Source organism: Roseibium sp. SCP15 (assembly GCF_040329435.1).
Taxonomy (GTDB): Bacteria; Pseudomonadota; Alphaproteobacteria; order Rhizobiales; family Stappiaceae; genus Roseibium.
The window spans coordinates 227,103-1,143,987 of sequence record NZ_JBDZYI010000002.1; the positions used below are offsets into that span (position 1 = coordinate 227,103).

Below are 916,885 nucleotides of genomic sequence, written 5' to 3' on the forward strand. Positions count from 1 at the left end.
GGCCAATACATCTGACGCTGCCCCGTGAAAGACCAGCAGAATGCAGCGTTGGACGCTCGACCCAAGTAGCCCTGATTGGCAGACCTCCCCTGAAGTGGAGAACGTATGTGCGGCGCTTTTGAACGGAGAGCTTGCTGCAATACCCACCGAAACCGTTTACGGTCTGGCTGCGGATGCGACCAACGGCATTGCCTGTGCAAGGATCTTCGAGGCCAAGGGACGGCCGCAGTTCAACCCGCTGATTTCTCATGTCGCTTCACTTGCGGCAGCTGAAGAGCATGCCATCTTCTCCGATGAAGCACGTGCCCTTGCCGCCGCATTCTGGCCTGGCCCGCTCACTCTGGTGCTGCCCAAGAAAAAATCCTCTCCGATTTCCGACCTTGCAACGGCAGGTCTGGATACCGTCGCGTTGCGGGTTCCCGATGGCGCGGTCATGAGGTTCTTGTCCGAAAAAACTGGGCGGCCGCTGGCGGCCCCAAGCGCCAACACATCCGGAAAAATCAGCCCGACACGCGCAGAGGACGTGATTGCCGATCTGGAGCCCTCACTCAGTTACGTCATTGACGCAGGCCCCTGCGCGGTCGGAATAGAATCCACGATCATAGGCCTGGGCGACGAGACGCCACGGCTTCTGCGACCGGGCGGTGTTTCGCGAGAAGACATAGAACAGGTTCTTGGCAAAATCCTGCAGGGAGCAGCTGAAAGCATGCAGCAGGACGCGCCGACCGCACCTGGAATGCTGTCTTCTCATTACGCTCCAAATGCCAGCATGATCCTGAATGTCAGCGAAGCCAGTCCGGAGGATGCGTTGCTTTCCTTCGGACCTGAACGGATCCCGGGCGCGGACAAGGCCCATGCCGAGTTCAATCTGAGTCCAGAAGGCAACCTAGCGGAAGCTGCCTCCAATCTTTTCGTGGCGATGCGCGCGCTTGATGCGACAGGAGCCAGCTCCATCAGGGTTCAGTTTATCCCCAGCCTCGGACTTGGTGAGGCCATCAACGACCGATTGCAACGCGCGGCGGCACCTCGAAACTGAAGTTGACGCCAGATCCGGGACTATTGGCGCGCCGCGCTCAAATGCGGCTTGTGAACCCATGTTTTTTCGGAAGCAACAAAAGCCTTAAAAATCAGCATCTCGCAGCTGAGACTTATCTCGCCAATTGAACTATGTCCGCCTGAAGTTAATCGCCAAGAACTTCTCGTTTCCAATATAGCAGATAAACAAGAATACAGTTTATCTTCTCAATCAGATTAAGCAATTTATACAATAATTGACTGACACGGACCTTCTATTGGAAACTTATCAACATCGATTAGCTGATGGATTACGGTAAAAAGCTCGCATTCCCCGACGGGAATCACGTAATCTACGAATCAGAATTGAGATGCAGCGGACCTCCCCTCGGGCATTGCGGTGCTCGCACCTTTAAATAGGCCGGCAAAATAGCCGGCCTCCTTTTTGCCCGAGCCTAAGCGCACTCAAGTCGGCCTTTTCAACTACGACCTATCATCAATTGACAGAAGCATCGGCGACCGCTCAGATGACGGACGACTTATAACTATTACCTTCCGGAACCGTTTCTTTGTCCACGCTCATTCTTCATCATACCGCTTATCTCGATCATCTTACGCCGGTCGGTCACCCTGAACGGCCTGACAGGATTCGCGCAATCGACAGGATCCTGGAACACGAGAAGTTTCAGTCGGTAGAGCGCGACCTTGCTCCGATCGGAACCGTGGAAGACATCGCTCGCGCGCACCCAATGAGCTATGTGGATCAGCTGCACCGCCTTGCCCCCAAGGAAGGGACATCCAGGGTCGACGCCGATACCACGATGTCGCCCGGAACCTGGGAAGCGGCCTTGCGCGGCGTCGGAGGAGCCTGCCGTGCGGTCGACGAAGTCCTGACCAAGAAAGTCGCCAATGCCTTTTCCGCCTCTCGTCCTCCGGGTCATCACGCGGAGAAGGACCGGGCGATGGGCTTCTGTTTTTTCAACAATGCAGCAGTCGCTGCCCGATACGCCCAGGAGAAACACGGTGTCGGCAGGGTGGCCATCGTCGACTTCGATGTGCATCACGGCAACGGTACGCAGGACATCTTCTGGGATGACCCAAGTGTCATGTATTGCTCGACACACCAGATGCCGCTTTACCCGGGATCCGGGGCTGCGTCCGAAACAGGTGAAGCCAACACGATCGTGAATGTCCCCCTTGCTCCCGGTGAAGACGGACTTGGTTTCAAGGAGGCTTTCGAAGTCGCCCTGCTCCCCCGGCTCGATGACTTCGCTCCAGAGCTCGTGATCATCTCGGCCGGTTTCGATGCACATGCCCGAGACCCGCTTGGCGGATTGAACCTCGTCGAGGGAGATTTTGCCTGGGCGACGCGGGTCCTGATGGATGTCGCTGACAAGCACTGCAACGGGCACGTGATCTCGGTTCTGGAAGGCGGTTATGACCTGGAAGGTCTTGCCCGCTCTGTCGCAGCCCATGTTATGACCCTCATGACGGGCTGACCTGGCGCCCGATTTTTTCAAATCGCGGGGGATCATCGTCCCAATCTTCGATTGAAGTCTTGACGTTGACGGTCAACCCCGCGACTTTCCTGTTCTGATACCGCGTCAAACAGGAACCGTCACAATGACCGAAGCTGCGAACGACATTTCAGGCCTATCGTTCGAGGAAGCCCTCAAGCAGTTGGAGACAATTGTCCGGGAACTGGAACAGGGCAACGTCCCGCTTGAGCGCAGCATTGAGATGTATGAACGCGGCGATGCTCTGCGCAAGCATTGCGACACGCTGTTGAAATCAGCCGAAGCGAAGGTTGAAAAGATCCAGCTTGGTCAAAACGGTGAGGCAAGCGGCACGACGGAGCTGGATCCACAATAGGACAGACGGAGCGGTTCGTGAAAACTTTTCGTTACCCATAGCGTTGAAATCTCTGATTTCAGGCAGCGGTGGGTAATCCAGTCCCTTCACGAAAAGCTTTAACTCAGCCAACGCCGAGCGGAACCTGCCAAACACCTCTGATCACAGAGGGTGAAACAATATAGTTTGGATCGCGAATTCGATCGGTCGCATCGTTCACGTTTCCAAAGAATTGCAAACAATAACGCTGCTCGACCGGAGTGATGAACTTGCGGATGCTCGAGACACCCGCTCGGACCGTAGGAACCTGGTGGTTCAACTGTGCATCTGAGGGCCAGCACGCCCTCGAGGGGTGTCGCCTCAGTTGCCGTTATCTAAAAGTGATAGATTCGCTCGACTTTACTTCAGCTTTCATATTGCCAACCCAGTCTTCCATTGCTAGTAATATTTACAATCTCAAGAGATTGCTATGTAATCTTTAGTAGATGCAGCGTGTTATGCCATCACTTAGCAAATCAAATGAAGTAAACCTACTTAAGCGAGCACTGATTTGCTCTTCTCAACCAGAGGGATGGCAGTCGGTTCTCGAAACAGTCGACACGAGCCTGAACTGCAAATCCTTTCTTGCGGAATTCGACAAGAGTGGCGTGCCCACAAGTCATTTCGGCGGCCATCAGGGCGCCTGCATTCTAAGCAGGATTTTTCAGGATATTGAAACAACAGGCGGCAGGAATGCGCTGGAGTTTGTTCTAAGCGAAGGCAAGCTCTTCTACCCCTATTGCAAAACCGCATTGGATAGCAGAACGACCGCAAGCTCAGACATTGAAGATGACACTTCCTCCTGTCACGCTGCGTCCGATGCATCCTCCTCAGGGTTTGAAAAACAGCACACGCAACTGGCCGCGGCTCCCGGATTGATTTCGCCACTTTGGAGATCCGACGACACCACCGTTCTGTTCGCATGTCTCTTTACCGACTTCACGCCTCAATCCATCGACGTTGCGGTCGCGACACGAACATTCAAAACTATAATCCAGGCACTCACGCCAGCCTTGAACACGCATTTCGAACTTGAACGGGAACGATCTGACAATCAGGTTCACAAGATTCTCGTCTCTGGTCTTGGCCAACCTGCCGTCCTCATCACTGCGGACCGGCAGATCCTCGGCCAGACACCAAACGGTGTTGACCACCTGGTAGGAACGGGTGCAGCCGAAAGGCGAGATCAGAAACTTGTCTTCAAACACAAGCAGGTCGAAGCCGCCTTGCAGGAATTGCATGCCGAGTTTCGTTCCATAACTGATGCCTCGACCGACTGCGTGGATGCGACAGGTCCATTTGAATGGGCAGACAGCATTCAATCGGTGTGCATTTCAGTGCGCGACGGCGCTTTGAAACGGATTTCGATTGAACCCGTTTCAGCTCTTTCCGCAGGAAGTGCTGAAGAGGAAGAAGAGACCTGGTATCTGATCCGGTTGTCGGATACGGCAGATCTTCCGGAAGAAATTGAAGGTGTTTTGCAGGATCACTACGACTTGTCGCAATCGGAGGCCCGATTGGCGCGTCAATTGACCCTGACAGGTTCGATGGACGTGACTGCCAGCTCTCTCTGCATAACCCGTAATACCGCAAAGACCCACTTGCGACGTATCTACGAGAAAACAGGTGTTCACACTCAACTTCAACTTGCGGGCCTGGTGCACAAGCTGGCAGGGCTTTTCTAAGCCCTCGATCTGATCCGAGAAACCCGCGGGGGAATAACCTCGAAGGCAAATGGACAAACGCCTGAAGGTTCAACTGCGACTTCATGAAAAAATGGGGCCGTATAAATACGACCCCAAGTTGATCACTGTGCACGTGGCCCCATCGACCACGATAAATGCATTAGGATAGAAGCGAGCGAGATGCATCACCCAAAAGGGTGACTGCCGGTAAAAACACCACCCAGAGGAAAGATTTTTCACCCGGCAACTCGAAATAAGGCAGGATCGCCTTTTTTCAGCAATTACTCCGCAAATCGCTTCGCGTTACTAATTGGCGCATTCCAACAAGTGTATTTGCGCCCTATATCGGGTTGGTGTATGCCTGCCCGCCGTGACTCAACATGTGGAGCAATCGAAAGCGTGTCTTCCAAGCCCCATACGCCCCTTTTAGATCAGGTTTCGTCGCCTGCCGATCTGCGCCAGCTGGATGAAGCAAATCTGCAGCAGCTAGCGGACGAATTGCGCACCGAAACGATCGACGCCGTATCGATTACCGGTGGACACCTGGGTGCCGGGCTCGGGGTCGTTGAACTAACTGTTGCGCTCCACTACGTTTTCAACACACCGGATGACAGGATCATCTGGGATGTGGGACACCAGTGCTATCCGCACAAGATCCTCACCGAACGCCGCGACCGTATTCGCACCCTGCGGCAGGGCGATGGCCTGTCGGGCTTCACCAAGCGCGCCGAAAGCAAATACGACCCCTTTGGCGCTGCTCATTCCTCTACATCCATTTCCGCTGGTCTCGGCATGGCTGCCGGGCGTGATCTCAAGGGCGGGGACAACAACGTCATCGCTGTGATCGGCGACGGCGCAATGTCCGCCGGCATGGCCTATGAGGCGATGAACAATGCAGGGCATCTTGGCTCGCGCCTGATTGTCATCCTGAATGACAATGACATGTCCATTGCACCGCCCGTTGGAGCAATGTCGGCCTACCTTGCCAAACTGGTTTCCGGCCCCACCTACCAGACCTTGCGCGACGCGGCCAAGAACATCGCCAAGAACCTGCCGAAACCGGTCTTTGAAAAAGCCGCACGTGCGGAAGAGTTCGCCCGGGGTTTCTGGACCGGCGGCACCATGTTCGAAGAGCTCGGCTTCTACTATGTCGGCCCGGTCGACGGCCATAACATGGAACATCTTCTTCCGGTTCTGAAGAATGTCAGAGACACGCATCACGGCCCTGTCCTGATTCATGCCGTCACCCAGAAGGGCAAGGGTTACGGTCCGGCTGAAGGAGCCAAGGACAAGTATCACGGCGTCTCCAAGTTTGACGTCGTGACAGGCAAGCAGGCTAAGCCGAAGGCCAACGCCCCGAGCTACACAAACGTGTTTGCCACTTCCCTGATGAAGGAAGCGGAGGCGGACGAGAAAGTGGTTGCGATCACGGCGGCGATGCCGGACGGAACCGGACTCAATCTCTTTGGTGAAGCCTTTCCCGAGCGCACTTATGACGTTGGCATTGCCGAGCAGCACGCGGTCACCTTTGCAGCCGGACTTGCAACGGAAGGCTTCAAGCCTTTCACCGCGATCTATTCCACGTTCCTGCAAAGAGCCTACGATCAGGTCATCCATGATGTGGCCATTCAGGGCCTGCCGGTTCGCTTCCCGATCGACCGGGCCGGACTGGTCGGTGCCGACGGCCCGACACATGCCGGTGCATTCGACACAGCATTCTTGTCCTGCCTGCCGGGCTTTGTCGTGATGGCTGCAGCAGACGAAGTTGAACTTCGCCACATGGTGGCAACTGCAGTCGCGTATGACGAGGGACCGATTTCCTTCCGCTATCCGCGCGGTGAAGGCGTCGGGCTGGACATGCCCGAACGCGGCAGCGTCCTTGAAATCGGCAAAGGCGTTATTCGTCGCGAGGGAACGAAAGTTGCCCTGCTTAGCTTCGGCGGCCGCATGAGCGAGTGCCTGAAGGCCGCAGACGAGCTTGATGCAGCAGGCCTTTCCACCACCGTTGCGGACGCCCGTTTCGCCAAGCCGCTCGACATCGACCTGATCCGCCGCCTTGCGCGCGAGCATGAAGTGCTTGTGACCATCGAGGAAGGCTCCGCGGGTGGTTTCGGCAGCCACGTGCTGACAAGACTCGCAGAAGAAGGTCTTCTGGACAATGGTCTGAAGATCCGCACACTTGCCCTGCCTGACACCTATATCGATCAGGACAAGCCCGATGTGATGTATGCGAATGCCGGCCTCAATTGCGATGGCATCATGCGCACTGTCTTCTCCGCATTGGGGACAGAAGCCATGAGCGCGCCACAACGTGCATAAGGCGACATAGCGTGTCGGTTTCGTGATTGACACGCGCCTCCAATACTGGAAAGGCTGATAGCCTGGATGAAATGCGTCGGTCCCAACCGGCGCTTTTGTTTTTTGCCAAGATTTCAGGAGGCAGCCGTGGCTCAGACGCTACTCTCCGTGTCCGCTTTGTTGTTGTCGGTCGCCCTGCTCATTTTCGGGCATGGCCTACAGACTACCCTGCTGCCTTTGGCTGCGGACAGGTTCTATTTCTCCGATTTCGAAATCGGTGCGATGTCGTCTGCCTACTTCGTCGGCATGGTGCTCGGCTGTCTTGGCGCGCCGCTGGTGATCATGCGCGCAGGTCACATCAGGGCCTTCGCTGCGCTTGTCTCGCTGATGTCTGCGGCGGCGATCATGCACCCCATCATCATCGATCCGACAGCGTGGATCATCATCCGCATCATTTCCGGCTTCAGCCTGGCCGGGTTCTACATGATCGTCGAAAGCTGGCTCAACGAAAGCGCCACGAACGAAAACCGCGGCACGGTAATGTCCTTCTACATCGTGATCCTGTTCGGCGCCCTGATGCTGGGCCAGATTTCGATGGCGGCCACTAACATCGCTTCCTTTGTTCCGTTTGCAATTGCCTCCGTCAGCGTGAGTCTGGCGGTCATGCCGGTTTCGCTGACCACTTCGACGCAACCGGCACCGATCACGCTCGTCCGCTTCCGCCCTGCGCAACTGTTCAAGAACTCACCGGCCGCCTTTGTCGGCATTTTGCTGATCGGCGTTTCCCAAGGCGCGCTGTTGACGCTGTCTCCCCTCTACGGTTCACAAATCGGGCTTTCGACCAATCAGTCCGCGTTTTATGCGGCCGCAATCATCGGCGGCGGAATGCTCGCTCAGTGGCCGGTTGGACGTTTGTCGGACCGCATGGACCGACGTCTCGTGATCATGGGACTGGGCTGTGCCACGGCTGCGGCATCCCTTGCGATCGTCTTCTTTTCACCCACCGAATTCAGAGTTGCCGTCTTGAGCGCGGTTCTGGTCGGCATGTGCACCCAGCCACTTTACGCCGTTGCAGTTGCCCACGCCTTCGACCACGCGTCCCCGGAGGACTTTGTCGAGACGTCATCCGGCATGCTGCTGTCGTTCGGCCTCGGGTCGATCGCCGGCCCGCTGATCGCCTCCGGCATCATGGGACAGATCGGACCATCCGGGCTCTACGTCATGGTGGTCGCGGTCAACGTGATTCTGGCCGTGTTTATCCTGACCCGTATCTTCGCCCGTGAGGCCCTCACTGCGGATGAAAAGACGGACTTCGAATACGCTGCAACCGCCCAGGTTGGTACGGTTATCTCTCCAGAGCCGCTAGACGCCGAAGCAGAAGAATACGTCATTCCTCCGGAAGAGTTTCCGGCCTACGAGGACGATATCTACAACTTCGATACGCCGTCGGAGGACGAAGAGAACACCGAGAATACATCAGACGGGTCTGCGAAAACTCCGGAACCGGAGACCGGTAAGGACGATTCGGCACCCGCTCCGGCGGCGGAAAACAAGCCAGACGGCAGTACGTCTCCCTCTTCCGGCACCTGAAAACAGGGGGATCCAGCGGACCGGCAACCTGCGCGGTTTCGCCGCTCGACATGACGCAAAAACAGGCCTATAGCCGTGTCATGGCTTTGCGCAAAACACATTTGCAGATCTTGCGGCAGGAGCGCCATCCATTGGTGGCGTTCGCGGCGCTGGCGTTTTCGCTGCGTCTCTGCATTGTCGTTTTCGTAACAGCCCTTTCCCCTGAAGCCGCTGGAGCGGCGGGGCTGACGAACCTGTGTCAGCCTTCCGGTCAGGAGCATAGCTACTCCGGTTCACATGACTTGCTGGCTTGCCAGTGTGGTCCCGTTTGCGCCCATGGCTGCGCGCTCGGTCCATGTCTGGCAGGTATCTCCTCGGTAACGTCCATGTACGGACCGGCTTCAAGCGCTCCGTCGGAAGAAGCGGACCAGCCATTCTGCGTGGCTGACAAGGGTGGCATCGCCCCTATTCGAGGTCCTCCGTCCTTGCTGATCTGAATTCCAATCCAATACTTCAGATACCCAGGACCCCGAAAATGAAAATCTGGAAAGCGATCGCCGCTGCGACGGCTGTTACGCTCATCTCATTCTCCGCATTTGCACATGACTACAAGGTCGGCGACCTGACCCTTACTCATCCGTGGACCCGTGCAACCCCACCGAAAGCCAAAGCTGGTGGCGGATTTGTTGAAATCGTCAACACAGGTTTGGAAAGTGATCGTCTGATCAACGCAAGCTCTGATGTTGCCGGCAAGACCGAAATTCACGAGATGGCTGTCACCGATGGCGTCATGAAAATGCGCAAGCTGGAAGACGGCATTGAAATTCCGGCCGGCGAAACCGTTGCCTTGAAGCCAGGCGGTCTGCACATCATGTTCATGGGACTGAACCAGTCCTTTGAAGAAGGTTCCAAAGTTCCGGTCGTTTTGACTTTTGAAAAAGCCGGTGACGTGACCATCGAACTGTCAGTTGCAAAAATGGGTGCAAAATCCATGGACGGCGACAAGATGGATCATGGCAACATGGACCACAGCAAAATGGACCATAGCAAAAACTAACTTACGCAGGAGAGGTTAAACCATGTCCGGTTTGAAACTCTTCCGGTACGTAGCCTGGGCGGCTGTCGCCGCCCTCGCCGTCGTTTCCGGAATGCTGGTCTACCAGCAAACCGCAGGCAACAAGAACTCCGGCGCCCTGATCGAACCGCTGGCGGCCATCGGCGGTCCATTCGAGCTGGTCAACGGAAATGGCGAAACGGTCACCGACAAGACGTTTGCCGGCAAGCCGACGCTCCTATTCTTCGGCTTCACTTTTTGCCCGGATGTCTGCCCGACGACGCTTTCCGAACTGCAGGGTTGGATGGAGCTGCTCGGCGACGATGCCGGAAAACTGAACTACGCTTTTGTTTCCGTCGATCCGGAACGCGATACCCCGGAAGTCATGCGTGACTATGTGGGCGCGTTTGATGACCGCATCACACCACTGACAGGCTCTCGCGAGCAGGTCGATGCCATGGTCAAGGCATACAGGGTCTACGCCAAGAAAGTGCCTCTTGACGACGGCGACTATACGATGGACCATTCCGCAGCTGTTTACCTGATGAATGCGGACAACAAGTTCGTCGGCACCATCGCGTACGGTGAAGACGAAGAAAACGCCATGAAGAAGCTACGCCGTTTGATCGAGAACGCCCCCGCTTCTTCCTAGTTGGGCATTTCGGAGCGACCCGAAAATCATGCGGATGCCGCTTTACATTGGACTCTCTGCCGGCGCGACAGGCCTCGTCGCGCTGTCGGTCCTGCTCTGGCTTTATGCAGGTGAGCGGGTTTATGCAGATCGCCTGATTTCGGCGATTGCCAGCTGCTTCGGATAATATTCCTGGTTCCATTCTTTTCTTTGTGGCCGGTTGCGCTTAAAACCCCGGCGCATGTCCAAACAACGTCTTGATCAGCATCTCGTCGACAAAGGTCTGTTCCCGAGCCGGGCCCGGGCCCGTGATGCCATTTTGCGCGGAACGGTTTCGATCGACGGGACGGTTTGTACCAAGCCGGCGCAAAAGGTCGGTGACGATGTCCTCATGTCAGTTGAAGATCCTGCCTCCCGCTACGTTTCGCGTGCAGCGTTGAAGCTGATCGAGGGGCTAGAGAAATTTGGTGTCGATCCGGCAAACAGGATTTGCCTGGACATCGGCGCATCAACGGGCGGTTTCACACAGGTGTTGCTGGAACATGGTGCGAGCAGGGTCCATGCAATCGATGTCGGGCATGATCAGCTGCACGAGAGCTTACGAGCTCACCCGAGCGTTTTGGCGCAGGACGGCTTGAATGCGCGTGACCTTACTCTTCAGCATCTTGGAAATGAGCAGCCAGAGCTTCTTGTTTCCGACGTGAGTTTCATTTCACTCAAGCTCGCCCTTCCTCCGGCGCTGGAGCTTGCCCGATCAGGGGCGGAAGGGATCTTCTTGGTCAAACCGCAGTTTGAAGCCGGGAAGGACAAAATCGGCAAAGGTGGCCTGGTCGCACCTGCGGTCGCGGAAGCGACGGCCAGGGAACTCCAGTCCTGGCTTTCGAGCATAAAGGGCTGGTCGGCCGGTGACCTTGTTCCCTCACCGGTCAAGGGCGGCGACGGCAATGCCGAATGGCTGCTCTACGGAAAAAAGCAAGATGATCGCGTCTGATCTCCAGACGCATGATACCCGGAGACCTACAGTTCATTTCACTCGCTTCTTGAACAAGAAATCTTTCTGAAGGCGACGTCAAAAATCCAACGAGTGCACCACTACTTTAGAGCGAATTTTTCCGGCTCCATTTGCCATTTGAGAACCTTTCAAACCGATACTCGTCGCCGTGAAATTCAGAGGGCGACATGCAGATTCCGGCGTTACCTTGCGTTGAAAGCGCAATCCTTCACGAACAATTCGAACCCATTGATGGGTCTTTGATTTTCGAAACCATCAAGAAGCTTGCCGCGGAGCTGAAGTTTGCCCCGGAAGTGCAGCTGATGCCAACGTCGACGCAAAAGGACATTCACGTTCATGCGGGCGGGCACAGGATCCTGGTGAGCCAGAATGACGTTCCCCTGGAGGCGGACGGTTTTCAATCCGCTCTCTCAACGCCCTACACCAAGATCGTATTGCCGGAAGCGCAGGACATTGTGCAACGTCACAAGGCCAACACTTTCGTCACGATCGGCAAAGGCGTCCTTGGAGGGGTTCCGGACGAATACTTTGAGAAACTCGGCATGCAGCCGGAAGCGTTCACAACGCAGGATGAGGCACAGCGCGCAATCGAGTTCTGCAATCAGCTGACAAGGCTGATCATCCAGCATCATACTGCCAGTGCCATTCACTGGTGCCTGAGCGACAATCTTGTGCCGCAGTCGTTCTTCGAAGCCGTCTCCTCCAGCGGCGATCTGACCCTTTTGAACATCAGACCCTTTCTGACCTCCAGTGCAGGTCAAATGGGAGATGGTCTGCCACTCGGCATGATGGCCACCGGCTCTCAATGGCTCATTGGAAAGATGGTTGAAGTCGAAGAAGCACCCGTGCCGTTTCCGTGGATGCTGGAAATGGTTCTGGGTTTCATCAAGGTTTGTCAGGTTCGAGGTTCCATTATTCCCGACAATGAATCCTTCAGTGTCGAAGGAGAAGATTGGACGGTCGGCGTTTATCACGAAAGGCTCGAAGGGCACGACACGCTGGAGAAAGTCAGACTGGTGGTCGTGAACGCCCCCAAGTTCGGTATCCATGGCAATGTTGGCGCCAACAGAACCATAAACTACGACAGCGTTGAGGATCTCAGAAGGCATGCCGAAGACGAGCAACGGGAGCTGATCGCCTCGGAAGCCAAGCGCCCTGCTCAGAAGGGTTACAAAATCAGCGACCTCCGCGAGTTCGCTAAGCGCTCGGCAGCCGACAACGCGGCAAGTCAAGCCGGGAAGGCAAATTCAAAGGGACTTTTCGCCAGAGCAAAGGGGCTGATCCGCAAAGACCACTGACGATTCCGATCAGTCAGGACTTCATCGAGACTAAACACCTCCACGCGCACTCCTCAGCATTCTGATCCTTGTATTGAAACCAGAAACTGCAAAAAGCCGATTGAAACATCGAAGGCGGCCGTGAGACTTCACGGCCGCCTTGCGCCATCAGTTTCCTGATGCAGCTGCCCACCCGGAAACATGCTCCGAAACAGGCGTGAGCCTCACACCGAAAACCTCCTCGACCGGTCTCGTCTCGATTGCAAGTGATCCTTCTTCCATCTTGGCAAGCGCGCCATAAAGATCCGACAGAGCAAAGGCAGTTTCCGGACTCCCAAGGACTTCGCCAATCCGTTGACCGAACTCTTCCGGAGCACATGGATCGAAAGTGACAGACCTTCCGACCCACGCTTCAAGCAATCCGGCAAGCTCCGGGCCCGTCATCGCACCCGGTGTCCCGATTTCGAAGTTCTGCCCGGCCAGGTCCGGTCTTGTGAGAGCCGCCACCGCGATTCGGGCCTGATCCTCGTGAGATGTCCAGGTCATCTTTTGCGTTGCCGGCAACGGCGGATAGTCAAGCACACCCTCGCCACGAAGTCTGGGAAGGAAAACGTCCACCAGCAGGTTCTCAAGGTAGATTGTCGGCTGAAGGACAATTGCCGGAATTCCACTTGAAAGGACCGCTTTCATTCCCGCTGTTGAACCGTCGATGATGACAGAAGACGGATAGCGGTTTCCGGATGACCCGCTGGTCGTAAAAACCAGCAACGGCAAGGATACCCGATGGGCGGCGGCAAAGAAGGCTTTCATCCAGTTACCTGGATCTTCCGGAGATTGCGGCATGGGCAAATGCAGAAAGGCCGCATCGACGCCATTCAATGCTTTGACCAGCGCTTCTTCGTCATCGAGTGTTGCGCAATGGGCTTCCGCTTCTGGATGAAGATTGCGGATCCTGGCCTCGTCTCGCGCGACTGCCCGAACCGTCATTCCACCTTCCAGGGCATGACGTACAACTGGTGCTCCCTGGGCACCGGTGGCTCCGAATACGGCAACGATCTGGCTCATTATGGTTCTCCATAGTATGCTGGTTATCTTTCGGAACCACCAGATAGGATCAATTTCTCGATGGGAAAAGAAGGCACTAATTCATGCGATAGGCACATTGAGGTAACCCCCTCCGACATTCAGGACCTGAATGATGACGTCGACAGCTGGGGGGCAAATGGTCTGAATGGTCCATGCACAGTGCGCGACCTCGTGAACCGGATTGGCGACAAATGGAGTGTCCTGGTGATCTTGCGCCTTGGGCGCCAGCCTGAACGTTTCCGGCAACTCCTGCGATCGGTCGAAGGCATTTCCCAACGTATGCTGACGGTCACATTACGAAGTCTGGAACGAGACGGACTGGTGAACCGGCAGGTCCTCGGTACAAGCCCCCCAGCCGTTGAATACAGCCTCACTTCGCTTGGTTTTTCCTTTCTCTCGCATGTCGCAGGGCTTGCCCATTGGGCAATCGACCACGAAGCCGAGATCATCGAGTGCCGGAAGACATACGACGAAACGAACTCGTAGAGCGGCAATCGGGCGCAGAAAGTCTGCTCCAACCAGCAGGAATGGTTTACCGAAGGACTTGCCCCACTTGACCGATAACGCTATCGCTCAGCCATGAACGAACAAGAACTGATAATTTCAGAACTCGGTCATCGCGGTGACGGTATCGCGCAGACCGAGAGCGGGCCGGTTTATGTTGCCGGAACCCTTCCCGGTGAGAAGGTCCTGGCGAAGGTCCAGAACGGCCGTGCGATCAATCCCAGGATCGTGCAGACTTCGCCGGATCGCATCGCCCCGGTCTGTACACACAGCGAGACTTCGGGCAGCTGCTCCATGCAGCACTTCGCCGAGAAACCATACCTGGAATGGAAACGGGAACTTGTCGAACGTGCGCTGAAAGGTGGCGGCATAAATGCGGCTGTTTCGGATACGCTGGCTGCGACCGCAGGGGGACGGCGGCGCGCGGTGCTGACCGCGGGTCGCGCCGGCCGCAATGTCATACTCGGCTATCACGGCAAGGGCAGCCACAAGCTGGTGGACGCCGCAGGTTGTCAGGCGCTTTCCCCGGTGATCGAACAGGCCCTGCCCGGTCTCAAGTCTCTTGCAGCTGAAATCCTGCCGAAAAAGGGGGAAATGCGGGTCACGGTTCTGGCCACGACGGCCGGCCTGGACGTTGCCATCGACAAGGCAGACAAGAATTACGACAGGAAGATCCCTGCCCTGTCCCAGAAGACGGTCGAACTTGATCTCGCACGACTGGCAGTAAACGGCGAAGTGCTTCTGGAGGTTCGCCCTCCGGTGCTGGATATGGATGGCATCGGCGTTGTCCCGGCGTCCGGCGGCTTCACCCAGGCCACACTGGCAGGAGAAGAAGCGCTCTCGCGGCTTGTTCTGGACGGTGTCGGCCAGGCAAAGACTGTCGCGGACCTCTTCTCCGGCATCGGTACATTCGCGCTTCGTCTTGCGCGCACGGCAAATGTGCACGCGGTTGAAGGGGATGCCGCCGCTGTCGCTGCTTTCGACAAGGCACTCAGGAAACCCCAAGGACTGAAGAAAGTCACCTTCGAGCGTCGTGATCTGTTTCGCAGGCCCCTTGTGCTGGAAGAACTGGAGCCCTTTGACGCGGTCGTTTTCGATCCGCCCCGCGCGGGCGCTCAGGCGCAGGCAGAGCTCCTGGCAGGATCCAAGGTAAAGACAATCGTCGCGGTTTCCTGCAACCCGGCAACACTGGCGCGAGATCTCCGGATCCTGATCGACGGTGGATACGCGCTCCAAAACGTCACACCGGTGGACCAATTCCAGTACTCGCCCCATATTGAAGTGGTGGCAGTCTTGAAAAGGGAGTGAGCCATGCAAGCGGTGGATGAAAAGACAGGATCCTCAGGTGATTCCGGAGGGCTGCCGCCGCTGCTCAAACTTGCCCGCAGAACCCGCTACGCGCTGCACCAGGGCAGCCGCGTTGCACTTTACACGCTTCATTCAGAGGCGATGCGCCGCATGAACAGGCAGCTCCAGAAAGAGCTGCCCGAAACTCCAAAGATTGTTCCGGACGGACCGGTTCCCGGTCAGCGGCGCATGCTGGCAGATATTGCCAAGCTTTTTGCCGATGACCTGAAGGCCGTGGAACAGGGCCTTTACCCCATGCCGTCCGACGGAACGATGGGGCCACGGGAACTGCTTGCCACAAGCCGCGCTTTCTTCAAGGACGTACCGGAAGTCGCCCGCCGGCGGGCGACCGGTGCGCATCAGGAAGTGAACGAGGACTTTCAAGATTTCGCAGAGGCTTTGCCGCGCTACTACCGTCAGAATTTCCATTTCCAGACCGATGGCTGGCTGTCGGAAGACAGCGCGCGTCTTTATGATTTTCAGGTTGATGTCCTGTTTTCGGGCGCCACGGCGGCCATGCGCCGGCGCGTGCTCGTGCCTTTTGCAGATATCCTGAAACGCAAGGATCAGCGTCGGGTCGATTACCTGGACCTGGCCTGTGGAACCGGTGGATTGCTGCGCCCCGCCCTCAAGGCTTTTCCGCGCCTTCGCGGGATCGGACTCGACTTGTCCGAGCCGTATCTCGGCGTCGCGCGTGAGCGGATCAGGACACGTCGCGCTTCTTACGTCACGGCCCTGGCGGAAGAGCTGCCGTTTGCCTCGAACTCCATGGATGTCGTTTCCTGCGTTTTTCTTTTCCATGAGTTGCCGCCCAAGATCCGCAAGCAGGTGATTGGAGAGGTTGCGCGCGTGCTGAAACCCGGCGGGTCGTTCCTGTTTGTCGACAGCCTGCAAACGGGAGACGTGCCGGATTACGACGGTCTGCTGTCACTGTTTCCGCAGCTTTTTCACGAACCCTATTTTACGTCTTACCTTGCCGAGGATCTGGCAGGTCTTTGTGCGGACCAGGGATTGGAACAACGCTGGATGACCCCTGCCTTTGTTTCCAGGGCTGCGGAATACGTGAAGGTGGGGTGAACTTTCAACATCCGCTTTCAGTGTCGCTGAAAATACACGTATCATTCTCTTGTGACTGAAAGATTTTGCGCGTATATCCAGTTTTATGAGACTGGATCAATGGCTATTGCAGACAGGTGAAAGCCGCAGCGCCTTTGCGCGCCGCGCCAATCTTTCGCCTGCCTCGGTAACAGCCCTTTGCAATGACCCCAATGTGTGGGTTTCGCGGGACATGGCCCGCAAGATTGCCATCGCAACCGATGGCACAGTCACCCCCAATGACTTTCTCGGATTGTCTACAACCAAGGAGCATCCTGTGTCCCAGGCCCGTGTCGCAGAAGCAATCCGCGCGTTTGAGCGTGGAGAAATGGTGGTCGTGACCGATGATGATGACCGCGAAAACGAAGGCGACCTGATTGTCGCCGCATCCAAGATCAGATCGGCGCAGATGGCGTTCATGGTGCGTCATACATCCGGAATTATCTGCGCTCCCATGACGGTGGCTCATGCAAGACGCCTGCGACTGGACCCGATGGTCGCAGAGAACGATGCGCCGCTCGCCACCGCCTTCACCATTTCGGTCGACTATCGCCAGGGCCTGACGACAGGTATTTCCGCCGAAGAGCGCTGCTCAACGGTCCGAGCCCTCGCCAATCCGAACGTCGGCGCAGACGACTTTGTCCGCCCCGGTCACATTTTTCCGTTGGTAGCGAAGGAAGGCGGCGTCATGATCCGCTCAGGCCACACGGAAGCAGCGGTTGACTTGTGCCGTCTGGCAGGCCTTGAGGAAGTCGGGGTAATCAGTGAGCTGGTAAACGATGACGGCACCGTCAAGCGCGGTTCTCAGGTTGCAGAGTTTGCCGCCGAACATGACCTGAAGATGGTTTCAGTGTCCGACCTGATCGCCTGGCGGCAGCGCACGGAGCGGATGGTCGAGCGCGTGAATGAACAACCGGTCGAGACCGTTGCGGGCCCCGCCTACGCAATGACCTATTCCACTCCGTATGATCCGATGCATCACGTTGCCATCGTCTACGGTGACATTCTGGACGGCCGCAACGTTCCGGTGCGCCTGCAACTTGAATCCGTCCTGGACGACGTCTTCGGTGATGCGCAGCCGCTGGACCAGATCATGCAGCACTTTGCCGAACGTGGCCGAGGTGTAATCGTCTATCTGCGGGAGGGATCTGTCGGCGTGGCGCGGCAATCCAAACGTGTGCGCACTGATTTTGAAGCCGCTGATACCGAGGACCACAGCTCCGCACAAGCTAGACAGGAACAATGGCGGGAGGTTGGACTTGGGGCTCAGATCCTGAAGGATCTGGGTGTCAGCTCAATTCACCTGCTGGCTTCGCGCGAACGTCACTACGTGGGGCTGGAAGGTTTCGACATCAAGATTGACGAGACTGAGATCCTTGACAGCTGAGGATCTCCGAAAGGTGATCCTTCATGGCGGCCAAAACAGAGGCTGAAACCCCGGAAGAAACTGCAAAACCGGTTCCCACGCCGTTTACTGTCGGCTTCAACCGCGGTCAGAGCGAGGGCATTGTCTATGGCTGTGCCCTGCTCGGCGTTTTATTTGCCGTCATCGGCCTTGTCGGTGACCTTCCCCTTCTTGCACTCGCAGGCGCCGCCCCCCTCGCTATGGCCTATTGGCATTACCCGATGATCGAGAAGGGCAAACCCCAGCTGGGGGCCAATGAGGAAGGGCTTTATGTCGAACGGATCGGCTTCATCGACTGGGCGGCAATCCGGATGACGGACGTCAAACGCACGTCCGATCGCAACATGGAACTTGTGCGCCTGGATGTGCTTCTGACCCGGCCCCTGGAAAATGCAGTCACCAAGGCACAATCATTTCCGCTCTGGAAGAAATTCATGATGCGTAATTGGAAACGAACCCCGCGCGAACATGGCCGTGAACTGATTGCCATCAACCTGCACACTCTGGCCGCCGACCCTGACGAGATACTCAGCCGGATACGGGCCTTCAAATTTGTCTAACCGCCCCTCCCGGGTGTTTCCTCTTGCAAACCAGACAGTTGAACCTGAACGGCCACGATCTGCGCACTTGATTAATTCAATTTAACCCTGCCGGTTAAGGGGACATCCATAAAACATCCCCAGACTGCCCATCAATGGTGCGCCGCACACAAGGCGCGCAGCGATCACAGGACGGGCGGATCAATCATGGAAGACAAGACAAAGAATGTGGGCCTGGTCCTGCAAGGCGGTGGTGCGCTGGGGGCTTATGAAGCAGGAGCGATCAAGCGCATCTTTGAACTGGGGTTTCGTCCGGAGATCCTGACGGGCACCTCGATCGGCGCCCTCAATGCAGCGGTTCTGGCCGCACCAACCTACGGTGAAGCGCACGAAACCCTGCAGGACATGTGGTCCTACCTTGGGCACGAACACCCCTTCCCGCTCTTTCAGCAATACAACACCGCCTATACCAGCCTGGGTCACCCCCGCTTCTTCAAACTGCATGGTTCGATGTTCGGCATGAGCCGCCGGCCCAGCATCTACGATATCTCACCGGCGCTTGAAACCATGAAGCGGTTCATCGATTTCGACAGATTGAATGCGCCCGAAAGCCCGACCGTGGTCGTCACGGCAACAAATGTGATGTCGGGAGAAATCGAACGCTTTTCAAACCGCACGCACACCCTGCGGCCCGAACACATCATGGCCAGTGGCGCATTGCCGCCCAGTTTTCCGCCGATCGAAATCGACGGAGAACATTATTGGGATGGCGGCCTTTACGACAACACGCCCATCCAGTCCCTCATCAGGATCCTCGACGAACACGAGATCGCCCATCTGCCGATCTTCGTGATCGAGCTGTTCGGAGCCCTAGGGGACGTCCCGAAGGACCTGCATCAGTCAATCGACCGAATGACTGAACTGGTCTACGAAGACAAATTCTGGAAGACATTCGAAGGCCATGACGAGGCCTATGCGTTTGCGGAGATGCTATGGGAACTGGAACAGGACCTGCCTGCGGATTCGTCCGTGCGGCAGAAAGCTGCCTTCGCCAAGCTGATGCGCTTGCGCGCAATCTCCCACATCTTCACCATTCCGGCAGAGCGCGCCGCGCTACGCAATGTGATCGACTTCAGCCCTTCAACAATTCAAAAGAGATTTGAAAGCGGTTACAAGGCCGCCGACTACGCTCTTGAGAAAAACGCTTTCCGAATCAATTACATCGTCCACAACCGGACACAGAGCGAAAGAGTGGATGCACCGGATCTCGGTCAGTCTCACTCGCGCCGGGGCACTGCGGCCTGACAGATCTGTCGGCACTTCATAGACATCCTCACCATTTCGACAGGAGCGCCTTCATGCTGACCGCAATAGAAGACAAGTACGACTCCGGCAACTACGCCGCCAAAAGCTTCAGGACCTCGGATGGGCTGAACCTCACTTACAGGATCTATGGCGAGAAAGTTCCCGGGAAACCGGCAATCCTCGCCTTGCCGGGACTGACGCGCAACATTCGCGATCTCGATCCCGCAGCCAATCTTCTGGCCGACAAATACCGTATCTACACACTCAACCTGCGCGGCCGTGACACGTCCGACAACGATCCCGACTACAGCAATTACAACACCTCGGTTTACATCCGGGATATCCACGAGTTCTGGAACCACCTCGAGGAAGAACCCGTTATTCTTCTCGGCTCCTCACTCGGCGCGCTACTGGCAATGCTGATAGTCGAGGATCATCCGGACATGCTTGCCGGCACCATTTTGAACGATCTGGGTGCCACCATAGAAGTTGCCGGCATGGCACGGATTTTCGGATATGCCGGAAAGCTTCCGGACGAGTCCGATCTGGCAAAGGTCGTAACAACCCTGAAAGATCATGTAGGTGCTCAGTTCGAGAACATGAGTGATGCTGACTGGGAGCGTATGGCGGTTTCCATGTACGGGCTCCAGAACGGCAAGTGGCACCACCGGTATGACGACAATCTCGGCAAGGCCCTTGCCGAAAACAAGGAAGCACCGAGAGACCTGTGGGTGGCTCACCAAAAGGCTGCAGACATGGATATTCCGGTTCTGTCCATTCGTGGCGTCCTTTCCGATGTGACTGCAAAGGCAACCATCAACAAGATGCAGGAAATGGCTCCCCGCATGCAGGCAGCGGAAATCGATGGCAGGGGGCATTGCCCAATCCTTGACGAGCCCGCCTCACAACAAGCTATCATTGGTTTCATGGAAACCCTCTGACACAACCTGGCTACGGGGCAACGGGTAATGGACAAACGCTATCTGGTTCTGGTCAACATGACCGGAGCCATCGGCATGATCATGATCGATCAGACTGTAATCGGGATCGCGCTGCCACCGTTGCAGCGCAGTTTCGGCTTCGGTCCGATGGAGCTGCAATGGGTCGTCAACGGCTATACTCTCGCCCTGGCAGCTTCTCTCATATGCGCCGGCTGGGCCGGCGACAGATTTGGTCACTATCGTTCCTTCACGGTCGGTGTCGGTCTTTTTACCGTTTCCTCCCTTCTTTGCGCGATTGCCCCCATTGGAGAGGTCTTCATTGCCGCGCGCATAGGTCAGGGGATTGGAGCCGCGTTCATGCAACCGGCTGCAACATCAATCGTGTTCGGAATATTCCCTCAGGAGATGCGCGGCCGGGCCATGTCGATCTATGTCGGTAGCGGCCTGCTGTTCCTTGCCGGTGGACCACTCCTGGGTGGTTTTCTGGTTCAACACTTCTCCTGGCATACAGTGTTCCTGATCAACGTGCCGATCGGGCTCATCACCTTCGTGACCGCTTACATGTTCAGTCAGCATGCGCCGAAGGGAAATGACCTGTCCTTTGATTTTGGCGGCGCGATCTTGCTCGTTGCCGGAATCCTGATCCTGACGATTGCGATCCAGAGCTTTGGCGACCGCACCTTGCCGGTCTACGCTTCGTTTGGCCTGACTGTACTTGGACTGGCAGCACTCACCATTTTGCCTTTCAGGAAGCCCTCTTCGGGTTCCTCCATCATCGATTTCTCGATCTTTCGCAGCCGGGTCTACTTCGGCTGCGGCGTGGTCCTCTTCTGCATCCAGTTCGCGATGCTCGGGCAGGTCGTGTACGGCGCGATCTTTATTCAGAATGTTCTGTCATTCACGCCGTTTCAGACCGGCCTTTCCATGATGCCGGTCGTGCTGACAATCATCGTTCTGGCACAGATTTCCGGTTATCTCTTTGACAAGATCCCCTTCCGGCTTCTGGCTCTGGCGGGCACGCTTGCAATCTCGGGTGGCTTCTTCGCGCAGGCCGTCGTGCTGCAGCTCAATAATATCGTCTGGCTGATCCCGGGCATGATGCTGATCGGGTTCGGACTGGGACTGCTTGCAAGCACGGTGACCACGGAAGGCCTCTCGCATGTGTCCCAGACACAGCGTGCCACCGCTTCAGCTATCCTGCAGACGTTGCGCCAGGCCGGAGGCGTCTTCGGCATCGCGTGCATCGGCTCGGTCATCAATCTGATCGAAAAAGTGCGGATCAACGAGGTTGCCGAAAAGCTTGAACCAGTCGCGCACAAACGACACGAATTGCAGGTCCTGCTCTTCAAGTCCGAGCAGGCCCAGGCAAACGCGACAGCTGAGCTTCACACTCATTGGCCTGAAGCTCTTTCAGAACTTAAGGAGATCACCACGGAAGCGGTTGCCGCAGGTTATTATCTGGGAGCCGTGGTCGTACTCGTTGCAACGCTGATCTCTGTCTGGGCCTTTGCCTCGAAAGCGGACAGCGAAGCAGCTGGTGAAAGTGTTTGAATTTTCAACAGAACCTCAAAAAGAGACCCCGGACCTGAGCCCGGGGTTTTCCTGAGACAACGGTTTAATGCTACTTCAAGTACTCCTTGAAGAAAGCAATGGTCCGGTCTTCGGCAAGCCTGGCTGCCTCCTGATCAAAACGCGGTGTCGTATCATTGTGGAAGCCGTGATTAACGCCTGGATACATGTGCGCCACGTAGGTCTTGCCCTTGTCCTTGAGCGCCTTTTCGTAAGCAGGCCAGCCCTGATTGATACGTTCATCGAGTTCGGCATATTGCAGCATCAGCGGAGCCTGAATCTTTTCCACATCACCGACATTTGGCTGACGCCCGTAGAAGGGCACGCCTGCGGCAAGTTCAGGATAGGCAACGGCAATCGCATTCACGACACCGCCACCGTAACAGAAGCCGACAGCGCCCACCTTGCCGGTACTGTCTTCGTGTGTCAGCAGGAATTCGAACCCGGCAAAGAAGTCATTGAGTAGCTTTTCACGGTCGACTGTCCGTTGCAGCTCCCTGCCCTTGTCATCGTTTCCAGGATAGCCACCGACGGAAGTCAGTCCATCAGGTGCAAGAGCCAAAAAGCCTGCTTTTCCAAGCCGCCGCGCAACGTCTTCAATATATGGATTCAAGCCGCGATTTTCGTGAATGACAAGCACCGCCGGCAGTTTGCCGGTGGCCCCTGCCGGTTTCACGAGATAGGCGTTGACGTCACCATGACCGTTCGGCGAAGGATAGGTAATCCTCTGTGTTTCAATTTCAGCATCGTCCGGAGCAACCTGCTGCGCCAGCGCATAGTTGGGTGAGAGCTGATCCAACAGCATGGCCGCGGTCACACCGGCGACCGCGAATTTCGCAGCCCCGCTCAGGAACTCACGCTTGGTGATCTTGCCATGTGCGTAAAAGTCATACAGGTCGAGCAGTTCCTGCGGAAAGTCCTTTGCCGTCATCCGGCGCATCGGTGTCATGTCATTCATGTCATCGCTCCCTGAAAAGCACGAAACTCCATGCTGATCCGAAAACTAGGGGCAAAAGTGACAAGGTCCACCAAAGAAAGACGACAAAGTTGTAACCGTTTGTAACGACACCTCGGCCCATTGGGGGCAAGTCACGTCAGCGACCTCATCCACTGGTGCCGGTTGCAAACAAATTCTCAAGCCAGCGACTGGTGGTGCGCATGCGGGCAAGACCTGTCTGGTCGGCATGCTGCAATAGCCAGACTTCGCGCAGCAGATCAGGTTCGGGTTGCGAAAGACGGCGAAGCCGACTGTCTCGTTCCGCCAAAATCGTCGGCAGAACCGACTGCCCAATTCCTGCGGCAACGGCTTCTGTTATCCCCTCCAGATCATTAGGGCGGATGTTTGAAACGACCTGCCCACCAGTCAAAACGTTGTCCGCCATCCAGCGCGCCTGCGGCAGAAACTCCGTGCTTTCATGGTATCTGATCCAAGGCAAGCTGTGAGCCGGATTGTGGGCTGAAGAATAGACTGCATGATTGAGAACGGCGATCCGTTTTGCCTTGACGTTATGACCGCCTTCCCGAGGTCGACCGAGGCGAATGGCCATGTCGGTCTCCCGTTTTGTCAGACTGACGTTGCGAACCTCCGATTCCAGATGCAGCTCGATGCCGGGATGGAGTTCCGTGAATTGTTTCAAACGCGGGATCAGGATCCGGTTGATCACGAACGGGACCGAGGAAATCCTTACGGTTCCCTCCTCACCCTGCCGGGAACCGTTCAGCTCTTCTGCCAGGTCGGAAATCGAAGCCTCGGCTCTTTCTGCATGTTCTGCCGCCTTCACCCCTGCCGATGTCAACTCAACGGTACCATCGGCTGTCTTTTCAAGCAGACAAACACCAACTTCACCTTGGAGGGCAGCCAGGCGTCTGGAGACAGTTGTCGCATCCACGGACAACTTCTTGGCAGCCCCGCTCAATGAGCCAGTCCGATGGAGCGCCAGCAGGTATTTGAGACTTTCCCAATTCATACCTGCATTATTGCAGATCAAGCCTGCAAATTCGAAACTTTTGCGGCGATTTCGCAGCTTCTACAAAAACTCCTGCAAACATGGAGTAACTTGAATGCTGCAGGAATTGGTCAACTGGACCGGATTGTCACTGCCTTACCTGATGGTGACGACTGGCATGGTGTTCACCGCAGGCGCGGTTCGCGGGTTTGCCGGGTTTGGCCTGTCGGCGGTGCTCATGGCGAGTATCGTGATTTTCATTCCACCGGTTGAACTGATCCCGATCTGCTTTCTGCTCGAGGCGGCGGCGAGCATTGCCATGTTCAGGGGAGGATTGAAAGATGCCGACCACAAGACAGCGTTCACGCTTGCGGTTTGCAGCGCGATCGGCGTACCCATCGGACTTGCCGCGACAACAAGCATCCCGACAGATCTTTCAAAACTTGTCGCGCTGCTCCTGGTCCTCACGCTGACGCTTCTTCAGCTTCTGAGGATCAATGTGAAGCTGTTTTCATCACCGCTCGCCCTGCCTGCAACCGGTTTTGCAGCCGGTATCGTTACCGGGCTTGCATCAATCGGTGGAATGGTCATTGCGCTCTATATTCTCGCATCAGCACAGAACGCACGGAAAATGCGCGGCTCACTGGTTCTGTTCCTGTTTTGCGGAATGGTGACCTCTCTGGCCACTTTGCTCATGTTCGATGTACTTGACGAGACCGCGATTCAACGTGGCCTGGTCTTTGCGCCTGTCGTCCTGGCAGGAGTATTTGTCGGTAGCCGAATGTTCAGCCGCAGCCTTGAACAGACCTATAAGCGCGCCTGCCTAGGCCTGCTGACGGTTCTCGCCTGCGCAGGCCTGATCAGGACCGTCGCCTTTTGAGCCCCCCAATCAGCTTTGTCAGCTACCGGCGACGAGGGCGCGCATTCGGCTTAACCGACCTGGCCGCGATGGCGCAGGAAGTGATCTGCAAGAACACAGGCCATCATCGCTTCGCCGACCGGCACTGCACGAATGCCCACGCACGGATCATGGCGGCCTTTGGTCATGACATTCACCTCGTCCCCCTGACGGGTGATCGACTTGCGCTCCGTTAGGATCGAGGACGTTGGTTTGACCGCAAAGCGCACCACCAGCGGATCGCCATTGGAAATCCCCCCCAGAATGCCACCGGCATTGTTGGTCAGGAACATCGGCTGTCCAACGTCATCGATACGGATTTCGTCGGCGTTTTCCTCACCTGTCAGGCTTGCAGCATCAAAACCGTTGCCGACTTCGACGCCTTTGACAGCGTTGATCGACATCATGGCGGCGGTCAGATCCGTATCGAGCTTGCCGTAAATCGGCGCACCCCACCCGGCTGGTATGCCTTCTGCGACGACCTCGACAACAGCACCGACTGAAGACCCTGCCTTGCGGATACCATCCAGGTAATCGGCCCAGAACTCTGCTGCCTTGGCATCTGGAGAGAAAAAGGCATTGTTGTTGACTTCCGCCCAGTCCCAGTTGCCCCGGTCGACCTTGTGCGGACCGACCTGAACCAGCGCGCCCCGGATGGTCACACCTTGCAGAACCTTTCGTGCCACGGCACCGGCAGCCACGCGCATGGCCGTCTCACGGGCAGAAGAACGGCCACCACCACGATAATCGCGGATGCCGTACTTGGCGTCATAGGTGAAATCGGCATGACCAGGGCGGAACCGGTCCTTGATTTCCGAATAGTCTTTCGACCGCTGATCGGTGTTTTCAACCATCAGGGAAATGGGTGTTCCGGTTGTCTTTTGAACGCCATCCTCGTCAACCATGACCCCGGACAGGATCTTCACCTCATCAGGTTCGCGCCGCTGGGTCGTAAACCTGGACTGGCCCGGCTTGCGCTTTTCCATATAGCCCTGGATATCGGTTTCCGTCAGCGGGATCAGCGGCGGGCAGCCATCGACCACGCACCCGATCGCAGGTCCATGGCTTTCCCCCCAAGTGGTAACCCGGAACAAATGACCAAAACTGTTGTGCGACATGGGTGGATTCCGAACCTTGCGAGACAAATCTTAGAGCCGAGCGATACGCCATACGGCCGGGAACCTCAAGCCCCATGCCGGTGCATCCGTTATTCTCGATTTTTTTGCTTCTCTTGACATTACGCAAGGAAAGTAACGCGTACAAAAGGCAATCACCAATGCGTGATAGCGGAGCAAATTCAAGGTAAACCTCGAGAAAATCACTTGAACAGCGAAAGAATTCGCTCGTTGATTTGCCAATCTTTAAGGCTCTGGCGCTATTCCATGTCTGGGTGGGTAGGTCAATGCGAGGCACAAGAGTGCGTATCCGGGGTTGGTTAACAGGTCTTATCGTTTTTTTGCTGGCGCCCAGCCTGGTTTTTGCTTCGCTGTGGTTCAACAACCGGTTTGAGAACGTCAATGCGATCGACCGCAGCCTGACCGGTCTGCACCTGATTCAGTCGCTGGGTCCCCTGATGCAGGAAAAGGCACTGACAGGCCAGATCGAGAAATCGCCGGAAATGCTCAGGCAGCGGCTTGCCGAGTTCGGGCGCACCGCCAAGGAAGAAAGTCTGGTTGCTCACCTGAACCGTTTTCTGGAAGAACCGAACGTTCCCGGAGCGCTTCGAGAGGCAAGATCTCTCGCGTCATCGATTTCGCGCCTCGCCAATCTCAGCGCATCTTCTTCATACGAAACGTTACGTCTTCCCCAGCTGATCAACGACACGTTGCTGACAGTCGTGATTGAATCCGCGGTCATGGCGAAAAACGCCCAAAGTCTCTCAGAGCGCAATCAGGTCAACACCTGGGACAAGATGCTGATCCCGGTGCAGGGAGGGCAGTTCAAGGTTGCTGCCGATGGTGCCTCTCGGGAAACCTCCACCTATTTCGAAGGGCTGAGCGGTGACAGCGCGGAAAGCCTCCGCCAGCAGGCACAGCTCTACCGTGAAGCCAATGTGGCCTACCAGGCCCAGGGCGCAAAACTGCTTTCTTCCGCGATCAACGCAAAGACCGGTGAGGACGTCATTGCCGCTCCGGTCATCTCCATCCAACCGGAATTCGTTCGAGCGACCTTCATGCTGTGGCAGGCCGCGCTTGATTACCTCAATGACGACCTGCAGCAACAGCGCGAGCAAACTCTCTTTACCGTTGCACTGGCGGGCCTGGCAGGCGGACTGGTTATCATCGCCGCTTTTGCGATTGCCGTCGCCCTGACACGGGCGCTGGCGGACCGCACGCAACGGGAGTTTGAAGACCTCGGCTTCCATGACCCACTCACCGGCCTGCCAAACCGCCGAGCGCTTTTGAAAGCCATACGGGCTCTGCCCAAATCCGCCCCTTCCGGCCAGACCGGCCTGGCCATTTTCGACATGCGCCATTTCAAGAAGATCAATGACCGGTTCGGCGACCAGAACGGCGACCAGATCCTTCGGGAGGTTGCCGGACAGCTGGCACAACGTGCCGAGCCGGAAGATGTTCTGGCCAGAACCGGTGGAACGGAGTTCATGCTTCTGCGGTCAAACCTTGCAGACGCCGCGGATTTCGAGCAGTTTTCCTGCGATCTGATTCAGCACCTGGCCCGCGAACGGACCATCGACGGCCAGCGGACGGTTCTGGAATCAAACGCCGGCCTGTTCGTCGGTCAGCCCGGAGACGAAATCACCGACCATATTCTGGTCGACGCCGCCCTCGCCCTTCGCGCTGCCAAGCAAAGAGGGCCACGCAAATATGCGCGGTTCACTGCCGAGATGCGCGCCGCGTTCGAGAAGAACGGTCAGATCGCCAAGGAACTTCTGAAGGCGCTGAACGAGGGTGACATCATGCCCTGGTTTCAGCCTCAGGTGGACATTCACACCAATGAAGTGGTGGGCGCTGAGGCACTGGTGCGCTGGATTGACCACGACAAGGTCCGCTTTCCCGGTTCTTTCCTGCCGGCAGCTGCGGAAGCAGGCTACATGGAGCGGATCGAGGATACCGTTCGCAAGAATACCTTGCAGCTTGCCTCTTACCTTGGCGGCAAGACCCGGAGAAACATTCATTTCGGCCTGAACGTTTCCGCTAACCTGCTGAGCAACGTGAATGCGGTGGAAGCCCTTCACAACCAGGTCCGGGAATTCGGGCTCGACCCTTCGATCATCAGCCTGGAAATCCTTGAGGCTGTCATGATCGACGAGGTAACCGCCGATCCCATCAAGACGAACATCGCCCGTCTGTCCGAACTCGGCTTTTTCATCGAACTCGATGATTTCGGCACCGGGCACTCGAGCATTTCCAGCCTGCGGGACCTGAAGGTCGACCGGGTGAAAATCGACCGTAGTTTTGTTTCAGGTGTTGATACGAAACCGGACTTGCAGAAATTCACCAGCGCTTTGATCAACCTTGCAAAGAGCCTGGATATCAGTGTTCTGGCAGAAGGGGTGGAAACCGAGGGCGAACGCATGTGGCTCAGGCAGAACGGCTGCGACGTCATCCAGGGTTTTCTGATCTCGAAAGCAGTTCCCGAGCAAACGCTCGCTGCCATGATCCTCAAGCAGAACTTCCTGGCATCTCTCCAGGCATCGGAGGCGCAGGCGCTCTCGCGGAAGGCATAAGGCGAGATTCCAAAGCCGATTTTCTTTTCTTGAACTCCGCAGCGGCAAGCGACAGCCCGCCGTTGGCGCCGTCAACGAAATGGACATGCTGGCTCTTGCCGATATCCTGAACAAAGCAGGTCATCAATGCCTCGTTGGATACGTGCAATCCGTAGACGACCTCCCCGTCCCCGTATGCCTTCGTCAGATATGTCTCGATGGCTTCCAACTGGGCCGGCGTCAGGTCGAGGACCAGTTGCAGACTGTCTCCAATCTTCCGGTGATCGGTGTTCAGGCCCAATTCCTTGAAATACCTCTTCGGATCAAATGGCCCGACAGGACGACCGGTGGCATAGCCGTAGACAAAGGCCAGGCACTCGACCAGACCCTTCGCCCATCCACGAATGCGATTGTTGGCTGACGTCAAGCGAATTTCCAGGCCAAGTCCGCGCGGGGGAAATTTGAAACAGAGCCTTTCCCCTTCGGCGAGCCTCGTCCTGTTGTCATCCGTCAGAGGATTGAATCCAAGTTCGGCCGCAACCCCTTCCATGAACTTCAGAAGGCTTTTCCGGCCGGTTGGCTTGATGATCAGCGAGACGATATGTCCGTTCTGCGAGGGAAGCGGCTCCCAACGGCAGGAAAGCCCATCCAAAGGAGGCAGGGCAACGTCTTCGGATTTGATGCTGTAGGGAAGAATCATGGCGGGATCTTTCAAGATCCGGTCCGCCAGGGCCAGGCCGTCCCCGAGGATCATGGCCAGATGGTTACCAGGACTGAGTTGGTACTTTCTCAGCCTGATGTCACCGCCTTTCTCCCGCAGATCCGCAACCGGAATTGCAGCCGCCCGCAGTTCCAGTTCCATGACCTGGCGCGCCAGATCGACAACACCTGCAAGCGCCTCGCAGGCGATCTTGAGGTCGGCTGCCGCGACAACAAGCATGGCCCCGTCGCCACCGAACACGAACGGCACCCGTTCGCGGCCAACGCTGTTCAGAACCGCTGCGATGACAGCAGCCCCAATCATGTTGACGTCCTTGTAACGCCCGTCGGCAACCGCGTCGCCTGAACGAACGATGTCAGCCGCCAGGACGAACCAGTCGTCCGGCACCGGCCGGTAGTCGTCCAGAGCCCCAGCGGCGCTGAAGTCAGAAAAACTTGGCAACTCGCTATAAAAATCTTCAGCAGACACGGAACCTACCCCTGGTCACGACCCATGCAAGCCGGGCTTGCTCTGGTTGCCTACGCCAGACCACGGCCAAGCGATCACTGCCCCTACATATGGGTACATTCAACTCTTTGTGACGCTGCCTGAGCAATGAATGAGAAACGCAAGGCCAGTGAAAGAGCCCCGGAAGATCTGTCAGACTTCTTCAAAGCGGCTGTTCCGCCACACGAACACCTTGTCCTGCGGAACGTCCAGTCTCGGAACGGTGACTGTATCCAACCCTTCCAACAAACCACGCAGGACCCGGTAGACACCGCCGTGCGATACCACCACGGAGGGTCTGTCCACGGTCTTCAGCCAGACGCCGATACGCTCAGCCAGCATTCTGTAGCTTTCGCCCTTGGGAGGAACAAAACCCCATTTGTCTGACTTGCGATGCAAGAGCTTGTCCTGCTCGTCATCCGCCAGGTCCTCCAGCGTGAACCCTTCCCAATCGCCAAAGGTGATTTCCTTCAGCTGGTCTTCCAGGCGATAGGTGGCAACCTCCAGTCCCATGGCTTGTCTCAACCGTTCCATGGTCGCTCGCGTACGGCCCAAGGGTGAGGAGACAAAATCAAGCGTCGCCGGGTCGATGTTCTCGCGCTCGAAAAAGGCTCCCAGTCTTTCTCCGTTTCCGGTCGCCTGCAGTTCACCTATCCGGTTGAGGGGAATATCGCGCTGCCCCTGCATGCGGCCTTCCGCATTCCAGTCGGTCTGTCCGTGACGAATGAAGATCAAGAGTTCCGGGTCGTGCAGCTTCGGCAAAAGGCCGGGTTCCGTGGCAGATTGAATAGTTGTCATGAGAACATCCGAAAAGAAGAACGCTCCGGTCTTATGAGGCCAGAGCGTGAATAAAAAATGGCCGGTCAATAACCGGCCATCCTGGGTCCGTTGACCCTAAACGGTTAGTCTTTCACAACCGATATGTCAGGCGCATCCACCGCCTTCATGCCGACGATGTTGTAGCCACAATCGACATGCTGGATTTCGCCGGTCACTCCGCGACCAAGATCGGAGAGAAGGAACAGGGCGCTGTCGCCCACTTCTTCAATCGTGACCGTGCGGCGCAGGGGCGAGTTGTACTCGTTCCACTTCAGGATGTAGCGGAAGTCGCCAATGCCGGAAGCAGCCAGCGTCTTGATGGGACCTGCGGAAATCGCATTGACGCGAATATTCTGCGGACCAAGATCCATCGCCAGATACTTTACGCTGGTTTCCAGCGCTGCCTTCGCAACACCCATGACGTTGTAATGCGGCATGACCTTTTCAGCGCCGTAGTAGGTCAGCGTCAGGATGGACCCGCCGTCGGACATCAGCTTTTCCGCGCGCTGCGTAACCGCCGTCAGAGAATAGCAGGAGATGTCCATCGTCCGGTTGAAGTTGTCGGAAGACGTGTCAACAAAACGGCCGGTCAGTTCCGTCTTGTCGGAAAATGCAACCGCATGAACGACAAAGTCGATCTTCCCCCATCTGTCTTCAAGGTTCTTGAAGACCGCGTCGATCGTGTCGCCGTCAGTTACATCGCAGTGTCCGGCAACAAAGGCCCCCAACTGTTCGGCAAGCGGTTCGACACGCTTTTTCAATGCGTCACCCTGATAAGTGAGCGCCAATTCGGCTCCTGCGTCGGCCAGCGCTTTGGCAATACCCCAGGCAATCGACTTGTTGTTTGCCACGCCCATGATCAGGCCGCGTTTGCCGTTCATCAGTCCGCGCGTTTCCGCCATCATCATCTCCGAAAAGAATTCCATTACACCCCGAAGGGGCTGGCATCCTATGGCACAAGGGGTTTGTTCCTTCAAGTGACCCGGAGTTGGAATGAAGCGTCGACGGCGGCGGCAACAGCCACTATGTTGACGCCCGAATTTCACTTTCAAACCTCACGAGGTCCTCGCTCATGGAGCGCTCTTCCCATGCCGACCGCTTCGCTGAACTGATCGGCGCAGCGAACGTATTGACCACCCCTGACGATCAGGCTCCGTACCTGACCGAATGGCGCGACCTTTATCAGGGCGTCACTCCGATGGTGCTGCGACCGGGCTCCACTGAAGACGTCAGCAAGGTAATGACATACGCCTATGAGCAAGGGCTGAAAATCGTACCGCAAGGGGGCAACACCGGACTGGTGGGTGGACAAATCCCGCAGGAAACCGGGGATGAAATCGTCCTTTCACTCTCGCGGCTCAACAAGGTCAGGTCTGTCGACCCTGTGGGTTTCACGATTACGGTGGAGTCCGGAGTGGTTCTGGAAACGCTCCAGAACGAAGCTGAAAATGCCGACCGCCTGTTCCCCTTATCGCTCGGTGCACAGGGCTCGTGCCAGATCGGCGGCAACATTTCCACCAATGCCGGCGGGACCGCCGTCCTTGCCTATGGCAACACCCGCGACCTCGTTCTGGGCCTCGAAGTTGTCTTGCCGACCGGCGAGATCTGGAACGGATTGAGGACCCTTCGCAAGGACAATACCGGTTATGATTTGAAACAATTATTTATCGGCGCAGAGGGTACCCTGGGGATTATTACGGCCGCCTCGCTCAAACTTTTTCCAAAACCGAAAAAACTGGAAGCCGCTTTCGTCGGCCTGCCGAATCCGCAAGCCGCGCTCAAGCTGTTCACGCTGGCAAAAGCGCAGGCCGGCCCGGTGCTGACCGGCTTTGAAATCATGCCCCGTGTCGGCGTCGAGTTCTGCCTCAAGCATCTGGACGGCGCCCGCGACCCGCTTGAAGGCGAACATGCATGGTATGTCCTGATGGAACTCTCCAGCGGTTCGGAAGCCTTCCCGGTGAGAGATCTTCTGGAAAGCATCCTGGGTGAAGCCTTCGAGGAAGGCCTGGTGGAAGACGCTGCTTTTGCCCAGAACCTCTCACAAGTGCAGGACTTCTGGCATATTCGTCACGGCATGTCGGAAGTGCAGAAACCGGAAGGCGGGTCCATCAAGCACGACGTGTCTGTTCCGGTTGCTTCCATTCCGGACTTTCTGGACAAGGCAATGGCTGCCGTCAGCGAATTTGTGCCGGGTTGCCGGCCCGTCCCTTTCGGTCACATCGGCGACGGCAACATCCATTTCAATGTCAGCCAGCCGATCGGGGCAGACAAGGAAGAGTATCTTTCCAAGTGGGATGAAATGAACGCGATCGTGCACGGTATCGTTCACGACTTCGGTGGCAGCATCTCAGCTGAGCACGGAATTGGCCGTTTGAAGCGCGATCTCCTGAAAGATGTAAAATCAGATATCGAGATGGAGCTGATGCAACGGATCAAAACAGCGTTCGATCCGAAGGACCTCCTGAACCCAGGGCGTGTTCTCTGAGACACCATCGCGATGCTTGCGTAATCAGACAGCTGCCGAATCTGGCAGCTGTTTTTTTAGGTGGCGCCCGCCCTTTCCAGATGCATCACTCAGGTTTCTCAATAGCCTCCCGCTTTGCCACCTCACCAATTCGCTCTTTGAAATCACTTGGAACGGGTGACAGTCAGACCCGAAACCCTAGTGAATAATGACAGGGTGATTTGCAATCTGCTGAATTCCGCATCGATGAATTTGACGATTTTCAAAGCAAATTCCCGGAAACCGGTGGAAAACGCCCCAGAGAGTTAATTTTCTCTTAATAAAACTGCCGCTTCAGCAGACATAATCAGAACATCGAAAGAAGAAATGAGCATGTGTGGGGGCACACAAAAGATTTCTTCGCTACCAGGTAGCATGAATCTACATGCGATCTTCGCGTGCAACTCCCTCTCATCTGCAATTTTCAAACGTCGTGCGGTCTATGACCTCATAAAAAGAAGCTATTTGAAAGGATGGTAAGTAAAAGGTTAATGGCATCTACCAGGCAAGGATAAGCCATTCGGTCTGGAGGTACTGAAACAGCCACCGGACAAACAAAGCAAAGAGCAGCGACGGCGGAAAGCTGCTCCTCGACAGTGCACGTGAGGGAGAATTCCATCCCTCTGATGGAGGCCACAATGCAGGTTCAGAACCTAGCCCGTTTGGATCATTGGGAGCGCGTTAAGGAAGAACTTCGGAGTGATCTTGGTGAAGATGCTTTCTCCAACTGGTTCGGAAGAGTGAAACATGAGGAAACAACAGGCGACGCGGTACGGCTGTCGGTTCCAACCCGTTTCCTGAAGAACTGGATTGAAAGCAACTATGGAAAGAAGCTCGTAGGACTGTGGAAGCGCGAGCAGAACGAAATTACCCGGATCGAATTCACGGTCCGCAGCGCGCTGAGACCGCGTGACATCCAACCGACCCAACCTCCCAAGGCCATCGCCGCGCGACGGATCAGCGGCAGAGTCACCGGCGAAAACAATGCTTCAAATCTGCAGGAGGAAATGGGACTGCAGTCAGGTATTTCCGCATTCCCCTGCCTAGCCGACACGGGCGATGAAGCAGCTGCGGCCTTCCTGAACGGTGCTCCGCTCAATCCAAGGCTGACCTTTGGCACCTTTGCCGAAGGCCCTTCGAACAGTCACGCTTGTGCAACGGTCCGCCAGATGGCAGTCGGTCACGAAGCTGCACCCGACCTCCTCTACATTCACGCTTCCACGGGCACCGGCAAGACTCATCTGCTTCAGGCGGCGGCCGCAGAGGCACGCAAGACCGGCAGGCATGTCGCCTATCTGTCCGCCGAGTTCTTCATGTACCATCTGGTACCAGCACTGCGCACGCCGGCATATCCGGTTCTGCGCCAGGCCATGAAGTCAATCGACCTGTTGCTGATTGACGATCTGCAGTTTCTGCACGGCAAGCAGGACCAGGAAGAGTTCAGCAGAACACTTGATGTGCTGATGGAGGCCCCTTCCCAGATCATCATGGTTGCTGACCGGGCACCGGAAATACTCGACACGCTGCCGTCACGCCTGCGGGACCGCATTCAGTCCGGCGTCATTTCCGGCATCCATCCTGCCGACTATGCGTTGAGATACGATATCCTGACAAAGTGTGTCGCCTCGGCGCGCCAGGTTCACCTCACTGCTGCGATACCGCGTAGTGTCCTTGATTACATCGCGCGCCATGTCGTCTCCTCGGTGCGCGATCTGGAAGGCGCCCTCAATCGCCTATACGCCCACAACCAGTTGACCAAGCAACCAGTCACGCTGGATCTTGCCGAGAAGACATTGCATGACCTGGTCCGGATCGGTGAACCCCGCACGATCAAGGTGGAGGAGATTCAACAGGTGGTCTGCAAGCATTTCTGCGTGACCAAGGCTGACCTTCTGTCTTCCTGCCGGGCCCGTACATTGGTCCGACCGCGTCAGATCGCAATGTACATTGCCAAGGTGATCACCGGGCGTTCCCTGCCGGAAATCGGGCGGCGCTTCGGCAATCGCGACCACACGACCGTGTTGCACGCCGTTCGCAAGATCGAAAACCTGCTGACGAAGGACAATGCGCTTGCACAAGAAGTGGAGTTGTTGAAGCGGCTGGTTCACGCCTGATCAACGACTGACAGCACTCGAAATGAATGTGGCGGCCCAAATGCTGCCACCTGCCGGATCAAACCACCGGAACCATCTCACCTCCCTCAACTTGAAGCCGCAAACGCGGCTTTTCTTTTGACTGCGTTGACAAGGCCCGCACGGGAACCTATTCCTGACGGCGGTTTGAGGGAACCGGCCGCCCGCAGGCGAAAGCTCAGGTGAATCCCCTCCGGCACTCTTCTGTTGCCGTCTGGCATACCTTCGCAAGCATGCGCAGGCGAATGGCAATGCGGGCCCCATTCATGATTGCCTGCCTTTCTTGAAAAGGTGCCTCCATGACACTCGCAAATATCGCTGAACTCAAAACACAGGCAAAACGGCTACGAACCGCTCTGGCGGAAAACGGTCAATCCCTGTCTCATGCCCAGGCCCTGGAGCTGGTCTCGAAACAACACGGTTTCAGAGACTGGAACACAGCCTGTGCCTCTGCGCGCAACAGCTCTCCAAGATCCTTTAAAGTGGGGGATCGGGTTACTGGTACCTACATGCAGCAGGCGTTCGCAGGAGAAATCAGAGGCCTCTCCAAGGTTGGTCAGAACGACCACATACGTGTCGATGTACAGTTCGATCAGCCGGTGGATGTCGTGACATTCGACAGTTTCTCGTCCTACCGGAGCCGGGTGAACTGCATCATAGACGAAGACGGCATTGCCGTGAAGAAAACCTCCAATGGCGAACCCTATCTGAAGATAAAGATTGCGACTGCCGATCCCAAACATCGGTAGTCGAGCATCTTCGGATGAGGTGGACCTGGTTTTCGCGACAACCGGAAAGTGTTCAAACTCCTGTAAATCGGTGTAAGCCATGGCATACTCGATCTCATGGAGTGTTGGTGCGACAAGCCGGGACATTCACTTGTCGGCTCATCGGACCAACCAGAACATCCCGGAGCCCCTGAGGGTGTTCCGGTGCTGGAGAACCGAGCATGACGGGGAATGAGTTCATTGCGGTGAGACGGGCGAAGTATCAGCACCTTCGCGCACTCCTTGTTTTCCTGCTCATGTTGTCGGCCTCCGCGGCGAACGCTTCGGTCATGCCCGGAGGCAACAGCGGCTGGCTCGTTGTGGCCAGTCGCCCCGATGCCGGAGCGGCGATCCAGGTCGCGCGTGGATTTGCCGGGCGCTTTCCGCAAACGACAGTTTTCCAGTCGAACAACGGCTGGTTTGCGGTCGCGCTTGGATGGATGACGCAGCCTGCGGGTAATACATACAAAAACCGGCTGGTCGGAACAGGCACGATTCCCGGCGACAGCTATTTTCACAACGGTCAACGCTTTCAGTTTGTGGTCTGGTCTGCAACAGGCGTCACAGGTGGTGCGTCTCCAACCCTCTTTGCTGCAACGCGTCTTTCCACCGGATCTCCTCCGGCCTCACCGTCACCTGCCTTGTCCGGACAGGCTTACGTCACCGGGCTCGATCCACGGGGTGACAATTTCCTTTCCTTGAGAACCGGCCCGAGCACCCGATACCAGGAAATTGCGCGCCTTCGAGAAAACACCCTTTTGACGGTCCTCGGAAGAAGTGGATCGTGGCTCAATGTGGCTCTGCAGAACGGTCGATCCGGGTGGGCCTACAGCAAATACATCGCGGCAGCCCCCAATTACCCCTCAGCCTCGCGCCCACAGACACCTGCCACCGCCGCCCCCGTCCCCTCTGTCTCGGTTCGCGCGATTTCACCACCCCGGCAAGGTGTGGTTGGTGATTTGAGCAGCAGCGGCGACACGTACCTTTCCCTGCGTTCCGGTGCCGGAACGGGCTCTCCTGAGATTGCGCGCCTTCTTGAGGGAACCCGTGTCCGGATGCTCGCCCAACAAGGGGCATGGTTCGAAGTTGAGCTTCGCAACGGCATGCGCGGGTGGGCCTACGGGCGTTACATCGATGCGGCGCAACGGCAATCTGCAACAGCAGAAGTGCCGACGATCGGACCTGACACGAACCCTTCTCCAGAGGCTGGCAACGACAAGACGGCCTCTGCTCCTGCGGCAAACCCCAAACTGCCCGACCTTTCCACGCTGCCGGAAGGAAAGCGCGTTGCACTGATCCTTGGCAACTCAGCCTATGAGCACGCTCCGCCGCTTCCCAATCCGAAGAACGATGCAACCGGCCTGACCGACTCTCTTGAGCGTCTCGGTTTCACCGTGATACTCGGCCTCGACCAAACCAAACCAGCGATGGAAAGCACCATTCGATCCTTCGTGAGAACGATCCGGGATGCCGATGTCGCTCTCTTCTTTTATGCCGGACATGCAATGCAGATGGGTGGGAAGAATTTTCTGATCCCGATCGACGCAAAACTTGAAGACTCAACCGCTGTCGATTTCGAAACAATCGAACTCGGGACAATCCTCGACTATATGAATGCCCCCGGCCGGCTTTCCATTGCGCTTCTGGATGCCTGCCGGGACAATCCGCTGTCTCGTCGGTTTTCCCGCACACTCGCCACAAGTCGCAGTTCGTTTGTAAAGCGAGGGCTGGCGGCGCCCGAAGCCGGTGGCGGCAACATTCTGATCGGCTTTGCTACGGCCCCGGGCGATGTGGCACTTGACGGCGATGGCCGGAACAGCCCTTTCACGACCGCACTCTTGAAACACATCGAAACTCCGGGGCTGGAGATCGAACTGATGATGAAGCGCATAAAGGCCGATGTCTATGCATCCACCAACGGTTCCCAATCACCCTGGCACAATTCCGCTCTTCGGCGGGAATTCTACTTCCTGAACTAGCCTTGGCCGCCGGACTGCGGCCTCAGCGCAATTGCGCCATCACCAGGTGACCCGGCACAGGTTCACCTTCTTCCAGCCTGACCGTGATCGGATCCATGGCCAGAACTTCAAAGCCGGCTTCATCCAGCGATGATCTGATGTAGCTTTCCGCCTGTGCAAATCGGCTCTTGGGACCGACCATGTAGTTTCTGCCCTGCAGGGCGTCCGCTGGAAGCGTTTCGGTTGAAAAAGCCAGATATCCCTTGGGCGCGAGCCGGTCCACCGCCCCTTGAAGGAATGGCTCCACCGCTCCGAGATAGGGAAAGACGTCCGTCGCAGCAATCAGATCCCATGCGGGACGTGAGCCGTCTTCTTCCTCGAACTCCTGAAGGAACTCGACAGCTTCTCCTACATAGAGGTCGTCATAGGCTTCCCGGTCATAAGCAAGTTCAACAACACGCTCGGAAAGATCAATGCCCGTCCGATGCGTGGTGCAATCGGCAAGCGCCATGCCGGTAAGACCTGTACCGCAACCGAGATCAAGCAATCGCTCAAACGGGCCGACCTCCAGGCGCTGGATCATTTCGCGCAGCAGCAGCGGAACGCAATATCCGAGTTCATCAACAAGGATCTCATCGAAGACGTCTGCATGCTGATCGAACAGCGTCGCCACGTAGGCGTCTGGCATCTTGTCCGGAGCCTTCTCCACCCCAATTGCAGCAAGGCGAATGCTGGCACCGCCTGAGTCTTCCGGGTCGAGCTCCAGAACCTCGCGAAAAGCCTTTTCGGCGCCAGCCAGGTCGCCGGACTTTTGCAAAGCCAGGCCTCTATTATAAGCCTCGGCAAGTGCTTCGTTCTCGGGTTCGTCGTCAAATTCAGCGGGAGATGTATCGTCTTTGCTCATGGCCGCCTCCCTACACCTGCAGAAACTCAATTGCACGGCAAAACTGAAGTTGCCTCAGAACAAATCCAGCTGACTGTCATCAGGGTCGCGTCTTTTGCCTTGTCCTGCGCTTTGCGATGACGGCGCTGCAAGAACCAACTCTTCCGGTCCCGCCGTGCGCTGAATGTCTTCGTCGTCATTGACCACCTTGTTCACGCGGGTCGTGACAGGGGTCGCCACCAGGAAGTCGTCTTCGACCGGCCGCAGCATCTTTTTGGCCTCACGCGTGTCGACATTGGCCGTGTCGAGCCAGGTTTCAAACGACTCCGGCTTCAGGATCACGGGCATCCGGTGATGGATTTCCGACATCATCCGGTTGGACTGAATCGTGAGTATCGCGCCAGTGTCCATATCACCGCCGTCGGGATCCGACCAGGTATCCCAAAGACCGGCAAAAGCCATGATGTCGCCATCTGCCGGTCTGATCCAGTAAGGTTGCTTGCCTTCAGGCGTCCGGCGCCATTCATAAAATCCGGAGGCCGGGATCAGGCAGCGATGATGCCTCATGGCCGCACGAAAGGAAGGTTTTTCAGCCGCCGTTTCGGCCCTTGCATTGACCAGCAGCGAGAAGCTGGCCGGGTCTTTGACCCAGGAGGGAATCAAACCCCAGCGAACCAGATGAAAACGGCGCTTGCCATATTCATAACGCACCGTCGCGATCGGTTGCGTTGGCGCGATATTGAAGCGTGGCGGGAAATTCGGCTGATCCACGTAGCTGAAAAAATCCCGAACGGCGTCCGGCGGTGTTGTAAGGGCCAGGCGACCACACATGTTGCTAACTCCGTTCGGAACCTTTCAGCCCTCGATCCATCAATCCACAAGTGCTGCAAAGTTAGGCAATTGGAAACAAAAAAGAAGTAGCTTAGTCCTTAAGGCAATAACAGGGGGCAGATATGGAATGTGTGGGTCCAGTTTTGGGCGCCGGAGATCTGGCAGCTGAAAGGCTGGAGCAGGCCAATATCAATCCCCATACCGGACTTGCGACCGACTATCTCAATCATTTCAATGAAGTGATGATGCTTCTCGAGATGCTTCCGGACATGCCCGATTGCGCAGAAGATGTTCTGGAATGGGAGCCTCTGGACTATGAGGGGCATTTCGAGAATTCGACCTTCAAGGACAAACAGCTGGCGATCCAGGCCTATTTTGCTGCACCGTCACACCTGCGTGAGCATTTGGAAACCCAGGTCGCCGAGATCAACGCGCTGGTCGGTGAGATCCAGGATCAATTGCGCCAGGCTTCCGACCCTGCGGTGATCGCCACGGAAGTCGCCGACAAGGCAACAAACGATATCAAGCCTCTGATCGCGGTTGCCGGAGCTGTGATTCACGGTCATGTTGAGCCCGAAGCAACCCAGCATGAAGGTGATGGCGCACAGGCGGAAATCGACGCTCTGTTCGCCTGAGGTCCTCATCTTCAGGTCGAGAACGGCATGTCACGGTTTTATCCAGCAAACCCACGCGTCGGCGTCAGCGTTTTGTGCCACAGAGACGGCCGCGCATTGATGGTCAAGCGCGGCAAGCCGCCATTCAAGGACCATTGGAGCCTGCCCGGAGGTGTGGTTGAACTGGGCGAAACCCTGGTTGAAGCAGCCGAACGCGAGCTCTTGGAAGAGACCGGCGTTATCGCTTCACTCTCTGCTCCGGTCGAGACGTTCGATTCCATTCAGCGCGACGAAGACGGCAAAGTCGTCACGCATTTCGTTCTGACGATCTTTGCCGGCGAATATATTTCCGGCGAAGCGACTGCCGGTGACGATGCAGCTGCAATCGATTGGGTACACCCGGATGAAGCCGATAACCGTCCAACGACACCCGGAACCCCGGAACGCATAAGACGGCACCTGCCCTGACGATCCGGCAGCAAACGGTTCACACAGGTTTGCTGCACTGTGATTCCCAATTTCTCCCTTTGTCGAACACCATACGGTCAGGTCTGACTGGTCCGGAGATTTGACATGTGGACGGCAGTTTCGGTTTTCACAGCATCGTTCACCAAACTGGCGAGCGCTTGTCTCCTTGCGGTCATTTTCTATTCTCCGGTCCTGGCAAATCCTGACCAGTGGCGGCGAGCCGGTTTCTCGACGGATTTCTCCAAGGCGACTGTCAGTCTGGACACGATTTTCTCCGGCGGTCCTCCAAAGGACGGCATCCCCTCCATAGACGACCCGAGGTTCGAAAGAGCACGTGACATTTCCTGGCTGGGTGACCGGGAGCCGGTGATCCGACTTGAGCTGGACGAAAACGTCAAGGCCTACCCGCTTCAGATCCTGATCTGGCATGAGATCGTCAATGATCGGATCGGTTCAGTTCCGGTTTCGGTGACCTATTGTCCCTTGTGCAATTCCTCCATTGTCTTCGACAGGCGTCTCGATAACGAGGTTCTCGACTTCGGTACAACAGGTCTTCTGCGAAATTCAGATCTCGTGATGTATGACCGGCAAAGCGAAACCTGGTGGCAGCAATTTACCGGCAAGGGCATTGTCGGAAAATACTCAGGCCGGGATCTGAAGATGATCCCTTCCAGGGTGATTGCGTTCGGTGAGTTCAGGAAAGAACATCCCGATGCCGAGGTTCTGGCCCGGCCGGTGCCGCCCCGGCGCAATTACGGGCATAACCCTTATGTCGGGTATGACAGCCGGTCTGCTCCCTACCCGCTGTACCAGGGAGAGCTTCCGGACAACATCAATCCAATGGCGCGCGTGGTTGTGGTGCGCGACGACGATCAGACCTTTGCTGCAACCCTCGAGCATGTTCGAAACCAAAGCACAGTTGAGCTGTCCAACAGGATTCAGCTGCGCTGGACGGGAGAGCAGGCATCCGTTCTTGACAGAAGCGAGACTGAAAACGGACGTGCCATCGGTTCTGTAGAAGCAGTCAGGACCGGAGGGTCGCAAGAGATACCGCTTGTTCACGACGTGACTTTTGCGTTCGTCGTTCATGCCTTTCACCCTGAATTGCCAATTCTTGGGATCATGACACCATAGCGCTTGCGATCATTGGACCTTATGCGCATGATCCGCGCATGAGGACACTGCGCCTACAATTTGCCGTATACCGGGTTGTATTCGCTGCTGCGACCGGATTGCTGCTACCCGGCCAAATCGCGGCGGCGCAGGAGACCGGCGTTGATGCGCCTCCTTACGAACAGCAGCTTATGCGGCTGTCGGAAATTTTCGGTGCCCTGCATTTCCTGCGCCCGTTATGCAAAGAAAATGACACGCCGAGCTGGCGAGACCAGATGGAAGATTTTCTGGACGCTGAAACCATCGATGAAAACCGCCGACGGCGCTTCATTGAACGATTCAACCAAGGTTATCGTGGATTTTCAGTCGCTTACAGGGACTGTACAGATGCTGCCCGTATCGCAATGGGACAGTATCTGACCGAAGGCGAGACCATTATCAGCGACGTTACCAGCCGTTACGGTCGCTGAATTCAGCAAAAATCGTCGAATTGTTACGAGTTGGTTAACCTTTTGAATCAAATTTGTGGGTGGCCGTTAAGTTTGCGTTCACGGTTACTTATCAGCGCGGTTAGCCGTGCTAGGATCAGATCATGAGATTCGGGGCAGGAACACGTTGGGGTTGTCTCCAGGCGTTCGGGAAGGACCGGTAAGGGAACGAATGATTAACGACGATTATGCTGAAGCGGCAATGGAAGCCGAATTTGCCGAAGACGAAGACATCAGGCGTGCCGCGCTCGGGTTCATCTCTGACGCGTGGGCAGAAGCAATCGCCAACGGTGTAGACGCGGATGCAGTCGCCCATGCGGCGATGTTCACCGCACTCGCCGACCTTGTAGCTGCATATGGCGAGGACGCTGTCGCCAAACTGGCGGAAGGATTGCCGGACCGCATCCTGCAGGGTGACTACACCGTCAACCGCGTATTGCAGTAAGCGCAGCGACATTCGAAAATGAGGCCGGCCAGTCCGGCCTTTTTGATTCTGTGTGTGGAATTGGTGAGCCACTGCCGACGCTTGCCTGTCCCGTTTGCCGATCGCATTAGGCCAATTCGCTCTGTCAGATTCTGTCCACCGCCAGTTTCAGGTAGATCAGGGCTCCGAAGGCGACCAGAATGAAGCCTGCAATATGGTTCGCCCGATCGAGCCATCTGTCATCGATGCGTGCCCTGAAATGTGACACGGTTGCCGAGACCATGATCCACCAGGAGGTCGCCCCGGCAGCAACACCGGCGACCATCATCAATGCACCGGCATGTTCCCCGTGAGGCGGCCGAAACTCACCTAGCCCCCCGAAAATGGCAGCGAACGCCAATATCGTCCCGGGATTGGTGATTGCCAGGAAAAAAGCCGCGGTCACATCGCCTATGTATCTGTACTCTTCGCCATCGCCGTTCTTTTCCAGATGCGGATGCGTGTTCCAGATCTTGATCCCGAACAAGATCAGCAGTGCACCACCGACGATCTCGATCATACTGAACTGATCCTCGATGAACGTTGTCACGGCGGAGACACTGAAGATCGCCGCAGTGGCGTAAATCGTGTCGGCGAGAACCGCCCCCAATCCAACCAGAACGCCATGCCGAAAACCGCCACGAACCGCGTGTTGAATAGCCATGACGTTGACGGGACCGACAGGAGCTGTGGTGAGAATGCCGATAAAATATCCGATCAGCGCATATTCCAGGAATGTCACAGCCGGTCCTTTTCTGTCGAACCTCGGAATCGGTTTCAGAACGATTGCGCCTTCGATAGCGGTCGAGAAGCATCGTGACAAGAATGGGAATATCCTGTCAGCGCGGTTCCAACTATCGCACGAATTGTTTAAGGAAGGTCCCCAAGGGGCATACAGGTGGAAAACCAGAAGGAACTCGCCATGGGACGGACATTTGCGGCGGCACTCCTGATCGCCTCATTCTCCTGCTCGGCCGGCATTGCCAAGACAGTCCAGACCGAAATCATTCCGGTCACACCAACCGAGGAAACGGAGGCTGCTCCGATCCCGGCGGATGAACTCTCTGTTCCGGCAAGCGAACAGAACCGGCAAGAGCCTTCTCCTTCAGCAACTCAGGCAGGTTCAGACGAGGACAGCGCCCCGCCACAGGTTCTTTACAACACATCGGTCCTGCCAAAGCCGGTTTCACGGATGCACTCCCAGCTACGGGAGGCTGCCCTGCTCGGCGACATGGAGCGGCTTCGCATGGTGCTGGAAAGCAATGAACTGCCACCAACCCTTTCGTTTGGCGAGATTGGAGATCCGATCGACTTTCTGAAATCCAGTTCCGGCGACGGTGAAGGCTTCGAGATCCTGGCTATTCTGGCCGACACCCTTGACGCGGGTTTCGTTCATGTGGATGCCGGAACTCCGCAGGAAATGTATGTCTGGCCCTACTTTGCCCGCTATCCGCTCGACAGCCTTGCCCCCGACCAGAAAGTCGAGATGTTCCGCATTGTCACGGCAGGTGACTTTGCCGAGATGCAGGAATTCGGTGCGTGGACCTTTTACCGGGTCGGCATCGGGCCAGACGGAACGCTGCATTACTTTGTTGCCGGAGATTAAGGCCAGCAACTTCAGCTCTCATGCTGAAAGAAGGTTGAAGGCCTGAAGAGCGTTCGCCAATCGGCTCTTCGCTCTCCAGGCTCCGGTACCGCCGTGTTAGCGAACCCACCTGCGCGACAGCTCGTCACGATCATCGTAAGACGCTTCGAAGATCGGAGCAGCAAGCGTCGCGCGGACATGCAACACGCCTTCCCCGTTGTTGCGGAAACCGTGCTTGCTTCCGGCCGGGATCAGCACGCTTTGATTGGCGCTGGCATTGTAGGTCTCGTCTCCGCACCAGATTTCCGCTGTGCCTGCCACCACCTCCAGAATCTCTTCCACGGCATGAAGATGCAATGGTGCGCCCATGCCGGGATCGCAGAATTGATCGAATATGCAAAGCTGATAAGCACCGTTGACCGACGAGATACGCATTTGGGTTCGCACGCCCGGGCGCCATTCTTCAAGTGGCTGAGAGTTGTGATCAAACATCGTCATTGGCACTTTCCTTGTTCTGCAATGTGACCGACCAGTTTTCAATGATTGTGCTGCCACTGCCGGCAAACAGTTTCGAAACCGGACAGAAGCGTTTCAGGTTTGTCTTGGTCTCCTGAAGAGCTGCTTCAGTGCCCAGCGCCGAAAGGGTTATGTTCAGTTCAACCTCCGGAAACGGCGTGTCGATTTCTTCCTCAAGCATCACGCCTCTACGATCGAAACTTGCGTTCAATGCAAGGTCCAGAGACTGGACGGTGAGGCCGGCGGCCGTCGCGCAGCGATGCAGGATGACATTGGTACAGGCCAGAAGCGCGGCGCAGACGGTTTCCGTAGGAGACGCGCCCTGATTTGTTCCGCCACGCTCCACCGGCTCGTCCATGATCGCAACAAGATCCCTAACCGAGACTTCGGTGCGTGCATGTGTGGGACAGTTCGCCCCCAAGCGAACCGGGACGACTGTCTTTTGTCGAATTGCCATTCTTTCTTCCTTGTATCAAACCAGTCCCGCACGGCATCGCCGGATGGCTGCCAAGGCCGACAACGCGGCCATTGCCGAGGTACGGGGATTGTCAGGTAAAGGCGGGCTCTGGAGCGTGGCGGTGAACGCGCCGGCGTCTCCGACCACCCGTAATTCATGACTGTTCTCGGTGACGCGGGGATCGGCGATCAAGGTGACCTCGGTTCGATCAAGACCCAGACCTGCAAGCGCTGCCGCCGCCGCGACATTTGCGTTTTTTGGATAGAGCCGCGCAGCTTCCCGTGCCGAACCCGAGAACAGTTCAACCGCTTCCGCACATGCGCCCAGGTCCGTAACCTCTTCGGCTGCACTCCCCCGCCATGCAGAAGGTGGTTTGCGGCTTGTCAGCTGAACTTCCCGCAAGTCGGCTCCTCGAAGAGCCCTGAGAGCGTCGAGTCCGGCGATGGCGCCGGACAATATTTCCAATTGAACACCGCCTGCCTTTGAAGCCTCTTCCAGCTCCCTGAGGATATCTGCATGAGCCAAAGCACCTGCGGACAGAATTCCGAGCGGAATTCCCTTACGCAGAATATCGGCGCCAAACATCTGCAGACCGTCATGGCCTGCGCATTCGATAGCGAAATCGAACGTCAGGCGAGCCAAATCCTCCAGTTCGCTGGCAACGATCACCCCCTGTCCGAGCTGCGAGGCATAATTTTCAACGCGGTCCGGCTGCACCAGGACGGCTGCGATTGAAATGTCAGGGAACCTGTCGACGGCAGATAGAAGAAACTGCCCGATCGCACCGCAGCCAATCATCAGGACCGAAACGGGTCGAGGTGAAACCTGCTCTCCCAGCAAGAATGGCTGCACCTGATCGACATATTCCTCGGGGCGGGCTAGCGGAAGAAAATGTCCGCCCGCACGCAGGAAGCGGCAGACCGCACCCGGGAGCTGGTCCGCCAGATGCTGCGACATGTGCTTTGGAACGACAAGATCGTCTTCAGCTCCAACGACCATAACCGGCTGCCTGATCTCCGCAACCTCGCCCGAGCTGTCAAACGCCATCAATGCATCCATGCGCTCAAGCAATGCCTGCCGATTGCTGGACTCGACCGTCTTGCGCTCCCAAGCCTCCGCTGCCGCCGGATCAGCGGCAATCAGCTCGGGTTTCAAAACCGAGAGAACTTGCGACTGCGCATATGCAGAAAGTCCCATCTCATCCAGAATCTGCCGGCGCAGACGAAAACTTCTGAGAAAGCCTGCGTCCGGCGAGGCCCAGGTTGAGCTAAGTACCAGACGGGTGACCCTTTCCGGGCACGACAGCGCCATTTGTTGCGCAACCGCCCCACCCATTGACTGGCCAATCACCCGGCAGCTGGCGATGTTCAGATGGTCGAAAAGGCTGAAAGCAAGCTCTGCCAATATTTCAACGGAGACCGATTGCTTGAGCGGAGACGAGTTTCCGCTACCTGGGTGATCAAACGAAATCACCCGGAAGTCTTGCTTCAGAATTTCGGTAACAGCTGACCAGAAACTGAATTGCCCACCAAGCCCCGGGATCAGCAGAAGCGGTTCTCCGGCTTCGGTGTCGGAATAAGCTATCTGGCCGCCGTGGAAATCAAACTTCAGCATTGGTCTGCCCCTGATCTTCAAAAGACAGGCTAGCGCAGTTTTTTCGGTAGAAATATAATGAAATCAAGATAAATATTACGAACTAATTTTCACGAATAGACTTGCAAATGACCGACTATCACCTGTTCAAAACAGTTGCCGAAACGGGAAGTTTCGCGGCCGCAGCGGAGCTGTTGGGCAAGACACCTTCTGGGCTGAGCCGCCGCCTGACGCGCCTGGAAGACAGGCTCGGACACCGCCTGCTTGAACGTACAACACGGCGACTGATCTTGACCGCCAAGGGGGAAGCTTTCCTCGATCACTGCAACAGGCTTGTTGAGGCAATGGCACGCGCGGAAGCCGAGGTCGTTTCTGCGGAAACTGAACTGGCCGGATCTTTGAAAATACGGACCATTTCAGCCTATGCGGCACGAGGTTTTCTTCCTGTCCTGAGCGCTTTTCAATCCCGCTTTCCAAGAATAACACCCTGGCTTCTGCCTGAGGGGCCAGCCTCACAGAGAGAAGACGCCGACCTTGTCGTGTCGTCAACGTCCGTCACATCAGGACCCGACGCCTGCATTCTGGAAATGAACCCATGGGTCATCTGCGCTGCACCTCCCTACCTTGAAAAGCATGGGGTTCCCGAGACACCACAAGACCTGTTGCAGCATCGGTGCCTGGTTCTCGACCTCGCCGGAAAGCCCCAACAGCAATGGATGTTTCAGGACAACGACCAGGCTCTCAGTCTTGAAGTACCGCCGGCAATGATTGCCTTTGGTGAAGCAATTCATGCAGCGGCACGCGAAGGCCTCGGCGTTGCAAGGCTGGCTTCCTTTCTCGTGCGAAAAGATCTGGAGAAGGGAAAACTGGTTCCCTTGCTGACAGAGTATCTCGCCTCCAGTAACCGTGCCATTTGCGTTTCTCCAACTGAGAGTTCGGCGCATTTCGCCAAGGTTCGTGCCTTTATGGCGTTTGCCGCCGAACTTGACCAAACAACAGGCGAAAGCCCAGCGCGGCAGATGTAATGCTCCGGGCAAGAGGAACCATCACCTCCCCCTGGCTCTGCCAAAAGCTGCGGTCCAGTTGGATCTACCTCTTTGCGCTCAGATTGTCCGTTGGTAGCGTTGCAGAACGTCGACTCACTCCCTTAAGGCCGGGTCTCAATGAATATCGATTTTGAAAAGATAGATGCCGCCCGTCAGGCGCGGGGCTTTTTGCCCATTTCTCAAATGATGACCATGCTGGAAGGCAATCTGGTCCTGGACCCCTTCTCAACGCTGATTTCCTCGGGTGTGAGTTTCGGAAAGGACAATGTTCTTTATCCAGGTGTTACCCTCCAGGCATCGGCGGGAACGACGATTTCTCTGGGTGATGCCAATATTCTTTACTCCGGCACACTTGTCTCATCGACCCATGGCGACGTTGCCATCGGAGATCGTAACCAGTTTGGCGAAGGCGGTTTCACAGCCAAGGCAAACAGGCCTGGCGCCGAAATCCGGATTGGCAGTCATGGCCGTTTCCTCAACAACCCGAGTGTTTTCGGCGAAACAGTTTTGGGAGATGGAACCCAGATCCTCGGCAACATTACAGTCGATACCTGCACTCTTGGCGACGGCGGCTCTCATGCGGAACCGGATCCTGACTTGCGAGGCGGCCTTTTGAAAGGTCAGGGAACCGCCAGAAATCTGATTGTGCCGATGGGACATGTCATCGCCGCGCAGGGGTCTTTTTTCGAAGATGACATGCTTCCGCAAAGCCATTTCCATCCCCAAAAATAGCCAACCTGGGACTGGATATCGGCTTAGACGAAGATTACAGACGTCATCGCTCCAACCTTTGGGATCCCGGTAAGCACTGGCATCAAAGACCCTGTTTTCAGTTCGAAACTCTACGGAGATGGATCGTCTTAACAATCCATTTACCATAATGCTGTTGCCTTTATTTCGGGTTATCCGTTTAATTTCGTCGAATATTTGTCTTGCCAGAACTCCAACTTCTGCTTCACGCAAGGTTATCCGTGGCAGGATAAGTCATGTCGCTCTCGTGCTCCGATGAAAGGATGCGAATATGGCGCTGGATTTAAGCCGTCGCAGTTTGATTGCCGGAATTCCATTGCTTTTGGCAGCATGTCAAAGTCAGAAAACTTCAACACTTCAAGCAGGCCTCAATCCCCTCTCAGACGGCACGCCGGATTACGCCCTGGCCTATGCGCCAACGGTAGATGGAGGGTTTTCTCTGCCGGGGATCGCTTACCAGAGCTTCGACCCGCAGTATCTTCGCCAGACCGTCTATTATCCAACCAGCTACCCCGAAGGCACGATCGTCGTCGATCCGAACAACAAGTTTCTCTATCTGATACAGCCCGGCGGCTACGCTATCCGCTATGGCATTGGGGTCGGGAGGGCCGGTTTTGCGTGGAATGGTGAAGCGGTCATCCGCTACAAGAGGGAATGGCCAAAATGGTTTCCGCCGGACGAAATGATCGAGCGGGATCCCAGCCTTGAGAGATATAGAGACGGCCAGGAAGGCGGTCCAGACAACCCCATCGGCGCCAGAGGCCTCTATTTGTGGCAAGGCAACAAGGACACGCTTTACCGCATTCACAGCACCAACCAGCCAAGCAGCATCGGAACCAACGCCTCCAGCGGCTGCATCCGCATGTGGCATCAGGACATCATTGACCTTTACGAACGGGTGAATGTCGGCGCCAATGTAGTTGTACTGGCGTGAATCAGCGAGACGGGTGGCTTTCTTAGCAACACACCGGCTCAAGGCTTTGTCCAAGCCTCTGCATGTATACGCGTCAACAGTTCTCGATCCGGCTGGAGAGCACCTTAACTTCAATCCCGGCAGACATAGCGGCTGAAGCAAATGGCAGTGCCATCAGGCCAACCAATCATGGACAACGCTTCTCGGACCTTCCCGCAAAAGATCAATAGTTTTGCCGTGATTGTTCAAGGCATGACCAACGATCTGAAGAAAATGGACATGTAATTACCGACCCTTGTTCAAACGCTCCTTCAGCGTTGCCTGTAATAGGAATCAACCATCAAAATGTTGCGGCTAGATAAAGCTTATTCAGCTGTTCTGTTCGATATGGATGGAACGCTTTTGGACTCCCGGCTCGTGGTGGAGCGTGTGATGACAGATTGGGCAAATGCGAATGAAATCGACCCAAACGCATTACTTGCCGTTTCAACAGGACGCAGAACAATTGATGTCGTGCGCGAATTCGCAAAAGCAGGCACAGACTGCGAAGCCGAAGCCGCCAGAATTGAGGCCGCGGAAACGACAGATGTTCGCGGCATAGTCGCGATCCCAGGGGCTGTCGAGCTATTGAACCAATTGTCGCCAGGGCGTTGGGCGATTGTGACTTCTGCCGGGCGCGAGCTCGCGATCCGTCGGCTGAGCGCAGCGGGGCTTCCGATTCCCGAAGTGCTCGTGACCGCAGAAGATATCGATCACGGTAAACCTGATCCTGCAGGCTACATGCTGGCTGCAGAAAAACTCGGCACGAAGGCGGAACAATGCCTGGTGTTCGAGGACGCACCCGCGGGGATTCAGGCAGGTCTGAATGCGGGAAGCGACGTGATAGCGATTGGCTTTGCCAGTCCGGATCACCCGAAACCCGATTGCCCGTTGGTTTCAGATTTCCGATCGATTGAATTTAACCTGAACTGAGGGTCACGACCGGCTTGTGCTTCTTCGACCAAAGGTCGAAAGCGACGATCCCGGTCCGGCCAACGCATGCCCTAGCTTGATTGCACTGTGTTCCGCAATTCGGCGTAGTCCGCGTATCCGCGATACAAGTGTCTGAATTGCAAGTCGGAACCAGTGCGCTCTGCAAGCGATTGAAGTTCCTGCTCCAGATCTGCACGCGGTGTCACGTGAAAGGACTTCAACCAGGAGAACAGCAGCTTGCGGAACCAGCCAGGCAGCTTTCCCTGCTGACCGAAGTCGACCACGTGTATGCGCCCGTCTTCGGCGAGCCTCGTCGCACCGGCGCTCAGCGCCTCACGCCAGATCGGGATCATGGACAATGTGTAGGAGTAAAACACGCGATCAAAGAGTGGTACATCCAGGGCTTCCGTGGCCGCCGGGTTTGCCGCGTCCCCCTCTATCAACTTGATCTGAACGCTCAATCCGGCCCTGGCAATATTCTTTTCCGCGGTTTCCAGCATCTGCCGGGAAATATCCAGACCGTAAAACCGGGCGTCCGGATACCATTTGGCGGCGGCGATTAGGTTTCGGCCCGTGCCGCAACCCAGTTCAAGCACAGCCCCACCACGCGGAGGTTTGAGCTCCGCAATCAAATGATCCCTGCCGAGCAAATAGTATTTGCGCGTCAGGTCATAAACGTGCCGTTGATGACGATAAACAGCATCCATCAATCGGGCAGTTTCAACAGCCTCACTCATGCGCTCGTCCTGACATCCTCAGCCGTTGAAGACATAGAGGTGGAAACCGCCATAGATGGATGAGCGATCCTGACGACCGAGCTCCAGGCTTTCCTCATCCTCATAGGTCCAGCGATTAAGGATTTGGTTAGCGACCCTACCCGGCAGAAGCGTCGGCTCGGCAGCCGTCCGGAAAATGACCCGCGCGCCCGGCCGGGCTGTCCGAGTGACCTCGCTCCACAACGCGTTCAGCTGATGATCAGTCATCCAGTCCTGCGCATCGAGCAGCACATAGGCATCAAGCGTGTCATCAGCCACGCCTTGCAGGTGCTCCGTGAAATTCCGGTTGAGCACTCTGACGCGGCCCGCCCGTGCACGGATCTTCTCGAAATGGGCACGTTTCAGATAAGGTGGCAAAGGTCCGGATTCGCCTGAGGTCTCAGCGCCAGTCGGGGCATATCCACGTCCGAATGCCTGCCAGGCGAAATAGTTGTCCTGCATCGAAAAATCACAGGCAAGCTTCTCCAGCCGTTGGCGTAGAACAGTTGACATGTCGCCTTCGGCATTGGCCGAAACAAGAGCGTCATATTGCGCGGGCGGAATGCCGAGCCCGTATAGCGACATCTTTTTCGATGTCGCCCACCGAACGAGACGCTTGTCGAACAAAGGTGCCAGAGCAGTCTCGAAAAACGACCGTTGCTCTTCCAGTGACCGAGTTTTCACCATGTGTTTGGGGTCGATGCCGTAGAGACGCGCCACCAGATGACCAACGCCAATGCAGTAGCCAAGAAGCCCGTGGTGATAGAGATCGCGAGAAAACAACGTGATCCTTTTCCGGCCCCAGTTAGCAAGATCCCGCCCTTCCCAATAGGAGATCGTTTCCGCATCCAGATTGCTTTTGAGGAAACGATTGTAGGCGGCAACATTGGCCTTCTCGTCCGCTTCACCAAAGAACCGGTAGAAGGTTTCGTAGTTGGGAAAGTGCTGCGCTGCCGCCAGCTTGAGCCTGCCAAGGGCGACATGAGCCCGGTTCAGGTCGACGGCGGTTATCTCCGCCGGATTGGCGGTCAGGTAGGACATCACGTTGCAGCCACCGGAAGCGATGGTGATCATGCGCGATTCCGGTGTCAGACGCAGCGCCCGCATATCCACATCCGGATCTTCCCAGATCTGCGGATAGACCAGCCCCTTGAACGCAAAGGTGAACAAGCGTTCCAGAATGCCTTCCCTGGAAGCCGCTTCGGAACGGTGGACCGCATTCCTGAGCCGTTTCTTCGATGCTGTTAGCGTGCTCTGCGCCATCGCTGTCTCCCGAGTCACCTGCGCAATAAACTGCCTTCCGATACGTCAGAGACACGACAGTTTGGTGACGCTTGTGGAGATATTGCAGCCAGGCGAAAAACAAAAACCCCCGCCGAAGCGGGGGTGTTTCCATTTTTCACTTGTCGTTCAACCGGAAATTATCGAGTGATCACAACAAAGTCGGTCCCAAGGCCGGTGTTGCGCTTGAAACTGCGATCGGTGATCATCAGCGACGTTCCCGGCGTCAACATCCGTGAGAGCTCACGGGCTACCTTCTGCGGAATCTCCACGCGGTCCAGCAAGTCCTTGGAAGTGCTGCCACGCCCTCCCTCTGCGGAAACAGCCATCCACTCGACGGAACTGTCACCCTGTTTGAAGTCCATTGCCGTAAAGACATGGGTGCCGATTTCCTGATCGATGTTCCTGACCGTTACCGGTGCAGAATAGACATCACGGAATTTCCGGCGCACGCGTAATATTGCATTTTGCGGCTTTTCGTACCCGGCATCAGCATGGATATGGGCGAGGAGACCATCGGTGATACGTCCGGTCACGGGCAAGTCCGCGCCTTCCTGGTAGAGACGGATAGCGGCACGGGTCTTGCGGCCAACGACACCGTCTACAGGACCGGCATTATAGCCCATCTGATTGAGGAGACGCTGCATCACCCTGAGTCGGCTCGGTGGCTTCTGCGGGGTAATGATCATCCGCAGCGGCCGGTCGAAGTGAGGATTTTCAGGCTGAGCGACCGGCAACGCAGTGGGCTGAATAGCACCGCGCAAAGCTGCATCCGCACCAACGGCATCATTGGAAAGGCTGGCAAGCTCCGTCATCGGAACATAGGGCTGCGGCAGCGATTCATGCAGAACCGGCACGGGTTCTGCGGCTTCACGCGTCACAACGACATGCATTCCCCGTTCGGTCATGCTGTAAAGAGACTTTGCAAAAGGTCGCGGCAGCCGAATGCATCCATGTGAGGCCGGATAACCCGGAAGCTTACCCACGTGAAGGGCAATACCGGACCATGTGAGCCGCTGCATGAACGGCATCGGAGCATTGTCGTAGATGTTGGAGAAATGCTTGCGGCGCTTCTCCAGAATTGAAAACACTCCCGTCGGAGTGCTGTGACCACGCATGCCGGATGAAATCGGCGATGTCTCGATCAGATCCAGTCCGCGATAGACCTTGATCTTCTGTTCGTCGAGCGACACCAGCATATGCAAAGGCGCTTCTTCGCGCACCTCTTCAACCGCTTCCGGCGACGCATCTGATCCCGCTGCAACGGACACCGATGTCAAGGAAAACAGGGCAAGGCCTGCCAGTCCGGCAAGAAGTCCCGTTCGCTTATATTGATACTCAAATTCTTTTAAAGCCATCCCTGAGCTCCCCAACGCAAAACAATTAAAGCTCGTATTAAAATCTAATCGAGACCTATGTAGATCGAGTTAGGAAACACGGTTACTTATTGGTTTCCCTTACTCTTTGAACCCAAACCCTCGCATCCGGATCCCCATCAGGCTGTTACCCATGTCACACAATTGCGGGTGCAGCGGCAGGAGGTGTCAGCTCCCGCAACCGCTTGTGCAAACTTGAGAATTCAGCCGGAAACGCGCTGCCGCTACTTGAGTGGCAGCGTTGGATGGTCTTTGATGGAGATGCGTTTAGCGCTTCAGTCCGTCCTGAAAGACCACCGCTTCGCCACGTGACGGTGTGGAAAGTTCACCTTCCCACATGACGCGCTGTCCCCGGACAATCGTACCGACGGGCCAACCGGTGACCGACTTGCCGTCATACGGTGTCCAGCCGCATTTAGATGCGATCCAGTCGTTGCTGATTGTCTCGGTGTGCTTGAGATCGACGACCGTGAAGTCAGCGTCATAGCCGACAGCAATTCGTCCCTTGCGTGCTGTCTGGAACAGTCGCGCAGGACCGGCGCTGGTCATGTCAACGAAGCGAGCAAGACTCAGGCGGCCGGCATTGACGTGATCCAGCATGATCGGAACCAGCGTCTGCACGCCAGTCATTCCGGATGGTGATGCCGGATAAGGTTTCTGTTTTTCTTCCAGCAGATGTGGCGCGTGATCGGAACCGAAAATATCCAGGATACCCTGCTGCAGACCCCACCACAGACGCTCGGAATGCCGCGGCGCACGTACGGGCGGGTTCATCTGCACCAGTGTGCCGAGCCGATGATAAGCTTCATCTGTCAGGGTCAGGTGGTGCGGGGTCACCTCGATCGACGCAACGTCCTTGTGGTCGATCAGGTAATCCACTTCTTCCGCAGTGGACAGATGAAGGATATGGATCTTGGCACCGGTCTCGCGGGCAATGCCGACAAGACGCTGGGTGCATTGAAGAGCTGCAACTTCGTCACGCCAGATCGGGTGCGAACTCGGATCTCCCTCCACTCTTTCGCTCTGACGTTCGCGCAGGCGGAATTCGTCTTCGGAGTGGAAAGCCGCACGGCGGCGCGTGGCCGAGAGAATGTCGCGAACACCCTGATCATCCTCGACCAGAAGGTCACCGGTTGAAGACCCCATGAAGACCTTGATCCCGGCCGCCGCTGGCAAGCGCTCCAGCTCGGGAATGTCCTTCACGTTGTCGCGCGTACCGCCGACCCAGAAGGCAAAGTCACAGTGCATGCGGTGGTGACCGCGTTTCACCTTGTCGGCAAGCGCAGCTTCGGAAGTTGTCAGCGGATTTGTGTTCGGCATTTCGAAGACAGCCGTCACGCCGCCCATGACCGCTGCGCGCGATCCCGATTCCAGGTCTTCCTTGTGATCGAGACCCGGTTCGCGGAAATGCACCTGTGTGTCCATGACACCTGGCAACACGTGCAGTCCGGCGCAGTTTATCACCTGGCCTGCCTGGGAGGCATCAAAGGACCCGATACCGGCGATCCTTCCATCCTTGATTGCCACATCCCGAAGTCCCTCACCATCCTGATTGACTACGGTTCCACCCTTCAGGATCAGGTCATAGGTCGCGCTCATGAGGCTCCTCCGGCTATGGTTTTGTCAGTGGCAGGACTATTTCCTCGGGCTTATACGCGCGCGCCGGGAAAAGAGCCAGATGCTCCCGTACGATTTCCCGGACTTGCCCATGTGTGGCAAAGCGCCTATTTGGCCTAGACGACAGTTTACATCTCAACGGGAGTGCTCCGTGCCGTCCTTTTCCTTTGCCCAGCTCACCGACCGGTCGATCATTCGCGTTTCCGGGGAAGAGGCCCAGCATTTCCTCCAGAACCTGGTGACCGCGGATATCGACGAAATAGACCGAAGCGGCGCCGGCGCCTCTGCCCTTTTGACACCTCAAGGCAAGATCCTGTTCGATTTTCTGATCTACAAGACAGACGATTCTTACCTCGTGGATGCCCCATCATCCACAGCCGCAGATCTTCTCAAGCGTCTGACGTTCTACCGGCTACGGGCAAAGGTGGATCTTGAAATGATGCCGGAAGGCACCGCTGTCTTTGCGGTCTGGAATGGAACCGCTCATCCCGAAAGCGCAATAGTCACCGTCACCGACCCGCGGCTGCCCGCGCTCGGGCAGCGGCTTGTCGGTCCAGGAACGGCACTTTCTGACGAGCTCGGAACAGATCCGTCAGACGTACAGGTCTACGATACTCACCGGATTAAGCAGGGCGTGGCTGAAGGGCTGAAGGACTACGACTATTCCGACATCTTTCCGCACGACGCAGACCTCGATCAACTGGGAGGCGTCTCCTTCAGTAAAGGTTGCTATGTCGGCCAGGAAGTTGTTTCGCGCGTTCATCACAGGGGAACCGCCCGCAAACGCTTCGTGCAGGTCGAGAGTTCCGGCACCTTGCCGGAAAAGGGAGCAGTCGTTTCTGCCAACGGCAAATCACTCGGCACGCTCGGTTCCTCCACAGCTGCAAACGGCGGCAGCATCGGCCTGGCGCTGCTTCGGCTTGACAAGGTGCGTCAAGCCGAGGACAACGGCAGCCCACTTCAATGCGGTGACGCTGAGATAACGGTCAAACTTCCCGAATGGGCCGAGTTTGCCTTGCCGGAGCCGGACACCGCGGACTGAAACCGCATTCATTGTCTGGGACCAATGCCCTCAGCCCGTACCGACCAACCGCCCCGCGCCTGGCAGCGCATGCTTTCCGGCCGACGTCTCAATCTGCTGGACCCCTCGCCTCTCGATGTCGAAATATCCGACATCGCCCACGGGCTTGCACGCGTCGCGCGCTGGAACGGGCAGACCCACGGCGATCATGCCTTTTCAGTCGCAGAGCATTCGATGATCGTGGAAGACATCGCGCTGAGGCTGAAGCCGGACCTGCCACCTCACTGGCGTCTGGCGGTGCTTTTGCACGACGCACCGGAATACGTCATCGGCGACATGATTTCCCCGTTCAAGGCGGTTATCGGCGAGGCCTACAAGGCGGTGGAATCACGATTGCAAGGGGCGATCCACCTGCGGTTCGGTTTGCCTGCCGAAATTCCCAAGACAGTCAAGAAACTGGCGAAACGGGCCGACATTATCTGCGCGTATTTCGAAGCAGTGGAACTTGCCGGATTCGATGATGAAGAAGCGGGCAAGATATTCGGGCGGCCACGCGGGTTTCCGGTAGATGGTGGCGGCAAACTTCGGTACGGGCTCAAGCCTCAACCGGTCGCAAAAGCCGAGGAACTGTTCATGAAACGATTTGAAGAAATCGAAGCTCTGCGCGAAGCTGGGAACAAACCAAAAAGCCATCACGCAAACGGGTGACCTGGACCGCGAATACCCCTAGGTTACTGGCAGAAACAAATAACTGGTTCTGTCATGCTGCACGTGTGTTCACTTTCGAAATTGCCTGAAACGGTAGCGGAAACCGGAGCAAAGTCCCTGGTGACCCTGATCAATGCCGAGATGGCTGTCCCAACGCCTCAGGGTATCGATCCGGATCGCCACCTTTTCCTGGCTTTCAACGATATTGTCGATCCGATTGAGGGCCTTGTTCCGGCAAGCGAACAACAGGTGAAAGAATTCATCGCCTTTGTCGAAACCTGGGACAGGAAGGCACCACTTGTCATTCACTGTTGGGCAGGCATAAGCCGCTCGACTGCCGGAGCTTATGTTGCCGCGTGTGCATTGAACCCGGAAGCCGACGAATACCGGATGGCTGCACTGTTGCGGGAGAGGTCTCCATCGGCAACACCCAATCAGCGTATCGTTGCAATCGCAGACAAGTTGCTTGGCCGGGACGGGCGCATGATCGAGGCCATTCGAGGTATCGGACGCGGAGCCAACGCCTTTGAAGGCACGCCATTTGTCATGCCGATCGACTGAGATTTGAACGGGAGAACTCATGCCGCACAGGCACGCAAGTATCGAGATTGGACTGAACGCCGTAATTGTTTCCGTGACCGACGGTGTTCCGCAGATCGTTCACGTTGACGATGCCCGCGATGCCGCTCTCGACAGCTTGCCCTTCGGCCCGTTCGATCCGATCCATCACAAAACATTTGAGATAGGCCTCCGCGCCTGGGTGGAAAACCAGACTGCGCTGCGTCTTGGTTATGTTGAACAGCTCTACACGTTCGGTGACCGTGGCCGCCACAGGGTGACAGGGGATGAAGGACCGCACGTTGTCTCAGTCGGTTACCTTGCGCTCACCCGGCAGACCCCGGACTCCGAAAACACCCTTGCGCGGCACAACTCAGCCTGGCGGTCATGGTATGACTATTTCCCCTGGGAAGACTGGCGCAACGGTCGCCCGGCATTGCTCGATAACGAAATCCTGCCGGCGCTCGAAGTCTGGGCTGAGGAAACACCTTCCCCCGATGAAACACCGAAACCGCTGAGCCGACAGGAACGAATCCGCCTTGCTTTCGGAACCGAAGCCACAAGCTGGGACGAGGAACGCGCGCTCGAGCGCTTTGAGCTTCTATATGAGGCAGGCCTGATCCTGGAGGCGAAGCGAGACGGCCGGCCCGCGGCGCTCGCACGGGACACCCTTCCTTTTCTCGGAGCATCGATGCGCTTCGATCATCGCCGTGTTCTGGCAACAGCAATCTCGCGCCTGCGCGGCAAGCTGAAATACCGCCCCGTTATATTCGAGTTGATGCCGGAGACTTTCACGCTCACGGAACTGCAGACTTCGGTGGAAGCCATATCCGGCCGTCACCTTCACAAGCAGAATTTCCGTCGTCTGGTGGAAAACGCAGACCTTGTCGAACCTACGGGGGCAACCTCCACTGCGACTGGCGGACGACCAGCTGCGCTGTTTCGCTTCCGGCACCAGTTGATGAGTGAGCGGCCGGCCCCGGGCCTGCGTGTCGGCGGACGCTGATTCTGCTCAGCCTGTGTCCAAACTACCACGTCAACTGCCCCTCAGTACTTCGCACTATTAACCATACTCGCGTCGCAGACAGAGAAAAATTCGCGAAAACCGGCGAATTCTGATCTCATTAACGCTCTTTCAAGGTTAAGCAGACATCTTCAACTGAAGTGCCGCTGTTTACACAGCGTTAGCACAGGTCGTCCGGTGTGATGGGACGATGTGTAACGAGTTGGAGTTGGCTGCGTATGTTTGGCCTTAAGTCCCGCACAGAAAAGCGGTTATCTTCTGAAGTGACGCTATATCAAAGCCCGACGCGCGCACGTCTGCGCCGGTTCGCCTATCTGCTTGCCGCAAGCCCGCTGGTCTATTTCGGGCTGGGCGGAACTGTTGGCGAACAGGATATTTTCGCGTTGATCAACGCGCGCCACAACCAGACACCGCGCTGGATGATGGCGCTCGAGCCCGCAAACTTCACGTCCAAGATCACTCCTCAGCTTGCCCTCGGAACAACGCCGGTTCCCACCCATGCGAGTGCCCCCATTCTGACCCTGACCTCGCCTGACAAGGGGTTCGAGGCCAAACCGGTGACCGGGCTTGAAGATGTTGCCAACAGCGTACGACCAACCGAACTTCCTGAAAAAATTGTCACCAACACTTCGGGCAAGGGTGACCGCAAGATCACCATGGCTCCCGACCGTCAAATGGTCGATATGGCAGCGGGCAACATTTATGCAATGTCCAGCCTGATCTCCAACGAGAAGAAACATGAAGACCTTCCGCGCGTCGCCTTCGTGAAACCTGCACCGCTCAATTCCAGGGAAACCACCCTTCTGGCCAAGGCTGACAAGGACGGACTTCTTGAGGATGGCCCGCTCGATCTGCAGAAGGTGATGATGGCGCGCAATGCCGCTGCCGCCAGCTTTTCGCTCGTTTCCGCTTATGCGCCTGACAGCGTCAAGGAAACCAAAGAACCGTTCGACGCTCTGTTCGGTGCGGCGAAATACGAGCAAGAACTGCCCCCGCCGGAAGATCCGGAGAACCCGCACTGGTGGGCTCAAAAGCCGTTGCCCTTGTCCGTCGGCCAGAAAAAGGAACAACGTTGCCTTGCGGAGGCCATCTATTTCGAAGCGAGAGGGGAAACCGAAGAGGGTCAGGTTGCCGTTGCTCAGGTTGTTCTGAACCGGGTGAAGAATCCGGCTTACCCGAGCTCGATCTGCGGTGTGGTCTATCAGAACCGGCACAAGCGCAACCGCTGCCAGTTCTCGTTTGCCTGTGACGGTATCAAGGACCGGATTTCAAGCAAGGGCGCGTGGAAAACCGCGCAAAAGCTGGCCAGGGAAGTTCTGGACGGCAAGCGCTATCTGAAAATGGTCGATGCCTCCACGCACTACCACGCGACTTACGTGAACCCGAGGTGGGCGAAGTCCATGGCCAAGCGTGGTCAGGTCGGCCTGCACATCTTCTACAAGACCTATGCAGGTGGCTGGAACTGATCCGGCCACCAAACCTGAATCAGTCGCTGGACCTGAAGACGTTGGTGACAACATAAGTTGCCAACAGGACAAGGTGAAAACCGAACAGTGCCACGAACTGCAGCGTGCTGATCTGCGAAAACTCCAAGAGTTCACTCAGAACATGGATCGAAGAGATGATGACGATCGTCGAAACGATCCTGTGCTTCATCCGCCTGTAAGCCCGTTCGCTTTCCTTGATATACCCTTCCCCATGCGCTGAAGCCTTCAGCCGATAGGTGTTATAGGTATTGTTCGCGACCATCACCACGAGGTTCGCGATGAACACCATGTCCAGGAGATTGAGAATCAGCAGGATCGTCTTCTTGCGATCCAGAAACTCGTAGGTCGAGACGGCGTCGTAGATGTCAACGAAGAAGGTGATCAGAAACAGCACCATGCCGATGGACAGGCCCACCAACATCGGGATCTGAGCCAGACGCGTCAGCCGATTGGCCAGATCGAATTCGTTTGTTGTTGTTTCTTCAGCAGTTTGCCGTTCGTCCATTTGGTCTTCCTGAACCTTCCATTCCAGACCTTTTGACAAACGCTAGGGCAAAAACCAACCAGACGGAACCACTTAAGGTGTTTGCTGCTCGACTTTGTTTCGTTCGTCCAAAACTGCTTTAGATGGTTTTCCGCCTGTGATCCAGTACCTTTGCCAGACCTTGCTTTCGGATGGAGATACCGCTGCCCACTCCGATCAAAAACAAAACGGAGCAGTCCATACCTTCTTGCGTTGGCCGTTCAGCGCTCCCAGAGATTGCCTTTGAGCTGTCTGTCCTGGGCCGGGCTTACACCGTGTGCTGACCGGTAGCGTTTGGAGAAATGAGAAGCACTGGAAAAACCGCAGGCGACGCCGATGTCGATGATGCGCATCGACGTCCGGCAGACCAGCTGGCGTGCAATATCGATGCGGATCTTGTTGTAATACTCAAGCGGTGAGCAGTTCAGATACTTCTGGAAGTCGCGCTGCAGCTGGCGCGGGCTGGCGCCTAGCTTGTCGGCGATTTCCTGCAGAGACAGCGTTTCGCTGACATTTTCGGTCATAAGCTCAATGCAGCTGCGCAGTTTCTTCGGCACCATTTGCAGATCGTCACGCATGAGCGTGTGCTGTCGCTCGGCTCCGGATCGCATGTCATGATGCAGCGCGATCTCTGCAACATCGCTCGCCACGGCCCCGCCATGGACCTCTGCAATGAAGCCGATCATGAGATCGAGCGCAGCCGTTCCGCCCGCACACGTCAGATAGCGTCCATCGGCCTGAATGAGATTGTCGACGAGTTCGGCGTTGGGAAAGAGTTCCTTGAAGAGGTCTGCATATTCCCAATGGATCGTGCAACTGCGGTTGTCGAGCAGTCCAAGATCCGCGAGCACATATGCGCCAGTGCAGATGCCCGCAATGCGACTGAAGCGCTGTGCGAACTGGCGGATCAATGCCTTTTGTCCCGATGTCAGCGAGACACGTTCGACGTCGTCAGAACTGCAAACCGCGACAAGGTCAGCATGTTCGATCTCATCAAGCGCACAGTCGGCCCGCATGCGGCTGCCGTTGCTGGCAACAGCATCCTGACCATCGACCGTGCAGCAGCGGTAGTTGAAGGCCTGCCGCTTCAGAACCTTGTTGGCGATACGCAGCGGTTCTATTGCAGAGGCAAAGGAAAGCAGGGAAAAATTCTTCAGGAGAAGAAAGCAGACATCGACTGTTGAGGTGTTGGACGGTTCCGCAATCCGCTGCCAGCCCGAGTGAGACGAAATGATCTCATGAGATTGCTCGGAGGGAGAGACACCACTGCGTGCTTTTGTCGTCACCGAAAGCCGGCCTCCATCGTTTCCCTGGCAGATGATCCTGTCGGCCATCTTGTGCGCACACTGCCTCACTCAGGTGCATAAGTCGAGTATCACAGTCTGGCGCCCGGATCAGGCAATCTCGATATCGAGACCGAGGTCCAGTACCGGTGCGGAATGGGTTATCCATCCCGACGAGATCAGGTCCACACCGGACTCCGCCACCGCCTTGACGGTATCAAGCTCAATGCCACCGGAAGCTTCCAGCAGAACCTTGCCTCCGGCGATTTCGACGGCCCGAGCCAGTTGGTCCGGCTGCATGTTGTCGAGCATGACGACGTCCGGTCCGGCCGTGAGGGCTTCCTTCAACTGGTCCAGAGTGTCGACTTCCACTTCGATCTTCACCAGGTGGCCAGCAAAAGCCTTGGCCGCTTCAATGGCCGGAACAACCCCACCGGCAACAGCAATGTGATTGTCCTTGATGAGGATCGCGTCATCTAAACCAAAACGATGGTTGGCACCACCGCCGCATTTGACCGCATATTTTTCGAACGCACGCAGACCAGGCGTTGTCTTGCGAGTGCAGACAATGTCAGCCTTGGTATGAGCGATCAGGTCGGCGAAACCTGAAGTCGCTGTGGCGATGCCGGACAGATGACCCAGGAAGTTCAAGGCCACGCGTTCAGCCGAGAGCAACGCCCGCGCTAGCCCCTCAATACGTGCGACAACGTCCTTGGGGGACAGCCGATCGCCGTCTTGCATGACAGGCTCAAAACGCAACGAACCATCCGTCAGCCGGAAAGCGCTTTCAGCAAATCCGATTCCCGACAACACTCCCGGCTTGCGGGCGGCAATGACGGCGCTGGCTCGCGCCTCCGCGGGAAGGGTTGCCTGACTGGTGACGTCCCCTGCCCGGCCCCAGTCCTCGAGAAGAGCTGCCCTGACGGCTTCATCGATCATCAATTGCGGCAGGTCGGGACGGTAGTTGCTGGTCATCGGCATATCCGCTTATGCGGTCTCCAGAACTTCGGCAGTAATCGCTTCCACTTCTTTCAAGGTGGTGTAGGAGCGTTTGGCCATATCCGGATTTGCCTCCGGGAAATCGCTTCGAAAGTGACCGCCGCGGCTCTCCTGCCGCTTCAACGCGGACGCGGTAATGATCTTGCCGGCAACCATCATGTTCCTGATGGACTGACGCACGCAGATGCGCTCGGATTTCGCGATATCGGCTAAGGCGATCTTCAGAGTTTCGGCGTCGCGCACGACACCGACATTCCTGGCCAGCGTGTTGCGCAGGACCGTGATCGCATCGCGTTCTTCAACGTTCCGTTGGCTCGGAAGTCCCGGCTCATCGTCCATTGCGTTCCAATAGGCACTTCGCGGGGTCGGCATCAGGCCCTGGATGTCCTCGGCAATGCGCGCTGCAAAGACAACAGCTTCCAGAAGGGAGTTGGACGCAAGGCGATTGGCACCATGAGCCCCGGTGGATGCGACCTCACCTGCCGCCCACAGGCCGTCCAGGGAGGTTCTACCGTTTGCATCCGTCAACACGCCACCCATGTGGTAGTGCTCAGCCGGAGCGACCGGGAGCAGTTCCCTGGTCGGGTCGATGCCCGCCGCACCGGCTGCCGCGAAGACAGTCGGGAACTCCTCCTTGAACTTGTCGCCGATTGCCTCGCGGCAATCCAGATAGGCACCCCGACCGGCGGCAATTTCCTGATGAATGGCGCGTGCCACGATATCTCGCGGCGCAAGTTCACGGTCCGGATGAAGCCCATCCATGAATCGCTCTCCGGCCTTGTTGACCAGAATGGCCCCTTCACCACGCAAAGCTTCGGTTGCCAGCGGTGTCGGATCCTTGCCGACATCGAGTGCTGTGGGGTGGAACTGAACGAATTCGGCATCGGCAATCACCGCACCGGCCCTGGCCGCCATGGCCAGTCCATGGCCATTTGCTTCATGCGGATTGGTGGTCATGCCATATAGATGACCAATACCGCCGGAGGCCAGGACAACTGCCTTTGCAGGAAACGCCATGCGCTCGATGCCGCCGCGCCGCCGTGCCAGAACACCGGTCACATAGCGTCCTTCGCCGAGAAAACTTTCGCCGATATAACCTTCCAGGACACGAATTGACGGTGTGTTGCGCACGGCCGCAATGAGGGCGTCCATAATCGCCTTGCCGGCCATGTCGCCACGGACGCGAACAACGCGGCTTTGCGAATGGGCCGCCTCGCGGGAGAATTTCAATCGTCCTTCCAGATCCTGATCAAAAGGAACGCCGTAGGACAGAAGGTCGTGTATCCGGTCGCTTCCCTCGCGCGTCATCTGGTCGACGATTTTTTCCTCGCAGATACCACAACCGGCAGCAAGCGTGTCATCGCGATGCTTTTCAACCGAATCCTGCTCGGAGATGGCCGCAGCGATACCGCCCTGCGCCCAGGCGGACGAAGCCCCTTCACCGATCGGTGCATTGGTGATGATTGTGACCGGTCTCGGACTGAGTTTCAGAGCACAGAAGAGACCTGCGAGGCCTCCGCCCAGAATGACGACATCATCTACATCCTTGCCAATGTAGGCAGGCGCGAAATCCTCAACCGATACGGCCATGGGAATCTTCCTGGAACAGTTTGGGCCAAGCCCGAAAAAGTTTCCGGGCCAAGAGGTCCTTCGGCCCGGAAAATACGCTGTGCGCGGTTTAGACCAAAGATGGTCAGATTTTCAAGTTGATCATCCGCTCGACGGAGACACGAGCGCGGTCGGCAACCACAGGATCAACAATAACTTCGTCTTTCATTTCGACAAGCGTGTCGAGAATCTTGTCCAGCGTGATCCGTTTCATGTGCGGGCAAAGATTGCACGGACGAATGTAGTTCACGCCCGGCGTCTCGCTGGCGACGTTGTCGGCCATCGAGCATTCGGTGATCATCATCACCTTTTCCGGCTGCTTCGTTTTGACCCAGTTGATCATGTGGGCAGTGGACCCGGCAAAATCAGCCTCGGCCACAACGTCGGGCGGGCATTCCGGGTGCGCAATGATCTTCACTTCCGGTTCGATCTTGCGATAGTCGCGCAGCTCCTGAGCGGTGAAACGCTCGTGCACTTCACAGGCACCATCCCAGACCAGAACTTCGACATCGGTCTTGTTGCCGACATTCGCCGCCAGATACTTGTCCGGAATGAGGAAGACCTTGTCGACACCGAAGCTCTCCACCACCTGCAAGGCGTTGGAGGAGGTGCAGCAGATATCGCACTCTGCCTTCACGTCTGCCGAGGTGTTCACATAGGTGATGATCGGAATGCCGGGGTTGCGTTCGCGAAGGCCACGCACATCGGCTCCGGTAATTGACTCGGCAAGCGAGCACCCTGCCCTCATGTCGGGAATGAGGACCGTTTTCTCAGGACTGAGAATTTTCGAGGTCTCCGCCATGAAGTGGACGCCACACTGCACGATCACTTCGGCGTCCGTGCGGGTCGCCTCGATGGCAAGCTGAAGACTGTCACCTACAATGTCCGCGACACCGTGGTAGATGTCCGGTGTCATATAATTGTGCGCCAAAACAACCGCGTTGCGCTCTTTTTTCAGCTTGTTGATCGCGAAGATCGTCGGCGCGAGCGCAGGCCACTCGATGGCCGGGATGATGTGTTTCACCTTCTCGTACATCGGTGCAGTCGCCTCGGCGACCTCAGGCGTGTAGCTCAAATCCGGCCGCTCAACCCTGCCGTAGCGCTCCAAAGCCGACAGGCCGTTCGAAATCGGATCACCAACCGGTGCGGATGTCTGGGCAATGGTCATTGCGACCTCCCTTTGATGTGCAGACCGAACCTGTAATTTCAGACTGCGACCTCATTATACTCAACTTGAGCATATTAATCGCAAAAGAAAACGGGCACGTCGGCCCAGGCACTTTTGCTCGTTCGGAGTTTATATAAGGGGAATGTGGCTAAAAATCCATCACTTTCCGCACCAATTGGCCGGATAGATATTTTATCTTTCGTTTTCAATCACTTGAAGGAAAATTTTTTAACGCCCTACTAGCCAGCTAACAAATTCCGCAACCCAAGCAAGTCAGTGGTGCTCATTCATTTCATTTCTTGATCCATTGATCAAAATTACGCGTTTTGCCGTTTCAAACGCACCCGCTATCTTATCGTAGAAATACGATTTGAGGCTTCCAATGACCATCGCAACCTCCTCTGTACGCTCAGGCCCCAACATTCCGTTGGTGATCGCGTGCGGCTGTCTGATTGCCCTGATTTCTTTCGGCCCCCGTTCGGCAATGGGGCTGTTTTTTCAACCGATGACCGAAGCTCGCGACTGGAGCCGTGAAATTTTCGCGCTGGCAATTGCCATTCAGAATCTGGTGTGGGGCATTGGCCAACCCGTCGCTGGAATGATGGCCGATCGCTATGGCACCTGGAAAACAATGACCATCGGCGCGGTGCTCTACGCCACCGGCCTCCTTCTGATGATTGATGCGGATAGCGCTGTGGCGTTGCACGTTTCTGCCGGAGTCCTCATAGGCCTCGGCATCGCGTTTTCCTCCTTCTCACTGGTGCTGGCAGCATTCGGGCGCACCGTTTCACCCGCGCAAAGGTCAATAGCATTCGGCATCGGAACGGCGTCGGGCTCGCTTGGGCAGTTCCTTTTCGCACCGCTTGGCGGTGCACTCATCGCCAATATCGGTTGGCAGGACACACTGCTCGTCTTCATGGGGCTGGTCGCATTCATCCCGCTGTTTGCAATTGCGCTGCGAGGCAAATCCGATCACTCAGGGGCAGCGGTTCCAGCAAGCAATCAGAAGCTTACCGAAGCCGTCGCGGAAGCTTTCGGCACCCGTGGTTTCATCTTGCTGACGATCGGCTTTTTCGTCTGCGGATTTCACGTGGCGTTTATCACTGTGCACCTGCCACCCTATATCGCCGACCTCGGTCTGGACCCGGCCTGGGGCGCAACAGCGATTGCACTTATCGGGCTGTGCAACATCGTTGGGTCCCTGGCGTCAGGCTATATCGGAGGCCGCTATTCCAAGCCGATCTTCCTGTCACTGATTTACCTCGGCAGGTCGATAACTATTTTTGCCTTCATCATGCTGCCGGTTACGCCTGTGTCCGTACTGGTCTTTTCCGGCGTGATGGGATTGTTGTGGCTTTCGACAATTCCGCCGACATCCGGCCTCGTCGCGGTAATGTTCGGCCCGCGCTACATGGCAACCTTGTTCGGCTTCGTGTTCCTGTCCCACCAGATCGGCTCTTTCCTGGGTGTCTGGCTGGGTGGCAAGATCTATGACGAAACCGGCTCTTATGACGCCATCTGGTGGTGTGGCATCGTTTTGGGGATTCTGGCAGCTCTCATTCACCTGCCCATTCAGGAAAAGCCGGTGCCAAGATTGGCAGCGGAACCAGCCCAATAGCAATTACCGCCGATCTCCCCTGAACCTGTTGAGACTATCAATTGTCTCGGCAGGTTCCATATGGACATATTGAAAGGTTGATGTGTGAGCGCCCTACCAGCGCCGACGGATCTCGTTTTCAATCAAAAGGGGATTAGTATCATGTACCGGATTGCCCTGAATTTCGCCGCAATGACAATGGCTTGCGTGTCTTTCGCTCACGCGGAAACAATGCCTTTGTCCGATGACTTGATCGATCTTACGAGCAGCGAAGGACAGTCTCTTCTCCTTGGAGCCGAGGCGTATGACGACTATTTTCCCTTGAGCATCCATTTCACAACGCAGGACAATCCCGCCTATTGCGGTCCGGCCACCATCGCCATGGTGCTCAACGCTCTGAATGTACCGCGCCCGGCTTCGAAAATGACGCTTGGTCTCGGGATGTTCGATCAGAAGAACATTTTCACCGACGCGGCTGCAGCCGTTAAACCGGCCGAGTCGATCATTAACCCGCCCTATGGCATGACGCTGGACGAGCTTGGTGGTGTTCTTGCAGCACATGACCTTGATGTGGAAGTCGTTCACGCAGGCGACACGGATCTCGACACGTTCCGGAAGACCGCAATCGAGCTGCTGCAGAAAGAAGACTCTTTCATACTCGTGAACTACCTGCGCAAAGCCATGGGTCAGGAATCGGGCGGTCACATTTCACCGCTCGCAGCTTATGACGAGGACACAGACCGTTTCCTCATCCTCGACGTCGCGCGTTACAAGTATCCGCCAGTCTGGGTCGATGCGGCAACGCTGTTTGACGCAATGAACACCACTGATTCAGACAACAATGACAGGACAAGAGGCTATGTCACGGTAGGCCGCTCCTAGCAGCCCTATCCCTTCGCCACAAAGGTTGCAGCGCAGCTTCTCGATACAGTGATCGCAGAGAGGTACCTGCATGTTTTCTTCAAACATGCAGGCCTTTTGTCTACTTATCCGGCAACCTTCGAGAAGTCGGCGACCACGTGGGTCGCATCGCGAATCTCGCCGAGCAGTTGAAGGCGGTTCATGCGCAGAACCTTGTCGTCCGCATTGACCAGAATGTCTTCAAAGAAACGATCAACCGGCGCGCGCAGTTTCGAGAGCGCTTCCATGGCTCCCTCGAAGTTCTCGGCTTTAACTGCTTCCGCAGCCTCGGCGCGGGCCGTATCGATGGCAGCAGCCAGGTCGATTTCCGCCTGCTCCTGCAGGTGATCTGCATGCGGTTTGCCTGTAATCGGCGTGCCGTCCTTCTTTTCTTCCGCCTTCAGGATGTTGACCGCTCGCTTGTAGCCTGCAAGCAGGTTCGCACCATCGTCGGACGACACAAGCTTGCCAAGTGCCTCAACGCGTTTGACGACCATCAGCAGATCGTCCTGACCTTCAAGAGCAAAGACGGCATCGATCAGGTCGTGACGTGCGCCTTCATCCTTGAGGTAGACCTTGAGACGATCACCGAAGAAGGACAGAAGGTCAGCAACAAGCGCATCCGGGTCCGTGACATTCACATTGTGCAGATCCAAAGCAGATCGGATCGCCTGCCCCAACTTGATCCGCAGTCCGTTTTCGAGGACGAGACGAATGACGCCGAGCGCAGCACGACGAAGCGCGAACGGGTCCTTCGAACCGGTTGGCTTTTCATCAATCGCCCAGAACCCGGCAAGCAAATCGAGCTTGTCCGCCAGTGCGACGCTGACCGCAACCGGGTCCGTCGGCACGTTGTCGGAAGGTCCCTGCGGCTTGTAGTGTTCTTCAACGGCTGTCGCGACAGAAGCATCTTCTCCCTGGGCAGCTGCATAGTAGCGCCCCATCAGACCCTGAAGTTCCGGGAACTCAAAGACCATTTGCGAGACAAGGTCGGCCTTGGCGAGCTCGGCCGCCCGCTTCGCCTTCGCCTCATCAGAACCGACCATTGGGGCCAATTCAGCGGAAAGAGAAGCGAGGCGCTTCACACGCTCGCCAACGCTGCCGAGCTTTTCGTGGAACTTGACCTCATCCAGCTTCGGCAGATTGTCGGACAGTCTGGTCTTCAGATCCGTCTCCCAGAAGAAGCGGGCATCGGAAAGCCGTGCACGAATGACCTTCTCGTTGCCGGCAACAATCAGCTTGCCACCATCTTCGGCAAGGATGTTGGAAACGAGGACGAGCTTGTTCGCAAGGCGACCGGACTTCGGATCCTTCAGCACGAAACATTTCTGATTCACGCGAATGGTGAGCTGAATACACTCATCCGGAATTTCCAGGAAATCCTCGTCGAAGGCCCCGGTGAGAACCACCGGCCATTCGACAAGACCTGCAACTTCTTCCAGAAGTCCCGGGTCCTCGACCAGTTCGAGACCAAGGGCCAGCGCCTGATCCTTGGCATCGTTCAGGATGATTTCCTTGCGGCGGTCGGCATCCAGGACGACCTTGTGTTTTTCAAGGCCGGTCGCGTAATCGTCAAATCTGCGCACTTCGAATGCTTCATCTGCCAGGAAACGGTGGCCACGCGTCGCCTGACCCGAATGAATGCCATCAAACTCGAATGGTACAACTTCGGGTTCTTCCGTTTCCGGACCGAAAGTGGCGACAATGGAATGAAGCGGCCGGACCCAACGCGTTGAGGTTGATCCCCAGCGCATGGATTTTGGCCAAGGGAAGTTGCGCAAGATGCCCGGCATGAACTCTGCGATGATATCAATTGCCGAACGACCGGGCTTTTCGATCACCGCGACATAAAAGTCACCTTTTTTCGGATCGCTCTGGATTGTCGCATCGTCGATGGAAGCAAGACCGGCACCGCGCAAAAAACCTTCAACGGCCTTATCGGGCGCACCAACACGCGGCCCCTTTCGTTCTTCTCTGGTTGCAGCGGAGCCGACCGGAACACCTGCCACATGAAGAGCCAGACGCCGCGGCGTGGCAAATGCCTTCGCGCCCTCGTACGGCAAACCGGCATCGACCAGTGCGTTTGATACGAGAGACTTCAAGTCTTCGGCCGCCTTGCGCTGCATACGGGCCGGAATTTCTTCGCTGAAAAGCTCAAGCAGAAGATCGGGCATGGGATTAAGGGCCTTCGGTCTTGGTGGGGTGCCACCGGAAATGGATTGAGCGTCCGTTACCAAGTCGCTGGCCACTTGTCACCCCCTTTCCGGTTCAACCCGGCACCGCAACGTCATCCTCTCTTTCGCAGGTGGCTTCACTGGAATGCTTCACTTTTCTTCAAGAAATACATGCGAGACTTTGGCGAAATCAGACAGCCTGATGTATTGGGACAAATTACGTGACTAAACAGGAAGTTGCAGAAAAGCGGTTGCTATCTCGATCTATGATTGCACTCCTGATAATAGTCTTTGTCAGCTTTGTATTATTGCAGTTTTTACCTAGTATTTTTTCGTTTGAGCAGACGAGCGAAGATTATCGCACGTTCAAATTCGTAACGAGTTCCCTGCTTACGGTCGCTGCTCTTTGCCTTCTCTACGGATTTTGGACAACAAGACGTCTGCGCAAGGAATTGACCGCCAGATCTTCTGCGCACTCGGAAGCACTCGCTCTGGCCCAGCACGATCCTCTGACGGGTTTGCCAAATCGTCGCCGCCTTCTGGACGCCTTCCCTGATCTCACCCGCGAGGTGAAGTCAGACAATTTCAGGGCGGTGATGATGCTGGATCTGGATGGCTTCAAACCGATCAACGATGTTTACGGCCACGAATTCGGTGACAACCTGCTTCGGAGCTTTGCCAACCGGCTGGCCGAAATCGTCGGCAATGATGGTATCGTCGCTCGTCTCGGAGGTGACGAATTTGCAGTCATTTCCCCGATCTTCGATGAAAAGTCCGATGCGGCAGGCTTCGCCCGGCGGCTCCTGACGCGCATCAGCGACCGGTTCGAATTCGGCGAGCGTCAGATTTCCATTGGCAGTGGCATCGGCATTGCACTTTATCCGCATGACGGCTACGCGATCACAGAACTGCTGCGCCGCGCCGATATCGCACTCTATCGGGCCAAGTCCTCCGGCCGTTCGACCTATCGTTTTTTCGAAGTCGACATGGATGCCTCGATCCTGCACAGGACCCTTCTGGAGCAACGCCTTCGCCGCGCGATCGAAGACCGCCAGGTCAACGCTCACTATCAACCGATCCTCGATATGGACACAGGCCGGATTGCGGGCTTCGAAGCACTGGCACGCTGGACGGACAACGATTTCGGGATGGTACCTCCAACCCAGTTCATTCCGATTGCTGAAGACTGCGGCATCATATCGGAACTGACGCGTCATCTCCTGAACGACGCGTGCCGCGTTGCCAGGGACTGGCCTGAAGAACTCTATCTTTCGTTCAACCTGTCGCCCGTGCAGCTGCAGGATCCGGCTCTTCCGCACCAGATCAGTTCCATACTCGAACAAAGCGGCTTTGAGCCGAAGCGACTGGTTCTGGAGATTACCGAGACCTCGCTGGTGAAGAACCCGGAATCGGCCAAACGCATTTTGAACGAACTGACGGAACTCGGGATTGCCATCGCTCTCGATGACTTCGGCGCCGGTCACTCCAGCATGAGTTATCTGCGGGACTTTCCGATCAAGAAGGTCAAGATCGACAAATCCTTCACCGAGCGCATGCTGGTCGACAAACAGTGCGGAGCGATTGTCGAAGCCATTCTTGTTCTGTCAAAAGGGTTGGATATCGACGCCGTCGCAGAAGGCGTTGAAGAGAGCGAGATCCACGAAGCACTCAGCTCCAACGGCTGTCACTACGGTCAGGGTTTCCTGTATGCGGAAGCCGTCGATGCCGAAGACGCTACGGATCTGTTGAAGTTGCAGGACAAAGGCCGCCTGCCCTTTACCGACAAGACCGACGCGGCCTGACCCATATTTCTACAGCAGGCGCCCGCGCTCATCCTCCCAGGAACAAGAGGATGATGACGGCATTTGCCAGATCGACAAAGAAAGCGGAAACCAGCGGCAGGATCAAAAATGCCTGCGTCGATGCACCGTAGCGTTTGGTGACAGCCGTCATGTTCGCGATAGCGGTCGGGGTCGCTCCCAGCGCAAACCCGGCAAACCCTGATCCGAGCACTGCAGCGTTGTAATTGCGCCCCATGAGCGGGAACAGGATCAGAATGATGTAGAGAGCCGCGACCACGATCTGTGTTGCCAGAATGAGCATCATCGGACCGGCCAGTCCGGCAATGGTCCAGAGTTGCAGGCTCATCAGGGACATGGTCAGGAAAATGCCGAGCGCCAGATCGGAGATGACCGCCAGGGAACGGGACCTGGCCGGCCAGGTGATGTTCGGAAAAATCAGCGGCACTGTGTTGGACAGGACGATGCCGCAAAACAGGCAGGTCACAAAGACCGGCAGGTCGAGTCCAATGCCCACTTTCAGAACTTCCTGCAGAATGCTGCCCAAACCGATCGCAATGTTGAGCACCAGGATCGACCGCATCAGCCCGGTATGCGTGACATTGGTGTCAGCTTCGTGATCGCTCTCGATACCGATCATGGGATCTTCATGAGGACGGTTCGGGTCCGGTTTCGCGCCCCTTCGTTCAATCAGGTAATTGCCGACCGGCCCACCCAGGAGGCTGGCGGCAATGAGACCGAGCGTGGCCGTTGCCGCACCAATCTCCACGGCACCTACCACCCCGTAGTCACCTGCCAGTCTGGGACCCCAGGCAATCGCGGTGCCGTGCCCTCCAACCAGGGAAACAGTACCGCCGAGCAAACCGAAACCTGTCGGAAATCCCATTGCGACAGCTAGGCCGGTTCCGACGATATTTTGCAGAAGCATATAGCCCACCGTAAGGCCGAGCAGTATCAGGAGCGGTCTACCTCCCTTCGCCAGATCGGAGAACTTTGCGTTCAAGCCGATAGCGGTGAAGAAGCAGAAAAGAAGATAGTCGCGGGAAGCAAGTGAGAAGCTTATTTCCGTACCGCGGACGAGGTAGACTACCAGCGCCAGGAAGGCCACCAGCAGGCCGCCTGAGACGGGTTCCGGTATGTTGTAGTGGCGAAGGAATTCGATTTTCTTGTTTAACCGGACACCCAGAAAATAGACCAGGATTGCCAGGTTAAAACTCACAAATTCACTCAGGGAGAGTGTCTCTCCTGTCATTGCCCACCCGCTCCTTCATGCCGCCTTTAAATGAGAGCACCCGGCAGGCATTCAATCAAATGCGCGCAAAAAGGCAAGCGGCTCTACCAGCCGCCGCCACCGCCGCCACCGCCGCCACCGCCGGATGATCCACTGGATGAACCGGAACTGGAGGTTTCGGGGGCCGGCAACGACGATTGGAAGGAGCCTGCCATCGCGCTTGCCGTTGCCCCCACGCTCTCAGAGATCCGCCTGGCGTCAAACGATCTGCCGGAATACCAGCCGGGGTGATAACTGCTTGCCGCAGCAGCCCCTGCTGAAGTCGCCAACCAGCCTTCAAACGCTTTGGACCATGGTTTTTCCACGCCCAGAGCAACTGCATAGGGAAGCAGTTTTTCAAAGTGTGTGGTGCTCATGTCCGGTGCGTCGGCCATGTTGAGGCGCTCTTTCTCGGCGACAGAGAGATAAAGATGCAGCCCCTCGATTTCATCCAGCATTTTGCGCCCAAGAGCCGTCGGGGCTCCGATCACGCAGATGAACAGGATGTTCATTGCAATCAACAAGACGACGACAAGCGGAAACGCCTGCATGCCGTCAAGACCACCGGTCGCAAGATCGGCCAGGCTGGCAGCTCCGAACGCCAACAGTCCCAATGCGACAAAAATCAGCACCATCCGGAACGCGAAACTGACAAATCTGCCAACTAGCAGGCCAAATCCAACGGAGAACATGGTCACGAAGACCGAAAAGAACATGAACATGATGGTGAATTCTTCCTGCGCCGAAGTCTTCGGCACCAGAAAAATCATCGCGGCTATGGTGACCAGAGAAAGCACAATTGCCGGAATCAGATAGGTCCAGTTACTCTTGAAATAAACATTGCTGCTTTCACCAATGATCGCACTACTGAACCTGTCACCAAGTTTCTGGATCGATTTGCCGTTGTTTTCGTTCAGGATCAGGGGGCTGTCGCGTTCGCTCAGCCATTTTTCCAAGGCAGCTTCTCCCTTGGGCAGTCCATTGCCCGGAACAGCACCGTTTCTGCCATCGGGTTCCAGGACAAGAGTAACCTCGCCATCGTCATCTTCGAGCCGGAGGCGTTTCTTCACCGCAAGATTGAGGCAGGCAGCGGACAGAGCGGTCCAGCCTCCGTCCCCAAATCCCCGATTGACTATGTATCTGGCGAGTGCGGGTGAGATATCTTCGGGAGCCTTGAACCTTGGAAATATGACCCCTTTTGCCGGGTCGCGGCCCACCTTGATCCAGGAAAACAGGTAATAGAAGAATACCAGCAAGACACCTGCGCCACCGATCAGCTCATACCGATAGTCGGTCAGGAAATACTGGAACTGTTCGGCCTGCGACGGCGGCTGAATGGAACCGACAGGCATGTTGACGACGACCGTCAGGCCTTCATGTGGTGCCAATGTCTGACTGGTGGTGAAAATCACCTCCGTTCCATCGGCTTCCGGCGCTGCATCATAGTTCTGGGCGGTTGATCCGAATGGGCCGGTAAAGGCCGTCCACTCGGTGGCCTTGACGCCGGCAGGCAGAACAACCCGCGCAATGGCTTCGTCAATCGGGAAGGCCCATTCCACTCCGGTCGCGTTCCAGTAGATCTCGTCGTAGTCTTCGAAGAACCGGACTTGCCGGGTGGTTTCATACACGAAGGTGTAAGTGTAGTTGCCCGGTCGCAGGAACACACTCTCTTCACCCACGTAAATTCTTACGCCATTTGCACTTTTCCTGGTGAAATGCGGTGCTGGCTGTCCGTCCTGCAAGACGCTGAGCAGTTTGAAACCTACCTGGTAGGTTCGTCCATTCGGCCCTTTGGCCGACAGAGGAATATCCCTGAATATCCCTCTCCTGATTTCTCTGGCCTCCGCGCGAACCGTGATGGTTTCGGTTACCGTCAGTGTGCCGTTTTTTGCCGCTTCGATGTTGGATACGAATTTCAGGATCCGCTCATCGGCCTGAGCAGACCAACTGAGCACGAGAATGAGCAAAGCGGTCACACCGCAGGCCAGAAACTTGAGAATTTTCATCGAGCCGGTCTCCGTCAAAACTGAACCGTCGGCACAGCCCGATCCGCCTCATCCTCGATTTCGAAATACTCGGCCTTCTCGAATTTGAACTGATTGGCAATCAGGTTGGATGGGAAACTCTCAACAGCCACATTCAACCCACGGACCGCACCATTGTAGTAGCGGCGGGCCATTTGAATGGCGTCTTCAATATCGTCCAGAGACTGATGGAGATCGGAGAAGTTCTGGCTTGCTTTGAGATCAGGATAAGCCTCCGCAACAGCAAAAAGCCGACCGAGCGCCTGTGACAGCTGCCCCTCCGCCTTTGCCCTTCCGGCCACATCGTCTTTCGGAAGAGAGCCGACCTGAGTGCGAAGCTGCGTGACCGCATCCAGCGTTTCCTGTTCGTGGGAGGCATAGCCCTTCACAGTCTCGACCAGATTGGGGATCAGGTTTGCCCGCCTCTTCAGCTGAACGTCAATGCCGCTCCAGCCTTCCTCGACCATTTGCCGCTTCTTGACCAGCACGTTGTAAAGAAGGATCGCAAAAACAGACAGAGCGATCAGAAGCGTCAGAACAAACCAGGCAATCATAAAAAAACCTCCGCAAATGCGCTGCGGAGGCTATCTCTTCAGTTCCTGATTGTCATCCGGTCACAGGAACTGAATTGTTTCAGTTCTGTATCAAGCGACAAACCGTGATCAAGGACACACTATTCGGCGACGGCGGGCGGGCCGAAGCGTCGGGCTACCCGGCTGCCTGATTGTGGTAACCGACGCCACCTGCTTCGGTCTCCAGGAAAGCCGCACCGCAAGCCTTGGCCAGTTCACGTACACGCAGGATGTAACTCTGACGCTCGGTAACGGAAATCACGCCGCGCGCGTCAAGCAGGTTGAATGCGTGGCTGGCCTTGATGCACTGGTCGTATGCAGGCAGGACGACCTGATGCACGCTCGCGCCCGCTTCGTCGCGCGCTTTCGCGCCGGCTTCGAGAAGCGCACGGCATTCGCTTTCCGCATCCTTGAAATGGCGGAACAGGATCTCGGTATCGGCATGCTCGAAATTGTGCCGGGAATATTCCTGCTCGGCCTGAAGAAAGACGTCGCCATAGGTAACCTTGTCGTCACCTTCCATGCCGTTGTAGTTCAGGTCATAGACGTTATCGACACCCTGAATGTACATTGCCAGGCGCTCAAGACCATATGTCAGTTCGCCGGAAACCGGTGAACATTCAAATCCGGCAACCTGCTGGAAGTATGTGAACTGGGACACTTCCATGCCGTCGCACCAGCATTCCCAGCCAAGTCCCCAGGCACCGAGGGTCGGGCTTTCCCAATCGTCCTCAACGAAACGGATGTCGTGCACCTTCGGGTCCAGACCGATTGCATAAAGCGAGTTCAGGTAAAGTTCCTGAAGGTTTGCCGGAGACGGCTTCAGGATCACCTGAAACTGATAATAGTGCTGCAGCCGGTTCGGGTTTTCGCCATAGCGACCATCGGTCGGGCGGCGGGACGGCTGAACATAGGCGGCCTTCCACGGGCGCGGCCCGAGGGACCGCAAGGTTGTGGCCGGGTGAAAAGTACCTGCGCCGACTTCCATGTCGTAAGGCTGGAGCACCACACAGCCCTGATCAGCCCAGTAGCGCTGCAGTGTCAGGATCAGGCCCTGGAAAGAGTTTTCCGGACGCATATGCGCCGGCAGAGTTTCAGTCGACATGGATAGTTTCCGCAATGAGCTTTATGCAGCGGGCATGGCCCGCCTGTCCGGTGGCGAGAGGTGCCACGGAGCTGCGGCAAGGTCAAGGGCAGAAGGTTTATACGAGCGGCAGCGCAAGTGGCCAAGATGACTGTTGACGATGCCCCGTCATCTTTATTACGGTCCTCCCCGGTTCCAGATACCTGCCGCTCGCAGACCTTGGGTCATGGTGAAAGTCTGGTCTTACCAATCTGCCGGTTTCCGCGCACATTCCTTCTCCGGTGGCAACGCGAGCCCCTCCAATCTCAAAATCTGAAATATCGGAGAAAAGCATGTCGCAAGACACGGCTCGCCCAAACGCGTTCACACATGGGCCTCCCGGCCTGACCCTCTTGAAAACAGCCCTTCCGATTATCCTCGTCATGAGCATGAACGGTTTTCTCACCGTCGCCGATGCGATCTTTCTAGGGATCTATGTCGGACCTGACGCTTTGAGCGCAGTAACACTGATGTTCCCGGCCTATATGTTGCTGGCAGCAATGGCGACACTTATTGGCAACGGCATGGCAAGCCTTCTGGCAAGAGCGCTCGGCGGCAATCGCGTAGAAGATGCCCGCGCTGCCTTCACCGGGGCGCATGGATTGGCGCTGTGCTTGAGCGCCGCGCTCATCACGCTGTTCATGCTTTTCGGGCACAGCGTAACCACTGCCGCAGCCAGCGGGTCGCTCCTGATAGCTGGAATGAGCCACACCTATCTGGCGATCACCATCTTTTCGTCGCCGCTTCTGTTTGTGCTCTCCGTCAATGCCGACGCGTTGCGCAGCGAAGGGCGCATCGGCCTGATGGCCGCGACCAGCGTGTTGGTATCTCTGGCAAACATTGCGTTCAACTTTGTACTCGTCGCAGTCTTTGACTTCGGAGTCGCCGGCTCTGCCTATGGCACGGTTCTGGCCCAGACGTGTGCCATGTCCTCTGTCCTGGTGTTCAGAAGTTTCGGCCAGACAGTGTTGAGACCCAAAGCCTTGCTGGCACATCCGTTTACAGCAAAGTGGCCTTCCATATTGGCGCTCGGTGCACCACAAAGCCTGAGTTTCATCGGGATTGCTCTGGGATCTACTGCAACATTTGCCGTACTGCAGATTTATGGAGCCTCAAATTATGCGAACACCGTTGCCGCGTTTGGTGTCATCACCCGGATCATGACCTTCTTTTTTCTGCCGCTTCTGGGCCTAAGCCAGGCGCTCCAGGCGATGATCGGTAACAATTTCGGCGCACAACTCTGGGACCGATCAAATGTCACGCTCAAGCTCGGTATGCTTGCAGCGCTGATCTATTGCCTTGGCGCCCAGTTGGTCCTGTCGTTTCTGGCGCATCCGATCGGATTGATCTTCGTGGAGGATATCAAGGTGGCAGACGAAATGGCCCGGATACTGCCGATCATGGTCGCCATGTATTTTGCTGCAGGACCTTTGCTTGTGATCGCGTCCTACTTTCAGGCCATTGGCGACGCGAAACGGGCAGCTCTTCTGAGCCTCGTCAGGCCGTATTTGTTCTTCCTGCCCATTGTCTGGCTTTTGCCGGCACTGATCGGAGAACAAGGGATCTGGCTGGCCGGGCCGGTTTCTGAAACTCTTCAGGTGGCGCTGGTTGTCCTCATCCTGACCATGTCAGCTCGCAGGAGTTCTCTGCGTTGGGGACTGTTCCGGACAGCTTCCGTATAAACAAGCCCATCATTGGCGGCTGGATGATTGTCCGGTCGCCATTCTTCTTCTGTATTGCGAGGTTGAGATCTCTTGTCAGCTCGCTTCCGGCCGATACTTTCCGGACACCGGATCAAGCACAAGCTTGGCACCACGGCCGTTCGGGTCGGCCTTCGCCGCAGCCTTGGAGATCTGGTTTTCGACTTCGGCCATCTTGCGCTTCACGCGCTGCATGATCCAGTAGCCGCCGACGGCAAGCGCCGCAACACCAATCAATTCAGTCATTTGAACTCCCCTTGTGTCCCCTCACTTCCCAAATCTTTGCGCCTTTTTAAAGGCCGTAACGCATCCAGAGTGCGCGGGTTTCAACCGCCGAAATCAGCTCGTCACCAAGGCCTTCCGTCAGGCGCTGGTCCGAAAGCGCAACGCCAAGCCCGCCTTTGCGACCGAACAGGCCACGCGGTGCCGAAATCAACTTCGGCTCCGCCTTGTCGCCGTATCGTTCCTTGATGACACCGCGCAGATCTCCAATGGCGTCGACCAGCCCCAGCTGTACGGCTGTCCTGCCCGTCCAGAACTTGCCGGTGAACAGGTCGGGGTCGTCTGTCAGGACGTCACCACGCCGGGTCTTGACCATATCGATGAAGGTCTCATGGATCTCCAGCTGAAGGCTCTTCAGATATTCGATATCCTCGGGAACTTCCGGCTGGAACGGATCAAGGGTCACCTTTTTCTCGCCAGCCGTATAGACCCGGCGGTCGATCCCGACCTTCTTGATCATCTCAGTGAAACCGAAACCTGCAGCCACCACACCGATCGAGCCGACAATGGAAGACGGATCGACGAAGATCTCGTCACCGGCCAGCGAAATCATGTAGCCGCCGCTGGCCGCTACATCCTCGACAAAGACCAGAACATCCTTTTCGTTTTCCTTCGCCAGATCGCGAATGCGCTTGAAAATCAGACGCGACTGAACGGGCGAGCCACCGGGCGAATTGACGATCAGGGCGACCGCCGGGGCCTTTTTGATCGAAAACGCTTTTTCCAGAGGTGTTGCAGCGGAAGCAAGCGACAGCCCCTGGCGCATGGGACCGCCCATGCCGATTGCACCTTGCAGGCGCACGACGGGTATTACCGTCTTGTCATCACGGAAGCGTTTCGGAAGGATATGGCGCAAAGAAGAAAGCACGCTGAATTGGCCCTGACAAATTTCACAAACTCCATCCGATATATGTATCAGATGGCGTCTTGCAAAGACCGTCCTATCGGCAAATCTACGCAAATGCGGAGCTTTCGCTCCAACAATGAGATTTTATCGGCCAAATGCGCTGATGCGCTTTTTCGGTTTGGGCTTCGACTTCTGCTTTTCCAGCTCTTCATCGAACTGTTTCAGCAGCATTTCCGGTGTCGGCTCTGTTTCCGGTTCAAAAGGCCAATCCAGTTTCACACCGGCCTGTTTTCCTTTTCGCCAGACCATCACCGACTTGATCGGCAAGTCGAGACCCGGAATGGATATGTGGATGTGTTCTGGCAGACGATCCAGTTTGTCGCCTTCCAGGCGGCACCCTGACTTGCTCGCGTCAACGATGCGGCACTTCATGGTAATCGGATTGGTCTGTCCCGAGACGACTGCGCTGATCCAGACCGGACGCCTTATTTCGCGGCGCTTTTCGGTTGGCTTGACCTTGCCGGACTTGAAGGACACTCGCGCTTCATTGTCGCCATAGGCAGTCACCCAACCACGCACCAGCATATCGATGCCAGGAAAACGGAGCCCGACTTCCTTGTCTGTCAGATCGGTCTTGGCGGAGACGATACGGCAGCCTCTGTCGGTAAGGTCATGCACGACTGCATCGAAACACGACATATCAGCAAGGTCGACAACAAGTGCCGACACGCCACCATCTGCGTTTTTCGCCACGGCCAAACCGCTCAAAGTCCGTCCTCCAAAGATACACTCCACCCTACAACCTGAAGGCTGAAAACCGGGTTAACACAAGGAGTGTTTCAGTGTCCGGACAGTTTGGCGTGGATGCTCAGGAAATCGCGCCAGGACAATCGCTTTTCAAGAGGGCTCCGCAGCAGATAGGCCGGGTGATACGTGGCAATGGCCGCGATTTCCCTTCCCTGCCCCGGGTAGCTCATCCAGCGGCCGCGCATCTTCCTGATACCGTCCTGAACACCCAGCAAGGTTTTAGCGGACGCGGCCCCCAGAAACACGAGGACATCCGGGTTTACCAGCTCGATTTGCCGCGTGATGAAGGGTTTGCAGATTTCTGTTTCCTGAGGCGTCGGTGTCCTGTTGCCCGGTGGTCGCCACGGCACAACATTGGCGATATACGCCGAAGAACGGTCAAGCCCGATTGCCTCCAGCATGCGGTCAAGAAGCTGGCCGGACCGACCGACAAACGGTTTACCCTGCAAGTCCTCGTCCCTGCCCGGAGCTTCGCCGACGAACATCAGCTTTGCAGACGGATTGCCATCGGAAAAGACAAGTTTCTTTGCCGTCAGTTTCAGATTGCAGCCGTCAAAGGCTTCCAGACAGGCTCTCAGATCGTCAAGTGTCGCCGCCGACGCAGCAAGGTCCCTGGCCGCGGAGACAATCTCCTTGTCGGGAATGACCGCAGCCTGGCCGGTGGACGCCGGCTGTGCCATGGCAGGAGCCGGTGTCCGCGCCTGTGCGGGATTGGCGGCGAATGGCTGTTGCGCCTGCGGCTGTCCCGTGTTCGGCTGCCCGTGGCTTGTCTGGACCGGTGCCTGAACGGATTGCGCCTGTTGCCGTTGCCTAAGTTGCTCATTTGTCCGCTCAAACCAGTCGACCGGGTCGTCACCCAAAAAGCAGTCAACGCCGGAATCCATATAGAAATCCAGCAGAGCTTCGATCTGACGCAGGTCTTGAGGGGTTTGATGCAAAGGTTCGGCCTCCGGTGGCGGAGTTTAACCAGATGTCGGTGAAGCACAAGAACAAGACCGGAAAGCCGCGCAGTTCAGCGAGGTTTTCCAGTGTGTTTGCACATTTCAAATGCAGGAATCAAATCAAGATTACGCTTACGTAAACGTAATCAATTTCACTTGACGCTCAGGCCTTGCTTTGATCTATCTGACCACAATAAGACGAATTACTGCCCGGATTTCGCAATCAACGATGAAAAATGTCGTGTTTTGCACTGCCAAATAGGGCAAAGAAGGCGATACGGGTATAGCCCCATTGGGCAGAGGGAGATGACTATGAGCGAACAAGACGCGCTTGGTGAACGCGAGAGCATGGATGTGGATGTCGTGATCGTCGGCGCAGGCCCCGCAGGGCTGGCTGCCGCAATCCGGCTGAAGCAGATCGCAAATGAAAAAGGCGAAGAGCTGAGCGTTGTGGTTCTGGAAAAAGGGTCGGAAGTCGGCGCGCACATCCTTTCGGGTGCGGTGATCGACCCGATCGCACTGGACAGGTTGCTGCCGGAATGGCGCGAGGAAGATACCCCGATCAAGACGGCCGTCACCGACGACCATTTCCTCGTCCTTGGACCTGCTGGCTCCATGCGCCTTCCCAACATGTTCATGCCCAAACTCATGAACAACCATGGCAACTACATTGTGTCGCTCGGCAATGTCTGCCGTTGGCTGGCGGAAAAGGCGGAAGCGCTCGGCGTCGAGATTTACCCGGGATTTGCAGCAGCAGAACTTCTTTATGACGACGAGGGCAAAGTTGTCGGTGTCGCGACCGGGGACATGGGCATCGGCCGCGACGGCAAGCCCAACGCCATGTTTACCCGCGGCATGGAGCTGCGCGGAAAATACACGCTCATCGGAGAAGGCGCGCGCGGCTCGCTGGCCAAGCAGTTGATCGACAAGTATCAGCTCGACAAGGACAGCGACGTGCCGAAGTTCGGTATCGGTATCAAGGAACTTTGGCAGATCGATCCGGCGAAACACAAGCTGGGTCTCGTGCAGCACTCCTTCGGCTGGCCGCTCGACGGCAAGACCGGTGGTGGCTCCTTCCTCTATCACCTGGAAGACAATCAGGTTGCAGTCGGCTTCGTGGTCCACCTCAACTACGAGAACCCCTGGCTGTCGCCCTTCGACGAATTCCAACGGTTCAAAACCCACCCTGCGATCCGTGACACCTTTGAAGGTGGCAAACGGATCTCCTATGGCGCACGTGCGATCACGGAAGGCGGGTATCAGTCCGTTCCAAAGATGTCCTTCCCGGGCGGTCTGCTGATGGGCTGTTCCGCCGGTCTGGTGAACGTGCCGCGCATCAAGGGCTCTCACAATGCCATGCTGTCCGGCATGATGGCAGCGGAAGAAGTCATGGAAGCGATCGGACGCGGCGAAGCCCACACCGAATTGACCAATTACGATACGGCCTGGCGTGACAGCCCGATTGGCGACGACCTCAAGAAAGTCCGCAACGCCAAGCCGCTCTGGTCCAAATTCGGCACCTGGCTGGGCATCAGCCTGGGTGGCCTGGACATGTGGACCAATGAGCTCTTCGGCTTCTCCTTCTTCGGTACGATGAAGCACGGCAAACGGGATTCTGAAACCCTGAAACCTGCGAAAGACTGCAAGAAGATCGAGTATCCGAAGCCCGATGGTGTGATCTCTTTCGACAAGCTGTCGTCTGTCTTCCTGTCCAACACCAACCATGAAGAGGATCAACCGATCCACCTCAAGGTCAAGGATGAAGCGCTTCAGAAGACATCCGAGCACGACATCTTTGCAGGTCCGTCCAACCGCTACTGCCCTGCCGGGGTTTACGAGTGGGTCGAGGAAGGCGAAGACGCGCCGCGTTTCCAGATCAATTCGCAGAACTGCGTCCACTGCAAGACCTGCGACATCAAGGACCCGAACGGCAACATCACCTGGACAGTGCCGGAAGGCGCTGGCGGACCGAACTATCCGAACATGTGATCGACCGTGAGTGTGACGGACAAGCTAAAGGCAATTGGAGCGGCTACGGCCGCTCTTTTCATGTCATCAACACTCACATTCGCAGAAGTATGCGACAAGATCCGTCCCGACTGGTCTTCAGAAAACGGTCCAGTATCCCAGTTCGATGACGTGATACTTCTCGCAACTTCCGGTGCTGGCGTGACGTTTCTGACGTTTGTCGTCGTTTCCCTTTTGTCGCGAAGCAGGGCTATGTGCCTCTTGGCCGCTTTCGCTTCAGCCACTTTGGCCCTTTTGCTGGCATTCGACTGGCTGAATACGGCGCCCGGAAGTGTTCAGCAAATGGCCATTGAGGAAGGGTGCAGTGTTCCCCCTTACCTTGCAATCTCGGTTTTTCTGGCAATTTTTACAAGTTGTGTGTTGGTCGGCTGCCGATGCTCTTTGCCCCGGCTCAGGAACTTGTAGCGCCCTCCCCACTTTGCCTTCAGGACGCTCCGGCGCGCAAGCTCAGACAGTTTACTCAAACCTGTCACCTTCTTAACCTTTGAGGCTGTTTTTTCACGAGAAAATCAAACTGCGGCCAAATCGCAGCCCAACAACAACCATAGCAGCACATCAGATATCACCTCCTTCCTGTGGCAAGGCCCACGCAACCCAAGGAGGTTCCCATGACAAGATCCCTTTTCATGACATGCGCGATAGCAACAGCGATGACGATGGGTGTTCCCGCACTGCCAACCGGACTGGCCGGTCCATTGTCAGCGTCGGAAGCAAGAGCGGATAATGGCGAAGCCCGACGCGCCGCACGCAGAACGGCCCGGCGCACTGCAAGGCGTGTCTCGCGACGGCACGAGCGTTATTACAACAGCCTGCCCAGCGGCTGCTTGCAGGTAATCCGCGGTGGCGTCTCATATTTCCAGTGCGGGACGGTCTATTATCAGCCGGTGGTTCATCAAGGTGCAAACGTCTTCGTAATCGTGACGCCGCAAGGCTGATCTTTGAAAAAACTAGCAGCACCGAAAAGGAAGCCTTCCCGGTGCTGCTGTCTTGTGGCCGATGGGTCGTATCAGGCAGGCGATCGTGGGGGGCCAGCCTGTTGCGGTTGTCAGTTGCACAAAGAACGGATGGCAGACGCGCCGCACATCCGCTCACCGTTGCGCAACAGCCCGCGCCACAAGTTCTTCGCCGCTTTTTGAAAACGGCAAAATGTATGGGGTCGGTGGTCCTGATGGAGCCGACGTGCACTTTATTCCCAGAATTTGATCTGGATTATTGGAGGCGATGGTTTGTCTAAAATCATTAACCATATCCTCGCTGGCGGCTGACATATACTCACCTAACGGTAGCGTCAATCAGTTTATGTTCAGGATAAATCTTTATTATGGCCCCAAAAAATGACCTTATGTCAGCCCGGGAAAATGACTTCATCAGTACTCTGTTTGCCAGAACATTTTGCTGATCGGGCAATTTCAACGAGCAAGTAAAGTCAACTGCGCTCTTCATTCGCGCCATTCGAACCCGCGTTGAAAATTTATTGAAATATTTCAATGCGTTGATTTGATACAGTATTGATCTCCACTTCATAAAATTTTTTTATACACCAATAGAAAAATAATATTAAATCCGCAATTCTTTGAAAGATAAGAACTTCTCGAATTGGCTGTCTCGTTGATTCAACTTTTACTTGCTTCTCTTCAAGTGATAATTTGCCAAAATTTTTATAAGCAATTGTTTTTGTTGTATTTTTTACTTATCCACATACGCCCTAATTACGACACAGTTGTGATTGCGCGCCTCGAAGGGTTAATCTAGGTTTACTTTTGTCGGGGGCGACCTGGAAGGTTTACGGCAAATATTTGCCGTTCCTTGCAAATAAATGCACTTCCTTTGCAAGTCCTCGTCAGGAATAGCAGATCGAGCCGTAGATATGCGGCTGGATGCCTTGTGGGCAAGGAGATCGTGAAATCATAACCGGACTGCGGCGGTTACGGAATGGTTTGACGGCTCTAAAAACAACGTTGGAGAGGTTTGTGCCGCTCTGATACCCATCGGCCACAGGGTTGGCACCGGGAAGGCCACTTCCCGGTGCATTTTTTTCAATCCGGCCAATGCCAGACGCCAAATCTCAGGCAGCGCTCTTGCGATTGTTCGGTCGACGCCGACGCTGTTGCCTGGAATTGGCCCTGTTGTCGTTGTCCCCGGAGGCTGCCCCTTTACGAAACGGCTTCTTGCCTGCCGGCTTGCCGTTGCGATTGTTACCGCCGCGTTTGCTGCGTCCTGTCGCTGCCGACATTGGCGGAACGTCACCGCTGGCAATCGTGATATCGATGCCGATGAGTTTTTCGATCTGCCGGAACAGACCGATTTCTTCAGGGGCGCATAGCGCAACGGCTTCGCCTTCGGCACCCGCCCTCGCGGTCCGCCCGATCCGGTGGACATACGCTTCCGCAACTTCCGGCAGCTCAAAATTGTAAACATGGCTGACGCCCGGAATATCAATCCCGCGCGCGGCAACATCCGTTGCCACAAGCACGTTGATTTTTCCTTCACGCAGATCGCGGATCGCGCGATCGCGCTGACCCTGGCTCTTGTTTCCGTGAATGGACCCTGCGGCAACACCGCTTTGAGACAACTTGCGCATCAGGCGCTCTGCACCGTGCTTGGTGCGGCAGAAAACCAGCGACATTCCGTCCGGTTTGGACTGAAGCTGCTCCAGCAGGAAGTCGCCTTTTGCCTTTTGGTCCATGAAATGAACGTACTGGGTGATCTTGTCCGCTGTCCGACCGGCCGGAGCGACTTCCACTCGCACGGGTTCATTGAGGTAGGACTGTGCCAATTCGTTGATCTGTTTCGGCATGGTTGCCGAAAACAACAAAGTCTGGCGATCTTGTTTCACAAGACCAGAAATCCGGCGCAATGCGTGGATGAAGCCGAGGTCCAGCATCTGGTCAGCCTCATCCAGAACCAGATAGGTTGCCGTTCCGAGGTCAACAGCTCGGCGGTCAACCAGGTCCAACAGCCGTCCGGGCGTCGCCACCAAAATGTCGGTGCCCTTGGAAAGGCGTTTGATCTGGCCGTTGATAGAAACTCCGCCAACAACTGACGTCACCCGAAGTGGCGTCTTTTTCAGGAAGGAAATCAGGCTCTTTGCGATCTGATTTACCAGTTCGCGTGTCGGAGCCAGGATCAGTGCCCGCGTGCCTTTCGGCTGCGCCCGTTTGTCCTCATCCAGAAGTCTGTCAATCAGCGGGAGGCCGAAGGCGGCGGTTTTGCCTGTTCCGGTCTGGGCCAGTCCCATCAAGTCCCGGCCTTCCAGGACAAGCGGAATAGCTTTCAACTGGATCGGGGTCGGGGCGTCGTAGCCGTTCTCGGCAACAGCATGCAAAAGGTTGTCGGAAAGTCCCAGGCTTTGAAAGTCGGTCAAATTAAATTCCTTGGTTCAAGCGTAGCAAAACGCTTGGAAGACCGCACTGGAGTTCCAATGCAGTTTGATTTTGGATTGCGGCAGCCGTTTCGCTTAATCGTCAGGCTCTTTGCCGCCAGACCCTCGCGTGACATGGGAACTGGTTGAACCTCTCATTAGGTTCGGAAACATTGCAATCGCAGAGCGGCCACTCTGAAAGTCGCTATACTCGAACTTCCGGGGCGCTCAATCTGCTCACGCGGCAGCAGTTGCAGAGCGCTATATCGTCGGCGCGGCCCGGAATGTCAAGCAAAGGCTCTAGAATTCACCCTCAGGCGACTTCACTTTCCCAGGCTCCTCACGGCACCAGGCGGATCAGGCTGCCATCATCGCTATCCGTCAAGACATAGATGAAGCCGTCCGGCCCCTGTCGAACGTCGCGAATGCGTTCCCCAAGATCGCCAAGAAGTTGCTCCTCTGCGACGATCTTCTCGTCCTGAAGCTCAAGCTTGGCAAGGTGCTGGCCACGCAGTGCCCCAACAAGAAGGTCGCCTTGCCAGTCGGGGTAATTGGGACTGGTGACAAACGCCATACCCGACGGGGCAATCGAAGGATCCCAATAGTGAATGGGTTGCTCCATTCCGGGTTTGGATGTCCCTTCGCCAATCTTGCCGCCCGAATAGTGACGTCCGTAGGAAATCACCGGCCAGCCATAGTTCTTGCCGGCCTCCGGAATGTTGATTTCATCACCGCCCCGCGCACCGTGTTCAACAATCCAGAGAATGCCTGTTTCCGGATGAATAGCGGCACTTTGCGGATTGCGGTGACCGATGGACCAGATCTCGGGCTTGTAGGCGCTCTCATTGACAAAGGGATTGTCAGCGACCGGCGCGCCATCTGCCGTCAGTCGCAATACTGATCCGGTATGTTCACCGGTGTCCTGTGCTCTGGGGCCGTCCCCACGATCCCCCAGCGTCATGAAAAGCGATCCGTCAGGTGAAAACGCCAATCTGGAACCGAAATGGCGCCCACCATATCCCTTGTTGTTTGCAGCAAAGATGGTCTTGCCATCCTCAAGACGATACCCACCTTCATCGGCAACCAGCTTGGCTCGGAACAACGACGTTCCCGCCCCTTCCGGCGAGCCTTGGGAAAAGGTCATGAATATCGTTGCGTCGCTCGCAAAATCCGGGCTGAGTGCGATATCGAGCAAGCCGCCCTGCCCTTGCGCAAAAACTTCCGGCACGCCGGGAACAAGACTCTGGTCGCCTTCCTCGGAAACGAACTTGAGAAGTCCGTCGCGCTCGGTGATCAGGTAGCCACCTTGAGGCAGAAACGCGACACTCCAGGGATAGGAAAGACCGTCGGTGACGGTTTCAAGCTGAACAGAGGATTGGGCAATGGCTTGCCCGGTGCCGGCCAATCCAACGAGCGCAATTGCAGCTATCGTCGAAACAGCGAATTTCCTGGTCATCATCAACGGCTCCATCCAAAAGGTCGCCTTCAGGCATTTCCCTTTACGTAGGATAGCAAACCGCTGCTGACAGCAGCCTTCACGTTAATTTTTGTCAATCCGCGACTTTGGCCGCGTCTGCGCCTTGAGCGGCGAGACGTTCAGCGATTGTGCGTTTTTCGTAGGCAACGTTCCAGGCAATCAGCGTACGCCAGACTTCTTCAACCTGTTCACCTTCCAGGCCGAGCGCTTCTGCGCGATCCTTGATGGAGGCCACCATGGTTTCGATCCGTTCGCCATCAAACGCTTCGTCCGGGTGCTGCTTCAGCTGAGCCATGCGCCGGACATAGCCCTGCCGGCGAACAAAGATTTCCAGCAGTTCTTCATCCAGTGCATCGATTGCGGTCCGGATGTCTTGTTTACAGACACATTCTGCAGGCGATTTCACTTTTGCCATCCAGTTGCTGAACAGGGGAACGAGCGCGAACCGGTCTAGCGGTCCGCGCTGTCAAAATGAAGGCGCAAATTGAAGCAGCTAGTCTTCTGCCTGGGTCTGGGCCTGGACGCTGGCCAGTGCCGACATATTGACCACCCCTCGGGAGGTGACGGATGGCGTCAGGATGTGTGCAGGTTTGGCCGTGCCCAGCAAAATCGGCCCGACATGCAAGGCCCGCGTGGCGACCTTCAGGAGGTTATGGGCAATGTTGGCCGAATCCAGGTTCGGGAACAGCAACAGGTTCGCCTCCCCTTTGAGTTTGCTGTTCGGCATCACTCCGTCCCGCAACACGGTGCTCAATGCGGAATCACCATGCATTTCGCCATCGGCTTCCAAGTCCGGATAACGCTCCCAGATGATGTCCAGAGCTTCACGCATCTTGCGCGACGATGCCGTGTCCCTTGAGCCGAAATTCGACATGGATAACAAGGCGATCTTCGGCTCGATACCGAACCGCCGGATTTCGTTGGCCGCCAGAATGGCCATTTCGGAGATTTCCTCCGCCGTCGGATCTTCCGTGACAAAGGTGTCTGACAGAAACAGTGCCCCCTGACTGTTGATCAGGAGCGACAGCGCGGAAAGGTCATGAGCGGTGTCGCAGACACCGATGACTTGCTTGATGTCGCGGTGGTGCCGAATGAAGCGGCCTTCCAGACCGCAGATGACCGCATCCGCATCTCCCCGCCGAACGGCAAGCGCAGAAATCACGGTGCTGTTGGTTCGAACCACGGTACGGGCTGCGTTAGGAGGCATGCCCTTGCGGCCAACACATTCAAAATACTCCTCCACATAGTCGCGGTAGCGCGGATCGTCCTGCGGGTTCACATATTCAAAGTCGACATCCGGACGGATTTTCAAACCGAAACGTTCGCAGCGGGCCTTCAGAACATCCGGACGGCCTACCAAGATCGGCTTGGCGATATTGTCTTCAAGCAGCACCTGAGCCGCACGCAGCACGCGCTCGTCCTCGCCTTCCGCATAAATGATGCGTTTGGGGTCCTTGGACGCGTTCTGAATGATCGGCTTCATGATCAGTCCGGAACGGAACACGAAGCGGTTCAACCGATCATAATAGGCATCGAAGTCAGTGATCGGGCGGGTTGCGACACCGGACTCCATCGCCGCTCTGGCAACAGCGGGTGCAATGCGCAGGATCAGGCGCTGGTCGAATGGAGACGGGATCAGGTAGTTCGGTCCGAAGGTTTCGGTCTTTCCACCATAGGCGCGCGCAGCGACGTCAGATGGTTCTTCCTGGGCAAGACCTGCAATCGCCTCAACCGCTGCCCGCTTCATCTCCTCGTTGATCGTCGTCGCGCCAACATCCAGAGCACCACGGAAGATGAACGGGAAACACAGAACGTTGTTCACCTGGTTCGGATAGTCCGACCGGCCGGTGCACATGACCACGTCGTCGCGTACTGCCTTGGCGTCTTGCGGCATGATTTCCGGATTCGGATTGGCAAGGGCGAGGATCAACGGTCCCTTGCCCATTTTCTTCACCATGGCCGGTTTCAGAACACCGGCAGCGGACAATCCCAGAAAGACATCCGCATCATCGATGACTTCGTCCAGGGTGCGCTTGTCGGTCTTCTGGGCAAAGACCGCTTTCCACTCATCCATGAGCGCTTCACGGCCCTCATAGACAACGCCTTCAATATCCGTGACCCAGATGTTTTCGTGCTTCGCACCGAGGGAAACCAGCATGTTGAGACAGGCCAGCGCTGCTGCCCCTGCACCGGAGGCAACGATCTTGGCTTCTTCAATCTTCTTGCCGGCGAGCTGCAATCCATTGCGGACGGCGGCGCCGACGATGATCGCGGTGCCATGCTGATCGTCGTGGAAGACAGGGATGTTCATCCTTTCCCTGAGCTTGTCTTCGATCATGAAGCATTCGGGCGCCTTGATGTCTTCCAGATTGATGCCGCCAAAGGTCGGCTCCAGCACGGAAACGGCATCGACGAACTTGTCGACATTGGTCTCGTCCACTTCGATGTCGAAAACATCGATACCGGCGAACTTCTTGAAGAGAACGGCTTTCCCTTCCATGACGGGCTTGGAGGCAAGCGGACCGATGTTGCCCAGCCCGAGAACGGCAGTGCCGTTGGAAATCACTGCGACCAGATTGCCCCGCGAGGTATAGTTGGCTGCCTTGGCAGGCTCTTCGGCAATTTCAAGACAGGGAGCTGCAACACCGGGAGAATAGGCAAGCGCCAGGTCGCGCTGGTTGCCGAGAGGCTTGGTTGCCTGGATCTCAAGTTTACCGGGCTTTGGATGCTCGTGATAAAACAGGGCGGCTTCGGTCAGATCGCTTTCAGTCTTGTTGCTGTCGCTCATTTTTATCCCTGTCTTCCTGCCTATTCCGCTAGGTCACTTGTTGTTGCTGCAAGAGCTCCGGCTGACACCATAGTTGAACTCCTGCAATTTCGTGAATTGTCTCTGTGGTTTATCCGGCGCGCTGCAAAATGAGAACCCGTAATAGTGCGAACAGCACGATGCTGTTCAGGATATGCCACAGGAAATGCGTTCCGATTTCGATGTGCCCGCACAGCGGTTCATCCAAGGTGCGGAAGGTTACCGACACCGCAAAAACCACACCGGCCAGCAGCACCTGCGCCCCAAGCTTCTGGTTTTTGCGGGAATAGAGTGCCCCGACGACGAATATCGCCAGCAGGGCCGGCACGTAACCTGAAGATGATGCTGCAATCGGCTCGACCGCGTCGGCGATGAACGGCGTCGCAGCAAAAAAGGCGATCACGATGCCAAGCGCCCCCCACCATGGCAGCTGCAAAAAACGCTTGAGAGCGAAAAAGAGGTAGATGTGAATGAAGAGTGCAATCGGGATGACATCGGCGAGCAATGCCCAGCGGGTTGCGAACGTGTGAAACAGAAAGGATCCCACACCGGTCGCAAAGACGATCGCGATCAGAAGAAGTGCGGGAAAATCGTCCGGCGTTTTCCTGCGCCAGATTGCGAAGGCGGCAAGCGCAGCCAGCAAAAAAGCAGCATTGGTGATCGCGTTTAACGGCTCGGACCAGAATTCGGGTCCAAGCCGCTCGCAATAGTTATTCAACTGATCTGTCAGCGCCATTCGCCCTCACCTCTTTCTCAGCACTCAGACCAACCGAAGACCTTTTGTCCTTTGCTTACAACTTGGACGTGACAGTTTCTGTAATCAACCTTCCAAGCCTTGAAATACCTTCTTCTATTTTTTCATAGTCCGCACAGGAGAAGCTGAGACGCATCGTGTTGGCGCCGCTGCCGTCCGGATGGAACGCCTTGCCGGGCACGAAGGCGACCTTCACCGTTCCCACAGAGTGTTCCAGCAGTTCTCCTGCATCAACGTGCTCCGGCAAGGTTACCCAAATGAACATTCCGCCATCCGGCCTTGTCCAATGAGTACCCTCCGGCATGTGTTTTTCCAGCGCTGACAACATTGCGTCACGACGACCCTTGTAGACCCCGTTCGTGTGCGCCGTATGAGATTCGAACCCGGTTTCGGCGACGCGCGCCATCGCTTCCTGGTTCAGGACCGGTGTGTTCAGGTCACTTGCCTGCTTGATAAGCACCAGGCGTGAGATGACTTCCGATGCCGCGCAGATCCACCCCAAACGCAATCCGGGCGACAGGGATTTGGAAAAACTGCCGCAGTAGAGCGTGCGGCTGTTGTCAATGCCGCCTGACAGCTCGCAATCAAGAGCCAGGATCGGGGAGATCGGATCGCCATCGTACCGCAGGCTCTCATAGGGAGCGTCTTCGATCACAGCACAGCCGAGATCAACGGCCAGCGACAGGACCCGGCGGCGTTCTTGCGCATCAAGCGTCAATCCTGTCGGATTGGCAAAGTCCGGTGAAAGGTAGGCGAATTTGATCGAACCACCGGCTTCTCGTGCCTTGGCCCGGTAGTCTTCAGCCGTCCGGTTGGTTCCGGGGTCCAGCCGGTCATATTGAAGTTCGTAGGCATTGAAAGCCTGAACCGCGCCGAGATAGGTCGGCCACTGGACCAGCGCCGTGTCGTTCTCCGACAAAAACAGCTTGCCCAGATAATCGAGCCCCTGTTGGGACCCTGAAGTAATCAGGATGTTTTCCAATCGGCACTCAACGCCCATCTTGCGCATATGGTCGACGATCCATTGCCGCAATCTCACGCTGCCCTCACTGACACCGTATTGCAGCGCTCTTGCCGCATCCGGACCACCCAGAATGTCTGAATAGGCTTTCTGAAACGCTTCTGCCGGAAAAAGCGCAGGGTCGGGGATTCCGCCAGCAAAGGAAATCACGTCTGGCTGGTCGAGCAGTTTCAGGAGTTCACGGATTTCCGACGCACGCATGCGCGAGGCGCGTTTGGCGTAGAGACTTTCCCAGGTGGACATGATTGGCTCGTCTGCAATTGGATAGATAATTATTAAGTCAATAATACTGACCTATCTATATTGCAAGTGTCCTAATCTTGTTATTTTTTGTAATTTTATTTCAATGACTGACGGTCAGGTGCCTCGTTCATGCCACTGGAATGAGCGAGCTCTATCGCCTATGTGTTGGGCACAAAGGAGCAATTCATGTCGCGCATCGATGATACCCGCCCGTTCATTCCTCTCAATATCGCGGTCCTGACCGTTTCTGATACGAGGACGCTGGAAGAAGACCGCTCCGGCAACACGCTGGAGGACAGGATCGAAAAGGCCGGCCACATGGTTGCCGACCGCAAGATTGTCACCGACGACGTGCCCGCCATCCAGGAGATTGTCAGGAGCTGGATTGCGGACAAGGGCGTGGATGTGATCATTTCAACCGGCGGAACCGGTTTCACCGGGCGTGACGTGACTCCCGAGGCAATGGAACCGCTCTTTGAAAAACGGATGGACGGCTTTTCGGAAGTCTTTCACCGGATCTCCTACGACAAGATCGGCACATCGACCATTCAGTCCCGGGCGACCGGCGGTGTTGCTGGGGCAACCTATATCTTTGTGCTGCCGGGATCTCCGGGAGCCTGCAAGGATGCATGGGACGGCATATTGAAGTGGCAACTGGACTACCGGCACATGCCCTGCAACTTCGTTGAGATCATGCCTCGGCTGGATGAACACCTGAAACGTGGCAAATTGCAGGAAGCCTGACTTGGCCGCCTTCCACATCAGACCGGCCGTTTCGGAAGATGAAGCAGACGTTTCCGCACTGCTTCTGAGAAGCTATTCAGCATTGTTGGCAGAGGCGTACGATGAGGGAACACTTCAAAAGGCCTTGCCGCTAATCGCAAGCGCCAGGCCGGAATTGCTCGCCTCCGGCACGTATTATGTTGCGGAAACCGATGGCGGCAAGATAGTCGGCGTCGGGGGCTGGACCAGGACTTCACCGACCGGCAGGAACGAAAGCGTCAACAACGGCAACATCCGGCATTTCGGAACCGATCCGGACCATATTGGCAGAGGTGTCGGGCGGGCCTTGATGGACCGATGCCTGGAAGAGGCAACCCGCGCGGGCCTGTCGGAACTCAATTGCTATTCGACCCTCAACGGTGAAAGATTTTACAAAGCCTGCGGGTTCGAAAGCGTCGAGCCTTTCGATATTGAACTGCCCGGAAATTGCCTGTTCGCATCGGTCCGGATGACCCGACCTCTTTGAGAAATGGCAAGATCACCCAATATTGCTCTGAAAGGAGGACGGAATGGGACTGCTCGTCGATGGTGTCTGGGTTTCCGATGCAGAAGGCAGTGATATTTCCAATGATCGCTTCGAGCGCTCCAAAGCGCAGATCCGCAATTGGGTGACCAGCGACGGGTCGGCAGGACCGACCGGCGTGGGTGGCTTTTCAGCTGAAAGCGGCCGCTACCATCTCTATGTAGCCTGGAACTGCCCCTGGGCTCACCGAACGCTTCTGATGCGCGCCCTCAAAGGTTTGCAACCGCACATCCCGATTTCCGTATTGGCTCCCAGGCGCACCGAGGACGGTTGGGTGTTCGCCCCCGAAGATGGCTATGTCGATACGCTTGGCAATTCAAACGCCCTCCACGAGATCTATTCTGCAGGCACGGATAATTATTCGGGCCGTGTCACTGTTCCGGTTCTCTGGGATACTCAGACCGGCAGACTGGTCAGCAACGAGTCCGCTGAAATCATCCGTATGTTCAACGATGCCTTCGTCGGCATCGCCGGCATTGGAACCGATTTCTTTCCAGAACGGCATCGTGAAGAGATCGAGGACTGGAACAGCTACATCTATCCGAAGCTGAACAACGGGGTGTACAGGGCCGGGTTCTCACGCTCCCAGGAAGCGTATGACGAGGCGGTTGCCGACGTCTTCGAAGCGCTTGAACGCATCGAAAGGGCCCTGGAAAACCGAAAATGGCTGTTGGGCGATGAAATCACCGAGGCCGATGTCAGATTGTTTCCAACGCTGGCGCGTTTTGATGTTGCTTACTGGAGTGCCTTCAAATGTAACAGGCGCCGGCTGACCGACTACCCGAACCTCTGGAATTACACTCGCCGCTTTCATGCGCTGCCGGGTGTTGCGGACACCGTAAAGCTGGAGATCTATCGACAGGGCTACCACTCGAAAAGCGAAGCCCGCAATCCGCACGGTATTGTACCCTTGGGACCGATTGTCGATTTCAACAGGGGCCTGGAGAACCAAGCCATGGCATAGCAGGTCTGGATGCGGTCAGCCTTCAACGCCCCACTGGGCAAGCTCGATGGTGATCCCTTCCGGGCCGGTAATGAAGTAAAGCAACCTGTCGTGAAAACCCTTGAGCTCGCTGCGCACTTCGACACCGTTGCTCTTTAATCTTTCCACCATCGCCTCGGCGTCGTTCACCTTGAAGCAGATGTGATTGTAACCGGTCTTGTCGAGACGGGTACACAACGGGTCGACAACCACTTCGGGATTGCGATAGTGCAGCAGTTGAATTTCAAAGCGCGGTGACAGGCCCGGAACAACAAGAGTAATGTGATCGGCCTCGAGGTTTTCCACGCCCATGTATCCGGCAAAGACCTCTCCTTTGATGACCGTGGTCTTCTGCTTTTCCTCTTCAAATCCCAAAAGCGAAAAAAAGTACCGGGCCGCGTCGAGATCCCGGACCGCGATTGTACAATGGTCAAAACTCTGGATCATCCGAACCTCGCTCGCTGAGTAACGACATGACGAAAACTACACTCCAGATTGTGCGGAGAGCATGCTTGCGTCAAGATTGAATCCGGTGACGATGGATACTAGGAGGTCACCCGTGCAGTTTCACGGCCACTCGCGCTGGAATTCGCAAGGTGCCAACACAGAAGCGGGCGAGCGTCCGACGGAAACGGGTCACCATCCCCTCTTCCTCCGGATCACCTGAAGACACTGCGGCTGCCCTTAAGAAAACCAGTCGGCTGCGACCGATACGCTTGGCAATGTCCAGATCTTCCAGCTCCGGCAAGAGCCGATGGCCGCCGAGCTTTTTGTAGAACTGACGCGAGATGAGCAGTCCCTGATTGCCATAGGGCATGCCGAGCAACTGGGAACGCACTGCCGCAACCGTTTCGGTGATGCGCGCACTCAAACCGAATGCCTCGAAGCGAAGACGGAAGCTGGCGACGGTTTGTGGGCCATTGGGCGCTCTCCCGGCCCGCTCGATAAACGCCTGAGCTTCATGGTGCCAGCCGCTTTCCAGCAACGTTTCCGGTCTCAGAAACAAAAGCCAGTCGCCACGTCTGGCGATCGAGGCGCCATGGTTCAGCCGTTCGCTTCGGGATGTTCCCGGGCAGCTGGCCCATACGCATCCCGCAGCATCGGCGACTTTCTCCGTGTTGTCGGAAGACCCGGCATCAACGATGATTACCTCGCGGACCACACCTTCGGCAGCTGCCGGAACGAGAGCCGACAGCGCGTGTACGAGTTCTGCCTCTGAATTTTCTGTCGCAATAACCACACTGATCATGATGCTGAGTTTTACATGAAAAATATTGCAGTGCGAGAGAGGGGGCTTGTCTGATCGCAGTTTTTGACTAATGTTCTCATTATGTTCTCACCCTTACACGAAACACGTTCATGAGCGCCGTGCTGCAAACTGCTACTCCCCCCTGCCACGACGAAAGCCAGGTCGCACCTAACGCCCGGCTCCAGGAAGACCGCCGCCGCGGTCGCGGCGCTGCATTGAACAGGTCAGGGCGATTCGAGCCGCTATCCCGTGAGAGCTTTGACGATGGCTGGGACAGCCTTGAAGACCTGCCGCCGTTGAAGACACAGGTTCAGGAAGAGCAAGCCAGGACGATTATCACACGCAATGAATCGCCGGACCTGTCATTCGACCGGTCGATCAACCCGTATCGGGGATGCGAACATGGCTGCGTCTACTGTTTTGCCAGACCAAGTCACGCCTTCATGGGCCTGTCTCCAGGACTGGACTTCGAGACCCGCCTTTTCGCCAAACCCAATGCCGCCCAGTTGCTGGAAAGAGAACTCTCCAAACCCGGCTACACGCCACGCGTCATAGCAATCGGTACCAATACGGATCCGTATCAACCGCTCGAGCGCGGCTACAAACTGATGCGGGATATTCTGGAAGCTCTGGAGAATTGCGGCCATCCGGTTGCTATCGTGACCAAGTCCGCTCTTGTCACAAGGGATATCGACATTCTTGCGCGCATGGCGGAGCGCAATCTCGTCAAGGTCGCCCTCTCCGTGACAACACTGGACAAAAAGCTGTGCCGCGCAATGGAACCGAGGGCCTCTGCACCGCACAAGCGGCTTGGCGCCATCAAGGCATTGTCGGAAGCCGGTATTCCAACTTCGGTCATGATGGCCCCCATAATTCCGGCACTAACCGACAGCGAGATTGAAGCTCTTCTTGAGGCGGCAGCCGAACATGGAGCTCAGGAAGCCGCCTTCATCCTCCTGAGGCTTCCTCTCGAGGTGTCGGAACTTTTTCGCGACTGGCTGTTGCGGGAAAGGCCGGATCGTTACCGGCATGTGATGAGCCTGATCCGGTCAATGCGCGGTGGCAAGGACTATGACGCCAAATGGGGTGAGCGCATGCGCGGTCGCGGCCCCTATGCGGACCAGATCGCAAAACGATTCTCGCTGGCCGCCAAGAGGTTTGGGCTGAACCTGCGCCGCAAAAAACTCAACACCGAAGACTTCGTCCAACCGCAAAAAGGCGGTGTGCAACTAAGCCTCTTTTGAAGAACCCGCTTGCGAGTGAACCACGCTGGCGGCAGGCTGCACCTCATGTCAGACAGTTTCTCTCTTTTCGACCTGCGCTTCCCCGACAGTCCGGATCTCGATCTGGAGCGCAGGCACGCGGCATCGTTTAACGGGTTGCTCTGTGGTGTCGATGAAGCAGGCCGAGGTCCCTGGGCCGGTCCGGTGGTGACCGCCGCGGTCATTCTTGACTATGACAACGTTCCCGAAGGGCTTGATGACTCCAAGAAGCTAACTGAAGCAAAGCGGGAAGAGCTTTTCGGGCAGATTGTCACGAGCGCACATGTCTGCGCGGCCAGCGCCTCTCCTCAGACCATCGACCGGCTAAACATTCGGACAGCCACGCTTTCGGCCATGGTCCGTGCCGTTAACGGCCTCGCCCTGGCACCTGAATACGTTCTTGTGGATGGCCGTGATGTTCCCAGAGGTCTGAAGCAGACCGGACAGGCGCTGGTAAAGGGAGACGGCCGGTGCTTGTGCATAGCTGCGGCGTCCATCGTCGCCAAGGTCACCCGGGACCGGATGATGGTTCAGCTCGAGGAACACCAGCCCGGTTATGGCTTTGCTCAACACAAGGGATATGGCGTCCCCCAACATCAGGAAGCTTTGCAAAAGCTCGGTCCGACACCACATCATAGGATGTCCTTCAAACCAGTGCGGCTTGCGGCGGGGGAATAATGCACTCCACAACGGGATTGCCGGATCGTGTCCTTGAGAATTCAAAAGGCAGAAATACATCACGCTGCAGATCTACTTGAGCTCCAGATACTGGCCTATCAGAGCGAAGCTGAAATCTACCAGAACTGGACAATTGATCCGCTTATCGAATCGCTCGACGAAATGCGCGCCGCCTTCGACACCCATCTGATCCTCATGGCAAGGATGGGAGGTCAGCTTGCCGGCTCTGTCCGTGCGCGCCTGCAGGATGGTGCCTGTGACATCGGGCGTGTGTTCGTTTCGCCCGAATTTCAGGGGCAAGGTATCGGACGAATGTTGATGTCGTCGATCGAACGCGAGTTCGAACATGCCAGACATTTTTCGCTGTTCACCGGGAGCGACAGCGAGCGAAACATCTCGTTCTACGAGAAACTCGGCTATTCCATCACGGGAAGACGACTGGCAAAGCAACAGATTGAGCTGGTGATCATGCAGAAGCAAAATGGACATTGAGACCGGTGCAAATCTCCCGTCAGCGTCGACTGTATGAGCAGACTGTCTCACTCCTGGCCGACGAACGCTCGGGCATGTATCAACTGACCAGACAGCACACACCTGACGAGGCAATAAAAAAGCGGCCCCTGAAGGCCGCTTTTCAAATCTTGGATAAATCAGAACCGGTTTAGTTCAGGCGTTCCTTCACCTGAGCGATGCTCTGGGAAAGAATATCGTCGGCAACCTTGTCCTTGACCTTGGCGCTCAGAATGTGTTCGGCCGCGGAGACAGCAATGTCTGCTGCCTTGGAACGAACTTCCGCAATCGCCTGCGTCTCTGCCTGAGCGATCTTTTCTTCCGCAGCCTTGGAGCGGCGGGCGATCATCTCTTCCAGAGCCTGGTTGGTTTCAGCGGTCAGGCGCTCAGCTTCCGCAGTCGCTTCAGCGACGATTGCTTCTGCTTCGCCTTCTGCCTCATGACGCTTGCGCTGATACTCAGACAAAAGAGACTGGGCTTCTTCACGCATCTTGCGCGCTTCTTCCAGTTCCTTGCGGATGTCATCAGCACGGTTATCAAGCGCAGAACCGACCTTGGCCGGAACCTTGATGTAGGCGATCAGAGCGAGGAAGAGGATAAGACCAACCAGGGCCCAAAAAGTAGCGTCCATGTTGGTCTCCTCAGTTCATCGCCGACTTCAGCGCCTTGGTCAGATCGGTCTTGGTCGGAGCCTTACCAATCAGCTGCTCAACGAGAGCAGTCGTGGTGTCTCCGGCAATTTCACCGATCTGGGACAGAGCTTCCGTCTTGATCCCGGCAATATGCGCTTCTGCCGCCTTCAGCTTCTCACCAAGCTCGACTTCCGCGTTCTCGCGGCGAGATTCGTGGTCAGCCTTAAGCTTGGCCCGCGTGTCATGGGCAATGCCATGCGCCTTATTCCGCGCTTCGGCCAGAGCCTGCTCGTAAGCCGCAACAGCCGCGTCGGTTTCGTCCTTCAGCCGGTTGGCTTCAGAAAGATCACCGGCAATACGGTCCTTGCGGTCTTCCAGGATACCGGCAATCCGAGGCACCGCCACGTTCTTCATCATCCAGTAGAAAAAGCCAAAGGTAATGGCCAGCCACAGGATCTGAGAAGCATAGGTGGTTGCGTCGAAGGGCGGGAACCCAGCGCCGTGCTCGTCCGCCGGAATATGAACTTCCGTGTTCGTTTGTTCGGCGTTGCCTGCCATGTCCTATCTCCAAAATCCGATCGGGCGGCAGAGCGCCGCCCCCGGAGTCGCGTCAAAAATCTCTAAAGTTTAGAGAATTAGACGGCGAAGAGCAGGAGAAGAGCGATGAGCAGGGAGAAGATGCCCAGAGCTTCGGTAACGGCGAAGCCGAAAACCAGACGACCGAACTGACCGTCAGCGGCAGTCGGGTTGCGCAGAGCGCCGTTCAGGTAGTTACCGAAGATGGTGCCGAGTGCGATAGCTGCACCGCCCATGCCGAGGCATGCGATACCAGCGCCGATGTATTTTGCTGCTTCTGCTTCCATGACACGTGCTCCTAAGTAGTGTTTATGCAGATTTCAGATAAGTCCAAGCGGCGGTTTGAGCCGCCGCAAGAGCGGGATTGCTTAGTGTGACGGGTGAAGGGCGTCGTTCAGATACATGCAGGTCAGGACCGTGAAGACGTAGGCCTGCAGGAAGGCGACAAGGAACTCCAGCGCGGTCAGCGCGACCGTCATACCGAGCGGAAGGATTGCACCGGCGGCACCAGCGACGCCTGCGGCGCCCATGCTGACGATAAAGCCGGCGAAAACTTTGAGGGTGATGTGACCGGCCAGCATGTTCGCAAACAGACGAACAGAGAGACTGATCGGACGGGACAGGAAGGAAACAACCTCGATCGGTGCAACGATCAGCAGGAGAACCGGCGGAACGCCTGCAGGTGCAAAGAGGTGGAAAAACTTCAGCCCGTGGCGCATCAGGCCGTAGATGGTCACAGTCAGGATGACCAGCATGGCAAGAGCGAAGGTGACGATGATGTGGCTGGTTACCGTGAAGAAGTACGGGAACATGCCGAGAAGGTTTGCCATCAGGACAAACATGAAGAGCGAGAATACGAGCGGGAAGAAGCGCATTCCTTCGGTTCCCGCCGAACTTCGTAGCATCCCCGCCACAAACTCATACGCCATTTCCGAAAGCGACTGCATGCGGGTCGGCACGAGGCCACGACCGCTGGTGGAGAAGATCAGAAATGCGGACGCCGCTGCAACGGTCAAGACCATGAAGAGCGAAGAGTTGGTGAAGGAGAAATCCATTCCTCCGACTTCGATCGGAAAGAGTGTCTGGATTTTGAACTGAGAGATCGGATCGTTCGCCACCGGTCAGCCTTTTTCGCTCATAAATCTTGTCAGGGCGCGGTTATCGCGCAGAAAACTCACTTAGATCCGTCGTCCTGCGTATCGTCGCGCTTTATTCGCGCTTCCGGGTGGGCTACCTCGCCCGCGGCCCTCAGCACGTTCAAAACACCCGCAGCAAACCCAATCAGCAGGAACACGATCAACCCGAAGGGTGACGTTCCCAGCCAATGGTCGCAGAGCCAGCCCAGACCGCCTCCAACCACAATCCCTGCAATGAACTCAGAAGACAGTTTCATTGCCTGGGCGTAGCCGGGTGCATCGCTTTTCTGGGATTTGCGCTCAGCGTCTTCCGCCGCACGCTGCCCCTCTAGCATCCGGTTTAGCCGATCCCGCCGTTCCGACAGATCCGCTTCAGAGGTCGCCTTGGTTGGACCGTTTGTTTCGTCGTTATGCGAAGAGCCACTCATGTTGATCCCCGCACCTAGAAACTGTTTCGACCCGGCCCTTGGACACCCCCTTAAGCCGCGCGCACCATAGTCGGGGGCCCCAGCCCTGTCAAGAACACTAATAAATAAGTTAAATACTTGAAGTTAAAGAGAAAATACCGCACGAAGGCAATTTGTCTGACCATAGTCTTACCCGAAAACCTTTCTCAAGCGGTCTTCGAGGGGCACTTAGCCGGTTTCACGGAATCGTTCAGCGGTTTCCAGATCCACGGAAACGAGCTGGGAAACGCCACGCTCGGCCATGGTGACACCGAACAATCGGTTCATGCGCGCCATGGTAATTGGATTGTGGGTAATCACGACAAACCTCGTTTCAGTACTCGCCGCCATTTCGTCCAGAAGATCGCAATAACGCTCGACATTGGCATCATCCAGGGGAGCGTCTACCTCATCAAGAACACAGATCGGCGCCGGGTTCGTCAAAAAGACCGCGAAGATCAGGGACATTGCCGTCAACGCCTGCTCACCGCCCGAAAGCAGCGTCATTGTCTGCGGCTTCTTGCCGGGAGGACGTGCGATGATTTCAAGCCCTGCATCCAGCGGGTCATCAGAATCGACCAGCTGCAGCTCGGCCGTACCGCCGCCGAACAAATGAGTGAACAACCGCTGGAAATGACCGTTGACCACCTCAAACGATGCCAGAAGCCGTTCGCGGGCTTCCCGGTTCAGATTTGAAATGCCGGTGCGCAAACGACGAATCGCCTCGATCAGGTCATCGCGTTCCGAAGTCAGAGTGGTTTTCTGCTCATCAATCTCACGCAATTCTTCTTCGGCCCGCAGGTTGACACCGCCTAGACGTTCCCGCTCGGCCTTCAAACGCTCCAGCTTGCGCTCCATCGCTTCAGGGTCGGGCAGCGGCGCTCCTTCCTTCAGGCCGGCGATTTCCGGCAAGGCCGCGACAGAGACTTCAAGGTCCTCATCGATGCGGCGCTCCAGGTTTCCTTTGCGTTCGCGTGCCGCTTCCAGCCGCTCTTCGGCACGGATCTTCTGCTCGCGCGCGCCTGACATGGCTTCCAGCGCCACTTTGGCAGCACGGTCAACATCAGCCTGATCCAACTCCGCTTGCTGTAACCGGTCGTCCCTGGCCTTCTTCTCTTCCTCGGCCTTGGCGATGGCAGAGAAAAGGTCACGTCGCTTGATTTCGATGTCTTCGGGAGCTTCGATAAGTTCCGCGCGTTCTTCTTCGGCTTCTTCCCGCCTTTCGGTCAGGACCGAGATCTGCTGGGCGGCGTTGGATGCACGGGTCTTCCAGCTGTCATATTCGCGGGCAATCGACTCCAGACGCCGATCCCTCAACTGCTGCTCCCGGGCAAAGCCTTCGGAAACTGCCCTCGCCTCTGCGAGCGCATTGCGCGCCGAGTCAACCTGCCCCTGAAGCTCCTCAATCTGGCCTTGGTAGCTGGTGCTGTCGGGCGCCTCTTCTAGGCGTTCCTCGGTTTCGACCACCTGCTCGCGCGCCATCTCCGCTTCTTCGCCAAGGCGATCCGCCCGGTCCTGAGCCGCAGCTTTCTTGGCTGCCAGCTGGGATATGGCACGTTCCGCTGCCTGGAGCGCTTCACGGGCCGCAGCAACACTGCGCTGCCCGTCACGTACTTTGCCGCGCGCATTTTGCTCAAGCTCCACGGCCTGCCGGACGCGCGCCGCAGCAGCTTCCAGGGCCTGTTGCCGATTTTCAACCTCGCGGCGAGCTGTCTCGATTTCCTCCGCCAGTTCGGCCAGACGGTTTTTCTGGGCAAGACGTTGAGCTGCGGGCGTCGGCGCGTTGGCAGCCACCACGAAACCATCCCAACGCCAAAGATCGCCCTGCTTCGACACCAGTCTCTGGCCGGGCTTCAACTGTTTGCGCAGCTCCGGTCCCTGCGCCTGTTCCACAATTCCAATCTGCCGCAGCCGGCGCGACAGCTCTTCCGGCGCAATCACGACATCTGCAAGCGAGCGGGACTCGTCGGGCAAATCAGGATCTTCGCGTCCTTCAAGAACCCCGCCCCATTTCACTGCAGCTGCATCATCCAGCGATGCGTCCAGATCCTCTCCGAGCGCCGCGCCAAGCGCGGTCTCATATCCCTGTTCAACCTTGATCTGTTCGACAACCGGAGTGTGATCCTGATCGGAGTGGACATTCAATACCTGCTCAAGCGTTCGCGCCTCTGTTTCGAAGCCCTGCAGAAGCTGCTGGGCTTCGCTCAGCGGCAGACGAGCTGATTGCTCCTGTTCCCGCGCGTCTCTTGTCGCCGTTTCCGCCTCCTCAACAGCACTTTCGGCTTCCAGAAACGCTTCCTCGGCAATTTCCAGGGCCTCCCGGTTTTCGGCAACGCCGTCGCTTTCGGCCATTTGAGCATTGAGATCGGCAAGTGCCTGCTGAGCTTCCTGAGCCTGCGCAACAAGCCGGTCAGCACGTTGACGGCTTTCCATAACCGCGCGCTCCAGCTGACGTCGCTCGGCACTCGCCCGTGCCTCCGCTGCCGTAAGCTCCGACAGTTTCACCTCCAGGGACCGAACAACCTCCTCGGCTTCGGCAACCTTTTCACGGGCTGTCTCGGTGCGTTCCTGCACCATTTCATTTTCTTCCAGAAGCTCGGCGCGTTCCTCCGACAGGCGCTCGAGGACCTCATCGTTTTCCGACACCATGCTCTGCTCGCGCCGGATATCCTCGGCAAGCTGTACAAGCCGCCGCTCCAGATCCTGCAGCCTTTCCTTTACCCGTCGTTCTTCCGCATCGAGTTCATTGCGGGCGATTACGAGTCGCTGCAGCGCGGCACCTGCCTTGGCCGCGTCGTCCCGCAGCTCCGGAAGCTTGTGCGCCGCTATTGCCTGAATGCGAGCGCTTTCTGCCTGCAGGGCCGTCGCTTCGTTCACCTGTTTCTGCGCTTCGGTAAAATGTTCTTCTGCCGAGACAAGTGCATCACGTGATTCGGTCCAGCGAATAAAAAGGATGGACGCCTCCGCACCGCGGATTTCCGACGACAGGTTCCGATACCGTGACGCCTGCCGGGACTGACGCTTCAGGCTGTCGAGCTGGCCGTCGATCTGGACCAGAACATCTTCGAGGCGTTCAAGGTTCTGCTCTGCGGCACGCAAGCGGATCTCGGCTTCGTGCCGGCGCGAATGAAGACCTGAAATGCCTGCAGCTTCTTCCAGGATCTGACGCCGCGACGTCGGCTTGGCCGCAATCAGTTCGCCGATCTGACCCTGACGCACCATGGCAGGAGAGCGGGCACCGGTAGACGCATCGGCAAAGAGCAGCTGCACGTCACGGGCACGCACGTCCTTTGCGTTGATCTTGTAGTTGGAGCCCTGCTCGCGCTCGATCCGCCGGCTGACCTCCAGGAGGTCGGCATCGTTGAATGCCGTGGGGGCCGATCTGTCAATGTTTTCAAGGAAAAGCGAAACTTCTGCGGTGTTCCGGGCCGGACGGTTGAGACTTCCGGAGAAGATCACATCGTCCATGCCGGAGGCACGCATGTTCTTGTAGGAATTCTCGCCCATCACCCAACGCAGGGCTTCGACGAGATTGGACTTTCCGCAGCCGTTCGGACCGACCACTCCGGTCAGGCCGTTGCCGATGATGAATTCCATCGGCTCGACAAAGGATTTGAACCCGGCAATGCGAAGCTTGGAAAATCTCATCGGCGCCCGAGCCTCCGGGAGGTGGGCGCCGAGAAAGCGTGTTCAAGATCAGAGCGAACCTTATCGCCCGGCAGCAAAAGTGCCGGTTTAGAGATTCTTCTCGATGATCTTGCCCATTTCGTCAATCGACAGCGCTCCGGAGACCATTTCGCCGTTGATGAAGAATGTTGGCGTGGAGTTCACACCGAACTCATTAGCGCCGCGATCTTTCACAGCATTAACTGCGTCAAGCAAACCCTGGTTTGTCAAGCATTCCTCAAAGGACTCTTGTGTAAATCCGATCTGTTTGGAAAAGTCGAGCAGCGATTGATAGGGATTGTCGGTAAATGCCCAGTTCCGCTGCTGTTCGAACATGATGTCCACAATCTCGAAATATTTGTCCGCAGGGGCACAGCGGGCAAGCATGAATGCAGCCGCAGCGACCGGATCCAGCGGGAACTCGCGGAAAATGAAGCGCACCTTGCCGGTGTCGACATAGTCTTTCTTCAGGTCAGGCCAGGTGCTCTTGTGGAAATTTGCACAATGGCCGCAGGTCATCGACGCATATTCGACGATTGTTACCGGCGCATTCTCGTCTCCAAGGATTTTGTCACCCAGCGGACCGGGTTTCAGCAGCTCTTCCTGATCTACGGATTGCGCGAAGGCCGGAACGGTGGCGGCAACACTGAATGCAGCCGTGGCCAGGGCGGTGGTTTTAAGAAACTGTCTACGGGTCTGGGTCACGAAGATCGTCCTATCACAAGTTTTAGACGCAGCACCCTACGGTGCGAATTCTGTAGCTTCATGTGCCCCTTCAGGCACGGCGCGTCAACAAGGCTTATCAAATGTGGCAGGAGCGAGGAGCTTACAAAGCTCTGTTTCACAAAGTTGTTATCGGCTGAACACGCTACCGTTAGGTCAATACTCGCCCCGATCAGGCGGCCTCATCCGTGTTCTTTGCGATCACCTGTGCGCCGAGCTTTTTCAAGGCTTCGCGCAATCTCTCGTTTTCAAAGCCCTGAAGGCTGTCGTCGAGCTTCTTTTCCTCAGATTGGGTCAGCTCGCGCAGTGTCTTGCGCGGTGCGACGCGCTTCACCTGCACAGGCTTTTGCAGGATCTTTATGCGTCCAATTGCCGCCCAGCCATAGAAGGTGTTTATGCGTTCGATAACCTGCCCGCTGTCATGAGACAGCATCAGGGCCGTTGCGCCATCCGTGTGGACGACGAGCGTGGCCGGTTGCGGCACCGTTTCGGGGTCTCGCAGTTCCGGTTGCCGAGGCCAGACAAGTCTGTCCGGCTGAACACGCGTGCCATAGCGCTCACCGACGATATCGGCCCAGGAGGCAACGATATCGACCGAGGCAAAACCGCGCTTTCGGCAGACCGGCGTCATCGCCTTGCTGACAAGATCAGCAAGCGGCTTCGCCTCTCTGGACCTGCGCATAGAATTTGCCTTTACCGCGCTAATGACCTACCTCCTCTTCCGGCCAAGCAAAAATAGCATAGATTTGCCAGCATTACGGATAGAGATGTTGTCTCCCAATAGAATGCGACAAAATAACGACCAATACTTCCCCGATACGCTTGTGCCGGGCTTACTTCACGAAGTTGTCCCCAGGCTTTCCAGTTTTACACACTTGGACTCATCCACGTGAACTCGGCTGATCACATGAATTCTGCTTCCTTAGCCACGACACTTTTGCACTGGTACGACCGTCATGCACGGAAACTGCCGTGGAGAGTAAGTCCCCAGGACCGGAAACTGGGAGAAATTCCAGATCCTTACAAGATCTGGCTATCGGAAGTCATGTTGCAGCAGACCACAGTGGCTGCGGTGAAGGACTATTTCCAGAAATTTACCAGGACATGGCCAACAGTCGAAGATCTTGCCAGTGCGGAAGAAGAAGACGTCATGAAGGCCTGGGCGGGGCTCGGCTACTATTCCCGCGCCCGCAACTTGAAAAAATGCGCCGATACAGTCGCAAATGAGTACGAGGGCCGGTTTCCCGACGACGAAAAAGCTCTTTTGGAGCTGCCCGGTGTAGGTCCGTATACTGCTGCAGCCATCGCGACCATAGCATTTGACCGGCATGCGGCGGTTGTCGACGGCAACGTGGAACGTGTGCTTACAAGATTGCAACAGATCGAAACGCCTCTTCCCGACGCGAAGGCGGAAATCAAGGCGGTCATGTCTGATTTGACACCATTCGACCGGCCCGGTGATTTTGCCCAGGCCGTTATGGATATCGGCGCGACCATCTGCACGCCAAAGCGGCCTGCCTGCTCGTTGTGTCCATGGATGGATGCCTGCAAGGTGCAAAACTCAGCCATTGCCGAAACGTTGCCCAGAAAAGCACCGAAGAAGCAGAAGCCAACACGCTACGGCGCGGCTTTTGTGGCCAAGGACGAGATCAGTGGCGCCGTTTTGCTGCGTCGCCGTCCGCCAAAGGGCTTGCTGGGAGGAATGACCGAGGTGCCGGGGTCCGAATGGTCGGAAACTTTCGATCCGTCCCAGGCGCTGGACCATGCTCCCTTTTCCGCGAGCTGGCGCAAACAATCGGTCGAAGTGAAACATACGTTTACGCATTTTCATCTGAAGCTGACCATATACATCTCAGATCTTCCAGCCTCGACAGTCCCAACGTTGGAAAATAGCTGGTGGTCAGCTCCGGACACACTTCAGGATGAGGCCCTGCCGACTGTCATGCGCAAGGCCCTTGCCGCAGCACTGGACTGACGGGGCCAATTCATCGGCGTGCATGGGCGCGTGAACCGGAACTGTCAGGCCTTGCCTTCCAGGCTCACCGATACGTTCAGTTTGTTTCCGTCGAGATCGCGAACATAGGCTCCGTAATAGTCCGGGTGATAACTCCGCGGTCCGGGTGCTCCTTCATCCGATCCGCCACAGCGAAGTGCAGCGGCGTGGAACGCTCTCACTGTTTCAGCGTCGGGCGCATAAAACATGACCTGTGTTCCGTTGCCGAAGGTGGCTCGTTTTTCGTTAAACGGAATAACGACAAAGAAGGTGGTTCGCCCGTCAGTGCCCGCGTATCCTCTCTCATGCTCGTCGGAGAAAACGCATTTCATGCCGATGACAGCAAGAACTTCATCGTAGAACTTTCCGGCCGCCGAAATGTCATTTGTGCCGACGCAAACTCCTGAAAGCATGATGCAAAATCACCCTGTCTGTTTTCTGACAATGCCTTTTTCGGTTAGTTTGCTGTTCGTTGCCAATCATTTTCTTCAGCCGGGTGCATTTTCTTCCCATCCGTCGTTCTTCTTGCGCTCAAGCCCAAGAGAGTGTTTCAAGATCTCCATAAAACGCAGTCTGAAAACTTGGCAGCGGAAATTGTCAGAACTTGCCAACAGTTGCCGCAAGGATTGCGTCGCAGACTGATCAATCTTTTAATCATGCAGTCCCCTTTGAACTGAAGGATCTGCCGATGAAACCTGAATTTCAGGTCAAGGGTCTCAGTGAGATTGCCATCCATACAAACAACATGGCCGCGATGATTGCGTTCTACCGCGATTGCTTGGGGCTGGAGCCATTTGCGACCCGAGCGAGTGGCACTATCGAGTTCTTCCGCATTGGCGACGGTTTTGGCGGATTAACGACTGTTCTCGCTCTCTTTGATGCCGGCGCGAAAAAACAGGTGACTTCAGGGCGAAGCGACCCGGCTTCCTCCCTCCACCACATTGCGCTTTCCGTCTCGCGTGAAGAACAGGATATGGCCGAAAGATGGTTCGCCGAAAAAGGTATCGAAACACGAATAGAGAATTTCACCTGGGTCGGATGGCGGGGCCTGTTCGTAAAAGACCCGGATGGTAATACAGTTGAACTGGTTGCCAAGGTTGCCGAACCCTCGAACCCTGGTGACTAACGCACGCAGCTTCTCGCGTGAGCCAATTCAAAACTCCAAAATTCCGTGAGTAGCTTTTCGACAGGTGATCTGACGTCGTGATGCAATCGTCTTGCGCCATCCAGCACTGCAATCGGCGGCACAAATCCTCCCGGATTTTTTCCTCATCCAACTCCGCGACAAATACGTAAAGCGTTCGACACAGGCATCAGTCAAGCATCTGAACTGGCTCGGGAAAATCGTTTTCCCGAAGCGCTTTCCCTATGTCTGTGAGAATGTGGGAGTGACACATGAAACTGATCCAGAACCTTCTCTTCGCCCTTCTTCTCATCGTTCCTCTTTCCGCAGCAAAGGCAGGGGACAAGGACATTGTTGATACAGCCGTTGGCGCGGGATCCTTCAATACTCTGGTTGCGGCGGTCCAGGCGGCCGGGCTTGTCGAAACCTTGAAGGGTGAAGGCCCGTTCACCGTATTCGCACCGACCGATGAAGCATTTGCCAAGTTGCCAGCCGGCACGGTCGAAAACCTACTGAAACCGGAAAACAAGGATCAGCTCGTTGCAGTGCTGACCTATCACGTCGTACCGGGCAAAGTTATGTCGTCCGACATCGCCGGCAAGAAGGCCGAAGTCGCCTCCGTTCAGGGAAGTGAGATTTCCGTCGATGCGACAGATGGCGTGAAGGTGGACGATGCCAACGTTGTGACTGCTGATGTGGAAGCTTCCAATGGCGTGATCCACGTGATCGATGCGGTGATCCTTCCGAATTAAGGAACTCACCGTGCGGGCATCGCATCCATGCCATGTCCTTGCGAAGCGTGGCCTTTTTGATAAGGGCCACGCTTCATTTTTCTCAGCAATTGATTGCAGGATACTCGCCCCTTTTCAGACTCGATCAGGAGAGGTGTCATGGTCCATCAGAGTCGGGTCAATATTTTCGCCTAAAACGCGAATAGGCGCTGGACTTCAAGACTAGAATAATTCTAAACTGCGCGCCTAATTAATTTTAAGGAGGCATCGCCATGAAAGGGAATGCGAAGGTTATTGAACGCCTGAATGAGGCTCTCTTTCTAGAGCTCGGCGCAATCAACCAATACTGGCTACATTATCGCCTCTTGAGCGACTGGGGTTTTACCCGTCTGGCCAAGAAAGAGCGTGAAGAATCCATTGAGGAAATGCATCACGCCGACAAGCTGACCGACCGGATCATCTTTCTGGAAGGTCACCCGAACATGCAGAAGGTGGCTCCGCTACGTATCGGCCAGAACGTCAAGGAAGTACTGGAATCCGATCTTGCCGGTGAGTATGACGCCCGTACTTCTTACATGAAGTCGCGTGAAATCTGCCGCGAGGAAGGCGACTACGTCTCCATGGCCCTGTTCGAAGAACTTCTCAAGGATGAGGAAGGCCATATCGACTTCCTGGAAACCCAGCTGGAGCTTCTGGAGAAGATCGGCGAAGAACGCTACGGCCTGCTGAACGCAGCCCCTGCCGACGAAGCCGAATAAGATTTCCGAGTTTTCCGAGATCAAAAAGAAAAGCGCGGTTCGAAACCGCGCTTTTTTCATGGGCCAAACTTCTTTGTCATTCCAACCGCAGAGCAGCGAAGAGCCGGGATGACAATCACTTCAGGGCAGCCCTCTCGCTCGACGCCCTGACAACGACTTTACTGGAAGGCTGTCTCCGCGAAGCTTCTGAGTTTGCGTGAATGCAGACGATCAGCCGTCATGTCGCGCATCTTTTCCATGGCACGGATACCGATCTGCAAGTGCTGAGCGACCTGGCGCTTATAGAAGTCGGTGGCCATGCCCGGCAGCTTCAACTCGCCATGAAGCGGTTTGTCAGAGATGCAAAGCAGCGTGCCGTAAGGAACCCGGAAGCGGAAGCCGTTGGCGGCAATCGTTGCCGATTCCATATCGAGCGCAATTGCGCGCGACTGTGAGAAACGCTTGACGAGCTCCGGTTGATCCCAAAGCTCCCAGTTCCGATTATCAAGGGAGACAACGGTTCCGGTGCGCATCACCCGTTTCAGGTCATAGCCGTCAAGACCCGTCGTTTCGGCAACGGCATCCTCAAGCGCAACCTGAACTTCGGCAAGCGGCGGGATCGGCACCCAGATCGGTAGGTCCTGATTGAGAACATTGTCTTCGCGAACATAGCCATGTGCCAGGACATAGTCGCCCAAAGTCTGGCTGTTCCGCAGGCCGGCGCAGTGTCCGAGCATCAACCACACATGAGGGCGAAGCACAGCCACATGGTCGGTGATCGTCTTTGCGTTGGAGGGACCGACCCCAATATTGATCATGGTGATGCCGCTGCCGTCAGCCCGCTTGAGGTGATAGGCAGGCATCTGAGGCAGCTTTGCCGGCTCTGCTCCGCAAGACGGCGCACTTTGTCCGGCTTCCGTAATCAGGTTACCAGGTGCAACGAATGCTTCATATCCGCTGTTCGGATCTGAGAGCAGCTCGTGAGACATGCGGCAGAACTCATCGATATAGAACTGGTAGTTCGTGAAAAGAACGTAGTTCTGGTAGTGCTCCGCTGCCGTGGCGGTGTAGTGCTGCAAGCGGTGAAGGGAATAGTCGATCCGCGGGGCCGTGAAGGAGGCAAGCGGCATGACGCCATCTACAGGCTCGTAGGTACCGTTGGCGATGGAATCGTCCATTACCGTAAGGTCCGGCAGGTCAAACATGTCGGCGAGAGGCCGATCCAAATTTGCGGCGGCGGCGCCCCCTTCCACGTGCGTGCCGTCATAGAAAGCGAAGTGAAGCGGTATCGGCATGTCGCTGTCACCGACCAGGATCGGCACATCGTGGTTGCTCATCAGCAGCGACAACTGAGATTCCAGGTAATTCTTGAACAGATCCGGTCGCGTAATCGTCGAGGCATGGGTTCCGGGCCGGGAAACGAAACCATAGGACAGTCGGCTGTCCAGGCGAACATGACTGTCGGTCACGATCCGGACTTGCGGATAGTAGGCGCGAACTCTCCCCTCTATTTCCTTGCCCTCAAGAAGGTCCTGGAAATGCGCGCGCAGGAACGACGTGTTCGCTTCGAATATTTCAATCAGACGGGCAACAGCTTTTTCCGCATCGGTAAAAACTTCCAGCGGATGGGAAGGAGCAAGCCGGACCCGCCGTCCTGCCTGCTGCAAATTGTTGCTGCTTAGTTTGGACATAAAAGTCTCCTTATTGTTGTTATGTCCCCACAGTCCCGCCAACGCTCGCCCGGGTCAATAGACGTAACTACAGTTTTTGAATTTTTTTTCACAAAGAGAAAAATTCTGCACTCCATTGCACTCGTCTCGCTTCAACCGATTCAATTGCCCTTTTCCCGGTGCAGTGAAACCGATAAAGTCACCCCGAATTTTCACAGGGGTATTTGGCGGATCTATGAACACCACATGCCTCAGCAATTTGGAAACAATCAACTTCACTGCCTTTGCGGTGCCTCCACTTCAAAGCAGGTTGATCTAGGAGCTTGCCATGCAACGAACTTTCCTGACCCTTGCGGTCGCCGTCACCGCCATGATCGGCGCCGGGTTTTCCGCTCTTGCGCAGGATCTTCCCGACCTGAAGGGACGTGACATCGTCATCGCATCGGAGAACACCTATCCGCCACTGCAGTTCGTCGACCCGAAGTCCGGCGCAGCGACAGGTTGGGAGTATGAAGCAATTGCCGAAATCGCCAAACGCCTGAACATGAACGTGACTTACGAGAATGTCAGCTGGGATGCGATGATCCCTGCCGTTTCGGCGGGCGAATATGACCTTGCCATGAACGGCATTACCATTCGTGCGGACCGGGCGGAGAAAGTCGATTTCTCCGAACCTTACATGCGTTCTGAAATGTTCATGCTGGTCCGTGCCGACGAAGACCGCTTCACGGATGCCAAGGGATTTGCCGCCAACACGGATTTCCTTGCCGGCGCGCAACCGGGCACAACGCCGTTCTATGTCACTGTCTATGAAGTTCTGGACGGTGACGAAGCCAACCCGCGCATCAAGCTCTTCGAGACTTTCGGCGCGGCTGTCCAGGCTCTGAAGACTGGCGACGTTGACCTTGTCCTGACCGACAGCACCGGTGGCCAGGGCTATGTCGCGACCAATCCGGACACGTTCAAACTGATCGGCGAGCCGATGGGAACGGAAGACTTCGGTTTCATTTTCCCGAAAGGGTCCGATCTCGTTGCGCCAATCAATGCTGCGATTGCCAGCATGCGCGCTGACGGCACCTTGGACGCTTTGAACAAGAAGTGGTTCTTCGACTACAAAGCCGGCCAATAAAGAACCGGCTGCGCCGAAGTGCGGCTAGACATTGATGATCATGGCCGGTATCCGCCCATTGTTCCGGATACCGGCCATTTGATTTTTGACTGGCTGTAACTCCCCAAGTTCTCATCGCTCCCGTTTTTCAGTCCAAGACAGATCCATGTTCCGCAAAAAATCTTCCACCGCCACTCCACAAAACGACTTTCCTTACTGGTTGGTGGCGGCCTGCGGAATTGCCATTTTTCTCCTGTTTCAGATCGCGACCGACGAAATCTATACTCAGGTCATGGCAACCGTTTCCCGCGGAATTGGCCTGACAATATTCGTCACGCTGGTCGGATTTTTCCTGGCATCCGTGCTGGGTCTTATTCTCGCCCTGGCCTCGCTCTCCGGTTCGATCGTGCTGCGCCAGGTTGCCCGTTTCTATGTCGAGATCGTGCGTGGATTGCCGATCATCGTGTTGTTGCTCTACATCGCCTTTGTCGCAACGCCGCTTCTGGTTGCCGGTGTCAACGCAGTTCTTGAGCCTCTTGGGCTGGAGACCATGCGCACCAGAGACTTCCCGCTGTTGTGGCGTGCCATCGTCGCGCTGATGATCGGTTATTCCGCATTCATCGCGGAAGTTTTCCGTGCAGGCATCCAGGCCGTCGACAAGGGACAGATCGAAGCCGCGGAAGCGCTCGGCATGAACCGCTGGCTCCGCTTCCGGCTGATCATTTTTCCGCAGGCCCTCAAGACCATCCTGCCGCCTTTGGGAAACGACTTCGTCGCCATGATCAAGGACAGCTCGCTGGTTTCCGTCCTGGGCGTTGCCGATATCACCCAGCTCGGCAAAGTCTATGCGGCAGGCTCGTTCCGCTATTTCGAGACCTACAACGTGGTCGCCCTGATCTATCTGATGATGACCATTACCCTGTCCCTTGCCCTGCGCAGGTTTGAGCGTTCCAGGGATGTTGGAGGGCGGTAGCAAGGAAGTGCCGGGCGAGTTCTTCCGCCATCCGCTCATGTTTTCTCGGAGTGTCTGAGGAATCAATGTTTCAGCACGCGACAATGCTTCATTGCCAGTCGTTGATCCGCTTACCGAAACGAATTGAAGAGGCCAGTCTGGTTCGCCATAGTGTGGAGCGTTGTTCTATAAAGAGGGCCATGAGTTTATGAACGGGCCGAAGCTGAAAACAGTCGCCTCAACAGATAATCTGGCAACAGACTTGCTGCCTCTTCCGCCTCGCTACCCTTATAGAGGGCCAAGCATCAACATTCCGGCGATCATCAACAGAACCCCTCAAGACATTCATGAACTCGAGCGGTTCTTGCACAACAGCCTCATCATTGCCGGCGCAACACTTAAACGTAAGCGTTCGTTTTTGGGACGTCTCTACAATCGGATTGCGGCCGAAGACCCGGACTACATTCAGATGTCCGGTGCGCGGTTGAAGGAAGTGCTGCCTGTCGCCGGTTATCCGGTCCCTGACGAAATTCGACCCGGCACTGAATATGCCTTGCGCCGCGATATCGTTGAAGCCGCCCATTCCTCGTTGCAAGGTGAACTCAAAAGATCTCCACCCGCTGATAGCTGACAGCGACCCGAGAACTGAAGTGCATGGAAGGTGACGGTTGATGCGCCCTTTTGAAGAAATCGAATCCCTGGCGACCGAAAAGAAAGGTGGTGCGGCTCAACTGGCGGCGCTGCTGGGTGGACACAATCTGCCCAAGTCGGAAGCCGAACTGGAACAGATCGGCGATGACCGCTGGCTTGCCATGTTCACCAAATGCGTCTTTCAGGCCGGGTTCAGCTGGAAAGTGATTGATCAGAAATGGCCGGGATTTGAAGAGGCGTTTGAAGGATTTGACGTGGCCCGCCTTGCCTTCCTGCCCGACGAAGCCTTTGAAGCCCTTTTGAAGGACACCCGCATCGTACGCAATGGCGCCAAGATCAAGACTGTGCAGCATAATGCCATATTTCTGAAGGAGTTGGCGGCCGAACACGGCAGTGCATCGAAGTTCTTTGCGCACTATCCAGTGGACGATCAGATCGGCCTGATGGAGTTCTTGAAAAAGCGCGGCAGCCGGCTTGGAGGCAACACCGGCCAGCTCGCCCTGCGCTTCATGGGAAAGGAAAGTTTCATTCTGTCAGGCGACGTGGTTAACGCGCTTATCCGAGAAAACGTCGTCGAGAATGATCGCTTGTCGAAAAAAAATCTGAAGGCGATACAGGTTGCCTTTAACGATTGGAAAGCAACTTCCGGTCGTACACTCAATGAAATCAGCAGAATTCTGGCCTTTTCGGTTGGCACAGGTCGTTAACCTCTCATTTAACTTTTACGATTGTAAACAAAGCATTGATTTAAAGAGAATTTTTGTTTTGTGAGCTTAACGCCTGATTTACCAAAACCGGTAACCATGACACTCGAAATTGCGTGAGGTATTGCGTCGCAATGAGTGTACTGCGTACCGGGGTGTCCTTTGCGGCACCCCTTCAAAAAAAGAAATCGGAAGCACCTGCTTCCTGGCTGAATACGATCCTGAAGGGCGACTGCGTGGCCGCCCTTGAGAAACTGCCGTCCCGGTCGGTCGACCTGGTCTTTGCAGATCCGCCCTACAATCTCCAGCTGGGCGGCGACCTGCACCGGCCGGATCAGTCGAAGGTGGATGCCTGTGACGATCACTGGGATCAGTTCGAGAGCTTTGAGGCCTATGATGCCTTCACCCGTGCCTGGCTTCTGGCCGCGCGCCGGGTGCTGAAGCCCGACGGGTCACTTTATGTGATCGGCTCTTATCACAATATCTTCCGGGTTGGCGCGATCCTGCAGGATCTCGGCTTCTGGATCATGAACGATATTGTCTGGCTCAAGTCCAATCCAATGCCGAACTTCCGCGGCAAACGGTTCACCAATGCCCATGAGACCATGATCTGGGCGGTGAAATCCAAGGATGCCAAGCCGACCTTCAACTACGATGCCCTGAAGACCTTCAACGAAGATCTGCAGATGCGCTCCGACTGGCACCTGCCGCTTTGCACGGGTACCGAGCGCCTCAAGGACAAGAACGGTCAGAAGGTACATCCGACCCAGAAACCGGAGTCCCTGCTTTATCGAGTGCTCACGGCGTCGTCCAAACCCGGTGACGTGGTGCTGGATCCTTTCTTCGGAACCGGCACGACCGGGGCCGTCGCCAAGAAACTCGGGCGGCATTTCGTCGGTGTCGAGCGCGAGCAGGACTACATTGACGCTGCAACTGCACGCATCGATGCGATCACGCCCGGCGATGCCGAAGCCCTGGAGATGCAAAAGGGCAAACGTGCCCAGAAACGCATCCCCTTCGGCACGCTGCTGGAAAGTGGCCTCCTGGAGCCCGGCACGGAGCTGACCTGCTCCAAAGGCAAGCACCAGGCTGTAGTCCGTGCGGATGGATCGCTCAAATCCGGCGACCATACCGGTTCGATCCACAAGGTGGGAGCACTTGTCCAGGGACAAGAAGCCTGCAACGGCTGGACGTTCTGGCACACGATGGACGGTGCCAAGAAGTCTCCTATCGATGAGCTTCGCAAGGAAATCAGGTCCCGCCTGCAGGCATAAGCAGGCTTTAAGCAAGAAGCGACCTTCGCGGCCCCGCGACTGACTTCAACCCCGCTTCCGATCAGGAGGCGGGGTTTCTTTGTTGAACTGCCAGGCAGTCTCGTGCGTTTAACCGAAACTCTTGTTTGCCCCGGCAAGAGATGACAGAAAGTCCCGCCGCAGTTCCTTGTCGGTCGCAAATTCGCCCAACATGCGGCGCGTCATCATTGAAACACCGGGTTTCTTCACGCCTCGCGTCGTCATGCACATATGCGCGGCTTCCATGACCACCGCGACCCCTCTTGGCCGAAGCACTTTGTCAATGGTTTCTGCGACCTGCGCGGTCAGCGTTTCCTGTATCTGAAGCCGCTTGGCAAACACTTCCACCAGACGGGCAAGCTTGCTGATGCCAACAACGCGGCCTGCCGGCATATAGGCGATGTGAACCTTGCCGATGATCGGAACCATGTGATGCTCGCAATGCGATTCAAAGCGCAGGTTCCGCAACACAATCATGTCGTCGTAATCATTGGTTTCTTCAAAAGTGCGTCGCAGCAGCTCAACCGGATCTGTCCGGTAGCCTTCGAAGAACTCTTCATACGCCCTGACCACGCGCGCGGGCGTATCAAGCAGCCCTTCCCTGTCCGGGTCATCTCCGGCCCATTCAATCAACAGACGAACCGCGGCCTCCGCCTCTGCGCGTTGCGGTCCCGTTCCTGGAACGGAGCGCTTCTCTTCCTTTGCCTCCAAAGTTTCCGCCACCGACATTCATTTCTCCGACTTTGGTATCTAACTAGCGTGCTTTTGTTATGTTATTTCATTACAAATTTGAAGCGCAACAGCGTGAAAATCATCAGGACAAGGTCACATTACGGTGCACCAAGCAGGTGGAAGGTGTTTCGAACTGTGGTCCCAGCGAAATTCCATCTCTTGAAATTTCCAGTCAATCCATTCATTTTGAATTCGCTTGATGCTATTGTTGAATTTAATTCTCAACTTTAAAGCTGCGGCAGAATCGGACGATCGAGGAGGAGAATTCAGATCGCCCCGACACAGGATCATGTCGAGACCGTTCTCAAAACGGTGCAATCCGGATCGGCCCCTGCGCTGTCGCGGATTGCCGCGTCCTGGCACCGGTCGCTTTATACGCATGGTCTGGACCCGGCCGATCGCGGTGTCCGCGAAAAAGTCAGCGAATCGAAATTTCAGCAGTGCCGTGAAGCATCCGAATTCCTGTTGAGGATTGCCGCTCCCAAACTCGACCAGCTCTTCGGTCTTGTCGGCCAATCCGGCTGTACCGTTCTTTTGACCGATGCCAAGGGCATTCTGCTCGATCAGCGCTGTTCGGTAGGGGATGCGTCTGCCTTCGAGGAATGGGGACTTTGGCAAGGGGCGGACTGGAGCGAAGAAGCCGAAGGCACAAATGGTGTCGGCACCTGTATCACCGAACAGCGGCAGGTCATCATTCATCGGAATGAGCATTTCCTGGCACGAAATGCGGGCATGAGCTGCATGGATGCACCGATATTCGGGCCGGATGGCGACCTTGCCGGAGCACTGGACATCTCATCGGCCCGTTCGGACCAGACCGAAGCCTTCAACCGACTGATTGCGGCAACCGCAGCACAAACGGCGCGGCAGATCGAGGCGGAGGCGTTCCGCGCTTCCTTTCCCAAGGCCCGTATCATCTGTGCGGACCATGACACCAGCGAGACCGCAATGCTGCTTGCCGTCAATTCCGATGACATCGTGGTCGGTGCGACCCGCGGCGCACGCAAGGCCTTTGGCCTCCGCACCTCAGGGCCCATTGCTCCCCTCCCCGCGTCGGACCTTTTGGGCCGCGAGGATGGTCCGTCCGGTTTCGAGAAGGCTGAACGCGCAGCCGTTGTTCGAGCCCTTACGAGAGCAGCTGGCAACGTCTCAGAGGCAGCGCGAGCACTGGGTATCGGGCGCGCCACCCTCTATCGCCGCATGAAGAGACTGGGCATCGGCGAAAATTCCGACTGACCTGTCTCAGTTCTGAGACAGTTTGAAGGACAACCGGTCGCGGGACGGCTGACAATTCTCGTCGATGTTGGGCAGATTTCCTTCGATCTCTGGTGGAGGACCAGGGACATGTGGAGGAAACAACATGAACGAGATGCCCATCTTCGCGAAAGATACGGATTCGCCCTTCAAGTCGCGCTACGACAACTACATTGGCGGAAAGTATGTAGCGCCGGTCAATGGCCGCTACTTCACCAACATCACCCCGATCACAGGAGCTCCTGTTTGCGATGTCGCCCGCTCGGACGTCGCAGACGTTGAACTGGCTCTGGACGCCGCGCATGCTGCTAAGGATGGCTGGGGCAAGACCCCGGCTGCAGAACGGGCCAACACCCTTTTGAAAATCGCGGACGTGATCGAGGCCAATCTGGACCTGCTGGCAAAGGCAGAAACCTGGGACAACGGCAAACCGATCCGCGAGACGACAGCCGCCGACATTCCGCTTTCCGTAGACCATTTCCGCTATTTCGCTGGCGTCCTGCGCGGTCAGGAGGGTTCCATGTCGGAAATCGATGCCGACACGATCGCCTATCACTTCCATGAACCGCTTGGCGTGGTCGGTCAGATCATTCCCTGGAACTTTTCGATCCTGATGGCCGCATGGAAACTTGCCCCGGCGCTGGCCGCAGGCAACTGCGTCATCCTGAAACCGGCGGAACAAACACCCGCCGCCATCATGGTTCTGGCGGAACTGATCGGCGACCTCCTGCCTCCTGGCGTATTGAACATCGTCAACGGCTATGGCGCTGAGGTCGGAGCTCCGCTTGCCAAGTCCTCACGCATTGCCAAGATCGCCTTCACCGGCTCGACCCAGACCGGCCGGATGATCATGCAATACGCAACCGAGAACCTGATCCCGGTCACGCTTGAGCTTGGCGGCAAGTCGCCCAACATCTTCTTCTCGGATGTGATGCGCGAAGACGACGCCTTTCTCGACAAGGCCATCGAGGGCTTCGTTCTGTTTGCCTTCAACCAGGGAGAAGTCTGCACCTGCCCGAGCCGTGCGCTCATTCAGGAAGACATCTACGAAGCCTTTATCGAACGCGCTATCGCACGGGTAAAAGCCATCAAGCAAGGCGACCCGCGTGCACTGGAAACCATGGTTGGCGCCCAGGCCAGCCGTGAGCAGCAGGACAAGATCCTGTCCTATCTGACGATCGGTGCAGAAGAAGGTGCCGAAGTCCTGTGCGGTGGTGCCGAAGCGAAGTTCGACGGCGATCTGTCAGGCGGTTTCTACATTCAGCCGACCATCCTGAAGGGCCATAACAAGATGCGCGTCTTCCAGGAGGAGATTTTCGGCCCCGTGGTGTCTGTCACCACCTTCAAGGACGAAGCAGAAGCACTGGCGATCGCAAACGACACCATGTACGGCCTCGGTGCCGGCGTGTGGTCGCGCGATGCCAACACCTGCTACCGGTTCGGCCGGGCGATCGAAGCCGGGCGCGTCTGGGTAAACAACTATCACGCCTACCCGGCACACGCTGCCTTCGGCGGATACAAGCAGTCGGGCATCGGCCGTGAGACCCACAAGATGATGCTCGACCACTACCAGCAAACCAAGAACATGCTGGTCAGCTACAATCCGAACAAGCTGGGTTTCTTCTAACACCACCTGTTGCACAGGCTGGAAACAGAAGGGGCGGCCCTAAGCGGGCCGCCCCTTTTGCTTTGATATCTCTCGAGCTCGTTCTCCTGGACGCAGCAATGCGAAGATCCGGGATACGAGAGGTAACGCGTTTCGAGCTCACGCTGCGCTTGGCCGGAATGATGACGGCAGGCCAGTGAGCCGCATGGAAGACGCGTATTAAAGGACCTTTGCCTGCATCCTTCAGCCCGAAAGCTTCTCAAGAAGGTCGGCCACTGCTTCCGGCTCCGTCACCATGGCATCGTGTCCGGTCGCGATCTGGGAGATTGGCCAGCCAAACTCCTGAGCCCGCTGTTTTGCAATGGCAGCTGGCCGGTAGGGAGGATCCGTGCATTCGATGTAGCTTGCCGGCAGGCCATTTCCGATCGGGTTCTTCAGCGTCAGGCTGGTTGTGAAGGTCTTGAATGGATGCGGTGTCAGACGAGATTCCAGAAATGCAACATCAACCGGGCGCGTGACGCCGAAGCTTTCCGGAGGGGCTGGCGGGAGGCTAAGTCCACCGCTGGTTTTTTCCGCAAGCGCTTTCCGGTCATTGGCCATGTCTTCCGGCAAAAGATCGAACCAGGTTTCGCCGGAGTTCAGCATGATCGCATCGAGATAGATCAGCTTGCCGATCCGTTCCGGTGCAACATCGGCGACACCGGTGATCGGAATACCGCCGAAACTGTGTCCGACAAGAACAACGTCGTTGAAATCTTCAAATTGCAGATGCTGAACAATGTCTGTCACGAATGTTTCTATCGTGATGTCATGAGACAGAAGATGTGAGCGTTCCCCAAGTCCGGTCTGCGTCGGAGCCGTGACCCTGTGTCCCCTGGCATTCAGGATCCCGGCAACGCGCGACCAGCACCAACCGCCATGCCAAACTCCGTGAATCAAAACAAATGTCTTTGAATTCATCGAATTTCCTTCGCAATAAATTCTGAATCCTATTCAGCAGCTTCAACTTCCGGTTCATATCCCTGCAAGCGTTTCAATTTGTACCCTACCTGAACGATCGCTTCCAATGCAGGAATTAATTCTTGGCCCAGCTCGGTCAGTTCGTATTCGACAGAAGGCGGAGATGTCGGGCGCACGTGGCGCAGCAGAACGCCTCTTTCCTCAAGTTCTGACAGCCGTGCCGACAACACCTTGGATGAAACCGGCGGAATATCAGCCTTCAGTTCGTTGAAACGCCTCGGTCCCGCACGCAGGCTCCAGATGACGTTTGGCGCCCACGCCCCGGCGATCACCTGCATGCATTCGGTCAGCATGCAGGGTTCAGGGGGCTTCGGACTTCGGTTCTTGCGCATCTTCAGGGCCATTTTCGTGCGTAACTCCGTTGAAATCAGGTTTCTCCGAGGTAACTCGATAATGTAAGTTACCAATGGAAACTTACTTGTCAACAGTGACCTGAACCAACATTTTCCAACCATCGACATCAACGATGGAGCCAAACGATGAAGCTGTTTTACAAACCCGGTGCCTGTTCCATGGCGGCGCATATTCTTCTGAATGAAGCAGGTGCTTCCTATCAGTTGGAAAAGGTCGACACGGATGCCGGAACCACCGAAACAGGCGCGGCCTATGAGAGCACAAACCCGCGTGGTTATGTGCCGGCATTGCAGTTCGAAGACGGCCAGGTTCTGACTGAAAATGTTGCGGTCCTGCATTGGATCAGCGAGCAGTTTCCTGAGCTTTCCCCAAGCGCATTGGACAACCCCTTGCAACGCTTCCGGCAACTGGAACTGTTGAGCTTTTTGTCTTCAGAACTCCACAAGGCCTTCAGTCCGTACTTTTCCGGCAAGCAGTATTCAGACACCGAGCAGGCGGCAAATCTGGCAAAACTGAACGCGAGGATTTCCCAGTTCGACAAACTGCTTGATGCGGACAACCAGTTTCTTCTTGGAAACACTTTTTCCGTTGTCGACGCCTATGCGTTCGTCATTCTGAACTGGAGCAATTTCATAGGTGTCTCCCTTGCCGACTGGCCACGGGTTGAAAGCTATGTCGCCGGAATTGGAAAACGCCCGGCCACCCAAAGGGCCATGGCAGAAGAAGGACTGGCCGCATGAGCGCAGCTTTCCCGGACCTTCAACGCGTCATACGCGACTATTTTGACGCGCTATACCACTGTGACACGGAACTCTTGCAGAGAGTGTTTCACCCGAAGGCGGTCTATGCGACAGCAGATGAAACGCCCCTGCTTCATCGGACCATGGACGAATATGTGCCTGTGGTCGCCGCCCGGCAGTCGCCAGCCTCGCGCGGTGAAGCAAGGCGTGACTTGATCGACGAGATTCAGTTTGCCGGCGAAAACACGGCCTTCGCCAGGGTCCGTTGCAGCATCGGCAGCAATGATTTTGTCGACTTCCTGACATTCGTTCGCGACGAAGGAAGTTGGCGCATCATGTCGAAGATTTTCCAGATCAAACCACGTTCAGACGGAGCAGAGTGATCATGCCCTATGTCAACATTCAGGTAACCCGCGAGGGCGTTACCGCCCACCAGAAAGCGGAACTGATCAAGGGTGCCACAGACCTGCTGGTGGACGTTCTTGGCAAGAACCCTTCAACCACCTTCGTCGTCATCGAGGAGGTTGAAATGGAGAGCTGGGGCATCGGTGGTTTGCCCGTGGAGGAATACCGGGCGAAACAATTGGCGGAGGCGGAACAGTAGCGCGAAGGTGGAGCCGGTTTGACGACCGGCTCCATCACTTCAAATGAGATTTACTCAAACCCGACCAGTGCCTTGCGGCGCTTGCCGACCGAAACCGACAACCGGTCATCCGCCATCAGGTCACCGGTAGCGATCCGGCGGCGAGGGTCTTCCACGATCTGGTTGTTGAGACGCACCCCACCCCCTTCAACGAGGCGGCGCGCTTCTCCGTTGGAAGAGGCAAAGCCAACAGCAACAACCAGTTCAAGAAGACCAAGTCCGTTGGCCAGTGTGGAAAGCGGAAGCTTGTGGGTCGGCTCCAGGATTTCCCCTTCGCCTGCGAAAAGGGCATCGCCCTGCTGCAATGCGGAGAGTGCCTCTTCGGGACCATGAACGATTGTGGTGACCTGCGTTGCCAGAATTTTCTTGGCTTCGTTCAGCTCAGCCCCCCGCAACTCGGACAAGCGTTCCACTTCCCGGGTCGGGAGTTCGGTGAACAGGCGCAGGAATTTGCCGACATCGGCATCCGCCGTGTTGCGCCAGAACTGCCAGAAGCCGAAAGGCGACAGGTGTTCGGGATGCAGCCAGACGGCACCGGCAGCTGTCTTGCCCATCTTGGACCCGCTTGCGGTGGTCAGGAGCGGTACGGTGAGGCCATGCAGTTTGCGGCCGTCACGGCGGCCAAGTTCAACACCGTTGACAATGTTGCCCCATTGATCGGACCCGCCGACCTGGAGCGCGCAATCGTGTCGCTTGGCAAGTTCCAGGAAATCAACAGCCTGCAGCATCATGTAGCAGAACTCGAGCACGGTCAGCGGCATCTGTGCTTCCAGGCGTGACTTTACGCTGTCGAAGGTCATCATGCGGTTGACGGTGAACTGGGAGCCATAATCGCGGAGAAATTCCAGGAAGCGGAATTCATTGAGCCACTCCGCATTGTCAACCAGAAGCGCACCATCCGGGCCGTCCATGTCGACCAGGCGTTCCACCGACCGGCGGATCGTCGCAATGTTTGCTGCGATCTGCCGCTCTTCGAGCATCGGCCGCGCATCGTTACGGAAGCTCGGGTCGCCAATCTGGCTTGTGCCACCGCCGAGAACGACGATCGGACGGTGTCCGAGCTTCTGCAGCCAGCGCATGGTCATCAACGGCATCAGATGGCCGACATGAAGGCTGGCCGCGGTGGCGTCAAACCCGGCGTAGGCTGTGATGGGTCCTTCCGAAAGTGTTTGGTCCAGCGCTTCGATATCCGTGCATTGATGCACGAGCCCACGCTCCAGAAGCACGGCGAGTGCTTCCGATTTGAGTTTCGATGCCGGCTTCCCGGCTTCAATCATGTGTCTGGTCATTTTCGGCTTCCTGGTTTCCCCGCCAGGAGCCTTTCTTGGAAACCAAAAAGCCGCCTGACGCGGCGGCTTTTTTAGGTTTCTATGAGATGAGCAAGATCCTACGCAGCCGCCGGTATGTCGGTGACGTAATAAAAATACACGAAGGATGCGGTCATCTTGGTCATGCCATTTTAAATGCTCGAAGCTCTGCCGAGAGTCAAGCCCAAGTTTCAAAATGGACCGCCTTGGCCTTGGCTCACGCCTGAAAAAGACACTCATCCGCAGAGGCGCCTGAGGCAAAAGTCTTAAATCTTTCAACACCCTACCAAAAGGACGCTACTTTCCAGGCAAGAGTTTTCCAAGCAGCCTGAAGAGCGTTGCGGCGTCATCTTCGCTCAAATGACAGGCGAACTCCGACTGAATGGCACTCTTGTAAACCGGCCACATGTCTTCAAGCAGCGCGGATCCCTTCGCCGTCAAAGCGACCACAATTCCGCGTCCATCTTCCGGCGACTTCCGTTTTTCCACCAACTCTGCCGAAGCAAGCCGGTCGATCAGCCGCGAGACGTTGTATTGCGCCAGCAACATGCGTCGTTCGAGCTCTACCGGCCGCAACTGCCTCCCTTCTGCTCGCTTCAATTCCAGAAGGATGTCGTACCAGGCAAGAGGTGGAAATCCCGCAGCCTTCAGCTTCGCTTCAACCTGCTCCAGAACCGTAGCGCTGGAACGCAGCAACCGGGCCCAGGCATCTATCGTTATCGGGCTCGCGTCTTCGTTCGTTTCGTCAGTCATTTTTGGACTATGCAATTTCAATGCAGGTGCATCAATCTTGAATTTTCATGCACGTGTATTTATTTTAATGCAACTGCATGAAAAGGAGTTCTCAATGACCACCTCCCTAACGCTGATCAGCCATTCGCTCTGCCCCTATGTCCAACGTGCCGCAATCGTGCTGACGGAAAAGGAAATTCCGTTTGAGCGTGTTTATATCGACCTTGCAAACAAACCCGATTGGTTCCGCGCCGCGTCGCCTCTCGGCAAAGTCCCGTTGCTCAAAATTGGTACCGATCGGTATCTATTTGAGTCAGCGCCAATTGTGGAATTCATCGATGAAACGGAACCCTACCAGCTTCATCCGGCAGATCCCGCGGAGCGCGCTCGGCATAGAGCCTATGTGGAGTTTGCTTCCCAATGCCTCAACGGTATCGGCGCTCTCTACAACGCCCGGACCGAAACGGATTTCAAGAACACGCTGAACGCGCTTCGACAGAAATTCGAACACCTGGATGAACAGGTTTCCCGGAGTGGACCATTCTTCTCCGGTGACCGGTTTTGTCTTGTCGATGCGGCTTTCGGGCCCGTTTTCCGATATTTCGATGTTTTCGAGAGCTTCACCCGGCTTGAAACTTTCCGCGATCTAGAACACGTCTCAAGCTGGAGACGCCAACTTGCTGATCGTCCCTCGGTCCAATTTGCGGTATCTGAAAATTACGGTGATTTGCTTCTGGGCTTTCTGGAAAATCGCGGAAGCTGGATCTCCAGCCTATTGCGGAACCGGGAACAGCAGAAGTCTTGGGTGGCCACTCGACTGGTGTCTGAATGAGGATCGACGGCATCCAGACCTCATCCCTAAAGCTGCGCGCCAGAGTTTCCCTGGCCGTTATCTGAACTCGGTAGCGGGCATCGAGGCCGTTGGGCAGAAAAAGAAAACCCCGGCATTTGCCGGGGTTCTCGATACGCTGAAAAGGTCAGGTGATTTCAAGGTGCAATCAAGCGGACCGGCCCTTGCTCCACGACGATTTCACAGCTGACTGAATTGGCGATGAAGCAAACATCATGTGCTTTTTCATGCATATCGGTCAGCCAGCTTGGATCGGGCTGCTCGCTGGCGATCAACGTGACCTCAGGCCTCAGGACCACCTTGGTGATCGCCATCTTGCCACGGGACACGCGGCTCATCTCACCTTCGGCATGATCTTTGTAACTCGCCACATTGAAATTCGCTCGGCGTGCCAGGTCCAGAAACCAAAGCATGTGGCAGGATGAAATCGCCGCGACAAAAGCTTCTTCCGGGTCGATCGCCGCCTCGATGGAGTGCGGCAGGGGCACTACTGTGGGAGACGCACTCGCCGGCACTTCCAGACCACCGTCGAAGCGCCAGATATGGCCGCGGGAATACTTGTTTGCCGCGTAGTCGCCATCACAGGCCCATTCCACCTGTGCTTTGTAATAGTGCCCTGCCATGGATCAGAGTGTCTCCACGTATGCCTTGTAAGCAGCTTCATCCAGAAGCTCGCTCAACTGCTCTGCATTTGCAACTTTCATCTTGATGAACCAGGCAGCTCCTTCCGGATCTTCGTTTACCTTACCGGGCTCATCGGCCAGAACTTCGTTTGCTTCAACGACTTCGCCATCAATGGGGGCGTAGATTTCGCTGGCAGCCTTAACGGATTCCACAACCGCCGCTTCATCGCCCTGGGCGAATTCTGCCCCGGCATCCGGCAAGTCGACATAAACGACATCGCCAAGCTGTTCCTGCGCGTAATTGGTGATGCCCACAGTTGCGACGTCGCCTTCGACAGCAATCCACTCATGGTCTTTGGAATAGTAGGTCGTCATTTTCTCGTCCAGTCTCTGAAAGGTTAGGATTTCGGTTTGCGATAGTAGCGGTTCGGAACAAACGGCATTTCGACGATTTTTGCCGGAAGACGCCGGTTTCGAACGATCAGTTCCATGGTTGTACCCGGCACGGCACGATCTGCCGGAACGTACCCCATGGCGATTGGAGCTCCCACAGTCGGCGCGAAGCCGCCGGAAGTTACGGTTCCGATGACGGGACCATCCGGCACGGCTATCTCGGCACCTTCTCTGGCCGGGGCTCTGCCTTCAAGACGAAGCCCGATACGCACTCTTCCGGGGCCGCTTCGAAGTTCTTCCTGAATGCGGTCGGCACCCGGAAAACCACCTTCCTCGCGGCGGCGCTTTTGCATGCAGAATGCAATGCCGCCCTCCACCGGTGATGTCATTTCGTCGATATCGTGTCCGTAGAGGCAAAGGCCGGCTTCAAGACGGAGGCTGTCCCTCGCCCCGAGACCGATCGGCTCCACCCGGTCATCGGCCAGCAATGCCCGTGCGATCGGCTCTGCTGCACCTGCAGGGACGGACATCTCGACGCCGTCTTCACCGGTATAGCCGGCCCGGGCGATATGACAGTCAATGCCATCAAACTCCATGAAAGCAGCGGACATGAACGCGAGCTCCGCTGCACCCGGCGCATGCGCGGCAACGGCTGCAACAGCTTCCGGTCCCTGAACGGCAATGAGCGCGCGGTCTTCGACCGGCTCCAGTCTGACATTACCGGGCAAGTTGCCTTTCAGATGGGCAAAGTCGACTTCCTTGCGCGCCGCATTGACCACCAACATCAACTTGCCGTCGTCATCAGCCGAAGCGGGGCGTGTGACCATCAGGTCATCAATGACTCCACCTTCTTCGTTCAAAAGAACGGTATAGCGCTGACGGCCCGACCCGAGCTCAAGAAAACTGGAAGGGGTCAACCGTTCAAGCGCAGCTGCCGTGGTTGCATGGTCAGGACCAACCAGAATGGCCTGCCCCATGTGGGAAACGTCGAACAACCCTGCCTTGCTGCGGGTCTGCAGATGTTCGGCCATGATGCCGGTCCCGTATTGCAGTGGCATCGAATAGCCTGCAAAGGAGACCATGCGTGCACCGAGCTCCACATGAAGGTCATGCAGCGGTGTCTGCTTCAGCTCGATATCTGCAACGATGTCCGCCATGAACGGTCCTCGCGAGTCGGGTTGCGCAGTCCCAGGCCGTCCCGTTCGGATCCGGTCTGTCTGCACCCCCTCTGTCCGAGAACCTGAGAGATTTCCCGACAAGTCCTGCTGGACCCGAGCGGTTACTCCTTCGGTGAGCAGTCCGCGAGGCAAGCTGCGGAGCACTGCTTTCCAGAGCGTGTTTCCCAAGCGGTCCTTTTGCCTGAGAGTTTCCGGGGCGGTTGCTCCTTCGGCTCCGGGTTCAAGGACCCGATCTCTCCCGCATGGGCTGGGACACAATTGTGCCAATCAGGGGACGACCCTGATTTCCGGCGGGATTGTGCGAGCGGGTATTTGCCTTGTCAATACGCGAACATACGCGAAGGTCAGTTTCAAATGCGGGACCTGAAAAAGCTGTCAGCCGAACGCCGCGTCACGCAGTGAACTGCCCACCGCGGCATTTGCTCCGTTCATTTCGTCATTCATCAAAGCCTTGGCAGGGAGAGTGAGCGAAAAAGCTCCCGCCTGCTGCGAATCGCCTTCTTGCCGCGTTAGCGACGACGGCCTTCGTCGAAACCGAACACCACCTTCACACTCTCGTTCGGCGGGACCGAAAACTTGTTCTCGACCAGGGTCCATTTTTCTGTTGGTGAGTCGGAGCCAACCGTGACCGGAATTTTGAGAATCTCGGAAGAAAGCGGCTTGGCTTCACTTCCTCCCGGAATGACGGCAACGCGCAGCGGCAGAACAATTTCGCCGCCTTTCCAGGCAGGACCAGGCGTCACGTCACCGGAGAAGCCCAGCTTCATCTGACGGCCTCCGCCCGCGGCCTGGGTACAGGTGTTCGCCCAATCTTCGACGGTGGCCTGATAAAGAAGCCCTTCCTGCTGGTCTTCCTTGCCACGAACGAATTTCCTGATCAGGTAGGTGTTGGACTGCAGTTCCATTGGTGGGCAAGGCACAGGCGGAGCAAATGTCGCTGCCGACACCTCAATCGGCTCCTGGCCACCGGAAATGATTTTGCCGGCTACGCCTTCAGCACCGCCGCCACATCCGGCAAGGGCTGCTGCGCACAAGCCGACGCTCAGCATGGTCTTCAGATTCGTTCCGGTTACCGATTGAAACACACCGATCATCATTTACCCATTCAAAAGCAATGCAAGTTGGCGGGGCTTAATAGCAGTTACTCTTTTGCTTGGCGAGATCTGTTTGCTCCTCAAGCAAATATGCCTCCTTTGAAACAACACATTATGGCCGAAATCGTGCGCTGTTGATGGCAGCTGACTTGACAGAGCGGACATGCCGCCCCTTATTGCGGCCAGACAGGTTCGTCGAAAGTGCACCATGACAGAGACCAAGCAAGAAAAACCGTCACTCTCTCTGCGCCTTTGTGCGCCGCGCGGCTTTTGCGCCGGGGTTGACCGCGCCATCCAGATTGTTGAGCTGGCTTTGCAGAAATACGGCCGCCCCGTGTATGTGCGCCATGAAATCGTTCACAACAAATTCGTCGTGGACGGTTTGAAGTCCAAGGGTGCGGTTTTTGTCGAAGAGCTGGAAGAAATCCCGGCGCAGGATGCGGACCGGCCGGTGATCTTTTCGGCGCATGGTGTGCCGAAATCCGTGCCGGCAGACGCAAAAACGCGCAACATGTTCTATCTGGATGCGACCTGCCCGCTTGTTTCCAAGGTCCACAAGGAAGCGGAAATCCATTTCCGGCGCGATCGTGAAGTCCTTCTGATCGGCCACGCGGGCCACCCGGAAGTCATTGGCACTATGGGCCAGCTGCCCGAGGGCACCGTGACGCTGATCGAAAACGAAGACGATGCGCGCAGCTTCTCGCCCAGATCGGACCGGCCGTTGGCCTACATCACCCAGACGACCCTTTCGGTCGATGACACGGCTGGCATTGTTGCCGTTCTCCAGGAGCGGTTCCCCGAAATCGTGGCGCCGCACAAGGAAGACATCTGCTACGCCACGACAAATCGTCAGGAAGCAGTGAAACATGTCGCCCCGAGCGTTGATGCCATGATTGTGGTTGGAGCGCCGAATTCATCGAACTCTCAGCGCCTGCGCGAGGTTGCCGAACGTGCCGGCTGCAAGGTTTCGGTGTTGATACAGCGTGCAAGCGACATTGACTGGCAAGATTTCGAAGACGTCCGCTCCTTGGGCCTGACCGCCGGTGCTTCTGCTCCAGAAACTCTGGTAGAGGAAATCATCAGCGCATTTTCCGAGCGGTTCGAGGTGACCGTGGAGACGGTGCGAACCGCGGAAGAAACGATTTCCTTCAATCTGCCACGAGAATTGCGGGACACGACCCCGCCAGCCCAAGCAGCCACCGGATAACATTATGGCCGTATACACCGAAGTAACCGATGAGGAACTGCAGGACTTCATCGGAACCTATGATGTCGGGCGCCTGCTCTCATTCAAGGGCATTGCGGAAGGCGTCGAAAACAGCAACTTTCTGGTTCACACCGACCAGGCCTCGTTCATCCTGACCCTTTATGAGAAACGGGTAAATCCGGACGACCTGCCTTACTTTCTCAACCTGCTGCAACATCTTGCGGGCAAGGGCTTGTCGTGCCCGACGCCTGTCGCGTCAAAGGAAGGCAAACTGCTCGGCACTCTCGCCGGTCGACCTGCGGCCCTGGTGACGTTTCTTGAAGGCATGTGGGTCAAACGTCCCCGCGTGAACCATTGCGCCGAACTTGGGAAGGCAATGGCCGAATTGCACCTGGACGGCCAGGACTATGAGGGTTTCCGCACGAATGCCCTGAACGTAAAGGGCTGGCGTCCGCTTTTCGAACAATGTGATGGCCGCAGCGACAGCGTGCACCAGGGACTTGGCGATGAAATACTCCAGGAGCTCGCTCACCTTGAAACCGCCTGGCCGGCGGACCTGCCAGGTGGCGTCATTCATGCTGATCTGTTCCCGGACAATGTGTTTTTCCTCGGGGACGAACTGTCCGGTCTGATCGACTTCTACTTCGCCTGTAACGATGCCTTTGCCTATGACATCGCGATCTGCCTCAACGCCTGGTGTTTTGAGCAGGACCTTTCGTTCAACGTGACGAAGGCCAGAGCGCTGTTGAAGGGCTATGCAGCCGTCCGTCCGCTAAACGATAGCGAGTATGAGGCTTTGCCGACGCTTTGCAGGGGCGCCGCGCTGCGCTTCCTCCTCACACGGCTTTATGACTGGTTGAGTGTACCGGAAGGCGCGCTGGTTACACCGAAAGACCCGATGGAGTATGTGAAGAAGCTGCGCTTCCATCAAAGCGTTGAAACCGCAGAAGCATACGGGTTGGAACGATGAGCGTCGAAAACCGCGTCACAATCTACACAGACGGTGCTTGCTCGGGAAACCCCGGTCCCGGTGGCTGGGGCGCCATCCTGCGCTTTGGGGAGCACGAGAGAGAGCTCAACGGCGGCGAATCGGAAACCACGAACAACCGCATGGAGCTGACCGCTGCAATTGAAGCGCTCAATGCGCTCAAGCGTCCCTGCGCGGTCGACCTTTATACCGACAGCACCTATGTGCGCAGCGGCATCAGCGAATGGATGCATGGCTGGAAGCGCAAGAACTGGCGCACGGCGGCCAACAAGCCAGTGAAAAACGCCGACCTTTGGCAAGCCCTGGACGCAGCCAGAGATCGTCATGACGTTACCTGGCACTGGGTAAAGGGCCATGCCGGACACCCTGACAACGAACGCGCCGATGAGCTGGCGCGCGGCGGCATGGCCCCTTATAAGGTTAGCGAGTAACCAACGGATCCTGTCTGACCTGCAGAGGATTTCGAGTGAGACCATTGAAGTGGCCAAGCCCTGGCGCGAGACGCACCATTGTTCCGGATGCTCCCGGAACGGTGCTGATTCTGGCAAACCCCACTTCCGGTGGCTACAACCCGGATCTCCTTCAAAAGGTCCGGGTTCATCTTGAAGACCTCGGTTGCCACACCGAAATCAGGCTTACCAGCCGCGCAGGCGAAATCGGAGAGGTTTGCGCCGACCCTACGCTGCCGGCGCGTACTATCGTGATTGCCGGTGGAGATGGTTCGGTCAACGAGGCCCTCACGGGCTTTCAGCATCACCCGGAGCCGCCACAACTGGCCGTTATTCCCTTCGGCACGGCCAACGTTCTTGCACTTGAACTGGGATTGCCACGCAACGCCCGCGCGATTGCCGAAATGATCAGGAGCGAGAAAAGAAAACCGCTGCATTTCGGTTTGGCCAATGGGCGCCCATTCGTCCTAATGGCGTCCACCGGTTTTGACGCGGAAGTGGTGCACGCCGTGCCACTGGCGCTAAAGCGCCGTCTTGGAAAACTGGCGTACGTCCTCACCGCCCTGCGCATCGGTCTAAAGCGAAAGGGAACCGCACTGGCAATTACCCTCGATGGCATTCGCATTGCCGGAAAGTTTGCCGTTGCCAGCAATGCCCGGCACTACGGTGGTCCGTTTGTCATCTGCCCTGGAGGAGCAACAGACCCGGGTCTGCACATGCTCGTTCTGGAAAAAGACGACCCCTGGTCGTCTTTTCGTTATGGGGTCGCGTTGATGATGGGCCGGATTCACAAGGCTCGCGGGGCCATTGTCAAACCGTTCAGCACCGCAACCATATCGGCTGCTGAAAACGTTGCCGCACAGGTCGATGGCGATCCATTCGGCGCAACACCGCTCGAGATCAGTCAAGCGGAGAAAACGGTTCCCATCCTCGTCCCCTGAAGATCCTCGCTCTGCTCTTCTGCAAACTCGCCGGTCCGGCGCGTTAAGCCGGTTCCGGCTGCGCGACCGGCATCTTTCGGAGCATCTTTGTTGCCTCGGACGCGGACATGGCTTCGCCGAAATAAAACCCCTGCGCATACTCGCAACCGAGCTGATAGAGTTCCAGCGCGTCAGCTTCACTCTCTGCCCCTTCCGCCACGACGGACATGCCAAGGTCGTGTCCCATGGCAACGATTGTCCTGAGCAGAACCGGTCTGACAGCCGATCCATTCGGTTTGACGAAGGACTGATCGATCTTGATCGTATCGAACGGGAAGCGCTGCAGGTAAGACAGAGACGAATGTCCGGTTCCGAAGTCGTCAAGCGACAGCCCGGCACCAAGACCACGCAGCCGCTCCAGCACTTTCGCCGAATACTCCGGATTGGACATCACGAGGGATTCGGTCAGTTCGAGCTTCAGCGTGCCCGGCTCCAGTGACGTTCTGGACAATACCGCCTTCACGTCGTTGATCAGATCCTGCTTCAGAAGCTGACGTGACGACAGGTTGACCGAAGTGAACAGGGGCTGCTGCATCGGGAACTCGCGCTGCCAGAACGCCAGCTGCTGCGCTCCCTTGTCGAGCGTATACATGCCAAGCTCGTTGATGAGACCGGATTGCTCAGCAACCGGAATGAACTCCGATGGCGAAATCTTGCCGCGCTTCGGATGGTTCCAGCGGGCCAGCACCTCGAAACCTGCCACAGACTGATCTTCCAGGCGGATGATCGGCTGGAAGAAAACCCCGAGGGTTTCCTTCTTGATGGCCTCACGCAGGTCAGCTTCCAGGTCGACCACATTCTTGCCGAGCGGGCGCAGAATGGGCCGGAAAACCTCCTGACGGTCGCCGCCAAGCCGTTTGGCATGATTGAGGGCGATCTCTGCGTTGGTGAGCATGTCTTCAACGCCCTGCTTGCCACCTTCGAAGAAAGCGATACCGACAGAGCATGTCAGGAAGATTTCCCTGTCACCGAAGGTGATGGGCGCCCGGACTGCCTTTCTGAGAGCATCAGCCAAAGCCACGATACGATCCGGTTCCTGTTCGGACAGGAGCACCAGTCCGTATTGGTCACCGGAGAGGCGGCCAAGCGTGTCCTGCTGTCCGATCAGGCGCCCGAGACGGCGGGCTACAGTCAGCAGGATGCTGTCGCCGGCCGACAGACCAATACTGTCATTGACCTGTTTGAAACGATCGAGATTGAGTACCAGCACCGTCGGCTTGGTGGTTTCCTCGGCCTTGGAACGCACGACACTGGTGCGTAGCCGGTCGACAAAAAGTTCACGGTTCGGAAGGCCGGTCAGGTTGTCATGAACCGCATCGTGCAGCAGCCGCTCCTCAGCGGTGCGCTCTTCCGTGACATCGAGAAGAGTGCCGACGCAGCGGATCACTTCACCGTCGGATCCGATGATCGGCCGCGCTCGAAGCCGGAACCAGCGGAAATGTCCATCTTCCGATCGCAGACGGAAAGTCTGCATGACCTTGCCGCGGCGCTGGTCGATTACTGCATCAAGCGTCGCACGGAAGCGATCCCTGTCCTGAGGATGCAGAACCTCTAGCCAGTCGCGCGCCGGACCTTCCAGCGTGCCGTGTTTCAGGTTTAGAAGGTCTTCGACTTCGTTGCCGGTGTAAATGCGGTCACGATCGATGTCCCAGTCCCAGATGATGTCACCGGCACCCGTAAGCGCGAGTGCCTTGCGCTCGACATCGGAGATCAGACCCTGCGCTATGGCCCCGCCCGCAAATGCGTGCTGCATGACCGTGAAGCCGATCAGAAGGACGATGAGGACGAGCCCGCCGCCTAGCGCCGGCTGAACGATGTCGTTCGACAGATACCCTGTCACGGTCATGGCCGCTCCGACCAGCCAGGCGATCAGCAGGCACCAGGTGGGGATCAGCAAAATGGCGCGGTCATAGTGCTGGAATGCAAGAACGGCGATGGTGACGAAACCAAGGATTCCGATAACGCCGAGTGCAAGACGTGCAATACCCGCCGCGATCGACGGATCCCAAACGGCCACACCCAGGAGGCCCAGGATCAGGATCAGCGTGGTAAGCGCGAGGTGGGAATAGTGAATGTTCCAGCGATTGAGGTTGAGGTAGGCGTAAAGAAAGATAAGCAAGCTCGCAGCCAGCATGACTTCCGCACAGGCACGCGCCAGCTGACTGCCGCCGCCCTCAACGTTGAACACCATGCCCCAAAAGCCGAAGTCTATGCACAGATAGACCAGAACGGACCACGCGAGCGCCGCGGTTGCCGGAAACATGACCGTTCCCTTGACCACGAAGAGGATTGTCAGGAACAGCGCCAGCAAACCTGAAATGCCCAGAATGATACCCCGGTAAAGCGTATAGGCGTTGACTGTTTCCTTGTAGACATCCGGTTCCCAGAGCCTGATCTCCGGCAGGTTCGGCGTTGTCAGTTCCGCAACGAAGGTGACAATCGACCCCGGATCGAGCGTCACGAGGAACACATCTGCTTCGAGGCTTTTCTGCCGCTGCGGTGCAATTCCCTGACTGGGTGTGATGGTGGTGATGCGAGACGATCCGAGATCCGGCCAGAACATGTCGGACCCAACCAGCTTGTAGTTTGGCACCACGATCAAGCGGTCAATCTGCTCGTCGCTGGTGTTGGCGAGCGCAAAAACCGCCCAGTTGGTATTGGTGCCATCGCGGGACGGTACTTCGATCCTGCGCACGATGCCATCCGCACCCGGTGCGGTCGAGACCTGCAGGCGCGTTCCAGCTTCCCTGTGAAGGTCGATCGAGTTGGTGATATCAAGTGCTTCAATATCAATCGGTACGGGAATTGGCTCCAGCGCCTGCGCCAATGGGGCGGCAAGCATCGAGACAATTACGCAAAGAGCAATTACAAAGCTTCTCAACACGTTGCTGATTGAATCCGGTAACGAAGTCGACATGAGGCGAAGAACTACCGGGTTGTGGCTCATGTCACAAGAATTCTTTCAAGATACCTTCGACACTGGGCGACATTTTTCCAGCACGCGACGCATGGTCTTCCGCCAAACAGGCAAAGAGCAGGTGATCCTGCCAGGTGCCGTTAATTAACAGATAGTTGCGCGCGTAGCCTTCCCGACGGAACCCTGCGTTCTCCAAAAGACGGATAGACGGCGTGTTGGTTGGAATGCACGCCGCTTCAATTCGATGAAGGTTCAACACGTCGAAACAAAACGGCAAGATCATGGCGACAGCCGAAGACATGTGTCCTTTTCCAGCGTGCTGTTCGCCCATCCAATAGCCGAGGGTCGTCGTCTGGCTGACGCCCCGGCGGATATTGCTGAGCGTGAGGCCACCAAGTATTTCGTTGGTTCTTGAACGAAACAACAGAAAGGAAAGACTGCGTCCTTCCTTACGGTCCTTGGCATAGCGCCTCAGACGGCGCCGGAACCCGGACTTGGTCAGGTCATCAGAGGGCCAGAGCGGCTCCCAGGGTTTCAGAAAACGCCTGCTGTCCGCACGAAGTTCTGCCCAGGGTTTGAAATCGGTCATGATCGGCGGGCGCAGGTAATACCCGCCCGCCTCGATCAGCAGTTCGGCGTCAGGTGATGATCCCGGCCGTAGCAGTGCCATGCCCCGCCCTCCGCAAACTCACAATGATGCAGCCCGTAACACCGGGCTCTGCTGCAACCTTCCTGCCAGTTCACTCGCCGTCATGATGCCGTCGACCGGTCCGATTGCGGTCAGGGTCGGCGTGGTTCCGACAAAGGTTTCGTGGGCCACCCTGCGCAGATCGGCTGCAGTAACTGCTTCGATCTTACCGGAAATCTCGTCCGGTGTGAGCACCCTTCCGTGAACCAGAATCTGACGTGCGATCTGCCCTGCCCGTGCGGCGGGACTTTCAAGCGCCATCATGAGGCCTGCACGAATTTGCGCACGCGAGCGCGCCACTTCCTCATCGGTAATCGTTTGCGTGGCGGAGACGAGCTCATCGGCGATCATCGGCATCAGGGCGCTGAGGTCTTCGTGGCTTGTTGCTGCATGAAGACCAAACAGCCCCGTATCGGAGAAAGCCCAATGGAAACTGTAGATGGCGTAGCACAGTCCGTGACGTTCGCGTATTTCCTGGAACAGCCGGGATGACATTCCACCGCCCAGCACGGAGGCCAGGATCTGAATGGCGTAGTAATCTTTCGACTTGTAAGGCCTGCCTTCAAAGCCCATCAGCACCTGGGCTTCCATCAGATCCTTGCTGCGAAGGGTTTCGCCGCCGCCGTAACGGGCTTCTGTTTCCGAGGAGGCCGCGTCGCCGCTCAGGCCACCCAGCTTCTCACGTGCCAGCGCAACCAGCTCATCGTGATCCACGGCACCGGCTGCGGCCAGAACCATGTCCGGCGCGCGATAGCGGTCAGCGAGATAGGAATTGAGGGCGTCCCGGTTGAACCCCTGAACCGTCTCCGGTGTGCCCAGGATCGGTCGCCCGATCGCCTGATCCGGCCACGCGGTTCCCTGGAACAGGTCGAATGCCTGGTCTTCCGGCGAATCGTTTGCAGCTCCGATCTCCTGAAGGATCACGTGCTGTTCGCGCGCGAGCTCCTGCGCATCGAAAGTTGAGTTCTGTAGAATGTCGGCCAGAATATCGACCGCCAGCGGCATGTCTTCCGCCAGAATGCGGGCGTAATAGTTGGTGTGCTCGATGCTCGTGGAAGCGTTTAGCTCACCACCAACCGCTTCGATCTCTTCAGCAATGCCACGCGCCGTTCGCGTGTGCGTGCCCTTGAAGGCCATATGCTCGAGAAGATGGGTGATCCCATTCTGATGGACAGCTTCAACTCTGGATCCCGTGCGGACCCAAATACCGAGTGCTGCCGTCTTCAGGTAGGGCATCTGGTCAGTAACGACAGTCAACCCATTTTCTAGAACCGTTGTTTCTACTTTCATATAGTTACACCCCGGCACTGACGGCCCGGGCGTGATCTTCGATATATCGTTCCACCACGTCCTGCTCCGCCGCCAAAACCTGCTGGCGCTCCTCCGCAGTCATCATTTCTTTTAGATTATCCGGCAGATCCGGGCGGACGCCAGAGGCTTTTTCGACAGCATCCGGGAATTTGGCAGGATGCGCCGTTCCCAGAACCACCATGGGGGCAACGCCATCATCATGGTCTTTTGCCACGTGCACACCAATTGCAGTATGCGGGTCCAGAAGATAGCCAGCGACTTTCCAGACCTCGTCAATCGTCGCTGCCGTTTCCTCCTCGCTGCAACGGCCGGCTCCAAAATGCGCCCGCATCTCGCTCAGCGGACCTTCCTCAATAGTAAAGCTGCCCGATTGGGAAAGCTGGTTCATCATGCGACGGACCGCTTCGCCGTCCCGGCCGCAGACCTCTGCCAGCAGCCGTTCGAAATTCGAAGAAATCTGGATATCCATCGACGGAGAGATCGTCGGCGTGACACCACGTTTTTCATACCGGCCGGTTTCCAGTGTCCGGGCCAGAATGTCGTTCACGTTGGTCGCAACGATCAGCTTTTCGACCGGCAGGCCCATTTTCATGGCCGCATATCCGGCAAAAATGTCACCGAAGTTGCCGGTGGGAACCGTAAAGGAAATCTTCCGGTGCGGCGCTCCCAACGCAACACCGGAAGTGAAGTAGTAGACGATTTGCGCAAGAATGCGCGCCCAGTTGATCGAATTGACGCCCGACAAGGCAACGCGGTCGCGGAACGAGAAATGGTTGAACATGCCTTTGACGATGGCCTGACAATCGTCAAAGTTACCGGTCAGTGCCAGTGCATGAACGTTGCTGTCCGCCGGTGTCGTCATCTGGCGGCGTTGGACATTGGAGACCCGCCCGTCAGGGAACAGAATGAAAATGTCCGTACGCTCACGCCCGCGGAACGCCTCGATGGCAGCTCCGCCGGTATCGCCCGAGGTCGCTCCAACGATGGTCGCCCTCAAGCCGCGTTTGGTGAGGATGTAATCCATCATCCGGCCAAGCAGCTGCATGGCCACATCCTTGAAGGCAAGGGTTGGCCCGTGGAACAGCTCCAGGATGAAAGTGTTGGCGCCCGTCTGCACCAGAGGCGTGACCGCCGGGTGCCGGAAGCCTGAATAGGCTTCATCGATCATTGCCTTAAGATCGTTTTCTGGAATTGCGTCGCCGATGAACGGGCGAATGATTTCGAAGGCTACGTCCTGATAGGACTTTCCGGCAAATGAAGCGATCGTATCGGCATCAAATTGAGGCCAGCTTTCGGGAAGATAGAGACCGCCGTCGCGCGCGAGTCCTTGTAACAGGACATCGGAAAAATCCAAGACTGGTGCTTCACCACGCGTACTGCTGTATTTCACCGCGTCACTTCCCTTTGTATTTGCCTTGTTGCAGGTCGTCTCGGTCCCTGCCCGGGCATCTGGACTACCAGCCTACTTTAATCCCGGAAGATTTGAAACAAACCATGCCATTGAAGCGACTTACGCGCCATAACATTTCAGCGCAAGTCGCTTTTGGTTAAATTGATGACCGTGGGTGGACAAGAACGGCGTGTTTTAGAAATCCGGTGACTGCTGTCACGCATGCCCTGCGTCTGAGAAAAGCATGGCCGGATCAATGCCCAGTGACCCGAGTGCCCGATGCCATTTTGACTCAAAATCCGGATCGAACAGAATTTGCGGATCGGCCGGTGCGGTCAACCAGCCATTGGACTGGATCTCGTTTTCCAGCTGTCCGGGAGCCCAACCGGCATATCCCAATGCAAGCATTGCCTGCGACGGTCCAGCCCCTTGAGCCAGCGCCCGAAGAATCTCGAGTGTCGCGGTCAGGCAGATGCCATTGTCGATTGTCAGCGTCGACTGGTTCAGCATGAAGTCATCGCTGTGCAGCACAAAGCCCCGTTCAACTTCCACGGGTCCGCCCTTGTGCACATTCATGTCACGCACCTGTTCCGGCAGACGGATGCTGCTGTCATCGTTCACGATGTCCAGCTGAATAAGAAGTTCTTCCAGGGAAAGGTGGCGGGCGACCTGATTGACAATCAACCCCATGGCACCCTGATCGGAGTGAGAGCACAGGTATATAACCGAATGCTCGAACCGGCTGTCTGCCATGCTCGGCATTGCAATCAGAAACTGGCCTTCTAGAGATTCTGTTGCTTCGGTTCCGGCCATGCGTACCTCGTTACCTGTTGACGCTCTCTGCCTAAGAATAGAAGCATAGCCCCTTTGGCAGGTTTTGTTAATGTCTGTTTCCCGGGTAAGTGGGTGATCGGTCTCACATCCCCGTCACGAGGATATGACCCGGATTGCTTCTTCTGACCCATGACGCTTGAGCGAAACTCGTGTAGCACAAGAACCATGAAACGGATCGTCTACACCTTCATCGTCTTCTTTTTTGCCGCCCTGACCTCTCTTCGAGCCGAAACAACGGATTGGATCGAAGTTCACGGCGGTGCCGTCAGGCTGATATCTGCAGGGCCCATCGAAGACGGCCACTACCTGGCCGGTCTGGAATTCATGCTGGAACCGGGTTGGCACACCTATTGGCGTTACCCCGGAGAGGCAGGCATTCCTCCGCAAATCACACTGACGGACACGGAAAATTTAAGGGAAGTCGAAATCCTCTACCCCGTGCCTGAACGCTACAGCGATGGGTTTTCTGAATCGATCGTCTATCACGATGGCATCGTGCTGCCGATCAGGATAATGCCTGACGACAGCGAGCAGAAGGTGCGTGTCGATATTGACCTGTTCTTCGGCATCTGCAAGGACATCTGCGTTCCGGGCGACGCAACACTCACGCTCAACCTCAATCCGGCGTCTGAGAAAGACACGCTTGCCGCAAAACTGATCGAGCGCGACCTGGCAAACGTTCCTCAAGCCTCTACCGCTGACGGTCTCAAAATAAAGTCGGTAAGTCTGACGAACGAAGACCGGCTGGTGATTGAAACGCACGTGGACGCGGGATCAGCACCCGAGTTGTTCGTCGCCGGTCCTGAAGGTTCCTATATCGGTCTCGCAAAGCTTGCATCGCAGTCCGGTGATCAGGCCACGTGGCACCTTTCCACCAAAGGCCTGAAATCCAGCAAGGGTGACGATCATCTGAGGATTGTGCTCGCCGTGGACGGTCTGGCGATCGAACATCTGGAACCCATTCAACCTTCGTGGGTGAACTAGTTCCATCTTGCTCCCTTAAATATCATTTTTTGCAGTATCCTCACTCGACGTACCGGAGCCTGCGCCCTATCTGAGCAGCGGGCTGTGATGAATGTGCGGCCATGAAACAAGGGGAAATACGATATGACAATCAAGGTAGGCGACCGCCTTCCCGAGGCCAGTTTCAAGGTCATGACAGCAGACGGGCCAGGAGAAATCTCAACCAGTGACCTGACCAGTGGAAAGACCGTGGTCCTGTTCGGAGTTCCCGGAGCCTTCACGCCGACATGTCACATGAACCACCTTCCGGGGTTCGTAGAACATGCGGAAACACTCAAGGGCAAGGGCGTCGATGAGATAGCCGTCCTTTCGGTGAACGACGTGTTTGTCATGGACGCATGGGAAAAGGCTTCCAACACAGCCGGTCAGATCCAGTTTCTCTCGGACACCGCGGCTGAATTCGTTGAGGCAGCAGGCCTCGGCCTCGGTCCGGCGCCAATCTTCGGCCACCTGCGTTCCCAGCGTTTCGCCCTGATCGCAAAGGACGGTGAAGTCACCTTCCTGGCCATTGAGGAAACACCGGGTGAGGCTACCAAGACCGGTGCCGCGGCAATCCTGGAAGCCTTGGGCTAAGCAGCCTGTTTATCTCGACTTCCGCGGCCACAGAACGGTGGCCGCGTAGGTCAGGAACACACCGACCAGAGTGGCCGCCAGGCCGAACCAGGTAAGCGCATAGCCAAGATGGTCGTTCTTGAAGCGGACAATCGTTTCACCTGCCTGCGGCAGTCCGCCCGCAGGCGTCAGGGATGCATCCAGGTCGATGCTGTACGGTGCCAGATCCGGGCCACCTACTCCCAGAACGTCTCCCATCGCTTCTGTATCGCGAGCAAACCAGATCCGGTCTTCCTTATCGGGCGCGGGGGTCGTCCAGTTCGGTTTTTCGCTGAGCCGTAACAGTCCTGAAATCTCAGTCCGGCCGGCAGGCAGCGCAAGTGCCGTCTTTTCCTGTTCTACAGAAAGCCCGTGGGGAAGAAATCCGCGGTTCACCAATACGGTCCAGCCGTCTTCCGTACGGAACGGCGAATACGCCATGACGCCCGGTCCCTTCAGCGGACCAGCCGGGTTCGAAAGTGACGTGTAGTAAAAGACCGATCCGTCCTGATACTCACCTTTCACACTGACATGCTTGTAGTCGTCCTGCTCTGCAATATCGCTCCAGGCGGAAGGCCGAGGCGCGTTCACAGCAGGTTTCGAGACACCCGCCTCCACCTGACGGATGAGGGTCTCCTTCCAGGCCAACCTGTTCAGTTGCCAGAAGCCCAGGTTCAACAGGATGAACAGTGCGACTGCTGCTGCAATCGCGGGAATGATAAGTTTACGCACTGGCCCCATGGCCCGGTTTCTCTTTCTTGGCTATTGGGACTTATCCTGATCAAGTCGGCCTTCTTCCGCCTTGTGCCGAAACTGTAGGGCGATCATCAGCCCCTTGAGCGGACGCAAGGACCCGCCGGCGAGCAGGACGGTCAGCGGCAACCACAGAATCAGATGAAGCCAGATTGGCGGCTGATAGGCCAATTCCACAAACAGAACCAGCGCGACCACGATGAAGCCGACAAGCATGATGACGAAGACCGCCGGACCGTCTCCGCTGTCTGCGAAGGAATAATCCAGACCGCAGGCTGAACATAATTTCTTGATGCCAAGAAAACCGTCGAACAGCTTTCCCTGGCCGCATCTCGGACATTTTCCGGAAAGACCGGCTGTGACGGGATTGACCGGGGGAAAGTGCGCCTTGTCTTCCATGTCCTGCCTCGTTTCCGTGTCTGAAACGAAAACGCCCGATCCGTCGGCCGGACCGGGCGCATTCAAATTGCAGTCTAACCCGCCTTAGTGAGCGGCCGGTGTACCTGCGCCCCAGATGTAGATGGCAACGAACAGGAACAGCCAGACAACGTCAACGAAGTGCCAGTACCAGGCAGCCGCCTCAAAACCGAAATGCTGTTTCACGGTGAAGTGGCCGGCAAGTGCGCGCAGCAGGCAGACGAACAGGAAGATGGTACCAACGATCACGTGGAACCCGTGGAAACCGGTCGCCATGAAGAAGGTCGCGCCGTAGATGTTGCCGTCAAAAGTGAACGCGGCATGCATGTACTCGTAAACCTGACAGATGGTGAAGATGACACCGAGCAGAACCGTCAGCGTCAGGCCCCATTTCAGTCCTTCACGATCATCATGCAGCAAGGCGTGGTGCGCCCATGTAACCGTGGTGCCGGAGCAAAGCAGGATCAGCGTGTTCAGCAGCGGCAGGTGCCACGGATCGAAAGTCGCGATGCCATCGGGCGGCCAATGACCACCGGTCGCTTCAACACGGCTGAACTGGATGGCTTCACCGGCAAACAGGGCAACATCGAAATATGCCCAGAACCAGGCTACGAAGAACATCACTTCAGAGGCGATGAACAACAGCATGCCGTAGCGCAGATGCAAGGACACGACACGGGTATGATGCCCCTCATGCGCTTCCTTGATGGTGTCGCTCCACCAGCCATACATCACGTAAAGCACGATCAGCAGACCAACGGCGAACAGTCCCCAGCTGGCAGAGGCAAGTTCCATTCCGAAGAGTGCAAAAGACTCACCGGCAGCGGACCGCATCCACGCGATGGCGCCGATTGCGAGGATGAATGCGCCGATCGACGCAATAAACGGCCACGGACTTGGTTCCACAAGGTGGTAGTCGTGGTTTTTGGTATGTGCCTCAGCCATCGGCAAGCTCCCCAAACACAGTCATCTCAAGCGCATCAAGCGCCATAACTTACAGTTTCGTTTCAGTGACAGGCGCTTCAGCCCGCACATCAACAGGACGTTCCGGTTGTTCTACCGGGAAGAAGGTGTAGGACAAAGTGATTTCCTTCACGTGTTTCAGCTCAGGATCCTTGTCCATTTCCGGATCGACGAAAAAGACGACCGGCATTTCGACAGTTTCGCCGGACTTCAGCGCCTGCTCGGTAAAGCAGAAGCAATCCAGCTTGTTGAAGTAGGCACCCGCGGTTGGCGGAGAAACGTTGAAAGTCGACGTTCCATAAGTCGTCTCTTCACCATTGTTGGTCGCCAGATATTCAAGCTGCGCGGTTTCTCCCATCTTGAGAGTGACCGAACGCTGTGCGGGTTTAAACTTCCAGGGCAACTCGCGATTGACATTGCCATCAAAGCGCACAGTGATCATGCGATTGATGACCACGTCGCTTTCACTTTCGGCAACCTGCGTCGTGCCACCGAAACCGGTTACGCGACAGAACAGGTCATAAAGCGGAACGGCTGCATATGCCGCGCCGACCATTAAAGCGAACAGCCCGGCACAGGCCACCGCGACTTTGCGGTTGCTGTTGGCAAGGTTCTGACTGTTCTGCCCGTTGCTCACACGAAATCCCTTATAGTGCTCTGTCAATCACGCCAGGCCCAAGCTTGACGATCGTGACCACATAGAAAAGGGCAACCAATGCTGCGAGTACAATGGCGATTGCAATTGAACGCGACCGACGTTTCTTCGCCTGCTCCGGTGTCAGCTTGACGCCCTGCTCTTCCTTTACCATTGCCTTATGCCCCTACAATCAGGCTTTCACCCAGCAGCAGGGCAAACAGCAGGAAGAGATAGAAGATCGAGAACTTGAAGAGACGTACGCAGGCCTGGCGTGCCACGTCCCCTTCTCGCTTGCGCCAGACGTCAAACGCCAATGCAACAAAGGCGAGGCCGAGCACTGCAGAGGCAACGCCATAAACGGGCGTCGCAAACCCGAGGAAATACGGAGCTACACCGATCGGAGCCAGCAGCAGCGAGTAGACCAGAATGTGGTGCCGGGTGCTGGTTTCACCAGCGACAACCGGGAGCATCGGAACACCAGCTGCGCGATAGTCGCCGCTTTTGAACAGAGCCAGTGCCCAGAAGTGCGGCGGCGTCCACATGAAGATGATCAGGAAGAGCACGAAGCTCTCCAGGCTCACACCACCGGTAACGGATGCCCAGCCGACCATTGGCGGAAACGCGCCCGCAGCACCGCCGATAACGATGTTCTGTGGCGTCGAACGTTTCAGCCACATCGTATAAACGATCACGTAGAAGAAGATCGTGAAGGCCAGGAACGCGCCGGCAAACCAGTTGACGAGCAGCCCCAGGGTGACCACCGAGCCAATCGACAGAGTAATGCCGAAAGCAAACGCTTCGTCACGTGTGATCTTGCCTGCGGGGATCGGACGCTTCTTGGTGCGCGACATGATCTCGTCGATGTCGGCGTCGTACCACATGTTCAGGGCCCCGGAGGCACCTGCGCCAATTGCAATACACAGGATCGCAACTGCACCCAGAACCGGATGAACGGAACCTGGAGCAAGCATCAGTCCGACAAATGCCGTGAAAATCACCAGAGACATCACACGGGGTTTCAGGAGCGCCACATAGTCGCTCACTGATCCCATTCCACCGTCCCAGACGGCAGTGTTCTGGCCAATCGTATCCTGGCGCTCTACGAGCGACATGGGCGCGTCCTTTGAATTCTTTCTCACTGCCTTTGCCCCGACTTCTGTGTCGTGCGGTCTGAACATTTTACGTTCGGCAGCAATTTTTTAAAGTTTGCACCGCGCCAGGGTCCGGCGCGGTGCCGATTTCCGATCGGAGGGAAATCCTCCGGCCGCGCGTTACTTGATGCGCGGCAAGGTCTCGAACTGGTGGAACGGAGGCGGAGAAGACAGGGTCCACTCCAGCGTTGTTGCACCTTCACCCCACGGGTTGTTGCCGACGGCACGCTTCTTGGAGAAAGCCTCGAAGATACCGAACAGGAACACCAGAACCGCGAATGCAGAGATGTAAGAGCCGATCGAGGACACAAAGTTCCAGCCTGCCAGCGCGTCCGGATAATCGGCATAGCGACGCGGCATGCCGTTCAGACCAAGGAAGTGCTGCGGGAAGAAGACCAGGTTCACGCCAATGAAGGTGATCCAGAAATGGGCCTTGCCGATCGTCTCGTTGTACATGTAGCCGAACATTTTCGGGAACCAGTAGTACCAGGCCGCAAAGATTGCGAACACGGCGCCAAGAGACAGAACGTAGTGGAAGTGAGCTACGACGTAGTAGGTGTCGTGGAAGGCACGGTCGAGACCGGCGTTCGCCAGCTGCACACCCGTCACACCACCGACGGTGAACAGGAAGATGAAGCCGATTGCCCATACCATGGGTGTCTTGAACTCGATGGACCCGCCCCACATGGTGGCGATCCAGGAGAAGATTTTCACGCCGGTGGGAACCGCGATGACCATGGTGGCCGCCACGAAATACGCCTGCGTTTCGGAGGACATGCCGACAGTGTACATGTGGTGTGCCCACACGATGAAGCCGACGACGCCGATGGCGACCATGGCATAGGCCATGCCGAGGTAACCGAAGATCGGCTTGCGGGCAAAGGTGGAAATGATGTGACTGATGATGCCGAAGCCCGGCAAGATCAGGATGTACACTTCCGGGTGACCGAAGAACCAGAACAGATGCTGGAACAGAACCGGATCACCACCACCGGAGGGGGTGAAGAACGTGGTGCCAAAGTTGCGGTCCGTCAGCAGCATGGTGATTGCACCAGCCAGAACCGGCAGGGACAACAGCAGCAGGAATGCGGTGATCAGTACCGACCAGGCAAACAGCGGCATCTTGTGCAGGGTCATGCCCGGCGCCCGCATGTTGAAAATGGTCGTGATGAAGTTGATCGCACCCAGGATCGAGGAAGCACCTGCGATGTGCAGGGAAAGAATCGCGAGATCCACTGCCGGGCCCGGCTGGTAGGTTGTCGAAAGCGGCGGGTAGATGGTCCAGCCACCGCCAACGCCGTTACCACCCGGAGGGCCCTCGACGAAGAGAGACAGCAGAAGAAGCAGGAAGGCCGGCGGAAGCAGCCAGAAGGAAATGTTGTTCATCCGCGGGAACGCCATGTCCGGCGCACCGATCATGATCGGCACGAAGTAGTTGGCATAACCACCGATCACCGCCGGCATAACCATGAAGAAGATCATGATCAGGCCATGGGCCGTGGTGAACACGTTGAACATGTGTGGATTGTTGAAGTACTGCATTCCCGGTTCTTGCAGTTCCATCCGGATACCGACGCTGAGCGCGCCGCCGACGATCCCTGCAAAGATCGCGAAAAACAGATACATCAGTCCGATGTCTTTGTGGTTGGTCGAATAGACCCACCGCCGCCATCCCGTAGGATGGTCATGTGCCGCATGTGCTTCGGTCGCAGCCATTTGGGGCTCCCTCTTTAATCTTTCTCAGCGGCGCTGCGTGTCATCGCGCGCATCGCCAAACGTAAAAGCTTGTCGCCACGTTATTTCGCGGCGACTGCAATCTCTTCCAGCGTTCCTGTCTCTGCGACCTTGTTGGCGGCAGCAATGGAAGCCATCAGCTGTAGATTGGCGCTGTCCAGATCTTCCTGAGCAGCTGCTGCCCAAGTCTTGTACTGATCAGCGGAAACAACCCGAACTGCAATCGGCATGAACGCGTGGTTGACGCCGCACAGCTCGGAACACTGGCCGTAGTAGACACCTTCGTTACGGGCGTGGAACCAGGTCTCGTTCAAACGGCCCGGGATCGCATCGATCTTCACGCCCATGGACGGCATTGCAAAAGCGTGGATCACATCTTCAGCCGTAACCTGCAGACGAACGGTCGTGTCGACCGGGATCACCAGCTCGTTGTCGACAGCCAGAAGACGCGGAACTTCGTTGAGCGTCAGGCCCCGCTTCTGAGCAAACTCTTCCCGGTCTGCCTTGTCTTTCGCGGCATCCAGCGCATCACCAACCATGTAGGAATCGAAGTAGAGGTCGCCCATGCCTTCGTCGGTGTATTCGTAACCCCAGTACCACTGATAGCCGATCGCCTTGACCGTCATCTGGTACTCGGGAATGTCCAGCTGCTTGTAGAGCAGGCGGAAAGACGGGATCGCGATCACGACCAGGATGAGGATTGGAACGATGGTCCAAACCACTTCGATCACGGTGTTGTGCGATGTGCGGGACGGTACAGGGTTCGACTTGGCGCTGAACCGGGTCATGCACACGATCAGCAACGCCAGAACGAACAGCGTAATGACAGTGATGATTGTCAGCGTGAAGGTATTAAACCAGGTGATGTCGTCCATCACGTCGGTGATCGAGTTCTGAAAACCGAGCTGCCACTCGCTCATACCGGATTCAGCTGCCAGAGCCGCAGTGGACGCTCCAGCAAATGTTGCCGCCAAACCGGCCGTAGTCATGAGACGCTTGAAGATAGCCTTCACGTCCGCGCTCCCTTCCCTCAACCGCTAGCAAGCGGCACATGCAAAAATACCGGACCCAAAATCCGGCTCAATCCGGTGCGGCAGTAACGGGCTTAACTCAGCTTCGCAAGCCCATTGTGCCGACCCAATGTCTCGAACAGGTTCGTCAGATTGCCGGACTATAACCATAAACCCCGGTTCAGGGCGATGGTTACAATCGGCTGGAGCGGCGATGTGCCGCATCCTCTTGCTGACGCCTTAATGCCGCACAAAAACCATAAGACACGCCAAGCTGCAACGGTATTTCCAACTTTTCACAGGCCTTGAGCGGCATATTGAGCTTGATAGAAGTCAAAGACAGGCGGATTTTCGACAAAAAACCGGGCTAATCGACGGCGTTCCCGTCTCGGCAGACTGGAATCACGCGCCGTCATGCGGCAATGTCTGGCCGGGACAACACCATGATTCGCGCTGACGGCCTCATTTTTATACCCGGAAAGGCCACAGCGGAATCCGACAACGATTGACCGGAGGTTTTCTTGTCAACCCAATTGCCGAAAGCCCGAACCGCCCGCCGGATGGGACGCTTCAATTTTTCCATTGCCAGAATCGCCGCTGTTGCCGGCATAGCCTTTGGCGCTCTAGCCCAGGGCAATCTTCCGGCTCTGGCTCAAGGTGAAGTTCGCTCAACTCACGGCGACTGGCAGATGCGCTGCGACACACCTCCGGGAGCATCAGGAGAGCAATGCGCCCTGATCCAGAACGTTACGGCCTCGGACCGGGAAAATGTCGGACTGTCGGTCATCATTCTCAAGACAGCTGACAAACAGGCCCGCATACTCAGGGTTCTGGCGCCTCTTGGGGTTCTTCTTCCTTCAGGCCTAGGTCTTCGTGTCGACAATGCCGATATCGGCCGCGCGGGCTTTGTCCGCTGCCTGCCGAACGGGTGCATCGCCGAAGTGATCCTGGAAGAAGACCTCCTGAGCAAACTGAAGGCGGGAGCTCAGGCCACCTTCATCATTTTCCAGACGCCTGAAGAGGGAATCGGCATTCCGATTTCACTCAACGGTTTTTCTGCGGGCTTTGATGCGCTGCCTTAAGAAGATTCAAAAGACAAAGTAAAAAGGCGCCGGAAACGGCGCCTTTGTTTGTTGCCGGCCTTATTCGACCGCTGCATCCTTCTTATGACTTTCAGGCTCTTTCTTGCGCTGACCGACATTCCTGACGCGTTCTGTGGTGGATACACCACCCCCGGCTTCAATCTGTATGGCCAAGCGCTCCTCGTCGCGATAACGCACATCCTCTTCGATCTGATCGATCCGGTCGAGCGGTGTTCCAAGAGCCTCCAGGGCAGCACGCCCGAACACGACGCTGGACTCGAATGTTTCGCGAATCTGGAAGTCGACCCCTCTCTTGGTCAGATCGAGAACATGGGCGCGGTCAGTTGCCCGACAGAAGATCAAAGTATCCGGGAACCCTTCACGTATCAGGTCGATCGCCTTGCCCATAACCTTGTCGTTCTCGATGCACATAGCAACGAGTGCGGCCTTTCCGGCGCCGGCTGCGGCCAGAACGTCGGCGCGGGTCGCATCACCATAATAGACTTTGTACCCCTGCTTGCGCGCGTAAGCGATCCTGTCCGGCCTGTTGTCTATGGCCGTGATTTCATGCCCTTCGGAGGTCAGGATCTGGGCCACAACCATCCCAAACCGGCCAAATCCGATTACCAGCACCGTCGGGTTGGCTTCCTCGAAAGTTTCGATCGAGGGATTTTCAACGCCTCGTTCTTTCATTCTGGTAGCGATCCTGTCCAGTCCGAGACACGCAAGCGGCGTCAACAGCATTGTCAGGATGACAATCGCGTTGAGGAGGTTGGCCGTCTGGTAGTCGAGCAGGCTGTTGCTGACGGCAGCAGTGAACAGGACGAAGGCAAATTCCCCGCCTTGCGGGAGCGTCACGGCGATGCGCAATGCGTCGGAGTTGGAAGATCCGGTGCCGCGCGACAGCCCCCACAGAAAGACGCCTTTAACCCCCATGACCGTTGCAACACCAAAGGCCACGACCATCCAGTTCCCCATCACCAGGGACACGTCAAGCGACATGCCGACTGCAACGAAAAACAGCCCCATCAGCAGTGAGCGGAACGGCTCGATATCGGCTTCCAGTGTATGACGAAAGCTGGATTCCGCGAGCAGCACACCAGCCAGAAACGCGCCGAGGGCCATGGAGAGGCCAACCGAATGCATGATCCCTGCGCTGCCGAGTGCAACCAGCAGAGCCGCGGTCAGCATGACCTCTCTTGCACGGCTTGCCGCCAGAAACAGGAATATCGGTGAGATCAGGTACCGGCCGGTGAGAATAACGGCCGCGACCGCAGCTGAAACCAGCAGGATTTCGTTTGCGATATCGCCGAACGTGGATGGCCCTTCTCCTGGGGCAAGAATGGCGACCATAGCCAGGAGCGGCACGATCGCGATGTCCTGAAGAAGCAGGATGCCAAATGCCCTCTGGCCATAAGCGGAAGACATTTGTCCACGTTCCTGCAGGATCTGCAGCGCGAAGGCGGTGGATGACAGAGCGAGACCGAACCCAGCCACCAGCGCGGTGGAGTTCGCAAGTCCGGCGAAGCGGGCGATCACATAGAGACTGAGCCCCGTGAAGATAACCTGAGCGGTGCCGAGACCGAAGATGTCCCGTTTCATTCGCCAGAGTTTTTGTGGATCGAGCTCAAGTCCGATCACAAACAGGAGGAGGACAACTCCGAGTTCGGCGACATGAAGAACGTCTTCACCCGACCCGAGAAGCTGCAGACCATGCGGACCGATGGCTGCGCCTGCTGCAAGGTATCCGACCACCGAGCCGAGACCCAGCCGTTTTGCGATCGGGACAGCCACGACGGTAGCTGCGAGAAACACAATTGATTCAGCAAAAAACGGAGGTGCGCCCTCTGCGGCCATTCTCTCTCCTCAGTTGCAAAGCCCTTTAACCGGTTCGACATCCGGCAAGCTCATCATGAACTGATTCTATTTTACCAAACCTTACGCAACTGGCGTGCGACAATTCCGGCGCGGCTGCAACTATTTAGCTCCATTTGCTGCAATTTTGCGCGATTGAGACAAAGGGTCACCGTACTATTGACGATAGTCTCGACTGTTTGATGTCTTTTGCCGAAATTAAGGATGGCACGGACACCAGAATTATTCGGTTCAAGGTGGAGAGTTTCAAAGAAGGTCGTGTTTCTTCAGGTAGGATCTGAAGTTCTCGAAATCGGCATAAACATGTCCGTAAAGTCCGGCCTTCTCCGCCCCGGCGACGTTTTCCGCGCGGTCGTCGATGAAGGCACTTGCCGACGTCGGGTAGCCGTATTTCTCGCAAATCAACCGATAGATGGCCGGGTCAGGCTTGCGCACCTTGAACTCGGCTGACACATGCGCCTTTTCTCCGAAAATCTCGATCATTTCCGGCGCGCAAACAGGCAATGATGCCTTGAGCATCATGCCGTTGTTGGTCAGCATTGCGATATCCGCTTTCTGCTTGAGTTGCCTGACGAGATCCAGCACGTCAGGCCTTGCCCGCATCATCCGACGCCGGATGTCGGCCCAGGTATCGAAATCAATGGGATAGCCGAGCAACCTTCCATACTGGGCGAGATAGCCTTCCGCCGTATCGGGATTGCCTGCTTCTGCCTCGTTTTCGTGAGACCCGCCCCAGACCGCTTCATCGATTTCCGCAGCGGGGCGTCCGGTCAGATCTTCCAGCAATTGCAGGCGGACCTGATGCTCGTAGTCATAGAGCACCTGATCCATATCGAATATGACGAATTTGATGTCCGGCATAGCGGTCCCCCAAGAGTAACCCGCCTATACGGCAGTCCCTCCGATCGTCATTTCGTTGATACGCATTGACGGTTGCCCCACGCCGACAGGAACGCCCTGCCCCTGCTTGCCGCATGTTCCCATGCCCGGATCAAGCTTCATGTCATTGCCGATCATGGTGACGCGTGTCAGAGCGTCCGGGCCGTTGCCAATCAGCATGGCGCCTTTGACCGGAGCGCCGACCTTGCCGTTTTCGATCCGGTAGGCTTCGGTACAGGAGAAAACGAACTTGCCCGAGGTGATATCGACCTGGCCACCTCCAAAGGAAACGGCGTAGATGCCGTCTTTCACCGAAGCCAGGATCTCATCAGGCTCCTTGTCACCAGCCATCATGACCGTGTTTGTCATGCGTGGCATGGGAATATGAGCATAGGACTGGCGGCGGCCGTTCCCTGTCGGCTCCATGCCCATGAGACGCGCGTTCTGCCGGTCCTGCATGTAACCGGTCAAGATGCCGTCCTCGATAAGAACCGTGCGGCTTGCCGGAGTGCCTTCGTCGTCAACCGTCAGCGACCCCCGGCGATCCGGAATGGTGCCATCATCAACAATCGTCACACCCGGTGATGCCACGCGTTCGCCCATCAGGCCCGCAAAGGCCGAAGTTTTCTTGCGGTTGAAATCGCCTTCCAGACCGTGACCGACAGCCTCGTGAAGCAAAATGCCGGGCCAACCGGATCCCAGGACCACATCGAAGGCGCCGGCAGGCGCCGGGACGGCGTCCAGATTGACCAGCGCCTGACGAAGAGCTTCGTCTACCCCGCCCTGCCAGTTTTCCGTTGTGATGAACCGCTCAAACCCTTCCCGGCCACCGCAGCCGAACATTCCACTTTCCTGCCGGTCATCGTTGCCCGCAACGACCGATATGCTCAAGCGAACCATCGGACGAACGTCGCGGACGAGATGACCGTCAGCCCGAAGAATTTCGACAACCTGCCAGGAACCGGCCAGCGATGCGGACACCTGACGGACGCGCGGGTCCTTGGCCCGGGCGTAGGCGTCGATTTCCTGAAGAAGCTTCACCTTTTCCTCAAAGCTCGGACCACCCAGCGGATTGGCATCGGTATAAAGCGAAAGGTTGGTGCGGGACGGTGCGGCGGCATAGCTGCCCGAATAGCCTTTCTTGACTGCACTCACAGCCTCTGCGGCCCGTTTCAATGCGCCTTCGGAAATATCCCCGGCATGGGCATATCCGGCCGCCTCGCCGGCCACAGCCCGTAGCCCGAATCCCTGTGCCGTATCATAGTTGGCGCCCTTCAACCGACCATTGTCGAAGACCAGTCCCTCCGACTGGCGATACTCGACAAACAATTCTCCATCATCGGCCCCTGCAAGAGCCTCCTGGGTGATCCGTTTGGCTGCATCCAATCCGAGACCGGAGGATTCAATGAGATCGGTTGTGGAAAGGGTCATCTACTTGTCCTGCATGTGCCCCGTTGCGTTGAGGCTCGATTTTGCTGTCTGTGCCAGCTGCGATTTTGCTCAATATATCCTCAACATAGGCTTTTTGCCGGGTTTTTCACCTTAAAAGCTGGAAATTCCACTTGTGAAAAATTTAACTTGAATATAACTCTCCACTTTAAGACATTTCCTGTCTGACCGTCAGCAAGGCCAATCCAAGGGCCTGGCCAGCTTCCGTCTCCAAAACAATCGAACAATGCCGCGTTTCCTGGCGGCTAAGAAGGATTTGTGCGCATGTTCAAGTCACAAGATCCCGTTGCCGGCACGACCCTGTCATCCTTTCATTCAATGGCGGCCAAACGCGGTGACGGCCTCCACCCTCTCCTTTTGCAAGCCATTGCCAGGACTGGATCCGTTTCTGGTCCTCCAGCGCTTTGCGGACAGAGCGACGACAATGTGGTTGTGGTGGATTTTCAGAGATCTGCCGACAGCAACGCTCCAAAACGCGATCACGCGAAATGAAATCCGTACTCGTTGCCATGCATCTGGTGGCGTGTCAGCCCGATCTGTTGATTTGTGAGGACATGTCGGCAAACACCAAACGCTGGGCAGACATTGAAGCCTGTCGACAGGACCGGGAAGCCGAAATGTACCGTGTCAAACAGGGGCTTCCGGACTGGGCGGTCGTGATGTCGAAGTGTCGCTACCTCATTGGCAGAGACCCGCGTTCATCGCCGATGTTCTGAGAATTGCCTCTGGAGCGTCACACAATGACTTGCCCGGCAGACGCAATCTGCCGTAAAAGACAGTTTCGGAACAACAACGACAACTCATCCAATCCGGTGACCATGAACCGCTACGAAAATCCGCGAATCCCAAGCGAAGCCCGTGTCCGTTATCTGGACGGCGATTATCAGGTGGAAACACCGGGCACCTTCGTACGCTGTGCGGTTACGGGTACGGCCATACCGCTTGATGAATTGAAGTATTGGTCCGTCGAGCGCCAGGAGGCCTATGTCGATGCAAAGGCTTCCATGAAACGCTATATGGAAACCCGCTAGCGCAGACCATCCTGTGGCTTGGGTCTGTCGATTTCAGGCGGTCGACTTCAGCTTCCTGACTTTTTCCCTGATCAAAGCAATTAGCCGATCTTCGTCGTCTATATCCATTCGCACGTCCAGGATTGCCGTGCTGGCGGTAATCCAGCGGAAAAGTTCGCCATCCGAGGTGGACAGGCGGGCCATATCCTTGGACGTCGTGACCAGCTGAAGGTCGTCCTTTTCCGCTTCGGTCAAAAGAGATTGAACGTCCTTCTCCGCATAGCGGTGGTGATCGGAAAATTCACGAGTCTTTGCAATCTCGTAGCCAAGTTCCTTCAATGAGTTGAAGAATTTCTTCGGGCGTCCGATACCAGCGAATGCAAATAACCTGCGCTCTTCGAGGTCTTCATTCGGCTGCGGACGCAAATGCGCATGCAGAACGGGCAATCCCCGTCGCCCCGCAAGGTGAACCGCGTTTTCCGCGCCACTGCCTTCACCTACAAGCACGAGGCAATCCGTCTTGAGGATCTGCTGACTGGCAGGTGCTCTCAACGGTCCCGCCGGAAAGCACAGCCCGTTGCCGAAGCCGACAGCACAGTCGACAAGAACAATGCTCAAGTCCTTTTCCAGCGCCGGGTTCTGGAAACCGTCATCCATCAGCAGAATGTCAATCTCATGGAGTTCAGCGAATTTCGCACCTGCCGGGCGGTCGGCCGAGACAATGGTGGGTCCGTGCCGTGCCAGCAGCAATGCCTCATCACCAACCTGACGGGCATTGTGCATATCCGGGACGACCAGCAGCGGACCTTTGCTGCGACCTCCATACCCTCTCAACAAGAAACCGGGCTTGTAGCCTTCTTCACGCAGGCGATGCGCCAACTCAATGGCGAATGGTGTCTTTCCGGTTCCACCGACAACAAAATTACCAATGCAAATTACCGGAAGCTTGCTGCTGCCCTTGGCTCTGGTCTGCATCCTGCGCCCGGATATCAGGCCATAGAGCCACCCCACCGGTGACAGCGTGATAGCTGCACCGGACCAACCTTTCTTCCACCAGAAGTCAGGAGCCTTGCTCATTGGGCGCCTCCGGCATCCGATCCCTGTCTTCGACTGTCAGATAAGGTTGTAACAACCGCAGAGTTTTTTCCAGTGCCCCCCGGCTACCTTCCACCAGTGCCCTGGCTTTGGCAGATTGATCCGCTATCTGCGCGGGAGACCCAAGAAGTCCTGCGATGGCTTTGGCAAGGTTTCCGGGATCTTCGACCTTGATGGCGGCACCACTGCTAAAGAAATCCTTGTAAACCGCGCGTGCGTTGGCAACTTTCGGCCCGGTAACGAGTGCCGATCCGGACAAAGCCGCCTCAACAGGATTGTGACCGCCAACGTCGCTGAATGAACCACCCAGGAAAGTCACTGGCGCCAAGCCGTAATAAAGCCCCATCTCACCAAGCGTGTCGCCCAGATAAACGTCTGTCGCCGCCAGAATATCATCGCCCGCCGTGCGGGAAGCAACCTTCAGTTCCCTTTCTTCGATAAGCGTGCTGATTTCGTCCGCTCGAGCCGGATGTCTTGGGACCAGAACCAGCATCAGCTTTGGAAATTCTGTTTTCAGAGCTTCATGAGCCTGAAGCGCAATTTCTTCTTCTCCCGGATGGGTGAGTGCTGCGAGCCAAACCGGACGTTCACCGATTTGGGCCCTCAATGCAGACAGAGCCGTTGCGTCCGCACCAGGCCTTTCCGCATCAAACTTCAGATTTCCCGGCGTTTCCACATTTCTGCAACCAAGCCTCCGGAAACGGGCCGCATCCGCTTCACTTTGTGCAAGAACCAGATCCAGGCAGTTGAAGAGGTATTTCGATACGCTTGCCAACCGAGCCCAATTTCGGTGAGACCCATCCGACAATCGTCCATTCAGGAGAACGAAAGGGATCTTGCGGTCATGAATTTCATCGAACAGGCAGGGCCAGATTTCCGACTCGACCACCATCGCCAGATCCGGTTTCCAATGGTCGAGAAACCGGCCAAGAGACCCCGGGGCGTCATAGGGAACAAACTGATGGATCGCGCCTTCCGGCAATCGGCTCTCGGCAAGTTCCGCCGAAGTTACGGTGACCGTTGTCAAAAGAACGCTGTTCCCATTCCGCGCAAGCGCATCGATGACGGGCAGGATCGACATGGTTTCGCCGACACTTGCGGCGTGGATCCAGACCAGATGCCCGGAAGGCCGCGCCATTCCGGCATGACCGAACCGCTCGCCTTTTCGCGAAGCGATTTCCTTGCCTTTCCGGCTGCGCGACCAGAAAAGCACATTGAAAATCGGAGTGAGGGCCCGGGCAAGGCCTCTGTATAAACTGATCAGAAGTGGCCGCCGGTCAGCCATCCGATCTGCCGACCAACTCATAGGCCCGTTTCGTTGCGGTGTTCAGACCGTCTTCAACCTGTTGCCTGTAGTCTTCCAGCGCGTCTTCTTCCGTTTCACCCGGGACCCAGATCAGGTCGCCAACCGCGATGCTTCCGCGGCCGAAAGGCAAGTTCACACTGGCCTTGTCCCAGCTGTTGAGTTCAATGCTTCGGCTGGTGGCAACGGCGACCGGAAGGATCGGACGGCCCGAGTGTTTTGCCAACTGAACGATCCCAACGCCTGACTTGCGCGCCGGTCCTTTGGGCACGTCCGCAGTCATGGCAACGCTTTCACCGTCTCTTAGGGTCTTGAGTGCCTCGATGAAACCACGCATGCCGCCGCGCTTCTTGATCTGGCGCGCATTTTTGCCACCGGACGCGCGAATGAGCCCCAGACCAAGTTTGCGTGCGGCAATTGCATTGACTTCACCATCAGCGGACCGGGAAATCATGACCTTTGCAGGCCAGTGCTTCGGCTTGGCGAAGGGAACCATAAAATGCTGGCCGTGCCACATGGCAACGATCACCGGCAAGTCTTCTTCCCTCTCATCGTGGACCCCTGCGGGCTCCACAACGAAGCGGTTGGTGAAATACACCAGTTTCAGATAGCCGGCGAGCACGGTGCCCACTGCGGACAAAACCCAGGGCTGGCGACCAAGGCGTTTGATCATTTTTCTTGTAGCCTGAAATGTTTCGTTGCCTAGGCGGCCGTTTCCGGGTCAAGCAAACGGTGCATATGCACGATGAAGTAACGCATATGCGCATTGTCGACGGTTGCTTGCGCCTTGGCTTTCCAAGCCTTGTACGCTTCGGCATAGTTCGGATAAATACCAACAATATCGAGTGCGTCCAGATCCCGGAACGTCAATCCCTCCGGGGACTCCAGCTCACCACCAAACACCAGGTGAAGAAGCTGTTTCGGGGCGTCGGTTTCACTCATGAGTATCCTCACTCTCTATCGATACTTCACCAGCCGTTTATCTGATCAGTTCGTCAAGCACGGCACGTGCCGGCCCGATCAATTGCGCGGAGGCTGCGATCAAGGCGGGGTGCCCGGTCCTGGCTCGATTGTAGATCAGGTTCCGGCCGGACAGATCAGTCAATTTGCCGCCCGCTTCCTGCACCAAAAGATCCGCGGCTGCAAGATCCCAATCGCTGGGACCTCCCCGTGCGGTTCCAACGTCAATGCGCCCGGCCGCGACCACGGTCAGCCTGTATGCAAGCGATCGAAGAATGTCGGTTCCTTCGAACCCTGCGGCGACGACATCCTTGTTTGCCACAATCGAATGGGGCCCGGTAAGGGTTGCCCCTGCAACCTCGGCCTTATCGGAGACGGAAATCGGATGCCCGTTAAGCCAGGCCCCTCCCCCGGACGAAGCGACGAACATCTCCTCCCGTCGGGGACAAAAAACCGCACCGGCAACAGGCCGGCCATCTTCCACAACGGCAACCGAAACCGTCCATTCATCGCCACCAGCAAGAAATGCCCTGGTTCCGTCGATCGGGTCGACGATGAAGACACGTCGGCAATTCAGGCGCGCCCGGTCATCCGCCGTCTCTTCGGAAAGCCAGCCATAGTTCGGGCGGGCGGTCCGCAGTTTTTCAGCTAGGAACTTGTCGACCGCCAGGTCGGCTTCCGACACCGGAGACCCTTTGCCCTTGAACCATGTTTCCGGGTCCCGGCCAAAGTATCCCAGCGCAAGTGCGCCGGCTTCGCGTGCCGAAGCTTCCAGCAATTGCAGATCCTGCTTCACACCTTCGCCAGGGGTGTCTTTATCAGCTTCCGGCAAGCGCCATTCCTTCGATAAGGACCGACGGTGTCGCGGACGAGTAGCGATTGTCGAGATCACTTCCCGGCACCAGTCGCTTGAACATGTCGTTCAAATTCCCAGCGATGGTTATTTCACTGACCGGTTCAACAATATTCCCGTTTTCAAACCAGAAGCCGGCCGCACCGCGGGAGTAATCGCCGGTGAGGCCATTCACTCCATGACCGATGAGATCCGTCACGAGCAACCCACTACCGGCTTCGGCCATCATCTGCTCAAGAGACTTTTCACCCGGCATCAGCGTGATGTTGGTCGCGCCCGGCGATGTACCGCTGCCGCTTCTGTGCGCGCGTCCGTTGGGCGTCAATCCCAGTTCGCGCGCTGAGGCACCATCCAGGAACCAATGTTGCAGCACACCGTCCTCAACCATGTTGAGAACATCCGCGCGAGTACCCTCGCCGTCGAACGGACGGGTGGCAGCACCACGCCTCTTGAACGGATCGTCAACAACCTGGATGCCGGGAGCGAAAATCGCTTCACCCATCCGGTCTTTCAAGAAACTGGTCTTGCGTGCGATCGAAGCGCCATTGATTGCGCCCGTCAGGTGGCCAAGTATGCTGCGTGCCGCACGTGATTCATAAATGACATTGGCGGTCCGGGTCGTCAGCTTTTGGGGATTGAGGCGACGCACCGCGCGTTCTCCGGCCCGACGACCGATTTCCGAGGGATCTTCGAGGTCTTCAAAGTATGTGCGGCTGTCGAAATCGTAATCTCGCTCCATCTGCGTTCCCTCACCGGCAACAGCTGTCATGGACATGCCATAGCGTGAAGAAAGATAGGAGCCTTGAAAGCCGTGGCTGGTTGCCAGAACGATCCCGGCAAGCCGCCAGGATGCGCTCGCCCCACCGGATTTGCTAACGCCATCGACCGCAAGCCCCGCCGCCTCAACTTCCAGCGCCATGCCGGTCAGGTTCTCGGCGGTCAATTCCTTGTCGTCGAGCAGCTCCAATTGGGGCAATTTCTTGACCAGCAGGTCTTCGTCCGCGAGACCGGCATATGGATCTTCCGGCGCAACCTTTGCCATGGCAACCGCACGTTCGGCCAGACCATCGGCATCATCCAGCTGATTGGCCGATACCGCTGCCGTGCGCTTGCCGACAAAGACCCTGAGCGTGACGTCATCACCTTCGGCGCGTTCTGTCTCCTCGACCTTGGCTTCCCTGACTTCCACGCCAAGAGAAACACCAGTAACAGCAATGGCATCGCAAGCATCGGCTCCGGCTTTTCGTGCAGCTTCGACTAGCCGCGCCGCGCGTGACTGCAATTCGCTTTGATCAATCAGTTCAGACATGTGTACCGCCTTGAAAGGTCTGTTGTGCAGTTGTTTACGCCCAGCGCCGGTCAGCTGCAACCGCCTGACCCGATTTGGTGACAGGCAGTTTCAATGCAAGTGCCGCAGTATCGGTTGATCAGGATAGCCCCCCTCTTTTCGCCACAGTTGTGAATGGTGTGTTACCGACGTGCTTACACTCCGGTAACCCTCTTTAAAATCACAGTTTTTTAACCGTATCTCTTAAGTGGTTCACGACTTTTCTCCGTTACCTTGAAGGGCATCAAGAGACCAAAAGGTCCGACGGAGAGTCAATTGAGACGTCAAACAGAAATACAGGAGCAGATGGCAACCGGGACGGGCACTCAATCGATGCCTCACCCCGGTTGCCTGCCGGTCAGCTTCGAGCAACGACTCGAATCCAGACCCGGCACCCCCTCTCTTCCTGCAGACATTTTTCTCGATCGCGACAAGGTCGTTATCAAACGCCGGGTTGCGGGCGTTCCCGTCACCGTTGTCGTTCCGGCAAGTGGATTTGACGGGGTTATGGTGAGAATTGTTCCCGGAGATGCTCCGGGTGAGATTGTCGCCGCACTGATCCTGAAACACCCGGACAGCGCGCTTTCCATCACACTGGCGGAAACCGAAAAATCCGACGATCTCGCCGTGCTCTGGAGCCGGTGGGCGCAAACCCTCAACCTGCCCATGCTGGTTTGTGATCTCGGTGGCAAGGTCAAGCCGATCGAAGCTTTCAGCGCCGTTCCCTCCGCAAATCCGGCCCCTCGCCGGAAGTTGCGCCTTTTGACGGGGCGTCGTCCCAGGTTCCTGAACAGACGCGCACCAGGAGCGCGCATCTGTGAGCCAGGAAACTTCGCAAACGAACGTGAGATCATCGCGCGGACCTGATTGCGGCAAGATAATCAGTCAGGTTTACCCTCTAAACAGACTTTTAACCTAAATTTTCTTTCCTGAGCTCAAGTGTCGAGGCGGTCAACTTCCGCCCTCCTGCCGGGAAGGAGCCCCAATACATGATCACCGTGGCTGCCTTGGCATGCGTTGGCGCCGTTTTGCTTTTGCTGGTCTGGTTGACCATGTTCAGGCATTTCGAAACCAGCGCAGCCGCGATGATGGCCTGGGTCCTGTGTTTCGCACTGTGCGGAATTGGCATCCTGCTGATTGCCTTTCGTGGCATCGTGCCGCTTCCCATCAGCATTGCCGGCGGAAATGTATGTCTTTTCCTGGGGTTGGGGTTTTACGGATTTGCGCTCTCAAAGACATTGTCCGGTAGAGCACGACTGTTTCCGGTTCTCTTCGCTCCGGCCATCTGGCTCGGACTGTGTTTCGTTCCGGTCGTTTACGGGCACTACAGCACCAGGGCGGCATCAGCCAACCTGATTGTTGCGGCAATCATCTTCCAGATTGCCTATGCCGGCATTTTCAGCAACCGGAACAGGCTGTTCATTCCCTACTTCATCACTGCAATAGCGATACTTTACGGCGTCACTCATATCGTCTTTTCGCTGATGATCTACAGCGCCAATATCAGCACCATTCAGGAAGCTCTGTCGCATCCGGTATTTGCGACCTTTTACTTTGTGAGCACGCTGATGTTCTGCATTGTCCTGATGCTTTCCTTCGGACTGATTTTCGAAGTCGAACTGCACCACTTCCGGCAAAGAGCCCAGACCGACGATCTCACGGGCCTGCTCAGCCGCAAGGCCTTCTTCAAACAGGCAACAGCTTCTAAGACCAATCAAAATGTCCTGGTGATGATCGATATCGATCATTTCAAATCCATCAACGACACGCATGGGCACATCTTCGGCGACGCGGTGCTTGCGGTTTTCGGCGACACCTGCCGGAAGGTTCTGCCACCGCAAGCAGTGGCCTCCCGATTGGGTGGTGAGGAATTCGCACTCTACCTGTCCGACACGCAGCCCAAGCAGGCAAATGCGCTCCTGGACAGAATACGCGCCGGTTTCAACCGGGAAACGTCCGGCATGACGAAGTCCGGCAGTCCGGTTACATTCAGCGCCGGTGTGTTCTCCTATGAAGGCAACACGTTTCCGGTGGAACAGGCTCTCATAGCCGCAGACAAGCTGCTTTATGCGGCCAAGCAGGATGGCCGGGACCGCATCCGGTCCCACGACACCGGAGCCGCTGGTCCCGCCCGCCAGTCAGATGCGGGTCAAGAGCTTGCTCACGCGTGAGCACGAAAAACCGGAAAATGCGGCAAACCGCTACCCGGATATCAAAGCGTCCAGCACAAATCCTGCAAACAGGATCCAGCCGTAGGCCGTGTTCGACCGGAACAGCTTGAGACACTGATCGCCGTCGTCAATATCAAGAACAATCACCTGCCAGCCCAGATGGATGATACCCAGGAATATCCCGGCGAAGGCCGCAGGGCCTGCATCGGCCAAGGTCGCTGAGACCGTGAACAGGATCGTTGCCGCGCTGTAGAGCAGGATGAGCGCCGGTTTGGTGCGGTCGCCGAACAGGCGCGCGGTTGATTTTACCCCGACCAGTGCATCGTCTTCCTTGTCTTGATGCGCATAAATCGTGTCGTAGCCGATGGTCCAGCAGATCCCGCCGACATAAAGAAGGATCGGTGACCACGACAATGAACCGAACTCAGCTGCCCACCCCATGAGAGCGCCCCAGGAAAAAGCGAAACCCAGAAACAACTGTGGCCAATTGGTGAAACGCTTCATGAATGGGTAGATGGCAACCGGCAACAACGAGACGACGCCCAAAGCAATGGTGAAGGTGTTGAACTGCAGCAGAACGACCAGGCCAACCAACGCCTGGAGGAGCAGAAAAACCTTCGCCTGGAACTTCGTTACCTGTCCGGCCGGAATGGGCCTCGAACGTGTCCGCTCGACTTTGGCATCGATGTCGACATCCACAATATCATTGTAAGTGCATCCTGCCCCGCGCATTGCCACGGCGCCGATGAAAAACAGGACAAGATGCCAGGGGTTCGGCCAACCGTTGCCCGCGGCCACCGCGGCCAGAGCCGCGGACCACCAACACGGCCACAGCAAGAGCCACCAGCCAATGGGACGCTCCCAGCGGGCCAATCGGGCATAGGGGCGCAAGCTGGCGGGCAGCCGGGTGTCGACCCAGTGCCGTTTGACCGCATCAGCAACCGGTCCTGTATCCTTGGTGGAAAAAAACATCTAACTGCCTGCCCGAACTCTATCCTGGCGCTCCTGCGTCGCCCTTTCGTGGTTCTTCTACCGACAATTAAGATGAATTTCATCCTGCAAATGGCCATAGTGCCGGTGTCGCGGGCCTGGACAGGAGCAGAATGTGTATTTCTCCCCAAAACACGTAACTGCATTTCTTCTTGCAATTGCCATTGGATTTTCGGCCGCTCCGGCTGCTTCATTCGCCCAAAAGCCTCCACCACCGCCCGGTGGCAAAGGACAAGACCTGAACGAAAGCAAGATCGACACACAAGGGGCCCATGCCGTGCTCGGCGAAGTCTGGGTGGACAACTGGTTCAAGCTTTACATCAATGGAAAGCCCTTGCTTGAGGACAGCGTCTCGATCAGGACTGAGCGCTCCTTCAATGCTGAACGCTTTGAATTCAATACCGATTTCCCAATGACCATCGCCTTCGAATTTCGCGATTTCATGGAGGATGAAACCGGACTTGAATATATAGGAACCCGGCGCCAGCAGATGGGAGATGGCGGTGCAATCGCCCAGTTCACAGACCTGGCGAGCGGCAAGTTACTGGCGGCCACTGGCTCAGACTGGCGATGCATCACCGTTCAATCCGCACCGGCGGACACTTCCTGCGAACGTGAGCGCAATCCCGACGTTTCGATGACCAACTGCGCGCAGTCCCTCGCTGAGGTGCCGAGTAACTGGACGGCTCCATCGTTTGATGACAGCTCCTGGCCCAAGGCAAGCGTTCACACCGCTCACGACGTGCGTCCAAAGGACGGATATGACCGGATTGCGTGGGACAAGGCAGCCAAACTGATCTGGGGGCCGGATCTTCAAAAGGATAACATCCTTTACTGCCGCGTGACGGTGGGCGGCTGAACAAGCTGGAAAACAGCGAGAAACGGACAGCAGCCCGTTCACCCAATTGCGGCCACGGGATCACCGTGATAGACCGCCGCCATCATGGCTTGCTTGCGGACATGGCCGGAAGCTGGCTGCATTGCGTCAACTTTCTTCAAGAGACTGGCAATTCATGAATCTTCTCCTTATCGGATCCGGTGGCCGCGAACACGCACTTGCCTGGGCCTTGGCGAAATCCCCGAAATTGACCAAGCTTTACGCCGCTCCGGGCAACGCCGGGATCGCGAAGGTGGCCGAACTCTGCGACCTGGATGTTACCGACCATGAGGCGGTGATCGCATTTTGTGGTGCAATTGACATTGATCTGGTGGTCGTCGGTCCGGAAGCGCCGCTGGTTGCCGGTCTGGTCGATGATCTGGATGCTGCCGGGATCAAGGCGTTCGGCCCGACAAAGGCGGCTGCCCAGCTGGAAGGCTCCAAGGCCTTCACCAAGGGTGTCTGCGACGAAGCCAATATTCCGACTGCCGGCTATGGCCGGTTTACCAACAAGGATGAGGCACTCGGCTACGTTCGCGAAAAAGGCGCACCCATCGTCGTCAAGGCCGACGGTCTGGCCGCCGGCAAGGGTGTCGTTGTCGCGATGACCCAGGCGGAAGCGGAAGACGCTGTTGCCGCCTGTTTCGATGGGTCGTTTGGAGAAGCTGGCGCTGAAGTCGTTATCGAAGAGTTTCTTGAAGGTGAAGAGGCAAGCTTCTTCGTGCTTTCCGATGGCGCAAACGCTCTTGCACTCGCAACCGCCCAGGATCACAAACGGGCTTTTGACGGAGACGAAGGTCCCAACACCGGTGGCATGGGGGCCTATTCGCCTGCCCCGGTGATGACCGATGCTCTTGTTGCGGATGTCATGAAGAGGGTCATCGAACCGACGATCGATACGCTTGCCAAACGGGGAACCCCTTTCAAGGGCGTTCTTTATGCCGGCCTGATGATTACGAAAGACGGCCCGAAACTGATTGAGTACAACACGCGTTTTGGTGACCCGGAATGTCAGGTGTTGATGATGCGATTGCAAAGCGATCTGTTGGAACTCCTGGAGGCAAGTGTCGATGGCACGCTGGACCAAGTGTCTGCATCCTGGCGGCCGGAAGCTGCGCTTACCGTGGTCATGGCCGCAAACGGCTATCCGGGCAGCTATGAAAAGGGAAGTGAAATCAATGGCCTTGATCCGCTGAGCACGGAAACCCTGGAAGTCTTTCACGCGGGAACAAAGAGCGACAATGCGCGTGTTCTGGCCAATGGCGGCCGCGTATTGAACGTGACTGCGCTTGGAAAAAATGTCGGCCAGGCAAGAACGACGGCCTATGAAGCGGTCGGTGAAATTGACTGGCCTGAAGGGTTTTGCCGAAGCGATATCGGCTGGAGGGCAATCGCGCGCGAGGACGACAGCTGATCCTCTTCTTCTTTTGCCCAATTGGGAATGCCTCCACAATTTGCTAACCAAGTGTTCTGCGAGTTGGAACGCGAGCGGGAGGTGGGATTGAAAGAGGCATTGCCGGATCTTTATCCAGGGTTTGACAGTGTCACGATTGACACTGGCGATGTTCAACTGTTTTGCCGGATCGGCGGCACAGGCCCCGCTCTCCTGCTTCTGCATGGTTATCCGCAATCCAACGAGATCTGGCACAAGATTGCCCCAGGACTGGCGAAACATTTCACGCTGATCATGCCGGACCTGCCTGGATATGGCAGGTCATCCATTCCCGCCTTGAGCTCAGATCACCGGGCATACTCGAAGAAAGCCATGGCCGACTCCATGGTCGAACTGATGCGGCAGCTTGGGCACACCAGCTTTTACCTTGCCGGGCACGACCGCGGCGGACGGGTCGGATATCGGCTCGCACTCGATCATCCCGAAGCGATCAAGCGACTGGCTGTCCTCGATATCATGCCGACGTCAGACTATTGGGACCGACTGGACCGGACTTTCGGCCTGAAGATCTACCACTGGATGTTTCTGGCCCAACCGGCCCCGTATCCTGAGACTCTTATTGCAGCTTCAGCAACGAGTTTTCTGGAACACACGCTGGCAAGCTGGACCGGCCTTAAAAACCTTGATTGCTTTTCCGAGGGAGCCCTTGCACACAACCGGAGTTGGTTCGGTGATCCTGCGCGGATTGCGGCAACGTGCGAGGATTATCGTGCGGGCGCAACCATTGACTATGAACACGACAAGGCCGATCTGGACGCCGGAAACAGGATCAGTGTCCCTCTCCTTGCCCTGTGGGGAAACAAAGGCATTGCGACCAGCGTCGATGATCCGCTGGCGGTCTGGCGCAATTGGTGTGACGACGTCAGCGGCAAAGCACTGGAATGCGGCCATTTTCTACCTGAAGAAGCACCGGAAGCCACCGGGGAAGCCCTGTTGAGCTTTTTTGGTCCTTGAAGAATTCACCTTTGAAGTATTCTTAAATTGAAATGTTGCGTTTGCTCCAAAAAGCAAAAAATTCATCAAGATAATTGCCCTGGTCCGAGCTTGAGAATTCTTTAATCTTAATGCCCCTTAAGAAAGCCATTCAACACAATTTAAGAATTTCAAGTTATTGAGAAAACTGGCAAAGGCAGGTTTGCAGTCGTTTTCCATCATCGGATGCCGAGACACGCAATTTCAACTGTCCTTGCCGGTTGGAAAGCAGCGTCAGCTGCCGGGGCATGGGTGCGAAGTGTGGGCAAGAATGATCTAGGAGAAAAAGGGCGTCTGAGGAGGGGCAAACTGCGCCTCACCCGTCTTGACACCTTCCTGGACCGTGCCCTCAATCGATGGCGCGCCGACGATACCCAATTTGAAAAACCGCTCCGCATGGTTTTTCTATCCTTCCTGTTCCTGACCGTGTTCGTTCTTACCGTCCAGAACATTGTCTCCGAATACAGGAACCTGAATGAACCTCAGAACCTGATTGCCGGTACCGCTGAACGATTGCTCATGCAGCAAAGTGCTCTGGGCTCCGAAACGCTCGACCAGGTCGCAGACAACATCAGCGACAACGCGACACTGCAAGGCGCAATCCGGCGTGGGGACCTTTCACAGATCAGGAAAGTTGCGGACAGCGTTTTTGCCAAGAAGTCCGGCGCCCTCGATATTTCCGAGTTCGCGATCTACTCAGCGAACCAGAACCTGCTCTACCGGGCGAAGGGCTCCATCGTCTCCAGTCTGTCCGACCCGGCCCACCAGGCAGACCTGCCTGCCAGCCTATTCAGCAAATCAAACGGCATCGAACTTGATGAGAACAACAAGGTTGTTCTGAGCGTTTTGCGGCCCTGGTTCGCGGAAGGCCAGCTACTCGGCTACCTGAAGCTTTCGATCGACATCGAGCGCTCACTTGCGCTTGCGAGCTCCGCGGTGAACGCACAGATCGTCAAGATCTGCGAAATCACCGACACCGACGCCCTGAATTCGGGGGGCAACAGATACAAGGTCATCGGCGAGCTTTCTTCCGCAGGGTTCAAGTTTGATGCCCTGAACACCAAGACTGCCGGCATTGAAGAGCTGAACAGGTTCTATCTGCAGAACGGCAAGGTCTTCATGATCCGGGATCTGCCGATCCTCAGCGGCAAAAGAGACCAGCAGATCAAGCTGGTCCTCGTCAAGAATATCACGGAAAATGTCTGGGCTTTCCTTCAGGGAACCCTGTTCTCGTTAATTGCCGGTTTTGGACTGGCCTCTCTTTCGTGGCTTGTCATTCGGCGTCTTCTGGCCAGGCTGCAATCCTCGGTGCAGCTGCGGCGCGAGCGCCTGGAAGCGGAAGTTGTCGAGTACACGAAGAAGCTGGAGCATAACGCGGTTCAATTGCTCGAAGCCCAGCGTATTGCCAGCGTCGGCAGCTGGGAACGCGACATTGAAACAAACGAGGTGCAATGCACGGAAGAGTACTTCCGGATCATGGATCTGTCTCCGGATCTCTCGTCGAGCGAAATCATTGAAAAGGTCTACACCCAAATCCCTGCGCATGAACTGCAGGCGACCAAGATGATGGTCCAGAATGCCATCGATCGTTGCGGGGAGTTTGATTTCGAACATTCCCTGATGCTCGACAACGATACCCTGCGATATCTGCATGTTCGCGGTTACGTTTTGTCGGGTCCCGATGGGAAGGCCCAGAAGGTCATCGGCACCATCCACGACATCACCGATCGCTTCAAGGCCGAACGACAGAGCCAACTGCTCGCCAATATTCTGGAATCCTCTCTGAACGAGATCTACATCCTGAATGCCGAAACCTTCCAGATCGAGTATGCAAACAAGTGTGCGCTCAAAAACCTTGGATACAGCATCGATGAACTGAAGGCACACAGGATCTGGGACATCAACCCGGTCTACGACCAGGAGAAGGTCCAGCGAAACGTCAAACCGTTGCTCACCGGAAAAAGGGACAGCCTGACCGTTGAAAGCCTTCATCGGCGCAAGGACGGCAGCGAATATCCTGTCGATTTGCAGGTGCAGCTGTTGAAGGATCACGACCGCAGTCTCTTTGTCGCCATCGCCAACGATGTTTCCGAGCGCGTGCAACGGGAGACAGAAACCCGCGAGGCCAAGGTGCGCGCCGAGCGCCTTGCCTATTTCGATTCACTCACGAAACTGTCCAATCGCGCTGGCTGCCAGCGTGATGCAAAAGAGCGGTTCTCCCGCCCGGAAAAGCCAGCCTTCCTCGTCCATGTCGACATGGACAATTTCAAGCGGGTCAATGATACGCTTGGCCATCTTGCCGGTGACCACTGTCTTGAGGAAACCGGCCGCAGGCTTCGGGAAGTGGCCAGGGGCCTTGGCACTCCCTACCGTTGGGGTGGCGACGAGTTTGTCATCATCGCCGACAGTCATAACTCTGATCCGAATGAACTCTGTGAGCGCGCACGCCGCCTCATGCGCATGCCGATGGAGTTCAGTGGAAACCGGTTCTGGCCCACCGTCAGCATGGGCATTGCCCTGTGCCCGGAAGATGCGTCCGACTTTGACACCTTGCTGGTGAATGCGGATCTGGCCCTTTACCAGTCCAAGGAAAACGGCAAGGACCGCCTGACATTCTACAAGCCGGACATGAGGGCTGACAGCGAGACCGAAGCCCGGGTGGAACGTGAGCTCAATCAAGCGATCAAGAATGATCAGTTCTTCCTGGTGTTCCAGCCGCAAGTGAACCTGCGTTCCCAGACCGTGACCGGGATCGAGGCCCTCATTCGCTGGGATCATCCCGACAAGGGCATTGTTGCCCCCGGCGATTTCCTGCCAGTTGTAGAAAAATCCAATCTTGCACCGCTCATCGGTGAGCTCGTCATCGACAAATCACTGGCGGCCGCCAGACAATGGCTGGATGCCGGTCTCGAGTTCGGCCGTGTTTCGGTGAACATTTCGCCGTCGCATCTGGCCTCCGGAATGCTGGTCGAGCATTTCAAGGCCGGAATGAAGAAATACGATATCGGCCCGGATAGAATCACCGCAGAAGTTCTGGAATCGGTATTCCTGAACGACAATGCTTCCGGTCATCTGACAACTCTCAGGGAGCTTTACGAACTCGGCGTGCATATCGAGTTGGATGATTTCGGCACCGGATACGCATCCCTGACCCATGTCGCTGACCTGCCGATCAACGGGCTGAAGATTGACCGTTCCTTCACAAAGCAAATGCTGGATGACCCCAAGAAGGAAGCGGTGGTCAATCAACTCATTCACCTTGCCCGCTCGCTTAACATCGGCATCGTGTGTGAAGGCGTGGAAACCGAAGCCCAGTACGATCGTTTGAGGATGATGGGAGATTTCTCCGTTCAGGGGTACCTCGTCTCGAAACCGATGACATTCGATCAGGCTACGGACTGGATGTCTGAATCCGCAGATGATCTCTACTTCGTCCTTTAGGCGGCCTCGGCAAGCATCTGCGCAGCATCCATCTCCCGATAGGCCGCACTCCGCGTCACCCTGACGCTTGGCAAAAGGTCTTTCGGCCCCCATCTTCCAAAATGTGTAAGTCCAACGGGATGCAACTCAGATGACCCCTGAAACAACTTCGGCGCCTCGCATTGGATTGGCTCTCGGCGGCGGCGGAGCGCGGGGACTTGCGCATATTCCCGTTCTGGAAGCACTGGATGATCTCGGCCTGAAACCGACGAAAATCGCCGGAACCTCGATCGGCGCCATATTTGGAGCCGCTTACGCCAGCGGCCGCAGCGGCGAGGAGATCCGCGAGATCGTTCTGGAAATCTTCGCCGACAACAACAGCGTTCTATCCCGACTGTGGCAACTCCGGCCGAAGCGATTTGCCGACATGTTCCGCTCAGGTCCGGTACAGTTCGATCCATTGCGGGTGCTGGAAGTCTTCATTGCGGAATATCTACCCAACCGTTTCGAGGACCTGGAAATCCCCCTACGATTGCTGGCAACCGATTTTTACGGATGCCAGGAAGTGGACTTCGAAGCAGGCCCTCTCCTGCCGGCCGTTGCTGCTTCCATCGCAATCCCGGCCCTCTTCCGACCGGTTCGGCACGGCGATCGTTTCCTGATCGACGGCGGTGTGGTCAATCCCCTTCCCTTCGACGGTCTTCGCGATTGTTGTGACATCGTCATCGCCGTCGACGTGGTCGGCGCCCCGGTCCCCCGCAAGGAACGCGAAGACATCAATATGCTGGATTCCCTGTTCGGGTCCTCGCAGATCCTCATGCAGACAATCACCACCCAGAAGCTCAAAGTTGATCAGCCGGATATTCTGGTCCGCCCTCCACACGACACGATCCGCGTCCTTGATTTCATGAAGGCGGAACGGATCTTGAACCAGGCGGAGTCCTTAAGGGAGTCAACCAAAGAACAGCTGTTAGCTGTTCTCGTGAAATCAAAGGAGCTTACTTAATTTCAGCATGGGCACTTTTAACTATGCCACTCCCGCTTACTTCACGCTTTCTTGAGCTTAATAATGCATTAATAAATTCCCTAAATACTTTTCCTTGATTTTAAGGAGAAGACCGATGGGGCTATCGGACTCGATTGACATGGAAACCTGTCCTGTTTCGGACGATCATCTGGAACGACTGCTCAGCGCGACGTTCAATGCGGTGTCGGAAGTAAGCAGCCAACTCAGTGAGAGCCAACGCGCCGCGCTCGCGGTCTATTGCTACAAGCGTTCGCATTTGCGCCGGCTTGGACTTTCTCTTGCGGCCCTTTGCAATCCCCAAAGCCTGTCGATGGAAGCCGGATATGCCGGCGAGCTGATCCATGCAGAAGCAATGCGCGCAGGCAATGCCCCCGATGGATCATCGGACACTCTCACAAAGGGTGGAAAGGCTCCCGTAAGCCTCCACCTGGTTTAATTGGTTCACTTCGGGGCTGGTTCTTCCTCCCACCCGCCCCCACCTTTGGCAACCGCCTTCGCAGATCCGCTGCGCGAGCCGGTTGCCATTTTCTTGACCGGCCCTGCCATTTGCATCTTTCACGCAGAGCAAAAGATGAAGCTGCTTGCCGTGGGTCTTCATCCCTCTACACTTAACCTCATGCGATGAGAACAGGGACCGGGTGCCATGGATCAAAATGTTTTGGCAAAACGACGTTTCTTCAAATCCAGTCTTCGAACCGATTTTCTGGCACTTGCCGTCATGTGGATCGCGATCCTGTCGGTTTTCACTTCCCCGGCATTCGCCATCTGTCAACTTGTTGCCGATGCACCCTACAAGTCTGCTCCGGGTGAAGCACGCGTCTGGCAAGCAGCCCTTGCAGCAGGTGAAGTGCAGATCCGCTACATCGGGCACTCGACATTTGAGATCGAAACACCCAAGGGTGTGCGCATAGCAACCGACTACAATGACAGTGTCCGCCCGTTCCTGCCGCCGACGGTCGCGACGATGAACGGGGCACATAGCACCCACTATTCAGTTAATCCCGATCCGGAAATCGAACACCTGCTTTATGGTTGGAACCCGCAAGGCGGACCAATTGATCACGACCTGACGGTAGAAGACGTTCACGTCCGAAACATTCAGACCAACATTCGCGGCTGGGATGGAGAAACCCGCAGACTGGGCAATTCCATTTTCATCTTCGAGGTGGGCGACCTGTGCATTGCCCATCTCGGGCACCTACACCACCGGCTTACCCAGGAGGACCTGACCCGGCTCGGCCAGATTGATGTCGTCTTTGCAGCGATCGACAATTCGACGACCTTGCGTCTGGACAGCCTCATGGATGTTCTTGACAGCATCGGACCGGCATTGGTCATTCCAATGCACTTTCACTTCTCCGGTGCCCTTCAGGCATTTCTGGGCCGCGCAAGCGAAGCAGGGTATGAGATTGTACAGGCAGAGACACCCAAACTGGTGGTCAGCCGTTCCAGCCTGCCGCTCAAGAAGACCGCTTACATCATGATGCCAGGCGGTGCATAACGCGCCCGGTCAGTTTGCCGGATCAAACCTGAAGAAGACCACCTGGCTATCGCCAGTCTGACGCCGGTCGAGTTCGTCAAATCCATCAGGCACTTCGATTTCAGAAGAGGCGCGTTCTTCCAGAATGCAGATTGCTCCGGGTTTGAGCCACTCGCCCGATGCAGCAGACGAAAGCGCCTTTTCACCCAACCCCTTGCCATAGGGAGGATCAGCAAGCACCAGATCGAATGCCTCAATCGTTCCTGACGCTCCAAGGCGGGTTGCATCTCTTCGGAAGATCTTTGCCGCACCATTCAATCCGAGCGTTTCCATATTGCGCCGGATGACGCCGCGTGCCTCGGCACCTTCTTCTATGAAGGTGCAGTGACGCGCCCCGCGACTGACCGCTTCAAAGCCAAGCGCCCCGGTTCCTGCGAACAGGTCCAGCACCCTGAGACCATCCAGATCAACGTCCAGACCATGCGCGAGGATGTTGAAAATCGTTTCGCGCAGCCGGTCACTCGTCGGCCGTGTTCCCTGCGATTTAGGAGCGGCCAAAGCCGCCCCCTTGAAGCGTCCGGCAACAATTCTCACGAACGGTCACCACCGCGTGGACCACGACCACCCCTTGGCGGACCGCCACGATCTTTGCGGTCGCGCGCGTTGCGGTTTTCCTGCTGCTTGTCGTCCATCAGGCCGTCTTCGCCCCAGATCCGGCGTTTCCGCGGTGCTGGTGCTTCCTCGCCGTAGTCCTTGCGCAACCTGGGTTCGGAGGTCATCCGGAATTGGGAGCGCGGCGAGACCTTTTCCCGTCTGGGGCCGGAGTTCTTGCGCTTGCCCTTCTTCTCATCCGAGCGATCGGATTTTGCCGCCTTGCGTCGGTCGGTTTCCGATTTTCCTTCCCGGGCTGTCAGCCATTTGCCCTGGCCACCTTCCCGATTGCCCGGCTTGCCACCGCGCTTGGAGGTGGAAGATTTCTTTTCCTCCTCCTGTTTGGGTTGATGGAAGATCGGAGCGTCAAAATCCGCACCGGCTTCTTCCGCAAGGGCTTCACCAAGCTGGTCGCGCAGAACTCTGCCGCGAATTTCGCGCACGTCGTTTTCCGGCAAATCCATCAGCTGGAACGGGCCATAGGACACACGGATCAGACGGTTCACCGCCAACCCCAGGTGTTCCAGGACACGCTTGACCTCACGGTTCTTGCCTTCCCGCAGACCGACCGTCATCCAGACATTGTCGCCCTGTTCCTTGTCGAGCGTTGCTTCGATCGCGCCGTAAAGAACGCCCTCAATGGCAACGCCTTCCTGCAAGCCGTCGAGATCCGCCTGGGTCACCTTGCCGAAGGCACGAACACGATAACGGCGCAACCAGCCGGTGGAAGGCAGTTCGAGAACACGCGCCAGGCCGCCGTCATTGGTGAGCAGCAACAGGCCTTCGGTGTTGATGTCCAGTCGCCCCACCGTCAGCACCCGGGGCAGTTCGTCCGGCAATCTGTCAAAAACCGTTGGTCTGCCTTCAGGATCCTTGTTCGTGGTCACCAGGCCGCGCGGCTTGTGATAGAGCCACAACCGCGTGCGTTCGCGTGTCGGCAGCGGTTTGCCGTCAACCAGCACCTTGTCATTCGGCGTCACGGTTATGGCGGGCGTCGTCAGCACCTTGCCATTCAGCTCGACGCGGCCGTTCTCCACCCATGTTTCCGCTTCCCGGCGGGAGCACAGTCCGGCACGCGCCATTACCTTGGCGATCCGCTCGCCGCGGTCAGCCGTCGCGTCGGAAACGCGCGCTGCGGGCGCTGCCTTCGGGGCAGATTTCTCGGCAGTCTTCGGACCTGCCTTACGGGCGCCCTTCGGCGCTGCGCGCCGCTTATCCGATGCGCGATTGTCGCCTCTCCGGTCTCTTGAGGGACCGGGGCGCTTGGAGGGTGTTTTTCTTGTCGTCATGAGCGCGTCATAGCAGAGCCAGACCGTTTCGGGAATCGCTTGTTGCCACCATTTTCTGCAAAGGCGCCCATTTGTGAATGCATAGCTGACGTTTAACGTCTATTTTGCCCGCCGGAAAACGGGCCGTAATTGTTACGGTGACAACGCGGATCAAACTTATCAACGTACTGAAATCAATGACATTGCCTCCAGAAGACAAAAGACGGAAGTCGTTCATGGATCTCGCCTTTGAGGAAGCCGAGAAGGCTGCCAGGCGTGGCGAGGTTCCTGTGGGCGCTGTTGTGGTCAGAGATGGCGAAGTTCTGGCTCGCGATGGCAACAGGACCCTGGAACTGAACGATCCGACCGCCCATGCGGAAGTCCTGGTGATCCGAACAGCTTGCGAGAAACTCGGCTCCCAACGTCTGCCGGAATGCGATCTTTACGTGACATTGGAACCTTGCCCGATGTGTTCTGCTGCCGTTTCCTTTGCTCGCATTCGCCGCCTCTACTATGGAGCCGGTGACGAAAAGGGAGGTGCCGTGGACCATGGCGTGCGCTTCTTCGGCCAGGCCACCTGTCATCACGCTCCAGAGGTCTACTCCGGTTTCGGAGAAAGCCGCGCTGCCCAGCTGTTGAAGTCTTTCTTCCAAGCGAAGCGATAAACCGTTTCAATCCATGGCGTTCAGATCGACCGGGACGGCTCCGGCATCCGGAAAAATACTGCGTGGCACAAACGCAACATTCTGCGCGAAATGCGCTGCAAGAGCAATTCAGGATTGTTTTTGATATCCAAATTTGCGGTGAACACCTGCATATTGATCAAGGGGGTATTTACGCATTTTCGGAGTATCAAATGACTCGTTTTGCTGTTCTCGGGGCACTTGCCGGTTTCGTCGCCGCCGCCAACCCGGCTCAAGCCGCTGACTTGCCGGTAGCGCCCGAGCCCGTCGATTACGTTCGCATCTGCGACGCTTATGGCGCGCGTTTCTATTACCTTCCAGGTACCGAAACCTGCCTTCGCGTTGGCGGCCGGGTGCGTACGGAATTCCGTGTTCGCAATTTCGGTGACGCGCCGAATGCCTGGGGTGACCGGGACTCAGACGGCTACCAGTGGCGAGCTCGTGGATACCTATACCTCGATGCGCGCACGGCGACCGAATTCGGCACGCTGCGCAGCTTCATCGAAATGTATGGTACGGCAACGAATGACGACAACACGTCGTTCACAATGGACAAGGCATACATCCAGTGGGGTGGCTTGCTGGCCGGCCGCAACAGCTCAAACTTCGACTTCTTCACCGGCTACTCCTACAACGCTCAGATCGAGAGCTACAGCGACGCCACCCTCGAACAGGCCGCATATACCTTCGCATTCGGCAACGGTTTCAATGCCACCGTTGCAGTTGAAGACCGCTCGGGACGTGAAACGAGCCTGGGTCTCAACAACGGGACGCAGTCGTATGGCGGCACCCGCATGCCGGATTTCGTGGCTGCTCTTGGCGTGAACCAGGGTTGGGGTGAAGCACAGCTCATGGGTGCCATCCATCAGGTGTATCCGAACGCGACCTATAACGGCGTAACCGGCGGCTCCGAGGACGAACTCGGTTGGGCAATTGGTGGCGGCGTCGAATTCCTCTTCGGCGGGCTTGCCAATGGCGGCAGCGTTGCATTGCAGGCCGTCTACACCGACGGCGCAAGCGCCTATGGCTCCACCGGTTGGGACAGCCGCATCACCGATGCTGTCTGGACCGGCAGCAGCACCAAGACAACCAAGACCTGGAACGTCTTCGGCGGCATCAACCTGGGTCTCACCAACACCATCCAGGCAAACCTCGAAGGTGGCTACCATAATGTCGATGGCGGCACGAGCGCATACGACTTCACTCAGTGGGATGCGACCGGCAACATCGTTTGGGAACCTGTTTCCGGCTTCATCATGGGTCCGGAACTGCAGTACCGGAATGTCGACTTCAACAGCGCATCCGGCTTGAGCGATACCTCCGAGATCTACGGCACGTTCCGTCTTCAGCGTACATTCTGATTGCAGAACACCTTGAAAAAGAAAGCCCCGGGAAAAATATCCCGGGGCTTTTTTGTCTTAATTCAGCAATTTTCACGGCGGGTATCAGGAAGCAGCAGCATGCTCGCCTGTTTCTTCCCATTTCTTCAAGACCGCCTGCCACAGCCCATTCTTCCAAAGATCACTGTGCCCAACACCCTCAACAACAAGCAATTCCTTGGGGTCCGGCGCGCGTTCGAACAGCCGGCGACCATGCTCGACGGGAATGACCCGGTCCGCGGTGCCGTGAATGATCAGGACTGGCGCATCCACGTCTCCAATACGCTCACGGGTCGGCATTTGATCCTTCATGAGGAAACTGACCGGTAACCAGGGATATTGCTCATAGGCCATATCGACCAGCGCGGTATATGGCGATTCAAGAACAAGCAGATCCGCGTCCGGGCGCTGTGCGGCAACCGCAGTCGCAATACCGGTCCCAAGACTTTCTCCATGAACAATGACCGGTGCACCGGTGGCGGCAAGCGTGTCGAAATGCTCAAGGGCGTCGGAGATTATCGCGGCTTCGGATGGACTGCCTTCACTGCCTGCATAACCACGGTGGCTTGGCGCATAAAGGCCGAAACCGCTGTCGAGGATCTCTTCAAACCTTTTCCAGCGAGTTGAAACATTGCCCGAATTGCCATGGAAATAGAGCACTGTCGGCGCACCGGCTTGCGCAGCCTCCGCCTTCCAGACGGTTATGCTGGTTCCATCTGCCATCTGGACGGTTTCAACCGCAACATTCTCCAGTCCTTTTTCCTGTGGCGTTGCCAACTCGCCACTCGGCACAAAAACAAAACCGCGCTGGTTGAGGTACATGTAAGACGCTGCCACGACATAAAAGACGGCGACCACGGCAACGAGACTGAAGAGGAATTTCCTTGTCCGGAGCCAGAAGCCCCGGGACCCGTTTGCCGTTGCGTCCCTGTTTCCGGTTTCGGTCTCGGCCATTGCGCGCTCCTTACGTTCTTATCTGGCTCTTGTTACGAACAGCATACCGCCGCCGATCAACCCCGGATCACTTGCGGCCAAACAACTTTTCAATGTCCGACAGCTTCAGCTCCACCCAGGTAGGCCTGCCGTGATTGCACTGGCCTGAAAGCGGGGTTGCTTCCATGTCGCGCAGCAGCGCATCCATTTCCTCTGGCCGCATGCGCCGGCCGGCACGAACGGAGCCATGGCACGCCATCGTGGCGGCAACATGATCGAGCTTTTCCTTCAGTCCCTCCGCCGTGTCCCATTCGGCCAGCTCGTCGGCCAGATTCCGCACCATGCCCTGAATATCCATGTCACCCAGGATCGCAGGCGTCTCCCTGACAGCAATGGCGCCGGGCCCAAAGGCTTCAAGGCTGAGACCGACCTTCTCAAGATCCTCCGCCCTGTCGGCAAGTCGCAAGGCATCTTCCTCAGTCAGTTCCACGATTTCAGGGATGAGGAGGATCTGCCGGGAAACGTCCTTTTTGGCCAAAGCCTCTTTCAAGCGCTCATAAACTAGGCGCTCATGTGCTGCATGCTGATCGACAATGACAACGCCGTCATCGGTTTGGGAAATGATGTAGGTTTCGTGCACCTGAGCACGGGCAGCGCCCAGCGGCAGCTGTGTCTTTTCCACTTCAACCGGTACGTCGTTTGCCCTTGCATCCGCTGAAGGCACCGCAAGGCCTCCCAGTCCGTCCTGGGCCTGAAATGTGGATTGAGGTTGCTCGGAAAACCCGACCGGGTGAGCAGGACCTGAATCCAGCGGCCGAAAGGCGTCCGGCTTCCACTGTGGTTCCGGATCCGGTCGCTGATGGGCGAAACCACTCCCGGCCCCGTTGCCCGAAGCGGCATAACCACCCGTTGAAGCACCCTGAAAGCCTGTGCCCTGCGCTCTGATCGCATCGAGCGCTACCGCCGCATTTGACGTGGATGACCTGTGTCCCGACTGTACAAGGGCATGTTTGATCGCACCGACAAGAAGTCCACGCACCAATTGTGCATCCCTGAAACGAACGTCCGCCTTGGCCGGATGCACGTTGACATCAACCTGCGCCGGGTCGAGATCGATGAACAGCACCACAACCGGATGCCGGTCCCGGGCAAGCACATCGGCATAAGCACCTCGCAACCCTGACAGCAGCAGCTTGTCCTTGACCGGACGGCCATTCACGAAAAAGAACTGATGCTGGGCGTTGCCGCGATGGTGCGTCGGCAAACCGGCAAATCCGGTCAGTCCGACGCCTTCGCGTTCCGCATCGATTTCCATTGCGTTGTCGACAAAATCCTGTCCCAGGATCTGCGCGATCCGGGCAAGATGCGGCTCACTGCCCCGCGCGGCCGGCCAGCTCTGCGGCTGACGATCCGCCCCGGACAATGAAAACCCGATTTGCGGATAGGCAAGCGCAATGCGTTTGACGATCTCGGTGATCGCCGACGCTTCCGCCCGGTCGGATTTCAGAAACTTCAGACGCGCGGGTGTGGCAAAGAAAAGGTCCCTCACCTCCACCTGGGTGCCCCTGGTTCTGGCCGCCGGAACTATCGGTTGTTCCTTGCCGCCTTCGACAGCAATTGCCCAGGCATGGTCCTCGTCGACGTGCCGCGTCTGGATCGCCAGCCGTGCAACGGATCCGATTGACGGCAGTGCCTCGCCGCGAAAACCCAGCGTGCGAATATCGAACAGATCGTCGTCCGAGATCTTCGAGGTGCAGTGACGTCGGATCGCAAGGCGAAGGTCGTCCTGGCGCATACCCGCACCGTCATCTGCAACACGCATCAATGTCTTGCCGCCTGCGGCGGTGACGATCTCGATATTCGTCGCCCCGGCATCAACGGCATTTTCGACCAGTTCCTTGATTACGCTGGCCGGTCTTTCGATGACCTCTCCAGCGGCAATCTGGTTGATCACCTGTTCGCCAAGTTGCCTGACTTGCATGAAACTTCCTCTACTCGGTTTCCCACCGCGACCTCTTCCTATATGGTCCGCGCCGAGTTTGTCTCGATTCTTTCCAGAGCTTACCAGACCCTTTGTTATCCGAGTGACCCGACATGACCGTTTCTGCACCGCTTCTTGTTGATGGGCTGCACGCCCTGGCCCCCTCATATAAGGGCATTTTGTGTGATGTCTGGGGAGTGCTGCACAATGGCGTTGCCGCATTTGAAGACGCGCACAAGGCCTTGAGAGCCTATCGGGAAGAAGCAGGTGGCAAGGTTGTCCTGATCACCAATGCTCCGCGTCCAGCGAAGCAGGTTGGTGAAATGCTCTCCGATATGGGCGTGCCGACGGAAGCTTATGACTATATCGTCACGTCCGGCGACGTGACTCGCGAAGTCCTGGTGGCGCAGGGCAGCAAGACAATCCTGCATATCGGCCCCAATCGCGACCAGCCGCTCTACTGGGATCTGGAAGCTACTTTCACGACCGACGACGAAATTTCCGAAGCGATCAGCTGCACAGGGCTTGTCGACGACGAGACCGAAACACCTGACGACTACAGGGATCGCCTGCAGAAGCTTGCCGACCGAAAGCTGCCGATGATCTGCGCCAACCCCGATATCGTTGTCGAACGGGGTGACCGCCTCGTCTGGTGCGCAGGCGCCTTGGCACGTCTATATGAAGACCTCGGGGGTGAAGTGACAATCCTCGGCAAGCCGCATTCGCCGATCTACAAGGTGGCGATGAAACGGCTGGAAGGGCTGATCGGAGAAGAGATCTCCAAGGAAGATGTTCTGGCAATCGGCGACGGTCTGCCCACCGATATCCGCGGAGCCGTTGCCCAGGATATCGATGTCCTGTTCATCACCGCAGGGATTCACGCTTCCGATTTCGGTCCGAGCGACGCACCGGAAGAACACCTCATTCGCCGTCGCCTGACCGAGGAAGGCCTGCGCGCCCGCGCAGCGCTGCCGCGGCTCTGGTGGTAAACCGGACAATAAAAAAGGCTGCCAACCGGCAGCCTTTTTTCTGACATTCGTCAGGAATTTCAATCGAACAGCTTGTCGATATCCGCCTGTGCGTCACCGAGCAGGGCATCGATATCATCCTGTGATACACCTTCGCCGCTATGCTGCGGTCCGTGCAGGATGAGCTCGCGCTTCCGCCGTTCCTCTTCGTTCTCTTCAAGCGCTGCATCGAGTTCTTCTGGAATGCGAAGGTGCTCGATAAAGGACGAGACGCGTTCATCAATATAACGCAGCGTCGAAACGACCTTTGAAATGCGCTGGCCTGTAATGTCCTGGAACGTGCAGGCTTCGAAGATGCCGATCATCTTGTTGCTGACCAGCTCCTGGTAGGCTTCAGCATCGCTGGTATCCGCCCCCATGATCTCTTCGGCTGCTTCCATGATCGAGTTGGTGGCTTCTTCCGTTGCCTCGACAATCGCATCCAGCTCACGCCCTGCATCAGGGATCTTGTTGCCGGTCATGTCGTTCGCGCGCAACTGGGAGATTTCCTCCTTCATGCGCCTGATTTCCTTGGCGATCGAGGTCAGTTCCTCGGTCACCGCCGGCTGAACGGTCGACAGGAAGTCATACATAGACCCTGACATGACTTCCGCCAGATGCATAACATCCGTCAGAGAAACTTCACCGTCGCGGTTTTTGTTTTCTTCCAGGAAATCGATAACGCGAGCAACGTTTTCCTGTTTCATATTGGCCATCAGGTCTAGCCTCTCCATAATGAAAGCACCCTCCGATGTGCGGAACTGAAAGACAGGTCCCGCAATTACTTTCCGGATACACCCAGACTGACCCGGCCCGCCTGCAAGGCAAAACCGTGCCGATCAAGAAAGTCCGCCTTGCGCCGGCGGAGAAGCGCTGAACGCGTTCTCCGCCGGATGCAAGAGATTAGTCGGAGAAGACTGCCTCAATCTTGCCTTTCAACGTCTGAGCGTTGAACGGCTTGACGATGTAGTTGTTCACGCCTGCTTTTTTGGCAGCGATGACGTTTTCGGTCTTGGATTCCGCCGTCACCATGATGAAAGGCGTTTTGCTGAGACCGGAATCGGCGCGAACCTGCTTGAGAAGTTCGTAGCCGGTCATCGGCTCCATATTCCAGTCGGAAATTACCAGGCCATAACGGCGCTGTTTCATTTTTTCCAATGCTTCGGTGCCGTCCGCAGCGTCGTCGATGTCTTCGAAGCCAAGCTGTTTCAGCAAGTTCCGAATGATGCGAATCATCGTCTTGTAGTCATCGACCACGAGGACCGGCATCTGAAGATCAAGGGCCATAGTCTACTCCATACTGTCAATTTGCGCGGCCCCTGGCCGTGGGCCGGTGGATACGCGATATGACCTCGAAGGAGAGCGACACATTACGTGTCCTCGCCTCCCCACACTCAAAGCAATTTACCCGCGCCCCCTGAAAAGACCGTTAATAGCAAGCACTTTTTTGTTCGCCCAAAGCACAATTGCCAGAAAACCTTGCGAGGCCTAGCGTCTGTAAGAGTCAAAAAAGTTGACCCTAGGCGGAATTCTCAATGCTGGAACTGCAGAAACTGTGTTTTGAAGATCTGAAAACCGGAATGAGCGAAGAACTTGTAAAGCATGTCAGCTCTTCTGATGTGGTCGGCTTTGCGGAAGTATCCGGGGATCGGAATCCGATTCATCTTTCCGAACACTTTGCCGCCCGTACTCCGTTCAAGACCCGGATCGCGCACGGCCTTTATACCGCCAGCCTGATTTCCGCTGTGCTAGGCACCCGCCTTCCCGGTCCGGGAGCGATCTACCTGTCCCAGACGCTCAACTTCAAGGCTCCGGTGAAAATCGGGGACGATGTCAAGGTGATCGTCACGGTGGAAGAGCTGATGGAACGTGGCAACCGCGCCAGACTTTCCTGCATCTGCAGTGTGGAAGACACGGTGGTGCTTGAAGGTGAAGCTCTGGTAAAGGTCCCGAGCCGGGGCGAGGACAGATCCGGGCTCTGAAGGCAACATCGCGGATCTCCGAAATATCCTTGAAAACCCGAACTTGACCTTTGCGGTTCTTGACGGCAGGTTCCACGCCAGCGGGTGAATTCGCCATGACGTGAATTCGCGCTGTAGACGTCTTTCCCTGAGCCGTTCCGGCCGCCAGTTTCGCGAAGGTTTGTTTTATGGGTCTGTCTCAACCCACCAAGTTTTCGTTCATCGAAAACCTGAGCTCTTTTCCGGAGGAACTGAAGGGCGGCATCGTCGCCATCGGGAATTTCGACGGTGTGCATCGCGGCCACAGAGCGGTTCTGGACGCAGCTCTCGGCCTGGGACACGGCACGCATCACCCGGTTTATGCAATGAGCTTCGAGCCTCATCCGCGCACCGTATTCAACCCAAGCAAACCGGTTTACCGCCTCACGCCGCCCGCTCTCAAGGTGGAGATGCTTGAGGTCTGCGGCCTCGACGGCGCACTGATCCTGCCCTTTACCAAGGAGTTTGCCGGAATTGAGGCCAATGCCTTTGTTCAGGATATCCTGATCGACACGCTCGGCATCTCGCATGCGGTGACAGGATACGATTTCCATTTCGGCAGAGCCCGTCAGGGCACCCCGGACTACCTGCGCGCAGCAGGAGCCAATCACGGGTTCGGCGTAACGATCGTCCAGCGGGAAGAGGACGAAGGAGCCGAGGTGATTTCTTCAACCCGCATTCGCGACGGCCTGGCAAGTGGTGACATTCCGCATGCCAATGCTCTTTTGGGATATCGCTGGTTCTTCGAGGCAGAAGTACGGCACGGCGACAAGCGTGGACGCGATCTGGGTTACCCGACAGCCAACCTGAGCCTGGATGAAAACTGTCCGCTTCGTCATGGCATCTACGCCGTCAAGGTCAACACTGACGAAGGCTGGCATGACGGTGTTGCCAGCTATGGCCGCCGCCCGACCTTCGACAACGGCGCCGCACAGTTTGAGGTACACCTGTTCGACTATTCCGGTGATCTTTACGGGCAGAAACTGAGGGTTCACCTGATCGCCTATCTTCGTGGAGAGGAGAAGTTCGATTCCATCGACGCCCTCGTCGCGCAAATGGACAAGGACAGTGCAGAAGCAAGAGCTGCCCTCGCCTCGTTGCAACCCTTGTCCGAAATCGACCTGAAGCTCCTGGATCTCGACACGTGAGCCGGGTCACAGCGTCAACCTCGATCGAACAGAACCCGCTTCAGGCCATCCTGTTGATGACCTTGGCGATGCTGATCGTCCCGGTGATGGACATCATCGCCAAATATCTCTCGGCAGAGCTGCCTGCGCTGGAGATCACGTTCGGCAGGTTTTTCTTCCAGTTTCTGATTTGCTTTGTTCTGGCCCTTGTTGGCGGAAGGCTCACCCGGCTGAAGGGAAAGCAACCTCTCATCAACTACCTTCGCGGGATCCTCCTTGCTCTGGCCTCGCTCAGTTTCTTCACGGCCGTGAAGTACATGTCGGTGGCAACCGCAATCTCGATCTTCTTTGTGGAACCGATGATCCTGACCATTCTCGCCGCGCTTCTGCTGAAGGAACAGGTGGGCATCCGCCGGATCGGCGCGATCGTGGTCGGGCTTGCGGGCGCAATCATCATTTTGCGGCCCAATATTGCCGAAATCGGATGGGTCAGCCTGCTGCCGGTCTGCACCGCCGTGCTGTTTTCCTTCTATCTGGTGATCAACCGGCTCTATCCGGTCACCGACGATCTTCTGACAATACAGTTCAGCGCCGGTCTTTCTGCCTCATTGCTGCTCGGCGGCGCACTGCTTTTCGGTGCGTTTTTTCAAGTGGAAGATATGGAATTTGTCCGGCCAACCAGCTCCCAGACAGGTCTGTTGTTCACGGTTGGCCTGATTTCCTTTGCCGCGCATGGTTTGGTTGTTGCTGCGTTTCAGCGCGGAACGGCAAGCCTGTTGGCTCCGCTGCAATATGTCGAGATCGTCAGCGCGACCTTATTCGGATATCTGGTCTTCTCCGATTTCCCGGACGGACCCACCTGGGTCGGTATCGCGCTTATCATCGCCAGCGGCCTCTATATTGCCCACCGCGAGCGGAAGAAGAAGTCAGACGATCAGACGGATACGGTGCCGGAAATCTGATCGACACCTTTTGATGGGCGCTCCTGGTCTCTGAGGATCGCCATCCGTCGCATTCCGAGCCAGAGAATGCCAAGAGGCAACAGCGGAGCGATGGGGAATCCAAGCCAGATCGCAAACGGGCTTGTCGACGCGGACAGCATGATGATCACCGCAAGGATAAACTTCTCATAAGGTAAGAAGCCGTTCTTCAAACCGTCCCGGATCAGGAATGCGCACGGTACGACAAGAAGCGTCAGATCGTATGAAAGCGCGAATGGCGTAACCAAAAGTGCTGCACCGACCAATACGGGTGCTCGAACGGCCATGTCATCGGTCCGACGCCAGGCAATCCAGACGCAGGCAAGCGCAATGAGGCTGACAACGGTCTGAACGGCAATAGCCGGCAGGTGGCCGAGCCCCAACTGACGAACGCTGGCATAAGTGGATATCATCTTTATCCATTCTACCCCTCCCAGCTCCATCATCGCAGTCGCGACGGGAGCCTGCAGCCAGAAGGCCTGCCAGACGCCAATGCCGAGAACTGCCGCGCTCAACCCGGCAAAAGCCAGCGTTGCAACGGACGCACTCAGGAAGGTTTTCCAGTTAAGGCTTGCGATCAGGGCGACAGGAACAAGAACGCCCAGTTGAGGTTTGATCGTCAGAATTCCGAGTGCGATCCCGGCCCAGATCAGCTTGTGTCGCTCCACACCAATCAGGAACAGCGCATAAAGCGAAGCCGTGAGGGCCGCATTCTGACCGTGAAAGGCATTGTTGGCGCAGGCCGGAACAAGGATGAGACAAGCAGCCAGCAACCAGTTTCCCGTGATCAGGCGACAGGACACACACAGCAATCCGGTGGTCAGGCCGACAAAAGCTGCAAATGCGACCTTGTAAGGCAGCAAGGCAAAGACGCTTTGCATGAGCTGGAACGTCGGCGGATAAAAAAAGCCAAAGACCGTATCCGTACCGGACAGCTTGTTCTGGATGGCTGAAAACTCGCTCGGAATATAGGCCAGTTCAGGCGTCCCGAGCAGTGCCTGTTTCCCGGCAAGCCAGAAACTCAGGTAGTCCATCAGGAGCGTACCATTGGGCGAACCGAACGTGTTGGGAATGACCAGCATCCAGATAAAGCCGGCCGTAAACCCGACACCCGAACACAGGCAGGCAAAGCCGATTCTGTCCCAGGTGAGCCAGTCGCCGGACCGTACAGCACGTGACCAAAGCCCCACATCGGCGCTCTTGCCTTCAAGCTGTTCCTCTTGAGATGCCGTCATCGGGAGTTGCGGTCCTGCACCGTTGTTGCTGCTTTTGCCGCAGATTGCCTCAAGGTTATCTATATTCGGTTACCTTGAACCTATCCTGATCCGACCGAGATCTTCGGCCGGCACCTAAGATCACGCGGCAGGAAGCGCAGCTGGATGAGGCCGGGTATCTTCCTGACGGCTCAGCACGAGCCCGACCCAGAAGAAGATTGCAGGAGCAATCCATCCAATCGGAATGGACGTCACATCGCCAAAGTATCGCGCGCAAATCGAAACCAGAAGCGCCACCGCAGCGAGCGTCCACATCCAGGGAGCTGTTTGCCTGCCACCCGTCAGGCGAATGGCGAAGGAAAGCGCGACAGCGAGAGCTGCAAGATCGTAGGAGAGAACGAAGGGCGTCACCAGATAACCTCCGGCGACAAGTACGATCGCCTTGGCTTCCACCGGTGCCTTGCCGTGCCAGACCCTGCACACGACGATCAACACCCCAAGACCAACCAGCCCCTGAACGAGGTATGCTGCAGCAATTGGCAGACCGACGAGGCGTGCTGCCGAGAAGACCGACACCATTTTGTAAAACTCGACCTGCCCCTTGCTCATCACCTCGCGGGCAAACGTTGTCTGATCCAGAAATGCACTCCAGGTATCGGTTCCGAACGCAATCCAGCTTATGAGCGCAAAGAGCACCGTGGTCGCGGCGGCGGAGAGAAAGGTTCGATAGTACCCGCCTGCAAGCAGCGCAAAGGGAATGAGAACACCCATTTGAGGTTTGATGGTCAGAAGACCGATAAAGACACCTGCAAGTATCATCCGCTGTTGGGCAATGGCCGCAAGGCCGCCACCGAGCAAGGCGGCGCACAAGAGTGCGCTCTGACCATGAAACAGGGAATTGAAAGTGGCAGGAAGCGCCGCAGCCACCAGAAATCCGTTCCAGTTGCCCGTGATGCGCGAGCAGGCAAACCCCGCCATCGAGAGGCTAACCACTTGAAACACCACGAAGGCCAACATCGCGCTCATGGCACCGAGGGGCAGGATCAGGAAAAGAAAAGTTGGCGGATAGAAAAACGCGAAGAACTGCCCTTCGCCCAGATAGGCTTCCTGAATACTTGAAAACCGGTCTATCAGGTAAGGAATTTCAGGTACACCCGACAAGGCCTCACATGCAGCCACCCAGAAACTCAGGAAATCACTGCGGATGATGTTGTCAGCAGTGGTCACCTGACCGGATACGCCATAGAGATAGACCAGAATGATGAGGTAGGTTGCGATTGCCATCCAGGCTGCCGGCAGAAGCCGGTCCCGGGTCGCCCAGCGCCCGTCTCGCAATACCTCAATCATGACTGGCTCCATGTCCTGTTCAGACAGGATATCTAACCGTGAGGCTTTAAAATTCTCCTACAGCCAGAATCTGAGGGTGTGGGGCTCAATATGCCCCTTTATTCGGTTCTCAAGTGCTGCTATGTCCCTTGCCATGCAAAATCAGGCACTCATATTCATCGGCGCGGTGATGATCGCTATTTCGCGAATTACTAGCCCGGCCTTCGGCTGACGCGAACGACGCGGCGCCAGGGACCGGGATCTTCCTGTTTGAATTTGCTGCCTGGCGACAGGCTGGCAATCACCCTGAAATATGATAGCGGGCTTGCCGCCCGAACGACCGGATCGACTTTACGATGACCGAGACACCTAAACGCGACTATTCTGAAACGCTCAACCTGCCGCAGACCGAATTTCCCATGCGTGCTGGCCTTCCGAAGAAGGAACCGGAAATTCTGGCCCGCTGGGAGAACCTCGGCATCTACGAGAAACTGCGCGAGCAGGGCAAGGATCGCAGAAAATTCGTTCTGCACGACGGCCCTCCCTATGCCAACGGCAACATCCATATCGGTCACGCTCTGAACAAGACGCTGAAAGACATCGTCACCCGTTCCATGCAGATGATGGGCTTTGAGAGCAATTATGTGCCGGGCTGGGACTGTCACGGCCTGCCGATCGAATGGAAGATCGAAGAACAGTATCGCGCCAAGGGCAAGAACAAGGACGAAGTGCCGATCAACGAATTCCGCAAGGAATGCCGCGATTTTGCCGAACACTGGATCGACGTCCAGCGCAAGGAATTCAAACGCCTCGGTATCGAGGGCGATTGGGACAATCCATACCTGACCATGCGCTTTGAAAGCGAGGCGGTCATTGCCCAGGAACTGATGAAGTTCGCCATGTCCGGCCAGCTTTATCGCGGATCAAAACCGGTCATGTGGTCGGTCGTCGAAAAGACCGCGCTTGCGGAAGCCGAGATCGAATACCAGGATCACAAGTCCGACATGATCTGGGTGAAGTTCCCTGTTGTGACAGCCGGGGGCAGCGACAACGAAGCTGTTGAGCAGCTTCTTGACGCATCCGTCGTCATCTGGACAACCACCCCCTGGACAATCCCGGGCAATCGCGCGGTTTGCTTCTCATCGCGGATCGGCTACAGCCTTTATGAGGTCACCCAGGAAGGTCTTCCGGACGACAACTGGGTTCAGCAGGGCGACATGCTCATCCTCGCGGACGCGCTTGCGGGCGACGTCTTCAAGAACGCCCGCATCAGCGACTTCGAGCGCGTGCGTCCCGTTTCTTCCGACGAACTGGCCACCCTGACCCTGGCTCATCCGCTCGCCGATCTTGATCTTGGCGGCTACGAGTTCGACGTGCCGCTGCTCGACGGTGATCACGTGACTGACGATGCCGGTACCGGGTTCGTTCACACCGCCCCAGGCCACGGTGCTGACGATTTCGAGATCTGGATGGAAAGACGCGTTGAACTTGAAGAGCGCGGCATCAACACGGCAATCCCCTTCACAGTCGCAGATGACGGGTTCTACACCAAGGACGCCCCAGGCTTCGAAGGCTTTGAGGTCATCACTCACAAGGGTGAGAAGGGCAAAGCCAACAAGGCGGTGATCGAGAAGCTGAAGGAAAGCGGCAACCTGATCGGCCTCGGCCGCCTGACACACTCCTACCCGCATTCCTGGCGCTCCAAGAAGCCGGTGATCTTCCGCAACACCCCGCAATGGTTCGTCTACATGGACAAAACCCTTGATGGTGAAGGCGACACTTTGCGCACGCGTGCGCTCAACGCGATCGACGAAACCCGCTTCGTCCCGGGCAGTGGCCAGAACCGTCTGCGCTCGATGATCGAAAACCGCCCGGACTGGGTTCTGTCCCGCCAGCGCGCCTGGGGTGTGCCGATCACTGTGTTCATCAACAAGAACACCGCGGAAATCCTCAAGGATGAAGCCGTCAACCAGCGGATCTATGACGCGTTCGCCGCTGAAGGTGCCGACGCCTGGTATGCGGAAGGAGCCAAGGAACGTTTCCTCGGCAATGACTATTCAGCTGACGACTGGGACATGGTCACCGACATTCTGGATGTCTGGTTCGATTCCGGATCGACCCATGCCTTTGTCATGGAAAAGCGGGACGACCTAAACCCGAAGCGCAAGGGCAACGGTGGCGACGACTACGTGCTCTATCTTGAAGGTTCGGACCAGCATCGCGGCTGGTTCCACTCTTCCCTTCTTGAAAGCTGCGGCACACGTGGCCGTGCACCCTATGACGCGGTTCTGACCCATGGTTTCACCATGGCCGAAGACGGACGGAAAATGTCCAAATCGCTCGGCAACCAGGTGTTCCCTCAGGACATCATCAAGCAATACGGTGCCGACATCCTGCGTTTGTGGGTTGCTTCTACAGACTACTGGGAAGACCAGCGTCTCGGTCAGGAAATCATCAAGACGAATGTCGACAGTTATCGCAAACTGCGCAACACGCTGCGCTGGATGCTTGGCTCGCTTGCTCATGCAACCGGTGAAGAGGTTGCCGTTGCCGACATGCCCGAGCTTGAACGCCTGATGCTGCATCGTCTGGCCGAGCTCGACGTCATGGTTCGTGAAGCCTACTGGGAGTTCGACTACAAGAAGATCTTCCATCAGCTGTTCACGTTCATGACGGTGGAGCTGTCCGCGTTCTATTTCGACATCCGCAAGGACGCACTTTACTGCGACGCGGCTTCTTCGAACCGGCGCAAGGCGTCCCTATTTGTCATCGACAAGCTGTTCAACTGCCTGGTCAGCTGGTTGGCGCCAATGCTGCCCTTCACCATGGATGAAACCTGGGTATCGCGTTATGGCGATGACACCTCGGTTCACCTCCAGCAGTTTCCGGATGTACCGGCCAACTGGAAGGATGATGCGCTTGCGGCCAAGTGGTCCAAGATCAAGACCGTCCGCCGTGTGATCACCGGCGCTCTTGAAATTGAACGCCGGGAAAAGCGGATCGGATCTTCTCTGGAAGCTCACCCGATCGTTCATGTCACGGACCCTGAGTTGATGGCGGCTCTCGACGGTCAGGACATGGCCGATATCGCGATCACCAGTCAGCTGACACTTTCCACTGAAGCTGCCCCTAAGGGCGCCTTCGCGCTGGACGATACCAAAGGTGTTGCCGTGGTTCCGGCTCTGGCAGAGGGACAGAAATGTGCGCGCTCCTGGAAGATCCTGCCTGAAGTCGGCACGGATGCAGAATATCCGGACGTGACCCTGCGCGATGCGGCCGCATTGCGCGAATGGGACTCAACTCACGCGGCTGCGTAAATCGGAACTCGGTCCACGACCATGAGCAATCACAGCAGTTCCGCGGAACAACAAGTCAAACGGCCTCTTCTTTGGGGCCGTTTCAGTCCCTTCGTCCTGCTGATCGCTCTCATAGGCGTGGCGCTCGATCAGGGGACCAAGATCTGGCTTGTGCACGGCTTTGACCTTGCCAACAACGGTCCGATTTCCATTCTGCCGCTTCTGGATCTGGTGCTGGTCTGGAACCGCGGCATTTCCTACGGCCTGTTTCAGCAAAACAGCGATATTGGCCGTTGGCTGCTCGCCGGCCTGACCATCGTCGTCACTGTTGGCATCTGGGTTTGGTCGGCAAGATGTCAGTCGAGGCTCGTTGCCCTCTCTCTCGCCCTTGTGATCGGCGGCGCGGTCGGCAACGGAATTGACCGCGTGTTCATCGGAGCGGTTGTCGATTTCGTCTATTTTCACGTCGGAAGCTTCTCCTGGTACGTCTTCAACCTTGCAGATGTGTGGATCGTTGCGGGAGTCTCCGGTCTCCTGTATGACAGTTTCCGAAATGGTCCTAATTCAGCCGCAAAATAGCGGTTTAAGGCTGGGCTGACGGATTGCGGGTGGCGATTCGCCTGCATTTTCAGATAAGAAATTGAGGAGTCTGCTGTGGTGCGGACGATTGTTGGCTGGGTAAAGAATTCTGCGGTATTGGCACTCGTTGCCGGTCTGGCTGCCTGTCAGGCCGCAGATGGAACAAGCCAGGCACCTGATGTTGCCCTGGTTGATTCCGTTATGAAGGGCCTCGGAGCGGTTGATCCCAACGAGAAACCGATCGACTACAAGCCGCGTGCACCTCTGGCCATGCCCGCTGAGCCGGAGAAGCTTCCTGAACCGGAAACGAACCTGGCTGGTGCCAATGCTGAAAACTGGCCCAAGCAACAGGAAAATCCGCAATATCAAGAGCTGAAGGCGCTCTATGCCGGTTCCGGACGCATGCAAAGCGAGCCGTTGACGCCGGAGCAGATGCGCGGTTTCAAGATCACCGGAGTGACCGATTCCCGTGATCCTCTTGCGGAGCGCAGGGACAACGAGATCACGGAAGGTGCAACTCTGACCCGTGCGGAGCAAAATGCTGAATGGGAACGCTTGCAGAAGCTGAAGGCACAGCAGGCTGGTCTTGACGAAAACGGCCTGTCGAGCCGTCGCTACCTGACCGAACCTCCCTCCGGCTACAGCACGCCATCTCCGGATGCACCAATGCCCGATACGATCTCGAAAACGGAACGTAAGCCGACCAACCACGACGTTTATGATTCAAAGCCACTCGACCCAAGGTGTCTCGAAGGTCAGTCAGCGTATTGTAACTAGTGAACCGGCGGCTTGTCCGTCCATGACAAAAAAGTAATGAGACCTTCGGGCCCGGCTTCCTATATGGAAGATTAGGTCCGGAGGTCTTTTGCGTTTCAAGACCAGAAGCGGGAGTTGCACGTGAACCCACCCAAGAAACTGTGTCATCCATTTGCCCCATCCAAATTCAGGCGCGCCGCCGGTTTATGGCTTTTGCCTGTTCTTCTCCTAAGCACCACTTCCCTGTTGCCGCCTGACCCGGCGAAAGCCGAGGCCGTTGCTTCAAGCGACATGGTCATTGCGCCCAACCTGGAAAGCTTCACGCTCGAAAACGGGCTTCAGGTGGTCGTTATTCCCGATCGCCGGGCACCGGTGGTTACCCACATGATCTGGTACAAGGTCGGCTCGGCGGACGAACCGGATGGCCAGTCCGGCGTCGCCCATTTTCTCGAACATCTCATGTTCAAGGGCACCAGCACCTACCCCGACGGTGCCTTTTCTAAGATGGTTGCTGAGCGCGGTGGACAGGAAAACGCATTCACCAGCACCGACTACACCGCTTATTTCCAGCGTGTCGCCAAAGAACATCTTCCGTTGATGATGAAACTTGAAGCCGACCGGATGGAAAATCTGGTTCTAACTGACGAAGTGGTAGCACCTGAAAGAGATGTCGTGCTCGAAGAACGGCGCATGCGCGTTGACAGCGAGCCAGGCTCCAGGCTGCGCGAGGCTCTGAATGCCATTACCTTCGTCAATCACCCTTACGGATCGCCGGTCATAGGCTGGCAGAGCGAGATCGAGGCGCTCAACAAGGATTCGGCAATCGCGTTCTATGACCGCTTCTACACTCCCAACAACGCGGTCGTGGTCATTGCCGGAGATGTGGACGTGGAATCCGTGCGCAAGCTCGCGGCCGACACTTATGGCAAGATCGCCAGAAGAGCAGAACCCGGTGAACGCGTCAGGCCGGCTGAGCCTCCCCTGGCGGGAGAGCGCCGCATCGCCGTGTCCGATCCACGTGTAAGGCAGGAAACCGTTTCAAAAACATGGGTGGTTCCAAGCCAGTCGACCGGCACGGGCCACACTCCGGAAGCGTTGGATGTGCTCGCCTATATTCTGGGTGAAGGGCCATCAAGCCGTCTGCACAAGTCACTTGTGCTGGACCGCGAAGCTGCCATTGGCGCCGGTGCGTATTATCAGGGCAGCGCGCTCGATGACGGCCGGTTCGGGCTCTATGCAGCTCCGCGCCCCGGCTACTCGCTTGAGGACATGGAGCGCCTGATTTCCATTGAACTCAAGAAGATACTTGATGCCGGTGTCAGCCAGGAGGAAGTGGAACGCGCCCAAAACAGCATGATCGCCAGCGCAATCTATGCTCAGGACAGCCAGTCCGGTCTTGCCCGTCTGTTTGGCGGTGCACTGACCACGGGGCAGTCAATCGAAAACGTTCAGACATGGCCTGCGCAGGTCAGGGCCGTGACACCTGAAGACGTTCTCAATGTAGCCCGCTCCTATCTCACCGGGTTTCCCGTGACAGGAGAACTGCGGATGGAAGTGCCGTCAGACCCTGCCGCAACACTGACCGAAACCAGCGAGCTGAAGGACAAGTCCTGACCCATGGCGCAGAAAAACTTCTTCCGCGAATTTCTTCCCGTTACCGCCCTGGCAATCGTTGCGTTTATGGGCTTCACCCGTCTGGCGCAGGCGGTGGAGATTCAAAAAGTCGTCAGCCCCAGTGGAATCGAAGCATGGCTTGTTGAAGATCATACCGTGCCGATCATTGCCATGAATTTCTCCTTTGAAGGTGGATCCGCCCAGGACCCGGAGGGAAAGGAAGGGCTAACGCGACTGCTGGCGGCAACCCTTGATGAGGGCGCTGGAGACCTGACATCCGAGGACTTCCAGGAGCGTCTTGAAGAGCTGGCAGTGGGCGTTGGCTTCAGCACAGGTAAGGACCGTTTCTACGGCAGCTTGCGTACCCTCACTTCGACCTTGCCCCAGGCAGGCGATCTGCTGGCAATCGCGGTGAACGAGCCGCGTTTCGATGAGACGCCGGTCGAGCGTATGAAAACGCAGCTGTCGACACAGGCCAGACGCAATCAAAGCAGTCCGGATGCTATTGCCGGCAGATCTCTTGCAAACGCGATGTTCGGCTCTCACCCCTACTCCCGGCCCACGATCGGAACGGAAGAGACCCTGGCCGGACTTAAGTCCGACGATCTTCGTGCGCAATACGAAAAGCTGCTGACCAGAACCGGCCTGACCATCGGTGTCGTCGGCGCGATCGATGCCGAAACGCTAAAGCCGCTCTTGGACAAGGTGTTCGCGAAACTTCCTGAAAAAGGCGATCTGGTCCCGGTCGTCGACCTTGCCCCGAAGTTTGGCGAGGATGTTCACCAGGAACTCGCTGTCCCCCAAACAACCATTCTCCTGGGCCTGCCCGGCATCACACGGGACGATCCAGACTACCAGGCTGCCTATGTGATGAACCACATTCTTGGCGGCGGCAGCTTTACCTCCTGGATGTATGAGGAGGTGCGTGAGAAGCGTGGCCTTTCCTATGGCGCAAGCACATCACTTTCTCCCTACCAGCACACCGGATTGCTGATCGGTTCAGCTTCGACAAAGGCCGACCGTGCGGACGAGACCGTCAAGGTCATGCTTGATCAGTTTCAACGCATGGCGTCGCAAGGACCTACCGAGGACGAGCTCAAGTCAGCCAAGCAGTTCATCACCGGATCCTATCCACTGCGTTTCGACAGCTCCGGTAAAATTGCCCGCCAGTTGGTCGCCTTGCAGAACGCTGAACTCGGCATCGACTATTTCGATCGCCGGAACAGTGAAATCGAAGCGGTCACGCTGGAAGACGTACAGCGCGTTGCAAAAAGACTTCTAGCCGAGAAAAAGCCAACGATCGTCACGGTCGGCCCGAAGCAGGGCTGATCATCACTCGTGACAACGTGATTGAACCAGGCGGTGGGAGCAAACCCGCCGCCTTTCCCATCTGAAATGAAGACGGAAAAACACCTTTGTCTTCCGGCTTTCATCCGCGCACCAAAGACGTTGCGGCACGCTTTCGGATAGACGAAAACCCGATCAATTGGGACTGACGGTCAGTTTTTGCTGGACCAAGGAACGTTTGTTCGCACCTTTAATAGAATGGCCTCAACCCGCTGCGGTTCTCCGCGGACCCGGCGCTGGCGCGCCTTGCAGGACCTCTGCCCTTACCGGACGTGGCGGTGAGAACAGGTTGCCCTGGGCCAGCTTGACGTCATAGTCGAGCAACTCAAGCACCTGCGACTCTGTCTCGACATGGTCGGTGATCAGTTCCATGCCGTAGCGGTGCAACAGATCGCCGAAATCGGACGGATGAATATGGCCGTGGTTGGCCTCTCTGCGTCCGATCAGATAGTCGGCATGCAACTTGCCGTATCTGAATCCGCGCCCTGCCAGGGAATTGAAATCCATCTTCATGTCGGAGATCCGGTCGATGGAGAAGCGGAAGCCGACGTCATAGAGCGCACTCAGGCTTTCCAGCTCCATCGCGCCCATCTCGGCGACATCGCTTTGCGAGAACTCAAAAACAAGAACGTCCGCAAAGTTCTGGTTGGCTTTCACGAACTCGAGGAAGCCCGGAAAGAAGGTTTCATCCACCAGCGACAGCGAGGAAATATTGCAGAACAAAATCGCATTGCGATTGCGGGACGTCAGACGCCGGATAACCTGGATCGAACGGAACAGAAGCAGGTTGTCGATTCTGGCGATCTGACCGGATTGTACCGCCTCGGGAAGGAAGGCGGCGGCCTCGACTGCATTTCCATTCGCATCCCGGAGCCGGGTAAAGGCCTCGTAATATTTCACCTGGCGCTGCGGCAACGTCACGATCGGCTGCAGGTGCAGTTCCACCCGATTGGCGTTGAGCGCCGATGTGATCAGTTCCCGCATTGCCATGTTCGGCTGCGGTCTTTCCCGTTGCAGGACCGGCCTTTCCTCGTGCGGGAAACCCGCTGCCATCGGAGGCTCAGGCCTGACTTCCGGTGCCGATGGTTGCTGGGGCTCAGATGCAAAATCAGGTGCAAAAGAGGCCTCGCCCGGATGCGTGGGCGTATTCACGCCATATCTGTTGTCCCAGTCATCCTGACCTTGATTGGGCCGGTGCGGGCTTGGGGCGGCTTGACCAACATGCGCTGCAGGTGGCTGAGCAGGTGCGTTCTGATACGGGCGGACGGGCTGCCCTGGCGCTTGTACAGATTGAGGCTGAACCGCTCCGAAGTTTTGCGCAGCCGGATGGGATCGCTGAGCCTCAGCGGCATAACCGGGCAACTGAGGCTGGGCCTGGGGCTGTTGTGGCAAGCCTTGCATTTGCGGTGACGGTGCCAATGCCTGCTGGTCCTCAACCCGGGTTTCCAGGTCGGACATGGCCTCGGCCATCTGCTTCACCAGGGTTCCCAGCACCTCGACTTCAGCAAAGAGCGGATCAATTTCCGCGCGGGTTCGCCGAGGCATGGTGTGTTCCATCCCCGTCAGCCGCCCTTCCAGGTTTCCGACATCCTCGTCGAGGTCGGTCATCCGTTCTTCCAAGCGGTCGACGGCTTCGCTGACGGCGCCGCGATCCCGCGCGCGGCCAATCAGCAAATGAACGAGGATCATGGTGCACATCAATGCGAGGGACAGGGAAACTGCCTCACCGAATGGACGGCCGAACTGGAAGATAAGCACCGTCGCGGACGACAGCGCTATCACAGCCATGCATATTGCTACAAAAATGGTCCCTGTGCGGCCCATGGTCCCTGAATGTTCCGACCCGAATCAAAAGTTATCGGTTAATCATGCCTTAAGAAACAGCAGCCACCGAATCCGCAACCTGCTTTCCGGCGCTGAATCCGTGACTTGTCCCCGATTATGCGTCTTTTGTTGCATAAATTGGCGCGATTGCCGCTATTCGGATCTCACAACGGAAGGCGAAATACAATTTCGCAGATCAATACTCCACAGCCTTGCCGTTCCGCTCCTTTTCGGCTTTGCATGCACCCGTGACTTCGCTAAACTTCCCATAGGGAAATTTGTCGTGGCGCATTTGTTCAGGTTACCTCTGAGAGGGGACTGGTATGCATGTTGCCGAACGCTCATCCCGAAGGCCTTTGCCGCAAAGCGCACAAAAGCGCGACCCGGATTCTCAATCCACCTCCTGGACAACTCCAGACGATACAGACGAACCGGAAACCTTGTTTGCTTCAAGGTCGTCTCCGTCGAAAGATGTTCCCGTTTCAGAGGACCTTATCAGAGCTGCACTGAAAAACGCTCTTGCCAGTGCGGAGTTTCAATCAGCTCCTCAGCTGCGTGCCTTTTTGGAATTTGTCGTAGAGGCCACACTGAGCAAAAACCGGGGAAAGATAAAGGGTTATACCATTGCACTTGAAGCTCTTGGCCGTTCCGAGGACTTCAACCCCGTTACGGACCCGATCGTAAGAGTGGAAGCTGCCCGCCTGAGACGACGTCTCGACAAGTACTACGAAGGCTCCGGTACCGTCGATCCGGTGCGCATCACCATCCCCAAGGGAAGCTACGCCCCTCGGTTCAGCCAGCGGGCTGTTTCGCCGGTGAAAGAGATTTCCCCTGACCGGGAAAAGCCAGAGGATTTCGGCTTTGACGCTGAAGACCTGCTTCTTGAAAAAACCGCCCAGTTCTCCTTGCCTGACTACGCTCCAGGCAAAGACGAAGTGCCATTCCTGAGTGGACTTTCCTCCCAATTGCCAGAACCCGGCATTGATGAGGATATCTCCTCCGGCAACGTGACCTTAAGCGCCAACGCCAGTCAGTCCGGCTCATTTTTCAGCCAAGTGGCGGACGTGCGAAACCTTTCTCGGCATCGCTTGCCGTTGCCCTTCGTAATCCTTCTGAGCCTTGGCTGTTTTGCGGCTGGGTACCTTGCCGCCATGCCGTGAAAAAGCTCTCCTCGCCTCCCGTCTGCTCGCTCGAAACTGCAAATTGCGTCATCTGACAACGGTTTGTTTACCCTGTTCGGGAATTATCAATTCGAAGAATCTTTCGATTATCGAATGACCCGGTTCGAGCGATGGGAGTTACCCAGCAATGGGGAGTAACGAGGGCAACGCATTGCCTGTAATTGTACGTGTTCTGGACGCATCTGCTTCTGAGGCTGCTCGTACATCCGCTGTCTGCGCCAAGTTATCGGCGTCATGTACAGACCCGATCCTGTACACCGATTCCAGTTCCTGCCTGCAGGACCTGGCAGACAAGTCCACGGACATACTCATCATCGATCTGGAAACCATCGGCGGCGATGAGGCCCTGGAAGCCTATGCCGTACGGTGTCCAAGATCCGTGATCATTGCTGTTTCTGCCAAAGGTTCGGTGTCGCGCGCGGTCAGTGCCATGCGCTCAGGCGCACACGACTTCCTGACGAAACCGTTTTCCCTTGATGCCCTGGCATCGAAAATCTCTTTCCAGTTGCAACAGCGCCGTCCTGTCCCCGCAGCACCGGCTCCTGTCGCAAGTGAAGTGCCGGATATCGAGCCACTTGCGGACAAACCTGTGTTGAAGGCGTCGGCAACGCCTCCTGCAAAGGAACCAGCCGGAGTGAACCGTCTCGTCGGCATTTCTTCGCAAATGCGGGAGATCCACGACCAGATTGCAAGGATGGCACCCTCGCAGGCCCCTGTCTTCATCACAGGCGAATCCGGAACAGGCAAGGAACTGTGCGCGAATGCGGTGCACGATCTTTCGGACCGGCAACCGAACAAGTTCATCACTCTCAATTGTGCCGCCATACCGCGCGACCTGATCGAAAGCGAAATCTTCGGTTACGTCAGAGGAGCGTTCACCGGCGCGGCCGACAACAGGGCCGGCGCAGCGGAACAGGCTGATGGCGGAACCCTGTTTCTGGACGAAATCGGCGAAATGGACCTGATGCTGCAAAGCAAGCTGCTCAGGTTCCTGCAGACAGGAACGTTTCAGCGCCTCGGAGACACCCAAACGCGAAAGGTGGACGCCCGCATCATCTGCGCCACCAACAGAAATCCACTCAATGAGATTTCCGCGGGTCGCTTCCGGGAAGACCTTTACTACCGTCTACACGTTCTTCCGATCCACCTGCTGCCCTTGCGCGAACGGCGTGACGACATCCTGCCGCTCGCACAAACGTTTCTCGATCGCTATGCGCGCGAAGAGCGTCGGGGTTTCAAAGGCTTCGATGCAGATGCCGAAGCCCGGATCCTCTCCTATTCCTGGCCCGGCAACGTCCGTCAGCTGGAAAACACGATCCGCCAGATTGTCGTGATGAATGACGGTGCCGCCGTCACCTATGACATGCTGCCGATGGTCATCCGGGATCAGAGTTCGCGCCCGAATGCGGTGATTGATCTGTCGCGGGAACGGTCCCGCATGGCGCCTCCCAGCCGTCCGTTCGGCGCAATCGAGCCCTTGTGGGCTCAGGAGCGTCGCATCATCGAAGATGCCCTCGACGCGTTTGATGGAAACATCGCCATGGCGGCCGCAGCTCTGGAAATCAGCCCTTCAACGATCTACCGGAAACGTCAATCCTGGTCGGCACGTAGCCTTTAACCGGCTAGCGTTTACCGCATTGCACACATTTTCTTGTCTATTGGGAAAAGTCGGTCTATATCGGCGAAATCGCTAAAAAACGACAAGATCAAAGGGCGTGCGGGGAAAATGACATTGCTGACCGGAAGACATGCACCTCGGCGGATCGCATCCGCCGTTCTCATTGCCTTGGGAACGATGGCGGGGACACTTTCAGCGCATGCCCAGTCCGAGACCAATTCGGCACCTTCCGAAGCATTTTCACAGGCGCAGACGGCTTACGACAAGGCATGGGATGCTTCCGGCCTGGCGTTTTCGGTGGCAACTTTCACGGAAAATGGCGGTGCCGCGTACGGACAGTATACTCCGCGTACCAATACTGTCTTCTCGAACGGCGAAACACTGTCGATCTATGCCGAACCGGTTGGCTACGGGTATCGCGAGAATGATGCCGATTTCGCCTTCGAACTCACCGCGAGCTACAAGCTGCTCAACAAGTCCGGTCAGGTGCTGGCCGAACAGGACAATTTCGCCGTTTTTTCCGGCAACGGCCGTTCAAAGCAGAGAGAGCTCGCTGCTGCCCTGACATTCCAGTTCAGCGGCTTGCCGGCTGGCCAATACCAGCTGGAAACCAACTTCACTGACGAAGTGAAGGAAACCCAAGCCGGTTTTACGCTTCCGTTTGAGATTGCCGAAGCGAACTAGAAGTTGCCTTTTGGGGCAACGGTTCCTGGAAGTGAAAACGTATTGCGGCTTCAAAAAGGCCCTGCACGACACTAAAGCCCGCTAACGCGGGCTTTTTCATTGCTCTGGTGTTTGTCGGGCTTTCAGGCGGTGGCCTCTTCTTCGGCCGTTTCCAAAAGTTCCAGATGTCCCTCTGTCCTGGACAGCACCCTTCGAAGCATCGGCTCGAAGAATTCCAGCGGCTTTGTGGGATAACCGGGATCAAAAGCCTTCTGGTCGTATTCGTGACAGAAGTACCTGCAGTCTTCCCAATAGGGACTGTCGCGGTATTTTTCCCGCGCATGACGGTCTCCGCCCAGAAAGTGATTGTAATAGTACCCCTGGAAAACACAGTGGTGCGTCAGTATCCAGTGGCACTTCTCGCTGACATACGGTTTCATCATCGCAGCGGCCAGTTCGCCATGATTGTAAGGCGACAGAATATCTCCGACATCATGCACCAGCGCCGCTACGACGATTTCTTCCTCGGCACCATCTTCATAGGCTCGGGTCGCAGCTTGCAGACTGTGCTGGTAGCGGTTGACCGGATAGGGTGTCCAATCCTCATCCAGCGAACGGATTGCATCCAGAATCCGGTCAGGCAAGGCCTCATTGTAGGCGTCCTCGTAATCCATGACCGCCAGGAAATCCTCCTTGCTCGCATTTTCGAAACTGGTCCAAGTCGGTTGATGTTTTGCGTCCATGTCTTCCTCCCGGTAAGGGCGGAAACATACCTGTCGCTTACTGGGTTGAAAAATGAATTGATTGCATCAGAGTGATGTGAAAAACCTTTCGGTATGCAGTTAGAAGCAATTGAAGCCTTTCTTGCGGTTTTGGAAACGGGTGGCTTTCATGCTGCCGCCCGCAAGCTTGGCGTCACCCAGACTACGGTCAGCGCACGGATTCGCTCGCTGGAAGATGCCGTCGGCAACCGGGTGTTTGAACGTGGCGCCAGCGGGACGGCTCTGTCCGAGTTTGGCCAGGAATTCCGTCCATTCGCCGAAGAAATGATCTCACTCTGGAAAATCGCCTCCACGGAACTTCCGGACCGGGTGTCGAACCGGATCTCCCTGAGGATCGGCGCGCAACTCAGTATCTGGGATCCGCTTCTTGTCGACCTTGCCATTCATCTGGAGAAAAACTTCGGCAAGCTGGTATTCGCGCTGAATTTCGATCACGTCGCTAATGTCAGTGAAGCGGTCGCAAGCCACCTGCTTGACGTTGCCCTTACCCATGAGAAGCCTACAGAGCAGAAGGTTTCCTTTCTCGAACTTCCTCCAGAGAGGCTGGTTTGCGTCGAGGCGCAGTGCAACGAGGCTTTGTCCGGCGAACCGCCTTTCATCAATCTGGACCTCGGGAAACAGTATCAGCGTCATGTCGATGCTGTGATTGATCCCTCTTTCAAGCAGAATCTTTTCCTGGGCAATTGCCTGATGGGCCTTCGCTATCTGCTGAAGCGCGGAGGGCGCGGCCTCTTTCCGCTTTTGCTTCTGGAAGACTACCTGGCAAGCGGTCAATTGCGACTGATCGGGAAAGACATCTATCCGCTGCCGTGCTATCTGGTTCACCGGCCAGAATCCCCGTCGGCAGATCAGCTGGCCGAGGTCGGATCCTGCCTTGCGGCCCTGAGAGCGAAAACCGGTTAAATTCGCCCTAACATCGCCGCATTTACCAAGCTCATGCAGGCTGGTGCCCGCAGACATTAAATTCTCCTCATAAAGCATTGACAACCAGAGCCTGGCTACATAAATCGATGGCGCTGTTAGCACTCGCCTTTGTGGAGTGCTAAGAAGCTGCGGGAGGGATCCCTCCCGTGCAAGTCAACCCATTTATCATGTCTCGCGCGCTGCCAATTGCGTGGGGCGCGCTCATGAGAGGAAACAGTCTTATGGCATTTCGTCCACTGCACGACCGTGTCGTAGTTCGCCGCGTCGGCTCTGAAGAGAAGACCGCCGGTGGCATCATCATTCCGGACACCGCGAAGGAAAAGCCGCAGGAAGGCGAGATCATCGCTGTCGGCACCGGCGCTCGCAAAGACAACGGCGAGATCGTAGCTCTCGACGTTAAGGCAGGCGACCGCGTCCTGTTCGGCAAGTGGTCCGGCACCGAAGTCAAAATCGACGGTGAAGACCTCCTGATCATGAAGGAATCCGACATCATGGGCGTGATCGCTTAATCACAGCGAACCGCTTCTGATCTCAATATCATTCCAATTTAAGTGAGACGACTACATGTCTGCTAAAGAAGTAAAATTCTCCTCCGACGCCCGTGAGCGCATGCTCAAAGGCGTGGACACCCTCGCAAATGCCGTCAAGGTAACCCTCGGCCCGAAAGGCCGTAACGTTGTTCTCGACAAGGCTTTCGGCGCACCGCGCATCACCAAAGACGGTGTTTCCGTTGCCAAGGAAATCGAACTGGAAGACAAGTTCGAAAACATGGGCGCACAGATGGTGCGTGAAGTGGCTTCCAAGACCAACGACATCGCTGGCGACGGCACCACCACTGCTACCGTTCTGGCTCAGGCTATCGTCAAGGAAGGCGCCAAGGCTGTTGCTGCCGGCATGAACCCGATGGACCTGAAGCGCGGCGTTGATCTTGCTGCTGCTGAAGCTGTCAAGTCTCTGGAAGCTGCTTCCAAGACCATCACCACTTCTGAAGAAGTTGCACAGGTCGGCACCATCTCCGCCAACGGCGACGTGCAGGTTGGCCAGGACATTGCCGAAGCAATGCAGAAAGTTGGCAACGAAGGCGTCATCACCGTCGAAGAAGCCAAGTCTCTGGAAACCGAGCTGGAAGTCGTCGAAGGCATGCAGTTCGACCGCGGCTACCTGTCTCCTTACTTCGTCACCAACGCTGACAAGATGCTGGCTGACCTGGAAAAGCCGTACATCCTGCTGCACGAGAAGAAACTCTCCAACCTGCAGGCCATGCTGCCGATCCTGGAAGCTGTTGTTCAGTCTTCCCGCCCGCTGCTCATCATCGCTGAAGATGTTGAAGGCGAAGCACTGGCAACTCTCGTTGTCAACAAGCTGCGCGGCGGCCTGAAAATTGCTGCTGTCAAGGCTCCGGGCTTCGGCGATCGTCGTAAGGCAATGCTCGAAGACATCGCTATCCTGACCGGTGGCACCGTGATCTCCGAAGACCTCGGCATCAAGCTGGAAAACGTGACCCTCGACATGCTCGGCACTGCCGAGAAAGTCGCGATCACCAAGGAAACCACCACCATCGTTGACGGTGCCGGTTCCAAGGAAGACATCGACGGCCGCGTTGGTCAGATCAAGGCGCAGATCGAAGAAACCACTTCCGATTACGACCGTGAGAAGCTCCAGGAGCGCCTGGCCAAGCTTGCTGGCGGTGTTGCAGTTATCCGCGTTGGCGGTGCAACCGAAATCGAAGTGAAAGAGAAAAAAGATCGCGTTGACGATGCTCTGAACGCAACCCGCGCTGCTGTTGAAGAAGGCATCGTATCGGGTGGCGGCACTGCTCTGCTGCGTGCGAAGAAAGCTGTCTCTGCTCTGTCTTCCGACAACTCCGACATTGAAGCCGGCATCAAGATCGTCCTGCGCGCTCTGGAAGCTCCGATCCGTCAGATTGTTGAAAACGCTGGTGTCGAAGGCTCCATCGTTGTCGGCAAGATCCAGGAAAACGACGACGACACCTTCGGCTTCAACGCTCAGACCGAAGAATTCGTCAACATGATCGAAGCTGGCATCATCGACCCGACCAAGGTTGTTCGTACTGCTCTGCAAGACGCAGCTTCCGTCGCCGGTCTCTTGATCACCACCGAAGCCATGGTTGCCGAGCTGCCGAAGAAAGACGCAGCACCGGCAATGCCGGGCGGCGACATGGGCGGCATGGGCGGCATGGGCTTCTAAGAAGCCCAAAGCTCACAAGCTTTATGGAAAGGGCGGCCCTCGGGTCGCCCTTTTTGTGTTTGTCGCCATCTGTTTAGCTCGCCTTGACTTGGGAAACAGAAGGCGACTTCGGCGACTAGGAAGTCCAGAACTCGAAGATAGGCGCACTAGGCAGTTTTCAGGCAGTTCCACTTACATGTCTTCGCTAGAAATCTGAGCCTCTGCGATACCAGTGAACAAAAACATGCCCGTGCAAAGTGGCTAGCACTCCGTATTTACCGAACTGCAATCACCATGAAATTCGAACACCAGAAACAAACATAATTATCAGACATGCGGTGACTGACAGAAAGCCAACCGAAATTGCTTCAACCCACTCGCGCAGCAAATTGTTTTCTTTGATCAATGAATCGTACCGGCCTGCAGAAAACCCCGTCATTGTCGGCTCTGATACCCAGCCCTCCAAAGAAAAACCAAAGTCTACTGGTGTGACTCCTGATTGTTCATGGCGAGTGCCTTGAGCGATTACCGGAATTTGTTTACGTGTGGTGTTTTCGAAAAAGAATACATTTCCCGCAGCATGGTGCGGAACATCAAAGATGTAACTGGTGTAAGAAAGGCTCAGCAGAATTGAAGCGATCAGAAGAAATCGGCTTCTGGATAATCCACTCTTCATATGCTCTCTCGGCGCTTCTCATTATTGAACAAATGCAACTTATTCAACGCTAGATAGCAGTGAGCCTCAAATCTTGCCACTGCGCAACCCTTGAGGACTCTTTTGTTCGTGCGCCTGAGTAATTGCCGATTAGAGCTAATCAAACCTGTTGTACTCGTTCTCATTTCCAGATAATCACGGCCTTACCTCGGGGTGCGTGAGGTTTTCGCGCTGAGATGCCATTCTGGCAAACCCGTTGAACCTGAACCGGCTAGAACCGGCGGAGGGAAAGGTAGCGGTTTCATCCATCCTTGCCCTCTCGCCGCAATGGAGGATGATATGAAACATCTGCTCTTTGCTGCGGGACTTTTGTGCGCAACATCGGCTGTTGCCGCCGATAAACCCCAGCTGACCGTCTACACCTATGACAGCTTCGTTTCCGACTGGGGGCCGGGCCCACAGGTCAAGGAAGCCTTTGAAGCCGTCTGCAATTGCGAGCTGAACCTTGTCGGCGTCGAGGACGGCGCTGCCCTTCTGTCCCGCATCCGGCTGGAGGGTGAAAACTCAGACGCAGACATCGTGCTTGGCCTGGACACCAATCTGATTGCCGCCACCAAGCAAACCGGTCTCTTCGCGCCTCATTCCATCAATGCGGAGTTTTCACTGCCGATCGAATGGAACGACGAAACCTTCGTGCCTTACGACTGGGGCTATTTCGCTTTCGTTCATAACAAGGACGCTGCTGTTCCCGGCAATTTCCGCGATCTGGCAGCAAGCGACACCAAGATCCTCATTCAGGACCCGCGCTCTTCAACTCCGGGGCTTGGCCTGCTGCTGTGGGTCAAGTCAGTTTATGGCGACGAGGCTCCGGAAATCTGGGAAGGTCTGTCGGACAATATCGTCACGGTCACCAAAGGCTGGTCAGAGGCTTACGGACTTTTTCTCGAAGGTGAAGCGGACATGGTGCTCAGCTACACCACTTCCCCCGCCTACCACCTGATTGCCGAAGACGATGCCAGCAAGGCTGCCGCCGCCTTTGACGAAGGTCACTACATGCAGGTCGAAGTTGCTGCAAAATTGGCAGGCACCGACCAACCGGAGCTCGCCGACCAGTTCCTGGAGTTCATGACTTCCGACACGTTCCAGTCGATCATTCCGACCACGAACTGGATGTATCCTGCGATCACTCCGGAGGGTGGACTGCCAAAGGGCTTCGAAACGCTGCACACTCCGGAAAAGTCCCTGCTCCTCGGAGCTGATGAAGCCGCCAAGATGCGGAAGGAAGCGTTGGCGGAATGGCTGGGCGCGCTCAGCCAGTAAATCCGTTCCCGGGGATCGCGGCGGCGGCTGTTGTCGCCGCGCTGATCCTGGGCACCTTGGCAGCAATCGCGCTGCGTGCGGAAGCCGGGCAAGGATTTGGCCCGGCTGACTGGGCAGCGCTGCGCTTCACGCTTACGCAGGCGGTGTTGTCCGCCCTGATCAGTGCCGGACTGGCGATCCCTGTTGCCCGCGCGCTGGCGAGACGGCGGTTCCCCGGCAGAAGTGTGCTGATCGCACTGCTGGGTGCCCCCTTCATCCTTCCCGTTATCGTAGCCATTATCGGTCTGCTCCAGGTTTTCGGGCGCGCAGGATGGATTTCTGACGCATTGGGCTTCTTCGGACTGCCACCGATCCGCATTTACGGATTGCACGGTGTTGTCCTGGCTCATGTCTTTTTCAACCTGCCTTTGGCCACGCGACTGATCCTTCAGGGGTGGCAGGAAATTCCCTCGGAACGGTTTCGACTGGCTGCGCAACTGGGGTGTCATGGCAGTTCAATGTTCAGGCTCATCGAGCTGCCAATGCTGGCGAGGATCCTGCCTGGCGTTCTGGCCGTGATTTTCGCTATCTGTCTGACCAGCTTTGCAGTTGCACTCACCCTGGGTGGCGGCCCCCGGGCCACGACGATCGAACTCGCGATCTATCAGGCATTCACCTATGACTTTGATCTGAGCCGGGCCGCGATGCTGTCAGCCTTGCAACTCGTCCTGACGACTGCCGCCGCCTATGCCGCGCTCAAACTCTCTCGAGGTGACGGCTTTGGCGCCGGCCTTGACCGTGCCGTTCGCCGCTGGGACGGCGGGAAGCCAATTGCCGACACACTCTGGATTGCGCTTGCTGCAATTTTTCTACTCCTGCCGTTGGTATCGGTGGTGATCTCTGGGCTCACTGGACTTGTCTCATTGCCGTTGGTCGTCGTCCAGGCGGCCATGACCTCGCTTGCAGTCGCGACAATGAGCACCGCGGTCCTTTTGCTGATGGCGCTGCCCATGGCAGCGACCATCGCCACCGGGCGATACGGATGGGTTGATATCAGCGGCATTCTTGGGCTTGCGGCCTCGCCCCTGGTTATCGGCACGGGATTGTTCATCGTGCTTCGGCCGCTGGTTGATCCGACCTCGCTTGCATTGCCGGTTACCGCTCTTGTGAATGCAGTGATGGCACTGCCCTTCGCGCTTCGCATCCTTGTTCCGGCCGCGCGCGATGCCGTCCAGCGTCATGGTCGGCTCGCTCTTTCTCTGAACATGGAGGGCAGAATGTTCTTTGCCCGGATCCTAATCCCCCGTATGCGCCCTCAAATCGGATTTGCCGCCGGGCTCGCAGCGGCTCTTTCGATGGGCGACCTCGGCGTTATCACCTTTTTTGCCAATGCGGAGACAGCAACCTTGCCGCTGCAGATCTATCGCCTGATGGGGGCCTACCAGATGCAGGCGGCTGCAGGTGGGGCGTTGCTACTGCTGGTTTTGTCCATGACCGTTTTCTGGCTCCTGGACCGCGGAGGACGCTGGCATGCTGAAGCTTGACGAATGCAGTATCACCAACGGCGGTTTCACCCTGAAAGCAAACATGGCGATAAAGGCCGGGAACCGTGTCGCGATCATTGGCCCATCGGGGGCAGGCAAATCGACACTTCTGGAAGCAGTTGCAGGTTTCCGTGATCTCGTTCGCGGTGATATTTTCTGGCGGCGGACGAACATCACCACCCTTTCTCCGGGCAAGCGTCCGATTGCCATGCTTTTTCAGGACGGTAATCTCTTCCCTCATCTGACCGCAGAACAGAATGTCGCCCTTGGACTGCGGCCCAGCGGGAAACTGTCTGTGGACGAGCGAAGCCAGGTGCAGGCTGCCCTGGCGCGCGTCGGCCTGACCGGCATGGGAACACGCAGGCCCTCAGAGCTCTCCGGCGGGCAGCAAAGCCGTGCGGCGCTTGCCCGCGTTCTGGTGCAGAAACGGGACTTGTTGTTGCTGGACGAACCTTTCGCCGCCCTGGGTCCTGCCCTGAAAACTGAAATGCTGGATCTGGTTTCAGCCCTTGCTGTTGAAACCGGCACGACGCTTTTGATGGTCAGCCATGCGCCCGAAGACGCCCGCCGGATCGCGGATCGGACGGTGTTGGTGGCGGATGGTATCGCACATCCGCCTGTGCCCACATCCGAGCTCTTCGAGAACCCGCCCCCTGCCCTTCGCGATTATCTCGGTTGAAACTCGTCTTACGGTCAGAACGGTTTGACGCGCGTGTGCGAACCGCCTCGCAGAATCAGATCGGCTCCCTTAGGAAAATACCAGGACCATGAAACCTGCGCCTAAAGCCAGGCACAGCGGCGCGTAGTACCGTTTGTCGAGCGTCTTGAACGGCTCTTCAGCCTGCATGCGAGAGAAGTACGGCGTATAGCTCAAGATACCTCTTCCTAAAAAAATCAGTCCAATTCCTGCAAGCGACAAACTCAGAATTGTTGGAAGCAGCCCGGACGGCAGAACAGTCGCGACTGGATTGTTCAGAATGCCTGCAGACAAAAGCGGCAAGATCGCCGCAATCGCAATCAGCCCAGCAACCAGAACGGTCAATGTTCTACCGGGCATTTGCCTCATGCCCTTTGCCCCGACCACCATACGCACAAGGGATGCTTCGTCCCGCGCCGGCCAAAGTCCTCCAAAGCCCCAATAGAGATGCAAAGCCGAAATCCCGGCCAAAACAAGAAAAAGAACACTTGCAACTGACGTGACCACTTGAACCTCCGACGACAACCATACGGTACCGTATGTTGACTTGCTTGCGCTTGTCAATACGCCACCGTATGGTCGCAACATAATGCAGGACCAAAAGACACCATTATCGGCCATCGACTGGATCCAGGCGGCTTTCAGGGCGCTGGCCAAGGGCGGGCCGCAGGCGATCCGTGCCGAGGCAATTGCCCGCGACCTGAAGGTCAGCAAGGGATCGTTCTACTGGCACTTCAAGGACGTCCCTGCTCTGAAGAAGGCAATGCTGGACCACTGGCAGCGCAAGGCGACTGAAGCAATCATCCAGTTGGTCGACAATTCCGGCGAAAACTCAGCTGGAAGGCTTTACCTTCTGGTGGAAGTGGCAACGAATACCGACACGTCTGCCTATGGCGGTGTGAATGTAGAGGCTGCGATCCGGGACTGGGGCCGATACGATGAGCACGCATATGAAGCCGTCAAGACAGTCGACGAGAAGAGATTGCACTATGTGACGGAGCTTTTTTCAAGTTGCAGCGTTCCAGAACCGCAATGCAAACGCTTCTCCAGGCTGCTTTATAGCAGCCTGATCGGCCTGGAAGCCCTGAGCGGAAACACGAAAGCAGATCGCAAAGACGATCTCCTCCAACTCTTGGACGTGCTGCTTGGCGGCAACAAAGCGGCCAGTTAGCGCTGTGCTTTCATCAATTTCCGCGAGAAAAGCGACGGACCGCCGCCTTTCCCGCAAAAACCCTTGCGCTAGACCCGCGCAGGAATGTTGATCGACTTCTCACTCGCCGGCCGGCTCAGGCATGTGTCCACCCAGCGGACGACATTTTTGAAATTCTGGTATCCGACAACTTCGGCTGCCTCGTAGAAGCCGTTGATGTTTCGTGCCCAGGGCCAGCAAGTGATGTCGGCAATCGAGTATTCATTGCCAACGATGTACTCCTGCCCTTCCAGTTGCCTGTCCAAAACACCAAGCAGACGGATGACTTCGTCGCGGTAACGCTCGAACGGGCGGCGGTCCTCATATTCCTTGCCGGCAAATTTGTGGAAGAACCCCAGCTGGCCCGTCATCGGACCCAATCCGCCCATCTGCCACATGACCCATTGGATGGCCTCATACCTGGCAGCCGGATCTTTCGGCACCAACTTGCCGGACTTCTCCGCAAGGTAAAGCAGAATGGCGCCGGACTCCCACAAAGCCAGAGGCTTCCCATCCGGCCCGTTCGGGTCGATCATGGCCGGGATCTTGTTGTTCGGGTTGAGCGAGAGAAATTCGGGAGAATGCTGGTCACCACTGCCGAAATCCACCAGGTGAGGCTCATAGGGAAGACCGGTTTCCTCCAGCATTGCCGACACCTTGATGCCGTTCGGTGTCGGCAGGGAATAAAGCTGGATCCGGTCCGGATATTGAGCCGGCCATTTGCGGGTAATCTGGAAATCGGACAAGGCGGTCATGAATTTCTCTCGCTGAAGTGATTTTCCCCGGATACGAATATCGGGTTTTCGGGTTCCATATAAGGCATTTGCCAGTGATTTGAACCATCGGCAAGATACGATGAATGAATTTGTTCTTTTGTGATAATCCGCCTATACGTGCGTTTCACCGTTCCGGGTGTTAACCCCACTACCAAACGACAAAGGGAAGCCGGATATGGCCAATGAACACGAGGCCCGGATTGACAAGCTCGAGATCGATCTGGCTCATGCCACACACACGATCGATGACCTCAACAGCGTCGTTGTTGAACAGGGCAAACAGATTGACCGGCTTACGCGCGCGCTCTCCAACATGACCGATCAGGTCGAGGAGCTGATGGAAAACGTTCTGCCCGGCCACCAGATCGAAAAGCCTCCGCACTACTGAACGTGATGTCCACGTCCCCTTCACAAGCGAAAGGCAGCCAATGAACAACACGCGGCTTCTACTAAAGTCCCGTCCGGATGGACGTCTCGGCCCTGAACATTTCGACCTTAGAGACGAGCAACTTGGATCACTGACCGACGGCAAAGCCCGAGTCAGGGTTTTGTATGTATCGCTCGACCCGGCGATGCGCGGCTGGGTATCTGCGAGCACCGACAGCTACCTGCCACCGGTACCGCTGGGAGACACAATGCGCTCGCTGGGAGTGGGTGTCGTGGAAGAGAGCAAGTCCGACGCATATCAAGTCGGGGACTGGGTCACGGGCATGACCGGCTGGACCAAATTTCTCGATGTTGCGCCCGGAGATCTCAGTGTCGTTCCACAGCTCGCAAGCATCGAAGACTACGTCGGCATTCTGGGCCTGCCCGGTGCGACCGCCTGGCATGGTCTTGTTGTTGAGGGCCAGGCCAAGGCGGGTGAGACGCTATGCGTGACCGGCGCTGCCGGATCGGTCGGGTCGCTGGTCGGACAGATCGGAAAGGCTCTGGGCCTCCGGGTTATCGGCATCGCCGGTACGCAAGAAAAATGCGACTGGCTGGTCGATGAACTCGGCTTTGACGCAGCCCTCAACTACCGCACGGATGACTTGAGCAAGGGCCTGAAGGAGTTCGCGCCGAACGGGATCAACCTGCATTTCGAAAATGTGGGCGGCGAACCGTTCAATGCAGCCTTGAAGAACATGGCTCCGTTCGGGCGGATGATCTTTTGCGGTTTCATTTCCGTCTATAATGGCGAGGCAAAAGACACGCCTCCGGAAATGACCGCGATCGTCCGCAAGCGCCTCACCTTGAAGGGCTACGTGATGACGGACCATTTCGACACGTTCCCGGCAATCTTTCAGGAACTCGGGAAGCTGATGATGGCAGGAAAGTTGCGATACCGCCTCGATGTGACCGAGGGTCTGGAAAACGCACCCTCCGTGTTCAACAAGCTTTTCGACGGAACCAACAAAGGGAAACTGGCCATCAAGGTTTCGGACCTTTGAACGCGAGTCCAATTTATCCTTGAAAGGCCGGAGCCCGTCTCCGGCTTTTTATGTTTTCAACGGCGTGAGAACATCCAGTAATCCGTTGCGAGGGGATTGATCCATGCCAAGGAAAGGCGCTGGAAGCCAACCAGTGTGAAAGATGGTTCCTACTAAGGTGCAGCATGCGGATTATCCGTCTGTTCACTTTGACTGGCCTGATCGCCGCTTCGATTGCCGGCTGGTACAGACAGAATAGGCAAGGTGATCCTGAACAATCGGCGAACCTAACGAAGGGTTCACATGTTTACTGATGGAGCCTCCCAAGTCACCGTTCTTGAACGTCCACGTCCAGGCGAGACAAGCAAACTTCGCGTCAAAATCGTCTTTGAAGGCAGCGCAAAGACACGGACTTGCAATGCTCGAAAGGACATGGCATAAGCCACCCATCATCAAGAGAAGGGCTGGCGCCCTCGCCAACCTGCCAAACCGGGCAAGGTGGTTTCCGCAACAGGGATGCGGTCGGTTTGATCCTCATGAGAGGCTTATCGGCAACGAAGCGGTTGATTTTCATGCGCCAGTCCTCCTCGGGCAACCGATGGAGGATTTTTTGTCTAAACAGCCATTTGCCGGTCTCGCGGCCGACCTGATCGAAGACCAGCTGGCCACGAAAGCCGAGATTGCCGGTTCTGAAATCTGGCAAGAAGCTGCCGAGGATTGCGTCCTGGCGCGGATCAAGTCCCTGCGACTGATCGGCGGCCTGCCGCGTCACAAATCTCCTCTGCCCCCGGATGAACGCATAGAGCGCCTGAAGGCGTTGCTTCACTTATGGGCCAAGGGCTGCACCTGCGCCGTGGACGAAGATCTCTTCGCGGATATCCTCAACCGGCACAGGCAGAAACCGGCATATTCCAGCTGAGTGACTAGTCCTTCTTGGGGACCTGACGCGGTTTGCCGTCATCGTCCACCGCAACCATGGTGAAAATTGCCTCGGTTACTTTTTCGCGTTCACCGTACCGGTGGCGAAGAGCCCAGGCTTCCAGCTTGATTTCCATGGAAGAATTGCCGACGCGGACGACGTCACTGTAAACGCACAATACGTCACCCACCTGAACGGGACGGATGAACTTCATCTTGTCGACAGCAATGGTGACGACGCGACCTTCGGCCCGTTGCCCCGCCATGATGCCACCCGCCAGATCCATCTGGGACAGAACCCACCCTCCGAAAATATCGCCATTGGCGTTGGTATCAGCGGGCATTGCCATCGTACGCAATGTCAGTTCACCGGTCGGTTCGTCGTCGCTCACGCCTTAACTCCCTCAATTTCAGTCGAGGACAGAGTAGCGTGAGTGTGCGGGAGCACAAGGGCAGCGGCTCAGACGATGAGCATCAGGATCAGCATGATCCACAGGGGGAGCGGTGCGGCAATCCAGATCAGCAGGATCGGCAGCCCGCGTGGCAACAGTTTCGACATCGACATATTGAATTCCATTTCTAGCTGAGCGACGGCAACTCGGCCACCGTCAGGACCACCAAAGCAATCATGCCTGTGACGAATGCAAGTTTCGCGCTGCCTATGAGTGTACGCCCCGCAACATCAAGCTTCGGCAACGGCATCTTGCGGGAGTCCAGATACATGGACATCAGCATGATGGAAAACACCGTGAACCAGACAGCCACGAGCGCTTCTGCAATGAGCACGATTCCAACTAACATGATCCACTCCAACGCACTTCCCGGGAAGACAGTTCCGGCGGAGGCTCCGCGCCGGCAATCCCGAAGGTTGCAAGCCAGAGACTCTGTGCGATGCGTTCGGCGACAGCGATGATCTCGTCCGCAAGTTCGGGAACGAACAGCTCACGGACGACCGGTCGAAATACGCTCAGCCATTCGGCATAGTCGGAACTTACAAGTTCCTTCTGCTTCAGATGAGCCGGTACGGGTTTGCCCTTGTAGGCACCGTTTTTCAGCAGCACCGCCTGCCAGAAGGTTTCCATTTTCGGCAGATGTTCCTGCCACTTGCCTTCAAGCCGGTTTTCGAAAATTTCACCTAGGCGCGGGTGCTGCCGGACACAGCCGTAGAATGTGTGGACCAGCACGTGGATCGATTGCACATCGACATTTTCATACCGTTGCAGGCGATCACCGTTTTCCGGCACGGCACGCCTTTGCAATTTGTATCTGTTCGAAGCGGAATTGCGGGCTTCCATCGCCGCCTCCTAAAACATTCATTTAAGATGCATCTTTTAAATGACACAGACACGCGCTAAAATCAACATCTAACATGAATGTTTTATAGGACCCTGCTATGCGGCTCAGTCAGGCCAGCGATTTTGCGTTGAGAATTCTGATGGCCACGGCTCAATCGGACGGACCGCAAACCGTCGACAAGTTGAGCGAACAGCTCGGCCTGGCCAAATCGCATGTAATGAAAATCGTCGCGCATTTGGCCAGAGGCGGCTATCTGGAAACAACGCGCGGGCGCGGTGGCGGGATCCGTCTGGCAAAATCCCCGGACGGCATCCGGCTGGGTGAGGTCGTCAAGCTGATCGAGCCGGATCTTGGTGTGGTTGCCTGCCTGCAGCCCCAACCGGCAATCTGTGCGTTTCTGCCCCGTTGCGCCCTGAAAGGCGCCATGGCCCGGGCGGCCGAAGCTTTTCTCGACAGCCTCAATTCAGATACGCTTGCTTCGATCCTTGCAGGGACTCAGGTTGCTTCCTTGCTCGAAGAAGCGGACTAAAGCGTCGACGCCTGTTCCAGAAAGTCGATCTGCTCAAGACAATAATAGCCGGAAATCCGGCTGATTGTGCCGGAGCGCTTCCAGTCGTTCAGCACCCGGCTGACGTTTTCACGTGCGGCACCAGCCATGTTGGCAATGTCAGCCTGGCTGAGTTTGTAGTGAATGAGAACACGGCCGTCATCGAGCGGTTTGCCGAAAGTCTCGGAAAGCTGAAGCAGGGTTTGCGCCACACGGCCGGGAAGCGGCAGGAAGGAGCGAGCAGCAAGAACGTCATTGGCATGCCGCAAGCGTTTTCCAACGATGGACAGCATGTGACGGTAGACAGCCGGGTGTTCGTCGGCAAAACGTTCAAATGCAGCCTTGTCGATAAAGGCAAGCTGGGCTTCCTTCAACGCGCTGACCGTGGCAGATCGCGGCCGCCCATCAAGCAGGGCGAGTTCACCTACCAGGTCGCCGGGCCCGAGCACTGCCAGCAATTGCTCGTCGCCTTCCACCGACAGAAGCGAGACTTTCAGGGACCCTTCGAGAACTGCATAACAGCCGTTTCCAGGGTCGCCGTTTTCAAAGAGGATTGTGCCGGCAGCAATTTTCATTGGCCTAGCAAGGCGGGACAGGCCAACTGCCAATTCCGATTCCAGCCCTTCAAGAGAAAAGCTGTTCTTCAAAAAATCTCTAATTTCCGTCACGCCTGACCCCTGCCTGTACGTATGCCGACACCAATTATTTTTTGCCCAAGCGCAATCCTGTGATTTCCATCACGTGCAATCAAGCAAAATATCCCTATATCAAAGGACATGGAAGCGGGGCCGCCCCTCCCCCCTTCTTGACCTCCACGAAAAACGGCTCTGTTCCCCGCAGGGCCGTTTTTTCGTTGTACCGGCATTCAATGCATGAAAACGCTGGCCGCCGGTCATCAAATCTAGTTCAAAAAAACATCCTTTTTGTCCAGCGTCCGGAAAAACCGGTCACTGGACAGAACTTCATACTGACATTCGCGAATGGCAATCTTCTTGCGTGGCTCATTCCGCCTCAACCGGTCGTCGGACTGACCGGGAATCGCCGCGACGAAGCTCCGATCGCTCATGCCGTCGAAATGATTGTGCAACAACCGGTGCAATTCTTCCGGATCGCTTATCTCGGGCAAAGGCTCTGCTTTCGGCAGCATCTGCATCTGGTAGGATTTCGCCAGTCTGGCAAGTCGAAGCGTCTTCAGTCCGGAACGGATCGGCGACACGACCAATGGCGGTTTGTCGAAATCCGAGCTTTGCACCGCCTTGAAAACAAGGCGGGCCAGTGATGAGCGCTCCAGCAAACCTTCCCGCACGGCGATGAAGTCCGGCTGGCGTTTCATAAGCACGCTGTATCTCGCCAACTGGGCCTGGGCTTCCTCAAGCAGCAGTTCGTCGGGCAAAAGCCGGAAGAAAGCCCGTCGTTGAAGTTTTTCCCGCGTCATCATGCGGTCGCCATAGACTTCCTGCATGCGCGTGCTGACTGGAGACACCCGGTCGCCGCTGAAAGCCAACGTCACGCCGAAAAGCACCTGGTCACCAACTTTATCGGCCAACTCCTGAAGCGGCCGGAATTCTCGCGGCCACAGTTCCGTTGCCACCAGCGCCCCAAGAGCACTTAGACGGCCGCGTTCGGCCAGGTCCCGCAAGGCGCGATCGACCCCGAAGGCGAGACCATAATCAAGAGCTCCAAGTGTAATGCGCTTCATGAATTTCCGCAGGCGGACCAGATTCTGAAAATACTTCTCCTTCCCTGCGGCATTCGGGAAGGCATTGCAAGTCCAATACGCAGATTGATATCAAAGAAACAAAGCACCACTACTACGACTGATTACTGACAAAGGACACTATGCAACCTGGTGAACCTGCCTCAACGAGATTTCAAAGGCAACGCAGTTTAGTTAAATGAAAATATCAGATTACTTCGCATCATGGGAAGAATTCAGCTCCCTTCTGCATGAAAAATTCAATTATCCCAACCGTTACCCGTCCAAATTCATAGAATACGTATTCACCAACATTCAGAAATTCGAGTACGAGTACATACCAAACTGGGAAGATCTCGATGACACCGAAATTTTCGACATAGTCTGCTGGAAGAAAAATTATGATGGTCAGCTTTATGTGATAACCGATGCTTTGTATGAAAAAGGGCGTGGGCCGCTGAAAATAGACGGATTTTTTCTACGCGAGCTCGTCCAAAAGCATCGTGCATTCTTTGGCGAACCTTTTTTCAACGGCGATGTGCTGATGATCAGCTTTGAGAAAAAATTCATCTGGGATTTCCATCATAATGGAGCGTCCGCAAACATAGATTTATCAAATATTGAATTCGGCTGACGCTCTCTCTTGAAAGAGACCAGATTGCCGGACTTATAACAACGTCGTTTCAGTTCTGCCAAATACAACAGCACGTGGTCCAAACGCATCATTTATAGGAAATCGGCTCGAATACCGGCCCAGTCGGGCCTTCGATCCGATAGACGACGAGATCCTCCAGCCGAACACCATCGACCTTGCGTGCCAACTCTCCAAGTTTTTCAACGCTGGAGAAGGAATTTCTGAGTTCGCCTTCCTTGTTGCGGCGTTTTTCCGCGACGTAGAGACCCGGCTTGCCGAACATGCTCATGTCAGGTTCCGGCGCCATGACATAGCGAATTCGTTCTGTGAGCTGGACGACAGGCACAGTGTCCTTCAGGAGGTAGTCGATCTGGCCATTCAACCCGTAGCTGGTCGTCGCAACATAGGCCGCACCTTCTTCCGACACGAATGCCCGAACCGCCTCACCAATCTCCGGCCAGCCCCGCAGCTGGAACGTCGGGTCCTTGCGGGCAAACTGTCCGGTAATCGGCGACACGGCGTGGAGTTGAACCACCACCGCGATCAGGACGCCTAGGCCAACGCCCCCGGCCGCAAACCGTTTCCAGAAGAGTTGGTCCGCACGCAGGCCGCCAACAAAGACGGCAGCGGCAATCGCGAATGTCGGAAACAGCGGAGCGGGCCAATTGGCCTGAACCCGCGAATGCAGGGAATGATAGAGAAGATAGAGTATGAAAGGCAAAGCAGTCAGGATCAGCAAGGACGCAGCGTTTTCCCTTCTGCGAAAGGACCTGAACAGAGTTGCCGCTCCAAGCCCTGCGAGAACTGCAATCAGCGGATTGAGAAGACCGACCAGAGCGCCAACGAACTCGAAGATGTACTTGGCGGTGTAACCACCGCTGCCGGCCCTGCCGAACTGCTTGTAAAAGCTCACCCACTCATGAAGGTGGTTCCAGTAGAGAACCGGAGAAAAGCAGACGATTGCAATCGCACCTCCAATCCAGAGCTGCCAGGTCGTCCACCATCGGCGTGCTTCGGGCACCCATAAGAGCCAGAGTACGATCCCTGCGCCAAGAAACAGCACGGAATATTTCGCCAGCAGACCACACCCCGCCATCAGGCCGACCATCAACCACCAGTTGGCGTTGCGTGAATGGGACAATTCCGCGATTGCCCAAAGACTGAGCCCCCAAAAGAAAACGGAAGGAGCATCGGGCGTTGCCAGAATGCCGCCAATCCCGACTAGCAGACTGGAATTGAAGAACAGGACAGCCCAACCTGCGACGCGCGCGTCAAAGAGGATCGACGCCGTGCGCCATAAAGCGAGCGTGCCTATCAGGCCAGTCAAAATCAAAAGGAAGCGAACCGCGAAGATGGTATCGCCGAAAACCGCCTGTCCAGCTGCAATCCACCAGCCGATCATCGGCGGATGGTCATAATAGCTCACTGCCGGAAACAGGCCCCAAATCCTGTAGTAGGCCTCATCCTCGACGAAATGAGCGTTGGAAGCGGCATAGAGCTTCAGGACCGTCAGCAGTCCGACGATCACCATCAGCCCTGCCGGACGCAGGAAGAACGGCAAAGCAGGAGATTGTGTTCCGGCGTTCACGGCTTGACCTTTAAGACTTACGCCAGGTCAAAGCGGAGCTTGCGGCATAGTTCCAGACAGCACCCATGATCGCGCCGGCAGTGCCCGCAAGCCACCAGTAGGCGGGATCTGCATACATCAGGTTTGCAACCCCGACATTCGCCAGCACTCCGACCGAGCAGACCGCATAGAATGTCAGCAGTCCGACAAGCGCCTGGGTACCGCGCAATCTCCGATCGCGATAGGTCAGCTGGTTGTTGAGGAAGAAGTTTGACGTCATGGCAACAAACGAGGCCCCGGTCTGCGCCAGGTTGAACTCCATATCCCCCAGAAGAAAGATGCGCAGAGCGAGAAGGTGGACAACCAGACCGCTGGCTCCGACGAGACCGAACATCAGAAAACGAACGGACACGACATCGCCGAAATACTTGGCCAGAAGCAGGCCGAAATAGTCTAGCGTTACGAGCGTATCCAGCTTGCTTTCGCCATGCTGACGCTCACGAAACGTGAAAGGCAGCTCCTTGATCTTCAAGGTTCCGTTGGCACTGGAGACCAGGTCCAGAAGGATCTTGAAGCCCTGAGGCGAAAGCTTCGGCGCCAAGGCTTCAGCCTTTTCCCGGCGGACCATGAAAAATCCGCTCATAGGGTCCTTCAAGGTTACGTTGAGCAGCTTCTGCGCAAGACCATTGGCGATGTTTGATCCCCAGGCGCGAATCGAAGACAGCCCTTCTCCGACGGTCCCACCATCCACCTTGCGACTTGCGACCACGAGATCCGTGTCGTCCGCCTTGAGCTCTGCCAGCATTTTGGGCAACAGCGTTTCATCATGCTGAAGGTCAGCGTCCATGACGGCAACATAGGGAGCGGAAGAGGCCAGAATACCTTCGATACAGGCACCTGACAGACCACGGCGACCGATGCGCCGGATCACGCGGATCCGCGGGTCGTGTTGTGCGATCTTGCGGGCAACTTCCGTGGTTCCGTCTGGAGAATTGTCATCAACGACAATCGCTTCCCAATCGATACCCTTCAGGGCCTCGTCCAGAAGGCCGACCAGGATCGGAATGTTGGACGCCTCGTTGAAACTCGGCAGGATTACGCTGAGTTCGGCAGATTTACCTGCCGCAATCTGCGGCGCGCTCACGATCTCCGCACCGGTATTGCCGTCTGCCACACCCACTGCACTGCTCATTTTCAACCTTTATTCGCCTGGCTTTACCCGACAACCCTCTGCAAGGCAGGCCCCAATTCCCTTAAAATCCGCGCGGAAGATAGCTTGCCGGAGGTTAAATACAAGAAAAGACCCACGAGATTTTCGCCAATCAATCGCGGGATCCGTATTTGTAGCCGTGCCATTCACACCACATGGTCTCCGCCTATCCGCAGCTCCTTTTAACGTCAACTGTGATGCAAACAAGGCATTCGTCCGGCTTTCTTTTTAATGTCCGGTCACAACAGTGCCCAACTGAACTCCTCCAGCCGCTTGTGAACCTTGCTCTCAGGACCTGTTTCGTCTAGGACAACCGCAACAATCTAAGCGCCGGTTGCCGGTCTGTCGTGACTGCAACTGGCGGAGAACTCGCCAGGATCCAAGGACCTCATGGCCAAAAAACCGAACAAACTGAAGGCCCGGCTACCACGGGGCTTCGTCGACCGTTCTGCCGATGACATCCGCGCAACAGATGAGATGATCGGCAAGATCCGTGCGGTCTATGAACAATACGGCTTCGACCCGGTCGAGACCCCTGCGTTCGAATACACCGATTGTCTGGGCAAGTTCCTGCCCGACACGGACCGCCCGAATGCCGGTGTCTTTTCCGTGCAGGACGATGACGAGCAATGGATGAGCCTGCGCTACGATCTGACTGCACCGCTCGCGCGCCATGTTTCGGAGAACATCAACGAGATCCAGCTCCCCTATCGCACCTATCGCGCGGGCTGGGTCTTCCGGAACGAGAAGCCCGGACCCGGCCGCTTCCGCCAGTTCATGCAGTTTGACGCCGACACGGTTGGCGCGCCCGGCGTTCAGGCCGATGCAGAAATGTGCATGATGATGGCCGACACTATGGAAGCCCTCGGCATTCAGCGTGGCCAGTATGTCATTCGCGTCAATAACCGGAAGGTTCTGGACGGCGTTCTGGAATCCGTCGGATTGGGCGGCGAGGAACATGGTGAGCGCCGCCTGACGGTTCTGCGTGCAATGGACAAGCTCGACAAGTTCGGCATTGAAGGTGTGCGTCTGCTGCTCGGTGAAGGCCGGAAGGACGACAGCGGCGACTTCACCAAGGGTGCAGAGCTGGATGAGGCGGCAATCGACAGCATCATCGCGTTTGTCTCCGGCACCGGGTCTCTGGAAAATGACGGCATCACCGAACTGAACACGATGGCTGCCATCTTTGAATCCTGCGGTTACGGCGAGGACCGGATCAAGATTGATCCGTCCGTCGTTCGCGGCCTGGAGTATTACACAGGCCCTGTCTACGAAGCAGAGCTCTTGTTCGACGTCACCAATGAAAAGGGTGAAGTGGTTCAGTTCGGCTCCGTTGGTGGCGGTGGTCGTTACGACGGGCTGGTCAAGCGCTTCACCGGCCGCGATGTTCCCGCCACCGGGTTTTCCATCGGCGTTTCACGTCTGATGACAGCGCTGAAGAACCTTGGCAAGCTGAGCACTTCCGACGTCGTTGCACCAGTTCTCGTGACCGTAATGGATGGCGATGTTGCGTCCCTCGGCCGCTACCAGAAAATGGTTCAGGACCTGCGCTCAGCCGGTATTCGCGCCGAGATGTACCAGGGCAACTGGAAGAAATTCGGCAACCAGCTGAAATATGCCGACCGGCGCGGATGCCCGGTGGCCATTATTCAGGGTTCCGACGAGCGCGAGGCTGGAGAGCTGCAGATCAAGGATCTGATCGAAGGCAAACGTCTTTCCGAAGAGATCACCGACAACATTACCTGGCGCGAAAGCCGCCCGGCACAGGTCACCGCAAAAGAGGCAGACCTGATTGAAACCGTACGTGGCATTCTTGACGGTCAAGCCGACGACCGCAGACGCCAGAACGAGGGCTGACACATGATATCGGCGGTAGAAACACCCGGCCTGGATCCGGCAAAGATCGATGCGGTACTGGACCTGTTCAAGTCGGCGGGCCATACCCACGTCAATCCGCCGATCCTGCAGCCGGCCGATGTGTTTCTCGATCTGACCGGAGAAGACATTCGCCGCCGTCTGTTCCTGACCAGCGGTACCGATGGTGTGGATCTTTGCTTGCGTCCGGACTTTACCATTCCCGTCTGCCGTCATCACCTGGCTCTGCAGAAGGCCTCTTTGCCGGCGGCTTACTGTTACAACGGGCCAGTGTTCAGACAGCGTCCGGATGGTCTTGGCGAAATTCCGCAGCTTGGTGCCGAAAGCCTCGGGCGAAATGACATTGCCGAAGCGGATGCGGACGTTCTTGCCCTTTCCGTCAACGCGCTCGAGACGTTCGGCGTTTCCTCAAACACCATTCGCATTGGCGACGAAACCCTGTTTGCAGCGGTGTTGACCGGGCTTGAGTTGCCAAGTGTCTGGCGCCGTCGCCTGCGTGATCTCTTCGGAGAGACCGACAAGCTTTCAGCAGCAATCGGCAGAATGGCCGGAGGCGCGTCTTCGGATGATGAAAGCCGCGATGTCCGCCTCGGGTTCCTCTCCGCACTGGAAGGTGCTGACCCGACGGCGGCGCATGCAGTTGTCGAAGATCTTCTTTCCATTGCGGGCATTGCTGCGGTTGGCGGGCGAACACCAAGCGAGATCGCCGACCGCTTCCTGGAACAGGCTGCACTCGCAAGCGGTGCACACGGGCATGACAAGGCTGCCGAAACCCTGACGGCGTATCTTTCGCTGAAGGCAGATGGTGCGAACGCGACGGACGCGTTGAACAGTTTCGCCCAAAAATACCAGCTCGATCTTGACGCACCCATCGCAGCCTTCGAACAGCGCCTGGCAGCGGTGGAGAACAAGGGTATCGATCGGACCAGGCTGACATTCGCAGCAGAGTTCGGGCGACGTCTGGATTACTACTCCGGCTTCGTCTTCGAAATTCATGCAGCTTCCGACGCGGTCGAAGGACCGCTGGTCGGAGGTGGCCGCTACGACAAGCTGCTCACCCTTCTGGGAGCGGAACACAAAGTGCCGTCCATCGGATTTTCCATGTGGCTGGACCGGATTGCCGCGAGTATCGAGGCCAACTCATGAGCAAACTCATTATCGCCATTCCCTCCAAGGGCCGCCTTCAGGAAAACACGCACGCCTTTTTCGGACGCGCTGGTTTGAAGGTTCTCCAACCGGGTGGCGCCCGCAACTATCGCGGCGCGATCAAGGGATTGCACAATGTGGAGATCGCCTTCCTGTCGGCATCGGAAATCGCACGCGCGCTTTCTGAAGGGTCCGTTCATTTCGGTATCACCGGGCTCGATCTGGTGCACGAAAACATCACCAATCCGGAGAATGTGGTCCACATCGTCACGCCACTCGGATTTGGACCGGCAGATGTAATCGTTGCCGTCCCCAAGGCATGGATCGACGTCGAGACAATGGCCGATCTGAGCGATGTGGCTTCGGACTTCCGCAATCGGCATGGCCGTCGCCTTCGTGTCGCGACCAAATACGTCAACCTGACCCGAGCCTTCTTTGCCAAATACGGGATTGCCGACTACAGGATCGTGGAAAGCGCTGGCGCAACCGAAGGAGCGCCGGCAGCTGGATCCGCGGAACTCATTGTCGATATCACCACAACCGGTTCCACGCTTCACGCCAACAACCTTAAGATCCTGTCCGATGGCGTGATGCTGAAAAGCCAGGCCAACCTGGTAGCTTCGCTGAATGCTGACTGGTCCGACGCCAGTCTGGCCGCTGCGCGAGATATTCTGGATCGGGTGGCCGCAGAAGAAGCTGCCCGGGATGTGAAGCTTGTCAAGGCAGTGGTCGATGACCGTACGCAGGCTTTGAGAGCGGTCAGCAAGGTTGGTGCGATTCAGCGTTTTTCCGAAGCCAGCGACGATCACCGCGTTAATGTTCTGTGCCCGAAAGATGCAGTTGCCGATTGCGCCAAACTGCTCATCGAAGAAGGTGCGGACACGGTGACGGTGGAAACGCTGGATTACGTCTTTTCCAGGGAAAATCCGTTGTTCGCGCCGCTCAAGGAAAAGGTCGGCGGTTAAAGCGCCACCCGTCCTAAACGAGCCTTGAAATCAGGGCCGTGCACGCCATTCCGGCAAGCATGGCCCAGATCACGCTTCTCGTGGCCAGCATCACGACACTCGCGACCACGACCGCCATTGCGTCTCTCAGATCCGATTGTGCAAGCATAGATGCGACAAGCGCGGCGATGACCGACGCTGACAGCCCTTCAAGAAACAAATCGGTGCTGCGAGTGGTCCTGACGCGGGACATGAGAATTGCGCCAGCTAGCCGCGTGGCTAAGGCCGCCGCGGCCATGATCAGGACCGCGATCAGAAAGGTGCCGTTACTCAGCATGGCGCCACACTGAAACAGCGCCTCCGGCAACAGCAGCCACGATAATATTCCATCCCGTGGGCAGGACGGGCAACGTTAAGACAGCAATGCCCACGGCGGCGATTACCGGACCAAGCTGTCTTGTCTTCAATTGCACTTGTCCGGCGACCGTCGCGGCGAAAAAACAAACCATGACGACGCTGAACCCATATGCGTCAGTATTGCCTAGAACGTTGCCACCCCATGCGCCTGCCGCCGTGCTGGCAACCCAGGTGACCCACAACATCACCCCACCGCCAAACAGCCTGCCAAGATCATCCTGACCGCTTTGAAGATCCGGCAAGGCATCGGCAAAGTTCGCATCGCTGAGCGTGGCCAGAACCAGAAATCGCCTGAACCTGGGCAGTCGATTTATCCAGGGTGAGAGTGCTGCACTCATGACAACTTGGCGGCTGCTCAATGCCAGGACAACCAGAGCCAAAGAAACGAAAGCAACGGGCTCACTCAGGAATTCCAGTGACGCGAATTGAGCTGTTGCCGTGAACACCAGTGCGCTCGCCAGCGTGGCCTGTACCGGAGCCAAGCCCGCTTCGACGGCGGCGATCCCGAAAGCGATGCCAAACGGAATGACAAACAGGCTGACTGGGATCAACCGGCGCATTCCCAGCAATGTTCCACGCAATGTCAAACGCATTCACTCGGCGCTCCAGCCACCTAACCTCTATACAGGTTAGATTTTCCTGAACTTGATTGTCAACCGCTATAGCGGTTAGAAACTCAGATGACTTACGCAAAGGCGCATCCGGTCAGGCTGATCGGCGGAAGACTGGCCCTTGATTTCGCCAACACGGCCGACTGGTCGGACGAGGGCCAGATTGTTCATGAGAAAATCGAGACGCTGGACGACCTCCGGACTTGGCTGGATGCCCTGAAGCTGACCCCAGCAACGCTCCCGGAAGACGTTCGTCAGCTGCACCGGTTTCGGGCAGATATTCGCGCGCTGTTGCGCGGTGGAACAAATACGGCGACCCTCGCACCAGCTGCACTAATCGACCCGGCAATGTTCGGGACGGGAAAGACTGTGGCAACCGGGCAATCACTGGAAACCCTGATTGCCGTCTCGGCCATGTCGATTCTAATGGACAAGAGAGAACGGGAGCGCCTGAAAATGTGTCCGGCACATGATTGTGGCTGGCTGTTCATCGATGAGACCAAGAACAGCCGCCGTCGGTGGTGCAGCATGGAGACCTGTGGCAACCGAGCCAAGGCAACCCGGCACTACGCGCGCCAGAAAACACCGCAGAAGCGGGAGGAGAACTAGGCGCGCCGCGACCTGCCTCAGAGTGGAACGGGCCGCGTGAAATCTGTCCGGGCCTGTTCGACCGGCTCACGGCAACAACAGCCCTCAAGGTGATCGTTCACCATGCCCATGGATTGCATGAAAGCATAGACCGTGGTCGGGCCGACAAAGCTCCAACCCCTCTTCTTCAGGTCTTTTGACAAGGCCGTGCTTTCAGCGGTTTTGCCAAGCGTTCGGGCTGTCTCGAAATCGATTTTCTCCGGCCGGTTTTCAGGCGACGGCTCAAACGACCAGAAATAGGCTGCCAGCGACCCGAATTCAGCCTTCAGCTCGATCGCCCTCTTGGCATTGTTGATGGTCGATTCGATCTTCTTGCGGTGACGCACGATGCCGCTGTCGTTGAGACACCGCTCAACATCGGCCTCCGTAAACCTGGCAACTTTCTCGAATTCAAAATTCGCAAAGGCGGCCCGGAAGCCTTCTCGCTTGCGCAGGATGGTCAACCAGGAAAGGCCCGACTGAAAGCCTTCGAGACAGATTTTCTCAAAGAGCCGTCTGTCCTCGTCGACCGGCCAGCCCCATTCCGTGTCATGGTATTTCTGATAGTCATCCAACCCGCCATGCCACCAGCAACGCTGGTTGCCATCGTCGCCTTCAAGCAATCCGGTTACCGGATCCCGCTCCCGCTTTGCACCTTGTTCCGATTGCTGATCAGCCATACACGCACCCAATATTCACTATTTGTTCTCTTGTTTATCGAGGAGTTTTCGAAGGCACAAGTGCAATTAGCAGAACGAATGGAAAGCTCCCATCGAGAAGGGGCCATGCACGAATGGCAGACCCGGGACGAGTTCACATCACCATCGACAAACAAAAAACCCGACCTGAGGCCGGGTTCTTTTCGCGTGGATACAGAATGGATCAAGCGAACAGGGCGTCGATGTCGTCCTGAGTGGCGACATCCGTGTCGCTCTCCAAGGCGGGGCCATTGAGAAGGGCTGCATCGCCTTCCTTGAACTCGCGTTCCTCGACTGAGATTTCCTTGAAGGTTTCGATGCCGCCCCAGATATCCATCATCTGAATGATGCGGTCTTCCACGAAACGCAATGTCGATACGACCTTGGTAATGCGCTGACCCGTCAGATCCTGGAAGTTACAGGCTTCGAAGATCTGCACGACCTTGTCCTGAATGTCCCCGGCCAGCTCGGCGTCCTGATCTTTGAGCCGCGCGGACAGGGTGTTGGCCGTTTCGTCGATATACTCGGCAGCAGACAGAATCGATTCCGTCGCACCTTCCGTTCCATCAACAACCGCGTCGAGCTCGTTGGTAACGCGAGTCATCTCCTCGCCTTCGGCTCCGGTTGTGTGATGCAGGGTCGCGATTTCCTTTTTGGTCTGGGCGATTGCCTCGTAGATCGCGTCCAACTCGACCTTCAACTTCGCGGCCTCGGACAGTTCCTTGCGGAACTCAGCCATGAACTTCTCGCTCATGGCTTCCGGGTCGATCGCATTCTGCTGCTGATCCGGCCCGTTCTTGATCAATGACCTTAAACTTGAAATTTCTGCCAGGACTTCCTGGTGGCGGCGTTCTTCTGCAAAGGCGGGGTCATCGTTCGCCCCATTACTCATACGTATCAAGCTTTCCGCTCGAAAAGATCGTTTCACCGCGGCCATGCTTACTCCCGTCCCTTGCCCCTGCAGGTGCATTTAAATCGCAATATGACCACCTTATAGCTTGGGAAGTTTAAAGAATTGTTTTTCCGTCACATGTTGGAAGTGACAAGAATTTTACTCTCGTGGTAACGGTTTGTTGGCTTCCTTCGGGAAATAGCTTGCTGACGGTTTGCCAAACTGGCTTGAAGGAACAGGGCGCATGAAAATCAGACCGATATGGTTGTCAAAGGCGTTTTAACCTATATGACTGTCATGCGTTTCTTTCTGACTTTTGTTCTTTTTTCTCTTTTCCTGGTTGCGCCGCCAGCGCGCGCGACAAGTCAGACATTCTCGACCGAAGAACTTCTGCAGGGATTTGAAAGAACCGTATTCGGCCTGGAATACCGCAGCTGGAGCTGGCGGCCTTACATGGTCAAGAAATTCACCAAGCCGGTTGTTTTTTACGTTCACAATCTGTCTGCACGTGACCGGAAGTCGATCGTTCATCGCTTCGTGCGAGAGATTGACAGACGGGTCGGTGGATTGAAGGCAAGCGTCACCAACGATCCTGCCGCGGCGAATTTCGAAGTCTATGTCGTTGACCGCGCTCAATACGTACCGGTCGTGAAGAAAGACATATACAAGAACGATCGGGCGAAGGTTCCCGGGCGATGTCTTGTGCGTGTGGTTTCAGGGCGCAAAGGAATCAAACGCTCATCAGCGGTAATCGTTTCCGACGAAGGCGAATTTCTGTTCAAACGCTGCCTGGTTGAGGAAATTCTTCAGGGCCTTGGGCCGATGAACGACGACGAGCGGCTGACGCATTCCGTCTTTAACGATTCCTCCCGCCACAGCCGTTTTACGGTGTTCGACCAGATCATTTTGAACATGCTTTATGATCCACGGATCAAACCCGGCATGTCAAAGAAGCAGATCGAACCCATCTTGCCGCTGGTCGTGCGCGATGCACGAAGACGTGTGCGTTAACCAAGGAATCGCAGAAAGTTCAAGGAATCCAATTCACCGAAGTGGAAGGCTTCCGCTCTTCTTCCATCTGACAAGATTCCATTAAACCTGTTTCTCAACAAAGGGCTAACCATAGGAAAGAATTACTAAAATTCTACGCTCTTGATTCACTTTTGGCAGAGCCTGCACACTTATCCTTCAAGGCAAATCCGTTAAGCGGCAGTCCAGAACAGACTGCTGAACGTGGTCGATGACAAGTTTAAGAGTGCTGCCATGTTCTTTAAAAGTAATGCCCGAAAGAAATTGCTGTTCCTTGCCGGCGCGATGATCGCCGGAATCGCTGTTCCGGGATCATCGGCTTCTGCGGGACAGGTTGCGCCTCCACCACTGGTGCTCAGCCCAAATCTCACAGAACCGTGGGTCTTGCAATTGCAGCCAAAAGTCGGCCGCAGAGCAGCTGCGCCTGTGCAGCGCCGCCAGGTGCAACAACCTCAAGCACGCCGGGTGAACTGGTGGTCTCCACGTCAGCAGCCCGCTCGCCAGCAGACAAAGCCACAGCGGCCAAGCCGCCAGGTTGCACCGCAGTTCCTGCCGACCGTTGTCGACTATAACGGGTCTCACAAGCCAGGCTCCATCGTGATCGACACCAATGCCCGGTATCTCTACCTGGTTCAAAAAGACGGAACGGCGCGCCGCTACGGTGTCGGCGTCGGCAAGCCGGGTTTTGAATGGGCCGGAACGCACAAGGTGACACGCAAAGCCGAGTGGCCGGACTGGCGACCGCCTGCGGCTATGCGCAAGCGCCGTCCCGACCTTCCCGCCTTCATGGCAGGGGGGCCTGAAAACCCGCTCGGCGCCCGTGCTCTTTATCTCGGCTCGACCCTTTACCGGATTCACGGCTCCAACCAGCCTTGGACCATCGGGCACGCGGTCTCATCCGGCTGCATCAGGATGCGCAACGAGGACGTGATGGACCTTTATGAGCGCGTGAAGGTCGGCACCACGGTCCACGTAATCTGATTTCCGGAAATGCGCTGCGGCGCAGCGGCAGGATTTTGATGACGCGCGGCACAGCCGCGCGTTGTCTTTTCGCTGACAACTCGCCCTTGCGCCGTCGGCGGTTTCTCTGCAGTTTAGTTTCCGGGTTGATCGAATCCCTCTGTTTTCGCTCTTGTTTTCAGGCCGGATAAACATGTCAGGACATTCCGACATCATCTCCCCCAAATCAGATGCCGCCTATTTTCTGAAGGCGGCACTGGTTGGCATTCTCGTGGGAGGTCTGGCAACCGGGTTTCATGCAGGCCTCGAGTTCCTGTTTGCGCAATATGCCGCTCTCAGAAGCGCTGTCGGCACCGGTGTCCTGCCCTATCTCATTTCCATCGCGATTTCGTCGGTCTGCGTTGCGGCCGCGTTTCTGCTGGTTCAGCGCGTGGCACCCGAAGCCGCCGGCAGCGGCATTCAGGAGATCGAGGGAGCCATGGAGGACAAGCGCCCGGTGCACTGGGCAAGCGTTCTGGTGGCAAAGTTCTTCGGTGGCCTGCTTGCTCTTGGTTCCGGTCTCGTGCTTGGGCGAGAGGGACCGACGATCCACATGGGCGCAATGACAGCAGAAGCGCTTGCAAAGTCACACAAGGTTTCCTCGGCCGATCACAAGGGCCTGCTTGCGGCGGGGGCCGCCGCCGGCCTCGCGGCAGCCTTCAATGCTCCATTGGCAGCCATTCTCTTCATTGTTGAAGAGACACGGCGGCAGTTTCCATTTGGCTACCGCACCTACATGGCCGTCATCATCGCTTCGATACTGAGCGCTGCGATCACCGAGCAGCTCACCCACACCGGGCCCCTTCTCGTGGTGGACGTCTCCTACATACCGGTGTGGAGTTATCTTCTGCTCGGCTTCCTGGGTATCGTGCTCGGAGGACTGGGTGTCTTCTTCAATTGGGCACTGATTGCCGTGATGGACCAGTTCCAGAAGATTCCCAAAGGTTTACGCTGGCTGCCCGCTCTCGTGATCGGCGGCGTGACCGGTGTGCTGCTGAATGCGTTTCCTGATGCGACGGGAGGTGGTGAAGACCTCGTACATCACCTTATCATCAGCGACTACGGTATCATCGCACTGGTCGTCCTGACGCTCCTGCGTTTCAGCGGTGTCCTGTTTTCCTATGCCTCGGGTGTTCCAGGTGGCATTTTTGCACCGATGCTTTCCATCGCAACCTGTGCCGGCCTGGCATTCGGCGTTGCAGCTGTCGAAACACTTCCTGTTGAAATGGATTTCAGGGCTGCCTGCGCGGTTGCTGCCATGGGCGGATTTTTCGCCGCTTCCGTACGTGCTCCGCTTGTCGGTGTCGTGCTTGTGATGGAACTGACCGGAGCATATGCCCTGATCATGCCTGTTCTGGTGACCTGCACCACCGCCTCCCTGACCGCTCACCATCTGGGCGGACGGCCAATTTACGAAGAGCTTCTGGAGCGCACCCTGCGTTTGGCTGGCGAGAAACCCGACAGCGAGCCGGACAAAACCCCCGTGCAGCTTGGCACGCGGGAAACCTGACGAAACGAACAGAGCTAGTTCAACCGAGCACCCGCTTTTTGAAAGCGGAACTCGGCACGTTCAGAACTATTCAGCCGCTGCGATCTGCCCGCTGACATGAGAAAGCGCTTCTGGTTGCGGACCGCCATAGGCCCAGTCGAGCAATTCGGCAGTGTGGATGATCGGAATGTCTGTACCAAGGCCGATCTGTGTCATGCAGCCGATGTTGCCGGTGGCGATAACATCCGGCTGTGTTTTCTGGATATTGGCGACCTTCCGGTCTCTCAATCGGCGGGCGATTTCAGGCTGAAGAATATTGTAGGTTCCCGCTGACCCACAGCAAAGATGTCCCTCCGGCACATCCTTGACGTTGAACCCGGCCGCCTTCAGAAGATCCTTGGGTTGCCGCGTGATCTTCTGTCCATGTTGCATGGAGCATGCGGAGTGATAGGCGACTGTCAGTTGCGGATCGCGAACAGGTTCTCCAAGTTCAATCTCCGTCAGGAACTCCGTAATGTCCTTTGCCAAAGCCGAGACCCGCGCCGCCTTTTCGGCGTAGGCAGGATCGTCCTTCAACATGAACCCGTAGTCCTTGATGGTGGTTCCGCAGCCCGATGCGGTGATGAGAACGGCATCCAACCCGTCGCCGTCCGCTTCGCGCAGCCAGACATCGACATTGCGCCGCGCGTTTTCCAGAGAGGCCTCTTCCTTGCCCATATGATGGACCAGAGCGCCGCAGCAGACCTCTCCTTCCGGCAACACGATCTCGTATCCGGCTCTTTGCAGCAGACGAATGGTTGCGTCGTTGATACCGGGATTGAGCACTGGCTGAGCACATCCGCTCAACAGGGCTACACGCCCTTTACGCGTCGGTGCGTCAGCAGCAAACACGCCCGGACCTTCCAATTGCACCCTGGATGCAGCCTTTGCCGGCGCGAGCTCCAGCATCGCTCCCACTTTTGCAAGCGGGCCACCTATTGCCTTGAACGCTCCTGCGAACGGACGGCCGAAAAACGCGCCAATCAACGCCCAGCGAAACCTTCGGGGATATGGAAGCACATGAGCAAGCAGAGATCTCATCAGCCGATCGCTCAATGGTCTCTTGTAGGTCTTTTCAATGTGAATGCGGGCGTGATCCACGAGGTGCATATAATGCACGCCCGAGGGACACGTGGTCATGCAGGCAAGGCAGGACAGGCAGCGATCGATATGCTTGACGATTTTTTCATCGGCAGGCCGGTCATTTTCGAGCATGTCCTTGATCAGGTAGATCCGTCCTCGCGGGCTGTCGAGCTCATCTCCGAGAAGCGTGAAGGTCGGGCAGGTTGCCGTGCAGAAGCCGCAATGCACGCATTTTCGCAAAATCTTTTCCGATTCGGCGACGTGGCTGTCCCTCAGCTGCTCCGCAGTGAAATTGGTCTGCATTGTGCCCGGCGTCTCCTCACCCCTCCGCCACAGCGGATTCCTCTCCTGATGGAAGCGGATCGTACGGCTTGGGAAAACCTCACACAAGGTGCGTTTGCGGCATAAGGGTTTTGCCAAAATAGACAATTTGGCCGACCCGGTCAGCGGCCTCACCCGGACTTGACCCGGTCTCCGGCGGACATGAATGGCAGATAAACGCCTTACTCAGAACCGGTTCAAACGGATCGGATCAATATGCCTCCAGTGGGCCGGCAAACCCTATTGAGGACTTTATTGATGCTTAAGACGATTACCAAAACAACCCTTCTGGCCGCAGCCATTGCAAGTATCGGGACCGGCGCAATCGCCAAGGACTGGATCGAGAAGGTTCAGGTCAAGCGGGACGGTATCGACGTCATTCCGATCGAAGTTACCGCCAACGCCTCCAACTACTCCGGTATAAAAACCAAATCGCACCGGTTCCTGTTACGCCTTTACGGCAAGGCAACAAAAGGTGAGCGGATTGTCGCCATGAAGGTCGGATCATTCAAGAATGTGCTCTACTTCGAAGGCGATGGCTCATTGTGGAGCAAGAGCTTCCAGAACCGCGACGTGGGCTCCGGTTCCAAGAGGTCCGTTTCGATCTCCTACAAGCCCGTCATTCCGCTCAAGAAAGTACGATGGCAGGGCTGGGACCCGCGACAGGCCTGCTCGATCAATCTGGACAAGAAGATCAAGTCTGGAATGAAGAAGAAGGACGCCCTTGCCAAAACCTGGACCGTCTCCGCGAATGCCTATTTCGAGCTGGATGCAGTGGCCGCCCGCAAGAACAAGGCGAAAAAGGGCAAATGGAACATGAAAAACACCACCAACCAGCGTGACGGATACGGATATGACGTCACCGTCAAATGCCTGCCGGCAAGCTGATCGTTCACCTGACCCGAAAACGCACAATGACAAGGAGCCGCCCGCATCGTTTCGCGAGCGGCCCTTGACGGCGAAAAGGCCGCTGTCGTCAAAACATCCAAGTCTGAGGATTGGGGACCGCTTCGTTGCGCGCGGCAAGTTGCAGGCCCTTGATGCAGCGAACAATGGCCCAGATCGCGGTCGCCAGCAGCACGAAAATGCCGATGAAGACAAACATCAAGACAACTCCGATCACGCTGAACAGAATGCCTATCCAGAAGGTCCGGATCTGAAATGTGTAATGGCTATCAACCCAGCTCGCGCTCTTGCCCCGGTTGAGATAAGCGAAGATCACGCCGATCAGAGATGTAAAGCCGATCAGAAGACTGACGAGATAAAGAATGTAAACGAGGGTGGCGTTCTTGCCACCCGGTTCCAAATAACCTGCAACATCGGATTGCTGTTCCATGACCGCGCTCCCTGAAAAGAATGCGTGTTGAACGTAATCCGGAAAGACTACACGCCGGAAACCATTCGTCCAGGGTTGAGCACACCATGAGGGTCGAACTGTTCTTTCAAGCGGCGGGACAAAGTCGCAAGAGGCCCTGGCTGCGGCTGGAAAACATCCACGTTGGAACGGACCGAAGCGTCTGCACGCACCAGGGTCGCATGACCTCCGCCGACTTCCTTCAAAGCCGTCCTGATCTCGGCAACGTGGACCTGGCCATCGGTGCAGGACAACCAGACGAGGCCGCCGCTCCAATCGAAAAACGCCTTGAAACCAAATCGTCCCGTGAGCTGTTTCACAAACTGCGGCCCGGCTGTTGGCGTGAGCGAAACGCGCCAGACGGGTGTCGCCTCTTTTGCAAAGGGTGACACATCCCGGACGGACCGCCACAGAGCTCGCGACTCAGCTTCCGCCAGCCTCGCGGGTGAGGCGAATTCCTTCAAGAGGTTTTGCAGCGTCCTGAAACGGTAGTCTACGGACGTTTCGAACCCTTCAAGCCGCAAGATGGTTTTGCTTTCCTCCCCGTCTATCCCTGACGGAATATGTGCGGCGGCTGACACTTCCGCTGAAGAACCCATGGCCGCACACAGGGCCTTGACGCCGTCCTCCTCACTCAACCCCGATAGTTGGAACGTGGCTGAGGTTTCCGGTTTGGGATTGACTTTGAGCGTGACCGTTGCAGCGACGGCAAGCGTGCCAAAAGATCCGCAGAGTGCACGGGGCAGATCATAACCGGTAACGTTTTTGACGACCTTGCCGCCCGAGTTGAAAATCTCTCCCCGGCCGGAAACAGCTTCCATCCCGAGCACATGGTCACGCGCAGCGCCTGCTTTTATTCGGCGCGGACCGGAGAGGTTCGACGCCAGCACGCCGCCGACGGTCCCCTTCCCTGGTTCATTCCCGAGCAGTGGGCCATAGTCCATCGGCTCAAAGGAAAGCTCCTGTCCATTGTCGTCAACGAGTTTTTCAACCTCGGCAATCGGTGTTCCGGCCTTGACCGTCAACACGAGCTCGGCCGGCTCATAGGTTTCAACGCCGGTCAGGCTCGAGAGGTCCAGAACATGCGCTGCCTGGACCGGCCGACCGAGTTCCTGTTTGGACCCATGACCGCAAATCTCCAGCGGCTGATCCTCCGCCGCAGCCCACTTTACGGCTGCTTCCACCTCCCGCGTGTCACGCGGTTTTAAAGTCGTTTCCATTCAAAGCCGTCCTTAGAAGCGGGGAATATCGGGAAAGGGCAGTTGGCCTTTGTGCACATGCATCTTGCCCAACTCCGCACAGCGATGAAGAACGGGAAACACCTTGCCCGGATTGAGCAGATGCTTTTCGTCAAATGCACATTTGACCCGCTGCTGCTGCTTCAGGTCCTCTTCAGAGAACATGTCGGTCATCAGGTCGCGCTTTTCGATCCCGACGCCATGCTCTCCGGTCAGCACGCCACCAACCTCCACGCAAAGACGCAGGATGTCCGCTCCGAAAGCCTCCGCCGCATCCAGCTCTCCCGGCTTGTTGGCGTCATAAAGGATGAGCGGATGCAGATTGCCGTCACCGGCATGAAAGACATTGGCAACGCCGAGACCGTGCTTTTCGCCAAGCTCGCGCATACGGGCAAGGACCTTCGGCAGTTCGCGGCGCGGAATGGTACCATCCATGCAAAGATAGTCGGGAGATATCCGCCCGACGGCCGGAAATGCAGCCTTTCTCCCGGCCCAGAAGGTCATCCGCTCTTCCTCGCTCTGGGAAATGCGAATATGGCTGGCCTGATTGGACCCGGCGATCTCTTCAACGCGGCCGATGAGAAAATCGACCTCGCCTTCAGGCCCGTCCAGCTCAACGATCAGCAATGCCTCGACATCGCGCGGATATCCGGCGTGCACAAAATCTTCCGCGGCATGAATGGCGGGCTTGTCCATCATTTCCATGCCGCCGGGAATGATTCCAGCTGCAATGATGTCCGCAACACAGCGGCCGCCGTCTTCACTTGTCGGGAAGCCGATCAGCAACGCGCGCGCTGTTTCAGGCTTTTGCAGAATACGCACCGTCACTTCCGTGACCACCCCCAGCAACCCTTCGGACCCGGTCATAAGCGCCAGAAGATCATAACCTTCGCTGTCCAGATGTTTGCCGCCAAGGCGAATGACCTCGCCGTTGATCAGCACCATCTGAAGTCCGAGGACATTGTTGGTCGTCAAACCGTATTTCAGGCAATGAACTCCGCCTGAGTTCTCCGCAATATTGCCACCGATGGAGCATGCGATCTGCGATGACGGATCGGGAGCGTAGTAAAATCCCTCGTGCTCGACTGCGCGTGTGATGCCAAGATTGGTTACTCCCGGTTGGACAACCACGGCCCGGTTCGGGAAGTCGATGTCCAACACGCGATTGAACTTCATCATCGACAACAGGACACCGTCTTCAAGCGGAAGCGCGCCACCGGAAAGTGATGTTCCCGCCCCGCGTGGAACCACTTTCACGTCATTGTCATAGCAGTATTTCAGTACCTTCGAGACCTGCTCGACCGTTTCCGGCAGAACCACGATCAGCGGCAGTTGACGATAGGCGGTCAGGGCGTCGGTCTCGTAAGCGCGCATCTCGCGCTCGTCGTGAATGACCCCTTCTCCGGGCACGATCGCCTGAAGGGCGCTGATGATTTCCTTGCGCCTGGCAAGAACCTTCTGGTCCGGGGCTGGCATCGCGATCGCGGTCAAACGGGATCTCCTTCCTCTCTAGGTATGATCCACCTGGCTTGCTCTGTCGTAGCAAGAGCTGATAGATCATCGCTTTCCTGAATACTGGCAAGTATCGCGCCCCAGGAAAACGTTCGGAAAATAATAATTGTCTTTCTGAGAGATTGAAAATGAGCAATCTGACGGACATGGAAATCTTCGCCCGGGTGGTCAGCGCGGGCAGCATGTCAGCGGCCGGACGTGAAATGAACCTGTCTCCCGCCGTGGTCTCGAAACGGATCCGACGGCTCGAGGAAAAACTGGGAACGCGGCTCTTGCAACGAACGACCCGTCAGATTGCCATGACGGAAGCCGGTCAGGGTTTTTATGAACGGGTGATCGCGATCCTGGCTTCAGTGGAAGAAGCAGAATCATTCGTGTCACGCGGATCCGCCAAGGCGCGCGGCAATCTCAGGGTGGCCGTTCCCACATCCTTCGGCAGGCTGCATATCGCTCCTCACCTCGGCAAGTTTCTGACCGAAAATCCGGACCTTTCGGTCAATCTCGACCTTTCCGACGATTTTGTCGACATTGTCGGCGACGGCTATGACCTGGCGATCCGGATTGCCGAACTTTCAGATTCCAGCCTTGTTGCCCGGCGTCTTGCGCCGGTGCACCGGATCCTGTGCGCCAGCCCCGAATATCTTGAAAAGCATGGCGTTCCGGAGAGCATCGATGACCTGACGCACAATCACGTCACCATCGCAGCAACCAACCAGGATCCGTGGCGCCTTGCCGGTCCAGATGGCATCGAAACGGTGCGCACGCAGGCACCGGTCAAGACCAACTCGAATGAAGTGGTTCGAGAGTGTCTTTTGGCAGGTGTCGGCATTGCCCTTCGCTCGACCTGGGATGTCGGACCAGAATTGCGCGAGGGAAAACTGCAAATTCTGCTGCCGCAATACCGAGCGTCCAAGGATGTCGGTCTTTATGCGGTTTATCCGAGCCGCCAGTTCCTTCCAGCTAAGGTGCGCGTCTTCATCGACTTCCTGGCCGCGCTTTATGGGTCTTCCCCCTATTGGGATACCGGACTGGAAGACTGGCTTCGCCTGCCGAGCAATGCACGAGCAGGTTGATGGGGCTTGGCTCTCTCTCTTTGAGAGCGGTCCCCCAATGCTGCAATTCACCTACATGCGACCGCGCGTCACTTGCATCCGGAACGGACATCCTGTTCTCTAACGGCGGGTTTCAACGCACCCGAAATGAGGGAGACACATATGCAGCGATTGCTGACGATTGCCGGAACCGCGCTTCTGGCCATGACCCTGCAGGCGAGCGCCGAGGGCGACCCTGCCAAGGGCGAAAAAGTATTCAAGAAGTGTGCCGCCTGCCACGCTGTTGGTGAAAACGCCAAGAACAAGGTTGGCCCGCAACTGAACGGTGTTGTCGACCGTCCCTGGGGTCAGGTGGAAGGCTACAAGTATTCCAAGGCCCTGATTGAGCAGGGCGACGGACAGGTCTGGGATGTCGAAAATCTCGATGTTTACCTGACCAAGCCGAAAGACCTGATCAAGAAGGGCAAAATGGCATTTGCCGGATTGCGCAAGGAAGACGACCGCGTCAATGTGATCGCCTACCTGGCACAGTTCAACGAAGACGGCACAACCAAGTAAGCCTTGCAGGCATCAAGAAGTACAAAGGCCGGGTCTCCCCCGGCCTTTTTTGTTCAGTGTTCGCCGTGATTGTGGCGAATGCGCCGAACCGTCCACCAGATCAAAAGCACAACGAACGGCACGGCAATACCGGTCATGATATTTGCGTCCGGAAGCGGCAGTCCCGTCTGCTTGGTGGCCTTGGCCAGATAGGAAATCAGGCCGACGACATAGTAGCTCACCGCGGCAACCGACAACCCTTCGACTGTCTGTTGCAACCTCAACTGCAGGCGGGCCCGACGGTTCATGGACTGAAGCAGGCTGCGATTCTGCTGTTCCAGTTCCACGTCCACCCTGGTACGCAGCAAGGTGGTGGCGCGCGCCAGTTTACGGGACAGCATTGCCTGCCGGTCCTCGATCGCCTGACAGGTTCGCATGGCTGGTGACAGTCTTCGCGCCAGAAACGAGGCAATTGAAAGCTCACCGGGCGCGGCTTCTTCCCGCAGCGTTTCGAACCGGGCCTTGACGATCTGGTGGTAGGCCCTGCTCGCTCCAAAGCGGAACGTACTGGCAGTCGCCCCTGCTTCCAGCGCCGCAGCGAGCGCCGAAAGCTTGTCCAGAAGCTCCTGATTGGCGCCAAGCGCCGAGGTATCCTTCATTTGACCAGTCAGTTCAGCCAGCTGGATCTCAAACCGCCTGATCTCCGGTTGCAGCCTGGTTGCCTCGAACAGGCCGAGCATTGCGAGGGTCCGGTACGTCTCCACTTCCAGAAGCCGCTGCACCACCGCTCCGGATTGCACGTCGCTGAGGCGGTGATTGAACACGAGGAAACGCGTCAGGCCATCGCCATCCTGACGAAAGTCGGTCGCCACCATGGCAGCCCCATCTTCCAGGCTGGAAACGGTCAAGCTGCTTGCGTCAAAGTGGCTCCGCCAATCCTCGCCCAGCTCCGGCACCCGCAACTCCAGCCTGGCAGCCACCAGCAGGTCCCCGGGAGCACGAAAAGCAGCGCCAAAAGGGTGGGCAGCGGGAATCTTTCCGAAGATCTCCTTTGGATTGGCTGCGCCATCCCAGGTGTAGGTGGTGAACTCCGCATGCTGCTCCCAGCTCAGAGTGCCACCGCCAAAAGAAAGCGTGTGATGCCTCGTTCCGGGCGCGGGCCCCTGCGTGCCGCGTGAAATGCAGAACTCCGCAAGCCATTCCTGATCCTTTGCGGCTTCCTCCGAGTTGGTCAGAAACGCGTAATGAAGGATCGTGCGCGGACTGACGATTGGCCGAAAGGGACGAGCATGAACCTCGCCCAAAACCCGCTCGCGCAATGGCGACGTTCGGAATGATGGAAAAGACGATCCGTTTTCAGACCCCTGCGCCACGTTCTAAATCCCGTCCTGATGAAGTGCCCCAAGCCGACACCTTGCCCTTAAGGAAACCATTAGACAAAGGTCGAATTCACGATTGCGACGAAAGTTCGCAGGCGCGGCAAACACGCAACATAAAATTGGACAAAAAAATTGACCAATTTTGATTTTGAGACTATTTTGCCGCGCAAAGAAAGGAAGTGGACAACGTGTTTCAGCCCGTCGATCACCAGAAAACGGCCGATGCCGCAGTCGAGCAGATTGAAAATCTGATCCTGAAAGGCGTGCTGCAATCGGGAGACCGGTTGCCCTCGGAACGGGATCTGGCCGACCAGATGAAAGTGTCCCGCCCGGTTTTGAGAGATGCTCTCAAGACCCTTGAGGAACGCGATCTCATTGAGGCGCGGCGCGGGGGCGGCACTTTTGTCTGTGACCTTATCGGCCCAATCTTCTCCGAAGCCGTGGTGCAGTTGATTGCCCGCCACCCTTCGGCGATCAGTGACTATTTCGAATTCCGCCGAGGAATTGAAGGACAGGCAGCCTCCCAGGCCGCCGTCAGGGCGGCTCCATCCGATATTGCCCGCCTGCAGGAGATTGTCGAACAGATGCAGGCTGCCCACGAAATCGGCGACCTTCATACGGAAAGCAGGCTCGATGTGGCCTTTCATCATGCGGTTGGAGAAGCCGCCCACAATGTGGTGATGCTGCACACGTTGCGGTCCTGCTACAGGCTGCTGGAGAACGGTGTCTTCTACAATCGCGGCCGCCTTTACGACCATCCGACGGCACGCACCGAACTGCTGCAACAGCACAGGGCGATTGCCGAAGCCATAGGAGATGGCGACCCTGTCAGCGCAAAACGCTATTCCGAAGAGCACATTGACTACGTGCGCGCCACGCTAGCCGAAGCAGAGCAACTGGACCAGCGCGAACAGCTGGCCGGATTGCGACGCTCGAAATCCACCAAACACGCCCCTCGTTCGTGACGTCCCAGGAGGACCATTCAATGACAGTTGTGACCGATGTTGCCGACCTGCAGACACTGGCAAAACGCCGGGTCCCGAAGATGTTCTATGACTATGCCGACACCGGGTCTTGGACGCAGAGCACCTACCGCGAAAACGAGGCAGCCCTCCAACGCCAGAAGCTTCGTCAGCGGGTCGCCCGCAACATCGACAACCGGTCGCTGAAGACCTCCATGGTCGGTCAGGACGTCACGATGCCTGTTGCCCTTGCACCGGTTGGCCTGACAGGCATGCAGCACGCGGATGGCGAAATCCTCGCGGCACAGGCGGCTGAAGAGTTTGGCGTGCCATTCACGCTTTCAACGATGAGCGTCTGCTCGATCGAAGACGTTGCCGAAAACACCAAGCATCCGTTCTGGTTTCAGCTCTATGTCATGCGGGATCGCGGTTTTTCCGAAGACCTGATGAAGCGTGCACACACCGCCGGCTGTTCGGCACTTGTTTTGACGCTTGACCTCCAGGTGCTCGGGCAGCGCCACCAGGACATCAAGAACGGTCTCAGCACGCCGCCAAAACCAAAGCCGCATGTACTTGTCGACCTAGCTTTCAAGCCGCGCTGGTGCTGGAACATGCTACAGACGAAGCGCCGCGAGTTCGGCAACATCCAAGGCCACGTCTCCGGCGTTGAAGACATGTCCTCCCTTGCGGAATGGACAGCCAGTCAATTCGATCCGACCCTGGACTGGTCATCGATCGATTGGGTCAAGAAGCACTGGGACCGCAAGCTGATCCTCAAGGGGATCAACGATGTCGAGGATGCGAAGATTGCCGCCGAAATTGGAGCAGACGCTATCGTCGTTTCCAACCATGGTGGCCGGCAGCTGGACGGTGCACTGGCCTCCTACGATGTATTGCGCGACATTGTCGATGCGGTAGGAGACAAGATCGAAGTTCACTTTGACGGGGGCATCCGCTCAGGCCAGGACGTGTTCAAGGCTGTCGCGATGGGTGCTCACAGCACTTATATCGGCCGTGCCTTCATCTACGGGTTGGGAGCCATGGGCAAGCCCGGCGTTGCCAAGGTTCTGGACATCATGCGCAAGGAACTGGACGTGACCATGGGTCTGTGCGGCGAAACCGATATCACCAAGGTCGGTCGGCATAATCTGGTTCTTTGACTGACCGGTTTTCAGCAAAGTCTATGACGGTTGATCCGTGCAGGGCTGACACCAATTCTCGCCTTCATGATCGCCGTCATGTGACTTTGCGAAGAAAACCCCGAACAGCACGCAATCTCGGCAAGCGGCAGATCCGTTTCTGCGATCAGCCGCCGCGCTTCCTTGATACGCCTGCTGAGCACGTAGTCGTAAGGTGTCTGCCCGCAAAATGCGGTGAAAGCCCTGCTCAGGAAACTTGCCGACAGACCGACTTCCCTGGCCAGTCCGGCGACGGTCAGAGTGCCGTCGAGGTTTTCATCAATTGCTTCGGTGATGCTGCAGAAGCGCGCCTGCGTCATCCATCTGGCCGCCTTTTCACGTCGAGGAGGCTTCCCGAGCGCAGCTTCACACAATCTGGAAATCACCGCTTCTGCGGCCATTGGGTCCGGCAATGCCCCGCCAAGCATCCAGCTGCGCAAATGGCAGGCAGCAGAAAGCGCGTTCGGGTCTTGAATATTGGTGATGTAAGTCTCAGCCGAAGCGCGAACCAAAGGCCCGCTTACAAGAAGGTATTCCCCTCCTCCTGAGGAGCTTGAACGTATGTCGCAACCACGCGGCGTTAGAGCGAGACTGTTCGGCAATCTGAAAAAATCTTCGCCCCGGTCAGAACCGATCGCGTGACATCCTGTTTGCACATCAAAAGCGAAGCCGACTATATCCTTTTCTGCGGTGAAACGGGCGTCATAAGCTGCGGCGGGCAGCAAGGTGATTTCATGGCTGGCGACGGCCCTTGTCAGACTCACGGAAACAGATTTCGAACGGCTGGCTTCAGGTTTCATGACGATCAGGATGATCCAGGGAGCGTCACGACTCAAGTTCAATTTGGTTCAGGATTTTGAAAGACAGTGAACGTGTTTTCGTGGCAGCCTGACCTATCCCGATTGCACCGGATGCGGCCTGACTGGATCTTGGCTCCCGGTGCGCTCCACTTGACCTGAAGGACCCACAATGAAGCCGTTGTTCACGCTTGAAGAATTGGACGCCGTTTTTCCGGTTGTCAGGCAGATTGTTCCGGAAACACCTGCTTATGCCTGGCCGTTGCTTCAAGAACGCTTCGGACTTGAGGTGGTGGTGAAGCATGAGAACCACACCCCGATTGGCGCATTCAAGGCCCGGAGCTCCATCGTTTACATCCAAAAACACATTGATGCCCACGGAAGACCGAAAGGCGTCGTTTCAGCAACGCGCGGAAATCACGGGCAATCCATGGCGCTGGCAGCACGCCTGCTTGGGCTACCGGCGACCATTGTCGTTCCCGAAGGCAATGCCGAGGGCAAGAACCGGGCGATGCAGGCCTTTGGAGCTGAACTCGTCATCGATGGCCGGGATTTTGACGTGAGCAAGATTACAGCTCAGAAAATCGCGGAAGAGAGCGGGTATTTGATGGTGCCTTCGTTCCACAAGAACATCGTCCTCGGGGTTGCCACTTATGCGCTCGAATTTTTCCGCACCCACCGCGATCTGGATGTGGTCTACGTTCCGGTTGGCATGGGATCGGGCGCCTGCGGTTTGATCACGGTGCGAGACCTTCTTGGCCTCAAGACCGAGATCGTGCCGGTCGTGACCGAGAAAGCGCCCGCCTATCGGCTTTCGTTCGATGCCGGGAAGATCATTACAACGGATACCGCCGGAACCTTCGCCGACGGCATGGCTTGCCGGGAACCGGTTCAAGAAGCCGTGGACATTCTGGCGAGCGGAGCAAATCGGGTTGCGACAGTCTCCGAGGATGAAGTTGCCGAGGCGATACGGGTTCTTTATGCAGACACGCACAACCTGGCCGAGGGAGCCGGAGCGGCAGCACTTGCTGCTATGACGCAGGATGCAGCCAGCCTCAAAGGCAAGAAAGCAGGCGTCATTCTCACAGGAGGGAACCTGGACGAAAAGGCAATGCAAACCGTGCTTTCAGGCCAAACACCGGTCCTTTGATCCAACGTTTTCCAATTCTCCCGGCGGCGAGAAAGTCACCCGTTTTCAAAGCAACGCAAGCCAGGCCCTGGCGAGCGCTGCGCCGATCTCGTCGGCTCTTGGTGCGTGGCGGTCCGCTTCCTCCGCGAGGCGATGGTGCCAATCGGGAGTGTGCGTTTGAATTTCATCGGCAAACACCTCTGACCAGTCGCTGACTTCATCCTGACCGGCTTCAAAGTGGAACTGTACGGCATAGGTTGCTCGGCCGAGACGGAATGCCTGAACGGGTGTCATGTCGCTTTCGGCAAGATGGACCGCACCTTCCGGCAACGTGACCGTATCTGTGTGCCAATGAAACTGAGGGCCGCCTGTGCCAATCGCTTTCAGGACGGTATCTGACATCCCAGCCTCTGTTGGTGTGACCTTCCTCCAGCCGAATTCAATCGGCCGGTCCAGAATATTGCTGCCACCGAACGCCCTGGCGATGAGTTGAGACCCCAGGCAAATTCCCATGACAGGCCGGTCTGCTTCGTGAAATGCCTGGATGAGATCACAAACCGCCGACAAATGCGGGAACTCATCGTCCGCAACGGCGCTTTGGGCCCCGCCCAAGACAATGACGCCCTTATATGGCTCGCAGGATTGAGGCACTGGCTCACCCAGATGAGCCTTGACGGTGACCCATTCATGCCCCTCCTCCATCGCGGTCTTTGCGATTATGCCAAGATCGGTGTTCGGGTAGTTTTCGACGACAAGAAAGGTCATCGCGTCTCCTGGGAATCAAACTCAGATGCGGTCCCATGCCGGGCAGGCGACCATAGGCATCTCTTTTCTTGATGAGAAGATCAAAAACAATCATTTGCGCTGAACGATGGGCAACCGCACATTGAGACAAGCCTGACTGGCCGGACTTTTTCTCCTGAAACGGATTTCTCATGAGCGTCGCGTCGCCTTCCCTCAGCCGTGAAACCAGCGGCTTTACACCGACAGACTATGGCCTCTACGCGGTGACCGTGCTCGCCTGGGGCGTCAGCTGGATTGCCATGAAGGGACAGGTTGCCAACGTTGCACCCGAGGTCTCCGTATTCTGGCGGTTTGTCCTGGCAGCTTCCATCATGATGGCTTGGGCAAAGTTCCGGGGACACTCCCTCACCTTTCCGGTTCGGGATCACTTGCGGTTTGCCGGACTTGGTGCGTTGCTGTTTTCGACCAATTTCACCCTATTTTACTACGGTGCGGCCCACCTGCCGTCCGGACTGCTGGCGGTGATCTTCTCAACCGCATCCATATTCAACCTGTTCCTGAGCATGATCCTTTTCGGTCAACGGCCCAATATGCTCGCGCTTGCGGCAGGGATCATTGGATTTGCAGGAATTGGACTGATGTTCTGGCCGAAACTTGCAGGCGCCGACCTGAGTTCCCAGGCCGCGTTCGGTTTGCTTATGTGCGTTGGCGGGACACTGTCCTTCTGTTTCGGCAATATGCTGTCCGCCGACACGCAGCGACGCGGGATCGGCGTCACCCCGGCAACGGCCTGGGGCATGGTTTATGGCATGGTGTTTCTTGGCCTGTTCTCGGCGGTCCGCGGCCAGAGTTTTGCCATTGAATGGTCAGTCTCCTACCTGGCCAGCCTGATCTATCTGGCAATCATTGCATCGGTGATCGCTTTTGCCTCCTACCTGACGCTGCTCGGCCGGATAGGCTCGGCACGTGCCGGCTATGCGACTGTAATGTTTCCAGTCGTCGCGCTGACTCTCTCGACAATCTTTGAAGGTTATCAATGGACGCCGATCGCAGCCGCTGGGCTTGCCTGCGTCCTGAGCGGCAACCTGCTCATGTTGCGGGCGCGCTGAAACAAGCACCCGCAGCACGCTTCGATTCAAGCTGATTTATTCTGCCGCTACCTGACCACTACCATTGCCGACATTGCCGATCGCGGCGATGAGGTGATTGCACAGGGTATCGTGCATGGCCTCACGGGCCGTATCGGACCGCAGAAGCGCAATGTCGCAGAACGGCAAGGACGGGAAGCCGTCTTTTTCATCCAGAATACGCATCCCGTCGCGAATGGCGCTTTCCGGAAACACCGTGACCGCGAGCCCTGCCTGAACCGCGCCAACCAGCGCTGCCGCACTTGAACTCGTGTAGGACACCCTGTATCGCCGCCCGGCCCGGTCGAGCGCATCCATCGACAACCGACGCCAGCAACAGGTTGCCGGCCCCAGAGCCAGCCGGACAATGTCCTGCTTATGCGCGGAGTGCTGCGTGGAAGTCACCCAGTAAAGCGGTTCCCTGCGAATGATTTCGCCGCGCAGGTCCAATGTGTCTCCTGACGTGGTGATGGCAACGTCGAGAGCGCCTTCGCGAATGGCTTCGGTCAGCTTGCGGCTTCCGGAACATTCCACCTGCACTTCGATGGAAGGGTTCAGGCGGTTGAATGCGGCAAGCACCTGCGGCAGCAGGCGGTCCGCATAATCATCCGGAACTCCGAGCTTCACATGACCGACTTCCTTCTGACCATTGAAAGCAGACAAGGTTTCGTCGTTCAGAAGGATCATTCGGCGAGCGAACTCCACCAGACGCAGGCCATCTTCGGTCAATCTCGATTGACGGCCGTCCTTGATGAAAATCTGCTGTCCGACGCGTTCTTCCAGCCGACGCATCTGCATGGAGACTGCAGACTGCGTCTTGTGCACGGCTTCGCCGGCCTTGGTGAAACTTCCCAGCTCAGCGATCGCAAGGAAAGTTCTGAGTTGATCGATGTCGAGTGCGTGATTCATGCGAGACCCTGTTCATGAGCCGCGTATCCGCCGGGCGATTTGAGATTCGAATTAATTTAAAGAAAATACATCACAATCTCTTACATTTCAATGGGAAAGTTTCCTTTGCAACTTTATCTACTCACAGGTAACCCGTTGAAACGAAATTGAGAAAAGCGATATCGACAATCACTCTGCCGCCTGGGGCACCGACAGATTGTCGAGAGAGGACACGATGTGTTCGATCAGGGCATCGGTAACTCTGGACGTGTTGTGCCAGGAGCGCATGATGCCGATCTCGCATTCGGGCAAGCGCGGAAATCCATCAGCCTCCGTCAGGACGCGCATGCCCGACCGCAGCGCCGATTCCGGCATTACAGAGATAGCAAGTCCGGCCAGAACCGCCGCCCCGACAGCCGTCGAGTTCCAGCTTGAATAGAGCAATCTGTGCTCTCTCATCTGGTCACTCAAGGTGTTGAGCGCAGCCTTTCGCCAGTCGCAGGTTGCCCGGCCAAGAGCAAGAGGAAGCGGAGACTCGTTTTCGACCGCGTGACGCGCTGAAACCACCCAGAGAAGGGGTTCACGCCGGACCACGTCAACGTTCTTCCGGCCCTTTTTCTGGACATGCGTGATGATTGCCACATCCAACTCACCTTCGGCGATCATTTCCGCAAGGTTCGGTGTCGGAGCACACACAACGCTCACTTCCGCCTTGGGATTCGACCTTGAAAACCGGGCCAGGATCTCAGGCAGAAACCGGTCGGCGTAATCGTCCGGTGTCCCGAGCCTGACCAGTCCGGCGAGCTCCGTGTCGTCGAAGGCCGCCAATGTCTCATCATTCAACTGAACCAGACGGCGCGCATAATGCAGCAGGCGCTCACCATGTTCAGTCAGTCTTGACTGACGCCCGACGCGGACGAAGAGCGGCTTGCCGATGCGTTCTTCCAATCTTCGCATCTGCATGGACACGGCAGACTGCGTCTTGTGAACGTTTTCGGCGGCCTTGGTGAAACTGCCGCTTTCGGCAATGGCCACAAAAGTTCGGAGCTGGTCCAAGTCGAGCATTCCCGCCTCTCTTATAAGCTTTGCTCATGGATATCACGGCATCCATTCAAATGCGAAATAATTCGTTGCGGAATGGCTCAACGCGACGAAAAGGCGAGGTCGAAATTCATATCATCACAAGATGCGATCATTCACATCACAAACATTCGTTGGATTAATGTTTGAAGAAGGTCCATCTAGAGGATGTTCCACAACAAGGACTGCCAATACCGGCGCGGAACGAGCTGTCGAAAATTCTTTCGACCGCTAACAGGAGAATATTGCCATGACCCATATCGCAACCACCCCTTTCTTCGCTCTCTTCGGGCAGATGGCTGCCCGTGCATGGCGTGTATTCAATAACCGCCGCCAGTACGCAGAGCTCAAATACTGGACTGACGAACAACTGAAGGACATTGGCCTGACCCGAGGCGATGTTCGACGAGCCTTGGCACAACCGTTTTATGTCGACCCATCGTCTATTTTGAACGACGCGCCGGCTCTTCGTCAGACTTTGAATTACAGCGCAGCAAATGCGCCGTTGACACCCCCGAGCCTCAAGCTCGTTTCAACGGATCAGACCAAAAACGGCCAACTGGCCGCCTGATACCGCTGACCCTCCCTTAAGCAGCCCCTGTCGGCAAGCCTTGCTGACATTACCTGACCCGCCTCCCGGCGGGTCTTTTTTTGTCAAATGGCAGCAGCTCATTGTGACCATAGCTTTTCAAGCATCGGGCAGTTCGTAGATCCCTCTTCACAATTGGAAACAAGTTCCTCAAGAGCCGTTCGAAGACTTTCAAGTTCCGCAATTTTTGACCGGGTTTCAGCGAGCTGAGCCTGCCCGAAGTTTTGCACTTCACCGCATTTGACCTGTTCCCCCATAGAGATGACCAGAAGCCTGCTTGCGACGTGGAGTGGGAAGCCCAGATCTCTGCATCGCTTGATAAAGCGAAGATTTGCAATCGCGCTCGGGGAATAGACTCGGCGACCGTTTCCACTGCGACCAGGTTTCGGAACGAAGCCTTTGCGCTCGTAGTAACGGATGGTTTCTATTTCGACCCCGCTGCGCAGCGAAGCTTCTCCGATTGTGGCCATTGAACGCCCTCTTGATCCTGTAGCGACTACAGGAAGCATAGTGCCTGACGCGAAATCGCCAAGATGTGGTCCGGCAAAATGGTCCCGATGACATCGTATTCCGTGTAGTCAGGCGAAAAACAGGAAAGGAAAGCGTCTTGAAAGGTTTCATCGGCGCCAGCTGGCTGGGTTCGATCACCGCAATTGGTGTCGCAAGCTGCTGCGTTCTTCCGGTCACGATGATGTTGCTGGGACTGGGTGGCAGCTGGCTTGCGATATTCGGAAAGATCGCTGCGGCCAGTTACTATGTGCTCGCCGCATCTGTGTTCCTGCTCATCATAGCGTGGGTATCGGCAGCGCGTCGTGGCTCTTTGGGAAAACTCAAATGGTGGCTTGGTTCGTCAACGATGTTGACCCTTGCTGCTTGGATCATCGTTTCAAACGAAGCTCGCCTGAACGAATTTCTGATCGGATTGATGTAAACATGACAGCTCGAGAACCAGTTCTAATCAGCGAACTGACATGTCCGAAATGCGGACATGTTTCGGTTGAAACGATGCCGACAGATGCCTGCCAGTGGTTCCACGAATGCGTTTCCTGCAAAACACTGCTGAAACCGCTACCCGGCGATTGCTGTGTCTTCTGCTCCTACGGCACCGTTCCCTGCCCGCCGATCCAGCTCGGTGAAAAGTGCTGCGGCTGAAATTTCAGGTTTCCACCGCTTCTCCTCACTCAGCAACGTCACTGATCCCGGAGATCCTTGGACGCCTTTTCGAAGAAACTGTCGAACGCCTTGAACTGGCTGGATTGAAAGTCCCTGCCTGCCGCCATCCAGCCCGAGACCATTTCATCAAGCTCGGACACATTGTCGGCCTCAGTGGTTGATTCGGCTGGAACGTTCTCTTCCTCTGGTTCGGGTTCCGGCTCTGGTTCTTCTTCGGTTGGCACGATGCTCGCAGGTTGCAGAAAGGCGTCCCAGAAGGATTGCATGGCATCTGTGTAGCCTTGCAGATAGTCGACCGGCGTCGGCTGCGGTTTCGGACGTCCTCGTGCGAACCCGCGCATGTAGGCATCCAGAAGATTTCTGGCTTCGCCATGAACGAAAGGTCGCGCGATCTGCCCCATCGCAAGGGTCGCGGCAACCGGCATCATCTCCTGAATGGCGTCGCTCTGCAGTCCGGTCAGCGCAGAAACCTGAGAAGCCAATGCCTGTTGAACCGCTTCGGGACCGAAAAACGGTGTCAGCGCAGCTTCCGTCGGGTTTTGCATCAACCCCGCATAGCCAGCAAAGGGGTTTTGCACGGCGTCCGTAAAAGGTGAAGGCTGACCCAGAAACTCCGTAAAACCGGGAACGGCTCCGCCAAAGTACCGGAACCCGTTCAAGGCCGCCGGCATCAACTGTTCCATCACCTTGCTGAGGTCTTCATTCGACCAGCCAAAGCGGTCACGGACATCTTCAGCCAGGGAAAAGACATCAAACGGGGGAGCGGTCTTGTCGCCACCAATCATCGCAATGCTCCGGTCGATCTGGCACAAGGTCCTGAGAAACAAGACCTGCCCAAGCCATGAACGTGTCAACCAGAGTGAACTGTTGCGGGCGTCAGGTCAATTCGTACGATCTCTAACCGATGGCCCCCGCCCACAACAAGTTTTCAAGCCTTCCAGGGAAAGCGCCTTAGTAGGCGTATTCCTTGAATACCTGGGTGATATCACCGTTCCAGGAACCGTTGTAGCGCTGGAGAAGAATGTCGGCCGGGCACATGCCGGATGCTAGTCCTTCCTCAATTGGCGCCAGGTGCACACGCTCATCAAGGTCGCCGTCGCTCAACCGGTTGCGACGCTTGAGACCTTCCTGCGCCAGCGAGAGCACTTCCTTGGCAACATCGAGAACGGTTCCCGATCGGAAGGTTGTCTGCAGCGCGGTTTTCGGCACGTCTCTGCGCAGTGCCGCACGCTCTTCCTCCGACCAGTCCTTCACCAGTTCCCAGGCCTGGTCCAGAACGCCGCTGTCGTAAAGCAGTCCGACCCACAAGGCAGGCAAGGCACAAATGCGTCGCCACGGGCCACCATCGGCGCCGCGCATTTCAATGTATTTCTTCAGACGGACATCCGGGAACAGCGTCGACAGGTGATTGTTCCAGTCGCCAAGGCTCGGAGTTGCGTCCGGTACCCTGCCTTCCAGCGCGCCATTCATGAACTGGCGGAACGTCGTGTCCGTGACGTCGTAGTAGGTCGCGCCACGCTTGACGAAATACATCGGCACGTCGAGCGCCCAGTCGACATATCTTTCGAAACCGAACCCGTCTTCGAAAGCAAAGGGCATGTCCCCTGTCCGGTCCGCGTCGGTGTCGGTCCAGATCTGTGCACGGAATGATTTGAAGCCGTTGGGCTTGCCGTCGGTGAAGGGCGAGTTGGCGAAAATCGCTGTTGCAATTGGCTGAAGCGCAAGGCCGATACGCATCTTCCGGATCATGTCCGCTTCGGAGGCAAAATCCAGATTCACCTGAATGGTGGATGTGCGGTACATCATGTCAAGGCCGAGTGAACCGACCTTCGGCATGTAGTTGGTCATGATGTCATAGCGGGACTTGGGCATGCGTGGCATTTCTGCGCGCGTCCAGGTCGGTGCCATGCCGATGCCCAGAAAGCCGATGCCCAGCGGTTCGGCAACCTGACGAACGTGGGCAAGGTGCTGATTGGCTTCACGGCAGGTCTGGTGAAGATTTTCAAGCGGCGCACCGGAAAGTTCGAACTGGCCGCCCGGCTCGATTGAAATCGCGCCACCACCATGATCATCCGCCAATCCGATGATCTTGCCGGCATCTTCAATGCGCTCCCATCCGAGGAGCTTTTCCATGCCGGTCAGAACCGCTTCAACACCGCCCTTTCCCTCATAGGGGACAGGAGTGAATTCGTTCAGGCAGAAACCGAACTTTTCATGTTCGGTCCCAATCCGGAACTGTTCTTCCGGCTTACAGCCTGCTTCAAGCGTTGCGGCCAGATCCGCAACAGTTTCAATCGGTGTGGTATCGACCGTATCGCGGGCCATGAAACCGTCCTAAATTGCTGCGCGGCCCGTCAGTCAAAACGTCGAAACGCCCTACAAACCGCAGTGATCCGGCGCGTTTTACAAAACGCTTTTGAGTTTGCGTGATTTAGGAGTCTTGAAAGCAGAATGCAAGCAAGGAAAACGCTGAACGCACTGTTCACGCAATTCTGAAGACTGTTAACGCTTCTTCCCGCCCGCGAAGATGGACCGGCCCGAGACTTGTGGCGCTGAAACCCTTGGGTAACCGCGACATGGTTTCACCACTTGCAAGTGCAATCACCTTGGCTTCAGGATCCACCTGCTTGCCGTATTCCTGCAGACGTGCAGCGACGTTAACGGCGTCGCCGATCACTGTGTAGTTCATCCTGGCCGCAGACCCGATATCGCCCACCACAACCTTGCCAGTATGAACCCCGATCCTGACCCGCATATCGGCGATCGGTGACTTTTCGATCCGCCCGGCAAGTGTCTTGACCGCCTCGATTGCCATGGCAGCGTGGTCTGGCTGGTCGGACGGCGCCCCCCAGAACGCCATGACGCCGTCACCCAGGAACTTGTCGATTGTGCCATGGCTTTCAACAATCGCCTGTGAAACGGTCTCAAAGTAGTCATTCAGATACGACGCTGTCTCTTCTGCCGACAAATGAGACGCAAGATTTGTAAACCCGGCAAGATCCGCAAAGATGATCGTCATTTCGCGAAGCTCGATGTTGCGAGAACTGGTCATGCCTTCTTCGATCAGACGCGACACCAGTTGCCGGGGAACGTATTTCGCAAAAGCGTTGAGTGCACCGATAGAACCGTTGAAGGCCTGATTGACATCATCAAGCTCCACCAGCCGCGACCTTGGCAAACGTTCCGCCGCGTCGAAATCCAGTTGGCGCAAGTCGGCCGCAGTGTGCGCCAATCGGGCAAGCGGACGGCCAAGCATGCGACCGACCGTGAAGGAAAGAATGGCACCGACGGCCAGCGCAACGATGGCTGCATATAGGACGATGCGTGTCTGATCGAGCGCGGCGCCAAACTGTTCGGCTCTGTACAGAGTGCCGACGATCCATCCCTTTGCCGGTCCTGTCTCCACAGTCGTGAAAATGGCCGTGTACATGCCGTCATTGCCGGGGAAAACCCGCCCGTCGATCTCACCTGCCATATCGTGTGCGCGCTGCTGGTTCTGCCACAACAGGTGCAACGGGGATGCTGTCAGACCGGCCAGATCCGGCAAGGGCTTTTCAGGACTGGCCAGGAAATCGCTTTCAGGAAGACCGTCGATCACGATCGCCTGTTCCCGGCCGGACAGAAGGAAGACCTGCTGACGTCCTTCCCATGTCATTGCTTCGGCAATCGAGACAAAAACGGATTGAGGGTAATAGCCGATCAGGGTCTGGCCATTGCCCAGATCCAGCTCGGCAGCCTTGACGGCGGTTGCGAACCCTTCTTCAAAACGAAACTCCGACCAGGAAACATTCGGCAACTCGTCAGCTGGTTCCTCGCTCATGACCATTCGGCCAAGCTCGAGTTTCACGCCTTCCGGAAGAAGTCTATAGTACGGCTGCAGGTCGGCATCCGCAAATTGCTCTTCCGTTTCCCTGGCATGAACGGCGATCGCCCGATAGAGCTGCTCCTGCTCGCTAAAGAACATGTTCAGAGCGGCCTCGTTGCCGTTCAGGACCGCCAGAGCCTGCTCATCCAGAAGCCGCCCCGCAATCCGGCGGTCCGCTGAAGCCATGTAGATGATGATGATGCCGCAAATAACGACGAGCAAAAGCGAAAAAACCAGTCCTAGGGCAACTCCCACCGGAACCCGGACCGTGCGCTTCGTCGAAACGTGCTCGGCCGCGGCCTTCTCACCAGTAGCGTCCGGTTTTGCGCCTGCTGACCGGCTGTCTGGTGGAAGGATGTCCTGCGCCATAGTCTATTTCCAGTCGCCCACCGTTGCCTGAATAACGGTCAGTGCCGCAACAGCGGCGGTGTCGGCCCTGAGGATACGGGGCCCGAGCGGTATGATCGTAACAAAATCCAGGCTGTGCAACTCCGCGCGCTCTTCTTCCGAGAACCCGCCTTCCGGCCCGATGAGAACCGCCAGAGGCTGAGGCCCGACATCCTTCATCTGCGCAAGCGTCAGCAGCGGATTGTGCGTGCCTTCCGATTCATCACAGAACAGCAAGCGACGGCCGGGCTGTGTCTCGGGCCACACCGCCAAAACGTCCTTGAGAGATTGCGGCGACAGGACCTCCGGAACGGACAACACGCCGCATTGCTCCGCAGCCTCTATGACATTGGCTTCCATACGCTCCAGATTGACCCGGCTGGCCTGAGTGTGCTGTGTCATAACCGGCTTCAGGCTGCCCACCCCCATCTCGACCGCCTTTTGAACCATGTAGTCGAGGCGGGCATGTTTGAGAGGAGCAAACATGTACATCAGGTCGTTTCGTTCGGTCTGCTCACGCGTGCGTTCCATCACAAGCAGAACGCATTCGCGGCGGCTGCTGCTGGAAATCTTGGCAAGCCACTCGCCATCGCTGCCATTGAAAACCAGAACGTAGTCGCCATCCTTCAGCCGCAACACATTCATCAGGTAATTGGCCTGGCTGCGATCAGCGTCGATTCGTGCCCCTTCGGCAAGGACATGCCTTAAAAACAGTCGCTGCATTTTGAACTCGTATTTTCCCATGTCTCGAACGTAGGCGTTCGATTGTGAGGGTTTCAAGGCGGATCGGCGAAAGCGGCAAATGCTTCACATGTTTCGATAATCCCACTCCCTGGCAATGCATGTTGTCTTTTGCCCCTCGATTGCTCACGATAGACTTCAGCGCTTTCAGGTTGCATTCACTTCCTACGATTCATTCGGCGGAAATTTCCTTCACCACTACCGTCACTGCTGCAGGGATAAAGAGTGTCCGGATTGAAACTGAGCAATTGGTGTCTTGCCGGTATCCTGCCCATCTCCAGTGGCCGGGTCGTCCCTGAAATCTTTGCAGGCCTGACGCTCGCTGCAATCGCAATCCCGGAAGTGATGGGTTACACCAAGATTGCCGGGACGCCGGTGATCACGGGGCTTTACACCTTGCTGCTGCCGATGGCGCTCTTTTCGCTGTTCGGTTCATCTCGGCATCTGGTGGTTGGAGCGGATTCAGCGACGGCGGCGATCCTCGCAACGAGTCTGGCCGGGATGGCAGCCACCGGTTCGGCGAATTATCTCGCCCTGGCCGGGTTTCTTGCCTTGATGGTCGGCGTATTGCTGATTGTGGCAAGTGTTGCGCGGATCGGTTTCATGGCGGATTTTCTGTCCCGAACCGTGTTGACCGGATTTCTGACAGGTGTCGGCATTCAGGTGGCCTTGCATTCCCTGTCAGGCATGACGGGAATTACGCTGCCCCATGCGGACGGACTGGAAAGCGTTGCGCGCCTGTTGCCATTGCTTTCTTCGATAAATCTCAAGGCCACCGTTGTTGCCCTTGGTGTTCTGATCATCATATTCGGGCTGAAATTCATTTCGAAGACAATCCCGGGAGCAATTGTCGCCCTGGCGCTGGCAACGATCGCAAGCGGATTCCTCGATCTGAAATCCACACTTTCCGTCGTCGGAAGCGTACCGCATGGCCTACCCGATCTCTCCCTGCCGAAGATCGACTGGTCGCTCAGTCTCATCTGGCAGCTCGGTCCGACCGCGCTTGCCATGCTGATGGTCATCCTGGCGCAAAGCGCAGCAACAGCGCGTGCCTACGCGGCAAAATACGAAGAAAACCTCGACGAAAGCACCGATCTTCGTGCCCTTGGTCTGGCTAATCTCGGTGCCGGTCTGACGGGAACCTTTGTCGTCAACGGCAGCCCCACCAAGAGCCAGATGGTGGAAAGCGCCGGTGGCCGGTCACAGCTCTCCATGCTTGTTACCTCAGCGGTTGTTCTTCTGGTTCTTCTGTTCTTCACCGGCCTGCTGGCGGACTTGCCCGAAGCAGCACTTTCCGCGCTGGTCTTCACCATTGGCGTCGACCTGATCGACCTGAAGGGCCTGAGACAGATCTACCGCACAAGGCGGCCGGAGTTCTGGGTCTCCATGGCGACCATCATCGTGGTGGTTGCCGCCGGTGTCGGCCCGGGCATCGTGCTTGCGATCGTGTTGTCGCTGATCGTGCACACGAGGCACGGGTATCGACCGGTCAATCTTCTGTTGACCAGCGATGCGGCCGGCATCTGGCACGCCAGACCACTGAAATCTCTGGCGCTTGCTGCTTCCGGCGTCATGATCTACCGCTTCACCCACTCCATGTACTACGCCAACGCAGACCGGATGGCCGAGGAAATCAGGAGATTGACGGTTCAACGAAACGAAGGTCTTCGATACTTCTGTGTCGACATATCCTGTGTCGATGACGTCGATTTCACTGCACTTCAGACACTCAAGTCCCTTCAGGCGGAGCTTGCGGAAAAGAATGTCGAACTGCTGTTCGCCCATATGCTGGACGACCCGGGTGCACATAGCCGGTTGCAACTGGTAAAAGCATTCGGAGCAAAAAAGGTTCTGGCAACTATCGAGGAAGTGCTCACTTACACACAAAGCTCTGTAGGCAAGTCCGCTCAGAGCCCGGCCTCCTCTTGACGCCGATTCCCAATATGGCCAGTTTTCCGTAAGACAAAGGGAATCATCAGTGTCCGAATCCAGCTCCAACGTCGCCGAATTTTCCGTCTCCGAAATCTCGTTTTCCATCAAACGCACCATGGAAGACGCCTTCGGATATGTCCGTGTGCGCGGAGAGCTGGGCCGGATCTCGAGACCAGGGTCCGGACACATCTATCTGGACCTGAAAGATGATCGCGCGGTGCTTTCCGGCGTTATCTGGCGCGGCGTGGCCTCCAAGCTGAAAATCCAGCCGGAACAGGGCCTGGAGGTGATCGCGACCGGCAAGATCACCACTTTTCCGGGTCAGTCGAAGTACCAGATGGTCATCGACGCCCTCGAACCTGCCGGTGCCGGCGCGCTGATGGCGCTTTTGGAAGAGCGCAAGAAGAAGCTCGCCGCCGAGGGCTTGTTTGCCGAAGAGCGCAAGAGACGTCTGCCGCCCATGCCCAAGGTGATCGGTGTGGTCACCTCGCCGACGGGGGCGGTCATCCGGGACATCCTGCACCGCATATCCGACCGGTTCCCGATCCATGTTCTGGTGTGGCCGGTCCGCGTCCAGGGCGAAACCTCAGGTGCTGAAGTTGCCAACGGCATACGCGGCTTCAACGCCTTGCCGGCGGATGGTCCGATCCCGAGGCCGGATCTTCTGATTGTTGCCCGGGGTGGCGGCAGCATTGAAGACCTCTGGGGGTTCAATGAGGAGGCTGTTGTCCGCGCCGCCGCAGAGAGCCAGATCCCGCTGATCTCGGCTGTTGGCCACGAAACCGACTGGACGCTTATTGACCTTGCCGCCGATCTCAGGGCGCCAACTCCGACAGGCGCTGCCGAAATCGCCGTGCCGGTGAAGGCAGAACTGATGGCGATGGTCGATGACCGGTCCCGGCGATTAAACTCCGGTCTGGTGCGTTTTGTCACCGGACGGCGGACGGAACTCCGGGCCGCCAGCGCTGCATTGCCTGCTCCTCGGGACCTTCTTGCCTTGCCGCGCCAGCGGTTTGACACTGCCGCAAACAGCCTGGAACGCGGGTTGATCATCAATACCAAGCACCACCGCACATCCTTCCAGAACGCTTCCGGCCGGCTGTCTCCAATTCTGCTCACCCGGCTCAGCTCGAAAGCCCGGCAGGATCTGACTGCTGTCAGTGACCGGCAGCAAAGAGCACTGCAAGTGGCGGTCAGCCAGAAACGGCAGGCCTACGGCGCTCTGGCATCACGGCTTACCCCTACCCGCCTCACCCAGCAGGCTGTACTCGGCAAGGAACGGCTCACAGGACTGGCCGACCGGCTTGACCGGGCTTACCTGTCGCGCCTCACGCATGAAAATGCACGCCTGGATGGCCTTCAGAAACTTCTCAAATCCCTTTCCTACAAGGACGTTCTGGCCCGCGGATACGCGGTTGTGCGCGATGACAACGGTCAACCGATCCGTTCGGCAGCTTCCGTTGTTTCCGGAGCAGCACTTTCCATTGAGCTGGCAGACGGAACCGTGGAGGCCGTTGCCATGAGCGACAGTGCTGCCCCCAAGCCGAAGAAGACGAAACCCAAGAAAACCAGCAACCCTGCACCGACCGCTCCGGAAGATCAGGGTAACCTTTTCTAAAATTTGAATGGTTTCATACGCCGTTTTTTGACCTACTTGCTTTCCGCAATCTTAAGACACCTGCCCTAACGTCAAATTCAGTTTTGAAAAATGTGTCCGGGGCGTTTGGAACATGCAGCGAAAGCAATTTGGCAAGCGGGGTCTTGCTCAGCAGAGCGTACCGCAGATGGGCCAGAGGCAATCCGCATACTCAGCCGAGTTGGCGATGCCAGCATATGCGGCTGCCGGCGGCGGTTCCGTCTCCTACGAACAGGAAGAAACATTCTCGATTGCCAAAGTGTTCGGCTTCGCCTTCGACCTGTTTTTCAGTTTCAAGGGGCGTATCGGCCGGGCTCAATACTGGACGGTCGGCATGGTCCGTTTTGTGTTGACGGTTGCCGTGGTTGTTTCATTTGCGCTCCGGCTACCGTACGGAGCAATGGAACTGACCGAGGAAGAAATCGTAAGAGCGCTGTTTACAACCCAAAGCGGACTGATCCATCTGGCGATCTTTGCTGTCCTGATGCTTTCATATTGGTCGCTGGAAGTCAGACGGAGCCACGACAGGGGCAAGTCGGGGCTCTACCTCCTCATCATGTTCATTCCGATTATCGGCTCTATCTACGCTCTTTACATCTTTGCCGTGAACGGGTTCGTTGCAGGCACCCGAGGACCGAACCAGTTCGATAGCGTCCACAGCCAAGCGCAGATTTTTGATTGATCGCCATTCGGGATAACGGCATTTCTGTACCTGTCGGGAAATGCCGAAAAAACGCCACCGGAATTCATTCCGGTGGCGTTCTTTGTTTCAGGTCCTGGTCTGGACGAGAGCTTGCCCCGCCTGCTTCATGCCCTCTATCCCATCAGAGAGGGCAGGATCGTGATGATCGACGGGAAAGCCAGAAGACCGGCAATCGTCAGAACATCCGCCACAAAGAACGGGATGCATCCGCGGAAGACTTCCTGAACCGGAATGTCGGGACGCACACCGGAGACCACGAAACAGTTCAGTCCTATCGGTGGCGTGATCAGACAGAGCTCCGCCATCTTGACCACCAGAATTCCGAACCAGATTGCGCAGGCCTCGCCCGACATGCCGAAGGCACTGTCAGCGGCAGAAACACCTTCGCCACCATTCAGGGCAATGACCGCCGGATAGACGACCGGCAATGTCAGGATCAGCATGCCGATGGCATCCATGAACATGCCAAGCACCGCATAGGCGAGCAGGATGCAGATCATCACCACCCAGGGCGAGAACTCCAGACCGACAATGAAGTCCTTGAAGGCGTCGGGAAGCCCGGCAAAGCCCAGGAACCTCACATAGACCAGAACACCCCAGATCAAGGTGAAGATCATGACGGTGAGCTTGGCCGTTTCATGCAGCGCCTGGCCAAGCTGTTTGGTCTTCATGCCCTTGGCGAACGCGACGACAAGCACAACGAAGGCTCCGAGAGAACCAGCCTCGGTCGGGGTCGCCAATCCGAAAAAGAATGAGCAGAAGATGATTGCCACGACGGCAATGATCGGCAACGTGCCCGGCACGCTTTCGATCCGCTCCATCCACGTATAGCCCTTGACCGGGGGAGCATCGCCGCGCCAGGCGGACACGGCGACAATAATGCCGACATAGATCAACGCCGAGAAAACACCCGGCAGGAACCCGGCAATCAGCAGCTTGCCGACGGATTGCTCCACCAGAATCGCGTAGATCACCAGGATGGCGGACGGCGGGATCAGCGAAGCCAGCGTCCCGCCCGCAGCCACGACAGCAGCGGAAAGGCGCTTGGAATACCCCGCGTTGAGCATTTCCGGGATGGCAACACGTGCAAACACGGCTGCAGTGGCAACGGACGCTCCCGAGACTGCCGCAAATCCGGCCGTGGAGAACACGGTTCCGACCGCCATGCCGCCCGGCAGCCAGCCGAGCCAGCGCTTGGCTGCCTCGAAAAGCTGTTTGGTGAAGCCCGCGTAGAAGGCCAGGAAGCCGATCAGAATGAATGTCGGTAGAACCGAAAGGGCATAGGTCACCGATTTCGAGTGCGGGATAGTGCCCGCCATTTTCAGCGCAACAAAGAAGCCACGCTCAAAACCCATCTTCATGGAAAAGTGGATAATCAGGCCGACAAGGCCGGTAAAGGCAGCCGCGAAAGCGACCCGGACACCCAGAACGACAAGGACCAGCAGAACACCGGTCATCAGGAGGCCAACTTCAAACGGGGTCATTTGGTCCCTCCTTCCGCTGCTTCTTCGCCAAAGGCTTCTTCGATCTCGTGCTGGGCAACTTCCTCGACATTCTCGATCACCGGCACGGCCACCGGTGCGCGCGACGGATCAGCAACAAGGCGCGCGTAGCCGTAGATCTGCATCAGGAGGCGTAGGAACAGGAGGCTGAGGGCAACCGGAACCATCAATTTGGATGGCCAGGTCGGCAGGCGGATGTCCATGGTGCTGTCACCGATGTTCCACGACCTGTCGAAGTGGAACCAGGATCCCCAGATCAGCAATGCGACTGTGAAGGCAATCAGGATGACCCCGATCATCTCGCAGATGTAGAGCGATCGGCCATGAAGTTTGCCGAGAACAATCTCCATCCGGATATGTCCGCCGACACGCTGGCAATACGCAACACCAGCGAATGCGAAAATCGCCATGGCCTGTTCGGTAATGTCGATAAAGCCGGGAATTGGGGTGTTGAAGAAAAGACGCCCAAAAACCTGGGCAACCGCCAGCAGCATCAAGGCCAGGATGGAGAATGCGGCGAACATGTTGAAGGCGTTTTCGACATGGCCAAGCCAGCCGTCAAAGCGGATATAGGTGGTCGGTCGTTCCGTGCCGGAACGTCCGCCGGTATCTGATGTCATCATGAGTGTCAGCCCCGAGCAGGGCCTTCTGGCACAATGCAAACGCACACGCGCCAGAAGGCATTAAGGTCAAGCAAGCTGTAAGGGCTTATTGCGCGATGGTCTGCTTGACCATGTCGAGCAGTTCCTGAGCAGGAAGACCGTTTGCAGTCTGCTCTTCAATCCACGCGTCGTGGATCGGGCCCGCTTTTGCCGCGAATGCGGACAGTTCTTCGTCAGAGAACTCAACCTGCTGGACGCCGCGGCTTTCCAGCTCAGGCCACCACTTGTCGTAAACCTTGGCATAGGTTTCGAGGTAGTGCGCAAGCGCCGGATCGACGGATTCGTCAAGAGCGGCCTTGAAGTCATCGGGAAGCGCTGCATAAGCGTCGGTGTTGACCACGATCGGGCAGTGAACAGTGCCCGGGTTCAGGTTCTTGGTCCACCAGTCGGCAACTTCCACCACCTTGAAGGCAAGGTGAGCATGCGGAGCAAAACCAGCCGCCTGAACGGTTCCGGAATCAATTGCCTGATAGGTTTCGGATGCTGTCACCGATGTCGGAACGGCACCAACCGCATTCATCAGCTTGCCGAGGCCACCCAGCGCACGCACGCGCATACCGTCGAAATCGGAAATCGATGCCGGAGCATCGCCCTTGCCGGCAAAGTTGTACTGCGGCATTGGAGAAGGCATCAGCAGTTTCGCGTTCCAGCGACCGAGGTCTTTCTGAACGGCCGGATGTTCATAAAGTGCCTTGGAGACCTTCACTTCGGTTTCCAAGTCGTTGACGCCCAGGAACGGCAGTTCCAGAACCGTCAGGGTCGGGTTCTTGTCAGCATGGTAGGAAGCGCAGAACTGAGCCATTTCGAACGCGCCGAATGAAATGCCGTCGAGATTCTCGCGAGATTTGGAAAGCGCGCCACCATAGTGCAGTTTGATTTCGAACTTGCCGTCCGTCTTCGCAGACACTTCTTCGGCTAGCTTCTCAACATGTTCGGTGAACGCCCGGCGCTTGCCCCAAAGCGAAACGTTCCAGGTTACGTCGGCGGCAAATGTTTCGGTAGCAAATACAAGCGACAGCGCAGCCGCAGAGACCGCGGTTGCGGACTTGAGTGAAAAGAGCATGCAATCCTCCCAGATCATTTTAGCCCCATTCCCTGGCCACTCAGTCTGAACGCATATCGCGGAACAGACCCGAGCCAAGTCGCGGGACCTCAAGCATGACCCGTGCCAGATTGCGTTGACAACAGCTGAATGAGAGAATTTTGCGCTTCCCAATGCCGCATCCTGCCGATGCTGCAGCGCATCTCGGCAAGATCTTGCCGATCCTGAAACCACATCGGCGGATTCTCGCCGACGATCAGTCTTCTGACGACTCCGGTGTTCCTGCCAATTCCCGGCTCAGGCCGTGTCTGGTCATCTTTTCATTCAACGTGCGTCTGGGAAGGTTGAGCTCCCTCATCACTTCCGCAATGTGTCCGCCATGACGGCGCAGTGCCCCTTCAATGAGGCTGCGTTCGTATGCGTCCATCAGTTCCTTCAGACCGCCATCTACCGGCTTCGCAGTTGTGTTTCCATGTCCGGTCACCAGTGCTTCCAGAGGCTGCGGGTTTACGCCTGCATTCAGAACGAAGCGTTCGGCTGCATTGCGCAGTTCGCGAACGTTTCCGGGCCAGGAATAGGTCTGCAGGAAAGCTTCGTCCCGAGCCGATGTTGCCGGACTGTCCATTCCGTACTGAACGGCAAACCTGTTCATGAAAGTATCAAACAACAGCAGACTGTCGCGACCGCGTTCACGCAGTGGAGGCACCGTGAGTTCAATCGTGTTCAACCGAAACAACAGATCCTCACGCAGCCTTCCTGACCTGACAGCCTCTCTCGGATCCATGTTCGCCGCGCTGATCAGGCGGATATCGACATCGACCGGCCGGGTTCCACCGATCCGGTCGACCTTCTTTTCCTGCAGCACGCGCAAGAGTTTGGGTTGCAGGCCGAGGGGCATGGACACGATCTCATCGAGAAACAGGACGCCGCCATTTGCGGCCTCGATCCGGCCGACGCGCTGGCGGTCCGCCCCGGTGAATGCACCGGCTTCATGGCCGAAGAGTTCTGCCTCGACCATTGTTTCGGGAAGGGCCGCCGCGTTGATCGCGGCAAACGGCCCGTCCTTGCGATGACTGAAATCATGCAGAGCCTGCGCAATCACTTCCTTGCCGGTTCCTGTTTCGCCGGTAATCAGAACAGCCGCATCCGTTGCGGCAAAATGCAGGATCTGCTGACGAAGTGTCTGCATGGCGGGGCTATTGCCGATCAAACGGCTTTCCAGACCGGCGCTTTCTGAAAGTTGCGACTTCAGGGCCCGGTTTTCCATAACCAGTGCGCGCTTGTCGCATGCACGGCGAACAACCTCGGCGATATGGTCCGGGTCGAATGGCTTTTCGACGAAATCATAGGCCCCGGCACGCATTGCTTCGACCGCCATCGGTACGTCGCCATGACCGGTGATCAGGATGACAGGCAGGTCACGGTCCAGCTCACCTATGCGGCGCAACAGCGACACGCCGTCCTCGCCTTCCAGCATCACGTCCGATACGACGCAACCTTCAAAACCGGCGGAGAGATTTGCCATGGCCTCGTCCGCCGTTGCTACTTCCCGCGTGGCAAAACCGGCAAGCCGTATCCACTGCCGAAGTGCTGCCCGCATGGATGGATCGTCATCGACGATCAATACAGGGGTCTTGTCCAAGGGTTCGGTCATTCGGCGGCTTCGGGTTCCTGTCTGTGGTCCTGTTTGCGCTCGGCGGCTTCGCCGGACAAGGCCGGCAGGGATAGTTGGAACAGAGCTCCTTTAGGCGTGTTCGCCTTGACTGACAAGCTGCCGCCAAGGTCCTCAGCCAGGCGCATGGAAATCGCCAGACCCAACCCCATTCCGCCGGAACTGGTCTTGGTTGAAAAGAACGGATCGAAAATGCGCTCACGCAGATCATCCGGGATTCCGGGACCGTTGTCGGAAATTTCCAGCAATGCCTGGTTCCCGGCTAGCCCGGCTACCAGCAGCACTTCACCTCTTTCCTCAGAGGCGGCTGCATCTGCGCCGTTCCTGAGCAGGTTAACGAGGATCTGCTCGACCCGCAGAGGTGCCGTCTCCACTTCAAGGGGCTGATCGGGCAGCTGGAGCTTGAGGCAAACACCGGTTTCCTCGAACCTTGGCCGGACGATTTTTTCCGCCGTGCGGATGCTCTCACGAAGATCGATGTTCTCAATCCTGCTTTCGCCGGGCCGCGCGAACCGCTTCAACTCCTGGGTCAGGCTGGCCATGCGCATTTGCAGGGAATCGATCTCGTTGAGATTTTCCGACGCGGTCCGCGTGTCGCCTTTTTCAAGAAACTTGCGCGTTCCGGCAACGAACATCCTGAGCGCCGAGAGTGGCTGGCTGAGTTCGTGAACGACGGCAGCCGACATTTCGCCGACCGCTGCCAGTCTGTTGGATCGTGCAAGGCCCCTCTGGGCCTCCAGAAGCTCGCTCTCCACCCTGCGGCGTTCCTGAATTTCTCCAACCAGGCGCGTGTTCAGCTCCTTGAGGTCAGCCGATTCCTGACGCAACTGAACCGAAGTCTTGCGCAACCTGCGACCACGCAGCACCAACACGATGACCAGGTAAATCAGGCAAAGCGTGATGGTCGCCGCCCATATCGGCAGAACGCTCTTGCGGGTTTCTTCCACGGGTACCAGAAAATGCAGGGTCCACCCCAGCAGACCGACATCAGCTGAGTTGTGACGAAACGCTTTGCCGTCGATCGTCACCAGATCCTTTGTGTGCAGGGACTGTTCACCGACCGGCTCCAGGCTCTGTCCGCCATATTGCCGTGTGGCGCTGATTGTCTGCCGGATTTCCTCCGGCAGTCTGGCAAGTGTGCTGTAGCGCCACTCGGGATGGCTTGAAAGAAAGATCACGCCGTTTGCGTCAGAAGCAAAAACGGTCTCCCCGCCTTCCGCCCACGCCTCTTCAAGGGGGCGCATATCTACCTTGACCACAGCCACACCAAGAGGTCGTCCGGATACGGGCGTTGGCCGGGCCAGAAACAATCCGGGTTCGCCAAGCGTTGCACCAATTGCGAAAAACTGACCTTCCTCACCGTTGATGGCCGACTTGAAATAGGGACGGAAACCATAGTTGCGGCCGACGAGAGACAAGGGATCCTGCCAGTTGCTCGCTGCCAGCGTGGTTCCTTCAGCGTTCATCACATAAAGAAGATCGGCTCCGGAATTCTCCGCCATTTCTTCAAGAAAACGGTTGGCGCTTTCCACCGGCTGGCCGAGCCCGAGTGCCGAGGTGGCTCTCGGGTCCCTGGCGATCATATAGGGAAGATACCGGTACTTTTGATACTCGCCCAGAATCGTCTGACGATAGAGCGTCAGGCGTTCGGCAGCCTTGCGGTCGACGCTGTCCTCATCCAGATCCATGAAGAGCTCGACCAGCACGAAAGCCGCGACCACCATGAGAAGTGGCGGCAGCGCGAGATAGAGCCAGCGATTGGAACGTTTTTCGGTCATCGTGTTCCGTTTGACGAGGTCCTTTTCATTCGGACCTTTTGTTCACAGTGTCGTGGACTTGCTCTGTTATTGCGTATTTTTCTAGCCATCGCCAGCAATCGACTTTTGCGGGGATTTGAATTGATACGCGTCAAGGACGCCAGCAATGCGTGTTATGTAGAATTTTGACAAGGGCGGACTCTCGACATCCAGAGCCGATCCGGTTTTGAATGCTGAGACAAATTTGCCTGCGTTTGTAAAACGATAGAGCGGAATGCTCCGGTCTGACCGATCAAGGTTGCGACTCAGATCGATTGGATGCTGCTCTAGATTGGTTCGATGCAATGTTGCCGCCCTTAGGAGGGATACATGCCTATTAAAGATATTCTGACCGTCCTTAATCTTGCCGGGGATCAGCCCGCAGCGAAATACGCACTGGAATTCGGCCGCAACTACGATGCGCATGTCACCGGACTGGCGGTATCTTTCGAACCGGTCGTCCCCGCCTTTGCGGCCGCCCCCATGCCTGTCGACTATCTGCAGGCCGCGCACGATCAGGCAGTTGCGGCAGCCAACGAAGCCAAGAAAGAGTTTGACGAGCTCGCCCGCCTCGCAGCCGTCAACAGCGAGAGCCGGCTGGCCGAAATCCTCACTGGCGGCCCACTCGAAAACGTGCTTGTCCATTGCCGCCCGACCGACCTGGTCGTGATTGGCCAGTCCAATCCGGACCAGCCGGAGCCGATGCGTGAATTGCTGATCGAAACGATCCTGTTTGAGAGCGGTGTTCCGGTTCTGCTGGTGCCTTATATCGGCAGCACCGCCTTCCAGCCGCAGAACGTCCTTGTCGGATGGGATGGCAGCTCCACTGCTACCCGTGCGATTCATGCGGCCCTACCGGTTCTGGAAAAGGCAGCCAACATCACAGTTCTGGTGGTTGAGAAGAAATCTTCCCGCGAAAACGGGCAGCCCGGTGCCGAAGTCGCGAACTATCTGGCCCGCCACAACATGAACGTGACGATTGAAGTCATAACCAATCCGCAGACCGGTATCGGCGACACGGTGCTCAATTACGTCTCCGATAACGGCAACGATCTCGTGGTCATGGGTGGCTATGGCCATAGCCGCATGCGCGAGTTTCTGTTTGGCGGTGCGACCAAGGAAATTCTGGAAGCCATGACCGTACCGGTCCTGATGGCTCACTAAGGACTTCCGGCGTGAACAGCACCCGCGGGCCGGACGTCTGGTCCGCGGGTATTTTTGTCTTATGTGTCTGAGTGTCCCGGTGCTGTTTCCGGCTCCATGGAAAGGACCACCAAAGTGACCATTCGCAATCTCGAAGGTTTCTTTTCCCCCCAAACCATTGGTGTCATCGGCCCCTGCCGTCATGCCGGCGTCCTGACCGGCAAGCTGGTCGAATGCCTTCAGGACATAGAAACAGGGCACAGGGTCACATTGGTCGGGATCACCGAAGACGTGCCGTTCAACGGCCCGAAGGTGTCCGGACTGGACAAGCTGGATCAGATGCCGGACCTGGCGATCTATCTTGCCAAGGCCGAAGCCCTGCCTGAGGCAATCGAGAAATTGGGTGCCGGCGGAACCCGAGCAGTTCTCATCCCTTCACCCGGATACGAGATCTGGCCTGAACCGCTCATGCAGGCTTGCCGTGAAGCAGCCAGGAAAACCAATCTCCGGCTGATCGGCCCCGGAAGCCTTGGACTTGCCGTTCCCTCCAGCAAGCTGAATGCGCTATTGAGCGCTGAGCCGCCGACCAAGGGAGATATTGCATTCTTTTCCCGGTCGGGCGCCGTACTCAACTCTACCCTTTCCTGGGCCAGAACGCACAATACCGGCTTTTCCGCCGTCGTGTCGCTTGGCGCTCGGATCGACGTCGATCTTGGCGACCTGATCGATTATTTCGCCCAGGATTACCGGACCCGCTCCATTGTCCTGCACCTGGAAGGCATTGCCTTTCCTCGAAAATTCATATCAGCTGCTCGAGCGGCTGCCCGCAGCAAACCGGTCATAGTAATCCGTTCCGGCAAAAGCCTTGACACCGGCGGCACCGGAAGAACCCACGCGGGGCGCCTTGCAAAGACCGATCTTGTCTACGAGACCGTTTTCCGCCGGACAGGACTTTTGCGTGTCCTTGACCTTGACGAGATGTTCGAGGCGCTGGAAACCCTGTCGCATATCCGCGTTCCGCGCTGTAACCAGCTGGCGGTGATTGCCAATGGCCGAAGCCTTGCCAGCCTGGCGGTCGACCGGCTGATGGATCTTGGCGGACAGTTTGCCGATCTCAGCCCCCAAACCCGGACCGACCTTTCCGACCTCAGCCGGGATTATCCGGACCTCGACGAAACGCCTGCCGCCAACGGGTCGCTCATCCTGCGCGAAAGCGTGACACCGGAAGAGTTAACAACGGCCATCACCACTGTTTTGAAGGACACGCAGGTGGACGGCGCACTTGTGCTGCAATCGCCAAGTGCCTTCCAGCCGCAGAAGGCGATTGCCGATGCGGTCGTGAAGGCCGCAACAGCCGACCGGAAGCGCACTGGGCGTCGCAAGGCGCTGGTTGCCGGGTTGATCGGAGGCGACGGTGCGATCAGGGGTGAATTGTCGGCAGCAAAGATCCCCAATTACGCGAGCCCCGCGGAGGCGGCTCGCAGCCTCATGCACCTGGCACACGATGCCCAGGCACGCGAGTTTCTCATGGCGGCTCCGCCGAGCCTGCCAACGACCTTTTCGCCGGATATCAGCCGGGCTCGTGCAATTGTAGAGAAAGCTCTTGAAGAAGGCCGGAGCTGGCTGAGCCCGCATGACGTCTGCCAGGTTCTGGAAGCCTACGATCTTCCCATCATGGCAACCGAGATGGCAAAGACCGCTGAAGAGGCGGCCAGACTTTCAAAGCCGTTCTTTGAAACTGCGAAGCACTGTGTTGCAAAGCTGGTTTCTCCCGATCTGCCTTTCAAATCCCAGATCGACGGTGTCCGCCTGGGCCTTGAAAGTCCTGAGGCGGTCGAAGCTGCTTCTGAGGAGCTGATCGCGAACACTCAGCGAAATTACCCGGAGGCCCGGATTGCCGGGATTTCCATTCATCCGATGCTTGAGGACCGTCACGGCCTCGAGCTTTATATGGGGCTCGCGGAAACGGCTGACTTCGGCCCTGTGCTCGTTTTCGGTCACGGCGGCACATCCATCGAGGAAAGCGAAGATATTGCGTTGGAACTGCCGCCCCTCGACCTCAATCTTGCACAGGCGCAGATAAACCGGACCCGGATTTCCCGGCTTCTGGAAGGTGGCCCCTCGCGCCCTGCGCTCGACCGCGCCGCGATAGCCGAGGCACTGGTGAAGCTGTCGCAGATCACCATCGACATTCCCGAAATCCAGGAGCTGGACATCAACCCGATTGTCGCCCTGCCCTCCGGACTGATTGCTCTTGATGCCCGCATGACGCTTTGTCATCCGGAAAAGCGTCCCGGGCGGACCGGAGGCTCTCGTCTGGCAATTGCTCCTTACCCTCAGGAATGGGAACAGACGTTGACCTTGAAGAACGGACGTGAGGTTTTTGTTCGGCCAGTGCGGCCCGAGGATGAAGACCTGTTCAAGGCGTTTTTCGAAGCGGTCACTCCGGAAGATCTACGCCTGCGCTTTTTCGCTCCGGTCCGCGACTTCAGCCATCGTTTCCTCGCGCGCCTGACGCAGCTCGACTATGCGAGAGCCATTGCCTTTACCGCTGTGGCCCCGGAAGACGGCCGAATGGTCGGTGTTGTGCGGTTGCATGCGGACCCGGACCACCAGACGGGTGAATACGCGGTGATGGTCCGCTCGGACCTGAAAGGGACCGGCCTCGGCTGGGCGTTGATGAAACTCATCATCCGGTATGCAAAGGCCGACGGGATCGAAGTTATCAAGGGCGAGGTCCTGAAGGAAAACACGTCGATGATTTCGATGTGCCAGGCATTGGGGTTCACGATCGGCACATCGCCGGATGATCTCGGCATCGCGCTGGTAACCCTTCCGGTTACCGGACTTTCGGAAGATGAACTGGCGTAAACCTCTCATTTGCAAACGATTTACCCGGTTGTACTTACAACCCTTCCTACCGTAGGGTAATTCCGACGGCATCGGGAGGGGCGCATGGATGGCAAGGCGAAACGTGTTCTGGCGGCGGTTTCAGTGCCGGCGTTTGTCATTGGAACAGACTTCACCGGCGCGATGCTCCTGGTCACACCGATCGAGCGGGAATATTCCGTCGATATCACGACCACCCAATGGATCCTCAACGCCTATGCCCTGACGTTTTCCATGTGTCTTGTTGCGGGGGGGCGGCTCGGAGACCTCTTCGGCCACCGTCAGTATGTTCTTCTGGGGCTGGGTGTTTTCGGCGTCGCCTCGTTAGGCTGTGTTATGGCGCCGGACGTCACCTTTCTGATTTGGGCAAGGGCTCTTCAAGGGATCGGATCGGCCTTTATCTGGCCCTGTCTACTGGCCTTGGCGGCAACCTGCGTTGAAGAAGACGAGCGTGGAGCCGCCGTCGGCATTCTCCTGGGAGCGGTGGCAAGCGGCAATGCGATGGCACCTTTCATTGCCGGAACGCTCGCCGAAATCGGCGACTGGCGCGGTTTCTTCGGGTTCAACACCGTGTTTGCAGCCATTTCAGCTGCCTTGATGTACCGTCTTGTCGACCGTGAAACCGAACATGCGACGGACGAAAAGGTTGACATCCTCGGCATGATCACGCTGGCGGTTGCCGTGTTCTGTCTGATGTTCGGTCTGGATCTTGGTGCGGATTTTGGCTGGACCGGGCTCGTTACCCTTGCTCTTTTTGGCGGTGCGCTGGTCTTTTTTGCGTTGTTCCCCTTTGTGGAAAGCAAAGTCAAAGACCCGATGGTGCCTCTGCAGATGATGCGCAATCACCAGTTCGTCAGGACCCTTTCGCTCAACGGATTGCCGGCAATCGTCCTGTTTCTGTGCATGCTTTACCTGCCGCAATACATGCAGAAGGTGTTCGGTTGGTCCATTTTCTGGAGTTCCCTGGGCATGCTGTCCCTCGGCGTGCCGATATCCATCGTGAACGTTGCGGTCGGCAACTACTACAATTCCGTGGGCCCCAGAAAACTCATGGCCATCGGTCATGCTTTCCTCATTGTCTGCTGCATCCTGATGCTGCTGATGAAGGAAAGCTGGGGCTACCTCGGCCTCATACCGGTGATGGTGACAGTGGCAATCGGCGGGGGATTGGCCTTCGGCCCGGCCGGAACCGCGGCCGTCAATGCTGTTGGTCCGAAACGTGCGGGCCTCGCCGGAGGGCTTTCCTTCATGTTTCACCTGGGGCTTGGCGCCATCGGCATTGCCTGCGCAACCGCCTTGATGTTTTCAGCGGCAATTCGTCAGGTCGCCAGCACACTTGCGTCCGCGAACCTGACACTGTCACCGAGCGACATGCGGCTCCTGGCTGCGGGAACGCTGGAGGATCCCGCGATCAAGTCCATACTCGGCCGGGCCAGTGGGAAGGATGCGGAGGTTATTGCCGAAGCGGTGCGTCAGTCCTTCGCCTCGGGACTGCACGCCGCATTCTGGTTCGGCCTGGCGATTGCCGTGCTCGGCCTTGTCATCTCGCTCAGCGTCGACGAAAGCAAATTGAGAAGCGACCAGGAAGCTGGCTGACCGTTTCTCCTTTGGACAAACCTAGGCCGGTTGCCTTGCTAGCGCTTAGCTTCGGCCGCCGCGCGGATCTGGCTAAGACTTGCTGCCGGGGTGATGGCTTCCGGATCCAGCTTCAGGTGCAGAATTGCCGGTACTCCTGACGCACGCGCACGTTCGAATGCCGGGCCGAATTCTTCGGTCGTCTCCACGGTTTCACCATAGGCGCCATAGCTTCGGGCAAGAGCCGCAAAGTCCGGATTGACGAGTTTGGTTGCGGACGGCCGTCCGGGATAGGTACGCTCCTGGTGCATGCGGATCGTGCCGTACATCCCGTTGTCGATTGCAAGCACAATGATGTTGGCCCCGTCCTGACAGGCCGTGCCGAATTCCTGCATCGTCATTTGAAGGCAGCCATCTCCGGCAAAACACACAACTTCGCGATCCGGGAAGGTGAGCTTCGCCGCAACCGCGGCAGGCAGGCCATAGCCCATCGAGCCTGAAGTCGGAGCCGCCTGAGTGCCATAGCGGCGGAAACGGTGGAAGCGGTGCAGCCAGGTCGCATAGTTGCCCGCGCCATTTGTACAGACCGCATCTTCCGGAAGGTTGGCTTCCAGCCACTCCATGACGCCCGCCATCTGCAACGAGCCCGGAATTTCGGGACGGGCACCTGACCATTCCAGATACTCGCGATGTGCCTTTTCAGCCTCGCCGGCGCTCCTGATTTCGTTCGGCGGCTGCAGCCCTTCTACCGCCCGGCAAAAAGCCGTCGGGCTGCAGTGAATGGCCAGCGTAGGACGATAGACCCTGCCGAGCTCCTCGGCATCGGCATGCACATGTACCAGCTCTTGTGCCGGTGTCGGAATGTCCAATAGCGAATAGGATTGGCTCGGCATTTCAGACAGTCTTCCGCCGACCAGGAGGATCAGGTCCGATGACTTGATCCGGGCAAGCAGCTTGGGATTGGCTCCAATGCCCACATCACCAGCGTAATTTGAGTGGAGATTGTCGAACAACATCTGCCGCCGGAAGGAACAGGCGACCGGCAGGTCGAAACGCTCTGCAAAACGGGTAAAGGCCGCGACGGCTTCTTCGGACCAGCGGCTGCCACCAAGGATGGCGATCGGCCGCTCGGCGGCCCACAGGCGCTTTTGAAGATCGGCCATCTGCGCCAATCCCGGATGTGTTTCCACCTGTTGCCAGGACGGCGGCTGTGAAACGGTGGCCATTTCCACCAGCATGTCTTCCGGCAATGCAAGAACAACCGGGCCCGGTCGTCCGGACGTTGCTACGTGGTAGGCGCGGGAAATGAACTCCGGGACGCGGTCCGCATCGTCGATTTCGGCAACCCACTTGGCGATACCACCAAACATCTGCCGATAGTCGACCTCCTGGAACGCCTCTCTTTCACGCATGCCACGCTCGATCTGGCCGATGAAAAGGATCATCGGCGTGGAGTCCTGGGCTGCAACATGGACACCTGCAGAGGCGTTTGTCGCTCCCGGCCCACGGGTCACCATGCAAATTCCGGGTTTGCCAGTCAGCTTGCCATAAGCATCCGCCATCATGGCTGCTCCGCCTTCCTGGCGGCAGACGGTTACAGGGATGGAAGCATCGTGCAATGCGTCGAGCACTGCAAGATAGCTCTCTCCAGGCACACAGAACACGCGTTCCGCGCCATGGCGCTCCAGCGCCTCCACCAACAATTCGCCGCCGGTTTTCTGGTCCATGTCCCGCTTCCTGATCTGAAATTCGTTCTGTTCATTCTATACCGTATGAAAGACCGGCTTGTCAGAACTCAAAACCAGATTAATTTGCAATGACTTCATTCCAATTCGGAGCAAACTTGCTGCTTTCCGCATGTCGCAGGATTTCGAGTTGCCAAGAAGAGCGCGCTGCTCGACGTCTCAATGGAGCCCCCAAAAGAAAAGCGCGGGAATCCCGCGCATTTCTACTGACCGTGAACTGATGGAAAGAGTCAGATGGACTGGACAGTGACCACCTGGAACGTATGCATTTCTCCGTCTTCATCCTTGATGGACACATATTCACCCGGATTGAAGGCATGCGCACCGAAGCGGTAGCCTGCTTCATCATCGTCGTCGCCGTCGATATCATAGTGAAATGCCCAGGACCCTCCCGGGCGATGGATCAGATGACCGACCTCATCGCCTTCGTTGCCCCAGAACCGGCGCACGCGGCAGGTGTCGCGGGTCTTTTTCCAGAGTCCCGCATCAATATGGCCCGTTTCATCCAAAGGAGCGGTGAACTCATATCCATGTTGCGCAGAACCTTGCGGGAATTCCTTGGTCCGGGCCAGGTTCAGCCTGATCTTTTTCAATGCTGGATACTCGCTCATGGAGCCCTCCTTTGCTGACAAATCAGCTAATCTGTGCCACATCGCTGACACCTCTCATTGAGTAGGATCAAATCGGCACGTTCGTGGTTGCTGCAAACTCGAATTAACGTCAGTTAGAGGACGAAACATGACACACGCCCCGACGCAGAATGACGTTTTCGATTTCCTGAAGCAATTGCCTTCAGACGACCCTACCCGTCCCGGGGTGGACCAGATAAATACTCACGCCAACGTCATTTTTCTGAACGGGACAAAGGCGTTCAAGGTCAAACGGGCGATCAAATATCCATTTCTGGATTATTCTACATTGGCGCTTCGCAAGGAAGCTTGCAACGCCGAGATCACCTACAACAAGCCCAACGCCCCCCAGGTCTATCGCCGTGCGTTGCCCATCACGATGGAAAGCGATGGACAACTGGCCCTGGACGGTCACGGAGAAGCGGTGGAGTGGGCCGTTGAGATGAACCGGTTCGAGCATCGCGACGAACTGGATGCCCTGGCAAGGAAAGGGCCGTTTGAGGACAGCCTCTCCGAGCAGCTCGCGGAGATGATGGTGGCCGCTCACGAAGAAGCACCCCTTCGCGGCGGTCAGGGCTTTTATGATGAGCTGGCGACTTACGTTGAACAGAATGATGCGGCCTTTCGCGAACACCCGCAGCTTTTTCCCGCTGACGACATTCGCCACCTGACGGAAATGTCGCGATCAGTGCTCGCATCCCTTCACGATCTTCTCGTCAAGCGAGGAGAGGAAGGCCTTGTGCGGCGCTGCCACGGAGATGCGCATCTGGGCAATATCGTGATGATTAGTGACCATCCGGTCCTGTTCGATGCTGTCGAGTTTTCCGATGCAATCGCGACCGGTGACGTGCTTTACGACCTGGCCTTTCTATTGATGGATCTCTGGGAACGCGGCCAGAAACGATCCGCCAACCGTGTTTTCAATCGCTACCTCGACCTTAGTCGCCTGGGCAGCCACGCCGATGCGCTTGCCGCGCTTCCGTTTTTCCTGATGATGCGCGCAGCCATTCGCTCGAAAATTGCAGCAAGCGCAGCACTTGCACAATCCGATGAGACCACGAAACAGTCCATGCAGAAGCAGGCGCAGACCTATTTCGGTTTCGCCATGGCTTTCCTGGAGCCGTCCAGGCCGCGTCTTCTCGCCATTGGCGGTCTTTCCGGGACCGGGAAAACCACCCTTGCCTACTCTCTTGCGCCCGATGTCGGCCGGGCTCCGGGCGCCAGGGTCCTGCGCACCGATGTCATGCGCAAGCGGTTGTTGAACATTGCGGAAACAGAGAAGGCACCGCCCGAGGCGTACACACTTGAAGCGTCAACGAGTGTCTACCAGGAGATCGACAACACCATTCAATGTGTCCTTGCCGCCGGGCATTCGGCCGTCTTCGACGCCGTATTTGCCGCCGAGGGCGAGCGAACCAAGATTGCCGAAATTGCAAAAAGGGTTGAAGCAGATTTTTCAGGTCTGTGGCTGACAGCGCCTGCCACCACGCTCAAAGAGCGCGTCGCGGCGCGCGCAGGCGATGCATCAGATGCAACTGGGGAGGTCGTCGGCCAGCAACTCGGTTATGATCTCGGCGAAATGACCTGGTCTGAGATCGACGCCGGAGGCTGCAGGGAAGACACGCTTCACAGCGCGCAGACCGTTTTGCGCTCCAGCTAAAGACCGGTGGCTCTCAGACCTGCGGCAACAGCCGCTGCGCAAAAGACGGCGATGTATTCCTTTCTCAAGCGGATCTGGGCAGCGGCGGCCACGATCAGGCAAAGGCCGACGGCGAGCCCGCCCTGCAGGATAATCGGCAGGATGGTGGAAACGATGATCGCGCCGGGCAGAGCTTCAAGCCCCCGGCGCACCCTCGGCGTGATCGGCACCCGGCCCATGACCCAGTAGCCGCCCGCACGGAGCGCATAGGTAACTGCCGTCATACCCAGCACGACCAGAATGAACATCGTGTCTGCGGAAAATGCGCCCTCACTCATCGAGATAGGCCCCCGCCAGCGCTCCGGCAATCGCGCCGGTGAAGATGCTCCAATACCCACCGACAATTGCCCAGGTTATCGCAGCAACGCCGCCCGCAATGAGCCAGCTGACCGTTTGGCGCTTTCCCTTCCAAAGCGGCACCAGCAGAGCGGCGAAAAAGGCCGGCAGGACAACATCCAGCCCGAAGGTCTTGGGGTCGGAAATCAGGCTGCCGGCAAAATATCCCGGAATGACAGACAGCGACCAAATGGACCAGACGAAAACTCCACTGCCCAGATAAACGCCCCAATCCCTGGTTCCCTTGTCATATTCGGACAAGGTCAGGAGCCAGTTGAGATCGGTCAGAAAGAACAGCGCCGGATATGTCTGGTAGGAAGGCACCTGTCCGAGCCACGGCCGGAGACTTGCACCGATCAGCAGCATGCGCATGTTGACCGCGCCCGTGACACCAACCATGGCGATGAGCGTGCCCCAGCTGACCGGATTGCTGTAGATTTCCATGGCAACGAACTGGCTGGCACCGGCAAATACCAGTGAGTTCATCAGCACGGTTTCCAGAAAAGTCAGTCCCTTCTGCGCTGCCACAGTGCCGAACACGGCGCCAAGCGCAATCACGCCCGGCAATACCGGAACGCACATCAGGGCACCATGGGTGCAGCCCTTCAGGCTGAGGGTGACGTTTTTTTCGAGCATTTCTGACCAAGAGTATCGAGGCGCAAGGATCTGCGGCCTGAAAGGGCGCACTATCCCTGAAAACAGGTCCAAGAACCAATGAAACCTTTTGATTCACCCATCAAGAGCGCTGTTACAAGTACTGGATCGCCACGTCATAAATCATGCGAAGGCCGGTGAATCCCAGAAACAGGGCGAAGATGAGCTTGAGTTTCGAGGGGTCAATGGAGTGTGCGATTTTGGCTCCGAGTGGAGCGGAGAATGTAGAAGCGGGGATAATCAGGACGAAGCCGATCAGGTTGACATAACCGAGGGAAAGCGGTGGCCGCCCGTCGACATCAAATCCGAAATAGAGCGACAGCAACGTTCCGGGAACAGCAATGATCAATCCAATCGCTGCTGCCGTGCCGACCGCCTTGCGTATGGGATAGTTGAACAGGGTCAGCGTCGGCACGCCAAGCGTTCCACCACCGATCCCCATCATTACCGAAATTCCACCAATCAGAAAACCGAGCAGCTCCTTGATCGGACTTCCGGGCAATTTGTCTGCCAGGTGCGATCCATCCTTCCGGAACATCATGTTTGCCGAGACCGCAAGGGCCACGACCCCGAAAACAAGGGTCAGCGCACCACCCGAGATGTTGCCGGCCAGGGTCGCGCCCGCAACCACACCAAGGGCGATTGCCCACCACCACCGCTTCAGCAGGTCCATATCGACGCTGCCGCGCTTGTAGTGCGCAAGCGTTGACGAAGTGCCGGTCGCCAGGATTGTTGCCAATGATGTGCCGACGGCAACATGCATCAGGACATTCTGGTCGATGTTGAGCGCGGTGAACATGTAGTAGAGCACCGGCACGATCACGATGCCTCCCCCCACACCCAGAAGACCTGCGATAATCCCGGCCACGACGCCTGTCGCCAGAAGGGAGAGAGCCAACAGGCCGAGGGAGAAAAGGCTGAGATCTTCCACGCTGAATTCCTTGTTTGAGAGTAGAACTCGAAGGCAGGCTGGATATCCTGGGGGTGGGACCCCTTCAGATTTCTTCGCACAGGTGGGCCAGATTCGGTTGCAGGAGCAAACAATCTGAAGATGTCCGTACCTCAGCCCTGACAGTTTTTCCAGCCGGATTCGTGTTCAAACTGTTTTAACGCGGCTGCAAACCCTTGAAGTCGCCAAAAATTGAAGACAGTGTGTCGAGATGCATCACCCGTCATGGGAGGAGAAATGTCCGGTCACTGGCTCGCGCTTTATACCTTTGCCCAGTTCCGCACCCGTGCGGATGATCCTGCGAATGACGACTTTTTCAGCAACGAGCCGTCCGTCTGGGCGGCCATGGAGCGGGCCGACGGCTTTATCGCACGTTCCGGCTATGACGGGGACCCAGGGCCGGAAAGCTGGGGGGACCAGGTGTTCCCCAAATACTGGAACGACAATGGCGATGGCTGGGCACCTTCCACGATCTCGCTTTGGCAGGATCTGGAATCCGCGCTTGCCGCAGTCTATCTCGGGCCTCATGCGGAGCTCCTGCGCCTGGGGCACCTGTTCGTAAAGGACACCGAAGACTATCCGCCCTATGTGTTGTGGTGGGTATCGGCCGACCATCAGCCAGACTGGAGCGAAGCCGTCGAACGCCATGAACTCCTGGGTGACAATGGCCCGACAGCGGAAGCCTTCACCTTCAAAACCGCGTTCAGGCCGGACGGACGGTCAACGGCCGTGGACGCAGGGAGGTCAAGAGATATTGCCGCGCGGAACCGGTTACGATCCGATCTACCGAAATCGGTTCAATAGCAACCCCTGCCCGCGCTCAGCTCCCTGCTTCCGGTCTGGCATCATTTGAGCGGCACCCCCGCAACGCGTAGAGACTGTCCGTAACCATATCCCCTGCCTGCTCAAAGGCGGTTGACGTGACCTCAGGTCCGGCAGAGCGAATGGTCTCGGCCGCCTGTCTGAGATCTGTCAGGTTCCGGTTCAGTTCGGTCAGTTGTTGCTTCAGCTCGCCATCCTGTTGCAGTTCAGGATTTGAGAGACGCTCGGAAAGCAACTCGATCCGCTGATCGAGAGCCACGAGGCGCGTTTTGAACTCAGCCGGAGAAATCTGCATTTTCGAGAATGTTGCTTCGGTGACCGAAGCGGCGATGCGAGCCCCTGCCGTGTCGACCCGGTTGAGCACGACAATCACCAGAACACAGGCTGCGATGACAAGAATGGAGGTTGCGTTTAACAACGCCACCAGGAACTGGCCCGGAAGCCGCTTCAATCTGGTGCCGATACCTGGAGAGTCGCTCGTCATTGGCATTTCCCTTCATGATGGGCTGCGTTCGATCTTGAAACCAATCTATCGGAACTGCAGTAACAAAGGGTTGCCGGAATGCGGCCCGCAGGCGCGACGCAATACGACCGAGAACGGTTTGACCGCTTATGATGCTGAATGGGAAGTTTTTTGTGAGTGGTACAGACGGGTGGATTCGAACCACCGACCTTCGGAGCCACAATCCGACGCTCTAACCAACTGAGCTACGTCTGCTAAGGTCTTCAAAGTGGCGCGGACCATACTCGCCCCGACCGCCATTTGCAAGGGCGTCTTCTAACCCCGTTTTTTCCAACCGGCAAGCGTGAAATTCACGAAATTTTTTGGCCTGTTGAAAAGCAAATGCCCGAGGCGTTGCCCCGGGCATTATATCTGATTTCGCGCTTCAAAAACGCGTGTCAGCCGAATTAGTTGACTTTCAGGTCCTTGAAGGACTTTTCCACGGCTTCCTTGACCGGAGCGGAAACGTCGGTACCAAGCTTGGTAGCAAGTTCCTGCATTTCTTTGGTCTGGCTGCTCAGGGCGTCAAACTGCTGACGTGCGAAAGTGGACTGCAGTTCAATAGCTTCTGCAAGTGTCTTCACGGACATGATGTCCTTGATGAAGGAGAACGTTGCGTCTGCATTGGTTTTGGCAGCATCGACAGCCTTGTGGTTGAATTCCACAACACCCTGACGAGACGTTTCGAAAGTGTCTTCCATCAGATCGGTTGCGTCTTCAGCAGCGGTTTTCACCTTTGCGTATGCTTCACGAGCATTTTCGATGCCTTTTTCCGTTGCTTCACGGAATGCAGCCGGTACTTCCATTTTCGGCAGAGCGAAAGCTTCGAAGTCCGGGAACGTTACGCCAGCCGGAGCAGCTTTTGCTTTGGCGGCACGTGCTTTGGAAGCCGGTTTTGCGGCAGTCGTATTGGTGTCAGTCATGATCTCATCTCCTAGAGTTCGGATGCGATCATCGGTTCAAATTCATTCCGCCGGGACATTTGCCGGCGGACCCTGTCGTCATCCGCTGACCCTTACATAGGGCACCTATTGCTGCGATGCAACATTTTTTTGCACTGCACAACGAAACTTCCGTTGGGGATCGCTGATGTTTCAGGTTCCAGGCGACTGTCATTGCATCAAACGAGCTGAAACAAAGACTGGCAAATCCGGCATTTCGGGGATTTCTGCGGCTGGATAGAACTCAATCAGCCCGGCAAGATTACAAGCTCAATACGACCAAAAGATGAATGATAAAGGAACGCAATCACGAAACGGCGCTTGCAAACAGCGGTGCAGGGCGTTGCCGCCCCGCACGATTTCAGTATGTGAAGTTACTTTTTCTGCGCTGCCTTGGCTACGTCCTGGACGGCCTTGGTTGCCGAATTCGAAAATTCGCGGGCCTGCTCGCCCAGCGCTTCCATCTGGCCGCGCAGATAATTCTGCTGCAGCTTCATCATGTCTTCTACATTGTCAGCCTTGACGAGTTCCTGAGCGAACTTGAAAGCTGCGTTGACATGCTCTTCAGCATAATTCAGCGCTTTCTTGTTCGCATCGGCGGCCCCGGCCTGAACCGCGTTCGCACTGTCCTCGACATTGGTGACTGCCTTGTGGGTCGCTCCCATGAAGTCGTCAAATGCCTTGCGCGCCTGGTCGACGCTCTTCTCGGCAAAATCGCGCATTTGCTCGGGGACTTCAAAACCGGTGTTGTCTTTGCTCATCTCAGCGCTCCTCAGGTCGCAGGCAGATTGCAGGTTGCATCGCCTCGGATGCTCCATGCCAAAAGTTCGTAACATGGAGATGGCTATCCGGCAAACTAATCGCGCCGGGTCCCTGCCCTATCAACTACCGGCTTTCGGCATCAATCCGGCAAAGGAGAGTAAGGAAAAACCCGCAGCGACATGAACTTCGCCAACAAAGGTTTGTGCACCGCTTTTCACAGGAACATAATTGTCTGAAAGCATAATTTAGGAGTTCACCTGCTAAGATTAACCACGCCTTCACGTAAGTCCTTTAGCAACCTTGCTTTACGTGGACGACGTTGAAGTTTGCTAGTATTAACAAGAAGTTTACTACTGCGGACGAAACCGGCAGCCGCAGCCCGTCAACCGGTGTTGCAGACCAGTTTGGAGCACAGCCATGGACAATCAGACCCAATCATTCCTGGAACTGAGTGCCAAGAATGATCTGGTTCAGCTTGTTGCCGATACGAGAGCTGCCTGGCTCTGGTCGGCTGATGGCGCGCGCATTCTGTGGGCCAATGCCGCTGGTGCGTCTTTCTTTTCAGCCCATTCCGTCTCCGACCTGGCGGGGCTGACTTCGCTCGAGCGCTCGCCCGCACGCCCGCACATTGCCCGGATTGCGGCTTCCGGCGCGACCGACAAGTTCAGCATAGATCGGCTTCGCTTCTACCGCGGTCTCAGGGTGATGCTGCTCACATGCCAGTGCAAGAAGATCGAGTTGGACGACGGCCAGTCCGCTGCATTGATCGTTTGCAGCGACAAGGGTCTCGCACTGACCAAGGACCCACTTCAGGCCTTTGCGCACCTTGCCAAAACCTCCAATACTACGGTCTTCCTGATGTCAGGTGGAACGGTCGAACATAAGGTCGGTGCTCTCGATGGGACACCCGAAGACCTGGATCTGCCGGACAGCCAGAGAGCCTTGTTTGGGCCGCTGGACCTCAATGGCAATTTCCATGAAGGCGTCATCCTGCAAATCCCCGCAGGCCCCAAGCTGATCATGCTCGATGATCAGGCGCTGGATGACGGTGCACTTGAAGAACAACCGCCGGAAAACAGCTCTCCAGCCGATCTGGATGCGGGCACGAACCTCGCCGCAGCTGCAGTCGCTTCACTTGATGCTGTCAGTCACTTCGGTGACGGCGACCGTCCTGAAAATTTGTCCGACACAGACCGTGATGAGCCGGGCGAAGATGCGCCCACAGAAGAAGCTTACGCTGAAACAGAGCGCGCTCACTCCACTGATTTTGAAGAAACGCCCGAGGTTCTCATTGCTGTGGATGAGGAGACTTCCAACGACGCCACTGCTGAAGAGGAAACGGCTGCATCGCCGCAGGGCGAGGTGGAAACCCTCGTTGAAGAAACTGGTTCTGCTGAAGCGGTTTCCGACCTTCATTCTGAGGACGTCTCCAGCGAGGGACTGAGCGCCTCCCCGCAAAAAACGGTTTCCGACACGGATCAGGTTTCAAATTCAGAATCCGGAGCGGCTGTCGAAGAGGACACCCAGGCAGCAACTCAAACGGATGATCAGGACATTCAGTCTGAATCTGCCACCTCAGAGCCTTCCGAAGGTCAGGCGGAGATGGCCAGTGAAGAGACTGAACAGGACGCCTTCGTCTTCCAGCCGCGCCGTCGCCCGGTACGTTTCGCATGGAAAATGGACGTCGACCGTCGTTTCACCTTTCTGTCTGATGAATTTTCTGAAGTCCTCGGACCTGATGCCACAAATATCGTCGGCCTGACCTGGGACGAGGTTTCCAGGATTTTCGACCTGGATCCACGCGGCAGTATTTCACGGGCGCTTGACCGGAGGGATACCTGGAGCGGCAAAACCATCAATTGGCCGGTGAGCGGCGCAGCCCTGCGCGTTCCCGTCGACATGGCCGCCCTGCCCGCCTTTGACCGAAACCGGAAGTTTGAGGGTTATCGTGGGTTTGGTGTCTGCCGGACAGCGGAGGCTATCCAGGATCCGGACAATCCGATCATCACGTTGCTTTCGGCCGACGACCAAGACGCAGCCGAAGACATTCTGGACGGAAACTCCGGCCAACCGGAACACGAGTATCTGCATCGGGAAGACACTTCTTCCGGCAACGAGCCGGAAGCCACCGAACCGGTGGAACCAAATGATTCCGGTACCACTGAAACCAAAGCCAGTGGTTCCTTGGCACAAGATGCCGCTGACGAGGCTCCCTCTGCCGAGGCCAAAACTTCCGCCAGCGCAAGACTAGAAGACCTGAAGCCAGCTCAACCGGATTCGTTTTCCGGAAAGACCTTTCTTGGCGCAAGCGCAGCAGCGCTGGTCGGTTCTCTTGCGAAATTCACCGGGAAGTCCGCCCCCAGAACTCCACTGCAACCGCAACAGTCCAGGGAAACCTCAGGCGACGCAAATCTAACCGAAGACTTGAAGAGCGCCGCAGCTGCCCTGGACGACGGATTGGAACAAAGAGAAGCTGAACCGGCACGATCCGACCAGCCAGACCTTGATGCCGCTGAACCTGATCTCGTCGCTGAAACCGAGACAGACACCCGGGAAGAACTCGCAGATAACGACGCGGGTGAGGATACTTCTGCACCTGATACACCTGTCGATGATGTTGCTTCTGATGAAGAAGACGAGCTTGAGGAACCTGTAGCCGCAGCCGGTGGCGAAGAGACTTTGGAAGAACCAACAGGCATTTCCGGCACGGCAGAACTGAAACCGGCTGAAATCGAAGATGCCGTCAAATCTCTGCAAAAGGCCTACAACGCCTCCGCGAAGCTGAATTCCCTGGATCTTTTTGATGGCGAAGAAGCCGAAACCGACGAGCCCGACGGTGAGTTGCTTCCAAACGAAGTGCCGGCTGGTGAAGTCTCATCGACGGGCGAAGACCTGACAGCGGAGAGCGAAGACGAGGCTCTTGCCGATACCGCTGCTGAAGTTTCGAAAAAAGCCTCCTCCGACGACGAAGGAACGTCCGGTTCCTCAGCCGAGGAAACATCGAAGGCCGATGCAGAGCCATCGGAAGAAGATTTCGATGTCGACGAGCGGGACTTCTTCGAGGAAACAGCGGCTTTCGAACGAGAAGACCAGCAAGCTGAGACAAGCGAAGACGCTGACGACGATCCCGAGCCGAGAAAGACCGGTGAGGTCATCCCGCTTGCAACGGCGCGCCCGCGCGTCGTACCGGTTGATACTTCCAGCCTTTCCCGCCCCGAGCGCCAGGCGTTCCGTAAAATCGCGGAAGCTTTGGGCGCGCGTCTCGAAGGCGACCTTGAAGATTTCGACTCGCCGGATCCAGAAGAGGATGCCGCGGATCTTCCGCCGGAAGTTCCCGAAGCCGGGCCGATCGACCCGACATTGCTCGACAGGCTGCCGATCGGCATTGCCATCGTTCACGACCGGGAAGTGCTCTACGCCAACAAGGCTTTGTTGCGCATGCTTGGTTACAAGTCCATCGCCGCCCTGTCTCAGGCCGGTGGGCTCGAAGCCCTGTTCATCGACGACACCGAAGAATTGCCGGACGCAGTCGGCATGGACGACGAAGTCGATGAAACGATGAAAATGCGGCTGGCGGACGGCGGTGTCCTGTGTGTCGACGCCCACATGCATTCCGTTCCCTGGAACGGCAGCCGCGGGCTGATGATCTCAATCACCGAGCGCCCTGCCAAACCGGCCTCTCCAACGCTTTTGCAGCCGGTCGCCCTGCCGGCATCAACTGATGACAGCGCAGAACTCCAAGTCGCGCGCAATCAGATTGCGGAGATGGACACCATCCTTGAAACCGCGACGGACGGCGTTCTGGTTCTGGATCAGCATGGCTCGATCGTGAAGGTGAACGGCTCGGCTGAAGCGCTGTTCAGCGCAAGTCGCACGGACATGATCGGCGCCCCCGTTACCGAATTCCTGGCACCTGAAAGTCAACGCGCAGCAGCCGACTATCTCGACGGTCTTTCCCGCAATGGTGTCGCCAGCATCCTGAATGATGGCCGTGAGGTTCTCGGCAAGGTGCCGACAGGTGGTCTCATTCCGTTGTTCATGACCATGGGCCGGATCACGAACGGCAAGGACGACGCAAAATACTGCGCGGTTCTGCGCGACATCACGCAGTGGAAAACGGCGGAAGAAGAACTGACGCAGGCCAAGCGTCAGGCTGAGAACGCCAGTTCTCAGAAATCCGACTTTCTGGCCAAGATCAGCCACGAAATCAGAACGCCGCTCAACGCGATCATCGGTTTCTCGGAAGTCATGATGGAAGAGCGGTTCGGGCCGATCGGCAATGATCGCTACAAGGACTATCTCAAAGACATCCGCACCTCTGGCTCTCATATCATGAGCCTGATCAACGATCTGCTGGACCTGTCCAAGATCGAAGCCGGCAAACTCGACCTGAACTTTTCGGCTGTTTCGACCAATGACGTGATCAATGAATGTGTTGCGCTGATGCAGCCACAGGCCAATCGCGAAAGGGTCATCATCCGCGCCAGCCTGCCGGAGTCCGTACCGGATGTGGTTGCCGACCCGCGGTCGCTTCGTCAGATCGTGCTCAACCTTCTGTCCAACGCCATCAAATACAACAAGTCCGGCGGCCAGGTGATCCTGTCGACGGCCCTTGAAAGCAATGGCGAAGTCGCCTTGCGCGTGCGCGACACCGGCACCGGCATGACGGCCAAGCAACTTGCTGCGGCGCTCGAACCCTTCCGCCAGCTGCACACGACCAGCCGGGGCGGTGGGACCGGGCTTGGACTGCCCCTCACCAAGGCGCTCGTCGAGGCCAATCGCGCGAGCTTCCATATCGATTCCACGCCTGACCAGGGCACGCTTGTGGAGATCATCTTCCCGACCCAGCGGGTTCTGTCGGAGTGACGGTGTCTGCAGGGCAACGAACGCAGCCCTGTACGATTGCCACCGGTTGGTGTTGAGACGTGCAACGCTCAGCAGAGCCTGACTGCGGCGTTCCTCGTGACTTTTCACGCCTCGTTCGAGCCTTTTCCAGCTCTGTTACGTTTCGCCGCACCAACAAATAACACTTTCGTGATGTCAGCCGAAGCCGCAGGCACATGCTCTCGCGGCATTAAAGTCGAGGATTAAACTCCTGTTTTTTCTTCCCTTTTGACCTTAATAGTGGAGTTTAAAGCTCCAGTTAGTTTTGAATCATTCTAAACTATTGATTTTACTTACTTTATTGACTTCCGAGCGGCATAACGACATATTCCCGGCCAAGCGCTTCAGCCTCAACTGGAGCGAAAAACAACCAGATCTCTTGGAGAGTTCAATGCGTTCCACTCTTCGCGCCCTGACCGGTGCACTCGCAATGACCACAGCTGCATTTGCCGCAGCACCGGCTATCGCCGACGGTGAAGTGAATATTTATTCCTACCGCCAGCCGTTCCTGATCCAGCCGCTGCTTGACGCGTTCACAGCTGAAACCGGCATCAAGCCGAACGTGGTGTTTGCCTCCAAGGGCCTTGGTGAGCGTATTGCCGCTGAAGGCGAAAACTCTCCGGCAGACGTTCTTCTGACCGTTGACATCGGCCGTTTGGACGGCGCCAAGCAGCTTGGCATCACTCAGTCGGTATCCTCCGACGTCGTGAGCAAGAACATTCCGGAACAGTATCGTGATCCGGAAGGTCACTGGGTTGGTCTGACAAACCGTGCGCGCGTTGTCTATGCCTCCAAGGATCGCGTTGATCAGGACAGCATCACTTATGAAGAGCTTGCCGATCCGAAATGGAAGGGCCGCATCTGCACCCGCTCCGGTCAGCACGTTTACACCATCGGCCTGATCGCTTCCATGGTTGCTCATCACGGTGCTGAAAAGACTGAAGAATGGCTCGCAGGTGTTCGTGACAACCTCGCACGCAAGCCTTCTGGTAACGACCGCGCACAGGTGAAAGCGATTTATGCCGGCGAATGCGACATTTCCATCGGCAACACCTATTACATGGGCAAGATGGAAACCAACGACAAAGAGCCGGAGCAGAAAGAATGGGCAAATTCAGTCCGTATTCTGTTCCCGAATGCTGAAGAGCGCGGCACCCATGTCAACCTGGCTGGTATCGTTCTGGCAAAGAACGCTCCTAACAAGGACAACGCCGTCAAGTTGATCGAGTTCCTGTCTTCACCGAAAGCTCAGCAGATCTACGCTGAATCCAACTTCGAATATCCGGTTACTCCGGGCGTGGAAGCATCCGAGCGCGTTCAGGCCTGGGGCGAACTGAAGCCAGACACTTTGTCGCTGGATGAGATTGCCAAGAACCGCAAGACCGCCAGTGAACTGGCCGACAAGGTTGGGTTCGACGATGGTCCGGCTTCCTAATCAAGCCTGAATTTGAGATAGAAAAGCGCCGTGCCTCACGGCGCTTTTTTGCATTTTCAGGCATTTGCCGTTAGTGCTTCCTGCAAACCATTACAAACAAAACAGAACTGCCTTGCTGCGCACTCCTACCCTCACCTTTGTTGACCGTTTCTGGCAGATAGCAGCGCTGGCTATTGCCGCGTTGGTTCTGCTTCCCGTCGCAGCAATCATCTATATTTCTTTCACACCATCAGCAGACATCTGGGGGCAATTGCTGAGCACGGTCCTGCCCCGGTCCCTGCAGACAACCCTGATGTTGATGTTCGGCGTCGGTGCGATCACCACGGTCGCAGGAGTGGGGACTGCCTGGCTGGTTACAATGTGCAATTTTCCCGGCCGGAGAATCATGGACTGGGCCTTGCTGATACCGCTTGCGGTACCGACCTACATCGTCGCCTTCGCCTATATCGAGGTTCTGGACTACACGGGGCCCGTGCAAAGTTTCATCCGATCCCTATTCGGCTTCACCACTTCAAGGGACTATTGGTTTCCGGAAATCCGATCCCTGGGCGGCGCTGTATTCGTCATGGGCATCGTGCTCTACCCTTATGTCTACCTGACAACCCGCGCCAGTTTTCTGATCCAGTCGTCCTCGGTACTGGATGTTTCGCGCACCCTGGGCGCCTCACCCTACGGCCTGTTCTTTCGCATTGCCCTGCCGCTGGCCCGCCCGGCAATTGCCATCGGTGTTTCGCTTGCACTCATGGAATGCCTCAACGACATTGGTGCGGTCACGTTTTTCGGTGTCCGAACCCTGACTTTCTCAGTCTATGATGTCTGGCTGAACCGTTCCAGCCTGGGTGGTGCGGCGCAGCTTGCCCTTGCCATGCTTGCAATGGTCCTGTTGTTGCTCTGGCTTGAGCGACTGGGCCGCAGAAAGCAGCGCTTTGACGGCAGCAGCGGTTCGAAGCACAGGGCACCAACGCGTTTTGATCTGCAGGGACCTCAGGCGGTTTTGGCACTGGTCCTCTGCTTGATCCCCATTCTGCTCGGCTTTGTTCTACCGGGCCTCATGCTGGCGGACCGGGCCAGCCGGCGGCTTGACGGATTGCTCTCCCCAGACTTCCTGTCAACGGTCTGGAACAGCTTCAGCCTTGCAGCAGCAGCGTCCCTGATCACTGTGGTAATCTCGATCGCCCTGGCATATGCGCTCCGCCTCAACTCAAGGGGCCCGCTGAAAGCTGCTGTACGCCTGGCTTCCATAGGCTATGCCATTCCGGGAACCGTCCTGGCCATCGGCATTCTGATTCCGCTTGCGAATTTCGACAATTTCCTGGATGCGCAGATGCAGTCCTGGTTCGGTGTCAAGACAGGTCTGTTGCTCCTGGGCAGTGGAACGGCCCTGGTCTACGCCTACGTGGTGCGTTTTCTGGCAGTTTCCTATGGTCAGGTCGAAGGAGGATTCGGCAAAATCTCACCGCATTTCGACATGGCTTCGCGCACACTCGGCCGCAACACCGGCCAGACGCTGACGCAGATCCATCTGCCGATCCTGAAACCGGTCCTGCTTTCCGCCGCACTCCTTTCCTTCGTTGACTGCATGAAAGAGCTCCCGGCAACCATATTGCTGCGGCCGTTCAATTTCGAGACACTGGCAACCACGGTATTTGAGGCAGCTTCCCGCGAAGCCTTCGAAGAAGCCGCACTGCCGTCGCTTGCGATTGTGCTGGTGGGCCTGATCCCGGTCATTTATCTTGCCAGGTCGAGCGCCTCCTCGTTCCGCACCAAACAATCCAAGCGCCAATCGGTGTCTGCCACATGACCGCATCAACGCCTTGACAGTGCGGCGTTAAATCGTCCCAATGACGGCATTGCGAATTCCATTGCCGGGACGTTTTTTCCATGGACAAGAAACACCAGATAAATCTTTGGTACGCCTTCATCGCGATGATGCTGGTGCTGATGTTCCAAAGCTGGTGGGCGACATACAAGAATGTCGAACCAATCCCCTACAGCCAGTTTGAGCAATACCTCAAGGACAAGAAGATTGAATCCATCGAGGTCAAGGAAAACACCATTCAGGGCAAGTTCAAGGAGCCCTTGAAGGACGGCAGGCAGTACTTCGTCACCACCAGGGTTGAAATTCCGCTCGCCGAAGAGCTCAACAAGTATGACGTGAAATTTGAAGGTATCGTGCAGAGCACCTTCATCAAGGACATCCTGTCCTGGGTGCTGCCGGTCCTGCTGTTCTTCGGTCTTTGGATGTTCATCATCCGGCGTTTTGCTGAAAAGCAGGGCATTGGCGGAATGATGACCGTGGGCAAATCGAAGGCCAAGGTCTACGTCGAAACCGATGTCGACGTCCGCTTCAAAGACGTTGCCGGTGTTGATGAAGCCAAGCGCGAGCTCAAGGAAGTCGTCGACTTTCTCAAGGATCCGAAATCGTACGGCCGCCTCGGCGCACATGTACCGAAAGGTATTCTTCTGGTCGGTCCTCCGGGAACCGGCAAGACACTTCTGGCACGTGCCGTGGCCGGTGAGGCGGAAGTTCCGTTCTTTTCCATCTCGGGGTCCGAGTTTGTCGAAATGTTCGTTGGTGTCGGCGCGGCCCGTGTTCGCGATCTCTTCGAACAGGCCAGGAAATCCGCCCCAGCAATCATCTTCATCGACGAACTCGATGCGCTCGGCCGTGCCCGCTCCAGTGGTCCCATGGGAACGAATGACGAAAAAGAACAGACTCTCAATCAGCTCTTGACCGAGCTGGATGGCTTTGACCCTTCGAGCGGCATCATTCTGCTGGGGGCCACCAACCGGCCGGAAATCCTGGATCCGGCCTTGCTGCGTGCGGGCCGTTTTGACCGTCAGGTTCTGGTCGACAAGCCGGACAAGCCCGGCCGTCTTGCGATCCTCGAAGTGCATGTGAAGAAGATTAAGCTCGACCCGTCAACCGACCTGGAACAGGTCGCCCAGCTGACGGCCGGGTTCTCGGGAGCTGATCTCGCGACACTGGTCAACGAAGCAGCTTTGCTTGCGACCCGTCGAAATGCGGATGCGGTCACGCTGAAGGATTTCAACGAAGCGATCGAGCGCGTTATTGCAGGACTTGAGAAACGCAGCAGAATCCTCTCGGAAAAGGAACGCCGCACAGTGGCCTTTCACGAAATGGGCCATGCGCTCGTGGCGGCCAATCTGGAAGGATGCGACCCGGTTCACAAGATCTCGATCATTCCGCGCGGTATCGGTGCGCTTGGCTATACCATGCAAAGGCCGACCGAAGACCGCTTCCTGCTTTCCACCCAGGATCTCGAGAACCGAATGGCGGTTCTGATGGGCGGTCGGGCAGCAGAGGAGATCGTCTTTGAAGAGATATCAACCGGCGCCTCTGACGACCTGCAGAAAGTGACCGAAGTCGCCAGGGACATGGTGATGCGCTACGGAATGGATGCGGAGCTCGGCAACCGTGCTTATGCGACCCAGCGGCAGAACTTCCTCGGCCAGCCGGCAGGCGATGTTGCCGAAGTCTCACCGCAAACCCAGCGGGAAATCGACGAGTCGATCAAGGCTCGCGTGGAGACTGCCTTCACACGCGCCAAGGAGCTTTTGAACTCGCACCGGAGCGAACTCAACGAAGGTGCCGAGCTGTTGCTTTCCAAGGAAACGCTGACCGATCAGGACTTTCCGGCAATCAAACCAATCGCCGAGCGCCGGGAAAGCACCGCAGCTGAATAGAGCCAGCGCAGGAAATCGGAACAGCCAGTATCAAGCGGCGGCGGTCGACTTACGATCGCCGCCGATTTTCTTGGCGCCTGAAGCGTCAACAGATTGTGGCAGGAAGGCTTTTGCCCAGGCATCGAAATGATCGGCGGGCATGGGTCTGGCAAACAGGAACCCTTGAGCAATGGTGCAGCCGTGTTCTGCAAGGAAGGCCTGCTGTTCTTCAGTCTCCACGCCTTCAGCAACGACCTCATAGTTCAGGCTCTTGGCCATTGCCAGAATGGTCTGCACGATGGAGCGGCTATGCTGATCCGTCACCAGACCGCTGACGAAGCTTCTGTCGATCTTGAAAGTATTGAACGGCAAGTGCTGCAGATGCGCCAGGCTGGAATAGCCGGTGCCGAAATCGTCAATCGCAAATGTGATCCCCGCCTCAAGCAACGGCCTGGCGGCCTCGGAAACCCCTTCAGGATCGGCCATTGCAACTGTTTCGGTGACTTCAAGCTGGAGCAGCTCCGCCGGAAAGCCGGTAAAGTCGAGAACATCCAGAACCCGCGACGTGAAGCCGGGTTTTTCCAGTTGCCGGATCGACACGTTCACTGCCAGAGGAACTCTCTGTCCATTGTCCAGCCAGTCGCGACCCTGACGGCAGGCAAGTTCCAGAACCCGGTCTCCCAGCCTGGTGATCAGGTCGCTTTCTTCAGCAACATCGATGAAACATCCCGGTGTCAGCAACCCGCGTTCAGGATGGGCCCATCTTGCCAGCACTTCTGCGCCGACAACCTTCATTGACCGGCAGTCGACTTTCGGCTGGAAGTAGATTTCGATTTCGTTTCTCAGCAGCGCTCTCTTCAATTCTGCCTCAAGGCGAATTCGTTCGCGCGAAAACGAGTCCCGCTCAATTTCGCTGTAGAAACACGCCCGATTACCTCCGGTCCGTTTGGCTGCATACATGGCAATATCGGCATTCTTCAGGATAGCCGTGTAATCCTCGCCATCATCAGGAAAAACCGAGACACCGATACTGGCCCCGACCGTCATCGTCAGGCCGTTTATCTCCAGCGGCTGTTCAACGCATTGCACCAGCTTGTCGGCAAGCGTGTACACATTGGTCATCGGCTTTTCGGCCGGGACGACAATCGCGAACTCATCACCGCCGAGCCTTGCCACTTGTGCGGTTGGCTCTGCCGGCCTGTTTCCGGGCTGCAGATCGATATTTGTCAGCCGGTCATCGGCAACAAATCCTGTACCTTCGGAAGCATTCAGCAGCCTTTGCAACCTTGCTGCAACTTCCTTGAGCAGCGCATCGCCGTGATCATGGCCATAGCTGTCATTTACCCGTTTGAACCGGTCGAGATCTACAAACAGGACCGCCATCCGGTTCGGTTGCCCATCCCTGGCGAACATGTTGCCGGTGAAGTGCTGACGAAAGCACTCCCGGTTTGGCAACCGGGTGATCGGGTCAACAAAAGCGAGTTCGTGGATCTTCGCCATGTTGTTCCGGATTGTTCCGACCATGTCCCTGTAGGCCCGCGCCAGGACACCAATTTCATCCCGTCTTGCCACCGGGAATGGCGCATCGAAATTACCGTCGCTGACGGTGTGAGCAGTCTGGGTCAATGCCTTGATCGGTCTGATGAAGTTATCGGCAATATGGAATGTTACGGGAATGCAGAAAATCAGAAGTACCAGCGTGATGACGATGTTGCGGCCCCAGATAGACAGAAGCATGCCACTGGCAGGTGCATGTTCGACAGAAACGAATGCAACGCCGAGAAGGCTGTTGTTGGCCATGTCACGTACCGGAACGGCTACCTCCACGCGGTCGCGAGACTGCCTGAGTTGTTCTTTCCCGCTTTCAAGCACCATTGCGATCAGTGGGTGCGTTTCCTGCTCGTCGAAATAGCTTGTGGTCGGATCACTGTCGATGGTGACCGTTCTGGCAGGATCGAGAACCTGTGCCAACTCGATGATGCCGCTGGCAGCAATGCTCTCCAGTTCCTGCTCCAGAATGAGGTAGTGGTGATTGGTAAGATGCGGGACGGACAGGCGGCTGACCGTGGCACCGATCGCCCTGGCGTCAGAAACGATCCGCTGCTCTTCATCGCGAAGGTCGAGATAACTCGCGACCATGATCATGACGACGGAAAGAGCCAGGAAAAGGCCGGCGACAAGCAGCATGAAGCGCGCGCGCAGACTGGGAAGCCAGGACGACAGCACTTTGATCAGCTTTGAAATTGTCCTTGGCGTTGCAGCCACGATACCCCTCCACAGAATACGGGTGGACGGTACCTGATAAGTCTTGAAGGCCGGTTGATTGTTCGGGAACTCAACAAACCGATCCCGTAAACGCTATCAAATTGCTTAGCAAGTGAAGTTGTCTGCGCGGAGTTTTGACCCGCACCAATTAAATTTCCGACTTTTCACGCGCTTTTTGACAGTCGCATTTGTTAATTTGCGACCTCCCTCCCTCGTCAATTTTATCAAAGAGTACCAATTCGGGACAAACGCGCTTTCGACAAGTTCAAGGTCGGAACCGATGGAAGTATTCCATTCTTTCCGAACGGCACCATTTGCAAGAAAAAAGGCGCCTGCAGAAATTGCAGGCGCCTTCAGACAGAACATCAAGAGTGTCTTTGAAAGCTCAGGCCTACGTGACCTCAGACGATGGTCGCGCTGGTCTTTTCCTTCACCTCGTCCAAGGTGACGTCCGGCGCAAGTTCAACGACTTTCAATCCACCTTCGACCACGTCGAAAACACCGAGGTTTGTGATGATGCGGTCAACGCATTTCACACCGGTCAGCGGCAAAGAACATTCTTTCAGAAGTTTCGGATCGCCTGCCTTGGAGGTGTGGTCCATGATCACAACGACCCGTTTCACACCGGCAACGAGGTCCATGGCGCCGCCCATGCCCTTGACCATCTTGCCCGGGATCATCCAGTTGGCCAGATCGCCGGTCTCGGCAACTTCCATCGCTCCGAGGATCGACAAATCGATGTGACCGCCGCGGATCATGCCGAAGCTGTCTGCAGAAGAGAAATAACTCGTCTGCGGCAATTCAGTGATGGTCTGTTTGCCCGCATTGATCAGGTCGGCGTCAACTTCTTCATCGGTCGGAAACGGGCCCATTCCGAGCATGCCGTTTTCGGACTGAAGGGTTACGTGCACACCTTCCGGGATGTAGTTCGACACCAGCGTCGGGATGCCGATGCCCAGGTTCACGTAGAAACCGTCTTCCAGCTCTTGCGCAGCGCGCTGAGCCATATCATCACGTGTCCAAGCCATGATGTGTTCTCCTCAGGCTGCGCGCGTGGTGCGCTTTTCAATACGTTTTTCGTGGTCGCCAACGATGATGCGGTCGACGAAAATGCCGGCTGTGTGGATGTTGTCGGCATCAAGCTCACCGACTTCAACCAGCTCTTCCACTTCCACCACGCAGATTTTGCCTGCGGTTGCCATCATCGGATTAAAGTTCCGGGCCGTCTTGCGGTAGATCAGATTGCCTTCCTTGTCGGCTTTCCAGGCTTTGACAAGCGAAACGTCGGCAACAAGGCCGGTTTCCATGATGTAGGTCTCGCCGTCGAAATCCTTGTGCTCCTTGCCTTCGGCAATCAGCGTGCCAACACCTGTCTTGGTGTAGAAGCCCGGGATACCGGCACCACCGGCACGGATGCGCTCGGCGAGCGTGCCCTGCGGGTTGAACTCCAGCTCCAGCTCACCGTTCAGGTACTGCTTCTCAAACGTGGCGTTTTCGCCGACATAGGACGATACCATTTTCTTGATCTGGCGTGTCTGCAACAGAAGACCCAGGCCAAAGTCATCCACACCCGCATTGTTGGAAATCGCGGTGATGTCTTTGGCGCCGGAATCCCGGAGCGCCACGATCAGGTTCTCCGGAATGCCGCACAGACCGAACCCGCCGGCCATGACAGTCATGCCGTCAAAGGTCAGCCCTTCCAGGGCGGCCTTTGCGTCCGGATATATTTTGTTCATGTTTCACTCCCAGTTAAGACCGCAAGATGCGTGTCGCGCACATTCGCCGCTTGTCCTGCCGCGGTCAAGACATCTTTGCCGCATTGCAGCGAAAAACATGAGCGGCTCGTCACTTAATCGATTTGGGTTGATTTTCCGACAGGGCTGAAACTTGCAAGCTGCCCTGTTTTCAGCCGGTTTTTGCAAGGATGTTTATGGTTTGTAAATTCTTAAAGCAAAGAATTAAGGCACCGTTGCAGGGCGTTGTGCGAATAGTCCCGGACGGTTTGTATTCGAATGCCAGACCTGAAAGAAACAGAGCGCCGTGTTCCCGTACCTGTCGACACTCTTCAAGATCGCAGCGATATCCCTGCTTGTCGGGGCGGGCCTCTCATTCATCAATGTGACCGCTGAAGACCTTCTGGCTTCCGTCGGTCTGAGCCCGCTCGAGTTGTGGATCTACATGCTGGAGTTTCGCGACTGGGCAATCCCGAACATGGTGCTGGGATCATTCATCGTCGTCCCGGTCTGGCTGGTCATTTATCTCTTTCGCCCACCACGGGCAGGCTGACGGCGTTCTTACCCATCAGCCCCGAAAGCCGCCCTTTCCTCGCGCTCCCTTTGAACCTGCTGTCGCTTGGTCACAATTGAAGCTGCAATCACGGCGACGGTGACCACAGCCACAAGAATGGTACAGACGGCATTGATCTCGGGCGTCACGCCAAGACGCACCTGGGAATAGATTTTCATCGGCAGGGTTGTCGCCCCCGGGCCCGTCGTGAAGCTGGCGATCACAAGATCGTCCAGAGACAGGGTGAAGGCCAGCATCCAGCCCGCAATGACGCCAGGCAAGATGATCGGCAACGTGATCAGGAAAAAGGTTTTGACCGGCGGGCACCCGAGATCTTCCGCTGCTTCCTCCATGGACTTGTCGAAACCGACAAGCCGTGACTGCACCACCACGGCGACGTAACACATGGCGAAGGTGGTATGTGCCAGCATGACCGTCCAGAACCCCCGCGCCTGATCCATGGCGACAAAGAGCAGCAACAGCGACAGCCCCAGAATAACCTCAGGCATGACAAGTGGCGCGAAGATCATTCCCGAAAACAGGGACCGGCCCATGAACCTGCCCGAGCGCACCAGAACCAGCGCAGCAAGCGTACCGAGGACGGTGGCGATTGTCGCGGACGTGAATGCGACCCTGACGGTCACCCAGGCAGCGTCAAGCAACTGCTCATTCTGAAGCAGCGAAGCGTACCACTTCGTCGAGAACCCGCCCCAGACCGTCACCAGGCGGCTGGCGTTGAAGGAGTAGATCACCAGGAGGACGATGGGCAGATACAGGAACGAAAAACCCAGGACCAGAGAGGTGATGTTGAACCAGGTCGGACCGCGCGTCATCCGTCTCTCTCCGACATTTTCTGCTGCTGGTTCTGGAAAAGCACAATCGGAATCACGAGAATCATCAGCAGAATGACCGCCACCGCCGACGAAACCGGCCAGTCGCGGTTGTTGAAGAATTCGACCCAGAGGGTCTTTCCGATCATCAGCGTGTCGGACCCGCCGAGCAGATCAGGGATCACAAATTCACCGACAGCGGGAATAAACACCAAGAAACATCCGGCAATCACGCCCGGAAGCGACAGCGGCACGGTTATCTGCCAGAAGGCTTTCCAGGGAGGGCTGCCGAGATCTTCAGCTGCTTCCAGCAAACTCCCGTCCAGGCGTTCCAGGCTTGCATAGAGCGGCAGCACCAGGAACGGCAGGTAGGAATAAACAATGCCGATATAGACCGCGATATTGGTGTTGAGGATCACGAGCGGCTGATCGATGAGCCCCAGTGTCATCAGGAACTGGTTCAACAGCCCTTCGTTTTTCAAAATGCCGATCCAGGCATAGACGCGGATCAGGAAACTGGTCCAGAACGGCAAGATGACGAGCATCAACAGTGTCGGGCGCCAGGATTTCGGGCTGCGGGCCATGCCATAGGCTATCGGATAACCGATCAGCAATGTCAGCACCGTCGAGATGGCCGCGATCATGACGGACGAAACGTAGGACTTCCAGTAAAGCGCGTCTTCCGTCAGCCAGACGTAGTTCTCGAACGAGAGCTCCGAAAGGCTTTCACGAAACGCCTGCCACCCTTCGGCGAGGTCGAAAGTCGGAATATAGGGCGGGATTGCAATCGCCACCTGCGACAGCGAAATCTTGAAGACGATCAGGAACGGTGCCAGGAAGAAGATCAGCAGCCACAGATAAGGAGCTGCGATCAGCAACTTGCCTCCGATGCTTCTCTTGGCTGGTGATGCAGCAGTCTGTTCGGCCATCGCATCTACCCCCTCAAGATGACGCCGGCGTCCCTGTCGAAGGACAGCACAACTTCATCATCCCAGGTGATGGGGTCTTCGACCATGCGCGAAACATTGGCGAACGTGGCCCGGATCGTATCATGGTCGTCTTCGCCGACCTTTGAGTGGATGATGGAGACATCGCCAAGATAGGCAATGTCCCACACCAGCCCGTTGATCCGGTTGGCAGTGCCGTTCTCTCCCCGCCCCTGCGCGATACGAACCTTCTCAGGCCGGATCGCGTACCAGACGGTGTCGCCGACACTGGCTTCCGTCGTCTGTTCACTTTCGATCAGGAAGCCGTCGGTCACGGAAATCATTTGCGTGCCGTTGCCGGATTTCCCGGCAATCTTGGCCTCAATCAGGTTCACATCGCCGATGAAGTCCGCCACGAATTTCGAATTGGGTGTTTCATAAATCTCCGCGGGTGTCGCGACCTGAACCAGCTGCCCCTTGTCCATGACAGCAATACGATCCGCGACCGTCATTGCTTCTTCCTGGTCGTGGGTCACGATCAGGAAGGTCATCTTGAGCTCTTCCTGCAGGTTCATCAGTTCGAACTGGGTTTCCTCGCGCAGCTTGCGGTCAAGCGCCCCGAGCGGTTCGTCCAGCAGCAACACTTTCGGACGCTTGGCGAGCGATCGGGCCAATGCCACGCGCTGACGCTGACCGCCTGAAAGCTGATGCGGCTTGCGCTTGGCGAACTGCTCCAGCTTGGTCAGCCGAAGCATCTCCGCAACCCTGTCCTCGATTTCGGAGGCGGGTGTCTTGTCCTGCTTCAAGCCGAAAGCGATGTTTTTCTCCACGCTCATGTGCGGAAACAAGGCGTAGGACTGGAACATCATGTTGGAAGGGCGCCGGTACGGCGGAATTCCCGCAAGGTCCTGGCCGTCGAGAAAGATCTGGCCGTAGGTTGGCGTTTCGAACCCGGCGAGCATGCGCATCAGCGTGGTCTTGCCGCAACCCGAGCCTCCGAGCAGGGCGAAGAATTCACGTTCGTAAATCTTCAGCGACAGGTCGTTGACCGCTACAAACTCACCAAACTTCTTGGTGACATTGCGGAATTCGATGAAGGGCGGATGATCCGGATTTTCCCAGGGAACAAATTCCCGGCGAACTGGTCCAATCGACTTTTTTGCCAAAACAATCTCCCACCCCTTAGAGACCTGTCATATGAAAACCGCCGGACCTGAATGGCAGGACCGGCGGTTTCCGTTAGCTTATTGACCGCTTTTCACCGCTGTCCAGGCGCGGGTGACAACCCGGTTCACCTTCGGTGGGTAGGGCGTGGTGGTGTAGAGGTTCTTGACCGTGTCCTCGGTCGGATAGATTGCCGGGTCACCAATGACGTCTTCGTTCAGCATTTCCTGAGACGCCTTGTTGCCGTTTGCGTAGTAGACGTAGTTGGAAGCCTTCGCCATCACGTCCGGACGCATGATGTAGTTCAGGAACTCGTGCGCTTCATCCTTGTGCTGTGCATCAGCCGGGATCGCCATCTGGTCGAACCACATCAAGGCGCCTTCTTTCGGGATGCTGTATTCAACGGTGACACCGTTATCGGCTTCCGCTGCACGGTCGCGCGCCTGCAGGACGTCACCAGACCAACCGACGGCAACACAGATATCGCCATTGGCGAGCGCATTGATGTATTCGGAAGAGTGGAACTTCTGAACATTCGGGCGGACCGACTTCAGCAGCTCTCCAGCCTTCTTCAGCTCTTCGGGATCCTTGCTGTCCGGGTCCATTCCAAGATAGTTCAGTGCGGCCGGGAACATCTCAGTCGGAGCATCCAGCACGAAGACGCCGCATTCCTTCAGCTTTTCGAGATTTTCGGGCTTGAACAGCAGATCCCAGCTATCAACGGGTGCATCGTCGCCAAGGGCCGCCTTGACCTTGTCGACATTGTAACCGATGCCGGTGGTCCCCCACATGTAGTTGATCGAATACTTGTTGCCCGGATCGTACTTTTCGACCCGCGCTTCGATGTCCTTCCACATGTTGGAAAGGTTGGTCAGCTTGGACTTGTCCAGTTCGGAGAAAACACCAGCCTGGATCTGGCGAGCCAGGAAGCTGCCGGTCGGAACAACAACGTCATAACCGGTTCCGCCTGCGAGCAGCTTTGTTTCCAGCACCTCGTTGCTGTCAAAGACGTCGTAGACGACCTTGATACCGGTTTCCTTGGTAAAGTCCTCGAGGATCGACTCATCGATATAGTCGGACCAGTTGTAGACATTCACGGTGCGGTCCTGGGCGAATGCCGCACCGCTCATCAGTCCCAGAGCAGCCACTCCGGTCAACAATGTTTTCACAGTCATTCTCAACTTCCCCTTTGTAGGTTTGACGGCGGCCAGTTGTCGGCCTTGTCCCTGATTGCAAACGGACATTTCCGTTTCATCAAACCTTGTGTGGTTCGAACTTTGGCGGTGGAGCCGGATTTTGTCCAGCGCCGATTTTGAGCAGATGCCACGTCACAAATATGTCTGTCGCTCGAGTGACGAGATCTCCCGCCCGAATTCGTTCAATTCCTCCCGTTTGATTTCTGTGAGCACTTTGTGCATTTCCGTTCCCACGGCCTGTTTCATCAGGCTGGAAGCCTCAAAAGCATCAATCGCTTCATCCATCCATGGGGTGAGGCGCTTGTGTTTCTTTTCATAGGCGTTGCCGGTGACAGGCGCCGGAGGATCCTTTTTCTGAACCAGGCCTTCCATCATGCCGGCCAGGATACCGGTCAGCACGAGATAGGGATTGGCATCGGCTCCGGCGATACGGTGTTCCACGCGAGCGGCCTCCGGGCTGGAGGCCGGAACGCGCAGCGCGACCGATCGGTTGTCATATCCCCAACAGATGGAAGCGGGGGCATAGGATCCGGGCTGCATGCGCCGGAAGCCGTTGAAGGTCGAGATGAACAACAGCAGCGCTTCGGGCATCGTCGTCATCAGGCCGTTGATGGCGTGGCCAAGGCGCTCCGGGCCCTTGTCCGGATCGGCAAACAAATTGCCGTTGTCATCTTCCATGGAGACGTGCACATGCATGCCATTGCCCGGCCATTCGACGAAAGGCTTGGCCATGAAAGACGCCTTCAGCTCATGCTTTCGCGCAACACCGGCAACAAGGCGTCTGAGGAGCACGACATCATCGGCCGCCAGCAGCGGATTGCGGCGGTGATGCAGGTTCAGCTCGAACTGACCCGGGGCTGCTTCCGAGACCGCAGCGTCCGCCGGAATGCCCTGTGCCTCGCACGCCTTGCGCAAGTCATCGACCACCGGAAGCAGTGCTTCCAGATCCGACAGGGCGTACATGTTCTGGCGCGCAGGTCCGAGATGGGTGGAAAACAACGGCTTTGGCTGCTCTGTCCAATCGCCCTCGCTCTCCTCGAAAAGATAGAATTCCAGCTCAAAGGCGCATGTCGCCGTGACACCGAACTCGTTCTTGAGGCGCGCCACCATGTTTTCAAGAACATGACGCGGATCGGCCAGGAAAGGCTGCCCGTCGCGGTCATACATCGAAAGCAGAACCTGCGCCGTCTTGCGATCCGTCCAGGGCACCAGCTTCAGCGTTTCGGGGATCGGCCAGCAAACACCGTCCTTGTCCCCGGTTTCGAGATGCATTCCGGTGGCCTCGACCTCCCTGCCCCAGACATCGAGGCCGAACAGGGAATAGGGAAAGGCGACGCCCTGCTCGAAGACTTTCGAGAGCGCCTTGCCGGGCAGCCACTTGCCGCGCAGGACACCGTTGGTATCCGGCAGCACGACTTCCAGGGTATCGAGATCGGGATGGGCGGCTAAAAAGGCATCAAAGTCGGACTTCCACCCGGGTTCCGCCGGATGTTCCAAGATCTGATGGGGAAGCTCGTTCATTTAACCCCTGCTTTCAGGCCGAGTGTCCGCAGTTCGCTTCTGCGACCGCGTCTCAGCTTTCTGTTTGCTTCATTTCCAAAAATGTGATCACTTTCCTGTATGCCTGTCAAGGCGGATCACGAAATTCGAGTTCAGACACCGCGAGGAAACCACTGTTGGCCGTACGGCGTTCCGCACTGAAATCCGGCCCCTCCAAGGCCTCTACGTCCACCCCCTCCTCATCACGTGGCGCGACCCGCGGACAAGTGGATACGGCCGTTCGATCCGGCCTTCTGACCGGGCGCTTCATTCCGGGAAAGGCCGTGACAATACGGGGACTTGCCGCTGAACTGGGCGTCAGCCCGATGCCGGTGCGGGAGGTCCTGCAACGGCTTGCCGCGGAGAACGCCCTGGAGGTCAAACCGAACGGCCGCATTCAAATCCCCGACATGACGCGGGGACGGTTTGACGAAGTCCTCAAAGCAAGGCTTCTGCTTGAGCCGGAATTGGCCGAATTGGCGCTTTCCAGCCTGAATTCGAGCGACGTCAAAGCTCTGACGGCGATTGATGACGACATCGATCAGCGTCTCGGCAACGGGGATGCGGAGGCCTATATGCGCCTCAATCACGCCTTTCACTTCTATATCTACCGGGCATCCGGATCCAAGGTACTCCTGCCTTTGATCGACAGTCTGTGGCTCCAATTCGCGCCGTTCATGCGTACTGTTTACGGTAGGGTCGGCACAGCCAACCTGGTTGACCAGCACAAGGAGGCCATACGCGCTATCGAGCAGCAGGACGGCCCGGCTCTTCGTGCGGCAATTACAGCGGATATAACCGACGGGATGGGGCTGCTGGGGAAGGAAATCCTGCTTAAGGCATGATCCGGTTGATCCTTTTACCTTCTCGTGTCATTTTGTGATCACAAATTTAGTATTTTGATCCGTTGCTTGCCCGATTACAATCCGAACCAGGCACGGTTGCCGTTCAGCGATGAACGGCCGACTACGGAACCCGGCATCTCATCGGTGCCAAACCCTTGGAGCTTCTCGTGACTTCTGCAACGTCAGCCGGCGACAAACAAAACCCGTTAGACAGCCTGCGTGGTGTTCCCGATGGCGATGCCGCGAGAGAATGGCTGGGCGCGCGCAACATTCAGGACATCGAGTGCATTGTTCCGGACCTTGCCGGGGTTGCCCGGGGCAAGATGATGCCGACCGAGAAGTTCTTTTCCGGTCCCGTCATGACCATGCCTGCGTCGATCTTCGCCCAGACGATATCCGGCGACTATCCGGAAGACGACGAACGCTTTCAGCACAATCCCACGGACGGCGATCTCTATTTCCGAGCCGACTACAGCACCCTCACCAGCGTTCCCTGGGAGAGCGACCCGACGGCGCAACTCATTCACGATGCCTATACAAGGCAGGGCGCGCCGGTGGAAACCGCTCCGCGCAACGTCCTGAGACGTATCCTGAAACTTTATGACGACAAGGGATGGGAACCCGTTGTTGCCCCTGAAATCGAGTTTTACCTGGTCAAGCCGAACACCGATCCGGACTATCCCTTGGAGCCGCCGACCGGACGGTCGGGTCGCCCTGAAGTGGGCCGTCAGTCCTATTCGATCTCAGCCCTCAACGAATTCGATGACCTGATCGACGACATTTACGAGCTGTCCGAAAATCAGGGGCTGGAAATCGACACCCTGATCCATGAGGAAGGCGCCGCGCAAATGGAGATCAATCTGCGTCACGGTCACCCCCTGGAGCTCGCCGACCAGGTGTTCCTGTTCAAGCGCACCATCCGCGAAGCGGCGCTGCGGCATGGCATGTACGCGACATTCATGTCGAAGCCGATGTCGAACCAGCCGGGCTCCGCCATGCATATCCATCAGTCGGTGATCGACAAGAAAACAGGGAAGAACATCTTCTCAGGCGAAAACGGAGAGGAGACGCCTGCGTTCCTGTCCTTCATTGCAGGACATCAGCAGTACCTGCCCAAGGTCACCTGCATCATGGCGCCGTTCGTGAATTCCTACAGACGCTTTTCCAAGACCTCGACCTCACCGGTCAATGTCTACTGGGGTTATGACAACCGCACCGTCGGGCTTCGTGTTCCCTATTCCAGCCCGGAAGCCCGCCGTCTGGAAAACCGGATACCGGGCTCGGACGCAAACCCCTATCTTTCCATCGCCGCAAGTCTGGCCTGCGGTTACCTGGGCATTGTCAACGGCTTGAAGCCGGACGCACCCAAAGCGGATGACTGCACCGAGCTTGCCAAATCCCTGCCTCGCGGCCTCCCCGAGGCTGTCGCGAAATTCGAGAATTCCGACGAGATGGTTGAAGTCTTCGGCGAGAAATTCGTCGCCACTTACCGTGCCATCAAGTACGAAGAATTCGAGACCTTCATGTCGGTGATCAGCCCCTGGGAGCGGGAATATCTCCTGCTCAATGTCTGATCCAATTTATCTCCTGGAGCGCATGCCATGACGGCCCATTCCAATATTTATCCAACCAAAGCCCTGCAGGAACTTGATGCCGCGCACCACTGGCATCCGTTTTCAGACATGAAATCGCTGAATGAGGAAGGCAGCCGGGTGATCACGAGCGCCGACGGTGTCTGGCTGAAGGATTCCGAAGGCAAGCGTATCCTCGACGGAATGGCTGGCCTCTGGTGTGTCCAGGTAGGCCATGGCCGCAGGGAAATTTCCGACGCCGTCTACAAGCAGATGAATGAGCTGGCCTACTACAACACGTTTTTCAAGACGACCCATCCGCCTGCGGTCGCGCTATCCGAAAAACTGGCGAAGCTCGCGCCAGACCACATCAACACCGTCTTCTATTGTTCCTCCGGCTCAGAAGCCAACGATACCGTCTTCCGCATGGTGCGCACCTACTGGGACAAGATGGGCAAGCCGGACAAGAAGGTGATTATCGGTCGCTGGAACGGCTATCACGGCTCGACACTTGCAGGAACCAGCCTCGGCGGCATGAAGGCGATGCATGCCCAGGGCGACCTGCCGGTTCAGGGGGTTCATCACATCGACCAGCCCTACTGGTTCGGTGAAGGCCACGACATGAGCCCGGAGGAATTCGGTATTGTTGCTGCCCGGAAGCTCGAACAGGCGATCGACGAGATCGGCGAAGACAAGGTTGCCGCCTTTATCGCCGAACCTATCCAGGGGGCCGGCGGAGTGATCATCCCGCCTGACACGTACTGGCCGGAAGTTCGCCGCATTCTGGAAGAACGGGATATCCTGTTTGTTTCCGACGAAGTGATTTGTGGGTTCGGCCGGCTCGGCGAATGGTTTGGATCAACTTACTACGGCATGAAGCCGGACCTGATGCCGATCGCCAAGGGTCTGACCTCGGGCTACCTGCCGATGGGCGGCGTTCTTGTTTCCGACCGGGTCGCTGAAGGTCTGATGAATTCCGGGGACGACTTCAACCACGGTTACACCTATTCCGGACACCCGGTCTGTGCAGCCGCGGCGCTTGCCAACCTTGAGATCATTGAACGCGAAAGCCTGGTCGATCGCGTCAAAAACGACATTGGCCCTTATCTGAAGGAACGTTGGCTGAAACTGGGGGATCATCCGCTTGTCGGCGAAGCTCGCATGACCGGGCTTGTCGGAGCACTGGAACTGGTTCCCGATAAAGCAGACCCGCACAAGCCGTTCCGTGATGTCGGGACCGTCGGCACGATCTGTCGTGACACATCCTTCGAAAACGGCATGGTGATGCGGGCCGTACGCGACAGCATGATCATTTCTCCGCCGCTGGTCCTCAGCCACGAGGAAGCCGATATCCTGGTCGAGACCGCGGAAAAGACGCTGAATGAAACGTTCCAGGTCCTGAAAAAGGACGGCTGGCTGGGCTAAGGCCTTTCATGAAAGGACTGGGTCACTTGTCGCGTTGAAACCAAGGATTTCAACGCGATGGGATCGGAAAAACACCTCCTCTCTCAGGAGAATGATGCGATCCGTTCGAGGAGCCAGTAACTCGACCAGCCTCCGATGAAATAGGCAAGCACCAGACTGACAGGCCGCATGTTCAGTAACGATCTGCGGTCCGCCAGCAAGGCTGACAGAAGCAGAAAGACCAATGCAGCGGCAATGATGAACGCAAGCTGCCCAGCTTCCACGCCGATGTTGAAGGCCAGAAGCGCGAGCGGAATGTCGGCTTGCGGCAATCCGATCTCTTTCAGAGCACCGGCAAATCCAAGGCCATGCAAGAGCCCGAAGGCGAAGGTCACCAGCCAGGGTGCGGATTGGGAAAGGCGCTTCGAGCCCTGTTTGCTTGCCACAATCTCGCTTGCCAGAAAGACAATCGACAGCGCAATGACCGCCTCGACCGGTGCGGCGGGCAGCGTCAGCCATCCAAGTGTAGATGCCGCCAATGTCAGACTGTGCGCGACCGTAAAAGCGGTCACGGCGCCGACCAGACGCCAGAAATCACGGATCAGGACTAGCAAGGCAAACAGGAAAAGAAGGTGATCCCAACCTTCCAGAATGTGCTCAAAGCCGAGCCAGGTGTAGGTCTCAAAGACCTGCCAGCCTGCCGGCTCTAGCGGCAACACCATTTCGGGCAGATCTGCTGTCAGCCTCAAGAAATGAGATGCCTGATCAAGGGGCGAAAACCGGACAAGAACATCCGTTTGCGTCCACTCCAGTCCGATGATGCTCAAAGGCTTTCCGAGAAGTCCTCCGTCGCACGAGGCCGTCCAGAAGGTTTCCCACGCTCCCTCCCCGCGCACCACCGGCGGTCCTGAAGACGGTGTGCAAGTTGGTGGAAGCTGCAGGTCGATCGCCATCGGCTGTCCGGCCACATCCGGTTTGCGCCAGAATATCTGCCAGCTGGTGGCATCAATCTGCTCAATCGATGCGTAACCCGGTTGGAGAGCGTGCGCTTGCACCTGGTTGGAAACGGTCAGTCCGCCAAAGGTCAGTAAAACCAACAGGAGCGACAGCAGCCGGATCATTCCACCCCCTTCTCACGGACGATCGTGTAACGGCTTCCAAGTTCTTCCAGTTGGCGGTCTTTCAGCTGGTTGTACTGGTCCAGTGACCAGTCTTCCGAGACAAATTTGCGCGCCTCTTCAAATGTCAGATGCCGGGGAGCTTGCCGGTCGAGTATCCGGACAAGGTGATATCCGTATCCGGACTTGAACGGACCCTGCCAGTCTTTCCCCTCCAGGGCGATCAGGCTGTCGAAGACACCCTCTCCGAAAATTCCATCCACTTTCGCCGGAGCGGACCGGCCAAGGGAAAACGGCAACAGCGTTCGATTGCCCAGCTCCTCTGCCGGGCTTCCTGCCCTGAGTGCAGCTTGAATTTCTTCGACCTGCGCTTCATCCGTGGTCCGGCCGAGATAAATCTGTTCGAAGGCAACACGACCTGGCTGAACGTATTTCTTCTGGTTATCCAGGAAAAACGCTTCGAGCTCCGCTTCTGCGGGTGTCTTGGATCTTGCCGCTGATGCCGCCAGAAATTCCATCTTCTGGACAAGGCGCCGACGCAATACCGCGTCATCCTGATCGAGGCCAAGCCTTATCGCCTCGCGAACGAGCACCTCTTCACGAATAAAATTCTCGATGAGTGCCTGTTGCTCGTCAGACGTTGGGGGCCGTTGCCAGATCGCCTCGAACTCCGTTTTCATCCGGTCGAATTGAAGTCGAGATACCAGGATCTCGCTGTCCGGCTTTCCCCCACCGCCTGACGCGTAAGGCGACACAAGATCGTAGAGTGCAAAGATGCAGGCCCCAAGCACCAGGAAGTGCAACAAAGGTTGGCGCATCAAGCGGTAAAGCGTCAACAAGGACAGATCCCGGGTTCTTCAATGGCGGGTGGAGAAAGTCTTCACCTTCTCGCCACTATCGGTCAAGTATCCGGCGTGTACCAGATCGGCGAAGTATAGGCGCGTTCCTGCTGGCTGGTCGGGGCACCTTCCGGAATTTCAACGCCATACCGGAATGCATCATAGAGATACCAGGGCGGTGTCGGGATCTCCAGAACGCGGGCGTAGTAGAACGCCCTTTGGTTTTCGTCAAAATCCGGATCGCTCCAGATCGTTGCCAGCTCCGAGGCGCCAATCGAGTTGGTCCAACTTGCGTTGGCAACATCCACTGTGTTGCCGACGAGGGGCACCTTGCCGTTGTCATCCACCTTGCGGTCATCGGACCAGGCAACGTCATAGACCTTTTCCTGCGTGTTGCCGTCGGCATCCACCCAACCCTTGACGATCTGGATCCGGTCAAGATTGGCACCAACCGAATCTCTCAAGGCATAGACCATGAATGAAGGAGCTGTCGCTCCCTCGGTTTTCGGCATCAGGTCACCTCCCATTGGCACACCTTTGCGATAACCCAACAGTGCCGGATTGCGTGTATCCATATCCTCTTCGGCAAATTCCCATCCGCCGAAAAACCGCACCATCATGCGTGGCCCGGTGGTTGCATAGACTTCCTTGCGCTGCATGGCGTCGAAGATGGATTCACGCGTGTTCTCTCGCGCCCAGACACCGGTGATGCCGGCCGACACCATCTGCCAGGCAAACAGTTCACCCTTGTCCGTTTTGACAAATGGATGCGTCAGGCGTTCAGCGGACGGCTCATAGCCTGAATGTTTTCCGAAGAAGTTTTCTTCCTCGAATGTTGCCAGTCCTGTGTGACTGTCAGTGGCGCCTGAGAAGCCGAATTTATACGGATTGGTGCCAAATTTCTCTTCAAGCAGCATACCGTTCTTGAGCGCCTCGCGCGCATATTCACCGGCAAGCATGTCATTGGTCTTGGCGACCGTGAGGTCCAGATTGCCTTTGTCCCAATTGTAATAGTCGGCAAACTCGTCGTTTGGCGACAGGAACGGATGCGCCTCGCCATCGCCCTTGATCTGGGTGATTTCATAGAGCGGCTCCCATTTGCCGCGCTGCTCGACGTAATCCTTATCGATTTGCTTGCCGGTGTACTGCGCATCGACTGGAAACATGATGCCGTTGGAAAGATTGCCATTGTGGGCCAAAGCCAACACCGCGCCATTGGTCTTGTCTTCGTAGGCCTGCATCCACTTGTAAAGATCGAGCGGATCAGGGCTGCCGAAGGGAGGCGTCATGGTGAAAGGAACCACCTGCCCTGCCCGTTCCGCGCCATCGCGGAAAATCACGTTGCGGTGGAGGTTGTTGCCCTTGATCAGCGAGGTCCATTCAAAACCGATCATTGCCGTAAAGCGGCCCGGTTCATTGAATGCGTCCGCGACCTTCAGGTTGTCCGTCCAGATTGACGCAAACCGGCGGGCACCGGGTTGATACTGGGCGAAAAGCTCCGGATTGACATTTCCCTGGCTGAATTGGGTGATCAGATCGATGGTTGTTTCGACCGCCGTCTGCCCGCCGGCGCGATAACCGTCAGACCATCGCCGTCCCTGCTCATATTTGGTAACGCTCGGGGACGCATCGAGGATATCGGTTATCAGCCCCATTCCATCGGAATGTTCTGTGATGACCAGCCAGTCCAGCGGTCGGTAGAGGCGAACCGGTTGTCCGGACGAGGCCATGATCTCTTCGCCGCGTGCAAAGCGCCAGGCCTGTTCCTGAGTAATTCGAGCGCCAAACCCACCGGCGTCCATGGATTGGCCGGTGTGTAGATGTGTGTCCCCCCAAAGCGGGTGTTCAGGGAAGTTCCGACCGGCATATGGGGAATACGCCTCTCCCGGATAAACATCGCGGAGCTGATCTTCGTTTATGTCAAACTCTTGTGCTGAAGCTATTGAGCAGGAAAAGAAAAATGTCAGGCTTGCCAGAAAAACGGAGCGCATAATAACCTCCTGAGCGCATGACCCTGAGCAAAGTAATGCACGAATGCCGCAATGATCACAGTTGTAAAAAGTGCCGCTACGTTAAGAAAGTGAACTCAAACTTTCAACGCCGACGAAAGGCTAAATGACGACCGATCAAAAACTGACGGCCTTTTTTGTTTCTTGGCCTGTCGGTTAAGCTGCTTTCAAAACGTTCCTTGGGCAACACGCGAAAGGAACCGGAGGATCTGAAGATGCTGTTTTCTGTTTTGATTTACGCCAGCGAGGATTTCATTGATGCGCTCTCGCCCGAGGAGCATCAGGAAATGATGAAGAAGCATGGCGCCTTTCATGAAGATACCAAGACAAACAAGAATTTTGCGGCGGCAACGAAACTGATGTCGACGGGAACAGCCGTCACGATCAACAGGGACAGTGACGAGTTCGTCGTCATGGACGGTCCCTTCGCCGAGACAAAAGAGCAGTTCATGGGCTTTTACCTGATTGATTGCACCAATCTGGAAGAAGCAATAGAGAAAGTAAAAATCCTGCCGCTCGACCATGGACGCATCGAAATCCGGCCGGTTGAATATTTCGAAGGGGCAGATTTCAACAATGCAGAGCGCCTGGTTATCAACGCATCTTAGAGCAGCCCGTCCGCGGGTTCTGGCAGCGCTCAATCGGGCCTTCGGCGATATCGACCTGGCAGAGGATGCGTTTCAGGAAGCCTCTCTCAAGGCACTGAAATCCTGGCAACAGGACGCGTTTCCCAAGGACCCGGCTGCCTGGTTGATCGTTGCCGGGCGCAATGCCGGTATCGATGCCTTTCGCAAGAAGAGCCGGGAAACGCTTTCAGCACCTGAGGATCTGGAACAGGCCTTTGAAGGCACCCATCCGGAAGACGAGCTGACCCGATCTCTTGACCAGTCCGTCTATCGCGACGACATCCTGCGGCTTCTGTTCACGTGCTGTCATCCGGTCCTGCGGCGCGAGCAGCAGATTGCGCTCTCGTTGAAGATTGTTGCCGGCCTGTCGGTCGACGAAATTGCCCGAGCCTTTCTCGTGCAGCCCAAAACCATGGAACAGCGCATTACCCGCGCCAAGAAGAGGCTGCAGGCAGCCAAACTTCCTTACGAGGAACCTGACGCCAAGGCCAGGACGGAACGCTTTTCTGCGGTGGCCAATGCGATCTATCTGGTTTTCAACGAGGGATATTCCGCGTCGCAGGGCCCTGAACTCATCCGGGGAACTCTTTGCGAAGAAGCCATCCGGCTCGCCCGCCTTCTGGTCCGCCTTTATCCGGAAGAACCGGAGCTGCGCGGACTTCTGGCATTGTGCCTGATCCAGCATTCCAGGCGGCACGCCAGGCTGAACTCCAATGGCGAAGCGGTTACCCTGGAAGATCAGGACAGAACTGTCTGGGACCGGAAGCTGATCGCGGAAGGCAATATTCTTCTGGAAGCTGCACTGCGCCGGGCCACCCCCGGCCCCTTTCAGATCGAGGCAGCAATTGCGGCAACGCATACGAGATCGACACGGTACGAAGAAACCGACTGGATGGAGATCGATCGGCTCTATCGCGCCCTCGAAGTTATCAGGCCGACACCGGTCGTCGCGCTCAATCGGATCGTGGTCCTGGCCAAGCTGAGCGGTCCGCTTGACGCGCTCGAGCAACTCAAGCGGCTGGAGACACCGTTACAGCGCTATGCCAGTTATCACGCAGTAAAAGGTTCCTTCCTGGCTGAACTCGGCAAAACGGAAGAAGCAAGGCAAGCTTTTGGGAAAGCACTCGACCATTCCGGGACCGACGCCGAACGGCGCCACGTTCAGAAAGTTCTGTCGAAACTGGACGATGCAGACCTGTTGCCCAACTCGGGAAAGCGGTCATGATTTGCTCGTCTTCTGAATTTTGACGCTTTCGATGTCCGCCTAAATATGTTTCGCTCTAGTGCGATATCGAACGCATGCAGCTTTTGCATGCAGCGATGACAGCTAGTTGAGTGGATATTGTCATGAATTTTCGAGGCTCGATCGTTTCCGTCATCATGCTGGCAGCACTTCTGGGACTGGCCGTATTGATGTTCAATGTGCCGGTTGGTGTCGAACCGAAGACTTTTGGAGCCTGGGCGTTCGGCGCCATCCTGGTGTTCGGCGTTGTGAATTTGTTTCTCGTTCTTCTGGACAGCCGGCGAGACCAGAACGACAAGAAATAGTCAGCCCGGCTTTGGAAGCAGCAAGTTCAATCCAAAGCCTGAGCGCCTGAACCTGCCAGCGCTGCCGCTTTTTGGCTTTTTCAAAAAATTTTCCTGCCCCTGTCGGATTTGCCGATCCTGTCACGTCCTCTGATCACCTGGGCCCTCCAGGCGATACTTCAGACATGAGGATGAAAGAGATGAGCAATCCAATGCAAACCCATGGTGCCTTCAGCTGGATGGAACTGCACAGCGGTGACGGGTCCAAGGCCAAGGATTTTTACACCAGCCTGCTTGGTTGGGGTACGGAAGAAATGGAGATGCCGGGCATGAGCTACACAGTGATTGCCAATGGCGAAGAAAAGATCGGAGGCTTTCCGCCGATGGCGGCAGAAACGCCGCGCTGGTTGCCATATGTCACGGTCGATGACGTGGATGCCCGCATCGAAAAGGCGAAATCACTCGGCGCGACCATTGCTAGTGAGCCGATGAGCATTCCGGGTGTTGGCCGCATGGCGACGCTCATTGATCCGGTTGGTGGTGTCATCGCGCTGATTGCCTATGAAGCGCCTGCCACCGAGTGATCTTTTCCGGCAGGCCGGTTTTCGACCGGCCTCCGTCCCTTTCCCGGAGAAATAGATATGGAATATGTTTCCTCACTTCCCGTAACCCTTGTGTTCATAGCGCTGTTTGCCCTGCTTCAGATCCCGATGACAATAGTTGTCGGCCTTCGGCGCGTTCAAACCGACACGCACTTCCTGGACGGAGGCGACCAAACTCTTCTAAAGCGCATGCGCGCGCACGGAAACTTCACCGAGACAGTGCCCATTTCCCTCCTAGCCATGGCGGCGGCCGAAATCGCAGGCGCACCGCACCTGCTGCTGTGGGCCGGTGGCTGCGCGCTGCTGCTGGGCCGCCTGATGCACTATGGAACGCTCGTGAATTCAGGTTTCGGGAACGGCCGGGCAATCGGCATGATCTTCACAATGACGCCGATGCTGATATTTCCCGGATACATCCTTTTGACCTTTGCCGGACTGAACTTCTGACCGGACACCACAATCTGGTCTGAACATCCCTGCCCGGACCGATTACCAGGTGTCCTTCAGTCCCTACGCTGCCTCCTGGCGTCAGCGTGGGGCTTTTGTCAGGTCTGAAGCACTCAGGCCAATCCCAGCCAGTTACCTTCGAATTGTTCCGTCATGTCCTGCGAGCATTTTGGCGTGCTTTGCGAGTGTGGTTGCCTGGCCCTGTCTTTACCTATGAGCCAAACGGAGAGGTTTTTGCTCCGCAATGGCATATCATGGCTAAGCCTGACACGTGCCGGAGCGCCTCTAACTATTGAGATCCAAACGCCAGCAACAGGAACTGCAAGCATGAAACTCAAGGTGGACGGTCAAATCCGGGAAGTGGATGTAGAACCGGACATGCCGCTTCTATGGGTTCTGAGAGATGAGCTCGACATCAAGGGCGTCAAATACGGCTGCGGCGTTGCGGCGTGCGGTGCTTGCACCGTGCATCTCGACGGAGTTGCCGTTCGTTCCTGTCAGACCCTTGCAGAGGATGTCGGTGAAGCCGAGGTGACGACCATTCACGGCCTTGGCACCCCCGATGCGGTTCACGCAGTGCAAAAGGCATGGATCGACCACCAAGTGGCCCAGTGCGGATACTGCCAGTCCGGCCAGATCATGCAGGCCGCCAGCCTGCTTGCGGAAAACCCCAACCCAACGGACGAAGAAATTGCCGAAGCCATGTCAGGCAACCTTTGCCGATGCGGAACCTTCCCGCGTATCCGGGAAGCGATCAAATCCGCATCCCTGGCAATGAAGGGAGCATAGGTCATGGGAAAGGTGATGAAATATACCCGCCGTGCCTTTCTGGTCGGAGCCGCCGCCGTCGCCGGTGGGGTCGCCTTCGGCTATTATCAGGTACAAAAGCCGCATGCGAACCCCCTGCTGAATGACAAGAGCGAAGGCGAAGCGGTTTTCAATCCCTGGGTCAAGATTGACAGGGACGGAATTACCCTGATCACGCCACATTCCGACGTCGGGCAGGGCGCAACCTCCATGCAGGCGGCCCTGATCGCAGAGGAACTGGATGTCGACTTTGGTCAGTTCACGACTGACTTCGGGGCCCCCAGCCCTGCCTACTACAACACGGCGCTTGCCGCCGAAGGCGCACCGTTCATGTCGACGGATGAAAGCTTCACGGCCGAAACCATGCGGGCTGTGATGGGCGGCGTCATCAAACTGATGGGAATGCAGGTGACCGGAGGATCAAGCTCAGTTCCCGACTCGATTGACAAACTCCGCAGGGCCGGTGCCGTCGCCAGGGAAACCTTGAAACTGGCCGCCTCGAAAAAATCGGGAATTCCAGTTACTAGACTCACCACGAAAAGTGGCGCTGTGGTTTTGCCGGACGGAACGGGCATCTCCTATACCGATCTTGCGGCAGATGCTGCCGATCTGGAACCGGTCAATGACGTCGCACTGCGCGATCCATCTGAATGGCGTTTGATCGGCAAGGACATCAAACGGCTGGATATTGTCGCCAAGTCCACCGGCACTCAAGTCTATGGCATCGACCTGGAAATCCCGGACATGGTGCATGCAACGCTCGTGCTGAACCCGCGTCAGGGCGGAAAACTGAACGGGTTTGATGCCAGCGAAGCCGAAAAGATGCGCGGCGTTAAGTCCATCGTTCCGGTTACCGGCGGTGTCGCGGTGGTGGCAGACAACACCTGGCGTGCCATTCAGGCGGCGCGCGCCATCGAATTTGACTGGGGACCTGCACCCTACCCGGCCGAAATGGACGGCCACTGGAAGTTACTGAGCGACAGTTTCACAGAGGACAGCCTGGACAGCGAATGGCGCAATGACGGCGATGTGGAAGCCAATCTCGGCGCCGCACCTACGACGGCTGAGTATCGCGCCCCTTACGTGGCGCATGCGCCGCTCGAGCCGCTCAGTGCAATCGTCAGGGTCACCGATGATGCCGCAGAGGCCTGGGTCGCTACTCAGATGCCACGCTTCGTCCAGACCAACGTGGCCCTGATTGCGGGACTGGAGCCTGAGCAGGTCACCATTCACAACCAATATGCCGGCGGCAGCTTCGGACATCGCCTTGAAGACGAGAATGTCAAGCGGGCGACTGAAATCGCTCTGACGATGAAAGGAATACCGGTCAAACTCACTTATTCACGTGAGGAAGACTTCGCCCACGATTATCCGCGCCAGATCGCAATGGCGCGAATGAAAGGGGCAATCAAGGACGGCAAGGTGGATGCCTATGACCTTGAAATCGCTTCGCCGTCGGCAGCTCAGTCCCAGCTCTCCCGGCAACCGATCGACATGCCCGCAAGCGCCGACAAGCAGCTTGCCGCCGGTGCCTGGAACCTGCCATTTGCGATCCCCAATTTCCGCATGCGGGCTTATCGCGCCCAGGGTCTCGCGCCAACCAGCTCCTGGCGTTCCGTAGGAGCCTCCACCAATGGGTTCTTTGCCGATGGTTTCCTGGACGAGCTCATTCACGAGGCCGGAGCGGACCCGCTGGAAGAACGTATCCGCCTGGCAAATGACGATGTTGCCCGCAAGGTCCTGGAAGCCGTCGGAGAAATGTCCGGCTGGGGCAGCGACCTCGGGCCAGACCGGGGCCGGGGCGTTGCGTTCGTCTCGTCATTTGGCGTGCCCGTTGCCGAAGTCGTCGAAGTCACCAACACCGACAGCGGCATACGGATCGACCGGGTATTCGTTGCCGCCGATGTTGGACGTATCGTTGATCCGATCATGTTCGACAACATGGTCAAAGGCGGCGTTGTATGGGGCCTCGGTCATGCAATGAATTGCGAGATTACCTATTCCGCCGGCATGGCAGAACAGGAAAACTTCTGGGACCACGAAGGCATGCGGTTCAATCAATGTCCGGAAATCATCGTCAAAGGCCTGGAAAATTCCAACAAGATCCGCGGCATCGGCGAGCCGCCGGTTCCGCCGGCTGCTCCGGCACTGGCCAATGCGATCTTCGCGGCAACCGGGAAGCGCCTGCGCGAAATGCCATTCAACAAGTTCGTTGATTTCGTCTGAAGACAAAAAACCGGCCACAATGACTTGTGGCCGGTTTGAAGAACAACGCCAGCAAGAGCCGCGGGGACGCTCTGCGTTTGTCTCGCCAACTGTTCAGCAGTAGCGCTACTTCATCACAAAGCAGCTGGATTCTTACTCGGCAGCAACCGCAATGTCGCGATGCGAGCGGCGGGCCCAGGGACGGGTTCCGACCGGGATCTCGTCCACGGTGCCGACCGGCTGCAAGTACTTGGTAACTTCCGGCCATTCGCCTGCCTTCAACGCCTTCAGGACTTCCGGCTTGGAAATCTCGAAGGAGGAAACGCCGCAACGGCGGGCAAGCGGAACCTGATCAAGGATGTATTTTCCGGCTGCGCGGATGTCACCTTCATAACCGATCTGCTCGCGCAGAACGCGGGCAGCGGAAAATCCGCGACCGTCGGCAAAGCTTGGGAAGTCGACCGCAACATAGGCCAGGCGGCTCAGGAACGGCTGAAGCAGCTCGACATTGTCGCCCGCTTCGACGAGAATTGCCGTCCGGCCATCCCGAGCCAGATATCCATCGGCACTTTCCAGAAACAGGGTTTGTGGAACCAGGGCATCGCCTTCCACCGCAACACCAGTTTCGGCATCAGCGCGGGCCCAGTTTTCTTCGACGAATTCGCCGTCCTTGTAGATCGTTGTCATTCTTGCGTCCTCGATATCCGGTTCAGGCAGCGGTCAGATACCGCTGCCGTCGATTTCCTTGCCGTGGGTGGGCCAGTGAATGCCGCACTCGGTTTTTTCCTGTCCGCGCCACCGACCCGATCGCGGATCTTCGCCTGGTGCGACCTTGTCGGTGCAGGGCATGCAGCCAATGGAGGGGTAACCCTGGGCGACCAGTGGATGCGGCGGCAGATCATGGGCCTGGGCATAATCCAGGATTTCAGCTGCCGTCCAGTCCGCCAGCGGATTGACCTTTACCCGGCCCGCATCAAGTTCGAAATGTTCCAGGCTCGACCGTGATGCACTCTGGAAGCGCTTGCGTCCGGAAATCCAGGCTTCAAAGCCTGAAAGAGCCCGCTCCAGCGGCACCACTTTGCGGATGTGACAGCAGGCGTCCGTGTCGCTCATCCAGAGCATGCCGGCCGGATCCTGCTCGTCCAGGTCCTCTTTCGTCGGCTTGAAGGTGCGAACATCGGTCAGACCAAGCTTGTTCACCAGCTCATCACGATAAAGCAGCGTCGCGGGGAACAGCTTTACCGTGTCGATGAACAGCACCGGTGTCGACGGATCGATCTGAGACACCATGTGCAATAAAACGGCCGAATCCGCACCAAAGCTCGAGACCATGGCAATGTCTCCGGCAAACTGATGCCGGATCGCGCCCATCAGGATTTCCTGAGCGGATTGATCCTCAAACTGTGCATTCAAGGCGGCAATTTCCGCCTGAAGGCCTAGTTCCGGATCAACGCCCAGACTGAATGTCTCATGCAGCGCCATAAAGGGCCTCCTTGAAGGGCGCCTCCCCAACCCGGCGATATGCCTCCAGGAAGGTTTCCTCTTTTCCTGACCGCAAGCCGAGATAAGTATCGACCAGCGTTTCGATGGCATCGATCACCTGTTCGGAGGAGAAACCCCGTCCGACGATCTCGCCAATGGATGCGTTTTCGTTGGCCGAGCCACCCAGCGTCACCTGGTAGAATTCCTCGCCCTTTTTCTCCAGGCCGAGAATGCCGATGTGTCCGACATGGTGGTGGCCACAGGCGTTGATGCAGCCGGAAATCTTGATCTTCAGCTCACCGATTTCCGCCTGGCGTTCCGCAGTCCCGAAGCGTTCGGAAATGCGCTGAGCGACCGGAATGGAGCGGGCCGTTGCCAGGGCGCAATAATCCATGCCCGGGCAGGCGATAATGTCGGTGATGAGACCGGCATTGCCTTCGGCAATCTCTGCCTCGACCAGCTTGTCGAAGAGTGCCGGCAGATCATCGAGCTTCACATGCGGCAGGATGACATTCTGCTCGTGGCTGATGCGCAGCTCATCGTGGCCGTATTGCTCGGCCAGATCAGCGATCACATCCATCTGGTCGTCGGACGCGTCACCCGGAATGCCACCGATCGGCTTCATGGAAAGCGTCACGGACGTGTATCCCGGTACCCGGTGGGGGTTGAGGTTATGTGCCAGGAACTGGGCAAAGGCAGCATCCTTGCCCCGGCGTGCCTCAACGGCTTCGGACGTGGCGGACCCGACTTCGAGTGGCGGCGGGGCGAAGTAGGCCTCGATGCGGCGAACCTCTTCATCCGGCAGGCGCAGAACACCGTAGCGGATCTTTTCGAATTCCGCTTCGATGTCCGCCTTCAGTTCTTCCAGGCCGGTTTCGTGCACAAGTATCTTGATGCGCGCCTTGTATTTGTTATCGCGGCGGCCATAGCGGTTGTAAACGCGCAGGATTGCTTCGGAATAGGCAAGGAGGTCCTCTTCCGGCAGGAAGTCACGCACTTTGCGGCCGATCATCGGCGTGCGGCCCAAACCACCACCAACAAAAACCTCAAAGCCGATTTCTCCGTCTTCACCACGGGTCAGCTGCAGGCCGATATCGTGGACCTGTACGGCTGCGCGATCGTTCGGAGCGCCCGTGATGGCGATCTTGAACTTGCGCGGCAGGAACGAAAACTCCGGATGCAGCGAAGACCACTGGCGCAGGATTTCCGCATAAGGGCGCGGGTCTGCAATCTCGTCGGCAGCAGCGCCGGCGAAGTGGTCAGCTGTCACGTTTCTGATGCAGTTGCCCGAAGTCTGGATGGCGTGCATTTCAACTTCAGCCAGCTCTTCCAGGATCTTCGGCGTGTCTTCCAGCTTCGGCCAGTTGAACTGGATGTTCTGGCGCGTGGTGAAGTGACCGTAGCCCTTGTCATACGTGCGGGCGATATGAGCCAGCTTGCGCATCTGGCGGCCATTCAGCGTGCCATAAGGAATGGCGACACGCAGCATGTAGGCGTGAAGCTGCAGATAAAGACCGTTCATCAAACGCAGCGGCTTGAACTCATCTTCGCTGAGTTCACCGGCCAACCGGCGGCGGACCTGGTCCTTGAACTGTTCAGTGCGCTGATTGACAAAACTCGCGTCAAATTCGTCGTAACGGTACATTCTTCTCTCCTCGTAAGGCGCTGCCGTCGGTATCTTTGCGAAGATCCAGGCGCTGCCCTTCGTTCCTGTGTTGCTTAGGCGGATACCGCCTGGGCCTGCTTGCCAAAATTCGGGTGGGTGGTCGGCCCTGCGGCGCGGATGCGCTCACGCAGGCGAACCGGAATGATGACGCCGTCTTCGACGGTGACGTCCATTTCATAGACGCCAACGACTTCCTGGTTCTTTTCGGCATTTGCGCCAATCTCCAGGCCTTCGGCGACGGCATCCTTGCCTTCGAAGGTTCTGGCAAGCGTGACACGCTCAACCCAGGTGTCGTTTTCTCCGAGCCAGACAACATCGCCGTTCAGCAGGCGGTTGGCGGTTATGACTTTCATCGCGTCTACTCTCTATTTGCGTCAGGCGACTGCAGCCCGGGCAGCCTCAACCGGCGCCAGGGGCTCAGCATTGTTCAAGGCGGCATGGCCGACGGCCTCACCGATCACGATCAGAACCGGACCATCGATCTCCGTACGATCGGACAGGACCGCGAGTTCGGAAATGGTTCCGGCGAATTGGCGTTCATCCGGGTGAGCGGCGTTCTCGATCACCGCAACCGGGGTTTCAGGCTTCATGCCGGCACCGATCATGCGCGCGGCAACGGAAGCGGCAACGGACCGGCCCATGTACACGGCAACGGTCGCACCTTTCAGCGCCAGCCCTGCCCAGTCCGGCAAGGTTTCGGATTTGGCGTTGTGTCCGGTCGCGAAAACCAGGTTGGAAGCAACTCCGCGAAGGGTGAGAGGGATCTGAGCCGAAGCTGCCGCGGCGAAGGCTGCTGTAACGCCGGGGACAATTTCAAAACCGATTCCACCTTCGCGGAGTGCTTCCATTTCCTCTGCGGCCCGGCCGAAGATCATTGGATCACCGGCTTTCAGACGCACAACTTTCAAGCCTTTCCTGCCCAGCTCGACGAGGAGCTGGCAGATTTCCGATTGCGGCACCGAATGCGCGCCCTTGCGCTTGCCGACGTAGATACGCTCCGCATCCCGGCGCCCCATGGCTACCACATCAGCGGGAACCAGAGCGTCATGAACGATGACATCAGCTTCCTGCAACAGGCGCTGCGCACGAAGAGTCAGCAGATCTTCAGCGCCAGGACCGGCACCCACCAGCCAGACAAAACCGGGTTCATCGGCCATGCTGTTCAAAAGGCGTTGCGCCTCAGAGCGTGCCTTACCGGATTTGCCGGCATAAAGATTGGCGGCAACGGCTCCGGAGAAGAAACGCGCCCAGAAGTTCCGGCGAAGCGCACCATCAGTGATCATTCTGGTCGCAGCATCACGGAAATTTTCCGCAAGACGGGCCAGTTCACCTGTAGCGCGCGGCAGCATCGCCTCAATGCGGGCGCGGATATGACGGGAAAGAACCGGACCGACGCCGGTGGAAGTGATCGCGACGGCAATCGGAGCTCTGTTCACAAGCGCACCGGTATAGAAGTCGCACAGTTCCGGCTTGTCGACCGCGTTTACCGGCACGCCGGCGGCTCGGGCCGCATCGACAACTTCCTTGTCGAGCTCCCAATCTTCGCGCGCGGAAAAGACAAGCGCGGCTTCGGCGAGGTGCTCTGAACGGAAATCTTCGGAAACAAGCTCGGCCTCAAAGAGCTCAATCGCGACTTGAAGATCCGGCTCGATTTCACGGGAGACAACAACGATCGTGGCGTTGGTTTCACCAAGCAGGCGAACCTTCGCCGCCGCTTCCGCACCATGGCCGACAACCAGAACCCGCCGCCCGGCAACTTTCATGAATGCAGGAAACACGTCGAGCCGGGACTCCGGCTTTTTCAGTGTTTTTGCAATGTCGCCACGGCTTCCAGCCATCTGAAGGGTCTCCAATCCCAGTTTGATGGCCTTAATGTAATGGGCAGCTGCCCCCAGCGCCGGGCACCGGATTTCAAAGCTTGGCGCAGAAGCGGAATAGTTTTTTCCAAATCGCCTGTTCCGCGACCAAGGCTTCATAAACCGTCAGGATGGATTGCGGACGATCTTCTTGGCGAGTAAGCGGTTGTGTCTCTTTTGACACACCCAAATTGCAAATTTATCCAATCAGTCAAAAATAGTGAATAATACGTAATTCAGAAGGGTGAGCGCCATTGACTTGCATGGATTCGCAATGATGAATTTACCAATCAAGCTGTTCTGATTCTTGCTGTTTTTTCATTAGTCCCTTCGCTCAGACATAACGATAAAAATACATTCTGTTCCGAAATCTTATTGATGGAATTTCAGCATTTCTAAATTTGGGGGATTATTCGTGTATTTTCGCGACAGGAGACGTTTGTTTTCTACATGCTCTGTACTTGCAATCGCTGGCAGTATTTTTCCTAGCACACAGGCACATGCTACAAACACGCTCATCTTGCAGGGAGACTACATAAAAGTCGGGATAAGCGACAATGGCAGTCTGGGTGTCGGGGGCAATACTACACCCGGCATCCAGTTCGACGGCTCTGGAACAGGAACATTCAATGATTCTGAAGACTACCTGACACCTGGGTCGCCATTTTACGGCTTCACGGTTGAATACGACGCCGGCGCAGGCAGCCAGACAATTCAATCGAACAACGCCAGCGCTTTTGGTTCGCTGACTGGAACTCTCACCGATTACAGTGGTGTCAAATACAACGGTGCGACATACGACAACCGTGCGGTTTATGAGTACACATCCACAGATCTGAATTTGTCTCAAGATGTCTACTTTGAGGAAAACGGCAAGCAACTGAACTTCTCAGTGTCGCTCACTGCAAATGTCGATCTTACGGATGTCTATTACGGCGTCTACACGGACCCCGATGTCTACGCAGCAGCCGGTGACAGTTCTATAACCGACAATTTCGTTAAGGAGATTGATGGCTACCAGGTCGCGTACGCGCAGGCGCTCGCATCGAAGTATGTCATCGGCTTTGCGACCAACGACGACGATGCAAAAGCTGGTATCACAAGTCCCTGGAGCACCTCGGCGCAAGACTATTACAATGGTGGCAACCAAGGTGCGGAGCACAAAGGCGATGACGCAATCGGTCTTGGTTTTAACTTGAACTCTGTTTCCAGCGGAACCACCAAGACGGTCAAATACAGTGTTATCTTCGGCACCGACATTGAGGATGCAGTTACGAGCGGTCTGACCCCGAACATCGACACCGGTCAATCCTCATATTCAACCCAAGATCTGGCAGATTCCAACGTGAACCCGGTCTTTGAAGGCGGGAAGCTTGCTGTTTCCGATGATGGTGTGGTCATGAATGACTTCACAATCAACGATGCTGGTGGAACATTGGACAATTCGGGCAACACGGTTGCCTTCGGAGGAAGCTTCACAAGCGGAGAAACTGGTACTGGCTCGTTCACGTTTTCCGGCTCAGGAACAACGACGCTGGCTAACAGCACTAACAGTATCTCCGGTGGTGTGAATCTTGATCAAGGAACATTGAATCTCGGTGCCGGCGCCAATTTGAACGTTGGGACAAATAAACTTCAAATCCAGAATGGCGCCAAGCTATCCGGCTCTGGAAGCGTGACTGGCGACATCAACGTTTCAGGCACCATCGCGCCGGGAAGTTCCCCCGGGACGATGACCGTAGCAGGTTCAGTCACGTCGACCGATACAACCATTTTACAAGAAGAAATTGACGGTTATGGCACTGGAACTGGTGCGGGTAACTACGATCGTCTTGTTCTGACCGGATCGAGCAGCGTCTATACCGCAGATGGCACTCTCGAAATTTCGCTGAGAGGGATATCTGGATCGGCCAACAACAACTTCACACCTATCGTCGGCGATGCATTCGAGATCGTGGCTGCCGAGGGCGGGATAACAGGTGGCTATGATACGGTAACTCAACCGACATCCGGGCTTTCTGACGGTACACGCTTTGACGTCGTGTATTCAGAAAATGCCGTCACCTTGTATGTCACGCCGGATAGCTACGGGTCGTCCGCTGTCACGACGAATGGAAACGCAAGTGCCGCCGGTACAGCACTTGACTCAGTCCGCTCTGAGAGCGGCGCTTCAAGCGGCAATTCGGATCAGGATGCGTTGTTTACGGGTCTTGTAGGGCTTGGTGCAGACAGCGTTGACACCGCTCTTGAGCAAACTTCAGCAGGTTTACACGCAAATCTGATCGCAGCTGCGCGACAGGCTGGCAACCTGGTGAGACAGGGAAGTCTTGCACGTGCAAAGGACGCTGTTTTCAGCCAAGCCAATTCTGTGGCCGTTGACATTGCAACTCACGGCAATCTGGAAAACACCCAAACCGCCAATCGCGTCTGGTTGGAAAGTGCCGGCCAGATCAGTTTTGTCGGTGACGACGGTGTGTCCGAAGGATATCGGAACAATGCAGCTGCAATTTTTGGCGGCTACGACCTGTTGCTCATGTCACATTTTGCTGCCGGGGCTGGCGCTGGTTATTCCTCGTCAGACGTTTCAACTTCTTCGATCGGGAGTGGTCATACGGACTCGTTCCACGCATTCACCTATGCGGGCTATGCCAGAGACGGGGCTTATGTTTCAGCACTGTTCGGAGCGTCCTACGATACAGAAGACAGTGACAGAAGTGTTTCTTTGTCCACGGGATCAGCAACTGCATCCGGTGAGACCGAGGGATATACAATCTATGCCGATGTTGAAGCAGGCTATCGCGTCGACGTCTACCAGGCTGAAACCAGCAGCGCGTATGTCTTGCCCTTTGCCGGCCTAGCGATGGATACACAACATCGGAACAGCTACACAGAAACCGGCGACAATTCCGTAACAGTCTCGGCCAACGACTACGATGGCTTTACAGGTCAATCACGCCTTGGACTGACAATTGGTACCGATTTCAACCTTTCGTCCGACACAGGCGGAAACTCCAAAATAAGCCTGTCAGCAAGTGCCGCTTGGCTACATGGTTTTGGAGATGGCTGGATACCAGGCGTCACCAACTCGTTGCACAACACGTCCTGGACCGCCTCTGCAGCTGATCCCGGTTCGGATGCATTCGAAGGCCGGCTGGACTTGAGTCTGGCGATGAATGAAAACGTTTCGGCGTTCGTTTCCGGAAGTTACATCGGTAGCGAGAACAGCGACAACGGCAGAGTGATGGGTGGTTTGAGCATCACCTGGTGACATTCGTTGTTTCAAGTGGAGGCGCCTTGGAAACTGAGGCGTCTCCACTTTTACTCTTCTCCGCCAGCATCAAAACAAGCCCATCTGAGTTCACCACCCAAAGAAGTTGCAGCTGCTGGATGACGAACTCAGACCAACAATGTATGTGTGACACCGGACGCGCGACTCACTAAAGAAATCAGAAAACATGTTCTCTTTGAAAAAGATCCTCGTTCTAGCAACCGTCATTGGCCTTCCGGCCGCCTCGCCTTCGGCGATGGCGCAGGAGGCCAATCAGGCCGAGTTCTGGCAGACGCGCTGTGCCGGTCCTTCCAGATCGGCCGAAGCACTGATCTGTGAAACGAGCCAGAGTGTTCGCGTGAAGGAAAGCGGACAGCTGCTCTTCAAGGTCGATATCATCTATCCTGCCAACAAAGGCGCACCCGTCTTCCAGATGCAGGCACCGCTCGGTTTCTATCTACCGGGTAAGGTGAAGCTTGCCGTGGATGGTACACCGCTGAGCGAACTGGATGTGGGCACCTGTGATCAGCGCGGCTGCTTTTTGTCCGCCGAAGCGACAACCGGCATGATCGATGCCATGAAAGCCGGGGCGCAGTTGCAGATCGACTTTGCACCGGCGGCAGACCGGCGGCAATCCATCAATGTTCCGCTGTCGGGTTTCAGCCGCGCGATGGCCGCGATTCAATAAGCCAGTTTGGCAGGCACAGACCTGCCAGCGGCGCGCCCCTCCTTGATGCCGTTACGTAATTCGCTTAGCCTTTCTAATCGAATGGCGAAGATGTGCGATTGCGTCCGCCATGGCATCAGGGGGGAGTGATGCGACTTCTTCATTATCTGACTGCGGCCCTGCTGTTCGTCGCAAGCTGTGCCGGACAGGCGAGCGCTACCGTTGTGGAAACCTTCCGGCTGGGTGGCTGGAGCGGCAGTGCATTCACCGACGACCAGAGCGGCCTGTTCACCACCTGCGTTGCCTCTGCGAGTTATCGCAGCGGCATCACGCTTTATGTGCAGGTGGACACCCAGTACAGCTGGGCTCTCGGTTTTTCTTCGCCGGACTGGAACATGGAAGTGGGAGCAGACATTCCGCTTCAATACCGGATTGACAGGGACGAATGGCAAAAGGGTGTTGCCAAGGCAACTTCCAAGGAACTCGCCCGCATGCAAATGCCTCAGGGCGGTTACATCATCACCCGCTTCCGCCGTGGTCAGGTTCTTTATGTCTTCGACGGCACCAATAATTACGAATTTCGCCTGACCGGCACCTCCAGGCTGATGAAACGTCTGGCCGATTGCGTTGACAAGAATGCCGCCCGCTATGGCGCAGCACCCGGAATGGCCGACGCTGAGCAGGGAGAGGCCACCAGCGGCCTTGGACAAACCAAACCAGAAGAAAACAAGCCGGCGACCCCTTCACCCGACGAAGCGCAACTTGCCATCGAGGCGACACAGGCTCTGTTCAATCTGATGGGCGGTGCGGGTATTTCAGGACTGAAGCTCACACCTGACGGTCAGCGAGAGGGCGATCTCAACGGACTGCATGCTGTTGCAGCAGACAAGTCCCGCACCCTTGTGACCCATATCTTTGCACCGGGCACCTATACAAGCGAAGGAGACTTGATGTCGATCATCATCGGCGATTCCCAGAAAGCCTGCGAAGAAGGCAATTTTTCTTCCGGAACCAAGCGCATCGCCGAAGGCGGCAAGGAGATTTACACGAGCTACGCCAATTGCGAGGCGGGAGACTTTCAGCTGAAAGAACGCGTGGCCTTCATCAAACGCAAAGCAGGCGGGATTTTCGTCTATGGCGTTGCCGACACGTATGTCGGCGAAGGCGGAGGCAACCCGATTTCACCACCGGATCTGACGGATGACGCGTTTTATTCGGCTGCAGCGGAGGCTGCTGATTGAGGTTTGATCGTCGACGGACTGCCCTCCCCTCCATTCCGATGATCGAAATGAGACAGCTGTATCAACATCTTGTCTTCCCTGCGAAGGCAGGGATCCAGTAGTCGTTGAACTACTTTTGTGCTCATTCGCCGACCACACGGTCTACTGGATCCCGGCTCGCGCTGCGCTTGGCCGGGATGACAAACTGGGGCATCGGCTGGCTGCGAGTGCCTTACAGTGTCACTTAGGGCGGCACTGAAATTTCCGGAGAAGTTTACACAAAAGCGACGCTACAGAACGTCAATAGGGAAATTAATTGAGTACGGGTGCCAAGAACATGACACCGGTCAATCCAGCCAGACCTACTGTCCAAACATCAAAAATGAGCATTGGCCGCCGCTGGATAGCAGGAAAAATCAAAAAAGATACTGAATTAGGAATTATCCACGCAGCAGGTCCACCGGCAAGTTTCTTGAGCTGGCATCTAACCGCCCACCCCGAATAAAACGCAATACAGGAGAACATGACGCTGAACGCCGAATAGTCAGGCATAAGCGCCATCGCAAATGCAGCCATTACTGAGAATACTCCGCCAAAAAACCTGAAGGCAAGCTCAATAACTTCGTCTTTCCTCGGCAACCTTTTCCAGGAGCAGACTGGTGGCAGTCTCAGGCACACAAAGACCATTAAGATAAGATACGAAAACGCCGAGGAAAAAAGTGCCACCTAGACTAATACCGCTTTACTCATAACTGTCCGTTCAAAAAGCAGGAGCGCACAAGACCAAATAATAAAGGCCGGCAAAATGCCGACCTTTGGCCTTTCAAAGATTTAGCGCGGTTGCGTCCGGAAACAACCTTACTTCATCGCCTGCATCACAGAGACGAAGTTGGCGACTGCCGCGCCGCCCATGTTGAAGATACCGCCGATTTCGGCGTTCTTCACCTGGATGTCTCCCGCCGTGCCGGTGAGCTGCATCGCGGTCAGCACGTGCATGGAAACGCCGGTTGCGCCGATCGGGTGACCCTTGGCTTTGAGGCCGCCAGACGGGTTCACCGGCAATCTGCCGCCCATCTCGGTCCAGCCTTCCAGAACGGCCCGTGCCCCCTCACCTTCAGGTGTCAGACCCATTGCTTCATATTCGATCAGTTCGGCAATGGTGAAACAATCGTGGGTCTCGACAAAGGACAGGTCCTCCAGCGCCAGATTGGCGTCGCCCAGAGCCTCACCCCAGGCCCTTGAACAGCCTTCGAACTTCAGGATGTCGCGTTTGGACATTGGCAGGAAATCCTGGACATGCGCCATGCCGCGGAATGCCACGGCCTTTTTCATGCCAAGCGCCGTTGCCGGATCGGTCAGCACAAGTGCAGCCGCACCATCGGACACGAGCGAGCAGTCGGTGCGTTTCAGAGGACCGGCGACGAACGGGTTCTTTTCGCTTTCTGCGCGGCAGAATTCAAAGCCCAGATCCTTTCGCATCTGCGCATATGGGTTGTTGACACCGTTCTTGTGGTTCTTGGCCGCGATCTTGGCCAGCGCATCGGACTGATCGCCGAATTTCTGGAAGTAGGCGTCGGCAATCTTGCCGAAGACACCTGCGAAGCCTGCCGGAATATCGCCTTCTTCCTTCAGATAGGAGGCTTTCAGCAGGTTCTTGCCGATTTCGGGTCCCGGCGTGGTGGTCATCTGCTCAACCCCGACAACGAGGACGAAGCGCGCATCGCCGGAGGAAATCGCGCGAACTCCCTGGTGCACGGCCGCCGAACCGGTCGCACAAGCGTTTTCAACACGCGTTGCGGGCTTGAACCGCAGTGCCGGGTCAGCCTGCAGTACAAGAGAGGCCGTAAAATCCTGGGCCGAGAAACCTGCATTGAAATGGCCGAGCAGGATCTCATCGACATCTTCCGGCGCAATTCCGGCGTCGTGGATGGCGTCAACCGCCACCTTGACGATCATGCTCTCAACAGTTTCTTCCGCATGCTTGCCGAAGGGCATATGCGCCCATCCCACCATGGCTGCCGTCATGACAATTCCTCCAGGTTCTTTCTGTTAAGGTGGCGGTTGGAAGCTACGGATCCAAGCCTGCGCCAGAAATTGCAGGGTCCACCTTAGGGAAACTCAGCTGAGCCAGACAGTCCCAAGATCCATGCTGCTTTGCAAGAAGAAATTGACCTAAACGTCACTATTTTTTATTTAGATAATATATTTCAGATATTTATGCGAAGTCATAATCTCCACCAAGACATTTTTCTTCCGCATTGCACACTGTTTTAAAATCGATCCAGACGTTTTTTCCTTGCTTAAGAATTCGTTCACATGGCTGTCATTCAGCCAGTTTATAGAGGCCTCGTTCCGGACAAAATCCTTCTTTGGCAATTTTCATCTGCTCCACCGGTCCTGCGCTGCGGGACCGGTTTTTGCTTTTGCCACCTGACTTTATGCCGAGATCCGAACGTTTTCCCGCAAAGCTTCACACGACTTTTTACCCCAAGTCTCTTGACCGGACGATCCGCGGCATATAGCCATTCAAAGCGCTTTGAATTACAAACTCCCGCCTTAGAAGCGGAACGGAGACCGGCAATGTTCGAAGAAGCCGAAACGGGCCAGGAGGCCGACATGCCAGCAAACATCATCAAGGACCCGGACTGGTGGCGCGGTGCGGTGATCTACCAGATCTATCCGCGCTCGTTTAACGACACCAATGGTGACGGCATCGGCGACCTGAATGGCGTGACGGAACGCATGGACTACATCGCTTCGCTCGGTGTAGATGCCATCTGGCTGTCCCCGTTCTTCACCTCGCCGATGGACGATTTCGGCTATGACGTTTCGGATTACGAAGATGTCGATCCGATGTTCGGCACGCTTGCCGATTTTGACCGGATGACCTCGGCTGCTCACAAGCGCGGCTTGAAAGTCATGATCGATCTGGTGATCTCCCACACGTCGGATCAGCACCCCTGGTTCAAGGAAAGCCGCTCCTCCAAGGACAATGCGAAGGCCGACTGGTATGTCTGGGCCGACGCCAAGCCGGACGGTACACCTCCGACAAACTGGCTCTCAATTTTCGGCGGACCGGCCTGGGAATGGGACAGCCGCCGCTGCCAGTATTACATGCACAACTTCCTGACCAGCCAGCCGGACTTGAACTTCCACAATGCGGAAGTTCAAAGTGCCGTTCTTTCCGCTGCCAGGTTCTGGCTGGACCGCGGTGTCGACGGGTTCCGCCTGGACACGGTGAATTTCTATTTCCACGACGCCGAATTCAGGGACAACCCGCCACTCAGCGCCGATGAAATGCCGTCTACGGTGGACCCGACAAATCCGTATGGCTATCAGGACCACATCTACGACAAGACCCGGCCTGAAAATCTGGAATTCCTGGAAAAATTCCGCGCGCTTCTCGACAAATACCCGGGAGCGACCTCCGTGGGTGAGATCGGAGCGGACGGCCAGGCCGTGGAGCTGACTGCTTCCTACACGGAAGAGAACAGGCGCATTCACATGGCCTACAGCTTCGACCTTCTGACACCTCAGCATTCGGCCCCCTATATCCGCCGGATCGTTGAGGAGATGAACGAGGGCATCGGCTCGGGCTGGGCCAGCTGGGCGCTGTCGAACCATGACGTCAACCGGGTGGGCAGCCGCTGGGGCGACGGTCTGGACCTTCAGAAATTTGCACCGCTTGAAACGGCGCTTTGCGCCTCCTTACGCGGAACGCCCTGTCTCTATCAGGGAGAGGAACTCGGCCTGACACAGGCGGACGTTCCCTTTGAAAAGCTGCAGGACCCTTACGGCATCCGGTTCTGGCCGGAATACAAGGGCCGCGACGGCTGCCGCACGCCAATGCCCTGGGTCAAGGACAATGCCCATGCAGGTTTTTCTGAGGAAGATCCCTGGCTACCTGTCGCACCGGAGCATCGCGAGCAAGCAGCCTTTGAACAGGACAAGGACCCAAACTCCATCCTGAACCGCAACAGGGCGTTTTATGCATGGCGGCAGAACCATGTCCCTATGAAGAAGGGCGACATGACGTTCATCGACAGCCCCGGGGAGACCCTCGTCTTCACCCGCAGTCACAAGGGTGAAACGGTGTTGTGCGCCTTCAACCTCGCAAACACCGAGGAAACAATCACACTGTCCGGCCTCCAGCTGGAAAACCTCAACGCACCGGGGTTCTCCGGGTCCATTGACGGATCCACGATTTCGCTCGGCGGTCTCGATGCGGCCTTCGCGCGGGTCCTGTCCTGAACTCTTTGCTTCAAAACCTCTCCCGGCGCGGCTAAAAAGACGCGCCGGGTTCTTCCGGTCAAATTGCAACGAGCCGGAATTTTCATGACCACTCCCCTGCCTCTCTCAGTCTTCATTATTGCGAAGGACGAAGCCGACCGGATTTCCCGTCCGATCGAGAGCGTCAGCGGCTGGGTCGATGAGATCATTGTCATTGACAGCGGCTCGAGCGACGACACTGTTGCAGTCGCCGAAAAACTCGGAGCAAAGGTCGTTCGCAACGACTGGCCGGGTTACGGACCCCAAAAGCGGTTCGGTGAAGATCAATGCCGCAACGACTGGCTGCTCAATCTGGATGCGGATGAAGAAGTCACGCCTGAACTGGCAGCTGAAATCCAGGCGAAATTTGCTGACGGAAGCTACATGCAGGCTGATGGCTGGCGCATCATGATCCGCGATATGTATGCTCACGAGGATGCACCCGCAGCCTGGGCGTACGGCTATCACCAGATCCGCCTCTACGATCGGAACAAAGGCCGTTTCTCAGACTCCATCGTTCATGACACCGTACGCCCGCAGGACGATGCAAAGCTCGCCAACCTTTCCGGCATCATGGCGCACCGCTCGATCCGCTCGCTTAATTTTCAGGTCGGCAAGTACAACCGCTATTCCGGCATGCAGGTGGAGGAAATGCGCGCACGTGGCAGGAAACTGCCCCGTATCCGCCTACTGATGGAGTTTCCGGTGAGCTTCTTCAAAGCCTACTTTGTGCGCAAGTATCGCAAGTATGGCTGGTGGGGCTTCATTCTGTCCATGAACTACGCCCATGCCAGGTTCTTGCGGGTTGCCAAGGCTTATGAGGCGGAATTGCTGGACAAGACAGAAAAGCCCTAGGTTTCCGCCTCGGCCAACGCATCCTCCAACACCGCATGCCGCTCCACCCGGATCGGCTGACGCACGCCGGTGGTGTGATGGAAATGTTCCAGCCGGCGGATCGTGGTTGGTGTGAGCGTATGTCCGCGCGACAGGACCAGCTCATGACTGTTTTCGGTCAGGACATCATCGATCAGGTTGTCGCCGGGCTGGAGTGAGCGAATGTAACACTCGTAGACCGAACCCTTTTTTTCTTCCGGAATGTCATCGAGCAGAATGTCCCGAGCCATTGCCAGAAGTCTTGGATCATACTTACGGCTGTTGATGGAGAGCGCCTCGAACGCTGCTGCATCCGGTCCGCTTTCCGGGCTTGCATACCAGAGATCTGTCAAAAGCTTGAGAATGCGCGAGATCATCGGGATCTCTTCGCCAACCGGACCGTCCTTCGGAAAACCCGAGCCGTCAAATCCACGGGCCGACAGGTAGAGGTGTTCCGATACCTTTTCCAGTTGAGGAATATTCTGCAAGAGCTCCCGTGTCTGCGCGGGGGCCCGGTCGAGCACGTCTCTCTCCTGCTCTGTCAGGCTACGGGCTGCACGATAGCGGGCCAGGATCTGTTTGGGCAGCAGCGCTTCGCCGAGCGGCGACAACATTACCGCCATTTCCAGTTCCCAGGTCTTCTTCATGTCGAGCTGGTTTGCCAGACGCAGCGCTTGCTTGCGAACTGTTCCGGTCCTCCGGAATGCTTCCGGATGGAAAAGCCCCAGCATATCGATCAAGAGTTTCACCGAACCGGCAAGGGTGCGCTCCAGCAAGGCCCGGTCCTTGGCGAGCTGGCGGTGATGGCCCAAGGCTGTTTCCAAGGCGGAGCTCAACTCCTCTGATTTGCAAGGTTTTTCCAAATAGAGGAAGGCGTGGCCTTCATTCAGAGTTTTCTTGATTGCCTCTGCAGACGTTTCCCTTGTCAGCATTACGCGCGCCGCTTGCGGCGCAATCGTTTCCGCGGTCCGCAGGAACGCCGTGCCGCCACGGCCAGGCAGATTGAAACAGGAGAAGATGACGGCAGCACCATGGTTCTGCTTCAGGAAAAGAAGTGCTTCTTCAGAGGCAGAAAAACTGGCGATTTCGTAGTGTTCGCCAAACAAGCGCTGAAACCCGGATTGAACATTTTCATCCGGGTCGACAACTACAATCAGGTCCGTGGTCTTTTCCATGCACGGCATCCTTTTCTTGCGCGGTCCAGCGGCGGCAAATTCCGACGGGCTGAACATCGCAAAGATCCTCTCATGAGACGGATAACAAATACTTGCCGTGCGCAGAGCCCATTGCTTGCCTCTACGGGAGCAGCAGCTGCCAGAAATCAATAGTGGTCATCCGCCTCACAGCTGCTCTATAAGGCGCCATGCTTGATGTCCTGATACTTGGTGCCGGTCCGGCCGGGTTGTTTGCTGCCGATCGTCTGGCGGCGCGTGGCTACTCTGTTGTGATCGCCGATCAGATGCCCTCGCCTGCCCGCAAGTTTTTGATGGCGGGTCGAGGCGGTCTCAATCTCACCCATAGCGAAGACCTGTCATCGTTTCTGACCCGCTATCGGGAGGCGGAAGGCTTTCTGGCTCCCTTGATCCGGGAGTTTCCGCCAGAGGCCCTCAGAGAGTGGTGCCACGAGCTTGGACAGGAAACTTTTATCGGCTCCAGCGGCCGGGTGTTCCCGAAGGCGATGAAAGCCTCGCCTCTGCTTCGTGCCTTACTGCGCCGGCTGGAAAAATCCGGTGCCGAGCTACGTACGCGCCAGAGGTTCACAGGCTTTTCTCAGGATGGCTTAAGTGTCCTGGAAACAGAGGATGGTCAGCAACTTTCCCAACCGGCAAAGACAGTAATGCTGGCGCTCGGCGGTGCCAGCTGGCCGAAACTCGGCTCAGACGCCGGTTGGGTAGCTGCCCTTGAGCAGCACGGCATTAAGATCAACAGGTTCCAGCCCGCAAATTGTGGCTTTCAGGTTACCTGGAGCCCGTTCCTGCGAGAGCGCTTTGCCGGATCGCCACTCAAGCGAATTGCTCTGAAACTGGGCGAAAGTTCCGTTCAGGGTGAGGCTCTGATTTCTGAAAAAGGCCTTGAAGGTGGAGCGGTCTACGCCTTGTCCGCCGAGATCCGCGAAACCATCAACGCAACAGGAGTTGCCGAGCTGCGCATCGACCTTCGCCCGTCGACGAGCGTAGAAGAGCTGACGCGCAAACTCTCCCGCCCGCGCGGAAAACAGTCCTTTGCAACATTCCTGAAAAAGACGCTCAAGCTACATTCCGTCGAACAGGCCCTCTTGAGAGAAACCGGGTCGTTTCCCGAGAACCCGGCTGCTCTTGCAATGTTGATCAAGTCCGTTCCGGTCAAATGCGCCGCTCCCTATCCGATCGACAGGGCGATATCATCCGCTGGCGGAATTACGCTTGATGAATTTGATGACAATCTCATGCTCAAGAAGCTGCCGGGTGTGTTTGCGGCAGGCGAAATGCTGGACTGGGAAGCACCGACCGGCGGATATCTTTTGCAGGCCTGCTTTGCCATGGGAAACCGGGCAGCAAACGGTATTGACGAATATCTGAAATCCACAATCGAAGGTCAGGCAGAATGACCGTACTTTACGTGGACGCGGACGCCTGTCCGGTGAAAAACGAAGCGGTTCGGGTGGGAGAACGCCACAACGTACCGATCAAATTTGTCTCCAACAGCTGGATGCGTCTGCCGGACGGCGACCTGATAGAGCGTGTCGTTGTACCGGAAGGGCCTGATGAGGCGGACAATTGGATCGCGGAGAGAGCGCAGTCGGGAGATGTGGTCATCACAGCCGACGTTCCGCTGGCAGCCCGATGCGTCAAAGCTGGCGCGCTCGTCATCGGTCCGACGGGCAAACCCTTTCGCGAAGATGGAATCGGCATGCGCCTTGCCATGCGCGACCTGAACACGCATCTACGCGAAATCGGTGAAATCCGGGAAGGCGGGCCGGCTTTCACCAAGAACGATCGCTCGCGGTTTCTCAATCAACTGGAAACAACGATGCGCGCGGCCAAGAGAATGACGAGTGGAAGCTGAACCGTTTCGCCGGCAGGCCCCGAGGCTGACTGAACTCCCGAAGAGCGATCTAACTGCGTTCGAGCATTCGCATTGCAAGGTTCAAACGAAAACGCCCTGCAAGGCGCGGGAGGCAGCACCTTGCAGGGAGTAGCCGGATATCCCCTCTGAGGGGTGATTACGCCCCGGCGTTATTGGCAGAAACGGTACTGACCGGAATATGCCAAGAAGTAACCCGTGTTCGGATTGAAAGAGCGATATCTATTGCTGCAATACTGGTACCAGGCCGGCGTCCACGGGGCTGGACGATAGGTAACCACAGGAGCCGGCGCCGGCTGATAATAGACCGGAGGCGGCGGAGCAACGTATCGCGGCTGTGACAAGGCAGACCCGAGAATTGCACCGGCGGCAAGGCCGCTTACGACGCCGACGCCAACCTGCCAGCCTTCTGCCGCGTTTGCTGATTGGGTCTGCGTTGTCAATGCTGCGCCTGCGACGAGAGCCAGCGCGACGGATGTGTTAGCGAACTTCTTGTACATGACAGCGTTCCTTCGGTTTGATGAGGCGCTTGGCTCGCCCCCAGCTCATGAAAGGACATTAGCGCTGCCGTTTCCGGAGCTCTGTGACCGGGGTCACAAGGGAGCGCATTTGCCGTTTGTGCCGGTCCCATGGTCTCAATTGGGCGTTCCAAGAACGTGTCTGCGTGCCTCGGACCGCCTCAAGGGTCCTCCCGAAACACCGTATCCGAAGGTGAGTTTTCAAAACCCGCTTGGCCAAAGATTGAACGGAAAGCGGCCATTGTAAGATAATTCCATGTAAAAATTTCGGAGGGCGTGCGGAATTGCGGAGAATGTTTGGCAATTCAGCGTCTGAACGATCTTTCACTTGCCGAGCGGGCCGGTGGAACCTACATTAACCGCCATCGGCACGCGTTGTGCCGTACGGGACATGACGTAGACCCGGTTAGACTGACTTCGGCGGCTGCTCCATTAAGCGCCGCTCTGAATACCCAAGCTTTCCGTTTCTTATTGAGCTCTCGTTTATTCGCGCCTGCACCTTAGTCGGGCAAGCGCAACCAACTAACGGAAAGGTTTCTCCATGCGCGAGAACGGCACCATCAAATTCTTCAATCACGATCGCGGCTTCGGTTTCATCACGCCGGAAAATGGCGGCAAGGACGTTTTTGTCCATGTCACCGCTTTCGAGCAGGCAGGCATCGGAACGCCGGTTGAAGGCGCAAAGATCTCTTTCGTTGCTGAAGACGACCGTCGTGGCCGTGGCAAGCAGGCCGCGCAGCTCGAGCTGCTCTAATCAAAGACGTATTTTCCGCTCCAAAGCTGCTGAGGCTCGGTGCGACTAATGAAATTGAAACGGGGCCAATCGGCCCCGTTTTTTTGTTTCAGAAAATTTTCCTGCGGCTCCAAGCTTCTCTGACTAAAGCATGCAATCCAGAAGTTCGTTTTCGCCAATCACCCCTACAATCGCACCGTCCTTTTGAACCACGACCGGATCGGAACTGGTCTTTTTCAGCTTGGCCACATCGCGGATCGGCGTGTTGATCTCGCAGGTCAATCCGCTTGCGAGAGAACCTGGAAGGCTGCCGGGTGGAACCATGACGTCACGAGCACGTAGGACATTCAACGGGTTCATGTGACTGACAAAGTCCGCCACATAATCGTCGGCCGGGTTCTTGACGATTTCCTGAGGCGTGCCGAGCTGGATGACGCGTCCGCCTTCCATGATGGCGATGCGCGAACCGATCTTGGCAGCTTCGTCAAGATCATGGCTAACGAAGATGATTGTCCGGTTCAGTTCCTTTTGCAGGTCGAGCAACTCGTCCTGCAGCTTGTCGCGGATCAAGGGATCGAGTGCGGAGAACGGTTCGTCCATCAACAGGATCGGTGCGTCCGTAGCAAAGGCGCGCGCCAGACCGACACGCTGCTGCATGCCGCCTGAGAGCTCGTGAACGAATTTTTCGCCCCAACCGCTAAGCCCGACCAGCTTCAATTGCTCCTCGACCTTCGCAGCCCTGTCCTTCGGGGACATGCCGGCAAGCTCAAGCCCGAACCCGACATTTTCAGCAACCGTACGCCAGGGCAGCAGGCCGAACTGCTGAAACACCATGGCAATGCGATGGCGCCGCAATTCCCTGAGATCGTTTTCCGAACAGGTTTCCGGATTTACATACTGGTTGCCGTCGTGAACCTGCACTTCGCCCCGGATGACCGGATTCAGACCATTCACTGCCCGCAGCAGCGTCGATTTACCGGAACCTGAGAGACCCATCAACACCAGGACCTCACCTTCATGAATGTCGAAGGTGGCGCCTGCGACACCGAGGATCTGTCCGGTTTCTGCCTGGATTTCCTGCCGGGTCTTTCCGGCATCCATCATCGGCAGCGCGGATTGCGGGTCATCGCCGAAGACAATATCGACTTCCTTGAAGGAGACGACGGGTTGCTTGTCTGCGTCGCTCATCGCTTTCCTCCTTCTTCAGAACGGAAGAACCTGTCCAGGACGATGGCGATGAGGACGATGCAGACGCCAACCTCGAAGCCTTGCGCGATATTCACCGTGTTCAAGGCCCGTAGCGTGGGAACACCCAACCCGTCGGCGCCGACGAGGGCCGCAATCACGACCATCGACAGGGACAGCATGATTGTCTGCGTCAGTCCGGCCATGATCTGCGGCAATGCATAGGGAAGCTCGATCTTCCAAAGGAGCTGCGACTTGGTTGCTCCGAAGGCTTTTCCGGCCTCCAACAGAGCGACCGGTGTCGACGACACTCCGAGCTGGGTAAGCCTTATCGGGGCGGGAATTGCAAAGATCACTGTTGCGATCAGACCCGGAACCATACCCAGGCCAAACAGGATCAGAGCCGGGATCAGGTAGACGAATGTCGGGATCGTCTGCATGAGATCGAGAACCGGACGAAGACCGGCATAGAACCTGGGATGGTGAGCTGCAAGAACGCCAACCGGGATGCCAACCGCCATGCAGACCACCGACGCGGCAATCACAAGAGCCAACGTCTCGGTGGTTTCTTCCCAATAACCCTGATTTATGATCAGGAGCAACGCAAAGGCTACAAAGGCCGCGAAGGCAACGGTTCTGTGAACCGCATATCCAATCGCCACGGCGATCGCGACTATGATCAGCGGATGCGGCGTCTGTAGAAGCCAGAGAATACCGTCGATCATCGTTTCGAGGAAAATCGAGATGCCGTCAAATACCCAATAGGCATTTTCGGTCAACCAATCGACAAAGCTACGCGCCCAAGGGCCGATCGGCAGTTTGTGTTCTGTCAGCCAGTCCAACCCGCTGCTCCGGTTTTCTTATTTTGGAAAAAGTTGACGCCGGGCGGGAGCCCCGCACCGGCGTCATGTCTTTCAGCATTAGAGGCCGAGAGCGCCTTTCACGGCAGCGAAGGAGTCACCGCCATCGAAAGTCTTGACGCCGACCAACCAGTTTTCGAACGTGGCCGGGTGCTCCTTCAACCAGGCAGCAGCTGCCTTGTTCGGATCTTCGCCGTCGATCAGGATCGCACCCATGATCTCGTTTTCCATGGCGAGTGAGAACTCAAGGTTCTCAAGGAGCTTGCCGACATTCGGGCACTCGGTTGTGTAACCGGCGCGAACGTTGGTGTAGACCGTGGCACCACCGTAGTTCGGGCCGAAGATTTCGTCGCCACCTTCAAGATATGCCATCTTGAAGCTCGCGTTCATCGGATGCGGTTCCCAGCCAAGGAACACGATATCGTTTTCCCGCTTGTTGGCGCGAGCAACCTGAGCCAACATGCCCTGCTCGGAAGATTCCACAACTTCGAAGCCTTCGAGATCAAAAAGGTTCTGATCGATCATGCCGATGATGAGGCGGTTACCGTCATTGCCCGGCTCGATGCCGTAGATCTTGCCGTCGAGATCGTCGCGGAACTTCGCAATGTCCTGGAAAGACTTCAGGCCCTTGTCATAGGTGTATTGCGGCACTGCAAGGGTGTATTTGGCGCCTTCAAGGTTCGCACGGACGGTTTCAACAGAGCCGTCTTCCCGATAAGCCTTGATGTCACCTTCCATGGTCGGCATCCAGTTGCCGAGGAAGACGTCGATATCCTTGTTCTTCAGCGAAGCATAGGTCACCGGAACAGACAGGATCTTGACTTCCGGTTTGTAACCCAGCGCTTCCAGAACCACGGAAGTCGCAGCAGTTGTCGCCGTGATGTCCGTCCAGCCAACGTCAGAAAAACGAACGGTCTGACAGCTTTCCGCCTCGCTTGCCAATGCAGTACCGGACAACATCAGGCCAAGCGCCAGACCTCCAGCGATTTTCGCTGCAATATTCATGATTGTACCTCCTATGGAAAGTCTATCTTATTGTTTGATGCAGGGAGCGATTGAGTTCAGCTCAAGCAATACCGCTCTCTGTTCCCTCCGCCAACAGCCTGCCTAAAACCGATCCAAACATCCACGGTAAAAATTTGCAAGTTTTCATTGATTGATTGATCAATTAAAAATAATACGGAAGCAGTTCAGGAGATCGCCATGCCCAAAGTCGGAATGGAAGCGGAACGGCGGCGCAGCCTCATTCACGCGACAGTTGATGCAATTCATGAACGCGGATACAGCGACATTACGATGGCGCAGATCGCGAAACGCGCAGGTGTGTCCGGCGGACTCGTGCATCACTATTTCGGCTCGAAAGATCAATTGCTTGCAGCAACCATGCGCCACCTCCTGACGGAGCTGGGACGGGCCATCACTGAGGGTCTGGCGAAGGCGGAAACGCCGCGCGAACGCATCTCTGCGATCATTGCCGGCAACTTCTCGGTTGACCAGTTTCAGCCCGCCGTCATTGCGGCATGGCTTGCGTTTTACGTTCAATCGCGAACCACGAACAGCAATGGCCGCCTGCTGAAAATTTATGCAGCAAGACTTGCATCGAACCTGACATTCAACCTTCGCGCGTTCATGCCGAGAGAGGACGCACTCCGAATCGCGGAAGGCACGGCCTCCATGATTGACGGCGTCTGGATCCGGCAGGCCCTGAGCGACACGCATACGGACCGGCAGGCAGCCATTGCGATGGTCGAGGACTATGTCGAAACCCAAATTGCCGCCCACGCAGCAAAAACGAACAACAAATAATCCGCCTGGAGTGCATTCATGACCGACCAGTTCGACTTCATTATCGTGGGCGCAGGATCCGCTGGTTGCGCACTCGCCTACAGACTTTCCGAGGATCCGAAAAACCGGGTCCTGGTTCTGGAATTCGGCGGCACGGATGTCGGGCCGCTGATCCAGATGCCCGCAGCCCTCTCCTATCCGATGAACATGCCCCTTTACGACTGGGGGTTCGAGAGTGAGCCGGAGCCCTATCTCGGTGGCCGGCGGCTGGCCACACCGCGCGGCAAGGTGATCGGCGGTTCGTCTTCCATCAACGGCATGGTCTATGTGCGCGGACACGCCTGCGACTTCGACACATGGGAAGAAATGGGAGCCAGCGGCTGGGGCTACCGGCATGTCCTTCCCTACTACAAGCGTCAGGAACACAGCCATGGCGGACAGAACGGCTGGCGCGGCACAGATGGTCCTTTGCATGTTCAGCGCGGCACCAAATGGAACCCGCTCTTCAACGCCTTCAAGCATGCAGGTGAACAGGCGGGCTATGGTATAACCGCCGATTATAACGGTGAGCGCCAGGAAGGCTTCGGCGACATGGAGATGACGGTCCATAGAGGCCGCCGCTGGTCTGCCGCCAATGCATATCTGAAGCCGGCGCTGAAGCGCGGCAACATCGAACTGATCAAGGGAGCCCTCGTCCGCAAGGTGCTGATCGAAAACAGTCGTGCTGTCGGCGTTGAATTCGAGACCGGTGGCGAAATCCGGGAAGCCAGGGCAGCGCGGGAAGTCATCCTGTCCGCGTCATCCATCAACTCGCCGAAGATCCTGATGCAGTCCGGCATCGGCGCGGCGGATCACCTGAACGAGTTCGGCATCGAGGTCATTGCCGATCGTCCCGGTGTCGGCGCCAATCTTCAGGATCACCTGGAACTCTACCTGCAGCAGGCCTGCACCCAGCCGATCACATTGTTCAAGCACTGGAATCTGGTTTCCAAGGCTGTCATTGGCGCCCAGTGGCTGTTCTTCAAGCAGGGCCTCGGAGCGTCGAACCAGTTTGAGAGCTGCGCCTTTATCCGCTCCAAGGCGGGTATCAAGTATCCGGACATCCAGTATCACTTCCTGCCGTTCGCCGTGCGCTACGACGGCAAGGCAGCGGCTGAAGGGCATGGTTTCCAGGCGCATGTCGGGCCGATGCGCTCCAAGTCCCGCGGCCATGTCAAACTGACTTCGAACGACCCGCATGCAAAGCCCTCCATTCTCTTCAACTACATGTCGCATGAAGAAGATTGGGAGGACTTCCGGACCTGTATCCGTTTGACCAGAGAGATTTTCGGACAGGAAGCGTTCACACCCTATCGCGGCAAGGAAATTCAGCCAGGAAGTCACGTGCAAAGCGATGAAGACCTGAACGGCTTCATTCGGGAACACGTGGAGAGCGCCTACCACCCTTGCGGCACCTGCCGGATGGGAGCAAAAGACGACCCGATGGCGGTGGTCGACCCGGAATGCCGGGTGATCGGCGTCGACGGCCTTCGTGTCGCCGACAGCTCGATCTTTCCGCAGATCACCAATGGCAATTTGAATGCACCGTCGATTATGGTGGGAGAGAAAGCCTCCGACCATATTCTCGGAAGAGACCCGCTGCCGGCCTCCAATCAGGAACCATGGATCAATCCTGACTGGGAAAGCAGTCAGCGTTAAAAGAACACCGGACCAACCGGCCCAAGAGACTCGCAGGAGCCCTTCACATGCGCGCGCAACCGACAGCTTCGCACTTCATCGGCGGATCTTACCAGGAAAGCCAGAGCGGCACGCCGTTCGACTCCCTCTATCCGGCAACGGGTGAGGTCATCGCCCAGATTCACGCCGCCGACGATGCGATCATCGACGCGGCAATCCAGTCCGCGAAGGAAGGCCAAAAAATCTGGGCAGCCACCGCGCCGGCCGAACGCGGACGCCTATTGCGCAGAACGGCCGAGATCCTTCGCCAGAAAAACCACGAGCTGTCCGTTCTGGAAACTCTGGACACGGGCAAACCGCTGCAGGAAACCCTGATTGCCGATGCGGCCTCCGGTGCGGACTGCCTTGAATATTTCGGCGGACTGGCGGCAACGCTCACCGGCGAACATATCGAGTTGGGCGGCTCCTTCGCCTATACCAAGCGCGAACCGCTGGGTATCTGCTTCGGTATCGGCGCCTGGAACTATCCGATCCAGATCGCCTGCTGGAAGGCCGCTCCGGCGCTTGTCTGCGGAAACGCGATGATCTTCAAACCCTCAGAGGTTACTCCCCTGAGCGCGCTGAAACTCGCAGAAGCCTTGAAGGAAGCCGGGCTTCCGGACGGCGTCTTCAATGTCATCCAGGGATTTGGTGACGTCGGCGCTAAGATGGTCGCACATCCGGACATTGCCAAAATTTCCCTGACCGGCTCGGTTCCGACCGGCGCCAAGGTCGCAGCGCTTGCCGGGGAGCACCTGAAAAAGACGACCCTTGAGCTCGGTGGCAAGTCTCCGCTGATCGTCTTTGAAGACGCCGATATCGAAAATGCGGTTTCAGCAGCGATCAACGCCAATTTCTATTCCACCGGTCAGATCTGTTCGAACGGAACCCGGGTGTTCGTTCACAAGGACATAAAGGAACAGTTTGTCGCCCGTCTGGCGGAACGCACTGCCAATGCCGTGCTCGGCGACCCGCTTGACGAGACGACCAACATAGGTCCGCTGGTCTCCAAACAGCAGCTGGACAAGGTTCTCCACTACATGCAGGTGGGCCAGGACGAGGGCGCACGCCTGGTCTGCGGCGGTGGTTCGGCGACGGTCGACAGCTTCCCCGATGGCTTCTTCGTCCAGCCGACGGTGTTCGCCGATGTCACCGACAACATGCGCATTGCGCGTGAAGAAATTTTCGGCCCTGTGCTGAGCGTTCTCGACTTTGATGATGAAGCCGACGTTGTTGCCCGCGCCAATGATACCGAATTCGGTCTGGCTGCCGGTGTCTTCACCAAGGACATTCAGCGCGCGCATCGCGTGATCGACCAGCTGCAGGCGGGTACGTGCTGGATCAACACCTATAATCTCACACCCATCGAGATGCCTTTCGGCGGCTACAAGAAATCCGGTATCGGCCGTGAAAACGGACATGCGGCGATTGAGTATTACAGTCAGATCAAGAGCGTCTACGTGGAAATGGGCGGCGTCGAAGCCGCATTCTGATTTCGTTCCCGTTTGATCACGGCAGGTGCCGGCCAAATGGCCGGGACCTGCCTTTTTCTTTGGTCAATCCAATCCAACGGATTGAACTTCGCGCCCGTTCGACCAGATTAGGGTTAGGTCCATCTTTTATCTGGAGATCGCATGAACCGGCACGTGCTTGATCCTGCACCGCGCAGTTATGTCAACAACATCTACCTGCTCGCCCGCTCCAATCGAGGCCCGGCATGTGCTCCGGCAGACCAGAGCCTGGAAGACGTACATGACTGGCTGCTGCATGACGCGACGCGTATCGACAATGTCATGCTGATGTTTGAAGAGTTCATGTGGCGTTGCAAGGCCGCGGAGCTTGGCATTGACCGGTGCACATTGCATGTCGGAACGCTGCACCCCCGAGTGGTCGGATTTTCCTGGGTCTGGAACAGTCAGGATCAATTGTGCGACGAGATCGCCGCCGATGCCAACGCACTCAACCAGGCTTCGTTCACCCGCAATCCGCTCTACAGGGTGATGAAGGAAGGCGAGACCATCAAGGCCAACCTTGAAAGCGAGGAAGGCAGAAATTCCGCACCCTTGATGGCAGAGCTCGCAGAGCAGGGTTACACGGCCTATGCCGCAATGCCTCTGAGTGCGTCCGGTGAGATGCGCAATGCCATGACCTTTGCGACAAGGCGTCCGGGCGGCTTTCCAACCGTCGACAAGGACCGGATCCGATCCCTGATCGATCTGCTCGCGTTACACGTCGAACGTCACATCGTTCAGCGGATCGCGCGGACCGTGGCAGATACCTATCTCGGCCCGATCGCCGGTCAACGCGTTCTGGACGGCGAAATCAAACGTGGCGACGGCGAAGCCATCAAGGCGGTGGTTTTCATGTCCGACATGCGGGGATTTACACAACTTGCCGACCGCCTGAGCGGACCGGAAGTCACTGCAATCCTGAATGCCTATTTTGATCGCGTTTCTTCCGCCGTTCTGGATCATGGTGGCGATATCCTGAAATTCATGGGAGATGGCGTTCTGGCAGTTTTCGATCAGCAGGCTCTTGGAGAAACGGCTGCTGCAAATGCTGCCGTGAATGCGTCCAAAGCCGCTCTTGCGGCAATAGATGCGCTGAATGACACGCCACCTGACGGCCTGCCGGATCCGACATTCTGGCAACCGCTCAAGATCGGAATCGGCCTCCATCGCGGCGAAGTATTCTTCGGAAATGTGGGCGGAGAGGAGCGTCTGGACTTTACGGTTATCGGCCGGGCTGTGAACGAAACGAGCCGGGTGGAGTCACTGTGCAAGCCTCTTGGACGTGAACTGCTCTTGACGGCACCCGTGAGAGAGGCCCTTTCGGGCGACCTGCAGACTAATCTCAATGCGATGGGCGATCACGCCCTACGCGGTGTTGGAAAGCCTGTGGCCATCTTTGCAGCCTGAGTGCTGCCTTCTCGGGAGCATCTTCAAAGGGCGGGTTGATCACCTGCCCTTTTTGTTTTCATACGCAAAATCAAAAAATCTTCTGCAAGTCTATTTCGTCAGAATCAGTTTGCCCTGTTTGGTAATCGACAGACGGTAGGTCTCCTCGTTGTGGAGAATCTGGATCTGACGCAGGCCGGAAAAGAGCTCACGAGAATCAAATTCGGTTTTCTGGTCCTTCGGCTTGCTGGCAAACGCCTGACGAACACGTCCTGCAGGTGCGATGGAAAGGCGGCGCTTTTGGCTGTTGGCGGTGAGTGTCATACGCGCAATCGGTCCCTGGCCTTCAGTTTTGCGCTCCCGTGGAAAGGGCAAATGGGAGCGTCCAGTTAAGAACAATTAAAAGGTGAGTTTCTTACTCAACTTTATACTTGACACTCATACTCAAGTTTTCCTATCAAGGCAATGCCTGATCGAAACAGAACTGGAAATCGCGTCCTCTGGTTTTGAATTAGACAGGGCCTCCGGGAAACCGGAGGTAACAAATGCCAGGCAAGCCAACCGCCCTCTCCTCTCCCTCAGCGGCAAGCCAGCCCGGCCTTTAATCAGAAAAGTGCGCCCAACCGGATTTCAGAATCCGGGCAAAGAAAAAGGCGCCGACCAAATGGTGACGCCTTTCAAACTCTATCGAAGATCCGGATATTAAGCGTTCGCTGCAATCGGCGTTTCAGTCGCGTCAATCTTCAACAGATCGCGCATTCCGAACCGGTCTTCGGAAAGATCCGCGATCGACTTGGTGTCGAGCACGTCCATGAACGCTTCCAGCGCTTCATGCAAGATGCCATTGAAGCCGCAGGACATGATCAGCGGGCAGTCCTTACGGCCGGAATCAAAGCATTCGGCCAGAAGGAAACTTTCTTCAGCAGCCCGCACCACCTGACCCACAGAAATATCTTCCGCAGGCCGCGCGAGCATGACGCCACCGTTACGGCCACGAATGGTCTTGATCAGATCAGCGTCGACCAGAACCTTCATGATCTTGAACAGGTGCGTTTCGGACATCTCGAAGCTGGCAGCGATTTCCGCAACCTTGCTCGGTTTGTCCGGGTTCACAGCGCAATACATAAGCGCGCGAACCGCATAGTTTGTCTGTTGTGTCAAGCGCATGCACTAGATATGCGGTGCGCTGTCGCAAAGGTCAATCTAAAATTTGAATGTGGGACGCGACTTTTCGGCTCACTTGTCGAATTTCGGCCCGTTCGGTACAAAATCTGGCTTCTCAGGCTCACCGAGGCGTCCAGTTTCACAGCCCAAGCAGAATGGCAGCATCTCCGTGGCACCAATTTCCTAGGGTGTCGTCTATTCCCTGGGTCCACCGATGGCCGCGAGTTCCGGCAGGTTATCCTTCAGAAAAACGTCGATACCGATTCGTTCCTGATCATCGATAATCGGAGCGCCGTCGCAAAGTGCCTTGAGAACACGGATTGCACTGCGGACCTCATGACCGGGATCCTGCGCGATCACGGCGTCCAGAACGTTCGCAGTCAGCGCCTCACGGGTATACGGCGTCAGTTCATGACCGACAAAGACAATGTCGCCTGCCCGCCTGGAGCCGGTCAGCGCCGCAATCGTGCCCCTGTTACCAGCGCCAATATTGTAAAGTCCCGCCAGATCGGGGTGATCGGTCAGGAGCTTTTTGACCAGATCCGAATTGCGGGCGTTGTCATCCCTGCCTTCACGAACCTTCAAGAGCTCAAGATGCGGAAAGTCCCGCTCGATCACTTCGCGGCAGCCGGCAAAGCGATCAGCGTGATCCCGAAGGCCAAGCGAACCTGCAATGAGCCCGATCTTGGCTTTATGCCTTGGCAGGAAACGCCCAAGAAGACGGCCGGCGGTTCGCCCGGCAGCCACATTGTCGATGCCGACGAAATGCTGACGGGCGGAGGATGGATGGTCTGAAACCAGCGTGACGACCGGTACGCCACGATCCTGCAGCCGGTCTATCGCTGCCCGCACTTCCGGAAACGCTGGCGCGACCACCGCCACACCGTCGCAAACCGAGCGATCCAGGATTGCCAACGTTCCTGCCACCCTGTGACCGTCAAATGCATCAATGGGTTCCACATGCACATGCATGCGATCACCGCTCATGGTCTGGGCATGTGACATCGCTTCCCGGGTCAAATCCTCCATGAAGGCGTTCGGCCCGTTGGGAATGAGGAAGTGCAGGCGATAGACGCGTTTCTTGGCCAGTCCCGCAGCAAACACGTCCGGCTTGTAATTCAGGGTCTCGGCGGCTTTTTTCACCTTTTCGATGGTGACCTTGCGCACGCCCGGGCGTCCATTCATCACTCTGTCGACCGTCGCCAGACTGACACCGGCTGCTTCAGCCACGTCATGGATCGTCACACGCCGCATGCGCTCCCCCGTCAAGGCCGGCTCTTGTTGCGGCCGGATCGGGAGCAGTATAGCCACGTATGAGGTGCGGTCATCAAAAAATGTTGCAGCGCATAAAAATAAACCGCCTAAGCGACGAGCTGACTAGACGACCTGTCCTGCGGCATGTCCGGAAGACCAGGCCCACTGGAAGTTGAAGCCGCCGAGATGGCCGGTCACATCCACGGCTTCACCGATGAAATAAAGGCCCGGGACCCTGCTTGCCTCCATGGTCTTGGAAGACAGCTCCCTGGTGTCGACACCGCCAAGCGTCACTTCCGCTGTCCGGTAGCCTTCCGTGCCGACCGGTGTCAATTGCCAGCGGTTGAGCTGTTCGGCTGCCCGGCGCAGCACCTTGTCCGATTGATCGGCCAGCCGCCCTTTCAGCTTGAAGGCCTGGGACAACGCTTCCGCGAGCCGATTTGGCAGCAATTGACCAAGCGCTGTCTTCAGATCCTGTTTCGGCGTTTCCTGCCGGGCTGAGCGCAAGGTTTCGAAGACATCCGCTTCAGGTGCCAGATTGACCGATATCGGTTTGCCTTCCTGCCAGTACGAGGAAATCTGCAGGATCGACGGCCCGGACAGACCGCGGTGTGTGAACAGCAAGCCCTCCCGAAAGGTCGTTTTCTGGAACGACACCTTGGCATCGACCGAGACACCGGAAAGCGAGCTGCATAATTCCTTGTTAGCATCTGAGAATGTCAGCGGCACAAGAGCAGCGCGCGGTGTGACAAGGCTCAGATCGAATTGCTTTGCCAGCTCATAGGCAAATCCGGTCGCCCCCATTTTCGGGATCGACGGTCCACCGGTTGCCACAACCAGTGACTTTGCCCGCAACGATCCTTTCGACGTTGCCACGGAAAAACGATCGTCCGGTTTGCTGACAGCTTTGATCTCGGTTTCCAGCTGCAACGTTCCGCCAGCGGCCTCGAGTTCACCCAGCAGCATCTGGATGATGTCCTTGGCACTTTCGTCGCAAAAGAGCTGACCAAGTGTCTTCTCATGCCAGGGAATGCGATGAGCCTCCACCAGCTTCAAAAAGTCCTGCTGCGTGTAGCGCTTCAACGCGGAAACGCAAAAGCGCGGGTTCTGCGACAGGAAGTTTGCTGGCGAGCAGTGAAGATTGGTGAAGTTGCAGCGTCCGCCGCCGGAAATGCGGATCTTGTCCGCGGGCCGTTTGGCATGGTCGATGACCAGCACACTGCGACCGCGCTTTCCCGCCTCAATCGCACACATCAAACCGGCAGCCCCGCCGCCGAGAATTAGAACATCCAGATCACGCATGGGCGGGCTTATACAGGGTTTCAGATTGCGAGACAGAGAAATTGTCCACCACCACCAATCTTTAACGCAATATCACGACTGCCAACTTCCGGTAATTCTTTCACAGTATTCAAGTGTCAGAAGATACACCGTTTCCAGTCAGGGGTTTTTATGCCAACTTCCAACGCCATTCCGAGCGATGTCTTTTCTGCAAAGTTGTCAATTGGCACGTCCCTGGTCTTGGCTACACACAATGCCAACAAGATCGCAGCACTCAGAGAAGCGCTGCAAAATACACCAGTGGAAATCAAGACTGCGAAGGATTTAGATTTGGGAAGCCCTGCGGAGACCGGGTCAACGGTTCTTGAAAACGCCCTGATCAAGGCAAGAGCGGTCGCGTATCAAAGCGGCCATCCGTCAATAAGCGATGACAGCGGTTTCTGCATTTCGGCTCTTGATGATCTGCCTGGCGCTGCAGCGATCGATTGGGCAGGACCGAACGGCGACTACAATCTTGCGATTGAACGTATCGGAAAAATGCTCTCGGAAAGAAACATTGTGTCGAGCCCTGCCCGCTTTGTGACCTGTATCGCCCTTGCGCTTCCGGACGGCACCGCAATTGCAGAACAAGGCGCCACCGTCGGAAATCTCGTCTGGCCGCCACGCGGCGACACAGAGGGATACCTTTCGGTTTTTGCTCTGCCAGAAGAAACCGAGACGCTGGCGGTAAAAATGGCTGGGCAGAGCGCTGGTGAAACGCATCGAATTGCCGCCTACCAGCATAGAAAACCTGCTACTCGCCGATTGATGGATCGGGTTCGAATCTTGGGTTAGGCAGGTTTCACAATCCAGGTTTTTGTTGAGTTCTCGCCCCTTGCCGTCATTCCGGACAAGGGCAGCCAGGCTGCACGTTGATCCGGGATCCAGATGTCAGCGTGAGCACAGCGAACGCCCTCTTTCATGAGAGGCGGCCGCGCTTTCAGCGCGAATTTCATCTGGATACCCGTTCGGGCCGGGCACAGGTTCCGGGTCGGCGTTCGGCTCTCGCCTCACTGGCCCGGAATGACGATCACTCGTTCAACGAGCACAAAAAACCGGCGGCCCTTTCGAACCGCCGGTTTCCGTGGAAACTTCTTCTTGAGAAGAAGAAGATTACTTCATTTCGGTGATGACTTCAAAGCCGTCGGAGCCGACTTCGAACAGGGCGTAGGTGCCCGGTACGTCGCCTTTGGCGTCGAAGTTATGCTCACCTGCCGCGCCCTTGTAGTCGATGGCGGTGCCGGCTGCGATCAGCTCTTTCGCCTTCTTCCACTCGCCCGGACGGATCGGCTCACCGTCGCCGTTGGAGACTTCCATCATGGCAGCTGCAACGTCTTCCTTCTTGCCACCTGCCTTTTCTACGGCCAGCGCCAGCAGGAAGGCAGCGTCATAGGAAGTGTTGGCGAAGATCGCATCCGGGTCACCGCCAACGCCTTTGAAGGCATCGTTGAACAGGGTGAGGGATTCGGATTTCGCACCAACCGGAGAAGACGCAACGAAGCCGCTGAGGTTTTCAGCACCAAGTTCGTTGATCACCGCGTCGGACTTCATGCCGTCACCGCCAACGAATTTTTCGAAGAAGCCATTTTCCAGAGCCTGACGCAGGATGGTGAGGCCGGTGCCATCGCCATAGTCGAAGATGACCAGCGTGTCGGCGCCGCCCTTGGCCAGCTCAGCCAGGTTCGAACGGTAGGAAGCCTTGCCTTCTTCATGCGCTGCGAACTGGGTGATTTCACCACCGAGCTCATCGACATACTCAGCCTTGAACGCATTCGCCAGACCGGTGCCGTAGTCGTTGTTGAGGTAAGCGACCGCAACCTTGCCGTAGCCCTGGTCCTTCATGGTACGAGCCAGCGCGCGGCCCTGGTAGTCATCAGAGGGAACGGTGCGGAACACGGTGCCCTTGTCTTCCAGGTTGGAGATTTCCGGGGACGTGCCGGACGGCGTGATCAGCGTGATGCCTGCCGGGATGGTCACGGAACCGGCTGCGGCCAGAACAGCGCCGGAGCAATGCGGGCCAACAACGCCAACAACACCTTCGATGTTCACGGCCTTGGTTGCCGCATCGGTGCCGCCTTGCGGGTTACAGGCACTGTCGCCCACAACGCCGACCAGGTTCTCACCCGCGCCGATACCACCTTGCTCGTTGACCTGCTGAACAGCCAGCTGAGCAGCGTCGATCATGGCAGGTGCCATTGCTGCGATCGGGCCGGAGACACCACCGAGCAGACCGATCTTGACGTCAGCCTTGGCCGGAACGGATGCCAGTGCAGTCGCAGTCATCAAACCGGCAGCAAGCGCAAACAATTTGGTTTTCATCAAAGTACCTCCTCAATTATCCGGTCTTTGCCGGGTCTTTTGGATTTTCGGCTCCCACACTCATAGGTTAAGTGAGGGCCCCGGGGAACGGGCCTTTTAGTGGTCCGCACCGGATTTTGTCTGCCGCTGGTCTCCCCGAAGAGGTTCGGGGAGAAGTCCCTCGGGCCTGAACCGCAGAACAAGCTGCAACATCAGGCCGATAAGGAACAAGCGGATGTATTTTGCCTGAACCGCATATTCATGCGGAAGCCGGTCAGTTGCAATCTCTGAAACGGACCAAATGATCCAGACGACCGCCGCGCCCAAGATCGCGCCACGGTTGTTTCCGGACCCACCCAGAATGAGCATGATCCAGACAAGGAACGTTGCCACCATCGGATCGATGGCTTCAGGCGTGATCGAACGGTTGAAGTGAGCAAACAGCGCGCCGCTCAGGCCCATCAGGGCAGAGCCGAAAATGAACGCCTCCAGGCGACGGAACTCGACGTCCTTGCCCATTGCGTTTGCGGCGTTTTCATTGTCGCGGATCGCCCGCATCATCCGGCCCCATGGCGCATTGAACTGGCGCTCGACCAGAACGTAGGCAGCAATGAGCACCGCAAGCACGATGATCAGATAGGCGATCTGTGATTCCATGTAGCCGAGGTCACCGGCCGGACGCGGAATTCGCGAGATGCCGCGGGCCGCATTGGTGAGCGCCGGTTCCGACTTGATCACCAGGCGGATGATTTCGGCAATGCCAATGGATGCGATAGCCAGATAGTCGGACCGGAAACGCAGACAGATCTTGCCGATTGGCCAGGCGACGAGAGCTGCCGCCAGCATTGCGCCGATCCAGCCGATGACGAAATGAAGCTCGAAACCGCCGATACGTCCTTCCACGGCTGGTGATGACAGGATGGCGGAGGTATAGGCACCCACCGCGAAAAAGCCTGCAATACCTGCGTTGAAGAGGCCGGCGAAGCCCCATTGAATGTTGAGCCCCAGCGCCAGCAGCGCATAGATGCCGATGAAGATCGCCATGAAGAGGGCGTAGTTGACGAGACCAAGGAGTTCCATCTTGCTCTCCCCTTAAAGAACCTTGCCCTTGAGCAGCCCGGTCGGGCGCACAAGCAGCATGAACAGCAGAATGGCAAAGGCCATGGCAGCCTTGTACTCGCTCGGGAGCACAAGGACCGAAAGTTCCTCGGCGACACCAACGATCAGACCCCCGAGCACGGCGCCTTCGACACGGCCGACGCCACCCAGGATCGCCGCGGCGAACATCGGCAACAGCATGTGCCAACCCATCATGGACTTCAGCTCGGTATTGTAACCGAGGAAGAATCCGGAGGCCGCGCAAAGGCCGCCGGCAATGATCCAGGTCAGCATGACAACCTTCTTGTTATCGATGCCGGAGAGCAGCGCCAGGTTCGGATTGTCGGACATGGCGCGCATGGCCTTGCCCCATTTGGACCTGGTGAGGAACAGCTGAAGACCGCCGACCAGAATGACCATGGCGAAGATCGTATAGAGTTCACGATCGCGGATACGAATACCGAAATAGTCTTCCGGGCGGACAATGCCGCGCGAATAGGTCTGTGTGTCCACACCCCAGACCACCTGGACAACGGCGCGGACCATCAGGGCGATACCCAGTGACGCCATCACCGTGACAATCTTGGGTCGCTCACGCAAGTGATTGTAGAAGACCTTGTCGATGCCGACCGCCACTGCCGCGGTTGCGATGATTGCGATCGGCAAAGCTATGAGCGGTGAAAAACCCAGGCTCGTGACAACGGCCAGCGCTATGAACGCACCGAGTGTCGCCAGATCGCCATGGGCCAGATGGGCATATCTCAGGATCGCGAAGATCAAGGTGATGCCGACGGCGCCGAAGGCGTAAATGGAGCCGAGCACAATGCCCGGCACGACGTAGAAATTTATGAGATCGAGGAAATCCATACCGATCAGCCCCCCAGAAACATTTCGGCGACTTCACGGTCGGCCAGAAGTTCGGCCCCGGTGCCTTCATGACGGTTCTTGCCGGCAGCAAGCACGTAGCCCCTGTCGGCAAAGGCAAGTGCCTGCTTGGCGTGCTGCTCCACAAGAAGGATTGCAACACCGGTATCGCGGACATCCCGGCAGATCTGGAAGATCTGTTCCATGTATTTCGGCGACAGGCCGGCAGTCGGCTCGTCCAGCAGCAGCAGCTTGGGATCGAGCATCAGCGCCCGCCCCATGGCGACCATCTGGCGTTGTCCGCCGGATAGGCTGCCAGCCATCGTCTTGCGCCGCTCCTTCAGATCAGGAAACAGCGTGTAGATCCGGTCATAAGCGGCAGAAAGGTCGCCCTTCTTGAGAAACCCGCCCATTTCCAGGTTCTCCTGGATCGACATTTCCCGGAAGATATTGTCGACCTGCGGCACATAGCAGATGCCGCGCTGAACGATGCGGTTCGGTGCCCAGCCGGTGATATCATCGCCGTCAAACAGCATCTTGCCGCCGCGGATGGTCAAGAGACCGAAGACGGACTTCATTGCGGTGGACTTGCCGGCTCCGTTCGGGCCGACAATCACGACGATCTCGTCCTGATCCACATGCATGGAGACATCCTGAAGGATGTCAGCTTCGCCATAACCGCCAGTGAGATTGTCCATGGACAGAAGAGCACTCATGCCGCATCTCCCGTGGTTTCACCGAGATAGGCTTCGAGCACCTGCGGATTGGAGCGAACCGTCTGGAAATCGCCTTCGATCAACACTTTACCTTCCGCCATGCAAACGACCGGATCGCACAGCTTTTCGATCATTTCCATATCGTGTTCGATCAGAATGAACGTGTAGCCGCGTTCCTTGTTCAGGATCTCGATCTTGGTTTCCAGCTTGCGCAGCAGCGTCCGGTTGACGCCCGCCGCCGGTTCGTCAAGCAAAACGAGCTTGGCATCGGTCATCATCGTCCGGCCAAGTTCCAGAAGCTTCTTCTGGCCGCCGGAAAGGTTGCCTGCCCGCTCGTGTGCGACGTGAGTGAGTTCCAGAAACTCAAGCGTCTCGTAGGCGCGCCTCTCGACATCCTTTTCAGCGGACTTGACCTTGCTCCAGGCGAACCAGTTGGCAAAAAGACTTTCACCAGGCTGGGACGGCGGCACCATCATCAGGTTTTCAAGAGCTGTCAGCTTGTGAAATTCGTGAGGGATCTGGAATGTTCGCACCAGGCCTTTGTGAAACAGCTGGTGACTGGCGAGACTGGTGACGTCTTCGCCCATGAACCGGATTTTGCCGCTGGTTGGATGTAATGCCCCGGCAATCAAGTTGAATAATGTGGTTTTTCCAGCCCCGTTGGGCCCAATCAACCCGGTGATACTGTTTTCTTCGACGCGGAACGAGCAGCCATTCACCGCTCTGAACCCGCTAAAATCCATAACGAGCTGATCAAGCTCCAGCATTCTAGCTCCTTGCCGCTCCCCACAGCGGTCTTTCTTATTTCGTTGGCCGCAGCTTTCCCGTTTGCCAGGTTTGTCAGAACGGACGCAAAATGGCCCGAACCGGCGCAGCATCTAGCCCTTCTAACTTCATTGGCAGCGCAATCAACTCATAATCACCGGGTTCCACCGCAGAAAGGGCAAGATTTTCCAGAATTCGGAGATCCCGGGAACGGGCAATCTCATGACTAGGTAGTTTTTCGGAGTTTTCACGATCCACAGACGGTACATCTACCCCCACAAGTTTGACGCCGCGATCCGCCAGAAACGACATCGCCTCGGGCGACACCGCCCTGTAGCCTGCAGGCCAGACGACAGGGTCAATCTCCTCTTCCAGCCGAAGCAGAACCCGCGGTGGGCAGTCGTTCAAGAAAGCCTCCAGATCTTTGGGTGAGCACATCCCTTCCGGTCCGCGCGCATCAATCACCCTGGCCGGGCCGACAAAGTCGGCCAGGTCAAGCTGATCAATGGACGCTCCGTTCTTGTCATAGTGCAAGGGTGCATCAGCATGTGCTCCGCAATGACAGGACATCGAGAACTCGCCGACATTGACAGGACAGTCATCGGAAATCTCGCAAGTTCTGGCGGTTTTGTACGGTGCGTCGCCCGGATAGACGGCGATGCCGGCACGAACCGGAGGCGTAATATCGATTATGGATGTCATTCCGTCTGCCCCTGAAAACCGGACTTGTCAGCAAGCAAATCACGACCGGACAGCAAAAGCAAAGCCGAACGGAACCGTCTCTATTCGCGCGATAACCATAAGTATTTTTTACAATAAAACATAAAGATACCCCCAACATCTCAACAGGAAAGAAAACTAATCAAGACACATTCAGGGAACTTTTAAGGACTTTGTTGAAAATACCAAGTTCATGGATAAAATTGCAGGTATTAACCGGAAAGAACTTCTGCGTAACCGCGCTTGTGCGCCGCTATTTTCATTCACACTTCAATCTCTAGACATTTTTGGAGAAAAAACTGTCGGATAGTCCCCATATATCAAGCGAATTCGAGGTGGATGAGGATCTGTTGTGCGTGGGCATTGCCGAAAGCATGGTGGACCTGAAACTCGTCGCGTCCGTTTATGATCGCCTGGACACCGCAGTCTGGATATTCGACTTCGATCACCAGCGGTTTCTGTGGGCCAACAGAAAGACGCTCGAAATTATGGATGCTCCATCATTGCAAGAGCTTCAGTCGCGCGATCTGTCCGCCGACATGTCGCCTTCCGTTGCAAAGCGACTACATCAGTACCGGCAGGACTTTTGCAAACAGGATGTAAGTTTTTCGGAGATCTGGACGCTTTATCCAAAAGGAAAGCCGAAAGTTCTGCAGATCATGATGAGCGGCATCCGGCTCAACGACGGTCGCATGGCACTGTTGTGCGAGGCTCACGAGCACCACGAACAGCAACCCGAAACGCTCCGCAGCGCGGAAGCACTCCTGCACACGACCGTGATGATTTCCCTGTTTTCAAAAGACGGCAAACCGCTTTACCGCAACACGGCGGCACGCGCGGCCTGCCTTTCTCACGAGACCCGCTTTACCGAACAGTTCACCGATCCGAAGATCGGACGGAAACTGCTTGATCAGGTCGAAATCGAGCGATCTTCGAAACTCGTCGCCAGTGTCATGACAAATTCCGGCAAACGCTGGCATGAACTGACTGTCAGCACCTGCCACGACGCGGCGACCGGACAGCCGGCCTATCTGGTCAGCGAAATCGACGTTACCGAGCTTCATGAAACCAAGGAGCGCGCCCAGTACCTTGCCAGCCACGACACGCTGACCGGACTGTCGAACCGGACCTATCTGAAGGAACGTCTTACCCAGATCATGAAGGCTGCGCTCGACAGGGGGCAGACGGCAACGCTCTATCTTGTTGACCTGGACGATTTCAAACTGGTCAACGATTCCCTTGGTCACGCAGCCGGCGACCTGCTGCTTCAACTGGTTGCCGCCAAGCTGAAGGATCTGTCGGGTTCAGGCGATGTGGTCGCACGTCTGGGCGGCGACGAATTCCTGATCTGTCATCTTGAAAAGGAAGGCTCTGCGAGTCCGGACTGGTTCGGCCAATCCCTCCTGCAGGCCTTTTCAACGCCCCAGATCATTGATGGCAAATCGAAATATGTCGGGCTTAGCATCGGCTACGCGCATTACCCGGAAGACGGCATCAGGATCGACCAGCTGATGCGGCATGCCGACCTGGCACTCTACCGGGCCAAATCCAATACCAAGAACAAGTGCGTTCGCTATCACGACCGGATGAAACAGCTGCGCGAGGAGCACCTTGCGATCAGAAAGGATCTTGAGCAGGCCATCCGGGAATACGAGTTCGTTCTCCACTTCCAACCCATCGCGTTCACGGGAAACGACCGGGTCGTCTCCGCCGAAGCCCTGATCAGGTGGCAGCACCCCGAGCGCGGTCTCGTTCGACCGGACCAGTTTGTTCCGATTGCCGAGGAAACGGGGCTGATAAACGACATCGGTTCGTGGGTCAGCCTGCAGGTGGCCCATATGCAGGCACGCCTGCAGCGGCAGAAGCTTGATGTCTCGTTGTCGCTCAACGTTTCGCCGAGGCAACTTTCCGATCCGCAGTTCGTGCCGCTCATGCGCTCGCTGCCGCAGGAGACGGGATGCGATCCCAGCAAGATTTCCCTTGAAATCACAGAAACCGTTCTGCTTGGGGACATTCCCAATGCCAGGGAAACCTTGTCATTGTTGAAGGAAACCGGATACCGGATCGTCATTGACGATTTCGGAACCGGATATTCCAATCTCGCCTATCTGCACAACTACCCGATCGATGGCATCAAGATCGATCGGATGTTCATGGAAGACATCACCTCGGGCGGAGAAATCGTCAAGCTGATCCTGTCTCTGGCCAAGGCTCTTGGTGCTGATGTGATCGCCGAAGGCGTTGAGACTATCGAGCAACGGTCCTGGCTCTCACAGAATGGCTGCAACCAATACCAGGGCTACCTCTATTCGAAGCCGGTTTCCGAGGAACGATTCCTCTCTATGCTGAAGACGCAAGTGGAAATCGCCGCTATGTGACCTTTGCCCGGGTCTTGAACTCCGGACGGTTCCAACTTTCCGTTTCAAGAATGTCAGCGAGTATCGCAACCGCATCCACGATGTCCTGATGCGACAGGTAAAGCGGCGTAAAGCCGAAGCGCATCACGTCTGGAGCGCGGAAATCCCCGATCACGCCTCGTGCGATCAGTGCCTGCATCGCCGCGTATCCTTCCTCAAACCGGAACGAAACCTGGCTGCCACGCTGGTTCGGATCGCGGGGGCTTGCCAGCGTCAATTGCGGGCATTTTGCCTCGACTTCCGAAATGAACAGTTCACTCAGCGAAATCGACTTCCGGCGAATGTCGGCCATGTCGACATCCTCAAAGACGTCGAGTGCTGCATGCAGGCTGGACAAGGCGAGGATTGCCGGCGTTCCCACCGTCATTCTGTTGACGCCGTGAACCGGACGATAATCCAGGTCGAAGGCGAAAGGTGCCTCGTGCCCCATCCATCCGGTCAGAGGTGAGGTCACCTTGTCCTGATGCGCTTCGGCGACATAAAGGAAGGCTGGCGCTCCCGGCCCGCCATTCAGGTATTTGTAGCCGCAACCCACTGCAAAATCGGCCTTTGCCCCTGCAAGGTCTACCTCGATGGCACCGGCGGAATGGGCAAGATCCCAGATTGCCAGAGCGCCTGCCTCATGCGCCTTGCGGGTCAGCTCCGCCATGTTGTGAACGCGCCCGGTCCGATAGTCGACCTGGGTCAGCATCATCACCGCGACCTGATCATCAATCGCGTCTTCGACCTCCTCCGGCGCAACGACCTTCAACTCGTGCCCCCGTCCCAGAAGCTCCTTGAGACCCGAGGCGACATAAAGATCGGTCGGGAAGTTGCCATTGTCGGACAGAATGACCTTGCGATCCGGGCGCAGGGAAAGCGCTGCCGAAAGAACCTTGAAGACATTGACAGAAGTGCTGTCGCAAGCGACGACCGTTCCGGCAGGGGCACCGATCAAACGGCCGATCCGATCTCCGGTCCGCCCCGGCAGGTCGATCCAGCTGTGCGTGTTCCACGCCCGGATGAGACTGGTCCCCCACTCGTGCCTGACGACCTCGGCAATGCGATCCGGAACATGGGCAGGCAAAACGCCGAGCGAGTTGCCATCCAGATAAATGACGCCCTCGGGTATCTGAAACGCTGCCTTCTTTGCGGCCAGGACATCATTCAGGTCGGACGGATGCTGCACGGTCATTGGAAACTCTTACGCCGGATAGGGAATTCTGAAAGGAGGCCGCACGCTATCAAAGGGCTCCGCGTCAAACAACCTCTTCCAGGTTGCTCCTGGCGATACAAGCGGAAGTTTCGAAAGGGACCGCATCGATCCCGGCATGTCGCAAATGACACAAAATTGCTCGTTTGAGCGCCGGAACGCGATACGCAAACCGGTAGCTTGATCGGCTAGCGGCAATGACGCCGGTACAGTTGAGACAAGCGGTCCAGATCAGATGTTCATCAGCGTCTTCGATATCTTCAAAATCGGCATCGGCCCTTCCAGCTCCCATACAGTCGGCCCCATGGTGGCCGTTCACCGATATCTGGACCGGTTGCGCGGTCTCGCCGGAGCGGAAAAGCAGGCCACACGCCTGACGGTCACATTGCATGGCTCGCTTGCATTCACCGGCAAGGGCCACGCAACAGACAAGGCTGTCTGTCTGGGTCTGCTCGGTGCAAAACCGGATACGCTCGACCCGGACCGTGTCGAACCGATGCTCGACGATTTGCGGCAATCCGGAAGGCTCAAGATACCCGGCCTGCCGGAACTCCAGTTCGATCCGGACATGGATGTCATTTTCGACTATGGACCGGCTCTGCCGCTTCACGCCAATGGCATGACCTTCCATCTTCTGGATTCAGCAGGCGCTGTCATCGACACCTTTGTCTACTACTCGATCGGCGGCGGTTTCGTGGTCAGCGAAGCCGAGCTGCGCAAAACGACAAACGAACCCGTCAACGAACTTGCGATCCAGCAAGTCCCCTACCCTTTCGCATCGGCAAAACAGATGCTGGAGATGGGTGAGGAAGCGGAGCTTTCCATTGCCGAAATGAAGCTTTGCAACGAATGCTGCGCAAAGCCTCAGGACGAGGTTGAAGCCGGCATCGATACCCTTTGGTCCGCCATGGATTCCTGCATCAACCGCGGCATCTCGCAGACGGGCATTCTTCCGGGCGGTCTCAAGGTAAAACGGCGTGCCGCCGAAATTTACCAGAAACTGATCCGCGAAGGGCGCAGCAATCCGTTGTTCGAACACACGGTTGTCGACTGGCTTGGCGTCTACGCCATGGCGGTGAATGAGGAAAATGCTGCTGGCGGGCGCGTTGTTACGGCTCCCACCAATGGGGCGGCGGGCGTCATCCCGGCCGTTACCCGGTACTATCTTGACCATTGCCCCGGTGCGGATCAGACCGGCATCAGAACGTTTCTGCTCACCGCCGCAGCCGTCGGCGGCATCATCAAGGCCAATGCCTCCATCTCAGGCGCGGAAGTCGGCTGTCAGGGTGAAGTCGGGTCCGCATCGGCGATGGCCGCCGCAGGTCTTTGCGCCGCGCTTGGCGGCACCAATGCACAGATCGAAAATGCTGCGGAAATCGCCCTGGAACATCACCTTGGCATGACCTGCGACCCGATTGCAGGACTGGTTCAGGTCCCGTGCATCGAGCGCAACGCTCTCGGTGCGGTCAAGGCGGTGACCGCCGCGTCCCTGGCTCTTCGTGGCGACGGCTCGCATTTCGTCCCCCTGGATGGCTGCATCGAGACCATGCGCCAAACCGGTATGGACATGATGGAACAATACAAGGAGACCTCGAAGGGTGGCCTCGCAGTGAACATCGTCGAATGCTAAACTTCTGAGATATCGTCTCTTTCGCCGCCAGAGCTTGCCGCAGCGTAAAATTAGCGCAATAGTTGCTCCCGACCATTGACTGAACCGTCTCTTGCACGAGGTCTGGGAGGGCACGAATGGAATTTCTTCAATGGCTGGCGTCGCAATCGGCGCTGGTGTTTCTCTTTGTTGCTGTTGCTTTAGGTTATTTTGCGGGCAAACTGAAAATCGGAAATTTCGTGCTCGGCGGCATCGCCGGCACGCTGATTGTCGGGGTCATTCTCGGCCAGGTCGGTGTCACCATCGATACCGCAGTCAAGGACGTCTTCTTCGCCCTGTTCATCTACGCGGTCGGTTATCAGGGCGGACCGCAATTCTTTCAAGCGCTTTCCCTCAAGTCCCTGAACCAGTTGCTGTCGGCAGGCGTCATGTGCGTACTCGGACTGCTGACGGTCCTGGCATTTGCATGGGGTTTTGACCTTGACCGCGGCACCGCGGCCGGTCTGGCTGCCGGTGGCCTCACCCAATCCGCGATCATCGGAACTGCCGGAGAGACCATTCAAAAGCTGAGTGTTTCCAGCGATCTGAAGTCAGTGATGGAAACCAACATCGCAGTTGGTTACGCGGTCTGTTACATCTTCGGCTCCATTGGCCCGATCATCATGGTCACCTGGTTCTTTCCAACAATCATGCGATGGGACATTCGCAAGGAAGCCATTAAGCTCGCCGAAAAAATGTCCGGCGGCTCGACGGCACTGGAACCGGGTCAATTCAATGCAGCACAACGGATCGACACCCGTTTTTTCGAATTGAAGGCGGACAGTGAGTGGATCGGACAGGCAATCGCGAAACTGGATACGGCTTTTGACAATCTTGCCGTCGAGGCCATTCTGCGATCCGGTCAGGAAGTCGATCTGAACGGTAGCGATGTTCTTAAGGCCGGGGATGTTGTTGCGCTTACGGGATTGGTCAACGCACTGGAAGTCCAACCAAACAGTTGGGGCACCGAAACTCAGGCACCAACCGGCTACCGGCTAGTCCTCGAAAACCGAGACATCGTTCTTACCAATCCCGACTATGCCGGCAACAAGTTGCAGGGCATCCACGACCACACGAAGTCGAATGCCTTGCGTGACGTCTTCGTCACGGGTGTCCGCCGCATGGGACGCAACCTGCCGCTTTTGCCGGATCTCGAGATCCACAAGGGCGATGAGCTGCAGCTGACGGGCAGCCCGCACGATCTGAACCAGGTTCAAAAAGCAATCGGTTATCCAATAAGCGCTGCAGCCGTGACGGACTTCATCTTCTTCGGGATCGGAATGACGCTCGGTCTGCTGCTTGGGCTGATCGAGTTCAAGATCGGTGGCGTTCCCGTCACGGTTGGCAGCGGTGGAGGTTGCCTGCTTTCCGGACTGCTCTTCGGCTGGCTGCGCAGCACACATCCCAGATATGCCGCGTTGCCGACGGGTGCGGTCAACTTCCTTCGCGATTTCGGCCTTGCCGTCTTTGTTGGTGTCGTCGGAATCAGCGCCGGTCCTCAGGTACTCACCACCCTTCAGGAGCAAGGTCTAAGCCTGTTCCTGTTCGGTATTGGCGTGACACTCATTCCGCAGGTGATCGGGTTCTACTTTTCCTATTACGTCCTGCGTATCCAAAACCCGATCGAAGCCCTTGCCTGCGTGGCTGGTGGCAGGAGTGCAAATCCAGCTTTCGCCGCGCTTCTGGGCAAGGCTGGCAACGCCACACCAGTCGTCACCTTCACAGTGACATACGCGGTGGCAAACGTGTTGCTTACCTTGTGGGGCCCTCTGATTGTCGGCCTCGTTTCAACCAATCCGGCACAATGATTTTTTAGGAGATCTCAAATGAGCAAGACTGATTATTCGGATTTTGAAGATCTGAGCCCGTTTGAATTGAAAGACAAACTCATTGAAATCGCATCCTCCTCGGCTGATCGTCTGATGCTGAATGCCGGACGCGGCAATCCCAACTTCCTGGCAACCCAGCCCCGGCGCGCGTTTCTGAGGCTCGGCGATTTCGCCGTCGAAGAGGCAGAGCGGTCCTACTCCTATCTCGACAGCGGTTTTGGCGGTTTGCCTGAAAAAGATGGCATGCTGCTTCGTTTCGAGGACTTTCTGCACCGTCACGAAGACCGCGAAGGCACCACATTCTTAAAAGCGACCCTCTCCTACGCCAAGAACCATCTGGGTGTTCACCGGCATGATCTCATTCACGAGATGGTTCAGGGGTTCCTAGGCTGCAACTATCCTGTCCCACCCCGCATGCTGGTGAACTCGGAAAAGATTGTCTGGGCATATCTGCGCAAGGAAATGTTCGGCAACGAGCCACCAAACGGGCCTTTTTCCATCTTCGCCACCGAAGGTGGCACGGCGGCCATGACCTATATTTTCCAGACCCTGAAGTTCAACGGTCTGGTGAAGGAGGGAGACAAGGTTGCGCTCGGCACGCCCATCTTCTCTCCCTATCTGGAAATCCCGCCACTGCCGGAATACGACATGCCCGTCGTCGACATCCGCATGGAGGAAGGTACCGACTGGCAGTTCAGTGACGCGGAATTGGCGAAACTTGAAGACCCGGCGATCAAGGTTTTCTGCATCGTCAATCCGAGCAACCCGCCTTCGGCGAAACTTTCTCCGGAAGATCTCGACCGTGTCGCGAAATTCATCAACGAAAAACGTCCTGACCTGTTTGTCGTAACCGACGATGTTTATGGAACGTTTGCGGACGATTTTGTTTCGCTTTTCGCCAAGTGCCCGCGCAACACCTTGTGCGTCTACTCCTTCTCCAAATATTTCGGCGCGACAGGTTGGCGGCTTGGCGTCATCGCCCTGCATGAAGACAACGTCTTCGATGACGCTCTAGCGGCCCTGCCGGAGAATGCCAAGAAAGGCCTGGACAAGCGATATTCGTCGCTGACCACCACACCGCGGGACATCAGGTTCATCGACCGGCTGGTGGCCGACAGCCGCGCTGTCGCCCTCAACCATACAGCCGGTTCCTCAACCCCCCAGCAGATCCAGATAATGCTGTTTGCCATGTCAGGTCTCCTCGATCATGACGACCGCTACAAGAATGCCGCCAAAGGTCTGATCCGCAGACGGTTCAACACGCTCGAACTGAATATGGGTGTGAAGCCGCATCGGGAAACGAATGACGTCAACTATTATACGCTGATCAACCTTCAGCATCTGAGTGACCGGCTCTACGGAGACGAATTTGCGGACTGGTTTGTCGCCAACAAGAAAGGCTACGATTTTCTATTCCGGCTTGCGGAAGAAACAAGCGTCGTGCTCCTGCCTGGCAAGGGCTTCGAAGTGGTCGACGCATCAGCGCGCGTTTCCCTGGCCAACCTCACGGAAGCCGAGTATGCCGAGATTGGTGCCTTTGCCCGTAAGGTCATTTCCGAATATCACGACGAGTATTCCGGGAAGAAACCATGACGTCTCAGCTGACCGGCAAAGCGCGACCATGAATTGCTGAAAGATAATTCGCTGAACCGGTAATCCCTGTTTGGCGTGACAGGTGACGCACAGGTTCAAAACCTTAGGGCTGGACTGCAAGGCAGAGACCGGCGTGCGGGCGGCCACGGGTTTTGGGGTCAGTTCAGCATTTGTTGAGCCGGTCAAAGCCATCCGCCGCCCTGCGATGGGCCAGCACTGAATAGTCTTGTTCCACAACAAGGCCTCCAGCGACCTCCGACATGACCGGAGCCGGGTGGCCACAATCTGAGACCAGAATGGAGAGTCTCATGGGCATCGTTGTCACCCCGATCTTTGCAAGCCTGCTTGCGCTTCTTTACATGGTTCTGACCGTACGCGTCATCAAAGCCCGAGGGACGGAGCATATCGGCCTGGGCGATCAGGGAAATGAACGACTGCTCCGACGCATGCGGGCTCACAGCAACTGCGCCGAGTATGTTCCCTTCGCTCTTCTGCTTATCTTGATGCTGGAACTCATGGGCGGCACGAACTGGCTGCTCTACGGCTTGGGGTTCACGCTGCTGATTGGCCGGATCGGCCACGCCTACGGCTTCAGCCACGAACCTGAAATCAGCAATCTGCGTGTTGCCGGAATGATCCTGACCTTCGGCGTGATCGGCGTGGCGGCACTGGCAAATCTCGTACTCGCGCTCGATGGCGCGGTTGCCGGGACACCTGTCAACTGATCAGATCTGCTGGAGCCGTGTCTTGTGGGCGTGGGCGATGTGCAGGCGCGCAGCGGCCTCAGCCTTGTCGCAGTCACCATCGGCAATCGCCTGAACGATCGCTGCGTGCTCTTCCACCGCGGTTTCCCGGCGCTCGGGCGTATCCAGGGTCGTACCGGCCATCAGGATCAGCGACAGACGCAAGTGATCGATCTGGTCGACGAGATAGCGGTTGTGGGAGGCCAGGCACAGTCGCCGGTGAAATTCCCGGTTTGAGCGGACCAGACTGTCCTTGTCTTGAATGCGCTTCCGGTCGGCTTCCACCAGATCCTGCAGGATCTCGACTTCCGGTTTGGAAGCGTGTTTTGCGGCAAGGCCTGCGGCCGTTCCTTCCAGCACTTCGCGCATGAAGTAGACTTCGTTGATCTGGCCATGGTCAAGCGTCGGAACCACCATGCCACGATTGGGTTCATGGACGGCAAGGCCCTGTGCTTCCAATCGCTTCAAGCCTTCACGGATCGGTGTCCTGGAAACTCCGAACTCCTCGGCCAGGTCAGCCTCGCGCAGGCGGTCGCCGGGTTTTAATACCCGTTCTTCAATGAGGCCGATCAGCCGATGGTAGATTTCAGATCCGTTCATAGGATCTGGTTAGCGGCTAGAAGGAGTTCGTGCAAGCTCAACGACTTCCGGGCAATCAGCCAAAATGGCCTGCGGAGGACGGTTGCCCGCCCTCCGCTTTCCATCAGCCGATGAGTTTCACATCGCTGAAGGCGAGGCCGTCAGCTCCCGGACCCGCTTCGAAAACGCGGTTCACTGTCCAGGACGATGTGTCGATTTCGACGACAAGACCACTTTCCTGAGCTCCGGCGAACAGGTAGTTGCCGTCAGGAGAAAACAGCAGGGATGCCGGTCCTTTGGCACCGTGGGAGGCCAGGTCGATCTCCTGATGAGGTTTTCGGGTCTCGCGATCATAGATCACGATACGATCCCCTCTCAGGTCCGCTACAGCCACGTATCTGGCATCCGGGTGGAACTGCACCCGAATGGGCAGGAACCCGGCATCGATCTCATCGACACGTGTCATTGATTGCGGGTCGTAAATGATGATGTTTTGCGACTGGTTGTTTGCCACCCAGAGCTCTTTCCCGTCAGGACTGATATCCACACCCTCGGGACCTCGATCAGTGTCGACATTGTGTGTGATTTCCATGGTCTGGACATCCACGACCGATACCTTGTCCGAACCACGGCTGGTCACGTAGGCGGTCTGTGCATCCGGTGAAAGAGCCAGCAAATGGGACCCGATCAGCTTGGTGGAAACGTTGCCGGCAACTTCACCCTTCTCGATATCGACCTTGATCACGTCCCGGGTTTCTTCCGTGGTGACGATCACTTCATTGCTGTCGCCAAGCCATGCAATGCCGTGCGGGGCCATGTAGGGTGAGATATCAATCGTCTGCATGTGTTTCGCACTGGCGACGTCGAACAGATTGAGCTCCTGGCCGATATACCCTTCTTCCAGGTATGAAACGACAACCACCTGCGAACCGTCAGGTGAGAGGACCATTTCGTGCGGTGACCCACCGGTTTCGACCCGGTTTATTTCCTTGCCGGTGTCGAGATCGACGAAACTGACTGTCCCGGCAAACTTGTTGCCGACAATCAGTGTTGCCGCATGTGCGGAAATCGCGCTTCCCGCTACAAGGCAAAGAGCAGATGTCGTGGAAATGAGAAATCTTTTGACGGACATAACTGTACTCCTCCAAGTATTTTTAACAAAGAAGCGAGTTCAATCTTGTTTACTTCAATATTAAAACCCTCTTCTCGCAAATACTGATATCAATATTTGGATCAATTAAACACTTAACTATTCTTAATATTTTCTTTGGAATTTTATTTCATGAGGTTATTTAATTATTTCAAAAAAATACTTCCATCTAACTATTCAATCTCGGAAGTTACAATTACTGTCAAAAGTGCAAATCAAAGAAGAAGCGGGCTTCGAAGCCCGCTTTCCAAGTCATCGCCGAGATCAATTGGTCGCCACTATCAGGTTCCAGGCTTATAAAGCCTGCCGCCTGAAGTCGGTGCACTCACACCAGTCGTTTCCGGAAATGTCGTCGGTAGCCCTGCCATGAGACGCGCTCCCAGAAAGGCCATGGCCTGGGCTTCCAACGCGTCTCCGTCAATCTTGAACTCGTCAGCCGACTGCACGGTTCCCGTCAGCCGATCAGCCAAAGCGCGCATCAAAACCGGATTGAGCCGACCGCCTCCGCAGACCAGCCACAGCCTCGGCATCCTCGGCAACAATGCTTCTGCTTTCGCTATTGCCTCTGCCGTGAAGGTCAGCAAGGTCGCAGCGCCATCCTCCAGGTTGAGGCCTTCTGCAAAGTCACCAGAGAAGCTGTAGCGGTCGAGAGATTTCGGACCCGGCTCGGAGAGAAAAGGATGTTTCAGGGCTTCGGTCAACCGTTCCTCATTCACCTTTCCCCTGGCCGAGATCTCGCCGCCCGCGTCATAGTCCCCCGCTCCGTGCCGGCGGACCCAATCGTCCGGCAAGGCATTGCCTGGCCCGATATCGAAAGCCAGAAGGTCGTCACCGTCGATGAAGGTCAGATTGGAAACGCCACCAATGTTCAAAAAGCAAAGTGGTTCCCGTGCTTCGCCCAGAAGCGTCTTGGCAAGCGCCTGATGGTAGACAGGCACAAGCGGCGCCCCTTCTCCACCCGCCGCCATATCCGCTAGCCGAACATCACCAACAACAGGCAGGTTCAGTTCATTCGCCAGAGCTTGCGGATCGCCTAGCTGGACAGTCTCACCGGACTTGGGGTCGTGCCAGACCGTCTGACCATGAAAAACCACAGCATCCGGCTTCAGATCATGTTTCTTTAGAAACGCACTGATCGCCGCCCCATGATCCGCCGTGACTTCCTTTGCAATCCCCGGCCACGTTTCGCGATGCGTGCCCTTTTTGCCAGCTGCGGCCAGGACTCGCTGCTTTGTAAGGGGTCGGTACCCTGCGGTCTCTGCAGCACCGAAGCGGGCGACGGTGCGGCCGTCGGTTACGATCTCCGCCAGGTCGATACCATCAGCGGAAGTCCCGCTGATGGTGCCGACAATGGACCAATTTGTCACAGACTGTCCGCCACCGCCTTCAGGCTGGCTTCGGCAATATCGAACATGTCGTTGATCTGACCCTCGCTGATGATCAGCGGCGGGCAGAAAGCAAGGGCATCCAGCATGTTGCGGGAAATGAGACCGTTCTCCAGGAAGATCGCGTTGGTTTTGCCGCCCAGCGCCCCCGGCTTCTCCGTGAAGGCTTCGTGCGCAAGTTCCGCCGCGCCGATCAGGCCGATGCCTCTTGTCTCGATCACAAGCGGATTATCCGCCAGTCCCGCCAGCCGTCGCTGGAAGGTTGGCGCGATTTCCTTCACGTGCCCGATCAGGTCCCGTTCCTCAATGATCTTGAGGTTTTCCAGTGCGACAGCCGACGCAACCGGATGGCCACTGCCGGTATACCCGTGGCCCAGCACACCGATCCGATGGCTCTCATCGGCAATCGGCTGATAAACATCGTCGTTGATCAACAATGCGGAGATCGGCTGGTAGGAAGAAGAGAGCGCCTTTGACAGCGTCATGATGTCAGGCTGTAGGTCATAGGTCTCGGTACCGAACATGTTGCCTGTCCGGCCAAAGCCGCAGATGACCTCATCCGCGACAAACAGAATGCCGTATTTCTTCAGAACCGGCTGTACCGCCTCCCAGTAGCCATCGGGCGGAACCACGACGCCACCTGCTCCCATAACGGGCTCGGCAAAGAAAGCCGCAATTGTTTCCGGACCTTCGGCCAGGATCATGTCTTCGAGGTCCTGCGCACAGCGCCTGGCGAAATCGGCCTCGTTCTCGCCGTCCTTCTTCATGGTCCGGTAGTGCGGGCACGTTGTGTGCAGGATCTGGGGAAGCGGCAGATCGAAGGACCGGTGGTTGTTCGGCAGACCGGTGAGGCTTGCCGACGCAAGGGTCACACCGTGATATCCGCGCACACGCGAGATGATCTTCTTGCGTTCAGGCTGGCCCAGCGCGTTGGACCGATACCAGATCAACTTGATGGCTGTATCGTTGGCTTCAGAGCCGGAGTTTGTGAAATAGACCTTCGACATGGGAACAGGCGCCATCTCGATCAGCTTTTCCGCAAGCTCGATCGAGGGGCCGTGGCTCTTGTATGTGAAGGTATGATAGTAGGGCAGCTTTTGAAGCTGGCGGGTCGCTGCATCAACAAGCCGCTTCTCACCAAATCCGACCGCAACGCTCCAAAGGCCGGCCATGCCCTCGATATAGCGTTTGCCGTTCACGTCCTCGACATAGATACCTTCGCCCTTGTCGATCACCAGGGCGCCGGTTTCTTCCTGGACGCGCGCATCGGCATAGGAGTGAAGTTGAAAAGCGGTATCGCGGGCTTCAAGAGAATTCGGCAACTGCGCCATGAAACGCCTCATCAAAGATAGACACGTGAAAGGATAGCGCCGGACAACGACTCATGAGCGTCCAACCGGCACGTCTCAAGCTAGACCCGGAACCGCGGAAGTACAATCGGGATTTCAATGATTGTCGCCGCCGTCCAGGCAACAGCTAAAGGGCGATCCTGCCGCGCAGTGAGAACACTCCCAACAGATCGTTGCCGACAGTCGCGACCCGACCTTATTCATCGACTTCAACATCTGGAATGCTTGCCTGAACAACCGAAGTTGCCTGGAGAGTGTAAGTCGTTGTGACGATATGGGTCTTGCCTTGTTCCAAACGCAGTTTGCCCGTCACCCAGACCGGGTCGGCGGTTACGTTCATCCCTTCAGGAAATTCGACCGCAATCACCTGATCCGGCAGCGGCGGCGGCGGATGGCTGCAATCCTGTCGCAAAGGTGGGATCAGCAGGAAAGTCTTCACGTTTCGGAACTCGAACTCGAGCGGGTGAGCATAGCCTGCGATCCTGACGGTTTTGCCATCAAGAGTTTCGGCGCCGGGTGTGCAGGCCCTGTATCGGCTGGACAGAAGCCGCGCCGACGCAGCCTGTTGTCTGCATTGCAGATGGGTCTGGTAGTTGTCCAGCAATGAAGCGCAAGAAGCCGGGCGGTTTGATCGTAGATCCACCCAGGACACTTTCAATGGTTCCGCCCAAGCTGGGCTCTGCCAGAGAACCAGCAGCGCGGCAACCGAGGCAATCCGCTCAGTTCCCCTCTTGGCCATGGGTCTTCGTCAGTGGGCTTTTGTAGTCGGGTTCGGTCAATCCGAGTTTGCGCATCGCGATGCCTGTCAGGCATTCCCGGATTGTCCTGTTGGCATTCAGCGCCGAGACATAGGTCGGATCCATCAAGGGCGCCAGCTCGACGATCTCGAAGCCGATCACGTTAGATTCCGCACACAAACGGCGAATGATCGGAAAGATCTCCCGCGGCATCAGGCCACCGGGCTCTGGCGTTCCCGTTCCGGGGACGAACGCCGGATCGAACGTGTCGATGTCAAACGAGATGAATATGTATTCCGGGCCCTCATTGGCTTCGCGGATCACGTCTTCCATGACGACGTCCCAGCCCCGGTCCTCGATTTCCGCCATGGTGTGATAACGGAACTCGTTTTCCCGCATCCATTCAAAAGCCTTCTCGTCCGGATAATATCCGCGCAAGGCGACCTGAATGAAGTTCTTGCCGTCAACCAGCCCCTCTTCGATCAGCCTGTAGATCGGCATGCCGTGGTTGATGAGATGTCCAAACCCGTATTTGCCGGCGTCGTAATGGGCATCGAAATGAACGACACCGACATTGCCCTTGCCATAGACGTCGGTCAGTGCGGCGACATCGGGATACATCAGCGAATGGTCGCCACCGACGATGAAGGGAATGACGCGACTTCCGTCTTCGTGTTGCACTTCCGCGACCTGGCGAACGAATGAACGAACGGCATGAATCGTTCGTTCCGTGCTCATCATGTCGTTGGGCGCGTTGCCGTAGTCGACAACCGTCATGTCCTGCAGAGGATCCACCATGACATGCATATGCGGCTGACGCGCACCGTAGCCGAGATAGATCGAAGAATTGCGCACTGCGTTGGGACCCCGTGAAGCACCGCGCGCGCCGCTTCCCATATCCGTGAATGCGCCCAAGATCGCGACATCCACCTTTCCGGCGGCGAGGTCCTCGGGCGTAAATGCCAGCGGCTGATGCAGGAAGGTTGGAATTTGCGCATATCCCTGACCGTAGAACCGCGCCGGATCAACCAGCCCCGGTGTCCGGCCTTCCCGCTGCCCCTCAAAGCTCGGCAAGGGTGTGCGCCAGGCATTGTAGCTCGGGTCTTCGGTGTCGAGCGGAACAACAGGCTGCTCACCCTCACGGATCGGAGCTTGCGTGCCCTCATACTCATGGCCGAAATACTGGGCATTTGCGCCCGCTACCAACAGCAATGAAGCCGTAAGCCCCATTCCGAAAAGCTGTGTACGCATTCCCGTTCCTCCCCAAACCTCAAGTTTGCAGCCATGCAACGGTGTCACGGTTCAGTCGGCCTGAAGGCTTCAACACCTCAATGGCTGTGACCCGTGAACGCGTTGCGTCGGTTCATCTCCCCCGATAGAATCAAAACAGTTTCGAAAATTTTTGCTCCGCACCGGAATGGTCGCTTCTGGCGAGCGCGTGCTCGACCAGCTCCCCGTAAGAGAGCTTGTCCTGCCAGGCGTCCTTCAGCGCATTGATGGTCGTAATCAGGTCATATCGCTCGACCGTCCGCAAACCACCGGCCGCGATGAACCTTGGCTTTTCATTCTTTGCGAAGCGAAGAGCCGCGACTTCGTCCGACAACAGGATCGTCAGTGTTTCTCCGGGTTGCAGAACCCGGTTCACAGCCGGCTGCATTTCTTCCGCCAGGGTCATGAGCCAGGCCTTGGACCAGACATGATAGGGCTGCCCGACCTCTGCATCGTAGGCGCGGGCCGTCACGAGACCCTCGGCCCGCGCTGCCAGCTCTGCTTCGTAGACAGTCTTTGCCTCAGGTACCCTGGCGAACAGCATTGCCCATAACAAAGGATTGCCGCAGGCCCAGACCGCCGACGAGCTTAGGAGAAGAAAACCAACAATCAGGAGAATGCGCATTTCATGTCTCCGGGTGTCTTTCGATCTGCGGGCCATCGCTTGGTCGCAGTAACCAGGTCATTGTCCGGCGCTGTGGTGGGTGACTTTGCCGCCCATCATTGTGTAAAGCACTTCAACTTCATGGATCGTGCTCGGATCAATGTCGTAGAGGTTCTCGGACAACACGATCAGGTCGGCCTTTTTACCAACTTCCAGGCTGCCGACTTCATGATCGCGTCCCATACCGTAAGCGGCATTGATCGTGTTCGCGCGGATTGCAAGATCAACCGAGACGCGTGCCTCCTCACCACCCAGCGGCGGAACTTGATCGCGACCCGGAAGCTGCCGCATAACCGCGGTCCGGATCGCCACTAGCGGGCGGTATTCAGAGATATAGCCTGCGGCGGGCCAGTCCGAACCGAGGGACACGTTTCCGCCCGCTTCTGCAATTGCCTTCATCGGCCCATACCGGTGGATCCGCTCTTCACCAAGGCGCGAAACAGATATGCTTGCCAAAGATGGATCACGGCTCATCCAGGCACCGGTCGAATCCCACGTCACGCCAAGTTTGCCAAAGCGCGGTATATCGTCAGGATGAACCAGCAACGCGTGGCTGATCACATGTCGCCGGTCCCGTGGCGGGTTTTCTTCGATGGCCATTTCGACAGCATCGAGGACTGCCCGAACGGCGGCGTCCCCAAAACAATGGCAAACGATGTTTATTCCTGCCGCATCTGCGCGCAGAACGGCATCGTTCAGGGTATCATAAGGGATAATTGGCGCGGGGTTGGCGTCAGGGTTGTCACTGTAGGGCTCGGTGTAAAGAGCGCTATAGGCATCGTCGCCGCCGTCCATGTTGATCTTGAGGCCACGCGCTGACACAAGCTCTGTGTTGAATTGCTCCCGCATGGACTCAACCAGCGGAACCGGGTCGATGCTTGGATCATTCCAATAGAAATTGCCCTGCACACGGATTGGAAGGTCACCGGCTTCGGCCAGATTCGTCATCATCTGGAAGCCTTCTTCCATGCCTAGGCCCTGAATGCCATAGTCATGGGCCGTCGTAATCCCAGCCGCCGCAAACCGTGGCAACCACTCACGTACACCAGCCTCGGTGTACTCAAGATTCAGATCAATCAGTTTCGAGAGCACCTGTAACTGCGCAGGGATCTCAACAATCCAACCGGCAGGCGTGCCATCCTCATTTCTGCGAAAGTACGAAAAACCAGGCACGGTTTCAGGTGTGTTTTCATCGATCCCGGCGATCTCGAGTGCCTTGGAGTTCACCCAGGCCTGATGGCCGTCCACACCCCAGAGGTAAATGGGACGCTCGGAGTCGATCTCGTCCAGCATCTCTTTGGTTCCGTAGCCATTCTCCCAAAGATGAAGCCGCACCCCGTACCCGTGGATAACTGGAAGATCTGGATTTTCTTTGGCGTAAGAGCGCACGCGATCAAGGATACCCTCGATGCTGTCGATCTGGAGGTCCACACCACGCATGATCAGCGCACCGGCCGTCGGATGCATGTGACCCTCGACAAAGCCTGGCAGGACCATTTTTCCTCCAAGGTCGGACACCTCGGTTTGTGGTCCGATGACGCTCTTGACCCCTTCGGCGTCGCCGACAAAGACGATTTCGTCTCCCGAAATACCAATTGCCTCGGCAATTGTCCCGCCGGCATCCATGGTGTGAATTTTGCCATTGGTCAGAACGCGATCGGCAACGGAATTCGAACTATCAGATTGTGCATGGGAAAAATGCGAGGCGCTGGCGACAAGCGCCGCAGCAAGTGCAATGGACTTGAATAGAAGCATTCCGGAAGCCTCCCGACCGGTTCATCGGTTGTCGCACGTTATAAACTAACGCTGCGAGCTCAGTACCTTGCGTCAGAAAGTCAGCCTTACATACCACTTAGGTATTGTCAGCACGGAAAACATTAAAACTGGTCACGCACCTTTGCCTGGCACATTTCCCTAGTATCGCATGAACTCGAAACTGATTGTCCTTGCGCGGGACGAAACAGAAGGGTCGTTCAGCGACAGGCAGGTTGCCTGCAAGCAGATGAGACCTTTGTCCATCCATCCGATACCAGCACAAACTGATGGCATGGGATGGCTATGCAACACGGCTATTCCTCAGACGCCCCATTCGGCTGGTCGCTTCGATCCATTTCAATATCCGGATGCGCACCAATCCCCGTCAGCATGTCCATCACTTCATTTTGCCAACCGTCCTTGATCTTTCTGGCGAGACTGGAAAGCGGCCGGTAAAGAGGACTGAATATGCCGTACCGATAGCGAAAGCCCTGCTGGATCGGCTTGAAAACCACTTCGCCACCGGTCACGTTCATTTCCCGCTCGGTCACGACTGTCAGAGGGTCGACGACCGACAGGCATCTCCCGGCCTTTATGAACTGCATCATCGGCAGGAAGTACTGACTGTCCAGCACCATGTTGGGTTCCGCCCCCACCTGGCGCAGCGCCTCAACAGTTGCCTTGTGCATGAAGTGGAAACTCTGCAACGACCCGAGCGGAACCCCGTCCAGATCCCGGAAACCGATCTCTGCTCTTTCAGCCAGCGGATGGCTGACCGGCATGGCACAAAAGCAATCCGCGCTGATCACATCCTGCCGGAATGTCGGCGCGCGCTCATTGACCACCAACAGGTCTGCGAAGCCGAAGTCGATCCCCTGGGTTGCCGCCAATTCCCGAATTTGGGGAGACGTGCGCGATGACAGGGACACGAGAATTTCCTGATTGTCTCCTAGAACACGGCTGATGAACCGGGGAAACAGAAAGGCGGACGGTCCGGGCATCGCCGCGATGTTCAAGTGACCCCGCTGTCCTGCGGCCAGGCCTTTCATGGTTCCGGTTACCGCTGAAAGCCGATCGAGTATTTCTGAAGCCTCTTCAAGAAGATAGTAAGCTTCAGGTACCGGAACCAGCTGTCGGCCCCGGCGTTCGAAGAGCTTCAGCCCGAGGTTTTCTTCCAGTGAACGGATCGCGGAACTGACCGCCGGTTGCGTCCGGCCAAGCTTCTGTGCAGCCTCCAACAGTGAAGAGGAATTCATGACGGCACGAAAGGCTCTGATCTGCGACAGGTTCATCCCGATATATAAATACAATTTTAGTTTTTGAAGCAATTTCAAATTTGCATTTATTAAAATACCGCTCATCCTAAGGGAAGAACAACAGGGCAAAACGCCCGGCTTCATTCCAAGAGGAGAACACGATGAGTTTCATGACCAAGATGAGTGCTGCGCTGGTCGCGGCAACGCTGACCGCCGGGACGGCCTATGCACAGGACCCGACCTTTTTCCGCATCGGAACCGGCGGTGCAGGCGGGACATATTTCCCGATCGGTGGCACCATCGCCAACGGCATTTCAGCACCTCCCGGATCGCGTCCATGCGAGGAAGGCGGCCAGTGCGGCGTACCGGGTCTGATTGCCATCGCACAATCAACGACCGCTTCCGTCTTCAACAATTCCGCGGTCCAGAACGGCGAACTGGAAGCAGGCCTGGCAGCGGCCGACGTCACCCGGTCCATGTATCTGGGAGAAGGCAAGTTCGAAGGGAAACCGCACCCGAACCTGCGCATCGTCGCCAACCTCTATCCGGAAGACCTCCACCTTGTGATGCCCAAGGGAACGTCCATCAACGATCTCGGCGACCTTGCCGACAAGCGCGTTGGCATCGCACAGGCAGGTTCAGGCACACAGGTCGCCGTTCTGCAAATGCTCAACGAATGGGGCGTGACCCGCGATAACATGGATGAGGCAGAGCTGAACAACAGCCAATCGGCAGAACGCCTCGCCGATGGTCAGATCGACGCCTATTTCTATGCCGCCGGCTGGCCGGTTTCCGCAATGGTTCAGCTTGCTTCGACCAAGGGCATGGAGCTGCACAGCTTCTCCGAAGAAGACCTGGCGAAGATCAACGAAGTCATCCCCGCCTATATTCCCTCGAAAATTCCGGCCGGGGTTTATGACGGCGTCGATTACGAAGTCCATACACCAGCGGTTTCGGCACTGCTGATCGTCTCCTCGGAACTGAGCGATGATCTTGTTTACGGGATCACCAAGGCTCTTTGGAACGACAACACCCGCAAACTGCTCGACAACGGTCATGCCAAAGGCAAGCAGATCACAGCAGAGACCGCGCTGGACGGTGTCACCAATCTCGGTGTTCCGCTGCATCCAGGTGCCGAGCGGTTCTACAAGGAAGCCGGGCTTTTGAACTAACAGCCTTTCCCTCTACTGCGGGGCGGTTCCCATACCCGCCCCGTGCTTTTTTCAACGCATAATATCTCTGGGAGGGAGGTAATATGTCCGGTGACACGGCTGCTGGCGCGCGTGAACTGACCGCAGAAGAACTCGCGGAAATCGAAAAGAAATATGACGAAGGCGCAGCCACGCGGCAGGTAACGCCACGCGTTGGAAAGTTTCTCAGGTACGTGGCGCTGGCGTTTGCCATGTATCACTACATTACGGCCGGTTTCGGCCTGCCACCCGACTACTGGCATATGGGCTGGCACCTTTCGGGCCTGTTCATTCTGATCTATGCGCTCTTCCCGAGCTTCAAGACGAAGACCTCCTTTGACCTCAAGACCGGGGCGCTGCGCCTGGGCGGTGTGCCCTATTTCGACATCCTGCTCATGATCTTGGGTGTTGCGGCCTCCCTCTATCTCGGCCTGGCGTGGCATGGCATTCCGTTCCTCGGCATCGAAGAACAGACCTTCCGGATGGGCAATCCGAACACCTACGACATGGTCTTCGGCTGCATCCTGATCGTGCTTGTTCTGGACATAGCGCGGCGGACACTCGGCTGGGTCCTGCCGATGATCATCTGCGTCTTTATGGCCTATGCGCTTTTCGGACCGATGTTCCCGGGCATTCTTCAGCACCCGGGTGTTAAGTTCCGCACCTTCGTCTCATCCATGTACTTCCCGCAGGAAGGTATCTTCGGCGTGACGCTGTGGGTGGTCTCCACCATCGTCTTCCATTTCGTCCTGTTCGGGGTCATTGCCCAGCGCACCGGCCTCGGAAAACTGTTCATCGACAACGCGACCATCCTGGCCGGGCAGTATACCGGCGGGCCCGCAAAGGTTTCGGTGGTCTCTTCTGCCTTCTTCGGCACGATCTCAGGCTCATCGGTCGCGAACACGGTTTCAACCGGCGCACTGACGATCCCAAACATGAAACGGCTCGGCTATCCGGGACATTTCGCCGGTGGCGTCGAAGCAGCTGCTTCCGCAGGCGGGCAGATAACTCCGCCGATCATGGGCGCGGCCGCGTTCATCATGGCCGAATTCCTGGAAGTGTCCTACACCACGATCGTGATTGCAGCGATCTTCCCTGCACTCCTTCATTATGTCGGTGTCTTCACCGTGGTGCATCTGATGGCGCGCAAACTCGACCTCAAAGGTTTGAGCAAGGACAAGCTTCCGCACCTGAAGACAGTCTGGCGCGAAGGGTGGGCGAACATCGTGCCCCTTGTCGGTCTGCTCGTGGTGCTCTTTTCAGGCTACACGCCGTTCATGTCCGCATTCTGTGGCATCTCGCTTGCCATCATCACAGGGATGTCGAGAGGCCGCGAGCCGATCACGCTGATCTACGCCGCCCTCTTTATTGCCTTCGTAGTCTGGAAATACATGGGTGGCGGATTTGATCTGACGATTTCCCTGATTCTGATTGTGAGCAGTGTGGTGGCAACCTTCAATCCGCAACCGCGTGTCAGTCTTCAGGAAATGGGCGATACGTTCGAGACCGGCGTGAAATACGCGCTCGCTGTTGGCGCAGCCGCGGCGGCTGTCGGCATCGTCGTCGGGGTCATCAACACTACAGGCATCGGCTTTCGCATCGGTTTCATGGTGACCCAGGGCGCCAGTGCCCTTGGATCCGACCTTCACAGCCTGTTTGCGCTGGGCAGCTGGGAACTGTTCTCCGTTGAAGATCTGACCCTTTTCATCAGCCTGGTCTTTATTGCCATTGCCTGCATCCTGATGGGAGCCGGCGTGCCTACGACAGCGCTTTACATCATGCTGGTCTCTGTGGCTCAGCCTGCCCTCGCCCAGCTCGGCATTCCGCCAATCGCGAGCCACATGTTCGTGCTCTATTATGGAGTGGTCGCCGAAATCACGCCGCCGGTGTGTACGTCGGCCTACGCTGCTGCGGCAATTGCCAATTCCAATCCGTTCCGGACCGGAATTTCCGCCTTTACGCTCGGATTGGGAAAAGTGCTGGCGCCGATGGCGTTCGTTTATGCGCCGGTGCTCCTCTTTGTGTCATCGACCGGATTCGACCTGCTTGAATTCAGCTATACCGCGGCCAGCTGTATTGCGGGCGTCATTGCCCTGTCGGCCGCTGTGGTCGGATACTGGCTTGCACCGCTGGCCTGGTACTACCGCGTCCTCCTGGCAACAGCCGGGCTGGTGCTGATCGCGCCATCGTTCCAAGCGGATATTGCCGCCTTGGTCATCGCCGCACCGGCGCTTCTCAGCCAGATTTTCACCCGCCGCGAACAAGCACTTTCGGCCTGATATCATGGAAAACAGGATCACAATCTTGGGTGCAGGTGCCGTCGGCATCTGCACCGCTCTCTCCCTCGCCGAAAGAGGCGCCCAGGTTCGACTGATCGACCGGACCGATCCCGGCCAGGAAACGACATTTGGCAATGCGGGCGTCATCTCGCCCTGGTCCTTCATCCCGCAGGCGCTGCCCGGCACCTGGAAGAAGATCCCAGGCCTCCTGCTCGGCAAGTACCGTCCCCTGAGCGTGCGGCCCAGCTACTGGCCCAAGATGGTGCCCTGGGGCCTCTCGTTCTTGAGAAACGGAGCTGACAGCAAGGTGCAGGAGATTGCGGACGCAATGGAACCGCTCTGTGCGCCATCGATCGACCTCTACCGGCGGCACCTTAACGGCACCGGCGCGGAAAGCCTGATCCAGGACAGCCTCTATGTTCACGCGTTTCGCAATGTCGGCGATGATGTCCTCAACGCAATCGATTATCGTATCCGACGGGAAAAAGGAGCTCAGCTGGAACTTGTCGCTGAACAGGAACTCAGGCGGCTTGAGCCTGCGCTTTCCAAGGAGTTCAAGGCAGCCGTTCTCATTCATGGTCAAGCACGGGCCCTCGCTCCCGGACGGGTCGCCGAGGTGCTTGCCCAAAAGGCTGCCGGGCTGGGAGTAGACATCGTTCATGACCGCGTCACGTCTCTAAAACGGGAAAACGGCTCATGGCAGATCCAGTGCGAGACGGCTGATTACCGCGCCGGCAACGTCGTCATTACAATGGGCGCATGGTCGGCCGAACTCTTGAAACCGCTCGGCATTACCGTGCCGCTTGCGGCCGAGCGGGGCTACCACATCGAGCTGCCCGATCCTGGCATTACGCTCAACCACTCGATCATGGACGTCGATGCAAAATTTGTCGCCAGCAGCATGGCGGACGGACTTCGTGTAGCCGGATACGCAGAGTTCGGCGCAGTCGATGCGCCGGCAGATCCACGCAAAAAAGATCGGATCCTTGCGCAAGCAAAATCCGCCTTTCCGGACATGAATGAAAAGGACGCCAGTTTCTGGATGGGTCGACGACCTTCTTTCCCCGACAGCCTGCCCATGATTGGGGAGTTTTCCGGGCATGAAGGGCTCTATGCCGGGTTCGGTCACTCTCACTACGGTTTGATGATGGCACCCAAGACCGGTGAATTGCTGGCAGACTTTCTGACCGGCCGGAAACCCAATCTCGACTGTTCACCTTATCGCACCGGCCGTTTTTCCGATGGTCTGGTTTAAAGACAGGAGTGCCTGAATATGGCCTCAACAAAACGCCCTATCGGCTTGCTTTGCCTTGATACTCATTTCGCAAAACCTCCCGGACACATTCGCAACGAGGAAAGCCTGCCCTTTTCCCTCCGCAAGGAAGTCGTGAAAGGCGCAACAATTGCCGAGCTTCTGGAACGGCCGAGCCTGGAGTTCTTCGAACCCTTTCTGAAAGCAGCCCGCAATCTGGAACAGGAAGGATGCTGTGCGATCACCGGCAGTTGCGGTTTCATGGCGCTGTTTCAGCGCGAATTGAGCAATGAGGTTTCGATCCCGGTTTTCGCATCCAGTCTGATCCAGATACCGCTCATGCACCAGCTCTCCGGACTGCGCGGAAAGGTCGGTGTCATCACCGCCCGAAAGGAGGCTTTGACGGAAGCACATTTCGAAGCCGTCGGAGCTGCAGCCACTCCGGTTGCTGTCGCAGGCATGGAGACACAGCCGGAATTCTCGGAAGTCATCCTGCAGAGCAAGCGGGTCGACATCGATGCCGATAAACTCGGCTCGGAACTCGTGGCGGTCGGTCGAGCACTTTTGGAAGAGCATCCGGACGTGACTTCAATCGTTCTGGAATGTACGGATCTTCCTCCCTACGCCCACCTTCTTCAATCCGCTCTCGGTCTGCCCATTGCGGACCTGACCACGCTTGCGACCATGGCCCATTCCATCGCCGCCCGCGAACCGTACCAGGGTGGCACCTGCTACACCTGAACGCACCCGGCCGCTCAAGTCAGGGTCATTTCGGTTTTGTGTTCTTCGGCAGAACGCAAGGACGCGCCTTTTCGTCAACTTCTCCGGAGCCCCTGAATATATGCCCAATCAGGTTCAGCGGCAGCGAAACCACTTCGCCGACGGCCCGCCCGGGTCCGGCGTCCTTCACGATCAGATCCGGCTTGGCAATCGTTCCCTTCAGCTCGAAGGGAGAGACGATCTCGACGAGCTGCTTGCGTTTGGCGCGTGGCATGAATGAAAGGTTCAGTGCACCGCTTTTGAAATTGATGCTGCCTGCCCCGACGATCTGGACGTTGTTCGTTTCAACGATCAGGGACCGCGTGCTTGCTGAGCCGTTCTTGAAGTGCAGCGGCAGCACCGCGCAGACCAATTTGGTGCCCTTTTCCTGGTTGCCGGTCACAAGCCAGGTGAAGGCATTCATGCCGGTCAGGTCGAGCAATCTGTTGGGTAGAGTCCCGCCCCAGAGAGACGTCGTTACACTGCCTGACATCGACTTCAGGAAACTGGCCTCGGAGTCAGCATTGCCGCTGACGTCGAAACTCGCATAAACGGTGCTGGAAATCGGGGCTTTGAGTCCCAGTTCATTCATCAGGCTTTTAAGGCGAAACTTCTCCATCCGTCCGTGCGCTGTCGCCCGGTTGGCGGCAGACGCGTAATCGATCGAGAAATCTCCTTTGATTGTTCCGCCGACATAGTCGAATTTCAGTTTCGACAGCTGCAGCTTGTCGTCGTCATAACTGACTGTCCCGGACAGGTTGCCTGCTGCTTTCTTGCCCGAAACGAATTTCTTTACATCCAGGCCCACTTCCACACGCAAGGCCGACTTGAATTCCTCTGTCAGCTGGACATCGTCATCCTGTTCGCTCACCCCCAGCTTGGCGAATTCGACCAGACCTCTCAGATCGCTCAGGTCCATCTGTGCTGACGAGATCGCTCCGCCAAGCAACCACACCCCAGAAGCATCTTCCGGCGCCAACTTGATCGCAGCGTCAATTTGCGTGGAACCCGTTGTCAGGTGACCATCCAACTCGGCTCCACCTCCAGAGAACCCGCTGGAACCGGAAAAGCTCAGCGCAGGAAGCGTATCGTCCGTTTCAACGTCAAGCGCCTTCAAAAAGGTTGCGGGATCCGGCAGTTGCAGATCAGTGGAGAACCGAAGCTCATCAACGACCCGGAGTTCGGGAATGGCCAATTCAAATGTCAGGTCGAATAGATCCGTGTCTGTGGCAGCACCAGTCAAGGCATCCAGACCGAAAGAACCGGACAACTCGTTCAAGCTCACTGTCCCTTCGATAAAGCCAAGCTCTGGAATTGAGTTGGCCTCCCTGTTGAGCAGAAGCGCAGCCGGAAAGCGGTAAGTGCCGGATAGATTGACTCCGGCCAGCGCCATGAGGTCGTCAATCTGCCCGGTCATCAGCAGGTAGGGAGCCTCGTCAGGTCCGTCCTGCACGACCATGTCCTTCAGGCCGACCCTGTTGTCAGGATGCTTGACCACCCGCCCGACAGAAATCGGGCCTATCTCGTCAAAATCGAGAAGGACCGCATCGGTCACGATCTGCGCCCTTTGAACTTCCAGTGCGTCGACCGGGCCTTGGATGTCTCCCGAGACCTCCTTCACATTGACGGCAAACGGAGTGTCGGATGTCGGCTTGAGTGGTACGAGCGTTGCCTTGAAGTGCAGGCCGAAGACCGCCCCTTTCGTTAAGTCCTCGACTTGGCCAGTGACAAGAAACTGGTCTCCGTCCGCATCGTCGATAGCAACCTTCAGGTTCCGAATATCCAGCTGATCGATGGGACCTTCGAAATCCCAGTCGAGGGTCGCCTTGCCCTCCTGCTCGCTTGCCAGTCCGAGCGAAGCGAGAAGCTCCGTGATGGACCCGGATGACGCAGAATAGTTTCCGTCGACAACAGCAACTGCATCCGTCGTGTCAATGGTCCCGGAATAGTGGCTATCAAGGCCCGGAAACTCGAAGGACAGGTCAAACGGGCCCCCTCCTTCGCTTCGGGCGACTTCCGAGTTCGGCATTTTTCCCGTAGCGTAAAGTGGTGTCCCGTTGACGGTCGCATCGAACTTGATCTCCGTAACAAGCGCATCTTCGCGAGACACAAGTTGAAACGAATTGATTTCAAGCGTTTCGTTCCAGCCATCCGTTTCATCAACGAACCGCAGAGTGACGTCGGAGAGTTCCAGATTGTCCAGAACAGGGCTGTTTACGATCGTCGATGGCAGCTCGAATACCGACGATCGTGACACGTTGCCATCCGGATTATCGGGCCGGTACACGATTTCCGCGCCGCTCATCTGGAAGTTCGAGATGCTGCCAACTTCTCCCAAGAGAAGGTTGTAACCGGCCTGGAACCTGATCTTTTCAAAGACTCGCGCCTTGCCGGCATTCCCGGTCGAAGTCCGCTCAACAAAGGCATCTTCAATCTGAACGCCCAGACGCTGTCCGAGTTTCAGCACGACATCTCCATGAACATCCACCTGACGCCCGAACACGGATGTCAGAATGCGGTCGGCAAGCGCTTTTCTGGCTGGAAGAAACATCTCCAGAGACGCAACGGCGTAAACAGCTCCAACCGAAACGACGATCAGGACGGCAAGCACCAGCCCGCAAACGCGTAGCACGCGCCGCCCACGCCCCTGCTGTTTTTGCGATGCCTGTTTCATGATGTCAGCACTCGGCCTCGGATGAAAAACCGCTCCCTGAGACACAGTTTACGCGCTTTTCCTCAAATTTGGCGTCAAAGAACGTTTCCACGACGCTTGAAGCCATGACCAGCACCACCGGCAACGATGATCCGGGAACAATAAGAGACTTAAGGAAATTTAACTTTTCTAAACCATCGGGGGAGGAAAACTTGTCATTACAATCCTCATTCTCGCTTTTCTCGCCCCTGCGAAATAAAAATTCCCCCGCTCCGGACTTTTATCTTGTCTCCAACAATTTCATTCACTATGTAGCGCCAATCGATATTGTTTGATGAACTTTGTGACTGCGCGCTGCCGCGCCCTAAACGATCTTCCCTATCAACGTCGACCTAATCGTCTGCAGCACATGGAGTGTTGCCGGCACATACTCATGACCGATTGAAAGGAAATCGTTATGACCATTGGAACCGTAAAATTCTTCAACGCCACCAAAGGCTATGGCTTCATTCAGCCGGAAGATGGATCTACCGACGTGTTTGTTCACATCTCCGCAGTTGAGCGCGCAGGTCTGCCGCCGCTCGTTGAAGGCCAGAAGATCGGCTTTGAAGTTGTTCAGGACCGTCGTTCCGGCAAGTCCGCAGCGGACAATCTTCAAGCTGTATAAGTTATCGTCTTGAAGACCTTGACCACGGATGTACTGGCAAGGTCCGTTAGATGAAAGAAGGTCGGGTCATGTGCCCGGCCTTCTTTGCTTTCAAGGTCTGGACCGAACCCGATGTAGCCGAGCCAAAGCCTGATCTGCATGAGACAGACTTTCAGAACCGGCACGCCTCTCACTTAAAGCACCAACGAAGACTGGAACCCGCGTGACGCAATTTGCCGCCGCAAGTCCGAAGTTCGACAGCACGAAAGCCTGGCCTCAGCTTCTGGCCAAGTACCGGCAACCTCGCCCCTGGCGCAGCATCCTGGAAATTGCGGTCACGACCCTCCCGTTTGCGGCCTTGTGGGCGATCACGGCCTTGTCCGTGTTGCAGGGTCACTGGTGGGGTCTGCTGCTCACGGTTCCTGCCGCCGGTTTTCTGGTGCGCCTGTTTATACTGCAGCACGATTGCGGTCATGGAACCTTGTTTGCCCAGCGGCGCCTGAACGACTGGATTGGCCGACTGATCGGTATCTTCACGCTCACACCATACGATTATTGGCGCAGAACCCACGCCGTCCATCACGCCTCCGCCGGCAACCTGGACAGACGCGGGATCGGAGATGTGGAAACCCTGACGGTCGAAGAGTATCGGGCACTCTCACGTTGGCGCAAACTGCGTTATCGCCTCTACCGCAATCCACTGATCTTGTTTGGCTTCGGCCCCGCCTGGCTGTTCGTGTGCCAATACAGATTGCCTTTCGGCCTGATGCGCGCAGGCGCACAGCCCTGGGTGTCGACGCTCGCTACAAATCTCGGCATTGTGGTTCCGATCGCCATCATGATCTGGCTGGTCGGTTTGTCAACGTTCCTCATCGTGCAGATCCCGATCACGCTCATGGCAGCCACGATCGGTGTCTGGCTCTTTTACGTTCAGCACCAGTTCGAAGACACCCATTGGTCAAACAATGGCGAATGGAATTTTCAGCATGCCGCGCTGCACGGCAGCTCGCATTACGATTTGCCCGGCCCCTTGCGCTGGCTGACCGGCAATATCGGCATTCACCATGTGCATCACCTGGCCGCGAAAATTCCGTTCTATCGCCTGCCGGAAGTGCTGGAGGATTTTCCCGAACTCAAGGATGTGAGCCGCATCACGCTGCTTGAGAGCTTGAAATGCGTGAAGCTCGTACTTTGGGATGAAAACACGATGCGTTTGATTTCGTTCAGAGAAGAACGGGCGGCAAGGTAGCTGACCAAGGCGGGCCTCCGCCTCCCCTTTGCGAAGCCCCGTGCCAGGTATCCAGCTCGCTCATGCTTCTGCTTGAATTTTCATGCGTTCAATCACCGGCGAGTTCTCGTCGTGCAGCAGGAACTGACCATAGTCCGGAATGCAGTCGAGGCTGACATCCGGATTTCCTTCCAGAAACTCAACAACCAGGCGAGCGCTGTTCAACGGATCCGCGCTGCCATGGATAAACTCCGCCTGCACCTTGAGGTCACCCAGTCGTGACCACACGTCCCGCTGGCTCATGCGCCAGTCGACCGAGATGGACGACAACGACGCCTGGTAGCTGTCGACAAAGAATCGCCGGCCCAATGGGTCGGCGCAAATCGTTTCCAGGATAGTGCTGTCCATTTCGCACTGGGCATATGCCTTTCGAAGCGTGTTCAGCATATCCCGTTCTTTGCGCAGGAGCCGCGAATAGAAGACGATCAGAAGATGGGTTCCGTGCTCGCTTTCCCTGGACAGCTTCCTGATGTTCCTCATGAACTTGTTTACAGGGCTCTCGCCCTTGCTCATGAAATAACTGGAAGCTGCGAAGATGACACGATTGACGCTGGAAGGGTGCTTGATCGCAAAGTCCAGCGCATAAGCGGTTCCCGTGCTGTATCCGAGCAAAGTGACTGATTTCTGATTCAGAAAGTGCAACAGCGTTTCCAGCTGCAAGGCATGGCGCTCGATTTGCTGGTCGGCAGGAATGTACTCAACCTGATTGGTCAGAAAACCGTCCCGAATGGGCATGATCAGCCGGATATTCCTTTCCGCCACAGCTTCAAAGAACGAAGGTTTCAGGGGCGGAAGGACGTTGCCATGCAGAAGTATGACAGGCTCTCCGGTGGCCGCTCCGGCCTCTGCAAAGCGTATCGTCTGCCGCTCCCCAGCTGAAATCTGGAAATACCTGATCTGATCCTTGAAGTGCGTGGAAAAGAAGGATCGCGTAAAGTCCGTTTCGGATGCCGACCCCTGCGCTGCCACGGAAACCCGCTCCAGCACCTCGTTGAAGATCCAGAGCGTCGTCAATCGCACCAGCTCATTTTGCGAACTGATATCCAGCTTGGCACCCAGTGACTTAAGCTGGCTTCTTTTCGTTTCATATGAATGCCCGCTCAAACTTGCACTCTGTCGAACCGACAAACCGCTCAATAGCGCATGCAGCAACCGGACTTCGCTTGGCGTAAAACCTTTCGAGGAACTTTTCTCGATGAGAATCTGCTCGGTATCGTCAACCCTTAACGGAACGATCCAGCAATCGTCTCCAGTGCCGTGAAATCGCGTGGCAACGACCAGTTCGTCGCCGACGAGATAGAAACGTGGCGCTTGCAGGTGCACTTCCGCCAGATCCAGCTGATCCAGCAGCCGTTCCTTGTAACCTGCGTCCAGGTTTGTCTGCGTAATGTTTCCAGAACGGTTCAAGAGAGCGTAGCGAAACGATGGCGCCGCCAGGGCTTCCCTGCTGTCAGGCACCCGGTTCTGCACAACCGGCGCATGGTGCAAATCTGAAATGATACGGGCAATTCGCTGATAGACTTCCGACAAAGACATTTTCTGTACCAATCAAACAATCAAAGTTTCAGCCGTTCTTTCTTGCGCGAAATCGGCACAGGGCAGACATCCTCCTGCAGATTCCAAAGTCGACGCCCCTTGGAAGATTTGAGAGCCCATCTGGTTGCATTGAAAACAAAGACGTTCTTCCAGTCTTCGTTTTCAACCATCATCGTCTTGAGCGCTTCCTGCTGAATTGCCACCGACTGATTGAAGTTCACCAGCGGCCTGCCGCAGGCCTGCGTCTCGGCGAGCCAGTCATGAACGAGAGCGACGGGTGTGTAATACCAGGGAGAAAACTTCGCGAAGAGACGACTAAATCGTGGCGTGGAACCGCCGTCAAAGAACATCCTGCCCGGGCGGATCGTCAAACCGGTCGATGTTGTATAGGCGAACGCATCCGTGTCACTGGGCACATATTCAAACCAGTCCGGTTCGCACCAGGTGAGTCTTATGTTTTTTACATTTTGAAAACGGCCGACCGGAGTGTCGCGGAATTTTGCCATATCAACCTGAATGCCCAAAAAATTTCCAACAAGGTATCCCGATACCCCTTGTAAAAAAACACTAGAATTTTTGCCGTTTTCACCCAATTGGGTGAAGTCGATCAGAAAATTTTGGAGACACTGTCGAAACTGGGCGAAGGCAGGACGATTCACGCCACGATCCCCGGTGCCACATTGTTTCAAGTCGAATTCGAAGGACTGCCCGTATCGTCTTGAACGGAGCACTGGTTCTTCAGGAGAAAAGGCGGAATGGACAGAGCTTTTATCTTGGGTGCTACCTTTTCTCTGTCGTATGGAACGACTGCAAAAACTCAATTCAATCGCGCCGAAAGCGTCCAGACCTTAAGATTGTTGGGGCCCGATGCCTTTAACTGCGCCGAGGCCATTCGGGCTGAAACAGCCTTCTTTGACCAATTCCCCCTGGATCACCAGGAGGCAGAAAGAGATCCGCACGCCCTGATTTTCCTGTCCGATGCGGTCACGAGCCAAATCACTCCTGCATCAAGACAGTTAAAACGATGACACTCCACAGTCTGAGCCGAAGATAATTCTCGTGCCTGTGAGCTGAGACCCAAAGGAAATTGTAGCATCGGTTCAAAGCCCGCCCCCCGAAATGCCTGGGACAGCGCAATGCCGGTCAAAGCCGGCATCCGCAGTTCTTGTGTGTTGTGCGCAGGAACCTTTAATCGAGTGCTTGAATGCACAATCCCGCCAGGCAACCGAATGCCCGGCATGGACCGTCAGATGTTACGCGGCATCCTGACGTTGCAGCCATCTTAAGATCGCACGGTTCGTTTCTTCCGGCATTTCCTGCTGAATCCAATGACCGCAATCGAGGCTGACCACATCGGCCCTCGGAACGAAGTCCGTCAGGTTTTCAGACTTCGGGATCAGATCACGATCTCCGTAAATCATGAGGGCAGGTTTCTGGATGACCGGGTCCACATCCGCCAGGATGTGCCAATTTCGATCAATGTTCCTGTACCAGTTTATGCTGCTCATAAACCCGGTTTTCTCGAATGCGGAAATGAAGACGGCCAGTTCTGCGTCGCTCATCAAGGGATCGCCAAGCGGGGCTTCCGCTCTTGCAAGATTTATCATCATCATACCGGGTTCCGGCGGCGCGGGGGGAACATTCCTGCGGAACATATTGCCAAGGAACCGGGAGGTGTTTTCATCCAGCACGGCATCGGCAACGCCCGGCTGTCGATTGAAGTGAACAAAGTAGTGGTCGCTTCCAAAAAATTCCTCGATGAACTCTATCCAGGGTTTTTCGGTGCGTGCCTGGTAGGGCAAGGCCAGGTTTATGACCTGCTTCACCCGGTCCGGATGCAACAGCGTCAGCCCCCAAACGACATTGGCACCCCAATCATGGCCAACGAAGATGGCATCTTCGTAGCCGTAGTGATCGAGAAGTGCGATGAGATCACCCGACAGGTGGTTTATGTCATAGGCTGTTACTTCCGCAGGGCAGGATGAATTGCCGTACCCCCGCTGGTTTGGCGCGATGACATGATATCCTGCTGCGGCAAGTGCGGGCATCTGATACCGCCAGGAATAAGCGTGCTCCGGCCAACCATGACAGAGCACTATCGGCTTTCCCGCATTTTGCCGTCCCATTTCAAAGACCTCGAGTTCGACGCCATTCACTGGAACAAATGAGGGTTTGGGAAAGTCGGCTGGACTAATCATTGATCTTCCTTTTTGCCGTCGCGGGATGACATGGCGACGCCTTCAATTCTGGTCAGTGCTCTTTCGAGCCTCAGGAGATTGAGAATGTGCGTTGCAAGTTCGAAGTCTTCTTGCTCACGCAGACAGTTGCTGCCTAAGATCCAATGGTGCCAAAAACTGGCACTATTGGATGGTAACCAGCTGAAATGAATGTTCGCTCCCGACAAGACGCCATCGTGCGCAGCCTTCGCCGCGGTGGCACTTCGACGATCGACGCCCTGGCAGAGGAGGTCGGCGCCTCCCGGCGCACCGTGCTGCGAGACATAAGCGCGCTTCGTGATCAGGGGTTTGTCATTCATTCTGAAACGGGACGCGGAGGCGGCCTGCAACTTGATCCGCACTCCGTTCAGACCACAGCACGGCTCTCCGTCGCCGAGGTCTTTGCCCTTCTCATCAGCGTTTCATCGATGCGCGCAGCCGGTCTCCTGCCCTTTGCAGACCTCGCCGACGCCGGTCTTGCCAAAATCGAAAAGGCCCTGCCATCAGACAAGATACGCGATCTGCGCCGGTTTCTGGATTGCCTCTATGTCGGAGAGCTCTCCCCGCAGGTAGACATTTCCGACATGGGAACGATGGACCCGGCCTTGCTCCCCGCATTCGAAGCAGCCTTTCTCAAACAGCAGCATTTGCGATTTCAGTACCGGGATGCCAAGGGAGCTGAATCGAGCCGAAATGTCGAACCGCAAGCGATGCTGATCCTGCCGCCGTTATGGTATTTGGTGGCCTGGGACCCTGCGCGCAAAGACTTCCGGCATTTTCGAATGGACCGGATCAGCAAGCCGGAATGGGTCGACGGGACAACTTTTCGACGACGACACGCACCCTTCACGGATAACGTCCGCCCTGTTCGACAGTCGCCCCGCTGACCTTCGCCATATGGCACTGTTCGGCGCCGTGGCTCGTGGAAAACTTCTATTGGAGTGTGCATCGAGAACCCTCAGGCTCCACAAATCCAACACCAGCAATGGAAGGGAAAACTGCAGTCTGTGTTCGCTTGGAGACCAACCCCGTGAGCAATACAGCCAAATTGGATCAAACCAAAACTATGAAGGTGACGGCCTTCGGAAATTTTACTTTTTTGGGAGAATGGCGCACCGGGGAGGATTCGAACCCCCGACCCCCAGATTCGTAGTCTGGTGCTCTATCCAGCTGAGCTACCGGTGCGTATAGAGGCGAAGATCTGTCTTCTGGCTCAGGAGCCGTTGAGGACTTATCTTGCTTGCTGCGGGGCGGTGTTGTGTGCCCCGGACAGGGCGCTTACCTACTGCGGTCCGACGGGGATTGCAAGGGACTTTTTGAACTTTTTTTCATGGAACTGACACACTGTTCAAAAACCCGCAGAAAACCGAAGACCTTGGTTGTTGGTGACATCCACCCTGTGCAAAACTTTCATCTCATCAGGGGCGATCAGGCACTTCCAGATGGAAGCATGTCCCGGGTTTGCTCTCGTCCAGTTCGATCTTGCCCCCATGCGCCTTCAACAGCTCGGCAACAATCGCAAGCCCGAGGCCGATGCCGCCATTCTTGGAGCCGCTGTGGAACGCCTTGAACATGGCCTGCTTGATGTTTTCAGGTATGCCAGGTCCGGTATCCGAAACGGTGACATGCACACAGTTCTCCTCGCGCCGGGCTTCCAGCGTGATCCGCCTGACCAGCGTCTCGTCCTTTTCCGCTTCCAGTGCCTGCAGCGCATTGCGCACAAGGTTCAGGAACACGCGGAAGATCTGTTCGGGATCCGCGTCGATCTCGATCTCTTCGGAAACCTTGTTGTCGAACCTTACGGCTCCATGGTCCGCCAGGCCCAGGACGTCCGCAACGTCTTCACCGACCCTGTGAAGGCACAGCAAACGCCGCTGAGGCGCTTTTTCCTGAGCCTTGCCGTATGACATCACCGCCTGGGTGTAACCGACTGCCCGGTCAAGGGTTGCCAGGATCTTGGGAGCGATACGGCTGACAGTCGGGTCAGGCACATGCTCCAAGCGTTCCAGAAACAGCTGTGCAGACGCCAAGAGGTTGCGCAGGTCGTGGTTGATCTTGGAGACAGCGAGACCGAGATCGGCAAGCCTCTGCTTCTGGTGCAGCGCCCGGGACAGCGCCTCCTCCATGGCCGCAAGCCGGATTTCCGCGTCACCCAGTTCGTCGCGCCGGCCGGAGATGCTCATGATCCTGGAAGCATCCTCCGGATTTTCCGCAAAGCGTTCCATCGACTTGGTCAGACTGCGCAGGGGGCGAATGAACACGGCGCGCAGCGTGAGGTAGACGAGACTGGCGGTGATCACTGAAATGACGAGCGACAGGCCCAGAATGCGTGCCGAAAAGGCCAGCATGTCCTGCTGCAGCAGGCTGACGGGCAAAACCACGTCCACCCTTTCCGTGTGTCCCATCTGCCCGACGCCGACAATCCGCAGGACACCGTCACCACGATAGGTAAGCACCTGGAAGCTGCTGACGATCGACGACCAGGGCGTCACGTCCGCCATATCAATGACGAAGTCCACTTCTCCGGGCACATTGCTCATTGCAATCAGGCTGCGCCTTGATCCCTGGTCCAGCGAAATCGCGACAGCACCCGTTGTCTTGAGCAGCTCCTCCTGAAGCCGCGGGGCAATGGTGCTGGTTTCTGCCAGCACCGAAGCTGCAACGCCTGCTGTCGTCAGGCGATCCATCAGCCAGGTGTTCCGGTAGTTGGCAATGGATGGCACATAAATGAGGATTTCGGCCAGCATCACGAACACGACGGTGAGCAGAAGCAGCTTGGCCGACAGGCCGCCGTATCTGTAACGGCCATAGCTGTCCCTGGCCACGGACTGGCCGTCTTCATCTTTCGAAGGGACAACGGCTCCTTGCGGAGCGCCCTCATGCTTCATTTCACTGCGTCCAAAATTCAAGAGGCCACATGGCTAACGCGGCAATCACTTATCCAAACTTACGCAATATACCGATAATGCCACGCAACCAACCTTTCTTCGGCATATCCGCATAGTAGGAAATTGCAGCTCTGCGCACCAGCTCTCCCAAAGTGGGGTATGGCGCGATGAAACCTGCAAGGTCTTTCATCTTCATCTTTTTCGACAATGCCAGCGAAAGAATGTTCAGGATTTCACCGGCCTGAATCCCGACAATGTCGGCGCCAAGCAGGCGTCCGCCCGGACCGGCAATCAACTTCAATCTGCCGGAAGTTTCGCCTTCTGCCTGCGCCCGGTCATTGCCTGAATAGGCAGCGGTCAAAACCTTGACCTTGTCGCCGTATGCGCTCCTGGCTTCCGATTCGGTTATTCCGATATGGCCGAGCTCCGGAGAGGTATAAGTCACCCACGGAACAAAATGCTCATTCATCGAAACCGGCATCCGGAACAGAATCGAGCGGATCACCAATCCGGCCTGATATCCGGCCACATGCGTAAACTGCAGTCCGCCCGCCACATCGCCTATGGCAAAGATCTTCCGGTTCGATGTCCTGAGCCCCTTGTCGACCTTGATCCCCTTTCGGTCGAACTCGACGCCGGCGTCTTCCAGTCCGAGACCTTCCACATTCGGTGCCCGGCCTGTCGCGACCAGCAGATGGCTGGCTGCAACGTCAATTTTCCGGCCGTCCCCGGTTCTGGCGGAAACGATTATTCCCCCGTCCGTTTTCCGGACACCTTCAACCCCTGTTTGCTCCAGGATCTCGATCCCTTCGGCCCTGAGTGCGTCCAGGACAACGGAGGCAAGCTCCGGGTCGTCCTTGGCAAGCGCCTTCTGTGCTTCGAAAACGGTGACTTTCGCCCCGAGCCGGCGATGGGCCTGGGCCATTTCAAGTCCGATCGGCCCCGCCCCGATGATCGCGAGATGCTCAGGCACTTCACGCTGTTCGAACAGGCTCTCGTTGGTGAGATAGGGAACCTGATCCAGACCGGGAATCGGCGGCACGAACGCACTGGACCCCGTGGCCACCACAAAACGGCGCGCCTGAACTTCGGCATCTCCGGCGACCAGCCTGTCCGGTCCGGTGAATTTTGCGGTTTCACGCAGGACAGTTACGCCGAGGCCTTCGAAACGTTCCTGCGAATCATGCGGTTCAATCGCCGCGATGACGCTGCGCACATGATCGTTTGCCTTGGAAAAATCGATGCTCTGCCCCTGGGAGAAAACTCCGAATCCGGAACCTTTCGCTTCATTGGCAGCCGCCTTGCCCGCAGCAAGCAGCGACTTGGAAGGAACACAGCCGTAGTTGAGGCAATCTCCGCCCATCAACCCTTTCTCGATCAAGACAACATCCACACCGAATGCAGCTGCTGCCGCTGCCACGGAAAGCCCTCCGGAACCGGCACCTATCACACAAATATCCGGGGTCAGCAGCTTTGCCATGCAGGGCTCCTTTAAGCGTGTCTGTTTGATACTAGAGGTTTTCTTGTTCCGGTCGGATCAGCGTGCGCGAACTTTTTTGAGAACGACAGGAATCAGGCTGGCTATGCCAAGGGCAAAAAACGCGACCAGCAGCTGGGGTGTTACCAGGGCTGCAACGTCCACCTGGCAAGTTCCGGCGGCAGCGCATCCCGGATTGGCAGCTTCCTGCGCTTCGATCACACTGTCCAGACCGGAGCCTATGAAGGCAAAGGCAAAGGTTCCAGGAACAATGCCGACAAACGTCGCCAGGGCGTAGGACGACAGGGGCATTTGAAAGATCGCGGGCGCAATGTTGACCAACCAGAACGGAAAGACCGGCGTCAGCCTCAGGAACAAAAGATAACTGAAGGCTTCGTTCCTAAACCCCTTTGCGAGGCGTGAGAGAAACGGTCCGGCTCTTTTGGTGAGCACTTCACCGAATGAGGAACGGGCGACCAGAAAAACGGCACAGGCACCCAGTGTTGCTCCGAAGACGGTCGCGAATCCCCCAAGGATCCAACCGAACAGAAATCCGCCTGCAATCGTGAGCAAAGACGCGCCCGGGAAGGAAAGCGCAACAGAAACGGTGTAAACGACGAGGTAAGTGAGGACCGCAAGAACGATATTCTGATCGACAAACCCCGCAAGCTCCTGGCGGCGCATGATGAGGTTCGACAGTGTCAGTTGCTTGTGGACGCCCTGCGAGAAAGCCAGAATCATGAGCGCGACCAGAACGATGAGCGGAAGCCATTTCCTGATTCTGCCGGAACCAGACTCTCTTGCAGGCGTTTCGCTTGCAGGTGATTCAATAGCCGGATCCGTTTCCTTTGGCGCAGTCATGGTGTCGGCCTCTTCCCCCCGCATTTCCGATCCCGTCATTCTCAAAAATTCCGGTTGCCCCGGTCTTGTCATACTGTTCTTTTAGCCAGATGTACCTTAATCCCGGTAAAAAGAACCGTGCTTCACTGATAAGTGACGCCTCGGTCTCGCCCGTTCACCTGTGCGTGATCCGTGTGCAAACAGAGAATCTTGGCTCACAACGTTGACTTGAAGCGGCATGACGCTTATAAGCGCGCTCGACCGGGACATGCATTCGGACCCAAGGCTGATATGAGCCGCGCTCTTCCAGCGCTTCGAGTGCTTCCTCCAAAGAATTTAAAAATGAACAAGGGCCGCGCATTAAATCGCGCGGGGAAGAACAATGAAGCGTACGTATCAACCGAGCCGTCTTGTCCGCAAGCGCCGCCACGGCTTCCGCGCACGTATGGCCACCAAAAATGGCCGTCAGGTGCTTGCTCGTCGCCGCGCGAAGGGCCGCAAGAGCCTCAGCGCCTAATCGGCGACCAGCCCGCAGTGCGCCGGGTTGGCGGCGTCTGCCAACACCAATCCGCCGCCATGGACACTCTTAAAAAGCGCTCCGAATTCCTGGCGGTCGCCAAAGGCGGCCGATTGGGTCGGCGCGCTTTTGTCGTTCAGGGATTGGCGCGCGAGTCGGACGATGCACCGCGCGTGGGCTATACAGTCACCAAAAAAACCGGAAACTCGGTCATGCGCAGCCGCATCAAGCGGCGGCTTCGCGCAGCTGTGGCCGAACTGAGCACCGCCGATATTCCGAAAAAAGCGGATTTTGTGCTTGTCGCACGCGACAGCGCGCTCACACTTCCCTTTCAAAAACTTGTTGCAGACCTTAAGTCTGGCCTGACGCAAGTGTTGGATCCGGATACACCGCGCGGCCGTGGCAAGCCACGCCGGGGTAACCGGCAAACTCAGATGACATCGCGCAGGAAACAGGGGTAATTCCAGTTGATTTCTGAAAACCGAAACACGATTCTGGCAATCGTTCTGTCCCTGGTGGTTCTGCTTGGCTGGCAGTACTTCGTGGCGGGCCCGCAACTGGAGCGCCAACAGGCCGCTCTTGAAGCCCAACAGGAAGCAAACGCAGCGCTTCAGGCCACGACCGGCGGTGCCAATCCGGACGCTCCACAGCCGACGGCAACGCCCGGCACTGACGCGACCGCGCCGGCTCAGACGGCCGGTGGCCAGGTTACCTTCGCCAGCCGCGAACAAGCTCTTGGCGCTTCAGACCGCGTCATCATCGATACGCCGCGCCTTGAAGGCTCGATCAACCTGCAAGGCGCCCGCCTCGATGACCTGCGTTTGAAGGACTACCATGAGACGGTCGACAAGAGCAGCCCGACCATCGTGCTGTTCTCGCCGAAGGGCAGTCCGAACCCCTACTACTCCGATTACGGCTGGGTTGCCGATCCGGGCGCAAATATCGCTCTCCCGGGTCCCGACACGCTCTGGTCCGTGGAAGGCGATGCCAACCTTTCGCCGACCACGCCCCTGACCCTGACCTGGGACAATGGTGGTGGCCTGACATTCAAACGGACCTATTCGGTTGACGAGAACTACATGTTCACGGTCGCCCAGTCCGTCGAAAACGCTTCTTCCGATGCCGTGACGCTTTACCCTTACGGCCTGATTGCACGCCAGGGCACGCCTGAAACGACCGGCTTCTTCATCCTCCATGAAGGTCTGCTCGGCGTCTTCGGCGAGGAAGGCCTAAAAGAAGTCGACTATTCCGATCTGGAAGAAGAAGGCACGATCCGCCCCGCCAAGGTGGACCAGGGCTGGCTTGGCATCACCGACAAATACTGGGCTTCGACGCTGATCCCGGTTCCCGGCCAGGAATTCCAGCCGAGCTTCAGCCATTCCACCGCGACCGGCAATTTCCAGACAGACTTTCTGGGCAACGGCGTAACTGTCGCGGCCGGACAGACCGGTGAAACCAGCTCCTACCTGTTTGCGGGTGCCAAGGAAACCAACCTGATCGACTCCTATGAGGAAACTCTGGGCATCAAGCAGTTCGAACTGATGATCGACTGGGGCTGGTTCTACTTCCTCACCAAGCCGATGTTCTTCGTGATCGACTGGTTCTTCCACCTGATCGGAAACTTCGGTGTCGCGATCCTGGCAGTTACGGTTCTGGTCAAGCTGATCTTCTTCCCGCTTGCCAACAAGTCCTATGTCTCCATGAGCAAGATGAAGCTTGTGCAGCCGCAGATGACGGAAATCCGCGAGAAATACGCCGATGACCGACAGAAGCAGCAGCAAGCGCTGATGGAGCTTTACAAGAAAGAAAAGATCAATCCGCTGGCCGGCTGTCTGCCGATCCTGATCCAGATTCCGGTGTTCTTCTCTCTCTACAAGGTGCTGTTCGTCACGATCGAAATGCGCCATGCGCCTTTCTTTGGCTGGATCCAGGATCTGTCCGCACCGGACCCGACCACGATCTTCAACCTCTTCGGCCTGATCCCATGGGATCCGCCGCAGATGCTGATGCTGGGCGTCTGGCCGCTGATCATGGGCATCACCATGTTCATCCAGATGAAGATGAACCCGGCTCCGCCCGATCCGACTCAGCAGATGATCTTCACCTGGATGCCTGTGGTCTTCACCTTCATGCTTGCATCCTTCCCGGCAGGTCTCGTGATCTACTGGGCCTGGAACAACACCCTGTCCGTGACACAGCAATATGTGATCATGCGCCGTCAGGGTGCCAAGGTGGAGCTCTGGGACAACCTGTCCGGCATGTTCAAACGAAAGAAGCCGGCAGCCAACGACAAAAGCTGACAAGTCTGAAAAGACCTGATACACACGAAGGCCTCGCCAATCGGCGGGGCCTTTTCTTTTTGACCTTTCTCGTGTGCTCGCCGCCGAAAAAGCCAAACCACGATCTGAAGGAGTGTTCGGACCTATGACCCACTAAGGCAAGACCTATCCCGCAAGGCGAAGTCGCTCACCGGCAGGTCGACCGCGTTGAGGAACGCGCTTTTCTTCCCTTGTTTCTTGCTTTTACCGGAGGTCCCATGCACGGTCCGTCTCCCGATACACTTCATCCCTTCCACGGCGAACCGCACACGGTTTTCCTGAAAAACGTCATTAGCCGTCCGACCATCGAAGTCGGCGACTTCACCTACTATAACGACGAAAATCATGCTGCCGATTTCGAGAACCGGAATGTCCGATACCACTTCGACTTCGTGGGCGACCGGCTCAAGATAGGAAAGTTCTGCGCCCTGGCGACGGGAACAACCTTCATCATGAATGGCGCCAATCACGCCATGACGGGATTCTCTACCTACCCTTTCAACATCTTTGCTGAAGAGTGGCGGGAAGGTTTTGACCCGGGCACGATCTTCAATCACTTGCGCGGCGACACGATCGTTGAGCACGATGTCTGGTTCGGCACCAATGCCACGGTCATGCCCGGAGTAACGATCTGTTCCGGCGCGATCATCGGTGCGAACACGGTTGTTGCTTCCGACGTGCCTCCATATGCGATTGTTGTCGGCAACCCCGGACAGGTTGTCCGGTTGCGGTTTGACGAACAGACCATCGACCGTCTGCTTGACATTGCCTGGTGGCACTGGCCGGTCGATATGATCACGCGAAACCTGAGCGCGATCAGGGGTGCGGATTTCGATGCGCTCGAACTGGCCGCCGCAGAACTCGAGACGAGGCTCGACGGCACGGCAAAGGCAGGCTAGAAGGCACTTCATGAGCGAAGAACAGACATATCAAGACGAAGACCTGGAGGCCGGGCGGCTCATGTTCGCCCGCCAATGGGACTTTCTCACCAGCGTAACCGACATGGCCAACCTGCCCGAAGCGGCCGGAACCGAGATTGCCTTTGCGGGGCGTTCGAATGTCGGCAAGTCCAGCCTGATCAACGCCCTGACCGGACGCAAGGGACTGGCGCGGACGTCATCGACACCCGGCCGGACCCAGATGCTGAACTTCTTTGTTGCACCGGACACGCCGCTGACGATCGTCGACATGCCGGGCTACGGATACGCACAGGCCCCGAAGGAACTTGTTGAAGCGTGGACGGAGCTTGTCTTCTCCTATCTTCGTGGCCGCCCAAATCTGCGCCGGGTCATTCTGCTGATCGACAGCCGGCACGGCATCAAGAAGAATGATCTTGAGGCCATGGAGCTGCTCGACAAGGCCGCGGTTGTTTATCAGGTCGTTCTGACGAAGTCCGACAAGATCAAGCCGCCTCAGCTTGAGCGTCTCATCAAGGATACACAGGCCCTGCTGGCAAAGCGTGTGGCAGCCCATCCGGTGATCATCGCTACATCTTCGGAAAAGAACCGGGGAATCGATGACCTTCGGGCCGAGCTGTGCCTGCTCGCGCATCAGTAATCCGTGACCAGCGACTGATTGTGAAGCCCCGCCAAAGACGCTATAGCAGTGATCTTTCGCCAATTGCCCTTTTGACCTGTTGAGTAAACCGCCTCGATGACCACGCCCGATACTTCCAGCCGCGCCCATATTATCGCTCAAGCCCTGCCTTACATGCAGCGCTACGACGACAAGACCGTCGTTGTGAAATATGGCGGCCATGCAATGGGCGATCCGGAACTGGGCCAGGCTTTCGCCCGGGACATCACGCTCTTGCGTCAATCCGGCGTCAATCCGGTGGTTGTCCATGGCGGCGGTCCGCAGATCGGCAAAATGCTGCAGCGGCTGAACATCGTCAGCGAGTTCAAGGGCGGTTTGCGGGTTACCGACAAAGCAACGGTCGAGGTGGTTGAAATGGTGCTGGCCGGCGCGATCAACAAAGAGATCGTGCAAATGATCAATGCAGAAGGTGGCCGGGCTGTCGGATTGTGCGGCAAGGACGGCAACCTCGTCACGGCGCGCAAGCTGAAACGCACCGTTGTCGACCCGGACAGCAACATTGAAAGCGTTATCGATCTGGGCTTCGTGGGCGAACCGGCAACCGTCGATCCGACCGTTCTCAGGCTGGTGCTGAAAGAAGCCATCATTCCTGTGGTCGCCCCTGTCGCCCATGGCGAAGACGGTGAGACCTACAACATCAACGCTGACACCGCAGCAGGCGCCATTGCAGGCTCCCTGAACGCAAAACGCCTGCTGTTCCTCACCGATGTCCCAGGCGTTCTGGACAAGGACGGAAACCTCATCAAACAGCTGACCGTTGCAAAGGCACGCGAGCTGATCGCCGACGGAACGATTTCGGGTGGAATGATCCCCAAGGTGGAGACCTGCATCGAAGCACTGGATCGCGGGGTAGAAGGGGTTGTCATCCTGAACGGCAAGGTTTCGCATGCTGTTCTGCTGGAGCTCTTCACCGATGGTGGCGCGGGGACTTTGATCCGCCCGTGACCGGAAAACGCCCCCTGCCCCTTGAGGGCCCGCACATACATCGCCAGGATCTGAGAGTTTTCAAGGGTGTCGAAGCATGGGTCTTCGATCTCGACAACACGCTCTATCCCCATGAGGCTGATCTCTTTTCGCAAATCGACGAGCAGATCGCACTTTACGTACAAAAGATTCTGGATCTGAATCGCGCCGATGCGATGGCGCATCAAAAGACGCTTTATCACGAATACGGCACGACCCTGCGCGGCTTGATGACCACGCACAATATCGATCCGGACGACTATCTCGCCTTCGTGCATGACATCGACTATTCCGGCCTGGCGCCCAATCCGGAACTCGGGGCGGCGATAGAGGCGTTGCCGGGCAGAAAGTTCATCTTCACCAATGGCGACCGGCCACACGCGGAACGCACGGCAGCCGCGCTGGGGATCTCGGAGCACTTTGAAGACATTTTCGATATTGTTTCGGCCGACCTGGTTCCCAAACCCAATCGTGAGACCTACGACAAGTTTCTGCACCGGACCGGCATTTCTCCGGCCCGCTCCGCCATGTTCGAGGATCTGCCGAAAAACCTGAAAGTTCCGCACCACCTCGGCATGCGCACAACTCTCATCATTCCCAAAGGCTCGCGTGACGTCTTTCAGGAGAGCTGGGATCTTGAGGCAGATCCCTACCCGCATGTGGACTTCGTGACGGAAGATCTCACAGGTTTTCTCAAGGCGGTCCTCGGCGTTATCGCTTGAAGCCGTTCGCAAAACTGGCGCTGAAAAGACAACTCCTCTAGATTGAGCAAAACTCAATAACGGAATTGTCTTCCATGGCGTCTCTTCGCGCTCTTCATGCCTTTTCGCTGCTGGCCCGACACGGGCGGGCAGCGCTCGCCGCCGAAAAGCTCGGGGTTTCTCCATCAGCCCTTTCCCACCTGATGCGCAAACTGGAAAGCGAGTTGGGTGCAACTCTTGTCAATCGCGACGGTCGAGGCCTGACGCTGACGGAGGAAGGGCAGCGGCTTGCACTCAGCCTTGGTGATGCGTTCGACCGGATCGAGGAAGCGGTCGACAGCTTCAAACGGCGCGGCCGCACCGAGCTGCGTATCAGCACGGTTTCGACCTTCGCAACGCGTTGGCTGATCCCCCGGTTGCCGGAGTTCCAGGCAAGCCAGCCGGATGTCGAACTCCTTCTGTCCGCATCAACGCGTATGGTCGATCTGGACCGCGAAAACTACGACTGTGCAATCCGGCTCGGCACCGGCAATTGGCCCAGCGTTGAAAGCCATCTGCTTTGGAAAGAGCATCTTGCGGTCGCCCTGGCGCCGTCTCTCCTGAGTGACCAGGATCCTTCTGATCCTTCGGTGCTGACCGGACTGCGTCTCATTCACAGCGCCTCCAGGCGCAATGACTGGACATTGTGGCTGGACAAAGCCGGACTGGACCACCCCGACACAAGTTCCGGCATGGTTCTTCAAAGCCGCGATCTTGCCATCCAGGCCGCCATTGCCGGTATGGGTGCAATCGTGATCGATCGCCGGTTCATCACCCAGGAACTTGAGGCCGGGCATCTGATCTCTCCTGACCTGACGGTGATGGAGCTCGAAACCGGGTACTGGTTCGTTCGCTCCCCTGCCCGCACACTGACCCGCCCGGTGGCTGCCTTTCGCGACTGGCTGCAAACGACGGCGAAGGGGACAACTTCCTAGAAGGGCCGCGGCTCTCGTCAGGCGTCTCACGTGTCCGTTTCGTTTCTCCGGTCGATCCAGCCGGAATGACACGTCTGTGCAGACAAACGACTTCTAGTCATTCCAGAAACTGTCGCTATATGCAGGCAGGGCTTCAACCATATGCATGTGACAAATCCTGCCATCCTTCACTTCGACCAGATAGGCGGCGAAGTTGTGAAGCTTTCTGCCTTTTCGCTCTGCCTCTACTTCAATCATCAACAGGACCTGATCGTCTCGCACCGACAGGATTTGAGTGATTGCAACAAGTGGCCGGACGGTCTTGATGTCCATCTGGCGAACACTTGCCATGAAGGCATCGCCTCCATGCACAAGCTTGGAACCGCCATCGGCAGTGGTGATATGAAACAGCGCGTTGTCGGCAAGACACTCCGCCATCTTGTCATAGTCGTATTCAGCAAAGGCTCCGATGAAGCGCCTGACCACCGCTTCCGGGCTCACTTCTTGATGATCCATCTGTCCAACTCAATTCAAATATATCGCAATCAAAAGACGTCGCACGAGGCGACCCGGCACCTAGTGTAACAACCTAGATCAATCCATCGGATTGCAAACCTCTTGCTCTTCCCGGACTTCAGCCGCATAGCGCAGGTATCCCCACCCATCGTGAATTGCTTTCTCAAAAGCCGACTTGACATTATATCGAAATTTCGCGATATAGTGATTTATGGATATCGACAAAGCCATTTCAGCTCTCAACAATCCGGTTCGCCGCCAGATACTGATTTGGCTCAAGGATCGATCCAATTTTCCGCCCGCCCTGCCGGAGCACTCTGAGGTGAGCGGGGTCTGTGTCGCCTACATTCAGGAAAAGGCCGAGCTGTCGCAGTCAACGATCTCGACCTACATGAAACTGCTCAAGGACGCCGGGCTGGTGGAGGCAGAACGTCACGGACAATGGACGTTTTATCGACGCAATGAAAAAGCAATTCAGCAGTTCCTGAATTTGGTCGATCAAGAACTTTCTTAGCTTCGTCAGGAAGATGTCGTTCAAAGCCGATATCAAATGCAATTAGATATATCGAGAATTCGAGATATTGCGGAAAACAGCATCTTAGCGTGATTGAAGGACGGGCAAGTCCCATGGAGGATCAGACATGAGCAAAATCAACGAAAAACTCACCCTGCCAAACGGTATCGAGCTCAAGAACCGCATCGTGAAGTCGGCCATGTCCGAGGCGTTGGCAGACGAAAACAACAATCCCACACAGGCGCAGATCGATCTGTTTCAGCAGTGGAGTGAAGGCGGTGCCGCTTTGCTGATCACCGGCAACACACCGGTCGACCGGATGCATCTCGAACATGCCGGAAATTTTGTCCTCGACCCCAAGTCAGACTTGAAACAGGTTTCGGCTCTGGTTGCAGCAGGACAGAGCGGCGGCGCAAAAATGCTTGCTCAACTTGCCCATGCCGGCAGGCAAACACCGGAAGCCATCAATCCCCACCCCACGTCGATTTCCGAGGTCCGGTTGGCCCTTCCCGGATACGGACAACCTTTTCCCGCAACCGAATCCGAACTTTCCGAGGTCATCGCGAAATTCGTTCAGTCGGCTCGGCGCGCCGAGGAAGCCGGATTTGATGGTGTTCAAATCCACGCGGCGCATGGGTATCTCCTCAGTTCATCCCTTTCGCCGCGCATCAACACGCGTGAGGACCGCTGGGGCGGTTCTCTTGAAAATCGTGCACGGCTGGTCCTTGAGGTGGTCCGTGCGGTCCGCAACGCAGTTGATCCGGGCTTCATCCTGGCGGTTAAACTGAATTCCTCCGACTTTCAAAAAGGAGGGTTCACTCATACCGACTCGGTTCAGGTTGCCGTCATGCTTGAAGCCGAAGGTGTCGACTTCATCGAAATATCAGGCGGCAATTTCGAAGAACCTACGGCGTATCAACACACTTCCAAGAGTGCATCAAGTCAGGCCCGGGAGGCCTATTTTCTGGACTACGCCGCTGCCATCAAGGACGCACTGGACATTCCGTTGATGGTCACTGGCGGATTCCGGTCTGCTAGCGTGATGAGCGATGCGATCCAGAACGGAAAGATAGACTTGATCGGTATGGGCCGCCCGTTCATCGCAGACCCGAAATTCGCTGCCAAACTTCTCAGCGGCGTGATCAGCATGGCTCCTGCAATCGAACGCGATTTTCCACCTGCCGATTCCTTGCCGCGCGGCGCCGTTCTCAACTGGTTTTGCTCTCAACTTGCGCTGCTGGGAAAACAGGGGCGTCCGGACCTTTCCATGTCGATTGAAGAAGGACATGAAAATTATCTGGACCAAATCAGGTTTGCCACTGAAAGGCTGAATAAAGCCCGGCGTCCGGATTGAGATTCTGCCGGCACCAGGATTGCGCGACTGTGATACGGGATCAAATTGCTGAATTGGTTTGATCGCCTCAAATCATGTCCGTAGATTGCTAGTCGGTACTTCTGAACTTTCATGCGCTGAGGATTTCAAGATGGCTCCGGATCTGGAAACAGCCAGGAACATTGCACGGCAACATTGCGAAGCCTGGACGGCACGCCGCCCGGAAGCCGTGGCAGACCGGTACTCCGAAGTCACCAGCTTCGGCATGAATGGTGGAGATCCGATGACCACTCGACCTGAAATCGCCGAAATGGCTGCCGGCTTTATGGCTGACTTTCCGGACCTTGTTCTGACCTGCGACACCGTTCTCGCTGCCGATCACCACATGATCTATGCGTGGACATTCGAAGGCCACCACAAGGCAACCGGCAACCCGGTTCGGTTTTCCGGTTGGGAAGAGTGGGATCTGGATGACGACCTGAAGGTCGTCAAATCACTCGGCTGGTATGATGTGGCAGACTATGAACGCCAGATCGCCTGACAGGCATTGATTTGCCTCTCTTGAATAGGTAGCACACCTGCAAGGCGGCAATTCTTCCAACGGAACTGCCTCAGCCCGCGGCAGCCCTGCACCTGCCTTGCACCTCACCTGCCCACCCTGGATGTTTTCCCGAAATGACAAAAATCCACATCGTTGATGCATTTACGAAGGCAGCCGGCACAGGCAACCGCGCTGGCGTGGTGCTTGAGGCGGACGGCCTGAGTGCATCCGAGATGCAGGCTATTGCGGCGTTTGCCGGGTATTCTGAAACAGCTTTCGTTCTCCCACCTTCGAGCGATGATCACGACATTCACGTTCGATATTTCACACCAAGCGCGGAAGTACCTATTTGCGGTCACGCCACGATCGCCACGCATTTTCTTCGTGCCACGATGTGGGGCATGGATGCGTATCCGGTCCGTGCGAAAACAGGTGCAGGCATTCTTCCTGTTTCCATTGCAGGCCAAGGAAATGATCTGCTTGTCTCGATGACGCAAGGAGCCGTTGAGTTTGGGGCGGTATTCGACGAGGTCGAACGTCGCCAGCTCGCATCGGCCTTGAACATCTATCCATCAGAGTTTGTTGACGACCTGCCGATACAGATCGTTTCAACCGGTCACTCGAAAGTCGTTGTGCCGCTAAGGTCGCGACAGGTTCTGGACGCCTTGGAACCGAGCCCGGATAAACTCGCTGCGCTGAGCAAGGCAGTTGGCTGCAACGGATTTTTTCCGTTCGTGCTCGAAGGAACAAGGGAGCATCCGGAGACCTTTGGCCGGATGTTCGCTCCTGCAATAGGTATCCTTGAAGACCCCGTAACGGGAAATGCAAATGGACCTGCCGGCGCTTACCTGGTTCGCTACGGGTTGGTCAGCTTGTCTCAGGACAGCATCACATATGCGGGCCATCAGGGGCACAGCATGGGAAAAGCCGGCACCGTGCACGTAACTGTTGCCATCACTGATGCTGGACTGCGAACAAGCATAGCCGGGCATGCCGTCACAGCCGGAACGCGCGAGTACCTCCCCTCAGGTCAGGGCATCTGACAGAAGCCGGCCTGTCATCAACGGTACTTGGCCGCGGTGATGAATTCCCCAAACGTCTCACACCACACGAGTACGGTCGTGTATTCTTCGATGTCCACGTTTTCCGGCACATCAAGCAGGAAACCATCGAAGGTTTTAACATCGCCGATCAAGACCGAGTTTTCCTTCAGCGGCAGAAACTCGTCTTCATGTTCGACAAACTCGCTGACGAGATAAACCTTGTAGTCCGGTCCTGGTGCCAGATTGCCCTGATGGACGATCTTCGCAGGTGAAATGCTGACTGTGCCTTCTCCCCAGTGCAAAAAGTCACTGCCCCTGAGCTCCCGCTCGAATTCTGCCGAGTAGAGTGCGTTTTGCGCCTGCTGTTGCAGCATGGCTGTGTCCGGGGACTCCGGTGCAGTCAGAATAGGCAGGAAATAGATACCTAACGCGAAGCCGATCGCGAGCACCGCTCCATGGGTAAAAAGCAGCACGACAAAACGGATCATATGCATTCTCTCAATCAGGCGATCAAAGTCGACAGGCAACGTGTCTGACTTTGACAGAATTTTTATCAACGCAGCCTTAACGCAGCAGAATGATACCGAGTACGGCTGCAATGATCAGCGTACAACCGATGATCTCTGACTTCACAATCACTTCCTTGAACACCAGCCAGGATGCCAGAAAGGTGAAGACCAGCTCAACCTGAGCCAGCGCGCGCACATAGGCGACATTCTGAAGCGTCATCGCGGTGAACCAGCCGATCGAACCGGCAACGCCCGACGCGCCCACCCAGATGGCGCTTCGCCATTCCCTGAGGCTCGCAATCAATTCCTTCGGCTCACGAACTGCCATCCAGCCAGACATCACTACGGTTTGAAACAGCGTGGCATAAACAAGCGCGCAGGCGGCCTGCATGGGAATTTCCGTTCCCTCCAGCGACAAGGACGCAATGCGATAGGCAACAGCGGACGCTCCGAAAAAGGCTGCGGAAGCCAGACCGATCAAGGCAGGACGCCCGATCAAAGATGAGCGGACTGCCGTCAGTGTCAGGGGCGTACGCGCCAGGGTGATGACAATCACGCCGACGATCCCGACGACGATACAGACCGCGGCAGCTGGTGAAACGTGCTCCCCAAGCACGATTGATCCGAACAAGGCCGCCTGGATGGGTTCCGTCTTGGAATAAGCTGTGCCGACGGCAAAGTTGCGAAAGGAAAACAGATAAACCAGCAGAAAAGTCCCGAATATCTGCGCCAGGCCACCCAGGGCACCGGCGACCAGCAATGTGGCATTGAGATCGGGAACCGGATGTTTGAACACCAGATGCAGGATGATCGCATAAAGGATTGCGAAGGGGACGCCATACCCAAAGCGGATGAAAGTTGCTCCGGTCGTCCCGAGTTTCCCCTTTAGGTGTTTCTGCATCGCCGTTCGCAAGTTCTGGCAGAAAGCGGCAAATACAGTTATGGGGATCCACAATTCCATGGGACAACTCTCAAGGTGTTTATTTGATTTTTCATCATCATACCACCCTACGACGCCCTTAAAATCACCAATACTTCATCTGATATTTTATATTTCCTCAATCAATTTTCTTCTCATTTGCCCCTTGTCAGCTCGCGCCCTGCACTCGGCGGTGAGCATCGATGACGCTATCAGAACGCCTTGAGGCCCTACGGCGCTTGACAGTGGTTGGCCCTACGGCTTAGGTCCGCCATGATTTATTAACCCCGGAGACCCTCAACCAGATGACCCAAGATCTCGCCTCCCTGTCCAAGATCGTCGACGCAGCTTTCGAGGATCGCGACTCCATCGGAACAACGACGACCGGCGAAATCCGTGACGCAGTCGAAACCACCCTGAACCTGCTGGACCGCGGCGAACTGCGGGTTGCCGAAAAGAAGGACGGTGACTGGTCTGTCAATCAGTGGGCCAAGAAAGCCGTTCTCCTGTCCTTCCGTTTGAACCCGATGGAAGTCATCAAGGGTGGCCCCGGTCAGGCGACATGGTGGGACAAGGTGGCGTCCAAATTCGATGGCTGGGGCGGTATGGACTTCGAGAAAGCCGGCTTCCGCGCTGTGCCCAACTGCACCGTGCGCCGGTCCGCATTTATCGGCAAGGGTGTTGTCCTGATGCCGTCCTTCGTCAACCTTGGCGCTTATGTGGATGAAGGCACGATGGTCGATACCTGGGCCACCGTCGGTTCCTGCGCGCAGATCGGCAAGAATGTGCACCTGTCCGGCGGTGTCGGCATTGGCGGCGTTCTGGAGCCGCTGCAGGCGGGTCCCGTCATCATCGAAGACAACTGCTTCATCGGTGCCCGTTCTGAAGTTGTCGAGGGCTGTATCGTTCGCGAAGGCTCCGTTCTCGGCATGGGTGTTTACATCGGCCAGTCGACCCGCATTGTGAACCGCATGACCGGCGAGATCTCTTATGGCGAAATCCCGCCCTACTCCGTCGTTGTCGCCGGCTCCATGCCGACTTCAAGCCTTATGGGCAACGGTGAAGCCGCACCGAACCTCTACTGCGCGGTGATCGTGAAGACCGTTGACGAAAAGACCCGCTCCAAGACGGGCATCAACGAGCTGCTGCGCGACTGACCCTTACAGCAATAGTATGGCATTTACGAACCCCGCCCTTCGTGGCGGGGTTTTTCATGCGCCCCACATGATGCCGACAAGCTGGGAGATGACCAGTGTCAGGAGTATGTCGAGAACAACGACCCCGATTGCGAGGCTGATTGTTGCCTGCAACGCAATCCGCGCTACCAGGAACCGGTACCAGAGCACGGCGACCAGACAGGAGAACGAGAGCAGAACCGCAATCCCCGGCGGAATGAGTCCGAGCAGGAACAGAAGATACGTGATCAGATACGGGATGGACGCGAGCACACTGGTCCAGTTTCGTACCACAATGAACGGAACGTATCGGTGCGAAATTCCGATTGGTACCGCAAGCGCCGCCAAAATAAGCGGCAACGCAATCCAGTCTATTCCCAAGCCGAAAAGCTGGGCTGTCCAGAACGCGCTGTCGGGAAAACCTTCCGGATGATAGAGATTTTCCGAAAAGTAAAACTGCTTCTCGGCAAGACCGCTGACCAGAGCCACCGGCAACAATAAAAATACAACCCCGAACGACCGCCAGAAGCCCTGAATGGACTGATCGAAAAACGACATGCCTTCCGGGCGGTTGCGCAGCAGCAGCATGGAACCATCCAGTGCCGCGCGGATTTCACTCATAGTGATCAAGTTCACGCCGCTCCCGTCATTTCAGGTCAACGCTACACGTCTTTTGAGAAATAGCTCAACAAGAATCGTTTATAGATTGCAGCAAGTTGATCAAGATCCGCAATTGCAACGCACTCATCCACCTTGTGCATTGTCTGACCGACCAACCCGAATTCCACCACAGGGCAATAGTTTTTGATGAAACGGGCGTCAGACGTGCCGCCGCCGGTTGATAGCTCCGGCGTGCGCTCGGTCTCGGCCTGCACGGCGCTCCCCAGGGCAGCGATCAGCGTCTCATCCCTGGTGAGGAAAGACTCGCTGGCATCGCGCTTGAACTGGATGTCCAGCTTCAGATCGCCGAGGTCGACGGATTCCAGCGTCTCAAGGATTTTCCCTCTCAGGCTCTCCAGCGTCCATTCATCGTTGTAGCGGATGTTGAAGCGGAATTCGGCATGGGCGGGGATAACGTTAAAAGCCGGGTTGCCGACGTCCACCGTCACGATTTCCAGATTGGAAGGCTGGAACCGCTCGTTGCCCTGATCGAGTTCCAGCGCATCGAGAGCCGCCATCAGTCGGACAAGACCTGGAATCGGATTATTGGCCAGATGCGGATAAGCGGCATGCCCCTGAACACCGGACACGGTCACGATACCGGAGAGCGACCCACGACGACCCACCTTGATGGCATCGCCGAGCTTTTCAGGATTCGTGGGTTCACCGACAATGCAGGCGTCAAACTCATGTCCCTCAGCTGTGGCCCATTCCAGCAGCTTCACCGTACCGTTGACGGCCGGGCCTTCTTCGTCACCGGTGATCAGAAATGAAATGGTGCCACCGAATTCCGGTCCGGTTTCACCGACAAACTCGAGAGCCGCCGCAGCAAAAGCAGCGATACCACCCTTCATGTCGACCGCGCCGCGACCGTAAAGAACCCCGTCTGAAATTGTTCCTTCGAATGGGCCATGGGTCCAGTCGCCTACCGCCCCGGCCGGAACAACATCGGTATGGCCGGCAAAAACGAAATGCGGGCTTCCGGAACCGATTGTGGCAAACAGGTTCTCCACGTCCGGAGTATCTTCATCCTGAAATGTCACGCGAGAGACAGCAAAGCCCGCTTCGCTCAGGATCTTTTCCAACGTGGACAGCGCCCCGCCCTCTGCCGGTGTGACGGAAGGACAACGGATCAGGTCCTGGGCGATGGTCACTGCGGAAGAAGGCATGTCGGATCAGCTTTCGTTGTTGCTTATGTTTGAATTAATGCGAAGCAGCTTCAGCTCTTGCGCCAATAGCTGTTGGGCAGCGGGCCATGGCGGTTGGGTTCTGCCTGGCTCGGGGCGAAGCCAACAAAAAACACCATGATCAGGTTCAGGAAGGGCACGAAGATGAGCAACGCCCAGAACCCGCTATGCCCGATGTCCTGAAGGCGCTTTATGACGAGTGCCAGCTCAAACCACTGCAGGACGAAAAACAGGATCGGAAAAAGTGGATTGGACTCCATGAACGCCCCGGCCGTGACATCCTCAGGCGTCGGCAGCTCAGGCACCGAGATGAACCAAAGCCGGATCGAAATGCCGATGATGACCCAGACGAAGGCAAAGCTCAGCCAATAAGGTTGACGGCCGAGGCGACCGATCGGGCTCAGCAGGGCCCAAACCGGCCCGGGTGAAATATTCGCACTCTGCGGAGGCGTATTCATTCAATCCTGCTCACTATGATTGTTCTGGCAAGGAGGTAGACGCATAAGCGGTCCGGATCAAGGTCCGTCTTGCCTTCAATTTGCAGAGGGGCTCAGCTGGACGGGCATCCATGCCGGCAAAGCTTCCAACCGCACCAAATTGCCGCGAGGTTATTTTGTTGGATTTTACGCGCCGAGCGTGTCTATTAAGGGTTATACGATTCAACACCGCCGAGGGGGCTCGTCAATGACCGGTGTCTGGAGAAAATCCTTTATCTCCTGTGTATTCACACTAATTCTCAGTTTCCTGGCCTTGTTGGCCGCACCCGCAATTGCTCAGGACACCACTTCCAACCTTCCCACCGCCTTGCAGCCAGAAGCGATGGAGAAACTGGTTTCAGATCTCGACCCCGAACAGGTTGAAGCTCTGACGGACCTGATGACCCTGCTGCAGCAAAGCGCCGCAGCGCGACAGGATGTGCAGCCCGTCGCGCAGGGACCTGGCTTCATCGACCAGGTAAGAACGGCACTTTCCGATTTCGGTTCGGCGAGCGTCGGACATTTTCTGAACCTGCCCGGTCTGTTCACGGGCATCTTCGCCAGTATCGCCGCCCTCTTTTCCGGCACGATTGCAGGTCCGATCCATATTCTGGCCGGCTCCATTGCCCTGATCCTGGCAGCTGGTTTTGCTGCGGAGTTCCTCGTCAACCGGTTCGCAACTTCGCGGCGCGAGACGATCAAGAACCGCACTCCTGAAAGCCTTTTTGAGACAGTTAAACTCGTGTCGACACGCGCTGGACTCGATCTCGGCGGCCTGATCGTGTTCGCAATCGTTGCCCTCGTTGTCGGCCGGGTGGCTGTTTTTAACCCAGCCGCTCAAGAGCTATCGCTTCAGGCCGTTTTCTGGATCGTGTTCATGCCGCGCCTGGTTGCCGCGCTTCTGCGTTTTGCACTGGCGCCGCATCGTCGTGAACTCAGGCTTGTGACGGCGGATGACGCGACCGCCAAATCGCTCTACCGCAGTTTCACAACGCTGTTCACCATCGTCGGCATCGCTTTCTTCCTGCGCAACGTCATGCATGCCTCCGGAAACGATGTGGGGGGAACCTTCCGCTTCTTCATCGGCTTCGGAGTGAACGCATGGATCATCGCAGTGATCTGGAAAGCCCGCCACGGCCTGACCAGCATCATCCTCGGTGACGATACAGAACCGACAAGCGGTCTGGAGCGCATGGCGCATTTCTGGCCCTACTTCTCCATGGTGTTCATTGCCTTCAACTGGCTGCTGGTGCAGATCGCCACCAGCATGGGCGTCGAGGCACTGACAGCGGGCCGGTCGTTCGCTGTGATCATCCTCGTGGTGTTCGCACCGTTTCTCGACACGATGGTTCGCGGCATCGTTTCGCATATCGTACCGCCGATGCAGGGCGAAGGACCGGTGGCGGAAGCTGCTCACATGCAGACCCGGCACAGCTATGTCCGGATAGCTCGCGTCACTCTGCTGGCATTTCTGGTTTTCCTTGTCGGACGCATCTACGGCCTGAACCTGCTCGCTCTTGGTGCCAATGACGGTTCGGAAGTTGCGCGAAGCACCGTGATTTTCCTGCTGATCCTGGCTGCAGGTTATCTCGCCTGGGAAGTCACCAACCTTTGGGTTGCCCACCAGCTTGCAAAGGACTCACCTCCCACCGTCGAGCAGGATGACGACGCGGAGATGGGTGGTGCCGGCAAGTCCCGTATGGCAACCATTCTGCCGCTGGTTCGCATCGTTCTGCAGATCACGATCCTCACACTGACCGGCCTGCTGGCGCTGAGCCAGCTCGGTGTCAACATCACACCGCTTCTTGCCGGTGCCGGCGTTGTCGGTCTGGCTGTCGGTTTTGGCGCGCAGACACTGGTGCGTGATGTCGTTTCGGGGATTTTCTTCCTGATGGATGACGCATTCCGCCTTGGCGAGTTTATCGACACCGGCGGAACGCAAGGAACCATCGAGAAGATCTCCATTCGCTCGCTGCAACTGCGCGGGACACGCGGCGCCGTGCATATCGTGCCCTATGGTGAAATCCCGAAGCTCACAAACCTTTCCCGCGACTGGGTGATCATGAAGCTCAAGTTCACCGTGCCGTTCGACACAGATGTCGAGAAGGTCCGCAAACTCTTCAAGCGCATCGGTCAGGAAATCATGGAAATGGAGGAGTTTCAGGAGGATATCCTGGCCCCCTTCAAGGGACAGGGCGTTGCGGATGTCGACGATGTCGGCATTGTGGTGCGCGGCAAGTTCACCACCAAACCCGGCAAACAGTTCGGCGTGCGCAAGGAAATTTACAAACGCGTTCAAAAAGCGTTTGAAGAAAACGGCATTCAATTTGCCCGGAAGGAAGTTCGGGTTCAGCTTCCTGAAAATGCCAAGCTGGACGAGAACCAGAAAGAGGCGCTTACCGCCGCCGCGGCGGCCGCCGCTGCCGCGGACGAACCAAAACCAGCCGGAAGTACCGGATAGAAACGCCGCTTCCCGGGAGGCCGGACCTATCCGGTCTCCCGGCACATTTTCCACTACGAGCGCTAGGCCCTGCAAAAAATCCGGCAAATGGCGGCAAGAGATCTGCTTCCCTCTTTTTCAAGGCAACACGCATTTAGCTCACCAGCCAGCACCGGGACGCCATCGCAGCTCCCGTGCCGTGGTATAATTGAGATTGATGAGATGTAAGTCCTTCTGCGCATTGAGTAACCTGCGTGGAATTCGCTAAGGTTGTTCTTCTGCAGGAAGCAGATCTTCAATTGGCTTTTGGGAGGAAGCTGAAGGATGAGCGACAACAATTCGACTTCAACGGATACGGGAACACCCACAAACGGCGGTTTGCGGCCAATGCCGCACGTCAACAAGATCAGCGTCAATGATGTCATCGACGCCCTAGCGGCAGGACTTTCCGATTTCCGGAAAGCGCCGGTCTATGGTCTGTGTATTGGTGCTCTTTTTGCCTTTGGTGGCCTGTTCGTCATTTTGAGCGCGGCTGCGCTGAACATGAGCTACCTTTCCTACCCTGCTGCAGCCGGATTTGTGCTCATCGGTCCTTTCGCAGCTGTGGGCCTCTACGAGGTCAGCCGCCGCCTGGAAACCGGGGCTGCTCTGTCCTGGTCCGAGATCCTCGGGACCATGTGGGCACAAAAGGGGCGCGAACTTTCCTGGATGGCGTTTGTCGTTCTTTTTATCCAGATCATGTGGATGTACCAGGTTCGTCTGCTCCTGGCGCTGTTTCTCGGTTTCCGCTCCTTCGCTTCGTTTGAGGAATTCCTGAACACCATCGTCACGACACCGGAAGGATTGATGTTCCTGGCTGTCGGTCACGTGGTTGGAGCGGTCCTGTCCCTGATTCTGTTTTCGTTGACCGTCGTTTCCTTTCCCCTGCTCCTGGAAGACGACAGGGATTTCATCACGGCAATGATCACCAGCGTGCGTGCTGTCGTCACCTCCCCTATTCCAATGATCGGCTGGGCCCTGGTCGTGACAGCTGTGCTGCTCGTCTCAATCGTACCGGCCTTTATCGGCCTCATCATCACGCTGCCAATCCTCGGTCACACGACCTGGCATCTCTATCGCAAGTGCGTGTCACTGCCGAAGGAAGACATCGGTTAGGACAAAGATTGTCCGGGACTGTGTGTTTGGTCGGTTCCGGTGGCGGCAACGCAGAATTGCCACCGACCGATCTGGCGCCAGCCGGACGGGCCGTTTAAGCTTAGTCATTGGGAGGGCAAGCGATTCGGCGATCTTCATCGCCAGTGCTTCTGATACTTCCTCAACCTTCCGGGCACCAAGATTGGGCGACTTTATCGCCTGATTTGCTGCCGTTTCAGGTCCCGACACGTTGTGCAAATGGACGAACCCTGTGCTCTCGTCCAAAAAATTGACAGGCACACGCATAAACAATATCACGTAGGTATGAATGAGCGTGATATCAAGATCGTAGAAACCGCACTCCAGCTTTTTTCTCATTATGGCGTCAAAAAGACCACAATGAGCGAGATAGCAAACGCTGCAGGCGTTGCGCGGCAATCACTCTACAATGCTTATGATGGGAAGGAAGAGCTGATTTACGGCGCGCTGAGGCATCTTGCGGAAACGTCAGCTCATGCCGTTGCCGAAGAATGCTCCGGTTTGGACGATATCGGAAAACGATTGGACATCGCGTTCAAGTATCTGGCCCTCGAACCATGCCAGGTGATTCTGCAGGTACCTCACCGAGAGGAAATCATGCAGGTGATCGAAAGCTTCGATGTTGAGAAGAAAAACAGCATCATGACGATCTACAACAATGCGATCAGTGACGTTCTGAAACCGTTTGAGAACAGGTTGCGGCTGGGATCGACCACATACACTGACCTGTGCAATTTCGTCATTTTTTCATTCGATCACATGAAAAAAAGCGTCGTGAATCTCGAGCAGGTCCGTCAAACCTACGCGACTTTAAGACAACTTATCGAAAACAGCGTGAAAGCCTAGGCGCAAGTCAGACGCTTTTCAAACAACTCCCTCCACATTGCCTGATCTTTGAACTGCAGGGCCCCTTGCAAAAAGGGGACGGCCCGGCAGATTGGAGCCTGCCGGGCCGCTGACTGACTAGAGGTCAAGGAGGTCAGATGACCGCTGTCAGTGGTTCGCTGACAATTAGAACGTTCTCTGCATACGAACGCCGAAGAGCAGTTCGTCGGTGTCGCCTTGAGTGTCGACATCAACGTTTGCATAGCCGACGTCAGCACCGAGAACGAAACCGGAGACCGGCTCCCACTGAACGGAACCGTCGATTGCGTAACGGGTCACGTCGTTGAGACCTGCTGCAGCATCGATATCGGCGTAGGAACCATCAAGTGCAAGTCCGATGGTGGACGTTGCCTGGATGTAAGCACCAGCGGACAGGGAGTAACCGGTTGAGGTGTCGTCGCCGTTGTAGTCTGCAACACCGTCATAGGTGGTGATGTAGGCAAGAGCACCGTCGGCGTAGAAGCCCTGGAAGAAGATGTTCGAGCCGGAGTTGGCGAACGGCAGGTTGATGACAGCACCACCGCCGATTGCCCAACCGAGGTTGTCTTCACCCGAAGTCGCGTTGTTGTTGGCAACATCCGGGTAGACCTGGTGCAGAGCACCGGACAGCTGTGCGGAACCCCAACCCTGGGAAACACCAAGAGCAACGACTGCGTCCGGAGCACGGGTTCCGCCGTAATCACCATATTCACGGGAAGAACGATCTTCCAGGGCGATGGTTGCGGAGAAGCCGTTGCCGAAGGCAGCGGTGTAGGCGATCTGGTTGGTGGTTACGTCGGACCAGTCACGATCAACAACACCGATGAATGCCTGACCGGTGAAGATGTCGAAGTTGGAAGTCAGACGACCGGCGGTCAGACCGCCCCACTGGATGTATGCGTTGTCCAGCGTGAAGGAAGAGTTGTCGCCGTTCGTGGAAGAACCGTACATAGCGATGTAGGAACGCAGGGTACCGAATTCGGTAGCGGTACGAGCATCGAGGTACAGGTAACCACGAGCCAGCCATGAGTAACCGTCTTCATCACGATTTCCCCACGGGCTGCTGTCGTTGTCCAGAACGTTGTTGACGACAACCTGGGTACGAACACGGCCACCTACGCGCAGGCAGGTTTCGGTGCCCGGGATGTAGTAGAAGCGTGCGCCGTATGCGTCACAGACGCGAACGTAGTCGACCGGCTCCGGAGCAACCGGAAGGTCGGCTGCCTGGGCGGTTGTAGCGGCAGCAGCTGCTGCAGCGCCGAGCATCAAGCTCTTGAAAGTCATAGTTTTCTCCAAGTTTTAATCTGCACCAGCAACCAAGTGAACGACACTAATCCTAGCAACTTGTCGTCATCTCTTAATTTTTCCTCGACTCAATCGAGTTCAACTTAATTTACTTGCCTGCCTTGCCAATAGAAAACAATTCCGCCTCGTACTTTCAACCCCGAACACACCCACTCAAGAACATTGATTTTTTGAGTCATATTTTTGCAACACATTGTTTTTAAAGGATTTTTTAAAAAATTGAGACAAACACAATCGCTCCGGCGTCAGATTGACAGCCAGAGTTCACAACATCTGAATACTTATAATTTTTATCAGATATACTTCAGCTCGCGTGTAACGAGCCGATGCTTGAATACACCTGTTTCATTGGTAGGACTGAATGTTGAGGCAACAATTAGACTCAAACGATTCGTTTGTCAAATTGTATAAACGTCTATTTGTCCAAATGTACAAACGCGATGTCGGAAAACCGCCTGCGCTTTCATCCGTCTAACAAGTGTAGGAATTTGGGTGGGATTGATTGCCGCTGATATGGGGAGTGAAAACAGAATTTCCATCTCCCTTTCAATTTTTTGCAGGCAAGCGCGGGAACCTTGAAATAGCCTCCGCCGCAACGCTTATGCCGCTTAGATAAGGGATCGCCTGGCATCAAGCTATGTTTGATGCCATTCGGACTGGCGCCTCAAAACCCCAGTTTTCTTGGGAAAATCCATCAGCGGCGTGGATTTATCAGGGGGGTCGAGACGGTTGTATTTCATAAGTCTCTGAGGCAAAGCGGACCTGATTGCTCGCTTCGGCAACAGGTAGAAGCGCAATTATGTCGCACCGCACACATCAGGTAACATTTCCGAGACCGACCAAGTCTGCCTGCAAAGTCAGGACTTGATCCGCCAAAATTCATCGGCATTCAAGATTGAGTTACCAATGCTATGTGAATGAGATTTTAGACCGCGAAACCACGCAGCGTAGGTCAGTCAGGAATTCTGGCGCAGCGTACGGACGCTTTCCATGGCCTGTTCCGGCCGAGGAATCATTCTTCACTCTCGTCAATAGCCGCCAAAGCTGCCTTCCGGTCCTGCCAGTCTGCCAGCGAGTCAATGTCGACCTGTGCCGGTCGATAGTCGACACGCGTCAGGTAAAGACCGTCGGCCGGGGCAACCGGGCCACAAGCCTTGCGGTCGCGGGCTGCAAGGGCTTTTGAGATGTCGCCAAGCCCCCACTTGCCTTCCCCGACCAGCCTCAGTGTCCCGACCATCGAACGGACCTGATTGTGCAGGAATGATCGTGAAGAACACTCCGCGACAACGAACTCTCCCTCACGAAAGACCGAAAAATTTTCCAGCGTCTTTTCCGGACTTTTCGCCTGGCAGCGCGAATGCCGGAACGTGGTGAAGTCGTGATGTCCTACGAACTCCTGCGCTGCTTGATGCATGATATCTGCATCAAGCTCATGCTTAACATGCCATGCCAACCCGCGCTGATGAGTGAGTGGAGGCAAACGATTGTGAATTCGATAACGATAGGACCGACGGATCGCAGAAAAACGCGCGTCAAAGCCCTCATGCATTTCTTCGCAATCAAGAATGACCACGGGATCCGGCTGACAATGGAAGTTCATCGCGCCCATGACGGTCTTGGCCGGCCAGGCCTTTGAAAGATCGGCGTGGCAGACTTGACCTGTCGCATGAACCCCGGTGTCGGTGCGCCCTGCTCCGCCTATGGTGACTTCCTCACCGGAAAAGGCCTTGATGGCACGTTCGATCACGGCTTGAACCGACGGACCATTGGCCTGGCGTTGCCAACCACAGAACGGTCTGCCGTCATATTCCACCGTCAACTTGTATCGCGGCATATTACTCGAATTCTTGGAATGGGGTGGCAAACGCCACTTCAATCGGCAGGTCGCTGGAGCCTGTATCGGTCAAGGCAAGAGCCATGAACGCGTCTCCTGCATAAGGCCCCTGCACTTTGCGAGCCAGCACGGGATCAAATCCAAAGCGCGGATAGTAGGATGGAGGACCGAGTACCAAAACCAGATCTTCGCCAAGCTCTTTCAGTTTTCGCAAGGACGACCTGATCAGGACCGATCCGATCCCGGCACGTTGCTTGTCCGGCCAAACGGAAACAGGAGCCAGGCAGGCAACCTGAAGAGCATGCCCCGGACCGACCGCAGCAGGTGTCACCCGGCTATAGGCGACGTGACCGACAACTGCCGCCTGTTCGTCAACGGCAACCTGCTCCAGAACCAGAGCACCGCAATGACGCAGAGTATGAACAAGGCGCGCTTCCATATCCGAGGGAAACGCGGCAGTAACAAGGTCACGCACTACAGCTTCGTCGTCCGGTGTCACATCGCGAACAACAAGGTTCTGGTTGGCAGCAGCATCAGTCATTTGGTTCTCCTGCGCCCAGTTTAGTCCAGAACATTACCATCAGATAGAGCAGCACCACGAAGGAAATCCGCACCGCTCATAGGTTTCTTTCCAGCTCTTTGAACCTGGTCCAGACGGATTGCACCAGAAGCGCAGGCGATGACGGGAGCATCTTCCACCTTCAATACAGTGCCAGGTGCCCCCTCGCCGTCGACAACTGCGCTGCGCAGAACTTTCACACGCTCAGACTTGCCGCCGAGCGTCATTTCGCACCAGGCACCCGGAAATGGAGAAAGCCCCCGAATGTGATTATGCACGTCTGCCGCCGGGTTCGACCAGTCGATGCGGGTCTCCTGTTTGGACAGTTTTGCTGCATAGGTGACCCCATTCTCAGCCTGGACCTGTTCGCCCAAAGCGCCGCGAAAGAGAGCGGCAAGGGCACGCACCATCAGGTCTCCGCCCAAACCCGAAAGCCGGTCATGCAGTTCGCCGGCGGTCATGTTCTCGCCGATGGCAACAGTTTCGGACATGCAGACAGGCCCCGTATCAAGACCCTCCTCCATGCGCATGACCTGAACCGCGGTTTCCTTGTCGCCCGCCATGATCGCCCGGTTGATCGGCGCGGCACCACGCCAGCGCGGCAACATCGACGCATGCAGGTTCAAACATCCGAACTGCGGCGCGGTCAGCACTTCAGCCGGCAGCAACAGTCCGTAGGCCACGACCACGGCCACATCAGCCTGCAACGCGGCAAATTCAGCCTGCTCTGCCTCACCCTTCAGGCTCTTGGGAGTGAAAACGGGAATTCCGAACGATTCCGCCGCTTCGTGCACCGGTGATTTTTTCAGATCCATGCCCCGGCCGGCCGGGCGCGGCGGCTGCGAATAACAGGCCACGACATCATGACCCTGGCCAACGATTTCCATGAGTGTCGGCACCGAAAATTCCGGGGTGCCCATAAATACAACGCGAAGAGACATGGGTTTCCTTGAGGCTTTTTGAGCGCTCCTGAAGGGCGACGAATGTTTCGCCCCTTATGCACGGAAGACCGCGGCCTCACAAGACAGGAAGAAACACTATCGCTCAGGCCAATCCCGGCAACAGGACCTTCAGACTGTCCGTCATCATTTCCATGGCAATCGCGGCAAGGATCATGCCCATCAGGCGGCTCATGACACTATTGGCGGTTTCGCCAATGAACCGGGACAAAAAGGGCGCGGAGAAGAAGGTCACGATCAACAGTCCGATCGCGGCTGAAACGCCGGCGACATAGGCAATTTCCTGCGAAGTGCTGTGGACCTGACCTCGAAAGATGATCATTGTCGAGATCGAGCCGGGCCCAAGCAGGATGGGCACAGTCAGAGGATAGATCGCTGGATTGTCCTGCGATTTCATGTTCTCCTTTTCCTTGGCCGTGCCGTGATGCGCCGGGGCCTTTTGGCCCCGGATCAGATCCAACGAGATCAACAGGATCAGGAAACCACCAGCGAGACGGAACGCATCCAGACTGATGCCAAAGACCTTCAGGATGATGTCTCCGGAAAATCCGACCACAACCGCACCGATCGTCAGACTGACGAGGAGGGTCAGCGCGACTTTTCGCTCGAAAGCGGGTCCACGATCAGCTGTAAGGGCCAGAAAGACCGGCAGATTGGCGATCGGACTCATGATTGCAAAGAGCGCAGCAAAAATTTTCAGGAACAATGCCTGATCCATAACGTCTGCCCCCACTTTGCAATGCCTGCTATTTGCCGGCCAGTTTTGCCTGTTTGGCGAATTTCTTTACGACCCTGTCGCGCTTCAGCTTCGACAGGTAATCAATGAACAATTTCCCGTTGAGATGGTCAAGCTCATGCTGGATGCAGGTTGCCAGCAACCCGTCCGCCTTGATCTCCTGCTGATTTCCCTCGCGGTTCATAAATTGAACCGTCACTTCTGCAGGCCGTTCCACATCCTCGAAATATTCCGGGATCGACAGACACCCTTCCTGATAGACGGACAAATCATCACTTGACCAGACGATCTTCGGGTTGATGAAGACCATCGGTTCCTTCGGCGCATCCTCCTTGGCAACATCCAGAACGAAGATACGTTTCAGGATTCCGATCTGGCTGGCGGCCAGGCCAATGCCGGGAGCGTCATACATGGTTTCCAGCATGTCATCTGCCAGCGCACGCGTGTCAGCGTCGATGTTTTCGATCGGTGCACAGACCTGGCGCAGAACCGGATCGGGAATGGTGATAATCGGGCGTATTGTCATGCGCCTGACATAGGCAATCAAGCGGCCCCGGTCAACGCGGAAATCACAGGGATGGCCATGGTTTTCAACGGCTGGAAAATGCCTTGCTGATGTGCTCGCATACCGAATCGTTCTATGTTTGTTTCATGAATGAGATCCTGTTTGAGTTGAGTGGCCGTCCGGTGACGGTTCTGGAAACCGCGATTGCGGGTGGGTTGCTGCTGCTGGCGTTGATTGTCTGGCTGGTGCTCAAGACCATGCGTGAAATCCGGTTGCGCGCCGAAGCCGACACGGCGGCAACAGAACGCATCCACGAGCTCGAAAGCCATCTCTCCCAGTTGTTGAAATCGCAAGGCGAGATGACGGGACGCATGCAGACGATGGCTGAAGTGTTCGGCTCCCGCCAGTCCGACCTGATGCGCGCTGTCAATGAACGGCTGGACGGCATGGGGCACAAACTCGGCCTTTCCATGGCTGATGCGAGCAAACGCTCCCAGGACGGTCTTCGACACCTTCACGAGAGATTGGCTGTCATCGACAGGGCACAACGAACCATCACTGACCTTTCCGGACAAGTCGGTCAACTGCAGGCGATCCTCGCCAACAAGCAAACGCGCGGCGCTTTCGGACAAGGACGAATGGAAGCGATCATTCAGGATCAGTTGGCGCCCAGCATCTATTCCTTTCAGGCGACCCTTTCCAACAACAGCCGTCCGGACTGCCTGATCCATATGCCCAATGGTGCGCCACCGCTTGCCATTGATGCAAAATTTCCGCTTGAGGCCTTTAACCTCTTGCGCAATGCGGAGACTGACGAGCAGCTGAAATACGCACAGGCGCAGTTCCGCAGGGATTTCACAAAGCACATTCAGGACATTGGCGAGAAGTACCTTCTGCCTGGGGAAACCCAGGACACCGCCTTCCTGTTTGTTCCATCGGAAAGTGTCTTTGCCGAGCTCAATGAAAGCTTTGAAGACCTGGTGCAGAAGGCTCACAGGGCGCGGGTCGTGATCGTGTCCCCGTCCCTTCTCATGCTCTCGATCCAGGTAATCCAGTCGGTTCTGCGCGATGCCAAGATGCGGGAGCAGGCACATCTTATCCAAGCGGAAGTCGGTCATCTGATCGCCGATGTCGGCCGTCTCAACGACCGTGTGGGCAAGCTTCAATCGCACTTTGCCCAGGCAAACAAGGACATCGATCAGATCCTGATTTCTTCAGACAAAATCGGCAAGCGAAGCCGCAGGATCGAAGACCTGGAACTTGGAGAAATTCAGGGGTCCGCGGACGAAGTCTCTACATCGGAACCCAAGTTGGCGCTTACACCCAAGGGCTGAAGCATCTTGTGAAAAGACTGTTTCGCCTGTCGCTTCCTGAAATCAAGAAATTCAACGCGTTAGACAATGCTTTTTGCTTTGAGAGTGTCACGAAACGCCGTTGCAGAGGGTGTCAGCCAACCAACCGCCGAGCCCTGGTAATCGCCCCCCACTCGGTCGCCGCGATCCGTTCGATCGCCTGATCAAGTTGCTCGTAGGCAACAGTCATCGTGAAGCCGTTTGCATGCAGCAGCCTGTTCTCACCGGCAATGATGCCGACATGTCCCTTCCAGAAAAGAAGATCGCCACGTTGAAGGCTTGCGGGGTGGTCATGCGGAATTTCTTCGCCTGCCTCGGTTTCCTGCATGTCGCTGTCACGGGGCAGATCGATACCCGCCGTTTGTGCGGCCAGTTGCACAAGAGCGGAACAGTCCAACCCGAGACTGGATCGCCCACCCCAGAGATAGGGCGTTCCAAGAAGCTCTTCGGCAACTGCAACCCAATCCTTTTCCTGAGCGTCAACCGGCACCAGATGTTTTGCAACCACCGCCGAACCGTCACTCAAAATGGCGTATTTCAGGCCGCGTGTCTCCGCCTCACCGGTTACGGTGACCTTGGAGCCAAGCGACAACAGCCCCAACGGCGGGAACTTCAGGTCCGATCCCGGATAGCGGTAGGTCCGTAACGCCCGGACCCGGTGTGTTGCTGCCACAACCGGACCCAGACAATCTGAAGAAAACCAGCCTACATATCCATCGGTGTCCAGCTGCCCCCAGGCCCAGCCTTCCGGTGTCTGCTCGTAGACGGTTATCCACTCGCCTCTCAGCGCCTCGGTGTCGATTGACCGGTCAGGACGCGGTTCGGGCCGGATCGTGATCCTGTCCGAGTTGATCTGGAAGACCTCCCCTTCAGCAAACCGCGCAGCGTCGACCCGGCCCTCATAATCAAGAGCGGCAAGGTCCTTGCGAACGGGATGTCTGCGGCGGTCAAGTGTGTCGGTCATGCTCAAGTTCATTTCCAGCAATCATCGTATCTCAGCGAGGAAGTTCGCTCGCCTTTTCAACGACAAGGTCTCCAAGCTGCTCCAGATAGAGTGCACCTTCAACCGTGCGGGTGATGATCACGTTGCGTTTGTCGGCCTCATCGCGCTTGCGCGACAGCAGTCTCATGCTGCCGAGCGTATCGAGAGCGCGCGTGATCGCCGGCTTGGTTACGTTCAGTTTTGCCGCCAGTCCGCGAACGGTGTGCGGCGGCGGCTCGAGATAAACAGTGAGAAGAATCGTCAACTGGCGCGCAGACAGGTCCTGTTCACTGTCGCGCACCAACGCCAAATTCACCTCATGCATCAATTTCAGCGCCTGCGAGGCGCGCATTTCGACAGCCATGGATCAGCTGGTCCCTACCAATTTCCATGGCCATCAAACCATACAAACGTTTCGGAGCCGTTATTTATTTATTCGGATATCGGTCCGTGATCATGTCGAACAGGCAGCGAATGCCCTGCGCTTCGCCGCCGGACGGTTTCCCCGGTTTTTCGGCAGGGGTCCAACCGAAGATATCGAAATGTGCCCAGCTATGCGCGTTTTCAACAAAACGGGACAGGAACAGCGCGGCGGTCACCGAACCGGCAAAACCTGCTCCGGTCGTGTTGATATGGTTGATGTCCGCGATCTTGCTGTCGAGATACTTCATGTATGGCTGCCAGAGCGGCATGCGCCACAGTGGATCGGTGGCAGCTTCGGCCATTACCCCAATATCCTCAGCCAGTTCGTCGTCATCCGTGTAGAATGGCGGCAGATCCGGCCCGAGAGCAACGCGCGCGGCCCCGGTCAGTGTGGCCATATCGATCAGAAGTTCAGGGCTTTCTTCATCTGCAAGCGCCAAGGCATCTCCAAGGACGAGACGGCCTTCTGCGTCGGTGTTGCCGATCTCGACGCTCAAGCCCTTCCGGCTCTGCAAGATGTCTCCGGGACGGAACGAATTGCCTGAAACGGCATTTTCAACGCACGGAACAATGACCCTGAGGCGAACGGGCAGCCTGGCCGCCATGATCATCGAGGCCAGGCCAAGCACGTTTGCTGCACCGCCCATGTCTTTTTTCATCAGGGCCATTGAGGACCCAGGCTTCAGGTTTAGCCCACCTGTGTCAAAAATAACGCCCTTGCCGACGAGCGTGACCTTCGGAGCGTCCTCGCTACCCCAGCTATAGTCGGCCAGGCGCGGCGGCCTTGAGCTTGCACGGCCGACCGCGTGTACCATCGGAAAGTTCTCGGTCAGCAAATCCTCGCCGACAACGACCCGGCCGGTCCCGCCATTTGCTGCAAACAGTTCTTCGATTGCCTTGGCCAGATCTTCAGGGCCCATGTCATTTGCGGGCGTGTTGATCAGGTCGCGTGCAAGCTGAACACCATCAAGAATGACACCGATGCGGTTCAGATCAACGTCATCTGACACCCCAAGCCTGCGGGCCTTGCTTGTTGGCGTGACATAACGTTCGAACTTGTAAGCCGACAGAGCAAACCCCAGAGCTGCCTGTTCCTGATCCGGAAAATCATCCGCCAGTGAATAGTCCCCTGCCGGGAGGCTTTTTACCAAGCCGCCGAGAGCAAACGGATGGGACAATCCGCTTTCTTCGACACCGAACAAAACGACAGCTCCCGAACCATTCAAGCCCGGCACAAGTTGGTGCGTAGATGCTTTGCCAGTGAAGTCATTTACCTCACACCAGCCGGTGGCCGCCTCTCCCAATCCGGCGAGGACATCCGGCAAGCTGGCTTGTGTGACTGCGATGATGGGAGTGGAAGCTGAAACATCACTTTTGCGGACAAGACTCTCACGCACGGGAGGTACTCCATTGAACTGGATAGAATGCTCAACAGGTAAGCCGCGCAACTCTCAAGCGCAATATGAGTTGGCAATGTCTTTTGGGTTTCTCGCAATTCGCAACGCCGCTTAACCAACCATTAGGGTTAATTATCTATTTCTCTAAGGGAAACGTAATTGCTGCGCACAACAAGGATGTTGATAATGCAAGCGCCCAGAACCGGTTCCGTTACACGCCAAACCCGTCTCGTCTCGACGTTGATGGCCATGACCGCGCTTGTTCTTGTTACAGGCTGTGCGTCCAACAAGGCGACCGGTACACACTCACCGGCATCCGGGATCCATTACACAGCGCCCGGCTCCTACGAAGCGCGTGCCGCGGTTTCAAAGTGGGGTAAAGCTTATGAAAAGGACCGCAAGAACCGTGCGGCAATTCTTGGCTATGCAAACTCCCTGAGCCAGAACGGCCAGATGCCCCAATCCATGGCCGTCTTGAGGGCTGGCGTGATCGCTCATCCCAAGGACAGAGAAATCGCTTCCGCCTACGGCAAGGTTCTCGCAATGAACGGACGGTTCGACGAAGCGTTGAATGTGCTGCAGCGAACGCAACGACCCGACACTCCTGACTGGAAACTGATGTCCGCCGAGGCGGCAATCTATGATCAGACCGGCAACCACCAGAAGGCAAGAAGCCTTTACAAGCAGGCGCTCAAGATTGCACCGGACGATCCAACGCTGTTGAACAATCTGGGCCTGTCCTATCTGCTGTCAAACGAGCTGCCGGATGCGGAATACACATTGCGTCGTGCGGCCTCCCTTCCCGGTGCCGACAGCCGGGTTCGTCAAAACCTGGCGCTCGTGCTTGGCATTCAGGGCAAGTATGACGAAGCCATTCAGGTCGCTCAGGCGGAGCTGGATCCACGTCAGGCAGAAGCCAACATTGCCTATCTGCGATCCATGATTGAAAAGCGCAGAGGGTAGTCACTCCGGCGAAATTCGACGCATCCAACAAACGAAAGCGGCCCGCAAGAGCCGCTTTTTCTTTTTGCGGATTTTCCGCCGCTCAGGCAGATCAAATTTCGTGAGATCAGACTGCAGGCCCAAGCGATTCATTTCATCACCTGCCCTTTGGGTTTGGTCGGCTGCACAAGTTCAAGCTGACCGTCTCAAACTCGCAATTCAAAGTGAAAATCAATCCGGCTCCCACTTCCAGTTCAGAAGGGTGAGCCGGATCAGATCGTTAACTGCTTTCTCAAAGTCAGTGGATTTGAGCACCCTAGACTTAGCCGAACGCATCCATCACCTGCATGACCGCCGGGCTCATGATGATGAAGAACAGCACAGGCAAGAAGAACAGGATCATCGGCACGGTCAATTTGGGTGGAAGCGACGCGGCTTTCTGTTCCGCAAATTGCATCCGCTGAGCCCGAGTATCGTCAGACATTGTCCGTAGTGCTGTGCCGACAGGTGTACCGTACCGCTCAGCCTGAATCAGGGCCATCATCACGTTCTTTACGCCGTCGACACCTGTTCGGTCGGCAAGGTTCTCATAGGCTGTCCTGCGCTCACTCAGGTAGGACAATTCCGCGGTCGTCAGCGTCAACTCTTCAGCCAGGTCAACAGACTGAATGCCGACTTCTTCGGCGACCCTTTGAAAGGCGCCTTCGATGGACATGCCGGATTCAACGCAGATCAGCATCAGGTCCAGCGCGTCCGGCCATGCTCTTTGGATGTTCAACTTCCGTTTGTCGATCTTGTTTTTCAGATAGATATTGGGAAGGAACGTCCCGAAACCTGCGACCGCGATAGAGATACAAACCTTGGTCAGAACCGGTAACGTGTCCGGCAGAATGAAGAAGGCGTAGAACAGCGAAACAAACAGCAAAATGCCAGGTACGGCAATTCTTGCGGTCAGGAAATAGTACAGCGGCGCGGTTCCGCGATATCCGGCCATGCGGAGCTTGAGTTGCGTGGATTCGTCGGACAATGCTTCTTTCAAGTTCAGCCGATCCACCAGGCTTTTCATTTGTGCCTTGGGCTGATTGCGGAGCGACGCCTTGGAATTGTTCTGATTGGCCTGCAGCCTTGCCCGTTCCTGAGCCCGAAGCTTATCCCTTTCGATAGCAACGTTTTTCATGCGCGCCTTCAGGGTGTCCCGGGAAAGCAGCGGCATCACCAGCGAGTAAATTGTGCCGGTAACGGCAATCATCGCCAAAGCAGCTGCAATAAACTGGCGGGATGCGATAGATTCGAATTCCATATCGCCTCCTAGAAATCAAAGTTGATCATGGCGCGCATCACCATGACGCCAACGAACATCCAGAGAAGGCAGCCACCCACAATGATGTTTCCCGTGTCGGTATTGAACAGCATCATAATGTAATCCGGTGCGATGAAGAACATGATGCCTCCTACCGCGAAAGGCAGCGCCCCAATGATTGCAGCAGAAGATTTTGCCTCGGCGCTCAAGGCCTTGATCTTGCCCTTCAACGCCTTCCGGCTCCGCAACACATTCGACAGATTGGCCAGTGCTTCGGCCAGTCCACCACCAGCCTTTTGCTGGATGGCAACAACGATTGCGAAAAAGTTCGCCTCGGCAACCGGCACACGCTCGGGCAGCTTTGCAACGGCGTCACCAAGCGAAATTCCCATGACCTGAGTTTCCGTGATTTTCCGAAATTCGGTTGCAACAGGCTCACGCGCCTCTTTGGCGACAACCTTGATGCAGTCACCGAGAGGCAGACCCGCCTTGACGCCACGAACGATGATGTCCACACCGTTAGGCAGTTCATTCAAAAAGGCATTGAACCGGCGCTGACGCTTGTTTGAAATGTACCAGCGCGGGAACCCGAAAGCGCCGGCAAAACCGAGTGCGAGCGCAATCAGAAAATTACCGCTCAGAATATAACCACCCGCGAGAAAGATCATGCAGGACACGCCGCTGAAAATCACGAAATGGCGCATCTCCCACGCAAGACCTGCTTGTTCCATGCGAATCTTGAGCGAGATTTTCTGCTGTTTGTCGTGCTTTGCCTTTTGCCGCTCCTCGAAGTCTTTCAGCTGATCCTGAATCGACTTCTTGCGCCGGTCATTGTCGCGTAACTGCTTGCGTTGGCTATCGTTTTGCGGACGTGCCGAAACCGCCTGAATGCGTTGGTCCCGCTGCTTCGTTCCCGACAAAGTCGGTTGGAAGATGCTGAAAATAACACCACCGACGGCCAGCATGACCAGAACCGCGACGGCAATTCCGGTTACTTCTGGGGTGAGAAAATCTTCAAATCCGGACATCAGTCTCTCACTCTATTACCTATTCGGGCATCTCAGCAGCATCCAGTGCCTGAGCAAGACGCGCTTCTTCACCAAAGTATCTTGCACGTTCCCAGAATCTCGGGCGGCCAATCCCAGTGGAACGGTGACGGCCGATAATGCGTCCATTCGGGTCTTCGCCGACGATGTCGTAGAGGAAGACATCCTGCGTGGTGATGATGTCGCCTTCCATGCCCATCACCTCGGTGACATGGGTAATGCGACGTGAACCGTCGCGCAGACGAGCGGCCTGAACGACAACATCGATTGAAGAAACAATCATTTCCCGGAGCGTTCTCGACGGCAGAGAAAAGCCCCCCATGGTGATCATGGATTCAAGTCTTGAAAGCGCTTCCCGCGGCGAGTTGGCGTGCAGCGTGCCCATGGAGCCGTCGTGACCGGTATTCATGGCCTGGAGCAAGTCGAATGCTTCCGGGCCGCGAACCTCACCAACGATAATGCGTTCAGGACGCATACGCAGACAGTTCTTAACGAGGTCACGCATGGTGATCTCGCCCTCACCTTCAAGGTTGGGCGGGCGTGTTTCCAATCGAACCACATGCGGCTGCTGCAGCTGAAGTTCGGCGGAATCTTCGCAGGTGATGATGCGTTCGGTGTTTTCGATATACGCCGTCAAACAGTTCAGCAACGTCGTCTTACCAGATCCCGTACCACCGGAGATCAGAACGTTACAGCGCGAGCGACCGATGATCTGAAGAATGGTTGCTCCTTCAGGTGTTATCGACCCGAATTTGACAAGCTGGTCGAGTGTAAGCTTGTCGCGCTTGAACTTACGAATAGTCAAAGCCGGACCATCGATGGCCAATGGTGGTGCAATGACGTTAACACGTGATCCGTCAGGCAAGCGGGCGTCACAAATCGGACTTGCGTCGTCGACGCGGCGACCTACCTGGCTCACGATGCGCTGACAGATGTTCATCAACTGAGCATTGTCGCGGAAGGCGACGGCAGTTTGTTCGACCTTGCCCTGGGTTTCAATGTAAACGGTATGAGCACCGTTGACCATGATGTCAGCGATGTCGTCTCGCGCCAGAAGTGGTTCCAGAGGACCATATCCGAGGACGTCATTGCAGATGTCTTCGAGCAGGTCTTCCTGCTCGGAAATGGACATGACGACATTCTTCAGAGCGATGATGTCATTCACGACATCGCGGATCTCGTCCCTGGCATCTTCAGCGTCCAAACGGGCAAGCTGAGACAAGTCGATCGCTTCGACCAGGGCGTTGAAGATTTCAGCCTTGGTTTCGTAGTATTCGCTGTTTTTCTTCCGGGACTGCGGCGCGGGCGCTGCAGGTGCGGGAGGGCTCGGTGGCGGAGCTGCCTTCGCTTGCTGCTCAGACTGGCTAGTCTGAGATGCCGCCGCTTCGGATACTTCCGCAACCTCTACGGAAGAAGGCGTATCCTGCAGTCCCGGCACGCCTCCAGGCCGCATTGACTGACTACCAGACGATGAACTGCCGCGTCTTCCAAACATAACGAATCTTTTGCTCCGTTACTGGGCCTTTCAGCCAGTCTTACGTTTCAGTTTCGACAACAAACCGGCAAGACCGGATCGAGGGGCCGCGCTCGGCTGAACCTTTCCGGAAACGGCTTGGGCCATGTCATCGAAGATGCGCGTGATCGCGTGCTTGCCATCCATCTCGCCAATCATCTGACCGTTGTTTGCTGCAGTTCCGAAGAGCTGCGGGTCAAACGGAATGGCAGCCTGGACCGTCAACCCCAGCGCCCCAGCAAATTCTTCCGGCTTGATTTCCGGTCGCTTGGGGACGTTCACTTTGTTCATGACCAGCAAAGGCGGGCGATCATTTGGCCGAAGCTGTCTCAGTGTGTCGACAATGTTCTTCGCGTTCCGAAGGTTGGCAAGGTCCGGTTCAGCGACGAGAACAACCTCATCCACATTCAAGAGCGTGTGCTTGATCCAGGAATTCCACACATGAGGTATGTCCAGCACCACGTTCGGCATGCTCGACTTCATGGTTTCGAGCAGCAAGTCGAAAGACGTTTCGCTGTGATCGTATGTTCTTTCCAGTGTGGCCGGTGCGGCGAGCAGGCTCAAATGTTCACTGCATTTGGACAAGATCCTGTCCAGGTAAGTCTCGTCCAATCGCTCTGGAGATGAAACCGCCTCGTAGACACCCTGGAGCGGATCCTGATTGTAATCCAGCCCGGCGGTACCGAACGGCAGATCAAGGTCTGTGACCGCAACTTCGCTTTGAAAACTGCGAGACAATGACCAGGCACCATTGTGTGCGATTGTAGAAGATCCACACCCGCCCTTTGCTCCGAAGAATGCAATGGTGCGCCCCAAGGGCTCGGCTTCCGGATCACCATAAAGGTTGCTGATTGCGCCGATCAGCTGAAACACGCTTACGGGCGTGATGAGATATTCACTGACGCCACGCGCGATCAAGTCCCGATAAAGCGTGACATCATTCACATCACCGACAACGATCACCTTGGTGCCCGCATCGCAGTACTCGGCGAGATGGTCCAGATTTGGAAGAAACTCTTCCCGATTTCCGGACGCCTCAACAATCACGAGATTTGGGGTTGGAGCCTGCTGGAACGTGTCGATCGCCGCAGGAATTCCACCCATATCCAATTTCAGATGCGCCTTCGTCATGCGGCGATCTTCCATCGCCGCCTCGGCAACGCGCATGGTGGCGTCCGTCAGGCAAAAGCCGTGAACCGTAATGCGTGGAATACTCCTGACATGCAACGCCTCTTCAGCGCCAGCCTGGCTGTCCGCAAGTTCTGATACGGGGTCAAGATAGCCGGACAATTCTTTCAGATCTGGATTTGCGCTCATTCTATCACCTATTCAGAAACTATTGCTCCAACGCCTTCCGTGTAGTCGGAGGTCGTTGTGTCGCCTTTTCTGTAGTTTTCCATAACGACAGCACGGCGCTGCTGATCGGCAGGCGTGGAAGCCCTTGGCGTGAGAAGGTCGGAGGGATTTTCTACTATCGCTGCCAGATTGGACTGCGATGCACAGCCGAAATTCTCGTATTCGGTGTTCGGACCAAAGCCACCACCAATGTTTTTCGGCCATGAACCGCAGGATCCGGCGGTTGCCTGCATTCTTGCATAAGACAATCGGATCGGAGCATCAGCGGAAGCATCTTGAACGGGATAGGTTCGAGTGCTGATGTGGGACCGGTTGACGCCACCCCTGACCAGAGCCTTCCGGATGTCCGGTGTTACCGCGTGCACCGCGGCTTCATTGCCTCCCCCGGAGGGAACAAGAATTTCAACAGTCCCATTACCGCGACGCCGCGATTCCGCTGCAAAGGCGGTTATCGTGTCTTCAATCGGACCAAACAGGCTTCGTGTACTGCGCCCGATCGGCAAGTCCAGCGTTTCAGGTTCTTCCGTAACAACAATCGGATGCCTGAGGCGGTAGTCATGCGTTGCAAGCAATTGACTTGGTGACTGCGTCTGGCTTTCACACCCAACGATACTCAGGCACCCAAGCACTACCAAAGCTGATTTGGAGACCGTTGCGACCCGGACATCTTTGCTAAATATCATCTGTCCGTCCTCACTTGTAGATAAAGCCGACCTGGCCATGGTAAGTTCCCTCAGCCACAGCCCCAGCGGGGTTATAAATCTTGTTCAACCTGTTCAGGAAAATCGTCTCGGCGTCTGATGGTGGCATCAGATTCTTGTCGGGTCTGACCAGTTTGCTCTGGGCAACCGGCTGGACCACATAGGGGGTGACAAAAACCGCCAATTCGGTTTGATCGCGCAGGAAGTCGCGGCTCTTGAATAGTGCCCCGAGGATCGGGATCTGCATAAGCCCTGGCACGCCTTCGACAGTCTGCTGATAGGATTCTTGCAACAGGCCAGCCATGACGAGTGTTCCCCCTGACGGAAGTTCCACTGTCGATTCAGCTCGTCTGACCTTCAGCGCGGAGATGGTGATTAAGCCGGCTGACACCGCTCCTTCATTGCTGAGCTCGCTGACCTCGGTCTTCACGCGCAGGCTGATTCTTCCGCCACTAAGCACAACCGGAGTGAAATCGAGACCAACACCGAATTTCTTGAACTGGACCGAAATCTCTCCGTCGCGGGAAGAAATCGGTATCGGGAATTCGCCACCCGCCAGGAAACTCGCGTTCTCACCTGAAATCGCGGTCAGATTTGGTTCTGCAAGAGTGCGGATAACGCCATCCTGCTGCAGAGCCTGAATATCGGCCTGAATGTTTGTGGCACCGGCCAGGAACTGCAGACCAAGCGTTGCCTGATTGGTTATGGAAGTGTTGACCGGAAAACTTGGATTATTTGCGAAATTCGGCCTGTAGTTACCTGTTCCGATCGATCCACTCAGTCGCACACCCAGCTGCTTGACGATGGAGCGCTGAACCTCGGCAACCGTTACCTTCAGGTGAACCTGATCTTTGCCTTCAACGGTAATCAGGTTCACGACATCCGTTGTCGACGCAGCCCCCTGAAACTTTGTAGCAATGTCGGCGGCTTGCTGAGCCTCGATTGTGCTTTTTGCCGTTCCGCTCAGAATGACATTGCCATTCACCGATTCAGCGACGATGCGAGAACCCGGAATGAGTTTCCGAATCATACGAGTGATGTCTGACGTGTCCTTTTCTACGCGGACATCAAAGCTCGCGAGTTCGCGACCACTTCGACTGAACAACACCAATCGGGCTTGTCCAGCAGTGTTACCAATCAGAAAGATCCGTCTCGGGGTTCGCAGCACCGCGTCCGCTATCTCCGGATTTGAAACAAGAACATCTGCCGCATCTTCAGCGAGATTGATCACAACGGAACGACCAATGCCGACGTTCAGGATACGCCCGCTTGCCCTTTCCCCAGCTGCGATGTGAACCTGATTGGGGAAGTTGCCTTCGGCCACCGCGGCCGGAGCCGACAGGCCGATCAAAGCCCCTGAAAGCAGGGCGGCGGCTACGAATTTTCCAAGATAGTTTTTCATCGCGCCCCTCACGCTGAACGTTCTTTTTTCAACCGGTGTCATCGCGAACCCATTTTGGTTCTCACACCATATTTCACATAGCTCACGCCTCGCTGACGCTTGTCCTCTGCAACTGCGTCATCTGCAGAGTCCTGCGCGCTGCGCAGAGCAAGGGAGATGGTTCCGATTTGCTGGGCCTGAGCCACGATCTCCGACTGACCAAGGGTCAACTCCAGAGTGGCAGTTCGTTTCGGAGAAAGATTTTTCTGATCCTGCTCACCCGCAGTTGTGCTGTCGATTGCCAAGACACGCACATTTTCCAGGATCGTTTCGCTCAGGACGAGGTCATCCGCCGATCTTGTTAAAATAAGATCGACCTTGTCACCGGGAAGAATGAAGCCGCCTGCAGTTGTTTCTGCTTCAACGCTAACCGCAATTGCCCGTTTGCCCTTCGGCAGGATTGCGGCCATGAACCCCTTGTCGGTATTGATCAGTCTTTCAGGCCGGATGGGCTCACCCTGATAGATGGGAGCTCTCGTGATTCGGCCCTCGAACTCTTCTTCGGCGGTTGGGTCCGACTGCTGGGTAACCGCGCCGCCAGGAACTTCACCTTCTGGCCAGTTGGCCCAGGAAAAATCGTCCTTGGTAAGCTTGCCGCCTAGGGCTATGTCCTTGGAGGCGACCAAAACCTTGATGCTATTTGTCTCGACCGGCGCCTGGACGACTTGTGGTTCGCCTTCATTCCCACCAGACATCATCACCATGCGGAATGCGAGCAAACCCGCAGCGACTGCTATTGCCAGCACAAATATCCGAGCGAATTTCATGACCAAAAACCCAATATTCAGAGGCGCACATGCGCCGTTCGCACTTAGAATGACGGGTAATTGGTCAAAACATGGTTAACCAGATATGGATGTTTTCGGTTAATATTTGTTAACTTTACTAAACAACTTACTAATTTCTCGAAATTTGCGAATGATTTACAATGAATGATCGACACAGGCCAACATGTCGTTGACCTTCGCTTGATTTCTGTTTCGGGAATTCGGCATCAAGTGAACGAAGGGGTTTCAGCCATAGCCGCGACTGCGCGAACCGAGCTGTGTGGATTCCGCTCGACATGAAACACGGAAATTCGCCCGCCATCGCAATGGATACTGGTCAGCAGGCTTCGCAATGTCCGTCAGAAGCAGAAACGTCAGAGTCCGCAGTTCAACTCTCGGCCTTCAATTGGCTACTAGCTGACGAGTTTGAACCAAAATGTTTCCGGGTAGACCTGCAAACCTGCAACGGCGATTGCAATGCCATACGGGATGCCACTGTCCTTGTGCAGAAGTTTTTCGCAGAATTGAGCGCGCATGAGGATTGCGGGTACGCCCATATTCTGTCTCGCAAAGAGCAGGCCCAGAGTGAGAAGCATTCCGTAAATTGCGACAAAGGTGATGAATACGGTCAATTCGGGTGAAAAACCGATCCACAACGCAATCGCGCTGATGAACTTTACGTCGCCACCTCCCATCCAGCCGGCGGCGAAAAACAAAAAACACGGCACAAAAACAACCAACAGTCCAAGCAGGTGCTCACCCCAGGCGATCGGCGGAAGTCCAGCCGCCAGAGCCAACATGCAGAACCCTGCGACCAGAAGGACCGAAACACGGTTTTGGATCGTCATTGTCAGCAAATCGGATACACCACCGAAAGCGACGAGCATGGGAAAGATCACCAAAACTGCTGAGCTAATCATTGCAATCTCTTTTGGACGTTGCGCTTGTCTCAGAGACTACTCAAAGAGAGTTAAATTTCTTCAAGTGGTCATGCGAATTCTTCTACCGGGTTCAAAAAAGAAAACGGGCGAAATTCGCCCGTTTTCCGTCCTGCCGATCAGGCAAAACATGTAGCTGACTTTTCGAAAGTTGAACAATCAACCTCCGAGGTCGTTTTAGCCAGCTTTACCGACTTCGGTGTTGATCTTGCTGAAGACGCCGTCCAGGGTCGTGCCGGTCAGCTGCAGAGCGCCAAGGATCACGATGGACAGAAGACCTGCGATCAGGCCGTATTCGATTGCGGTTGCGCCAGATTCGTCTTTAACGAAACGAGAGAAAAGATTTTTCATGTGTTTGCTCCAAGTACCACTGAATTGACAGCTTCAAGTTCGCCGGATCTTCTTTGGTCCGTTCGAACATGAGCTCACCCTAGGACAGAGAACTTTCCAATCAGTTAAATTGACCAACTAATACCAAAAACTATTCGACAAAAACAACTATAGTTAATACAAAGTATAGATAAGGAAAAGTTAATTTTATAACTTAGACTTTATATTTTCAGATTTTTATTTGATTTTATCTACAACCTCTCACCCATCACGATGAAAAAGCTATATATCTGACAAATATTGCCTATGAACTAAATGAGACTATTTGATGTCGGATATATCCGTGCGGTTCGTGACATTGCATCTAAACTTTTGAGGACAGCGTTGTTTCTTTCTGATGTCCAGCAATTTGCCCACTTTAGTCTTCGAGCAAGTGCCTGTTAGCAGATCGTTCACCACGTTTGCTGCATGCTGTCGCAATAGATGACTTTAATGGAGTACCCATAAGCATGTTTAGAAACCTGGCAAAATGGGCTGGCGTGCTTGTACTAGCTGCTCAATCAAGCGTCGCGGCTGCGCAAGAAGGTCCGGTAATGGTGACTGTAGATCGTGCCAAGGTCTTCCGTATTGAAGACAACGCCTCGGCCGTCATCGTAGGCAACCCCTTTATTGCCGATGTGGCAATGTTCGATGAAAAGACGGTTGTCATCACCGGCAAGAGCTATGGCACGACCAACCTTGTCATTCTGGGTCGCGACAACAAGCCGATCGTAGATGAAGTAATCACCGTCCGGGCATCAGACAATGACGTTGTTTCGGTTTACCGAAAGGCCTCTCGCGCTACCTTGTCTTGCAATCCGGTTTGCGAGCCGACCCTGCGTCTTGGTGATGATGACGAAACTTTCAAAGCAAATGCCGAACAGGCGACTTCCCGCAATAACATGGCAATCCAGGCGGCGGGCGGAGCCAAATAAGCTTGCTTTCCTAGTTAGGCGAAAGACAAATGCGCTGGTTTAAATGGCACAAGACGAGATTGAAAAGGCCATCGCTTTGGAAAGACCGAAGTGGTGCGACGGCAATTGAATTTGCGATTGTCGCAATACCGTTCTTTATGTTGGTTCTTGCAGTGATCGAAGTTGGCGTCGTGCATTTCGTCAATCGCATGGTCGACAACGCCGTCATCAGTGCTTCAAGACTCATCAGGACCGGACAGGCCGCCGGCGGAAAAATTACGCAAGACCAATTCAAGGACAAGGTCTGCGACTTCATGCCTGATTTCATGTGCAGTCTGGATCGACTTGTCGTCGAAGTCACAGCAGTTAACAATTTCGCTGCCGCCAGTGCCGTAGACAGTCTGTATGATGATGAGGGAAACCTTAGAGATACGACCGGATACGAACCTGGAAAGGCCGGCGACATCGTTGTCGTCAACGTCATCTATCAGTGGCCCATGCTCGCATCTTCGCTCGGGCTCGACAAAGCAGATCATGACGGAGTGCGTCACCTGACTTCAACGATGGTGTTTCGCAACGAACCCTTCAACGACGGAGGGAGTTAAATGAAATCCGAATTTGATCTGAAGACAAAGCTGACAAAATATCGCTCAGACTTCGCGAAAAAACTGGATCGGGTTTGGAGAGACCGAGAGGGAGTCACGGCAGTAGAATTTGCCATGATCCTTCCGTTCATGCTCGTTCTGTTTATCGCTGCCGTGGAAATAACCGGGATTCTCAATCACGATCGCAAAATCAGCAGAATTTCAAACTCCGTGACCGATCTGGTTGCCCAGGCGCAAGACATCTCCACCACCGAGATCGGCAACTTGTTCGATATTGGTGAAAAGATCCTGGCACCCTACCCGTCCACCGGTCTGAACATCGTGGTCGCAAGCGTCTCATTCGACAACAATGGTGTCGCCTCGGTTGACTGGTTTGATTGCAAGCTGTCTTGTTCGGATTGGTCAAAAGGTGGCAAACCCCCCATCACTTTGCCGGCCACGGTCGCCAAGCCCAATACGTCGATTGTTGTCGGACAGTCGAACATGACGTACACACCGCCATTCTCGGGCATTTTCACCGAATACTTCAAGCGCGCCGCCTCTCATGAGCTCAGTGACACATATTATCTGCGCCCGCGTCTGACCGACACTGTCACTTGCGACGATTGCTGAATTCCACAGCAATCGTAAATAGATACTCTCCCGTATTTGTTCCGTCGTATAATACGGATACTGTCCGCGCCGCATATTGCGCTGCAGTATGCGTGTTTACTGTGTGGGAAATACGAGACCAATGGCGACAAACAAGACATACGACCAGATAGCAATTGGGGATTCTGCCGAGATTGTTCGGGAGTGCTCCTCCAACGATCTTTTGGTGTTTGCGCATGCCTCTGGCAACCACAACCCGATTCATCTTCCGGATACCGATTGGTCCGGTGACGGCGTAATCGACAAACCGGTCGCACCTGCCATGTGGGTTGGCGGATTGGCATCCGCTGTGCTCGGCAACATCCTTCCGGGCCCCGGCACAATCTACAAATCCCAATCGTTCCGCTTTCTCAGCGGAGCTGCGGTTGGTGACAAACTGCTCGTGAAGGTGACCGCCACGGAGAAAAAACCGGAGAATATTGTCGTCTTCGACTTGACCGTTACCCGCGGCGACGGTGTTCGCCTTGTGGAAGGTGTTGCTGAAGTTTCCGCCCCGACACAGTCGATTGAATTCGACTCCAGCAATCTCCCGGCCGTTCTGGTACAGCGTCACCGCCATTTCAACCGCATGATCGAGCTGGCCAAAACACTTCCCGCGCTTCCGACCGCGGTTGTTGCACCGGATGATCCGAATTCTCTTGAAGGCGCGATCATGGCGGCACAGGAAGGCCTGATCCGTCCGGTTCTCATAGGTGCCGTTGACCGTATCGAAGAAGCAGCGAAGGAACTTGGCGAGGATCTTGGCCCTTACGAACTGATCGACATTGAGGATGAATCGGAAGCTGCTGGCAGGGCGGTGCAGATGGTACATGACGGCCGGGTTCAGGCGGTCATGAAGGGTCACCTGCACACCGACCATCTTCTGCATCATGTCGTCAAACGCGATGGAGGTCTGAGAACACGTCGCAGGATCAGCCATGTATTTGTCATGGACATTCCCGGTCGCAAGACACCGGTGCTGATTTCAGACGCGGCGATCAACATAACGCCTGATCTCAATACCAAGGTAGACATTACCCAGAATGCAATTGATGCGGCCCGTGCGCTCGGTCTTGAAACTCCCCGTGTTGGCATCCTGTCAGCCATTGAAACGGTGAACCCTGCAATACCTTCCAGCCTGGACGCTGCGGTCTTGTCGAAAATGGCCGAACGAGGCCAGATTACCGGAGCCGTTGTCGACGGGCCATTGGCGATGGACAACGCCATCGATGTACAGGCTGCACGCACAAAAGGGATCACTTCCCTGGTCGCCGGTCATGCGGAAGTGCTCATCGTTCCCAACCTTGAGTCAGGCAACATGCTTGCCAAGGAACTGACTTTCATCGCCCATGCGGAAGCGGCCGGTCTTGTTATCGGCGCCAAGGTTCCGGTCATGTTGACCAGTCGCGCAGACGATGGCCGGGCCCGGCTCGCGTCCTGCGCCCTGGCGCTGCTCTATACCCACTGGCAGGCAAAAGGTGCACCGGCCGGCATACTCGACCGTGAGGAGCATTGATCATGGCTCAGGTTATCCTGGTCCTGAATTCCGGCTCCTCTTCGATCAAGTTCACACTCTACTCAGAAAGCAATGTCCAGCTCAGCGGGCAAATTTCCGGTCTGGGAGCTGTCCCTCGTCTCTCGCTGAAGTCGGAAACAAACGAGACCAGAATTGATCGTGCACTTTCTTCCGGCGAAGGTACACATGCTGGTGCTTTAAGGGCTCTCCTGCCGGTCCTTGAGCAGGAGCTTGCAGGGCGATCTGTCGATGCCGTCGGTCACCGGGTTGTTCACGGCGGGGTGGAACACGCCGCTCCTGTGCTTATTTCAGATGACGTCTTCGACGCTCTCAAAACCCTGGAACCGCTCGCTCCACTGCATCAGCCGCACAATCTGGCAGGAATTGCAGCATCTCGCGAAGCTTTTCCGGAAGCTGTGCAAACGGCATGTTTCGATACGGCCTTTCACCGCAATCATCCATGGGTCAACGATACCTTCGCGCTTCCAAGGCCACTGTATGACGAAGGCGTCCGCCGCTATGGGTTTCACGGCCTGTCTTACGAGTACATCTGCAGATATCTGCAGCAGACTTCTCCAGAAACCTATTCCGGCAAAGTGGTTGTCGCCCATCTGGGCAATGGTGCCTCCATGTGCGCGATCCGGAACGGTCAAAGCATCGGATCGACAATGGGTTTCACGGCACTTGACGGTCTGCCCATGGGGACCCGATGCGGCCAGCTCGACCCCGGCGTCGTGCTCTATCTGCTGGCGACGAAAGGCATGTCTGCCGACGAGGTATCCGACCTTCTTTACAAGAACTCCGGCTTGAAGGGTCTTTCCGGCATCAGCCAGGATATGCGCACCTTGACGGAAAGCTCCGATCCGAAGGCAGCTGAGGCGATCGACTATTTTGTTTTCCGCATCAGGCGCGAGCTTGGGGCGATGGCCGCAGTTCTTGGCGGACTGGACACCGTGGTGTTCACCGGTGGAATTGGTGAAAACTCGGCACTTATTCGCCAAAAAGTATGTGACGATCAGGACTGGCTCGGATTAGCAATCGATGAGGCCAAAAACAGAACCCGAACAGAGGACATTTCAGGCGTGGAATCCAGGATCAAGGTGCTCGTCATTCCCACCAATGAAGAGGAAACGATCCGGCGGCACACTGCCGAACTCTTGAGCGAAGTTTCCGCAAACTGACGCCTTGCCGTCTCTATGGGCGGTCCACTGCTCCCAGCAGTGTCGCGTTGCTGTCTTCATAGGTACGCAGCAGCGGTCGATAGTCCGCATGAACGACGGGCTCGAAACCGCCAGGCAAATCCGGCTCGATCGCAAGATAAGCAGCCGGAGACTCTCTGCGCAGATCCATCAACCCGGCGCGCAACCGTCGCTTGAGGTTATCGGGAAGCTCCTTGCGAAGACTGTGTGCCGAATAGGGAATGGGTGGTGAGCGCCATACGATTTCCAGATCTTCGAAACCACGACCGCCCGAAACATAGTAATCGTTGAGTGTTCCGGCCGTAAAACCGTTTTTGGCTTCACCCGATAGCGTCGACCAACCCAGCGTCGCCTGAACCTTTTCATCCAGAAGCGCTCGCACTCCTTCGACCGGATTTTGAACTTCCACCAGCGTCGCGAAATGAGACCGGACGTTGATACCGTCCGCAGCCAGATTTGCGAGTGGAACGCGGTATCCGGTGATAGCGTGCTTGTTCCCAACCGCAAGGCGGGTGTTCTTCAGATCGGCAATAGACTTCTTCGTGTCGCCGCGCTTGCTGATGAGAATGGCGTAAAAGCGGGCAGGAAAGTCGTCTGGTCCAGCAGTCACCAGCGGTTCGACACAAGAACAAAGCTGATATGTTGCCGCATATGCGGAGGGAGACAGACGAACATAATCAATCCGGCCCGATGCAAGCGCTTCAACTGCGTCACCCATCGTATCCAGAAGAAACAGATCGACCGGCAGATCCGCGATCTCCTCCAGCGCATACCGGAAAGGTTCAACACGGTCCCGGGCGTTCTCGTCAGCAGCAACAACAACACCGAGACGGAGCCTTTCCGGCATTTCCTGAACGTCTTGAGCACGGGCAAACGGTGAGGCGATGATGCAGAGGGAAACCACCAGCATCAGTGCCACACACAATCTTGCAATCGTCACAAATTCAACATAACCTTTTGATGATATTTGCAAAATCAATTCCCGCCTACTGGCACCAACCCACATGAACGCCGGATCAGCTTATGAATAGTCCTATCACGACCGTGGTCTTCGATATAGGTAATGTTTTAATCGAATGGAATCCCGAACATCTTTATCGGAAGCTAATTTCCAACAAAGAGGAACGGGCGCATTTCCTCCAGACGGTTTGCACTCCAGAGTGGAACATACAGCAAGATCTTGGCAGAACGTGGGACGAGGCGGTTGACATCCTTTCAAGGCAGCATCCTGAAAAAGCCGGTCTGATTGCAGCATACTCCGACCAGTGGCACACAATGGTGCCAGGGATTGTTCCCGGAACGCCGGAGATTCTAAGCGAACTGAAGGAAACGGGCTGTCCGCTTTATGCGATCACCAATTTCTCGAATGAGAAATTCGCAGAAACCCGGAAAAGGTTTTCTTTCATCAATGACAGTTTCCGCGACATAGTTGTGTCTGCCGAGGAAAACCTGATCAAGCCGGACCCAAGGATCTACCGGGTTCTTCTTGACAGAAATGGCCTTGAGGCCCGCGACTGCTTCTTCATTGACGACTCGGAAAAAAACATCGAGGCGGCACGTGACGTCGGCATGAACGCGCATCACTTCAAGGAAGCCGGGCTTCTGAGAGCGGAGCTGGTGCAACACGGATTGCTCCGCAGCTAACCCTCAAAGCCTTCCAGAACGTTGAGGCAGTTGGTTCCAAGTGCATCAACGGCATAGCCTCCCTCCAACAGGAAGATTGTTGGCACGCCCACTTTCGCCAGGCGCTGGCCAAGCCTGGTGAAGTCTTCGCTCTTGAACTTGAAACCGGAAATCGGGTCGCGTTCAAAGCAATCCAGACCCAGCGAAACGAGCAAGGCATCCGGCTTGTAAACCAGCAGCCAACGGCAGGCTTCTTCCAATGCCGGTGAGTATCCTTCCCAGTCCGTGCCGAGTGGCAAGGGCCAGTTTCGGGTAAATCCGGTGCCCGCGTGCTTGCCGGTCTCGTCAGCATATCCGAGAAAATAGGGATATTCCTGGGCCGGATCGGCATGGATAGATAGGAACAGAATATCCGGACGGTCGTAGAACAACGCCTGTGTGCCGTTGCCGTGATGATAATCGACATCCAGGATCGCGATGCGATTGAGGCCGTAATCACGCAGGTACTGTGCGGCAACGGCCGCATTGTTGAAGAAGCAATAGCCACCGAAAAAGTCGTATCCAGCGTGATGGCCCGGCGGGCGGCACAACGCAAAGGCCGATTGTTCACCATCCAGTATCATCTTGGCGGCAGTCAACGCGGTATCAGTTGAGGCTCGGGCGGCCTGATATGTAAATTCTCCGACCGGAGTGCCGGCGTCCATCGAGTAGCGGCCCAGGAGGCCATCGATGTGATCCACCTGGACGTCCTTGCGCAGGCTTCTGATTGGCCAGACGAATGGAAAGGCTTCCTTGGTTCGTCCTGCGGCGGTCCACTTGCCCCAGAACCCTTCCAGAAAAGAGACATAATCCGGGGAATGAACGCGATGGATCGGTCTGATCGGAAATTCTTCCGGGGCGACAATTTCCCCAATTTGCCGTTCCTTGACGGTTTTCAGCACGATTTCGGCACGGCTTGGAATTTCGACTGCCGGTTTCAGCTCCCCGTCGGAAATTTCCTGTATCGGAGCATGAGAGAGCTGGCTGTCTGAAAAAACCGTCTTCACCAATACCCCCTAACCGTTTCACCTCGTCACATTCGGCTAATGTAACTCATTTTATGAAAAACGGAATTCGGTAACATGACTATAGGTTTGTGAAGGTTTCAACAGAACTTGCGGAAAACCGGAGTGGTGACAGCCGTCCGGCCAGCGCTGTGCCTCAAGGCACAGGCCGGCATGAGAACCGTACATACGCCCGCCCAATCCCGGGACCGGTACTTCCATATTGGTGGCATCGTACAATTGAAGGCCGGGTTCCGTCGTCCAGACTTCCATACGCCGTACTCCATCTGCGCTTTCAAGTGCGGCAGCAAATTCGACCACAGTCCTGGGCTCGTCGGCCAGGCAGAAATTGTGATCGTAAACAATGCCCTCTTCACCGGATTTCCGCCGCAGCTTGCGACCATCTTGAAAGTCATACGGTGTCCAGGAGACCTTTCGGATTTCACCCGTTGGGATCAGTGCCTCGTTGACCGGTAGATAACTGTCGGCTGCAATCTCAAGCGTATGATCCAGGATCGTATCGCTACCATCCAGATTGAAATAGCTGTGCTGCGTCAGATTTACCGGTGTCGTCATGTCAGTCGTTGCCGAAATCTTGACACGCAGGGCCCCTGTCCCGGTCAGGGTATATCGCACCAATGTTTCGACCCGCCCTGGGTATCCCATATCACCGTCTTCGGAGACGAGTTTCAGAAGAACACTGGCCTTGTCGCTTTGTTCAATCTGCCAGATGCGCCGCGAAAATCCGAGTACGCCACCGTGAAGATGATTGCCACTCCCTTCGTTCCGATCAAGCTGATGTGTCTCGCCGTCGATCGTCACGGCTCCACCCGCGATTCTGTTGGCGCAGCGGCCGACCAGTGCGCCGAAATAGGGTGAGTGATCGAGATAGCTTTGCAAATCTTCAAAGCCGAGGACCACGGACTGACCATCTATCTTCAGATCCCTGATGATCGCTCCAAGGGTCAGTACCGATGCCTCCAGCATCCCCTTTTTCAAGGTGATTTCCTGTACTGCAGTCCCGTCTGGGAGCACCCCAAATTCGTTGATCATGCAAATCTCCGTCTCGGTGCCCTTGCCTGAAATTGATCATGTCGGACGCAAAAAGGCGGCGAAACAACGCCGCCGCCTTTGATATCAGGTCAAACCTTAAAGTGTCTGGTTATACTCGCCGACTTCCGGGTTCTCGCGCAGCACACCATCGACGGCCTTGAACATCTCATGAAGGCGCTCTTCCGAAACAGGGCTTTCGACGACCACCACGAGCTCCGGTTTGTTGGAAGAAGCGCGCACAAGACCCCAGGTCCCGTCTTCGCTGACGACACGAACGCCGTTGACCGTGATCAGATCGGTAATCGGCTGTCCGGCAACCTTCTCGCCATTGGCTTTCATTTCCTGAAACCGGGAAACCACTCGTTCAACCACATCATACTTGATCTCGTCGGCGCATTTCGGCGCCATGGTCGGAGAGCCCCAGGTTTTTGGCAGGGCCCTGCGCAAGTCGGCCATCGTCATATCCGGGTTGCGGTCCAGCATGTCCAGGATCGCAATCGCGGAAACAAGACCGTCGTCATAACCACGGCCGATCGGCTTGTTGAAGAAGTAGTGCCCGGACTTCTCAAATCCGACAATGGCATTCAAATCCGTTACACGGCGCTTGATGTAAGAATGGCCGGTCTTGAAGTAATCGGTCTTGGCGCCATGGGCCTTCAGAACCGGATCGGTATTGAACAGGCCAGTCGATTTTACGTCGACGACGAACTGGCTATTGGGATGCAGCGCCGAGATATCGCGCGCCAGCATGACACCGACCTTGTCGGCGAAAATCTCTTCGCCTTCATTGTCCACCACGCCGCAGCGATCGCCGTCACCGTCAAAACCAAGTCCGACTTCGGCGCCAACTTCCAGAACCTTGTCCCGCAAGGCATGAAGCATCTTCATGTCTTCCGGATTGGGATTATAGCGCGGGAAGGTGTGGTCGAGCTCAGCATCAAGCGGAATGACTTCCGCGCCCAGAGCTTCAAGAATTTTGGGCGCAAAGGCACCTGCTGTTCCGTTTCCGCACGCGGCAACCACCTTGATAGGCCGCTTGAGCTTCGGCCGATCGGTGAGGTCCTTGAAATAGGTCTCCGGAAAACCGTCGACGAAGCGATAGCTACCGCCGCCCTTCAGGTCGAAAGCTGCTTCAAGCACGATGTCTTTCAATCGGCCCATTTCATCCGGACCAAACGTCAACGGGCGGTCAATCCCCATCTTGACGCCGGTCCAACCATTGTCGTTGTGAGAGGCGGTGATCATGGCCACGGCAGGAACATCAAGCGCGAATTGGGCAAAATACGCCATCGGAGAAAGCGCCAGGCCGATGTCATGCACATTGATACCCGCGGCAAGCAAGCCGTTGACGACGGCCATCTTGATCGAGGAGGAATAGCCGCGGAAGTCGTGCCCGACGACGATATCCGGCCGCACACCGCGTTCATGCATGAGCGTTCCGATGCCCATGCCGAGCGCCTGCATGCCCATGAGATTGATTTCTTTTTCAAACAGCCAGCGTGCGTCATATTCGCGGAAACCTGTTGGTTTCACCATCGGCTGTGACTCATACTCAAAGGTATTGGGAGTCAAACTCGGAACGGGTTTCAAAAACATCAATGCCTCTCAATGGCGAAGGATTGTGCCTGAAGACCTGAGACGGATTCCAGGCGATAGCAACGGAATCACTGAACCAGTACTAGGGTGCCGCTGGAGATGTCAAACCGTTTCAATTGATTGAGGACCGACATGCCGAGCAAAGGGCCGCTAAGGCTGCTGTCCTTAAGAACCATGGCATCAATGTTCCGCAAACGGATGTTGCCGATGCGCAAGCCGTTTATCACGGCTCGGGCAGCGTAGGTGGTTCCGTTTGCGGTCCCGACCGCGTGTTTGAAGTCGGAAGGAGACAGCGATATCCCGATGTCGTCGGCAACCGATTCAGGCAAGGCAGTTAGAGTCGCTCCGGTATCAACCAGCATATCGACTGCCCGCCCGTTGAGGTAAGCGTCAGCCACATAATGGCCGTGACGGTTCAAGGAAATGCGATGTGTCCTTTCACCGGTGTCGTCATCTTCCACTTCAGATGCAGAATATCCCCGGCCAGATGCGTCCAACCGGCTCTCGATCAGACCTGGCAGGAACGGGGCAGCACCAATGCAAAGCAGAAAAATTACAACGAACCGCGTCATGGCCGAGCTTTTCTCAGAGCCTCCAAGTTGAGAAAATGATCGCGCTAAGCCCTATCACGTTTTCCTTAGCAGGCTGTAAAACCGGTTCAGACAATTTGATCTGCCAGCGCAGCGATATCGTTTTTGAAGGGTACGCTTGATTGGGCCCCGGTCACGGTACAGGCCAGGGCACCCGCAGCCATGCCTTCCTTAACTGCTCGTTCGAAATTTACTCCACCATCGAGCGCCGCGGCCATGGCGCCACAAAACGCATCTCCTGCTCCGGTCGTATCGGCGGCCTGAATTTCGGGTGCTTTCAGTTTCAAGCGTTGTTCGCCTTGCCCGGAAACAATACCTTGTGCCCCAAGCGTTACTACGACTGACCGTGATGGCGTCGTCAGCTGCTCCACGAACGTGACCGGATCACCTGAAAGACTGAGGTGACGTGCTACCTCGGCGGCTTCGGTCTCGTTGACTACAAGCGTGTGGACTTCATCCAAACAGGAAAACAGGCTGCCTTCCGGAACAGGAGCAGGGTTCCAGAAGATCGACGTTCCGGCTTGTCGAGCAAAATCCAGGGCCCTGCTAAAACTCTCGAACGGCAGATCTCCTTGAAGCATCAGCATATTGCTCGTTGCCAATCCGGTTTCCAACCATTCCGGGTCGATCCTGGCGTTGGCTCCTTTGGCCTCGATTATCTGGTTTTCGCCGGCTGGATCAATTCCGATGAAGGCGAGTCCTGTCGTTCCATCCAAAGTGCGGACACCAGAAAGATCGACGCCGTCATTGCGCAAGTTCTCCAAGGCCGGTTCAGCAAAGGCATCCTTTCCAACGGCCCCAACCATGGCGACCTTTGCTCCGGCGCGCCTGGCAGCAAGGGCCTGATTTCCCCCTTTGCCACCTGGAAAGGTCTGATGATCAGGGCCTGCCACGGTCTCTCCCGCTGATGGCAGCCGCGGCACGGCAACGACAAGATCCAGATTGATTGAGCCGAATATGGTAATCATGACACCTCCCAGTTGGTGACGAGGTTAGAGCGCACCCTGACAAGAGCCAACAAAAAAGCGCGGAGAAATCTCCGCGCTTCAATTTCTTCAACGTCCGGCCGCTTACTTTGTGCCGTACATCCGATCACCGGCATCCCCAAGACCTGGAACGATATAGCCTTTTTCGTTCAGCTTTTCGTCTATTGCGGCCGTGTAGATCGGAACATCCGGGTGCATTTCGTTGAACTTCGCAACTCCCTCCGGAGCCGCCAGGAGGCACAGGAAACGAATGTTGTTGGCGCCGCGTTCCTTAAGTTTCTGAACAGCTGCGATCGCGGAATTGGCTGTGGCCAGCATCGGGTCGACAACAATCACCAGACGCTCATTGAGGTCTTCAGGAGCCTTGAAATAATACTCCACCGGTTGCAACGTTTCCGGATCCCGGTAAAGCCCGACATGCGCAACACGTGCAGACGGTACGAGTTCGAGCATGCCTTCCAGAAGGCCGTTGCCGGCGCGCAAGACCGAAGCGAACACGAGCTTCTTGCCGGCAAGCATAGGTGCCTGCATTTCGGCCAGCGGCGTTTCAATCGTCTGACGGACAATCGGCAGGTCGCGGGTGACTTCGTAACACAGCAGTGTCGAGATTTCGCGCAGGAGGCGCCGGAACCCCTGGGTAGACGTTCCCTTGTCGCGCATGATTGTCAGCTTGTGCTGGACCAGCGGGTGGCTGATGACATTGGCTCCGGACATAACTGCCTCTCTTTGTATGGGCCCGTGCAATTCCGGACCGGTCTCTTAATTCTTCTATGTTCGAGACCTATGCCCCGAACGGCAACCAAAAAACAGACCCTGGATTGAGATATTGCCCCAGTTTTTTGCAGTTTTCCTTATCTAGCTGCAAAATCCGGTTTCCCGCGCGGCTTGTCCCTCCCTCCAGAATGCATGTCAGGGGCAATTGTTCCGCCGGAACCTCCAGTTCATCGCGCAGCCGATCAGCCAACTTATCTGTCAGAGCACTGCCAACGGCCCGAAGCTCGATCATCCGGTCCAGCGCCTCATCCTGTGCGAGTTCACGATTGGCACTGCGGACTCTCAAAACCCCTGCATCCGAAAACAGCGCAACGTGTGCATCATCGGCAGGTGCCGTAAGCACAGCGAGAGAATCGACCTCCAAACCAGCCCAGGCAAAGGGTTCTACCATCGAGTACACCATTTCCTGCGCGGACATGTGGAATGGAATGATCCCGTCGTAGCTTTCAGCGGATTGTGATGAAAGACGGAAGCTGTCTCCGAAGGTGATTTCGTCGGACTGAGCCCCACCCTCCCAGACCGGAGCCAGGGCTTCCAGCAGATTGTCCAGAATCTGCTCGGCGTTGACCGCGCCGTCGCTTTCCGCCGCCAAGCGTATTGCAAGCAAACCCGGACGGATCACATCTTCTTCAGAGAACAGATCCGGGCGAAGTGCCAATGCCTCGCCAAGGCGTTTCAGATGTCGCTGCATCGCCTCCAGCAATTCGACATCATCCTGCAAACTCCATTGGAGACCGGACGCAAGTTCTTCCATGTCCATGCGGATCAGGGTCTGCGCATCGACCCGGTAGGGATCGGACAACTCGGTGGAGAAAGACCCGGCAGCAAACATATGAAATGCCGCAAGTGCCGAAGCTTCGTTGCCACTTGTCTCGGTTCCGGTCATCGGATCCTTGAAGACCCAATTCTCCGGTGCTTGTGTTTTCATGAAACACGCAAGAACCGCCAGGTCCGCCGAAGCAGCCAACATCTCTTCGGCCGTCTGGAACTCACGAGCGCTGGCAAGTGCCCCCCAACGATCAATGCCACCGGCTTCAAAGTCACGCCACACGCCATATGGCGGGATATGGAAGTCAGGATAGGATTCCTTTGTCGCCTCCAGAACGCTAACGAGAACCTTCTGCAGACCGGATAGGTCGACCTCGGCATGAGCCAGCGAACCAGAGACTGCCTGTTCCAGAAGAAGGTGCGCCTTGCGACGTACTTCCTCAGGTCTGAACAGTTCCAGGGGTGAATTTGCAGCATTCATGGACACAATTCCGGTCAGTTGCCGTCGGCGCCCTGCAAGGCACTTTCCAGGCGCACCAGCAGACGGTTTCTCGTTGCATCATCGCAGAACGCGGCCTCGATAGCAGTACGTGTTACCGCGATCTGGTCTTCAGGAGACCAGTTAAAGGTTTCGGCAATGGAGGAATATTCCTTGCCGAGTGTTGTCCCGAAAAACGGCGGATCATCCGAATTCAGCGTAACCTTGACCCCTTCACGCCGAAGCATGTTGATGGGGTGAAAGCGCAGGTGCGTATAGACACCCAGAGACACATTCGAACCGGGGCAGACTTCCAACACGATGTCCTCATCGGCGAGGCGTTTCACAAGGTCCTTGTCTTCAACCGCCCGAACACCATGGCCGAGGCGTTTAACGCGCAAGAATTCCAGCGCAGCCGTCACGCTGTCAGGACCTCCGAATTCGCCTGCATGCGCTGTTGTCCCCAACCCTGCTTCCGATGCCATCCGGAAGGCCTTGGCAAAATTCGCCGGATGTCCGGATCGTTCGTCTCCGGCAAGGCCGAATCCCGTGACCAGAGGATGCGGATTTCCGATGACTTCCTTAACTACCTTTTCCACGGACGCCGAGCCGAAGTGGCGTACGCCAATCGCTATCATCCGACCTTCAATGGCTGTGTCGTTCTTGGCCCGCTCCATGCCGGTGGCAAGGCCTTCAACATAGGAGCGGTAAGACAATCCTGCAGCCTGGGCATGATCGGGAGAAATGAAGATCTCCCCGTAGATCGCGCCTTCCGCGGCCAGCATGCGGAAATACGTTTCGGCAAGCAGCGCATAGTCGGAGGGTGTCTTGAACACAGCGCTTGCAGTGTCATAGGCCTTCAGAAAGGTGGTGAAGTCCGTCCAGAGATACTTGCCGTTGCCGTCCAACACCGATGAGACGTCGTCACCATACTGGCTGGCCAGCCGCTGTACCAAAGACGGTGGCGCTGCACCTTCAATGTGACAATGCAGTTCAGCCTTTGGAACCGTAACAGGGGCGTTCATATCCGGCTTATCCTCATTCCCGAGAAACCTGCATTGTCAGACCATTGGCCTGACCGCCTGTTCTCATTCGTGTCTGATCCTTCTCAACAAGAAGGAAACTGGAACTCGCGTTCTTGGTGCCTGAATCACCAAGCCGCAAAAACGGTCATCATCCTACAAGAAGCTGGTCCCGTTTGCTCCCTGTGCAACACCAAGGAGTTCGGCAATGCTCTCGCCAATATCGGCATAGGTCTCACGACCGCCGACGCTCCGGCCCGCAATACCGGGCCCGGTCGCGATCACCGGCACATGCTCTCTTGTGTGATCGGTACCTTCCCAGGTCGGGTCGCAGCCGTGATCGGCGGTCAGGATCAACAGATCTCCCTCGCGCAACCTGGCGATCATCTCCGGAAGGCGGCGATCGAAATGCTCCAGCGCAGCGGCATATCCGGCGACATCGCGCCGGTGGCCATAAAGAGAATCGAAGTCGATGAAGTTCGAAAAGACAAGATCACCGTCTTTCGCCAGTTCCATGGCTTCCAGCGTCTTGTCGAAAAGCTGATCGTTGCCCGCGCCCTTGAGTACTTTCGCGACACCTTGATGAGCAAAGATATCCGATATCTTGCCGACACCGATCACCGTCCGGCCATCTGCCGTCAAACGGTCCAGGAGGGTCGGTTCGGGAGGCAGAACGGAATAGTCGCGACGATTTGCCGTACGCTCGAAGGTTTCAGATGTGTCGCCGACAAACGGGCGGGCAATCACCCGGCCGATGTTGTAGGGATCAGCGAATTCGCGGGTGATCTCGCAAAGCTCATAAAGCTTGTCGAGACCATAGTGTTCCTCATGAGCAGCAATCTGGATGACGGAGTCCGCAGAGGTGTAGAAAATCGGCTTTCCGGTTCTGATATGCTCTTCGCCCAGTTCGGCGATTATCACCGTCCCCGAGGCATGCTTGTCTCCAAGTATGCCGTTCAGGCCCGCCTTTTCACTGATTTTCTCGATCAGTTCAGCCGGGAATGTCGGGATCGTTTCCGGGAAGTAGCCCCAATCGAAGCGAACCGGAACACCGGCAATTTCCCAGTGTCCGGACGGCGTGTCCTTGCCGTTGGAAACCTCTGCGGCATATCCCCAGAGCCCTTCCGGCTCACCTGAATAATCAAGTCCCGGGACATCCTTGCCGGTGGAAAGGCGGCCCGCTGCGCCCAGCCCCAGTCTATCCATGTTCGGCAGGTTCAGGGGGCCGCTACGCAAACCTTCCCGGTCACCTTCCCCGTTGGCGCACCTTTGCGCGATATGGCCCAAAGTATCGGACCCGGCATCGCCAAAGGCAGCCGCATCCGCTGCGCCGCCAATGCCAAAACTGTCCAGCACGCACAGAATTGCACGAGGCATGGGCATCTCCTCAAATTATCAATTGCCGGCACCAGATGCCGGAACGGCGCCGGAAAACCATTCCCCCGGCGCGAAACCCTTTCACCGGTTAAGGTGCGATGCGATCTACGACGCTTGGATGATCGACGACATCGATCGCAGCGCCCACTGCGTAGGCATTGCGCACCGCAACTGCTGCCGCTTCCGCATCTTCTTCGGACTTGGCATGAACAATTGCCAGCGGCGCATCAGCGTCCACCGTGTTGCCGACACCGGCAAGATCGGTCAGACCAACCGACGGATCAATGATGTCCGCAGCGGCCCGGCGACCGCCGCCAAGGGCAACAACTGCCACACCGACCGCCCGGGCATCCACACCGGTTACGACACCATCGTGTTCCGGATAGATCGGCGCCACCACCGGCGCTTTTGCCAAGTAGAGCTCGGTCTTTTCCATGAAATCGGCGGGACCGCCAAGGGCATGGACCATCTGCGCGAACTTCTCTGCGGCCTTGCCGCTGTCAAAGGCTTCGCGCATCATATCCGCACCGGCATCCGCAGTGGCTGCGATGCCACCGGACGCCAGCAACTCGCCGCCCTGGGCAACGGTCACATCCCACAAACGGTTGTCGACGGCCGTTCCTTTGAGAAAGTCCACCGCATTCTGCATTTCAACGGCGTTGCCGGCCGCTGAAGCGAGCGGTTCGTTCATGTCCGTCAAGAGCGCGGTTGTCTTCAGTCCGGCGCCGTTGGCAACCAGAACAAGGCTTTCGGCCAGCGCCCGGGCTTCTTCAAGCGAAGCCATGAAGGCACCGGTGCCCCACTTGACGTCAAGCACCAGTCCCTGAAGACCGGCGGCCAACTTTTTGGACAGGATCGACGCCGTGATCAGGTCGATGCTTTCCACCGTCGCGGTCACGTCGCGAATGGCATAAAAGCGCTTGTCGGCAGGAGCGAGGTTGCCGGTCTGACCGATGACGGCACAGCCAACTTCCTTGACAACCTTCTTGAACAGGACGTTGTCCGGCTGGGTCTGGTAGCCCGGAATGCTGTCGAACTTGTCGAGCGTTCCTCCGGTATGTCCAAGTCCCCGACCGGAGATCATCGGAACCGCCGCACCGCAGGCAGCCAGTGCCGGTGCCAGCATCAGGGAAACGTTGTCGCCAACACCACCGGTGGAATGCTTGTCGAGCACCGGCGCTTCAACGTCGGACCAGTCCAGAACATCCCCGCTGTCGCGCATGGCCAATGTCAGGGAAACGCGCTCGTCCACGGTCAAGCCTTTGAAGAAGACCGCCATGGCCAGAGCCGAGACCTGTCCTTCCGTCACGGAGCCGTCTGCGAGACCTTTGACAAAGAATGCGATTTCCTCCGCGTCGAGGACATCCCCGTCGCGTTTCTTTCGGATTAGTTCCTGCGGCAGCATTGTTAGTATCCTTGGTTGGCCGTCGGCTCTTTGCCTTCGATCGTGGCGATCAACGCGTCCAGCAGACCGCTTGCACCGAAGCGGAACGTGGTTGCGGACACCCAATTGTGGCCCATGATCTTGTCCGCCAGCGCCAGATAGGACGCGGCGTCTTCCGTGGTCTTGATGCCTCCGGCGGGTTTGAAGCCGATGACCCGTTCCGCATCGTCCCGACGCGCTTCCTCGATTGCGGTCAACATGATTTCCGCCGCCTCGAGAGTTGCGTTCACGGCAACCTTGCCGGTTGAAGTCTTGATGAAGTCGGCACCCGCGGCAATCGCCACATTGGATGCGGCATGGATCAGCAACGGATCTTTGATTTCACCTGTCTCCAGGATGACCTTCAGGATCGCCGGCTCAGGGATGACCGCCTTGACGCGAATGATCTGCTCCTCGGCAAATCCCTTCCGGCCCTCGGCGAAGGCCCTGTAGGGCATGACGAGGTCGATCTCGTCGGCGCCGTCGGCAATCGCCTGCCTGGTTTCGGCAAGAACGGCTTCAGTGTCTTCGCCACCTGAAGGAAAGTTCACGACAGTCGCGACTTTCACGCCTGTGCCGGTCAGCTCTTTCACAGCTTGCGCAACAAAACGCGGCCAGACACAAACGGCTGCAACCGATCCGTGATCGGTCACCGTTCGGTTCGTCAGCTTGGTGATGTCTTCGGCCGTGCAATCGTCATTCAGATTGGTCAGGTCGACCAGTCCAAGCGCACGCTTGGCTGTTTCAATCATATCGCTCATTGACCGATTTCCTTCACAAATGACCGCACGAGCTGCTTCATGCGCTCCATGCCCTGCAGAGCAACCGCCTTGGTTTCGTCATGCGACAGGGCGTGTGTCTGCATGCCAGCACCGTAGTTGGTGATGATCGACATTGCGGCAACGCGCATTCCCAGGAAGCGGGCCATGATCACTTCAGGTACCGTGGACATTCCTACAGCGTCCGCACCCAGCAACTTGGCCATGCGAATTTCCGCCGGCGTTTCGAAAGAGGGCCCGGAGAACCACATGTAAACGCCTTCGGCAATCGGGTCGCCGGTTTCCTCGGCCACCTTTTTCATTGCAGCCCGCAGCTCCGGATCATAGGCCGCGCTCATGTCGAGAAAGCGTTTTTCGTCTTCCTCTCCGATCAACGGGTTTTTGCCGGACCAGTTGATGTGATCGGACAACAGCATGGGTGAGCCGGGTGCCACTTCCTCACGCAAGGACCCTGCCGCATTCGTGGCCAGGAGGATCTCGCAGCCGAGTTCCTTCAATGTCTCGACCGGCGTTCGCATGACGGTGGGGTCTCCCCCCTCGTAATAGTGCGCTCGCCCGGACAGAATGACGACCGGAACGCCTGCCAGAGTACCGGCGACCAGTTCACTGGAATGCGACGTGACGGTGGACACCGGAAACTCGGTCAGGTGCGAATAAGGAATGCGGACAGCGTCCTCGACCTCTTCGGCCAAGGCACCGAGACCCGAACCAAGAATCATTCCGATTTTGTAGGAGCCCTCACGGGCAGCGCGGACGATATCCGCGCATTCACGGCCAAAACCACTCATTGAGGGTCAGTCCTTCTTGTCTTCTAGTTCAAAGGCGGCTGGCAGCAGCTCATCCAGTGTGAAGCTGCGCTTGATGCCGTTCAGATCGGCGACATGAACAACCAGGTTGTCCGTGCCGAATTCCGCAAACCGCTGGCGGCAAATGCCGCAAGGGGTGCAAAGAGCCGCGTCGCCAATCACCACGGCCTCTTCAATTTCGCGTTGGCCAGCGGCAATCATCGCGCTGACCGCTCCCCCTTCAGCACAAACGCTGACCGGGTAGGATGCATTTTCAACATTGCATCCGGTGAACACCGTTCCGTCGGGCGTGCGGAACGCCGCCCCGACGAGAAAGTTCGAATAGGGAGCATATGCCTTTTCACGAACTGCCTTGGCAGCTTCAAAAAGCGCGTTCAGATCACTCATGAGCGCTCCTTCAGGTATGGAATGCCAGCCGCTTTCGGCGGAATGGCCTTGCCGATGAAACCAGCCAGCAGAATCACTGTCAGGACATATGGCAGAGCCTGGAAGACCTGGAGCGGCAGCTCGCCGATAACCGGGAATTCAACACCCTGCATACGCGTGCCGGTCGCATCGAGGAAACCGAACAGAAGGCAGGCAAACATTGCACTCACCGGCCTCCATTTTGCGAAAATGAGTGCGGCAAGTGCCATAAAGCCCTGACCCGCTGTCATGTTGACGCCAAAGCCCGATCCGGCCGCGATCGACAGATAGGATCCGGCAAAGCCGCACAGGATGCCACAGGCAATCACGGCGCGATACCGAAGCCACGTAACCGAAATACCGGCGGTGTCCACGGCAGCCGGGTTTTCACCAACAGCGCGCAACCTCAGACCGAAACGGCTTCTGAAGAGCACCCACCAGGTCAACGGAACGGCCAGGAATGCTGCGTATACAAGCATATTGTGGCCGGAAAGAAGCTCGGCGTAAATCGGGCCGATGATGGGAACATCACGAACCTGTTCTGCGATCGGCCAGACAACATCCCTGAAACGGCCACCTTCGGGCAGGGAAGGTGTTCGGCCACCCTGGCGGAACCATGTCTGCCCCAGCAAAGCCGTCAGGCCGGCGGCAAGGAAGTTGATTGCAACGCCGGAGACGATCTGATTGCCGCGGTTGGTGATCGAGGCAAATCCGTGAAGAAGAGCCAGCCCGACCGACACGCCGATGCCGGCGAGCAGGCCAAGCCAGGCGTTTGCAGTCAGGTAGGCAACGGCCCCCGCACCAAACGCCGCTCCGAGCATCTTTCCTTCAAGGCCGATGTCGACGACACCGGAACGTTCCGAGTAAAGACCTGCCAGACAGGCCAGCAGCAACGGAGTGGACACGCGTACGGTGGCATCCAGGATCAGGATAATGGTTTCAAACATGATCACGCCTCCCTCGCAGCAAGGGCCCGGGAGGGCGTGAACAGTCTGACGATCGTCGGACGGAACAGGTGCTCAAGAGCACCGGCAAACAGGATGACCAGACCCTGAATGACGATAATCATGTCTCTGGTGATGTTGGGCATCTCGAAGGAGAGTTCCGCGCCGCCCTGGTAGAGCATGCCGAACAGAATTGCCGCCAATACGATCCCGACCGGATGGGCACGGCCCATGAGCGCCACCGCGATGCCGACGAAACCGTAACCGGTTACGAAATCGATCAGGAGACGATGCTGAGAACCCATGATCTCGTTGATGGCCATCATGCCCGCCAGACCACCGGAGATCAGCATCGTGACGACAATAATACGTACCGGAGAGATACCCGCATAGACCGCAGCCGTCGCATTGGCGCCGAATGAGCGGATCTCGAAACCGAGTTTCGTCCGCCAGATCAGCAGCCAGACAAGAGCACAGGCGGCAAGCGCAACGAACAGCGACAGGTTTACCGGAGCGTATCCAAACCCGAGCGACGGAAACAGATCGTTGAGAAACGGCAAACGACCGCCGTCTTCAAACGTGCGCGTTTCCGGCTGCATCGAGCCCGGCTTTTTCAGCAGGTTGTTGAGCAGGTAGACCATCAGCGAAAACGAGATGTAGTTGAACATGATGGTCGTGATAACGACATGGCTGCCACGCTTGGCCTGCAGCCAGGCGGGGATGAAAGCCCATGCCGCTCCCATGACGGCAGAGCCCAGAATGGCAAAGGGCAGCGTCACGTACCAGGGAACATACTGGTCGAGCGCCAGGCAGGCAAACGCCACACCTAGGCCACCGACATATGCCTGCCCCTCACCACCGATGTTGAACAGTCCGGCGTGAAAGGCGACTGCCACGGCAAGACCGGTAAAAATGAAGTTGGTGGCATAGAACAGCGTGAAGCCGAAACCCTCGACATAGCCGAGAGACCCCCAGACCAGGATCTTGACCGCTTCGAGCGGATTCTCGCCAATCAGGATCACAACTAGACCGGATACCAGAAAGGCAGCGGCAAGGTTCAGGAACGGGATCAGACCCAGGTCGACCCACCGTGGAAGCTGACCGGCACTCATTGGACGCCTCCTTCGACAGCGCTATGGTTGTTATCAACACCTGCCATGAGCAGGCCGAGGTCGCCCTCTTCCGCGTCGGCGCCGCGCTCACCGACAATCTTGCCGTCGAACATCACCAGCACGCGGTCAGACAGGGCTCTGATTTCTTCAAGTTCCACCGACACCAGCAAAATACCTTTACCTGCGTCACGCAGCTCGACAATTCGCCGGTGAATGAACTCGATCGCGCCGATGTCGACGCCACGCGTCGGCTGACCGACCAGAAGGACTTCCGGATCACGTTCGATTTCGCGGGCCAGAACGATCTTCTGCTGGTTGCCGCCTGAGAAATTGGCGGTCTTCAGCATCGGGTTGGGCGGCCGGATATCGTATTTCTCGATCTCGGCGACCGCGTTTTTCTTGATCGCACCCAGATCCATCAGGAGGCCGTTGGAGTAGGCCGGGTCGCGGTGATAGCCGAGAATGGAGTTTTCGTACTCGGTGAAGCTGTTGATCAGCCCCATACGGTGGCGATCTTCGGGCACATGGCCCATGTTCTTCGCACGCATGTCGGCCGCATCCAGGGTGCTGTTGCCCAGATCGATGGTCTCACCATTGATCTTCAACGTACCCGTGGTTGCGCGACGAATGCCGGAAAGCGTCTCCAGAAGCTCCGACTGGCCATTGCCGGAAACGCCCGCAACTCCGACGATCTCGCCTGCACGGACCGAGAAGGACACGTCCTTGACGACCTGCACACCACGGCTGTCGGTCACAGTCAGATTTTCGACTTCCATGACCGGCGCTTTCGGCTCGGCAGGTTTCTTGTCGACGCGCAGAAGAACAGAACGGCCGACCATCAGTTCGGCCAGCTCTTCCATCGAGGTGTTCCGGGTCTCGCGCGTTGCCACCATCTCGCCGCGGCGCATGACTGAAACGGTGTCGGTCGCGGCCATGATCTCACGCAATTTGTGGGTGATCAGCAGGACCGTCTTGCCCTGGTTCTTGAGAACTTCCAGGATCTTGAAAAGGTGATCCGCCTCGGCCGGTGTCAGCACGCCCGTGGGCTCGTCTAGAATGAGAACCTCTGCGCTCCGGTAGAGCGCCTTGAGGATTTCCACGCGCTGCTGCAGTCCAACCGGTAGGTCCTGGATAAGGGCGTCCGGATCAACGCGCAGTTCGTACTCTTCTTCCAGGCGTTTCAATTCGGTGCGTGCCCGGGCGAGACCGCCTGCCAGCATCGCACTGTCCTCGGCGCCCAGAACCACATTCTCAAGAACCGAAAAATTGTCGACCAGCATGAAATGCTGGTGAACCATGCCGATCCCCATGGCGATTGCCGCCTTGGAATCCGAAATGGTGACCTTTTCGCCATTGACGAGAATGTCGCCTGTGTCGGCGTGATAAAAGCCGTAGAGAATGGACATCAGCGTGGATTTACCCGCACCATTCTCCCCGATGATCCCGTGAATGGATCCCTTTTTTACAACAAGGTCGATATCCTTGTTGGCGTGAACCGCACCGAAGCTCTTGTTGATCTTCCGCAGTTCAATTGCCGGCGTATCGCTCATGCCTTCCCCCAGGCCTGACGGTTTATCGTTGTCATTGTGATCTGCCTCGCGTCCCTAACGCGCGCTGCCTCAAAAGGGGCAGGCGCCTTCGGCGACGACATCGTGAACCTTGATGGTCCCGTCCGAAATTCCGCTGACGGCCGCATCCGCAGCCGCTTTCATCTCGTCGGTGATGAGATCTTTGTTGTTGTCATCCAGAACCCAGTCCATTCCGCCATCCGCTACACCCAGAACCTGGATGCCCGGCTGGAACTTTCCCTCCTGAGCGGACTGGAAACTGTCATATACGGCGTTGTCGACCCGCTTGCGGATCGATGTCAGAACCTTGCCCGGATGCAGGCCGTTCTGATTGCTGTCGGTGCCGATTCCCAGAACATTCGCATCGGCAGCTGCCTGAAGCACACCAAGACCGGTCCCTCCGGCAGCCTGGATGACGACATCGGCACCGCGCCTGATCTGGCCTCTCGCCAACTCACCGCCTCGTACCGGATTGGCAAATGCGGCCGGTGTGTCGCCCGTCATGTTGAAGAGAACCTGGATTTCCGGGTTGGCTGCAAGCGCCCCTTGCTTGTAACCGCACAGGAACCGGTGAATGATCGGAATGTCCATTCCGCCGACGAAACCGATTGTCCCGCTCTGGGAAGCCATCGCGGCCAGCAGACCGCCGATGTAGGCACCTTCATGTTCCTTGAAGACGTAAGACCGGACATTCGGCTGGTCGACCACCATGTCGACGATCGCGAAATCCGTTTCCGGAAAGTCCGGGGCAACCTGGTTGAGGGCGTTGGCCTGATTGAAGCCGATGGCGACAACCGGCGTGTTCCCCCGGCTGGCAAAGTTTCGCATCGCCTGCAGGCTCTGGGCGTCGCGTTCCAGCTCGAATTCACGCACGACCTCACCGGTTTCGTCCTGAAACCGCTTCACGCCCGAATAGGCGCTTTCGTTGAAGGACCCATCGAACTTGCCGCCGACGGAATAAACGATGGCCGGTTCGGCCCAAGCGGCCGTGGCTGTGAGCGCCGCAGCGAAAACTGCGGAAAAAACAGTTGAATTGAGACGGAACATCCGGTCCCCCGCATTGGTTAAGCGGTAGAAAACTCTTGAGAAAGAACCTCCGCGCACGAGAGCGCGGAGGTCTTCAGCTACTGCCTTAGTTCGGGCAGGACTGATCGGCCATGTAATCGTGAACGACGATTTCGCCGGAGATGATCTGCTGTGTCGCCTGCTCGACGGCTGCCTTCATCTCGTCGTTGATGAGTTCGGCGTTGTTGTCGTCAAGTGACCAATCAACACCGCCTTCTTTCAGGCCAAGGACCTCAAAGCCGGAAGACCAGCTGTCGTTCTCGGCATCTTCAAATGCCTGGTAAACGGCAATGTCGACGCGCTTGAGCATGGAGGTCAGAACGGAACCCGGATGCAGAGCGTTCTGGTTGCTGTCCACACCAATGCCGAGTTTGCCGGCGTCAGCTGCGGCCTGCAGCACACCGATGCCGGTGCCGCCTGCGGCGTGATAGACGACGTCAGCGCCACGGTCGAACTGAGACTTGGCCAGCTCACCGCCCTTGACCGGATCGTTCCAGGCAGCGCCGGTGGTACCGGTCATGTTTTCAAAGATTTCAGCGTCCGGATTTGCCGCAACAACACCCTGCTTATAGCCGCAGGCGAATTTGCTGATCAGCGGAATATCCATACCACCGACGAAGCCGACCTTGCCGGTTTCGGAAGCCATGGCGGCCAGCATGCCGACGATGTAGGAACCTTCATGCTCCTTGAAGAGGATGGAGCGGACGTTCGGCAGGTCGACGACCATGTCAACGATGGCGAACTGGGTGTCCGGGAATTCCTTGGCGACCTTCTCGACAGCGTTTGCCTGGGAGAAGCCGATGGCGACGATCGGGTTCATGCCGCGCTTTGCGAAATTGCGCAGAGCCTGCTCGCGCTGGCTGTCGTTCTGAATTTCGAAGTCGCGGTACTCGATGTTGTAGTCCTGCTTGAACTTTTCAGCACCGGAATAGGCTGCTTCGTTGAACGACTTGTCGAAGCGGCCGCCCAGATCGTAGAGCACAGCCGGCTTGATATCAGCCGCGGCAGCACCTGCAACGGTAACAGCCAGTCCGGCAAGCGCTGTGCCGATGGTTAGAAACTTTTTCACGTGTATGTCCTCCGACATGCGGGGGCCTGCCTAGTTGCCGACCCGTTTCCCCTCGTGACCCAGCCGCTTCATGCGGACTGTGCCAGCTGCAATCCGGCCCGTGAACTCAAAGCCCTCGCAAGGGTCTCGTCCGCCACAAGGTCGGTAATGACACCGGTGCGCAGTGCGGCAAGCGTGGCGTCCACCTTGCTTTCCCCACCCACCAGCGCAATCACACGGCTCCCGCGCACTTCATCGAAGTGCAGCCCCACGGCACAATCGCCGAGGGAATCAGGCGCCAATTCGCCTTCAATCGTCAAAAAGCGGCCCATCAAGTCGCTGACAGCGCCGCCCGACATCAAATCTTCCTGTTCCTGCTTGGAAATCATGCCACGTTGAACAAGGTGACCTTCGTTCTCGACCGAACCGATACCGACAAGAAAGGCGTCCGACTGCCGCGCGCGCTCCATGAGATCCTGCACGCTCCGTTGTGTCAGAAACATCGCCTTTTCATCTTGATTTTCCGCAAAGTACGGAACCGGCAGATAATATCCGACCCCCCCGGTCCGCTCCTGCATCTTCTGAATAATGTCGTAAGGGTTTGCCGCGAGTGTGCGTGTGAGCGATCCGCAGATCGACATGATCTCCAGATCGGAGCGGGCAATCTTTGGCAAAGCCTCGACAGAAGCCGTCAGAGTGCGCCCCATCCCTACGCCAAGTCGCTTGACGTTGGCACCTGTCAGCAAACCGGTCAGGAACTGAGACGCAGACACCGCGACCGCCCGCAGCGCACTTTCATCGTCGCCACCACCGAGATCCGGTGCAATGATGCAATTCTTCAGTTTGAAATTTTCGGCGAGTTCTTCTTCGAGCTCGAGACATTCCTTCGGCCGACCATCGACCTGAAACTTCACATATCCGGCCTTTTGCGCATGAGCGATCAGACGATGCACCTTTGCCGGCGACACGCCGAGCTGCGCCGCAATTTCGCCTTGCGTGCGGCCACCCACGAAAGACAGCCAGGCTGCCCTGATGGCCATATATGATGTCCAGTCGTCGTCGCGCGTTTGCATTCGCGTCCGAAGCCTTCCCCTGAAGCCGATCCGGAACCTTTTGACGCCGGTCAGCCTTGACCTGCCCCTGTCGGAGCTATTGTAATTGGCAGCACGGTTGATGAGACCGGCCGAAAAATTCTTCACTAAGTGAGAATTTCTTCAGATCATGACCAGCCGAAGAGCCCGCGTCAACAAAAAAAAGATCCAAAACCCGGGCAAATTGCTGCATTTCACGGCATATATTCGCTGATTCTACCCGTTTTGCGCGTCGGAACTTTTTGCCGGGCAGTGCCGTAAATGTGACCTAAAGCGGAAAAAGTTGCCTAGCAAATCGGAAAATTGTGCCTATTTGTTAAAGATACGCACTCCGTGCGCATTTGATTTTGCCAGATAAACAAAATTCCGCTACGTTTGGCATGTAGCTTGCTAAGTAATTCGACAAGCTGAACCAAGGCATTCGCGAATGCCTCAGTAACTTTTACAAGGAACAGGAAGATCAATAGCTAAATAGAACAAAATAAAAAATTGGGGAGACGTGGCACGACGGCCGAAAGGCTGACCTAAGGAGAAAACCATGCGTCTCGACACAACAAAATTCTGTGCACTGACAGCACTCAAGGCGCTGTCACTCATGTTTGCGGCAATTCTGCTCGCTGCGCCATCGGCGGCGCGGGACTACCGCCCAGCCCTGCTTGCATCCACACAATATACTTATGATCCGGCCAACGAGGTGGACGTTGAACTCGTACTGGCCGTCGATATCTCCCAATCAATGGACACCGAGGAACAGGAAATCCAGCGCGCCGGATATGTGGCGGCTCTGACTTCCCGTGAATTCCTGGAAGCCATCCAGGTTGGACCAATCGGACGCGTCGCTGTCACCTATATGGAATGGGGTGGCGTCGACGAGCACTTCATCGTTGCCGACTGGACCGTTATCCGGGATGCTTCAACCGCGGCTCATTTTGCTTCGAAAATCGCAGAAGCCCCGCTGCGCCAAGTGCAACGCACGTCTATCGCCTCGGCACTGGAGAAATCCGTACACCTTGTTCAGAACAACCAGTATATGGGCCTGCGCCAGGTCATAGACATTTCCGGCGACGGACCGAACAACCAGGGTGGCTCCGTGACCGAAATGCGTGACCGGATGATTGCTTCCGGCGTGACGATCAACGGCCTTCCCCTGATGATGAAATCGAACAAGAACACCTGGCAGGCCATGCTGAACCTCGATCATTATTACGAGGATTGCGTCATTGGCGGCCCTGGGTCCTTTGCCATTCCAGTGCGGTCGAAAGAAGGCTTTGCCGATGCCATCCGCATGAAGCTGGTGATGGAAATTGCCGGACTGCGGATGCCGGAACCCGAGCCTTACTACCACACGGTTTCAGCGCGCGACCCGATCCGCTGCAACCTCTTCGACTGATCAGGCCACGTCTTCACTTACCCTCCTCCTTGCCGCGTTCTGAACCTGAACGCGGCTTTTTCTTTGGCGTCATGCGAAACGATTTAAAAGCTTCTACTGCCAGAATGCGCATAACCTTTGCGCTCTTCCATCTTTGCCGCTAAACACGTCCCCGCTGCGTGTCGCTTTGCAAAGAGGATCCTCAATGCCTGCCACTCCCACTCTTGCGCTTGTTGCGCATGACGCCAAAAAGGACGCCATGGTGGAATTCGCCAAACGTCATCGCGAAAAGCTGGCGGCGTTCAATCTGGTCGGAACAGGCACAACCGGTGGCCGGATCCACGATGCCTGCCCCGAACTGAAGATCACGCGGCTGAAAAGCGGCCCTCTCGGCGGTGACCAGCAGATCGGCGCCATGATTGCCGAAGGCCGTCTGCAGGGCCTGCTCTTTTTCGTGGATCCGTTGTCTCCGATGCCACACGATGTCGACGTCAAGGCATTGATGCGACTGGCCCTGGTCTATGACATGCCCATGGCGCTCAACCCTTCAACGGCCGATATTCTGTTGCGTTCGGCACGCCTTCAGGGTCTCAAGACCACGTCCAACACTCCCGAAGTCAGCACAACCGCATCATGAGTTTTTCCGAAAATTCAAAATCCTTTGCCTATCCCGTTCTTGTCGCCGACATCGGCGGCACGAATGCCCGCTTTGCACTTGTCGATCACGCGGAAGCGCCGACCCGCATGTGCGGCAAGACGGCAACCGCTGATCATTCCGACATTTCTTCTGCAGTCCGCGAAGTCGTGTTTCCCGAGACAGACATCAAACCGCGCACGGCGATCATTGCCGTCGCCGGCCCGGTCACCGGTGACATCATTCCATTGACGAATGCCGCGTGGGTCATCGAACCGCTCAAGATGATCGCGGACCTCGGAGTTGAGGAAGTTATTGTTCTGAACGATTTCGAGGCCCAGGCCCTGGCATTGCCCGGCTATCAGGGAGCGGACATCGAACAGGTGGGAACGGGCGCCGTTCGTCCGGAAAGCGCGAAATTCGTGCTCGGTCCCGGAACCGGCCTTGGCGCTGCGGCAATGATATACGCCGCCGATACCTGGATACCGGTGCCCGGTGAAGGCGGCCATGTCGAGCTTGGCCCCGTGACCGACGAGGATTTCGAGATCTGGCCGCATATCGAGCGGTTCGGTGGACGTCTCGGCGCCGAGCAACTTTTGAGCGGAACCGGGCTGCCGCGTCTTGCAAAGGCCGTAACCCAATGGACGAACTCCGAACGGCAGTTTGAAACCCCCGCAAGCATCACAAAGGCCGCAGAAGAAAACGATCCGGTTGCCGTCAAGACGCTGGAAGTCTTTGCAAGATGTCTCGGCCGGGTTGCAGGTGATTTTGCGCTGACTGTCCTGGCGCGCGGCGGAGTCTACCTGACTGGTGGCGTAACCCCGCGGATCACAAGGTTCCTGACTTCTGGCGGCTTTCGGGCAGCTTTCGAGGCCAAGGCACCGCACGAAACGCTCATGAGCAAAATTCCGACTTTCATCGTCCGTCACCCGGATCCGGCTCTCGAGGGCCTGGCATCTTTTGCACGGGCTCCGGGCGCATTTGCGGTTGACATGAAAGGTCGCCAATGGACCGGACCTGTGAAAGCCGGTGACAGCTGAAATTAACTCAGATGGCTTCCGCTTCCGCCTTCCGGTCTTCCCTGCCAATTGATGGCGTTCTGCCGGACCTCCTGCAAACGCTTGAAAGGCAAAACAATGCGGTGCTCGTGGCAGAACCGGGTGCCGGCAAGACCACACGTGTTCCTCTTGCGCTGCTGAAAGCCGGCTGGCGGCAAGACGGCAAGATACTGGTACTGGAACCTCGCCGTCTCGCGGCGAGAGCAGCAGCCAGACGCATGGCCAGCGAACTTGGAGAGCGCCCCGGAGAGACTGTCGGTTACCGGGTGCGGATGGAGACCAAGGTCAGCGCGAAGACCCGGATCGAAGTCATTACCGAAGGTGTCTTCACGCGGCTCATTCTGGACGATCCCGAACTCACCGGTGTTGCCGCGATTCTCTTTGACGAGTTTCACGAACGTTCCCTTGACGGTGACCTCGGCCTGGCCCTTGCGCTGGATGTACAATCTGCGCTCAGGGAAGATCTGCGCCTGGTTCCCATGTCTGCGACGCTGGACGCTGCAGGAATTTCCGATCTTTTGGGAAATGCGCCGGTTATTGAGAGCAAAGGTCGCAGTTTTCCGGTTGAAACCCGCTATCTGGGACGGGATACGAAAGATCGGATCGAGCCGCAAATCGTGCGTGCAATCAGGCAAGCTCTGACAGAAGAGACCGGTTCCCTACTGGTGTTCCTACCAGGCCAAGGTGAGATCAAGCGCACCGCTGAGCTGCTTTCAGGAAAGGTCCCCGCTGGTTACCAAGTCGCCCCGCTTTACGGCGGATTGGATTCCAAGGCGCAGGACGCGGCAATCCGCCCAGCTCCGGACGGCATCCGCAAGATCGTTCTGGCGAGCGCGATCGCACAGACTTCGCTGACCATTGAAGGTGTCCGCGTGGTGATCGACAGCGGGCTGTCACGCGTTCCCAGATTTGAACCGCAAACCGGACTTACCCGGCTTGAGACAGTGCGTGTTTCCAGAGCGACGGCAGATCAGCGACGCGGGCGTGCCGGCCGAACTGAACCCGGAGTGTGTTATCGGCTCTGGGATGAAGCACAGACCGTGGCCCTGCCTCAGGCCGAAGCTCCGGAAATCCTGGAGGCGGATCTTACCGGTCTGGTGCTTGATCTTTCCGCCTGGGGCACGCTGGACCCGGCGGCTCTTGCCTTTGCAGATGCACCTCCGAAGGCCGCATGGTCCGAGGCGAAAACCCTGCTTCAGGACCTGCATGCACTCGATCATTCGGGCCACCTCACCCGGGAGGGCAAGGCACTCGCGAAACTGCCTTTGCATCCACGACTTGCCCATATGCTGATTGAGGGCAACGAGAGAGACTTGGGATATACCGCTGCACTCGTCGCGCTTTTACTTTCGGAGCCGGGACTTGGAGGCCGTGATCCTGACCTTCGGCAGCGGCTCAAGAACCTCCGGAATGACAAGGGACAGCGCGCCAAGGATGGCCGGGCCCTGGCCGCACGATGGCTTAAGTTGGCAGGTGGGAGCGGCGTTGATTTTGATGTCGAAAGCGCAGGGCTGCTGCTGGCGCTGGCCTATCCTGATCGCGTTGCGCAGGCGCGCGGTCAGTCCGGTCGGTTTCGTCTTGCAAACGGCAGAGGCGCGGAACTGGAGCGCGAACACGCTCTGGCCGGTGAACCATTCCTGACCGTCGCCGACATTCAGGGGAAAGCTGCCAGCGGACGCATTCAACTTTGTGCTCCTATCTCGCGGGAAGAGATCGAAGATCTGTTTTCAGCGGATATTGTTGAAGAAGACGAGGTTCAGCTGACGGCAGATGGCGCCCTGAAAGCACGCCGGGTGACCCGTTACAAGGCAGTTGAACTGCAATCAGCGACAATCAAATCCGCAGATCCCGCCGCAATTGAAAAGGCGCTGATTTCAGAAATACGGCGCCGGGGTGTTTCCCGCCTTCCCTGGAGCAAGGATCAGGAGCGCTTGCGCAGACGCGTGACTTACGCGCGGGAAAATGGCGCAGCAGACCTTCCTGATGTGTCCAACCAGTCGTTGACTGAAGGTCTTGAAAGCTGGTTGCAGCCGTTTTTGACCGGGCGCAGCAACCTGAGTTCTGTCGATGCTGCAGTGCTAGGCAACGCGCTGTCGGTTCTGATCCCTTATGATGCAGCAGCACGGCTCGATGAGCTCGCTCCGTCCCACTTTACCGCCCCGACTGGTAGCAGGGTTCCAATCGACTATGGGGCCGCTGCCGGACCGACCCTGTCAATCAGGGTGCAGGAGCTGTTTGGCCTCAAGGAACATCCAAGCGTATGCGGTGGCAATCTTCCGCTCATTCTGGAACTGCTCTCTCCAGCGCAACGCCCGATCCAGATCACCAAGGACCTCCCCGGTTTCTGGGCAGGGTCATGGGCTGACGTGAAGGCGGACATGAAGGGCCGCTACCCCAAGCATCCCTGGCCGGATGATCCAACAAACGCTGAAGCAACGAGACGGGCAAAGCCGAGGGGAAGTTAGTTCCTCAAGATCATCAAACATTTGTTGGTCGTCCAAAGCATCCAAAGTTTTTCCAAATCCTGTGCAGGCCCTTTCAGGTCGACGATCCTTTGGTTTTCCTTTCAGTCATCCGTCCCTTTCCCCGGCGGGTATGACCCATAGATAATCAATCGTGGAATAGATTAATGACACATACGTCTAATCTGATGCCCGTATCCGCACCGAGAGAAGATGTTCACAAAGCCTTGTCTTGACCGTGTCATCACCCATGCGCGAGGGAACGGGAAACACTCAAGAGGACACATGATGACTCGATTTCTGGCTGCCGGTATCGGCCTTCTGGGAACTCTGCTGACCCCATATGCTCTGCAAGCGCAGGAAACGGCGCCAAGCCAGACCAGCGATTGGCAGGCTGTTCTGGAAGAGGCGAAAGGACAAACCGTCTACTTCCATGCCTGGGGTGGGGAGCCGAGGATCAACGCTTATATCCAGTGGGCTGCGCGTGAGATCGAACGGGACCATGGTGTCCGTGTTGTGCATGTGAAAGTCAGCGATACGGCGAGTGTCGTTTCGCAGGTCCTGGCAGAAAAGTCCGTGGGCAAGGAGACCGGCGGCGCTGTGGACCTTATCTGGATCAACGGCGAAAACTTCGCCTCCATGAAGGAAAACGAATTGCTTGCCGCCCCTGGCTGGGCCGAAACACTTCCCAACTGGCAATATGTCGACGTGGAAAACAAACCGACTGTCACCGTCGACTTCACTGTTCCGACAGATGGTCAGGAAAGCCCCTGGGGAATGGCGAAACTGGTGTTCATGTACGACAGCGCCCGCCTGGAGACGCCTCCGGCAAGCCTCGAAAGTCTGCTCGACTATGCAAAGAGCAATCCAGGCCGGTTCGCCTATCCGCAACCGCCGAACTTCTATGGCACGACGTTTCTGAAGCAGGTGCTGGCGACCACCGTTGAAGACAGGAAACTGCTCTCCAAACCTGTCGACAAAACTGCATTCGACAATGCGGTTGCGCCGCTGTTTGCCTATCTGGATGAATTGCACCCCTATCTTTGGCGCCAGGGAAAGGCCTTTCCGAAGAACGCTGCCGACATGCGGCAGCTGCTGGCCGACGCTGAGCTGGACATTGCCTTCTCGTTCAATCCGGGAGATGCCTCCGGTGCCATTGCGAATGGCGAACTGCCCGAGACTGTCCGCACCTTTGTTCTGGACGGCGGCACAATCGGCAATACCCATTTTGTCGCCGTCCCGTTCAACAGCTCCAACCAGGCCGGCGCAAAGGTCTATGCGAATTTTCTTCTGTCTCCCATGGCCCAGACCCGCAAACAGGAACCCGAAGTGTGGGGCGATCCCACTGTTCTGAATGTAGCTGCCCTGCCTTCCAATGAAAAAGCACTGTTCGACGCACTGGATCTTGGACCGGCGACCTTGTCGCCTGAAGAGCTCGGACCGGTGCTGCCCGAACCCCACCCGAGCTGGGTCAGCGCACTGGAGGAAGCCTGGACAGAACGTTACGGTGCCGGGAGCGAGTGAGGCCCATTGCCGAAAGTGACCGGCAGACCGGACATCCCGACAGTCCTGGTAACAACTCTGCTTGCAGGGCCGGTGCTTGCCGGCCTCGCAGGTTCCTTGTTGCCTGCCTTGGGTTATCTGCCGGTTCTGGGATATGACAAATTTTCCACGACACCCTTCCGCGAATTCATTTCAACCCCTGGCCTTGGAAGATCGGTTCTGCTCAGCTTTGGCACTGGCCTCGCGGCGTCCGTCATATCGCTGGCCATCGTGCTTGTGTTCATCGCCGGTTGGTCAAGCACACGCACCTTTCGCCTTTTGACCCGATTTTTGTCGCCGCTTTTGTCGATACCGCACGCCGCGGCGGCCATCGGTTTGGCCTTTTTGATTGCTCCGTCCGGTTTTCTGGTCCGCCTTTTTTCACCCTGGGCCACCGCATGGACACGCCCTCCGGACATCCTTGTCCTGAACGATCCCTATGGCCTTGCCATGACCTTCGGTCTCGTTGCCAAAGAGGTCCCGTTCCTGTTTCTGATGACACTTGCAGCGTTGAACAGGCCGCACATTCAGGACTATTTCAGGGCCGGGGCCAGTCTCGGCTATGGCCGGATGGCGAGTTTCTTCAAGGTCGTGTTGCCGCAAATCTATCCGCTGATCCGCCTGCCGATGCTCGCAGTGATTGCCTATTCGACTTCTGTCGTCGACGTTGCGCAAATCCTCGGCCCAACCACACCGTCTCCACTCGCCCCCAGACTGGTGGAGTGGATGAATGATCCAGATCTTTCCAAGCGGCTGATGGCATCGGCCGGCGCCGTTTTGCAGCTTTGCGTGAGTGCGGCTGCCCTCTTGCTCTATCTCATGCTGGAGCGTCTGTGCGCAGTCGTCCTCAAGCTTCGATACGCGAGCGGACGCAGGCACAAACGGGAAAATCTCGCCCGCAAGTCCGGCCTGTTTGTCATGGTGGCAATCATTTCCGCCATGGTGCTGGCCATTGTCGTACTCGGGCTCTGGACCGTGGCGAAATCCTGGTGGTTTCCGGCGGCTCTTCCGCAGCGCTGGAGCCTCAATCGCATGTCGGATGCCTTTTCCATGGGCGGGCCGGCTTTGTCAGCTACGCTCGCGATCGCAATCGTGGCCGCTCTCATTGCGACTGCCTTGACCCTCTGGTTGCTGGAAGCACGCAGCTTCCGAAATGTCAGAACGGGCCGCCGGTTGAACCTCCTGATTTTCCTGCCGTTGCTGGTTCCCCAAGTCAGTTTTCTGTTCGGGCTTCAGGTCCTGTTTCTGATAACTGGTCTGAGCGGAACATTTACATCGGTGCTTCTTGCTCACCTGATTTTCGTTTTCCCTTACGCCTTTCTCGCACTCAGTGATCCGTGGAAGCGACTCGATCCGCGATTTGCCAAGGCAGCGGCTTCTATTGGGGCTTCCCGGGTGCAAATTTTCTGGAAGATCCAGTTCCCATTGCTCCTGCGACCAATTCTTGTGACTTTCGCAGTGGCAGTCGCGGTTTCCGTCGGCCAGTATCTGCCGACACTGATGGTCGGTGCCGGCAGGATCGTCACGGTCACGACAGAGAGCGTCGCTCTGGCCAGCGGCGGGAACCGGCAAGTCGCAGCGCTTTATGCCTTGTTGCAGCTGATTATTCCTTTCGCCGTCTTCTCTCTGGCGGCGATTGTGCCTTCCCTCATTTTCCGCAATCGTTCCGCCATGCGGTTAGAAAGGTAGCGCCAAGGATGGTCTCAACCCCGCCCCTTTCCGGCCTTGTGCTTGAGCATGTTGCAATCCGGCTGGATGGCAAGCTGCTGCTTGAAATCGATTGCCACATTCAACCGGGAAAGATCCTGACGATCATGGGTGAGAGCGGCAGCGGCAAATCGAGTTTGCTTGATTTCATAGCCGGGTTCCTGCGGCCCGTATTCGAAGCGAAAGGCCGGGTGTTCCTCAATGGCCAGAACCTGACGACGATGCCGGCGCAGGACCGGCATATCGGCCTCATGTTCCAGTCACCGCTGCTCTTTCCGCATATGTCCGTATTGCAAAACCTGATGTTTGCAATTCCACATCACATCAAGGGCAGATCGATCCGACGCGAAATGGCGGAGCAGGCTTTGACCGATGTCGGCCTTACCGGATTCAGCGCGCGCGATCCCGCAACGCTTTCAGGCGGTCAGCAGACGCGCGTCGCCCTGATGCGAACACTTCTGGCCGACCCCAAGGCACTGCTTCTGGACGAGCCTTTCTCAAGCCTCGACCAAACTCGCCGCGCGGATGTGCGCGAGCTGGTGTTTCAATTGGCCAAGAAAAACAATCTACCCGCGTTGCTGGTCACCCATGACGCGGAAGACGCGCGCGCGGCTGGTGGCATGGTTCATTGGCTTGATGACAGCAGAAACCAAAACGGCTGCACCGGTTCAGTGCAGCCGCAAGAATTCTAGCTTCGGTTGACGGAGACTTATTCAGCCTGATCTGCCGACTTGGCATGCAGCAGAGAGTAATTGTCGATACCGATTCGCTCGATCAGACCCAGCTGGGTTTCAAGGAAGTCGATATGACTTTCTTCGTCTTTGAGCAGCTGCTCGAACAGTCCCATCGAAACGTAGTCACCTTCTTCGCGGCAAACTTCACGAGCTTCGTGATAGAGCGCTCTTGCGACATATTCAGCTGCAAGATCCCCTTCCAGGCATTCCTTGACCGATTGGCCGATGCGCAGCGGATCAAGCGTTTGAAGGTTCGGCAGACCTTCGAGGAAAATGATGCGATCCATCAGGTCCTGGGCGTGCTGACGCTCTTCGTCGGCTTCTTCCAGTTCCTTGTCAGCCAGTTTGCCAAAGCCCCAATCGGCCAATAGGCGCGCATGGATCCAGTACTGATTAACCGCGGTCAATTCATGGCGCAGGGCCTTGTTCAAATAGTCAATAACGCGCGGTTCGCCTTTCATAGGCCCTCTCCTCAATTACCTGCCCGCAGCGCGCTTCAACGGTGCACGTTGCGGTTTGACTTTCTCTCCCTCTTCAGAGCCTTTTTCGTGAATGATGTCAATGACTGATGGAAAACAACTTCCACATCTTGGCCGGCATCCCAGGTGGCGAAAGACGGCACCAGGGGTAGGCACTTTTCCGTTGGGATCTGCTCGCATTTCCGCTGCTGCTTCGCGAAGCTGCTCGTCAGAAAGAACATTACAGGAGCAAATGATCATAAATGGATCCGCACAGTGTCCGTCTGGATATCAGCCTTACTTGATAAGACCCGGCCCCGTGGACATATTGGCATTGACGTTTTTCTGCGCAATAACGAAACTTCACTACAAGAGTCAACTTTTTCCGATTTTTCCAACGCTGAATAGGAACTGAAATGAGCGGCAAGAAGAGCTCTGGCACCCGCCCTACCCTGGTGCTGACTGGTGCCAGCCGCGGTATCGGTCATGCAACCGTGAAGAGGTTCTCAGCTGAAGGGTGGCGTGTGATCTCCTGTTCCCGTCAGGCGTTTTCAGACAAATGCCCCTGGCCGAGGGGCCCGGAAGATCACATTCAGGTTGATCTTTCCGATCCGGAAAATCTCGGTTTTGCCGTCCAGGAGATCCGCAAGCGGCTGGAAGAACACGGTTCCCAGCTGAACGCGCTGGTCAACAATGCCGGCATCAGCCCGAAAGGTCCGAATGGCGAACGCCTCGATTCCCTTACCACTGCGATGCACGAATGGCGCACGGTGTTTCAGGTGAATTTCTTTGCCCCCATCCTTCTCGGGCGGGGTCTGTTTGAGGAACTGAAGGTCGCCAAGGGGTCTGTGGTCAACGTGACTTCGATCGCCGGAATGCGGGTTCATCCGTTTGCCGGGACCGCCTATGCCACATCCAAGGCGGCACTTGCATCGCTGACCCGCGAGATGGCGGCGGATTTCGGGCCGCACGGTATTCGCGTAAATGCCATCGCCCCGGGAGAAATCGACACATCCATCTTGTCCCCAGGCACGGAAAAGATGATTGACGATATTCCATTGCGCCGACTTGGTCTGCCGGAGGAAGTTGCAGACACGATCTTCTATCTTTGCTCAGACAAATCGTCTTACGTGACCGGTTCTGAAATTCACATCAACGGCGGCCAACACGTGTAGTTTTCATGCCCTCAATCCAGAATTTATAATTCTGGTGAAGATAAAATGTCGCAGTCTTTATAGCATTGAAAACCTTCACGAATAATCGTTCGCAGGTACATCTTCTAGATAATCGCAGTAATTTACCTAATCTTCATTGCCGGTCACAATACTAACCGCACGATAATGCTGTTCTTTCGGCTGTGCGGGGATCGAATGAAACGAATTCTGAAGGTATTGGTCGACCTGAAATTTGGCTTCAAGGTCGGCGGCGGGTTTCTCGCGGTATTATTGCTTACAGCAGTGGTGGGTGGCGTCGGTTTCCTGGCGATCCAAAACCTCTCCTCGAGCTTCGTTGTTGCTGATCACGCAGCTCAGGTTGGCGGTCAGGTTCAAATTACTTCGTTGAAGCGCGAAGACTACCTGAACAATCCGTCCACCGAGTTGAGCGACGAAGTCAATCAGGAAATCGCCAAGCTTGATGCCTCGCTCCAGGAACTGGCGCATGAAGTTGCTGGCCAGCCTGAAGCAGAGGCCCAGGTTGCCGGAGCCTCACAGGCCGTCTCTGAGTTCGCAGCAACATTTGCTCAAGTCGTCGACCAGACCAACCAGCAGAACGAGCGTCTTGCCACACTGCAGGCAAGCACGACTGATCTGGAAGCCCTGGCTGCCAGCATAACAGACGCAGTCCTGACAGAAGAAAAACGCGTCAGCGCAGAAGCTTTCACCGCAAACGGCCGCCTGGATGATGCCAACCAGCTGCAACGTGCTGTATTCGAGTTGAAGGACGAGGTCGTTCAGATTCAACTGGCTTACCTGGAAGGCAGCGGAAACATCGAAGGTGAAAACCTCACCAAGTCCATCGATGTGGCGAGATCCATCGTTTCTGAGTCAAAGCAGATGCGGTACAAGCAGGTTGAAGGCATTCAGAAAAAGACTGTCAGCAAACTGGCGGGACAGTCGAAGAAACTTCTCAATTCCCTGGAGAACCTGACCAAGGACCTCGGTTTTTCCGAAGCCTACGACGCACGCCTTGCCGTTGGAACAGCTATTGAGAACGTCAATGCGCTTACCCAGGACATTCTGGGGCAGGTCCTGCCGGTCGTTTCCAAGGCCAAGACCGATGCGCTGACGGCTTCCACCCGCCTGGCGACCATCCGTTCGATCGCAGATAAGGCCACCAAGCTGAACCAACTGGCACTCTCCGCGCGTTCAGAAACCCTTTATCTGTTCGGCTCCTTTGGAGCGACCGACCAGAGTGCGGTGGAAAACCAGATTGCAGGTCTCCTGGCGATTGAGGAAGATTTGGTCAAGTACGCCAATGTCTTGCCGTCAGCCGCCGAGGCGATCAACGCAATTCCGGTATCGATTGTTTCCCTCGACCGCTCGTTCAAGGAGATGCTGACCGCAAAGGCGGACCTGATGGGCAAGCGTCATCAGTTGGACAGTCTGACGAGAAAAGTCAGCGCCGACATCACTGCCATCGCCGACACGCAATCGGAAACCGCCAATTCCGCCGCCGGCGCGGCTGAAGTTCAGATCGCCACGACGATCCTGCTTGCGATCCTTGGCGGTATCGGCCTTGCCTTTGTCCTGAACCTGGCCATCACACGCCCGATCCACACCATTACCAACGTCATGAACCGCCTGGCCAATGGCGACAATGACGTCGACATTCCGGGTATTGATCGTGGCGACGAAATTGGCGGCATGAGCCGCACGGTTCAGGTCTTCCGGGACAATGCTGTCGAGCGTGCTCAATTGCAGGAGCAAAATGCGCGCGAAGAAGCAGATCGTCAGGAACGCCAGCAGCGGATCGACAATCTGATCAACGGGTTCCGTGCCACCGCCGAAGATGCCCTCGGTTCGGTTGAAACCACTGCGGACGGTCTCGACAACACCGCCCAGGCCCTGACGGAAATCGCAAGGGACAGCGCCGGATACGCGACCGAGACGCAATCTTCCTCCAACGAGACCACGAACAACGTTCAAACTGTTGCTAGTGCCGCTGAAGAACTTGCTGCCTCCATCGGCGAGATCTCCCGCCAGGTTGCACAGACCACCGAAATCGTTGATCGCGCGACGACGGGAACCCGGGTCACCAATGAAAAAGTTGAAGGCCTGGCAGAGGCCGCAACAAAAATCGGTGAAGTGGTCACTCTCATTCAAGCGATTGCAGAGCAGACCAATCTGCTGGCTCTGAACGCAACCATCGAGGCTGCCCGTGCGGGTGAAGCCGGCAAGGGTTTTGCCGTTGTTGCGGCCGAAGTGAAAGAACTGGCGACGCAGACGTCCAAAGCGACCGAAGAGATCAGTTCCCAGATCACCGAGATACAGAACGCAACAAAGGACTCTGTTGTGGCTATCGGCGAGATCGCCGAAACCATGAACGAGGTCAACAGCTACACCACTGCCATCGCCTCCGCGGTCGAGCAACAGGGTGCGGCGACCGCCGAGATTTCGCAGAACGTTCAGCGTGCTGCCGAAGGCACCGGTGCCGTGTCCTCTTCAATGAGCCAGCTGTCGCAGGCCGTCGACCAGACTTCCTCTTCCGCAGACATGGTTCTGTCGGCTTCCGGTGAGCTGACCGAAAAGACCGATCAGCTGAAGAACGAGGTCGAGCGCTTCCTCTCGGAAGTCGCAGCGGCGTAAGCTGCCCGGTTCGAATTCAAAAGGCGGGAGTGCTGGTCGCTCCCGCCTTTTTTGTTGCCCCAGTCATCATGCAACCGTTGACCTTGCGGCGACAGACGACTAAGGCGAAGCTATATCCAACTTCCTGAACCGAGAGACCGTCGTGGCGGAAATGACCAACGCCCCTTCCTTTGCACCATCCGGCAAGTCCCCCAACCAGCTCTGGCCCGTCATTCTGGAGACAAAGGGCTGGAAAGATTACCGACTTCTGGACATGGGCGAAGGACAGAAACTGGAGCGTTATGGCCGCTTCACGATCGTCCGGCCGGAACCACAGGCGATGGGCGCGCGCCGCCTCAAGGAAAGTGCGTGGAACAGGGCCGATGCCGTCTTTTCTGGCGACACGGAAGAAGAAGGCCCCGGCCGATGGAAGTTTTCCGGCAACGTGCCCGAGACCTGGCCAATGTCCTACGGACCGGTGCGTTACAACGGCCGGTTCATGTCGTTCCGCCATGTTGGCGTCTTTCCTGAACAGGCTGCACATTGGGACTGGGTCAATGGCAAAATCCGCGCCGAGCGCGAGCGCGCACCTGACAGGCCGCTTAAAATCCTGAATCTGTTCGGCTATACGGGTTTGGCTTCCCTGTTGCCGGCAACGGAAGGTGCACAGGTCACACATGTTGATGCCTCGAAAAAGGCCATCGGCTATGCCCGTGAAAACCAGGCACTGTCAGATCTGGAAGACCTGCCGATCCGATGGATCTGCGAGGATGCCTCAAAGTTTGTTGCCCGCGAGGTTCGCCGGGGCAACACCTATGACGGCATCATTCTGGATCCGCCCAAATATGGCCGTGGCCCCAAGGGCGAGGTCTGGGACCTTTACACAAGCTTGCCCGGCATGCTTGCCGACCTGCAGCAGTTATTGTCAAAGGATGCCCTGTTCATGATCCTGACCGCTTACGCAATCCGCTCCAGCTTTGTCTCGATCCACGAGTTGATGGCTGAAACGCTGGACAACCAGGGTGGCCTGCTAGAGTCGGGCGAACTGGTGATCCGTGAAGAGGATGGCAAACGCGCCCTTTCCACATCGCTCTTTTCCAGATGGAGCAGCCGCTGACGGCTGCCCATGACTTGCCGGATCACTCGGCAGCAAGCGCTGTCTGGTAGTTGTCGTTCGACCAGCTGCCGGATTTTTCCGTTCCATCGCCGCTATCTGGTTTTTCATCAGGCCTGACTGCCGTTCGCCTTCTCCTGGCATAGACCAGGGCAAACATGGGCGGCGCGAAATAGAACGAGATCACCGTCGACAGCAATACGCCCCCTGCAATGGACATTGCGAAGGGGGGCCAGAAACCACCACCTTCCACGATCAGGGGCAAGAAGCCGCCGAATGTCGTCAGCGTTGTTGAAACGATGTGCCTGCTGGAGCCCATCACAACGTCCACCATTGCGTTCTGATCTCCGTGGACGGCGCGCTCGTTCTGCTGCATGCCCGTGAGAATGATGATGGCCGCGTTGATCGACACGCCGATTGACCCGATCACACCGATGATCGCATTGATTCCGAAAGGGTACTGAAAAACAGCCAGTGCAAGCAGACTGAGGCCGGCCGACAGAATGGCAACCACGAAAGTTACCGCGGTCAGGCGAAACGAGTTGAATGTCAAAACAACAGCTGCAATCGAAAGCGGCACGATCAGGCCGAGAGAGCCGATGAGATTTGCCAGAGTATCGGCGCGCGCATCGGAATCGCCACCGGTCTCGATCCGGTATCCCTCTGGCAGGACAAAGCCTGCGGTCTGCATTTCGGCCTGCAGTTTCTTCAAGGCTTCTTCCGGCAGAACACCATATTGAACGAAAGCCTGAACCGTGTTGACCCGTTCACCATTGCGGCGGTTCACCTGCCCCATGGATGGCTCCAGCTGGACATCCGCAATAGCCGACAAGGGAACGCCCTCATAACTTGCCGAGCCGGAAGTTCCATGTGCAGGCAACAAAGGCAGACTTGCAATTTTCGCAAGGTCAGCACGCTGCGGATCACCAACACGGACGCGCACGGGAAGCTCCTCCGTGCCTTCGATCAAGCTGCCTCCGGTCGCTCCTTCCAGGGTGGCCTCAAGCTGCCGCGCCACGTCGGCAAGCCCCAGACCAACCAGGCGTGCCTTGTCTTCGTTGACCTCGAATTTCAGTTTTGGTGCTCCGGCATCAAGCGTTGTGCGGACAATCGTCACTTCCTCAATGCCCGAGGCAAGCTGCCGGAGCGCATCACCCCGCTCGCGCAGGACCTCCAGTGACGGCCCGACCAATCGCAACTCAACCGGCGCGTCGACAGGCGGTCCCTGAACCAGATCTCGAACCAGGATGCGCGCTTCGGGAAAACTGCCGGACAAGGCATATTGCAGGTTCGGCACAAGCTCTGCGGTCGCCTTCGCCGACTTTGTTTTGACAAGAGCCTGGGCAAAACCGGGTGCGCGATCGCGTGCTCCGACAATATTGTAGTAAAAGGCGGGCGCACTCCTGCCGATGACCCATGACACTTGTTTCACACCGTCCACCTGCGCCAGGTAGTTGTCTATCGCCTGTGCTGTCTGAGTGGTCTGGGCGATTGCGGTTCCATCGGCAAGTTCAACTTCGATGTGAAACTGGTTCCGGTCAACACCCGGAAAGAACTGGGCCGTCAGGGTGGGCATGCTGAGAAAGCCGATGACCGGCAGAACCAATGACAAGACCACTGAACTCGCCGGGTTGCGCATTGCAAGACGGAGCGAAAAACGGAACGGTACCGTCAGCATGGAAACAGGACGGAAGCTGGACAGACGCACCGTTTGCCTTTTCAGCGGCAATACCCACCCCGCAATCGCGGCGGTCAACGTTACGGCAACAACAAACGACCACAACAGCATGATGATGACGGCAATTGCGATTGCGCCGACGAAGTCGCCCGGTGCTCCGGGCAGCAATACCATTGGCATGAACGACAGGGCCGTGGTTACGGTCGACGCCAACAAGGGTGCAAACAGGCGGCGCACCGCCTTGCCGACTGCAGTCGTCCGCGTGTCGCCCCTCTGCAGGGCCTGACCTATCTCATCCGTCATCACGATACCGGCGTCGACCAGCAAGCCAAGCGCAACGATCAGCCCTGTCAGTGACATCTGGTGCAACGGCAGGCCAATCAGTTTCATGGTCGCGAACGAGGCAAGCGTGACGACCGGCAAAACCATGGCCACAATCAATGCGGAACGAAGTCCCATCGTCACCAGCAACACGATCACGACAAGCGACATGCCGATCGCGATGTTCAGTCCGACATTCGACAGACGCTCAATGGTGTAGGTGCTTTGGTCAAACACCAGCCTGTGTTCGATCGAATGCGGCATATCCGCTTCAAAATTTGCAATTCTGTTCCGTACTCTCGCCATCCAGGTATCGACTTGGAGGCCATCAGCTACCTTAGCGGCAACCAGGATGGCTGGCCGGCCACCTGAAAGAGCGATTTCTTCAGCCGGTTCGCGCTTGCCTTTCAAGACCTTGGCGACATCTCCGACACGGGTGACGATACCGGAATTGCTGACGGAAACCGGAACTTGCCTGATCCGGTCCAGCGCTTCGATTTCGCCCTGAACCTCGATCAACAGTTCCCGGTTGGAAGCGCGAAGTCGCCCAGCGCGTACCTTGGCATCCGCGTTTTGAATGGCAGCCGAAACCTGGTCCACGGACAACGACAACGAGGTCAGGATGGCAGGGTCGACCTGAACCAGAATCTCCTCTTCGATTTCGCCGAAGATTTCGACCGACTTTGTGCCCGGAACGTTCCGCAACTCGTCAGACAATGTTTCGGCGTATCGCAGAAGGACCGCTTCAGAAACGTCGTCATGTCGCGGAACCAATGCGCTGATAGCTGCAAAGGCCCCGGCTCCCTCAGTGCTGAATTCGGGTTCAAGAACGCCTTGCGGAAACTCTCTGGTCGCATCGCCGATCTTGTCGCGAATTTCCGACCAGGCCTGTTCGATCACCTCTTCAGTCAAGGTGTCGAGGAGTTCGATCTGGATGATCGAGATGGAGGATGCAGACGTGGATTCGATCACATCTATCTCTTCCACTTCCCGCAATTCTTCTTCTATCTTTTCCGTTACGAGCGCTTCGACCCGTCCTGGATCGGCACCGGGATAGACTGTCGTAACCGTGGCAAAGAGATTGGTGATGGTCGGATCTTCCTGACGACCAATTCCAACCAGCGCAGAAAGCCCTGCTGCGATGATGACAAGAAGTGTCAGGGCAACCAATCGGGGCTGACGAAAGAAGAGCGTCTCCATGACTCAGGCTCCGTTCTCAATTGGTGTCACGGACTGACCAGGGACAACGCGGTGCACCCCTTCGATCACAATCCGGGTATCCCGCGTGATCGTCCCCCTGACAAAGGACCTGACTGCACCGGCATGCAACACCTCGACGGCTTCGCGGGAAATGGTGAAGGTGTCTCCTCCATCCCGGGTATCCGCCTCAACGACCGCGAGAACCGTCCAAAGACCTCTCGGACCTTCCTTGAGTGCGGCGGTCGGTACCCAGAAGCCTTCTGTTTCGATCCGCTCCGGCAAGGTCAATTCAGCCAGACGGCCGAAACGGGCAGGCCCGCTGCCGAGATCAATTTCAAACAGCGTCTCAATGGTGCGTGTGCTCGTCTGCAGATCTTGGCGCAAGCCGAACAATCTTGCCGAATATGCTTCTCCGGCGACCCGAACCTCAAACTGGTCGTCCCGATCAAGCCGGTCAACGACTTCGGGCGCCAGACCGATACGCACCAAAGGACTGGTTGCTTCAAGTATTTTGAGAAGCGGCATTCCCGGTGAAACGGTTGCTCCTTCGTCCAGCATACGTTGACCGATAATGCCGTCGAAGGGAGCCATCAGCACCGCCTTGTCGAGGTTGATATCGATTACCTCGATAGCGGCATCGATCTGGGCGAGCGTTGCCTCCAGACGGCTGACAGTCAGTCTTGCCTCATCCAGGATCTGGGCACTGACGTGACCACTGTTCTTGAGTTTCTGCTGGCGCCTAAAGGTGAGGACTGCCAGTTCCCGGTCGCTTTCAGTGGCAAGTCGATTTGCGAGCTGTCTGCGTCGTTCGGCTTCAAGCGTGCGCCTGTCCAGTTTCGCGATGACATCGCCCTTGCGGACTACTTCGCCTTCATCGACGGTGATCTTGTCGATTGTCCCGGAGAGTTCAAAACCCAGATCCGTTTGGCGGCCCGGCTCCACACGGCCGACAAAGCTGTGCGTCACGTCATAGCCTGTACTGAATTCAGACCTGATGACCGGTACCTGAACCAGAGGCGATGCTTCGACTTTCGGTTTTTCCTCAGCCCGCATCTGGATGGTGGTGACACCAATCAGGACAGCGGCGGCTGCAATTCCGACACTCAGAGAAAAGGTTGCCAGACTGGCGCTCAACAAACCGATCCGCTTCATGACACTGCGGCCGGCGAGCTGCTCTTCCTTGTCCATGCGATGTTTAGACATATGCGCACCCTCACCTCACTACCGGTGGCAGCCGTTGTTCGAGATCTGTGTCGTTCAATGTAAACGACTCTAACTATGTTACTGTTGTTAACATATGTTAGAAGAATTAACTTCTACAAGAGACTCACGCCAAAAAAGTTCGGATCCGCCGCGAATGGCAAAAACCAAAATCCAGAAAAAAAGCGGGTATCATCACGGCAATCTGCGCGGTCAGCTGGTCAACGCTGCCGGGCGCCTGATTGAGAAAAACGGCCCGGATGGCTTTTCCATGTCGGATGCATGCCGCCTTGCGGGTGTCAGCACTGCCGCCCCTTATCGTCATTTTTCCTCCAAACAGGATCTCCTGACCGAGGTTGCCAAGGACGGCCTGCAGCGGCTAGGCGAAGACATGGATCACAGGGCTTCCCAATATCCGCGTGGCACGGTCGACTCCATTGCTGCCATCGGCCGGGCGTATGTCGATTTCGCCATCCGTGAACCCCACACTTTCCGGCTGATGTTCAGCACGAAGGAACACACCGGCCGAATTGAGGAACTCAAGGCCGTCGGGCGAAATTCATATGGCGTTCTGTTGCAGGAAGTTGCTCAATATCTGGGCGAGCCGGAAATCAACGAAACCGTGATGCGCTCATCGTTTCCTCTGTGGACACAGGTTCACGGCCTGTCGTTTCTGTCAATCGACGGAAAACTGGAAGTGACCGATTTTCCCGTGGACATCAACGACTCCATCATGATCGCCACGGAACGATTGCTTCCGGCCAAAAGCTGACCAACGGTGGTTGTCCAAAAAACTTGACCCGGCAATAGTCAACGCCTAATCCAGCGCTATTCAAGAACCATTCCATGTCCAGCTCCTGAGCGAGCTTCCGGAGCAAAACATGTCTCATTCCGGCAAACCCCAGCGTATCGGTGCGGTGAAACAGATCACCAGTCACTCAAACCCGATCGTCAAGGAAATCAAGGGGCTGGTAGCCCAGCGCAAGCATCGCAACCAGTCCGGCCTGTTCGTTGCAGAAGGTCTGAAGCTGGCGACGGATGCTCTCGCTGCGGACTGGGGTGTCCGCTATCTGGCCCTTGGCCCGGAAGCCAGAGACAATCCGCTTGCCCAGAAGGCCGCCGCGACTGCAAAAGCGCGCGGTGCCCTGATCCTGGAGGTGACGACGGCTGTCATGTCCGCGATGACCCGCAAGGACAATCCCCAGATGGTCGTCGGGGTTTATGAGCAAAACATGCTGTCCGCCAGGGAAATAGACCCGGCAGGCTCGACCCTGTGGGTGGCTCTCGACCGTGTCCGTGATCCGGGCAATCTCGGTACGATTATCCGGACCATCGATGCCGTTGGCGGTGCGGGCGTCATGCTGGTCGGTGATTGCACCGATCCCTTTGCCGTGGAGGCGGTTCGCGCCACCATGGGCTCACTTTTTCATGTACCTCTGGCGAAAATGAGCAAGGAAGAGTTCAAGACGCTGGCCGGACAATGGCCGGGCACGGTGGCTGCAACGCATCTCAAGGGATCGGTCGACTATCGACAGCCGGACTACAAGGAACCTGCTCTTCTGGTTATGGGCAACGAGCAGCAAGGGCTCGAGGACGACATGGCTCAGGCCTGCTCAACCCTGATCCGTATTCCGCAAACCGGTCAGGCCGACAGCCTCAATCTCGCCGTCGCCACAGGCATTGCCCTTTACGAAATACGCCGCAACTATCTGGAGCTTTGATCGGATGCGCTTGTTTATCTTTGGGGTCGGTTTTTCCTCTTCCGCGATTGTTGACGAAGTGCGGGGCCGGTTCGACTGGATTGGCGGAACCACAAGATCTGCCGACAAGATGAACAGCCTGAGAGAACTCGGGGTCGAGGCGTTTCTGTTCGATGGCCAGAGCAAAGGTGAACGCATCGCCGACGCCCTGAAGTCTGCAACACATGTCCTCATCTCGATCGGTCCGAACGATACCGGAGATCCGGTATTGAACCAGCATGCTGAAGATATCGCGGCCGCGACACCAGAGTGGATCGGATATCTGTCAACGGTCGGTGTCTATGGCAATCACGACGGTGCCTGGGTGGATGAAGACACGTTGTGCAAACCGGTTTCCAAACGCTCCGTGCAACGGGTTGCTGCCGAAGAGGCCTGGCAGAATTTTGCAGAGACGAACGGTTTTCCGCTTCACGTTTTCCGTCTTTCAGGGATCTACGGGCCTGGCCGCAATGCCTTTGAAAACTTCAGGAAAGGGACGGCCCGCCGTCTCGTCAAGCCGGGCCAGGTCTTCAACCGGATACATGTGGCAGATATCGCCGGAGCGGTTTCAGCGGCCATGACGAAGCCTTCAAACCGCATCTACAACGTCACCGACGACGAGCCGGCTCCGCCTCAGGACGTCGTGGCATTTGCGGCCGACCTGCTGAATGTGACGCCGCCACCGGAAATCCCGTTCGAGACGGCCGACCTGACACCGATGGCCCGCTCTTTCTACGGGGAAAACAAACGGGTCTCCAACAGACGGATAAAGGAAGAGCTGGCCTATTCATTCCGCTATCCCAACTACCGTGTCGCACTGGCTGCCCTGCATGATCAAATGAAGTCCGGCGACTGAAGAAAGACTGCCTTTCCTGCCACATTCCCAATTTCCTCAAGGTTTTGAGGTTTTGGGGCCTGCGAGGTCGATTACCTTGCTCCGATCCGATGATCGCCGATCCAGGCGCGCTGATCCCATCCGCACAGGCTTTCAACGAGCCACTTTCGTGCTGCCCCTTCCTTGCGCAGGTTGGACGTCAGAAGGTCGACACCGAACAAGATGGCATTTTGCGCGAAGTCATAATTCAGAACCTTGAGGTGTCCGGCCAGAAATCCCTCCTCGACATCTTCCACAGGAAGCTCCGCCCAACCCAGCCCCTGGAGAACGCAAGTCAGTTGACGATGCGTGTCGCCGACGCTCCAATAACCGGGACTGAGCCTTCGCCCTGACCCGGGTTCAAGATCGTCGGGGCAGACAACCTGCCGGTACCGCGCAAGGTCCGACCGCCCGACTTCCTTCAGTTTTGCCAATGGATGGCTGGACAGACAAACGGGAACGCAGCGCTGAAATCCCAGCCCACGGCGGGAATAACTCTTCGGCACCGCCGCAAACTCCCGTGTCAGCCCCAGATCGGCATGGCCATCGCTCAGGTCTGCTCTGACATCCGCTCCCGATCCACTGCGGATCTCCAGCTGAAGGCTGGGGAAGGTTTGCGAAAACTTGGTCAAGAGCGCGGTTACCCGTCTCACCATCAGGCCGTTCTGGACACTCAATACAAGGACCGGCTCAGCGTCGTGCATGAGGGCTTCTGCATGGGATTGAAGTCGTACATGGCTGTCCAGCACCGATTTTGCATAAACAAGCAGCGACCTGCCCTCATCTGTCAGCTCCGGTCGGTATCCTTTCCGGCTGAACAACTGTGTATTGAGATCAATCTCCAGATTGGCAATGCAGTTGCTGATCGCGGACTGAGCCCTGCCCAGCTTGCGCGCTGCGGCGGAGAATGACCCCTCCTCGGCTGCTGCGACAAACGCAGACAGGTTCTCCAGATCCGCCATTTCAACTCCATCTGAAAACTAGATGGAGATTAACTATCATGCCCTGCGTTCCGGATGTAGTTTGTTTCGCGAATTTTCTCAAAACCTTCGGCGCATGGCCTGCAAACAGCGGAGACCCCCAGTGGCGTTCCTGAAACACATCCGACGCATCTTTCTGCTTTCCTTGATGACGATACCGGCTAGCCTGGCTCAGGCTGCCGAGACGCCATGCAACACCACACTTGAAATCGATTTGCCGGAAAGCTGCGACAGCATCGAAATTGCCCGGCAATTCGACGGGTTGGAAAACTTTCGCCAATTGACGACGCCGGACAACGGTATTCGGCCCGACGCACTGTTCCGGTCCGATCAACTGGACAAACTGTCGGAGGCCGACATTACCGCTTTAACCGAGCTTGGCATCGAAACGGTCGTCGATCTCCGCTCGCATGAGGAGCTCGAGGAACACCCTGACAAGCTGTTGCCGACGGTATCCTTCATGGTCAATTTGCCGATCGGATCGGACCCGGCGGACGTTGAAAAGCTGATGCCCCTGGATGTGGCAGCCCAAATCCGACCGCTTTGGTTCGACGGGAAGTTTGAAAAAATCGACGCGTTACTCAAGAAGCACAACGTCGATCTCGAACAGGCAAGAATTGATAGATACCAGGACTTTGCCACGGACTTTGATGACCAGGTATCCCGCTTCCTGCACCTACTGACGGACGACGCCAACTTCCCGCTCGTGTTCCATTGCGCCGGCGGCAAGGACAGGACAGGCTACCTCGCGGCTGTTACCCTTTTGACGCTCGGCTATTCGGAAGCAGATGTCCTTCGTGACTACCTGACGACCAATCTTTACACATACGGGGAGCTTTCCAAGCTCGTGTCTCACGGACCGATGTCCCTGCAACCCGCCTTCGGTGCACACCCTCAGCAGATCCTCGCGTCCCTGAATATCATCAAGGAACGCTATGGCAGCTTCGATCGATACCTGGAAGACCGGCTCGGTATCGATGGGGAAGAGGTAGCGAGGATTAAGGCGAACCTGCTGGTGAAGTGAGTGTCTGCAAAGCTGTTCAACTCCCAAAAAAAGGCCCGCCAAAAAGGCGGGCCAAGTTCTGTCGGCTGGGAAGCCGACAGTGCTGCGAACTGCACGTTTTGATGGATTCAGAGGCGATGCGGGTTTCCGGAGCTGTTCAGGCGCTGTTCCTGAAGATGAACCGGACGCACGCGGTCATAGGCAATGTGAAAGAAGTAGGTATAGATCGTGTAGGTGAGTGTCAGGCCTACATTCACAGTCAGGGCCGCTCCAAGGGAATGCCCCCCTATCCAGATCAGGAGTGGGCATGTCAGCAGGATTGCTGACACTTCGTGCATGCCGGCATGAAACATGCGCAGTCCATGCGGACGCTGACACGCCAGCCGGCCGGTAAAGCGTCGTTCAGCGAGATCAAACACCGTATTGAAAACCGGCGACCAGGTGACAATGACAGCCGATAGCAAGGCGATCAACGCGATGCTCGCAACCGCCGTGTTTCCTGAGAATGTCGCATAGAGGGGTGAAATCAGAGCAATACCGATGACCTCGAACGTAACCGTCTGGATGACCCGCTCCCGTGCCGACCTAAGCGTCATGACCAACCTTAATCAAAGAAATTCAGATCCCCGGCCGGCGGACTTGCCGGTCGATGGCCGAAGCAAAAACTGGATAGATTGCAATAAGTTGTCCTGGAACCAGAATAGGTGCCGCGAATTCCGCGCGCAGTTCCCAAATGGGAACTTGACGACCGAAGCCAGAATTTAGTTGCTTTTATGAGTGTTCAGGCGTGCGCCGGCATGCCAGACTGCGCGGATTACCGCGCACAATTTCCGCATGACTTTTCAAACATGATGTTCATTCAGCCCGAAACGGCTCCAGTGTTGGATAAATGGTTCACAATCTCAGCAGCGAAAAACTTCGCCAACTATTGTCGTCGATTGACAGACTGTATGAAGCGGCCTGTGATCCTGAAAAATGGCCCCTTTTCCTTGCGGCCGCGTCAGAACTGTTCGAGTGCCAGGGATGCCAGATAGGACATCATGACCTGAGCAATCACTCCCTGTCCTTCAGCCGGCTCCATGGTTACGAATGGGACGAGGACCACTATCGCCGCTATGACGAGCTGATGCCAGGTGACCCTCGGGTGCCTCACTTTGCAGCCAATCCGTTCAAGGCAGTTCACTGCAGAATGCATGTCAGCGACGAAGAGCTTCACAATTCGCGTGTCTACCAGGAAGTCCTGTCACCCGGCTGCGTCGAATACTCGCTTGGTGTGAACCTGATGGAGGGCAAGCGCTCACTCTCCTATTTCATCGCGCTTCGCAACAAATCGCAGAAGCAGTTTGACGAGAATGACTGCGCCCTGCTCGACGAGTTGATCCCTCACCTGAACCGGGCCATTTTGCTGCAACGGGATGTGGGCACGATCGACTTTGAAAGGAACATTGCAGCAGACACGCTCGACAACCTGGCAATTGGACTGATCATCGTCGACCGGTTTGCTCAAATCAGATTCACCAATGCCACCGGTCAGGACGTCCTTGACGCAAAGGACGGATTGGCCGCTGCAGGAGGCAAGCTCCGGGCGCCGGGAGATCAGGATGGGGTGTTGAAACAGGCCATCAACCGGGCAATTCACCAGGCTCAAACTGGCAGCAATGTTTCTGGTGAAGCCGTCTCTGTTCCAAATCGGGAGAAAAGCGATCCGGTTTCCATTTTCATCTCACCGCTGTTTGGTCAGCATCTGAAATCCGGATGGGTTCATTTGCGAGAACCGCTGGCAATTCTGATCGTCAGGGAACTCGACAAGACCAATGTGACACGTCAGGAGGTGCTTGGCTGCATGTACGGCCTCACCCGAAGCCAGGCGCGCCTTGCCAACCTGATTGCCAGCGGCTTCTCCCTGCAGCAGGCCGCCGAGGAAGCCGGCATAACCGAAGCGAGCGCCCGTCAGTATCTGAAGACAGTTTTCGATAAAATGGATGTCAGCCGACAAAGCGAACTTGTCACCAAGGCCCTTAGTCTGCCGGTGCCGATCAGGGCGGTTCATCCGCGCGAGCCGCTCCATCCGCTTTCCTGAACTCTTCTCCGAGTCAGGTGTCGTGCTGAAAATGGCCATAGTGTAACGGTTGAAAAAGCCGGTCAGTGGCTTGAGCATGTGCGCGGTCGGTAAATCGAAATTTACAACTTGCCCGCTACAGTAGAGGCCACTCGGATCACTTATCCGGTATGACGCCCCAAGATTACGTCGTCGCCCATCAGGGTTCGCCAGTCTGTTTCGTGGTTCAAACTCATGCGCATCGCCTGGAAAATTTTCGGCACTTCCCTCATCGTTTTCGCGGTCATGACCGCGGCGGCTGCCTTTTCAATCTACAAAATCTTCGAGATCAACAAGGAATTGCACCTGATTTCCAGCGTGTATTCTCCCCTCAGAAACGAAATCGCACAGATCGAGGTTGTTGCACTTCAAGAAGAGTTGGAGCTTGAACGGGCAGAAAAACTGGAAGCGGAACTGCGCGCGGATCGCCTGGAAGCCTTGAGTTATGGCAAGACGCAGGAAGAAATTGATGCCGCCGTCGCGCAATCGCCCGAATTGCAGGCCCGGATCAGGCACCTGGAAGAGCGGCTTGAGGCAGATCTGAAGACCTTTGAAGCACACGCGCAAACGGTCGAACAGTTGCTGAAATCGGCTGAAGAGCGGGTGAAGTCCGCCCAGACCCAATCAACTTCGCTCCAGGACAAACTTGAGCTCGCCGAACTCTTTCCAACCCTGGTCGGCATCGAGACCCAACACAGCAACTTTCACAACCATGCACTCAATCTGGTAACCGCTGCCGACATTCCTCCGGCAACGCGCGAGAGGCTTGAAGAGCAGCTTGAGAATGAGGAACAGAAGCTGACGGCCCGATTGGACGAGTTGCGACAACATGTGAGTGCTTTCACCGACAAGTCCATTGAAACCGCCGCCCTGCATGAGCAACAGGCACTTTATGCAAGTGTTGCGGCAACCGCGGCCGGAGGCAGCCTTGCGCTCCTGCTTTCCTCACTGGTCATCGCCGGCATCCTGCGACCGATGCGAGCTCTGTCACTGGGGGCCCAAAAGGTTGAGCAGGGAGATTTCGAGATCGAACTGAAGTCTCAATCGAGTGACGAGATCGGTTCCCTCACCCGCAGTTTCAACACCATGGTCGACGGGCTGAAATCGACCCAGAAAATCAAGGACACATTCGGCCAGTATCTCGACCCTCGTGTCGTGTCCGGTCTGATTGCCGACCAGTCCGATGCCACGGCGGGTGAAAAGAAAGTGGTCTCGGCCTATTTCTCCGACCTTGCCGACTTCACAACAATCTCCGAACAGTTCACGCCTTCGGGGCTCGTGCGGGTTCTGAACCGATACCTCGATCTGATGTCATCGCAGATCACAGAGCGCCACGGCGTCATCGACAAGTATATCGGCGATGCCATCATGGCCTTCTGGGCACAGCCGTTTTGCGAGGATGGAGACCAGGCCACCCTGGCGGTCGATAGTGCGCTGGCAAACATCGAACTGATGCGAAAATTTCAGGAGGAACTGCCGGAATTGACCGGACTTCAGAAGAACCTTCCATCCCTCAAGCAGCGGATCGGAATTGCGACCGGTGAAGCGGTGATCGGGTCCATCGGCTCGGAAAAAACCAAGAATTACACCGTCATGGGCGACACGGTAAATCTGGGTGCGCGCCTGGAAGGCGCAAACAAGATTTATGGCACTCAGGTTCTGGTCTGCGAGAGAACGCGCGACAATGCCTCAGGCATCGAGTTCAGGGCTGTTGACAGGATCCAGGTGAAGGGCAAGACCAAGGCCACAAGCGTATATTCTCCGCTCGCACGGTCGGCAAACATGACCGAAGACCTGAGAATTCTGCAGGCGAGTTCCGAACACGCCCTTCATGCCTTTGCCGAAGCCAACTGGCAGGATGCCCGCAGGATGTTCGAAGAAATCGTTGCGCTCTTTCCCGATGATCAGATTGCTCAGGTCTTCCTCAACCGCCTGCAACTGATCGAAAGCGAAGGCGTGCCGGAAAACTGGGACGGCGTCTGGCATCTGAACACGAAATAACCGCTTGCCCATACGGTTCCGCAGTTTGCTCCCGGCTGCAGGTCGTCACTCGCCCCCCTTCCCATTTCGTGCGAAGGGTTGACGCAGGGCAGATGAAACCCCAGCTTTGAGCGCAGACTGGCAATCCCTTTTGCCAATAAATTCAAGAAAATGAGTGGGTGGAAAAGATGAGCAACTGGCGCGTTTACCTGTCGGGTGAAATTCACACGGACTGGCGGGACCGGATCATGGAAGGTGTCAATGCCCTCAGCCTGCCGGTGGAGTTTTCCGCCCCGGTCACGGATCACGATGCAAGCGACGACTGCGGCGTTGCCATTCTCGGCAATGAAGACCAGAAGTTCTGGTACGACCACAAAGGAGCAAAGGTGAACGCAATCCGGACACGATCGCTGATCGAGAAGGCAGACATCGTGGTCGTTCGTTTCGGCGACAAATACAAACAATGGAACGCCGCCTTTGACGCCGGATATGCCTCTGCACTGGGCAAGTCGCTGATTGTGGTTCACGACCCGTCACTGACCCATCCGCTGAAGGAAGTCGACGCCGCAGCACTGGCCGTTGCAGAAACATCCGAGCAGGTTGTTGAAATCCTGAAATACGTAATTTTGGGACAGCTGGAACGCTAGGACATTTTTCGTCAGCTTCACAGCGTTCTTGAAATTAACAAATCGATAACCATATTTCGGCAAGCTATGGAAAAGCCTGACCTGTTAGGTCAGGCATCCGGTTTCCTTTCCCAACGGACCCGACATCTTGAGAGCAGTCCTTTTTGACTGCCTTGCCGAGTGTTCAAACCAAACGGAAACCGGGAAGTACTTTAGTATTATCAAAAACATTGTCATCAAGACGTTGAAAAACCCGGCTATTGATGCCGCCGTTCCGCCTTGATGCGTAGAATTGGAAAGTAAGATCCATGCAACATGGAAATGTAAAATGGTTTGATCAGCGCCAGGGTATCGGCACGATCGAGCCTTTCGACGGCGGGGATGTCCCCGTTCATATCTCGGCCGTGCGCCGGTCCGGTATCGACACTTTGAGAGAAGGCCAGCTCGTGGCCTATGATCTTGAGTGGCGCCGTGGACAGATGGTGGCTGAGGACCTGAAAGTCCTGTAAGGTCACCCGCAGGTCAATCCGAAAACAAGGGCGGTCCGACCGCCCTTTTTTATTGGAGCTACCATGCAGATCGATGCCAGGTTGCAAGAAGGAATAGACGCTCACCGCAATGGAAATCTGGCGGTTGCTCAGGACGCGTACCTGGAGGTGCTGAGCGCTGATCCCAATCATGCCGACGGATTGCATTTTCTGGGATTGCTCCACTTCGACGCCGGCCATCCTGAAAATGCCGTTGCCCTGATCCGCAAGTCGCTGGAACAAAACGCACGCAATGCTGCCGCGTTCAACAATCTCGGCAACATTCTGAAACTATCCGGAAGCTCTAGCGAGGCCCTGGAAGCTTACGCCCGCGCAGTGGAACTCGAACCGCGCCACAAGGAAGCCTGGAGCAATATCAACGTGCTGCTTCGAGCAGCGACACACAATGATGATCTGCTGCCAATCCTGGCTGAAATCGTACGCCTTGACCCGGAAAACCCCGATGCCTGGCACAATTACGGCCTCTCTCTGGTGCTTGCCGGACGAAAGGAAGAGGCAGCGGATGCAGTAGAGCGGTGCCTGGAATTCGGATTGGACATCTGGTCCGATCCGGTGTGGCACGCAAGAGTGCTTTGCGCGCTTGGCCGGCAAAACCGGGCTCTGGAGTTTCTGGAACAGATCGTAGAGGCTGATCCGCACAACGAGATCGCCCGATATCAACTCGCCGCTGTCCGCGGCGACGACCTCGATCACGCACCTGAAAGCTACGTCAAAACCCATTTCGACAAGTTCGCCGCGACGTTTGACGACGTTCTGAGCGGCCTCGGCTATCGGGCACCTGAACTCGTCGCTGAAGAGGCAGTGACGCTTGCGAAAAGCGCTTCCATACCTTTTCAGGACGTGGTCGACCTGGGCTGCGGAACCGGGTTATGCGGCCCTCTCATCCGGGATCATTGCGTCAAGCTGACAGGCATCGACCTGTCTCAAGGCATGTTGCAAAAGGCCGCCGCACTGAAAGTCTACGATTTTCTGGTCGAAGGGGAACTGGTTGCCTTTCTCCAATCCGATCTGCCGACGCGCTTCGATCTGGCCGTTTGTGTCGATACGCTGTGTTACCTGGGCGATCTTCAACCCTTCATGGTCGCGCTTGAAAAGGCGTTGAAGCCCGGTGGTATCCTGATTGCCAGCGTGGAGCATCTTGCCAACACCTCCTGGCCGGAATACCGCGTCGATTCAACCGGTCGCTATGCACATACACCTGCCTATCTGCGGCGTTGCGCGCAAGCAGCCTCTCTGACCCTCGAAAAGGAAAAGGAAGTCGTTCTCCGCCATGAGCTCGGCGAAGAAGTCCATGGTCTGATATTTCACGTTCGGAAATTGTCTCTCAACGAGACGTGACATCATGCCGGAGGGCGACCGCACGATAGCGGTTGTTCCGCAGCTCAAACTTGTTAACGTGTCGTCATCGATGAACGGTTGTGCCGTCTGGAGGAAGCTGAATGCCGGAATGCAATGTGTTGTTGGTCTATCCGCGGTTCAATTCCGGTTCCTTCTGGAACTATGGAGCAACCTGCGATCTCGTCGGCGCAAAGTATCCCGCCCCTCCTCTCGGCCTGATCACCGTGGCGGCCATGCTGCCGGAGACCTGGAACGTCAGGTTGGTCGACCGCAACACCAATACCTTGTCCGCTGAAGATCTCGATTGGGCGGACATGGTCATGACCGGCGGCATGCTGCCGCAACAGTCGGATTGCATTTCTGTCATTCGCGATGCGCAGAAAAAAGGTATACCGGTTGTGGTTGGCGGCCCTGACGCGACCTCTTCTCCGGAGGTGTACGAAATTGCAGATTTTCTCGTTCTCGGTGAAGCAGAAGGCATTCTGGAAACGTTCATCGAAGCATGGAACGAAGGCGCTCGCGACGGCCGGTTTACGGCCGAAAAATTCAAGGCAGATGTTACATCGAGCCCGATCCCGCGTTTCGATCTGCTCAAGTTCAGCGATTATGTCCAGATCGGCGTTCAATATTCCCGCGGTTGCCCGTTCACCTGCGAATTCTGCGATATCATCGAGCTCTACGGGCGGGTTCCGCGCACCAAGACCAACGAACAGATCCTGGCCGAACTCGATCGCCTCTACGAATTGGGATATCGCGGCCATGTCGACTTTGTCGATGACAACCTCATCGGCAACAAGCGGGCCGTAAAAGGCTTTCTGCCGGAACTGGCCGCCTGGCAGAAGGAGCGCAGTTATCCGTTCGAGATGTCAACGGAAGCCTCGCTCAATCTCGCCGATGACGAAGCCCTTTTGAAAATGATGCAGGAAGCTGGCTATTTCTCTGTCTTCATTGGCATCGAAAGCCCGGATCCTGAGGTTCTGAACGCAACCCGTAAGAAACAGAATACACGCAGGGACATCGCAAAAAGCGTCCACAAGATCTACGACGCGGGCATTTTTGTCCTGGCTGGATTTATCGTTGGCTTTGACGAGGAAAGTGACAGGGTTGCCGACGAAATTTCGGCCCTGATCGAAGAAGCAGCCATTCCCGTTGCCATGACCGGGCTGCTTTATGCCTTGCCGAACACCCAGCTTACGCGGCGCCTTGCAAAGGAAGGTCGTCTTCACGCAGATTTCGCCACGGACGACCCGGATACCGTTCATGGAGATCAGTGTACGGCCGGACTGAACTTCAAGACCGTTCGCCCGCGAGAACAGATCCTCGCGGATTTCAAGGCCGTTATTGAGCGCGTTTACGGGCCCGAAGCCTATTTCGAACGAGTTCGGAAAGTCGCCGAAATGCTCGACATGAGCGGCGCAAACGGATCGATCTGGGGGGCAGGTTTCTTTCACGACATCAAGCTGTTCGGCCGCCTCATTCTTGCAATGACCTTCAAGGAAACAACTTATCGCGGCCCGTTCTGGCGAACACTGATCAAAACCGCCTTCACGAATTTCAGGGCCATCAAGCCGGTGATGATGATGCTCGCACTTTACGTGCACCTGGGCCCGTTCTCACGGTTCGTCACTGCCCAGATCGACAAGCAGATTACCGATATCGAGATGGGTCATTGGGAACAGCCCGCACTGGTCGCCGCCGAATAGTTGCTTTAAACAGGTTTTTTCGCCGGATCACGGCCAACAGACATCAACTCGCCAGGAAGACAACTTGCCGTCCGGTACCTCAAAGCGCAGCGCGCTCAGTTTTATTCTGATCACGCTCATTATCAACTCCATGGGCATCGGCCTGATGATGCCGGTCATGCCTTCGCTCCTGACTGAGCTGACGAACCTTCCCGTGAGTGATGCGGCCCGCTGGGGCGGTGCGCTCAGCGTTGTTTACGCCCTGATGCAGTTTGGTTTCGGCCCGACCCTTGGAAATCTATCCGACAGGTTCGGCCGCAGACCGGTGCTGCTGGTTTCCATGTTCGCCATGGCGGTCGATTACCTGATCATGGCTTTGTCCTGGCATCTTGCGATCCTATTCATTGGCCGGACCTTGTCTGGCGTTGCCGGTGCAACCTTTTCCGCTGCGTCCGCCTATATCGCGGATGTTTCGTCGAAAGAGGACCGGGCCAAGAACTTCGGTCTCGTCGGTGCCGGTTTCGGCGTCGGCTTCGTTCTCGGTCCGATGATTGGCGGTTTTCTCGGTGAATATGGCCCGCGTGCGCCGTTTTATGCCGCCGCGGTTCTGTCATTCATAAATTTCCTGTTCGGCTATTTCATGCTTCCCGAAACGCTGAAGGAGGAGAACAGGCGTACCTTCGACTGGAAGCGGGCGAACCCGTTGGGTGCCCTGAAGCAGATTGCCGCTTATCCGGCCGTGCGCACCTTGTTGCTGGCCGTCTTCCTGTTCGACATCGCCCATTACGTCTACCCCGCCGTCTGGAGTTACTATTCTGAAGAAGTCTTTGGCTGGACACCGGGCGATATCGGCCTTTCTCTGGCCTTTGTCGGGATCGGGTTTGCCTTTGTGCAGGGTTACCTGATCCGGGTTTTGGAACCGAAGCTTGGCCCCGGGCGCACGCTCCTGCTGGGGTTGAGTGCAAATCTCCTGGCATTTGCCGGGCTTGCGATCGCCGATACCGGTTGGATGGCTTATGCGATGGTGTCCTTTGCTGCTCTTGGCGCTCTTGCGACACCGGCCTTCTCCGGACTGATGTCCAATCGCATTCCCGACAATGCTCAAGGCGAGCTGCAGGGTCTCATTTCCAGCGCCGCAGGCCTGTCGATGGTGGTCAGCCCCTTCGTGATGACCCAGGTCTTTTCGCATTTCTCCGGCCCCGACGCCGCCATCTCCTTTCCCGGGGCTCCGTTCGCGCTTGCCGGGATACTGATCCTGGCTTCCATGCTGATTGCCCTGCCTTTCCTGCGCCTGCAGGAGAATGCGCAAGGAACAAGCGGGCCGTCGGATCAGAACTCCCCTGCCGAATAACCGGGTAACGATGTCCGCTTCAATGCTTCTAGATGGCCCGCGACTTGAGCCCGCTTCCGGTCGTCCCGCCCGTCAGCTGGTCGTGATCCTTCACGGGTATGGAGCCGACGGCGCCGACCTGATCGATCTTGGCCGCGCCTGGCAGGGCCAGCTTCCCGACGCAACCTTCATTGCCCCGAATGCACCCGAACACCTGCCATTCGAGGCCCTTGGCGGCCGTCAATGGTTTGCCTTGAGCGAACGTTCCCAGAGCGAGTATCGGATCGGCGCCGAGGCCGCTCAACCGGTTTTGGACCGGTTTCTGGACGAGGAATTGCTGCGTTTGTCTCTGGACGACAGTTCCCTCGCCCTTGTCGGCTTCAGTCAGGGTGCGATGATGGCATTTCAATCCGGCCTGCGACGCAAGATCCCGCCTGCGGCGCTTATCGGATATTCAGGCTTGCTTCCCGGTGCGGACAGGTTGGACGCCATCAACACCGACAGTCCGGTCCTGATCGTTCACGGAACGGAAGACGATGTTGTTCCTGTCTATCATGCAGGCGCCGCACAAGAGGCACTCACCCGAGCAAGGGTTGATGCCAATCTTCACGAGCTCACCGGACTCGGGCACTCCATCGATGAACGCGGCATGGTGCTTGGAGGCCGTTTCCTGGAAAAGGCTTTCGACCGGCGCGCGTGATATTTGATTCCGCAGCGTCAATAGTTAATCGCCCGTTAACTATATTGCGCGATCATGTTTCGACCTATGGCGGACCAGAAGGGTCCGGAATTGCCAGGATTCGAGCACCATGCAGATCTCCGTTGAAACGACCACCCAAAGTGCGAGCCTCTTATCAGCCTCCTTTTCTTCTGGCGGCTCAGACGGCCCAAAGGGCAATGCCTATGGTCACGAGATCGGTCAACGCAATGGGCACAACAAGGCGCCTGCCGTCTCCGTTCTGGAAGCAGCCAGCAAAAAAGCGGAAGAAGATGCGGTTGTCATTGCAGCGCTTCAGCAGGCCGTTGAAAAAGGCAAGTCTGGCGATGACGATGACAAGAAGAAAGACGGCAATCTGGCAACCGTAGAAGATTACCAGAAGGCCGCCGGCAAACTGAAAGCAGCACTTGGTGAGGACGACGGCGGTCCATCAGCTTCCGTTGCCTACGAAAGCGCCACGATTTCCACGACAACAATCGAGGCTGAGATCGGCGGCGAAACAATTTCGGCCCAGTTCGTTTCTTATGAGCGCGTTTCGTTCAACAACGAAACCGGCCTCTCCGTTCGCTCCGCAAGCGCGTCGACGATTGAAGGAGAGTTCGACAACGGCTCGTTCAGCTTTCAGAACGCCTCCGTCAGCGAGCTCTATGCGGGCAACAGCGAACAGGTTTCCAACCTGGCAGGACTGATCGCCTGAGACAAACCCATGGAATTCAAAAAAGGGGAGCAGATGCTCCCCTTTTTCCATTTCAGCATTAACCGACCTTGATCAGGCCTTTTTCAGGTAGGCGACCAGAATGTCGAGCGCCGCCTGAAGGTCGGTCTTGTGGATCATCTCGGTCACCGTATGAATGTACCGGGTGCCGACCACGACCCCAACGGCCTTCGCACCCGCGGCTGCCTGCTGGGCAGCAGCGCCATCCTGCCCGCCGGCCGCCAGCATTGTGCGCTGGAACGGAATTTTCTCCTTTTGCGCCAGCGCCTCGATCTCTTTCACGAGATCCCGATCGGCAATGAAGCTGGAATCCTTGACGTGCAGGCCAAAGCCTTCGCCCTGAACGGTGGTGCGGTCCTGTTCCGGAACGCCGGGCGTGTCGCAGGCAAGTGTCGTGTCGACGCCCAGGCCGATATCAGGCTTGATGGCAAACGATGCCGTGCGCGCACCGCGAAGGCCGACTTCCTCCTGGCAGGTGAAAGCGACATGAATCTCACATTCGTGCTTGGCCTTGCCCAAACCCTTGATCGCTTCAATCCCGAGCCAGCAGGCGATGCGGTTGTCGAGCGCCTTGGACACGATCTTGTCGCCGATCTCAATCAGCGGCTCGTCCATGGTGACCATGTCGCCAACACTGATCAGTTCCTTGGCTTTTTCACCAAGACCCAGATCGATGACAAAGTCCTTCGGCTCCGGGACTTTCTTCCGTTCTTCCGGTGACGAGATGTGGATGGGTTTGCCACCCGGGTTCATCACGCCCTTGAAATCGCCATTGTCGGTCGACACCAGGACCCGCCGCGAAAACAGGTTGCGTGCATCGAAACCGCCCACCGGCTGCACATGCAAAAAGCCCTTGTCGGTAATGTGCGACACAAGGAAGCCGATCTCATCCATATGACAGAGCAGCATCACCTTTTTCGGATCGCCGGATTTGGGCTTCTTGCGGCTGTCTCGCCGGCACAGGAGCGAACCCATCGCGTCGACTGTGACTTCGTCAAAAAGGTCCTTGATTTCCGCCTGGATAAGCTCGCGTACGCGGTGCTCATGACCAGGCACGCCCGGCATTTCGCAGAGGCGGCGTAGAAGTTCGATATTCATGGAACATCCTGTCGGGGTAATGAAAAAAGTCCGGGCGATCCTAAGCCGAAACCACCGCCGGGATAAAGAGCGAAGCCATATATTGTGGGTTGCAATCGCATGAAAAGCACCGAAATCGACAGATTTCCAACCATCGAATTAACCGCTTGCTCTCCAAATTTTGAAAAACGATCCTATCTTTCCGCTATTGCCATTGCAGTGTCGCAATTGAGAGCAAACAATTGCGGCTGGATAAAAAACTCTCATAAGCGTTTGACGCCGCTACGGCGAACAGGCGCTGCCCCTTCCATATTGACCACTCCCGGGGACGTATCATGGCCCAGACAAAGCGTTTCATTCTTTCTATTGACGGCGGCGGGGTTCGCGGCCTCATCCCTCTACGTATACTGGAAACTCTCGAAAGCAGGCTTGTTCAGCGCGGCGTTGACGCAAAAATGCATGAGATCTTCGACCTGATGGCGGGCACCTCCACAGGCGGCTTGATAGCCGCAGGTTTGAGCGCCCCACGCCCAGGCGGAACAGCCGGTGAAGCGGCTGCAACAATTGCGGAGTTGCGCGCGTTTTATGAGCGCGACGCTCGGGAAATTTTCAAGAATTCGATCACAGCGCGTTTTGCACGTGCCGTGACCAATCCGCTCGGTCTGTTCGACGAGACCTACGATGCGCGTCCCCTTGAAAAGCTGCTGAAGGAACGATTCGGCTGGACTTCCATGGCGAGCGGTCTGACCAAGCTGGTTCTCACGGCCTATGACATTGAGCAGCGCAAGGCGGTTTTCATGACCAACGGTCTGGAAGAAAATGGCAGCCGCCCGGACGACTACTACTTCTGGCAGGCCGTGCGCGCCACTACGGCGGCACCTTCCTATTTCGAACCGGCGCGGATCGAAAACCTCACCCGCAAGGAAGAAGAAGCCATGGTCGATGGCGGCGTCTTCATGAACGATCCGACCATGGCCGCTTACCTGGAAGCCCGCAAATTGGGCTGGGACCAGGACGAAATCGTCATCATTTCGCTTGGCACCGGAAGAGCTCCCGAGCGCCCCTTCCCTTACCGGGAAGCCGTCGGCTGGGGGGCTTTAGGATGGATGCAGCCGTCGAAGGGCGTTCCAATCCTGTCGATCTTCTCGGACGGGCAATCACAAACAGCGGCCTATCAGGCGAAACGCCTGTTCTCCGAGCTGCCGAATGTGACCTATCACCGCCTTGATGCATCCCTGACTGCCGAGGGCGAGGACATGGACAATGCGCGCCCGGGCAACATCATTGCCCTCAACGGTGCCGCGGACCGGGTCATTCGGGACAACACCATTCTTCTGGATGAACTCGCAGACATGTTGAAAGCCCATCTGGAACCGGCAGAAGAGGATGCGGAAGCACCTGATTTGGTGCATGCTGCCTGATATGGCCGGTGGCTGAAGGCATCTTTTCTTCAGCCGCCCGATAAAGGCACAGACGCACGAGGTTCCAGAAGTGGCCCAGCGTAGACAAACGGCGCGGGTTTACGCGCCGACCTTCCGAATGTTCTCCTTCGCCAGCGTAGCAGGTGCGCTTGTTGCGCTAACGATCGCCCAGTCCGATGCCGCCAGCCCGGTGCCTGCAGCAAAACCAGGGGCAGCGGTCACTCCGAGTAACGTTTCGAGCCCAAAGCGGATGGCCGGGACCCCGGTTCCGATCAAGAAGCGAGCGGTGCCTGAAGGCTATGTCGCGAGCAAACCCAAGCTTGTGCTCTATTCGCAATTGCCGGCCAAGGACTATTTCGGCGCTGCCGACGGTCCGGCTCCGCTGAAGGCCCGCGCGATCGGGTCCTATGCCAAAGGCTGCCTTTCAGGCGGCGCATCGCTGCCGCCGGATGGACCGACATGGCAGGCAATGCGACTTTCGCGCAATCGCAACTGGGGACACCCGGTTCTGATCGATTACCTTCAGGATCTTGCAAGAGACGCTCCAGGCGTCGGCTGGAACGGGCTTCTGGTCGGCGATCTTGCACAACCGCGCGGCGGCCCGATGCTGTCAGGTCATGCCAGCCACCAGATCGGCCTCGATGCCGACATCTGGCTGACGGAAATGCCGAACCGGCGTTTGACGGTTGAGGAACGGGAGGAAATTTCAGCAATTTCAATGCTGAAGGGACCGCTTGACGTCAAGGGAGCAGACCGCAGCGTTGATCCCGCGAAATGGTCGGACGACCATGCGCGCCTGATCCGGCGCGCTGCGTCGGACAAACGCGTTGCCCGGATTTTTGTCAACCCGACCATCAAGAAAGCGCTTTGCAAATTTGAGAAGGGCAAGGACAGGGCCTGGCTGCGCAAGGTGCGACCGTGGTGGGGGCATCACTACCATTTTCATGTCAGGCTGGCTTGCCCGTCCGGCAGTGGTGGTTGCAAGAACCAGAACCCGCCTCCACCAGGAGATGGCTGCGGTCAGAACCTGACCTACTGGTTGTCGGATGAACCCTGGGTGCCCAAGAAACCGAAAAAGCCTGGCGAAAAACCGAAAGTCGTCAAGAAACGGCCGATGGCCCTTGCCGCGCTTCCCAAGGCCTGCCGAACCGTGCTGACGGCGAACTGAGTGGTTCGCCCCGTTTGCCGTTATTGCTTCGGTGGTTCCAGGGAATTGAGGACTTTCGTCAGGAAGACCAGGTCAAGCCAACGGCCGAATTTTGTGCCGACCTGCGGCATGTGACCCGTCTTTTCAAAGCCCGACTTCTGGTGCAAGGCAATCGAAGCCCTGTTGTCACCATCAACGACGCCCACAAGGACATGAATGCCGCGCGTAGCGGCAAGTTCAACGAGGCGCTCGAGAAGCCTGTGACCAATGCCCTGTCGCTGCACCGCCGGATCAACATAGATCGTATGCTCGGCGGTCAGCCGGTAGCCTTCCTTCGGCCGAAACGGACCGTAACTGGCGAACCCGAGAACCTCATCGTCCGGCCCGACCGCAACAATGACCGGTAGTTCCTGGCTCTTGCGTGCCTCAAACCAGGTCAGCCTGTCGTCAAGCGTTTCTTCCCGTGTGGTCCAGGCGGCCGTCGTTTCCCGCACTGCCCGGTTATAAAGGTCGAGGATCGCCGGAACATCGTGAGGTTCGGCATTTCGGATGTTCATGAAAAACTCATTCGCAAGAGGTCAGGCCATTGCTAGCACAGTGTCGAAGACGCTTCGATGTCCTTTTTACCTCCGTAAAAGTTACAATCTGCACATCCAAAAAGCGGAGTCTGATGCTCCGCTCCCGCCCCTTCTGCCCTTCAACTGCCGAAAGCTACCTAAAAACCATCAGAATTCCGGCCCGGACACGCGCATTCCACTAGGCGAAATCGAATTGCGGTGGTAAACGGGCGGCCATGACGACGAAGACGCTTTCCAACATCCGAAATTTTTCTATCGTGGCCCATATCGATCACGGCAAGTCGACCCTGGCCGACCGCCTGATCCAGATGACCGGCACGATGACCGACCGCGAAATGACCGAGCAGGTTCTCGATAGCATGGATATCGAGCGCGAGCGTGGCATTACGATCAAGGCGCAGACTGTCCGGCTGATTTATGATGCCAAGGACGGTCAGCAATATACGCTGAATCTGATCGACACCCCGGGTCACGTGGATTTTGCCTACGAGGTTTCCCGGTCTCTGGCGGCCTGTGAAGGTTCGCTGCTTGTGGTGGATGCGTCACAGGGTGTGGAAGCACAAACGCTGGCCAACGTCTATCAGGCGATCGACAACGACCACGAGATCGTCACCGTTCTGAACAAGATCGATCTGCCGGCAGCCGAACCGGACCGAATCAAGGAACAGATTGAGGATGTCATCGGCATTGATGCGTCCGATGCCTGCATGATTTCCGCAAAGACCGGTCTTGGTATCGATGATGTGCTGGAAACCATTGTCCAGAAGCTGCCGGCACCGGAAGGTGATCCCGACGAAACGCTGAAAGCCATGCTGGTCGACAGCTGGTACGATACCTATCTCGGTGTGATGGTTCTGGTGCGGGTGATCAACGGCTCTTTGAAAAAAGGGCAGAAGATCAAGATGATGGGCACCGGCGCCTCCTACGACATTGACCGCGTCGGCGTCATGACCCCGAAATTCATTCAGGTAGACGAACTACGCTCTGGCGAAATTGGCGTGATTACCGGGTCCATCAAGGAAGTGGCCGACACACGCGTCGGTGATACCATTACCCTCGACAAGAAGCCTTGCGCGGAACCCCTGCCAGGCTTCAAACCGGCTCAACCGGTGGTGTTCTGCGGACTATTCCCGGTCGATGCAAATGACTTTGAAGACCTGCGCGCTGCAATGGGCAAGCTTCGGCTCAACGATGCCAGCTTCTCCTATGAAATGGAAACGTCTGCGGCGCTCGGTTTCGGCTTCCGCTGTGGTTTCCTTGGTCTGTTGCACCTTGAAATCATCCAGGAACGTCTCTACCGCGAGTTCAATCTCGACCTGATCGCGACCGCACCGTCGGTGGTTTATCAAATGACCATGACCGACGGGACAGATGTGGAACTGCACAATCCGGCCGATATGCCGGACGTCGTGAAGATCTCCGAAATCCGTGAACCGTGGATCCGGGCGACCATCATGACGCCGGATGAGTATCTCGGTGGCATTCTGAAACTTTGTCAGGAACGGCGCGGAATTCAGGTGGACCTTTCCTATGTCGGGTCCCGTGCCATGGTCTCCTATGACCTGCCGCTGAACGAAGTGGTCTTCGACTTCTACGACCGTCTGAAGTCGATCTCCAAGGGCTATGCCTCCTTCGATTATCAGATTTCGGACTACCGGGCGGGCGATCTCGTCAAGATGTCGATCCTGGTCAACGAAGAACCGGTCGATGCGCTTTCAGTGCTCGTGCACCGCAGTCAGGCAGAGCGCCGCGGCCGTGCCATGTGCGAAAAGCTGAAGGACCTGATCCCGCGGCACATGTTCAAGATCCCGATTCAGGCAGCCCTCGGTGGCCGCGTGATCGCGCGTGAGACCATCGCAGCCCTGCGCAAAGATGTGACCGCCAAGTGTTACGGCGGCGATGCCACCCGTAAGCGCAAGCTTCTTGAGAAGCAGAAGGCGGGCAAGAAGAAGATGCGTCAGTTCGGCAAAGTCGAAATCCCTCAGGAAGCCTTCATCCAGGCTCTGAAGATGGATGAGTGAGCCCCGGTCACGTCACGCGTGATCGATTGATCCAGTGGATCAATCGAAGGGGCGAACGCCTGTGAGAGTAAGGCACGAAGTGCCGTCGAACAGGCAGACCAGTCGGGCTAGGCCCGTCCCAAAGATCCAGTGGGCCTTTGGGAGCTGCGAACGCACGCGAGCGTCAGGTGCGCAGCACCAACTAGCGGGCTCACGCGGTCAAGTTATGCCTGATGCCAAGGTCCAGCATTCCTTAAAGGGCCGTGAACGCCTGTCGACACGGCATCGGCAAGCGGACGTCCCGTCAGGCGTCCGTTCAATCCACCGTCACCACCTGCCCGGTCCCGGCTCCTTCAACGCACTTTGCATAGGCAAGGCCAACTCGCCTTGAAGATACAGGGTCGTGACCGGGAAACATGGCGCCATACCGCTCGGCGGAGACCTGAAGCAAACCGGGACTGACCACGTTGACGCGCATGCCGCGCGGCAGATCGATGGCGGCGGCGGCAACGAAACCGGCAAGGGCGCCGTTGCAGATGGCCGCCCCGCTTCCGCGCATACGGGATCCCGGTCGAGGATACCGCTGGTGAGCGTGAAAGACCCGTTGTCGGCAACGACATCCAGGCCTTTCAGGACAAGGTTTATCTGTCCGAGAACCTTTCGCTCCAGGCCAAACAGGTATTTTTCGCGCGTCATGTCAGCAAGGCGCTCAAACTTGACATCCCCGACAGCGGAGACGACAGCGTCGACCTGACCGGCTTCTCGATAGAGCGCGATGATGCTCTCCTCGTTCGTCAAATCCACCCTGAGGTCGCCGGAAGACCGGCCAGCCGTGATTATCTCGTGACGGCTCTTTAATTCGTCACAGACAGCATTGCCGACGTCGCCAGTAGCACCAACCACAAGTATTTTCATTGTTTCCCGCCCTCAATGTTCTCGTAAGCCGCTAATTTGTAGTCAAGAATTTCCGCGCATCTCTCGAGCTCCTGTTGCCGTGCCTTCAATCGCTCTGAATGACGCAGCAACACGGACTTCCTTTCCGGGATCGTCCTGTTGCCCAAACGGTAGAGCTCCGCAAATCGGCACATTTCCTTCATCGGCATACTTGTCTTGCGCAACCAATAAAGCAGTGTCAGCCACTCGACATTTTCGGGGGAGAAGCGTCGAAGCCCATCCGGTCCGCGATCAATGGCCGGAACAATGCCGGATTTCTCGTAGTACCGGATCGTATCGGCGCTCAAACCGCTTTTCATTGAAGCTTCTGATATCCGCATGTCGCTCGCCCACTGTTGCTTGGCAAAGCCTACCCGTCTGGAGCCACTCCAAGTCAAGCACCGAGTTATCTGGTTCTCGACGCCACCAACACTTCGATCCATATCGAAGCACCACTGCACATGATGTTGCTAAAGAGCCTGAAGGAACGGAGGCTCGATATGTTGCTGTCTTACTTGTTTGAAAATTTCCTGGAAGAAGAGCAATTCGCAGCGCGCTGTGAAATCAGCGTCGAAGATCTTCGCGATCTCTATCGAAAGAAGGTCTTTCCGCTACCGTCTTATTCATACTCCGCAGCCGGCAACCTGACTTCATTCTTTCAACCCTTTCAGGACAGGCAAGCATATCGCTTTCATCTGAAGAGCCTTCACAGCTGGTACGACGATGTCACCAAACTCGGCCTGACGGATGAAGCCTCGGCACGCGCCTACTTTGAAGCACGGTGTGAAGCTGCACAGAATGCCTTTCTTGCAGGAACCCTGGGAAAGAGGCTTTGCGAACAAGCTCCGACCGTTGTGCCCCAGTTCGACTCAGAGCACCGGCAGGCTACCTGGAATCATTTTCTCAAGGGAACTTTCGGTGTCTGCACACGTGACGGACTGCCGGAGACGATTTTCCTGAAGCAGTCCTGCGTGCGCTTCGTCGAAACGCTGACTTCCGATCCGGAGTTTGGGCACAAGCCGGACGATCTGAATCTGCTGCGCATACTGGTGGATCTGCTGGACAGCGTTGAATCCGACTTTGCACCACATGAAGTTCAACAATCGTCCCGGCAGAGATGCATCATCGACGTCAGACAAAGATATCCAGCAATCAATACTGGCTGTTAGGTCAACTTTAGTTTCGAATTAAACGCACCAGAATGCGTGAACCGCTTCTATCCTCAGATCGCGCTGTAGGCTTCTGGTTTACAGCGTGTCGGAACGTAGTCGAGACGCCTTCGAGGGGGAAATAGCCTAACGACTGAGGACTGCAGAACTCAATCTTCGACCTCCCCGAAATCCGTATCAAACTGTCGAATCGCGGTCTCCAACTCCTCAAACCATTCAATCATTTCCAGACGATTGGCGTCGATGAACAGTTCGAGAAATTGCTTCTGGAAGTAGTTGTGCTGAGGAGCCACCGAGTTCACGTGGAAATCGTCAGCACTCTGTACGCAGTAATCACTTGTCCCAAGACGTTGAAGACACGAGTAGCGGATCGCCAATGTCGCATCGACCCGGCGCCAAACGAATGTTTCTTTGAAGAGATCCAAAATTCAAGCCGCTGATTTGCGGCAGTCTGTTTAATGGAAACGAGTTATTACGATGCCCATGCCAGGAAAGCAATAAACTTGAAACAGGTTCAAGACCAGAAACGGCGCCGGATTCGATCCAAGCGCCGTTTTCTGATTTGGTAGATTGTGCCAACCGGCCAGATCTTGCTGATGGGCCGATCGGGAGGTTCGGATGACCGGCGTTTCGGCCGGTCTTTGAACTTAGCGCCGATTGAACGGCAGGTCTGCCAGTTCACGCGGGCTCATGCGCTGAATTTCAGGGTGAGCCAGCAAGTCTCTGCGGTCATAGACGGCCGGGGACTTGGCGGTGAGCTGCTTACGGATGAACCATTTCATCATGATTTTCATTCTCCTTATTATTGTTTTTTTCATGGCCAAATTCCTTTTTGTGAATTTAGCTTGGCTCTACATATACGCACCCTCCACCAATAAAAAAATCGACTTATTCTGGCTTTCGATTTAGAAATTCTAAAATGAAGAACCTGAACCGCATTCACCTGTCTGGCCTGAGAGCCGTGGAAGCCGTTGCCCGGCTTGGCTCGATCAAGCTCGCTGCCGAAGAGCTCGGCGTGACCGTTGGCGCCGTCAGCCAGCAGGTCCAGAAAACCGAAGCACAGCTTGGTGTTCAGCTGTTTGAGCGGCAGAACCGCCTGCTCTTGCCGACAGCCCATATGCTGGCAATGCAGCCTCATCTGATGTCCGCTATGTCTTCACTTTCCACGGCCATCGCCACGACCCAGCGTGGCCGCGAGGATTCCCTGACAATCTCTGTTGCGCCTGTCTTTGCCGGCAAGTGGCTGGTCTGGCACCTCAAGAATTTCAACAAGGCCAATCCGGGCGTCAGGGTTCGCGTGGAGGCAACGGTGGACCTGGTCGACCCGGATACCAGCGATGTCGATCTGTGCATCCGTGTCGGCCATGGCCCCTATCCCGGGCTGAATGCGGAAAAACTGCTCAACCAGCGTGTTTTCCCGGTTTGCAGCCCTGCTCTTGCCGAACAGATCAAGGAACCTGCGGATATCGGGAAACTGCCGATCATTCACGATCCGGGCCAGATGTTCACTTGGAAGACCTGGCTGGACCTCTTCGATCTGGACGAGCGCATTCTCAAGGATGGCCCGACGTTTTCCGATGGTTCCCTGTGCCTTGATGCGGCCATTGCCGGCCAGGGCGTTTTCCTTGCCTGGGAGACGCTGGCCGTATACGCGGTCAAGTCCGGCCAGGTCGTCTCGCCGTTCCCGCAAAGACCGGCAACCGGCCTCGGCTACTGGCTGATCAGCGGCAAGAATGCTCCTAGGACAAAGGCAAAACAGGCCTTTGGAGACTGGCTAAGGGATGAGCTGCAGACCTCCATCGGAAGACCGAAGGGCGCGGATGAGGTGGTTGAGTAGTTGCAACATACTCGCTGCCAAACACAAACGTCATTTGGGGCAACGTCGCAACCAGCGCTATCAGGTGATCCGGAATGACGATCTCAAATACGAAGCGTCAAAATACACGGAAGCTCAAGCAAGCGACGAGAGGTTTAAGATTGATCGTCCTTTCAAAACGAAGCTAGCCCCATTTCCCCTTGCCTTCGGCTTGTCTTTCAGTAAATTACCGCCCATGACCTGCCGCACTGCACATTCCTGCCAAACTGGCCGCGCCGCGATATCTTTGCATCTGCGCGCTGAAAACGTGCGCCTTCCTGAGCTGCAGGGTCCCGCCTGTGGGCGATTTATGCGCTAACGCGCTAAATTTCCGGCGCTTTTCTCTTCACCGGGGTCTCACGCAATAATGCGTTCGAGGCCGTGGCATTGTGCGCAATAATTCGCTAAAAGACCCCGACTTTCAGTTTCGACCTAAATCCGCGCGTTCTCGCGCGAACCGACTACCGAGTACGCATGTCCAATCTCGATACACTTGAATCCGATCTTCTGGCAGCCATTGTAGGCGCGGAAACCGAAGCCTCGCTTGAAGATGTCCGGGTCCATGCCCTTGGCAAGAAGGGCAAGATCTCCGAGCAGATGAAAACGCTCGGCAAGATGACGCCGGAAGAGCGCCAGGTGATGGGCCCGGCCCTCAATGGCTTGAAAGCCAAGATCACAGACGCCATCTCGGCGCGAAAAACCGTTCTGGCAGAAGCTGCCCTCGAAGCCCGCCTCGCCAGTGAAAAGGTTGATGTTTCCCTGCCGCTGCGCCCGTCACCTGTTGAAGCCGGACGTATTCATCCGGTCAGCCAGGTCATTGACGAGCTGACGGCCATCTTTGCGGATATGGGCTTTTCCATTGCCGAAGGTCCGGACATCGAAACCGATGAACTGAACTTCACCGCCCTGAACTTCCCGGAAGGCCATCCGGCGCGCGAGATGCATGACACGTTCTTCTTCAACGAGAAGGAAGACGGCGAACGTCTGCTCCTGCGCACGCATACCTCTCCGGTACAGATCCGGACGATGCGGAACCAGGAACCACCGATCCGCGTCATCATTCCGGGCCGGACCTATCGCTGTGACAGCGACCAGACGCACACACCCATGTTCCACCAGGTGGAAGGCCTCGTCATCGACAAGGGAAGCCACTTCGGTCACCTGAAGTGGGTGCTGCAGGAATTCTGCAAGTCGTTCTTTGAAGTCGACGACATCAAGATGCGTTTCCGCCCGAGCTTCTTCCCGTTCACCGAACCGTCCATGGAAGTTGATATCCAGTGCGACCGGTCCGGTGGCGAGGTCAAGATCGGTCAGGGTGACGACTGGCTGGAAATTCTCGGCTGCGGCATGGTGCATCCCAACGTCATCCGCAATTGCGACCTCGATCCGGATGTTTACCAGGGCTTTGCCTGGGGCATGGGGATCGACCGGATCGCGATGCTGAAATACGGCATGCCGGATCTTCGCGCATTCTTCGATGCGGATGTACGCTGGATCCAGCACTACGGCTTCCGCCCGCTCGATTTGCCGACACTGTTCGGCGGATTGTCCAGTTAACCGCCAGGATCTGATGAGGGGCGACCATCCATGCCAAAGCTGACCCGCTTTTTCCTAGCCATCGCAATTTGCCTGGCCACCTTGCTTCCGGCGGCAGCCCAGACCGCGGATCAGGACACCCGCGTTCCGACGCCGACTTCCTTTCTGGAAGCCTGCGCAGAAAAAATCGAAAGCCGTGGGCGCCTCCGCTTCTGCGATACCTATTTTCGCGAGAAGCTTGGCACCGAGGCAGACGCGCTTCTTTATCTGAGGGACCGGATCACCCGGTTGCGCGCAGGTCACGAAGCAAGCTCTGCGGAAAAGTATCAGAGCTTTCTGCAGGCAATCTACATCGTGGCGTTTCTGACCATCGCCTCGATTGTGCTGATTGCCAGCGACCGGCGCATTGGCGGCACCGCAAAATGGGCGGGACTGACAAGCACGGCTGCGCTTCTGGTGATGGTGGTGATTGTTGCCATGGGCTGGCTTGGCAAGTACCGGGCGGAATATGCCGCTCAGGTGGAGCTTGGCATCTTGCGCGACCGCATTGAAACGGAAGCCGCCCAGGCCATTGCGACCGGCCAGCAGATCACTCCGGACATGGTGCGGCGCTGGACCGAGGACTTCTCGGAAATCGGACGCCGGTTCGCGGAAAGCTACGGCCAGGCGACCGTGTTGCCCGAAGTGGACCGGTTCGGCAACTGACGCGCCTTCCTTCAGATATTTCGCGGCCACGACATGCCGCACGACCGATAAAGAGTTAAAACCATGAAATTCACCCTTTCCTGGCTCAAGGAGCACCTGGAAACCGACGCCAGCCTGGAAGAGATCGTTGAACGTCTCACCATGATCGGCCTGGAAGTCGAGGAAGTGACCAATCGCGCCGACCGCCTCAAGACCTTCCGGATCGCCAAGGTGCTTGAAGCCGAACAGCACCCGAATGCGGACCGCCTGCGTGTCCTCAAGGTGGATGCGGGCGAAGGCGAGCCGATCCAGATCGTTTGCGGCGCTCCGAATGCGCGCGCCGGTCTTGTCGGTGTACTGGGCAAGCCTGGAGATTACATTCCGGGCCTCGATGTCACGTTGTCCGTCGGCAAGATCCGTGACGTCGAAAGCTTCGGCATGATGTGCTCCGAGCGCGAGCTTGAGCTTTCAGAAGAGCATGACGGCATCATCGATCTTCCGGAAGATGCGCCGGTCGGTGTCAACTATGCCGAATGGGCCGGGCTGGACGAACCCGTCATCGAAATCGGCCTGACACCGAACCGCCCGGACTGCACAGGCGTTTACGGTATTGCCCGCGACCTGGCAGCTTCAGGCCTCGGCAAGCTGAAAGAGCGCTCGCACGAGCAGATTCGCGGCGGTTACCCGTGCCCGGTCGATGTCACTCTTGATTTCGGTGATACCCATCCGCTCTGCAAGGCGTTCGGCCTGCGTCTGGTGAAGGGTGTCAAGAACGGCCCATCTCCGAAATGGCTTCAGGATCGCCTGACCGCAATCGGATTGCGGCCGATCAACATTCTGGTGGACATCACCAACTACATCACGTTCGACCAGGGCCGCCCGCTTCACGTCTTCGATGCAGACAAGGTTCATGGAAACCTCGTCGTCCGGCGCGGTAAAACCGGCGAGAGTATCGATGGCCTCAACGGCAAGTCCTACGAGGTCGATGACAGCGTCTGCGTCATTTCCGACGACAACAGCGTCGAAAGCCTTGGCGGCATCCTGGGCGGAGAACCTTCCGGCTGTACCGAAGAAACCGTCAACGTGCTGATCGAATCCGCTCTGTGGGATGAAGACGGCATTGCCTCCACCGGCCGCAAGCTGGGTGTCCATACCGATGCCCGCTATCGTTTTGAACGCGGTGTCGACCCCGACTACATGATGCCGGGCCTGGAATATGCGACCCGCATGGTGCTGGATCTGTGTGGCGGTGAAGCCTCCGAGACGATCCAGGCTGGCAGCATTCCCGACAGTGCAAACATCATCGAGTTCCCCTATTCGGAAATCAAACGCCTTTCAGGCGTCGATGTTCCGCAGGCCGAAGCCAACCTGGTACTGAAGTCCCTCGGCTTCTGGATCTCCGGTTCCGGCGACACTGTGAAAGTGGCTGCACCGAGCTGGCGGCCGGACATTGAAGGCAAAGCCGATCTGGTCGAAGAAGTCGTGCGCATCATCGGCCTCGACCGGGTGCCGTTCACGCCGCTTCCGCCAACCGGTTCTGTCGGACAGAAAGTTCTGACCACCGGCCAGATTCGCCGCAACAGGGCGCGCCGGGCCCTGGCAGCGCGTGGTTTCAACGAAGCCGTCACCTGGTCGTTCATCTCGAAGGAACAGGCGGACCTTTTCGGAGGCGGCAAGCCGGAACTGGCACTCGCCAATCCGATTTCGCCGGAAATGTCCGACATGCGCCCGAGCCTGCTGCCTGGTCTTCTGGCCGCTGCCCAACGCAACGCTGACCGTGGCTACGGTGATGTGGCACTGTTTGAAGTCGGACAGATCTTCCAGAACGACACGCCGGAAGGTCAGAAGATGGTTGCTGCGGGCGTGCGCCGTGGAACCGCCAAGCTGCAAGGTGGGGGACGCCACTGGTCCGGCGCCTCGGAAAACGTCGATGTCTTCGACGCCAAGGCTGATGCAGGTGCCGCACTTGCGGCCATTGGCGCGCCTGTCGAGAAGTTGCAGGTCTACACCGATGCTCCGGCAACCTTCCACCCCGGTCGGTCCGGCTGCCTGAAACTCGGACCGAAAAACACGCTTGCCGTCTTCGGTGAGATCCATCCGCGCGCACTTGCGGCTCTGGACATTGAAGGGCCGCTGGTCGCGTTCGAGATTTACCTGGATGCCCTGCCTCAGCCGAAGAGCAAGGGCGGCCGATCAAAGGGCGCGCTGAACGCAAGCCACCTGATGCCCGTCCGCCGTGATTTCGCTTTCCTCGTTTCAAAGGACGTGAGCGCGGAAACACTGCTGAAGGCAGCTCGCGGCGCTGAGAAGAACCTCGTTGCCGATGTCACGCTGTTCGACATTTACGAAGGACAAGGCGTGCCGGAAGACCAGAAATCGGTCGCGATCGATGTTCTGATCCAACCACGTCAGAAAACCCTGACGGACGAGGAGATCGACGCGATCGCCAAGAAGATCATCGCCAATGTTGAAAAAGCAACCGGCGGTTCCTTGAGGGGCTAACACCCCAAACGGAAATGAGAAACCGCGCGGAACCTTCCGCGCGGTTTTGTTATCGGATCCTGCGGTTCTGATAACAGCGATTGCCCACAGGACATTTCGGATTGTCCTTTGTCGGGGCGATCACCGGCCGGACCTGATTGGTCTGCGGCATGCAGTACCGCGCATCAGAAATGAACTTTTCAAATGTTGTCGGGCCGGTGTTCATGACCACCGTGCCTCTCTGCTGGACAAGCGATTGTGCCTGTGCACAGGTCAATTGCCGTGTGTCCGGCCGTCCCGCCTGCGCCAGGGCTGTCTGTGTTGCCAGAGCCGAAATGACAACCGCCCCGGCCATCCGGCCTGCAAAGCGGACAAGGTCAACCAAGAAGCGATTTTCAGCCATCGTTCAGGTTCCCGGTTCAGCGGCCGGCCCCTCACCGGAAGGCCAGCTGCATGTGGGTCTTACGGACCCGCACTAGTTAAAATAAAACGGCGAATACTCGATACAACGTTCAACGTAGCATTTGTTGTTGTCTTTGGTCGGTACATAGTCCCGTCTCGTGACCTCACCACGTTGACAGAAACTCCGGTTCGAAACGTAGCGATCAAAGGTGTATTGCCCGGTGCTCATGACAACTGCGCCCTGCTGATTGATCATGGATTGCACCTGGGCGCAGGTCATCGTGCGGGAATCCGGCCTGCGGGACTGTGCTTCAGTTGTTTGAATGGAAGCGATGCTGAACAATGAGACTGCAGATGCGATCAAAAACAATTTTCCGATTTTGGCCGATCTGAATTCAAGACATTTTCGCATTAGGATTTTCCGAGCAAGTTGACCTACTTATGGACATGGCACTGACAATTGCCCTGTCAAGCTACGCATGAGTGCTTAGATAAGCCTGCATTTTATCCGTGCTCGAGGGACAAGGAGTTGTGATGGGTCAATTCTCAACCGATATCCTTCGTTTTCATCGGGTCAGAATCGCGTAGGGTGTTCGCCCGCATTCGAAAGGCTCCATCCATGCTGACCGGTGACGCCCCCCAATCCGCGTTCGACGCCAAACTCGGCGACCCTTATGCAACCAGTGAGCAGGACCGTCTGACGGTGCTTGAAGAAATCCTGCTGTCCGTGCCGCATATCATGCAAATGCTCAGCGCCGTCCGGGACCTGCAACTGCCCGATGCCTGGTTGGTTTCCGGCGGAATTTATCAGACCGTGTGGAATGTCTTGACGGAGCGGCCGCATTTCCACGGCATCAAGGACTTCGACATCATCTATTTCGATGGGTCGGATGTGTCCTACGAAGCCGAAGATGCCGTGATCAAACGTGTGAATGCAGCGCTCCCGGATCTGGCCAAATTGCTGGAAGTGCGCAATCAGGCGCGCGTGCACTTGTGGTACGAACAGCGCTTCGGACGGGCTTACCGGCCACTGGACTGCTCGATGGACGCGCTGACCACCTATGCGGCGCGTACTCACGCGGTTGCGGCCAGGTTGAACAATTCCGGACAGCTGGTTCTTCACGCCCCATTCGGTCTCGCCAACCTTTTCGGCATGCGGCTGGTGCCGAATTACTCCCAGATGAACCCGGAGACCTACGCCGAAAAGGCCGCACGCATGAAGGCGCTGTGGCCGGAGCTCGACGTCGTTGCGTGGGATGAAGACAGGTTATAGGCGGGTCAATACGTCGCCCCGCCTGGCAATTTCATCGAATTGATGACCGAGTGACAGACCTACTTCCGAAGTCATGCGGCGTTTTGACCGTGACATCAGGCCTGCCTTCCACATCCACGCGATGGAGGCAGGACGCAGTCGGCAACATCAGCATCCATTGAGATCTCAACCGGCCTGGAGTTTCACCTGCACGGTCGAATTTTCCGGTTGCTCTTCCTCAGGAGCCTGGATAGCTGACATCAATCGACCACGGACGAGACCGCGCACTGAATTGCCGACATAAACGTCTTCTGCGGTTTCCAGGTCTTGCGGTGTGAGATCGGCTTCGAACGCGAGCCCACGCTCCAAAAGGCCGGCTCGCAATGTGCCGGGCAGAACGCCGTGTTTCAGCGCCGGGGTCAGCAGTCTACCGTCTTTCTTCAGAAACAACGTCATGTAGCTGCCTTCGGTCAGAAACCCGTCTTCGTTTTCGAACAGAACTTCCTGACACCCGGTCTCTGCCTGATAGCGCATTCTGGTGTCGTCATAGAACGCCCGGTTCGTGGTCTTGTGATAAAGGAACCTGTCATCGGATCGGGTGCGTTCACTGGCCAGAACCAGATTGAATACGGTGGACTGGTCGACCGGGGTTAGGTCGGTCGAGGTGATGGAGACATTGCCCTGAGCGTTCAGAAGCAACCTGACCCGCTGCGCACCCGTAAAGCCTGCCGCTTTTTCCAGAAGGGCCGCTCGCACCTTGTGTTCCACGAAATCGAAACCGAAATAGGCGGCGGATTTCTGCAGGCGCTGCAAATGCCTGTCGAACAGCAGATAGCCTTCATCCGGATCATGGGCCATCGTTTCGATCAGATCGAATTCCGGTGTGTCCTCGGTCATGAATTTCAGCTTCAGGATGCATTCATCATATTCCGGTGCCGCGCCGGAATCGAACACGACGCCTGATCCGGTACCGGCCTCGCCTGATCCATCAGCTCGCAGAACCAGGGTTCGAATGGCAACGTTCAATCTGAAGTCACCTCCAGGCTGCAGATAACCGATTGATCCGGTATAGACGCCGCGAGGTCCTGTCTCCAGATCATGGGCAATCTGCATCGCACTGAGCTTCGGTGCACCCGTGATCGAGCCACACGGGAAAAGGCGCTCAATGATCGTCGCAAAACCAACGCTCTCAGGAACCTCGGCCTCCACGGTTGAGGTCATCTGGTGCAGGCTTTGGTAGCGTTCCACCTCGCACAGTTTCGTGACCTTGACCGTTCCCGTTTCGGCGATGCGCGACAGGTCGTTGCGCATCAGGTCGACAATCATAGTGTTTTCGGAGCGCTGCTTCGGATCCCTTGCCAGATCGCGGGCAATCAGCGTGTCTTCAGAAGCATAACGCCCGCGCGGCGCGGTGCCCTTCATGGGTTTCGTGCGCAGCCTCGTGCCCTGCCGCTCAAGAAACAGTTCCGGTGACAGGGACAGCACAGTTCTGTCTTCCATCCGGACAAATGCGGCAAATTCAACCGGTTGCCGTCGCAACAGGTCCAGGAAGATGTTTTCCGGTGCACCTTGATAAGACAGACGCGCTCTCATCGTCAGATTGACCTGATAGATATCGCCTTGCGCCAAATGCTGTCGAACCTGACTGAAGGCATCAGCATAGGCAGCCCGGTCCATGTCAAAGTCAGGTTTGCGGACAGATGCAGGATCGGTGTCGCCCGCTTCTTCCAACAGCGCGCGCGCGTCTTCCAGTCCGATGGACTTTGCCTGATCGTAGAGGCCGAACCACAGCAACGGATCGCCGGTTTCGACAAAACGCTTCTTCAGCTTTTCTTCAAACGCGAAGCCGAGTTCATAGGCAAGGTAACCGGCTGCAAATCTGCCTTCGGCCTGCGCAGCCTCGAGCCGGGCCAGACAGTCCGGCACCTCTTCCAGGGAGGTACAGGTCACAATCTCGCCAGGCGCTTCAAACAAGAGCGCTGAACGCTGCTTCAAGAGATCAAGAAGCAGTATCGATCCGGGCTTTAACGCGCTTTCAGACATCAGTCGTGCCGATTCCCAATGCAGGCTGCATTATCGACCATATTGTGCCCTGTTTCATATGGCTCAAGTGGCTCGTAAAGAGCGGCTCATGACATCCATGCGACATCAGGTCAAGTGTTCTGGTACTCAGACACGACAAAGACCGGCCGAAAACCGACCGGTCTATCATTCTTGCGGTTCAGGCGTGGATCAGGCTGCTGCCACGTCGCGCAGGAAGGCGTCGATGGATCTGCGCATTTCGGTCGCCTCGGCATCAAGGATTTCCGTCACACCTGCCATCGAGGAAGCCGATTGGCTTGTCCGCTCAACCGACTCCCGGACACCGCCGATATTGGCGGCGACTCGGCCAGTTCCGTCAGCCGCTTCGGCGACATTTCTGGAGATTTCCTGTGTAGCGGCGCCCTGCTCATCAACCGCCGCGGCAATCGCGGCTGTGTAGCTGTTCACTTCATCCATCGTCGCAGCAATGGCACCGATCGATTCAACTGCATCTTTCGTTTCCGCCTGGATCGCCGAGATCTGCGCGCCGATTTCCTCGGTCGCCTTTGACGTCTGGTTGGCCAGTTCCTTCACCTCTGCTGCCACGACGGCAAAGCCCTTGCCTGCCTCACCGGCTCGGGCCGCCTCGATCGTTGCGTTCAAGGCCAGAAGATTGGTCTGTTCGGCGATAGCCTGGATGAGTGTTACCACTTCACCAATACGGTTGGCGGCTTCCGCCAGGCCTGCGACCTTCTGGTTGGAGGTTTGCGCGTTGTCAGTCGCCTGAACAACGATGCCGGTTGTCTGTTCAACCTGACGGGAGATTTCCGCAATCGAGGAAGAAAGCTCCTCGGCGGCCGATGCGACCATCTGCACATTGGAAGAAGCTGTTTCGGACGCTTCCGACACGGAGCTGGCACGACCGGTCGTGTCCTGGGCCACCGCGCCGAGCTCTTCAGCGGAAGACCGCATTTCGTGAACCTTCTCGCCGACCCCGTCAAGCTTGGCGGAAATTTCATCCTGGAACGATGCGATCCGCTGGCTGATGATCTCCTGCTTCTCGCGCTCCTTGTCATCATGCTGGGCATTTTCTTCCTGCAGATGAACAGCTTCAGCCCGTGCCTCCTCGGCTTCTTCGCGGGCGTGATCGGAAGCGGTGAACGCGTTTGCCAGACTGTTGGTCATCCACCAGAGTGCGCCAACTTCGGCAACCACAATAACGGCATGGAAAACAACCCGGCCGAAATCCGCACCGCTTGGAAAGACCGCCCAAGGCATGGCGAAATTCAGCACAAGGTGATGCACGGCAACAACCGCCGCATATGCCACCAGGGCACGCCAGTCGACCCAGCTGGCGAGGATTGCCAGAACGGCAAAGAAGTACATATGGCCATCAAGCTGAAAGGAATTCTGTCCGTCCGGCGTCGACAAGGACGCCACGAACAATGCCACGAGACCGGCAAGTGACATGGCCGTCGCCAACCGGGTTTCGACACCGGCACCGAATTTGACCCAGGCAGCGGTTGCGGCGGAACCGAGCAGAAGCGCCGCGCCGAAAACCGTCACCACGGAAACGTTCCCGATCAACCAGGCCGTGGCCATGACCAGGAACACGTTGAACCAGGTGAAATAGATTACGATCCTGGAAAACTTTTCCCGGAAACTGTCCAGACCGGAAACCAAAGGTGCCGTCTCACTCATGTCGCCCTCTCCAAAGAAACCCCAATCCAGCGCGCACACGCGAGTGCGACGGTGGAAGAGGCAACAAACCCAGCCCCCGACTTATAGAGTCGGGCGATAAATTCCTGATCGGTGGCTTCCGTCAGCGCCACCCATGCACCATCGCGTACGAAGATGATCCGTCCCTCGGCATTGGCGACCACCTCAACAGCAGTCTTCCCCCAGGGTTTGGCAACAACCGCAACAAGCCCGTTGCTGCCCGGCACCAGAGCGCCCAGCAGCATAAGAACGCAACAACCCAGGAAATAGGTTGCCGCAAAGATTTTCGCGGATTTGCTCACTCACTCAGACCTCGACGCAGATGTGCGTGAGCCGAAGCTTTGCATTCCAAATTTAATAAAATCTGAAATGTTGAGTTAATCCGACCGATTGACGAGCCTATTCTGAGGGTTAACTCCGATCGTGCGGTTTCATGCTGCGAATACCATCGAGATGACCCGTATAATTTACAAGGGACCTTGGAACGGCATCAAAAAAAGCCGGCGCCTTGCAGCACCGGCTCAAACTCATACTGGTCTCATGCAGACAATTGTCAGGCAGACTGGCCCAATCCGGTGGGACAGGCGACACCCGTACCACCAATGCCGCAATATCCCGCCGGGTTCTTAGCCAGGTACTGCTGGTGATAATCTTCTGCAAAATAGAACGTGTCGAGCTGGCGGATTTCAGTCGTGATCGAGGACGCTACACCGCCGCTCTTCAACGCCTGCTGGTAAGCATCACGCGATTGCTCTGCCACCTGAAGCTCTTCCGGTGTCTTTACATAAATTGCCGAGCGATACTGTGTGCCGGTATCGTTTCCCTGGCGCATGCCCTGGGTCGGATCGTGGTTTTCCCAAAAAACCTTCAACAATTCACCGAAACCAATCACCGCAGGGTCATAAACAACCAGAACAGCTTCCGTATGCCCGGTGCGACCGCTGCATGTCTCGTGATAGGTCGGGTTCGGAGTATATCCGCCTGCATAACCGACCGCGGTTACGTGAACTCCAGGCAGTTGCCAGAACAGCCGTTCCGCACCCCAGAAACAGCCCATGCCGAAAAGAACCGTTTCCATTCCCTCAGGATAAGGCCCCTTCAATGAGTTGCCGTTGACGAAATGCGATTCCGCAGGTTCGATGGCATCAGGACGGCCCGGCAAAGCCTCTTCCTTGCCTGGCAGGGAAAATTTCTTCGTCAGCATGGTCATGAAGGACATTTGAGATCTCCGCTACCGCTCCAGCCGGACTCCAAAAAACAAGGGCCGCCTTCAGCACTTTTTCCGAATGCGGCCCAACGAACCCGGGCATGTGATGAGTTATCGTGCTTTTGCCAAATGTGGCGCAGTTGGCATGTGTTTCCAAGAGGCAGTCACAAGCCTGTGTGAGATTTTCAGTGCTTCAGGCAAACTGAACCTGGTGACGCTGCCGCCTGGCCCCTAACCACAAAAGCAGCAGCCCAAGCGGCGCGAAGAACGCCCAAACCGGCCAGATGAGAATGGTCAGGACAACAGGGTCCCATAGCAGCGGGTGAATGTGGCGTTCGATAGCCGGCTGCAAAATCGGGAACGTGTCCGGGAAGTATTCGTAAAGAACCTGACCGAGCGGAGCGAGATGCACCTGAGATTGTGCAATTGAGCTGCTGGCATCGGAGATTCCGGCAATAATCGCCACGGCAAGAAAACCGTATCCCAATACGCGGAATATAAACTTTAAGACAGTGATCATGGCTTTGCTTTCAATCTTACTCGTCCCGAAATCGGGAAATACTCGAAATGAGATTGCCGGAAATATCGGTTCTCCGGTCTTGCCTATAACTAAAATTAATAACGCAAAACTAATGAACAAGATTTGATGTGCAACACATTCCTGTGAGATTTTGGTTACGATTTGGGGACTTAGCGGCGCCGAAACGGCCCTGAATCAATCGGAACATTGGCATAAATTGCAATATGTTGCCCGAACATTGTCAATTCTGACAGCACGCGTGATTTGACAGCTCGGTCTCCTCCATTTCCAGCACTTCATTGCAGCTCCTACACCGCTTCAGAGCATCGCCTGTCGTCTTTACCGAATCGATTGTCGAACCAGAGCAAGACTGGATCCGCGTACCGATCACTTGGCCTCACCTGCTTCGCTCTTTTTTAAGCGCTCCCAGCAATTTAGCCCTGAAAATCGCCGCCTGCACGCCCTGGCAACGGCTTGAAAATCCACAGGCGTAAGGCATATCAAAAAAAACTCATTCTAGTGCTTGCACTTGGCCTGTTCCTGAGTATATTGCGCCCCACTCAAGCGGGTGACGCTTGCGATGGACAGGTGGCCGAGTGGCTGAAGGCGCACGCCTGGAACGCGTGTATACGGGCAACCGTATCGAGGGTTCGAATCCCTCTCTGTCCGCCATTTTCTTCTTGCTCAAGTGCATGATGATGACCACGGATCGTGCCGGCGATGCGCTTCACGATCTCGTAACGGATCAACACGGAAGCCACGGCCGTTGCTCATGGCTCACCAGATCAGTCACCACTCGCCGAATTCCATCTCCACAGCTCGAGACCTTGGCAGGCGATATGACAGACGTGCTCTTCGGTACAGGCGAACTTGAACGCGGTTGATGATAATTCGCGTCAATGCCTGGCCAGCGTCATTGATACGCCGCTCATCGGTGTTAAGGCGCCAGGATGCCAGGCCGCGCGGCATGAGCAGACCACTCAACATTGACTGTCACAACGAAACGGAATTCGCCTCATTGGTCATGTCGGACTTGTCGATACGAACGAAATCAATCTTCGGTTCGTCCGACTGGTGAACTCGAGTGAGAGTGCCATGATCGAGAACTCCAGCGGCCGACAACGGGACGAAAACGTTGAGGTGAACCAGTTCACGGCCTTCTCAGAATCCTGCCAGACCCGTCGAAGATTGATGGATCACAGGTACCTGGACAGCGGAACTTGAGAAAGCCGGACACGATTCAAATCAGTGGAACCGCATTTACCAACTTTGCTCCGGTTCATGCGCTCTCACGACTTGGTCAGATATTGGCCGGAAGGCCGCTAGACGAAGTAAAAATCGTCCGCAGTGAGTGTTCCGATATCAACGCCATGCAAAACGAAGAAATTGTCCCAATACGTCACATCTGTACCAACAACACCCATATGGTCATATTCAGTGATGGTCAGATCCGCAAAGCTGTCCGGTCCTTCAGGCCCAAGTATAAACTTCAGTTTATCTATACCAATCTGGAAGTCGTAGATATCCAGACGCTGGTTGCCTGGAGCTTCAACTCCGAAATTCCGGAATTCAAAGGTGTCGCTTCCAGCGCCGCCCGTCATTTCATCGTAACCGGAAGTGAAAATCAGCGTATCGTCTCCGTCGCCACCAAAGATCTTGTCATCTGCCGATTCAATTATTGGGCCTTCGATAACAACTCCGCCGGTAAGAATGTCGTCTCCATCGCCGCCATAAAGGACGTTGTGACCGTAACTTCCGGCTAAAGTGTCATTCCCGGAACCACCGTACAGAGTGTCGTTGCCCTTGCCGCCGATCAAAGTATCGTCACGACTTGCCCCTGTGAGCGTGTCGTCACCTCCGCCACCATTCAAATAATAGTCAACACTCTTATTGTTGCCTTTGACGATGTCGTTACCGCTAGCTCCAACAAATCGTTCAAAGCCATACCAAGACAAACCGCTGGTCCGAAAATGTGCTCCCTCCTCAATCAAAAGCGTATCAGTACCAGAACCACCCACGTCGACGGCCAAACCATTTTGCCAGAAATAGTCGCCGTACCCATAGTAAATCGCATCATTGCCAGCACCGCCAAACATCGTATCACGACCACTCCCACCTTTCAGCGTGTCGTTCCCACCGGCTCCGGTGAGCATGTCATTGCCGTCACCACCATGAAGATAATAATTGACGCTATTGCTGTTTCCCTTAACGCTGTCATCACCGCTGGCCCCAACGAAACGTTCACAACCATACCAGGACAATCCACTCGTTCTGAAGGTAGCCCCTTCTTCGATACGAAGCGTGTCAATACCTGAACCACCAACATCGATGGCCAAACCGTTCTTCCAGAAATAGTCGCCAGCGCCGTAGTAGACTGTGTCATTACCACCGCCGCCGTATATGGTGTCTCTACCCGCACCGCCAATCAGTACATCGTCGCCACCCGCTCCGCTTAGACTGTCGTCTCCAGCCCCACCACGGAAAAAGTAGTCAACAGAATTATTGTTGCCCTTGACGATGTCATTGCCGCTGGCTCCGATAAAGCGTTCAAACCCATACCATGATAGACCGCTGGTCCGAAAGTACGAGCCCTCCTCAATCACCAGCGTATCTGTACCCTCACCACCCACATCAATGGCGAGACCATTTACCCAAAAATAATCACCAGATCCGTAATGAACAGTGTCGTTCCCGGCACCGGCGAATAGAGTATCTCTTCCAGCTCCTCCCATTAGAGTGTCATCGCCGCTAGAGCCTGTCAGTGTGTCGTCGCCGTCACCTCCGTTCAAATAATAGTCGATAGCGCCATCGTTGCCTTTGACGTTGTCATTGCCGTTAGCTCCAACAAATCGTTCAAACCCGTACCAGGATAGTCCACTGGTCCGAAAGTAAGACCCTTCCTCAATTACCAGCGTATCCGTTCCGGCACCGCCCACATCAACGGCAAGCCCGTTCTCCCAAAAAAAGTCTCCGACGGCGTAGTAGATTGCATCATTCCCAGCGCCGCCAAATAGCGTGTCGCGACCGCTTCCTCCTATCAATGTGTCATTGCCACCAGCGCCCCGCAACACGTCATCCCCGTCGCCACCATACAAATAGTAGTCCACGGTATCGTCGTCGCCCAAAACGACGTCACGGTCGCTGGCCCCTACGAAGCGCTCAAACCCATACCTAGACAAGCCAGATGTGTTGATTCGAGAACCTTCTTCGACACGCAGCGTGTCAGTGCCAGTACCGCCCGACCCACCGGATGCACCGCCTGACTTTAGGTAATCGCCCTTCGTGTAGTAAATAGTGTCGTTACCTGCTCCACCTAAGATGGTGTCATACCCACTACCTCCAATGAGTATATCATCACCTTCACCGCCGGTTAGAGTATCGTTACCATCTCCGCCATGTAAAATGTTGTCCGAACTGTTTCCAACTAGTTCATCATCACCCGCACCACCTACAGCATTTTCGATCACGGTCCCTCGTGCAATAATCAGATTGCGATCGTACCCCCGGACACTAGAGATACCCTCTTCAGCTAGGCTGATCTTCTGTTCGCCCCCATAGGTGCTAAAATTAAGCGTGTCGATACCGCCATCATCCACAATAGTGTACGACGTGTAGCTGTTCAGAGCGGAAATCGTTTCCATGGTGTCGCCTGAATTGGCATTGTCGCCGTACATCGTATCCCCGATACGAGTATTGCTCGTAGCGCCATACAGATTTCGAATTGCGATCACATCGGCAATCTGCGGCGTAACTGCATAAGCATAACTTGCATGGACACTCGTGTTCTCAGTCTGAGAAAAATACGACATTACCGATGCTTGCCAAGAATCGTTGGCATAGTGATTGTCTATGCCGTAAGTCGCCGATCCGTTGTAATTACCGGCATGCCCAAGCCCGAGAGCATGGCCTATTTCGTGGATATAGGTCTGGAATGTATAAGAGTTGATACTCGTGCCATATTCTGCGACCCAGGTGGTGCCAACATTTACGTAGCTAGAGACAAGATTAGATCCACTTGTAGTAAACTGGGCGTAAGCGGAGTTTGCGTCAGAATCTCCAAACTCGATCTGCGCTCTTCCCGCAGTGTAAGAAAATTCCAATCCAGTTGCGTCTGACCAAAGTTCCAGCGCTGAACGCGCCAATGCCTGGACCACTGAAGGCAGAGCAGTAATATTGACCGAAACTGTCCCACCAACACTAACATTGAATGCATACGATGCCCCCCCCCAATAGCCATGGGTCAGTTGGTTGGCAATTTGATCGTTGGTATAGATGGGGGGAGATGCCTGCACTTCGGCAGCGAAGGCTGAGTTCGTTTGACTGCAAGAAAAACCTGCAACGACCGGAAGTTCTTCATTGCGGCCGGTAGCCATGCAGAGCTGGCACATTTTTCAAATTACCCTATGCGGTATAAAGGGGTCAACGAGCGAGCTCGAAATGACTCTTTCGTTTGTGAATGGAAGTTGTTTCTCCAATCAATTTGTCTCTAACACTCAACTCTACTTCGTTCCCCTTTCACGCTGTGAGGTTGACAATGAAAATAAAACCTAGAGATAGTAAATTGCATCTTTTGACCTTTATGCTCACCAACTAAAAGTTGTACGGTTCAAATAATTATCAATCCCCTTCCTGTCATCGAACCACAGAAGCAGCGAGCGTTATAAGCTGGGCATTCAAGAAAATTTATAACCAGCGCACTATGTCCTATCGCGAATATTGTAGTACATCAAGACTGCAACCGTCCAAATTCCTCCAAGAACCAATAGCACGCTCAAAGAATACAGAAAACGGTTCGGGTACTGCGCTTGTTGTGACAAGGTCGGTTCAATGAAAGTCGCAAGGTACATGTGTTTTTGATCTGCATCCTGCCGTGACTTTTCCAAACCCGCCAAAGCTGTGGTGTAAAACTGCGCAGCGAACTCTTCTTCAAGCTTCAGTTCCGAATAGTTTGCTATCCTCAACGCCAGCCTATTTCCATTGCCAATGTTTCCACGATTCTCTTCAACAGATCCAACTCCGAGTCGTTGACGCTCATTTGCAATCTGAGCTCGAAGAGCGTTCAGCTCTTCGGTCAGCAAGCGAATGCGTGGTGAATCGGCACTCAAATATGTTTCCAGCGTTTTCTTTTCGGCTGTCTTGGCAGCAACGGCTTGGTCAAGCGAAGCAATCATTTCCATTGCGATGCGTACATTGTCCTCTGGACTGACCTCCTGGGTTTCATCTCGGTAAGCCAGCAATTGCCTGCTGATCGCTTTCAGGCGTGCCTCCGCCCTCGCAACTGTCTCTTCTGCAAATCGGACACTCTGGCGACGATTGACTTCGGACAGCTCGTTTACCAGCCGCTCGCTTCTATTAAGTATTTCTCGCGCGATCGCCACGGAATCAGCTGCATTAAATGTGCGAACATCTACGTAAATCACACCGGACGTTGCATCAAAATTGACATCAACCATGCTCTTCCAATAGCTAAGCTTTTCTTCAATAGGTAACTCGTCCCCCATTCGAAACAACCAATCCGCCTCATCCCGACTAAATACCTTCGAAAGATCTATAACTGCATCCATCTCTTCGACGATCGTCTGGCTTTGAAGAAAGTCATTTACTATATAGCTATTCGAAGTTGTGGATTCGCTTCCACCATCGAGAACCATTCCAAGAATTTCTGTTGCCGCGGTGGAATTTGAGCTGCGAATCGCAAAAGCAGCCGTGCTATGATACTGATCACTCGCCCAGAAAAACATGTAAGCTGAAAAAAGTATCGAAGGAATGGCGACAAACAAGATGTAACCGACTAAGATGAGGCGGTGACGCTGCTTGGTTGATGATCTAGTGGTTTTACTGCTTGTTGCCAAGTCCAAGAGTTTTTGCGGGTCTAGGCCGGACTTTTTCAGACGCTCAATAAGCGTCGGATCATTCGGCGAGTTTGAGACGCGACCTTGGCCAGGCTGAGGCAAGAGCTTCGCCACATCAGTTTTGGCTGGGACCACTTCTGTTTCTTCTTGCCTCGAGTTTCTTTGTGGCATCTGAAATGACCTTTTATTTTTTCAGCACAGTGTCAGACTTAGCGCCGCGCCATATTGTCATCGTGCATAAGTATTGCATCATCAATATTTGGAAAATAGGTTAAATTCCCATCTTCCAATACAACACCCGTTGTGCAATATTCTTTCAAAGACTGATTGGAGTGAGACACCATGATTATGTCGGATCTTTGAAGCTTTTCCTCAAAAACGCGTTTGCATTTTTTCTTGAAGTTCGTATCTCCGACTGCGGTTATCTCGTCGACAAGATAATAGTCAAAGCTTATTCCCATGCTGACGCCAAAAGCCAGCCGAGCTTTCATTCCGGAAGAGTAGGTTTTCACCGGCATGTAATAAGCATTTCCTAGCTCGGAAAAGTCAGCAACATAATCCACCAGCTCTTCAGTATCTTGACCATAAATTCTCGCCACAAAACGCACATTCTGTTCGCCTGTGAGCGACGCGTTAAAACTTCCTTGAAACCCCAGCGGAAAGGAGACCTTTGCATGACGAAGAATCTGTCCGGATGTAGGCTTAATCGTCCCGGCAATTAACCGCAATAGCGTAGATTTTCCTGCACCATTGCGACCGAGCAAGCCAATGCTGTCTCCTCGGGGAATGGTAAAGGACACATCCCTCACGATGTACCGAACTTCACCCTTTTGCTTATAGGATTTTGTAACATGGTCCAAGCGGATCATTTTTGCTCCCTAAGCTGAGCATCGAATATCCACACCAGCACTAAGCCAAAAACGAGGGAAAAAACAGTAAGGCCGACGATATATGGCATGTCCAAGAATGACGCACGGTATGTTGGGTAAAACCCCATGCGAAAAAGTGCAATTATGTGTACCAGCGGATTCCACAATAGAACTTCGCGAAAAGGTGGTGGAATAGTCTCCGGCAAGAAGAAGACACCTGAAACGAGGAACGCTGGCCTGTTTACGATCCCCCAAATTTGTTGATAGGTGCTGCTCAGATGGAACCAGACAATGTTTGCTATCCCAACGCCCGCCCCAAGAGCAATGGCGATCAACGACGCAAGCAATATTGGCTTTAGGTCGACAGACTGAAAGGGCACCATCAACCATAAGCCACAAAAAAGCATCAAGTTAACCACGAACAATGTCACGACTTGCAAGAAAGCGCGCGCAACAATTGCGTCATAGGGTTTGACGACCGGGTAGTTCAAAAGTGCCCGATTAACCTGCACCGACAGGCAGACTTGGTCGGCCGTAGAGCGGTACATGTAAAAAGCGGCATAACCGGTGGCAAAAAACAGCGTGAAGCTACGCCCAAGCGGTGGCGTATGTGCAATCGCCGAGAATACACTTGTCAGGATCGCGATGGTCAGCACTGGGTCCAAGACCGCCCACATGTATCCACCGATTTTATTGCCGTAGCGCGTCGTCATTTCGCGGATCACGAGCGCGAGTACGATGTTAACCTGACGTTTCAGTCCGTTTGCTAAACTATCAGTTGCCAATTTTGCACCGTCTGGACCAATTCACCCTAGAAAAAAGACTCTGCACATCGTGCGTTTCAAATGCCGCCCTGTCACCTCACTGAATATATCGCGACGCCTTTATAGCCAACCCCAGACTGAGTTGTCTTTCCCTGTCGCTGTGTCGCATTCGAAGTGCGGGGTTGGAAACGGTCCAACATTCGGTCGGGCATTTGGCTTCAAGAATTTCCCTAGCAACACCCAAAACAAAGAGGTTGGGGAGCACAATCAGACCAAAATCAACGGAGAGATCGTGAACCATCACTTAAGTCAGAAATTGACTAACTTTCTCCAAGTTTCTTAACCAGCCTGCTCAAGTACCCTTCTAATGGAAATATGTATCGATCTATTCCATGCTTGCATCGCGTGTGTGCTATTTCGTAAAGAACCATCACTGCTGTAGGAAACGCACAGAGAGCAAATCTTGACGAAGATCGTAAAAAACCCGCCTTCTGAAATTGTGGCCTTTATTCCCGCGCGCGAGGGATCGAAAGGGTTACCAGGCAAAAACATACGCCCCTTAGCGGGCCTTCCGCTCTACAAGCATGCAGTGCGAGCGGCACAAATGGCAGGTATTCATCGGATCTTCGTGTCTACCGACATTCCCGAAATTTTGGTCGGATCGGAAACAGCTTTCGATGTAATAGAAAGGTCATCTCGAGCAGCTAGTGATCTCGCAACAATGGCGGATGTCTTGCGGGAATTCGTTGAAAAGGTACTTCCGAACGGCAAAACTATTGTATTGCTGCAACCGACTTCGCCTCTTCGAACCGACAAACATATTGCTCAAGCTCTGGATCTTTATCACACCGGTGAATATGAGATGGTGCTCACAGCGACAGAGACGGACAAGTCAGTCCTCAAGTGCGGCACGCTTGACGGCAATCGATTTGTTCCCGTATCAAAACCGGAATTCTGCTTTTCTAACCGTCAGGAACTACCAGAGGTTTACAGGCCCAACGGGGCGGTTTTTGTGTTTGATAGCAAGCACTTTACGGTGAGTGGCGACGGCTTCCCAACCCAGCAGTTGGGCATCGTGAAAATGTCACCCGAAGAATCACACGATATCGACACGATCGAAGACTTCGATCGATGTGAAACATTGTTCGAGCAAACTCGAGGAAAATAAAATGCAAATTGCGGGAAGAAAGATTGGAAAAGAATTTCCACCGCTTGTTATTGCTGAAATCGGCATCAATCACAATGGGGATCTGTCCACGGCAAAGGAAATGGTCAAGGCAGCTTCCAACGCCGGTGCAGAAATTGTGAAGCACCAGACCCACTTCGTTGAAGACGAAATGACCGAAGAAGCAAAGTCCGTCGTTCCTGCGAATGATCAGCGGTCAATTTGGGAAATAATGAAGTCGTGTGCGTTGACCGTTGAAGAGGAAACCGAGCTTAAGTCCTTCGCCGAAGATCTCGGACTGATATACATATCGACCCCTTTTTCGCGAAAGGCCGCGGACTTTCTGGCTAGTCTTGATGTGCCGGCCTTCAAAATCGGCTCAGGAGAGTGCGATAACCTTCCACTCATCCGTCACATTGTGTCCTTTGGAAAACCGGTCATCATGAGCACCGGCATGCAATCCATTGAGACGTTAGCAGAATCTGTCAAGATATTGGAAGACAGCAATGTGCCTTACGCATTACTCGAATGTACGAATCTTTATCCTTCGCCACCGGAAATCGTTTCGCTCGGAGGAATAACTGAATTGTCAAACGCATTTCCTAACGCAGCAGTCGGATTTTCCGACCATTCGATAGGACCGGAAATGTGTATAGCAGCAGTCGCACTTGGTGCATGTATCTTGGAACGTCATTTTGTTGACACTCGATACAGAAAAGGGCCGGATGTTTCTTGTTCGATGGATCCGAACGAACTTTCATTTCTCATTGCCAGGTCGAAGGAGATTCACACCGCACTGCACAACCCTAAAGAGCGAAGTGAGGCTGAAGACGTCACATATCGCTTCGCCCGAAGTTCTGTCGTCGCCGACAGTGACCTGACCGCTGGACGGATCATCACAGAGGAAGATATCTGGAGCAGACGCCCCGGCACTGGTGAAATTGCGGGATTTGAGTTTGACCAGGTCATCGGCAAAAAGCTCAAAGTGAATATGAAGAAAAATCAACCGCTTCGTTGGCAGGATTTAGAGGACGTTTGATGAGTATTGCACGTTGTGTGCCTCATGTTTTGTTCGTAACTGGTACTCGCGCCGATTTCAGCAAGATTAAAGGTACTGCTGAATCCCTGATCCGCGAAGGCTGGAAAGTCACGTTTTTTGTGACCGGTATGCATATGCTCGAAACATATGGAGCAACTTTTCTCGAAGTTCGAAAGATTGCCGGGGCAGAACAATACGAATATGTGAACCAACGGGAGGGCGACCCTCTTGATTTGGTGTTTTCTAAGACAGTGTTGGGGTTTTCCGACTGGATTCACGAACACTGTCCAGACTTGGTAATCGTTCACGGCGATCGCGTGGAGGCGAAAGCCTGCGCCTTCGTCTGCGCAACCAATTATATCCGTTGTGTTCACATAGAGGGAGGTGAAGTGTCCGGCACGATCGATGAGGTGTTTCGGCATTGTGTAACCAAACTTGCGCACCATCATTTTGTCTGTTCGGAAACAGCCGCCCGAAACGTTGTGAGCCTTGGGGAGGATCCCAACCGCGTGGTTTTAATGGGCTCACCTGAACTCGACACGCATGCAGCTGAAATGTCGGTGAAATTGGACGAAGTTAGACGATACTATGAAATTCCATTTGAAGAGTATGGGATTGTCGTCTTCCATCCTGTCACCTCTGAAGTCCAAACTATTGGTCAACAAGCACAGGATCTGTTCAATTCTCTTGCGCAGAGCGGTCGGGACTTCGTTGTGATTGCATCGAACAACGACCCTGGAGCTAAATCTATCATGGATGTCGTTGAGCAACAGGACCTTACGAGATTCAGAACTCTTCCAAGCATGCGTTTTGAATATTTCTCAATCCTGTTTCGCAACGCATCACTGATGGTCGGAAATAGTAGCGCTGGTGTTCGAGAAGCACCATTTCTCGGTGTGCCAAGCATTAATGTTGGTTCAAGACAAACTGGCAGATCAAGCGCAGCGTCAGTGTTCAACGTCGAGGCACGCGAACACGATGAGATTACCCGCTACATAGATAAGCAATGGAACAAAAGGTTTGAGCGGTGTACGGAGTTTGGTGATGGAAACAGCGTGGTTCGTTTCGTAAATGAATTGAAGAAGCGGGAGTTTTGGGAGATTCCTATGCAGAAACACTTCTTCCGCTCAGATGGCGAGAACATCAAGATGCAACGCTGACCTCGATACGTTGAAATAACGAGAACGTTTGGTAAATCAGCCTTTTGCTTCACGGGCTTCTTGCCTGTTGCGAATAGAAACCCGGAGTTTATCACGGTGAGTAATTTCTTCTCCTATCCGTTTGATCATACAAGTCTACTTCGAAATCGAAGAAAGATCAAAGAACTGCTTCAGCCGCTTATGAAACGAAAGCTGAAGATTTATGTTCTGTCCGGCTCAACTGTGGGAGAACTCAAAGATCTCATTCCATTGTTTTTGGCCAATTTTGGAATCGAGACCGAAATTCGAGTCGGCGAGTACAACACCTATTATGAAGACGCCCTTTTCGGAAGCAATATTAAAGAATTCAAACCTGATTGGGTTTATTTGCACACGACAATAAAGAACATAAATAGATTTCCGAATCTTGATGACACAAGCGAAACCATTGACACATTGATTCAGGAAGAATACGCCAGATTAGCCCATGTAATAGAGGCCCTCCGCAAGCAATCAGTCAAAACGATTGTAAACAATTTCGAGTTGCCGCTCGTACGCAATATCGGTAATCTTTCTTCCGTTCATCCAATGGGCCACATTCGTTTTATCAATCGACTGAATCAGAATATCGGAGAGTCGATTGACGCCGCACAGGGCGTCTATCTTAATGACATCAACTATTTGAGTTCAGTCGTCGGTCTGGACCGCTGGTTCGACCCGAACTACTGGCATGCATTCAAATACGCCGTCTCACCTTTCGCTCTGCCTTGGATTGCTTCTTCAGTGGCAGCGACTATTGCAAGTGCGGAAGGCGCCACCAAGAAAGTCCTCTTGTGTGATCTGGACAACACACTATGGGGAGGCGTGATTGGTGATGATGACAAGGAGGGTATTGAGCTTGGTCCGGAAACCCCCAAAGGGGAAGCCTTCCAAGATGTGCAGAATTACGTTAAGGCATTAAGAAAACGCGGAATTGCCCTGGCAGTGAACTCGAAGAACGATCCTTCCCTAGCGTACACCGGCTTTGACCATGACTATTCCGTCCTTTCAAAAGACGACTTTTCCGCCTTTCTGGCGACTTGGAACCCTAAGTCGGTTAATGTAGGCGAGATTGCCACCCAACTAAATCTGGGATTCGATAGTTTTGCTTTCATTGATGACAATGACGCGGAAATATCGGAAGTTGCCTTGAACCGGCCGGAAGTACTCAGTTTCACATATGCCAGTTCGCCCTTTGAGTTGGCCGTACAAATTGATCGCCTGGGTGTTTTTGAACCGACCTTGCTCTCTGCAGAAGACCTTAAGCGAGCCAGTTACTACAGGGACAACCAGAAGCGAGAACAGCTGATGCGGCAAGCTAGTTCCGTTGAGGAATATCTTGCTACGCTTGCAATGAAGGCCGTCGTCGCGCCCATCGGACAGCCCGAGAGGGAACGGGCCGTTCAACTGATTAACAAGACCAATCAGTTCAATCCGACAACCCGTCGGACCGATGCTCCCGAGCTTGACCGTCGCCTGGACGACCGGGAGGATGTTGCTTTGTATGCCAAGTTAAAAGACAAATTCGGCGACAACGGTATCGTTTCCATCCTATTGGCCGGCGTCAAAGGTGACATCGCGGAAATCGACACCTGGGTAATGAGTTGCCGCGTCTTCAACAGGCAATTGGAGCACGCCGTTTTTGACGAGCTCGTCCGCAGATGCAAAGACAAGGGTGTAAAGCACATAGTTGCATCCTATCAGCCAACCGAGAAAAACGGCTATGTGCAGGACCTATATGACAAACTCGGCTTCGAACGCGTTGCAGAGGCTGGAGACGTACGTCGATACCGCTTTGACGTTGTTGACACTTGGGAAGAACTGAACCGCCTGATAGAGATCGAATATGAACCAGCTTGATAAAATCCAACAGATAATCCGCGATGTATTGGATAGACCGGACCTTGAAATCAATTCGAACGACGGACAGGAGACCGTGGAAGGTTGGGATTCACTAGCCTCGATCAACATCATGTCCGCAGTCGCAGCCGATTATGAAATGACGTTCACGATCGATGACTTCCCTAAATTCACCAGTGTAGAAAGCATATTGAGTCTTGTGGGCGCAGAAGCATGAAGTTTCATCATGTCGGGATCGCATGTGAGGAAATCGACGCGGTTGTCGGGCAATTTAAGTTGCTGCATCCGGACGCCGAAGACGCTTCCGACACGGTCTTTGACGAAGAGCAGAATGCGTTTCTGAAACTCGTTCGTCTGCAGGACGGAACGCGTTTTGAGTTTATCTCCGGCCCGATGGTCAGCGGTCTCGTCAAACGGCGTATTGAACTCTATCACACTTGTTTCGAAACAGCCGATTTCGACAATCAAATCAAAGCCTTTCTCGGCCACAAGGCATTGCCGTTAAGCAAGCCAAAGCCGGCGATCCTGTTTGGTGGTAAAAGAGTGATATTTTTCAAGACCCTGTACGGAATAGTAGAGTTGCTTGAGAGTTAGGATTGCAAAGTTGACGATTGCGTTCGCGGAGCCAACCGGGCTCATGTTTCACCATTTTCATGGCAAAGGTCATCCCGAGGCGCAGGGCAGTATCAGCGATGCGACCTTCGAGCAAATCCTTTATTTGGTCGGCCTTGAAAACATCTTACCTGCCCAGGAATGGCTAGAACGAGCGAAAAAGCAAACGCTGAAAAAAAACCACGTATGTCTGACTTTCGATGACGCGCTTTTGTGCCAATATGATGTTGCAAAACCCATATTGGACAAACACGGACTGACCGCCTTCTGGTTTGTCTATTCCTCGATTCTGCGGGGTGAGCTAGAGAAACTTGAGCTTTTCCGGCACTTCCGGACTACTCAGTTCGAGTCGATTGACCATTTCTACGAGCTGTTTTTCCTGGTCACCGAGAGGCAATACGGGCACAAGTACAAGGAAGCGAAAAAAACTTTCAATCCGGACACCTATCTTGTCAACTCGCCCTTTTATACCGACAATGACCGCTGGTTCCGTTATCTGAGAGATCAGTTCCTAGGCTCGCAAGCCTACGAGGCTTTGATGGACAGGTTCATCGCCGATCGAGGTTACAATCTTCAAAAAGCGGCTAGACAACTTTGGCTAACACGAGATCAAGTGATTGCTCTAGCAAACAACGGACATTGTGTAGGACTGCATTCAGATAGTCATCCAACCACTATGGGCAAATTGTCTGCGGAACAACAACTCTTAGAATACCGGTCGAATTCCGAGTATTTGAATAAGATGCTGGGTGAACGACCACAATCAATGTCTCATCCCTGCAACTCCTATTCAACCGAAACCCTAGCAATCTTAAAGGGTCTTGGCGTGCATGTTGGCTTCAGAGCTGATGTCGCATCTATTGCAAACAGATCAATGCTGGAATTCCCTCGCGAAGACCACGCCAACCTGGTTTCACACCTGGGCTCCTGAGAATATTTTCGGAAAAGAAATGACCACTGAAATTCGACATGCGCGTCAATCGGATCGGAGCGCCATCTTAGAGTTCATTGACACTTTTTGGCGCAAGGATCACATATTCGTACGCGAACCGTCCTTTTTCGACTACGAAATGACCACCGACGGCGTGCCGCAGTTCATTCTGGCGGTCAACAGCAACCAGATAGTTGGACTTGTCGGCTATGTTAAACATGCGGCCCTGGTAGAAGAATCTGACCTGTTTCTGGTTCTACTGCGCGTTCTCGAGAGCCACGCAAACGAGGGGCTGGCAATAAAGCTGCTTAAAACCTGCTTGGACCTGACTAACAAGAATGTTCATACTGTTGGAGCCAACCCAAAAGCGCTGCCGCTTTACAGCCTCATGGGCTTCAAAACAGGCTATCTTGATCACTACTATTGGCTCAATCCACAGATCGGAACCTACAATCTAGCACATGTGCCCGAGAGATTGGATTGGCAGACAGCCAAATTCAGTTGTAACGTAACGCCCGTCACTTCTATTGAGGAAACTGAATACAATCGGCTTCCCCACTATCGGCACGCTGCGAAGTCTCTAGATTTTTTTCGCAAACGTTATTTTGAGCACTCCACTTTCAGCTACTCGGTATACGCCGTAAGAGACCAGGCGACAGGCGGATCTTTAACAGGACTCGGCGTCACCCGCCTAGTTGAGGCAAACCAATCTAGGGCGATGAGAATAGTTGACTGGATCGGGCATGATGACTATTTTAATGCTTTTGCTGGGGCTATTCAACAACACTGCCTAATGGAGCAGTGTGAATTTGCCGACTTTTATTGCCTTGGCATGTCCGCAGATATCCTCAAGCAGGCTGGTTTCTGTAAGATACTTGCAGAAACCGAAACCATTATTCCCAATTACTTCTCGCCGTTTTTGCAAAGGAATGTCAGCTTAACTTTCTGCACCACGCAAAACAACAACATCAAACTGTTCCGCGGAGATGGGGATCAGGACCGGCCCGTTTAGTGCCGGTCAAAATGTGCTATTGAGTGAGAATATTCTTGTCATTTAGGCTGTTTAGCAAAAACACGGCCTCTTTATTTAGAAAACAGGTATCCCGCTCGTTTTTATTGCTTCGACATAAATCGATTCTTCTGGTACCGTTTTGTCAAACTTTTGCGTGTTTCGCATTGGCGCCGCAATAGAACCTCCAAAGGTTGAAGGATAGATTGCGTCAAAACCTGCTTCAGAAAGTAATTCCGAAAACTTCGCGTGATTCCACCAATTGATGTGTGACCCTACGTTCTTGATTGAGAATTTCACTTTCGATGTGAGCCAATCAAGAAAATCGGCCTTGTCCATTTCTTCCAAATTCGCCCTCATTTCTTTCAGCAATTGCGGCTTCGCTCTTTCTATGACTTCATTCGTGGGGTTTATCTGAGAGGCAAAGGCGCGAATAAGGTAATCTTCAGGCTGAACGGTGTCCAAGTCTATATTTCGTTTCGAGAACCAATGATTTGTCCTGAATTTAAACGCAGAAAAGTTTTTCATCCTTGCAGCATAATAAAACAGATCGGCATTGGGACAAGTTATTCTGAATACTCCACCTACTTTCAAGCAGCGGTATACTTCTCTAAACAAATTTGAAGCGTCGTCGTTCTTTATGTGCTCGACTGTGTGGGAGCAATAAGCAAGATCAAGTTCATTCGATTCAAAAGGAAGCGGTATTTTCTTGGTCAAATCATATTCCACAAACCCTGCAGGTTGTATACCCACATAGTGATCTGAACTCACATCGAGATTTGTCCAATTTGGGTGAGAAAAACTGCCTGCGCCAATGTTTATACACTTTCCTTGCCATGTCTCATAAGCGCCTGCTTCTTGGTTCCGATAGTCATACCCGCTGCGAATCGCAAATCGACGCATTACGTCCACGCCATCATTCACCATAATTCAACCCCTAAATGTTTCATTGCCGCGAGAAAATGAAGAAAGTAATCTTGAAGGTCAAGAAATAAGGTTAAACAGATCGGATTCCACCGCATTGTTAACAATTATCTCTTTTTGGAGCGTTTGTTCATTCTCATATTGAAAACACCAACTTCAAACAACGACCTCCTCAAAACTGAGATTGCCTGTTTTATTTGGTCACCAATACGAATCCAATTACAAAACTGTTATGATCTTTCACTAGAAAGTTTAGTTTTTCGGCGTATCTAGCGCTGTTTCCGGGAAGACGAAATTTATGTTTGCGCGTCTAATCACGCGATACTTTCACCCTACAGAATTCCGACCTACCATTTGGCGCCCATTTAGAACGGGGTTTTCAAATTCTGCCCAGCACAGGCATTTGACTGCCCTTGTTTTGCCACGAGAAAATTGCCTAGGGCTACGCCATTGCAAAGGTTTCAACAATTTATTGAAGCCATTTTGCAAATGGCTTTGGCGTTACTGCACCCTTAGAACTTTCTTCCCGAAGGTTGAGCCGGTCTTTGTCAAAAATAGTTTTGTATAAGAACTTCGCGCCTAGTATCACCTATTCTCGGCATCCCACGATGAATTCCGCAAGTGTATCCAATAATAAACGTTCCCCGTTTGGCCAGAACCGGATAAGAATATTCTGCGCTTTGCAGGTCCATCTCCAGATTGCGCGGACTTTTGAGTCCTCTAATCTGTTCGTTGTAGCGGATACACAACCTCTTCATCGGACTTGTTGTCACATGTGTACCTGGCACGTAAGCGAATGGTCCGTCAGCGATATCGTCAACATCGGTCAGATAGAGAAAGCCCTTTGCACACCACCTTTGCGTATCAAGGTGAAGCCCTCGTGTCGCAGGGTTTGTCGCATTAATATATGCATTCAGATGGCGAGGCTGCAGCTCAGTCGACGAGGCTCCATGGTTCAGAGCCTCGATTATTTCACTAGTGGTTAGCTTGGGCTGAACAAACCGTTTGATCGTCGGACAGGCGCGCTCGACATTGACCACTTCGACTATCCCCGAGTCTTCCTCGGGCCTACTGAACACATAACATTTGCCGCTTCTGGCTCGATTATGAAAACCTGTAATTCGAGGTTCCACAGGATGGTCGACAATGAGCTGATCGGTCTCCAAAAACTCCCCGAGCTCGAACTGCTTCCGGGCGACTTTTTCTATCTGGCTCAGTTCATTTTGCGCTCTGTCTATCTGCTCAGCACTAAAGTAGTTATCGACAATGAACACTCCGTGGGCTGCCAGAGCTGCTCTCCCAAGTTCCCAAAGCGAGTTCTGATTGACGTCATTAAGGTCCACACGAAATTGGACGTCCTTTGCGGTTGGGATAATATGGCCAGATACAAAATCTAGGACCGCTTTTACCTTTTCGGCGAGCTTTTCCTGTTGTTCGGCGCACAGCGCGGTTTTTAACCCATCGGTATGTGTCTTTACCAGCCCAACAAACTCGCTGCTTGAGTTTGAGTGACTGGCTAAGGCGTCAAGTTCCTCGATTAGCAACGGTGCCAGGTCTTGTGGCTCGATCGGGGGATTCTGATAAGGCAAATTCATAGAAAGATCCGCTGTGATTTCTGGCCCAAAGCCTAAAATGAGTAGAACTGTCACGATCGCTTATATCCCCAAGTTTAAGCGATGGCCAGATGAATGAAACAAGTCACCACTGAAACGAACCGCACACCAATCATTGACGAATGTCTTGCGATGCTCGAGCTCGATGTATACAAATCAAGCGCAATTGCGTTTCAATGTCGCAACCGCTGCACCATGCCTAGTAATTTCTGGGTCTGGCGTAAGTCTCACGAACCATCGAAAGACTGTTCCAGCAAAGCTGCCAGTGGTTTATCGCAAACAGAAAATCAATCAGATATTGGCCAAACCGGTTCGTGCTCGTGCAAGCTCAGCGTCAGAGCGCGTTTTGGACGTTTCTGTCCACTACCATCGCACAGGCAAGCGGAACATATCCAATTTTCGGAACTGCAGACGCTAGAAATAGTCAGAAAAACTGATAAGACAACCAGATCAAATTGACAGGAATAGTTTGCATGGGCGCTCCCAAAAAATATTCGCGACTTTTGTACAGCACCGGAGGAATTTGTACGGCAATAGGGGTTTCGGCACTTGAGACCATTTCGGAAAACAATGTAGAATATAACGATCATCTGCTGCTTTTTTCCGTAGACGGAAACCCCAAATTCCAGACGCGTTCTGAAGAACAGGCAAGAGCGCTGCATAATTTCGATCAAGTTCATCATCTCGAGAAATTCATTCTAGATGAACGGTTGAACACCATCGATACTAAGGGGTTGGCTGCGAATTTTTCGAACACCAAAATCGATGAAATATTGGTTTTTGCAGAATCAAGTGGTACGCGTTTCGATGCATTAAAAAAAGTTTTCAAGGGTGCCAGAATCACTGTCTATGAAGAAGGCATGCTTGGTTACTGTGGAAAGATGTTTCACAACTCGAAATCCGGTGGATTGGCAACTTCGAGCCGGTTTATCAGCACAAACTATTTCGACAAGCTTTTTCCGCAAGCGTTGAAAGATTTGGATGTACCTGTTCAAAAGATGCATCCGGATATTTTGCGGGACAAGCTCAACAAATCATCTCAATTTAACGAAGCGTTATTAAGCCCCTCACCTAAACCGACGGCCCTTCTCTGTACGGCACCGCTTTGGCGTTTCAATCGAATCACGATTGAGCAAACGACAAAAGCGCATGTTGAGCTTGCGAACATGCTCCTTGAGGCTGGCTTGACCGTCTATTTCAAAGACCATCCCCGTCCGACTTTTAAGCTTTTTGATAGTATACGAGTTCAAGCTACCGAAGACTACGCTCAAAACTTGATCGATGTTACAAATTACTCCAGTATTGCCGAAAGTATCGTAGACAAACTGAAGCCATCAATTACAGTAGGTTTTGGCAGCACAACTCTTTTTAATTCTTATGAGTTATATGGTGTTCCGTCTTTTCGCTACAAAACCGAGCTAATTCCAGCTTCGCTAGGATATGTCGAGCAGCATGTTGTAAATGCCGCCCTCAAGCTCCGCTACATTCCCAGCATCAAAAAGATATCGCAAGTTAACGCCAGAGAAGAGACGCACGATTCCTATCAGTCGCTGGCGAAGGAAATTTTCAAGCAAAACCTAAACCAACGTCAAACGTCCTATGAAGATGAAATCATTCAGCGTGTAGCGAAACGGCTCTCGGTTCAAAAATGGCCAAAGCCAGAAACACCTGCACAAGTTCTCGACTACATCTTTCTTGATGACGAAATGATTATAGAGCGGAACCGAAAAGTACGGAACTTACTTACAGCGAACAAAGACATCAAGGAGACAGCAAGCAAATCGCTAACCAAGAAACTTCCTCTATCCGTTGGAAAACTTTTACTGAATACGCTTGGCGACGTGACCAAACTTCGCCTTGTTACGAAGCAGGAGCACAAAGTGCTTCAAAATGAAAACAAGAATCTAAAGGAAGCAAACGCGGCACTCAAATCCAGTTTAAAAGTGTCGGAAATGGAACTGGCGGAACTGGAGACTGCCAAAAAAGAGCTCGATAGGAGCCACAAGAAAAAGCAAGCAAATCTTGAAACAGAAATCACGGACATTAAGCTACTCAAATCACATCTAAACAACGAGATGAACGTTCTGCAAGGGCGGTTGCTAGAAGCTCGGCAGCACGCTGCAAAAGGGCTTTCTCCAGTGAAATGGCGCTCTTTCCGCTCTGTTCCGGTAATGGACAAAAGTTGGAGTGCGTATGTGAGGAATACAAGTCTTCATGATGCCCTGACTGCAGCAATGCACATGTGCCGAGATATGGATGAGCTATCCCTCAGAACCGCTAAGCTCGTAATGCAGGACGCCTTCCTAGTAAGTTGGGATGAAACGATACAGCAGCACCTGCGCTATGACTCGGATTTCTTAGAAGCTCGTTCTGGTATCGACTTCTCGAAACAGCACAAATTGACTAAGAAAAAACTGGAACAGATTACCCTAGGCGGCTCTGTGAATATGGGCGCCGTGAAGCAGTCACTTGCATATGCTCACGGCTTGCGCGAGTTGCCAGTCCAAATTAGTTCAAAACTTAAGGGCCGAGATTTCATAGATGGAGGAGCTTATGGGGGTGACTCTGCCTTTGCATTTCTGGATTTCGATCCACGTCGTATTTATTGCTTTGAGCCTGCTCTCGATTCCTTTGAGATTCTAAAGTCCAATGTCACTCGTGAAGGGAAGCAAGATCTAATTGCACCGATCCGAAGTGGACTTTCTGACACGAGTGGCAACGCCCAACTGACTCAAAACCTTCGCGCCGGCAATTATATCATCCCCGACAACGAAATCAGCGACGAGATAAACAATGACAGTATTCGCCTCGTTGCCATCGATGAATTTTCAGTCGAACGACAGCTAGATATTGGTCTTATTAAACTAGATGTGGAAGGATACGAGCGTTTAGTGCTTAACGGTGCAACTGCCACGATAAAAAAACATAGACCATTCCTTCTTATTTCCGTGTATCACTCAGCCGAAGATTTTTTGGGCATTAGAGATTGGATCGAAGGCCTTCAACTAAACTACCGATTTCAACTCAGGAAGTTTAGCCCGACACCGGTCATGGAAACCGTACTGATTGCAATTCCTGATACCGATGACTAAAAACTTCCCTCCCTTAAAACTTGACCGACAAGGCCACTCTCAACCTGTTCGAGTAGCCCTCGTGATTGGAGCTGATTCCTATGTCCCGCATGCCGATGCGATTGCATCAACCTTCCGAACTGAAGGCTGGAAACTCGAGTTATTCATAGTTTCAAAGGAGGAAAGACCTGTCGTATCCGAACGTCAGTTGCGTCGTATGGCTCACAGCATCGACGGACTGCAATTGCTTTCCCCACAATTGTTACCCACTGACAAACTGTTTGCTCCTAGCTTCTGGCAACAATTCGAAGCAGCGTTTTTGGGTCTGCACGGAACTTTAGCAAAGAAAGTACTTGATTTGCATAAATGTCAGCAAAGGAGGAACTCAAAGACTCCGTTGACAATTTGCTGCTTTCCCGGGGTTTCCTACTATCTTCAAACCTATGGCCAATGGCTGCGCGCTGGCGCAGACATTGTTTTGTTTAACGAACCCAGGACTTACAAAGATTATAAAAGAATTAATCGAATTTTCTCAAATAAACCTCCTGATAATTCTCTAATTTTCGGCTACCCCACGCTAACCAACCTCGACAAGAAATCAGACAATAACAAGTCAATATTATATATTGATCAAAATATATTGCCAAAAGGATACAAGAACAGAAGAAATCTTACGAGAAAATTATTTGATCTTGCAGAAGCGCGACCAGACGCGACGTTAAGAATTCTTGCTCGCAATAAACCCACAGAGAACTCCAACCATAATGCTCCTGATCGGACGCATATTCAATTCTTAGTGGACGAGGTTCGTCGAACCCGTAAAGAAACCAGTAATATCATTGTTGAATATGGCCCGCCGCGGGAGTACTTGCCTGAAGCCTCGTTATGCATAGGGATTACATCGACAATATTGCTCCATTCCATGTATCTAGGCATTCCAACTGTACCTTTGCGTATCAAAGGTGTCCGAGGTGAGTTTAATGGATTTAATCTCTTCCAAAAAAGCCCTATGGCGATGGCGATCGACGATCTTATTTCGCTAAAATCTATCCCCGCTCTAGATCATGCTTGGACGTGTGAGAACATTCTTGCGACAGACGAAATAGCGAAGGCTCAATTGCGAAAATTCATAATTTGCAATCTTGAACGCCGCAAAACGAAATCAGATACTTATTTGATTTACGACCTATTCCCCCATTTAACGAAGTTGGCATTTTCTCTAGTCGACTTTATTCTCCACTTTAGAATTGGCATTCGAAGTTTTCGCGCATAATCACTCATCCTAATGCTATCTGTCAGTGACAGCGCCTTCAGACAAAACCGATTTTCAAGCTCAGCCTCGTTTGCATTCGCCTTAACTTCAGACTAATCATTCCGGTTCTCGGCCTCCAAGATTGCCCCAAGGCCCGTGGCTGTATCGACAAGTTTCCGACTTGCAAACTGCTATACCAAGAAAAGTTTCTTTCATGCCCCAAACAATCGGCCTTGATTTTGGCACCTCCAATACCGTGGCGGTTTCGGCGGACAGCGACTTTGCGACACAGCCGATTTCCTTCGGCGACAGCAGCGATGCCTTCACATCACTGGCTACGGTTCTGAGCTTTCTCGACCGTGGGGCGGCAAGGGCGTTGAATGCTGAGGCGGGACCCTGGGCGATCAAGCAGTTTCTGGAAAGCTATGGCGATGTACGGTTTATCCAGTCGCTGAAGACATTTGCTGCAAGTCCCGTGTTCAAGGGCACCGGCGTCTTCGGAGTCCGGTTTGAATTTGAAGACCTGATGGCCACCTTTCTGGAATGCGCGTTCGAGCGCGCCGGAGCGGCATTCGATCCGTCTTCGACGCGGCTAACCGTTGGCCGGCCGGTGGAATTCGCAGGTTACAATCCGGATGAAGCGCTGGCGATGGAGCGGTACCGCAAGGCATTTCAGAAGGTCGGTTTCAAGGACATCCTGTTTGTGATGGAACCGGTCGGCGCCGCCTTCTCCTACGCCCAGTCTCTGGAGAAGGACACCACAATACTGGTGGCGGACCTTGGTGGTGGCACCACCGACTATTCCATCATGCGGTTCGAGATGGCGGCAGGTCATCTGAAGGCGACACCGCTCGGTCGTGGCGGAATCGGCATCGCCGGGGACACTTTCGATTATCGCATCATTGACAATGTCATCCTGCCGAAACTCGGTAAGGGCTCGACCTACAGGAGCATGGGCAAGGTGCTGGAAATCCCGCCCAACCTGTTCTCCAATTTCGCCCGCTGGCACATGCTCTCGATCTTCAAGACCTCTGACGACTACAAGGAAATGAAGAAGCTGCTGCGCTGGTGTGTGGAACCGGAGAAGATCGAGCTGTTCATCGATCTTGTCGATGAAGACCAGGGGTATCCGCTTTACAAGTCCGTCTCGGAAACCAAGGCACTCCTGTCATCCGAAGAGGAGGCAGAGTTTTCCTTTGCGCCCCTGGGGCCAGACTTCAAGGCAAGTGTCTCCCGGAAGAACTTCGAAAACTGGATCGCACCCGATCTTGCCAAAATGGACAAGGCACTCGATGCCACCCTCGCGAAGGCCGGCCTGAGCGAAGATGATATTGACCGGGTGTTCATGACCGGGGGCACCTCCTTTGTACCCGCAGTCCGCCGACAATTTGCCAATCGGTTCGGGCAGGAGCGGATATCCGGCGGCAACGAGCTGACCTCGGTCGCCAACGGCCTGGCCCTGATTGGCGCCCGTGAAGATGCAGGCGATTGGGCAATCGCGGCCTAATTCCTGTTAAAATCCAGGCGGTGTCAGAAGTCTTACAACGACTTCGGCCTTGTCTCCGGCAGATATCTTCTCCGCCTTTCGGACCGCAGCCTTGACCGGCAGCAAAAAAGAACCGGAAGCCTTGTCCGGCCAGATTGTCGTGTCCCAGCTCGATGAACCGATACTGGCCTTCACCTTTATCATGCCCCAGGCCCGGCCTTTCCTGCTGCCGGTGTAAAACCGGATCTGGTCGGCGCAGTCCTGCGGCAGTGTGATGAAGGTCCAGCCTCCCGGTCCGGGCGAGAGCCACAGCTCTCCGGAAAATTCCATTTGATCAAGCACTGCGTTGCCTACGTTTCATGGAACTGCGTAACTGCAGCGCCTTGCGGCAGGTCATTCCAGAAAACAGTCAGCACAGTCAACCGGTCAGACCTCGGTTCCAAAGGCTGCTGTCATATCCTGATACTGGAAATGCCGGGCGCTGATGCAGCGCCCGGACAAGATTTAGCCAAACGCTTTGCGGAGAGCGGGCACGCGTTTGACGAGGATGTAGTCGAGTGCCAGTACGGTCAGCAGGGTAATGCCGACAAGCGGAAAGGCCAGCGACAGGAACAGCATCAGGATCATCGCACCGCGCCAATGCGGCAGGTCATCCGGCGTCTTTGGAGCAAATACGCGCAATGCAGCCCCCTTTGGCCGCCGGAGCCACCACATCGCAACGCCGCTGACACACAGGAAGATCACCGACAGGCAGACAATCGTGTTCAAGATGAAATTCCACAAGCCGATCAGCCCCATATGCAGCGGAATGCCAACTGCCATGGCCTTGCCGGCCAGCGAGTAATCCGCAAATGCGACATTCGCCAACACCCTGCCCGTGTATTGGTCCACATGAACCGTCCGGTCCGAGAATGGATCCTCGGCATCAGCACTCATCGTGTCCTGATTGATCGTCCAGACACCTGTCGCACCATTCGGATAGGCTACACGGTAGCGGGCGTTGAACCCGATCGCATCGGCAAGCTTCGCAACACTGTCAATGGTGACCGGAACACCGGGGGCAATCCCGATCACGCCGGCCTCAGACCCGGAAGCGGGCATTGGCGTCTGTTCAATGGCCCAGGGCACTTCCCCGACGGGTCCGTGATTCATTGAAGCATGGGTTTCGTCGGAAAGTGGCACATTGTTCCATTTTTCAGCGGGAAATGTGTTCCAAGCCTGAACCAGCTTGCTGCCCCAGACACCCGTCCAGGCCATGCCCGAAATCAGGAAAAGCAACAGGATCACCGACAGATAAACACCGACATTGGCGTGCAATGTTTTCCAAAGCGCCCTGCCCTTCTCGCTCAAATCCGGTACCAGAGCACGCAGCAAAGAGCGATCTCTCGGCCACCAGAGATAAATACCGGTAACGATCAGGACGATTGCCAGGCCAGCAGCGATTTCCAACAAGCGGTCGCCTGTCGTGCCAAGCATGAGATCGCTGTGAATGCCATCGGCAAAGTCGTACCAGCCTTGACGCCGTTCCCAGCTCTCAACCACTTCACCAGTATAGGGATCGACCGCGACCATGGTCTGGACACCATCGGCCTTGACCCGGAATACGGATACATTGTCGTCGGCCCTGCCCTTGAGCCATTCGACGATCTTTCCGTCCGGCCGGCTTGCAAGAGCCACCTCTGCTTGCGCCGACACACTCAGCGCAGGCGCTCCCGGAGGAACAGGAACGGTGACCTTTTCACCGTCTCGACCATCAAAATATCCGATATACATCATGATCATGCCAGTCACGGCCAGAATCATCAGAAACGGAATGACAAACAGTCCGGCATAAAAATGCCAACGCCAGGCCGCCAGGTAAAAGCGGCTGGCAGTGGACGCACCTATGGCGCCCTGAGAAGTATTGCTCATGGGATCTCCTCACCGGAACAGCCGCAAAGGTTCGATGCCGCGGGCAGGTCCGGTCTCAATTGAATTTCAAAAAGAAAGCGGGAAGATCAGACCCCATGAGGTGGCGCACGTGCGCCGTTTTGACCGTGAACGGCGGCCTGCCGCCACGCAATTGTCTGTAGAACAGGCTGTTGTTGCGCGGGAAGGTCCGGAAGAGCGACTTCAGGCTGCTTGCCCGAATCCAGGAACGCTCCGACACCAGCGAACACACAGTGTTCCATCGTGCCGGTTTCCGGCTCCTCATCGGAACCTGGCGGAACCTCAACGCCGTTGGCATCAAGCGTAACGGTTCGCAGGCCTTCGGTCGTACACAACGTGACCGTAAAGCCACCCTCGGCCTGAACCGAAGGCATGAAGCCCTGGGGCACAAGCGCGTTGAAGACAAACGGCAGGAACAGCAGCGCAAAGACTGCTGATTTCACATCCGGAAATTTTAGCCGGAATTGTTTCAAGTTCCTGTTGCCCCCGATTCAGAACCGCAGATCCTTAAGACAAATTCGGATCAAAGACAAACGCGCGCATGACAGCTGTGCCAATGCTGCAAATTCCGATGCCCTGGCGCTGTGCTGCTGGATGTGTCTGATTGTACCAAAGGATGTCGCTTTCGTGCTTGATCCACCCCGAGGCCTCCCCTAATGTGCCGCGATCCGACGGCGTCCTTCTAGGGACTGAAAGCGATTCTGGATGCGGTTGACCCAAATAGGGGACCAATGCCGGAGCTGTCCAAGACACTTGCAAGAGCGTGGCTTAGTGCCCGCTTGAATGTTTCTGTCTGCTTTCATCTCCTTCAATGTGCCGACAACACAAATCGCCTTTTCGGCGCCTGTTATCCTGGGGAGATACATGACCCAACGCACTATTCTTGCCGGCCTTGCCGCCGCCATCCTGCCCACTTCGGCCTTCGCACATGGCGGTCACCTTGGCGAACTTGCCGGGCACTCCCATTGGGTCGGCGTTGCTGCCCTGGCTGGTGCGGCGCTCGTTGCCGGTCTTGTAGCTCTTAAAGGGCGCAAGCAGAAAGACGCCGAAGACGCGCAGGACATTCAGGGCGAAGACGAAGAAACAACCGGGGAAGTCTCTCAATGAGTGAAAAACTCGGCTTGATGATTTGCGGCCATGGCAGCCGCAACAAGGGCGCGGTCAAGCAATTCGCTCAGTTGGCGGAAGGTCTGAAAGCCCGGTTTCCGGACTGGCCAGTGGAATACGGCTACCTGGAATTTGCCAATCCTGTCATCCATGACGGCCTGAACAAACTGCGGGAACAAGGCTGCACACATGTTCTTGCGGTTCCTGGAATGCTGTTTGCTGCCGGTCACGCGAAGAACGACATCCCCTCGGTTCTGAACACCTACCAGGCAATGCATCCGGAGATGAAAATCTCATACGGCCGTGAACTGGCCGTGGACACGCGCATGGTCAAAGCGGCAGCTGCCCGCATCCAGCAAGCGATCGATGCATCCGATAGCGACGTCCCGCTTCATGAAACCCTGCTGATGGTCGTCGGGCGGGGCGCTTCCGATCCGGATGCCAATTCCAACGTCGCCAAGATTACCCGGCTTCTTTGGGAAGGCTTCGGTTTCGGCTGGGCGGAGACCTGCTACTCCGGCGTCACATTTCCACTCGTCGGACCCGGCCTGGAGCACGCCGCCAGGCTTGGCTACAAGCGTGTCATCGTCTTCCCGTATTTCCTCTTCACCGGGGTACTGGTGCAGCGCATCTACGGGACAACGGACGAAGTTGCCGTCAGGCATCCTGATATCGAGTTTCTCAAGGCGGATTATCTCAACGATCATCCCCACGTGATCGATACGATGGCTGACCGCGTCCAGGAAATCCTGGAAGGTGCAAACCTGATGAACTGCCAGATGTGCAAGTACCGCGAACAGGTGCTTGGCTTCGAAGCGGAAATCGGTCTTGCCCAGGAAAGCCACCACCATCATGTGGAAGGTCTTGGGGCCGAAGCGGAGTGCAAACTGTGCGAGGAGTTCTGCAGCGGCGCCTGCGAGCAACAGGTGCAGGCAGGTGGTCATCATCACCATCACGGGCATGGCCACCACCGCCACGATCATCACCATCATGATGGCGACCATGAGCACGGTCATTCACACGACGATGATCACGGCCATCACCACCATCCCTATCCGCATGCGGATCACCCGCACGGACCGAAGTCGCTGGTCCGCGAAAGGTAACAGAAAACGTGTCAACCGATACCGCCCCATCCTACAGCTACGAGAAAGATCCTTCGGCGATTTACCGCCAGTCCTTTTCCATCGTGCGAGAAGAAGCGGATCTTTCTCATATGCCGGAAGGGTTGCGGCCCGTCGCCATTCGTCTGATCCATTCCTGCGGCATGACCGATCTGCCGCAGGACCTGGCCTGGTCGGAGGATTTGGCCGAGGCCGCACAGCGTGCGTTTGCAGCACAGTCTCCTGTTTTCTGCGATGTGGAAATGGTGGCTCACGGAATCATTTCTTCGCGTTTGCCCGAAAACACCGAGGTCATCTGCACCTTGAACGATGCGTCGGTGCCTGACCTTGCACGCAAGCTCGGCACGACACGGTCGGCAGCGGCCATCGATCTGTGGCGCGATCGTCTAGAAGGTGCGGTGGTCGCGATCGGAAATGCGCCAACGGCACTGTTCCACTTGCTTGAATTGATTGCCTCAGGAGGACCGAAGCCTGCGCTGATCCTCGGATTTCCGGTCGGATTTGTCGGAGCGGCGGAATCGAAAGACGCACTCATTGCAAATCCCTTCGATGTGCCGTATCTCGCCGTCAAAGGACGTCGGGGTGGTTCGGCCATGGCAGCTGCTGCCGTCAATGCGCTCGCAGCCGGTTTGCCGGAGGAACGATGACATGCCGGAAGGCTTCAAAAGCAAGGGGTTGAAGTCTGTCTCGAGCGCTAATCCGCTGCGCTCGAGAGGCTTCCTGTCCCGGCCTGGCGGTCAGGCTGTTGCATCAGAAACGGACGGCGACGAGAAAAAGCATCATCGATCGCGCGGTGCACGGCAAGCCAGCGTTTCAAACGATGGAAAACCGTCAGACCTTTCCGTGAAACCTACTATCAAGCCATACACGCTGGAGGACGAATGACCTCCCCCTGGCTCACATTGGTCGGGATCGGCGAAGACGGTGTTCTGGCACCTGGCGGCGCAGAGGCACTCGGACACGCTGACATCATTTATGGTGGAGCCCGGCACCTCGAACTTGCCGGCTCCATTCAGGCGGAAAAGCGAACCTGGCCTTCGCCGTTTTCTTCGGTATTTGACGATTTCGCCAACCTTAGGGACCGGAGAGTTGCGATCCTTGCGACCGGTGATCCGATGTGGTTCGGCATCGGCTCATCGCTGTTGAAACGCTTTGGCGCCGACGAAATGACGATCCTGCCGTCGCTTTCGGCATTCCAGCTTGCTGCCTCCCGCATGGGCTGGGCTGTGCAGGAAACCGAATGCCTTTCGGTTCACGGACGGCCTGTGGACCTCTTGCGTTGCGCGCTCTATCCCGGCGCCCGTCTGATCGTTTTGACCAGCGGAGCCGACACGCCCCAACAAGTGGCCGACCTTCTGGCTGACGAGGGTTACGGCCAGACCAGGATGGACGTTCTGGAACATATTGGCGGCGAAAGGGAACGGCGCGTCACTGGGATTGCCGAAACCTGGTGCTTCGATGTCGTCGGTTTTCACACTCTCTGCCTTGAGGTCGTCGCCGATCCTGGCCTCAGGCTTCGCGGGCGAACACCTGGTCTCCCAGATGACGCTTTTCGCCATGACGGTAAAATGACCAAGCAGGACATTCGCGCCGTCACGTTGGCGGAGCTGAAACCATACCCCGGTGCTCTGCTTTGGGATATCGGTGCGGGCTGCGGTTCGGTCGCCATCGAATGGCTGCGGGCGGCGAACCGCACTCGAGCGATCGGCCTGGAACCCCATTCTGAGCGAAGGCAGATGGCCGCGGAAAATGCCGTTGCTCTCGGCGTACCGCATCTGGAGCTCAAGAATGCCATGGCGCCGGATGGTCTAGAAGGTCTTCCGCAGCCGGACGCCATCTTCATTGGTGGTGGGTTGACGGTTTCAGGCATCGTCGATGCCGCATTGAATGCCCTCCCCACCGGCGGAAGGCTGGTAGCTAATGCCGTGACGCTGGAAAGCGAAGCAGTACTTCTGGCCGCATACCAGGCGCTTGGGGGAACCTTGAAAAAACTGTCGGTACATCGCGCAAGCGCAGTCGGTGGATTAACCGGTTGGCGTCCGCTCATGCCGGTGACCCAGTGGAGTTACACCAGATCATGAGCGGAACCCTCTACGGCATTGGTCTTGGTCCGGGAGATCCGGAGCTGATGACCCTGAAAGCGCACCGGTTGATCTCCTCCGCCGAAGTGATTGCCTATCCTGCTCCCGATTCCGGCGAGAGCTTTGCCCGCTCGATCGCGTCTGCCTCGATACCGGCAGATGCTCGCGAAATTCCGATCATCGTGCCGATGCGCGTCGACCGGTTTCCGGCGCAGGAAATCTATGACAAGGCGGCGGGAGAAATCGCCGAGGTGCTGGCTTCAGGACAGGATGTCGTGACCCTCTGCGAAGGGGATCCGTTCTTCTACGGCTCCTTCATGTATCTGTTTGAACGCCTCTCCGACCGCTTTGACATTGAAATCGTACCAGGCGTCACATCCCTGACAGCGTGCGCTGCACAGCTTCAGCGGCCGCTGACATCGAGAAATGACGTGCTGACCGTCATTCCGGGCCCCTTGCCGGATGAAGACATCCGGCAAAAAATCAATGAAGCCCAGGCTGTCGCCATCATGAAGGTCGGTCGGCACCTGGCACGTCTCAAGGCGTTGCTTGGCGACATGAACCTGTTGGACAGAGCAGGTTATGTGGAACGCGCCAGCCTCTCTGAACAAAAGGTTCATCGTCTCATCGACCTCGAGACGGACACCGCCCCCTATTTTTCCATGATCCTCATCTACAAGGGAGAAGAAGCGTGGACGCTTCCCCCATCCTACTCGTCCTGAATCAGGCCGGCCTCGACACGGCTGAAGACGTCGCGAAACGCTTTTCGACCGCTCGAATTCACGGGCTTGCCGGCCGCGTTCCGACGGCGGACACCCAGTTCAACGAAACGCTGGAGCATATCCAGCTGCTCTTCAAGGCCGGGCATCCGATCATCGGCTTTTGTGCCAGCGGCATCCTGATCCGGGCACTTGCGCCGATCCTGTCGGACAAGCGCAATGAGCCGCCGGTGATTGCCGTTTCCGAGGACGGCTCAAGCATCGTTCCGCTGCTGGGTGGCCATCGGGGCGCCAATGAGCTTGCCCGCATTCTTGCCAAGTCGCTCGGAGGTCATCCGGCGATCACCACCGCCGGTGACACCAAGCTGGGCATCGCGCTCGACGTTCCGCCGAAGGGGTGGCGACTGTCCAACCCGGAAGATGCGAAGCCGGTGATGGCAGAACTCCTCTCGGGAGCCTCGGTACGCCTGGAAGGATCTGCTGACTGGCTTGCCGACGCCAAGCTGGACGAGGCAGACGACGCCGCGATAGCGCTTGTTGCAACCGAAAAGCCGGTTGCCGGCAGCCCGACACAACTGGTCTACCACCCGCAGAAGTTTGCCGTTGGTGTGGGATGCGCCCGCCACTGCGACCCCCAGGAACTCATTGAACTGGTTGAAGCCAACCTGACCGAAGCAGGCATTGCCAAGGGAGCCGTCGCCTGTGTCGCCAGCATTGACCTGAAGGCTGACGAAGAGGCGATGAACATTCTGGCCGAGCACCTGGGCGTGCCGCTGCGCCTTTTCTCTGCTGAAGAATTGCAACGTGAAACCCCGCGCCTGAAAAACCCCTCCAACGTGGTCTTTGCCGAAGTCGGCTGCCACGGGGTGTCCGAAGGCGCCGCACTTGCCGCTGCCGGAGCTTTCAGCGCGCTGACCGTTGAAAAGCAGAAAACGGAAAATGCGACCTGCGCCATTGCCCGCTCGCCGCAACCGATCGAGCCGGAAGCTGTCGGTCGGGCCCGGGGTCATCTTTCCGTGATCGGGATCGGTCCCGGCAAGGATGACTGGCGCACGCCGGAGGCCACAAGGCTTTTGTCTGAAGCTTCCGATGTGGTTGGCTATTCGCTTTATCTCGACATTGTCGAAAAGCACATCACCGGCAAGACGCACCACAACTTCCCGCTCGGCGCGGAAGAAGACCGGGTCCGGTTTGCGCTGGAGGAGGCCGGCAAGGGCAAGAACGTTGCCTTGATCTCTTCCGGAGATGCCGGAATTTACGCAATGGGCTCGCTCGTCTACGAACTTTTGCACCGTAACGCGGAATATGGCGGCGTGTCGGATGCGGCCAAGCGGGTCAGCGTTACCAATGCGCCCGGCATCACTGCGCTGCAGGCCTGTTCCGCGCGCATCGGTGCCCCGATCGGCCATGACTTCTGCGCGATCTCCCTCTCGGATCTGCTGACACCCTGGGAGGCGATCGAGAAGCGACTGCATGCGGCGGCTGAAGGCGACTTCGTGATCGCCTTCTACAATCCGGTTTCCAAACGCCGCCGGACACAGCTTGCTGCAGCGAAGGACATTCTCCTGCAGCACCGCCCTGCGACCACACCCGTCATTCTTGGTGTCAATCTCGGCCGGCCGGAAGAAACCGTGCGTGTGACCACGCTTGAAGCTCTCAGCGTGGATGACGTCGACATGCTCACCACCGTGATGGTCGGCTCTTCCAACACGAGAGCGATCATGAAGGGTGACGGCAAGATCTTCGTCTACACCCCGCGGGGCTATGCCAAGCGTATCGACGCACCAAAGGCAGAGCAGGCTCAAACGAACACTCCAGAACTGGAAGAGCAAAAGGCATGACCGTACATTTCATTGGCGCAGGCCCAGGAGACCCGGATCTCATCACCGTTCGCGGCCTGCGGCTGATCCAGTCCTGCCCCGTCTGCCTCTATGCAGGTTCGCTGGTACCGGAACAGATAGTTGCAGCGGCACCGGAAGGTGCTCGCGTGATCGACACCGCTCCGATGACGCTGGACGAAATCATCGATGAGATCAAAGAAGCCCATGACAAGGGCCTCAACGTTGCCCGTGTCCATTCAGGCGATCCTTCCATTTATGGAGCGACCGCGGAACAGATGCGCCGGCTGGACGCACTTGACATCGACTATGACGTCACGCCGGGCGTGCCCGCTTTTGCGGCAGCTGCAGCGGCTCTGAAGACCGAACTCACGATCCCCGAAGTTGCCCAGACCATCATCGTCACCCGCACGGCGATGCAGTCTTCGGCGATGCCCAACAACGAGGATCTCGACACTCTGGGCAAGAGCGGCGCAACGCTGGCAATTCATCTTTCTGTCCGCAACGTCCGCGAGATCGAACGCCAGCTTACGCCGCACTACGGTCCGGATTGCCCGGTGATCGTCGCCTACCGGGTTGGTTGGCCGGATGAGGCGTTTATCCATGCCACGCTTTCAACACTTGCTGAAAAGATCCGCGCCTCGAAAATCACGCGAACGGCTCTGATCTTTGTCGGCCACGCCCTGAATGCGGGTGATGACTTCCGCGACAGCGCGCTCTATGACGCCGATCACGTGCACGTATTGAGACCGAAGAAGAAAGCCAAGGCCTGACAGAGAGCACCACTTAACTTGCGCTTCCCGGGTGTCTGTGACTACCCTCCTCAGGTGGTATTGTTGTGTCGTCTGCCCTGAAGCAGACGGCTAACAGTCGCGAGCCAACGGGGGGCGTCATGGGCCTTTATTCGGAAGGAAACCGCAAGTGGTGGCTTCTGGTCGCCGTCAGTTGTGTCCTCGGACTGGTGCTTCTGGATGAGACGGTGGTCGGCATCGCCCTGCCGACGATCCAGGCAGAACTGGACCTGTCGCTCAACCAGTCACACTGGGTGGTGAATTCCTACCTCTTGGTCTTTGCCTGTTTTGTGGCAGTCGGCGGAAAGCTGGGCGACCAGTTCGGCATGCTGCCGGTGTTCCTGACGGGGCTTGCGGTTTTCGGTCTTTGTTCGATAGCCGGCGGTCTTGCACCGTCCGGAGAGATCCTGATCACGGCCCGGGCACTTCAGGGGATTGGCGCGGCGATCATCTTCCCGCTTTTCGTTGCCATGACGGCCATGACCTTCCCCCAGGAAGAACGCGGCTTTGCCCTTGGAATCGGGGGGGCAATCGGTACGATTTTCCTGGCAATCGGCCCGCTCGTCGGGGGGCTGCTGACTGATCTTCTGTCCTGGCGCTGGATCTTCTGGATCAACCCGCCGATCGTCATCCTGATCGCCGCGGTCACATTCGTTTCCTGGCGGGACGTTGACAGGCCGCCACCACCGCCCATCGATTGGACCGGTCTTGCCCTGATCGCATCGGGCATGTTCTGCACTGTCTTTTCACTGATGCAGTCAGAGGATTGGGGATGGAGTTCTCCAGCCGTTTCAGGACTGATGGTCGTCGGTCTGGTACTGCTTGCGATGTTCGTGATCTATGAACTGCGGACCGCCAATCCGCTGATCGAGGTCGACCTCTTCAAGATCCCGGTCTTTGCGGCGTCCAACCTGACGATCTTCGTGGCGCAATACTCCAAAATGCCGATTTTCATTTTCGCCGCGCTTTACGCTCAGACGGAACTTTCACTGTCGCCGCTGGGGGCCGGCATGCTTGTCATGCTTGCAGCACTTCCCCAACCCTTTGTCGCACCTTACTGCGGAAAACTGACCGATCAGCACCCACCCGGTCTGCTGGCAACCGGCGGTCTTTTCGGCATCGCCGTTGCGATGGCTTTGCTCAGCCTTGCCGCGCCTTTTGGCAACATCTGGCTGTTTGCTCCCGGCTTGCTGGTCGCGGGGATTGTCACTCCGTTCGTTTTCGTTCCAACACAGGCGGCAATCATGGCGTCGCTCCCCGAGCACAAACACGGTCAAGGTGGTGGCATCTCCATGTCCAGCCAGATGATCGGGGGAACGGTTGGACTGGCCGTCTGCAGCACATTGTTCGCGTTTCACAAGAGCTATGTTCTCGTATTCGCCTCAACCGCCGCGCTTCTCTTTTTTGTGGCCGTGCTCTGTCTTTTCCTGTTCCGCCGGCCCTCTCCGGTACAAGCGGCTTAAATTGATGCGCACCCGGCTGATGCGAGATCCAGACTTCCGGAAGTCTTGATTTGCCACGGTTCAGCGTTGTCGCTTAGACTGTTCGAACTGGACAGGAGGCGGTCATGAATGACGAGAATGCTCTCTTGAAACAGGCGCTGTTGCTTGACGGCAGCCCAGACATGATCCGGAAATTCTACGAAGGCTGGTCCCACAGCTACGACACTGACCTTGTTCAGGATATCGGTTATATCGGCCCGGAGATCGTTGCCGACGCCCTATGCAAGAAGGTCTCCGGCAACGCCACGATCCTGGACGCTGGATGCGGCACCGGGCTGGTGGGTGTCGAGCTTTTGAAACGCAAACCGGGCCTGATCGTCGATGGTGTCGACCTCACACCCGCCATGTTGGCGCAATCCCGCGAAAAGGGTGTCTATCGGAAACTGAGCGAAGCCGATCTCAACAGCCAGTTGACCGAACTTGCTCACGATTTTTACGACGGCACGGTAAGCGCCGGCGTCTTTACCAATGGCCACGTGGGCCCCAGTGGCCTCGACGGCTTGATCCGCGTCACCAAACCAGGGGCGCCGATCGTCCTGACCGTTCGAGACAGTGCCTGGGAAGCGGATGGCTTCAAGGACAGGATTGAGCAACTGGAAAGCGAGCACCGGACACGAACCACGAGCGTGACACAAAGCCCCTACCACACCAATGAAGGCATCTACTGTCAGCTTGTCGTGCTGGAAGTTATTTGAGGTTCACCAACCGCATTTCTTGCGCACGGTGTCATGCAGTTCCACCAAACCGTCGACCTCAAACCGCAGATGGAACTCTGCTCCGTTTCTGTCATTCATCGAAACCTGAAGCTCACCCCCTTTCCTTGAGTTGAAAAGCAGTGAGTTTGCATGACCGGGATGTGTGATCATGACGAGGTTGGCATTTCCGATGGGCGGCTTCAGATGCCCCAAATAGGCTTCATACTCCCCGGCGAAACCATCAACCGGCACGACCGGCATCTTTCTTTCAATATCGTCCCGCAATCTGTATCTGGCGTCCTGATCAGAAAGGAGCCTGAATCGGTCATCTTCCGGCAAGGCAAGGAACGACACGCCGAAGAAGTCCTTGTCCAGACAATAAAAGACCAGGGAAACGCTTTCTCGCTTACTGTCCGCTGTGCTGCCTGACACACTCAGGACAATTGCGTTTTCGTGCAGCTTCGAACGGGAAATGCGCAGCGTCCAATCATTGCTGGTTCGAAACTCAGTGCGAGGTGCAAACCTTAGCTGAGGTGCCATGATTGCAGACTGGGCAGCAACCGCAGCAAGCAAAACCAGAAGTCCAGCGATCAGAATTCTCATAAAACACCATTTGGGTGACAGTTACGCCCCAAGTGAAATCACGTGAGCGAACGACCCCATCACAGTCCCGTTCCGCAGTCCCATGTCCGCCAGTCCATTTCCTTCTGCGTCCTTTGCCTGGAACAGCCTGTCCGCCCCCTTCTCCGAAACGATCGATGCGTAGTGGAACTCGTGTGCCGCGAGGATTCCTTTCCAGGGCAGGCCGCCCAATGGCCGCAACTCTCGATATCCAAGGTGACGCTTTCGGTCTGCGAAGGATGTTTCAAGAGGCAACAAGCCCAGCATTTCATGCCGATGACCGGATGCATCGACAAGACCGCTTCCGAGCGTCATGTAGCCGCCGCATTCGCCGTAAATGAGCTTGCCCGCCTGTGCGGCATCTCGCATCGCTGCCCTGAACTGGCCCGCCGCCGCAAGATTTGCCGCATGGAGTTCGGGATATCCTCCCGGAAGATAGACCGCGTCAACATCCTTTTTCGGTGGCTCATCTGCCAACGGTGAAAAGAAGCTCAGCTCGGCGCCAGAGCTTTGCCAATGATCAAGAAGATGCGGATAGGAGAACGCGAAAGCAACGTCGCGGGCAACAGCCACCCGCTGTCCCAGAGGAGCAGGCAATTTCAACGCTGCCTCAGCTGACGACCACAATGGAGCGGCTGAGCCTTCCAAAGCCGACAGATCGACATGCTTGCCGCACACTATTGCTGCCTGTTCCAGAAATGCTTCCAGTTCCTGGTGTTCGCCTGCCTGAACGAGGCCAAGGTGGCGCTCAGGCAACTCCAGCGTCTTCAGCCTTGGCAACGCTCCAAGAACAGGAATATCCAGCGGCGCGAGCGCTTGCTCGAGCATCCTCTCGTGCCGAGAACTTCCAACCCGATTGAGTATGACGCCTGCAAGTGAAACGTCCGGCCTGAACGAGCCGAAGCCGTGAACGAGCGCTGCAACGGACTGAGCCTGTTTCGCACAATCGACCACCAGAACCACCGGAATTCCCAACGAAGCGGCGAGGTCGGCTGCGGATCCTCGGCCACTGGCGGCTCCATCGAAGAGGCCCATGGCCCCCTCGACGATCAGAAGATCACGGTCGGAGGACTGCCGAACGGCCAGCAGGCGCAGCGTGCGCTCATCCATTGCCCAGGCATCCAGATTGATGCAGGGCTCGCCGCTGGCTGCTTCATGAAACTTGGGATCAATATAGTCCGGCCCGGATTTTGCCGATGACACTCTTCGACCGGAGACCTTCAGAGCTCTCAGGAGTGCGAGAGTTGCGGTCGTCTTGCCGGCTCCGGAAGACGGCGCGGCTATCAAAAGGCCTTTTGCGGCGGATGCCGGACGATTACCCGGCATCGGCAGAACGTTTGTCCGGGCCGAGACCCAGAGGATCGGAGGTCAGGACCTTACCCGACATGGCGCCAAGCCAGTCGAGGCCTCCGCGAAGCCTCACCACTTGACCGACGCACACGATCGCCGGCGGTTCAATGCCTGCCTCTTTCGCATCGCCGAAACATGTACCGAGTGTCGTCTCCAGAACCTGCTGCCCGTCCAGCGAAGCATTGCACACAATGCCCACAGGCTCATCCACAGACCGTCCACCGGCTATGAGTTTGCCGGCTATGGTCTCCAGATGCTTCATCGCCATGTACATGACAATCACCGGAGACCCCTTGGCAACTCCATCCCAGTTGATCGCATCCGGTGTCAGACCCGTCTGGTCATGCCCGGTCAGGAAGGTCACAGCCTGGTTGCAATCCCGGTGCGTTGCGGGAATGCCCGCATAGGCGAGCCCACCAATACCTGCAGTGATGCCCGGAATGATGCGGAATGGCACACCAGCCTCAACCAGTCCCAGTGCCTCTTCGCCGCCCCGTCCGAATACGAACGGATCGCCACCCTTGAGGCGAAGCACACGCTTGCCTTCCTTGGCATAGTCAATCAGCTTCAGGGTGATGTCGCGCTGTTTGGGACTGGGCTTTCCGCCGCGTTTGCCAGCGTAGTCGGTTATTGTGCCCGGCTTGACCCAGTCAAGAATGCTCTTGTCGACCAGGGCATCATAAACAACCACATCGGCCTGCCTGAGGCCGTTCACCGCATGCAAAGTCAAAAGGCCGGGGTCACCCGGTCCGGCGCCAGCCAGCCAGACCCACCCGGCTTCGAATTCCGGCAGGCCCTCAGGCATGCGATTGTTTTGTTCAGTGGCCATCATGGGCCCTGTTTACCTCTCCAGAAGGACTGCGCCAAGCGTTTCCACGATGGAAAACGATACGATTCCGACATTTTGGAACTTGATGGCGAAAAGCAGGAATTCTTCAGCTATAGAGATCACATGTCGAAGGTGAAAACCAAAGAGCTGAGACGAGGATGGACCACAGGAGCCTGTGCCACGGCTGCTGCCAAGGCAGCTTACACCGCGCTGCTGACCGGTGCTTTTCCGGACCCTGTGGAAATAACTCTGCCGAAGGGCGGCACCACCGACTTTGTTCTGACCCGGCATGGTATTTCACCGACCGAAGCCTTCGCCACCATCACCAAGGATGCGGGTGATGATCCGGACGTCACTCATGGAGCCCTGATCACCTCAACGGTTAGAGTTCTGGCTGCCGGTGACGGCGTGCATTTCAGGGCCGGAAACGGTGTGGGTACGGTTACACGTCCCGGACTGCCCATCCCGCCTGGAGAGCCGGCCATCAATCCGGTTCCACGCCTGATGATGCAAACCGCCATCGCGGAAGTCGCGGCGCAATTCGATGCGGCCGGTGATGTGGAAATCGAAGTGTCGATTTCAGGTGGTGCGGAACTTGCCCAAAAGACAATGAATCCGAGGCTCGGGATCGTTGGTGGACTTTCCGTTCTGGGCACAACGGGCATAGTGCGGCCCTTTTCCTGTGCGGCATGGATCGCCTCGATCCATCGTGGCATTGATGTTGCCAGAGCCATCGGCCTGACACATGTGGTCGGCGCAACAGGTGCTGCTTCGGAAGATGCCGTGCGGGCCCGGTACGATCTGGATGAAACCGCATTTCTCGACATGGGCGATTTTGCAGGCGGGCTCCTGAAATACCTGCGCAATCATCCGGTCGAAAAGCTAACTCTTGCCGGGGGATTTGCGAAGTTCTCAAAGCTGGCGCAAGGCGCGCTCGATCTTCATTCCGCCCGCAGCTCCGTTGACTTTTCCTTTCTTCAGGACCTCTTGAAAGACGCAGGCGCATCACACGAACTGCATGAAGATGCTGGATCCGCGAACACGGCCAAGGAGGTTCTGGACCGGTCGCTTGACGAAAATCTAGACCTCAGCGCGTTGCTCGCAAAGCGCACCAAGCAGGCTGTGCGTCAGATCCTGAGAGACGCGCCGGTGTCGGTCGAGGTTCTGGTGACCGACCGTCAGGGCAAGGTTCTGGGAGAATGCGGCTTTGACGACGCCTGAAAACATTCTTCTGCTCGCGGGGACGCAGGAGGCCCGACACCTCGCCAGCCGCATTGCGGCCGAGTTTCCGCAACTACGGCTAACCGCGTCCTTCGCCGGTGCCGTTCGCGATCTACCAGACCTGGGTGTTCCAACGAGGGTTGGCGGTTTTGGCGGTGTTGACGGACTGGTTCGTTTTCTTCGTTCGGAAAGCATCAGCCTCGTCATCGACGCAACACACCCCTTCGCCGCCCAAATGAGCCGGAATGCTGTTCTGGCTACCGAAACGCTTTCTCTTCCGGTCATCCGACTGGAACGCCCCGCCTGGCAGGCGGGTCCACTGGACCTCTGGCAATCAGTCACTACTATAAACGAAGCCGCACAGGCCCTTGCGCCAGGCGCGCGTGCGTTTCTCGCCATCGGACGCAAGGAAATTCAGGCATTTACGCAGCGGACGGATATCTACGGCCTCGCCCGCATGATCGAGCCACCATCCCCTCCCTTGCCCAAGACCTGGGACCTCATCCTCGCCTGGCCTCCACATTCGGCTGACGAGGAAGTCAATCTGTTCAAGACCCATCGCATCACGCATTTGGTGACCAAGAACAGCGGCGGCGCACGCTCCCACGCCAAGATCGAAGCTGCCCGCAGCCTGCACTTACCCGTCATAATGATTGAGAGGCCCAGTTTGCCGGAAGTGGCGACAGCCAACTCTATTCAAACAGTGCTTGAGGAAATCGAAGCCAGGCTTTTCTCCTGACGAGAACCTGTTTCGCAAGTTGTCTCGTTTGCCTCAGGCCTCAAGCCGAGCGAGCAGCAGTGCCTTTTCTTCAACAATCTGAAGCAGTTTCTCGCGTGCTTCGTGCGGGGTTACATTGTGGTCGGCATCAGGGATCGATTGAAACTGAGCATTCGGAAAGTCACCAAGCCCCGAACCATCCGTCCTGAAGTGCGCATTAAACGAATCCTGCGCCTCATCTCCTTCAGAATAGATTATGGTGACCTGAGCACCCCGATCGGCAAGCGTTTGAAAATCCTTGTAAACGAAGGCATTCAGTTGGGCCCACCCCCGGAAGCCAGGCAGAACCTTTGAGACCGGTTGCGCAACCCGATCCAGCGCTCGAATGCCGATGTTCTGAAGCGCTGCCCGGATATCGAGCTCACCTGAAAGGAGCTGTTTCTTGAAATCCGGAGCGGTCAACCTGCCCCAATACCCTTTCAGGGATCTCGGCAGTCCCTGGAAACGCCACCTGAACCCGTAAGGATTGACGGCGATGCAAGCATCCCAAGCAGGGTCCTCCACTGCAGCGCGGAAGGCAGAATACCCTCCGCTGCAGCGGCCATAGATCATGACTTTTCCTGAGAGGCCCTCGTCCCTGATCCGTTCCCGGGCGAGTTTTATGTCCTCCAGCTGTATCTTGTCATAGAGAGCCTGTTTTTTGCGGCCAGGCACTTCAGGGCTTTCTCCTGCGCCTGCACTGTCAAATCGAAAGGAAGCAATTCCCTTTGCCGCCAATCGGCGGGCAAGTTCCACATGTACCCTGCCCCAACCGGACATGGGATCGTAACCGGTGGTGGCAATGATCACCGTGACACCGAGATCCACACCTGCCGGCCGGCAGAGAATTCCGAACAATCTGTTGTTCTGCCCAAAACGGAGCGGCAATTCCGAGAACCCATCTGCCATGAGCTCGTCTGGCTGATCGTGCCGTTCGGGCTTGGAAATTTCGGTATCGGCGCCTTGCAAGGAGCTTAGCCAGCTTGTCAGTTCCGGGCCGATGGTTTTCGGATGCGGAGGCGGTAAGAGATCGGACAGCATGACCTCGTAACCGTCGAAGGCGACTGCCGTTAACGGGTGCCCTTGCCCGGCAGCATGTTCTTCGAACGCGGCATCGTTTTGTGCATCGGGGCGTTTTGCCAGAAAGATGGAAATGCGCGGGTCTATACCGCACTTCGTGATGTCGAGACGCTTCAAGTCCTCAGCGACCGCCTGAGACATCCGGAAGCCGGCAATTGACCCCGGAGATTTGTCACGGTGTTCTGAACCGATATTCTGGCCCTCTGAAACAAGCTTAGACCAGAGCGCCAGTTCACGCAGATAAGCTCTCCCCTTCAGCACAGGCGCCAACAAGGCAAGACCAACGACGCCAGGACAACCAGCAACTGCTCGACAGGCAAGTGTTGCACCCAACCCCTGGCCGAGCAGCACGATGTTCTTTGCCCCTGAGGTTTTCTTCAGTTGCAAAACAGCGTTTTCGATGGCTGCTATCCAATTCTGGAGACCTTCGCTTTCCGGCTTCGGATCGAGCGCATTTCCGGTTCCAGGCAGATCAAACCGCAGACTTGCAACTCCCTGTTCGGCGAGCGTTTCTGCCAGATGACGGTAAAATCTGCGCGAAAGCAGATCTTCCAGACCCCATGGGTTTATGAACAGAACGGCAATGTTCCGGACGGGTCCACCAGTTTTGGCAGGCGTGAAAAGGCCAAGCTGATTGTCAAAAACCACGGGCTCGGCTGCTTCGCCTTGCTGTGCTTCACCATCGATTGCCCGCGCGCTTGATATTGCCATTATCAAAGTATGCCTTTGAATTCCTTGATTTCGGCAACATGATAAGTGCAGTTGATTTAAGAGTTCGTCTAGCCGGAACCAATTTCTGCTTCTTGAAGTCAGCTCAAACCAGTGCCCTTGGTTTCAAATCGTTAAGTCGATTGCCGTATAGTGGCAGCCAAACCGAAATCTTCTTCGTTCCCATTTGCGTTCTTGCATAGCCGAATTGATGACAGCCCAGATGTCCACCGCTTCCGCGGTTCCAACAAAACTATCCGATTTCACGGACATTCGGCGGGAAGCGACCCGGCCTCCGGAGTTTCGCGACGCTAAGTTCGCCGATGAATTCGATGACGACACGCTCTTCTTTGAATGTTTCAGACGTGCAGACGGAAAAGTAGCTCTTCTTGGACCACCTCTGTTCAACCTTGCGGAGGGCGTCAAGAACGCCATACTTTCCGATTCAAGCGGATCAACTGCCTATCCATTCATAGTCCGGCAACTTGATCGGCATTCGCAGATCATTGCAGATGTTCCGAAAAATGAATCGGTACTCCTGTTCACGCTTGGACAATCAAAGACTCAAATAACAATCCAGCCGTGTGAGACAGAACTGTTCTCCGGATGCAGGGTGTTGTTCACATTATCGAAGAACAACGATCTCGACTGGATAAAAGACTGGATCAAGTTCGCGCGTGATGCCCATGGAGCCGACGCCGTACTTTTTTACGACAATAAATCGGATGCTTATGCGATTGAACGCGTTGAAGAGACGATTGGAAGCATAGAGGGTCTGCGTTCCTATCAAATAGTGAACTGGCCATTCAAGTACGGTCCACAGGGTCTGGATCACAAACGCTATTGGGATTCTGACTTCTGCCAGCTTGGCGCTTGGGAACATGCACGCTGGCGTTATTTAAATTCCGCGCGAAGCGCTCAAAACTCGGATGTCGACGAACTTGTGCTGCCTTTGAACAATCAAAGTGTGTTCGAAGCTGCCGAAAAAGACCCGTTTGGCATTGTGCGCTATCGGGGACGCTGGGTCGTTGGGGCTGGAAAGAAAGAAATCAGCCGGACGCGACGCCACGCAGATTACACAACCGTTATGAGGAAGCAAACAGGGTTCAAGTTGGGTTGCATCCCCTACGACAAAATGGGCAGCCTTCCCAAGTGGACGATTGTCCCTGGCAAATGTCCCGAAAAGGCGCAATGGAGCGTTCACAGGATTCTAAATTGGTGGCCTTCAATTCGAACCAACGGAAACTTCTCCTACCGTCACTTCCGGGAAATCAATTCCAATTGGAAATATGACCGATCGACGCTGATCGAATTCGATCCGTCAATTCATGAAGAAGACGATTTGCTCGCAAGTTATTTCGAAAAGTCGGCACTTTGATTCATGAAGAAGACTTGACCACTCAACCGCCTAGACGGCATTGCGGTCCCGGTAATTTCTCATCCACTCCAGAGCCAAGGTGCGTATGGAAACGATATTCAGTGCAAAAGCGGCTGTAGCATAAGTGACGATACCGGTCGAAACGATCAGAATCAGACTAATGATTGATTCCGCTTCAATTCTCCCGCCGACGAATATTACGGAAATCGCCATTAATACCGTCGCCAGCGTAACCTTGACGACCGCCCGAACGTCGATATGCATGCGGTGAGCTTTGAATGACAGTAGGTATGCGACCAGCGCACCGACGGCTTCAGCGATCAAAATGGCGTAGGCTGCACCCACAAGACCGTGCCCCGGGATCAGGGCAACCATGGCGGCCAGATTGACCAGAAGAATCAGCACTCCCTGAACAAGCATCAGAGACGGTTTCTTGCCGAGGTGAAAAGCTGCATGAAGATACTGCTGCGTGAATGCCTGGAACAGCCAGGAAAAGGCCAGAACCGGGATCAGCGCGATGCCGTAAGCCCTGAACTCGGGACCCAGCATGAGAAACGACAACTGCGGGGCAACGAGTGCAAGTCCAGTGCAGGCGGGCATCAAAACGGCCAGCAAAAGTTCACTGCTCTTGATCAGATGAGCGGCTGCTTCTTCGGGCTTTTCTTCTATGAGCAGTTTGGCGGCAAGCGGAATAATCGCCGATCCGATCGCGACAGCGGGAAACAGGATAAGTTGGCGAACCAGATCAGCGGACGCGCCGTAAGCTCCGGCTTCCGCCTCGCCGAGAAAGGCGACGATGATAAAACGGTCCATGAGCGAGTGAAACGCAAACACGGCACCGGAAATGGTCATCGGGCCGCCAAATAGCAGCATCTTCTTCAGGATTGCCTTGTCAAAGCCGTTAACCGGCGGCACCCAAATCGCTTTTGAACTGATGAAGGTTGTGACCAGGTATCCGAGCCCCACTCCTACCAGCAATCCCATTCCGCCGAAGCCCAGCAACACCAGAATTGCGGCAAGGCCGAAGGCAACGACTGCGCGCGTGATGAGGTTTATGGCGTACCGGCCGGGCAGTTGTCGATTGCGGAATATATCCTGGTAGATATCGAAAACACCCATGGCGAAGGCCACAAAAACCGCCGCCGCGATCTGCCACAGGTCACCACCGCTCGTCCATCCCAGGACAACGATCAATAGAGGACTGAGCAGGATGAGGGCTAGGTAGCAGTAAAGCGCCGTCAGGCGCATGTCGCTTTCCACACCGCCATGGCTGAACCTGACGACCGAATGACGTATCCACAGAAACAGGATCGCATTCAGGACGCCCACAACACTCATGCCGACGACATAAACGCCGTACTCGGCTGGCGTCAAAAGACGCGTAAACACCGTGATTGTCAAAAAACCGAACACGGCAGAGACCGTATGTGCAGCCAAATATGTGGAAGCCTGACGCAACATCACCTGGCATCCTTAATTGCGGAATTACACGACCGGCGAGAAGAAAGCTGAGCAGGACAGCGGCTACGCAAACGTAATACTCCAATGAGGAAAATCAGCTAGCGCATCAATAGAACAAGTTTGTTAACAAGCCGTGGTGGAAGGGCTGTTTTCAGATGCTGGTATATTGCTGAAGGACGGAGAAAAGCGCCTTTGGCTGATACTTGTCATCGAGTGGCAACGGCCGGTTCGGCAAGCCATCGGATCTGCTGAACCACATCGGTACCCACGTATACCGATCGGATATGCCCCATGTCAGGATCGCTTTGGGCTGCACGACATCGGTAATTGCATCTAAGTAGTCTTTAACGCGTGAGGCGACAATTTGATCCCGCACGTGAACATTGCCCGGCAACTTGTCGTCAATGACATCCAGTTCCGTGACGAGCACATCCAATTCCAGTTCGTTCACGTCTTCGACAAACCTTGAAAGCCCGTCTTGGTCGATCTCGGATGCCCCGGTCAGGTGGCCCTGCAGACCAAGCCCGTGAAGGGGAACTCCATTGTCTTTCAGTTCCCGCAGCAGATCGATCATCGCAGCACGGCGGCGTCTGCACTGTGTCGTGGGTTTTTCGAAATTGAAGTCATTGATGATGAGCTGTGCATTCGGGTCTGCCTCCGCCGCCGTCCGAAGAGACGTTTCAATGTAACCCCGGCCCAATTGTTCGGACCATACCGATGGGCGAATGACATCCCTTCCACTTGGGTCATCCGCAATCGGTTCGTTCACGACATCCCAGCTCGGTATGCGTCCTCGGTAGCGGTCCAGCACGGTTTCGATGTGGTTGACCAGCTCGAGCTCGGCAGCCAACGGGGTCGCCAGGTTCAGCGCCCAATCCGGCATGGCGGCATACCAGACGAGCGTGTGTCCGCGCATCGTCATGCCGTTTGCGTCGGCAAACTCGAGTTGCCGGTCGGCCTGGGTAAAATCGAACGTCTCCGGCTGCGGCCTGAGATCGGCCCATTTAAGTCCGCCTTCACCAACGATCATACGGCAGTACCGTTTGATGGCGTCGGTGTATTGCACATCCACATCCAGCAACTCGGTTTTGACAGCGGCACCATATGGAATTTCCGCGTCGCCTGCTTCTGCGCGTCCAGCGGCGTTGAGCGGAAGGATATCGTCGAACGATCCGAACGCCGCGAGGGTGCCCCCCACGGCTGACAGAAGAAAATCCCGTCTTCTCAACCTTTTGCTCCTAGCTGGCCTGTCGTCATTGCTACTAATGCAACTTCAAAGTTGTCGCCTCTGGCGATCTGCACAAATACCACGGTCGCTCACTGCGTGGACATGCCAAAATAATGACAAATCATCCATACTTCATCGATGGTGCATCTGATAGTCTTGCAAGCGAACAAGGTGAATCGCTAACCGAACCAAATCTTCGGAAATGTACATCCACGCGCCAACCGCCGGCACAGCACAAGAAAATGCCACCGGAGCTCTTCTGTTTGCCGGGGGCCGGAACCTGTTTTCCGCGGGCGTGTTCCTGATCGTATTTCTGTACTTCTGGATTGGACTTGATCCGTTACCGGATTCCACGCTGCTTGATCCAACAAAAGCCTATGGAGGCAATTCGAACCGGTTCAACCAGATATTTGTCCTGGGCATGGTTGGCTTGGTGCTGTTCACGGTGTTCGGCAAGACATCCCGAAACCTCCTTTTTCAACCATGGGCGCTTTTGTTTCTTGTTTTCGGCTGGCTTTTTTTCGCGGCATTCGTAGCGCCTGATCCCGGAACTGCGTTCCGGCGGACAGTGTTTACACTGATCGTCTGTATTTGTGCGAATGCGGTCCTTCTTCTGCCAAAGAGCCGCGATCAGTTCATCGCTCTGGTCGCAATTGCGCTGGTTCTCATGCTTGGGTTGGCTTATCTGACGGTCACAGTCTTGCCGCATGTTGGCATTCACCAGGCGAGCGACCCGCTTGAGGCCCAACTCGCAGGAGACTGGCGCGCGCACTTCGGTCACAAGAACGCTGCAGCGGCAGCGATGGTCTTTGCGTTTTTCTATGGCCTTTACATCGGAAAGGTCAGGTCGGTGTTGGTGGGCGGGGGTATTGCCCTTCTCGCGCTCGTATTCTTGTGGAAGTCCGGAAGCAAGACCTCAACGGCCATGCTTCCTGCAATCCTGTTGCTGGCGTGGCTGATGGAGCGATTGCAGGGTGGTCGCCTCCTGCTCCTGATCGGAAGTCTCCTGACAGTAAACGCAATCCTGCTGTCCGCTGTACACTCGAAAACAGTTCAGAGCATTTTGGTCTCGGCCGGTATCGACCCGACATTCACCAACCGGACATCGATCTGGCAACTGGCTTTTTATGCGATCAGTGAAAGTCCGTTGACCGGCTATGGCCTGCAATCATTCTGGCAAACGGACGCCCTCTTCAGGAGCAGTGCGTCGCTTTATACCTGGGCTGTTACAGCGGCAAACTCTCACAATGCGTATGTCGAACTTCTGATTAACGGCGGCGTTCCGGCATTTGTTCTGGTTTTCATCTGGCTGGTTATCTTGCCGGTCAGATATTCCAGACAGGCTTTGGCGACTTCAAATGATCAATCCCTCACACGGCTGTTTCTGCGAATCTGGCTGTTTTCTTTATTCTTTGCCTGCCTTGAAAGCGCGTTTTTCGTGAACGCCGGTCCGATCTGGTTCACAATGCTCATTGGAGTGTTTGGACTGCGACTGCAGGCAAAAGATATCCTTGTGGTGTCTTCATCTCCGTTAAGTGAAACACTCGTCGTTCAATCGCAGTTTCCGGAAAAGTCGGTTTCCGCAAACCCACGTTAACCACTCTCCATTATGAAATGAGAGTTCGCCTGGGCGACCTTCTTGCCATAGCGGACGACCGGTCCCAATCGGCAGACCGAATTCAACACCGGAGCCTTTTTGATGGATCAACAGACGTTGGAGACGACCATAGAAGCAGTCGTTTGCGTCCCGACATTCCGTCGTCCCGACTGGCTCCTAAGGACGCTAACGTCACTCAAGGATCAAAAATCCGATATCCGCTTTGCAATTGTCGTCGTCGACAACGACGGTGAGAATCCGGCAGGAGCCGACGTGGCGCGAAGTTACCTGACGCAGGCAAATCTGCCTCACGCGGTTTTCGTTGAAAAAGAACAGGGCAACTGCCACGCAATCAATCGTGCTTTCGGTGAAGCAAGGGCAAGTTTTCCCAAGGCGGACTTCTTTCTGATGATTGATGACGACGAAGTTGCCAGTCCCGACTGGTTGAATGCCATCATCGATCTTGCAAGACGAGAGGACGCGGACATCGTCGGCGGACCCGTTCTGCGCCAGTTCGAAACCCCGGTGTCTGATAATGTCAAACACCATCCGTTGTTTCAGTCCATCGACGGGCCAAGCAGACGCCTCGATCAGATTCACGGTACCGGCAACTGTCTGATCCGCCGCCGCGTCTTTGACAATTTGACGTCACCCGAGTTTGATCTTCGATACAACTTCATGGGTGGCGGCGACATGGATTTCTTTACCCGGTGCCGGAAAGCCGGTTTTTCGACATGGTGGTGCGAAACTGCGATTGCCTACGAGTTTGTGCCACAGGACCGGACAACACCTGGTTTCCTGATGACCCGTTCAATCCGGACCGGGTCCATCAACTATGTGATCGACCGGGTTCATGAGCTTTCAGCGACCCAGGCCTTCATGAAAAATCTCATCAGTCTCGGTTTGAGTTTTTTCCGGTCAGCCAAGTTGTTGTTCCGCACCAGGAGCCTGCTCATCGCCACCCATCCGGTCCTGATGTCGGTTGGCAGGATCCACGCCAGTATCGGTTCTTTGCCGGAGCCATACAAAGCCGGCAACACGCAGGAATCGTCCAACGCTGCCTCCAAGCAAAATTTCTCCGTATGATGCGAAACAGCGAGAACAACACATCAGCTTCCTCAAGCGATGCTGGCAAGATTGCCGATCGACGGTATCTGGTTCTCAATTCCAATGCCCTTCAGACATGCGGTGTTGAAGAGTTTACCAGGCTGCTTGCTACCAGGTTCGGGAACAGTGCCCGACAGCATGTTCTTGATGCCGGCGTGGCTTCGCTTGCCAGAGAGTTGCGCAAGTCAGATGCGATCGTCGTGAATTTCCCGATCGTCGCCTGGAAAAAGAAGCTTATCGAACCTTTTCTGGCGGCGTTGATGGCTCGCATCATGCGAAAGGATGTCCTCGTCATCCCGCATGAGTGGAGTGCCCTGAACTGGAAACGGCGGGCTGTACTGACTCCCGTTCTCCTGCTTGCAACACGGGTCTGTTTTTCCGCGCCTGAAATCGCCGATGAATTTGCATCTTCACCGCTTTCGCACCTCACCACCGGCCATCGAGGTGTCGTGCCCATTCCCCCGAATATTTTGCCACCTCAACGGACAAGGCCCTGTGCTTTCTCCGAGAAACTGAAACAAGAGCGGCAACAGGGGAAGTTCATTCTGGGTCAGTTCGGATCGATTTACCCGCAAAAACAGGTGACAGCTGCTCTTTCCGTTGCCGCCGAACTTCGGAACCGCGGCGTGGATGTTTTTGTTGCTTTCGCCGGTTCCTTTATCCGGGGCCAGGACAACGTTGAACAAGATTTTTTCAACACGGTCAGGGACCTCGGACTGGAAGATCGGGTCGCGGTCAGCGGTTTTGTAGAATCTGCCGAAGAGCTCTTTGCGATCTTTCAGGAAGTCGACGTGTTTTGTTACCTTCTGCCGGACGGGCTGTCGTCCCGACGGGCCAGCGTTCTGGCTGCCGCAGCATCCGGAAAACCCGTTGTTGTGAATGCGCCCCGCCGGGACAACTCGTTCGACCATCACCGGCTCTTTCAGAAACTGATCGAAGCCGGCGGAATCAGACTGGTTCCGACCGACTCAGATGTCGTCGCACTCGCAGACGCCGTGATGACTGCCAACCAGAGTGAAAAAACACAGGTTCCGTTCAATCAGGGGTCTGAAGAACTCTGGAACGATGTACTGCTGACAATAAACAAGGAAGAGCGCTACTGAGTGCGCGAGCGGTTATCTGGAGTTGAACAGCAGCTCCCGTAGCGCAATCGGATTCGTGACCAGATATCTCCAGGCAAGGCGTTTGGGTTCCAGCATGATCCTATAGAGCCATTCCAGGCCGATTTTCTGCATCCACGCCGGCGCGCGACTGTTCTTGCCGGAAACAAAATCGAACAGTCCGCCACTTGTCTTGATGACACCGACATTCCGAAGATTTTGAAGGTTTCGCGTCACGAATTTGTGCTCAGCGGGAACCCCCATACCCACCCACAGAATATCGGGCTTGAGTCGGTTTATCTCCTCGACGGCAGCCTGCTCCTCTTGCTCAGAACAGAAGTAACCGTTGGAAGCACCCGCAAATTTCAGTCCGGGATACATGTTCTGCATCCGCTCGACCGCAAGCCTGTTGACCTCCGCACTTGCGCCCAGAAAATAGAAGCTGGCGCCGGCTTCTTGAGCCTTCTTCGCGACAGCATGGACGAGGTCTGTGGTCGCAACGCGTTCCACCAAAGCTTTTTTGCTCACCAATCGGGAAATCAGAACCATGGGCATTCCATCTGCATGGATCTGGTCCGCGCGCAGGAGCAAGCTCCTGAACTCCTCATCCTTTGCGGCAAGCGCGATCACCTGACCATTGGCAGAGGTGGAGTAGAATGGTGCCTTACTCTTGTCCCGAGCTTCCAAAGCAATAGAAACAAATTGCTCAGCTGTTTCCTCAAGTCCGATATTCGCAATCGGAAGCCCGCCAAGCAAAGTCGTTGCCGGGCAGCTTATTGAGCCAATTTGTTGCCATTGTCCGGCCTCAGTTGTAACCATCTAGCTCGAAGCTCTTCCTCATCGGGTGAATTCTAATGTCGAGATATCACATAGGAAGTTAAACCGCGGTTAGAACTGCTAAATTGTTAAACTTATTTAATAATTATTCATGGTCATTGTTACCGACAACTTAACTCACTAACTAAAATTGCCACATTTCGCTGCAAACAATTACTTCGGGCGCATGCGCAGCAAGTGAAACCGGTGGTGACCCCAGCGACGGGCACAGTGATGAATCATGTCACTTTCAGCCGCCGTCACGCGACCAACCATTAGGCAGTTGCTAACCAAGTTTATGTAATTTACGCGGATCTACAGAGTTAATGCAGTCTTAAAATCCAAGATCAATCAGGACGGTCAAGTGGCGGAAACCGCGCCGACAATTCGAGATTTAATAGACCTTCTGGCATTGCTGCGGCGCAGGATCTGGATCGTTGTCCTGCTGGCCGTTGGTGCAGCAATTGCTGCGGCAGCGGTTTCAATGACACTCAAGCCTGTCTACCGGGCGACCACACAAGTTCTGATCGATCCTTCCATACGACAACCGTTTGAAGATCAAAGCGCCCCGACGCGATACCTGGAAGACACATTCGTGGTCGATAGCCAGGTCACGGTACTTCAGTCTTATACGGTCCTGCGCGAGGTTGTTACGCAGCTCAACCTGACGGAGGACCCCGAGTTTGGGGAAGGTGCTCCGGCTCAGGGTTTCATGGCCCTTCTGGGATCTTTTCTGGGAGGTGCGGAAGAAAAGTCTCCGGAAAGCCTCGAGCTTGCCGCCAACAAGTCAGTTGATGCCCTTCGTGATGCCACGAGCGTCAGCCGTGACGGACTGACTTTCGTCATCAATGTTTCCGTTGATGCGCAGTCGCCGGTAAAAGCCGCAATCCTCTCAAACGCCATCGTTGAGACCTATATCAGCGACCAGAACGGACAGGTTTCCAATCTTTCCCGCACAGTCGAAGAAAAAGTCGGCGACCGACTGAAAATTCTGAGGGATCAGCTGCGCGAAGCGGAGGCCAAAGTCGAGGCGTTCAAGGCTGAGAACAACCTTCAATCCACCGGTCAGAACGCACTCCTGACCGATCAGGAACTGACCGAGCTCAATACAAGACTGACCGAAGAACGGGCGGCTCTGGCGGCAGCCATCGCGAAGAGTTCGGAAATACAGCGCATCATCAACTCCGGTGCAAGCGTCGACGCGCTTTCCGATGTGACGGCTTCTCCGACAATTGCAAACCTGCGACAACAATATGCCACTGCCGCTCGCACGCAAGCCAATCTGTCGGCAGAACTGCTTCCCTCTCACCCGGATCTGATCAGAGCGCGCGCGCAAACCCAGGAAATCCGGGGCCTCATCGATGCAGAAGTTCAGCGGATCGCCAGTTCATCGACACTCGAGGCCGATGTTCTTCGAGATCGCGTCGCCAATCTTGAGACCCAAATGGATAACGTGCGCGCGAAGTCCAATATCGATCAGCAGTCGCGTATTGAGCTGCAGGAACTTCAGATTGAAGCAGAAGCCAGCAAGACGCTCTATGAAAACCTGTTGAGCCGTACCAAGGAAATCACCGAGATCGAACAAATCAGCATTCCGAATGCACGGATCATTTCTCCGGCAATTCCGCCGGAAACACCCGTTTGGCCGAAGAAAAAGATGCTCGTTCTGATCGGGGGCTTTCTTGGCGCGATGCTGGGTGGATTGCTTGCGATCGGACGCGAGACGTTTTCGCTTGGAATAAGGTATCTGCTTTACCCTCAGGATGCAGGCAATTACGCGCTCGTATCTGCAGCGCCAGTTCAGCCGAACACTCAGCCGGCGTCTTCTCAACCGCATAGCCGGGCGACAAACCTTCCGCACGCCACTCACTTTCAGGATCCTCTGGAGGCGGCCGTTTCGTACCTCCCTCGTCTTCCCTATCAGGACGACGAAGAAGAAGACCTGGACGCTCGAGATCTCCTGGATTCGCTCTGGGAATTCAAAAGTGGCGTGACCGATCATGAGATGCGTCCATACTGGAAGTCTGTCTTCACGATCTTGAAGCAGATCCAGTCAAACAGGATCGACGGATTTGCAAGCACGGTGGTCGTGACCAGCCGTGACGGCGACCACAACATGGCCACGCTTTCGATTGTGTTTGCCGCCGCCAGTCTCAAGAATTTCCGGGTTCTGCTGGTGGAGAACAATTCCGTCAGTCAAAAATTGACGGGAAGTGAGCTCCCGACCAGCCATCCGACTGCTGACCTGCAACATGCAATCCAGCTTCCCGATCTGGATATCGGGTTTCTGAGCCTCAACCATGGCCGCAGGAAATATGAAGGAAGCGGGAAAAACGGATACCAGGCGCTCAACAAGTCGAGTCTGGACCCCGAGTTTGATCTGATCGTGATCTCGGAATCGCCGATGTCACAGCCCCAGGCTGAAGCACTCCTGAAAAACGCTGCCGATCATGTCGTGTTTTCGGTTGAACGCCCGGCCGTTCTTAACTGAAGCGAGCCGCTCCCGCCTTGTTCAATGCTGAAACTGAGCCAGCCGGCCTTGCATTGCCGTCGTCACCATTCGTAGCCTCCAGCGCGATCCGGCGCCTTGCACCCGGTGCCAGATGAAAGCCATTTTCCAGAGGCAAGTAAGCTTCACTGCTTATTGTTACCGACTTCAAGAGCCGGTCGGTTTCAAGCTCCAACGACCAGTCACCTTGCTCGTTCTGCAGAAGTTCAGCGGAAAGCGTCGCGGCGATACGCGTGAAATCGTATCCTGCCGGGAAATGAAAGGCGTCAGCCAAGATTTCTCCGGTCTCTCCGTCCAGCAATTGTACGACCGTAACATCATGTGAAAGCGGTCCGAACCGGTAGGCGTAGGTGACGTCGAAGAAGGCACCGATCAATTCGACGGCATTCAGCGCTTCCGCACCATGAGGTTCGAGTGTTAGTTCAGTCTGCCCGGAGACCACCGGCAAATTGCCGTCACGCAGGCAGCTCAGGCTCAGGCGGACGGATTTTCTTTCAGGCAGATCATTGATGATATGGATCGAAAGGCCATTGGTCCCTTCGTCGGTTAGACAGACCTGAAGCGGTCTGAACGCACGTTTGAGCGCGTAGTAGGCAGGTTTGGGGCGGCCCATCGAGTCGATCAATCCCCAACCTGCGCCCAGCGCAAGATCCTGATATGTCCAGACGAGAGCTCCCTGGCAGGCCGATCCCTTACGCCGCCATTCGGCGAAGGTCTGTTCCATCACGTCGCCTGTCACAGCACGCCCGAGGTCCAGATACCGGTCCGGATCACCGTAACGAAGCGCTATCGGCTCGATCCCGTACAGCGTTTTCAGATAATGATCGCGAACGTCCTCAAAGTCCCACCCAGCACCGCGGTCCCGCGGTATCCGCGCTTTCCAGCGCGGATCGTGACCGGGTTTGACCGGTAGCGCCTTGTCCAGGCTGCTCTGCTCCGGAATGTTGGAAAAGGCCAGGCACTCGCCGGCAAACCGGACGTTTGCACGGCGGGCATCTTCCAGCGGGCGCAAGTAAGCGCCGACGCCGTAGTAATGTGCAATGCCTTCATTCGGGGAAAACGGCAGCACACCTCCGAAAGGTGAGTTCGACGCATAGGGTACGTCCGGCCTGAACGCGCTCGCCAGCTCGGGTAGGACTTCTTCACACAAAGGTCCTTTCCACCGGTTTTCCGGCAGGCCCATCATCGCGCCCTGCTGATAGATTTCACTGCCACCACAAAGAACAGCCAAAGAGGGACATCCTTGGCTATCCGTCAGCTGGTCGCCGACTTCCGCGCGCACTTCCTCGACGAATGCCTCGTCCTTGACCGGATAATCATAATTGGCGAATTGGAAGTCCTGCCACACGAGCAGGCCCAGTTCGTCGCAGATCTCAAAGAACGCGCGCGTTTCATAAAGCATCGTTCCACCGATGCGCAGCATGTTCATGCCGGCATCACGTGCTGCTTCAAGAAGCGGTCGATACGTTTCGGCTTTCCCGGAAAGCTGAAGGAGATCTGCATTGGTCCACACTGCGCCACGGCAGAAAACCGATACACCGTTTACTTTCAGACCAAAGCCCTTGCCATCGGGTCCGTGATCGATTTCCAGGCATCGAAAGCCCGTCTTGCCGAGTGAAAGGTGTTGACCGTCCACGACAAGCGTCACGTCATAAAGGACCGGTTTTCCGTGGGTATGCGGCATCCACGATAAAACATTCTCCGGTCGGAGCGTTGCGGAAAGGGAACCGTCTTCCAACGCTGTCATCTCAACAGACGCACCTGCACAATTGAGCACTGCCGCACCAACCGCATTGTCCAGTTTGACCGTAACGGTGAGCGCACCGCTGCCATCCGGCAAAAGATCTGCAAGAATGCGCTTCTTGGTAACCCGGAGGTCATCTGATTTCCGCAGCCGGATCGGACGATAAGGCCCAACCGCGTGGATCTCCGGGCACCAGCCGGGCATGTGTCCCAGAAGGGTTGTTCTCACGAGACGAAGGCCTTGGGAAGTCGCGAGCTGTGGTTTCCAGCGTGCTCTCGGCCCTTTAGAGTTCAAATGAGGTTTAAGAGCGCGGAAGCAAATCTGGAGCCTGTTTTTCTCCGACAGGTCCACCGGCACATCATATGTGCGGAACATGTTGCGGCTTGCCAGGACCTGCTTGTCGTTCAGGTAAACCTCGGCGATCGTCGCCAATCCATCCAACTGCAACCGGTAATGTCCAGGAGCAGCATCAAATCGGGTTTCGTACCAGACGTCCTTGTCGTGAAGGGGGCTCGGGTTGTCAGGATCAAAATGCCCTGCTTCGAAAAGAGCACCAGCCACAGTTCCAGGAACCTTCGCCGGGATGAAGTCCAGGGCTTGCCCGGACGCTCCAGGCTCAGCGATGGCGAGGCTCCATGTTTCTGACGACAGATCGATCATCTAGGCACTGATCGCGCTAACCAAAGGCGCCGACCTACTGCCCTGTTCGCCATAGTGTTTGTTCAGCAGAGACATCAGGTTGGTCCAGGCGTTTACTGCGGGCAGCAGCCCCTCCTCCAGTCCCTGAAACTTCTTGCGCATGACGGCCCTGGCCAGTTTGAACTGCACCATCTTGCAGGTGGCGGAAATTGCCTTTGCCTCCTCAATACCTTCCGCCAGCTCGTTTCGACCCTGGCCAACCAGCCATTCAAGATAGGACGAGAACAGTTCGAAATTCGCTCCAAGCTGGCGAAGCGTGTTGAAGGCATAGAGGTGGAAAAATTCGAACTCGCGTTCGCTCACCTTCTCGACCTGCGCAGGGAACACCCGCGCGAATGCTGCCACTGGATTTTCGAGCGGCCGGCGGTTCAAATGATGACGCAGCAACGCTTCGGAGACAGACAGGATGTGCTCGGCCGACGGCTTTTGCTCCGGGAACTTCACGAACTCGGTATAGGGCAAAAAAGTGACAGGTTTCCGGTGTTCGCTGCGCTGAAAAACTCCGTCGAAATCATCGCCTTCCAGCCGGTGCAATCCAAGGCCGTGGAAGTATTCCATCACCCGGTTTTCGAAATCCATCCTGTTCACGGCAATGGTGGTTTTGCCATGCGCCTCGCGATATCCGATACCGTGCGTGTCCGGCAGGAAAAAGCTGTCCACTTCGACGAGAGAAAGACGTCCGCGTTCGATTTGCTGCTGAATGTGGCCCTCAACCCGATCGTAAATCGCAAGTTCCGTTACCTTCAGGCCATAGAGAGCCTCAAGGTCCTCCAGCGGTACCTTGAAGAATGTGAACTGATCACCTTCAAAGTCCTGGGTAATGGAATAGGCAAGACAAGCTTCCGCCGGAAAACCCAGCGATGGCAAAACCTCGATCCAGACATCCAGATAACAATTGGTTTCCGGCCAGTCGCGATCCTGCGCATGGAGGGAACTGCGCACGTAAGTTGCCGCATCCAGGCGATCAAAGACAGCTTCACTCATCGAATGCAAAATCCTCTCAACCCCAAACCATCAGACCGACTCGACGTCTCAAATCCATAACCGTTGAAAAAGCCACCTACGCCGAGAGCATGAAGAATACCCTCGGTGAAAAACCGATCATGAAATGAATCCTGCGATACCACTGCTTACCCCAGCAGGCTGGCGTCTTGTTTGTTGACCAGCAGCATCGTGGACGTGTTGCCGAGAATCCGGTCGTTGGAAATCATCAGCTGAGCTGAGTGTGCGTCGCGCAAGTGCCTGCCAAGACTGAAAGGTGTACCGTTCTTGTACCCGGCAATCCCGCAAATCAGCATGCAGTGATTGATGATCACCAGGATCGTCTGGGAAATGCCAACTTTCACGTTGTTCATGGCAACGGAGAAGCTCATTGCATTGAGGGCATCGCTGTCGCCCTTGCAGTTTTCGAACTGCTTCAGACCGGCAACCACGTTGGCCTTGGCTTGCTGCAACAGGTTTGACGCTTCCGCCAGTCGAAGTGCACCTGGAGGAACCTGCCCCGGTGACTTGCGGGCTGCTGCCTTGACGAATGCCTGCGCCCGGGCGACTGCATCGGCGGCAATGCCATACCAAAGAGCACCCCACAAGAGATGAGACACGGCCAGCATGGACTGGGCTGCGATTTCCGCAAACGGTCTTGGCAGGATCTGTTCCTTCGGTGCTTCGCCCTTGAAGATAAATCCGTCAGAGCAGGTGCCGCGCATACCGAGCGTATCCCATGCGCTCGTGTGTTCCAGCGTGTACTGGTCCTTCAGAAAAGTGGTTGCCACCTGATCGGAATGAGCAGCATCAGAATGACGGCGCGAAGTGACCATGATGGCATCGGCGTCAGCTCCGTAAGAGATGACTGTCGCATCCTTGGTCAGGCGGGCGGTGTCGCCTTCGACCTCGATCGCACAGAGCGAATTTCTCAGATTGCCCCCAATGCCCGCTTCACTGGTCGCGGAGCCGACCAACAGCTGCTCGTCACAGATGCGCGTCAGAAACGCCTCGTGCCAGGCACTGCCAACCGCATAGTCCGACAGGCTGGCGATCTGGATCTGATGCATGGCGTAGGTCATGGCGGTTGCCGCACAAGCCTGCCCAAGGATGGCACAGACGTCGGCCACTTCCGTCAGGCTGGTACCCTCTCCACCCAGTTCCGGACGGATCATGACACCCATCAGGCGCTCCGCCTTGAGGGCATCCATTCCCTCTTTCGGAAAACGGGCCTCGACGTCTACCTGATCGGCGTATTGAGCGGCAACCTTGGCGGCGCGCTTCGCGCGATCGGACAGGCCCATCGCTGTGATTTTGCTGGCGGCGGTCATGGGTCAGGCCGCCTGTTCTTCAAGAATTTCGGTCAGTGCTGCATCGATCGCAGCAATTGACGAAAAAGACTTCCGGTTCAGCAGGTGCTCCGGAAATTCGATATCGAACTCTTCTTCCAGCGCCAGCATCACCTGAACGGATGCGAACGAAGAAAGGCCGGCGTCGTAAAGGTCTGCCTCGTCTGCGACGCCATCAATTGCCACCGGAAGATTGCCGTGTTTCCCCAAAAGGGTACGAATTGTCTGTTTCATATCGATCCTTGCCAATATATCCGGCCCCAGAAGAACCTTTGCCTGCATTCGTGAAAAATCTAATATAAAAACGATAAACTGCACTTAAGAGGCATGGTTAAAAAACCACAAAGCAAAAACATCAAAATCAACCAGGTAAATCTTTATTAATATTACCTCCATCCATATCTATTTAGATCACGTTAAGCGCAGAATTTACTACCTCACATCCAGGCGTTGCCTTCAACTCTTCCAACAAGGCAATGAAAACGCTTACTGTGCTTTTGTTGGGAGTTCAGCGGGATAGGTAATATTTGACGAAACGGCCTTTTCGAGCTTCCGGGTAATTGGCACGATCATCGGATCAGTGCAAAAGGACTGATGCTCAGTCAGGCATTCTGTCAGCGACAATCCTGCAGCCAATCAAATTCCGCCCCTCCTTCCAGCCCCGGTTCAGGGGCGTGAAAGGAAACTGGCGAACTTTCTTTTTGCCGGATCCGCTTGCCAGATCCTCTGGGATTATTGCGGGAAGGCAGCAAAATCGATGTGCCCGATGACAACATGCAGCTGACCTTCCCTGATCTGCGCGGCACGCTCCTGCCACCAACTCTCCAGAGCCCTGGGATCAAGGCCAACTTCCTGACCAACACGAACCCAACCGCTCAGGAATTCGGTCAGAAAATCTCGGGACGACGGTTGGACCTGCCAGTCCGACAAACCCTGAACAACACGGTATCCTTGCTGCTCGAAGAGTTCGACCGCTCGGCCAGCTGCATCCGGCCCAAGCGCTGTGCCAAATCCCTTCTCGGTCTTCTGATGGGTGTTGAGCGCCGTCAGCAGGTCATCATCGGAAAGGTGTGCCGGGGAAAATTGTGCGCGCCCGTCATAAGTCAGGCTTGCCAGAAACGGTTTGCGCGCTTTGACGATCTGATTGATGAGGCGAACGAGAAATTTCTCGGAAACCAGGTCGAGAAATGCGGATGTCGTCACCGCATCGATTTCTTGAAACGGCAGTTGCTCAAGGTCCGCTGACAGATCGATCCTGCGGACCGCGACATCACTGCCGGAAAGGTTTTTCCAACGATGGCTGGCGGCGTCCAGCAATACAGGATCGTAATCGGTAAGCAGCCAGTCCACCGCTTCCGGCAAGCGTTCACTGAGAGCCGCCACGGTCGATCCGGTTCCACTGCCAAGATCGAGAATGCGCGAACGGCGCCCGGGAAGCTGGTCAAAGAAAGCCTCTTCGACCTTTTTATCCCGGGCATCCAGATCAAGAGGTTCCCTCAGGGCGAGCCATTGGGAGGAAAATCCGCTCATGTCGTAGCGACCTTCAAAACGTCTGCGAATCTTGCGGCAGCATCCTCCCAGGTCGGAAGTTTCAACGCTGCCGCTTCTGCGGCCTCAGCCATTGCCGATCGCTTGGCGCGATTTGTCATAACTCGTTCAAGAGCAGCTCGGAGAAGATCTACATTTTCCGTGCCACAATATATTGCAGCTTCATCCGGCAATGTGTCTCTGACTGCGCCACCGCCGCTGCCAATGACGGGAAGACCATGCGCCAACGCTTCCGTATAAGCCATGCCGTAACCTTCATAGCGACTGGCCAGCACAAACACATCCGCGCTCTGGTAAAAGCCCGACAGCTCATCTGGCGACACAGCGTCGTGAAACGTGACGCGGTCAGCGATCCCGGACGCATCGGCCTGTGCCAGAAGGGAACGATGGTAATTCGGGTCGGCATCAAGCCCGCCGACGATATCCAGATGCCAATTGTGCATGGGAAGCGTCTTGAGCGCCTCAAACAGCAAGTCGTAACCTTTGCGCCGAACGACAGTTCCAACTGCAAGGAGATTCAGTGTTTCCGAAGCCTGGCGAGGACATGGCGGCTGTCTTTCGGTACCCGGCAGGATAACCGTTATCTGTTCCTTCGGGATCGCGAAGAGGTCTTCGACCTGAGTTGCTGTCGCCGAACTGGTGACAATCACATGCTGGACGAAACCCAAGGCTAACCGTTCACTGGCGTGCAATGCCTCGGATTGACCGGACCCGAGCCCATTTTCCTGGCACAGCGGATGGTGCACCAGGGCGATGAGTGTCACTCGAGGGCTAACGGCCTCCGCCGCCTCGGCCAGGACCCCGAAGGCAAGCCCATCGACGACCAGACAGGTTTCAGAAGGTAGGTCTTCGAGTTTCCTGCGTGCGCACTCCAGGGTTTGCACTGACGGAAACGGGAAACCCGGCCCAAGCGGCAGCAGGTCCACCTGCCACCCGAGAGCACGCAAACCCGCGATGATGCGTCGGTCATACCCGTAACCGCCGGTAGGCGTATCGATGTCACCTGGATAGGCGAAGACAAGCTTTGGCATCTGGATGTCAGATCTTCGCTTCGTACCAGGCACGAGCCACGTGAGATTCGGAAATCGTCACGCGAATGGCGTTGAGCTCTGCTCCGGGCCGTCCAAGGCGATCATCGCGCGCCGCCTTTGCGAGGTGATCGTGCACGTGCTTGGTCAAAAACTCGGTTGTCGTGTTGATGCCTGCAAATTCGGGCACTTCGTCCAGGTTCTTGTAGTTCAATGGCTGCAAGACTTCCTTCAGCGCCTCGTGCGCGCGGCCAATGTCGATGACGACGCCGTTTGCATCGAGTGTTTCGGCCAGAAAGGCCGCGTCGATGACAAAGGTTGCGCCGTGCAGGGCCTGTGCCGGGCCGAACAGCTCTCCCTTGAAGGAATGAGCAATCATGACGTGGTCGCGAACTTCAACTGCAAACATGTCCAGGGTCCTGAAACTTATGATTTAATGACGTAGGATGACCAGAGTAACGGTTATCTCGACGACTGGTCATATACAACGACCGCGGTAAGCACATCTGAAGCTTTGTTCAACAAATCGGGAAGCTGACGCGGAAGCTCGTCGAATGGCACGCAGTGGCTCACCAACCGATCCAGAACAGGGTTCTGCAAGAGCGTCAGGGCGGTTTCAAGGCGGCGCCGGAAAGTCCAGCGCGATTGCCGGTCAAAAGGTATCGTTCCGACCTGGCTTGAAACCAGTTTCAGGCGCCGGCTATGGAAATCGGCACCAAGCGGCAAGGAAACGTCCTGCGCCCCGTACCAGCTCATTTCAACCACAGATGTTCCGTCCCCCGCGCAGGAAAATGCGGTTGCAAGACCTCTCGGGTTTGCACTCGTGTGGAACACAAGATCTTGATCACGCGGTGCGTCTTCAGGCAGCGCGAAGGAAACGCCGAGTGCCTCCGCAATTGCCGCGCGGCGAGGGTTTGTGTCGATTACAGTCACCTTTGTCCCGGGTATCCGGCCCGCAACATAGGCCGTGAGCAGCCCGACCACTCCGCCTCCGACCACGCAGATGTGATCCCCAGGTGATGGTTTTCCGTCCCATAAAGCATTGAGAGCCGTTTCCATATTGGCAGCCAGAACAGCACGTTCGGGCGAAATGCCTTCAGGAACCGGCACACAGGAAGCAGACGGGAGCGTGAATTCACTTTGGTGCGGGAAGAGCGAAAAGACGATACGACCGACAAGGTCCGGATCACCTTCAACGACCCGGCCGACATTGGCGTAACCGTATTTGACGGGAAACGGGAAATCACCGGCCTGGAACGGAGCCCGCATGCGTTGCCATTCGCTCCGGGGAACCTCTCCTCTGAAAATCAGCCCTTCCGTCCCCCGGCTGATACCACTATAGAGCGTGTGCACCAGCACCTCGCCCGGTTGCAGGTCATTACGAAGGACAGTTTCAAGTTTGCAAAGTTCCTGACCCACATACCACAGAGCCTGCGGCTGGACCGTGTCGTGCGACACCACCTCGTTTGCCTTCATTCCCATACCATTTCCGCTAATTCACCTTGCGATTGTCAATATTAGGACATTTTGACATGCGCACTATCGTTACGATTGCCCTGATTGGAAGTCACAAAAATGTTTCAGGTCTTTGACATGTCCATTTCAGAAAAAACAGATACCAAAATGACGGTCAGACGCTTCATCTTTCTCAGCCTCATTATCGTGAGCTTCCTGTCGCTGACTGCCTTGATGGCCGTTACATTGACGCCAGGCGGGCTCACGCCGCTCGACCTGTTCATTCTGCTCTGTTTCATGGTGACACTGCCATGGACCATCATCGGCTTCTGGAACGCGGTTATCGGTCTTCTGGTGATGCGCGTAGCGAAAAATCCGATCGAGGCTGTTTGCCCGATCGAGACAGGAGATCAGGACGGTCCACTGAAAAGCTCCACGGCTCTGCTTTCCTGCATCCGGGACGAGGACACGGAAAGCCTGGAAGTCAATCTCAGCGCCATGGTGTCCCATTTGATACGCGCTGGCCAGGCAGATCATTTCTCGCTCTACGTTTTGAGCGACACGTCCATGGATGACATTGCACTCCAGGAACAGCAGATGAGCGCACGGCTCTCCGAACGGTTCCAGGGCCAGATGGATGTGATCTATCGCCGTCGTTCCATGAACACCGGCTTCAAGGCTGGCAATATCGAGGACTTCTGCGACCGCTGGGGCGACGACCACGACTTTGCCCTGGTTCTGGATGCGGACAGTTACATGTCAGCTGACGCGATTGTCAGCCTTGTCCGACGCATGGAAGCCAACCCGAAAGTGGGTATTCTGCAAAGCCTCGTGGTCGGTTTGCCGACTGATAGCGCTTTTGCGCGCGTCTTCCAGTTCGGAATGCGACTGGGCATGCGCTCCTACACGATCGGCAGTGCCTGGTGGCAGGGTGATTGCGGCCCGTACTGGGGCCACAATGCTCTTTTGCGGTTGAAACCGTTCAAGGAACATTGCCGCCTGCCGGTGCTTCCCGGCAAAGGCCCGCTTGCGGGCACGATCCTTTCGCATGACCAGGTCGAAGCTGTCCTGATGCGCCGGGCCGGGTATGAGGTTCGCGTGTTGCCGCTTGAAACAGGCAGCTACGAGGTCAACCCGCCACACATCCTGGAATTTATCCGGCGCGACCTGCGCTGGTGTCAGGGCAATCTGCAATATCGCCGTTTGTTGAGCATGCCTGGCCTCAAGCCTGTCAGCCGTGCACAACTGTTTCTGGCCATCCTGATGTTCCTGGGGTCACCGGCCTGGATCGGTTTCATGACGGCCGCGGCAGTCCTTGGCATGACGACCGACTATGCCCCCTATCGGGCCGACACCGGTCTCGCCCTGTTTGCAACAATCCTGACGATGGTGTTTGCCCCCAAACTGGCAACTGTCGCGGATGTTCTGGCCCGACCCGACCTCAGGAAGGCCTTTGGTGGGCCTTTGAGGGTGGTTACAAGCGTTTTTGCCGAAATCCTCTATTCGGCGATGCTTGCTCCAATCATGGCCGTAGCGCACACGCTGTTCATGGCTGGGCTCATTGCCGGCAAGACAATCGGGTGGGGAGCGCAGGCACGCGGGGTCCAGCGTCTGCCTGTGGCCCTCGCGGCACGCAAACTGTGGCCGCAAACCCTGTTCGGTCTGGCCGGTCTGGCATGGGTTTCCACACAGCCGATTGATCTTGTGTGGCCTGTGATTCCGGTTGCCATCGGCCCGCTTCTGGCGACGGTGATCGCGGTTTCGACCTCGACCAAGATGCTTGGCAAGCTCGCAATCCGCTCAACGCTGTGGCGCATTCCCGAGGAAACCGTGCCACCTGAAGAATTGGCGGACCTGCAGTTGCCCGCCCTCACGCAAGACCCGTTGCCGGTACCCGGAAAACAGGACCTGGTGCGGGGCGATGCCAAACCGGCGGAAGCATAAACAAAAAAAAGACCGGCTCCTGCCGGTCTTTTTTTTAAGGATTTCTAACGATTAAGCTGCGTTGGACGTCAGGGATTGGGTCAGAAGACCGTACATTTCCTCAACGTCGGACGAACCGCGCAGCCCCTGGGTCACATTGACGTCCCTGAGTTGACGGGCGATTCTGGCCAATGCCTTCAAATGGTCGGCTCCTGCACCTTCCGGTGCCAGTAGCAAGAACACCAGATCGACTGGTTCATCGTCCAGCGAATCAAAGTCGACCGGTTTTTCCAGTTTTGCAAAAAGGCCTACAAGACGGTCCAGACGCGTCAGTTTGCCGTGCGGAATCGCAATGCCGTGACCGACACCGGTGGATCCCAAACGCTCGCGCTGAAGCAGCGTGTCAAAGATTTCGCGTTCTGAAAGACCAGTGAGGCTCGCCGCCTTTGCGGCAAGTTCCTGAATTGCCTGCTTTTTACTCTTTACTTTCAGTCCGGCAATTACCGCATCTTTAGCCAGAAGATCACCAAGATCCATAAGTTCGCCTACAAGTTTCAGAAGCCGGCTTCTTAAGGGAAGCCGACTTCTTCCGCATTAATTATTGGGCAGCTTCGCTCGCTACCAGTGCCGGGTCTATCCACCCTATATTGCCATCTGAACGGCGATAAACAACGTTTACGCCGCCATTTGCCGCATTTTTGAACATGACAACAGGGGCTTCCGTCAGATCCAGCTCCATAACAGCCATACCGACGGTCATGGTCTTCACCTTCGCGGAGGTCTCGGCAATCACAAGCGGATTGAAGTCCGCCGGTACTTCCTCGTCATTCTCCGGTGAGGCCAGCACATAGGAAGCTGCCTCGAATGTCTCACGACCATTGCCGTTGTGGCTATGGTGGTCCTTAAGCTTGCGCTTGTAGCGCCGCAACCGCTTTTCGATCTTGTCTGCGGCCTGGTCGAAACTGTTGCGCGGGTCCTGATCCTGCGCGGACACCTGAAGTACAATGCCGGTATTCAGATGCACGGTACATTCGGACTTGAAACCCGTGCCCTCCCTACTGAGAGTTACGTGGCCAGTGAATCCGCCTGTGAAATACTTCGACAAAGCATCTTCGATTCGGTCTGTGATGTGCTCGCGCATTGCATCGCCGACATCAACATTCTTACCCGAAATCCGCAAAGCCATGGGGACCTCTTCTTTTTCTATTGACCGATAGGTCACCGGCGGTCAGCCGGTGTTGAAACGCGAAACGTTTCAGGCCCACAGAATGGACCAGTAAGCGCCGAAGCGCCATCCCCTGATTACGCCATGAGGGCGGTGCTATAATTGCGGTAACGCAAAGAGTCAATTCTTTATGAAAAAACCTTGCAACCTGCGTGGAATAACCGTGTAAACTGCTTGTATTGTTTCAGTGGAAATCGCTGATTTATTTGAAAATTTTTATTTTACCGCGTCACCTCGCGTCACGGCAGTTTTCTAAAGACGGGTCTTTTTCTCTCTCCTGCGCTGAACCGAAGACCCGATTTTCATGGCTTCACGATATTTGGCCACAGTTCTACGGGCGATGTCTATCCCGTCATCCTTGAGTATTTTGACAATCGTATCATCCGAAAGGATCGCTTTGGCGTCCTCGGCATCGATCATCTGCTTGATCCTGTGCCGGACCGCTTCAGCCGAATGCGCGTCCCCTCCGACCGTCGCGGAAATCGCGGAAGAGAAAAAGTATTTCAGCTCATATATGCCGCGCGGGGTTGCCATGTACTTGTTTGACGTGACCCGGCTCACAGTGGATTCGTGCATGCTGATCGCTTCGGCAATCGTCTTCAGGTTCAGCGGTCGCAGATGTTCGATGCCATAGGTCAGAAACCCGTCCTGCTGGCGAACAATCTCCGTTGAAACCTTGAGGATGGTCTTGGCACGTTGGTCCAGGCTCTTTGCCAGCCAGTTGGCCGTCTGCAGAGAGTCCGTGAGATACTCTTTTTCCGTCTCGTTCCTTGCGGTCTTGATCACCCTGGCAAAATAGGTCTGGTTCACAAGTACCTTTGGCAAGGTATCGGAGTTCAGTTCCACAGCCCAGGTACCGTCATTTGCCGGACGCACGAACACATCCGGCACTACCGGTTGAACCAACGACGTGCCGAACACGCTGCCCGGCTTGGGGTCGAGGGCACGGATCTCCGAGATCATCTCGATCAAATCTTCCTCGTCCACGCCACAGACTTTTCTGAGCGCCGCAAGTTCCCGCCTGGCAAGCATTTCTATGTTGTCGATCAACGCTTCCATCGCCGGATCAAAGCGGTTCTTGTCGATAAGCTGCAGTTTCAGACATTCGGCAAGGTCTCTTGCAAACACTCCTGCCGGTTCAAAGGACTGCAAGACCCCGAGAACACGTTCCACCCGCTCGCCATCCACGCCAAGCTGATCCGCGGTCTCCGCGAGATCAATGTAGAGATAGCCGTTCTCATCGAGTGAATTGATCAGGTGGCCGCCTATCAACTTGTCGACCTCATCACTCAGAGCAAGATGCATCTGCTCTTCAAGCGTGTTTGCGAGAGAAGCTTCCTCGGCGACAAACGCTTCCAGATTGTAGTCTTCGGATGCGCCGTTCGTCGCGTTGTTCTTGTAACTGTCCCCCGTCTTCAGAACCGCTGGGTCCGGTGAAGCGGGAACGCCTGGTTCATCGGGGAACACGTTGCCAAGGTCGGTGTCCATACGTGACGCGATCGCCTCGGAGCCGGTTTCCAGATCGCTCTGCATCCAGTCGTTGGCGCCCGGCTCGTCACCTTGCGGACCTGGTGTCTCGGTGCTCTCTGAAGGTTGTCCGCTTTCCGTGCCTGGTCCTGCCTCATCCGGTGCGGTCGTCCCGGCCACCTCGCCCTCGCCTTTTTCCAGAAGAGGATTGCGTTCCAGTTCCGCTTCCACATAAGCGACCAGATCCAGATTGGACATTTGCAACAGCTTGATCGCCTGCATGAGCTGCGGCGTCATGATCAGCGACTGACTTTGCCGCATCTCCAGCTTGGTTGAAATGGCCATGGATTTTCTGTGCGCCTATCAGGTCGTTCTGGTCTGCTTTTTGCTTCTTCGTTGCTGACCGAGTTTATAACCTAGCGCACCGCCTGTCATCAAAGCGTAAACTGTTCACCCAGATAAAGCCGCCGCACATCCGGATTGGTGACAATCTCCTGAGGTAGACCTTCCGTCAGGACTTCGCCAGCCGCAATGATATAGGCGCGGTCGATCAGACCCAGCGTTTCACGCACATTGTGGTCGGTGATCAGAACCCCAATGCCACGCTGCGTCAGATGTCTCACAAGCTGCTGAATATCGCCTACGGCAATCGGATCGATACCGGCGAAAGGCTCATCGAGAAGCATGAAAGACGGTCGGCTTGCGAGTGCGCGCGCGATTTCCACACGCCGTCTCTCCCCGCCCGAAAGAGCGATACTCGGAGATTTGCGCAGATGGGTGAGACCGAATTCCGCAAGTAGCGAATCGAGTTCTTCACGCCGTTTTTGCCTGTTCGGCTCAATCACCTCCAGAACGGCCCGGATATTCTCTTCAACGGTCAGACCGCGGAAAATCGAAGCTTCCTGTGGCAAGTAGCCGATGCCAAGCCGCGCGCGGCGATACATCGGCATCCGGGTGATGTTGAAGCCTTCCAGAGAGATCTGACCCTGATCAGGCCTGATCAGGCCCGTAATCATGTAAAATGTCGTGGTCTTGCCGGCACCGTTGGGTCCGAGCAATCCGACGGCTTCGCCTGGTTTCACCGTCAGGCTGACATATTTCACTACCTGGCGGCGGCCATAGGTCTTGCCGATCCCCTCGACGACCAAAGCCTGCGAGAGGTCTTCCCGGTCATGGTCATGACCCGGTGTGCTTCCCTGCAACCCGCTAAAATCTGTAGGGTTTGTCTTCACCGATGCGCCGTCCATCCGATCCTTGCCGAAGCTCCACATAGGGTCTGTGACAGTTCGTGTCGAGTCAGGTCACCCAACAAACTTAATTGCCCTGAACGCTGTTGGGCTGAATCCGGACCTTGACCCGGCCGCTGCCATTGCCTTGACCGGAGACATTGCCGGAGCCCGCGGTCAGATTTGCCTGTCCCGTTTTCAGGTTGACGGTTAGCTTTTTTCCGACAACTACATTCGGGCCCTGGGACAGCACGACTTCCTTGCCGGTCATCACCATGACCTCGCGGTTCATGTCGAAGCTCGCCGCATCTCCCTTGGCGGTCTGATCCTTGGAAGTGATGAAGACACCACCTTCGGCTTCAAGACGGGAGATTCGTTGCTGCACGGCATCTTCCGTGGCCTCGGCACCCGATCCTGCGTAGAAAACCTTCAGCCGTTGTGTTTCAAGGCTCGTCTCACCCTGCGTGACCACAACATCACCGACAAATGTCGCTGTGCTGTTGTTGTCTTCCACGCGCAATTCTCCGGCTTCGATCTCAATCGGCTCACCGTCATTGGAGCCGAAACCGGCGAATGCATCCGAAAATGTCTGGGCCTGCGCGGTACCGGCAATAAGAGCCGCCGCAGATGCAATAATCATGCGTTTGAATAAGGTCATCTTTTACCGTCCTTCCGAGGCCGGATTGAGGGTCATCTTGATCCCGTCGGAAAACCGGACGAGACCCTTGTTCTGATCATAAGTGAGTTTGCCCGCGACCACATGCCCCTGATCAGAGCGGATCGAGACCGGCTCCGTCGTCGTCATGGCGCCGTTGTTCAGGTCAATCTCCACTTCAGACAGGTCCACCTTGTAGCCTTCGCTCCATTCTAGCTGGATGCCGTCATAAAGGCGCAAGGTTTCCGCAGCGTTATTGTAGGTTCCTTTCAAGGCGATGATTTCAGCGCCCTCATCCGCGCTGAGAACGATATCCGCCCGAATAATTTCCAGATCGATGATCCTGGGATCGCTCAATCTCTGGATCGCCCGGCGTGCCGTCACCTTGTAGGAGCGGTCGCCGTCGTGACCCGAGAGTTCGGGATGATCCATCACCAGCCCTTCGCTGGTCAGCATCATGTTTGCCGCACCGAAGCCACTCAGAAAATTGAATAGAAGGACGAGACCAACCATTCCGCCAAGGATCAGCAGGCCAATTCCGGGAAAAAGCCAGCGCAAAATCCGCACGAGCACGCTGTGCCTGCGCGCAGAGCGCTGAGCGCGGCTGAACTGTCGCCTGGGAGCCTGATCTCCCGGAAAATCGCTGATGACGCTCAACGCGGCCTCCGAAACCCAATGGCAAACTGCCTAACCGGCATGTATGCCATTCAAATCTTACGAATGGGCGAAGATGTCGGTTTCGTCCCATCCCTTCAGGTCGAGCTCCGCACGTACCGGCAAGAACTCAAAACACGCTTTTGCAATATGGCTGCGCTCTTCCCGTTCCAGCATGAATTCCAGCTTTTCCTTCAAGGCGTGCAAATGCAGCACATCTGAAGCTGCGTAAGCCAGCTGGGCATCAGACAATGTTTCCGCTGCCCAGTCCGAGCTCTGCTGTTGCTTGGACAATTCGACGCCTAGGAGTTCGCGCGTAATATCCTTCAATCCATGCCGATCCGTATAGGTGCGCACCAATTTCGAAGCGATCTTCGTGCACCAGACCGGCGAAACCTCGATGTTCAGATAGTGCCGCAACACGGCAACATCAAATCGGGCAAAATGAAAAATTTTCGGTTTGGCCACATCTGTGAAGAGGGCCGCGAGGTTGGGAGCCTGCGTCTGGCCGCGTGCGATCTGGACAACATCAGCGCTTCCGTCGCCCGGCGACAACTGAACGACGCACAAACGGTCGCGATGAGGATTGAGGCCGAGAGTTTCAGAATCCACAGCCACCGCACTTGCCGTTTCATAAGCTTTCAGGTCAGGGAGGTCCCCCTTGTGATAGCGGATGGTCATGTTTTTGATCTCCTGTTGCCACATCGGCAAAGCACATATTCTTCAATTCGGTCACGACCTTATATCCGAATATCATGACCAAGTTGACCGTCAGGTAAAACATGCGGCCTGCTGTGGCAAGCAGATTGCTGTTTGCAGCAATCAGGAGAGCGGACCAGACGGCTATTTCTTGATCCGGAACGCCTCGTGACATGACTTGCAGGTTGCCGCGACCTTGCCGAATGCTCCGGCAACGGCTTTCTTGTCCGCCCCCTGTCCTGCCAGCATTTTCAGATCGAGTGCCGACGACTGCAACCTGCCCGCCATTTCGGAAAATTTCGACCATTCGGACCAGATGGCCGGACTGGCTTCCGTCGGTGCCTGAAGACTTCCTTCGGGAAACAAACTCGTCAGCGCCGTACCGCCGTGATCGGCGATTGACCCACTGGCGGTTTCAATGGTCGCCAGGTCATAAGGCGCCTTGCCTTTCAGCATCTCGCCGATGGATTTCACGTTCTTGCCGATATCGGACATCGCGTCCATTCGTTCCTTGACGATCCCTGTCGCCCCGCCATGTGCCCATGCCGCACCCGCTGACAAGGCTGCGGCAATCAGAATTCCTCCGGCATGTCTGCGTTTCACGTCCTTACCTCTCCCTAATGAATTCCGTTTGCACGTTGTAACGTGCGTACATACTTGACGATCTTGCCGATATCCTGCCCACTCACGCCCGCGACAGGTGGCATGTCTCCAAAGGTCCAATGATGTGCCCTCACCCCCCGATTGGCGGCCAGAAGAAAGGCGCCGTCACCGTGATGAGAAGGTTTGTAAATTTTGTGAATCAAGGGCGGACCGAGACCCTGTCTGCCTTCGGCGTTGCCGCCGTGGCAGGCAGCACAGCTTTCCTGAAACAAGCCCTCGCCTTCTCGAGCCTCCCCAGTGAGATTCGGAACCTCGACGATTACGATAGGCCCCGCGTCTTCAGCAGGCAGACCAACCTGTGAATGCTGACCTTTCCAGAGCACGCCTCCGGCCACAAGCAGGACAACAGTTACAGCGAGAGCTGCCACCAGCCTGACATTCAATGCTGATCACTCCCCGATTTCAGGGTTTTGCCGGAGAATGCACCGGCGAGATCATCGATGATCGGACATTCTGGCCTGTCGTCGCCGTGGCAGGCTTCCATCAAGGTCGTCAGCACGCGCTTCAAGGAATTCAGTTCATCGATTTTCCGGTCGATTTCCTGAATTTTCGTCCTGGTGATGGCTTTGACATCGGCACTTGCCCTGTTCCGATCCTCATAAAGGGACAGCAGTTCGCGGCATTGCTCAATCGAAAACCCCAAGCTGCGCGCGCGCTGAAGGAACTTCAATCGCTCAACATCCGTTTCGGAAAAATCACGATAGCCATTTCCCGTCCGCCCGGGGTCAACCAGCCCGATTTCCTCATAATACCGGATCGTCTTGACGGGAAGCTGACTTAGTTCGGACGCTGTTCCGATGTTCATGGGTCACCCTCACAGTTTCAATGCCCGCAGACGCAGAGCGTTGCTGATCACGGATACGGACGACAGACTCATGGCCGCAGCCGCAAGCATGGGTGACAGCAGAATGCCGAACACCGGATAAAGAATGCCTGCGGCGATCGGCACGCCGACCGTGTTGTAGATGAAGGCAAAGAACAGGTTTTGCCTTATGTTGCGCACGGTCTCTCGGGCAAGCGTGCGTGCACGCAGGATGCCTTCAAGATCGCCTTTCAAAAGCGTCATGGCCGCACTTTCCACTGCAACGTCTGCTCCGGTTCCCATGGCAAGGCCGACATCAGCCGCGGCCAAGGCCGGGGCATCGTTGACGCCATCCCCGGCCATGGCGACCGTATGTCCGGCGGATTTCAGATCTTCGATCAGTTTCTGCTTGCCTTCCGGCAGCACGCCTGCCCGGACTTCATCAATTCCCAGGGACTTGGCAACGGCCTCTGCAGTTCGAGGTGCATCGCCGGTTGCCATGACGATACGAATACCGTCCGCATGAAGAGCGTTGATTGCTGCCTTGGCATTGGCCTTGACCGGGTCTGCAACCGCAATCAGGCCCAACAGTCGCGCCTCCTCCCCGGACACCGAGACCAGATGCATGACTGTCTTGCCGAGCTCGGCCAGTTCTTCAGCCCGGTCTTCGAGTGCGGAAATATCGGCGCCGACACCCTTTGCAAAGGCCGCGTTTCCAAGAAAAACCTGATCGCCGCCAATAGATGCCCTGACGCCCTTGCCGGTTACCGCTTCAAAGGCCTCGGCTTCTGGCAGATCCAGCCCCTTGTCTTGAGCTGCTGCGAGAATCGCTTCTGCCAAGGGGTGCTCAGAGCCCTTTTCGAGCGCGGCTGCCAGCCTAAGAACCTCCTCCTCGGTAATGCCTGATGAGGGAAGAATGTCACTCAATGCCGGCCGGCCTTCAGTAAGTGTTCCGGTCTTGTCGACTACAATCGTGTCCACTGACGCCAGACGTTCAAGGCCTTCCGCGGTCTTGACCAGAACCCCTGCCTGCGCACCCCGTCCCGTAGCCGTCATGATGGACATCGGCGTTGCGAGCCCAAGTGCACAAGGACAAGCGATGATCAGAACCGAGACGGCTGCAATAACTGCATGAACCAGGGACGGCGTCGGGCCGAAGACCAACCAGACGACGAAAGCGAGAATTGCCACGGCAACAACAGTCGGCACGAAATACCCGGCAACACGGTCGGCCAGGCCCTGAATGGGCGCGCGGGAACGCTGCGCAGATGCAACCATATCCACGATTTTGGAGAGCATTGTGTCTTCGCCAACCAGCTGCGCTTCCATGACGAATGTACCGGTCTTGTTCAGCGTACCGCCGGTCACCGAATCACCTGCCGCCTTTTCCACCGGCACAGGCTCTCCCGTCACCAGGCTTTCATCAATCGACGATCCGCCTTCCAGAACCACGCCATCGACGGGCACAGCTTCCCCCGGTCGGACCCTCAGTTTGTCTCCTGCAAGAATGTTTTCCAGAGGCGCATCATATTCCTCACCTTCCGGGGTGATCCGCCGGGCAGTCTTGGGGGCAAGATCCAACAGCGCCCGGATTGCATCTCCAGTCCGCTCCCGCGCATTCAGCTCAAGCACCTGCCCGACGAATACCAGCGCCACTATGACAACCGACGCCTCGAAGTAAACCGGCATGTGGCCGGTTGCTCCCTTGAGCGTGTCGGGAAACAGAAACGGCATGAAAGCGGCAATCATCGAATAGAGATAGGCCGCTCCGACCCCGATCATGATCAGGGTCCACATATTGAAATGGCGCGTGACAAGTGAAGTCCAGCCGCGCTGGAAGAAGGGAAGCGCCGCCCACAGAACCACAGGCGTCGCCAGGAAGGCTTCAAGATAAATCGCGACGCCTTCGCCGATCCACTCACGGATCGGCACCCCCACCATCGGTCCCATCGTCAGGATCAGAAGCGGGATTGCGGCAATTGCACTCACCCAAAGCCGGCGTGTGAAATCGATCAGCTCGTGATTGGGTTCATCGGAAACGCCACTCATGGGCTCCAGCGCCATGCCGCAGATCGGGCAGGTTCCAGGCCCTTCCTGGACAATCTCAGGGTCCATCGGGCAGGTAAAAAGTGCGCCACCCGTGGACCTTTCCGCTTCCAGCGCCTTCTTTTTCTCATTGTTGCCAGACAGATAGAAATAGGGATCCGCCCCGAACTTGTCATGGCACTTCGGATTGCAGAAATGATAGTCCTCGCCCTTGTATCTCAAGGTCGGCTTGCCCTTGCCCAGCGTCACCGACATCCCGCAAACGGGATCGGTCACTTTTTCAGGTTCCGGGGACGGTGCGGACTGAATGGCTGTTTCCTGCATTTTCTCTGACGCTCTGCTCTGGAGACAATATGGGAACGAAATCCCAAAATAGCGATATTGAGCATCAGTTAGGGCCTCCAGTAACTGGAAGGTCAAGCCGGAGAAATGCTTAGGTAGTAAATTTTCGTTTCACCTCCACAAAGTCAGCGCTACTCCAAACGCAAAAAAGCGGCCCAGAAGGGCCGCTTTAAACGTTGCATTGCCGTTTGCTCGGTCTTAAGCAGCAAGCCTTTTTCTACGCCATCCCATGAACCCGAGCAGACCAAGTCCACCGGCCATCAGTGGAAGTGCAGCAGGGATCGGAACAACAGATGTGGCAGTAACTGTTGCTTGGACAGTTGCTGTGTTGCCTAGTGTCAGAGCAAGCCCCTCCGCAAAATCTACGGAGAAAATTGATCCATTAGCTGTTGTGAAAAAATCTGGTAGTGTTGAATCGTCCCAGAAAAGTGTTCCCCCGGAAATCAGTCCAAAGAAAGTAGAAGCTACTCCCCCTCCACTTCCTTGAGCTGGGCCCGTTCCGACAGGTTCATCAAAAGCCAGCGTAGCTTCAATGTTGTAGCTTTCATTGAATGCAAAGAACCTATCGATGGTCAACGTGAAAAAATCGAAGGTTCTACTTTCACCCTGGGCCAACGAGAACATCTCGTTACCCAACCCAGGGACCAAACTTGCGGACAAACCGGGCAACCCAGATGTCGATACCGAAGATCCCGGTCCGTCAATGTCAAAGTTAATGACCGGTGATGCCGAGGCTACCCCGCCCATTGTCATAACTGCGATTACAAGCGACGCAAGAAGCGACGCAAGTTTTGAAGGCACTAAAAATTTCATGTAAAGCCCCTTAATTCATTTGTAGCTAAAGACCTAAACAATCTGAACGCTGCGGCACGCAACATTGCCTGCAATGCAAACGTTAACAAAGGTTAATAAGATCGCTAGAAACTGTCAATGTCGCAACGTAAGGTTTTACTCAAGGGTGCGATCGAACGAATTTCCAAAACAGAATATGTCGGCACCCTTGTTCTTGGCGATTTCAGCAATCCTGAACGCCCACAAAAGAAATGAGAAAGAGTTGCAGATCCTGAATTCGAATGCTTGGAAGCGGCAGAAAAAGCTGCTTCGCGAGTACCAACCAGTCTGTCGCGGAGATTTGCTGAAACTCGCGGGTCAAATCGGAAAATTGTGCAGGTGGAACTTCTTTGATTGCGGCACCGAAGTCAGCAGTGTCCCAAAACGCAAAAAACCGGCCAGAAAGGCCGGTTTCTTTGTGTCTCAGAGCCTGAAACTCTGAGGGAATTGGTGCCCAGGAGAGGACTCGAACCTCCACGCCCATAAGGGCACTAGCACCTGAAGCTAGCGCGTCTACCAGTTCCGCCACCTGGGCTGTGAGGGGGGCTTGTAAGGGCCGGACCGGACCTTGTCAATCACTGAAACGGACTTTTTTTATTCATTCACAGCAAGCACTTCACACGCAGGGCACAAAGGTCTAAGAAACGGGGTAATTGACCTGGCGGATTTGCTTGGCCGGGTATCTATTTCGGACGCGACAAAAGGCATTTCACGATGTCCACTTCTCTTAACGGTAAACTCGTCACCGTATTCGGTGGATCCGGTTTTCTTGGCCGTCACATCGTTCAGGCGCTCGCGAAACGCGGTTATCGCGTCCGCGCGGCAGTTCGCCGGCCAGACCTGGCGACACATCTTCAGCCGCTTGGTGCTCCGGGCCAGATCATGCCGGTACAGGCAAACCTGCGCTATCGATGGTCCATTGACCGGGCGGTCATCGGTTCGGACGCTGTGGTGAACGCCGTCGGCATCCTTGCCCCGACCGGCAAGCAGTCTTTTGATGCGGTACAGGCCTTCGGACCCCGCGCTATTGCCGAGGCAGCGCGTTCGGCCGGTCTGTCCGGCATCACGCATCTTTCAGCAATCGGCGCCAATGCCGAAAGCACTTCCGCTTATGCGAGAACCAAAGCAGCTGGTGAGGCCGGGATTCTCGAAACCCTTCCTGACAGCATCATTCTGCGTCCGTCCATCGTTTTTGGCCCTGAGGACAATTTCTTCAACCAGTTTGCCGGCATGGCGCGAATCTCACCGTCCCTGCCGCTCATTGGCGGTGGTGAAACCAAGTTCCAGCCGGTTTATGTCTGCGATGTTGCCGAGGCAGTCGCGCGTGCCGTTGACGGTGAGCTGAGTGCCGGTGCAACGTACGAACTTGGCGGACCGGAAATCAAGAGCTTCCGTGAATGCCTGGAGGACATGCTCGAAGTCACCAGACGCTCGCGGTTCCTGATGCCCATTCCATTCCGCGTTGCCTCCATCATGGGCAGAATCATGCAGAACTTCCCGGGCGCTCCCCTGACTGCGGATCAGGTTGAATTGCTGAAATCCGACAACGTCGTTTCGGACGCGGCAAAATCAGAAGGCCGAACGCTGGAGGGCATCGGCATCGCTCCGGCAACGCTAGCGACCATCCTGCCGACCTATCTGGAGCGGTTTCGTCTGCACGGTCAGTATGACGCACACCGGCCTGTCTAAAAACGGTGACAGCTTGAACGCACCGAACGGGCCGCATCGGCCCGTTTTTTGTACCCCTTCCCGCCTTTTGAGTGACTTCTGCAAAGCCTGACCGCTAACCGCTTGTGAAATTTACAGCTTTTCGTTGCCGGTCGCCTCTGCTTCGCCTACCCTCCTTACGCAAGGGAGGGGCCGATGCCATTTCTTGCAAAAGTCACGATGCTTTTTGTTGTTTTCGTTGACCTGTTGGGTCAGGGACTGGTTTTTCCGATCATCAACAGCCTGATCATGGAACCCAGTACGTCGATGTTGCCCAAGGACACGACGGATGCCGTGCGCCATTTCAACTATGGTCTGATCATCGGCGTGTTTTTCCTATGCTGGTTCTTCGGGGCCCCCTACATTTCCAAACTATCGGATGTGATCGGCCGGAAAAACGCGATCCTCATCTGCCTTTTTGGCGCCCTGGGCGGGTATGCATTGACGATTGCCGCGCTCTACATGAACAGCTTTCTCCTGCTCATCTTCGGTCGCGCCATAACCGGACTGACGGCAGGCAATCAGCCCATCGCGCAGGCGGCGATGGTCGACGGCAGCGTTGATGACGAAGACCGCAACCGGAATATGGGGTACATCATCACCGGGGTCAGCTTCGGTCTGGTCGGCGGTCCGATCATCGGCGGGTTCCTTTCCGATCCAATCCTTCTGGGCAGTGTGGCAAGTATCAAGCTGCCCTTTTACGCAAGCTTCGTGCTCGTGACATTTGCGATTTTCATGGTTCTCACCTTCTTCAAGGACCAGCACGACAAGGTCGCCGAACGTCAGCCATTCGTCTTCCGTCCCGCGGAAATTTTCGAGTCCCTCTGGCTGATCAAGAACTATCCGATCGTGGTCCGGATAACGGTGGTGTTCTTCTTCTTCCACATCGCCAACCTGTCCTTCTACATTTTTGTCGACAATTACCTGACAAGCCGGTTCGGATACGGGACACTTGGCGGCAGCATGGTGATGCTGACAATTGGTGCCGCACTGGCTTTTTCCAGCACATTCCTGGTCGTTCCGGCGCAAAAGCGCTTCAGCAAGGAAGCAATTCTGGGCATCACTTTCGTCGTCTGGGCCATCTCCGGCGCAGCCTTTGTGGCCGCACCGGTCGCGATCCTGACATTCATTCCGGTGTTCTGCTTCTATTTCGTTTTCGGAATTGCCTACCCGACGTTCCTCGGCCTCTATTCTGCGGCAGTGAATGATGAGGAACAGGGTTGGATCATGGGGGTCACGATTGCCGTCTTCACCCTGATTGCCGGGATCATTTCGCTCATAGGCGGTGAGTTGATCGGCCTGAACCTGGATATTCCGTTCTATGTTGTGATCGTGGCAGCGCTGATTGCGCTCCTCGTGATGTTCCTTGCGTGGAACAAGCCGGAAATAAAGGCACTAACGCGCAGATCCGGCGACTGACCCCAGTAGGGTCAGCCGCCTAGATTTCAGGACCTCCTGGATCTCTCAAACTCATAGTGATCGAGCTTCCGATAGCCAGATTCGGTGCGCTCCAGTCCAATGTCCCGCAACTCATTGCTCGTCAGGCCAGATAATGCGCGATGGGTTGCCCGGCGATGCATGTAGTCGCGTACAAATCGGGCAATAGCAGCAAGGGCTGACCATAAAATGCTGCGGCTGCGCGCACGGCTGCGAAATACGGTATCAATCTCAAGGCTCATCTCTCTTCTCCTGGAAACATTTGTCCTCACTCTCCTGGGGACGAAGAGACAATGACAGGGCAATCCTGACAGCTGTGAGTCAGGTTTGATCTCGTTATGTTCTCGCGGTATGATTTTTTTCGAAACAACGCCTCAAGAGCCATTTTCATGAACCCGATTGAACGCGCACTCGGCATTTTGTTGCTGCTGACAGGAGGAAAACTTGTTCCGGCAACCGTGCTTGCCGAACGGTTTCAGGTTTCACTGCGTACGATCTATCGCGATATCGACCGGTTGATTGCACTCGGTGTTCCCGTCGACGCCGAACGTGGCGCAGAAGGCGGTTACAGGCTGGCAAAGGGATATCTGCAGCCACCGGTCGCCCTGACGCGTGATGAGACGGCAGCTCTCCTGGCAGCTATGGCTCTCGTCCGAAGCAGCCGGACAGTCCCGCTGGCCGGCGATCTCACCTCGGCGGAGAAAAAGCTGCTCGCAACATTACCCAAGAACCTGCATGGGCTCTTGAAGGAAGCCGACAGGATCGTCGGCATCGAGCCAATTCCACCAGACATTTTTCATTCCGGAACAAAGGCGGAGCCCACACAGGACTGGCAAACCGCTCTCGATGGGTTCATGTCCGGAATTCTGGACGGAAAGCGGGTTCGGTTCGATCACGTCAATCCGTCGCGCAAAACCGTGAAATCGCATGATGTGGAACCGCATGGCGTCATGTTTGACCGGGACCTTTGGTATCTCGCGGGCCGCTGTGTTGATACGGACCTGGTCAAGGTTTACCGGGCAGACAGAGTTCGTAACCTGGAAATCAGCGGACTGTTTTTCCGGCCTGCCAAGGATTTTTCGATCCAGAATCTTCTGGGCGGAGCCTGGCTTTCCCAGGCCATGCGCCGCTGGGAACAGGAAGAGCAGATCGCCGAGATCCTGATTACCTCCCGGCAGGCCAAGAAGCTGAGCGCCGACTGGTATTATCGCCATGCGATCTTCACGCCGGCAAAGGACGGCAGGATTCTGATCAGCATCCCAAGCACGGAACGGGCCCGTATCCTGCCTCTTGTGCGTTGGCTGGGCCCGGGTGCGGAGCTGCTGACGCCCGACACCCTGCGAAAGGAGCTGGCCGAGGAACTGGCAGGGCTCTCAAACCTTTATGGCAGCCGAGCTGCATCGCTCGACAAGTCAGCCTGAAAGACGCTTAACCCAGGAAATAGAGTCCGGCGAAGCCTGCCAGGCCGACGAAGATGCGCCACCAGGCAAATGGTGCAAAACCGTGCCGCGAGACAAAATCCAGAAGCCCTCGGACGACAAAGACACCCGCGATGAAGGAAGCAACGAAGCCGACCGTGATGATCACTGCATCATCCATCGAAAGGACGTTGCGATTCTTATAAAGATCGTATGTGAATGCCCCGGCCATGGTCGGCATGGCGAGAAAGAACGAAAACTCAGCGGCAGATCGCTTGTCCGTCCCCATCAAGAGGGATCCGGCGATGGTCGCTCCTGATCTTGAAACGCCTGGAACCATGGCAAGACACTGGCAAAAGCCGATCTTGAGGCACAATGACAAGGGATAATCCATCACGTTCGTGTAACGCGGCTTGAGCGGCATGCGGTCGATCCACAGAAGGATGATGCCGCCGACCAGCAATGTCGTGCAAATCAACGACGGTGTTTCAAACAACACCTCCTTGATGAAGCTGTGCAGCATGACACCTATGACCGCGGCGGGTAGAAACGCAATCAGAATTCCAAGGACGAAGCGCCGGCTTGACGGGTCGCTCGGGAGCGTGATCGCCAGCTGCCAGAGCCTGCCGAAATACACAGAAAGAATCGCCAGAATCGCGCCCAGCTGAATCAGGACCTCAAATGTCTTTCCGGTGCTTTCAAATCCCAGAAAATGTCCCAACAAAAGGATATGCCCGGTGGAGGAAACGGGGATGAACTCCGTCAACCCTTCAACAATTCCCAAAATGAGAGCGTTTACAATCGTTTGACCGTCCATTGCGTATGTTGTCTCCAACAGGCTTGATGATTTTTCTTCCGGCCGGACTGGGTACCGGCGCGGGAAAAGACAGGAGCGGCCGCCTATTTGAAGGATCGGTCCCGTCTCGTCAAACCCTTGATAACCATATGTGGGGCAAACTATCCGTTAACGCGATTTATTAATCCCGGCCTGGGTCGATGACCTAAGTCTTGCCACAGTTCAGGCTCTAAACCGTTTCATGCTCACGCTATATCACCACCCTTTTTCGCCGTCGTCCCGGTTTGTCAGGCTCATCTTGAGCGAATACGGCGCTGCATTTGAAGAACACCACGTCAATCCGTGGGAACGGCCACAAGAGCTGTTGATGCTGAATGCTGCCGGAACCGTGCCGGTGATGGTGGAAAATGAAGGCCCTGCGATCTGCGGCCCGGGCCCGGTCATGGAGTATCTGGACGAAACCAGAGGCTATGCCGTAGCCGATCGCCGCCTTATGCCGGACCATCCCGAAGCACGCGCAGAAACCCGGCGTCTGGTCGAGTGGAGCCTGAACAAATTCGATCAGGAAGTGGTTGGGCATCTCGTACGCGAACGACTCTACAAACAGATCATGCCCAAGTCGGCTGGAGGCGGCGAACCGGACTCCGCTGCCTTGCGGGTCGCCAGGGCGAACATTCATCATCACCTCAAGTATTTCGGCTACCTGGTCGCCTCGCGCCGCTGGCTTGCCGGTGAGCGGCTTTCGTTTGCCGACTTCGCACTGGCTGCCACGCTTTCCTGCGCCGACTATCTGGGAGAAGTCCCCTGGGCTGAGCAGGAAGACATCAAAAGCTGGTATGCCCGGGTCAAATCTCGGCCAAGCATGCGTCCTCTCCTGGGAGAGAAGGTCCTGGGTATGCCACCGGCTCCCAGCTACGCAGATCTGGATTTCTAGTTTTCAGCCTCATAAACTGGACGCATGAGCGGTCAACAGACCGCTGCAACACGCGCTGCACACGACCTTGGACAAAAAGACACAAAAGTTGCTGACAGCCTTTCGGGAAAAGGCAGAGAAGCTCGGATTCAGCGGCGTGAACATTGCTCCGGCCGACGGTATTCCCCAGGCAGCAGACCGATTGAAAGTCTTCCTGGGCAAGGGTTATCACGGCTCCATGGGCTGGATGGCAGAAACAGCGGACCGGCGCAGTTCACCAGCAGGTCTTTGGCCCGAGGTTAAATCCGTCATCATGCTGGCGATGAACTACGGACCGGACGCAGCTCCTGAAAATCATCCGCTCGCGCATCTGAAGGACAAGAGCACAGGCGGCATTTCCGTTTACGCGCGGCACCGGGATTATCACGACGTCATGAAAGGACGCCTCAAGGAGCTGGCAAGTTTCCTGATATCTCGTGCAGGAGGGGACGTGAAGGTCTTTGTCGACACCGCCCCTGTGATGGAAAAACCCCTTGGTCAGGCAGCGGGTCTTGGATGGCAGGGCAAGCACACGAATCTTGTTTCCCGCGAGCTCGGCTCCTGGTTTTTCCTGGGTTCGATCTTCACCACGCTTGAATTGCCGCCTACCGGGGTCGAAAGGGACCATTGCGGCTCCTGCCGTGCGTGTCTGGACAGTTGTCCGACGGAGGCTTTCCCCGCACCGTATCAGCTCGACGCAAGACGATGCATATCCTATCTGACCATTGAGCATCCCGGACCGATCCCTGCCGAATTCAGGCAGGCCATCGGAAACCGGATTTACGGTTGCGACGACTGTCTTGCCGCCTGTCCGTGGAACAAGTTTGCCGAAGCTGCCAGCGAAGCAAAACTGGTCGCGCGCGAGGATCTCAAGAATCCGAAGCTCAATGACCTCCTGGACCTTGATGATCCCTCCTTTCGAAAGCTCTTTTCCGGATCACCGGTAAAACGTGTCGGCCGAAGCCGGTTCTTGCGCAATGTTCTGATCGCAGCCGGAAACTCGGGTCAACCCGAACTGCTGGGAAAGATCGCTCCACTTCTTCGAGACCCGGATTCAACCGTCAGGAGCAGTGCTGTTTGGGCCTTCTGTCAGCTTGCGTCAGCAGAAGAGGTCAAAAGCCGCAAAACCGAAGCACTGCCTCTTGAAACGGACGAAGACGTGCGAAAGGAATGGCTGGCACATCCCTCGTGATTTTTGCCATGTGATTCGACCTTGTCATGAGAATGGTCCATAGTCATGGAATGGCCATAGATGTGCCACTATATCCGGTCTGACCCGTTCTTAAGTGGTCATTTCCGATCATCCGATTTGGAGCCAAGACATTGATTTCTATGCCCTCATCCTCCTCTCCATCCAAACCTGCCAAGGCCCGTGCACGCCTTCTTTCGCTGAGCACCGCGCTGGTCCTGATTACAGGATCCGCCTTCGCCGAGGACTCCGGTCTGGCAGCGTTCAACGCCTATGTCGAAGGCTTGAAGAAACTTGGTCTGGAGGTCGAAAACGGCGCCATCAACTATGACGAGGGCAGCGACACGCTGACCGTAACGGACAGCAAGCTGAAATTCGCCGGAACCATTACCGAGCCTGGTTCTCAAACCACGGATTCGACCGGCACGGACGGTGCGACACCGGATGAACCGGACAGTCTCGACTATTCCATTTCAATGGCTTCCGGGACCGTGACCATCACCGGGCTGTCACATGACAAGAACACGTTTTCTGCCGGCAGCTGGACCTACTCCGATGACACGCAACTCATCGTTACCGGTGAAGCGAAAGGCGAAGGCCGCCTGAAGATTGATGGTCGCCTTTCCGGAATTTCCGCCACGAACTACAGCTTCGTCATGCCGGAAATTCCTGCAGAAGATCCCGACAACCAGGTCAGCCGCTGGCTGCCGTTCCTGAAAGCCACATTCCTGACCTCTTACGACGAAGTCAGGGTGGACAATACCGGACTGACCATCGAAGCCCATGCTTCGGAAGATGGCAAAGATATGCTGGTCCTTTCCGGCACCATGCAGATGGATGGCTACCGGATGGTCGATGCAGTGGACGGACAGATCGGCGAATATTCCATCGACCGTCTTTCCCAGGACCTGCGTACAATCGACCCTGCCTCCGGCGACATGCTTGCCCAGACCACCAGCCAGGGCAAGACGGTCTACCGGGACATGAATGCGGCGGCGTTTATAGATCTGATCGACCCTGCAGTGCCCGAGTCGGGTGAAGAACTGACCTTGATCGGGTCCGCATCCGCTGTTGACTACAAAAGCACACAGGAAGTTACCCCTGGCATTGCCATTCAGGCCGACATTGAAAAAGCGACGGTCGACAGTGTCACGATCGTTAAGAGGGATAACAACCTTCTGAAGATGTTCGACGGCATCTTGAGCGGCAAAGGTCCGGTCGCACCTGAAGAGGTGATCACCAATGTTTTCCAGCTGTATCGTTCTTTTGCCGTCGCCGATGCACGCGTCAGCGGAATTACCGTCACCGTCCCACCGATCGCTTCGCCGAAGGAGACAGTCATCTCCATCAAGGAACTGGCGATGACCGACTTCAGTTCGGACGGAATTGGCGAGATGATGCTGGTTGGCCTCGACGCTCCGGACCTGCCGGAGGGCGCTTCGGTCAAGCTTGACTGGGCTGCCATTGGTGACATTGAGTTTGCCGAATACGCACCCATGCGCTCCATGATCGACTCGCTGATTGCAGATCCTTCCTACGGCGAAGACAATCCGTTGGATGTCGCCCGCGCGTTCATGCCGCGTTCCTTCGGATACGAGGTCCAGGGCCTGGACGTGAATGTGCCGAATGAAGGACGCGTTCAGATCGGCCAGACCGAAATGAAAGTGTCAACGACCGTTCCGCCGATCCCGACAAGTTTCTACACACGAAGCAGCGGCATCAGGATACCGGTTGAGGCAATCGATGACGCCGAGGCCATTGCCATGCTCCAGGCTCTTGGTCTGGATGAGGTTGTCTGGTCAGACGAAACACGGCTTTACTGGGATGAGGCAACGCTTGAGTTGCGCCTGGAACGCTTGATGCTTGAAGTCGAAGGTCTTGGCATGGCTGAAGCTTCGGCCCGCTTTGCAAATGTTCCGAAGGAACTCTTCGAAGACCCGGAAGGACAGGGACAGATGGCCGCCATTGTTGCCCAGTTCGTCGACGCTTCCTTTGTCTTCCGGGACGGTGGGTTGACTTCCAAGGGCCTGAAACACATTGCCGATACACAGGGTGTGCCGGAGGATGTCTTCCGTGAAGTTCTGATCGGCCAGGCGGCAGAGGCGACAGCTCCGATCCAGAACGAAGCCTTCACCAACATGGTGCAGGACGCGGTATCGAAGTTCCTGAATGACCCGAAAGAACTCAAGATCACGCTTGCCCCCGCAAACCCTGTACCTCTAGCCCAGATCCTGGGTAGCATGGCAGCACCGCAGACCCTGCCGGATCTTCTGAATGTGAAAGTCGAAGCAAACTGAGTTCAGACGAGCAATTTCATCAACAAAAAGGGCGGCCTGAGGCCGCCCTTTTTTCTTGTTCCTGGAAAGTTGACCGGCCGGTTACTCGGCAGCCTGTTGCTGCAGAGCCGGTCCAATCCGGGCAGCACAGAACTTGAACTCCGGGATCTTGCCGAACGGATCAAGCTGCGGGTTCGTCAGGAAGTTCGCCGGCGCTTCAAAGAAGCAGAACGGAATGAACAGCATTCCGGGTGACACATCCCGGTCGGCGCGCAAGGTCAGGGTAATGGCACCCCGCCGCGTTTCGACGGTGACCTGCTGACCGCCTTCCAGCCCTGCGATCTTGATATCGCGCGGGTTCATTGAGACGACCGGTTCCGGCTCGATCGCATCCAGAACCGCCGCCCGGCGGGTCATGGCGCCCGTATGCCAGTGTTCCAGCATCCGGCCGGTGGTCAAAACCAGCGGGAAGTCTTCGTCCGGCACTTCGTTGGGCGGCACCAGATTGGTCGGGACAATTTTGCCGCGACCGTCGGCCGTCGGGAACGAATGACCAAACAGGATCTCGTTGCCCGGCTTGTCAGGTGCGTCTGCCGGATAGGTAACCGTGCCGTCGCGTTCCAGCCTGTCCCAGGAAATATTGTTGAGCGAGGCCATATGCGAACGCATTTCCTCGTAGATCGCCGGAACACCGTCATAGGACCAGTTCAGGCCCAGGCGGTTGGCCATTTCGATCATCAGCTCCCAGTCCGCGCGCGCTTCTCCCGGCATTGGCACACAAGGCCGTCCGATCTGCACCTGACGGTTGGTGTTTGTGTAGGTGCCAAGTTTTTCCGCGTGAGCCGAAGCCGGCAAGATCACGTCCGCGTGCCAGGCGGTTTCGGTGAGGAAAATGTCCTGTACCACCAAATGCTTCAAGCTCGCCAACGCCTTGCGGGCGTGGTTCTGATCCGGATCGGACATGGCCGGGTTTTCCCCCTGGACATACATGGCTTCGATGCCACCTGCCAGAATGTCGTCCATGATCTCAACGACCGTCAGGCCGCGTACAGGATCAAGCGTCCGTCCCCAGGCATCCTCCGTCCTTGCGCGGATATCCGGGTTTTCAACGGACCGGTAATCCGGGAAGAACATCGGAATAAGGCCGGCGTCGGATGCACCCTGCACGTTGTTCTGGCCGCGCAGCGGATGCAGGCCTGTGCCTTCACGGCCGATCTGACCGGTCGTGAGTGCCATCGCGATCAGGCAGCGGACATTGTCCGTGCCGTGAACGTGCTGCGACACGCCCATGCCCCAGAAAATGATGGATTTCTGGCTGGTGGCGTAAAGCCGGGCGACTTCGCGCAGTGTCTGGGCTTCGATACCACAGACCGGCTCCATGGCTTCAGGCGTGAATTCCCTGATCGATTCCTTGAGCGCTTCAAAGCCATCGACATGCGCGGCGATGTACTGCTGGTCGTAGAGCTCTTCCGTGATGATGACGTTGAGGATCGCATTCAGCATGGCGACGTCGGTACCCGGCTTGAACACCAGGCCGTAATCCGCATAGCGCATGAGGCGCTGGCCGCGCGGATCCATCACGATCAGTTTGGCGCCATTCTTGACCGCCTGCTTGATGTAAGTTGCGGCGACCGGATGGTTTTGTTCCGGTCGCGCACCGATCACGATCATGCAGTCGGCATCTTCCGCCGCGTTGAACGGTGCCGTCACTGCACCGGAGCCTATGCCTTCGATCAGCGCCGCTACGGATGATGCGTGGCAAAGCCGGGTGCAGTGGTCAACGTTGTTGGTCTGGAAGCCCTGACGGATCAGTTTCTGGAACAGATAGGCCTCTTCGTTCGAGCCCTTTGCCGATCCAAAACCGGCGATACCGGCGCCGCCCTTGGCGTCGGCAACCGCTTTCAGGCCGCCGGCTGCCCTGTCGAGGGCCTCTTCCCATGTCGCTTCACGGAAGTAGTCGAGGTAATTCGACAGATCCATGGAAATGTCACCACGTTTGGGTGCATCGTCCCGGCGGATGAGTGGTTTGGTCAGACGTTCCGGGCTGGACACGTAGTCGTAGCCGAACCGGCCTTTCACGCAGAGCCTGTTCTCATTGGCCGGGCCATCACGGCCGTCAACCTTGACGATCTTGCCGTCTTTGACCGAAACGGTGGTAAGACAGCCAACACCGCAGAATGCACACACACTGTCGACGGTTTCCTCGGCGAAGATTTCGCGTTTCTTGGAAGCCGCGTCCAGAAGGCTCTTTTCCATGAGGGCGCCGGTGGGACAGGCCGAAACACACTCGCCGCACGCCACGCAGGTGGACAGACCCATCGGGTCGGCCAGATCGAAGACCGGTGCAGTGTGAGACCCACGGTCCGCCATACCGATCACGTCGTTGACCTGAACTTCGCGGCAGGCGCGCTCGCACAGGTTACAGGCGATACAAGCGTCGAGATTGACCGCGATGGCCGGATGCGAAATGTCCTGCGCAGGTTTGCCGCAAGGTGCAAAACGGCTTTCGCTCACTCCCACAGCGTCAGACCATTTCCAGAAATCGCTCTCCGGGTCCGGATGCGCGTCGCGGCTCGGTTGATCGGCTGCCAGCAATTCAAAGACCATCTCGCGCGCCTTGCTGGCGCGTTCCGTTGCCGTCTTGACGACCATGCCTTCTGCCGGTGTGCGGATACACGAAGCCGCCAGCGTACGCTCGCCCTCGATATCCACCATGCAGGCGCGGCAATTGCCGTCCGAGCGGTACCCGGGAGAATCCTTGTGGCACAGGTGAGGAATGGCGACGCCTTCACGCTTGGCGACCTGCCAGATGGTTTCATCTTCCTGGGCAGTGACGTCTTTGCCGTCGAGAGAGAATGTCACCTGGCTCATTTCTCGAACTCCTGCGGGAAAAATTTCAGGACAGAGGTCACCGGATTGCTTGCTGCCTGACCCAGGCCGCAGATGGAAGCAGAGCGCATGACCGCGTCAAGATCGCCAATCTTCGTTTCGTCCCAGTCACGCTCGGACAAGAGCTGTTCCATCTTGTCGGTGCCGGAGCGGCAAGGCGTGCACTGGCCGCAGCTCTCATGCTTGAAGAACTGCATCAGGTTGAGCGCGACGTCGCGCATGTCGTCCTGTTCGGAAAAGACCACGATGGCGTGGCTGCCGATAAAGCAGCCGTGCTTGTCGAGCGTGCCGAAATCAAGCGGCTCATCCGCCAGAGAGGCCGGCAGGATGCCCCCGGATGCTCCGCCCGGCAGGTAGCCCTTGAAGGTATGCCCTTCTTCCATGCCACCGCAGAACTCTTCCAGGAGCTCGTTCATGGTGATGCCTGCGGGCGCGAGCTTCACGCCCGGTTCCTTCACCCGGCCGGACACGGAAAATGACCTGAAGCCCTTGTGATCGCGGCGCCCCTGAGAGGCAAACCATTCCGGCCCCTTCTCAACGATGTCCCGGATCCAGAACAGGGTCTCGACATTGTGGTTCAGCGTCGGGCGGCCGAAAAGTCCGACCTGCGCAATGAAAGGCGGGCGGTGACGCGGCAGGCCGCGTTTGCCCTCGATCGACTCGATCATGGCGCTTTCTTCACCGCAGATATAGGCTCCGGCACCACGGCGCAGTTCAATATCGATGCTGGTGATGATGCCCGCAGTCCGCAGTGCTTCAATCTCGGTCTTCAGAATTTCCAGAACCGCCGGATACTCATCGCGCATATAGAGGTAGATGCGGTCGGCAGAAATCGCGTGCGCGGCAATCAACGCACCTTCCAACAGCCTGTGAGGATCACGCTCCAGGTGATAGCGATCCTTGAACGTTCCCGGCTCACCTTCGTCGCCATTGATCGTCAGGTATTTCGGGCCCGGCAGATCATTGACGATCTTCCATTTGGTGCCGGTTGGAAAGCCCGCACCGCCGAGGCCTCGCAAGCCTGCTTCCAGCGCCTTGTCGGCGATGGCCGCTGCATCCAGCTCGCCTGCGCGCACGCGCTCCAGAAGCTTGTAGCCACCATCGGCACGATAGGCGTCCAGCTTGGTGTAGTCGGGCACAACAGGGTCCGACTTGCCCTCGAACAGAGCCGAGCGAACAGAAACTTCGCTGGCATTGTCGATCGCGCGCTTGCCGACCTGAACAGCCGGAGCTCCGGCGCAACGACCAATGCAGGGCACTTTCTGGACACGGACCTTGGCAGGGTCAACACCGCTTTCAAGCGCGGCAGCCAAGGCATCAGCACCCTTGATCGAGCAGGCAACGCTGTCGCAGACGCGCACCGTCAGCGGAGCCGGTTTTGCGTCGCCTTCGCGCACGATATCAAAATGATGATAGAAACTGGCGACCTCATAGACCTCGGCCTGCGAGATCCGCATCTCCTCGGACAAGGCCCGCAAGTGCCGCGCCTCGAGGCAACCAAACGCGTCCTGAATCTTGTGCAGATGCTCGATGAGCAGATCGCGGCGGCGCGGTTCGTCGCTCAGAAGAGCCTGAACTTCGCCGAGAGCCGCGTCTTCCAATTGACGCCCTTTTGGCTGGGACGGCTTCCGTGAAAGCCCCTTGCCGAAAGACATTGGCGTTCCTCCCCAATGGTCCGAAGCACACTCCAATTATAGGGCACTTCGGAGGTCGTTTCCCGCATTTCCGTTTCGCGGTCCCGCGTCAGGGACCAACGGCAATGCTCGATTTGGTCGGGATGTTATCTTCGGAATCCAGACCAGTCTGTTTGAAAAACGACAAAGGAACTTCAAATGCTGACGCATTGGCGATGACGGCATCTCCCATCGCCAGGGCACCAATCAGGATGTCAGGTGAGAAAACGCAGCGACAACACGTTCGTAAACCGGTCGTTTGAAGGGGACGATCAGCTCGGGCAATCTGGCAGCATCCTCCCAGCGCCAGGCGCTAAATTCCGCAGTATGGCCGTCCGGCGGAGTGAGAATGTTGACTTCCGCGTCGTCGCCGTCAAACCGATACGCGACCCAGCGCTGCGCCTGGCCGCGATATTTCCCCTTTCGGGATTTGCGCACCACTTCTGCCGGATAGTCGTAGGCGAACCACTCCGGGGCTTCCTCCAGCAATGTCACTGAACGAATGGACGTTTCTTCATAGAGTTCCCGGCGCGCGGCCCGTTCCGGGTTCTCGCCCTTATCAATCCCGCCTTGCGGCATCTGCCAGGAGTACTCGTAATTGGAAGAACTGCCGCCATCATCGCGGCTGCCGATCCAGACCTGACCGGTCCTGTTGATCAACATGATGCCGACGCAAGGGCGATATGGCAGCCCTTCAACCGGTTCCGGAAATCCCGGTCCAAGTTCAAGCTTGGTCACTGATACACCTGTTCAAATAAAGAAAATCTACCGGTCGATGGTTGCGCTGATCGGCACAAGCTGCAATCCGCGCTGTTCCAGATCCTGTACCCACTTTTCCAGCTGGCGAATAGTCACGGGAAGCGCTGATCCGGAGGCGACCGCCACTCCCCTGGCCCTCGCAACGCCTTCAAGCTGCAACAGCTTGGCGTCGATATCATCGGCCCTCGGGACTTCGTCCAGCACAACATCGACGCCGCTGAATGGAATGCGTGTCTGGGTCGACATATCCGCAGCGATGCTTCGTGACGACGTTCCGTTGTCCACGAACATCAGTCCCCGGGACTTCAGCTTTTCCAGAAGATACTCCATGGAAGGCCTGGTTGACGTGAACCGGGCACCCATCTCTGCAATAGTGCCGACGTAATTTGTTGCCCGGGTCAACAGGAAGGCCAGCCGATCCAGCATTTCATCGGGCCGCAGGCTCACCAAAAGCGTATGGGGCCCCGGGTCGTTGTCCGGAAAATCAAACGGCTCCAACGGCAGCTGCAACAGCAGTTCATGACCTTTCATCCTGGCCTGCTGCATCCATTGATCCAGATCTTCGCCATAGGGCGCCAGAGCAAAGGTCACATCCGCCGGAAGACGGTTTATGGCGTGTTGTGTGCCTGCCTCGCTCAAACCGAGACCGTTGACGATGACCGCAATTTTCGGAATGGAGGTGAACTCACGCACGATCGGCCGGGAATAGGCATCCAGCGGGCGAACACCTGCGTCACTGATTTTCGGCAGAAAGCCGACATCGGAGCGCTCGCTGACACGCGTATCCGGATTGACCGAAAGACTGGTAACGACGGCGTCGGGACCAAGGCCATCCGGCCTCATGATCATCTCATAGCGCGGTCCCATCAGGTCGCCATCCGATCCTGGACGCAGGTTGGGACCAAGATCGTCTCCGATGCCGGGCCGGATTTCAACGACCTCGATATCCTGGGAGGTCACGCCCTCTACGATCGCATCGAGGGGCAGCACCGCAACCGGCTCACCGCCAAACGGATCGTCGACCACCGCGATCCAGACAAGGATCGTGGTGACTGCCACGCTGAGTATTCCTGCACCGATAAGACCGAACGGCAGCCTGACCAGCCGCCGCTTGCCCATCCCTAGGGGAGCTGTGAGATCTTCGCTCGACATACGTCCTGAGCCTTATGACCGGCATCCTGCCGGCGTAATCATTGTTTTTGGAGTACGCAGAACGAGAATGGAAGCTGCGCGCCGGAGGCCGGCGCGCAGGAGAGTGTTTAGTTTTTGACCGCAGCGCTGTCGGAGACAGGCGGGAACGCGCTGTTGACTTGAACACCGCGCAAGAGGTCCAGGGCCAGATTCAGCTGCGTGTCGTCTTCGGGATCTGAAGGAACATAGGCCTGACTACCGCCTTGCTCCTCGCCATCTGCTTCCAGGTGACCGCGCAATCCGGCTTCACCCTTGGTTTCCACGCGACCGACGAGATCTTCCGGAAGCTCCTGAAGAGTTTCGATATCCGGAACGATGCCCTTGGCCTGGATGGAGTTACCTGACGGAGTGTAGTAGCGGGCAGTGGTCAATCGGATCGCACCGTTGGCCCCCAAAGGAATGATCGTCTGAACCGATCCTTTACCGAAAGACCGGGTGCCGAGAATGGTTGCACGACGATGGTCCTGCAATGCCCCTGCGACAATTTCCGAAGCAGATGCGGAACCGCCATTTACCAGAACGATAACAGGCTTGCCGTTGGTCAGATCACCTGCCCGTGCGTTGTACCGTTGGGTTTCTTCCGCTTCACGGCCACGGGTGGACACGATCTCACCGCGATCCAGGAACGCGTCGGAAACCGCGATTGCCTGATCGAGCAATCCGCCCGGGTTGTTGCGCAGATCGATGACGTAGCCCTTCAGCTTGTCTTCACCGATATTGGCAGTCATTTCCTCGATACCGTTTTTCAGGCCGTCAAATGTCTGCTCATTGAACTGCGTGACGCGGACATATCCAACATCATCCTCTTCCCGCCAGCGCACGGAACGAATGCGGATAATGTCGCGGGTGATGGTGATGTCGAACGGCTCGGCGCGGCCCTTGCGTCGCACGGTCACCACGATGTCGGTATTGACCGGCCCGCGCATTTTTTCGACGGCTTCGTTCAAGGTGAGTCCCTGCACCTGTTCGCCATCGATGTAAGTGATCAGGTCACCTGCAAGAACACCGGCTTTTGCAGCAGGCGTATCGTCAATCGGCGACACGACTTTCACAAGGCCCTCTTCCATGGTGACTTCAATACCCAGACCACCGAATTCACCGCGTGTCTGAACCTGCATGTCGCGGAAGCTCTTCGGCGACATGTAGCTGGAGTGCGGATCCAGCGAGGTCAGCATGCCGTTGATAGCACTTTCGATCAGCTGAGCATCGTCTGGAACTTCCACATAGTCTGAACGCACGCGCTCAAACACGTCACCAAACAGATTGAGCTGCCGGTAAGTGTCCGTTGCTGCTGCGTTCGCTGCCGCTGAAACGTTGAGCGGCATTTGGGACAGTGTTGTAACTGCTGCAGCACCCATGAGGGCTCCCACCAGCAGCAAGGAAGTTTTCCGTATCATCCGCGAGCCTTTTCTTCTTCTGTGCGCGCCCACCAGGGTGTGGGATCGATCGCACGGCCGTCCTTCCGAAATTCTACATATAGGATCGGCTGGGTCGAGCCCAAGCCGAACGTTGATGCGCTAGCCCACTGGGTAGCGCCCATGACACCAACTGGTTCACCAGTAAGAACAAACTGCCCCAACTCTGCGTCTATCCGGTCCAGCCCTGCCAAGAGTACATGGTAGCCGTCGCCGGTGTTCAGGATCAAGAGCTGTCCGAAAGATCGGAACGGTCCTGAATAAACCACCCAGCCATCCGCAGGCGACGTTACATTAGAACCGGGCCTTGTGGCGATAGATTGTCCTTCCGTCAGGCCACCAAAATCATCTTCCTGGCCAAAATCCTTCAGCATTGTTCCAACAACCGGTTGAGGTAACTGGCCCTTTGCCTCCTGAAAAGCGATGGCAGGCGCCAATCTTCCAGGATCAGAGAACGGATCAAACTTGCGCGAGGCTTTCCTTTTTGCCTCCAGCGCCGCCTCTTTCGATTTTCTGGCGGCCTCACGAGCGCTTTCGATTTCCGTTTCCAGACTTGCGATCAGCTCCTGCAGGGTTCCCGCCTGCGCTGCCAGTTCCGCCGCCCTTTTCTTCTCGTCCTCTAGAACCCTCACCGATTTTTGATGTTCCTGCCTTTTGGCACTGAGAAGAAGTTCCAATCTGGACTTTTCCTCAGCCAATCGCATGGCATCTCCACGCAGCCGGTTTTTTTCTTCAGCTATCACCGCCCGCAGCCGGTTCAGCTCTTCCAGATCCGCCGCCAGGGCCTCGGTTTCAACCTTCAATTCCGGCATGACCGCGTTCAGCAGGATCGCACTGCGAACAGCCGACAACGCATCGCTTGGACGAACCGCGAGCGCCGGTGGCGGACGTTTACCGATCCGCTGAAGCGCCGCCAGGACTTCGGCGAGAATGTCCCTGCGCGAAATCAGCGACAGCCTGACTGCATCCTCGTTCTCACCAAGGCTTTTCAGCCGGCGTTCCGTGTCGGTCAGCTCCGTTTCAAGTCCCTTGATCGTGTCAGACGTGCCGATGATCTTGGCGTTCAGCGTTTCCCGGTCACGGTCAAGCGCGCGGATCTCGCGCGCAATTGCCGCCTGCCGGTCGGTTGATACGCCAATATCCTGCGAGAGCGCTGCCAGCTCTGCCTCGCGCTCCTGCTTGCGTTTCAGGAACGCCTTGATCTCCGGCGAAACTTCAATCTTTTGCTGCGGGGTCTCATCAAGGCTCTCGGAGGCTCTGGCCATGCCCAGGACCGTGCCCATGGCAAGCCAGCCCAGGAGCGATCCGGATATTAACCGTTGCCCGAGTCGTGGACGCACTGCCTTGATGCGATCCGGTGTCAAACTGCCTAAGCTCCCACAAGGTTTCGTCTAACTGCGATACACAAACTGCGTTAACGAACCGTTTACCAAAATGACCGGTTGCTTAACACTGCTCCCACTCGTGTTCCGCCGAACCTCTTTCTTTTGTCCATTCCGTTACGTGCCGAATACGGCGACATACGGGCAAAACTGTGTTTTCCCGCCATTTTGCCAAGCGGGTGCGCTTTTCCGGTCACATGGCACTGCCGCCAGGGCGCACAGATCCGAAAGTCCTGTGATACCCGTATGTCACTGGAAACTGTGTCTGAATACCAGATCTTCAGGATCATTCCGAGGGGCTTCGGCATCCAATTCAGCCCCCAGGCGCTCCGCCAGCTTGCGCGAGCGCAAATTGTCGCGGTCAATGTAGCTGACAAGCGTCTTCAGGCCTCCATCCCTGAAACCCCAATCGCGCAAGGCTTTGGCAGCTTCAAAGGCGACCCCCTTGCCTTCAGCATGCGGGTAAACGAACCAGCCGATTTCATGCTCCGGGAAAAGCGGTCCGTGGTTGATGCCAACCTGGCCTAGACACTCCCCGGATATCCTGTCTTCGATCATCAGGGCCCCGTGCCCCATAAGCGCCCACAGGGCAACATCGTGGCAAAACATGCCCCAGGCAGCGTTTCGTGTCATCGGACCGCCCATGTATCGGGCACGGTCGGACTGCATCAGCTCTGCGTAGGCCGGCCAATCCTCCATTTTCATGGGCCGCAGAACAAATCTTTCGGTTTCAATCGTGGGTGCGTTCAAGGTTCGCCCTCTGAAATTCAATGAAATGAAGAAAAACGAATGACCACGAGCCAGCGACCTGTCCCGCCCTACCGGAGTTTGCCGTCAAAGGTTCAAACGCGGTGATAGGGGTGTCCGGACTGGATGGTCATTGCGCGATAAATCTGTTCAGCCAGCAGGATCCGGGCAATCTGATGCGGCCAGGTCATGGCACCCAGAGCGAGCTTCAGATCCGCCCGGCCGATCACATCCTGTCCATGTCCATCGGCCCCGCCGATGGCAAATACGACCTCCGGAACACCTTCGTTCTTCCAGCTTTCCAGCTTCTGGCTGAAGGCAGGACTCGTCAGGTTCCTGCCGTTCTCGTCAAGCGCGACAAGTCGGGCACCGGCCGAAACATTTTGAAGGATTGCCTTTGCCTCTTCCGCTTTCCGGTCATCTGCGCGCTGTGCCCGGCTTTCGGGCATTTCCGCGAGGGTAAGCCCGGTGATCCCAAGGCCACGACCGGTCTTTCGCGCCCGATCGATGTATCGGTCGAACAGGTCTTTGTCCGCACCGGCTTTCATCTTGCCGATGCAGGATAGATTGAAGCGCATAAAGTCTCCGCCGGATCCCGATCCGGTCCGTGTCTCGATCTCTCAGCTAATAGAGGTCCTCTTTCAAAAGGACCTCAAAGCCGGTTCAGCCGATAAATTGCGGCGCGTCGTCCGTATCCGGCGCCCACATCTTCTCAAGATTGTAGAAGCTGCGAACTTCCGGACGGAAAATGTGAATGATCACATCGCCCGCATCGATCAGCACCCAATCGCAAGTGCTCTGGCCCTCGACCGTTGGCGCACCGGCGCCGGCCGATTTCAAATCTCTCTGCAGGTGGTCAGCTATCGCGCCCACATGACGATGGGAACGACCGGACACGATCACCATGTGATCTGCCAGCGAGCTTTTGCCTGCAATGTCGAGAGTTACCAGGTCCTCAGCTTTGGAATCGTCAAGACTGGTGAGAACCGTATCGAGGAGGTCTGCCGCAAGATCTGCGCTTACGGAAGCCTTCATAGGAGAGGACATGTTTGTCCGCCCACTTTCAAAGGTCATGGTCAGGTGTATTGCCTTTCGCCTTCTGTGCCGTCCTGTGCCCAACGTCGTCACGAACTGATATGTCCGACTTCGCACGTCACCCGTTTTGGATGCAGGACCGGTTGACCCTACCTCGGCCGCGCTCGTCGCGACCATGTTCATAATACCGCTTCCCCTTTGGCATTTTCAAGACAACCGAAATATCTCGGTAAATTTGCCAATCAGGAAGTTTTCCAGCGCCTCAGCTCCGTCGAGGATGCAGGATCGAGAGGCGTGTGCAAAAAAGTCCAGGCCGGAGCCTTCATGTCAGGCAACAAAACGGCATCTTCCTCCGGAAGCCTGTATTTTTCATAGGCTTTTGCCATCGGTGCCGACATGACCGACAGCGATGCTCCCGGACGATCCACAATTGCGATCGGAACCGTGTCGACAATTGATCGCCAATTTTGCCACCTGTGAAAATCTGCCAAATTGTCAGCACCCATGACCCAAACGAATCGCGTCAGCGGCCGCCTTGCCTGCAACGCCGTAATCGTCTTGGCCGTGTAGGGAGACCCCAATACGGCTTCATAGGCTGTCACCTTCATGAGAGGGTGATCAGCAAGCGCGCTCGTCATGTGCAAACGCATTTCCAGCGGCGCAAGTTCCGAATGGCTCTTGAGCGGATTGCCAGGCGTGACGAACCACCAGATCTGATCAAGTCCCAACCTTTTCAAAGCCGTTGCGGCAACCAGCCGATGGCCAGAATGGGGCGGGTTGAACGACCCGCCGAAGATTCCAATCCGGTTACCGGCTTCCGAGTGCGGCAGTTTCAACCAGTCGCGATCAAGTGCAGGCCCGAGACCTATCTGATTCATGGACGCGTCTGACCCGTTCCGCGAACCTTGTACTTGAAGCTGGTCAGCTGTTCGACGCCAACCGGGCCGCGGGCATGCATCCGGCCCGTGGCAATCCCGATCTCTGCGCCCATGCCGAATTCGCCGCCATCGGCAAACTGCGTTGAGGCATTGTGCAAGACGATCGCGGAATCGACTTCAGACTGGAACCGGTCCGCGGCTTCCTGATCTTCGGTCAAGATACAATCGGTGTGGTTGGAACCGAAAGTCGCGATGTGCTCCATGGCGGCATCCAGATCCGCAACGACCCTCACCGAAAGGATCTTGTCCAGATATTCGGTCGACCAGTCGTCCTCGCTCGCAGGAACAATGTTTTCGCAGATGTCGCGCACCGTGGCGTCGCCGCGAATTTCACAGCCCTTGTCCTGCAAGGCCTTGACGATGATCGGCAGATGACTGTGCGCCACGCCATCATGTACCAGCAGTGTCTCCAGCGCACCGCAGATACCCGTCCGGCGCAGCTTGGAATTCACGATAATGTCGACCGACTTCTGCAAGTCGGCTTCCTTGTCGACAAAAATATGCACCAGGCCTTCCAGATGGGCGAATACCGGCACACGCGCCTCGGTCTGGACGCGCTCGACCAGACTGCGCCCACCTCGCGGCACGATCACGTCCAGGTTGCCGGCGAGACCCTTCAGCATTTCACCAACGGCAGCCCTGTCGGTAACCGGCACAATCTGGATGGCATCTTCGGGAAGGCCTGCAGCGGCCAGCCCCTTTTGCAATGCTGCGTGAATGGCCCTGTTGGAATGAATGGTGTCGGACCCACCGCGCAGCACGACCGCGTTCCCGGCCTTCAGGCACAGAGCTCCGGCATCCGCCGTAACATTGGGACGGCTTTCATAAATGACGCCGATTACACCAAGCGGTGTGCGAACGCGCTCGATGTTGAGGCCGTTCGGACGGTCCCAGGCTGCGATCACACTGCCGACAGGGTCTTCGAGGGAAACGATGTCTTCGAGCGCCCCGGCGATGGCCTCGATCCTGTCTTCGCTCAACGTTCCCCGGTCGAGAAAGGCTGCCGTTTGACCGTTGGCGGTCATGGTTTCAATATCGGTCTTGTTGCCTGCAAGGATATCCGGTGTCGCCGCCCGCACGGCTTTCGCCATTTCCAGAAGCGCCTTGTTCTTCACCTCGGTTGGAGCAGTGGCGAGAACCCTGCCGGCAGCCCGGGCACGTTGCCCGATCTCAGCCATCAAAGTTTCAGTCGTGTTCGCCTCGACCATGTCCAGCATTCCAACCAACTCCTAACTAGCGGCTCCAAGAGCCAGAATTCCTGATGTCTTTTAACGTGTTCCGTTCAAAAACGCATCCTCCAGAACCAAATCGTCCCGGTGGATCATCTCCGCACGGCCCGGATAGCCGACAATCGCCTCGATCTCGCGGCTGTTGCGTCCGGCAATCAGCCTTGCTTCGTCAATGTCGTAGGCAATCAGGCCACGACCGATTGTCCGACCGTCCGGGTTGAGCAGAACAACCGCATCTCCTCGCGAAAACCGTCCCGAGACCGACGTTACACCGGCCGGAAGCAGGCTCTTGCCCGACTTCATCGCCTTGACGGCGCCGTCATCCAGCCTGATCTCTCCACGGGGCTCCAGATGCCCGCCGATCCAGGCCTTGCGGGCGCTTGCAGGCGAGCTGAGCGCCGGGAACCATGTTCCACGGGCACCGTCGATCAAACGGGCAAGCGGATTGAGCTCCTTGCCGGAGGTGATGACCATGGAGGTTCCGGCAGCGGTCGCGATCTTGCCCGCGTCGATCTTGGTCTTCATGCCTCCGCGGGAAAGTTCCGAGCCGGCGCTACCGGCCATTGCCTCGATTTCCGCTGTAATCCTGGGCACTTCAGGCAGGAAGACCGCATCCGGGTCTTGAGCGGGAGGCGCTGTATAAAGCCCGTCGATATCCGACAGGAGCACCAGGCAGTCGGCACTGGCCATGGTGGCAACCCGTGCCGCCAAACGGTCGTTGTCGCCATAACGGATTTCGGACGTTGCGACGGAATCGTTTTCGTTGATGATCGGCACAGCACCCATTTTCAGCAGCGTGCCGATGGTGGCGCGCGCGTTCAGATATCGGCGGCGTTCTTCCGTGTCGCCGAGCGTCAGCAGGATCTGGCCGGCTTTCTTGCCATGAGCGCCAAGCGCATCTGCATAGGCCTGAGCGAGTGCAATCTGACCGGCAGCGGCAGCTGCCTGGCTTTCTTCCAGCTTCAGCGGGCCTTTCGGCAGTCCCAGAACGCCACGCCCCAGCGCAATCGACCCGGACGACACGATCAGCATTTCCGCGCCGCCGTCGGCCAATGACACCAGATCGGAAACCAGCGCGTCCAGCCAGGCACGCTTCAGCTCACCCTGCTCGACCAGCAGCGCAGAGCCGATCTTGATGACAATACGATTGTAGTTTGTGAGGCTGCGCACTTCCGACATCAGGGGTGCCACCCCTCCTGCTCGGGAGCCGGCACCTGATTGGCTGCTTCTTCCTTGTCCTTGTCGATGGCACGCACGATCATGCGCAGGGCGCGATCCACATTGAGGCCACTGGCCGATGACAGGATCAGGGGTTTCTGGCCACAGGCGGCCTCAAGGCTCGCCGATTTCTCCGCGATCAGCTCCTCGGTCAGGGCATCACATTTGGAGAGGGCCACGATCTCCGGCTTGTCGGTCAAACCGGCGCCATAAGCTTCCAGTTCGCCGCGCACGACCTTGTACGCTTCACCCGAATCTTCAACCCCCGAGCCGTCGACGAGATGCAAAAGGACGCGCGTACGTTCCACGTGCCCGAGGAAACGGTCGCCAAGACCCGTGCCCTCGTGCGCTCCCTCGATCAGGCCTGGAATGTCGGCCATGGCAAAGCTGTTACCGTCGATCTGCACAATGCCCAGATTTGGGTGGATTGTCGTGAACGGATAGTCGGCAATCTTGGGCTTGGCAGCTGACACCGTGGCCAGGAATGTGGATTTGCCTGCGTTGGGCAAACCGACCAGTCCGGCGTCGGCAATCAGTTTCAGGCGCAGCCAGATCCATTTTTCCTCGCCCTCAAGTCCGGAATTTGCGCGACGTGGCGCCTGGTTGACCGAGGACTTGAAATGCGCGTTGCCAAAACCACCATTGCCGCCTTTCAGGAGCAGCACACGCTGACCAAGCTCGGTCAGGTCGGCAATGAGCGTTTCATTGTCTTCTTCGAAGATCTGCGTGCCGACGGGCACCTTCAAAACCACATCGTTTCCGTGAGCTCCGGTGCGGTTCCGGCCCATGCCGTGAATGCCGGTTTCGGCTTTGAAATGCTGTTTGTAGCGATAGTCGATCAGCGTGTTGAGGCCGTCGACGCATTCCACGATGACATCGCCGCCCTTGCCGCCGTCACCACCATCCGGGCCGCCATATTCAATATACTTCTCTCGCCGGAACGAAACGCAGCCCGCGCCTCCGTTGCCGGATCGCACATAGATCTTGGCCTGATCGAGGAATTTCATTTTTCTTCTCTATTGTCCTGTTTTCAGGCCTCGATCTCGTCTGATCAACGACCGTTCATAAAATCCGCACGTCGCAGTTCCGTACGGACAGCGCGCATCGTGTCGCCGCGCGACAGGCTGGTACAGCCAATTTCGCCAACCTCGCGAAACCCGAGTTTCTCCATCACATTCAAGGATGCGGGGTTCTCGGTCATGACTTCACTGGCGATGCGCGTATGATGCGTATTTTGAAACAGCCAGGCAATTGCAGCCTCGACCGCTTCACTCATGAAACCCTTGCCCCAATAGGGACGCCCCAGCCAATACCCGATCTCCGGGGTCTCCCGCAACTCCTTGAAGCTCAGACCGCCGATCATTTGACCCTCATGGTCAATCTGAAAGACAAGCTCTTCCGCATCCTGGTGCTTCAACCAGCTCTCCGCGGCCCTTGAAAGATATGACCTTCCAAGTTCCAGGTCGTAGGGATGAGGAACACGTGCGAGCATCTTGGCGACTTCATAATCGCCAAGTAGATCTGCGCAACGTTCAAGGTCCTGAACCTTTGGCGGACGCAGGAGAAGACGTTCGGTTTTTATGACGGCACCATTCATTGGCCTCTGCCTTCGCAAAACTCGAAGGCTTCACGCGTCAGCATCATTCGCGTTCCGGGCAAAAGCTCTCCCCGGGACCTGATCTTCAGCCCGTAAGGCCCAGTTTCGCTGAACCCGAGTTTCGCCAGCACATTCAGTGAAGCCCGGTTTTCATTGAGCGCACCACTTACCAGCGCCGTTTCCGGCATGATTTCAAAATGCCAGGCCGCGGCTGCTCGCCCGGCTTCCGTCATGAAACCGTTTCCCCAATGGTCCTGGCCAAGCCAGTAGCCGAACTCCGGCTGATCACATGGACGGCCGACCGAGACGACACCGATCAGGCCCGCACCATTGTCGATGGCAAAAGCCCGTTCTCCACCTTCTTTGCAGACCGCGTTCTGCCCAAACCACTCCCTTACGTCTTCAACGGTGTAAGGATGCGGCACGGAGGACAACATTTTGGCGACCTTGAAGACCCCGATCTGCTGCACGATCGCGTCAAAGTCGCCAAGACCAACCGGGCGCAGAAGCAGCCGCCCGGTTTTCAGCTCCGGAAGGGTCATGCCAATTCTCGGCGCGCTTCGAAATCAGTTCTTTCCAGGCGAACGACGACGTTGGAGACCCTGCGATCCAGGGCCTTCGCGAACCGCTCCGTCAGGCTGTAGGGTTTGAAGCCCATCTTGCGCAGCAGTGCCCGCGACCGGGAATTGTCCTCAAAAGCCCGTGCCGCGACGGCTTCGGCGTCATAGGTTTCAAACGCCCAGTCGAGAACCGCCTCGACTGCTTCGGTCGCATAACCATGCCCCTGGAATGCCCGGCCGATCCAATAGCCAACCGTCGGAAGGTCCGGCAGATCTTCCAGATCGCCAGGAGCCTGAATTGCGGCTACGCCGATGAAAACGCCACCAAGCGTCACGACGAACACGGCCTCTGTTTCCATCGGGTTGGTGCCAACGATCTTTTTGACGAAGTCCTCCGCTTCGCCCTCGACATACGGCCAGGACGCCCCGGTCAGCCAGCGCACGATCTCAAAATCGCGCCCGCCCAGATCGGCGATCGCAGCTGCGTCGTTTGCTTCCAGCTGGCGCAAAATCAAGCGCCGCGTTCTCAATTCCGGCAAATCGGTCATCGTCCTTGCCCCCAACCTTTCAATGACTTCCAGACAGTGCGTTCCAATGTGTACCGCTCGATCGGAACAGACCCACCGGCACCGACGGAACGGATCATTGACTGATCCCGGAACTGGAACCCGGACTTGATCAACACCCTGCGCGAGGCCGGGTTGGTCACCCTGCAAGAACCCTGCAGTTCCTCGATGTCGTTGTAGGTAAACGCATGATCGACCAGCGAGTGCACTGCTTCGGTCGCAAGGCCTTGTCCCCAGAACGGCTCACCCAGCCAATAGCCGACATGAACCGGACCGCCCATTTCGACATTCGCATAGCGTGCAACGCCGATGAGCCTGCCAGTACTCTTCAGGCGGATCGCAAACAGTGCGGCATTGGATGGGTTCAGGTTGGCCTTGGCGATCATCGCCCGGCCGTCCTGTACGGAAAAAGGATGAGGCATGGTGGCGAGGTTCGCCGCCACTGTCTTGTTGTTGGCCAGAAACACCAGATCGGCCAAATCGTCCTTGCGCGGTTTGTCGAGCCGCACACGAACCGCTTCCTGCGGCAACGGGGCCGCGACCAAACTGCTCTCGTCTAACAATCCATCGCTTTCAACAACCATCATTTCCTCCAGCACAAAAAAATCAAGGGAGAGATGGCGTCCCATCTCCCCCTTGGATCTTCGACTGGTCTTTGGTTGCTGACCTGTCTCGAACTGCCGGGGTCTTACGGGACGCCGGCGTTTCGAAACTTCACGTCGGCTTTACTCCGCAGCTTCCGCTACCGGGACCACATTAATAAAAGTTCGTTTGTTGGCTTTCGCCTGGAACTGAACTTTGCCTTCCACGGTCGCGAAAATGGTATGGTCCTTGCCCATGCCCACGCCGTTGCCCGGGTGCCACTGAGTGCCACGCTGACGAGCGATGATGTTGCCGGGAATCACAGCTTCCCCGCCATATTTCTTGATACCGAGACGGCGGCCAGCTGAGTCGCGGCCGTTGCGGGATGAACCGCCTGCCTTCTTATGTGCCATCGTTAGAACTCCTCGTTCTTCGAATTTCAGATCAGGTGTTAAAGAGCGACGGCTTAGTTGCCAGCCAGTTCCTTAGCCTGCTCAACCCAGTTTCCGCGTTCGAACTTGCCCTTCAGGCCAGCTTCGTCTTCAACGCGTGCGACGTCGTCAGCGGACATTGCTGCAATCTGAGCGAAGGTAGTGATGCCAGCTTCGTTCAGTTTTTTCACAGCGGCCGGACCAGCGCCGTCCAGTTTCTTCAGGTCATCTCCGCCTTCTGCAGCCTCTGCAGCGGCCGGAGCCTCTTCCTTGGTTTCTTCAGCCTTCGGCGCAGCCTTCTTCGGCGCTGCCTTCTTGGCCGGTTTCGCACCACCGGTCAGGATGTCGGTCACCTTTACGAGGGTGAAAGACTGACGATGGCCATTGCGGCGGCGGGAATTCTGACGCCGGCGCTTCTTGAATACGATGATCTTGCGGCCACGGCCCTGTTCGACCACTTCCGCAACAACGCTGGCACCTTCAACAGTAGGCGCGCCAACGGTGGTGTCCGTGCCGTTACCAACCACGAGCACTTCGTCAAAGGTGACTGTGCTGCCGGCTTCGGCGTCGAGTTTTTCGACCTTCAGGAGGTCGTCAGCAGCAACAGTGTACTGTTTACCGCCGGTTTTGATCACTGCGAACATGTCTCGCACGTCCTTCTTTTCGTTTTTGAACCAACCAGACACCGGCAAACCATCACCGGAAACTGGCAGCTTTCAGGTCGAACTTGAGGCGCCTGCCCCTCCAGATCAAAACATCCGGTTGACAGGTCTTTGTGTCGGGTTGCGCTTGAAGCTTGAAGCCCGCCAGGCCTTGGATCGACAAAGAAAACCCGAAAAAGCTAACCTTTTCGAGCTCGCGCAATATAGTCGGAACGCGTGTGATGTCAAACGGAAATATAGGATCTGCCGGATATACCGGATTTCGGGAAACGCCATAAGACGTTGGTTCCCACCCGGCATCGTCACCAGCCGGTCCGCTGCCAACACGAGACCCGCCGGAACAACAGACAAGCCAGTCCATTTACACGTTATTTCATCGCGCGGCCATTCCCGTTGAAGAATGAAAATCTATGCTTGCAGGCGACGCCCTGCTTGTCTATGTTCCGCGCCACTTGAGACCCGTTTAGTCGAAAGTGCCGCGGAGAGGTGCCGGAGTGGTCGAACGGGGCGGTCTCGAAAACCGTTGAGCGCGCAAGCGTTCCGAGGGTTCGAATCCCTCTCTCTCCGCCATAACCTTATGATTGCATTGCGCTATTTCTAAAGCGATATTGTCAACACTTTTCAACTTTATCGGGCAACACGCTTCCAGCAAGCAACATGGAGACAACACGCGTGATGTTGCACGCGGGCCGTTCTTCCAACATTTTGCTTCCCGTACGAATGCACAGCGCCGTCGGACCGATTTCGACGACTCGCACCATTCAACCGTTTCCCGAAGATTAGCCGAACTTTGCTGTTGCTTTCTTCCTTTCAGGGGTTGCAAGCGGGAACGATCACACTACCTTTAGAAGGCTGGAATCTGGCGGTAGGGATCGTGTTGGCAGGCTTGTCCTGGGCACTCGAATTCCGATGCAGCATCGACGTCCGTACAATCGTGCTGGCGAGTGATGCGCCGATAGGACCGAAGGGTACCTCGGCAGAGTTCAGCGAGGATCCGTCCAGAATGACCGTTATAGCCGATGCTTTCTCCTTTCGTGGGGCCTGTTGGGCGGCTGGTCGCTTTAATTCTTCGGGCGGGGCCAGGGTGCGTGGCCGGGCGGCCTTGCCTTCGCCCTCAAAAAGGGTACCGATAGGAAGGAAGGCAAGAATGTTTGAGACATGCAAAAACGTGCCAACTCGGCACGCCTCGGGCGGGGCTCTGATCTTTGGGGCCGCGTCAGAATTTCTCTGGCGGTAGGGATCGTGTTGGCAGGCTTGTCCTGGGCACTCGAATTCCGATGCAGCATCGACGTCCGTACAATCGTGCTGGCGAGTGATGCGCCGATAGGACCGAAGGGTACCTCGGCAGAGTTCAGCGCAGCGGTCGGACGGGTATAGCGACCAACAGGACCCACAAGATCACATGCCACCGTCAAAGCGCAAACACTCCAAACCTTTTGAAGAGACCACCCGGCAACCTGCGTTGCGACACGCATGGAACAAAGTCCATGCGAATGGAATTCAATCTCGTTCGGATACAACAAAAACGGAGATCATCGAATTCCAAAAGACTGCCGATAAGATCATCCGGAAGATACAACGTGAGATTCGAAATGGTTCGTTTGTCTTCGGAAAGTCTGTGGGGAAAAAAGTCCCCAAAGGGTCTATGGGGGATTTTCGCCCCATCGTCGTCGCACCTATCGAAACCAGAATTCTCCAGCGTGCGGTGCTCGACCAGCTTCTGAGACAGCCCTCGTTAAAGCCCTATATCGTAACACCCTATAGTTTTGGCGGGATCACCAAGCAGTCGGACGACGGAATGGCGGCCGTACCTTTGGCGATTTCCAAAATTCTCGATGCCAAGAAGAGTGGCTTGAACTACGTCCGATGCGCCGACATCTCAGCCTTCTTCACGAGGATCAGCAAATCCGCGGTCCGGGAAATCATTTCCAACGAAATTCAGGCATCAGATTTCATGGGATTGTTTGACAGCTGTGTATCTGTCGAATTGGAAAACGCGGCACAATTAGGTGCGGATGCTGACCGCTTTCCAAGGGAAGACATGGGTGTTGCACAAGGCAGTGCGTTATCTCCACTCCTTGGAAATATTCTCCTCCATGCATTCGACAAGTCAATGAATGAAGGGGATTGTGCCTGCTTTCGTTACATCGATGACATAATAATACTAGCCCCCACAGAGAGAGCCGCGAATGCGCGCTTCCGGAAAGCCGAAGGCTTGCTTTCCGATTTACAGTTAGAGTTTTCGGCGCAAAAATCTTCCGGAGGTGTCCAATCATTCGAGACCGGATTTGAGTTTCTGGGCATCGAAATTGTGAACGGCCTTATCCGCCCGAATGGAAAAGCGGTCGGAAAACTCAAGCAGAAGATATTGGATATTCTCAACGCATCTCGAAAAGAGTTTTCCCGCGATGCGTCCAAGCCATTTCGCAGTCAGTTTGCGATGATCCCGACTCTGAGCCGCGTCTCAGGTACTTTAAATGGTTGGGCCAAGCACTATCGCTTCTGTAACGATCAAAAGTTGTTCCTGTCGCTGGATCAATATGTCGAATCCCATATTGCCAGCTATCTCGGATCGTATGCCGCATCGGTTAGGAAAAACCCGGAAGCCAAACGAGATTTCCTCGGCATCACCTCATTAAATGACATCGATTGGAAGCCGTTCGCTTGGCCGAAATAGACCGCATCCTGATCGAACTCTTTGTCCAGGTAGTGTCGATCATGGTCTAGTTTGAGGCGCCGATGGCTCGGAACCGTCGTCATCAGGTCCGTCATCACCGGGAAGATCAGGATCGGCGTCCGGGTAGTCTCGATCCCTCATGTACCTCCAGATCTCAAAATATCCCCGGTCTGATTTTTCGATCGGGCCGCAAAGGATCGTCAATGGATCGCGTTCGATAATCACGACCCTCTCGAACCACTCGAGCAAATCGTCTGGAAGCCTCCGGTGAATTTCTGCGACGGATGGGTGTTCGAGAAAATCCCTCCGTCCGTGACGTGCCCTGAGGACGTCGCGGATCAGAAGTTTCATCGGACGGCGGGTTTCGGTGTGGTGCATACGAATTTCTCCTGAAAAATGGTGCAAAGGTTGTTGGTCGTGAGGGAGACAAAAGCCAAGCGAGAACAAGGAAAAACCAAACAGCCCTTCGGCGCGGCGTCGCACGACGTCGCTTCCGGAAACGGACAAGGGCGTCGTGTCGCGATCTATCGAGGCACGATCGTCGGCGTCGACGCCCGAGCGATATCAAGGACTCAAAATTAAATTCCCGCGACTTAGGACCCATGGCTACCTCCGGAAGGTGCTGTGAGGACCGTTTCTGGCGTCAACATATTTGAATTCTTGTCGATTTCGGCGTCCAGGCGCCTCGTCAGGCGGGAGACCTCTCGAGACGTCGCGGACTGAACCAGGCCTGAATTCCTCATGGCGTTTTCAAGTTCCGACGCCCGTTGCTCGGCGCGACGTCGCGACGCCCGTTCTTCCGACGCCTCCCGGGAGAGGTTTTCGATCTGCTGGGCGAATTCCGATCGGGCCTTCTTCCGGATCTTCGAAGAATTCAACCCATCCCAAATCGACCGGAGGAACGCCCCAAATTTCCGGTACGGCGCGACGCCCTCAAGGATTCGAGCCGCTTCCTGCCTGGCACGTTCAAGAACTCCCTGCGCCTGCCGTTCGAGGTGGGACGCCCGGACTTGGGCAGCTTTCGTTTCCGACGCCCGGAGCTCCGCGTCCTTCCGGATGTCGGTTGCTTCGGCTTTGATCCTGTCCGCGTATGCGGAACCCTTGGATTTAATAGCCTCTACATACTTGGCGGCACGCTCTTCCGCCGCCTTCACAGCTCGCGCCGCCACCTGTTCGGCATGCCATGCTTCACGGGAAAGGCGACGTCGCGCTGGCCCCAGCCGTGTGAGCCCAGAAGGTATCCCGACGGCCTTGTGATACGAATCCTGCCACCCCCTCATGGCGTCGCGATAGGCGCGGTCTCCAATGCGGTTGAGTTCCTTTTTACTCTTTGCTTCAGGAGCTGAATCCATGACCGCATGTTTGGCTTCATGCCCGGGGTGCAAGCGTAGCGCCCGGAGTTCAGGGTCAGATTGTGGAAGGATGTACGCGTGGAGGTGCGGATACCTCTCGTCCGTATGCCGGATCACTGTAATCAGGTCATCGCCATGCAGGGATCTGAGCCACTCGACAGTTCGTTGTTCCCAACGGTTCAGGGATTCACGCTTTGCTGGGTCTTTCTCCAGCTCCTTCAGTGGCGTCGGGTAAGACGCCACGACCGTCAGAAGGCTTTTCTGATCTCGCCGAATCTTCCGCGTCTTTCCGTTCTTCAGGATCGTTGTTGCGGCGTCCGCCCGTTCGTCGTGGAGTGCGGCGAGCTCGTCCAGGCTAACGCCGTGGATCAGTTCCGGAGACGCGGGGCATTCGACGTGCAGAGACGCCTCTGGCTCGCGACGAGCTTCCGCGAGCACCCAGGCTACGTTCCGGCCTGCGGCGTCTTCTTTCCTCGAATAAGCTTCTAGATGTACGAATTGAAACCCCATAATGAAATTGTTCGTTACAGGGACTGCCGGCGCAACTCGCCGACGGAAATTATTGCCGCGGGCGCTGTGACGAAAGATTTAGTGACCGACTACGTCTATTCCCTGCGGTCATAGACATCGGCTCTCCGAGGGCCGCGCAGGGGTGTTCCGTCGGCGAGTTGACACATGCATGCCGACGGGCAAGCCTTAGTCTATGCCTATTATTGGGCACATGACTGAGGGCTTGAAATGACCATTCACGCACCGTCCGGATCCGGACGCGCAAATAGGCGCAGGTAGTGTATCGGCCGGAACCTTCCGAATTCCGGCACAGCTCCCCTCTACGAATTTCCAGACCCAAAAATGTTGACGAGTCCTTGGAGCACCATGTGTCCATCGCTCGCGCTTTCTCCATGGGTGGAGTTCCTAGCCAATTCGATTGGTGCACTCCGCCGTCCCGGCAACAGCTTCTCGACAATCTATCTCACCTCGGGACTCGCGAAGCTCGGGAGCGTGCTTGGAACGAAGTTAACTTTCCGGAAGACATCCGCGGAAAGCACCTCGCGGATCGCTTGAATGAATTCGTCCGTCTGGCCAATCCGTCACCGAAATCGAATGAAGTCCTTCTCCACGAAGATTTGGAAGCGTTGGATATCGAGCATCGAGATGTTCGATCCAGAATCCCTGCGGCACTTGGCGCGTATCTGGACAAGATGCATCCTGCCCGTCGTCTTGAACGGGAAGAGGCAATCCGGAGCTACGTTGGCCTTAAGGATCTTTCATTGATCAGCATGACACCCCTCATGCTTGCCACCGCTGCTTCCGGGCAAGCCTGGCAGTACGCAAAGAAGTTTCCAGGCAGGGACGAGAATGGAACCCCAACCCATCAGGAACGTGTTCATAAGAAACGTCGGTGTGAAAAATGGTGGAGAAGGCACCTGCGAAAACGACAACGGCGGGCCCTTCTTTACATTGAATCTGCGGTTGGCGCAGTGGGTGGGCCCAACGTTCCGGGCAGACCCCTTTATGTGTCCGACTACGCGCTCGAATCCTACAAATCTCAACTCAGGACAACTGCCGAGATCCTCGAGGACTTAAGACTGGTCTGTGTTGAAGACCCCAGCATTCAAATTCCAATGAAGGACTTGAATGAGCGCAAAAAGGCAGCTGATGCGGCAAAACGTCGTTTGCTCATGGATGCAATCCTTGCCCGGATAGAGGGATTGGGATGGCACATGTGTTGGATCACTATCACTCTTCCGGGTGAATATGTCCCACATTCGACGAACGAGAGCCACAGGGCATCCGAATGGAATCCGGAACTAGGTCCCGACGAGGCGATGCGGGAGATTCAGAACCGCTATCATCAGACGATGTGTTTCCTTCGTGAGCGGGGAATTCGCCCGATCGGATTTTGGAATGCACAGGCGCAGCAATCCGGAACACCACATCGGCACATACTCCTGGCTTGCCCAACTTTGGAAGACGCACGGGCGGTGTGCGATGCCTTCTGGGGCAAATTTTCATCCATCACGAACTCCGAACGACAAGCAGAAGCCCGGAAAAAGGATCCAGGTTGCCGCGCTTATGTCGTCGGCGATGATCACCCACACTACACCCCGCCAAAAGGCCGGGACGGTCGCGAAGAAACAGCGAGTTCAATTGCGAAATACATGTCTCGTTATGCGACCCGTTTCGTCAATCCCGACTGCGACGCTGAAGAAGACACGGATCTTCTCCGCCATGCAGCTTGGGCGTCGGCACGACGTGCAAGGACTCACAGTTGGATCGGGATGGATGCAGGAAGGTCTCCCTCTGCGCTCTGGGACACGCTGTGGTCAAAAGCTGCCCGGAGCGACGGGAAGACAGATCCGGAACAACCGCGCATGCGCCTCGCCATCAGAATGATGCGGGAAGTGCAGGAATGCATTGACACGATCGGGAAGCTGCGGCGCCATCAGGACACCCTTGAAGGTGAGGATCATGTGCACCAGCGGGATCTCATCAAGGCTGAATCCTCGAAAGCAGCACACCGCGCGTGGCACGCTGGTATTGCATTGGGCCTTTGGCCAGATCGGGATCTTGCTCCGGAAGAACTGGAATGGCTCAAGGAAGAGACTACGGCTTTTGCTCCGGATCACACCAATGACGAGTACGCTGGAAGGATTCATCATTTGGAACGGCACGGCATTCGCCGCACGGCCCGGAGTCTTGATGTTGAACTCCCGCCGATGCCGCTCAGGGATATCCGGGAGTCAGTCTACGGCGAGCGTCGAGCGGTAACCATCGGCGCGGTCGCACCAATTCCCCGATGCGTGCTGACAGTTGATCAGTTTCGGAATGCTACATCACTAAAATGCATGGCAGAGCTTCTGGGAATTGGGCTTGAGGATGTCCCGTCAGGACAGGAAGGCAATGCCGCCGCGATGCGGAAGACCTTCAGACGATCAGGGATTCAACTCCTGAAACGTCCTGATGGGTCTATTGCAGGATTCGATCTGACAGGAGAGCAAGTGCTCAGAACGGAGAAAGAATGGATCATCGCTGACTTCGGAACAGCACAGGAGATGTTTGAGGAATGGGAAGATAGGCTGAAGAAACAAAGAAGGTTGGATCATCTTTCAGATAATCCAACCGACCCAAGGAAATGTCCGAAGGACATATTTGGGTCAGATCAATCCGGGAACCAATCGCCGCCATGAGCGGGATTTTGTTCCGGAACACAGTATTAGGTTGCAAGGACATTGGAAAGGATTCAGTGCATGAGGCCCGCTGGGGTGAAACGGGCGGCATCCAGGCAATCCGTCCGCTACGCTCCCGGACAAGCCAATCCCTAAAACCTTCTTCGGCCTGCGGCCAAGGTTTCCGGCATTGATTGCGCTAGATACTGACACCGCCCTGACACACCTCTGGCCGTCTCGTTCGGCCTCTCGGCCTGCGGGCAAGCCCCTGAAGGGGCATGCCCGGGAACGAGCATGGACGGCCATCGGCGCGTCATTCACCCGCTCCGCCAGCGACCTATTCAACAAACAATCGACTTAGTGCATTCGACTGCTAAATAGACGCAAGAACTTTCGGTTCCCGATGATGAAAAGCATAGATTGTTTGAAGTTAGGCAATGATTTTTCTTCGTTGTAACAACTATATGAGTGTAAGGAACTCCTCTCTAATAAGTCTCTTCACCAGCACGATGTTTCCTTGGACGTCCAAATCACCGCCCAGCTGCTCCACCACAACACTTTCTGATTTTGCTAATTTTTTCAATGATTTATATGTTTTTCGAGGTAACCGCAGTACAGAGTCTCCGTTTTCAATTTCTATTTCTTCTGCTACTTCGATATACTTTATTGGCTTTATCCTCTTGACTTCAGAAAATGAGGAAACGTTTGAAGATTTTGAAATACTGAGGAGACGTCCCGTAAAATTGCTATTTTCTCTATCGCGGAACTTTTTTAAGTTAGAATCGTAAGCGCGTTCGATACACCCGGATTTTCGAATTTCTCTAATCAAATTCTCAATTTCAGATGTAGTACAGCTCGTTGCACCACTGGCATACGCGTCAGGAATTACGCGTCTTAACATAACATTGCTCTTGGCCAGCTCGTCAATCGCATCCTTTATTACGTCAATCCACAATGGAGACGCTATTCCGATGGTTATGTGCAAAGACAGGTCGTTATTTGCCTTGGCTTCATGGACAATACCCCGTGGGATGTAACAGTATTGCCCCGCCATTAGCCTGAATTCTCGATTTATATTTCCTGTGAAATGCTCTTCATTCGAGTATTCATGGCTCTCCAATGGCAGTTTATAATTCGAATCATACAATTTCCAATCCTTAGATCCTGACAACTGCAAAACAAATACATCGTGAGTGTCATAATGAGCTAGAAAGCCCTGTTTGCTTGGGGGAGTTAAATAGACATTTGCATGAATTTTGCTCGTTAGTTCTTCACCTATTTCCCCACAAAATCGAGCCAATTCAGTGAAGTTGCGCTGCATCCCATTAAAAACAAGAGTTGCCCCTTCAGAATAGTATTTCAATGCCATTTGACGCGATACATTTGACCAAGGCTCAATCCCATCTACATACAGATTTGGGTTAATTTGCCTATCATTGACTACAACTCTTAGTTGCGTTCGTGAAAGTTCACGACTTGAGAAAATCTCTTCGATTTTTTCAAGTGACATAAGGTCCAAAAATTTTGTGGCTTGGCCACTCTGACAAACTAAGCTCTCATTTTGCCAATACTTAGAAAAAAAAGTACTCTTCGAAATTGGGCTCAAGAGCTCAGCCAAACCCCCAATCATTGTACAACTTTGTTTGATGGGTTACCGTCATTCGAGTCATAGTCGTACTTGACATCTACGCCTGCTGTTTGAATCGGAGTCAGCCTTTCACTTCTGGCTAGGCGGTCCAAAGTAATAACGATATCCTTTAGAATTGTGATTGGAATGTCTGCGCTCTCATTGCTCTTTGCAATCGACCCCTCAATATATTTTTTGATCCGATCGATATCTGGCACATCCACCAAAGGTGGAGATTCCTCTGTTTTTGTGATTTCGTGATCCTCAAGGGTTTTTTTGTCGCTGGACATTTGGCAACCTTCCTTTCGGTGACATTTGCAATCACTCAAAGTTGACCTTGTTGGCCGAAAATCGAGTACACAAAATACAATTTAGAGATATTTTGACACATTATACAACTTTTAATTTTTCAAATAAATTCGACTCAAACCAACCAATGAAGGGCAGTGTCGACGGTAGCAGCGAACATCCGCAAAATGCATAAATAACCATCAGGATGAGTTCAAATCTTTTGACCATCGCGCAGTTTTGACAAATCTTCCTATTCGCCAAACAGCTTCCGCCTCCTTTCTTCCGTCGTCGGGTTTAGGTACCGAAGAAGCATAGCTGGAGTCTTGTGCCCAGACTGAAGCATCATTGTTTTAAGATCCACGTCGCGGGCCGCCATGCGGCTCAAAGCCTCGTGCCGAAGATCATGTAGTCTGAAATTGGTCACCTTGGCGCTTGTGCGGGCATTCCGCCATCTGTACTCGACCGCATCGACGTGGAGATTGATCAGTGGCTCCGCATCGTCCAACCCGGAAACATGATCCAACAGTTCCTCCCAAGCCTCATCGGAAACCAGCACTTCGCGATCATCACCGTTCTTGCTGGTCGTGAGCACCAACGAGCGGTCTCCGTCACGGACGCATTCAACATCTAGGCTCAAGACCTCAGACAGCCGCATTCCGGTGTCCAGCAACAGCCGCCACAGAGCGAGCATGTTGTCGCCGTCGTCCCCCGCCAGCAAAGCCGCCTCCAGACGCTCCTGCTCATCGCCAACCAATCTGCGATCACGGCCCTTCCGTGCCTTAGGAAGAGCCCCCTTCCTTTGTGTGAGTTCCCGAATGGGATTGACCAGTTCGTATCCCCAATCGTATTTCGCGTACTGGAAAACAGCGGAAAGTTTGTTCAGCTCATTACGGACGGTTTGAGGAGCCCTACCCTGTTCAACCCGTTCATCTCTATAAGCGGCGATGTCTGACCGGGTGATCGTCCTTATGGGCCGTTGAGCAAGCGGATGTCGTTCCCAGCGTTTCAAAAGGCTTGTTTCCTGTTTCTTGCCTTTCATCGTTGGCGTGACGGCTTTCCGGTATCGCTCAATCGTTTCGCGCAATGGGCGGTCTTCCCATCGCCCGGAAGTCATGCGCTGTTCAAGGCGAGGATCTTTCCAGGTCCCGAGCTTGATCTGCGTCTCAACATCCTGCGCCCAGACTTTGGCATCCGTTTTCGTCCTGAACGTTTCCGAAAGACTTTTCTTGGCTACTGGTCCTGTGAAATCCGCTGGAATCCGGACTGTAACCGTCCAGCGTCCTTTGTGTTTCCGATAACTTGCCATTTGCACTCCCTGTTCGAGGAAGCAACATATGGGCAACATAGTAAAAATTAGTCAAATTAGCTATGTAACTTCAACATTTTAAAACGGTCTCGAAAACCGTTGAGCGCGCAAGCGTTCCGAGGGTTCGAATCCCTCTCTCTCCGCCATTTCTTCATGACTGCGTCGCGCTGGCTTCAACGCATCTTGAACTGCACCTTCCAAAAGACTTTTGCATTCGCGTCTGTTCCCTCATTCTTATCTCGTGGAGCCACTGGCGCTTTCTTGCCGCAAGGACTGCCGCCTTGCGGTCCTGCAACCGAGCCTTTTACAGTGCAAACCTGGATCATGAGGGCCGGCGGCGGTGACAGGAGCAACATCCGGCCCCAGCGAGGGCATGAATATGACCGGGTACTCCGAAGAGCTGTTGAACAGCTGCAGGTCCGTGACCACGGCCACCCTGACCACGGTCATGTTCAAGATGGGTGTGGTCAACACCTGGATCAGAGGCGCCTTCCCGTTATCCGGGGACAGCCAACGTGTGGCCGGTCCTGCCTTCACACTTCGTTTCATACCCGCGCGTGAAGACCTTGCGACGCCTGCTTCCTGGGGGTCTCCCAAGTCAACCCGCATGGCGGTTGAGACGATGCCGGAAGGCTGTATTGCGGTGGTGGGAGCGGACGGCTGTACCGATGCCGGGATTTTCGGCGATATCCTTTGTCAGAGAATGAGATGCAGACATGTCCAGGCATTGGTTACCGACGGGGTCGTTCGTGATCTTGAAGGGATAGAAGAGACCCAATTGGACGTGTGGGCAAATGGTGCTGCCTCGCCTGCTGCCGTTGCAAGCCTCACTTTCGCGAACTGGCAGGAACCGATCGGCTGCGGGGGTGTTGCAATCTTTCCCGATGACCTGATCGTCGCCGACAGCGACGGAGCCGTCGTCGTGCCTCAGGTCATGGTGAGTGAAGTCATCGAGGCCGCCGTGGAGATGGAAGTCCAGGAACAGTGGATCCTGGAGCAAATCAAAAACGGCGCCGAACTGCCGGGTCTTTATCCGATGAACGACAAAAACAGACGACGCTTTGAAGAAGAAAGACGGCGCGGTTCATCGCCAAAAAATCCTGGCTGAAAAACTGGAAAAGACAACCGTGACGGACGATGAGGATGGAGTGCCTGTTGCCTCGCACAAATTGCCTGTCGCAGGGCCCCACGGCTGGATCACGTGACACTTGAATTCGGGCAACCGGAAGCCCTGCGAAAGGGTTGAAATTTCGTAAAGAAATCAGGCACTATTTGACTTTTTCTCAAAATCCTGCAAAATTTTAAGTATTAATGACAGTGTTCTGATTTCCAAAGGGATGAGTTCGATGTTTAAGACCTTTCTCAGAAACACTTTTGCTGCGGTGATCGCGACATGTGCAATGACCCTTTCTTTGTCAGCTGCAAATGCCGCGACATTTGCGACGTTTTATGATGATGCGGCCTCCGAGACAGGCGCGCGCTTTAACCTCATCACCACGACTGACAATGCATTCGAGGTGCTGGTGGCCCAGCCATCGATTTATGATTCCACAGCACCGCTTATTGGACAAATGTTCACAGTCCACCCGAACGATCCGAGTGAGCTTGCCTTTGTGAACAACAACCTTGTTGCCGGGGACGGTCCCTTCACAAGCGGCACCAAGGACGACGGTGTCGGCAACAATTTCATTACGTCTGCCAGGTACATTCTGCTCAAGATTGGTGGCGGAAATAGCTTGGCGACCGCACTCATCCATAATATTTCGGGTGGAACGCTGGACATTGATTTCGGCCAACTGGGAAATGGAAGTGGGCTCAGCCACATCACGGAATACGGTTCTGTGACGCCCATTCCGTTACCGGCCGGTTTCTTGCTTCTGATCGGGGGATTGGGCACCTTGATGGTCGCCGGTCATCGCAAACCCAAGTCTTCTTGAGTTGGGCGCCCGAACGAACTTCCTCAACGGGCTCAAGCAAACACATTGCTCGGCTAGCAGACCTCAGCGTCTGCCAGCCAAAGGAAATGCCTGAACAGCAGTCGCTTTACCCGGTTTCATTTGGATTGAACACCAAACCACTGAGGGTCTGAACCCGGAACAATTCCCGGATCCGGTCGCTCGGTGTTTTGTTTGAAATTCATCATGTGTTCGCCAGAAAGTGAAGGATCAGCAACTGCAAGATCGTACGCTCTCCAGCCGACAATCGACCGCTGATACCTAACGCCCTCGTTGGCAATCGTTCAGGTCGAAGCTTCGGTAGTGGTCTCCTCTTCGGTGTGCGTCATCTGACTGAGCGCTACTGCCAGCAGAATTGCCAGCGGAACACTCAGGGCCCAGAAACCGAACAGTTTCATGGCAATGGAGCCGGCAAAACCGCCGGCTGCAAAGGCTGCCATTGTTGAACCGGTGTTCAACGCCGCCGTGCGGGCCGCCTCCGTTGACGGGAATGTTTCCTTGCCGCCGAACCAGCCATCATAGAGCCCTGCAACAAGCCGGTTGGTCTTTCCGGTCATGAAGGTGGTTGGTCCGTGACTCCTCAGGACTTCCGTCATGATGGTTGCCTGCAAGGACATTGCCGAAGTCGCCAGGCAGACGGAAATCAATGTTTGAAGGGCCGCCGGCCCTGAAAACGGCACGGACATTCCGGCAAACATCATGAATGCGGCGATCAGGACAGCCTCGAGCACAAACAGGTTTCTGAGCGAAACGGCACCGCGTTGCTTCAACCGGGAAATCAGCGCGTACCAGACGAAGCTCATGAACAGGTAGGCGGTAATCACGGTGATATTGACCGGCAGGTAGGAAGGCCTGTCGACCATGTTGACGAACAGCATGACGAAGGAGCCGGTGATAACGGCGGTAAAGGTGTGAAACAGGCCGATGATGCAGATCAGTTCGACAAAACAGGCGCAAAACGCGAGTGTTGCGGGCAAGAACCAGTGATCGGGATGAAAAACACGTGCCAGCTGATCCGTCGATGAAAAGACCTTCAATCCTGCCTCCGTTTGCTGTCAGTTGAGCCTGCTTGGCCCTGCGGACTTCAAACAAGCGCTGCATATTATTGAACCTAGCAGCACTTCTTGCCATCACCGGTTTCGGCAACGCCGTTCATGTCCGGGTGTTCCCAGTATTGGGCAAAGAGTGGATCAGGAAGCGTGAACAGCGCGTTCCCCTGCCAGGCTCCGACGGCCAAAGGAGCTTCATCGCAGGTGTAGTTTTCAAGTTCTGTGCTGTCAGGCAAGCGGATCTTGAGCCGAGCTGCAGGTTCAGCGTTTTCAAGTTTCATCCCTTTCGGAGACCCATGCGCTGAAGCATCGGCAAAATTTGGCACTTTGCCAGAGGATCTGTCGCCCAGCGGGTACCCGGCCGCGCGAAGCGTTGAGGGAAAGAGCGGGTGTCCGATCATGTCGTTGTCAATCGTGATCCCGAGCGTGCTCCAGGCTTTCGTGAACCGCATCTTTTCCCTGGATTTAACCGTTGGCCAATCATACGTGCTGTCGTGAGGATCTTCCCATTTCCTTCCAAACGGATTGACTCGTTCGTAGTCGAAACTGTCTGCATTTTCGTTGTAAGCAACCGCATTGTTCATGTGATGGAAATTGCTGATCCGCTTCTTCTTGAAGATCGGATTTCGCACATACCAGCTGTTGTGAATGACATAGTGCGGGCCGACATCCTCATGGGCGGAACCGAACTTGAATATCCTGCCCGTCGACGGTTCCTTGTCATCCGGTCCCGGTCGTTCACGGCTCCATCCGAGATTTCCATAAATGTAGAAATAGCCGGAGCGGTCCGGTTCGATGGAAAACGCCGCGTAGCAATCAATGAACTTGTTATGCCTGACGGTCCAGTTGACGGCATAGTCCTCCGGTTCGACGGCATTGTCCCTGATACGCACGAACCAGTTGTCGCAAATCAGCACATTGCGCGAATAGCGGTCCTGCGCCTCCTTGGGCAACTGGTTGAAAAAATGAATGCCGTTAAAGGCGTCCATGATGCAGTTGTTGCGCAGGATCACGTAGCCTGCAATCGTCCAGGCGCGGAAGAAATCACCGTCATAGGCGCGGGCATCGTCTGGCGACACATGTTTCTTGGTGCCGCCATATTCACCGTGAATACGATCCCAGTCCGTCTGCCGCCACAAGTGACAGGTCTCAACGTCCTGAATGTCTTTCAAAAGACCCTTGTCCCGAATGGACCGGATCTGCGCATCGCCATGACACGTCGTGTCCTGGATCCAGTCACAGTTCTCAATCAGCAAATGCCGCGTGTCGATGCCCGTCGCACCGATTGCAAATGTGCCACCTCGAATGTGCACGCCGCGTATCGTGATGTGCTGGCAGTTTTCGATGTAGATGGCCGTCGGCCAGCAGTTTTCAAACGTAAGGTCTTCCAGAACGATCCACTGGCAATCACGCAGAATAAGCTGCGCATTGTCCGCCATGAAATAAAGTCCCGGAAAGCTGCCTCCGGCTTCATGCACCCGGGCGAGGTCGTTCGCCCGCTTGCTGAACTTGTCGAAGGACGTTGCGGTGCCGAAGATGGTTGGAGACCGTTTGGCGGAGGTTCGATCCGGTGCTTCGGGCGGCAATCCGCGAATGACAACCGGCTTGTCCTTAGAACCGCTGATCCCCGAGATGACAACCGGGTCGACAATGCACTCCTTGCCAAGTTGCAGCAAAGATCCCGGCTTCAGCTTTCTGACCGCACAATGAATATCCACGCCAAGCCCCCGATTGTGTCCGGAGCTCATCCTACAACCAAAAACTGCTGAAGCGCTACGGGCGTGTGCCGGCCTGGTTGTTCAACTTTTGAGGCGGTTTCCTGGGTGTCTGCCAGACGCGGCCGGCAGCTTCCGGCTACTTCACATCTCTGTTGGCAAGGTATCCGGGAAGGCTGCCGATGGATGGCAAGATAACGTCCGCGTGGCCCGTCAACTGTTCTTCGGTTGCTGGTCCGGTCAGAACGGCAACACTCAATCCGACATCCGCGTTTCGCGCGCAATCCATATCGTGCGTGCTGTCGCCGACAAAGATGATTTCGTGCGGCTCGATGTCCATGCGCTCGCAAAACCCGTGAACCATTCCTGCTTCCGGCTTGCGGCCGTAACCGCTGTCGGAACCGCAGACAAAGTCGAACAATGTCATGGCGGAAGCTTCCTGAAGCTGGGTAACTGCACCTGCCTCGTAGTCGTTGGTGGCAACGCCCAGCTTCAGCCCGAGATCCCTGAGACCGGTCATCACATCGGAGAGGTCGCAGGTCGGGAACACCGGCAGGCTGGCATAGACCTCATGATTCAGGCTGACGATTTCCTCAAGGCTCCGATCCGGAAGCAACCCGGACCAGGCTTCATTCACCTCGTCCGCGCTGGCATTCACGATCAACGATCCGGTCTTGAAGGTCCGGCTGGACCTGTCATAGCCGCACACTTCCGCGAGCCGGTCTTTCAAGGGCTCGTCATCTCCGGCGAGCGTATCAAACATGAGGTCGCAAAAATGACCCCAGGTCTCGTTGAAATTGAAAAGAGTTCCGTCCTTGTCAAACAGGACGGCCTTAAATCCGTTCGTCGAATGCTCTTTTGTCATTACTGATCCAGACCTTCCGCAGCGCGCGGTCCTTGCTCCGTTATAAAAATGGCTCATCCGTCATGGACTGCGGAATTGGAACTCCCAACCGGTTCAGGATTGTCGGCGCCAACTGCGTCTGACGCAACAGGGTATCGGCAGCTGGACCCGGCGCATCGCCAAAGTAGTATAGCGCAAAGTCCTGCTGGTCCTCGCTTCGTCCACCATGGTGCCCCCGGTCGTTCTGGCCATGGTCGGCGGTCACGATGACTTCGTACCCGGCTGAGCGCCAGCGCGAGAGGTAGGGCGCGAGTGTCTCGTCCATATGCGCGCAGGCGTGATCCATTTCCTCGCAAGCATGCTTGAAGCGATGTCCCATGCTGTCGAGAGTGCAGGTGTGCAATATGCCGTAGTCCAGGCCGAACCGCTCGCTCAGCATCGTGAGCGTGGCAAACAGATCCGCGTCGGACGGCGTCATCTGGTTGGCGTGACCGTAACCGGCCATGGTGTGGAAGCGCCCATGGTTGATCGACGCACTGTCAGGCTCGTCGTATTCGATATCGCGAACCGGATCAAATGGTGCGCGATTGAAGAACTCAGACCAGAAGGAGTGCGTCACCGCACCGGTCTTGCCACCTGATTTGCGCACTTCGGAGAAAATGTCGGGCACCGATAGCCGGAACACATTGGCATTGCCCGTCGACCCATGAACGGCAGGTGTGACACCGGTATGGATCGATGCGTAGCAGGACGCCGAAATGGAAGGCAGAACGGAGCGCATCCGCCAGACTCGTGCGTCACCGCTGTCCACCCAGCCTTCCAGGTTGCCGAAAAGTGATCGCCAGTTGCGCCAGGGCACACCGTCAAGAATGATCAGAAGAAGCCGCGAGTCCATCAGTTGCCTGCACTGTCCATTTTACGGGTTGATATCACGTCTTCGAGCCAGCCCAGTTTCATTTCCGGGACGGACGACAGCAGAAGGTCGGTGTAGTCGTCAAACGGCGGTTCGAGAACTTTCGACTTCGGGCCGTAGCGAACCACGTTGCCCTGGTACATCACGGCTATCGTGTCTGCGATAGCACGAACCGTTGCAAGGTCATGGGTGATGAAGAGATAACTGACATGTTCGATCTCCTGAAGGTTCAGGAGGAGCTTCAGGATCCCGTCGGCCACCAGCGGATCAAGAGCGCTGGTGACTTCGTCACAAATGATCAACCGGGGTTTTGCGGCCAGAGCCCGCGCGATGCAGACCCTTTGCTTCTGTCCCCCGGAGAGTTCCGCCGGGTAGCGCTTCAGGAAGCTCTCGCCAAGTTCGATCTCGTCAAGAAGTTCGATGACCCGTGCGCGCTTTTCAGCCCCTTGCATGCCGAAATAGAATTCCAGAGGCCTGCCGATAATGGTTTCGATGGTCTGACGCGGGTTCATCGCCACATCGGCCATCTGATAGATCATCTGCAGTTCGCGCAGCTGTTCCTTGCTGCGCTCCTCAAGCGCTGCCGGCAAGGTTTCACCATTGAAGGAGACCGAGCCCTGACGAAGCGGCAAGAGCCCTGTCATGACGCGTGCCAGCGTCGACTTTCCGGACCCGGACTCGCCAACGACCGCAAGCGTCTGAGAAGGATGGATTTCCAGCGTGACATCCTTGACCACGTCGAAATTCAGTCCCCGGTAGCGAGCCGAAACATTGTCCAGCTTGAGCACGGGTTCACCCTTGGCAGGCGTTTCATCGTGAATGGTCGAGCGGATCGATACCAGCGCTCTGGTGTAATCCTTCTGCGGATTGTTGATGATCTGGTCGGTTGTTCCGTATTCGACCATCCGTCCGTGCTGGAGCACCATGATGTGGTCGGAAACCTGTGCCACAACAGCAAGATCATGCGTGATGTAAAGAGCGCCGACACCGGTGTCCTGGATGGCTTCCTTGATCGAGGCCAGCACATCGATCTGCGTCGTAACGTCCAGCGCCGTTGTCGGTTCATCGAAGATCACCAGATCCGGCTCCGGGCAAAGGGCCATGGCCGTCATCGCACGCTGAAGCTGGCCACCGGAGACCTGGTGCGGGTAGCGCTTGCCGAAGTTTTCGGGATCGGGCAGACCGAGTTTCCTGAAGAGCGTGACCGCCCGTTCCTCCGCCTCCTTGCGTGAGCACAGCTTGTGGCTCAGGCAGGATTCAACCACCTGATCCATCAGCCTTTTGGACGGATTGAAACCGGCAGCTGCCGACTGGGACACGTAGGTCACCTGGCGGCCACGCAGATCCCGAAGCTCACCCACACTGTTCTTCAGGATGTCGATGCCGTTGATGAAGATCTCACCACCGGTAATCCGGATGCCGCCCCGGCCATAGGCCAGCGTGGAGAGACCAATGGTGGATTTTCCGGCGCCCGATTCTCCGATCAGGCCCAGCACCTTGCCCTTTTCCAGATTGAGATCGACCCCGTGGACGATTTCGACATTCTTCGGTTTTTCACCCGGAGTGAAAACCGTCGCACCGATTTTCAGGCCACGTATCTCAACGAGGTTGTGTGCCACCGCCTCACGCATTGCGGCCTCCCTTCAGGCTTGTGGTCCTGTTGAGCACCCAGTCGGCGACGAGGTTGACCGAAATCGCGAGCGTCGCGATCGCAACGGCCGGGGCCAGCGCAGCCGGAATGCCGTAGACCAGGCCTTCCTTGTTTTCCTTAACGATGGCGCCCCAGTCGGTATCGGGCGGCAACACGCCAAGTCCGAGGAATGACAGGGTGGAGATGAACAGAACCATGAAGATGAAACGAAGGCCCAGTTCGGCGACCAGGGGTGACAGGGCGTTGGGCAGGATTTCCCGCAGGACGATCCATCTGGTGCCCTCACCGCGCAGACGCGCTGCTTCGACATAGTCCATGACGTTGATGTCGACCGCGACTGCACGCGCGAGACGATAGACACGCGTGGTATCCAGAAGCCCCATCAGGACAATGAGGATGAGGATGGATGTCGGCACGACCGACAGGACAACCAGCGCAAAAATCAGCGTCGGTATCGTCATGATCAGGTCGATGAAGCGGGACAATGCCATGTCGACCCAGCCACCAAGAACCACAGCGCTGAGCGCCAGCAAGGTTCCGAGAGTGAAGGAAAGCACGGTTGCCGCGGAGGCAATGAATATCGTTGTTCTTGCCCCGTAGATCATGCGCGTCAGCAGATCCCTGCCGATATTGTCCGTACCGAGCCAGTGCTTGGCCGACATTGGCTCCCAGACATCGCCGACGACTTCACCGATCCCGTAAGGGGCGATGAGCGGGGCGAAGACCGCCAGACTGAAGAAGAAGGCCATCATGGTCAGCCCGATGAGGGCGCTCACTGGAATTCGCATCGTCATGAGGGCCTCACTTGGGATGTCTCAAACGGGGATTGGCAACAATGCCGATAATGTCCGCCGCCATGTTGAGAAGAATGTAGACACTCGCAAAAATCAGACCGGCTGCCTGCACCACCGGAATGTCCCGCTTTGCAACGTGATCGACGAGGTATTGCCCCATGCCGGGATAGACGAAGATCACTTCCACCACGACGACACCCACCACAAGGTAAGCCAGATTGAGCATCACCACGTTGACGATCGGTGCAATGGAGTTCGGCAAGGCATGCCGCGTGATCACCGCAAAGCGGGACAACCCCTTGAGCTCGGCGGTTTCGATATAGGGCGATTCCATCACATTGAGGATCGCGGCTCGCGTCATGCGCATCATGTGGGCGAGCACCACGAAGGTCAGAACAATGACCGGCAGGGCAATCGACTGAAGCTTCTGCATCAGGCTCATGGAATCGTTGATCATGGAAACCGACGGCACCCAGCGCAGTTTCACCGCAACGAAGAACATGAAGACGTAGCCAATGACGAACTCAGGAACCGAAATGGTTGCTAGCGACATCGCGGAAACGAGCCGGTCCGGCCAGCGATTGCGGAACCGGACCGCAATGAGACCGAGCAGGATCGCCAGGGGAACGGATATGACGGCCGCCCACAAGGCCAGGAACAGCGTGTTGCCCAGACGCTTCGATATGGAGGCCCCAATGTCAGCACCATTGGTGAGCGCGTTGCCGAAGTCGCCCTGCACGGCTCCGAAAAGCCATTTCAGGTAGCGGGACACGGCCGGTTCGTTGAGTCCCATTTCCTCGCGCAGGTTCGCAATGGCTTCTGGTGTCGCCGCTTGTCCAAGCACGGCTTGCGCGACATCACCCGGCAGGATCTGGGTTCCCGCAAAGATGAGGACCGACGACGCCAGAAGGAGCAGGACACCCAGCGCCAAGCGCTGGATGACCAACAGGATCAGGTGCGTAGGCACGTTCGATCCGCCTTATTCGAACCAGGTCTTGACGGCGATAAAACCGTTCATCATGTCGCCTTCCGGGTTGGTCGCCCATCCGTCGACATTGGTGGCCATGCCATCGATATACTGGTTGAACATCGGATTGATCAGGCCGCCTTCCTCGCGGACGAGGCGGGCCATCTTGCCGTAGGTTTCCTGACGTTTTTCAGGATCCAGTTCGGCACGGGCCTCAAGAAGCATCGCGTCGAATTCGGCATTCTTGAACCGCGTGTCGTTCCAGTCGGCGGTGGACAGGTATCCAACGGACCACATCTGGTCCTGCACCGGACGACCACCCCAGTAAGATGCCGCAAACGGCTTCTTGTTCCAGACTTCGGACCAGTATCCATCAGCCGGTTCCGGCTTCAGCTGAAGCGGAATGCCTGCCGCGTTTGCGCTCTGCTGGAACAGCTGTGCCGCGTCCAGAGCGCCAGCGAAGGCTGCGTCAGAAACGTGCAGGATGATCGGAGAACCGTCGTGACCGGACTTCTCATAGTATTCTTTCGCCTTCTCGAGGTCGAAAGTCCGCTGTGGAACCGTGTTGTCGAACAACGGGTAGGCCTCGTTGATCGGCGTGTCGTTGCCGACCTTGCCGTAGCCAGCGAGAACCTTGTCGACCAGTTCCTCACGGTTGACGGCGTGCTTCAAGGCCATGCGAAGGTCCTTGTTGTCGAACGGCGGCGTGTCGACATGCATCACGAAAATATAGTGACCTTTGCCCGAGGTGGTCTCGATCTTGACGGCCGGGTTGCGGGCCATGAGCTTCGCGGTCTTGGGCGAAACCAGATTGATGGCATGGACAATACCGGACTGCAGCGCGTTTGCCCGGGCGGTGTCGTCATTGATCACGATGATCTCGACGCTGTCATAGTGACCGCGGCTATCGTCCCAGTAATCTTCGAATCTCTCGAACTTGTAGCGCAGGCCCGGCTCGTCTGCCGTCACCTTGTAGGGTCCGGTCGCGATTCCCGCGCCTGGATTGTCCAGGCCGCCATTCGGCTGGATGACGAGGTGGTAGTCCGACATGAGGAAAGGAAGGTCGGCATTCGGCGTCGACAGGTGAACCGTGAAGGTGTCGCCATTGACTTCCATGGATTCAATGCCGCGCATGATGCCGAGAGCGCCGGACTTGGTGTTCTCGTCCGAGTGGCGCTGCATGGTTTTCAGCACGTCTTCCGCGGTCATCTCCTGACCGTTGTGGAACTTTACGCCCTTGCGGATCTGGAAATCCCAGGACTTACCACCGTCGCGCGGCGAAAAACTTTCAGCAAGACGGGCGATCACTTCGCCGTCCGGGCTCACTTCGGTGAGCGTTTCACCATAGGTGCGCAGCGCTTTTGCGGTCACGTGGCTGGTGGACAGTGCAGGATCGAGCGAGTTCGTACTCTCGCCGCCCTTCAGACCCATGACGAAGTCGCCACCCTTTTTCGGCTCGGCGGCAAAGCCGGAATCAACGGCAGAAAACCCGGCCACTGCGGCAAACATGGCCAGAGCGCTCGCGCGGGCCAAAACATTTCGACGGCTAAGTTTCTTGCTGGTGAACTTCCAAACGTAATTATGCAGCTTGTCAGACATCTATTCCTCCCAAATGCCACGAAAGATCGGTCAGCTGTTATCTTCGTGACAATGTATGTTAGTTTAATGACATTCTGTTGTAAACTTTCTTACAAAAATTGTGTTTTCTGGATTGTTTTGTAACTTATCGGACAAATATGGCACGTGGACATATGTGACGGATGCTGCTTTAAATATTTGCCGGAAAAGGGGAAATGCAGAATGACTGCTTCGGGAAAGCAACAGCGGCAATCCAGACTTTTGGAGATTCTCAAGTCGTCCGGATATGAGCGGATTGAGGATCTTTCTCAAAAATTGTCAGTTTCCGAACAAACCATTCGACGGGATATCAACCTGCTGGACGTGGAGGGCCGCTTGCGCCGGACCCATGGCGGCGCGGCCTATGTCGGTGCGCTGAACAGCGAAGATTACCTGTTGCGACGGCAGGCATCCGCGGATGTGAAGCAACGCATCGGCTACAAAGTTGCTTCGCTCGTGGAAGACGGCGCGTCTGTTTTCATCGACGCGGGCACGACCTGCGAAGCCGTTGCAAGCGCACTCAATCAAAGGCGCGACCTGAAGATCGTCACCTATTCCCTCGCAGCTGCGATGTTGTTGAAGGACCGCCGGGACTTCACGGTGGCTATACCAGGTGGCTTTGTCCGCCATGTCGATGCATCGGTGTTCGGCGAGCCGACTTCGGACTTTATCAGCCGGTTTCGCTTCGATATATCAATCATTTCCGTCAGCGGCATCGAACCGGACGGTGAAATGAGCGATGACGATCACTGGGAAGTGTCGAATGTCGAAAGCGCCATGAAACGCTCCCGCAAAACGCTTTTGGCTGTTGATTCATCGAAGTATCAGAAAGGCGGCATGGTCACGCTTGGTAACATCGCGTCGATGGATGTCATGGTAAGCGACGCCCTGCCCGAGGAACCGCTGCGCCAACTCGTTCTCGACAATCTCGAGTTTCATCAGGCCTGATGCATTTTTTCAAACTTCATCCTGCAGAGCGCGACTGAGAGCCGTAACTTTGTTCAAGCTCGATCAAGCGCTGTTTACGCCACAGCCCACCGCCATATCCGGTCAGCGACCCATCGGCTCCGAGAACGCGGTGACAGGGAACCACAATCGCAATCTGATTCGCCCCATTGGCTCTTGCGACCGCACGCACGGCCTCAGGCTTGCCCATCGTTCTGGCAAGGTCTGAATAGCTGCGCGTTTCACCCGCTGGAATCTTCAAAAGCTCCCGCCAGACATCGCGTGTGAAGGCGGACCCATGAAGTGCCAGCCTGGTTTCGAAAACACCGTTGCGCCCTGCAAAAAAGTGATCCAGCTCCTCCTGGATCTGGTCCGTGATCTCGGTCCGCCCGAACCCTATCCGTCCTTTGGAAAAGGTCAGCAACTTCTTGAACTCGGCAGGCAGGGCCTTGCGGTCAAGAAATTCCAGAAGATGAAGCTGGGTGCTGTCGGTCACTGCGATCAGCGGCCCGAGAGGCGACGAGACCCAGTCGGCCACCAACAACGGGTCCTGCGAAAATGATCCGGGGGCCTGACCGAGGATCTTTGCGAATGCCTCCCGGAACGCGCTTGGCGATTCAAACCCTGCCGTGATCTGCGCATCAATCACCTTGCCCCCTCCGGCCAGGGTCGAAAAACCTTCCTGCAAGCGCCGTTGCCGCGCCATTTCCAGAAATGTCATGCCGAAGTGACGTTTGAACGCACGGCGAACGGTGGAGGGTTCAAGCCCCATGCGAACAAGATCCGGTTCGCCCCAGCGGTATCCCGGCCGTTGTTCAAGCGCTTCGATCAACGACTTCACCACCGGGTCAGCGCTTGCTTCGGGTGTGGTTGGTTTGCAGCGCTTGCAGGGGCGGAAACCTGCCTCGATGCATTCACCGACCGTGTCGTAGAAGGTGCAGTTTTCCCGCTTCGGCTTTCGCGCCGGACAGGTCAGCCGACAGAAAATTCCGGTGGAGGACACACCCACGAATACGCGCCCGTCGTAAGACGGATCGCGTGCCATCAGCGCTTCATAGAGCGTATCGAAACTTGGTCGGATCATCAGCATGACCTGAAACTAGTCAGTTTCCTGAACATGTGCAGCCGAAAATCGGGCGTTTATTCCAATAGTCTGCTCCGAAAGCGGACGCTCAGCGATAAACCTGCGCCTCGGTCGGGAAACTTCTGTCCTTGACCTCATCCGAGTAGGCTTTGACAGCCGCCTCGATCTGGCCACCGAGGTTGCCGTAAACCTTGACGAATTTTGGCGGTGTGGGATTGAGACCGAGCATGTCTTCCAGAACAAGAATCTGGCCATCACATTCGGCCGATGCACCGATGCCGATGGTCGGGACGGGAATCTCTTTGGTGATCTGAGCGGCCAGCGGCTCGACCATGCCTTCCAGAACAACGGCGAAAGCCCCTGCCTCGGTCACGGCGGTCGCATCCTCGAAATGCTGATCCCAATCATCCTCATGCCGCCCTTGCGTCTTGAACCCACCCATCACGTGAACCGATTGCGGGGTGAGGCCGATATGGGCCATGACCGGAATGCCGCGCTCAGTAAGAAAACGGATGGTCTCCGCCATGCGAACACCGCCTTCAAGTTTTACCGCACCGCACTGCGTTTCCTTCATCACGCGCGCTGCATTGCGAAAGGCTTCCGACGGGCTTTCCTCGTAGGTACCAAAAGGCATATCGACAACGACAAGCGCCCGTTGTGTGCCGCGCACCACCGCCTTGCCGTGCATGATCATCAGATCAAGCGAAACACCGACGGTGGATTCCATGCCATGCATGACCATGCCAAGGCTGTCGCCGACCAGAATGAAGTCTGCATATTTGTCGACAATCGCCGCCGTGTGCGCGTGATAGGAGGTCAGCGAAACAATCGGGTCGCCGCCCTTGCGATTGGCGATCTGCGGCGTGGTGATACGGCGGACAGGTTTCTGAGAGCTCATGCGGCGTCCTTTCAAAGGGGCTTGAGGCTGAGAAGAATTAGCTGGCAGGCGCAACCACGCGCTGGTCGATCAGCAAAACGTCGCCAAAGCGAACGGCCAGCAAAATTACCGCCGGTCGGTCCAGCGTCCCGGACAGTTCAGACAGTGTCGCGGCATCGCGGATGTCGACGCTCCTGACTTCGGCGGAGGCAGCTGTCGCAAGTGTGGCGTGGACAAGCGCTTCGAGATCAGCGATTGCCGGACCTGTTCCCGCCAGCTCGGCGGCCAGATCGAGCGCTCGGTTCAAAATAATCGCGTCGGCCCTGTGATCTGCGGAAAGCCTGACATTTCGGGATGACATGGCAAGTCCGTCGGCTTCGCGCACCGTGGGGTGACCGATGATTTCCAGCGGCATGTCCAGATCCCGCACCATCTGCTTGATCAGGGTGAGCTGCTGATAGTCCTTCTCGCCGAACACGGCCAGATCAGGCGTGACGATGTTGAAGAGCTTGGTGACCACGGTCGAGACACCGCGGAAGTGCCCGGGGCGCAAGGCGCCCTGCAGTATCCCGGAAAGACCGGGAACCTCGACATGGGCATCTCCGCCCGCACCGTACATTTCTTCGACAGGAGGCATGAACACCGCATGCACGCCTTCGGCTTTCAAAAGCGCCAGATCGCGGTCCTCGTCCCGCGGATAGGTTTCCAGATCTTCGTTCGGTCCGAATTGCGTCGGATTGACAAAGATGCTTGTGACAACTCTATCGGCCTTTTCGTGAGCGAGGCGGACGAGGCCCAAATGGCCTTCGTGCAGATATCCCATGGTGGGCACCAGGCCAATGCTGACATCCTCGCGCCTCCAGCTGCGCACGGTTTCCCGCATATCCGCCTTGGTTCGGCAGACTATCATTCTTGTCCCTCCCGAGCCTTCGGTTCCCGCCCAAGGCCACGCTTACTTCGCAGGTGCAGCATAAGCACACATGCGGGGAAGGTCCAGTCATCCAATAGCCGACTAAAAGGTTCCGTCGTAAGCACGCCGGGATATCCGGCAGGCAAGCAGCGTGAAGCCATCCCGCTTCAAGGCCTCTTCCGCTTCCCTTGCAAGATCCTCGGTGTTTTCGATCCAGACCCCGTGACCGCCATAGGCCTTGGCCACAGCCGGGAAATCGGTCTCGCCGAAATCAACTCCGACATTCGGCCTTTGGCTGCCGCGCTGCTTGAGTTCGATGAGGGCGAGACTGGTATCAACGAGCACGCAAATGATGACCGGAATTTTCAGGTCCCTCAGGGTGGACAATTCGCCGAGGCACATCTCCAGACCGGCATCGCCGACAAAGGCGATGACAGGCGACGGACCATCGACCAGCCTGTGTCCCATCGCCAGCGGAACCGCGCAGCCCATGGTGCAAAGCGCTGACGACTGCAGCATCTGGCGAGGCATGGGGCACCGCCAGACCTGAGACACGAGGATGCGGTGTGCGCCGCTGTCAGCCGTCGCCACTGTGTCCGCCGGCATGATCTCGCGCAGCGTGTGAAACACCGTTCCCGGTCCCCAGCCAGAGGCCTCCGGCTGAAAGGCGTCTTCCAGTTCCTGCCTGACCCTCGCAGGTTCTTTCTTCGGCCAGGTGATCTTGGCCGGATCCCTTGCCTCGCTCAGCCGGTCAAGCACCGGCGCGACTGCACTGCGCAGCGTTGCCGCTACACTATGCATGCCATGGGTTCGAAGGACCGGCGTGACATCGATAACCGAGGCATCAGCATGCCAGGGATTTCGCCAGTTGACGCGCATTTCGATTGGATCATAGCCAAGCAGAAGAATGCAGTCGGACTGGTTGATCAGCGGCAACAGGTGTCCGTCTGCCTTGGGAGACAGACCTGCGCCCCCCATGGCCAAAGGGTGGTTCTCGTCAAGCAGTCCCTTGCCCTTGTAGCTGGTGACAAGAGGTATCTGGAACTTCTCGCAGAATTCGGTGATCACGGCCGAGGCGTTTTCATTGACCGCATCGACACCGGCAATTGCAATCGGCCGCTCTGCAGCGGCAAACAATTCCAGCGCCGTTTCGAGGTCCTGCCCAGCAACCGGCGCTGTCGCAACGGGTGCAGACTGGAAGGTCTTCGACCAGCTTTCTTCCGTTTCCGTTTCCGCAACATTGATCGGCACGTCGATGTGAACCGGCCCCGGCTGCCCGTCGAGCGCGATCGCCAGCGCTTTTTCCATCATCACGTCCAGAGCACCGAGGCGAGCGGAAAAACTGGCCTTCACGATCGGGCGCAGCAATTGCTGGTGGTCGAAAACTTGATGGGTATAGCTTTCCGCTTCGCCATGATCGACACAGCCCGTCAGAAAGATCAGCGGCACCCGGTCCTGCCAGGCATTGGCAACCACATTGACGGCATTTGCCGCGCCCGGTCCGAGCGTTGCCAGCAGTATGCCCGGCGCGCCATCGGCATGCCACCCGCCTTCCGCCATGAAGCCGCCGGCATTTTCATGCTTCACCAGCACAAAATTCAATCCGGCCTGATCAAGCGCCTGCATCAGCGCCAATACCTCTCCCCCGGGTATCCCGAAAGCATGGCGGCAGCCCGCAGCATGGAGTTTGCCTGCGATGATATCGGCACCGGTGGTCATGAGTCTGAATTTCCTTCGTTACGGGCACCAGCGCCCAGGTCCACAATGCCCTTTTCGGCAAGATCAGCAAGGGTTGATGTGTCCAACCCGAGATGGCGTGTCAGAACATCTTCGGTGTCCGCACCGAGCAGCGGTGGCGCCTTGGCGTAAGTGACGGGTGTCTTTTCCAGATTGATCGGTGACCCGATCAGATCGACCGTGCCACTCAGCGGATGCGGCAGCGTGATGCGCATGTTCCGTTCAACGATCTGGGGGTCGGAAAACACCTGACCGAGATCGTTGACTGGACCGCAGGGTACGCCCGCCTCTTCCAGAAGTCCTATCCAGTCCGCAGCCGATTTTTCGATCGTCAGACGACGGATCAGGGGGATCAGCTGCTTGCGGTTTCTGACCCGGTCGGCATTTTTCGCAAAGAGCGGATCCAACGCGAGTTCCGGCGCCCCTGCGACATCGCAGAACTTCTGGAACTGGCTGTCGTTGCCAACTGCAATGATGAACGACTGATCGGCGCCGGGGAAAGTCTCGTAAGGAACGATTGTCGGGTGGCCGTTTCCAAGGCGGCCGGGAACATCTCCCGACACAAGATAGGCGACCCCCTGGTTGATCAGCCAGGAGACCTGTGCGTCCAGAAGCGAAATGTCGACATGCTGACCTTCGCCGGTTTCATGACGGTGATTGAGTGCGGCAAGGATCGACACGGTCGCGTACATTCCGCACATGACATCGGCAATCCCGACACCACATTTCGTTTCCGTGCCACCCTCGTCGTCTGGAAATCCTGTCAAAGACATGATGCCGCCCATGCCCTGGATGAGAAAGTCGTATCCCGCCCTGTGGGCATAAGGACCCGTCTGACCAAATCCGGTAACCGAACAATAGATCAGCCTCGGATTGAGGACCTTGAGCGTCTCGTAGTCCAGACCCCGGCGTTTCAGGTCGCCGACCTTGAAGTTCTCGACGAGAATGTCGGCCTTCCCGGCAAGCTCCCGGATCATTTTCTGACCCTCTTCGCTGGCCAGATCAATTGCGACGGAAGCCTTGTTGCGGTTGGAGGAAAGATAGTAAGCGCTTTCCTGGGTCTCGTTGCCGTCACCATCTTTCAGGAAGGGAGGTCCCCAGCCACGCGTATCATCTCCGCGTCCGGGCCGTTCGATCTTGATGACCTCGGCGCCAAGATCTCCGAGGATCTGGGTACAGGTCGGACCGGCCAGAATGCGCGACAGATCAAGGACGACGAGACCGGCAAGAGAACCGGGGGCGGCGGGGGATTGGGACACGGGTCACCTAAGATCATGAACTCACGAATGCTTTTCGGAAAATGGCCATATAGCCCCCTTCCCGTCAACTCCGCGGAGTGAACGAGCAGGACACCACACCTCACTTTCCTGTTAAAGCAGAGTGAGCTTCAGCTCTTTTCGTTCCAGCCTTTCATGGAGCCCAGCTCGCGCCAGGCGCGCTTGATCCAGTTTGCCTGCACGCTGTGACCGCCATCATGAAGGCAAAGCTCAAACAGCCCCCCCTCCGGCGTCCAGCGCTCACATTCCAGATTGCCGTCCGTCAGCTTCTGCGGCTTGGCGTCGGTCAAACCGTTCTGGCGACGCCAGACGTCAAAGCTTTCAAAGACGTCTCCCTGCTTCCACTGTCCGCCGCCAAGCCAGCGGCCGGCCAGGGGAACTACGGTGTCGCTGGTTCCGTGGACATGAAACAGATAGGGGTTCTCGGTCGGACAGTTTTCAGGCAGAGGTTCCCAGAATGCGCCGGCAATCGGTGCATAGCCGGAAAAGCGCCCGGAATCTTCGCACGCCAGATACCAGGTCATGAAACCTCCCGACGAGAACCCGGACAACATTGTGCGATCCTTGTCGATGTCGAAACGGCTGGCCAGATCGTCCAGCACTTCGTCAAAAAACTGGGACTCGTTGCGCAGGCTGCGCGGTGCGGTCGGAAATGACCAGGTTCCGTTCACGCCCTGAACCGCAACAAAAGCAACTCCCAACTCATCCGCGATCCGCTGAAAGCCCTTGTTCCGGATCGCATTCAGGGCTTTGCCGCGATGGCCGTGAAGATAGAGAATTGCCCCGAGCGGCCCGTCATCCTGCCGGGTTTCAGGCAGATGAATGTAGTACTGCCCGTTTTCAATCTCGCAGGGCGCCTCCTCCCCGCAACTTGCTTTCTCCTCAGCCCAGGCGAGCGAGGTGGAAAAGAGAGAAACAATGAGGGAGGCACAGGCCAGGGGTCTGGAAATCTTTGAAGGCAATACCGGCTCCTGTGACACGATCTGCAGCGGTCAACCATGAAGGACAAATGCTGCCGCAAAGATTGGATTGAAGACCGGAATTGTCCAGCCCTGCGTGTTCACAAGTCAGCGAGAGCCCGGCACACGGACCACCCGCGCCATCAATCCCAGACGCCTTCGGTCGGAATGTTGAGCAAACGCCCGCAATGCTTGCAATGGACCGCGTCAGTGTCATGACGGCTCAATCCGCAGTCCGGGCAGGAGACCTGGGCCTTGGCAGGACGGAAAATCGTCTGCACCAGCCGGAGAAACAGGGCCACGCCGAAAATCATGATCAGGACGGTCATGAAGCGGCCCACGCTGTCGGTCATGGTGATGTCTCCATATCCGGTCGTGGTCAGCGTGGTGACGGTAAAATAAAGCGCGTCGAGATAGGTGTTGATGTTCTCGTTGCGATCATCCTCGACCACGAAAACGATCGCCGTCACGACAAAGATGAACACCACCAGGTTGAGGGCGGATTGCAGAATTTCCTCGTTGCGCCGAAACCATCCGGACGCCTCCCGCAGCTCCTTCAACAGGTGATAGGAGCGCATCAGACGCAGCATCCTGACAACCCGGAGGAAGCCGAAATTTTCCAGGAAAGCTGGTGCTATCAGAGAAACAATGACCACCACGTCGGCGAACGAGGTGAAATTGAAGACATAGCGGGTCGTGCTAACCGATGCGATCAGACGCGCCAGGTAATCCAAAGCCAGAACTGCGGCGATGGCGTAGTCCAGTTCGTGATGCACCCGGTTCGGGTCCAGCACCGACGAGACGATGAAATAGCCAATCGTAATCAGGTCGAATGCAAGCAGAACATACCGGAAGGCACGGGCCTTGGTTGAATGCCCGAAATAGAGTTGACGGAAAAATGTCTGCAAAGCCGGTTTCTCGACCGCCATAAATAAAGCCCTGTGCCCGTTTAGCTCGTTCTGCCGGTCACCCGACTAGAAGAGCATAGAAATGTCAATCCGCCAGACAGCCATGCAACTCTTCTTTTCAAGCATTCGTGTAATTGCCGCACGATAATCCTGCAAACAAGCTGTTTATTCTGTGTGCGTCTCACACTAAATTCGCCCGACGATCAACAAGGGCCGAAGCGAATATTGACCCTGGCCTGAATAAATGGGGACGCTAGATGTTTGATTTGTCGGGGCAAGTTGCCCTGGTTACCGGCGCAAGCCGAGGAATTGGCGAAGCCGGTGCACGCAGTCTTGCCAAATATGGCGCCACAGTCGTGCTGGCGGCACGCTCCAGCGATCACGTTGAGCGCATAGCTGCCGAAATCATGAAAGACGGCGGAACAGCCACAGCCATCAACTGCGATGTCGCGAACTACAAGGATCTCGAAAGAGCCGTTGAATTGTGCATCGACTTCCACGAAGGCATCGACATTCTGGTGAACAATGCCGGGGTTATCGAGCCCATCAGCCGGATTGAATCCTCCGACCCGGAGGCCTGGGGAAGGGTTATCGATATTAACGTGAAGGGTGTCTATCACGGCATTCGGGCCGTCGCACCGCACATGTTGAAAAAGGGCTCCGGTACCATCGTCAATATCAGCTCCGGTGCTGCCGTCGGCGCCCTGGAAGGATGGAGCCAGTATTGTTCGTCGAAAGCGGCTGCTCTTTCCCTGACCCGATGCGCGGACAAGGAGTTCGGCGAAAAGGGATTGCGTGTCATCGGTCTGAGCCCCGGCACCGTTGCAACTCAGATGCAGGTGGATATCAAGGCGTCCGGCATCAATCCGGTCAGCCAGCTCGATCCTTCGGTTCACATTCCGGCAGAATGGGTCGGCGAAGCCATTTCCTGGCTGTGTACCGATGCCGGCGATACCTATCGCGGCATCGATTGCTCGCTGCGAGACGAAGATGTCCGCAAGGCTGTCGGGTTGACTTAATTGCAGTTCGACAAACAGAAATGGCGGCCAGAGGCCGCCATTTTCATTCATGATCTCCTGGTCTTACGAGAACATCGCATCTGACTGCGATCCAAGATCCAGACCGACAATCACCGGATCGTGGTCAGAAGCTGCAAAAGGATCATCGGAGTAGAAGTCGCCGTCGCGGTAATTGAACAGGTCCGGCTCATCCGCATTGATATGCCACTCGGTAAGGCCGGTTACCTGATCCGTCATGCTATCTGACGCAAGCGCCTGGTCGAGCGTGCCCTGCTGACCGTCGAAGACGAAGCTGTAGGCATCCTCCTGACCGATGAACTGGTCGATCAGATCCGTGTAGCCCGCACCGTCGCGAACCGACTGGACCGGATCTTCCTCGGCATAGGCATTGAAGTCACCCATAAGAAGATAATCAGCATCCGTGACACCAAGGTCGCTCAGGTCACTTGCGTAAGTGCTTTCCAACCAGGCTGTCAGCTCCGTTGATGCATCCGTGCGAACCTGATTCCAGAACCCTTGGCCATTGCCCTGATCGAAGTTCGGATCAGCACGCAGCGCGGTGAGGGCCGCTTCCACTTCAGCAACGTCGTCCGCTGGAATGCTTCCGGCATTCAGGGCGGACTGAACCGCATCCGCGAGATCCTGCAGGTTGCTGTCACCCTTGGATTTGAAGTGATTGGAGGCAACGGTGAAGACTTCGCCGTTCTCGTCCTGGAATGTCGCGATCGTTGCCGGGCGGTTGCGCTGGAAGTCACCCACCTGGTCACCGGAAGACACAAAGCCGTTCAGGTACTCGGCGATCGCATAAGTATCTGCAGCCGATGCTTCTTCAAAGACCAGAGAATCGGCGTGTACCAAGGTCAGCTTGGTGGTGTCGTAGACCATGCCGGTCATGATGGCGTCGGAACCAAGAAAACCATCGGCACCCAGAGGATTGACATAGGCATAGACCGCACCAGTTCCCTGGGCCACAGCTTCGGCATTCAGAGCATCGACCAGCGTGGCAATTGCAGAAGCGTCACCGAAACCATTGTTCTCGATTTCCTGAAGCGCGAAGACTTCCGCTTCGGTCTTGATCATTGCATCGACGATCTTCTCGGTCTGACGGTCGAACTGTTCCTGATTGCTCGCACCGCGAGGGTCCAAGTCGCCATTCGGCCCGGTACCGCCGGAGAATGTGGTGAAGTAGTTCAGGACGTTGAAGCTGGCGACCTGCAGGTCTCCACCGACATCGGCAGGTGCGTCTTCGCGCGCACCGGAATTGGTGCTTTCGTCCACGGACAATGTGCCGTCAACCAGAACCTTGTACTCGCCGAAATCGTAGGTCAGAACGCCTTCGACAGGAGCATTGAGTTCCGCTCCCAGACGAAGTGTCGGGCCGTCTTCGCCAATGACATCGCCACGGCTGAGAATGCCGTCGCCATTGTCGCCAGCCGTCGTGTTGGCAATATAGCCGTAACTGTCCGGATTGCTTGCCGACGAACCATCGGTGATGCCTAGACGGTTGTTCTGATTGGCCTCGATATGCGCGGATATTTCGTCCTGCTGGGTTTGCGCATCATAAAGCTGGGTTGCCTGCGTCTGCGTGCCGGCACTGATGGTGATGTCACCAAACCTGTCGAGATTGAAGTTCTCGATGACGGTCAGTTCTTCGCCGGCAATGCCGCTGGTGACCGAAATCCGCATGCCCTCGTATTGCTCGAAGTTGGTCGCAACCTGAGACAGCTGGATATTGGCGGCGGTGGGCAGGGTGGTGGTGGATCCTGTCTTGGTAACGTCCGTCACATTGCCCAGCTGCGTGAAACCGAAGAACTCTTCCACTGTGCCGGCAACGTCGACGACGTCTCCTGCAACAACGGTCGGTGCGCTGCCGGTAAAGACGAAAATACCCTCAGACGACAAAGCATCCGCATCCGCGTCCGCATCTTCTTCCTGCAGGAAGAAACCGTTGCCCGTCGTGTAGGTGACGACTGCCGAAACCAAGACATAGTCGCCGACCAGCAGGCTCGCTGATCCCGTTCCCTGGATTTCGGAGATGAAACGCGCTGTCGGTTCCGGTCCCGTGCCGCCGCCTTCATTTGCCGCGCCCTTTGTTTCCGCAGCCGCGCTGTTCCAGGTACCATCGTCCTTGCGCTGCAGCGAGAAGCCGACTTGCGTGGAATTGCTTTCCGAAACGCCGATGTCGGTGGATGTGACCGTACCTTCAGCAAACTCGGCGTCGAAGCTGCCTTCATAGCTGATGAATTCGACAACCTGGTCGCCATTGAGCAAAGCAACACCGTCCGGCGAACCGTTCTGGATGCCGTTGGCCGGCAGATCCCAGACGTAATAGTCGTAGGTGCCGTCCGAGGTTTTGCTCAAAGTCGAAAGGTCAGCACTGTTATAAGCCGAGCCACCATTGCCGTTGATCAGCTGAACCTGAACACCCGTGACATCCGCATTTGCATTGACACGGATCTCGACAAATTCACCTGTGTCGGAGCTTTCGTTGTCGTAGTGCAGTTCGTTGATGCGGGCTTCGGCGAGCGGAACCGTGGGGGCGCTGTTTTCAGCTCCCTTTGTTTCGGCAGCGGCCTCATTCCAGTTCCCGGCGGCATCACGTTGCAGGGAAAACCCGATTTCGGTGCCACTGCTTTCCGACACGCCTACATCTGTTGAGGTGACTTCCGTTCCTGCAATCTGCGTCGTGATCGTTCCCTCGTAGGTGAGGAATTCAAGCACGTCTCCGCCGTTCACCAGAGCGATACCATCAGGAGCACCATTTTGAATGCCGTTGGAAGGCAAGTCCCAGACGTAGTAGTCGTAGGTGCCGTCAGTCGTTTTGGTCAGGGAAGCGACGTCAGAGGAATTGTAGGCAGCGCCGCCGTTTCCGTTGATAAGCTGCACTTCCAATCCGGAAACATCGGCTCCCGCATTGACGCGGATCTCGACGAATTCTCCAGTGTCCGACCCGGCATTGTCATAGTGGAATTCGTTGATCCTGGCGCCGAGCTCCACAACTGGTTCGTTGGACGCACCCTTGGTTTCCGCTGCGGCTTCGTTCCAGGAGCCATCCTCATTACGCTGAAGGGAAAACCCTACTTCCGTGCTGCTGCTTTCGGAAACGCCGATATCGGTTGAAGTGACCGTTTCGCCGCCGATGGTGGCATCCATCGTTCCTTCGTAGCTCAGGAACTCCAGAACCGTGCCACCATTGACGAGCGCGATACCGTCCGGCGCACCATTTTGAATTCCATTGCTCGGCAGATCCCAGACATAGAAATCGTGAGTTCCGTCGCTGGTTTTCGCCAGGGTGGAAACGTCGACCCTTCTGTATTCGCTCCCATTGCTGCCGTTGAACAGAATGACTTCCAGATATGAGACGTCGTCACCTGCAGCCGTGCGAATTTCGATGAATTCGCCAACATCCCCGCCGCTGTTGTCGTAGTGGAACTCGTTGATGCGCGCGTCCACGACCGGGATTTCCAGCACATCGGTCACATTGACGGTCAAGGCCTGCTGACTTTCCGCCCCTTCAGCGTCCGTCGCCACGACGATCAACTGATAGGCATTGTCCAGTCCGGCGTCGGCTGGTGCTTCGAAATCCGGTGAAGCCTTGAAGCGAATTTCGCCTGTTGTTTCATCAATCGTGAAAAGTGCTGCGTCGTCACCCTGGAGGGAAAAGGTCACGCTGTCGCTGTCGACATCGCTTGCGCTGGCAACCGCGACGACCTGCGTATCGTTTTCGGCATAGTCGACATTTGATGCGACCTGAAGATCCGGAGCATCGTTCCTGCCGGTAATGGTAACCGAAACGGTTGCAGTCGTTGCGCCTCCGTTGCCGTCATCAACGGTGTAGGAGAACGTGTCGGTAAGGGTTTCCCCTTCCTGAAGAGAATCGAATTTACCGGCCGGATTGTAGGTAATCTTGCCGTCTGCAAACGAAATCACCGCACCGAGCTCGCTCAGAACGTCAACTCCGGTGATTGTCAGCGTATCGCCGTCAAAATCCGTGTCGTTGGCCAGAAGATCGTCGGCAGTCAGGATCAGCGACGTGTCCTCATCCGTAGCTGCAGCGTCGTCCAGTGCCAGGACCTGATTGTTCCGTCCGTCAATGTAGAGCGTGTAATCTTCGGCCTCGAAGTGAAGTGCCTCGATCTTCTTGAGATAGTCGACTTCAACGGCGCGACCGTCGTCACCGAAACGCGTGACGATTGCAGTTGTCGAAAACCAGCCTTTGCGCAGATTGACGTCGTAATCAAAGATCGAGCCATCAAAGGCGGCGGTATCGAAACCGCGGCCCCCGTCTATGACATCGTTACCGGCGCCACCACGGATCCAGTCATTGCCCCGCCCGGCAAAAACCGTGTCGTCACCGGCACCCGCGTCAACCCGATCGTTGCCACGCCCGGCGAAAATCCAGTCATTGCCGCCTCGGCCGTAGATTTCATCGGCCCCGCCGAAACCGAAAATGAAGTCAGACCAGTTCGAACCTTGAAGAAAATTCGCGCGGTGATTGCCAAAAACGAACCCGAAACGGAAATGCCAAGTCATCGGAAATTTACCCCATCCTCCAGAGCGACACTGAGGCGGTTGGTAAACGATGCCTCATGTCAGAGGCGTGTCAGTTTTCTGACATTTGACCGATTGGGCAAGAAAAAATTAGCCGTAGAAATAAACACTTAGACAGCTAATATGTAGAATTTCTCAACTATTGCCGTCGCAAACAACCTTGATACAACTTCGTAAGCTTTTGTTAAGAAAATGCTTTTTCTTATTCGTAAATTTACGTAAATCTCATCTACTTTAGATAACTTAAATGAATTTTCGCAATCAAATTTTTTCCACTGGCTGAATTTTTTTTCAAAAATGCCGGTTTGAAAAACGAAAGAGGGCCGCAAAAGCGGCCCTCCCATGAGATCGACGCGACTAATTGTCCGGATCAGATCCCGATGAAACCGATCGACGCAAGAGGCTGCTCCAGCACCGTTCCATTCCACCCAGACAATTGGGCCACGTTCCGATACTCACTAGACATGGGCATACCTCCTTTCCGTTGTTGACGACGTTATTAATGTGGCGCTGAAAAAGCGCCTTCACAAGACCCAAACAGCCTCAGAGGCCTCCACACAACGAACATGTGAGAGTGTGTTACCGGGAGGACACAGCTTTTTCGGCGATTGTCAGAAAAACGAGATCAAGCTCTGAAGCAAGGTCTGACAGCGCTTCACCGCCTTCGTCCATGTAGGGCGCAAAGACGAAGCTCGGCGTTTTCCAGGAGAGCGTTGCCGAGCCATCGCTGTTCCCGGTGACATAGAAACGTATCGGCGCTTCGATACCGGCGGCAACCGAAGCGTCCAGCATCCTCAACGCGTAGTCGTTGCGGTAGACGCCGATGATCCGATTGCCTGGTATTGTAATTCCCCGCCCCTTGGCGCCGGCAGAGGCGCTGGCCTGGGTGACGAGCAGCATCTTCTCGGCCTTCACGGCGGTTTTGAGATCTTCAACAAGGTCGCTGTAGCTTTTGGAGGTCGGAATGACCTGCCATCCCTCTCTTTCGGAAATGCTGTCTGCAAAAGCTGTCGTCCCAGCCAGCGAAAACAGTAGGATCAAAAAGGTAAAAATGCGCATGAAAATATCTCCCGGAACCTGGAAATCAGGTAGCAGGCAATCTATCGGGCCCAAGCTCACGGATGTTTCACAATCCGGTGTCCCGGGCAGGTCCTCACTCCATGCCGAAACGCAACCGGAGGCGCGTACCGGCGAGACTGCCGAGAAAACCGAATGCCAGCCAGAGCCAACCGTGAAGAGATCCTGACACCAACCCGCCCAGATAGGCGCCGATGTTGCATCCGTACGCAAGCCTTGCGCCATAGCCCATCAGCAACCCGCCTGCTATTGCGGTCAACACGTCGCGGCGGCTCAACTGCCAGACAGGCGCAAAACGTCCCGCCAGCGCCGCGGCAACCATTGCACCAATGATGACACCGAAATCCATCACCGACGTCGTGTCACGAAGAACCGAATTTTCCAGAGCGCTTCGCTGCCAGGTCCAATAGGGCCAGGTATCAACCGGAATGCCGATCGCGTGAAACAGCTTGCCTCCCCAAAGCGCAAAGGCAGACGTAATCCCCCACGGTCTGCCGACGACCACAAAGGTAGCAATCCCGACCAAAGCCAGCATCACCGCACCGAGCATGGGAGACCAGGGCCCGGCAAAGAAGGATTTTGTAGGGCGCGGGGCAGCGATTTCCCCGTGTGCCCGCCGTTCGATGCGAAGCGTTGCCAGCGTCAGGCCACCCAAAACCAGAGCCGTCAGCAGAAAGGCGCCATGCGGACCGAATTCCCGTATCAGGGAAACCGGTGGCAGTTTGGGTAGCCGCCCCCACAAGTGCAGGTGAGCCGTCGCAGCGACGGAGCCGAGAACAAAGGCCGCGAGCGTGATCATCATCCGCGTCGAACCGCCACCTGCGGTAAACAGGGTTCCGGACCCGCATCCACCTCCGAGCTGCATACCGACACCAAACATGAACGCACCAAGGGCCGCCGCAATGCCGAACGGAAACACAAAGCCACCTGTCGGCCAACCCAGCTGACTTCCCCAGGCAATCAACGGGAAAGAAACCGCGCTTGTCAGAAGGATAAGTACAAATTGCGCCCTCAGACCTCCGCCGCGCCTTTCAGTGACGATCCGTCGCCAGGCAGCGGTGAAACCGAAACTCGCGTGATAAAGCGACAAACCGGCGACGCCACCGATCAGCGTAGCAACGGCCTGACGCGGCCCCGCTTCCCCATATGCCCCAAGCGCAATCAGCAAAAGCAGGGCGATGCCGACACCGACAACGGCGGTTTGCGATCTCTGGACTGTCAGAGCCATGAATTGATCTTCTCCGGGCGCAGCCGGGACTGTGTTGCCGGACTGCTGAATTCTTCAGGCACACCCTCGCATTGGTAGCCATAATTTCGCAACGAAAGTGTCTTTTGCTAGCCTACACATTGCCAACACCTTTTTGTGTTTTGCAGTTCATGTAAAGCCTGCGGAAGTTAGGCAGTGACTTTGCATTCGGCCGGACGTCTTTCGCGATCATTTTGAGATCTGTATCAGGAAGCCCGGCACTGAAACTATGAAGGCCTGACATGCGTCTTAGTGACCAATTCGGATATGATCTTACACTTACCGACCGGGACGCCCTTGCGGCATGGAATGCGACCGTGCAGGCCTTTCTGGCCCATGGCAAAACAACACCGGAACATCTGGAAACCTGTCTGAGCCTCGCGCCGGATTTTGCACTCGCTCATGGCGCTCGCGGGCTTTTCTGCCTGCTGCTCGGACGCAAGGAGCTCAATGCAACGGCAAGCGAATGCCTGTCGATCGCCCGAACCTCTGCGCAGCACACACCTATCACCGATCGCGAAACGGCAGTTATTGACGCTCTGGGGGCCTGGCTCCAGGGTTTCCCGACCCGGTCGGCCGATATTCTCGATGCCATGCTGGTCAAGGCGCCGGAAGACGCGCTGATCATGAAGCTGGTGCATGCTATCAGGTTCGTTCTCGGCGACGCCACAGGCATGCGTCAATCGATAGAGCGTATTTTGTCATCCTATAACGAAAACCATCCGGCCTACGGATATCTGCTCGGCTGCCGCGCCTTTGCGCTCGAAGAGACCGGAGACTACAGGCTGGCTGAGGCATCCGGCCGAAAAGGGCTGGAATTTGCCCATGACGATGCCTGGGGACTTCATGCGGTCGCCCATGTGCACGACATGACGGGTCGGTCGGAAGAAGGCGCCGGTTGGTTGGAGAACCACCCCGGTGGCTGGGCTCACTGCAACAATTTCGGCTATCACGTGTGGTGGCACCTTGCGCTGATGTATCTGGATCAGGGCGATGCCGACAAGGCGCTGGCGCTTTACGATTCCGATGTTCGCAAGGACAAGACAGATGATTATCGCGACATCTCCAATGGTGCGTCCCTCCTCGTCAGGCTGGAACTGGAAGGTGTCGATGTCGGCTCGCGTTGGGACGAACTAGCCCTTCTGTCCGACAAACGCGCCGAAGATGGCTGCAATGTCTTCGCCGATTTGCATTACTTGCTGGCTCTGTTGAACGGTGGCCGGCGAATGGGCACCGAGAGGTTGCTCAATGGCCTGAAGGAACGCTCCAGGAGCGAGACCGATATCGGCCGCATCGCTGCCGAAGCCGGTGTGCCCACCGGTCTGGGCCTTGAACAGTACCGAAAGGGGAACTACGCCTCCGCTTTCACCTTGCTGACATCGTCCAGGGACAATCTTTACATGGTCGGGGGCTCTCATGCCCAGCGCGACGTGTTCGAGCGCATCACGATCGACGCGGCCTTGCGGGCCGGATTCTCGACCGAAGCAGAGGTTCTGATCAAGAGCCGCAGCCGCAAACGCGGCGCTCTTGACCGGTTTGCCGAGCAACGTCTTGAAGTTTGCGATAAGATGCAACGTGCCGAGCAGGTTATGGAAGACGAAAGCCTCCGGGCAGCAGATTCTGTATAACGTCTTCTCTCCGCTCCAAAATTGACAGAAGTACTCTGGACTTGACGTGAACGTTCATTCTCAAACGAAGCGCCCGCGCGACCCGCGGCTGGATTTTTTCCGCGGGCTCGGCATGTTTATCATCTATGTCGCCCATGTTCCCTGGAACTGGTGGACCCTCTGGATTCCAGCCCGTTTCGGCTTTTCAGATGCCACGGAAATCTTCGTGTTCTGTTCCGGAATGGCCTCAGCCCTCGCTTTCGGCAAGATCTTTGATGTCCATGGCTGGGGAATAGGGGCTGCACGCATCCTGCATCGCATGTGGCAGGTCTACTGGGCCCATATCGGCCAGTTTCTTGTTATCGCCGTCGGTCTGGTGATGATCCATGAAAGCGGCTATCTCTCACGCTGCTGCGATCTCACGCAGGACTATGTGGTCTCGCTGAACCTCTGGCACCTTTTCGACAACACCAAGGTCGCCCTCCCCGGCATTCTGACATTGACCTGGGTGCCGAACTATTTCGACATCCTGCCGATGTATATCGTGATCCTGGCACTGATCCCGGCGGTGATGCTGATTGCCCGCTATTCCGTGCCCGGTGCGTTTGCGTTCTCAATCGCGCTGTGGCTCGCCTCGCAATTCGACCTTCTCAGCTTGCCGGCAGAGCCCTGGTCGGACCGTGAGTGGTTCTTCAATCCGTTCGCCTGGCAAATGCTGTTCTTTACCGGATTTGCCTTCATGCGCGGCTGGATACCTGCCCCACCCGTGAATGCCAAACTGATCTGGTTCTGTATCGCCGTCGTGTTGGCCACCATTCCGTTCGCCTATTTCCGGTTTTACGGCCAGAACAATTGGGACTTTGCCTGGGCGCGCGAAGTTCGCGAGGCTATCAGGCCGCTTTGGATCAAAACCGAGTTTGGCCTGTTCCGCTATCTCCATTTTCTGGCGCTTGCCTATCTGGGCTGGGTTGCAGCTGGAGAAGGCGGCAAGCATCTGCTCGGGCATGGCGTGTTGTGGGGACGTTTCGTCAGGGTCGTTCAGAAGGTTGGCCAGCAGTCGCTCGCCGTATTCATGGCCAGCCTGGTGATTGCGCAGGCCGCCGGTCTGTTGCGTGACATGGTTTGGGGACGTGGTGAGTGGATCCCGCAGATCCTGTCGAACCTGTTCGGCTTCCTGGCGCTGATCGCAGTCGCCTATGTTGTCGGCTGGTACAAGAGCGAGCCCTGGCGCAAGCCACCAAAGGTCTCTTCTTCAAGCGCCTCGGACCGCCCGTCACCCGCGCCGAAGGACGCCATGCAAGAAGGGCAGCGCCCGTCACCCAAGGCAAAGGAACCTGCCCTCACCTGAGACGCAGCATCGTCCTGAAAGCAAAAACACCGGCCAATGGGCCGGTGTTTTTTGTTCGGGCAATCTGATCAGGTCGGGCAGCTCAGTGAAGCGATGCCATTTCCAGATCAGCCTCAAAGGCGTTGGCAACCGCTGCTTCACGGCTGTCGGCAAGCAGGATCGGCGTCCCGTCCGCATTCAACAACGCGTAAAGCGTCATGTTGTCATGCAGTGGCGGCACCTCCGGAAACATCTCACGCAAGTCGCTTGCCTTTATCGCCTTGATGTAGGCGACATCACCTGTCCCAAGTTCTGTCAATTCGTCGACGGACATGAACTCGGACAGGTATCTATGGTCTGCCCAGGCAGGGCTCTTTGGGTCGTGCATCAGTATTCTCCATATGTTGGCTGACGAGGGTCTATTCGCCGCTGGAGATTTCTATTTTTCGTATGACACGTTCCGGTTCCGGACGTGCCAGATCGATGGACAGAAGCCCATCTTTCAAATCGGCTCCGAGGATCTCGATCCCCTCAGCCAAGACGAACGCCCGTTGAAACTGCCGGGCCGCAATGCCGCGATGCAGGTATTGTCGAGACTTGTCATCAACCTGTCTGCCGCGGATCACCAACTGACTCTCTTCCACCGAGACATCCAGCTGATCCCTGGTAAAGCCGGCGACTGCCAACGTGATCCGGATAATGTCGCCCTGACCGTCGGTTTTCGGCAGTCTTTCAATGTTATAGGGCGGGTAGCCGTCGTTGGCGGCCTTGGAAACGCGATCGAGCACACGCTCGATATCGTCGAACCCGAGCATAAACGGGCTAGAAAACGCTGACATGCGTGACATCCTCAAAGTCCTTGTCGAAGCGACCTTGCGCCCGGACCCTCAACGAGGCATCCGGACCGGAACCTTCCGGTTCCGTTCATTAGTAAATATGGCCACTTGTTAAAATTGATTCAAGGAGCATGGATTTCTGCGCCGATATTCGGGAGTTTTCCCGGTGTTGTTCACAGGATCGGGCTTAAATATGGGTCCTGCTTGAGAAAATTACCAAGGGCGGAAACGGCCTGACGTACCTGAGGTTCGTGCCTCTCGTCCTGATGCATCACCAGCCAGCGCTCGGTTTGCAGGCTGTCGACCGGGTCAGTGGTACGCACCAGATCGTCAAACGCTTCGCCAACAAACATGGGAAGCAACATACGCGCCTTGCCCTTGCGAACGAGCGGCAAGGCCAGCGCAGCCTTGTTCACGGTGATGGTTATCTCGTCTCCGTGATTTTCCCTGATCCAGCTCCCGGTCGGAAAATGTGCCTCGTCCTCGATCAATCCCAGCCAGCCGATTTCGTTTTCCGGAGAAACACATTTCGCCTGATAGACAGCAAACCGGACAATCCCTGTCTTGCGTCCTGCAAGCCATTCCTGCTTTGGCCGCCTGCTGCGAATCCCGATATCGATTTGCCGTCTCGCGACATCACGATTGTGCGGATCGGCCAGAAACTCCGGCACCCAATCCGCATCCGGCGACCAGAAGGCATCAACATTGTCCATCAGGAGCCGGGTCGTCCAATCGCCCGCGGAAATTCTAATGCGACGGCGCGTACGACCACTGTCCCGCCAGGTGGAGATAGACCGGGCGACCTGATCCATGTCCTCCAGTTGCAGAACAAGTTCCCGCCCGGCGGAGGTCAACTGATAGCCGCGCGCTTCCCGCTCCACCAGGCGAACGTTCAGGCTTCGCTCCAGAGAGGAAACCCGCCGCCCGAGGGTTGCTGCGCTGACACCGGTCTTCTGCGCGGCCCCTGCAAGTCCGCCGGCTTTGGCGACAGCCAAAAACAGCCGCAAATCCTCCCAATCCATATTTCGTTTCATTTATGAAATCTCAATTTCACTTTAAAAACATGCCACTAATCCTTCAACATGAGATTATCCGCAAGTGAACTCCCAAGACAACTATATTTGAATGGAGGCAACGGATGGTTGTTCCCTATCACTTGCATTGCGGGTCGTATCCGCAGAAGGCAGATCCACATTCGTGGGAATACACACGCAAGGTGCTTTACCCGTATCATGCCGAGTTCTGGCCGGAAGACGTTGCGGAGCATGTCTATTACGAGCAACAGGCCAGATTGCTCCGCCAGCGGCACCAGAAGGAGTGGTGTCTGTCGATCCTCCGGCTCCAGTGGCTCAAAGCTCTCAAGCCACTTGGAAGGAGGCTGCTTCATCCGGGCTCGTTTTTTGAAAACCCCTTGAGACACCGGAGCGGGTGTAACGGCAAGCGTGCCGTTTGATCGTGTCGCCATCGGCGGCGCCAATCTCCTGCTCAAAGTGACGCTGAAGAGAATGGCTGAACCGTGTCCGGTTCAGCCTCTTCCTTTCATTGCCCGGAGGCGGAAAGCAGCCTGCTGCCATGCGGATTGTCGATGACCATTTTCCAGGCACCATCCGCCTGACGACGTAATACCGCGACAGAGAGCCCCTCTCCTTCGATCGCCTTACCCTCCGGATCAGTGCCGGACATCTTCCAGGGCGCGATATGGATGGCGATGTCGCCCTCCACGATCACTTCGTGTCCCGAATAGGAAAACTTGGGCGATATGGCAGTGGATTTTTCAAAAATCACCTTTGCCGTTTTGCTGTCCGATACCGGTTGCCCCGGTTCGAACATGATGGTCTGTTGGTCCTCATAGGTTTCCATAACCGTTTCAAGATCTCCGGCTTCGAATGAGCTCGTCATCTTCTGGACAAGTGCCAGGACATCCTGCTGGTCTTGGGTCATTTTTTTGCTTCCTTCTGCATAGGTCAGTGATGAAAAGATTGAGAAAACGACCGCACAAGCCGTGGTCAGTGCATGAATTCGAATTTGCATGTTTCAGGTCCATTTCCTGGATCAGGCAAAGCGGTGCCAGTCCCGCTTGATGCCAAGCTGGTTGAAGGGGTTTGAAGTCTGGCGGATCTGTGTTTAGAGCGCTGCCTGTGTCATCCGGTTCCGTCGCACCACTCGAATTTCCTAGACGCCCGGCGATAGAATGTGTGTGAGCTGTGTGCGAATTTCCTGCGGGCAGTTTTGCTCCGGGACCGCCCGCTGCAGTTTGAATGCCTTCAGATCATCGACAACAGCTTCGACTTGCAGCTTTGCTTCCGAGTAACTGAATGCTGATCCTGCAGAGTTGGGGTAATTGCCGCGAGCAATACGTCCGGCCTTCATGGCGGCCGGAAGCCGTCGGGAGCAACTGCATTTGGCGCCGTTACTCACAATCCCGCAGTGGCGGGATGTGAACGCAATCACCTCGGCGCGCGCCCGGGAGAGACGTTTCCGGTAAGCTGACGGGGTCAGGTCGAGGATCTCCGATGCTTCGCCCTGGTCCAGCTCGAAGACATCTCCAAGCACGTAGGCAAGCCTCAAATCCATGGACAGACAAAGCAGCATGGCCATGGTGCAGGAGACCCGAAGCTCATTCAGCAAAAGGGCCTGATCAGGTGCCTCCGGTGGATCGGCAACAAGACCGGTTTCCAGGTCAGCGGCAAACATCTCGAATGTCAGGCCAAGATCCCGGTCACGGATCTTTTTTGCTGACAGCAGGTATCGCACTGCCACCCGGTAGGCCCAGGTGGAAAAGGCGCTTTCGCCGCGAAATGTCGATAGCTTGGTCAGGATCTGAATCAGGATTTCCTGGGTTGCCTCGCTCGCATCCTCAGGATTGACCAGAATCCTCCGGGCAAGGTTATGAACCCTGTCCCGAACTCCCTCCAACACTGTTTCCAACGCCTGTCTGTCCCCTTGCTGAGCAGATCTCACCACGTCCGGGGATACGTCCATTGCAGTCATTTCACGATCCTGCTTTCTGTCGTTACATAGTGTTAGAGGGTTCAAGGTGCCTGTGTGTGACATATTTTTTTGATCAGGCTGCAGCTTGCGTGATCCGACGTGAATCGTCACTGTTGGCGCCAGCTTTCCCGCCCGCACTTTTTTTGAAAAACGAGCTTTCCATGACCCGCGATGAATTTGATGCCTTTTGCAAAAAGCTGACCGCCACCACGCATGTCATCCAGTGGGGCAACGCGTCGGTCTGGAAAGTGGGCGGCAAGATCTTTGCGATCTGCTCCGGTTGGGGCGAAGGCGATTTCCCGCGTTTCAGTTTCAAGTGTTCGGACATTTCATATTCCCTGCTTACCCAGCAGGAAGGGATGATCCCGGCGCCCTATCTTGCCCGCGCAAAATGGGTCCAAATGGAAAAGGAGGGCGCGCTCTCCGACGAAGATCTGAAGGCCTATATCGAGGCGGCACACAAAATTATCGCTGCCAAACTGACCAAGAAAACCCAGAAAGAACTCGGTCTTGCAAGCTGACTTTTCCGGCAAATGGCGTTCTCTCACGCTGCTGATGCTGGCCGAGATTGCCGGCATGAGCCTGTGGTTCATGTCTGCCGCGATCCTGCCGGATCTTACCCGCGAGTTCGATATTTCCGAGTTCCGCCAGGCGGCGCTTTCCAGCGCCGTGCAGATAGGTTTTGTCGCAGGTGCGCTCGTCTCTGCTCTTTTGGGACTGGCAGACCGGATCGACCCACGCCGTTTCTTTGCTGCCTGCGCGATTCTTGCCGCGCTATTCAACGCCAGCCTGCTTTTTGTCGAACCTGGCGGCTCCGCATCCATTCTGGCCCGCTTCATCACCGGGGCTTTGCTTGCCGGTGTCTATCCGGTCGGCATGAAAATCGCGGTCGGCTGGGGAAAGGCGGATCGCGGCTTTCTGGTTGGCACACTTGTTGGCGCCCTGACCCTCGGATCAGCGGCTCCCCATCTTCTGGCGCTTCTGGGTGGCACGGACTGGCGCTGGAGCCTGAGCGTTGCCTCCCTTGCTTCAGCGGTTGGCGGGGTTGCGTGCCTTTTTACCGGGCTTGGCCCATTTCACGCAAAAGCGCCGCGCATGAAGATGAAAGCGGTTCTGACCGCATGGACGAACCCCAAGATCCGCTATGCCTATTCCGGTTACCTCGGCCATATGTGGGAGCTTTATGCCATGTGGGCGTGGATCGGCGTCGCTCTGACCATATCGTTTGCGGGTCAAATGTCTTCCGAAGCAGCATTATCGCTGTCGCGGCTTGTCGCCTTTCTGACCATTGCTGCCGGGGGAGTTGCAAGCGTCATTGCAGGCATCGTCGCTGATCGTGTCGGCAAGGCCAATATCGCAATCCTTGCCATGGCAGTGAGCGGCAGCGCCGCAATCGCCTCCGCGCTCACCTTTGGCGGCCCTGCGTGGCTGACGATCATCTGCGTGCTCATTTGGGGCGCGGCCATTCTGCCCGACTCCGCCCAATTTTCAGCCCTCGTTGCCGACTACTCTCCACCGGACCAGGCCGGCAGCTTGATGACGTTCCAGACTGCCCTCGGCTTTGCGCTGACGTTTTTCACGGTTCAGTTGACGCCGCTGGCAGCGGACGTGATCAGCTGGCCAGGCGTGTTCATCATCATGGCAATTGGACCAGCGCTTGGGATTGTAGGGATGCTGAGGTTGAAACGGATTGGGTAGCGTCATCCGGGCTCTACGGCATCACCAATTCAAACTCCGAATACCCGAAATCCTGGCCGTTGATCCTGAGGCTGACGGCCTGTGTGCCGTCGTAATAGACCCGGGTGGTGATCGGTCTGATGGGATGCTTGCGGGAGAGAGCAAGTGTTTCACCGGGAGCAAGTGTGACCTTGGTCCATTTGAAGACCTTGGGAGACAAGGAGCCGTTCGCCTTCTTGAAATGAACCAGATAATCGAGCACGAGATTCTGGGATTCCGAAGACGTCGACTTCATCTCAATCTGAAAATCCATTGAATCGCCGTACTGAACCGTTCGGGTCGTCACCTGCGGTCCTTCCAGAACAATTTCAGGAGGATTGAGGCCAAAGGCTTTCAACGTTGCCGGGTGCCCCTGCTTGACAAGGGAGCGGCAGGCATGACGGACAAGTTTTTCTCTGTTTTTGTCTGCATCCTTGAGCCAGCGCGCCGCGATTTCTGCGACCAGATCCGGATGATCCTTGGCGATGTCATTGAGGTGATTGGCGACCGACCGGCGCACATATTCCTCCGGATCGTCTTTCAGCGCTTCCAGAAGCGGCAATGTCGGGGTCGGGTCTACGACCAGCTGCTTCAACCGCATGCCCCAGGGCAGCCGCGGTCGGGTGCCTTCCGAGACCAGCCGGCGGACGTGCACGCTTGGATCTTTCACCCACGGCGTCATGATTGACAGAGCTCGTTCCTGATCCTTGTCCAGAAACGGGCGGACTTCGAATTCCGCCGTCGCCCGTTTGGTCATTTCCTTCAGCAAGGCAAAGGACTTTTCAAAGTCCTCCAGGCCATGATCGGCCACGATCATGCCGAGAGGCATCATGCCCCAGCCGCGAATGCCTTTTTCATCGCTGGACCGGTCGACACCTTCGTTTTCGAGCGGGTGAAGAACCGACCGCACAATATGGAACTTCCCATCGAGATGGTCCGGCAGAATCCGGGCGGTTTCATCGGCAATCAGCCTGGCTCGCTGCTTCAGTTCCAGATTGGACAGATCCGCAAGAATTGCTGCCTCGTAGCTTTCGCGATCGAACCCGTCCAGATGACGTTCGATATGCATTCCGAGACATTGCACAAGGTCCGGTGAGATCTTGTTTTTGAAAGGTTCCATCTGCTTGTCCCCGCGCCCGCTTTGATATTTCACCCTGTGTGCCAGAGGACGCTCCCCGGTCCTAGCCTCTTCCTGCCACACTCCTGACAAGCACCGTCAGGAGTGACATTTCAAAAGAAAAACCGGCCAGCCTTAAGGCTGACCGGTTCCTGGAAAAACTTCTGGCAACCTATCCTCAGATCGCCCGGGTTCAACCCGATGTACCCTGTACCCGTTGTCCGCCGTGCGCGCGGAGCTTCTGGGAAATCACCCCCATTGCAAGACCGAAGACAGTTGCGACGATGATCATCGGCAGCAGCAGATCAGACATTTTGTGCGCGACCACAAACTCCAGCACCCATGGAACGTTGAAGGCCCAGGTGAGAAGCAGGCCTTTGAGCACATGCGGGAACGGCATTTCCGCTGATGCATGGATTGCCCAACCGATCATGGTCCAGACAGTCAGTGCGCTGGCGATGTCGACCAGACCGATTGGTCCTGCCATCGCAAAAAGAACGCAGTCCAGAATTCCAAAGGAAAGGCCAATGGCAAGGCCGACAAAATGCTGCTTCATATTCTGTTCCAGTTTTCTTGGTTGTTTACTTCGATAGCCGCAGCATATGGACAAATAAGACGCATAATGTCTTATTTGTTTCATGAAACGTACATCCACCAGCGAACGCTTGCAGCGCCTTGAACTTGTCAGGGCGCGTTTGACAGCGGAAGATCCGCTCACGATCGCGGAAATCGCCGACGAACTAGGTCTCAGCGCACGAACCGTAGCGCGTGACATTGCCTTGCTTCGTGACCAGGGACTTCCTGTGGAGGCGGAAAGGGGCAGAGGCGGCGGTGTACGACTGCACCGAAGTTACGGGATCGGCAGACTTAACCTGACCTATAGCGAAGCCATCGCGCTTCTTGTCAGCGTGGCTATTGCCGAACAGATGCAGACACCGTTGTTCATGGCCAATCTCGGTCCCATACGGCGCAAACTTACAGCATCATTCTCACCGGACATGAAAGAGCGCCTCAAGTCGCTGAAGTCACGTATCCTGATCGGGCAAACTGCTTCCGCGACAGTTTTGTCAGCCTTCAGTCCTCCGGGCAACGCTGTCGTAGAATCCCTGCATGAGGCCTTTGTTCTGAAAAGGCGGCTTGAAATCACCTACAAGGCCGACGGCGGAGGTCTGACCCGCCGGACCATAGAGCCGCACTTTCTGCTCTTGAATTCACCGGTCTGGTACGTGCTGGCGTTCGATCATCTACGAGTTTCAACCCGTACATTCCGGTGCGATCGCATCGAGACAGCTCAAATGCTCGAGGAGAGTTTTGATGTCATCGGCCGGGAACAGTTTGAAGAAACGCTGCAGGCACTGGACACGATCGTCCCATAAAAAAGCCACCCCGGTCACCCGGGATGGCTTTTTGAGACGGGCAGCACCCTCGTCTGCCGCCCTTCCCGTATCGGATTTGCCGTCAGTCGACCCGGCGGCCGGTGTCGGCATCGAAGAAATGTACGTCCTTGGCGGCTGCCTTCAGGTACATCTTCTCGCCTGGTTCGTGGTGCGCATGGCTTGAGACGCGCACGACGAGTTCCGGTCCGCCATTCGGGAAACTTGCATAGACAAAGCTTTCCGCACCGACCGGCTCCAGAACGTCAACATTGACTTCCAGGTTGATGCCATCGCCATTGGCCGGGCTGTCGACCACTTCCAGATGCTCCGGGCGAATGCCGACAATATACTTGTCCTTGCCCTTGGTATTTGCACCCGACAAGCCTTCGCTGCCTTCAAGCGCGAGACCGCTGCCGTTTGACTTGACGTTCAGAAGGTTCATCGCCGGAGAACCGATGAAGCTTGCCACAAAAGTGGAGGCAGGCTTGTCGTAAACATCGATCGGCGCACCGATCTGCTCGATGTTGCCGCCGTTCAGAACCACAAGCCGGTCCGCCAGGGTCATGGCTTCCAGCTGGTCGTGGGTCACGTAGACGCTGGTGGTGCCAAGCGACTGCTGCAGACGCTTGATCTCAACGCGCATCTGCACACGCAGCTTGGCATCCAGGTTGGAAAGCGGCTCATCGAACAGGAAGGCAGCCGGTTCACGAACGATGGCGCGGCCCATGGCCACACGCTGACGCTGGCCGCCGGAAAGCGCCCGCGGCTTGCGGTCGAGATAATCGCCAATCTCCAGAATGCGCGCGGCTTCCTTCACGCGGCGGTCGATCTCATCTTTCGCCATGCCACGGTTTTTCAGGCCGTAGGCAAGGTTGTTGTAGACGGACATATGCGGATAGAGCGCATAGTTCTGGAACACCATTGCGATGTCGCGGTCGGCCGGATCAACCTTGTTGACCAGACGATCGCCAATCTTGATTTCTCCGGTAGTGATGTCTTCCAGACCCGCGACCATGCGCAACAAGGTGGACTTGCCACAGCCGGATGGACCAACCAGAACAATGAACTCGCCGTCGGCAATGTCGATGGAGACGCCTTTGACGGCCTCCACATTGCCCGCATACACCTTACGGACGGTGTCGAGAGTAATCGTTGCCATTTAAAACCTCACTTATCGCTCTCGACGAGCCCTTTAACAAACCAGCTTTGGAAGATCACCACGATGAGAACCGGCGGCAGCATGGCCAGGATTGCCAGCGCCATTGCCTCGTTGAAGGCCGGGATCTGTGCCCCTACCCAGACCTGCAGGATCTGCTTGATACCGCGAACCAGGGTGAACAGGGATTCGTCGGTGGTGATCAGGGTCGGCCAGAGATACTGGTTCCAACCAAAGACGAACATGATGATGAAGATGGCCGCGATCATCGTCTTGGACAGCGGCACCAGAATGTCCTTGAAGAACTTCCAGGGACCGGCACCGTCGATACGTGCGGCCTCCAGCAATTCATCGGGAACGGACATGAAGAACTGCCGGAAGAAGAACGTTCCTGTCGCAGACGCGATCAGCGGCACAATCAGACCGGAATACGTGTTCACCATGCCAAGCGACTGTACGATCTCGTAGGACGGCAGAATGCGAACCTCGAGCGGCAGAAGCAGCGTGGCGAAGATGATCCAGAAGCAGAACGACGCAAACGGAAAACGGAAGTAGACAATCGCGTAAGCGGCCAGCATCGAGATGATGATCTTGCCGATGGCGAAGCCGAAGCCAAGGATCATCGAGTTCTTCAACATGACGAAGCCATTGACTTCCTTGGTGAAACCACCGGCCTGGAACAGGACGGTTTCGTAGTTCTCCAGGAACTTGTCGCCCGGCAGGAACTGAACGCCGCCCTTGTAGATCGCGATCGCGTCGTGCGTGCTCGTGATGAAGGTCAGAACCACCGGCGCAACCATGAAGAAGACGCCGGCAAGAAGGATCAGATGGTCCGAAATCTTGAGTTTGTACATATCCGCCCCCTTACGTGTAGTGCACGCGCCGCTCGATCAGGCGGAACTGTATGATTGTAAGGATGAACACTAGCGCCATCAGGATCACGGACTGGGCCGAGGAACCACCAAGGTCGTTGCCGCGGAAACCGTCCAGATAGACCTTGTAGACAAGCGTCACCGGGTTGTTGCCCGGCTCGTTCTTCACGATGACGTCGACGATACCGAATGTATCGAAGAAGGCGTAGGTGATGTTGATGATCAGCAGGAAGAAGCCTGTTGGTGCCAGCAACGGGAAGGTCACTGTCCAGAACCGGCGCATACCGGAACGGCAATCGATGCTTGCGGCTTCCTGTACCGACCTCGAAATGCCCTGCAGACCTGACAGGAAGAAGATGAAGTTGACCGGAATCTGCTTCCAGACTGCGGTGACGGTCATCGCGAAACTGGTATCGAAATAGTTCACGCCGATCTGCATTTTCCAGCCGAACATCGCAAACAGGTCGACAATCGGGCCGACATGCTGGTCAAACAGCAGAACCCCGATCAGACCGGCGACGGGCGGTGCAACCGCATAAACCCACATGAGCAGCGTTTTATATGTCGAAGCTCCGCGCAGAACCTTGTCGGCCTTGACTGCCAGCAGCAGGGCAATGCCCAGCGACAGGAAGGTCACGAAGAAGGTGAAGACGGCAGTAAAACGCGCCACCCGACCGTAGTCGGAAGAGGTCAGCATGTCGGTGAAATTGTCCAATCCGACGAAGGTCGAGCCGAAGCCAAACGGATCTTCCAGATAGAAAGACGACTGGACAGCTTCCGCAGCAGGCCAGAGGAAGAAGATCGTCACGATGGCGAGCTGCGGCAGAAGCAGCATGTACGGCACCAATCGGGACTGAAACTGAACTTTTTTCATTGCGTCACCGGAAACGGAGGAAGCGGACCACCAGTAAAACAGTTGGCCCGCGTCCTCTCAAGGAAATGGGGGCGCGGTTGGCGCCCCCAATAAGGGGTAGTTCAGATCGGCTTAGTTGCCGGTGGTCTTGGAGAAACGCTCCAGGAGCTTGTTGCCGTCCGCTTCGATGGTTGCGAAAGCGTCTTCAACAGAAGTTTCACCGGACATGATCTTACCGTATTCACGGTTCATGACGTCGCGGATCTGGACGTAGAAGCCCATGCGGTAGCCCTTGGTCCACTCGCCACCCGGCAGGGTCAGCTGCTTGATGCCGATTTCAGCTGCCGGAGTGCTCTCGTAGTAGCCGTCTTTCTTGGCCATCTCGTAGGCAGCGTTGGTGATCGGCACGTAACCGGTTTCCTTGTGCCACATGTACTGGACTTCCGGAGAGGTCAGGTACTCGAAGAAGGAAGCCACACACTTGTTTTCTTCGTCCGGCTTGCCAGCCATGGAGAACAGAGCCGCGCCACCGATGAAGGTGCCGGTGCCTGCGCCGTCAACGGCATCCCAGTAAGGCAGGTAGGTTGCGGAGAACGGGAAGTCGACGGTCTTGGAAATGCCACCGAAGGACCCCGAAGAACCGAGCCACATGGCAACCTTGCCTTCGTTGAACGGGGTCTGGTTGTCGCCCCAGCCGGTGCCGTAGTAACCGAACAGGCCATCGTCCAGCCAGCCCTTGACCGCGTTGAAGTGGTTCTTGATCGGCTCACCGAAGACCAGCGTGGTGTCCTTGGAACCATCGTAACCGTTGTTGTTGGTTGCGAACTGCAGGTTATGACGGGACTTGAAGTTTTCGGTGAAGATCCATGGCAGGTGAGACTGAGCAAGCGGCACGTAACCGGCTTCTTTCAGCTTCGGTGCGATGGCTTCGAACTCTTCCCAGGTCTTCGGAGCTTCAACACCGGCTTTTTTCAGAGCGTCGACATTGTAGTAGAGGATCGGGGTGGAAGAGTTGAACGGCATGCCGATCATCTTGCCGTCGCTGTCGGCATAGAAGTAGCGAACGCCATCGATGTAGTCTTCGATGTTGAATTCCGCACCAGCGTTTTCCAGGATGTCCTGAGCCGGAATAACAGCGCCTTTGGCACCGATGATGGTTGCTGCGCCTGCGTCAAAGACCTGCAGGATGTTCGGCTGCTCACCAGCGCGGAATGCTGCGATACCAGCGGTCAGGGTCTCTTCGTAGGTGCCTTTGTAGACCGGAGTGATCTGGCAAGCGTCCTGGGAAGCGTTGTAGCCGTTTGCAATGTCGACAACAACTTCACCCAGACGGCCACCCATTGCGTGCCACCAGGCGATGTCGGTCGCCGCGTAGGACGCGGAGGAGGTGCCCAGGAGGGCTGCCGCAGCAACGAGGCTGGCGACTGTTTTACGATAAGCCATGTTCATTTGCTCCCATCTAGAAGGGCGTTTCGGCCCCGGTCAGCAGTTTGTTTTCTTGACGCTGAAATGGCTCGATCAGCATCAGAAACGATAGCGCCTGCGTTTCGTATTGTTTTCATATGAACGTTATATGACGCTCATATGAACATTAAAAGACGCCTTGACCGCGTGTGCAAGAGGGGATGGATCAATTTCTGCAATTGCCGCCTGCCGATTTTGGCAAGGTTCCGCTTTTTTGCCGCCTGCCAAGTCGCCTCGATCATGAAACACACCTGCGTGCGATGCTTGCGGAACGTTGCGGCACCCCTGCTTTTCCGGCCTTCAGGAAGCTTAGCCAGCTCAGATGAAAACGGAAAGGCTTTCTGGTGACTGAGATGCGATAAGAGGTTAACGGCTGAACGAGAACCGGTTTTCAACTCCTGCGATTCTTCGGGTGGAATGCAGGCAGGGATAGAAAACGAAGACGAGGCACAACTTCTGTCAGGTACTTTCCGGGACGTGATCTTCGAATCGTCTTCCCGCGAAACCTCGGCGAAACCGGTCTTCCGGGCTTTGCCTGCGGATAGAAAATACAAAGCCGGTTTCTCTGTCGTGATGCTTCGGCTAAGCTCCTTTCATCTATCACTGATCCGGCGTTCCATGTCGTTACCGTTTTCATCCGTCTATCCATTGAAACGTTCCCGCGCCCATGAAGTTTGCGGCGAAGGCGGGCTGGTGTTTGCCGCCATCAGCGCCGGTCAGGCGAAAGGGGCCGTGGTCTGGGTGTCGGAAGAGTGGCGGCCAACGGTCAATCCGGAGGGTCTTTCCCCCTATTGCGACCCCGGCAAGTTGCTGATCACGCGCGCGGGCAGTCAGCTCGATGTTCTGGCAAGCGCCGAAACGGCACTCAGGTCCGGTGCGGCCGGTCTCGTGATTGCCGAGGTCAGCGGTGCCATCGGCCTGACGGAGGGCAGAAGATTGCAGCTTGCGGCGGAAGCCGGACGCACCACAGGCCTTCTGATCATTCCGGAAGGCGCGGGCAGCAATGCCGCGGAAACCAGGTGGCGCTGCGACGGTCTTTCCGCGTCCCGCTCCCCTCGTCAAAACAGCCACGACTCGACTCACTGGCGCTGGTCGCTTATAAAGAACAAAATAGGAACATTATCGGAATGGGTAGTCCGTTGGGATGCAGCGTCGCATCGTGTCATTGTGGTTTCCAAGGCTGGCGGCTGAGCGTTCTCAGCGCGCCAACCCTGTTGATGCGCCCTTTGCCCTGACCCTTTTCGACCGCAATTCCGAGCGGATTTACGACCTTTGCCCGCGGGCGGAAGACTTTGGCCTGCAGCGGGGCATGACGCTGGTCCATGCCCGCAGTTTCTGCCCCTCCCTTCTGACAAGGCCGGCGGATCCGGAGGCCGACCAGCGCTTCTTGAGGCTGCTGGCCCGGTGGGCCACGCGTTATTGCCCCTGGGTCGGGCTCGACGGACGGGATGGCCTGTTTCTGGACATCACCGGATCGGCTCACCTGCTGGGCGGAGAAGAGCCGCTTCTGGACGATGTCCGGGCCCGGTTGACCCGCGCGGGCCTTACCGCCCGGCTTGGCCTTGCCGGCACGCCGGGGGCTGCCTGGGCACTGTCTCATTTTGCCGAAGGCATTGCGAAACCCGACGAGGCCCTTGCCCGGATCGGCCCGCTGCCGCTGGCGGCTCTGCGCCTTTCCCAGGAGACCTGCACCAACCTGGAACGCCTTGGCATTGCGACCGTTTCCGAGCTTTACAATCTGCCCAGGGCAACCATTGCCCGGCGTTATGACCAGAGCGTGCTGCGCCACCTCGATCAGGCTCTCGGCGCCATCGGAGAGCAGATCTCCCCCCTCAAGGACGAGCAGAATTTTGCCGTCAGGATCACCCTGCCCGACCCGATCGGCCTTCTGGACGATGTCATGGCAGGTACGCGGCGCCTGCTCAATCATCTGTGCGCCCGGCTGGACACGGCCCAGAAGGGCGCACGCCTGCTCAAGCTGACCTTCCGGCGCGTGGACCAGGAAAACCAGTCGGTCGAATTGCGGCTGGCCCGTCCGATGCGCGATGCGGAGCGGATGCTGGCCCTGTTCGAGCGCGGGGTGAGTGCGGTCGATGCCGGCTATGGCATCGACATGATCCGGCTGGAGGCCGTCCAGATCGAAGAGCTCGGCATGCGCCAGCTTGACCGGGCGCAGGGCCGGGAAAAAGACAGTCTCGCCGACCTGATCACCCAGCTGGGCAATCGCGTCGGCCTTGAAAACATCCTGCGCTTTGCCCCCGTCGACAGCCATATCCCCGAATGCAGCTTCAAGCTGGTTCCGGCGGCCTACAGCAATCCGGTACGCGCGTGGCCAAGCAGACGCCCCCGCCCCTTGAGACTGTTTCCGCCAGAACCCATTCTCGGCGATGGCCCGCAGCCGCCCGCCCGTTTCCGCTGGCGGGGCCGGTCGCTGACAACAACCGAGGCAGAGGGGCCGGAGCGGATCACGCCTGCCTGGTGGGAGGATAATGACAGCTGGGCCCATGGCCTCAGGGACTACTGGCGCGTCGGCACCCGTCAGGGCCAGCGGCTGTGGCTGTTTCACACACCGCAGAATCCGGGCTGGTTCGTGCAAGGGGAGTTCGGCTGATGACCTCCCATGTCATTCCCGACAGCCTCCATTGGGACATTCCCCGTTATGCGGAGCTGTGCGTCACGTCCAATTTCACCTTCCTGCGCGGAGCTTCCCATCCGGAAGAGCTGGTGACCCGCGCCGCCTCGCTTGGCCTGGATGCCATTGCCATTACCGACTGGAACTCGCTGGCCGGGGTCGTCAGGGCCTATTCGGCGCTGAAGGAGATCAGACGGACGGCCGAAGAAGGCGTCCAGATCCGCTCCCACACCCAGGTCGACCCGTCCTCCCGGCAGGCAAGCAGCACGGCCCCTGCCCTCATCGCGCCGGAAGTGCCGAAACTGCCACGCCTGATCGTCGGTGCCCGGCTGGTTCTTCAAGACAGCCCGCTGGACTGGCTGGCCCTGCCCACCAACCGCGCTGCCTATGAGCGGCTGAGCCAGTTGCTCACCCTTGGCAAGCGGCGGGCGGAAAAGGGCGACTGCTATCTGGAATTCGCCGATCTTCTGAATTTCTGCAAGGGCCTGATCTTCATTGCCCTGCCGCAGTTCGACCATGCTGAAACCGAATTTTGTGAGACGGCCAAGGACCACATTCGCACGCTGCGCCAGGAGGCGCCGGGTCATGTGTTCTTGGGAGCGGCGCCGCGTTATGACGGCACCGATCAGGCCTGGTTCCGCACCTGCGCGAAAACCGCTCACAGCCTGGCGACACCGATGGTTGCCATCGGCGATGTGCTGATGCACCGTGCGGACCGGCGGCGGGTTGCCGATGTGCTGACCTGTCTGCGCGAGGGCTGCACCATCGACGAGATCGGCACCCGTGCCCTTCTGAATGGCGAACGGCGGTTGAAGTCGGCCAGTGACATGGCCCGGCTCTACCGTCACCATCCGGCAGCTCTGCGCCGGACCATTGAAATCGCCACCCGCTGCAGCTTCGACCTGTCCGAGCTGTCTTATGAATATCCCGATGAGATCAGCGACGGGGAGAGTCCTCAGGACCGGTTGGAACGGCTGACCTGGCAGGGCCTTGAAAACCGCTATCCGGCCGGTGTGCCCGAATACGCCTCGACGCTGGCGGAAAAGGAACTGAAACTGATCCGGAAACTGAATTTCGCCGCCTATTTCCTGACCGTTCACGACATTATCCAGTTTGCCCGCAGCCGCTACATTCTGTGCCAGGGGCGTGGCTCGGCGGCCAATTCCATCATCTGCTATGCGCTCGGCATCACCGATGTCGGACCGGAAACCATCACCATGGTGTCGGAGCGCTTCATTTCCGAGCACCGGGGCGAACCGCCGGATATCGATGTCGATTTCGAGCATGAGCGGCGCGAGGAGGTGATCCAGTATGTTTATGAGAAATACGGCCGCCACCGGGCCGGGCTCTGCGCCACGGTGATCCATTTCCGCACCCGTGCCGCCATTCGCGAGGTCGGCAAGGTGATGGGACTGAATGCGGATGTCACCGCGGCGCTCTCCGGCCAGATCTGGGGCAGTTCCAACAAGGGCCCGGAGGAAACCCGCGTCCGGGAGCTGGGGCTGGATCTTGCCAATCCACGGGTGATCCGGACCATTGAGCTGATCCGCGAGATCATCGGCTTTCCACGCCATCTCAGCCAGCATGTCGGCGGTTTCGTCATCACGCAAGGCAGGCTTGACGCCCTCTGCCCGATCGAGAATGCGGCGATGGAAAACCGCACGGTGATCGAATGGGACAAGGACGACATCGACGCGCTCGGGATCCTGAAGGTGGATATGCTCAGCCTCGGCATGCTGACCTGCATCCGCAAGTGTTTCGACCTGCTTGAGGATCATCACGGCCAGAACCTGACCCTCGGCACCGTGCCGCAGGCCGATACCGACACTTACGACATGTTGTGCAAGGCCGATGCGATCGGCGTCTTCCAGGTGGAAAGCCGGGCGCAGATGAACTTCCTGCCGCGCATGCGTCCGCGTGAGTTCTACGACCTCGTCATCGAGGTGGCGATCGTCCGGCCCGGCCCGATTCAGGGCGGCATGGTGCACCCCTATATCAACCGTCGGCAGGGCAAGGAGCCGATCAAATTCCCCTCCAGGGAACTGGAAGAGGTGCTGGGCAAGACCCTTGGCGTGCCGCTGTTTCAGGAACAGGCAATGCAGATTGCCGTGGTTGCCGCCGGGTTCACGCCGTCGGAGGCCGACAAGCTGCGCCGGTCCATGGCGACCTTCCGGCGCATGGGCACCATCGGCCAGCTTCGGGACAAGTTCATCTCCGGCATGATCGAACGCGGTTATGAGCTGGAGTTTGCCCAGAACTGCTTCGGCCAGATCGAGGGTTTCGGCGAGTACGGTTTCCCGGAAAGCCATGCGGCGGCCTTTGCCATGCTGGCCTATGTCTCGGCCTACCTGAAATGCCATTACCCGGCCGAGTTCGCCTGTGCCCTTCTCAATTCCCAGCCGATGGGCTTCTACGCCCCGGCACAGATCGTGCGCGACGCCCGTGACCACCAGGTGGAAGTCAGGCCGATCTGCGTCAACCAGAGCTCATGGGACAGCACGCTGGAGCGGCGCAGCGACGGGGCCTTGGCCTTGCGGCTCGGCTTCCGCCAGATCAAGGGCATGCGCGAGGACGATGCGGACTGGATCGTCGCCGCACGCGGCAACGGCTATCCGGATACCGAGACCCTGTGGCTGAGGACCGGCGTACCGCCTGCAACACTGGAGCGGCTGGCGGAGGCCGACGCCTTTGCCGGCATGGGGCTCAGCCGCCGGGCAGCGCTGTGGCAGGTGAAGACCATCCGCAGCCCGAAACCGCTGCCGCTCTTCAACGACCCGATTGACGGAGAAGCGATTTTCGAACCCGACGTCATCCTGCCGCCGATGCATCTGGGCCAGGAGGTGGTGGAGGACTATCTGTCGACCCGCCTGACGCTGCGCGCCCACCCGATGGAACTGCTGCGCCCGCATATTCCGAGCCTCACCGCGCATGACCAGCTGGCCCGCGTCTCGCCGCGCGAGGCGCGGAATGTTTCGGTCTGCGGCCTCGTCATCACCCGCCAGCGCCCGGGCACCGCCTCCGGCGTCATCTTCCTGACGCTGGAGGACGAAACCGGCGTTTCCAACGTGGTCGTCTGGCCCAAGATGTATGAAAGGTTCCGCGCTGCTGTTCTCGGTGGGCGCCTGCTAAAGGTCCGTGGCCGCCTGGAGCGCGAGGGCATCGTCGTGCACCTGATTGCCGACCACATCGAAGACTGCTCTCAAAAACTCACCCTTCTCGGCCATCCGAAGGACGACATTCTGGTCGAGACGACGGCCAAGACCGACGAAGTGCCGGTGCACCTGAAGGCCGACACCCCCAAACCCCGCGCCTTCCACCCGCGCGAGCAGGCCAAGAAGCTGTTCCCGAGCCGGGATTTTCATTGAGAGCAAGGTTTGGGTGAGCGTGTGAATTTTCGGTGAGGTGATACCGCATCTCAATAGCGGACATTCCTCGAACGATCCAAACCCCGCAATTGAAGGACGTAGAACCAATCAAGCGCTGAAAGTGCAAAGCCGCTGACTTCGCCTTGACGGAAACCGGATGTTGCGCTGAGTTGGGCAAAGTGATTACTCTACTAAAACGAGTATTGGGAAGGCATTTATCGAAAGTTCCGAATCATTGAATCTCCCCATTCAAAAGTTTGATCTTCCTCTTCCCACAAAGTTGCTGGACTGCATCGTCGATATGACCGGACAACACAAGTCTGTGGCTTTGTGTCCCAATTTTGAGGTGGGAAATTGGAGGTACAAAAAACTTGCGGATCACCTTTTTGATTGGCTTCCTGATGCTGCGTTGAGGCCAAACGAGCGATTATCAATGTTGGCGGAGCCGCACAAAACCCTTGCACAAGCTTGTCGGCGTGTATTTGACGTTGAAGATCCAGACAAGCGTGGTGAGATTGGAGAAATACTCCTTCACGCGGCTTGCCGACAAGAGTATGGGACTGCACCATTCGTCGCGCGCCTTTTCTACAAGATGCGCAGCAATGACAGTGTAACGAGCGTCGATGTCGCCCACGTATTGCAAAACACAGACTCTGGAAAGCTAGAACTGTGGCTTGGTGAGGCCAAACTCTACAAGAATATAGCCCAAGCCCGCTCCAAAGCACTTGAGTCAATCAAGCCTCTTTGGGAACCTACATTCTTAGAAGAAATGAAGGCTCTAATCGGACCGAAAATTGAGTCTAGCGCTGGATATGCGGAAGAGCTTACTTGGCTTTTTGCCGATGAAACCTCACTTGATCAAATTATAGACCGGATCGTAATACCAATCTGCATTGCTGCCGACTTTGACCCTACAAAGGGGGCTGCTTCGCGCGACCCAACATATTTGAGAACAGTCAAAGAAGAGCTTGAAAAGACACAAGAGTACTTTGAAAACAAGGTTCCAGAGGGCGTTCGGTTTGTCGTTATTTTGGTGCCCTTGGACTGCAAACAAAAGATCGAAAACCACTTTAATGCTAAGGTTCAGAGCTTCCTATGAACCCCGAGGAACTAAGAGCAAGAGTGTCAGGTCCACTGGAAGACGGCGACAGCATTTTCAAGATTGTCCGAGCAATAGCATATTATTTTCAGACCGCTTCCTCTGATGATCAAACAGCGCTCGACCTGATTATTCGCGTATTGGACCGACGTGAGGAGTTCGAAGCAAAGCTTTTGGGCATTGGACCAATGATTGACGCCATCCTGCGTGAAGTTGGTCTTTTTCCCTACATCAAAGATAGGGGTGGTTGGCGGGAACAACTTGCGACCGAGACCATGCGTGTCCCTGGCATGGAAGATTTCGTTTTCCACATCGAACAAGCCATCGTATTCAATAAGCTGGCACAGGGAAAAAGCCTAATTCTCTCAGCGCCCACCAGCTTTGGAAAAAGTCTGCTCATAGACGCGCTCATCTCCAAAAGCCGACCAAACACAGTCGTAGCTGTAGTTCCCACCATCGCGCTTCTCGATGAGTTTAGGCGTAGGATGGAAAAGCGCTTTCCTGAATATCAAGTGATAACCAGAACGATAGAAGAACGAACGCAAAAACAAGCAATTTTTATTGGAACCCAAGAAAGATTACTAGAGAGAGAGCTCATTGAAAATATAGACCTTTTTGTCATAGATGAGTTCTACAAACTTGATCTCGAGCGAAATGACAAGCGCTCTCTAGCACTAAATACAATCCTGGCGAGGTACGGGAAAACGGCTAAACAAATCTACTTTTTGGGACCTTCAATCGACGAGGTTCCAAACGCGGGTAGTTTCAGAGACGACGTTGAGTTTTTACGGACGCGCTACAGCCCAGTTACAGCAGATATCATTGATCAGACAGACATCGGCCCAAGTTCAGAGCAACTCATTGAAGACCTGCAATCTGTTGGCCGAACAAATTCATTGATCTACGTTCAATCGCCTCCATCAGCATCTCGTTTAACCAATGAACTATTGAAATCAGGTCTTGTGAGGCGCTCCGACTTCACCCAAGAACTGGGTCGCTGGCTTGCAGACAACTTCCACCCAGAGTGGTTCTTAGCAAAAGGCGTATCTAAGGGCATTGGTATTCATCATGGACGCGTGCCGCGTTCAATAGCTCACTTAATGATCAGTTTGTTTAACCAAGGCGAGTTGGCCGCCATTGTCTGCACCTCATCTATGATCGAGGGCATTAACACTGCAGCAGAGAATGTTTTCATCTATGATCGAAAAATAAACACAACAAAACTAGACAGATTTACATTCGACAACATAAAAGGTCGTGCTGGCCGTATGTTCAGACACAATATTGGGAAAGTTTTCTTGTACAACCCAACGCCTGAGCCAGAAAATTTTGAAGTGCACGTTCCTTTGTTCAACCCAGATGAACTGCTTCAACCAGAACTGCTTATGCAGTTGCAAGACGATGTACTGTCGCCCCCAGCGCGACGCAGGAAGAGAGCAATTCAGGGTGCCAGCGAGTTACCCCCCGAAATTCTAGCGCGTTGGGCAGAGTTTGGCATCGACGAGCTAAACACTCTCGCGGAAGTCGTTTCTCAGGAGCTTGACCAGCAGAACTCGTTACTGCGTTGGAAGGGGGTGCCAACGTTCGATGAAGCGGAAGCAACATTTGGCGTTCCTTGGAATATCCTGCGATTCGGCAAACACGACATGCGAACAGCTCGAACGGTGGCGCATTTTGCAAACCGATTGAGGGTGAGTGGATCCATGCGGGAATTTCTCGACGGCTTCGTAAGCTCCGAGGGCTTACCGGCCCAGTCCGAGATTGATCGGTGCTTTAATTTCATTCGTGGCGCAGAGTACACCTTTCCCCAAGTTTTGAGAGCACTAAACGATGTGGTGGACGCTGTGATTGGAGAAGGAGAGGTCGACTACCGCGTCTTTGCAGCCCAACTGCAGGGATTGTTTATTCCCGGAGAGCTACGTGCGTTGGATGAATTTGGCGTTCCTATTCCAATTATTCAGCGTTTGTCAGGTGTTTTGCCAAGCGACGATTTTGACGCTGCACGCCGTCAAATTGACGAAATCAGTGAAGGCGTACGAACAAGGTTAAGCGAATTTGAAACCAAGCTATTGAAGGTTTGCTTGGATTGAGACCTAGCGTTTTAAGCGCACTCAAAACGCAAATGTGTTTTTGAAAATGGCTCCTTTCAACGAGACACAGCAGACGCAAAGTTAGATGGAAAAAAGCACGGACAACGGTGAGATTGAGCTGGCCTCAGACATGTACCGCATCCGAAACGACTGACAGATCATAAGCGGAAATTTCAATGCGTTCTATCGGCGTGAGTTTCGACCTTGATGGCTAGATCCTCGGAAAGAATGAAAGTGCGTCATTCTACATGAGCCAAAAATGAAAGATAGCGAATGAATGAACTTCAATTCGAAATCACCCGCGCCCTGGCAGCAAAAGCTTTGCAGAAGAGGCGGACGACTTACCAGCAAATCGGCGAGGCGGTCGGTTGGCACCATCCCACAGGTCGAGGATTAGGGCGAAACCTCGAGGCTATTTTGCACTATCTGGCGGATCGTGGCCTCCCACCGCTCACGACCATCCTGGTGAAGAAAGGGAAGCGACATCCGACGGAAGATGCAATGGCCTACATTCGCGGTGCACTCGGAGCAGTTGACATCGAAACCGCGCAACAAGAGGTGTTCGCATTTGACTGGACTTCCGTCCCCGAGCTTACCCCAGTCAACGATGTACTACCTGACAGTCGGCAAGTCTGGTTGACGTCTTTCTGGGGCTTCGACCCTGCCAGTTGGGGATGCATCGGCTTTGCTGACGAAGCTCGACGCACCCGCTACCTCAACAATTCCAATCCTGGTACCCTGGTAGCCATCTACGTGACCAAGGGAAAAGGACCAAAGGACTTGCGTGGTAAGGTGGTCGGTGTGCTCGAGATCTCCCATGAGACTGGTCACGCGCGGGATTTCATCTCAGGGGATCGCTGGGCTGAGAAAGAGCGAGACTCCGATTCTCGTGGTAAGTGGCTGTATGCTGTTAAGGCGACGAGGGCTTGGCGTGTAGTGCCCGAAGATTGTGTGCCTGTTGATGGGCTGTTTCCGCGAAGTTACGGCAGCTCAAATCCCGAGTTTATCGGAGCCAGCGGTGTTCCCGTCTCGGCGGATGAGGCCGTACAACTCTATGAACTGGATGTCTACGAAGTGCCAGTCTACGGACAGACGGAGCCGATCGACCCGACAATCCAAACGCTCGAATCTGCACTCAGACCGAGCCACGCCGTCAGACCACCCTCCAGGCCCTATTGGGTGGGCGAAACCGATGGGCCAAAACACCTTTATATCCTCCGCCTGACAGGCGAGATATCCGCATACTTGGGACGATCGAATATTGAAGTTGAAGACAAACACATTATTAAAGTCGGCTTCTCAAAGAGCCCGCAGGCGCGACGTGACCAAATTCAGAACGCCTATCCTAGGGGAACCTTCAACTGGGAGGTTTTTAAGCCATCCCCACAGCCGAATATTGCACCATATGCCAATGCAGAAATTGCAATCGCCGGGGAAGATGCCATGAAGAAGCGCCTCGTAGAAGATGGTGCCGAGGTACTAGGTGGTGAGTTTTTTCTCGCGGATCACAGTTTGGTGTATCGGACATGGGCAGCGGGAAACAACGCAGCTAAGAAGGCGCAGGACAATCAGGAAAGCCGCGCAATTTGAACCGGATTACTTGCGCCTGCTAACAAGCCGTTATCTACCGTAAGCAGATAATCCCCTCCCTGCGCCTAAGCCGACATCCGTAGAAATCACCAAACAAGCCCCAATCGGCTCTGAACATTCGCTCATTGCAATACAGTCAAACGTCGGTTGAAGCAGAAACCCATCGCTCCCTAAACCGCCCCTCTTACCCAAAGCTTGCCTGAAAACTCGTCGTGGTCAGTGCGGCATGTGCTTCAAGGGGTGCGCGCAGTTCAAAGGTTCTGGGACCTCGCGAGAATTCATGGAGGTGGAAGAGATACCAGTCTTCCTTCCGGGCTTTGGCGACATCCAGTTTGCTTTGCAGCATAGATTGGTTAAGGCTCTGACCCGACTTGCATCGCTCCGCGAATGAAAAGTGAAGTCACCACGCTTGCGTCAATTCATAGTTCCATGCAAGCACTGTTGCAGGACCTGTCAGTCTCCGGGCTTCGACAGAAAATGATGGTTGTCTATTGGTAGCGGATATTTTCAACTTAAACCATTCATATGATTGAATATTTTGAACATCTTCTCGTAGGCGAACACAATGCAGTCGTTCTTATTTCTGCGGGATACTTTGCAATAATGGGCGTGTACTCGTTGATATACATGCGCCGGATAAGTAAGTGGCCAAGTGTCATCGGCAAGTTGCATGAGGAAAAAATCGTCGGCTCGGGTGGCGGTTCACATGATGAAACCAGCTACAGCGCGAAGGTTCGTTACACTTACTGTGTCGATGGCGTGCCTTATGAAAACGACAGGATTAACGCTTGGCATATCCTAATTTCTCACAATCTGCGGTCGTTGTTGAATTTGCAGTTTCGTTACATAGACCGGCACGACAGCTCAGGCGTAACGGTGTTCTACCACCCCAACAAGCCCGAAAAGGCCTACCTGGTCGTTCCTGGTTGGAAGCAAATGGCCCTGGTTTTTGCGCTTTGCTTTGGTGCCGCGGCCCTTATCCTATTGGGGTCGTAAGCCTTCGAGGTTGTTAGAATGGAGTATTCGCTGCAACTACGGACATTCGTGGGCACCGCAGCATTGGTCCAAATGGCTCAAAGCCGACATTTGTAAAGAACAATCCCACCGCAAGACGCCTTTCGATACGATTGAATCAAATGTTCACCCGGTTCCTTAACGCCGTTTGCGCAGAATTGCGCGACACCTGCGGGAGATGGTCATGGGCGTTTGGGCTTCAGGCAGTTTTGGCAATGATACGGCCCTGGACTTTGTGGCCGATGTGACAAGCTTCGCGGCGGTGCTCGACACCCTGAGGAAACTTGAACAGGACAAAAGTGCACTGGATGCGGAGGATGCATCAATTGCCCTGGCGGCGTGCGACATGCTTGCCGCCGCCATCGGGCGGCCGCCGGCCGATCTTCCCGACATGCCGAGTTTCGAAAACGAACAGGTTTCGGAAGATCTTCTGAAGACCGCCAAGACTATCGTCAAACGGGTGCGGACAAAGTCGGAACTGGCTGAACTCTGGTCGGAAGAGGATGATGCTGAATGGCAACTGGAGCTGGACGGCCTGCTGCTGCGCCTGACACCGTCAGAGCCATATGAAGTCACGGCCAGAAAAGAGGACCCAGAGCTTCCGGAGGATTTTCTGGGATACTGCTATCTTTGCTACGGGATGGTCACCGAGCGCGATGGCATCAACTTCGAATATACGATGCCGGACGGCGGAACCCTGTCGATGCACCCGCATCGCAAATGCATTGAGACCCTGATTTCAGGACCGCATTGGAAAAAGGATGGTTCGCCGACAGAAAAAACCAGACGGCGGCTGATGCAAGACATGGGATTTGAGGTTGAATGACGGTTCGAGTGGACCGGCGAGTTCCCTTCGCCGGGCCCTGCCGGCAAACGTCCGCTCCAGCAACACTCCCGCTGAGTTCAGCCAGGAGCGGACATTCGTTTTTGGCATCATGCGGATGTTTCAGGCCAAAGGCCTGTGCCGGGCTCATAAATTCGAAGCCCGGTCCGCCTCAGCAATACCGTTCCGGCCCGTTCCATTGCTCGGCCGAATACCGGTCCCCATGCGCCCAGCCGACCGGCAGCACCGCCTCAATCCGTTCGAGATCGGATTGGGTCAGGTTTAATGCGGCTCCCGAGAGGCATTCGCGCAAGTGGTCGACCGACCGCGTCCCGGGGATCGGGATCACATGAGATCCGCGGCTGAGCAGCCAGGCATTTGCCAACCCGGCCGCCGTTGTGCCCATTTCGGCTGCGAGTTTGCGGAAACCTTCCGTGATGCGCAAATTCTCCGTCAGGTTCGGTTCCATGAAGCGCGGGTTGCCGGCAAGGAATGGCAGATTGGCGATCTGCTCGCGCGAGATCGGATTGTCCGTCAGCAGCGACCGACCCACGGGCGAAAACGCCACCATCGCCACCCCGAGCTCGGCGCATGTCTGCACCAGTCCGAGATCCGGGAAGCGTGTGGAGAGGGAATATTCTGATTGAACAGCGGCGATGGGAAAGACTTTCGATGCGCGCCGCAGGGTTGAAGGGGCAACTTCTGAAAGACCGATCGCCCGGGCCTTGCCCTTTTCAACGAGCCGACCGAGATTTGCAGCCGTTTCTTCGGGCGTGAAGCGCGGGTCGCGGCGATGCGCGTAGAAAAGATCCACATATTCCAGACCAAGCCGTTGCAGAGACTTGTCCAGTTCGGCTTCCAGGTGTTCCGCCGAATTGTCGAAGGTGCGGTTGCCTTCCGGATCAGTCGTGATGGTTGCCTTGGTCGCGATGACAAACTCATCCCGCGCGCCCGGATCAGCCTTCAGATAGGTTCCGATTGCGCTTTCCGATTTCCCCATGCCGTAAACATTTGCCGTGTCCAGAAGCGTCACGCCCAAATCACGGCAGGCATCGAGGATTGCGTGGCTCTCTGTTTCATTCGTGGGCCCGTACATGTCGGCAAAAGACATTCCGCCATAACCGATTGCCCCGACTTCCGGTCCGTTAGCGCCCAACCTGCGTTTTTCCATTTTGCCTCTACCCCTTAAAGAACCTGAACAATTCTTTTCTGTTTCACTATTTCAGTGATGAAAGCGTCGAAGCCTATATAGGTCTTCTGGCCGTAATCAGCTTCACTTCAGCGATAATTTTTTGATCCTTCGAAGACAACACATACTCCTTCTGACAAGCCACAACCCAACACCGGAAACGGAGATTTTCATTCTTCCTGGCAACTGGAAACGCGGCGGTGTCAGCCCTGATGCCGTTTCGCCATGGTCTCCTCCCACTCCCTGACCAGGACTTCGCGGCGCGCCGGATACTTGTCTTCAAGCACCTTCAGGTTCTGCACCCGGTCTGTTCGGAAATGCCGGTAGTCCTGTCTGGTCTCGCACCAGGCGACGATGTATCGGACTGCGTTCAGATAGGCGATCAGCATCGGCCAGACCACCCGGTTGGTGACTTCCCCGTTTTGGCCTTGGTAAGTGAGCTGCAACCGCGAGCGATCCCGTATGGCGCGCCGCAAAACCACCCCGTCGAACTGGTCCTGGACATTGGATCGCGTGGCAATGGACCTGGAACTTGCATCCAGCACGATCGGGCGCAGCTCCTTCGGAATGGCCTCTGACAATTTGGCAACCAGGTCCCTGGCGGCGCGGGCAAGCGAAGGGTCGCCCTGCGACGTAACCCAGGTGGCACCAAGCGCGGCCGCCTCCAGTTCGTCGGCTGTCAGCATAAGGGGCGGCATGTCATAGCCATCGTCCAGCACGTATCCGGTGCCCGCCTCACCGATGACGGGCACGCGCTGCGCGGTGAGTTCGGCCATGTCTCGATAAAGGGTGCGCAGCGATATCTCCAGCTCATCGGCCAGATCACGCCCTGTCACGGGCGATCGTTTTGACCGAAGAATCTGGATGATCCGGAAAAGCCGTTCCGTGCGCCGCATTTCTTTCTCCTACTGCCACACTGCTGCCACAACGGTGGCAGCAGGGCAAGTTTATGAAGATCGCAGAAACAGAAAAACGACACGTTTGCTGAAGTGAGACCCCCGATGATACACCACCAACGGACCCTTTTGATCGACGCCAGCCCGGAGGCCGTGTGGGCGGTTCTTGATCGTTTCATGCATATTGACGAGTTTGCGCCGCTCGTGAAATCGGTCGATGCGCTCACCTCGGGCGACAATCAGGTTGGCTCGAAACGGCGCTGCCACTTCGATGACGGCAACTCGCTGGTGGAAGAAGTGACGCAGTGGCAGCCAAACCGTGGGTATCGGGTTCGCCTGCTGGATACCGATCCCATGCCGCTGAAGGAAGCCTACGCGGAGCTGACCATCAGGCCCCAGGGTTCCAGGCAGACGCTCGTGGAGTGGAGCATGGATTATCGTGTCAAATACGGCCCGATGGGCTGGCTACTCGGCCAGACCATGATGAAAATGATGATGAGCAAGGTCCTGGATGGAAACCTGAAAGGGCTCGCCGACAAGGTTCAAGCAGGTGAAACAGCGTCTGTTTCGGCAGCCTGAACCAGACATTCCCTCGTGAGCGGGACCCTAATCCGCTCGCAAAGCCCGGGGGACCAACAATCAACCGGTCATCCGCTTTTGGCCGAATGTCGAATTCAAGGAAGCAGCGTTTCATCGTTGAATGTCATGCCAGCCTCGCGTCGACATAGAGCGCTCCTTTGCTGGTGCGCTCAAGATCCGCCCTGACGCGATAGGTCTCGCCGATTTCCGGCAGTGCGAGGATGTCGCCCGGTTGCCCGTCGGCCAGGATCACGCCCTCGCGCAGCAATATAAGCCGGTCACAGAACTTGGCCGCCAGATTCAGATCGTGAAGCGCGGCAATGACCACAGGCTTCTTGCGATCCATCTCGTTGCGGATCGAGGTCATGATCGAAAGCTGATGGTGCAAATCAAGCGCGCTTGTCGGTTCGTCAAGCAAGATGACTTCCGGTGCGCGCACGATGGTTTGCGCCACGGCGATCATCTGTGCCTGGCCGCCACTTAGATCGGCAATGCCGCGATTGGCGAGATGTGACAGGCCAAGGGCATGAAGCGTGTCGGACACACGGTCGAGATTGTCGGCATCGACCCGCCATCCGGTGGTTTGCTTCAGCGCCAGAAGCACGCTCTCGAACACCGTCAAAAGAGCGTTGCACCCATAGGCTTGCGGCATATAGGCGATGCGTTGCGCCCGGTCCTTGCGGCGCAGATGCGTGATGTCCTCGCCGCCAATGGTGATGCGGCCACCCATCGGCTTCACCAATCCGGCAATCGTCTTGAACAGCGTTGATTTGCCTGAAGCGTTCGGACCGATGAGACCGACAAAGGTCGCAGGTTCAACGTTCTTCACGGAAACGTCGTGCAGAATTTCCGTTCTGCCGTATCCTGCCCGAAAGTTCGTGATGTTCAATGTCATGACAGCCGCTCCCGCCGCGTGCTGAGAATGATCGACACAAACACCGGCACGCCGATCAGCGACGTGATGATCCCGATCGGATAGATGATGCCCGGGGTGATCGATTTCGAGATCAGCGACGTCAGCGACAGGACCAATGCGCCGACCAGCGCCGAAAGCGGCACGAAGTAGCGTTGGTCTTCCCCCACCAGGAGCCGCGCTATGTGCGGACCGACCAGCCCGACGAAGCCAACCGTGCCGACGAACGATACGGCGGTTGCAGCAAGCAGGGAGATGCAGATCAGCATCTCCACACGCAGCCTCGCGACATCGACGCCCATGCTTTCAGCGGTGGCCTCGCCCATCCGCAAAGCCGTCATGGGCCATGTGCGGTAAAGACTGAAGGGAATGGCGATGCACAACAGCAATGTGCCGAGGCCGATCTTCTCCCAGCTCGCGCGGCTCAGCGATCCCATCATCCAGAAAACGATCCGGGCGATCTGATCTTCCGATGCCATATACTGCATCAGCGCCAAAAGTGCGGAGAAAGTGAAGAAGATCGCGATGCCGAACAAGATCATCGTCTCTGATCCAACACCCTTGAGACGTGTTGCAAACAGGATGAAGCCACATGTGGCGAGCGCAAAAATGAAAGCGTTTGCCGTGACGAGCAAATGCCCGACGGCAGGTATGATTGAAATCCCCAGCACGATCGCGAGCGAGGCGCCGAAACTTGCAGCCGCTGAAACCCCGAGCGTGAACGGTTCGGCCAACGGATTGTTGAGGATTGTCTGCATTTGCGCGCCGGCAACCGCCAGGAGCGCACCGACAAGCACTGCCGTCACGGCGACAGGCAGGCGGTAATCCCAGACGATAACTTTCAACCGGACCCCGTGCGCCATCGGGTCGGCAAGAACGTCAAAAACCGTGGACAGCGGGTAGTTTCCCGGACCCGTCGCGACATCAAGAAAGAAGCTCAACGCCAGAAGACCGGTGACGACTGCAATCATTCCATAGCGGCGTGCGATCTGAGATGCATAGCTTTGCCGCATCTCGATGGCATTCACATCGACACTCATCTGAAATTTCCTAAAGGCAAAATGGCCCCGCCACGAAGCGGGCGAGGCCGGAAAGGCGTTCGGCTTAGCCTTCGACTTCAAGGCTGCCCCAGAAGACGCCGGAGTAGTCGATGGGCAGGAACTTTTCGTGCAGCTCCCTGATCGTTGCATCCGGGTTCACGTCCTCAAACAGCTCCGGATGGATCCACTTGGCAAAGGCCTGCATGGCAACGAAGTGATAAGGGCTGTTGTAGAACTGGTGATAGACCGAATGGAAACGGCCGGACTTTACCGCCGACAGATCGGACCAGCCTTCGCGGGTGGCCAATGCACCCAAACGCTCCTTCACCATCTCGTCCGTCGCTTCATAGCCGAAGAGAACGGCAGCCGTGTCCGGATTGGCCTCGGACCAGTTGCCGCCGGTGCCGATGATGATTTCGGGATCATCGGAAAAAATGGCTTCAAGAGAAACGTTGGTCGCAAAACCCGGGAACTTGAGTGAACCCCAGTTGCGGCCTCCGGCGAGGTCGACTAGGCGTCCCAGATTGGCGGCACCAAATGTCGAGCAGCATTTGGCCGGGTTGTAGCCCGCAGCACGCTCGATGAAGACGATCGGCCGGTCTTCAGCCGGGATGGCTTCAACGCGGGAGAAAATCAGCTTCATCTGCGACTGATAGTAATCGGTGAAGGCGTCTGCTGCATCGCGCTCGTCAAAAATACGGCCCAGCAACTGAATGCTCGGCACCGTGTTCTGGGTCGGATCCTGACGGAAATCGACGAACACTGTCGCGACGCCCGCCTCGGCCAACTTGTCAATGATCCCGCTTTCCTGGGCCTTCAGAAGATTGCCGAGGTTCATCAGCACGACTTCCGTTCCCAGCGAAATGACGGCTTCCAGGTTCCACTCGTCTGAATAAGGGCTGCCGAAACTCGGGAGATCAGCGGCTTGCGGAAACGCTGCCTGGTACTTGCGGTACGCATCCGGATCGAAACGCACCATGTCGTCCTTCCAGCCAACGACGCGTTTGAACGGGTTGTCCTGGTCCAGCAGCGCGATCGTGTAGATCATGCGCCCTTCACCAAGAACGACCTTGCTGGGGTTCTTTTCCACTTCGACCGTGCGGCCGGCGATATCGGTTACGGTGATTGTCTCTGCGTTTGCGAACGTGGCTGAAGCGAAACAAGTCGCTATGGCTAAAGCAGCGGAGCAAAGACCCGCCGTCAGTGATCCGACTTTCATGGGTCTCTCCTGTCAGGAATGCAATCCATGGCTCTTCCATGGGCGAGCAAACCTAGGCCGGTTCGGCAATCACTGTCAATAAACTGGAGTCAAATACTCAAGATAAAATGTTCATGCGTACCTGTACCCGACCTGACCGAAAAAACAATCCGAAGCCGGTTGAAGCCAGGCAGGCCCATTGCGGTTGATAAGCCAACGGACATCTGAAACTCTACAATCACTGGCATAACTTGCGGAGAGACAAGATCTATTGGTGGCTGAGAACCAGAGAAAGTGGTGGCTGCTCGGCGCGATGAGCGGCGTACTCGGGCTCATCGTACTGGATGAAACCATCGTCGCGGTGTCGCTGCCGTCGATCACTCAGGAGCTTGGACTGTCCGTCTCGGCTGCCCACTGGGTGGTCAATGCCTATCTTCTGAGTTTCACCTGCGCCGTAGCGATAGCCGGCCGGCTTGGCGATCATTTCAGCAGAAGGCATTACTTTTCTTCCGGTGCGGCGCTCTTTGCTGCCGCCTCGCTGCTTGCGGCGCTTGCAAACGACGGGACGACGCTCATCGTTGCCCGCGTTCTTCAGGGCATTGCAGCCGCGGTGATCTTCCCGACATCGATCGCGCTCATCACCAAGGCATTCGATCCGGAAAAACGTGGGACAGCGTTCGGGTATCAGACCACGGTCGGGGGCATATTCATGGCATCCGGTCCGCTGGTCGGCGGGTTGCTTACCCAAACGCTTTCCTGGCGCATGATATTCTGGGTCGGCATTCCGATCGTTCTTGGAATTGCAGTGTTGCTGTGGCTGATCTGGTCGCCGAACTACGATGTGCAGAAACGCAAGGCTTCCGGCCCGCAAACACCGCTGGAGTTTGCAGGACCCGCCTTTCTGATTGTTGGTCTCTTCGGTCTTGTGACATCTGTGATGCAGGGCCCCTCATGGGGATGGGTATCCCCCATGACACTCGGTCTTATTGCCCTGGGAATCGTGACCCTGGCCCTGTTCCTGCAAAGAGAACTCACCCACCCGGCACCGCTCCTCGACATATCGCTCCTGAAGATTCCCGAGTTTGCCGGCGGTGTTTTCATCTTTGCGATTTTTCAACTTGAGAAGATCGCCGTTTTCGTCTTCGCCGCCCAGTTCTTCCAGGACAATCTGGGCAGAACCCCCATCCTTTCAGGTGCTGCGGTTTCCCTAGCAATACTGCCTACGCTCGGCACATCGATCCTGGTCGGAAAGCTTACGGATAAATTCGGCTCGAGGTTCACGCTGGTCAGAGGGGTAACCTGTCACGGGGCGGCACTCATTCTCCTGGCCTTTGCAGCAATCCAGCAGAGTTTCCTGCTGACTCTCATACCTCTGATACTTTGGGGAGCCTCCATGCCGAGTATCGCCATCCCGGTCAGGCGGGTGCAGATGAATGCCGTGCCGAAGGACAAGCACGCGCAGGCGAGCGGTATCAACCTCACCATTCAAATGCTCGGAGGCAGTTTCGGACTTGCAGTCTGTAGCGCGCTCATCACCGAAACCGGCAGCTATCCCCTGCTCTTCTTCGTTGTCGGATGCCTCACGCTTCTTGTCGTTCCGATCGGACAACGCTCAATGGCAAAACGCGAAGGCCGGGCATAGCGCAATCCATCCAATCGTTCTCAAGCGTTTGCGGATTTGAAAGACACTAGCCTTCAGAGCGACCTGCGTCGTCGTCCCGATCACGTTCATATTGTTTCATGCCGGGAAAGGGCGGCAGCCACGCCTCGCGGCGGATTGTCCAGCATTCGTAGGTCGGCTTCAATTGGTCGGGAGCATCGAGCGAACCGAGATGTATCTCGACTTCGTCACTACTACGGGCAAAGACCGAGGAACCGCAACGCGGGCAAAAGTGCCGGTCCGCATGGTCCTGTGTTTCACCGTCGATTGTCACCGCAGCTTGCGGGAACACGGCTGCCGCATAAAAGAGAGCGCCGTGATGCTTGCGGCAGTCGAGACAATGGCAAATGCCGACCCGATACGGTTGCCCTATTGCCACGATACGAACGCCGCCACATACGCACCCGCCCGTGAACCGTTCCATGTCAGGCCTCCCTTCAACCGCCTCGTGATTGCGGATCGTCATTCATCACCATATTTGCAGCCAACTGATCCGGGAACCGATATCCCCACGGTCCGCAACGCAACCTTCGACACAGATGAACTCTGCCGTCCAGACAATCAGGCCTCAGACACACAGGCCCCAAGCACCCAGTCGACACTTCTAAGAAAGTCCTCCTCCGTCAGATTGTGCTCCGGCGCAGCGGCGACAGCTGAAAAAACAAAACCATGTGTGTAGTCGACCAGAAGATTGAGCATGACGTCGTTCGGATCGCCATTGTTCAGAAGTTGTGTGTTCTTCCTGATCTCTTCGGTGACCTCAATAATATCTGAGCTCATCAGCGATGTGTCATTCAGGATGCAACGCACGACATTCGCGTTTTCGAGTGCTTTGGCGCAGTACATGGAGAGGATATTACGAAGACGTACGTCGGGCGTATTCCCTTCAATCCTGCTGAGCGTTCCCTTGAAGGCACTTTCGACCAGCGCCGCAAGCAGCTCCTGCTGGCTACCGACATGATATTTGATCGCCATCGCTGTCACGCCAAGGCTATCTGCCAATCGCCGGAACGAGACCGCTTCAGCGCCTTGCTCGCGAAGCAGCGGCAGAGCTGCTGTCAGAATTCGCTCCCTGGAAAGCGCCCCGTCCCGCTTTTGCGGCCGCCCCGCGGCCTTGCCGGATGCCATGCCTCAGGTCACCACATAACGCATGCTGACAAATCCAGATCCAAACTGCTGTACCTCTTCAAGCTTCAGATCTACATCCTTGTCCAGCTCTCCGAACATACGGATCCCCTCTCCAATCAGGATAGGCGCAATTGAAATCCGCATGTCGGCAATGTGACCGGCACGCAGGAATGATCGAATGATTGCACCGCCGTCCACGTAGACCCTGCCAACACCACGCTCGTCAAGTTGCGACATCAGATCGTCAGGTGAGAGACGGCTGATTTCGACCTTGCCCTTCGCATGCTCCGGAATGTCGTCTTCGGTTAGTGTCTTGCTCAGAACCACGACGGGTTTCCTGTATGGCCATTCACCGAACCCCAGAACGGTCTTGAGCGAACCGGTTCCCATAACGATCACATCGATGCTGTTTTGAAATTCCTCGAAACCGTAATCTTCAGACCCGGTATCGAATTTCATCAACCAATCAAGCGTGTGATCCTTTCGCGCAACAAACCCATCAAGGGTCATGGCCATCATCGTGTGTCCGGTCGGCATTGTTATCTCCATAAATTTATACACTGTATAATAATGAAGAACAGAGACTGTCAACATCAACGCTCATGGCGTTCCTTTCCTGAAACCTCGCGTATAGGTCCGCGTCCGCACGCTTAGACCACAGGTTTCAATCGAGAGGGACTTCCTGTGCTGGGCGCCTTAACCGGGTTCGGCGTTTTTCACCTGACCCTGGATGGACTCCATACCCTTGGGGCTCAAGGCGTAAACGCCGCGTTCGACACGCTCGAACCAACCATAGTGATCGTCGGCCATCATTCTGGTTGCACGGTCGACACCGGTTGCCTTGGCCACATCCGCGCCGCGGCTGGGGCCGTTCTCCTCCAAGTGCTGAGCGCAGCGGATCGCATCCTGGCGATAGGCCGTCACCAGCGTTACACGGGTCGACCCACCAGTGTTCGGATCGCCGACACGGCGGGAAAACTCTCTGAGCAACCGGTCCTTGCGCGGCTTCGATTTGCGCGGCGTATAGGGAGCCGGGTCTGAATGCACCTCAACAAATCCATCGGACAGCCTGACCGTCATCAAGCCAAGACCCAGTCGCCGGGCAAGCTTGAGGTTGCTCTTGAGCGCTTGTTGAAACCGCCGCCCCGTCCCCCTTGCCACCGCGACATAGACCGCATCGGTGACGGCCTGGCGCTCGATAGCCTGATGGAAGAGCGTTAGCGAGAAGCCCGTTTTCAATTCAACGATCACCGGATCTTCATCACCACGACAGGCAACGATATCGGCGGCACCCACCTCCGCCTTTACCTCATACCCCTGCCCGACCAGATAAGCCTTCACCGGCGGGTAGAGATCGGTTTCCAAAATGCGCGCCATCCGGGCATCCTACGTTTGAAGCTGAATTCAAGCGATCAGGTGTGAACAACTGCCAGGCGGACTGAACGCCCGAAAGCTCACTGACCACATTCTAAAGTGCATGTTTTAACGAGAGCAGTTCCTCTGTCAGAAAATCGACAAACCGGCGAACACGCACAGTCTTTTGAAGATCCGAATGCAGCAGGATCCATAGCCACGGGCCTTTGGACAGTTCCGTCTCCGGCACGCGGCGCAGATCCGGGAACGCGTTTTCGAAGAGTGTCGGCATATGAGATATTCCGCAGTTCTGACTCAACAAGCGAACGCGCATGTAGCCGTCATTCACCTTGTGTCTCACCTTTGCCATTTGAAATGGCGGTGGCAGGCGCAAACTTTCGTCTGCGGTTCCAATCCAGCTCAATCCTTCGCCTTGCGGACCTGCGTCAGGTAGAACATCTCGAAGGTAGGTCTCACTGGCGTAGATGCCCAAAGTCAGTCTGAAGAGTTTTCGAGCAACAACATCCTCTGCGATCTCTTCTGCGGCGCGCAGCGAAACGTCGGTTTCGTCGTTGGTTATGGATTCAATCTCCGACGTGAGATGAAATTCGATGTCGATGTTCGGATATTTCTGGTGAAACCGCCCAATGATCGGGGCGATTAGGTCGTAGGCAAGTGTGGGAGAAAGTGAGAAACGGATCGTCCCGGACTCGCTTTTGTCCAACCCTTCCACTTTCTTGCGCGCAGCAAACACGGTTTGCTCCGCGGCTTCGACCACGGGCAGCAACGCCTCTCCGAATTCGGTGAGGGTGAAACCCCGTTTGGACCGGTGAAACAGGCGGACGCCATAGCTCGCCTCCAGTGCCTGTATGTTCCGATTTACGGTTCCATAGCTTGCGTTGATCGTGCTCGCCGCGGCCCGCAAGCTGCCCGTGCGGGCAACGGCAAGAAAATAGGGCAACTGCTCCCAGTCAAATGATCTCATATCGACTTCACATGTTCCAGATATGTAACAGGCTATTTCATTTTGTTATATTTTTGAACGCATAACCATTTGCTAAATCGCGTCGAGATACCTCGCTGGCGGCAAGAGTTTGCGCATGCCGGCTTCAAAGGGAGACGCTTAATGAAAAGATATCATCCATTGCTTGCCGCGTGTCATTGGCTTGTCGCGATCATGGTCCTCATTGCGCTGGTTGTCGGTGGACCCGGGCTTGCGGAGTTGAAAAACACCGATCCTCAAAAACTGACCGCACTCGCCGGTCACATGGTTTGGGGCCTGGTCATTGGCGGATTGATGCTGGGGTTTCTTGCCACACGCGTGTTTTCGCGCAAGCCGCCTTACGCCGGCGCCGAACATTCAACACTCAAGTTCGGTAGGCTATTCACCCATGTGGCACTGTATGTGCTCGTTCTTGCGATGGTTTTCAGCGGCCTGGGAATTGCGGTATCCGCTGATCTGTTCGCGGTCGCGTTTGGTGGCTCTGAGGCGCCGTTGCCTGCCAGTTTCAGTGACATTCCGGCACGCACAATTCACGGGATCGTTGCAACGCTTCTTTTGCTTTTGATTGCTTTACACATGCTGGGTTGGGCCTATCACCAGTTCATACTCAAGGACCGCCTGGTCAGCCGCATGTGGTTTGGCAAAAGGAGCAGCTAAGCGCTATTACAGTCAGGGCTGCCTGGCTTACTGTCCCAGCCGATATGCTCTCTTTGTCGTTGAAAAACAAAGGGCATCCTTGTCTTCCGGCGATAGGTCACGGAACAACGCCTCATAGGCAGCCCAGACGGTTTCATAGGGCGACGTGAGTTTTTCGATCGGAAAATTGCTGCCAAGCATGCAGCGTTCCGGGCCGAAAACCTCCAACACCCGATCGACCAGTGGCCTTATGCTGACCACTGTCCAGTGCGCATCTGCTTGAGACAGGCCTGATACCTTCATGAAGGTGTTGGGCAAGACGGCAAGCGCCTTGATGCCGTCCAGCCAGACGTCCAGAGCAGCATCGTCACCTGCAATCGGTGATCCCATATGGTCAACAATGACTGGAATGGTCGGATAATCAGCCAGGAACGCCGCAAAGGGGTGAAGTTGAGTATGCCAGCAGGTCAGGTCGAAGGAAGCATCGATACCTGCCAACGCACCAAAGCCTTCCCGCCAGGCAGAGTTGGACAACAGATCTTCCTCAAGGATGTCCGGACGAGGCGACGATTTCTGCCACCAGAGCTCCTGGCGCACACCTCGAAAAACCGTATGTCGCGCATGCCGTTCAAGAACGTCCGGAAGGTCGGGCCTGCAAAGATCCGCATAGGCGACAAAACCCGCGATACGATCACCATTCGGATGTTCGTCGGCGATGGTCTGGATCCACGCGGTTTCTTCGACCGGATCTTTTGTGTGATCCACCTCAGCCTGGACAGCAATGAAAGCAATTTCAGTGCCCCCGGCATCCTTGATCGCGTCATCCAGAAGGTATGTATCAGGAAGCCCTGGAAACGAGCCGCGCTGATGCCATGGATAATCAAGCTGTGCTGTGTCCCAAAGGTGAATGTGAGCGTCGATCCGTTGCATCTGCCCTGCCTCTATGCTTCTTGCGGTGGAGAGTAACACAACCACGGCGTTGTGAAGCTGGACCGTGTCGGCGGCCTGTCTGAACATGATGAGACACCGGCCCACTTGCCCCAAATCGCCGGGCTTTCATTTTAGGACTGACATTGGCTGCCGAATAGAATCCTGTTCTACTCGCCTGGCTGCGTGCCTCAGATTGGCAAGAGTATTTTCAAGGCCTTTGGATCAAGCATGTCATATCTGGTCTCGTTTTCCGGTCTTCCCGGCGTCGGAAAAACAACAATTGCCCGCGCTTTGGCGCGCGAAAAACAAGCCGTCTACATTCGCGTGGATTCCATTGAAACCGCCATAAAGGAAAGTGCGTTGCGCCCTGCGACGGTCGAGGACGCGGGATATCAAGCGGCATTTGCGGTCGCCCGGGACAACCTTGCAATTGGCCTTAATGTAGTCGCCGACACAGTGAACCCGATCGAAGTCTCAAGGCGTGCCTGGACAGAAGTCGCCGCCGCCTGCAACGCTCTGATTCTTGATGTGGAAGTTGTGTGCTCCGATCCTGTCGAGCACAAAAGGCGGGTGGAAAGCCGTGTCAGCGACATAGAAGGCCTTCACCAACCATCCTGGCAAGACGTGCAGGATCGTCATTACGAAGAATGGTCGGAACCCAGACTTGTGCTGGATACCGCCTTGCTGACCACTGAGGAATGCCTCTCGAGAATTTCCGACGCCCTCGGCGAGCGAAACTTCGCGAGGCAATGACCTGAAGATATCGCTTGGCCATCTGAAGCAAAGTATTTCTGTCAAATCCGCATACGGGGAACATCGTTCGGATCGAGGCGGAGTTCGATCAGCAGGGGTTTGTCACGCGTTTCGATTGCCTTGATTGCCCCTTCCAGATCACCCACCGAGTTAACCGCAATCCCCTCACCGCCGAGCGAGGTTGCGACGGCCGCGAAGGACGGCCAGTCGAACATGGACAGGCCCGGATCCATACGCCGGTCGAGGAATTGAATGTGTTCGGCGCCATAAGCAGAATCATTGCAGACAATGACGATGAGATCCTGCTTCATGCGCACGGCGGTGTTGAACTCGTTGATGCCGCCCATCATGAAACCGCCATCGCCGGTGAACAGCACCACAGGCCGGTCCGGTGCGGCGAAGGCTGCCCCAAGCGCTTCCTGCAGGCCGAGACCGATCGAACCGAAATTGGCGGTCACGAGAAAGCTCTTCGGGTCGGGCGCGGAAATCCGGCACCAGACTTCGGTCATGAACCGGCCGCCATCGGTTGCCAGTATCCGGTCTTTCGGCAGGACCTGTTCCAGGCGATCCAGCGCATAAACGTAGTTGACGAAACCGTCTCTCGCATCCTTGGCTTTGCCCGGTGGATGATAGGTGAGCTCTTCCATATCCAGTTCGGCAGTGAACCCGCTTGCCGGGATTTCAGCTTCGTCCAGCCAGTAGACGACGTTGTCGGCCGTCAGACCGGCGTCGGCGACCAGTGCAGCATCGGCGTGATAGTTCTTGCTGACCTCCGTCACCGTATTGTTGACCTGAATAACGCGCTTTCCCTTCATCAAGGCGCGCCTGTCGGTGGTGAAGTGATGCAGGCTGGTGCCGAAGCAGATGACACAGTCGCTTTTTGCAATCACGTCATAGGCAGCGGGTGTACTGAGGGTCCCGAAAATATCCATGTTGTAGGCGTGACCGTTGAACAGCCCCTTGGCCTTGAGTGTTGTCGCCAGGGGCGCTTCCAACCTGTCGGCCAGCCGGATCAGTTTGTCCCGCGCATCGGTGGCACCGCCACCGGCCAGAACAATCGGTCGACGCGCGGAAGCAATCATGCCGACCGCTGCATCAAGATCATCGCCTTCCGGAACGTATGCCGGTGCCCCGAATGCGGGAAACACAACCTTTTCATGTTCAACTTCCTGCCACATGAAGTCAGCGGGCATGTTCAGAACGACTGGCCGTTTTTCCACCCGGGCACGGTAAAAGGCATGAGCGACATCATGCGCGGCGGTCTCGGGTGCGCGCAGTTGCTCAAATCCGGCGCCGGTCACCTTTACCAGTTCACGCTGATCGATGCTCTGAAGGTTCTGCGGGTTCATGACCGGCGTGTCACCGGCAAGCAGCACCATGGGTATGTGGCCACGAACGCCTTCGGTCAGTGCCGTTACGCAATTCGTCAATGCCGGACCGTGCGTGACCGTGGCAACACCCAGCTTGCCGGAGACATGGGAATAGGCAAGCGCCATCAGAACCGCGCTGCCTTCAAAGGAAACCGGCACAAAAGTAGCTCCGCAGGCGCGGACATAATGGTCAACCATGAAGAGGTTCGCATCGCCCATGAGGCCGAACATGGTGTCTATGCCCTGGTCCTGAACTGCCTGGGCAATTGACTGATAGGCGTAGGTCTTCTTGTCCATTGCGGGTCTTTAAGACCTCCCTGCTGATTTCGTGCCGACCGGTTTCGTGGCTGTGCCTGAATGACCGGCTTTGCGCGTCCGTCCATCATCAACGCGACAATAGTTACATCTGTAACCTTCGCAAGCTTAATTCGGCTCGACCGATATTATCAGGGAGAAATTGGCGCGCCACGCACGAACTCGTTCGCGCGTGGCCAGTTGAGCGTCAGCCGCGCAGGCGGTGATGCAGGATGATCGGAACGGCCAGCTCTTCCTCATCGGACAGATGCCGTTCAAGAAAAGCTTCGATCGATTGCGCGAGGCCTTGCAACTTGCCCGCCTCCTCGTGCGCTTGCGCTTCGTCCAGCTGGACCAGTTTGATGGCTCGGTTGGCCGTGCCGGTAAAACTGTCCAATACGACATCGAGTTCCTTGTGATCCTTCTCCAGGATCTCCAGTCCGATGTCGAAACGCGGATCGGCGTCCGACAGTTCCGGGAAGTAACTGTGATCTTCCCAGTGGTGATGCCCGTGCAGGTTCGCCACAAGCGCGTTGCCATAGTAGGAAAGCCGCGCGGCAAAATCGTCCGGAGCTCTGGACTTGTCCAGGTAGCGCTCGGTTTCCGAACGCACCAGATCGCCCAGCCTGCGGAACATCTGATGAGCGCCGAGCCAATGCCGTGTCTTTTCCTTGAAGCCGGGATGCGCTTCCCAGCTGTCACGCGGGTAGCTGTCCAACAGGACACGCATGTCCATGGGCATATCTTCAGTGCGGAGGTCGAATTTGGGTGTCATCGCCTTCTCCTTTCCGCAGCTATATCGTGAGCCGGTCCGCGCGATACCACCTTTGCACCCGCATTGCCGTTATGCGTCAGTTGGTTGGCAAGGCCTGACGGCTCCCGAAGCGGCTCAACCGTGACTGATTGCCGAGATCCGGTAAGTCTTGGGCGTTTGACCGCTCCAGCGTTTGAACGCGCGCGTGAACGAGCTCTGCTCGGAAAAACCGGTCAGAAACGCCACGTCAGCCAGGGAGTACTTGGGCCGGGACAGCAATTCCTGAGCAAGATCGCGACGAGCCTTGTCGACGAGGGATTGGTAGGTGGTGCCACGTTCGGAGACACGTCTTTGCAAGGTGCGGCTTCCCATTCCAAGGCTTGAGGCCACTTCTCCGAGAGGGGGAATGCCGTCACTCAGACGATGTGCGATTTCCTGAATAACTTCTCTTTCTAGAGTATCACTGCCTTCCGCCTCGGGAATTTTCTCGTCCATGAAGTTGGAGAAAAAACTCCAGATACTGCTGTCACCGATGGTATTCGGTTTGTCGATCACACTTGCCGAAAACACGATTGTATCGACATCGGCACCAAATGTGACCGGTGCTCTGAGGTACTCTTCCAATGCTCTTTCGGACCCGAGAGGCTGATGACGGAATTGAACCGACATGGGAGCAAAATCAGGTGACGTGGCTTCCCGACACAGGGTGACGAACGTGGCCAACGCCCCTTCATTGGACAGATGCAGCCCGGCGCGGGCAGGTTCTGTTCTATGATGTGTCCACCAGACGGTTTCTCCCTTGTCAGCCAGGGCAAAGGCAGAAGCGGTATTGAACAATTTCGAATAGCGATCCATTCGCGAGAACGACTGGCGCAGAGTGGGCGCAGATTTGAAAGCCAGACCAGCGGCTCCATACTCTTCGCATTTCATTGAGGAAGAGGTGCCGATGTGAAACCGAATGTCGCCTTCTTCGTTGGAGGCAATTGTTTCCAACAGTGTGTAGTAAGCATCAGCTGAAATCATGACGGCGGGGTTCGCCGCTGCGCTCTCGGTCACACCGGCAACGGCATAGAGCATTTCCGGATCGCAATCAGGGCCTGCCTGGTCGATCATTTTCTTCACAAACAAAACTGAAATTTCCGACACGCCGCCCCCTGCAGCCCTGCTGCCTCTGCGTGTTTGATGTCACCAAACACTAAATCCAAATTTCATCTGATCCGCCATTGACGCCTTCGGCTCAAACATTGTCACGCTGTGTCAAGAAGGACACCCCCACAAAAACTATACCTATTTTCGTCCGAACAAAAAGGGCTTGAAGAGACTGATTTTGCTCAAGTTCTCAGGTGCCCAGGTCGGTTCGGGCCTCAATAAAATTTCTAACTCCCAGTGAATTATCGACGAGGACAAAATGAAATCGACACGTCTGAAATGGCACCCCCTTCTAGCGCTGCTGCTCGCGACAACGGCATTCCTTCATGCAGCAGGTGAATTTGCCTACGGGCAAGACCAGGCCTCACGTGCCGCAACCGCGAAACTGCCGCCAGTCAACGATGGTTTGCCGATGCCGGGCTTCAACATCACGACCAATGACACGGCTATCGTAATAACCGACCCGCAGAACGACTTCCTCTCGCCGAACGGAGTTACCTGGGGCGTCGTCGGAAAAAGCATTACCGAGAACGGCACGGTCGAAAACCTGGAAGCATTGTTCAAAGTGGCCGACGAAACCGGGATGCCGCTGTTTGTTTCTCCTCACTACTATTTTGAGCATGATCACGAGTGGCATTTTGAGGGCACGCTGGAAAAGCTGATGCACAATATCGGCATGTTCGATCGTCCCTCCGCGCTCGACATGAGCGGTTTTGAGGGTTCCGGTGCCGATTGGCTGGAGCGCTACAAGTCTTACATCAACAACGGCAAGACAGTGGTTACCAGTCCACACAAGATCTATGGTCCGGACAGCAACGATCTAGCGCTGCAACTCCGCAAGAAGGGTATCAACAAGGTCATCCTGGCGGGCATGTCGTCCAACTTGTGCACCGAGTCCCACATGCGCGGCCTGATCGAGGCCGGGTTCGAAGTCATGGTGGTTACCGATGCGACGGCGGGCGCGATAACCGAACACTACAACGGGTATGACGCTTCGCTGACCAATTTCCGCATGATCGCAAGCGCAATCGACAACACCGACAACACGGTGAAGGCCATCAAAGCAGTCTACGCCCAGTAGGAACGAGGCACCTCCTTCCCTGCCCCGTCGACGAATGCCCCTGGTTCCGGTTCCTCCTGCCCCAGACCTGGCCGGAACCGGTGGCTGCCAACGATGCGCCTGCTGCGCTCCAAGAACGTACTTCGGGCACGTCTGCAGATTTCAATCAGAACATGGAGAAAATTATGTCGTTAAATCCCACAACACTCATCGTCGCGATACTGACCTTTGCCAGTTTTTCATCCACGGGAAGGGCAGCAGACGAATACAACGTTACGACCGGTCTCAGCCTTGCCGGCGCGCCAATCGGAGTTCATGGCGTCGACGCGGTCGCTCTCTCAACCTACAACGTGGTCGCCGATGGAAACGCAGAATTCACCGCCGTCGTCGATGGAGTTTCCTATTACTTCGCGTCTCAGCAGACAGAAAACCTGTTCAAGGCTGATCCTGAGAAATACCTGCCGCAATACGGCGGTTACTGCGCCTTTGCCGTGACACTGGGCAAGAAGCTCGATGGCGACCCCAGGTATGCCGACATTGTTGACGGCAAGCTCTATCTCTTCGTCAACGCAGCAGTCTTTGAAAAATACAAACTGAGCAAGGAAGAAGTCCTAAGCAAGGCCAGGGAAATGTGGCCGTCCATCAAAGACAAGGCCGTTGAAAGCCTTTGAAAAGATCGACCCTAGGACGATGCAACAAGTTGCAGGCCCTGCCCAATTTGCAATGAGGAAAGGCCGTCGGTCGAAAGCCCCCACCAGTCCGGCGGGGGCTTTTCGCGTTTTCAGGAGCCGTTGGCAGGCTGTTGGCAAGCGCCGAAGTCGATCATCTGCTTGCCTTCATTCGCCTGAGCCATGGCATCGGCGCAAACCTGTCCGCCATTTGCTTCATGGGCAGCCTTCGCTCCGGAGATCGAGAACGAAATCTCGGCTGCGGTGCTGAAGTCGCGCACGGTGACGATGTCATCACCCAGGATTGTCCTGCTGGTCTGCCAGGTCGTGTAGGTATCGCCGATTGTCGGGTCGATGACCTGCTGCGGTACACTGGCGCCGCTGTCATACATGTTCTGCACCGTCCCCAACGCCTCGGCCCTGGACATGCCGTTCAGCGTAATGTTCCGGTTCAGCCAGGTCAAACGCAGGTGACGGCTTGGGGAAGAAATATCCGCCGGAACATTGGCCGCCGTCTTGCCGTCTTCGGCATTGAATTTCGCGATGTTCTCGCGGTGCTCCTGCAGCAAGGGCGCATTTGCCTTCACCCCCAGATCGGTCTCACCGATATTGCCGGTATAGACGCGCACGTCCCCGCCTTCATTGACCTGGAAAAGGATCGTATCGCCATTGGCATCGACAGCTGAAACGTGCACGCCGTGCTGACCGGCCGGACCGAGATCGGCTGACCAGGCCAACTGGAACTCACCTGCTTCATAGGCTGCGGCGATTGCGGGTGCGGTGTCGTACATCGCTGCGAGGTAGCCCGGTGCGTCGGCCAGATTGACCGCCGGTGCGCCGGTGTCCTGATAGTCACCGATGAACTCGACGCTTGGTGCCATATAAAGCGTGTCGGCAACCAGACCCTTGTCGTTGAACGCCTGCGCCTGCACGCCGTGGAAGGTCTTGTTTTCCACCCAGGCCACCGTGAAGTTGCGGGCGCCGTCATTCGCCTGAACAGCGTAACCTTCGGCCTCGTAAGACGTGACATCGTCACCGACGCCGAACGTGACGAGATCCATACCGGTTTTGGTGCCCCAGTCGACTGAGCGCACATAGGCAACGCCGTGGTCGGAATGCTTGGCGAGACGCGAGCAGGCTTCAACTGTTGGAACCAGAGCAGTGGTGGCCGTCAAGGCTGCGATCATGACTTTTGAGAAGATGTTCATTGTCGTTATTCCGTCTATTGAGTGTGATTTATCATCGCTACGATGCGTATATGGACGCCAAATCATCTCAATTCAATGATTAATCATCTGCATTGTAATCATACCGGATGCGCGCAAAACGCATGGCAGAAGAAGCGATCCACGGGTGTTGACGGCCCGCTTCCTCCGTATTAATCGCTGTATGAAACATCATGGCACCTCGAGGAAAGATCATGGACCAGGAAAGCACTGTCGAACTCGGCAACCGGATCGCCGCGAAAATCTCGGCGCTGATCGAGGAACAAGGCACCAACCCCGGAGCGGTCGCCAAGGCGGCTGGACTGGGCGTCACTTCGGTCAGGGATCTCCTCAGCGGGCGCGCCCGCACTCCGAACGTCGCCACGCTCGTAAGCATCGCCAAGGTGCTGCATGCCGACCCTGGTGATCTGATAAGTCCCCATGACAGCGACCCGCAGGCAAACGCGCTTTACTTCTCGCTGACGCCCGACAACCAAAGGCGTGTTCGGGCGATCATGCGGGCATTGCTGACCGATCAGGAAGCGGAGAGATGAGCACGAGTGACAATGAGCCGTCTGCCGTCAGGCGCACCTGCCACTGAAAGTTACAACTCACCAGACCGCAACGCAGGGAGTTGACATTCGAAATCAGTTTGCGTATTGACCACACCATCAAAGGGATAAATCGATGACTTTCGCAGTTAACAGTTCCGTCAGTTCCAACTCGTCCGTGCTTCGCGGTCGAAGGAGTTTGCGTGTGCGATAAACTGTAGGCACATCGAAACCTTTCTGACCCGGAAGCAAGCGCTTACCGGGTTTTTTGTTGCCCGGGTCACCATCATGGAAGATGAACCGGGCAGGAGCCCGGCACCGCTTCGAAAGCGGATGGAACCCGAAAGGGTTTGGGGATCAGGACCTCCGTCTTCCGCCAAACTGGAGAGTAAACCGGACAGGCGTACCGGTGCTGTTTTGAAAACAGACAGGACCCAGCGATGGGTCTGCGGGTCAGGACCGCTGCTCTCCTCCATTGGAAGACAAATCGGACGGGCGTCCGGCACCGCTTGGAAAGCGCGTGGAACCCGAGAGGGTTTGGGGATCGAGACCTCTGTCTTCCGCCAAAGGAGCAGCTGGGCATTGGGGAGCCCATCGGACTGCAAGTCCGACGCATATGCTGTGCTGGTTCAACTCCGGCCTGCTCCTCCAAAAAGAGAGTGAACCAGCTAGGTGCTGGCGCAGACTGCTAATCTGTCGGGGCTTTTACAAGCTTGCGGGTCGGGACCGCCGCTCTCTGCCACCTTCCCAATGCCTTCGTTCGAAGAAGATAAAAGAAGACTTGAGGATCGACCCGATGACGGGCATGGGGCCAGCTGCGGAATGACAGGTTCCGGACGCGATTCCGGCGAAGCAGACATATTTGCAATGTGTGTGCATTTCGGCCGATCCGAGCCGATCAGAATGAGACACAAGAAACGGCTTTTCTGACGGTCCATCTTCTTAATAATGCCCGATTCTGAACAGATTGTCCGGGCGCCATCGGAGGATGCCAGTGCCCTCGCAACGAGGCGATCAATTGTGCTGGCTGCAACAAGAATGTCCGTAAGTGATTGATATTCGGATTTCACAGGGGACAGGATCGCCCGCTCAGCACGGCTTCCACCACCCTTCCGGGACACACCGTAACGCTCCCTCATCACAGCAAATGTTCGCGCAAAGTCGGCACTAAACCTTCGTATTTTTACCAAGGTTTGACCTCTCTTTTGCCCGGCCTCGCTTTCACTTTTGAATGCGTCCCTACACGGGTCGGGTCCCACGCAGAAAGAAAGGTCATCGTATGGCGCGTGCAAGCAGCTTCGAGCGACAGATGCTCGAACTCATAAATGAAGAGAGGGCCAATGCCGGGCTACAGCCCCTAAGGCTGAACGTATTACTCAACGAATCCAGTGAAGAGCACAGTGAGTGGATGCTGCGCTCAGGCAATTTCTCACACACCGGCGAAGGTGGGTCTTCAGCGACCGAAAGGATATCTGACAGTGGATACCCCTTGGAAGGCAGCTGGAGGACAGGCGAGAACATTGCCTGGCAATCAGAACGAGGTTCGCAAGGCATCGAAGATGATGTCCGTCAATTGCACGAAACATTGATGAACAGTCCTGGGCACCGCGCGAATATTCTCAACCCTGATTTCACGGAGATTGGGATCGGAATCGAAAGGGGTACCTTTCGGGGCACCGACGCGGTGATTGTGACGCAGAATTTCGCGGTAACCGATGGAGACACATCGGGATCCGTGGAGCCGGATGGAACACCGGCGCCCGATCCAACGCCGACACCCCAGCCAGACCCCATACCAGAACCCGACCCACAACCGGAGCCTGAGCCTACACCAGATCCAGTCCCAACACCTGAGCCGGACCCGACGCCGGAACCGGATCCCACGCCAGAGCCAGACCCACAACCTGAGCCAGAGCCGACACCGGAGCCGGATCCAGTACCAACACCAGAACCAGACCCGACGCCGGAACCGGAGCCGGAGCCGGATCCAGAGCCCACACCGGATCCAGTGCCAACACCCGTGCCGGACCCGACACCTGAGCCGGAGCCCACGCCAGAACCGAAGAAAAGTGTGTCTGTTTCCGGCTTCGCACATGGCACTGCAGGTGACGACAATCTTGTCACCACCGGGTCATGGTCAGCGGTCTTTGCGGGAGCAGGCAACGATACCGTAACAGGGAATGACGGCTTCGATTTCCTCAATGGAGGAGCTGGCAACGATCTGCTCTTTGGCGGTGGTGGCACCGACTATCTGATCGGAGGCCGAGGCAAAGACGTTCTGGATGGCGGCGACGGCCAGGACTTTCTGATCGGCGGTGCCGGAGATGACATGATGACCGGTGGCCAGGGCTCGGATCTATTCCTCTTCTCCGGAGGAAATGACACGATCACCGACTTCACCGCGGGGGAAGACACATTGTTCCTCCATCGAAATCTCTGGGAAGGCGGCAACCCCGCGCAGTCCTGGCAAGACAATGTGACTGTTGAGGACGGAAATACGGTTGTAGATTTTGGTGCTGGCAACACCTTGACCCTCAACGGCATTACCGATCTGTCGACTGTGGATACGTTCAACCTGTTCTGCTGACGCCAACGGATCACTTTCGCAGTGATTTTGAAAGTCGGGCTGGCCGCCGCGTTCTGCGACGGCCAGCCCGGTCAATTCGTCTGAGGCAGATGGCATTTCTCCCTGTCCATGGACTTGATCGGGTCTCGGGGACCAGCCGCAGTCGACAAACCGAAACTAGAAGGCGAATGGCCGGCTTTGGTGAAAGCCGTGTCAGCCTCCGCGTCTCCTACCCATACTCGGAGACAAAGACCCGCACGCTTTTCTCAACAACTGTGTCAATTTCAGACTGGGTCGGTGCCCGGGTCAGATTCAGGATTGTCGGCACCTGGATGACGTTTTTGAACAGCGACAGGAGCAGGTTCGTGGCTGCAACAGGTTCAGAGCTTCGCAGTTTTCCCGCTGTCATCGCGCTAGAAACAAGCCGAGCCAACGGGGCGTCGATGCTACGATAAGCGTCGTAGAACTCACTCGCCGCCGTCGGATTTCGCATGAACTCCGCAAGGATGACACGCGAGCAATTCAGGAACTCCGGCGTCATTGTCTGCCGGATGTATGAACGAAGCGCTTCTTCCAGCTGAACGTCAATGGCGGCATCCGGATCGTAGTCCGCGATCTCCATGGAAGACAGAATCTCAATCACCATGGCGCAGATTGCTTCAAACAGAGCGTCTTTGCTCTCGAAGTGCTTATAGAGGGTCCTTTTGGAAACTCCGGCCACCTGAGCGATCCGCTCCATTCGGGCGCCTTTCAACCCTTCTTCCTGAAACACTGTCAGGGACGCGCTCAGGATGTCTTCTTTTTTTGTCAGCATTTGCAGGACCCTAAAAGGATTCTTCTTCAGTGTAAACGATATCGTTTACTTTTATCTCAAACTGCCTTATGTAAACGAAACCGTTTACCCCTCTCTAAGGCAAAACTCCATGACTGAAAAACCGATCCCGACCGAAGAGCAGATGGCCATCATCCGAAGCATGGGGGCTGCGAACAATCGGCCTCAGCGTTCACCAGTGCTGAAAACACCGGCCGACTACGGGATGGATTATGAAGACGTGTTCTTTCCGTCACTGGACGGTGTTCCGCTTGAGGCATGGTTCATTCCCGCCGATTCCGAAAAACTGATTATCTGCAACCATCCGCTGACGATGAACCGGTATGGCTTTCCCGGTCACCTCGACCCATGGAAGCAATTTGCCCCTATCGAAGTTGAATTCAACAATGTTTACAAAGCGCTGCATGATGCGGGCTACAACGTGCTCACCTATGACATGCGCAATCACGGCATGAGCGGGGAGGCCAATGGCGGCGTCACCGGATACGGCCTGCTGGAATGGCGTGACGTTGCAGGGGCGCAGCTTTACGTGCAGGGCCACGAAGAGCTGAAAGACATGACTGTCGGCCTATTCAATCCCTGTGCCGGCGGCAATGCTGCCATGGTCGCCATGACCAAACGTCCGGATCTGTTCACGGACATCAAGGCATTCGTTTGCCCGCAACCCTGCTCTTCTCACATCGCGCTGGACGAAATCGCAAAGCTGCAGGGTGTTGGCGACTTTCTGGAAGAACTGGACATGGAAGGCCGCAAGGCCGGCGGTTTCCCGATTGCGCAACAGACGCCGCATCACTTTGCGGCCGACGTCAAGGTGCCGATGTTTATCATTCAGGTGCGTGACGACCTTTGGAGCCGCCCGGAAGACGTTCAGACAACATTCAACCTGCTCACCATCGAGGACAAGAAACTGTTCTGGATCGATGGAACAACCACGCGTTTTGACGGGTACAACTATTTCGGTGAGAACCCGGAACAGATGGTCGCGTTCTTCGACGCTCATATGAACTGACCCGGACAAGCGGTCCAGCAAGCAAGGCTGCCTCTTGAGAAACGGGGCGTCCATGTTTCATTTTCATCCATTCGCACACGCCATACAGCGTCCCGCTTGAGGAGCAGTCTGTCCGTCGCTTGGATATCGCAGATAAAACTTCAGATCGTCCAGACATTTACGGCGTTCTGCCGTCCGCGCAGCTTGATCGGATCTCTCAGGGAAAATCCCATCTGAGGCGCTTCAGGACTGTCAGACTGACCTGCCTGTTTCATCAACTCTTCACTCACGACACAGCGGCACCCAAGTTCCCGGGTGGAGGCCTCTAGTCTGCTGGCCACATTCACGGTGTCGCCGACAACAGCAAACTCCAGTCGCCGTGAAGGTCCGATATCGCCCAGAATGACGGGACCGAAGTGTACGCCGATCGAAACCTGAATGGGTGAAATGCCCTTTTCTTCAAGCTCCCTGTTGAAGGCCTCGGTCTCCTTGATCAATTGCGTCGCTGCCTTGAGTGCGTTGGCAGCATCGCCAGGCCTGGTTTCAGGTGTGCCGAATGTCGCCATGACGCCGTCACCCAGATACTTGTCCAGGGTACCGCCGTTTTGAAAGATCGAGCGTTCGACGAAGGCGTGATATTCGCGCAGCAGATCCATCACTTCGTCTGGTGAATGCTGCTCCGCGAACTCGGTGAAACCGACGATGTCCGCGAAGAGAACCGCGACATTCTGTGTTCTCACCGCACCGATATCCCGATCCGTGGACGCCAGGACATCGACAAGGCTGGACGGGAAGTAGCGAGACAGGTTGGCCCGCTCGGCGGCAAGGTCCGCCTGGCGCATCAGCAGCTGGTTGGAGCGCCAGCCCTTGAGCGTAAGAATTGCCGCCACGATCAAAATGACGACCACTTCCTGAACGCGAATGGTCGGGCGCACACTGTTCGGGTCGAGTTCCTCCTCAACCAGTGAGTGACCCTGAAACGCGATTTCCGAGGCATCGGTCAATTGCGGAATTGTGTGACCAAGCCACCCGACCCCCAGAAAGCCGATCAACCACAGAAGTGCCACCCAGATACCGATGCCCCATATGGTCCGCCACGAGTAGGCCAGCGTGCTTAATGCCAGGAAGATGAAGAAATAGATGAAGCCGTCGAACCTATAGACAAAAGCCGTTGGGATATCCTCGCCAAGAAACGGGTTCGGTATGACGATCACCGCAGTCAGCAGGCAAAGATCAAGGAAGATCAACCCCAGTTCACTCTTTGAGTAGCCGACCTACGCCATGCGCAGCTGAAGCCAGCCCAGCCCAATGAACAGCAAGAGAAAGGCTTCGTAGTAGAGAACGTTCAGGTTCGGGTTCAGAAAGGGCAACAGAACCCCGACCGTGCCGAGCGCCATGGTGCGCGCGATAATCGCGATCCGGTGACCTGCCATTTTCTCGTTTTCGATCGCTTTCGCCAGGAACGGATTTGAGTTTGCCTGCCGCTCTTCATCCTCTCGCAGACGCCGCATCAATTTCGGGAAATTGAGCACCGAGAGGATCGTTTTTCGCAGCATGTTTCGAATTCCCTGGTTACAATTGAAAGCGCCTCGGCGCGAACCGCACACCTGTTTGCCGTATGCCGATGAGGCTGTCGTCCGAGCTCCGGCCCGGTTGCCTAAGTTTTCAGTTTTTCGAAGTCTTCTCGCAAGGGCGCCGTATCATAAATGATCGTCAGTTTCTGAAACTGCTTTCGGTCCTCAGTCAGCACAAAGACATCGACACATTCGAAACTGACCAGCTTTCCGCTAGCCAAGGTCCAGTTGTACTTGAAATGCAGCGCCACGGAGCTGCCGTCCTCAGAGGTGGAAAAGACATTCAAAAGTGTGGTGTCGGACCTGCTGGTATCTGCAAAAAGGTTCGCATAGAAATCGTGAGCGTTCTGCTCTCCATAGAGCGGAGAGACGACGGTCCCGTTGGCAGGAAACATGGCCTGAACAGCCTCAAGGTCAGATCTGTTCAGCGCATCAAGATAAGCATTGCAAAGGTCTGAAGCGTTCATAAGGTTCACCTGCTTGGTCCGTTTCGTTGCTTCTCCCGAATGTTATATCTCTTTTCAAGATAGGTCATAACTAAACATATCGCAGAACCACTTGTAGAAGCGTCGCTGAAACAGGAGATTGCACCATGACCAAGAAGATAACCATCATCGGCGCCACTGGCCATCTAGGGCATCGGGTCACCGCCAAACTTGTCGAAAAAGGCGCTGAGGTAACTGCGATTGTACGAGACCCGGTGTCAGCAAAATCCAAGCTGCCTTCCCAGGTGCACCTTGTGCAGGGAGATGTGTCGGATCCGAGCAGCCTGACATCAGCATTGCAGGGAACAAAGACGCTTTACATTACGCTGAACACGGAGTCGCTGGACACGTCACTGCCCTTTCATACAGAACGCGAAGGCGTGATCAATGTCGTCGCGGCAGCAAAAGAGGCAGGTGTTCAGCACATCATGCAAATTGCTGGTGTCGACTACATACATCCCGAGTTCTCGGCTGAGGGCATGGCCTATGGCACCAACGCAATCCGAAAGCGCGGCATCGATGCCATCAAGGCGTCCGGCATTTCCTCTACACTATTCTATTGCTCGTTCTTTCTGGATTCCCTTCCCAAATTCTTGATGGACAACCAGCTGGCCGTAATTGGCAATCACGTTCATCCAATCTGGTTCACCAATTCCAGTGACCTGGCTGATCTGGTCTTTAATGCCATTGGCAATAAAGCTGCCAAAAACAAGGAGTTTGCCGTGCAAGGCCGGCAAGCCATGACTTACACCGAAGCGGCGACCGAGTTCCTGTCGACCTATGCACCAGAGGCAGAAGTCGTCGAATTGCCGATGGAGGCGGTGGGGCAGATGGACCTGCCTGACGAGCAGGCAACCTTTATCGAGCATGTTCTTACATTCGTGCAGCAATTGCGGGAAGAGCATGTGAGCGAAGAGACGTGGGAAGTGCTTGGAGCGCCAAAGCACACGATTTCGTCTTTTGCCGAGGAGCTTCGCAGCGAAACCTAGGCTTTGGCGGAGTTTTGAATGATGGCGTTTTCCGCCAGGCTTTCCAGGAGCTTGGCGGTCGCTTGACCCATTGGCCTTTGGAACGACCAAATCAAATCAACGGCGCGCTCGGCATAGGGTTTGGTTTCAAACTGCAGTGGCAGTATTTTCAGCGCGCCGGTTTGAACAAAGACATCCACCGCATGTAGTGGCAGCGCCGACCATCCCAGATCCGCCTGTACAAGATCGACCGCCTCCGCCGCGGTGCTGACCTGCCAGATAGATGACGATGCCTTGAGGATCGCACTGTTGGGATTGTCGGCTTCTCTCAACAAAATCTGACGATGCAGGCGCAACTCTTCCCAAGAGACCGAAGGTCTTTTCGCCAGCGGACTTTCCGGATGACTGACGCAGACCAGTTTGAGTGTTCCCAATGAGCAAAAATCGAGCGCCTGGGGAATACCTTCAGGCTCCAGAATAATCCCGAGATTCACCTTGCCCTGGACGATCAGGCGTTGGATTTCCCCGGCGGCAAAAGACTGGATTTCAACATCGACGGATGGAAACTCCGCGCTCAAGCCGCGAATGATCTCACCCAGGTTAGCCAACTTGATATGTGGCGCCATGGCAAGCGTAATACGGCTTTCAAGCGGTGTGGACAGCGCATCGGCGGTGGCCAGAAAACGGCTGTGCCGTTCCAGCAGAATTTCGGCCTGAGAGATCATCACTTCCCCCGCAGCGGTCAATGTCGGATACCGCCGGCTGCGGTCAAAGAGTTCAACACCCAAGTCGATCTCGAGATTTGCGACCAAAGTGCTGACGACTGATTGCGCCTTGTTGCATTTTCTGGCCGCTGCCGAAAATGACCCTTCCGTGTGGGTGGTGACAAACGCCTCCAATTGCTCAAACGATGCGCGCATTGCGACCAGATCCATCAATCATTCTATCTATTTTAGCTATGGTATCTGCCTTTATTGATCGCATCAATGGGATAAAACGCCAGCACAAAGTCGGATGAAGGAAATCCAATATGAAATTTGCTGGCCGAATGGCTCATGCAGTGTTGTATGAGATCTTTGCACTTCTGAGCATCGCTTTGCTGCTGCCGATAGTCTCGGAGGCCGATATGCAGAAGTCGCTAATCCTGGGACTGTTTTTTTCGCTGGCGGCGATGTTGTGGAATGTCGTCTTCAATTTTGCGTTTGATTGGTGGTTGGCGAACATCAGAAGAGACACGCACAAATCGGCTGCGGTGCGGGTGGTCCATGCATTGCTGTTCGAAGGCGCCCTTGTCGCCATGACCGTGCCTGTTCTCGCCTGGGTCATGAGGCTGACATTGTGGGAGACGTTGCAGCTGGAAGCGGTGCTGATTGTGTTTATTGTCTTCTATACTTTCTTCTTCAATATCGTGTTCGATTGGTCACGTGAGAAGCTGTTCAGCCAGTTGAGGCCTTGAGCTGGATGTTGCGAAACGCCAACTGTTGTCAGTGGTTTCAGCGAATGACAGCGTCCTGCCTTTCCTCAGGCTTGAAGAATGAGGCACTGGGCACTCGTGTTCGTCCAATTTTTGGCCAGTTGAGAAACTTCGCCATATGGAAAAGTTTTTGTTGCACAGCGCTGCACACCTGAATAACTTATCCAAATGGATAAGTATTTACATACCAGCTTCCACGCTCTCGGTGATCCTACCCGCCTCGCTGTCGTCGAACGCCTTCTCGAAGGTCCAGCTTCGGTTAGCGAACTCGCTGAACCGCACCCGATGGCTCTTCCAGCCTTCACCAAGCATCTCGGCGTTCTCGAGCGGGCTGGATTGATCCGCACTGAGAAGAAAGGGCGTGTTCGCACCTGCTTTATCCACATGCCGACGATCCACGCGATCGACCAGTGGGTAACAGACCGCCGCGCTATGTGGGAGAGCCGTCTTGACCGTCTGGCAGAACACATCGACAAGTCCCGAAAGGACTGACCAATGGATATTCACCACGAAACTCTCATCATTGAACGCAATTTCACCGCCCCACCAGAGCGGTTGTTTCAAGCCTTTGCCGATCCGAAGGAACGGCAGGTCTGGTCTGCCCCCTCGCCGGAAATCGTGATTGTCATCGAGGAGACCGACGTTCGCACCGGCGGTCGCGAGATTGCGCGATGCGGTAGGGCTGGAAGCTTAAACTGGACCATGAAAGTTTTTTATCACCGGGTCACCGAAGGTCGACAGATTACCTTTTCCGAAGAGCTTTGGGACGGTGAAAACATTCTGACGGTCTCACTGATCACTTTCGATTTCGAGAAGCACGGTATCACCGGCACGCGCCTCAAGCTGACCGATCAGATCACATCCTTTGTCGGAGAAAGCGGTATCGCAGGGCATCGCGATGGCTACACGAAGGCCTTGACCAACCTCGCCGCGTCACTCATTCCGGCCTGAGCAATAGCGGCAGCGAAATCGGAAAGAAATCACGAGCGTTCTGCTCTCCATAGAGGGGAGACACGGCAGTCCCGTTGGCAGGAAATATGGCTCCTTCAGATAATCGCTGGCAACGCTGTCCTCAATTCTCTTGCGACCCAAAGCCCTGCGCATCTTGCCGCCGATGCCCGGCGAAAAACAAGGTGCGCAGCTACTGGTCATGGCGTGAGAGAATTGTGTCAGATCGCCCAGCTCACGCCGGTTTCCTTTTCCGACAGTTGCCAAAGTTCCTTGGCTTGCCGCGGATCAAGAACGTTCTGTTCCAGCGTGCACTCGCCGACCGGGCCCGCCATCTCTCCACGTTTCGTCGGGCCGTAATAGGCGGCATCTTTCAAACTGTCTTCTGTTGCGCACAAAACTTCCGGCCACGAACCGCGCTCTGCGGATTGCGCGAACGGTGTGGCAATCAACAAAAGGAACTTGATGAACCCCGAGGACTCCTCTTTTGCCAGCGTCGTCTTGGCCATTCCGGGATGGCAGACATGCACGGAAATCGGAAGGCCTGCCTCCTTCACCCGACGCTCAAGCTCATAGGCAAACATCATCTGCGCAAACTTGCTGTGGCAATAGGTGACGTGAGGATTGTAGTTCTGGTCGAAGTTCATGTCGTCCAACTGAAGGCGCTTCAGGCCCATCTTGTGTCCGTTGCTGCCGACAACTACAATGCGCCCCCTGCTTTCCACGATCCTCTCGAAGATCAGGTTGGTCAGAAGATAATGCCCATAGTGGTTGGTGCCGAGCTGGCTCTCAAAGCCGTCCCTGGTGAGTTGCTGCTTTGCGACCTGCGCAATCGCTGCATTGCTGATGAACGCATCGATATGCGGAACTGTTGCGTTCACCTGCACAGCCGCCGCCCGGACAGAGGCCAGATCGGACAGATCCATCTGGATGTAGCGCACATCGATCCCCGGACCGAGTTGCGCCTTCAGATTGGCTATGGCGGCTTCGGATTTCTGTGCGTTGCGGTTGAGCATCACCACGCTGGCACCGTTTGCGAGGAAGATCCTGCTGGCCTCAAAGCCGGCACCGGCGTTGGCGCCCGTAATGACATATGTCTTGCCCGTCAGGTCGCCGACACGCTTGGGCGTCCAGCCTGCAGGACCAAACGGATTTTCAGTTCTCATGGTCATTGTCCTAAATTCAGAATTGGGTTGCGGAGCCTGAAGCCAGTGTCAGCTCCATCGTGCTCTCTCGCGCACGGGGATCGATTGCGCCTTCAAGCAAGAAACGAGCACCCAGTTGTTTGAGTTTGGCAGCGTATGCCCGGTCGATGTCCGGGTTGATATTGTCGAGATCCGCAGGAACTGTCGCCTTGATGTAAACAAGGGTTTTATCCAGTTGGACCTGGCCTCTGGGATCAGCGCGAAATGCGCTGTGCCAGGACGGTTCGCCGTAGCTGTATCGGCGGCAGAATACCCGGTCTCCCACGGTTACGAACAAGAGCGGGATGAAGCGGTGGGTATACCCCGCGCGGATTTTGTGCTGAAGAGTTCTGTTCACCAATTCAGCCAACTCGCCCTGTGCCGTGGGTCGCGTTTCGGTGCTCCGAAACGCGAGGCGAAGCGGCTGAATTGCCTGTCCGACAAGCAACCTTGGAAGATCCACGGCCAGATTGAGAAGACTTGAAAATGCCATGGCTTGATCCTCATTGCTGTTGCCAGCGGGCCGCCTGATTGCAATCCGGCAGCCCGTTCTCAGGGGGTTTTATGCAGCCAGAGCTTCCGAACCACCGTGCTTTTTGAAGAACCCATCCATGGCCTCAACGGCCTGGGTGACGAACTCAGGTTTATCGTAAAGGTCGACGTGGGAAGCGCCTTCGATCTCGACGAACTCCTTGGGTTCGGAGGCCCGATCGACAAAAGTCTCGGTCAGAGGGCCGGTGCAGAGCATGCCGCTTGCAGGGTCCATTGCCTTGGAGCCGACAATTCCCATGAACGGCGTGTAGATGTAGGACGCATAGCTTGTTGCATCCGCCAGCATCGGCGCTTCCAGCATGAAAGACGGCGACAGATGACTGTAGTTCGGGTAGGTCTGCGCGCCCGCCCGTTCGGTCATGTAGTAGTCATAACCTTCGCTCGGAGTTGCTCCAGCTTTGATCGCCTCTTCTTCAGCACCCATGCCCAGCGCGTCAACATAGTCGACGACGCCCGTCTCATAGGCCTTCTGGCGACCTGCATTCTGCATCGCAATCAACCCGGTGACGGTCTCGCGATCCATAGCCTCAAAGTAGCTGGCCTTGTTGCCCAGCATGCCGGACACTGAGGCGACGGCTTTCAGGCGCTTGTCGGTCGTCGCGACCAGCGCCATGTAGCCGCCCGAGGCACAGACACCAAGACCGAACAGGTTGCCTCGATCCACGAACGGCAGGGTTCCCATAAAGCTGATCGCATCGCGAATGCTCTCGATCTTGACGAACGCGTTTTCGTTGTTGCGGATTTCGCCTTCGCTGTTGCCATAACCGATATGATCGAAGGAAATTGCGACGTAACCCAGCTCAGCCAAACGCTTGCCGTAAACAGCGCCGGTTTGTTCTTTCACCTGATTGAAGGCGGAGGAAATGACGACGGCCGGATAGCTCCCTCCCTCACCAAACCCTTCCGGGGTATAGAGATGAGCGGCAAGGGTGAGACCTTGCGACTTGAAGGTGATGTCGTTCCTACCTGATGCGATGGACATGTCTGTCTCCTGGGTGAACGTTGCAAAAGTAAAATTTCATGTTTACATTTAGGTGGGGACACCAAGAATGTAAACAGAGAATTTTACTTTTTATTGGAAGAGGTGGCGAGAATTCGTGAAACTTACTGAAAAGAAACGAGAAAATATTATCGAAGCCGCCATTGCGGAGTTTCGTGAGCAGGGCTTTCTTGGCGCGAACACAACGCGAATTGCGAAGCGGGCGGGCGTTTCCAGCCGAACGCTCTACAATCACTTTGAAAGCAAGGAAGACCTTTTCCACGCCATTACGGACATCATGATTGCACGCAATTCCGCGATGGCTCCGGTGGACTATGACCCGGACCGCGCTCTGGATGATCAGTTGATTGAAGCGTTGGAGCGGTATGTCGCCGTGATCACCGACGAAGAAGCGATCGGATTGAACCGCATGGTCATTTCGGAGTTTCTACGCGACCTGGACCGCTCACGCGCGTTCTTCGCAGAAGCGGCTGCTCACGACTATCCGGTGACGAAGCTCATTGCCGATGCAATGGAGGCCGGTGCCTTGCGAAAGGCCGATGCCGGTTATGCGGCAGGTCAGCTTCTTGCCCTGGTGAAGAACTTTTTCTTTTGGCCGGACTTCCTTCTCGGCGAAAAGCAAAATACGGACGGCATCATGAAGGATTGCGTAGCGATGTTCTTGTCGTATTACAAAACCACCGAATGAAGCAGCTTTCCAAACGCCCGACAGCAGAGCTTGGGACGAACGCGGCTTCGTCAAACTGAGAAAGACCAGCGGCCTCCCCCCCAATTCTCGCCGAATTCAGTTCCATGTGAAAGCGTTCGGGTGCAGTGTCGTTTCGCACGACCTGCCCGAACCAAGGACTGTCGACAATGTCTCAAGCCCGCCTGCAAAATCGTGTCTTACCTACAGGAGATATAATTGCAGCCCCCTTTCGCGGAGCCTTCACCGGCAATCGTGGAATCCTGGGCTTTGATGAGCATGGTCGCCTCGGCACCAGCCGCTGGAAACACCAGCATTGGATTGTCTGCACTCTGGTTCATCCGCGTGGCCGGTATCACGGCCCTCAACCGGAAAGGGGGTGGACACCCCTGTTTTTCTTGGACGAGGCAGTCGCCCTCGCAGCCGGGCATCGGCCATGCGCCTATTGCCGGCCGGAAGCCTATCGAGCCTGGGTCAATGCCTGGACCAGGGCATTCGGCGAGAAGTCCGGACACAAGGAGATGGATGCGACCTTGCACGCTGCCCGTGTCACGCGCAATCGCACGCAGATCCGCCATCAAGCTTTGCTGCGCGATCTGCCGGACCATGCATTCGTACTTGTTCAGGATCAGGCCCACCTGGTGCTGGACCGATTTCTCTATCCGTTCAGATCCGGCACATATGGAAACGGGATCTCGCGAAACCCTCTGGACAATGATCCGGTCACGGTCTTGACCCCTCGCCCCACCCTGGACGTTCTGACGGCGGGATACGAACTTCAAACTCGTCTTGAGTGAAGCACCTGATCCGCGGCACAATTCTCTAACCTGAGGCCACTCATCGAAACCGAAGGACAGGCGGACGGACAGGCAGACGCCTGCATTGACCGGACGGTGAGCAAGCTGCGACCATGAATATGACTGCAGCCCGCTCACCGTCAGATCTCAATGTTTCAAAAAAAAACGCCTTAGCCCGATTTGTCCTGATCGAGCCGGAAACCGAGTTTGACACCGACCTGGAAATGGCCGATCGAGCCGTCCTTGTTCACGTGACCGCGGATTTCCGTGACTTCGAACCAGTCGAGATTGCGGATGCTATTGTTGGCCGCGCCAATGGCATTTCGGATTGCCTGGTCAATCGAGTCGGGCGAAGAGCCGTAGATTTCGGTAACCGGATAAATGTGATCCATTTTTCTCTCCTTTGCGCGTCCAAGCTTCATACCCGTCTTCTGGTCAGGCCAACGAGACAAACGCGCCATTGCCCCGTTACGGAACACGACGATTGCGCTTTCTGCTTGTGGCAGCAGCACTTATTGATGGTGACACATGGGAGAGAGGTTGTCAGTTTTGGCGTTAATTGAATTGGCGGGTTTGACGGAGGCGGCAGCCGGAAAGGTCACGTCCGACAGGGATTGCGGATACAAACCCTTTCCTCAGCTCACCGAAGGATTGGACCAGGAAGGTGCCCCAAATGGTTTGACGAGAGCCCGTTTGAGAAGTTCAAGACGGTCTTGTCCGTAGAAGGGGTCCCCATCAACGATGTAAGTGGGTGAACCGAACACTGCTCGCTCACGTGCCCAGTCGGTGTTTTCTTGCAATTTGTCCTGAACATAACTTGACGCTGCCTTTTCCAGCAACGCGGCAGCATCGTGTCCGAGCCCTGTGGCAATTTCCACGAGCGCCGACCTGTTTGAAAGATCCGCATCGCTGCACCAATGAGCCTCCAGCAGAGCGTGTGCCATGGCATCAGTGAGCGCACCAGTTTCACCAAGCGCGATGATCATGCCCGAGGCAAGACTGTAGTCGGCATCATGATGTGTTGGACGTTTGCACATGATTGGAACCGAGCGGAATTCGGACCATCTTTCGATCTCGCGCCCGAAGAAATAGTCGACATGTTTCTGGGTGCGCCGTCGAAACGGCAGCCCCCCCTGTGCCTCGATGACCGGTGACAGGAGGATCGGTCTGTGTATCAGCGTTGCGTTGTGATCCGCACAGATTTGCATGAGTTCCCTTGAACCCAAATAAGCGAAAGCGGAATGAGCGGAATAGACATATTCAATGGTCGGCATGCAGATTCTTCAAAAGCGTTGATGGTCATCAGACAAAAAAACGAAACAGATACTCTGATTGCTGTCGCAAGTTTTGCAAGCTCACATCAAAGCAAGCTCAACACAAACGGATTTGTCGTTTTGGCAAGAGCGTCACTCTATCGTAATTGCCAGTTTCCCCTTTCCACGTGTTCCCGGTTCACCATTATAAAAGACTTCGATGCGGTGGTCGCCGGTTTCATAGAGCTGGCCGCGGTAATCGTTGCCGGTCTGGGCGCTCTCATAAAGAATGCCACCGTCAGGAACATAGATCATGTAATAGAGAGAGGGGCTCTCCGTCTCCAGCCTGACATTCAGGAACTGGCCTTCTCTGGCGTTGAGCAGATAATTCATTGCCTCGCCGGACTTCAGGCTGAACTCTGCGATGGCTCCCGAAGTGCCAGGGGCAAAGTTGAGGCGCTCCGTTATTTCAATCGGCGGCCCGGCGACAGGCCTTCCGGCCGAGGTATCGGTCTCCTGCGGTCCGTCACCATTCTCAGCGGCGGCGTCAACGGGGCTGAGTTCACCGACCGTGCCATCGGAATAGCCGATGCACCGCCAGATCTTGCCTCCCCGGTCCTTCAGCATGACCAGCGTACCGGCTTCGGAAAACTCAGAACTCAAGACAGTTCCGGCCTTGGCGTCTGGTCCGCCCTCGGCCCTCAGCCGGTCGATACAGGCATCGACGGCTTCCTGAACGGCGGCATTGCCGGGTGTGGCCATCATCAGGCTGACGCCGACGAGCGCCGCAACGCTTGCCCTGGTTTTCACGGCGCACTTCCTCCCCTTTTCCTGCCAGCAAAGACAGAGGCTGAAACCGGTAACGGACGTATCTTGCAATCGGCACGTCTGGATTGAAAGACTTTTGACATCTGCGCTGGGGATCGTGACCCCGGTGAATGCTTGAACGAATGTCTAACACACACATTCCCGTTGCTTGACGCACATCAACGCCGCTGCTCCACCCGCCTCCTAACGTCTTGGTGCTACAGGTCAAAAACGTAAGGAGTGACGAGATGGCAGTCGCCGATTGGGAAGCATTCATAACCCAGACTGATGGCCGGATGGCGGAAGTGCGCAAGGGTGCACCGGACGCTGCAAAGGGATTTGGCATGCTGGCCGCCGGTGCCATGAAGGCAGGCGCCATTGATGCCAAGACAAAGGAGCTGATTGCACTGGCCATCGGCATCACCGCGCGCTGCGACGGTTGCCTCGCCTATCACGCCCGCGCTGCTGCCAAGCTGGGAGCTACCCGTCAGGAAATTCTCGAAGTGGTTGGCGTTGCCATGTATATGGGCGGAGGTCCTTCCATGATCTACGGCGCCGAAGCGCTGGCGGCCTTCGACGGCTTGTCGAACGAAGCCTGACAGATTTTCGTGATGAAGTTCCGCCGTTCGGGTAGGCTTCTTCAACCGGTCCACACTTTTGGAGGTTGTCGAAATGATCAAGCTTATCATGTGCCTTACCCGGCGTGCGGATCTTTCCCGCGAGCAGTTTCTCGACTACTGGCAGAACAGCCACGGCCCGTTTTTCATGGAAAACGCATCGGCTATGCGCGCCAAACGGTACCTGCAGGATCAGACCCTCAATTCGCCGCTGAACGATGCCTTCCGGCAGTCGCGCAATATGATGGCCGAGTTCGATGGGGTGGCGGAAGTCTGGTTCGAGTCCGAAGAAGACATGATGGAAGCAATGGGCACAGCTGAGGGTCAGGAACTGGCGGCAGCACTTCTGAAAGATGAGAGCAATTTCGTCGACCATGAAAAGTCCTGTGCTTTTCTGGTGCGCGAGCAAGCGTTCTGAGAACCTCAGCCTGTCTTTGAAAGTGGCTTTCTCATCAACTGACGGAACGTGCCCGATGCGCAGACACGGCTTCAAGCGACCCGATCGGTGAGCACCCCCATACCTGACCCGGTGTTTTCAGGGTCAGGTCAGCTTTGCCGGCAGCCCATCACATCGGCTGTCGGAAAAATTCACGAGACTGCAAAAATCCCCGGTCAGTTTTTCCCTTTGTCCTGCACGCAAATTTTCTCCACTCGTTGTGGCTGATTGTTTCTCAAGCAACGTCCTGACGTTTCACATCTTTTCGGAAGGTTACCTGTCGCCGTGGGTCTCGCCTTATCCGACAAGTCACAAATACACACCCTGTTTTGCGCCGACCCAATCAAATCCGCATCGTCCCCGGTCCGTATTGAGCTGCGTTGGGGGGCGTCATCGGAGGGTAACTCATGCCTGCGAATACAATTCTGGACATAGCACTTAGTAATCCGGACCTGGACGGAGACGAAAACGGCGATTTCGATATTCTCGGAGCAGCTCTTTCGCTCTTTCCCGACCTTGTCGACGCGGCGGGCAATGCCGAGGCGGATTTGACCGTTTTTGCACCAACCGATCAGGCGTTCCTGAACCTGGCAAATGCACTCAATCCGGCTGTGGGAGACAATGAAGAGCTTGCCATCACGACGCTGGTGGGCGTGTCTGCGCTTCTGTCACCGGCAGGCGACCCGACAGCGTTTCTGAAAACGGTTCTGACCTATCATATCGTTGGCGAATCCCTTACCGGTGAAGAAGTCGTTGCTGCCAACAAGATCGAAACTCTCTCAGGCGATACGATCAAGCCAAGCGGCCTGACCTTGCGCGACAAGGATCCTGATTTCGCTGACCCGAATGTCACCAATCCGGAAGCTGCGGCAAACGGCATCGAGGCCGACAATGGCATCATCCACGTTCTTGACAACGTGCTCCTGCCGTATGACATCACGATTTCTGATGGTGGGTTGGTGTTTGCCGGCCGTGGCCAGGACATTGTGGTCGGCTCCGATTCCTTCGATTTCATTTTCCTTGGCCGGGGCGATGACATCGCCAATGGACTTGGTGGCCATGACATCATCGATGGCGGTCGCGGCAACGATCTGATCAAGGGCGGCGAAGGCTGGGACCTTTTGAAAGGTGGCAGGGGCCACGACATCCTTGAAGGTGATGGTGGCAACGACGCACTGCATGGCGGCCGCGGCAAGGACATGCTCAATGGCGGCGAGGGCAACGACTACCTGAACGGTGGCCGGGGCGCCGACATGCTGGAAGGCGCGGAAGGCAACGACTACCTCGTTGGTGGACGCGGTGGCGACAGCTTCATATTCAATCCCTTCCGTGAGGGCGAAGGCGACGACGTTATTGCCGACTTCAATCCCAACAGGGACAAACTGGTTCTCGACCTCAGGGATGGCGATCCTGAACTCCTCGCGATGATCGCGATGGAAGGCGAAGAAGGTCTTCAGTTCACCGACTTCCTGACCTTCGACACCGATCCGGAGACGGATGGTGTTCAGGCAGCCGTCAGTCTTGGCGCCTCTGACGATGGCGACCTGCTGATCACCCATCCGACCGGCACCATTGAACTGAACGGCATTCCGTCCGATGTCGATCCGGCTGCCCTCCTGCCGGCAATCGAACTGCTGACCAGCGAGGGGCTGTTTACCGCCTAAAGCCTCTTGCTGATGGCAAGACACCGGCTTGCGTTTGCCCGAGCGCGGCCGGTGTCCTTGCCTGTTATTCGTCAATTCTTCTTCAAGCGATATTGTGACTTTCGAACGGCGGAGCCCCACCGCGCGGGTATGACGCAACCAGGGTGATCGTGCCATCGCTCAAAGGGCGTTACCATCCAGTGTCGACATGACGAGATGGGAGACCCTTTCATGAGCCGGAGTCCAGACAGGCGGTCCGATTCCCTCAGATTTGCTGCAGGCTTCGCGATTGTTTTCGGAGCACTGACGATCGTGTCCGGAGGGATTGCGCTCTTCTCCAGCCAGGGCGTCCGCGAACTGTTCGGCAACGTCATACAGTTCGTGCTCTGGTTCAATTTCCTTTCAGGATTTGCCTATGTCGTCACCGGTTGGGGGCTTTGGAAGAAAAAAGCCTGGGCCGTTCAGGCATCGGTCCTGATCTTCGCACTCATTCTCGGTGTCTTCACATATCTGGGGCTGCATATTCTGAATGGCGCTGCCTTCGAAGCGCGAACCGTCGCGGCCATGACTTTCAGAGCCGCATCCTGGCTGTTCATCAGCCTGATCGCGATCAAATCCATTCCAAGGAAGCACCAGGGGGCTGATCAGAAATGAGGAACCAGCAAATGGGAAGCAATCAGAACAGGCAAGTTCACGCCAGCTCTGACACTCAACGCCTTAAATATACCTGATTGAATTGCCCTTCATTCATTCAATTGTGATTGGCGTTTCCGGCAATTTCAAAGTGAAACTCGGCGGCGCTAGATTTTGACAGGAGGATTGAATGTTCAAAACCGCTTTCAGGATGCTTCTCGCCACCTTCGCCCTTTCCTCCCTGCTCGGCATTGCTCACGCCGCGGACAACCAATTGGTCAAGGTCTCCAGCCCGCACTCGGTCGGCCAGACGGTCGACAATCTGGTGGCAGCGGTTGAAAACGCTGGAGCCAAGGTCTTCGCCCGTATCGATCACGCCAAGGGCGGAAAAAGCGTCGATATGGAAATTCCGGCCAACGAAGTCGTCATCTTCGGCAATCCGCAACTGGGCACACCGGTCATTCGTGACGCTCCGACGGCCGGTCTCGATCTGCCCATCCGTGTCGCTGTGATTGAAACCGGCGATGGAACGGTGCTCGTCTACCGGGCGCCTGCAGCCCTGGCGGCCGAACACGGCCTGCCCGCAGACCATCCAAGCATCACCAAGATGACCGGTGCCCTGAACAAACTGACTGCGAAGGCTGCGCAGTAGGTTCGAAAAGACAGACATCATGCGGAAGTCGGCGTTGCGGGTACGTTGCCACGGCAAACTGTAACCGGGACGCCGACTTCTTTTGCATTACTCGCTCAAAACGGACTCAAAGCCTTCAAAATTCGGGTGCCCGGCATACATGGCCTTGTTGCTGCCCGCGTTCTTGTGCGCCTGCCGGAAATGCTCCGATTTGGTCCAGTTCACAAAGTCATCCTGACTGTTCCAAACGGTGTGCGTCGCGTAGAGCGTCGTGCCGGTTTCCTCGTCAAACGCCCCTTTCAGAAGATTGAATGTCTGAAATCCAGGGACCTTGTCCAGCTTGGAGTCGCGCTCGCGCCAGACAGTTTCGAACGCGTCCTCATGTCCTTTGAGGATCTTGAACCGGTTCATCGCAATGAACATTATTCCCTCCATCTGCGTGCTAAACGGAGCAGCGCCGCAGTCGTAATCTGATTACATTCCGCCTTTGCGCATAGCCTTCGAGGCCTTCTGTCAAAGGCATATGGTGGAAGAAAGCGTAGCCCGCCAACTTCCAGGTCGCCATGCGACACGTTTAACATTTAAGTGGAATAAATTACTCAACTTTTAAAGAGAGGATTTGGTTCGATCCTGCCGTTGCAACCGGGCAGACCTGACGGCGAACCTACACGATCACAGGCATGAATGCCCAACAGCTGCACACCGTCTGCCTTTGTGGCTGCCAATTTTCATGCATTATGATGACATGCAGCCCACAAATGGCTGGTGACGACACAGAGTTCAATCTGGAAAGGACACTGAATTGGCTGAGAAAATTTCCACCAAACAGGCATTTCTGGAAAAGATCGCAGGCAGGAAACACGTGAATGGCAGTGCCTGGGTCATCGTTTCCGCCGACGGAACGGTTGAGGGTGTCGGCCCCAAGGGCGGCCCCATTTCAGGAGACTGGTCGTGGGAAGGCGACTTTTATTGCCGCACCATCGTGTTTGATGGCGAACCCATGCTGAAGGACTATCAGGCCGTGTCACTTGACGGAAACACGGTCACCTACACACGAGACAAGGGAACCGGCGTATCATTGAGCTGGACCTTGAGCTGACGCTATTCCTTCACGATTGTGGTTCCGCGTTGAACCAGCTCCACACCGCACACCTGGACCTGTTGCGGCAGGTCCGGGTTTTCCAGCCTTTTCATCAGCAGGTCCAGTGTCACTTCGCACAAGTCCCTGCGGCTTTGATCAAGCGTGGTCATGTCATAGGACTTCCAGGAAGCCTGCACAATGTCGTCATACCCGACCACCTGCAGATCCTCGGGAACTCGAATTCCAAAGGTGTGTCTTAATCCGTCCAGGACACCCAGAGCGAGATAATCCGCACTGCAAAAAATGCCGTCGATCTCGTTCCTGTACTCATTGACAACGTGCGAAGCTTCCAGCCCGCCAGCGTAGCTTTGAGTTCCCTTCGCGATCCGGATAACCGGTACCCCGCCATCATTGGCGGCCTGTTCGAATGCAAGCGCGCGGCCGTTTACCGAGTAGGAAGACCTTTCAGGCGTGACGACGGCAAGGTTCCGGCAGCCGCAGGCGACGAGGTGTTCAAATGCCAGACGGCCTCCAGTGTCGAAGTCCGTCAACACCCGGTCAACCGGCGCGCCCGGATCACGCTTGTTGACCACCACCAGCGGCACCCCATTTTGCAGGCACTCCATGCAGATCTCCTCCGGCGGGGTGTCGGAGGTGACGATGACACCGGCAACGCTGTATTGCAGCAGCGACCCAATCAGATCGCCGACATCCGTGGATGGATCCCCTCTCAGAAGGATCGGCCGGAACCCGCGTTCCAGCAATCCTTGCGACAGGAGATCGATCTGTTCACCGCGGAAAGGATTGTCCAGGTCCGCCGCAACTACACCTACCAGGTCGGACTTCTGCTTGTGCAACGAACGGGCCAGCACATTGACGCGGTACCCCAGCTCGCGCGCGGCCTTGATGACCTTTTTACGGGTTTCTTCCGAAACGCTTGCGCCATCGGTAAACGTGCGGGACACGGCCGAGCGGGAAACACCGGCCCGTCTGGCAACATCGAAGGAGTTGACCTGCTTTTTAGACTCCGGAGCCTGTCTGGTATCAGAGGCGTCATCCGACATGCGATTACTCTTCTGTTGGCAGCATCTTCAAGCCGAAACTCGAAGACACATTTGTGCGGCCGGTTCCCAACTCGATTGGTTGAACCAGGCTTTATTCGTTCAGCAGTGTTCCTTTTGAGACAGCATCCTTTGGACCAGGAAAGGTTCGTTGATGTTGAGTATGTCCGGCTGAAGCTGAAAAAGTTTGTCAAATATCTCCGGATCGCTTCCCATGTAGGCTGCCATGGTCTTGCGTCCGGCATTCCGAACAGCCTCGAAATCTGCGGCGTTCGCGTTCCTGACGTTGAATTCTATGATGTCCGCGCCAAACGCGTTGAGGCAATCCTCCAGGTTTTCATAGTCTTCAGGACGCGCCATCAGACGCGCTTCGGGAAAATTTTCCCGTATTTCTAACAGCGATTTCTGATTGAACGACCAGAAAAACACATCTTCTGGTGACAATCTGTGGAAGACTGCCTCTACGACAGAAATCGGATTGGCCTGCTTGATCTCAACATAGAGCTTTCCCTGCCAGAACTGTGCCTGATCAAGGATCTCGGAAAGCTCAGGCACCTTCTCACCTTGGAAGAAGGAGGAAAACCAGCTTCCTGCATCCAGCTCAGCAATCTCGTTCGAGGATTTGTCCGCAAGCGGTCCCTCGCCCGTTGTTGTCCGGTCGAGCGTAACGTCGTGATGCACGACTACCTGTCCATCGGCTGTCTCCCGGACATCGATCTCAACGTAGTCAAAGCCACCACCCCAGGCAGCCTGAGCCGCGGACCGGGTGTTTTCCGGAGCGATTTTGCACGCACCTCGATGGCAGACAATTTCCGGACGCTTCAATCCGTCAAACTTGTAACGGGCAATCATTTCTGGCTGATCAGAACAGATACCGAGCACAGGCATCTTCACCAATGCTTCAACGACACCCTTACGTTCCTCGTGCCAGATAACCACCGGCAGTCCACGCCTTTCGGCATTGGCGAAAAAGGCATCATCCAGCAATTGATCAGGCCGGTCTCCCGCCCGCTCCCAGCATGGATGAACAATCTCCGCACCGCATTGATCGGCGATCAGAAACGGATCCATGTCGAGGCCGACAAGAATGGAAACAGGATAGGCACATCCCTTTTCCAGCAGTTCGGCGCAATAAGCCGGAGTGTTGGCCCCGACGATGACGCGTTCGATCCTGTTGGCGATCAGTTCAGCGATCGCCATCGATGCCGCATCGGCTTCCTTTGCATCCAGATAGATGCCCGTCCCGAATTTCGCTGCCAAAGCGGCAACTTCGGCAAACATGGGCGCCGGCCGGCCAGCTGCTTCCGTCAGCTCGATCAACCTGGCGGCCGTGACGTCACTCAAGGCGAGGTCCACACCGCAGGTCTTTTTCAGATCCGCATCGTGGAACGCGACGGGAATACCGTCCGCAGTCAGCCGGACGTCGACTTCCCACATGTCCGCACCCAGTTCGTGCGCGCGCTGGAAGGCATCCAGCGTGTTGTCCCAGGCATAGGCACTCGCACCGCGATGAGCGATTGACAGCGGTGTTCCACTGTGAGCCTTGAACCAGGTACGGTCCGGTTGAAAAGAAGTCATCTCAGATCCTGTCAGAGCCTGTTTCCGTCCGGACCAAAAGCCAGGATCTTGTCTTCGGCAATTCCCCAGGACACTTCATCGCCAAGCTTGAAACCACCACCGTGGGACTGAATGGAGCGGAGAACTGCCCCGTTTTCAAGCGTAACGTCGTAAAGTTCCTCGCGGCCCTGCGTCTCAACGAAGCTGATCTTGCCTGTCACTTTCAACCCGTTGTCCGGCTGGAAGAATTCCGGGCGGATACCAAACCGCATGTTCGTGCCATGCCCCGGCATGCTGATGCCCGCGGGCACCGGCAACGTGACCTCGGAATCAGCCAGTTTCAGACCACCGTCCGTTGCAATCCCATCCAGGAAGGCGATCGGCGGGTTGCCAAGGAACCCCGCGACGAAATCCGACGCCGGGTTCTCATACATCTGGTTCGGCGTGGACAACTGGACGATCTTGCCCTTGTTCATGATCGCGATGCGATCACACATGGACATGGCTTCCACCTGGTCATGCGTCACAAGAATGGCGGTGATACCGGTCTGAAGCTGGATCCGGCGGATTTCAGATCGCATTTCCAGGCGCAGCTTGGCGTCCAGGTTGGCCAGCGGTTCATCGAGCAGAAGGATATCCGGCTCGCGAACCAGCGCACGGGCCAGGGCGACACGTTGCTGCTGGCCGCCAGAAAGCTGTGCCGGCCGGCGTTCTAGAAGTTCGCCGATATGCACCAGCGCGGCGATGTCCTGAACCTTCTTGTCGATCACCGCCTTGCTTTCCTTTCGCACCTTCAGCGGAAAGGCAATGTTCTCGTAGACGTTCATATGCGGATAGAGCGCATAGTTCTGGAACACCACGCCGACATTTCTGTTCTGTGACGACACGCGGGTAACGTCCCGTTCTCCGAACAGCATGCGTCCGCCATTCATGCGGTGGATACCGCACACGGCAAAGAGCGTGGTCGACTTGCCGCAGCCGGACGGGCCGAGGAGCGCCAGCATTTCACCGCTTTCAAGTTCCAGGTTCATGTCCTTGATGACAGTGATGTCGCCGAAGGTCTTCGTGAAGTTTTCAATGGAAATACGCATCAGCCCTTCGTGCCTCCGCCATAGATGTTCATGAGTTTCTTATTGAAGATCAGATAGATGACAATCACCGGCATCGCGTAGAAGACACCAACGGTCTTGAACATGTTGAAGTCCGGCTTGACGTCGTCGACGATCAGGTTCTGCAGGTAGACGCCGAGGACCTGGGCGTTCGCCCCGGGTGCCAGAACCTGCGGCAGGATGAACTCGCTCCAACCTGAAAGGAAGGCGAAGATGCCGAGAGCGGTCAGACCGGGCTGTACCTGCGGCAGGACCAGCTTGTGCCAAACGGTGAAGCGGCTGGCACCGTCCTGAAGACCGGCCATCTCGATTTCCCACGGCACGGTGTCGTAGAAACCCTTCATGATCCAGATGCCAAAGGGCAGTTCCAGCGCCGCCTTGACCATGATCACGCCGATCAGCGTGTCATAGAGACCGATCATCTGCAGGATGAGGAAGATCGCGATGATCAGTGTGATTGTCGGGAACGCATGCAGGACAATGAGACCTGCAAGAAACAGCCCGCGGAACGGCATGTTCAGGCGAGAGAGCGCATAGCCGGAGGTTAGCGAGACCGACAGCACCACCACCGTGGAAACGGTGGCGAAGATGAAGGTGTTGAGTGTCACCCACCAGATGGAGGTTCGGCCCGCCTCCGGCGCTTCCCAAAGGAACCGCCAGTGTTCGAACGTGACCCCGTTCGGAACCAGTGATCCCGGCGGGCTGACGGTAACCGTGTCCACGACAAGGTAGACATACATGATGACCAGTGGCATCGAGGTTACGCCGAGTGCCAGCAGGATCGGCCAGGTCTTGAAATTCTTTGTCACATCAGCCTCCTACTGCTCGATACGCGGTTTGCCGATCATGGTCTTGAAGTCGAAGAGGCGCAGATAGAGCATCGACGCCAGTATGCCGATGATCACCAGCACCACGGCGAGCGACGCGCCATAGCCGTATTCCAGGTTTCCGCCATAGTTGTTCAACGCGATCTTGAAAGAGTAGAGCGCCCAGACATTGGTTGCGCTGCCCGGCCCGCCGTCCGTCGACAGATAGATGTATTCAAACGAGGTCAGCAGCGAGAGCGTCTGGTATGCGGTGGTGAAAAGGATCGGCCAGCGAAGTTGCGGCAGGATGATGTACCAAACCTGCTGCAAACGGCTGGCTCCATCCACTTCGCTCGCATAAAGCATCGAGGACGGAATTGCCCGGATGGCGCTTGAGAAAAGGATCATGCCCATGGATGCGCCGACGAAACCGTTGATCAGGACGACAACCACCCAGGCGTGATAGGCGGTGTCCAGCATCAGATTTCGCGCCGGGACGCCGAAGAAACTCAGCAGCGTGGACAGGAACCCGGTATCCCAGGTCATCCACTTCCACATCAGGACATAGAGAACCGGCGGCAGAATGCGCGGAAGGAACCAGATCGTGCGGAACGCCGCGGCCTGTCCCGAGGGCAGATAAAACGTGGCAATGGCCAGGAACAGACCGAACCCGATGTTGAAGGCCAGCGTGAAACCGACATAAACGGCAGAGTTGGCGGCCGCCCGGTATGTCGACGGCAGCGAGGCCATGCGGGAATAGTTCTCCGTGGTCCAGACCCATCCGGTATAGGCTTCACGGGTTACTTCCTGCGTCTGTTCTGGCGTCAGGTCGAGATTGAGGTCCTCGAGTTTCGACAGAAACCGGCTTTCACTGTCAAAGCGGATGTTCAGGATCGAACTCTTGAACAGATCGGCGGCCTTTTTCAGCTCCCGGGTCGATCTCGGCCGGGACTTCAGCTTTTTCAGAGCCCGCTCCAGATCCCTGCGACCGTCAAAGGTCTTGCCGGCAAGGGAAGCGGCAATCTCCTTGGCGAATTTCGCGCCGTATTTCTCTTCAACCGCGGCCAGGCCGGCGTCGTTGATCTGGTAGATATCGCTCTCAAGACGTTCAATCGTTTCGGCAGGAAGACCGTCTTCCTTGAGCCGCAGGATCGTGTCCTGAGAAATTTCGTAGGCTCCCCCTGTAATACCGGTCGAAGTGCTCATGGAGGTGAAGGAAAACACCCCGGTCAAAAGCACCGGAACCAGGAAAAACAGAACAGAGAGGAGGATCGCCGGAGCCATGAAGCTCAGGCCAAACAAGTCTGCACGCCGCATTGTCTGCCCCTGACATAAAGGACGGCCGGACAGCTACCTGGGAGTAAACGCTGCCCGGCCGGCGGGAGTTGGATTAGCGAACGATCAGGTCGTCGCCGAGAGTGGCTTTCATTTCAACTTCCACTTCATCGACGGCCTCGGCCGGCGTCTTGGTACCGGTCCACGCCGTTTCCAGCCCCTTGAACATCAGTTCGGAAAACTGACCGTATTTCAGATGGTTCGGCTGTGCATTCGCGTGACCCAGCAGACGTTCGGTTGCTTCTGCTGCCCACTGGTCGTTTGCATAAAGCTCGATGTTGGACTGCTCCTTGGCGATGCCAAGGTGGGCCGACTTGATCGCGTGCAGGGAATTGATCCGCGGCTCGGAAGCGATCTTGAGCAACTGTGCCGCGATCTCGATGTCTTCCTCGTCGTCCTGGTTGGTCAGCAGGTAGGTCAACGGATGCGTGATGGTGTTGGCGCGGCCGTTTTCGTTACCAGCCGGGATCAGCGTGAACTGAATGTTGCCAAAGAAGTCCTCAAGACCTTCCTTGCCGGTGTAGCGGGCATAATGCCAGGTACCGCCATGCCACAGGGCCGCCTTGCCGGAAGCAACTTCGGAATACCACTGTGACCATTCGGTACCGATATGGTTCTTGCGGGTCACACCAGCCTCAACAGCATCCGCGAAGAACTGATAGAAATCGGTCATGGCCTGCTTGTCGAGAACCAGCTTGCCGGTTTCCTTGTCCATCAGCTCACCGCCGAAGGACTGATAGAATTGTGCAAAGTCCGGGCCGTTGGATACGCGCGGATAGAAGCCGTAACCTTCTTCAACTGCCCCTGCCTCAACAGCCTTCTTGGCGTCTTCCAGAACGTTGGCAAGCGTGTATTCGCCAGCTTCAACTTTCGCTGGCAGCGCGTCGATTTCATCGTCGGTGTAACCGATCTTCTTCATGGTATCTCTCCAGAAGAAGAACGGACGGCTTTCGGCGTCCTGCGGCAGACCGACGACCTGGCCGTTGTAGGACGTGATCTCGACGAGGTTGTCGTAGAGGTTGTTCAGCGGCCATGCGTCCATGTCGACGTAGTCTTCGACCGGAACGATCAGGCCAGCCTTGCTCCACGGTGCAATGTCCAGGTGGCTGGTGACAACGATGTTCGGTGCGGTACCGGCTTCGGCTGCCAGGGTAACGGCCTGCTTGAACTCCTCCCAACCGGCGAAGTCGCGCTTGCCTTCAACGGTAATGTTCAGCTCTTCGCCATTGATGGCGTATTCGCGCTCCAGCATGTCGGCCGCCATTTCGATCGCTTCGATACGATAGGCGTCGCTGTCGTTGGAGCCGCCAGCCCAAACGGTGATTGTCAGGTCTTTTGCAAGGGCTTCACCGGCAACTGTTGCCGCAGTGAGAGCCAGAACGGCAGCCGCTGTGGACTGGCGCAATTTGGAAACAAGAGTGGTCATCTATCTCACCTGCTTATTGTTGTACGCTGCCCTCTGGAAGGAGTAGCTAACGTACCAAAGAGTGTTGCACACGTGTGCAAGTCTTTCAATAGAGATTGGATATTACGGCCGTATGACAGTTCACCCGAAATTCCAGGAAATCGCTTAGCAAGCTAAATTCTCAATTTCTTCAATATGTTATTAGAAAAGAGTTTTTCTCACGTTCACGTGTGCAAAAAACAACCCTTCTTCGACAAGAACCCTTCGCTTCCACTTCTGGATGAGCACCAATCGTCCTGATGATTACCTTGGCCAGGGCACAATTTGATGAATGTCGAGGCTCGAAAATGCACTCCTGCGCATTCCGGTCCCAGGGGTGACCGGAAAAGCCGACACGCATGCCTCTCGTCACCACAATTGAGTTTTCACCGGGAGCTTTTTTACGAGGAACATCTGCAGCAATCCTCTCGCCCAATGCGTTTGAGCCTTCGTTGAAGACCACGATTTCCTCGCGGGACCCCTCATGAGCAAATAGCGTTGCGCACGAAAATTCTCTTACAATCTGTGTAGGTTAGGCTAAGCTTGAAATCGTCATCACAGGTTTGATGCAACGGAAGCACCGCCGGTTCCGGTCGCGGTCATTTATAGAATTCAACAACGTCCTGCTCATTTTCCACGGCAGCAGCAACACCTGCACGAGGTTGAATGCGATGCATTGGCTCCGCTCTCAGATTTACGGACTGTCCGTCCCCTGCCTGATGCTGGGACTGTTTTTCTTTGCGGCTTCCCTGACGCCATCGCTCATTCCCCGCGGCCCTGCTGTGCAAGGCGTGCTCGGAGGGATCGTCATTGCCCTTGGATATCTTCTGGGAAGAATCATCTCGCTAATCTGGCAGGCTGCGGACCTGCCGCGACTGGATAAAAGGCTGAGACTGGCCTTCAACGCGCTCTTGGCAGGCGCTGTGCTGGCTCTCGCTGTCTGGACTTTCTCTTCCAACCTCGAATGGCAAAACGCGCTGCGGGCAAAAATGGACCTGGAGCCCGTTGAAACCCAACATCTTGCGATTATTCTCGCTACAGCTGCGCTCACATTTGCCGTGGCTTTCCTGATTGGCGCATTGGTCGCAACGCTATTCCGCTGGATCCGCTCCCGATTCTATCGCTTCATGCCGGCTCGGCGCGCCAATGTCCTCGGGGTCGTCGCCGTCGTGTTGATCCTGTTCGTCGTCACGCGTGACGGGATCCTCGACCGTGTCGTGACCGCTCTCGATGAGAGTTACGAGGCTGCACAGAAGCTTTTTGACGATGCCCCTCCCCGACCAACCAATCCGAATCAGGCCGGTTCTACCGCTTCGCTGATCGACTGGGCCGCAATGGGGCAGCCCGGCAGGGACTTTGTGCAGTCAGGACCTGATGCCGAGGCAATTTCGGCTTTCACCGGCAAGCCGGCGATGGACCCGATTCGGGTCTATGTCGGCCGCGCCAACGGGGAAACGCCGAAAGAACGCGCCGAACTTGCATTGGCTGAGCTGATACGTCTCAACGCATTTGAACGCGAGGTCCTGATCGTCACCAGCCCGACCGGCACCGGTTGGATGGATCCGGGTTCACACGACCCCGTCGAATACATGCACGATGGAAACATAGCCACCGTCAGCGCGCAGTACTCTTATCTGCAGTCGCCGCTGGCCTTGATTCTTGAGACCCGCACCGGACTTGACCAGGCCACCGCACTGCTGGAGGTCGTGCACAGATATTGGAAAACACTTCCGGAAGACAGCCGGCCGAGGCTCTACGCGCATGGTCTGAGCCTCGGCGCCTGGTCTTCCATGTATGCGACCAACCTGTTTCGCCTTGTCGATGATCCGATTGACGGAGCATTCTGGGCCGGTCCACCATTTCCTTCAGATCTGTGGCAATACGTTCAAAACGCCCGTCAACCGGGCAGTCCCTGGGTCCTGCCGACGATCGAAGATGGCTCGCTTGTCCGCTATGCGTCTCATTTCGCCGATGCATCTCATGCTGAAGCAGACTGGAGCAGGATGCGGATTGTTTTCCTGCAATACTCAAGTGACCCGATTGTATTTTACGATCCGTTCTCCGTTTGGCGCGCACCGCCCTGGATGAACGACCCTCCGGCCGAAGACGTTTCGGAACACCTGACCTTCATCCCGATTGTCACCCAATTCCAGCTTGCACTGGACATGGCCCTGTCGTTCGGGGCGCCTCCCGGTCACGGTCATGCGTATTTTGCGCAGGACTATATCGCCCCGTGGGTTCAGGTAACCGCTCCTCAAGATTGGACTGCCGAGGACACAGAGCGCCTGAAAGCCCATTGTAACCTGGGTTTCCAGCACGGGTGCTCCAACGAGTGATGAAGGCGTTTGTAGAGATAGGATTGGATTTAGTCTGCCGGGTCTTGCGCCCCTGAAATCGCCTCAAGCCAAATTGCTTGACGGTTTACATCGAGGACCCAGCAATCTCGGACGACGTGCAGCACAACAGGCATGCGTTGCAGAAGCATCGGGAGATCATTCGATTTTAGGGAAAAATCACTTCAAGAGAAGGAATGGTGGAGCCAAGGGGAATCGAACCCCTGACCTCTTCGCTGCCAGCGAAGCGCTCTCCCAGCTGAGCTATGGCCCCATCTTCCGTGCGACCGGTTTGGGTGTCCGGCGCTGATGGAGGCGGAACATAAGCATACCGCCTCACAAGATCAAGCAGAAAATGACAGGAATTTTTCCACTCTTTGTGGAAAAGCTCAGGCAGGGAATTATCCCTGCCCAATCAGCATCTTAGCTGTCGCTGTCGTCTTCGATTTCGACACGGATACCCGGAACGGAGTCCTCGTCTTCGTCATCTTCATCAAGGAAGACATCGTCATCGGAGCTGTCGTCGTCGACGTCGACATCGTCACCTTCGATATCCGGCACATCATCGCCGCCCTCGGCCTCGGCATCGGCCTCTTCCAGGGTCACGATTTCCGGAGCTGCTGCGTCTACGTCATCATCATCATCGTCGTCGGAGGTTTCTTCCGGCTTCGCGGCTTTGGCCGCGCGGGAAACCATGACGGCTTCAAAGATGGTACCGCATTTCGGGCATGTGATCGGCTCACGGTTCAGATCGTAGTATTTAGCGCCGCAGCTCGGGCACAGCCGCTTGGTGCCAAGTTCAGGTTTTGCCACTGTGCTCACCCTCGTTTATTAACTGGCTGACTTGAAATTGTGGGCCGCCCCATAACCCCAAGCGTTGCCGCTGTCAAAGATAAATCGGATCAAATTCGTCGTTCGCCCCATTGTTCTGCATGTTGCGAACCAAATTTCAAGCGTTGGAGTGGATGACGAAGCTGCATCCACATGATAGGACGTGACACCTTTTTGAAAACACCCAAGTTGCGGACATTGAAAATGTCACACGATTCTGCGCCCTCTCCCCTGACTTCGAGCATGGGCAGCCCTCTGACCGGCACGATCCGCGTGCCGGGCGACAAATCCATTTCCCACAGATCGTTGATGTTCGGCGCCCTGGCCGTGGGCCGGACGACCGTTAAAGGCCTTCTCGAATCTGAAGATGTTCTGGCCACGGCCGACGCGATGCGCGCGGTTGGCGCGACGATCGAAAAGCATGAAGACGGAACCTATACCGTGGATGGTATCGGCCTCGGCAGCCTGCTGGAGCCGGAGCACGTCATCGATTTCGGCAATGCCGGAACCGGTGTCCGCCTGACAATGGGCATTTTCGGCAGCCACAACATTGCCGCTACCTTTGTCGGCGACGGATCCCTGTCGAAACGACCGATGGGCCGCGTACTCAACCCATTGCGCGAAATGGGAACCAACGTCATAGCACGTGACGGTGACCGCCTGCCTGCCTCCATCCGTGGAGCCGAGCAGGCTCTGCCCATCACTTACCGCGTGCCCATGCCTTCGGCCCAGGTCAAGTCCGCCGTGCTTCTTGCCGGCCTCAACGCACCGGGAGAAACCACAGTTATCGAACCCATCCCGACGCGCGATCACACCGAGAAGATGCTCAAGGGCTTTGGCGCCGACATCTCGGTCAGCATGAACGAAGCCGGGGAACGCGTGATCAGGCTGAAAGGCCAACCGGAGCTCAAGCCTCAGGATATTGACGTTCCAGGTGACCCGTCGTCTGCTGGTTTCCCGCTTGTGGCCGCGCTGATTGTGCCGGGCTCGGATGTCACGATCGAGAATGTTCTCCTCAATGAACATCGCACCGGCCTGATCACCACGCTGATCGAGATGGGTGGCGACATCGAGATCGTAAACCGGCGCGAAACCGGTGGTGAGGAAGTCGGCGACCTTCGTGTGAAGGCCAGCAAACTGAAGGGCATCACGGTTCCGGCCGATCGCGCTCCGTCCATGATCGACGAATATCCGGTGCTTGCCGTTGCCGCTGCATTTGCCGAAGGCGATACGTTCATGCCCGGGCTTGATGAACTGCGCGTCAAGGAATCCGATCGTCTGGCGGCTGTTGCCAGGGGCCTGGAGGCCAACGGCATTCCCTGTGTGGAAACGGAAGACACGCTGACTGTTACGGGCGGCGCCAACAATATTGGCGGCGGCACGGTGACCACGCATCTCGATCACCGCATTGCCATGTCCTTCCTGGTCCTCGGCATGGCCGGCCACAAGCCGGTGACCGTGGACGATGGCGCGGTGATTGCGACGAGCTTCCCGACGTTCACATCACTGTTCGAAGAACTCGGCGCAAAATTTTCCGCAAGCGCCAGTGAGGCCGCATGATCGTAGCAATTGATGGACCGGCAGCATCCGGCAAAGGAACTCTCGCACGCCGGCTGGCTGACCATTTCGGACTGCGCCATCTGGATACGGGCCTGACCTATCGCGCGGTGGCTGCCGCCCTTTTGGCAAAGGGCTTGCCGCTTGGCGATGAAGCGGTTGCCATCGAGATCGCACAGAATCTCGATCTGGCTCAGATGGACAAGTCCATTCTGTCCGCTCATGAGATCGGAGAAGCGGCGTCCCGGATCGCCGTTCTCGGCGGCTTGCGTGAGGAGCTGGTCAACCTGCAACGCCGTTTTGCCGAAACGCCTCCTGGAGCTGTCCTGGATGGGCGCGATATCGGCACAGTCGTGTGCCCGAACGCCACCGTAAAGCTGTTCGTGACCGCGTCCGCGGAAGCGCGTGCGCGGCGCAGAACCGACGAAATGATCTCCAAAGGGGTCGACGCGGTATATGAAGCGGTGCTTGACGACCTGAAGCGGCGCGATGAACGGGACAGCCAGCGGACAGTGGCTCCGATGAAACAAGCAGACGATGCGGTCTTGCTAGATACGACAGAAATGGATATAGAGACCGCGTTCCAGGCGGCTGTGGATATCGTATCACGCGCCAAGGATGCTTAATTGATTTAGGGGGTTCACCTTGAGGTGCGCCCCTGTTCGTGCATCCGGAGCATTGGGCCTTAAGGGCCCGCAGTTCTTGTTAGAACAAAAAGTAATTCGGCAGGACGCGGCTTTTTTGCGTCCTGTGACGAGACCGGATTTTCCGTCTCCCGCCCCCGCCGGCCCGCTCTTGAAGCGGAAGGATTTGCGGAAACCGCGATCCCGGGAAACGGACAGTCCGGAGTGCAACACCAACCCGCCGGCGGCGCGCCAAAAGGCGCTAGGAGAATAAATGACTGATTTCAATCCCTCTACCGAGGACTTTGCAGCTCTTCTGGAAGAATCCTTCGTCCAGAACGACCTCTATGAAGGCGCTGTTGTCAAAGGCACCGTTGTTGCCATCGAAAAAGACCTGGCCGTCATCGACGTAGGCCTGAAGGTTGAAGGCCGCGTGCCGCTGAAGGAATTCGGCGCCAAAGGCCGCGACGGCGAAATGGGTGTCGGCACCGAAGTTGAGGTTTACCTGGAGCGCGTTGAAAACGCACTCGGTGAAGCCGTTCTGTCGCGCGAAAAAGCTCGCCGCGAAGAAAGCTGGGTTCGCCTGGAAGCTGCATTCGAAGCCAACGAAAAAGTCAACGGCCAGATCTTCAACCAGGTCAAGGGTGGTTTCACCGTCGATCTGGATGGCGCTGTTGCCTTCCTGCCGCGCTCCCAGGTGGACATCCGCCCGGTTCGCGACGTGACCCCGCTGATGCACACGCCTCAGCCGTTCCAGATCCTGAAAATGGACAAGCGCCGCGGCAACATCGTTGTTTCCCGTCGTGTTGTTCTGGAAGAAACCCGTGCGGAGCAGCGCTCCGAACTGGTCCAGAGCCTGGAAGAAGGTCATACCGTGGAAGGTGTGGTCAAGAACATCACCGACTACGGTGCGTTCGTCGACCTCGGCGGCATCGATGGTCTGCTGCACGTCACCGACATTGCGTGGCGCCGCATCAACCACCCGTCGGAAGTTCTCACCATTGGCCAGACCGTCAAGGTTCAGATCATCCGCGTCAACCAGGACACGCACCGCATCAGCCTCGGCATGAAGCAGCTTGAAACCGATCCGTGGGATGGCATCGAAGCCAAGTACCCGATCGAAGCCAAGTTCACCGGCCGCGTGACCAACATCACCGACTATGGTGCATTTGTTGAGCTGGAGCCGGGCATCGAAGGCCTGATCCACGTCTCTGAAATGTCCTGGACCAAGAAGAACGTCCATCCGGGCAAGATCGTTTCCACTTCTCAGGAAGTCGAAGTGATGATCCTGGAAGTCGATCCGGTCAAGCGCCGCATCTCCCTGGGCCTCAAGCAGACCCTGCAGAACCCATGGGATGCATTCGCAGAGCAGTTCCCGGTCGGCACCAACGTCGAAGGCGAAGTCAAGAACAAGACCGAATTCGGCCTGTTCATCGGCCTCGACGGCGACGTGGACGGCATGGTTCACCTCTCCGACCTCGACTGGAACCGTCCGGGCGAGCAGGTCATCGAAGAGTACAAGAAGGGCGACATGGTCAAGGCCGTCGTTCTGGATGTTGACGTTGAGAAAGAGCGTATCTCTCTCGGCATCAAGCAGCTCACCGGCGACCCGATGGAGACAGGTGCAGGCGGCGAAATCCGCAAGAACTCTGTCGTGACCTGTGAAGTCATCGAAGTCAAAGACAGCGGCCTGGACGTCAAGATCGCAGACAGCGACCTGACTGCCTTCGTTCGTCGTGCGGACCTGTCCCGCGACCGCGAAGATCAGCGCCCGGAAAAATACTCCGTCGGCGACAAGTTCGATGCCCGCATCACCCAGTTCGACAAGAAAACCCGCCGCGTTTCCGCGTCCATCAAGGCTCTGGAAATCGCAGAAGAGAAGGAAGCTGTCGCTCAGTACGGTTCTTCCGACTCCGGTGCGTCTCTCGGCGACATCCTGGGTGCCGCTCTGAAGCAGCAGTCCGAAGACTAAGTTTTCGTCTCTTTGAAAGAGACCTGAACGCAGAAAGCCCGGCAGCAATGCCGGGCTTTTTGTTTTTTTGCCTTCAGGACCTGGCAGCCCACGAAACAGCCCGTCAATTTCGGCTCTGCATCTCTTGCTTCAGGATTCGGCATGCTAAGCTGCATAGCTTTCCCGTTCCGGAGTCTCCCGATGCGCCTGATTTTACTTACCTTTTTACCCCTATTAGCAACAAGTTCAGCCATCGCAGATATCTCTCGCTCCAGCGAGACCTGGAAGGTGAAACCGAATTTCGAGAAAAGCGACAAGGCGCGTGAGTCGATCAGCGGCGCGGCCTGCGTACCTGATCTCGGTCAGTGTCTGGCGGTGAACGATGAAAAGAAATACGCGCAGTTTTTCAAGATTGATGATAGGCGACTGGAGCCTGGCCGCCTGATCAGGCTGCTGCCGGGAAAGATTGACGGCAAGAAAACCAAGGAAATTGACGCAGAAGGCGCCGTTTATGTTCCACCGAGGAACACAGGCGAACCCGGCTTCTATTTCGTCACCGGCTCGCACGGCCTATCCAGAAGTGGCGAGTTCCAGCAATCCCGTTTTGTGCTGTTTCGATTCCCGGTCGACCCGGAAACCGGGGCTCCCACTTTCAAGTTCGACGACAAGAAAGTTGCTCCGGAGATTTCCCGCACGACACTGCTGCAGGAGACCATAAGAAACACGGAGCCTCTGAGCGCCTTTGCTGAAAAGACGCTGGATCGGAACGGCGTGACGATCGAAGGGCTTTCGGTCATGGGAGAGGACCTGCTCTTTGGTCTGCGAAGCCCGTGCCTGTCGGAACACGCGCTGGTCATGTGGGTTCCGATCGATAAGCTCTTCATGAGCACCGCCCCCTCGGCAAAAATCGACAAGGTGAAACTGGGCGACAACGTCGGCATACGGGACCTGACGGCCGTCAAGGACGGGTTTCTCATCCTGTCCGGTCGAAGCGACGACCGCCGAGGTGACGAAAAACTGACCTGCGGCGAAAACCGAAAGCCCCCTTCCCCATTTCCGACAGTGTGGTTCTGGAGCGGCAAGGAAGAGGACGCTGCGAAGCCGCTTGGCCAACTTCCCGGAATTGATGCAAATGACAGTGCCGAGACATTGCTCGTTCTGGAGGAAACTGAAGAGGCCTATCGCATCCTGATCTTGCTGGACGGCAAGAAGAACGGTGCACCCGTGGAGTTTCTGGTCGAGAAATAGGTCTCAACATTCCCGCGGCATCTTGAACACTTTTTGTGCGAGACGCACAAAGAGAACAGAAATCGTGTTTGCCGGGCTTGCAACCGGACCGGTTTTCACATGTATCGGATACACGTCCTAAAATCTTTCCGAACGGTACTTCCCAATGTCAGCCTTTGAGCTGTGCCGGATTGCAGGCACTGTCTTTATCGCCGTCACTCTGATCGTGATTGGCGACACATGTGGCAAGCTTCTGACGGCTGGCGGCGTGAATCCGTTTCTGGTCGCATTTTCACGGTTCGTGATCGGAGCACTTGCGCTGTGGCCGCTGGCGCGGATCAGGTTTCATGAACTGGCAGCCTACAAGGACTGGCGGGTGATCCTGCGTGCGATCTTCATCACCTGTGCAATCTGCTCCATTCTGACGGCGCTCAAGACGGAACCGATCGCAAACGTCTTCGGCGCCTTTTTCGTTGGACCGCTCATCTCCTTTGTCCTGGCAATCATTTTTCTTTCCGAGCGGCCTTCACGAACACAATCAGTGCTGCTTGGCCTTGGCTTTCTGGGTGTTCTGCTGGTGGTCAAACCGGGTTTTGGGGCGTCAACCGGTATATTCTTCGCCGTGCTGGCCGGTGTCTGCTACGGCTGCTATCTCTTCATGACCAAACTTCTGGCCGGTGCGATGCGGCCGAGCCTGCTGTTGATGTCCCAGCTCCTGATCGGCTCAATCCTGCTTACCCCGTTCGGTCTGAGCGTCGACATGCCGGAGCAAAATACAAGTCTCTGGCTGCTGATTGTTCTCAGTGCTCTCGGGTCTGCGGCAGGCAACTATGTTCTGGTGGTTGCCAACAAGATGGCCGATGCCAGCCTTGTTGCCCCCCTCGTCTACAGCAAGCTCATATCCGCGACAGTGCTCGGCATTCTGGTGTTTGGCGACTGGCCGGACAGCGTCGCATTGCTGGGTCTCACCCTGATCATCTTTTCAGGGCTGGGGTCACTGGCGGCAACACGGGGAATGCCCGCCCGCTACGCGTGATGCGGATGAAGTAGAGTTAGCCGCCTCAATCAAGCAGACTTGATGCCGTAGTTGGCGACCGCGCCGAGCACTTCATCGATCTCGTCTTTCGACAGGATGTACGGCTCGCCCAGGGAGCGGCTGAGGATGAAGGCGCGGGCAAGGACTTCCAGTTCTTCCATGCGCCAGAGCGCCTTGTCCAGATTTTCGCCGACAACAACTGCCCCGTGATTTGCCATCAGACAACCATGTCTGTCAGCCATTGCACTGGTAACATTTTCAGCCAGTTCGTCGCTGCCAAAGAGCGCATATCCCGCCAGAGGAACAGTATCTCCACCGAACAGCGCGATCATGTAGTGGCACGCCGGGATTTCCATCCGATTGATGGACAGCGCCGTGCAATGAACCGGGTGCGCATGGACAACGGCATGCATGTCCGGCTTGCTGCGAAGAAGCGCCAGATGGAACTGCCATTCGGTTGAAGGTGGGAACGGGCCTTCGGCCTCCCCGTCTCCCTCGATCGGCAGCGATGCCAGCATGTTCGGCGTCATCCTGTCATAGGGAACGCCTGAGGGAGTGATTATCATCCTGCTTCCGGCGCGCGCGGACACATTGCCGGAAGTGCCCTGATTGATACCGCGCCGGTTCATCTCCTTGCAGGTATCGATGATCGCCTGCCGGAGTTCCGGAGTGTCCTTGTAAGGTGCTTTAAGCATTATCTTTCGCCAGATTGAGTATGGCTGCGGCCGTATCCGAACAGGTGGCGACATGGGTCGCGTAACCACCGCGAATGGCTGCAAGCATGGGTTCGGCCCTGTGAGGTCCCGAGCCAACCAAAAGGCCCATTTCCTTGTTGCGCATCTGATCCAGAGTGACCGCAATCATACGGTCTTCGATCTCCCGGTCGAGACCATTGCCCTCATGGTCAATCAGGCGACCGCAGATCACACCAATGGCACCTTTCCGGGTACAGTCCTCAATGTCGCCACGATCAAGCAAGCCGGTGTGAACCACATGACTTTCGCTCTGACAGGTACCGCAGGCAAAGATGGTCTTGTTGCAATCGGCCACCGCCTGCAGCTGCATCTGGATGACCGGTTCCTGTTTCAACTGCTCGACCAGGCCCCTGTCGGACAGAAGCAAAGGAACATGCAGATTGACACAATGTGCGCCATAGCGGCGGGCAAGTGTTGCAGAGCAGGTTTCCGCGGCAAAGCCGAGGGCTGCAGGACGCGAGCCGACCAGCTGCACGACCGTCAGATCTTCCATGGTGATACGGGGAGCTGCCTCGGCCACCCTGTAGACCGTTTCCCCCCAGGCAACACCCAGACGGTCCCCCGGCTCCAGCAGGTTCGGGAGCCAGTCAGCAACGACACGCGTCACGCGATCCAGAGACTGGTCCGGGCTGCCCGGCGAAGAGGGAATGACAACTGCGTCCTGAAGGCCGAAGCGATCCACCAAACCACGGGCAAGTTCCTGATTTCGGAATATGTCGCTGTCGAGTGAAATGCGGACATAGTCCCGCTTTCGGGCTTCGGCCAGATAGTTGACGACCGTGGCACGCGAAATTCCGAGCCGTTCGGCGATCTCGTTCTGGTTCATGCCTTCCTGATAGTAACACCAGGTCACTTCAAGAATGGCGTCCTCCTGAGACCGAGAGCGCGCAGCAACTCCGCGCGCTCCGCTTCTGGTTTCCGTTGACCTTGCCTTGGCCGGACCCGGACTCATGCGCTCTTGGCAACCTGGGCAAGGTCCGGGAACAATTCAGCCAGTCCCTCCGGGCTCGCCGTGCACACGCCCCGTTCCGTGATCAGGCCGGTCACCAGATGGTTCGGCGTCACATCAAAGGCAGGATTGCCACCCGGCGTGCCATGCGGCGTGACCTGAACCACGCCAATAGCATTGTCGTCCGTCAGCCCCTGAATGTGGGTCACTTCGCGCTCGTTGCGTTCCTCGATCGGAATTTCGGCGACGCCGTCATCCACCGTCCAATCGATGGTCGGCGACGGCAGAGCGACATAGAAAGGCACGTTGTTGGCTTTTGCCGCCAAAGCCTTCAGGTAGGTGCCGATCTTGTTGCAGACATCACCGCGGCGCGTTGTGCGGTCCGTGCCGGTGATGACCATGTCGACCAGGCCGTGCTGCATCAGATGACCACCGGCATTATCGGTAATGTAGGTGTGTGGGATACCGTGGCTGCCGAGCTCCCAGGAGGTCAGAGCCCCCTGGTTCCGCGGACGTGTTTCATCGACCCAGATATGAATCGGAATGCCTTCGTCATGAGCCTGGTACATCGGGCTCGTTGCCGTTCCCCAGTCAACCGTTGCAATCCAGCCGGCATTGCAGTGGGTCAGGATGCGAACCGGCTCGCCATCCGGTTTGCCTGCAGCAATCTTGCGGATGATGTCCAGTCCGTTCTGACCGATGCGGTAGTTGATGTCGACGTCTTCGTCGGAAATCTCATGCGCGAGTTTCAGCGCGGCGGCGGGACGCTCATCGATCGGCAGCGGCTTCAGGAAATTGCGGCATCTGTTGAGTGCCCAGCGCAGATTGATCGCCGTTGGACGTGTCTTGTCCAGATACTCCCAGGCCTTGTCCAGATTGTCATCGGATGGATCGAGCTTGGCAGCCAGTGCCATGCCATACGCTGCGGTCGCACCGATCAATGGTGCTCCGCGCACGCGCATCTCAACAATGGCATCGGCAAAGTCCTGCAGCGTATCAACCTGCTGGATGCGGAACTCATGAGGCAGCCAGCGCTGATCAATGATCTGCAGGGCGCCCTTGTCCTCGTCCCACCAGAGCGAGCGATAATGGGTTCCGTCGACCTTCATATGATGTCCTTCTTGTTGAATTGGCGCGCGAGCGTGAGCAGTTCATCGATTGATGTTGTCGTCCTGGCATTCAGAACCAGTTCCGCTCCCATCAACAGGTTGCGCGCTTCCAGGCGGGCCTTGAGGTCCTTGTCCTCGATCTCTTCGAAATCGGCGTTGTGCGCAAGCGATAATGTGCGCCGGTGCATTTCAATTCCGCAGAAGCCAAGCGCGTCGGCCCAGATTTCGTCCAGCAGATCCGCGCAGGCATCACCCGAGTGATGCCCCTGGCTTTCGAAAAGCGCAACGGGATAAAGCATCCCCGTTCGTTCCGTCTTCCAAAGGTGGGTGAATTCTTCGTCGAAGGCCTTCACGGTTTCTGCAACAACCGAAAGGATCCACTCCCGGTAATCTTCAAGCGCGGCATCGTGGCGATGGGCTTCCTGGCTGAAATACGCCATGAAGAAGTTCGCGAGCAGCATGCCGAGATCGAACCCCATCGGGCCATATTGAACGAATTCAGGATCGATCACCCGGCTGTCCGTATCGGTCGACATGATCGAACCGCTGTGCAGGTCGCCGTGCAGCATTGTCTCCGTGTTCGAAGCGAACTTCATCAGCAGGCGTTGGGCTTTCGCCTTCAGTTCCGGGTTGGAGCGCAGTTCCGCAACCACCGGGTCGAGCCCATCGGTATGATGGTTCATCTCCGCTTCGTGATAGGGGTCGGTGAAAACAAGCGCTTCGGTGATCGCCGGAATTTCAACATTGCCTGAAAAGAGACCGACATCCTTTTTCTTGTCGGCGCTTTTCATGGAAAGCTCAGACCCTCGGAATGCCGTGCGCGCGCAGAACTTGCCGAGGAACGTGCCAAGTCCGGCAACCTTTTCACCGTCGATAAGCTTGCGACGCAGGATCTTGTGGGGCGCGAGAAACTCCATGACGATCAGCGCCTGCATCTCGTCGAAGTGATAAACCTCCGGAACGGCTCCCGGATCCCTTTCCGCCTGACGCACCAGAGCGTGGTTTTCAAAGAAGGCCCGGTAAAGCGGAAGCGGCCAGCTGTCGCCGACAAGCCGGACATAGGGCAGTGCCTGCTTGACGATCACCGTGCCTTCAGGGCCTTCGACGATGAAGACCAGGTTCAGGTTGCCGTCGCCGACTTCCTTGACCTGCCAGGTCGCCGGATCTCTTCCAACCCTGTTCGCCACTGCATCAATGGCGGATAGTCGGGCTCCAAGCTCCTCCGGCGTCAATGGCTGATACTGGTTTGGCGTATCCATGATCGCGATCATTCCTCCCGTTTACGCCCCGATAATGATCAAGATTATTCAAAAGTCAACTGAGTTGACAAATGACTATTTTGCATGTTGTAACAATACCCAACGGGAGAGGAGCTCGTATTTTTTTGGGAGGAACGGTGCAAAACGTCACCTGCAAACTCCGCGGACTGGAGAAATCCTTCGGACAGAATCACGTCCTGAAAGGCATTGATCTGGATTTGCGGGCCGGAGAAGTCACGGCGCTGATGGGAGCAAACGGAGCGGGCAAGTCCACGCTCGTGAAGGTGCTCTGCGGCTATCACTTTGCCGATGCCGGAAACATCGAGCTCGGAGGCCGGCCCTTCGCGCCAGTTGATGCTGCCGACGCAATCTCCAAAGGTGTGGTCACGGTCCACCAGTCCATCGACGACGGCGTCATTCCCGATCTGGACGTGGCCACGAACCTGACACTCGACCGCTTGACCGAGCCGGGTGTCGGCCTGTTCGTCAATGACAGAAAGCTGCGTCAGAAAGCACGGCAGGTCGCCGAAAGCATGGGCCTGACAATGGATGTGCGCACACGGGTTGCGGATCTGGATGTCGCCGACCGCCAGATGATCGCTATTGCACGTGCAATGGCCAGGTCGCCAAAGTTGCTTATTCTGGACGAACCGACCTCATCGCTGTCAGCCTCTGAAGCCGAGCGTCTTTTCACGCTGATCGACCGGCTGCGCGCCGAAGGTGTCGCGATCCTTTACATCTCGCACCGCATGTCCGACATCCGCCGTGTCGCCGACCGGATCGTCTCCATGCGCGATGGTGCGATATCCGGTATCTTCGAAAGCGAGCCGCTCGACTATGTCGGTGCAGTCAACGCCATGCTCGGTCACCAGATGACCGAAGTGGATATTGATCCGGTTTCCGGCGGCGAAGTTGTTCTGAACATCGATAACTTGAAGCTGTTCGAGGACAGCAGGGAAATCAATTTCACAGCCCGGGAAGGTGAAGTGGTTGCCTTCACCGGTCTGCTGGGAAGCGGCAAGACCCGGCTTGCGGAGATCATATTCGGCCTGGCTGCCCCGGAAGGCGGCAGACTTCAGCTCGACGGTCAGGACTACCTGCCGAAAGATGCCGCGGATGCGGTTTCCAAGGGTGTCTTCATGTCGCCGAAGGATCGCAGCGTGAATGCGGTGGTCCAGGATTTCGATATCGCCAACAACATGACCTTGCCTTTCCTGAAGGCGTTCAGCCGTTTTTCTTTCCTGAGCGACAGGGCACAGCGCAAGGCGAGCGACCAGATGATCGGCAAGATCGGGGTCGTTTGCCAGACCAATTCAGACGGCATCGACACACTGTCCGGCGGCAATCAGCAAAAGGTCATGATTGGCCGCTGGTTGCTGAAAGCCTCGCGTGTTCTTTTGCTCGACGAGCCGTTTCAGGGTGTGGACATCGGCGCAAGGCGCGATATCGGTCGCTATATCCGCCAGACGGCCAATGGCCGCGCAACTCTGGTTTTTGTTGCCGAGATTGATGAAGCCCTGGAAATCGCAGACCGGATCGTCGTTTTGAACGAAGCGGCCATTGCCGGCGAATACTTGAACAAGAATGTCGACCTGAACAGCCTGGTTGCGGACGTGTCCGGCCCCGGTGAGCGGCTGGCTCTCGCAGGATGAATTTGGAACAATGAACAAGAACGCACTCGATTTTGCCATTCGATATGGCTTCCTGGTCCTGCTCGGCGGCCTTGCCCTGTTTTTCTCGCTTTACGCAAGCGGATTTGCCAGCCCCCGCTCGGCTGTCTTCGTCCTGCAGTCCGTCGCAATCACCGGCATCCTGGCGCTTGGTGTGACCTGTACGCTGGTTGTGGGCGGGTTTGATCTGTCCATCGGTTCCGTGGCCACATCGGCCCTGATGCTGTCCGCCTATACGATGGTGATCATGGAGCAGTCGGCATTCGTCGCTGTTGCTCTGTGCCTGCTGATGGGTGCCGCCGTCGGACTGGTCAATGGCCTGCTCATCGTCAAGATGCGCGTTCCGGACCTTCTTGCGACCCTTGGCATGATGTTCCTGCTGATCGGTCTTCAGCGTATTCCAACACAGGGCAACTCGATTGCAACCGGCATGAGCCTGCCTGACGGATCCGTAGCCGAAGGAACATTTTCCGCGGCCTTTCTCTGGCTTGGCCGACATCGTTTCGACCTGTTCCTGGATCGCCTGTTGCCGGTTCCCGTTGTCGTTTTCCTTTTGATCGCCCTCTTGATCTGGCTGTTCCTCGGTTACACAAGACATGGCCGTTTGATGTACGCGATCGGTTCCAACGAACGGGCGGCCGAGTTGGTCGGCACCAACGTTCACCGCTACAAGATCGTCGCCTACATGATTTCCGGCATGCTGGCCTCTGTTGGCGGCATTCTGCTGGCCGCCCGCCTCGGCCGTGGCGATATCGCCTCCGGAAACAACCTCTTGCTTGACAGCGTTGCCGCTGCGCTCATCGGCTTCGCCGTTCTGGGGGCCGCACGCCCCAACGCCTTCGGCACGGCCGCAGGCGCCCTGTTTGTCGGCATTCTTCTTCAGGGTCTCACCATGATGAATGCCCCTTACTACATGCAGGATTTTGTCAAAGGCGCCGTTCTGGTCGCCGCTCTGGTTTTCACATTCTACCTGTCCTCGCGCCGCGGTGGCAGGAGAACAGCGTGACGCCGCCAAGGCGCCCGTTCATATTGGGAGGAAGCAATATGCTCAGACGTGAATTTATGAAGTTGGCCATAGTGGCCGGAATTGGTTTCACGGGGGGCAGCGCCCTTGCTGCCGACATGCCCGCCCCGTTCGACAAGCCGGAAGACGTGAAAATCGCCCTGGTGCGCTACCTGTCCACCGGTGACTTCTTCCAGTCTTACCTGTCTGGCGTCGAAAAGCAGGCCGAAGCGCTTGGCGTCGATCTGCGTGTTTTCGACAGCCGCCAGGATGCCGCACTTCAGGCGGACATGGTTGATCAGGCCATCGCGCTCGGCGTTGATGGTATCGTCATTCAACACGGTCTGACGGAATCCATGAAACCGGCTGCGCAGAGAGCGGTCGATGCCGGCATCAAGGTCGTTGCCTTTGACGTCAACGTGGAAAACGACGCCATCCCGCAGGTCGAGCAATCCGACTACATGCTTGGCAAGCTGGCCCTTGAACAGGCCATCAAGGACAATGGCGACGCCTTCACCGCCGGCTATGTCTATGTACCGGGGATCGCACCGCTGGACCGGCGCGACGTGGCCTGGAAAGAAGTGAAGAAAGACAATCCGGGCATCAAGGAAGCGGCCATGTTCGGCACGCTGGACAACCCGATTGCCAACTCCGTTGCCAACCAGGCGCGGTCAGTTCTGCAGGCAAACCCCACCATCAACGTAGTGTTTGCACCCTATGACGAGTTTGCAAAAGGCGTGAAAATCGCCGTTGACGAGGCCGGTCTCAACCAGGACATCAAGATCTATTCCGCCGACGTTTCAACTGCCGATATTTCCGCAATGCGCGAGCCGGATTCTGCCTGGGCAGCAACGGTTGCCACCAACCCGGCCGTTGTCGGCGAGGTCAGCGTTCGTACTCTTGCGCTCATGCTGGCAGGAGAAGACCCGGGCAAACAGGTCATTGTTCCGCCGACCCTGATCACCCAGGCGTTTCTCAACGAGCAGGACGTCAAGAACATGGAAGATCTCGGCGAAAAGATGCCTCAGTTCCAGCATGCGGACGTCTCCGTTGCTGAATGGATCCCGTTGCCGAAACGCTAAGGCGACCCATATCACTCTCTTCAGACCCGGCACCTCGTTGCCGGGTTTGTCTTTTGGTGCTCACCGGCGAAACTTTACATTTGCCTATCACTCTTTAAGTTGAAGACCTTACGACGAGCACCCGCCCCATCTTGCGGCCTCAAAACCCACCCAAGACAGAATTGCGATACCCATCATGACCGAAGCCAAGAGTGGCGACACGGTACGTCTTCATTACAAGGGCACGCTGGATGACGGCTCAGTATTCGACAGCTCGGAAGGCCGGGATCCGCTGGAATTCACTGTTGGATCCGGCCAGATCATCCCGGGTCTCGACAAAGCCATTCCCGGAATGAAGATTGACGACGAGAAAATCGTCAGGGTTGAAGCTGCAGAAGCTTACGGACCGCATAACCCGGCCGCCAAGCAAGCCGTGCCGCGGTCGAATATTCCCGAGAATGTACCGCTGGAAGTCGGTCTCCAGCTGCAGGCGCAGACAGAGAATGGCCAGATGATGTCCGTGACCGTTGTTGAAGTTTCCGACGATGAAGTCATCCTGGATGCCAATCACCCGCTGGCCGGTAAGGACCTGACCTTCGAAATCCGCCTGATCGGGATCAACTGATTTTCTGATCAGACAGCGGACTTGGCAGCATCCGAGATGCATTTCGATAAATGACTGAAACGCCTGACGCTGCCTGAAGTCCAGGAATTCAACGCGATGGGAAAAACAAGAAGCCCGCCTGTTGGCGGGCTTCCAGCGCGTGGATCATTCAAAGTGGAAAAGACGATCCGAACGCGCCTGTCAGACTTCCGGCGCCCTTGACGCCTGATCGAAACCATTGTCCTCGCCGGTTCGTTTTCTTCCCTGGCGCAGCGCGAACCAAACGGCTCCCAGGACAAGCAGAACGTTGATGCCGATCAGGACTGCCGAAACAGGGCGATCCAGAAAAATCCAGTGCCCGTCATGGGAAATCAGAAGTGAGCGCCGGTAGTTGTTTTCCAGCAGTGGTCCGAGAATCGCTCCGATGACGATCGGCGCCAAGGGATAGTCCGCCACCCGGAAGAGAATTCCGATCACTCCGAATGCGAACATCACCCACAGGTCGAAGACAGAGGCCTGGAGAGCGAATGTTCCGATTGCGCACATGAGCAGCACAACGGGAATGAGGTGCGATTTACGGATGCGCAGGACGTAAACAAAAAGAGGTGTGGTCAGTATCCCTGCGACGAGCAGCATCAGATTCGAGGCAAGGTAGACGAGAAAGACACCTCCAACGATTTCCGGCTGCTGCTCGAACAAAGTCGGCCCCGGGAACAGTCCAAGTATTAGAAGGGCACCGATCAGAACGGCGGACGACGCATCACCCGGAATTCCAAGTGCGAGCGATGGCACAAGCGTGCCGCCGACTGTCGCGTTGTTGGCGCTTTCGGTAGCAACCACACCGCCCTCTTCCCCTTCGCCGTATTTCTCGTCCGGTCCGGCAGTTGCCTTGGCAGCAGCATAGGCAGTGAAGGAGCTGATCACGCCGCCTGCGCCCGGCAGAGATCCAAAGAACGCCCCGATGGCACTCGATCTCAGAAGATTGGTCCAATGCTTCAGCGTCAGAAGGATGGACGAGAAATTGGCCCTCACCACCGGTATGTCCGGTTTTCGCGTCAGACCGGATCCCATGATCTGGAACGCCATTTCCGAAACAGCGAACAAACCGACCACCACAGCCACGATGTGAAAGCCGTTGAGCATGTGATGAGAGCCGAATGTGAAGCGATAGCCGGTGGAAAATTCATCTGTTCCGATTGTCGCCAGAAGCAATCCGAAACACCCGGCAAGCAAGCCCTTGATCAAAGATCCGCCCGATATAACGATGATCGCCGTCAGACCGGTGATCGCCAGGGCAGTGTATTCGGGCGGCGCGAAGCCGCTGGCAAAATTGGCCAGAAGCGGTGCGAAGAAAATCAGCACGATACCGCCGAAGAGCCCACCCAGAGCACTCGCCGTGATCGCGATGCCGATCGCATCCGCCGCCCGGCCTTTTTGCGCCATTGGATAACCATCGAACAACGTTGCCGCGGCGAGCGGTGTCCCCGGGATGCGCAACAGGATTGCCGAAATCGAGCCTCCGCAGGACCCACCGACGAAGATGGCGATGAGAAATCCCATCGCGGCAATCGGCGGCTGGCCGATCGCGACCGGCAACATCAGGATGATGCCCATCAGGGGCCCCAGGCCCGGAAGTGCGCCGACCAGCAGACCGAACAGGAGACCTGCAAGTGTCAGTCCGAGAGCAAGCGGTGTTAGAAACAGACCGAACCCGGTGCTGAGAGAATCAATCAACATGTGCTTACCACGGGATGTTCAGATGCCAGATGCCGCCGGGCAGGACGATCTTGAGGAAGACTTCGAACAGGAACGCAAGTCCGAAGGATATCCCGATGCCGTAGATCAGCATCGGTACCGGCCGCCGGTACCCGCAGACCCAGAGCAATGCCATGAGCATTGGTGGTGTCGACAGGTGGTAACCGAGCGTTCCCAGCGCCAGCAGATAGCAGGCAAAGACTGCAAGCAATGCAACCGGTCTTGCGAGTTGCGCCATTAAAACGCGCGGGCCTGGAACCTTTAGCCGCCAGACGCTGACAGCCGCCAGGACAAGAAGCCCCGACATCAGGATTGCCACCGCCTTCGGATAGGCCGCCGCGTTGTCATAGGGTGAGCCGGATGCGATTCCCTGTTCTGTCATTGACGTGGAGATTTGCTGAAACACCACGCCGATGACGCAGGCGAAGATCAGGAGAACCAGCCATTCCGCATGTTTCCTGGTCATGATCTTCGCCCTCCTTCAGAAGGTTTACTGCCGAACTTTCGCAAGTTCTTCTTCTTCCCATTTGAGGGCATTGCCCATCGCCCCGAGCTGGTCGGCAACCGGACCGACGACTTCTTCATACTGGTCGTGATCCCAATCAAGAGGAACGAAGCCTACACGGGTGATTGCTTCGCGAACATCCTCGCGTTTCATGGCTGCTGCCATTGCGCTGCGAAGTGCTTCGGTTTCCGCATCCGGAGTTTCGGGATGAACGAGCCACCAGGTCCAGCCCATCGGAGCCAGGCCGGACAGGCCGAGATCGATGTCGAGATCCGTGATGCTGGGTGCCCCATCATACGACGCCTTGGCACCGGGCAGTTCGGACAGAACCAGCAGGATGTCGAAACCTTCCTTGTCCTGCAGATAGGCGCCAACATTCACGAACGCGAAGTCCAGGACACCGGATTTCAGATCCTTGCGTGCATCACCGTCCGTTTTGTAGGGAATGTTCTGGGCCACGACGCCGTAGGACTGGAGAACCTTCGCGATCACCATGTGCGGCAAGTTGTTGCGAGAGCCGGAGGAATAGCGAAGCTTGCCGGGATTGGCCTTGCCCCATTCCATCATTTCCTCAAAGCTGCTCCAGCGCGTTTCACCGACGCGACTGCCGATAGAGAAGGCGTTCGACACTGCTGCATGGAGCGGCTTGAAGTCCTTGTAGGTCCATTCAGCGTTGCCGAGCACAGGCTGCAGAACCAGTGGTGCAACATACCCGTCGATGACCGTGTACCCATCGGCCGGCCTGCTCATAGCCGTTTTGAACGCCTTGGTCCCGGCGGCTCCCGGCGTCGAAATGACGGTCATCGCAACACCAAGTTCCTCTCCCATGGCCTTGGCGATGATCTGGCTCATCGACATCGCGGTTCCGGCGGACCAGGGAAACACGTTTTCAACCGTGCGCTCCGGAAACTCTGCTTTTGCTGCACTGACGCCAAGCACAGAGGCGATTGCAACACCTGCAATCATCATCCTCTTGAACATTTCATTTTCCTCCCGTTGATACCGGTCAGCCCTCACTGACCGAATGTTTGCTGCATTAATTGCGACCGGTCATACCCGCGCGATGGGCCTCCAACCCATAGTGCGAATAGATTTCCTCCGGTGCGTTGTGCTTGAGAAGATGAGCGACGATCGCCACGCACAATCGCGAAACGACGACTTCATCATTGATCGGATCGAGCTGGCCCGGATCGTTTTCGAGATCAAACAGGCAGGACCCGTCGTGCCAGTTGGCAACACAGGCCTGTCCGGTTTCCCCGATGTCCGGGTCCAGCGTGATCTTCAGAAGCGGTGACCCCTTTGTGAAATCGAATGGCTGGGCAAGTTCCGCCGAGCGCATCTCGTCATCGCTGAAAAGGTTCTCAAGATGAGACGGCATGACCGTGTAGGCCGGCAATGCCTGACCGTCCGGATCCTCTGGAAAACGATAGTAGCTGTAACGCCCGTCCGTTACACAGATCGGACCTGCGAACATGCCGAGGATCGCGGTATCCCGCTCCGGTGCCGTTCCCTTCAGAACCGGCAAAACGGAATGGGAGGTGACTTCTTCAGGAATGTCGATGCCATGGAAATCCAGAAGCGTGGGCATCAGGTCGGTGGTTTGCGTCAACCCGTCTACGGACCGTCCTCCTGACCCTGCCATGGAAGGATGCCAGATCATCAGCGGAATATGTGAGATTTCCTCGTAGTAGGGCATCTTGTTCTTGGCCCACCACTCATGCTCTCCCAGCAGAAATCCGTGATCGGTGGTCAGAACGAGAGCTGTTGTCTGCCAGGCGTTTTCCCTGTCGAGCCAGTCGAGCAACTTGCCGAAATACTCGTCGCACATGGCAACAAGCGCAGCATAATTCGCCCGGATCTCCGCGACCTCTTCTTCGGAGTTTGTGACTTTTTCGTAAATTGGCCAGTCCAGGATCTTGCCCTTGTAGCCGGTGGCAAACGCCTCCTTGAACCTTTGCGGAGCCGTGAAGGGTTCATGGGGATCAAAACACTCCAGCTGAAGGAACCAATTGTCCGCTGCCCGATTGAGTTCCAGAAACTCGAGCGCGCTCTGGAAACACTTTGCGGTTGGGTAATCCCGCTCTTCTTCCATGAAGATCGTATTGGTGGCGTGGCGAAGTCTTCGCCAGGTTGTCTGATCCGTGTTGCGCCGGGTTATCGTCTCCCCGTCCTGCAGACCACCCATCGGATAGTGGCGCGCGTCGAACTTTTCACGCAGCCGGGCGACGGGAGGTTGGGTAAGAACCTTGATCGCGTCGTATTCCTGACCACGGATGAAGTCCCAGCTGTCAAAGGCATTCACGTAGCCGGACCCACCATTCTCAAAATAATGCAGGTGGTCCGACACGATGTGTGTGTAGACGCCATTTTCGCTCAGGATGGATGCAAAACTATTGTCGAACGGCTCCAGCGGGCCCCAGGGCCGATGCATGAAGTTCAACCGGCCCGTATGCATATCCCTGCGTGCCGGCATGCAGGGCAGCGACCCGGCATAGTGTTTTGTAAATGTTGCGGCTTTTTGAGCGAAACGGTCGAAATTCGGGGTGGGAACAGCGGTACCGCCATATGCGCCGATAGCGCTGCGGTTCAATGAATCAAATAGCACGAAGATAGTGCGCATCAGGCTTTTGCTTCCTCCCTACCCGGTTACTGCTTGCGTACTCTAGGGATCTCGACGAAATTCGAAAAATGAAAAATTTGGACGCTAGCCATAGAGAAATGGAATGGATAGGAACCTTGCGACGCTCTTGATGATTGCCAAAACCGGCAACATGACCACGGCGGCGGAAAAGCTGTTCATCACGCAGCCGACACTCACCAAAAGACTTCAGCAGCTCGAGCAAACCTACGGTTCCAAGCTGGTCGAGAGACTGCCGCGCGGAGCAAGGCTGACACCGATGGGTGAAGAACTTCTCCCCTTTGCGCGAAGGATAGAACAGTCCTACCTGCAGGCGAACGAGGCACTCAACGCATTCAAGGGCGGGCACCTTGATGAAATCAGGGTCGGTGCAGGCCCTTTGTTTCACCTGCGATACCTGGGAAAGGCCTTCGCGGTTCTGCATGACGAATTTCCCGACACCCGCATCAGGCTGACGGCCGACGTCAACTCCCGGAACCTGCCGAAAATCCGTCAGGGACTTCAGGACCTGATGTTCGGAACAACGGAAAACCTCGATCCGGATGATGAAGTCCACTTCGTTCCCCTCACCATCGTGGAACAGGGCGTGCTTGTCAGTGTTGAGCACCCGCTCGCACGCGGCGACAGCGTCCGGGCGCAAGACCTTCAGGATGTCAGTTGGATTGTCTACAGCGATACGCCTGAAAACGAGGAAATGACGAACGCCTATTTTGCGCTTCAGGGACTGAAACCGCCGAACATGGTTCTGCAGACTAGTTCCTTTGCGCTTGGCCTGCAGATGCTGGAGCGCAGCCGGAGCGCCATGACAGTGCCTGCCCAGCTGGAGCCGACGCTCGACCGAACCCGCTACAAGGTATTGAGGCCTGACCCGCCCATCAGCCGGAAACCCGCAGGCGCCTTTTTTCGAAGTTCCTCGATTGCATTTCCGGCTGTCGCCCGGCTGATTGAAATCGTGCAGGAACAGATTGGATGAAACAACAGAATAGGGGCAGCACTCGTACAGACCGGTGAACGGCTATTCGGCCACTGCGGGTTCTGGAGATACATCAGTCTGCTTGACCAGCGTTTCTTCCATGAAGACCAGAAAGATGATCAGTCCCACCGCCGCCGTTCCTGCAAGGCTCATGAAACCGACAGTGTAATTGGTGAACTGCACGATATATTCGGCAACGATGTTGCTAAGGGATGCTCCAATGCCGATCAACATCGCCAGCACGCCTTGCGCAAGGTTGAACCGGCCGGTGCCGTTGGTAATGTCTGCCAGAACGAGCAGGAACACCATTGCAAAAATACCGTTGGCGACGCCGTCCAGCGCCTGGATCGCGACAAGTGCCACCGGATTTTCAAAATAGGCGAACAGAAACCCTCGAAACGGCAGCACGGCAAAAGCAATCAGAAACAATGGCTTGCGACCCCAGACATCCGCCTTCTTGCCGCAGAAAATCGCCATACCGATCATGACCAGCTGCGCTGCAATCACACAGGCGGCGGTGAAGGCAATTCCATGTTCGGCATCGCTGTTGGATGACAGTTTCTGACTGACGAGGGGTAGCATGGCCGCATTGGCTGAGTGAAACAGAAAGATACAGATCGCAAAAACCAGCAGCCGCCTGTCCTCGAACAGACTCATGATCCCTTCCGGATTTCCTGAACCCTTCTTTTCTTCCGCGAGCCCACCACGCGCCAGATCATGATCAATCGCGTTCCTGTCGATCAGCAGGGCACAGAAGATCATGCCGCAGGCCATCGCCGCAACCAGCCAGAACACACCTAATGCCGACCAAGTGAGTGCAAGAATGGCTGCCAGGATGGCTGCAATCATGTTGCCGGCATGGTTCCAGGCCTGATTGGCGCTGGTCTGCCTGGTGAAATAGGCATGCCCGACAAGGCCAAGGGTCACCGCAGCAATCAACGGCCCGAGAAAGGCAGAGGCCGACCCGATCAGGATCTGTGCTGTGTAAACAGCCGCTGCATCATTGAAAGCCAGTATGCCGAGTGTGCTGGCCGCAATGGCAATCGCACACCCGATCAAAAGGGTTCGTTTCCAGGTAACCGCGTCAACGATGGCGCCGGCCGGCGACTGCATAATCACCGTCGCTATGCTTCCAGCGGCAAGCGCAATTCCGATGGAACCCGGCGACCAGTGCTGCAGAGAAAGAAGATAGATTGCGAGGTAGGGGCCAATCCCGCCAACAACGTCACCAGCAAAGAAATTCACTCCGAGCAACGGTTTGTTCAGCTGCATAACATCTTTCCCGCGCCTGTTTGAAGATCTGGTGCAATTCTCGCCGACTACACATAAAAATATTATTTACCCATTTTCATGCACCTTAAAATGGAATACCGATGTTTTCCATAAGGAATCGCGAGACTCAATTAAATGCCTTTAAGTTTAATTGTATCTATATTTGTGTTTTTCATGATTGCGATCCGTCAATGGTTGCCGAGCTGGGTGAAGATCTGGCAAATCATGACGGCTGGTGCAGTATTCCTCTTGGTAACAGGTAACATTTCACCTTCGGAAGCACTTAAGGCAATCGACTGGAACGTGATCGCCTACCTGTTTGGCGTGTTCGCCATTTCTCATGCGTTATTTGCCTCCGGCATATCCAATGAGGTCAGCAACTGGATCTGCGCCGATTCCCGCCCGGTTCCAGCGATCCTCTTCTATTTCATTCTGTTCGTGACCGCCGTGTCGGCCGTGCTGACGAATGATGCGGCAGCTGCCATTGGAACTCCGATCGCAATTGCAATTGCGGCAAGTCTTGGAATTCGCGCTGCCCTGCCCCTGATTGCCCTGTGTGTGTCGGTCACGGTCGGAAGCATGTTCTCGCCGGTCGGCAATCCGCAAAATCTTTTGATCGTCGCTGATGGACACTTCACCAATCCGGTGGCCGTGTTTCTGGAATGGCTGCTTGTCCCCGGCCTGGTTTCTCTCGCTTTCACGCTGGTTTGGTTCTGGTACTGCTTTTCAAGGGAAGAACAGGGTGATGCACCCTCCCATGTTGCACCGGAAGAACAGACAATGCGGCAGTGGCCGGCGCTTCTTTCCACCGGGCTTCTGTGTGTGCTCGTCCTGATCGACAGTTTTGCGCACGGCTCCTCCTGGGCGCCGGACCTGCCGCTCGGAGCGCTCAGTCTGATAGCCGCCGTGCCGCTCTTCCTGTTCTCCTCACATCGGGTTCAGCTTGTGAAGGAGGTCGATTGGCACACGCTCATCTTTTTCGTGTCCATGTTCATCGTGACGGGTGCCGTGCTGAAGTCAGGAGCGCTTCAGGAATGGCTGAGCCCATGGCACGACCAGCTGGGCGATCCGGTGCTGGTCACATCGATTGCCTTCTTCGGCAGCCAGGTGTTTTCAAATGTGCCGCTTGTCGAGATTTATCTGAACCTTCTGAAGGGTCATGAAACTGCGACACTGATGCTGCTCTCCGGCATTTCCACGCTTGCGGGGAACCTGTTCATCCTGAGTGCTGCCAGCAATGTCATAATCGTCCAGCAGACCGAGAAACACGGCGTGACGCCGTTTCAGTTCTGGCAATTCACCCGCTACGTCCTGCCGGTAACCGTTGTATCCCTGATCGCGTGTTACGCTTGGGTTGCCTTCGTTACAGAGCTCAACGGGTGACCTGGCGGCCGGAACGTCAGCGTCAAAGAATTCGCCCGCTATACGTGAAACTGCCGCAATCTGATGCGAAAATTGCGATAAGCAATTGCAATTCCAGTCATACTCACCCTATGTAGGTGCTGGTTTTCATACGTTCTTGTCCGGAGAAACCCTGTTCATGCCTGTTGATGTTGACGCCCTGGTGGATAGACGGCGTTTGCGGCGCAAAGTCACTTTCTGGCGCGTGGCAACCTTTGTCGTAATTGCAGGGGCGCTTATCGCCGGCCTTGCCTACGTATCGGGAACGACCGGCAAGCGGTCCGCTCACATTGCCCGCATCCCTATTGAAGGCGTGATCCTTGAAGATCGCAAAACGCTGAAAATGATCGAAAGGATCGGCAAGGCAGACGCGGTCAAAGGCGTTCTTGTCTCCATCAACTCTCCCGGTGGCAGCACCACTGGCGGCGAGGCGATCTATCAAGCCTTGCGTGAACTGGCAGAAAAGAAACCGGTCGTCGCCGAAATCCGCACGGTCGGAACGTCCGCCGGCTATATGATCGCCTTGGCCTCAGATCACATTGTGGCACGGTACAATACCATCACCGGTTCGATCGGCGTCCTCTTCCAGTTCGGAAACGCTCAAAAGTTGCTTGAGACGGTTGGCGTCCAGATGGAAGCCGTAAAAAGCGCACCGCTCAAGGCGGAACCTGACTTTTATTCCGAAACCACGCCACAGGTACGCGCCATGCTGCAATCCCTGGTGACGGACTCCTATGAATGGTTCGTCGGCCTGGTTGCCGAGCGCCGGGAACTGGCGCCAACCAAGGCAAAGGAACTTGCCGACGGCCGCATTCTGACCGGTCACAGGGCGATGGAAGAAAAGCTCGTCGATGCCATCGGCGGGGAAGATGTCGCAATCTCCTGGCTGGAAACCGAAAAGGGTGTTGCAAAGGATTTGCCCGTCGTCACATGGACGACAAACAGCAACCTTGAAGAGCTTCCATTTTCCTCACGCGTCTCGCGAGAGTTCGGAAAAGGCATCGGATCTGCCCTCTTAAATCCTATTATTGATGCTAAGGGGCTGATTCCTCGAGGTCTTACGCTTGACGGGCTCGTATCCGTTTGGCAGGCTTCTGACGCGGCAGACAAATAATCGTTAAGCGAGAGGGGGCGCAGCATGATCAAATCAGAACTTGTTCAGCACATCGCCGAGCAGAACCCGCACCTTTATCAGCGTGATGTTGAGAATATCGTCAACGCCATTCTGGATGAAATCACAGAAGCCTTGATGCGTGGGGATCGCGTCGAACTGCGCGGATTTGGCGCATTCTCTGTCAAGAACCGTCCGGCCAGAGTTGGCCGGAATCCTCGTACCGGTCAGAAAGTGGAAGTGGATGAGAAACACGTTCCCTTCTTCAAAACCGGCAAGGAAATGCGTATACGTCTGAATGACGGTGTAGACCACGGCGACGATTAGTTTGCGCCGTTCCGGCTTGCCCGTCTCGAACTGAATTCTGATCTGGTAAAAACCGGGAGGCCACCGTGACCCGTTTCGTCAAGTATGTGATTTTGTTCGCAATCGCGGTGGTACTGCTTCCCTTGGCAGTCACAAACAGGCACACGGTTTCCCTGTCCCTGAACCCCTTCGATCCGCAGGATCCGCGGCTGACCATTCCCGATATTCCGCTGTTCTGGGTTATCTTTGCGAGCCTTTTGATCGGCATCATTCTTGGTGGGTTTGGTGCCTGGGCAAAGCAGGGCCGCTGGCGCAAGGAGGCGCGGGTCAAGCGCCGCGAGGCCGACAAGTGGCACAAGGAAGCTGACCAGCTGAGGGATATGCAGGCGACTGCGCAACCGTCATCCAATCTCAAGGGCCTTGCCGGACCGGATAATCGCTCGGCGGCGTAACGTATTTTTCGTATAATCGTCCGATGCGGATCATATCCAGCGACGAAATTGAAGCATGTCTTGAGGACAGACCTGTTCTGGAAACCCTGAGGCGTGCCTTCCGGTCCAACACCGTCACGCCGCTCATTCCCGATCTGGCGATCGACCGGCTTGATCAGCATTCCGGTCATTTGTCCTTTCAACCGGCCTGGACAGACTTTGCCGCGCAAGGCGACGTCTCCAGAGGGTATATCGGCTGCTCGCTTGCCCTGGACCTGCCTGAGCAGAACGGCCTCTCTTCAGGCCTTTACATTCTCTTTTCCGGGTCCGGCGGCCAACCGATCGCCTTGATCGACGGTGTTCGCCTCAATGCCTGGCGGACAGCAGGGGTTCACGCCCTGGCCGCCGCCTACCTCTCGCGCGAGGATACCTCCCGGCTGCTCGTCATCGGCGACGATCCCCGTCTTCCAAGACTTCTGTCTGCTTATGCCGCGGTGAGAAATTTCACGTCGATCCTGCTTGCCGGTGTTTCGAAAGAGACCCAGAAGAGGATCAGCAACCAACCTGCCATGGCAGGCGTTCATATCGGTGTGACGAATGAAATTCATGCCGCGCAGGAAGGCGCGGACATGATCTGCGTTGCAGGGCCGGAATACGATACCCAGACGCATCACTCGCTGACCTATCTCGATCCACCCGCCGGGTGCCACATTGACGTGCTGGACACAACCGCGCTCCTGCCATCGGAGCTGCTCGAGGAAGCCCGACTGTTTTCTTCCGACCTCTCAAATCCGCCGAGATCTGAACTGGAATGGGCTGCGGACCTCAAGGAACTTGCGCAGGGCAACAAGGCAGGGCGTCGATACTACGGCCAGAGAACCCTGTTTATTCCCGGCCCGGGAACCGGGCTGGCCGACTATGCGCTCGCTGCACACATTTTTTTGAGGTCATAAACTCTGGAACTTCTGGCATCATGTCCCACATTGCAGGGTCAGCAGGGGTTAAACCAGAAAGCGAGGACCTGAAAGGATGCCCGTATCGCCAATAGGCGGAGAATGGGCCCGCTTTCCCCATTGTCGTTTTGCAAAGGAGCAGGAAATGCTGACGACACTTGCCTATTCGGCAAGCCTACCGGTGATCGCATTTGGACTGATCGTTTACGTGTCGGGCACGTTTGGGCTTGTATTTTAAGAAAAAAGCCGGTTCGAAGGGAACCGGCTTTTTTTGTGTGCGACCGTCGTTCAGCCCGCCATTTCCGCCGGTGTCATCCAGCCCTGTGCCGCTCCGTTCACATCCTTGAGGATAGCGATCCGGCCAACGCCGGGAACATCGAATGGCGGACGGACAATTTCGCCGCCATGCGCCTTGGCCAGATCCAGGCGCTCGTCAACGTCGTCCACCGCGATGTAGGAAAACCAGTGATCCGGAAGTCCGTCAAATTGCGGGCCGTTCATCGGGAAGAGACCTGCAACCGGTTTGTCGCCCAGCTTGGCAAGCAGATAGATACCTTCTTCCATCGGCATTTCCGTGAATGTCCAACCCAACGTCTTGCCGTAAAATTCACGGGCCTTCTCCGTGTCGCGGGTCATCAATTCGTTCCAGTAAAAAATACCGTGCTCAGCCATCTTGGCCTCCACCTTGTCAAAAATAACAAAGCCAACACTACTCTCTACCGCATCAAAACACCATGATCATGCTGCGTCCGGAAAACACTCCTGACGGAGGGGTGTCAGGAGTGGTTCGCTATGCTCTTCCGATCGAAGCGAACATCCCGGAGCCAAAAAAGTGTTACCGATCATCATTCTCCTGACCCAGCAATATTCTGATTGGGAGATCGCTCCCCTGGCAGGACTTGGGCGGGCGTTCTATGGCGCTGAGATTGCCTTCGCATCGCCCACAGGTGGGCAGATTACCTCGGTTGCCGGTCTGTCCATCGCCAACACCGATCGCTTCAAAGTCCCGGAACGAGGCGTTGTTGTTGTTTGCGGAAGTCCTACTTTCGAAACTGATCCGCTTCCCGAAATCGAGGCCGGATTGCTGCAGGCATCCCGGAACGGCTGCGTTGTCGCAGGTATATGCGGCGGGACCGCGATGTTGGCACGTGCGGGCTTGCTGGACCATGTACAACACACCTCAAACACACTCGGCTACCTGGAAAAGCACGCTCCCTCCTATGCGGGTAGCGCTCACTATATCGATCAACCGTCCGCGGCACGGGGCGAAAACATCATCACGGCACCGGCACCTGCTCCCGCCAGTTTCGCGGTTGAAGTTCTGTCCGCCGCCGGCATCGACAGGCCGGCAGCGGAGCAGATCAGGCTTATGCTCGGAAAGGAGCATATCGGGCAGAGAACATCGTGATCGGGGAGTATCAGGTTGCACTCCCACCCCGATAGCCCGGCAGGGTCCAGCCGTAGAGGATCGCGCCACCACGCAACAAAAGTGCGATAGCCGCTGCAATTGCAGCGGCCATGACCTGTGGCAATCCCAGATGAGCAAGCACGACAAAGCTCCCTGCCCCCGCAAAGGCTGCTGTAACATAAATTTCGGATTTGACGATGGTGGAGGGATCTCGAGCGATCGTGTCACGCAGGATGCCGCCAAAGGTTGCTGTCGATACGCCCATCAGGACGGCGACCAGAACAGTGTCTCCAACCGACATGGCCTTGGCCGCCCCCATGACGGAATAAGCCGCAATACCGATTGCATCCGCCCATCTGAGTGGTTTGTTCAGCTTTTCGATCTGGTGAGCGAAAAACCAAACAATGATGCTGATAATCACACAGACAAAAAGATAGCCTTCATTTTCGACCCAGAAGACAGGAACACCAAGAAGCAGGTCCCGCAGAGTTCCGCCACCGATCCCGGTCAGCGTTGCAAAAAAGAGAAAGGCGACGAAATCCAGCTGTTTGCGGGAGGCAACAATGCCACCTGTGACCGCAAAGACGGCAACCCCGAGATAGTCCAAATATTGCAGCAGCATCACAGTCCCCCGAAGCGCGCTGTTGGATACAAGCTCAGAAAAGTATTGCCGACAAACAACCGATTTCCAGCACTGGATTCAGTGACGCCGATCGAGATCCCCATTAATTTCGCTGCTAAGTGGCAAGGAAACTTCGCGCAAAATATCCCGTAAATTTTCCGGAAAAAGCTGGACAGGGTTCTCATGCTTTCGCCAGGCCCCATGTTCGCCTTGACCCTCAATATCTTCAAAGACTTCTTGCTTATAAAGCGACTTATCTTGAAAGGCACATTCGACGGGAAAATTAATTTCGTGTTTTCGTTGACCGCCAGCAACTCTTCGGCAACGGGTCTGAGTATGATGGCCAGCGCCACGTTCCGAATGCACTCAGTCACCATTTCCACTTTCCGCTTAAAATCAACGAATTGGTGCACGGAACTTACTCCTGTCATCGACTATCGATATGTCAAACAGAGTGGAAAGATAGTTTGTGAGCGGCACACAAAACACTAATCATAGCTTCAGATTGATACTTCAGGATTCCCCATGACCTTCACCATTGCAGAGCACTTTACCTGCGGCAAAGATTCCCGTGGCTACTCAGAAGACCGGATCGTGATCTCGGAGAACCACTTTGGCGTTCTGGACGGATCAAGGGGCCCTGAAGGCCTTGGTCGGGAAACGATAGGTGCGATCCTCGACACAGCGGTCGAATATCTCACGTCCATTTCAGCAACCGCTCGGTTCGAGGACGTCGCAAGCGAACTCGACAGCATTACCCGCGTCTACAAGGACAGAGCTGGGGTTATCGATTTCAAACGATCGGGCGGATTTGTTTTTTGTCTCTACTCCAGCCACTTCAATGAAATCTGGCGGGTTGGTGACTGCAAATTTCGCAATGGCGGACGCGTCTATTCGAACATGTTCAAGGCCGAAGAAATTTGCGCGGCGGCAAGGTCACTTATCCTGAAGTCCAAACTGAATTCCGGTCTAACCCCAGAAGACATCATGAAGTCGGTTGATTATCATCATTCAATAGATGATCTGCTGTTGCATGAGGCCAGTTTCCTTAATGCAGCCAATGATCCATTCGGGATAGGGGCCGTTATTGGTGACGGCACCCCGACAGTTTTCCAGGAACGAGCTGAAGCACGTCCAGGCCGATTGGTAATCACGACCGACGGCTATCCGAAGGTTCTCGACACTCTCAAAGAGACCGAAGAGGAACTAAAGGCTCTGCTGATCAAGGACCCTCTCTGCATTGACGCCAACCAGCAATGCAAAGGTCTTGCACCCGGCCTGGTTTCATTTGATGACAGGTCGTTTGTTTCAGCCGACATCCAAGTCTGAACAAGCCCCTGGGTTTCCCCGAATGCTTTGATCATTTCCTACAAAAAACCGCTTCGGCCAAGGGCAGAAGCGGCTTTCGAAACTCGGGAAATTCCGGATTGTGCGTCAGGCGCTCTTGTCGACCGTCTGTCCGGCCCCTTCTGCGGTGGCCTGAGGTTGCGCAACCTCTTTCGGCCCGCCTTTCGAGACACCGACCATAGCCGGACGCAGAACGCGTTCGCCAATGACGTAGCCGGCCTGCACGACCTGAACAACCGTGTTGTTCGGCACTTCGGTGTTCGGCACCTCGAACATGGCCTGGTGGAAATTCGGATCGAATTTCTGGCCTTCCGGGTTCAATTTCTTCACGCCGTTCTTTTCGAGCTGGTTGAGCAGATCCCGTTCGATCATCTCAACGCCCTCGATCAGAGAAGCAATTCCGGCATCCGCGTTCTTGCGATCTTCATCCGGCAACGCGTCCATTGCACGGCGCAGGTTGTCGGACACGGTCAGCATGTCACGTGCGAAACCGGACACCGCATATTGCCGGGCATCCTTGATTTCTTTTTCGGTACGGCGGCGCAGGTTTTCCATTTCCGCCATTGTCCGAAGCGCACGGTCCTTCAGATCCGCGTTTTCAGCTTGCAGAACTTCGATCGGATCGATTCCGGCTTCTTCGGCAGCTTCCGGCTGCGCAGCTGCAGCTTCGGTTTCCGGGTTTACGCTTGCCGGCTGTTCTTCCGGGGTTTTGTTTTCGTCGCTCATGAATGTTCCGTTTGGCTCAAACTAGTTGCCGATGCTTATACGACCGGTTGTCCACTTTTTCAAAGAGGATCGGCGGACAAGCAAAAGCTTATCCGCCGGATGCGCTCATATGATGTCCACAGCCGGCCGGCCGCAGGCAAATAGCAATTAGATAGCGCTCTTGATCCAGTCGGAAAGCTTGCCTTTCGGGGCAGCACCAACCTGGGTTGCCATCGGCTCGCCATCCTTGAAGAGGATCAGCATCGGGATCGAACGGACGCCGTATTTCATAGCCATGTCCTGGTTCTCATCGATATTGAGCTTGGTGATCTTCACCTGGCCGTTCATCTCTTCGGAGATTTCTTCGAGCGCCGGCGCGATCATTTTACAAGGGCCGCACCATTCCGCCCAGAAGTCGACAACGACCGGGCCATCGGATTTCAGGACTTCGGTCTCAAAGGAAGCATCGGTAACTTGAGTGGTTGCCATATCAAGATCTCGTGGTTCTAGAATTCACGCCTACCCGATGTAAGCGCGTCAGTTGGCCCGAACGTAGGAAGCGGCAAGCCCGTCGTCAAGCTGCTGTGCCGTCAGGACGCAGCCCGGCAAAGGTCCGATCCAGAATTTCGGCGGGAATTTCCATCAAGGATGGTGCTGCCGTCCAGAGCAGACAGGCGGCAATTTCCCTGTCCGGATAAATCTGCTTCAGCAATTCCCTGTAAACACAAAGCTGTGCGCGGTATTCCAGCGGCACAGCCTCCGCGGACTGCGGCGGATTGAAATTGGTCTTGTAATCCACAATCACAACCCGTTTATCATCAACGAGCAGCCGGTCGATCTGCCCTGAGACCTCCACTTCGGTCCCATCACTGGCGCGAATCGTTCCAACAACCGGGACTTCCGCCTGAGCATCATCTGCAAACAAAGGCGCAAAGGTTGCCGATTCGAGTATCGCAGCGACTTCCTCCAGCAGCTTTTCACGGTAGCGCTCGAATTCCGGCTTCAAACTTTGCTTCAGGTAATTCCCGGCCGCAGGCAAACGCTTCTCTTCCGAAATGGCCGGAAGCAGTTCCAGCAACCGGTGCACAAGACGGCCTCGTTCCAGTGGCCAGGAGGCAGGCTGGTTGTACGCCTGAAGACGGGAAATGGCCGAAACCGGCGTAACGCCTTCTTTTTCCTCCATTTCCTCAAACGCGCGGGAAGGCTGTAGACGCTTCTTCTTCGGCAGCGACCTTACCGGCTGCGCCAACCACGTGGGCAGTTCTTCCTCCGCTGCAGCCGGGTTCACACCTACCGGGAGCTGTGCATCGCCTGCATTTTGCTCAGGGTCTTCGGAGCTTTTCTGCCAGCGCCACGCGGACACTTCGCCGGCAGCATCAAACAGTTCCCTGGCCTCGGGCTTCAAGGCCCGTTCAACCATGGAATACCAGCAGTTTTCATGGGCACCGCGTTTCGGTTCCCAACCGCAGACGATCAAGCGATCTTCCGCTCGGGTCAATGCAACATACAAGAGCCGCCGATATTCTTCTTCCTGTGCGTCCCGCAGTCCCTCGACGGCTTCATCATGCCAGGGGGTGCGATCTGCCTTGGACGGCAGCCAGACGAGCGCCGGCGGCAGCAATTCGTTTTGCAGGCGCATGCGCGGCAGGAAGGACGGATCATGAATGGCACTGACCGGCGCGGCCCCAGGGTCGACCAATACGACAATCCTGGCTTCCAGCCCCTTTGATCCGTGCACGGTCATGATCCGGACCATGCCCTTGGTGTTGGTAAGCTCCCGCTTGATTTCCGTCGGTGCGGCCGCCATCCAGGCCAGAAAACCTTCAAGTCCCGGGGTTCCGGACTGCTCATAAGCAATTGTCAGGGCCAGAAATTCGTCAAGCACATCATCTACTTCAACGCCCAGCCGGGCACGGAAAGCCTGGCGTCCTCCGTCAGCTCCCAACAAGCGGGCATAGAACTCGTAAGGAGGAACAAAGTCGGCACGTGCCCGCCAGTCTTCCAGCCGGGCGCGAACCGCCTGCCACTTTTCCGAGAATTCGGATCGCTTGACCAGCATCTGCCAGAGGGTTCCCGGCCGGATTTTTTCCGGCGCCTCGCGCGCTACCTCCAGAAGGTCTTCATCGCTCAGCCCGAAGAGCGGGCTTCTGAGGACACAGGCCAGCGACAGATCATCTTCGGGAAGCAGCAGAAACCGTCCGAGCGCCGCCAGGTCCTGAACCGCAATATGGTCCGTCAATACCAAGCGGTCACTGCCGGCAGCCGGAATGTCGAGCTGCTTGAGTTCCCGGTTGAGGGCTTCGACAAAGGGACCACGCTTGCGCACCAGGATCATCACGTCGCCAGGCTCTGCGGTTCCGGTCCGCATCCAATCCGCTATTTCGGATGCGATCCGCTTGGCAACCTTGAGCATCGGACTGCCGGTGCCGACATGATCGATCGGCTGACGCCAATCGTCCGGTTCTTCGATCTCCGCTTCAGCTTCCAGCGGCCAAATATCAACGATGCCGGGGTCCCGCCTGATGGCCTCATGAACGGGTGCTGTCACTTCCTGGGACAGCCCCCTGTGAGCGCTTTCGTCCTGGAATACCCTGTCAACGGCTCCAAGCACGTCCGGTGTCGAGCGGAAGGACAGCTGCAGGTTGACGGAGTGAAACTCCTGTTCCGCCGCCCCTGCCTGACTGGAAAAAGCCCGTCGCATAGCGTCGAAATAAGCCGGAACAGCCCCCTGGAAAGAATAGATTGACTGCTTTTCGTCCCCAACCGCAAAGAGGGTGCGGGTTCTTTCGTGAGCGCCTGTGCCTGCGAAAAACTCCGATGCCAGCGCCGTCACCACTTCCCACTGGCGCGGACTGGTATCCTGGGCTTCATCAACCAGAATATGATCGAGCCCCTGATCCAGCTTGTATTGCACCCATAACGCCGCATCGGACTTTTGCAATAGCGTTGCAGTCTTGACGACAAGATCTTCGAAATCCAGGTATCCGCGCGCCGTCTTGGACCGCTCGTAGTGGCGAATGACGGCATCTGCGAGCCGCAGGAGCGACCGTGTTCCCTCGAAGGTCGCAACCTTGCGACGCTCATCCAGAAGAGCCAGCAACCGGGTCTGCTCGCCAACAAGAGCTTCGACCATGACCGGGAATGCTTCGGCCACTTTCTTGGTCGCCAGCGATTTCCGCGGCTCCAGTTTGCTGGTCAGGAAAATCTGCAGCCAGGCTTCGCGGAAGCCGGTCGGGTCTGCAATCCGTGATGCCGAGGCGAGCGCGTCAGCGCGCGCCTGATCGGTCTTGGACCCGGTGTTCAGAGCCTCGGCATAACTGAGGCAAGTGTTCAGATCGAAGGGACACTCATCTTTGAAGCGGCTGTCAAAATCTGACAGTCGCACAGATGGGTCAACTTCCAGAAGGTGAGCCAATTCATCCAGGGCTGCTTCCAGGTCGCCCGCATCCACCGTCCAACGGCGAAACGCATCCCGGCTCTGAATGAGCTCGTCCAGCGCCTTTTGGGCGCCGCCATCGCTCATCAGATCGATGACGGATGCAAGCGCCTGACCAAACGCGCTTTCAGGCTCGGTTTCCGCCTGATGCAGCACGCTGGCACGCGCTTCGGCCATCAATTCGGCGGCAACCCGGTCATCCAGAACCGAAAAGTGTCCGGCGACATTTGCTTCCAGCGGAAACTGGTGCAGCAGAGATTCGCAGAACCCGTGAATGGTCTGGATTTTCAGGCCACCAGGAGTTTCCAGAGCGCGCGCAAACAGCCGGCGCGCCATGGCGACACGCTTTACATCGGGTTTCCGGCCCTCGATGTCCTGGAGTTCGGCGGCAAGCTCGCTGTCCTCCATGGTCACCCAGGTGCCAAGGATCTTGAAAACACGGGTGGCCATCTCTGCCGCTGCAGCCTTGGTAAAGGTCAATGCAAGGATTCTGGACGGGTCGGTTCCATCCAGCAGCAGACGCACGACGCGGCGGGACAGAACAAAGGTTTTTCCGGATCCTGCATTGGCGCTCACCCAGGCGGAGGCACGTGGCCGTGACGCCAGGTCTTGCCGTTCTCTTGTCAGCTGGGGAATTTCAAACCCGCTCATGACGGTTCGTCTCCCCCAAGCGCCCATTCCTGTGTACGGGCAAGATGATCATAAACGCCGTCCATCTGACGCTCGCGCATCACGCGGGCGCGGGATCGATAGCCAGTTTGCACCTTGGCATAGTGCGCAATCAGCTGTTCCAGTCTCGCCCAGGCATCCTCGATGAGATCTTCCAGTTCGGATTCCTTGGGATTGCGCCTTGCCTCGATGACGGGCTCTGCTCCCCCCTTGAGCTGAAGGTACAGAAGTTCAGTAACCGGAGCATCGGCTGGAATATCCTTGAAGCCGTACCGCTTGATCATTGCTGCTTCCAGCAATAATTGCGGCGAAAGAAGTGCATCGACCTGTTTCTGGGAGGGAACCTGCCCGGTCTTGTAGTCGATCACCGACAGTCCGCCGCTCTTCAAAAGATCGATCCGGTCTGCCCGACCGCGCAGGCGGAAGTCAAAGCCCGGCAGTTTCAGCTCGACACCTCCGCCGATTTCCAGAAAGCGTTGTTCAAGCGATCTGGATCTCACCGCCTCGTAGCCAACGAAACCGGCTGCGATCCGTTGAAACCGTGGCCACCAGAGAGCCCGGATCGCCGGAAAGGCATCAAGCGGCTCGAACAGGTCCTCACCGATATCCGTCAAAGCCGCTACTGCGTTGTCGTCAAAATCACCCGTCCAGGTGCCCAGGAATTCGGCCAGGGCATCGTGAATGAGATTGCCCTTGTCGGCCGCTCCCGGCTCTCCGCCGATCGGATCGACCGGCTGCAGTTCCAGAACATGGCGCGCATAAATCGCGTAAGGATCCCGGACCAGCCGTTCAATTTCGGTGATCGACAGCGTTGCCGGGCGTGCAGCCAATGGCGGTGTGGGGCACGGTCTGCCAGCTGGCTGGACGGGTCCGGGAGACCGGTCAAGCAGTGCGGCAAGTTCTGAGTAGACAGCACCTTTTTCTTCCATCGCCTGGGTTACGGTCGGTCCTGCGAGCGTCGTCAGGCGCTGCAGCCAGCGGGAAGCCACGGTCGGAGCGCCGTCAGCACGGGAGGTCCTGGACAGAAGCACCCGCGTTGCGCCCATACCTTGCGCAAAATCATGCGCAGCAGCGCCAAGCCTGCGCTCCGGCGGCTCCAAACCCATGTCCCGCTTCATCGGCCGGTTCAGCCAGGGATCGTTGCGGGTGCGCTGCGGCCAGACGCCTTCGTTCAATCCGCCCATAATAACAAAATCAAAGGACTGAAGCCGTGCTTCCATAGGTCCCAGGATCTGAACCCTCTGGTCTCCCGGCAGCCGGCGACGCACGGCCTGGCCAGACATGAGCGCTGGCAGAACAGACGGCCATTCGTGTGGCGGCACTTCCAGACCACTTGACGATGCTTCCAGAAGCCCGGTCAGGAACTGTGCCAGCACTTCGCCTGCTTCACCTGCAAACAGTTCCTCCGTTGAGCCGGTATCGTCAACGGCGATTGCCTGCACCACGTCGACATGACGCCTGGCAAGCTCGGTGATGGAGACCGGGTCTGCAGCTTCAGCAAGTTCTTCAAGTGGCCTTAGCGCGGTGGCCAACCTGCCCATGAGGTCGGATATCACGTCCCAGTCCGCTTCATGGATCTTTTTCCAGCGCGGCGTATGCGCCTTGCCGGCTTCCTCCCGGCTGGCTTCAACAGCCAGCTTCAGGCCTTCGGTTCCAGGACGGGCCCGTGGTCCGCGCACAACCCCGCGTTCAAGCGCACGCGCCGCTGAGCGAATGTCCTTGACCGGCAGTCCAAGCCGCGCAAGCGGATGCTTCAACAGGGACAGCAAATCGATCGGTTCACAGCCATTGAGGGCGAGTTTCGCAGCCAAAAGGGCGAGAATGGCCGGGGCTGTCTGGTCGAGGGGACGGCCGGCACTGTCATCCACCTGAATGTTCCAGCGGGCAAGTTCAGCCGCCACCCGGCGCGTCAGCATCCTGTCCGGAGAAATCAGTGCTGCCGTCTCACCGCGTTCGATCGTCTCGCGCAAGGCAATCGCCACGCTCAACGCTTCATCCGCTTCGTTGCGAGCCGTCAGGATGGAGACGTGTTCAAGTGCCTTTGCCCGCGCGTCCTCGGGCGTCACTTCCAGATACTCTGTCCAGCCATCGGACGTATCAGCCGGGCGCAAGGCCTCGGATACCAGTTTTTCCCGCAATGCGAGATCTTGCGGTACGGATGGACCCAGCTTCCGCACCCGCGACCGGTTCACTTCCAGGCGATCCAGAAGCTGTTTCAACGAATATTGAGGATGCGATGGCAGAAGCGTGCCGGACCGGCTGAAGAAATCACGCTGGGCGGTACCTTGCAGATCCCGCTGACCGAGCGAATGCCACGACATGTCGTCCAGGTACTGATCGAGGCCGGGTAGAACGATGACGCCCTGCTCCAGCCCCGCGACCACTTTCAGAAGTTCCGCCGTTGCAGGCACGGAGCCAGTTACACCCGCCACAATGACCGGCCCCTTGTGCGCCGCGCCGGCAAGGCGTTTCGCCTCGCGGCGGATCAGCGCGGACCTCCTGGCCTTCGGGTCCATGCGTCCAAGTTCATTCAGGTGTGCGGGCCATGCTTCCTGGACAATCTTCAGGAAATCCAGCGTGATCTGCCAGTAGCGCGCATGCTCTTCGGGAACGAGTCCGGAGAGTTCCGACCAATTGGCCTCCTCCGTTTCCACTTCATCCATGAGGGAAAGCAGATCACCGGCAAGCCAGGCGGCATCTGCTGTGGAGGCAGGCAGACCGAGAGGCTCGTCAGAGCGCAAGCTCAATGCTTCCCGTCTGAGCATGCCCTTCCACGCCTTCACCAGACGCGTCATTGCAAGATGACGCTCCAGCAAGGGCATAGCGGGAGGAAGAGCTTCGAGATCCGGTTCGCTGGTCAGGCTGTGTGCATCTTCATCAGCATCGCCGACCGGCCTGATAACAGGAAGCAGGACAGGTTTGCCGCCAAAGCGCTCCTGAAACAATTCGGGCAGCAGGCGCGCTGCGCGTCGGGTCGGAAGGTAGAGCGTGGCGGTTGGCAAGAGCAGCGGATCGTCCACTGGCCGGAAACCCGGCACCAATGTCCCGTCGACCAGCGTATCAACGAGCGTTTTGAGAAACGGAACAGAAGGAGGAATGGAAAAGAGACGCGTTGGCTCGGCCATCCTCAGGCAGCACTCTCGCGCACGGCATACTCGGCTGCACTGATTGCGTCCGGAGTGCCGATATGAAGCCAGAGACCTTCCATCTGCACCCCGAAAAGACGTCCGTTTTCGATCGCACGATCAAAAAGGGTATTCATCGAAAACGGCCCCTCGGGTGCCCCATCGAAGATCCGCGGATGGAGGATTGCAGCTCCCGCGTATGCAAAGGGTGTGACACCCTTTTCTGAGCGACGGGTCAAACTGCCGTCACGCGCCATCTCAAAGTCACCACGTCCGCTATAGCCGACCGATTTCACGGTTTCGGCCACAAGCAGAAGCACATCCATCCGGTCCTCGTCCCAGGCTTCGATCATGTGCTCCAGATTGGGCTTCACCCCTTCAATCCAGTAACAGGTATCCGCGTTCAGCTGGAAAAACGGCTCATCGCCCAAAAGCGGAAGCGCCTTCTTGATACCGCCGCCGGTTTCCAGAAGTTGCTCGCGCTCATCCGACACCACGATATCGATATCATTCCTGCGACGGACGTGAACTTCCACCAGGTCAGCCAGATAATGCACGTTGACGACGCAGGTCTTCACACCGGCAGCCACCAGCCGGTCCAGTCCGTGATCAATCAAGGCCTGTCCGTTGACCTCAATCAGCGGCTTGGGTGTCGTTGCCGTGATGGGGCGCATGCGTTTGCCCAGGCCGGCGGCCAGGATCATTGCGTTGGAAGGACGAAACCGCGTTTCTGTCATGGCATTACTCAAATCATTGCGACCGGTACCGGTACCGCAGAAACCCTCAAGGCCGGTACCGACGGTACCAGTTTTTCAACTCCGACAACTCGGGGGCTTCAAGTGCCCGGTCAAGATAGCCCAGTATACGCGGCAAATGGCTCAAATAAGCCGGTTTTCCGTCACGCCGGGCCAAGCGGACAAATATCCCCAGGATCTTTGAATTCCGCTGCGCCGCCATGACAGCGTAGGCTAACGAGAAACCGGACCGGTTGAACGCTCCGGTCTGTTTTTCCCTCGCCGAGACATAGGCATCGAAAAGATCTGTTTCCAGTTCGACGTCAATATCGGTGCGAGCATCCATCAATAACGATGCAACATCGTAAGCGACCGGGCCGACGACCGTATCCTGGAAATCTATGAGACCGATCCGATCCGTGCCCGTCTGGCCATCTTGCCACAAAAGGTTCGGTGAATGAAAGTCGCGCAGCACCCATCCTCGTTGGGCGTTTCCGAGACTTTCCAATGCGTTGCGCCAGAGCATTTCAAACTCGGCACGCATTGTCTCATCGACAGGTTCACTGGTGCTTTCGGGAACGTACCAATCAAGAAACAGGGACGCCTCGGCAACCAGAGCTTCGGTTGAATAGACAGGGAGCCTGTAACTTGCGCCGTCCGGTAGCTCGACCGCGCCGGGCCAGGGTTCGCCATGCATCTTCGCCAGAACATCGACCGCTGCGAAATACCGCTCGCGAACAGGCCTCCCGTTCACGACAATGGTTTCCTGTCCCAGGTTCTGAGACAGGATCAAGCCGTCCTCAATGCTGGAGCCAAGGATTTCGGCGGCCAGCAGCCCGCGCTGGCGCAATTGCGTTCCGACGGCCACCACCGACCGGCAATCGCGCGCCAGATGCACTTTTTCCATGTAACCGCGAACGGACGGATCAATCGCATTTCCAAGAAAGGGCCAGCGCATCAGCACTGCATTTTCGGCGCCGGCGTCCACCGTCTCGAATGTTCTGAGAGATGCATCGCCGGCAAGAAACCGACGCTCGGAACCGGCGAACTCCGTTCCTTGCAGGAATTCCCTGATGCGGAGCGTCTCGCCTATCCGCGTCTGCCAGCCAGGCTCTTCGGAAAAGAAGCTGAAAACACGGGCGTCACTTTCCTCATCCGGTTGGGAAATCTGGATCCAGAGCGCATGCGCGGGCAACAGGTCTTCGGCCTTTTCCGGCCACTCGATCAAGGCGGCCCCTGTTTCCAGTAGATCATCAAGGCCCAGCTCCTCCAGTTCTTCGGGCTCTTCCAGGCGATAAAGGTCGAAATGGGAGAGATCGAAGCGGTCGAAAGCATAGCTTTGGACAAGGGTGAAGGTCGGGCTTGGAACTTCCAGATCCGGTTCACCGGCGAATGAGCGGATCAAAGCGCGGGTGAAGGTGGATTTGCCCGCCCCCAGATCACCGGACAGGCACACGGTATCTCCCTGCCTGAGCGCCATGGCCAGGTCATTGGCCAGTCGCCCTGTGCTTTCTTCATCGGAAATCTGCAGGGTCAGGAAAGGAGTAGGCAGGTGCCGAAGTTCGTTGTCAGCCATTGACAGGCGTCCTATTCGGCGGCGGCCTGGTCCGCCAGTTCTGGCCGCGCCGGGAAGGTGCAGGTAACCGTCGTCCCCTTGCCTTCGGCAGAGTCGATATCAACCGCGCCGCCATGCAGCTCGACAAAGCTCTTCACGATGGCAAGGCCAAGCCCTGCCCCCTGACGCCGGGTTCCGGTATCGTGGCCGACGAAACGTTTGAAGACCTGGGTCAGGATTTCGGCCGGAATACCATATCCGTGATCCTTCACAACGAACGTCACGTTGTTTTCGTCGCGATCACAGCTGACATCGACCACACCATCAGGCTCGGAATAACGAACCGCGTTGGAAATCAGGTTGAACAGGACCTGACGCAGACGCTTTTCGTCGGCAATCATGACGCCGATATCTTCCGGAACATGCATGCGCAGATTGATCCGGGCTTCTGCAATCCGGTCTTTCAGCCCCTCAACTGCGGCCGAAACCGTGTTGGCGACATCCACCTCACCAAGGTCCAGCTCCATGATGCCGGCATCGAGCGTCGCCAGATCGAGGATATCGTTGATGATGGCGAGAAGAGCGGAAGACGAAGACTGGATGTATTCTGCGTATTCGCCTTGCTTTTCGGAAAGTTCGCCAAATTTCGGGTCGGCAAGCAGTTGGGCGAAGCCAATGATGTTGGTCAGCGGTGAGCGCAGCTCGTAGGATACATGCTGGATGAACGCATTCTTGATCTGGTCTGCCTGTTCGAGCGCTTCGTTCTTCTCAAGCAGTGCGCGTTCAACGTTCACGCTATCGGTAACATCAACAAAGGTGACCAGCGTCCCGCCATCAGGCAGCGGAACGGTCGCATAATCCAGAACATCTCCGTTGTGACGCTCCAGGCGATTGACCTTCTGGGTGCGGTTGTCCAAAAGCCCTGTGACGTTGCCAGCCAGCAGTTCCCATGCTTCCTCTTCCGTGTCGCTCAAAGTGCAAGCGGACACGACTTGTTTCACATGCGGCAGTTCGGATAGCTGGTCTTCTTCCAAGTCCCAGATCCGACCGAAAGCCGGGTTCCAAAGGCGCAGCCGGCCGTCCGAACCGAACACGGCAACCGCCTCGGACAGGTTGTCGAGCGTTTCGCCTTGCACACGGGTCAGAGCATTGTACCGGCTCTCAAGGTCGAGTTGTTCGGTGACATTCTCGTAGATGTAGGTAACTCCGCCTTGCGGGTGCGGATTTGCGATAACGCGTAATGTCCGACCATCCGGCAGGTGCCACCAGTTTTCGCGTGCTTCCAGCGACTGGTAGCTTTCCATCATCTTCTTGCGCCAGCCGCGGTAATCAGCCTGCTCCGGAATCTTGCGCGCTGCACGAAGCGCATCCAGAACGGCACCATCTTCCGGATGACCTTCTAGGAAGGTTGCATCCAGGTCCCAGAGTTGACGGAAGGCAGCATTGTAGAACTGAAGCTTGCGGTCGCTGCTGTAGATCGCCACGGCCGCAGCCAGCTGATCGAGGGTACGACCGTGGAATTCCTCGGCGCGCCCGAGTTCTTTCTTGGCCTGTTCCAGCTCGCTGATATCGACGGCAATACCCGCTCCACCGACATTCGCATTGACATCGGTGATTTCGAAGACTCTGCGCTCACCGGACGCCACAATCGGGATCCGTGCATTGAAACAGCCATCTTCGGTCCGCTGAACGGCCATGGCTGTGCGTGCCGCGGCATCCAGGAAAGTCGCGCCTTCCTTGACTGCACTTTCCGCGTCCGACATCTCGACAGCTTCGGCATAGGCGTCATTGGCCCAAATGAGGTTGCCCTCGGCATCGCGCTGCCAGGCCGGGTCCGGCATGGCGTCCAGAAGCGAGTGCAACATATGCAGCTCGCCGGAAATCTTGGCATTGCGCGCAGCGAGTTCGGCCTGCATCTGCCGTTCGCCCGTCAGGTCTCTCAATCGCAGAACAACTGCGCCCCCCGTCGTACGCCCCAGTGCCTCGACATAGGTTCCCGTACGGGTTTTCAAGGTCGTCGTAAAAGCTTCACCAGTGCGGAACAGCATATCCAGAAAGCGTTCCAGATCGCCTGCACATTTGGCGGTCAGCCAGCTGCCGAATGCCAGAAGCTGAGCCGGCGGGCGCGGCACGCCGGATTTTTCCGGCAATATGCCCCAGATCTGGGGCATGGCGCCGTTGCCGGTCCACACGATCACGCGTTGCTCATCGGTGTTGAGCATCGCTTCAAGACGATCGACGCGAAACTTCAGGTCGCCCTTTTCCTTTTCGAGGGTTGCGGTGACCTGTGCCGATTGCTTCCGATGTCGAACGAGAGAGACGGCGGCGGTAACGGCAAACGCACACATGCCGCCGAGCGCGCCGAAGAGAATCATGGTATCCGGGTTGATGGCAGCGGTGGTTTCCGCGAGCACGCCGGCAGCTACCGGGCCAGACGACAGTCCAAGCCCTGCCATCGTAGCAGCGCCAAGCTTAACTCGATTCAGACTCCGATCTCGCCACGTCGCGCATGAACGCGCGCCGTCTGTGCCGCCTATCGGCATGTTATGGTCCCCTTACGCCGCATTGTCCCGCCTTGCGGGAACAGCCCCCCGGATTCCGGGAGTAAATCAAAGACTTTCGCCTCTTGGCCTTTGATTCGTTTTAACCATAACCTTTTTGAGAATCGCGCAGAAGAGTCCGTAACTGAAAAGTTAACAGGACCCTTCAAATTGAAGGGTCCTGCGTTTTTTTGTTCACAAGCTCAGATCAGGCAACTGTCAATATCTAGTAGCCTGGAAAGCAAGCATCAGTATTTGTAGTGCTCGGACTTGAACGGACCGGTTTTATTAATCCCCAGATATTGGGATTGCTCGTCCGACAATTCGGTTAACGTGACACCCAGTTTTTCCAAGTGCAGGCGCGCAACCTTTTCGTCCAGATGCTTCGGCAGCACGTAAACTTCGTTCTTGTACTCATCACCCTTGGTGAAGAGTTCGATCTGCGCCAGCACTTGGTTGGTGAAGCTTGCAGACATCACGAAGCTCGGGTGGCCGGTTGCATTACCGAGGTTCACCAGACGCCCCTGGGACAACAGGATCATGCGCTTGCCATCCGGGAACTCGTACATGTCGACCTGATCCTTGACCGGGCGGCACTTGGTGTTCTTCAGCGCTGCAACCTGGATCTCGTTGTCGAAGTGTCCGATGTTACAGACGATCGCCATGTCCTTCATGCCACGCATGTGGTCGAAGGTGATGATGTCCTTGTTGCCAGTTGCGGTGACATAGATGTCGCCTTCCGGCAGCGCCTGTTCCATGGTTTTGACTTCGTAGCCGTCCATGGAGGCCTGCAGAGCACAGATCGGATCGATTTCCGTAACGATGACACGTGCGCCGGCACCAGCCAGAGACTGAGCCGAGCCCTTGCCCACATCGCCGTAACCGCACACAACGGCAACCTTGCCGGACATCATCACGTCGGTGCCGCGGCGGATACCGTCCACGAGGGATTCACGGCAGCCGTACCGGTTGTCGAACTTGGACTTGGTAACACTGTCGTTGACGTTGATCGCCGGGAAAGGCAGCTCGCCCTTCTTCTGCATTTCGTAAAGACGCAGGACTCCGGTGGTGGTTTCTTCCGAAACGCCCTGGATCAGTTCCTTCTGTTTCGTGAACCAGCCCGGATGAGAGGCCATGCGCTTCTTGATCTGCGCAAACAGAGCTTCTTCTTCTTCCGATGTCGGGTTCTCGATGACGCCGGTTTCGCCGGCCTCAACGCGTGCGCCGAGCAGGATGTAAAGGGTCGCGTCACCACCATCATCGAGAATCATGTTGGCGCCTTCAGGGAAGTCGAAGATCTTGTCCGCGTAATCCCAATACTCTTCCAGGGTTTCGCCCTTGATGGCAAATACCGGCACGCCTGCAGCAGCGATGGCAGCAGCAGCCTGATCCTGAGTGGAATAGATGTTGCAGGAAGCCCAGCGGACTTCTGCGCCCAGCGCAACCAGGGTCTCGATCAGAACAGCCGTCTGAATGGTCATGTGCAGGGAGCCAGCAATCCGTGCACCCTTGAGCGGCTTGGATTCACCAAACTCTGCACGGCAAGCCATCAGGCCCGGCATTTCGTGCTCGGCGATCTCGATTTCGGTACGGCCCCAATCTGCGAGCCCGATATCTTTGACAATGTAGTCGGTCATGAAAGTGTCCTGCTGTTAGGTCCAGCTCGTTACGCCGGGCTTGGAACAAGCAGCCGCTGCCGTTTGAAGCCCGTGCCTCAATGCATTGCGGCGGCCGCAAGCCGATTTCCGGCAGAATCCGGAATTCGTTGGGAGGCGTTATAGCGCCCACGAACACTTCACGCAATAAAGATATAAAGAATTCTTTATATGATGATTTTTTACGCACCGCCCACAACGTTTCGTCGGCAGAACAATGCCTTTCAGATTGATGACAAGCCATTCTCTGAAAATCCAATGCCGAAAGGTTCGGTCAACAACAGGGATTGCTCAGGTGCCGAACAGCCAGGTTGTCGGCAGGACGGAAAATCCGAAGTGCCTGTCATAAAGGACCAGCAATACGGCAACGCCAATCGCCCAGACAATGCTGGCAAAGGACCCGATCAGAAAATACTCGGCGTCGATCTTGTCATCCAGTTCCTTGTGCCGTGCGACGGTTTTCAGCGCGATGACGGCGAGGATGATTTCCCAGTTGTTCCAGACCAGCCCCGCCACGATGAGCAGCCGTTCCAGGAGACCGATGTAACGACCGGACTTGTTCTCCGGGTATGAGGTTTCTACAGAGTTTGCGCTGAAGTCAGCTTGCTCTGGCGATGCCGATGAAGGAAGATTGTCGAGTTCGGATACCTGCTTTGCACGGTTTCTCTGCGCCAGCTCACGCTCGCGCTTACCAGCTCCGCTGATTTCAAGAATGTATTTTGTAAAACCGGTTCCGACGTCGAACAGCAGATAAGCCAGGACGATATAGCCAATAGATTGAAGCAAAATCTCGAGCATGGCGCACCTTATCAATGCCTCGAGACTGAGGCCGGATGGTCAAAATTCCCGCTAAAATAGAAAGCCGTTCCGCAACAAACTTGTCAAAGCGATTGGCTGCCTTTGCTATCACATCCCCAACCTTTTGCCTGAATTCAGGGCCTCACACATTCAGCGAGATAGGTACGCAAGGCTTCCCGGCGGCTTCTGTAGTTATCCCATCCCGCCGACTCCAGCGTGTAATAGACTGACCGCCTGCTGACGCCACGTGCTTCGGCAATCCGGTCAGCATCTCCGCTGAACTGATCCCACAGACTGATTGTCTCCAACTGCTTTTCAGACCAACCGCGTTCCGTCTCCGAAAGCACGGAGCCAAAAACGTCCAACAGAGACTGGCGCGCACTGACGTCTTTAAGGTCGGAGGCTCCCAACAATGAGAAACGATAGGCGTTTGCATCCTGTTTCCGATTTAGAACCTCACGAGCATTCGCCAGGCCGTCACCGAGCATGTTCCAAGCCAGCTCTTTGTTGATCGGCGTCTGGATATCTGCCTGACCAATCACGAAACGACAGGGAACGTCCTCGAACAGCAACCTCAGGCGCAGGGTATTGGCCATATGGAATGCCAGTGCAGAGCTCGGCAGCAGTCCCTGAAACTCATCTCCCAACGTTATGGTCAGGGGAGAAACAAGTTCCGTCCGGTTCTCGACATTCACCTTGCTGATCGCATCATTGAAGACCTCGTGTAATCGGCTGCGATCCATCTTTTCGCTACCGATCACATCGCCCATGAGCACGGACAGTTTTTTCGTGTCACCGGACATCGCAAAGTCCTGTTGCCTGAAGACCTGCGCCAATAGTGAAGGAAAATCACTTCACAGTCAAATTGTGAAGCTAGTTCACTTCACTGCACCTAAAAGAAGGAAAATCACTTCAATTCATAAAATGCTGTAATCATGACCTGTAAAGATCTTCTCGCGTCGGAGGCATGCCGGACAGCCCTTTGGAGCGCCTTGAAGTGACGGTCTGAAAAATACCGATCGTTCCGCGTTCAAAGCCAAGTGACACGCCGCACAGATAGGCAAGCCAGAGCCGGTATTTTTCCTCACCGACCTCCGCGATTGCCTTATCCTTGACCTTCATGAGGTTTTCCGCCCAAAGGCGAGTTGTGCGAGCGTAGTGCTCCCGCCAGGCTTCGACATCGTGCACCTCAAAACCGTGAGCCTCGAGATTGGTCAGGGTCCAGCCGATATGGTCCACCTCGCCGCCGGGAAATATGTACCGCACCAGAGCCTGGTATTCCGGCTTCTTGCGCCGAAACGCCTTCAGATCCTTTTTGCCGCGCCGGGTAATGGCGTGATGAAGATACAGACCGCGCGGTTTCAGCAGGCGATGGACGCTCTGGAAATAGTTGTCGTAGTTGTCCAGGCCAACGGCTTCAAACATGCCGATTGACGAGATTTTGTCGAACTTCCCCTCCATATGACGGTAGTCGATCAGTTCCACTGAAACCTTGTCCTGAAGGCCTCGAGCCGTGATGTTTTCACGAGCCAGTTTCAGCTGCTCTTCCGCCAGCGTAACGCCTACTGCCGTCACTCCAAAATGTTCTGCAGCATGACAGATCAGGGCACCCCAACCGCAGCCGATATCCAACATGCGATCGCCGGGCTTCAACCGCAATTTACGGCAGATCATGTCGAGTTTGTCCGTCTGCGCCGTTGCCAGATCGTTTTTCCAATCCGTGAAATAGGCGCAGGTATAGACCATCTTCGGATCGAGAAAGAGCCGATAGAAGTCGTTGGAAACGTCGTAGTGAAAAGCGATATCGTCTTTCCGGCTGCCGGAACTGCGGTCTGCAAGCTTTCCGGCATCCAGACCGTTGGTCTGGCCGGCTTTGCTGCCTGTTGTGTTTCCCAACAGCAAGGGAAGCGCGTTTTTCAAAAGGAGACGTTTGCTCAGACGCTTGCGAACTTCCCGGCCTTTGACCTTGGGCCGCTTGTCTGCAAATTCGAAGATGCTGCCACCACGCGGATCAATCTCGGCCGTCGAATAGAGATCGATCACTGTTTTAATGCCCGGTCGCCTCAACAGCCTGGTCAGAGCTGTTTCGGAAAGTGCGATCCTCAGTCCATCAGCAGGGGCGTTGGCCGGAACGAGGGAACCGTCCCAGAGCTCAAAGGCAAATTGCAACTCCAATGCACGGTGGAGATGTTCCAGCACCTCACGCGCAGCAGAAATTAACCGGGTTTCCGAATGACTCGCCATGACACCCCATCTAAAAACGGCTGCAGACGACTGGCGTGCTGCAAATTAATTGTCGGGTGGAAAAACAAAGACCAGAAAATACATGCTGGCTGCATCCATGACCGTAAAAATCAGTCCTCTTCGCCGAAGCCGCTTTCTACAAGCTCTGAAATTGCGGAGAGGGCGTCTTCAGCGTCATCTCCGGTTACACACACCTTGATGCAGCAGCCCGGGCTGGCGGCAAGCATCATCAATCCCATGATGGATGTTCCACCGACGGTCTGCCCGTCCTTTGAGACTTGGACATCCGCTCGAAAGGTTTCGACAAGCTTAACCAGCTTTGCTGAAGCACGCGCGTGAAGGCCGCGGCGATTGACGATCGTCAGGTCTTTTTCCAATAAATTCTGAATTGTCATTTTTCGTATTAATTCTGCCCCGACAAAACCTGGCTAGCGACTGAAATGTATTTTTGACCGGCCTGACGCGCTTCATCGACGGCGTCTGCAAGTTCGCGGTCCGCGCGCACGCTGGCCAGCTTGATCAGCATGGGAAGATTAACACCGGCGACCACTTCAACAGATTTGCTGTCCATGACCGAAATGGCCAGATTGGACGGCGTTCCGCCAAACATATCGGTCAGAAGAACCACACCGTTGCCGGAATTGGCCGCCTCGACCGCAGCCAGAATATCCTGCCGCCGCTGCTCCATATCGTCATCCGGGCCAATAGAAATGGTTTCAACCTGTTCCTGAGGGCCAACGACATGTTCGAGCGCCGCTTTGAATTCTTCGGCGAGACGTCCATGGGTGACAAGTACAAGTCCGATCATACGTAATATGGCCTGATTATCGAGTGCAGTTAGCTCAAGGTTCCAACCGGAACCCGGGGAGCCGGGCGTTTATCAGTCTGATGCACTCTCTTCAACCGTCTCCCCAGTTGCAAGCAAAAAACACTGTTGCTCTATTAAATATAATCAGGTCCGCCAGGAAACAAACTCCGAAAGGCCCAGCGGATCTGACGAACACTGATGTCAGGCTCATTTGCGGGACATGTGACAGTGGGCAGAAGGCCTTCTGCAACAGGCTGCATCGGCAAGGCTTCTTCTGGCAGACGTTCCATTTCCGCCATGGGAACAAGGTTGACGAGCAAGTGAATGCGGGCAGTCGTTTGAAAGGCTGCATCTACCAGCCCAAATCCGCGAATTTCCAGCTTTCCCCGGATCGTTTCAGGAACGCTCGCGATCACTCGATCTTCTTCACACAACAGAAACACCCTGTCATCCGCCACGAGTACACCCCGGTTGCCCCTGGCTGCTGCAGCCTCGACCAGCGTTTCGGACAGTGATGATTTGCCGCAGCCGGCCTCGCCAAGGATCAGCAGTCCGCGCGTGCCGACAACAACGCAATTGGCGTGGACGGCCTGTGCTGTCACTTTCCGACTCCTGCCGGCATGTAAATGATGAACCTTGCCCCGGCGATCCTCTGTTCACCGTCCGGGCCAAGCTCCATACGGTTGGTCGCAGTGATGGTTCCGCCATGCGCTTCGATGATCTGCCTTGAGATCGACAGGCCGAGACCCGAGTTGTTGCCAAACCCTTCGCCATCCGGCCGGTCGGTGTAAAAGCGCTCGAAAATGCGTTCCGTATTTTCCGCGCGGATCCCTGGACCGTCATCATCCACGATGATCTTGATCCTCTTGCCTTCCCGTCCGAGATCAACGCGAACCGTACCGTTTGCAGGTGAGAACGAGCGGGCATTGTCCAGAAGATTGCTGATGACCTGCCCGAGGCGAATGTCATGCCCCATCATCTCGTAGGGTTTTGCCCCCTGCGCATCGGCAACCGCAAGCTTCACGCTGGCTTCTTCAGCACCAGAGCGTTGATTGGCGGCGTCGGCCATGTGGCGCAACAGTTCGGCTAGGTCGATTTTTTCCGACTGGATTCGGGCCAGTTCCGCATCCAGTCTCGAGGCGTCGGAAATATCGCTGATCAGCCTGTCCAGACGGCGCACGTCATGTTGAATGACCTCCATCAGGCGGTCCTGCGATTCCTTTGACCGTGCCAGGGGCAGCGTTTCCACCGCACTGCGCAGAGACGTCAGGGGGTTCTTCAGCTCATGCGCCACATCCGCCGCAAACTGCTCGATCGCATCGATCTTGTTGTAAAGCGCGTTGGTCATATCGCTGAACGCCCGGGCCAAATGCCCGATCTCGTCCTGACGGTCCGAGAAATTCGGAATTTCCTCTCGAGAATTTGTCCCCTTACGCACACGGTCTGCCGCGGCGGCCAATCGGCGGACCGGCCCGGCAATCGTGCCGGCCAGCAAGATCGACAATAGGATCGTCACGGTGGCGGCAAACAGGAAGACGCGAATGATCGCGATGCGCTCGGCTCGCACGATGGCATCGATATCACCCCCCTGCGTCGACAGGAGCAGCGACCCGAGAACGGCGCGGAAACGCTGGATCGGCACCGCGACGGAGACAATCAGCTCACCTCGCTGGGAAATTCGGGTCACACTGGCAGGAGACCCCGCGAGAGCTGCCTCGACTTCCGGGTACGCCCTGCCGTCTCCACCGCCGACTTCCTGATAGAGCGGCAAATCACCCTGGCGCAGCCAGCGCTTGGCCCATTGCCACACCGTGTCCCAGAACCCTTCGTCCTGCGACGTTGGAGGAGGCAGGTCGAACCGAAGGATCTGTGCGCTTGAATAAAGATGCCGGGAATCGAGGATCAGAATCCCTTCCGGATCATAGATCCTGGCCCTGGTTTTGGTAGGCGAGATAAGACGGCGCAAAACCGGCCCGACCCGCTCCGGATTGATGGGAAAATCCAGATTGTCGAGATCGTCGCTGGTCGGCGTGATGCTTTCGCCCGCCTGAAGCTGCAAAAGACGTTCCGGGTCTACTGTGATCGCACCCGTGTCGACCGTTGCAGAAGCTGCAATCGCACCGGCAATGATCTCGCCCTGGGTCAGAAGACTTTGAACCCGCGCATCGATAAGACCGGCTCGAAACTGATTGAGGTATAGAATACCGATCACCAGCGCGAGAAGACCGACCAGGTTGATCGCAATGATCCGCCGCGTCAGCGACGAAAGAACATAGGTTCCGAAAATACGCCCTAGCTGATTGAGCAGGCGACGACGAAGGCGCTTGTTGCCAAGTCGGCGCAAACGGGATCGGTCCGAACCATTTGCAGGTTCAGAGACGTCAATTCCCTCTGCGCTCTCGCTTTCAACCGCCATTCAGATACGCTCTACGGCTGCTTCAGACCTCCCGGAACCGGTAGCCTACACCATAAAGGGTTTCGATCATGTCGAAGTCGTCGTCAACAACCTTGAACTTCTTCCGCAGACGCTTGATGTGACTGTCGATGGTGCGGTCGTCCACATATACCTGATCATCATAGGCCGCATCCATCAGTGCATTGCGGCTTTTGACGACACCGGGGCGCTGGGCCAGGGCGGACAATATCAGGAACTCCGTAACGGTCAGCGTCACGGGCTTGTTGTTCCAGGTGCAGGTGTGGCGCTCCTGGTCCATCACCAGCTGGCCACGCTCCAGAAGCTTGTCCGCGTCATCGCGTGGCGCGGAAGCATCCCGGGGCTGCGCCCGGCGCAAAACCGCCCGTACGCGCTCAACCAGAAGACGCTGGGAAAAGGGTTTTCGGATAAAGTCATCCGCCCCCATCTTCAAACCGAACAATTCATCGATCTCGTCGTCCTTGGACGTCAGGAAGATGACCGGGAGATCCGAGTTCTGGCGCAACCGGCGCAGAAGCTCCATGCCATCCATGCGTGGCATCTTGATATCGAAAATCGCCAGCTCCGGAGGATCGCTCTGCAATCCGTCCAGCGCAGAGGTTCCATCCGTATAGGTCTGGACCCGATATCCTTCCGCTTCCAATGCAATAGAGACCGAAGTCAAAATGTTGCGGTCGTCATCGACCAGAGCAATCGTCGGCATGCTTTGCTTTTCCATTTCCGGCAACGCGCCAGTGGCGCGCATCGGTTTACTTTAACACAGAGCCTTTGGCCTGCTAAATGCGCATAAATTAAGGCAAACCGCTAATTCTACCTAGCATCTGATTGAACAGCACGTTTGTCGGCTGCATTGATGGGTATCACGAAGCGGAAATTCAAGTACCCCCCCGCCGCACGAAAAACGCGCAACAATACGCCCGAACCACTCTAGCCTGCCGAGCGAGCGCGAACCAGGCGCACTTTCTTTCGAAATAACCGTAGATACGAACATTTCGAAGGTTTCGTTTTTTACTTTCCCACCCAAATTAATCATTGAGCAAATTCAAAAAACTTTTAATCGATTAAACAATGTACCAGCACCTTTAGTAGTCTTGCTGCCCCAAAGTCATTCCACTAGGTTCGCAGCCCTCACGTCCGGATTTAGTCTTTCTTAACTCTCTCCGGCGGAGACGAGAAAAAGCCCACATCACGAGGACTGCGGGAACATGCAAGAAATCGGTGTCAGGAATCCATCCAACGGCTGCGAAACCTTCGGCTTCAAAGGTCTGAAGGCGCTCTATTGGAACCAAAGTGAGCCTGCACTTTACGAATACTCCCTTTCCCGCAATGAAACTCAAATTGCCGCTGGAGGAGCTCTGGTTGCCGAAACCGGGGTTCACACAGGCCGCTCCCCTAAAGACAAGTTCGTCGTTCTGGACGATGAAACGAAGAGCAGCGTCTGGTGGGACAACAACGCACAAATGCCGAAGGAAAAATTCGACACGCTCCTGTCGGATTTCCTGGCTCACGCGGAAGGCTTGGAACTGTTCGCTCAGGACCTTTACGGCGGAGCTGATGCTACCCACCGGCTGCCCGTTCGCGTTTACACGGAATTCGCCTGGCATTCGCTGTTCATCCGCAATCTTCTGCTGAGACCAGAAAGCCGCGAGCTTGCCGGTTTCGACCCGGAAATGACCATTGTCGATCTGCCGAGCTTCAAGGCAGATCCGGAGCGTCACGGTTGCCGCAGCGAAACAGTCATTGCTGTCGACCTGACCCGGAAAATCGTTCTGATCGGCGGGACGTCCTATGCGGGCGAAATGAAGAAATCGGTGTTCACGATGCTGAACCACCTTCTGCCGGCGAAGGGCATCATGTCGATGCATTGTTCGGCAAATGTCGGTGACGTAGGAGACACCGCGGTCTTCTTCGGTCTTTCCGGCACCGGCAAGACCACACTTTCCGCCGATCCGTCACGGACTTTGATCGGCGACGACGAGCATGGCTGGAGCGAAAGCGGCGTTTTCAATTTTGAAGGCGGTTGCTACGCCAAGACCATCAAGCTGTCGGCCGAAGCCGAGCCGGAGATCCACTCCACGACGCAACGCTTCGGCACGGTTCTGGAAAACGTCGTCCTGGATGAAAATCGTGTCCCTGACTTCGACGACGGAACAAAGACAGAGAACACCCGCGCGGCCTACCCGATCCATTTCATCTCAAATGCAAGCGAAAGCGGCTGCGCACCGCGTCCGAAGACAATCATCATGCTGACAGCCGATGCCTTTGGTGTGATGCCTCCGATCGCCCGCATGACACCGGCTCAGGCCATGTACCATTTCCTGTCCGGATACACCGCAAAGGTTGCCGGAACCGAAAAGGGCGTTACCGAACCGCAGGCCACGTTCTCGACCTGTTTCGGCGCTCCGTTCCTGCCGCGGCACCCGTCCGAATACGGCAACCTGCTCAAGGACCTGATTGCCAAGCACAATGTGGACTGCTGGCTGGTCAACACCGGCTGGACCGGTGGCGCTCACGGTGTAGGCCACCGCATGCCGATCAAGGCGACGCGGACGCTGCTTCAGGCAGCCTTGTCCGGTGATCTCAATCAAGCTGAATTCAGAACCGATCCGAATTTCGGTTTCGAAGTACCGATCACGGTTGCCGGTGTCGACGAAAAGATCCTGACCCCTCGCGAAACCTGGGACGACAAGGAAGCCTACGATGCGCAGGCAGCAAAACTTGTCGAAATGTTCGTGAGAAACTTCGAGACGTTTGAGGGCCATGTGGACGGCGCTGTCCTCAGCGCTGCACCCGCGTTGAGAGCGGCTGCAGAATAAGGTCTGAAAACCTCTGGCCACACGAACTTGAGCGGCGCTTGCATCAGCAGGCGCCGTTTCTGTTTTCAGGCATCTTTCTTCCCGTTTGGAAAGATCTATATTGAGTAATCCTTCCCGGGCCAGAAAGGGGCTTGCTCATGTCTGCAACAGAACATTCTTCCATCGCAGATGTCCTGAAGACTGCTGAAAGCTGGAGTAGCTCCGGCCGATCCGTCGCGCTGGCAACAGTGATCGAAACCTGGGGCTCTGCTCCAAGGCCCGTCGGGTCCCACCTGGTGATAGATGCAGACGGGAACTTCGAAGGATCCGTTTCCGGAGGGTGCGTCGAAGGCGCGGTTGTTTCCGAAGCGATCGATGTAATCGAAACCGGCCAGCCGACAACACTGGAATTCGGTGTTGCGGACGAGACAGCCTGGCGCGTCGGTCTCTCGTGTGGCGGCCGAATTCGTGTTTATGTTGAACCTGTTCTTTGAATTGGATCCCAGCCTTGCTTTCAACCGAAACTTTTCTGGCCTTCATCGCCGCGACCGCGCTTTTTGCCTATATGCCCGGCCCCGCCCTTCTTTATACGGCTGCCCAAACCATATCGCGGGGCCAGCGCGCAGGCTTCATGGCGGCGGCCGGTATTCACCTTGGCTGCTATGTCCACGTCTTTGCCGCTGCCTTCGGTCTGTCTGCAATATTCTCGGTGGTTCCGACGCTCTACTTCGCCCTGAAACTGGCCGGGGGTGCCTATCTGGTTTACTTGGGTGTTCAAATGATCCGCACACGAGTCGCGTCCGGCCCGGTGCCGAACCTGCCGCAAAAATCCTCTCGCAGGGCATTTGTCGACAGTGTGCTCGTTGAAGTCCTCAATCCCAAGGTCGCGATATTTTTCATCGCCTTCCTGCCTCAGTTCGTCAGCCCGAGTGCCGAGTTCCCAATATGGGCACAGTTTCTCGTTCTGGGCACCATCGTGAATTTCGCCTTCACGTCGGCAGACATTGTGACGGTGCTGTTCGCCTCGGAGGTTAAGAAGCGCCTGACCAAAACATCCAGTTTCCAGGACTTCAGCCGCTGGATCGGCGGTTCGCTCCTGGTTGGGCTGGGTGTCAAACTCGCAACGGACCGTAGCTGATCCAATGGACCTGTCCCTTCTCTCAGAACTGAACGACCTTCGCTCAACCCGGCGCGCTGCAATCCTTGCTACAAGTCTATCCAACGGCAGTCAGAGGCTGATACGCAAGGAAGACGACTATTCTGCCGACCCGCTTGCCGAGGAATTTTCCAAACGCTTCCGCTCCGGCAAATCCGGCATCGTGCAGGAGGATACGGAAGATGTTTTCCTAACCGTGTCGGTCCCCTCTCCCCGTCTGGTGATTATCGGTGCGGTCCATATCAGCCAGGCCCTGGTGCCCATTGCAAGGATTGCCGGACTGGATGTGAGCGTCATCGATCCGCGCACAGCCTTTGCCACCGAGGATCGCTTCCCGGGTAGCTCGTTGAAAGCGGAGTGGCCTGAAGATGTACTCAAGGAAGCGCCACTTGATGCCTATACGGCGGTTGCCGCAGTCACGCACGATCCGAAGATCGATGATTTTCCGCTTATCGAAGCCTTGAAGACCGGATGTTTTTACGTCGGTGCGCTTGGAAGCCGCAAAACTCATGGCAAGCGGCTGGAACGGTTTAGGGAAGCCGGTGTAGCGCCTGAGCTGTTTGATCGCATCGATGCTCCGATCGGTCTCGACATCGGCGCCGCTTCACCTGAGGAGATCGCGGTTTCCGTACTTGGCTCGATCATCAAAGCTCTGCGAAAAGCGCCGGAGTCCTCTGAATGAAATTCGGTGAGTGTTCCAGTTTAGAGGCCGTCGGCTGCATTCTTGCACACAGGACCAAGCTGCCTGGAAGGACGCTGAAAAAGGGGCATGTGCTCACCTTTGAAGACTGCGCTGAACTCACGGAACATGGCATCAGCCAAGTGGTTGTCGCCCGCGAGGAGGACGGTGACGTCGGGGAGGACCTTGCAGCAACCCGTTTTGGGCAGGCGGCCAAGGGACCCCATGTCAGCGAAGACACTGCCTTTACGGGACGAACCAATCTCTACGCGGATGAAAATGGTGTCCTGGTCATTGACCAGAGAGCTGTCACCGCTGCCAACCGCATCGCCCCTGCAATCACTCTCGCCACTTTGCCAAACTTCAGCAAGGTCGCTCGTGATCGTATGGTGGCAACAGCCAAGATCATCTCCTTTGCCGTTCCCGAGGAACAGCTGAAATATGCGGAAGATGCCATTCGCGGTGCGGTTTCGGTAAGCCCGTTCCGGTCAAGTAAGATTGGTCTGGTCGCAACGGAACTCCCGCATCTGAAGCCGACGACGATGGACAAGACACGACGCGTGCTGGAAGACCGTCTGCGCCCGAGCGGCAGCATCGTTGTCAACGAAAAACGCGTTCCGCACACGGCCTCGGCAGTGGCGGGCGCTATGGACCAGTTGATAAAGGACGACGCTGATTTTCTGATTCTCTTCGGCGCCTCGGCCGTGGTCGACCGGCAGGATGTCCTGCCGGCTGCATTGGATCTGGCAGGAGGAGAAGTCAAACATCTCGGCATGCCGGTCGACCCTGGCAATCTCCTGATGCTTGGCGACCTTGGCGGTGTTCCGGTGCTCGGCGCTCCTGGATGCGCACGAAGCCCAAAGGAAAACGGCTTCGACTGGGTACTCGACCGGCTTCTTGCCGGTCTGGAAGTCAAACCGGATGACATCACCGCCATGGGAGTTGGAGGTTTGCTCATGGAGATCGGAACCCGGCCACAGCCGCGTGAGAAGAAACGGCGCGATACAGAGCAGCGTATCGGCGCGATTGTTCTGGGCGCCGGCAAGTCGTCACGGATGGGCGGGCCAAACAAACTGCTCGCGCAGCTCGACGGCAAGGCCCTCATTCGCCATGCCGCGGAGGCGGCCCTCGGTGCCGGTTTGACACAATCGGTACTCGTAACCGGCCACCTTGCGGAAGAAGTCGGCGAAGCTGTTTCGGATCTTGATGTTTCAATCGCGCACAATCCCGATTTTGCCGATGGCATGGCGGGCTCGATCCGGACCGGAATGAATGCTCTGGTACCTGATCTTGACGCGGTGATCGTTTTGCTGGGCGACATGCCTCGCATTGATTCCGGTATCCTTCGCAAACTCGTTGACGCCTACCGGGAGAGTGATTCCAACCTGATTGTCACCGCCACCGCAGAGGGCAAACGCGGCAACCCGGTCCTGTGGGATCGAAGGTTCTTCGACGACCTGAAATCGCTTAGCGGCGACATTGGTGCTCGCCATATAATTGCTGAAAATCCTGGATTCGTATCTGAAGTAGAAATAGGTCCTGCAGCAAGATTGGATCTCGATACTCCGCAAGCTTTGAAAGATGCTGGCGGCACTTTACCGCACGATGTCAGCTAAGCAGTTGAGTCTTTTAACTATCGACCCCAGTTAAACGGCTTCAATAATACTACATTAACCCGGTATGCGCTGAGTGCAGGCCGGAAATGTCAGGTATTCTATTGCATTTTTGTGACATGCCGCTTATGTAATGCCTGCGCTTGCTGAAGAGCACCCTTGGGGGTTGGACAACGGATGACGTCCCGGGCGCCGATAACATCCGATTCCTTACGAAAGCTGTTCGGATCCTCTCCTCCCGAGGATGCTCGAGCGCTTTTGTTGCTTGGTAGAAATAGAGGAAAACAACATGGCTGACTTGTCTCTCCCGCGTCCGGGTTGCTGCAAATGGGCAGAAGGTGAAGCTGGTAACTACATTTTTCCGTGCTCGACCCGTGTTGAGCCGGGCGTATCCTACTGCGAAGAGCACAGTGCCATTGTGTACATTCCGCCGGAAGAGCGCCGTCGCAACCGTTCTGGCGGTGGCGGCATGAGCCTGTCCTTCCGCCGCGCGGCTTAACAATACCAGCTGCTTTTCAGAAAAGCAGAATATACGTGGGTTTCCCACGCGACTTCGAACCCGGCCCCAGGCCGGGTTTTATTTTGCCTGCCTTTTCACCTCGATCGTCACTCCCGACACCTAAAGATTTCGTGGAAAGGCTGAATTCAAATTACTCCTACCTGAATTCAAGGACTTCAACTCCACGAAACATGCTCTTTGTCTCAAGGTTTTTCACCAAGCCTCATAGCCAAAGTCTTGAGTGCTAATCCTTACGCCTTTCCGGTTGAACAAAACAAAACGCGGCCTGTTTCCAGACCGCGTTTCAAAGTTTCAGGCAATTGAAAGAGTTAGGCTGCTTTCAGAGCGTTCGCCACGTCTTTCAGCTGCGAAAGCGTCATTTCCGCTTTCTGCTTGGTGTCGTCGTCCTTGGCGTCAGCAACGTCTTCTTCCGCATTCTTGATCGCCTGATCAAGCTGCTCTTTGCTGATCTCCTTGACCGGAACAGCCTGCTCGGCCAGGACCGTCAGACCACCGGAAGCGACGTCGGCAAATCCACCGCGCACGAAATATTCGTCCCAGGAACCACCACCATTGCGGACTTTCAGGATGCCCGGCTTGATGGTGGACATGAACGGGCTGTGGTTCTTCAGAACGCCAAACTCGCCTTCAGTGCCTGGTACTACGACCTCGGCGACCTGCTCGGAGAGAAGCTGGCGCTCCGGGGAGACCAACTCAAACTGGAAAAGTTCAGCCATTTGGCGTCTTCCTTGTCAGTCTACAAATTCAGATGGCCAGGCCATCAAACATGAAGAAAACCGGACGCCTCTGAGGGCGCCCGATCAATTTCTTGCACTTAAGCGGCTTCAGCTGCCAGCTTCTGTGCTTTCTCGATGGCTTCATCAATGGAGCCAACCATGTAGAAAGCAGCTTCCGGCAGGTGATCGTATTCACCTTCCACCAGGCCTTTGAAGCCCTTGATGGTGTCTTCCAGAGCAACCAGCTTGCCCGGGGAACCGGTGAAGACCTCAGCCACGAAGAACGGCTGGGACAGGAAGCGCTCGATCTTACGTGCGCGGGCAACGGTGAGCTTGTCTTCTTCAGACAGTTCGTCCATGCCCAGGATGGCGATGATGTCCTGCAGAGCCTTGTAACGCTGCAGAGTACCCTGAACGGCACGCGCAGTGTTGTAGTGCTCTTCACCAATGATACGGGCATCCAGCATACGCGAAGAGGAATCCAGCGGATCCACAGCCGGGTAGATGCCTTTTTCAGCGATCGCACGGTTCAGAACGGTCGTTGCATCCAAGTGGGCAAAGGTCGAAGCCGGTGCCGGGTCGGTCAAGTCATCGGCCGGGACGTAAACGGCCTGAACGGACGTGATCGAGCCCTTTGTGGTGGTCGTGATGCGTTCCTGCATCGAGCCCATGTCGGTCGCAAGCGTCGGCTGGTAACCCACAGCGGACGGGATACGGCCGAGAAGCGCGGACACTTCAGAACCAGCCTGGGTGAAGCGGAAGATGTTGTCCACGAAGAACAGAACGTCCTGGCCTTCATCACGGAAGTGTTCCGCGACCGTCAGACCGGTCAGAGCAACACGAGCACGCGCTCCGGGAGGTTCGTTCATCTGACCGTAAACGAGCGCCGCTTTGGAGCCTTCTCCGCCGCCTTCCTTGTTCACGTTGGATTCGATCATTTCCCAGTAAAGGTCGTTGCCTTCACGGGTACGCTCACCAACACCGGCGAATACGGAGTAACCGCCGTGCGCCTTAGCGATGTTGTTGATCAGCTCCATGATCAGAACGGTTTTACCAACGCCGGCGCCGCCGAACAGACCGATCTTACCACCCTTTGCATACGGAGCCAGCAGGTCAACGACCTTGATGCCCGTTACAAGGATTTCAGCTTCGGTGGACTGCTCGATGAAGGACGGAGCCTCCTGGTGAATGCCGCGCTTTTCGGTGAAGACAATGTCGCCAGCGTCGTCAACCGGCTCGCCGATCACGTTCATGATCCGGCCCAGAGTGCCGTCGCCAACCGGCACCATGATGGCGGATCCGGTGTCAACAACTTCCTGACCGCGAACCAGACCCTCGGTGGAGTCCATTGCGATGGTACGTACCGTGTTCTCACCGAGGTGCTGAGCCACCTCGAGAACAAGGCGGTTGCCCTGGTTGTCTACTTCAAGAGCATTCAGGATCAACGGCAGGTGGTCATCGAACTTGACGTCGACAACGGCGCCGATGACCTGGGTGACCCGTCCGACTTTTTTGTCAGCCATATCCCTAATCCTCGTCTCGATCCCGTTAGATCAACTCGCTTTCGTCCAGAAGAAAGCAGAAAGGTTGATCGACATTAATACTGTTCAAGCACACTGCGCCCGATTGGGCGCAGGTTGCCTTAGAGCGCTTCCGCGCCCGAGATAATTTCAATCAGTTCCGTCGTAATCTGAGCCTGACGCTGGCGGTTGTAGTTGATCGTCAGCTTGTCGATCATGTCGCCGGCGTTGCGGGTCGCGTTGTCCATGGCGGACATACGAGCACCCTGCTCAGACGCTGCGTTTTCAAGAAGCGCCCTGAAAACCTGAACGGAAATGTTACGCGGCAGAAGATCTGCAAGGATCTCGGCCTCGTCCGGTTCGTATTCATAAACCGCGCTGGCGCCGTCGGCTGCATCAGCATCGCCAGCTTCAAACGAAGCCGGGATCAGCTGCTGTGCGGTCGGTTCCTGTGCAATCACGGACTTGAAGGTCGAATAGAACAGCGTGCAGACGTCGAACTCACCATTGTCAAACATGGAGAGAACATCACGGCCGATTTCATCCGCATTGGAGAAACCGACGTTCTTGACGGCGCGCAAGTCAACATTCTTGATCACGTACTGGCCGAGCTCACGCTTGATAGCGTCAAAGCCCTTCTTGCCGACACACATGATCTTGACCGTCTTGCCTTCGGCGAGAAGGCTGCGTGCCTTTTCACGTGCCAGCTTGGCGATGTTGGTGTTGAAGCCCCCGCAAAGTCCGCGTTCGGCAGTGGCAACGACCAGGAGATGAACCTGATCCTTGCCCGTACCGGACATCAGCTTCGGAGCATCATCGCGGCCCTCGAAAGCCACCGCGAGGTTGGCCAGCACGGCGTCCATGCGTTCCGCATAGGGGCGTGCAGCCTCCGCAGCTTCCTGAGCACGACGCAGCTTCGCCGCGGCCACCATCTGCATGGCCTTGGTGATTTTCTGCGTCGCTTTCACGGAAGCGATACGGTTTCGTAAGTCCTTCAGGCTCGGCATGGCCGCCCCTGCTCCTTATCCCGGCGTGTGATCTTAAGCGAAGTTCTTGGCGAACGCGTCGACGGCAGCTTTCAGCTTGCCTGTCAGGTCGTCGTCAAGTGCCTTCTTCTCCCAGATGGCGTCCAGCAGATCCTGGTGCTCACCGCGCAGGAACAGAAGCAGGCCTTCTTCGAAGTCACGCACACGGTCAACCGGATGCGCATCAAGGTAGCCGTTCACACCAGCGTAGATGACCGCAACCTGTTCTTCGGTCTTCAGCGGCGAGAACTGCGGCTGCTTCAGAAGTTCGGTCAGACGGGCACCGCGGTTCAGCAGGCGCTGAGTGGTGGCGTCGAGGTCAGAGCCGAACTGCGCGAACGCCGCCATTTCGCGGTACTGCGCAAGCTCACCCTTAATCGGGCCGGCAACCTGTTTCATCGCCTTGATCTGAGCGGAGGAACCCACGCGGGAAACCGACAGACCGACGTTAACGGCCGGGCGGATACCCTGGTAGAACAGGTCCGTTTCCAGGAAGATCTGGCCATCGGTGATCGAAATCACGTTGGTCGGAATAAACGCGGACACGTCGTTGCCCTGGGTTTCGATGACCGGAAGTGCGGTCAGGGAGCCAGCGCCGTAGTTTTCGTTCAGCTTCGCTGCACGTTCCAGCAGACGGGAGTGCAGGTAGAAAACGTCACCCGGGAAAGCTTCACGTCCCGGCGGACGGCGCAGAAGCAGAGACATCTGACGATAAGCAACAGCCTGCTTGGTCAGATCGTCATAACCGATAACGGCGTGCATGGAGTTGTCACGGAAGAACTCACCCATCGCACAGCCGGCAAACGGCGCCAGGAACTGCAGCGGAGCCGCGTCGGAAGCGGTTGCGGCGATGACGATGGAATATTCCAGAGCGCCTTCGTCTTCCAGGGTCTTCACGAACTGAGCAACGGTGGAACGCTTCTGACCGACTGCAACGTAGATGCAGTACAGCTTGGCGCTTTCGTCGTCACCGGCATGCAGCGGCTTCTGGTTCAGGAAGGTGTCGAGGATGATCGCGGTCTTACCGGTCTGACGGTCACCAATGACAAGCTCGCGCTGACCACGGCCAACAGGGATCAGGGCGTCAATGGCTTTCAGGCCAGTCGACATCGGCTCGTGCACGGACTTACGCGGCAGAATGCCAGGCGCTTTCACGTCCACACGGCGCTTTTCAGTTGCCTCGATCGGGCCTTTGCCGTCGATCGGGTTACCGAGCGGGTCAACAACACGGCCAAGCAGGCCTTTACCAACCGGGACTTCCACGATGGCGCCGGTCCGCTTGACCGTATCGCCTTCTTTAATGTCACGGTCAGAACCGAAAATAACGACACCGACGTTGTCGGATTCCAGGTTCAGGGCCATGCCCTTGATGCCACCTGGGAATTCGACCATTTCACCAGCCTGAACTTTGTCCAGACCATAAACACGGGCGATACCGTCACCGACGGAGAGCACCTGACCAACTTCAGAAACTTCGGCTTCCTGGCCAAAGCTCTTGATCTGGTCCTTGAGGATTGCGGAAATTTCCGCGGCCCGAATATCCATCAGCCGACCTCTTTCATCGCGAACTTGAGTGAATTGAGCTTGGTACGCAGAGATGTGTCGATCATGCGGGAGCCGACCTTGACCACGAGGCCACCGATCAGAGCAGGATCAACTTTCGCTGCGACGTTTACGGATTTGCCCGTGGAAGCGGAAAGAGCCTCTTTCAGGGCAGCGACATGCTCGTCGGAAAGAGCAGCTGCGGATGTCACCTCAGCTGTTTCCTCACCCCGCTTTTCAGCAAGGAGGGCCCGGAAGGCCTTGATCATGTCGGGAAGAACGAAGAGGCGCCGGTTACGGGCGGCCAACTTCACAAAATTTGCGGCAAGACCGGAAATGCCTGCCTTGTCGAGAAGTGCAGTGAGCGCTGCAAGCTGCTCCTCAGCACTGAATGCCGGGCTTTTCACAAGACGGTCGAGATCTTCACTTTCGGCAAGCATGCCTTCGAAAGCAGTCAGATCCCGCTCCACGTCAGCCGTTACGCCATCCCCCTCTGCGAGGTCGAGAAGGGCGGACGCATAACGCTGTGCCACGCCGGATACGAGAGATACGTTGTCAGTCACCAGGTCCGTGCTCTCTGACATTTTTCATGCCCGCAAAACGGCTAGCGTCTTAAGGCATTGAAAAGATGAATGATTTCAAGGTCGGAAGGTATGACGGTTAAACCGTTCCCCCAAAGCCGCGCCTCAATTAGCACAGGGTTTCTCAGTGTGCAACTTCACCGGATGGCTGTTCTTGCCGATTTATAGGTGTTTTTTGCTATGCGCCTATAAAAAGTGTTGCGGATCAATGTCTACCTGCACACGTAATCCTTTAGACGGTTTTGGCCCGTTGGCCAGCCATACGCGCAAATAGGACTGCAGATCGAATTGGCGTGGAGCCATCGCCAGCAGCCGGTAACGGTAGCGTCCGCGCACCATGGCAAGCGCGGCTTCTGCCGGACCAAGCAGGGTAACGGTCTGATCCTGGGGAGCGGAACGCACCAGTGCCCGCGAGAAACCTTCGGCAAAGATCTTGTCAGGGCCGGAGACGACAACCGCCGCCAGACGGCCGAACGGTGGCAGCCCTGCGACTCGCCGGGCTTCGATTTCCGCCTGGTAGAACGCATTCTTGTCGCTGGACAAAAGCGCATTTATCACCGGATGGTCAGCGTTGTAGGTCTGCAAAAACCCTTTGCCACCGCCGGTTACGCGTCCTGCGCGGCCTGTCACCTGAGCCAGAAGCTGAAATGTTTTTTCGGCCGCCCTCGGGTCGCCATGCGCCAGTCCGAGATCTGCATCGATGACGCCAACCAGCTTCATTTTCGGGAAATTGTGCCCTTTTGCGACAAGCTGCGTCCCGATGACGATGTCGGCTCCGCCCTCCTCCACGATCTTCATTTCTCGCTTGAGCCGCTCCGGACCACCCGGAAGATCAGAGGAAAGAATCAGTGTTCGGGCCTGCGGAAAAAGATCGGAGACTTCTTCGGCGATTCTCTCCACACCGGGGCCGCAGGCAACCAGCGTATCCTTGCTCTGACAGGATGGGCAGACATCCGGTACCGGCTCGGAGTGGCCGCAGTGATGACAAACCAGCTTCTTCTGGAACCTGTGTTCGACCAGCCAGGCACTGCAATGCGCGCACTGGAACCGGTGGCCACAGGTGCGACAAAGAGTCAGGGGGGCATAGCCGCGCCGGTTCAGGAAGAGAAGCGACTGGTCTCCCTCAGCAAAGGTATCCTTGATGGCATGGACGAGTGTCGGGGCCAGCCAACGGCCGCGTTCAGGACCGTCGATGCGCATGTCGATCGCCTGAAGATCGGGAAGGGCCGCTCCCGAAGCCCGTTCCGGCAGTTCGTAAAGCTCATACCGGCCGAGATCCGCATTGACGTGACTTTCCACCGACGGTGTCGCCGAAGCGAGAATGACCGGAAACCTGGACAGGTGACCGCGCACCACTGCCATATCCCTGGCGCTGTAGGGAACCCGGTCGTCCTGCTTGAACGCGGCATCGTGTTCTTCATCTACGATGATCAGGCCGAGTTCCTTGAAAGGCAGAAAGAGCGACGAGCGCGCACCGATCACCACCCTGACATCGCCCGACGCCACACCGCGCCAGACCCGAGCGCGGTTCTTCGGGGTGATTTCAGAATGCCATTCGGCCGGATAAACACCGAATCGCTGCTCGAACCGGCGCAGGAACTGTTCGGTCAGTGCGATTTCGGGCAATAGCACCAAGGCCTGCTTTTCCCGGCGCAACGCTTCCGCGATCGCTTCAAAATAGACTTCCGTCTTGCCGGAACCGGTGACGCCATCGATGAGAGAGATGCAACCGCCCTTGTCAAAGCTCTCCTTCAATCCCTCGGCAGCTCTTTGCTGGGCCGGCGTCAGAGGTTTCGGAGCGTAGTCGATCTGCGGTTTTGGCGGTGGGGGAGCCGCCGGCATGAAGACGGTCTCCAGCACATTCTGCTGCAAAAGCCCGTCAATGACAGACGGAGAAACCCCGGCGGCATGCGCAAGCCCGCTCTTGGTCCAGGCAAAACCGTCTTCCATGGTTGCCAGCACACGTTTGCGCGCCGGTGTCGCCCGATCCGGCTCCGCGCCCTCGATCCGCCGGACCCCCGGAACAGGTGCTTCCGGCTCCAGCGCTTCTTCCGAGCGCAACACCATGCGCAGAACCATGCCTGGCGCACCCAGTGTCCAGTTTGCGACCCAGTCCACAAAGCGCCGCAAATCCTCGTCCAGCGGCGGCGTCGTCTCATAGACCCTGGCAATCGTCTTGAGCTTCCTGGAATTTATCGCGGCGTCCGGCTCGACATCCCACACGGCTCCGAGAACCTCACGCGGACCAAGCGGCACCTTCACGATGGTGCCTGGAACAACCGACTGTCCGGCCGGGACCTTGTAAGTATAAGCAACAGGTACCGGAACCGGCACCAGAACACTGGCAATCGTTTCTTTGAACTCTGGATCGTCAAACAGCACGGAATGTCAGGTCCTTTTCACCTCACGTTGAGGGCCTTCTGTCTCATGTCATTCATTCATCGACACAAATGACGACATTGCCTTGCCGACGCCGGCTTTCAAGGTCGATAATTTTTGAGGTACGTACCACAAAAATTTCTTCCACTGGAGAATCAGGGGTTCTTCTTGTCATCATCCTAGGGTAAAGAGAGCGCGGCTGAACATTAAATCGTTTTGCCCCGAAGTCGGGGAAAGCATCCGGCGACCGGCACCATGCTCATGGCTGGGCGCCTACAGGGAGTAGACACTGATGAAATTTTTCGTCGACACCGCCGACACGGCCGAAATCAAGGAACTGGAATCCACCGGTCTTCTTGATGGCGTGACCACCAATCCGTCGCTGATCGCCAAGTCCGGTCGCGATTTCAAGGAAGTGATTGCGGAAATCTGTCAGATCACCAAAGGCGATGTCTCTGCCGAAGTCGCCGCTACCGACTTCGACACCATGATCAAGGAAGCGCATGTGTTGCGCGAACTGGCCGACAATGTGGTCATCAAGCTTCCGCTGACCTTTGATGGTCTGAAAGCCTGCAAGCAACTGACCGACGAAGGCACAAAAACCAACGTGACCTTGTGCTTCTCGGCCAATCAGGCGCTGCTGGCTGCCAAAGCCGGAGCAACCTACATTTCTCCATTCATCGGCCGGCTGGATGATATTCACGCCGACGGTCTGGAGCTGATCCGCGAGATTCGCGTGATCTATGACAATTATGGCTTCGAGACGGAAATCCTGGCGGCTTCCATCCGCACGCCGAACCACGTCAAGGATTGCGCCATCATCGGTGCTGACGTTGCCACGATTCCACCGTCCACTCTTAAGGCGCTGGTGAAGCATCCGCTGACCGACAAGGGCCTCGACGCGTTCCTGGCCGATTGGGCCAAGACCGGTCAGAGCATTCTCTGATCGACAGTTCATGACGACAGAGACGGCCCGGACATCCGGGCCGTTTTTGTATCCGGCTTGCAGAATCAAATCAGACGCCATTATGTTGCGGCAGGTCTCCGGGCGAGGCCTCCGGTCCGCGGAAAGGTTTCCACGCTCGTCATATGCAGCACCCAAGGTGCTCAAGACATTCGACACCCGCTCGATCCGGAGATGCGGACGCTGGATAAATTCCGAGCCCGGGAGTCATCATGACCGATCAAATGCGCGACGCGCAAACCCTTCCGCTTTTAAGCTCCACCGACCTGTCGCTCGACCTCGATCGCCAAAGGCGACTCGCAAAAGAGTTGCGCAACGCCGTTCGGGAGGGATGCAAGACCTCCATTGACAGATTGAAGGTGAACCATCCCCGCTACAATCAGCTGGAATTGTCCTCCTTGAAGTTGTCTGATGCCCAGCTGACGCTTGCACGCGAAGCCGGGCTCCCAAGCTGGCCCGCCCTGAAAAAGCATGTCGAGCAGATGGACACCGCGAAGAAGGCCATCGAAAAGGACTCCACCGCACCGGATGGGGACCTTCCGACGTTGCACATCCGGTGTGGCAACGACATTGAAGCTGCGCTGAAGCGCGCCGGCTTTGCCGGTGACTTTCTGATGTTTGCAGATCCGATCTGCCAGGGTCCGGTCATCTCCGGCCAAGAGGCGCAAAAGGTTCGTGCCGAGTTCATTGCAAGCGAATATCCGGGCGAAACTTTCGAGGAGACGCTTGAGGTTCTGAAAAGAGCAGATGCGCTCTTGGCCGATGTGGACAAATACGGCCGGATCGTTCTCTGGTTCGAACACGATCCCTACGATCAGCTCATTTTGGCAAGATGTCTTGCCGTTCTCAGACGAACAGGTGCGGACAGACGAAAAGTCGAGTTGGTTAGCCTCGACAGGTTTCCGGGGATCGCGAAATTCATCGGGATCGGCCAACTGTCACCAGCAGCCCTTCGCTACAAATACGATCAGCGCCAACCGGTCACTGCATCGGCCTACACCACGGCATCCGATACCTGGAACGCGCTTGGCGCACCCTCTCCATTGCCCTTGTTTGAAGTTGCACACCAATCCAGATCTCTGCCCTATCTGAGCGGATCGATATTTCGATATCTGGCTGAACTGCCGTCGGTCGAAAACGGCTTGTCCTTTACTGAACGCACCGTTCTGGACATTCTCAAAGACGGTCCGCTTTCCTGGGCCAAAATCTTCAGGGAATTCCTGATGAAACGCGATCCCCTTCCCTACCACGGAGACCTGATGTTTTTGGGAACTCTGCTCCGGCTGCGCGATGCGGGTCGTCCGGCGCTGACCAGCGAAACGGTCAGTTTGGAACCGGACAACTGGGGCCAGGCGAAGTTCGAGCTGACGCCGGCAGGAGAAAGCCTGCTCGCAGGTAAGGCCGACTGGAAACAATGTGAACCACGCAGACGGCTCCATGGCGGCGTCGAATGCTTCGCCAATCCGGATTGGCGATGGGACAGCAACCGGCAGAAGCCAGTCGCTGAAGGCGGGTGAGAGTACGGACTTAGCTCACTTTTGCGGAACCCCGGTTACTCCAGGTTCTACGAGCTGACAGCTGAAGCATCGGGCTCTGTCGCCCGGTGCTCCTCGGTTCTCGCGTGTTCAGGATCTTCAGCCGGGTTTTCGACTTGCTTCTGTTGCCCGACAGCGCGCAGCACCATACGGCCCCATTCTGCGAATGGAAAAAGGGTCAACTGCACCACATCATTTTCCGGTGCGCCTTGCACCCCGAACGCTTCCTTGCACGGGCCAGGTACGTAATAGGTGCCGAATACCAGATCGAAGACCGGAAAGATGTTGGCGAGATTCTTGCCGTAAGCCTTGGGCAGATCAGCATGGTGCCACTGGTGCATACGGGGAGACGCGATGACAAACCTGAAGGGACCATGATCCCAGTCCACATTGATGTGCACATACATGTTGTGCAGGACCACGAAGATGGCGCCAAAACCAATGACATCGTTCGGAAAACCAAGCCAGCTCAAAAGCAGGATATAGGAAATCGACATCACCATTGGCTCAAGGAAATGAACGCGATATGTCGTCATCGCATTCATTTCAGGGTCGGAGTGATGGATCGCATGGATTGGCCACAGCCAACCTCTGTGCATCAACCGATGGTTCCAGTAATTGGCAAAGTCGAAGCAAATAATCGCAAACGGAACGAGCAACCAGTCGGGAACCCCACTCCAGAAGCTTTCGTCAATATGCGGCAGTCCCAGTGCATCATATGTTCGTCTGATGAAATCGGTGCCCAGCCATACCACGGGCATAAACAGAATGTTGCCCCACCAGAACGCGATATTGGCACCGACGCTTTTTATCATGCGCTTGGGCCAGGTGATCCGATAGCCCTTGCGATGAATGCTGATGAGAAGCACCAGAAAGGCAAAGATCAGCGTCGCGTAAAATGTTTCGCTCGAAAACCGGTTTTCGATCAAGAGCCCAACGAACTCATGAATTCGTTTCGCAAAATCTGTAACCAAATCCATTGTTGAGATTCCAACGCGGTTTTCGGACAATCCGTGAGGTGACCTTAGCCACGAGTCTTTAAGCCCATGTAAACCTGAGGTTACCTGTCATCGGCATTGTGAAATCGTGCAACTTCGTTTGGACCGCCCCAGTTGCAATCCCTGCATTCACTGGAAAGACCACGGCGTTAAGAAACCATAGGCACTCATGAGGCAAACTGGTGTCATGAGTGCCCAATCCAACAATAGCGAAATGCTGCTCGTCACCGCCCAGCCGGACCTCAACCGACGGCTTGGCAACTGGCTGGATCACCTGTCTGACGAACGCCGTCTGTCCGACAAGACGCTGCTGGCATATGAGCGGGATCTGCGTCAGTTTCTGCGTTTTCTGACAGACCATCTTGGCGGTGCGCCAGCCGTGAAGGACATCGCAGCACTTCGCCCCGCCGACTTTCGAGGGTTTCTTGCCTACCGCCGCCGCCAGGGCATACAAAGCCGCTCGCTGGCACGCGGGCTCGCCGGAATCCGCTCCTTCCTGAAGTACCTGGAACGGCAGGGAGAGGTAAACGCAGCAGCATCGGATGCCATTCGGCCTCCACGCCAGTCCCGCTCCCTTCCCAAACCTGTTTCCTCACGAGATGCCATCGACATCACCAGTGGCGACCTGGCGATGGAAAGCGAGGCCTGGATCGAAGCCCGCAACGCAGCCGTTCTGACACTGCTCTACGGTTGCGGCCTTCGAATTTCAGAAGCTCTTTCCCTGACCGGCAGCATGGCACCGAAGGCGGGCGCCAAGACCTTGCGTATCGTCGGCAAGGGCCGAAAGGAACGGATTGTCCCCATTCTGCCCGCCGTCTGCCAGGCAGTAGAACTTTACCTGAAACTCTGTCCCTATGCGGTCGCTCCCGAGGGACCATTGTTTCTTGGCGCCAGGGGTGGTCCGCTCAATCCGCGCATGATCCAGCTGGCAATGCAAAAACTGCGGAGTGCTTTGGGCCTTCCGGACAGTGCAACCCCGCACGCCTTGCGCCACTCCTTCGCAACGCATCTGCTTGCAGGCGGTGGTGATCTCAGGACGATCCAGGAGCTGCTCGGTCACGCGAGCCTCGCCTCAACCCAGATCTATACCGAGATCGACAGTGCGCATCTGCTATCCGCCTATGACAAAGCTCATCCACGCGGATAAGTGACCGGATCAAACTGGCCGCGGTAACTCGTAGACGGATCGTTCAAGCCCGTCGGGGAACTTCTCCCGGGCTATCTCTCTGCCACCCAACTTCAGCACCAAGCCGCGCGCGGCTGCATTGTCGTCGTTCATATGCGTTTCAACAAGAGGCCAGCCGTACGCCTCATAGGCATGTCGAATGGCTGCTTTTGAAACCTCCACCGCAACTCCCTGGCCTCGCGCCTGTGGTACGAGCCACCAAGTCAGTTCTCTCCTCGGCCAGCCTTCGGGCCACACAAAACCGCATCCCCCCAAAGCCAGGTTGTCGTCCTTGCGCCGGATCATCCACATTCCATAGCCGCGCAACTGCCAATGCCCGAGATGACCGGACAAAACGCGCCAGGCCTGATCCTCGCGCAATGGGCCTCCGTAAAACCGCGAGGCCTCACCATCGGCGAAAAAACTCCTGTAAAGCGCGAAGTCTTCGGCTTGCGGAGGCCGCAGCGTGTATCGCTCCGTGGTGAGTGAATGCATACCGGTTCCTTGTTTCAGCTGGAAAAGAATCGAAGAAGTTGTTCAGTATAGTGCCAGTCCTTTCTGGCAGTGCATCCCTCAATCGACTAGGTTGATTTGCACCAGAAATTCTGCCGCCAGTTAAAAATTTGCGTCTGGTCCGAACGGAGAGATTCGAATGCGCCTGATCATCCTTGCTGCCGGCTTTCTCATGCTGTTTTGTGCGCCTTCCCTAGCCCAACGTGTCTATTGCCCTATTCCCGAAGACGGGGTCTGGATCAATCCGGATGCAGAGGCCAAGGAAATAAGCCGCATCGAGATTGAAAGCCGTTGCGAGAACGAACAGGTCTTTGTTCGCGTTCGTGCGTTCACCTCCTGCGTACCGAGAGACTGCAAGTGGGGTTGGACAAAGGCCCAGATGCGTTCCGACGGTGCGATCCAGGTTTTGCTGGTCGGGTTTTTGAGCAGCAAACAGATCACGCTGCGCGCATTCGGCGACCTTCTGGACACGCATGTCATCAACGTGGTCAACGACCAGTCCGCGCCACGCACCGAGAAAACCTACAATCTGCAGCGGAAATAACGCGGCGAAGGAACGGCAGCGATAACTTCGATTTCCCTTGCCAGATCGGCGCAAAGCTTTACCTTACGTAAGCGACCTGATTTTCAGTTGGAAACGAACGGAGGGTACCCATGCGTCTATTGAGCATTCTGTTTAGCGCCCTTGCCCTGATTGCCTTTCTCATCGCATCGGCAAGTGCCTGCTCATGGAGCAAGTCTGCGGATTCGCAGCAGATGACCGTTGCCGACACAAGTGAAGTTCCGCAAGTCGACACGGACATCTCGTTAGCAACCAATGACCTGAGCGACGATGTGCTGCTGGAAACAGATCCCCTGCCGGTCCCGGTTGACGAGCCGACCGAGTAGTCGCACGCAGTTTCAATGAAAGCTCAACCCGCCGCTTGCGGCGGGTTCTTGTTTGCGCAGGATTGCACAAAATCTGCAAATCGCTGCCTTCTTAAGACCTCAACTGAGCGCGAAAATTTCAGGATCAGACCGCAACGCTTCCACAATGGGGGTCTACCTTGAAGCTTTCGAGGCGATTGTTTTTGAAAAGTCTGGGGATCGCCGGGTTTGCTGCGATTTCAGCTCCCGCCTACGCAATCGGCGTGGAACCCTTCCGCTTGCGCATTCAGCGCTATCATCTGACACCACCGCGCTGGCCGAAGGATCTGAACCTGACTGCGGCTCTGATTGCTGACCCTCACATTTGCGATCCGTGGATGAACCTGGATCGCGTCCGTTTCATCGTGGAACGTACAAACGCGCTGAAGCCTGACATCATCCTGATGCTTGGCGACTATGTGGCCAGTCACAAGTGGCAGTATGACCCCATACCACCGCAAAAGTGGGCAGATCTTTTCGGTGACCTGTTTGCCCCGCTCGGGACACACGCAATTCTGGGCAATCACGACTGGTGGGACGACAGGGAGGCGCAAATTGCAGGCAAGGGGCCCACCGAATATGGCCAGGCCCTGATCAACGCCGGGATCGAGCTTTATCAGAACCGCGCCGAGCGTTTCGAAAAGGACGGCAGGCCCTTCTGGTTGGCCGGACTGGATGATCAAATCGCCCTGCGGCCTGTTCAAAAGTTGAAACGCTATCGATGGCGCGGCCTTGATGACTTGCCCGGCACGTTGAAGCAAGTGACGGACGATGCGCCCATATTATTGATGGCCCACGAGCCGGACATCATCGGTGACGTGCCCTCTCGCGTCAGCCTGACGCTCAGCGGACATACCCATGGCGGGCAGATCAACTGGTTTGGGTACAAGCCGGCATTTCCCGCAAAGCACGGAAAGAGTTACGCCTATGGGCACATCGTTGAAACCGGTGGAACAACGATTGCCCGCCATCTGAGCCTGTCGATGGAACCGCGCCATCTCATTGTCTCCGGAGGACTCGGCTGTTCGATCGTTCCTGTTCGCTTCGGTGTCCCGCCCGAGATTACGATGGTTCACCTGGGTGACAGACCTTCAGCCCAAACAACCTGACCAGCTGGCGGATACAAGCTTCGCAATCGGGATGCTCAGTCGCTTAGGGAATCCATTGCGCTGGCCTAAACCTCGCCATATCTATAGAAGCTATAGATATGGCGAGGGCCTGTGATGGACTATTCAATTGGCGAGTTATCAAAGCGAACCGGCGTCAAGGTTCCGACCATCCGATATTATGAAAAGGAAGGCCTTTTGGAAGCGCCGCTTCGAACCGAGGGCAATCAACGTCGCTACCAGGCGTCTGAGCTTGATCGACTTGGCTTCATCAAGCATTGCCGGGATCTCGGTTTGCCGATGCCTGCAATCCGCGATCTGATCGAGCTCAGTCAGCACCCGGACAGTCCTTGCGAACAGGCGGACCAGATAGCCGTAACCCAGCTGCGTGAAGTGCAGCTGCGCATTGCCCATTTGAAGAAACTGGAAGCCGAACTTGAGCGGATCGCCGCTAGTTGCCAAGGCAGCCACACCGTAACCGAATGCAGCGTCCTCAAGGCCTTCGGCGATCACAGTCTGTGCCGGGAAGACCATTAGCCCCTTCTGCCGGCAGGACTTCAACAACGTCTGGACGATCCTCTACTTTCCAATGGCAGGCGCTGCGACCTGTGTATCGTTCGAAACCTGACGCGTGCGAGACGACGGTGTTACTGTGGCTCCTTCGAGCCGTTCAAACGGTCAATGCCAATCGAGGTCGAGATGCTTAAATTTGGCGCACGAACAGCAAGACTTCTGGAAAATGCCTATCAGGGATCTGACTTCTCACGACGGCGGCGCGCCTCCTTCGATGCGCTTCAACCGAATCCGGGTGACGTGATAGCTGACATCGGCTGCGGCAATGGAATGCTGACGCTTGAACTGTCGAGGACAATCGGCGAAGGCGGCCGGGTTTATGGTATCGACCCAAGCGAAGACATGCGCATTGCAGCGAAGAACCGTTGCTCAGAGTTCGACAATGTCGAAATCTCTGACGGAACGGCGACCGACTTGCCACTCGAGACAGGTTCGGTTGACAAGGCGGTGTCTTTGCAGGTGTTCGAATATCTTGACGACCTTCCGGCAGCGATCGCAGAAGCATACCGTGTCCTGAAGCCTGGAGGCCGTCTCGTCGTCGGCGACATGCACTGGGACACGATCACCTGGTACAGCGACAATCCGGAACGAATGCGCAAGGTATTGGACGCCTGGGATCATCATCTGGTGGAGCGTTGTGTGCCTGCCATCCTTCCTTCCATCCTGCGCGACGCCGACTTTCAGGTCGAACAAGTCGTCCCGATCCCATTCAGCGATACTGAGCTACGCCCCGACGGTCTCTCGAACATGATGATCCATCTCATCAGGCCTTTCGTCATCAAAAAGGGTCTGATTTCAGAAAGTGAAGCATCTGACTGGGCTGACGAGCAAAGCGAGCTTGCCCGCTCGGGCCGCTTCTTCTTCTCCCTCACGCATTTCGTTGTCGTGGCGAGGAAGCGTTAAAGCACTTCGAGAAAAGACTGAACCATTTATCGCTGCCCGAGTTCGAAGATTTCAAGGCGACAAGGTCCATCCCGGTGAACGCGTGACGGTTCTGTCGTTCACAATTTCAACCTTTCTCAAGAGACGCCTCAATGACAACAAAAAAGCCGGAAGCTCTTATGTCTCAAGAGCTCCCGGCTTCCAACTGTTTTCGTCATTCGGGTCGTTTGCAAGACCCAGTGTTTGCTTATGAGTGGATCGGCTTTGCAAATGCGCCGAGAGCCGCTTCCTTGACGGCCTCCGACATGGTCGGGTGCGCATGGCAGGTGCGTGCCAGGTCTTCGGCCGAACCGCCGAACTCCATCAGCACGGCCCCTTCGTGGATCATTTCACCAGCACCGAAGCCGACAATGTGAACACCCAGAACCCGATCGGTCTTGGCGTCTGCCAGTACTTTCGCGAAACCGTCCGTGTGGTTCATCGCACGGGCCCGTCCATTGGCGGAGAAGTTGAACTTGCCGGTCTTGTACTCGATGCCGGCAGCCTTCAGTTCTTCTTCCGTCTTGCCGACGGAGGCAATTTCGGGCTGGGTGTAGACGACACCCGGAATGACGTCATAGTTCACGTGACCGGCCTGTCCGGCCAGGATCTCGGCAACAGCAACGCCTTCGTCTTCTGCCTTGTGCGCCAGCATCGGTCCATCGACCACATCACCGATGGCATAGATGCCGTCGACATTGGTCTTGTAATGAGCGTCGATCTGCACGCGGCCACGGTCATCCATCTGAACACCGGCAGTGTCCAGACCAAGTCCTTCGGTATAAGGACGCCGCCCGATGGCAACCAGCACGATATCGGCTTCGATAACCTGAGCATCACCGCCCTTCGCAGGTTCCACGGTAACGGCCAGGCCCTTGCCCTTCTTCTCGACGCCAGTCACCTTCGATGACAGTTTGAAGGTCATGCCCTGTTTCTTGAGCATGCGCTGGAAGTTCTTGGAAACGTCGCCATCCATCGGACCAAGGATCTTGTCCATGAACTCGACCACGGTGACCTCGGAACCGAGACGGTTCCAGACGGAACCCAGTTCCAGACCAATGACACCACCGCCAACGACGACCAGCTTGCCCGGTACCTTGTCGAGTTCGAGCGCACCAGTCGAAGAGACAATCTGTTTTTCATCGATCTCGACACCTGGCAGCGGCATGACGTCCGAACCGGTGGCGATCACGATGTTCTTTGTGTCCAGGACAGTTGCCGACCCATCTTCGGCAGTCACTTCGACCTTACCCTGGCCTAGGATCTTGCCCGTGCCGGTATGAACGTCGATTTTGTTCTTCTTCATAAGGAAGGCAACGCCGTTGACGTTGGCGTCCACGACATCACCCTTGTGCTTCATCATGACCGGCAGATCGAGTTTCGGTTTGGAAACCTTGACACCGATCTTTTCCAGACCGTGCCCTGCTTCCTCGAACATCTCAGAAGCGTGCAGCAACGCCTTTGACGGAATACAGCCAATATTGAGGCAGGTCCCGCCAAGCGTTGCGCGCTTTTCGACGACTGCGGTCTTCAGACCGAGTTGAGCTGCCTTGATCGCGCAAACATAGCCCCCCGGGCCGGTTCCGATGACGACAAGATCATATTGGGACATTTTAGGTCGCCTTTGCCTCTTTCAGTTTAAAGTCCAGATTTCTGGATCATGGTAGGATTGCCCGGCCCCCGGACACGTCCAGAATGGCTCCGGTCGTGTAGCTGGAATGATCAGACATAAGCCAAAGAATTGCTTCGGCCACTTCATCAGCGGTGCCCGCACGTTTCATCGGCAGTTTGGATTGCAGTTGAGCCACCCGGTCGGGAATGCCGCCAGATGCATGAATTTCAGTATCGATGATACCGGGCCGGACCGCATTGACGCGAATGCCTTCGTCCGCGACTTCCAGCGCAAGGCCGACGGTCATCGTATCGATTGCCCCCTTGGACGCGGCGTAATCGACATATTGCCCCGGAGACCCAAGCTTGGACCCGGCCGACCCCAGATTGACAATGGTTCCGCCCATGCCGCCATGCCTGGTCGACATGCGCTTGACGGCCTCACGGGCGCACAAGAATGTTCCAACCAGATTGATGGAAAACATCCTGGTCAGACGGTCGACCGTCATTTCATCGACCCGTTGAGCATGGTCGACAACGCCGGCATTGTTCACCAGGCCAACCAGACGGCCAAGCCGGTCTGCTTCGCCGAACAGTTTCAGCACTTCCGCTTCGTGCTGGACATCGCCCTGAACGGCGACTGCCCGGCCGCCTTCTGCCTCGATCTCGCCGACAACAACGTCCGCCGCTGCCTTGTTGACCGCGTAGTTGACCAGTACCGTATGGCCAAGGCCAGCAAGCTTGCGGCTGGCCGCGGCGCCAATTCCCCGGCTACCGCCAGTCACCAATATTACAGTTTCCACCACTTGTGATCGTCTCCTATCTGCCGCTCACGAATTGCAGGTTTTCCGAGCCTCGGCCGCCGGACCACAGACCTTGCAGAACGCCATCACCCGTCAGGGCATAAACAACCGGCGTGGTATCCCCCCAGTCCACAGTCAGAACATTTCCCTCAAGCGCCCCGACGCCCCGATAGCTGTCCGCGCCGACTTGCCAGATCAGAGTGAACTTGCGACCCTGCCGGGACACTTCGACGGTACCGGTGTAGGTCGACCCATCCGGGTTCCTGCCAGCCGCGCTGTAGGTGCCTTCACGAAGAGCGAGGTTTTTCTGAGCGGATCTTGAAAACAAAGTCAGTCTTTCGGTCGCCGAACCGTCTGCCCACTCGCCGTCGAGGGCCTTTTCGCCCTCGAACGTGTAAACAACCGGGTGCTTGTCGCCCCAGTTGACCACAAGCATGCGACCGGCAAATTCTCCAACTCCGGTAAAAACGTCGTCCCCAATCCACCAGGTGAAGTGAACGTTGCTGCCATCCGGCGTGATCGACAGCATGCCGGAATAACCGGACCCGTCGGGATTGGATCCTGCAACCCGGTAGATTCCCGAAATGCGCCTTGCAGGTCCGTTGCGGGCAAGACTTTCAGCAAGTGCCTTGCCAATTGAAGACATGGCCGAAACCTGTGCAGGCTCTGCGCCCGTCTCTGCGCCGTTACCGGAAAGAAACGTGAAATCACCGAAGAAGGAAGACGAAATCCACGGTGTCTGTTCACCGCTGGTGTCCTGATAGACACCTTTCAATGTGCGCTTGAACGTCTCTTCAAGACTGAGTGACGGCGTTTCGATCGCGCTCGCCAGATGCTTCGTATACGGGCTGTTGATGCCCTGGCCATCAAGCGCCACCGCTCCGGGTGAGGTCGAATAGGAAACGAACAGGCTTGCGCTGCTGTCAATGCGGGTAAGCCCTTTCGTGTCACCCGAAAGGGGATTGTTGCGGCAGGCATCCAGAACAATGATGTTCAGGCCGTCATGGGAAGAACTCATCAGTTCAACCGCCTCGCTGACCGCGAGTGACTGGGTTCTGACTGTCTCTTCGTTCGGAAAATCTGCTCCGAGCGGCAGAAGATAGTTCTCGCCCTGGATCTGGATTCCATGACCGGCGAAGTAGAACATGCCGATGCTGTTGTCTGCTTTCAGCCGGTCGCCAAACGCACGCAGGGCTTCCTTCATGCCATCGCGGCTGACATCGGTTTGCAAAATGACGTTGAAGCCGGCGCCATCAAGCGCCTTGGCAATGGCCACGGCATCATTGACGGGATTGGCAAGCGGCGCGAAAGCGTAGTCAGCATTGCCAATAACCAGCGCCGTGCGCTGCTGATCGGAAACAGCCGCCGATACCAGACCAAACAGGGACGCGATCAGGAAAAGAACTGTCAGAAAGGAGCGTTTCATCGCGCTCATTCTCTTAACCCCTTTCCCAAGTGCCCGTGTTCCGCCGTGCGGGCGTTACTGCTCCGCCAACGCGAGACGGAAACCAAACCCGGCAAACGTTGCTGCAATGGTCCTGCGCATCCAGACCATCATCCGCTCGCTCTGCAGAACCTTTTCTCCGACCAGTGAAGCAAAGAGGCCATAACCAAGAAAGACAACAAAGGTCATGGCCATGAAGACGCCACCAAGCAGCAGCATGTCGAATGTCGGGTTGGCAGCAGACGGGCTGACGAACTGAGGCAGGAATGCCAGGAAAAAGACCGTCAGCTTCGGGTTGAGAATGTTGATCAGGATGCCTGTGCGCGCCGTCGCCCAAAGGCTTTTGCGCGCACCCTTGTCTGCTTTCAGTTCCAGAGGACCGCTGTCCTTCAGCGTTTGCCAGGCCAGATAAAGAAGGTAAGCGACGCCGGCATATTTCACGACCTGAAAGATCAGGGCACTGGTATGCATCAGGGCCGCAAGCCCGACAACGGAGGCCAGGATGGCCGGAATGATCCCCAGGGTACAGCCAATGGTGGCGGCAATCGCTGCCTGCCGCCCCTTGCCGAGCCCAACCGCCACTGTGTAGACCACGCCGGTTCCGGGAACCAGCACGACGACCAGTGCGGTGATCAGAAACTCCAGGCTCATACCCGCCCCCTTACGCTATTGCCATGTTGGTCGGATCAGAGATCCAGGACCAGGCGCTGCGGATCTTCCAGGCTTTCCTTGACACGTACCAGGAAGGTCACGGCTTCCTTGCCGTCAACGATCCGGTGGTCATAGGAGAGCGCCAGATACATCATCGGACGGATCACGACCTGACCGTTAACCGCCATGGGCCGTTCCTGGATCTTGTGCATACCCAGGATGCCGGACTGCGGCGCATTCAGGATCGGGGACGACATCAGCGAGCCATAAACACCACCGTTAGAGATGGTGAAGGTACCGCCGGTCATGTCGGCCATGCCGAGCTTGCCGTCGCGTGCCTTGCGGCCGAGATTGCCGATTTCCTGCTCGATCTCGGCAATCGACATCTGATCGGCGTCACGCACGACTGGTACAACAAGGCCCTTGTCGGTGCCGACAGCGACGCCGATGTGGCAGAAGTTCTTGTAGATGATGTCCGTGCCGTCGATCTCGGCATTTACCGCCGGGATTTCCTTCAGGGCATGCGTTACGGCTTTCGTGAAGAAGCCCATGAAGCCGAGCTTGACGCCGTGCTTCTTCTCGAACAACTCCTTGTACTGCTTGCGCAGTTCCATGACCGGGCCCATGTCCACTTCGTTGTAAGTGGTCAGCATAGCTGCGGTGTTCTGGGCGTCTTTCAGGCGGCGCGCAATGGTCTGACGCAGCTTGGTCATGCGGACGCGCTCTTCACGGACTTCATCCTCAGCGGCGACCGGAGCGCGGGCGATCTGGGTCGGGGCCGGAGCGGAAGCGGATGCCGTGGCACCTGACGCGATCGCGTTGATGACATCTTCCTTGAGCACCTGTCCACGTTTGCCGGAACCGGCAACCTGATCGGCTGCGAGATTGTGCTCTGCCATCATCTTTTGAGCAGACGGAGCAGGTGGCATGGTTGTGGACGGAGCAGGAGTTGCAGCCGGAGCCGGTGCCGCGGCTGCAGCTGCCGGGGCTGCTGCGGCGCCTGCGCCCGACGGATCGATCTGACACAGCAGAACGCCCGGTTCGACAGTAGCCCCGGTTTCAGCGGCGATCTTGACAATGGTGCCGGAGACCGGCGCCGGGACTTCCTGGGCTGCCTTGTCAGTTTCCAGTTCGACCAGCGTGTCGTCGGTCTTGACCACATCGCCGACCTTGACGCTCCACTCTCCGACTTCAGCTTCGGTGACGGATTCACCAGCGCTCGGCGTCACGACATCAACAAGTTCAACCTTGGCGCCGGATTTGGGTTCTTCTTTTGCCGGAGCTGCGGCTGCCGGCGCGGCAGCGGCTGCAGCACCTTCGGCGATCTGGCCCAGCAACGCGCCAACTTCGACGGTGTCGCCTTCCTTGACCACGATGCTTTCCAGGGTGCCGGCTGCCGGAGAAGGCACTTCGACCGTTACCTTGTCGGTTTCCAGCTCCACCAGCGGTTCGTCCTGATTGACGGCCTCACCCGGTTTTTTGAACCATTGTGCAATAGTTGCTTCAGAAACGGATTCACCCAGCGTGGGCACGCGAATTTCGGTTGCCATGGTCGCCTTCTCTTAAAATTACCTGGCCAGATTTTGAAAGGGGGTCCTCAGACCCCCTCTTGATTAGTTTCCAAGAGCCTCTTCGAGGAATGCCTGAAGCTGCGCCAAATGCGCTGACATCAAGCCGGTCGCAGTCGACGCCATGGCCAAGCGGCCGGCGTAGCGCGGACGTTTGTGCTTGGCATCGATCTGTTCCAGAACCCATTCGATATAAGGCTCGACAAAGAACCAGCTGCCCATGTTCTTCGGCTCTTCCTGACACCAGACCATTTCAGCCTGCGGGAAGCGCGCGAGCTCCATCATCAGTGCCTTCTTCGGGAACGGATAAAGCTGCTCGACGCGCATCAGATAGATGTCGTCGATGCCGCGCTTTTCGCGTTCTTCGTAAAGGTCGTAGTAAACCTTGCCCGAACACATGACGACGCGTTTGATCTTGTCATCCGAAACCAGTTTGGTTTCGGAGGCCGGATTGATCTGGGCATCGTCCCACAACAGACGGTGGAAGGTTGAATCCGGGCCGAGTTCATCGAGCTTGGAGACCGCCTTCTTGTGACGCAGAAGCGATTTCGGCGTCATCAGGATCAGCGGCTTGCGGATGTCACGGCACAGCTGACGGCGCAGAATGTGGAAGTAGTTGGCCGGGGTCGAACAGTTCGCGACCTGCATGTTGTCTTCCGCGCAAAGCTGGAGATAACGCTCCAGACGGGCAGACGAGTGCTCCGGACCCTGCCCTTCATAGCCATGCGGCAACAGGCAGACGAGACCGGACATGCGCAACCACTTGCGCTCGCCAGAACAGATGAACTGGTCGAACAGCACCTGTGCACCGTTGGCGAAGTCGCCGAACTGGGCTTCCCACATTGTCAGCGCACGCGGTTCCGTCAGCGAGTAGCCGTACTCAAAGCCAAGCACCGCTTCTTCCGAGAGCATCGAGTTGATGACCTCGTAACGCTGCTGACCAGGCGCGATGTTGTTCAGCGGAATGTAACGGCTTTCGTCTTCCTGATCGTACAGAACCGAATGGCGCTGCGAGAACGTACCGCGTTCACAGTCCTGACCAGACAGGCGCACCGGATGACCTTCTTTCAGGAGCGATGCAAAAGCCAGAGCTTCAGCGGTTGCCCAATCGATCCCCTCGCCGGTTTCGATCATGCGCTCGCGATGGTTCATGAAGCGCGCAATCGTGCGGTGGATGTTGAAGCCGTCGGGCACATGCGTCAGGGCACGGCCGATCTCTTTCAGCTCGCTGATTGACAGTCCGGTTTTGCCGCGGCGCGGATCGTCTTCGTCGGCCGCCCGTTTCATGCCGGCCCATTTGCCGTCGAGCCAGTCAGCCTTGTTCGGCTTGAATGCCTGACCGGAGTCGAACTCGCCATCCAGATGCTTGCGCCAGTCGGCCTTCATCTGGTCGACTTCCTCCTGACTCAGAACGCCTTCCTTGATCAGGCGCTCGGAATAGAGCTGCAGGGTCGTCGCGTGCTTGCGGATCTTGCGGTACATGATCGGCTGCGTGAACGCCGGCTCGTCACCTTCGTTGTGACCGAAACGGCGGTAGCAGATCATGTCGATGACCACCGGACGCTGGAACGTCTGACGGAATTCAATCGCAATCTTGGCCGCAAAAACAACCGCTTCCGGATCGTCGGCATTGACGTGGAAGATCGGCGCTTCGATCACCTTGGCCATATCGGACGGATATGGTGAGGAGCGCGAGAAGCGCGGATTGGTCGTGAAACCGATCTGGTTGTTGATGATCACATGCAGGGAACCGCCGGTGCGGTGACCGCGTAGCGCGGAAAGACCGAAACACTCGGCAACGACGCCCTGACCGGCAAAGGCCGCATCGCCGTGCAGAAGCAACGGCAGTACGGTGCCACGGTCGATTTCAGTGGTTTCGATGAAATTGCCGTTGTCGTCGGCAGCCAGCTGATCCTGCTTGGCGCGGGATTTGCCGAGCACGACCGGATTGACAATTTCAAGGTGGGACGGGTTGGCCGTCAGTGACAGGTGAACGTCGTTGCCGTCGAAAGAACGGTCGGAAGACGCACCGAGGTGGTACTTCACGTCACCTGAACCCTCGACGTCGTCAGGAGCGTAGGAGCCGCCCTTGAATTCGTGGAAGATGGCGCGGTGCGGCTTGCCCATCACCTGGGACAACACGTTCAGGCGGCCGCGGTGCGCCATGCCCAGAACGATTTCCTTCAGGCCCATCTGGCCGCCGCGCTTGATGATCTGTTCGAGTGCCGGGATCAGCGCTTCACCACCATCAAGACCGAAACGCTTGGTACCGGTGTATTTGACGTCCAGGAATTTCTCAAAGCCTTCGGATTCGATCAGCTTGTTCAGGATCGCCTTCTTGCCTTCAGAAGTGAAAGCGACCTGTTTGTCCGGACCTTCAATGCGCTCCTGAATCCAGGCCTTCGCGGCCGGATCCGAAATGTGCATGAACTCGACGCCGAGGGTTGAGCAATAGGTCCGCTTTAGAATGTCCAGCATCTCGCGGATGGTGGCGTATTCAAGACCAAGGACGTGATCGATGAAAATCTTGCGATCCCAGTCGGCTTCGCTAAATCCATAGGAAGACGGGTGCAGCTCTTCGTGATCGCCCTTGCCGGCGAGCCCGAGCGGGTCGAGGTCGGCATGCAGGTGACCGCGCATGCGGTAGGCGCGGATCATCATCAATGCGCGGACGGAGTCGCGTGTTGCCTGATGAACCTCGGTGTCCGAAATCGGTTCGCCCTTGGCTTCGGCCTTCTTCTTTAGCTTGTCGCCAAGCTTCTGTTCGATCGGCGCCCAATTGCCGTCAAAGGCATTGACCAGATCGCCATTGGCCTCGATCGGCCAGTCCTTGCGTTTCCACGGTGCCCCGCGCGCTTCCTTCAAGACGGCTTCTTTTTCGTCCTGGAAGGCCGCGAAAAAGTCCCGCCACTCGGGTTCTACCGAGTTCGGATTCGTCTTGTACTGTGCGTAGAGGTCTTCGATATAGGCTGCGTTGGCGCCGTAAAGCAACGACGTCAGTGCGAATACGTTGTTCGCTTCCTGCCGTGCCATGTCCATCTAGCGGAGGTTTGCTCCGCCCTTTTTGTTTTGGCGGGCCGTGAAATTGACCCGCGGCCGGTTCCCTACAAAGACCGGTGCCGAAACACCGGCCCCTCGAAAATTAGTCACAGCACCTGACGCGCCGTAACCTATCCTTCCATCATGCAGCAGGAAACGTAAACAGTTTCCGTCACCTGCTGCAAATTTTCTTGCTCTTTTAGCCCTTCAACACTTCGAGAAGGGTTTCGCCGAGCTTCGCCGGAGAAGGAGACACTTTGATGCCTGCCTCTTCCATGGCTGCGATCTTGTCTTCAGCACCACCTTTGCCGCCCGAAATCACGGCACCGGCATGGCCCATGGTGCGGCCCGGAGGAGCTGTCCGGCCTGCAATGAAACCGGCCATCGGCTTGGAACGGCCCTTCTTGGCTTCGTCCTTGATGAACTGAGCAGCTTCCTCTTCGGCGGACCCGCCGATTTCACCGATCATGATGATCGACTGGGTCTCATCATCGGCAAGGAACATTTCCAGGACGTCGATGAACTCGGTGCCCTTGACCGGATCACCGCCGATGCCGACTGCAGTGGTCTGGCCAAGACCTGCATTGGAGGTCTGGAACACGGCCTCGTAGGTCAGCGTGCCGGAACGGGAAACAACACCGACCGAACCCTTCTTGAAGATGGAGCCCGGCATGATGCCGATCTTGCACTCCTCAGGTGTCAGGATGCCTGGGCAGTTCGGGCCGAGCAGACGGGAATTGGATTTCTCCAACCGGCGCTTGACCTTGACCATGTCCGCCACCGGGATGCCCTCGGTGATGCAGACGATGAACGGGATTTCCGCATCGATCGCCTCGATGATCGCTGCGCCCGCGCCTGCCGGGGGAACGTAGATCACGGATGCATCTGCACCGGTTGCTTCTTTGGCTTCGCCAACGCTCGCAAAGATCGGCAGCTGAGCAGAGCTTTCAACGCTGCCCCAGGTCTCGCCACCCTTTTTCGGGTGCACACCAGCGACCATCTTGGTGCCGTAATATTCGAGCGCCTGTTCCGTGTGGAACGTACCGGTTTTGCCGGTCAGGCCCTGAACGATGATTTTCGTGTCTTTATTGACGAGGATCGACATTTATGCGCCCCCCTTGACGGCTTTCACGATTTTCTGGGCGGCGTCGTCGAGATCGTCAGCGGCGATAACATTCAGACCGCTTTCGTTGATGATCTTCTTGCCAAGTTCAACGTTTGTGCCTTCCAGGCGCACGACGAGCGGAACCTGCAGACCAACTTCCTGAACGGCTGCGATCACGCCTTCCGCGATTACGTCACAACGCATGATGCCGCCGAAGATGTTGACCAGGATGCCTTTGACGTTCGGATCGGATGTGATGATCTTGAACGCTGCCGTCACCTTCTCCTTGGAAGCGCCACCGCCAACATCGAGGAAGTTGGCCGGTTCGGCACCGTAGAGCTTGATGATGTCCATGGTTGCCATGGCAAGGCCGGCACCGTTGACCATGCAGCCGATGTCACCGTCCAGGGCAACATAGGCAAGATCATACTTGGACGCTTCGATTTCCTTGGCGTCTTCTTCAGTCTCGTCGCGCAGAGCCATGATGTCGTCGTGGCGGAAGAGCGCGTTGCCGTCGAAGGACACTTTGGCGTCGAGAACACGCAGGTGGCCGTCCTTCATGACGATCAGCGGATTCACTTCCAGAAGCGCCATGTCTTTTTCGACAAAAGCCTTGTGCAGGATCGGGAACAGCTTCTTGCCGTCTTCGGCAGCGGCACCGGTCAGTTCCAGAGCTTCGCAGAGCTTGGCCACGTCAGCTTCGGTTACGCCTGTGTCCGGGTCGATCGGCAGGGTGATGATCTTTTCCGGGGTCTCTTCGGCAACGGCTTCAATGTCCATGCCACCTTCGGTGGAGACGACAAAGGCCGGACGGCCGACAGTGCGGTCCACCAGAATGGAGAGATAAAGTTCGCGCTCGATGTCGGCACCGTCTTCAATGTAGAGGCGGTTGACGACCTTGCCCGCATCACCGGTCTGTTTGGTGACAAGAGTGTTGCCGAGCATTTCCTTGGCGTGTGCGGTGACTTCATCCAAGGAGAAAGCCAGACGGACACCACCTTTTGCGTCTTCCGGCAGTTCCTTGAACTTGCCCTTGCCGCGGCCACCAGCGTGGATCTGGGACTTCACGACCCAAAGCGGTCCCGGAAGGCTCTTTGCAGCGGCTTCAGCTTCGTCGGCAGAAAAAATCGCGACGCCTTCAGCCACCGGAGCGCCGAATTCCTTCAACACCGCCTTGGCCTGGTATTCATGAATGTTCATGTGTTTCCCCCGTTTTCGGAGAACCGTTCCTTCGTCGGGAAGGAACGGCTGCTATTTCCTGAATGCCTGGGCTTAGCCAAGCGCCGGCTGGATTTTCTTACAAGCATCAACCAAGCCATCGACCGCAGCGACGGACTTTTCGAAGTTGGCTTTTTCTTCGCCCTGAAGGTCGATCTCGATCACGCGCTCGACGCCTTCGGAACCGATCACGACCGGAACCCCCACATAGGTGTCCTTCAGGCCGTATTGGCCATCGAGAGAAGCGGCACAAGGCAGTACGCGCTTCTTGTCACGCAGGTAGCTCTCTGCCATGGAAATGGCGGAGGCTGCCGGTGCGTAGAATGCGGAACCTGTTTTCAGAAGGCCGACGATTTCAGCGCCGCCGTCACGGGTGCGCTGAACGATTTCTTCCAGACGCTCAGCCGTGCACCAACCCATCTTGACCAGGTCGGGCAGCGGGATACCCGCAACGGTGGAGTAACGGGTCAGCGGAACCATGGTGTCGCCATGACCGCCAAGAACGAAGGCGGTGACATCTTCGACGGAAACGTTGAACTCTTCAGCAAGGAAGTAACGGAAGCGCGAGCTGTCCAGGACGCCGGCCATACCGACGACCTTGTTCTTCGGCAGGCCGGAGAATTTCTGCAGTGCCCAGACCATGGCGTCGAGCGGGTTGGTGATGCAGATGACAAATGCGTTCGGTGCGTATTTCGCGATGCCGGCGCCGACCTGCTCCATGACCTTCAGGTTGATTTCAAGAAGATCGTCGCGGCTCATGCCCGGCTTGCGCGGTACGCCGGCGGTGACGATGACAACGTCTGCGCCTTCGATAGCTTCATAGCTGTTGGCACCGGACAGGTTGGAGTCGAATCCGTCAACCGGGGAAGATTCTGCAAGATCGAGTGCCTTGCCCTGCGGAATGCCTTCCGCGATATCGAAGAGAACGATATCCCCCAGTTCCTTCAAACCTGCCAGATGAGCGAGTGTGCCGCCGATCTGACCTGAGCCGATCAAGGCGATTTTGTTCCGTGCCATATCGAAAGTTTCCCTTTACGTAAGATGGAACCATGTGCCATCCGCCGATGACTGTGGATGGCACTACTCCCTTTGTGCCGCCTGCGCAACCTCGCCAAAAGAATATTGCCCAAACGGAAGTAAAATTTCTCAAATCTTCCCGTCTGCATAATTCACCTATAGGGAATGCAGACCTATGCGTGTACTCCTATGTGATTACCCGCAAGGTAAGCTTCGGACCGCATTTCGATCAAACGCGAGGCCGTTCGGTCGAATTCAAACGCCTCGGTTCCGTCCTCGGCCACGTATAGCGATGTCGGCTCTGCCTCCGCCGAGACGACCAGCTTGATGCCGTTATCGTAAAGTGTATCGATCAGCGTGATGAAGCGTTTGGCTTCATTGCGCCGCGCTTTCGACATGACCGGCACATGATCCAGGAAGACCGTGCTGTAGGCATTGGCAATGCGCAGATAATCACTGGCGCCAAGTGGCTGCATGCACAAATCCTCAAAGGTGAAACGCGCAGCACCGGCCGCAACACAAGGCACGTGAATCTTCCGCCCCTTGTTTTCCAGCTCTTCCGTATGCGGCTTCATATCGTGGGTGAGTTTAACCCAGATCCGGTCCATCTGTTCATCCGCCTCGTTCCCGAGAGGGGTGACATAGACGGGCGCTCCGGCGAGTTTTTCCAGCCTGTAATCTGTGGGCGAATCCAGATGCAACACTTTCACTTTCGAGGTCAGCATCTGAATGAATGGCAGGAAAAGTTGCCGGTTGAGGCCATCCTTGTAAAGTTGCGACGGTTCGACGTTGGAAGTTGCCACCACAATGACACCGCGCTCGAACAATTGCGTGAACAGGCGGCCCAGAATCATCGCGTCGGCAATGTCGGTGACCGAAAACTCATCGAACAGAAGCAACCGGGTTTCATCCGCGATCTGGCTGGCGACAGGGGGTATCGGGTCGTCCCCCTTCACTTCTCCGCGCTTATGTGCCTGGCGGTGTTCATGAATACGTTCATGGACATCATTCATGAATTCGTGAAAGTGGACCCGACGCTTTCTGCGAATAACCGTGACCTCGTAGAAGAGGTCCATCAGCATTGTCTTGCCGCGCCCGACACCGCCCCACATGTAGAGACCTTGCACGGCCGCCCATAACTGGTTCTTCTTGCTGGCAAACAACCAGCCCAGCGAACTCTTCTTGGATGCGAGACGGGTTTCCGCCAATCGAGTGTTGAGAAGATCGAGTTGATGCACGGCTTCCCGCTGAACGGGATCTTCTTTGATCTGGCCCGACACGATGAGCGCGTCGTAGCGGGCATTCAGTGCGCTGTTGACCGGCAGTTCCATTCTCAAGGGTGCTGCTCCCTCCATGAGGACTCATGGGGCCCGGGGTGTTATTTGCACGGCGAAATACGGTCAAAACGCCGCAGATGCAAGTCATGATATGTTTCGAACCTGTTACCCGAGTTAACGTATTCGTTTTTCAACCGTTTGAAATTTATGGATTTCACGCGACATGACAATTGAACTTGTTGGTCATGACCCTTCCTGGAGCGAGCAGGCTGACCGGCTGATTGGAGACCTGCGTTGTTTGCTGGGGGACACGGTAGCGCGTCTCGACCACGTTGGCTCAACTTCAATCCCGGGTTTGATGACCAAGCCCAAACTACATATCGACGTTGTGCTGTGTCCCGGAATTTCGCCTGAACCGGTCAGCATTCGCCTTGAGGAGTTTGGCTACGCCAATCTGGGTTATCTGCATAACCTGAAAGAGATACAACTTACGCGTTCAAAGGGATTTTGTTTCGGTCCAAGGCAATCTGAACCGGAGCTCTCTGTCTTGGCTCACCGATTGTGTATTTGCAGGTCAGACTGCCTGGCGCCAGTCAAACGGCGACGCTTCCGCGATGCCTTGCGAAACAACCCGACGCTCGTTCAGGAATATGAAAAGCTCAAACAGGACCTGATTGCAAAATTCGGCAATCCGCCCGATTGGGACCGTTACAATGGCGGCAAGACCGACTTTATCAATGCCGTTGTCGAGGATCATTTCCAGTGACGAGCCTTCAATACCAGTTCGCCCGCGACCGGAAGACCGGTTGCGGGCGTTGGGCACGATGATTGTTCACCGTGCGGGAGGAGCTGAATACGCGCTGACCTGGCAATTAGCGCAGAAGTAGCATCGTCTTTCTGCCGTTTTGCAGTTCCTGAAGATAGAGCAACTGCGCGACCAGATAGCACTCGGACTGCTCGTCAAGGTCTGCCTTCCGGCCGCGTCCGTCGGTCAGCAGCCAGGCATTTCCTGCCTTAACGACATCGCACTCGATTGGCGCCTTTGAGTCAAATTCCGTTCTTTCAAAGACTTCGGCACCAACAGAGCTGTCTGTGTCGTTTTCCAGGCCCTTCATTTCCATGCGCAAACTGCGATAGGCCTGTTGAACGGACATGGTGGCCACGATCACCGTTTGTACGTCGTCGCCGTTCAGAGCCGCAAATCGCAGGACACCGCCCTTTTGCGGAACAGTGTTCTTTGAACAAGGAGTGCTTTGAACCTCGCCGAGCGCACTCCATTCGGCCCGGAGCGTGACCGTCGCCGGTTGGCGAAGCGCGGCCATTTCCTTGGCAAGACGCCGCTCGGCAGCCTTTTGGGGATTTTTTGCTGCCCGATCCGCCCGCGCTGCGCTGTTGGCGAGTACCGTGCCACCGATCCGCAACCGCCTGAACACGATCACGTCGCGCATCAAGTCAGTGCGTTCCACGCGCCAGCCCGCGTCGAGCCAGGCATTCTGATGCACCAGGCTGCCACCGGAATTAGCCCACCAGGTACGGTGCTCCCGGGCGCTCTTGGGAAGCGAGGAACCAATAATTTCCTCCACTTCTTCCAGCTTGGCAGCCCAGACAACGTCTTTCAGAAGAGCCAGATGCTCACGCAGTGGTTCGTATTTCGACATTTGCACAGCCTTTCCGGTAGGTGTGCAAATATACACTTTTAACGCGCAATGTCCAGCATAAATACGGAGGGTTGTTAACGGAACAACGAGATCGGAGCACCTGCCGAGGTCTGTCCGTTAAACTGCCCGGGAGTGCTGGAATAGAGTTGCGCGACGATCACGCCGGACCCATCCTTCAAAACGACCTGATTGCCGTTGAGATCCCAGGCGGAAATTCCTGAAAGGACCGGTGTTGCACAGCCCCTGGTGTTTGCACGGTAGCCACCGGACCATGTGGTCAGGGTCATGAAAGCCATGCAGTTGTCGCCGGCAGAAGACAGTTTCCACCCACCGAGCAGATCTGAGCGTCCGACGGTTTGTGCATTGGCTGGCGCTGAAACCGGGTTGTTGGCAAGGTCCGCAGGAGCTGACGCCACGTCGGTCGGTGACCCTGCGACAGGAGCCGCGTTGGGATCAAGCGGTGCGAGCGACCCACTGCCAACCGGTGTGGTCGGTGTCGCGGGCAAAGGTGCAGCATAATTCCGGCCTCCGGATAAACGCTGACACCCGGCGGCGAGGACCACCAATCCCAGAACCAAAACCAGTTTACCCGAGCGCTTCATGACGAATCATTCCCTTAACATCGCCTCTATCCCGACGCATCTCTTAGCCTAGAATTTGTCAAAAATGCAAAACCCGTCGAAATTAACTTCACCGCGCGATCAATCGGTTCAAAAAGAGACTGAACCTTCAGCGGTTTGGGCAGGTTCAACAAGCAGGTCAATCGACTTTCTGATTCGATGAAAATAGTCCGCACCTGCAGCGAATGTTGACCGCAAGGGCGGTTTCCCGGCCACACTCCACCAGTGGCTTGACGTCGTTGCCTTCCAGATCCGGGGCAAAGTGATCGGCTCCATGTCTGCAAGATAAATAACTCTGTCGGGGACCACCCCATGCGGCATCAGAAAGATATCGACCGACTTGGGGTTGAGACCGTCAGCGCAAACACCTTCTGTAGAAAGGAGCCGGTTTACATATCGGTTCAGGTCTTCAGCCGGAGTGATGCCGGCCGAAAATGCCCGCATGAGACCTCTCGCGCGACAGTTCAGATAAGCCTCTGCCAAGGGACCGAGCAGGGAATTGTCCGGGCAGATGAAAAGGACGGTCGTCTTCGTCACGGAGTTTTCCTTCGCAGGCGCGATCACAGCGGCCCGTGCCGCGGCGACCTCCCCCTAGCGCCGGAGCGAGAAATCTTTATGACAAAACGTCTGGTTCCTGCGTTTCATGAGGATAACCGGAACAACCTTGCCAAAAATGCGAAGGCATTTACGTGCTATTTCACTACGAATTTTCTTGCCGGACGACAGCCACCGCACATATGGAAACGGACAAAGAATTTTAGGAGATTTAGATGCCGGTTGCCTTCTGGTGCATTCTCGTCGCAGCCATCCTTCCCATTCTGTCGGCATTCCCGGCAAAGCTGAGCAAGGACTTCGACAACTCGAACCCAAGAAACCCCGACTACTGGCGAGAGGGTTTCCGGGCGCGGGCCCAATCCGCACAAGCCAACGGATACGAAGCCTTTCCCTTCTTTGCAGTCGCTGTCTTCGTGGCCATCAGCCAGGGAGGCGCGCTCTACTGGATCGATCAGCTAGCGGTTCTGTTTATCCTGCTCAGGCTCATTTACATCTTCTGCTACTGGACTGACCGGTCAACGCCCCGTTCTGTTGCCTGGGCAGCGAGTTTTCTAACGATTGTCGCACTTTTCATCAGTCCGGTGTGGAGTTGATCCTCGCTCTTCCAAGCAAACGGATCAGATCTCTCCCTCTCTTTCACGCTCAGAGCTCCGGCCAATCCATCAGCCGAGCTGGTACCCACAGGATTTGATCCCCAATCAGCCACTTTGCCGCTGGGCAAGGGCGAAATTTGGTCACGAACGCTGACTAGCCTTCGATCGGACAAGGGCCTAAACTCCAAAATTGTTCAACGAAAATTTGCACCAAGCGGCTGATTTCGTTAACGATGTTGAATAGAAGTACGGTTTACCGATGGGCAGAGGTGCATTGTGCGGACGACAGACCAGACGACGGACACCTTGCCGGCGCGCCACCAGGCGGCGTCTCAACGGACTATTTCCGACCAGCATATAGTCGACGCGCTGATTGCAGAACGGGGCAAGCTGGTGATGGCGAGCCCATGGTGGCCATTCATCCGTCCCTTCGCTCACAAGGTGCTGCGCTACAAGTCCGCTGTCGACATGGCCGACACGATTTCGCAAATGGAAGCGCTGGATGTGTTTGCGCATCTGAGCAGTCTCCTCAGCCTTGATGTAACGACACTCGGTCTTGAGCGCGTGCCGAGCGAAGGCCCCGTTGTGCTCGTCTCCAATCATCCGACCGGGATCGCCGATGGCATCGTGCTCTACGATGCCATCAAGCCCCGCCGCGACGACCTGGCGATCTTTGCCAATCGGGATGCAATCCGCATCAACCCGCGCCTTGCCGACATGATTATCCCGGTCGAATGGCGTGCGGACTTCAAGACACGCGAAAAATCAAAGGAAACCATAAAGCTCGCGTCTTCTGCTTTCTCGAAGGAACGGGTTGTCGTTCTTTTTCCCTCAGGCCGGCTGGCATACTGGCATGACGGCAAACTGACCGAGCGCCCATGGATGACCTCGGCTCTGGCGCTGGCGCGCAAGAACAAGGCGCCGATCATTCCGATGCATATGGGCGGACGCAATTCCGGGCTGTTCTATTTCCTCGCCCGGGTATCAACCGAATTGCGCGACATGACGGTCTTCAACGAGTTGCTCAACAAAAAGAATGCCAAGTTCAGGGTTCATTTCGGCAAACCGATCCGGCCCGAGCGGCTGGAGGGCGATCTCACCGACCTGACCGAACAGATGCGCGTTCATTGCGCCGAGACACTGGCCACAAATCCTGACGCGGAATTCTAGATCAGCGTTCCGCCCCGGCTCCCTAAATCATCCACAGGCTCGTTTGCTCTCCGCCCGCGAATAAGACAATGTGCGGAGGAATCAAAGGATGCCGCTGTCTCATGCCTGTGTCGCCCGCTCTTGCCGCGGATGAAACCATTCCAGTTCCGATAAACGATGCTCCGCTTGTCAGGCCGGAGCCGAAGCCGCTTGCCGTCTTGCAAAAGGTATTTGGTTACAGCGACTTTCGCGGAAAGCAACGCGCGGTCATCGACACGCTGATCGACGGAAACGATGCCGTCGTCCTGTTTCCGACCGGCGCCGGCAAATCCTTGTGCTACCAGATCCCTGCGCTTTGCCGCCAGGGTGTTGGCATTGTTGTGTCACCTCTTATTGCCTTGATGAAGGATCAGGTCGGCGCGTTGACTGCTGCCGGAGTTCGGGCTGCGGCATTGAATTCCACCTTGTCGCCCGAAGAGCAGGCCGCACTTCGCGAAAGCCTGCGCAATGGCGAGATCGAGCTCCTTTACGTAACGCCGGAGCGGCTTGCCAACGAGAATTTCCGGCGGTTCCTGGATACGCTCAAGATCGCGCTTTTCGCAATTGACGAGGCCCATTGTGTCAGTCAGTGGGGGCATGATTTCAGACCGGAATATCTGTCCCTGTCCTGTTTGTCGGATCGTTACCCCGGTGTGCCGCGCGTCGCTCTCACGGCAACGGCGGATCCCCATACGCAAAAGGACATTCTCACCAGACTTCAGCTGGAAGAGGCTCAGGTCTTTTCGACCAGCTTTGACCGGCCCAATATCCGCTACGAGATCGTTGAACGTACCAATCAGCGACAGCAGCTGCTGGACTTCCTGAAGAAACATGATGGTGAAAGCGGCATCGTCTACTGCCTCTCGCGCGCGAAGGTCGAAAACATAGCGGAATGGCTGACGGCAAAAGGCATCAAGGCCCTTCCCTACCACGCCGGTCTGCCTTCTGAAAAACGCGCCTCGCACCAGGACGCCTTTTTGCTGGAAGAAGGTCTTTGCCTTGTTGCGACGGTTGCCTTTGGCATGGGCATCGACAAACCGGATGTGCGGTATGTTGCGCATCTGGATCTACCTTCGTCGGTTGAAGCCTATTATCAGGAAACCGGGCGGGCGGGGCGCGACGGGGCGCCCTCCGAAGCCTTCATGGCTTATGGCATGGCGGATCTCGTGCAAAGGCGGCGTATGATTGCGGAGGGCGATGCCCCGGATGACGTCAAACGCGCAGAAAACACCAAGCTGAATGCGCTTCTGGGCATATGTGAGACAGCAGGCTGCCGACGGCAGGCATTGCTGGCACATTTCGGTGAAACCTATCCGGAGCCTTGCGGTAACTGCGACACGTGTCTCTCTCCAATCGAAACCTGGGATGGGACGGAAGCTGCGCAAAAGCTGATGTCGGCGATTTACCGCACCGGCCAACGTTTTGGCACCGGGCACGTTATCGATGTGCTTTTGGGCAAATCGAACGAGAAGGTTGCCCGTTTCGGCCATGACGGGCTCTCCGTGTTCGGGATAGGTCAGGACCTGCCGCAAAAGACCTGGCAGTCAATTGCCCGGCAATTGGTTGCGGCCGGCTATGTCGATGTCGATCATGACCATTTTGGTGCGCTCGTGCTGACCGAAAATGCCCGGACGGTCTTGCGCGGCGAGGAAAAGATTGCCCTTCGAAGGGACAGGAACGCGGCCGGATTGAAACAGACACGTTCATCAAGAACGGCTTCCATTGCTGACGAACTCGATGAAGAAGACAAGCTCCTCTTCCAGCGGTTGCGTCGCCTGAGAACCCAGATTGCGCGGGACCAGAATGTCCCCCCCTATGTCGTCTTTCCCGATGCGACGCTTGCGGGAATCGCTGCTGCCCGCCCCGTTTCGGCCGATGCTCTCCTTTCTGTTTCCGGCATTGGCCAGTCCAAGCTGGAAAAGTATGGCGAAGCCGTCATCGAACTGGTTGAGGCATTTGAAGTCGGCGTTTGAATTTGTTTACCTTAACGACTTGTTGATGATATCCGAGCGATAAATCCCTCATTGGTTGTATGTCAGGGGGTATTCAATGCGGTTCATCTCGCTTTTTTTGATTTCTGTTTCCGGCGTTGCTTCATCCGCTCTGGCGGCCGATATTCCTTCTTCGGAAGTTCCGATTGCCAATTACGGCGTCGTGGAAGATTTGCGCCTGAACAGAGCTGATTGGTCCGGTTTCAATGCAGTCGTATTCGCCGGAGGCGGCTTTCTGAACGGCGACGACAGCCTAGGCGGCGACAGCTTTTTCCGGTCCGGCCTTGTCGGCGGATCTGTTGGCTACGATCACCAGTTCAACCAGTTCGTCTTCGGCGCCAGTGTCGAAGGCGCTTTCACGAATTTCAGGGGCAACACCAGTACCGGGAACACCGGTCAGAAGTCCAACTGGCTCGGCGCTGCAACCGTCCGGGCAGGATATGATGCCGGTCGCTTCATGCCTTATGTCTCCGCCGGCGTCGGTTTCGGAAACTACAAAGTCACTCGCAAAAGCGATGGTGCTTCGGATGAAAACACGCATGTAGGATTTGTCGCCGGTGCCGGCGTCGAGGGCCGGATCACTGACAACGTCTTCGCAAGGCTCGACTACAAGCACTATGAGTTCGGCAGCAAGACCTACAGCATCCCCGGATGGTCATCGTTCTCGGTTGACGGGAAGGCAGATATCTTCAGCGTCGGGGTTGGATACCGTTTCTAAGGCCTTGCGCAAAAAGATTGGCTTTCTTGTCGCCGCCTGAAATCCAAGGGTTCAACGCGACAGGTAGTATTCTTGGTTCAAGGTTTTCACTCAACGCCGTAAAATGAGGTCGGAGAACGGTCTGGCTTGACGTCAGTTCTCCGATCGCAGGCACAGTTGATAGGCGCCGGCAACATACTCGAGCGTTTCCTCGTCCGGACGAGACAGAAACTGATCAACGATCTCGCGCAAGGCCAGATGCGTCTTCTTGTTTTGACGCAAACGTCTGTAGGAAGAGCCAAGCTTGTAGATCTGATCGATTTCCTCACGCGAAAACAGATCGAGTCCGGCAATCCCAAGCACCACGCCCAGATCCGCATTGGTTCTGCGGCTCAGGTTGTGGGCAACCAGAAAACCAAACAGACCGGTTATGAACCGGTTTTCGAATGACAAGTCATCGAATTTCACACCGACCGTTTTCAAGATCAGCGACATCACTGCGACCGTTGCCGTTGCGGCAAATTCGGTTGGTGTGTTGGTATCAACGATCTCGAGATCTGTTGCCTTGAGCAATCCAGCCAGGCTGCCGCGCAAACGGTCTTCCGTTTCAACAGCCCTGAGCTCTGAAACAAATTCCGGTTCTTCTGAACTCCGACTTCCAAACAAACCAAGCATCACTCCGTCCTCAAAGACGTGAGCCCACCTGAAAATGGTAGTGCACAACTTACGTTACGGCAAATATAGAATGTGCACTCACTAAACCTGCAAGGGAGCGAACACAAAAATGCCCGGCATTGCCGGGCATTGAGATGACAATCTTTCAGGAACCGGCCTTGGGCAATCCCTTGTAGGCTTCCCCACCCCAGACTGACTTGACCCTGGCATCACGACCGCAAGCCTTGCGGTAGCCCTTATATGCGTCGGCTCGGGTGACGTAGCCGAAGCGCGTCAAGGTACGGACTTCGCTCTTGTAGTATCCCTGATGGTACTCTTCCGCTGGCCAGAAGACGGCAGCTCCTTCGACCGGCGTCACAACCTTGCCGCCAAGCGCCTCGTTCGCCTTGGCGACCTGTGCCTTCGCCGATTTGGCCTGTTTTTCATCCAGCGGATATATGGCAGTGGAATATCCGAAGCCCCGGTCGCAGAACTGACCGCCCGGATCTGTTACGTCAACAGTTCTGAGAAAAATACCGACCAGGTCGCCGTAACTGATCTTGGACTCGTCGAAATCCACCTGAACAACTTCGCGGTGTCCGCCGCGCTCGTAATTCTTGTAGGTGGGGTTTTGTGTCTTGCCGCCCGCATAGCCAGAAACGACATCACGCACGCCCGGCAATTTTTCCAGATCCGACTCCACGCACCAGAAGCAGCCCCCCGCCAGGATGGCGGTTTCAGCCTGCGCGGGAGCAAGTGGGCCAGCGCTGGCAAGAGCAGCAAGAAAGGTCAGCGGTAAAATACGCTTCATGTCAGATCCTCCATTACAGTGTTTCGGAAAATCCTTGAAACACCAGCATCACATAACGCTTTGAAATCTTCGAATTCAGACAGCGTCAGGTGATTCACACTTTTCCGATAACGCTTTGGTTGCCGCTAGAGGTAACGCATCCGGCCAGAGAGACAACTCAACTCCACTGCGCAAACCTGCACAACGCCGTGAGATCCACGTGACTGGTTTCCTGAATCCTCAACTCTCCCAGATATTTGCAGATCGCTCAAATTCAGGTGCCTGCGGATCGACAACACAGAACCTGTGACCGCTGGTTGCCTCCATCACCACCCAATGCTCGAAACGTTGCACTATTTTCGCACCCAATTTCTCAAGACGAGCGACTTCTTTTTCAGGATCATCAGTCTCAATGTCGAGATGAACACGCGACGGGTGCTCTACCGACTGAAGCAGGATGCCCATTTCGCCAGCCTTGCCTTCCAGGCGGCGGTATCGGGGATTTTTTGGCTTTGCCTCGACCGTTCTTCCAAGCGCCCCGGCCCAGAACGATGCATGATCGTCGATATCTCCACCTTCGCAATCGATCACAAGATCACCCAATCGACTCTTATGCATTTTCATCTCCAAAACTGGAATTCAAATTAGAACAAATATCGAACAAAATAAGGCAAGCCGCAATACTTGTCTTGACCTGTCTGCCAGGGAACGCGAGCAAAGGGTTCAAAAGAGCGAAGCAGGCCGAGCGGCCTGCCTCTCTTTGATACTTGCTTGTCTTTGCATGAACTCGGTCAAGCTGGCGCGTTTTCTGCGGGCTGCCTTTCGGATCGCTGCCCGGTCCAGTCGATTTGCTGTGTCGCGAACATGGTGACTGCGAGCGCGACGAAGGCGATGACCGATCCGATCAGCAAAGCGTAATCCTGCTCGCGCATCAAGGCGAACAGAACACCGAAGATGCATGCCAGGACGGTGAACATCACCAGGCCAGCGAAGCGGCTCTTCAGTGACGTACCAACATAAACCGCATTGAGAACCGTGGCCGCACCTGCCGCAATCAGATAGGCCGGGGCGTAACCCACATGTTCTGCGAAAGCGAGCAACATCACATAGAAGATAATAAGGGCGAAGCCGACCAGACCGTACTGGATCCAATGGAACCGCCAACCGGACCGCATTTCAAGAACGAAGACCGCCAGGAATGTCAGACTGATAAAGCCAATGGCGTATTTTAGGGAACGTGAAATGGTCTGATAAAAATTAACCGGCTCGACAAATTTCACGCCGATGAGTCTTGTTGCCAACGGCAATCGTTTTGTTTCCTGAAATTTCGGAATACCGCGAGCCAGGTAAGGAATACTCCAGGTGGCATCAAAACCACTATCAGAAATGTTTCTTGTTTCGGGTAGAAACGCCCCGGTGAACCCCGGATGTGGCCAGTTAGACTGCAGCTTCACGCTGGTGGTCTGTCCCGCAGGAGCAATAAAGACCGCAGATGATCCATTGAGCTGAAAGGGAATTTCAAAGGTGAAGCCCTTCCGCCAATCGGCCGCAGGAATGCCTGCATTGATCCCCGATGCATGCTGTGGATGGGAAGACCCGTTTTCCGGATTGAACACCAGAGATTCCAGGCCAGGCTCGAAGGGAACCTCGCGGGTGCCATCCAGCTTGAGGGCAACCTCGCTTTTCAAAGCCCGCAGATCTCCAATTCCGACCACGAGAACCGCCTTGTCTGCAGCTATGTCGATCCTGCCGCCGTGTTTGGGTTCAAATGCGCCTTCCGGTGGTGTTTCGAACCGGCCCTTCAAACTCAAACGGCCATTGTAGACCGGCAGTGTGTAGATGGATTTTTGTCGCTCTTCCACGACGATGTCTCCCGAGACATCCAGCTTTTTCGGAAAAAGCACAACCTTGCGACGGACGGTTTTGGTTTCTCTCTTCTCACCAAGTCCGACATCAAAGGTCTCGGTGAAGGGAATTACCAGGTAAGGCCCGTTGATTTCCTGCGTCCCGCCCCAGGACCTGGCGATGTCGCGGGCAACCTCCCGTGCCCGGTCCGCCCTCTCTTCCACCAGCACCCAGACGAATGTGCTCGGCACCATAAGCATCAGGGTAACGAAGCCGATCAGGATGAACTTGGCCGCCGGTGAATTCAGCAAGGAGTACCCGCGATGCGATGGAAATCTGCCGGACGGTATTTCTGAAAATGTCTTATCGGTATCACTTGTCATTCATTCGAACCTCTGCCGGACGGAACCCAAACAAGCGGGCCCGTTCAATGGGTCGAATTTTCAGAACAATCAGGATCATTACAGGGCGGAATTACAGGCCTTTTCCGCAAAGAATTTGCAGAAACTGTGCAGCCGTCGAGACAGGAAAGGCCAAGCCCCAAAAATTGTCGCAGCACATGGTGATCGCTCCGACTGGCTTTGCGAGATATGGATAAGATTTGGTTCCGAGCAGCTGCCAACAAAAAAGGCCGCCCCTGGGGGACGGCCTTTGCAACTGAGGCGCACTTCGCGACAGGTCAGACCCTGCGTTCCACCATCATCTTCTTAATTTCGGCAATCGCCTTTGCCGGGTTCAGGCCTTTCGGACAAGCCTGAGAGCAGTTCATGATGGTGTGGCAACGATAGAGACGGAACGGATCTTCCAGATTGTCCAGACGCTCACCGGTTGCCTCATCACGGCTGTCGATCAGCCAGCGGTAGGCCTGCAGCAGGATAGCCGGTCCGAGATAACGGTCACCGTTCCACCAGTAGCTCGGGCAAGATGTTGAGCAGCATGCGCACAGGATACACTCGTAAAGTCCATCCAGCTTGACACGATCCTCATGCGACTGGAGCCATTCCTTTTCCGGAGCAGGAGAAACCGTTTTGAGCCATGGCTCAATGGAACGGTGCTGGGCGTAGAAGCGGGTCAGATCCGGCACGAGATCCTTCACCACCGCCATATGCGGCAGCGGATAGATCTTGACGACGTCACCGGCAATCTCGTCCGCGCCCTTGGTACAGGCGAGAGTGTTGGTGCCGTCGATGTTCATGGCGCAGGAACCGCAAATCCCTTCGCGGCACGAACGGCGGAAGGTCAGGGTCGGGTCGATCTTGTCCTTGATATAGATAAGACCGTCCAGAACCATCGGCCCGCAATCATCCGCATCGACAAAATAGGTATCGACCCGCGGATTGCGGCCATCATCCGGGTTCCAGCGGTAGATCCGGTATTCGCGCAGGTTGGTAGCGCCTTCCGGCTTGTCCCATACCTTGCCTTCCGTCACCTGGGAGTTCCGGGGAAGCGTCAGCTGAACCATCTCGTTACTGCTCCGCGTTGGGCCCATTTTTCGCGTCCGGGCCGAAAATCCTTTTGCTCAGACACCGAGCTCAAAGATCATGTTGTCATCTGTCTGGCCGGTCACCTGATAGCCGCGGCTTGCCAGTTCGGGCAGGCAATCCTCGGACCAGTACGGCCGGCAATTGGTTTCAAGAAGGATCACGCGGGGCCAAAGGCCTTTATCCGCATGCCTCAGGAAGGGAAGAACCACCCGGTCCTCGAACCCTTCAACATCCACTTTCAATACGTCTATGCGGCAAAGCCCCTGCTCATCGACGATCGCAGTCAGCGGCCGGACCTGAACAAAGGTCGGCGACCAGTCTCCAGCCCATTCGCCCGTGGTCAGATCCTTCACAAAGGTGGCAAAGCCACAGTTGCTCGGCTCCAGCCAAAGCGGCAATGTGTCGTCCCGGGGACCAACCGCCGAATTGACGATGGTGACGTTTTTCAGGTCGTTGGCACGAACGTTGAAACTGAGCTTGTCCGCAGTTTGCGGATTGGCTTCGATCGAGAGAACATCAGCGCCGAGACCCGCGGCAAAGATCGAATAGGAGCCGATATTGGCACCGACATCGACGAAGACCTTGCCCTGACCGAGAAGCGGCTCAATCAGCTTGTGCTCGGCACGTTCCGGCAAGCGCCCCTTTGCAAGAATCTTGCGGTCGTCATAGTTCTCTCCCGGATAGATCCGGAACTTCAGACCATCTGCTTCAAGGTCGTAAGGCCCCTTGAAGATTCGCGCGACCAGGGCCCGAATGCGCTTGCGCAGGCCTTTGGAAAGATCGTGCCGGTCGGCAAGACGCCAGGCAACACGGACCATCCGTTCGGCTGGATAGGTGCCAAACGGACTTCTTGTGTCCAGAAGAGGTGTTGCTGCCTGGCTCACTCAGCGCTTCCTTAGTAGACGCGCGCCTTCGGCGCGATCTTTTTCGGGTCGATGCCGCCTTCGTCAAAGGTGGTCAGCGGATCGAGCACGACGGGACGATAGTCCAGCTTTACATCGCCGGCGTCATTGACCCAGGCCAGCGTGTGCTTGCGCCAGTTCTCGTCGTCACGGCCGGCAAACGGACCGTCCTTGTAATCTTCGCGAGCATGAGCGCCACGGCTTTCCTTACGGGCTTCCGCGCCATAGACGGTCGTGATCGCATTGGCCATCAGGTTTTCCAGTTCCAGCGTTTCCACCAGGTCGGAATTCCAGATCATCGAGCGGTCAGAGACCTTGAGGTCCTTCAGCTCGCCCCAGATCTCGCTGAGACGCTTGCATCCCGCCTCGAGACTCTCCTGGGTGCGGAACACAGCTGCGTCTTCCTGCATCGCACGCTGCATCTTGTTGCGCAGATCCGCGGTCGGAATCGAGCCGTTGGCATTCCGCAGATTGTCGAAGCGATCCATGATCTTTTCGCAGGACGCCTCGTTCGGAACCGGTACGGCAGATTTCGGATCGACGACCTCAGCTGCCTTGATCGCCGCTGCGCGGCCAAAGACCACAAGGTCGATCAGCGAGTTGGAACCGAGACGGTTCGCACCGTGGACGGACGCACAGCCAGCTTCACCAACGGCCATCAGACCTTCCTGGATGCGGTTCGGGTTCTTGCTGTCCGCATTCAGCACTTCACCCCAATAGTTGGTCGGAATACCGCCCATATTGTAGTGAACCGTCGGCAGGACCGGGATTGGATCCTTGGTGACATCAACACCGGCAAAAATGCGCGCGCTCTCGGAGATGCCTGGAAGGCGTTCCGCAAGCAGTGCCGGATCAAGGTGATCCAGGTGCAGGAAGATGTGGTCGTTGCCCTTGCCGACACCGCGGCCTTCGCGGATTTCCATGGTCATGCAGCGGGAGACAACGTCGCGGGACGCCAGATCCTTCGCTGAAGGCGCATAACGTTCCATGAAACGCTCGCCTTCCGAGTTGACCAGATAGCCACCCTCGCCGCGAGCGCCTTCGGTGATCAGGCAGCCGGAGCCGTAGATTCCCGTCGGGTGGAACTGAACGAATTCCATGTCCTGCAGCGGCAGTCCGGCACGGGCAACCATGCCACCGCCGTCACCGGTACAGGTGTGCGCAGAGGTCGCGGAGAAATACGCCCGACCATATCCGCCGGTCGCGAGAACCACCATCTTGGCGGAGAAACGGTGGATGGTGCCGTCGTCAAGGTTCCACGCAATCACACCCTGACAAACGCCGTCTTCGGACATGATCAGGTCGAGCGCGAAATACTCGATATAGAATTCCGCGTTGTGGCGCAGAGACTGGCCGTAAAGCGTGTGCAGGATGGCGTGACCGGTCCGGTCGGCTGCCGCACAGGTACGCTGCACGGGGGGGCCTTCACCATAGTTCTGCATATGGCCACCGAACGGGCGCTGATAAATCTTGCCCTCTTCGGTCCGGGAAAAGGGAACGCCGTAATGCTCAAGCTCGTAAACCGCCTTGGGCGCCTCGCGGGCAAGGTATTCCATGGCATCGGTATCACCGAGCCAATCGGACCCCTTGACGGTGTCGTACATGTGCCATTCCCAGCAGTCCGGCGTCATGTTCTTCAGGGACGCTGCAATACCGCCCTGGGCCGCCACAGTATGGGAACGGGTCGGAAACACCTTGGTGATACAGGCAGTGCGCAGTCCCTGCTCGGCCATGCCGAGCGTTGCACGCAGGCCTGCGCCACCGGCGCCGACGACGACCACGTCATAGGTGTGGTCGATAAATTCATAGGTCTTGGCCATACGGGTTAACCTCCAAAGCCAATCTTGAGCACTGCGAAAATGCAGCCAAATCCGATAAAGGCGCAGAAGAACGTGTTTGCCATCAGCGACAGGAACTTGATGCCTTCGCCGTGGATGTAGTCTTCAATGATCACCTGCATGCCGAGCTTCATGTGATAGACGCCGGAGAGGATCACCAGCAGCAGAATGATCGAAACCAGCGGGTTCTTGAGCGTTTCGATCACTTCGCCATGGGTCGAACCCTGCATGGCGATGACCATGATCACGAAGAAGCTGATCAGGAACACGTTGGCGACAGCCGTCACGCGCTGTTTCCAGAAATGGTCGGTGCCTTCCTTGGCCGAGCCAAGACCGCGAACCTTGTTCAGAGGGGTGCGCATATCCGCCATGACACTCTCCTTAGCGAACCATGTAACCGATGATCCAGAGGATCAGCGTCAGGGAAACGGAACCAATGATGGTGGCCTTGGCCAACCACTCGCGTGCGTCCTTGCCGAAGCCGGCACCCATGTCCCAGATGAAGTGGCGCAGACCGCCCAGCATGTGGTGCACCAGGGCCCAGGTGAATCCGAACAGGATCAGGCGCCCGATAATGGAGCCGTAAATTTCGTTGACGAAATCAAAGTAAGTCGGACCGGCGGCAGCAGCGATCAGCCACCAGGCCAAAAGAATGGTGCCAAAATAGAGCGCTGCACCGGTGATGCGGTGCAGGATCGACATGACCATCGTCAGAATAGGCTTATAAATCTGAAGATGGGGCGATAGCGGGCGGTTGCCCCGCAGATCGGCGTTCGACATGGAATTCCTCTCCCGTACGACGCTACCTTACGCTTACGGAAACGTAAGCAAATCAATGCGTTGTTCTCAGTGGTTCTAGCGCCAAGAATGCGTCGCGTCAAAACATCATAAAGGCGTATCTTGAATACCGTAGGTGTTTTTTCAGTACAGCGACAATCAAATTCCAGGTTTTGCGCCTTCCGCAGCGCACAACGTCAAGTGCTTTCCAAGAGTTCAAATTTGCGCAACTCTCGTTAACGTCACCACGGTTTTGGTGACCTCCACCGGGCTTGCAGTACGTTTTGGAGGAAAGGCATATGAAAAAAGCAATCGCTGAATTTATCGGTACTTTCACACTTGTACTCTTTGGATGCGGTGCCGCCGTCATCGCGGGAATGGGCACCGGAAGCACATCAATCGACGTTCTGGGAATCGCGTTTGCCTTTGGTTTGTCCATCGTTGCAATGGCTTACGGCATCGGCATGATTTCCGGTTGCCATATCAATCCCGCCGTCAGCCTTGGCGTCTTTCTGGCCGGAAGAATGCCCGCAGGGGACCTTGTGACTTACTGGATTTCCCAGGTTCTTGGCGCACTGGCTGGGGCTGCCGTTCTCGCCATCATCCTCGGCGGCAAGGCAAGTGGCTGGGATGGCGGGTTAGGTCAAAACGGTTGGGGCGCCGGCAATTTCGGCGAATACAATCTTGTTTCTGCATTGGTATTTGAAGCGGTGGCGACGTTTCTTTTCCTTGTCTGCATCCTCGGGGTGACGCAAAAGGGTGCGCCTGCGCATCTCGCGGGCCTTGCCATCGGTCTGACGCTGGTGGTCATTCACATCGTCGGCATCAATGTGACCGGTGTCTCGGTCAATCCGGCCAGATCGCTTGGTCCGGCAATTGTCGGTGCGGGAAGCAATCCCGGAGCACTTGCCCAGGTGTGGCTGTTCATTCTTGCTCCGCTCATCGGCGGCGCGGCGGCCGGGGTGCTTTTCAAATCCGGCGTCTTGTCAGCGGAAAGCGATAGCTAGCCATGCGGTCACTCGTCGGCAGTTCTGCCGGATCAGGTTTGCCGGGATGATCTCTTCGGTGAGCAATCAACCGAAGACGGACCAGCCGGTTCGTCTGGCGAAGGTTTCCATGGCCTCGGTGCCCAGTTTGGAATTGCCGTAGCGGTTGAGACCGGGAGACCAGACAGCAATGGATGCCCTGCCCGGCGAGATCACCAGGATTCCGCCGCCAACACCACTCTTGCCGGGCAAACCGACGCGAAAGGCAAAATCACCCGACCCGTCATAGTGGCCGCAAGTCATCATCAGGGCATTTATCCGCCGCCGGCGTTCAACAGAAACCAGTTGCGGCATCTCCTGCGCATCGACCAGGAAGCGGCCCGCCATGGCCAACTGGCGGCAGGTCATTTCCACACCGCATTGGTGGCAATAGGTGCCAAGTACCTTGCCCACGGTCGAACGCAGATTTCCGTGAGAGGCAAGGTAATGCGCGAGAGAAAAATTGCGGTGTCCCGTCGCAATCTCCGAATGGGCTACCTTCTCGTTGATATGAATGCTGTCATCATCAGCTGCCGCGCGAACAAAACGAAGCAGCTCCCCGAGCGCTTCCTTCGGACTGGATCCGGCAAGGTATGTGTCGGTGGTTACCAGCGCGCCCGCATTGATGAAGGGATTTCGCGGGATACCGTCCTCGCGTTCAAGCAACAGGATGGAATCGAAGGACAATCCAGAAGGTTCCCGTCCAACGCGATACCATAGCTGGTCGCCAACCCGACCCAGCGCAAGCGCGAGAGCAAACACTTTCGAGACCGACTGGATGGAAAACGGCACCTCTGCATCGCCAGCGGTGAAGACCTGTCCATCCGCCAAGGCAATTGCAATCCCGAACTGCTCCGGATTAATGCCTGCCAGTTCCGGGATGTAGCTCGCGACTTCTCCCTTGTCGGGATCACCGGCCGCAGCCTCGGCCAAGTCGTTCAGAAGGTCCTGCATGTGCCACTCCTACAAGGAAAGGCAGTTCGTCAGATCGCCGTTCCGGATGCAAGTCTCTTATAGAGATGCATCATAAAGATGGTTGCGAAAATCGGCGTGACCAAGTTCAGAATCGGAACGGCCAGCAGGCAGGCAATGACCAACCCGCCAAGGAAAACGGTTCCACCGCGTGCCTTTCTAAAGGCCCTGGCCTGTTCCGGCGGCATGAAACGCATCGCGGCAAATTCAAAGAATTCCCGGCCGAGCAGGTATCCGTTCACCACGAAGAAGGCAACAAGGTTGACGCCCGGGATGAGAAGTAGAAGCAGAGCGAAAAGGTTTCCGGCAATGACGATGCCGGTAAACTTGATTGTCTGGCCGATCGACTGCGCAAATGGCAGCGCCTTGCCGGGACGGTCGCCCGGGTAGTCGCGCGTTTCAACGATATCGGCGATATCGTCCTGAAAAAGGCCGGCAAAGAGTGCTGAGATCGGCGCGATCAGGAAACCGAGCGCAAAGACAGCGCCGATACCCGTCAGGATCGAGATCGACCATTCGACCCAGTTCGTCCAGGCAGCGTCGTTGCCATATTCGGTAGCGGCAACACCAAGAAAGTGTCCAACGACACCCTGCAGCACGATCCAGATCACCACGAGGATCGCGATCGTGAACCCAAGCATCTTCCAGAAAATTGCGCGGAATGGCTGCTCGAACACCTGTGACATGGCACGGGAAGCGGCTTGGAACATGAAACCCCTGTCAGAATAGACACTGTTGCTTGGGAGATAGGAGATGAACCAGACGATCGCAAGAGTGCTTGTGATGGCGATCCCCGACAATCAGACCCTGCACATTCCCTGGCATTTACTGAGCAAGTGCCAACTGTCAGCCCTCGCCACGAGCGACAATTTCCAGAACGGCTTCTGCGACGTAAAGATCCTGGACGGACAATCCGGAGCTGTCGAAGACGGTGATTTCATCGTCGTCGGTTCTTCCCGGAACCCGGCAACTCAACACATCCCCGATGGCAGTTAGGGACGAGTGTGCAGGCGCGTGCTGAAACTCCCCGATCGTGCGCGACTGAACGGGAAGATCGCAAAAAAGCCGTGCATTTTCAAAAAGTGCGGGAGGCAATTCCTGTTTGCCTGATGTGTCCGAGCCCATGGAAGCGACATGTGTTCCAGGGCGCACCCAATCTGCTTCAAACAACGGATTGCAGGCCGGTGTCGCGGTCACGATGATGTCTGCCTGGCGGCAAGCTTGCTCGGCTGCGCAGACTTCGGACTGAATGCCTGCGGCTTGAAGAGCTACGGAGAACCTCTCGCCCTTTTCGCGGTTCCTGGCAACAACAAGAACGCGCCTGATATCGCGAATTCGCGTCAAGGCGCGGACTTCAAACTCAGCCTGATGACCTGCGCCGAACACCACGAGTGTTGAAGCATCCTCTCTTGCCAAAACGTCTGCGGCAACAGCATCGGCGGCAGCGGTGCGAAACGCATTGAGCCGCCCGGCTTCGACTGCTGCGCCTATGCGGCCATTGTTCTGGTCAAACAAGAAGATGATCGAGTTGTGGCGCGGAATGCCTTGCTCTTCGTTACCGGGCCAATAGGAACCGACCTTCAGGCCCGCAAGGTTGGCGACTGCGGAGGACTTGATCGCATAGACATTGTCCGGGTCGCTGCCGTGACCGATCACCACCGGAAATATTGCCGTTCCGGGTTCAGCGGCGGCAATGAGAGCCTTTCTGACGGCTTTATAAGCCAATTCATGTGTTGCGAGCCGAGAGGATACTTCTTCTGGAACATATTTCATGATCGACCTCACCAACCGCCGAAACGGTGCCAGGTTTTCAATGATGCTGCCGGGCGTGAAGGTATGACATTGTATGCGTCGAAATTGCTTGCGGTCGCACAGGCATGGACCGGCAAGATCCTGAGCAAAGTACCGACAGGCAGGTCCGGGAGAGCAGCATTGCTGCCGGGTCGGACGGCAATTATTCCGTGTTCCTGATTGGCCTTGACGACCATCAGGTCGGGATATGGGTTGCCGGTAGCGTCGCAGACCAGCCCCAGCCCCTGATCAACGCTTTGCCGGGATGTGCCTTTGTCCTGCGACAGCGCCATCCATCCTGCATCTGCAATGATCCAGCCCTTCTCGCGCTGATGTCCCACAACAGTGGTCAGAACCGAGAGTGCAATGTCATCAATCGCACACACGCCAATGCCGGCCTGAAACAGATCAAAAAACACATAAACTCCGGCGCGGACTTCCGTGACGCCGGCAAGATCTTGCGCCGCATGGGCCGTCGGCGTCGAACCAATACTGACAACCGGACATGGCAGACCTGCCGAACGCAGAGTTTCGGCGGCAAGAACGGCTGCCTTGCGTTCTCTTTCGGCGAATTCGGAATGAGCCGCTCGGCCACTCACCTCATAGCTTTCACCCGCATGGGTCAGTACGCCCCGCAATTCCGCAGCGCCTTCGTGGAGGATGCGGCCGATTTCAACCAATGCGGGGGCGCTCGGATCAACCCCGCTTCTGTGGCCGTCACAATCGAGTTCAATCAATGCTGGAATTGGATTTGCGGTTCGACTTGAAGCCTCTGCCACAGCCTGGGCCTGTTCCACACTGTCCAGAATGACCGAAAGATCGCACCCCTTTTCTCGAATTGCTGCGACCCGGTCGAGTTTCTGAGGAGCAATGCCGACGGCGTAAACGATGTCCCTGACACCAGCGGCGGCAAACGTTTCTGCTTCGGCCAATGTCGAAACCGTTGCCGGTCCTGTTCCCCCTGCCAACAATGCTCTGGCCACATCGATGGATTTTGCCGTTTTCAGATGAGGGCGCAGCGAAGCTCCCTTGTCGGAAATGTGCGACTCCAGTCTTTGGATATTCCGAAGCATTCGCCTCTCGTCCAGAACAAGAGCGGGTGTCTGGAGACCTGCAAACAGGCTGCTATCCGTCATCAAAAGCTCCCTTGTGGGAATGAGCATGCCGACAGGATACCTCTTCGAGATCCATAGTTTCCATTAACTCTTTCTTCATTTCATGATAAGCACAGCCTTAATGCTAGATGCCAAGGATCTTCGTTTCTTTTCAGTTGTCGCCGCCTCGCCCTCCCTGGCAGCGGCAGCACGCGCACTTGATGTCACGCCTCCGGCAGTGTCCCAACGGCTTGCTCAGATGGAAGCGCGAATTGGCCTGCACCTGGTGGAACGCGGGCGAGGCTCCCTCACCTTGACAGCAGCCGGCGATGCGCTGGCGCAAAGGGCCAAAAGAGTTCTGGACGAAATTGAAGCCATAAACGAAGAGATCTTTGCTCACCGAAACAGGATCTCCGGTCCGCTGCACGTGATCGCACCGTTCGGCTTCGGGCGCGTGCATGTGGCGCCCGTTCTGTCAAAGCTGGTGCAGGACCAACCGGATGTTTCCCTGAACCTTATTCTCAGCGATGCTCCCTACCGGGAAATCGCCTCGAGCAGCTGGGACCTTCTCATCCATGTGGGTCGCTTGAGAGATTCATCACATATTCAGCGCAAGCTGGCCACGAACCGGCGACTGTTGTGCGCCTCTCCCGCATATCTTGAAAAATGGGGAACTCCAGCGCATCCCAAGGACCTTTCCGCTCACAGATGCGGGGTTATTCGAGAAGACCTCGCGGACGTAACGATGTGGAACTTTTCAGACGCTGGCGGATCCGAGCAGTCCATCCGGATCCGGCCAAATTTTGCCAGCAATGACGGCGAGGTTGTCAAATCCTGGGCCCTTGATCATCTCGGCATCGTCCAGAGGTCGGAGTGGAATGTTGCAAGGGAAATAGCGAATGGACAACTCGTTCAGGTGCTGCCCGACTTCCGATTGCCGAACGCCGATATTGTTGCGCTGCTCAGCCCCAGGACGCTGCGCACGGCCCGCGTCGATCATGCATTGAAGCTGCTTGTAGACGCTTACGCATCGAAGCCGTGGAGCGGAGCCGCGGTCGGAGAGGATTAGAACCGCGTCCGCGCTTTCAACGCCTGCGCGAGTGTGCCCTCGTCCAGATAATCCAGCTCGCCTCCAACGGGCACACCATGTGCGAGCTTGGTGACATTGACGTCGAGCGGTGAAAGCTGGTCCATGATGTAGTGCGCCGTCGTCTGGCCCTCGACCGTCGCGCTGATTGCAAGAATGATTTCCGAATAGCCTTCGGATCCGCAGCGGTCGATCAGAGAAGCCAGATTGAGATCTTCAGGCCCGATGCCGTCAAGCGGAGACAAGGTACCGCCGAGCACGTGGTAACGGGCGTTGACGGCGCCCGCGCGTTCCAGAGCCCAAAGATCGGCAACATCCTCAACGACGACCAGAACGCCCGGATCCCGCTTGGGGTCCGCGCAGATTGTGCAGGGATTGGACGTATCGACGGTGCCGCATGTGGAGCAGATACCGATTTCGCTCACAGCGACACCCATGGCCTCGGCAAGAGGAACCAGCAGCTGATCCTTTTTCTTGATGAGATGCAATGCGGCCCGGCGCGCAGAACGAGGCCCAAGCCCCGGCAGCTTCGCAAGCAGTTGAATCAACCGCTCGATCTCGGGTCCTGCAACCTGCTTTTGCGCCATTAACCGCCTGCCCCCGAAAGATCTTAGAACGGCAATTTCATACCGGCGGGCAGGCCCAGGCCACCCATCATTTCCTGCGTCTTTTCCTGAATTGCCTGATCGATCTTCACGCGTCCATCCGTATGGGCGGCAATGATCAGATCTTCCAGGATCTCGCCTTCCTCTTCCTTCAGAAGGGACGGGTCGATTTTCAGGCTCTTCATTTCGCCTTTGCCGTTGAGGCGAAGCGTTACCAGGCCACCACCGGAGCTGCCTTCAGCCTCGATGTCCGTGATCTGTTCCTGAAGCGAGCCCATTTGCTCCTGCATCAGCTTGGCCTGCTTCATCATCTTGAGGAAGTCCATCGGATTTCTCCTTGAATTCTCGATAGGCGCTGCTTCGCGCCTTATCCTTCAGCGTCTCTAATCTAATTTGGGATCTGCGTTTAGAAGAACAACAGGAGAATTACTACCCCCAAATGCCGTTTCCGGGACCCGCCTGGGATCCCCTACTCCGAGCATTCATGTCTTTTTGAAGCAGAGATAGAAAATTCTTCCCGCAAAATACAACCCGGCAAAAAAGGACACGCAAACAATAGAAACAACCGTCAATAACTTGGTGTATTGATCGATGTCGCTCTTGGACACAATTGCCATGACAATCAGGAAAATCGCGCCTGTCACGAAGAACCAGATGACATTGTTTCTTATCTTGTGGTCGTTCATCTTGCTTAACTTGTGAGTTGATCAGTTTTCATCGTCATCATCGCCCAATGCTTCATTGAGCAGCGGGTCGTTGACGAGTGGATCGGCCATCGCGGCTTCGTCTTCTTCCGTAACCTGTACCTTCACGTCGACAACCTTGGCTCCGGGAAACTGAGCAAGCAATGCGGCAACGGTCGGGTGTGACTTGGCATCGGACAGCAACTGCTGCTGGTTTGCCTCTTCTTCTTCATGGATGGTCGGGCGCCCCTGGGTGCGCGAAACCACCACAAACCAGCGCTGACCTGTCCAATCCGTCAGTTTGCGACCAAACTCACCGGCAATATCGGCCGGAGCATCTTCGGTCGGCTGAATCTCGATCTTGCCAGGCTCGAATTTCACCAGACGCATTTGCCGCCGGATCGCGACCTTCATCGGGATATCGCGCTTCTCAGATGCCAGCGCAGCACAATCGTGAAGGTTGCGCAGGTTATAGGCCGGTTGCGCAAGCGCCTCCGGCTGAGGCGCGGTCTGGGGGGATGCTTGCGTATTGGGCATCCCACCCTGGATGGCCGCCAGCTGTGGCCGGCCCGCGGCCTGCATGGTCGGACCGTTTCCTGGTCCGCCAGCCGACTGTGGCATACCCACAGCCATCGCCTGTGTACCGCCTCCTGAGGGAGCTCCTCCACCGCCGGAAGGCGCGGCACCGCCGAGTGGATTATGACCGCTCTTGATCTGTGCCATCAGATCGCCAGGATCTGGCAGGTCCGCTGCATAGGCAAGGCGCACCAGCACCATGTCGGCCGCCGCGAGAGGTTTGGAAGCCGCCTGCACTTCCTGAACGCCTTTCAGAAGGATCTGCCAGGCGCGGGACAACAGTCTTACGGAAATCTTCTCGGCAAATTCCTGTCCGCGTGCCTTTTCGGCTTCGGTCACCGAAGCTTCATCCGCAGATTTCGGCGCAACCTTCATGCGGGTGACAAGATGGGTAAAGTCCGCGAGGTCGGTCAGCACAATCGCCGGGTCGGCGCCAACATTGTACTGCGATTGCAATTCGCCGAGCGCATCTTCGATCCTGCCCGCCATCAGATGACCGAAAAGGTCAATCACCCGGGCGCGGTCGGCCAGACCAAGCATCTGCCGCAGGTCGTCAGCCTCGATCGCTCCGGCCCCATGGGCCATCGCCTGGTCGAGCAGCGACAGGGAATCGCGCGCAGACCCCTCGCCCGCGCGGGCGATCAGCATAAGAGCTTCGTCGGCGATCTGAATGTTTTCGGCATCCGAAATCCGGCGCAGCAGGCCGATCAGTTTCGATTGCTCGATCCGGCGCAGGTCGAAGCGCTGACAACGCGAGAGAACCGTGATCGGAACCTTGCGAATTTCCGTCGTGGCAAAGATGAATTTCACATGTTCCGGCGGCTCTTCAAGGGTCTTCAAAAGACCGTTGAAGGCGGCGTTGGACAGCATGTGCACCTCGTCGATGATGTAGACCTTGTAGCGCGCCGTTGCCGGACGGTAGCGGGCTGCATCGATGATTTCACGAATATCGTTGATACCGGTGTGAGAGGCAGCGTCCATCTCGATGACATCGACATGACGCCCTTCCATGATCGCCTTGCAGTGCGTGCCCTCACGCTCAAGCTTGACGGTCGGTTTGTCTGCCTCGCCAGGAACCTCGTAATTTAGACCGCGCGCAAGGATGCGCGCCGTAGTCGTTTTTCCGACACCGCGGACCCCTGTCAGCATCCACGCCTGAGCGATACGGCCCGTGTCGAACGCATTTTCCAGCGTCTGTACCATCGGCTCCTGACCGACGAGATCCTCGAAGGTTTTCGGCCGGTATTTGCGCGCCAGAACGCGATAAGCACCATCCCGAGTCTGGCCACCAGAATCAGCGGTGCTGGTCATGTCAGGCGCAGGCGCGCCTTCTTGCGGAAAACCTGTTTCATCCATGAGCCGCACAATAGCGACTTTTTCAGAAAGTTGGACGGCAATTTGAAAGTTTTTCTGTGAACTGAAGCGTGTGGCCAACCAAGTCTGGCCTCTTCCTGATCAGTGGCGGAAACGATCCGGCATCAGGAAGATTTCCTTGGCACGGGGACTACCTACTCTGTCCTTTGAATACCAGGTCTCCATCAATGACTTCGACACAAGATCGGGGTTCTTCTCCATGAACTCTGCAAACGTCTTGTGAGGCGTATCGGCCATGCGCTCCGACAGCAGGCCGAGGAAAGCCAGCGTCAGCGTGGTGTTGAACTTGTCCGGGGCACCTGCCCTGGTCGCAATTGCGCGCAAAGCCGAGCCATAGCGCGCGGCCGCATCCAGAAAGTCGTATTTCTGCAGCATCTTGCACGCGACCCCGATGTGATCGACATGCGTGAATGTGGTTGCGTCAAGCGATCGCGTTTCAAACTGCTCCGTCAACTGTGCGTAGTTTCGAGCTTCATGCTCCATCAGACTGATCCTTCAGTTTGTGACTGTCTGCCGCAGTCAGGTCGAGATCGTAGACGCTTTTCAGCTGTTCGATTTTCCTGAGCGTTTCTGCGGAAAAAGGCGGTTTGTTCTCGAAACAGTGCAACGCCATACCCTCGATCAGATCACCAAGAGAGATATCCAGATGCTCCGCGAGCCCCTTGAGGACCTTGAGAAGCCGTTTTTCCAGACGCACGCCGGTCTGAACCCGTTCGATTGATTTTTCCATGACTGTTATCATGGTACCTATGTACCAAAGAGTCAAGTCTTGAGCTACGCGGAAGCACAGATACGAAAACGCAACAAAAAACACCGCACGAATCGGGCGGTGTTTGACATAAGTATCCGGTTTTTTGAAAGGTGGGAGGCTGGCACGGCGACCCGTGCCGAGGCTCGTTAGGGCTGCTTCCTTCCGGACCTGACCCGGTTGGCGAGTGGCTCGTCCACCACCAACCTCCCGAGGGCCTTATATCAGATCCCCCCAGGGGTTTGGCAAGGGGCCAAATAGAATTTTTGTTTGCCGTGGAACAACCCGCTCAAAAGCGCCGGATTTCAGGGACGCAGTGTTGCCAGTTTCAGCCCGAAACCCATGAAAACGACACCGGTCACGCCTTTCAGCCACCGTTGAAAGGACGGATTGCGAGCGGCGCTGCGCATGCTGGCGAGCAGAGCGATCATGGCACCGAACCAAAGGGCGTTGATCAGAGAATGAATTGCAACGAGAGCAAAGGCAGCCGAGACAGCACCGTCACCCGCCGGAATGAACTGCGGGAACGCGGCGAGATAGAACATCGAAACCTTCGGATTAAGGGCATTGGTGAGAAAGCCTTCCCCGAACGCTCGAGCCATTGTCCGCTTGCGCCTTGCCGGAACGACGTCAGGGGTCAGAACCTTTCCGGAAAACGCATCCTTCAACGCCTTCAGGCCGATCCAGAAAAGATAGGCAGCCCCAAGCATCTTGACGACAAAAAAGGCTTCCGCCGAATGAACCAGAATGACCGATATGCCCAGAATCGAGAGCGTTCCATGAAGGAAAAAGCCCGCTACGAACCCACCAACATTGCAATAGGCCGCCGAGCGTCCGGAGGTTGGAACCGTTTTGGCGATCAGAACACCGTTGGGGCCCGGTGACATCACCAGGAGACCGGCCACAAAAGCAAAACTCAAGAGGGTTTCCAGAGACATTTCTCAATCCAAATAGGCAATGCTGAAAGGGGACAGGAGCCGGATCTCGCCCGGGCCTGCTCAAATCTACGCATCAGCGGACAAAATGCAACTCACCCGTGCCGGAGCCGCCTAGCCTGCCCCGGCCTGCGTCACCGCAATAGTGCTAGCTGAGCAATCAGCCCGTCGACTGGCCACCCGAAGGCAGTCTCTGGCGAACAAGTTCTGCCCAGAGCTTCGCGCCAATCGGCAGCAGTTCGTCGTTGAAGTCGTAATTGGCCGCATGAAGCGGGCGGGCATTTGCTCCCTCGGTTCCATTTCCGATCAACAGAAAACATCCAGGGACCTCGGCCTGAAAGTTGGCAAAGTCCTCGGAAAAAGTCATCGGCTTGCGATTCCCGTCGGCTTCGAGACCGGTGGCCCGTGCAGCAGCGACCACATATCCGGCAGCTTCAGCATCATTGACCGCCTCGATGAACTCGGTCTGGAATCGGACCTCCACTTCAACGCCGTGACTTGCAGCGATACCCGCTCCGATATCGCGCATAAATTCCTCAATCGTCTGGCGATCTTCCGGAGAAGCCGCCCGAGTGTCGCCCTTGATGACCGTGTGTCCGGGCAGGACATTGCGCTGTCCATCGGTGATGAACTCGGTCACGGAAACCACGGCACCAGCAGAGGGTGGCAGCTTTCGGGCGACAATTGTCTGCAGCGCCAGCACCAGTTCGGCACCCGGGGTCAATGTTTCCCGGCCCACATGCGGCATCGACGCGTGGCCTCCCGTTCCCCTGATTTCGAACTCGAACAGGCTTTCGCTGTAGCAGATGATACCCGGCCGGGTCGAAACACGCCCGACAGGTTCTCCCGGAAGATTATGAGCGCCATAGACTTCATCGATCGGAAATCTGCGGAGAACACCTTCATCGATCATCGCTCTCGCGCCAAGTCCATGCTCTTCGTTGGGCTGAAACAGAAAGACCACCGTCCCGTCGAAGTCCGGGTCCTTTGCAAGAAGTTCCGCCGCACCCAGCAGCATCGTGGTGTGTCCGTCATGCCCGCAGGCATGCATAACGCCTTCATTTTCCGACTTGTAGGCAAAGTCGTTTTCCTCGGTGATCGGCAAGGCGTCGAAATCCGCCCGAAGTCCGATTGCGCGATTGCCTTTGCCCGCGCGCAGAACTCCGACGACCCCGGCGCCGACATGCGTTTCAATATCGAATTCCTTCAAGCGCTCGGCGATACGGGCCCTGGTCCAGTCTTCCTGGAACCCAAGTTCGGGATGTCTGTGAAATTCATGCCGCAACTCGCGCAGCTGTTCGGCAAACTTCTCCACCTGTTGCTCCTTCCCGGTCCAAATCGCCAGTCAGTCCATCGTTGAGAGAAAATATTTCAATCCAGGTGAAATTTTTGCTGAAACTTGATGCTGCATCTGCAATTTTTTCTCACATGAGTTCCCTAGACGACTTTGACCGCGCGATCCTGCGCATCCTGCAAGTGGACAACCGAACACCGCAACACAAGATCGGTGAAGCGGTGAACCTGTCGACACCGTCGGTTCAACGCCGCATCAGGCGCATGGAAGCAGATGGCATTATCGATGCGAATGTGGCGCTGGTGAATGCTGATGCCGTTGGACTGCCTCTGACAATTTTCGTTGAGGTTGAACTGATCAGCGAAACGCCTGCCGAGATCGATGTTGCGAAAAACGCATTTCGTGAAGCTCCCGAAGTCCAACAGTGTTTTTATGTCACCGGTGACGTCGACTTCATACTCACCGTCGTCGTTGACAGCATGTCCACCTATGAAGACTTTACCCGGCGTATGTTTTTCCAAAGCGGAAACATAAAGAAGTTCCGCACTCTGGTGTCCATGGACACGATCAAGAACGGACGCACCTTGAAAATATGATTGCAATGCGACGTCCAGGTTCCTTTTCAGGCTCGCAAGTCGACACACTTATGGGTTAGCCTCTTTTCGGAATTACCTGTTTTGGTGAAATCATGACTTCCTTTGCCCTTAATGTCCGCCTTGAAGGTGACAGCTATTTTGTCGCCGACCTTCCGCTTTCGTCGGTTCGTTTGATGAAAGATGCCAATTATCCTTGGCTTCTGCTCGTTCCGCGCAAGCCAGACCTGGTCGAGATCATCGACCTTGATGAAAGCGATCAGCAACAGTTGATGCGGGAAATCGCGATCGTCAGCAACGTTTTGCGGTCGGTGACCAACTGCGAAAAACTCAATATCGGTGCGCTTGGCAACATGGTTTCGCAACTGCATGTCCATGTGATCGCGCGGTTCCGGGAGGATGCTGCCTGGCCAGGCCCGGTCTGGGGGGCAGTCCCGGCAGAGACCTATGAACCGGAAAAGGCCGATTCTCTGATTGAGCAACTATGGGACGCCTTCTCATCGGAAGGTGAATAGCCCGCAGCTGGACAGCGCTCTGCCGCCGCCATAGAGTCCGGATTCAATCCTGCCTGACCTTCTTTCCAAGGAACAAAACATGCGCGCCTCCGCAGCCGGCCTTCAGGCCATGGAGATGAGTTTTCTCGGCAACACGCTCGACAGGCAGTCAACACGGCGCGGAGACAAGCCCTATCTGGACGACCTTCTGAGCCGGCCGGATACGCAGATCGTCCTTTCTACCGACAAGACCCTGGTGTTCGCATCCGCAGAACCGCTCAAGGTAGGGCATAGTCTTGGCTCGGCCATTGCACTTGGCGCCGACCCCGGAGAGCTGGTTTTTTTGGGTCTCAGGCCGGAAAATGGTCAGGCCCTTTTTGCCACGACATTGCCGCATCGCGACGAAGATCTGGAGGGTAGGCCTGAGCTTCATGTCCAGGATCTTCGCAATCTCGCCCTTCAGAACGTTTTTTCAGAACAGGACCTCGGAGCGTTGGCACAGGCCCGTGCCCTGATCCACTGGCATCGAACCCATACCCATTGTTCGCGCTGCGGGGAAAAAACCGTGATGGCAGAGGCTGGGTACCGGCGAGACTGCCCTTCCTGCGGCGCTCCGCATTTTCCTCGCACGGATCCTTGCGTAATCATGCTGATCACTGATGGCGACCGGGCCCTTCTCGGGCGCCCGGCTCGCTTGCCGGAAGGGGTTTACACGACGCTTGCCGGGTTCATGGAGCCGGGCGAAACAATCGAACAGGCGGTTCGCCGGGAAACGCTGGAAGAATCCGGCATTCAGGTCGGGGAGGTCAAACTGATCTCAAACCAGCCCTGGCCGTTCCCGGCCAACCTGATGCTCGGCTGCGTGGGGTCTGCGACGACGAAGGACATTGAAATCGAAGACGACGAACTGGAAGACTGCAAATGGTGTGGGAGAGATGAAGTCATTCAGATGGTTGACGGAACTCATCCCGACGGCCACCGGATACCGCCGTCCATCTCCATTGCCTATGAGCTGATCGTCGGTTGGCTGGAGGAAGGATCCCGATGACCTGGTGTGTGTACCTGTCTCACCCGGAAGTAAACATTGATCCAGGCGTTCCAGTGCCTGAATGGGGCCTGTCGGATATTGGCAAACAACGCGCCCTCAAGGCGGCGGATCTTCCTTACGCCAAGGAAATTGCCGAGGTGGTATCGAGCGCAGAGACCAAGGCGATCGAAACCGCCAGGATCCTTTCGGAACGACTTGCCATTCCCCATCACGTGCGCGCCTCGCTGCACGAGAACGATCGCTCGTCGACCGGTTTCTTGCAACCTGATGAGTTTGAAGAAACAGCCGACCAGTTCTTTGCCAATCCCAACACTTCCATCAGAGGCTGGGAAAGGGCCGTCGATGTGCAACAGCGCGTCGTTGCGAGCGTCATCGAGGAATTGGCAAGAACACGGGTAGATCAACCCGTACTTTTTGCCGGACACGGGGCCGCAGGAACAATCCTCATGTGCCACCTGATGGGTGTGCCCATTTCCAGAGCCCATGATCAGAAGCGCGGCGGGTGCTGGTATCGCTTCGAGCGGGAGTGGCTGACTTCGAAGGAAGGCCGCGATTTAAGTTGGATCGAAATCTAGCCGTGCTAGGATTCCGGCGGACAAATCACCGCTGGAGCCTGACGTGATCCGCTTGTTGCCCATCCTTTTTGCCGCCTTTCTTGTCTCTTTGTTGCAGCCACTGCCCGTTCAAGCCGGAAAGTACGATGCCCAATTCCGCCAGTTCCTGAACAACGAGGTCATTCCGGCAGCCCGCAGATCCGGTGTTTCACAAGCAACGCTCGACCGCGAACTGGCTGGCCTGACGCCAGATGCTTCCCTTCCCGGACTGGTCGGTCCAGGAGGCAAAGGCTCTCCTCCAAAAGTCAACTTCCAGGCAGAGTTCCGCTCGCCTGCGCGCTACTTTCGTGACAGCCAGTTCAACGCGCTGGTGCCCGGCGGACGCCGCCTGATGCAGAAACATGCAGATGCCCTTGCCAGAATCGAGGCTCGTTACGGCGTGCCGAAACGCATCATCCTGGCGATCTGGGCAAGGGAATCCGGATACGGTGGTGCCAAGATCCCTTATGACGCCGTGCGGGTTCTGGCAACGCAGGCTTTCATGGGCCAACGGCCGGAGTTTTTCAAAGGCGAACTGATAGCCGCCCTGAAGATCCTTCAAAATGGCGACGTGTCCCGCCGAGCCATGAAAAGCTCCTGGGGCGGAGCCATGGGACAACCGCAGTTCCTGCCTTCGTCCTATATGAAATACGCAGTCGATTTCGACGGAGACGGCAAGCGAAACATCTGGACGTCAGAAATCGACACCATGGCGTCCATTGCCCATTATCTTTCCGCCCACGGTTGGCAGAAAGGCAGGGACTGGGGCTACGAGATTCACCTTCCCAATTCGATTTCCTGCACCCGTGAAGGACCGGACAACCAGCAAAGGATTTCCGGTTTCGTGGGCGAAGGGGTCAAGCGCGTCAGCGGGAGACCGTTTCCGGATAATGAACTCAGGCAGGCAGGCAACATCCTGCTGCCTGCCGGGCGCTACGGCCCGGCGTTCATTGCCACGGAGAATTTCTACGTGCTGAAGAAATACAATGAGTCCGACACTTACGCCTTGTTCGTCGGGCACCTTGCAGACCGGTACGGGAGCAACAAGGGTTTTGTCGGCGACTGGAAGCCGATGAAGGAAACAACTCGCGGTGCAGTCCGCAATCTACAACAACGCCTTGAAGGACTGGGACATGATGTCGGTGGGGCAGACGGTCTGATCGGTTTCAAGACTCGCCGCTCGATTGGCAAGGACCAGGAAAAGAACGGCTTCTTTGCCACTTGCTGGGTGGGGTGAGCCGAGAAAGATCGCAGCGTCTGCGAGACAAACAGTTGCAATCCGGGGTGCATTCAAATAATGCACCTTGAACTGTTTCTGTCAGAAAAATTCCACAATGAATTACTTTGAAGCCCGCTATCGTCGCCTCTGGAAGTCATATGCAAAGCGGATGCAGCGGTTCCGGCTCTACAATCACTATTTCCATAACCGGCTACTGCTGGATATGAGCGAGCCAACTTCAAGGGAACTTTTCGCCGGTTACGAATACGAGTTTTCAGAATACGAGCTCGTGACAAATTCGCTGAAGGCGGAACCAGCCGACATTTTTTACGATATTGGAGCAAATTGGGGTGGGTACTCATTGCTCGCCGCTCGTGCTGGCGTTCAGCAAATCGAATCCTTTGAACCCAATCGCAAGGTGTTCGGTATTCTGGCCGCAAACATTACTCTTAATAGCTTTCACTCGCAGATCCGAGCCTGGAACATAGCAGCTGGAAACGTGGACGAGACCGGTTTTCTATCAATCGACCCAAGAGCCACGGACGTTTCCAGTCTGTCACCTGAGCGCATGTCCGAAAAGTGGGACTATTGCGATAAGCAAGAGTGCCTTATCAGGCGAATAGACTCATTCATGCCCGCTACAGATAAATCGGTTTTTGTCAAAATTGACGTCGAAGGGCATGAACTGGAAGTGCTGGACGGATTGAAAGGCATCCTGGACCAGAACAGGGTCAGGCTTTTGGTAGAAGTTCTTGGCGCATCGAACTTCAAGTCCGTCGCAGAAGGGCAGTATGGCCTTTCAGTGAAGCAAAGCTTCGGTTCAAACATGTTTCTAACAAACTTCTAGTATTCTCCCACTGCTCTTTGGCTTCCAATTTCAAACTCCAGCCGAATCGACGCTCTGTCTCAGGTTCTCTTTCCAGCCTCTCCTAAGAAAACCGAAACTCGATATCCCGCGTGACTCCCGCGATACAGTACGTTGAGAGCGCCAGAAGCATATCGCAGCAGATTAAACTGCTTGTCTGGCACATTGCCGGAAATTTCCTCCGGCTCAGCTGTTCAACCAGCTTCAAAAATCCTCACGCGGGCCCGCGATAGACAGCCCGAACCGTTTCCTGGGATATTCGGATGGATCAAGATTTGCGCGGCTCTGCGTTGTTCCTGCTCCAATTTCTGTTCCGTAGTTTCACTCGGATTGAAAAAGGAGAAAATCCATCACCGTCAGGAATTTGCACCTAAATAAACAGGTGCATGTTTTTCTTCTTTCATTTTTTATTGTTTTACGATAATTAATTCGTGCGTTTTCGAATATGGAGTATCATCACATGTTTGGACTGACCCTCCGGCGCGCGACACCGTCGCTGCGTGCAGGAATCCTTTTGTTTGTCGCAACCCTGATCGGGCCGTTTGCCACGACTGCACACGGCGATGATCTCGACAGCTTCAACCCGGCCACGACCGACCTCGATCTGTTCCGCATAGCTGTTGTACATACCGACCGGCTGCAAATTCCCGCCAAGGGCCCACGCATGCTCTTTTCCATGACGGACAAGAAAACCGGCCGTGTTATTCGGGAAAAGACGATTTACCTGGAAAAGGCTGAAACTGCGGCGGAAATGTCCGAAGGGCCATCGGCCGGCAATCGCAAGACGATTGCCGTCTACCGGATTGCGGCTCGTCAGGTGGACGAACTACGCGCACTCCAGGCGAGATACCTTGCTCTTCCGAAAACTGAACAGGACCAGATCGCAGGTTCGCTCGCGATTGATGTATCCGGTTGCAAGATTGATCCGGATGACGAAGGGCCGATGCTGATTTCGACTTTCCTGAAATCGTCTGAGCTGCAGGAGTATGTCACGCTTGCCGAAGACTATGACCTGAGAAATGTTCCCTCCGGAGCCGGAGGCAAGACGGCAGATCCAGTGAAACCTTGCGCATAGGGCTGTTCACCGGCGCAGCAATCGGCTGCGCTGGTGATTTTGCCGACAGATCGAGTTAGCTGTTCTGCCCGGGTTCGCGCCTGTTCCAAAATCGGGCGAATGCGATCACTGCCCAGATCCCCTCGGCGATCAGAAACGGGACTGAGCCAATCAGAAATGCATAAAAGCTGGCGAGCGCACATCCGAAGGCGAACATGAGGATGAACAGGGGATGCCGGCTTTCCAACGCATAGCTGGCAACCATGATCACGACGGCAACCAGCCCCAGATGCTCAACCATGCGGTCCTGCTCCCGCCTGTCCACGCTCAGATGCTGACGACACCCTCCGGTGCGGTTTCCAACCTGAAGGCAGCTGCCATCAGAGCTTTGGTGTAGTCGGTCTGCGGAGCATCGAAGATCTGCTCCGCCGATCCTGATTCCACGACTTTTCCCTGTCTCATGACGATCACTTCGTTCGCGAGCGCCCGAACGACCTTCAAGTCATGCGAAATGAACAGATAGGCAAGACCGTGAGCTCTTTGCAGATCGCGCAGGAGATCGACCACCTGTGCCTGCACGCTCATGTCCAGAGCGGAGGTAGGTTCGTCAAGCATGACGAATTTCGGCTCAAGCACCATCGCACGGGCAATCGAGATCCGCTGGCGTTGCCCACCGGAAAACTCGTGCGGATAACGGTGCCGTGTCGATGCGTCGAGACCCACTTCCTCCAGTGCCTGAGAAACCCTTCGGTCACGCTCTTCCGCCGAAATTCCCGGAAAATGCACCTGAAGCCCTTCACCCACGATATCTGCAACGGACATGCGCGGCGACAAGGCACCGAAGGGATCCTGGAACACGATCTGCATGTCGCGGCGAAGCGGGCGCATTTCCTTCCAGGAGTTGCTCTGGATATCTTGCCCATTAAAGGCGATCCGGCCCGTGGATGAAATCATCCGCAAGATTGCAAGACCTAGGGTCGTTTTCCCTGAACCGCTTTCGCCGACAATGCCGAGGGTCTGACCTTCGCGCACAGTGATGTCAATTCCGTCGACCGCCTTGATGTGATCCACCGTCCGGCGCAGGAAGCCACGCTTGACCGGGAACCAGACTTTCAGATCGTCAGCCTGAACAACGATCGGTTTGCTGGTGTCGGTTGCCGGCGGCTCACCCTTGGGCTCTGCGGCAAGCAGATGCTTGGTGTAGTCGTGTTGCGGGTTTTCGAAGATATCCGCAACGGGTCCCTGCTCCACGATCTTGCCACCGGTCATCACACACACCCGGTCAGAAAATTTGCGGACAATTCCGAGGTCATGCGTGATGAAGAGCATCGCCATGCCCTGCTGGCGCTGCAGATCCTTCAAAAGCTCGAGAATCTGGGCCTGCACGGTCACGTCTAGCGCCGTGGTCGGCTCATCGGCGATCAGAAGGTCGGGTTCATTCGCAAGCGCCATTGCGATCATGACACGCTGGCGTTGACCTCCCGAAAGCTGGTGCGGATAGGAATTGAGCCGTTTTTCCGGGTCCCGAATACCCACTTGATTGAGCAGTTCCAGAACGCGTTCTCTTGCCTGCGTTTCCCCCATGCCGCGGTGAATCTTCAGGATTTCGGCAATCTGCTTTTCCACCGTGTGCAGCGGGTTGAGCGAGGTCATCGGCTCCTGAAAGATCATGGAGACGTCGTTGCCGCGTACCTTGCGCATCTCGCTGTCGTTCACCTGCAGTAGGTCTTTGCCGTTCATCAGGATTTCGCCCGACGGATGCGAGGCGGCCGGATACGGCAAGAGCTTCAGGACAGAGAGTGCGGAAACCGACTTTCCCGAACCGCTTTCACCCACCAGGGCAACGGTCTCCCCCTTCTTGATGTCGAAGGAAATCCTGTCGACCGCGAGAGTTTCCTTGCCACCTTGCGTGAAAGCAACGGACAAATCCTTGACGGTCAGGAGAGCATTTCGTGTCATCCCGGTCTCCTTACGCCAGACTCTTGCGCGGATCGAAAGCATCGCGCACGGCTTCACCAATGAAAATCAACAGGCTGAGCATCAGTGAAATCACGATGAACCCGGTTATGCCAAGCCAAGGCGCTTGCAGATTGTTCTTGCCCTGAGCCAGCAACTCGCCAAGAGAAGCAGAGCCCGGCGGCAAACCAAACCCGAGGAAGTCCAGCGCTGTCAGTGTCGAGATCGAGCCATTCAGAATGAACGGCATGAAGGTCAGCGTTGCCACCATGGCATTGGGCAGCAGGTGCCGCCACATGATCACTGGATTGGAGACGCCCAGCGCACGTGCCGCCGAGATATATTCAAAGTTCCGGCCACGCAGAAACTCCGCCCGGACGACACCGACCAAGGCCACCCAGGAGAACGCAAGCAGGATCGTGAACAGCGTCCAGAAACCGGGTACCAGAAACGACGACACGATGAGGATCAGATAGAGTGTCGGAATTGCGGTCCAGATTTCTATAAAGCGCTGGAAGATGAGGTCCACCCAGCCGCCGTAATAGCCCTGCACGGCACCTGCGGCGATGCCGATAACGGAGGACGCCAGGGTGAGAGCCAAGCCGAATAGTACTGAGATGCGGAATCCGTAGATGAGACGGGCCAGAACATCCCGCCCCTGATCGTCGGTACCCAGCCAGTTCCAATTTCCGACAACGCAGTTGAGGTCTTCAGCGCCAAGCGGATAGCGCACACAGCGCTGTTCCTTGTCCAGGGTCCAGGACGGAGGTGCAGGTGCCGGAACGGGGATTTCATTGTTGACCGTACGATAGGAGTATCGCACCAGTGGCCAGAGCATCCAGCCGTTGGCATTGATTTCATCCTGAATGAAAGGATCGCGGTAGTCAGTCACCGCGAGAAATCCGCCGAACTTTTCTTCAGGATAATCCACGAATACCGGCGTCAGAAGTTCTCCCTTGTAGGACACCAGAATAGGCCGGTCGTTGGTAATGAACTCTGCAAGCATCGCCAGCGTGAAAAGCACGAGGAAGATCCAAAGGGACCAGAACCCGCGCCGGTTCGCCTTGAAATTCACCAATCGTCGTTGATTGATCGGTGACAGGCGCATTTTTTTCGGCGGCGGTGCGGTTTCCTCTGCCAGAGGATTGAGCACGTCGTAGCCGGCGTTCTCAAGATCCTTGTTCAGTCGCGAATCCATGGGTCACACCTCCCGGCTTTCAAAATCGATCCGGGGATCAATCCAGGTGTAGGTGAGATCCGACATCAGATTCACGAGCAATCCCATCAGGGAAAAGATGTAAAGCGTTGCAAAGACCACGGCGTAGTCCCGATTGATGACGGATTCAAAACCGAGCAAACCAAGGCCATCGAGCGAAAAGATCGTTTCAATCAGCAGAGATCCGGCGAAGAAAGAGGAAATGAACGCACCCGGGAAACCCGCGACGACAATCAGCATCGCGTTGCGGAAAACGTGTCCGTAGAGAACCTGGCGCTCGGTGAGCCCCTTGGCTCTCGCGGTGACGACGTATTGCTTGCGGATCTCATCGAGGAAGGAGTTCTTCGTCAGCAAGGTGGTGGTTGCAAAGGCCGACAGCACCATCGCAGTCAAAGGCAACGCCAGATGCCAGAAATAGTCGGCAATGCGGGCGGGCCAGGACAGCTGCTCCCAGTTGTCGGAAACAAGTCCACGAAGCGGGAAGAGGTCCCAGAACGATCCGCCTGCGAAGAGAACGATCAGGAGAACGGCAAACAGAAAGCCTGGAATGGCATAGGCCACCACGATCACACCGGACGTCCAGACATCGAACTTCGATCCATCGCTCACCGCCTTGCGAATTCCCAGGGGGATGGACACAAGGTAGGAAATCAGCGTCATCCAAAGCCCAAGGGAAATGGAAACCGGCAGTTTTTCCACGATCAGATCCAGTATTCGAATGTCCCGGAAATAACTCTCGCCAAAATCAAACCGGGCATAGTTCCAGAGCATGTTCAGGAACCGTTCGAAAGGCGGTTTATCGAAGCCGAACTGCGCTTCCAGCTCTTTGATGAATTCCGGATCCAACCCCTGTGCGCCTCGGTATTTGGACGTCACGCTGTCGGACGCAACACCACTGCCGCCGGAGGCATCATTTCCGCCGGCAAAATCACCGCCGCCCCCGCTGATCCGCGATGTTGCAGAAACATCCGTACCCTGAAGCTGGGCAATAACCCTTTCAACCGGTCCACCCGGCGCAAACTGGATAATGACGAAATTGATGGCCATGATGCCGACAAGTGTCGGAATCATCAGCAATAAACGGCGAAGAATATAAGCGCCCATGGAGTTCGTGCATTTCCTTTACAGTTTGGCCGTATTGAGCGATCCGCAGGCCAGCGATCGAATTTAACCGGCTTTACCGATCTTTTTGGCCTTTTCCGTGTCGACCCACCATGTCGATTCCACCGGGAAATCGTAACGCGGCGGCTCCTTGGGATAACCGAACATGTCCCACAAGGCGACCGTATGAATCGGCTTGTTCCACTGCGGAACCCAGTAATGGCCAGATCTGATGACCCTGTCGAGGGCACGGGCGACGATGTTCATCTCTTCCCGCGTTTCTGCTTCCAACGCCTTGTCCATCAGGTCATCGATCACCGGATCGGAAATCCCTGCAATGTTGTAGGTTCCCGGCGTCTTTGCCGCTTCCGATCCCCAGAAGGTGCGGATCGCTTCCGACAAGGTGGCTGTCAGTGAATATCTGCGCGAACAGATATCAAAGTCATAGTCGTTCAACCGGGACTGATACTGCGCCGGATCGACCAGACGGAAGGTTGCCTGAATGCCCAGCCGGCCCAGATTCTTGATATACGGATTGATAATCCGCTCAAACGCAGGCGAATTGTTCAGGAACTCGATTGTCAGAGGGGCACCGTCCGGGCCGACCAGTTCAGCCCCCTTGCGTTCATATCCAGCTTCCTTCAGCAACTTGCTGGCTTCTCGCAGCAGTTTCCGGTCAAATCCGGAACCATCGCTGACCGGTTGGATATATGCGGTCTCAAATACGCTCTCGGGCAGCTGATCGCGGTATGGCTCCAGAATTGCGAGCTCTTCCGCCGATGGCAGTCCTTCCGCTTTCATGTCGGAGTTTTCAAAGAACGACTGGGTGCGCTGGTAGAGATCGTAGAAGAGATTCTTGTTCGACCATTCGAAATCGAAAGCGTAGCTCAAGGCGCGCCGCAATCGAGGGTCCTTGAATTTTTCCCGTCTGGTGTTGATGAACCACCCTTGGGCGCCGGAAGGCCGGCCGTCAGGAAACTCCTTCCTGATGACCCGATTGTCCTCAACTGCAGGAAATGTGTACTCGGTTGCCCAGATCTTGGAATAAAACTCCTCCCGAAAGGTCATTTCCCCCTTCTTGAAGGCTTCAAACGACACCTGCCGATCCCGGTAGAAGTCCACGCGGATGATCTGGAAATTGTTCTGGCCGACCAGTACTGGCAAATCCTTGCCCCAGTATTCCTGGAACCGCTGATACTCCACATACCGGCCGACAGCGTGCTTGCCCACCTTGTAGGCTCCGGACGACAGGGGAGCAGTCAAAGTGCTCTGCTTGAAATCGTAGGCGGTGTAATAGCGCTTGGAGAAAATAGGCAATCCGGCCACGAGCAGGGGCAATTGCCGGGACTGCTTTCCTGTGAAGTGCACCGCGACCCGGTATTCGTCCAGAACTTCCGTATCCTTCAGTTCCTGTATGTTCTGGCTGATTTGCGGATGACCATCGGCCTTCAGGAGCATCAGAGAGAATGCGACGTCCTCTGCGGTCAGCTTCGAGCCATCGTGGAAACGGGCTTCTGGACGCAGGTTGAAGGTATAGACGTTGCCATCCTCTGAAATCTCGACCGATTCGGCCAGAAGGCCGTACATGGCATCCGGTTCGTCGAGCGCGCGCACCATCAAAGTGTCGAAGCACAGCTCCATGCGCGGTGGCGCATCGCCTTTCAAGATGAACGAGTTGAACGAATTGAACGTCTGAGGGTTCTGGTTATAGGCCCAGGACGGTGCGGTGAAGACGAACCGTCCTCCCTTGGGGGCCTCGGGATTGACGTAGTCGAAGTGAGTGAAATCAGGGCCGTATTTCAGCTCGCCGAAAACCGAAAGTCCATGGCGGGGACCGGCTCCGGCAACCCCTGCCGCTAGCGCTGATGCGGGAATGTTGGGAAGCACCGCAGCAAGGCTCGCAGCTCCGGTAAGTTTCAGCAGCTTTCGACGGGAAGGGTTAAAAATCGTCGTCATTTCGCGGCTCCCGTTTTTTCTGCAAGCTCCTGATCATACCACCAGATTGTCGGGAAGCCCGTACTGTATTCCGGCATATTTTCAGGGTGCGCAAATCGGTTCCAGCGAGCGGTCCGGGTCTCATCGGTGTAAAATTGCGGCACCACGTAGTGGTTCCACAGAAGGACCCTGTCGAGCGCATGGGTCGCAGCAACGAGCGTTTCCCGGTCTTTCGCGAAGATGACTTTGTCAATCAAATGATCGATCGCGGGATTTTTGATGCCGCCGTAATTTGCCGAACTCGGATTGTCCGCAGACGTGGACCCCCAGTATTCGCGTTGTTCGTTCCCGGGTGACAGAGACTGTGCGATCACCAGAACGGTGGCGTCGAAATCCCTGCTACGGACGCGATTTATGAACTGGGAAGTGTCAACCAGTCTCAAAACCGGCTTAACGCCTATGCTCTCCAGGTTCTTGGAATAGGGCAACAACGTTCTTTCGCTCGCCTTGTCCCGATAGAGAAACTCGACGCTCAGTTGTTCACCGGTCGCCGGGTCGATCATCTTGCGGTCCTTGAGCTCGTAACCCGCCTTGCGCAGCAGTTTCACCGCTTCACGCAAGTTTGCACGAACATTCTGCTGGGAGCCGCCGACCGGGTTCTTGAATTCTTCGGTAAAGACTTCCGGAGGAACCTGGTCGCGCACCTCCTCCAGGATCTCAAGTTCCTTGCCTTCCGGCAGTCCCGACGATGCAAGCTCCGTACCGGCAAAGTAGGAACCAACTCTTTTCAGAAGGCCTGCCGAGACGATCTCGTTCGTTGTCTCAAAATCATAGGCGTAGTTCAGAGCTCTTCGCACGTCCGGATTCTGGAACTTGTCCCTGCGAAGGTTCAGGAAAAATCCCTGCATGACACCGGAGGAGTTGTCAGGAAAGATTTCTTTCACGATCCGACCGTCTCTTATCGCCGGAAAATCGTAACGTTTCGCCCATTGGCTGGAGCTGCGCTCTACATGGTAGTCGTACTGATCGCCCTTGAAGGCTTCGAACTGGACGGCATCATCAAGGAAAGAAACATAGCGGATTTCGTCAAAATTGTTCGCGCCAACGCGGATCGGCAGGCCCTTTCCCCAATAGTCTTCTACGCGCTCATAAGTGACGTTCCGGTTCGGAGAGAAGTTCTTGATCTTGTAGGGACCTGATCCGAGCGGCGGCTCCAGCGTTCCACGGGAAATGTCGCGTTTTTCGCCTTTGTCATTGGTGCCCTCCCACCAATGCTTCGGCAGAACGAACAGCTGTCCCATGATTTTGGGGAGCTCACGATTGCCCGCGGTGTCGAACGTGAAGCGTACGGTCCCCTCATCGACGATTTCGGTGTCGGTCACGTTCTGGAAATAGAACTTTCGTTGAGGATCCAGCTCGATCGCCTTTTCGAATGACCAGATCACGTCTTCCGCGGTCACAGGCTCACCATCATGCCATTTGGCATTCGGATTCAGTCTGTATTCGACCCAGGAATAGTCTTTGGGAAAGCGAACGGCTTCGGCAAGAGCACCATATTGCGCACTGATGTCATCCTCATCGAGCGAGGGTTCCATGAGGCTTTCGTAAATGAGTCCCAGTCCCGGAGCCAGGCTTCCTCTTTGAGCAAGAATGTTGAAGGTGTCGAAACCGCCGCGGCTCGCAAGCCTGACGGTGCCGCCTTTTGGAGCATCCGGGTTGACATAGGCGAAATGGGAAACTTCAGGTCCGTATTTCGGTGTGCCGTTCAATGCTGCGGCGTGCTGCCATTCGGGCTCATCAGCTTGCGCCGGACTGATTGCCAGTCCTGTTATGGTCAAAGCACCTGCCAGTGCAAGACTTGCAGCAGCCACGTTCCAAGCACGCCATGAAAGCACCATCGGCTTCTCCGTCCCTTTCCGGTTTTTCACCCGTTTCAGGCGGGTGTTGATATACCAGTGTAGGGATCAGCTGGCCAAACGTCATCAACTGGTTGCGGATATGACAGAAATTTAACCTGCCTGGGGAAGGCCCTTCCCCAAAATGTCATTGGACTTTTGCTTTGATTTGGCCTTCCGGGCGTACATGCGCCCGTCGGCGACCTTGAGCAAATCTTCGACCGTTGCGGCATCGGTCGGGTAACTGGCCACTCCGATGCTCGCGTTTACATCGATCAGTATTTCGGAATATTCGAAGAGCTTGGCGACGTTTTCCGACAAACGCGTCAGAAAAGCTCTCTTTTCTTCCCGGCGCATGTTGCCGGGTGTCAGGACAATGAACTCATCGCCCCCAACGCGCGCAACCGTATCTGACTGACGCACCTGGCCTTGAAGTCTCTTTCCGACCTCGATCAGGAGCTGGTCGCCGACCGAATGGCCGTAACTGTCATTCACCGATTTGAAGGCATCCAAATCCACATAGAAAATATCGAACCCCTCGCCGGAACGCTCGCTCATGGCCGCCAGCTGCTGCATTCGATCTGCAAGCAGGCGCCTGTTTGCAAGACCGGTCAAAGGGTCGTGCAGGGCCATCGACCTGACCTTGAAGACTTCACTGATCAGGAGGAAGGCCATCACAGCGAATGCCAGAGAAATGAGACTGCCGACCAACCGTGTAATCCAGACCTGGCTTCCAGCGGCCGACCAACCGTCTGCAGGATAGCCAAGCAATTCCCATCTCAGTCCGCCCGGCAAATGCAGCGGAAGGGAGACAAAGTCCTTTTCCCTTATGGACGTGTCCCCGAAAATCCCGTTTTCGGCAGCCTCGTCTGCATTATTGTCGATTATCGCGACCTGAAGACCGTTGATGACATTCATCAGACCGGCGGCCGCCATCACGCTTTCCTCATCAAGCACAAGCGTCGCGATGCCCCAATAGGCACGTTCCTGCATCGGCTGACCGGGAAAGGCTGCCGGAAACACCGGGATCCTGATCAAGAGAGCCCTGCCGCCCTGAATCAATTCCAATGGACCGGCAATCACGACTTCGCGTGTCAGCATCGATTGCCGAATGGCGGGCCATTGCGCGCTGTTCAGCCTGTAATTCAGGCCGATCGCCTTGTGATTGGGCTCGAAGGGATAGACAGCGCGCAGGATGTTGTTTGGAGCCAGCCCGATTGAACGTATCGACGGGTTTTCCTCGATGAGATCTGCGGCAATTTCCTGGTAGTCCGCCATGTCGAACAATTCATCGTCGAACTGCGCGACATAGGCCCGAATACCAAGGCCATGCGCCACTGTGCGGCTGATTTCGCCTTCCAGACGACCGCGTGCTTCGGACAATCCTGCAACGGCTTCGCGCTTTTGCTGGGAGATCATTTCGCTGCGGACAAGAGTGGCAACGTGCAGCGTGATAGCAATTCCGGACAGGAAACAAACGATGGCAACGACGGAAGCCGACAGTGTTCCGTTCGACCTGTAAAATAAGTTCCTGGTCAGATTAATGCCCATATGGCCCTGTCCGACTACAACCTGCGTTCAACCATACGTAATGTTAAACCTGTTAATTTTTCATAACATTTAAATAAATGAAGCCGGACCCAGGGCCCGGCTTCATGAATTCTTTTGAAATCGACCAGGTCGACTTTGTGAATTACTCAGATGGCAACGGCTTCGGAGAACCGGACATTTCGCGGAGATACGCGATCATGTCTGCGCGATCTTCCGGCTTACGCAGTCCGGCAAAACCCATGGACGTGCCATTGATGTACTTCTTCGGAGCGGCCAGAAAGTGGTCCAGCTCTTCGTAAGTCCATTCCGGGTTTTCTTCGCCAAATGCCGTCATTGCGGAAGAATAACGGAAACCGTCGACCCCACCCGGCTTGCGGCCCACGATATCCCAAAGCGCAGGACCGACCTTGTTGGCGCCGCCTTCTTCGAAGGTGTGACACGCAGTGCATTTCTTGGCGACACTTTCGCCCTTGGTCGAAGCAGCTGCAATCAGACGCTCGGAGATCGGCTCGACTTCTGGAACCGCTGCGACCTCTGACGTTGAATCCGGCGCGGATTCAAGGACGATCTCATAACCGGGCTGACCGGGTATCGTCGGTTTGAAAATGATGTCGGACACAATTCCAACACCCATAGTCAGAATAAGCACCATCAGGACCGCCCCCGCGGCCTTGTTCAGTGTGAAGGAATCCATTCTCTCCGGCTCCAAGCTCATACGCGTCCGGGCCCGCAACATCGGTCACGAACCCTATCAGCTTTTCGAAATTTGCCGGAACCTACAAATTTTTTGACCTTGCTGTCCATAGCTTTAAAAGGACAAGTGATACGACAAACGGACGCGGCTACTATTTTTTGCACATTAGCCGGCTTGTTCGGCTGAAATGGAGACCCAATTGACTTCTGCACTCGTCATTATCCCGGCGCGCATGGCGGCGACCCGCCTTCCTCGTAAACCTCTCGCGGATATCTGCGGAAAGCCAATGATTGTGCGGGTTATTGAACAGGCTCAAAACGCCGACATCGGCCCTGTCGTGGTCGCATGTGATGACCGGGATGTAGCCGATGCCGTTTCCGATTTTGGCGCAAGTGCGGTCATGACCCGTCCCGATCACGCTTCCGGCTCCGATCGCATTCAAGAAGCGGCAACCCTTGTTGACCCGGACGGCAAGCACGACGTTATTTTGAATGTGCAAGGTGACGTTCCACTTATTGCCCCGGAAGCGATTCGCGCGGCTTTTGAGCCTTTGAGCATTCCGGACGTCTCGATCGGAACGATCATGACGCAACTGGATCCTCAATTTCGCGACGATCCAAATTTCGTAAAGGCAGTGACAACGCCGAATGGCCATGGTCATCACCGGGCTCTGTATTTTACCCGCGCGACCGCGCCCAGCGGCGACGGACCTCTGCATCATCATATCGGCATCTACGCCTATCGCCGCACGGCATTGGCCAAATTCGTCGAACTTCCGCCTTCTCCGCTCGAAACGAGAGAGAAGCTTGAGCAACTGCGTGCTCTTGAAGCGGGAATGCGGATAGACGTTTCAATCATTGACAGCGCGCCCATGGACGTGAATACGCCTGAAGACCTGGAGCGTGCCCGGGCAGCTTATCAAAACTCCTGAACCAGATGCCGTCGAGGCTGAAAGACCATGACAGACAGTAAAAGAATTGTTTTCCAGGGCGAGACCGGGGCAAATTCCCATATGGCCTGCCGGAGTGTTTATCCCGACTACGAAGCCATTCCCTGCGCGACCTTTGAAGATTGCTTCTCGGCAATGGCCGATGGCAGCGCCGACCTTGCGATGATCCCGATTGAAAACTCGGTCGCCGGCAGGGTTGCCGATATCCATAATCTGTTGCCGAAATCGGGACTGCACATTATCGGCGAATATTTCATGCCGATCCGCTTTCAGCTCATGGCGCCGAAAGGTGCCGGCATCGACGGGCTGAAGAAAGTTCAAAGCCACATTCATGCCCTCGGACAGTGCCGCAATGTCATCCGCGAACTCGGCCTGACCGCAGTCGTCGGTGGCGACACAGCCGGTTCCGCACGTCAGGTCGCTGAATGGAATGATCCGACCATCGGAGCCCTGGCTCCCGAAATGGCCGCTGAGATCTACGGCCTGGATATTCTGCGCCGTGACGTGGAAGACGAGGCACACAACACGACACGCTTCGTGATCCTTTCCCGCGAAAAACTGGAAGCCGCCCATAACGGGCAACCGGTAATCACCACTTTCATCTTCCGTGTCCGCAACGTTCCCGCAGCGCTCTACAAGGCACTGGGCGGTTTCGCGACAAACGGTGTCAACATGACCAAGCTGGAATCCTACCAGCTGGAAGGACAGTTTTTCGCATCAATGTTCTATGCGGATGTCGAGGGGCACCCGGAAGATCCGGCCGTCGCTCTCGCGATGGAAGAACTGGCGTTTTTCTGCGCTGAACTGAACCTGCTCGGCGTTTACCGCGCAAGCCCGTTCCGAGAAAAGATCAAGGAACCGGAAGCCAACCGCGCGCTCAGACCCAATCCCAATTCCTAACGCCGCGTCGACCGGCGATATCAGAGGACCACATGACAGAAACCAGATTTGATGCCCTTTGCATCGGCAATGCCATTTGCGACGTGTTTGCGCATGTCGAGGAAGACTTCCTGCTCCAGGAAAACCTGATCAAAGGCTCAATGCGCCTGATCGATACGGAAGAAGCCGTTCGCCTGTTTGAAAAGATGGGTCAGACAGTCCGTGTCTCCGGTGGCAGCGCCGGCAATACCGCTGCCGGCATTGCGTCGCTTGGTGGCACGCCTGCCTATTTCGGCAAGGTTGCAGAAGACGAACTTGGCGACAGCTATTCCCACGACATGAACGGCACCGGGGTCTACTTCAACACGCCCCGCCTGCGAGAATGGAAGCCGACAGCCCGCTCGATGATCCTGATCACGCCGGACGGCGAGCGCACAATGAACACCTATCTGGGTGCCTGCACCGAATTCGGTCCGAGCGACGTGGACGAAGATGTCGTCGCAGCTTCCGCGGTCACCTACATGGAAGGCTATCTGTGGGACCCAGAGGAAGCCAAAAAGGCTTTCCTGAAGGCTGCCGAGGTTGCTCACCTCAACGGGCGCAAAGTCGCTCTGACTCTCTCGGATTCCTTCTGCGTCGACCGCTATCGCAGTGAATTCTTGTCCCTGATCTCCGACAAGGTTGTGGATCTGTTGTTCGCCAATGAGCACGAGCTGAAAGCTCTCTATCAGACCGGCGATATCGATACTGCCATTGCAGCGGCGAAGGAATCGGGAGCTTTGACAGCACTGACCCTAGGCTCAGAAGGTGCCATGGCGATCAGCCCCGAGGAAACGGTCAAGGTTTCTGCGCAGAACGTTGAAAATGTCGTTGACCTGACCGGTGCCGGCGACCTGTTCGCCTCCGGCTTCCTGTTCGGATTGGCCCGCGACTACAAGCTTTCTGATGCAGCCGAGCTGGGCTGCCTGTGTGCGGCCAATGTGATCAGCCATGTCGGCGCCCGCCCGGAACGGCCTCTCAAGAACATCGCCGCCCAGGGCGGTTTTGACGTCTGAGCGAAAAAATAGGGCGGTTGATACAACCGCCCTTTTCATTCTTCGCGACTGTCAGTCCAGATCAGACTTAGTCCGCAAGATCCTGGACACTTACGACACCGCCGTTTTCATCGAGACGATAAATAATCGGCGTACCGGTCCCAAGCTCACGCTTCAGGATCTGTTCCGGGGTCAGATCTTCCAGTTCCATGATAAGCGAGCGCAACGAATTGCCGTGCGCGGCAACAATGGTGCGCTTTCCAGACAGGACTTTCGGGAGGATCTCAGCCTTGTAGTATGGCAAGACGCGCTCTGATGTCATCTTGAGGCTTTCACCACCTGGTGGTGGAACGTCGTAAGAACGGCGCCAGATGTGAACCTGCTCTTCGCCGAACTTCTCGCGCGCCTCGTCCTTGTTCATTCCGGTGAGGTCGCCGTAATCCCGCTCGTTGAGAGCCTGATCCTTGATGGTCTCCAGTCCGGTCTGTCCAAGTTCCTCCAGAATGATGTCGAGGGTCCTTTGTGCCCGTGACAGATCGGAGGTAAAGGCCAGATCGAATGTCAGTTTCAGGTCCCGGAGCTGTTCGCCTGCCTGATGAGCTTCAGCCACACCCTGCTCCGTCAGATCAGGGTCTTTCCAGCCAGTAAACAGATTCTTCAGATTCCAGTCGCTCTGACCGTGACGGACGAGCACAAGAAGGCGATCCATGCCATTCTCCCTTGAACGTAAAACTCAAATTTAGTCATCCAGGCCGAGAACATCGGCCATCGAATAAAAGCCGGGCTTCTGGTGGAAGCCCCACAAAGCCGCCTTGACTGCCCCGCGGGCGAACAATTGCCGATCTTCGGCGCGGTGGGTCAACTCGATCCGTTCGCCCTCACCGGCAAATATGACGGAATGCTCACCGATCACCGATCCGCCGCGCAACGTGGCGAACCCGATATCGCCGGTCTTTCGGGGATCCATGATCCCGTCTCTTGATCGAACGGAATGGGTGGCAAGATCGATGCCCCGCCCTTCAGCTGCAGCCTCGCCAAGAAGCAAGGCCGTTCCAGAGGGAGCGTCAACCTTGTGCTTGTGGTGCATCTCCAGAACTTCGATGTCAAAATCCGTATCGAGAGCCACCGCCGCCTTGCGCACCAGATTGGCCAGCAGATTTACGCCGAGGCTCATATTGCCGGATTTGACGATACGCGCATGCCGGGCCGCGGCCTTGAGCGGCTCATCTTCACCTTCGGCCCAGCCAGTTGTTCCGATCACATGTACGATGCGAGCTTGCGCCGCCAGTTCCGCGAACCACAAACTTGCCTTGGGGGCGGTGAAATCAAGAACACCATCGGCCTTCGCAAAGGCGGTCAACGGATCATCGGTAACGGGCACCCCCAGGGAGCCGGCACCAGCGAGCTCTCCGGCATCCTGGCCAAGAAACTCTGAACCTTCCCGCTCAACTGCAGCGACCACTTCCGCTCCGGAGGTTTCGGTCACGGCGCGCGTCAGAGCCCGGCCCATTCTGCCGCCCGCACCGACGACTACCAAGCGCATTTGAGCCATGTTCATCCTCTTGTTCGATTTTCGCTCGCGGGTATAGCAGTTTCGCGATGGGAGGCAAACGGCTGATCGGTGAAAACCATCCATGCAGAGGTGCACCGAGCCCTGCCACCCTCCGGATTTTCCCCAAATTCGCCCCCATGCCTTCCAGTTGGCTCGTTGCCAATGAGGGGAACTTTCCAGAATTCGGCTTTGGCCGTTCCATGGACCTCATGCCCGCAACCGTTTTGGAGTTTACATTTTCTTTTCCATTACTTGCCGCAAAAGAATTCCTTTGGCTTTTTTTAATTTCCGGCAGTGAAACTGATCTGATGAGGGATCAACGACCAGCAAATGAACCATAAATATCCGCATTCAAAAGGCGCAACATTTGATATTTGCACTTATTACGCGAGAGTCCGGTAGTAGAAAGTACGCATGACAGCAAGATTTCAATCCACGGTGAAAGTCTTCCGGCTGCTGGCCGGCATCGTTGCAATCCTTCTTTCTTTCTATCTGCATGGCGTGGCCTCAGCTGCCGAAACGCCCTCCGGAACACTGGACGAATTCTGGACGCTTGAGGAATTCACGCGCAAAAGCCCCAAGCAACAGATGAATGCCGAAGCTTTCGCCGAGCGTGTCGCAGGTGATGCTGTCGCTCTCTCCAACTCGGGTAAAACCGTCCGGATCGCCGTCATCTATCCGGGAAGCCAGACATCCGATTACTGGCGCCGAAGCGTCGTTTCCTTCGAAGCAAGACTGAAGAAGCTCGGTGTTTCCTATGAAATCGTGCCCTATTTTTCGGGCTCGTCTTCCTTTGTCGGCAATCAGGCCAGTCTGATCACTGCGGCCTTGAAAGCGGATCCCGACTATCTGGTTTTCACATTGGATGCCCTCAGGCACAAAGCAATCGTCCAGCGCCTGATCGCCCGCTCTCGTCCCAAGGTCATCCTTCAAAACATCACGACGCCAGTAAAATCCTGGAGAGACAAGCAACCGTTCCTCTATGTCGGTTTCGATCACGTCGCCGGGACCAATCTGCTAATCGACTACTATAAAAAACGGTTCGGGCATCAAAAGCCTTTCGCAATTCTCTACGGCCCCCGCGGCTATGTCAGCCGGGCGCGTGGTAACACGTTTCTACAGGCCTATTCCGACCCAGAAGTCCTCAATCTGAAAGCTTCTTATTATGTCGGCTATGACCGCCAGAAATCCCGCGAAGCGACAACGCGCATCCTGGCCGACAATCCGGACCTGGCATTTATTTACGCCTGTTCCACCGATATCGCGCTCGGGGCGCTCGATGCAATTCAGGAAGACACAGAAGAGACTCAAGTGGTCACCAACGGTTGGGGGGGCGGAAGCGCCGAGCTTGAAGCCATCGCCAAAGGCGACCTCGATGTCACGGTCATGCGGATGAATGACGACAACGGTGTTGCGATGGCGGAAGCCATAGCGCTGGATCAAGCGGGGCTGCAAGACGAAGTGCCTGTGGTATACTCCGGCGGCTTCGAGCTCGTGACTTCAGGTGATTCGATTGAGCGTATTGACGAACTCAAGGCACGGGCATTTCGATACTCAAAATGAAAACAGCCAAGGGCGTAAAATATAGCCGGATTGTCTTGGGTCTTTTCTTCGTGGGCCTGATGGTTACGGCAATCGCCTTGTTCGGGATAACCTATCTCGGCAGCCTGGCTCTTGCTGAACTGGAAATTGAACGCCAGGCGCAACGGGATGAGGCGCTTGCCGGGCTGGTCTTCGAAACCCATCTTGAGCAACTTGAAAACCAGCTGCGCACGGCTTCGGTTGACCAGGATCTTATCGACGCGGTCAAGGATTACGATGGACGGGAAGCGACCCGTCTGCTGGAGCGCCTCGGTCAGAACTCAACCGGCCCCCAGCCGGACGTCCTGATCCTGGACCATGAACACCAACTCGGTTGGCTGAATGCGAGTCTGGCCCTTGTCGATGTGGCAGCTGTTCTGCCTGGCAGGCTGCTGCGAACCATGCCGCCGGACGTCTGGCGTATTTATGACACTCCGCATACAGAACCTGTCACGCTGATCGCGGTCATCGCCATTCCGATCATCGATCCGGACAATGGACGGGTCATCGCCAAACTCGTTGGTGGCAGTGTGCTCAACGATTCCTTCACGCTGCTCGACTCACTCGCCGGTATCCTGGGCACCAACAGTGTTACCATCGTTCATGAGGAACAGAACCTGGCCAGTGTCGGTGACATTTCCGACGAAAAGAATTTCGCCACGGCGCAGGGCTTTCTCGCCGAAAAGAACCATCATCTTGAGGATGCACGACTTTATACCAAGTCGGTTCTCTATTCTGATGAAAGCCACCATCCGATCTACGTCTACGCTGAAGAACCCAGCGACATCGTCATCAACATCCAGCGCTCGTACGAAGAGTACTTCGTTCCGTTTCTCCTTTATGTCGCCCTGGCTTCCCTGGCCGCGGCATTCGTCCTCAACCTTTTCACGGCCCCGGCGCTGTCGGCCCTTGTCCGATATGCAACAGCGCGCCGGAACAGGGGAAACATCGAAGAGTATCAGGCCGGGAAAATAGCCGAGTACAATCAGCTGGGATCGCTTTTCCAGGAAGCGTTCGAATCCGTTCACAACACCAATGCTCAGTTCCGCGAACTGATCGACGGGTCGCTGCAAGGTGTGATCGTGCACAAGAACGGCACGATCGTTTATGCCAACCGCGCATTGCTGGAGATGCTTCGCTACCCGGCTGATCATCCCGAAGAACTGGTTGGAGAAACGATCTGGTCCATCTATGCGCCGTTCGAGCGCGAGCGGGTCAGAAACTACCACAAGCTCAGAAGTGAGGGAGAGGTTGCTCCGACCGTCTACGAGATCCAGGGCCTGACCAAGGCAGGCGAATATGTCTGGCTTGAGCAACACGTTCGCGTAACCGATTGGGACGACAGTCCTGCCATTTATGTGACCCTTCTGGACATTTCGGAACGCAAGGAACAGGAAAAGCTGATCGAACTCCAGTCCAACTACGATCTGCTCACCAATCTGCCGAACCGCAACCTGTTCGTGGACCGACTGATGCAGGCCATCGCACAGGCCAAGAGAAGTGGTGGCATGGCGGCGCTGATGATGGTTGACATGGACCGTTTCAAGGCGATCAACGACACGTTCGGACACGGTTTCGGGGATGAAATTCTAAAAGTTCTGGGCGCCAGGATTGAAGCAGTGGCCGAATGGAACCAGACCGTTTCCCGTCTCGGCGGCGACGAATTCGCAATTATCTTGCCGGACTGCGAGGACGAATGGGAAATCGAGCACAAGGCACAGGCCGTTCTGGACGCAGTCGGCAAGAAGATCGACATCGATGATGGCAAGGACTTTTTCCTGACGGCAAGTATTGGCATCACCGTCTATCCATATGATGGCAAGGGGACGGACGGATTGATGCGTCAGGCGGATGCGGCCATGTATCAATCCAAGGCCGATGGTGGAAACCGTTTCCGCTTCTTCTCCAGACAAATGAACGAGCGCACTGCACGCACGCTCCAGATCGAATCCGCGCTGAGAAAGGCACTGGAACTCGGCGAGCTTGAAGTTCACTATCAGCCGATCATCGACTACGCCTCCGGCACGGTCTCAGGCTGTGAAGCGCTTGCGCGTTGGCATGACAGGGAACTGGGCACGATTTCACCAGCGGAGTTCATTCCGATCGCCGAGGATTCCGGACTGATCGTCAGCCTTGGCAAGCAGGTTTTGCAGAAGGCGTGCGAGTTCCATGCCTCATGCATCTCCCGCGGTCTCGATATCGGCAGCATCGGCGTCAACATCTCGCCGCGCCAGTGCCGCGAGGACGGTTTCGTCGGTTCCATCAAGTCCATTCTTGAAGACTGTGGCATGGACCCTGTCAACCTGCGCCTGGAGATGACCGAAAGCGTCATGTTCGATGACAGCAGGATCAATCCGGTTGCGCTCCTGAATGCGATCAAGAGCCTCGGCGTCAAGATTTCACTTGATGACTTCGGAACCGGATATTCGTCACTGAGTTATCTCAAACGCCTGCCGATCGATATTCTCAAGATCGACCGCTCCTTCATCATGGATCTTGAAAGCGACCCGGACGATCACGCTCTTGTCGAGGCGATCATTTCCATGGCCAGCAAGCTGGATATTGAAGTGGTGTGCGAAGGAGCGGAGACCCGCGAGCAATGCGAGATTCTCTCCGAACTTGGCTGCCGGCTCATCCAGGGATTCTATCTCGGCAAGCCCATGCCGGAACAGGATTTCTACGAGTTCCTTGCAAACAAGCCCTTTACAGACGGTCTGGCCAAGAAGGCCGGATGATACGATCAGCTACGGACATGGCCTTTCACCGGAGTGAAACGTCAAGGGGGCGAAACATCTATCGCTTGCTGCGATCAAAGATCTCAACGCGATAGGTGATACCCCTTTTTCAGGTTTTCACGACCGCTACAACCACCGCAGAAAAGAAAACGCGCGAGGATGGTGCATCCCCGCGCGTCTTCAGATCAGTTCGACAAGCGCTTATTCAGCAGCATTGTCTTTCGGAATTTCCTGACCGGTTTCCTGGTCAACAACCTTCATTGACAGGCGCACCTTGCCACGCTCGTCGAAGCCCATGAGCTTGACCCAGACCTTGTCGCCTTCCTTGACCACATCGGTGACCTTGCCGACCTTCTTCGGAGCCAGCTGGGAAATGTGAACAAGACCATCCTTGGCACCGAAGAAATTGACGAATGCACCGAAGTCGACGCATTTCACAACGGTGCCTTCGTAGATCACGCCAACTTCCGGCTCAGCGGCAATGGAGTTGATCCAGTTGACAGCAGCCTTGATCGCCTTGCCGTCGGAGGATGCGATCTTGACAGTACCATCGTCTTCGATGTTGACCTTGGCGCCAGTCTTCTCGACGATTTCACGGATGACCTTACCGCCCGAACCGATGACTTCACGGATCTTGTCGACCGGAATCTTCATCATTTCGATGCGCGGTGCATGCTCACCAAGCTCGGAGCGAGCTTCGGTGATTGCCTTGGCCATTTCGCCGAGAATGTGAATACGGCCGTCTTTCGCCTGCCCCAGAGCGACCTTCATGATCTCTTCGGTGATACCGTCGATCTTGATGTCCATCTGCAGAGCAGTAATGCCGTTTTCGGAACCGGCAACCTTGAAGTCCATATCGCCGAGGTGATCTTCATCGCCAAGGATGTCGGAAAGAACCGCGAAGCGATCGCCTTCCTTGATCAGACCCATGGCGATACCGGCAACCGGAGCCTTCAGCGGCACACCGGCATCCATCAGCGACAGCGAAGTGCCGCAGACGGTTGCCATGGAAGACGAACCGTTGGATTCGGTGATTTCGGAGACCACACGCAGCGTGTACGGGAACTCGTGGTGCTGCGGCAGCATCGGGTTGATTGCACGCCAAGCCAGTTTGCCGTGACCGATTTCACGACGTCCCGGGGAGCCCATGCGGCCGGTTTCACCGACTGAGTATGGCGGGAAGTTGTAGTGCAGCATGAAGTGAGACTTCACAGTGCCTTCCAAAAGATCGATGAACTGCTCATCTTCACCGGTGCCGAGGGTCGCGACAACCAGACCCTGGGTTTCACCACGGGTGAACAGGGATGAACCGTGAGCGCGCGGCAGGATGCCGACTTCGGAAGAAATCGCACGGACGGTGGACAGGTCACGACCATCGATACGATGACCGGTGTCGAGGATCGCGCCGCGAACGATTTCAGCTTCCAGCTTCTTGAACTGTTCACCCAGAACGGTTGCTTCAGGCGCTTCGCCTTCGGCAGCGTTGGTGATCAAGGCTTCGACAACCTTTGCCTTGGCAGCGTCAACCGCGTTCTTGCGGTCGGTCTTGGACGTGATCTTGTAGGCTTCGGTCAGCTCGCCTGCAGCAAGGGACTTGACCTGCTCGAACAACGCGGAATGGTCCGGTATGGACAGTTCGCGTGGTTCCTTGGCTGCGGTTTCCGCCAGCTTGATGATCGCATCGATGACCGTCTGGAAGCCCTTGTGGCCGAACATCACCGCGCCAAGCATGATGTCTTCGTCCAGTTCCTTGGCTTCAGATTCCACCATGAGAACAGCGTCGCTGGTTCCTGCAACAACCAGATCCAGCGCGGATTCCGGCATGTCGTCAACCATCGGGTTCAGAACGTATTCGCCGTCGATATAGCCAACGCGTGCGCCGCCGATCGGGCCCATGAACGGAACGCCGGAAAGGGTCAGGGCAGCGGAAGCTGCGACCATTGCCAGGATGTCCGGTGCGTTTTCCATGTCGTGAGACAGGACAGTGATCACCACCTGGGTGTCGTTCTTGTAACCGTCTGCGAACAGCGGACGGATCGGACGGTCGATCAGACGGGACGTCAGGGTCTCGTGCTCAGACGGACGGCCTTCACGCTTGAAGTAGCCACCCGGGATCTTACCAGCGGCAAATGCCTTTTCCTGGTAGTTCACGGTGAGCGGGAAGAAATCCTGGCCCGGCCTTGGTTCCTTGGCGGAAACGACAGTCGCCAGAACCTTGGTTTCGCCGTAGGTTGCCATGACGGCACCGTCGGCTTGGCGGGCAACCTTGCCCGTTTCGAGGACGAGCGGACGTCCGCCCCACTCGACTTCTACACGATGAATATCAAACATCATCATTCCTTACAGATTTGTGCGCCCCGCTGCTTTCGGTACAGCCTCTTGGGACGAACACATTCCCGGTCGGCCCCGGATGGGCCGGTTACCGGCTGACAGGTCACGGGCAAGACAACGAGCTGCTTTCATGGATGGAAAGAAAGAAGCCGGCAATCCTGCCCCATGACATGTCACGAGGCTTCTATAGAGTGTTCCTTTGGATATTGAAACACTCAAGAGCGCCACCAGACCGCTGACCCGAACCGGATCCTTGCTGCGGCTGAGAGTGCTCTAGAAAAAACGCGGCGGGCATGTCACCCACCGCGTAATTTGTTTCACCGGACTTAGCGGCGAATACCAAGACGCTCGATCAGCGACTTGTAACGCTCTTCGCTTTTGCCGCGCGTGTAGTCCAGAAGGGACCGGCGCTGCGCAACCATCTTCAGAAGACCGCGGCGGGAGTGATTGTCCTTGCCGTGACCCTTGAAGTGTTCAGTCAGGTTATTGATCCGCTCAGTGAGGATCGCAACCTGGACTTCCGGAGAGCCGGTGTCGCCGTCTTTGGTCGCGAAATCTTTGATGAGCTCAGCTTTGCGCTCTGCAGTAATCGACATCGCTCTTTCCTTTCAAAGAGTGGTGGCCAGTTAACCTGGCGCGTTGACATGCCGGAAATCCGGCCTGATCCGAATGTCTCCAGAGCCGAGATGTCGTTCAGCAAAGGATCCTTCCGGACGAATTGAGCTGAAATGCCCAATGGCGGCGGTATATGGCAGAAAACGGGGGAAAAAGCCAGTGGATTCTTCACACCCGCTTTCGGGTTCAAACTTACAGATGAAACACCCGGCTCGGTTGGAAACGGCCTTTGTCTATAGAACCGATGGCAACCGGCACGTTGGCGTGGCTAGCAAAGGCGACTTCCGTATTTAGTGGGGCATCCCGGCCCCGCAGCAGAACTGCCATGCCCTTGCGGATCTTGGCAGCGTCATCGAGAGACACCGGAACTTCGATCAGCTCGTCCATGGCTTCACGCACAGGCAGAACAAACTCTTCCACCAGGGCATCGATCCCCTCGCCCTCTTCCAGCTTTTCCGAAGTTTCCAGGATCTCATCCAGGTCGATCAGATCCTCTTCACCGAACGGACCGACCAACAGGCGACGCAGTTCGGTGACATGACCGCAGGTTTCCAGACGGCGACCAAGGTCGCGCGCCAGGGCGCGGACATACGTGCCTTTGCCGCATTCTGCCTCGAAGACGGCACGGTTTTCGTCCGGACATTCCACCAGATCCAGACGGTGAACATCGATCGGGCGGGCTTCCAACACGACCTCTTCACCGTCCCTTGCGAGATCATAGGCCCGCTCACCGGCAACCTTGATTGCGGAAAATTTCGGCGGCACCTGCATGATGGTTCCGACGAACTCTCCCAGCACGGCGGTGATCGCGTCCGCAGACGGGCGAACATCCGACGTCGCGATAACTTCGCCTTCGGTGTCGTCGGTGTTGGTTTCAGTGCCCCAGGTGACCTCGAACCGATAAACCTTGCGACCGTCCATCACGAACGGAACGGTTTTGGTGGCCTCACCGAAAGCCACCGGCAGCAGTCCGGAAGCTCTGGGATCGAGCGTTCCCGCATGACCGACCTTTTGCGGCGAAAAGATACGCTTGATCTTGCCGAGGGCCTCGTTCGACGTGATCCCATAAGGTTTATCGAGCACCAACCAGCCGTTGATGGTGTTCTTTTTTCTTTTGAACTGTTTCTGGCGCGCCATGTCTGGTCCGTTTGCGTTCTTTCGGCGGTGTATCTTTCCGAGAGACCTTAAGAATTTTCAGTGCTTGTCATCCCGGTTGGAGCGAAGCGCAAGACCGGGATCCAGTAACCGGTGTCAATTTTGAGCCGCAATTCCTTGTGCTTACTGGATCCCTGCTTTCGCAGGGATGACAACAGAAAGCATTTAAAGGTCTGTTCGGTTCGATCACAGCGAAACCAGGCAGCAGTGCGTCAAACCATGGGATGACTTTAATGAACGGAATTTGCTCCAAGCCCTAGGGCTCAGCTCTCGTCCCGATCCTCGTCGTCCGAATCCAGATCCCTGGAGACTTCAGGAGAATGCAGCAACGTACCGATGCGGTCGTCGTCGTCAAAGCGGGTGTCGAGAACGAACCGCAGGTCGGGCATGTACTTCATCGTCAACCGGCGAGAAATCTGACCACGCAAATATTTAGCGCTGCGATTGAGAGCCTTTTCGACCTTTTCCGCGTTCACGCCGCCAAGCGGCATGACCAGGCAGGTTGCAAGGCGCAGATCAGGTGTCATGCGCACTTCGGGAATTGTAATGATCACCCCGTCCAGATCCGGATCAGAGAACCGCCCACGTGTCAGAATGTCGGACAGCTCCTTGCGCACCGTCTCGCCAACCTTGAGCTGGCGCTGTGACGGACCACGGCTGTCCTGTCCGTGTTGTCTTGCCATTTTTGGTCCTAACCGGGCCGACAAAACGGCCCCTGAAATACAAGGGCGCCGGCGCGATCCAAAAGAACCCCGCCGGCGCGATTGCCTAGAATGCTTATCCGGCGCTTAGAGCGTTCTTGCGATCTGCTCGACGCGGAAACATTCGATGATGTCTCCAGGACGCATGTCCTGATACTTGACGAAGTTCATGCCGCATTCCTGACCGGATTCAACGGACTTGACTTCATCCTTGAAGCGCTTGAGCGTGCCCAGTTCGCCCTCGTGGATGACCACGTCGTCGCGGATGAGGCGAACGTTGGCACCACGCTCGACAACACCTTCGGTAACCAGACAGCCTGCGACCTTGCCAACCTTGGAAATGTGGAAGATCTCCTTGATCTCCGCGTTGCCGAGGAAAGTTTCGCGGCGCTCCGGCGACAGCAGGCCGGACATGGCCGCCTTGATGTCGTCAACGAGGTCGTAGATCACGTTGTAGTAGCGGATCTCGATACCGTCGCGGGACGCAGCTTCACGAGCCTGCTTGTTGGCACGGACGTTGAACCCGAGGATCGGCGCACTGGAAGCAGCTGCCAGCGTGATGTCACTTTCGGTGATGCCACCAACGCCGGACAGAAGGATGCGCGCGCCGACTTCGTCGTTACCGAGCTCGTGCAGCGCATGGGCAATCGCTTCAGCCGATCCCTGTACGTCCGCTTTCAGAACCAGCGGGAACTCCTTCTTGCCGCTTTTCTGAGCGCTCATCATCATCTGTTCGAGCGAGCCGCGTGCTGCAGAAGCAACCACAGATGCCTTTTCACGGATCTGACGCTGGCGATATTCGGTGATTTCACGGGCACGGGCTTCGTTTTCGACAACCGCAACCAGGTCACCGGCAGCAGGCGTTCCCTGGAAACCCAGTACCTCGACCGGCTTGGCCGGGCCTGCTTCCTTCACCTGCTTGCCATTTTCATCAAGCATGGCACGGACACGGCCCCACTCGGCACCAGCGACGAGAATATCACCCGGCTTGAGCGTACCTTTCTGGACGAGAACCGTTGCAACCGGACCGCGGCCGCGGTCGAGCTGAGCTTCGATCACGATACCTTCCGCTGTACGATCCGGGTTGGCCTGGAGTTCCAGAACCTCGGACTGCAAAAGAATCATCTCCAGCAGCTTGTCGAGATTGGTTCCGTTCAGAGCCGAAACTTCAACATCGATCACGTCGCCGCCCATGGATTCGGTCACGAGTTCTTCACTGAGAAGCTCGGTACGAACACGGTTCGGGTCAGCACCCGGCTTGTCGATCTTGTTGATCGCGACAATGATCGGTGCATCCGCCGCCTTGGCGTGTGCGATGGCTTCCTTGGTCTGCGGCATGACACCGTCGTCTGCAGCCACAACCAGGATCACGATGTCGGTCGACTTGGCACCACGTGCACGCATTTGCGAGAACGCAGCGTGGCCCGGAGTATCGATGAAGGTGATCTTCTGACCATCCTGATCGACCTGATAGGCACCGATATGCTGGGTGATGCCACCGGCTTCACCGGAGACAACCTTGGACTTGCGGATCGCATCCAGGAGCGACGTCTTACCATGGTCAACGTGACCCATGATGGTCACCACCGGCGGACGTGCTTCCATGGTGGAGGCGTCGTCTTCCTGGGTGAAGAGACCTTCTTCAACGTCTGCTTCGGAGACACGCTTGACCGTGTGGCCCATTTCCTCGGCGATCAGTTCGGCGGTATCCGCATCGATCACGTCGTTGATCTTGAGCATCTGGCCCTGCTTCATCAGCAGCTTGATCACATCAACAGCACGCTCGGCCATACGGTTGGCCAGCTCCTGAATTGTGATTGCCTCTGGCAAGGTAACTTCGCGCGAAACCTTTTCACGCACCACCTGTTGTTGACCGCGCTTGGCCTTTTCCTGCCGGCGGCGCATGGAGGCGAGCGAACGGGCGCGCTGACCATCGTTGCCACCAGTAGCAGCAGAAATCGTCAGCTTGGAGCGACGACGGTCTTCACCACCGCGCGGACGCGTGGTCGGTGTCGGAGCCTGTTTCGGCCGCTTGACCGCGCGCAGTCCCTTGTTGCTGCGATCGCCTTCTTCAGCTGCCGGTCTTGTTGCTTCCGGTTTCGCACGGGTTTCAGCCGGTGCCTTCCGCTTGCCCATATCATCGAGGCTTGGCGGTCTGCCACCATCTGCATGAGCAGGTCTGCGGGTGCCCGGCCTTTTCGGCTCGGCTTTTGCAGGCTTGCGGGCCTCGGCCCTGGCAGCAGGAGCTTCCTCAGCCGGCTTTGTGGTTTCAGCGACCTTGGCAGCGGCAGCTTCTTCCTTGGCCTTTTCTTCGGCAAGACGGGCTTCTTCAGCTTCGCGCTTGGCGCGCTCTTCAGCTTCAGCCTTGGCGCGTGCTTCTTCCTCAGCCTTGCGCTGTGCCGCCTCCGCGACGCGACGCTTTTCGTCCTCTTCGCGGCGCTTGCGGTCTTCGACCTCGCGCTTCTTCGCCATTTCGAGGGCCGCCGCGCGGGCAGCAGCCTCTTCCTTGGTCAGAGTGCGCAACACGTTGCCGTTGCCCTTCTGACGCTGACCGGAAGCGGATCGACGAGCCTGTTTGGCTGCCTGCGGATCCGGCTGCTGCGGTTTGCGCGGCGCTTCAGCCGGCTTTTCAAGACGCTGCGTTGTCGGTGCGGGAGCTTCCGGTTTCGGGTCCTGCCCCGGAATTACAACACGGCGCTTCTTCTTTTCCACGACGACGGCTTTCGACCGGCCATGCGAGAAGGACTGCCGAACAGTTCCCTGGTCGCCACCACCACGCTTGAGGCCAAGTGTCTTGCCGCGCTCAACGCTGATTGTCTTGTCGCCTGGATTCTTCGTATCGCTCATATTGCCTTCAGTCCTGCGCAACCGCCCTGCTATGCGTTGCTCTGTTCTTTTCCTGCGGCGGAATAACGGCGAAAATGCTCCAGGTCACGTACTCGCGCCAGAAAATTTTCGCTCGCATGCCCCGCAAGCAGTGCAGCATGTATCACATTTGACCGGCCCAATGCCAAATCCAATTGAGCCGAATCGAACAAACGGACGATTTGGCACCCGTTTGTCAGTTCATCCCTGCTCGCAGCCACAGCCGCCAGCTTCCTCACCCCGTCCTCTGCAGCGTCCGAGGCGTGGACCAGCCCGACAACGGGATCCCGCCGCAGAGCTGCTTCAACTTTCGCATACCCGGTCACCAGCTCACCGGCCTTGCGCGTTATGGAGAGCGCTTGCAGCGCTGCACGTTCCATAATCGCATCGACGCGATCTGCCAATCCGGGTTCGACAAGGGCTTCACCTTTAAACCCTCTGCCGAAGACTTTCTTCCGGTCCTTCTCGGCAACCGCCACGACATCATTCGTGGCCGTCACCCAGACACCGCGACCTGGAAGTACTCGCTTCAGATCCGGAACAACCTGCCCTTCGGGATCAAGGACAAACCGGATCAGCGAGCTGATGGGCTGAACCTCCCGGGTGACGGCACATTGCCGTTCGGTTGGTTCATTCTTCCTGGGCACGCTGCCACTCCCTTAGATCAACCTGCCTTCGTGCGAAACACAAAAACAGAAAAGTCGATCGATCTTTCCAAGTTCGGAACACCTTGCCGCAGTCTGCAGCTCGCAAGATGTTCAAGACAGAGGCTTACGCCTCTTTTGTTATCCGTTCAGGATCGCGCCGCTCGGCGCTTCTTCTTCAACGGTTTCGATTTCTTCTTCGGCTTCTTCCTCAGCTTCTTCAGCTTCAGCCGATTGAGCCGCGAGTTCTTCCTCGGTGATCCAGCCGGCGGCGAGGCGGGCAGCCATCACCATGTTTTCCGCATCAGCCCGGGAAACATCGAAATTGGACAAGGCACCTTCAAACCGCTTGGTCTCGCCGTCCTTGCGTTCGGTCCAGCCGACAAGGTCATCTGCAGCACAGCCTGCGAGGTCTTCCATCGACTTGATGTCGTCCTTACCGAGAGCGACCAGCATAGCCGTTGTCAGGCCATCAATCGACCGCAGATCTTCAGAAACGCCCAAAGACTGACGCTCTTCATCGAGCTTGGCTTCCAGCTCGCTCAGGTAATCCCTTGCACGTGCCTGGATTTCCACTGCCGTGTCGTCGTCGAAGCCCTCGATTTCGGAGATTTCCTCAATCTCCACATAAGCGACTTCTTCAACCGAGGTGAAGCCTTCGGTCGCCAGAAGCTGGCCGACCATTTCATCCACATTGAGCGCTTCCATGAAGAGCTGCGAACGCTCCTGGAATTCTTTCTGACGGCGATCGGATTCTTCCTGCTCCGTCATGATGTCGATGGCCCAGCCGGTCAGCTGTGATGCAAGGCGCACATTCTGACCGCGGCGGCCGATTGCCAGTGACAGTTGGTCATCTGGAACAACAACTTCAATACGTTCTGCATCTTCATCGAGAACAACCTTGGCAACCTCGGCCGGCTGCAACGCGTTGACGATGAAGGTTGCCGGTTCATCATTCCAGGGAATGATGTCGATCTTCTCGCCCTGCAACTCACCGACGACAGCCTGAACGCGGCTACCGCGCATACCGACACAGGCACCAACAGGGTCGATTGAGCTGTCCTTGGATATCACAGCGATCTTTGCGCGTGAGCCCGGATCACGCGCAACGGACTTGATCTCGATAACGCCGTCGTAGATTTCCGGCACTTCCTGGGCAAACAGTTTTGCCATGAACTGCGGATGCGTACGCGACAGGAAGATCTGCGGGCCGCGCTGTTCGCGGCGAACATCATAAATGATGGCGCGGATACGGTCGCCGGTCCGAAAAATTTCACGCGGGATCAGCTCGTCGCGGCGGACAATGCCTTCACCCCGGCCAAGGTCGACGATGACATTGCCATATTCGGCACGTTTCACGACACCGTTGATGACTTCACCAACACGGTCCTTGAATTCTTCGTACTGGCGATCACGCTCAGCTTCGCGCACCTTCTGCACGATCACCTGTTTGGCAGACTGGGCTGCAATACGGCCAAAATCCAGCGGCGGCAGCGGCTCGGCGATGAAGTCGCCAAGGCTTGCTTCAGGGTTGCGGGACAGCGCGTCAGTCAAGGCGATCTCGGTCGAAACGTTCTCGACATTCTCGACCACCTGCAGAAGACGCTGCAGACGGATCTCACCGGTCTTCGGATTGATCTCTGCCCGGACTTCCGTCTCGGTGCCATAGCGGGAGCGGGCCGCCTTCTGGATCGCATCTTCCATCGCGTTGATGACGATCATCCGGTCGATCGATTTTTCCCGTGCCACCGCATCAGCGATTTGCAGCAGTTCCAACCGGTTCGCGCTGATTGCCATATTCCACTCCTCTTGCGCCAAGGATCGAGCCCGTTTTGTCTAGCGCGTTTCTTTTGCCGCTAAGCCTGTCGCTTAGTTGGGCGTGTTGTCCTGTGTCAGTTCCTCATCCTGGCCGCGGGCGGCAAGTGCCGCCTTTTCGGCCTGAAGAGCTGCGGTAATCAAATCGTCGGTAAGCACCAGTTTCGCTTCGCCAACATTTTCAAGAGGCAAGGAAACGGTGTCTTCTTCACCTTCGCGGGCGTCCGGCAGACGAACCTGAGCCGTCCCGTTTTCCGCGCCCAGCAGGGTTCCCCGGAACCGCTTGCGGCCATCCAGCATGACGACCATCTCGACCTTCAGCTCATGACCGGCCCAGCGATTGAAATCGCCTTCGCGGACCAGCGGACGGTCAATGCCGGGAGAAGAAACTTCCAGATGATAAGCCCGGTTGATCGGGTCTTCGACGTCAAGGGCAGGAGAAACGGCGCGGCTGATTGTTTCACAGTCCTCCACCGTCATCGTACCATCAGGGCGCTCAGCCATGATCTGGAGCGTGCAGCCATTGGCCGCGCTGATCTTGGTGCGCACAAGACGGTAGCCGAGGTCCTCAATAACCGGCTCCACAATCGCGGCAACTCGGGCGTCCAACCCTTGTTCCGTAACAATTCTTGGTTCGTGTGCGCTCACACTTGGCTCCTGTCTAAAACCGTTGCCGGTTTCTTCGCTATCAGATGCGCCTGATTGTCGATTTACATAAGGCAATCCTGCTTGGTTCGTCAGTTTCCGGCCCTGTGTAAGCAAAAAAGAGCGGGTCCCCGTTGGGCCCACTCTCAAAATGCTCAGATAAGCCGTTTGAGGTGAAACACCGGCTGTATAACGCCAAAGCTGGCAAAAAGGCAATAGCCTCTATCTGAATCCCTCAAAGAAGTTGAACAGCGGCTCCATCCTCTTCGGAAATCCGCACCCTTCAGACCCGGAGAAACGTCAGATAGCGGCCGATACGCCCTTCGCGGATGGCCTTGGCTTCATATCGTGTTCCCGGCCAGCCCTCCCACGGGCTCTTCCAGTCGGCGGCTGTTTCAGCCATCCATTCGAAATTCGCATGTTTTCGACAATGGCGCAGCGTCCAGTCGATGTAGGTGTCGATATCGCTTGCAAAGCGAAACTGGCATCCGGGCTTTATGACACGGGCATATCGGGACAGGTTTTGCTGGTTGATGAAGCGGCGCTTCCAGTGCCGCTTCTTGGGCCAGGGATCGGGATAGAGCTGATACGCCAGATCGAGCGAAGCTTCCGGCAACCAGTCCAGGACGTTGACCGCGTCATCATCGTAGAGGCGGACATTCTTCAGCCCCTCCTCCACCACCGCGTTCACGGCCTTGGCCATGCTGCCAACAAAGGGTTCTACCCCGATGAAGCCGATGCGTGGATTTGTCCGGGCGCGATGCAGCAGATGCTCGCCGCCGCCAAATCCGACCTCAAGACAGACCTCGTCGACATCTGCGTCGAACAGATCCGTGAGGTCGCCCGGCGCCGGACCACTCAAATCCAGCGACAGACGGGGCAGTTCGTTTTCCATAAGCGCCTCGCGGCGCGGGCTCAGCGGCTTGCCTTTACGGCGGCCGTAAAAGGAACCTTCGTAACGGTCGGTCATCTTCTCAAACTGCAGATCGCCGGCAATGGACCGGCGATCTCTTTCACATACCAATGTTGTGCGCTGACGGAAGAGCTTACCCGGCAAGCGGGCGAAGCGAATCCACCAGGTCGGTCTTTTCCCAAGAGAACCCGCCATCTGCTTCCGGCTGACGGCCAAAATGACCATAAGCAGCTGTGCGCTCGTAGATCGGGTTGTTGAGGTTCAGGTGCTCGCGAATGCCACGCGGGCTCAGACCCATGACTTCACGCAAGGTGCTCTCAAGGCGTGCTTCATCGCAGCGGCCGGTGCCGTGAAGATCAACATAGACCGAAAGCGGATCGGAAACACCAATAGCGTAAGACAGCTGAATGGTGCAGCGATCCGCCAGATCGGCGGCAACAACGTTTTTCGCCAGGTAGCGTGCAGCATAGGCAGCGGAACGGTCGACCTTGGTCGGGTCCTTGCCGGAGAATGCGCCGCCGCCATGCGGAGCAGCACCACCGTAAGTGTCAACGATGATCTTGCGGCCAGTCAGGCCCGCGTCTCCGTCAGGGCCGCCAATCACGAACGCGCCGGTCGGGTTAACGTGCCAGACGGTCTCACCGGAGATCCAGCCTTCCGGCAGGGCCTTGAAGATGTATGGTTCGACGATTTTCTTGACGTCTTCAGATGTCAGCGCCGGGTCCAGGTGCTGCGTGGACAAGACGATGGAAGTCGCTCCAACCGGCCTACCGTTTTCGTAGCGAACTGTCACCTGGCTCTTGGCGTCCGGACCAAGCACCGGCTCTGCACCGGACTTGCGGGCTTCCGCCAGCAACTGAAGGATCTTGTGGGAATAATGGATGGGAGCCGGCATCAGCTCCTCGGTCTCGCGGCAGGCATACCCGAACATGATGCCCTGGTCGCCCGCGCCTTCATCCTTGTTTCCGGCGGCATCCACCCCTTGCGCGATATGCGCGGACTGGGCGTGGAGGTGAACGGCGATATCGCAGTTTTCCCAATGGAATCCATCCTGCTCGTAACCGATGTCCTTCACGGCCATACGCGCAAGGTGAGCGATGTAGTCATTGGTGATATGTGCCGGTCCGCGGGTTTCGCCCGCAATCACGATACGGTTCGTGGTCGCCAGGGTTTCACAGGCAACGCGGGCTTCCGGCAACTCCCGCAGATATGCGTCCACAACTGCATCCGAAATTCGGTCACAGACCTTATCCGGATGTCCTTCGGACACAGATTCAGAGGTAAACAGGTAATTCTGACGTGCCATTGGCGATCGTCCTTCTGGGAATGAATATGACTGAAGCGGCGAGTGACATCGCCGCTTCAGCTGCATCAATCTTAGAAGTTTCTCGCCACGTCAAGCGCGAGGATAAAAAATCTTAGTCGTCGCCACCCAGGGACCGGACGAGATCAACGATCCGGCGGCGAACTTTCGGGTCTTCGATGCGCACAAACGCTTTGTTGAGAGACAGACCTTCGGAAGACGACAGGAAGTCCACGACGTAAGATGTCGGCTGTGTTTCCCCGAACCCTTCAGCCTCTTCCGGCGTGCCCGGTGCGTCTTCAAAGAAGAAGGAAACCGGCACTTTCAGGATTGTCGCGATGTGCTGCAGTCGGCTGGCGCCAATACGGTTGGTGCCTTTCTCGTATTTTTGAATTTGCTGGAAGGTGATGCCTAGGCTCTCACCAAGTTTTTCCTGACTCATCCCAAGCATCATCCGCCGGAGGCGGACACGGCTACCAACGTGAATGTCAATCGGATTCGGAGACTTCTTACTGGGCATCTGCGTCGCTCTTTCTTTTTTTCGCGGCGAATGTCCGCTCGTTTTCGTCTGTACAAGCGCCCCAGTGTCCTCCCACAAAGACCCAGAGACCGGAAGTTTGCCCGCAACCCTTCACTTGCACATGAAGCAGCCCTCAATCGGCTATTTCACGGTTGTATCACACTTTCTTCACTCAACTCAAACAAATTTTATCAATTTATACGCGAGTCGCGGTTGTATTGCGAAGCGGCTGCGAAGGCCAAAAGAAAAATTGAAATAACCAGCACCGGTAGATCCCCGGTTGTACCGTAAAGCGTTTTGGCACTCCTTTGCGGCAATTTGCCGTCAATGATCCCTTTCTCGAAAATATCGAGTTTTGCAACTACGGAACCGGTGCCATCTACGATTGCAGAGATGCCAGTATTGGCTGCCCTGATCAGGGGAATACCCGTTTCGATGGACCGGATGCGGGCCTGCGCAAAATGCTGATGGGGACCCGGTGTACGTCCAAACCAGGCATCATTCGTGACATTCAACAAAAAGGCTGGTTCACCAGACTTTGGCGATGCGGCGCCCGGGAAAATCGCCTCGTAGCAAATCAGTGGCAGAAATCCGAAACCGCTGGACGTCTCCAGAACGCGCCTCTGATAGCCGGCCTCAAAACCCGCGAACGGTCCGGCGAGGCTCGATATTCCCGTTTTTTCAAGAAGTTCCTGAAGTGGCACATATTCACCGAACGGAACCAGTCGAACCTTGTCGTAAATTCCTTGAACCGCTCCATCGTTGTCTATGACGTAGACGCTGTTGAAGTAGTCATATCCATCAGCGCTCACCTCAGCGCGATTTGCGCCGGTCACCAGCTCGGTATTTTCCCCCAGGACCCGTGCAATCCTGAAGAGAGCACCTGGTTCCTGGGTCAACAGAAACGGAACCGCGGATTCCGGCCAGACAACAATCCTTGGTTGCCCGACCCTTGCATCCCCGCCGAGCGGGGCTTCGGTCATGTCCAGGTAAGTCTGAAAGATTTCATCGCGCAGTTCCGGCCGCCACTTGTCCTTCTGGTCGATGGAAGGCTGCACGATGCGAATGTCGAGATCTGCAAAAAGGGCCGGCTTGTTCCAGAGACGGAAAGACCCGAATGCAGCCATAAGGAGCAAAATTACAACCGCCAGTCCGACAACGCCCAATCTTTGACCAAGTGGCTTCGAATCGGCAAGCACCGATGGTGCGGCGGAGATGACCACAACCAGAAATGTCAGCCCGTAAATCCCCACCAGGCTAGCGGTTTGCGCAAGCGATAGATAGTCGGCAACTCCGTAACCAAATGCGTTCCATGGAAAACCGGTCAGCACGTGCCCCCTGACCCAGTCGGCCAGCGTGAGGCAGGCAGCCAAGAGCAGGATCCTTCGAAATCTGTCGCTCCAGAATAGACCGGCGATGGCTGTCCCCAAGCCGGTGAAAAGCGCCAATCCCATCGGCATTGCCAGAACAGCGAATGGCATAATCCACGCATACCGGTCAGCTTCAACCAGAAATGCCGAACCGATCCACCAGAGTCCGGACAGGAAGTACCCGAACCCGAATAGCCAACCGAGTGCAAACCCGGTGCGCAGGCGTTTGAGTTTCTGGCCGGATCCCGTCTCAAGCGCACCGTCCAGCAGCCAGACAAAACAGGGAAATGTGAGCAGAAGAAGAGGTGCCAGGCCGTAAGGGGGAAGTGCGAATGCAGTAACTGCTCCGCACAAGACACACAGCAATCTACGTTGCCATCCCCAAGCCAGAAGGAATGTGTTTGGCAGGACAGACAGCCGCTGAAGCAACAATTGCATGGATTACCGATCCCCTGTTTTAGCGGTCAGGAGGATTGGCGGCTCATGGCAGGCGGGTCAAGACTTAATGTCGACCAATGCTACGGTCTGTTCATCGCTGCGGAAAACACATACGCACTGCTGGCAAGACAGAGTGTTGCCGTCTGTGCGTAAATCGGCAGATACCGTGCCGACCGCGGCAACTCTCGGCCGCGATAACGGCATGATAATGTTCCACTTGTCAGGAATTCAGCCTGGAGACAGGCACTTTCTCGGCTCCAGAGACGTCACGTGCTTCCTTGGCGGGTTCGCCTGAAGACACGCCTGATCGCTTCGGTCGCCGGCGAAGATCCTGCTGGCGTGTTTCACCGCGCCGGCGACGGATTTTCAGGCGTTTGATTCGCCTCGGGTCGGCATCCATGACTTCGAACTCAAAGCCCGGCACTTCATCCGGGACGAATAGAAGTTCCCCCCGAACGGGAACCCGGCCGACCGATACATAAAGCAGACCACCGAGCGTATCGACATCCTCGGAGATTTCTCCCTTGGTCAGATGCGTGCCGAGTGCCTGGTCCAGATCCCCGAGCGGCAGGCGGGGATCAGCGATCCACACGCCCTCGCCTGCGGAAGCGAGCATTTCCTCTTCGTCTTCATCGTGCTCGTCTTCGATGTCACCGACGACTTCTTCAACCAGATCTTCCAGGGAAACCAGTCCGTCGGTTCCACCATATTCATCAATGACCAACGCCATTTGAATACGCCCGGCCTGCATTTTTGCCATCAGGTCCGTAGCAGGCATGGAAGGGGGAACAAACAGCAGGTCACGAAGCAAGTTCGTTTCCTTGAGCGTAACCGACAGGTCGACGCAGGACAGATCCAGATCAGGCAGGTTGTGTCCCTTTCGGCCCGATCCGTTTTCCAGCGGCGCATCTTCGCCTGCTTCCGTAGCGTCGTTGTCCACAGAAGTTGCAAGTCGGCGCGCGGCACCCCGTTCTGCGATGAATGCCATCAGGTCCTTGATATGAACCATTCCGCGCGGGTCATCCAGCGTATCTTCATAAACCGGCATCCGGGAATGACCGCTTTTCTGGAACAGTTCCATCACCCGGCTCAGGCTGGTATCGAGGTCGACTGCATCAATATCGGCACGCGGTATCATGACGTCATCGACCCGAAGCTCGCGAAGGCGCAATATGTTGCCGAGAAGCATGCGCTCTTCTGGGGAGAACGCCGTGTCGCTGCCAGCTTCACGCGCCAACTCGTCTTCCAGGTTTTCGCGCAAACTCGATGACTGACGCCCAAAGCGCAGAACGCGTTTGAGATTTTCAAGAAGCGCCGCAGATCTCTGCGGCTTCGTCTGTTGCGGGTCTTCCCCGTCCTGAGACTGTCCGGTGGCGGCGGCCTTCGGCTCGCTTGCCGGACTTTGCGGTTCAACTGCGCTCATCATCCATCAATACAAGAACTATATACCCCATGATGCCACTTAATCGCGGTCAGCCACAAGAGGCCTGTCCGCGTAAGGGTCATCAATGCCCAAAGCAGCCAGAATGGACTGCTCAAGGCTTTCCATCAGTTCTGCTTCATCGTTTTCCTGATGATCATAGTCGAAAAGATGAAGCAAACCATGAACGGTCAAATGGGTAAGATGATCCGAGAAATCAACTCCCATCTCTTCGGCTTCTCTCACCACGGTTTCATTTGCAAATACTATATCGCCCAGTAGAGGCCCGTAGACATCCCCCTGAGGATCGCTGCCGGGAAAGGAGAGAACGTTCGTCGGCTTGTCCTTGTCCCGCCATTGCTTGTTCAGCTTGCGAATAGACGCATCATCGGTAAACAGAAGCGAAACTTCGGTATTTTCAATCGCCTCGAGATCAGCCTTCTGAAAAGCAGCCGAAATCGCTCGTTCCGCAAGCGACCTGAGCCGGCCTTCTTCGGGCCAGCTTCCTGCCTCGATCGCAAGATCGATTACAAATCCTTCCGGCAAGGTTTCTGGCATTGTTCTTAATCTGCTTTCAGGACGCCGCAGCCTTGGGAGTACGTGCAGAGCCTTCGCCCTGTTCTGCTTCCCTTTGGCGCTCGGCGTAGCGGCGTTCACGCGTTTCAGATGCTTCTCGTGCCGCATTGTCGTAAGCGGTGACGATCCGCCCGACCAGCTCATGGCGAACAACATCCGTCTCGTTGAAGCGGATATGTGCGACCGCCGGTATGTCGGTCAGAAGACCCAAAGCTTCCCGCAAGCCGGATTTCTGTCCGGCAGGCAAGTCGATCTGGCTCGGGTCGCCGGTCACAATCATCTTGGAACCTTCCCCCAGGCGGGTGAGGAACATCTTCATCTGCATCGAGGTCGTATTCTGCGCTTCATCGAGCAGGACAACCGCATTGGAGAGGGTTCGGCCGCGCATGAAGGCGAGAGGTGCAACCTCGATCATGCCGGATTGCAAGCCGCGGTCCACCTTCTCCGCCGGCATCATTTCATACAGCGCATCATAGATCGGGCGCAGATACGGATCGACCTTGTCCTTCATTTCGCCTGGCAGGAAGCCAAGACGTTCACCGGCTTCCACTGCCGGACGGGACAGGATGAGCCGCGCAACATCGCCGCGCTCGAGCAGCGCGGCCGCATAGGCAACTGCGAGAAAGGTCTTGCCGGTTCCCGCCGGGCCGGTGCCGAACACCAGGTCGGCGCGGTCCATCGCACGGATATAGGCATCCTGGGTCGGCGTTCTGGCAACAATTGTTTTCCTGCGCGTTGCGATCTGGGCAAATGCCAGCCGGGACTTCGGCTCCAGGGTCGGCAGGGGGAGTTGCGCTTCGGCGGCGGCTGCCATGCGCAGGGCACCGTCGACATCGCCTGGATGAATCTCCTGTCCCTGCAAAAGACGCTGATAGAGCGCTTCCAGAGCGGTTCTCGCCTGGGCACAGCCCGCCTGCGATCCTTTCAGGGTGACCTGATTGCCGCGCGCGATCGCGTCGACTCCCAAACGCTGCTCGATCAGGGCCAGATTCTGGTCGAACTGTCCGAACAGATCTCCGATCAACCGATTGTCTTCAAAGGCAAGGACGATGTGAGTCATGTCAGAGGCCGGGGAGGCCGCAGAATTCTGATCCGAAGACTTGCGGGAAGAAGATTGGCTGTCGCGCGTCAAATGACGTCTCCTTTAGACCGCCGAGGCCGGGATGGCCCCGGAAACACCGGTTTCATCTTGCCCGGCAATCAGCTGTCCGAACAGTGAATTAGAACCAATCTCGACGATTTCCACCGCTTGTATGCTGCCGATCATATGTTCCGGTGCGTCGAGCTGCACTGGTTGCAGCCAAGGCGACTTGCCAACCAGCTGGCCTTCATTGCGGCCCTTCTTCTCCAGAAGAACGTCGCAGGTCATTCCCAGCCTGGAAGCATTGAACGCCTTCTGCTGCTCGCTCACCAGCGCTTGCAATTCGGCCAGGCGTGCGGATTTCACGTCCTCCGGCACCTGATCCTCCATTGTAGCACCAGGGGTCCCAGGACGCTGGCTGTATTTGAAAGAAAATGCCGAGCCGTATTCGACACGCCGGATCAAATCCATGGTGTCTTCAAAATCCTGATCCGTTTCCCCGGGAAAACCGACAATGAAATCACCTGACAGAGCGATATCCGGAGATGCTTCACGAATACGGTCGAGCAGGCGGAAATAATCATCGCGCGTGTGACGGCGATTCATTGACTTCAAAATCTTGTCGGAACCCGACTGCACCGGCAGATGCAGGTAGGGCATCAGGCTTTTCAAATCCCGATGCGCATCGATCAGATCGTCATCCATGTCACGCGGATGACTGGTCGTGTAACGCAACCTGTCCAGACCATCGATTTCAGCAAGACGGCGCAACAGGCGTCCCAGTCCCCAGGTAGCTCCATCTGCCGCTTCGCCGTGATAGGCGTTGACATTCTGACCGAGCAGCGTGACTTCGCGCACACCCGATGCCGCCATCCGTTCCGCCTCGGTGACGATCTGCTCAACCGACCGGGACACTTCCGCACCGCGCGTGTAAGGCACAACGCAGAAAGTGCAGAATTTGTCACAGCCCTCCTGAACGGTCAGGAACGCAGAAGGTGCGCGCTTTTGCACCGGCATTTCAGCGCGCTTGGACAAATGGCCGAACTTGGCATCGATATCAAATTCGGTTTCGACAATTTTCGTTCCCTGCCGCGCCTTGTTCAGGAGCGTGGGCAGCTGATGGTAACTTTGCGGCCCGACCACAAGATCGACGACCGGGGCACGCCTGGAGATCTCCTCGCCTTCCGCCTGGGCAACACAGCCGGCAACGCCGACCATCATTTCCTTGCCAGACCTGGCGCGTTCTTCCTTGACCTTCCGGATCCGGCCAAGCTCGGAGTAAACCTTTTCTGCCGCCTTTTCCCGAATATGACAGGTGTTGAGAATGACCAGGTCGGCATCTTCCAGATTTTCAGTCGCCTGGAAGCCTTCCGGTGCCAGAACATCCGTCATGCGCTCGCTGTCATAGACATTCATCTGGCAGCCATAGGTGCGCACAAACACCTTGCGGGCGTTGCTGCCTTTGTCTGCTGGTGCATCTTCACTCAGGGCAACGGCGGCTGGGGTCGTTTCCTGGTCTGTTTCCGGACGGCTCGTCATTCGTTCCTCATGGCCTTTTCATTCGGCCGGTATGTTCTGATTGCGAGTGCTGTGGGGACGGATTTTCAATTGATCCGTCTCGCATCACATCTTCGGCACAGCCTTCATGGCGGGCGGCACTCCAAATTCAGGCGCCAGCTTTAGCGGTTTTTTCCTCGTTTGAGAAGAACTCGTGTGATTCGATGGCATCAGAATCTTCACGCTCACCAGAATCGAGCTGCTCAACAGGCTTTTGCAACAGGGAAGCAATCGTCATGGCCCTGACTTCCCGCTCCAATTGACGGGTCAGGGTCTTGCGGTCCGTTGTCCTGTCGACCAGGACCGGCTGCCCCCAGCGCACGACGACATCGAGTGCACCCCGGGAAAATATTCCCCACAAGTGTCCGGCAAGCTCCATGTCGCCATACCAGGCGACGTGAGGACGATGAGCCCGACCCATCGGCAATCCATAGAAGCCCTGGTAGGCAACCGACAGAGGCTGCACCCAGACCTTCGAGTTTTCCCCTTCACCCAGAGCCCGGGTTGCCGCGCCGAGAAGTGCGGAACGAAATGGAAGCACACAATTGCCGTCGTTGGATGTTCCCTCGGCGAACAGCACCATCGCATCACCGGCTGCCATCCGTTCTGCAATTGCATCGGCAACCTGTGCGGTTTGCGAACGTTTTGTCCGGTTCACGAATACGGTCCGCTGAAGTTTTGCAAACAGACCGAATATCGGCCAGCCGGACACCTCGGACTTGGCGATGAACGACAGCGGCATCAACGACCCGACCACCGTAATGTCGACCCAGGATGCGTGATTTGACGCAATGAGAAGCGGCCTGTCTGCTGCCGGCTGCCCAATCTGGCGGATGCGTATGCCGACAAGACGCGTTGCAATCAGATGCCAGATTTGCGGCAGTTTTTTGCGAACCGAAAGCCGGAGTTTTATCGCAATCCATTGCAGGGGAATGAGAATCAACGAAACGATCGTCAGGACAAAAATGATTATAACGGCCTTGAATTCAGCCATCGTCCTTTTTGTCCTTTGAAGCCTCGAGCGGCACTCCGTACAATTCAAGCCTGTGATCGACAAGCTTGTAACCGAGTTTCTTGGCTATGAACTCCTGCAAGGCCTCGATTTCCTCGTTGCGAAATTCGATGACCCGGCCGCTGCGCAGATCGATCAGATGATCATGATGCTCGTCGGGAACGGTTTCGTACCGCGACCGGCCGTCCCGGAAATCGTGACGCTCGATCATGCCCGCATCTTCAAACAGTTTTACGGTTCGGTAGACGGTCGAAATGGAAATTCCCGGATCAATTGCCACGGAGCGGCGGTAGAGCTCTTCAACATCCGGATGTTCTTCCGAAGCCTGCTCAATCACGGAAGCAATGACACGTCGCTGTTCGGTCATGCGCATGCCCTTTGCAATACACATATCCGCCAGCGATGACTGCCGATCTTCCGTCATTGAAATACCGCCCGATGACTGTTTCAAAATCTTGCCCTACAGCGCTTAGCGAAGATCTATGCGCATGACAAGCGCCGTGCCGTCTCCTCCACTGTCGCTGTAATAGCCCTTGCGCTGCCCCACTTCCTTGAAACCCAGCCCACGGTAGAGCAGCAACGCTGCCTCGTTGGCCGCGTCCACTTCAAGAAACAGATGTTTGCACCGTTCCGTGTAAAGCCGGAAAAGGCTGGCTTCCATAAGCTTCTTGCCCACTCCGCGTCCACGTTGGCGGGGATGCACCGCAATTGTTATGACCTCGGCTTCGTCCGCGGCAATTCTCAAGACGACAAAGCCGAGTGGCGCACGCGTGCCGTACGGGCTCGCCCGGCGGGCAACCAGAATGATCGTTCCGTCCTGCGCCTTCATGCGCGCAAGCTCATCCACATTCCATTTGTGGGTAAAAGAGGTTTCGTGGATTTCGGCAATCTTCGGCAGATCTTCGTCCAGCGCCTCTTCAACAACCGGCGGCTGGGCCCAGAACCACCAAAAACTCATTGCCGTTCAATCCTTCCCTTTTTTTGCGGCGTTGCATCCGGCGGTCGCAGATACAGCGGTGACGGCGACGACACGACCGGATCGGCAGTCAGACCGAGTTCGGCAACATCGCGAATGCCCGGGTAGCCGCAGCATGACAGAACCTGCCCGGGTGCGGCTTTCAGGGTATCGGCAACTTTTTCGGCTGCCGAGCCAGCCAACCTTATGCTTTGAGGCAACGCAGCTGCAAGATCTGACAGGGTTCTGACCCCTGCCTCCCCGGCCGGTTCTCCACAGGCAGTGAATTCCTGGCAGTAAACCTCTTCACCTTTTCCGGTGAGAGCGACAAGCAAAGGAGCACCTCCGTCTGCAGGTGCACACGAGCGCGCAATGGCAGCCAGCGTCGTGATTCCGACAACGGGTTTGCCGAGAACAAGGCCAAAACCGCGAGCGACTGAAAGCCCGACTCGAAGGCCGGTAAAGCTTCCGGGGCCGACGGTAACTGCCACGCGATCAAGGTCGGAAAAGGCTGTGGAGGTTTCGGCCATGACTTCACCGATCATGTCCATCAGCCGCTCGGCATGCCCGCGGCCGATTTCTTCGCCGCAGGCTTCAAAGCAAGCGGTCTCCGCGCCGTTGTCCAGGACCGCGGCGGCGCAATTGGAAAGAGCTGTGTCTATGGCAAGTACACGCATACTGATTGCCACTACCCCGGAGTGGCCTCCGAGTCGAGCCGAGCTTTGGACCTACGTCCAATGGGGGGCTTGCCTTCCACAAAGAAAGCGGGTTCGAAAACAAAAAACCCGGCGATTGCGCCGGGCTTTTCCTGGAATGCTGGAAATCGCGTCAAATCGGCCGGACTTCCTCGACTTCCGGTACGAAATGCCGCAACAGATTCTGAATTCCGTGCTGCAACGTTGCCGTGGAAGACGGACACCCTGCACATGCACCACGCATGGAAAGATAGACAACACCTTCCTTGAAACCCTTGAAGGTGATGTCGCCACCATCCTGAGCGACCGCCGGGCGAACGCGCGTTTCAAGAAGTTCCTTGATCGTGTTGACGGTCTCCGTGTCGCTTTCCTCGAAGAACTCGCCTTCTTCGATGTCTTCGGACTGTCCTGCCGACATGACCGGCTGACCGGACATGAACTGCTCCATGATGACGCCAAGGATCGCCGGCTTCATGTGCTGCCAATCTGTGTCGTCCTTGGTGACCGTGACAAAGTCATGGCCGAAGAAGACGGCAACAACTCCCGGTACGTCAAAAAGCTTCTCGGCAAGCGGAGAAACGCCTGCATCCGCCTTGGAGCGGAAGTCGTAGGTTCCTTCCTGCAGAACGACTCGTCCTGGAAGGAATTTCAGTGTGGCCGGATTCGGAGTTGCTTCCGTTTGAATGAACATCGTCTTTGTCCCTGCGCTTCAACAACGCGCCCGTTTGACTATGTGCCTTGCGCTTCTCCCCCATCGCAAAACACCGATGGGTCCTTCTAACCCATCTTTCAGCAGTTTGGAATAGTTAAAAACTAGATAGGCGCGAATCCTGGCCGATCAAGTTTACGGGATCAGATTCCGCTCTCGCCTATGCCAATGCGGCGATGGAATCGTCATCCAGATTGCCCGGAACGATCGTCACGGGTATCGGAAAGGTTCCGGCGGACTTGCCGGCAATGGATGACACCAGTGGCCCCGGACCTTCCGACCCCGTGCTGGCGGCCAGCACAAGAATCGCAATATCCGCGTCCGCCTCGATCAACTCCATGATTTCCTCGGCCTTCGCGCCTTCGCGAACCACGGTTTCGGGTTCCGTGCGGGCGACCGAACGTACCCGCTCCGACGCCTTGGCGAGAGTTGCCTCGGCTTCCTCCTGGGCTTCTGCCCGCATGATGTCCTCGACCCCCAGCCAGTGCTGGAAGTCTCCAGGGGCGATGATGAACAACAGTGTAACAACGCCCCCGGTGCGCGCAGCCCGTTTGGCGGCGTACACAATCGCCCGATCACATTCGGGCGTTTCGTCGACCACAACCAGGAACTTCCGGCGATGGCCTTCCTCGTTACTTTTTCGAATAGCTACCATGGCTGCATGCTGCCATTGGCGCGCATGCATCGCAAGCGGCTAAATTGCCGCTCGCAATGCCGCCGGATCAGAGGATAAACTTGGACAGATCGACGTTCTTCGCCAGATCTCCAATGTTTTCCCTGACGAAATCGGCAGAGATCTCAATCGTTTCGCCTGGCCGGTCCGGTGCAGTGAAGGAGATCTCGTCGAGGATCCTTTCCATCACGGTCTGCAGACGTCTTGCACCGATGTTCTCAACAGAAGCGTTCAGATCAACTGCAACCGAGGCAATTTCCTCAATCGCGTCCTCGGTAAAGGCGAGGGTGACCGATTCTGTTTCCATCAACGCAACATACTGTTTGATCAGGCTGGCTTCCGGCTCAGTCAGGATGGCCTTGAAGTCGTCCTTGTTCAATGCACGAAGCTCAACCCTGATCGGCAGACGCCCCTGGAGCTCCGGCAGGAGATCGGAAGGTTTTGCTACGTGGAACGCACCTGACGCAATGAACAGGATGTGGTCGGTCTTAACCGGCCCGTGCTTGGTCGAGACAACAGTGCCTTCGATCAGAGGCAGCAGGTCGCGCTGCACGCCTTCACGGGAGACATCGCCGCCTGCGCGGCCTTCGCGAGCACAGATCTTGTCGATCTCATCCAGGAACACGATGCCGGAGTTCTCGACCAGAGAAATCGCTTCTTCGACAACCTTGTCTTCGTCCAGCAGCTTGTCGGATTCCTCGTTGATCAGCAGCTGGTAGGAATCGCTTACGGTTGTCCGCTTGGTTTTGGTCTGACCGCCGAATGCCTTGCCGAGCAGATCGGAAACATTCATCACGCCGACACTGGCACCAGGCATTCCTGGCAGATCGAAGCTCGGCATCTGCGCCTGGGCACGTACCTCAACTTCAATTTCCTTGTCGTCCATTTCTCCGTTGCGCAGCTTTGTGCGGAAGCTGTCCCGGGTAGCCGGACTTGCATTCGCGCCAACAAGCGCATCCAGAACGCGTTCTTCCGCCAGCACGTGTGCCTTGGCTTTCACCGCTTCGCGCTTCTGGTCACGGACAAGCGTGATGCCTGCCTCGACCAGATCTCGAACAATCTGCTCGACATCGCGACCGACGTAACCGACTTCGGTGAATTTTGTGGCTTCGACCTTGGTAAACGGCGCATTGGCCAGTTTTGCCAGTCGGCGTGAGATTTCGGTTTTGCCAACCCCGGTCGGCCCGATCATGAGGATGTTCTTGGGCAGAACCTCTTCACGCATCTGGCCCTGCAGCTGCTGACGACGCCAACGGTTGCGAAGAGCGATGGCGACCGCACGCTTGGCATCTTTCTGGCCAACAATGTAACGGTCGAGTTCAGAGACGATCTCACGCGGAGAAAAATCAGTCATTTGTTAAGACACGCCTTCCGTATCCTGGTGTTCCATTAGCAAGCAATCGCCGGTTCGACCGATCAGGTCCGCAATTTCACGAAAGCCCGCCTTGCGATAGGCCTTCACAGCCCTGAGGTTTTCCGGATCCGGATCTATGAGGATCCGGTCGTACCCCTCGCGCCGCAGCTTCCGGACGAAAGCTCGCAATACTTCAGTTCCAATTCCCTTCGACAACTCATCCCGGTCGGCGAGCGACAGATCAACCCCAACCGCATCTCGCGGCAAAAGTTCAAGCCAGGGATACTCCCTGTTCCAGTCGCTATCCTGCTGATCCTTCACGAACCAGACCTGGATATAGCCTCTGTCGGTTCCATCCAGCTGAAAAATGAAGGGCAGTGTCGTATCGCGCCCTTCAATCATATCCCTGATGTAACCGAGTTCCGTCTCCGGGGCGCCCCACCATTCGCGCCAATGCGGCCTTGCCAACCATTCGGAGAGCAAAGGCAGATCCTTTTCACTGACGGGGCGGAACGAAATCATGTCTGGTCACTCGACGGCGTCGAGCGACTCGACCGTGACACTTTCGTTTGTGTAAACGCAGATTTCAGCGGCCACCGCCATCGCCTTGCGGGCAATGGTTTCAGCGTCATAGTCGGTATCTGCCAACGCCCGGCCAGCTGCCAAGGCAAAATTGCCTCCCGAGCCGATGCCCATGACGCCGCCTTCAGGCTCAAGCACATCACCAGTCCCGGTGAGCACCAGGGACACGTTCTTGTCCGCCACAAGCATCATGGCTTCAAGACGGCGCAGATAGCGGTCCGTTCGCCAATCCTTGGCAAGTTCGACGCAGGCACGCATCAATTGACCCGGATACTGCTCCAGTTTGGCTTCCAGACGCTCGAACAGTGTGAAGGCGTCAGCTGTCGCACCGGCAAATCCGGCAATGACCTCACCTTTGGCAAGCGGTCGCACCTTGCGAGCAGAATGTTTGATCACCGTCTGGCCGAGAGACACCTGTCCATCGCCGGCAATGACGACCTTGCCGCCTTTGCGCACCATCATGATCGTCGTACCGTGCCACTGGGCCGGTTCGCGCGTTTCGCTCATTCAATCCTCTTGAATCTAACTTTTCTCGCCGCCCTATGTAGGCGGCAATAGCGGTTTTTCCAAGCTGCCAGCTTTTTACGGCTGAATTCAAGCCGCAGATTTCAATCTTTCGTTCAAACAATATGGGAACAAACCCGGCAACAACCTAATGCGACATCTCGATGCGGGTCGCCTTGAGCAGCGCATCAACCAGCTTGTCGAGCTGACCGCTGATCCGTTCTTCGACCAAATCGCCCTTCTCGTTGAATGCGCCGACCGCTTTGGGCACAGACACCATCTGCGGCAGCACCATGGCCCCCAGTCCGACTTCAAGGATCGTTCGCATACCGATCAGCCCCCGCATACCTCCGAAACCTCCCGGCGACACAGCCCCCAATGCAAAGACCGTGTTCTTGAAAGGATCCCCCGGCTCCTTTGCACGGCTGATCCAGTCCAGCGTGTTTTTGAGCAGCGGCGTGATACCGGCGTTGTATTCCGGACATGCCAGGAAGACACCATCCTGCCCATGTAACAACCGATTGAGTTTCCTGGCATTTTCCGGAACGCCGTCAGTGTCCTCCAAATCACCGTCATAGATCGGCAATGGATAGTCTCTCAGCGAAAGATGCGTCACCTCCGCGTCCAGAATTGCCAGACGCTTGGCAACGAGTGCAGTCAGCTTGCCATTGTGCGATCCGCTTCGAACCGACCCGGAACACACCAGTATTTTTGGATTGCGCATCTGAGGCCCCTTCCCAACCCGGCGGGCAAGACAGCCCGATTCCCGGAATATGGCAAACAGCCAGAGGATTATCCAGTTCGCCGGCTGCCGAAACTTACGATGTGGACGCAACCCGTCTGTCGCGTCCACTTCAAACCCTCAAGCCGTACCGGTGCTAGAACAGGCTGGCGATGAAGCCTGGAATGCTTTTGACGGCATAGCTCCAATCATCCTTCCGCCATTTCGACATTTCATAGACGGAGTCGCCGAGGTCTTCGCCCATTTCGGCAAAAACTTTGGTCGGACCCTGCTTCATGCGGTCAACAAGACGGCTCAGGCGCGCCATGTCGATATTGCCGGTCTGGATAAGGTGAACCGTCCCGAGAACCAGCGTCGTCATGCTGTCGATGCCCGAGGCGCCAAGACCGATGGGATCACAGGCTCTGATGACCTTGAAAATCCTGGTGTTCTTGACCGAGCCCGGTGCAATTGCCTCAACAAGGCTCTGCAATCCCTCGACCATTCCGGCCCATGGAATGGCCTTGCCCATGAAGTGCTTGTACAGTTCGGACGTCCCGTAGAGGTAGTCACCCTGTTCGAACTTGTCCGCCACCTCGATCATCGTGATGACATGTCCGGCCATCCCGGCCTTGCTGCCGGCACTGCCGAGGAACCTGCCGAATTTCGACGTTGGTGACCCGATGGCATCAAGCGCACCGAATTGGCGTCCCTTCATGCCGGAAATCGCCTTCATCACATCCCGCGCTTCAGAAGTGGAAAATCCCCACTTGCGCATTTGCGACCAGGCCGCGATCACCTTTCGGGCATCCTCGGCACGACCAATCGAGCCAAGGAATTTCTTCATGTTGGGGAAGCTCTTGTCGATCAGCTCCCGTCTGAATTCATCAAATGCGGAGCTGTCTCCAATATTAGCCGCTTCTTTTGCCAGCAGTTTTTCCGCAGGCGTCAATCTATCGTCACGCTTGGTGTCATTCGCCACGGATACGGGATTTGCGGCGGGCGGAATGCACATGCGTTGCCAGATCGGTGCGGAGTTCGGGTCATTGAGCGCGCGGATGGTTCGATTGTCCGGATCAACCCGACCGTCAGGATAGCGCAAGCGAACAACGCTGGCCTGGAAGTCCTTGATGGTGCCTATCGTCTTGGAGCCTACCTTGCCGTCGACGGCCAACTCCTTCCGCGATGTTCCCATCAAAGCGTTCAGCCGCGTCTGAACCGTTTTCACGTCGAACATTTCGTTTTTGCCGAACCGGCCCACCGAGCCGGTAATACCGATACAGGAATTGATCATATTCACGAGATCCCATCACGTCTGAAGCCAGCCCGATGCAATTCGTCAGAGATATGAGAAAAGTACCACTTCGTTCTGTGACCACCGTCACCGTGAACACAGGTTTTTTTTGAAATCGTAATGCTGACTTCAAGAATTCGACCCTGAATCACGCAGCGGAACTCTGCATTTCATTTATGGTTATGTCAGATTACACACCGGGTCTGACGCAACAGCAACGTGACCAGAAGCAACCGATGGTTCGCTGCGCCCAACGTCGATTTCGCGCATTCAGATGTCAAACTTTCTGATTGCACTACAGTCTGTCACATAGGCAATGCAACGGGTCAAAGCGCTCTAACCGAGGCAATTTATGCAGTTGTATCAATGAGAAAACTGGATCGGGCCTAGTGGCCCTTGCGATACACCCAGACACGCGCAGGTGGCAAGTTCTTCCAGACCCACTCCGAGCTATAGATCGAAACAGCCCGGCTGACCGGTTTGACCGGAGCCACAAGGCCGTAGGAAAACTGGATGAAGGGCGCTCCGGGCTTCAACAGCCGGAAGGCATCTTCCAGCAAGGCCCGGCGTACCGGCTCGGGACGGGTCAGCAGCGGCAGTGAAGAAACAATACCATCGAGAGAATGGTCTTTTTCTCCCGCCCCGGAAAGAAAACCTCCAGGGGCCTTCAGCGTTTCCGCCAAGGCATAGGCGTCCCCTTGCAAAACCGGAAGGCCGGGATAGCGCAAACTCAAAAGTTCGCAGAATTCCGGGCTGTACTCGATCAGATTGAGGTGTTGGTGGGCCAACCCACGATCAAGAAGGGCCTTGGTGACAACACCCGTTCCAGGTCCCAGCTCAACAACGCGAGAATGCGGCCGTGGTGTCAGAAAAGACGCCATCTTTGCGGCCAGGTCCGGACCGGAAGGGGCAACCGCACCGGTTCGAAGCGGGTTTTGTGCCCAGGATCGGATGAACTTGACCTCGTCCAGAACCTTGGTCCTGACCAGATTCGCCTTGTTCAGCTTTTCCTTCAGGGCTTCGGCCCGTCCGCCGCTACGCTTGAGCATGCCACCTCCTCGTATTCGCTAGCAGAATATAGGAAGCTTCGCGGTCAGATGCTACCGGTTGCAGGCTCAAGCACCCAGATTATCGATGAAATCCTTCACCTTGGAGAAGAAACCGGCAGATTCCGGATGGTTTTCGCCGGAGGATTCTTTTTCAAATTCAGCAAGAAGTTCCCGCTGGCGCCGTGTCAAATTTGTCGGCGTCTCGACGGTCACCTGAATGTACATGTCGCCGTGCTGGCTGGAACGCATCACCGGCATGCCCTTGCCGCGCAGGCGGAACTGCTTGCCGGTCTGCGTGCCTTCCGGCACCTTGACCCGGCTGGTGGAGCCCTCAACGGTTGGAACGTCGAACTGACCACCGAGTGTTGCCGTCGACATGGAAATCGGCACGCGGCAATAAAGATCCGCCCCTTCCCGCTGAAACAGGTCATGCGGCTTGATGGACAGGAAAATGTAGAGATCGCCCGCAGGCCCGCCCCGAACGCCGGCTTCACCTTCTCCGGCAAGGCGAATGCGGGTGCCATCTTCAATGCCAGCCGGAATATTTACCGACAGAGTTCGGTCCTGGGTCTTGCGCCCGGATCCACCACAGCCTTCGCATGGGTCGGAAATTACCTGACCACGCCCCTGGCAGCTCGGGCAGGTTCGCTCGAGCGTGAAAAACCCCTGAGCGGCCCGCACCCGACCGGAGCCACCGCATGTGCGGCAGGTCGTCGGGCTTGTACCCGGCTTCGCACCGGATCCGGTGCATATGTCACAGGTGATGCTGGTCGGAACCTCGATTTCCACAGTCTTGCCGGCGAAAGCGTCTTCCAGCGTGATGTCCAGATTATATCGCAGGTCGGCGCCGCGTTCGCGGCCTCCGGAACGGCGTCCACCGCCGCCCATGCCGAAGAATTCTTCGAAGATGTCCGACATGGTGGAGGAAAAATCATTGGCACCGGCACCGCCGCCGCCAAAACCGCCATTTTCAAATGCCGCATGGCCGAAGCGGTCATAAGCTGCGCGCTTCTGGCCGTCTTTCAGCGTGTCGTAGGCTTCATTGACTTCTTTGAACTTGGCTTCGGCTTCCGTATCTCCCGGATTGCGATCGGGATGAAATTGCATTGCCATCTTGCGGTAAGCGCTCTTCAGCGCCTTGTCATCCGCATCGCGCGATACGCCCAGCACCTCATAGAAATCACGTTTGGACATCAAGATCTCTCGGTCTTGTTGTTGCGCCGCTGGCCGCCTGGAATAATCCGGCGCCATTTACGGCGAAAGCGCCGGACACAAGTGCCTTTTTCATAAGGCAATCAAGCAACCGGCGCCGGGAACCATTTCATAACCAAAAACAGCCAGCCGAAAACCGGCTGGCTGCAGCTTTACAGTTAAGCGGACTTCTTGTCGTCTTCGTCTTTGACTTCTTCGAAATCCGCATCAACGACATCATCGTCTTTTTCGGATGCAGCTTCTTCGCCTTCGCCGGCTTCACCGCCTTCAGCTTCGGCTTCCGCCTGAGCGGCCTGATACATGGCTTCGCCAAGCTTCATGGAAGCTTCGGCAAGCGCCTGTGTCTTGGCCTTGATGCCTTCAAGGTCTTCACCTTCAAGAGCAGACTTCAGATCTTCAAGAGCCGCCTCGATCGCGGACTTGTCGTCGGCAGATACCTTGTCGCCGTAGTCCTTGAGCGATTTGTCGGTGGAGTGGACCAGAGATTCACCCTGGTTCTTGGCTTCCACCAGCTCTTTGCGCTTCTTGTCTTCGTCAGCATGAGATTCAGCGTCCTTGATCATCTGATCGATGTCGCTGTCGCTCAGACCACCAGAAGCCTGGATCCGGATCTGCTGTTCCTTGCCGGTGCCCTTGTCCTTCGCGGACACGTTGACGATACCGTTGGCATCGATGTCAAAGGTGACTTCGATCTGCGGTACGCCGCGCGGCGCGGGCGGCAGGCCAACCAGGTCGAACTGACCGAGGACCTTGTTGTCAGCAGCCATTTCACGCTCGCCCTGGAAGACGCGGATGGTTACAGCCGTCTGATTGTCTTCAGCGGTCGAGAACACCTGGCTCTTCTTGGTCGGGATCGTCGTGTTGCGGTCGATCAGACGGGTGAAGACACCACCGAGGGTCTCAATACCCAGGGACAGCGGCGTAACGTCGAGCAGCAGAACGTCCTTGACGTCGCCCTGCAGGACACCAGCCTGGATCGCAGCACCCATGGCCACGACTTCGTCCGGGTTCACACCCTTGTGCGGTTCCTTGCCGAAGAAGTTCTTTACGGTTTCCTGGATCTTCGGCATACGGGTCATGCCGCCGACCAGAACCACTTCATCGATTTCACCGGCGGCGAGGCCAGCGTCTTTCAGAGCAGCCTTCATCGGGTTGATCGTGCGCTTGACCAGCTCTTCAACCAGCGATTCGAACTTCGCACGGGTCAGCTTCAAGGTCAGGTGCTTAGGACCGGAAGCATCTGCAGTGATGAACGGCAGGTTGACTTCGGTCTGGGACGAGGAAGACAGTTCAATCTTGGCCTTTTCAGCAGCCTCTTTCAGGCGCTGCAGAGCCAGTTTGTCCTGCTTCAGGTCGATGCCCTGGTCTTTCTTGAACTCAGAAGCCAGGTAGTCGACAAGGACCATGTCGAAGTCTTCACCACCGAGGAAGGTGTCACCGTTGGTGGACTTCACCTCGAAGACGCCATCGCCAATTTCCAGGATGGAAACGTCGAACGTGCCACCACCAAGGTCGTAAACCGCGATGGTCTTGCCGTCGTTCTTGTCGAGGCCGTAAGCCAGCGCTGCAGCTGTCGGCTCGTTGATGATACGCAGAACTTCAAGACCGGCGATCTTGCCGGCATCCTTGGTTGCCTGACGCTGTGCATCGTTGAAGTAGGCCGGAACGGTGATAACCGCCTGGGTCACGGTCTCGCCGAGATAGCTCTCAGCGGTTTCCTTCATCTTCTGAAGAATGAACGCGGACACCTGAGACGGGGAATATTTGTCGCCGTTGGCTTCAACCCATGCATCGCCGTTGTCTGCCTTGACGATTTCGAACGGAACAAGCTTCTTGTCCTTGTCGACGGTCGGATCGCTGTAACGACGACCGATCAGGCGTTTGACTGCGAAGAGGGTATTTGTCGGGTTCGTGACCGCCTGGCGCTTCGCCGGTTGGCCAACAAGACGCTCACCATCGTCGGAAAATGCCACCATGGAAGGTGTGGTGCGGGCGCCTTCTGCGTTTTCAATAACTTTGGAATCTTTACCGTCCATGACGGCGACGCACGAGTTGGTCGTGCCGAGGTCGATACCAATGACCTTTGCCATATCTGCCTCTCTTTCTAGCAAACCGGATAGACCCATGAAGGCGTCAGTCCGGCTCCTCTCACTTGGGTTCCGGGATTGCCCCGGACATCGCGCCCGAACATTAAGCTCAAGATTTGGCGCGAAGCTTGCCCGCTATATAGGTGGATGAAACTTTGCCTGCAAGACATCTGTTCACTGACATTTACAGGTTCTGCATGTCTTGACCGATTTTTCTTCCCAGAACGTTACCGGGGCGATCAAACTTGTCGCATTCCGGTTCTTTTTCAAACACGCGCGCTTGAGAGCGTGCGCTTCCCTCTTGTTATTGATTTTGCAACCAGGCGCATGCTCCAAGACTACGACCCGAAATCGCCAGCGAGACATTCCATGCAGGACCCCGAACTCTGGAACCGCGTCTGTTCCGCGCACCCCGACGCTCCTGAAGCTGATTTTCCGTTCTCAGCCCGGCTTGCGCGCGAGAATGGCTGGGCCCGCGACTATGCCTTGCGAGTGATCGGGGAATACCTGCGATTTGCCTATCTCAGCCAGATCAGTCCATCGGTGGTAACCCCCAGCGAGGATGTGGACCAGGTCTGGCATTTGCACCTGACGTTCACGAAGCACTATTGGGGGCCGTTCAAGGACGCCCTTGGAGGTGCCCTTCACCACATGCCGACAACTGGGGGTGCAGGACAAGCCGCATTCTTCCGCGAGGCATATGAAACAACGAAAGCGCTTTACGCCCACGAGTTCGGATCCCCTCCCCCAGAAGACGTCTGGCCAAGTGCGGATAACCGCTTCAGCAGAGGTGCCAGCTACCGTCGAGTGAACACGAATGATGTATGGCTCGTTCCAAAGCCTAACGTTCCGGGTGCTCTCTCCAAGACTTTCGGAAGGGCATGGAAAATCCGCAAAGCACTTTTCAGCGCAGTTCTCGCCCTGACTTCAATTCTGTTCGGCTCACAGATAGCTTTCGCCCACGGCGAGACTCCTGGCGACGGATTTCTCGAAAAGTTTTTCAACATGGTGGTGCACTGGATCACCGGTCACACGACAGAAATGCTGGTCGGAAGCGTCGTGTTCGCTCTTGTTGTGTTTGCCATTCTCAGCGAGCGGAGATCCAGGAGGCGCAGAGGATCTTCCAAAGATTCTTCATCGAATTATGGCGGTTGCAGTTCAAGCTCCGGTGGTTCCGGGGACTCCAGCGGTTGCAGCTCGTGTGGAGGTGGCGGAGACTGAAGCGATCGAGATTGAAGAAGCAGCAAACAAACCGGAAGTAACAGCGGGTGCCAATGCGGGAAATTGCAATCAGTGACCTCACGGGCCTTCGATATCTGCCGGAATACTTCGACCGGAACGCCCAAGAAGCGCTTCTGGAGGAGATCCGGCAAATCGTCGCAATAGCGCCGCTCTATCAACCGGTCATGCCAAAGACCGGAAAACCCTTTTCCGTCAGAATGAGCAACTGCGGGCCACTCGGTTGGGTGTCAGATATCAACGGCTATCGGTATCAACCCGTTCACCCCGGCTCTCGGCGCCCTTGGCCGGGTATTCCCGAAATACTGACCACGCTTTGGCACGACCTTGCTCCCGATGCTCCGGAGCCGGAAGCATGCCTCATAAACTTCTATGAACCGACAGCCAGAATGGGGCTTCACCAGGATCGTGACGAACAGACCTTTGACGCTCCCGTCATATCGGTCTCCCTGGGTGATACGGCCACATTTCGCGTAGGTGGCTCGAACCGAAAGGACCCGACCAAATCCTTTCGTTTGCAGTCGGGCGATGTGGTGGTTCTTGGCGGCGACGCACGGCTCGCCTTTCATGGCGTCGACCGGATCTTGAAAAACAGCTCGACACTTTTGAAAAACGGCGGGCGGATCAACCTGACCTTGAGGCGTGTCACCAAACCATGACCCTGCAGGCGAATGCCAGCGTTCTCTGTCGCAGAAACGCAACGGCTTCAATCATACTGCGGGCCTTTTCCGGATTGCGTTGAAAGCCATTCCTCAGTGTCGTAAAAAGAGTTCTCCTCGTGTTGCCGCGGCTGCTGACCACGACAACCTGAGGACAATTCAAATGACACACCCGGCAAACAAGAGTTTGCGGCGCTTAATTGCGCGCAAACATTCCAGACGCCGCTTTCAGCCCAAGCCGACTTGTGACGAATCCAAGCGGTGGAAGCTGATTTACCTTCGAAGCAACAAGCTGATCCGAGCCCGGAAAACCGGCAGGCTCTGGCCACATCCGAAAAAGGAATGGGACCTGCTCTTGGCTGACACCGCCCTCCTCAACGTTCTGTTTGTCTGCAGCCGCAATCAATGGCGAAGCCCGACCGGTGAAGCAGCGTTCCGCAACATGTCGGGCGTAGCGACACGATCAGCCGGCACAAGCCGCAATGCCCGCAGAACCGTGTCGATTGCCGACATCAGGTGGGCAGATCTGATCTTTGTCATGGAGGAAAAGCACGGCGCCAGACTGCGCGCCGAATTTCGACAGGCTGTTCAGCACAAGAAACTCCACGTGCTCGATATTCCCGATGAATACCGTTTCATGGACGCAGAACTGGTCGAGTTACTTGAGGAAACGGCAGGACCTGTTATCGAAGCAGCCCTGCAGGAATAGCAGTTTGTGCGCCCAAAGCGTTCGAGTTGCCCGCCCTTTCTTGAAATCGGGAGCAGGCAAGTTCATTTAATTTTGCTCAGAAGAACAGGACCTTTGCCGTCAGAGCAGCCAGCGAGGCTGCAATCACCCAGAGTGCGACGCGCCCTGACCGTGTGTGCCGGGCCTCGGACTTCCCGATCAGCTCCGCCGTTTCTTCATCGAACCGCAGCCCCTGCGTTGTCATCTTTTCCAACTCTCCGGACATGCGTCCGATGCGGTCGGCAAACAGCGGCAGGTCATTTGCCACCCGGGTGAGAGCGGATATGGCATCACCAGCGTCACGCAGCTTGCCGACAGGTCCCAGATGCTCCTTGATCCAGTCACCGACGACAGGTTCCGCCGTCTTCCACATGTCGAGGTTCGGATTGAGTGAGCGGGCGACCCCTTCCACCACCACCATGGTTTTTTGCAGCATGATCAGCTGGGTCTGGGTGCGCATCTCGAACAGTTCCGTGACCTCGAACAGCTGCGTCAGCAGCCGGGCCATGGATATTTCGCTGGCATCGTGACCGTGTATCGGCTCTCCGATCGCACGGATCGCCTGGGCGAACATGTCGACGTCCTGATCGGCCGGAACATAACCGGCTTCGAAATGCACTTCGGCGACCCGCTTGTAGTTGCGGGTGATGAAACCGAACAGGATCTCGGCAAGGAACCGGCGCTCACGCTTGCTCAACCTGCCAATGATGCCAAAATCAACGGCAACCAGTGTTCCGTCGGGTTCAACGAACAGATTGCCCTGATGCATGTCGGCGTGAAAGAAGCCATCACGCAGAGTGTGCCGCAGGAAGCTCTGAATGACTGCGGCCCCGAGTGCTTCCAGATCGTGCCCGTCTTCCCTGAGACCTTCGACATCCGACATCTTGCGGCCGCCGATCCATTCCATGGTCAGGACGCCCTTGCCGGTATAAAGCCACTCGACCGACGGAACACGGAAACCCGGATCGTCAGCGGTGTTCTCGGCCATTTCGGAGAGCGCAGCGGCCTCCAGGCGGAAATCCATCTCTATGGCTACGGATTGTGCCAGCGTGTCGACGACGGCAACGGGACGCAGACGCCTTGAGGGTGCGTGAAACCGTTCCGCCAGGCGGGCTACGAGATAGTAGCTCTGCAAGTCCCTTTGAAAACGGCGGGAAACGCCCGGGCGCAGCACCTTGACCGCGACTTTGCGCTCGTTTCCATCCTTGTCGCGAATGACGGCGGGATGCACCTGCGCGATCGATGCGGCAGCAACCGCTTCACCGAATTCAACAAACACCTCATCAACCGGTCGGCCCAGCAGGTCCGCGACAGCCGCTTTGGCTTCTTCGTGATCGAAGGCAGGCAGCTGGTCCTGCAGGGCGGACAACTCACGTGCCGCGTCCTTGCCAACCACATCGGCTCTGGTGGCCAGGAACTGTCCGAGTTTGACGTAGGATGGTCCCAACTTGTTAAGGGCATCGGACAGGCGCAGATTAGCGCTCTTGGTTTTGACCGCCCGCCGTTCGAGCAAGCGTGCCATGGCGATCGCCAGTCTGGGTCCGGTCGGCAGATCAGGCAGATACACAAGCCCGTAGACGCCTTCGCGCGCCATCACAAATCCCGCCCTTACCAGGCGAAAGAAAGGCATCACAGGAAGCGCCATCTACTAGAGTTTCCATCCCGAATGCAGGGCGGCGATACCGCCCGAATAGTTGCGGAAGCTTACCTTTTCGAAGCCGGCCTCCCGGATCATTTCGGCGAAACGCTCCTGGCTCGGAAACTTGCGGATCGATTCCACCAGATACTGGTAGGGATCAGCGTCGCCGGTCACCCATTTGCCCATGGCCGGAATGGCGTTGAAGGAAAAGGTGTCGTAGACCTTGTCCAGCAACGGAATGTCGACTTCGGAAAATTCCAGGCACATGAAGCGGCCGCCCCGCTTCAGGACGCGCCGTGCTTCCCGCAGAGCCTTCGGGATATCTGGTACGTTCCGGATGCCGAAGGCAATCGTATATGCGTCGAAGCTCTTGTCGGGAAACGGCAGGTCTTCCGCATTGCCCTGGCTGAAGGTGATCAGGTCCGAAAGCCCGGCCTTTTCGGCCCGGTCCCGTCCGACACCCAGCATCGATTCATTGATATCACATACAACGGCCTCGACCGTCTCGTTCGAGCGGCGCACGACCCGCGTCGCAATATCGCCAGTACCGCCGGCAACATCCAGAAGACGCCAGTTGGTCGATCCAGACTTGGGCGGGGCCAGATAGGACACCATTGCGTCCTTCCAGACCCGGTGAAATCCGCAGGACATAAGATCGTTCATCAGATCGTAACGATCAGCCACCTTGTGGAAGACATCATCCACGAGCGCCTGCTTGTGCCCTTCGGCCACCTTGGTGAAACCAAAGCTCGTGGGCATGTCTTCCGGGGACCGGTTGGTCGCGCCGCTCTGTCCTTGTGCCTGTTGCGTCATGAACGCCTCTCCTGGCGGATCTTCATATCAAACAATCTTCAATTTGCGGCGGACCATAGTACAAGCGCCTGGCAAGCGCTATGTTTGCCGATCGAAGAAACCCATATGCCGCAGGCCTATACAGCGCAAGCGAAGCGGAGACCAGCCCACAGATGCCTGAATTGCCGGAAGTTGAAACTGTCAAACGCGGTCTTGCACCGACTTTCGAAGGCGCGACCATTGTCACTGTCGACCAGAACCGGCCGGATCTGCGTTTCGCCTTTCCCGATCAGTTCGTCGATCGCCTCACGGGAGCTGAAGTCCGCGCGCTGTCTCGCCGGTCAAAGTACCTTCTTGCCGATACGAACCGCGGCGACGTTCTGGTAATGCACCTTGGTATGTCAGGATCGTTTCGGATTGAAAACGACAATTCGCAAGAGGCCCCTGGAGCTTTTGCGCACAAGAAAAGCAAGGACTCCAAACATGACCACGTCGTCTTCCACCTGAAGACCCGGAGCAACGGCAAGGCCCGGATCATCTATAATGACCCGCGCCGCTTCGGTTTCATGGATCTTATCCCCCGGCCGAAACTTGCCGAACACGCCTATTTCCGGGAACTCGGCCTGGAACCGCTTGGTAACGATCTGAGCGGGGAAACGCTGGCAAAACTCTTCGAAGGTCGCAAGTCGCCTCTGAAGGCTGCTCTCTTGAACCAGAAGCTGATTGCGGGCCTCGGCAATATATATGTGTGCGAGGCCCTCTGGCGCACCGGTCTCAGCCCGCGCCGGGCAGCCGGCACGCTTGTAACCAAAACAGGAAAGCCCTCGAAAAAGGCTGAAGACCTGGCGGCAAACATCCGCGCAACACTTCAGGATGCCATCAAGGCCGGTGGCTCGAGCCTGCGCGACCATACCCAGGCAGACGGCACACTCGGCTATTTTCAGCATTCGTTCGCGGTCTATGACCGGGAAGGAGATGCCTGCCGGACGCAAGGATGCTCCGGGACGATTGAACGAATCGTTCAGTCCAATCGCTCCACATTCTATTGTCCGAATTGCCAGTCCTGAACCGCGCCCTATCCAATCGGTCAACCTTGCAAGACCTACCCCGGTCGGTTAGGCATGATCCGAAGATTTGACATGTCCTGGCACTGGGAGTGGGCAATATGGGATATGAGAACATCCGCGTCGAAAAACGCGGAAAGGTTGGTCTGATCACGCTTGATCGGCCAAAGGCCTTGAACGCGCTAAATTCGGCACTGATCGCCGAGCTGGGCACGGCTCTGGACAGTTTCGATGCGGACGAGCGGATCGGCTGTGTCGTGATTACCGGATCGGAGAAGGCGTTTGCCGCGGGAGCGGACATCAAGGAGATGCTGCCGCACAATTTCTCGTCCGCCTACCAGACCGACCTGATCACGCCTTTTGATCGCGTCTCGCAGAACCGCAAGCCGATCATCGCCGCAGTCGCGGGCTACGCACTTGGCGGAGGCTGCGAGCTGGCGATGCTTTGCGACTTCATCATTGCTGCCGATACGGCCAAGTTCGGCCAGCCGGAAATCACGCTTGGCGTTATTCCGGGCGCAGGTGGAACACAGCGCCTCACCCGCTTTGTCGGCAAGTCCAAAGCCATGGACATGGTGCTGACCGGCCGGATGATGGATGCTGAAGAGGCAGAAAGAAGCGGCCTTGTCAGCCGGGTGGTTCCTGCAGATGAGCTGATGGAAGAAACCATGAAGGCTGCCGAAAAGATCGCCGACTTCTCCCTGCCTGTTGTCATGATGGCAAAAGAGAGCGTGGATCGGGCATATGAAACAACACTTTCGGAAGGCGTCCGCTTCGAGCGGCGCGTGTTCCAGGCCATGTTCGCCCTGGAAGATCAAAAGGAAGGCATGACCGCCTTCAGCGAGAAGCGTGCACCGCAGTTCCACAACAAATAATCTTCAGCGTTTCAACGATAAAGCCGTTGACGGAAGCGCCAAGCACGATTATAAGCAGCGCCCAATCGGTGGCGGTCTTCCGCCGCCGTTGTTTTTTGATCGGGTCATACGGCACTCGCGCCTTGGTCCCGATCGCCACCGGACATTAGTCCCAATTACCGATCAGGATTGAGCCCATGGCCAACACACCATCGGCCAAGAAGGCGGCCCGCAAGATTGCCCGCCGGACGGCCACGAACAAAGCTCGCCGGAGCCGCGTACGCACCTACCTGCGCAACGTTGAAGAAGCCATCGCTTCTGGCGATCAGAGTGCCGCAAACGAAGCCTTCAAGGCA

The 916,885-nt window shown here is 56.4% G+C and carries 852 protein-coding genes, 7 tRNA genes, 1 other RNA gene, 1 pseudogene and 4 riboswitches (1 of these 865 running past the window's edge); of the genes and pseudogenes, 373 read left to right on the forward strand and 488 right to left on the reverse strand.

Going from position 1 to position 916,885, the window contains the following annotated elements; all coding sequences use genetic code 11:
• The first annotated feature begins 40 nt into the window (after window positions 1–40).
• The 12 genes from ABLO27_RS08400 (at window position 41) to ABLO27_RS08455 (ending at window position 12,451) form a co-directional block, all read left to right on the forward strand.
• On the forward strand, window positions 41–1,036 hold the full coding sequence (locus ABLO27_RS08400) for an L-threonylcarbamoyladenylate synthase (protein WP_353032005.1): 996 nt from the start codon (window positions 41–43) through the stop codon (window positions 1,034–1,036).
• A 547-nt stretch (window positions 1,037–1,583) separates the two neighbouring features.
• Entirely contained in the window at window positions 1,584–2,513 is a 930-nt protein-coding gene (locus ABLO27_RS08405) for a histone deacetylase family protein (RefSeq protein ID WP_353032006.1), read from the forward strand.
• 124 nt (window positions 2,514–2,637) lie between these two features.
• Window positions 2,638–2,886, forward strand: a complete 249-nt coding sequence (locus ABLO27_RS08410; RefSeq protein ID WP_352940031.1) for an exodeoxyribonuclease VII small subunit — start codon at window positions 2,638–2,640, stop codon at window positions 2,884–2,886.
• A 626-nt stretch (window positions 2,887–3,512) separates the two neighbouring features.
• Entirely contained in the window at window positions 3,513–4,589 is a 1,077-nt protein-coding gene (locus tag ABLO27_RS08415; RefSeq protein ID WP_353032007.1) for a helix-turn-helix transcriptional regulator, read from the forward strand.
• Between the two features lie 357 nt (window positions 4,590–4,946).
• Window positions 4,947–6,908, forward strand: a complete 1,962-nt coding sequence (gene dxs, locus ABLO27_RS08420) for a 1-deoxy-D-xylulose-5-phosphate synthase (RefSeq protein WP_353032009.1) — start codon at window positions 4,947–4,949, stop codon at window positions 6,906–6,908.
• Window positions 6,909–7,034: 126 nt separating this feature from the next.
• Window positions 7,035–8,477 carry an MFS transporter gene (locus ABLO27_RS08425; protein ID WP_353032010.1) on the forward strand — a complete coding sequence of 481 codons (1,443 nt, stop codon included), beginning with the start codon at window positions 7,035–7,037 and terminating at the stop codon, window positions 8,475–8,477.
• A gap of 50 nt (window positions 8,478–8,527) precedes the next feature.
• Window positions 8,528–8,953, forward strand: a complete 426-nt coding sequence (locus ABLO27_RS08430; RefSeq protein ID WP_353032011.1) for a hypothetical protein — start codon at window positions 8,528–8,530, stop codon at window positions 8,951–8,953.
• A 38-nt stretch (window positions 8,954–8,991) separates the two neighbouring features.
• Window positions 8,992–9,513: a copper chaperone PCu(A)C gene (locus ABLO27_RS08435; protein WP_353032012.1), complete on the forward strand. Its 522-nt coding sequence runs from the start codon at window positions 8,992–8,994 to the stop codon at window positions 9,511–9,513.
• 22 nt (window positions 9,514–9,535) lie between these two features.
• Entirely contained in the window at window positions 9,536–10,162 is a 627-nt protein-coding gene (locus tag ABLO27_RS08440; protein WP_353032013.1) for an SCO family protein, read from the forward strand.
• A gap of 28 nt (window positions 10,163–10,190) precedes the next feature.
• On the forward strand, window positions 10,191–10,328 hold the full coding sequence (locus ABLO27_RS08445) for a hypothetical protein (protein ID WP_353032015.1): 138 nt from the start codon (window positions 10,191–10,193) through the stop codon (window positions 10,326–10,328).
• A 54-nt stretch (window positions 10,329–10,382) separates the two neighbouring features.
• Window positions 10,383–11,132: a TlyA family RNA methyltransferase gene (locus ABLO27_RS08450; protein WP_353032016.1), complete on the forward strand. Its 750-nt coding sequence runs from the start codon at window positions 10,383–10,385 to the stop codon at window positions 11,130–11,132.
• 188 nt (window positions 11,133–11,320) lie between these two features.
• The gene (locus tag ABLO27_RS08455; RefSeq protein WP_353032017.1) at window positions 11,321–12,451 is read left to right on the forward strand and encodes a hypothetical protein; all 1,131 of its coding nucleotides are present in this window, start codon (window positions 11,321–11,323) and stop codon (window positions 12,449–12,451) included.
• Between the two features lie 147 nt (window positions 12,452–12,598).
• Here ABLO27_RS08455 and ABLO27_RS08460 read toward each other — a convergent pair whose 3' ends face one another.
• Window positions 12,599–13,495 carry an SDR family oxidoreductase gene (locus ABLO27_RS08460; RefSeq protein WP_353032018.1) on the reverse strand — a complete coding sequence of 299 codons (897 nt, stop codon included), beginning with the start codon at window positions 13,493–13,495 and terminating at the stop codon, window positions 12,599–12,601.
• A gap of 60 nt (window positions 13,496–13,555) precedes the next feature.
• Between ABLO27_RS08460 and ABLO27_RS08465 the strand changes: the two genes are divergently transcribed.
• From ABLO27_RS08465 to ABLO27_RS08500, 8 genes are all read left to right on the forward strand, one after another.
• Complete coding sequence (locus ABLO27_RS08465; RefSeq protein WP_353032019.1) at window positions 13,556–14,002, forward strand: winged helix-turn-helix transcriptional regulator; 447 nt, start codon at window positions 13,556–13,558, stop codon at window positions 14,000–14,002.
• A gap of 93 nt (window positions 14,003–14,095) precedes the next feature.
• Window positions 14,096–15,328 carry a class I SAM-dependent RNA methyltransferase gene (locus tag ABLO27_RS08470; RefSeq protein ID WP_353032021.1) on the forward strand — a complete coding sequence of 411 codons (1,233 nt, stop codon included), beginning with the start codon at window positions 14,096–14,098 and terminating at the stop codon, window positions 15,326–15,328.
• A gap of 3 nt (window positions 15,329–15,331) precedes the next feature.
• Entirely contained in the window at window positions 15,332–16,444 is a 1,113-nt protein-coding gene (locus ABLO27_RS08475) for a class I SAM-dependent methyltransferase (protein ID WP_353032022.1), read from the forward strand.
• Window positions 16,445–16,529: 85 nt separating this feature from the next.
• A complete protein-coding gene (gene ribB, locus ABLO27_RS08480) occupies window positions 16,530–17,849 on the forward strand; it encodes a 3,4-dihydroxy-2-butanone-4-phosphate synthase (protein ID WP_353032023.1) in 1,320 nt (439 codons plus the stop codon).
• 23 nt (window positions 17,850–17,872) lie between these two features.
• Window positions 17,873–18,427 carry a hypothetical protein gene (locus ABLO27_RS08485; RefSeq protein WP_353032024.1) on the forward strand — a complete coding sequence of 185 codons (555 nt, stop codon included), beginning with the start codon at window positions 17,873–17,875 and terminating at the stop codon, window positions 18,425–18,427.
• Between the two features lie 186 nt (window positions 18,428–18,613).
• The gene (locus ABLO27_RS08490) at window positions 18,614–19,711 is read left to right on the forward strand and encodes a patatin-like phospholipase family protein (RefSeq protein WP_353032025.1); all 1,098 of its coding nucleotides are present in this window, start codon (window positions 18,614–18,616) and stop codon (window positions 19,709–19,711) included.
• A 53-nt stretch (window positions 19,712–19,764) separates the two neighbouring features.
• Window positions 19,765–20,652, forward strand: a complete 888-nt coding sequence (locus tag ABLO27_RS08495) for an alpha/beta fold hydrolase (protein WP_353032026.1) — start codon at window positions 19,765–19,767, stop codon at window positions 20,650–20,652.
• Between the two features lie 27 nt (window positions 20,653–20,679).
• Window positions 20,680–22,203, forward strand: coding sequence for an MFS transporter (locus tag ABLO27_RS08500; protein WP_353032028.1), 1,524 nt, complete (start codon window positions 20,680–20,682; stop codon window positions 22,201–22,203).
• A 70-nt stretch (window positions 22,204–22,273) separates the two neighbouring features.
• Here ABLO27_RS08500 and yghX read toward each other — a convergent pair whose 3' ends face one another.
• Both yghX and ABLO27_RS08510 read right to left on the reverse strand, forming a co-directional pair.
• Window positions 22,274–23,161 (reverse strand): YghX family hydrolase, encoded by an 888-nt coding sequence (yghX, locus tag ABLO27_RS08505; RefSeq protein WP_353033493.1) that lies wholly within the window; start codon window positions 23,159–23,161, stop codon window positions 22,274–22,276.
• A 163-nt stretch (window positions 23,162–23,324) separates the two neighbouring features.
• Window positions 23,325–24,188, reverse strand: a complete 864-nt coding sequence (locus tag ABLO27_RS08510; RefSeq protein ID WP_353032029.1) for a LysR family transcriptional regulator — start codon at window positions 24,186–24,188, stop codon at window positions 23,325–23,327.
• Between the two features lie 94 nt (window positions 24,189–24,282).
• Here ABLO27_RS08510 and ABLO27_RS08515 point away from each other — a divergent pair, with 94 nt between their 5' ends.
• Window positions 24,283–25,047 carry a sulfite exporter TauE/SafE family protein gene (locus tag ABLO27_RS08515; RefSeq protein WP_353032030.1) on the forward strand — a complete coding sequence of 255 codons (765 nt, stop codon included), beginning with the start codon at window positions 24,283–24,285 and terminating at the stop codon, window positions 25,045–25,047.
• A 50-nt stretch (window positions 25,048–25,097) separates the two neighbouring features.
• On the opposite strand, the gene aroC is transcribed toward ABLO27_RS08515, so the two are convergent.
• Window positions 25,098–26,183, reverse strand: coding sequence for a chorismate synthase (gene aroC, locus ABLO27_RS08520; protein ID WP_353032031.1), 1,086 nt, complete (start codon window positions 26,181–26,183; stop codon window positions 25,098–25,100).
• A gap of 284 nt (window positions 26,184–26,467) precedes the next feature.
• Here aroC and ABLO27_RS08525 point away from each other — a divergent pair, with 284 nt between their 5' ends.
• Window positions 26,468–28,753 carry a putative bifunctional diguanylate cyclase/phosphodiesterase gene (locus ABLO27_RS08525; RefSeq protein ID WP_353032032.1) on the forward strand — a complete coding sequence of 762 codons (2,286 nt, stop codon included), beginning with the start codon at window positions 26,468–26,470 and terminating at the stop codon, window positions 28,751–28,753.
• On the opposite strand, the gene ABLO27_RS08530 is transcribed toward ABLO27_RS08525, so the two are convergent.
• From ABLO27_RS08530 to fabI, 3 genes are all read right to left on the reverse strand, one after another.
• Window positions 28,689–29,921 (reverse strand): DUF3095 domain-containing protein, encoded by a 1,233-nt coding sequence (locus ABLO27_RS08530; protein WP_353032033.1) that lies wholly within the window; start codon window positions 29,919–29,921, stop codon window positions 28,689–28,691. The genes ABLO27_RS08525 and ABLO27_RS08530 overlap by 65 nt on opposite strands.
• 171 nt (window positions 29,922–30,092) lie before the next feature.
• Window positions 30,093–30,737: a histidine phosphatase family protein gene (locus tag ABLO27_RS08535; protein WP_353032034.1), complete on the reverse strand. Its 645-nt coding sequence runs from the start codon at window positions 30,735–30,737 to the stop codon at window positions 30,093–30,095.
• 104 nt (window positions 30,738–30,841) lie between these two features.
• The gene (fabI, locus tag ABLO27_RS08540; RefSeq protein WP_353033494.1) at window positions 30,842–31,660 is read right to left on the reverse strand and encodes an enoyl-ACP reductase FabI; all 819 of its coding nucleotides are present in this window, start codon (window positions 31,658–31,660) and stop codon (window positions 30,842–30,844) included.
• Window positions 31,661–31,830: 170 nt separating this feature from the next.
• Here fabI and ABLO27_RS08545 point away from each other — a divergent pair, with 170 nt between their 5' ends.
• The 4 genes from ABLO27_RS08545 (at window position 31,831) to ABLO27_RS08560 (ending at window position 38,139) form a co-directional block, all read left to right on the forward strand.
• On the forward strand, window positions 31,831–33,243 hold the full coding sequence (locus ABLO27_RS08545) for an FAD-binding oxidoreductase (RefSeq protein WP_353032035.1): 1,413 nt from the start codon (window positions 31,831–31,833) through the stop codon (window positions 33,241–33,243).
• A 656-nt stretch (window positions 33,244–33,899) separates the two neighbouring features.
• Entirely contained in the window at window positions 33,900–35,375 is a 1,476-nt protein-coding gene (gene dnaA, locus ABLO27_RS08550; RefSeq protein WP_353032037.1) for a chromosomal replication initiator protein DnaA, read from the forward strand.
• Window positions 35,376–35,692: 317 nt separating this feature from the next.
• On the forward strand, window positions 35,693–36,142 hold the full coding sequence (locus tag ABLO27_RS08555; RefSeq protein ID WP_353032038.1) for a glyoxalase superfamily protein: 450 nt from the start codon (window positions 35,693–35,695) through the stop codon (window positions 36,140–36,142).
• 200 nt (window positions 36,143–36,342) lie between these two features.
• On the forward strand, window positions 36,343–38,139 hold the full coding sequence (locus ABLO27_RS08560) for a caspase family protein (protein ID WP_353032039.1): 1,797 nt from the start codon (window positions 36,343–36,345) through the stop codon (window positions 38,137–38,139).
• A gap of 22 nt (window positions 38,140–38,161) precedes the next feature.
• Here the strand turns inward: ABLO27_RS08560 and ABLO27_RS08565 are convergent, their stop codons facing one another.
• Both ABLO27_RS08565 and ABLO27_RS08570 read right to left on the reverse strand, forming a co-directional pair.
• Window positions 38,162–39,022, reverse strand: a complete 861-nt coding sequence (locus ABLO27_RS08565; RefSeq protein WP_353032041.1) for a methyltransferase — start codon at window positions 39,020–39,022, stop codon at window positions 38,162–38,164.
• Between the two features lie 54 nt (window positions 39,023–39,076).
• A complete protein-coding gene (locus tag ABLO27_RS08570; protein WP_353032042.1) occupies window positions 39,077–39,832 on the reverse strand; it encodes an SOS response-associated peptidase in 756 nt (251 codons plus the stop codon).
• A 122-nt stretch (window positions 39,833–39,954) separates the two neighbouring features.
• Here ABLO27_RS08570 and ABLO27_RS08575 point away from each other — a divergent pair, with 122 nt between their 5' ends.
• From ABLO27_RS08575 to ABLO27_RS08595, 5 genes are all read left to right on the forward strand, one after another.
• Window positions 39,955–40,467 carry a hypothetical protein gene (locus ABLO27_RS08575; protein ID WP_353032044.1) on the forward strand — a complete coding sequence of 171 codons (513 nt, stop codon included), beginning with the start codon at window positions 39,955–39,957 and terminating at the stop codon, window positions 40,465–40,467.
• A gap of 27 nt (window positions 40,468–40,494) precedes the next feature.
• Window positions 40,495–40,914, forward strand: a complete 420-nt coding sequence (locus ABLO27_RS08580; protein WP_353032045.1) for an NUDIX hydrolase — start codon at window positions 40,495–40,497, stop codon at window positions 40,912–40,914.
• Window positions 40,915–41,019: 105 nt separating this feature from the next.
• Entirely contained in the window at window positions 41,020–42,048 is a 1,029-nt protein-coding gene (locus ABLO27_RS08585) for a DUF3179 domain-containing protein (protein ID WP_353032046.1), read from the forward strand.
• A gap of 38 nt (window positions 42,049–42,086) precedes the next feature.
• The gene (locus ABLO27_RS08590) at window positions 42,087–42,497 is read left to right on the forward strand and encodes a TIGR02301 family protein (RefSeq protein WP_353032047.1); all 411 of its coding nucleotides are present in this window, start codon (window positions 42,087–42,089) and stop codon (window positions 42,495–42,497) included.
• A gap of 190 nt (window positions 42,498–42,687) precedes the next feature.
• Window positions 42,688–42,960, forward strand: a complete 273-nt coding sequence (locus ABLO27_RS08595) for a hypothetical protein (protein WP_068407121.1) — start codon at window positions 42,688–42,690, stop codon at window positions 42,958–42,960.
• Between the two features lie 124 nt (window positions 42,961–43,084).
• Here the strand turns inward: ABLO27_RS08595 and ABLO27_RS08600 are convergent, their stop codons facing one another.
• Window positions 43,085–43,801: a LysE family translocator gene (locus ABLO27_RS08600; protein ID WP_353032048.1), complete on the reverse strand. Its 717-nt coding sequence runs from the start codon at window positions 43,799–43,801 to the stop codon at window positions 43,085–43,087.
• Window positions 43,802–43,900: 99 nt separating this feature from the next.
• On the opposite strand from ABLO27_RS08600, the gene ABLO27_RS08605 reads away from it, so the two are divergent.
• Window positions 43,901–44,584 carry a hypothetical protein gene (locus tag ABLO27_RS08605; RefSeq protein WP_353032049.1) on the forward strand — a complete coding sequence of 228 codons (684 nt, stop codon included), beginning with the start codon at window positions 43,901–43,903 and terminating at the stop codon, window positions 44,582–44,584.
• A gap of 96 nt (window positions 44,585–44,680) precedes the next feature.
• Here ABLO27_RS08605 and ABLO27_RS08610 read toward each other — a convergent pair whose 3' ends face one another.
• Genes ABLO27_RS08610 through ABLO27_RS08620 form a run of 3 tightly spaced genes read right to left on the reverse strand, consistent with a single transcriptional unit; the run spans window position 44,681 to window position 47,150 of the window.
• Entirely contained in the window at window positions 44,681–45,061 is a 381-nt protein-coding gene (locus ABLO27_RS08610) for a cupin domain-containing protein (RefSeq protein ID WP_353032051.1), read from the reverse strand.
• Window positions 45,048–45,536, reverse strand: coding sequence for an OsmC family protein (locus tag ABLO27_RS08615; RefSeq protein ID WP_353032053.1), 489 nt, complete (start codon window positions 45,534–45,536; stop codon window positions 45,048–45,050). The genes ABLO27_RS08610 and ABLO27_RS08615 overlap by 14 nt, the downstream gene beginning before the upstream one ends.
• Before the next feature lie 15 nt (window positions 45,537–45,551).
• A complete protein-coding gene (locus tag ABLO27_RS08620) occupies window positions 45,552–47,150 on the reverse strand; it encodes an aspartate dehydrogenase (protein ID WP_353032055.1) in 1,599 nt (532 codons plus the stop codon).
• Between the two features lie 107 nt (window positions 47,151–47,257).
• Here ABLO27_RS08620 and ABLO27_RS08625 point away from each other — a divergent pair, with 107 nt between their 5' ends.
• The 4 genes from ABLO27_RS08625 (at window position 47,258) to ABLO27_RS08640 (ending at window position 50,810) form a co-directional block, all read left to right on the forward strand.
• Complete coding sequence (locus tag ABLO27_RS08625) at window positions 47,258–48,154, forward strand: LysR family transcriptional regulator (protein ID WP_353032057.1); 897 nt, start codon at window positions 47,258–47,260, stop codon at window positions 48,152–48,154.
• Window positions 48,155–48,292: 138 nt separating this feature from the next.
• Window positions 48,293–48,907, forward strand: coding sequence for an AraC family transcriptional regulator (locus tag ABLO27_RS08630; RefSeq protein ID WP_353032059.1), 615 nt, complete (start codon window positions 48,293–48,295; stop codon window positions 48,905–48,907).
• Between the two features lie 289 nt (window positions 48,908–49,196).
• Window positions 49,197–49,859, forward strand: coding sequence for a L,D-transpeptidase (locus ABLO27_RS08635; protein ID WP_353032061.1), 663 nt, complete (start codon window positions 49,197–49,199; stop codon window positions 49,857–49,859).
• A 324-nt stretch (window positions 49,860–50,183) separates the two neighbouring features.
• Window positions 50,184–50,810, forward strand: a complete 627-nt coding sequence (locus ABLO27_RS08640; protein ID WP_353032063.1) for an HAD-IA family hydrolase — start codon at window positions 50,184–50,186, stop codon at window positions 50,808–50,810.
• Between the two features lie 71 nt (window positions 50,811–50,881).
• Here the strand turns inward: ABLO27_RS08640 and ABLO27_RS08645 are convergent, their stop codons facing one another.
• The 4 genes from ABLO27_RS08645 to ABLO27_RS08660 all read right to left on the reverse strand — a co-directional run bounded on the left by ABLO27_RS08645 (window position 50,882) and on the right by ABLO27_RS08660 (window position 55,821).
• Complete coding sequence (locus ABLO27_RS08645; protein WP_353032065.1) at window positions 50,882–51,547, reverse strand: class I SAM-dependent methyltransferase; 666 nt, start codon at window positions 51,545–51,547, stop codon at window positions 50,882–50,884.
• An 18-nt stretch (window positions 51,548–51,565) separates the two neighbouring features.
• Window positions 51,566–52,828 (reverse strand): DUF3419 family protein, encoded by a 1,263-nt coding sequence (locus ABLO27_RS08650; protein WP_353032067.1) that lies wholly within the window; start codon window positions 52,826–52,828, stop codon window positions 51,566–51,568.
• A 158-nt stretch (window positions 52,829–52,986) separates the two neighbouring features.
• Window positions 52,987–54,204 (reverse strand): L,D-transpeptidase, encoded by a 1,218-nt coding sequence (locus tag ABLO27_RS08655; protein ID WP_353032069.1) that lies wholly within the window; start codon window positions 54,202–54,204, stop codon window positions 52,987–52,989.
• A 285-nt stretch (window positions 54,205–54,489) separates the two neighbouring features.
• The gene (locus ABLO27_RS08660; RefSeq protein WP_353032071.1) at window positions 54,490–55,821 is read right to left on the reverse strand and encodes a dihydroorotase; all 1,332 of its coding nucleotides are present in this window, start codon (window positions 55,819–55,821) and stop codon (window positions 54,490–54,492) included.
• A gap of 169 nt (window positions 55,822–55,990) precedes the next feature.
• Between ABLO27_RS08660 and ABLO27_RS08665 the strand changes: the two genes are divergently transcribed.
• The 5 genes from ABLO27_RS08665 (at window position 55,991) to ABLO27_RS08685 (ending at window position 60,616) form a co-directional block, all read left to right on the forward strand.
• Window positions 55,991–56,881, forward strand: coding sequence for a YgfZ/GcvT domain-containing protein (locus ABLO27_RS08665; protein WP_353032073.1), 891 nt, complete (start codon window positions 55,991–55,993; stop codon window positions 56,879–56,881).
• A 24-nt stretch (window positions 56,882–56,905) separates the two neighbouring features.
• Window positions 56,906–57,568 carry an HD family hydrolase gene (locus ABLO27_RS08670; RefSeq protein ID WP_353032075.1) on the forward strand — a complete coding sequence of 221 codons (663 nt, stop codon included), beginning with the start codon at window positions 56,906–56,908 and terminating at the stop codon, window positions 57,566–57,568.
• Window positions 57,569–57,622: 54 nt separating this feature from the next.
• Window positions 57,623–58,129, forward strand: coding sequence for a tyrosine phosphatase family protein (locus ABLO27_RS08675; protein ID WP_353032077.1), 507 nt, complete (start codon window positions 57,623–57,625; stop codon window positions 58,127–58,129).
• Window positions 58,130–58,148: 19 nt separating this feature from the next.
• A complete protein-coding gene (locus tag ABLO27_RS08680) occupies window positions 58,149–59,132 on the forward strand; it encodes an NUDIX hydrolase (RefSeq protein ID WP_353032079.1) in 984 nt (327 codons plus the stop codon).
• Between the two features lie 236 nt (window positions 59,133–59,368).
• Window positions 59,369–60,616, forward strand: a complete 1,248-nt coding sequence (locus ABLO27_RS08685; RefSeq protein WP_353032081.1) for a cell wall hydrolase — start codon at window positions 59,369–59,371, stop codon at window positions 60,614–60,616.
• A gap of 19 nt (window positions 60,617–60,635) precedes the next feature.
• Here ABLO27_RS08685 and ABLO27_RS08690 read toward each other — a convergent pair whose 3' ends face one another.
• From ABLO27_RS08690 to nadA, 5 genes are all read right to left on the reverse strand, one after another.
• The gene (locus ABLO27_RS08690) at window positions 60,636–61,142 is read right to left on the reverse strand and encodes a YqhA family protein (RefSeq protein WP_353032083.1); all 507 of its coding nucleotides are present in this window, start codon (window positions 61,140–61,142) and stop codon (window positions 60,636–60,638) included.
• A gap of 239 nt (window positions 61,143–61,381) precedes the next feature.
• Window positions 61,382–62,446, reverse strand: coding sequence for a GlxA family transcriptional regulator (locus ABLO27_RS08695; RefSeq protein ID WP_353032085.1), 1,065 nt, complete (start codon window positions 62,444–62,446; stop codon window positions 61,382–61,384).
• Window positions 62,447–62,554: 108 nt separating this feature from the next.
• Complete coding sequence (gene nadC / locus ABLO27_RS08700) at window positions 62,555–63,424, reverse strand: carboxylating nicotinate-nucleotide diphosphorylase (protein ID WP_417714759.1); 870 nt, start codon at window positions 63,422–63,424, stop codon at window positions 62,555–62,557.
• A gap of 6 nt (window positions 63,425–63,430) precedes the next feature.
• Entirely contained in the window at window positions 63,431–65,032 is a 1,602-nt protein-coding gene (locus ABLO27_RS08705; RefSeq protein WP_353032089.1) for an L-aspartate oxidase, read from the reverse strand.
• Window positions 65,033–65,135: 103 nt separating this feature from the next.
• On the reverse strand, window positions 65,136–66,218 hold the full coding sequence (gene nadA, locus ABLO27_RS08710; RefSeq protein WP_353032091.1) for a quinolinate synthase NadA: 1,083 nt from the start codon (window positions 66,216–66,218) through the stop codon (window positions 65,136–65,138).
• 382 nt (window positions 66,219–66,600) lie between these two features.
• Between nadA and ABLO27_RS08715 the strand changes: the two genes are divergently transcribed.
• On the forward strand, window positions 66,601–67,836 hold the full coding sequence (locus ABLO27_RS08715) for an MFS transporter (RefSeq protein WP_353032092.1): 1,236 nt from the start codon (window positions 66,601–66,603) through the stop codon (window positions 67,834–67,836).
• A 141-nt stretch (window positions 67,837–67,977) separates the two neighbouring features.
• A complete protein-coding gene (locus ABLO27_RS08720; RefSeq protein ID WP_353032094.1) occupies window positions 67,978–68,697 on the forward strand; it encodes a phytochelatin synthase family protein in 720 nt (239 codons plus the stop codon).
• A gap of 104 nt (window positions 68,698–68,801) precedes the next feature.
• Here ABLO27_RS08720 and glyS read toward each other — a convergent pair whose 3' ends face one another.
• Window positions 68,802–70,889 (reverse strand): glycine--tRNA ligase subunit beta, encoded by a 2,088-nt coding sequence (gene glyS / locus ABLO27_RS08725; protein WP_353033495.1) that lies wholly within the window; start codon window positions 70,887–70,889, stop codon window positions 68,802–68,804.
• 452 nt (window positions 70,890–71,341) lie between these two features.
• On the opposite strand from glyS, the gene ABLO27_RS08730 reads away from it, so the two are divergent.
• Window positions 71,342–72,691, forward strand: coding sequence for a putative bifunctional diguanylate cyclase/phosphodiesterase (locus tag ABLO27_RS08730; protein ID WP_353032096.1), 1,350 nt, complete (start codon window positions 71,342–71,344; stop codon window positions 72,689–72,691).
• Window positions 72,692–72,719: 28 nt separating this feature from the next.
• Here ABLO27_RS08730 and gltS read toward each other — a convergent pair whose 3' ends face one another.
• The 4 genes from gltS to ABLO27_RS08750 all read right to left on the reverse strand — a co-directional run bounded on the left by gltS (window position 72,720) and on the right by ABLO27_RS08750 (window position 77,659).
• Complete coding sequence (gltS, locus tag ABLO27_RS08735; protein ID WP_353032098.1) at window positions 72,720–73,940, reverse strand: sodium/glutamate symporter; 1,221 nt, start codon at window positions 73,938–73,940, stop codon at window positions 72,720–72,722.
• An 83-nt stretch (window positions 73,941–74,023) separates the two neighbouring features.
• Window positions 74,024–75,964, reverse strand: a complete 1,941-nt coding sequence (locus tag ABLO27_RS08740; protein ID WP_353032100.1) for a DUF2207 domain-containing protein — start codon at window positions 75,962–75,964, stop codon at window positions 74,024–74,026.
• Between the two features lie 14 nt (window positions 75,965–75,978).
• Window positions 75,979–76,536, reverse strand: a complete 558-nt coding sequence (locus tag ABLO27_RS08745; RefSeq protein WP_353032102.1) for a LemA family protein — start codon at window positions 76,534–76,536, stop codon at window positions 75,979–75,981.
• A gap of 154 nt (window positions 76,537–76,690) precedes the next feature.
• Window positions 76,691–77,659, reverse strand: a complete 969-nt coding sequence (locus ABLO27_RS08750) for a glycine--tRNA ligase subunit alpha (protein ID WP_353032104.1) — start codon at window positions 77,657–77,659, stop codon at window positions 76,691–76,693.
• Between the two features lie 311 nt (window positions 77,660–77,970).
• Here ABLO27_RS08750 and ABLO27_RS08755 point away from each other — a divergent pair, with 311 nt between their 5' ends.
• Window positions 77,971–79,359, forward strand: a complete 1,389-nt coding sequence (locus ABLO27_RS08755; protein WP_353032106.1) for an MATE family efflux transporter — start codon at window positions 77,971–77,973, stop codon at window positions 79,357–79,359.
• Between the two features lie 75 nt (window positions 79,360–79,434).
• On the opposite strand, the gene ABLO27_RS08760 is transcribed toward ABLO27_RS08755, so the two are convergent.
• The 4 genes from ABLO27_RS08760 to ABLO27_RS08775 form a co-directional block, all read right to left on the reverse strand.
• Entirely contained in the window at window positions 79,435–79,623 is a 189-nt protein-coding gene (locus tag ABLO27_RS08760; RefSeq protein ID WP_353032108.1) for a hypothetical protein, read from the reverse strand.
• A gap of 46 nt (window positions 79,624–79,669) precedes the next feature.
• Window positions 79,670–80,527: a S49 family peptidase gene (locus tag ABLO27_RS08765; RefSeq protein ID WP_353032110.1), complete on the reverse strand. Its 858-nt coding sequence runs from the start codon at window positions 80,525–80,527 to the stop codon at window positions 79,670–79,672.
• A gap of 123 nt (window positions 80,528–80,650) precedes the next feature.
• The gene (locus ABLO27_RS08770) at window positions 80,651–81,274 is read right to left on the reverse strand and encodes a PilZ domain-containing protein (RefSeq protein WP_353032112.1); all 624 of its coding nucleotides are present in this window, start codon (window positions 81,272–81,274) and stop codon (window positions 80,651–80,653) included.
• A gap of 71 nt (window positions 81,275–81,345) precedes the next feature.
• Entirely contained in the window at window positions 81,346–82,197 is an 852-nt protein-coding gene (locus ABLO27_RS08775) for a uracil-DNA glycosylase family protein (protein WP_353033496.1), read from the reverse strand.
• A gap of 369 nt (window positions 82,198–82,566) precedes the next feature.
• Here ABLO27_RS08775 and ABLO27_RS08780 point away from each other — a divergent pair, with 369 nt between their 5' ends.
• A complete protein-coding gene (locus ABLO27_RS08780) occupies window positions 82,567–84,243 on the forward strand; it encodes an electron transfer flavoprotein-ubiquinone oxidoreductase (RefSeq protein ID WP_353032114.1) in 1,677 nt (558 codons plus the stop codon).
• 647 nt (window positions 84,244–84,890) lie between these two features.
• Window positions 84,891–85,217, forward strand: a complete 327-nt coding sequence (locus tag ABLO27_RS08785) for a hypothetical protein (RefSeq protein ID WP_353032116.1) — start codon at window positions 84,891–84,893, stop codon at window positions 85,215–85,217.
• A 1,130-nt stretch (window positions 85,218–86,347) separates the two neighbouring features.
• Here the strand turns inward: ABLO27_RS08785 and ABLO27_RS08790 are convergent.
• The 6 genes from ABLO27_RS08790 to ABLO27_RS08815 all read right to left on the reverse strand — a co-directional run bounded on the left by ABLO27_RS08790 (window position 86,348) and on the right by ABLO27_RS08815 (window position 93,944).
• A complete protein-coding gene (locus tag ABLO27_RS08790; protein WP_353032118.1) occupies window positions 86,348–87,646 on the reverse strand; it encodes a DEAD/DEAH box helicase in 1,299 nt (432 codons plus the stop codon).
• Between the two features lie 337 nt (window positions 87,647–87,983).
• Window positions 87,984–89,099, reverse strand: coding sequence for a PQQ-dependent sugar dehydrogenase (locus tag ABLO27_RS08795; protein ID WP_417714779.1), 1,116 nt, complete (start codon window positions 89,097–89,099; stop codon window positions 87,984–87,986).
• A gap of 94 nt (window positions 89,100–89,193) precedes the next feature.
• On the reverse strand, window positions 89,194–89,535 hold the full coding sequence (locus tag ABLO27_RS08800; protein WP_353032122.1) for a chorismate mutase: 342 nt from the start codon (window positions 89,533–89,535) through the stop codon (window positions 89,194–89,196).
• Between the two features lie 78 nt (window positions 89,536–89,613).
• Window positions 89,614–91,908, reverse strand: coding sequence for an NADP-dependent malic enzyme (locus tag ABLO27_RS08805; protein WP_353032124.1), 2,295 nt, complete (start codon window positions 91,906–91,908; stop codon window positions 89,614–89,616).
• A 109-nt stretch (window positions 91,909–92,017) separates the two neighbouring features.
• Window positions 92,018–92,662, reverse strand: coding sequence for a ceramidase domain-containing protein (locus ABLO27_RS08810; RefSeq protein WP_353032126.1), 645 nt, complete (start codon window positions 92,660–92,662; stop codon window positions 92,018–92,020).
• A 55-nt stretch (window positions 92,663–92,717) separates the two neighbouring features.
• Entirely contained in the window at window positions 92,718–93,944 is a 1,227-nt protein-coding gene (locus ABLO27_RS08815; RefSeq protein WP_353032128.1) for a PLP-dependent aminotransferase family protein, read from the reverse strand.
• Between the two features lie 186 nt (window positions 93,945–94,130).
• Between ABLO27_RS08815 and moaB the strand changes: the two genes are divergently transcribed.
• The 3 genes from moaB to ABLO27_RS08830 are packed head-to-tail and all read left to right on the forward strand — an operon-like array spanning window position 94,131 to window position 96,214.
• Complete coding sequence (moaB, locus tag ABLO27_RS08820; protein WP_353032130.1) at window positions 94,131–94,688, forward strand: molybdenum cofactor biosynthesis protein B; 558 nt, start codon at window positions 94,131–94,133, stop codon at window positions 94,686–94,688.
• Between the two features lies 1 nt (window position 94,689).
• Window positions 94,690–95,193, forward strand: a complete 504-nt coding sequence (locus ABLO27_RS08825) for a GNAT family N-acetyltransferase (protein WP_353032131.1) — start codon at window positions 94,690–94,692, stop codon at window positions 95,191–95,193.
• 43 nt (window positions 95,194–95,236) lie between these two features.
• Window positions 95,237–96,214, forward strand: coding sequence for a glutathione S-transferase family protein (locus ABLO27_RS08830; protein WP_353032133.1), 978 nt, complete (start codon window positions 95,237–95,239; stop codon window positions 96,212–96,214).
• A gap of 15 nt (window positions 96,215–96,229) precedes the next feature.
• On the opposite strand, the gene ABLO27_RS08835 is transcribed toward ABLO27_RS08830, so the two are convergent.
• Window positions 96,230–96,679 (reverse strand): VOC family protein, encoded by a 450-nt coding sequence (locus ABLO27_RS08835; RefSeq protein ID WP_353032135.1) that lies wholly within the window; start codon window positions 96,677–96,679, stop codon window positions 96,230–96,232.
• A 106-nt stretch (window positions 96,680–96,785) separates the two neighbouring features.
• Complete coding sequence (locus tag ABLO27_RS08840) at window positions 96,786–97,481, reverse strand: glycosyltransferase (protein ID WP_353032136.1); 696 nt, start codon at window positions 97,479–97,481, stop codon at window positions 96,786–96,788.
• A 110-nt stretch (window positions 97,482–97,591) separates the two neighbouring features.
• Between ABLO27_RS08840 and ABLO27_RS08845 the strand changes: the two genes are divergently transcribed.
• The 3 genes from ABLO27_RS08845 to ABLO27_RS08855 are packed head-to-tail and all read left to right on the forward strand — an operon-like array spanning window position 97,592 to window position 99,913.
• The gene (locus ABLO27_RS08845; protein ID WP_353032138.1) at window positions 97,592–98,725 is read left to right on the forward strand and encodes a PA0069 family radical SAM protein; all 1,134 of its coding nucleotides are present in this window, start codon (window positions 97,592–97,594) and stop codon (window positions 98,723–98,725) included.
• A gap of 45 nt (window positions 98,726–98,770) precedes the next feature.
• Window positions 98,771–99,421 carry a ribonuclease HII gene (locus tag ABLO27_RS08850; protein WP_353032140.1) on the forward strand — a complete coding sequence of 217 codons (651 nt, stop codon included), beginning with the start codon at window positions 98,771–98,773 and terminating at the stop codon, window positions 99,419–99,421.
• Between the two features lie 27 nt (window positions 99,422–99,448).
• A complete protein-coding gene (locus tag ABLO27_RS08855) occupies window positions 99,449–99,913 on the forward strand; it encodes a GNAT family N-acetyltransferase (protein WP_353032141.1) in 465 nt (154 codons plus the stop codon).
• Window positions 99,914–100,082: 169 nt separating this feature from the next.
• Here ABLO27_RS08855 and ABLO27_RS08860 read toward each other — a convergent pair whose 3' ends face one another.
• The 8 genes from ABLO27_RS08860 to ABLO27_RS08895 all read right to left on the reverse strand — a co-directional run bounded on the left by ABLO27_RS08860 (window position 100,083) and on the right by ABLO27_RS08895 (window position 107,792).
• Window positions 100,083–100,562 (reverse strand): F0F1 ATP synthase subunit B, encoded by a 480-nt coding sequence (locus ABLO27_RS08860; protein ID WP_353032142.1) that lies wholly within the window; start codon window positions 100,560–100,562, stop codon window positions 100,083–100,085.
• A gap of 10 nt (window positions 100,563–100,572) precedes the next feature.
• Window positions 100,573–101,121 (reverse strand): F0F1 ATP synthase subunit B, encoded by a 549-nt coding sequence (locus tag ABLO27_RS08865; protein ID WP_352940115.1) that lies wholly within the window; start codon window positions 101,119–101,121, stop codon window positions 100,573–100,575.
• 77 nt (window positions 101,122–101,198) lie between these two features.
• Window positions 101,199–101,426 carry a F0F1 ATP synthase subunit C gene (locus ABLO27_RS08870; protein WP_008191441.1) on the reverse strand — a complete coding sequence of 76 codons (228 nt, stop codon included), beginning with the start codon at window positions 101,424–101,426 and terminating at the stop codon, window positions 101,199–101,201.
• A gap of 81 nt (window positions 101,427–101,507) precedes the next feature.
• On the reverse strand, window positions 101,508–102,257 hold the full coding sequence (locus ABLO27_RS08875; protein WP_352940116.1) for a F0F1 ATP synthase subunit A: 750 nt from the start codon (window positions 102,255–102,257) through the stop codon (window positions 101,508–101,510).
• Between the two features lie 56 nt (window positions 102,258–102,313).
• On the reverse strand, window positions 102,314–102,703 hold the full coding sequence (locus ABLO27_RS08880) for an AtpZ/AtpI family protein (RefSeq protein WP_353032144.1): 390 nt from the start codon (window positions 102,701–102,703) through the stop codon (window positions 102,314–102,316).
• Window positions 102,704–102,910: 207 nt separating this feature from the next.
• Entirely contained in the window at window positions 102,911–106,369 is a 3,459-nt protein-coding gene (gene smc, locus ABLO27_RS08885) for a chromosome segregation protein SMC (RefSeq protein ID WP_353032146.1), read from the reverse strand.
• A gap of 87 nt (window positions 106,370–106,456) precedes the next feature.
• On the reverse strand, window positions 106,457–107,092 hold the full coding sequence (locus tag ABLO27_RS08890) for a DsbA family protein (protein ID WP_353032148.1): 636 nt from the start codon (window positions 107,090–107,092) through the stop codon (window positions 106,457–106,459).
• Between the two features lie 190 nt (window positions 107,093–107,282).
• Complete coding sequence (locus tag ABLO27_RS08895) at window positions 107,283–107,792, reverse strand: DUF721 domain-containing protein (RefSeq protein WP_353032149.1); 510 nt, start codon at window positions 107,790–107,792, stop codon at window positions 107,283–107,285.
• 225 nt (window positions 107,793–108,017) lie between these two features.
• Between ABLO27_RS08895 and mutY the strand changes: the two genes are divergently transcribed.
• Window positions 108,018–109,085: an A/G-specific adenine glycosylase gene (gene mutY, locus ABLO27_RS08900; protein ID WP_353032150.1), complete on the forward strand. Its 1,068-nt coding sequence runs from the start codon at window positions 108,018–108,020 to the stop codon at window positions 109,083–109,085.
• Window positions 109,086–109,129: 44 nt separating this feature from the next.
• Here the strand turns inward: mutY and ABLO27_RS08905 are convergent, their stop codons facing one another.
• A complete protein-coding gene (locus ABLO27_RS08905; protein WP_353032153.1) occupies window positions 109,130–109,516 on the reverse strand; it encodes a VOC family protein in 387 nt (128 codons plus the stop codon).
• Window positions 109,517–109,791: 275 nt separating this feature from the next.
• On the opposite strand from ABLO27_RS08905, the gene ABLO27_RS08910 reads away from it, so the two are divergent.
• From ABLO27_RS08910 to bfr (ABLO27_RS08920), 3 genes are all read left to right on the forward strand, one after another.
• Entirely contained in the window at window positions 109,792–110,229 is a 438-nt protein-coding gene (locus ABLO27_RS08910) for a VOC family protein (RefSeq protein WP_353032155.1), read from the forward strand.
• Between the two features lie 269 nt (window positions 110,230–110,498).
• Window positions 110,499–110,978 (forward strand): fasciclin domain-containing protein, encoded by a 480-nt coding sequence (locus tag ABLO27_RS08915; RefSeq protein ID WP_353032157.1) that lies wholly within the window; start codon window positions 110,499–110,501, stop codon window positions 110,976–110,978.
• A 251-nt stretch (window positions 110,979–111,229) separates the two neighbouring features.
• A complete protein-coding gene (gene bfr / locus ABLO27_RS08920) occupies window positions 111,230–111,715 on the forward strand; it encodes a bacterioferritin (RefSeq protein ID WP_353032159.1) in 486 nt (161 codons plus the stop codon).
• Window positions 111,716–111,873: 158 nt separating this feature from the next.
• Here the strand turns inward: bfr (ABLO27_RS08920) and ABLO27_RS08925 are convergent, their stop codons facing one another.
• Complete coding sequence (locus ABLO27_RS08925; RefSeq protein ID WP_353032161.1) at window positions 111,874–113,385, reverse strand: AMP nucleosidase; 1,512 nt, start codon at window positions 113,383–113,385, stop codon at window positions 111,874–111,876.
• A gap of 349 nt (window positions 113,386–113,734) precedes the next feature.
• Here ABLO27_RS08925 and ABLO27_RS08930 point away from each other — a divergent pair, with 349 nt between their 5' ends.
• The 5 genes from ABLO27_RS08930 to ABLO27_RS08950 all read left to right on the forward strand — a co-directional run bounded on the left by ABLO27_RS08930 (window position 113,735) and on the right by ABLO27_RS08950 (window position 118,053).
• Window positions 113,735–114,493, forward strand: coding sequence for a transporter substrate-binding domain-containing protein (locus ABLO27_RS08930; RefSeq protein ID WP_417714780.1), 759 nt, complete (start codon window positions 113,735–113,737; stop codon window positions 114,491–114,493).
• 145 nt (window positions 114,494–114,638) lie between these two features.
• On the forward strand, window positions 114,639–115,445 hold the full coding sequence (locus ABLO27_RS08935; protein ID WP_353032165.1) for an amino acid ABC transporter permease: 807 nt from the start codon (window positions 114,639–114,641) through the stop codon (window positions 115,443–115,445).
• A gap of 187 nt (window positions 115,446–115,632) precedes the next feature.
• Entirely contained in the window at window positions 115,633–116,055 is a 423-nt protein-coding gene (locus ABLO27_RS08940) for a hypothetical protein (RefSeq protein ID WP_353032167.1), read from the forward strand.
• A 40-nt stretch (window positions 116,056–116,095) separates the two neighbouring features.
• Entirely contained in the window at window positions 116,096–116,782 is a 687-nt protein-coding gene (locus ABLO27_RS08945; protein WP_353032169.1) for a DNA-3-methyladenine glycosylase I, read from the forward strand.
• Window positions 116,783–116,913: 131 nt separating this feature from the next.
• Window positions 116,914–118,053, forward strand: coding sequence for a site-specific DNA-methyltransferase (locus ABLO27_RS08950; RefSeq protein ID WP_353032171.1), 1,140 nt, complete (start codon window positions 116,914–116,916; stop codon window positions 118,051–118,053).
• Between the two features lie 108 nt (window positions 118,054–118,161).
• Here the strand turns inward: ABLO27_RS08950 and folE are convergent, their stop codons facing one another.
• Window positions 118,162–118,800, reverse strand: a complete 639-nt coding sequence (gene folE, locus ABLO27_RS08955; protein ID WP_353032173.1) for a GTP cyclohydrolase I FolE — start codon at window positions 118,798–118,800, stop codon at window positions 118,162–118,164.
• Window positions 118,801–119,115: 315 nt separating this feature from the next.
• Between folE and ABLO27_RS08960 the strand changes: the two genes are divergently transcribed.
• Window positions 119,116–120,039 (forward strand): GAF domain-containing protein, encoded by a 924-nt coding sequence (locus tag ABLO27_RS08960; protein WP_353032175.1) that lies wholly within the window; start codon window positions 119,116–119,118, stop codon window positions 120,037–120,039.
• A gap of 124 nt (window positions 120,040–120,163) precedes the next feature.
• Complete coding sequence (adh, locus tag ABLO27_RS08965; protein ID WP_353032177.1) at window positions 120,164–121,684, forward strand: aldehyde dehydrogenase; 1,521 nt, start codon at window positions 120,164–120,166, stop codon at window positions 121,682–121,684.
• Window positions 121,685–121,906: 222 nt separating this feature from the next.
• Here adh and ABLO27_RS08970 read toward each other — a convergent pair whose 3' ends face one another.
• Together ABLO27_RS08970 and ABLO27_RS08975 are read right to left on the reverse strand one after the other, a co-directional pair.
• Window positions 121,907–122,623 (reverse strand): alpha/beta fold hydrolase, encoded by a 717-nt coding sequence (locus ABLO27_RS08970; protein ID WP_353032179.1) that lies wholly within the window; start codon window positions 122,621–122,623, stop codon window positions 121,907–121,909.
• Between the two features lie 29 nt (window positions 122,624–122,652).
• On the reverse strand, window positions 122,653–123,027 hold the full coding sequence (locus tag ABLO27_RS08975) for a winged helix-turn-helix transcriptional regulator (RefSeq protein WP_353032181.1): 375 nt from the start codon (window positions 123,025–123,027) through the stop codon (window positions 122,653–122,655).
• A 135-nt stretch (window positions 123,028–123,162) separates the two neighbouring features.
• Between ABLO27_RS08975 and ABLO27_RS08980 the strand changes: the two genes are divergently transcribed.
• Genes ABLO27_RS08980 through ABLO27_RS08990 form a run of 3 tightly spaced genes read left to right on the forward strand, consistent with a single transcriptional unit; the run spans window position 123,163 to window position 124,381 of the window.
• The gene (locus ABLO27_RS08980) at window positions 123,163–123,777 is read left to right on the forward strand and encodes a glutathione binding-like protein (RefSeq protein WP_353032183.1); all 615 of its coding nucleotides are present in this window, start codon (window positions 123,163–123,165) and stop codon (window positions 123,775–123,777) included.
• On the forward strand, window positions 123,774–124,160 hold the full coding sequence (locus ABLO27_RS08985) for a nuclear transport factor 2 family protein (protein WP_353032185.1): 387 nt from the start codon (window positions 123,774–123,776) through the stop codon (window positions 124,158–124,160). Before ABLO27_RS08980 ends, ABLO27_RS08985 begins: the two co-directional genes overlap by 4 nt.
• Window positions 124,161–124,162: 2 nt before the next feature.
• A complete protein-coding gene (locus ABLO27_RS08990) occupies window positions 124,163–124,381 on the forward strand; it encodes a tautomerase family protein (protein ID WP_353032187.1) in 219 nt (72 codons plus the stop codon).
• Between the two features lie 50 nt (window positions 124,382–124,431).
• Here the strand turns inward: ABLO27_RS08990 and tyrS are convergent, their stop codons facing one another.
• A complete protein-coding gene (gene tyrS, locus ABLO27_RS08995; RefSeq protein ID WP_353032189.1) occupies window positions 124,432–125,709 on the reverse strand; it encodes a tyrosine--tRNA ligase in 1,278 nt (425 codons plus the stop codon).
• 35 nt (window positions 125,710–125,744) lie between these two features.
• Here tyrS and ABLO27_RS09000 point away from each other — a divergent pair, with 35 nt between their 5' ends.
• Complete coding sequence (locus tag ABLO27_RS09000) at window positions 125,745–125,954, forward strand: hypothetical protein (RefSeq protein WP_353032191.1); 210 nt, start codon at window positions 125,745–125,747, stop codon at window positions 125,952–125,954.
• Window positions 125,955–126,024: 70 nt separating this feature from the next.
• Here the strand turns inward: ABLO27_RS09000 and ABLO27_RS09005 are convergent, their stop codons facing one another.
• Window positions 126,025–126,480, reverse strand: a complete 456-nt coding sequence (locus ABLO27_RS09005) for a MarR family winged helix-turn-helix transcriptional regulator (protein WP_353032193.1) — start codon at window positions 126,478–126,480, stop codon at window positions 126,025–126,027.
• 94 nt (window positions 126,481–126,574) lie between these two features.
• On the opposite strand from ABLO27_RS09005, the gene ABLO27_RS09010 reads away from it, so the two are divergent.
• Window positions 126,575–127,291, forward strand: coding sequence for a glutathione S-transferase family protein (locus tag ABLO27_RS09010; protein WP_353032195.1), 717 nt, complete (start codon window positions 126,575–126,577; stop codon window positions 127,289–127,291).
• A 155-nt stretch (window positions 127,292–127,446) separates the two neighbouring features.
• Here ABLO27_RS09010 and ABLO27_RS09015 read toward each other — a convergent pair whose 3' ends face one another.
• From ABLO27_RS09015 to ABLO27_RS09030, 4 genes are all read right to left on the reverse strand, one after another.
• Window positions 127,447–127,932: an OsmC family protein gene (locus tag ABLO27_RS09015; RefSeq protein WP_353032197.1), complete on the reverse strand. Its 486-nt coding sequence runs from the start codon at window positions 127,930–127,932 to the stop codon at window positions 127,447–127,449.
• Window positions 127,933–127,935: 3 nt separating this feature from the next.
• On the reverse strand, window positions 127,936–128,307 hold the full coding sequence (gene gcvH, locus ABLO27_RS09020; RefSeq protein WP_353032199.1) for a glycine cleavage system protein GcvH: 372 nt from the start codon (window positions 128,305–128,307) through the stop codon (window positions 127,936–127,938).
• A gap of 23 nt (window positions 128,308–128,330) precedes the next feature.
• On the reverse strand, window positions 128,331–129,482 hold the full coding sequence (gene gcvT / locus ABLO27_RS09025) for a glycine cleavage system aminomethyltransferase GcvT (RefSeq protein WP_353032201.1): 1,152 nt from the start codon (window positions 129,480–129,482) through the stop codon (window positions 128,331–128,333).
• A 69-nt stretch (window positions 129,483–129,551) separates the two neighbouring features.
• A riboswitch (glycine riboswitch) is annotated at window positions 129,552–129,659 on the reverse strand.
• A gap of 3 nt (window positions 129,660–129,662) precedes the next feature.
• A riboswitch (glycine riboswitch) is annotated at window positions 129,663–129,754 on the reverse strand.
• 258 nt (window positions 129,755–130,012) lie between these two features.
• Window positions 130,013–130,600 carry a hypothetical protein gene (locus ABLO27_RS09030; protein ID WP_353032203.1) on the reverse strand — a complete coding sequence of 196 codons (588 nt, stop codon included), beginning with the start codon at window positions 130,598–130,600 and terminating at the stop codon, window positions 130,013–130,015.
• Window positions 130,601–130,805: 205 nt separating this feature from the next.
• Between ABLO27_RS09030 and ispH the strand changes: the two genes are divergently transcribed.
• Genes ispH through ABLO27_RS09050 form a run of 4 tightly spaced genes read left to right on the forward strand, consistent with a single transcriptional unit; the run spans window position 130,806 to window position 134,182 of the window.
• Window positions 130,806–131,804 carry a 4-hydroxy-3-methylbut-2-enyl diphosphate reductase gene (gene ispH, locus ABLO27_RS09035; RefSeq protein WP_353032205.1) on the forward strand — a complete coding sequence of 333 codons (999 nt, stop codon included), beginning with the start codon at window positions 130,806–130,808 and terminating at the stop codon, window positions 131,802–131,804.
• Window positions 131,805–131,808: 4 nt separating this feature from the next.
• On the forward strand, window positions 131,809–132,774 hold the full coding sequence (locus tag ABLO27_RS09040; RefSeq protein ID WP_353032207.1) for a homoserine kinase: 966 nt from the start codon (window positions 131,809–131,811) through the stop codon (window positions 132,772–132,774).
• Complete coding sequence (gene rnhA, locus ABLO27_RS09045) at window positions 132,771–133,223, forward strand: ribonuclease HI (protein ID WP_353032209.1); 453 nt, start codon at window positions 132,771–132,773, stop codon at window positions 133,221–133,223. Before ABLO27_RS09040 ends, rnhA begins: the two co-directional genes overlap by 4 nt.
• Window positions 133,224–133,258: 35 nt before the next feature.
• Window positions 133,259–134,182, forward strand: a complete 924-nt coding sequence (locus tag ABLO27_RS09050; protein ID WP_353032211.1) for a diacylglycerol/lipid kinase family protein — start codon at window positions 133,259–133,261, stop codon at window positions 134,180–134,182.
• A gap of 43 nt (window positions 134,183–134,225) precedes the next feature.
• On the opposite strand, the gene ABLO27_RS09055 is transcribed toward ABLO27_RS09050, so the two are convergent.
• The 5 genes from ABLO27_RS09055 to ABLO27_RS09075 all read right to left on the reverse strand — a co-directional run bounded on the left by ABLO27_RS09055 (window position 134,226) and on the right by ABLO27_RS09075 (window position 141,340).
• Window positions 134,226–137,138: an EAL domain-containing protein gene (locus ABLO27_RS09055; RefSeq protein ID WP_417714781.1), complete on the reverse strand. Its 2,913-nt coding sequence runs from the start codon at window positions 137,136–137,138 to the stop codon at window positions 134,226–134,228.
• Window positions 137,139–137,169: 31 nt separating this feature from the next.
• Complete coding sequence (locus tag ABLO27_RS09060; protein WP_353032213.1) at window positions 137,170–137,808, reverse strand: GNAT family N-acetyltransferase; 639 nt, start codon at window positions 137,806–137,808, stop codon at window positions 137,170–137,172.
• An 18-nt stretch (window positions 137,809–137,826) separates the two neighbouring features.
• Complete coding sequence (locus ABLO27_RS09065; RefSeq protein ID WP_353032215.1) at window positions 137,827–139,116, reverse strand: M16 family metallopeptidase; 1,290 nt, start codon at window positions 139,114–139,116, stop codon at window positions 137,827–137,829.
• Window positions 139,117–139,120: 4 nt separating this feature from the next.
• Window positions 139,121–140,527 carry a threonine synthase gene (gene thrC, locus ABLO27_RS09070; RefSeq protein ID WP_353032217.1) on the reverse strand — a complete coding sequence of 469 codons (1,407 nt, stop codon included), beginning with the start codon at window positions 140,525–140,527 and terminating at the stop codon, window positions 139,121–139,123.
• Between the two features lie 216 nt (window positions 140,528–140,743).
• A complete protein-coding gene (locus ABLO27_RS09075; protein ID WP_353032219.1) occupies window positions 140,744–141,340 on the reverse strand; it encodes a YqgE/AlgH family protein in 597 nt (198 codons plus the stop codon).
• Window positions 141,341–141,526: 186 nt separating this feature from the next.
• Here ABLO27_RS09075 and ABLO27_RS09080 point away from each other — a divergent pair, with 186 nt between their 5' ends.
• Window positions 141,527–142,345, forward strand: a complete 819-nt coding sequence (locus tag ABLO27_RS09080; protein ID WP_353032221.1) for a protein-disulfide reductase DsbD domain-containing protein — start codon at window positions 141,527–141,529, stop codon at window positions 142,343–142,345.
• A 123-nt stretch (window positions 142,346–142,468) separates the two neighbouring features.
• Window positions 142,469–142,957: a peroxiredoxin gene (locus ABLO27_RS09085; protein ID WP_353032223.1), complete on the forward strand. Its 489-nt coding sequence runs from the start codon at window positions 142,469–142,471 to the stop codon at window positions 142,955–142,957.
• A gap of 9 nt (window positions 142,958–142,966) precedes the next feature.
• Here the strand turns inward: ABLO27_RS09085 and ABLO27_RS09090 are convergent, their stop codons facing one another.
• The 8 genes from ABLO27_RS09090 to coxB form a co-directional block, all read right to left on the reverse strand.
• Window positions 142,967–143,716 carry an SURF1 family protein gene (locus ABLO27_RS09090; protein ID WP_353032225.1) on the reverse strand — a complete coding sequence of 250 codons (750 nt, stop codon included), beginning with the start codon at window positions 143,714–143,716 and terminating at the stop codon, window positions 142,967–142,969.
• 21 nt (window positions 143,717–143,737) lie between these two features.
• Window positions 143,738–144,127 carry a DUF983 domain-containing protein gene (locus ABLO27_RS09095; protein ID WP_353032227.1) on the reverse strand — a complete coding sequence of 130 codons (390 nt, stop codon included), beginning with the start codon at window positions 144,125–144,127 and terminating at the stop codon, window positions 143,738–143,740.
• An 84-nt stretch (window positions 144,128–144,211) separates the two neighbouring features.
• Entirely contained in the window at window positions 144,212–145,090 is an 879-nt protein-coding gene (locus ABLO27_RS09100; RefSeq protein WP_353032228.1) for a cytochrome c oxidase subunit 3, read from the reverse strand.
• A 49-nt stretch (window positions 145,091–145,139) separates the two neighbouring features.
• On the reverse strand, window positions 145,140–145,745 hold the full coding sequence (locus tag ABLO27_RS09105) for a cytochrome c oxidase assembly protein (protein ID WP_352940161.1): 606 nt from the start codon (window positions 145,743–145,745) through the stop codon (window positions 145,140–145,142).
• 10 nt (window positions 145,746–145,755) lie between these two features.
• Window positions 145,756–145,917 carry a hypothetical protein gene (locus ABLO27_RS09110; protein WP_352940162.1) on the reverse strand — a complete coding sequence of 54 codons (162 nt, stop codon included), beginning with the start codon at window positions 145,915–145,917 and terminating at the stop codon, window positions 145,756–145,758.
• A 4-nt stretch (window positions 145,918–145,921) separates the two neighbouring features.
• Complete coding sequence (locus tag ABLO27_RS09115) at window positions 145,922–146,857, reverse strand: heme o synthase (protein ID WP_353032229.1); 936 nt, start codon at window positions 146,855–146,857, stop codon at window positions 145,922–145,924.
• A gap of 159 nt (window positions 146,858–147,016) precedes the next feature.
• Complete coding sequence (gene ctaD, locus ABLO27_RS09120; RefSeq protein WP_353032230.1) at window positions 147,017–148,612, reverse strand: cytochrome c oxidase subunit I; 1,596 nt, start codon at window positions 148,610–148,612, stop codon at window positions 147,017–147,019.
• A gap of 80 nt (window positions 148,613–148,692) precedes the next feature.
• Window positions 148,693–149,643, reverse strand: coding sequence for a cytochrome c oxidase subunit II (coxB, locus tag ABLO27_RS09125; protein ID WP_417714761.1), 951 nt, complete (start codon window positions 149,641–149,643; stop codon window positions 148,693–148,695).
• A gap of 557 nt (window positions 149,644–150,200) precedes the next feature.
• On the opposite strand from coxB, the gene ABLO27_RS09130 reads away from it, so the two are divergent.
• Window positions 150,201–150,722: an invasion associated locus B family protein gene (locus ABLO27_RS09130; protein WP_353033499.1), complete on the forward strand. Its 522-nt coding sequence runs from the start codon at window positions 150,201–150,203 to the stop codon at window positions 150,720–150,722.
• Between the two features lie 60 nt (window positions 150,723–150,782).
• On the opposite strand, the gene ABLO27_RS09135 is transcribed toward ABLO27_RS09130, so the two are convergent.
• The 3 genes from ABLO27_RS09135 to tldD all read right to left on the reverse strand — a co-directional run bounded on the left by ABLO27_RS09135 (window position 150,783) and on the right by tldD (window position 154,907).
• The gene (locus ABLO27_RS09135) at window positions 150,783–152,579 is read right to left on the reverse strand and encodes a monovalent cation:proton antiporter-2 (CPA2) family protein (protein ID WP_353032231.1); all 1,797 of its coding nucleotides are present in this window, start codon (window positions 152,577–152,579) and stop codon (window positions 150,783–150,785) included.
• A gap of 264 nt (window positions 152,580–152,843) precedes the next feature.
• Window positions 152,844–153,458 carry an HAD family hydrolase gene (locus ABLO27_RS09140; protein WP_353032232.1) on the reverse strand — a complete coding sequence of 205 codons (615 nt, stop codon included), beginning with the start codon at window positions 153,456–153,458 and terminating at the stop codon, window positions 152,844–152,846.
• A 24-nt stretch (window positions 153,459–153,482) separates the two neighbouring features.
• On the reverse strand, window positions 153,483–154,907 hold the full coding sequence (gene tldD, locus ABLO27_RS09145; protein ID WP_353032233.1) for a metalloprotease TldD: 1,425 nt from the start codon (window positions 154,905–154,907) through the stop codon (window positions 153,483–153,485).
• A 282-nt stretch (window positions 154,908–155,189) separates the two neighbouring features.
• Here tldD and ABLO27_RS09150 point away from each other — a divergent pair, with 282 nt between their 5' ends.
• The 3 genes from ABLO27_RS09150 to ABLO27_RS09160 all read left to right on the forward strand — a co-directional run bounded on the left by ABLO27_RS09150 (window position 155,190) and on the right by ABLO27_RS09160 (window position 155,956).
• Entirely contained in the window at window positions 155,190–155,417 is a 228-nt protein-coding gene (locus ABLO27_RS09150; protein WP_353032234.1) for a hypothetical protein, read from the forward strand.
• On the forward strand, window positions 155,414–155,641 hold the full coding sequence (locus ABLO27_RS09155) for a hypothetical protein (protein WP_353032235.1): 228 nt from the start codon (window positions 155,414–155,416) through the stop codon (window positions 155,639–155,641). The genes ABLO27_RS09150 and ABLO27_RS09155 overlap by 4 nt, the downstream gene beginning before the upstream one ends.
• Window positions 155,642–155,743: 102 nt before the next feature.
• Complete coding sequence (locus tag ABLO27_RS09160) at window positions 155,744–155,956, forward strand: DUF2093 domain-containing protein (protein ID WP_353033500.1); 213 nt, start codon at window positions 155,744–155,746, stop codon at window positions 155,954–155,956.
• A gap of 33 nt (window positions 155,957–155,989) precedes the next feature.
• Here the strand turns inward: ABLO27_RS09160 and lpxK are convergent, their stop codons facing one another.
• From lpxK to ABLO27_RS09190, 6 genes are read right to left on the reverse strand one after another with little or no spacing between them, the layout of a single operon-like run.
• Entirely contained in the window at window positions 155,990–157,012 is a 1,023-nt protein-coding gene (lpxK, locus tag ABLO27_RS09165) for a tetraacyldisaccharide 4'-kinase (RefSeq protein ID WP_353032236.1), read from the reverse strand.
• Window positions 156,996–158,315 (reverse strand): 3-deoxy-D-manno-octulosonic acid transferase, encoded by a 1,320-nt coding sequence (locus tag ABLO27_RS09170; RefSeq protein ID WP_353032237.1) that lies wholly within the window; start codon window positions 158,313–158,315, stop codon window positions 156,996–156,998. Before ABLO27_RS09170 ends, lpxK begins: the two co-directional genes overlap by 17 nt.
• The gene (locus ABLO27_RS09175) at window positions 158,308–159,006 is read right to left on the reverse strand and encodes a lysophospholipid acyltransferase family protein (RefSeq protein WP_353032238.1); all 699 of its coding nucleotides are present in this window, start codon (window positions 159,004–159,006) and stop codon (window positions 158,308–158,310) included. The genes ABLO27_RS09170 and ABLO27_RS09175 overlap by 8 nt, the downstream gene beginning before the upstream one ends.
• 29 nt (window positions 159,007–159,035) lie before the next feature.
• A complete protein-coding gene (locus ABLO27_RS09180; RefSeq protein WP_353032239.1) occupies window positions 159,036–159,275 on the reverse strand; it encodes a DUF4170 domain-containing protein in 240 nt (79 codons plus the stop codon).
• Window positions 159,276–159,312: 37 nt separating this feature from the next.
• Window positions 159,313–160,125: a 3'(2'),5'-bisphosphate nucleotidase CysQ gene (locus tag ABLO27_RS09185; protein WP_353032241.1), complete on the reverse strand. Its 813-nt coding sequence runs from the start codon at window positions 160,123–160,125 to the stop codon at window positions 159,313–159,315.
• Window positions 160,112–161,455 carry a TldD/PmbA family protein gene (locus ABLO27_RS09190; RefSeq protein ID WP_353032242.1) on the reverse strand — a complete coding sequence of 448 codons (1,344 nt, stop codon included), beginning with the start codon at window positions 161,453–161,455 and terminating at the stop codon, window positions 160,112–160,114. The genes ABLO27_RS09185 and ABLO27_RS09190 overlap by 14 nt, the downstream gene beginning before the upstream one ends.
• A 294-nt stretch (window positions 161,456–161,749) precedes the next feature.
• Here ABLO27_RS09190 and ABLO27_RS09195 point away from each other — a divergent pair, with 294 nt between their 5' ends.
• Together ABLO27_RS09195 and ABLO27_RS09200 are read left to right on the forward strand one after the other, a co-directional pair.
• Window positions 161,750–162,340, forward strand: a complete 591-nt coding sequence (locus tag ABLO27_RS09195) for a DUF6101 family protein (RefSeq protein ID WP_353032243.1) — start codon at window positions 161,750–161,752, stop codon at window positions 162,338–162,340.
• Window positions 162,341–162,462: 122 nt separating this feature from the next.
• Window positions 162,463–163,644 carry a GGDEF domain-containing protein gene (locus ABLO27_RS09200; RefSeq protein WP_353032244.1) on the forward strand — a complete coding sequence of 394 codons (1,182 nt, stop codon included), beginning with the start codon at window positions 162,463–162,465 and terminating at the stop codon, window positions 163,642–163,644.
• A 30-nt stretch (window positions 163,645–163,674) separates the two neighbouring features.
• Here ABLO27_RS09200 and ubiA read toward each other — a convergent pair whose 3' ends face one another.
• On the reverse strand, window positions 163,675–164,616 hold the full coding sequence (gene ubiA, locus ABLO27_RS09205) for a 4-hydroxybenzoate octaprenyltransferase (RefSeq protein ID WP_353032245.1): 942 nt from the start codon (window positions 164,614–164,616) through the stop codon (window positions 163,675–163,677).
• A 133-nt stretch (window positions 164,617–164,749) separates the two neighbouring features.
• On the opposite strand from ubiA, the gene ABLO27_RS09210 reads away from it, so the two are divergent.
• The 7 genes from ABLO27_RS09210 to ABLO27_RS09240 all read left to right on the forward strand — a co-directional run bounded on the left by ABLO27_RS09210 (window position 164,750) and on the right by ABLO27_RS09240 (window position 173,884).
• Window positions 164,750–165,493, forward strand: a complete 744-nt coding sequence (locus tag ABLO27_RS09210; RefSeq protein ID WP_353032247.1) for a PEBP family protein — start codon at window positions 164,750–164,752, stop codon at window positions 165,491–165,493.
• 154 nt (window positions 165,494–165,647) lie between these two features.
• Complete coding sequence (purD, locus tag ABLO27_RS09215; protein WP_353032248.1) at window positions 165,648–166,925, forward strand: phosphoribosylamine--glycine ligase; 1,278 nt, start codon at window positions 165,648–165,650, stop codon at window positions 166,923–166,925.
• 87 nt (window positions 166,926–167,012) lie between these two features.
• Window positions 167,013–167,918 (forward strand): alpha/beta fold hydrolase, encoded by a 906-nt coding sequence (locus ABLO27_RS09220; RefSeq protein ID WP_353032249.1) that lies wholly within the window; start codon window positions 167,013–167,015, stop codon window positions 167,916–167,918.
• A gap of 414 nt (window positions 167,919–168,332) precedes the next feature.
• On the forward strand, window positions 168,333–171,377 hold the full coding sequence (locus tag ABLO27_RS09225) for a sensor domain-containing protein (protein ID WP_353032251.1): 3,045 nt from the start codon (window positions 168,333–168,335) through the stop codon (window positions 171,375–171,377).
• Window positions 171,378–171,507: 130 nt separating this feature from the next.
• On the forward strand, window positions 171,508–172,362 hold the full coding sequence (locus ABLO27_RS09230) for a patatin-like phospholipase family protein (RefSeq protein WP_353032253.1): 855 nt from the start codon (window positions 171,508–171,510) through the stop codon (window positions 172,360–172,362).
• Window positions 172,363–172,477: 115 nt separating this feature from the next.
• On the forward strand, window positions 172,478–172,819 hold the full coding sequence (locus tag ABLO27_RS09235; protein ID WP_353032255.1) for a hypothetical protein: 342 nt from the start codon (window positions 172,478–172,480) through the stop codon (window positions 172,817–172,819).
• A 207-nt stretch (window positions 172,820–173,026) separates the two neighbouring features.
• Window positions 173,027–173,884: an MBL fold metallo-hydrolase gene (locus ABLO27_RS09240; RefSeq protein ID WP_353032256.1), complete on the forward strand. Its 858-nt coding sequence runs from the start codon at window positions 173,027–173,029 to the stop codon at window positions 173,882–173,884.
• A gap of 9 nt (window positions 173,885–173,893) precedes the next feature.
• Here ABLO27_RS09240 and rsmD read toward each other — a convergent pair whose 3' ends face one another.
• Both rsmD and ABLO27_RS09250 read right to left on the reverse strand, forming a co-directional pair.
• Window positions 173,894–174,457, reverse strand: a complete 564-nt coding sequence (rsmD, locus tag ABLO27_RS09245; protein WP_353032258.1) for a 16S rRNA (guanine(966)-N(2))-methyltransferase RsmD — start codon at window positions 174,455–174,457, stop codon at window positions 173,894–173,896.
• Entirely contained in the window at window positions 174,454–175,803 is a 1,350-nt protein-coding gene (locus ABLO27_RS09250) for a pseudouridine synthase (protein WP_417714762.1), read from the reverse strand. Before ABLO27_RS09250 ends, rsmD begins: the two co-directional genes overlap by 4 nt.
• Before the next feature lie 176 nt (window positions 175,804–175,979).
• Here ABLO27_RS09250 and ABLO27_RS09255 point away from each other — a divergent pair, with 176 nt between their 5' ends.
• Both ABLO27_RS09255 and ABLO27_RS09260 read left to right on the forward strand, forming a co-directional pair.
• On the forward strand, window positions 175,980–176,447 hold the full coding sequence (locus tag ABLO27_RS09255; protein ID WP_353032260.1) for a nucleoside deaminase: 468 nt from the start codon (window positions 175,980–175,982) through the stop codon (window positions 176,445–176,447).
• 191 nt (window positions 176,448–176,638) lie between these two features.
• On the forward strand, window positions 176,639–177,826 hold the full coding sequence (locus ABLO27_RS09260; RefSeq protein ID WP_353032262.1) for a porin: 1,188 nt from the start codon (window positions 176,639–176,641) through the stop codon (window positions 177,824–177,826).
• A gap of 84 nt (window positions 177,827–177,910) precedes the next feature.
• Here ABLO27_RS09260 and ABLO27_RS09265 read toward each other — a convergent pair whose 3' ends face one another.
• Both ABLO27_RS09265 and mutL read right to left on the reverse strand, forming a co-directional pair.
• A complete protein-coding gene (locus tag ABLO27_RS09265) occupies window positions 177,911–178,798 on the reverse strand; it encodes an alpha/beta hydrolase (protein WP_353032264.1) in 888 nt (295 codons plus the stop codon).
• Between the two features lie 67 nt (window positions 178,799–178,865).
• Window positions 178,866–180,758 (reverse strand): DNA mismatch repair endonuclease MutL, encoded by a 1,893-nt coding sequence (gene mutL, locus ABLO27_RS09270; RefSeq protein ID WP_353032266.1) that lies wholly within the window; start codon window positions 180,756–180,758, stop codon window positions 178,866–178,868.
• Window positions 180,759–180,871: 113 nt separating this feature from the next.
• Between mutL and ABLO27_RS09275 the strand changes: the two genes are divergently transcribed.
• A complete protein-coding gene (locus ABLO27_RS09275; protein WP_353032268.1) occupies window positions 180,872–181,747 on the forward strand; it encodes a TIGR01459 family HAD-type hydrolase in 876 nt (291 codons plus the stop codon).
• Window positions 181,748–181,806: 59 nt separating this feature from the next.
• Here the strand turns inward: ABLO27_RS09275 and ABLO27_RS09280 are convergent, their stop codons facing one another.
• Together ABLO27_RS09280 and ABLO27_RS09285 are read right to left on the reverse strand one after the other, a co-directional pair.
• Window positions 181,807–182,481 carry a protein phosphatase CheZ gene (locus ABLO27_RS09280; RefSeq protein ID WP_353032270.1) on the reverse strand — a complete coding sequence of 225 codons (675 nt, stop codon included), beginning with the start codon at window positions 182,479–182,481 and terminating at the stop codon, window positions 181,807–181,809.
• A gap of 187 nt (window positions 182,482–182,668) precedes the next feature.
• On the reverse strand, window positions 182,669–183,052 hold the full coding sequence (locus ABLO27_RS09285; RefSeq protein ID WP_297587525.1) for a response regulator: 384 nt from the start codon (window positions 183,050–183,052) through the stop codon (window positions 182,669–182,671).
• A 248-nt stretch (window positions 183,053–183,300) separates the two neighbouring features.
• On the opposite strand from ABLO27_RS09285, the gene ABLO27_RS09290 reads away from it, so the two are divergent.
• The 3 genes from ABLO27_RS09290 (at window position 183,301) to ABLO27_RS09300 (ending at window position 185,854) form a co-directional block, all read left to right on the forward strand.
• Complete coding sequence (locus ABLO27_RS09290) at window positions 183,301–183,747, forward strand: MaoC family dehydratase (protein WP_353032272.1); 447 nt, start codon at window positions 183,301–183,303, stop codon at window positions 183,745–183,747.
• 167 nt (window positions 183,748–183,914) lie between these two features.
• Window positions 183,915–184,913, forward strand: a complete 999-nt coding sequence (locus tag ABLO27_RS09295) for a bifunctional riboflavin kinase/FAD synthetase (RefSeq protein ID WP_353032274.1) — start codon at window positions 183,915–183,917, stop codon at window positions 184,911–184,913.
• Window positions 184,910–185,854: a DMT family transporter gene (locus tag ABLO27_RS09300; protein WP_353032276.1), complete on the forward strand. Its 945-nt coding sequence runs from the start codon at window positions 184,910–184,912 to the stop codon at window positions 185,852–185,854. The genes ABLO27_RS09295 and ABLO27_RS09300 overlap by 4 nt, the downstream gene beginning before the upstream one ends.
• Here the strand turns inward: ABLO27_RS09300 and ABLO27_RS09305 are convergent.
• Window positions 185,827–187,107: a glycosyltransferase family 87 protein gene (locus ABLO27_RS09305; RefSeq protein ID WP_353032278.1), complete on the reverse strand. Its 1,281-nt coding sequence runs from the start codon at window positions 187,105–187,107 to the stop codon at window positions 185,827–185,829. The genes ABLO27_RS09300 and ABLO27_RS09305 overlap by 28 nt on opposite strands.
• Window positions 187,108–187,227: 120 nt before the next feature.
• Window positions 187,228–188,433 (reverse strand): glycosyltransferase family 87 protein, encoded by a 1,206-nt coding sequence (locus ABLO27_RS09310; protein ID WP_353032280.1) that lies wholly within the window; start codon window positions 188,431–188,433, stop codon window positions 187,228–187,230.
• Window positions 188,434–188,768: 335 nt separating this feature from the next.
• Here ABLO27_RS09310 and ileS point away from each other — a divergent pair, with 335 nt between their 5' ends.
• From ileS to ABLO27_RS09335, 5 genes are all read left to right on the forward strand, one after another.
• Window positions 188,769–191,729 (forward strand): isoleucine--tRNA ligase, encoded by a 2,961-nt coding sequence (gene ileS / locus ABLO27_RS09315; protein WP_353032281.1) that lies wholly within the window; start codon window positions 188,769–188,771, stop codon window positions 191,727–191,729.
• Window positions 191,730–191,750: 21 nt separating this feature from the next.
• Window positions 191,751–192,287, forward strand: a complete 537-nt coding sequence (lspA, locus tag ABLO27_RS09320) for a signal peptidase II (protein ID WP_353032283.1) — start codon at window positions 191,751–191,753, stop codon at window positions 192,285–192,287.
• Window positions 192,288–192,365: 78 nt separating this feature from the next.
• Window positions 192,366–193,064 (forward strand): hypothetical protein, encoded by a 699-nt coding sequence (locus tag ABLO27_RS09325; RefSeq protein ID WP_353032285.1) that lies wholly within the window; start codon window positions 192,366–192,368, stop codon window positions 193,062–193,064.
• A 120-nt stretch (window positions 193,065–193,184) separates the two neighbouring features.
• A complete protein-coding gene (locus ABLO27_RS09330; protein ID WP_353032287.1) occupies window positions 193,185–194,657 on the forward strand; it encodes a M16 family metallopeptidase in 1,473 nt (490 codons plus the stop codon).
• A gap of 3 nt (window positions 194,658–194,660) precedes the next feature.
• Window positions 194,661–195,986: a M16 family metallopeptidase gene (locus ABLO27_RS09335; RefSeq protein WP_353032289.1), complete on the forward strand. Its 1,326-nt coding sequence runs from the start codon at window positions 194,661–194,663 to the stop codon at window positions 195,984–195,986.
• 222 nt (window positions 195,987–196,208) lie between these two features.
• Here ABLO27_RS09335 and ABLO27_RS09340 read toward each other — a convergent pair whose 3' ends face one another.
• Window positions 196,209–197,792, reverse strand: a complete 1,584-nt coding sequence (locus tag ABLO27_RS09340; protein WP_353032291.1) for an EAL domain-containing protein — start codon at window positions 197,790–197,792, stop codon at window positions 196,209–196,211.
• Window positions 197,793–198,151: 359 nt separating this feature from the next.
• Between ABLO27_RS09340 and ABLO27_RS09345 the strand changes: the two genes are divergently transcribed.
• From ABLO27_RS09345 to ABLO27_RS09355, 3 genes are all read left to right on the forward strand, one after another.
• On the forward strand, window positions 198,152–198,988 hold the full coding sequence (locus tag ABLO27_RS09345; RefSeq protein ID WP_353032293.1) for a hypothetical protein: 837 nt from the start codon (window positions 198,152–198,154) through the stop codon (window positions 198,986–198,988).
• 148 nt (window positions 198,989–199,136) lie between these two features.
• Window positions 199,137–200,627 (forward strand): sigma-54 dependent transcriptional regulator, encoded by a 1,491-nt coding sequence (locus tag ABLO27_RS09350; RefSeq protein WP_353032295.1) that lies wholly within the window; start codon window positions 199,137–199,139, stop codon window positions 200,625–200,627.
• 108 nt (window positions 200,628–200,735) lie between these two features.
• Window positions 200,736–201,311, forward strand: a complete 576-nt coding sequence (locus ABLO27_RS09355) for a hypothetical protein (protein WP_353032297.1) — start codon at window positions 200,736–200,738, stop codon at window positions 201,309–201,311.
• A gap of 122 nt (window positions 201,312–201,433) precedes the next feature.
• Here the strand turns inward: ABLO27_RS09355 and ABLO27_RS09360 are convergent, their stop codons facing one another.
• The gene (locus ABLO27_RS09360) at window positions 201,434–202,033 is read right to left on the reverse strand and encodes an HD domain-containing protein (protein ID WP_353032299.1); all 600 of its coding nucleotides are present in this window, start codon (window positions 202,031–202,033) and stop codon (window positions 201,434–201,436) included.
• 93 nt (window positions 202,034–202,126) lie between these two features.
• Here ABLO27_RS09360 and ABLO27_RS09365 point away from each other — a divergent pair, with 93 nt between their 5' ends.
• From ABLO27_RS09365 to groL, 3 genes are all read left to right on the forward strand, one after another.
• Window positions 202,127–202,975 (forward strand): LysR family transcriptional regulator, encoded by an 849-nt coding sequence (locus ABLO27_RS09365; protein WP_353032300.1) that lies wholly within the window; start codon window positions 202,127–202,129, stop codon window positions 202,973–202,975.
• Between the two features lie 242 nt (window positions 202,976–203,217).
• A complete protein-coding gene (groES, locus tag ABLO27_RS09370; RefSeq protein WP_353032301.1) occupies window positions 203,218–203,505 on the forward strand; it encodes a co-chaperone GroES in 288 nt (95 codons plus the stop codon).
• Between the two features lie 55 nt (window positions 203,506–203,560).
• Window positions 203,561–205,204, forward strand: a complete 1,644-nt coding sequence (gene groL, locus ABLO27_RS09375) for a chaperonin GroEL (protein WP_353032302.1) — start codon at window positions 203,561–203,563, stop codon at window positions 205,202–205,204.
• A 268-nt stretch (window positions 205,205–205,472) separates the two neighbouring features.
• Here groL and ABLO27_RS09380 read toward each other — a convergent pair whose 3' ends face one another.
• Window positions 205,473–205,859 (reverse strand): hypothetical protein, encoded by a 387-nt coding sequence (locus tag ABLO27_RS09380; RefSeq protein WP_353032303.1) that lies wholly within the window; start codon window positions 205,857–205,859, stop codon window positions 205,473–205,475.
• Between the two features lie 178 nt (window positions 205,860–206,037).
• A riboswitch (TPP riboswitch) is annotated at window positions 206,038–206,145 on the forward strand.
• Window positions 206,146–206,177: 32 nt separating this feature from the next.
• Here ABLO27_RS09380 and thiB point away from each other — a divergent pair.
• From thiB to ABLO27_RS09395, 3 genes are read left to right on the forward strand one after another with little or no spacing between them, the layout of a single operon-like run.
• Entirely contained in the window at window positions 206,178–207,158 is a 981-nt protein-coding gene (gene thiB, locus ABLO27_RS09385; protein ID WP_353032304.1) for a thiamine ABC transporter substrate binding subunit, read from the forward strand.
• Complete coding sequence (locus tag ABLO27_RS09390; RefSeq protein WP_353032305.1) at window positions 207,134–208,681, forward strand: thiamine/thiamine pyrophosphate ABC transporter permease ThiP; 1,548 nt, start codon at window positions 207,134–207,136, stop codon at window positions 208,679–208,681. Before thiB ends, ABLO27_RS09390 begins: the two co-directional genes overlap by 25 nt.
• Window positions 208,668–209,360, forward strand: a complete 693-nt coding sequence (locus ABLO27_RS09395) for an ATP-binding cassette domain-containing protein (protein ID WP_353032306.1) — start codon at window positions 208,668–208,670, stop codon at window positions 209,358–209,360. The genes ABLO27_RS09390 and ABLO27_RS09395 overlap by 14 nt, the downstream gene beginning before the upstream one ends.
• Before the next feature lie 69 nt (window positions 209,361–209,429).
• Here ABLO27_RS09395 and ABLO27_RS09400 read toward each other — a convergent pair whose 3' ends face one another.
• The gene (locus ABLO27_RS09400) at window positions 209,430–209,885 is read right to left on the reverse strand and encodes a DUF3995 domain-containing protein (protein WP_353032307.1); all 456 of its coding nucleotides are present in this window, start codon (window positions 209,883–209,885) and stop codon (window positions 209,430–209,432) included.
• Window positions 209,886–209,967: 82 nt separating this feature from the next.
• On the opposite strand from ABLO27_RS09400, the gene ABLO27_RS09405 reads away from it, so the two are divergent.
• Entirely contained in the window at window positions 209,968–210,549 is a 582-nt protein-coding gene (locus tag ABLO27_RS09405; RefSeq protein ID WP_353032309.1) for a TetR/AcrR family transcriptional regulator, read from the forward strand.
• A 68-nt stretch (window positions 210,550–210,617) separates the two neighbouring features.
• On the opposite strand, the gene ABLO27_RS09410 is transcribed toward ABLO27_RS09405, so the two are convergent.
• Window positions 210,618–211,322, reverse strand: a complete 705-nt coding sequence (locus tag ABLO27_RS09410) for a glutathione S-transferase N-terminal domain-containing protein (RefSeq protein WP_353032310.1) — start codon at window positions 211,320–211,322, stop codon at window positions 210,618–210,620.
• A 196-nt stretch (window positions 211,323–211,518) separates the two neighbouring features.
• On the opposite strand from ABLO27_RS09410, the gene ABLO27_RS09415 reads away from it, so the two are divergent.
• The 3 genes from ABLO27_RS09415 (at window position 211,519) to ABLO27_RS09425 (ending at window position 213,671) form a co-directional block, all read left to right on the forward strand.
• The gene (locus ABLO27_RS09415; RefSeq protein ID WP_353032312.1) at window positions 211,519–211,731 is read left to right on the forward strand and encodes a SlyX family protein; all 213 of its coding nucleotides are present in this window, start codon (window positions 211,519–211,521) and stop codon (window positions 211,729–211,731) included.
• 40 nt (window positions 211,732–211,771) lie between these two features.
• Entirely contained in the window at window positions 211,772–212,773 is a 1,002-nt protein-coding gene (locus ABLO27_RS09420) for an NADP-dependent oxidoreductase (protein ID WP_353032313.1), read from the forward strand.
• Window positions 212,774–213,196: 423 nt separating this feature from the next.
• A riboswitch (SAM-I-IV-variant riboswitch) is annotated at window positions 213,197–213,321 on the forward strand.
• A gap of 41 nt (window positions 213,322–213,362) precedes the next feature.
• The gene (locus tag ABLO27_RS09425) at window positions 213,363–213,671 is read left to right on the forward strand and encodes a hypothetical protein (protein ID WP_353032314.1); all 309 of its coding nucleotides are present in this window, start codon (window positions 213,363–213,365) and stop codon (window positions 213,669–213,671) included.
• Between the two features lie 4 nt (window positions 213,672–213,675).
• Here the strand turns inward: ABLO27_RS09425 and yciA are convergent, their stop codons facing one another.
• The 3 genes from yciA to ABLO27_RS09440 form a co-directional block, all read right to left on the reverse strand.
• On the reverse strand, window positions 213,676–214,062 hold the full coding sequence (yciA, locus tag ABLO27_RS09430) for an acyl-CoA thioester hydrolase YciA (protein WP_353032316.1): 387 nt from the start codon (window positions 214,060–214,062) through the stop codon (window positions 213,676–213,678).
• A gap of 187 nt (window positions 214,063–214,249) precedes the next feature.
• Window positions 214,250–214,471, reverse strand: a complete 222-nt coding sequence (locus ABLO27_RS09435; protein WP_353032317.1) for a hypothetical protein — start codon at window positions 214,469–214,471, stop codon at window positions 214,250–214,252.
• Complete coding sequence (locus ABLO27_RS09440; RefSeq protein ID WP_353032319.1) at window positions 214,465–214,965, reverse strand: group III truncated hemoglobin; 501 nt, start codon at window positions 214,963–214,965, stop codon at window positions 214,465–214,467. The genes ABLO27_RS09435 and ABLO27_RS09440 overlap by 7 nt, the downstream gene beginning before the upstream one ends.
• Window positions 214,966–215,063: 98 nt before the next feature.
• On the opposite strand from ABLO27_RS09440, the gene ABLO27_RS09445 reads away from it, so the two are divergent.
• Window positions 215,064–215,495 carry an RrF2 family transcriptional regulator gene (locus ABLO27_RS09445; protein WP_353032320.1) on the forward strand — a complete coding sequence of 144 codons (432 nt, stop codon included), beginning with the start codon at window positions 215,064–215,066 and terminating at the stop codon, window positions 215,493–215,495.
• Here ABLO27_RS09445 and ABLO27_RS09450 read toward each other — a convergent pair.
• The gene (locus ABLO27_RS09450; protein WP_353032321.1) at window positions 215,492–216,181 is read right to left on the reverse strand and encodes a Crp/Fnr family transcriptional regulator; all 690 of its coding nucleotides are present in this window, start codon (window positions 216,179–216,181) and stop codon (window positions 215,492–215,494) included. The two genes, ABLO27_RS09445 and ABLO27_RS09450, sit on opposite strands and share 4 nt — an antisense overlap.
• A gap of 233 nt (window positions 216,182–216,414) precedes the next feature.
• On the reverse strand, window positions 216,415–217,212 hold the full coding sequence (locus ABLO27_RS09455) for a ChbG/HpnK family deacetylase (protein WP_353032322.1): 798 nt from the start codon (window positions 217,210–217,212) through the stop codon (window positions 216,415–216,417).
• Window positions 217,213–217,408: 196 nt separating this feature from the next.
• Between ABLO27_RS09455 and ABLO27_RS09460 the strand changes: the two genes are divergently transcribed.
• A complete protein-coding gene (locus ABLO27_RS09460) occupies window positions 217,409–217,843 on the forward strand; it encodes a hypothetical protein (protein ID WP_353032323.1) in 435 nt (144 codons plus the stop codon).
• 88 nt (window positions 217,844–217,931) lie between these two features.
• Here the strand turns inward: ABLO27_RS09460 and ABLO27_RS09465 are convergent, their stop codons facing one another.
• Both ABLO27_RS09465 and ABLO27_RS09470 read right to left on the reverse strand, forming a co-directional pair.
• On the reverse strand, window positions 217,932–219,431 hold the full coding sequence (locus ABLO27_RS09465) for an ArnT family glycosyltransferase (protein ID WP_353032325.1): 1,500 nt from the start codon (window positions 219,429–219,431) through the stop codon (window positions 217,932–217,934).
• 10 nt (window positions 219,432–219,441) lie between these two features.
• On the reverse strand, window positions 219,442–220,602 hold the full coding sequence (locus ABLO27_RS09470; protein WP_353032326.1) for a glycosyltransferase family 2 protein: 1,161 nt from the start codon (window positions 220,600–220,602) through the stop codon (window positions 219,442–219,444).
• Window positions 220,603–221,010: 408 nt separating this feature from the next.
• On the opposite strand from ABLO27_RS09470, the gene hisS reads away from it, so the two are divergent.
• From hisS to hisG, 3 genes are read left to right on the forward strand one after another with little or no spacing between them, the layout of a single operon-like run.
• Window positions 221,011–222,477, forward strand: a complete 1,467-nt coding sequence (gene hisS / locus ABLO27_RS09475; RefSeq protein ID WP_353032328.1) for a histidine--tRNA ligase — start codon at window positions 221,011–221,013, stop codon at window positions 222,475–222,477.
• A 3-nt stretch (window positions 222,478–222,480) separates the two neighbouring features.
• Window positions 222,481–223,641 carry an ATP phosphoribosyltransferase regulatory subunit gene (locus ABLO27_RS09480; protein ID WP_353032329.1) on the forward strand — a complete coding sequence of 387 codons (1,161 nt, stop codon included), beginning with the start codon at window positions 222,481–222,483 and terminating at the stop codon, window positions 223,639–223,641.
• Window positions 223,638–224,606: an ATP phosphoribosyltransferase gene (gene hisG / locus ABLO27_RS09485; protein WP_353032331.1), complete on the forward strand. Its 969-nt coding sequence runs from the start codon at window positions 223,638–223,640 to the stop codon at window positions 224,604–224,606. The genes ABLO27_RS09480 and hisG overlap by 4 nt, the downstream gene beginning before the upstream one ends.
• Window positions 224,607–224,619: 13 nt before the next feature.
• Here hisG and ABLO27_RS09490 read toward each other — a convergent pair whose 3' ends face one another.
• Window positions 224,620–224,922 (reverse strand): AzlD domain-containing protein, encoded by a 303-nt coding sequence (locus ABLO27_RS09490; protein WP_353032333.1) that lies wholly within the window; start codon window positions 224,920–224,922, stop codon window positions 224,620–224,622.
• Window positions 224,912–225,595, reverse strand: coding sequence for an AzlC family ABC transporter permease (locus tag ABLO27_RS09495; RefSeq protein ID WP_353032335.1), 684 nt, complete (start codon window positions 225,593–225,595; stop codon window positions 224,912–224,914). The genes ABLO27_RS09490 and ABLO27_RS09495 overlap by 11 nt, the downstream gene beginning before the upstream one ends.
• An 87-nt stretch (window positions 225,596–225,682) precedes the next feature.
• Between ABLO27_RS09495 and ABLO27_RS09500 the strand changes: the two genes are divergently transcribed.
• Complete coding sequence (locus tag ABLO27_RS09500) at window positions 225,683–226,222, forward strand: CGNR zinc finger domain-containing protein (protein WP_353032337.1); 540 nt, start codon at window positions 225,683–225,685, stop codon at window positions 226,220–226,222.
• Window positions 226,223–226,239: 17 nt separating this feature from the next.
• Here ABLO27_RS09500 and ABLO27_RS09505 read toward each other — a convergent pair whose 3' ends face one another.
• Window positions 226,240–226,920: a DNA-3-methyladenine glycosylase I gene (locus tag ABLO27_RS09505; protein ID WP_353032339.1), complete on the reverse strand. Its 681-nt coding sequence runs from the start codon at window positions 226,918–226,920 to the stop codon at window positions 226,240–226,242.
• 202 nt (window positions 226,921–227,122) lie between these two features.
• Window positions 227,123–227,830 (reverse strand): protein phosphatase CheZ, encoded by a 708-nt coding sequence (locus tag ABLO27_RS09510; protein ID WP_353032341.1) that lies wholly within the window; start codon window positions 227,828–227,830, stop codon window positions 227,123–227,125.
• A gap of 288 nt (window positions 227,831–228,118) precedes the next feature.
• Here ABLO27_RS09510 and ABLO27_RS09515 point away from each other — a divergent pair, with 288 nt between their 5' ends.
• The 3 genes from ABLO27_RS09515 to clcA all read left to right on the forward strand — a co-directional run bounded on the left by ABLO27_RS09515 (window position 228,119) and on the right by clcA (window position 231,368).
• Complete coding sequence (locus ABLO27_RS09515) at window positions 228,119–228,841, forward strand: DUF2927 domain-containing protein (RefSeq protein WP_353032343.1); 723 nt, start codon at window positions 228,119–228,121, stop codon at window positions 228,839–228,841.
• A gap of 252 nt (window positions 228,842–229,093) precedes the next feature.
• The gene (locus ABLO27_RS09520) at window positions 229,094–229,840 is read left to right on the forward strand and encodes a L,D-transpeptidase (RefSeq protein ID WP_417714763.1); all 747 of its coding nucleotides are present in this window, start codon (window positions 229,094–229,096) and stop codon (window positions 229,838–229,840) included.
• Between the two features lie 172 nt (window positions 229,841–230,012).
• Entirely contained in the window at window positions 230,013–231,368 is a 1,356-nt protein-coding gene (gene clcA, locus ABLO27_RS09525) for a H(+)/Cl(-) exchange transporter ClcA (protein WP_353032345.1), read from the forward strand.
• A 66-nt stretch (window positions 231,369–231,434) separates the two neighbouring features.
• On the opposite strand, the gene glcF is transcribed toward clcA, so the two are convergent.
• Window positions 231,435–232,772, reverse strand: a complete 1,338-nt coding sequence (glcF, locus tag ABLO27_RS09530) for a glycolate oxidase subunit GlcF (protein ID WP_353032347.1) — start codon at window positions 232,770–232,772, stop codon at window positions 231,435–231,437.
• Between the two features lie 276 nt (window positions 232,773–233,048).
• On the opposite strand from glcF, the gene ABLO27_RS09535 reads away from it, so the two are divergent.
• On the forward strand, window positions 233,049–233,678 hold the full coding sequence (locus ABLO27_RS09535) for a hypothetical protein (protein ID WP_353032349.1): 630 nt from the start codon (window positions 233,049–233,051) through the stop codon (window positions 233,676–233,678).
• A gap of 88 nt (window positions 233,679–233,766) precedes the next feature.
• Here the strand turns inward: ABLO27_RS09535 and ABLO27_RS09540 are convergent, their stop codons facing one another.
• From ABLO27_RS09540 to ABLO27_RS09550, 3 genes are read right to left on the reverse strand one after another with little or no spacing between them, the layout of a single operon-like run.
• The gene (locus ABLO27_RS09540; RefSeq protein ID WP_353032351.1) at window positions 233,767–234,126 is read right to left on the reverse strand and encodes a DUF4870 family protein; all 360 of its coding nucleotides are present in this window, start codon (window positions 234,124–234,126) and stop codon (window positions 233,767–233,769) included.
• 47 nt (window positions 234,127–234,173) lie between these two features.
• Window positions 234,174–235,364: a glycolate oxidase subunit GlcE gene (gene glcE / locus ABLO27_RS09545; protein WP_353032353.1), complete on the reverse strand. Its 1,191-nt coding sequence runs from the start codon at window positions 235,362–235,364 to the stop codon at window positions 234,174–234,176.
• A gap of 12 nt (window positions 235,365–235,376) precedes the next feature.
• Window positions 235,377–236,873, reverse strand: a complete 1,497-nt coding sequence (locus ABLO27_RS09550; RefSeq protein ID WP_353032355.1) for an FAD-linked oxidase C-terminal domain-containing protein — start codon at window positions 236,871–236,873, stop codon at window positions 235,377–235,379.
• Between the two features lie 149 nt (window positions 236,874–237,022).
• Between ABLO27_RS09550 and ABLO27_RS09555 the strand changes: the two genes are divergently transcribed.
• Window positions 237,023–237,967, forward strand: coding sequence for a LysR family transcriptional regulator (locus ABLO27_RS09555; protein WP_353032357.1), 945 nt, complete (start codon window positions 237,023–237,025; stop codon window positions 237,965–237,967).
• A 141-nt stretch (window positions 237,968–238,108) separates the two neighbouring features.
• Window positions 238,109–238,504 carry a cytochrome c family protein gene (locus ABLO27_RS09560; RefSeq protein ID WP_353032359.1) on the forward strand — a complete coding sequence of 132 codons (396 nt, stop codon included), beginning with the start codon at window positions 238,109–238,111 and terminating at the stop codon, window positions 238,502–238,504.
• Between the two features lie 53 nt (window positions 238,505–238,557).
• Here ABLO27_RS09560 and ABLO27_RS09565 read toward each other — a convergent pair whose 3' ends face one another.
• On the reverse strand, window positions 238,558–239,856 hold the full coding sequence (locus ABLO27_RS09565) for a DUF3422 family protein (protein WP_353032361.1): 1,299 nt from the start codon (window positions 239,854–239,856) through the stop codon (window positions 238,558–238,560).
• A gap of 194 nt (window positions 239,857–240,050) precedes the next feature.
• Here ABLO27_RS09565 and ABLO27_RS09570 point away from each other — a divergent pair, with 194 nt between their 5' ends.
• Complete coding sequence (locus tag ABLO27_RS09570; RefSeq protein ID WP_353032363.1) at window positions 240,051–240,827, forward strand: FadR/GntR family transcriptional regulator; 777 nt, start codon at window positions 240,051–240,053, stop codon at window positions 240,825–240,827.
• Between the two features lie 20 nt (window positions 240,828–240,847).
• The gene (locus ABLO27_RS09575) at window positions 240,848–241,984 is read left to right on the forward strand and encodes an alpha-hydroxy acid oxidase (protein ID WP_353032365.1); all 1,137 of its coding nucleotides are present in this window, start codon (window positions 240,848–240,850) and stop codon (window positions 241,982–241,984) included.
• 11 nt (window positions 241,985–241,995) lie between these two features.
• On the opposite strand, the gene ABLO27_RS09580 is transcribed toward ABLO27_RS09575, so the two are convergent.
• Window positions 241,996–242,844 carry an AraC family transcriptional regulator gene (locus ABLO27_RS09580; RefSeq protein WP_353032367.1) on the reverse strand — a complete coding sequence of 283 codons (849 nt, stop codon included), beginning with the start codon at window positions 242,842–242,844 and terminating at the stop codon, window positions 241,996–241,998.
• Window positions 242,845–242,971: 127 nt separating this feature from the next.
• Between ABLO27_RS09580 and ABLO27_RS09585 the strand changes: the two genes are divergently transcribed.
• Entirely contained in the window at window positions 242,972–243,949 is a 978-nt protein-coding gene (locus ABLO27_RS09585) for a threonine dehydratase (protein WP_353032369.1), read from the forward strand.
• Between the two features lie 45 nt (window positions 243,950–243,994).
• On the opposite strand, the gene ABLO27_RS09590 is transcribed toward ABLO27_RS09585, so the two are convergent.
• Window positions 243,995–244,693, reverse strand: a complete 699-nt coding sequence (locus ABLO27_RS09590; RefSeq protein ID WP_353032371.1) for a type 1 glutamine amidotransferase — start codon at window positions 244,691–244,693, stop codon at window positions 243,995–243,997.
• Between the two features lie 170 nt (window positions 244,694–244,863).
• Here ABLO27_RS09590 and ABLO27_RS09595 point away from each other — a divergent pair, with 170 nt between their 5' ends.
• Window positions 244,864–245,781, forward strand: coding sequence for a DMT family transporter (locus ABLO27_RS09595; protein ID WP_353032373.1), 918 nt, complete (start codon window positions 244,864–244,866; stop codon window positions 245,779–245,781).
• Window positions 245,782–245,817: 36 nt separating this feature from the next.
• Here the strand turns inward: ABLO27_RS09595 and ABLO27_RS09600 are convergent, their stop codons facing one another.
• Both ABLO27_RS09600 and ABLO27_RS09605 read right to left on the reverse strand, forming a co-directional pair.
• Entirely contained in the window at window positions 245,818–246,708 is an 891-nt protein-coding gene (locus ABLO27_RS09600; RefSeq protein WP_353032375.1) for a LysR substrate-binding domain-containing protein, read from the reverse strand.
• Between the two features lie 168 nt (window positions 246,709–246,876).
• Window positions 246,877–247,752: a LysR substrate-binding domain-containing protein gene (locus ABLO27_RS09605; protein ID WP_353032377.1), complete on the reverse strand. Its 876-nt coding sequence runs from the start codon at window positions 247,750–247,752 to the stop codon at window positions 246,877–246,879.
• 265 nt (window positions 247,753–248,017) lie between these two features.
• On the opposite strand from ABLO27_RS09605, the gene ABLO27_RS09610 reads away from it, so the two are divergent.
• Window positions 248,018–248,338, forward strand: a complete 321-nt coding sequence (locus ABLO27_RS09610; protein WP_353032379.1) for a DUF1127 domain-containing protein — start codon at window positions 248,018–248,020, stop codon at window positions 248,336–248,338.
• A gap of 98 nt (window positions 248,339–248,436) precedes the next feature.
• Here the strand turns inward: ABLO27_RS09610 and ABLO27_RS09615 are convergent, their stop codons facing one another.
• Entirely contained in the window at window positions 248,437–248,826 is a 390-nt protein-coding gene (locus tag ABLO27_RS09615; protein ID WP_353032381.1) for a MerR family transcriptional regulator, read from the reverse strand.
• Window positions 248,827–248,963: 137 nt separating this feature from the next.
• Between ABLO27_RS09615 and ABLO27_RS09620 the strand changes: the two genes are divergently transcribed.
• Window positions 248,964–249,287, forward strand: coding sequence for a hypothetical protein (locus ABLO27_RS09620; protein WP_353032383.1), 324 nt, complete (start codon window positions 248,964–248,966; stop codon window positions 249,285–249,287).
• Window positions 249,288–249,289: 2 nt separating this feature from the next.
• Window positions 249,290–249,508: a GDCCVxC domain-containing (seleno)protein gene (locus ABLO27_RS09625; protein WP_353032385.1), complete on the forward strand. Its 219-nt coding sequence runs from the start codon at window positions 249,290–249,292 to the stop codon at window positions 249,506–249,508.
• Between the two features lie 38 nt (window positions 249,509–249,546).
• Here ABLO27_RS09625 and ABLO27_RS09630 read toward each other — a convergent pair whose 3' ends face one another.
• From ABLO27_RS09630 to ABLO27_RS09645, 4 genes are all read right to left on the reverse strand, one after another.
• Window positions 249,547–250,314, reverse strand: a complete 768-nt coding sequence (locus ABLO27_RS09630; RefSeq protein ID WP_353032387.1) for a DUF937 domain-containing protein — start codon at window positions 250,312–250,314, stop codon at window positions 249,547–249,549.
• Window positions 250,315–250,480: 166 nt separating this feature from the next.
• The gene (locus ABLO27_RS09635; protein ID WP_353032389.1) at window positions 250,481–251,854 is read right to left on the reverse strand and encodes a glutamate--cysteine ligase; all 1,374 of its coding nucleotides are present in this window, start codon (window positions 251,852–251,854) and stop codon (window positions 250,481–250,483) included.
• A gap of 157 nt (window positions 251,855–252,011) precedes the next feature.
• Window positions 252,012–253,763 carry an adenylate/guanylate cyclase domain-containing protein gene (locus tag ABLO27_RS09640; RefSeq protein ID WP_353032390.1) on the reverse strand — a complete coding sequence of 584 codons (1,752 nt, stop codon included), beginning with the start codon at window positions 253,761–253,763 and terminating at the stop codon, window positions 252,012–252,014.
• A gap of 3 nt (window positions 253,764–253,766) precedes the next feature.
• Window positions 253,767–254,525, reverse strand: a complete 759-nt coding sequence (locus ABLO27_RS09645; RefSeq protein ID WP_353033502.1) for a 16S rRNA (uracil(1498)-N(3))-methyltransferase — start codon at window positions 254,523–254,525, stop codon at window positions 253,767–253,769.
• A 222-nt stretch (window positions 254,526–254,747) separates the two neighbouring features.
• Between ABLO27_RS09645 and ABLO27_RS09650 the strand changes: the two genes are divergently transcribed.
• From ABLO27_RS09650 to ABLO27_RS09660, 3 genes are all read left to right on the forward strand, one after another.
• Window positions 254,748–256,451 (forward strand): SulP family inorganic anion transporter, encoded by a 1,704-nt coding sequence (locus ABLO27_RS09650; protein ID WP_353032392.1) that lies wholly within the window; start codon window positions 254,748–254,750, stop codon window positions 256,449–256,451.
• 49 nt (window positions 256,452–256,500) lie between these two features.
• Window positions 256,501–258,072, forward strand: a complete 1,572-nt coding sequence (gene xseA, locus ABLO27_RS09655) for an exodeoxyribonuclease VII large subunit (RefSeq protein WP_353032393.1) — start codon at window positions 256,501–256,503, stop codon at window positions 258,070–258,072.
• Between the two features lie 112 nt (window positions 258,073–258,184).
• Window positions 258,185–258,772: a DUF805 domain-containing protein gene (locus ABLO27_RS09660; protein ID WP_353032394.1), complete on the forward strand. Its 588-nt coding sequence runs from the start codon at window positions 258,185–258,187 to the stop codon at window positions 258,770–258,772.
• 134 nt (window positions 258,773–258,906) lie between these two features.
• Here ABLO27_RS09660 and ABLO27_RS09665 read toward each other — a convergent pair whose 3' ends face one another.
• The 5 genes from ABLO27_RS09665 to ABLO27_RS09685 all read right to left on the reverse strand — a co-directional run bounded on the left by ABLO27_RS09665 (window position 258,907) and on the right by ABLO27_RS09685 (window position 265,449).
• Window positions 258,907–260,277, reverse strand: a complete 1,371-nt coding sequence (locus tag ABLO27_RS09665) for a TRAP transporter large permease (protein ID WP_353032395.1) — start codon at window positions 260,275–260,277, stop codon at window positions 258,907–258,909.
• Window positions 260,274–260,918, reverse strand: coding sequence for a TRAP transporter small permease subunit (locus tag ABLO27_RS09670; RefSeq protein WP_353032397.1), 645 nt, complete (start codon window positions 260,916–260,918; stop codon window positions 260,274–260,276). The genes ABLO27_RS09665 and ABLO27_RS09670 overlap by 4 nt, the downstream gene beginning before the upstream one ends.
• A gap of 85 nt (window positions 260,919–261,003) precedes the next feature.
• Window positions 261,004–262,020 carry a C4-dicarboxylate TRAP transporter substrate-binding protein gene (locus tag ABLO27_RS09675; protein ID WP_353032399.1) on the reverse strand — a complete coding sequence of 339 codons (1,017 nt, stop codon included), beginning with the start codon at window positions 262,018–262,020 and terminating at the stop codon, window positions 261,004–261,006.
• A gap of 235 nt (window positions 262,021–262,255) precedes the next feature.
• Complete coding sequence (locus ABLO27_RS09680; RefSeq protein WP_353032400.1) at window positions 262,256–263,653, reverse strand: sigma-54-dependent transcriptional regulator; 1,398 nt, start codon at window positions 263,651–263,653, stop codon at window positions 262,256–262,258.
• Complete coding sequence (locus ABLO27_RS09685) at window positions 263,650–265,449, reverse strand: sensor histidine kinase (RefSeq protein ID WP_353032402.1); 1,800 nt, start codon at window positions 265,447–265,449, stop codon at window positions 263,650–263,652. The genes ABLO27_RS09680 and ABLO27_RS09685 overlap by 4 nt, the downstream gene beginning before the upstream one ends.
• Before the next feature lie 348 nt (window positions 265,450–265,797).
• Here ABLO27_RS09685 and ABLO27_RS09690 point away from each other — a divergent pair, with 348 nt between their 5' ends.
• From ABLO27_RS09690 to ABLO27_RS09700, 3 genes are all read left to right on the forward strand, one after another.
• The gene (locus tag ABLO27_RS09690; RefSeq protein WP_353032404.1) at window positions 265,798–266,631 is read left to right on the forward strand and encodes a universal stress protein; all 834 of its coding nucleotides are present in this window, start codon (window positions 265,798–265,800) and stop codon (window positions 266,629–266,631) included.
• A gap of 114 nt (window positions 266,632–266,745) precedes the next feature.
• Window positions 266,746–269,481, forward strand: a complete 2,736-nt coding sequence (locus tag ABLO27_RS09695; protein ID WP_353032406.1) for a bifunctional acetate--CoA ligase family protein/GNAT family N-acetyltransferase — start codon at window positions 266,746–266,748, stop codon at window positions 269,479–269,481.
• Between the two features lie 84 nt (window positions 269,482–269,565).
• Window positions 269,566–271,095: an MFS transporter gene (locus ABLO27_RS09700; protein WP_353032407.1), complete on the forward strand. Its 1,530-nt coding sequence runs from the start codon at window positions 269,566–269,568 to the stop codon at window positions 271,093–271,095.
• 38 nt (window positions 271,096–271,133) lie between these two features.
• Here ABLO27_RS09700 and ABLO27_RS09705 read toward each other — a convergent pair whose 3' ends face one another.
• Together ABLO27_RS09705 and ABLO27_RS09710 are read right to left on the reverse strand one after the other, a co-directional pair.
• Window positions 271,134–272,801 carry a thiamine pyrophosphate-binding protein gene (locus ABLO27_RS09705; RefSeq protein ID WP_353032408.1) on the reverse strand — a complete coding sequence of 556 codons (1,668 nt, stop codon included), beginning with the start codon at window positions 272,799–272,801 and terminating at the stop codon, window positions 271,134–271,136.
• A 248-nt stretch (window positions 272,802–273,049) separates the two neighbouring features.
• The gene (locus tag ABLO27_RS09710; RefSeq protein ID WP_353032410.1) at window positions 273,050–273,430 is read right to left on the reverse strand and encodes a hypothetical protein; all 381 of its coding nucleotides are present in this window, start codon (window positions 273,428–273,430) and stop codon (window positions 273,050–273,052) included.
• 127 nt (window positions 273,431–273,557) lie between these two features.
• On the opposite strand from ABLO27_RS09710, the gene ABLO27_RS09715 reads away from it, so the two are divergent.
• On the forward strand, window positions 273,558–275,108 hold the full coding sequence (locus tag ABLO27_RS09715; RefSeq protein ID WP_353032412.1) for an AAA family ATPase: 1,551 nt from the start codon (window positions 273,558–273,560) through the stop codon (window positions 275,106–275,108).
• Here the strand turns inward: ABLO27_RS09715 and ABLO27_RS09720 are convergent.
• The 3 genes from ABLO27_RS09720 to ABLO27_RS09730 all read right to left on the reverse strand — a co-directional run bounded on the left by ABLO27_RS09720 (window position 275,105) and on the right by ABLO27_RS09730 (window position 277,068).
• Window positions 275,105–275,425, reverse strand: a complete 321-nt coding sequence (locus ABLO27_RS09720) for an AzlD family protein (protein WP_353032413.1) — start codon at window positions 275,423–275,425, stop codon at window positions 275,105–275,107. The two genes, ABLO27_RS09715 and ABLO27_RS09720, sit on opposite strands and share 4 nt — an antisense overlap.
• Entirely contained in the window at window positions 275,418–276,119 is a 702-nt protein-coding gene (locus tag ABLO27_RS09725; RefSeq protein ID WP_353032415.1) for an AzlC family ABC transporter permease, read from the reverse strand. Before ABLO27_RS09725 ends, ABLO27_RS09720 begins: the two co-directional genes overlap by 8 nt.
• A 112-nt stretch (window positions 276,120–276,231) precedes the next feature.
• Window positions 276,232–277,068 (reverse strand): sulfite exporter TauE/SafE family protein, encoded by an 837-nt coding sequence (locus ABLO27_RS09730; protein ID WP_353032417.1) that lies wholly within the window; start codon window positions 277,066–277,068, stop codon window positions 276,232–276,234.
• Window positions 277,069–277,323: 255 nt separating this feature from the next.
• Here ABLO27_RS09730 and ABLO27_RS09735 point away from each other — a divergent pair, with 255 nt between their 5' ends.
• Window positions 277,324–277,890: a DUF3291 domain-containing protein gene (locus tag ABLO27_RS09735; protein ID WP_353032419.1), complete on the forward strand. Its 567-nt coding sequence runs from the start codon at window positions 277,324–277,326 to the stop codon at window positions 277,888–277,890.
• A gap of 16 nt (window positions 277,891–277,906) precedes the next feature.
• On the opposite strand, the gene ABLO27_RS09740 is transcribed toward ABLO27_RS09735, so the two are convergent.
• The 4 genes from ABLO27_RS09740 to ABLO27_RS09755 form a co-directional block, all read right to left on the reverse strand.
• Window positions 277,907–278,392, reverse strand: a complete 486-nt coding sequence (locus tag ABLO27_RS09740; RefSeq protein WP_353032421.1) for a hypothetical protein — start codon at window positions 278,390–278,392, stop codon at window positions 277,907–277,909.
• A gap of 157 nt (window positions 278,393–278,549) precedes the next feature.
• Window positions 278,550–278,626 (reverse strand) — tRNA-His (locus ABLO27_RS09745).
• Between the two features lie 191 nt (window positions 278,627–278,817).
• Window positions 278,818–279,333: a phasin gene (locus ABLO27_RS09750; RefSeq protein WP_353032423.1), complete on the reverse strand. Its 516-nt coding sequence runs from the start codon at window positions 279,331–279,333 to the stop codon at window positions 278,818–278,820.
• Between the two features lie 392 nt (window positions 279,334–279,725).
• Window positions 279,726–280,112, reverse strand: coding sequence for a phasin (locus ABLO27_RS09755; protein WP_353032425.1), 387 nt, complete (start codon window positions 280,110–280,112; stop codon window positions 279,726–279,728).
• Between the two features lie 418 nt (window positions 280,113–280,530).
• Here ABLO27_RS09755 and ABLO27_RS09760 point away from each other — a divergent pair, with 418 nt between their 5' ends.
• From ABLO27_RS09760 to ftsH, 4 genes are all read left to right on the forward strand, one after another.
• Window positions 280,531–284,979, forward strand: a complete 4,449-nt coding sequence (locus ABLO27_RS09760; RefSeq protein WP_353032427.1) for an ATP-binding protein — start codon at window positions 280,531–280,533, stop codon at window positions 284,977–284,979.
• 409 nt (window positions 284,980–285,388) lie between these two features.
• Complete coding sequence (locus ABLO27_RS09765) at window positions 285,389–286,432, forward strand: Fe(3+) ABC transporter substrate-binding protein (protein ID WP_353032429.1); 1,044 nt, start codon at window positions 285,389–285,391, stop codon at window positions 286,430–286,432.
• A 112-nt stretch (window positions 286,433–286,544) separates the two neighbouring features.
• Complete coding sequence (locus tag ABLO27_RS09770; RefSeq protein WP_353032431.1) at window positions 286,545–288,233, forward strand: ABC transporter permease; 1,689 nt, start codon at window positions 286,545–286,547, stop codon at window positions 288,231–288,233.
• Window positions 288,234–288,313: 80 nt separating this feature from the next.
• Window positions 288,314–290,140, forward strand: a complete 1,827-nt coding sequence (gene ftsH, locus ABLO27_RS09775) for an ATP-dependent zinc metalloprotease FtsH (protein ID WP_353032433.1) — start codon at window positions 288,314–288,316, stop codon at window positions 290,138–290,140.
• Between the two features lie 30 nt (window positions 290,141–290,170).
• Here the strand turns inward: ftsH and ABLO27_RS09780 are convergent, their stop codons facing one another.
• The 3 genes from ABLO27_RS09780 to ABLO27_RS09790 form a co-directional block, all read right to left on the reverse strand.
• Window positions 290,171–292,384: a putative bifunctional diguanylate cyclase/phosphodiesterase gene (locus tag ABLO27_RS09780; protein ID WP_353032434.1), complete on the reverse strand. Its 2,214-nt coding sequence runs from the start codon at window positions 292,382–292,384 to the stop codon at window positions 290,171–290,173.
• 401 nt (window positions 292,385–292,785) lie between these two features.
• A complete protein-coding gene (locus tag ABLO27_RS09785; RefSeq protein ID WP_353032436.1) occupies window positions 292,786–293,412 on the reverse strand; it encodes a CoA transferase subunit B in 627 nt (208 codons plus the stop codon).
• Window positions 293,413–293,424: 12 nt separating this feature from the next.
• Window positions 293,425–294,120, reverse strand: coding sequence for a CoA transferase subunit A (locus ABLO27_RS09790; RefSeq protein WP_352940286.1), 696 nt, complete (start codon window positions 294,118–294,120; stop codon window positions 293,425–293,427).
• Between the two features lie 304 nt (window positions 294,121–294,424).
• Here ABLO27_RS09790 and ABLO27_RS09795 point away from each other — a divergent pair, with 304 nt between their 5' ends.
• The gene (locus ABLO27_RS09795; RefSeq protein ID WP_353032438.1) at window positions 294,425–294,670 is read left to right on the forward strand and encodes a DUF6460 domain-containing protein; all 246 of its coding nucleotides are present in this window, start codon (window positions 294,425–294,427) and stop codon (window positions 294,668–294,670) included.
• A gap of 8 nt (window positions 294,671–294,678) precedes the next feature.
• Here the strand turns inward: ABLO27_RS09795 and ABLO27_RS09800 are convergent, their stop codons facing one another.
• The 5 genes from ABLO27_RS09800 to ABLO27_RS09820 form a co-directional block, all read right to left on the reverse strand.
• Window positions 294,679–295,503 (reverse strand): ABC transporter permease, encoded by an 825-nt coding sequence (locus tag ABLO27_RS09800; RefSeq protein WP_353032440.1) that lies wholly within the window; start codon window positions 295,501–295,503, stop codon window positions 294,679–294,681.
• Window positions 295,500–296,429, reverse strand: coding sequence for an ABC transporter permease subunit (locus ABLO27_RS09805; RefSeq protein ID WP_353032442.1), 930 nt, complete (start codon window positions 296,427–296,429; stop codon window positions 295,500–295,502). The genes ABLO27_RS09800 and ABLO27_RS09805 overlap by 4 nt, the downstream gene beginning before the upstream one ends.
• A gap of 5 nt (window positions 296,430–296,434) precedes the next feature.
• Window positions 296,435–297,592, reverse strand: coding sequence for an ABC transporter ATP-binding protein (locus ABLO27_RS09810; protein WP_353032444.1), 1,158 nt, complete (start codon window positions 297,590–297,592; stop codon window positions 296,435–296,437).
• 78 nt (window positions 297,593–297,670) lie between these two features.
• Window positions 297,671–298,765: a polyamine ABC transporter substrate-binding protein gene (locus ABLO27_RS09815; protein WP_353032446.1), complete on the reverse strand. Its 1,095-nt coding sequence runs from the start codon at window positions 298,763–298,765 to the stop codon at window positions 297,671–297,673.
• A 153-nt stretch (window positions 298,766–298,918) separates the two neighbouring features.
• Entirely contained in the window at window positions 298,919–300,307 is a 1,389-nt protein-coding gene (locus tag ABLO27_RS09820) for a glutamine synthetase family protein (protein ID WP_353032447.1), read from the reverse strand.
• Between the two features lie 155 nt (window positions 300,308–300,462).
• On the opposite strand from ABLO27_RS09820, the gene ABLO27_RS09825 reads away from it, so the two are divergent.
• The 3 genes from ABLO27_RS09825 to ABLO27_RS09835 all read left to right on the forward strand — a co-directional run bounded on the left by ABLO27_RS09825 (window position 300,463) and on the right by ABLO27_RS09835 (window position 304,166).
• The gene (locus tag ABLO27_RS09825) at window positions 300,463–301,170 is read left to right on the forward strand and encodes a GntR family transcriptional regulator (protein WP_353032449.1); all 708 of its coding nucleotides are present in this window, start codon (window positions 300,463–300,465) and stop codon (window positions 301,168–301,170) included.
• Window positions 301,171–301,337: 167 nt separating this feature from the next.
• Window positions 301,338–302,744, forward strand: a complete 1,407-nt coding sequence (locus ABLO27_RS09830) for a glutamine synthetase family protein (RefSeq protein ID WP_353032450.1) — start codon at window positions 301,338–301,340, stop codon at window positions 302,742–302,744.
• A 27-nt stretch (window positions 302,745–302,771) separates the two neighbouring features.
• Window positions 302,772–304,166, forward strand: a complete 1,395-nt coding sequence (locus ABLO27_RS09835; RefSeq protein ID WP_353032452.1) for an aspartate aminotransferase family protein — start codon at window positions 302,772–302,774, stop codon at window positions 304,164–304,166.
• Between the two features lie 83 nt (window positions 304,167–304,249).
• Here ABLO27_RS09835 and ABLO27_RS09840 read toward each other — a convergent pair whose 3' ends face one another.
• The 3 genes from ABLO27_RS09840 to ABLO27_RS09850 form a co-directional block, all read right to left on the reverse strand.
• The gene (locus ABLO27_RS09840) at window positions 304,250–305,266 is read right to left on the reverse strand and encodes a HupE/UreJ family protein (RefSeq protein WP_353032454.1); all 1,017 of its coding nucleotides are present in this window, start codon (window positions 305,264–305,266) and stop codon (window positions 304,250–304,252) included.
• Window positions 305,263–306,102, reverse strand: coding sequence for a peptidylprolyl isomerase (locus ABLO27_RS09845; RefSeq protein WP_353032456.1), 840 nt, complete (start codon window positions 306,100–306,102; stop codon window positions 305,263–305,265). Before ABLO27_RS09845 ends, ABLO27_RS09840 begins: the two co-directional genes overlap by 4 nt.
• 62 nt (window positions 306,103–306,164) lie before the next feature.
• Window positions 306,165–308,093: a DUF3604 domain-containing protein gene (locus ABLO27_RS09850; RefSeq protein WP_353032458.1), complete on the reverse strand. Its 1,929-nt coding sequence runs from the start codon at window positions 308,091–308,093 to the stop codon at window positions 306,165–306,167.
• A 233-nt stretch (window positions 308,094–308,326) separates the two neighbouring features.
• On the opposite strand from ABLO27_RS09850, the gene ABLO27_RS09855 reads away from it, so the two are divergent.
• From ABLO27_RS09855 to ABLO27_RS09885, 7 genes are all read left to right on the forward strand, one after another.
• The gene (locus ABLO27_RS09855; protein ID WP_353032460.1) at window positions 308,327–308,719 is read left to right on the forward strand and encodes a YciI family protein; all 393 of its coding nucleotides are present in this window, start codon (window positions 308,327–308,329) and stop codon (window positions 308,717–308,719) included.
• A complete protein-coding gene (locus tag ABLO27_RS09860) occupies window positions 308,688–309,962 on the forward strand; it encodes an RNA polymerase sigma factor (RefSeq protein ID WP_353032462.1) in 1,275 nt (424 codons plus the stop codon). Before ABLO27_RS09855 ends, ABLO27_RS09860 begins: the two co-directional genes overlap by 32 nt.
• A gap of 122 nt (window positions 309,963–310,084) precedes the next feature.
• Window positions 310,085–310,285, forward strand: a complete 201-nt coding sequence (locus tag ABLO27_RS09865; protein ID WP_353032464.1) for a hypothetical protein — start codon at window positions 310,085–310,087, stop codon at window positions 310,283–310,285.
• A 179-nt stretch (window positions 310,286–310,464) separates the two neighbouring features.
• Entirely contained in the window at window positions 310,465–310,848 is a 384-nt protein-coding gene (locus tag ABLO27_RS09870; RefSeq protein ID WP_353032466.1) for a VOC family protein, read from the forward strand.
• Window positions 310,849–310,905: 57 nt separating this feature from the next.
• Window positions 310,906–311,313, forward strand: a complete 408-nt coding sequence (locus tag ABLO27_RS09875; protein WP_353032467.1) for an MAPEG family protein — start codon at window positions 310,906–310,908, stop codon at window positions 311,311–311,313.
• A gap of 327 nt (window positions 311,314–311,640) precedes the next feature.
• Window positions 311,641–312,102, forward strand: coding sequence for a (2Fe-2S)-binding protein (locus ABLO27_RS09880; RefSeq protein ID WP_353032468.1), 462 nt, complete (start codon window positions 311,641–311,643; stop codon window positions 312,100–312,102).
• Window positions 312,103–312,117: 15 nt separating this feature from the next.
• A complete protein-coding gene (locus tag ABLO27_RS09885; RefSeq protein WP_353032470.1) occupies window positions 312,118–314,346 on the forward strand; it encodes a xanthine dehydrogenase family protein molybdopterin-binding subunit in 2,229 nt (742 codons plus the stop codon).
• 132 nt (window positions 314,347–314,478) lie between these two features.
• Here the strand turns inward: ABLO27_RS09885 and ABLO27_RS09890 are convergent, their stop codons facing one another.
• The 5 genes from ABLO27_RS09890 to cysG form a co-directional block, all read right to left on the reverse strand.
• Window positions 314,479–315,012, reverse strand: a complete 534-nt coding sequence (locus ABLO27_RS09890) for a DUF934 domain-containing protein (protein WP_353032471.1) — start codon at window positions 315,010–315,012, stop codon at window positions 314,479–314,481.
• Between the two features lie 33 nt (window positions 315,013–315,045).
• Window positions 315,046–315,807 carry a phosphoadenylyl-sulfate reductase gene (locus ABLO27_RS09895; RefSeq protein WP_353032472.1) on the reverse strand — a complete coding sequence of 254 codons (762 nt, stop codon included), beginning with the start codon at window positions 315,805–315,807 and terminating at the stop codon, window positions 315,046–315,048.
• Window positions 315,794–317,452: a nitrite/sulfite reductase gene (locus tag ABLO27_RS09900; RefSeq protein ID WP_353032473.1), complete on the reverse strand. Its 1,659-nt coding sequence runs from the start codon at window positions 317,450–317,452 to the stop codon at window positions 315,794–315,796. The genes ABLO27_RS09895 and ABLO27_RS09900 overlap by 14 nt, the downstream gene beginning before the upstream one ends.
• A gap of 74 nt (window positions 317,453–317,526) precedes the next feature.
• Window positions 317,527–317,826 (reverse strand): DUF2849 domain-containing protein, encoded by a 300-nt coding sequence (locus tag ABLO27_RS09905; protein ID WP_353032475.1) that lies wholly within the window; start codon window positions 317,824–317,826, stop codon window positions 317,527–317,529.
• A 21-nt stretch (window positions 317,827–317,847) separates the two neighbouring features.
• Window positions 317,848–319,311 (reverse strand): siroheme synthase CysG, encoded by a 1,464-nt coding sequence (cysG, locus tag ABLO27_RS09910; protein WP_353032477.1) that lies wholly within the window; start codon window positions 319,309–319,311, stop codon window positions 317,848–317,850.
• A gap of 457 nt (window positions 319,312–319,768) precedes the next feature.
• Between cysG and ABLO27_RS09915 the strand changes: the two genes are divergently transcribed.
• The 3 genes from ABLO27_RS09915 to ABLO27_RS09925 all read left to right on the forward strand — a co-directional run bounded on the left by ABLO27_RS09915 (window position 319,769) and on the right by ABLO27_RS09925 (window position 324,505).
• On the forward strand, window positions 319,769–322,597 hold the full coding sequence (locus ABLO27_RS09915) for an autotransporter domain-containing protein (RefSeq protein ID WP_353032479.1): 2,829 nt from the start codon (window positions 319,769–319,771) through the stop codon (window positions 322,595–322,597).
• A 187-nt stretch (window positions 322,598–322,784) separates the two neighbouring features.
• Window positions 322,785–323,285: an invasion associated locus B family protein gene (locus tag ABLO27_RS09920; RefSeq protein WP_353032481.1), complete on the forward strand. Its 501-nt coding sequence runs from the start codon at window positions 322,785–322,787 to the stop codon at window positions 323,283–323,285.
• A 128-nt stretch (window positions 323,286–323,413) separates the two neighbouring features.
• Window positions 323,414–324,505, forward strand: coding sequence for a hypothetical protein (locus ABLO27_RS09925; protein WP_353032483.1), 1,092 nt, complete (start codon window positions 323,414–323,416; stop codon window positions 324,503–324,505).
• Window positions 324,506–324,796: 291 nt separating this feature from the next.
• Here ABLO27_RS09925 and ABLO27_RS09930 read toward each other — a convergent pair whose 3' ends face one another.
• Together ABLO27_RS09930 and ABLO27_RS09935 are read right to left on the reverse strand one after the other, a co-directional pair.
• On the reverse strand, window positions 324,797–325,060 hold the full coding sequence (locus tag ABLO27_RS09930) for a hypothetical protein (protein WP_353032484.1): 264 nt from the start codon (window positions 325,058–325,060) through the stop codon (window positions 324,797–324,799).
• Window positions 325,061–325,342: 282 nt separating this feature from the next.
• Window positions 325,343–326,509: an acetyl-CoA acetyltransferase gene (locus ABLO27_RS09935; RefSeq protein ID WP_353032486.1), complete on the reverse strand. Its 1,167-nt coding sequence runs from the start codon at window positions 326,507–326,509 to the stop codon at window positions 325,343–325,345.
• Between the two features lie 555 nt (window positions 326,510–327,064).
• On the opposite strand from ABLO27_RS09935, the gene ABLO27_RS09940 reads away from it, so the two are divergent.
• Window positions 327,065–328,735 (forward strand): alpha-glucosidase, encoded by a 1,671-nt coding sequence (locus tag ABLO27_RS09940; RefSeq protein ID WP_353032488.1) that lies wholly within the window; start codon window positions 327,065–327,067, stop codon window positions 328,733–328,735.
• An 84-nt stretch (window positions 328,736–328,819) separates the two neighbouring features.
• Window positions 328,820–329,608 carry a glycosyltransferase family 2 protein gene (locus tag ABLO27_RS09945; RefSeq protein WP_353032489.1) on the forward strand — a complete coding sequence of 263 codons (789 nt, stop codon included), beginning with the start codon at window positions 328,820–328,822 and terminating at the stop codon, window positions 329,606–329,608.
• Here ABLO27_RS09945 and ABLO27_RS09950 read toward each other — a convergent pair.
• The gene (locus tag ABLO27_RS09950) at window positions 329,605–330,801 is read right to left on the reverse strand and encodes an HD domain-containing phosphohydrolase (RefSeq protein ID WP_353032491.1); all 1,197 of its coding nucleotides are present in this window, start codon (window positions 330,799–330,801) and stop codon (window positions 329,605–329,607) included. The genes ABLO27_RS09945 and ABLO27_RS09950 overlap by 4 nt on opposite strands.
• 188 nt (window positions 330,802–330,989) lie before the next feature.
• Here ABLO27_RS09950 and ABLO27_RS09955 point away from each other — a divergent pair, with 188 nt between their 5' ends.
• Both ABLO27_RS09955 and ABLO27_RS09960 read left to right on the forward strand, forming a co-directional pair.
• A complete protein-coding gene (locus ABLO27_RS09955; RefSeq protein ID WP_353032493.1) occupies window positions 330,990–332,213 on the forward strand; it encodes a TIGR03862 family flavoprotein in 1,224 nt (407 codons plus the stop codon).
• Entirely contained in the window at window positions 332,210–332,671 is a 462-nt protein-coding gene (locus ABLO27_RS09960; protein WP_353032495.1) for a YaiI/YqxD family protein, read from the forward strand. The genes ABLO27_RS09955 and ABLO27_RS09960 overlap by 4 nt, the downstream gene beginning before the upstream one ends.
• A 170-nt stretch (window positions 332,672–332,841) precedes the next feature.
• Here ABLO27_RS09960 and ABLO27_RS09965 read toward each other — a convergent pair whose 3' ends face one another.
• Entirely contained in the window at window positions 332,842–333,189 is a 348-nt protein-coding gene (locus tag ABLO27_RS09965; RefSeq protein WP_353032496.1) for a BA14K family protein, read from the reverse strand.
• A 559-nt stretch (window positions 333,190–333,748) separates the two neighbouring features.
• Here ABLO27_RS09965 and ABLO27_RS09970 point away from each other — a divergent pair.
• Window positions 333,749–333,961, forward strand: coding sequence for a cold-shock protein (locus tag ABLO27_RS09970; RefSeq protein WP_141188395.1), 213 nt, complete (start codon window positions 333,749–333,751; stop codon window positions 333,959–333,961).
• 123 nt (window positions 333,962–334,084) lie between these two features.
• Here ABLO27_RS09970 and choV read toward each other — a convergent pair whose 3' ends face one another.
• The 3 genes from choV to ABLO27_RS09985 form a co-directional block, all read right to left on the reverse strand.
• A complete protein-coding gene (gene choV / locus ABLO27_RS09975; protein ID WP_353032498.1) occupies window positions 334,085–335,128 on the reverse strand; it encodes a choline ABC transporter ATP-binding protein in 1,044 nt (347 codons plus the stop codon).
• A complete protein-coding gene (gene choW / locus ABLO27_RS09980) occupies window positions 335,125–335,967 on the reverse strand; it encodes a choline ABC transporter permease subunit (RefSeq protein WP_353032500.1) in 843 nt (280 codons plus the stop codon). Before choW ends, choV begins: the two co-directional genes overlap by 4 nt.
• Before the next feature lie 78 nt (window positions 335,968–336,045).
• Window positions 336,046–336,990, reverse strand: a complete 945-nt coding sequence (locus ABLO27_RS09985) for a choline ABC transporter substrate-binding protein (protein WP_353032502.1) — start codon at window positions 336,988–336,990, stop codon at window positions 336,046–336,048.
• Between the two features lie 198 nt (window positions 336,991–337,188).
• On the opposite strand from ABLO27_RS09985, the gene betI reads away from it, so the two are divergent.
• The 4 genes from betI (at window position 337,189) to ABLO27_RS10005 (ending at window position 342,404) form a co-directional block, all read left to right on the forward strand.
• Window positions 337,189–337,791, forward strand: a complete 603-nt coding sequence (gene betI / locus ABLO27_RS09990; protein ID WP_353032504.1) for a transcriptional regulator BetI — start codon at window positions 337,189–337,191, stop codon at window positions 337,789–337,791.
• 18 nt (window positions 337,792–337,809) lie between these two features.
• Window positions 337,810–339,468, forward strand: coding sequence for a choline dehydrogenase (gene betA, locus ABLO27_RS09995; protein WP_353032506.1), 1,659 nt, complete (start codon window positions 337,810–337,812; stop codon window positions 339,466–339,468).
• Window positions 339,469–339,515: 47 nt separating this feature from the next.
• On the forward strand, window positions 339,516–340,979 hold the full coding sequence (gene betB, locus ABLO27_RS10000; protein WP_353032508.1) for a betaine-aldehyde dehydrogenase: 1,464 nt from the start codon (window positions 339,516–339,518) through the stop codon (window positions 340,977–340,979).
• A gap of 141 nt (window positions 340,980–341,120) precedes the next feature.
• The gene (locus ABLO27_RS10005) at window positions 341,121–342,404 is read left to right on the forward strand and encodes an adenylate/guanylate cyclase domain-containing protein (RefSeq protein WP_353032510.1); all 1,284 of its coding nucleotides are present in this window, start codon (window positions 341,121–341,123) and stop codon (window positions 342,402–342,404) included.
• 90 nt (window positions 342,405–342,494) lie between these two features.
• On the opposite strand, the gene hemP is transcribed toward ABLO27_RS10005, so the two are convergent.
• The 4 genes from hemP to ABLO27_RS10025 all read right to left on the reverse strand — a co-directional run bounded on the left by hemP (window position 342,495) and on the right by ABLO27_RS10025 (window position 346,103).
• Complete coding sequence (gene hemP / locus ABLO27_RS10010) at window positions 342,495–342,707, reverse strand: hemin uptake protein HemP (RefSeq protein ID WP_353032512.1); 213 nt, start codon at window positions 342,705–342,707, stop codon at window positions 342,495–342,497.
• Between the two features lie 378 nt (window positions 342,708–343,085).
• The gene (gene rirA, locus ABLO27_RS10015) at window positions 343,086–343,550 is read right to left on the reverse strand and encodes an iron-responsive transcriptional regulator RirA (protein WP_353032514.1); all 465 of its coding nucleotides are present in this window, start codon (window positions 343,548–343,550) and stop codon (window positions 343,086–343,088) included.
• A gap of 192 nt (window positions 343,551–343,742) precedes the next feature.
• On the reverse strand, window positions 343,743–344,801 hold the full coding sequence (locus ABLO27_RS10020; protein ID WP_353032516.1) for a LacI family DNA-binding transcriptional regulator: 1,059 nt from the start codon (window positions 344,799–344,801) through the stop codon (window positions 343,743–343,745).
• Between the two features lie 123 nt (window positions 344,802–344,924).
• Complete coding sequence (locus ABLO27_RS10025; RefSeq protein WP_353032518.1) at window positions 344,925–346,103, reverse strand: NAD(P)/FAD-dependent oxidoreductase; 1,179 nt, start codon at window positions 346,101–346,103, stop codon at window positions 344,925–344,927.
• A 150-nt stretch (window positions 346,104–346,253) separates the two neighbouring features.
• On the opposite strand from ABLO27_RS10025, the gene ABLO27_RS10030 reads away from it, so the two are divergent.
• Complete coding sequence (locus ABLO27_RS10030) at window positions 346,254–346,916, forward strand: non-canonical purine NTP pyrophosphatase (RefSeq protein WP_353032520.1); 663 nt, start codon at window positions 346,254–346,256, stop codon at window positions 346,914–346,916.
• A 318-nt stretch (window positions 346,917–347,234) separates the two neighbouring features.
• On the opposite strand, the gene ABLO27_RS10035 is transcribed toward ABLO27_RS10030, so the two are convergent.
• The 6 genes from ABLO27_RS10035 to kynB all read right to left on the reverse strand — a co-directional run bounded on the left by ABLO27_RS10035 (window position 347,235) and on the right by kynB (window position 352,564).
• Entirely contained in the window at window positions 347,235–348,440 is a 1,206-nt protein-coding gene (locus ABLO27_RS10035) for an ABC transporter substrate-binding protein (protein WP_353032521.1), read from the reverse strand.
• A 96-nt stretch (window positions 348,441–348,536) separates the two neighbouring features.
• Window positions 348,537–349,499: a branched-chain amino acid ABC transporter permease gene (locus ABLO27_RS10040; protein WP_353032523.1), complete on the reverse strand. Its 963-nt coding sequence runs from the start codon at window positions 349,497–349,499 to the stop codon at window positions 348,537–348,539.
• A gap of 12 nt (window positions 349,500–349,511) precedes the next feature.
• Window positions 349,512–350,384, reverse strand: coding sequence for a branched-chain amino acid ABC transporter permease (locus tag ABLO27_RS10045; protein ID WP_353032524.1), 873 nt, complete (start codon window positions 350,382–350,384; stop codon window positions 349,512–349,514).
• Window positions 350,385–350,389: 5 nt separating this feature from the next.
• Window positions 350,390–351,097: an ABC transporter ATP-binding protein gene (locus tag ABLO27_RS10050; RefSeq protein WP_353032526.1), complete on the reverse strand. Its 708-nt coding sequence runs from the start codon at window positions 351,095–351,097 to the stop codon at window positions 350,390–350,392.
• Window positions 351,094–351,864 carry an ABC transporter ATP-binding protein gene (locus tag ABLO27_RS10055; protein WP_353032527.1) on the reverse strand — a complete coding sequence of 257 codons (771 nt, stop codon included), beginning with the start codon at window positions 351,862–351,864 and terminating at the stop codon, window positions 351,094–351,096. Before ABLO27_RS10055 ends, ABLO27_RS10050 begins: the two co-directional genes overlap by 4 nt.
• A 73-nt stretch (window positions 351,865–351,937) precedes the next feature.
• Complete coding sequence (gene kynB / locus ABLO27_RS10060; RefSeq protein WP_353032528.1) at window positions 351,938–352,564, reverse strand: arylformamidase; 627 nt, start codon at window positions 352,562–352,564, stop codon at window positions 351,938–351,940.
• Window positions 352,565–352,917: 353 nt separating this feature from the next.
• Between kynB and ABLO27_RS10065 the strand changes: the two genes are divergently transcribed.
• A complete protein-coding gene (locus ABLO27_RS10065; protein ID WP_353032530.1) occupies window positions 352,918–354,960 on the forward strand; it encodes a putative bifunctional diguanylate cyclase/phosphodiesterase in 2,043 nt (680 codons plus the stop codon).
• On the opposite strand, the gene kynU is transcribed toward ABLO27_RS10065, so the two are convergent.
• Window positions 354,953–356,173 carry a kynureninase gene (gene kynU, locus ABLO27_RS10070; RefSeq protein WP_353032531.1) on the reverse strand — a complete coding sequence of 407 codons (1,221 nt, stop codon included), beginning with the start codon at window positions 356,171–356,173 and terminating at the stop codon, window positions 354,953–354,955. The genes ABLO27_RS10065 and kynU overlap by 8 nt on opposite strands.
• 253 nt (window positions 356,174–356,426) lie before the next feature.
• Between kynU and ABLO27_RS10075 the strand changes: the two genes are divergently transcribed.
• The 3 genes from ABLO27_RS10075 to ABLO27_RS10085 all read left to right on the forward strand — a co-directional run bounded on the left by ABLO27_RS10075 (window position 356,427) and on the right by ABLO27_RS10085 (window position 361,261).
• Window positions 356,427–357,821: an L-serine ammonia-lyase gene (locus ABLO27_RS10075; RefSeq protein ID WP_353032533.1), complete on the forward strand. Its 1,395-nt coding sequence runs from the start codon at window positions 356,427–356,429 to the stop codon at window positions 357,819–357,821.
• A 116-nt stretch (window positions 357,822–357,937) separates the two neighbouring features.
• A complete protein-coding gene (gene aspT / locus ABLO27_RS10080; RefSeq protein ID WP_353032535.1) occupies window positions 357,938–359,647 on the forward strand; it encodes an aspartate-alanine antiporter in 1,710 nt (569 codons plus the stop codon).
• Window positions 359,648–359,665: 18 nt separating this feature from the next.
• Entirely contained in the window at window positions 359,666–361,261 is a 1,596-nt protein-coding gene (locus tag ABLO27_RS10085; RefSeq protein WP_353032537.1) for a bifunctional aspartate transaminase/aspartate 4-decarboxylase, read from the forward strand.
• Between the two features lie 163 nt (window positions 361,262–361,424).
• On the opposite strand, the gene ABLO27_RS10090 is transcribed toward ABLO27_RS10085, so the two are convergent.
• A complete protein-coding gene (locus tag ABLO27_RS10090; RefSeq protein ID WP_353032539.1) occupies window positions 361,425–361,577 on the reverse strand; it encodes a hypothetical protein in 153 nt (50 codons plus the stop codon).
• Between ABLO27_RS10090 and ABLO27_RS10095 the strand changes: the two genes are divergently transcribed.
• A complete protein-coding gene (locus ABLO27_RS10095; RefSeq protein WP_353032541.1) occupies window positions 361,570–361,986 on the forward strand; it encodes an MAPEG family protein in 417 nt (138 codons plus the stop codon). The genes ABLO27_RS10090 and ABLO27_RS10095 overlap by 8 nt on opposite strands.
• Here ABLO27_RS10095 and ABLO27_RS10100 read toward each other — a convergent pair whose 3' ends face one another.
• The 9 genes from ABLO27_RS10100 to ABLO27_RS10140 all read right to left on the reverse strand — a co-directional run bounded on the left by ABLO27_RS10100 (window position 361,987) and on the right by ABLO27_RS10140 (window position 372,292).
• Entirely contained in the window at window positions 361,987–362,604 is a 618-nt protein-coding gene (locus ABLO27_RS10100; protein WP_353032543.1) for a GntR family transcriptional regulator, read from the reverse strand.
• A 103-nt stretch (window positions 362,605–362,707) separates the two neighbouring features.
• On the reverse strand, window positions 362,708–363,715 hold the full coding sequence (locus ABLO27_RS10105) for a YncE family protein (RefSeq protein ID WP_353032545.1): 1,008 nt from the start codon (window positions 363,713–363,715) through the stop codon (window positions 362,708–362,710).
• A 299-nt stretch (window positions 363,716–364,014) separates the two neighbouring features.
• The gene (locus ABLO27_RS10110) at window positions 364,015–365,100 is read right to left on the reverse strand and encodes an anhydro-N-acetylmuramic acid kinase (protein WP_353032547.1); all 1,086 of its coding nucleotides are present in this window, start codon (window positions 365,098–365,100) and stop codon (window positions 364,015–364,017) included.
• Window positions 365,097–366,449 (reverse strand): aspartate aminotransferase family protein, encoded by a 1,353-nt coding sequence (locus ABLO27_RS10115; protein WP_353032549.1) that lies wholly within the window; start codon window positions 366,447–366,449, stop codon window positions 365,097–365,099. Before ABLO27_RS10115 ends, ABLO27_RS10110 begins: the two co-directional genes overlap by 4 nt.
• A 214-nt stretch (window positions 366,450–366,663) precedes the next feature.
• Complete coding sequence (locus ABLO27_RS10120; protein WP_353032551.1) at window positions 366,664–367,206, reverse strand: DUF3299 domain-containing protein; 543 nt, start codon at window positions 367,204–367,206, stop codon at window positions 366,664–366,666.
• Window positions 367,187–368,455: an agmatinase family protein gene (locus ABLO27_RS10125; RefSeq protein ID WP_353032553.1), complete on the reverse strand. Its 1,269-nt coding sequence runs from the start codon at window positions 368,453–368,455 to the stop codon at window positions 367,187–367,189. The genes ABLO27_RS10120 and ABLO27_RS10125 overlap by 20 nt, the downstream gene beginning before the upstream one ends.
• Before the next feature lie 130 nt (window positions 368,456–368,585).
• Window positions 368,586–369,098, reverse strand: coding sequence for a hypothetical protein (locus ABLO27_RS10130; protein ID WP_353032554.1), 513 nt, complete (start codon window positions 369,096–369,098; stop codon window positions 368,586–368,588).
• Window positions 369,099–369,155: 57 nt separating this feature from the next.
• A complete protein-coding gene (locus ABLO27_RS10135) occupies window positions 369,156–370,892 on the reverse strand; it encodes an amidohydrolase (RefSeq protein ID WP_353032556.1) in 1,737 nt (578 codons plus the stop codon).
• 314 nt (window positions 370,893–371,206) lie between these two features.
• Window positions 371,207–372,292, reverse strand: coding sequence for a LysR family transcriptional regulator (locus tag ABLO27_RS10140; RefSeq protein ID WP_353032558.1), 1,086 nt, complete (start codon window positions 372,290–372,292; stop codon window positions 371,207–371,209).
• Between the two features lie 17 nt (window positions 372,293–372,309).
• On the opposite strand from ABLO27_RS10140, the gene ABLO27_RS10145 reads away from it, so the two are divergent.
• The 4 genes from ABLO27_RS10145 (at window position 372,310) to ABLO27_RS10160 (ending at window position 377,610) form a co-directional block, all read left to right on the forward strand.
• Window positions 372,310–373,320, forward strand: a complete 1,011-nt coding sequence (locus tag ABLO27_RS10145) for a TAXI family TRAP transporter solute-binding subunit (protein WP_353032560.1) — start codon at window positions 372,310–372,312, stop codon at window positions 373,318–373,320.
• Between the two features lie 83 nt (window positions 373,321–373,403).
• Window positions 373,404–375,617 carry a TRAP transporter permease gene (locus ABLO27_RS10150; RefSeq protein WP_353032562.1) on the forward strand — a complete coding sequence of 738 codons (2,214 nt, stop codon included), beginning with the start codon at window positions 373,404–373,406 and terminating at the stop codon, window positions 375,615–375,617.
• Between the two features lie 4 nt (window positions 375,618–375,621).
• Complete coding sequence (locus tag ABLO27_RS10155) at window positions 375,622–376,872, forward strand: NAD(P)/FAD-dependent oxidoreductase (RefSeq protein ID WP_353032564.1); 1,251 nt, start codon at window positions 375,622–375,624, stop codon at window positions 376,870–376,872.
• A gap of 18 nt (window positions 376,873–376,890) precedes the next feature.
• Entirely contained in the window at window positions 376,891–377,610 is a 720-nt protein-coding gene (locus ABLO27_RS10160; protein WP_353032566.1) for an aspartate/glutamate racemase family protein, read from the forward strand.
• 25 nt (window positions 377,611–377,635) lie between these two features.
• On the opposite strand, the gene ABLO27_RS10165 is transcribed toward ABLO27_RS10160, so the two are convergent.
• On the reverse strand, window positions 377,636–380,302 hold the full coding sequence (locus ABLO27_RS10165) for an AsmA-like C-terminal region-containing protein (RefSeq protein WP_353032568.1): 2,667 nt from the start codon (window positions 380,300–380,302) through the stop codon (window positions 377,636–377,638).
• 436 nt (window positions 380,303–380,738) lie between these two features.
• On the opposite strand from ABLO27_RS10165, the gene ABLO27_RS10170 reads away from it, so the two are divergent.
• Entirely contained in the window at window positions 380,739–380,948 is a 210-nt protein-coding gene (locus tag ABLO27_RS10170) for a cold-shock protein (RefSeq protein WP_352940353.1), read from the forward strand.
• Here ABLO27_RS10170 and ABLO27_RS10175 read toward each other — a convergent pair.
• Entirely contained in the window at window positions 380,936–381,112 is a 177-nt protein-coding gene (locus ABLO27_RS10175; protein ID WP_353032570.1) for a hypothetical protein, read from the reverse strand. The two genes, ABLO27_RS10170 and ABLO27_RS10175, sit on opposite strands and share 13 nt — an antisense overlap.
• Window positions 381,113–381,150: 38 nt before the next feature.
• Between ABLO27_RS10175 and ABLO27_RS10180 the strand changes: the two genes are divergently transcribed.
• Window positions 381,151–382,176: a fatty acid desaturase gene (locus tag ABLO27_RS10180; protein ID WP_353032572.1), complete on the forward strand. Its 1,026-nt coding sequence runs from the start codon at window positions 381,151–381,153 to the stop codon at window positions 382,174–382,176.
• 60 nt (window positions 382,177–382,236) lie between these two features.
• Here ABLO27_RS10180 and ABLO27_RS10185 read toward each other — a convergent pair whose 3' ends face one another.
• Both ABLO27_RS10185 and ABLO27_RS10190 read right to left on the reverse strand, forming a co-directional pair.
• Window positions 382,237–383,751: an alpha/beta hydrolase gene (locus ABLO27_RS10185; RefSeq protein ID WP_353032574.1), complete on the reverse strand. Its 1,515-nt coding sequence runs from the start codon at window positions 383,749–383,751 to the stop codon at window positions 382,237–382,239.
• A 20-nt stretch (window positions 383,752–383,771) separates the two neighbouring features.
• Window positions 383,772–384,440 carry a hypothetical protein gene (locus tag ABLO27_RS10190; RefSeq protein WP_353032576.1) on the reverse strand — a complete coding sequence of 223 codons (669 nt, stop codon included), beginning with the start codon at window positions 384,438–384,440 and terminating at the stop codon, window positions 383,772–383,774.
• Window positions 384,441–384,506: 66 nt separating this feature from the next.
• Between ABLO27_RS10190 and ABLO27_RS10195 the strand changes: the two genes are divergently transcribed.
• Window positions 384,507–384,779, forward strand: a complete 273-nt coding sequence (locus ABLO27_RS10195) for a hypothetical protein (protein ID WP_353032577.1) — start codon at window positions 384,507–384,509, stop codon at window positions 384,777–384,779.
• Between the two features lie 225 nt (window positions 384,780–385,004).
• Here ABLO27_RS10195 and ABLO27_RS10200 read toward each other — a convergent pair whose 3' ends face one another.
• Window positions 385,005–385,949, reverse strand: coding sequence for an alpha/beta fold hydrolase (locus ABLO27_RS10200; RefSeq protein ID WP_353032579.1), 945 nt, complete (start codon window positions 385,947–385,949; stop codon window positions 385,005–385,007).
• A 185-nt stretch (window positions 385,950–386,134) separates the two neighbouring features.
• Between ABLO27_RS10200 and ABLO27_RS10205 the strand changes: the two genes are divergently transcribed.
• Window positions 386,135–386,854: a helix-turn-helix transcriptional regulator gene (locus ABLO27_RS10205; RefSeq protein ID WP_353032581.1), complete on the forward strand. Its 720-nt coding sequence runs from the start codon at window positions 386,135–386,137 to the stop codon at window positions 386,852–386,854.
• 221 nt (window positions 386,855–387,075) lie between these two features.
• On the opposite strand, the gene ABLO27_RS10210 is transcribed toward ABLO27_RS10205, so the two are convergent.
• From ABLO27_RS10210 to ABLO27_RS10225, 4 genes are all read right to left on the reverse strand, one after another.
• Window positions 387,076–387,152, reverse strand: a tRNA-Arg gene (locus tag ABLO27_RS10210).
• Between the two features lie 233 nt (window positions 387,153–387,385).
• Window positions 387,386–388,855 (reverse strand): sensor histidine kinase, encoded by a 1,470-nt coding sequence (locus ABLO27_RS10215; RefSeq protein WP_353032583.1) that lies wholly within the window; start codon window positions 388,853–388,855, stop codon window positions 387,386–387,388.
• Window positions 388,856–388,904: 49 nt separating this feature from the next.
• Window positions 388,905–390,335 carry a dihydrolipoyl dehydrogenase family protein gene (locus ABLO27_RS10220; RefSeq protein ID WP_353032585.1) on the reverse strand — a complete coding sequence of 477 codons (1,431 nt, stop codon included), beginning with the start codon at window positions 390,333–390,335 and terminating at the stop codon, window positions 388,905–388,907.
• A 57-nt stretch (window positions 390,336–390,392) separates the two neighbouring features.
• Complete coding sequence (locus ABLO27_RS10225; protein ID WP_353032586.1) at window positions 390,393–391,232, reverse strand: TVP38/TMEM64 family protein; 840 nt, start codon at window positions 391,230–391,232, stop codon at window positions 390,393–390,395.
• Between the two features lie 322 nt (window positions 391,233–391,554).
• On the opposite strand from ABLO27_RS10225, the gene rpmH reads away from it, so the two are divergent.
• From rpmH to ABLO27_RS10265, 8 genes are all read left to right on the forward strand, one after another.
• Window positions 391,555–391,689, forward strand: coding sequence for a 50S ribosomal protein L34 (gene rpmH / locus ABLO27_RS10230; RefSeq protein WP_006934271.1), 135 nt, complete (start codon window positions 391,555–391,557; stop codon window positions 391,687–391,689).
• Window positions 391,690–391,748: 59 nt separating this feature from the next.
• Window positions 391,749–392,150, forward strand: a complete 402-nt coding sequence (gene rnpA, locus ABLO27_RS10235; RefSeq protein WP_353032588.1) for a ribonuclease P protein component — start codon at window positions 391,749–391,751, stop codon at window positions 392,148–392,150.
• A 9-nt stretch (window positions 392,151–392,159) separates the two neighbouring features.
• On the forward strand, window positions 392,160–393,989 hold the full coding sequence (gene yidC / locus ABLO27_RS10240; protein WP_417714782.1) for a membrane protein insertase YidC: 1,830 nt from the start codon (window positions 392,160–392,162) through the stop codon (window positions 393,987–393,989).
• Window positions 393,990–394,225: 236 nt separating this feature from the next.
• Window positions 394,226–394,906: a CatB-related O-acetyltransferase gene (locus tag ABLO27_RS10245; protein ID WP_353032592.1), complete on the forward strand. Its 681-nt coding sequence runs from the start codon at window positions 394,226–394,228 to the stop codon at window positions 394,904–394,906.
• A 10-nt stretch (window positions 394,907–394,916) separates the two neighbouring features.
• The gene (yihA, locus tag ABLO27_RS10250) at window positions 394,917–395,564 is read left to right on the forward strand and encodes a ribosome biogenesis GTP-binding protein YihA/YsxC (RefSeq protein ID WP_353032594.1); all 648 of its coding nucleotides are present in this window, start codon (window positions 394,917–394,919) and stop codon (window positions 395,562–395,564) included.
• A gap of 96 nt (window positions 395,565–395,660) precedes the next feature.
• Window positions 395,661–396,548, forward strand: a complete 888-nt coding sequence (gene argB, locus ABLO27_RS10255) for an acetylglutamate kinase (protein ID WP_353032596.1) — start codon at window positions 395,661–395,663, stop codon at window positions 396,546–396,548.
• The gene (locus tag ABLO27_RS10260; RefSeq protein WP_353032598.1) at window positions 396,545–397,288 is read left to right on the forward strand and encodes a pyrimidine 5'-nucleotidase; all 744 of its coding nucleotides are present in this window, start codon (window positions 396,545–396,547) and stop codon (window positions 397,286–397,288) included. The genes argB and ABLO27_RS10260 overlap by 4 nt, the downstream gene beginning before the upstream one ends.
• Before the next feature lie 74 nt (window positions 397,289–397,362).
• Entirely contained in the window at window positions 397,363–398,241 is an 879-nt protein-coding gene (locus tag ABLO27_RS10265; protein ID WP_353032600.1) for a LysR substrate-binding domain-containing protein, read from the forward strand.
• Between the two features lie 93 nt (window positions 398,242–398,334).
• Here the strand turns inward: ABLO27_RS10265 and ABLO27_RS10270 are convergent, their stop codons facing one another.
• Window positions 398,335–398,736: a nuclear transport factor 2 family protein gene (locus ABLO27_RS10270; RefSeq protein ID WP_353032602.1), complete on the reverse strand. Its 402-nt coding sequence runs from the start codon at window positions 398,734–398,736 to the stop codon at window positions 398,335–398,337.
• 211 nt (window positions 398,737–398,947) lie between these two features.
• On the opposite strand from ABLO27_RS10270, the gene ABLO27_RS10275 reads away from it, so the two are divergent.
• The 4 genes from ABLO27_RS10275 (at window position 398,948) to ABLO27_RS10290 (ending at window position 402,167) form a co-directional block, all read left to right on the forward strand.
• Window positions 398,948–399,250 (forward strand): ArsR/SmtB family transcription factor, encoded by a 303-nt coding sequence (locus ABLO27_RS10275; protein ID WP_353032604.1) that lies wholly within the window; start codon window positions 398,948–398,950, stop codon window positions 399,248–399,250.
• Between the two features lie 127 nt (window positions 399,251–399,377).
• Entirely contained in the window at window positions 399,378–400,604 is a 1,227-nt protein-coding gene (locus ABLO27_RS10280) for an NADH:flavin oxidoreductase/NADH oxidase family protein (protein ID WP_353032606.1), read from the forward strand.
• Window positions 400,605–400,734: 130 nt separating this feature from the next.
• Window positions 400,735–401,124 (forward strand): DUF1348 family protein, encoded by a 390-nt coding sequence (locus tag ABLO27_RS10285; protein WP_353032608.1) that lies wholly within the window; start codon window positions 400,735–400,737, stop codon window positions 401,122–401,124.
• Between the two features lie 134 nt (window positions 401,125–401,258).
• Window positions 401,259–402,167, forward strand: a complete 909-nt coding sequence (locus ABLO27_RS10290) for a PhzF family isomerase (protein WP_353032610.1) — start codon at window positions 401,259–401,261, stop codon at window positions 402,165–402,167.
• 17 nt (window positions 402,168–402,184) lie between these two features.
• Here ABLO27_RS10290 and ABLO27_RS10295 read toward each other — a convergent pair whose 3' ends face one another.
• Window positions 402,185–402,655: a DM13 domain-containing protein gene (locus ABLO27_RS10295; RefSeq protein WP_353032612.1), complete on the reverse strand. Its 471-nt coding sequence runs from the start codon at window positions 402,653–402,655 to the stop codon at window positions 402,185–402,187.
• Between the two features lie 76 nt (window positions 402,656–402,731).
• On the reverse strand, window positions 402,732–403,637 hold the full coding sequence (locus ABLO27_RS10300; RefSeq protein ID WP_353032614.1) for an EamA family transporter: 906 nt from the start codon (window positions 403,635–403,637) through the stop codon (window positions 402,732–402,734).
• Between the two features lie 263 nt (window positions 403,638–403,900).
• Here ABLO27_RS10300 and dapD point away from each other — a divergent pair, with 263 nt between their 5' ends.
• Window positions 403,901–404,752: a 2,3,4,5-tetrahydropyridine-2,6-dicarboxylate N-succinyltransferase gene (gene dapD / locus ABLO27_RS10305; RefSeq protein ID WP_353032616.1), complete on the forward strand. Its 852-nt coding sequence runs from the start codon at window positions 403,901–403,903 to the stop codon at window positions 404,750–404,752.
• Window positions 404,753–404,806: 54 nt separating this feature from the next.
• Here dapD and ABLO27_RS10310 read toward each other — a convergent pair whose 3' ends face one another.
• From ABLO27_RS10310 to ABLO27_RS10320, 3 genes are read right to left on the reverse strand one after another with little or no spacing between them, the layout of a single operon-like run.
• Window positions 404,807–405,406, reverse strand: coding sequence for a hypothetical protein (locus ABLO27_RS10310; protein WP_353032618.1), 600 nt, complete (start codon window positions 405,404–405,406; stop codon window positions 404,807–404,809).
• A gap of 26 nt (window positions 405,407–405,432) precedes the next feature.
• Window positions 405,433–406,599, reverse strand: coding sequence for a succinyl-diaminopimelate desuccinylase (gene dapE, locus ABLO27_RS10315; RefSeq protein WP_353032620.1), 1,167 nt, complete (start codon window positions 406,597–406,599; stop codon window positions 405,433–405,435).
• Window positions 406,600–406,649: 50 nt separating this feature from the next.
• Window positions 406,650–407,075: a DUF805 domain-containing protein gene (locus ABLO27_RS10320; RefSeq protein WP_353032622.1), complete on the reverse strand. Its 426-nt coding sequence runs from the start codon at window positions 407,073–407,075 to the stop codon at window positions 406,650–406,652.
• Window positions 407,076–407,301: 226 nt separating this feature from the next.
• Between ABLO27_RS10320 and ABLO27_RS10325 the strand changes: the two genes are divergently transcribed.
• The 3 genes from ABLO27_RS10325 (at window position 407,302) to ABLO27_RS10335 (ending at window position 411,552) form a co-directional block, all read left to right on the forward strand.
• Window positions 407,302–409,554: a mechanosensitive ion channel family protein gene (locus ABLO27_RS10325; protein WP_353032624.1), complete on the forward strand. Its 2,253-nt coding sequence runs from the start codon at window positions 407,302–407,304 to the stop codon at window positions 409,552–409,554.
• A gap of 303 nt (window positions 409,555–409,857) precedes the next feature.
• A complete protein-coding gene (locus ABLO27_RS10330; RefSeq protein WP_353032626.1) occupies window positions 409,858–410,688 on the forward strand; it encodes a DUF2189 domain-containing protein in 831 nt (276 codons plus the stop codon).
• Between the two features lie 237 nt (window positions 410,689–410,925).
• Window positions 410,926–411,552, forward strand: a complete 627-nt coding sequence (locus tag ABLO27_RS10335; RefSeq protein ID WP_353033503.1) for a TetR/AcrR family transcriptional regulator — start codon at window positions 410,926–410,928, stop codon at window positions 411,550–411,552.
• A gap of 165 nt (window positions 411,553–411,717) precedes the next feature.
• Here the strand turns inward: ABLO27_RS10335 and ABLO27_RS10340 are convergent, their stop codons facing one another.
• From ABLO27_RS10340 to def, 6 genes are all read right to left on the reverse strand, one after another.
• The gene (locus ABLO27_RS10340) at window positions 411,718–412,854 is read right to left on the reverse strand and encodes a porin (protein ID WP_353032628.1); all 1,137 of its coding nucleotides are present in this window, start codon (window positions 412,852–412,854) and stop codon (window positions 411,718–411,720) included.
• A gap of 1,033 nt (window positions 412,855–413,887) precedes the next feature.
• On the reverse strand, window positions 413,888–414,709 hold the full coding sequence (gene truA, locus ABLO27_RS10345; RefSeq protein WP_353032630.1) for a tRNA pseudouridine(38-40) synthase TruA: 822 nt from the start codon (window positions 414,707–414,709) through the stop codon (window positions 413,888–413,890).
• A gap of 1 nt (window position 414,710) precedes the next feature.
• Window positions 414,711–415,250, reverse strand: coding sequence for a GNAT family N-acetyltransferase (locus ABLO27_RS10350; protein ID WP_353032632.1), 540 nt, complete (start codon window positions 415,248–415,250; stop codon window positions 414,711–414,713).
• A 20-nt stretch (window positions 415,251–415,270) separates the two neighbouring features.
• Window positions 415,271–416,209, reverse strand: a complete 939-nt coding sequence (fmt, locus tag ABLO27_RS10355; protein WP_353032634.1) for a methionyl-tRNA formyltransferase — start codon at window positions 416,207–416,209, stop codon at window positions 415,271–415,273.
• A 103-nt stretch (window positions 416,210–416,312) separates the two neighbouring features.
• Entirely contained in the window at window positions 416,313–416,945 is a 633-nt protein-coding gene (locus ABLO27_RS10360; RefSeq protein ID WP_353032636.1) for a MarC family protein, read from the reverse strand.
• Window positions 416,946–416,973: 28 nt separating this feature from the next.
• Window positions 416,974–417,489, reverse strand: coding sequence for a peptide deformylase (gene def / locus ABLO27_RS10365; RefSeq protein WP_353032640.1), 516 nt, complete (start codon window positions 417,487–417,489; stop codon window positions 416,974–416,976).
• A 125-nt stretch (window positions 417,490–417,614) separates the two neighbouring features.
• Between def and ABLO27_RS10370 the strand changes: the two genes are divergently transcribed.
• Entirely contained in the window at window positions 417,615–418,802 is a 1,188-nt protein-coding gene (locus tag ABLO27_RS10370; RefSeq protein WP_353032642.1) for a DNA recombination protein RmuC, read from the forward strand.
• Window positions 418,803–418,914: 112 nt separating this feature from the next.
• Here the strand turns inward: ABLO27_RS10370 and ABLO27_RS10375 are convergent, their stop codons facing one another.
• The 3 genes from ABLO27_RS10375 to ABLO27_RS10385 all read right to left on the reverse strand — a co-directional run bounded on the left by ABLO27_RS10375 (window position 418,915) and on the right by ABLO27_RS10385 (window position 421,622).
• On the reverse strand, window positions 418,915–419,784 hold the full coding sequence (locus ABLO27_RS10375; protein ID WP_353032643.1) for a C40 family peptidase: 870 nt from the start codon (window positions 419,782–419,784) through the stop codon (window positions 418,915–418,917).
• Window positions 419,785–419,815: 31 nt separating this feature from the next.
• Entirely contained in the window at window positions 419,816–420,166 is a 351-nt protein-coding gene (locus ABLO27_RS10380) for a MarR family transcriptional regulator (RefSeq protein WP_353032644.1), read from the reverse strand.
• Window positions 420,167–420,230: 64 nt separating this feature from the next.
• Window positions 420,231–421,622 (reverse strand): leucyl aminopeptidase family protein, encoded by a 1,392-nt coding sequence (locus tag ABLO27_RS10385; protein WP_353032645.1) that lies wholly within the window; start codon window positions 421,620–421,622, stop codon window positions 420,231–420,233.
• 186 nt (window positions 421,623–421,808) lie between these two features.
• On the opposite strand from ABLO27_RS10385, the gene ABLO27_RS10390 reads away from it, so the two are divergent.
• A complete protein-coding gene (locus ABLO27_RS10390) occupies window positions 421,809–422,585 on the forward strand; it encodes a tetratricopeptide repeat protein (protein ID WP_353032646.1) in 777 nt (258 codons plus the stop codon).
• A 301-nt stretch (window positions 422,586–422,886) separates the two neighbouring features.
• Here the strand turns inward: ABLO27_RS10390 and ABLO27_RS10395 are convergent, their stop codons facing one another.
• The 9 genes from ABLO27_RS10395 to ABLO27_RS10435 all read right to left on the reverse strand — a co-directional run bounded on the left by ABLO27_RS10395 (window position 422,887) and on the right by ABLO27_RS10435 (window position 431,977).
• Window positions 422,887–423,864, reverse strand: coding sequence for a type II secretion system F family protein (locus ABLO27_RS10395; RefSeq protein ID WP_353032648.1), 978 nt, complete (start codon window positions 423,862–423,864; stop codon window positions 422,887–422,889).
• Between the two features lie 8 nt (window positions 423,865–423,872).
• The gene (locus ABLO27_RS10400) at window positions 423,873–424,892 is read right to left on the reverse strand and encodes a type II secretion system F family protein (RefSeq protein ID WP_353032650.1); all 1,020 of its coding nucleotides are present in this window, start codon (window positions 424,890–424,892) and stop codon (window positions 423,873–423,875) included.
• 19 nt (window positions 424,893–424,911) lie between these two features.
• Window positions 424,912–426,363 carry a CpaF family protein gene (locus ABLO27_RS10405; RefSeq protein ID WP_417714764.1) on the reverse strand — a complete coding sequence of 484 codons (1,452 nt, stop codon included), beginning with the start codon at window positions 426,361–426,363 and terminating at the stop codon, window positions 424,912–424,914.
• 72 nt (window positions 426,364–426,435) lie between these two features.
• Window positions 426,436–427,740 (reverse strand): AAA family ATPase, encoded by a 1,305-nt coding sequence (locus ABLO27_RS10410; RefSeq protein WP_353032654.1) that lies wholly within the window; start codon window positions 427,738–427,740, stop codon window positions 426,436–426,438.
• An 8-nt stretch (window positions 427,741–427,748) separates the two neighbouring features.
• Entirely contained in the window at window positions 427,749–428,462 is a 714-nt protein-coding gene (locus ABLO27_RS10415) for a CpaD family pilus assembly protein (protein WP_353032656.1), read from the reverse strand.
• A gap of 10 nt (window positions 428,463–428,472) precedes the next feature.
• A complete protein-coding gene (locus ABLO27_RS10420) occupies window positions 428,473–429,882 on the reverse strand; it encodes a type II and III secretion system protein family protein (protein WP_353032658.1) in 1,410 nt (469 codons plus the stop codon).
• Between the two features lie 38 nt (window positions 429,883–429,920).
• Window positions 429,921–430,688, reverse strand: a complete 768-nt coding sequence (gene cpaB / locus ABLO27_RS10425) for a Flp pilus assembly protein CpaB (RefSeq protein WP_353032660.1) — start codon at window positions 430,686–430,688, stop codon at window positions 429,921–429,923.
• A gap of 413 nt (window positions 430,689–431,101) precedes the next feature.
• Entirely contained in the window at window positions 431,102–431,608 is a 507-nt protein-coding gene (locus ABLO27_RS10430; RefSeq protein ID WP_353032662.1) for an A24 family peptidase, read from the reverse strand.
• Window positions 431,609–431,803: 195 nt separating this feature from the next.
• On the reverse strand, window positions 431,804–431,977 hold the full coding sequence (locus ABLO27_RS10435) for a Flp family type IVb pilin (RefSeq protein WP_353032664.1): 174 nt from the start codon (window positions 431,975–431,977) through the stop codon (window positions 431,804–431,806).
• Between the two features lie 572 nt (window positions 431,978–432,549).
• On the opposite strand from ABLO27_RS10435, the gene ABLO27_RS10440 reads away from it, so the two are divergent.
• From ABLO27_RS10440 to ABLO27_RS10460, 5 genes are all read left to right on the forward strand, one after another.
• Window positions 432,550–432,930: a pilus assembly protein N-terminal domain-containing protein gene (locus ABLO27_RS10440; RefSeq protein WP_353032666.1), complete on the forward strand. Its 381-nt coding sequence runs from the start codon at window positions 432,550–432,552 to the stop codon at window positions 432,928–432,930.
• A 29-nt stretch (window positions 432,931–432,959) separates the two neighbouring features.
• Window positions 432,960–433,514: a TadE/TadG family type IV pilus assembly protein gene (locus ABLO27_RS10445; RefSeq protein WP_353032667.1), complete on the forward strand. Its 555-nt coding sequence runs from the start codon at window positions 432,960–432,962 to the stop codon at window positions 433,512–433,514.
• A complete protein-coding gene (locus ABLO27_RS10450) occupies window positions 433,515–434,126 on the forward strand; it encodes a TadE/TadG family type IV pilus assembly protein (RefSeq protein WP_353032668.1) in 612 nt (203 codons plus the stop codon).
• A gap of 121 nt (window positions 434,127–434,247) precedes the next feature.
• Window positions 434,248–435,660 carry a bifunctional enoyl-CoA hydratase/phosphate acetyltransferase gene (locus ABLO27_RS10455; RefSeq protein WP_353032670.1) on the forward strand — a complete coding sequence of 471 codons (1,413 nt, stop codon included), beginning with the start codon at window positions 434,248–434,250 and terminating at the stop codon, window positions 435,658–435,660.
• A gap of 2 nt (window positions 435,661–435,662) precedes the next feature.
• On the forward strand, window positions 435,663–436,841 hold the full coding sequence (locus ABLO27_RS10460; RefSeq protein ID WP_353032672.1) for an acetate/propionate family kinase: 1,179 nt from the start codon (window positions 435,663–435,665) through the stop codon (window positions 436,839–436,841).
• Window positions 436,842–436,854: 13 nt separating this feature from the next.
• Here the strand turns inward: ABLO27_RS10460 and ABLO27_RS10465 are convergent, their stop codons facing one another.
• The gene (locus ABLO27_RS10465; protein WP_353032673.1) at window positions 436,855–437,832 is read right to left on the reverse strand and encodes a phosphate/phosphite/phosphonate ABC transporter substrate-binding protein; all 978 of its coding nucleotides are present in this window, start codon (window positions 437,830–437,832) and stop codon (window positions 436,855–436,857) included.
• A gap of 50 nt (window positions 437,833–437,882) precedes the next feature.
• Between ABLO27_RS10465 and ABLO27_RS10470 the strand changes: the two genes are divergently transcribed.
• Window positions 437,883–438,503 carry an HAD family hydrolase gene (locus ABLO27_RS10470; RefSeq protein ID WP_353032675.1) on the forward strand — a complete coding sequence of 207 codons (621 nt, stop codon included), beginning with the start codon at window positions 437,883–437,885 and terminating at the stop codon, window positions 438,501–438,503.
• Here ABLO27_RS10470 and ABLO27_RS10475 read toward each other — a convergent pair.
• From ABLO27_RS10475 to ABLO27_RS10565, 19 genes are all read right to left on the reverse strand, one after another.
• On the reverse strand, window positions 438,500–439,528 hold the full coding sequence (locus ABLO27_RS10475) for a histone deacetylase family protein (protein WP_353032676.1): 1,029 nt from the start codon (window positions 439,526–439,528) through the stop codon (window positions 438,500–438,502). The genes ABLO27_RS10470 and ABLO27_RS10475 overlap by 4 nt on opposite strands.
• Window positions 439,529–439,579: 51 nt before the next feature.
• Entirely contained in the window at window positions 439,580–440,578 is a 999-nt protein-coding gene (locus ABLO27_RS10480) for an aldose epimerase family protein (protein ID WP_353032678.1), read from the reverse strand.
• Window positions 440,579–440,674: 96 nt separating this feature from the next.
• Window positions 440,675–442,174 carry a phosphomannomutase/phosphoglucomutase gene (locus ABLO27_RS10485; RefSeq protein WP_353032679.1) on the reverse strand — a complete coding sequence of 500 codons (1,500 nt, stop codon included), beginning with the start codon at window positions 442,172–442,174 and terminating at the stop codon, window positions 440,675–440,677.
• A 68-nt stretch (window positions 442,175–442,242) separates the two neighbouring features.
• The gene (locus ABLO27_RS10490) at window positions 442,243–442,746 is read right to left on the reverse strand and encodes a retropepsin-like aspartic protease family protein (RefSeq protein ID WP_353032680.1); all 504 of its coding nucleotides are present in this window, start codon (window positions 442,744–442,746) and stop codon (window positions 442,243–442,245) included.
• A gap of 86 nt (window positions 442,747–442,832) precedes the next feature.
• A complete protein-coding gene (locus ABLO27_RS10495) occupies window positions 442,833–443,732 on the reverse strand; it encodes a ribokinase (RefSeq protein WP_353032682.1) in 900 nt (299 codons plus the stop codon).
• A gap of 102 nt (window positions 443,733–443,834) precedes the next feature.
• On the reverse strand, window positions 443,835–444,464 hold the full coding sequence (gene upp, locus ABLO27_RS10500; protein WP_297580290.1) for a uracil phosphoribosyltransferase: 630 nt from the start codon (window positions 444,462–444,464) through the stop codon (window positions 443,835–443,837).
• 67 nt (window positions 444,465–444,531) lie between these two features.
• Complete coding sequence (locus ABLO27_RS10505; RefSeq protein ID WP_353032684.1) at window positions 444,532–445,773, reverse strand: DUF1688 family protein; 1,242 nt, start codon at window positions 445,771–445,773, stop codon at window positions 444,532–444,534.
• 14 nt (window positions 445,774–445,787) lie between these two features.
• On the reverse strand, window positions 445,788–446,795 hold the full coding sequence (locus ABLO27_RS10510; protein WP_353032685.1) for an adenosine deaminase: 1,008 nt from the start codon (window positions 446,793–446,795) through the stop codon (window positions 445,788–445,790).
• A 153-nt stretch (window positions 446,796–446,948) separates the two neighbouring features.
• Window positions 446,949–448,169 carry a phosphopentomutase gene (locus tag ABLO27_RS10515; RefSeq protein ID WP_353032686.1) on the reverse strand — a complete coding sequence of 407 codons (1,221 nt, stop codon included), beginning with the start codon at window positions 448,167–448,169 and terminating at the stop codon, window positions 446,949–446,951.
• A gap of 88 nt (window positions 448,170–448,257) precedes the next feature.
• Window positions 448,258–449,574 carry a thymidine phosphorylase gene (gene deoA / locus ABLO27_RS10520; protein WP_353032688.1) on the reverse strand — a complete coding sequence of 439 codons (1,317 nt, stop codon included), beginning with the start codon at window positions 449,572–449,574 and terminating at the stop codon, window positions 448,258–448,260.
• Between the two features lie 2 nt (window positions 449,575–449,576).
• On the reverse strand, window positions 449,577–450,353 hold the full coding sequence (deoC, locus tag ABLO27_RS10525; protein ID WP_353032690.1) for a deoxyribose-phosphate aldolase: 777 nt from the start codon (window positions 450,351–450,353) through the stop codon (window positions 449,577–449,579).
• A complete protein-coding gene (locus ABLO27_RS10530; RefSeq protein ID WP_353032692.1) occupies window positions 450,350–451,159 on the reverse strand; it encodes a purine-nucleoside phosphorylase in 810 nt (269 codons plus the stop codon). Before ABLO27_RS10530 ends, deoC begins: the two co-directional genes overlap by 4 nt.
• Before the next feature lie 6 nt (window positions 451,160–451,165).
• Window positions 451,166–451,564, reverse strand: a complete 399-nt coding sequence (locus tag ABLO27_RS10535) for a cytidine deaminase (RefSeq protein WP_352940421.1) — start codon at window positions 451,562–451,564, stop codon at window positions 451,166–451,168.
• A complete protein-coding gene (locus tag ABLO27_RS10540; RefSeq protein WP_352940422.1) occupies window positions 451,561–452,529 on the reverse strand; it encodes an ABC transporter permease in 969 nt (322 codons plus the stop codon). The genes ABLO27_RS10535 and ABLO27_RS10540 overlap by 4 nt, the downstream gene beginning before the upstream one ends.
• A 2-nt stretch (window positions 452,530–452,531) precedes the next feature.
• Window positions 452,532–453,638 carry an ABC transporter permease gene (locus tag ABLO27_RS10545; protein WP_353032694.1) on the reverse strand — a complete coding sequence of 369 codons (1,107 nt, stop codon included), beginning with the start codon at window positions 453,636–453,638 and terminating at the stop codon, window positions 452,532–452,534.
• Window positions 453,635–455,188 carry an ABC transporter ATP-binding protein gene (locus ABLO27_RS10550; RefSeq protein WP_353032696.1) on the reverse strand — a complete coding sequence of 518 codons (1,554 nt, stop codon included), beginning with the start codon at window positions 455,186–455,188 and terminating at the stop codon, window positions 453,635–453,637. Before ABLO27_RS10550 ends, ABLO27_RS10545 begins: the two co-directional genes overlap by 4 nt.
• Before the next feature lie 69 nt (window positions 455,189–455,257).
• A complete protein-coding gene (locus ABLO27_RS10555; protein WP_353032698.1) occupies window positions 455,258–456,253 on the reverse strand; it encodes a BMP family lipoprotein in 996 nt (331 codons plus the stop codon).
• Window positions 456,254–456,338: 85 nt separating this feature from the next.
• Window positions 456,339–457,340 (reverse strand): BMP family lipoprotein, encoded by a 1,002-nt coding sequence (locus ABLO27_RS10560; RefSeq protein WP_353032700.1) that lies wholly within the window; start codon window positions 457,338–457,340, stop codon window positions 456,339–456,341.
• Window positions 457,341–457,408: 68 nt separating this feature from the next.
• On the reverse strand, window positions 457,409–458,392 hold the full coding sequence (locus ABLO27_RS10565) for a sugar-binding transcriptional regulator (protein ID WP_353032702.1): 984 nt from the start codon (window positions 458,390–458,392) through the stop codon (window positions 457,409–457,411).
• A 556-nt stretch (window positions 458,393–458,948) separates the two neighbouring features.
• On the opposite strand from ABLO27_RS10565, the gene ABLO27_RS10570 reads away from it, so the two are divergent.
• From ABLO27_RS10570 to ABLO27_RS10600, 7 genes are all read left to right on the forward strand, one after another.
• Window positions 458,949–459,800, forward strand: coding sequence for a DUF1194 domain-containing protein (locus ABLO27_RS10570; RefSeq protein WP_353032704.1), 852 nt, complete (start codon window positions 458,949–458,951; stop codon window positions 459,798–459,800).
• Window positions 459,801–459,984: 184 nt separating this feature from the next.
• The gene (locus ABLO27_RS10575; protein WP_353032706.1) at window positions 459,985–460,416 is read left to right on the forward strand and encodes a methylglyoxal synthase; all 432 of its coding nucleotides are present in this window, start codon (window positions 459,985–459,987) and stop codon (window positions 460,414–460,416) included.
• Entirely contained in the window at window positions 460,413–461,453 is a 1,041-nt protein-coding gene (locus ABLO27_RS10580; protein WP_353032708.1) for an ROK family protein, read from the forward strand. Before ABLO27_RS10575 ends, ABLO27_RS10580 begins: the two co-directional genes overlap by 4 nt.
• Window positions 461,454–461,464: 11 nt before the next feature.
• The gene (hrpB, locus tag ABLO27_RS10585; protein ID WP_353032710.1) at window positions 461,465–463,936 is read left to right on the forward strand and encodes an ATP-dependent helicase HrpB; all 2,472 of its coding nucleotides are present in this window, start codon (window positions 461,465–461,467) and stop codon (window positions 463,934–463,936) included.
• Between the two features lie 285 nt (window positions 463,937–464,221).
• Complete coding sequence (locus tag ABLO27_RS10590) at window positions 464,222–465,457, forward strand: ABC transporter substrate-binding protein (RefSeq protein WP_353033504.1); 1,236 nt, start codon at window positions 464,222–464,224, stop codon at window positions 465,455–465,457.
• A gap of 15 nt (window positions 465,458–465,472) precedes the next feature.
• A complete protein-coding gene (locus ABLO27_RS10595; RefSeq protein WP_353033505.1) occupies window positions 465,473–467,164 on the forward strand; it encodes an ABC transporter permease in 1,692 nt (563 codons plus the stop codon).
• A gap of 8 nt (window positions 467,165–467,172) precedes the next feature.
• Window positions 467,173–467,874, forward strand: coding sequence for an ATP-binding cassette domain-containing protein (locus ABLO27_RS10600; protein ID WP_353032712.1), 702 nt, complete (start codon window positions 467,173–467,175; stop codon window positions 467,872–467,874).
• Window positions 467,875–467,891: 17 nt separating this feature from the next.
• Here ABLO27_RS10600 and bfr (ABLO27_RS10605) read toward each other — a convergent pair whose 3' ends face one another.
• Window positions 467,892–468,377, reverse strand: coding sequence for a bacterioferritin (bfr, locus tag ABLO27_RS10605; RefSeq protein ID WP_353032714.1), 486 nt, complete (start codon window positions 468,375–468,377; stop codon window positions 467,892–467,894).
• A 15-nt stretch (window positions 468,378–468,392) separates the two neighbouring features.
• Complete coding sequence (locus ABLO27_RS10610) at window positions 468,393–468,635, reverse strand: (2Fe-2S)-binding protein (RefSeq protein WP_353032716.1); 243 nt, start codon at window positions 468,633–468,635, stop codon at window positions 468,393–468,395.
• 155 nt (window positions 468,636–468,790) lie between these two features.
• On the opposite strand from ABLO27_RS10610, the gene ABLO27_RS10615 reads away from it, so the two are divergent.
• From ABLO27_RS10615 to ABLO27_RS10625, 3 genes are all read left to right on the forward strand, one after another.
• Window positions 468,791–469,549, forward strand: a complete 759-nt coding sequence (locus tag ABLO27_RS10615; protein ID WP_353032718.1) for an SDR family NAD(P)-dependent oxidoreductase — start codon at window positions 468,791–468,793, stop codon at window positions 469,547–469,549.
• Between the two features lie 195 nt (window positions 469,550–469,744).
• Complete coding sequence (locus ABLO27_RS10620; RefSeq protein WP_353032720.1) at window positions 469,745–472,180, forward strand: methyl-accepting chemotaxis protein; 2,436 nt, start codon at window positions 469,745–469,747, stop codon at window positions 472,178–472,180.
• 151 nt (window positions 472,181–472,331) lie between these two features.
• Window positions 472,332–473,276 (forward strand): class I SAM-dependent methyltransferase, encoded by a 945-nt coding sequence (locus ABLO27_RS10625; RefSeq protein WP_353033506.1) that lies wholly within the window; start codon window positions 472,332–472,334, stop codon window positions 473,274–473,276.
• A 22-nt stretch (window positions 473,277–473,298) separates the two neighbouring features.
• Here ABLO27_RS10625 and ABLO27_RS10630 read toward each other — a convergent pair whose 3' ends face one another.
• A complete protein-coding gene (locus tag ABLO27_RS10630) occupies window positions 473,299–476,472 on the reverse strand; it encodes an efflux RND transporter permease subunit (protein WP_353032722.1) in 3,174 nt (1,057 codons plus the stop codon).
• A gap of 3 nt (window positions 476,473–476,475) precedes the next feature.
• Window positions 476,476–477,675: an efflux RND transporter periplasmic adaptor subunit gene (locus ABLO27_RS10635; RefSeq protein ID WP_353032724.1), complete on the reverse strand. Its 1,200-nt coding sequence runs from the start codon at window positions 477,673–477,675 to the stop codon at window positions 476,476–476,478.
• Between the two features lie 154 nt (window positions 477,676–477,829).
• Here ABLO27_RS10635 and ABLO27_RS10640 point away from each other — a divergent pair, with 154 nt between their 5' ends.
• The 3 genes from ABLO27_RS10640 (at window position 477,830) to ABLO27_RS10650 (ending at window position 480,267) form a co-directional block, all read left to right on the forward strand.
• Window positions 477,830–478,444 carry a TetR/AcrR family transcriptional regulator gene (locus tag ABLO27_RS10640; RefSeq protein WP_353032726.1) on the forward strand — a complete coding sequence of 205 codons (615 nt, stop codon included), beginning with the start codon at window positions 477,830–477,832 and terminating at the stop codon, window positions 478,442–478,444.
• A 109-nt stretch (window positions 478,445–478,553) separates the two neighbouring features.
• The gene (locus ABLO27_RS10645) at window positions 478,554–479,393 is read left to right on the forward strand and encodes a TrmH family RNA methyltransferase (protein WP_353032728.1); all 840 of its coding nucleotides are present in this window, start codon (window positions 478,554–478,556) and stop codon (window positions 479,391–479,393) included.
• A gap of 4 nt (window positions 479,394–479,397) precedes the next feature.
• Complete coding sequence (locus ABLO27_RS10650; RefSeq protein WP_353032730.1) at window positions 479,398–480,267, forward strand: SDR family oxidoreductase; 870 nt, start codon at window positions 479,398–479,400, stop codon at window positions 480,265–480,267.
• A 71-nt stretch (window positions 480,268–480,338) separates the two neighbouring features.
• On the opposite strand, the gene ABLO27_RS10655 is transcribed toward ABLO27_RS10650, so the two are convergent.
• Window positions 480,339–481,247: a LysR family transcriptional regulator gene (locus ABLO27_RS10655; RefSeq protein WP_353032732.1), complete on the reverse strand. Its 909-nt coding sequence runs from the start codon at window positions 481,245–481,247 to the stop codon at window positions 480,339–480,341.
• Window positions 481,248–481,368: 121 nt separating this feature from the next.
• On the opposite strand from ABLO27_RS10655, the gene ABLO27_RS10660 reads away from it, so the two are divergent.
• A complete protein-coding gene (locus ABLO27_RS10660) occupies window positions 481,369–482,289 on the forward strand; it encodes a tyrosine-protein phosphatase (protein ID WP_353032734.1) in 921 nt (306 codons plus the stop codon).
• Between the two features lie 107 nt (window positions 482,290–482,396).
• Here ABLO27_RS10660 and ABLO27_RS10665 read toward each other — a convergent pair whose 3' ends face one another.
• Entirely contained in the window at window positions 482,397–482,864 is a 468-nt protein-coding gene (locus ABLO27_RS10665) for a PACE efflux transporter (RefSeq protein WP_353032736.1), read from the reverse strand.
• A gap of 293 nt (window positions 482,865–483,157) precedes the next feature.
• Here ABLO27_RS10665 and ABLO27_RS10670 point away from each other — a divergent pair, with 293 nt between their 5' ends.
• The 9 genes from ABLO27_RS10670 (at window position 483,158) to ABLO27_RS10710 (ending at window position 493,285) form a co-directional block, all read left to right on the forward strand.
• Complete coding sequence (locus ABLO27_RS10670) at window positions 483,158–484,348, forward strand: helix-turn-helix transcriptional regulator (RefSeq protein ID WP_353032738.1); 1,191 nt, start codon at window positions 483,158–483,160, stop codon at window positions 484,346–484,348.
• Between the two features lie 213 nt (window positions 484,349–484,561).
• Window positions 484,562–486,367, forward strand: coding sequence for an adenylate/guanylate cyclase domain-containing protein (locus tag ABLO27_RS10675; RefSeq protein WP_353032740.1), 1,806 nt, complete (start codon window positions 484,562–484,564; stop codon window positions 486,365–486,367).
• A gap of 167 nt (window positions 486,368–486,534) precedes the next feature.
• The gene (locus ABLO27_RS10680) at window positions 486,535–486,993 is read left to right on the forward strand and encodes a YtoQ family protein (protein ID WP_353032742.1); all 459 of its coding nucleotides are present in this window, start codon (window positions 486,535–486,537) and stop codon (window positions 486,991–486,993) included.
• Window positions 486,994–487,280: 287 nt separating this feature from the next.
• Entirely contained in the window at window positions 487,281–487,481 is a 201-nt protein-coding gene (locus ABLO27_RS10685; protein ID WP_352940451.1) for a cold-shock protein, read from the forward strand.
• Between the two features lie 63 nt (window positions 487,482–487,544).
• Window positions 487,545–488,858: a methyltransferase gene (locus tag ABLO27_RS10690; protein ID WP_353032744.1), complete on the forward strand. Its 1,314-nt coding sequence runs from the start codon at window positions 487,545–487,547 to the stop codon at window positions 488,856–488,858.
• Between the two features lie 101 nt (window positions 488,859–488,959).
• Window positions 488,960–490,561, forward strand: coding sequence for a B12-binding domain-containing radical SAM protein (locus tag ABLO27_RS10695; RefSeq protein ID WP_353032746.1), 1,602 nt, complete (start codon window positions 488,960–488,962; stop codon window positions 490,559–490,561).
• 64 nt (window positions 490,562–490,625) lie between these two features.
• Window positions 490,626–491,891, forward strand: a complete 1,266-nt coding sequence (locus tag ABLO27_RS10700; protein WP_353032748.1) for a TCR/Tet family MFS transporter — start codon at window positions 490,626–490,628, stop codon at window positions 491,889–491,891.
• Window positions 491,892–491,913: 22 nt separating this feature from the next.
• On the forward strand, window positions 491,914–492,570 hold the full coding sequence (locus ABLO27_RS10705; protein ID WP_353032750.1) for an alpha/beta hydrolase: 657 nt from the start codon (window positions 491,914–491,916) through the stop codon (window positions 492,568–492,570).
• 109 nt (window positions 492,571–492,679) lie between these two features.
• Window positions 492,680–493,285, forward strand: coding sequence for a hypothetical protein (locus tag ABLO27_RS10710; RefSeq protein ID WP_353032752.1), 606 nt, complete (start codon window positions 492,680–492,682; stop codon window positions 493,283–493,285).
• A 72-nt stretch (window positions 493,286–493,357) separates the two neighbouring features.
• On the opposite strand, the gene ABLO27_RS10715 is transcribed toward ABLO27_RS10710, so the two are convergent.
• Complete coding sequence (locus tag ABLO27_RS10715; RefSeq protein WP_353032754.1) at window positions 493,358–494,401, reverse strand: M42 family metallopeptidase; 1,044 nt, start codon at window positions 494,399–494,401, stop codon at window positions 493,358–493,360.
• Window positions 494,402–494,715: 314 nt separating this feature from the next.
• Between ABLO27_RS10715 and ABLO27_RS10720 the strand changes: the two genes are divergently transcribed.
• Window positions 494,716–495,801 carry a patatin-like phospholipase family protein gene (locus tag ABLO27_RS10720; protein ID WP_353032756.1) on the forward strand — a complete coding sequence of 362 codons (1,086 nt, stop codon included), beginning with the start codon at window positions 494,716–494,718 and terminating at the stop codon, window positions 495,799–495,801.
• Window positions 495,802–495,919: 118 nt separating this feature from the next.
• Window positions 495,920–496,969: a penicillin-insensitive murein endopeptidase gene (mepA, locus tag ABLO27_RS10725; RefSeq protein ID WP_417714783.1), complete on the forward strand. Its 1,050-nt coding sequence runs from the start codon at window positions 495,920–495,922 to the stop codon at window positions 496,967–496,969.
• 20 nt (window positions 496,970–496,989) lie between these two features.
• Here the strand turns inward: mepA and ABLO27_RS10730 are convergent, their stop codons facing one another.
• Window positions 496,990–497,505, reverse strand: coding sequence for a GNAT family N-acetyltransferase (locus ABLO27_RS10730; RefSeq protein WP_353032760.1), 516 nt, complete (start codon window positions 497,503–497,505; stop codon window positions 496,990–496,992).
• Between the two features lie 236 nt (window positions 497,506–497,741).
• On the opposite strand from ABLO27_RS10730, the gene lepA reads away from it, so the two are divergent.
• Complete coding sequence (lepA, locus tag ABLO27_RS10735) at window positions 497,742–499,547, forward strand: translation elongation factor 4 (protein ID WP_353032762.1); 1,806 nt, start codon at window positions 497,742–497,744, stop codon at window positions 499,545–499,547.
• Window positions 499,548–499,853: 306 nt separating this feature from the next.
• On the opposite strand, the gene ABLO27_RS10740 is transcribed toward lepA, so the two are convergent.
• Complete coding sequence (locus ABLO27_RS10740) at window positions 499,854–500,441, reverse strand: NAD-dependent epimerase/dehydratase family protein (RefSeq protein ID WP_353032764.1); 588 nt, start codon at window positions 500,439–500,441, stop codon at window positions 499,854–499,856.
• Entirely contained in the window at window positions 500,438–500,800 is a 363-nt protein-coding gene (locus tag ABLO27_RS10745) for a MerR family transcriptional regulator (protein ID WP_353032766.1), read from the reverse strand. Before ABLO27_RS10745 ends, ABLO27_RS10740 begins: the two co-directional genes overlap by 4 nt.
• 159 nt (window positions 500,801–500,959) lie before the next feature.
• Here ABLO27_RS10745 and ABLO27_RS10750 point away from each other — a divergent pair, with 159 nt between their 5' ends.
• Window positions 500,960–501,628, forward strand: a complete 669-nt coding sequence (locus tag ABLO27_RS10750; protein ID WP_353032768.1) for a DUF6058 family natural product biosynthesis protein — start codon at window positions 500,960–500,962, stop codon at window positions 501,626–501,628.
• 149 nt (window positions 501,629–501,777) lie between these two features.
• On the opposite strand, the gene ABLO27_RS10755 is transcribed toward ABLO27_RS10750, so the two are convergent.
• Together ABLO27_RS10755 and ABLO27_RS10760 are read right to left on the reverse strand one after the other, a co-directional pair.
• A complete protein-coding gene (locus ABLO27_RS10755; protein ID WP_353032770.1) occupies window positions 501,778–502,053 on the reverse strand; it encodes a hypothetical protein in 276 nt (91 codons plus the stop codon).
• 222 nt (window positions 502,054–502,275) lie between these two features.
• Complete coding sequence (locus ABLO27_RS10760) at window positions 502,276–502,413, reverse strand: hypothetical protein (protein WP_353032772.1); 138 nt, start codon at window positions 502,411–502,413, stop codon at window positions 502,276–502,278.
• A 134-nt stretch (window positions 502,414–502,547) separates the two neighbouring features.
• Between ABLO27_RS10760 and ABLO27_RS10765 the strand changes: the two genes are divergently transcribed.
• The 4 genes from ABLO27_RS10765 (at window position 502,548) to pheT (ending at window position 508,205) form a co-directional block, all read left to right on the forward strand.
• Window positions 502,548–503,465 carry a LysR substrate-binding domain-containing protein gene (locus ABLO27_RS10765; protein ID WP_353032774.1) on the forward strand — a complete coding sequence of 306 codons (918 nt, stop codon included), beginning with the start codon at window positions 502,548–502,550 and terminating at the stop codon, window positions 503,463–503,465.
• Window positions 503,466–503,957: 492 nt separating this feature from the next.
• Window positions 503,958–505,040 (forward strand): phenylalanine--tRNA ligase subunit alpha, encoded by a 1,083-nt coding sequence (gene pheS / locus ABLO27_RS10770; RefSeq protein ID WP_353032776.1) that lies wholly within the window; start codon window positions 503,958–503,960, stop codon window positions 505,038–505,040.
• A 30-nt stretch (window positions 505,041–505,070) separates the two neighbouring features.
• On the forward strand, window positions 505,071–505,724 hold the full coding sequence (locus ABLO27_RS10775; RefSeq protein WP_353032778.1) for a phenylalanyl-tRNA synthetase subunit alpha: 654 nt from the start codon (window positions 505,071–505,073) through the stop codon (window positions 505,722–505,724).
• 63 nt (window positions 505,725–505,787) lie between these two features.
• Window positions 505,788–508,205, forward strand: coding sequence for a phenylalanine--tRNA ligase subunit beta (gene pheT, locus ABLO27_RS10780; protein ID WP_353032780.1), 2,418 nt, complete (start codon window positions 505,788–505,790; stop codon window positions 508,203–508,205).
• Window positions 508,206–508,254: 49 nt separating this feature from the next.
• On the opposite strand, the gene ABLO27_RS10785 is transcribed toward pheT, so the two are convergent.
• Complete coding sequence (locus tag ABLO27_RS10785) at window positions 508,255–508,587, reverse strand: hypothetical protein (protein WP_353032782.1); 333 nt, start codon at window positions 508,585–508,587, stop codon at window positions 508,255–508,257.
• 618 nt (window positions 508,588–509,205) lie between these two features.
• Between ABLO27_RS10785 and ABLO27_RS10790 the strand changes: the two genes are divergently transcribed.
• Complete coding sequence (locus tag ABLO27_RS10790; RefSeq protein WP_353032784.1) at window positions 509,206–509,859, forward strand: nucleotidyltransferase family protein; 654 nt, start codon at window positions 509,206–509,208, stop codon at window positions 509,857–509,859.
• A gap of 165 nt (window positions 509,860–510,024) precedes the next feature.
• On the opposite strand, the gene pabB is transcribed toward ABLO27_RS10790, so the two are convergent.
• The 5 genes from pabB to ABLO27_RS10815 form a co-directional block, all read right to left on the reverse strand.
• Window positions 510,025–511,881: an aminodeoxychorismate synthase component I gene (pabB, locus tag ABLO27_RS10795; RefSeq protein ID WP_353032786.1), complete on the reverse strand. Its 1,857-nt coding sequence runs from the start codon at window positions 511,879–511,881 to the stop codon at window positions 510,025–510,027.
• 189 nt (window positions 511,882–512,070) lie between these two features.
• Window positions 512,071–513,561 (reverse strand): methyl-accepting chemotaxis protein, encoded by a 1,491-nt coding sequence (locus tag ABLO27_RS10800; RefSeq protein WP_353032788.1) that lies wholly within the window; start codon window positions 513,559–513,561, stop codon window positions 512,071–512,073.
• Window positions 513,558–513,881, reverse strand: a complete 324-nt coding sequence (locus tag ABLO27_RS10805) for a hypothetical protein (RefSeq protein WP_353032790.1) — start codon at window positions 513,879–513,881, stop codon at window positions 513,558–513,560. Before ABLO27_RS10805 ends, ABLO27_RS10800 begins: the two co-directional genes overlap by 4 nt.
• Window positions 513,882–514,132: 251 nt before the next feature.
• Window positions 514,133–514,798, reverse strand: a complete 666-nt coding sequence (gene msrA / locus ABLO27_RS10810; RefSeq protein ID WP_353032792.1) for a peptide-methionine (S)-S-oxide reductase MsrA — start codon at window positions 514,796–514,798, stop codon at window positions 514,133–514,135.
• Window positions 514,799–514,979: 181 nt separating this feature from the next.
• Entirely contained in the window at window positions 514,980–515,306 is a 327-nt protein-coding gene (locus ABLO27_RS10815; RefSeq protein ID WP_353032794.1) for a hypothetical protein, read from the reverse strand.
• A gap of 582 nt (window positions 515,307–515,888) precedes the next feature.
• Here ABLO27_RS10815 and ABLO27_RS10820 point away from each other — a divergent pair.
• A tRNA-Ser gene (locus ABLO27_RS10820) sits at window positions 515,889–515,978 on the forward strand.
• A gap of 650 nt (window positions 515,979–516,628) precedes the next feature.
• Here ABLO27_RS10820 and ABLO27_RS10825 read toward each other — a convergent pair.
• The 4 genes from ABLO27_RS10825 to ABLO27_RS10840 form a co-directional block, all read right to left on the reverse strand.
• The gene (locus ABLO27_RS10825; RefSeq protein WP_353032796.1) at window positions 516,629–519,679 is read right to left on the reverse strand and encodes a M10 family metallopeptidase C-terminal domain-containing protein; all 3,051 of its coding nucleotides are present in this window, start codon (window positions 519,677–519,679) and stop codon (window positions 516,629–516,631) included.
• A gap of 324 nt (window positions 519,680–520,003) precedes the next feature.
• The gene (locus ABLO27_RS10830; RefSeq protein ID WP_353032798.1) at window positions 520,004–521,329 is read right to left on the reverse strand and encodes an RkpR, polysaccharide export protein; all 1,326 of its coding nucleotides are present in this window, start codon (window positions 521,327–521,329) and stop codon (window positions 520,004–520,006) included.
• A 38-nt stretch (window positions 521,330–521,367) separates the two neighbouring features.
• Window positions 521,368–522,027, reverse strand: a complete 660-nt coding sequence (locus ABLO27_RS10835; protein ID WP_353032800.1) for an ABC transporter ATP-binding protein — start codon at window positions 522,025–522,027, stop codon at window positions 521,368–521,370.
• Window positions 522,024–522,812, reverse strand: coding sequence for an ABC transporter permease (locus ABLO27_RS10840; RefSeq protein ID WP_353032802.1), 789 nt, complete (start codon window positions 522,810–522,812; stop codon window positions 522,024–522,026). Before ABLO27_RS10840 ends, ABLO27_RS10835 begins: the two co-directional genes overlap by 4 nt.
• Before the next feature lie 442 nt (window positions 522,813–523,254).
• Between ABLO27_RS10840 and ABLO27_RS10845 the strand changes: the two genes are divergently transcribed.
• The 8 genes from ABLO27_RS10845 (at window position 523,255) to ABLO27_RS10880 (ending at window position 530,588) form a co-directional block, all read left to right on the forward strand.
• On the forward strand, window positions 523,255–523,959 hold the full coding sequence (locus tag ABLO27_RS10845; RefSeq protein ID WP_353032803.1) for an acylneuraminate cytidylyltransferase family protein: 705 nt from the start codon (window positions 523,255–523,257) through the stop codon (window positions 523,957–523,959).
• A gap of 1 nt (window position 523,960) precedes the next feature.
• Entirely contained in the window at window positions 523,961–524,995 is a 1,035-nt protein-coding gene (locus ABLO27_RS10850) for an N-acetylneuraminate synthase family protein (RefSeq protein ID WP_353032804.1), read from the forward strand.
• Entirely contained in the window at window positions 524,995–526,155 is a 1,161-nt protein-coding gene (gene neuC / locus ABLO27_RS10855) for a UDP-N-acetylglucosamine 2-epimerase (RefSeq protein WP_353032805.1), read from the forward strand. The genes ABLO27_RS10850 and neuC overlap by 1 nt, the downstream gene beginning before the upstream one ends.
• A 96-nt stretch (window positions 526,156–526,251) precedes the next feature.
• Window positions 526,252–528,033: an HAD-IIIC family phosphatase gene (locus ABLO27_RS10860; RefSeq protein WP_353032807.1), complete on the forward strand. Its 1,782-nt coding sequence runs from the start codon at window positions 526,252–526,254 to the stop codon at window positions 528,031–528,033.
• Entirely contained in the window at window positions 528,020–528,250 is a 231-nt protein-coding gene (locus tag ABLO27_RS10865; protein ID WP_353032808.1) for an acyl carrier protein, read from the forward strand. The genes ABLO27_RS10860 and ABLO27_RS10865 overlap by 14 nt, the downstream gene beginning before the upstream one ends.
• The gene (locus ABLO27_RS10870) at window positions 528,247–528,627 is read left to right on the forward strand and encodes a VOC family protein (protein ID WP_353032809.1); all 381 of its coding nucleotides are present in this window, start codon (window positions 528,247–528,249) and stop codon (window positions 528,625–528,627) included. The genes ABLO27_RS10865 and ABLO27_RS10870 overlap by 4 nt, the downstream gene beginning before the upstream one ends.
• Window positions 528,628–528,670: 43 nt before the next feature.
• A complete protein-coding gene (locus ABLO27_RS10875) occupies window positions 528,671–529,576 on the forward strand; it encodes a polysaccharide deacetylase family protein (protein WP_353032810.1) in 906 nt (301 codons plus the stop codon).
• A gap of 19 nt (window positions 529,577–529,595) precedes the next feature.
• Window positions 529,596–530,588, forward strand: a complete 993-nt coding sequence (locus ABLO27_RS10880) for a GNAT family N-acetyltransferase (protein ID WP_353032812.1) — start codon at window positions 529,596–529,598, stop codon at window positions 530,586–530,588.
• Between the two features lie 75 nt (window positions 530,589–530,663).
• Here ABLO27_RS10880 and ABLO27_RS10885 read toward each other — a convergent pair whose 3' ends face one another.
• Window positions 530,664–531,512 carry a class I SAM-dependent methyltransferase gene (locus ABLO27_RS10885; protein ID WP_353032813.1) on the reverse strand — a complete coding sequence of 283 codons (849 nt, stop codon included), beginning with the start codon at window positions 531,510–531,512 and terminating at the stop codon, window positions 530,664–530,666.
• Window positions 531,513–532,057: 545 nt separating this feature from the next.
• The gene (locus ABLO27_RS10890) at window positions 532,058–533,158 is read right to left on the reverse strand and encodes a hypothetical protein (RefSeq protein ID WP_353032815.1); all 1,101 of its coding nucleotides are present in this window, start codon (window positions 533,156–533,158) and stop codon (window positions 532,058–532,060) included.
• A 437-nt stretch (window positions 533,159–533,595) separates the two neighbouring features.
• Between ABLO27_RS10890 and ABLO27_RS10895 the strand changes: the two genes are divergently transcribed.
• From ABLO27_RS10895 to ABLO27_RS10905, 3 genes are all read left to right on the forward strand, one after another.
• Window positions 533,596–536,214 (forward strand): FkbM family methyltransferase, encoded by a 2,619-nt coding sequence (locus ABLO27_RS10895; RefSeq protein WP_353032817.1) that lies wholly within the window; start codon window positions 533,596–533,598, stop codon window positions 536,212–536,214.
• A 61-nt stretch (window positions 536,215–536,275) separates the two neighbouring features.
• Window positions 536,276–537,466 (forward strand): DUF6716 putative glycosyltransferase, encoded by a 1,191-nt coding sequence (locus ABLO27_RS10900; protein ID WP_353032819.1) that lies wholly within the window; start codon window positions 536,276–536,278, stop codon window positions 537,464–537,466.
• Between the two features lie 193 nt (window positions 537,467–537,659).
• A complete protein-coding gene (locus ABLO27_RS10905; protein WP_353032821.1) occupies window positions 537,660–538,952 on the forward strand; it encodes an Hsp70 family protein in 1,293 nt (430 codons plus the stop codon).
• A 6-nt stretch (window positions 538,953–538,958) separates the two neighbouring features.
• Here the strand turns inward: ABLO27_RS10905 and ABLO27_RS10910 are convergent, their stop codons facing one another.
• From ABLO27_RS10910 to ABLO27_RS10920, 3 genes are all read right to left on the reverse strand, one after another.
• Complete coding sequence (locus ABLO27_RS10910; protein ID WP_353032823.1) at window positions 538,959–539,273, reverse strand: DUF1905 domain-containing protein; 315 nt, start codon at window positions 539,271–539,273, stop codon at window positions 538,959–538,961.
• A 162-nt stretch (window positions 539,274–539,435) separates the two neighbouring features.
• On the reverse strand, window positions 539,436–540,842 hold the full coding sequence (locus ABLO27_RS10915; protein WP_353032825.1) for a PepSY-associated TM helix domain-containing protein: 1,407 nt from the start codon (window positions 540,840–540,842) through the stop codon (window positions 539,436–539,438).
• Between the two features lie 86 nt (window positions 540,843–540,928).
• Window positions 540,929–541,303 carry a DUF2946 family protein gene (locus tag ABLO27_RS10920; RefSeq protein ID WP_353032827.1) on the reverse strand — a complete coding sequence of 125 codons (375 nt, stop codon included), beginning with the start codon at window positions 541,301–541,303 and terminating at the stop codon, window positions 540,929–540,931.
• Between the two features lie 421 nt (window positions 541,304–541,724).
• On the opposite strand from ABLO27_RS10920, the gene ABLO27_RS10925 reads away from it, so the two are divergent.
• The 9 genes from ABLO27_RS10925 (at window position 541,725) to ABLO27_RS10965 (ending at window position 550,717) form a co-directional block, all read left to right on the forward strand.
• Window positions 541,725–541,967, forward strand: a complete 243-nt coding sequence (locus ABLO27_RS10925) for a DUF6732 family protein (RefSeq protein ID WP_353032829.1) — start codon at window positions 541,725–541,727, stop codon at window positions 541,965–541,967.
• Window positions 541,964–543,073: a sirohydrochlorin chelatase gene (locus ABLO27_RS10930; RefSeq protein WP_353032831.1), complete on the forward strand. Its 1,110-nt coding sequence runs from the start codon at window positions 541,964–541,966 to the stop codon at window positions 543,071–543,073. Before ABLO27_RS10925 ends, ABLO27_RS10930 begins: the two co-directional genes overlap by 4 nt.
• A gap of 8 nt (window positions 543,074–543,081) precedes the next feature.
• Window positions 543,082–543,738, forward strand: coding sequence for a precorrin-8X methylmutase (locus ABLO27_RS10935; RefSeq protein ID WP_353032833.1), 657 nt, complete (start codon window positions 543,082–543,084; stop codon window positions 543,736–543,738).
• A gap of 234 nt (window positions 543,739–543,972) precedes the next feature.
• On the forward strand, window positions 543,973–545,172 hold the full coding sequence (gene cbiE / locus ABLO27_RS10940; protein WP_353032835.1) for a precorrin-6y C5,15-methyltransferase (decarboxylating) subunit CbiE: 1,200 nt from the start codon (window positions 543,973–543,975) through the stop codon (window positions 545,170–545,172).
• Window positions 545,169–545,894: a precorrin-2 C(20)-methyltransferase gene (cobI, locus tag ABLO27_RS10945; RefSeq protein WP_353032837.1), complete on the forward strand. Its 726-nt coding sequence runs from the start codon at window positions 545,169–545,171 to the stop codon at window positions 545,892–545,894. The genes cbiE and cobI overlap by 4 nt, the downstream gene beginning before the upstream one ends.
• Entirely contained in the window at window positions 545,864–547,732 is a 1,869-nt protein-coding gene (gene cobJ, locus ABLO27_RS10950; RefSeq protein ID WP_353032839.1) for a precorrin-3B C(17)-methyltransferase, read from the forward strand. The genes cobI and cobJ overlap by 31 nt, the downstream gene beginning before the upstream one ends.
• The gene (gene cobM / locus ABLO27_RS10955) at window positions 547,729–548,502 is read left to right on the forward strand and encodes a precorrin-4 C(11)-methyltransferase (protein WP_353032841.1); all 774 of its coding nucleotides are present in this window, start codon (window positions 547,729–547,731) and stop codon (window positions 548,500–548,502) included. Before cobJ ends, cobM begins: the two co-directional genes overlap by 4 nt.
• Before the next feature lie 119 nt (window positions 548,503–548,621).
• Entirely contained in the window at window positions 548,622–549,983 is a 1,362-nt protein-coding gene (locus ABLO27_RS10960) for an MFS transporter (protein ID WP_353032843.1), read from the forward strand.
• 104 nt (window positions 549,984–550,087) lie between these two features.
• Window positions 550,088–550,717, forward strand: a complete 630-nt coding sequence (locus ABLO27_RS10965; RefSeq protein WP_353032845.1) for a class I SAM-dependent DNA methyltransferase — start codon at window positions 550,088–550,090, stop codon at window positions 550,715–550,717.
• A gap of 3 nt (window positions 550,718–550,720) precedes the next feature.
• Here ABLO27_RS10965 and ABLO27_RS10970 read toward each other — a convergent pair whose 3' ends face one another.
• The 3 genes from ABLO27_RS10970 to cobA are packed head-to-tail and all read right to left on the reverse strand — an operon-like array spanning window position 550,721 to window position 553,520.
• On the reverse strand, window positions 550,721–551,320 hold the full coding sequence (locus ABLO27_RS10970; RefSeq protein WP_353032847.1) for a hypothetical protein: 600 nt from the start codon (window positions 551,318–551,320) through the stop codon (window positions 550,721–550,723).
• Between the two features lie 21 nt (window positions 551,321–551,341).
• Complete coding sequence (locus ABLO27_RS10975; protein ID WP_353032849.1) at window positions 551,342–552,664, reverse strand: cobyrinate a,c-diamide synthase; 1,323 nt, start codon at window positions 552,662–552,664, stop codon at window positions 551,342–551,344.
• Entirely contained in the window at window positions 552,654–553,520 is an 867-nt protein-coding gene (cobA, locus tag ABLO27_RS10980; protein WP_353032850.1) for a uroporphyrinogen-III C-methyltransferase, read from the reverse strand. Before cobA ends, ABLO27_RS10975 begins: the two co-directional genes overlap by 11 nt.
• Before the next feature lie 120 nt (window positions 553,521–553,640).
• Here cobA and ABLO27_RS10985 point away from each other — a divergent pair, with 120 nt between their 5' ends.
• Together ABLO27_RS10985 and ABLO27_RS10990 are read left to right on the forward strand one after the other, a co-directional pair.
• Window positions 553,641–554,738, forward strand: coding sequence for a cobalt-precorrin-5B (C(1))-methyltransferase (locus tag ABLO27_RS10985; protein WP_353032852.1), 1,098 nt, complete (start codon window positions 553,641–553,643; stop codon window positions 554,736–554,738).
• The gene (locus ABLO27_RS10990; protein WP_353032853.1) at window positions 554,725–555,477 is read left to right on the forward strand and encodes a cobalt-precorrin-6A reductase; all 753 of its coding nucleotides are present in this window, start codon (window positions 554,725–554,727) and stop codon (window positions 555,475–555,477) included. Before ABLO27_RS10985 ends, ABLO27_RS10990 begins: the two co-directional genes overlap by 14 nt.
• 33 nt (window positions 555,478–555,510) lie before the next feature.
• Here the strand turns inward: ABLO27_RS10990 and ABLO27_RS10995 are convergent, their stop codons facing one another.
• Window positions 555,511–557,286 (reverse strand): alpha/beta fold hydrolase, encoded by a 1,776-nt coding sequence (locus tag ABLO27_RS10995; protein ID WP_353032855.1) that lies wholly within the window; start codon window positions 557,284–557,286, stop codon window positions 555,511–555,513.
• A 220-nt stretch (window positions 557,287–557,506) separates the two neighbouring features.
• Between ABLO27_RS10995 and ABLO27_RS11000 the strand changes: the two genes are divergently transcribed.
• Window positions 557,507–558,661 carry a hypothetical protein gene (locus ABLO27_RS11000; protein WP_353032856.1) on the forward strand — a complete coding sequence of 385 codons (1,155 nt, stop codon included), beginning with the start codon at window positions 557,507–557,509 and terminating at the stop codon, window positions 558,659–558,661.
• Window positions 558,662–558,691: 30 nt separating this feature from the next.
• Here ABLO27_RS11000 and ABLO27_RS11005 read toward each other — a convergent pair whose 3' ends face one another.
• Window positions 558,692–560,122: a lipopolysaccharide biosynthesis protein gene (locus tag ABLO27_RS11005; RefSeq protein ID WP_353032857.1), complete on the reverse strand. Its 1,431-nt coding sequence runs from the start codon at window positions 560,120–560,122 to the stop codon at window positions 558,692–558,694.
• Window positions 560,123–560,273: 151 nt separating this feature from the next.
• Window positions 560,274–561,350 carry an endo-1,4-beta-xylanase gene (locus ABLO27_RS11010; protein WP_353032858.1) on the reverse strand — a complete coding sequence of 359 codons (1,077 nt, stop codon included), beginning with the start codon at window positions 561,348–561,350 and terminating at the stop codon, window positions 560,274–560,276.
• Between the two features lie 202 nt (window positions 561,351–561,552).
• Here ABLO27_RS11010 and ABLO27_RS11015 point away from each other — a divergent pair, with 202 nt between their 5' ends.
• The 3 genes from ABLO27_RS11015 (at window position 561,553) to ABLO27_RS11025 (ending at window position 565,157) form a co-directional block, all read left to right on the forward strand.
• On the forward strand, window positions 561,553–562,947 hold the full coding sequence (locus ABLO27_RS11015; RefSeq protein WP_353032859.1) for an O-antigen ligase family protein: 1,395 nt from the start codon (window positions 561,553–561,555) through the stop codon (window positions 562,945–562,947).
• Between the two features lie 102 nt (window positions 562,948–563,049).
• Window positions 563,050–564,033 (forward strand): glycosyltransferase family 2 protein, encoded by a 984-nt coding sequence (locus ABLO27_RS11020; protein ID WP_353032860.1) that lies wholly within the window; start codon window positions 563,050–563,052, stop codon window positions 564,031–564,033.
• On the forward strand, window positions 564,030–565,157 hold the full coding sequence (locus ABLO27_RS11025; RefSeq protein ID WP_353032862.1) for a glycosyltransferase: 1,128 nt from the start codon (window positions 564,030–564,032) through the stop codon (window positions 565,155–565,157). The genes ABLO27_RS11020 and ABLO27_RS11025 overlap by 4 nt, the downstream gene beginning before the upstream one ends.
• Window positions 565,158–565,169: 12 nt before the next feature.
• Here the strand turns inward: ABLO27_RS11025 and ABLO27_RS11030 are convergent, their stop codons facing one another.
• Entirely contained in the window at window positions 565,170–565,973 is an 804-nt protein-coding gene (locus tag ABLO27_RS11030; protein WP_353032863.1) for a WecB/TagA/CpsF family glycosyltransferase, read from the reverse strand.
• Window positions 565,974–566,334: 361 nt separating this feature from the next.
• On the opposite strand from ABLO27_RS11030, the gene ABLO27_RS11035 reads away from it, so the two are divergent.
• Complete coding sequence (locus ABLO27_RS11035) at window positions 566,335–568,461, forward strand: GumC family protein (protein WP_353032864.1); 2,127 nt, start codon at window positions 566,335–566,337, stop codon at window positions 568,459–568,461.
• Here ABLO27_RS11035 and ABLO27_RS11040 read toward each other — a convergent pair.
• The 8 genes from ABLO27_RS11040 to ABLO27_RS11075 all read right to left on the reverse strand — a co-directional run bounded on the left by ABLO27_RS11040 (window position 568,454) and on the right by ABLO27_RS11075 (window position 577,310).
• Complete coding sequence (locus tag ABLO27_RS11040; RefSeq protein WP_353032865.1) at window positions 568,454–570,883, reverse strand: glycoside hydrolase family 2 protein; 2,430 nt, start codon at window positions 570,881–570,883, stop codon at window positions 568,454–568,456. The genes ABLO27_RS11035 and ABLO27_RS11040 overlap by 8 nt on opposite strands.
• Window positions 570,884–571,906 carry a DUF1839 family protein gene (locus ABLO27_RS11045; RefSeq protein WP_353032866.1) on the reverse strand — a complete coding sequence of 341 codons (1,023 nt, stop codon included), beginning with the start codon at window positions 571,904–571,906 and terminating at the stop codon, window positions 570,884–570,886.
• Window positions 571,907–572,052: 146 nt separating this feature from the next.
• Window positions 572,053–573,234 (reverse strand): acyl-CoA dehydrogenase family protein, encoded by a 1,182-nt coding sequence (locus ABLO27_RS11050; RefSeq protein ID WP_353032868.1) that lies wholly within the window; start codon window positions 573,232–573,234, stop codon window positions 572,053–572,055.
• A gap of 3 nt (window positions 573,235–573,237) precedes the next feature.
• Window positions 573,238–573,486 carry an acyl carrier protein gene (locus ABLO27_RS11055; RefSeq protein ID WP_353032869.1) on the reverse strand — a complete coding sequence of 83 codons (249 nt, stop codon included), beginning with the start codon at window positions 573,484–573,486 and terminating at the stop codon, window positions 573,238–573,240.
• Window positions 573,487–573,984: 498 nt separating this feature from the next.
• Window positions 573,985–574,782: a class I SAM-dependent methyltransferase gene (locus ABLO27_RS11060; protein WP_353032871.1), complete on the reverse strand. Its 798-nt coding sequence runs from the start codon at window positions 574,780–574,782 to the stop codon at window positions 573,985–573,987.
• Window positions 574,779–575,831, reverse strand: coding sequence for a glycosyltransferase family 4 protein (locus tag ABLO27_RS11065; RefSeq protein WP_353032872.1), 1,053 nt, complete (start codon window positions 575,829–575,831; stop codon window positions 574,779–574,781). Before ABLO27_RS11065 ends, ABLO27_RS11060 begins: the two co-directional genes overlap by 4 nt.
• A 7-nt stretch (window positions 575,832–575,838) precedes the next feature.
• Entirely contained in the window at window positions 575,839–576,237 is a 399-nt protein-coding gene (locus ABLO27_RS11070; protein ID WP_353032873.1) for a 6-pyruvoyl trahydropterin synthase family protein, read from the reverse strand.
• 53 nt (window positions 576,238–576,290) lie between these two features.
• Window positions 576,291–577,310 (reverse strand): zinc-dependent alcohol dehydrogenase, encoded by a 1,020-nt coding sequence (locus ABLO27_RS11075; RefSeq protein ID WP_353032874.1) that lies wholly within the window; start codon window positions 577,308–577,310, stop codon window positions 576,291–576,293.
• A 93-nt stretch (window positions 577,311–577,403) separates the two neighbouring features.
• Here ABLO27_RS11075 and mdoH point away from each other — a divergent pair, with 93 nt between their 5' ends.
• A complete protein-coding gene (gene mdoH, locus ABLO27_RS11080) occupies window positions 577,404–579,227 on the forward strand; it encodes a glucans biosynthesis glucosyltransferase MdoH (RefSeq protein ID WP_353032875.1) in 1,824 nt (607 codons plus the stop codon).
• A 51-nt stretch (window positions 579,228–579,278) separates the two neighbouring features.
• Here mdoH and ptsN read toward each other — a convergent pair whose 3' ends face one another.
• From ptsN to ABLO27_RS11145, 13 genes are all read right to left on the reverse strand, one after another.
• Window positions 579,279–579,743 carry a PTS IIA-like nitrogen regulatory protein PtsN gene (ptsN, locus tag ABLO27_RS11085; protein ID WP_353032877.1) on the reverse strand — a complete coding sequence of 155 codons (465 nt, stop codon included), beginning with the start codon at window positions 579,741–579,743 and terminating at the stop codon, window positions 579,279–579,281.
• A gap of 61 nt (window positions 579,744–579,804) precedes the next feature.
• Window positions 579,805–580,392 carry a ribosome hibernation-promoting factor, HPF/YfiA family gene (gene hpf, locus ABLO27_RS11090; RefSeq protein WP_353032879.1) on the reverse strand — a complete coding sequence of 196 codons (588 nt, stop codon included), beginning with the start codon at window positions 580,390–580,392 and terminating at the stop codon, window positions 579,805–579,807.
• 291 nt (window positions 580,393–580,683) lie between these two features.
• Window positions 580,684–582,243, reverse strand: coding sequence for an RNA polymerase factor sigma-54 (gene rpoN / locus ABLO27_RS11095; protein WP_353032881.1), 1,560 nt, complete (start codon window positions 582,241–582,243; stop codon window positions 580,684–580,686).
• Between the two features lie 89 nt (window positions 582,244–582,332).
• Window positions 582,333–583,145, reverse strand: coding sequence for an LPS export ABC transporter ATP-binding protein (gene lptB / locus ABLO27_RS11100; protein WP_353032883.1), 813 nt, complete (start codon window positions 583,143–583,145; stop codon window positions 582,333–582,335).
• A gap of 67 nt (window positions 583,146–583,212) precedes the next feature.
• Window positions 583,213–583,782 (reverse strand): LptA/OstA family protein, encoded by a 570-nt coding sequence (locus tag ABLO27_RS11105; RefSeq protein WP_353032885.1) that lies wholly within the window; start codon window positions 583,780–583,782, stop codon window positions 583,213–583,215.
• Between the two features lie 3 nt (window positions 583,783–583,785).
• On the reverse strand, window positions 583,786–584,436 hold the full coding sequence (gene lptC, locus ABLO27_RS11110; protein WP_353032887.1) for an LPS export ABC transporter periplasmic protein LptC: 651 nt from the start codon (window positions 584,434–584,436) through the stop codon (window positions 583,786–583,788).
• Window positions 584,437–584,493: 57 nt separating this feature from the next.
• Window positions 584,494–585,114, reverse strand: coding sequence for a ribonuclease D (locus ABLO27_RS11115; protein WP_353032889.1), 621 nt, complete (start codon window positions 585,112–585,114; stop codon window positions 584,494–584,496).
• A 162-nt stretch (window positions 585,115–585,276) separates the two neighbouring features.
• Entirely contained in the window at window positions 585,277–585,735 is a 459-nt protein-coding gene (locus tag ABLO27_RS11120; RefSeq protein ID WP_353032891.1) for a c-type cytochrome, read from the reverse strand.
• Between the two features lie 14 nt (window positions 585,736–585,749).
• Complete coding sequence (locus ABLO27_RS11125) at window positions 585,750–586,178, reverse strand: cytochrome c (protein ID WP_353032893.1); 429 nt, start codon at window positions 586,176–586,178, stop codon at window positions 585,750–585,752.
• On the reverse strand, window positions 586,175–586,600 hold the full coding sequence (gene cueR / locus ABLO27_RS11130; protein ID WP_353032895.1) for a Cu(I)-responsive transcriptional regulator: 426 nt from the start codon (window positions 586,598–586,600) through the stop codon (window positions 586,175–586,177). Before cueR ends, ABLO27_RS11125 begins: the two co-directional genes overlap by 4 nt.
• A 9-nt stretch (window positions 586,601–586,609) precedes the next feature.
• A complete protein-coding gene (locus tag ABLO27_RS11135; RefSeq protein WP_353032897.1) occupies window positions 586,610–588,967 on the reverse strand; it encodes a heavy metal translocating P-type ATPase in 2,358 nt (785 codons plus the stop codon).
• Window positions 588,968–589,183: 216 nt separating this feature from the next.
• Window positions 589,184–589,798: a hypothetical protein gene (locus ABLO27_RS11140; RefSeq protein ID WP_353032899.1), complete on the reverse strand. Its 615-nt coding sequence runs from the start codon at window positions 589,796–589,798 to the stop codon at window positions 589,184–589,186.
• 466 nt (window positions 589,799–590,264) lie between these two features.
• Window positions 590,265–590,351: transfer RNA gene (locus tag ABLO27_RS11145), tRNA-Leu, on the reverse strand.
• Window positions 590,352–590,530: 179 nt separating this feature from the next.
• Between ABLO27_RS11145 and ABLO27_RS11150 the strand changes: the two genes are divergently transcribed.
• On the forward strand, window positions 590,531–591,505 hold the full coding sequence (locus ABLO27_RS11150; protein ID WP_353032901.1) for a complex I NDUFA9 subunit family protein: 975 nt from the start codon (window positions 590,531–590,533) through the stop codon (window positions 591,503–591,505).
• 174 nt (window positions 591,506–591,679) lie between these two features.
• Window positions 591,680–592,942 carry an MFS transporter gene (locus ABLO27_RS11155; protein ID WP_353032903.1) on the forward strand — a complete coding sequence of 421 codons (1,263 nt, stop codon included), beginning with the start codon at window positions 591,680–591,682 and terminating at the stop codon, window positions 592,940–592,942.
• A 26-nt stretch (window positions 592,943–592,968) separates the two neighbouring features.
• On the opposite strand, the gene ABLO27_RS11160 is transcribed toward ABLO27_RS11155, so the two are convergent.
• Window positions 592,969–593,202 carry a DUF1127 domain-containing protein gene (locus ABLO27_RS11160; RefSeq protein WP_353032905.1) on the reverse strand — a complete coding sequence of 78 codons (234 nt, stop codon included), beginning with the start codon at window positions 593,200–593,202 and terminating at the stop codon, window positions 592,969–592,971.
• 147 nt (window positions 593,203–593,349) lie between these two features.
• Here ABLO27_RS11160 and ABLO27_RS11165 point away from each other — a divergent pair, with 147 nt between their 5' ends.
• Window positions 593,350–594,381 carry a helix-turn-helix transcriptional regulator gene (locus ABLO27_RS11165; RefSeq protein ID WP_353032907.1) on the forward strand — a complete coding sequence of 344 codons (1,032 nt, stop codon included), beginning with the start codon at window positions 593,350–593,352 and terminating at the stop codon, window positions 594,379–594,381.
• 7 nt (window positions 594,382–594,388) lie between these two features.
• Here the strand turns inward: ABLO27_RS11165 and ABLO27_RS11170 are convergent, their stop codons facing one another.
• Window positions 594,389–595,195 carry an undecaprenyl-diphosphate phosphatase gene (locus ABLO27_RS11170; RefSeq protein ID WP_353032909.1) on the reverse strand — a complete coding sequence of 269 codons (807 nt, stop codon included), beginning with the start codon at window positions 595,193–595,195 and terminating at the stop codon, window positions 594,389–594,391.
• 220 nt (window positions 595,196–595,415) lie between these two features.
• On the opposite strand from ABLO27_RS11170, the gene ABLO27_RS11175 reads away from it, so the two are divergent.
• From ABLO27_RS11175 to ABLO27_RS11185, 3 genes are all read left to right on the forward strand, one after another.
• Window positions 595,416–596,108: a glutathione S-transferase family protein gene (locus ABLO27_RS11175; RefSeq protein WP_353032911.1), complete on the forward strand. Its 693-nt coding sequence runs from the start codon at window positions 595,416–595,418 to the stop codon at window positions 596,106–596,108.
• A gap of 55 nt (window positions 596,109–596,163) precedes the next feature.
• On the forward strand, window positions 596,164–597,318 hold the full coding sequence (gene queG / locus ABLO27_RS11180; protein ID WP_417714784.1) for a tRNA epoxyqueuosine(34) reductase QueG: 1,155 nt from the start codon (window positions 596,164–596,166) through the stop codon (window positions 597,316–597,318).
• A gap of 140 nt (window positions 597,319–597,458) precedes the next feature.
• On the forward strand, window positions 597,459–599,612 hold the full coding sequence (locus tag ABLO27_RS11185; RefSeq protein WP_353033507.1) for a hypothetical protein: 2,154 nt from the start codon (window positions 597,459–597,461) through the stop codon (window positions 599,610–599,612).
• Window positions 599,613–599,693: 81 nt separating this feature from the next.
• On the opposite strand, the gene fdhF is transcribed toward ABLO27_RS11185, so the two are convergent.
• The 19 genes from fdhF to ABLO27_RS11280 all read right to left on the reverse strand — a co-directional run bounded on the left by fdhF (window position 599,694) and on the right by ABLO27_RS11280 (window position 618,447).
• Window positions 599,694–602,462 (reverse strand): formate dehydrogenase subunit alpha, encoded by a 2,769-nt coding sequence (fdhF, locus tag ABLO27_RS11190; protein ID WP_353032915.1) that lies wholly within the window; start codon window positions 602,460–602,462, stop codon window positions 599,694–599,696.
• Window positions 602,459–604,135, reverse strand: coding sequence for an NAD(P)H-dependent oxidoreductase subunit E (locus ABLO27_RS11195; RefSeq protein WP_353032917.1), 1,677 nt, complete (start codon window positions 604,133–604,135; stop codon window positions 602,459–602,461). Before ABLO27_RS11195 ends, fdhF begins: the two co-directional genes overlap by 4 nt.
• 225 nt (window positions 604,136–604,360) lie before the next feature.
• Entirely contained in the window at window positions 604,361–604,891 is a 531-nt protein-coding gene (locus ABLO27_RS11200; protein WP_353032919.1) for an RNA pyrophosphohydrolase, read from the reverse strand.
• Between the two features lie 27 nt (window positions 604,892–604,918).
• Window positions 604,919–606,064, reverse strand: coding sequence for a divergent polysaccharide deacetylase family protein (locus ABLO27_RS11205; RefSeq protein ID WP_353032920.1), 1,146 nt, complete (start codon window positions 606,062–606,064; stop codon window positions 604,919–604,921).
• Window positions 606,065–606,171: 107 nt separating this feature from the next.
• Window positions 606,172–607,500, reverse strand: coding sequence for a S41 family peptidase (locus tag ABLO27_RS11210; RefSeq protein WP_353032922.1), 1,329 nt, complete (start codon window positions 607,498–607,500; stop codon window positions 606,172–606,174).
• Window positions 607,497–608,882, reverse strand: a complete 1,386-nt coding sequence (locus ABLO27_RS11215) for a murein hydrolase activator EnvC family protein (RefSeq protein WP_353032924.1) — start codon at window positions 608,880–608,882, stop codon at window positions 607,497–607,499. Before ABLO27_RS11215 ends, ABLO27_RS11210 begins: the two co-directional genes overlap by 4 nt.
• A gap of 267 nt (window positions 608,883–609,149) precedes the next feature.
• Complete coding sequence (locus ABLO27_RS11220) at window positions 609,150–609,650, reverse strand: GNAT family N-acetyltransferase (RefSeq protein ID WP_353032926.1); 501 nt, start codon at window positions 609,648–609,650, stop codon at window positions 609,150–609,152.
• 92 nt (window positions 609,651–609,742) lie between these two features.
• Window positions 609,743–610,225 carry a 23S rRNA (pseudouridine(1915)-N(3))-methyltransferase RlmH gene (rlmH, locus tag ABLO27_RS11225; RefSeq protein ID WP_353032928.1) on the reverse strand — a complete coding sequence of 161 codons (483 nt, stop codon included), beginning with the start codon at window positions 610,223–610,225 and terminating at the stop codon, window positions 609,743–609,745.
• Window positions 610,226–610,310: 85 nt separating this feature from the next.
• Window positions 610,311–610,694 carry a ribosome silencing factor gene (gene rsfS / locus ABLO27_RS11230; RefSeq protein ID WP_353032930.1) on the reverse strand — a complete coding sequence of 128 codons (384 nt, stop codon included), beginning with the start codon at window positions 610,692–610,694 and terminating at the stop codon, window positions 610,311–610,313.
• Window positions 610,695–610,924: 230 nt separating this feature from the next.
• Window positions 610,925–611,560, reverse strand: a complete 636-nt coding sequence (locus tag ABLO27_RS11235; RefSeq protein ID WP_353032932.1) for a nicotinate-nucleotide adenylyltransferase — start codon at window positions 611,558–611,560, stop codon at window positions 610,925–610,927.
• Window positions 611,557–612,837 carry a glutamate-5-semialdehyde dehydrogenase gene (locus tag ABLO27_RS11240; protein WP_353032934.1) on the reverse strand — a complete coding sequence of 427 codons (1,281 nt, stop codon included), beginning with the start codon at window positions 612,835–612,837 and terminating at the stop codon, window positions 611,557–611,559. The genes ABLO27_RS11235 and ABLO27_RS11240 overlap by 4 nt, the downstream gene beginning before the upstream one ends.
• Window positions 612,838–612,888: 51 nt before the next feature.
• Window positions 612,889–614,028, reverse strand: a complete 1,140-nt coding sequence (gene proB / locus ABLO27_RS11245) for a glutamate 5-kinase (RefSeq protein ID WP_353032936.1) — start codon at window positions 614,026–614,028, stop codon at window positions 612,889–612,891.
• Window positions 614,028–615,074 carry a GTPase ObgE gene (obgE, locus tag ABLO27_RS11250; protein ID WP_353032938.1) on the reverse strand — a complete coding sequence of 349 codons (1,047 nt, stop codon included), beginning with the start codon at window positions 615,072–615,074 and terminating at the stop codon, window positions 614,028–614,030. Before obgE ends, proB begins: the two co-directional genes overlap by 1 nt.
• Window positions 615,075–615,118: 44 nt before the next feature.
• The gene (locus ABLO27_RS11255; RefSeq protein ID WP_353032940.1) at window positions 615,119–615,664 is read right to left on the reverse strand and encodes a GNAT family N-acetyltransferase; all 546 of its coding nucleotides are present in this window, start codon (window positions 615,662–615,664) and stop codon (window positions 615,119–615,121) included.
• Window positions 615,661–616,206 (reverse strand): GNAT family N-acetyltransferase, encoded by a 546-nt coding sequence (locus ABLO27_RS11260; RefSeq protein WP_353032942.1) that lies wholly within the window; start codon window positions 616,204–616,206, stop codon window positions 615,661–615,663. The genes ABLO27_RS11255 and ABLO27_RS11260 overlap by 4 nt, the downstream gene beginning before the upstream one ends.
• Window positions 616,203–616,772 carry a GNAT family N-acetyltransferase gene (locus ABLO27_RS11265; RefSeq protein WP_353032944.1) on the reverse strand — a complete coding sequence of 190 codons (570 nt, stop codon included), beginning with the start codon at window positions 616,770–616,772 and terminating at the stop codon, window positions 616,203–616,205. The genes ABLO27_RS11260 and ABLO27_RS11265 overlap by 4 nt, the downstream gene beginning before the upstream one ends.
• Window positions 616,769–617,374 (reverse strand): GNAT family N-acetyltransferase, encoded by a 606-nt coding sequence (locus tag ABLO27_RS11270; RefSeq protein ID WP_353032945.1) that lies wholly within the window; start codon window positions 617,372–617,374, stop codon window positions 616,769–616,771. The genes ABLO27_RS11265 and ABLO27_RS11270 overlap by 4 nt, the downstream gene beginning before the upstream one ends.
• Window positions 617,375–617,515: 141 nt before the next feature.
• The gene (gene rpmA / locus ABLO27_RS11275; RefSeq protein WP_297588698.1) at window positions 617,516–617,785 is read right to left on the reverse strand and encodes a 50S ribosomal protein L27; all 270 of its coding nucleotides are present in this window, start codon (window positions 617,783–617,785) and stop codon (window positions 617,516–617,518) included.
• 53 nt (window positions 617,786–617,838) lie between these two features.
• Entirely contained in the window at window positions 617,839–618,447 is a 609-nt protein-coding gene (locus ABLO27_RS11280) for a 50S ribosomal protein L21 (RefSeq protein WP_353032947.1), read from the reverse strand.
• A gap of 498 nt (window positions 618,448–618,945) precedes the next feature.
• Between ABLO27_RS11280 and ABLO27_RS11285 the strand changes: the two genes are divergently transcribed.
• From ABLO27_RS11285 to ABLO27_RS11295, 3 genes are all read left to right on the forward strand, one after another.
• Window positions 618,946–619,035, forward strand: a tRNA-Ser gene (locus tag ABLO27_RS11285).
• A gap of 588 nt (window positions 619,036–619,623) precedes the next feature.
• Window positions 619,624–619,842, forward strand: coding sequence for a hypothetical protein (locus tag ABLO27_RS11290; protein WP_353032949.1), 219 nt, complete (start codon window positions 619,624–619,626; stop codon window positions 619,840–619,842).
• A gap of 25 nt (window positions 619,843–619,867) precedes the next feature.
• Entirely contained in the window at window positions 619,868–621,142 is a 1,275-nt protein-coding gene (locus ABLO27_RS11295) for a reverse transcriptase domain-containing protein (RefSeq protein ID WP_353032951.1), read from the forward strand.
• 39 nt (window positions 621,143–621,181) lie between these two features.
• Here the strand turns inward: ABLO27_RS11295 and ABLO27_RS11300 are convergent, their stop codons facing one another.
• Both ABLO27_RS11300 and ABLO27_RS11305 read right to left on the reverse strand, forming a co-directional pair.
• Window positions 621,182–621,520, reverse strand: coding sequence for a hypothetical protein (locus ABLO27_RS11300; RefSeq protein ID WP_353032953.1), 339 nt, complete (start codon window positions 621,518–621,520; stop codon window positions 621,182–621,184).
• Between the two features lie 215 nt (window positions 621,521–621,735).
• A complete protein-coding gene (locus tag ABLO27_RS11305; protein ID WP_353032955.1) occupies window positions 621,736–623,004 on the reverse strand; it encodes a hypothetical protein in 1,269 nt (422 codons plus the stop codon).
• Between the two features lie 368 nt (window positions 623,005–623,372).
• Between ABLO27_RS11305 and ABLO27_RS27135 the strand changes: the two genes are divergently transcribed.
• Entirely contained in the window at window positions 623,373–625,685 is a 2,313-nt protein-coding gene (locus ABLO27_RS27135) for a replication endonuclease (protein ID WP_417714767.1), read from the forward strand.
• Window positions 625,686–626,124: 439 nt separating this feature from the next.
• Here the strand turns inward: ABLO27_RS27135 and ABLO27_RS11315 are convergent, their stop codons facing one another.
• The 3 genes from ABLO27_RS11315 to ABLO27_RS11325 all read right to left on the reverse strand — a co-directional run bounded on the left by ABLO27_RS11315 (window position 626,125) and on the right by ABLO27_RS11325 (window position 628,888).
• Window positions 626,125–627,282: a JmjC domain-containing protein gene (locus ABLO27_RS11315; protein ID WP_353032957.1), complete on the reverse strand. Its 1,158-nt coding sequence runs from the start codon at window positions 627,280–627,282 to the stop codon at window positions 626,125–626,127.
• A gap of 8 nt (window positions 627,283–627,290) precedes the next feature.
• The gene (locus ABLO27_RS11320) at window positions 627,291–627,581 is read right to left on the reverse strand and encodes a hypothetical protein (RefSeq protein ID WP_353032959.1); all 291 of its coding nucleotides are present in this window, start codon (window positions 627,579–627,581) and stop codon (window positions 627,291–627,293) included.
• 251 nt (window positions 627,582–627,832) lie between these two features.
• On the reverse strand, window positions 627,833–628,888 hold the full coding sequence (locus ABLO27_RS11325; RefSeq protein WP_353032961.1) for a tyrosine-type recombinase/integrase: 1,056 nt from the start codon (window positions 628,886–628,888) through the stop codon (window positions 627,833–627,835).
• Between the two features lie 379 nt (window positions 628,889–629,267).
• Here ABLO27_RS11325 and ABLO27_RS11330 point away from each other — a divergent pair, with 379 nt between their 5' ends.
• On the forward strand, window positions 629,268–629,996 hold the full coding sequence (locus tag ABLO27_RS11330) for a ribonuclease activity regulator RraA (protein WP_353032963.1): 729 nt from the start codon (window positions 629,268–629,270) through the stop codon (window positions 629,994–629,996).
• 238 nt (window positions 629,997–630,234) lie between these two features.
• A complete protein-coding gene (locus tag ABLO27_RS11335; protein ID WP_353032965.1) occupies window positions 630,235–630,825 on the forward strand; it encodes a hypothetical protein in 591 nt (196 codons plus the stop codon).
• 302 nt (window positions 630,826–631,127) lie between these two features.
• On the opposite strand, the gene ABLO27_RS11340 is transcribed toward ABLO27_RS11335, so the two are convergent.
• The 8 genes from ABLO27_RS11340 to ABLO27_RS11375 form a co-directional block, all read right to left on the reverse strand.
• Window positions 631,128–631,880: a DUF1275 family protein gene (locus ABLO27_RS11340; RefSeq protein WP_353032967.1), complete on the reverse strand. Its 753-nt coding sequence runs from the start codon at window positions 631,878–631,880 to the stop codon at window positions 631,128–631,130.
• Window positions 631,881–631,954: 74 nt separating this feature from the next.
• Complete coding sequence (locus ABLO27_RS11345) at window positions 631,955–633,640, reverse strand: right-handed parallel beta-helix repeat-containing protein (protein ID WP_353032969.1); 1,686 nt, start codon at window positions 633,638–633,640, stop codon at window positions 631,955–631,957.
• 106 nt (window positions 633,641–633,746) lie between these two features.
• The gene (locus tag ABLO27_RS11350; protein WP_353032971.1) at window positions 633,747–634,472 is read right to left on the reverse strand and encodes an HAD family hydrolase; all 726 of its coding nucleotides are present in this window, start codon (window positions 634,470–634,472) and stop codon (window positions 633,747–633,749) included.
• A 40-nt stretch (window positions 634,473–634,512) separates the two neighbouring features.
• Window positions 634,513–635,346, reverse strand: a complete 834-nt coding sequence (locus ABLO27_RS11355; RefSeq protein WP_353032973.1) for an alkaline phosphatase family protein — start codon at window positions 635,344–635,346, stop codon at window positions 634,513–634,515.
• Complete coding sequence (locus ABLO27_RS11360) at window positions 635,346–636,995, reverse strand: ABC transporter ATP-binding protein (protein WP_353032975.1); 1,650 nt, start codon at window positions 636,993–636,995, stop codon at window positions 635,346–635,348. Before ABLO27_RS11360 ends, ABLO27_RS11355 begins: the two co-directional genes overlap by 1 nt.
• Entirely contained in the window at window positions 636,988–637,809 is an 822-nt protein-coding gene (locus ABLO27_RS11365) for an ABC transporter permease (RefSeq protein ID WP_353032977.1), read from the reverse strand. The genes ABLO27_RS11360 and ABLO27_RS11365 overlap by 8 nt, the downstream gene beginning before the upstream one ends.
• A 7-nt stretch (window positions 637,810–637,816) precedes the next feature.
• Entirely contained in the window at window positions 637,817–638,776 is a 960-nt protein-coding gene (locus ABLO27_RS11370) for an ABC transporter permease (RefSeq protein ID WP_353032979.1), read from the reverse strand.
• Between the two features lie 12 nt (window positions 638,777–638,788).
• The gene (locus tag ABLO27_RS11375) at window positions 638,789–640,375 is read right to left on the reverse strand and encodes an ABC transporter substrate-binding protein (RefSeq protein ID WP_353032981.1); all 1,587 of its coding nucleotides are present in this window, start codon (window positions 640,373–640,375) and stop codon (window positions 638,789–638,791) included.
• 201 nt (window positions 640,376–640,576) lie between these two features.
• On the opposite strand from ABLO27_RS11375, the gene ABLO27_RS11380 reads away from it, so the two are divergent.
• Entirely contained in the window at window positions 640,577–641,341 is a 765-nt protein-coding gene (locus ABLO27_RS11380; RefSeq protein ID WP_353032983.1) for a DeoR/GlpR family DNA-binding transcription regulator, read from the forward strand.
• Between the two features lie 16 nt (window positions 641,342–641,357).
• Here ABLO27_RS11380 and ABLO27_RS11385 read toward each other — a convergent pair whose 3' ends face one another.
• From ABLO27_RS11385 to ABLO27_RS11415, 7 genes are all read right to left on the reverse strand, one after another.
• The gene (locus ABLO27_RS11385) at window positions 641,358–642,428 is read right to left on the reverse strand and encodes a bifunctional transcriptional activator/DNA repair enzyme AdaA (protein WP_353032985.1); all 1,071 of its coding nucleotides are present in this window, start codon (window positions 642,426–642,428) and stop codon (window positions 641,358–641,360) included.
• Between the two features lie 82 nt (window positions 642,429–642,510).
• Window positions 642,511–643,320, reverse strand: a complete 810-nt coding sequence (gene panB, locus ABLO27_RS11390) for a 3-methyl-2-oxobutanoate hydroxymethyltransferase (protein WP_353032987.1) — start codon at window positions 643,318–643,320, stop codon at window positions 642,511–642,513.
• Window positions 643,321–643,357: 37 nt separating this feature from the next.
• Window positions 643,358–644,209 (reverse strand): pantoate--beta-alanine ligase, encoded by an 852-nt coding sequence (gene panC / locus ABLO27_RS11395; RefSeq protein ID WP_353032988.1) that lies wholly within the window; start codon window positions 644,207–644,209, stop codon window positions 643,358–643,360.
• Between the two features lie 102 nt (window positions 644,210–644,311).
• Complete coding sequence (locus tag ABLO27_RS11400) at window positions 644,312–645,928, reverse strand: thiamine pyrophosphate-binding protein (RefSeq protein WP_353032990.1); 1,617 nt, start codon at window positions 645,926–645,928, stop codon at window positions 644,312–644,314.
• Window positions 645,925–647,205 carry a CaiB/BaiF CoA transferase family protein gene (locus ABLO27_RS11405; protein ID WP_353032992.1) on the reverse strand — a complete coding sequence of 427 codons (1,281 nt, stop codon included), beginning with the start codon at window positions 647,203–647,205 and terminating at the stop codon, window positions 645,925–645,927. Before ABLO27_RS11405 ends, ABLO27_RS11400 begins: the two co-directional genes overlap by 4 nt.
• Window positions 647,206–647,333: 128 nt before the next feature.
• Window positions 647,334–648,185, reverse strand: coding sequence for an alpha/beta hydrolase family esterase (locus ABLO27_RS11410; RefSeq protein WP_353032994.1), 852 nt, complete (start codon window positions 648,183–648,185; stop codon window positions 647,334–647,336).
• Between the two features lie 140 nt (window positions 648,186–648,325).
• Window positions 648,326–649,111 carry an ion channel gene (locus ABLO27_RS11415; RefSeq protein WP_353032996.1) on the reverse strand — a complete coding sequence of 262 codons (786 nt, stop codon included), beginning with the start codon at window positions 649,109–649,111 and terminating at the stop codon, window positions 648,326–648,328.
• Between the two features lie 236 nt (window positions 649,112–649,347).
• Here ABLO27_RS11415 and ABLO27_RS11420 point away from each other — a divergent pair, with 236 nt between their 5' ends.
• Window positions 649,348–650,109, forward strand: a complete 762-nt coding sequence (locus ABLO27_RS11420) for an SDR family oxidoreductase (RefSeq protein ID WP_353032998.1) — start codon at window positions 649,348–649,350, stop codon at window positions 650,107–650,109.
• 63 nt (window positions 650,110–650,172) lie between these two features.
• Here ABLO27_RS11420 and ABLO27_RS11425 read toward each other — a convergent pair whose 3' ends face one another.
• From ABLO27_RS11425 to ABLO27_RS11435, 3 genes are all read right to left on the reverse strand, one after another.
• Entirely contained in the window at window positions 650,173–654,642 is a 4,470-nt protein-coding gene (locus tag ABLO27_RS11425; protein WP_353033000.1) for an ExeM/NucH family extracellular endonuclease, read from the reverse strand.
• 597 nt (window positions 654,643–655,239) lie between these two features.
• Entirely contained in the window at window positions 655,240–655,719 is a 480-nt protein-coding gene (locus ABLO27_RS11430) for a DUF302 domain-containing protein (RefSeq protein ID WP_353033002.1), read from the reverse strand.
• Window positions 655,720–655,813: 94 nt separating this feature from the next.
• A complete protein-coding gene (locus tag ABLO27_RS11435; RefSeq protein WP_353033004.1) occupies window positions 655,814–656,965 on the reverse strand; it encodes a YeeE/YedE family protein in 1,152 nt (383 codons plus the stop codon).
• Between the two features lie 260 nt (window positions 656,966–657,225).
• On the opposite strand from ABLO27_RS11435, the gene ABLO27_RS11440 reads away from it, so the two are divergent.
• Together ABLO27_RS11440 and ABLO27_RS11445 are read left to right on the forward strand one after the other, a co-directional pair.
• Window positions 657,226–658,611, forward strand: a complete 1,386-nt coding sequence (locus tag ABLO27_RS11440; RefSeq protein ID WP_353033006.1) for a tetratricopeptide repeat protein — start codon at window positions 657,226–657,228, stop codon at window positions 658,609–658,611.
• Between the two features lie 112 nt (window positions 658,612–658,723).
• On the forward strand, window positions 658,724–659,938 hold the full coding sequence (locus ABLO27_RS11445) for an OpgC family protein (protein WP_417714785.1): 1,215 nt from the start codon (window positions 658,724–658,726) through the stop codon (window positions 659,936–659,938).
• Window positions 659,939–660,020: 82 nt separating this feature from the next.
• Here ABLO27_RS11445 and ABLO27_RS11450 read toward each other — a convergent pair whose 3' ends face one another.
• The 3 genes from ABLO27_RS11450 to ABLO27_RS11460 form a co-directional block, all read right to left on the reverse strand.
• Window positions 660,021–660,305 carry a DUF1150 domain-containing protein gene (locus ABLO27_RS11450; RefSeq protein WP_352945819.1) on the reverse strand — a complete coding sequence of 95 codons (285 nt, stop codon included), beginning with the start codon at window positions 660,303–660,305 and terminating at the stop codon, window positions 660,021–660,023.
• 31 nt (window positions 660,306–660,336) lie between these two features.
• On the reverse strand, window positions 660,337–660,765 hold the full coding sequence (locus tag ABLO27_RS11455) for an Hsp20 family protein (protein ID WP_297579392.1): 429 nt from the start codon (window positions 660,763–660,765) through the stop codon (window positions 660,337–660,339).
• Window positions 660,766–660,926: 161 nt separating this feature from the next.
• Window positions 660,927–661,787 carry a LysR family transcriptional regulator gene (locus ABLO27_RS11460; RefSeq protein WP_353033008.1) on the reverse strand — a complete coding sequence of 287 codons (861 nt, stop codon included), beginning with the start codon at window positions 661,785–661,787 and terminating at the stop codon, window positions 660,927–660,929.
• Window positions 661,788–661,891: 104 nt separating this feature from the next.
• Here ABLO27_RS11460 and ABLO27_RS11465 point away from each other — a divergent pair, with 104 nt between their 5' ends.
• Window positions 661,892–662,206: a hypothetical protein gene (locus tag ABLO27_RS11465; protein WP_353033010.1), complete on the forward strand. Its 315-nt coding sequence runs from the start codon at window positions 661,892–661,894 to the stop codon at window positions 662,204–662,206.
• A gap of 86 nt (window positions 662,207–662,292) precedes the next feature.
• On the opposite strand, the gene ABLO27_RS11470 is transcribed toward ABLO27_RS11465, so the two are convergent.
• Both ABLO27_RS11470 and ABLO27_RS11475 read right to left on the reverse strand, forming a co-directional pair.
• Window positions 662,293–662,694 (reverse strand): YybH family protein, encoded by a 402-nt coding sequence (locus ABLO27_RS11470; protein WP_353033011.1) that lies wholly within the window; start codon window positions 662,692–662,694, stop codon window positions 662,293–662,295.
• Between the two features lie 231 nt (window positions 662,695–662,925).
• Window positions 662,926–663,744: an RNA polymerase sigma factor gene (locus ABLO27_RS11475; RefSeq protein ID WP_353033013.1), complete on the reverse strand. Its 819-nt coding sequence runs from the start codon at window positions 663,742–663,744 to the stop codon at window positions 662,926–662,928.
• A gap of 161 nt (window positions 663,745–663,905) precedes the next feature.
• Here ABLO27_RS11475 and ABLO27_RS11480 point away from each other — a divergent pair, with 161 nt between their 5' ends.
• Together ABLO27_RS11480 and ABLO27_RS11485 are read left to right on the forward strand one after the other, a co-directional pair.
• Entirely contained in the window at window positions 663,906–664,265 is a 360-nt protein-coding gene (locus tag ABLO27_RS11480) for an MmcQ/YjbR family DNA-binding protein (RefSeq protein ID WP_353033015.1), read from the forward strand.
• Window positions 664,255–665,442 carry an MFS transporter gene (locus ABLO27_RS11485; RefSeq protein ID WP_353033017.1) on the forward strand — a complete coding sequence of 396 codons (1,188 nt, stop codon included), beginning with the start codon at window positions 664,255–664,257 and terminating at the stop codon, window positions 665,440–665,442. The genes ABLO27_RS11480 and ABLO27_RS11485 overlap by 11 nt, the downstream gene beginning before the upstream one ends.
• A gap of 13 nt (window positions 665,443–665,455) precedes the next feature.
• Here ABLO27_RS11485 and ABLO27_RS11490 read toward each other — a convergent pair whose 3' ends face one another.
• Together ABLO27_RS11490 and ABLO27_RS11495 are read right to left on the reverse strand one after the other, a co-directional pair.
• A complete protein-coding gene (locus tag ABLO27_RS11490; protein ID WP_353033019.1) occupies window positions 665,456–666,580 on the reverse strand; it encodes a DNA alkylation repair protein in 1,125 nt (374 codons plus the stop codon).
• A gap of 190 nt (window positions 666,581–666,770) precedes the next feature.
• Window positions 666,771–667,133, reverse strand: a complete 363-nt coding sequence (locus tag ABLO27_RS11495) for a hypothetical protein (protein WP_353033020.1) — start codon at window positions 667,131–667,133, stop codon at window positions 666,771–666,773.
• An 82-nt stretch (window positions 667,134–667,215) separates the two neighbouring features.
• Here ABLO27_RS11495 and ABLO27_RS11500 point away from each other — a divergent pair, with 82 nt between their 5' ends.
• The gene (locus tag ABLO27_RS11500) at window positions 667,216–667,953 is read left to right on the forward strand and encodes a helix-turn-helix transcriptional regulator (protein WP_353033022.1); all 738 of its coding nucleotides are present in this window, start codon (window positions 667,216–667,218) and stop codon (window positions 667,951–667,953) included.
• A gap of 82 nt (window positions 667,954–668,035) precedes the next feature.
• Here the strand turns inward: ABLO27_RS11500 and ABLO27_RS11505 are convergent, their stop codons facing one another.
• From ABLO27_RS11505 to ABLO27_RS11520, 4 genes are all read right to left on the reverse strand, one after another.
• The gene (locus tag ABLO27_RS11505) at window positions 668,036–669,112 is read right to left on the reverse strand and encodes a sn-glycerol-3-phosphate import ATP-binding protein UgpC (protein ID WP_353033024.1); all 1,077 of its coding nucleotides are present in this window, start codon (window positions 669,110–669,112) and stop codon (window positions 668,036–668,038) included.
• 8 nt (window positions 669,113–669,120) lie between these two features.
• Window positions 669,121–669,963: a sn-glycerol-3-phosphate ABC transporter permease UgpE gene (gene ugpE, locus ABLO27_RS11510; RefSeq protein ID WP_352945835.1), complete on the reverse strand. Its 843-nt coding sequence runs from the start codon at window positions 669,961–669,963 to the stop codon at window positions 669,121–669,123.
• A 10-nt stretch (window positions 669,964–669,973) separates the two neighbouring features.
• The gene (locus ABLO27_RS11515; protein WP_352945837.1) at window positions 669,974–670,855 is read right to left on the reverse strand and encodes an ABC transporter permease subunit; all 882 of its coding nucleotides are present in this window, start codon (window positions 670,853–670,855) and stop codon (window positions 669,974–669,976) included.
• Window positions 670,856–670,966: 111 nt separating this feature from the next.
• A complete protein-coding gene (locus tag ABLO27_RS11520) occupies window positions 670,967–672,277 on the reverse strand; it encodes an extracellular solute-binding protein (RefSeq protein ID WP_352945839.1) in 1,311 nt (436 codons plus the stop codon).
• A gap of 438 nt (window positions 672,278–672,715) precedes the next feature.
• Between ABLO27_RS11520 and ABLO27_RS11525 the strand changes: the two genes are divergently transcribed.
• The 8 genes from ABLO27_RS11525 to ABLO27_RS11560 all read left to right on the forward strand — a co-directional run bounded on the left by ABLO27_RS11525 (window position 672,716) and on the right by ABLO27_RS11560 (window position 684,914).
• A complete protein-coding gene (locus ABLO27_RS11525) occupies window positions 672,716–673,489 on the forward strand; it encodes an ImuA family protein (RefSeq protein ID WP_353033025.1) in 774 nt (257 codons plus the stop codon).
• On the forward strand, window positions 673,458–674,909 hold the full coding sequence (locus ABLO27_RS11530) for a DNA polymerase Y family protein (protein WP_353033027.1): 1,452 nt from the start codon (window positions 673,458–673,460) through the stop codon (window positions 674,907–674,909). The genes ABLO27_RS11525 and ABLO27_RS11530 overlap by 32 nt, the downstream gene beginning before the upstream one ends.
• Window positions 674,909–678,295 carry an error-prone DNA polymerase gene (locus tag ABLO27_RS11535; protein ID WP_353033029.1) on the forward strand — a complete coding sequence of 1,129 codons (3,387 nt, stop codon included), beginning with the start codon at window positions 674,909–674,911 and terminating at the stop codon, window positions 678,293–678,295. The genes ABLO27_RS11530 and ABLO27_RS11535 overlap by 1 nt, the downstream gene beginning before the upstream one ends.
• Before the next feature lie 301 nt (window positions 678,296–678,596).
• Window positions 678,597–679,394 carry a HamA C-terminal domain-containing protein gene (locus ABLO27_RS11540; protein ID WP_353033031.1) on the forward strand — a complete coding sequence of 266 codons (798 nt, stop codon included), beginning with the start codon at window positions 678,597–678,599 and terminating at the stop codon, window positions 679,392–679,394.
• Entirely contained in the window at window positions 679,391–681,484 is a 2,094-nt protein-coding gene (locus ABLO27_RS11545; RefSeq protein WP_353033033.1) for a DEAD/DEAH box helicase, read from the forward strand. Before ABLO27_RS11540 ends, ABLO27_RS11545 begins: the two co-directional genes overlap by 4 nt.
• A 273-nt stretch (window positions 681,485–681,757) precedes the next feature.
• Window positions 681,758–683,074, forward strand: coding sequence for a hypothetical protein (locus ABLO27_RS11550; RefSeq protein ID WP_353033034.1), 1,317 nt, complete (start codon window positions 681,758–681,760; stop codon window positions 683,072–683,074).
• Between the two features lie 525 nt (window positions 683,075–683,599).
• Window positions 683,600–684,070, forward strand: a complete 471-nt coding sequence (locus ABLO27_RS11555; protein ID WP_353033036.1) for a DUF3592 domain-containing protein — start codon at window positions 683,600–683,602, stop codon at window positions 684,068–684,070.
• A 202-nt stretch (window positions 684,071–684,272) separates the two neighbouring features.
• A complete protein-coding gene (locus ABLO27_RS11560) occupies window positions 684,273–684,914 on the forward strand; it encodes a DUF4259 domain-containing protein (protein WP_353033038.1) in 642 nt (213 codons plus the stop codon).
• A 169-nt stretch (window positions 684,915–685,083) separates the two neighbouring features.
• Here ABLO27_RS11560 and ABLO27_RS11565 read toward each other — a convergent pair whose 3' ends face one another.
• Both ABLO27_RS11565 and ABLO27_RS11570 read right to left on the reverse strand, forming a co-directional pair.
• Complete coding sequence (locus ABLO27_RS11565) at window positions 685,084–686,082, reverse strand: aldo/keto reductase (protein ID WP_353033040.1); 999 nt, start codon at window positions 686,080–686,082, stop codon at window positions 685,084–685,086.
• Window positions 686,083–686,303: 221 nt separating this feature from the next.
• Window positions 686,304–686,996: a helix-turn-helix transcriptional regulator gene (locus ABLO27_RS11570; RefSeq protein WP_353033042.1), complete on the reverse strand. Its 693-nt coding sequence runs from the start codon at window positions 686,994–686,996 to the stop codon at window positions 686,304–686,306.
• 105 nt (window positions 686,997–687,101) lie between these two features.
• Here ABLO27_RS11570 and ABLO27_RS11575 point away from each other — a divergent pair, with 105 nt between their 5' ends.
• Window positions 687,102–687,575, forward strand: coding sequence for an SRPBCC family protein (locus ABLO27_RS11575; protein ID WP_353033044.1), 474 nt, complete (start codon window positions 687,102–687,104; stop codon window positions 687,573–687,575).
• Window positions 687,576–687,699: 124 nt separating this feature from the next.
• Here the strand turns inward: ABLO27_RS11575 and ABLO27_RS11580 are convergent, their stop codons facing one another.
• The 3 genes from ABLO27_RS11580 to ABLO27_RS11590 form a co-directional block, all read right to left on the reverse strand.
• Window positions 687,700–688,470: an ABC transporter ATP-binding protein gene (locus ABLO27_RS11580; protein ID WP_353033045.1), complete on the reverse strand. Its 771-nt coding sequence runs from the start codon at window positions 688,468–688,470 to the stop codon at window positions 687,700–687,702.
• Entirely contained in the window at window positions 688,467–689,528 is a 1,062-nt protein-coding gene (locus tag ABLO27_RS11585; RefSeq protein WP_353033047.1) for a FecCD family ABC transporter permease, read from the reverse strand. Before ABLO27_RS11585 ends, ABLO27_RS11580 begins: the two co-directional genes overlap by 4 nt.
• Window positions 689,529–689,592: 64 nt before the next feature.
• Entirely contained in the window at window positions 689,593–690,747 is a 1,155-nt protein-coding gene (locus ABLO27_RS11590; RefSeq protein ID WP_353033049.1) for an ABC transporter substrate-binding protein, read from the reverse strand.
• 253 nt (window positions 690,748–691,000) lie between these two features.
• Between ABLO27_RS11590 and ABLO27_RS11595 the strand changes: the two genes are divergently transcribed.
• Entirely contained in the window at window positions 691,001–692,368 is a 1,368-nt protein-coding gene (locus ABLO27_RS11595; protein ID WP_353033051.1) for an MFS transporter, read from the forward strand.
• Window positions 692,369–692,414: 46 nt separating this feature from the next.
• On the opposite strand, the gene ABLO27_RS11600 is transcribed toward ABLO27_RS11595, so the two are convergent.
• From ABLO27_RS11600 to ABLO27_RS11620, 5 genes are all read right to left on the reverse strand, one after another.
• The gene (locus tag ABLO27_RS11600) at window positions 692,415–692,810 is read right to left on the reverse strand and encodes a GFA family protein (protein ID WP_353033053.1); all 396 of its coding nucleotides are present in this window, start codon (window positions 692,808–692,810) and stop codon (window positions 692,415–692,417) included.
• Window positions 692,811–692,947: 137 nt separating this feature from the next.
• A complete protein-coding gene (locus ABLO27_RS11605) occupies window positions 692,948–693,514 on the reverse strand; it encodes a TetR/AcrR family transcriptional regulator (RefSeq protein ID WP_353033054.1) in 567 nt (188 codons plus the stop codon).
• Window positions 693,515–693,517: 3 nt separating this feature from the next.
• Window positions 693,518–694,051, reverse strand: a complete 534-nt coding sequence (locus ABLO27_RS11610) for a dihydrofolate reductase family protein (protein WP_353033056.1) — start codon at window positions 694,049–694,051, stop codon at window positions 693,518–693,520.
• 159 nt (window positions 694,052–694,210) lie between these two features.
• On the reverse strand, window positions 694,211–694,891 hold the full coding sequence (locus ABLO27_RS11615; RefSeq protein WP_353033058.1) for a DUF2161 domain-containing phosphodiesterase: 681 nt from the start codon (window positions 694,889–694,891) through the stop codon (window positions 694,211–694,213).
• 91 nt (window positions 694,892–694,982) lie between these two features.
• On the reverse strand, window positions 694,983–695,852 hold the full coding sequence (locus ABLO27_RS11620; protein ID WP_353033060.1) for a LysR family transcriptional regulator: 870 nt from the start codon (window positions 695,850–695,852) through the stop codon (window positions 694,983–694,985).
• Between the two features lie 141 nt (window positions 695,853–695,993).
• On the opposite strand from ABLO27_RS11620, the gene ABLO27_RS11625 reads away from it, so the two are divergent.
• Window positions 695,994–696,527 (forward strand): cytochrome b, encoded by a 534-nt coding sequence (locus tag ABLO27_RS11625; RefSeq protein ID WP_353033061.1) that lies wholly within the window; start codon window positions 695,994–695,996, stop codon window positions 696,525–696,527.
• A gap of 27 nt (window positions 696,528–696,554) precedes the next feature.
• Here the strand turns inward: ABLO27_RS11625 and ABLO27_RS11630 are convergent, their stop codons facing one another.
• The gene (locus ABLO27_RS11630; RefSeq protein ID WP_353033062.1) at window positions 696,555–697,523 is read right to left on the reverse strand and encodes an amidohydrolase family protein; all 969 of its coding nucleotides are present in this window, start codon (window positions 697,521–697,523) and stop codon (window positions 696,555–696,557) included.
• Window positions 697,524–697,664: 141 nt separating this feature from the next.
• Here ABLO27_RS11630 and ABLO27_RS11635 point away from each other — a divergent pair, with 141 nt between their 5' ends.
• Entirely contained in the window at window positions 697,665–698,189 is a 525-nt protein-coding gene (locus ABLO27_RS11635) for an AAA family ATPase (protein ID WP_353033064.1), read from the forward strand.
• A gap of 41 nt (window positions 698,190–698,230) precedes the next feature.
• On the opposite strand, the gene ABLO27_RS11640 is transcribed toward ABLO27_RS11635, so the two are convergent.
• The 3 genes from ABLO27_RS11640 to ABLO27_RS11650 form a co-directional block, all read right to left on the reverse strand.
• Window positions 698,231–699,856 (reverse strand): thiamine pyrophosphate-binding protein, encoded by a 1,626-nt coding sequence (locus ABLO27_RS11640; protein WP_353033065.1) that lies wholly within the window; start codon window positions 699,854–699,856, stop codon window positions 698,231–698,233.
• A gap of 205 nt (window positions 699,857–700,061) precedes the next feature.
• Complete coding sequence (locus ABLO27_RS11645; RefSeq protein WP_353033067.1) at window positions 700,062–700,628, reverse strand: hemerythrin domain-containing protein; 567 nt, start codon at window positions 700,626–700,628, stop codon at window positions 700,062–700,064.
• A 114-nt stretch (window positions 700,629–700,742) separates the two neighbouring features.
• Complete coding sequence (locus tag ABLO27_RS11650) at window positions 700,743–701,753, reverse strand: AraC family transcriptional regulator (protein WP_353033069.1); 1,011 nt, start codon at window positions 701,751–701,753, stop codon at window positions 700,743–700,745.
• A gap of 262 nt (window positions 701,754–702,015) precedes the next feature.
• Between ABLO27_RS11650 and ABLO27_RS11655 the strand changes: the two genes are divergently transcribed.
• Both ABLO27_RS11655 and ABLO27_RS11660 read left to right on the forward strand, forming a co-directional pair.
• Window positions 702,016–702,837: an isochorismatase family protein gene (locus tag ABLO27_RS11655; protein WP_353033071.1), complete on the forward strand. Its 822-nt coding sequence runs from the start codon at window positions 702,016–702,018 to the stop codon at window positions 702,835–702,837.
• Between the two features lie 164 nt (window positions 702,838–703,001).
• Window positions 703,002–703,487, forward strand: a complete 486-nt coding sequence (locus tag ABLO27_RS11660; protein ID WP_353033073.1) for a YHS domain-containing (seleno)protein — start codon at window positions 703,002–703,004, stop codon at window positions 703,485–703,487.
• Between the two features lie 110 nt (window positions 703,488–703,597).
• On the opposite strand, the gene ABLO27_RS11665 is transcribed toward ABLO27_RS11660, so the two are convergent.
• Window positions 703,598–704,692 carry a hypothetical protein gene (locus ABLO27_RS11665; RefSeq protein WP_353033075.1) on the reverse strand — a complete coding sequence of 365 codons (1,095 nt, stop codon included), beginning with the start codon at window positions 704,690–704,692 and terminating at the stop codon, window positions 703,598–703,600.
• A gap of 212 nt (window positions 704,693–704,904) precedes the next feature.
• On the opposite strand from ABLO27_RS11665, the gene ABLO27_RS11670 reads away from it, so the two are divergent.
• The 3 genes and pseudogenes from ABLO27_RS11670 to ABLO27_RS11680 form a co-directional block, all read left to right on the forward strand.
• Complete coding sequence (locus ABLO27_RS11670) at window positions 704,905–705,243, forward strand: helix-turn-helix domain-containing protein (RefSeq protein ID WP_353033076.1); 339 nt, start codon at window positions 704,905–704,907, stop codon at window positions 705,241–705,243.
• A gap of 565 nt (window positions 705,244–705,808) precedes the next feature.
• A tRNA-Cys gene (locus ABLO27_RS11675) sits at window positions 705,809–705,891 on the forward strand.
• A 658-nt stretch (window positions 705,892–706,549) separates the two neighbouring features.
• Window positions 706,550–706,933: pseudogene (locus ABLO27_RS11680) on the forward strand (CAP domain-containing protein); the annotation flags it as partial.
• A gap of 133 nt (window positions 706,934–707,066) precedes the next feature.
• On the opposite strand, the gene ABLO27_RS11685 reads toward ABLO27_RS11680, so the two are convergent.
• The gene (locus ABLO27_RS11685; RefSeq protein ID WP_353033522.1) at window positions 707,067–707,333 is read right to left on the reverse strand and encodes a hypothetical protein; all 267 of its coding nucleotides are present in this window, start codon (window positions 707,331–707,333) and stop codon (window positions 707,067–707,069) included.
• On the opposite strand from ABLO27_RS11685, the gene ABLO27_RS11690 reads away from it, so the two are divergent.
• On the forward strand, window positions 707,312–707,827 hold the full coding sequence (locus ABLO27_RS11690) for a calcium-binding protein (protein WP_353033508.1): 516 nt from the start codon (window positions 707,312–707,314) through the stop codon (window positions 707,825–707,827). The genes ABLO27_RS11685 and ABLO27_RS11690 overlap by 22 nt on opposite strands.
• 208 nt (window positions 707,828–708,035) lie before the next feature.
• Here ABLO27_RS11690 and ABLO27_RS11695 read toward each other — a convergent pair whose 3' ends face one another.
• The gene (locus ABLO27_RS11695; protein WP_353033078.1) at window positions 708,036–708,620 is read right to left on the reverse strand and encodes a TetR/AcrR family transcriptional regulator; all 585 of its coding nucleotides are present in this window, start codon (window positions 708,618–708,620) and stop codon (window positions 708,036–708,038) included.
• Between the two features lie 109 nt (window positions 708,621–708,729).
• Between ABLO27_RS11695 and ABLO27_RS11700 the strand changes: the two genes are divergently transcribed.
• Window positions 708,730–709,647 carry an alpha/beta hydrolase gene (locus ABLO27_RS11700; protein ID WP_353033080.1) on the forward strand — a complete coding sequence of 306 codons (918 nt, stop codon included), beginning with the start codon at window positions 708,730–708,732 and terminating at the stop codon, window positions 709,645–709,647.
• A 140-nt stretch (window positions 709,648–709,787) separates the two neighbouring features.
• Here ABLO27_RS11700 and ABLO27_RS11705 read toward each other — a convergent pair whose 3' ends face one another.
• From ABLO27_RS11705 to ABLO27_RS11715, 3 genes are all read right to left on the reverse strand, one after another.
• A complete protein-coding gene (locus ABLO27_RS11705) occupies window positions 709,788–710,873 on the reverse strand; it encodes an adenylate/guanylate cyclase domain-containing protein (RefSeq protein WP_353033081.1) in 1,086 nt (361 codons plus the stop codon).
• A 27-nt stretch (window positions 710,874–710,900) separates the two neighbouring features.
• Window positions 710,901–711,182 (reverse strand): hypothetical protein, encoded by a 282-nt coding sequence (locus ABLO27_RS11710; protein WP_353033083.1) that lies wholly within the window; start codon window positions 711,180–711,182, stop codon window positions 710,901–710,903.
• A gap of 101 nt (window positions 711,183–711,283) precedes the next feature.
• The gene (locus ABLO27_RS11715) at window positions 711,284–711,667 is read right to left on the reverse strand and encodes a nuclear transport factor 2 family protein (protein WP_353033085.1); all 384 of its coding nucleotides are present in this window, start codon (window positions 711,665–711,667) and stop codon (window positions 711,284–711,286) included.
• Between the two features lie 125 nt (window positions 711,668–711,792).
• Between ABLO27_RS11715 and ABLO27_RS11720 the strand changes: the two genes are divergently transcribed.
• The gene (locus ABLO27_RS11720) at window positions 711,793–712,674 is read left to right on the forward strand and encodes an SDR family oxidoreductase (protein ID WP_353033086.1); all 882 of its coding nucleotides are present in this window, start codon (window positions 711,793–711,795) and stop codon (window positions 712,672–712,674) included.
• Here the strand turns inward: ABLO27_RS11720 and ABLO27_RS11725 are convergent.
• Window positions 712,671–713,588 (reverse strand): LysR family transcriptional regulator, encoded by a 918-nt coding sequence (locus ABLO27_RS11725; protein ID WP_353033088.1) that lies wholly within the window; start codon window positions 713,586–713,588, stop codon window positions 712,671–712,673. The genes ABLO27_RS11720 and ABLO27_RS11725 overlap by 4 nt on opposite strands.
• 95 nt (window positions 713,589–713,683) lie before the next feature.
• On the opposite strand from ABLO27_RS11725, the gene ABLO27_RS11730 reads away from it, so the two are divergent.
• The 3 genes from ABLO27_RS11730 (at window position 713,684) to ABLO27_RS11740 (ending at window position 715,078) form a co-directional block, all read left to right on the forward strand.
• A complete protein-coding gene (locus ABLO27_RS11730; RefSeq protein ID WP_353033090.1) occupies window positions 713,684–714,109 on the forward strand; it encodes a PACE efflux transporter in 426 nt (141 codons plus the stop codon).
• Between the two features lie 186 nt (window positions 714,110–714,295).
• Window positions 714,296–714,619: an ArsR/SmtB family transcription factor gene (locus tag ABLO27_RS11735; RefSeq protein WP_353033092.1), complete on the forward strand. Its 324-nt coding sequence runs from the start codon at window positions 714,296–714,298 to the stop codon at window positions 714,617–714,619.
• Window positions 714,620–714,622: 3 nt separating this feature from the next.
• Window positions 714,623–715,078, forward strand: a complete 456-nt coding sequence (locus tag ABLO27_RS11740) for an SRPBCC domain-containing protein (RefSeq protein WP_353033094.1) — start codon at window positions 714,623–714,625, stop codon at window positions 715,076–715,078.
• A 218-nt stretch (window positions 715,079–715,296) separates the two neighbouring features.
• On the opposite strand, the gene ABLO27_RS11745 is transcribed toward ABLO27_RS11740, so the two are convergent.
• The 3 genes from ABLO27_RS11745 to ABLO27_RS11755 all read right to left on the reverse strand — a co-directional run bounded on the left by ABLO27_RS11745 (window position 715,297) and on the right by ABLO27_RS11755 (window position 717,793).
• The gene (locus ABLO27_RS11745) at window positions 715,297–716,241 is read right to left on the reverse strand and encodes an SDR family NAD(P)-dependent oxidoreductase (RefSeq protein WP_353033096.1); all 945 of its coding nucleotides are present in this window, start codon (window positions 716,239–716,241) and stop codon (window positions 715,297–715,299) included.
• A 16-nt stretch (window positions 716,242–716,257) separates the two neighbouring features.
• The gene (locus ABLO27_RS11750; protein WP_353033098.1) at window positions 716,258–716,752 is read right to left on the reverse strand and encodes a DUF2255 family protein; all 495 of its coding nucleotides are present in this window, start codon (window positions 716,750–716,752) and stop codon (window positions 716,258–716,260) included.
• A gap of 69 nt (window positions 716,753–716,821) precedes the next feature.
• Window positions 716,822–717,793: an alpha/beta hydrolase gene (locus ABLO27_RS11755; RefSeq protein ID WP_353033100.1), complete on the reverse strand. Its 972-nt coding sequence runs from the start codon at window positions 717,791–717,793 to the stop codon at window positions 716,822–716,824.
• Between the two features lie 115 nt (window positions 717,794–717,908).
• Between ABLO27_RS11755 and ABLO27_RS11760 the strand changes: the two genes are divergently transcribed.
• Both ABLO27_RS11760 and ABLO27_RS11765 read left to right on the forward strand, forming a co-directional pair.
• Entirely contained in the window at window positions 717,909–718,499 is a 591-nt protein-coding gene (locus tag ABLO27_RS11760; RefSeq protein ID WP_353033102.1) for a TetR/AcrR family transcriptional regulator, read from the forward strand.
• A gap of 167 nt (window positions 718,500–718,666) precedes the next feature.
• The gene (locus tag ABLO27_RS11765; RefSeq protein ID WP_353033103.1) at window positions 718,667–719,293 is read left to right on the forward strand and encodes a hypothetical protein; all 627 of its coding nucleotides are present in this window, start codon (window positions 718,667–718,669) and stop codon (window positions 719,291–719,293) included.
• A gap of 170 nt (window positions 719,294–719,463) precedes the next feature.
• On the opposite strand, the gene ABLO27_RS11770 is transcribed toward ABLO27_RS11765, so the two are convergent.
• From ABLO27_RS11770 to ABLO27_RS11780, 3 genes are all read right to left on the reverse strand, one after another.
• Window positions 719,464–719,685, reverse strand: coding sequence for a dodecin (locus tag ABLO27_RS11770; protein ID WP_353033105.1), 222 nt, complete (start codon window positions 719,683–719,685; stop codon window positions 719,464–719,466).
• A gap of 243 nt (window positions 719,686–719,928) precedes the next feature.
• Window positions 719,929–720,567, reverse strand: coding sequence for a 2-hydroxychromene-2-carboxylate isomerase (locus ABLO27_RS11775; RefSeq protein WP_353033107.1), 639 nt, complete (start codon window positions 720,565–720,567; stop codon window positions 719,929–719,931).
• 132 nt (window positions 720,568–720,699) lie between these two features.
• A complete protein-coding gene (locus ABLO27_RS11780) occupies window positions 720,700–721,356 on the reverse strand; it encodes a hypothetical protein (protein WP_353033108.1) in 657 nt (218 codons plus the stop codon).
• A 245-nt stretch (window positions 721,357–721,601) separates the two neighbouring features.
• Between ABLO27_RS11780 and ABLO27_RS11785 the strand changes: the two genes are divergently transcribed.
• The 5 genes from ABLO27_RS11785 (at window position 721,602) to ABLO27_RS11805 (ending at window position 725,334) form a co-directional block, all read left to right on the forward strand.
• On the forward strand, window positions 721,602–721,952 hold the full coding sequence (locus ABLO27_RS11785; protein WP_353033110.1) for a carboxymuconolactone decarboxylase family protein: 351 nt from the start codon (window positions 721,602–721,604) through the stop codon (window positions 721,950–721,952).
• Window positions 721,953–722,025: 73 nt separating this feature from the next.
• Window positions 722,026–722,388 (forward strand): EthD domain-containing protein, encoded by a 363-nt coding sequence (locus ABLO27_RS11790; protein WP_353033112.1) that lies wholly within the window; start codon window positions 722,026–722,028, stop codon window positions 722,386–722,388.
• Window positions 722,389–722,813: 425 nt separating this feature from the next.
• Complete coding sequence (locus ABLO27_RS11795) at window positions 722,814–724,070, forward strand: fasciclin domain-containing protein (protein WP_353033114.1); 1,257 nt, start codon at window positions 722,814–722,816, stop codon at window positions 724,068–724,070.
• 210 nt (window positions 724,071–724,280) lie between these two features.
• Window positions 724,281–724,703 (forward strand): hypothetical protein, encoded by a 423-nt coding sequence (locus tag ABLO27_RS11800; protein ID WP_353033115.1) that lies wholly within the window; start codon window positions 724,281–724,283, stop codon window positions 724,701–724,703.
• A 169-nt stretch (window positions 724,704–724,872) separates the two neighbouring features.
• Window positions 724,873–725,334 (forward strand): DUF302 domain-containing protein, encoded by a 462-nt coding sequence (locus tag ABLO27_RS11805; RefSeq protein ID WP_353033117.1) that lies wholly within the window; start codon window positions 724,873–724,875, stop codon window positions 725,332–725,334.
• Between the two features lie 87 nt (window positions 725,335–725,421).
• On the opposite strand, the gene ABLO27_RS11810 is transcribed toward ABLO27_RS11805, so the two are convergent.
• Window positions 725,422–725,736, reverse strand: a complete 315-nt coding sequence (locus tag ABLO27_RS11810; protein ID WP_353033119.1) for an antibiotic biosynthesis monooxygenase family protein — start codon at window positions 725,734–725,736, stop codon at window positions 725,422–725,424.
• Between the two features lie 379 nt (window positions 725,737–726,115).
• Between ABLO27_RS11810 and ABLO27_RS11815 the strand changes: the two genes are divergently transcribed.
• Complete coding sequence (locus ABLO27_RS11815; protein WP_353033121.1) at window positions 726,116–726,412, forward strand: hypothetical protein; 297 nt, start codon at window positions 726,116–726,118, stop codon at window positions 726,410–726,412.
• 2 nt (window positions 726,413–726,414) lie between these two features.
• Here the strand turns inward: ABLO27_RS11815 and ABLO27_RS11820 are convergent, their stop codons facing one another.
• The 6 genes from ABLO27_RS11820 to ABLO27_RS11845 all read right to left on the reverse strand — a co-directional run bounded on the left by ABLO27_RS11820 (window position 726,415) and on the right by ABLO27_RS11845 (window position 733,688).
• Window positions 726,415–727,458 (reverse strand): LacI family DNA-binding transcriptional regulator, encoded by a 1,044-nt coding sequence (locus ABLO27_RS11820; protein WP_353033123.1) that lies wholly within the window; start codon window positions 727,456–727,458, stop codon window positions 726,415–726,417.
• A gap of 99 nt (window positions 727,459–727,557) precedes the next feature.
• The gene (locus tag ABLO27_RS11825) at window positions 727,558–729,033 is read right to left on the reverse strand and encodes a glycerophosphodiester phosphodiesterase (RefSeq protein ID WP_353033125.1); all 1,476 of its coding nucleotides are present in this window, start codon (window positions 729,031–729,033) and stop codon (window positions 727,558–727,560) included.
• Window positions 729,034–729,044: 11 nt separating this feature from the next.
• A complete protein-coding gene (locus ABLO27_RS11830) occupies window positions 729,045–730,103 on the reverse strand; it encodes an ABC transporter ATP-binding protein (RefSeq protein ID WP_353033126.1) in 1,059 nt (352 codons plus the stop codon).
• Complete coding sequence (locus ABLO27_RS11835) at window positions 730,103–730,876, reverse strand: carbohydrate ABC transporter permease (RefSeq protein ID WP_352946844.1); 774 nt, start codon at window positions 730,874–730,876, stop codon at window positions 730,103–730,105. Before ABLO27_RS11835 ends, ABLO27_RS11830 begins: the two co-directional genes overlap by 1 nt.
• A gap of 63 nt (window positions 730,877–730,939) precedes the next feature.
• Window positions 730,940–732,244 (reverse strand): carbohydrate ABC transporter permease, encoded by a 1,305-nt coding sequence (locus ABLO27_RS11840; protein WP_353033128.1) that lies wholly within the window; start codon window positions 732,242–732,244, stop codon window positions 730,940–730,942.
• 73 nt (window positions 732,245–732,317) lie between these two features.
• Window positions 732,318–733,688, reverse strand: coding sequence for an ABC transporter substrate-binding protein (locus ABLO27_RS11845; protein ID WP_353033129.1), 1,371 nt, complete (start codon window positions 733,686–733,688; stop codon window positions 732,318–732,320).
• A 689-nt stretch (window positions 733,689–734,377) separates the two neighbouring features.
• On the opposite strand from ABLO27_RS11845, the gene ABLO27_RS11850 reads away from it, so the two are divergent.
• Entirely contained in the window at window positions 734,378–736,042 is a 1,665-nt protein-coding gene (locus ABLO27_RS11850) for an alpha/beta hydrolase (protein WP_353033130.1), read from the forward strand.
• 195 nt (window positions 736,043–736,237) lie between these two features.
• Here the strand turns inward: ABLO27_RS11850 and ABLO27_RS11855 are convergent.
• A tRNA-Ala gene (locus ABLO27_RS11855) sits at window positions 736,238–736,313 on the reverse strand.
• Window positions 736,314–736,462: 149 nt separating this feature from the next.
• Window positions 736,463–736,852 (reverse strand): TIGR02300 family protein, encoded by a 390-nt coding sequence (locus ABLO27_RS11860; RefSeq protein WP_353033131.1) that lies wholly within the window; start codon window positions 736,850–736,852, stop codon window positions 736,463–736,465.
• A 222-nt stretch (window positions 736,853–737,074) separates the two neighbouring features.
• On the opposite strand from ABLO27_RS11860, the gene aroA reads away from it, so the two are divergent.
• The 5 genes from aroA to ABLO27_RS11885 all read left to right on the forward strand — a co-directional run bounded on the left by aroA (window position 737,075) and on the right by ABLO27_RS11885 (window position 743,264).
• Window positions 737,075–738,430: a 3-phosphoshikimate 1-carboxyvinyltransferase gene (gene aroA, locus ABLO27_RS11865; RefSeq protein ID WP_353033132.1), complete on the forward strand. Its 1,356-nt coding sequence runs from the start codon at window positions 737,075–737,077 to the stop codon at window positions 738,428–738,430.
• Window positions 738,427–739,053, forward strand: coding sequence for a (d)CMP kinase (gene cmk / locus ABLO27_RS11870; RefSeq protein WP_353033133.1), 627 nt, complete (start codon window positions 738,427–738,429; stop codon window positions 739,051–739,053). Before aroA ends, cmk begins: the two co-directional genes overlap by 4 nt.
• A gap of 271 nt (window positions 739,054–739,324) precedes the next feature.
• Window positions 739,325–741,022, forward strand: coding sequence for a 30S ribosomal protein S1 (gene rpsA / locus ABLO27_RS11875; protein WP_352945968.1), 1,698 nt, complete (start codon window positions 739,325–739,327; stop codon window positions 741,020–741,022).
• 267 nt (window positions 741,023–741,289) lie between these two features.
• Window positions 741,290–742,249 carry a DUF3616 domain-containing protein gene (locus ABLO27_RS11880; protein ID WP_353033134.1) on the forward strand — a complete coding sequence of 320 codons (960 nt, stop codon included), beginning with the start codon at window positions 741,290–741,292 and terminating at the stop codon, window positions 742,247–742,249.
• Between the two features lie 145 nt (window positions 742,250–742,394).
• A complete protein-coding gene (locus ABLO27_RS11885; RefSeq protein ID WP_353033135.1) occupies window positions 742,395–743,264 on the forward strand; it encodes a DMT family transporter in 870 nt (289 codons plus the stop codon).
• Window positions 743,265–743,293: 29 nt separating this feature from the next.
• On the opposite strand, the gene ABLO27_RS11890 is transcribed toward ABLO27_RS11885, so the two are convergent.
• The 4 genes from ABLO27_RS11890 to mtnK are packed head-to-tail and all read right to left on the reverse strand — an operon-like array spanning window position 743,294 to window position 747,348.
• Complete coding sequence (locus ABLO27_RS11890; protein WP_353033136.1) at window positions 743,294–743,959, reverse strand: class II aldolase/adducin family protein; 666 nt, start codon at window positions 743,957–743,959, stop codon at window positions 743,294–743,296.
• Window positions 743,952–744,971: a sugar-binding transcriptional regulator gene (locus tag ABLO27_RS11895; RefSeq protein ID WP_353033137.1), complete on the reverse strand. Its 1,020-nt coding sequence runs from the start codon at window positions 744,969–744,971 to the stop codon at window positions 743,952–743,954. The genes ABLO27_RS11890 and ABLO27_RS11895 overlap by 8 nt, the downstream gene beginning before the upstream one ends.
• Window positions 744,968–746,077, reverse strand: a complete 1,110-nt coding sequence (mtnA, locus tag ABLO27_RS11900) for an S-methyl-5-thioribose-1-phosphate isomerase (protein WP_353033138.1) — start codon at window positions 746,075–746,077, stop codon at window positions 744,968–744,970. Before mtnA ends, ABLO27_RS11895 begins: the two co-directional genes overlap by 4 nt.
• Entirely contained in the window at window positions 746,074–747,348 is a 1,275-nt protein-coding gene (gene mtnK, locus ABLO27_RS11905; protein WP_353033139.1) for an S-methyl-5-thioribose kinase, read from the reverse strand. The genes mtnA and mtnK overlap by 4 nt, the downstream gene beginning before the upstream one ends.
• 125 nt (window positions 747,349–747,473) lie before the next feature.
• Between mtnK and ABLO27_RS11910 the strand changes: the two genes are divergently transcribed.
• From ABLO27_RS11910 to ABLO27_RS11925, 4 genes are all read left to right on the forward strand, one after another.
• Entirely contained in the window at window positions 747,474–748,988 is a 1,515-nt protein-coding gene (locus tag ABLO27_RS11910; RefSeq protein WP_353033140.1) for a sugar ABC transporter ATP-binding protein, read from the forward strand.
• 10 nt (window positions 748,989–748,998) lie between these two features.
• A complete protein-coding gene (locus ABLO27_RS11915) occupies window positions 748,999–750,012 on the forward strand; it encodes an ABC transporter permease (protein WP_352945995.1) in 1,014 nt (337 codons plus the stop codon).
• A 56-nt stretch (window positions 750,013–750,068) separates the two neighbouring features.
• Window positions 750,069–751,091 carry a substrate-binding domain-containing protein gene (locus tag ABLO27_RS11920; protein ID WP_353033509.1) on the forward strand — a complete coding sequence of 341 codons (1,023 nt, stop codon included), beginning with the start codon at window positions 750,069–750,071 and terminating at the stop codon, window positions 751,089–751,091.
• Between the two features lie 175 nt (window positions 751,092–751,266).
• The gene (locus ABLO27_RS11925; protein ID WP_353033141.1) at window positions 751,267–751,695 is read left to right on the forward strand and encodes an FKBP-type peptidyl-prolyl cis-trans isomerase; all 429 of its coding nucleotides are present in this window, start codon (window positions 751,267–751,269) and stop codon (window positions 751,693–751,695) included.
• A 180-nt stretch (window positions 751,696–751,875) separates the two neighbouring features.
• Here ABLO27_RS11925 and ABLO27_RS11930 read toward each other — a convergent pair whose 3' ends face one another.
• The 4 genes from ABLO27_RS11930 to ABLO27_RS11945 are packed head-to-tail and all read right to left on the reverse strand — an operon-like array spanning window position 751,876 to window position 756,554.
• Window positions 751,876–753,411 carry a tripartite tricarboxylate transporter permease gene (locus ABLO27_RS11930; RefSeq protein WP_353033142.1) on the reverse strand — a complete coding sequence of 512 codons (1,536 nt, stop codon included), beginning with the start codon at window positions 753,409–753,411 and terminating at the stop codon, window positions 751,876–751,878.
• Between the two features lie 4 nt (window positions 753,412–753,415).
• Window positions 753,416–753,895: a tripartite tricarboxylate transporter TctB family protein gene (locus ABLO27_RS11935; RefSeq protein ID WP_353033143.1), complete on the reverse strand. Its 480-nt coding sequence runs from the start codon at window positions 753,893–753,895 to the stop codon at window positions 753,416–753,418.
• A 24-nt stretch (window positions 753,896–753,919) separates the two neighbouring features.
• Window positions 753,920–754,915, reverse strand: a complete 996-nt coding sequence (locus ABLO27_RS11940) for a Bug family tripartite tricarboxylate transporter substrate binding protein (RefSeq protein WP_353033144.1) — start codon at window positions 754,913–754,915, stop codon at window positions 753,920–753,922.
• Between the two features lie 55 nt (window positions 754,916–754,970).
• Window positions 754,971–756,554 carry a sulfatase gene (locus tag ABLO27_RS11945; protein WP_353033145.1) on the reverse strand — a complete coding sequence of 528 codons (1,584 nt, stop codon included), beginning with the start codon at window positions 756,552–756,554 and terminating at the stop codon, window positions 754,971–754,973.
• Window positions 756,555–756,657: 103 nt separating this feature from the next.
• On the opposite strand from ABLO27_RS11945, the gene ABLO27_RS11950 reads away from it, so the two are divergent.
• The gene (locus ABLO27_RS11950) at window positions 756,658–757,545 is read left to right on the forward strand and encodes a LysR family transcriptional regulator (protein ID WP_353033146.1); all 888 of its coding nucleotides are present in this window, start codon (window positions 756,658–756,660) and stop codon (window positions 757,543–757,545) included.
• A gap of 42 nt (window positions 757,546–757,587) precedes the next feature.
• Here ABLO27_RS11950 and ABLO27_RS11955 read toward each other — a convergent pair whose 3' ends face one another.
• The gene (locus ABLO27_RS11955; protein WP_353033147.1) at window positions 757,588–758,817 is read right to left on the reverse strand and encodes an MFS transporter; all 1,230 of its coding nucleotides are present in this window, start codon (window positions 758,815–758,817) and stop codon (window positions 757,588–757,590) included.
• 174 nt (window positions 758,818–758,991) lie between these two features.
• On the opposite strand from ABLO27_RS11955, the gene ABLO27_RS11960 reads away from it, so the two are divergent.
• The 5 genes from ABLO27_RS11960 (at window position 758,992) to ABLO27_RS11980 (ending at window position 763,019) form a co-directional block, all read left to right on the forward strand.
• Complete coding sequence (locus tag ABLO27_RS11960; protein WP_353033148.1) at window positions 758,992–760,200, forward strand: SLC13 family permease; 1,209 nt, start codon at window positions 758,992–758,994, stop codon at window positions 760,198–760,200.
• Between the two features lie 157 nt (window positions 760,201–760,357).
• A complete protein-coding gene (gene sppA / locus ABLO27_RS11965) occupies window positions 760,358–761,332 on the forward strand; it encodes a signal peptide peptidase SppA (protein WP_353033149.1) in 975 nt (324 codons plus the stop codon).
• Window positions 761,333–761,356: 24 nt separating this feature from the next.
• On the forward strand, window positions 761,357–761,656 hold the full coding sequence (ihfB, locus tag ABLO27_RS11970) for an integration host factor subunit beta (protein ID WP_299476276.1): 300 nt from the start codon (window positions 761,357–761,359) through the stop codon (window positions 761,654–761,656).
• Window positions 761,657–761,721: 65 nt separating this feature from the next.
• Complete coding sequence (locus ABLO27_RS11975) at window positions 761,722–762,087, forward strand: LapA family protein (protein ID WP_353033150.1); 366 nt, start codon at window positions 761,722–761,724, stop codon at window positions 762,085–762,087.
• Window positions 762,088–762,110: 23 nt separating this feature from the next.
• The gene (locus ABLO27_RS11980; RefSeq protein WP_353033151.1) at window positions 762,111–763,019 is read left to right on the forward strand and encodes an ornithine cyclodeaminase; all 909 of its coding nucleotides are present in this window, start codon (window positions 762,111–762,113) and stop codon (window positions 763,017–763,019) included.
• 288 nt (window positions 763,020–763,307) lie between these two features.
• Here ABLO27_RS11980 and ABLO27_RS11985 read toward each other — a convergent pair whose 3' ends face one another.
• Window positions 763,308–763,691, reverse strand: coding sequence for a VOC family protein (locus tag ABLO27_RS11985; protein WP_353033152.1), 384 nt, complete (start codon window positions 763,689–763,691; stop codon window positions 763,308–763,310).
• Between the two features lie 160 nt (window positions 763,692–763,851).
• Here ABLO27_RS11985 and ABLO27_RS11990 point away from each other — a divergent pair, with 160 nt between their 5' ends.
• Window positions 763,852–764,427 carry a DJ-1/PfpI family protein gene (locus tag ABLO27_RS11990; RefSeq protein ID WP_353033153.1) on the forward strand — a complete coding sequence of 192 codons (576 nt, stop codon included), beginning with the start codon at window positions 763,852–763,854 and terminating at the stop codon, window positions 764,425–764,427.
• Between the two features lie 10 nt (window positions 764,428–764,437).
• Here ABLO27_RS11990 and ABLO27_RS11995 read toward each other — a convergent pair whose 3' ends face one another.
• On the reverse strand, window positions 764,438–765,049 hold the full coding sequence (locus ABLO27_RS11995) for a trimeric intracellular cation channel family protein (protein ID WP_353033154.1): 612 nt from the start codon (window positions 765,047–765,049) through the stop codon (window positions 764,438–764,440).
• Complete coding sequence (locus ABLO27_RS12000; protein ID WP_353033155.1) at window positions 765,049–765,462, reverse strand: hypothetical protein; 414 nt, start codon at window positions 765,460–765,462, stop codon at window positions 765,049–765,051. Before ABLO27_RS12000 ends, ABLO27_RS11995 begins: the two co-directional genes overlap by 1 nt.
• 112 nt (window positions 765,463–765,574) lie before the next feature.
• Between ABLO27_RS12000 and ABLO27_RS12005 the strand changes: the two genes are divergently transcribed.
• Window positions 765,575–766,378, forward strand: coding sequence for a hypothetical protein (locus ABLO27_RS12005; RefSeq protein ID WP_353033156.1), 804 nt, complete (start codon window positions 765,575–765,577; stop codon window positions 766,376–766,378).
• 105 nt (window positions 766,379–766,483) lie between these two features.
• On the opposite strand, the gene grpE is transcribed toward ABLO27_RS12005, so the two are convergent.
• From grpE to ABLO27_RS12085, 16 genes are all read right to left on the reverse strand, one after another.
• Window positions 766,484–767,122, reverse strand: a complete 639-nt coding sequence (gene grpE, locus ABLO27_RS12010) for a nucleotide exchange factor GrpE (RefSeq protein WP_353033157.1) — start codon at window positions 767,120–767,122, stop codon at window positions 766,484–766,486.
• A gap of 147 nt (window positions 767,123–767,269) precedes the next feature.
• Window positions 767,270–767,590, reverse strand: coding sequence for a thioredoxin TrxA (gene trxA, locus ABLO27_RS12015; RefSeq protein ID WP_352946041.1), 321 nt, complete (start codon window positions 767,588–767,590; stop codon window positions 767,270–767,272).
• A gap of 85 nt (window positions 767,591–767,675) precedes the next feature.
• Window positions 767,676–771,188 (reverse strand): double-strand break repair helicase AddA, encoded by a 3,513-nt coding sequence (gene addA, locus ABLO27_RS12020; RefSeq protein ID WP_353033158.1) that lies wholly within the window; start codon window positions 771,186–771,188, stop codon window positions 767,676–767,678.
• Window positions 771,185–774,331, reverse strand: a complete 3,147-nt coding sequence (addB, locus tag ABLO27_RS12025; protein WP_353033159.1) for a double-strand break repair protein AddB — start codon at window positions 774,329–774,331, stop codon at window positions 771,185–771,187. The genes addA and addB overlap by 4 nt, the downstream gene beginning before the upstream one ends.
• A 2-nt stretch (window positions 774,332–774,333) precedes the next feature.
• A complete protein-coding gene (locus ABLO27_RS12030) occupies window positions 774,334–775,068 on the reverse strand; it encodes a nucleotidyltransferase family protein (protein ID WP_353033160.1) in 735 nt (244 codons plus the stop codon).
• Between the two features lie 46 nt (window positions 775,069–775,114).
• A complete protein-coding gene (gene tsaE / locus ABLO27_RS12035) occupies window positions 775,115–776,641 on the reverse strand; it encodes a tRNA (adenosine(37)-N6)-threonylcarbamoyltransferase complex ATPase subunit type 1 TsaE (protein WP_353033161.1) in 1,527 nt (508 codons plus the stop codon).
• Between the two features lie 11 nt (window positions 776,642–776,652).
• Window positions 776,653–779,076 (reverse strand): PAS domain-containing sensor histidine kinase, encoded by a 2,424-nt coding sequence (locus ABLO27_RS12040; RefSeq protein WP_353033162.1) that lies wholly within the window; start codon window positions 779,074–779,076, stop codon window positions 776,653–776,655.
• 332 nt (window positions 779,077–779,408) lie between these two features.
• Complete coding sequence (gene ahcY / locus ABLO27_RS12045; protein ID WP_353033163.1) at window positions 779,409–780,797, reverse strand: adenosylhomocysteinase; 1,389 nt, start codon at window positions 780,795–780,797, stop codon at window positions 779,409–779,411.
• A gap of 309 nt (window positions 780,798–781,106) precedes the next feature.
• On the reverse strand, window positions 781,107–781,613 hold the full coding sequence (locus tag ABLO27_RS12050; protein ID WP_353033164.1) for a hypothetical protein: 507 nt from the start codon (window positions 781,611–781,613) through the stop codon (window positions 781,107–781,109).
• Window positions 781,614–781,747: 134 nt separating this feature from the next.
• The gene (locus tag ABLO27_RS12055; protein ID WP_353033165.1) at window positions 781,748–782,416 is read right to left on the reverse strand and encodes a SatD family protein; all 669 of its coding nucleotides are present in this window, start codon (window positions 782,414–782,416) and stop codon (window positions 781,748–781,750) included.
• Between the two features lie 130 nt (window positions 782,417–782,546).
• Window positions 782,547–783,857 carry a cyclopropane-fatty-acyl-phospholipid synthase family protein gene (locus ABLO27_RS12060; protein ID WP_353033166.1) on the reverse strand — a complete coding sequence of 437 codons (1,311 nt, stop codon included), beginning with the start codon at window positions 783,855–783,857 and terminating at the stop codon, window positions 782,547–782,549.
• A gap of 110 nt (window positions 783,858–783,967) precedes the next feature.
• Entirely contained in the window at window positions 783,968–784,252 is a 285-nt protein-coding gene (locus ABLO27_RS12065) for an HPr family phosphocarrier protein (RefSeq protein ID WP_353033167.1), read from the reverse strand.
• 8 nt (window positions 784,253–784,260) lie between these two features.
• Window positions 784,261–784,665, reverse strand: a complete 405-nt coding sequence (locus tag ABLO27_RS12070) for a PTS sugar transporter subunit IIA (protein WP_353033168.1) — start codon at window positions 784,663–784,665, stop codon at window positions 784,261–784,263.
• Between the two features lie 134 nt (window positions 784,666–784,799).
• Window positions 784,800–785,267: an HPr kinase/phosphorylase gene (locus tag ABLO27_RS12075; protein WP_353033169.1), complete on the reverse strand. Its 468-nt coding sequence runs from the start codon at window positions 785,265–785,267 to the stop codon at window positions 784,800–784,802.
• A complete protein-coding gene (locus ABLO27_RS12080; RefSeq protein WP_353033170.1) occupies window positions 785,264–787,081 on the reverse strand; it encodes a sensor histidine kinase in 1,818 nt (605 codons plus the stop codon). Before ABLO27_RS12080 ends, ABLO27_RS12075 begins: the two co-directional genes overlap by 4 nt.
• 22 nt (window positions 787,082–787,103) lie before the next feature.
• Window positions 787,104–787,802 carry a response regulator transcription factor gene (locus tag ABLO27_RS12085; protein ID WP_353033171.1) on the reverse strand — a complete coding sequence of 233 codons (699 nt, stop codon included), beginning with the start codon at window positions 787,800–787,802 and terminating at the stop codon, window positions 787,104–787,106.
• Between the two features lie 502 nt (window positions 787,803–788,304).
• On the opposite strand from ABLO27_RS12085, the gene ABLO27_RS12090 reads away from it, so the two are divergent.
• The 6 genes from ABLO27_RS12090 (at window position 788,305) to ABLO27_RS12115 (ending at window position 793,841) form a co-directional block, all read left to right on the forward strand.
• Window positions 788,305–789,915, forward strand: coding sequence for a phosphoenolpyruvate carboxykinase (locus ABLO27_RS12090; RefSeq protein ID WP_353033172.1), 1,611 nt, complete (start codon window positions 788,305–788,307; stop codon window positions 789,913–789,915).
• Between the two features lie 137 nt (window positions 789,916–790,052).
• The gene (locus ABLO27_RS12095) at window positions 790,053–790,388 is read left to right on the forward strand and encodes an XdhC family protein (RefSeq protein ID WP_353033173.1); all 336 of its coding nucleotides are present in this window, start codon (window positions 790,053–790,055) and stop codon (window positions 790,386–790,388) included.
• Window positions 790,389–790,402: 14 nt separating this feature from the next.
• Window positions 790,403–791,032 carry a LysE family translocator gene (locus tag ABLO27_RS12100; protein ID WP_353033174.1) on the forward strand — a complete coding sequence of 210 codons (630 nt, stop codon included), beginning with the start codon at window positions 790,403–790,405 and terminating at the stop codon, window positions 791,030–791,032.
• 4 nt (window positions 791,033–791,036) lie between these two features.
• Complete coding sequence (locus ABLO27_RS12105) at window positions 791,037–791,732, forward strand: XdhC family protein (RefSeq protein WP_353033175.1); 696 nt, start codon at window positions 791,037–791,039, stop codon at window positions 791,730–791,732.
• Entirely contained in the window at window positions 791,729–793,345 is a 1,617-nt protein-coding gene (locus tag ABLO27_RS12110) for a molybdopterin-binding/glycosyltransferase family 2 protein (protein ID WP_353033176.1), read from the forward strand. Before ABLO27_RS12105 ends, ABLO27_RS12110 begins: the two co-directional genes overlap by 4 nt.
• 286 nt (window positions 793,346–793,631) lie before the next feature.
• Window positions 793,632–793,841: a hypothetical protein gene (locus tag ABLO27_RS12115; protein WP_353033177.1), complete on the forward strand. Its 210-nt coding sequence runs from the start codon at window positions 793,632–793,634 to the stop codon at window positions 793,839–793,841.
• A 329-nt stretch (window positions 793,842–794,170) separates the two neighbouring features.
• Here the strand turns inward: ABLO27_RS12115 and ABLO27_RS12120 are convergent, their stop codons facing one another.
• The 6 genes from ABLO27_RS12120 to ABLO27_RS12145 all read right to left on the reverse strand — a co-directional run bounded on the left by ABLO27_RS12120 (window position 794,171) and on the right by ABLO27_RS12145 (window position 801,628).
• A complete protein-coding gene (locus ABLO27_RS12120) occupies window positions 794,171–794,578 on the reverse strand; it encodes a F0F1 ATP synthase subunit epsilon (protein WP_353033178.1) in 408 nt (135 codons plus the stop codon).
• 98 nt (window positions 794,579–794,676) lie between these two features.
• Entirely contained in the window at window positions 794,677–796,101 is a 1,425-nt protein-coding gene (gene atpD, locus ABLO27_RS12125; protein ID WP_352946100.1) for a F0F1 ATP synthase subunit beta, read from the reverse strand.
• Between the two features lie 119 nt (window positions 796,102–796,220).
• Window positions 796,221–797,105 carry a F0F1 ATP synthase subunit gamma gene (locus ABLO27_RS12130; protein WP_353033179.1) on the reverse strand — a complete coding sequence of 295 codons (885 nt, stop codon included), beginning with the start codon at window positions 797,103–797,105 and terminating at the stop codon, window positions 796,221–796,223.
• Between the two features lie 33 nt (window positions 797,106–797,138).
• Window positions 797,139–798,668 carry a F0F1 ATP synthase subunit alpha gene (gene atpA / locus ABLO27_RS12135; RefSeq protein WP_353033180.1) on the reverse strand — a complete coding sequence of 510 codons (1,530 nt, stop codon included), beginning with the start codon at window positions 798,666–798,668 and terminating at the stop codon, window positions 797,139–797,141.
• Complete coding sequence (locus ABLO27_RS12140; RefSeq protein WP_353033181.1) at window positions 798,668–799,249, reverse strand: F0F1 ATP synthase subunit delta; 582 nt, start codon at window positions 799,247–799,249, stop codon at window positions 798,668–798,670. Before ABLO27_RS12140 ends, atpA begins: the two co-directional genes overlap by 1 nt.
• A 183-nt stretch (window positions 799,250–799,432) precedes the next feature.
• Window positions 799,433–801,628, reverse strand: a complete 2,196-nt coding sequence (locus tag ABLO27_RS12145) for a primosomal protein N' (RefSeq protein WP_353033182.1) — start codon at window positions 801,626–801,628, stop codon at window positions 799,433–799,435.
• Between the two features lie 289 nt (window positions 801,629–801,917).
• On the opposite strand from ABLO27_RS12145, the gene fsa reads away from it, so the two are divergent.
• Together fsa and ABLO27_RS12155 are read left to right on the forward strand one after the other, a co-directional pair.
• Window positions 801,918–802,571, forward strand: a complete 654-nt coding sequence (fsa, locus tag ABLO27_RS12150; RefSeq protein WP_352946114.1) for a fructose-6-phosphate aldolase — start codon at window positions 801,918–801,920, stop codon at window positions 802,569–802,571.
• Between the two features lie 230 nt (window positions 802,572–802,801).
• A complete protein-coding gene (locus ABLO27_RS12155; protein ID WP_353033183.1) occupies window positions 802,802–804,106 on the forward strand; it encodes a DUF1835 domain-containing protein in 1,305 nt (434 codons plus the stop codon).
• Between the two features lie 47 nt (window positions 804,107–804,153).
• Here ABLO27_RS12155 and ABLO27_RS12160 read toward each other — a convergent pair whose 3' ends face one another.
• The gene (locus tag ABLO27_RS12160; RefSeq protein WP_353033184.1) at window positions 804,154–805,104 is read right to left on the reverse strand and encodes a sterol desaturase family protein; all 951 of its coding nucleotides are present in this window, start codon (window positions 805,102–805,104) and stop codon (window positions 804,154–804,156) included.
• A gap of 205 nt (window positions 805,105–805,309) precedes the next feature.
• Here ABLO27_RS12160 and ABLO27_RS12165 point away from each other — a divergent pair, with 205 nt between their 5' ends.
• Window positions 805,310–806,269 carry a tyrosine recombinase XerC gene (locus ABLO27_RS12165; RefSeq protein WP_353033185.1) on the forward strand — a complete coding sequence of 320 codons (960 nt, stop codon included), beginning with the start codon at window positions 805,310–805,312 and terminating at the stop codon, window positions 806,267–806,269.
• A gap of 9 nt (window positions 806,270–806,278) precedes the next feature.
• Here the strand turns inward: ABLO27_RS12165 and ABLO27_RS12170 are convergent, their stop codons facing one another.
• Entirely contained in the window at window positions 806,279–806,782 is a 504-nt protein-coding gene (locus tag ABLO27_RS12170) for a GNAT family N-acetyltransferase (RefSeq protein WP_353033186.1), read from the reverse strand.
• A gap of 157 nt (window positions 806,783–806,939) precedes the next feature.
• Between ABLO27_RS12170 and ABLO27_RS12175 the strand changes: the two genes are divergently transcribed.
• From ABLO27_RS12175 to ABLO27_RS12195, 5 genes are all read left to right on the forward strand, one after another.
• Window positions 806,940–807,344, forward strand: coding sequence for a serine/threonine protein kinase (locus ABLO27_RS12175; protein WP_353033187.1), 405 nt, complete (start codon window positions 806,940–806,942; stop codon window positions 807,342–807,344).
• 110 nt (window positions 807,345–807,454) lie between these two features.
• Complete coding sequence (locus ABLO27_RS12180; protein ID WP_353033188.1) at window positions 807,455–807,688, forward strand: hypothetical protein; 234 nt, start codon at window positions 807,455–807,457, stop codon at window positions 807,686–807,688.
• Between the two features lie 182 nt (window positions 807,689–807,870).
• Window positions 807,871–808,815 (forward strand): metallophosphoesterase, encoded by a 945-nt coding sequence (locus ABLO27_RS12185; protein ID WP_353033189.1) that lies wholly within the window; start codon window positions 807,871–807,873, stop codon window positions 808,813–808,815.
• Between the two features lie 114 nt (window positions 808,816–808,929).
• Complete coding sequence (locus ABLO27_RS12190) at window positions 808,930–809,349, forward strand: MerR family transcriptional regulator (protein ID WP_353033190.1); 420 nt, start codon at window positions 808,930–808,932, stop codon at window positions 809,347–809,349.
• Window positions 809,350–809,511: 162 nt separating this feature from the next.
• Window positions 809,512–810,288 (forward strand): methyltransferase domain-containing protein, encoded by a 777-nt coding sequence (locus ABLO27_RS12195; RefSeq protein WP_353033191.1) that lies wholly within the window; start codon window positions 809,512–809,514, stop codon window positions 810,286–810,288.
• A gap of 226 nt (window positions 810,289–810,514) precedes the next feature.
• Here ABLO27_RS12195 and lpdA read toward each other — a convergent pair whose 3' ends face one another.
• From lpdA to zapE, 10 genes are all read right to left on the reverse strand, one after another.
• Window positions 810,515–811,918, reverse strand: coding sequence for a dihydrolipoyl dehydrogenase (gene lpdA / locus ABLO27_RS12200; RefSeq protein ID WP_353033192.1), 1,404 nt, complete (start codon window positions 811,916–811,918; stop codon window positions 810,515–810,517).
• A 46-nt stretch (window positions 811,919–811,964) separates the two neighbouring features.
• The gene (locus ABLO27_RS12205; RefSeq protein WP_353033193.1) at window positions 811,965–812,723 is read right to left on the reverse strand and encodes an SDR family oxidoreductase; all 759 of its coding nucleotides are present in this window, start codon (window positions 812,721–812,723) and stop codon (window positions 811,965–811,967) included.
• 13 nt (window positions 812,724–812,736) lie between these two features.
• Window positions 812,737–814,155, reverse strand: coding sequence for a caspase family protein (locus ABLO27_RS12210; protein ID WP_353033194.1), 1,419 nt, complete (start codon window positions 814,153–814,155; stop codon window positions 812,737–812,739).
• Window positions 814,156–814,200: 45 nt separating this feature from the next.
• Window positions 814,201–814,815 (reverse strand): LysE family translocator, encoded by a 615-nt coding sequence (locus ABLO27_RS12215; protein ID WP_353033195.1) that lies wholly within the window; start codon window positions 814,813–814,815, stop codon window positions 814,201–814,203.
• Window positions 814,816–814,850: 35 nt separating this feature from the next.
• Complete coding sequence (gene odhB / locus ABLO27_RS12220; RefSeq protein ID WP_353033196.1) at window positions 814,851–816,365, reverse strand: 2-oxoglutarate dehydrogenase complex dihydrolipoyllysine-residue succinyltransferase; 1,515 nt, start codon at window positions 816,363–816,365, stop codon at window positions 814,851–814,853.
• A 63-nt stretch (window positions 816,366–816,428) separates the two neighbouring features.
• The gene (locus tag ABLO27_RS12225; protein WP_353033510.1) at window positions 816,429–819,416 is read right to left on the reverse strand and encodes a 2-oxoglutarate dehydrogenase E1 component; all 2,988 of its coding nucleotides are present in this window, start codon (window positions 819,414–819,416) and stop codon (window positions 816,429–816,431) included.
• 205 nt (window positions 819,417–819,621) lie between these two features.
• Window positions 819,622–820,527, reverse strand: coding sequence for a succinate--CoA ligase subunit alpha (sucD, locus tag ABLO27_RS12230; RefSeq protein ID WP_353033197.1), 906 nt, complete (start codon window positions 820,525–820,527; stop codon window positions 819,622–819,624).
• Complete coding sequence (gene sucC, locus ABLO27_RS12235; protein ID WP_353033198.1) at window positions 820,528–821,727, reverse strand: ADP-forming succinate--CoA ligase subunit beta; 1,200 nt, start codon at window positions 821,725–821,727, stop codon at window positions 820,528–820,530.
• 72 nt (window positions 821,728–821,799) lie between these two features.
• Complete coding sequence (gene mdh / locus ABLO27_RS12240; protein ID WP_353033199.1) at window positions 821,800–822,762, reverse strand: malate dehydrogenase; 963 nt, start codon at window positions 822,760–822,762, stop codon at window positions 821,800–821,802.
• A 173-nt stretch (window positions 822,763–822,935) separates the two neighbouring features.
• The gene (gene zapE / locus ABLO27_RS12245) at window positions 822,936–824,117 is read right to left on the reverse strand and encodes a cell division protein ZapE (protein WP_417714773.1); all 1,182 of its coding nucleotides are present in this window, start codon (window positions 824,115–824,117) and stop codon (window positions 822,936–822,938) included.
• Window positions 824,118–824,262: 145 nt separating this feature from the next.
• On the opposite strand from zapE, the gene ABLO27_RS12250 reads away from it, so the two are divergent.
• A complete protein-coding gene (locus tag ABLO27_RS12250; RefSeq protein ID WP_353033200.1) occupies window positions 824,263–824,805 on the forward strand; it encodes a GrpB family protein in 543 nt (180 codons plus the stop codon).
• Window positions 824,806–824,911: 106 nt separating this feature from the next.
• Here ABLO27_RS12250 and ABLO27_RS12255 read toward each other — a convergent pair whose 3' ends face one another.
• From ABLO27_RS12255 to ABLO27_RS12265, 3 genes are all read right to left on the reverse strand, one after another.
• Window positions 824,912–825,697, reverse strand: a complete 786-nt coding sequence (locus ABLO27_RS12255; RefSeq protein ID WP_353033201.1) for a DUF7662 domain-containing protein — start codon at window positions 825,695–825,697, stop codon at window positions 824,912–824,914.
• Window positions 825,698–825,771: 74 nt separating this feature from the next.
• Window positions 825,772–826,299 carry a protease inhibitor Inh/omp19 family protein gene (locus ABLO27_RS12260; RefSeq protein ID WP_353033202.1) on the reverse strand — a complete coding sequence of 176 codons (528 nt, stop codon included), beginning with the start codon at window positions 826,297–826,299 and terminating at the stop codon, window positions 825,772–825,774.
• Between the two features lie 108 nt (window positions 826,300–826,407).
• Window positions 826,408–826,854, reverse strand: coding sequence for a low molecular weight phosphatase family protein (locus ABLO27_RS12265; protein ID WP_353033203.1), 447 nt, complete (start codon window positions 826,852–826,854; stop codon window positions 826,408–826,410).
• 233 nt (window positions 826,855–827,087) lie between these two features.
• On the opposite strand from ABLO27_RS12265, the gene ABLO27_RS12270 reads away from it, so the two are divergent.
• The 4 genes from ABLO27_RS12270 (at window position 827,088) to ABLO27_RS12285 (ending at window position 831,362) form a co-directional block, all read left to right on the forward strand.
• Window positions 827,088–827,465 (forward strand): MAPEG family protein, encoded by a 378-nt coding sequence (locus ABLO27_RS12270; RefSeq protein WP_353033204.1) that lies wholly within the window; start codon window positions 827,088–827,090, stop codon window positions 827,463–827,465.
• 276 nt (window positions 827,466–827,741) lie between these two features.
• Window positions 827,742–828,635, forward strand: a complete 894-nt coding sequence (locus ABLO27_RS12275; RefSeq protein ID WP_353033205.1) for a 1-acyl-sn-glycerol-3-phosphate acyltransferase — start codon at window positions 827,742–827,744, stop codon at window positions 828,633–828,635.
• A 101-nt stretch (window positions 828,636–828,736) separates the two neighbouring features.
• The gene (recQ, locus tag ABLO27_RS12280; protein WP_353033206.1) at window positions 828,737–830,626 is read left to right on the forward strand and encodes a DNA helicase RecQ; all 1,890 of its coding nucleotides are present in this window, start codon (window positions 828,737–828,739) and stop codon (window positions 830,624–830,626) included.
• 76 nt (window positions 830,627–830,702) lie between these two features.
• Window positions 830,703–831,362: an outer membrane protein gene (locus ABLO27_RS12285; protein ID WP_353033207.1), complete on the forward strand. Its 660-nt coding sequence runs from the start codon at window positions 830,703–830,705 to the stop codon at window positions 831,360–831,362.
• Window positions 831,363–831,494: 132 nt separating this feature from the next.
• On the opposite strand, the gene ABLO27_RS12290 is transcribed toward ABLO27_RS12285, so the two are convergent.
• The 9 genes from ABLO27_RS12290 to sdhC all read right to left on the reverse strand — a co-directional run bounded on the left by ABLO27_RS12290 (window position 831,495) and on the right by sdhC (window position 839,634).
• On the reverse strand, window positions 831,495–832,016 hold the full coding sequence (locus ABLO27_RS12290; RefSeq protein WP_353033208.1) for a hypothetical protein: 522 nt from the start codon (window positions 832,014–832,016) through the stop codon (window positions 831,495–831,497).
• A 145-nt stretch (window positions 832,017–832,161) separates the two neighbouring features.
• Window positions 832,162–832,806: a peptide-methionine (S)-S-oxide reductase MsrA gene (gene msrA, locus ABLO27_RS12295; protein ID WP_353033209.1), complete on the reverse strand. Its 645-nt coding sequence runs from the start codon at window positions 832,804–832,806 to the stop codon at window positions 832,162–832,164.
• A gap of 219 nt (window positions 832,807–833,025) precedes the next feature.
• Window positions 833,026–833,403 (reverse strand): VOC family protein, encoded by a 378-nt coding sequence (locus tag ABLO27_RS12300; protein ID WP_353033210.1) that lies wholly within the window; start codon window positions 833,401–833,403, stop codon window positions 833,026–833,028.
• Between the two features lie 173 nt (window positions 833,404–833,576).
• The gene (creD, locus tag ABLO27_RS12305; RefSeq protein ID WP_353033211.1) at window positions 833,577–835,013 is read right to left on the reverse strand and encodes a cell envelope integrity protein CreD; all 1,437 of its coding nucleotides are present in this window, start codon (window positions 835,011–835,013) and stop codon (window positions 833,577–833,579) included.
• Window positions 835,014–835,309: 296 nt separating this feature from the next.
• The gene (locus tag ABLO27_RS12310) at window positions 835,310–836,092 is read right to left on the reverse strand and encodes a succinate dehydrogenase iron-sulfur subunit (RefSeq protein ID WP_353033212.1); all 783 of its coding nucleotides are present in this window, start codon (window positions 836,090–836,092) and stop codon (window positions 835,310–835,312) included.
• Between the two features lie 57 nt (window positions 836,093–836,149).
• On the reverse strand, window positions 836,150–836,998 hold the full coding sequence (locus tag ABLO27_RS12315) for an FkbM family methyltransferase (protein WP_353033213.1): 849 nt from the start codon (window positions 836,996–836,998) through the stop codon (window positions 836,150–836,152).
• 11 nt (window positions 836,999–837,009) lie between these two features.
• On the reverse strand, window positions 837,010–838,836 hold the full coding sequence (gene sdhA / locus ABLO27_RS12320; RefSeq protein ID WP_353033214.1) for a succinate dehydrogenase flavoprotein subunit: 1,827 nt from the start codon (window positions 838,834–838,836) through the stop codon (window positions 837,010–837,012).
• Window positions 838,837–838,841: 5 nt separating this feature from the next.
• Complete coding sequence (gene sdhD / locus ABLO27_RS12325; RefSeq protein ID WP_352946197.1) at window positions 838,842–839,225, reverse strand: succinate dehydrogenase, hydrophobic membrane anchor protein; 384 nt, start codon at window positions 839,223–839,225, stop codon at window positions 838,842–838,844.
• Window positions 839,226–839,235: 10 nt separating this feature from the next.
• Window positions 839,236–839,634 (reverse strand): succinate dehydrogenase, cytochrome b556 subunit, encoded by a 399-nt coding sequence (sdhC, locus tag ABLO27_RS12330; RefSeq protein WP_352946199.1) that lies wholly within the window; start codon window positions 839,632–839,634, stop codon window positions 839,236–839,238.
• Between the two features lie 296 nt (window positions 839,635–839,930).
• Here sdhC and ABLO27_RS12335 point away from each other — a divergent pair, with 296 nt between their 5' ends.
• On the forward strand, window positions 839,931–840,638 hold the full coding sequence (locus ABLO27_RS12335) for an aquaporin (RefSeq protein WP_353033215.1): 708 nt from the start codon (window positions 839,931–839,933) through the stop codon (window positions 840,636–840,638).
• A 66-nt stretch (window positions 840,639–840,704) separates the two neighbouring features.
• On the opposite strand, the gene ABLO27_RS12340 is transcribed toward ABLO27_RS12335, so the two are convergent.
• From ABLO27_RS12340 to ABLO27_RS12355, 4 genes are all read right to left on the reverse strand, one after another.
• Window positions 840,705–841,610 (reverse strand): glutaminase, encoded by a 906-nt coding sequence (locus tag ABLO27_RS12340; RefSeq protein ID WP_353033216.1) that lies wholly within the window; start codon window positions 841,608–841,610, stop codon window positions 840,705–840,707.
• Between the two features lie 29 nt (window positions 841,611–841,639).
• Entirely contained in the window at window positions 841,640–842,338 is a 699-nt protein-coding gene (locus ABLO27_RS12345) for a sulfate transporter family protein (protein ID WP_353033217.1), read from the reverse strand.
• Window positions 842,339–842,474: 136 nt separating this feature from the next.
• A complete protein-coding gene (locus ABLO27_RS12350; protein WP_353033218.1) occupies window positions 842,475–843,401 on the reverse strand; it encodes an ornithine cyclodeaminase family protein in 927 nt (308 codons plus the stop codon).
• 8 nt (window positions 843,402–843,409) lie between these two features.
• Window positions 843,410–844,555 (reverse strand): DSD1 family PLP-dependent enzyme, encoded by a 1,146-nt coding sequence (locus tag ABLO27_RS12355; RefSeq protein ID WP_353033219.1) that lies wholly within the window; start codon window positions 844,553–844,555, stop codon window positions 843,410–843,412.
• Window positions 844,556–844,655: 100 nt separating this feature from the next.
• On the opposite strand from ABLO27_RS12355, the gene ABLO27_RS12360 reads away from it, so the two are divergent.
• The gene (locus ABLO27_RS12360) at window positions 844,656–845,582 is read left to right on the forward strand and encodes a LysR family transcriptional regulator (RefSeq protein WP_353033220.1); all 927 of its coding nucleotides are present in this window, start codon (window positions 844,656–844,658) and stop codon (window positions 845,580–845,582) included.
• On the opposite strand, the gene recR is transcribed toward ABLO27_RS12360, so the two are convergent.
• The 8 genes from recR to ABLO27_RS12400 form a co-directional block, all read right to left on the reverse strand.
• Window positions 845,579–846,187 carry a recombination mediator RecR gene (gene recR, locus ABLO27_RS12365; protein WP_353033221.1) on the reverse strand — a complete coding sequence of 203 codons (609 nt, stop codon included), beginning with the start codon at window positions 846,185–846,187 and terminating at the stop codon, window positions 845,579–845,581. The two genes, ABLO27_RS12360 and recR, sit on opposite strands and share 4 nt — an antisense overlap.
• 23 nt (window positions 846,188–846,210) lie before the next feature.
• Complete coding sequence (locus ABLO27_RS12370; protein WP_353033222.1) at window positions 846,211–846,531, reverse strand: YbaB/EbfC family nucleoid-associated protein; 321 nt, start codon at window positions 846,529–846,531, stop codon at window positions 846,211–846,213.
• 381 nt (window positions 846,532–846,912) lie between these two features.
• A complete protein-coding gene (locus ABLO27_RS12375; RefSeq protein WP_353033223.1) occupies window positions 846,913–848,775 on the reverse strand; it encodes a DNA polymerase III subunit gamma/tau in 1,863 nt (620 codons plus the stop codon).
• A gap of 144 nt (window positions 848,776–848,919) precedes the next feature.
• The gene (locus tag ABLO27_RS12380; protein WP_353033224.1) at window positions 848,920–849,321 is read right to left on the reverse strand and encodes a hypothetical protein; all 402 of its coding nucleotides are present in this window, start codon (window positions 849,319–849,321) and stop codon (window positions 848,920–848,922) included.
• On the reverse strand, window positions 849,311–849,568 hold the full coding sequence (locus ABLO27_RS12385; protein ID WP_353033225.1) for a hypothetical protein: 258 nt from the start codon (window positions 849,566–849,568) through the stop codon (window positions 849,311–849,313). Before ABLO27_RS12385 ends, ABLO27_RS12380 begins: the two co-directional genes overlap by 11 nt.
• Before the next feature lie 131 nt (window positions 849,569–849,699).
• An RNA gene (gene ffs / locus ABLO27_RS12390) (signal recognition particle sRNA small type) lies at window positions 849,700–849,797 on the reverse strand.
• A 94-nt stretch (window positions 849,798–849,891) separates the two neighbouring features.
• Window positions 849,892–850,524, reverse strand: coding sequence for a LysE family translocator (locus tag ABLO27_RS12395; RefSeq protein ID WP_353033226.1), 633 nt, complete (start codon window positions 850,522–850,524; stop codon window positions 849,892–849,894).
• 157 nt (window positions 850,525–850,681) lie between these two features.
• A complete protein-coding gene (locus ABLO27_RS12400; RefSeq protein ID WP_353033227.1) occupies window positions 850,682–851,836 on the reverse strand; it encodes an amidohydrolase in 1,155 nt (384 codons plus the stop codon).
• Window positions 851,837–851,949: 113 nt separating this feature from the next.
• Here ABLO27_RS12400 and ABLO27_RS12405 point away from each other — a divergent pair, with 113 nt between their 5' ends.
• The 7 genes from ABLO27_RS12405 to ABLO27_RS12435 all read left to right on the forward strand — a co-directional run bounded on the left by ABLO27_RS12405 (window position 851,950) and on the right by ABLO27_RS12435 (window position 857,702).
• A complete protein-coding gene (locus tag ABLO27_RS12405) occupies window positions 851,950–852,411 on the forward strand; it encodes an Lrp/AsnC family transcriptional regulator (protein WP_353033228.1) in 462 nt (153 codons plus the stop codon).
• A 92-nt stretch (window positions 852,412–852,503) separates the two neighbouring features.
• A complete protein-coding gene (locus tag ABLO27_RS12410) occupies window positions 852,504–852,923 on the forward strand; it encodes an HIT family protein (protein ID WP_353033229.1) in 420 nt (139 codons plus the stop codon).
• A 79-nt stretch (window positions 852,924–853,002) separates the two neighbouring features.
• A complete protein-coding gene (gene nudC, locus ABLO27_RS12415; protein WP_353033230.1) occupies window positions 853,003–853,950 on the forward strand; it encodes an NAD(+) diphosphatase in 948 nt (315 codons plus the stop codon).
• Complete coding sequence (locus ABLO27_RS12420; RefSeq protein WP_353033231.1) at window positions 853,947–854,525, forward strand: histidine phosphatase family protein; 579 nt, start codon at window positions 853,947–853,949, stop codon at window positions 854,523–854,525. Before nudC ends, ABLO27_RS12420 begins: the two co-directional genes overlap by 4 nt.
• 52 nt (window positions 854,526–854,577) lie before the next feature.
• Window positions 854,578–855,780: a lytic murein transglycosylase gene (locus tag ABLO27_RS12425; protein WP_353033512.1), complete on the forward strand. Its 1,203-nt coding sequence runs from the start codon at window positions 854,578–854,580 to the stop codon at window positions 855,778–855,780.
• A gap of 97 nt (window positions 855,781–855,877) precedes the next feature.
• Window positions 855,878–856,609 (forward strand): FkbM family methyltransferase, encoded by a 732-nt coding sequence (locus ABLO27_RS12430; protein ID WP_353033232.1) that lies wholly within the window; start codon window positions 855,878–855,880, stop codon window positions 856,607–856,609.
• Between the two features lie 478 nt (window positions 856,610–857,087).
• Entirely contained in the window at window positions 857,088–857,702 is a 615-nt protein-coding gene (locus ABLO27_RS12435; protein WP_353033233.1) for a hypothetical protein, read from the forward strand.
• A 55-nt stretch (window positions 857,703–857,757) separates the two neighbouring features.
• Here the strand turns inward: ABLO27_RS12435 and ABLO27_RS12440 are convergent, their stop codons facing one another.
• From ABLO27_RS12440 to ABLO27_RS12475, 8 genes are all read right to left on the reverse strand, one after another.
• A complete protein-coding gene (locus ABLO27_RS12440) occupies window positions 857,758–857,982 on the reverse strand; it encodes a hypothetical protein (RefSeq protein ID WP_353033234.1) in 225 nt (74 codons plus the stop codon).
• A 26-nt stretch (window positions 857,983–858,008) separates the two neighbouring features.
• Window positions 858,009–859,640, reverse strand: coding sequence for an ABC transporter ATP-binding protein (locus ABLO27_RS12445; RefSeq protein ID WP_353033235.1), 1,632 nt, complete (start codon window positions 859,638–859,640; stop codon window positions 858,009–858,011).
• A 10-nt stretch (window positions 859,641–859,650) separates the two neighbouring features.
• Window positions 859,651–860,835: an ABC transporter permease gene (locus ABLO27_RS12450; RefSeq protein ID WP_353033236.1), complete on the reverse strand. Its 1,185-nt coding sequence runs from the start codon at window positions 860,833–860,835 to the stop codon at window positions 859,651–859,653.
• A gap of 3 nt (window positions 860,836–860,838) precedes the next feature.
• Window positions 860,839–861,957: a microcin C ABC transporter permease YejB gene (locus ABLO27_RS12455; RefSeq protein WP_353033237.1), complete on the reverse strand. Its 1,119-nt coding sequence runs from the start codon at window positions 861,955–861,957 to the stop codon at window positions 860,839–860,841.
• A gap of 63 nt (window positions 861,958–862,020) precedes the next feature.
• Entirely contained in the window at window positions 862,021–863,910 is a 1,890-nt protein-coding gene (locus tag ABLO27_RS12460; protein ID WP_353033238.1) for an extracellular solute-binding protein, read from the reverse strand.
• Window positions 863,907–865,787, reverse strand: coding sequence for an extracellular solute-binding protein (locus tag ABLO27_RS12465; RefSeq protein WP_353033239.1), 1,881 nt, complete (start codon window positions 865,785–865,787; stop codon window positions 863,907–863,909). The genes ABLO27_RS12460 and ABLO27_RS12465 overlap by 4 nt, the downstream gene beginning before the upstream one ends.
• Window positions 865,788–865,898: 111 nt before the next feature.
• Complete coding sequence (locus ABLO27_RS12470; protein ID WP_353033240.1) at window positions 865,899–867,335, reverse strand: diguanylate cyclase; 1,437 nt, start codon at window positions 867,333–867,335, stop codon at window positions 865,899–865,901.
• A 142-nt stretch (window positions 867,336–867,477) separates the two neighbouring features.
• Window positions 867,478–868,029, reverse strand: a complete 552-nt coding sequence (locus ABLO27_RS12475) for a c-type cytochrome (RefSeq protein ID WP_353033241.1) — start codon at window positions 868,027–868,029, stop codon at window positions 867,478–867,480.
• A gap of 187 nt (window positions 868,030–868,216) precedes the next feature.
• On the opposite strand from ABLO27_RS12475, the gene ABLO27_RS12480 reads away from it, so the two are divergent.
• The 3 genes from ABLO27_RS12480 to ABLO27_RS12490 are packed head-to-tail and all read left to right on the forward strand — an operon-like array spanning window position 868,217 to window position 870,912.
• A complete protein-coding gene (locus tag ABLO27_RS12480; protein ID WP_353033242.1) occupies window positions 868,217–868,960 on the forward strand; it encodes a 3-deoxy-manno-octulosonate cytidylyltransferase in 744 nt (247 codons plus the stop codon).
• Between the two features lie 27 nt (window positions 868,961–868,987).
• Window positions 868,988–869,878 (forward strand): prephenate dehydratase, encoded by an 891-nt coding sequence (locus ABLO27_RS12485; protein WP_353033243.1) that lies wholly within the window; start codon window positions 868,988–868,990, stop codon window positions 869,876–869,878.
• A gap of 32 nt (window positions 869,879–869,910) precedes the next feature.
• Window positions 869,911–870,912, forward strand: coding sequence for an adenosine kinase (locus ABLO27_RS12490; protein ID WP_353033244.1), 1,002 nt, complete (start codon window positions 869,911–869,913; stop codon window positions 870,910–870,912).
• 67 nt (window positions 870,913–870,979) lie between these two features.
• On the opposite strand, the gene ABLO27_RS12495 is transcribed toward ABLO27_RS12490, so the two are convergent.
• Both ABLO27_RS12495 and dapB read right to left on the reverse strand, forming a co-directional pair.
• Complete coding sequence (locus ABLO27_RS12495; protein ID WP_353033245.1) at window positions 870,980–871,600, reverse strand: 2,3-bisphosphoglycerate-dependent phosphoglycerate mutase; 621 nt, start codon at window positions 871,598–871,600, stop codon at window positions 870,980–870,982.
• Between the two features lie 30 nt (window positions 871,601–871,630).
• Window positions 871,631–872,443: a 4-hydroxy-tetrahydrodipicolinate reductase gene (dapB, locus tag ABLO27_RS12500; protein WP_353033246.1), complete on the reverse strand. Its 813-nt coding sequence runs from the start codon at window positions 872,441–872,443 to the stop codon at window positions 871,631–871,633.
• A 414-nt stretch (window positions 872,444–872,857) separates the two neighbouring features.
• On the opposite strand from dapB, the gene ABLO27_RS12505 reads away from it, so the two are divergent.
• Window positions 872,858–874,006 carry a substrate-binding domain-containing protein gene (locus tag ABLO27_RS12505; RefSeq protein WP_353033247.1) on the forward strand — a complete coding sequence of 383 codons (1,149 nt, stop codon included), beginning with the start codon at window positions 872,858–872,860 and terminating at the stop codon, window positions 874,004–874,006.
• Window positions 874,003–876,759 carry an EAL domain-containing protein gene (locus tag ABLO27_RS12510; protein ID WP_353033248.1) on the forward strand — a complete coding sequence of 919 codons (2,757 nt, stop codon included), beginning with the start codon at window positions 874,003–874,005 and terminating at the stop codon, window positions 876,757–876,759. The genes ABLO27_RS12505 and ABLO27_RS12510 overlap by 4 nt, the downstream gene beginning before the upstream one ends.
• 201 nt (window positions 876,760–876,960) lie before the next feature.
• On the opposite strand, the gene pnp is transcribed toward ABLO27_RS12510, so the two are convergent.
• From pnp to dnaK, 30 genes are all read right to left on the reverse strand, one after another.
• A complete protein-coding gene (gene pnp / locus ABLO27_RS12515; protein WP_353033249.1) occupies window positions 876,961–879,090 on the reverse strand; it encodes a polyribonucleotide nucleotidyltransferase in 2,130 nt (709 codons plus the stop codon).
• A 326-nt stretch (window positions 879,091–879,416) separates the two neighbouring features.
• On the reverse strand, window positions 879,417–879,686 hold the full coding sequence (gene rpsO / locus ABLO27_RS12520; protein ID WP_353033250.1) for a 30S ribosomal protein S15: 270 nt from the start codon (window positions 879,684–879,686) through the stop codon (window positions 879,417–879,419).
• Window positions 879,687–879,897: 211 nt separating this feature from the next.
• Window positions 879,898–880,842 carry a tRNA pseudouridine(55) synthase TruB gene (gene truB, locus ABLO27_RS12525; RefSeq protein ID WP_353033251.1) on the reverse strand — a complete coding sequence of 315 codons (945 nt, stop codon included), beginning with the start codon at window positions 880,840–880,842 and terminating at the stop codon, window positions 879,898–879,900.
• Between the two features lie 281 nt (window positions 880,843–881,123).
• Window positions 881,124–881,543 (reverse strand): 30S ribosome-binding factor RbfA, encoded by a 420-nt coding sequence (rbfA, locus tag ABLO27_RS12530; RefSeq protein ID WP_353033252.1) that lies wholly within the window; start codon window positions 881,541–881,543, stop codon window positions 881,124–881,126.
• Window positions 881,544–881,648: 105 nt separating this feature from the next.
• Window positions 881,649–884,408 carry a translation initiation factor IF-2 gene (gene infB / locus ABLO27_RS12535; RefSeq protein WP_353033253.1) on the reverse strand — a complete coding sequence of 920 codons (2,760 nt, stop codon included), beginning with the start codon at window positions 884,406–884,408 and terminating at the stop codon, window positions 881,649–881,651.
• Between the two features lie 29 nt (window positions 884,409–884,437).
• Window positions 884,438–885,073: an RNA-binding protein gene (locus ABLO27_RS12540; RefSeq protein ID WP_353033254.1), complete on the reverse strand. Its 636-nt coding sequence runs from the start codon at window positions 885,071–885,073 to the stop codon at window positions 884,438–884,440.
• 138 nt (window positions 885,074–885,211) lie between these two features.
• Window positions 885,212–886,867, reverse strand: coding sequence for a transcription termination factor NusA (gene nusA / locus ABLO27_RS12545; RefSeq protein WP_353033255.1), 1,656 nt, complete (start codon window positions 886,865–886,867; stop codon window positions 885,212–885,214).
• 72 nt (window positions 886,868–886,939) lie between these two features.
• Window positions 886,940–887,533, reverse strand: a complete 594-nt coding sequence (gene rimP / locus ABLO27_RS12550; RefSeq protein WP_353033256.1) for a ribosome maturation factor RimP — start codon at window positions 887,531–887,533, stop codon at window positions 886,940–886,942.
• A gap of 280 nt (window positions 887,534–887,813) precedes the next feature.
• Window positions 887,814–888,500, reverse strand: coding sequence for a tRNA (guanosine(46)-N7)-methyltransferase TrmB (gene trmB, locus ABLO27_RS12555; protein WP_353033257.1), 687 nt, complete (start codon window positions 888,498–888,500; stop codon window positions 887,814–887,816).
• A 76-nt stretch (window positions 888,501–888,576) separates the two neighbouring features.
• Entirely contained in the window at window positions 888,577–889,749 is a 1,173-nt protein-coding gene (gene metK / locus ABLO27_RS12560; protein ID WP_353033258.1) for a methionine adenosyltransferase, read from the reverse strand.
• A 112-nt stretch (window positions 889,750–889,861) separates the two neighbouring features.
• Window positions 889,862–890,266: a helix-turn-helix domain-containing protein gene (locus ABLO27_RS12565; RefSeq protein ID WP_352946296.1), complete on the reverse strand. Its 405-nt coding sequence runs from the start codon at window positions 890,264–890,266 to the stop codon at window positions 889,862–889,864.
• A gap of 191 nt (window positions 890,267–890,457) precedes the next feature.
• Complete coding sequence (lnt, locus tag ABLO27_RS12570) at window positions 890,458–892,074, reverse strand: apolipoprotein N-acyltransferase (protein ID WP_353033259.1); 1,617 nt, start codon at window positions 892,072–892,074, stop codon at window positions 890,458–890,460.
• Window positions 892,075–892,294: 220 nt separating this feature from the next.
• Window positions 892,295–893,500 (reverse strand): CBS domain-containing protein, encoded by a 1,206-nt coding sequence (locus ABLO27_RS12575; RefSeq protein ID WP_417714774.1) that lies wholly within the window; start codon window positions 893,498–893,500, stop codon window positions 892,295–892,297.
• Between the two features lie 36 nt (window positions 893,501–893,536).
• Window positions 893,537–894,052 carry an rRNA maturation RNase YbeY gene (ybeY, locus tag ABLO27_RS12580; protein ID WP_353033261.1) on the reverse strand — a complete coding sequence of 172 codons (516 nt, stop codon included), beginning with the start codon at window positions 894,050–894,052 and terminating at the stop codon, window positions 893,537–893,539.
• A 16-nt stretch (window positions 894,053–894,068) separates the two neighbouring features.
• The gene (locus ABLO27_RS12585) at window positions 894,069–895,130 is read right to left on the reverse strand and encodes a PhoH family protein (protein WP_353033513.1); all 1,062 of its coding nucleotides are present in this window, start codon (window positions 895,128–895,130) and stop codon (window positions 894,069–894,071) included.
• An 84-nt stretch (window positions 895,131–895,214) separates the two neighbouring features.
• Window positions 895,215–896,690 (reverse strand): tRNA (N6-isopentenyl adenosine(37)-C2)-methylthiotransferase MiaB, encoded by a 1,476-nt coding sequence (miaB, locus tag ABLO27_RS12590; protein WP_353033262.1) that lies wholly within the window; start codon window positions 896,688–896,690, stop codon window positions 895,215–895,217.
• A 127-nt stretch (window positions 896,691–896,817) separates the two neighbouring features.
• Window positions 896,818–897,702 carry a lysophospholipid acyltransferase family protein gene (locus ABLO27_RS12595; protein WP_353033263.1) on the reverse strand — a complete coding sequence of 295 codons (885 nt, stop codon included), beginning with the start codon at window positions 897,700–897,702 and terminating at the stop codon, window positions 896,818–896,820.
• Entirely contained in the window at window positions 897,695–898,144 is a 450-nt protein-coding gene (locus tag ABLO27_RS12600) for a Fur family transcriptional regulator (RefSeq protein ID WP_353033264.1), read from the reverse strand. Before ABLO27_RS12600 ends, ABLO27_RS12595 begins: the two co-directional genes overlap by 8 nt.
• A 45-nt stretch (window positions 898,145–898,189) precedes the next feature.
• Complete coding sequence (rimI, locus tag ABLO27_RS12605) at window positions 898,190–898,678, reverse strand: ribosomal protein S18-alanine N-acetyltransferase (RefSeq protein ID WP_353033265.1); 489 nt, start codon at window positions 898,676–898,678, stop codon at window positions 898,190–898,192.
• Window positions 898,675–899,352: a tRNA (adenosine(37)-N6)-threonylcarbamoyltransferase complex dimerization subunit type 1 TsaB gene (gene tsaB / locus ABLO27_RS12610; protein WP_353033266.1), complete on the reverse strand. Its 678-nt coding sequence runs from the start codon at window positions 899,350–899,352 to the stop codon at window positions 898,675–898,677. The genes rimI and tsaB overlap by 4 nt, the downstream gene beginning before the upstream one ends.
• 151 nt (window positions 899,353–899,503) lie before the next feature.
• A complete protein-coding gene (locus ABLO27_RS12615; protein ID WP_353033267.1) occupies window positions 899,504–900,061 on the reverse strand; it encodes a NifU family protein in 558 nt (185 codons plus the stop codon).
• Between the two features lie 178 nt (window positions 900,062–900,239).
• Complete coding sequence (locus tag ABLO27_RS12620; protein WP_353033268.1) at window positions 900,240–900,734, reverse strand: universal stress protein; 495 nt, start codon at window positions 900,732–900,734, stop codon at window positions 900,240–900,242.
• Between the two features lie 67 nt (window positions 900,735–900,801).
• Window positions 900,802–902,106, reverse strand: coding sequence for an ATP-dependent protease ATPase subunit HslU (gene hslU, locus ABLO27_RS12625; RefSeq protein WP_353033269.1), 1,305 nt, complete (start codon window positions 902,104–902,106; stop codon window positions 900,802–900,804).
• Between the two features lie 3 nt (window positions 902,107–902,109).
• Window positions 902,110–902,628, reverse strand: coding sequence for a GNAT family N-acetyltransferase (locus ABLO27_RS12630; RefSeq protein ID WP_353033270.1), 519 nt, complete (start codon window positions 902,626–902,628; stop codon window positions 902,110–902,112).
• A gap of 6 nt (window positions 902,629–902,634) precedes the next feature.
• Complete coding sequence (hslV, locus tag ABLO27_RS12635; RefSeq protein ID WP_352946328.1) at window positions 902,635–903,195, reverse strand: ATP-dependent protease subunit HslV; 561 nt, start codon at window positions 903,193–903,195, stop codon at window positions 902,635–902,637.
• A gap of 145 nt (window positions 903,196–903,340) precedes the next feature.
• Window positions 903,341–903,916 carry an NADPH-dependent FMN reductase gene (locus ABLO27_RS12640; protein WP_353033271.1) on the reverse strand — a complete coding sequence of 192 codons (576 nt, stop codon included), beginning with the start codon at window positions 903,914–903,916 and terminating at the stop codon, window positions 903,341–903,343.
• Between the two features lie 154 nt (window positions 903,917–904,070).
• Window positions 904,071–905,207 carry a peptidoglycan-binding domain-containing protein gene (locus ABLO27_RS12645; protein WP_353033272.1) on the reverse strand — a complete coding sequence of 379 codons (1,137 nt, stop codon included), beginning with the start codon at window positions 905,205–905,207 and terminating at the stop codon, window positions 904,071–904,073.
• 386 nt (window positions 905,208–905,593) lie between these two features.
• Window positions 905,594–906,256 (reverse strand): class I SAM-dependent methyltransferase, encoded by a 663-nt coding sequence (locus ABLO27_RS12650; protein WP_353033273.1) that lies wholly within the window; start codon window positions 906,254–906,256, stop codon window positions 905,594–905,596.
• Between the two features lie 66 nt (window positions 906,257–906,322).
• Window positions 906,323–907,450, reverse strand: coding sequence for a molecular chaperone DnaJ (gene dnaJ / locus ABLO27_RS12655; protein WP_353033274.1), 1,128 nt, complete (start codon window positions 907,448–907,450; stop codon window positions 906,323–906,325).
• Between the two features lie 176 nt (window positions 907,451–907,626).
• Entirely contained in the window at window positions 907,627–909,558 is a 1,932-nt protein-coding gene (gene dnaK / locus ABLO27_RS12660; RefSeq protein ID WP_353033275.1) for a molecular chaperone DnaK, read from the reverse strand.
• A 366-nt stretch (window positions 909,559–909,924) separates the two neighbouring features.
• On the opposite strand from dnaK, the gene ABLO27_RS12665 reads away from it, so the two are divergent.
• From ABLO27_RS12665 to ABLO27_RS12675, 3 genes are all read left to right on the forward strand, one after another.
• Complete coding sequence (locus tag ABLO27_RS12665; RefSeq protein WP_353033276.1) at window positions 909,925–910,776, forward strand: glycine-rich domain-containing protein; 852 nt, start codon at window positions 909,925–909,927, stop codon at window positions 910,774–910,776.
• A gap of 53 nt (window positions 910,777–910,829) precedes the next feature.
• Window positions 910,830–911,453, forward strand: coding sequence for an alpha-ketoglutarate-dependent dioxygenase AlkB (locus ABLO27_RS12670; protein ID WP_353033277.1), 624 nt, complete (start codon window positions 910,830–910,832; stop codon window positions 911,451–911,453).
• A 355-nt stretch (window positions 911,454–911,808) separates the two neighbouring features.
• Window positions 911,809–912,162: a low molecular weight protein tyrosine phosphatase family protein gene (locus ABLO27_RS12675; RefSeq protein WP_353033278.1), complete on the forward strand. Its 354-nt coding sequence runs from the start codon at window positions 911,809–911,811 to the stop codon at window positions 912,160–912,162.
• 76 nt (window positions 912,163–912,238) lie between these two features.
• On the opposite strand, the gene ubiB is transcribed toward ABLO27_RS12675, so the two are convergent.
• Both ubiB and ubiE read right to left on the reverse strand, forming a co-directional pair.
• Window positions 912,239–913,825: a 2-polyprenylphenol 6-hydroxylase gene (ubiB, locus tag ABLO27_RS12680; RefSeq protein WP_353033279.1), complete on the reverse strand. Its 1,587-nt coding sequence runs from the start codon at window positions 913,823–913,825 to the stop codon at window positions 912,239–912,241.
• Between the two features lie 3 nt (window positions 913,826–913,828).
• Window positions 913,829–914,578, reverse strand: a complete 750-nt coding sequence (ubiE, locus tag ABLO27_RS12685) for a bifunctional demethylmenaquinone methyltransferase/2-methoxy-6-polyprenyl-1,4-benzoquinol methylase UbiE (protein ID WP_353033514.1) — start codon at window positions 914,576–914,578, stop codon at window positions 913,829–913,831.
• 206 nt (window positions 914,579–914,784) lie between these two features.
• Between ubiE and mutM the strand changes: the two genes are divergently transcribed.
• The 3 genes from mutM to rpsT form a co-directional block, all read left to right on the forward strand.
• The gene (gene mutM, locus ABLO27_RS12690) at window positions 914,785–915,678 is read left to right on the forward strand and encodes a bifunctional DNA-formamidopyrimidine glycosylase/DNA-(apurinic or apyrimidinic site) lyase (protein WP_353033280.1); all 894 of its coding nucleotides are present in this window, start codon (window positions 914,785–914,787) and stop codon (window positions 915,676–915,678) included.
• Window positions 915,679–915,776: 98 nt separating this feature from the next.
• The gene (locus ABLO27_RS12695; protein ID WP_353033281.1) at window positions 915,777–916,550 is read left to right on the forward strand and encodes an enoyl-CoA hydratase; all 774 of its coding nucleotides are present in this window, start codon (window positions 915,777–915,779) and stop codon (window positions 916,548–916,550) included.
• Between the two features lie 176 nt (window positions 916,551–916,726).
• Window positions 916,727–916,885, forward strand: partial view of a 30S ribosomal protein S20 gene (gene rpsT, locus ABLO27_RS12700; protein ID WP_353033282.1) — the 5' portion only. Its footprint extends 108 nt past the window's final position; 159 of the gene's 267 nt are visible here — the first part of the coding sequence; its start codon is at window positions 916,727–916,729; its stop codon lies beyond the right edge, outside the window.

Excerpts from the sequence above, each read along its gene's own strand:
- ABLO27_RS08400 (WP_353032005.1), top strand. The coding sequence starts at position 41 with ATGCAGCGTTGGACGCTCGACCCAAGTAGCCCTGATTGGCAGACCTCC.
- ABLO27_RS08410 (WP_352940031.1), top strand. The coding sequence starts at position 2,638 with ATGACCGAAGCTGCGAACGACATTTCAGGCCTATCGTTCGAGGAAGCC.
- dxs (WP_353032009.1), top strand. The coding sequence starts at position 4,947 with ATGCCTGCCCGCCGTGACTCAACATGTGGAGCAATCGAAAGCGTGTCT.
- ABLO27_RS08430 (WP_353032011.1), top strand. The coding sequence starts at position 8,528 with ATGACGCAAAAACAGGCCTATAGCCGTGTCATGGCTTTGCGCAAAACA.
- ABLO27_RS08435 (WP_353032012.1), top strand. The coding sequence starts at position 8,992 with ATGAAAATCTGGAAAGCGATCGCCGCTGCGACGGCTGTTACGCTCATC.
- ABLO27_RS08440 (WP_353032013.1), top strand. The coding sequence starts at position 9,536 with ATGTCCGGTTTGAAACTCTTCCGGTACGTAGCCTGGGCGGCTGTCGCC.
- ABLO27_RS08445 (WP_353032015.1), top strand. The coding sequence starts at position 10,191 with ATGCGGATGCCGCTTTACATTGGACTCTCTGCCGGCGCGACAGGCCTC.
- ABLO27_RS08450 (WP_353032016.1), top strand. The coding sequence starts at position 10,383 with ATGTCCAAACAACGTCTTGATCAGCATCTCGTCGACAAAGGTCTGTTC.
- ABLO27_RS08455 (WP_353032017.1), top strand. The coding sequence starts at position 11,321 with ATGCAGATTCCGGCGTTACCTTGCGTTGAAAGCGCAATCCTTCACGAA.
- ABLO27_RS08460 (WP_353032018.1), bottom strand. The coding sequence starts at position 13,495 with ATGAGCCAGATCGTTGCCGTATTCGGAGCCACCGGTGCCCAGGGAGCA.
- ABLO27_RS08465 (WP_353032019.1), top strand. The coding sequence starts at position 13,556 with ATGGGAAAAGAAGGCACTAATTCATGCGATAGGCACATTGAGGTAACC.
- ABLO27_RS08470 (WP_353032021.1), top strand. The coding sequence starts at position 14,096 with ATGAACGAACAAGAACTGATAATTTCAGAACTCGGTCATCGCGGTGAC.
- ABLO27_RS08475 (WP_353032022.1), top strand. The coding sequence starts at position 15,332 with ATGCAAGCGGTGGATGAAAAGACAGGATCCTCAGGTGATTCCGGAGGG.
- ribB (WP_353032023.1), top strand. The coding sequence starts at position 16,530 with ATGAGACTGGATCAATGGCTATTGCAGACAGGTGAAAGCCGCAGCGCC.
- ABLO27_RS08485 (WP_353032024.1), top strand. The coding sequence starts at position 17,873 with ATGGCGGCCAAAACAGAGGCTGAAACCCCGGAAGAAACTGCAAAACCG.
- ABLO27_RS08490 (WP_353032025.1), top strand. The coding sequence starts at position 18,614 with ATGGAAGACAAGACAAAGAATGTGGGCCTGGTCCTGCAAGGCGGTGGT.
- ABLO27_RS08495 (WP_353032026.1), top strand. The coding sequence starts at position 19,765 with ATGCTGACCGCAATAGAAGACAAGTACGACTCCGGCAACTACGCCGCC.
- ABLO27_RS08500 (WP_353032028.1), top strand. The coding sequence starts at position 20,680 with ATGGACAAACGCTATCTGGTTCTGGTCAACATGACCGGAGCCATCGGC.
- yghX (WP_353033493.1), bottom strand. The coding sequence starts at position 23,161 with ATGCGCCGGATGACGGCAAAGGACTTTCCGCAGGAACTGCTCGACCTG.
- ABLO27_RS08510 (WP_353032029.1), bottom strand. The coding sequence starts at position 24,188 with ATGAATTGGGAAAGTCTCAAATACCTGCTGGCGCTCCATCGGACTGGC.
- ABLO27_RS08515 (WP_353032030.1), top strand. The coding sequence starts at position 24,283 with ATGCTGCAGGAATTGGTCAACTGGACCGGATTGTCACTGCCTTACCTG.
- aroC (WP_353032031.1), bottom strand. The coding sequence starts at position 26,183 with ATGTCGCACAACAGTTTTGGTCATTTGTTCCGGGTTACCACTTGGGGG.
- ABLO27_RS08525 (WP_353032032.1), top strand. The coding sequence starts at position 26,468 with ATGCGAGGCACAAGAGTGCGTATCCGGGGTTGGTTAACAGGTCTTATC.
- ABLO27_RS08535 (WP_353032034.1), bottom strand. The coding sequence starts at position 30,737 with ATGACAACTATTCAATCTGCCACGGAACCCGGCCTTTTGCCGAAGCTG.
- fabI (WP_353033494.1), bottom strand. The coding sequence starts at position 31,660 with ATGGCGGAAACGCGCGGACTGATGAACGGCAAACGCGGCCTGATCATG.
- ABLO27_RS08545 (WP_353032035.1), top strand. The coding sequence starts at position 31,831 with ATGGAGCGCTCTTCCCATGCCGACCGCTTCGCTGAACTGATCGGCGCA.
- dnaA (WP_353032037.1), top strand. The coding sequence starts at position 33,900 with ATGCAGGTTCAGAACCTAGCCCGTTTGGATCATTGGGAGCGCGTTAAG.
- ABLO27_RS08555 (WP_353032038.1), top strand. The coding sequence starts at position 35,693 with ATGACACTCGCAAATATCGCTGAACTCAAAACACAGGCAAAACGGCTA.
- ABLO27_RS08560 (WP_353032039.1), top strand. The coding sequence starts at position 36,343 with ATGACGGGGAATGAGTTCATTGCGGTGAGACGGGCGAAGTATCAGCAC.
- ABLO27_RS08565 (WP_353032041.1), bottom strand. The coding sequence starts at position 39,022 with ATGAGCAAAGACGATACATCTCCCGCTGAATTTGACGACGAACCCGAG.
- ABLO27_RS08570 (WP_353032042.1), bottom strand. The coding sequence starts at position 39,832 with ATGTGTGGTCGCCTGGCCCTTACAACACCGCCGGACGCCGTTCGGGAT.
- ABLO27_RS08575 (WP_353032044.1), top strand. The coding sequence starts at position 39,955 with ATGGAATGTGTGGGTCCAGTTTTGGGCGCCGGAGATCTGGCAGCTGAA.
- ABLO27_RS08580 (WP_353032045.1), top strand. The coding sequence starts at position 40,495 with ATGTCACGGTTTTATCCAGCAAACCCACGCGTCGGCGTCAGCGTTTTG.
- ABLO27_RS08585 (WP_353032046.1), top strand. The coding sequence starts at position 41,020 with ATGTGGACGGCAGTTTCGGTTTTCACAGCATCGTTCACCAAACTGGCG.
- ABLO27_RS08590 (WP_353032047.1), top strand. The coding sequence starts at position 42,087 with ATGAGGACACTGCGCCTACAATTTGCCGTATACCGGGTTGTATTCGCT.
- ABLO27_RS08595 (WP_068407121.1), top strand. The coding sequence starts at position 42,688 with ATGATTAACGACGATTATGCTGAAGCGGCAATGGAAGCCGAATTTGCC.
- ABLO27_RS08605 (WP_353032049.1), top strand. The coding sequence starts at position 43,901 with ATGGGACGGACATTTGCGGCGGCACTCCTGATCGCCTCATTCTCCTGC.
- ABLO27_RS08610 (WP_353032051.1), bottom strand. The coding sequence starts at position 45,061 with ATGACGATGTTTGATCACAACTCTCAGCCACTTGAAGAATGGCGCCCG.
- ABLO27_RS08615 (WP_353032053.1), bottom strand. The coding sequence starts at position 45,536 with ATGGCAATTCGACAAAAGACAGTCGTCCCGGTTCGCTTGGGGGCGAAC.
- ABLO27_RS08620 (WP_353032055.1), bottom strand. The coding sequence starts at position 47,150 with ATGCTGAAGTTTGATTTCCACGGCGGCCAGATAGCTTATTCCGACACC.
- ABLO27_RS08625 (WP_353032057.1), top strand. The coding sequence starts at position 47,258 with ATGACCGACTATCACCTGTTCAAAACAGTTGCCGAAACGGGAAGTTTC.
- ABLO27_RS08630 (WP_353032059.1), top strand. The coding sequence starts at position 48,293 with ATGAATATCGATTTTGAAAAGATAGATGCCGCCCGTCAGGCGCGGGGC.
- ABLO27_RS08635 (WP_353032061.1), top strand. The coding sequence starts at position 49,197 with ATGGCGCTGGATTTAAGCCGTCGCAGTTTGATTGCCGGAATTCCATTG.
- ABLO27_RS08640 (WP_353032063.1), top strand. The coding sequence starts at position 50,184 with ATGTTGCGGCTAGATAAAGCTTATTCAGCTGTTCTGTTCGATATGGAT.
- ABLO27_RS08645 (WP_353032065.1), bottom strand. The coding sequence starts at position 51,547 with ATGAGTGAGGCTGTTGAAACTGCCCGATTGATGGATGCTGTTTATCGT.
- ABLO27_RS08650 (WP_353032067.1), bottom strand. The coding sequence starts at position 52,828 with ATGGCGCAGAGCACGCTAACAGCATCGAAGAAACGGCTCAGGAATGCG.
- ABLO27_RS08655 (WP_353032069.1), bottom strand. The coding sequence starts at position 54,204 with ATGGCTTTAAAAGAATTTGAGTATCAATATAAGCGAACGGGACTTCTT.
- ABLO27_RS08660 (WP_353032071.1), bottom strand. The coding sequence starts at position 55,821 with ATGAGCGCGACCTATGACCTGATCCTGAAGGGTGGAACCGTAGTCAAT.
- ABLO27_RS08670 (WP_353032075.1), top strand. The coding sequence starts at position 56,906 with ATGCCCTCAGCCCGTACCGACCAACCGCCCCGCGCCTGGCAGCGCATG.
- ABLO27_RS08675 (WP_353032077.1), top strand. The coding sequence starts at position 57,623 with ATGCTGCACGTGTGTTCACTTTCGAAATTGCCTGAAACGGTAGCGGAA.
- ABLO27_RS08680 (WP_353032079.1), top strand. The coding sequence starts at position 58,149 with ATGCCGCACAGGCACGCAAGTATCGAGATTGGACTGAACGCCGTAATT.
- ABLO27_RS08685 (WP_353032081.1), top strand. The coding sequence starts at position 59,369 with ATGTTTGGCCTTAAGTCCCGCACAGAAAAGCGGTTATCTTCTGAAGTG.
- ABLO27_RS08690 (WP_353032083.1), bottom strand. The coding sequence starts at position 61,142 with ATGGACGAACGGCAAACTGCTGAAGAAACAACAACAAACGAATTCGAT.
- nadC (WP_417714759.1), bottom strand. The coding sequence starts at position 63,424 with ATGCCGATGACCAGCAACTACCGTCCCGACCTGCCGCAATTGATGATC.
- ABLO27_RS08705 (WP_353032089.1), bottom strand. The coding sequence starts at position 65,032 with ATGGCCGTATCGGTTGAGGATTTCGCGCCTGCCTACATTGGCAAGGAT.
- nadA (WP_353032091.1), bottom strand. The coding sequence starts at position 66,218 with ATGACCATTGCCCAGACATCCGCACCGGTTGGTGATCCGATTTCGAAC.
- ABLO27_RS08715 (WP_353032092.1), top strand. The coding sequence starts at position 66,601 with ATGACCATCGCAACCTCCTCTGTACGCTCAGGCCCCAACATTCCGTTG.
- ABLO27_RS08720 (WP_353032094.1), top strand. The coding sequence starts at position 67,978 with ATGTACCGGATTGCCCTGAATTTCGCCGCAATGACAATGGCTTGCGTG.
- glyS (WP_353033495.1), bottom strand. The coding sequence starts at position 70,889 with ATGCCCGATCTTCTGCTTGAGCTTTTCAGCGAAGAAATTCCGGCCCGT.
- gltS (WP_353032098.1), bottom strand. The coding sequence starts at position 73,940 with ATGACAGGAGAGACACTCTCCCTGAGTGAATTTGTGAGTTTTAACCTG.
- ABLO27_RS08740 (WP_353032100.1), bottom strand. The coding sequence starts at position 75,964 with ATGAAAATTCTCAAGTTTCTGGCCTGCGGTGTGACCGCTTTGCTCATT.
- ABLO27_RS08745 (WP_353032102.1), bottom strand. The coding sequence starts at position 76,536 with ATGATTGCCTGGTTTGTTCTGACGCTTCTGATCGCTCTGTCTGTTTTT.
- ABLO27_RS08750 (WP_353032104.1), bottom strand. The coding sequence starts at position 77,659 with ATGTCGACTGAAACTCTGCCGGCGCATATGCGTCCGGAAAACTCTTTC.
- ABLO27_RS08755 (WP_353032106.1), top strand. The coding sequence starts at position 77,971 with ATGTCGCAAGACACGGCTCGCCCAAACGCGTTCACACATGGGCCTCCC.
- ABLO27_RS08760 (WP_353032108.1), bottom strand. The coding sequence starts at position 79,623 with ATGACTGAATTGATTGGTGTTGCGGCGCTTGCCGTCGGCGGCTACTGG.
- ABLO27_RS08775 (WP_353033496.1), bottom strand. The coding sequence starts at position 82,197 with ATGGATTCCGGCGTTGACTGCTTTTTGGGTGACGACCCGGTCGACTGG.
- ABLO27_RS08780 (WP_353032114.1), top strand. The coding sequence starts at position 82,567 with ATGAGCGAACAAGACGCGCTTGGTGAACGCGAGAGCATGGATGTGGAT.
- ABLO27_RS08785 (WP_353032116.1), top strand. The coding sequence starts at position 84,891 with ATGACAAGATCCCTTTTCATGACATGCGCGATAGCAACAGCGATGACG.
- ABLO27_RS08795 (WP_417714779.1), bottom strand. The coding sequence starts at position 89,099 with ATGACCAGGAAATTCGCTGTTTCGACGATAGCTGCAATTGCGCTCGTT.
- ABLO27_RS08800 (WP_353032122.1), bottom strand. The coding sequence starts at position 89,535 with ATGGCAAAAGTGAAATCGCCTGCAGAATGTGTCTGTAAACAAGACATC.
- ABLO27_RS08805 (WP_353032124.1), bottom strand. The coding sequence starts at position 91,908 with ATGAGCGACAGCAACAAGACTGAAAGCGATCTGACCGAAGCCGCCCTG.
- ABLO27_RS08810 (WP_353032126.1), bottom strand. The coding sequence starts at position 92,662 with ATGGCGCTGACAGATCAGTTGAATAACTATTGCGAGCGGCTTGGACCC.
- ABLO27_RS08815 (WP_353032128.1), bottom strand. The coding sequence starts at position 93,944 with ATGTCCACCTGGGAAAGTCTCTACGCCAAACGCGCCTCGCGCATGCGT.
- moaB (WP_353032130.1), top strand. The coding sequence starts at position 94,131 with ATGTCGCGCATCGATGATACCCGCCCGTTCATTCCTCTCAATATCGCG.
- ABLO27_RS08830 (WP_353032133.1), top strand. The coding sequence starts at position 95,237 with ATGGGACTGCTCGTCGATGGTGTCTGGGTTTCCGATGCAGAAGGCAGT.
- ABLO27_RS08835 (WP_353032135.1), bottom strand. The coding sequence starts at position 96,679 with ATGATCCAGAGTTTTGACCATTGTACAATCGCGGTCCGGGATCTCGAC.
- ABLO27_RS08840 (WP_353032136.1), bottom strand. The coding sequence starts at position 97,481 with ATGATCAGTGTGGTTATTGCGACAGAAAATTCAGAGGCAGAACTCGTA.
- ABLO27_RS08845 (WP_353032138.1), top strand. The coding sequence starts at position 97,592 with ATGAGCGCCGTGCTGCAAACTGCTACTCCCCCCTGCCACGACGAAAGC.
- ABLO27_RS08850 (WP_353032140.1), top strand. The coding sequence starts at position 98,771 with ATGTCAGACAGTTTCTCTCTTTTCGACCTGCGCTTCCCCGACAGTCCG.
- ABLO27_RS08860 (WP_353032142.1), bottom strand. The coding sequence starts at position 100,562 with ATGGACGCTACTTTTTGGGCCCTGGTTGGTCTTATCCTCTTCCTCGCT.
- ABLO27_RS08865 (WP_352940115.1), bottom strand. The coding sequence starts at position 101,121 with ATGGCAGGCAACGCCGAACAAACGAACACGGAAGTTCATATTCCGGCG.
- ABLO27_RS08870 (WP_008191441.1), bottom strand. The coding sequence starts at position 101,426 with ATGGAAGCAGAAGCAGCAAAATACATCGGCGCTGGTATCGCATGCCTC.
- ABLO27_RS08880 (WP_353032144.1), bottom strand. The coding sequence starts at position 102,703 with ATGAGTGGCTCTTCGCATAACGACGAAACAAACGGTCCAACCAAGGCG.
- smc (WP_353032146.1), bottom strand. The coding sequence starts at position 106,369 with ATGAGATTTTCCAAGCTTCGCATTGCCGGGTTCAAATCCTTTGTCGAG.
- ABLO27_RS08895 (WP_353032149.1), bottom strand. The coding sequence starts at position 107,792 with ATGCGCAGGTCCAGAGAGGCGAAGCCGCTTGCTGATCTTGTCAGCAAG.
- mutY (WP_353032150.1), top strand. The coding sequence starts at position 108,018 with ATGAATTCTGCTTCCTTAGCCACGACACTTTTGCACTGGTACGACCGT.
- ABLO27_RS08905 (WP_353032153.1), bottom strand. The coding sequence starts at position 109,516 with ATGCTTTCAGGAGTTTGCGTCGGCACAAATGACATTTCGGCGGCCGGA.
- ABLO27_RS08910 (WP_353032155.1), top strand. The coding sequence starts at position 109,792 with ATGAAACCTGAATTTCAGGTCAAGGGTCTCAGTGAGATTGCCATCCAT.
- ABLO27_RS08915 (WP_353032157.1), top strand. The coding sequence starts at position 110,499 with ATGAAACTGATCCAGAACCTTCTCTTCGCCCTTCTTCTCATCGTTCCT.
- bfr (WP_353032159.1), top strand. The coding sequence starts at position 111,230 with ATGAAAGGGAATGCGAAGGTTATTGAACGCCTGAATGAGGCTCTCTTT.
- ABLO27_RS08925 (WP_353032161.1), bottom strand. The coding sequence starts at position 113,385 with ATGTCCAAACTAAGCAGCAACAATTTGCAGCAGGCAGGACGGCGGGTC.
- ABLO27_RS08930 (WP_417714780.1), top strand. The coding sequence starts at position 113,735 with ATGATCGGCGCCGGGTTTTCCGCTCTTGCGCAGGATCTTCCCGACCTG.
- ABLO27_RS08935 (WP_353032165.1), top strand. The coding sequence starts at position 114,639 with ATGTTCCGCAAAAAATCTTCCACCGCCACTCCACAAAACGACTTTCCT.
- ABLO27_RS08940 (WP_353032167.1), top strand. The coding sequence starts at position 115,633 with ATGAACGGGCCGAAGCTGAAAACAGTCGCCTCAACAGATAATCTGGCA.
- ABLO27_RS08945 (WP_353032169.1), top strand. The coding sequence starts at position 116,096 with ATGCGCCCTTTTGAAGAAATCGAATCCCTGGCGACCGAAAAGAAAGGT.
- ABLO27_RS08950 (WP_353032171.1), top strand. The coding sequence starts at position 116,914 with ATGAGTGTACTGCGTACCGGGGTGTCCTTTGCGGCACCCCTTCAAAAA.
- folE (WP_353032173.1), bottom strand. The coding sequence starts at position 118,800 with ATGTCGGTGGCGGAAACTTTGGAGGCAAAGGAAGAGAAGCGCTCCGTT.
- adh (WP_353032177.1), top strand. The coding sequence starts at position 120,164 with ATGAACGAGATGCCCATCTTCGCGAAAGATACGGATTCGCCCTTCAAG.
- ABLO27_RS08970 (WP_353032179.1), bottom strand. The coding sequence starts at position 122,623 with ATGAATTCAAAGACATTTGTTTTGATTCACGGAGTTTGGCATGGCGGT.
- ABLO27_RS08975 (WP_353032181.1), bottom strand. The coding sequence starts at position 123,027 with ATGGCCCTGAAGATGCGCAAGAACCGAAGTCCGAAGCCCCCTGAACCC.
- ABLO27_RS08980 (WP_353032183.1), top strand. The coding sequence starts at position 123,163 with ATGAAGCTGTTTTACAAACCCGGTGCCTGTTCCATGGCGGCGCATATT.
- ABLO27_RS08985 (WP_353032185.1), top strand. The coding sequence starts at position 123,774 with ATGAGCGCAGCTTTCCCGGACCTTCAACGCGTCATACGCGACTATTTT.
- ABLO27_RS08990 (WP_353032187.1), top strand. The coding sequence starts at position 124,163 with ATGCCCTATGTCAACATTCAGGTAACCCGCGAGGGCGTTACCGCCCAC.
- tyrS (WP_353032189.1), bottom strand. The coding sequence starts at position 125,709 with ATGACCAGACACATGATTGAAGCCGGGAAGCCGGCATCGAAACTCAAA.
- ABLO27_RS09005 (WP_353032193.1), bottom strand. The coding sequence starts at position 126,480 with ATGACTGACGAAACGAACGAAGACGCGAGCCCGATAACGATAGATGCC.
- ABLO27_RS09010 (WP_353032195.1), top strand. The coding sequence starts at position 126,575 with ATGACCACCTCCCTAACGCTGATCAGCCATTCGCTCTGCCCCTATGTC.
- ABLO27_RS09015 (WP_353032197.1), bottom strand. The coding sequence starts at position 127,932 with ATGGCAGGGCACTATTACAAAGCACAGGTGGAATGGGCCTGTGATGGC.
- gcvH (WP_353032199.1), bottom strand. The coding sequence starts at position 128,307 with ATGACGACCTACTATTCCAAAGACCATGAGTGGATTGCTGTCGAAGGC.
- gcvT (WP_353032201.1), bottom strand. The coding sequence starts at position 129,482 with ATGGCGGACATCGTTGCAGATATCGAGCTGAAGCAGACACCGCTGCAT.
- ABLO27_RS09030 (WP_353032203.1), bottom strand. The coding sequence starts at position 130,600 with ATGATGATCGGTGTGTTTCAATCGGTAACCGGAACGAATCTGAAGACC.
- ispH (WP_353032205.1), top strand. The coding sequence starts at position 130,806 with ATGACAGAGACCAAGCAAGAAAAACCGTCACTCTCTCTGCGCCTTTGT.
- ABLO27_RS09040 (WP_353032207.1), top strand. The coding sequence starts at position 131,809 with ATGGCCGTATACACCGAAGTAACCGATGAGGAACTGCAGGACTTCATC.
- rnhA (WP_353032209.1), top strand. The coding sequence starts at position 132,771 with ATGAGCGTCGAAAACCGCGTCACAATCTACACAGACGGTGCTTGCTCG.
- ABLO27_RS09055 (WP_417714781.1), bottom strand. The coding sequence starts at position 137,138 with ATGTCGACTTCGTTACCGGATTCAATCAGCAACGTGTTGAGAAGCTTT.
- ABLO27_RS09060 (WP_353032213.1), bottom strand. The coding sequence starts at position 137,808 with ATGGCACTGCTACGGCCGGGATCATCACCTGACGCCGAACTGCTGATC.
- ABLO27_RS09065 (WP_353032215.1), bottom strand. The coding sequence starts at position 139,116 with ATGAAAGTAGAAACAACGGTTCTAGAAAATGGGTTGACTGTCGTTACT.
- ABLO27_RS09075 (WP_353032219.1), bottom strand. The coding sequence starts at position 141,340 with ATGGCCGGAACCGAAGCAACAGAATCTCTAGAAGGCCAGTTTCTGATT.
- ABLO27_RS09080 (WP_353032221.1), top strand. The coding sequence starts at position 141,527 with ATGAAACGGATCGTCTACACCTTCATCGTCTTCTTTTTTGCCGCCCTG.
- ABLO27_RS09085 (WP_353032223.1), top strand. The coding sequence starts at position 142,469 with ATGACAATCAAGGTAGGCGACCGCCTTCCCGAGGCCAGTTTCAAGGTC.
- ABLO27_RS09090 (WP_353032225.1), bottom strand. The coding sequence starts at position 143,716 with ATGGGGCCAGTGCGTAAACTTATCATTCCCGCGATTGCAGCAGCAGTC.
- ABLO27_RS09095 (WP_353032227.1), bottom strand. The coding sequence starts at position 144,127 with ATGGAAGACAAGGCGCACTTTCCCCCGGTCAATCCCGTCACAGCCGGT.
- ABLO27_RS09100 (WP_353032228.1), bottom strand. The coding sequence starts at position 145,090 with ATGGCTGAGGCACATACCAAAAACCACGACTACCACCTTGTGGAACCA.
- ABLO27_RS09110 (WP_352940162.1), bottom strand. The coding sequence starts at position 145,917 with ATGGTAAAGGAAGAGCAGGGCGTCAAGCTGACACCGGAGCAGGCGAAG.
- ABLO27_RS09115 (WP_353032229.1), bottom strand. The coding sequence starts at position 146,857 with ATGTCGCTCGTAGAGCGCCAGGATACGATTGGCCAGAACACTGCCGTC.
- ctaD (WP_353032230.1), bottom strand. The coding sequence starts at position 148,612 with ATGGCTGCGACCGAAGCACATGCGGCACATGACCATCCTACGGGATGG.
- ABLO27_RS09130 (WP_353033499.1), top strand. The coding sequence starts at position 150,201 with ATGGGACGCTTCAATTTTTCCATTGCCAGAATCGCCGCTGTTGCCGGC.
- ABLO27_RS09135 (WP_353032231.1), bottom strand. The coding sequence starts at position 152,579 with ATGGCCGCAGAGGGCGCACCTCCGTTTTTTGCTGAATCAATTGTGTTT.
- ABLO27_RS09140 (WP_353032232.1), bottom strand. The coding sequence starts at position 153,458 with ATGCCGGACATCAAATTCGTCATATTCGATATGGATCAGGTGCTCTAT.
- tldD (WP_353032233.1), bottom strand. The coding sequence starts at position 154,907 with ATGACCCTTTCCACAACCGATCTCATTGAATCCTCCGGTCTCGGATTG.
- ABLO27_RS09150 (WP_353032234.1), top strand. The coding sequence starts at position 155,190 with ATGTTCAAGTCACAAGATCCCGTTGCCGGCACGACCCTGTCATCCTTT.
- ABLO27_RS09155 (WP_353032235.1), top strand. The coding sequence starts at position 155,414 with ATGAAATCCGTACTCGTTGCCATGCATCTGGTGGCGTGTCAGCCCGAT.
- ABLO27_RS09160 (WP_353033500.1), top strand. The coding sequence starts at position 155,744 with ATGAACCGCTACGAAAATCCGCGAATCCCAAGCGAAGCCCGTGTCCGT.
- lpxK (WP_353032236.1), bottom strand. The coding sequence starts at position 157,012 with ATGAGCAAGGCTCCTGACTTCTGGTGGAAGAAAGGTTGGTCCGGTGCA.
- ABLO27_RS09170 (WP_353032237.1), bottom strand. The coding sequence starts at position 158,315 with ATGGCTGACCGGCGGCCACTTCTGATCAGTTTATACAGAGGCCTTGCC.
- ABLO27_RS09175 (WP_353032238.1), bottom strand. The coding sequence starts at position 159,006 with ATGATCAAACGCCTTGGTCGCCAGCCCTGGGTTTTGTCCGCAGTGGGC.
- ABLO27_RS09180 (WP_353032239.1), bottom strand. The coding sequence starts at position 159,275 with ATGAGTGAAACCGACGCCCCGAAACAGCTTCTTCACCTGGTGTTTGGT.
- ABLO27_RS09190 (WP_353032242.1), bottom strand. The coding sequence starts at position 161,455 with ATGTCTGAACTGATTGATCAAAGCGAATTGCAGTCACGCGCGGCGCGG.
- ABLO27_RS09200 (WP_353032244.1), top strand. The coding sequence starts at position 162,463 with ATGATCACCGTGGCTGCCTTGGCATGCGTTGGCGCCGTTTTGCTTTTG.
- ubiA (WP_353032245.1), bottom strand. The coding sequence starts at position 164,616 with ATGTTTTTTTCCACCAAGGATACAGGACCGGTTGCTGATGCGGTCAAA.
- purD (WP_353032248.1), top strand. The coding sequence starts at position 165,648 with ATGAATCTTCTCCTTATCGGATCCGGTGGCCGCGAACACGCACTTGCC.
- ABLO27_RS09225 (WP_353032251.1), top strand. The coding sequence starts at position 168,333 with ATGGTTTTTCTATCCTTCCTGTTCCTGACCGTGTTCGTTCTTACCGTC.
- ABLO27_RS09230 (WP_353032253.1), top strand. The coding sequence starts at position 171,508 with ATGACCCCTGAAACAACTTCGGCGCCTCGCATTGGATTGGCTCTCGGC.
- ABLO27_RS09235 (WP_353032255.1), top strand. The coding sequence starts at position 172,478 with ATGGGGCTATCGGACTCGATTGACATGGAAACCTGTCCTGTTTCGGAC.
- ABLO27_RS09240 (WP_353032256.1), top strand. The coding sequence starts at position 173,027 with ATGGATCAAAATGTTTTGGCAAAACGACGTTTCTTCAAATCCAGTCTT.
- ABLO27_RS09250 (WP_417714762.1), bottom strand. The coding sequence starts at position 175,803 with ATGACGACAAGAAAAACACCCTCCAAGCGCCCCGGTCCCTCAAGAGAC.
- ABLO27_RS09255 (WP_353032260.1), top strand. The coding sequence starts at position 175,980 with ATGACATTGCCTCCAGAAGACAAAAGACGGAAGTCGTTCATGGATCTC.
- ABLO27_RS09260 (WP_353032262.1), top strand. The coding sequence starts at position 176,639 with ATGACTCGTTTTGCTGTTCTCGGGGCACTTGCCGGTTTCGTCGCCGCC.
- ABLO27_RS09265 (WP_353032264.1), bottom strand. The coding sequence starts at position 178,798 with ATGGCCGAGACCGAAACCGGAAACAGGGACGCAACGGCAAACGGGTCC.
- mutL (WP_353032266.1), bottom strand. The coding sequence starts at position 180,758 with ATGCAAGTCAGGCAACTTGGCGAACAGGTGATCAACCAGATTGCCGCT.
- ABLO27_RS09275 (WP_353032268.1), top strand. The coding sequence starts at position 180,872 with ATGACCGTTTCTGCACCGCTTCTTGTTGATGGGCTGCACGCCCTGGCC.
- ABLO27_RS09280 (WP_353032270.1), bottom strand. The coding sequence starts at position 182,481 with ATGGCCAATATGAAACAGGAAAACGTTGCTCGCGTTATCGATTTCCTG.
- ABLO27_RS09285 (WP_297587525.1), bottom strand. The coding sequence starts at position 183,052 with ATGGCCCTTGATCTTCAGATGCCGGTCCTCGTGGTCGATGACTACAAG.
- ABLO27_RS09290 (WP_353032272.1), top strand. The coding sequence starts at position 183,301 with ATGCTGGAACTGCAGAAACTGTGTTTTGAAGATCTGAAAACCGGAATG.
- ABLO27_RS09295 (WP_353032274.1), top strand. The coding sequence starts at position 183,915 with ATGGGTCTGTCTCAACCCACCAAGTTTTCGTTCATCGAAAACCTGAGC.
- ABLO27_RS09305 (WP_353032278.1), bottom strand. The coding sequence starts at position 187,107 with ATGACGGCATCTCAAGAGGAACAGCTTGAAGGCAAGAGCGCCGATGTG.
- ABLO27_RS09310 (WP_353032280.1), bottom strand. The coding sequence starts at position 188,433 with ATGATTGAGGTATTGCGAGACGGGCGCTGGGCGACCCGGGACCGGCTT.
- ileS (WP_353032281.1), top strand. The coding sequence starts at position 188,769 with ATGACCGAGACACCTAAACGCGACTATTCTGAAACGCTCAACCTGCCG.
- lspA (WP_353032283.1), top strand. The coding sequence starts at position 191,751 with ATGAGCAATCACAGCAGTTCCGCGGAACAACAAGTCAAACGGCCTCTT.
- ABLO27_RS09335 (WP_353032289.1), top strand. The coding sequence starts at position 194,661 with ATGGCGCAGAAAAACTTCTTCCGCGAATTTCTTCCCGTTACCGCCCTG.
- ABLO27_RS09340 (WP_353032291.1), bottom strand. The coding sequence starts at position 197,792 with ATGGCTGTGATAGCGCTGTCGTCCGCGACGGTGCTTATCTTCCAGTTC.
- ABLO27_RS09345 (WP_353032293.1), top strand. The coding sequence starts at position 198,152 with ATGCATGTTGCCGAACGCTCATCCCGAAGGCCTTTGCCGCAAAGCGCA.
- ABLO27_RS09350 (WP_353032295.1), top strand. The coding sequence starts at position 199,137 with ATGGGGAGTAACGAGGGCAACGCATTGCCTGTAATTGTACGTGTTCTG.
- ABLO27_RS09355 (WP_353032297.1), top strand. The coding sequence starts at position 200,736 with ATGACATTGCTGACCGGAAGACATGCACCTCGGCGGATCGCATCCGCC.
- ABLO27_RS09360 (WP_353032299.1), bottom strand. The coding sequence starts at position 202,033 with ATGGACGCAAAACATCAACCGACTTGGACCAGTTTCGAAAATGCGAGC.
- ABLO27_RS09365 (WP_353032300.1), top strand. The coding sequence starts at position 202,127 with ATGCAGTTAGAAGCAATTGAAGCCTTTCTTGCGGTTTTGGAAACGGGT.
- groES (WP_353032301.1), top strand. The coding sequence starts at position 203,218 with ATGGCATTTCGTCCACTGCACGACCGTGTCGTAGTTCGCCGCGTCGGC.
- groL (WP_353032302.1), top strand. The coding sequence starts at position 203,561 with ATGTCTGCTAAAGAAGTAAAATTCTCCTCCGACGCCCGTGAGCGCATG.
- ABLO27_RS09380 (WP_353032303.1), bottom strand. The coding sequence starts at position 205,859 with ATGAAGAGTGGATTATCCAGAAGCCGATTTCTTCTGATCGCTTCAATT.
- thiB (WP_353032304.1), top strand. The coding sequence starts at position 206,178 with ATGAAACATCTGCTCTTTGCTGCGGGACTTTTGTGCGCAACATCGGCT.
- ABLO27_RS09390 (WP_353032305.1), top strand. The coding sequence starts at position 207,134 with ATGGCTGGGCGCGCTCAGCCAGTAAATCCGTTCCCGGGGATCGCGGCG.
- ABLO27_RS09395 (WP_353032306.1), top strand. The coding sequence starts at position 208,668 with ATGCTGAAGCTTGACGAATGCAGTATCACCAACGGCGGTTTCACCCTG.
- ABLO27_RS09405 (WP_353032309.1), top strand. The coding sequence starts at position 209,968 with ATGCAGGACCAAAAGACACCATTATCGGCCATCGACTGGATCCAGGCG.
- ABLO27_RS09410 (WP_353032310.1), bottom strand. The coding sequence starts at position 211,322 with ATGACCGCCTTGTCCGATTTCCAGATTACCCGCAAATGGCCGGCTCAA.
- ABLO27_RS09415 (WP_353032312.1), top strand. The coding sequence starts at position 211,519 with ATGGCCAATGAACACGAGGCCCGGATTGACAAGCTCGAGATCGATCTG.
- ABLO27_RS09420 (WP_353032313.1), top strand. The coding sequence starts at position 211,772 with ATGAACAACACGCGGCTTCTACTAAAGTCCCGTCCGGATGGACGTCTC.
- ABLO27_RS09435 (WP_353032317.1), bottom strand. The coding sequence starts at position 214,471 with ATGTTAGTTGGAATCGTGCTCATTGCAGAAGCGCTCGTGGCTGTCTGG.
- ABLO27_RS09440 (WP_353032319.1), bottom strand. The coding sequence starts at position 214,965 with ATGGAAGCCCGCAATTCCGCTTCGAACAGATACAAATTGCAAAGGCGT.
- ABLO27_RS09445 (WP_353032320.1), top strand. The coding sequence starts at position 215,064 with ATGCGGCTCAGTCAGGCCAGCGATTTTGCGTTGAGAATTCTGATGGCC.
- ABLO27_RS09455 (WP_353032322.1), bottom strand. The coding sequence starts at position 217,212 with ATGAAGCGCATTACACTTGGAGCTCTTGATTATGGTCTCGCCTTCGGG.
- ABLO27_RS09460 (WP_353032323.1), top strand. The coding sequence starts at position 217,409 with ATGAAAATATCAGATTACTTCGCATCATGGGAAGAATTCAGCTCCCTT.
- ABLO27_RS09470 (WP_353032326.1), bottom strand. The coding sequence starts at position 220,602 with ATGAGCAGTGCAGTGGGTGTGGCAGACGGCAATACCGGTGCGGAGATC.
- hisS (WP_353032328.1), top strand. The coding sequence starts at position 221,011 with ATGGCCAAAAAACCGAACAAACTGAAGGCCCGGCTACCACGGGGCTTC.
- ABLO27_RS09480 (WP_353032329.1), top strand. The coding sequence starts at position 222,481 with ATGATATCGGCGGTAGAAACACCCGGCCTGGATCCGGCAAAGATCGAT.
- hisG (WP_353032331.1), top strand. The coding sequence starts at position 223,638 with ATGAGCAAACTCATTATCGCCATTCCCTCCAAGGGCCGCCTTCAGGAA.
- ABLO27_RS09490 (WP_353032333.1), bottom strand. The coding sequence starts at position 224,922 with ATGCTGAGTAACGGCACCTTTCTGATCGCGGTCCTGATCATGGCCGCG.
- ABLO27_RS09495 (WP_353032335.1), bottom strand. The coding sequence starts at position 225,595 with ATGCGTTTGACATTGCGTGGAACATTGCTGGGAATGCGCCGGTTGATC.
- ABLO27_RS09500 (WP_353032337.1), top strand. The coding sequence starts at position 225,683 with ATGACTTACGCAAAGGCGCATCCGGTCAGGCTGATCGGCGGAAGACTG.
- ABLO27_RS09505 (WP_353032339.1), bottom strand. The coding sequence starts at position 226,920 with ATGGCTGATCAGCAATCGGAACAAGGTGCAAAGCGGGAGCGGGATCCG.
- ABLO27_RS09510 (WP_353032341.1), bottom strand. The coding sequence starts at position 227,830 with ATGAGTAATGGGGCGAACGATGACCCCGCCTTTGCAGAAGAACGCCGC.
- ABLO27_RS09515 (WP_353032343.1), top strand. The coding sequence starts at position 228,119 with ATGACTGTCATGCGTTTCTTTCTGACTTTTGTTCTTTTTTCTCTTTTC.
- ABLO27_RS09520 (WP_417714763.1), top strand. The coding sequence starts at position 229,094 with ATGTTCTTTAAAAGTAATGCCCGAAAGAAATTGCTGTTCCTTGCCGGC.
- clcA (WP_353032345.1), top strand. The coding sequence starts at position 230,013 with ATGTCAGGACATTCCGACATCATCTCCCCCAAATCAGATGCCGCCTAT.
- glcF (WP_353032347.1), bottom strand. The coding sequence starts at position 232,772 with ATGCAGACCAATTTCACTGCGGAGCAGCTGAGGGACAGCCACGTCGCC.
- ABLO27_RS09535 (WP_353032349.1), top strand. The coding sequence starts at position 233,049 with ATGCTTAAGACGATTACCAAAACAACCCTTCTGGCCGCAGCCATTGCA.
- ABLO27_RS09540 (WP_353032351.1), bottom strand. The coding sequence starts at position 234,126 with ATGGAACAGCAATCCGATGTTGCAGGTTATTTGGAACCGGGTGGCAAG.
- glcE (WP_353032353.1), bottom strand. The coding sequence starts at position 235,364 with ATGGAAACGACTTTAAAACCGCGTGACACGCGGGAGGTGGAAGCAGCC.
- ABLO27_RS09555 (WP_353032357.1), top strand. The coding sequence starts at position 237,023 with ATGAGCAATCTGACGGACATGGAAATCTTCGCCCGGGTGGTCAGCGCG.
- ABLO27_RS09560 (WP_353032359.1), top strand. The coding sequence starts at position 238,109 with ATGCAGCGATTGCTGACGATTGCCGGAACCGCGCTTCTGGCCATGACC.
- ABLO27_RS09575 (WP_353032365.1), top strand. The coding sequence starts at position 240,848 with ATGACAGTTGTGACCGATGTTGCCGACCTGCAGACACTGGCAAAACGC.
- ABLO27_RS09585 (WP_353032369.1), top strand. The coding sequence starts at position 242,972 with ATGAAGCCGTTGTTCACGCTTGAAGAATTGGACGCCGTTTTTCCGGTT.
- ABLO27_RS09590 (WP_353032371.1), bottom strand. The coding sequence starts at position 244,693 with ATGACCTTTCTTGTCGTCGAAAACTACCCGAACACCGATCTTGGCATA.
- ABLO27_RS09595 (WP_353032373.1), top strand. The coding sequence starts at position 244,864 with ATGAGCGTCGCGTCGCCTTCCCTCAGCCGTGAAACCAGCGGCTTTACA.
- ABLO27_RS09600 (WP_353032375.1), bottom strand. The coding sequence starts at position 246,708 with ATGAATCACGCACTCGACATCGATCAACTCAGAACTTTCCTTGCGATC.
- ABLO27_RS09605 (WP_353032377.1), bottom strand. The coding sequence starts at position 247,752 with ATGCTCGACTTGGACCAGCTCCGAACTTTTGTGGCCATTGCCGAAAGC.
- ABLO27_RS09610 (WP_353032379.1), top strand. The coding sequence starts at position 248,018 with ATGACCCATATCGCAACCACCCCTTTCTTCGCTCTCTTCGGGCAGATG.
- ABLO27_RS09615 (WP_353032381.1), bottom strand. The coding sequence starts at position 248,826 with ATGGCCACAATCGGAGAAGCTTCGCTGCGCAGCGGGGTCGAAATAGAA.
- ABLO27_RS09625 (WP_353032385.1), top strand. The coding sequence starts at position 249,290 with ATGACAGCTCGAGAACCAGTTCTAATCAGCGAACTGACATGTCCGAAA.
- ABLO27_RS09630 (WP_353032387.1), bottom strand. The coding sequence starts at position 250,314 with ATGATTGGTGGCGACAAGACCGCTCCCCCGTTTGATGTCTTTTCCCTG.
- ABLO27_RS09635 (WP_353032389.1), bottom strand. The coding sequence starts at position 251,854 with ATGGCCCGCGATACGGTCGATACCACACCGATTGAAACTGTTGCGGAT.
- ABLO27_RS09640 (WP_353032390.1), bottom strand. The coding sequence starts at position 253,763 with ATGGCGCAGGACATCCTTCCACCAGACAGCCGGTCAGCAGGCGCAAAA.
- ABLO27_RS09645 (WP_353033502.1), bottom strand. The coding sequence starts at position 254,525 with ATGGGAAAATACGAGTTCAAAATGCAGCGACTGTTTTTAAGGCATGTC.
- ABLO27_RS09660 (WP_353032394.1), top strand. The coding sequence starts at position 258,185 with ATGCAGCGAAAGCAATTTGGCAAGCGGGGTCTTGCTCAGCAGAGCGTA.
- ABLO27_RS09665 (WP_353032395.1), bottom strand. The coding sequence starts at position 260,277 with ATGACCCCGTTTGAAGTTGGCCTCCTGATGACCGGTGTTCTGCTGGTC.
- ABLO27_RS09670 (WP_353032397.1), bottom strand. The coding sequence starts at position 260,918 with ATGATGACATCAGATACCGGCGGACGTTCCGGCACGGAACGACCGACC.
- ABLO27_RS09675 (WP_353032399.1), bottom strand. The coding sequence starts at position 262,020 with ATGCTCTTTTCACTCAAGTCCGCAACCGCGGTCTCTGCGGCTGCGCTG.
- ABLO27_RS09680 (WP_353032400.1), bottom strand. The coding sequence starts at position 263,653 with ATGACCGAACCCTTGGACAAGACCCCTGTATTGATCGTCGATGACGAT.
- ABLO27_RS09685 (WP_353032402.1), bottom strand. The coding sequence starts at position 265,449 with ATGACCGAAAAACGTTCCAATCGCTGGCTCTATCTCGCGCTGCCGCCA.
- ABLO27_RS09690 (WP_353032404.1), top strand. The coding sequence starts at position 265,798 with ATGCCTATTAAAGATATTCTGACCGTCCTTAATCTTGCCGGGGATCAG.
- ABLO27_RS09700 (WP_353032407.1), top strand. The coding sequence starts at position 269,566 with ATGGATGGCAAGGCGAAACGTGTTCTGGCGGCGGTTTCAGTGCCGGCG.
- ABLO27_RS09705 (WP_353032408.1), bottom strand. The coding sequence starts at position 272,801 with ATGGACCAGAAAACCGGCGGCGAATTGTTGGTGGAGGCGCTGGAGCGC.
- ABLO27_RS09710 (WP_353032410.1), bottom strand. The coding sequence starts at position 273,430 with ATGAGCGAGTATCCAGCATTGAAAAAGATCAGGCTGAACCTGGCCCGG.
- ABLO27_RS09715 (WP_353032412.1), top strand. The coding sequence starts at position 273,558 with ATGACACACGCCCCGACGCAGAATGACGTTTTCGATTTCCTGAAGCAA.
- ABLO27_RS09720 (WP_353032413.1), bottom strand. The coding sequence starts at position 275,425 with ATGAGTGAGGGCGCATTTTCCGCAGACACGATGTTCATTCTGGTCGTG.
- ABLO27_RS09725 (WP_353032415.1), bottom strand. The coding sequence starts at position 276,119 with ATGCTCGAAAAAAACGTCACCCTCAGCCTGAAGGGCTGCACCCATGGT.
- ABLO27_RS09735 (WP_353032419.1), top strand. The coding sequence starts at position 277,324 with ATGTCCGGTCACTGGCTCGCGCTTTATACCTTTGCCCAGTTCCGCACC.
- ABLO27_RS09740 (WP_353032421.1), bottom strand. The coding sequence starts at position 278,392 with ATGACGAGCGACTCTCCAGGTATCGGCACCAGATTGAAGCGGCTTCCG.
- ABLO27_RS09750 (WP_353032423.1), bottom strand. The coding sequence starts at position 279,333 with ATGACTGACACCAATACGACTGCCGCAAAACCGGCTTCCAAAGCACGT.
- ABLO27_RS09755 (WP_353032425.1), bottom strand. The coding sequence starts at position 280,112 with ATGAGCAAAGACAACACCGGTTTTGAAGTCCCCGAGCAAATGCGCGAT.
- ABLO27_RS09760 (WP_353032427.1), top strand. The coding sequence starts at position 280,531 with ATGGACAATCAGACCCAATCATTCCTGGAACTGAGTGCCAAGAATGAT.
- ABLO27_RS09765 (WP_353032429.1), top strand. The coding sequence starts at position 285,389 with ATGCGTTCCACTCTTCGCGCCCTGACCGGTGCACTCGCAATGACCACA.
- ftsH (WP_353032433.1), top strand. The coding sequence starts at position 288,314 with ATGGACAAGAAACACCAGATAAATCTTTGGTACGCCTTCATCGCGATG.
- ABLO27_RS09785 (WP_353032436.1), bottom strand. The coding sequence starts at position 293,412 with ATGGCTTGGACACGTGATGATATGGCTCAGCGCGCTGCGCAAGAGCTG.
- ABLO27_RS09790 (WP_352940286.1), bottom strand. The coding sequence starts at position 294,120 with ATGAACAAAATATATCCGGACGCAAAGGCCGCCCTGGAAGGGCTGACC.
- ABLO27_RS09800 (WP_353032440.1), bottom strand. The coding sequence starts at position 295,503 with ATGACGCGCGGTCCGACCTGGTTCAACATCACCTCTCTGGTCCTGGGT.
- ABLO27_RS09805 (WP_353032442.1), bottom strand. The coding sequence starts at position 296,429 with ATGGCCGAACAGACTGCTGCATCACCAGCCAAGAGAAGCATCGGAGGC.
- ABLO27_RS09815 (WP_353032446.1), bottom strand. The coding sequence starts at position 298,765 with ATGACTGTGAAAACATTGTTGACCGGAGTGGCTGCTCTGGGACTGATG.
- ABLO27_RS09820 (WP_353032447.1), bottom strand. The coding sequence starts at position 300,307 with ATGAACGAGCTTCCCCATCAGATCTTGGAACATCCGGCGGAACCCGGG.
- ABLO27_RS09835 (WP_353032452.1), top strand. The coding sequence starts at position 302,772 with ATGACGGCCCATTCCAATATTTATCCAACCAAAGCCCTGCAGGAACTT.
- ABLO27_RS09840 (WP_353032454.1), bottom strand. The coding sequence starts at position 305,266 with ATGATCCGGCTGCTGTCGCTCCTGTTGGTTTTACTGACCTTTGGCGGA.
- ABLO27_RS09850 (WP_353032458.1), bottom strand. The coding sequence starts at position 308,093 with ATGCGCTCCGTTTTTCTGGCAAGCCTGACATTTTTCTTTTCCTGCTCA.
- ABLO27_RS09855 (WP_353032460.1), top strand. The coding sequence starts at position 308,327 with ATGCTGTTTTCTGTTTTGATTTACGCCAGCGAGGATTTCATTGATGCG.
- ABLO27_RS09860 (WP_353032462.1), top strand. The coding sequence starts at position 308,688 with ATGCAGAGCGCCTGGTTATCAACGCATCTTAGAGCAGCCCGTCCGCGG.
- ABLO27_RS09865 (WP_353032464.1), top strand. The coding sequence starts at position 310,085 with ATGAATTTTCGAGGCTCGATCGTTTCCGTCATCATGCTGGCAGCACTT.
- ABLO27_RS09870 (WP_353032466.1), top strand. The coding sequence starts at position 310,465 with ATGAGCAATCCAATGCAAACCCATGGTGCCTTCAGCTGGATGGAACTG.
- ABLO27_RS09875 (WP_353032467.1), top strand. The coding sequence starts at position 310,906 with ATGGAATATGTTTCCTCACTTCCCGTAACCCTTGTGTTCATAGCGCTG.
- ABLO27_RS09880 (WP_353032468.1), top strand. The coding sequence starts at position 311,641 with ATGAAACTCAAGGTGGACGGTCAAATCCGGGAAGTGGATGTAGAACCG.
- ABLO27_RS09885 (WP_353032470.1), top strand. The coding sequence starts at position 312,118 with ATGAAATATACCCGCCGTGCCTTTCTGGTCGGAGCCGCCGCCGTCGCC.
- ABLO27_RS09890 (WP_353032471.1), bottom strand. The coding sequence starts at position 315,012 with ATGACAACGATCTACAAGGACGGCGAATTCGTCGAAGAAAACTGGGCC.
- ABLO27_RS09895 (WP_353032472.1), bottom strand. The coding sequence starts at position 315,807 with ATGGCGCTGCATGAGACATTCAGTCTGGGCGTTGATCCGGAACTAGGC.
- ABLO27_RS09900 (WP_353032473.1), bottom strand. The coding sequence starts at position 317,452 with ATGTACCGTTACGACGAATTTGACGCGAGTTTTGTCAATCAGCGCACT.
- ABLO27_RS09905 (WP_353032475.1), bottom strand. The coding sequence starts at position 317,826 with ATGAAAGTCATAACCGCCAACCGCCTGCTGAACGGCGATGTTGTCTGG.
- cysG (WP_353032477.1), bottom strand. The coding sequence starts at position 319,311 with ATGGCTGGAAGCCGTGGCGACATTGCAAAAACACTGAAAAAGCCGGAG.
- ABLO27_RS09920 (WP_353032481.1), top strand. The coding sequence starts at position 322,785 with ATGTTCTCTTTGAAAAAGATCCTCGTTCTAGCAACCGTCATTGGCCTT.
- ABLO27_RS09925 (WP_353032483.1), top strand. The coding sequence starts at position 323,414 with ATGCGACTTCTTCATTATCTGACTGCGGCCCTGCTGTTCGTCGCAAGC.
- ABLO27_RS09930 (WP_353032484.1), bottom strand. The coding sequence starts at position 325,060 with ATGGCTGCATTTGCGATGGCGCTTATGCCTGACTATTCGGCGTTCAGC.
- ABLO27_RS09935 (WP_353032486.1), bottom strand. The coding sequence starts at position 326,509 with ATGACGGCAGCCATGGTGGGATGGGCGCATATGCCCTTCGGCAAGCAT.
- ABLO27_RS09940 (WP_353032488.1), top strand. The coding sequence starts at position 327,065 with ATGTTCGAAGAAGCCGAAACGGGCCAGGAGGCCGACATGCCAGCAAAC.
- ABLO27_RS09945 (WP_353032489.1), top strand. The coding sequence starts at position 328,820 with ATGACCACTCCCCTGCCTCTCTCAGTCTTCATTATTGCGAAGGACGAA.
- ABLO27_RS09950 (WP_353032491.1), bottom strand. The coding sequence starts at position 330,801 with ATGGAAAAGACCACGGACCTGATTGTAGTTGTCGACCCGGATGAAAAT.
- ABLO27_RS09955 (WP_353032493.1), top strand. The coding sequence starts at position 330,990 with ATGCTTGATGTCCTGATACTTGGTGCCGGTCCGGCCGGGTTGTTTGCT.
- ABLO27_RS09960 (WP_353032495.1), top strand. The coding sequence starts at position 332,210 with ATGACCGTACTTTACGTGGACGCGGACGCCTGTCCGGTGAAAAACGAA.
- ABLO27_RS09965 (WP_353032496.1), bottom strand. The coding sequence starts at position 333,189 with ATGTACAAGAAGTTCGCTAACACATCCGTCGCGCTGGCTCTCGTCGCA.
- ABLO27_RS09970 (WP_141188395.1), top strand. The coding sequence starts at position 333,749 with ATGCGCGAGAACGGCACCATCAAATTCTTCAATCACGATCGCGGCTTC.
- choV (WP_353032498.1), bottom strand. The coding sequence starts at position 335,128 with ATGAGCGACGCAGACAAGCAACCCGTCGTCTCCTTCAAGGAAGTCGAT.
- ABLO27_RS09985 (WP_353032502.1), bottom strand. The coding sequence starts at position 336,990 with ATGAATATTGCAGCGAAAATCGCTGGAGGTCTGGCGCTTGGCCTGATG.
- betI (WP_353032504.1), top strand. The coding sequence starts at position 337,189 with ATGCCCAAAGTCGGAATGGAAGCGGAACGGCGGCGCAGCCTCATTCAC.
- betA (WP_353032506.1), top strand. The coding sequence starts at position 337,810 with ATGACCGACCAGTTCGACTTCATTATCGTGGGCGCAGGATCCGCTGGT.
- betB (WP_353032508.1), top strand. The coding sequence starts at position 339,516 with ATGCGCGCGCAACCGACAGCTTCGCACTTCATCGGCGGATCTTACCAG.
- ABLO27_RS10005 (WP_353032510.1), top strand. The coding sequence starts at position 341,121 with ATGAACCGGCACGTGCTTGATCCTGCACCGCGCAGTTATGTCAACAAC.
- hemP (WP_353032512.1), bottom strand. The coding sequence starts at position 342,707 with ATGACACTCACCGCCAACAGCCAAAAGCGCCGCCTTTCCATCGCACCT.
- rirA (WP_353032514.1), bottom strand. The coding sequence starts at position 343,550 with ATGCGCTTGACACAACAGACAAACTATGCGGTTCGCGCGCTTATGTAT.
- ABLO27_RS10020 (WP_353032516.1), bottom strand. The coding sequence starts at position 344,801 with ATGCGGCGTGTGACGATCCATGACGTGGCTGAAGCAGCCGGTGTCAGT.
- ABLO27_RS10025 (WP_353032518.1), bottom strand. The coding sequence starts at position 346,103 with ATGCGTGATCTGGATGTTCTAATTCTCGGCGGCGGGGCTGCCGGTTTG.
- ABLO27_RS10030 (WP_353032520.1), top strand. The coding sequence starts at position 346,254 with ATGCCAACTTCCAACGCCATTCCGAGCGATGTCTTTTCTGCAAAGTTG.
- ABLO27_RS10035 (WP_353032521.1), bottom strand. The coding sequence starts at position 348,440 with ATGAAAACCAAATTGTTTGCGCTTGCTGCCGGTTTGATGACTGCGACT.
- ABLO27_RS10040 (WP_353032523.1), bottom strand. The coding sequence starts at position 349,499 with ATGGAACTCCTTGGTCTCGTCAACTACGCCCTCTTCATGGCGATCTTC.
- ABLO27_RS10045 (WP_353032524.1), bottom strand. The coding sequence starts at position 350,384 with ATGGATTTCCTCGATCTCATAAATTTCTACGTCGTGCCGGGCATTGTG.
- ABLO27_RS10050 (WP_353032526.1), bottom strand. The coding sequence starts at position 351,097 with ATGAGTGCTCTTCTGTCCATGGACAATCTCACTGGCGGTTATGGCGAA.
- ABLO27_RS10055 (WP_353032527.1), bottom strand. The coding sequence starts at position 351,864 with ATGCTGGAGCTTGATCAGCTCGTTATGGATTTTAGCGGGTTCAGAGCG.
- kynB (WP_353032528.1), bottom strand. The coding sequence starts at position 352,564 with ATGACATCCATAATCGATATTACGCCTCCGGTTCGTGCCGGCATCGCC.
- kynU (WP_353032531.1), bottom strand. The coding sequence starts at position 356,173 with ATGACCGTGCAGCATCCGTCCGACCTGAATGATGTCCTGGCCGCAAAG.
- ABLO27_RS10075 (WP_353032533.1), top strand. The coding sequence starts at position 356,427 with ATGTTCATCAGCGTCTTCGATATCTTCAAAATCGGCATCGGCCCTTCC.
- aspT (WP_353032535.1), top strand. The coding sequence starts at position 357,938 with ATGGAATTTCTTCAATGGCTGGCGTCGCAATCGGCGCTGGTGTTTCTC.
- ABLO27_RS10085 (WP_353032537.1), top strand. The coding sequence starts at position 359,666 with ATGAGCAAGACTGATTATTCGGATTTTGAAGATCTGAGCCCGTTTGAA.
- ABLO27_RS10095 (WP_353032541.1), top strand. The coding sequence starts at position 361,570 with ATGGGCATCGTTGTCACCCCGATCTTTGCAAGCCTGCTTGCGCTTCTT.
- ABLO27_RS10090 (WP_353032539.1), bottom strand. The coding sequence starts at position 361,577 with ATGCCCATGAGACTCTCCATTCTGGTCTCAGATTGTGGCCACCCGGCT.
- ABLO27_RS10100 (WP_353032543.1), bottom strand. The coding sequence starts at position 362,604 with ATGAACGGATCTGAAATCTACCATCGGCTGATCGGCCTCATTGAAGAA.
- ABLO27_RS10105 (WP_353032545.1), bottom strand. The coding sequence starts at position 363,715 with ATGTCCGTCAAAAGATTTCTCATTTCCACGACATCTGCTCTTTGCCTT.
- ABLO27_RS10115 (WP_353032549.1), bottom strand. The coding sequence starts at position 366,449 with ATGGCGCAGTTGCCGAATTCTCTTGAAGCCCGCGATACCGCTTTTCAA.
- ABLO27_RS10120 (WP_353032551.1), bottom strand. The coding sequence starts at position 367,206 with ATGGCCAAGAGGGGAACTGAGCGGATTGCCTCGGTTGCCGCGCTGCTG.
- ABLO27_RS10125 (WP_353032553.1), bottom strand. The coding sequence starts at position 368,455 with ATGCGTACACAGCTTTTCGGAATGGGGCTTACGGCTTCATTGCTGTTG.
- ABLO27_RS10130 (WP_353032554.1), bottom strand. The coding sequence starts at position 369,098 with ATGCGCATTCTCCTGATTGTTGGTTTTCTTCTCCTAAGCTCGTCGGCG.
- ABLO27_RS10135 (WP_353032556.1), bottom strand. The coding sequence starts at position 370,892 with ATGCTTCTATTCAAGTCCATTGCACTTGCTGCGGCGCTTGTCGCCAGC.
- ABLO27_RS10140 (WP_353032558.1), bottom strand. The coding sequence starts at position 372,292 with ATGAAGCCGGGCGTTTTGCCCTGTTGTTCTTCCCTTAGGATGAGCGGT.
- ABLO27_RS10145 (WP_353032560.1), top strand. The coding sequence starts at position 372,310 with ATGAGTTTCATGACCAAGATGAGTGCTGCGCTGGTCGCGGCAACGCTG.
- ABLO27_RS10150 (WP_353032562.1), top strand. The coding sequence starts at position 373,404 with ATGTCCGGTGACACGGCTGCTGGCGCGCGTGAACTGACCGCAGAAGAA.
- ABLO27_RS10155 (WP_353032564.1), top strand. The coding sequence starts at position 375,622 with ATGGAAAACAGGATCACAATCTTGGGTGCAGGTGCCGTCGGCATCTGC.
- ABLO27_RS10160 (WP_353032566.1), top strand. The coding sequence starts at position 376,891 with ATGGCCTCAACAAAACGCCCTATCGGCTTGCTTTGCCTTGATACTCAT.
- ABLO27_RS10165 (WP_353032568.1), bottom strand. The coding sequence starts at position 380,302 with ATGAAACAGGCATCGCAAAAACAGCAGGGGCGTGGGCGGCGCGTGCTA.
- ABLO27_RS10170 (WP_352940353.1), top strand. The coding sequence starts at position 380,739 with ATGACCATTGGAACCGTAAAATTCTTCAACGCCACCAAAGGCTATGGC.
- ABLO27_RS10185 (WP_353032574.1), bottom strand. The coding sequence starts at position 383,751 with ATGTCTTTGTCGGAAGTCTATCAGCGAATTGCCCGTATCATTTCAGAT.
- ABLO27_RS10195 (WP_353032577.1), top strand. The coding sequence starts at position 384,507 with ATGGACAGAGCTTTTATCTTGGGTGCTACCTTTTCTCTGTCGTATGGA.
- ABLO27_RS10200 (WP_353032579.1), bottom strand. The coding sequence starts at position 385,949 with ATGATTAGTCCAGCCGACTTTCCCAAACCCTCATTTGTTCCAGTGAAT.
- ABLO27_RS10205 (WP_353032581.1), top strand. The coding sequence starts at position 386,135 with ATGAATGTTCGCTCCCGACAAGACGCCATCGTGCGCAGCCTTCGCCGC.
- ABLO27_RS10215 (WP_353032583.1), bottom strand. The coding sequence starts at position 388,855 with ATGAAGCATGAGGGCGCTCCGCAAGGAGCCGTTGTCCCTTCGAAAGAT.
- ABLO27_RS10220 (WP_353032585.1), bottom strand. The coding sequence starts at position 390,335 with ATGGCAAAGCTGCTGACCCCGGATATTTGTGTGATAGGTGCCGGTTCC.
- ABLO27_RS10225 (WP_353032586.1), bottom strand. The coding sequence starts at position 391,232 with ATGACGGGATCGGAAATGCGGGGGGAAGAGGCCGACACCATGACTGCG.
- rpmH (WP_006934271.1), top strand. The coding sequence starts at position 391,555 with ATGAAGCGTACGTATCAACCGAGCCGTCTTGTCCGCAAGCGCCGCCAC.
- rnpA (WP_353032588.1), top strand. The coding sequence starts at position 391,749 with ATGGACACTCTTAAAAAGCGCTCCGAATTCCTGGCGGTCGCCAAAGGC.
- ABLO27_RS10245 (WP_353032592.1), top strand. The coding sequence starts at position 394,226 with ATGCACGGTCCGTCTCCCGATACACTTCATCCCTTCCACGGCGAACCG.
- yihA (WP_353032594.1), top strand. The coding sequence starts at position 394,917 with ATGAGCGAAGAACAGACATATCAAGACGAAGACCTGGAGGCCGGGCGG.
- argB (WP_353032596.1), top strand. The coding sequence starts at position 395,661 with ATGACCACGCCCGATACTTCCAGCCGCGCCCATATTATCGCTCAAGCC.
- ABLO27_RS10265 (WP_353032600.1), top strand. The coding sequence starts at position 397,363 with ATGGCGTCTCTTCGCGCTCTTCATGCCTTTTCGCTGCTGGCCCGACAC.
- ABLO27_RS10270 (WP_353032602.1), bottom strand. The coding sequence starts at position 398,736 with ATGGATCATCAAGAAGTGAGCCCGGAAGCGGTGGTCAGGCGCTTCATC.
- ABLO27_RS10275 (WP_353032604.1), top strand. The coding sequence starts at position 398,948 with ATGGATATCGACAAAGCCATTTCAGCTCTCAACAATCCGGTTCGCCGC.
- ABLO27_RS10280 (WP_353032606.1), top strand. The coding sequence starts at position 399,378 with ATGAGCAAAATCAACGAAAAACTCACCCTGCCAAACGGTATCGAGCTC.
- ABLO27_RS10285 (WP_353032608.1), top strand. The coding sequence starts at position 400,735 with ATGGCTCCGGATCTGGAAACAGCCAGGAACATTGCACGGCAACATTGC.
- ABLO27_RS10290 (WP_353032610.1), top strand. The coding sequence starts at position 401,259 with ATGACAAAAATCCACATCGTTGATGCATTTACGAAGGCAGCCGGCACA.
- ABLO27_RS10295 (WP_353032612.1), bottom strand. The coding sequence starts at position 402,655 with ATGATCCGTTTTGTCGTGCTGCTTTTTACCCATGGAGCGGTGCTCGCG.
- ABLO27_RS10300 (WP_353032614.1), bottom strand. The coding sequence starts at position 403,637 with ATGGAATTGTGGATCCCCATAACTGTATTTGCCGCTTTCTGCCAGAAC.
- dapD (WP_353032616.1), top strand. The coding sequence starts at position 403,901 with ATGACCCAAGATCTCGCCTCCCTGTCCAAGATCGTCGACGCAGCTTTC.
- dapE (WP_353032620.1), bottom strand. The coding sequence starts at position 406,599 with ATGCCTTCTTCCGCAGTGACCATCGCCCAGGACCTGATCCGTTGTCCT.
- ABLO27_RS10320 (WP_353032622.1), bottom strand. The coding sequence starts at position 407,075 with ATGAATACGCCTCCGCAGAGTGCGAATATTTCACCCGGGCCGGTTTGG.
- ABLO27_RS10325 (WP_353032624.1), top strand. The coding sequence starts at position 407,302 with ATGACCGGTGTCTGGAGAAAATCCTTTATCTCCTGTGTATTCACACTA.
- ABLO27_RS10330 (WP_353032626.1), top strand. The coding sequence starts at position 409,858 with ATGAGCGACAACAATTCGACTTCAACGGATACGGGAACACCCACAAAC.
- ABLO27_RS10335 (WP_353033503.1), top strand. The coding sequence starts at position 410,926 with ATGGACGAACCCTGTGCTCTCGTCCAAAAAATTGACAGGCACACGCAT.
- ABLO27_RS10340 (WP_353032628.1), bottom strand. The coding sequence starts at position 412,854 with ATGACTTTCAAGAGCTTGATGCTCGGCGCTGCAGCAGCTGCTGCCGCT.
- truA (WP_353032630.1), bottom strand. The coding sequence starts at position 414,709 with ATGCCGCGATACAAGTTGACGGTGGAATATGACGGCAGACCGTTCTGT.
- ABLO27_RS10350 (WP_353032632.1), bottom strand. The coding sequence starts at position 415,250 with ATGACTGATGCTGCTGCCAACCAGAACCTTGTTGTTCGCGATGTGACA.
- fmt (WP_353032634.1), bottom strand. The coding sequence starts at position 416,209 with ATGTCTCTTCGCGTTGTATTTATGGGCACCCCGGAATTTTCGGTGCCG.
- ABLO27_RS10360 (WP_353032636.1), bottom strand. The coding sequence starts at position 416,945 with ATGGATCAGGCATTGTTCCTGAAAATTTTTGCTGCGCTCTTTGCAATC.
- def (WP_353032640.1), bottom strand. The coding sequence starts at position 417,489 with ATGACAATACGCCCGATTATCACCATTCCCGATCCGGTTCTGCGCCAG.
- ABLO27_RS10370 (WP_353032642.1), top strand. The coding sequence starts at position 417,615 with ATGAATGAGATCCTGTTTGAGTTGAGTGGCCGTCCGGTGACGGTTCTG.
- ABLO27_RS10375 (WP_353032643.1), bottom strand. The coding sequence starts at position 419,784 with ATGACCGACACACTTGACCGCCGCAGACATCCCGTTCGCAAGGACCTT.
- ABLO27_RS10380 (WP_353032644.1), bottom strand. The coding sequence starts at position 420,166 with ATGGCTGTCGAAATGCGCGCCTCGCAGGCGCTGAAATTGATGCATGAG.
- ABLO27_RS10390 (WP_353032646.1), top strand. The coding sequence starts at position 421,809 with ATGCAAGCGCCCAGAACCGGTTCCGTTACACGCCAAACCCGTCTCGTC.
- ABLO27_RS10395 (WP_353032648.1), bottom strand. The coding sequence starts at position 423,864 with ATGGAATTCGAATCTATCGCATCCCGCCAGTTTATTGCAGCTGCTTTG.
- ABLO27_RS10400 (WP_353032650.1), bottom strand. The coding sequence starts at position 424,892 with ATGTCCGGATTTGAAGATTTTCTCACCCCAGAAGTAACCGGAATTGCC.
- ABLO27_RS10405 (WP_417714764.1), bottom strand. The coding sequence starts at position 426,363 with ATGCGGCCTGGAGGCGTGCCGGGACTGCAGGATACGCCTTCTTCCGTA.
- ABLO27_RS10410 (WP_353032654.1), bottom strand. The coding sequence starts at position 427,740 with ATGAGCGCAAATCCAGATCTGAAAGAATTGTCCGGCTATCTTGACCCC.
- ABLO27_RS10415 (WP_353032656.1), bottom strand. The coding sequence starts at position 428,462 with ATGATATTTAGCAAAGATGTCCGGGTCGCAACGGTCTCCAAATCAGCT.
- ABLO27_RS10420 (WP_353032658.1), bottom strand. The coding sequence starts at position 429,882 with ATGAAAAACTATCTTGGAAAATTCGTAGCCGCCGCCCTGCTTTCAGGG.
- cpaB (WP_353032660.1), bottom strand. The coding sequence starts at position 430,688 with ATGAAATTCGCTCGGATATTTGTGCTGGCAATAGCAGTCGCTGCGGGT.
- ABLO27_RS10430 (WP_353032662.1), bottom strand. The coding sequence starts at position 431,608 with ATGATTAGCTCAGCAGTTTTGGTGATCTTTCCCATGCTCGTCGCTTTC.
- ABLO27_RS10435 (WP_353032664.1), bottom strand. The coding sequence starts at position 431,977 with ATGAAAAATCTTTTCTCTCGTTTCGTTAAAGACGAATCTGGCGCAACC.
- ABLO27_RS10440 (WP_353032666.1), top strand. The coding sequence starts at position 432,550 with ATGGTGACTGTAGATCGTGCCAAGGTCTTCCGTATTGAAGACAACGCC.
- ABLO27_RS10445 (WP_353032667.1), top strand. The coding sequence starts at position 432,960 with ATGCGCTGGTTTAAATGGCACAAGACGAGATTGAAAAGGCCATCGCTT.
- ABLO27_RS10450 (WP_353032668.1), top strand. The coding sequence starts at position 433,515 with ATGAAATCCGAATTTGATCTGAAGACAAAGCTGACAAAATATCGCTCA.
- ABLO27_RS10455 (WP_353032670.1), top strand. The coding sequence starts at position 434,248 with ATGGCGACAAACAAGACATACGACCAGATAGCAATTGGGGATTCTGCC.
- ABLO27_RS10460 (WP_353032672.1), top strand. The coding sequence starts at position 435,663 with ATGGCTCAGGTTATCCTGGTCCTGAATTCCGGCTCCTCTTCGATCAAG.
- ABLO27_RS10470 (WP_353032675.1), top strand. The coding sequence starts at position 437,883 with ATGAATAGTCCTATCACGACCGTGGTCTTCGATATAGGTAATGTTTTA.
- ABLO27_RS10480 (WP_353032678.1), bottom strand. The coding sequence starts at position 440,578 with ATGATCAACGAATTTGGGGTGCTCCCAGACGGGACTGCAGTACAGGAA.
- ABLO27_RS10485 (WP_353032679.1), bottom strand. The coding sequence starts at position 442,174 with ATGTTTTTGAAACCCGTTCCGAGTTTGACTCCCAATACCTTTGAGTAT.
- ABLO27_RS10490 (WP_353032680.1), bottom strand. The coding sequence starts at position 442,746 with ATGACGCGGTTCGTTGTAATTTTTCTGCTTTGCATTGGTGCTGCCCCG.
- ABLO27_RS10495 (WP_353032682.1), bottom strand. The coding sequence starts at position 443,732 with ATGATTACCATATTCGGCTCAATCAATCTGGATCTTGTCGTTGCCGTG.
- upp (WP_297580290.1), bottom strand. The coding sequence starts at position 444,464 with ATGTCCGGAGCCAATGTCATCAGCCACCCGCTGGTCCAGCACAAGCTG.
- ABLO27_RS10505 (WP_353032684.1), bottom strand. The coding sequence starts at position 445,773 with ATGAATGCTGCAAATTCACCCCTGGAACTGTTCAGACCTGAGGAAGTA.
- ABLO27_RS10510 (WP_353032685.1), bottom strand. The coding sequence starts at position 446,795 with ATGAACGCCCCTGTTACGGTTCCAAAGGCTGAACTGCATTGTCACATT.
- ABLO27_RS10515 (WP_353032686.1), bottom strand. The coding sequence starts at position 448,169 with ATGCCTCGTGCAATTCTGTGCGTGCTGGACAGTTTTGGCATTGGCGGC.
- deoA (WP_353032688.1), bottom strand. The coding sequence starts at position 449,574 with ATGCTGCCGCAGGAACTAATCCGAAAGAAACGCGACGGGGATGTCCTC.
- deoC (WP_353032690.1), bottom strand. The coding sequence starts at position 450,353 with ATGAGCGATATGATTGAAACAGCCAAGCGTGCGCTTGGACTGGTCGAC.
- ABLO27_RS10530 (WP_353032692.1), bottom strand. The coding sequence starts at position 451,159 with ATGAGTGGTTTTGGCCGTGAATGCGCGGATATCGTCCGCGCTGCCCGT.
- ABLO27_RS10535 (WP_352940421.1), bottom strand. The coding sequence starts at position 451,564 with ATGAGTGATCTGAACGCGCTTTTTGAAGCTGCCAAGGCAGTTCGTGAA.
- ABLO27_RS10540 (WP_352940422.1), bottom strand. The coding sequence starts at position 452,529 with ATGTTTGAAACCATTATCCTGATCCTGGATGCCACCGTACGCGTGTCC.
- ABLO27_RS10545 (WP_353032694.1), bottom strand. The coding sequence starts at position 453,638 with ATGAGTGCCGGTCAGCTTCCACGGTGGGTCGACCTGGGTCTGATCCCG.
- ABLO27_RS10550 (WP_353032696.1), bottom strand. The coding sequence starts at position 455,188 with ATGAGCGATACGCCGGCAATTGAACTGCGGAAGATCAACAAGAGCTTC.
- ABLO27_RS10555 (WP_353032698.1), bottom strand. The coding sequence starts at position 456,253 with ATGTTCCGTCTCAATTCAACTGTTTTTTCCGCAGTTTTCGCTGCGGCG.
- ABLO27_RS10565 (WP_353032702.1), bottom strand. The coding sequence starts at position 458,392 with ATGCAAACGCGCGACGACGACTGGACATCATATATGGCCATCAGGGCA.
- ABLO27_RS10570 (WP_353032704.1), top strand. The coding sequence starts at position 458,949 with ATGCGTCTCGACACAACAAAATTCTGTGCACTGACAGCACTCAAGGCG.
- ABLO27_RS10575 (WP_353032706.1), top strand. The coding sequence starts at position 459,985 with ATGCCTGCCACTCCCACTCTTGCGCTTGTTGCGCATGACGCCAAAAAG.
- ABLO27_RS10580 (WP_353032708.1), top strand. The coding sequence starts at position 460,413 with ATGAGTTTTTCCGAAAATTCAAAATCCTTTGCCTATCCCGTTCTTGTC.
- hrpB (WP_353032710.1), top strand. The coding sequence starts at position 461,465 with ATGGCTTCCGCTTCCGCCTTCCGGTCTTCCCTGCCAATTGATGGCGTT.
- ABLO27_RS10590 (WP_353033504.1), top strand. The coding sequence starts at position 464,222 with ATGACTCGATTTCTGGCTGCCGGTATCGGCCTTCTGGGAACTCTGCTG.
- ABLO27_RS10600 (WP_353032712.1), top strand. The coding sequence starts at position 467,173 with ATGGTCTCAACCCCGCCCCTTTCCGGCCTTGTGCTTGAGCATGTTGCA.
- bfr (WP_353032714.1), bottom strand. The coding sequence starts at position 468,377 with ATGAAAGGCGAACCGCGCGTTATTGACTATTTGAACAAGGCCCTGCGC.
- ABLO27_RS10610 (WP_353032716.1), bottom strand. The coding sequence starts at position 468,635 with ATGATCATTTGCTCCTGTAATGTTCTTTCTGACGAGCAGCTTCGCGAA.
- ABLO27_RS10615 (WP_353032718.1), top strand. The coding sequence starts at position 468,791 with ATGAGCGGCAAGAAGAGCTCTGGCACCCGCCCTACCCTGGTGCTGACT.
- ABLO27_RS10620 (WP_353032720.1), top strand. The coding sequence starts at position 469,745 with ATGAAACGAATTCTGAAGGTATTGGTCGACCTGAAATTTGGCTTCAAG.
- ABLO27_RS10625 (WP_353033506.1), top strand. The coding sequence starts at position 472,332 with ATGACCAACGCCCCTTCCTTTGCACCATCCGGCAAGTCCCCCAACCAG.
- ABLO27_RS10630 (WP_353032722.1), bottom strand. The coding sequence starts at position 476,472 with ATGGAGACGCTCTTCTTTCGTCAGCCCCGATTGGTTGCCCTGACACTT.
- ABLO27_RS10635 (WP_353032724.1), bottom strand. The coding sequence starts at position 477,675 with ATGTCTAAACATCGCATGGACAAGGAAGAGCAGCTCGCCGGCCGCAGT.
- ABLO27_RS10640 (WP_353032726.1), top strand. The coding sequence starts at position 477,830 with ATGGCAAAAACCAAAATCCAGAAAAAAAGCGGGTATCATCACGGCAAT.
- ABLO27_RS10645 (WP_353032728.1), top strand. The coding sequence starts at position 478,554 with ATGTCTCATTCCGGCAAACCCCAGCGTATCGGTGCGGTGAAACAGATC.
- ABLO27_RS10650 (WP_353032730.1), top strand. The coding sequence starts at position 479,398 with ATGCGCTTGTTTATCTTTGGGGTCGGTTTTTCCTCTTCCGCGATTGTT.
- ABLO27_RS10655 (WP_353032732.1), bottom strand. The coding sequence starts at position 481,247 with ATGGCGGATCTGGAGAACCTGTCTGCGTTTGTCGCAGCAGCCGAGGAG.
- ABLO27_RS10665 (WP_353032736.1), bottom strand. The coding sequence starts at position 482,864 with ATGACGCTTAGGTCGGCACGGGAGCGGGTCATCCAGACGGTTACGTTC.
- ABLO27_RS10670 (WP_353032738.1), top strand. The coding sequence starts at position 483,158 with ATGGTTCACAATCTCAGCAGCGAAAAACTTCGCCAACTATTGTCGTCG.
- ABLO27_RS10675 (WP_353032740.1), top strand. The coding sequence starts at position 484,562 with ATGCGCATCGCCTGGAAAATTTTCGGCACTTCCCTCATCGTTTTCGCG.
- ABLO27_RS10680 (WP_353032742.1), top strand. The coding sequence starts at position 486,535 with ATGAGCAACTGGCGCGTTTACCTGTCGGGTGAAATTCACACGGACTGG.
- ABLO27_RS10685 (WP_352940451.1), top strand. The coding sequence starts at position 487,281 with ATGCAACATGGAAATGTAAAATGGTTTGATCAGCGCCAGGGTATCGGC.
- ABLO27_RS10690 (WP_353032744.1), top strand. The coding sequence starts at position 487,545 with ATGCAGATCGATGCCAGGTTGCAAGAAGGAATAGACGCTCACCGCAAT.
- ABLO27_RS10695 (WP_353032746.1), top strand. The coding sequence starts at position 488,960 with ATGCCGGAATGCAATGTGTTGTTGGTCTATCCGCGGTTCAATTCCGGT.
- ABLO27_RS10705 (WP_353032750.1), top strand. The coding sequence starts at position 491,914 with ATGCTTCTAGATGGCCCGCGACTTGAGCCCGCTTCCGGTCGTCCCGCC.
- ABLO27_RS10710 (WP_353032752.1), top strand. The coding sequence starts at position 492,680 with ATGCAGATCTCCGTTGAAACGACCACCCAAAGTGCGAGCCTCTTATCA.
- ABLO27_RS10715 (WP_353032754.1), bottom strand. The coding sequence starts at position 494,401 with ATGAATATCGAACTTCTACGCCGCCTCTGCGAAATGCCGGGCGTGCCT.
- ABLO27_RS10720 (WP_353032756.1), top strand. The coding sequence starts at position 494,716 with ATGGCCCAGACAAAGCGTTTCATTCTTTCTATTGACGGCGGCGGGGTT.
- mepA (WP_417714783.1), top strand. The coding sequence starts at position 495,920 with ATGTTCTCCTTCGCCAGCGTAGCAGGTGCGCTTGTTGCGCTAACGATC.
- ABLO27_RS10730 (WP_353032760.1), bottom strand. The coding sequence starts at position 497,505 with ATGAACATCCGAAATGCCGAACCTCACGATGTTCCGGCGATCCTCGAC.
- lepA (WP_353032762.1), top strand. The coding sequence starts at position 497,742 with ATGACGACGAAGACGCTTTCCAACATCCGAAATTTTTCTATCGTGGCC.
- ABLO27_RS10740 (WP_353032764.1), bottom strand. The coding sequence starts at position 500,441 with ATGAAAATACTTGTGGTTGGTGCTACTGGCGACGTCGGCAATGCTGTC.
- ABLO27_RS10745 (WP_353032766.1), bottom strand. The coding sequence starts at position 500,800 with ATGCGGATATCAGAAGCTTCAATGAAAAGCGGTTTGAGCGCCGATACG.
- ABLO27_RS10750 (WP_353032768.1), top strand. The coding sequence starts at position 500,960 with ATGTTGCTGTCTTACTTGTTTGAAAATTTCCTGGAAGAAGAGCAATTC.
- ABLO27_RS10760 (WP_353032772.1), bottom strand. The coding sequence starts at position 502,413 with ATGATGAAATGGTTCATCCGTAAGCAGCTCACCGCCAAGTCCCCGGCC.
- ABLO27_RS10765 (WP_353032774.1), top strand. The coding sequence starts at position 502,548 with ATGAAGAACCTGAACCGCATTCACCTGTCTGGCCTGAGAGCCGTGGAA.
- pheS (WP_353032776.1), top strand. The coding sequence starts at position 503,958 with ATGTCCAATCTCGATACACTTGAATCCGATCTTCTGGCAGCCATTGTA.
- ABLO27_RS10775 (WP_353032778.1), top strand. The coding sequence starts at position 505,071 with ATGCCAAAGCTGACCCGCTTTTTCCTAGCCATCGCAATTTGCCTGGCC.
- pheT (WP_353032780.1), top strand. The coding sequence starts at position 505,788 with ATGAAATTCACCCTTTCCTGGCTCAAGGAGCACCTGGAAACCGACGCC.
- ABLO27_RS10785 (WP_353032782.1), bottom strand. The coding sequence starts at position 508,587 with ATGGCTGAAAATCGCTTCTTGGTTGACCTTGTCCGCTTTGCAGGCCGG.
- ABLO27_RS10790 (WP_353032784.1), top strand. The coding sequence starts at position 509,206 with ATGCTGACCGGTGACGCCCCCCAATCCGCGTTCGACGCCAAACTCGGC.
- pabB (WP_353032786.1), bottom strand. The coding sequence starts at position 511,881 with ATGTCTGAAAGCGCGTTAAAGCCCGGATCGATACTGCTTCTTGATCTC.
- ABLO27_RS10800 (WP_353032788.1), bottom strand. The coding sequence starts at position 513,561 with ATGAGTGAGACGGCACCTTTGGTTTCCGGTCTGGACAGTTTCCGGGAA.
- msrA (WP_353032792.1), bottom strand. The coding sequence starts at position 514,798 with ATGTCCTTCATGACCATGCTGACGAAGAAATTTTCCCTGCCAGGCAAG.
- ABLO27_RS10815 (WP_353032794.1), bottom strand. The coding sequence starts at position 515,306 with ATGATCACTGTCTTAAAGTTTATATTCCGCGTATTGGGATACGGTTTT.
- ABLO27_RS10825 (WP_353032796.1), bottom strand. The coding sequence starts at position 519,679 with ATGGCTACCGGCCGCAATGAAGAACTTCCGGTCGTTGCAGGTTTTTCT.
- ABLO27_RS10830 (WP_353032798.1), bottom strand. The coding sequence starts at position 521,329 with ATGCCACAAAGAAACTCGAGGCAAGAAGAAACAGAAGTGGTCCCAGCC.
- ABLO27_RS10835 (WP_353032800.1), bottom strand. The coding sequence starts at position 522,027 with ATGATCCGCTTGGACCATGTTACAAAATCCTATAAGCAAAAGGGTGAA.
- ABLO27_RS10850 (WP_353032804.1), top strand. The coding sequence starts at position 523,961 with ATGCAAATTGCGGGAAGAAAGATTGGAAAAGAATTTCCACCGCTTGTT.
- neuC (WP_353032805.1), top strand. The coding sequence starts at position 524,995 with ATGAGTATTGCACGTTGTGTGCCTCATGTTTTGTTCGTAACTGGTACT.
- ABLO27_RS10865 (WP_353032808.1), top strand. The coding sequence starts at position 528,020 with ATGAACCAGCTTGATAAAATCCAACAGATAATCCGCGATGTATTGGAT.
- ABLO27_RS10870 (WP_353032809.1), top strand. The coding sequence starts at position 528,247 with ATGAAGTTTCATCATGTCGGGATCGCATGTGAGGAAATCGACGCGGTT.
- ABLO27_RS10875 (WP_353032810.1), top strand. The coding sequence starts at position 528,671 with ATGTTTCACCATTTTCATGGCAAAGGTCATCCCGAGGCGCAGGGCAGT.
- ABLO27_RS10880 (WP_353032812.1), top strand. The coding sequence starts at position 529,596 with ATGACCACTGAAATTCGACATGCGCGTCAATCGGATCGGAGCGCCATC.
- ABLO27_RS10885 (WP_353032813.1), bottom strand. The coding sequence starts at position 531,512 with ATGGTGAATGATGGCGTGGACGTAATGCGTCGATTTGCGATTCGCAGC.
- ABLO27_RS10895 (WP_353032817.1), top strand. The coding sequence starts at position 533,596 with ATGGGCGCTCCCAAAAAATATTCGCGACTTTTGTACAGCACCGGAGGA.
- ABLO27_RS10905 (WP_353032821.1), top strand. The coding sequence starts at position 537,660 with ATGCCCCAAACAATCGGCCTTGATTTTGGCACCTCCAATACCGTGGCG.
- ABLO27_RS10915 (WP_353032825.1), bottom strand. The coding sequence starts at position 540,842 with ATGAGCAATACTTCTCAGGGCGCCATAGGTGCGTCCACTGCCAGCCGC.
- ABLO27_RS10925 (WP_353032829.1), top strand. The coding sequence starts at position 541,725 with ATGACCCAACGCACTATTCTTGCCGGCCTTGCCGCCGCCATCCTGCCC.
- ABLO27_RS10930 (WP_353032831.1), top strand. The coding sequence starts at position 541,964 with ATGAGTGAAAAACTCGGCTTGATGATTTGCGGCCATGGCAGCCGCAAC.
- cbiE (WP_353032835.1), top strand. The coding sequence starts at position 543,973 with ATGACCTCCCCCTGGCTCACATTGGTCGGGATCGGCGAAGACGGTGTT.
- cobI (WP_353032837.1), top strand. The coding sequence starts at position 545,169 with ATGAGCGGAACCCTCTACGGCATTGGTCTTGGTCCGGGAGATCCGGAG.
- cobM (WP_353032841.1), top strand. The coding sequence starts at position 547,729 with ATGACCGTACATTTCATTGGCGCAGGCCCAGGAGACCCGGATCTCATC.
- ABLO27_RS10960 (WP_353032843.1), top strand. The coding sequence starts at position 548,622 with ATGGGCCTTTATTCGGAAGGAAACCGCAAGTGGTGGCTTCTGGTCGCC.
- ABLO27_RS10965 (WP_353032845.1), top strand. The coding sequence starts at position 550,088 with ATGAATGACGAGAATGCTCTCTTGAAACAGGCGCTGTTGCTTGACGGC.
- ABLO27_RS10970 (WP_353032847.1), bottom strand. The coding sequence starts at position 551,320 with ATGAGAATTCTGATCGCTGGACTTCTGGTTTTGCTTGCTGCGGTTGCT.
- ABLO27_RS10975 (WP_353032849.1), bottom strand. The coding sequence starts at position 552,664 with ATGCCGGGTAATCGTCCGGCATCCGCCGCAAAAGGCCTTTTGATAGCC.
- cobA (WP_353032850.1), bottom strand. The coding sequence starts at position 553,520 with ATGATGGCCACTGAACAAAACAATCGCATGCCTGAGGGCCTGCCGGAA.
- ABLO27_RS10985 (WP_353032852.1), top strand. The coding sequence starts at position 553,641 with ATGTCGAAGGTGAAAACCAAAGAGCTGAGACGAGGATGGACCACAGGA.
- ABLO27_RS10995 (WP_353032855.1), bottom strand. The coding sequence starts at position 557,286 with ATGGCAATATCAAGCGCGCGGGCAATCGATGGTGAAGCACAGCAAGGC.
- ABLO27_RS11000 (WP_353032856.1), top strand. The coding sequence starts at position 557,507 with ATGTCCACCGCTTCCGCGGTTCCAACAAAACTATCCGATTTCACGGAC.
- ABLO27_RS11005 (WP_353032857.1), bottom strand. The coding sequence starts at position 560,122 with ATGTTGCGTCAGGCTTCCACATATTTGGCTGCACATACGGTCTCTGCC.
- ABLO27_RS11015 (WP_353032859.1), top strand. The coding sequence starts at position 561,553 with ATGTACATCCACGCGCCAACCGCCGGCACAGCACAAGAAAATGCCACC.
- ABLO27_RS11020 (WP_353032860.1), top strand. The coding sequence starts at position 563,050 with ATGGATCAACAGACGTTGGAGACGACCATAGAAGCAGTCGTTTGCGTC.
- ABLO27_RS11025 (WP_353032862.1), top strand. The coding sequence starts at position 564,030 with ATGATGCGAAACAGCGAGAACAACACATCAGCTTCCTCAAGCGATGCT.
- ABLO27_RS11030 (WP_353032863.1), bottom strand. The coding sequence starts at position 565,973 with ATGGTTACAACTGAGGCCGGACAATGGCAACAAATTGGCTCAATAAGC.
- ABLO27_RS11040 (WP_353032865.1), bottom strand. The coding sequence starts at position 570,883 with ATGATCGATCTGTCGTCAGAAACATGGAGCCTCGCCATCGCTGAGCCT.
- ABLO27_RS11045 (WP_353032866.1), bottom strand. The coding sequence starts at position 571,906 with ATGAGTGAAGCTGTCTTTGATCGCCTGGATGCGGCAACTTACGTGCGC.
- ABLO27_RS11050 (WP_353032868.1), bottom strand. The coding sequence starts at position 573,234 with ATGACCGCCGCCAGCAAAATCACAGCGATGGGCCTGTCCGATCGCGCG.
- ABLO27_RS11055 (WP_353032869.1), bottom strand. The coding sequence starts at position 573,486 with ATGAAACAGACAATTCGTACCCTTTTGGGGAAACACGGCAATCTTCCG.
- ABLO27_RS11060 (WP_353032871.1), bottom strand. The coding sequence starts at position 574,782 with ATGAGCGGATTTTCCTCCCAATGGCTCGCCCTGAGGGAACCTCTTGAT.
- ABLO27_RS11065 (WP_353032872.1), bottom strand. The coding sequence starts at position 575,831 with ATGCCAAAGCTTGTCTTCGCCTATCCAGGTGACATCGATACGCCTACC.
- ABLO27_RS11070 (WP_353032873.1), bottom strand. The coding sequence starts at position 576,237 with ATGTTTGCAGTTGAAGTTCGCGACCACGTCATGATTGCTCATTCCTTC.
- ABLO27_RS11075 (WP_353032874.1), bottom strand. The coding sequence starts at position 577,310 with ATGGGAATGAAGGCAAACGAGGTGGTGTCGCACGACACGGTCCAGCCG.
- mdoH (WP_353032875.1), top strand. The coding sequence starts at position 577,404 with ATGTTTCAGGTCTTTGACATGTCCATTTCAGAAAAAACAGATACCAAA.
- ptsN (WP_353032877.1), bottom strand. The coding sequence starts at position 579,743 with ATGGATCTTGGTGATCTTCTGGCTAAAGATGCGGTAATTGCCGGACTG.
- hpf (WP_353032879.1), bottom strand. The coding sequence starts at position 580,392 with ATGGCTTTGCGGATTTCGGGTAAGAATGTTGATGTCGGCGATGCAATG.
- rpoN (WP_353032881.1), bottom strand. The coding sequence starts at position 582,243 with ATGGCCATTTCAACCAAGCTGGAGATGCGGCAAAGTCAGTCGCTGATC.
- lptB (WP_353032883.1), bottom strand. The coding sequence starts at position 583,145 with ATGGACGGCGCATCGGTGAAGACAAACCCTACAGATTTTAGCGGGTTG.
- ABLO27_RS11105 (WP_353032885.1), bottom strand. The coding sequence starts at position 583,782 with ATGACCTTATTCAAACGCATGATTATTGCATCTGCGGCGGCTCTTATT.
- ABLO27_RS11115 (WP_353032889.1), bottom strand. The coding sequence starts at position 585,114 with ATGACCATCCGCTATCACAAGGGGGACCTCCCTGACCTGAAAGCTTAT.
- cueR (WP_353032895.1), bottom strand. The coding sequence starts at position 586,600 with ATGAACATCGGAACAGCGTCCGAACTAAGTCAGCTTCCCGTCAAGACG.
- ABLO27_RS11135 (WP_353032897.1), bottom strand. The coding sequence starts at position 588,967 with ATGCAGGAAACAGCCATTCAGTCCGCACCGTCCCCGGAACCTGAAAAA.
- ABLO27_RS11140 (WP_353032899.1), bottom strand. The coding sequence starts at position 589,798 with ATGAAATTTTTAGTGCCTTCAAAACTTGCGTCGCTTCTTGCGTCGCTT.
- ABLO27_RS11150 (WP_353032901.1), top strand. The coding sequence starts at position 590,531 with ATGTCCACTTCTCTTAACGGTAAACTCGTCACCGTATTCGGTGGATCC.
- ABLO27_RS11155 (WP_353032903.1), top strand. The coding sequence starts at position 591,680 with ATGCCATTTCTTGCAAAAGTCACGATGCTTTTTGTTGTTTTCGTTGAC.
- ABLO27_RS11160 (WP_353032905.1), bottom strand. The coding sequence starts at position 593,202 with ATGAGCCTTGAGATTGATACCGTATTTCGCAGCCGTGCGCGCAGCCGC.
- ABLO27_RS11165 (WP_353032907.1), top strand. The coding sequence starts at position 593,350 with ATGAACCCGATTGAACGCGCACTCGGCATTTTGTTGCTGCTGACAGGA.
- ABLO27_RS11170 (WP_353032909.1), bottom strand. The coding sequence starts at position 595,195 with ATGGACGGTCAAACGATTGTAAACGCTCTCATTTTGGGAATTGTTGAA.
- ABLO27_RS11175 (WP_353032911.1), top strand. The coding sequence starts at position 595,416 with ATGCTCACGCTATATCACCACCCTTTTTCGCCGTCGTCCCGGTTTGTC.
- ABLO27_RS11185 (WP_353033507.1), top strand. The coding sequence starts at position 597,459 with ATGCCCTCATCCTCCTCTCCATCCAAACCTGCCAAGGCCCGTGCACGC.
- fdhF (WP_353032915.1), bottom strand. The coding sequence starts at position 602,462 with ATGAGCCAGGTGACATTCTCTCTCGACGGCAAAGACGTCACTGCCCAG.
- ABLO27_RS11195 (WP_353032917.1), bottom strand. The coding sequence starts at position 604,135 with ATGTCTTTCGGCAAGGGGCTTTCACGGAAGCCGTCCCAGCCAAAAGGG.
- ABLO27_RS11205 (WP_353032920.1), bottom strand. The coding sequence starts at position 606,064 with ATGTCGAGCGAAGATCTCACAGCTCCCCTAGGGATGGGCAAGCGGCGG.
- ABLO27_RS11210 (WP_353032922.1), bottom strand. The coding sequence starts at position 607,500 with ATGATACGGAAAACTTCCTTGCTGCTGGTGGGAGCCCTCATGGGTGCT.
- rlmH (WP_353032928.1), bottom strand. The coding sequence starts at position 610,225 with ATGCGCTTCAATCTATCCTGCATCGGCAAGATGAAAGCCGGTGCGGAC.
- rsfS (WP_353032930.1), bottom strand. The coding sequence starts at position 610,694 with ATGTCCTCTCCTATGAAGGCTTCCGTAAGCGCAGATCTTGCGGCAGAC.
- ABLO27_RS11235 (WP_353032932.1), bottom strand. The coding sequence starts at position 611,560 with ATGAATCAGATAGGTCTCGGGCCTGCACTTGATCGCGACTGGTTGAAA.
- ABLO27_RS11240 (WP_353032934.1), bottom strand. The coding sequence starts at position 612,837 with ATGCTGGACATGGTCGAGGCGAACACGACTGAAACTTTGATGGCTGAG.
- proB (WP_353032936.1), bottom strand. The coding sequence starts at position 614,028 with ATGTCGGAAGTGCGCAGCCTCACAAACTACAATCGTATTGTCATCAAG.
- obgE (WP_353032938.1), bottom strand. The coding sequence starts at position 615,074 with ATGAAATTCCTCGATCAGGCCAAGATCTATGTGCGATCCGGCAACGGA.
- ABLO27_RS11255 (WP_353032940.1), bottom strand. The coding sequence starts at position 615,664 with ATGAATGGTGCCGTCATAAAAACCGAACGTCTTCTCCTGCGTCCGCCA.
- ABLO27_RS11260 (WP_353032942.1), bottom strand. The coding sequence starts at position 616,206 with ATGACCCTTCCGGAGCTGAAAACCGGGCGGCTGCTTCTGCGCCCGGTT.
- ABLO27_RS11265 (WP_353032944.1), bottom strand. The coding sequence starts at position 616,772 with ATGACCGATTTGCCGGAATTGAGAACGCGGCGCTTGATTTTGCGCCAG.
- ABLO27_RS11270 (WP_353032945.1), bottom strand. The coding sequence starts at position 617,374 with ATGGTTGTTGAAAGCGATGGATTGTTAGACGAGAGCAGTTTGGTCGCG.
- rpmA (WP_297588698.1), bottom strand. The coding sequence starts at position 617,785 with ATGGCACATAAGAAGGCAGGCGGTTCATCCCGCAACGGCCGCGACTCA.
- ABLO27_RS11280 (WP_353032947.1), bottom strand. The coding sequence starts at position 618,447 with ATGTTCGCAGTGATCAAAACCGGCGGTAAACAGTACACTGTTGCTGCT.
- ABLO27_RS11290 (WP_353032949.1), top strand. The coding sequence starts at position 619,624 with ATGCAAAAACGTGCCAACTCGGCACGCCTCGGGCGGGGCTCTGATCTT.
- ABLO27_RS11295 (WP_353032951.1), top strand. The coding sequence starts at position 619,868 with ATGCCACCGTCAAAGCGCAAACACTCCAAACCTTTTGAAGAGACCACC.
- ABLO27_RS11300 (WP_353032953.1), bottom strand. The coding sequence starts at position 621,520 with ATGCACCACACCGAAACCCGCCGTCCGATGAAACTTCTGATCCGCGAC.
- ABLO27_RS11305 (WP_353032955.1), bottom strand. The coding sequence starts at position 623,004 with ATGGGGTTTCAATTCGTACATCTAGAAGCTTATTCGAGGAAAGAAGAC.
- ABLO27_RS11320 (WP_353032959.1), bottom strand. The coding sequence starts at position 627,581 with ATGTCCAGCGACAAAAAAACCCTTGAGGATCACGAAATCACAAAAACA.
- ABLO27_RS11325 (WP_353032961.1), bottom strand. The coding sequence starts at position 628,888 with ATGGCAAGTTATCGGAAACACAAAGGACGCTGGACGGTTACAGTCCGG.
- ABLO27_RS11330 (WP_353032963.1), top strand. The coding sequence starts at position 629,268 with ATGACCGGGTACTCCGAAGAGCTGTTGAACAGCTGCAGGTCCGTGACC.
- ABLO27_RS11335 (WP_353032965.1), top strand. The coding sequence starts at position 630,235 with ATGTTTAAGACCTTTCTCAGAAACACTTTTGCTGCGGTGATCGCGACA.
- ABLO27_RS11345 (WP_353032969.1), bottom strand. The coding sequence starts at position 633,640 with ATGAGCTCCGGACACAATCGGGGGCTTGGCGTGGATATTCATTGTGCG.
- ABLO27_RS11350 (WP_353032971.1), bottom strand. The coding sequence starts at position 634,472 with ATGACAAAAGAGCATTCGACGAACGGATTTAAGGCCGTCCTGTTTGAC.
- ABLO27_RS11355 (WP_353032973.1), bottom strand. The coding sequence starts at position 635,346 with ATGGACTCGCGGCTTCTTCTGATCATTCTTGACGGTGTGCCCTGGCGC.
- ABLO27_RS11360 (WP_353032975.1), bottom strand. The coding sequence starts at position 636,995 with ATGCGTGAGGCGGTGGCACACAACCTCGTTGAGATACGTGGCCTGAAA.
- ABLO27_RS11365 (WP_353032977.1), bottom strand. The coding sequence starts at position 637,809 with ATGACGATGCGAATTCCAGTGAGCGCCCTCATCGGGCTGACCATGATG.
- ABLO27_RS11375 (WP_353032981.1), bottom strand. The coding sequence starts at position 640,375 with ATGTCTGACAAGCTGCATAATTACGTTTGGAAGTTCACCAGCAAGAAA.
- ABLO27_RS11380 (WP_353032983.1), top strand. The coding sequence starts at position 640,577 with ATGACTGCTTCGGGAAAGCAACAGCGGCAATCCAGACTTTTGGAGATT.
- ABLO27_RS11385 (WP_353032985.1), bottom strand. The coding sequence starts at position 642,428 with ATGCTGATGATCCGACCAAGTTTCGATACGCTCTATGAAGCGCTGATG.
- panB (WP_353032987.1), bottom strand. The coding sequence starts at position 643,320 with ATGAGCTCTCAGAAACCTGTCCGCCGTATCACCACGCCGCAGATCGCC.
- panC (WP_353032988.1), bottom strand. The coding sequence starts at position 644,209 with ATGATAGTCTGCCGAACCAAGGCGGATATGCGGGAAACCGTGCGCAGC.
- ABLO27_RS11400 (WP_353032990.1), bottom strand. The coding sequence starts at position 645,928 with ATGACCACCGGTGCCGATATCATCGCAGGCAAACTCCATGCTGCGGGC.
- ABLO27_RS11415 (WP_353032996.1), bottom strand. The coding sequence starts at position 649,111 with ATGGCGGTCGAGAAACCGGCTTTGCAGACATTTTTCCGTCAACTCTAT.
- ABLO27_RS11420 (WP_353032998.1), top strand. The coding sequence starts at position 649,348 with ATGTTTGATTTGTCGGGGCAAGTTGCCCTGGTTACCGGCGCAAGCCGA.
- ABLO27_RS11425 (WP_353033000.1), bottom strand. The coding sequence starts at position 654,642 with ATGACTTGGCATTTCCGTTTCGGGTTCGTTTTTGGCAATCACCGCGCG.
- ABLO27_RS11430 (WP_353033002.1), bottom strand. The coding sequence starts at position 655,719 with ATGCGCATTTTTACCTTTTTGATCCTACTGTTTTCGCTGGCTGGGACG.
- ABLO27_RS11435 (WP_353033004.1), bottom strand. The coding sequence starts at position 656,965 with ATGGCTCTGACAGTCCAGAGATCGCAAACCGCCGTTGTCGGTGTCGGC.
- ABLO27_RS11440 (WP_353033006.1), top strand. The coding sequence starts at position 657,226 with ATGCGTCTTAGTGACCAATTCGGATATGATCTTACACTTACCGACCGG.
- ABLO27_RS11445 (WP_417714785.1), top strand. The coding sequence starts at position 658,724 with ATGTTTATCATCTATGTCGCCCATGTTCCCTGGAACTGGTGGACCCTC.
- ABLO27_RS11450 (WP_352945819.1), bottom strand. The coding sequence starts at position 660,305 with ATGCACGACCCAAAGAGCCCTGCCTGGGCAGACCATAGATACCTGTCC.
- ABLO27_RS11455 (WP_297579392.1), bottom strand. The coding sequence starts at position 660,765 with ATGTCACGCATGTCAGCGTTTTCTAGCCCGTTTATGCTCGGGTTCGAC.
- ABLO27_RS11460 (WP_353033008.1), bottom strand. The coding sequence starts at position 661,787 with ATGAAACGAAATATGGATTGGGAGGATTTGCGGCTGTTTTTGGCTGTC.
- ABLO27_RS11465 (WP_353033010.1), top strand. The coding sequence starts at position 661,892 with ATGGTTGTTCCCTATCACTTGCATTGCGGGTCGTATCCGCAGAAGGCA.
- ABLO27_RS11470 (WP_353033011.1), bottom strand. The coding sequence starts at position 662,694 with ATGACCCAAGACCAGCAGGATGTCCTGGCACTTGTCCAGAAGATGACG.
- ABLO27_RS11475 (WP_353033013.1), bottom strand. The coding sequence starts at position 663,744 with ATGACTGCAATGGACGTATCCCCGGACGTGGTGAGATCTGCTCAGCAA.
- ABLO27_RS11480 (WP_353033015.1), top strand. The coding sequence starts at position 663,906 with ATGACCCGCGATGAATTTGATGCCTTTTGCAAAAAGCTGACCGCCACC.
- ABLO27_RS11490 (WP_353033019.1), bottom strand. The coding sequence starts at position 666,580 with ATGGAACCTTTCAAAAACAAGATCTCACCGGACCTTGTGCAATGTCTC.
- ABLO27_RS11495 (WP_353033020.1), bottom strand. The coding sequence starts at position 667,133 with ATGAAGCAGCATTTTGTCGGCCTTGCCATTGGCCTTTCCTTTGGAATT.
- ABLO27_RS11500 (WP_353033022.1), top strand. The coding sequence starts at position 667,216 with ATGAAACGTACATCCACCAGCGAACGCTTGCAGCGCCTTGAACTTGTC.
- ABLO27_RS11505 (WP_353033024.1), bottom strand. The coding sequence starts at position 669,112 with ATGGCAACGATTACTCTCGACACCGTCCGTAAGGTGTATGCGGGCAAT.
- ugpE (WP_352945835.1), bottom strand. The coding sequence starts at position 669,963 with ATGTACAAACTCAAGATTTCGGACCATCTGATCCTTCTTGCCGGCGTC.
- ABLO27_RS11515 (WP_352945837.1), bottom strand. The coding sequence starts at position 670,855 with ATGAAAAAAGTTCAGTTTCAGTCCCGATTGGTGCCGTACATGCTGCTT.
- ABLO27_RS11520 (WP_352945839.1), bottom strand. The coding sequence starts at position 672,277 with ATGGCTTATCGTAAAACAGTCGCCAGCCTCGTTGCTGCGGCAGCCCTC.
- ABLO27_RS11525 (WP_353033025.1), top strand. The coding sequence starts at position 672,716 with ATGCAGGCAGGGATAGAAAACGAAGACGAGGCACAACTTCTGTCAGGT.
- ABLO27_RS11535 (WP_353033029.1), top strand. The coding sequence starts at position 674,909 with ATGACCTCCCATGTCATTCCCGACAGCCTCCATTGGGACATTCCCCGT.
- ABLO27_RS11540 (WP_353033031.1), top strand. The coding sequence starts at position 678,597 with ATGACCGGACAACACAAGTCTGTGGCTTTGTGTCCCAATTTTGAGGTG.
- ABLO27_RS11545 (WP_353033033.1), top strand. The coding sequence starts at position 679,391 with ATGAACCCCGAGGAACTAAGAGCAAGAGTGTCAGGTCCACTGGAAGAC.
- ABLO27_RS11550 (WP_353033034.1), top strand. The coding sequence starts at position 681,758 with ATGAATGAACTTCAATTCGAAATCACCCGCGCCCTGGCAGCAAAAGCT.
- ABLO27_RS11555 (WP_353033036.1), top strand. The coding sequence starts at position 683,600 with ATGATTGAATATTTTGAACATCTTCTCGTAGGCGAACACAATGCAGTC.
- ABLO27_RS11560 (WP_353033038.1), top strand. The coding sequence starts at position 684,273 with ATGGGCGTTTGGGCTTCAGGCAGTTTTGGCAATGATACGGCCCTGGAC.
- ABLO27_RS11565 (WP_353033040.1), bottom strand. The coding sequence starts at position 686,082 with ATGGAAAAACGCAGGTTGGGCGCTAACGGACCGGAAGTCGGGGCAATC.
- ABLO27_RS11570 (WP_353033042.1), bottom strand. The coding sequence starts at position 686,996 with ATGCGGCGCACGGAACGGCTTTTCCGGATCATCCAGATTCTTCGGTCA.
- ABLO27_RS11575 (WP_353033044.1), top strand. The coding sequence starts at position 687,102 with ATGATACACCACCAACGGACCCTTTTGATCGACGCCAGCCCGGAGGCC.
- ABLO27_RS11580 (WP_353033045.1), bottom strand. The coding sequence starts at position 688,470 with ATGACATTGAACATCACGAACTTTCGGGCAGGATACGGCAGAACGGAA.
- ABLO27_RS11585 (WP_353033047.1), bottom strand. The coding sequence starts at position 689,528 with ATGAGTGTCGATGTGAATGCCATCGAGATGCGGCAAAGCTATGCATCT.
- ABLO27_RS11590 (WP_353033049.1), bottom strand. The coding sequence starts at position 690,747 with ATGAAAGTCGGATCACTGACGGCGGGTCTTTGCTCCGCTGCTTTAGCC.
- ABLO27_RS11600 (WP_353033053.1), bottom strand. The coding sequence starts at position 692,810 with ATGGAACGGTTCACGGGCGGGTGCGTATGTGGCGGCGTTCGTATCGTG.
- ABLO27_RS11605 (WP_353033054.1), bottom strand. The coding sequence starts at position 693,514 with ATGGCATCCGGCAAGGCCGCGGGGCGGCCGCAAAAGCGGGACGGGGCG.
- ABLO27_RS11610 (WP_353033056.1), bottom strand. The coding sequence starts at position 694,051 with ATGCCGACCGGACACACGATGATGGCCATGACCCTTGATGGGTTTGTT.
- ABLO27_RS11615 (WP_353033058.1), bottom strand. The coding sequence starts at position 694,891 with ATGGCGCGCATTTTGGAAACCGATCTCTACCCGCCGGTGAAGGCTTAT.
- ABLO27_RS11620 (WP_353033060.1), bottom strand. The coding sequence starts at position 695,852 with ATGAGATCATTTGACTGGGAGCAGTTGCCCTATTTTCTTGCCGTTGCC.
- ABLO27_RS11625 (WP_353033061.1), top strand. The coding sequence starts at position 695,994 with ATGAAAAGATATCATCCATTGCTTGCCGCGTGTCATTGGCTTGTCGCG.
- ABLO27_RS11630 (WP_353033062.1), bottom strand. The coding sequence starts at position 697,523 with ATGTTCAGACAGGCCGCCGACACGGTCCAGCTTCACAACGCCGTGGTT.
- ABLO27_RS11635 (WP_353033064.1), top strand. The coding sequence starts at position 697,665 with ATGTCATATCTGGTCTCGTTTTCCGGTCTTCCCGGCGTCGGAAAAACA.
- ABLO27_RS11640 (WP_353033065.1), bottom strand. The coding sequence starts at position 699,856 with ATGGACAAGAAGACCTACGCCTATCAGTCAATTGCCCAGGCAGTTCAG.
- ABLO27_RS11645 (WP_353033067.1), bottom strand. The coding sequence starts at position 700,628 with ATGACACCCAAATTCGACCTCCGCACTGAAGATATGCCCATGGACATG.
- ABLO27_RS11655 (WP_353033071.1), top strand. The coding sequence starts at position 702,016 with ATGAAATCGACACGTCTGAAATGGCACCCCCTTCTAGCGCTGCTGCTC.
- ABLO27_RS11660 (WP_353033073.1), top strand. The coding sequence starts at position 703,002 with ATGTCGTTAAATCCCACAACACTCATCGTCGCGATACTGACCTTTGCC.
- ABLO27_RS11665 (WP_353033075.1), bottom strand. The coding sequence starts at position 704,692 with ATGAACATCTTCTCAAAAGTCATGATCGCAGCCTTGACGGCCACCACT.
- ABLO27_RS11670 (WP_353033076.1), top strand. The coding sequence starts at position 704,905 with ATGGACCAGGAAAGCACTGTCGAACTCGGCAACCGGATCGCCGCGAAA.
- ABLO27_RS11695 (WP_353033078.1), bottom strand. The coding sequence starts at position 708,620 with ATGCTGACAAAAAAAGAAGACATCCTGAGCGCGTCCCTGACAGTGTTT.
- ABLO27_RS11700 (WP_353033080.1), top strand. The coding sequence starts at position 708,730 with ATGACTGAAAAACCGATCCCGACCGAAGAGCAGATGGCCATCATCCGA.
- ABLO27_RS11710 (WP_353033083.1), bottom strand. The coding sequence starts at position 711,182 with ATGCTGCGAAAAACGATCCTCTCGGTGCTCAATTTCCCGAAATTGATG.
- ABLO27_RS11715 (WP_353033085.1), bottom strand. The coding sequence starts at position 711,667 with ATGAACGCTTCAGACCTTTGCAATGCTTATCTTGATGCGCTGAACAGA.
- ABLO27_RS11720 (WP_353033086.1), top strand. The coding sequence starts at position 711,793 with ATGACCAAGAAGATAACCATCATCGGCGCCACTGGCCATCTAGGGCAT.
- ABLO27_RS11725 (WP_353033088.1), bottom strand. The coding sequence starts at position 713,588 with ATGGATCTGGTCGCAATGCGCGCATCGTTTGAGCAATTGGAGGCGTTT.
- ABLO27_RS11730 (WP_353033090.1), top strand. The coding sequence starts at position 713,684 with ATGAAATTTGCTGGCCGAATGGCTCATGCAGTGTTGTATGAGATCTTT.
- ABLO27_RS11735 (WP_353033092.1), top strand. The coding sequence starts at position 714,296 with ATGGATAAGTATTTACATACCAGCTTCCACGCTCTCGGTGATCCTACC.
- ABLO27_RS11740 (WP_353033094.1), top strand. The coding sequence starts at position 714,623 with ATGGATATTCACCACGAAACTCTCATCATTGAACGCAATTTCACCGCC.
- ABLO27_RS11745 (WP_353033096.1), bottom strand. The coding sequence starts at position 716,241 with ATGAGAACTGAAAATCCGTTTGGTCCTGCAGGCTGGACGCCCAAGCGT.
- ABLO27_RS11750 (WP_353033098.1), bottom strand. The coding sequence starts at position 716,752 with ATGGCATTTTCAAGTCTTCTCAATCTGGCCGTGGATCTTCCAAGGTTG.
- ABLO27_RS11755 (WP_353033100.1), bottom strand. The coding sequence starts at position 717,793 with ATGTCCATCGCATCAGGTAGGAACGACATCACCTTCAAGTCGCAAGGT.
- ABLO27_RS11765 (WP_353033103.1), top strand. The coding sequence starts at position 718,667 with ATGTCTCAAGCCCGCCTGCAAAATCGTGTCTTACCTACAGGAGATATA.
- ABLO27_RS11770 (WP_353033105.1), bottom strand. The coding sequence starts at position 719,685 with ATGGATCACATTTATCCGGTTACCGAAATCTACGGCTCTTCGCCCGAC.
- ABLO27_RS11775 (WP_353033107.1), bottom strand. The coding sequence starts at position 720,567 with ATGCCGACCATTGAATATGTCTATTCCGCTCATTCCGCTTTCGCTTAT.
- ABLO27_RS11785 (WP_353033110.1), top strand. The coding sequence starts at position 721,602 with ATGGCAGTCGCCGATTGGGAAGCATTCATAACCCAGACTGATGGCCGG.
- ABLO27_RS11790 (WP_353033112.1), top strand. The coding sequence starts at position 722,026 with ATGATCAAGCTTATCATGTGCCTTACCCGGCGTGCGGATCTTTCCCGC.
- ABLO27_RS11795 (WP_353033114.1), top strand. The coding sequence starts at position 722,814 with ATGCCTGCGAATACAATTCTGGACATAGCACTTAGTAATCCGGACCTG.
- ABLO27_RS11800 (WP_353033115.1), top strand. The coding sequence starts at position 724,281 with ATGAGCCGGAGTCCAGACAGGCGGTCCGATTCCCTCAGATTTGCTGCA.
- ABLO27_RS11805 (WP_353033117.1), top strand. The coding sequence starts at position 724,873 with ATGTTCAAAACCGCTTTCAGGATGCTTCTCGCCACCTTCGCCCTTTCC.
- ABLO27_RS11810 (WP_353033119.1), bottom strand. The coding sequence starts at position 725,736 with ATGTTCATTGCGATGAACCGGTTCAAGATCCTCAAAGGACATGAGGAC.
- ABLO27_RS11820 (WP_353033123.1), bottom strand. The coding sequence starts at position 727,458 with ATGTCGGATGACGCCTCTGATACCAGACAGGCTCCGGAGTCTAAAAAG.
- ABLO27_RS11825 (WP_353033125.1), bottom strand. The coding sequence starts at position 729,033 with ATGACTTCTTTTCAACCGGACCGTACCTGGTTCAAGGCTCACAGTGGA.
- ABLO27_RS11830 (WP_353033126.1), bottom strand. The coding sequence starts at position 730,103 with ATGCGTATTTCCATTGAAAACTTCACGAAGACCTTCGGCGACATCACT.
- ABLO27_RS11835 (WP_352946844.1), bottom strand. The coding sequence starts at position 730,876 with ATGCCACTGGTCATCATGTATGTCTACCTTGTCGTGGACACGGTTACC.
- ABLO27_RS11840 (WP_353033128.1), bottom strand. The coding sequence starts at position 732,244 with ATGCGGCGTGCAGACTTGTTTGGCCTGAGCTTCATGGCTCCGGCGATC.
- ABLO27_RS11845 (WP_353033129.1), bottom strand. The coding sequence starts at position 733,688 with ATGACCACTCTTGTTTCCAAATTGCGCCAGTCCACAGCGGCTGCCGTT.
- ABLO27_RS11850 (WP_353033130.1), top strand. The coding sequence starts at position 734,378 with ATGCATTGGCTCCGCTCTCAGATTTACGGACTGTCCGTCCCCTGCCTG.
- aroA (WP_353033132.1), top strand. The coding sequence starts at position 737,075 with ATGTCACACGATTCTGCGCCCTCTCCCCTGACTTCGAGCATGGGCAGC.
- cmk (WP_353033133.1), top strand. The coding sequence starts at position 738,427 with ATGATCGTAGCAATTGATGGACCGGCAGCATCCGGCAAAGGAACTCTC.
- rpsA (WP_352945968.1), top strand. The coding sequence starts at position 739,325 with ATGACTGATTTCAATCCCTCTACCGAGGACTTTGCAGCTCTTCTGGAA.
- ABLO27_RS11885 (WP_353033135.1), top strand. The coding sequence starts at position 742,395 with ATGTCAGCCTTTGAGCTGTGCCGGATTGCAGGCACTGTCTTTATCGCC.
- ABLO27_RS11890 (WP_353033136.1), bottom strand. The coding sequence starts at position 743,959 with ATGCTTAAAGCACCTTACAAGGACACTCCGGAACTCCGGCAGGCGATC.
- ABLO27_RS11895 (WP_353033137.1), bottom strand. The coding sequence starts at position 744,971 with ATGAGTCCGGGTCCGGCCAAGGCAAGGTCAACGGAAACCAGAAGCGGA.
- mtnA (WP_353033138.1), bottom strand. The coding sequence starts at position 746,077 with ATGAAGGTCGACGGAACCCATTATCGCTCGCTCTGGTGGGACGAGGAC.
- mtnK (WP_353033139.1), bottom strand. The coding sequence starts at position 747,348 with ATGATCGCGATCATGGATACGCCAAACCAGTATCAGCCATTGACGCCG.
- ABLO27_RS11915 (WP_352945995.1), top strand. The coding sequence starts at position 748,999 with ATGAACAAGAACGCACTCGATTTTGCCATTCGATATGGCTTCCTGGTC.
- ABLO27_RS11920 (WP_353033509.1), top strand. The coding sequence starts at position 750,069 with ATGAAGTTGGCCATAGTGGCCGGAATTGGTTTCACGGGGGGCAGCGCC.
- ABLO27_RS11925 (WP_353033141.1), top strand. The coding sequence starts at position 751,267 with ATGACCGAAGCCAAGAGTGGCGACACGGTACGTCTTCATTACAAGGGC.
- ABLO27_RS11930 (WP_353033142.1), bottom strand. The coding sequence starts at position 753,411 with ATGTTGATTGATTCTCTCAGCACCGGGTTCGGTCTGTTTCTAACACCG.
- ABLO27_RS11935 (WP_353033143.1), bottom strand. The coding sequence starts at position 753,895 with ATGACCAGGAAACATGCGGAATGGCTGGTTCTCCTGATCTTCGCCTGC.
- ABLO27_RS11940 (WP_353033144.1), bottom strand. The coding sequence starts at position 754,915 with ATGTTCAAGAGGATGATGATTGCAGGTGTTGCAATCGCCTCTGTGCTT.
- ABLO27_RS11945 (WP_353033145.1), bottom strand. The coding sequence starts at position 756,554 with ATGCGCACTATCTTCGTGCTATTTGATTCATTGAACCGCAGCGCTATC.
- ABLO27_RS11950 (WP_353033146.1), top strand. The coding sequence starts at position 756,658 with ATGGATAGGAACCTTGCGACGCTCTTGATGATTGCCAAAACCGGCAAC.
- ABLO27_RS11955 (WP_353033147.1), bottom strand. The coding sequence starts at position 758,817 with ATGCAGCTGAACAAACCGTTGCTCGGAGTGAATTTCTTTGCTGGTGAC.
- ABLO27_RS11960 (WP_353033148.1), top strand. The coding sequence starts at position 758,992 with ATGATTGCGATCCGTCAATGGTTGCCGAGCTGGGTGAAGATCTGGCAA.
- sppA (WP_353033149.1), top strand. The coding sequence starts at position 760,358 with ATGCCTGTTGATGTTGACGCCCTGGTGGATAGACGGCGTTTGCGGCGC.
- ihfB (WP_299476276.1), top strand. The coding sequence starts at position 761,357 with ATGATCAAATCAGAACTTGTTCAGCACATCGCCGAGCAGAACCCGCAC.
- ABLO27_RS11980 (WP_353033151.1), top strand. The coding sequence starts at position 762,111 with ATGCGGATCATATCCAGCGACGAAATTGAAGCATGTCTTGAGGACAGA.
- ABLO27_RS11985 (WP_353033152.1), bottom strand. The coding sequence starts at position 763,691 with ATGGCTGAGCACGGTATTTTTTACTGGAACGAATTGATGACCCGCGAC.
- ABLO27_RS11995 (WP_353033154.1), bottom strand. The coding sequence starts at position 765,049 with ATGCTGCTGCAATATTTGGACTATCTCGGGGTTGCCGTCTTTGCGGTC.
- ABLO27_RS12005 (WP_353033156.1), top strand. The coding sequence starts at position 765,575 with ATGACCTTCACCATTGCAGAGCACTTTACCTGCGGCAAAGATTCCCGT.
- grpE (WP_353033157.1), bottom strand. The coding sequence starts at position 767,122 with ATGAGCGACGAAAACAAAACCCCGGAAGAACAGCCGGCAAGCGTAAAC.
- trxA (WP_352946041.1), bottom strand. The coding sequence starts at position 767,590 with ATGGCAACCACTCAAGTTACCGATGCTTCCTTTGAGACCGAAGTCCTG.
- addA (WP_353033158.1), bottom strand. The coding sequence starts at position 771,188 with ATGAGCGGGTTTGAAATTCCCCAGCTGACAAGAGAACGGCAAGACCTG.
- addB (WP_353033159.1), bottom strand. The coding sequence starts at position 774,331 with ATGGCCGAGCCAACGCGTCTCTTTTCCATTCCTCCTTCTGTTCCGTTT.
- ABLO27_RS12030 (WP_353033160.1), bottom strand. The coding sequence starts at position 775,068 with ATGACAGAAACGCGGTTTCGTCCTTCCAACGCAATGATCCTGGCCGCC.
- tsaE (WP_353033161.1), bottom strand. The coding sequence starts at position 776,641 with ATGGCTGACAACGAACTTCGGCACCTGCCTACTCCTTTCCTGACCCTG.
- ABLO27_RS12040 (WP_353033162.1), bottom strand. The coding sequence starts at position 779,076 with ATGGCAGGGCTTGGACTGTCGTCTGGCCCGGTAGCTGCCGGCGTGCTC.
- ahcY (WP_353033163.1), bottom strand. The coding sequence starts at position 780,797 with ATGACCGACTACATTGTCAAAGATATCGGGCTCGCAGATTGGGGCCGT.
- ABLO27_RS12050 (WP_353033164.1), bottom strand. The coding sequence starts at position 781,613 with ATGCTCGAGATTTTGCTTCAATCTATTGGCTATATCGTCCTGGCTTAT.
- ABLO27_RS12055 (WP_353033165.1), bottom strand. The coding sequence starts at position 782,416 with ATGTCCGGTGACACGAAAAAACTGTCCGTGCTCATGGGCGATGTGATC.
- ABLO27_RS12060 (WP_353033166.1), bottom strand. The coding sequence starts at position 783,857 with ATGGCGAGTCATTCGGAAACCCGGTTAATTTCTGCTGCGCGTGAGGTG.
- ABLO27_RS12065 (WP_353033167.1), bottom strand. The coding sequence starts at position 784,252 with ATGACAATTCAGAATTTATTGGAAAAAGACCTGACGATCGTCAATCGC.
- ABLO27_RS12070 (WP_353033168.1), bottom strand. The coding sequence starts at position 784,665 with ATGATCGGACTTGTACTTGTCACCCATGGACGTCTCGCCGAAGAATTC.
- ABLO27_RS12080 (WP_353033170.1), bottom strand. The coding sequence starts at position 787,081 with ATGGCGGTTGAAAGCGAGAGCGCAGAGGGAATTGACGTCTCTGAACCT.
- ABLO27_RS12085 (WP_353033171.1), bottom strand. The coding sequence starts at position 787,802 with ATGCCGACGATTGCTCTGGTCGATGACGACCGCAACATTTTGACTTCG.
- ABLO27_RS12090 (WP_353033172.1), top strand. The coding sequence starts at position 788,305 with ATGCAAGAAATCGGTGTCAGGAATCCATCCAACGGCTGCGAAACCTTC.
- ABLO27_RS12095 (WP_353033173.1), top strand. The coding sequence starts at position 790,053 with ATGTCTGCAACAGAACATTCTTCCATCGCAGATGTCCTGAAGACTGCT.
- ABLO27_RS12105 (WP_353033175.1), top strand. The coding sequence starts at position 791,037 with ATGGACCTGTCCCTTCTCTCAGAACTGAACGACCTTCGCTCAACCCGG.
- ABLO27_RS12110 (WP_353033176.1), top strand. The coding sequence starts at position 791,729 with ATGAAATTCGGTGAGTGTTCCAGTTTAGAGGCCGTCGGCTGCATTCTT.
- ABLO27_RS12115 (WP_353033177.1), top strand. The coding sequence starts at position 793,632 with ATGGCTGACTTGTCTCTCCCGCGTCCGGGTTGCTGCAAATGGGCAGAA.
- ABLO27_RS12120 (WP_353033178.1), bottom strand. The coding sequence starts at position 794,578 with ATGGCTGAACTTTTCCAGTTTGAGTTGGTCTCCCCGGAGCGCCAGCTT.
- atpD (WP_352946100.1), bottom strand. The coding sequence starts at position 796,101 with ATGGCTGACAAAAAAGTCGGACGGGTCACCCAGGTCATCGGCGCCGTT.
- ABLO27_RS12130 (WP_353033179.1), bottom strand. The coding sequence starts at position 797,105 with ATGCCGAGCCTGAAGGACTTACGAAACCGTATCGCTTCCGTGAAAGCG.
- atpA (WP_353033180.1), bottom strand. The coding sequence starts at position 798,668 with ATGGATATTCGGGCCGCGGAAATTTCCGCAATCCTCAAGGACCAGATC.
- ABLO27_RS12140 (WP_353033181.1), bottom strand. The coding sequence starts at position 799,249 with ATGTCAGAGAGCACGGACCTGGTGACTGACAACGTATCTCTCGTATCC.
- fsa (WP_352946114.1), top strand. The coding sequence starts at position 801,918 with ATGAAATTTTTCGTCGACACCGCCGACACGGCCGAAATCAAGGAACTG.
- ABLO27_RS12155 (WP_353033183.1), top strand. The coding sequence starts at position 802,802 with ATGACCGATCAAATGCGCGACGCGCAAACCCTTCCGCTTTTAAGCTCC.
- ABLO27_RS12160 (WP_353033184.1), bottom strand. The coding sequence starts at position 805,104 with ATGGATTTGGTTACAGATTTTGCGAAACGAATTCATGAGTTCGTTGGG.
- ABLO27_RS12165 (WP_353033185.1), top strand. The coding sequence starts at position 805,310 with ATGAGTGCCCAATCCAACAATAGCGAAATGCTGCTCGTCACCGCCCAG.
- ABLO27_RS12170 (WP_353033186.1), bottom strand. The coding sequence starts at position 806,782 with ATGCATTCACTCACCACGGAGCGATACACGCTGCGGCCTCCGCAAGCC.
- ABLO27_RS12175 (WP_353033187.1), top strand. The coding sequence starts at position 806,940 with ATGCGCCTGATCATCCTTGCTGCCGGCTTTCTCATGCTGTTTTGTGCG.
- ABLO27_RS12180 (WP_353033188.1), top strand. The coding sequence starts at position 807,455 with ATGCGTCTATTGAGCATTCTGTTTAGCGCCCTTGCCCTGATTGCCTTT.
- ABLO27_RS12190 (WP_353033190.1), top strand. The coding sequence starts at position 808,930 with ATGGACTATTCAATTGGCGAGTTATCAAAGCGAACCGGCGTCAAGGTT.
- ABLO27_RS12195 (WP_353033191.1), top strand. The coding sequence starts at position 809,512 with ATGCTTAAATTTGGCGCACGAACAGCAAGACTTCTGGAAAATGCCTAT.
- lpdA (WP_353033192.1), bottom strand. The coding sequence starts at position 811,918 with ATGTCCCAATATGATCTTGTCGTCATCGGAACCGGCCCGGGGGGCTAT.
- ABLO27_RS12210 (WP_353033194.1), bottom strand. The coding sequence starts at position 814,155 with ATGAGCGCGATGAAACGCTCCTTTCTGACAGTTCTTTTCCTGATCGCG.
- ABLO27_RS12215 (WP_353033195.1), bottom strand. The coding sequence starts at position 814,815 with ATGAGCCTGGAGTTTCTGATCACCGCACTGGTCGTCGTGCTGGTTCCC.
- odhB (WP_353033196.1), bottom strand. The coding sequence starts at position 816,365 with ATGGCAACCGAAATTCGCGTGCCCACGCTGGGTGAATCCGTTTCTGAA.
- ABLO27_RS12225 (WP_353033510.1), bottom strand. The coding sequence starts at position 819,416 with ATGGCACGGCAGGAAGCGAACAACGTATTCGCACTGACGTCGTTGCTT.
- sucD (WP_353033197.1), bottom strand. The coding sequence starts at position 820,527 with ATGTCGATCCTCGTCAATAAAGACACGAAAATCATCGTTCAGGGCCTG.
- sucC (WP_353033198.1), bottom strand. The coding sequence starts at position 821,727 with ATGAACATTCATGAATACCAGGCCAAGGCGGTGTTGAAGGAATTCGGC.
- mdh (WP_353033199.1), bottom strand. The coding sequence starts at position 822,762 with ATGGCACGGAACAAAATCGCCTTGATCGGCTCAGGTCAGATCGGCGGC.
- zapE (WP_417714773.1), bottom strand. The coding sequence starts at position 824,117 with ATGGAGGGAGCAGCACCCTTGAGAATGGAACTGCCGGTCAACAGCGCA.
- ABLO27_RS12250 (WP_353033200.1), top strand. The coding sequence starts at position 824,263 with ATGACAATTGAACTTGTTGGTCATGACCCTTCCTGGAGCGAGCAGGCT.
- ABLO27_RS12255 (WP_353033201.1), bottom strand. The coding sequence starts at position 825,697 with ATGTCGAAATACGAACCACTGCGTGAGCATCTGGCTCTTCTGAAAGAC.
- ABLO27_RS12260 (WP_353033202.1), bottom strand. The coding sequence starts at position 826,299 with ATGAAGCGCTCGGGTAAACTGGTTTTGGTTCTGGGATTGGTGGTCCTC.
- ABLO27_RS12270 (WP_353033204.1), top strand. The coding sequence starts at position 827,088 with ATGCCGGTTGCCTTCTGGTGCATTCTCGTCGCAGCCATCCTTCCCATT.
- recQ (WP_353033206.1), top strand. The coding sequence starts at position 828,737 with ATGCCTGTGTCGCCCGCTCTTGCCGCGGATGAAACCATTCCAGTTCCG.
- ABLO27_RS12285 (WP_353033207.1), top strand. The coding sequence starts at position 830,703 with ATGCGGTTCATCTCGCTTTTTTTGATTTCTGTTTCCGGCGTTGCTTCA.
- ABLO27_RS12290 (WP_353033208.1), bottom strand. The coding sequence starts at position 832,016 with ATGCTTGGTTTGTTTGGAAGTCGGAGTTCAGAAGAACCGGAATTTGTT.
- msrA (WP_353033209.1), bottom strand. The coding sequence starts at position 832,806 with ATGAAGCGTATTTTACCGCTGACCTTTCTTGCTGCTCTTGCCAGCGCT.
- ABLO27_RS12300 (WP_353033210.1), bottom strand. The coding sequence starts at position 833,403 with ATGCATAAGAGTCGATTGGGTGATCTTGTGATCGATTGCGAAGGTGGA.
- creD (WP_353033211.1), bottom strand. The coding sequence starts at position 835,013 with ATGACAAGTGATACCGATAAGACATTTTCAGAAATACCGTCCGGCAGA.
- ABLO27_RS12310 (WP_353033212.1), bottom strand. The coding sequence starts at position 836,092 with ATGGTTCAGCTGACGCTTCCCCGGAACTCCCAGGTGACGGAAGGCAAG.
- sdhA (WP_353033214.1), bottom strand. The coding sequence starts at position 838,836 with ATGGCCAAGACCTATGAATTTATCGACCACACCTATGACGTGGTCGTC.
- sdhD (WP_352946197.1), bottom strand. The coding sequence starts at position 839,225 with ATGGCGGATATGCGCACCCCTCTGAACAAGGTTCGCGGTCTTGGCTCG.
- sdhC (WP_352946199.1), bottom strand. The coding sequence starts at position 839,634 with ATGTCGAACGCCGATCTGCGGGGCAACCGCCCGCTATCGCCCCATCTT.
- ABLO27_RS12335 (WP_353033215.1), top strand. The coding sequence starts at position 839,931 with ATGAAAAAAGCAATCGCTGAATTTATCGGTACTTTCACACTTGTACTC.
- ABLO27_RS12340 (WP_353033216.1), bottom strand. The coding sequence starts at position 841,610 with ATGCAGGACCTTCTGAACGACTTGGCCGAGGCTGCGGCCGGTGATCCC.
- ABLO27_RS12345 (WP_353033217.1), bottom strand. The coding sequence starts at position 842,338 with ATGTTCCAAGCCGCTTCCCGTGCCATGTCACAGGTGTTCGAGCAGCCA.
- ABLO27_RS12350 (WP_353033218.1), bottom strand. The coding sequence starts at position 843,401 with ATGAAATATGTTCCAGAAGAAGTATCCTCTCGGCTCGCAACACATGAA.
- ABLO27_RS12355 (WP_353033219.1), bottom strand. The coding sequence starts at position 844,555 with ATGACGGATAGCAGCCTGTTTGCAGGTCTCCAGACACCCGCTCTTGTT.
- ABLO27_RS12360 (WP_353033220.1), top strand. The coding sequence starts at position 844,656 with ATGCTAGATGCCAAGGATCTTCGTTTCTTTTCAGTTGTCGCCGCCTCG.
- recR (WP_353033221.1), bottom strand. The coding sequence starts at position 846,187 with ATGGCGCAAAAGCAGGTTGCAGGACCCGAGATCGAGCGGTTGATTCAA.
- ABLO27_RS12370 (WP_353033222.1), bottom strand. The coding sequence starts at position 846,531 with ATGGACTTCCTCAAGATGATGAAGCAGGCCAAGCTGATGCAGGAGCAA.
- ABLO27_RS12375 (WP_353033223.1), bottom strand. The coding sequence starts at position 848,775 with ATGACCAGCACCGCTGATTCTGGTGGCCAGACTCGGGATGGTGCTTAT.
- ABLO27_RS12380 (WP_353033224.1), bottom strand. The coding sequence starts at position 849,321 with ATGGAGCATGAAGCTCGAAACTACGCACAGTTGACGGAGCAGTTTGAA.
- ABLO27_RS12385 (WP_353033225.1), bottom strand. The coding sequence starts at position 849,568 with ATGGAAAAATCAATCGAACGGGTTCAGACCGGCGTGCGTCTGGAAAAA.
- ABLO27_RS12395 (WP_353033226.1), bottom strand. The coding sequence starts at position 850,524 with ATGTCTCTGGAAACCCTCTTGAGTTTTGCTTTTGTGGCCGGTCTCCTG.
- ABLO27_RS12405 (WP_353033228.1), top strand. The coding sequence starts at position 851,950 with ATGAGTTCCCTAGACGACTTTGACCGCGCGATCCTGCGCATCCTGCAA.
- ABLO27_RS12410 (WP_353033229.1), top strand. The coding sequence starts at position 852,504 with ATGACTTCCTTTGCCCTTAATGTCCGCCTTGAAGGTGACAGCTATTTT.
- nudC (WP_353033230.1), top strand. The coding sequence starts at position 853,003 with ATGCGCGCCTCCGCAGCCGGCCTTCAGGCCATGGAGATGAGTTTTCTC.
- ABLO27_RS12420 (WP_353033231.1), top strand. The coding sequence starts at position 853,947 with ATGACCTGGTGTGTGTACCTGTCTCACCCGGAAGTAAACATTGATCCA.
- ABLO27_RS12430 (WP_353033232.1), top strand. The coding sequence starts at position 855,878 with ATGAATTACTTTGAAGCCCGCTATCGTCGCCTCTGGAAGTCATATGCA.
- ABLO27_RS12435 (WP_353033233.1), top strand. The coding sequence starts at position 857,088 with ATGTTTGGACTGACCCTCCGGCGCGCGACACCGTCGCTGCGTGCAGGA.
- ABLO27_RS12440 (WP_353033234.1), bottom strand. The coding sequence starts at position 857,982 with ATGGTTGAGCATCTGGGGCTGGTTGCCGTCGTGATCATGGTTGCCAGC.
- ABLO27_RS12445 (WP_353033235.1), bottom strand. The coding sequence starts at position 859,640 with ATGACACGAAATGCTCTCCTGACCGTCAAGGATTTGTCCGTTGCTTTC.
- ABLO27_RS12450 (WP_353033236.1), bottom strand. The coding sequence starts at position 860,835 with ATGGATTCGCGACTGAACAAGGATCTTGAGAACGCCGGCTACGACGTG.
- ABLO27_RS12455 (WP_353033237.1), bottom strand. The coding sequence starts at position 861,957 with ATGGGCGCTTATATTCTTCGCCGTTTATTGCTGATGATTCCGACACTT.
- ABLO27_RS12460 (WP_353033238.1), bottom strand. The coding sequence starts at position 863,910 with ATGACGACGATTTTTAACCCTTCCCGTCGAAAGCTGCTGAAACTTACC.
- ABLO27_RS12465 (WP_353033239.1), bottom strand. The coding sequence starts at position 865,787 with ATGGTGCTTTCATGGCGTGCTTGGAACGTGGCTGCTGCAAGTCTTGCA.
- ABLO27_RS12470 (WP_353033240.1), bottom strand. The coding sequence starts at position 867,335 with ATGGGCATTAATCTGACCAGGAACTTATTTTACAGGTCGAACGGAACA.
- ABLO27_RS12475 (WP_353033241.1), bottom strand. The coding sequence starts at position 868,029 with ATGGATTCCTTCACACTGAACAAGGCCGCGGGGGCGGTCCTGATGGTG.
- ABLO27_RS12480 (WP_353033242.1), top strand. The coding sequence starts at position 868,217 with ATGGAGACCCAATTGACTTCTGCACTCGTCATTATCCCGGCGCGCATG.
- ABLO27_RS12485 (WP_353033243.1), top strand. The coding sequence starts at position 868,988 with ATGACAGACAGTAAAAGAATTGTTTTCCAGGGCGAGACCGGGGCAAAT.
- ABLO27_RS12490 (WP_353033244.1), top strand. The coding sequence starts at position 869,911 with ATGACAGAAACCAGATTTGATGCCCTTTGCATCGGCAATGCCATTTGC.
- ABLO27_RS12495 (WP_353033245.1), bottom strand. The coding sequence starts at position 871,600 with ATGGATCGCCTTCTTGTGCTCGTCCGTCACGGTCAGAGCGACTGGAAT.
- dapB (WP_353033246.1), bottom strand. The coding sequence starts at position 872,443 with ATGGCTCAAATGCGCTTGGTAGTCGTCGGTGCGGGCGGCAGAATGGGC.
- ABLO27_RS12505 (WP_353033247.1), top strand. The coding sequence starts at position 872,858 with ATGACAGCAAGATTTCAATCCACGGTGAAAGTCTTCCGGCTGCTGGCC.
- ABLO27_RS12510 (WP_353033248.1), top strand. The coding sequence starts at position 874,003 with ATGAAAACAGCCAAGGGCGTAAAATATAGCCGGATTGTCTTGGGTCTT.
- pnp (WP_353033249.1), bottom strand. The coding sequence starts at position 879,090 with ATGTTTGATATTCATCGTGTAGAAGTCGAGTGGGGCGGACGTCCGCTC.
- rpsO (WP_353033250.1), bottom strand. The coding sequence starts at position 879,686 with ATGTCGATTACTGCAGAGCGCAAAGCTGAGCTCATCAAAGATTTCGCG.
- truB (WP_353033251.1), bottom strand. The coding sequence starts at position 880,842 with ATGGCGCGCCAGAAACAGTTCAAAAGAAAAAAGAACACCATCAACGGC.
- rbfA (WP_353033252.1), bottom strand. The coding sequence starts at position 881,543 with ATGGCAAGACAACACGGACAGGACAGCCGTGGTCCGTCACAGCGCCAG.
- infB (WP_353033253.1), bottom strand. The coding sequence starts at position 884,408 with ATGAGCGATACGAAGAATCCAGGCGACAAGACAATCAGCGTTGAGCGC.
- nusA (WP_353033255.1), bottom strand. The coding sequence starts at position 886,867 with ATGGCAATCAGCGCGAACCGGTTGGAACTGCTGCAAATCGCTGATGCG.
- trmB (WP_353033257.1), bottom strand. The coding sequence starts at position 888,500 with ATGACCGACCGTTACGAAGGTTCCTTTTACGGCCGCCGTAAAGGCAAG.
- metK (WP_353033258.1), bottom strand. The coding sequence starts at position 889,749 with ATGGCACGTCAGAATTACCTGTTTACCTCTGAATCTGTGTCCGAAGGA.
- ABLO27_RS12565 (WP_352946296.1), bottom strand. The coding sequence starts at position 890,266 with ATGCCCAGTAAGAAGTCTCCGAATCCGATTGACATTCACGTTGGTAGC.
- lnt (WP_353033259.1), bottom strand. The coding sequence starts at position 892,074 with ATGCAATTGTTGCTTCAGCGGCTGTCTGTCCTGCCAAACACATTCCTT.
- ABLO27_RS12575 (WP_417714774.1), bottom strand. The coding sequence starts at position 893,500 with ATGATGAGCGCAGTTGAACCGCAAAGTCCGGCAAGCGAGCCGAAGGCC.
- ybeY (WP_353033261.1), bottom strand. The coding sequence starts at position 894,052 with ATGCCAGAAACCTTGCCGGAAGGATTTGTAATCGATCTTGCGATCGAG.
- ABLO27_RS12585 (WP_353033513.1), bottom strand. The coding sequence starts at position 895,130 with ATGACTCACATCGTCCTTGCCTTTGAAGACAATCGGTTGATCGGAGAT.
- miaB (WP_353033262.1), bottom strand. The coding sequence starts at position 896,690 with ATGACGAGCCGTCCGGAAACAGACCAGGAAACGACCCCAGCCGCCGTT.
- ABLO27_RS12595 (WP_353033263.1), bottom strand. The coding sequence starts at position 897,702 with ATGGCTGAATTCAAGGCCGTTATAATCATTTTTGTCCTGACGATCGTT.
- ABLO27_RS12600 (WP_353033264.1), bottom strand. The coding sequence starts at position 898,144 with ATGACGGAAGATCGGCAGTCATCGCTGGCGGATATGTGTATTGCAAAG.
- rimI (WP_353033265.1), bottom strand. The coding sequence starts at position 898,678 with ATGAGTTTTTGGTGGTTCTGGGCCCAGCCGCCGGTTGTTGAAGAGGCG.
- tsaB (WP_353033266.1), bottom strand. The coding sequence starts at position 899,352 with ATGCGTGTACTTGCCATAGACACAGCTCTTTCCAATTGCGCCGCCGCG.
- ABLO27_RS12615 (WP_353033267.1), bottom strand. The coding sequence starts at position 900,061 with ATGTTCATTCAAACGGAAGCAACTCCGAATCCGGCCACACTGAAATTC.
- ABLO27_RS12620 (WP_353033268.1), bottom strand. The coding sequence starts at position 900,734 with ATGGTAGCTATTCGAAAAAGTAACGAGGAAGGCCATCGCCGGAAGTTC.
- hslU (WP_353033269.1), bottom strand. The coding sequence starts at position 902,106 with ATGACTGATTTTTCTCCGCGTGAGATCGTCTCTGAACTCGACCGTTAC.
- ABLO27_RS12630 (WP_353033270.1), bottom strand. The coding sequence starts at position 902,628 with ATGATTTCGTTCCGCCCCGTCAGTGAAAAGGATCTGCCTTTGCTCTCC.
- hslV (WP_352946328.1), bottom strand. The coding sequence starts at position 903,195 with ATGAGCGAAACGCGCGAACCGGCCCAGTGGCACGGTACGACGATCATG.
- ABLO27_RS12640 (WP_353033271.1), bottom strand. The coding sequence starts at position 903,916 with ATGCGCAATCCAAAAATACTGGTGTGTTCCGGGTCGGTTCGAAGCGGA.
- ABLO27_RS12645 (WP_353033272.1), bottom strand. The coding sequence starts at position 905,207 with ATGATCAATTCCTGTATCGGTATTACCGGCTCGGTGGGCCGGTTCGGC.
- ABLO27_RS12650 (WP_353033273.1), bottom strand. The coding sequence starts at position 906,256 with ATGCTCAAGCGTAGCGGCGGACGGGCCGAAGCCCTGAAGGAAAAGCTG.
- dnaJ (WP_353033274.1), bottom strand. The coding sequence starts at position 907,450 with ATGTCCAAACGTGATTTCTATGAGGTGCTGGGCGTATCGCGCGATGCG.
- dnaK (WP_353033275.1), bottom strand. The coding sequence starts at position 909,558 with ATGGCAAAGGTCATTGGTATCGACCTCGGCACGACCAACTCGTGCGTC.
- ABLO27_RS12665 (WP_353033276.1), top strand. The coding sequence starts at position 909,925 with ATGCAGGACCCCGAACTCTGGAACCGCGTCTGTTCCGCGCACCCCGAC.
- ABLO27_RS12670 (WP_353033277.1), top strand. The coding sequence starts at position 910,830 with ATGCGGGAAATTGCAATCAGTGACCTCACGGGCCTTCGATATCTGCCG.
- ubiB (WP_353033279.1), bottom strand. The coding sequence starts at position 913,825 with ATGGCGCTTCCTGTGATGCCTTTCTTTCGCCTGGTAAGGGCGGGATTT.
- ubiE (WP_353033514.1), bottom strand. The coding sequence starts at position 914,578 with ATGCCCACGAGCTTTGGTTTCACCAAGGTGGCCGAAGGGCACAAGCAG.
- mutM (WP_353033280.1), top strand. The coding sequence starts at position 914,785 with ATGCCTGAATTGCCGGAAGTTGAAACTGTCAAACGCGGTCTTGCACCG.
- ABLO27_RS12695 (WP_353033281.1), top strand. The coding sequence starts at position 915,777 with ATGGGATATGAGAACATCCGCGTCGAAAAACGCGGAAAGGTTGGTCTG.